The sequence below is a fragment of the Ruminococcus gauvreauii genome (genome assembly GCF_025151995.1).
In the GTDB taxonomy this organism is placed as follows: domain Bacteria; phylum Bacillota; class Clostridia; order Lachnospirales; family Lachnospiraceae; genus Ruminococcus_G; species Ruminococcus_G gauvreauii.
Genome location: NZ_CP102290.1, coordinates 345424 through 1268169, shown reverse-complemented (window position 1 = coordinate 1268169; position 922746 = coordinate 345424). Strand labels below are relative to the sequence as shown.

Annotated in this window: 864 protein-coding genes, 25 tRNA genes, 3 rRNA genes, 2 other RNA genes, 11 pseudogenes, 1 CRISPR repeat array, 6 riboswitches and 1 other annotated feature (2 of these 913 cut by a window edge); of the genes and pseudogenes, 756 read left to right on the top strand and 149 right to left on the bottom strand. The window is 47.4% G+C overall.

Going from position 1 to position 922746, the window contains the following annotated elements:
- The 14 genes from NQ502_RS06170 to NQ502_RS06105 form a co-directional block, all read left to right on the top strand.
- A protein-coding gene (locus tag NQ502_RS06170; protein ID WP_028530464.1) for a Tex family protein crosses the window boundary here: on the top strand, positions 1-1752 show its 3' portion. 390 nt of this gene lie to the left of the window's left edge; 1752 of the gene's 2142 nt are visible here — the last part of the coding sequence; its start codon lies beyond the left edge, outside the window; its stop codon occupies positions 1750-1752.
- A gap of 9 nt (positions 1753-1761) precedes the next feature.
- Positions 1762-2367, top strand: coding sequence for an NUDIX hydrolase (locus NQ502_RS06165; RefSeq protein WP_028530465.1), 606 nt, complete (start codon positions 1762-1764; stop codon positions 2365-2367).
- Between the two features lie 44 nt (positions 2368-2411).
- Positions 2412-4166 (top strand): S8 family peptidase, encoded by a 1755-nt coding sequence (locus tag NQ502_RS06160; protein ID WP_028530466.1) that lies wholly within the window; start codon positions 2412-2414, stop codon positions 4164-4166.
- A 442-nt stretch (positions 4167-4608) separates the two neighbouring features.
- Positions 4609-5727 carry an IS30 family transposase gene (locus tag NQ502_RS06155; RefSeq protein ID WP_456115057.1) on the top strand — a complete coding sequence of 373 codons (1119 nt, stop codon included), beginning with the start codon at positions 4609-4611 and terminating at the stop codon, positions 5725-5727.
- A gap of 418 nt (positions 5728-6145) precedes the next feature.
- Positions 6146-7555: an Eco57I restriction-modification methylase domain-containing protein gene (locus tag NQ502_RS06150; protein ID WP_044983693.1), complete on the top strand. Its 1410-nt coding sequence runs from the start codon at positions 6146-6148 to the stop codon at positions 7553-7555.
- A gap of 22 nt (positions 7556-7577) precedes the next feature.
- Positions 7578-9905 carry an ATP-binding protein gene (locus NQ502_RS06145; protein ID WP_028530469.1) on the top strand — a complete coding sequence of 776 codons (2328 nt, stop codon included), beginning with the start codon at positions 7578-7580 and terminating at the stop codon, positions 9903-9905.
- Positions 9898-10515 (top strand): response regulator, encoded by a 618-nt coding sequence (locus NQ502_RS06140; protein WP_028530470.1) that lies wholly within the window; start codon positions 9898-9900, stop codon positions 10513-10515. Before NQ502_RS06145 ends, NQ502_RS06140 begins: the two co-directional genes overlap by 8 nt.
- A 2-nt stretch (positions 10516-10517) precedes the next feature.
- Positions 10518-11099: an HNH endonuclease signature motif containing protein gene (locus tag NQ502_RS06135; RefSeq protein ID WP_028530471.1), complete on the top strand. Its 582-nt coding sequence runs from the start codon at positions 10518-10520 to the stop codon at positions 11097-11099.
- Between the two features lie 189 nt (positions 11100-11288).
- A complete protein-coding gene (locus NQ502_RS06130) occupies positions 11289-11435 on the top strand; it encodes a hypothetical protein (protein ID WP_169579938.1) in 147 nt (48 codons plus the stop codon).
- 89 nt (positions 11436-11524) lie between these two features.
- Positions 11525-12070 (top strand): hypothetical protein, encoded by a 546-nt coding sequence (locus tag NQ502_RS06125; RefSeq protein WP_028530472.1) that lies wholly within the window; start codon positions 11525-11527, stop codon positions 12068-12070.
- 24 nt (positions 12071-12094) lie between these two features.
- Positions 12095-12742 carry a response regulator transcription factor gene (locus tag NQ502_RS06120; RefSeq protein ID WP_028530473.1) on the top strand — a complete coding sequence of 216 codons (648 nt, stop codon included), beginning with the start codon at positions 12095-12097 and terminating at the stop codon, positions 12740-12742.
- Between the two features lie 2 nt (positions 12743-12744).
- A complete protein-coding gene (locus NQ502_RS06115; RefSeq protein ID WP_028530474.1) occupies positions 12745-13884 on the top strand; it encodes a sensor histidine kinase in 1140 nt (379 codons plus the stop codon).
- Between the two features lie 69 nt (positions 13885-13953).
- A complete protein-coding gene (locus NQ502_RS06110; protein ID WP_044983694.1) occupies positions 13954-15336 on the top strand; it encodes a sodium-dependent transporter in 1383 nt (460 codons plus the stop codon).
- A 100-nt stretch (positions 15337-15436) separates the two neighbouring features.
- A complete protein-coding gene (locus tag NQ502_RS06105) occupies positions 15437-16108 on the top strand; it encodes an HAD family hydrolase (RefSeq protein WP_044983696.1) in 672 nt (223 codons plus the stop codon).
- A gap of 96 nt (positions 16109-16204) precedes the next feature.
- Here NQ502_RS06105 and NQ502_RS06100 read toward each other — a convergent pair whose 3' ends face one another.
- Positions 16205-17197, bottom strand: coding sequence for an ABC transporter substrate-binding protein (locus NQ502_RS06100; protein WP_028530477.1), 993 nt, complete (start codon positions 17195-17197; stop codon positions 16205-16207).
- A 156-nt stretch (positions 17198-17353) separates the two neighbouring features.
- Between NQ502_RS06100 and proC the strand changes: the two genes are divergently transcribed.
- Positions 17354-18148, top strand: coding sequence for a pyrroline-5-carboxylate reductase (gene proC / locus NQ502_RS06095; RefSeq protein WP_028530478.1), 795 nt, complete (start codon positions 17354-17356; stop codon positions 18146-18148).
- Here the strand turns inward: proC and NQ502_RS06090 are convergent.
- The 4 genes from NQ502_RS06090 to NQ502_RS06075 all read right to left on the bottom strand — a co-directional run bounded on the left by NQ502_RS06090 (position 18143) and on the right by NQ502_RS06075 (position 19925).
- Positions 18143-18385: a helix-turn-helix domain-containing protein gene (locus NQ502_RS06090; protein WP_028530479.1), complete on the bottom strand. Its 243-nt coding sequence runs from the start codon at positions 18383-18385 to the stop codon at positions 18143-18145. The two genes, proC and NQ502_RS06090, sit on opposite strands and share 6 nt — an antisense overlap.
- A 201-nt stretch (positions 18386-18586) precedes the next feature.
- Entirely contained in the window at positions 18587-18826 is a 240-nt protein-coding gene (locus tag NQ502_RS06085) for a helix-turn-helix transcriptional regulator (protein WP_028530480.1), read from the bottom strand.
- Positions 18827-19007: 181 nt separating this feature from the next.
- Positions 19008-19460, bottom strand: coding sequence for a CYTH domain-containing protein (locus tag NQ502_RS06080; protein WP_028530481.1), 453 nt, complete (start codon positions 19458-19460; stop codon positions 19008-19010).
- A gap of 123 nt (positions 19461-19583) precedes the next feature.
- A complete protein-coding gene (locus NQ502_RS06075; protein WP_028530482.1) occupies positions 19584-19925 on the bottom strand; it encodes a helix-turn-helix transcriptional regulator in 342 nt (113 codons plus the stop codon).
- A 163-nt stretch (positions 19926-20088) separates the two neighbouring features.
- On the opposite strand from NQ502_RS06075, the gene NQ502_RS06070 reads away from it, so the two are divergent.
- The 24 genes from NQ502_RS06070 to NQ502_RS05955 all read left to right on the top strand — a co-directional run bounded on the left by NQ502_RS06070 (position 20089) and on the right by NQ502_RS05955 (position 44448).
- Entirely contained in the window at positions 20089-20307 is a 219-nt protein-coding gene (locus NQ502_RS06070) for a hypothetical protein (protein ID WP_028530483.1), read from the top strand.
- Positions 20308-20424: 117 nt separating this feature from the next.
- Positions 20425-20976 carry a DJ-1 family glyoxalase III gene (locus NQ502_RS06065; protein ID WP_028530484.1) on the top strand — a complete coding sequence of 184 codons (552 nt, stop codon included), beginning with the start codon at positions 20425-20427 and terminating at the stop codon, positions 20974-20976.
- A gap of 149 nt (positions 20977-21125) precedes the next feature.
- Positions 21126-22412, top strand: coding sequence for a trigger factor (tig, locus tag NQ502_RS06060; RefSeq protein ID WP_028530485.1), 1287 nt, complete (start codon positions 21126-21128; stop codon positions 22410-22412).
- A 28-nt stretch (positions 22413-22440) separates the two neighbouring features.
- A complete protein-coding gene (gene clpP, locus NQ502_RS06055; protein WP_028530486.1) occupies positions 22441-23022 on the top strand; it encodes an ATP-dependent Clp endopeptidase proteolytic subunit ClpP in 582 nt (193 codons plus the stop codon).
- 88 nt (positions 23023-23110) lie between these two features.
- The gene (clpX, locus tag NQ502_RS06050; protein ID WP_028530487.1) at positions 23111-24403 is read left to right on the top strand and encodes an ATP-dependent Clp protease ATP-binding subunit ClpX; all 1293 of its coding nucleotides are present in this window, start codon (positions 23111-23113) and stop codon (positions 24401-24403) included.
- Positions 24404-24456: 53 nt separating this feature from the next.
- Positions 24457-26772, top strand: coding sequence for an endopeptidase La (gene lon / locus NQ502_RS06045; RefSeq protein ID WP_028530488.1), 2316 nt, complete (start codon positions 24457-24459; stop codon positions 26770-26772).
- 9 nt (positions 26773-26781) lie between these two features.
- Positions 26782-27381 (top strand): ribosome biogenesis GTP-binding protein YihA/YsxC, encoded by a 600-nt coding sequence (yihA, locus tag NQ502_RS06040; protein ID WP_028530489.1) that lies wholly within the window; start codon positions 26782-26784, stop codon positions 27379-27381.
- A gap of 104 nt (positions 27382-27485) precedes the next feature.
- Entirely contained in the window at positions 27486-28337 is an 852-nt protein-coding gene (locus NQ502_RS06035) for an energy-coupling factor transporter ATPase (protein ID WP_028530490.1), read from the top strand.
- Positions 28322-29182: an energy-coupling factor transporter ATPase gene (locus NQ502_RS06030; protein WP_028530491.1), complete on the top strand. Its 861-nt coding sequence runs from the start codon at positions 28322-28324 to the stop codon at positions 29180-29182. Before NQ502_RS06035 ends, NQ502_RS06030 begins: the two co-directional genes overlap by 16 nt.
- The gene (locus NQ502_RS06025) at positions 29179-29991 is read left to right on the top strand and encodes an energy-coupling factor transporter transmembrane component T family protein (protein ID WP_028530492.1); all 813 of its coding nucleotides are present in this window, start codon (positions 29179-29181) and stop codon (positions 29989-29991) included. Before NQ502_RS06030 ends, NQ502_RS06025 begins: the two co-directional genes overlap by 4 nt.
- Positions 29988-30731 (top strand): tRNA pseudouridine(38-40) synthase TruA, encoded by a 744-nt coding sequence (truA, locus tag NQ502_RS06020; RefSeq protein ID WP_028530493.1) that lies wholly within the window; start codon positions 29988-29990, stop codon positions 30729-30731. Before NQ502_RS06025 ends, truA (NQ502_RS06020) begins: the two co-directional genes overlap by 4 nt.
- A gap of 188 nt (positions 30732-30919) precedes the next feature.
- The gene (rplM, locus tag NQ502_RS06015; protein WP_028530494.1) at positions 30920-31348 is read left to right on the top strand and encodes a 50S ribosomal protein L13; all 429 of its coding nucleotides are present in this window, start codon (positions 30920-30922) and stop codon (positions 31346-31348) included.
- A 16-nt stretch (positions 31349-31364) separates the two neighbouring features.
- Positions 31365-31757 (top strand): 30S ribosomal protein S9, encoded by a 393-nt coding sequence (gene rpsI / locus NQ502_RS06010; protein WP_028530495.1) that lies wholly within the window; start codon positions 31365-31367, stop codon positions 31755-31757.
- A gap of 135 nt (positions 31758-31892) precedes the next feature.
- Complete coding sequence (locus tag NQ502_RS06005; RefSeq protein ID WP_028530496.1) at positions 31893-32582, top strand: response regulator transcription factor; 690 nt, start codon at positions 31893-31895, stop codon at positions 32580-32582.
- Between the two features lie 4 nt (positions 32583-32586).
- Positions 32587-33510, top strand: coding sequence for a sensor histidine kinase (locus tag NQ502_RS06000; protein ID WP_028530497.1), 924 nt, complete (start codon positions 32587-32589; stop codon positions 33508-33510).
- Between the two features lie 76 nt (positions 33511-33586).
- Positions 33587-34516 carry an ABC transporter ATP-binding protein gene (locus NQ502_RS05995; RefSeq protein WP_028530498.1) on the top strand — a complete coding sequence of 310 codons (930 nt, stop codon included), beginning with the start codon at positions 33587-33589 and terminating at the stop codon, positions 34514-34516.
- Complete coding sequence (locus tag NQ502_RS05990; RefSeq protein ID WP_028530499.1) at positions 34500-35201, top strand: ABC transporter permease; 702 nt, start codon at positions 34500-34502, stop codon at positions 35199-35201. Before NQ502_RS05995 ends, NQ502_RS05990 begins: the two co-directional genes overlap by 17 nt.
- 345 nt (positions 35202-35546) lie before the next feature.
- Positions 35547-37295, top strand: a complete 1749-nt coding sequence (gene aspS, locus NQ502_RS05985; protein WP_028530500.1) for an aspartate--tRNA ligase — start codon at positions 35547-35549, stop codon at positions 37293-37295.
- A gap of 108 nt (positions 37296-37403) precedes the next feature.
- Positions 37404-38222: a 4Fe-4S binding protein gene (locus NQ502_RS05980; RefSeq protein WP_242830318.1), complete on the top strand. Its 819-nt coding sequence runs from the start codon at positions 37404-37406 to the stop codon at positions 38220-38222.
- A gap of 15 nt (positions 38223-38237) precedes the next feature.
- On the top strand, positions 38238-39530 hold the full coding sequence (locus NQ502_RS05975; RefSeq protein ID WP_028530502.1) for a 4Fe-4S dicluster domain-containing protein: 1293 nt from the start codon (positions 38238-38240) through the stop codon (positions 39528-39530).
- A 76-nt stretch (positions 39531-39606) separates the two neighbouring features.
- A complete protein-coding gene (locus NQ502_RS05970; RefSeq protein ID WP_028530503.1) occupies positions 39607-39933 on the top strand; it encodes a cupin domain-containing protein in 327 nt (108 codons plus the stop codon).
- A gap of 7 nt (positions 39934-39940) precedes the next feature.
- Positions 39941-41446 (top strand): WD40/YVTN/BNR-like repeat-containing protein, encoded by a 1506-nt coding sequence (locus NQ502_RS05965; RefSeq protein WP_044983697.1) that lies wholly within the window; start codon positions 39941-39943, stop codon positions 41444-41446.
- Positions 41447-41487: 41 nt separating this feature from the next.
- A complete protein-coding gene (locus NQ502_RS05960; RefSeq protein WP_028530505.1) occupies positions 41488-43500 on the top strand; it encodes a hydantoinase/oxoprolinase family protein in 2013 nt (670 codons plus the stop codon).
- Between the two features lie 27 nt (positions 43501-43527).
- The gene (locus NQ502_RS05955; protein WP_028530506.1) at positions 43528-44448 is read left to right on the top strand and encodes a calcium/sodium antiporter; all 921 of its coding nucleotides are present in this window, start codon (positions 43528-43530) and stop codon (positions 44446-44448) included.
- On the opposite strand, the gene NQ502_RS05950 is transcribed toward NQ502_RS05955, so the two are convergent.
- Together NQ502_RS05950 and NQ502_RS05945 are read right to left on the bottom strand one after the other, a co-directional pair.
- A complete protein-coding gene (locus tag NQ502_RS05950; protein ID WP_028530507.1) occupies positions 44449-45957 on the bottom strand; it encodes an ATP-binding protein in 1509 nt (502 codons plus the stop codon).
- A complete protein-coding gene (locus tag NQ502_RS05945; RefSeq protein ID WP_049898570.1) occupies positions 45954-47534 on the bottom strand; it encodes a vWA domain-containing protein in 1581 nt (526 codons plus the stop codon). Before NQ502_RS05945 ends, NQ502_RS05950 begins: the two co-directional genes overlap by 4 nt.
- Positions 47535-47737: 203 nt before the next feature.
- Here NQ502_RS05945 and NQ502_RS05940 point away from each other — a divergent pair, with 203 nt between their 5' ends.
- The 5 genes from NQ502_RS05940 to NQ502_RS05920 all read left to right on the top strand — a co-directional run bounded on the left by NQ502_RS05940 (position 47738) and on the right by NQ502_RS05920 (position 52120).
- Positions 47738-48250: a hypothetical protein gene (locus tag NQ502_RS05940; RefSeq protein ID WP_028530508.1), complete on the top strand. Its 513-nt coding sequence runs from the start codon at positions 47738-47740 to the stop codon at positions 48248-48250.
- Between the two features lie 90 nt (positions 48251-48340).
- Positions 48341-49036 carry an ABC transporter ATP-binding protein gene (locus tag NQ502_RS05935; RefSeq protein ID WP_028530509.1) on the top strand — a complete coding sequence of 232 codons (696 nt, stop codon included), beginning with the start codon at positions 48341-48343 and terminating at the stop codon, positions 49034-49036.
- Positions 49037-49059: 23 nt separating this feature from the next.
- The gene (locus NQ502_RS05930; protein WP_044983727.1) at positions 49060-50700 is read left to right on the top strand and encodes an efflux RND transporter periplasmic adaptor subunit; all 1641 of its coding nucleotides are present in this window, start codon (positions 49060-49062) and stop codon (positions 50698-50700) included.
- Between the two features lie 30 nt (positions 50701-50730).
- Positions 50731-51966 (top strand): ABC transporter permease, encoded by a 1236-nt coding sequence (locus NQ502_RS05925; RefSeq protein WP_028530510.1) that lies wholly within the window; start codon positions 50731-50733, stop codon positions 51964-51966.
- A gap of 80 nt (positions 51967-52046) precedes the next feature.
- Positions 52047-52120 (top strand) — tRNA-Arg (locus NQ502_RS05920).
- Positions 52121-52175: 55 nt separating this feature from the next.
- Here the strand turns inward: NQ502_RS05920 and NQ502_RS05915 are convergent.
- Positions 52176-52739, bottom strand: a complete 564-nt coding sequence (locus NQ502_RS05915; protein ID WP_028530511.1) for a class I SAM-dependent methyltransferase — start codon at positions 52737-52739, stop codon at positions 52176-52178.
- 178 nt (positions 52740-52917) lie between these two features.
- On the opposite strand from NQ502_RS05915, the gene NQ502_RS05910 reads away from it, so the two are divergent.
- The 14 genes from NQ502_RS05910 to NQ502_RS05845 all read left to right on the top strand — a co-directional run bounded on the left by NQ502_RS05910 (position 52918) and on the right by NQ502_RS05845 (position 62757).
- Positions 52918-54003 carry a CapA family protein gene (locus tag NQ502_RS05910; RefSeq protein WP_242830319.1) on the top strand — a complete coding sequence of 362 codons (1086 nt, stop codon included), beginning with the start codon at positions 52918-52920 and terminating at the stop codon, positions 54001-54003.
- Positions 54004-54031: 28 nt separating this feature from the next.
- Positions 54032-54475 carry a DUF1700 domain-containing protein gene (locus tag NQ502_RS05905; protein WP_049898574.1) on the top strand — a complete coding sequence of 148 codons (444 nt, stop codon included), beginning with the start codon at positions 54032-54034 and terminating at the stop codon, positions 54473-54475.
- 442 nt (positions 54476-54917) lie between these two features.
- The gene (locus NQ502_RS05900) at positions 54918-55934 is read left to right on the top strand and encodes a Gfo/Idh/MocA family protein (protein WP_407691159.1); all 1017 of its coding nucleotides are present in this window, start codon (positions 54918-54920) and stop codon (positions 55932-55934) included.
- 284 nt (positions 55935-56218) lie between these two features.
- Positions 56219-56521 carry a rhodanese-like domain-containing protein gene (locus tag NQ502_RS05895; protein WP_028530514.1) on the top strand — a complete coding sequence of 101 codons (303 nt, stop codon included), beginning with the start codon at positions 56219-56221 and terminating at the stop codon, positions 56519-56521.
- Between the two features lie 111 nt (positions 56522-56632).
- Entirely contained in the window at positions 56633-57787 is a 1155-nt protein-coding gene (locus NQ502_RS05890; protein ID WP_028530515.1) for a THUMP domain-containing class I SAM-dependent RNA methyltransferase, read from the top strand.
- Positions 57788-57811: 24 nt separating this feature from the next.
- Positions 57812-58411, top strand: coding sequence for an XTP/dITP diphosphatase (locus NQ502_RS05885; protein WP_028530516.1), 600 nt, complete (start codon positions 57812-57814; stop codon positions 58409-58411).
- Between the two features lie 5 nt (positions 58412-58416).
- Positions 58417-58899: a metallophosphoesterase family protein gene (locus NQ502_RS05880; protein ID WP_028530517.1), complete on the top strand. Its 483-nt coding sequence runs from the start codon at positions 58417-58419 to the stop codon at positions 58897-58899.
- Positions 58900-59029: 130 nt separating this feature from the next.
- Positions 59030-59104: transfer RNA gene (locus NQ502_RS05875), tRNA-Pro, on the top strand.
- A 39-nt stretch (positions 59105-59143) separates the two neighbouring features.
- Positions 59144-59214, top strand: a tRNA-Gly gene (locus NQ502_RS05870).
- Between the two features lie 3 nt (positions 59215-59217).
- Positions 59218-59291, top strand: a tRNA-Arg gene (locus NQ502_RS05865).
- A 5-nt stretch (positions 59292-59296) separates the two neighbouring features.
- A tRNA-His gene (locus tag NQ502_RS05860) sits at positions 59297-59370 on the top strand.
- A gap of 8 nt (positions 59371-59378) precedes the next feature.
- Positions 59379-59450: transfer RNA gene (locus NQ502_RS05855), tRNA-Gln, on the top strand.
- Between the two features lie 54 nt (positions 59451-59504).
- Positions 59505-59577: transfer RNA gene (locus NQ502_RS05850), tRNA-Lys, on the top strand.
- A gap of 93 nt (positions 59578-59670) precedes the next feature.
- A complete protein-coding gene (locus NQ502_RS05845; RefSeq protein ID WP_028530518.1) occupies positions 59671-62757 on the top strand; it encodes a C1 family peptidase in 3087 nt (1028 codons plus the stop codon).
- A 198-nt stretch (positions 62758-62955) separates the two neighbouring features.
- Here NQ502_RS05845 and NQ502_RS05840 read toward each other — a convergent pair whose 3' ends face one another.
- Both NQ502_RS05840 and NQ502_RS05835 read right to left on the bottom strand, forming a co-directional pair.
- Positions 62956-64704 (bottom strand): IS1182 family transposase, encoded by a 1749-nt coding sequence (locus NQ502_RS05840; protein ID WP_260046669.1) that lies wholly within the window; start codon positions 64702-64704, stop codon positions 62956-62958.
- Positions 64705-64870: 166 nt separating this feature from the next.
- Positions 64871-66247: a TrpB-like pyridoxal phosphate-dependent enzyme gene (locus tag NQ502_RS05835; RefSeq protein WP_028529693.1), complete on the bottom strand. Its 1377-nt coding sequence runs from the start codon at positions 66245-66247 to the stop codon at positions 64871-64873.
- 415 nt (positions 66248-66662) lie between these two features.
- Between NQ502_RS05835 and NQ502_RS05830 the strand changes: the two genes are divergently transcribed.
- A tRNA-Leu gene (locus NQ502_RS05830) sits at positions 66663-66742 on the top strand.
- Between the two features lie 308 nt (positions 66743-67050).
- Positions 67051-67602: a DUF1697 domain-containing protein gene (locus NQ502_RS05825; protein ID WP_456115056.1), complete on the top strand. Its 552-nt coding sequence runs from the start codon at positions 67051-67053 to the stop codon at positions 67600-67602.
- Positions 67603-67750: 148 nt separating this feature from the next.
- Here NQ502_RS05825 and NQ502_RS05820 read toward each other — a convergent pair whose 3' ends face one another.
- A complete protein-coding gene (locus NQ502_RS05820; protein ID WP_049898367.1) occupies positions 67751-68506 on the bottom strand; it encodes an ImmA/IrrE family metallo-endopeptidase in 756 nt (251 codons plus the stop codon).
- 263 nt (positions 68507-68769) lie between these two features.
- Entirely contained in the window at positions 68770-69111 is a 342-nt protein-coding gene (locus NQ502_RS05815; RefSeq protein ID WP_028529695.1) for a sporulation initiation factor Spo0A C-terminal domain-containing protein, read from the bottom strand.
- Between the two features lie 287 nt (positions 69112-69398).
- Between NQ502_RS05815 and NQ502_RS05810 the strand changes: the two genes are divergently transcribed.
- From NQ502_RS05810 to NQ502_RS05695, 24 genes are all read left to right on the top strand, one after another.
- Entirely contained in the window at positions 69399-70457 is a 1059-nt protein-coding gene (locus NQ502_RS05810; protein WP_044983503.1) for a LacI family DNA-binding transcriptional regulator, read from the top strand.
- A 322-nt stretch (positions 70458-70779) separates the two neighbouring features.
- A complete protein-coding gene (locus tag NQ502_RS05805; protein WP_028529696.1) occupies positions 70780-71793 on the top strand; it encodes a Gfo/Idh/MocA family protein in 1014 nt (337 codons plus the stop codon).
- Positions 71794-72004: 211 nt separating this feature from the next.
- Complete coding sequence (rho, locus tag NQ502_RS05800) at positions 72005-73351, top strand: transcription termination factor Rho (protein WP_028529697.1); 1347 nt, start codon at positions 72005-72007, stop codon at positions 73349-73351.
- A gap of 111 nt (positions 73352-73462) precedes the next feature.
- On the top strand, positions 73463-73672 hold the full coding sequence (gene rpmE / locus NQ502_RS05795; RefSeq protein WP_028529698.1) for a 50S ribosomal protein L31: 210 nt from the start codon (positions 73463-73465) through the stop codon (positions 73670-73672).
- A 124-nt stretch (positions 73673-73796) separates the two neighbouring features.
- Positions 73797-74762 carry a DUF1385 domain-containing protein gene (locus tag NQ502_RS05790; protein ID WP_028529699.1) on the top strand — a complete coding sequence of 322 codons (966 nt, stop codon included), beginning with the start codon at positions 73797-73799 and terminating at the stop codon, positions 74760-74762.
- A complete protein-coding gene (gene prmC, locus NQ502_RS05785; RefSeq protein WP_028529700.1) occupies positions 74759-75607 on the top strand; it encodes a peptide chain release factor N(5)-glutamine methyltransferase in 849 nt (282 codons plus the stop codon). The genes NQ502_RS05790 and prmC overlap by 4 nt, the downstream gene beginning before the upstream one ends.
- Positions 75608-75622: 15 nt before the next feature.
- The gene (prfA, locus tag NQ502_RS05780) at positions 75623-76696 is read left to right on the top strand and encodes a peptide chain release factor 1 (RefSeq protein WP_028529701.1); all 1074 of its coding nucleotides are present in this window, start codon (positions 75623-75625) and stop codon (positions 76694-76696) included.
- 43 nt (positions 76697-76739) lie between these two features.
- The gene (locus NQ502_RS05775; protein ID WP_028529702.1) at positions 76740-77666 is read left to right on the top strand and encodes a sugar phosphate nucleotidyltransferase; all 927 of its coding nucleotides are present in this window, start codon (positions 76740-76742) and stop codon (positions 77664-77666) included.
- 18 nt (positions 77667-77684) lie between these two features.
- On the top strand, positions 77685-79031 hold the full coding sequence (gene glmM, locus NQ502_RS05770) for a phosphoglucosamine mutase (protein ID WP_028529703.1): 1347 nt from the start codon (positions 77685-77687) through the stop codon (positions 79029-79031).
- Between the two features lie 14 nt (positions 79032-79045).
- Positions 79046-80083, top strand: coding sequence for a tetratricopeptide repeat protein (locus NQ502_RS05765; protein ID WP_028529704.1), 1038 nt, complete (start codon positions 79046-79048; stop codon positions 80081-80083).
- Positions 80084-80154: 71 nt separating this feature from the next.
- Positions 80155-81396, top strand: coding sequence for a GTPase HflX (gene hflX / locus NQ502_RS05760; protein WP_028529705.1), 1242 nt, complete (start codon positions 80155-80157; stop codon positions 81394-81396).
- Between the two features lie 161 nt (positions 81397-81557).
- Entirely contained in the window at positions 81558-83921 is a 2364-nt protein-coding gene (locus NQ502_RS05755; RefSeq protein WP_028529706.1) for a ribonucleoside triphosphate reductase, read from the top strand.
- 161 nt (positions 83922-84082) lie between these two features.
- A complete protein-coding gene (locus tag NQ502_RS05750; RefSeq protein WP_028529707.1) occupies positions 84083-85024 on the top strand; it encodes an AraC family transcriptional regulator in 942 nt (313 codons plus the stop codon).
- 125 nt (positions 85025-85149) lie between these two features.
- A complete protein-coding gene (locus NQ502_RS05745) occupies positions 85150-86367 on the top strand; it encodes a uroporphyrinogen decarboxylase family protein (RefSeq protein ID WP_028529708.1) in 1218 nt (405 codons plus the stop codon).
- 196 nt (positions 86368-86563) lie between these two features.
- Positions 86564-87898: a sulfatase-like hydrolase/transferase gene (locus NQ502_RS05740; RefSeq protein WP_044983504.1), complete on the top strand. Its 1335-nt coding sequence runs from the start codon at positions 86564-86566 to the stop codon at positions 87896-87898.
- A gap of 242 nt (positions 87899-88140) precedes the next feature.
- A complete protein-coding gene (locus tag NQ502_RS05735) occupies positions 88141-89664 on the top strand; it encodes a sulfatase (protein WP_028529709.1) in 1524 nt (507 codons plus the stop codon).
- Positions 89665-89732: 68 nt separating this feature from the next.
- A complete protein-coding gene (locus NQ502_RS05730; RefSeq protein ID WP_028529710.1) occupies positions 89733-90743 on the top strand; it encodes a LacI family DNA-binding transcriptional regulator in 1011 nt (336 codons plus the stop codon).
- Positions 90744-90820: 77 nt separating this feature from the next.
- A complete protein-coding gene (locus tag NQ502_RS05725; RefSeq protein ID WP_028529711.1) occupies positions 90821-91966 on the top strand; it encodes an ABC transporter substrate-binding protein in 1146 nt (381 codons plus the stop codon).
- Positions 91967-92089: 123 nt separating this feature from the next.
- Positions 92090-92893, top strand: a complete 804-nt coding sequence (locus tag NQ502_RS05720) for an ABC transporter permease (protein ID WP_028529712.1) — start codon at positions 92090-92092, stop codon at positions 92891-92893.
- Entirely contained in the window at positions 92893-93678 is a 786-nt protein-coding gene (locus NQ502_RS05715) for an ABC transporter permease (RefSeq protein ID WP_044983505.1), read from the top strand. Before NQ502_RS05720 ends, NQ502_RS05715 begins: the two co-directional genes overlap by 1 nt.
- Positions 93651-94436: an ABC transporter ATP-binding protein gene (locus tag NQ502_RS05710; RefSeq protein WP_407691150.1), complete on the top strand. Its 786-nt coding sequence runs from the start codon at positions 93651-93653 to the stop codon at positions 94434-94436. The genes NQ502_RS05715 and NQ502_RS05710 overlap by 28 nt, the downstream gene beginning before the upstream one ends.
- A 14-nt stretch (positions 94437-94450) precedes the next feature.
- Positions 94451-95197, top strand: coding sequence for an ABC transporter ATP-binding protein (locus tag NQ502_RS05705; protein WP_028529715.1), 747 nt, complete (start codon positions 94451-94453; stop codon positions 95195-95197).
- Between the two features lie 7 nt (positions 95198-95204).
- The gene (locus NQ502_RS05700; protein ID WP_028529716.1) at positions 95205-95999 is read left to right on the top strand and encodes a sulfite exporter TauE/SafE family protein; all 795 of its coding nucleotides are present in this window, start codon (positions 95205-95207) and stop codon (positions 95997-95999) included.
- Positions 96000-96086: 87 nt separating this feature from the next.
- A complete protein-coding gene (locus NQ502_RS05695) occupies positions 96087-96650 on the top strand; it encodes a DUF305 domain-containing protein (protein WP_028529717.1) in 564 nt (187 codons plus the stop codon).
- Positions 96651-96700: 50 nt separating this feature from the next.
- Here the strand turns inward: NQ502_RS05695 and NQ502_RS05690 are convergent, their stop codons facing one another.
- Positions 96701-97558: an AraC family transcriptional regulator gene (locus NQ502_RS05690; RefSeq protein WP_028529718.1), complete on the bottom strand. Its 858-nt coding sequence runs from the start codon at positions 97556-97558 to the stop codon at positions 96701-96703.
- Positions 97559-97711: 153 nt separating this feature from the next.
- Here NQ502_RS05690 and NQ502_RS05685 point away from each other — a divergent pair, with 153 nt between their 5' ends.
- The 4 genes from NQ502_RS05685 (at position 97712) to NQ502_RS05670 (ending at position 104237) form a co-directional block, all read left to right on the top strand.
- Positions 97712-98857: a uroporphyrinogen decarboxylase family protein gene (locus NQ502_RS05685; protein ID WP_028529719.1), complete on the top strand. Its 1146-nt coding sequence runs from the start codon at positions 97712-97714 to the stop codon at positions 98855-98857.
- Between the two features lie 207 nt (positions 98858-99064).
- On the top strand, positions 99065-102235 hold the full coding sequence (locus NQ502_RS05680) for an amino acid adenylation domain-containing protein (RefSeq protein WP_169579928.1): 3171 nt from the start codon (positions 99065-99067) through the stop codon (positions 102233-102235).
- Positions 102236-102245: 10 nt separating this feature from the next.
- A complete protein-coding gene (locus NQ502_RS05675) occupies positions 102246-103157 on the top strand; it encodes a DMT family transporter (protein ID WP_044983506.1) in 912 nt (303 codons plus the stop codon).
- Positions 103158-103217: 60 nt separating this feature from the next.
- Entirely contained in the window at positions 103218-104237 is a 1020-nt protein-coding gene (locus NQ502_RS05670; RefSeq protein ID WP_028529721.1) for an AraC family transcriptional regulator, read from the top strand.
- 6 nt (positions 104238-104243) lie between these two features.
- Here the strand turns inward: NQ502_RS05670 and NQ502_RS05665 are convergent, their stop codons facing one another.
- Entirely contained in the window at positions 104244-105767 is a 1524-nt protein-coding gene (locus NQ502_RS05665; protein WP_028529722.1) for a PucR family transcriptional regulator, read from the bottom strand.
- A 140-nt stretch (positions 105768-105907) separates the two neighbouring features.
- On the opposite strand from NQ502_RS05665, the gene NQ502_RS05660 reads away from it, so the two are divergent.
- From NQ502_RS05660 to NQ502_RS05600, 13 genes are all read left to right on the top strand, one after another.
- Positions 105908-107029, top strand: coding sequence for a uroporphyrinogen decarboxylase family protein (locus NQ502_RS05660; protein ID WP_028529723.1), 1122 nt, complete (start codon positions 105908-105910; stop codon positions 107027-107029).
- Positions 107030-107230: 201 nt separating this feature from the next.
- Positions 107231-107971 (top strand): LytR/AlgR family response regulator transcription factor, encoded by a 741-nt coding sequence (locus tag NQ502_RS05655; protein WP_083963464.1) that lies wholly within the window; start codon positions 107231-107233, stop codon positions 107969-107971.
- Positions 107968-109284: a sensor histidine kinase gene (locus NQ502_RS05650; RefSeq protein WP_028529725.1), complete on the top strand. Its 1317-nt coding sequence runs from the start codon at positions 107968-107970 to the stop codon at positions 109282-109284. Before NQ502_RS05655 ends, NQ502_RS05650 begins: the two co-directional genes overlap by 4 nt.
- A gap of 364 nt (positions 109285-109648) precedes the next feature.
- Positions 109649-110119 carry a hypothetical protein gene (locus tag NQ502_RS05645; protein ID WP_148511962.1) on the top strand — a complete coding sequence of 157 codons (471 nt, stop codon included), beginning with the start codon at positions 109649-109651 and terminating at the stop codon, positions 110117-110119.
- 447 nt (positions 110120-110566) lie between these two features.
- Positions 110567-111985 (top strand): group II intron reverse transcriptase/maturase, encoded by a 1419-nt coding sequence (gene ltrA, locus NQ502_RS05640; RefSeq protein WP_260046563.1) that lies wholly within the window; start codon positions 110567-110569, stop codon positions 111983-111985.
- 101 nt (positions 111986-112086) lie between these two features.
- Positions 112087-113466 (top strand): hypothetical protein, encoded by a 1380-nt coding sequence (locus NQ502_RS05635; RefSeq protein ID WP_028530072.1) that lies wholly within the window; start codon positions 112087-112089, stop codon positions 113464-113466.
- 12 nt (positions 113467-113478) lie between these two features.
- On the top strand, positions 113479-114210 hold the full coding sequence (locus NQ502_RS05630) for an ABC transporter ATP-binding protein (RefSeq protein WP_044983593.1): 732 nt from the start codon (positions 113479-113481) through the stop codon (positions 114208-114210).
- Between the two features lies 1 nt (position 114211).
- Positions 114212-116362: an ABC transporter permease subunit gene (locus tag NQ502_RS05625; RefSeq protein WP_028530073.1), complete on the top strand. Its 2151-nt coding sequence runs from the start codon at positions 114212-114214 to the stop codon at positions 116360-116362.
- 19 nt (positions 116363-116381) lie between these two features.
- Positions 116382-116666, top strand: a complete 285-nt coding sequence (locus NQ502_RS05620) for a hypothetical protein (protein ID WP_028530074.1) — start codon at positions 116382-116384, stop codon at positions 116664-116666.
- Between the two features lie 383 nt (positions 116667-117049).
- Positions 117050-117358 carry a DUF6110 family protein gene (locus NQ502_RS05615; protein WP_028530075.1) on the top strand — a complete coding sequence of 103 codons (309 nt, stop codon included), beginning with the start codon at positions 117050-117052 and terminating at the stop codon, positions 117356-117358.
- A 1-nt stretch (position 117359) separates the two neighbouring features.
- Positions 117360-119435, top strand: a complete 2076-nt coding sequence (locus NQ502_RS05610; RefSeq protein ID WP_028530076.1) for a heavy metal translocating P-type ATPase — start codon at positions 117360-117362, stop codon at positions 119433-119435.
- 105 nt (positions 119436-119540) lie between these two features.
- Positions 119541-120314 (top strand): nitroreductase family protein, encoded by a 774-nt coding sequence (locus NQ502_RS05605; protein WP_028530077.1) that lies wholly within the window; start codon positions 119541-119543, stop codon positions 120312-120314.
- 9 nt (positions 120315-120323) lie between these two features.
- A complete protein-coding gene (locus NQ502_RS05600; RefSeq protein ID WP_028530078.1) occupies positions 120324-120674 on the top strand; it encodes an ArsR/SmtB family transcription factor in 351 nt (116 codons plus the stop codon).
- Between the two features lie 106 nt (positions 120675-120780).
- Here NQ502_RS05600 and NQ502_RS05595 read toward each other — a convergent pair whose 3' ends face one another.
- Positions 120781-121770 carry a LacI family DNA-binding transcriptional regulator gene (locus tag NQ502_RS05595; protein WP_028530079.1) on the bottom strand — a complete coding sequence of 330 codons (990 nt, stop codon included), beginning with the start codon at positions 121768-121770 and terminating at the stop codon, positions 120781-120783.
- A gap of 518 nt (positions 121771-122288) precedes the next feature.
- On the opposite strand from NQ502_RS05595, the gene NQ502_RS05590 reads away from it, so the two are divergent.
- From NQ502_RS05590 to NQ502_RS05575, 4 genes are read left to right on the top strand one after another with little or no spacing between them, the layout of a single operon-like run.
- Positions 122289-123794: a sugar ABC transporter ATP-binding protein gene (locus NQ502_RS05590; RefSeq protein ID WP_028530080.1), complete on the top strand. Its 1506-nt coding sequence runs from the start codon at positions 122289-122291 to the stop codon at positions 123792-123794.
- Positions 123791-124777, top strand: a complete 987-nt coding sequence (locus NQ502_RS05585) for an ABC transporter permease (protein ID WP_049898453.1) — start codon at positions 123791-123793, stop codon at positions 124775-124777. The genes NQ502_RS05590 and NQ502_RS05585 overlap by 4 nt, the downstream gene beginning before the upstream one ends.
- Positions 124778-124805: 28 nt before the next feature.
- Positions 124806-125804 (top strand): Gfo/Idh/MocA family oxidoreductase, encoded by a 999-nt coding sequence (locus tag NQ502_RS05580; protein WP_028530082.1) that lies wholly within the window; start codon positions 124806-124808, stop codon positions 125802-125804.
- Positions 125805-125833: 29 nt separating this feature from the next.
- A complete protein-coding gene (locus tag NQ502_RS05575) occupies positions 125834-126868 on the top strand; it encodes a sugar ABC transporter substrate-binding protein (RefSeq protein ID WP_049898455.1) in 1035 nt (344 codons plus the stop codon).
- Positions 126869-127004: 136 nt separating this feature from the next.
- On the opposite strand, the gene NQ502_RS05570 is transcribed toward NQ502_RS05575, so the two are convergent.
- Together NQ502_RS05570 and NQ502_RS05565 are read right to left on the bottom strand one after the other, a co-directional pair.
- Positions 127005-127823 (bottom strand): sugar phosphate isomerase/epimerase family protein, encoded by an 819-nt coding sequence (locus NQ502_RS05570; protein WP_028530083.1) that lies wholly within the window; start codon positions 127821-127823, stop codon positions 127005-127007.
- A gap of 148 nt (positions 127824-127971) precedes the next feature.
- The gene (locus NQ502_RS05565) at positions 127972-128766 is read right to left on the bottom strand and encodes a DeoR/GlpR family DNA-binding transcription regulator (RefSeq protein ID WP_028530084.1); all 795 of its coding nucleotides are present in this window, start codon (positions 128764-128766) and stop codon (positions 127972-127974) included.
- A 281-nt stretch (positions 128767-129047) separates the two neighbouring features.
- Here NQ502_RS05565 and NQ502_RS05560 point away from each other — a divergent pair, with 281 nt between their 5' ends.
- From NQ502_RS05560 to NQ502_RS05350, 43 genes are all read left to right on the top strand, one after another.
- A complete protein-coding gene (locus tag NQ502_RS05560; protein ID WP_028530085.1) occupies positions 129048-129848 on the top strand; it encodes a histidinol-phosphatase HisJ family protein in 801 nt (266 codons plus the stop codon).
- 88 nt (positions 129849-129936) lie between these two features.
- The gene (locus NQ502_RS05555; protein WP_028530086.1) at positions 129937-131073 is read left to right on the top strand and encodes an ABC transporter substrate-binding protein; all 1137 of its coding nucleotides are present in this window, start codon (positions 129937-129939) and stop codon (positions 131071-131073) included.
- Between the two features lie 97 nt (positions 131074-131170).
- Entirely contained in the window at positions 131171-132001 is an 831-nt protein-coding gene (locus tag NQ502_RS05550; RefSeq protein WP_028530087.1) for an alkaline phosphatase family protein, read from the top strand.
- 2 nt (positions 132002-132003) lie between these two features.
- Entirely contained in the window at positions 132004-132864 is an 861-nt protein-coding gene (locus NQ502_RS05545) for an ABC transporter permease (RefSeq protein ID WP_083963503.1), read from the top strand.
- The gene (locus NQ502_RS05540; RefSeq protein ID WP_028530089.1) at positions 132861-133676 is read left to right on the top strand and encodes an ABC transporter permease; all 816 of its coding nucleotides are present in this window, start codon (positions 132861-132863) and stop codon (positions 133674-133676) included. The genes NQ502_RS05545 and NQ502_RS05540 overlap by 4 nt, the downstream gene beginning before the upstream one ends.
- A gap of 3 nt (positions 133677-133679) precedes the next feature.
- Positions 133680-134690 (top strand): ABC transporter ATP-binding protein, encoded by a 1011-nt coding sequence (locus NQ502_RS05535; protein ID WP_028530090.1) that lies wholly within the window; start codon positions 133680-133682, stop codon positions 134688-134690.
- Positions 134691-134702: 12 nt separating this feature from the next.
- Positions 134703-135416 (top strand): MgtC/SapB family protein, encoded by a 714-nt coding sequence (locus NQ502_RS05530; protein WP_049898457.1) that lies wholly within the window; start codon positions 134703-134705, stop codon positions 135414-135416.
- A gap of 1024 nt (positions 135417-136440) precedes the next feature.
- Positions 136441-137433, top strand: coding sequence for a sugar ABC transporter substrate-binding protein (locus NQ502_RS05525; protein ID WP_049898459.1), 993 nt, complete (start codon positions 136441-136443; stop codon positions 137431-137433).
- 48 nt (positions 137434-137481) lie between these two features.
- Positions 137482-138987: a sugar ABC transporter ATP-binding protein gene (locus NQ502_RS05520; protein WP_028530093.1), complete on the top strand. Its 1506-nt coding sequence runs from the start codon at positions 137482-137484 to the stop codon at positions 138985-138987.
- Positions 138987-139934, top strand: coding sequence for an ABC transporter permease (locus NQ502_RS05515; protein WP_028530094.1), 948 nt, complete (start codon positions 138987-138989; stop codon positions 139932-139934). The genes NQ502_RS05520 and NQ502_RS05515 overlap by 1 nt, the downstream gene beginning before the upstream one ends.
- A 23-nt stretch (positions 139935-139957) precedes the next feature.
- Complete coding sequence (locus NQ502_RS05510; RefSeq protein ID WP_028530095.1) at positions 139958-141181, top strand: uroporphyrinogen decarboxylase family protein; 1224 nt, start codon at positions 139958-139960, stop codon at positions 141179-141181.
- Between the two features lie 160 nt (positions 141182-141341).
- Positions 141342-142301: an AraC family transcriptional regulator gene (locus NQ502_RS05505; protein ID WP_028530096.1), complete on the top strand. Its 960-nt coding sequence runs from the start codon at positions 141342-141344 to the stop codon at positions 142299-142301.
- A gap of 466 nt (positions 142302-142767) precedes the next feature.
- Entirely contained in the window at positions 142768-143829 is a 1062-nt protein-coding gene (locus tag NQ502_RS05500; RefSeq protein WP_028530097.1) for a substrate-binding domain-containing protein, read from the top strand.
- An 86-nt stretch (positions 143830-143915) separates the two neighbouring features.
- Positions 143916-145430, top strand: a complete 1515-nt coding sequence (locus tag NQ502_RS05495; RefSeq protein ID WP_260046658.1) for a sugar ABC transporter ATP-binding protein — start codon at positions 143916-143918, stop codon at positions 145428-145430.
- A 14-nt stretch (positions 145431-145444) separates the two neighbouring features.
- Positions 145445-146425, top strand: a complete 981-nt coding sequence (locus tag NQ502_RS05490; RefSeq protein WP_260046564.1) for an ABC transporter permease — start codon at positions 145445-145447, stop codon at positions 146423-146425.
- 296 nt (positions 146426-146721) lie between these two features.
- Positions 146722-147939, top strand: coding sequence for a uroporphyrinogen decarboxylase family protein (locus NQ502_RS05485; protein ID WP_028529074.1), 1218 nt, complete (start codon positions 146722-146724; stop codon positions 147937-147939).
- A 303-nt stretch (positions 147940-148242) separates the two neighbouring features.
- The gene (locus tag NQ502_RS05480; protein WP_028529075.1) at positions 148243-148995 is read left to right on the top strand and encodes a sulfite exporter TauE/SafE family protein; all 753 of its coding nucleotides are present in this window, start codon (positions 148243-148245) and stop codon (positions 148993-148995) included.
- Between the two features lie 293 nt (positions 148996-149288).
- Entirely contained in the window at positions 149289-149600 is a 312-nt protein-coding gene (locus NQ502_RS05475) for a hypothetical protein (protein ID WP_028529076.1), read from the top strand.
- A gap of 32 nt (positions 149601-149632) precedes the next feature.
- A complete protein-coding gene (locus NQ502_RS05470) occupies positions 149633-151654 on the top strand; it encodes a V-type ATP synthase subunit I (RefSeq protein WP_028529077.1) in 2022 nt (673 codons plus the stop codon).
- On the top strand, positions 151651-152121 hold the full coding sequence (locus tag NQ502_RS05465; RefSeq protein ID WP_028529078.1) for a V-type ATP synthase subunit K: 471 nt from the start codon (positions 151651-151653) through the stop codon (positions 152119-152121). The genes NQ502_RS05470 and NQ502_RS05465 overlap by 4 nt, the downstream gene beginning before the upstream one ends.
- Positions 152122-152147: 26 nt before the next feature.
- Positions 152148-152741: a V-type ATP synthase subunit E gene (locus NQ502_RS05460; RefSeq protein ID WP_028529079.1), complete on the top strand. Its 594-nt coding sequence runs from the start codon at positions 152148-152150 to the stop codon at positions 152739-152741.
- 28 nt (positions 152742-152769) lie between these two features.
- Positions 152770-153741 carry a V0D/AC39 family V-type ATPase subunit gene (locus tag NQ502_RS05455; RefSeq protein WP_028529080.1) on the top strand — a complete coding sequence of 324 codons (972 nt, stop codon included), beginning with the start codon at positions 152770-152772 and terminating at the stop codon, positions 153739-153741.
- The gene (locus tag NQ502_RS05450; RefSeq protein WP_028529081.1) at positions 153734-154069 is read left to right on the top strand and encodes a V-type ATP synthase subunit F; all 336 of its coding nucleotides are present in this window, start codon (positions 153734-153736) and stop codon (positions 154067-154069) included. The genes NQ502_RS05455 and NQ502_RS05450 overlap by 8 nt, the downstream gene beginning before the upstream one ends.
- 20 nt (positions 154070-154089) lie before the next feature.
- Positions 154090-155856, top strand: coding sequence for a V-type ATP synthase subunit A (locus tag NQ502_RS05445; protein ID WP_028529082.1), 1767 nt, complete (start codon positions 154090-154092; stop codon positions 155854-155856).
- Positions 155856-157232: a V-type ATP synthase subunit B gene (locus NQ502_RS05440; protein ID WP_028529083.1), complete on the top strand. Its 1377-nt coding sequence runs from the start codon at positions 155856-155858 to the stop codon at positions 157230-157232. Before NQ502_RS05445 ends, NQ502_RS05440 begins: the two co-directional genes overlap by 1 nt.
- 44 nt (positions 157233-157276) lie before the next feature.
- Complete coding sequence (locus tag NQ502_RS05435) at positions 157277-157939, top strand: V-type ATP synthase subunit D (protein WP_028529084.1); 663 nt, start codon at positions 157277-157279, stop codon at positions 157937-157939.
- Positions 157940-158081: 142 nt separating this feature from the next.
- Positions 158082-159215, top strand: coding sequence for a 1-propanol dehydrogenase PduQ (locus NQ502_RS05430; protein WP_044983338.1), 1134 nt, complete (start codon positions 158082-158084; stop codon positions 159213-159215).
- A gap of 21 nt (positions 159216-159236) precedes the next feature.
- On the top strand, positions 159237-159584 hold the full coding sequence (locus tag NQ502_RS05425) for a BMC domain-containing protein (RefSeq protein ID WP_028529086.1): 348 nt from the start codon (positions 159237-159239) through the stop codon (positions 159582-159584).
- Positions 159581-160021 carry a EutP/PduV family microcompartment system protein gene (locus NQ502_RS05420; RefSeq protein WP_028529087.1) on the top strand — a complete coding sequence of 147 codons (441 nt, stop codon included), beginning with the start codon at positions 159581-159583 and terminating at the stop codon, positions 160019-160021. The genes NQ502_RS05425 and NQ502_RS05420 overlap by 4 nt, the downstream gene beginning before the upstream one ends.
- A 5-nt stretch (positions 160022-160026) precedes the next feature.
- Positions 160027-161454 (top strand): ethanolamine ammonia-lyase reactivating factor EutA, encoded by a 1428-nt coding sequence (locus NQ502_RS05415; protein WP_028529088.1) that lies wholly within the window; start codon positions 160027-160029, stop codon positions 161452-161454.
- 25 nt (positions 161455-161479) lie between these two features.
- Positions 161480-162862 carry an ethanolamine ammonia-lyase subunit EutB gene (locus NQ502_RS05410; protein ID WP_028529089.1) on the top strand — a complete coding sequence of 461 codons (1383 nt, stop codon included), beginning with the start codon at positions 161480-161482 and terminating at the stop codon, positions 162860-162862.
- Positions 162863-162866: 4 nt separating this feature from the next.
- The gene (gene eutC / locus NQ502_RS05405) at positions 162867-163763 is read left to right on the top strand and encodes an ethanolamine ammonia-lyase subunit EutC (protein WP_083963353.1); all 897 of its coding nucleotides are present in this window, start codon (positions 162867-162869) and stop codon (positions 163761-163763) included.
- A gap of 17 nt (positions 163764-163780) precedes the next feature.
- Positions 163781-164431: an ethanolamine utilization microcompartment protein EutL gene (gene eutL, locus NQ502_RS05400; RefSeq protein ID WP_028529091.1), complete on the top strand. Its 651-nt coding sequence runs from the start codon at positions 163781-163783 to the stop codon at positions 164429-164431.
- Between the two features lie 16 nt (positions 164432-164447).
- Positions 164448-164894: a BMC domain-containing protein gene (locus NQ502_RS19380; RefSeq protein ID WP_083963347.1), complete on the top strand. Its 447-nt coding sequence runs from the start codon at positions 164448-164450 to the stop codon at positions 164892-164894.
- Positions 164895-164900: 6 nt separating this feature from the next.
- Positions 164901-166376, top strand: a complete 1476-nt coding sequence (locus NQ502_RS05390; protein WP_083963349.1) for an acetaldehyde dehydrogenase (acetylating) — start codon at positions 164901-164903, stop codon at positions 166374-166376.
- A gap of 15 nt (positions 166377-166391) precedes the next feature.
- The gene (eutM, locus tag NQ502_RS05385) at positions 166392-166667 is read left to right on the top strand and encodes an ethanolamine utilization microcompartment protein EutM (protein WP_028529092.1); all 276 of its coding nucleotides are present in this window, start codon (positions 166392-166394) and stop codon (positions 166665-166667) included.
- Between the two features lie 18 nt (positions 166668-166685).
- Positions 166686-167432 carry an ATP-binding protein gene (locus tag NQ502_RS05380; RefSeq protein WP_028529093.1) on the top strand — a complete coding sequence of 249 codons (747 nt, stop codon included), beginning with the start codon at positions 166686-166688 and terminating at the stop codon, positions 167430-167432.
- A 1-nt stretch (position 167433) separates the two neighbouring features.
- Complete coding sequence (gene pduL / locus NQ502_RS05375) at positions 167434-168054, top strand: phosphate propanoyltransferase (protein ID WP_028529094.1); 621 nt, start codon at positions 167434-167436, stop codon at positions 168052-168054.
- The gene (gene eutJ / locus NQ502_RS05370) at positions 168044-168865 is read left to right on the top strand and encodes an ethanolamine utilization protein EutJ (RefSeq protein ID WP_028529095.1); all 822 of its coding nucleotides are present in this window, start codon (positions 168044-168046) and stop codon (positions 168863-168865) included. The genes pduL and eutJ overlap by 11 nt, the downstream gene beginning before the upstream one ends.
- Positions 168866-168877: 12 nt before the next feature.
- Positions 168878-169132, top strand: a complete 255-nt coding sequence (locus NQ502_RS05365) for a hypothetical protein (RefSeq protein ID WP_028529096.1) — start codon at positions 168878-168880, stop codon at positions 169130-169132.
- A complete protein-coding gene (locus tag NQ502_RS05360) occupies positions 169129-169428 on the top strand; it encodes a EutN/CcmL family microcompartment protein (RefSeq protein ID WP_028529097.1) in 300 nt (99 codons plus the stop codon). The genes NQ502_RS05365 and NQ502_RS05360 overlap by 4 nt, the downstream gene beginning before the upstream one ends.
- Positions 169413-170642, top strand: a complete 1230-nt coding sequence (locus tag NQ502_RS05355) for an ethanolamine utilization protein EutH (protein WP_044983332.1) — start codon at positions 169413-169415, stop codon at positions 170640-170642. The genes NQ502_RS05360 and NQ502_RS05355 overlap by 16 nt, the downstream gene beginning before the upstream one ends.
- Before the next feature lie 9 nt (positions 170643-170651).
- Positions 170652-171092, top strand: coding sequence for a cupin domain-containing protein (locus tag NQ502_RS05350; protein WP_028529099.1), 441 nt, complete (start codon positions 170652-170654; stop codon positions 171090-171092).
- Here the strand turns inward: NQ502_RS05350 and NQ502_RS05345 are convergent.
- Positions 171087-172352 carry a DNA polymerase Y family protein gene (locus NQ502_RS05345; RefSeq protein ID WP_341349418.1) on the bottom strand — a complete coding sequence of 422 codons (1266 nt, stop codon included), beginning with the start codon at positions 172350-172352 and terminating at the stop codon, positions 171087-171089. The genes NQ502_RS05350 and NQ502_RS05345 overlap by 6 nt on opposite strands.
- A 117-nt stretch (positions 172353-172469) precedes the next feature.
- Between NQ502_RS05345 and NQ502_RS05340 the strand changes: the two genes are divergently transcribed.
- The 11 genes from NQ502_RS05340 to NQ502_RS05290 all read left to right on the top strand — a co-directional run bounded on the left by NQ502_RS05340 (position 172470) and on the right by NQ502_RS05290 (position 186322).
- Complete coding sequence (locus tag NQ502_RS05340) at positions 172470-173159, top strand: GTP pyrophosphokinase family protein (RefSeq protein ID WP_028529101.1); 690 nt, start codon at positions 172470-172472, stop codon at positions 173157-173159.
- Between the two features lie 63 nt (positions 173160-173222).
- A complete protein-coding gene (locus NQ502_RS05335) occupies positions 173223-173594 on the top strand; it encodes a hypothetical protein (RefSeq protein ID WP_028529102.1) in 372 nt (123 codons plus the stop codon).
- Between the two features lie 135 nt (positions 173595-173729).
- Entirely contained in the window at positions 173730-174899 is a 1170-nt protein-coding gene (locus tag NQ502_RS05330; RefSeq protein WP_028529103.1) for a class I SAM-dependent methyltransferase, read from the top strand.
- Positions 174896-177376 carry a hypothetical protein gene (locus NQ502_RS05325; RefSeq protein WP_028529104.1) on the top strand — a complete coding sequence of 827 codons (2481 nt, stop codon included), beginning with the start codon at positions 174896-174898 and terminating at the stop codon, positions 177374-177376. Before NQ502_RS05330 ends, NQ502_RS05325 begins: the two co-directional genes overlap by 4 nt.
- Positions 177377-177432: 56 nt before the next feature.
- Positions 177433-178548: an aminopeptidase gene (locus NQ502_RS05320; RefSeq protein ID WP_028529105.1), complete on the top strand. Its 1116-nt coding sequence runs from the start codon at positions 177433-177435 to the stop codon at positions 178546-178548.
- A 118-nt stretch (positions 178549-178666) separates the two neighbouring features.
- Complete coding sequence (locus NQ502_RS05315) at positions 178667-179167, top strand: RNA polymerase sigma factor (protein WP_028529106.1); 501 nt, start codon at positions 178667-178669, stop codon at positions 179165-179167.
- Positions 179168-179179: 12 nt separating this feature from the next.
- Positions 179180-181231 (top strand): beta-propeller domain-containing protein, encoded by a 2052-nt coding sequence (locus NQ502_RS05310; RefSeq protein ID WP_028529107.1) that lies wholly within the window; start codon positions 179180-179182, stop codon positions 181229-181231.
- 120 nt (positions 181232-181351) lie between these two features.
- Positions 181352-182743: an asparagine--tRNA ligase gene (gene asnS, locus NQ502_RS05305; RefSeq protein ID WP_028529108.1), complete on the top strand. Its 1392-nt coding sequence runs from the start codon at positions 181352-181354 to the stop codon at positions 182741-182743.
- Positions 182744-182886: 143 nt separating this feature from the next.
- Positions 182887-183942, top strand: a complete 1056-nt coding sequence (locus NQ502_RS05300) for a metallophosphoesterase family protein (RefSeq protein ID WP_028529109.1) — start codon at positions 182887-182889, stop codon at positions 183940-183942.
- Between the two features lie 4 nt (positions 183943-183946).
- A complete protein-coding gene (locus tag NQ502_RS05295; RefSeq protein WP_028529110.1) occupies positions 183947-185482 on the top strand; it encodes an ATP-binding protein in 1536 nt (511 codons plus the stop codon).
- 3 nt (positions 185483-185485) lie between these two features.
- Positions 185486-186322, top strand: a complete 837-nt coding sequence (locus NQ502_RS05290) for a deoxyribonuclease IV (RefSeq protein WP_028529111.1) — start codon at positions 185486-185488, stop codon at positions 186320-186322.
- 83 nt (positions 186323-186405) lie between these two features.
- On the opposite strand, the gene NQ502_RS05285 is transcribed toward NQ502_RS05290, so the two are convergent.
- The 4 genes from NQ502_RS05285 to murC form a co-directional block, all read right to left on the bottom strand.
- Positions 186406-187590: a ribose-phosphate pyrophosphokinase gene (locus NQ502_RS05285; protein WP_028529112.1), complete on the bottom strand. Its 1185-nt coding sequence runs from the start codon at positions 187588-187590 to the stop codon at positions 186406-186408.
- Positions 187590-188582 (bottom strand): ATP-binding protein, encoded by a 993-nt coding sequence (locus tag NQ502_RS05280; protein ID WP_028529113.1) that lies wholly within the window; start codon positions 188580-188582, stop codon positions 187590-187592. The genes NQ502_RS05285 and NQ502_RS05280 overlap by 1 nt, the downstream gene beginning before the upstream one ends.
- Before the next feature lie 11 nt (positions 188583-188593).
- Positions 188594-189640, bottom strand: coding sequence for a DnaD domain protein (locus NQ502_RS05275; RefSeq protein WP_028529114.1), 1047 nt, complete (start codon positions 189638-189640; stop codon positions 188594-188596).
- A gap of 330 nt (positions 189641-189970) precedes the next feature.
- Entirely contained in the window at positions 189971-191350 is a 1380-nt protein-coding gene (gene murC / locus NQ502_RS05270) for a UDP-N-acetylmuramate--L-alanine ligase (protein WP_028529115.1), read from the bottom strand.
- Between the two features lie 278 nt (positions 191351-191628).
- Here murC and NQ502_RS05265 point away from each other — a divergent pair, with 278 nt between their 5' ends.
- The 8 genes from NQ502_RS05265 to NQ502_RS05230 all read left to right on the top strand — a co-directional run bounded on the left by NQ502_RS05265 (position 191629) and on the right by NQ502_RS05230 (position 198838).
- Entirely contained in the window at positions 191629-192900 is a 1272-nt protein-coding gene (locus tag NQ502_RS05265) for a glucose-1-phosphate adenylyltransferase (RefSeq protein WP_028529116.1), read from the top strand.
- 2 nt (positions 192901-192902) lie between these two features.
- Positions 192903-194021 carry a glucose-1-phosphate adenylyltransferase subunit GlgD gene (gene glgD, locus NQ502_RS05260; protein ID WP_028529117.1) on the top strand — a complete coding sequence of 373 codons (1119 nt, stop codon included), beginning with the start codon at positions 192903-192905 and terminating at the stop codon, positions 194019-194021.
- A 25-nt stretch (positions 194022-194046) separates the two neighbouring features.
- A complete protein-coding gene (spoVG, locus tag NQ502_RS05255; RefSeq protein WP_028529118.1) occupies positions 194047-194325 on the top strand; it encodes a septation regulator SpoVG in 279 nt (92 codons plus the stop codon).
- A 120-nt stretch (positions 194326-194445) separates the two neighbouring features.
- The gene (locus NQ502_RS05250) at positions 194446-195840 is read left to right on the top strand and encodes an RsmB/NOP family class I SAM-dependent RNA methyltransferase (protein ID WP_028529119.1); all 1395 of its coding nucleotides are present in this window, start codon (positions 194446-194448) and stop codon (positions 195838-195840) included.
- Between the two features lie 160 nt (positions 195841-196000).
- Positions 196001-197314, top strand: a complete 1314-nt coding sequence (locus NQ502_RS05245) for a PcsB-like coiled-coil domain-containing protein (protein ID WP_028529120.1) — start codon at positions 196001-196003, stop codon at positions 197312-197314.
- A 132-nt stretch (positions 197315-197446) separates the two neighbouring features.
- Positions 197447-197520: transfer RNA gene (locus NQ502_RS05240), tRNA-Pro, on the top strand.
- 138 nt (positions 197521-197658) lie between these two features.
- A complete protein-coding gene (locus tag NQ502_RS05235; RefSeq protein ID WP_028529121.1) occupies positions 197659-198051 on the top strand; it encodes an RrF2 family transcriptional regulator in 393 nt (130 codons plus the stop codon).
- A gap of 91 nt (positions 198052-198142) precedes the next feature.
- On the top strand, positions 198143-198838 hold the full coding sequence (locus tag NQ502_RS05230) for an anaerobic ribonucleoside-triphosphate reductase activating protein (protein WP_028529122.1): 696 nt from the start codon (positions 198143-198145) through the stop codon (positions 198836-198838).
- Here the strand turns inward: NQ502_RS05230 and NQ502_RS05225 are convergent.
- Positions 198835-199806, bottom strand: a complete 972-nt coding sequence (locus tag NQ502_RS05225) for a hypothetical protein (protein WP_028529123.1) — start codon at positions 199804-199806, stop codon at positions 198835-198837. The genes NQ502_RS05230 and NQ502_RS05225 overlap by 4 nt on opposite strands.
- 98 nt (positions 199807-199904) lie before the next feature.
- Between NQ502_RS05225 and tadA the strand changes: the two genes are divergently transcribed.
- Both tadA and NQ502_RS05215 read left to right on the top strand, forming a co-directional pair.
- On the top strand, positions 199905-200399 hold the full coding sequence (tadA, locus tag NQ502_RS05220) for a tRNA adenosine(34) deaminase TadA (protein WP_028529124.1): 495 nt from the start codon (positions 199905-199907) through the stop codon (positions 200397-200399).
- A 30-nt stretch (positions 200400-200429) separates the two neighbouring features.
- Positions 200430-200517: transfer RNA gene (locus NQ502_RS05215), tRNA-Ser, on the top strand.
- Between the two features lie 18 nt (positions 200518-200535).
- Here NQ502_RS05215 and NQ502_RS05210 read toward each other — a convergent pair.
- From NQ502_RS05210 to NQ502_RS05190, 5 genes are all read right to left on the bottom strand, one after another.
- Entirely contained in the window at positions 200536-200907 is a 372-nt protein-coding gene (locus NQ502_RS05210) for a hypothetical protein (RefSeq protein WP_148511940.1), read from the bottom strand.
- Positions 200908-201129: 222 nt separating this feature from the next.
- Positions 201130-201783, bottom strand: coding sequence for a hypothetical protein (locus NQ502_RS05205; RefSeq protein ID WP_028529126.1), 654 nt, complete (start codon positions 201781-201783; stop codon positions 201130-201132).
- Positions 201784-201903: 120 nt separating this feature from the next.
- Positions 201904-202506, bottom strand: a complete 603-nt coding sequence (locus NQ502_RS05200) for a hypothetical protein (protein WP_028529127.1) — start codon at positions 202504-202506, stop codon at positions 201904-201906.
- A gap of 58 nt (positions 202507-202564) precedes the next feature.
- Positions 202565-203356: an Ltp family lipoprotein gene (locus NQ502_RS05195; RefSeq protein ID WP_049898210.1), complete on the bottom strand. Its 792-nt coding sequence runs from the start codon at positions 203354-203356 to the stop codon at positions 202565-202567.
- Between the two features lie 318 nt (positions 203357-203674).
- On the bottom strand, positions 203675-203998 hold the full coding sequence (locus NQ502_RS05190) for a helix-turn-helix domain-containing protein (protein WP_028529129.1): 324 nt from the start codon (positions 203996-203998) through the stop codon (positions 203675-203677).
- Positions 203999-204601: 603 nt separating this feature from the next.
- Here NQ502_RS05190 and NQ502_RS05185 point away from each other — a divergent pair.
- From NQ502_RS05185 to NQ502_RS05095, 19 genes are all read left to right on the top strand, one after another.
- Positions 204602-205042 (top strand): DUF1492 domain-containing protein, encoded by a 441-nt coding sequence (locus NQ502_RS05185; RefSeq protein ID WP_044983334.1) that lies wholly within the window; start codon positions 204602-204604, stop codon positions 205040-205042.
- Between the two features lie 395 nt (positions 205043-205437).
- The gene (locus tag NQ502_RS05180; RefSeq protein ID WP_156887910.1) at positions 205438-205575 is read left to right on the top strand and encodes a hypothetical protein; all 138 of its coding nucleotides are present in this window, start codon (positions 205438-205440) and stop codon (positions 205573-205575) included.
- Positions 205572-205907, top strand: coding sequence for a hypothetical protein (locus NQ502_RS05175; protein WP_028529131.1), 336 nt, complete (start codon positions 205572-205574; stop codon positions 205905-205907). Before NQ502_RS05180 ends, NQ502_RS05175 begins: the two co-directional genes overlap by 4 nt.
- Before the next feature lie 2 nt (positions 205908-205909).
- Positions 205910-206473 carry a major tail protein gene (locus tag NQ502_RS05170; RefSeq protein ID WP_028529132.1) on the top strand — a complete coding sequence of 188 codons (564 nt, stop codon included), beginning with the start codon at positions 205910-205912 and terminating at the stop codon, positions 206471-206473.
- 59 nt (positions 206474-206532) lie between these two features.
- On the top strand, positions 206533-206958 hold the full coding sequence (locus tag NQ502_RS05165; RefSeq protein ID WP_028529133.1) for a hypothetical protein: 426 nt from the start codon (positions 206533-206535) through the stop codon (positions 206956-206958).
- A 221-nt stretch (positions 206959-207179) separates the two neighbouring features.
- Positions 207180-207386, top strand: coding sequence for a hypothetical protein (locus NQ502_RS05160; RefSeq protein ID WP_028529134.1), 207 nt, complete (start codon positions 207180-207182; stop codon positions 207384-207386).
- Between the two features lie 868 nt (positions 207387-208254).
- Positions 208255-212400: a phage tail tape measure protein gene (locus NQ502_RS05155; RefSeq protein ID WP_049898212.1), complete on the top strand. Its 4146-nt coding sequence runs from the start codon at positions 208255-208257 to the stop codon at positions 212398-212400.
- Positions 212397-213140: a phage tail family protein gene (locus NQ502_RS05150; RefSeq protein ID WP_028529135.1), complete on the top strand. Its 744-nt coding sequence runs from the start codon at positions 212397-212399 to the stop codon at positions 213138-213140. The genes NQ502_RS05155 and NQ502_RS05150 overlap by 4 nt, the downstream gene beginning before the upstream one ends.
- A complete protein-coding gene (locus NQ502_RS05145; protein ID WP_049898214.1) occupies positions 213140-215884 on the top strand; it encodes a phage tail protein in 2745 nt (914 codons plus the stop codon). The genes NQ502_RS05150 and NQ502_RS05145 overlap by 1 nt, the downstream gene beginning before the upstream one ends.
- Before the next feature lie 9 nt (positions 215885-215893).
- Positions 215894-216142 carry a hypothetical protein gene (locus tag NQ502_RS05140; RefSeq protein ID WP_028529136.1) on the top strand — a complete coding sequence of 83 codons (249 nt, stop codon included), beginning with the start codon at positions 215894-215896 and terminating at the stop codon, positions 216140-216142.
- Positions 216120-216338: a hypothetical protein gene (locus tag NQ502_RS05135; RefSeq protein ID WP_028529137.1), complete on the top strand. Its 219-nt coding sequence runs from the start codon at positions 216120-216122 to the stop codon at positions 216336-216338. The genes NQ502_RS05140 and NQ502_RS05135 overlap by 23 nt, the downstream gene beginning before the upstream one ends.
- Entirely contained in the window at positions 216328-216798 is a 471-nt protein-coding gene (locus NQ502_RS05130; RefSeq protein WP_028529138.1) for a hypothetical protein, read from the top strand. Before NQ502_RS05135 ends, NQ502_RS05130 begins: the two co-directional genes overlap by 11 nt.
- Positions 216799-216816: 18 nt before the next feature.
- On the top strand, positions 216817-218115 hold the full coding sequence (locus tag NQ502_RS05125) for a gp53-like domain-containing protein (protein ID WP_028529139.1): 1299 nt from the start codon (positions 216817-216819) through the stop codon (positions 218113-218115).
- A 20-nt stretch (positions 218116-218135) separates the two neighbouring features.
- On the top strand, positions 218136-218609 hold the full coding sequence (locus NQ502_RS05120; RefSeq protein WP_028529140.1) for a hypothetical protein: 474 nt from the start codon (positions 218136-218138) through the stop codon (positions 218607-218609).
- A gap of 9 nt (positions 218610-218618) precedes the next feature.
- Positions 218619-219824: a hypothetical protein gene (locus tag NQ502_RS05115; protein WP_049898216.1), complete on the top strand. Its 1206-nt coding sequence runs from the start codon at positions 218619-218621 to the stop codon at positions 219822-219824.
- 12 nt (positions 219825-219836) lie between these two features.
- On the top strand, positions 219837-221360 hold the full coding sequence (locus NQ502_RS05110) for a hypothetical protein (protein WP_044983335.1): 1524 nt from the start codon (positions 219837-219839) through the stop codon (positions 221358-221360).
- 19 nt (positions 221361-221379) lie between these two features.
- Positions 221380-221793 carry a hypothetical protein gene (locus NQ502_RS05105; RefSeq protein ID WP_028529141.1) on the top strand — a complete coding sequence of 138 codons (414 nt, stop codon included), beginning with the start codon at positions 221380-221382 and terminating at the stop codon, positions 221791-221793.
- Between the two features lie 12 nt (positions 221794-221805).
- On the top strand, positions 221806-222084 hold the full coding sequence (locus NQ502_RS05100; protein ID WP_028529142.1) for a phage holin family protein: 279 nt from the start codon (positions 221806-221808) through the stop codon (positions 222082-222084).
- 120 nt (positions 222085-222204) lie between these two features.
- The gene (locus NQ502_RS05095) at positions 222205-223692 is read left to right on the top strand and encodes a CHAP domain-containing protein (RefSeq protein ID WP_049898218.1); all 1488 of its coding nucleotides are present in this window, start codon (positions 222205-222207) and stop codon (positions 223690-223692) included.
- A 90-nt stretch (positions 223693-223782) separates the two neighbouring features.
- On the opposite strand, the gene NQ502_RS05090 is transcribed toward NQ502_RS05095, so the two are convergent.
- The 3 genes from NQ502_RS05090 to ffs all read right to left on the bottom strand — a co-directional run bounded on the left by NQ502_RS05090 (position 223783) and on the right by ffs (position 225001).
- Positions 223783-224163 (bottom strand): type II toxin-antitoxin system HicB family antitoxin, encoded by a 381-nt coding sequence (locus NQ502_RS05090; protein WP_028529143.1) that lies wholly within the window; start codon positions 224161-224163, stop codon positions 223783-223785.
- Between the two features lie 26 nt (positions 224164-224189).
- Entirely contained in the window at positions 224190-224414 is a 225-nt protein-coding gene (locus NQ502_RS05085) for a type II toxin-antitoxin system HicA family toxin (protein ID WP_242830275.1), read from the bottom strand.
- 325 nt (positions 224415-224739) lie between these two features.
- Positions 224740-225001: signal recognition particle sRNA large type (gene ffs, locus NQ502_RS05080), an RNA gene on the bottom strand.
- Between the two features lie 265 nt (positions 225002-225266).
- Between ffs and NQ502_RS05075 the strand changes: the two genes are divergently transcribed.
- Genes NQ502_RS05075 through NQ502_RS05055 form a run of 5 tightly spaced genes read left to right on the top strand, consistent with a single transcriptional unit; the run spans position 225267 to position 229545 of the window.
- Entirely contained in the window at positions 225267-226340 is a 1074-nt protein-coding gene (locus NQ502_RS05075; RefSeq protein WP_028529144.1) for a 6-phosphofructokinase, read from the top strand.
- Positions 226341-226360: 20 nt separating this feature from the next.
- Positions 226361-227950, top strand: a complete 1590-nt coding sequence (gene dnaX / locus NQ502_RS05070; protein ID WP_028529145.1) for a DNA polymerase III subunit gamma/tau — start codon at positions 226361-226363, stop codon at positions 227948-227950.
- Positions 227951-227977: 27 nt separating this feature from the next.
- On the top strand, positions 227978-228328 hold the full coding sequence (locus NQ502_RS05065; protein ID WP_028529146.1) for a YbaB/EbfC family nucleoid-associated protein: 351 nt from the start codon (positions 227978-227980) through the stop codon (positions 228326-228328).
- A 2-nt stretch (positions 228329-228330) separates the two neighbouring features.
- Positions 228331-228927 (top strand): recombination mediator RecR, encoded by a 597-nt coding sequence (recR, locus tag NQ502_RS05060; protein ID WP_028529147.1) that lies wholly within the window; start codon positions 228331-228333, stop codon positions 228925-228927.
- A gap of 15 nt (positions 228928-228942) precedes the next feature.
- Positions 228943-229545: an HDIG domain-containing metalloprotein gene (locus NQ502_RS05055; RefSeq protein WP_148511941.1), complete on the top strand. Its 603-nt coding sequence runs from the start codon at positions 228943-228945 to the stop codon at positions 229543-229545.
- Here the strand turns inward: NQ502_RS05055 and yyaC are convergent.
- Positions 229479-230099, bottom strand: coding sequence for a spore protease YyaC (yyaC, locus tag NQ502_RS05050; RefSeq protein ID WP_044983336.1), 621 nt, complete (start codon positions 230097-230099; stop codon positions 229479-229481). The genes NQ502_RS05055 and yyaC overlap by 67 nt on opposite strands.
- Positions 230100-230261: 162 nt before the next feature.
- Between yyaC and NQ502_RS05045 the strand changes: the two genes are divergently transcribed.
- From NQ502_RS05045 to NQ502_RS04970, 16 genes are all read left to right on the top strand, one after another.
- Entirely contained in the window at positions 230262-231581 is a 1320-nt protein-coding gene (locus NQ502_RS05045) for a LysM peptidoglycan-binding domain-containing protein (protein WP_044983337.1), read from the top strand.
- A 60-nt stretch (positions 231582-231641) separates the two neighbouring features.
- Entirely contained in the window at positions 231642-232883 is a 1242-nt protein-coding gene (locus NQ502_RS05040) for a DUF5711 family protein (RefSeq protein WP_028529148.1), read from the top strand.
- A gap of 24 nt (positions 232884-232907) precedes the next feature.
- Positions 232908-233642, top strand: a complete 735-nt coding sequence (locus NQ502_RS05035) for a CvpA family protein (protein ID WP_028529149.1) — start codon at positions 232908-232910, stop codon at positions 233640-233642.
- Between the two features lie 328 nt (positions 233643-233970).
- Positions 233971-235504, top strand: a 16S ribosomal RNA gene (locus NQ502_RS05030).
- A gap of 63 nt (positions 235505-235567) precedes the next feature.
- Positions 235568-235685, top strand: a 5S ribosomal RNA gene (rrf, locus tag NQ502_RS05025).
- 8 nt (positions 235686-235693) lie between these two features.
- A tRNA-Ile gene (locus NQ502_RS05020) sits at positions 235694-235767 on the top strand.
- Positions 235768-236014: 247 nt separating this feature from the next.
- A tRNA-Ala gene (locus NQ502_RS05015) sits at positions 236015-236087 on the top strand.
- Between the two features lie 336 nt (positions 236088-236423).
- Positions 236424-239315, top strand: a 23S ribosomal RNA gene (locus NQ502_RS05010).
- Together the 16S, 23S and 5S rRNA genes with 9 tRNA genes alongside form the textbook arrangement of a ribosomal RNA operon.
- 252 nt (positions 239316-239567) lie before the next feature.
- A tRNA-Asn gene (locus NQ502_RS05005) sits at positions 239568-239639 on the top strand.
- An 8-nt stretch (positions 239640-239647) separates the two neighbouring features.
- Positions 239648-239719, top strand: a tRNA-Glu gene (locus NQ502_RS05000).
- Positions 239720-239733: 14 nt separating this feature from the next.
- Positions 239734-239806, top strand: a tRNA-Thr gene (locus NQ502_RS04995).
- Positions 239807-239810: 4 nt separating this feature from the next.
- Positions 239811-239884, top strand: a tRNA-Ile gene (locus tag NQ502_RS04990).
- A 39-nt stretch (positions 239885-239923) separates the two neighbouring features.
- Positions 239924-239997, top strand: a tRNA-Asp gene (locus NQ502_RS04985).
- A gap of 24 nt (positions 239998-240021) precedes the next feature.
- Positions 240022-240094 (top strand) — tRNA-Val (locus NQ502_RS04980).
- 27 nt (positions 240095-240121) lie between these two features.
- Positions 240122-240207, top strand: a tRNA-Leu gene (locus tag NQ502_RS04975).
- 88 nt (positions 240208-240295) lie between these two features.
- Complete coding sequence (locus NQ502_RS04970) at positions 240296-241132, top strand: ADP-ribosylglycohydrolase family protein (RefSeq protein WP_028529832.1); 837 nt, start codon at positions 240296-240298, stop codon at positions 241130-241132.
- Positions 241133-241372: 240 nt separating this feature from the next.
- Here NQ502_RS04970 and NQ502_RS04965 read toward each other — a convergent pair whose 3' ends face one another.
- From NQ502_RS04965 to NQ502_RS04955, 3 genes are read right to left on the bottom strand one after another with little or no spacing between them, the layout of a single operon-like run.
- Positions 241373-242104 carry an ABC transporter permease gene (locus NQ502_RS04965; RefSeq protein WP_028529831.1) on the bottom strand — a complete coding sequence of 244 codons (732 nt, stop codon included), beginning with the start codon at positions 242102-242104 and terminating at the stop codon, positions 241373-241375.
- Between the two features lies 1 nt (position 242105).
- Positions 242106-242879 carry an ABC transporter permease gene (locus NQ502_RS04960; protein WP_044983533.1) on the bottom strand — a complete coding sequence of 258 codons (774 nt, stop codon included), beginning with the start codon at positions 242877-242879 and terminating at the stop codon, positions 242106-242108.
- Positions 242876-243790, bottom strand: coding sequence for an ATP-binding cassette domain-containing protein (locus tag NQ502_RS04955; RefSeq protein ID WP_028529829.1), 915 nt, complete (start codon positions 243788-243790; stop codon positions 242876-242878). Before NQ502_RS04955 ends, NQ502_RS04960 begins: the two co-directional genes overlap by 4 nt.
- A gap of 201 nt (positions 243791-243991) precedes the next feature.
- On the opposite strand from NQ502_RS04955, the gene NQ502_RS04950 reads away from it, so the two are divergent.
- Together NQ502_RS04950 and NQ502_RS04945 are read left to right on the top strand one after the other, a co-directional pair.
- A complete protein-coding gene (locus NQ502_RS04950; protein ID WP_028529828.1) occupies positions 243992-244696 on the top strand; it encodes a response regulator transcription factor in 705 nt (234 codons plus the stop codon).
- Between the two features lie 15 nt (positions 244697-244711).
- Positions 244712-246091 carry a sensor histidine kinase gene (locus NQ502_RS04945; RefSeq protein WP_049898394.1) on the top strand — a complete coding sequence of 460 codons (1380 nt, stop codon included), beginning with the start codon at positions 244712-244714 and terminating at the stop codon, positions 246089-246091.
- An 8-nt stretch (positions 246092-246099) separates the two neighbouring features.
- On the opposite strand, the gene NQ502_RS04940 is transcribed toward NQ502_RS04945, so the two are convergent.
- Together NQ502_RS04940 and NQ502_RS04935 are read right to left on the bottom strand one after the other, a co-directional pair.
- On the bottom strand, positions 246100-247041 hold the full coding sequence (locus NQ502_RS04940; RefSeq protein ID WP_049898391.1) for an AEC family transporter: 942 nt from the start codon (positions 247039-247041) through the stop codon (positions 246100-246102).
- 368 nt (positions 247042-247409) lie between these two features.
- Positions 247410-247628, bottom strand: coding sequence for a helix-turn-helix domain-containing protein (locus tag NQ502_RS04935; RefSeq protein WP_083963476.1), 219 nt, complete (start codon positions 247626-247628; stop codon positions 247410-247412).
- A 133-nt stretch (positions 247629-247761) separates the two neighbouring features.
- On the opposite strand from NQ502_RS04935, the gene NQ502_RS04930 reads away from it, so the two are divergent.
- Entirely contained in the window at positions 247762-248664 is a 903-nt protein-coding gene (locus NQ502_RS04930) for a sensor domain-containing diguanylate cyclase (RefSeq protein ID WP_049898389.1), read from the top strand.
- 47 nt (positions 248665-248711) lie between these two features.
- Here the strand turns inward: NQ502_RS04930 and NQ502_RS04925 are convergent, their stop codons facing one another.
- A complete protein-coding gene (locus tag NQ502_RS04925) occupies positions 248712-250073 on the bottom strand; it encodes an MATE family efflux transporter (protein ID WP_028529827.1) in 1362 nt (453 codons plus the stop codon).
- A 109-nt stretch (positions 250074-250182) separates the two neighbouring features.
- On the bottom strand, positions 250183-250857 hold the full coding sequence (locus NQ502_RS04920) for an MgtC/SapB family protein (RefSeq protein WP_028529826.1): 675 nt from the start codon (positions 250855-250857) through the stop codon (positions 250183-250185).
- Positions 250858-251023: 166 nt separating this feature from the next.
- On the opposite strand from NQ502_RS04920, the gene cysK reads away from it, so the two are divergent.
- The 6 genes from cysK (at position 251024) to NQ502_RS04890 (ending at position 254159) form a co-directional block, all read left to right on the top strand.
- Positions 251024-251956, top strand: coding sequence for a cysteine synthase A (gene cysK / locus NQ502_RS04915; protein ID WP_028529825.1), 933 nt, complete (start codon positions 251024-251026; stop codon positions 251954-251956).
- 10 nt (positions 251957-251966) lie between these two features.
- Positions 251967-253274 carry an O-acetylhomoserine aminocarboxypropyltransferase/cysteine synthase family protein gene (locus NQ502_RS04910; protein WP_028529824.1) on the top strand — a complete coding sequence of 436 codons (1308 nt, stop codon included), beginning with the start codon at positions 251967-251969 and terminating at the stop codon, positions 253272-253274.
- A gap of 22 nt (positions 253275-253296) precedes the next feature.
- A complete protein-coding gene (locus tag NQ502_RS04905) occupies positions 253297-253731 on the top strand; it encodes an RrF2 family transcriptional regulator (protein ID WP_028529823.1) in 435 nt (144 codons plus the stop codon).
- Between the two features lie 162 nt (positions 253732-253893).
- Positions 253894-253964, top strand: a tRNA-Gly gene (locus NQ502_RS04900).
- A gap of 3 nt (positions 253965-253967) precedes the next feature.
- A tRNA-Gly gene (locus NQ502_RS04895) sits at positions 253968-254040 on the top strand.
- A 46-nt stretch (positions 254041-254086) separates the two neighbouring features.
- Positions 254087-254159, top strand: a tRNA-Phe gene (locus NQ502_RS04890).
- 66 nt (positions 254160-254225) lie between these two features.
- On the opposite strand, the gene NQ502_RS04885 is transcribed toward NQ502_RS04890, so the two are convergent.
- Complete coding sequence (locus NQ502_RS04885; protein WP_028529822.1) at positions 254226-255401, bottom strand: iron-containing alcohol dehydrogenase; 1176 nt, start codon at positions 255399-255401, stop codon at positions 254226-254228.
- 219 nt (positions 255402-255620) lie between these two features.
- Here NQ502_RS04885 and glyA point away from each other — a divergent pair, with 219 nt between their 5' ends.
- From glyA to NQ502_RS04850, 7 genes are all read left to right on the top strand, one after another.
- Positions 255621-256859 (top strand): serine hydroxymethyltransferase, encoded by a 1239-nt coding sequence (gene glyA, locus NQ502_RS04880; protein WP_028529821.1) that lies wholly within the window; start codon positions 255621-255623, stop codon positions 256857-256859.
- 201 nt (positions 256860-257060) lie between these two features.
- The gene (locus NQ502_RS04875; protein WP_044983531.1) at positions 257061-258797 is read left to right on the top strand and encodes a B12-binding domain-containing radical SAM protein; all 1737 of its coding nucleotides are present in this window, start codon (positions 257061-257063) and stop codon (positions 258795-258797) included.
- Positions 258757-259392 (top strand): endonuclease III, encoded by a 636-nt coding sequence (gene nth, locus NQ502_RS04870; protein ID WP_028529820.1) that lies wholly within the window; start codon positions 258757-258759, stop codon positions 259390-259392. The genes NQ502_RS04875 and nth overlap by 41 nt, the downstream gene beginning before the upstream one ends.
- Complete coding sequence (locus NQ502_RS04865) at positions 259389-260099, top strand: 3'-5' exonuclease (RefSeq protein ID WP_028529819.1); 711 nt, start codon at positions 259389-259391, stop codon at positions 260097-260099. Before nth ends, NQ502_RS04865 begins: the two co-directional genes overlap by 4 nt.
- 120 nt (positions 260100-260219) lie before the next feature.
- A complete protein-coding gene (locus NQ502_RS04860; protein ID WP_044983536.1) occupies positions 260220-261659 on the top strand; it encodes a VanW family protein in 1440 nt (479 codons plus the stop codon).
- A gap of 36 nt (positions 261660-261695) precedes the next feature.
- Positions 261696-262682 (top strand): AIR synthase family protein, encoded by a 987-nt coding sequence (locus NQ502_RS04855; protein WP_028529818.1) that lies wholly within the window; start codon positions 261696-261698, stop codon positions 262680-262682.
- 17 nt (positions 262683-262699) lie between these two features.
- Complete coding sequence (locus NQ502_RS04850) at positions 262700-263197, top strand: tRNA (cytidine(34)-2'-O)-methyltransferase (RefSeq protein WP_028529817.1); 498 nt, start codon at positions 262700-262702, stop codon at positions 263195-263197.
- Positions 263198-263223: 26 nt separating this feature from the next.
- Here the strand turns inward: NQ502_RS04850 and NQ502_RS04845 are convergent, their stop codons facing one another.
- The 3 genes from NQ502_RS04845 to NQ502_RS04835 are packed head-to-tail and all read right to left on the bottom strand — an operon-like array spanning position 263224 to position 267735.
- Positions 263224-264636: a HAMP domain-containing sensor histidine kinase gene (locus NQ502_RS04845; protein ID WP_028529816.1), complete on the bottom strand. Its 1413-nt coding sequence runs from the start codon at positions 264634-264636 to the stop codon at positions 263224-263226.
- On the bottom strand, positions 264633-265340 hold the full coding sequence (locus NQ502_RS04840) for a response regulator transcription factor (RefSeq protein ID WP_028529815.1): 708 nt from the start codon (positions 265338-265340) through the stop codon (positions 264633-264635). Before NQ502_RS04840 ends, NQ502_RS04845 begins: the two co-directional genes overlap by 4 nt.
- Positions 265341-265359: 19 nt before the next feature.
- Positions 265360-267735, bottom strand: coding sequence for an endonuclease MutS2 (locus tag NQ502_RS04835; protein ID WP_028529814.1), 2376 nt, complete (start codon positions 267733-267735; stop codon positions 265360-265362).
- Positions 267736-268010: 275 nt separating this feature from the next.
- On the opposite strand from NQ502_RS04835, the gene NQ502_RS04830 reads away from it, so the two are divergent.
- The 3 genes from NQ502_RS04830 (at position 268011) to rlmD (NQ502_RS04820) (ending at position 271671) form a co-directional block, all read left to right on the top strand.
- Positions 268011-269258: a S1C family serine protease gene (locus NQ502_RS04830; RefSeq protein ID WP_028529813.1), complete on the top strand. Its 1248-nt coding sequence runs from the start codon at positions 268011-268013 to the stop codon at positions 269256-269258.
- An 84-nt stretch (positions 269259-269342) separates the two neighbouring features.
- Complete coding sequence (locus tag NQ502_RS04825) at positions 269343-270287, top strand: 3'-5' exoribonuclease YhaM family protein (RefSeq protein ID WP_028529812.1); 945 nt, start codon at positions 269343-269345, stop codon at positions 270285-270287.
- Positions 270288-270303: 16 nt separating this feature from the next.
- Positions 270304-271671, top strand: a complete 1368-nt coding sequence (gene rlmD, locus NQ502_RS04820; RefSeq protein ID WP_044983530.1) for a 23S rRNA (uracil(1939)-C(5))-methyltransferase RlmD — start codon at positions 270304-270306, stop codon at positions 271669-271671.
- A gap of 392 nt (positions 271672-272063) precedes the next feature.
- Here the strand turns inward: rlmD (NQ502_RS04820) and NQ502_RS19555 are convergent.
- A pseudogene (locus NQ502_RS19555) lies at positions 272064-272997 on the bottom strand (IS91 family transposase); the annotation flags it as partial.
- A gap of 161 nt (positions 272998-273158) precedes the next feature.
- On the opposite strand from NQ502_RS19555, the pseudogene NQ502_RS19460 reads away from it, so the two are divergent.
- The 10 genes and pseudogenes from NQ502_RS19460 to NQ502_RS04770 form a co-directional block, all read left to right on the top strand.
- A pseudogene (locus NQ502_RS19460) lies at positions 273159-273464 on the top strand (peptide-methionine (S)-S-oxide reductase); the annotation flags it as partial.
- Positions 273359-273683, top strand: a pseudogene (gene msrB, locus NQ502_RS04810) (peptide-methionine (R)-S-oxide reductase MsrB); the annotation flags it as partial. The pseudogenes NQ502_RS19460 and msrB, both read left to right, overlap by 106 nt.
- 396 nt (positions 273684-274079) lie before the next feature.
- On the top strand, positions 274080-276461 hold the full coding sequence (locus NQ502_RS04805; protein ID WP_260046733.1) for a CRISPR-associated endonuclease Cas3'': 2382 nt from the start codon (positions 274080-274082) through the stop codon (positions 276459-276461).
- Positions 276462-276506: 45 nt separating this feature from the next.
- A complete protein-coding gene (gene cas5c / locus NQ502_RS04800) occupies positions 276507-277283 on the top strand; it encodes a type I-C CRISPR-associated protein Cas5c (RefSeq protein WP_028529808.1) in 777 nt (258 codons plus the stop codon).
- Complete coding sequence (gene cas8c, locus NQ502_RS04795) at positions 277258-279867, top strand: type I-C CRISPR-associated protein Cas8c/Csd1 (RefSeq protein ID WP_028529807.1); 2610 nt, start codon at positions 277258-277260, stop codon at positions 279865-279867. Before cas5c ends, cas8c begins: the two co-directional genes overlap by 26 nt.
- Positions 279868-279883: 16 nt before the next feature.
- On the top strand, positions 279884-280768 hold the full coding sequence (cas7c, locus tag NQ502_RS04790) for a type I-C CRISPR-associated protein Cas7/Csd2 (RefSeq protein WP_028529806.1): 885 nt from the start codon (positions 279884-279886) through the stop codon (positions 280766-280768).
- Positions 280758-281426, top strand: a complete 669-nt coding sequence (gene cas4 / locus NQ502_RS04785; protein ID WP_028529805.1) for a CRISPR-associated protein Cas4 — start codon at positions 280758-280760, stop codon at positions 281424-281426. Before cas7c ends, cas4 begins: the two co-directional genes overlap by 11 nt.
- Complete coding sequence (cas1c, locus tag NQ502_RS04780; RefSeq protein ID WP_028529804.1) at positions 281423-282454, top strand: type I-C CRISPR-associated endonuclease Cas1c; 1032 nt, start codon at positions 281423-281425, stop codon at positions 282452-282454. The genes cas4 and cas1c overlap by 4 nt, the downstream gene beginning before the upstream one ends.
- 10 nt (positions 282455-282464) lie before the next feature.
- Positions 282465-282755, top strand: coding sequence for a CRISPR-associated endonuclease Cas2 (gene cas2 / locus NQ502_RS04775; protein ID WP_028529803.1), 291 nt, complete (start codon positions 282465-282467; stop codon positions 282753-282755).
- A 185-nt stretch (positions 282756-282940) separates the two neighbouring features.
- Positions 282941-283442: a CRISPR direct-repeat array (repeat unit 33 nt; unit sequence GTCGAGGTTCGCGAGAGCCTCGTGGATTGAAAT).
- Between the two features lie 112 nt (positions 283443-283554).
- Positions 283555-284699, top strand: a protein-coding gene (locus NQ502_RS04770; RefSeq protein WP_148511958.1) for an IS3 family transposase whose coding sequence is annotated in 2 segments (ribosomal slippage) — positions 283555-283792 and positions 283792-284699 — 1146 coding nt in all. Because the reading frame shifts where the segments join, the coding sequence is not laid out codon by codon here.
- Between the two features lie 123 nt (positions 284700-284822).
- Here NQ502_RS04770 and NQ502_RS04765 read toward each other — a convergent pair.
- A complete protein-coding gene (locus NQ502_RS04765; RefSeq protein WP_028529690.1) occupies positions 284823-285710 on the bottom strand; it encodes a LysR family transcriptional regulator in 888 nt (295 codons plus the stop codon).
- 111 nt (positions 285711-285821) lie between these two features.
- Here NQ502_RS04765 and NQ502_RS04760 point away from each other — a divergent pair, with 111 nt between their 5' ends.
- From NQ502_RS04760 to NQ502_RS04720, 9 genes are all read left to right on the top strand, one after another.
- On the top strand, positions 285822-286322 hold the full coding sequence (locus tag NQ502_RS04760) for a flavodoxin (protein WP_028529689.1): 501 nt from the start codon (positions 285822-285824) through the stop codon (positions 286320-286322).
- 16 nt (positions 286323-286338) lie between these two features.
- Positions 286339-286749 carry a cupin domain-containing protein gene (locus tag NQ502_RS04755; RefSeq protein ID WP_028529688.1) on the top strand — a complete coding sequence of 137 codons (411 nt, stop codon included), beginning with the start codon at positions 286339-286341 and terminating at the stop codon, positions 286747-286749.
- A 29-nt stretch (positions 286750-286778) separates the two neighbouring features.
- Entirely contained in the window at positions 286779-287096 is a 318-nt protein-coding gene (locus NQ502_RS04750) for a carboxymuconolactone decarboxylase family protein (RefSeq protein WP_028529687.1), read from the top strand.
- Positions 287097-287290: 194 nt separating this feature from the next.
- The gene (locus NQ502_RS04745; RefSeq protein WP_049898365.1) at positions 287291-287857 is read left to right on the top strand and encodes a MarR family winged helix-turn-helix transcriptional regulator; all 567 of its coding nucleotides are present in this window, start codon (positions 287291-287293) and stop codon (positions 287855-287857) included.
- Complete coding sequence (locus NQ502_RS04740) at positions 287854-288927, top strand: cation diffusion facilitator family transporter (RefSeq protein WP_028529686.1); 1074 nt, start codon at positions 287854-287856, stop codon at positions 288925-288927. The genes NQ502_RS04745 and NQ502_RS04740 overlap by 4 nt, the downstream gene beginning before the upstream one ends.
- The gene (locus tag NQ502_RS04735) at positions 288899-289582 is read left to right on the top strand and encodes a response regulator transcription factor (protein ID WP_028529685.1); all 684 of its coding nucleotides are present in this window, start codon (positions 288899-288901) and stop codon (positions 289580-289582) included. The genes NQ502_RS04740 and NQ502_RS04735 overlap by 29 nt, the downstream gene beginning before the upstream one ends.
- A 1-nt stretch (position 289583) precedes the next feature.
- Positions 289584-290663, top strand: coding sequence for a sensor histidine kinase (locus NQ502_RS04730; protein ID WP_049898363.1), 1080 nt, complete (start codon positions 289584-289586; stop codon positions 290661-290663).
- A 150-nt stretch (positions 290664-290813) separates the two neighbouring features.
- Positions 290814-291491: an ABC transporter ATP-binding protein gene (locus tag NQ502_RS04725; protein WP_028529683.1), complete on the top strand. Its 678-nt coding sequence runs from the start codon at positions 290814-290816 to the stop codon at positions 291489-291491.
- Entirely contained in the window at positions 291491-293947 is a 2457-nt protein-coding gene (locus NQ502_RS04720; protein WP_028529682.1) for an ABC transporter permease, read from the top strand. The genes NQ502_RS04725 and NQ502_RS04720 overlap by 1 nt, the downstream gene beginning before the upstream one ends.
- A gap of 240 nt (positions 293948-294187) precedes the next feature.
- Here the strand turns inward: NQ502_RS04720 and NQ502_RS04715 are convergent, their stop codons facing one another.
- Positions 294188-294820, bottom strand: a complete 633-nt coding sequence (locus tag NQ502_RS04715) for an HD domain-containing protein (protein ID WP_028529681.1) — start codon at positions 294818-294820, stop codon at positions 294188-294190.
- Between the two features lie 157 nt (positions 294821-294977).
- On the opposite strand from NQ502_RS04715, the gene NQ502_RS04710 reads away from it, so the two are divergent.
- The 4 genes from NQ502_RS04710 to epsC all read left to right on the top strand — a co-directional run bounded on the left by NQ502_RS04710 (position 294978) and on the right by epsC (position 297320).
- Positions 294978-295205, top strand: coding sequence for an NUDIX hydrolase (locus NQ502_RS04710; RefSeq protein WP_327240962.1), 228 nt, complete (start codon positions 294978-294980; stop codon positions 295203-295205).
- Positions 295205-295810 carry a helix-turn-helix domain-containing protein gene (locus NQ502_RS04705; RefSeq protein WP_028529680.1) on the top strand — a complete coding sequence of 202 codons (606 nt, stop codon included), beginning with the start codon at positions 295205-295207 and terminating at the stop codon, positions 295808-295810. Before NQ502_RS04710 ends, NQ502_RS04705 begins: the two co-directional genes overlap by 1 nt.
- Before the next feature lie 111 nt (positions 295811-295921).
- On the top strand, positions 295922-296341 hold the full coding sequence (locus NQ502_RS04700; protein WP_207637660.1) for a phosphatase PAP2 family protein: 420 nt from the start codon (positions 295922-295924) through the stop codon (positions 296339-296341).
- 76 nt (positions 296342-296417) lie between these two features.
- The gene (gene epsC, locus NQ502_RS04695) at positions 296418-297320 is read left to right on the top strand and encodes a serine O-acetyltransferase EpsC (RefSeq protein WP_044983490.1); all 903 of its coding nucleotides are present in this window, start codon (positions 296418-296420) and stop codon (positions 297318-297320) included.
- Positions 297321-297409: 89 nt separating this feature from the next.
- Here the strand turns inward: epsC and NQ502_RS04690 are convergent, their stop codons facing one another.
- Complete coding sequence (locus NQ502_RS04690) at positions 297410-297736, bottom strand: winged helix-turn-helix transcriptional regulator (RefSeq protein ID WP_028529678.1); 327 nt, start codon at positions 297734-297736, stop codon at positions 297410-297412.
- 225 nt (positions 297737-297961) lie between these two features.
- Between NQ502_RS04690 and NQ502_RS04685 the strand changes: the two genes are divergently transcribed.
- The 10 genes from NQ502_RS04685 (at position 297962) to NQ502_RS04640 (ending at position 308204) form a co-directional block, all read left to right on the top strand.
- The gene (locus tag NQ502_RS04685) at positions 297962-298786 is read left to right on the top strand and encodes an SIR2 family NAD-dependent protein deacylase (RefSeq protein WP_028529677.1); all 825 of its coding nucleotides are present in this window, start codon (positions 297962-297964) and stop codon (positions 298784-298786) included.
- Positions 298787-298829: 43 nt separating this feature from the next.
- Complete coding sequence (locus tag NQ502_RS04680; RefSeq protein WP_028529676.1) at positions 298830-299612, top strand: protein-ADP-ribose hydrolase; 783 nt, start codon at positions 298830-298832, stop codon at positions 299610-299612.
- Between the two features lie 64 nt (positions 299613-299676).
- Positions 299677-300348: a FadR/GntR family transcriptional regulator gene (locus NQ502_RS04675; RefSeq protein ID WP_028529675.1), complete on the top strand. Its 672-nt coding sequence runs from the start codon at positions 299677-299679 to the stop codon at positions 300346-300348.
- Positions 300349-300497: 149 nt separating this feature from the next.
- Positions 300498-301163 carry a CatA-like O-acetyltransferase gene (locus NQ502_RS04670; protein ID WP_028529674.1) on the top strand — a complete coding sequence of 222 codons (666 nt, stop codon included), beginning with the start codon at positions 300498-300500 and terminating at the stop codon, positions 301161-301163.
- 17 nt (positions 301164-301180) lie between these two features.
- Positions 301181-302230, top strand: coding sequence for a 16S rRNA (cytosine(1402)-N(4))-methyltransferase RsmH (gene rsmH / locus NQ502_RS04665; RefSeq protein WP_028529673.1), 1050 nt, complete (start codon positions 301181-301183; stop codon positions 302228-302230).
- Between the two features lie 26 nt (positions 302231-302256).
- Positions 302257-303144, top strand: a complete 888-nt coding sequence (locus NQ502_RS04660) for a DMT family transporter (RefSeq protein ID WP_148511957.1) — start codon at positions 302257-302259, stop codon at positions 303142-303144.
- Between the two features lie 98 nt (positions 303145-303242).
- Positions 303243-304070 (top strand): formamidopyrimidine-DNA glycosylase, encoded by an 828-nt coding sequence (locus NQ502_RS04655; protein WP_028529672.1) that lies wholly within the window; start codon positions 303243-303245, stop codon positions 304068-304070.
- Between the two features lie 54 nt (positions 304071-304124).
- A complete protein-coding gene (locus NQ502_RS04650; protein WP_028529671.1) occupies positions 304125-304904 on the top strand; it encodes a 4Fe-4S binding protein in 780 nt (259 codons plus the stop codon).
- A gap of 108 nt (positions 304905-305012) precedes the next feature.
- Positions 305013-307271, top strand: a complete 2259-nt coding sequence (locus NQ502_RS04645; RefSeq protein WP_028529670.1) for an EAL domain-containing protein — start codon at positions 305013-305015, stop codon at positions 307269-307271.
- Between the two features lie 54 nt (positions 307272-307325).
- Positions 307326-308204, top strand: coding sequence for a helix-turn-helix domain-containing protein (locus NQ502_RS04640; RefSeq protein ID WP_028529669.1), 879 nt, complete (start codon positions 307326-307328; stop codon positions 308202-308204).
- A 125-nt stretch (positions 308205-308329) separates the two neighbouring features.
- On the opposite strand, the gene NQ502_RS04635 is transcribed toward NQ502_RS04640, so the two are convergent.
- Positions 308330-309583 (bottom strand): S1C family serine protease, encoded by a 1254-nt coding sequence (locus NQ502_RS04635; RefSeq protein WP_049898357.1) that lies wholly within the window; start codon positions 309581-309583, stop codon positions 308330-308332.
- A gap of 213 nt (positions 309584-309796) precedes the next feature.
- On the opposite strand from NQ502_RS04635, the gene NQ502_RS04630 reads away from it, so the two are divergent.
- Positions 309797-311209 carry an amidophosphoribosyltransferase gene (locus tag NQ502_RS04630; protein ID WP_028529668.1) on the top strand — a complete coding sequence of 471 codons (1413 nt, stop codon included), beginning with the start codon at positions 309797-309799 and terminating at the stop codon, positions 311207-311209.
- A gap of 41 nt (positions 311210-311250) precedes the next feature.
- Here the strand turns inward: NQ502_RS04630 and NQ502_RS04625 are convergent, their stop codons facing one another.
- From NQ502_RS04625 to brnQ, 3 genes are all read right to left on the bottom strand, one after another.
- Complete coding sequence (locus NQ502_RS04625) at positions 311251-312402, bottom strand: glycosyl hydrolase family 18 protein (RefSeq protein WP_028529667.1); 1152 nt, start codon at positions 312400-312402, stop codon at positions 311251-311253.
- A gap of 10 nt (positions 312403-312412) precedes the next feature.
- Positions 312413-313237, bottom strand: coding sequence for a delta-lactam-biosynthetic de-N-acetylase (gene pdaA / locus NQ502_RS04620; RefSeq protein ID WP_028529666.1), 825 nt, complete (start codon positions 313235-313237; stop codon positions 312413-312415).
- Positions 313238-313302: 65 nt separating this feature from the next.
- Positions 313303-314652, bottom strand: a complete 1350-nt coding sequence (gene brnQ / locus NQ502_RS04615) for a branched-chain amino acid transport system II carrier protein (protein ID WP_028529665.1) — start codon at positions 314650-314652, stop codon at positions 313303-313305.
- A gap of 415 nt (positions 314653-315067) precedes the next feature.
- Between brnQ and NQ502_RS04610 the strand changes: the two genes are divergently transcribed.
- Complete coding sequence (locus NQ502_RS04610) at positions 315068-316273, top strand: MFS transporter (RefSeq protein ID WP_028529664.1); 1206 nt, start codon at positions 315068-315070, stop codon at positions 316271-316273.
- Positions 316274-316276: 3 nt separating this feature from the next.
- Here the strand turns inward: NQ502_RS04610 and NQ502_RS04605 are convergent, their stop codons facing one another.
- On the bottom strand, positions 316277-317644 hold the full coding sequence (locus tag NQ502_RS04605) for an MATE family efflux transporter (RefSeq protein ID WP_242830290.1): 1368 nt from the start codon (positions 317642-317644) through the stop codon (positions 316277-316279).
- Between the two features lie 243 nt (positions 317645-317887).
- Here NQ502_RS04605 and NQ502_RS04600 point away from each other — a divergent pair, with 243 nt between their 5' ends.
- From NQ502_RS04600 to NQ502_RS04520, 16 genes are all read left to right on the top strand, one after another.
- The gene (locus NQ502_RS04600) at positions 317888-318643 is read left to right on the top strand and encodes a MerR family transcriptional regulator (protein ID WP_028529662.1); all 756 of its coding nucleotides are present in this window, start codon (positions 317888-317890) and stop codon (positions 318641-318643) included.
- A gap of 123 nt (positions 318644-318766) precedes the next feature.
- Entirely contained in the window at positions 318767-319288 is a 522-nt protein-coding gene (locus NQ502_RS04595; RefSeq protein ID WP_044983489.1) for an RNA polymerase sigma factor, read from the top strand.
- A gap of 19 nt (positions 319289-319307) precedes the next feature.
- The gene (locus NQ502_RS04590) at positions 319308-320510 is read left to right on the top strand and encodes a DUF4179 domain-containing protein (RefSeq protein WP_028529661.1); all 1203 of its coding nucleotides are present in this window, start codon (positions 319308-319310) and stop codon (positions 320508-320510) included.
- 277 nt (positions 320511-320787) lie between these two features.
- Positions 320788-321408, top strand: a complete 621-nt coding sequence (locus tag NQ502_RS04585; RefSeq protein ID WP_028529660.1) for an NUDIX hydrolase N-terminal domain-containing protein — start codon at positions 320788-320790, stop codon at positions 321406-321408.
- Between the two features lie 17 nt (positions 321409-321425).
- Positions 321426-322778, top strand: a complete 1353-nt coding sequence (locus NQ502_RS19455) for an HAD-IA family hydrolase (RefSeq protein ID WP_083963452.1) — start codon at positions 321426-321428, stop codon at positions 322776-322778.
- A 12-nt stretch (positions 322779-322790) separates the two neighbouring features.
- Positions 322791-323141, top strand: coding sequence for an arsenate reductase family protein (locus NQ502_RS04570; protein WP_028529659.1), 351 nt, complete (start codon positions 322791-322793; stop codon positions 323139-323141).
- 70 nt (positions 323142-323211) lie between these two features.
- On the top strand, positions 323212-324051 hold the full coding sequence (locus NQ502_RS04565; protein WP_049898355.1) for a M15 family metallopeptidase: 840 nt from the start codon (positions 323212-323214) through the stop codon (positions 324049-324051).
- 2 nt (positions 324052-324053) lie between these two features.
- A complete protein-coding gene (locus NQ502_RS04560) occupies positions 324054-326165 on the top strand; it encodes a penicillin-binding transpeptidase domain-containing protein (RefSeq protein ID WP_028529658.1) in 2112 nt (703 codons plus the stop codon).
- A gap of 221 nt (positions 326166-326386) precedes the next feature.
- Positions 326387-327718 carry a magnesium transporter gene (gene mgtE, locus NQ502_RS04555; RefSeq protein ID WP_028529657.1) on the top strand — a complete coding sequence of 444 codons (1332 nt, stop codon included), beginning with the start codon at positions 326387-326389 and terminating at the stop codon, positions 327716-327718.
- Between the two features lie 62 nt (positions 327719-327780).
- A complete protein-coding gene (locus tag NQ502_RS04550; protein ID WP_028529656.1) occupies positions 327781-328056 on the top strand; it encodes a metal-sensing transcriptional repressor in 276 nt (91 codons plus the stop codon).
- Between the two features lie 462 nt (positions 328057-328518).
- Complete coding sequence (locus tag NQ502_RS04545) at positions 328519-329595, top strand: substrate-binding domain-containing protein (protein WP_049898352.1); 1077 nt, start codon at positions 328519-328521, stop codon at positions 329593-329595.
- A gap of 116 nt (positions 329596-329711) precedes the next feature.
- The gene (locus tag NQ502_RS04540; protein ID WP_260046732.1) at positions 329712-331196 is read left to right on the top strand and encodes a sugar ABC transporter ATP-binding protein; all 1485 of its coding nucleotides are present in this window, start codon (positions 329712-329714) and stop codon (positions 331194-331196) included.
- 14 nt (positions 331197-331210) lie between these two features.
- A complete protein-coding gene (locus NQ502_RS04535) occupies positions 331211-332191 on the top strand; it encodes an ABC transporter permease (protein ID WP_260046564.1) in 981 nt (326 codons plus the stop codon).
- Between the two features lie 168 nt (positions 332192-332359).
- On the top strand, positions 332360-333103 hold the full coding sequence (locus tag NQ502_RS04530) for an ABC transporter ATP-binding protein (RefSeq protein WP_242830263.1): 744 nt from the start codon (positions 332360-332362) through the stop codon (positions 333101-333103).
- Positions 333100-334629, top strand: coding sequence for a COG1361 S-layer family protein (locus NQ502_RS04525; protein ID WP_028528696.1), 1530 nt, complete (start codon positions 333100-333102; stop codon positions 334627-334629). Before NQ502_RS04530 ends, NQ502_RS04525 begins: the two co-directional genes overlap by 4 nt.
- Positions 334592-336019, top strand: coding sequence for an ABC transporter permease (locus tag NQ502_RS04520; protein ID WP_028528695.1), 1428 nt, complete (start codon positions 334592-334594; stop codon positions 336017-336019). The genes NQ502_RS04525 and NQ502_RS04520 overlap by 38 nt, the downstream gene beginning before the upstream one ends.
- Before the next feature lie 23 nt (positions 336020-336042).
- On the opposite strand, the gene NQ502_RS04515 is transcribed toward NQ502_RS04520, so the two are convergent.
- Complete coding sequence (locus NQ502_RS04515) at positions 336043-336642, bottom strand: TetR/AcrR family transcriptional regulator (protein WP_028528694.1); 600 nt, start codon at positions 336640-336642, stop codon at positions 336043-336045.
- 163 nt (positions 336643-336805) lie between these two features.
- Here NQ502_RS04515 and NQ502_RS04510 point away from each other — a divergent pair, with 163 nt between their 5' ends.
- Entirely contained in the window at positions 336806-337810 is a 1005-nt protein-coding gene (locus NQ502_RS04510; RefSeq protein ID WP_028528693.1) for an NAD-dependent epimerase/dehydratase family protein, read from the top strand.
- Here the strand turns inward: NQ502_RS04510 and NQ502_RS04505 are convergent.
- Positions 337786-338562: a formate/nitrite transporter family protein gene (locus NQ502_RS04505; protein WP_028528692.1), complete on the bottom strand. Its 777-nt coding sequence runs from the start codon at positions 338560-338562 to the stop codon at positions 337786-337788. The genes NQ502_RS04510 and NQ502_RS04505 overlap by 25 nt on opposite strands.
- 72 nt (positions 338563-338634) lie before the next feature.
- Positions 338635-340320, bottom strand: coding sequence for a formate--tetrahydrofolate ligase (locus NQ502_RS04500; protein WP_028528691.1), 1686 nt, complete (start codon positions 340318-340320; stop codon positions 338635-338637).
- 126 nt (positions 340321-340446) lie between these two features.
- Positions 340447-340530: riboswitch (ZMP/ZTP riboswitch) on the bottom strand.
- Between the two features lie 264 nt (positions 340531-340794).
- Between NQ502_RS04500 and NQ502_RS04495 the strand changes: the two genes are divergently transcribed.
- The 11 genes from NQ502_RS04495 (at position 340795) to NQ502_RS04445 (ending at position 357054) form a co-directional block, all read left to right on the top strand.
- Positions 340795-342852, top strand: a complete 2058-nt coding sequence (locus tag NQ502_RS04495) for an N-acetylmuramoyl-L-alanine amidase family protein (RefSeq protein WP_083963286.1) — start codon at positions 340795-340797, stop codon at positions 342850-342852.
- Positions 342853-343020: 168 nt separating this feature from the next.
- Positions 343021-345456, top strand: coding sequence for a hypothetical protein (locus NQ502_RS04490; RefSeq protein WP_049898139.1), 2436 nt, complete (start codon positions 343021-343023; stop codon positions 345454-345456).
- A gap of 165 nt (positions 345457-345621) precedes the next feature.
- Entirely contained in the window at positions 345622-346035 is a 414-nt protein-coding gene (locus tag NQ502_RS04485; RefSeq protein WP_028528689.1) for a cytidine deaminase, read from the top strand.
- A gap of 71 nt (positions 346036-346106) precedes the next feature.
- Positions 346107-347438, top strand: a complete 1332-nt coding sequence (locus NQ502_RS04480; protein ID WP_028528688.1) for a pyrimidine-nucleoside phosphorylase — start codon at positions 346107-346109, stop codon at positions 347436-347438.
- 15 nt (positions 347439-347453) lie between these two features.
- Positions 347454-348521, top strand: coding sequence for a BMP family lipoprotein (locus tag NQ502_RS04475; RefSeq protein ID WP_049898138.1), 1068 nt, complete (start codon positions 347454-347456; stop codon positions 348519-348521).
- A 147-nt stretch (positions 348522-348668) separates the two neighbouring features.
- Positions 348669-350090, top strand: coding sequence for a C40 family peptidase (locus tag NQ502_RS04470; RefSeq protein ID WP_028528687.1), 1422 nt, complete (start codon positions 348669-348671; stop codon positions 350088-350090).
- Between the two features lie 260 nt (positions 350091-350350).
- On the top strand, positions 350351-352942 hold the full coding sequence (gene clpB, locus NQ502_RS04465) for an ATP-dependent chaperone ClpB (RefSeq protein WP_028528686.1): 2592 nt from the start codon (positions 350351-350353) through the stop codon (positions 352940-352942).
- An 11-nt stretch (positions 352943-352953) separates the two neighbouring features.
- Positions 352954-353127, top strand: a complete 174-nt coding sequence (locus NQ502_RS04460; protein WP_028528685.1) for a DUF4250 domain-containing protein — start codon at positions 352954-352956, stop codon at positions 353125-353127.
- Positions 353128-353420: 293 nt separating this feature from the next.
- On the top strand, positions 353421-354176 hold the full coding sequence (locus tag NQ502_RS04455) for a class I SAM-dependent DNA methyltransferase (protein ID WP_028528684.1): 756 nt from the start codon (positions 353421-353423) through the stop codon (positions 354174-354176).
- 63 nt (positions 354177-354239) lie between these two features.
- On the top strand, positions 354240-355115 hold the full coding sequence (gene hslO, locus NQ502_RS04450; protein ID WP_028528683.1) for an Hsp33 family molecular chaperone HslO: 876 nt from the start codon (positions 354240-354242) through the stop codon (positions 355113-355115).
- 28 nt (positions 355116-355143) lie between these two features.
- The gene (locus NQ502_RS04445) at positions 355144-357054 is read left to right on the top strand and encodes an NAD(+) synthase (RefSeq protein ID WP_028528682.1); all 1911 of its coding nucleotides are present in this window, start codon (positions 355144-355146) and stop codon (positions 357052-357054) included.
- 11 nt (positions 357055-357065) lie between these two features.
- On the opposite strand, the gene NQ502_RS04440 is transcribed toward NQ502_RS04445, so the two are convergent.
- On the bottom strand, positions 357066-357521 hold the full coding sequence (locus tag NQ502_RS04440; protein ID WP_028528681.1) for a hypothetical protein: 456 nt from the start codon (positions 357519-357521) through the stop codon (positions 357066-357068).
- 143 nt (positions 357522-357664) lie between these two features.
- Here NQ502_RS04440 and addB point away from each other — a divergent pair, with 143 nt between their 5' ends.
- The 8 genes from addB to NQ502_RS04400 all read left to right on the top strand — a co-directional run bounded on the left by addB (position 357665) and on the right by NQ502_RS04400 (position 368682).
- Positions 357665-361087 (top strand): helicase-exonuclease AddAB subunit AddB, encoded by a 3423-nt coding sequence (gene addB, locus NQ502_RS04435; protein ID WP_028528680.1) that lies wholly within the window; start codon positions 357665-357667, stop codon positions 361085-361087.
- Positions 361087-364752 carry a helicase-exonuclease AddAB subunit AddA gene (gene addA / locus NQ502_RS04430; RefSeq protein ID WP_028528679.1) on the top strand — a complete coding sequence of 1222 codons (3666 nt, stop codon included), beginning with the start codon at positions 361087-361089 and terminating at the stop codon, positions 364750-364752. Before addB ends, addA begins: the two co-directional genes overlap by 1 nt.
- 11 nt (positions 364753-364763) lie before the next feature.
- Positions 364764-366104 carry an MATE family efflux transporter gene (locus tag NQ502_RS04425; RefSeq protein WP_028528678.1) on the top strand — a complete coding sequence of 447 codons (1341 nt, stop codon included), beginning with the start codon at positions 364764-364766 and terminating at the stop codon, positions 366102-366104.
- A 189-nt stretch (positions 366105-366293) separates the two neighbouring features.
- Positions 366294-366617, top strand: a complete 324-nt coding sequence (locus tag NQ502_RS04420; protein ID WP_028528677.1) for a PadR family transcriptional regulator — start codon at positions 366294-366296, stop codon at positions 366615-366617.
- Entirely contained in the window at positions 366614-367306 is a 693-nt protein-coding gene (locus tag NQ502_RS04415; RefSeq protein ID WP_028528676.1) for a DUF1700 domain-containing protein, read from the top strand. The genes NQ502_RS04420 and NQ502_RS04415 overlap by 4 nt, the downstream gene beginning before the upstream one ends.
- A complete protein-coding gene (locus tag NQ502_RS04410) occupies positions 367290-368075 on the top strand; it encodes a DUF4097 family beta strand repeat-containing protein (protein WP_028528675.1) in 786 nt (261 codons plus the stop codon). The genes NQ502_RS04415 and NQ502_RS04410 overlap by 17 nt, the downstream gene beginning before the upstream one ends.
- A 16-nt stretch (positions 368076-368091) precedes the next feature.
- Entirely contained in the window at positions 368092-368274 is a 183-nt protein-coding gene (locus NQ502_RS04405; protein ID WP_028528674.1) for a PspC domain-containing protein, read from the top strand.
- A gap of 219 nt (positions 368275-368493) precedes the next feature.
- The gene (locus NQ502_RS04400) at positions 368494-368682 is read left to right on the top strand and encodes a small, acid-soluble spore protein, alpha/beta type (RefSeq protein WP_028528673.1); all 189 of its coding nucleotides are present in this window, start codon (positions 368494-368496) and stop codon (positions 368680-368682) included.
- Positions 368683-368686: 4 nt separating this feature from the next.
- Here NQ502_RS04400 and NQ502_RS04395 read toward each other — a convergent pair whose 3' ends face one another.
- Positions 368687-369292 (bottom strand): SGNH/GDSL hydrolase family protein, encoded by a 606-nt coding sequence (locus tag NQ502_RS04395; protein ID WP_028528672.1) that lies wholly within the window; start codon positions 369290-369292, stop codon positions 368687-368689.
- 49 nt (positions 369293-369341) lie between these two features.
- A riboswitch (cobalamin riboswitch) is annotated at positions 369342-369537 on the top strand.
- A gap of 467 nt (positions 369538-370004) precedes the next feature.
- On the opposite strand from NQ502_RS04395, the gene NQ502_RS04390 reads away from it, so the two are divergent.
- From NQ502_RS04390 to NQ502_RS04365, 6 genes are all read left to right on the top strand, one after another.
- Positions 370005-370361 (top strand): BlaI/MecI/CopY family transcriptional regulator, encoded by a 357-nt coding sequence (locus NQ502_RS04390; RefSeq protein ID WP_028528671.1) that lies wholly within the window; start codon positions 370005-370007, stop codon positions 370359-370361.
- A 10-nt stretch (positions 370362-370371) separates the two neighbouring features.
- Entirely contained in the window at positions 370372-371724 is a 1353-nt protein-coding gene (locus NQ502_RS04385) for a M56 family metallopeptidase (RefSeq protein ID WP_028528670.1), read from the top strand.
- A 191-nt stretch (positions 371725-371915) separates the two neighbouring features.
- Positions 371916-375926 (top strand): efflux RND transporter permease subunit, encoded by a 4011-nt coding sequence (locus NQ502_RS04380; RefSeq protein ID WP_028528669.1) that lies wholly within the window; start codon positions 371916-371918, stop codon positions 375924-375926.
- A complete protein-coding gene (locus NQ502_RS04375; RefSeq protein ID WP_028528668.1) occupies positions 375916-376539 on the top strand; it encodes a TetR/AcrR family transcriptional regulator in 624 nt (207 codons plus the stop codon). Before NQ502_RS04380 ends, NQ502_RS04375 begins: the two co-directional genes overlap by 11 nt.
- A 33-nt stretch (positions 376540-376572) precedes the next feature.
- Positions 376573-376799 (top strand) — a binding site (T-box leader).
- Between the two features lie 43 nt (positions 376800-376842).
- Entirely contained in the window at positions 376843-379488 is a 2646-nt protein-coding gene (locus NQ502_RS04370) for a valine--tRNA ligase (protein ID WP_028528667.1), read from the top strand.
- Between the two features lie 5 nt (positions 379489-379493).
- A complete protein-coding gene (locus tag NQ502_RS04365) occupies positions 379494-381539 on the top strand; it encodes an LTA synthase family protein (RefSeq protein WP_044983253.1) in 2046 nt (681 codons plus the stop codon).
- Between the two features lie 90 nt (positions 381540-381629).
- On the opposite strand, the gene NQ502_RS04360 is transcribed toward NQ502_RS04365, so the two are convergent.
- Positions 381630-382646, bottom strand: coding sequence for a LacI family DNA-binding transcriptional regulator (locus NQ502_RS04360; RefSeq protein WP_028528666.1), 1017 nt, complete (start codon positions 382644-382646; stop codon positions 381630-381632).
- Positions 382647-382915: 269 nt separating this feature from the next.
- Here NQ502_RS04360 and NQ502_RS04355 point away from each other — a divergent pair, with 269 nt between their 5' ends.
- The 21 genes from NQ502_RS04355 to NQ502_RS04255 all read left to right on the top strand — a co-directional run bounded on the left by NQ502_RS04355 (position 382916) and on the right by NQ502_RS04255 (position 398655).
- Positions 382916-384052: a Gfo/Idh/MocA family protein gene (locus NQ502_RS04355; protein WP_028528665.1), complete on the top strand. Its 1137-nt coding sequence runs from the start codon at positions 382916-382918 to the stop codon at positions 384050-384052.
- 677 nt (positions 384053-384729) lie between these two features.
- Entirely contained in the window at positions 384730-385200 is a 471-nt protein-coding gene (locus NQ502_RS04350; RefSeq protein ID WP_028528664.1) for a type 1 periplasmic-binding domain-containing protein, read from the top strand.
- 110 nt (positions 385201-385310) lie between these two features.
- Positions 385311-386603 carry a bifunctional folylpolyglutamate synthase/dihydrofolate synthase gene (locus NQ502_RS04345; RefSeq protein ID WP_028528663.1) on the top strand — a complete coding sequence of 431 codons (1293 nt, stop codon included), beginning with the start codon at positions 385311-385313 and terminating at the stop codon, positions 386601-386603.
- Entirely contained in the window at positions 386590-386745 is a 156-nt protein-coding gene (locus NQ502_RS04340) for a hypothetical protein (RefSeq protein WP_044983252.1), read from the top strand. Before NQ502_RS04345 ends, NQ502_RS04340 begins: the two co-directional genes overlap by 14 nt.
- Positions 386746-386756: 11 nt before the next feature.
- Complete coding sequence (locus NQ502_RS04335) at positions 386757-388337, top strand: tetratricopeptide repeat protein (protein ID WP_083963283.1); 1581 nt, start codon at positions 386757-386759, stop codon at positions 388335-388337.
- Positions 388338-388436: 99 nt separating this feature from the next.
- Positions 388437-388802 (top strand): STAS domain-containing protein, encoded by a 366-nt coding sequence (locus NQ502_RS04330; protein WP_044983251.1) that lies wholly within the window; start codon positions 388437-388439, stop codon positions 388800-388802.
- Complete coding sequence (gene spoIIAB / locus NQ502_RS04325; protein WP_028528662.1) at positions 388786-389232, top strand: anti-sigma F factor; 447 nt, start codon at positions 388786-388788, stop codon at positions 389230-389232. Before NQ502_RS04330 ends, spoIIAB begins: the two co-directional genes overlap by 17 nt.
- Before the next feature lie 12 nt (positions 389233-389244).
- Positions 389245-389961 (top strand): RNA polymerase sporulation sigma factor SigF, encoded by a 717-nt coding sequence (gene sigF, locus NQ502_RS04320; protein WP_028528661.1) that lies wholly within the window; start codon positions 389245-389247, stop codon positions 389959-389961.
- A gap of 76 nt (positions 389962-390037) precedes the next feature.
- Positions 390038-390190, top strand: a complete 153-nt coding sequence (locus NQ502_RS04315; protein WP_156887907.1) for a hypothetical protein — start codon at positions 390038-390040, stop codon at positions 390188-390190.
- Entirely contained in the window at positions 390187-390801 is a 615-nt protein-coding gene (locus NQ502_RS04310) for a stage V sporulation protein AA (protein ID WP_028528660.1), read from the top strand. The genes NQ502_RS04315 and NQ502_RS04310 overlap by 4 nt, the downstream gene beginning before the upstream one ends.
- Positions 390802-390807: 6 nt before the next feature.
- Positions 390808-391215 (top strand): stage V sporulation protein AB, encoded by a 408-nt coding sequence (locus tag NQ502_RS04305; protein WP_028528659.1) that lies wholly within the window; start codon positions 390808-390810, stop codon positions 391213-391215.
- A 4-nt stretch (positions 391216-391219) separates the two neighbouring features.
- Complete coding sequence (locus NQ502_RS04300) at positions 391220-391690, top strand: SpoVA/SpoVAEb family sporulation membrane protein (protein ID WP_028528658.1); 471 nt, start codon at positions 391220-391222, stop codon at positions 391688-391690.
- Positions 391691-391838: 148 nt separating this feature from the next.
- Positions 391839-392585, top strand: coding sequence for a ZIP family metal transporter (locus NQ502_RS04295; RefSeq protein ID WP_028528657.1), 747 nt, complete (start codon positions 391839-391841; stop codon positions 392583-392585).
- Between the two features lie 15 nt (positions 392586-392600).
- Positions 392601-393230: a uracil phosphoribosyltransferase gene (upp, locus tag NQ502_RS04290; protein ID WP_028528656.1), complete on the top strand. Its 630-nt coding sequence runs from the start codon at positions 392601-392603 to the stop codon at positions 393228-393230.
- A gap of 71 nt (positions 393231-393301) precedes the next feature.
- Complete coding sequence (gene spoVAD, locus NQ502_RS04285) at positions 393302-394318, top strand: stage V sporulation protein AD (RefSeq protein WP_028528655.1); 1017 nt, start codon at positions 393302-393304, stop codon at positions 394316-394318.
- 13 nt (positions 394319-394331) lie between these two features.
- Entirely contained in the window at positions 394332-394688 is a 357-nt protein-coding gene (locus tag NQ502_RS04280; protein WP_028528654.1) for a SpoVA/SpoVAEb family sporulation membrane protein, read from the top strand.
- 111 nt (positions 394689-394799) lie between these two features.
- Positions 394800-395528, top strand: a complete 729-nt coding sequence (locus NQ502_RS04275) for a tRNA threonylcarbamoyladenosine dehydratase (RefSeq protein ID WP_028528653.1) — start codon at positions 394800-394802, stop codon at positions 395526-395528.
- A gap of 67 nt (positions 395529-395595) precedes the next feature.
- A complete protein-coding gene (gene murB / locus NQ502_RS04270) occupies positions 395596-396510 on the top strand; it encodes a UDP-N-acetylmuramate dehydrogenase (RefSeq protein WP_028528652.1) in 915 nt (304 codons plus the stop codon).
- Positions 396511-396523: 13 nt separating this feature from the next.
- A complete protein-coding gene (gene rapZ / locus NQ502_RS04265) occupies positions 396524-397405 on the top strand; it encodes an RNase adapter RapZ (RefSeq protein WP_028528651.1) in 882 nt (293 codons plus the stop codon).
- A 31-nt stretch (positions 397406-397436) separates the two neighbouring features.
- The gene (whiA, locus tag NQ502_RS04260; RefSeq protein ID WP_028528650.1) at positions 397437-398405 is read left to right on the top strand and encodes a DNA-binding protein WhiA; all 969 of its coding nucleotides are present in this window, start codon (positions 397437-397439) and stop codon (positions 398403-398405) included.
- Positions 398398-398655, top strand: a complete 258-nt coding sequence (locus NQ502_RS04255) for an HPr family phosphocarrier protein (RefSeq protein WP_028528649.1) — start codon at positions 398398-398400, stop codon at positions 398653-398655. The genes whiA and NQ502_RS04255 overlap by 8 nt, the downstream gene beginning before the upstream one ends.
- A 72-nt stretch (positions 398656-398727) precedes the next feature.
- On the opposite strand, the gene NQ502_RS04250 is transcribed toward NQ502_RS04255, so the two are convergent.
- Positions 398728-399627 carry a phosphatase PAP2 family protein gene (locus NQ502_RS04250; RefSeq protein WP_028528648.1) on the bottom strand — a complete coding sequence of 300 codons (900 nt, stop codon included), beginning with the start codon at positions 399625-399627 and terminating at the stop codon, positions 398728-398730.
- A 99-nt stretch (positions 399628-399726) separates the two neighbouring features.
- Positions 399727-400479, bottom strand: coding sequence for a GNAT family N-acetyltransferase (locus tag NQ502_RS04245; RefSeq protein WP_028528647.1), 753 nt, complete (start codon positions 400477-400479; stop codon positions 399727-399729).
- Between the two features lie 177 nt (positions 400480-400656).
- Here NQ502_RS04245 and NQ502_RS04240 point away from each other — a divergent pair, with 177 nt between their 5' ends.
- From NQ502_RS04240 to NQ502_RS04075, 34 genes are all read left to right on the top strand, one after another.
- Complete coding sequence (locus NQ502_RS04240) at positions 400657-401829, top strand: hypothetical protein (RefSeq protein WP_028528646.1); 1173 nt, start codon at positions 400657-400659, stop codon at positions 401827-401829.
- A 296-nt stretch (positions 401830-402125) separates the two neighbouring features.
- On the top strand, positions 402126-402446 hold the full coding sequence (rpsJ, locus tag NQ502_RS04235; RefSeq protein ID WP_028528645.1) for a 30S ribosomal protein S10: 321 nt from the start codon (positions 402126-402128) through the stop codon (positions 402444-402446).
- 119 nt (positions 402447-402565) lie between these two features.
- Positions 402566-403201, top strand: coding sequence for a 50S ribosomal protein L3 (rplC, locus tag NQ502_RS04230; protein WP_028528644.1), 636 nt, complete (start codon positions 402566-402568; stop codon positions 403199-403201).
- A gap of 29 nt (positions 403202-403230) precedes the next feature.
- The gene (rplD, locus tag NQ502_RS04225) at positions 403231-403851 is read left to right on the top strand and encodes a 50S ribosomal protein L4 (RefSeq protein ID WP_028528643.1); all 621 of its coding nucleotides are present in this window, start codon (positions 403231-403233) and stop codon (positions 403849-403851) included.
- Positions 403851-404150: a 50S ribosomal protein L23 gene (gene rplW / locus NQ502_RS04220; RefSeq protein WP_028528642.1), complete on the top strand. Its 300-nt coding sequence runs from the start codon at positions 403851-403853 to the stop codon at positions 404148-404150. The genes rplD and rplW overlap by 1 nt, the downstream gene beginning before the upstream one ends.
- A 105-nt stretch (positions 404151-404255) precedes the next feature.
- Complete coding sequence (gene rplB, locus NQ502_RS04215) at positions 404256-405101, top strand: 50S ribosomal protein L2 (RefSeq protein ID WP_028528641.1); 846 nt, start codon at positions 404256-404258, stop codon at positions 405099-405101.
- Positions 405102-405114: 13 nt separating this feature from the next.
- Complete coding sequence (rpsS, locus tag NQ502_RS04210) at positions 405115-405396, top strand: 30S ribosomal protein S19 (protein WP_028528640.1); 282 nt, start codon at positions 405115-405117, stop codon at positions 405394-405396.
- A 30-nt stretch (positions 405397-405426) separates the two neighbouring features.
- On the top strand, positions 405427-405813 hold the full coding sequence (gene rplV, locus NQ502_RS04205; protein ID WP_044983250.1) for a 50S ribosomal protein L22: 387 nt from the start codon (positions 405427-405429) through the stop codon (positions 405811-405813).
- An 11-nt stretch (positions 405814-405824) separates the two neighbouring features.
- Positions 405825-406484, top strand: a complete 660-nt coding sequence (rpsC, locus tag NQ502_RS04200) for a 30S ribosomal protein S3 (protein WP_028528638.1) — start codon at positions 405825-405827, stop codon at positions 406482-406484.
- 2 nt (positions 406485-406486) lie between these two features.
- Complete coding sequence (rplP, locus tag NQ502_RS04195) at positions 406487-406924, top strand: 50S ribosomal protein L16 (protein WP_028528637.1); 438 nt, start codon at positions 406487-406489, stop codon at positions 406922-406924.
- The gene (rpmC, locus tag NQ502_RS04190; protein WP_028528636.1) at positions 406914-407123 is read left to right on the top strand and encodes a 50S ribosomal protein L29; all 210 of its coding nucleotides are present in this window, start codon (positions 406914-406916) and stop codon (positions 407121-407123) included. The genes rplP and rpmC overlap by 11 nt, the downstream gene beginning before the upstream one ends.
- A gap of 18 nt (positions 407124-407141) precedes the next feature.
- Positions 407142-407399 carry a 30S ribosomal protein S17 gene (gene rpsQ, locus NQ502_RS04185; RefSeq protein WP_044983249.1) on the top strand — a complete coding sequence of 86 codons (258 nt, stop codon included), beginning with the start codon at positions 407142-407144 and terminating at the stop codon, positions 407397-407399.
- A 12-nt stretch (positions 407400-407411) separates the two neighbouring features.
- Positions 407412-407780, top strand: a complete 369-nt coding sequence (rplN, locus tag NQ502_RS04180; RefSeq protein WP_028528634.1) for a 50S ribosomal protein L14 — start codon at positions 407412-407414, stop codon at positions 407778-407780.
- 10 nt (positions 407781-407790) lie between these two features.
- Complete coding sequence (gene rplX / locus NQ502_RS04175) at positions 407791-408096, top strand: 50S ribosomal protein L24 (protein WP_028528633.1); 306 nt, start codon at positions 407791-407793, stop codon at positions 408094-408096.
- A gap of 22 nt (positions 408097-408118) precedes the next feature.
- Positions 408119-408658, top strand: a complete 540-nt coding sequence (gene rplE, locus NQ502_RS04170) for a 50S ribosomal protein L5 (RefSeq protein ID WP_028528632.1) — start codon at positions 408119-408121, stop codon at positions 408656-408658.
- Between the two features lie 18 nt (positions 408659-408676).
- Positions 408677-408862, top strand: a complete 186-nt coding sequence (locus NQ502_RS04165; protein WP_022461653.1) for a type Z 30S ribosomal protein S14 — start codon at positions 408677-408679, stop codon at positions 408860-408862.
- A 223-nt stretch (positions 408863-409085) separates the two neighbouring features.
- Positions 409086-409487, top strand: coding sequence for a 30S ribosomal protein S8 (gene rpsH / locus NQ502_RS04160; protein WP_028528631.1), 402 nt, complete (start codon positions 409086-409088; stop codon positions 409485-409487).
- A gap of 213 nt (positions 409488-409700) precedes the next feature.
- On the top strand, positions 409701-410240 hold the full coding sequence (gene rplF, locus NQ502_RS04155; protein WP_028528630.1) for a 50S ribosomal protein L6: 540 nt from the start codon (positions 409701-409703) through the stop codon (positions 410238-410240).
- 17 nt (positions 410241-410257) lie between these two features.
- Positions 410258-410626 carry a 50S ribosomal protein L18 gene (gene rplR / locus NQ502_RS04150; protein WP_028528629.1) on the top strand — a complete coding sequence of 123 codons (369 nt, stop codon included), beginning with the start codon at positions 410258-410260 and terminating at the stop codon, positions 410624-410626.
- A gap of 19 nt (positions 410627-410645) precedes the next feature.
- Positions 410646-411155, top strand: a complete 510-nt coding sequence (gene rpsE, locus NQ502_RS04145; protein ID WP_028528628.1) for a 30S ribosomal protein S5 — start codon at positions 410646-410648, stop codon at positions 411153-411155.
- 14 nt (positions 411156-411169) lie between these two features.
- Positions 411170-411352 (top strand): 50S ribosomal protein L30, encoded by a 183-nt coding sequence (gene rpmD / locus NQ502_RS04140; protein ID WP_028528627.1) that lies wholly within the window; start codon positions 411170-411172, stop codon positions 411350-411352.
- A 23-nt stretch (positions 411353-411375) separates the two neighbouring features.
- Positions 411376-411816 carry a 50S ribosomal protein L15 gene (gene rplO, locus NQ502_RS04135; protein WP_028528626.1) on the top strand — a complete coding sequence of 147 codons (441 nt, stop codon included), beginning with the start codon at positions 411376-411378 and terminating at the stop codon, positions 411814-411816.
- Positions 411816-413132: a preprotein translocase subunit SecY gene (gene secY / locus NQ502_RS04130; RefSeq protein WP_028528625.1), complete on the top strand. Its 1317-nt coding sequence runs from the start codon at positions 411816-411818 to the stop codon at positions 413130-413132. Before rplO ends, secY begins: the two co-directional genes overlap by 1 nt.
- 80 nt (positions 413133-413212) lie before the next feature.
- Entirely contained in the window at positions 413213-413857 is a 645-nt protein-coding gene (locus NQ502_RS04125) for an adenylate kinase (protein WP_028528624.1), read from the top strand.
- Between the two features lies 1 nt (position 413858).
- Positions 413859-414620 carry a type I methionyl aminopeptidase gene (map, locus tag NQ502_RS04120; RefSeq protein WP_028528623.1) on the top strand — a complete coding sequence of 254 codons (762 nt, stop codon included), beginning with the start codon at positions 413859-413861 and terminating at the stop codon, positions 414618-414620.
- A gap of 114 nt (positions 414621-414734) precedes the next feature.
- Positions 414735-415004 (top strand): KOW domain-containing RNA-binding protein, encoded by a 270-nt coding sequence (locus tag NQ502_RS04115; protein WP_028528622.1) that lies wholly within the window; start codon positions 414735-414737, stop codon positions 415002-415004.
- Positions 415005-415014: 10 nt separating this feature from the next.
- Complete coding sequence (gene infA, locus NQ502_RS04110; protein WP_028528621.1) at positions 415015-415233, top strand: translation initiation factor IF-1; 219 nt, start codon at positions 415015-415017, stop codon at positions 415231-415233.
- Positions 415234-415298: 65 nt separating this feature from the next.
- On the top strand, positions 415299-416483 hold the full coding sequence (locus tag NQ502_RS04105) for a cation diffusion facilitator family transporter (RefSeq protein WP_028528620.1): 1185 nt from the start codon (positions 415299-415301) through the stop codon (positions 416481-416483).
- A 126-nt stretch (positions 416484-416609) separates the two neighbouring features.
- Positions 416610-416723: a 50S ribosomal protein L36 gene (rpmJ, locus tag NQ502_RS04100; RefSeq protein ID WP_003497809.1), complete on the top strand. Its 114-nt coding sequence runs from the start codon at positions 416610-416612 to the stop codon at positions 416721-416723.
- A gap of 466 nt (positions 416724-417189) precedes the next feature.
- Positions 417190-417558, top strand: a complete 369-nt coding sequence (rpsM, locus tag NQ502_RS04095; RefSeq protein WP_028528619.1) for a 30S ribosomal protein S13 — start codon at positions 417190-417192, stop codon at positions 417556-417558.
- A 154-nt stretch (positions 417559-417712) separates the two neighbouring features.
- Positions 417713-418108 (top strand): 30S ribosomal protein S11, encoded by a 396-nt coding sequence (gene rpsK, locus NQ502_RS04090; protein ID WP_407691158.1) that lies wholly within the window; start codon positions 417713-417715, stop codon positions 418106-418108.
- An 18-nt stretch (positions 418109-418126) separates the two neighbouring features.
- Positions 418127-418720, top strand: coding sequence for a 30S ribosomal protein S4 (gene rpsD, locus NQ502_RS04085; protein ID WP_028528617.1), 594 nt, complete (start codon positions 418127-418129; stop codon positions 418718-418720).
- A 67-nt stretch (positions 418721-418787) separates the two neighbouring features.
- Entirely contained in the window at positions 418788-419747 is a 960-nt protein-coding gene (locus tag NQ502_RS04080; RefSeq protein WP_028528616.1) for a DNA-directed RNA polymerase subunit alpha, read from the top strand.
- An 87-nt stretch (positions 419748-419834) separates the two neighbouring features.
- Positions 419835-420371 carry a bL17 family ribosomal protein gene (locus tag NQ502_RS04075; RefSeq protein WP_028528615.1) on the top strand — a complete coding sequence of 179 codons (537 nt, stop codon included), beginning with the start codon at positions 419835-419837 and terminating at the stop codon, positions 420369-420371.
- Between the two features lie 92 nt (positions 420372-420463).
- On the opposite strand, the gene NQ502_RS04070 is transcribed toward NQ502_RS04075, so the two are convergent.
- Positions 420464-421198, bottom strand: a complete 735-nt coding sequence (locus NQ502_RS04070) for an SDR family NAD(P)-dependent oxidoreductase (RefSeq protein ID WP_028528614.1) — start codon at positions 421196-421198, stop codon at positions 420464-420466.
- Positions 421199-421389: 191 nt separating this feature from the next.
- Between NQ502_RS04070 and NQ502_RS04065 the strand changes: the two genes are divergently transcribed.
- The 13 genes and pseudogenes from NQ502_RS04065 (at position 421390) to NQ502_RS04005 (ending at position 436225) form a co-directional block, all read left to right on the top strand.
- Positions 421390-422322, top strand: a complete 933-nt coding sequence (locus tag NQ502_RS04065) for a diacylglycerol/lipid kinase family protein (RefSeq protein ID WP_028528613.1) — start codon at positions 421390-421392, stop codon at positions 422320-422322.
- 265 nt (positions 422323-422587) lie between these two features.
- Positions 422588-424702: a glutamine synthetase III family protein gene (locus NQ502_RS04060; protein ID WP_028528612.1), complete on the top strand. Its 2115-nt coding sequence runs from the start codon at positions 422588-422590 to the stop codon at positions 424700-424702.
- 219 nt (positions 424703-424921) lie between these two features.
- Positions 424922-425260: a P-II family nitrogen regulator gene (locus NQ502_RS04055; RefSeq protein WP_028528611.1), complete on the top strand. Its 339-nt coding sequence runs from the start codon at positions 424922-424924 to the stop codon at positions 425258-425260.
- 125 nt (positions 425261-425385) lie between these two features.
- Positions 425386-426600: pseudogene (locus tag NQ502_RS04050) on the top strand (ammonium transporter); the annotation flags it as partial.
- Positions 426601-426781: 181 nt separating this feature from the next.
- Positions 426782-427702 (top strand): AAA family ATPase, encoded by a 921-nt coding sequence (locus NQ502_RS04045; protein ID WP_028528609.1) that lies wholly within the window; start codon positions 426782-426784, stop codon positions 427700-427702.
- Positions 427703-427714: 12 nt separating this feature from the next.
- Positions 427715-429502 (top strand): cobaltochelatase CobT-related protein, encoded by a 1788-nt coding sequence (locus tag NQ502_RS04040; RefSeq protein WP_327240960.1) that lies wholly within the window; start codon positions 427715-427717, stop codon positions 429500-429502.
- Between the two features lie 82 nt (positions 429503-429584).
- Entirely contained in the window at positions 429585-430436 is an 852-nt protein-coding gene (locus NQ502_RS04035; RefSeq protein ID WP_028528607.1) for a YitT family protein, read from the top strand.
- 123 nt (positions 430437-430559) lie between these two features.
- The gene (locus NQ502_RS04030) at positions 430560-431648 is read left to right on the top strand and encodes a PucR family transcriptional regulator (protein ID WP_028528606.1); all 1089 of its coding nucleotides are present in this window, start codon (positions 430560-430562) and stop codon (positions 431646-431648) included.
- Between the two features lie 13 nt (positions 431649-431661).
- The gene (ftsE, locus tag NQ502_RS04025) at positions 431662-432345 is read left to right on the top strand and encodes a cell division ATP-binding protein FtsE (RefSeq protein WP_028528605.1); all 684 of its coding nucleotides are present in this window, start codon (positions 431662-431664) and stop codon (positions 432343-432345) included.
- Complete coding sequence (ftsX, locus tag NQ502_RS04020; protein ID WP_028528604.1) at positions 432335-433243, top strand: permease-like cell division protein FtsX; 909 nt, start codon at positions 432335-432337, stop codon at positions 433241-433243. Before ftsE ends, ftsX begins: the two co-directional genes overlap by 11 nt.
- A gap of 172 nt (positions 433244-433415) precedes the next feature.
- Positions 433416-434591 (top strand): S41 family peptidase, encoded by a 1176-nt coding sequence (locus tag NQ502_RS04015; RefSeq protein WP_044983248.1) that lies wholly within the window; start codon positions 433416-433418, stop codon positions 434589-434591.
- A 64-nt stretch (positions 434592-434655) separates the two neighbouring features.
- Positions 434656-435525: a DegV family protein gene (locus tag NQ502_RS04010; RefSeq protein WP_028528602.1), complete on the top strand. Its 870-nt coding sequence runs from the start codon at positions 434656-434658 to the stop codon at positions 435523-435525.
- Between the two features lie 208 nt (positions 435526-435733).
- Entirely contained in the window at positions 435734-436225 is a 492-nt protein-coding gene (locus tag NQ502_RS04005; protein ID WP_049898126.1) for a sporulation initiation factor Spo0A C-terminal domain-containing protein, read from the top strand.
- Between the two features lie 65 nt (positions 436226-436290).
- Here the strand turns inward: NQ502_RS04005 and NQ502_RS04000 are convergent, their stop codons facing one another.
- Positions 436291-437355 carry an HD domain-containing phosphohydrolase gene (locus NQ502_RS04000; protein WP_028528601.1) on the bottom strand — a complete coding sequence of 355 codons (1065 nt, stop codon included), beginning with the start codon at positions 437353-437355 and terminating at the stop codon, positions 436291-436293.
- Between the two features lie 3 nt (positions 437356-437358).
- Complete coding sequence (locus NQ502_RS03995; RefSeq protein WP_044983247.1) at positions 437359-437721, bottom strand: Hpt domain-containing protein; 363 nt, start codon at positions 437719-437721, stop codon at positions 437359-437361.
- A gap of 166 nt (positions 437722-437887) precedes the next feature.
- Between NQ502_RS03995 and NQ502_RS03990 the strand changes: the two genes are divergently transcribed.
- The 8 genes from NQ502_RS03990 (at position 437888) to NQ502_RS03955 (ending at position 445353) form a co-directional block, all read left to right on the top strand.
- Complete coding sequence (locus NQ502_RS03990; RefSeq protein ID WP_028528600.1) at positions 437888-439306, top strand: phospholipase D-like domain-containing protein; 1419 nt, start codon at positions 437888-437890, stop codon at positions 439304-439306.
- Between the two features lie 164 nt (positions 439307-439470).
- Positions 439471-441465, top strand: a complete 1995-nt coding sequence (gene uvrB, locus NQ502_RS03985) for an excinuclease ABC subunit UvrB (RefSeq protein WP_028528599.1) — start codon at positions 439471-439473, stop codon at positions 441463-441465.
- A 203-nt stretch (positions 441466-441668) separates the two neighbouring features.
- Positions 441669-442166 (top strand): translation initiation factor IF-3, encoded by a 498-nt coding sequence (gene infC / locus NQ502_RS03980; RefSeq protein ID WP_028528598.1) that lies wholly within the window; start codon positions 441669-441671, stop codon positions 442164-442166.
- Positions 442167-442193: 27 nt separating this feature from the next.
- A complete protein-coding gene (rpmI, locus tag NQ502_RS03975; protein ID WP_028528597.1) occupies positions 442194-442391 on the top strand; it encodes a 50S ribosomal protein L35 in 198 nt (65 codons plus the stop codon).
- Between the two features lie 26 nt (positions 442392-442417).
- Positions 442418-442774: a 50S ribosomal protein L20 gene (gene rplT, locus NQ502_RS03970; protein WP_028528596.1), complete on the top strand. Its 357-nt coding sequence runs from the start codon at positions 442418-442420 to the stop codon at positions 442772-442774.
- Positions 442775-442958: 184 nt separating this feature from the next.
- Positions 442959-443642 (top strand): polysaccharide deacetylase family protein, encoded by a 684-nt coding sequence (locus tag NQ502_RS03965; protein ID WP_028528595.1) that lies wholly within the window; start codon positions 442959-442961, stop codon positions 443640-443642.
- 117 nt (positions 443643-443759) lie between these two features.
- Positions 443760-444569 carry a methyltetrahydrofolate cobalamin methyltransferase gene (locus NQ502_RS03960; RefSeq protein WP_260046630.1) on the top strand — a complete coding sequence of 270 codons (810 nt, stop codon included), beginning with the start codon at positions 443760-443762 and terminating at the stop codon, positions 444567-444569.
- A gap of 145 nt (positions 444570-444714) precedes the next feature.
- Positions 444715-445353 carry a corrinoid protein gene (locus tag NQ502_RS03955; RefSeq protein ID WP_240288941.1) on the top strand — a complete coding sequence of 213 codons (639 nt, stop codon included), beginning with the start codon at positions 444715-444717 and terminating at the stop codon, positions 445351-445353.
- A 69-nt stretch (positions 445354-445422) separates the two neighbouring features.
- Here the strand turns inward: NQ502_RS03955 and NQ502_RS03950 are convergent, their stop codons facing one another.
- Positions 445423-446295 carry a helix-turn-helix transcriptional regulator gene (locus NQ502_RS03950; RefSeq protein ID WP_083963522.1) on the bottom strand — a complete coding sequence of 291 codons (873 nt, stop codon included), beginning with the start codon at positions 446293-446295 and terminating at the stop codon, positions 445423-445425.
- A 172-nt stretch (positions 446296-446467) separates the two neighbouring features.
- On the opposite strand from NQ502_RS03950, the gene NQ502_RS03945 reads away from it, so the two are divergent.
- From NQ502_RS03945 to NQ502_RS03930, 4 genes are all read left to right on the top strand, one after another.
- On the top strand, positions 446468-446620 hold the full coding sequence (locus NQ502_RS03945) for a hypothetical protein (RefSeq protein WP_156887916.1): 153 nt from the start codon (positions 446468-446470) through the stop codon (positions 446618-446620).
- A gap of 112 nt (positions 446621-446732) precedes the next feature.
- A complete protein-coding gene (locus NQ502_RS03940; protein WP_083963521.1) occupies positions 446733-448925 on the top strand; it encodes an ASKHA domain-containing protein in 2193 nt (730 codons plus the stop codon).
- 12 nt (positions 448926-448937) lie between these two features.
- Positions 448938-450260, top strand: coding sequence for a replication-associated recombination protein A (locus NQ502_RS03935; protein WP_028530204.1), 1323 nt, complete (start codon positions 448938-448940; stop codon positions 450258-450260).
- 168 nt (positions 450261-450428) lie between these two features.
- On the top strand, positions 450429-451772 hold the full coding sequence (locus NQ502_RS03930) for an MATE family efflux transporter (protein WP_028530203.1): 1344 nt from the start codon (positions 450429-450431) through the stop codon (positions 451770-451772).
- 15 nt (positions 451773-451787) lie between these two features.
- On the opposite strand, the gene NQ502_RS03925 is transcribed toward NQ502_RS03930, so the two are convergent.
- The 4 genes from NQ502_RS03925 to NQ502_RS03910 form a co-directional block, all read right to left on the bottom strand.
- Positions 451788-452303, bottom strand: a complete 516-nt coding sequence (locus tag NQ502_RS03925; RefSeq protein ID WP_028530202.1) for a DUF4364 family protein — start codon at positions 452301-452303, stop codon at positions 451788-451790.
- A gap of 14 nt (positions 452304-452317) precedes the next feature.
- Positions 452318-453241, bottom strand: coding sequence for a TIGR01212 family radical SAM protein (locus NQ502_RS03920; RefSeq protein WP_028530201.1), 924 nt, complete (start codon positions 453239-453241; stop codon positions 452318-452320).
- A gap of 18 nt (positions 453242-453259) precedes the next feature.
- Positions 453260-453550 (bottom strand): YerC/YecD family TrpR-related protein, encoded by a 291-nt coding sequence (locus NQ502_RS03915; protein ID WP_028530200.1) that lies wholly within the window; start codon positions 453548-453550, stop codon positions 453260-453262.
- Positions 453551-453682: 132 nt separating this feature from the next.
- Positions 453683-454279, bottom strand: coding sequence for a DUF1836 domain-containing protein (locus NQ502_RS03910; RefSeq protein WP_028530199.1), 597 nt, complete (start codon positions 454277-454279; stop codon positions 453683-453685).
- 226 nt (positions 454280-454505) lie between these two features.
- Here NQ502_RS03910 and pcrA point away from each other — a divergent pair, with 226 nt between their 5' ends.
- The 7 genes from pcrA to NQ502_RS03875 all read left to right on the top strand — a co-directional run bounded on the left by pcrA (position 454506) and on the right by NQ502_RS03875 (position 465312).
- A complete protein-coding gene (pcrA, locus tag NQ502_RS03905; RefSeq protein ID WP_028530198.1) occupies positions 454506-456731 on the top strand; it encodes a DNA helicase PcrA in 2226 nt (741 codons plus the stop codon).
- Positions 456732-456808: 77 nt separating this feature from the next.
- The gene (locus tag NQ502_RS03900; RefSeq protein WP_028530197.1) at positions 456809-457036 is read left to right on the top strand and encodes a hypothetical protein; all 228 of its coding nucleotides are present in this window, start codon (positions 456809-456811) and stop codon (positions 457034-457036) included.
- Between the two features lie 134 nt (positions 457037-457170).
- A complete protein-coding gene (locus NQ502_RS03895) occupies positions 457171-457707 on the top strand; it encodes a prolyl-tRNA synthetase associated domain-containing protein (protein WP_028530196.1) in 537 nt (178 codons plus the stop codon).
- A gap of 17 nt (positions 457708-457724) precedes the next feature.
- The gene (locus NQ502_RS03890) at positions 457725-459173 is read left to right on the top strand and encodes an extracellular solute-binding protein (protein WP_028530195.1); all 1449 of its coding nucleotides are present in this window, start codon (positions 457725-457727) and stop codon (positions 459171-459173) included.
- Between the two features lie 22 nt (positions 459174-459195).
- Positions 459196-462150, top strand: a complete 2955-nt coding sequence (locus NQ502_RS03885) for an EAL domain-containing protein (protein ID WP_028530194.1) — start codon at positions 459196-459198, stop codon at positions 462148-462150.
- A 35-nt stretch (positions 462151-462185) separates the two neighbouring features.
- Positions 462186-463550, top strand: a complete 1365-nt coding sequence (rlmD, locus tag NQ502_RS03880) for a 23S rRNA (uracil(1939)-C(5))-methyltransferase RlmD (protein WP_028530193.1) — start codon at positions 462186-462188, stop codon at positions 463548-463550.
- A 289-nt stretch (positions 463551-463839) separates the two neighbouring features.
- Positions 463840-465312, top strand: coding sequence for an FRG domain-containing protein (locus NQ502_RS03875; RefSeq protein WP_028530192.1), 1473 nt, complete (start codon positions 463840-463842; stop codon positions 465310-465312).
- A gap of 271 nt (positions 465313-465583) precedes the next feature.
- Here the strand turns inward: NQ502_RS03875 and NQ502_RS03870 are convergent.
- Positions 465584-466976 (bottom strand): annotated as a pseudogene (locus NQ502_RS03870) (transposase).
- 448 nt (positions 466977-467424) lie between these two features.
- Here NQ502_RS03870 and NQ502_RS03865 point away from each other — a divergent pair.
- From NQ502_RS03865 to NQ502_RS03825, 9 genes and pseudogenes are all read left to right on the top strand, one after another.
- The gene (locus NQ502_RS03865; protein ID WP_044983432.1) at positions 467425-467721 is read left to right on the top strand and encodes a hypothetical protein; all 297 of its coding nucleotides are present in this window, start codon (positions 467425-467427) and stop codon (positions 467719-467721) included.
- Positions 467721-468014: a hypothetical protein gene (locus NQ502_RS03860; RefSeq protein WP_028529442.1), complete on the top strand. Its 294-nt coding sequence runs from the start codon at positions 467721-467723 to the stop codon at positions 468012-468014. Before NQ502_RS03865 ends, NQ502_RS03860 begins: the two co-directional genes overlap by 1 nt.
- A 54-nt stretch (positions 468015-468068) precedes the next feature.
- On the top strand, positions 468069-468923 hold the full coding sequence (locus tag NQ502_RS03855; protein WP_028529443.1) for a KilA-N domain-containing protein: 855 nt from the start codon (positions 468069-468071) through the stop codon (positions 468921-468923).
- A gap of 19 nt (positions 468924-468942) precedes the next feature.
- The gene (locus NQ502_RS03850; protein ID WP_028529444.1) at positions 468943-469491 is read left to right on the top strand and encodes a hypothetical protein; all 549 of its coding nucleotides are present in this window, start codon (positions 468943-468945) and stop codon (positions 469489-469491) included.
- 223 nt (positions 469492-469714) lie between these two features.
- Positions 469715-470666, top strand: a pseudogene (locus tag NQ502_RS03845) (virulence RhuM family protein).
- Between the two features lie 260 nt (positions 470667-470926).
- Positions 470927-471250 carry a DUF3795 domain-containing protein gene (locus NQ502_RS03840; RefSeq protein WP_341349428.1) on the top strand — a complete coding sequence of 108 codons (324 nt, stop codon included), beginning with the start codon at positions 470927-470929 and terminating at the stop codon, positions 471248-471250.
- A gap of 116 nt (positions 471251-471366) precedes the next feature.
- Positions 471367-472005, top strand: coding sequence for a class I SAM-dependent methyltransferase (locus NQ502_RS03835; protein ID WP_044983433.1), 639 nt, complete (start codon positions 471367-471369; stop codon positions 472003-472005).
- Positions 472006-472018: 13 nt separating this feature from the next.
- Positions 472019-472426 (top strand): DUF3795 domain-containing protein, encoded by a 408-nt coding sequence (locus tag NQ502_RS03830; protein WP_028529446.1) that lies wholly within the window; start codon positions 472019-472021, stop codon positions 472424-472426.
- A 189-nt stretch (positions 472427-472615) separates the two neighbouring features.
- Complete coding sequence (locus NQ502_RS03825) at positions 472616-474028, top strand: MATE family efflux transporter (RefSeq protein ID WP_044983434.1); 1413 nt, start codon at positions 472616-472618, stop codon at positions 474026-474028.
- A gap of 103 nt (positions 474029-474131) precedes the next feature.
- Here NQ502_RS03825 and NQ502_RS03820 read toward each other — a convergent pair whose 3' ends face one another.
- Positions 474132-475259, bottom strand: coding sequence for a zinc-dependent alcohol dehydrogenase (locus NQ502_RS03820; protein ID WP_028529447.1), 1128 nt, complete (start codon positions 475257-475259; stop codon positions 474132-474134).
- A gap of 206 nt (positions 475260-475465) precedes the next feature.
- On the opposite strand from NQ502_RS03820, the gene NQ502_RS03815 reads away from it, so the two are divergent.
- The 7 genes from NQ502_RS03815 (at position 475466) to NQ502_RS03785 (ending at position 485440) form a co-directional block, all read left to right on the top strand.
- Entirely contained in the window at positions 475466-476101 is a 636-nt protein-coding gene (locus NQ502_RS03815) for a GNAT family N-acetyltransferase (protein WP_028529448.1), read from the top strand.
- An 84-nt stretch (positions 476102-476185) separates the two neighbouring features.
- A riboswitch (Fluoride riboswitch) is annotated at positions 476186-476258 on the top strand.
- Positions 476259-476310: 52 nt separating this feature from the next.
- A complete protein-coding gene (locus NQ502_RS03810; protein ID WP_028529449.1) occupies positions 476311-477492 on the top strand; it encodes a cation:proton antiporter in 1182 nt (393 codons plus the stop codon).
- 173 nt (positions 477493-477665) lie between these two features.
- Positions 477666-478412, top strand: coding sequence for an alpha/beta fold hydrolase (locus NQ502_RS03805; protein WP_028529450.1), 747 nt, complete (start codon positions 477666-477668; stop codon positions 478410-478412).
- Between the two features lie 423 nt (positions 478413-478835).
- Positions 478836-480050: an aminotransferase class I/II-fold pyridoxal phosphate-dependent enzyme gene (locus tag NQ502_RS03800; protein WP_028529451.1), complete on the top strand. Its 1215-nt coding sequence runs from the start codon at positions 478836-478838 to the stop codon at positions 480048-480050.
- A gap of 179 nt (positions 480051-480229) precedes the next feature.
- Positions 480230-484513: a PAS domain-containing hybrid sensor histidine kinase/response regulator gene (locus tag NQ502_RS03795; RefSeq protein ID WP_028529452.1), complete on the top strand. Its 4284-nt coding sequence runs from the start codon at positions 480230-480232 to the stop codon at positions 484511-484513.
- 6 nt (positions 484514-484519) lie between these two features.
- Positions 484520-485194, top strand: coding sequence for an HAD family hydrolase (locus NQ502_RS03790; protein WP_028529453.1), 675 nt, complete (start codon positions 484520-484522; stop codon positions 485192-485194).
- Positions 485195-485305: 111 nt separating this feature from the next.
- Positions 485306-485440 (top strand): response regulator, encoded by a 135-nt coding sequence (locus NQ502_RS03785; protein ID WP_260046627.1) that lies wholly within the window; start codon positions 485306-485308, stop codon positions 485438-485440.
- 33 nt (positions 485441-485473) lie between these two features.
- Here NQ502_RS03785 and NQ502_RS03780 read toward each other — a convergent pair whose 3' ends face one another.
- Positions 485474-485806, bottom strand: coding sequence for a sporulation initiation factor Spo0A C-terminal domain-containing protein (locus tag NQ502_RS03780; protein ID WP_028529454.1), 333 nt, complete (start codon positions 485804-485806; stop codon positions 485474-485476).
- 173 nt (positions 485807-485979) lie between these two features.
- On the opposite strand from NQ502_RS03780, the gene NQ502_RS03775 reads away from it, so the two are divergent.
- The 6 genes from NQ502_RS03775 to NQ502_RS03750 all read left to right on the top strand — a co-directional run bounded on the left by NQ502_RS03775 (position 485980) and on the right by NQ502_RS03750 (position 491307).
- The gene (locus tag NQ502_RS03775; RefSeq protein WP_049898303.1) at positions 485980-486906 is read left to right on the top strand and encodes a dipicolinate synthase subunit DpsA; all 927 of its coding nucleotides are present in this window, start codon (positions 485980-485982) and stop codon (positions 486904-486906) included.
- On the top strand, positions 486897-487481 hold the full coding sequence (locus NQ502_RS03770; RefSeq protein ID WP_028529455.1) for a dipicolinate synthase subunit B: 585 nt from the start codon (positions 486897-486899) through the stop codon (positions 487479-487481). The genes NQ502_RS03775 and NQ502_RS03770 overlap by 10 nt, the downstream gene beginning before the upstream one ends.
- A 2-nt stretch (positions 487482-487483) precedes the next feature.
- Positions 487484-489334 (top strand): asparagine synthase (glutamine-hydrolyzing), encoded by a 1851-nt coding sequence (gene asnB / locus NQ502_RS03765; RefSeq protein ID WP_028529456.1) that lies wholly within the window; start codon positions 487484-487486, stop codon positions 489332-489334.
- 95 nt (positions 489335-489429) lie between these two features.
- On the top strand, positions 489430-489942 hold the full coding sequence (locus tag NQ502_RS03760; RefSeq protein WP_049898305.1) for a pyridoxamine 5'-phosphate oxidase family protein: 513 nt from the start codon (positions 489430-489432) through the stop codon (positions 489940-489942).
- 102 nt (positions 489943-490044) lie between these two features.
- The gene (locus tag NQ502_RS03755) at positions 490045-490887 is read left to right on the top strand and encodes a DUF368 domain-containing protein (protein WP_044983436.1); all 843 of its coding nucleotides are present in this window, start codon (positions 490045-490047) and stop codon (positions 490885-490887) included.
- A gap of 63 nt (positions 490888-490950) precedes the next feature.
- Positions 490951-491307, top strand: coding sequence for a hypothetical protein (locus NQ502_RS03750; protein WP_028529457.1), 357 nt, complete (start codon positions 490951-490953; stop codon positions 491305-491307).
- 111 nt (positions 491308-491418) lie between these two features.
- On the opposite strand, the gene NQ502_RS03745 is transcribed toward NQ502_RS03750, so the two are convergent.
- Complete coding sequence (locus NQ502_RS03745) at positions 491419-493335, bottom strand: glycine cleavage T C-terminal barrel domain-containing protein (RefSeq protein ID WP_083963409.1); 1917 nt, start codon at positions 493333-493335, stop codon at positions 491419-491421.
- A gap of 255 nt (positions 493336-493590) precedes the next feature.
- On the opposite strand from NQ502_RS03745, the gene NQ502_RS03740 reads away from it, so the two are divergent.
- The 3 genes and pseudogenes from NQ502_RS03740 to NQ502_RS03730 all read left to right on the top strand — a co-directional run.
- Positions 493591-493761: a hypothetical protein gene (locus NQ502_RS03740; RefSeq protein ID WP_156887912.1), complete on the top strand. Its 171-nt coding sequence runs from the start codon at positions 493591-493593 to the stop codon at positions 493759-493761.
- Positions 493762-493821: 60 nt separating this feature from the next.
- A complete protein-coding gene (locus NQ502_RS03735; RefSeq protein ID WP_028529459.1) occupies positions 493822-494064 on the top strand; it encodes a FeoA family protein in 243 nt (80 codons plus the stop codon).
- Positions 494061-494156: pseudogene (locus NQ502_RS03730) on the top strand (FeoB small GTPase domain-containing protein); the annotation flags it as partial. The gene NQ502_RS03735 and the pseudogene NQ502_RS03730, both read left to right, overlap by 4 nt.
- A 19-nt stretch (positions 494157-494175) precedes the next feature.
- Here NQ502_RS03730 and NQ502_RS03725 read toward each other — a convergent pair.
- Positions 494176-495549: a recombinase family protein gene (locus NQ502_RS03725; RefSeq protein WP_083963411.1), complete on the bottom strand. Its 1374-nt coding sequence runs from the start codon at positions 495547-495549 to the stop codon at positions 494176-494178.
- Positions 495550-495659: 110 nt separating this feature from the next.
- Between NQ502_RS03725 and NQ502_RS03720 the strand changes: the two genes are divergently transcribed.
- Entirely contained in the window at positions 495660-495785 is a 126-nt protein-coding gene (locus NQ502_RS03720; RefSeq protein WP_260046622.1) for a hypothetical protein, read from the top strand.
- Positions 495786-495844: 59 nt separating this feature from the next.
- Here NQ502_RS03720 and NQ502_RS03715 read toward each other — a convergent pair whose 3' ends face one another.
- On the bottom strand, positions 495845-496000 hold the full coding sequence (locus tag NQ502_RS03715) for a hypothetical protein (protein WP_028529461.1): 156 nt from the start codon (positions 495998-496000) through the stop codon (positions 495845-495847).
- 2 nt (positions 496001-496002) lie between these two features.
- Positions 496003-496149 carry an AE-binding protein gene (locus tag NQ502_RS03710; RefSeq protein WP_148511953.1) on the bottom strand — a complete coding sequence of 49 codons (147 nt, stop codon included), beginning with the start codon at positions 496147-496149 and terminating at the stop codon, positions 496003-496005.
- Positions 496150-496237: 88 nt separating this feature from the next.
- Between NQ502_RS03710 and feoB (NQ502_RS03705) the strand changes: the two genes are divergently transcribed.
- The 14 genes from feoB (NQ502_RS03705) (at position 496238) to aguB (ending at position 514527) form a co-directional block, all read left to right on the top strand.
- The gene (feoB, locus tag NQ502_RS03705; protein ID WP_242830287.1) at positions 496238-498241 is read left to right on the top strand and encodes a ferrous iron transport protein B; all 2004 of its coding nucleotides are present in this window, start codon (positions 496238-496240) and stop codon (positions 498239-498241) included.
- Between the two features lie 153 nt (positions 498242-498394).
- Positions 498395-499792 (top strand): AmmeMemoRadiSam system protein A, encoded by a 1398-nt coding sequence (amrA, locus tag NQ502_RS03700; RefSeq protein ID WP_341349426.1) that lies wholly within the window; start codon positions 498395-498397, stop codon positions 499790-499792.
- The gene (gene amrS / locus NQ502_RS03695) at positions 499789-500613 is read left to right on the top strand and encodes an AmmeMemoRadiSam system radical SAM enzyme (RefSeq protein ID WP_028529463.1); all 825 of its coding nucleotides are present in this window, start codon (positions 499789-499791) and stop codon (positions 500611-500613) included. The genes amrA and amrS overlap by 4 nt, the downstream gene beginning before the upstream one ends.
- Before the next feature lie 104 nt (positions 500614-500717).
- Entirely contained in the window at positions 500718-502346 is a 1629-nt protein-coding gene (locus NQ502_RS03690; protein ID WP_028529464.1) for an FAD-dependent oxidoreductase, read from the top strand.
- A gap of 14 nt (positions 502347-502360) precedes the next feature.
- Entirely contained in the window at positions 502361-503314 is a 954-nt protein-coding gene (locus tag NQ502_RS03685; RefSeq protein ID WP_028529465.1) for a 4Fe-4S dicluster domain-containing protein, read from the top strand.
- Positions 503315-503511: 197 nt separating this feature from the next.
- Positions 503512-504825 (top strand): TrkH family potassium uptake protein, encoded by a 1314-nt coding sequence (locus NQ502_RS03680; protein WP_407691149.1) that lies wholly within the window; start codon positions 503512-503514, stop codon positions 504823-504825.
- Positions 504826-504843: 18 nt separating this feature from the next.
- Positions 504844-505515, top strand: a complete 672-nt coding sequence (locus NQ502_RS03675) for a potassium channel family protein (protein ID WP_028529467.1) — start codon at positions 504844-504846, stop codon at positions 505513-505515.
- Positions 505516-505846: 331 nt separating this feature from the next.
- Positions 505847-507334, top strand: a complete 1488-nt coding sequence (abc-f, locus tag NQ502_RS03670; RefSeq protein WP_028529468.1) for a ribosomal protection-like ABC-F family protein — start codon at positions 505847-505849, stop codon at positions 507332-507334.
- A gap of 467 nt (positions 507335-507801) precedes the next feature.
- Positions 507802-509253, top strand: coding sequence for an aminotransferase class I/II-fold pyridoxal phosphate-dependent enzyme (locus NQ502_RS03665; protein ID WP_028529469.1), 1452 nt, complete (start codon positions 507802-507804; stop codon positions 509251-509253).
- Between the two features lie 6 nt (positions 509254-509259).
- Positions 509260-510120 carry a polyamine aminopropyltransferase gene (gene speE, locus NQ502_RS03660; RefSeq protein WP_028529470.1) on the top strand — a complete coding sequence of 287 codons (861 nt, stop codon included), beginning with the start codon at positions 509260-509262 and terminating at the stop codon, positions 510118-510120.
- Positions 510117-511376 (top strand): saccharopine dehydrogenase family protein, encoded by a 1260-nt coding sequence (locus NQ502_RS03655; RefSeq protein WP_028529471.1) that lies wholly within the window; start codon positions 510117-510119, stop codon positions 511374-511376. Before speE ends, NQ502_RS03655 begins: the two co-directional genes overlap by 4 nt.
- On the top strand, positions 511376-512497 hold the full coding sequence (nspC, locus tag NQ502_RS03650) for a carboxynorspermidine decarboxylase (RefSeq protein WP_028529472.1): 1122 nt from the start codon (positions 511376-511378) through the stop codon (positions 512495-512497). The genes NQ502_RS03655 and nspC overlap by 1 nt, the downstream gene beginning before the upstream one ends.
- A 15-nt stretch (positions 512498-512512) precedes the next feature.
- The gene (aguA, locus tag NQ502_RS03645; RefSeq protein WP_341349427.1) at positions 512513-513625 is read left to right on the top strand and encodes an agmatine deiminase; all 1113 of its coding nucleotides are present in this window, start codon (positions 512513-512515) and stop codon (positions 513623-513625) included.
- A 23-nt stretch (positions 513626-513648) separates the two neighbouring features.
- Positions 513649-514527, top strand: coding sequence for an N-carbamoylputrescine amidase (aguB, locus tag NQ502_RS03640; RefSeq protein ID WP_028529474.1), 879 nt, complete (start codon positions 513649-513651; stop codon positions 514525-514527).
- On the opposite strand, the gene NQ502_RS03635 is transcribed toward aguB, so the two are convergent.
- On the bottom strand, positions 514517-515680 hold the full coding sequence (locus NQ502_RS03635) for a DUF4317 domain-containing protein (RefSeq protein WP_028529475.1): 1164 nt from the start codon (positions 515678-515680) through the stop codon (positions 514517-514519). The two genes, aguB and NQ502_RS03635, sit on opposite strands and share 11 nt — an antisense overlap.
- A gap of 112 nt (positions 515681-515792) precedes the next feature.
- Between NQ502_RS03635 and NQ502_RS03630 the strand changes: the two genes are divergently transcribed.
- The 8 genes from NQ502_RS03630 to NQ502_RS03595 all read left to right on the top strand — a co-directional run bounded on the left by NQ502_RS03630 (position 515793) and on the right by NQ502_RS03595 (position 527234).
- On the top strand, positions 515793-516539 hold the full coding sequence (locus tag NQ502_RS03630) for a LytR/AlgR family response regulator transcription factor (RefSeq protein ID WP_028529476.1): 747 nt from the start codon (positions 515793-515795) through the stop codon (positions 516537-516539).
- Complete coding sequence (locus tag NQ502_RS03625) at positions 516527-518092, top strand: GHKL domain-containing protein (protein ID WP_028529477.1); 1566 nt, start codon at positions 516527-516529, stop codon at positions 518090-518092. Before NQ502_RS03630 ends, NQ502_RS03625 begins: the two co-directional genes overlap by 13 nt.
- Positions 518093-518210: 118 nt before the next feature.
- Entirely contained in the window at positions 518211-519686 is a 1476-nt protein-coding gene (locus tag NQ502_RS03620; protein ID WP_049898308.1) for a VanZ family protein, read from the top strand.
- Positions 519687-519783: 97 nt separating this feature from the next.
- Positions 519784-520803, top strand: coding sequence for a GGDEF domain-containing protein (locus NQ502_RS03615; protein WP_049898310.1), 1020 nt, complete (start codon positions 519784-519786; stop codon positions 520801-520803).
- A gap of 150 nt (positions 520804-520953) precedes the next feature.
- The gene (gene nudC, locus NQ502_RS03610) at positions 520954-521793 is read left to right on the top strand and encodes an NAD(+) diphosphatase (protein ID WP_028529478.1); all 840 of its coding nucleotides are present in this window, start codon (positions 520954-520956) and stop codon (positions 521791-521793) included.
- A 149-nt stretch (positions 521794-521942) separates the two neighbouring features.
- On the top strand, positions 521943-524951 hold the full coding sequence (locus NQ502_RS03605; RefSeq protein WP_049898312.1) for a bifunctional diguanylate cyclase/phosphodiesterase: 3009 nt from the start codon (positions 521943-521945) through the stop codon (positions 524949-524951).
- Positions 524952-525185: 234 nt separating this feature from the next.
- Entirely contained in the window at positions 525186-526022 is an 837-nt protein-coding gene (locus tag NQ502_RS03600; protein ID WP_028529479.1) for a tyrosine-type recombinase/integrase, read from the top strand.
- A gap of 312 nt (positions 526023-526334) precedes the next feature.
- A complete protein-coding gene (locus NQ502_RS03595; protein ID WP_028529986.1) occupies positions 526335-527234 on the top strand; it encodes a helicase associated domain-containing protein in 900 nt (299 codons plus the stop codon).
- A gap of 7 nt (positions 527235-527241) precedes the next feature.
- Here the strand turns inward: NQ502_RS03595 and NQ502_RS03590 are convergent, their stop codons facing one another.
- A complete protein-coding gene (locus NQ502_RS03590) occupies positions 527242-528702 on the bottom strand; it encodes a GntR family transcriptional regulator (RefSeq protein WP_028529987.1) in 1461 nt (486 codons plus the stop codon).
- 156 nt (positions 528703-528858) lie between these two features.
- On the opposite strand from NQ502_RS03590, the gene NQ502_RS03585 reads away from it, so the two are divergent.
- The 6 genes from NQ502_RS03585 to NQ502_RS03560 all read left to right on the top strand — a co-directional run bounded on the left by NQ502_RS03585 (position 528859) and on the right by NQ502_RS03560 (position 533626).
- Positions 528859-529122 (top strand): hypothetical protein, encoded by a 264-nt coding sequence (locus tag NQ502_RS03585; RefSeq protein WP_148511972.1) that lies wholly within the window; start codon positions 528859-528861, stop codon positions 529120-529122.
- Positions 529123-529249: 127 nt separating this feature from the next.
- Positions 529250-530596, top strand: a complete 1347-nt coding sequence (locus NQ502_RS03580; RefSeq protein WP_028529988.1) for a sensor histidine kinase — start codon at positions 529250-529252, stop codon at positions 530594-530596.
- 3 nt (positions 530597-530599) lie between these two features.
- A complete protein-coding gene (locus NQ502_RS03575) occupies positions 530600-531343 on the top strand; it encodes a LytR/AlgR family response regulator transcription factor (RefSeq protein ID WP_028529989.1) in 744 nt (247 codons plus the stop codon).
- Positions 531344-531461: 118 nt separating this feature from the next.
- The gene (locus NQ502_RS03570) at positions 531462-532313 is read left to right on the top strand and encodes an ABC transporter ATP-binding protein (RefSeq protein WP_028529990.1); all 852 of its coding nucleotides are present in this window, start codon (positions 531462-531464) and stop codon (positions 532311-532313) included.
- Positions 532310-533056 carry an ABC transporter permease gene (locus NQ502_RS03565; protein WP_028529991.1) on the top strand — a complete coding sequence of 249 codons (747 nt, stop codon included), beginning with the start codon at positions 532310-532312 and terminating at the stop codon, positions 533054-533056. Before NQ502_RS03570 ends, NQ502_RS03565 begins: the two co-directional genes overlap by 4 nt.
- A 387-nt stretch (positions 533057-533443) precedes the next feature.
- Complete coding sequence (locus NQ502_RS03560) at positions 533444-533626, top strand: hypothetical protein (RefSeq protein ID WP_156887914.1); 183 nt, start codon at positions 533444-533446, stop codon at positions 533624-533626.
- Positions 533627-534035: 409 nt separating this feature from the next.
- Here the strand turns inward: NQ502_RS03560 and NQ502_RS03555 are convergent, their stop codons facing one another.
- On the bottom strand, positions 534036-534308 hold the full coding sequence (locus NQ502_RS03555; RefSeq protein WP_083963491.1) for a helix-turn-helix domain-containing protein: 273 nt from the start codon (positions 534306-534308) through the stop codon (positions 534036-534038).
- Between NQ502_RS03555 and NQ502_RS03550 the strand changes: the two genes are divergently transcribed.
- The 8 genes and pseudogenes from NQ502_RS03550 to NQ502_RS03515 form a co-directional block, all read left to right on the top strand.
- Complete coding sequence (locus NQ502_RS03550) at positions 534278-534508, top strand: hypothetical protein (protein ID WP_028529992.1); 231 nt, start codon at positions 534278-534280, stop codon at positions 534506-534508. The two genes, NQ502_RS03555 and NQ502_RS03550, sit on opposite strands and share 31 nt — an antisense overlap.
- Positions 534509-534688: 180 nt before the next feature.
- The gene (locus NQ502_RS03545; protein ID WP_083963495.1) at positions 534689-534922 is read left to right on the top strand and encodes a tyrosine-type recombinase/integrase; all 234 of its coding nucleotides are present in this window, start codon (positions 534689-534691) and stop codon (positions 534920-534922) included.
- A gap of 160 nt (positions 534923-535082) precedes the next feature.
- Positions 535083-535538 (top strand): Hsp20/alpha crystallin family protein, encoded by a 456-nt coding sequence (locus tag NQ502_RS03540; protein ID WP_028529994.1) that lies wholly within the window; start codon positions 535083-535085, stop codon positions 535536-535538.
- A gap of 105 nt (positions 535539-535643) precedes the next feature.
- Positions 535644-536324 carry a TIGR00266 family protein gene (locus tag NQ502_RS03535; protein WP_028529995.1) on the top strand — a complete coding sequence of 227 codons (681 nt, stop codon included), beginning with the start codon at positions 535644-535646 and terminating at the stop codon, positions 536322-536324.
- A gap of 128 nt (positions 536325-536452) precedes the next feature.
- Complete coding sequence (locus NQ502_RS03530; RefSeq protein ID WP_028529996.1) at positions 536453-537334, top strand: DMT family transporter; 882 nt, start codon at positions 536453-536455, stop codon at positions 537332-537334.
- Between the two features lie 35 nt (positions 537335-537369).
- Positions 537370-538209 carry an MBL fold metallo-hydrolase gene (locus NQ502_RS03525; protein ID WP_028529997.1) on the top strand — a complete coding sequence of 280 codons (840 nt, stop codon included), beginning with the start codon at positions 537370-537372 and terminating at the stop codon, positions 538207-538209.
- A gap of 15 nt (positions 538210-538224) precedes the next feature.
- Positions 538225-538542, top strand: coding sequence for a methylated-DNA--[protein]-cysteine S-methyltransferase (locus NQ502_RS03520; RefSeq protein WP_044983578.1), 318 nt, complete (start codon positions 538225-538227; stop codon positions 538540-538542).
- A gap of 180 nt (positions 538543-538722) precedes the next feature.
- Positions 538723-539814 (top strand): annotated as a pseudogene (locus NQ502_RS03515) (DEAD/DEAH box helicase); the annotation flags it as partial.
- Positions 539815-539875: 61 nt separating this feature from the next.
- Here the strand turns inward: NQ502_RS03515 and NQ502_RS03510 are convergent.
- Positions 539876-542512, bottom strand: coding sequence for a calcium-translocating P-type ATPase, PMCA-type (locus tag NQ502_RS03510; RefSeq protein ID WP_028529999.1), 2637 nt, complete (start codon positions 542510-542512; stop codon positions 539876-539878).
- A gap of 387 nt (positions 542513-542899) precedes the next feature.
- Positions 542900-543226 (bottom strand): helix-turn-helix domain-containing protein, encoded by a 327-nt coding sequence (locus tag NQ502_RS03505; protein WP_028530000.1) that lies wholly within the window; start codon positions 543224-543226, stop codon positions 542900-542902.
- Between the two features lie 344 nt (positions 543227-543570).
- Positions 543571-543685, top strand: a riboswitch (FMN riboswitch).
- A 138-nt stretch (positions 543686-543823) separates the two neighbouring features.
- On the opposite strand from NQ502_RS03505, the gene ribD reads away from it, so the two are divergent.
- The 6 genes from ribD to NQ502_RS03475 all read left to right on the top strand — a co-directional run bounded on the left by ribD (position 543824) and on the right by NQ502_RS03475 (position 549358).
- Positions 543824-544939 carry a bifunctional diaminohydroxyphosphoribosylaminopyrimidine deaminase/5-amino-6-(5-phosphoribosylamino)uracil reductase RibD gene (gene ribD, locus NQ502_RS03500; RefSeq protein WP_028530001.1) on the top strand — a complete coding sequence of 372 codons (1116 nt, stop codon included), beginning with the start codon at positions 543824-543826 and terminating at the stop codon, positions 544937-544939.
- Complete coding sequence (locus NQ502_RS03495) at positions 544921-545568, top strand: riboflavin synthase (RefSeq protein ID WP_028530002.1); 648 nt, start codon at positions 544921-544923, stop codon at positions 545566-545568. Before ribD ends, NQ502_RS03495 begins: the two co-directional genes overlap by 19 nt.
- A 15-nt stretch (positions 545569-545583) precedes the next feature.
- Entirely contained in the window at positions 545584-546795 is a 1212-nt protein-coding gene (locus NQ502_RS03490) for a bifunctional 3,4-dihydroxy-2-butanone-4-phosphate synthase/GTP cyclohydrolase II (RefSeq protein ID WP_028530003.1), read from the top strand.
- Positions 546796-546822: 27 nt separating this feature from the next.
- Positions 546823-547284: a 6,7-dimethyl-8-ribityllumazine synthase gene (ribH, locus tag NQ502_RS03485; RefSeq protein WP_456115059.1), complete on the top strand. Its 462-nt coding sequence runs from the start codon at positions 546823-546825 to the stop codon at positions 547282-547284.
- Position 547285: 1 nt separating this feature from the next.
- Entirely contained in the window at positions 547286-547948 is a 663-nt protein-coding gene (locus tag NQ502_RS03480; RefSeq protein WP_028530005.1) for an HAD family hydrolase, read from the top strand.
- Positions 547949-548101: 153 nt separating this feature from the next.
- Positions 548102-549358 (top strand): uroporphyrinogen decarboxylase family protein, encoded by a 1257-nt coding sequence (locus NQ502_RS03475; RefSeq protein ID WP_044983580.1) that lies wholly within the window; start codon positions 548102-548104, stop codon positions 549356-549358.
- A gap of 65 nt (positions 549359-549423) precedes the next feature.
- Here NQ502_RS03475 and NQ502_RS03470 read toward each other — a convergent pair whose 3' ends face one another.
- Positions 549424-550275 (bottom strand): AraC family transcriptional regulator, encoded by an 852-nt coding sequence (locus NQ502_RS03470; protein ID WP_028530007.1) that lies wholly within the window; start codon positions 550273-550275, stop codon positions 549424-549426.
- 272 nt (positions 550276-550547) lie between these two features.
- Between NQ502_RS03470 and iolG (NQ502_RS03465) the strand changes: the two genes are divergently transcribed.
- The 19 genes from iolG (NQ502_RS03465) (at position 550548) to NQ502_RS03375 (ending at position 571472) form a co-directional block, all read left to right on the top strand.
- A complete protein-coding gene (gene iolG, locus NQ502_RS03465; RefSeq protein ID WP_028530008.1) occupies positions 550548-551582 on the top strand; it encodes an inositol 2-dehydrogenase in 1035 nt (344 codons plus the stop codon).
- 18 nt (positions 551583-551600) lie between these two features.
- On the top strand, positions 551601-552479 hold the full coding sequence (locus NQ502_RS03460) for a sugar phosphate isomerase/epimerase family protein (RefSeq protein ID WP_049898438.1): 879 nt from the start codon (positions 551601-551603) through the stop codon (positions 552477-552479).
- 637 nt (positions 552480-553116) lie between these two features.
- Positions 553117-553671: a helix-turn-helix domain-containing protein gene (locus tag NQ502_RS19375; RefSeq protein WP_187374529.1), complete on the top strand. Its 555-nt coding sequence runs from the start codon at positions 553117-553119 to the stop codon at positions 553669-553671.
- Between the two features lie 59 nt (positions 553672-553730).
- The gene (locus NQ502_RS03450) at positions 553731-555947 is read left to right on the top strand and encodes an extracellular solute-binding protein (protein ID WP_028530010.1); all 2217 of its coding nucleotides are present in this window, start codon (positions 553731-553733) and stop codon (positions 555945-555947) included.
- Positions 555948-556070: 123 nt separating this feature from the next.
- Positions 556071-557075 carry a Gfo/Idh/MocA family protein gene (locus NQ502_RS03445; protein ID WP_028530011.1) on the top strand — a complete coding sequence of 335 codons (1005 nt, stop codon included), beginning with the start codon at positions 556071-556073 and terminating at the stop codon, positions 557073-557075.
- An 18-nt stretch (positions 557076-557093) separates the two neighbouring features.
- Positions 557094-557987: a flavin reductase family protein gene (locus NQ502_RS03440; RefSeq protein ID WP_028530012.1), complete on the top strand. Its 894-nt coding sequence runs from the start codon at positions 557094-557096 to the stop codon at positions 557985-557987.
- 209 nt (positions 557988-558196) lie between these two features.
- A complete protein-coding gene (locus NQ502_RS03435; protein WP_044983581.1) occupies positions 558197-559705 on the top strand; it encodes a sugar ABC transporter ATP-binding protein in 1509 nt (502 codons plus the stop codon).
- Positions 559705-560667, top strand: a complete 963-nt coding sequence (locus NQ502_RS03430) for an ABC transporter permease (protein ID WP_028530014.1) — start codon at positions 559705-559707, stop codon at positions 560665-560667. The genes NQ502_RS03435 and NQ502_RS03430 overlap by 1 nt, the downstream gene beginning before the upstream one ends.
- A 62-nt stretch (positions 560668-560729) precedes the next feature.
- Complete coding sequence (locus NQ502_RS03425) at positions 560730-561734, top strand: sugar ABC transporter substrate-binding protein (RefSeq protein WP_028530015.1); 1005 nt, start codon at positions 560730-560732, stop codon at positions 561732-561734.
- Positions 561735-561762: 28 nt separating this feature from the next.
- The gene (locus tag NQ502_RS03420; protein WP_028530016.1) at positions 561763-562641 is read left to right on the top strand and encodes a methylenetetrahydrofolate reductase; all 879 of its coding nucleotides are present in this window, start codon (positions 561763-561765) and stop codon (positions 562639-562641) included.
- A 386-nt stretch (positions 562642-563027) separates the two neighbouring features.
- A complete protein-coding gene (locus NQ502_RS03415; protein WP_028529480.1) occupies positions 563028-563399 on the top strand; it encodes a GntR family transcriptional regulator in 372 nt (123 codons plus the stop codon).
- Positions 563396-564094, top strand: a complete 699-nt coding sequence (locus NQ502_RS03410) for an ABC transporter ATP-binding protein (protein ID WP_028529481.1) — start codon at positions 563396-563398, stop codon at positions 564092-564094. The genes NQ502_RS03415 and NQ502_RS03410 overlap by 4 nt, the downstream gene beginning before the upstream one ends.
- Positions 564088-564897 (top strand): hypothetical protein, encoded by an 810-nt coding sequence (locus NQ502_RS03405; RefSeq protein WP_028529482.1) that lies wholly within the window; start codon positions 564088-564090, stop codon positions 564895-564897. The genes NQ502_RS03410 and NQ502_RS03405 overlap by 7 nt, the downstream gene beginning before the upstream one ends.
- A 180-nt stretch (positions 564898-565077) precedes the next feature.
- A complete protein-coding gene (locus NQ502_RS03400; RefSeq protein ID WP_341349429.1) occupies positions 565078-566256 on the top strand; it encodes a trans-sulfuration enzyme family protein in 1179 nt (392 codons plus the stop codon).
- 13 nt (positions 566257-566269) lie between these two features.
- The gene (locus NQ502_RS03395) at positions 566270-567649 is read left to right on the top strand and encodes an ABC transporter substrate-binding protein (RefSeq protein WP_044983446.1); all 1380 of its coding nucleotides are present in this window, start codon (positions 566270-566272) and stop codon (positions 567647-567649) included.
- A gap of 70 nt (positions 567650-567719) precedes the next feature.
- Positions 567720-568643 carry a carbohydrate ABC transporter permease gene (locus tag NQ502_RS03390; RefSeq protein ID WP_049898316.1) on the top strand — a complete coding sequence of 308 codons (924 nt, stop codon included), beginning with the start codon at positions 567720-567722 and terminating at the stop codon, positions 568641-568643.
- Positions 568644-569492, top strand: coding sequence for a carbohydrate ABC transporter permease (locus NQ502_RS03385; RefSeq protein WP_028529486.1), 849 nt, complete (start codon positions 568644-568646; stop codon positions 569490-569492).
- A 28-nt stretch (positions 569493-569520) separates the two neighbouring features.
- Positions 569521-570639 (top strand): ABC transporter ATP-binding protein, encoded by a 1119-nt coding sequence (locus NQ502_RS03380; RefSeq protein WP_028529487.1) that lies wholly within the window; start codon positions 569521-569523, stop codon positions 570637-570639.
- Between the two features lie 104 nt (positions 570640-570743).
- Positions 570744-571472, top strand: a complete 729-nt coding sequence (locus NQ502_RS03375) for a FadR/GntR family transcriptional regulator (protein WP_028529488.1) — start codon at positions 570744-570746, stop codon at positions 571470-571472.
- Between the two features lie 12 nt (positions 571473-571484).
- On the opposite strand, the gene NQ502_RS03370 is transcribed toward NQ502_RS03375, so the two are convergent.
- The 5 genes from NQ502_RS03370 to NQ502_RS03350 form a co-directional block, all read right to left on the bottom strand.
- The gene (locus NQ502_RS03370; protein ID WP_028529489.1) at positions 571485-572372 is read right to left on the bottom strand and encodes a DMT family transporter; all 888 of its coding nucleotides are present in this window, start codon (positions 572370-572372) and stop codon (positions 571485-571487) included.
- Positions 572359-573201, bottom strand: a complete 843-nt coding sequence (locus NQ502_RS03365; protein ID WP_028529490.1) for an AraC family transcriptional regulator — start codon at positions 573199-573201, stop codon at positions 572359-572361. Before NQ502_RS03365 ends, NQ502_RS03370 begins: the two co-directional genes overlap by 14 nt.
- Before the next feature lie 157 nt (positions 573202-573358).
- Positions 573359-574771 (bottom strand): sugar ABC transporter ATP-binding protein, encoded by a 1413-nt coding sequence (locus NQ502_RS03360; protein WP_148511955.1) that lies wholly within the window; start codon positions 574769-574771, stop codon positions 573359-573361.
- Between the two features lie 8 nt (positions 574772-574779).
- A complete protein-coding gene (locus tag NQ502_RS03355) occupies positions 574780-575850 on the bottom strand; it encodes a sensor histidine kinase (protein WP_049898318.1) in 1071 nt (356 codons plus the stop codon).
- 11 nt (positions 575851-575861) lie between these two features.
- Entirely contained in the window at positions 575862-577484 is a 1623-nt protein-coding gene (locus NQ502_RS03350; RefSeq protein ID WP_028529492.1) for a helix-turn-helix domain-containing protein, read from the bottom strand.
- Positions 577485-577729: 245 nt separating this feature from the next.
- Here NQ502_RS03350 and NQ502_RS03345 point away from each other — a divergent pair, with 245 nt between their 5' ends.
- The 3 genes from NQ502_RS03345 to NQ502_RS03335 are packed head-to-tail and all read left to right on the top strand — an operon-like array spanning position 577730 to position 581299.
- The gene (locus tag NQ502_RS03345) at positions 577730-579232 is read left to right on the top strand and encodes a sugar ABC transporter ATP-binding protein (RefSeq protein WP_049898320.1); all 1503 of its coding nucleotides are present in this window, start codon (positions 577730-577732) and stop codon (positions 579230-579232) included.
- On the top strand, positions 579229-580194 hold the full coding sequence (locus NQ502_RS03340) for an ABC transporter permease (RefSeq protein WP_044983448.1): 966 nt from the start codon (positions 579229-579231) through the stop codon (positions 580192-580194). Before NQ502_RS03345 ends, NQ502_RS03340 begins: the two co-directional genes overlap by 4 nt.
- A gap of 49 nt (positions 580195-580243) precedes the next feature.
- The gene (locus NQ502_RS03335; RefSeq protein WP_028529494.1) at positions 580244-581299 is read left to right on the top strand and encodes a sugar ABC transporter substrate-binding protein; all 1056 of its coding nucleotides are present in this window, start codon (positions 580244-580246) and stop codon (positions 581297-581299) included.
- Between the two features lie 48 nt (positions 581300-581347).
- On the opposite strand, the gene NQ502_RS03330 is transcribed toward NQ502_RS03335, so the two are convergent.
- On the bottom strand, positions 581348-582097 hold the full coding sequence (locus NQ502_RS03330) for a FadR/GntR family transcriptional regulator (protein ID WP_028529495.1): 750 nt from the start codon (positions 582095-582097) through the stop codon (positions 581348-581350).
- 196 nt (positions 582098-582293) lie between these two features.
- On the opposite strand from NQ502_RS03330, the gene NQ502_RS03325 reads away from it, so the two are divergent.
- From NQ502_RS03325 to NQ502_RS03260, 14 genes are all read left to right on the top strand, one after another.
- On the top strand, positions 582294-583178 hold the full coding sequence (locus tag NQ502_RS03325) for a LysR family transcriptional regulator (protein ID WP_028529496.1): 885 nt from the start codon (positions 582294-582296) through the stop codon (positions 583176-583178).
- Positions 583179-583220: 42 nt separating this feature from the next.
- Positions 583221-584054 (top strand): AraC family transcriptional regulator, encoded by an 834-nt coding sequence (locus tag NQ502_RS03320; RefSeq protein WP_028529497.1) that lies wholly within the window; start codon positions 583221-583223, stop codon positions 584052-584054.
- 149 nt (positions 584055-584203) lie between these two features.
- Positions 584204-584575 carry a DUF6144 family protein gene (locus NQ502_RS03315; protein WP_028529498.1) on the top strand — a complete coding sequence of 124 codons (372 nt, stop codon included), beginning with the start codon at positions 584204-584206 and terminating at the stop codon, positions 584573-584575.
- A gap of 186 nt (positions 584576-584761) precedes the next feature.
- Complete coding sequence (locus tag NQ502_RS03310) at positions 584762-585031, top strand: hypothetical protein (RefSeq protein ID WP_028529499.1); 270 nt, start codon at positions 584762-584764, stop codon at positions 585029-585031.
- A gap of 25 nt (positions 585032-585056) precedes the next feature.
- Entirely contained in the window at positions 585057-585752 is a 696-nt protein-coding gene (locus NQ502_RS03305; RefSeq protein WP_028529500.1) for a cytochrome c biogenesis CcdA family protein, read from the top strand.
- A 46-nt stretch (positions 585753-585798) separates the two neighbouring features.
- On the top strand, positions 585799-586743 hold the full coding sequence (locus NQ502_RS03300; protein WP_028529501.1) for a serine hydrolase domain-containing protein: 945 nt from the start codon (positions 585799-585801) through the stop codon (positions 586741-586743).
- 51 nt (positions 586744-586794) lie between these two features.
- A complete protein-coding gene (locus tag NQ502_RS03295) occupies positions 586795-587733 on the top strand; it encodes a polysaccharide deacetylase family protein (protein ID WP_044983449.1) in 939 nt (312 codons plus the stop codon).
- A 105-nt stretch (positions 587734-587838) separates the two neighbouring features.
- A complete protein-coding gene (locus NQ502_RS03290) occupies positions 587839-588162 on the top strand; it encodes a hypothetical protein (protein ID WP_049898323.1) in 324 nt (107 codons plus the stop codon).
- On the top strand, positions 588150-589244 hold the full coding sequence (locus tag NQ502_RS03285) for a CobW family GTP-binding protein (protein ID WP_028529502.1): 1095 nt from the start codon (positions 588150-588152) through the stop codon (positions 589242-589244). The genes NQ502_RS03290 and NQ502_RS03285 overlap by 13 nt, the downstream gene beginning before the upstream one ends.
- Before the next feature lie 24 nt (positions 589245-589268).
- A complete protein-coding gene (locus tag NQ502_RS03280) occupies positions 589269-589790 on the top strand; it encodes a DUF1097 domain-containing protein (RefSeq protein ID WP_044983450.1) in 522 nt (173 codons plus the stop codon).
- A gap of 12 nt (positions 589791-589802) precedes the next feature.
- Positions 589803-590888, top strand: coding sequence for an acyl-CoA--6-aminopenicillanic acid acyl-transferase (locus tag NQ502_RS03275; RefSeq protein ID WP_028529504.1), 1086 nt, complete (start codon positions 589803-589805; stop codon positions 590886-590888).
- Positions 590889-591033: 145 nt separating this feature from the next.
- Entirely contained in the window at positions 591034-592059 is a 1026-nt protein-coding gene (locus NQ502_RS03270) for a LacI family DNA-binding transcriptional regulator (protein ID WP_028529505.1), read from the top strand.
- Positions 592060-592289: 230 nt separating this feature from the next.
- The gene (locus NQ502_RS03265) at positions 592290-593546 is read left to right on the top strand and encodes a uroporphyrinogen decarboxylase family protein (RefSeq protein ID WP_028529506.1); all 1257 of its coding nucleotides are present in this window, start codon (positions 592290-592292) and stop codon (positions 593544-593546) included.
- Positions 593547-593587: 41 nt separating this feature from the next.
- The gene (locus tag NQ502_RS03260; RefSeq protein WP_049898325.1) at positions 593588-594658 is read left to right on the top strand and encodes a sugar ABC transporter substrate-binding protein; all 1071 of its coding nucleotides are present in this window, start codon (positions 593588-593590) and stop codon (positions 594656-594658) included.
- Between the two features lie 152 nt (positions 594659-594810).
- Here NQ502_RS03260 and NQ502_RS03255 read toward each other — a convergent pair whose 3' ends face one another.
- Positions 594811-596559: an ABC transporter ATP-binding protein gene (locus tag NQ502_RS03255; RefSeq protein WP_028529507.1), complete on the bottom strand. Its 1749-nt coding sequence runs from the start codon at positions 596557-596559 to the stop codon at positions 594811-594813.
- Between the two features lie 297 nt (positions 596560-596856).
- Between NQ502_RS03255 and NQ502_RS03250 the strand changes: the two genes are divergently transcribed.
- Both NQ502_RS03250 and NQ502_RS03245 read left to right on the top strand, forming a co-directional pair.
- Entirely contained in the window at positions 596857-597495 is a 639-nt protein-coding gene (locus NQ502_RS03250; protein WP_028529508.1) for an SGNH/GDSL hydrolase family protein, read from the top strand.
- A gap of 305 nt (positions 597496-597800) precedes the next feature.
- Positions 597801-598277 carry an Hsp20/alpha crystallin family protein gene (locus NQ502_RS03245; RefSeq protein ID WP_028529509.1) on the top strand — a complete coding sequence of 159 codons (477 nt, stop codon included), beginning with the start codon at positions 597801-597803 and terminating at the stop codon, positions 598275-598277.
- Between the two features lie 107 nt (positions 598278-598384).
- Here NQ502_RS03245 and NQ502_RS03240 read toward each other — a convergent pair whose 3' ends face one another.
- A complete protein-coding gene (locus tag NQ502_RS03240; RefSeq protein ID WP_028529510.1) occupies positions 598385-599236 on the bottom strand; it encodes an AraC family transcriptional regulator in 852 nt (283 codons plus the stop codon).
- 170 nt (positions 599237-599406) lie between these two features.
- On the opposite strand from NQ502_RS03240, the gene NQ502_RS03235 reads away from it, so the two are divergent.
- A complete protein-coding gene (locus NQ502_RS03235) occupies positions 599407-600669 on the top strand; it encodes a uroporphyrinogen decarboxylase family protein (protein WP_028529511.1) in 1263 nt (420 codons plus the stop codon).
- Positions 600670-601063: 394 nt separating this feature from the next.
- On the opposite strand, the gene NQ502_RS03230 is transcribed toward NQ502_RS03235, so the two are convergent.
- Positions 601064-602695: a solute:sodium symporter family transporter gene (locus NQ502_RS03230; protein WP_028529512.1), complete on the bottom strand. Its 1632-nt coding sequence runs from the start codon at positions 602693-602695 to the stop codon at positions 601064-601066.
- Between the two features lie 239 nt (positions 602696-602934).
- Here NQ502_RS03230 and NQ502_RS03225 point away from each other — a divergent pair, with 239 nt between their 5' ends.
- Positions 602935-603792, top strand: coding sequence for a helix-turn-helix domain-containing protein (locus NQ502_RS03225; protein WP_028529513.1), 858 nt, complete (start codon positions 602935-602937; stop codon positions 603790-603792).
- Positions 603793-603928: 136 nt separating this feature from the next.
- Positions 603929-605158 carry a hypothetical protein gene (locus NQ502_RS03220; RefSeq protein WP_044983451.1) on the top strand — a complete coding sequence of 410 codons (1230 nt, stop codon included), beginning with the start codon at positions 603929-603931 and terminating at the stop codon, positions 605156-605158.
- Positions 605159-605417: 259 nt separating this feature from the next.
- On the opposite strand, the gene NQ502_RS03215 is transcribed toward NQ502_RS03220, so the two are convergent.
- Positions 605418-606263 (bottom strand): AraC family transcriptional regulator, encoded by an 846-nt coding sequence (locus NQ502_RS03215; RefSeq protein WP_028529515.1) that lies wholly within the window; start codon positions 606261-606263, stop codon positions 605418-605420.
- Positions 606264-606365: 102 nt separating this feature from the next.
- On the opposite strand from NQ502_RS03215, the gene NQ502_RS03210 reads away from it, so the two are divergent.
- A complete protein-coding gene (locus NQ502_RS03210) occupies positions 606366-607157 on the top strand; it encodes an SDR family NAD(P)-dependent oxidoreductase (RefSeq protein ID WP_028529516.1) in 792 nt (263 codons plus the stop codon).
- Between the two features lie 26 nt (positions 607158-607183).
- Here the strand turns inward: NQ502_RS03210 and NQ502_RS03205 are convergent, their stop codons facing one another.
- Positions 607184-608122 (bottom strand): CobW family GTP-binding protein, encoded by a 939-nt coding sequence (locus NQ502_RS03205; protein WP_028529517.1) that lies wholly within the window; start codon positions 608120-608122, stop codon positions 607184-607186.
- A gap of 9 nt (positions 608123-608131) precedes the next feature.
- Positions 608132-609118 carry an AraC family transcriptional regulator gene (locus NQ502_RS03200; RefSeq protein ID WP_028529518.1) on the bottom strand — a complete coding sequence of 329 codons (987 nt, stop codon included), beginning with the start codon at positions 609116-609118 and terminating at the stop codon, positions 608132-608134.
- A gap of 177 nt (positions 609119-609295) precedes the next feature.
- Between NQ502_RS03200 and NQ502_RS03195 the strand changes: the two genes are divergently transcribed.
- The 9 genes from NQ502_RS03195 to NQ502_RS03155 all read left to right on the top strand — a co-directional run bounded on the left by NQ502_RS03195 (position 609296) and on the right by NQ502_RS03155 (position 618160).
- Complete coding sequence (locus tag NQ502_RS03195; protein ID WP_044983452.1) at positions 609296-610621, top strand: uroporphyrinogen decarboxylase/cobalamine-independent methonine synthase family protein; 1326 nt, start codon at positions 609296-609298, stop codon at positions 610619-610621.
- Between the two features lie 145 nt (positions 610622-610766).
- Positions 610767-611777, top strand: coding sequence for a Gfo/Idh/MocA family protein (locus tag NQ502_RS03190; protein ID WP_028529520.1), 1011 nt, complete (start codon positions 610767-610769; stop codon positions 611775-611777).
- A gap of 30 nt (positions 611778-611807) precedes the next feature.
- Positions 611808-612755, top strand: a complete 948-nt coding sequence (locus NQ502_RS03185; RefSeq protein WP_028529521.1) for a sugar phosphate isomerase/epimerase family protein — start codon at positions 611808-611810, stop codon at positions 612753-612755.
- Positions 612756-612838: 83 nt separating this feature from the next.
- Complete coding sequence (locus NQ502_RS03180) at positions 612839-613759, top strand: sugar phosphate isomerase/epimerase family protein (protein ID WP_028529522.1); 921 nt, start codon at positions 612839-612841, stop codon at positions 613757-613759.
- 182 nt (positions 613760-613941) lie between these two features.
- Complete coding sequence (locus tag NQ502_RS03175; RefSeq protein WP_028529523.1) at positions 613942-614328, top strand: SH3 domain-containing protein; 387 nt, start codon at positions 613942-613944, stop codon at positions 614326-614328.
- A 14-nt stretch (positions 614329-614342) separates the two neighbouring features.
- A complete protein-coding gene (gene fabG / locus NQ502_RS03170; RefSeq protein WP_028529524.1) occupies positions 614343-615083 on the top strand; it encodes a 3-oxoacyl-[acyl-carrier-protein] reductase in 741 nt (246 codons plus the stop codon).
- Between the two features lie 11 nt (positions 615084-615094).
- On the top strand, positions 615095-616423 hold the full coding sequence (locus NQ502_RS03165) for an MATE family efflux transporter (RefSeq protein ID WP_187374527.1): 1329 nt from the start codon (positions 615095-615097) through the stop codon (positions 616421-616423).
- Positions 616424-616427: 4 nt separating this feature from the next.
- Positions 616428-617756 (top strand): MATE family efflux transporter, encoded by a 1329-nt coding sequence (locus tag NQ502_RS03160; RefSeq protein ID WP_083963429.1) that lies wholly within the window; start codon positions 616428-616430, stop codon positions 617754-617756.
- Positions 617757-617818: 62 nt separating this feature from the next.
- Positions 617819-618160, top strand: coding sequence for a cupin domain-containing protein (locus NQ502_RS03155; RefSeq protein WP_028529527.1), 342 nt, complete (start codon positions 617819-617821; stop codon positions 618158-618160).
- 195 nt (positions 618161-618355) lie between these two features.
- Here NQ502_RS03155 and NQ502_RS03150 read toward each other — a convergent pair whose 3' ends face one another.
- Together NQ502_RS03150 and NQ502_RS03145 are read right to left on the bottom strand one after the other, a co-directional pair.
- Positions 618356-618994, bottom strand: a complete 639-nt coding sequence (locus tag NQ502_RS03150; protein WP_049898350.1) for a 4'-phosphopantetheinyl transferase family protein — start codon at positions 618992-618994, stop codon at positions 618356-618358.
- On the bottom strand, positions 618991-620412 hold the full coding sequence (locus NQ502_RS03145) for an MATE family efflux transporter (RefSeq protein ID WP_260046606.1): 1422 nt from the start codon (positions 620410-620412) through the stop codon (positions 618991-618993). The genes NQ502_RS03150 and NQ502_RS03145 overlap by 4 nt, the downstream gene beginning before the upstream one ends.
- A gap of 82 nt (positions 620413-620494) precedes the next feature.
- Here NQ502_RS03145 and NQ502_RS03140 point away from each other — a divergent pair, with 82 nt between their 5' ends.
- The 24 genes from NQ502_RS03140 to NQ502_RS03025 all read left to right on the top strand — a co-directional run bounded on the left by NQ502_RS03140 (position 620495) and on the right by NQ502_RS03025 (position 643708).
- Positions 620495-621694: an ABC transporter substrate-binding protein gene (locus tag NQ502_RS03140; protein WP_028529653.1), complete on the top strand. Its 1200-nt coding sequence runs from the start codon at positions 620495-620497 to the stop codon at positions 621692-621694.
- A 217-nt stretch (positions 621695-621911) separates the two neighbouring features.
- Positions 621912-622823 carry a quinolinate synthase NadA gene (gene nadA, locus NQ502_RS03135; protein WP_341349431.1) on the top strand — a complete coding sequence of 304 codons (912 nt, stop codon included), beginning with the start codon at positions 621912-621914 and terminating at the stop codon, positions 622821-622823.
- A gap of 13 nt (positions 622824-622836) precedes the next feature.
- On the top strand, positions 622837-624162 hold the full coding sequence (locus tag NQ502_RS03130; RefSeq protein WP_028529651.1) for an L-aspartate oxidase: 1326 nt from the start codon (positions 622837-622839) through the stop codon (positions 624160-624162).
- Positions 624125-624979: a carboxylating nicotinate-nucleotide diphosphorylase gene (gene nadC, locus NQ502_RS03125; protein ID WP_028529650.1), complete on the top strand. Its 855-nt coding sequence runs from the start codon at positions 624125-624127 to the stop codon at positions 624977-624979. Before NQ502_RS03130 ends, nadC begins: the two co-directional genes overlap by 38 nt.
- A 17-nt stretch (positions 624980-624996) precedes the next feature.
- Positions 624997-625503 carry a transcription repressor NadR gene (locus NQ502_RS03120; protein ID WP_028529649.1) on the top strand — a complete coding sequence of 169 codons (507 nt, stop codon included), beginning with the start codon at positions 624997-624999 and terminating at the stop codon, positions 625501-625503.
- Positions 625504-625653: 150 nt separating this feature from the next.
- Complete coding sequence (locus NQ502_RS03115) at positions 625654-626538, top strand: branched-chain amino acid ABC transporter permease (protein WP_028529648.1); 885 nt, start codon at positions 625654-625656, stop codon at positions 626536-626538.
- 9 nt (positions 626539-626547) lie between these two features.
- On the top strand, positions 626548-627621 hold the full coding sequence (locus tag NQ502_RS03110) for a branched-chain amino acid ABC transporter permease (protein ID WP_028529647.1): 1074 nt from the start codon (positions 626548-626550) through the stop codon (positions 627619-627621).
- 1 nt (position 627622) lies between these two features.
- Complete coding sequence (locus tag NQ502_RS03105; protein ID WP_028529646.1) at positions 627623-628381, top strand: ABC transporter ATP-binding protein; 759 nt, start codon at positions 627623-627625, stop codon at positions 628379-628381.
- Positions 628382-628393: 12 nt separating this feature from the next.
- On the top strand, positions 628394-629104 hold the full coding sequence (locus tag NQ502_RS03100; RefSeq protein ID WP_028529645.1) for an ABC transporter ATP-binding protein: 711 nt from the start codon (positions 628394-628396) through the stop codon (positions 629102-629104).
- Positions 629105-629121: 17 nt separating this feature from the next.
- A complete protein-coding gene (locus NQ502_RS03095) occupies positions 629122-629745 on the top strand; it encodes a cytidylate kinase-like family protein (RefSeq protein ID WP_028529644.1) in 624 nt (207 codons plus the stop codon).
- 65 nt (positions 629746-629810) lie between these two features.
- Positions 629811-630515 carry a glycosyltransferase family 2 protein gene (locus tag NQ502_RS03090; protein ID WP_028529643.1) on the top strand — a complete coding sequence of 235 codons (705 nt, stop codon included), beginning with the start codon at positions 629811-629813 and terminating at the stop codon, positions 630513-630515.
- The gene (locus NQ502_RS03085; protein ID WP_083963446.1) at positions 630512-632677 is read left to right on the top strand and encodes a DUF2298 domain-containing protein; all 2166 of its coding nucleotides are present in this window, start codon (positions 630512-630514) and stop codon (positions 632675-632677) included. Before NQ502_RS03090 ends, NQ502_RS03085 begins: the two co-directional genes overlap by 4 nt.
- Positions 632678-632728: 51 nt before the next feature.
- The gene (gene coaBC, locus NQ502_RS03080; RefSeq protein ID WP_028529642.1) at positions 632729-633919 is read left to right on the top strand and encodes a bifunctional phosphopantothenoylcysteine decarboxylase/phosphopantothenate--cysteine ligase CoaBC; all 1191 of its coding nucleotides are present in this window, start codon (positions 632729-632731) and stop codon (positions 633917-633919) included.
- A 64-nt stretch (positions 633920-633983) separates the two neighbouring features.
- Positions 633984-634649, top strand: a complete 666-nt coding sequence (locus NQ502_RS03075; protein ID WP_028529641.1) for an ECF transporter S component — start codon at positions 633984-633986, stop codon at positions 634647-634649.
- 1 nt (position 634650) lies between these two features.
- Positions 634651-635418, top strand: a complete 768-nt coding sequence (locus NQ502_RS03070) for a type III pantothenate kinase (protein WP_028529640.1) — start codon at positions 634651-634653, stop codon at positions 635416-635418.
- Positions 635419-635588: 170 nt separating this feature from the next.
- On the top strand, positions 635589-635825 hold the full coding sequence (locus NQ502_RS03065) for a FeoA family protein (protein WP_028529639.1): 237 nt from the start codon (positions 635589-635591) through the stop codon (positions 635823-635825).
- On the top strand, positions 635815-637854 hold the full coding sequence (gene feoB, locus NQ502_RS03060; RefSeq protein WP_028529638.1) for a ferrous iron transport protein B: 2040 nt from the start codon (positions 635815-635817) through the stop codon (positions 637852-637854). Before NQ502_RS03065 ends, feoB (NQ502_RS03060) begins: the two co-directional genes overlap by 11 nt.
- A gap of 175 nt (positions 637855-638029) precedes the next feature.
- The gene (locus NQ502_RS03055) at positions 638030-638923 is read left to right on the top strand and encodes a Fic family protein (protein ID WP_028529637.1); all 894 of its coding nucleotides are present in this window, start codon (positions 638030-638032) and stop codon (positions 638921-638923) included.
- A gap of 62 nt (positions 638924-638985) precedes the next feature.
- Positions 638986-639147 (top strand): FeoB-associated Cys-rich membrane protein, encoded by a 162-nt coding sequence (locus tag NQ502_RS03050; protein ID WP_169579927.1) that lies wholly within the window; start codon positions 638986-638988, stop codon positions 639145-639147.
- 83 nt (positions 639148-639230) lie between these two features.
- Positions 639231-640508, top strand: a complete 1278-nt coding sequence (locus NQ502_RS03045) for an O-acetylhomoserine aminocarboxypropyltransferase/cysteine synthase family protein (protein ID WP_028529636.1) — start codon at positions 639231-639233, stop codon at positions 640506-640508.
- A 24-nt stretch (positions 640509-640532) separates the two neighbouring features.
- A complete protein-coding gene (locus NQ502_RS03040; protein ID WP_028529635.1) occupies positions 640533-641075 on the top strand; it encodes a hydrolase in 543 nt (180 codons plus the stop codon).
- A gap of 17 nt (positions 641076-641092) precedes the next feature.
- A complete protein-coding gene (locus NQ502_RS03035; RefSeq protein WP_028529634.1) occupies positions 641093-641536 on the top strand; it encodes a GNAT family N-acetyltransferase in 444 nt (147 codons plus the stop codon).
- Between the two features lie 181 nt (positions 641537-641717).
- A complete protein-coding gene (locus NQ502_RS03030) occupies positions 641718-643040 on the top strand; it encodes an AAA family ATPase (protein ID WP_028529633.1) in 1323 nt (440 codons plus the stop codon).
- Complete coding sequence (locus NQ502_RS03025; protein ID WP_028529632.1) at positions 643037-643708, top strand: HNH endonuclease family protein; 672 nt, start codon at positions 643037-643039, stop codon at positions 643706-643708. The genes NQ502_RS03030 and NQ502_RS03025 overlap by 4 nt, the downstream gene beginning before the upstream one ends.
- Positions 643709-643795: 87 nt before the next feature.
- Here the strand turns inward: NQ502_RS03025 and NQ502_RS03020 are convergent, their stop codons facing one another.
- The gene (locus tag NQ502_RS03020; protein ID WP_044983482.1) at positions 643796-644698 is read right to left on the bottom strand and encodes a carbohydrate kinase family protein; all 903 of its coding nucleotides are present in this window, start codon (positions 644696-644698) and stop codon (positions 643796-643798) included.
- 127 nt (positions 644699-644825) lie between these two features.
- Between NQ502_RS03020 and NQ502_RS03015 the strand changes: the two genes are divergently transcribed.
- The 4 genes from NQ502_RS03015 (at position 644826) to NQ502_RS03000 (ending at position 649163) form a co-directional block, all read left to right on the top strand.
- Positions 644826-646019, top strand: coding sequence for an LCP family protein (locus NQ502_RS03015; RefSeq protein ID WP_028529631.1), 1194 nt, complete (start codon positions 644826-644828; stop codon positions 646017-646019).
- Positions 646020-646120: 101 nt separating this feature from the next.
- Positions 646121-646540 carry an HIT family protein gene (locus tag NQ502_RS03010; protein ID WP_028529630.1) on the top strand — a complete coding sequence of 140 codons (420 nt, stop codon included), beginning with the start codon at positions 646121-646123 and terminating at the stop codon, positions 646538-646540.
- Positions 646541-646603: 63 nt separating this feature from the next.
- On the top strand, positions 646604-647161 hold the full coding sequence (locus NQ502_RS03005; protein WP_028529629.1) for a LemA family protein: 558 nt from the start codon (positions 646604-646606) through the stop codon (positions 647159-647161).
- A 13-nt stretch (positions 647162-647174) separates the two neighbouring features.
- Complete coding sequence (locus NQ502_RS03000) at positions 647175-649163, top strand: DUF2207 domain-containing protein (protein ID WP_049898345.1); 1989 nt, start codon at positions 647175-647177, stop codon at positions 649161-649163.
- Positions 649164-649264: 101 nt separating this feature from the next.
- On the opposite strand, the gene NQ502_RS02995 is transcribed toward NQ502_RS03000, so the two are convergent.
- From NQ502_RS02995 to NQ502_RS02975, 5 genes are all read right to left on the bottom strand, one after another.
- A complete protein-coding gene (locus NQ502_RS02995; protein WP_028529627.1) occupies positions 649265-651865 on the bottom strand; it encodes an ABC transporter permease in 2601 nt (866 codons plus the stop codon).
- Positions 651862-652551, bottom strand: coding sequence for an ABC transporter ATP-binding protein (locus NQ502_RS02990; RefSeq protein ID WP_028529626.1), 690 nt, complete (start codon positions 652549-652551; stop codon positions 651862-651864). Before NQ502_RS02990 ends, NQ502_RS02995 begins: the two co-directional genes overlap by 4 nt.
- Positions 652552-652635: 84 nt before the next feature.
- Positions 652636-653625 (bottom strand): sensor histidine kinase, encoded by a 990-nt coding sequence (locus NQ502_RS02985; RefSeq protein ID WP_028529625.1) that lies wholly within the window; start codon positions 653623-653625, stop codon positions 652636-652638.
- Entirely contained in the window at positions 653612-654298 is a 687-nt protein-coding gene (locus NQ502_RS02980) for a response regulator transcription factor (RefSeq protein WP_028529624.1), read from the bottom strand. Before NQ502_RS02980 ends, NQ502_RS02985 begins: the two co-directional genes overlap by 14 nt.
- Positions 654299-654455: 157 nt before the next feature.
- Positions 654456-654791 carry a sporulation initiation factor Spo0A C-terminal domain-containing protein gene (locus tag NQ502_RS02975; protein ID WP_028529623.1) on the bottom strand — a complete coding sequence of 112 codons (336 nt, stop codon included), beginning with the start codon at positions 654789-654791 and terminating at the stop codon, positions 654456-654458.
- 629 nt (positions 654792-655420) lie between these two features.
- On the opposite strand from NQ502_RS02975, the gene NQ502_RS02970 reads away from it, so the two are divergent.
- The 4 genes from NQ502_RS02970 (at position 655421) to NQ502_RS02955 (ending at position 659499) form a co-directional block, all read left to right on the top strand.
- The gene (locus NQ502_RS02970; RefSeq protein WP_044983480.1) at positions 655421-656875 is read left to right on the top strand and encodes an alanine/glycine:cation symporter family protein; all 1455 of its coding nucleotides are present in this window, start codon (positions 655421-655423) and stop codon (positions 656873-656875) included.
- Between the two features lie 84 nt (positions 656876-656959).
- The gene (gene truA, locus NQ502_RS02965) at positions 656960-657700 is read left to right on the top strand and encodes a tRNA pseudouridine(38-40) synthase TruA (RefSeq protein ID WP_028529621.1); all 741 of its coding nucleotides are present in this window, start codon (positions 656960-656962) and stop codon (positions 657698-657700) included.
- 1 nt (position 657701) lies between these two features.
- Entirely contained in the window at positions 657702-658799 is a 1098-nt protein-coding gene (gene glf, locus NQ502_RS02960; RefSeq protein WP_407691157.1) for a UDP-galactopyranose mutase, read from the top strand.
- Positions 658800-658833: 34 nt separating this feature from the next.
- On the top strand, positions 658834-659499 hold the full coding sequence (locus NQ502_RS02955) for a DUF6553 family protein (protein WP_028529619.1): 666 nt from the start codon (positions 658834-658836) through the stop codon (positions 659497-659499).
- 80 nt (positions 659500-659579) lie between these two features.
- Here NQ502_RS02955 and NQ502_RS02950 read toward each other — a convergent pair whose 3' ends face one another.
- Together NQ502_RS02950 and NQ502_RS02945 are read right to left on the bottom strand one after the other, a co-directional pair.
- Positions 659580-660644 (bottom strand): PTS transporter subunit IIC, encoded by a 1065-nt coding sequence (locus NQ502_RS02950; RefSeq protein WP_028529618.1) that lies wholly within the window; start codon positions 660642-660644, stop codon positions 659580-659582.
- A gap of 21 nt (positions 660645-660665) precedes the next feature.
- The gene (locus tag NQ502_RS02945; RefSeq protein ID WP_028529617.1) at positions 660666-661142 is read right to left on the bottom strand and encodes an S-ribosylhomocysteine lyase; all 477 of its coding nucleotides are present in this window, start codon (positions 661140-661142) and stop codon (positions 660666-660668) included.
- Between the two features lie 162 nt (positions 661143-661304).
- On the opposite strand from NQ502_RS02945, the gene trpS reads away from it, so the two are divergent.
- From trpS to NQ502_RS02845, 20 genes are all read left to right on the top strand, one after another.
- A complete protein-coding gene (trpS, locus tag NQ502_RS02940) occupies positions 661305-662309 on the top strand; it encodes a tryptophan--tRNA ligase (RefSeq protein ID WP_028529616.1) in 1005 nt (334 codons plus the stop codon).
- Positions 662310-662708: 399 nt separating this feature from the next.
- Positions 662709-663398, top strand: coding sequence for a F0F1 ATP synthase subunit A (locus tag NQ502_RS02935; protein WP_028529614.1), 690 nt, complete (start codon positions 662709-662711; stop codon positions 663396-663398).
- Between the two features lie 22 nt (positions 663399-663420).
- Positions 663421-663648, top strand: coding sequence for an ATP synthase F0 subunit C (atpE, locus tag NQ502_RS02930; protein ID WP_028529613.1), 228 nt, complete (start codon positions 663421-663423; stop codon positions 663646-663648).
- A gap of 21 nt (positions 663649-663669) precedes the next feature.
- Positions 663670-664173 carry a F0F1 ATP synthase subunit B gene (gene atpF / locus NQ502_RS02925; RefSeq protein ID WP_028529612.1) on the top strand — a complete coding sequence of 168 codons (504 nt, stop codon included), beginning with the start codon at positions 663670-663672 and terminating at the stop codon, positions 664171-664173.
- On the top strand, positions 664154-664657 hold the full coding sequence (gene atpH, locus NQ502_RS02920) for an ATP synthase F1 subunit delta (RefSeq protein WP_028529611.1): 504 nt from the start codon (positions 664154-664156) through the stop codon (positions 664655-664657). The genes atpF and atpH overlap by 20 nt, the downstream gene beginning before the upstream one ends.
- 5 nt (positions 664658-664662) lie before the next feature.
- Complete coding sequence (gene atpA / locus NQ502_RS02915) at positions 664663-666165, top strand: F0F1 ATP synthase subunit alpha (protein ID WP_028529610.1); 1503 nt, start codon at positions 664663-664665, stop codon at positions 666163-666165.
- A 6-nt stretch (positions 666166-666171) separates the two neighbouring features.
- Positions 666172-667053 (top strand): ATP synthase F1 subunit gamma, encoded by an 882-nt coding sequence (atpG, locus tag NQ502_RS02910; RefSeq protein ID WP_028529609.1) that lies wholly within the window; start codon positions 666172-666174, stop codon positions 667051-667053.
- Positions 667054-667297: 244 nt separating this feature from the next.
- Positions 667298-668713: a F0F1 ATP synthase subunit beta gene (gene atpD / locus NQ502_RS02905; protein ID WP_028529608.1), complete on the top strand. Its 1416-nt coding sequence runs from the start codon at positions 667298-667300 to the stop codon at positions 668711-668713.
- Positions 668714-668727: 14 nt separating this feature from the next.
- Positions 668728-669135, top strand: coding sequence for an ATP synthase F1 subunit epsilon (gene atpC, locus NQ502_RS02900; RefSeq protein ID WP_028529607.1), 408 nt, complete (start codon positions 668728-668730; stop codon positions 669133-669135).
- A 150-nt stretch (positions 669136-669285) separates the two neighbouring features.
- Positions 669286-669458, top strand: a riboswitch (cobalamin riboswitch).
- Between the two features lie 136 nt (positions 669459-669594).
- Complete coding sequence (locus NQ502_RS02895; RefSeq protein ID WP_028529606.1) at positions 669595-670500, top strand: hypothetical protein; 906 nt, start codon at positions 669595-669597, stop codon at positions 670498-670500.
- 205 nt (positions 670501-670705) lie between these two features.
- On the top strand, positions 670706-672796 hold the full coding sequence (locus NQ502_RS02890; RefSeq protein ID WP_260046603.1) for an NlpC/P60 family protein: 2091 nt from the start codon (positions 670706-670708) through the stop codon (positions 672794-672796).
- Between the two features lie 231 nt (positions 672797-673027).
- Positions 673028-673963 (top strand): class II fructose-1,6-bisphosphate aldolase, encoded by a 936-nt coding sequence (gene fba / locus NQ502_RS02885; RefSeq protein WP_028530323.1) that lies wholly within the window; start codon positions 673028-673030, stop codon positions 673961-673963.
- Between the two features lie 382 nt (positions 673964-674345).
- A complete protein-coding gene (locus tag NQ502_RS02880; RefSeq protein WP_028529226.1) occupies positions 674346-675665 on the top strand; it encodes an aspartate kinase in 1320 nt (439 codons plus the stop codon).
- Between the two features lie 115 nt (positions 675666-675780).
- Positions 675781-676476, top strand: a complete 696-nt coding sequence (gene pyrH, locus NQ502_RS02875; RefSeq protein WP_083963366.1) for a UMP kinase — start codon at positions 675781-675783, stop codon at positions 676474-676476.
- Between the two features lie 25 nt (positions 676477-676501).
- Positions 676502-677053, top strand: a complete 552-nt coding sequence (gene frr / locus NQ502_RS02870; RefSeq protein ID WP_028529224.1) for a ribosome recycling factor — start codon at positions 676502-676504, stop codon at positions 677051-677053.
- A 221-nt stretch (positions 677054-677274) separates the two neighbouring features.
- Positions 677275-678000 carry an isoprenyl transferase gene (locus NQ502_RS02865; RefSeq protein WP_028529222.1) on the top strand — a complete coding sequence of 242 codons (726 nt, stop codon included), beginning with the start codon at positions 677275-677277 and terminating at the stop codon, positions 677998-678000.
- On the top strand, positions 677982-678773 hold the full coding sequence (locus NQ502_RS02860) for a phosphatidate cytidylyltransferase (RefSeq protein WP_028529221.1): 792 nt from the start codon (positions 677982-677984) through the stop codon (positions 678771-678773). Before NQ502_RS02865 ends, NQ502_RS02860 begins: the two co-directional genes overlap by 19 nt.
- Before the next feature lie 13 nt (positions 678774-678786).
- Positions 678787-679929 (top strand): 1-deoxy-D-xylulose-5-phosphate reductoisomerase, encoded by a 1143-nt coding sequence (dxr, locus tag NQ502_RS02855; RefSeq protein WP_028529220.1) that lies wholly within the window; start codon positions 678787-678789, stop codon positions 679927-679929.
- Complete coding sequence (rseP, locus tag NQ502_RS02850) at positions 679913-681217, top strand: RIP metalloprotease RseP (protein ID WP_242830278.1); 1305 nt, start codon at positions 679913-679915, stop codon at positions 681215-681217. The genes dxr and rseP overlap by 17 nt, the downstream gene beginning before the upstream one ends.
- Before the next feature lie 17 nt (positions 681218-681234).
- Positions 681235-681711 (top strand): heme-degrading domain-containing protein, encoded by a 477-nt coding sequence (locus tag NQ502_RS02845; RefSeq protein WP_028529218.1) that lies wholly within the window; start codon positions 681235-681237, stop codon positions 681709-681711.
- Between the two features lie 65 nt (positions 681712-681776).
- On the opposite strand, the gene NQ502_RS02840 is transcribed toward NQ502_RS02845, so the two are convergent.
- The 3 genes from NQ502_RS02840 to NQ502_RS02830 form a co-directional block, all read right to left on the bottom strand.
- The gene (locus tag NQ502_RS02840) at positions 681777-683042 is read right to left on the bottom strand and encodes a peptidoglycan-binding protein (protein ID WP_028529217.1); all 1266 of its coding nucleotides are present in this window, start codon (positions 683040-683042) and stop codon (positions 681777-681779) included.
- Positions 683043-683157: 115 nt separating this feature from the next.
- A tRNA-Leu gene (locus NQ502_RS02835) sits at positions 683158-683241 on the bottom strand.
- 142 nt (positions 683242-683383) lie between these two features.
- The gene (locus tag NQ502_RS02830; RefSeq protein WP_028529216.1) at positions 683384-684325 is read right to left on the bottom strand and encodes an L-lactate dehydrogenase; all 942 of its coding nucleotides are present in this window, start codon (positions 684323-684325) and stop codon (positions 683384-683386) included.
- Between the two features lie 349 nt (positions 684326-684674).
- Between NQ502_RS02830 and NQ502_RS02825 the strand changes: the two genes are divergently transcribed.
- The 8 genes from NQ502_RS02825 (at position 684675) to NQ502_RS02790 (ending at position 693008) form a co-directional block, all read left to right on the top strand.
- Complete coding sequence (locus NQ502_RS02825; protein ID WP_028529215.1) at positions 684675-685040, top strand: CidA/LrgA family protein; 366 nt, start codon at positions 684675-684677, stop codon at positions 685038-685040.
- Entirely contained in the window at positions 685037-685735 is a 699-nt protein-coding gene (locus NQ502_RS02820) for an LrgB family protein (RefSeq protein WP_028529214.1), read from the top strand. The genes NQ502_RS02825 and NQ502_RS02820 overlap by 4 nt, the downstream gene beginning before the upstream one ends.
- Before the next feature lie 124 nt (positions 685736-685859).
- Positions 685860-686867, top strand: coding sequence for a deoxyguanosinetriphosphate triphosphohydrolase (locus tag NQ502_RS02815; protein WP_028529213.1), 1008 nt, complete (start codon positions 685860-685862; stop codon positions 686865-686867).
- A 15-nt stretch (positions 686868-686882) separates the two neighbouring features.
- A complete protein-coding gene (gene dnaG / locus NQ502_RS02810; RefSeq protein ID WP_028529212.1) occupies positions 686883-688667 on the top strand; it encodes a DNA primase in 1785 nt (594 codons plus the stop codon).
- Positions 688668-688712: 45 nt separating this feature from the next.
- A complete protein-coding gene (gene rpoD / locus NQ502_RS02805) occupies positions 688713-689837 on the top strand; it encodes an RNA polymerase sigma factor RpoD (RefSeq protein WP_456115058.1) in 1125 nt (374 codons plus the stop codon).
- 17 nt (positions 689838-689854) lie between these two features.
- Positions 689855-690550, top strand: a complete 696-nt coding sequence (locus tag NQ502_RS02800) for a tRNA (adenine(22)-N(1))-methyltransferase (protein ID WP_028529210.1) — start codon at positions 689855-689857, stop codon at positions 690548-690550.
- Complete coding sequence (locus tag NQ502_RS02795) at positions 690540-691322, top strand: Nif3-like dinuclear metal center hexameric protein (RefSeq protein WP_028529209.1); 783 nt, start codon at positions 690540-690542, stop codon at positions 691320-691322. Before NQ502_RS02800 ends, NQ502_RS02795 begins: the two co-directional genes overlap by 11 nt.
- Positions 691323-691340: 18 nt before the next feature.
- Complete coding sequence (locus NQ502_RS02790; protein WP_028529208.1) at positions 691341-693008, top strand: nucleoside kinase; 1668 nt, start codon at positions 691341-691343, stop codon at positions 693006-693008.
- A gap of 61 nt (positions 693009-693069) precedes the next feature.
- Here the strand turns inward: NQ502_RS02790 and NQ502_RS02785 are convergent, their stop codons facing one another.
- Both NQ502_RS02785 and NQ502_RS02780 read right to left on the bottom strand, forming a co-directional pair.
- Complete coding sequence (locus NQ502_RS02785) at positions 693070-693711, bottom strand: DUF4125 family protein (RefSeq protein ID WP_028529207.1); 642 nt, start codon at positions 693709-693711, stop codon at positions 693070-693072.
- Positions 693712-693723: 12 nt separating this feature from the next.
- Positions 693724-694509: a glycyl-radical enzyme activating protein gene (locus tag NQ502_RS02780; protein WP_044983360.1), complete on the bottom strand. Its 786-nt coding sequence runs from the start codon at positions 694507-694509 to the stop codon at positions 693724-693726.
- A 253-nt stretch (positions 694510-694762) separates the two neighbouring features.
- On the opposite strand from NQ502_RS02780, the gene NQ502_RS02775 reads away from it, so the two are divergent.
- From NQ502_RS02775 to NQ502_RS02755, 5 genes are all read left to right on the top strand, one after another.
- Entirely contained in the window at positions 694763-695623 is an 861-nt protein-coding gene (locus tag NQ502_RS02775; protein ID WP_260046599.1) for a tetratricopeptide repeat protein, read from the top strand.
- Complete coding sequence (locus tag NQ502_RS02770; RefSeq protein ID WP_028529205.1) at positions 695620-696543, top strand: DUF4037 domain-containing protein; 924 nt, start codon at positions 695620-695622, stop codon at positions 696541-696543. Before NQ502_RS02775 ends, NQ502_RS02770 begins: the two co-directional genes overlap by 4 nt.
- Positions 696544-696588: 45 nt before the next feature.
- An RNA gene (gene rnpB / locus NQ502_RS02765) (RNase P RNA component class A) lies at positions 696589-696940 on the top strand.
- A gap of 18 nt (positions 696941-696958) precedes the next feature.
- On the top strand, positions 696959-697552 hold the full coding sequence (locus NQ502_RS02760; protein ID WP_028529204.1) for a Maf family protein: 594 nt from the start codon (positions 696959-696961) through the stop codon (positions 697550-697552).
- Positions 697533-697973 carry an acyl-CoA thioesterase gene (locus NQ502_RS02755; RefSeq protein WP_028529203.1) on the top strand — a complete coding sequence of 147 codons (441 nt, stop codon included), beginning with the start codon at positions 697533-697535 and terminating at the stop codon, positions 697971-697973. The genes NQ502_RS02760 and NQ502_RS02755 overlap by 20 nt, the downstream gene beginning before the upstream one ends.
- Positions 697974-698016: 43 nt before the next feature.
- On the opposite strand, the gene NQ502_RS02750 is transcribed toward NQ502_RS02755, so the two are convergent.
- Together NQ502_RS02750 and pyrB are read right to left on the bottom strand one after the other, a co-directional pair.
- Positions 698017-698457 carry an aspartate carbamoyltransferase regulatory subunit gene (locus tag NQ502_RS02750; protein WP_028529202.1) on the bottom strand — a complete coding sequence of 147 codons (441 nt, stop codon included), beginning with the start codon at positions 698455-698457 and terminating at the stop codon, positions 698017-698019.
- Positions 698451-699371, bottom strand: a complete 921-nt coding sequence (gene pyrB, locus NQ502_RS02745) for an aspartate carbamoyltransferase (protein WP_028529201.1) — start codon at positions 699369-699371, stop codon at positions 698451-698453. The genes NQ502_RS02750 and pyrB overlap by 7 nt, the downstream gene beginning before the upstream one ends.
- 143 nt (positions 699372-699514) lie before the next feature.
- Here pyrB and NQ502_RS02740 point away from each other — a divergent pair, with 143 nt between their 5' ends.
- The 6 genes from NQ502_RS02740 (at position 699515) to NQ502_RS02715 (ending at position 707357) form a co-directional block, all read left to right on the top strand.
- Entirely contained in the window at positions 699515-700825 is a 1311-nt protein-coding gene (locus NQ502_RS02740; protein WP_028529200.1) for a bifunctional folylpolyglutamate synthase/dihydrofolate synthase, read from the top strand.
- Positions 700822-701955, top strand: coding sequence for a prephenate dehydratase (gene pheA / locus NQ502_RS02735; protein WP_028529199.1), 1134 nt, complete (start codon positions 700822-700824; stop codon positions 701953-701955). The genes NQ502_RS02740 and pheA overlap by 4 nt, the downstream gene beginning before the upstream one ends.
- 20 nt (positions 701956-701975) lie before the next feature.
- Positions 701976-703274, top strand: a complete 1299-nt coding sequence (locus NQ502_RS02730; RefSeq protein WP_028529198.1) for an ATP-binding protein — start codon at positions 701976-701978, stop codon at positions 703272-703274.
- A 31-nt stretch (positions 703275-703305) separates the two neighbouring features.
- Positions 703306-704847, top strand: a complete 1542-nt coding sequence (locus NQ502_RS02725) for a Ppx/GppA phosphatase family protein (protein WP_028529197.1) — start codon at positions 703306-703308, stop codon at positions 704845-704847.
- 8 nt (positions 704848-704855) lie between these two features.
- On the top strand, positions 704856-706997 hold the full coding sequence (locus NQ502_RS02720; protein WP_341349421.1) for an RNA degradosome polyphosphate kinase: 2142 nt from the start codon (positions 704856-704858) through the stop codon (positions 706995-706997).
- Positions 706998-707189: 192 nt separating this feature from the next.
- A complete protein-coding gene (locus NQ502_RS02715) occupies positions 707190-707357 on the top strand; it encodes a hypothetical protein (protein ID WP_156887911.1) in 168 nt (55 codons plus the stop codon).
- 12 nt (positions 707358-707369) lie between these two features.
- Here NQ502_RS02715 and NQ502_RS02710 read toward each other — a convergent pair whose 3' ends face one another.
- Both NQ502_RS02710 and NQ502_RS02705 read right to left on the bottom strand, forming a co-directional pair.
- A complete protein-coding gene (locus NQ502_RS02710) occupies positions 707370-708209 on the bottom strand; it encodes a PHP domain-containing protein (RefSeq protein WP_028529195.1) in 840 nt (279 codons plus the stop codon).
- Between the two features lie 85 nt (positions 708210-708294).
- Positions 708295-708654: a winged helix-turn-helix transcriptional regulator gene (locus NQ502_RS02705; protein ID WP_028529194.1), complete on the bottom strand. Its 360-nt coding sequence runs from the start codon at positions 708652-708654 to the stop codon at positions 708295-708297.
- A 140-nt stretch (positions 708655-708794) separates the two neighbouring features.
- Between NQ502_RS02705 and NQ502_RS02700 the strand changes: the two genes are divergently transcribed.
- The 15 genes from NQ502_RS02700 to NQ502_RS02630 all read left to right on the top strand — a co-directional run bounded on the left by NQ502_RS02700 (position 708795) and on the right by NQ502_RS02630 (position 724408).
- Positions 708795-709319, top strand: coding sequence for a nitroreductase family protein (locus tag NQ502_RS02700; RefSeq protein ID WP_044983358.1), 525 nt, complete (start codon positions 708795-708797; stop codon positions 709317-709319).
- A gap of 204 nt (positions 709320-709523) precedes the next feature.
- Positions 709524-709706, top strand: coding sequence for a transposase (locus tag NQ502_RS19370; RefSeq protein WP_327240958.1), 183 nt, complete (start codon positions 709524-709526; stop codon positions 709704-709706).
- A gap of 185 nt (positions 709707-709891) precedes the next feature.
- Positions 709892-710743, top strand: a complete 852-nt coding sequence (locus NQ502_RS02690; RefSeq protein ID WP_044983357.1) for an HAD family hydrolase — start codon at positions 709892-709894, stop codon at positions 710741-710743.
- 18 nt (positions 710744-710761) lie between these two features.
- A complete protein-coding gene (locus NQ502_RS02685; protein WP_028529192.1) occupies positions 710762-712204 on the top strand; it encodes a hypothetical protein in 1443 nt (480 codons plus the stop codon).
- Between the two features lie 24 nt (positions 712205-712228).
- Entirely contained in the window at positions 712229-714118 is a 1890-nt protein-coding gene (locus NQ502_RS02680; protein ID WP_049898236.1) for a serine/threonine protein kinase, read from the top strand.
- Between the two features lie 12 nt (positions 714119-714130).
- On the top strand, positions 714131-715741 hold the full coding sequence (locus NQ502_RS02675; protein WP_028529191.1) for a serine/threonine protein kinase: 1611 nt from the start codon (positions 714131-714133) through the stop codon (positions 715739-715741).
- A gap of 101 nt (positions 715742-715842) precedes the next feature.
- Positions 715843-717156, top strand: a complete 1314-nt coding sequence (locus NQ502_RS02670; protein ID WP_028529190.1) for a hypothetical protein — start codon at positions 715843-715845, stop codon at positions 717154-717156.
- A gap of 39 nt (positions 717157-717195) precedes the next feature.
- Positions 717196-718962 carry a serine/threonine protein kinase gene (locus NQ502_RS02665; protein WP_028529189.1) on the top strand — a complete coding sequence of 589 codons (1767 nt, stop codon included), beginning with the start codon at positions 717196-717198 and terminating at the stop codon, positions 718960-718962.
- A gap of 19 nt (positions 718963-718981) precedes the next feature.
- The gene (locus NQ502_RS02660; RefSeq protein ID WP_028529188.1) at positions 718982-720412 is read left to right on the top strand and encodes a protein kinase; all 1431 of its coding nucleotides are present in this window, start codon (positions 718982-718984) and stop codon (positions 720410-720412) included.
- 69 nt (positions 720413-720481) lie between these two features.
- Entirely contained in the window at positions 720482-721066 is a 585-nt protein-coding gene (locus NQ502_RS02655) for a vWA domain-containing protein (protein ID WP_049898234.1), read from the top strand.
- A gap of 82 nt (positions 721067-721148) precedes the next feature.
- Entirely contained in the window at positions 721149-721817 is a 669-nt protein-coding gene (rpiA, locus tag NQ502_RS02650) for a ribose-5-phosphate isomerase RpiA (protein ID WP_028529187.1), read from the top strand.
- Between the two features lie 334 nt (positions 721818-722151).
- On the top strand, positions 722152-722649 hold the full coding sequence (locus NQ502_RS02645; protein ID WP_028529186.1) for a flavodoxin family protein: 498 nt from the start codon (positions 722152-722154) through the stop codon (positions 722647-722649).
- Between the two features lie 13 nt (positions 722650-722662).
- Positions 722663-723295, top strand: a complete 633-nt coding sequence (locus NQ502_RS02640; RefSeq protein WP_028529185.1) for a DUF3786 domain-containing protein — start codon at positions 722663-722665, stop codon at positions 723293-723295.
- Positions 723296-723327: 32 nt separating this feature from the next.
- Positions 723328-723915: an SOS response-associated peptidase gene (locus tag NQ502_RS02635; protein ID WP_028529184.1), complete on the top strand. Its 588-nt coding sequence runs from the start codon at positions 723328-723330 to the stop codon at positions 723913-723915.
- Between the two features lie 121 nt (positions 723916-724036).
- Positions 724037-724408, top strand: coding sequence for a hypothetical protein (locus NQ502_RS02630; RefSeq protein ID WP_028529183.1), 372 nt, complete (start codon positions 724037-724039; stop codon positions 724406-724408).
- Here the strand turns inward: NQ502_RS02630 and NQ502_RS02625 are convergent, their stop codons facing one another.
- Together NQ502_RS02625 and NQ502_RS02620 are read right to left on the bottom strand one after the other, a co-directional pair.
- The gene (locus NQ502_RS02625; RefSeq protein WP_028529182.1) at positions 724409-725200 is read right to left on the bottom strand and encodes a class I SAM-dependent methyltransferase; all 792 of its coding nucleotides are present in this window, start codon (positions 725198-725200) and stop codon (positions 724409-724411) included. It lies immediately after the preceding gene.
- 27 nt (positions 725201-725227) lie between these two features.
- Complete coding sequence (locus NQ502_RS02620) at positions 725228-725815, bottom strand: TetR/AcrR family transcriptional regulator (RefSeq protein WP_028529181.1); 588 nt, start codon at positions 725813-725815, stop codon at positions 725228-725230.
- A 156-nt stretch (positions 725816-725971) separates the two neighbouring features.
- On the opposite strand from NQ502_RS02620, the gene NQ502_RS02615 reads away from it, so the two are divergent.
- The 33 genes from NQ502_RS02615 to NQ502_RS02455 all read left to right on the top strand — a co-directional run bounded on the left by NQ502_RS02615 (position 725972) and on the right by NQ502_RS02455 (position 760001).
- On the top strand, positions 725972-726508 hold the full coding sequence (locus NQ502_RS02615) for a flavodoxin family protein (protein ID WP_028529180.1): 537 nt from the start codon (positions 725972-725974) through the stop codon (positions 726506-726508).
- A 125-nt stretch (positions 726509-726633) separates the two neighbouring features.
- The gene (locus NQ502_RS02610) at positions 726634-727239 is read left to right on the top strand and encodes a sugar O-acetyltransferase (protein ID WP_028529179.1); all 606 of its coding nucleotides are present in this window, start codon (positions 726634-726636) and stop codon (positions 727237-727239) included.
- On the top strand, positions 727236-728033 hold the full coding sequence (locus NQ502_RS02605; RefSeq protein ID WP_028529178.1) for a class I SAM-dependent methyltransferase: 798 nt from the start codon (positions 727236-727238) through the stop codon (positions 728031-728033). The genes NQ502_RS02610 and NQ502_RS02605 overlap by 4 nt, the downstream gene beginning before the upstream one ends.
- Before the next feature lie 160 nt (positions 728034-728193).
- Positions 728194-730434: a heavy metal translocating P-type ATPase gene (locus tag NQ502_RS02600; RefSeq protein ID WP_028529177.1), complete on the top strand. Its 2241-nt coding sequence runs from the start codon at positions 728194-728196 to the stop codon at positions 730432-730434.
- A 17-nt stretch (positions 730435-730451) separates the two neighbouring features.
- On the top strand, positions 730452-730754 hold the full coding sequence (locus tag NQ502_RS02595) for a metal-sensing transcriptional repressor (RefSeq protein ID WP_028529176.1): 303 nt from the start codon (positions 730452-730454) through the stop codon (positions 730752-730754).
- 12 nt (positions 730755-730766) lie between these two features.
- Positions 730767-730970 carry a heavy-metal-associated domain-containing protein gene (locus NQ502_RS02590; protein WP_341349420.1) on the top strand — a complete coding sequence of 68 codons (204 nt, stop codon included), beginning with the start codon at positions 730767-730769 and terminating at the stop codon, positions 730968-730970.
- 29 nt (positions 730971-730999) lie between these two features.
- Positions 731000-732130 carry a Gfo/Idh/MocA family protein gene (locus NQ502_RS02585; RefSeq protein WP_028529174.1) on the top strand — a complete coding sequence of 377 codons (1131 nt, stop codon included), beginning with the start codon at positions 731000-731002 and terminating at the stop codon, positions 732128-732130.
- Between the two features lie 267 nt (positions 732131-732397).
- Positions 732398-734242, top strand: a complete 1845-nt coding sequence (locus tag NQ502_RS02580) for an NAD(P)-binding protein (protein WP_028529173.1) — start codon at positions 732398-732400, stop codon at positions 734240-734242.
- Entirely contained in the window at positions 734236-735987 is a 1752-nt protein-coding gene (locus NQ502_RS02575) for a [FeFe] hydrogenase, group A (protein WP_028529172.1), read from the top strand. Before NQ502_RS02580 ends, NQ502_RS02575 begins: the two co-directional genes overlap by 7 nt.
- Positions 735988-736055: 68 nt before the next feature.
- The gene (locus tag NQ502_RS02570; RefSeq protein ID WP_028529171.1) at positions 736056-736649 is read left to right on the top strand and encodes an HAD family hydrolase; all 594 of its coding nucleotides are present in this window, start codon (positions 736056-736058) and stop codon (positions 736647-736649) included.
- 127 nt (positions 736650-736776) lie between these two features.
- Positions 736777-736848 (top strand) — tRNA-Glu (locus NQ502_RS02565).
- Between the two features lie 94 nt (positions 736849-736942).
- Positions 736943-737416, top strand: coding sequence for an LURP-one-related/scramblase family protein (locus tag NQ502_RS02560; protein WP_028529170.1), 474 nt, complete (start codon positions 736943-736945; stop codon positions 737414-737416).
- A 79-nt stretch (positions 737417-737495) separates the two neighbouring features.
- Positions 737496-738137, top strand: a complete 642-nt coding sequence (locus NQ502_RS02555) for a TetR/AcrR family transcriptional regulator (RefSeq protein ID WP_028529169.1) — start codon at positions 737496-737498, stop codon at positions 738135-738137.
- Between the two features lie 78 nt (positions 738138-738215).
- Positions 738216-739163, top strand: a complete 948-nt coding sequence (locus tag NQ502_RS02550) for a daunorubicin resistance protein DrrA family ABC transporter ATP-binding protein (protein WP_028529168.1) — start codon at positions 738216-738218, stop codon at positions 739161-739163.
- Positions 739160-739939, top strand: a complete 780-nt coding sequence (locus NQ502_RS02545) for an ABC transporter permease (RefSeq protein ID WP_044983355.1) — start codon at positions 739160-739162, stop codon at positions 739937-739939. The genes NQ502_RS02550 and NQ502_RS02545 overlap by 4 nt, the downstream gene beginning before the upstream one ends.
- Positions 739940-740078: 139 nt before the next feature.
- Positions 740079-740906, top strand: a complete 828-nt coding sequence (locus NQ502_RS02540) for a Cof-type HAD-IIB family hydrolase (protein ID WP_028529166.1) — start codon at positions 740079-740081, stop codon at positions 740904-740906.
- A gap of 49 nt (positions 740907-740955) precedes the next feature.
- On the top strand, positions 740956-742878 hold the full coding sequence (locus NQ502_RS02535) for a DNA gyrase/topoisomerase IV subunit B (RefSeq protein ID WP_028529165.1): 1923 nt from the start codon (positions 740956-740958) through the stop codon (positions 742876-742878).
- A gap of 10 nt (positions 742879-742888) precedes the next feature.
- Positions 742889-745132, top strand: a complete 2244-nt coding sequence (locus tag NQ502_RS02530; protein ID WP_028529164.1) for a DNA gyrase/topoisomerase IV subunit A — start codon at positions 742889-742891, stop codon at positions 745130-745132.
- Positions 745133-745280: 148 nt separating this feature from the next.
- Positions 745281-745748, top strand: a complete 468-nt coding sequence (locus NQ502_RS02525) for a ribosome maturation factor RimP (protein WP_028529163.1) — start codon at positions 745281-745283, stop codon at positions 745746-745748.
- Positions 745749-745769: 21 nt separating this feature from the next.
- Positions 745770-746942 (top strand): transcription termination factor NusA, encoded by a 1173-nt coding sequence (gene nusA, locus NQ502_RS02520; protein ID WP_044983354.1) that lies wholly within the window; start codon positions 745770-745772, stop codon positions 746940-746942.
- A gap of 19 nt (positions 746943-746961) precedes the next feature.
- Positions 746962-747189: an RNase P modulator RnpM gene (rnpM, locus tag NQ502_RS02515; RefSeq protein WP_341349419.1), complete on the top strand. Its 228-nt coding sequence runs from the start codon at positions 746962-746964 to the stop codon at positions 747187-747189.
- Positions 747176-747481 (top strand): L7Ae/L30e/S12e/Gadd45 family ribosomal protein, encoded by a 306-nt coding sequence (locus tag NQ502_RS02510; RefSeq protein ID WP_028529161.1) that lies wholly within the window; start codon positions 747176-747178, stop codon positions 747479-747481. Before rnpM ends, NQ502_RS02510 begins: the two co-directional genes overlap by 14 nt.
- Positions 747482-747507: 26 nt before the next feature.
- Complete coding sequence (infB, locus tag NQ502_RS02505) at positions 747508-750231, top strand: translation initiation factor IF-2 (protein WP_083963361.1); 2724 nt, start codon at positions 747508-747510, stop codon at positions 750229-750231.
- 25 nt (positions 750232-750256) lie between these two features.
- Entirely contained in the window at positions 750257-750640 is a 384-nt protein-coding gene (rbfA, locus tag NQ502_RS02500; RefSeq protein ID WP_028529159.1) for a 30S ribosome-binding factor RbfA, read from the top strand.
- The gene (locus tag NQ502_RS02495) at positions 750633-751601 is read left to right on the top strand and encodes a DHH family phosphoesterase (protein ID WP_028529158.1); all 969 of its coding nucleotides are present in this window, start codon (positions 750633-750635) and stop codon (positions 751599-751601) included. Before rbfA ends, NQ502_RS02495 begins: the two co-directional genes overlap by 8 nt.
- The gene (truB, locus tag NQ502_RS02490; protein WP_028529157.1) at positions 751598-752512 is read left to right on the top strand and encodes a tRNA pseudouridine(55) synthase TruB; all 915 of its coding nucleotides are present in this window, start codon (positions 751598-751600) and stop codon (positions 752510-752512) included. The genes NQ502_RS02495 and truB overlap by 4 nt, the downstream gene beginning before the upstream one ends.
- Positions 752509-753456: a bifunctional riboflavin kinase/FAD synthetase gene (locus tag NQ502_RS02485; RefSeq protein ID WP_028529156.1), complete on the top strand. Its 948-nt coding sequence runs from the start codon at positions 752509-752511 to the stop codon at positions 753454-753456. Before truB ends, NQ502_RS02485 begins: the two co-directional genes overlap by 4 nt.
- A gap of 36 nt (positions 753457-753492) precedes the next feature.
- On the top strand, positions 753493-755142 hold the full coding sequence (locus tag NQ502_RS02480; protein ID WP_028529155.1) for a Na/Pi cotransporter family protein: 1650 nt from the start codon (positions 753493-753495) through the stop codon (positions 755140-755142).
- 153 nt (positions 755143-755295) lie between these two features.
- Positions 755296-756126 (top strand): SH3 domain-containing C40 family peptidase, encoded by an 831-nt coding sequence (locus NQ502_RS02475; protein WP_049898229.1) that lies wholly within the window; start codon positions 755296-755298, stop codon positions 756124-756126.
- A 143-nt stretch (positions 756127-756269) separates the two neighbouring features.
- Positions 756270-756536 carry a 30S ribosomal protein S15 gene (gene rpsO, locus NQ502_RS02470; RefSeq protein ID WP_028529154.1) on the top strand — a complete coding sequence of 89 codons (267 nt, stop codon included), beginning with the start codon at positions 756270-756272 and terminating at the stop codon, positions 756534-756536.
- Positions 756537-756704: 168 nt separating this feature from the next.
- The gene (locus tag NQ502_RS02465; protein WP_028529153.1) at positions 756705-758801 is read left to right on the top strand and encodes a polyribonucleotide nucleotidyltransferase; all 2097 of its coding nucleotides are present in this window, start codon (positions 756705-756707) and stop codon (positions 758799-758801) included.
- 155 nt (positions 758802-758956) lie between these two features.
- Complete coding sequence (gene nrdG, locus NQ502_RS02460) at positions 758957-759451, top strand: anaerobic ribonucleoside-triphosphate reductase activating protein (protein ID WP_028529152.1); 495 nt, start codon at positions 758957-758959, stop codon at positions 759449-759451.
- Between the two features lie 16 nt (positions 759452-759467).
- On the top strand, positions 759468-760001 hold the full coding sequence (locus tag NQ502_RS02455) for a dCTP deaminase/dUTPase family protein (protein WP_028529151.1): 534 nt from the start codon (positions 759468-759470) through the stop codon (positions 759999-760001).
- A 35-nt stretch (positions 760002-760036) separates the two neighbouring features.
- Here the strand turns inward: NQ502_RS02455 and NQ502_RS02450 are convergent, their stop codons facing one another.
- The gene (locus tag NQ502_RS02450) at positions 760037-760405 is read right to left on the bottom strand and encodes a DUF1292 domain-containing protein (protein WP_028529150.1); all 369 of its coding nucleotides are present in this window, start codon (positions 760403-760405) and stop codon (positions 760037-760039) included.
- A gap of 375 nt (positions 760406-760780) precedes the next feature.
- Between NQ502_RS02450 and NQ502_RS02445 the strand changes: the two genes are divergently transcribed.
- The 8 genes from NQ502_RS02445 (at position 760781) to NQ502_RS02410 (ending at position 769789) form a co-directional block, all read left to right on the top strand.
- Positions 760781-761845, top strand: coding sequence for a branched-chain amino acid aminotransferase (locus NQ502_RS02445; RefSeq protein WP_028530266.1), 1065 nt, complete (start codon positions 760781-760783; stop codon positions 761843-761845).
- Between the two features lie 114 nt (positions 761846-761959).
- On the top strand, positions 761960-763423 hold the full coding sequence (locus tag NQ502_RS02440) for an aminotransferase class I/II-fold pyridoxal phosphate-dependent enzyme (protein ID WP_028530265.1): 1464 nt from the start codon (positions 761960-761962) through the stop codon (positions 763421-763423).
- 101 nt (positions 763424-763524) lie between these two features.
- Positions 763525-764280: an exodeoxyribonuclease III gene (locus NQ502_RS02435; RefSeq protein WP_028530264.1), complete on the top strand. Its 756-nt coding sequence runs from the start codon at positions 763525-763527 to the stop codon at positions 764278-764280.
- Between the two features lie 27 nt (positions 764281-764307).
- A complete protein-coding gene (locus NQ502_RS02430) occupies positions 764308-766182 on the top strand; it encodes a hypothetical protein (protein WP_083963532.1) in 1875 nt (624 codons plus the stop codon).
- Between the two features lie 18 nt (positions 766183-766200).
- Positions 766201-766740, top strand: coding sequence for a DUF5662 family protein (locus NQ502_RS02425; RefSeq protein WP_028530262.1), 540 nt, complete (start codon positions 766201-766203; stop codon positions 766738-766740).
- Positions 766741-766742: 2 nt separating this feature from the next.
- Positions 766743-767909 carry an aminotransferase class I/II-fold pyridoxal phosphate-dependent enzyme gene (locus NQ502_RS02420; RefSeq protein ID WP_028530261.1) on the top strand — a complete coding sequence of 389 codons (1167 nt, stop codon included), beginning with the start codon at positions 766743-766745 and terminating at the stop codon, positions 767907-767909.
- Positions 767910-768111: 202 nt separating this feature from the next.
- Positions 768112-769017 carry a 1-phosphofructokinase gene (pfkB, locus tag NQ502_RS02415; RefSeq protein ID WP_028530260.1) on the top strand — a complete coding sequence of 302 codons (906 nt, stop codon included), beginning with the start codon at positions 768112-768114 and terminating at the stop codon, positions 769015-769017.
- 22 nt (positions 769018-769039) lie between these two features.
- Positions 769040-769789: a DeoR/GlpR family DNA-binding transcription regulator gene (locus NQ502_RS02410; protein WP_028530259.1), complete on the top strand. Its 750-nt coding sequence runs from the start codon at positions 769040-769042 to the stop codon at positions 769787-769789.
- A 5-nt stretch (positions 769790-769794) separates the two neighbouring features.
- On the opposite strand, the gene NQ502_RS02405 is transcribed toward NQ502_RS02410, so the two are convergent.
- Both NQ502_RS02405 and NQ502_RS02400 read right to left on the bottom strand, forming a co-directional pair.
- Positions 769795-770550, bottom strand: coding sequence for a TIGR03915 family putative DNA repair protein (locus NQ502_RS02405; protein WP_028530258.1), 756 nt, complete (start codon positions 770548-770550; stop codon positions 769795-769797).
- Complete coding sequence (locus NQ502_RS02400) at positions 770547-772001, bottom strand: putative DNA modification/repair radical SAM protein (RefSeq protein ID WP_028530257.1); 1455 nt, start codon at positions 771999-772001, stop codon at positions 770547-770549. Before NQ502_RS02400 ends, NQ502_RS02405 begins: the two co-directional genes overlap by 4 nt.
- Positions 772002-772209: 208 nt before the next feature.
- Here NQ502_RS02400 and NQ502_RS02395 point away from each other — a divergent pair, with 208 nt between their 5' ends.
- From NQ502_RS02395 to NQ502_RS02310, 18 genes are all read left to right on the top strand, one after another.
- Positions 772210-772641, top strand: coding sequence for a molybdenum cofactor biosynthesis protein MoaE (locus NQ502_RS02395; RefSeq protein WP_044983638.1), 432 nt, complete (start codon positions 772210-772212; stop codon positions 772639-772641).
- 35 nt (positions 772642-772676) lie between these two features.
- Entirely contained in the window at positions 772677-773156 is a 480-nt protein-coding gene (locus NQ502_RS02390; protein WP_028530255.1) for an acyl-CoA thioesterase, read from the top strand.
- Positions 773157-773161: 5 nt separating this feature from the next.
- On the top strand, positions 773162-774031 hold the full coding sequence (locus NQ502_RS02385; protein WP_028530254.1) for a patatin-like phospholipase family protein: 870 nt from the start codon (positions 773162-773164) through the stop codon (positions 774029-774031).
- On the top strand, positions 774028-774906 hold the full coding sequence (locus NQ502_RS02380; RefSeq protein WP_028530253.1) for a hypothetical protein: 879 nt from the start codon (positions 774028-774030) through the stop codon (positions 774904-774906). The genes NQ502_RS02385 and NQ502_RS02380 overlap by 4 nt, the downstream gene beginning before the upstream one ends.
- Positions 774896-775255: a hypothetical protein gene (locus NQ502_RS02375; RefSeq protein ID WP_028530252.1), complete on the top strand. Its 360-nt coding sequence runs from the start codon at positions 774896-774898 to the stop codon at positions 775253-775255. Before NQ502_RS02380 ends, NQ502_RS02375 begins: the two co-directional genes overlap by 11 nt.
- Before the next feature lie 145 nt (positions 775256-775400).
- Positions 775401-776417 carry an inositol 2-dehydrogenase gene (iolG, locus tag NQ502_RS02370; RefSeq protein ID WP_028530251.1) on the top strand — a complete coding sequence of 339 codons (1017 nt, stop codon included), beginning with the start codon at positions 775401-775403 and terminating at the stop codon, positions 776415-776417.
- A 459-nt stretch (positions 776418-776876) separates the two neighbouring features.
- Positions 776877-778295: a group II intron reverse transcriptase/maturase gene (ltrA, locus tag NQ502_RS02365; protein ID WP_260046563.1), complete on the top strand. Its 1419-nt coding sequence runs from the start codon at positions 776877-776879 to the stop codon at positions 778293-778295.
- A gap of 205 nt (positions 778296-778500) precedes the next feature.
- On the top strand, positions 778501-779646 hold the full coding sequence (locus NQ502_RS02360) for a Gfo/Idh/MocA family protein (protein ID WP_049898069.1): 1146 nt from the start codon (positions 778501-778503) through the stop codon (positions 779644-779646).
- 130 nt (positions 779647-779776) lie between these two features.
- Positions 779777-780940 carry an FprA family A-type flavoprotein gene (locus tag NQ502_RS02355; protein ID WP_028528032.1) on the top strand — a complete coding sequence of 388 codons (1164 nt, stop codon included), beginning with the start codon at positions 779777-779779 and terminating at the stop codon, positions 780938-780940.
- Positions 780941-780997: 57 nt separating this feature from the next.
- Complete coding sequence (locus NQ502_RS02350) at positions 780998-784264, top strand: response regulator (RefSeq protein ID WP_028528033.1); 3267 nt, start codon at positions 780998-781000, stop codon at positions 784262-784264.
- Between the two features lie 97 nt (positions 784265-784361).
- Positions 784362-785912 carry an amino acid adenylation domain-containing protein gene (locus NQ502_RS02345; RefSeq protein WP_044983099.1) on the top strand — a complete coding sequence of 517 codons (1551 nt, stop codon included), beginning with the start codon at positions 784362-784364 and terminating at the stop codon, positions 785910-785912.
- Positions 785909-787117 carry an alanine racemase gene (locus tag NQ502_RS02340; protein ID WP_028528035.1) on the top strand — a complete coding sequence of 403 codons (1209 nt, stop codon included), beginning with the start codon at positions 785909-785911 and terminating at the stop codon, positions 787115-787117. Before NQ502_RS02345 ends, NQ502_RS02340 begins: the two co-directional genes overlap by 4 nt.
- Entirely contained in the window at positions 787102-787332 is a 231-nt protein-coding gene (locus tag NQ502_RS02335; protein ID WP_028528036.1) for an acyl carrier protein, read from the top strand. Before NQ502_RS02340 ends, NQ502_RS02335 begins: the two co-directional genes overlap by 16 nt.
- An 11-nt stretch (positions 787333-787343) precedes the next feature.
- Positions 787344-788882 carry an MBOAT family O-acyltransferase gene (locus tag NQ502_RS02330; protein ID WP_028528037.1) on the top strand — a complete coding sequence of 513 codons (1539 nt, stop codon included), beginning with the start codon at positions 787344-787346 and terminating at the stop codon, positions 788880-788882.
- On the top strand, positions 788869-789831 hold the full coding sequence (locus NQ502_RS02325) for a hypothetical protein (RefSeq protein WP_028528038.1): 963 nt from the start codon (positions 788869-788871) through the stop codon (positions 789829-789831). Before NQ502_RS02330 ends, NQ502_RS02325 begins: the two co-directional genes overlap by 14 nt.
- A 170-nt stretch (positions 789832-790001) precedes the next feature.
- Complete coding sequence (locus NQ502_RS02320) at positions 790002-791348, top strand: butyryl-CoA:acetate CoA-transferase (protein ID WP_028528039.1); 1347 nt, start codon at positions 790002-790004, stop codon at positions 791346-791348.
- A 114-nt stretch (positions 791349-791462) separates the two neighbouring features.
- Positions 791463-793022, top strand: coding sequence for an acyl CoA:acetate/3-ketoacid CoA transferase (locus NQ502_RS02315; RefSeq protein WP_028528040.1), 1560 nt, complete (start codon positions 791463-791465; stop codon positions 793020-793022).
- Between the two features lie 186 nt (positions 793023-793208).
- Positions 793209-794651 carry a L,D-transpeptidase family protein gene (locus tag NQ502_RS02310; protein ID WP_044983100.1) on the top strand — a complete coding sequence of 481 codons (1443 nt, stop codon included), beginning with the start codon at positions 793209-793211 and terminating at the stop codon, positions 794649-794651.
- Between the two features lie 62 nt (positions 794652-794713).
- On the opposite strand, the gene NQ502_RS02305 is transcribed toward NQ502_RS02310, so the two are convergent.
- From NQ502_RS02305 to NQ502_RS02290, 4 genes and pseudogenes are all read right to left on the bottom strand, one after another.
- Positions 794714-795214, bottom strand: a complete 501-nt coding sequence (locus NQ502_RS02305; protein WP_044983101.1) for a superoxide dismutase family protein — start codon at positions 795212-795214, stop codon at positions 794714-794716.
- A 6-nt stretch (positions 795215-795220) separates the two neighbouring features.
- A pseudogene (locus tag NQ502_RS02300) lies at positions 795221-795664 on the bottom strand (manganese catalase family protein); the annotation flags it as partial.
- A 24-nt stretch (positions 795665-795688) separates the two neighbouring features.
- On the bottom strand, positions 795689-796969 hold the full coding sequence (locus NQ502_RS02295) for a sensor histidine kinase (RefSeq protein WP_049898070.1): 1281 nt from the start codon (positions 796967-796969) through the stop codon (positions 795689-795691).
- A 5-nt stretch (positions 796970-796974) separates the two neighbouring features.
- Positions 796975-797646 carry a response regulator transcription factor gene (locus NQ502_RS02290; RefSeq protein WP_028528042.1) on the bottom strand — a complete coding sequence of 224 codons (672 nt, stop codon included), beginning with the start codon at positions 797644-797646 and terminating at the stop codon, positions 796975-796977.
- 129 nt (positions 797647-797775) lie between these two features.
- Between NQ502_RS02290 and NQ502_RS02285 the strand changes: the two genes are divergently transcribed.
- The 11 genes from NQ502_RS02285 (at position 797776) to NQ502_RS02235 (ending at position 810349) form a co-directional block, all read left to right on the top strand.
- A complete protein-coding gene (locus tag NQ502_RS02285; protein ID WP_028528043.1) occupies positions 797776-800085 on the top strand; it encodes an extracellular solute-binding protein in 2310 nt (769 codons plus the stop codon).
- Positions 800030-800902 carry a carbohydrate ABC transporter permease gene (locus NQ502_RS02280; RefSeq protein ID WP_028528044.1) on the top strand — a complete coding sequence of 291 codons (873 nt, stop codon included), beginning with the start codon at positions 800030-800032 and terminating at the stop codon, positions 800900-800902. The genes NQ502_RS02285 and NQ502_RS02280 overlap by 56 nt, the downstream gene beginning before the upstream one ends.
- Positions 800903-800904: 2 nt before the next feature.
- Complete coding sequence (locus tag NQ502_RS02275; RefSeq protein WP_028528045.1) at positions 800905-801744, top strand: carbohydrate ABC transporter permease; 840 nt, start codon at positions 800905-800907, stop codon at positions 801742-801744.
- Positions 801745-801752: 8 nt separating this feature from the next.
- Positions 801753-803150 carry an efflux RND transporter periplasmic adaptor subunit gene (locus NQ502_RS02270; protein ID WP_148511901.1) on the top strand — a complete coding sequence of 466 codons (1398 nt, stop codon included), beginning with the start codon at positions 801753-801755 and terminating at the stop codon, positions 803148-803150.
- Positions 803143-803739 (top strand): ABC transporter permease, encoded by a 597-nt coding sequence (locus NQ502_RS02265; RefSeq protein WP_028528047.1) that lies wholly within the window; start codon positions 803143-803145, stop codon positions 803737-803739. Before NQ502_RS02270 ends, NQ502_RS02265 begins: the two co-directional genes overlap by 8 nt.
- 11 nt (positions 803740-803750) lie before the next feature.
- The gene (locus tag NQ502_RS02260; protein ID WP_028528048.1) at positions 803751-804869 is read left to right on the top strand and encodes an ABC transporter ATP-binding protein; all 1119 of its coding nucleotides are present in this window, start codon (positions 803751-803753) and stop codon (positions 804867-804869) included.
- Between the two features lie 71 nt (positions 804870-804940).
- Positions 804941-805147 (top strand): hypothetical protein, encoded by a 207-nt coding sequence (locus NQ502_RS02255; protein ID WP_028528049.1) that lies wholly within the window; start codon positions 804941-804943, stop codon positions 805145-805147.
- Between the two features lie 13 nt (positions 805148-805160).
- Positions 805161-806552 carry a recombinase family protein gene (locus tag NQ502_RS02250; RefSeq protein ID WP_148511902.1) on the top strand — a complete coding sequence of 464 codons (1392 nt, stop codon included), beginning with the start codon at positions 805161-805163 and terminating at the stop codon, positions 806550-806552.
- 83 nt (positions 806553-806635) lie between these two features.
- Positions 806636-807586: an MraY family glycosyltransferase gene (locus NQ502_RS02245; RefSeq protein WP_028528050.1), complete on the top strand. Its 951-nt coding sequence runs from the start codon at positions 806636-806638 to the stop codon at positions 807584-807586.
- 176 nt (positions 807587-807762) lie between these two features.
- A complete protein-coding gene (locus NQ502_RS02240; RefSeq protein WP_044983102.1) occupies positions 807763-808872 on the top strand; it encodes a DUF3810 domain-containing protein in 1110 nt (369 codons plus the stop codon).
- A gap of 94 nt (positions 808873-808966) precedes the next feature.
- The gene (locus NQ502_RS02235) at positions 808967-810349 is read left to right on the top strand and encodes an NCS2 family permease (RefSeq protein WP_028528051.1); all 1383 of its coding nucleotides are present in this window, start codon (positions 808967-808969) and stop codon (positions 810347-810349) included.
- Between the two features lie 21 nt (positions 810350-810370).
- On the opposite strand, the pseudogene NQ502_RS02230 reads toward NQ502_RS02235, so the two are convergent.
- Positions 810371-810496: pseudogene (locus tag NQ502_RS02230) on the bottom strand (manganese catalase family protein); the annotation flags it as partial.
- Complete coding sequence (locus tag NQ502_RS02225) at positions 810493-810696, bottom strand: hypothetical protein (RefSeq protein ID WP_028528052.1); 204 nt, start codon at positions 810694-810696, stop codon at positions 810493-810495. The gene NQ502_RS02225 and the pseudogene NQ502_RS02230, both read right to left, overlap by 4 nt.
- Before the next feature lie 117 nt (positions 810697-810813).
- On the opposite strand from NQ502_RS02225, the gene NQ502_RS02220 reads away from it, so the two are divergent.
- Positions 810814-812250 carry a recombinase family protein gene (locus NQ502_RS02220; RefSeq protein WP_028528053.1) on the top strand — a complete coding sequence of 479 codons (1437 nt, stop codon included), beginning with the start codon at positions 810814-810816 and terminating at the stop codon, positions 812248-812250.
- Between the two features lie 62 nt (positions 812251-812312).
- Here NQ502_RS02220 and pflA read toward each other — a convergent pair whose 3' ends face one another.
- The 5 genes and pseudogenes from pflA to NQ502_RS02195 all read right to left on the bottom strand — a co-directional run bounded on the left by pflA (position 812313) and on the right by NQ502_RS02195 (position 816033).
- Entirely contained in the window at positions 812313-813029 is a 717-nt protein-coding gene (gene pflA / locus NQ502_RS02215; RefSeq protein WP_044983103.1) for a pyruvate formate-lyase-activating protein, read from the bottom strand.
- Entirely contained in the window at positions 813029-815260 is a 2232-nt protein-coding gene (gene pflB, locus NQ502_RS02210; RefSeq protein WP_028528055.1) for a formate C-acetyltransferase, read from the bottom strand. The genes pflA and pflB overlap by 1 nt, the downstream gene beginning before the upstream one ends.
- An 80-nt stretch (positions 815261-815340) precedes the next feature.
- Positions 815341-815424, bottom strand: a riboswitch (ZMP/ZTP riboswitch).
- A gap of 100 nt (positions 815425-815524) precedes the next feature.
- Positions 815525-815632: pseudogene (locus tag NQ502_RS02205) on the bottom strand (manganese catalase family protein); the annotation flags it as partial.
- Between the two features lie 3 nt (positions 815633-815635).
- Entirely contained in the window at positions 815636-815914 is a 279-nt protein-coding gene (locus tag NQ502_RS02200; RefSeq protein WP_148511903.1) for a spore coat protein CotJB, read from the bottom strand.
- The gene (locus tag NQ502_RS02195) at positions 815911-816033 is read right to left on the bottom strand and encodes a spore coat associated protein CotJA (RefSeq protein ID WP_083963213.1); all 123 of its coding nucleotides are present in this window, start codon (positions 816031-816033) and stop codon (positions 815911-815913) included. Before NQ502_RS02195 ends, NQ502_RS02200 begins: the two co-directional genes overlap by 4 nt.
- Positions 816034-816366: 333 nt before the next feature.
- On the opposite strand from NQ502_RS02195, the gene NQ502_RS02190 reads away from it, so the two are divergent.
- From NQ502_RS02190 to NQ502_RS02020, 35 genes are all read left to right on the top strand, one after another.
- Positions 816367-817179 (top strand): MBL fold metallo-hydrolase, encoded by an 813-nt coding sequence (locus NQ502_RS02190; protein WP_028528057.1) that lies wholly within the window; start codon positions 816367-816369, stop codon positions 817177-817179.
- A 34-nt stretch (positions 817180-817213) separates the two neighbouring features.
- A complete protein-coding gene (locus NQ502_RS02185; protein ID WP_028528058.1) occupies positions 817214-819022 on the top strand; it encodes a glycerophosphodiester phosphodiesterase in 1809 nt (602 codons plus the stop codon).
- Positions 819023-819113: 91 nt separating this feature from the next.
- Positions 819114-820280: an FtsW/RodA/SpoVE family cell cycle protein gene (locus tag NQ502_RS02180; protein WP_187374514.1), complete on the top strand. Its 1167-nt coding sequence runs from the start codon at positions 819114-819116 to the stop codon at positions 820278-820280.
- Between the two features lie 107 nt (positions 820281-820387).
- Complete coding sequence (acpP, locus tag NQ502_RS02175; RefSeq protein ID WP_028528060.1) at positions 820388-820621, top strand: acyl carrier protein; 234 nt, start codon at positions 820388-820390, stop codon at positions 820619-820621.
- Between the two features lie 51 nt (positions 820622-820672).
- Positions 820673-822121 carry a glutamate--tRNA ligase gene (gene gltX / locus NQ502_RS02170; RefSeq protein ID WP_028528061.1) on the top strand — a complete coding sequence of 483 codons (1449 nt, stop codon included), beginning with the start codon at positions 820673-820675 and terminating at the stop codon, positions 822119-822121.
- Positions 822121-823965, top strand: a complete 1845-nt coding sequence (locus NQ502_RS02165) for an ATP-dependent helicase (RefSeq protein ID WP_028528062.1) — start codon at positions 822121-822123, stop codon at positions 823963-823965. Before gltX ends, NQ502_RS02165 begins: the two co-directional genes overlap by 1 nt.
- Positions 823950-824534: a 4'-phosphopantetheinyl transferase family protein gene (locus NQ502_RS02160; protein ID WP_148511904.1), complete on the top strand. Its 585-nt coding sequence runs from the start codon at positions 823950-823952 to the stop codon at positions 824532-824534. The genes NQ502_RS02165 and NQ502_RS02160 overlap by 16 nt, the downstream gene beginning before the upstream one ends.
- Positions 824535-824601: 67 nt before the next feature.
- The gene (spoIIIAA, locus tag NQ502_RS02155) at positions 824602-825561 is read left to right on the top strand and encodes a stage III sporulation protein AA (RefSeq protein WP_028528063.1); all 960 of its coding nucleotides are present in this window, start codon (positions 824602-824604) and stop codon (positions 825559-825561) included.
- Complete coding sequence (locus NQ502_RS02150) at positions 825558-826073, top strand: stage III sporulation protein AB (RefSeq protein WP_028528064.1); 516 nt, start codon at positions 825558-825560, stop codon at positions 826071-826073. Before spoIIIAA ends, NQ502_RS02150 begins: the two co-directional genes overlap by 4 nt.
- A 15-nt stretch (positions 826074-826088) precedes the next feature.
- Entirely contained in the window at positions 826089-826283 is a 195-nt protein-coding gene (gene spoIIIAC / locus NQ502_RS02145) for a stage III sporulation protein AC (RefSeq protein ID WP_028528065.1), read from the top strand.
- A 14-nt stretch (positions 826284-826297) separates the two neighbouring features.
- Positions 826298-826684: a SpoIIIAC/SpoIIIAD family protein gene (locus NQ502_RS02140; protein WP_028528066.1), complete on the top strand. Its 387-nt coding sequence runs from the start codon at positions 826298-826300 to the stop codon at positions 826682-826684.
- Complete coding sequence (locus tag NQ502_RS02135; RefSeq protein ID WP_028528067.1) at positions 826681-827868, top strand: stage III sporulation protein AE; 1188 nt, start codon at positions 826681-826683, stop codon at positions 827866-827868. Before NQ502_RS02140 ends, NQ502_RS02135 begins: the two co-directional genes overlap by 4 nt.
- Before the next feature lie 12 nt (positions 827869-827880).
- Positions 827881-828444, top strand: a complete 564-nt coding sequence (locus tag NQ502_RS02130) for a stage III sporulation protein AF (protein WP_028528068.1) — start codon at positions 827881-827883, stop codon at positions 828442-828444.
- Between the two features lie 11 nt (positions 828445-828455).
- The gene (locus tag NQ502_RS02125; RefSeq protein ID WP_028528069.1) at positions 828456-829025 is read left to right on the top strand and encodes a hypothetical protein; all 570 of its coding nucleotides are present in this window, start codon (positions 828456-828458) and stop codon (positions 829023-829025) included.
- Positions 829026-829037: 12 nt separating this feature from the next.
- Entirely contained in the window at positions 829038-829730 is a 693-nt protein-coding gene (locus NQ502_RS02120; RefSeq protein WP_260046585.1) for a SpoIIIAH-like family protein, read from the top strand.
- Between the two features lie 329 nt (positions 829731-830059).
- Positions 830060-830641, top strand: coding sequence for a DJ-1/PfpI family protein (locus NQ502_RS02115; protein WP_028528071.1), 582 nt, complete (start codon positions 830060-830062; stop codon positions 830639-830641).
- 117 nt (positions 830642-830758) lie between these two features.
- Positions 830759-832351 carry a peptide chain release factor 3 gene (locus NQ502_RS02110; RefSeq protein WP_028528072.1) on the top strand — a complete coding sequence of 531 codons (1593 nt, stop codon included), beginning with the start codon at positions 830759-830761 and terminating at the stop codon, positions 832349-832351.
- A 69-nt stretch (positions 832352-832420) separates the two neighbouring features.
- Entirely contained in the window at positions 832421-832813 is a 393-nt protein-coding gene (locus NQ502_RS02105) for an Asp23/Gls24 family envelope stress response protein (RefSeq protein WP_028528073.1), read from the top strand.
- Positions 832814-832897: 84 nt separating this feature from the next.
- Positions 832898-833299 (top strand): transcription antitermination factor NusB, encoded by a 402-nt coding sequence (nusB, locus tag NQ502_RS02100; RefSeq protein WP_028528074.1) that lies wholly within the window; start codon positions 832898-832900, stop codon positions 833297-833299.
- A gap of 3 nt (positions 833300-833302) precedes the next feature.
- Positions 833303-834556: an exodeoxyribonuclease VII large subunit gene (xseA, locus tag NQ502_RS02095; protein WP_044983105.1), complete on the top strand. Its 1254-nt coding sequence runs from the start codon at positions 833303-833305 to the stop codon at positions 834554-834556.
- A complete protein-coding gene (gene xseB / locus NQ502_RS02090; RefSeq protein ID WP_028528075.1) occupies positions 834510-834728 on the top strand; it encodes an exodeoxyribonuclease VII small subunit in 219 nt (72 codons plus the stop codon). The genes xseA and xseB overlap by 47 nt, the downstream gene beginning before the upstream one ends.
- Entirely contained in the window at positions 834718-835605 is an 888-nt protein-coding gene (locus tag NQ502_RS02085) for a polyprenyl synthetase family protein (protein WP_028528076.1), read from the top strand. Before xseB ends, NQ502_RS02085 begins: the two co-directional genes overlap by 11 nt.
- Before the next feature lie 11 nt (positions 835606-835616).
- Entirely contained in the window at positions 835617-837485 is a 1869-nt protein-coding gene (gene dxs, locus NQ502_RS02080; RefSeq protein ID WP_028528077.1) for a 1-deoxy-D-xylulose-5-phosphate synthase, read from the top strand.
- Complete coding sequence (locus NQ502_RS02075; RefSeq protein ID WP_028528078.1) at positions 837482-838297, top strand: TlyA family RNA methyltransferase; 816 nt, start codon at positions 837482-837484, stop codon at positions 838295-838297. Before dxs ends, NQ502_RS02075 begins: the two co-directional genes overlap by 4 nt.
- A gap of 1 nt (position 838298) precedes the next feature.
- A complete protein-coding gene (locus NQ502_RS02070) occupies positions 838299-839162 on the top strand; it encodes an NAD(+)/NADH kinase (RefSeq protein WP_028528079.1) in 864 nt (287 codons plus the stop codon).
- A gap of 41 nt (positions 839163-839203) precedes the next feature.
- The gene (argR, locus tag NQ502_RS02065) at positions 839204-839662 is read left to right on the top strand and encodes an arginine repressor (protein WP_028528080.1); all 459 of its coding nucleotides are present in this window, start codon (positions 839204-839206) and stop codon (positions 839660-839662) included.
- A 19-nt stretch (positions 839663-839681) separates the two neighbouring features.
- On the top strand, positions 839682-841376 hold the full coding sequence (gene recN / locus NQ502_RS02060) for a DNA repair protein RecN (RefSeq protein ID WP_028528081.1): 1695 nt from the start codon (positions 839682-839684) through the stop codon (positions 841374-841376).
- 78 nt (positions 841377-841454) lie between these two features.
- Positions 841455-842657 carry a SpoIVB peptidase gene (gene spoIVB, locus NQ502_RS02055; protein ID WP_028528082.1) on the top strand — a complete coding sequence of 401 codons (1203 nt, stop codon included), beginning with the start codon at positions 841455-841457 and terminating at the stop codon, positions 842655-842657.
- A gap of 244 nt (positions 842658-842901) precedes the next feature.
- Positions 842902-843699, top strand: coding sequence for a sporulation transcription factor Spo0A (spo0A, locus tag NQ502_RS02050; protein ID WP_028528083.1), 798 nt, complete (start codon positions 842902-842904; stop codon positions 843697-843699).
- A 166-nt stretch (positions 843700-843865) separates the two neighbouring features.
- Positions 843866-845308 carry a glycogen synthase GlgA gene (glgA, locus tag NQ502_RS02045; RefSeq protein ID WP_028528084.1) on the top strand — a complete coding sequence of 481 codons (1443 nt, stop codon included), beginning with the start codon at positions 843866-843868 and terminating at the stop codon, positions 845306-845308.
- Positions 845277-845549 carry a hypothetical protein gene (locus NQ502_RS02040; RefSeq protein ID WP_028528085.1) on the top strand — a complete coding sequence of 91 codons (273 nt, stop codon included), beginning with the start codon at positions 845277-845279 and terminating at the stop codon, positions 845547-845549. The genes glgA and NQ502_RS02040 overlap by 32 nt, the downstream gene beginning before the upstream one ends.
- Positions 845550-845551: 2 nt before the next feature.
- Positions 845552-846604 carry a recombinase RecA gene (gene recA / locus NQ502_RS02035; protein WP_044983107.1) on the top strand — a complete coding sequence of 351 codons (1053 nt, stop codon included), beginning with the start codon at positions 845552-845554 and terminating at the stop codon, positions 846602-846604.
- On the top strand, positions 846601-847230 hold the full coding sequence (locus tag NQ502_RS02030) for a regulatory protein RecX (protein WP_028528087.1): 630 nt from the start codon (positions 846601-846603) through the stop codon (positions 847228-847230). The genes recA and NQ502_RS02030 overlap by 4 nt, the downstream gene beginning before the upstream one ends.
- A 90-nt stretch (positions 847231-847320) precedes the next feature.
- The gene (rny, locus tag NQ502_RS02025) at positions 847321-848880 is read left to right on the top strand and encodes a ribonuclease Y (RefSeq protein WP_044983108.1); all 1560 of its coding nucleotides are present in this window, start codon (positions 847321-847323) and stop codon (positions 848878-848880) included.
- 345 nt (positions 848881-849225) lie between these two features.
- Entirely contained in the window at positions 849226-849636 is a 411-nt protein-coding gene (locus NQ502_RS02020; protein ID WP_028528089.1) for a hypothetical protein, read from the top strand.
- 224 nt (positions 849637-849860) lie between these two features.
- Here the strand turns inward: NQ502_RS02020 and NQ502_RS02015 are convergent, their stop codons facing one another.
- A complete protein-coding gene (locus tag NQ502_RS02015) occupies positions 849861-850094 on the bottom strand; it encodes a hypothetical protein (RefSeq protein ID WP_028528090.1) in 234 nt (77 codons plus the stop codon).
- A gap of 133 nt (positions 850095-850227) precedes the next feature.
- Here NQ502_RS02015 and NQ502_RS02010 point away from each other — a divergent pair, with 133 nt between their 5' ends.
- The gene (locus NQ502_RS02010) at positions 850228-850422 is read left to right on the top strand and encodes a helix-turn-helix domain-containing protein (protein ID WP_327240967.1); all 195 of its coding nucleotides are present in this window, start codon (positions 850228-850230) and stop codon (positions 850420-850422) included.
- An 86-nt stretch (positions 850423-850508) separates the two neighbouring features.
- Here the strand turns inward: NQ502_RS02010 and NQ502_RS02005 are convergent, their stop codons facing one another.
- The gene (locus tag NQ502_RS02005) at positions 850509-851138 is read right to left on the bottom strand and encodes a DNA-3-methyladenine glycosylase family protein (RefSeq protein WP_028528091.1); all 630 of its coding nucleotides are present in this window, start codon (positions 851136-851138) and stop codon (positions 850509-850511) included.
- Positions 851139-851315: 177 nt separating this feature from the next.
- On the opposite strand from NQ502_RS02005, the gene NQ502_RS02000 reads away from it, so the two are divergent.
- A complete protein-coding gene (locus NQ502_RS02000; protein ID WP_044983125.1) occupies positions 851316-851561 on the top strand; it encodes an HPr family phosphocarrier protein in 246 nt (81 codons plus the stop codon).
- A gap of 425 nt (positions 851562-851986) precedes the next feature.
- The gene (locus NQ502_RS01995) at positions 851987-852166 is read left to right on the top strand and encodes a group II intron maturase-specific domain-containing protein (RefSeq protein WP_242830245.1); all 180 of its coding nucleotides are present in this window, start codon (positions 851987-851989) and stop codon (positions 852164-852166) included.
- 108 nt (positions 852167-852274) lie between these two features.
- On the opposite strand, the gene NQ502_RS01990 is transcribed toward NQ502_RS01995, so the two are convergent.
- Positions 852275-852448 (bottom strand): hypothetical protein, encoded by a 174-nt coding sequence (locus NQ502_RS01990; RefSeq protein WP_169579914.1) that lies wholly within the window; start codon positions 852446-852448, stop codon positions 852275-852277.
- 73 nt (positions 852449-852521) lie between these two features.
- On the opposite strand from NQ502_RS01990, the gene NQ502_RS01985 reads away from it, so the two are divergent.
- From NQ502_RS01985 to NQ502_RS01940, 10 genes are all read left to right on the top strand, one after another.
- Positions 852522-853010: a MarR family winged helix-turn-helix transcriptional regulator gene (locus NQ502_RS01985; RefSeq protein WP_028528094.1), complete on the top strand. Its 489-nt coding sequence runs from the start codon at positions 852522-852524 to the stop codon at positions 853008-853010.
- A complete protein-coding gene (locus tag NQ502_RS01980; RefSeq protein ID WP_083963202.1) occupies positions 853007-853195 on the top strand; it encodes a cysteine-rich KTR domain-containing protein in 189 nt (62 codons plus the stop codon). The genes NQ502_RS01985 and NQ502_RS01980 overlap by 4 nt, the downstream gene beginning before the upstream one ends.
- Positions 853196-853245: 50 nt before the next feature.
- Positions 853246-855012: an ABC transporter ATP-binding protein gene (locus NQ502_RS01975; protein ID WP_028528095.1), complete on the top strand. Its 1767-nt coding sequence runs from the start codon at positions 853246-853248 to the stop codon at positions 855010-855012.
- Complete coding sequence (locus tag NQ502_RS01970; RefSeq protein WP_028528096.1) at positions 855002-856837, top strand: ABC transporter ATP-binding protein; 1836 nt, start codon at positions 855002-855004, stop codon at positions 856835-856837. Before NQ502_RS01975 ends, NQ502_RS01970 begins: the two co-directional genes overlap by 11 nt.
- Before the next feature lie 33 nt (positions 856838-856870).
- Positions 856871-857797 carry a CorA family divalent cation transporter gene (locus tag NQ502_RS01965; protein ID WP_044983109.1) on the top strand — a complete coding sequence of 309 codons (927 nt, stop codon included), beginning with the start codon at positions 856871-856873 and terminating at the stop codon, positions 857795-857797.
- A 63-nt stretch (positions 857798-857860) separates the two neighbouring features.
- The gene (locus tag NQ502_RS01960) at positions 857861-859165 is read left to right on the top strand and encodes an MATE family efflux transporter (protein ID WP_044983110.1); all 1305 of its coding nucleotides are present in this window, start codon (positions 857861-857863) and stop codon (positions 859163-859165) included.
- 47 nt (positions 859166-859212) lie between these two features.
- Complete coding sequence (locus NQ502_RS01955) at positions 859213-859935, top strand: alpha/beta hydrolase (RefSeq protein ID WP_028528099.1); 723 nt, start codon at positions 859213-859215, stop codon at positions 859933-859935.
- Positions 859932-861410 (top strand): amino acid adenylation domain-containing protein, encoded by a 1479-nt coding sequence (locus tag NQ502_RS01950; RefSeq protein ID WP_028528100.1) that lies wholly within the window; start codon positions 859932-859934, stop codon positions 861408-861410. The genes NQ502_RS01955 and NQ502_RS01950 overlap by 4 nt, the downstream gene beginning before the upstream one ends.
- The gene (locus NQ502_RS01945; protein WP_028528101.1) at positions 861410-861877 is read left to right on the top strand and encodes a GNAT family N-acetyltransferase; all 468 of its coding nucleotides are present in this window, start codon (positions 861410-861412) and stop codon (positions 861875-861877) included. The genes NQ502_RS01950 and NQ502_RS01945 overlap by 1 nt, the downstream gene beginning before the upstream one ends.
- Positions 861878-861902: 25 nt before the next feature.
- Complete coding sequence (locus tag NQ502_RS01940) at positions 861903-862610, top strand: putative ABC transporter permease (protein ID WP_083963205.1); 708 nt, start codon at positions 861903-861905, stop codon at positions 862608-862610.
- A gap of 192 nt (positions 862611-862802) precedes the next feature.
- Here the strand turns inward: NQ502_RS01940 and yaaA are convergent, their stop codons facing one another.
- The 4 genes from yaaA to pepV are packed head-to-tail and all read right to left on the bottom strand — an operon-like array spanning position 862803 to position 866344.
- Positions 862803-863552 carry a peroxide stress protein YaaA gene (yaaA, locus tag NQ502_RS01935; RefSeq protein WP_028528103.1) on the bottom strand — a complete coding sequence of 250 codons (750 nt, stop codon included), beginning with the start codon at positions 863550-863552 and terminating at the stop codon, positions 862803-862805.
- The gene (locus NQ502_RS01930; protein WP_049898075.1) at positions 863549-864220 is read right to left on the bottom strand and encodes a TIGR01906 family membrane protein; all 672 of its coding nucleotides are present in this window, start codon (positions 864218-864220) and stop codon (positions 863549-863551) included. Before NQ502_RS01930 ends, yaaA begins: the two co-directional genes overlap by 4 nt.
- Positions 864217-864882, bottom strand: a complete 666-nt coding sequence (locus NQ502_RS01925) for a lysoplasmalogenase family protein (RefSeq protein ID WP_049898076.1) — start codon at positions 864880-864882, stop codon at positions 864217-864219. The genes NQ502_RS01930 and NQ502_RS01925 overlap by 4 nt, the downstream gene beginning before the upstream one ends.
- Before the next feature lie 40 nt (positions 864883-864922).
- A complete protein-coding gene (pepV, locus tag NQ502_RS01920; RefSeq protein ID WP_028528104.1) occupies positions 864923-866344 on the bottom strand; it encodes a dipeptidase PepV in 1422 nt (473 codons plus the stop codon).
- A gap of 107 nt (positions 866345-866451) precedes the next feature.
- Here pepV and NQ502_RS01915 point away from each other — a divergent pair, with 107 nt between their 5' ends.
- A complete protein-coding gene (locus NQ502_RS01915; protein ID WP_044983112.1) occupies positions 866452-867132 on the top strand; it encodes a YczE/YyaS/YitT family protein in 681 nt (226 codons plus the stop codon).
- A gap of 40 nt (positions 867133-867172) precedes the next feature.
- Here NQ502_RS01915 and NQ502_RS01910 read toward each other — a convergent pair whose 3' ends face one another.
- Both NQ502_RS01910 and rbr read right to left on the bottom strand, forming a co-directional pair.
- Complete coding sequence (locus NQ502_RS01910) at positions 867173-867568, bottom strand: desulfoferrodoxin family protein (RefSeq protein ID WP_028528105.1); 396 nt, start codon at positions 867566-867568, stop codon at positions 867173-867175.
- 16 nt (positions 867569-867584) lie between these two features.
- Positions 867585-868181, bottom strand: coding sequence for a rubrerythrin (gene rbr / locus NQ502_RS01905; protein WP_028528106.1), 597 nt, complete (start codon positions 868179-868181; stop codon positions 867585-867587).
- A 154-nt stretch (positions 868182-868335) separates the two neighbouring features.
- Between rbr and NQ502_RS01900 the strand changes: the two genes are divergently transcribed.
- Positions 868336-869106, top strand: a complete 771-nt coding sequence (locus NQ502_RS01900; RefSeq protein ID WP_028528107.1) for a prepilin peptidase — start codon at positions 868336-868338, stop codon at positions 869104-869106.
- A 75-nt stretch (positions 869107-869181) separates the two neighbouring features.
- Positions 869182-869676, top strand: coding sequence for a heme-degrading domain-containing protein (locus tag NQ502_RS01895; RefSeq protein WP_028528108.1), 495 nt, complete (start codon positions 869182-869184; stop codon positions 869674-869676).
- 40 nt (positions 869677-869716) lie between these two features.
- On the opposite strand, the gene NQ502_RS01890 is transcribed toward NQ502_RS01895, so the two are convergent.
- Positions 869717-870631, bottom strand: a complete 915-nt coding sequence (locus NQ502_RS01890) for an RluA family pseudouridine synthase (RefSeq protein ID WP_044983113.1) — start codon at positions 870629-870631, stop codon at positions 869717-869719.
- A gap of 152 nt (positions 870632-870783) precedes the next feature.
- Here NQ502_RS01890 and NQ502_RS01885 point away from each other — a divergent pair, with 152 nt between their 5' ends.
- Positions 870784-871851 carry a lactonase family protein gene (locus tag NQ502_RS01885; RefSeq protein ID WP_028528110.1) on the top strand — a complete coding sequence of 356 codons (1068 nt, stop codon included), beginning with the start codon at positions 870784-870786 and terminating at the stop codon, positions 871849-871851.
- An 80-nt stretch (positions 871852-871931) separates the two neighbouring features.
- Here the strand turns inward: NQ502_RS01885 and aroC are convergent, their stop codons facing one another.
- Complete coding sequence (gene aroC / locus NQ502_RS01880) at positions 871932-873035, bottom strand: chorismate synthase (RefSeq protein ID WP_028528111.1); 1104 nt, start codon at positions 873033-873035, stop codon at positions 871932-871934.
- A gap of 180 nt (positions 873036-873215) precedes the next feature.
- Between aroC and NQ502_RS01875 the strand changes: the two genes are divergently transcribed.
- Genes NQ502_RS01875 through NQ502_RS01865 form a run of 3 tightly spaced genes read left to right on the top strand, consistent with a single transcriptional unit; the run spans position 873216 to position 876805 of the window.
- Positions 873216-874049, top strand: a complete 834-nt coding sequence (locus NQ502_RS01875) for a rhomboid family protein (RefSeq protein ID WP_028528112.1) — start codon at positions 873216-873218, stop codon at positions 874047-874049.
- 14 nt (positions 874050-874063) lie between these two features.
- On the top strand, positions 874064-875500 hold the full coding sequence (gene pyk, locus NQ502_RS01870) for a pyruvate kinase (protein ID WP_028528113.1): 1437 nt from the start codon (positions 874064-874066) through the stop codon (positions 875498-875500).
- 27 nt (positions 875501-875527) lie between these two features.
- Positions 875528-876805, top strand: a complete 1278-nt coding sequence (locus tag NQ502_RS01865; protein WP_028528114.1) for a diaminopimelate decarboxylase — start codon at positions 875528-875530, stop codon at positions 876803-876805.
- A 126-nt stretch (positions 876806-876931) separates the two neighbouring features.
- Here NQ502_RS01865 and NQ502_RS01860 read toward each other — a convergent pair.
- The 4 genes from NQ502_RS01860 to NQ502_RS01845 form a co-directional block, all read right to left on the bottom strand.
- Positions 876932-877014, bottom strand: a tRNA-Leu gene (locus tag NQ502_RS01860).
- Positions 877015-877115: 101 nt separating this feature from the next.
- Complete coding sequence (locus tag NQ502_RS01855) at positions 877116-877508, bottom strand: pyridoxamine 5'-phosphate oxidase family protein (protein ID WP_028528115.1); 393 nt, start codon at positions 877506-877508, stop codon at positions 877116-877118.
- A gap of 150 nt (positions 877509-877658) precedes the next feature.
- A complete protein-coding gene (locus NQ502_RS01850) occupies positions 877659-878525 on the bottom strand; it encodes a DUF4097 family beta strand repeat-containing protein (protein WP_242830251.1) in 867 nt (288 codons plus the stop codon).
- A gap of 128 nt (positions 878526-878653) precedes the next feature.
- Positions 878654-879319 (bottom strand): TetR/AcrR family transcriptional regulator, encoded by a 666-nt coding sequence (locus NQ502_RS01845; protein ID WP_242830246.1) that lies wholly within the window; start codon positions 879317-879319, stop codon positions 878654-878656.
- Between the two features lie 188 nt (positions 879320-879507).
- Here NQ502_RS01845 and NQ502_RS01840 point away from each other — a divergent pair, with 188 nt between their 5' ends.
- The 6 genes from NQ502_RS01840 (at position 879508) to NQ502_RS01815 (ending at position 885793) form a co-directional block, all read left to right on the top strand.
- Positions 879508-880104 carry a GTP pyrophosphokinase gene (locus NQ502_RS01840; RefSeq protein ID WP_044983114.1) on the top strand — a complete coding sequence of 199 codons (597 nt, stop codon included), beginning with the start codon at positions 879508-879510 and terminating at the stop codon, positions 880102-880104.
- Between the two features lie 182 nt (positions 880105-880286).
- On the top strand, positions 880287-880721 hold the full coding sequence (locus tag NQ502_RS01835) for a hypothetical protein (protein ID WP_028528119.1): 435 nt from the start codon (positions 880287-880289) through the stop codon (positions 880719-880721).
- A gap of 228 nt (positions 880722-880949) precedes the next feature.
- A complete protein-coding gene (locus NQ502_RS01830; RefSeq protein ID WP_028528120.1) occupies positions 880950-881618 on the top strand; it encodes a response regulator transcription factor in 669 nt (222 codons plus the stop codon).
- Positions 881606-882529: a sensor histidine kinase gene (locus NQ502_RS01825; protein WP_028528121.1), complete on the top strand. Its 924-nt coding sequence runs from the start codon at positions 881606-881608 to the stop codon at positions 882527-882529. The genes NQ502_RS01830 and NQ502_RS01825 overlap by 13 nt, the downstream gene beginning before the upstream one ends.
- Before the next feature lie 95 nt (positions 882530-882624).
- Entirely contained in the window at positions 882625-883320 is a 696-nt protein-coding gene (locus tag NQ502_RS01820; protein ID WP_028528122.1) for an ABC transporter ATP-binding protein, read from the top strand.
- Positions 883307-885793, top strand: a complete 2487-nt coding sequence (locus tag NQ502_RS01815) for an ABC transporter permease (RefSeq protein WP_028528123.1) — start codon at positions 883307-883309, stop codon at positions 885791-885793. The genes NQ502_RS01820 and NQ502_RS01815 overlap by 14 nt, the downstream gene beginning before the upstream one ends.
- Before the next feature lie 63 nt (positions 885794-885856).
- On the opposite strand, the gene NQ502_RS01810 is transcribed toward NQ502_RS01815, so the two are convergent.
- Positions 885857-887266 (bottom strand): MFS transporter, encoded by a 1410-nt coding sequence (locus NQ502_RS01810; protein ID WP_028528124.1) that lies wholly within the window; start codon positions 887264-887266, stop codon positions 885857-885859.
- Between the two features lie 365 nt (positions 887267-887631).
- Here NQ502_RS01810 and NQ502_RS01805 point away from each other — a divergent pair, with 365 nt between their 5' ends.
- From NQ502_RS01805 to NQ502_RS01785, 5 genes are all read left to right on the top strand, one after another.
- Entirely contained in the window at positions 887632-888096 is a 465-nt protein-coding gene (locus NQ502_RS01805; protein ID WP_049898077.1) for a MarR family winged helix-turn-helix transcriptional regulator, read from the top strand.
- A complete protein-coding gene (locus NQ502_RS01800; RefSeq protein ID WP_028528125.1) occupies positions 888093-890243 on the top strand; it encodes an ABC transporter ATP-binding protein in 2151 nt (716 codons plus the stop codon). The genes NQ502_RS01805 and NQ502_RS01800 overlap by 4 nt, the downstream gene beginning before the upstream one ends.
- Positions 890243-892093, top strand: a complete 1851-nt coding sequence (locus NQ502_RS01795; RefSeq protein ID WP_028528126.1) for an ABC transporter ATP-binding protein — start codon at positions 890243-890245, stop codon at positions 892091-892093. Before NQ502_RS01800 ends, NQ502_RS01795 begins: the two co-directional genes overlap by 1 nt.
- Positions 892094-892260: 167 nt before the next feature.
- Positions 892261-892986: an ABC transporter ATP-binding protein gene (locus tag NQ502_RS01790; protein WP_028528127.1), complete on the top strand. Its 726-nt coding sequence runs from the start codon at positions 892261-892263 to the stop codon at positions 892984-892986.
- The gene (locus NQ502_RS01785; protein ID WP_028528128.1) at positions 892967-894556 is read left to right on the top strand and encodes a putative ABC transporter permease subunit; all 1590 of its coding nucleotides are present in this window, start codon (positions 892967-892969) and stop codon (positions 894554-894556) included. The genes NQ502_RS01790 and NQ502_RS01785 overlap by 20 nt, the downstream gene beginning before the upstream one ends.
- A gap of 6 nt (positions 894557-894562) precedes the next feature.
- On the opposite strand, the gene NQ502_RS01780 is transcribed toward NQ502_RS01785, so the two are convergent.
- The gene (locus NQ502_RS01780; RefSeq protein ID WP_028528129.1) at positions 894563-895015 is read right to left on the bottom strand and encodes a YjbQ family protein; all 453 of its coding nucleotides are present in this window, start codon (positions 895013-895015) and stop codon (positions 894563-894565) included.
- An 89-nt stretch (positions 895016-895104) separates the two neighbouring features.
- Here NQ502_RS01780 and NQ502_RS01775 point away from each other — a divergent pair, with 89 nt between their 5' ends.
- Both NQ502_RS01775 and NQ502_RS01770 read left to right on the top strand, forming a co-directional pair.
- Positions 895105-896889, top strand: coding sequence for an aminopeptidase P family protein (locus tag NQ502_RS01775; protein ID WP_028528130.1), 1785 nt, complete (start codon positions 895105-895107; stop codon positions 896887-896889).
- Positions 896890-896915: 26 nt separating this feature from the next.
- The gene (locus NQ502_RS01770; RefSeq protein ID WP_028528131.1) at positions 896916-898106 is read left to right on the top strand and encodes a cation:proton antiporter; all 1191 of its coding nucleotides are present in this window, start codon (positions 896916-896918) and stop codon (positions 898104-898106) included.
- Positions 898107-898160: 54 nt separating this feature from the next.
- On the opposite strand, the gene NQ502_RS01765 is transcribed toward NQ502_RS01770, so the two are convergent.
- Positions 898161-898346 carry a hypothetical protein gene (locus NQ502_RS01765; RefSeq protein ID WP_028528132.1) on the bottom strand — a complete coding sequence of 62 codons (186 nt, stop codon included), beginning with the start codon at positions 898344-898346 and terminating at the stop codon, positions 898161-898163.
- A 137-nt stretch (positions 898347-898483) separates the two neighbouring features.
- Here NQ502_RS01765 and NQ502_RS01760 point away from each other — a divergent pair, with 137 nt between their 5' ends.
- The gene (locus NQ502_RS01760; protein ID WP_044983115.1) at positions 898484-898816 is read left to right on the top strand and encodes a helix-turn-helix domain-containing protein; all 333 of its coding nucleotides are present in this window, start codon (positions 898484-898486) and stop codon (positions 898814-898816) included.
- Between the two features lie 84 nt (positions 898817-898900).
- On the opposite strand, the gene NQ502_RS01755 is transcribed toward NQ502_RS01760, so the two are convergent.
- A complete protein-coding gene (locus tag NQ502_RS01755) occupies positions 898901-899758 on the bottom strand; it encodes a DegV family protein (RefSeq protein WP_028528133.1) in 858 nt (285 codons plus the stop codon).
- A 150-nt stretch (positions 899759-899908) separates the two neighbouring features.
- On the opposite strand from NQ502_RS01755, the gene mgtE (NQ502_RS01750) reads away from it, so the two are divergent.
- Genes mgtE (NQ502_RS01750) through NQ502_RS01720 form a run of 7 tightly spaced genes read left to right on the top strand, consistent with a single transcriptional unit; the run spans position 899909 to position 907365 of the window.
- Complete coding sequence (gene mgtE, locus NQ502_RS01750; protein WP_028528134.1) at positions 899909-901240, top strand: magnesium transporter; 1332 nt, start codon at positions 899909-899911, stop codon at positions 901238-901240.
- 36 nt (positions 901241-901276) lie between these two features.
- On the top strand, positions 901277-901609 hold the full coding sequence (locus tag NQ502_RS01745) for a hypothetical protein (RefSeq protein WP_049898078.1): 333 nt from the start codon (positions 901277-901279) through the stop codon (positions 901607-901609).
- 12 nt (positions 901610-901621) lie between these two features.
- Positions 901622-904255 carry a DNA polymerase I gene (gene polA / locus NQ502_RS01740; RefSeq protein ID WP_044983116.1) on the top strand — a complete coding sequence of 878 codons (2634 nt, stop codon included), beginning with the start codon at positions 901622-901624 and terminating at the stop codon, positions 904253-904255.
- Positions 904242-904859 carry a dephospho-CoA kinase gene (gene coaE, locus NQ502_RS01735; RefSeq protein ID WP_242830247.1) on the top strand — a complete coding sequence of 206 codons (618 nt, stop codon included), beginning with the start codon at positions 904242-904244 and terminating at the stop codon, positions 904857-904859. The genes polA and coaE overlap by 14 nt, the downstream gene beginning before the upstream one ends.
- Positions 904856-905653: an MBL fold metallo-hydrolase gene (locus NQ502_RS01730; RefSeq protein ID WP_028528136.1), complete on the top strand. Its 798-nt coding sequence runs from the start codon at positions 904856-904858 to the stop codon at positions 905651-905653. Before coaE ends, NQ502_RS01730 begins: the two co-directional genes overlap by 4 nt.
- Positions 905654-905709: 56 nt before the next feature.
- Positions 905710-905982 (top strand): ACT domain-containing protein, encoded by a 273-nt coding sequence (locus NQ502_RS01725; protein ID WP_028528137.1) that lies wholly within the window; start codon positions 905710-905712, stop codon positions 905980-905982.
- An 18-nt stretch (positions 905983-906000) separates the two neighbouring features.
- Positions 906001-907365, top strand: coding sequence for a PFL family protein (locus tag NQ502_RS01720; RefSeq protein WP_028528138.1), 1365 nt, complete (start codon positions 906001-906003; stop codon positions 907363-907365).
- A gap of 68 nt (positions 907366-907433) precedes the next feature.
- Here the strand turns inward: NQ502_RS01720 and NQ502_RS01715 are convergent, their stop codons facing one another.
- A complete protein-coding gene (locus NQ502_RS01715) occupies positions 907434-908663 on the bottom strand; it encodes a nucleotidyltransferase (RefSeq protein WP_028528139.1) in 1230 nt (409 codons plus the stop codon).
- A gap of 185 nt (positions 908664-908848) precedes the next feature.
- On the opposite strand from NQ502_RS01715, the gene pta reads away from it, so the two are divergent.
- The 12 genes from pta (at position 908849) to ilvA (ending at position 921768) form a co-directional block, all read left to right on the top strand.
- Entirely contained in the window at positions 908849-909841 is a 993-nt protein-coding gene (gene pta, locus NQ502_RS01710; RefSeq protein WP_028528140.1) for a phosphate acetyltransferase, read from the top strand.
- A gap of 260 nt (positions 909842-910101) precedes the next feature.
- A complete protein-coding gene (locus tag NQ502_RS01705) occupies positions 910102-911292 on the top strand; it encodes an acetate kinase (protein WP_028528915.1) in 1191 nt (396 codons plus the stop codon).
- A 164-nt stretch (positions 911293-911456) separates the two neighbouring features.
- Entirely contained in the window at positions 911457-911984 is a 528-nt protein-coding gene (locus NQ502_RS01700; protein WP_028528916.1) for a YceD family protein, read from the top strand.
- A 2-nt stretch (positions 911985-911986) separates the two neighbouring features.
- The gene (gene rpmF, locus NQ502_RS01695; protein ID WP_028528917.1) at positions 911987-912166 is read left to right on the top strand and encodes a 50S ribosomal protein L32; all 180 of its coding nucleotides are present in this window, start codon (positions 911987-911989) and stop codon (positions 912164-912166) included.
- Between the two features lie 79 nt (positions 912167-912245).
- Positions 912246-912806 (top strand): DUF2284 domain-containing protein, encoded by a 561-nt coding sequence (locus NQ502_RS01690; RefSeq protein WP_242830272.1) that lies wholly within the window; start codon positions 912246-912248, stop codon positions 912804-912806.
- An 81-nt stretch (positions 912807-912887) separates the two neighbouring features.
- Positions 912888-913823: an N-acetylmuramoyl-L-alanine amidase family protein gene (locus tag NQ502_RS01685; protein ID WP_028528919.1), complete on the top strand. Its 936-nt coding sequence runs from the start codon at positions 912888-912890 to the stop codon at positions 913821-913823.
- 137 nt (positions 913824-913960) lie between these two features.
- Positions 913961-914968: a phosphate acyltransferase PlsX gene (plsX, locus tag NQ502_RS01680; RefSeq protein WP_028528920.1), complete on the top strand. Its 1008-nt coding sequence runs from the start codon at positions 913961-913963 to the stop codon at positions 914966-914968.
- 21 nt (positions 914969-914989) lie between these two features.
- Complete coding sequence (gene acpP, locus NQ502_RS01675; RefSeq protein ID WP_028528921.1) at positions 914990-915220, top strand: acyl carrier protein; 231 nt, start codon at positions 914990-914992, stop codon at positions 915218-915220.
- 79 nt (positions 915221-915299) lie between these two features.
- A complete protein-coding gene (rnc, locus tag NQ502_RS01670; RefSeq protein ID WP_028528922.1) occupies positions 915300-915992 on the top strand; it encodes a ribonuclease III in 693 nt (230 codons plus the stop codon).
- 7 nt (positions 915993-915999) lie between these two features.
- A complete protein-coding gene (gene smc / locus NQ502_RS01665; protein WP_028528923.1) occupies positions 916000-919560 on the top strand; it encodes a chromosome segregation protein SMC in 3561 nt (1186 codons plus the stop codon).
- A gap of 12 nt (positions 919561-919572) precedes the next feature.
- Complete coding sequence (gene ftsY / locus NQ502_RS01660) at positions 919573-920511, top strand: signal recognition particle-docking protein FtsY (RefSeq protein ID WP_028528924.1); 939 nt, start codon at positions 919573-919575, stop codon at positions 920509-920511.
- A 45-nt stretch (positions 920512-920556) separates the two neighbouring features.
- Positions 920557-921768: a threonine ammonia-lyase gene (gene ilvA, locus NQ502_RS01655; protein ID WP_407691148.1), complete on the top strand. Its 1212-nt coding sequence runs from the start codon at positions 920557-920559 to the stop codon at positions 921766-921768.
- 79 nt (positions 921769-921847) lie between these two features.
- Here the strand turns inward: ilvA and NQ502_RS01650 are convergent, their stop codons facing one another.
- Positions 921848-922746: the 3' portion of a DUF362 domain-containing protein gene (locus NQ502_RS01650; protein ID WP_028528926.1), read on the bottom strand. The gene runs 211 nt beyond the window's last position; the window shows 899 of its 1110 coding nt (coding positions 212-1110); the start codon falls outside the window, past its right edge — the gene reads right to left on this strand; its stop codon occupies positions 921848-921850.

Sequence of the window (922746 nt, the reverse complement as noted above, 5' to 3'; positions counted from 1 at the left end):
ATGGCAGCACACCCCATTGAAGATGAAGCAAAGGCCTTTCTTTCGGAGGAGAAAGAAGTCCTTACTGTAGAGGAAGCTATCGCCGGCGCATCGGATATCATTGCTGAAAATATTTCGGATAATGCAGATTTCCGCAGTCACATCAGAAGCGTGACGATGAAAAAGGGATTGCTAACATCTTCTGCAAAGGATGATAAATGCGAATCGGTCTATGAGATGTATTATCAGTTTGAAGAACCGGTTTCAAAGATTGCGGGGCACCGGGTTCTGGCGCTGAACCGGGGAGAAAAGGAAAAGATTCTGACAGTAAAGATCGAAGCTCCTGAGGAGGATATCCTGCGTTACCTGGAGAAAAGGACAATCAGAAAGGATAATCCTCATACAACTCCGATCCTGAGGGCTGCCGTGGAGGACAGTTACCGCCGTCTGATCGCACCCGCGATCGAACGGGAGATCCGCGGTGAGCTTACGGAGAGGGCGGAAGACGGCGCGATCAAAGTGTTTGGAAAGAATCTGGGACAGCTGCTGATGCAGCCGCCGATCACCGGTCAGGTTGTGCTTGGATGGGACCCCGCATTCAGGACCGGATGTAAGCTTGCCGTCGTGGATGCGACGGGAAAGGTGCTTGATACAACGGTCATCTATCCGACGGCGCCCACGACGAAGGAAAAGCAGAGAGCTGCCAGAGAGGTATTAAAAAAGATGATTCGCCAGTATGGCGTGACGCTGATTTCCGTAGGCAACGGAACGGCATCGAGGGAATCCGAGCAGTTTATCGTTGAACTTCTGAAGGAGATTCCGGGGAAGGTTCAGTATGTCATCACGAATGAGGCAGGTGCTTCCGTATATTCCGCCAGCAAACTGGCGACAGAAGAATTTCCGAATTTTGACGTGGGTCAGCGAAGCGCAGCGTCCATAGCAAGAAGAGTGCAGGACCCGCTGGCGGAACTCGTAAAGATCGATCCAAAGGCGATCGGTGTCGGTCAGTATCAGCACGATATGAATCAGAAAAAACTGGGCGAGGCGCTTGGCGGTGTCGTGGAGGACTGTGTGAACCGTGTCGGCGTCGATCTGAATACGGCGTCTGCACCGCTGCTGGAATATATATCGGGTGTCACGAAGGTCATCGCAAAGAATATCGTGATTTACCGGGAGGAGAACGGGAAGTTCGAGAGCAGGAAAGAGCTGCTGAAAGTGGCGAAACTCGGACCGAAAGCTTTCGAGCAGTGTGCAGGCTTCATGCGCATTAACGGAGGAAAGCAGCCGCTGGATGCCACCAGCATCCATCCGGAAAGCTATCAGGCTGCAGAAAATCTTCTGAAGGAACTGGGATACAGCCCCGAATGGATTCTGGAACCCGGTGCAAAGAGTATTGCGGTCGGCGATTATAAGAAGCTGGCCGTCAAGCTGGGGGTGGGCGAGCCCACGCTGCGTGACATTGTAAAAGAACTCTGCAAACCGGGCCGTGATCCGCGCGAGGACATGCCGCTCCCGATCCTGCGCTCTGACGTTATGGAGATGAAAGACCTGAAGGAAGGAATGGTACTCAAAGGAACGGTGAGAAATGTCATTGATTTCGGTGCCTTTGTGGATATAGGAGTCCATCAGGACGGACTGGTCCACATATCACAGATGACAGACCGGTTTATCAAACATCCGCTGGAAGCAGTCAGTGTGGGAGATGTGGTAGAAGTCAAAGTGCTCGGCGTGGATATGGCCAGGAAAAGAATCAGCCTGACGATGAAACTTTAGGAGGGTATCATGGGCAAAATAAAGGAAATTCATGCAAAGACATCCAATCCGTATGTCAATCTGTATGAACTGAAGGCAATAAATAAAAAGGGCAGGGATCATAACTACTATGTGGCATCCAGGGCAAAAAATGCAGAAGATCTGAAGCTGAACACCCATCAGAATCCGCCGGACGGTGTTGTGATATTTTCGGTCTTGAGAGGCGATGCGGACCGTGTAGTTCTGGTAAGGCAGTACCGTTACACGCTGGATGATTATATCTATGAGTTTCCGGCGGGACTCGTCGATGAGGGCGAAGATTACCATGCGGCGGCGATCCGGGAGCTGAAAGAGGAGACGGGACTTCATCTTGATCCAATCACATCGGCAGGTGACTTAGAACGCCCGTTTTTTACGACGGTCGGTATGACGGATGAATCCTGTGCAACGGTATACGGATATGCACAGGGGGAGATAAGCGATCGTTTCCTTGAGCCGAACGAGGAGATCGAGGTCGTCCTCGCAGACCGCGCGGAGGTCGCGCGGATCCTGAAGGAAGAAAATGTTGCGATCATGTGTGCGTACCAGCTGATGCATTTTCTGCACGATGAGGAACCGTTTGGATTTCTTGGATAATCTGCGAAGGCCGCTCATACAATAATAAAAAAACGGATATTGTGATGAGCGATCAAAAACTTGAGAACCTTTTGAATCTTGCACTGGAAGCGACGCCGAAAGAGCGGGAAGAATCGCTGGAACTGGACGTGGGATACGACGCTGAGGAGCGTACCTGGGATCTGATCGTCCGCTACTCGGGAACACCGGAAGAACTTGCTGATGAGGTGGTGTCTTTTACGCCTCTGCTGAACAATTATGCAATTGTTACCATTCGCCAGTCCAGACTGGGGGAATTCTCCCGAAATCCGGCTGTAGAATATATTGAGAAACCAAAACGTCTGTACTTCGCACTGGATCAGGCACGAACAGCCAGCTGTGTCAACCGTGTGCAGACAGGGATGTTCGACTTGTTTGGAGAAGGAATCTGGGTGGCCTGTATTGATTCGGGAATTGATTACAGCCACCCGGATTTTTTGAATTCTGACGGGACCACGCGGATACAGTATCTGTGGGATCAGACGATACCCGGAAATCCGCCCGTTGGGTACAGCCTGGGAACAGAATATACAAAAGAGGACATCGACAGGGCGCTTCGTGCGGGGACACCGGCAGAAAGGCAGGAGATCGTTCCGAGCAGAGATACAAGCGGACACGGGACTTCGGTTATGGGGATTGCCGCCGGAAACGGTTCGGCAAGCCGCGGCATCTACCGGGGAGTGGCGCCGAGGAGCGGATTGCTCGTGGTAAAACTCGGATCACCTGAGGAAGATGGATTCCCCAGGACGACAGAACTGATGCAGGCTGTCGATTATGTGATAAAGCTGGCCTATGCAAACCGTATGCCTCTGGCCGTCAACCTTAGTTTTGGAAATGCATACGGATCTCACAGCGGGGATTCGCTGATCGAGACGTACCTGGATGCCGCGTCCGGTGTAGGGCGAAATGTCATCAGCGTCGGTACAGGAAATGATGCGGCACTTGGAGGACATACGTCCGGGCAGTTAGTGGAGGGCACCGTGCGGGATGTTCAGCTGGGGATAGGTACATACGAGAAGGCGCTCAGTGTTCAGATCTGGAAACAATATGAAGACGAAGTGGACATTGTCCTGGTACACCCCGGGGGCTCCTCCTTTGGCCCGATTCGGGCAGCGCAGGACGCGCAGCGGCTGAATTTCCCCGGCACACAGGTCCTGTTCTATTACGGTGAACCGAACCCGTACAGCCCCGCGCAGGAGATCTATCTGGATTTCCTCCCTCTGAATGGTTACCTGGACAGCGGAGTCTGGACCATCCGTCTGATTCCGAGGAGAATTGTGCAGGGCAATTATGATATGTGGCTGCCGGGCGGGCAGGTGATCGGGGCGGCAACACGTTTCTATGAACCGACACCGGAAACGACGCTGACGATACCGTCCACAGCCCAGCGGGTGATTGCTGTCGGAGCGTATGATTCCAGACTGCTGTCGTATGCCGGATTCTCCGGACGCGGATATACCAGGGTGACAAACCAGGTGAAACCGACGCTTGTCGCGCCGGGCGTCAATATCATGGCCCCGCAGGCGGGAGGGGGATACCACAGCGTGACAGGGACTTCCTTTGCGACGCCATTTGTCACAGGGGCGAGCGCCCTGCTGATGGAATGGGGAATCGTGCGGAGAAATGACCCCTATCTATACAGCGAAAAGGTAAAGGCATACCTGATCAGAGGCGCGAAGGAACTGCCGGGATTTGAGAGCTTTCCGAATCCGCAGGTTGGATATGGGGCGCTGTGCGTGCGGGAGAGTATACCAGGCGAGAAATTATCATCCGGAATTTAATTATGGCGAATTTGCCTTAATTAAAAGTAAAGTGGGATTTTATCATAGTATTCATCTCCATATATCAAAAGAGGGAGAGATCCGTAGGCTCTCCCAGGTCACGGGCTTCGCAAGTTTCCGCAACACGATCACTGAAGCTAATATAACAAACCGGTATAAAAAGTCAAATGCTTCAGAAAGAATTGCTTCAAAAAGAATTTTCCATCTCCACAAATGTGGCATTTAGTCTTACACTTATCATATCAGATGGCCGCCGGAAAGGCTGGTATACATATGAATCTGAAAAACACCTTTTCCCATTTGACTCTTCAGGAACGCCGTATTATTCTTACTGGTATTACCAACGGCTCTACTAAGACCTCTATCGCAGACCATTGGGAAAGATAAGTCTACCATCGGTAAGGAAATCAGACTCCACAGGAAGCTTACACACAAGTGTAAAATGCCCCTTGAATGCAATAATTACCGCAAGTGTGTCTTCGGGCGCCAGTGTACTCTCGACTGTCCTGATTTTAGCCCTTTCCGCTGTTCCAGACGCGACCGTTCCCCCGGTGCCTGCAACGGCTGCCCTGACTGGACTCGCTGCAGATTTGATAAATTTCAGTATGCTCCCGAAGATGCACAGATGGCTTACCGCACCACCCTTATTGATTCCCGGGAAGGCGTAAATCTGACCGTGCAGGAAGCAAAAGCCATGGCTTCTGTCATTGCTCCACTGTTAAAGCAGGGACAGTCACCTTATCAGATTGTCACCAACCACCCGGAGCTTGGCATTTCCGAAAAGACTCTTTACAATTACATTGAAAATGATGTCTTTCACGAGATCGCCGGTATCACCGTCCTGGATCTGCGGCGGCAGGTTTCCAGAAGAATTCCCAAAAGCAAATCAAAGGGATATAAAAAACGGGTTGACAGGAAGTATCTGCAGGGCAGAACCTACAAAGACTATAAGGAATACATTTCTGAGAATCCGGATGTCTTTGTCACACAGATGGATACCGTATATAACGATGAGACAAATGGCCCCTTTCTCCAGACCTTCAAGTTTGTAAGGGCTGGCATCCTCTTTGCCATATATCACGAAGAGAAGACTGCCATTGCCATGAAGAACGGCATTGACCTGCTTGAATCCATTCTTGGCAAGGCTTTATTCCGCAGATATGTCCATGTCCTGCTCACGGACAGGGGAACGGAGTTTTCCCTGGCCGAAGCCATGGAGAGCAGTCCGGACGGCACAAGGCGGACACGGGTATATTACTGCGATCCTATGCAGTCTGGTCAGAAAGGGACTTTGGAAAACAAGCACATCGAACTGCGCTACATCCTTCCCAAAGGGACTGATTTAAAGGAACTTGGGCTGACTGGACAGCCAGCCTTAAACCAGATCCTCAGCCATGTCAATTCCGCTCCCGTCGAACTGCTCGGCGGTAAGAGCCCGCTGGAACTTACCGATTTTATGTACCACGACCTTTATGAAAAGCTGTCCGCTTTTGGAATCCGGCAGATTGATAAGGATTACGTAACCCTAAAACCGTATCTGTTGAAGAACAGATACAGATAAAACCGAAAATAAAGAAAGAAATAGCAGGCGGCTGTCAGGAATACATACGCTCCCAGCAAGTGGAAGTTAGTCCTACACCTTTTAAACGTTCGACTAAAGTCCGCTTTTTTAGTATGTCTCTAAAACCTTTCCGAACAACCAGCTCTGCTATTTCTTCTTTTAATTGTATCACTTAATTCCACTTTGAGGAATAGCAAAAGTGGCAATCACCCATTTATGTAAGAGTAATTGCCACTTCTTTTTCTGCTATTTTCAAAGTGGAAATAAACTTATCACTTCAGCGAGAAAAAAAATTTTCCGCAGGGAATTTGCAATTGAGATCTTTAGGTTAAAGAGGAATATTTTTATAAAAATGATTGTAGATAAAATAGAGACGTGGTAAAATTAAATGAAGTATATCTAAAAGCAGGTGAGGACTATGGATAGCAGATGTCAGCAATTTACACTGCGTGAAGTCGCAAATGAAATGTTGGATTTTTTGGGATATTGCCAAAATTTATATGGTAAGTCTTTATTAGAAAATTCATGTGGAGAAGGTAATATTTTATGTCTTGCTGTGGAACGCTATATTCAAAATGCGATGCGTGAGGGATATAATTCCGAGAAAATAGTTCTCGGTCTAGAGCAAGATATATATGGGGCAGAAGTTGTAGAAGAAACATATAAAAAATGTATTCAAAATTTAAACGATGTAGCAGAGAAATATGGTTTAAAAGAAATAAATTGGAATATTTATTTGGGAGATGTTTTGACGAGACCTTTTAATTTAGAGTTTGATTTTATTGTAGGAAATCCACCATATATTTCGTATAGAAATCTTGAAGAGGAGGTTCGAGTTTATATAAAAAAGGAGTATGTTACTTGCAAAAAGGGTAAGCCGGATTACTGCTATGCATTTATTGAAAATGCTATTAAATATTTGTCGCCGACAGGAAAAATGGTCTATTTGATTCCTAATAGTATATATAAAAATGTGTATGCGCAGGATTTAAGAGATTTGATACTGAAATATATTGAAGAAATCAAAGATTATCCTAATCAAAAATTATTTCCGGAGGCAATGACATCTTCTGCTATTATGTTTTTGCGAAAAGGTCATCATTTGTCAAAGATAAAATACTATAATGTACCCAAGCATGAAACCAAGATAATTCCAAAGAAGGACTTGTCAGAAAAATGGATTTTTGGAAAAATAAGTACTACTCAAAAAGAAGGGCGTTTTGGAGATTTTTTTAAGGCATCTATGGCGATAGCAACACAGAGAAATAGAGTATTTGTGATAAGTAGAGAGAAAAAAGTTGAATATAGAATTGAAAGTGGGGTATTACGTCCGGCAGTAAGTCCTAGGAATAAAAAGTATGGAAATAAAGAATTCATTATTTTTCCGTATAAAATAAGGAACCATCAGGTGATTAATTATAGTGATGAAGATTTTCGAATGAAATATCCGAATACATATAAATATCTAGTAGAAAATAAAAAAGAACTAGAAGAACGAGATGCAGATAAATCAGCACTATGGTTTGAATATGGAAGAAGTCAGGCCCTTCAAAACATGAATAAGAAAAAACTACTGGTATCTACAGTGGTTACTGATGAGGTCGGGGTATATGAAGTTAGTAGTAAAGCTATTCCATACGCAGGAATATATATTATTTCGGAAAATGGCTATGATTTAAATATTGCAAAACAAATATTAACAAGTGAATTGTTTTTACAGTATATTTATGGAATTGGGACACCAGCCAGTGGAAGATCCCTTAGGATTACAGCAAATGATATTAATAATTTTAAATTTCCTATAGATAAATTTTTGAATCAACAATAATCAATAGGAAGGAGGCACGAAAATGGCAAAAATACCTTTTAACGTAGATGCGTATACTGCGCGATTAATTGGTAGAGAGAATGTATCAAGACTAGAAGGTGCAGTAATTGAATTGATAAAAAATACATATGATGCGGATGCTACATGTTGTATTTTGTATTATGACGAAAAAAAGGATGTGCTATTTCTTGCAGATAATGGAGTAGGAATGACGGAAGATGTTATACATACCCACTGGATGACAATAGGGCGTTCATCGAAAAGAAGTACATTTGTCTCAAATAAAGGACGAATACAAACTGGGGAAAAAGGAATTGGACGTTTTGCGTTAGATCGTATTGCAGATAAGTGCCAGATGCTTACAGGAACAGATAAGGGGAAATTACTATGGTTTGTTGATTGGAGTACTTTTTCGCCAGGAAGAACTATTACAGAGATTGGTGCTGAATTAGAAGAAACAAGTATATCATTTGATGATTTCTTATCAGAATGCACAAACCAGCAGGTTATAAAGTTAGTAAAAGAACAATGGGGTAAAAAAGGAACGATTTTCAAACTTACGGCATTGAGGGAAGTTTGGGGAGAAGAATTACTCCACCGAATACGTGAAAATCTTGCTTCATTGATACCTTATGAACTGGCTTCGATATACAAAATATATTGTTTTAATAATCAAGATACTATAGAAAGTGCAGAAGTACTTAGCGATTGGGAAGCATTTTCATATGATTATAAAATTGAGTTTGAAGTTCTTGATGTGATGGAAGAAAAGAGCAAAGTTAAAGTGAAACTTTGGAGAACAGAGTATGATTTTGGTGATAATGAGGATACTATATTAAAAGAAGTTGGCTTATACGAAGAAAAGAAATATTTTCATGGCACACCGATAGAGCAAACATATCTGTTTGATGAGATTTTGGCTGGAACTAATAAGGTTGTGCGCCAAAACACAGGAGCTTTTAATGGAGTATTATATTTTGCAAAGCAAACTATGAATTCTAAAGATCAAGAGAGATTTTTTCAAAAAGATATTATAGGCCGAATTGATGTACGAGATACTTTTGGCGGAATTAAAATATATAGAGATAATTTTAGAGTACGCCCATATGGAGATCCTAAAACCTCAGCGTATGATTGGCTGCAATTAGCAAGGCGTAAGGCTGCATCTCCGGCAGGTGTTGCTAGCAAAGGTACTTGGCGTGTGAATGCGGATCAGATGTTGGGGTCTATATTTATTTCTAGGATGAATGTAGCTTTGCCAGATCAATCTAATAGAGAAGGAATTGTAGAAACTCCAGAATTTCATTTATTACAGGAATTCATTAAAGGCATTCTCGAAGTATTGGAAAAAGATAGGCAATATGTTTCTAGAATCCTAAATGAATACTATGTACGGATGCATCCGGCAGAGTCAATTCAAGATGAGATTAATCGTAAAGCAGCAGCACAGAAAAAAGAGCAAGGGAAAGAGAAAGAACCAGTAGGTGCCAAGAATTCAGAAGAAGAGAATAATGACAAATCTTTATCAGAGAATGGGATTGATCCACAGGCTGCTAAAATTGTATTAGATGCGAAGGACGATCAGATAGAGGAATTAGAAAATGAAATAAAAATGTTACGTATATTGGCAACAACAGGTATTGTTACTAATACGTACATACATGAATTTAAGACGTTGTCTCATCGCTTGAGTATGAAAATTATTATGGCTAAAGATGCTCTGGAAAAAGATAAAGATATGGAAGATGCAGGTAAGTATATTGATCAAGCAAATGAGATTAGAGAAGCGTTTAATTCATGGTTTCAAGTGACAATAGATGCAGTGAAAAAAGATAAGAGAAAACGACGAAAGACAAATTTAATTCCGTTGATTTCTTCAGCAGTTGATTCTTGGAATAAAACTTTAAAAACAAAACATATTGAAGTTGTTTTTCAAGGTGAGAATCGGAAAGATATTTATCTGAAGTGTTTTCCGTATGAAATGGATACAATTATTAATAATTTGGTTACGAACAGTACGGCTTCATTTGATAAGAAAAGAACAAAGGATAAAAAAATTTATATTGATATTAAAGAAGAAGGGGAATATATTCGGATAGACTATTCTGATACGGGTGTTGGTTTGGATCCAATGTATAAAAAAGATCCCAATAAAACATTAAAGGTGTTTGAAACAGATAAAAGAGATTTATCGGGACAGAAGGTAGGAACAGGAATGGGACTGTGGATTGTGAATAATACGATACAAGACTATAAAGGGAAAATTGATTTGTCAAAGAATATTACAGCGGAAACAGGATATTATATTTCTCTTTTTTTAAAAAAGATGGGAGTGGTGAAAAATGTATAGAATCGGAATTGTGGATGATACAGAAGAATTATTAGATGATTATATAAAACGTTTGCGAAGAAATAATATAACACTTATAGTAGCGCCAGAAGGGAATATGGAAGATATTAAAGATTGGATTGTTCGAGAACATATTAAGTGTCTTTTGATAGATTACCAGTTGTCTGTAAAATATGATTTTAATGGCACGGAATTAGCCTCTTACTTGAATGATGCATTACAAGGATTTCCATATTTAATACTTACAAGTTATGCAGAAGACTCTATAGAAGAAAAACTTGTGGTTCAAAATTGTATCATGGACAGAAGTGTTATGGATAGCAATGAAGAGGCGTTTCATGATTTTTGTAATCAGTTAAAGCAAATTACAGAAGTATTCGATAATACAATGGATAAATATAGAAAAAAGTATGAAGCATTTTTGAAACAGAAGCAAGAAAAAAAGATAAACGTAGAAGATGAAGAGGAATTGATGGATATTTATCGTATTTTAAAGTCATATAATGAAGTTGATGATATTCCGACGGAAATGTTAACATCCAGTTTAAGTGGACAGATTGATGCAGTTTTGAAAAAATTGGATCTTCTGTTAAATACTGGGGAGGAATAGATGTGAGAATACATGGAGAGAAAATGCTTGAGCGTAGATTAGAGATAGATTTGCGGTCAGATTATCATGACTATTTACCAGAGTTAAGAGAAGATTTTCAACATATATGTGGCTATTGTGGTAAAACAGAATCGATAACTAAAAATGCATTTGAAATTGATCATTTTATACCAGTAAAATACGCAAAAGAGAAAAAGAATGATTATAGAAATTTAGTATATTCCTGTTATGTCTGTAACCGTAAGAAATCAGACAAATGGCCATCAAAAGATTCACAGGTTCAATTTAGCGATAATAAGGGAATTGTCGATCCTGTATCAAATGATTATGACAATCATATAGAAAGATGTGAAAATGGAGAAATACATGGAAAAACAGATGTAGGACGATATATGGTAGAAGAAGTTTTTAAGTTTCCTATACGGCCAATACGAGAGGTATGGCAACTTATGAGTTTGATGGAAAAGAAAAAACGACTGCGGGAAAAAATAAAGACTTATAAAAGGAATGATATTCAAGCATATATTGAAATGGATGAAATGCTGGAAATATTAGAGCGAATATTATTTGAGAATAAGGAGTAGTACATAAGTGTTTAAGGCGCTTGAGAATCTATTTGGATTTTTGCATCTATTTAATAAAATATAACTGTCTTGTTAGCAATAACTTAACTCATTCTATCGTATCTGAGCTGTTAATAGCCAACAATCCCCATAAATTCATTAAAAAATCTTCAAAAACTTTTTTGCAACTATTTGACACAAGAGGGAATCGTGCGGAGAAATGATCCCTATCTATACAGCGAAAAGGTCAAGGCATACCTGATCAGAGGTGCGAAGGAACTGCCGGGATTTGAGAGCTTTCCGAATCCGCAGGTTGGATATGGGGCGCTGTGCGTGCGGGACAGTCTGCCGGTGTAAAATCTTTTATGATTTTGGGAGTGATGTTACAACTCCGAAACAACTGCCTCCTATAATGAGCTTACAACGAAGGCAAGGAGGTTTTAAGTATGAGAAAGGGAACGATGAGAGCAAACAGGATAATCGTGCTATCGGCAGTGACGGCATTTGCCATAACGCTGACGACCGGAGGGATTCTGGCATTTGCGCAGCATAGCGCGCAGGACGAAATACTTGCGCAGTCACAGCAGGAACTTGAGGACGACCTGGAGGGGCAGATCGTCTGGACGGCCCCGGGCCGGGATTCTCTGTATAAGGATTCAGAGTTTGTGGATGCGGACATTCTGCAGCAGGTCTGTGAGCAGTATGGATTGAATTATGACACAGTCACACTTAGGGAAGTCAGCAGAGAGGCATTTGACTATGAGTATGCACTGAATGCAAAGAGTACAGAAGGTGAAAAAACCATGCAGGAGCTGGCAGCTGACATCGGAGATATCTATGCGTTTGAGGCCGAAAGTGCCCAGGCTGTCATCGATGAAGTGTGTGAAGCGGGTGATCTGGATGCTGCATCAGCACAGGTGAAGGATCTGAGTGTGGAACAGCTGATGGAGATTCAGGAGCGGGCGTATGAGACTTCGGATCATCCCAAGTGAATAAAGGAGACGGGGGAGCAAGGTTTGGCTGAAATACTGATCGTGGAAGATGAACCGGGAATCAATGAGCTGATGAGAAGAACACTCGAAATGGTAGGCCACAGGAGCTTCCAGGCATTTACGGGCCAGGAGGCTCTGAAGCTTGTTGAACAGCACGCGGTAGATCTTGTGCTTCTGGATATCAATCTGCCGGATGGAAGCGGATTCGGGCTGATCCGGCAGTTTGAGAAGCTGCCGGTCATCTACGTGACTGCACGCGGGGACGTTCAGGACAAGGTAAAAGGACTTTACAGCGGTGCGCAGGACTATATTGTGAAGCCCTTTGATGTCGAAGAACTTCTGGCGAGAGTACAGGTTGTACTCAGGCGTTTTCACAGAGAAACCGTGGAGTACCGGATCGGGGATGTGGAAATCAATGTACAGACCCGTACAGTTGCTGTTATGGGTGAGAAAGAAGAATTGACCAGCCGGGAATTTGAGCTGCTGAAAACGCTTGTTCAAAATCAAAATATTGCTTTGTCCAGAGAACGGCTTCTGGAGATAGCATGGGGTATGGATTATGAAGGGGAAGAACGGACTGTGGATGTGCACATACAAAGACTGCGTAAAAAACTGCATCTGGAGGATGTGATACGGACGGTTTTTAAATACGGCTACCGTCTGGAGGTTTGATCATGCAGATATGGAAGAAGAATTTTATGGTGACCTTCATATTGTTTGTATTAATCATCAATGCAGGGACCTTTTTTCTGGTGGCAGCTGTTCACAGAAACGAATTTCAAAGAGAGGCCGACAGCGCCGTGATGGAGGCGCTTAATATAGGTGCGACAGCCGCTGCACTGTCCGGTTTTGAGGCGGGGGCAGGGCGAATTGCCCAGATGGGTATCAAATACCGGGAAAATGGTACATATATACAGATCAGAGGACAGGATTTGGAGGAGGGACCGGAAGTCATCAGTATGCTACCGTTCCAGATGGAATTTACGGGTGAGACACGAGTCTGGCAGCAAAAAACTGAGGGACGCTATTATCTGGGAATTGAAGACACTGTGTATGACAATGAAATAAATCTTCACATTTTGTCACTGAGGGATATCACAGAATTCTGCAGAAACCAGATATTCCGGAGCTGGAGTTATGTTCTGGGGGCACTGTTACTTTCTGCCGGAACCGGTATATTTTTATATACAACAATGCGAAGAATATACCGGCCGGTGAATAACATTGCGCATGAACTGCGGACACCCCTCACCAGCATACAGGGTTATGCGCAGTATTTGAAAGCAGGAAAGCTGAATGAGGAGGATATCTTCTTCGCAGGGGGACAGATCGAACATGATGCCAGAAACCTGAGAGATATCGTGGACAAGCTGCTGATCATGGGCAGTGTGAGAGAAGGGGAGATTAAGACAGAGTCTGTTTTGGCGGAGGAGCTTTTGTCAGAACTGAAAAGGAAGTATCCCGCAGTCAGAATGAACTGCAGGACGGATACGGTTACAGGGGACAAAACACTGCTTCTGTGTCTGATGGACAATCTGCTCTCCAATGCGGTAAGGGCAGGAACACAGGCCGAACTTATACTGGAGGAACACAGAATCATCGTGAAGAATGACGGACCTCCCATAGACAGCAGGAAACTGGCGGCTCTGAACCGGGACCTCAGGCTTGGAAAGGGTGAAGTTGAGGGTAATGGTTTCGGAGTTTCGCTGTGTCATGAGATCGCAAGGCTTCACAAAGCTAGACTGAAATTTGAGTCGGATCACCGAAGAGGGACTGTTGTAACTGTGCAGTACTTTGGTACTTTAAAACGTTAATCTTTGTGTTTGATAAAGAATTGGGTTTTTGTTACAATAAAAAGATCAAACGTAGGGAGGAACTTCATAGTGAATGGGAGAGAACAGTTTAAGTCGCGGCTGGGATTTTTGCTGCTGTCGGCAGGGTGTGCGATCGGTATCGGAAATGTCTGGAGATTTCCGTATGTGGTAGGGCAAAACGGAGGCGGAATCTTTGTCTTGTTCTATCTTTTGTTTCTGGTAATTATGGGGGTGCCGATTCTGAGCATGGAATTTGCCGTCGGCCGTGCCAGCAAGAAAAGTCCGGTGAGGGCGTATCAGGCGCTGGAGAAGCCGGGCCAGAAATGGCATCTTCACGGCTATGTTGCACTGCTTGGAAATTACGGACTGATGATGTTTTACACAACGGTTGCCGGGTGGATGCTGTATTACTTTTATGGATTTTTGACGGGGAAATTTTCGGGGGTTTCGTCAGAGCAGGTCGGGAGTGTGTTTAATGACATGCTGGCAAGCCCCTCCACGAACATCATATGGATGGTGATCGTTGTCGTGCTTGGGATCGTGGTCTGTTCTTTCGGGCTTCAAAATGGTGTAGAACGCATCACGAAGATTATGATGATCGGGCTCCTCACTCTGATGGTCGTGCTTGCTTTTCGCGGACTCACGCTGGACGGAGGACTGGACGGACTTCGTTTCTATCTGCTCCCGGATCTTGAAAAGGTGAGGGCGATCGGAGAGGGGAATTTGCTTCTCGGGCTTTTCAGCGTCATAGTGGCAGCCATGAACCAGTCGTTTTTTACGCTGAGCCTTGGAATCGGCGCAATGGCGATTTTCGGAAGTTATCTTGGCAAGGATAAGCGTCTGCTGGGCGAGGCGGTCAATGTTGCAGTTCTGGACACTTTTGTGGCAATCGTTGCAGGGCTGATTATCTTTCCGGCGTGTTTTGCATTTGGGGTCAGCCCAGACAGCGGACCGAGCCTGATCTTCATCACGCTGCCGAATGTATTTCTTGAGATGCCGGGCGGAAGAATCTGGGGAACACTGTTCTTTCTGTTTATGTCGTTCGCGGCGTTCTCAACAGTCATCGCTGTATTTGAGAATATCATAGCCTGCTGCATGGAAATGTGGAATATTGACAGAAGAAAGGTAGCAGCAATTAATCTGGTTCTGATCATTCTTCTTTCGCTGCCGTGTGCGCTTGGATACAATGTGCTGAGCGGGATTCAGCCGCTTGGAGAGGGCAGCGCGATCTTAGACCTGGAGGATTTCATCGTCAGCAATGTGCTTCTCCCGCTGGGGTCTCTGGTTTATCTTGTGTTCTGTACCTGGAAGTGGGGATGGGGATTCAAGAATTATCAGGCTGAGGCAAACCAGGGAAGCGGACTGTCGGTCCCGGGCTGGCTGAGGGGATATGTGACCTATGTGCTGCCTGTCCTGGTGTTTGCACTGTTTTTGCAGGGTATCCTGCGCTGACTAAATAACGGCCGTTTCTGCAGGGGCAGGCGGCAGCAGAGAGAATCCCGCTGTGCGGGGTTCTTTTCTTAATGAATGATCACAGAAAAAGGGGATGCGGATGAAAGGCAGAAGAATAGATGCGGTTGTATTTGATATGGACGGGATCATGTTTGACAGCGAACGGATTGTGCAGTATTCGTGGGACATTGTCGGTGAGAAAATGGGATACGGAAAACTGGGGCATCACATTTATCACACAATGGGTCTGAACGTCGTAAAGCGGGAAGCATATTTCAAATCGTGTTTTGGAGACGGGTTTCCGTTTGCACAGTTTTGTGAGGAGTACCGCAAAGTTTTCCAGGCATACGTGGATGAGAACGGACTGTCGGTGAAAGAGGGGCTTTATGAACTGCTCAGGTTTTTGAAGGAGGAGAACATAAAACGCGCAGTGGCGACCTCTTCCAGCCACGACCGCACGCTGAAAAATCTGAAAGGCGCCGGGATTCTGGAGGATTTTCAGGCTGTGATTACCGGGGGGATGGTGGCAGAGGCAAAGCCGTCACCCGAGATCTACCTGAAAGCATGTGCGGCTCTTGAGGTACCGCCTGATAAGGCGCTCGCACTGGAAGATTCATATAACGGTATCCGGTCTGCGCATGACGCCGGTATGAAGGTGGTAATGATCCCGGATCTGCTCACCGATTCATCGCCGGTGGATGACCTGATCGATGCAAAGCTGGGGACGCTGTCGGAGGTGGCGCGCTGGATGAATATTGTACCAGAAAATTGAACAATGACGAAAGCCTGTTCTGAATTTCCCCGGGAAAGAGATCGCCGGAAAAACCCGAGACTGACAGCGGGGTTTTCCGGCGGATTGCAACGCCGCTTACTCGGCAGCTTTCTCGGCATAAACTGTAGTAACCAGATCGCCATAAGACGTGCGGCTGTCGAGCTCTCCCGCAGTTTCGAGAATATCCTGCAGAAGCTCAAAGCTCTTTTCTTCAAAAATAAGATTGTCTTTCCAGGTTTCCTGATCATTATAGCGTTTTACGATAGTAGTCAATGTATCAAGGTCTGTCTCTTCGAACTGCGGCTGAATGACTCCGGCAATTTCTTCGGCGGAATGAGAGTTTACATAATCCATACCCCGCTGCATGGCATTCGTAAACTTCTGGATGATGTCCGGGTGCTTTTCCATATAACTGCCTTTTGTACTGTAGGCTGTATAGGGAACATAACCGGAATCAACTCCCAGGGAAGCGACGACGTATCCGGCACCTTCCTGCTCCAACAGAGTTGCACCCGGCTCGAACTCAACGGTAAAATCAGCCTGCCCGCCTGAAAAAGCAGCTGCTGTGGAGCCGAAATCAATACTCTGATCGATATTCATATCTTTTTCCGGGTCCAGACCGTTCTGCTTCAGGATGTACTCGAAGACCATCTGCGGCATTCCGCCTTTTCTTCCTCCCAGTATATCATGGCCTTTCAGATCCGACCATTTGAAATCATCCATCGGCTCCCGGGCGACTAGGAAATTTCCGGCACGCTGTGTAAGCTGTGCGAAATTGACAACAGGGTCTTTCGCACCTTCCAGGGAAGTGTAGATAGATGCTTCGGCGCCCATGAAACCAATATCAGCTTCACCGGAGAGGACAGCAGCCATTGTTTTGTCCGCACCATATCCGGTGACGAGTTCCAGGTCGAGGCCCTCCTCTGCGAAGTAACCATTTTCTATGGCAACATACTGGGGAGCATAGAAGATAGAATGCGCTACTTCATTCAGCGTAACCCTGGTAAGGGTCTCATCCTTGCTGCAGCCGGACAGGAACACACCGCACAGCAGCAGGACTGTGACACAGGCGATCAGCCACTTTTTCATAACATACCTCCAACATAATTCTAATGATATAATATATTATAAAAAACCTCAAAAGGTGAGTGGGGTTTGAAAATTCATCTTGTTTCATAACCGGAATGCGAGTAAAATGAAACAAAAGTGAACCATATTGAATAGATAAAAATGGAGGAGAAAATTATGAAACTGGGCTTTATCGGATGTGGAAATATGGGTTCTGCAATTATGAACGGCATTTTAAACTGCCGGATGGTGACGCCGGATGAGATCATGGTGTCAGATAAAAATGAGCAGGCCATCATGAAGGCAAAGCAGGAGAAGGGGGTACTGGGTACTGCAGATAACTGTACTGCGGTGGGGTTTGCCGATATTTTATTTCTCGCGGTAAAACCGCAGTATTATGAGGATGTACTTGCAGAGATTAAAGATGCACTCAGTGACAGGCAGATCATAGTTTCCATCGCACCAGGGAAAACACTGGACTGGATCGGAGAACGTCTGGGTGAAAAACGCAAAATCGTGCGGACCATGCCAAACACGCCTGCACTTGTCGGCGAGGGAATGACAGGGGTGTGCAGAAACCAGAATGTGGCGGATCAGGAGATGGAAACCGTGCTGAAGATTCTCAAAAGTTTCGGTAAGGCAGAGGTGGTCCCTGAAAATCTGATGGATGTGGTTGTATCGGTGAGCGGCAGTTCGCCGGCGTATGTATTCATGTTTATTGAGGCTATGGCAGATGCCGCAGTAGCTGATGGAATGCCGAGGGCACAGGCGTATGAATTTGCAGCGCAGTCAGTGCTCGGCAGTGCAAAACTGATGCTGGAGACGGGGAAACATCCGGGTGAGTTAAAAGATATGGTCTGCTCCCCAGGAGGAACGACCATCGAGGCAGTGCGCGTCCTGGAGAAGCAGGGTTTCAGAAGTTCTGTGATCGAGGCCATGAAAGCCTGTGTCAGAAAAGCAAAAGGATTATAATGCGTTGTCGCGGAAATCAAATAAATCCTTCATGGAGACATCGAGTGCTTCGGCAATATCGAACAGCTTATTTAAGGAAATAGAAGTTTTTCCGTTTGGAGCTTCGATGTTGCTCATATGCGTTTTGCTGATATGTACGGCTTCAGCCAGCTCCATCTGAGTCATGCCTCTTACCTTTCGGTAGTAGGCTATGGTCAGTCCTAACAGGCGAAGTTCGTTCATTCGTTTGTAGTCCATGTTGTCAAGTCCCCTTTCCTGCAATCTATACCTATAGTGTAGACTTTTAAAGGGGAATGAAAACAAAGCCAAAGGGAGAGAATGCAAAGTAAAAATGTGCATAAGGCAAGAGGAAAGCCGTATAAGATAAATAAAGCATGGCAAATACCGTGGAGGAGGCGGTTTTGTCATGCTTTTATTCTGGGTTTTTGATATTGTTTTTTAAGCATTGCCGCGAAAATCGAATAAATCCTTCATGGGGACCTCGAGTGTTTCAGCGATATCGAACAGCTTATTTAATGAAATGGATGTTTTTTCGTTGGGCGCCTCAATGTTGCTCATATGTGTTCTGCTGATATTCACGGCTTCCGCAAGTTCCAGCTGAGTCATTCCCCTCAGTTTTCGGTAATAGGCAATGGTAAGACCCAATAGGCGCAGTTCATTCATTCGTTTGTAATCCATGTTGTCAAATCCCCTTTCCTGCAATCTATACTTATAGTGTAGACATTTGAAAAGGAATGAAAACAAACAGATAAGCTGCAAATGCAAATAAATAATTTGCATACAACAGGAAAAAGATTAAAAAAAACAAATCAGGCATGGCAAAACCGGTAAAAACAATATGCTGCCATGCCTGATTCGTCTAAGTAGCGTCAAACAGACTCAGAGTGCTGTTCTGATAGCGTGGGGAATGTGTGACATCCTCGCCGAACCAGTCGGGGGGTGTGAATGCGGCTGCGGCTTCTTCTGTGGGGAATTCCACCTCTGCAAGCCGTAGTGTCTCGTAAGGAAAATCAAACATATCAAGCTCGATTTTCAAATCGTCGGAGAGTGGAATCACGTAGCGTGTCTTGGAAAGTATGATGCCGTCGGCCTTTTTTCTCAGATGCAGATAGGATTCTTCTGTCAGGGGCAGGTTATATTCTTCACGTGACAGAAAGCCCTTTGATTTATAAGTAAGAATGTATTCATCATTCTGTCGGCGAACCCTGACGACAGGGTCGGTACAAAGGTAAGCCTGTTCAATTCTCAGTGCCTGATATTCCAGCAGATTTTCCGGCAGAGACCGGATTAAAAATTTACGTTCAATTTCCATGCGGCGGACCTCCTTTTCCAGTAGTATACCACATTTAACCTGAAATATGAAAAAAGCTAAGAACATGCAATGTTAAACATTGCAAAAGCAAATAAACAGTGATATAATGGAGCTGATAACAGATCAGTCTGGCATTGCTTTCTTAAAAGCTATAAATTGACGGATTTCTTTTTGGGACGATTCAGGCAGGGAGAGATAGTCCGTGATGAGGTCCGTAATCGAATAAAAGTCCGGGTCTGCAGTGCCGCCGGCAGCAGCGGTGATATCATGAAGCAGATAATCAACAGTAACTTTGAAAATTGCTGCAATTTTAGAAAGCATATCGATACTGGGTATGCGGTTACCGTTTTCATAATTGGCATAAGACTGTCGCTGGATATTCAGTTTTCTGCCCATATCAGCCTGTGTATAACCATGAGCTTTGCGAAGTGTCTTCAAATTATGTTGTAATAATTCCGGCTGCATATAATACCTCCCTGTCTTTTGGCTATTATAGCAAAGTGAAGTTTGGAATTCAGAGATAGCAACCAAATGAATACAACAATGAGAAAAATGAAATAAAAAAGCAACGAAACGTTGCTATCTTGCCCGGCGTTTTGTTATGATAAACAGGAGAAGGGGGGATTTTATGGCCGGGATATCTGAAAAACGATCAGGATGCAGGAAAAACAGGCCGCCCCTGCTGCATTCACACACAAAGGCGCTGATATTCACGGGTCTGTCCGTCGGCAGAAAGGCCGAAAATGCATTGGACATCAGCCCCGCAGAGGAATGGATGTTTCTTAAATATAAGGAAGTGATAAGAAAAAGAATCATGAACAGAATTAATTCACTTGTAGAACAATGAGAATCCTGCTTCCGGGATTCTTTTTTGTTTTACAGAAAGTGGACTTGTCGCCACAGTTCTGATATAATGATACCGTTGGTTTTAAAACGAAACAAAAATGGAATTGGAGGAGTGAACATGGCAAAAGTATATATGTTTTTAGCAGATGGATTTGAAGAAGTGGAAGGCCTTACTGTGGTAGATCTTTTAAGAAGAGCAGAAATTGAAGTTGTAATGACCTCCATTATGGGGCGTCAAGAAGTCACGGGGACGAACGGAATCACCGTGAAGGCCGATAGATTATTTGAAGATGTGAATGTATCTGATGCGGATATGCTAGTTCTGCCGGGAGGACAGCCGGGGACGACAAATCTTGGAGCGCACAAGCCGCTGGCAGAGTTATTACTTAAATGGAATTCAGAAGGCGGCAGGCTGGCTGCGATCTGTGCTGCGCCTACGGTATTTGGTGGTCTTGGACTGCTCAAAGGAAAGAAAGCTACCTGTTATCCGGGATGTGAAGGCGGACTGGACGGGGCGCATACGACCGAAGAACGTGTTGTGACAGACGGAAACATTACCACCAGCCGCGGTGTTGGAACCGCTATTGCATTTGGTCTGGAACTGATCGCCATCCTTGTGAATAAAGAGACTGCGGATAAGATCAAAACATCGATTGTTTACGGCCATTGATCGTGGTAACTTGGATTTTTGAGCGGTACGCTCAAGATTTGCAAAAAGTACTGGAATTTTTTCGGGTCTTATGCTATACTACAAAAATGACTGTAAGTATGGAGAAGTGAAGACATTTTTCATATAGAGAACGAGGAGGAAGCAGCAAAATGAGCGTACAGGTTGAAAATTTAGAGAAAAATATGGCAAAACTGACAATCGAGGTGTCAGCAGAAGAACTTGAAAAAGCAATTCAGGGAGCATACCTGAAACAGAAGAGCAAAATCAACATGCCGGGCTTCCGCAAAGGAAAGGCTCCGCGTGCGATGGTTGAGAAAATGTATGGCGTAGGTATCTTTTATGAGGATGCCGCCAATGCGCTGATTCCGGAAGCATATTCCAAAGCAGTTGACGAGAGCGGACTGGACATCGTATCCCAGCCTTCCATCGATGTGGTACAGCTGGAAAGCGGAAAACCGTTCGTGTTTACTGCTGAAGTTGCAGTGAAGCCGGAAGTAACCCTTGGGGAATATAAAGGCCTTGAAGTTCCGAAAGCAGAACTGGAAGTTTCCGAGGAGGATATTGCAGCAGAGCTGAAAAAAGAGCAGGAAGCTAATTCCCGCATTGTAGACGTAGACGACAGAGCCGTAGAAAACGGCGATACTGTAAAACTGGATTTTGAAGGATTTGTGGACGGAGAGGCATTCGCCGGAGGAAAAGGCGATGACTATCCGCTGGTGATCGGATCCAATTCATTTATTCCCGGTTTTGAAGAACAGCTTATCGGCGCCAAAATCGGTGAACCGGTTGAGGTCAACGTAACGTTCCCGGAAGAGTATCAGGCGGAAGAACTCGCAGGAAAACCTGCAGTGTTTAAATGCAAGGTAAACAAAATCGAAATGAAAGAGCTTCCGGAACTGGATGATGATTTCGCCAAAGATGTTTCTGAATTTGATACACTGGAAGAATACAAAGCTGACATCAAAGAAAATCTCACTAAGAAAAAAGCAGAAGATGCAAAACGTGCAAAAGAAGACGCTGCTGTAGAAAAGGCAGTCGAAAATGCTCAGATGGAGATACCGGAGCCGATGCTTGAAAATCAGGTCAATCAGATGATTGATGATTTTGCAAGAAGAATGCAGTCTCAGGGACTTTCCATGGAACAGTACGTGCAGATCACGGGCTCGACACCGGATATGATGAGGGAGCAGATGAAACCTCAGGCTATGCAGCGTATCCAGAGCAGACTGGTTCTTGAAAAAATAGCTGAAGCTGAAAATATTCAGATCGCTGATGAGAGACTTGATGAAGAAATCGCTAAAATGGCAGAGATGTACAAGATGGAAGCAGACAAGTTAAAAGAGCTGATGGGCGATTATGAAAAAGAGCAGATGAAGAAAGATATGGCTGTCCAGGAGGCGGTTACACTGATCGCTGAGGCAGCAAAAGAAGTCTAATATCTTTTTCGGTTAAGGAGAGTGTAGAATGAGTTTAGTACCTTATGTCATTGAACAAACCAGCCGCGGTGAACGGAATTACGATATCTATTCCCGCCTGCTGAAAGACAGGATCATTTTTCTCGGAGAAGAGGTTAATGATGTTACAGCCAGCCTTGTAGTGGCACAGCTCCTGTTCCTGGAGTCTGAAGACCCGGGTAAGGACGTCCAGCTGTATATCAACAGCCCGGGAGGATCTGTAACGGCGGGTATGGCTATTTATGACACGATGCAGTATATCAAGAGTGATGTTTCTACAATCTGTATCGGAATGGCTGCGAGCATGGGAGCATTTCTGCTTTCGGGCGGCACAAAAGGAAAACGTTTTGCGCTTCCGAATGCAGAGATCATGATTCACCAGCCTTCCGGCGGTGCTCAGGGACAGGCAACCGAGATTAATATCGTGGCAGAACACATTTTAAAAACACGCAGTAAATTAAATGCCATCCTGGCGCAGAACACGGGGCAGCCGATTGAGGTGATTGCAGCGGACACGGAAAGAGACAATTATATGTCTGCCGAGGAAGCAAAAGCATATGGCCTGATTGACGGAGTGATCGCGAACAGATAAGGTATGAAATTGTATAAGACTCCTGCTTGCCCGGCGGGGGTCTTATGTGGCATTTGCCCAAACATGGGTTTTGGAAAGGATAGAACGTATGGCAGTTAAAGGAGAAAGTAAAATCAGATGTTCCTTTTGCGGTAAATCAGAAGACCAGGTGAAGAAGCTGATTGCAGGCCCGGACGGCGCTTATATCTGTGATGAGTGCATTGAAATCTGCGCGGAAATTATGGATGAGGAGCTGGAGCAGGATGAGGCTGAAGGCTATGACGGCGTCAATCTGCTGAAACCGCAGGAAATGAAAGAGATTCTGGACGACTATGTGATCGGCCAGGAACAGGCGAAAAAAGTACTTTCGGTCGCTGTATATAATCACTACAAGAGAGTGCTGGCGGACAGCAGTGCAGATATCGAACTGCAGAAAAGCAATATCCTGATGCTGGGACCAACGGGATCCGGCAAGACATTGCTTGCGCAGACACTTGCAAGGCTTTTGAATGTTCCGTTTGCCATCGCTGATGCGACGACACTCACGGAGGCAGGTTATGTCGGGGAGGATGTGGAAAACATTCTTCTGAAGATCATACAGGCGGCGGACTACGATATTGAGCGCGCACAGCATGGTATTATATATATTGACGAGATCGACAAGATCACAAGAAAATCTGAAAATGCTTCCATCACCAGAGACGTATCGGGTGAAGGTGTACAGCAGGCTCTTCTTAAAATTCTGGAAGGAACAGTAGCCAGTGTTCCGCCTCAGGGAGGCAGAAAACATCCGCATCAGGAGTTTATTCAAATTGATACGACGAATATTCTGTTTATCTGCGGTGGCGCCTTTGAAGGACTGGATAAGATCATAGAAACACGTCAGGATACAAAATCCATTGGATTCAACTCGGAAATCGCGAGCGAAAAGAAGAAAAGCATCGGAGAGGTGCTGCAGCAGGTAATGCCGCAGGACTTCATAAAGTTCGGTCTGATTCCGGAATTCATCGGACGTGTGCCGGTTGTCGTCACACTGGACGCGCTGGATGAAAAAGCATTGGTACGCATTCTGAAAGAGCCTAAAAACTCTCTTGTCAAACAGTATGAGAAACTGTTTGAGATGGATGGAGTCGAGCTGGATTTCGATGAAAATGCACTCGAGACGATTGCATTGAAAGCAATGGAACGGAAGACCGGGGCCAGAGGTCTGCGCTCCATTATGGAAAATACAATGATGGATCTGATGTATCAGACACCGTCGGACAACACGATACGGAAATGTATTATAACGAAAGATGCGGTAGAGGGGAAAGGGGAGCCTATTATTACCAGAGGGGAGCCGTCTCTGCCAGCACCGAAGAAGGCGCCTAAGAAACGCAGGGGAGCTTCGGTGACGGCATAACGCAGGGATGATTCTTGTGAGGTTCTTCTCCCGCAGCTGAATTGGAGGAGATTATGAACGAATTGATAAAAGTGCTGCCGGCGATTGCACTGCGCGGCACAACGATTTTACCGGATATGATCGTGCATTTTGATATCAGCCGGGATAAATCAGTAAGGGCAGTGGAAGAGGCGATGCTGCGTGATCAGAATATTTTTCTGATCACGCAGAAAGATCCTTCGGTAGAAGAACCGGGGGTGCTGGATTTATATAAAGTGGGTACGATCGCCAAGATCAAACAGGTAGTGAAGCTGCCGAAACATGTGCTGCGCATCCTGGTGGAGGGATTGGAACGCGCTGAGCTGCTGGGATTTGTGAACGATGATGCATTTTTGGAAACAGAAGTGGCGTGCTATGAAAAATCGGAGAGCATACCTGTTTCGGATAATGCGAAAGAAGCAATGCTGCGCAATCTGAAAGAGATTTTCCTTACATTCTGTCAGGAAAACCAGAAGATCAGCGGTGAGCTTGCGACGCAGATTCTGGAAATGGAAGATATGGAAAAAATGGTGGATCAGATCGCGATTAATCTGCCGCTGCCGTATGAACAGAGACAGAAGCTGCTGGAAGCAGTTACGCTCGCTGAGCGCTACGAACTTCTGGGAATTCTGATGACCAATGAAATCGAGATCATGCAGATTCGCGGTGAACTGCAGGGAAAGATCAAGGAACGGATTGACAAAAACCAGAGAGAGTATATTCTGCGGGAACAGCTGAAGCTGATACGCGAGGAACTCGGTGAGGACAACACCGTCTCAGACGCCGACCGTTTCACCGAAGCAGCCGAGAAGCTGAAAGCCCCGAAAGAAATCAGGGAAAAGATACTGGAGGAAATCAAGCGTTTCCGCAGTGTCGGGAATAATTCATCTGAAAGCTCCGTGATGCGCGGTTATATTGAAACACTTTTGAAAATGCCGTGGGATAAAGTCTCCAGAGACAATCAGAATATCGGGAAAGCCAAGGATGTGCTCGCACATGATCACTACGGACTGGAAAAGGTCAAGGAACGTATTCTGGAGTTCCTTGCGGTACGTACCCTGACGAAGAAAGGGGAAAGCCCCATTTTGTGCCTGATCGGACCGCCGGGTACCGGAAAGACTTCCATCGCGCGTTCTGTAGCAAGGGCGCTGAATAAAAAATATGTTCGTATCTGTCTGGGCGGTGTGAGGGATGAAGCCGAAATACGTGGGCACAGAAGGACATACGTGGGGGCGATGCCGGGTAGGATCGCTGCGGGACTGCAGCAGGCGGGCGTTAAGAATCCGCTGATGCTTCTTGACGAAATAGACAAGGTCAGCAGTGATTACAAGGGAGACACTGCCTCGGCGCTGCTGGAGGTACTGGATTCCGAACAGAATAACAAATTTACGGATCATTATATTGAACTTCCGCTTGACTTATCGGAAGTACTGTTTATCGCGACTGCCAATGATATGCAGACGATACCGCGCCCGCTGCTGGACCGCATGGAGATCATCGAGGTCAGCAGCTACACGGAAAATGAGAAGTTCCACATTGCGGTAGAACACTTGATACCAAAACAGATGAAGGCTCACGGACTGAAAAGCGGCCAGCTGAAGATCAGCGACGAAGCGCTGGGATCTATCATCAGCGGATATACAAAAGAGGCGGGTGTCAGGAGCCTTGAGCGTAAGATAGGAGAGATCTGCAGAAAGACCGCACGTAAGATCCTCGAGGAAAACCAGGAGGAGATTACGGTGACTGCAGACAATCTGGAAGACTTTCTGGGGCGGGAAAAATACAGTTTCCAGAGAAGGAATGAGTCTGATGAGGTCGGGATCGTTCGAGGGCTTGCATGGACAAGCGTCGGCGGAGACACGCTTCAGATCGAGGTCAATATCATGCCTGGAAAGGGCGACTTCCTGCTGACAGGACAGCTGGGTGATGTAATGAAAGAGTCCGCACAGGCGGGGATCAGCTATATCCGTTCTGTGGCTGCAGAGTATACGATCTCAGACGGCTTTTTTAAAGAGAATGATATACATATCCATATTCCGGAAGGGGCCGTGCCGAAAGACGGACCTTCAGCCGGTATCACGATGGCGACAGCAATGCTGTCGGCGATTACCGAGAGGCCGGTTCGGGCAGATGTGGCTATGACAGGTGAGATTACGCTGCGCGGAAGGGTGCTTCCGATCGGAGGCCTGAAAGAGAAACTCCTCGCCGCGAAGATCGCGGGTATCCGGAAGGTACTCGTCCCGGAAAAGAACAAGCCGGATGTGGAAGAGATTCAGGCTGAGATCAAAAACGGCCTGGAGATTGTGTTCGTGTCCCATATGAAGGAAGTACTGGAACACGCTCTGGCATAGGAGAACTGTATGGTTATAAAAAATGTATCGCTTGATATCGTCTGCGGAATTACCAGCAGGCTGCCGGAAAACATAATGCCGGAAATCGCATTTGCCGGAAAGTCAAATGTAGGGAAATCATCTCTGATCAACGGTCTGATCAACCGGAAAGCGCTGGCGAGGACAAGCGCACAGCCCGGAAAGACACAGACTATAAATTTTTATAATGTGAACGATGCGCTGTATCTCGTGGACCTGCCCGGGTACGGATATGCCAAGGTCTCCGTGGCGGTAAAAGAACAGTGGGGAAAGATGATCGAGCGCTATCTGCATCAGTCGAAAGTCCTGAGGGCGGTCTTTCTGCTGATCGATATCCGCCATGAACCTTCCGCGAATGACAGGGCTATGTATGACTGGATCCTGAACAATGGGTTTCAGCCGATCATCATTGCGACGAAGCTGGATAAGCTGAAGAAAAGCCAGGTGTCCAAACATGTAAAGATGATAAAGCAGGGGCTTCAGGTAGTCGAGGGGACTCCGGTCGTGCCTTTTTCATCACAGACAAAGCAGGGGCGGGAAGAGATCTGGGAACTGATCGAAACGTTTATGACGATGGAACGCGAGGAATAGTAACATACGGCAGTATTTCTGGTATCAGGGATACTGCCGGCGATTTAAGTTCGAGGGACTCCCTCGAACTTCTTTGGGTTTAAGACGGCTTGGGAGGTGGTCTTATGGGAATCATAAAAGCGTCAAAGCTGGTGTTTGATTATTTAAAATATGATGAAGAGGGCGCCGCCAGGGAGAGCAGCCGGGCACTGGATGACATCAATATCGATGTCAAGGCGGGCCAGTTTATCGCCGTGCTGGGGCATAACGGTTCTGGAAAGTCCACACTTGCCAAGCACATCAATGCGCTTCTGGTGCCGACGGAGGGTACGCTGTGGGTTGACTCGATGGATACCTCAAAAGAGGGAGAACTGTGGAAAATACGCCAGAAGGCCGGAATGGTTTTCCAGAATCCGGATAACCAGATCATCGGTACGGTGGTGGAAGAGGATGTAGGGTTCGGACCGGAAAATCTGGGCGTCCATACGGAGGATATCTGGAAACGTGTCGATGAGAGCCTGGATGCGGTTGGGATGACCTCCTACAGGAAGCATTCGCCCAATAAACTGTCCGGGGGACAGAAACAGCGTGTTGCGATCGCCGGCGTGGTTGCGATGCATCCGGAGTGTATTGTGCTGGACGAGCCGACAGCCATGCTGGACCCCAATGGCAGAAAAGAAGTATTGAAAACTGTGAGGGAACTGAACCGGAAGGAGCATGTGACGGTTATTCTCATCACGCATTACATGGAGGAAGTGATTTTTGCGGATCGCGTGTTCGTGATGGACGACGGACGCGTTGTGATGGAAGGGACACCGCGTGAGATTTTTTCGCAGGTGGAGCAGCTGAAAACGTACCGTCTGGATGTTCCGCAGGTAACACTTTTAGCCTATGAACTGAAAAAGTCCGGACTGGATCTGCCGGATGGGATTTTAACGATTGAAGAATTGGTGGAAGCGATATGTCAATTAAATTAGAAGGTGTCACGTATACTTACAGTCCGGGAACAGCATATGAGATGCATGCACTTAAGGAGATTAACCTGGAAATTCCGCAGGGACAGTTTGTCGGCATTATCGGTCATACCGGAAGCGGGAAATCGACGTTGATCCAGCATCTGAACGGTCTGGTCCGGCCGACCGCGGGCAGGGTTCTGTTTGAGGGGAAGGATATCTGGGCAGCGGATTATCCGCTGCGTGAACTTCGGTTTCAGGTCGGACTTGTATTTCAGTATCCGGAGCACCAGCTGTTTGAGTCTGAGGTGCTCGCGGACGTCTGCTTTGGACCGGCCAATCAGGGGCTGGAAAAAGAAGAGTGTGTAAGACGTGCGAAAGAAGCGCTTTTTCATGTGGGGCTTACGGAAGCATTTTATGATAAATCACCGTTTGAGCTGTCGGGAGGCCAGAAACGGCGTGTCGCGATTGCCGGTGTTCTGGCGATGAATCCGAAAGTGCTGGTACTGGATGAACCGACTGCGGGCCTTGACCCAAAAGGGCGCGATGAAATTCTGGATCAGATTGCACTCCTGCATCAGACCAGAGGAATCACGATCATTCTGGTTTCTCACAGCATGGAAGATATCGCGCGGTATGTGGAACGGATCATTGTGATGAACCAGGGTGAGAAGGCGTTCGACGGTACCTGCAAAGAGGTTTTTTCGCACTATAAAGAGCTGGAAGCGATCGGCCTTGCCGCTCCGCAGATTACTTATATCATGCATGCGCTGGAAAAAAGAGGATTTCCCGTGGACACATCCGCGATTACCGTAGAAGAGGCCCGAGAGTCCATACTCAGGGCACTTGGAAAGGATATATCATCATGATCAGAGATATCACCATTGGCCAGTACTATCCGGCAGATTCGATTCTGCACAGACTGGACCCACGTGTAAAATTTATTGCAACGATTATCTTTATTGCGAGCCTGTTTGTGTCCAACACCTGGACGGGCTATCTGGCAGCAACTGTTTTTCTGGCTGCTGTCATTAAAATATCAAAAGTTCCCTTTCGTTTTATGATAAAAGGATTAAAGGCCATCGTGGTCCTGCTGATGATCACGCTGTTTTTCAACATGATCTTTACTCCCGGGGAGGCCATTTTCCATGTCTGGATCATCACGATCACCAAAGAGGGTGTGGTACTGGCAGCGAGAATGGGGATCCGGCTGATCTATCTGATCATCGGGTCTTCCGTTATGACGCTCACGACAACCCCCAATCAGCTGACAGACGGCCTGGAACGGCTGTTGAAACCGTTGGAAAAAATCAGAGTGCCTGTACATGATATTGCTATGATGATGTCTATTGCGCTGCGTTTTATACCGATTCTGCTGGAGGAGACGGATAAGATTATGAAGGCGCAGATCGCCAGAGGCGCCGATTTTGAGAACGGAGGGCTGCTGAAAAAGATTAAAAGCATGGTGCCGCTGCTGGTGCCGCTGTTTGTCTCTGCATTTCGGCGGGCGAATGACCTGGCGCTTGCGATGGAAGCCCGCTGCTACCACGGAGGAGAGGGAAGGACCCAGATGAAACCTCTGGTCTATCGGAAACAGGACATCTTTGCGTATATGATCCTGTCTGCATATCTGGCGGTCTGTATTTTGCTGAGAATATACGGGGGGTATCTGATATGAAAAGGGTGAGACTGACGGTAGCCTATGACGGTACGAATTACTGTGGATGGCAGATACAGGCGAACGGCAATACGGTACAGGCGGAATTAAATCGTCATCTGTCGCAGCTCCTGCAGGAAGAGATCATGACGATCGGAGCCAGCCGTACGGATGCGGGCGTACATGCGCTGGGAAATGTGGCCGTATTTGATACGAATGCCCGGATGCCCGGCGAAAAGATTTCTTATGCATTAAATCAGCGGCTGCCGGAAGATATCCGTATCCAATGCTCGGAAGAAGTTGCGGCGGATTTTCATCCGAGATACTGTGAAAGTGAAAAGACTTATGAGTACCGGATTTTAAACAGGCGGTTTCCGCTGCCGACTGAGAGGTTTTATTCTTATTTTTATCACTATAACCTTGACCTGGAAAAAATGCGGGAAGGCGCCGCGTATCTGATTGGAGAGCATGATTTTGCCAGCTTCTGCGGCGCCGGCGCGCAGGTGAAGACGACGGTGAGGACAGTAACCGGCATCGATATTGCAAAAGAGAGTGATATCGTGACAATCCGTGTGACGGGTAAGGGTTTCCTGTACAATATGGTCCGGATTATTACAGGTACCCTGATCGAGATCGGGGGAGGAATGTATCTGCCTGTGCGGATGAAGGATATTCTGGAAGCCGGGGACAGGAGCGCAGCGGGACCGACAGCTCCGGCGTGCGGCCTTACGCTTATCGGAATTCGTTTCATCGGGGAATAACGGATCTGTGGCGCATAAAAAGGCAAAAAAACCAAAAAAATCTGTTGACACGCGTGGGACAGTATAATATAATTATTCAATGTGACAGCGTACGTAGATATCCGATCCAATGCCCCGGTAAGGATATTTTACATCATAGATATACACAGAAAGAATGACATGTAGATTGATTAACAGGAGGTAAATCCATGAACACTTATATGGCTAACCCGGCTAAGATTGAAAGAAAATGGTATGTAGTGGATGCTGAGGGATGTACATTGGGACGTCTTGCATCTGAGGTAGCAAAAGTTTTAAGAGGTAAGAACAAACCGGTTTTCACACCGCACATCGATACCGGTGATTACGTAGTTGTGATCAACGCAGAGAAGATCAATGTGACTGGAAAGAAATTAGACCAGAAAATTTATTACCATCATTCAGAATACGTAGGCGGAATGAAAGAGACTACGCTGAGAGAAATGTTAGCAAAGAAACCTGAGAAGGTAATTGAGCTGGCTGTCAAGGGAATGCTTCCGAAAGGACCGCTGGGAAGACAGATGCTTACAAAACTTCACGTATATGCTGGCGCAGAGCATCCGCATGCTGCTCAGACACCAGAAGCGTTAACATTTTAAGAGGAGGTAAGAGACATTGGCTAGTGCAAAATATTATGGAACAGGCAGAAGAAAGAAATCGATCGCAAGAGTATATTTAGTACCGGGAACGGGAAAGATTACGATCAATAAAAGAGATATTGACGAGTATTTAGGACTGGAAACACTGAAAGTTATCGTTCGCCAGCCTCTGACGGCGACGGATTCCGTTGATAAATTTGATGTACTGGTAAACGTACACGGCGGCGGATACACCGGACAGGCAGGTGCGATCAGACACGGCATCGCAAGAGCGCTGCTTCAGGCTGATTCTGATTTCAGACCGATTCTGAAAAAAGCAGGATACCTGACACGTGACCCGAGAATGAAAGAGAGAAAGAAATACGGTCTCAAGGCTGCACGTCGTGCACCACAGTTCTCAAAGAGATAGGCAGTTATCTGTCTACGTTATATCAAAACCCACAAACATCAGGTTTGTGGGTTTTTTTAAATGGTAACTATGGTATCATATAGTTAGCGCAGGTGAACTGCGAAGTACTGACAAGATGGAAGGGAGCCGCGGGTGATGCAGCGAATTTTACTGATAGAGGATGATAAGGGGATCAGCGATATGGTGGCGGAGTATCTGCTGAATGAAGGATTCACAGTTGAGCAGGCATTTGACGGAGACAGTGCACTCCGGTATTTTAAGGAAGATACATTTGACCTGGTGCTGCTTGACATAATGATTCCGTTTCTTGACGGAATGCAGGTAATGAAGGAGATTCGCAGAAACAGTGTCGTGCCGATCCTTATCATCAGTGCCAGGGACAGTGAGAGTGATAAGGCGATGGGGCTTGGATTCGGAGCGGATGATTATATCACGAAACCGTTCTCCCTGGTAGAACTGACTGCCAGAATCAAGGCAAATCTCAGACGGACAACCCGATACAGTCAGCCGCAGGAGGATCCGGATACGAAAATCTGTTATAAAGAACTGATGCTCGATACGCAGGGCTATGAAGTTTATGGAGACGGAAAACGAATCGCGCTGACGGGCAAGGAGTTTGAGATTCTTTGTCTTCTGGCGGGGCATCCGCAGAGAATTTATACAAAGGAGCAGATCTATTCGGCAGTGTGGAAGGAACCGTACTACGGGGAAGAACATGTGATCAATGTACACGTGAACCGCCTTCGCAGCAAGCTGGGCGAAGCGCTCCCGGGACGGCAGTACATCCGCACGGTGTGGGGAATCGGTTACCGAATGGAGGAATGAAGATATGGTTTATGTGCTGCTTGGAACAAATCTGATTCTTCTGATCATCCTGTGCTGCCAGTGGGCTGTGCGCAGGAAGCAGAAGAGGCAGCTTTGGTACCTCGGGAGAAAACTGCGTGAAATCAGGATGGAAGAAAGCCGTGAGCGTATTCTGATCCCGGACGCAAAAGAGGAGCTGCGGGAAGTATGCACGGAGCTGAACTGTTTTCTGGAGGCGAAGGAAGAGGCGGAAAGAGACTTCAGGTCACGGGAATCGGCGATCCGCATGATGCTGTCCAATGTCTCTCATGATTTGAAAACGCCGCTGACCGTGGTGCTCGGCTACGTGGAGATGCTGAGAGAACGCAGGCCGCAGGAGGAGATGATCGGGAAGGTGGATGCAAAGGTACAGGAAGTCCTGGCGCTGGTCAATCAGTTTTTTGATCTGGCAAAGCTTAAATCGGGTGATAGACAGCTGAGGGCAGAACCCGTCAATGTATCTGCCGTCTGCAGGAATACGGTCCTGCAGTTTTACCAGATGATGACGAACATGCAGTTTCAGGTAGAACTTGTCATACCTGAGATACCGGTCTATATAATGGGAGACGAGGACGCTCTGACAAGAGTGCTGGAGAACCTGATATCGAACGCCGTAAAGTATGGAGCAGAAGGGCGCTATTTTGGGATGAGCATGTGGACGGCGGACGGGGATGTGTGTATCAGGGTGACAGATCACGGAAGGGGAATCCCCGCCAGGCATAAGGATGCTGTTTTTGAGCGCATGTATACGCTGGAGGATTCCAGAAGCCGGAACTTTCAGGGCAGCGGACTCGGGCTTGCGATCTCAAAGACTTTGACAGAACGGATGAAGGGAAAGATTGTGCTGGAGAGTATTCCCTGGAAACACACGGATTTTACAGTGTCATTTCCGCAGGTATTTCCAACTTGACAAAAAAGTTAGATTTAAGAGAGGAACAGGAGAAATTTCTCTGTTATGCTGGTTGTAACAGAGAAAGGAGAGCAGTATGGATTATATATTGACGACAAATCAACTGACAAAGATCTACGGAGATAACGCTGCCGTATCACATCTGAATATGCATGTGAAGCGTGGGAGCATCTATGGCTTCCTGGGGCCGAATGGATCCGGGAAAAGTACGACCATGAAGATGATGATGAACCTGGTGAAGCCGACGGAGGGAAGCATCACCATGTTCGGCAAAAGCCTGGAGGAGAATTCAGCCGATATTCTGCGCCGCGTATCAGCTATGATCGAGACGCCTGCATTTTACGGCAATCTATCGGCGGAACAGACGCTGCAGATTCATTGTGAATACATGGGCTATTACAAGACGGAGGACTGTCAGAAGACGCTGGAACTGGTCGGGCTCACGGGAACGGGCAGAAAACCTGTGCGCAAATTCTCCATGGGGATGAAGCAGCGGCTGGGTATCGCCAGGGCAATCCTGACACACCCGGAGGTTCTGATCCTTGATGAACCGATCAACGGACTTGACCCTGAAGGGGCGCTCCAGATACGTTCTCTGCTGAAGCGACTGAACAGAGAGGACGGCACGACGATTCTGATCTCCAGCCATATCCTCTCAGAGATTGAACAGATCGCGGACACAGTCGGCATCCTGAAGAAAGGGAAGCTGATCAAAGAGGTTACCATGGAGGAAGTGTACGCCGTGAGCGGCAGTTATACGGAGCTGGAAGTGAGCGACGTGCGCAAAGCGGGATACGTGCTGGAGGAAGTCATGAAAATCAGCAACTACCGGGTGATTTCTGATTCGGTTGTCCGTATCTATGAGGAGGGTGTGGACAACAATGTGCTTGCCGACGCACTGCTCAGACAGCAGGTGGGGATCAAGGGGATTTCCGTCAGGCATTTGACGCTGGAAGAGTATTTTCATCAGATGATAGGAGGGGAAGGATATGATGCACTTAGTTAAACTGGAGTTTCAGAAGTACCAGCTCCATCGGAAATGGCCGGGGGTTATACTGGCACATATCATCCTGGTGGGAATGTCCGTGGCGATGTATTATGGCAGTGCGGTGGAGCAGGAGCCGTTTGACTGGGAGATGGCGATTGTTATGACAGATGCGCTTGTGCGCGGCACATTTTTAGTGTATTCATCAGTGATCATGGCGCAGCTGGTGGTGGAAGAGTACCGGAGCGGAACGATCAATCAGTTGTTTTGCTACCCGATTGAGCGCTGGAGGCTGATGTTTGCAAAGCTTTTGATCGTCTTTGTGTTCACGGTCGTCAACGTCGTAATAGGGAATGCCCTGAATGTGACTGCCGTTGCGGTTCTGGACAGTTTGACGAATGCGGTTACAGGGGATTTCTCTGCACTTTTGATGACGCAGTATGGCATCTACTATCTGGCGGGACTTTTGGCTACTGCATTTCTGTCTCTGCTTCCGTATGTTGTTTGTATGCGGAGGAAATCCACTTCCTCCACGATCGTGGCGGGGGTGGTCCTGACCATTTTTCTGATTTCGAGCGCAGGAGGCAGTATGACGCAGGCAACTTACTTTTTCCGCTCCCTAACGCTTGGGGCAGTGGCGCTGATCATCGTGCTGATCACGCTGGTCCGGACGGTCCGCTATATCGGAGAAAATGACGTTTTGTGAAAATCTTCCATTGACAATGAAAAAACGGTAGTATATAATCTGTTGCAACGGCGATGACGAAGAGAAGTAGCGCATCTTATCGTTCCCAGTGAGCGGAGGGCAGTGCGAACTCTGTAAAATGAATTTGCGTGAATAACACTTTACCAGCTGCAATCTGAACATCGGAAATGTATTTTCCGGTCAGTAGGTGCGCCGTGATCCGCGCGATAAGCGGAAAGGTTTTCAACCGAAGAGTGACTGATAGCAGTAATTCAGGTGGTACCGCGGACAATGGCTGTTCGTCCTGAACGTTAAGTTTGGATGGGCAGCTTTTTTTGTGCCCAAACCACAAAAGGAGAGAATCGAATGAAGACAACAAACATTTACCGAAACAGAACAATGGACAAAATCGGCGAGAGCGATGTGGGAACAACACTGAGGATTGCCGGATGGGTGGAGAACATCCGCGACCACGGGGGAGTATCCTTTATTGACCTCAGGGATATGTATGGAGTGATGCAGATCGTCATGCGGGATACCAGACTGCTGGACGGCATCAGCAAAGAGGACTGTGTCTCTGTAGAAGGGGTGGTCGAACTCCGTGACGAAGAAACTTACAATCCCAGGATCCCGTCCGGAACGATTGAGCTGGAAGCGCATCGTGTGGATATTCTCGGAAGAGTATACCAGCAGCTTCCCTTTGAGGTTATGACGTCGAAAGAGACGCGTGAGGATCTGAGACTGAAATACCGGTATCTGGATCTGAGAAATAAAAAAGTGAAAGACAACATGATCTTTCGCTCGCAGGTCATCAGCTTCCTGAGACAGAAGATGACGGATATGGGCTTTCTGGAGATTCAGACACCGATCCTGTGCGCCTCGTCACCGGAGGGGGCGAGGGACTATATCGTGCCGTCCCGCAAGTACAAAGGTCAGTTTTATGCCCTGCCGCAGGCTCCGCAGCAGTATAAGCAGCTCCTGATGGTTTCGGGATTTGATAAATACTTTCAGGTAGCGCCGTGCTTCCGCGATGAGGATGCGCGTGCAGACCGTTCCCCGGGGGAATTTTACCAGCTGGACTTTGAGATGAGTTTCGCGGCGCAGGAGGACGTGTTTGAGGTGGGCGAGGAAGTGCTCACGGCAGCGTTTGAGAAGTTTGCCCCGGAAGGATCGGCAGTTACGCGGGCGCCTTATCCGGTTATCAGTTACCGGCAGGCGATGCTGGAATTCGGAACAGATAAGCCGGACCTGAGAAACCCGCTGCGCATCGTGGACGTGACAGAGTTCTTCCAGCGCTGCAGCTTTCAGCCGTTTCATAAAAAGACGGTCCGGGCAATCAGGGTGCATGCGGATATGTCGAAAGGTTTTCATGAGAAACTTCTGAACTTTGCCACATCCATCGGAATGGGCGGTCTTGGATATCTGGAAGTGAATGATGATATGACATATAAAGGACCGATCGATAAGTTTATCCCGGATGATATGAAGGGGGAGATCGCAGAGATCGCGGGACTTGTCCCCGGTGACACCATATTCTTTATCGCGGATAAGGAGGCGCGCGCAGCGCTGTATGCGGGACAGATCCGTACTAAGCTTGGCGAGAAACTGGATCTCTGTGAAAAGAACGCGTACAGGTTCTGCTTTGTCAATGATTTTCCGATGTTCGAATACGATGAGAAAGAGAAGAAGATCAACTTCACACATAACCCGTTTTCCATGCCGCAGGGAGGCCTTGAGGCTCTGAATACGATGGATCCGCTCGATATTCTGGCATATCAGTATGACATTGTGTGCAATGGGGTAGAGCTCTCTTCCGGGGCTGTCAGAAATCACAGCCTTGATATCATGGTGAAGGCGTTTGAGATCGCCGGCTATACCGAGGAGGATCTGAAACAGAAGTTCGGAGCGCTGTACCATGCATTTCAGTTCGGAGCACCGCCGCATGCCGGCATGGCTCCCGGGATTGACCGGATGATTATGCTGCTGCGAAACGAGGAGAACATCCGCGAGATTATTCCGTTCCCGATGAATGGGAACGCGCAGGATCTGATGTGCGGGGCTCCCGGGCCGGTGACGGAGACACAGTTGAGGGAAGTGCATATCAGAATCAGGTGATCATATGGCTGGAGAGAGGAGTATTTTGCGGATGCAGGGTACTCCTTTTTCACGTTTTTATTGACAATTTTCCTGCTGTGCCGCATTCTATAGGAAGAGAATCATGATATGATGAGAAAAATACAGGAAAATGACGGAAAGGCGGAGGGAAACGTGAAAATAGAAAAAGTTGTGCTGATATACTTCAGCCCTACGGGAGGAACACAGAGAGTGGTTCGGACACTGGGGAAGTGCTGGGAGACAAAGCCGCAGGAGATTGACCTGTCGGATACGAAGAAGGACTTTGGAACATATCATTTATCCGGGGATACCTTCTGTATCATCGGAGTGCCGTCCTTTGGCGGGCGTGTGCCGGCGGCTGCTCTGGAGCGCATCACAAAAATAAGGGCAGACAGATCGCCGGCGCTGATCACAGCTGCTTACGGTAACAGAGACTACGAAGATACTCTGCTCGAACTGAAGGAATGTGCCGAAAAAGCAGGGTTTTGTGTGACAGCTGCGGTGGCGGCGGTCACGGAGCACTCCATAGTGAGAGAATATGGCACGGGCAGACCTGATAAAAATGACAGGAGACAACTTGCAGAATTTGGGAAAACTGTAAGGGAACGAATCTTAAAATCGGACAGCCTGACAGAAGCCGGCGTTAAGGGCAGCAGTCCATATCGGAAATATTCGGGCGTGCCGCTGAAACCGAAGGCAGGCAAGGGATGTACGCAGTGTGGACTGTGTGCAAGGAAATGTCCTGTGTCGGCGATACCTGTGGACAATTGCCGGAAAACAGACAGGGAAACATGTATTTCCTGTATGCGATGTGTTCAGATCTGTCCGCAGAAAGTTCGAAGTGTGAACGGCGTGATGCAAAAAATAGCCGGGTGGAAACTGAAGAAAGTCTGCCGGGTCAGGAAGCAGAACGAATTATATCAGTAACAGAAGGGACAAAATATGGGACATATAACAACGAAAAAACAGGCATATAAAAATCTGGAGGACCGCATTAACTGGTTTACACAGGGTGCACCGGCGTCACCGGTGCTGTATCAGATCCTTCAGGTGCTTTATACGGAGCAGGAAGCGCGTGCGGTATCGCGTCTTCCGGTGCGGCCATTCACGATTAAAAGAGCGGCGCTTGCGTGGAATACGAGCGAGGCTAAGGCAGAGAAGATGCTGGATCGGCTCTGTGAAAAAGCCCTGCTCGTAGACTCTGATCATCATGGTGTGAGAAAATTTGTGATGCCGCCGCCTATGGCGGGCTTTATTGAGTTTGCGCTGATGCGTATCCGCGGTGATATCGATCAGAAATATCTGAGCGAACTCTATTACCAGTATATGAATGTGGAGGAGGAGTTTGTAAAGGATCTCTTCTTTGCCACGGAAACGAAACTGGGACGTGTCTATGTGCAGGAACCGGCGCTTGAGCTCAGCAGCGATGATTCCATTCGCATACTGGACTATGAGAGAGCGGGACACATCGTGGAAGATGCCGAATACGTTGGAATTGGCATGTGTTACTGCCGCCATAAGGCCATGCATGCCGGACATCCCTGCGAAATCGACGCGCCGATGGACGTCTGCATGACATTCGGCAATGTGGCGAGGTCGCTGGCGGAGCACGGAGGGCATACGCGTCTGGTGTCAAAGGAAGAGGCAATGGATGTGCTGGCGCTCTCCTATGAGCACAATCTTGTACAGATTGGGGAAAATGTTCAGGAATCCCCGGCATTTATCTGTAACTGCTGCGGCTGCTGCTGTGAGGCGCTGCAGGCATCCAGGAGATTTGCCCCCATGGTTCCTGTGGCGACGACGAACTATCTCCCTCATATTAATGAAGAAAAATGCATCGGATGCGGGAAATGCGCGAAGGTCTGTCCGATTCTGGCGATTGAGCTGAAACAGAAGCAGGAGGGAAGAGGGGTGGCCGGGATCAACACGGATATCTGTCTGGGGTGCGGCGTATGCGTGAGAAACTGTCCGGCGAAAGCGATCGAACTGAAGAGACGCGAGGCACAGATCATTACCCCGGTGAACAGCACCGCCCGTTTTGTCGCTCAGGCGATCGAGAAGGGGACGCTTCAGAACCTGATTTTTGACAACCAGGCATTTGCAAGCCATCGTGCCATGGCAGGTGTGTTCGGCGCTATTCTGAAACTTCCGCCGGTAAAACAGGCAATGGCGTCGAAACAGTTTAAATCCATCTATCTGAATCAGCTGCTGGCGAGAAAAAAGGAGAAAAATTGACTTCTCTGCGGATGTGGAATATAATAAAACAAATTTTGGGATAACCTGGGAATGATAAGAAAGAGAGGTATTGAGTATGAATGTAGAACGTGTGGAGAATATGTGCGGCGGGAAGGGTCACATCACCATAAAGCATATCCTTGGAGAAAAAGAGATGAATGGAAAGTGCAGGCTCTATGCGGAGGTGGTGGTAGAGCCCGGATGTTCACTCGGTTATCATGTGCATCACGGAGAAAGTGAGACATATTATATCTTATCGGGTGAGGGCGACTACGATGACAATGGAACGGTGCGTCCGGTAAAAGCCGGCGATATGACGTTTACACCGGACGGCTGCGGCCATGGGCTGGCGAATACCGGAGACGGGAATCTGGTCTTTATGGCTCTGATCATCCTGGATTAACTGCCGTATGTTTGCAAAAGACAGGGAGCGGACGAGAATCCAGATCTTGCTGTCCACGATATGCCATCCGGTTTTTCTGGCGGTGTATGGGATTGCATGGTATCATCTTCGGGCGCTTTGCCGGTACGGCGGGAGGAGAAGCCATCTTCCTGTGCTGGCGGTCTGCTCGCTGTTTTTTCTGGTCTGGATGATCGTCTGCATCATAAGAATTGTAAAGAAACAAAGAGCCGGGCAGCCATACCCGGCACTTTCTGCCGCAGGGAGACTGTGGTACACAGCCGCCCTTTTTACGCTGTGCGCCGTGACCGGATATTTCGGCTGGGGCATTGTAAAAAGTGCCATGCCGTATCAGGGAAAACTCTCCTGGGTCCTGGAGGATGCTAAAAACAGGCGAACGATTCCGCTGACGCATGATAATATTTTCCGGGATGGAATTGATGGTCTGCTGTCGGACATCCGGGAAGTGACAGCAATGCCCGGGGAGCTGTATGTGGCGAACAGCGTCGATCTGGAATTTGACAGCACGGGGCGTATCCTGAGACTGGACACGTTTCTTTATGGAACCGATGAAGACGGCGCGGCGGAAAGCTTTCTGATATCGTATGACAGGGACAAGGCGGAGAATATGACGGTGCATTTAAACGGCGCTGTCGACAGACAGGATGAGCAGGAGAAACTGCTGGCGCCTCTGTCATCCATGCTTGAGACAATACCGCTGGAGCAGACAGTGAGCAGATGGAAGGCTTCGCGTTTTGGGATCCTGTATAACGGCGTGCGTTCCTGGGGGACGGATATTTCCGGGATCGTATATATCGACAGTGACGGGGATACGAAGGCGGCTGAGAATGCGTACTGTGAGATAGCGGGGTATACAGTGTCCGTGTATGTGCCCGGTGAAGAAAGGTCGGATGTCTCGCCGGTCCGGTATGTCCTCGCAGACGATCTGGACGCGGTTCCTGCAGAGGATCCGCTTTCGGCGCGGGAGAGTGCGGATACGACAGGCTGCGCTCAGAAAACTGAGAACGATGAAGACGTGAGCATGCTTGATGAAAGCCGCGGTTATCGGCTGACGGTGCTGGATGCGGCAGCCGGCAGCAGGTTCTATGGACTGGAGATGACGGAAGACGGCGGCAATTCATGGGAGACACTCAATCAGGATCCTTTTGGCGGGGAAACCGGTGTGTCCGCCGGAATTTCTTTTTTAAATGAAACACTGGGGTTCATCGCATTGTCACACAGTGGCGGTTCCCTGGCGGAACTGTATCGTACGGAAGACGGCGGCGCAACATTTGAACGGGTGACACTTCCCGCTGTGGAGGTTCCTCTGACAGGGGAAGAGATGTATCAGCCGTTTGATTTTCCGGGAATGCCGTACGAGGAGGACGGAGCCCTGTATCTGGAAGTCGGACAGGGGCAGGACGGTGATTATAACAGTGGAAGCAGCGCCCTGTACCGGTCGGGTGACATGGGCAGGACATGGACATTCGTGAGGGAAGCAGCACGGGATGAATAAGCGATAAACGGACAATATACATTGACGGGAGGAGTAAAACGATGATAGGAATTGGGATTGATACCGGCGGAACATATACAGACGCTGTCGTCTATGATATGAGCACGAAAACGGTTGTGTGCTCCGGAAAGGCACTGACGACGAAATCGAAACTGGAGATTGGTATCGCAAATGCACTGGATACGCTGGATCAGGATTATGTAAAGCGTGCAGAGGTTCTGGCGCTCTCTACAACGCTTGCCACGAACGCCTGTGTGGAGAACAAGGGCAGCCGTGCCCGGCTGCTGATGATCGGAGTGGACAGGGATCTGTCCGAGAGCCTCAGTGACACTTATGCGTCTTACGGTTTTCAGGAGCAGGATCAGCTGATCAAGATCGATGGGAGGCCCGAGAAGATCTTTGAGGATGCAAAAGACCCGGACTGGGAGGAACTCAGGAAGATGATTCCAGAGCTGTTTTCCGACTGTGACTCCATTGGCATTGTACAGACGTTTCCGCAGGCGAACGGAGGAAAATTTGAGAAGAAGGCAAAGAAAATTTTTCAGGAAACCATGCAGGTGCCGGTCACAACGGCGCATGATATGTTTGATGAAGTGGATGTGCTGAAGCGCGGTGCAGGCACACTGCTGAATGCTCGCCTGATCCCTCTGATTGCTGAATTTCTGGCGGCTGTAAAAAACGTCATGAAAGAGCGGAATCTTCAGATACCGATCGCTATAGTACGAAGCGACGGCAGTCTTATGTCTGAGGTGCTGACGAAAGAATGTCCGGTTGAGACGCTGCTTTCAGGCCCGGCAGCGAGCGTGGTCGGTGGAAGCGCGATGGCACGGGAAGAAAACGCAGTGATTGTAGATATGGGAGGAACGACGACGGATGTGGCAATCGTGCGTGATAAACGTCCTGTCACTGCCAGAAAAGGAATTTCTATTGGAAAATGGAAAACCATGGTGAAAGGGCTGTACGTCGATACCTTCGGACTCGGAGGGGACAGTGCTGTCCGGTTTAAGAATGACAGGCTGTATCTGGATACACGCCGTGTGATTCCGGTTTCTCTGCTGGCAAAGGAATATCCCCAGGTGACGGACAAACTCAAAAGCCTGGCTGCACTTCACCGCCCGCATACGAGAATGCTGTTTGAGTTTTATGTGCTCCAGAAAGATATTTCAGATAAAAAGGGGTATACTGAAGAAGAAAAGAAGATTTGTAAAGCGCTGGAGGCGGAACCGCTGATGCCGCAGGAACTCGGTGCGGCGATCGACAGTGACCTGTACTCCCTGCATACTGATCGCCTGGAAGAAGAAGGGATTGTACTGAAAAGCGGCCTGACACCGACGGATATGATGGTTATAAAAGGAGACTTTAACATCTATGATCCGCGTGCGGCGAAGGCGGCGGTGAGCTGTCTCGCGCAGAATGTGGTGGAGACGGAGGAGGAGATTCCGGAGATCGTTTACGAGCTTGTCGAGAAAAAGATGTACTGCAATATCATCCGAATCCTTATGACGCAGAAATATCCAAAACACGAAAAGATCTGTGAGGACAGGAATCTGCAGAAGTTTATCGAATGGTCTTACCGGGATGCCAAGGCCAGAAGAAAAGATCCCTGGATGTCGACGGCAGTCACAACCAAACTCCCGCTTGTGGGAGTAGGTGCACCGATCCACGTATTTCTTCCGAGGGTCGCAAAACTTCTCGGCACAACCGCGGTGATACCTGAAAATGCGGCTGTTGCCAATGCGCTGGGGGCGATCGCAAGTCAGATCGTCACAAAGGTACAGACGCGCGTGAAGGCGGAGTATGAAGGAACGCAGCTGAAGGGTTATTCCGTGTTTGAGGAGGACCAGAAGCATATGTTCGATGAATATTCGGATGCGGAACACTTTGCGGTACGTATGGTGAAAAAACAACTGCTTGAGAAGGCAGAGCGTCAGGGGGCTGCCGGAAACCCGAAAGTCGAAGTAAATGTGCAGAAGATCAGAAATGATGCAGTTGGGGCTGGGATATTCTTTGAGAGTATTGTGGAAGCGGTTGCGACTGACAAGTTCAGAATATAAAATACGGGAAAATAGAAAGGCTTTGACATGGTTTATATACTTTTGATCATCGGTTTTTTACTCCTGATAAAAGGGGCGGATTTCTTTGTGGAGGGGAGTTCGTCTGTTGCACGCCTGTTGAAGGTGCCTCCCGTTGTGATCGGACTTACCATTGTGGCCATGGGGACGAGTGCTCCGGAGGCTTCGGTCAGCATCACAGCGGGACTTTCGGGAAACAATGATATTGCACTGAGCAATGTGATCGGATCCAATATCTTCAATCTTCTGGTAGTGATAGGGGCAAGCGCGGTGATCCGGCCGTTTCAGACAGACCGGGAAATCATGAAAAGAGATATCCCGGTCAATATCGCCGCGTCAGTTCTGCTGCTGTTTTTGCTGTGGGACCTGAAGCTGGGGCGGTTTGAGGGGATTCTGCTTCTGATATTGCTTGCGGCATATCTGGTATGGATTGTTGCCGGCGCGGTACGAAGGAGAGCGGATGCGGCGGATGAAGTCCAGGTGCTGCCTCCGCTTAAGAGCGCGGTGTATATAGCGGTGGGACTGGCAGCCATCATCTGGGGCGGCGACCTCGTGGTTGACAGCGCCAGCGAAATTGCCCGCATTTTCGGCATGTCACAGACCCTGATCGGACTTACGATCGTGGCGCTTGGCACTTCGCTGCCGGAACTTGTCACCTCAGTTGTTGCTTCCAGAAAAGGTGAGAGCGGACTTGCCCTTGGAAATGCAGTGGGATCCTGTCTTTTTAATATCCTGTTTATCCTGGGGATGTCGTCGTCGCTGTCGCCGCTTGGCGGGATCGGGGACAATCTGATCGATATCGGTGTACTCATCGCAGTCAGCGCTGTAATTGCAGTCTGCTGTTTTACCGGGAAAAAGGTAACACGTTTGGAGGGACTGGCCTGCATAGTGTTCTATATCGGTTATATGAGCTACGCCATTATCCGCTGATCATTCTCCGGAAGAGGTATTCATCGCTGCCCGTATCTCATCCTCGCGCTGCTTAAGAAGCAGTGAGCCGGTGTGCGAGAGATAGGGACTGCAGGGGTGCGAAGACAAAAATTCGGAACAGTCTGGATTGTTTGTGAGATCGGATGTGAAATACAGAAGACTCACATCATCTGGTGCCGCCTCCAGCAGTCTGTATGAATCACAAAGAAACGCCAGTATTTCTTCGGCAGAAGAGTTCTGGTGTTTTTTCATGTCTTTCAGGGTGTCATCGAACTTTTCCATTATGTCAGGGTCCTCACTGAGCTGCAGCTTGCGCGCGGACAGCAGCAGCTCTTCCAGCAGGCGAAGCGTATGGAACTCTAGAATCTTCTCCTCGAGTGGAAGCAGCCCATTGTCTTCGCGGATTCGGTTGGAGGAGTGTCGTTTGCTGATAAACTGCTCCAGCTGCTGTAAGGTGTTTTCGCCGTCCAGCGCCTGATGATCGTTTATGTTTTTGAACAATGTCCAAAGACCGGACAGATGCTTATGCACCTGGCTGGAAAAAGAATATTCGCGGATCTTTGCGGAGGCTTTCGCGAAAAGCATGGAGGCAACCGATATACTTTCGGCGGGGTCTGCTGTTTGGATGCGGGCGGTGACATTCGGCCCGAAAAAGTCGTCTTTGGCAAAATCCGATGCGTACTGTGTAAACAGGTCATAAAACAGATAAAAGTTCCGGGCGATCTCATCGTGCTGCAGATATTGGCGGATCAGAGCCTCGGAGACGGGATCACCGCTCGTTTCATATGATTTTATTATGCAGGACAGATCTTCCCAGCCGCGTGCCGTCACAAAGGCGATGAGCTTATCCTGATTCTGAACGCAGTAAAAACAGTCAGGATACATATTGAGATAAGCTAAAACGGAAGGGTGGACGGCATTTGCACAGGCATACTCTTTCCACACGGAATAATCGGCTTCGATGGACATGTTCTTCACGCGGTCGAGCGTAACCATATCGAATTCCCTGACAGAACGGTTATACGCCGGAGGGTTTCCTGCTGCCACGATCAGCCAGCCCTCCGGTATCTGATGATTGCCAAAGGTTTTATTCTGAAGGAGTTGCAGCATGACGGGGGTCAGCGTCTCGGATACGCAGTTCATCTCATCAATAAAGAGAATGCCGGAAGTATAACCGGTCGCCTCCATACAATCATAGACGGAGGCCACGATTTCACTCATGGTATATTCTGTAATCGAGTATGTACGGCCATTGTATGTTTTTTCCTTTAAAACAGGGAGACCGATCGCACTCTGACGGGTATGATGGGTCATGGTATATGCAACAAGACCGACAGATTCTTCTCGGGCGATCTGCTTCATGATGGCGGTTTTTCCAATGCCAGGCGGACCGATCAGCAGAACGGGCCGCTGCTGAACAGCGGGGATCTGAAGGATTCCCTCGGAAGTCCGCTGTGTATAGGCGTGCAGCGTGCGCTTGATCTCTTCTTTTGCTTCTTTGATGTTCATTGCAATAGTTCTCCTTCGTTCAGGTTCAGGCAGAGCCGTACAGCCCAGTCTGGTATTTTGTAATTCAGGAAGCGGTAGTCAGTAAAGATAAAAGCTGTTTCATACGGCGGCTGCTCCTGCGGGTAGATTCCGTCGCCGTCAGTAAAGTATAAAAGTCCTTTCAGATTCCGAAATTCCCCCTGCTCCAGCAGGTGATGGACCAGGTCAAACACGGGGGTGAAATCAGTGCCGCCCCGGCCGCTGATCTTCATATCCTGAATATAGCGGTTCCAGTCTTCCGTACAGCGAATACATATGTGATCCTGGATCATGGAATCACACTGTATGATATGTACGTTCATACGCCGGAAAAAGTTCTGGTGATCTGTCAGAATTCTGCGCGTTTCAGCAAGAAACTGTTGGATCGTGCCGAGCCTGCATGAACCGGAGGTATCGATGGCGATGACCAGCTCCTCCACTTTTGACGCCTCTGTGTATTCCAACGGTTCAACGAGAGGGAGATTGCCGTAACGGTACAGACCGTACAGATAGGGAATATAATCAAAGCTTTCCGCGTCAGTCTGAACCTCTTCAGCAGTGACGGTAAATCTGCGCAGATATGTCCGATAATCATATTTTGCCTCTTTACAAAGTTCCAGTTCTTCCAGCCGGCTTCCTGGATTAAGACCGAACCTGTGCTGGACAGGATCAGAAAACCCTCTGCAGAATCCCGGAGATGTGCGGAGCCGCTTTCCTTCCGGGCATGTATCGCGATACCAGTAAACGTGGCTGTCCATTTGGAAAAATTCTGCCCATTCATCGATAAAACTTTGATGCGGCTGTCGGATTAGCCAATCGTACACCTGCATAGACAGCGCGGGAGAGACTTCGGGCGGAATCTGTGTATAAATGTTGTCGTGAAGCTGCTGCCTGGTTTTGTCAAAGAGTTCAAACTTTTTTTCGGAAAGGAAGCAGGCACTGATGTCGCAGGACAGGTTCCAGACGTTCGGATCGGCATCCGACGGGACCTCCAGGTGGAGATACAGGCAGTGAAGCAGCATATGAAGGTACAGTTTGGCGTGTTCTGAACGTAAAAATGTCCTTATCACATGATCAGGGGAGTAATATACTGTGTGTCCGTCGGTTCCGGTCAATTCCTGACCGGCAGCCTCCTGAAAGGTGAATCCCGAGATTGCAAGGCGCATTTCGGGCATTTGATCAAAGATCCGCAGCTGGGCGATCGACAGGATTTCGAGAGCGCCGGTCTTTGTGTGCGGGGAATCCGTTATGGATGCATCCGGTGCGAGGGAACGTATCAAAAGCAGCCGCATTTCCGTCGGGATATCCGTGTTTTTAAGACTGCGGCTTATAGCCGCGGCATCCAGCCATCCAGTGCTTAGGAGCCGTACCAGATAAGAAATTTTTTTTTGCTTCAGTATCCATTCCAGTGCGGGATACAGATGCCGGTGTAAATAAGCAGCATAACGTTTTTCGAGTTCCTCTGTCAGAGGAATGTCTGCAAAATAACGGGAGACGGCAATCGAAAGTTTTAAAACCGGCTGCTTGGTTGTCAGAAAAAGCTCGTCACTTGCGTTCATACAGGGACAATCACCTCTCTTTTGCTGTGAAAATACCGTTCTGATTTTAATATTAGTATAGAAAGCAGAGAAAATCAACGTGACACCTTAAGAATTCCTTAAAATTCTGTGAAGTGTTTGACAAGCGGCGCAATACAAAATAAAATAAAGGATGATATATAAGGTAGAATATTATAGTTCCTAAACGGGGGAGGATAAGTGAAATGAAAGCACCAGGAAAAACTTTATTACAGGTAGTTGGCATTATATTAATTATTTTGGGAGCATTTGGTCTGCTTGGCTGTATTTCATCGCTGGCGATGTCACAGTCGGAACAGATGATGCAGGTTATGGCAATGACCGGCGTGACGAGTGAGGCGCTTATCATGACGTCTATTATCGGTACGATTGAGGGCATTGTCTATATTGCCGCCGGGATTTTTGGCGTGAAGAACTGCAACAAACCGGAAAAGTCAAAAATCAATGTGATTTTCGGAGCTGTTATGATCATCTGGGTGCTCGCAGCGGCAGTAGTTTCTGTGGTACAGGGATCCTTTAGCGTAATCAATGTCATTATCGGTGTGATTCTTCCGCTCCTCTATTTCTGGGGAGCCATGAGAAATAACCAGGTAGAAACCGGTTCAAAACCTTCTCCCATCGATGATGTGGCTAATATTCTGGAAGTTTCTTCTGACAGCATGAATCAGCCGAAGAAGGATGAGGGCAAGGACCAGTAAATCAGAAAGAAACCTCAGTGCAAGGAAGTATTGGTTGATTCCCTGCACTGTTTTCTTTTAAAAAAGTAAGAAGTAAGAAAGAGGGACAAAATGGAAGCATTGATTCGGGTAAGTGACATGTGTAAGATCTACAATCCGGGTGAAAATGAGGTGCGCGCGCTCGATCACGTGAATCTTACGATCAATGAGGGGGAATTTGTGGCGATCATCGGACAGTCAGGGTCTGGAAAATCCACCCTGATGAACATGCTGGGATGTCTGGATGTACCGACATCAGGAGATTACTGGCTGAATGGGACGGAGGTTGCGACAATGAAGGACAACGATCTGTCGGTTGTCCGGAATAAAGAAATAGGATTTATCTTTCAGGGTTTTAACCTGATTCCAAATCTCACGGCGCTGGAAAATGTTGAGCTGCCGCTGATTTACAGGGGGATTGACAGGAAGACAAGGAAAGAGTTGTCGGTCAATGCTCTGAAAATGGTTGGACTGGAGGCTCGTATGACGCATAAACCATCTGAAATGTCCGGCGGACAGCAGCAGAGGGTGGCGATTGCAAGGGCTGTGGCGGCAAAACCGCCGGTGATTCTTGCAGATGAACCGACCGGTAATCTGGATTCCGCCTCCAGCAAGGAAATACTTCGGATTTTAAAAGGTATGCACAAAGAGGGGAGAACCATAATTCTGATTACGCACGATGACGGCATCGCCGCTCAGGCGAAACGTGTAGTCCGTATTATGGACGGGAAAATTGAATCAGACATCATTAATGAGAATTATTCATGACACATGGGGAGGAAAACGAAATCATGGTGAAGAAGAAAAAGATCAATAAAATTATGATCGGAGTGATCGCCGCTGTTGTGGTGATTATTGCCGTGCTGGCACTTGCCAGCAAAAATGTAAAGGCTCCTGAGGCGACGGCGCAGGTAAATGTGATCAATGTGGAGAAGGGGGATGTATCCGAAGAACTGGATGCAACGGGGACGGTTAAGAGTCTTCAGAAAAAGACCTTCTACTCACCGGTGAACGCTACGGTTCAGGACATGCCGTTTGAAGTCGGCGACAGCGTGAAAGAGGGAGAGCAGCTGATTACATATGATCTGGAGGATCTGGAAAAAGAAAATCAGAAAGCCGAACTGAACGTGAAGTCCGGTAAGCTTGATTATAACGATGCCGTAAACCAGGCGAACAAAGCAGCGGACAAACAGGCGACAGCCGCGGCAAACGCACAGTCTCTGCAGGCGCAGGTCGATGACTGGCAGCAGTATGTGTACGACCTTCAGGATGCGATCGCGGCAGAGACAGAAAATGCTAAGAATGAGGCGATTCAGGAGGCGCAGGATGCGACAGCAGAAGCTCAGGAGCTGTATGCACAGCAGAAAGCAGAATATGACAAAGAGAAAGCAGAATATGATAAAAAATTGGAAAAACTGAGCAAAGTCAAAGCTGATGCACTGAAAAGGAGTCAACTTCCTTCGGCTACAGAGGAGCAGAAAGCAAAGGCTCTGGAAGATTATAGCCTTGCCGTGGATGATTATAATAGGTTAGCTGCTCAACCGCCAACAGAGCCTGCCTATAGTACAGGCGCGGGGGGTGCAGTATCAGGAGAGGAGATTGCATCGACAGATACGACTGAGCTGCAGAGAGAACTGGAACGTGCGAGCGCTACGCTGGCAGAACTCCAGGGAGAGCTTGCGTCGGAGAAAGCGGCTGCGGAGGCTGATGTGTCTACACTGACAGCCGAAACCAAAGAAAAGATGCAGGTTGCGACCAACCTGTCGGAACTGGAAGCGAAATCCGTAGAGGAACTGATCGCTGAAGGTAAAAAAGGAGTGCAGGCTGAATTTACCGGCGTCATCTCCGATTCCAAGGTGGCAGGCGGTGCTGCAGTATCCCAGGGGATGGAGATGTTTACACTGGAAAGCACGAAGAATGTCTGTGTTGAAATCCAGGTCTCCAAGTATGACTTTGCAATGCTCAAAGAAGGGCAGAAGGCAACAATCACGCTGGGCGATAATACTTATCAGGGAACGCTGACCAAAATCAATAAAGTTGCAATACCCAATGAGAAGGGAACTCCGATGATCGGTGCGACCGTGAAGATTGATAATCCGGATGAAAATATTTTTATCGGTGTGGAAGCAAAAGTTACCGTCCAGGCCGCATCTGCAGACAATGTACTGGTGGTTCCGGTTGAAGCGGTCAATATTGGGAATGATGGTTCTTTCTGTTATGTGCTGCGTGATGGAGTCATCGCGAAACAGACAATAGAAACAGGAATTTCCTCTGATGAATACATGGAAGTGAAAAGCGGATTAAAAGAAGGGGATCAGGTGATTCCGGATCTCGGAACGCTTCAGGAGGGTGATCAGGCACAGGCAGCGAGCGGTGCGGCCGGCGGAGCAGATGGAGTACCGGAAGGCGCTGTACTGGAAGATGATGTATAATCCGGACAGGCATCAGGAAAGGGACTTAACATGGGAAATTTGATAGAATATATTAAGATGGCCATACACAACATTATGGCCAACAAGGGCCGCTCCCTCCTGACCATGCTGGGTATCATCATCGGTATTGCTTCGGTTATTATGATCATGGCTGTCGGAGCGGGAACCACGAACCAGATGAATGATGAGATGGACAGTGCGGGAGGCGGTCAGATCCAGGTGATGTGCAGTGATGACGCGATGACTGCCGGTGAATACATGACGCCGGACGATATGCAGGCAATCATGGATAAGGTACCGGGTGTTGAAGCGGTCAGCCCTTCAAGCGGATGGTCAGGGGAAACTTCGACGGGAAAAGGAGAATTTTCTATTAGTCTGACCGGTGCCACGGAAAATCAGCCGATGTTTTCGACTTCCCAGATCAAACGCGGGCATTATTTTACGGCTGCTGATGTCTCGGAGGCGAGACGGGTCTGTGTAATCTCAGACTCCGATGCAAAGAGGCTGTTTGGTTCGGATGACGTTGTCGGTATGGATATCGATGTCACTTACAACGGTGTCACGAAAAGTTATCAGATTGTAGGAGTGACTCAGCAGCCTGAAAACGGGGCATTTGTCTCCTATACATATGAGGGCATGCCGGTCTATATTGATGTTCCTTATACGTCACTCCAGGAATATGATGATACATATGACCAGTTTTACTATTTTGTAGTGCTGGCGGATAAGACGATGGATTCTCAGGAAATATCGAATAAAGTAGTAAAGGTTCTGGAATCCTGTCATCAGAGTGCAGGTGAGGACTACTACCAGGTGCAGAGCTTCCAGGATATTATGAAGACGATGAACAGTATGATGGGCGTGGTGACAGCGTTTATCTCATGCGTGGCAGGTATCTCCCTGCTGGTAGGCGGTATCGGTGTTATGAACATCATGCTCGTGTCGGTAACTGAGCGGACAAGGGAAATCGGTATTCGAAAGTCACTCGGCGCAAAGACATCGTCGATTATGGCACAATTTCTTGCGGAATCAGCGATTCTGACGATTCTTGGAGGCATCATCGGGATCATTCTGGGACTTGCCGGTGCATTCGGCATCTGCAGTGTCATAAACTCGACGCAGAATATGAATATGACACCGGGATTGAGCGCAACGACCATTTTGGGAGCGACGCTGTTTTCCTGCGCAGTCGGTATCTTCTTCGGGATCTATCCTGCAAGAAAGGCTGCAAAACTAAGCCCGATTGAGGCGCTTAGAAGAAATTAGAAGAAATTTAAAACAAGTATTGACAAACAACGTGCGTGTATGTATAATAATCATTGTCGCGAAAATAGTTTAGCGATGATGTGCGTTTAGCTCAGCTGGATAGAGCGTTTGGCTACGGACCAAAAGGTCGGGGGTTCGAATCCTCTAACGCACGTAAAGAAAAAGCCCTGTTTACGGAAATGTAAACAGGGTTTTGTTTTATGCAAAGATCAAATTTTAATGATTAAAACCGGAATAGGCGGGTGATTGGGGCGGTTATAATATTGGCTCATAATTACAATAAAACGCTTGGGATCCAGTGCTTTTAAATATGCCAATACAGCATCACGCTCCACGAATCCGCTGTCTTTGCCGCTGTAGATGCAAAGCGAGATGATTCCGTTTTTCTGTAAAAGTAAAAGACCTGCTTCAAGCGCCGCAATAGTGCTTTTAGGGTGAGTTGCAATCGTGTGATCTCCAGACGGCAGGTAACCGAGATTAAATACAATGCAGGATACCGAGCCCTCTGCTGCATAGCGGGATAAATTACTGTGACTGTCCAAAATCAGCTCTGCACGGCCGGCAACTCCGTGTTCTGTGAGCCGGCTGCGGGTGCGTTCCAGGGCTTCGGGCTGGATATCAAAGGCGAGTACGCGTCCGGTTTCCCCGACGAGCCGGCACAGCAGAAGGGTGTCGTGTCCATTTCCGGCGGTGGCGTCGATACAGAGGTCTCCGGGTCTAATCTGTTCTTTCATAAAGTGGCTGCACCACTGAGTGATCTGATAATTTTTCATAATATTAATTCCCCCGTATTTCATTTCGTGTTAACTTATGGTAAACTTGCTACTATAGTAGCACCTGATAAGACAAAAGAAAAGGATTTAAGATAAAATGGGATATACGGGCAGAAGAAGGAGAAGAAGCAATACGCGCCGCAGGAGAATGGGGGTACGTGAACGGCAGATACAGTTAATGAGACGAATCATAGTCACTGTGCTGGCACTGGTTTTGGTTCTCACGGCAGTATTGATCGTCAGGGCAGTGAGAGGAAAGAATGAGCCTGAGGCTGTCAGGACGGCGGGGACGCAGGAGGTGCAGGACGCAAAGACACCGGAGCCCTCGCCTGAACCGATGCAAATTACTGTGAGCGCGGCTGGCGACTGCACACTCGGAACGGATGAAGACTTTGATTATGATACCAGTTTTAATGCGATGTTTGACAGCGTCGGGGACCCCTCTTATTTTTTACGGAATGTAAAACCCATATTCGAAGAAGATGATTTGACAATCGTGAATCTCGAAGGACCGCTTACCACTTCGGAAGATCTCCAGGAAAAAACATTTTCTTTTAAAGGAGAACCCGAATATACACAGATTCTTACGTCCGGATCTGTGGAAGCGGTAAATCTCGCTAATAACCACAGCCGTGATTACGGAGAGCAGGGGTATGAGGATACCATAAAAAATGTGGAGGCTGCCGGAATTACCAGTTTTGGATATGACCGAACTGCTGTAGCGGATGTGAAAGGAGTCAAGGTAGGATTAGTTGGAATCTATGTACTTGCGGACGGCATGGAGCGGGAGACGCAGCTGAAAGAAAACATTGCGGAGGTCCGGGCGCAGGGAGCACAGCTTGTCATTGTGAGCTTTCACTGGGGATCAGAGAAAGAGAATTATCCGGATGAGACACAGGTTTCACTGGCACACATCGCAGTTGATTCCGGGGCGGATCTGGTTCTGGGACATCATCCGCATGTATTGCAGGGAATAGAGAAATATAAGGGAAAAAATATTGTATACAGTCTGGCTAATTTTTGCTTCGGAGGGAATTCAAACCCCAGTGACAAGGACACGATGATTTTTCAGCAGACGTTTACTGTGACAGGCGATCAGGTGGAAACGGATGATGTGGTCAATATTATTCCGTGTTCTATTTCGTCGGAATCTGGATATAATAATTATCAGCCGATACCGGCTGAAGGAGATGAAAAAACCCGTATTCAGCAGCGGATCGATGAATATAGCGCCGGATTGTCAGACAGTGCCGAAAATAGATAAGACTTATACCATACGATTGGAGGAACAGATGGACAGGACAGAGTTTCTGGAAGCATTGAGAGAAAAGCTAAAAGAGGGAATGTCTGAACGCGACATTTCTGAGCAGGTCAATTATTATTCGAAGTATATTCTTGATGAAGTGCGCGGCGGGAAGCCGGAATCTCAGGTGTTGGAAGAACTGGGAAATCCAACGCTGCTGGCAAGAACGATTTTGGATACACACGGACAGATGGAAGATGATCCGGCAGCGGAAAATATACAGCAGAATCATCAGAACGGCGGACAGAGCCGGGAGAGAAGCTGGAGCATAAAGACGGACAGAAACTGGGGCTGCATTGTGGCAGCTGTCGTCGTTGTGCTTGTCCTTGGAATCGTCCTGTGGCTGGTTGGGAGTATATTCAGGTTTTTGTCGCCGATTCTGGTACCGGTACTGATCATTCTTCTGATCACTTCCAGTTTAAAGAAAAGATGATAATACAGAAAAAGCGTGTCGGCTGAACCGACACGCTTTTTGAATTCGATGCTTAAGAGAGTGAATTAATACTTTGAAGTAGAAGAATTTTCATTTGAATTGTGGCAATTTGAAGCCTTATTCTTGTTAGTTGAATTCTTATTAGAGCTGTTTGAGCTATTTGAGCTATTCGTGCTGTTAGAGCTGTTGGAGCTGTTTGTGGAGTTTTTGCTGCTCTCGTTGGACTCGTTGTAGGAATTTGAGTTGTTGCTCATCTTATTTTTGTTTGTGCTGTCATCAGAATAATTTTTAGACATGTCATTTCCTCCTGTAATTTTAAAAATTTACGTTACGCTGTTAGTATCTCTGATATCTGTTTTTTTATACAAATTATAAAAACTTAGCAGATGAAGGCAGGAGAAAGCTGGGAAAGTAGACAGGAATGCTTTAGTTTTTTGAAAAAATTTATGATATAGTAAAAACAAAAACCAGGAGGTATGCAACAATGAAAGTGGCGATATTGGGGGCTGGAAACATCGCGACATCCATGGCGACTGCACTTGGCGGACTGGACCGTTCCGTTGCTGAGGCATATGCGATTGCTGCCAGAGATTATGAACGTGCAAAAGAATTTGCGGAGAAATGGGGGATTTCAAGGGCATACGGCTCTTATGAGGAAATGCTGAGTGATCCGGAAGTTGATCTCGTGTATGTGGCAACTCCGCATGTGTTTCATTATGAACATTCTAAGATGTGTCTGGAACATGGAAAGCCTGTGCTCTGTGAAAAACCATTTACAGTGACGTCTGCACAGGCGGAAGAGCTGTTTGCACTGGCTGAGGCTAAGAAACTTTTGATCGCTGAAGCGATGTGGACACGCTATATGCCGAGCCGGAAAATGATTCAGGATCTTATGGAAAGTAAGGTAATCGGAGAGATCACATCACTGAGCGGGAATCTCGGCTATGAGCATATCAATATTGACAGGATGAGAAGACTGGAGATGGCGGGCGGAGCGCTGATGGATTTAGGCGTATATCCGATTAATTTTGCGCTGATGTGTTTTGGGGATAAGATCAAAGAGGTTCAGTCCACGTGTGTGAAGCTTGAAACAGGGGTTGATGCGCAGGAGAGTATGACCTTTATTTATGAGGACGGAAAAATGGCGGTACTGTACGCCTCCATGCTTGTGCATTCTAACAGGCTGGGAGAAATTAACGGAACAAAAGGCTGCATTGAGGTGCAGAATATCAATAATTGTGAAGAAATTCGCGTGTTGGATGAAAAACGTCAGCTTGTTGCAAGATATCCGGTGCCGGAACAGATAAACGGATATGAGTATGAAGTGCTGGCATGTAAAAAGGCGATCGAGGAAGGGCTGCTGGAGTGCCCGGAGATGCCGCATGAAGAGATCCTGAAAGTAGTCAAAATCACAGAATATCTGAGAAAAGAGTGGGGTGTCATCTATCCTTTCGAGTGATCCGGTGTGTTTTCATAAAAAAGTGTTAATAATTCTGAAATTTCTATTATCTTTCTTATTGCATTTTTATGGAAATTGTATTATAATCTTATTTGTAAAGAGAATTTACCCTTCAAAAAATTTTTTTTACAAATTAATAACCCTTATTAATTATTTATACTCCCCTCGAAAGGCCGTGGTAGCTCCCCTACCGCGGTCTTTCTCTTTGCGCATGGGACGAAGTAGCCGGAATAAGGCTTTCTCATTTCTGTGGCTGTGAATATACTATTAAAAAGGAGCTTTTTATGTCGGAATTGGAAATGATTTCTGCCAAGATGCTGGATGCGTATCGGAAAAGAAACGATACGCTGCTGATAGATTTACGTTCCTCAGAGGAGTATTTCCGGTATCATATACCGGGAGCGCGCCACATCGACTATGAGGATACAGAGGCGCTGTTCGGGCTGCCCAGGAACAAAGAGATCATCCTGTACTGTGAACGGGGTGCCTCCAGTATGGCAAGGGCCAAAGAAATGGCCAGATCAGGATACAATGTCAAGTCAATGATAGGCGGTATCCATGCATATCGTGCAGAAGCAGGTCACTGACGGCTTGTGTTTTCATGGATATCATAGTAAAATAAATCAATAGATTAAAAATGAAGCAGGGGCTTCTCCGCAGTCTTGGATGAAGCCCCTGAAACGGGAAAAGAGGATAGCATGAAAATGTTTGAGCTGATAGCGCCCTGCCATTTCGGAACTGAGGCGGTGCTGAAAAGAGAAATTATCGATCTGGGATATGAAGTCAGCAGGGTTGAGGACGGAAAGGTGACTTTTCTGGGTGACGCGGAGGCTGTTGCGTATGCGAATGTGTTTCTGCGCACGACAGAGAGGATTCTGCTGAAAGTAGGACAAGTGAAAGCGGAAACATTTGAAGAGTTGTTTGAGAAGACGAGAGCGCTGCCCTGGGAGGAATTCATTCCGAAAGACGGCAAGTTCTGGGTCGCTAAGGCAAATTCCATTAAGAGCAGATTATTCAGTCCCTCAGATATTCAGTCCATTATGAAAAAGGCGATCGTGGAGAGGCTGAAAGAGAAGTACAGGGTATCATGGTTTGAAGAGGATGGTGACAGTTATCCGATACGTGTGACGTTTATGAAAGATGTGGCAACCATCACGCTTGACACATCCGGGATCTCTCTGCATAAAAGAGGATACCGTCAGAATACGGTAAAAGCACCGATTACGGAGACACTTGCTTCGGCGCTGCTGATGCTCACACCGTGGAAACAGGACAGAATTCTGGTAGACCCATTCTGCGGGAGCGGTACGTTTCCGATTGAAGCGGCGATGATGGCGGCGAACATGGCACCCGGGATGAACCGTTCCTTTTTGGCCGAGGACTGGAAACATATTGTTCCCAGAAAGTGCTGGTATCAGGCAGTGGAGGAGGCACAGGATCTGATGGATACAGGCGTCGAGACGGATATTCAGGGTTATGACATTGATGCGGGTGCTGTCAGGGATGCCAGGGAAAACGCCAGGCTGGCGGGAGTGGATCATATGATTCATTTTCAGCAGCGTGCGGTAAAAGATTTAAGCCATCCAAAGAAATATGGCTTTATCGTAACGAACCCTCCTTATGGAGAACGTCTGGAAGACAAGGAAATGCTGCCCGGTTTATACCGGGAACTTGGAGAGAGTTATCAGAGACTGGACAGCTGGTCGATGTATCTGATCACGAGCTTTGCGGATGCGGAAAAATATATTGGGAAAAAGGCAGACAGAAACCGTAAAATTTATAATGGCATGCTGAAGACTTATTATTATCAGTTTCTGGGTCAAAAGCCTCCCAAGAAGCATGGAACTTATTGATAGTTGAAAAGGGACAGTCTGTTTATGAGAAGAATAATATTTGCTACGGGAAACTCGGGGAAAATGAAAGAGATCAGAGAGATTCTGAGCGATTTGAACGTAGAAGTTGTCTCTATGAAAGAAGCCGGTATAACGGCTGATATCGTGGAAGACGGTGCTACGTTTGAGGAAAATGCGGTTATTAAGGCCAGAGCCATTATGGAGATTACGAATGAGATCGTACTGGCGGATGATTCGGGACTTGAGATTGATTATCTGAATAAAGAACCCGGCATCTATTCGGCAAGATATATGGGGGAAGACACCTCATATCGGATTAAAAACAAAAATCTGATCGACCGTCTGGAAGGCGTGCCGGATGCAAAGCGGACGGCACGGTTTGTGTGTGCGGTCGCAGCCGCATTTCCTGGCGGAGAGGTAGTGACGGCACGGGGGACGATCGAAGGGATCATTGGCTATGAGGAGCGCGGTGAAAATGGTTTTGGTTATGATCCCATTTTCTATGTGCCGGAATATGGCTGTTCCACGGCGGAGCTTCCTCCGGAAGAAAAAAATAAAATCAGCCATCGGGGAAAGGCATTGAGAAAAATGAAAAAAGAATTAAAATCAAGAAAAGTGGGTTGAAATCAATGAGGGTACTGATCATAAGTGATACGCATGGACATGCAGAGAATCTGTCGGGGGTGCTGGAGAGAATCTGGCCGATTGATGCTCTGATTCACTGCGGCGATGTAGAGGGAGAAGAGGATTATATTGCGGAGCTGGCAGAATGTCCTTCGTATATTGTAGCGGGTAACAATGACTACTTCAGTGTACTGGATCGCGAAATGGAGTTTGAACTGGGAGGGAAGCAGATATTTCTTACGCACGGACATTATTATGGGGTATCGATGGGAACTGAAATGATCAAGGAAGAAGGGGAAAGCCGCAAAGCGGACATTGTGGTGTTTGGCCATACACATAAGCCGTGTTGTGAGATATCGGACAACATTGCAGTTTTGAATCCAGGCAGTCTGGCTTATCCGAGACAGGCGGGCAGAAAGCCCAGCTTTATGATCATGGAGCTGAATGAGAACGGGGAATTCCACTGTACGACGAGATACCTCGGATAGAGTAGAAAACTGCTGGAAAATAAGCGAAAAAATAGTATGAAAAAAGTGTTGACATTTGCTGGGGCATATAATATAATATACCTTGCGTCAGGCAAAAAACGCATAAATACAACAATTACAAAAGCAATATCGGGGTGTGGCTCAGCTTGGCTAGAGCGCCTGGTTTGGGACCAGGAGGCCGCAGGTTCGAATCCTGTCACCCCGACTGTTGTATCGACTATGACAACAAGATAGCAGCCGATATGCGGGTGTAGTTCAATGGTAGAACACTAGCCTTCCAAGCTAGATACGTGGGTTCGATTCCCATCACCCGCTTACGTGTTTGTAGCTCAGCTGGATAGAGCAACGGCCTTCTAAGCCGTGGGTCGGGGGTTCGAATCCCTTCAAGCACGTTATGGTGGGTATAGCGCAGTTGGTTAGCGCGCCAGATTGTGGCTCTGGAGGCCAAGGGTTCGAATCCCTTTATCCACCTTATCTAATGGGCTATCGCCAAGCGGTAAGGCACAGGACTTTGACTCCTGCATTCGCTGGTTCAAATCCAGCTAGCCCAGTTTGGGAATGCAGGACATGAGGTTCTGCATTCCTGTTAGACAATTGAATATTGTGGGATATTAGCTCAGTTGGTAGAGCACTTGACTTTTAATCAAGTTGTCCGGGGTTCGAATCCCCGATGTCTCATAGCAAAAGCTTTGGAAATGATGTTTCCAAAGCTTTTTCTTTTCCGTGCGCGGTCTGTATGGTATACTCAAGTCAAAGTAAGGAGGGGATTTGGTGAAACGAGGAAGAATAAGAATCATATTATGGCTGTTTGGTTTTATGGTGCTGATAAGTCCTCTGGTGGGGGTAGAAGCGTCGGAGCAAATCGAGGTATTGCCGGAAATATCAGTTCAAAGTGAAATAACGCCGGAAACAGATGACACCAGCGTTGAAGCGCAGGATATTGCAGAGCAGCCGGAAACAGAAGGAGAATCCGGGGACGAAAACAAAAGAGAGAATCAGGGAGAACTGGACTATATTTATGATCGGCCTATGACAGAAGAAGAAATTGCCGGGCAGAAAGCAATGGAGCCTTATTTGAGGAGGCGGATCAATACAGAACCCGAGCCGGAAGCTGTGAGGTACACATACCGGACTCGCTCGGTACTGCCTGAGCGTTATGATTCCAGAGACTATGGCTATATCACGCCGGTAAGAAACCAAAATCCATTTGATACGTGCTGGGCTTTTGCGATAGATACGGTGGCTGAAACCTCACTGATTATGAACCAAATGGCAGATGCTCAAAATGCAGACCTGTCAGAACTTCACACGGCATACTATTTCTATAACAGATGGACGGACCCTCTGAATCTGACGGAAGGGGATATAAATATCCCTGAAGAGGGATATGATTACCGTTCAAACGGTGGTAATCTGTTAATGAGCGCTTTTGCATTTGCTAATTGGACCGGGACAGAATCTGAGCAGGATGCGCCGTATACATGGGCGTATGAAGATTTGCCGCCGTTTACGGAGGATCAGCAGTTCAGTGCAGATGCAAAGTTGAAAAATGCGTATTTTATCAACAACGAAGTATCGCAGGTAAAAGAAGCAATCCTGCGGTTTGGTTCGGTTGCGGTCATGTATTACCACAATGGCGGGCGATATCTGAATTACAGTACCAGTGCATTCTGCAACCCTGCGGACAGTGCTCCGTACACGGATCATGCGGTGGCGATTGTGGGCTGGGACGATACGTTTAAAAAGGAAAATTTTAAATCTGATAGTAACGTCATGGAAGATGGCGCCTGGATTGTAAAAAACAGCTGGGGAGACTCATGGGGAGCGCAGGGATATTTCTATATATCATATGAGGAGCCAACGATTTGTAATGTGACAGCGCTGGAATTCCAGGACGGAGATGCGTATCAATATAATTACCAGTACGACGGGAGTTCCATGACGACGGCATATACAGTTGGTGAGGGACAGAAACTTGCTAATGTATTCGAAGTTCAAGGGGCGTCCTCGGAGTATGAAGTCCTGGAAGCGGTGAATTTTGCGCTGCGGGGAGCAAATGTGCCGTACAGTATTCAGGTATATACGGATCTGCAGTCGGAAAGGGATCCGACGAGTGGAACGGCGGTTTTTGAGAAGGACTTGGGCGGAGTGACGGGGTACAGCGGCATTCATACGGTGGAGCTGCCGAAAGCGGTCCGGGTGATGGCGCATACAAAGTTTTCGGTGGTGATCAGTTTTTTACAGGATACAGCGTATTATGCTGAGCGGACAACGGATTCCGACTACAGTAGTTGGGTGTCTGCGCGGGCTGTGACTGCCCCGGGACAGAGTTTCTGGTTAAATTCCAGCGGGGACTGGCAGGATCTGGGCAATAGCGGGATATGCGCCAGGATCAAAGCTTTCACGAATGAATCATCGTCGGTGGGTGAAGACAGGGTTACAGTCGGAATTAAAAATACTGCTGGAACCCAGATTCTTCTGGAATGGACAGTGCAAAGCGGTGCGGAAGGTTACACAATCTATCGGAGTACCACAGAGAAGGGCGAATATTCATATCTGGATACAGTAATTGGAGAACAGACAACGACTTATGCGGATGACAGTGTGGAACCTGATGTCAAATATTATTACAGGGTAAAATGGTATGTGAATGATAATGAGGTAATGCGGGAAAGCCTGTCCAGCAATGTGGTATCGGCGGTCGCACTGCTTGCGGTTCCTGAAATGGCGGTTTCCTCGGTGGATTATAACAGCGTAACTCTTACATGGGGAGAATCGAAAGGTGCTGATGGCTGTCAGATATGGAGAAGCACGAAAAAAGACAGTGGTTTTTCCATGATAGCGGAGGTGAAGGGGAAGCGTTCATATGTTGACGGTAAACGGTCGACAGGAGTCACGTATTATTATAAAATCCGGGTATTTCATAAACTGGCTGGCCGCACGGTATACAGCGCGGGGTCTGATATTGTCGCGGCGAAACCGCAATTAAAGCAGCCGGTTTTGTCTGGGAGCTCAGGAGGATATCATTCGGCATATTTGACCTGGAAAAAAATCGAAGGTGCACAGGGTTACTGCATTTTTCGGAGCAGCAGTAAAGAAAACGGATATAAAGGGGTAAAAAACCTGGCTGATCCGAGTAAACTGACGTATTCTGATATAAAGATATCTGACAAGGAGACCCTGAAGACTGGGACAACCTATTATTATAAAATCAGAGCTTACAGAAAAGTAGCGGGTGCTATCTGCTACAGTGAACCTTCCGGGGCTGTTGCTGTTACACCTGCGTTAAAAACGCCGGTATTAACAGGCAGGCCGGGCGATTACAAAAGCGCTGCATTGAGCTGGAATAAAGTCTGGGGAGCCAGCGGTTATCAAATATATCGGAGCGTAAAAGCGACAAGTGGATTTTCTGTGGTAAGAAATGTGACAAATGGTGATGCGCTGTCATATACGAACAGTTCGCTTTCCACGGGAAAAACATATTATTACAAAGTGCGTGCGTTTCGTACGGTGAATGGGAAAACGTATTACAGTGCCAGTTCAAAACCGGTTGGGGTAAAGCCGATCCCCGGTCAGGTTGGTATAAACAGCGTGAGTTCCACTGCTGGCGGAAAGTTGAAAATTTCCTGGGGAAAAGTATCAGGGGCTGACGGTTATCAGATCTATCGGACAGATGGGACGACTGGAAAGTATTCGCAGATAAAAACAATGAACGGGAATGGTAATGTGGTATATACCGATTCCTCTAAAAAGACGGGCGGTAAAAAGTATTACTACAAAATCAGGGCGTTTCGTAAGGTTGCCAACGGAACAGTCTATGGAGGTCTTTCTCCGGCAAAGGCCGGGATTGTAAAGTGATGGAATTAAAAAATGGGGCTATCGGGAAATGACGGATTTTAGCCCCTTGGATACAAAATAGCAGCACCCCGGTGAAAATCATGCCTTCAGGCATCTGTTTTTTTCACCGGGGTGCTGTTCTGTATTTTTGTTCGTTCTTCATATCCTGTTTTAAAGCGCACAAAAGAAAGGTCCTGTGGTTTCTGAAGCATTCTTCTGCTACGCCAAGCCCTGCTCCGCTTTCCCCTCGTATTTCTTGATCTCCCCCTCAAGGAACCGGTGATATTTATTTATGTTCCGGCCGAATGCATACAGCATGAACTCCCTGCAGACCTTTTCTTCCGTGCGGTAATTGAACCTCCGGAACCCGTCGTTCTCCTTGAGGTCTCCGAAATGTCCTTCTGTCTGTATCGAACGGATCTGTCGGTTCAGGATTCCCTTTTCACTCTGTATGTTCGCGTGTGAATCTGCCTGCAGCTCCACCCACGTTTCATTTATCTTCATGACCTTGTTTTTGTCTTTATCCCGTTTTCCATCATATCTGTACAGGCACCGGGCTTTGTGTTCACAGCCTCCGCAGTCCTCACATCCATAGACTTCCGTCTGCCGTATATAACCTTCCTGCCGGCTCTGCTCTGTCCGGATATGGTCCAGACGTCTTCCGTCGTGGCACCGGTAGTAATGCGTGTCGTCCTCCACCATATACATCATGTTGTAATACTTCCCGATATCCTCTTTGTAGGCACGCGTCTTCCTTTTTTCATGTGTCTGCAGTTTTATATAGCTCCTGATCCCATGCCTCCGGAGATACAGCAGGTTCCTTTCACTGCAGTAGCCACTGTCTGCCGTGGCTTCCTCCGGGTATTTACAAAAGGCCGCCTTATGTTTTTCCAGTACCGGTACCAAGGTATTGTAATCGGTCCGGTCACTGCTTATGTAAGTGTGTATGATGAAATAATTCTCCACTGCGATCTGTACGTTATATGCTGGCTTGAGCTGTCCGTTCATCATGTGGTCATCCTTCATGCGCATGAAGGTGGCTTCCACATCCGTCTTTGAATAGCTGTTCCGGTCACTGCCCATGGTCTCGTAGTTGTTTTTATATGTTAGGAGCCGTTCCCCGCAGGCTTCCAATTCCTCATGCAGCTGTTGGATTTCGGATTTATGCTTTCCTTTCCCGCTCTGGAAGGTAATTCCTTCTGCCCGGGCAGCCTCCGTCAGGGCTGTCTGCATCTGCAGCAGCTCCAGCGGCGAACACCGGTCAATTTCAATCACTGTGTTGTTTGGCAGTTTGCTGTGTTTTGTCAGCTTCCGCTTCCGGTTCTCTTCTATTACTTTTCTGACCCGCTCCATTCCTTCGACCACAAACATATGGGCTTCTGGTATCTTATACTTCTTCCCGTAACCGCTGTCTGAAAGAAAGCGGTTGAACCGATTATAAAGCGCATCGATGGTATCCAGAAGCCTGGCCAGATGGTAGTTGATGCTTCCGCGCCAGACAAATGTATAGCGGTTTGCATTCGCTTCGATCTTCGTGCCGTCGATGAACAGTGCTTCGAGTGTGATCAGGTCTTCCTTCTGTAAGCGGCGGATAAACTGATAGTGCAGATCCTCCAGGACCTGTCCGGTCAGCCTGTCCTTGATGAAGTCATAAAAAACATCACGCCCGGGTTTCCCTCCCTTTGTCAGCCAGATGAAAGCCAGATCTCTCTGGCATAACTCAACAATCCGGTCAACTGCCCGCACACCGCGCATGTTGGCATAGATAAGTACGGCAAATATCATGATAGGATTATAGCCTCTTCTCCCTTTTGTCGAATACTGAGCCAGCAGGCTCTCGTAATTTAATTCCTCCAGGACTTTTTTTAGGGTATGGACGGGATCGCCCGACGGTAAACCTAACTGATACAGGCTGAACTGAATTTTCTGTTGCCCTAAGTCGAAAAATTCGTTATAATATAATCTCATGGTAGTTACATTATAACATGTAACGGAGGGGAGATGGTTATCGTTAGCCGTCTCTTTTCTCTTTTTAAAATTTACAGGGGCACATAACTCGCATGAGTTATGTGCCCCTGTTTCCGGAACTATCTATTTCCCGATTGCCCCGTTTTTGGCAGATCTGTTTTTTGAATCAGTCGACGTTTGGGAGCCCTGCAAATCCAGGCTCCAGATCGGCGTCGGTTGGGATGTAATCCGTCATTTCGCCGTCGTTGTATTTTCCATATGCCACCATATCGAAATAGCCTGTTCCTGTCAATCCGAAGACGATAGTTTTTTCTTCCCCTGTCTCCTTGCATTTAAGCGCCTCGTCGATGGCCACACGGATCGCATGACTGCTTTCCGGAGCCGGAAGGATTCCCTCAACGCGTGCAAACTGTTCCGCTGCTGCGAATACTTCTGTCTGCTCGACGGAAACTGCCTCGATCAGTTTGTCATCGTAAAGCTGTGAAACGACGGAACTCATGCCGTGGTAGCGGAGACCGCCTGCGTGGTTTGCAGATGGAATAAAACCGCTTCCCAGGGTATACATTTTAGCCAGTGGGCAGATCATGCCGGTATCACAGAAATCATAGGCGTAACGGCCGCGTGTCAGGCTCGGACAGGAAGCCGGTTCGACAGCAATGATGCGGTAATCTGCTTCGCCTTTGATTTTTTGTCCGACGAAAGGAGAGATCAGACCTCCGAGGTTGGAGCCTCCGCCTGCGCATCCGATCACAATGTCGGCTTTGATATCATATTTATCCAGAGCGGCTTTGGTTTCCAGGCCGATGATAGACTGGTGCAGCAGTACCTGGCTGAGGACGGACCCCAGTACATAACGGTAGCCATCGAGTGACGTTGCCGCTTCGACAGCCTCTGATATGGCACAGCCGAGGCTTCCCGACGTTCCGGGGTGTTCTGCGAGGATTCTGCGTCCCACTTCTGTGGTTTCGGATGGGGACGGGGTAACGGACGCACCGTATGTTCTCATAACTTCGCGGCGGAAAGGTTTCTGTTCATAGGAGACTTTTACCATATATACTTTACAGTCAAGGTCGAAATAAGAACATGCCATGGAAAGTGCTGTTCCCCACTGTCCGGCCCCTGTTTCCGTTGTGACGCCGGTCAGCCCCTGTTTTTTGGCGTAATACGCCTGAGCGATGGCGGAGTTCAATTTGTGACTTCCGGAAGTGTTGTTGCCCTCGAACTTGTAATAGATTTTTGCAGGAGTATCCAGGGCTTTTTCGAGAAAATATGCGCGCACCAGAGGTGATGGACGGTACATTTTATAAAAATCCTGAATTTCCTGGGGAATGTCAAAGTATGCGGTATCGTTGTCGAGTTCCTGTCTGACCAGTTCGTCGCAGAAAACCGGCCGAAGTTCCTCGAATGTCATTGGTTTTAGGGTTCCTGGGTTCAACAGAGGGGCTGGTTTGTTTTTCATATCTGCCCGGACGTTGTACCATTGCGTTGGCATCTCGTTTTCTTCCAGATAAATTTTGTACGGAATATTCTTTTCTGTGCTCATTGTTGTTCATCCTTTCTTTTGGGTAATTGGATAAAATAAAAAACCTGCCCTATCGAATTGATAGGACAGGAGTATTATAACCTGCGGTGCCACCTAACTTCACCCTGCTGTTTGGGGTGCGCTCATACATGTACATACATACACGTCCCGTGATAACGATCGGTCTTCGTCTCGCCTACTCGGATTATTCCTTTCAGTTTGCCCTCGCAAGCCCATTCGTCACGCACACTTTACTGCAATCCCACCGTATGCAGCTCTCTGGAAAAGCTTCTGCCATGATTACTACCCTTGCTCATAGGTTTATTATATAATATTACATGTTTAATATGTGTTAAATATACTATGTGAAAATAGAAAAGTCAAGACCAAACATTGACAATAATTGGCTTCATGGTATATAATCATGAATAGTTTCGCGGGCATGGCGGAATTGGCAGACGCGCCAGATTTAGGTTCTGGTGGGAGACCGTGCAGGTTCAAGTCCTGTTGCCCGCATTAAATTAATACCTAATTATCCTTACTTAAACATAATTCATTGCACTGACACGCATTGGGAGTCTAAATCAGACTCCATTATTGTTGTACGCTGCTTCTATATAACAAATCGTTCTGCTGATTTCGGTCGTGAATCGTAATCCCGCCAGTATACTATTTTAATGGAACCATTATCAAAATCCGTAATACAATGAAATTGCTGTATAATGAAAACATGCGGAAGAGCTGCGTATTTATGGCTTAAATGTTCTGAGTATCCATGTAAACTGATAAAGAATTGGATAAGATAAATTGAGAGGTGAATGTAAGTGTCAGCAGATATGCAGAGATATATTGCCTTTTTGCGAGGCGTCAACATAAGCGGCAAAAACAAGGTTCCAATGGCTGAACTGAAAGAAGAGTTTGAAAGATTGGGGTATAAAGAAGTCAGGACATATCTCAACAGTGGCAATGTGATTTTTTTAAGTGATGAAAATGATATGGAAAGTGTCACAAAACAGATTCTAAAGATGTTAAAAAATCAGTTCGGTTTAGATATTCCTGTTTTTGTCATAGCCCAAGAAGAACTTGAGGACATCTTATGCAATGCTCCTGATTGGTGGGGAAATGAGGATAAGAAAATCTATGATAATCTAATTTTTATCATGCCGCCAGCTACATTTGCTGACGTGTTTCATGAAATCGGAGAACCTAAAAAAGGATTAGAGAGGATACAGGATTACAAAGAAGCGATATTCTGGTCATTCAGCAGACAGGATTATCAGAAAACAAATTGGTGGTCAAAAACAGCGAGTGCAAATATCGGCAGTAAATTAACAATACGAACTGCAAATACAATCAGAAAGATAGTTGGAATGTAGTCATCTCTGGCTTCTGGTTTGGCGGAAGTTGAATGGAGTCGAAAGCGGAATTTGTGAAGGAGTCAGTCAAGGCGGGAAAGCCCTAAAACGGCTTCCCTCCCCTTATAATTCCCTGTCTGCTGATGTTATCAGAGTTCTGGCGATTTGTTCATTCGCGGGATTCATTTCTTTCCCGTAAGTCTGCGGCATCGTTGAAACCTGGTATGTATTCTGCTGCCTGACTGATCCGATCGCGGGCGTTCGTAACCAATCGCTTATTTTCTTCGTACAGGTAATCGGGCCTGTGTGTATACATCTTGCAGTAATCACATTTGTCTTCCAGCTGGTTGAAGAGCTCCGTTTTACAACCGAGGCATTTCCGAATACTCCACACAAAACATTTCTGAGTGTCATTGTAAAATTGTTTATACATCAGCTTATCAAGCGAATGCTTTTTATGGTAGATTGCGTAACGGCGCCAACGCCGATAGTCGTCAAAAGCATAACTGGATGCCTCATAAGTCATTTGGAATATTTTGGACACGTCGTTTGCATTTTTGCATTCTGCATAGTATATGGCTATGCGCGGTGCGAGTAACCGGCTTGCAAAGTAATTGGCTTCCCGTTCCTTTACATTTGTATAAGGCGTCCGATGCCCCAGTACGATATGTCCGATCTCGTGGGCGAGAGAGAAGCGACGCCGGCAAAACATAGCCTGGTCATTATAATAAACCTTGTTATTCAGCCGGAATGCATCATCGCTGATCTGCTGGCATGCCTCCTGTTTTACTTCTGACTGTTCCGTATATTCGATGCATTCGTAACCGTGTTGTTCGATTATGTCGAACAGGTTAATCGGGAAGGATCTGACGTTACACTTCTGAAAGACCTCTAAAATTTTCCATTCAATTTCCTCGTGTGTCAAACAAAATCTCTCCTTATGGGAGCCTGATCAAATCTTCAGACATGAGTGATCTGCTCTTAATACTATAATTTGAATATCAGTCTTATTCTTACATTTCCTGAAAAAACAAACATACGTTCGAATAAATAAATTATAGGACGTACAATGTATTTTGTCAACAGGAAATAAGGGAGTGTTTTCGGCAATCAAAAACTGTCCGCGGATTACGGACAGTTTAGCATTCGACAAGATTCGACAAACGGAAGAAAAAAATTAACCAGCAGTTAATATGCCGGAAAATCGGTAAGATATGTACAGAGATAAAGGATCAGTTCTTTGGGCGACGGCGGTTCAATCAATTTTCGTTTTATAATCTGTTCTAATCTCTTATGATCTCCATACTCCCAACAATCAATAGTTGCTCTCGAGATGCTCCGTGCTATGGATTTTATTGAAAGACCAATCTCTTGCGAGATCAGCGGATATACCTGCCGTTCCAGATTAAGTCCTGTATGAAAAGGAAGCTGACAACTATAGTATACAGCTAAGGCCAGGTTATAATAGCTTTTATGGCATGGATGTCCGGATATGGACTGAATCAGTGTGATGACATCTTTTAAAGTCATGATATATCCTCCTTATAAATGTATCTTAAGAATAATTTTACACTGACTAGACTAAAAAAGGATAAGAATAGACAATAGTAGACGAAAAAAATGTTTTGCCGAAATGCACTCATGATAGAAAATGGAGGTTAACGTTGTTTGACAGAGAATTTAGAATCATGTAGAATAAGCCGTAATAAAGACTTAACGAGTGGCTGAAGCAAAACTTGAAAAGTAAGGTTGAGAGTGAAATAAAAATTCACCCATCCCTGAATTGAGCCGCGGCAGGTGCGGCATGGGAGGTAGAAATGGCGGTTACATCAAAACAGATTGCAGAGCTTGCCGGGGTCTCGCGGGGCACTGTTGACCGCGCCCTGCATAACCGGGGGCGTGTAAAACCGGAGGTTGCGGAACGCATCAGAAGAATTGCAGATGAGCTGGGATACCAGCCTCATCCTGCAGGGCAGGCTCTTGTACTTGCGCGCAGAGAGTTTAAGTTCGGTGTCTATGTGCAGTCGGTTGCGACTCCTACGATGCAGATGGTGCTTGCGGGGGCAGAAAAAGCAGCAGCTGAATTAAAAGCATTTGGCGTGACAACCCTGATCAAAACTTATCCGACGATTGACAAAGCGGCGGAGATGTTGGCAGTCGATGAGTTTCTGGAGGCTGGATGCCAGGCGATAGCACTCACACCGGTTACTGAACCGGATGTGGTGGATCGGATTAACGGGCTGTCGGAATCCGGAATACCCGTGGTGGTTTTCAATGGAGACCTTCCCGACAGCAGAAGGCTTTGCTATGTTGGGATGGATAACTATGTCGGCGGTCAGATCGCAGGCGTTATGATGGGATATATGTTTTCGGATGGGGGTAAGGTGCTGCCCATTACGGCACACTTAACCAATTATGCGCATTATATCCGCGCAAAAGGTTTTATGGAAGTTCTGCAGGGGGATTTTCCGAAGGTTGAGCTGCTTCCGCTGCAGGCATGCTTTGACAATGATACCTTTGCGTATGAAATCACGAAGACGGCGCTCAGCGAACATCCGGATATCGCCGGAGTGTTTTCGGCATCAAACGGGACCCAGGGTGTGTGCAGGGCGATTGAAGAGGCGGGACGGACGGGACAGATCCGTGTGTTTACGTTTGATGACAATCCGAAGAATGTTGAAGATCTGAAAGCGGGGAGGATCAGTCTGCTTTTTGGTCAGGGAGCGGAATATCAGGGGTATCGTCCTCTGTATATTCTCTATGATTATGTGGCGAAAGGATTAAGCCCAACTGAGTCAAGTGAGTACATCGAGCCAAGTGTTGTGACGAAATACAATTTAAGGGAAGCGGGACGGGCGCCTGTTATTATGAGGTAAAACAACAGGCGGAATCGTGGCGGACCTGTAAGACACATACCCGTTTATAAAAGCGTGCATAGTGAACGCAATTAAATGCAACCGTATCAGTGCTGATACGGTATTTTTTTAGAAATGCGTGCAAAAAATGTGAGAAATCATAGTTATTGGCAATATATCATAAAAATCATGGGCGATTATTGTAATATCATACAAAAACAGGAAATTTTGGTAAAAACGCTTGCGTTCTCGTGCACACCGGAATATAATATACCTAACAAATGGATGGACACGAATACGGGATGTATGAGTGCAGAGTAAAGAAGCGATGGAGGATTTGAGAATGGATTTGAGAGTGGGTATTATCGGGTGCGGAATGATTGGTAAGGAACATGCAAAACGTCTGCAGTACAAGATTCAGGGAGTCACAGTTACTGCGGTGTGCGATGTTTTTGAAGAAGGTGCAAAAGCAGCATCAGAGCTGGTCGGAGGAGTCAGAGTATATACGGATGCTGCCGAACTGATTAATGATCCGGAAGTTGATGCGGTTGTAGTAACAACTCCTGGAAATTATCACAAAGATTCTATTCTCAAGGCTATCACTGCGGGAAAACCCGTGTTCACCGAGAAGCCTCTGACTACGACTGCCGCGGAATGCAAAGAGATCGTAGATGCGGAAATTGCCTCCGGAAAACATCTGGTTCAGGTTGGTTTTATGCGCCGCTACGACCGCGGATATAATCAGGTGAAAGAACTGATTGAGACCGGCGAGTTTGGTGCACCGCTGGTTTTGAAGTGTACGCACCGTGCGGAGTCTGTTGCGGATGACTATACGACGGAGATGGCGGTTACAGACACGGCAATCCATGAGATTGATGTGCTGCCCTGGCTGATCGGCGGCGATGAGTGGGATGAAGTTCAGTGCATTATGCCGAAAATAACAAAAAATGCTCATGAAGGACTGAAAGATCCACAGGTTATGATCATGAAAACAAAAGGCGGTGTTGTCTGTATGCTGGAAGTCAATGTAAACTGTGGGTTCGGATATGATATCAACTGCGAAGTTGTCTGCGAAGACGGTGTCATCAATCTGCCGTGCCCGTCCTTCCCGACCACACGCAGGAATTTCGAAGTGGCTACAGCCATTGAAAAGAACTGGATTCTCCGCTTTATTGACTCTTATGATGTGGAACTGCAGGATTGGGTTGACAACGTAAAGGCGGGGACAACAGGCGGTTCCTCTGCATGGGACGGCTACACGGCTGCGATTACAGCGGATGCGCTTGTCGCCTCTCAGAAAACTGGAAAAACAGAAAAAGTCATTACCGGCGGGATGCCTGAATTCTATAAAAAATAATAGTATGATGTTGGGGTCAAAAGGTCTTTTGACCCTGGCAGCATAGTATTGAATGAGAAAGGTGCATCTGCGAATGAAATAACAGTTCGCAGATGCACCTTTTATTCGGGTTTCAGAAAAGGAAAATTTTTCGGTGTTGTATGAAAGGTTATGATTTGGTATACTGGAAGTAACTGGAACCTGATTTTGGAATACGAGGTAAATGGATTTGATGAGAGAAAAATATGAAACATTACAGGTAGGAGTATTGCGTGATGCTGCTAAAAGACGTGGTTTAAAGGGAATATCCACGATGAAAAAGAGCGAGCTGATTGAGCTTATGGTGCAGGAAGACGAAAAAGAGAAACTCGAAGCTGCACCGGAGAGTGATTCAGAAAAACGGATTGAGAAAGAGACAGAAGAAAAGGGCAGGGTAGATTACAATCAGCTTGACAGCGGTGAATCAGCGAACGGTATCCTGGAAGTGATGAGCGATGGATATGGGTTCATCCGATGTGAAAACTATCTCCCGGGCGAACATGATGTTTATGTCTCTCCGTCTCAAATACGCCGTTTTAATCTCAAAACCGGTGATATCCTGCAGGGTAATACCCGGGTAAAATCCCAGAATGAAAAATTCAGCGCACTGCTGTATGTGACCAGGATAAACGGCCTGTCACCGAATGATAGTGTGAAACGCTGTAACTTTGAGGATATGACGCCCGTTTTCCCGAATGAACGCCTGCGGCTGGAACGCCAGGGCGGAAGTCTGGCGATGAGGATCGTAGATCTGGTAAGCCCCATTGGAAAAGGACAGCGAGGTATGATCGTTTCACCGCCGAAGGCGGGGAAAACAACGCTTCTCAAAGATGCTGCCAAGTCGATTCTCAATAACAGTCCGGACATGCATCTGATTATTCTTCTGATTGATGAACGGCCGGAAGAAGTGACGGATATCAAAGAGGCAATCAAAGGGCCGAATGTAGAAGTAATCTATTCGACATTTGATGAACTTCCGGAACATCATAAACGCGTTTCGGAGATGGTTATTGAAAGGGCGAAGCGTCTGGTCGAACATAAAAAAGACGTGACGATCTTTATTGACAGCATCACACGGCTAGCAAGAGCGTATAATCTTACCGTACCGCCGAGCGGAAGGACGCTTTCCGGCGGCCTGGATCCCGCAGCGCTTCATATGCCGAAGCGTTTCTTCGGTGCAGCAAGAAATATGAGGGAGGGCGGAAGTCTGACCATACTGGCGACTGCTCTGGTGGATACCGGCAGCAAGATGGATGATGTCGTCTACGAAGAGTTTAAAGGTACGGGTAACATGGAACTTGTTCTTGACCGGAAATTACAGGAGAAACGAGTGTTCCCCGCGATTGATATCGGGAAATCCGGGACACGCCGCGATGACCTTCTTCTGACCCAGGAAGAGCAGGAGGCGACGTATATTATGCGGAAAGCGCTGAATGGTATGAAATCAGAGGATGCGGTGGAAAATATCCTGAATATGTTCTCGAGGACAAAGACAAATCAGGAATTCGTACAAATGGTGAAAAAACAAAAATTTCTTTAAAGAAACTTGCATTTGTAATAAGGACATGATATAATTCAAAAGCTGTTTAAATTGAGAAAATCGTGACATGATTTAAATAATGAAGAATAACAGATAGAAGAGGTGAAAAAAATGAGAGAAGGAATCCATCCAGAGTACCATCAGGCAACAGTGACCTGCAACTGCGGGAATACATTTACAACGGGGTCTACAAAAAAGGATATCCACGTAGAAATCTGCTCAAAATGCCATCCGTTCTACACGGGACAGCAGAAGGCGGCGGCAGCACGCGGACGTATTGATAAGTTTAATAAGAAATACGGAATGGGCGATAATAAATAAGAGACGTAAAAACGGGTTGAGATTGTCACAATCTCAACCTATTTTTCTAATGTGAATGATGCCAGGGTCAAAAGGTCTTTTGACCCCAACATCATGTGAATAGATTTAAGGGGACAATATTAATATGAAATCATCAAATATTGGCGGACAGGCAGTACTGGAAGGAATCATGATGCGCCATGAGGATGTGTATTCGGTGGCGGTACGTAAACCGGACGGTGAGATCGAAGTAAAGACGGAACCGTATAAAAGTATCATAAAGAGCCCGCTGCTGAAAAAGACGCCGATTGTCCGCGGAGTGTTTAACTTTATAGAGTCACTGGTGGTGGGAATGAAATGTCTGACCTATTCTGCGAGCTTTTTTGAAGACGAAGAAGAGGAAACAGTGACGCTTACAGAAGAAGAACAGCAAAAAGCGGATTTGAAAAGAGAGAAGCAGGACAAATTGCTGATGTATGGGACGGTTGCATTTTCCATCGTGCTGTCGGTGGCTATTTTTATCATGCTTCCTTATTTTATTGCGGGATTTTTGAGGAATATCACATCATCAGAACCTGTCATCGCGATCGCTGAGGCAGTCGTTCGGATCGGCATTTTTCTTGGATATATCCTGCTGATTTCCAGGATGAAGGATATTCAGAGGGTATTTATGTATCACGGTGCAGAACATAAGTGCATAAACTGTGTGGAACACGGAATGGATCTGACAGTAGAAAATGTCATGAACAGCTCCAGGGAACATAAGCGCTGCGGGACCAGTTTCCTGCTGTTTGTCATGATAGTCAGTATTATCTTCTTCCTGTTCATCAGAGTTTCCTCGCCGTGGCTCCGCGTGGTGGTGCGTCTGCTACTGGTTCCTGTCATCGCGGGTGTTTCCTATGAGATTATCCGTCTTGCAGGCCGCAGTGACAATAAGCTGGTAAATCTGCTCAGCAAACCGGGAATGGCACTGCAGAGACTGACAACCAGAGAGCCGGAAGCGGATATGGTTGAAGTTGCGATCGCCGCTGTAGAAGCGGTGTTTGACTGGAAGACATACCTGAATGAGAATTATTCAGAGGAAGTCTGCCGGGAAGGACAGCCCGAATGAGGACCCTTGGCGAGCTTCTCAGGGAAGGAAGACAGGAACTGGCGCAGTGCAGGATAGAAAATGGAGAAGCAGATGCATGGTATTTGCTGGAGTACGTATGCGGTATCGATAAGAACTATTATTTTATGCATACGGATGATATAATAGAGGAAGCAAAAGAAGAGCAGTACAGACTGCTGGTCGGGCAGAGAAGCCGGCATGTCCCGCTTCAGTACCTGACCTATACGGCTTATTTTATGGGTCTGTCTTTTTGTGTAAATGAACACGTGCTGATACCGAGACAGGATACGGAAATCCTGGTTGAGACCATACTTGAGAGGATTCCGGAAGGTGCGCGGGTCCTGGATCTCTGTACGGGGTCCGGCTGTATTGTGATCAGTCTGTTAAAATACGGCCGTGGCCTTCAGGGGACGGGGTCGGATATTTCAGGGAAAGCGCTGGAAACGGCTGGGAAAAATGCAGCCCAGAATGGCGTGAATCCCAGATTTATAAAGAGTGACCTGTTTGAGAACATAGAAGGCTGTTATGATGTGATTGTATCCAATCCGCCGTATATACGCACGGATGTCATACCGACATTGATGGATGAAGTACGCCTTCATGAACCGCTGCTTGCTCTGGACGGAAAAGATGACGGTCTGTATTTCTACAGACAGATCATCCGGAAGGCGGGACAGTATCTGGAGGAAAATGGGATGCTGGCGTTTGAGATCGGGTTTGACCAGGGGGAAGCGCTGACAGAGCTGCTTTGCGATGCGGGATACCGGGATGTACAGATCATCCGGGATCTTGGCGGACGGAACCGTGTGGCACTTGGGAAAAAGTGCAGCAAAAGAAGAGAATAACAGGAGGAGAGCATCATGTTTGATAAATTGGAAGATCTTCTGATTCGTTTTGAGGAAATTTTAAGCGAGTTAAATGAGCCGACGGTGGCTAACGATCAGACCAGATTCCAGAAGCTGATGAAAGAACAAAGTGACCTGCAGCCGATCGTGGATGCATATAAAGAATATAAGAACTGCAAGCAGACGATAGAGGACAGTCTTTCCATGTTAGAGGAAGAATCTGATGCAGAGATGCGGGAAATGCTGAAGGAAGAACTGTCCCATGCCAAAAAGAGGACGGAAGAGCTGGAACATACGCTGAAAGTTCTGCTGCTTCCGAAAGACCCGAATGACAGCAAGAATGTAATCGTTGAGATCCGCGGAGGTGCAGGCGGAGATGAAGCGGCACTGTTTGCTGCGGAAGTATACCGTATGTACGTGAAATATGCAGAGTCACACCGCTGGAAAACGGAATTGATCAGTCTGAATGAAAATGGAAACGGCGGTTTTAAGGAAGTTACATTTATGATCAATGGAAACGGGGCTTATTCACGCCTGAAATACGAAAGCGGTGTACATCGGGTACAGCGTGTACCGGAGACGGAGTCCAGCGGCCGTATTCACACATCGACGATCACGGTTGCCATCATGCCGGAGGCAGAGGAGATTGATTTTCAGCTTGATATGAACGACTGCAAGTTTGATGTGTTCCGGGCATCCGGAAACGGAGGTCAGTGCGTTAATACAACGGACTCTGCCGTGCGCCTGACACATATCCCGAGCGGTATCGTGATCTCATGTCAGGACGAGAAATCACAGCTCAAAAATAAAGAAAAGGCACTCAAAGTGCTGAGGGCCCGTCTGTATGAGATGGAACTTGAAAAACAGCATGATGCCGAGGCGGAGGCCAGAAGAAGCCAGGTCGGTACGGGAGACCGTTCCGAAAAAATCCGTACCTACAATTTCCCGCAGGGGAGGGTGACGGACCACCGGATTAAACTCACATTGCATAAACTGGATAACATCATGAACGGAGACCTGGAAGAAATCATTGATAGTCTGATCGCCGCAGATCAGGCTGCAAAACTCAGCAAACTGCAGGACGATTAAAGATCAGTCTGCTGGGGAAAAGAAAAAGCACAGGAGAGAAGTTATGGAGAAGAAAACAGCACTGGTAATCATGGCGGCGGGCATTGGAAGCCGGTTCGGAAAAGGTATTAAGCAGCTGGAGCCGGTAGGCCCAAACGGGGAAATTATTATGGATTATTCCATTCACGATGCCCTGGAGGCCGGATTTAATAAAGTTGTGTTTATTATTCGGAAAGACCTGGAGATAGACTTTAAACAGATCATAGGGAACCGGATCGAAAAGCTGACGGAGGTCGTATATGCGTTTCAGGAGCTTGATGACCTCCCGGCGGGTTTTGAAAAACCAAAAGACCGTACAAAGCCATGGGGGACCGGCCAGGCGGTACTGAGCTGCAAAGGAGTGATCGACGAGCCGTTTGTCGTTATCAATGCGGATGACTACTATGGCAAAGAACCATTCGTTAAACTTCATGATTATCTTGTGAATGAGATGCCGGCTGCGGACGGCCACTATGATATCTGTATGGCGGGATTCATGCTTGGAAATACACTCAGCGACAACGGCGGCGTGACCAGGGGAATCTGCCGCATGGATGGAGAAAATAATCTGGTTGGCATTGCGGAGACCAGAAATATCGTGAAAACCGCGGAAGGCGCCGGTGTCCAGACGGAAGACGGAATAGTCCCGGTTGCACTGGATTCTAAAGTATCCATGAATATGTGGGGACTGCAGCCTGAATTTCTGGATGAACTGGAGAGCGGATTTGTGAAATTCCTCTCTGGATTGTCAACTGAAGATTCAAAACAGGAATATCTTCTGCCGACGATCATTGACGGGCTGCTGCAGGAGAACCGTGCGGATGTACATGTGATCAATACCGGCGCCCAGTGGTTTGGCGTAACGTACCAGGAAGATAAGGATTCCGTTGTGGAGGCGTTTAAGAAGCTGATCGCCAAAGGAGTCTATCGGGAAAAGTTGTTTGATTGTTAGAGTATAAGGAGAGGCAGTATGGGAAAATATTTCGGAACTGACGGATTCAGAGGGGAAGCCAACATTGATCTGACGGTAGAACACGCTTATAAAGTCGGCCGTTTTCTGGGATGGTACTTCGGGCAGGAGCATAAGGCGCAGATCGTGATCGGCAAGGACACAAGGCGCAGCAGCTACATGTTTGAATATTCGCTTGTGGCGGGACTTACCGCCTCGGGAGCCGATGTGTATCTGCTCCACGTCACGACAACGCCGAGTGTATCGTATGTTGTGAGAACCGAAAATTTTGACTGCGGTATTATGATTTCTGCAAGCCATAATCCTTTCTATGATAATGGAATTAAGATTATCAACGGTATGGGGCAGAAGATGGAAGCGGATGTGGAAGCGAAAATCGAAGCATATATCGACGACGGGACGCCGAAGATCCCATTTGCCATTAAAGAAAATATCGGACGGACAGTGGACTTTTCTGCGGGCAGGAACCGTTATATCGGTTATCTGATCTCACTGCCGACCCGTTCCTTTAAAAATATCAGGGTTGGTCTTGACTGTTCCAACGGAAGCGCTTCTTCCATCGCAAAGAGCGTTTTTGACGCGCTGGGGGCGAAGACGTATGTCATCCATAATGAGCCCGACGGGACCAATATCAACCAGAACTGCGGATCGACGCACATCGAAGTCCTGCAGAATTTTGTGAGGGAAAAACATCTTGATGTGGGCTTCGCCTATGACGGGGATGCGGACCGCTGCATCGCTGTGGATGAGGCCGGGAAAGTGATTGACGGAGATCTGATTCTGTATGTCTGCGGGAAATACCTGAAGGAGCAGGGGCGCCTGGATAACAATACGATTGTGACGACTGTCATGTCCAATCTGGGCCTGTATAAAGCCTGTGACCGTGAGGGCATTCACTATGAAAAGACCGCAGTGGGCGATAAATATGTCTGTGAGAATATGATGACATACGGACACAGCCTGGGCGGAGAACAGTCGGGGCATATCATCTTCAGCAAACATGCGACGACGGGAGACGGCATCCTGACTTCACTGATGGTCATGGAAGTGATGCTGGAGAAGAAGCAGCCGCTTTCTGTGCTTGCATCAGAGGTGGTTATCTATCCGCAGCTGCTGAAAAATGTGCGCGTTGCAAATAAACAGGAAGCCCGTGAGAATTCCAGAGTGCAGGAAGTCGTGAGATCTGTCGGCGAGCAGCTGGGAGAAGACGGACGTATTCTGGTACGTGAGAGCGGTACGGAGCCTGTGATTCGCGTGATGGTTGAGGCGGAAAATGATGCGATCTGTCAGGAATGTGCAGACAGAGTAATCCGGGTGATGACGGAAGAAGAGTTGATTGTGGGTTAAGAGGAACTGTTCAGATGAGAAAAATGTATTTGGTGTTTGCAGCCTGCCTGGTAATCCTTACAGCAGGCTGCGGCAGTTCTGAAAATGATGAATATTATGAAGACGGAATTGCCTGTATGGAAAAGAGTGAATATGAGGAGGCCGTTACCCTGATGAACCAGGCGATTGAGCAGGAGGAACGGCTTCCGGAAGCCTACCGGGCGCTTGGCATCAGTCAGTATGAACTGGGGGACAATGCGGCTGCCATTGCCGCATTTTCACGGAGCCTGAACTCACTGGAGAATACTAATGTAGAGTTTGAAAAGGATGTCATGTATTATCTTGCGCTGGCGAGAAAGGATTACGGGGAATATGAGAAGGCCGCCGAAGTGTATACGGAGGTTTTAAAGCTGGAGAAGGATCCGGAAACATATTTTCTGAGAGGCAGCGTATATCTGGAACTGGACGATCAGGAACGGGCAAAAAATGATTTTGACAGCGCCGTGAAAGACAGCCGGGACTATGGCATGTATCTGAAGATTTATCAGGCATATGCGGATAAATCCGATACCGTTACGGGAGAATCGTATCTCCAGAGAGCGCTGGAGTTAAAGCCCAAAGAGGCATCGGATTACTATAACAGGGGCAGGATCTATTATGAGCTGAAGGACTATGAAAGTGCCAGGGGAGAGCTGACCGAGGCAATCAATGAAGGTGATGCGGACGCCGTCCTCCTGCTTGGAAAAGTCTATCTTGCGGTCGATGACGCGGCCAGTGCCCGCGGTCTCTATCAGGATTATCTGAAGGAGGAGAAAAATCAGTCCAGGGCGTATAACGGGCTGGCGATGTGTGATATATTTGAAAAGAATTACGATAATGCGCTGAACAACATAAAAAAAGGCCTGGAGTGTGAGGACGCCGCGGAGACGCAGAGTTTGTTGTTCAATGAGATCGTCGTATATGAATATATGCTGGATTTTGAGACGGCAAAATCAAAAATGGCAGAATACCTGGAAAAATATCCGGATGATATGACTGCCGTGAGGGAAAATGAGTTTCTGAAAAGCAGATAACTTTGCATCGGGGAGTGCAGGTAAGGGGAGAAGTAACCAAAAGAGTTGCATTAAACAAACAGGGGTGGGCTATGCAATTATATGAATCAAAAAACATTGAAGAGCGGGTCATTTTGATTGGGATTCAGACCGATGCCGGCGACGATACGCAAAAATCATTGAGGGAACTCGAGGAACTCGTGGAGACTGCCGGAGCTGTTACGGTGGGTGAGGTCATCCAGAAGAGAGAGAGCATTCATCCGGCAAGTTATGTTGGTCCGGGTAAACTGGAGGAGCTCAGAGAACTGCTGTACACACTGGATGCCACGGGAATCGTCTGTGATGACGAATTATCTCCGGCGCAGTACGGAACTCTGGAAAGTGAACTGCAATGTAAGGTTATGGACCGAACGCTTGTAATCCTCGATATTTTTGCCGGGCGCGCTGTCACCAAAGAGGGAAAACTGCAGGTTGAACTTGCGCAATTAAAGTACCGTGCTGCCAGGCTGGTGGGGCTGCGCAATTCGATGTCCCGTCTTGGCGGCGGAATTGGTACGCGCGGACCCGGTGAGAAGAAGCTGGAGATGGACCGCCGTATGATCCGCAACAGAATCACGCAGCTGAAACAGGATCTGGAAGAAATGAAACGCCACAGAGAGCTGCTGCGGGGGCAGCGGATGAAGAGTAATCAGAAAGTGGCGGCGATCGTAGGCTATACGAACGCAGGAAAATCAACCCTTTTAAACACTCTGACAGGAGCATCGGTACTGGAGGAGAATAAGCTGTTTGCAACGCTGGATCCGACGACCCGCGTGCTTGACCTGCCTGGTAAACAGCAGATTTTACTGACGGATACCGTTGGGTTTATACGGAAACTGCCGCATCATCTTGTAGATGCATTTAAGAGTACGCTGGAAGAAGCAAAATTTGCTGACATTATTATACATGTGGTGGATGCGTCAAATCCGCAGATGGATGAACAGATGCATATTGTGTATGATACGCTCCGGCAGCTGGGAATAGAAGGCAAAAAGATAATCACGCTCTTCAATAAGCAGGACCAGGTGGACTGTCCTGAAAATCTGAAAGACCTTCAGGCGGACTGTATCATCAGGACGTCCGCCAAGACCGGGACAGGCATGGAGGAACTGAAGGAAGAGCTGGTTCGTATGCTTCAGGCGGAACAGATTTATATCGAACGTTTTTACGGATATGACAGAGCGAATGTCATCAGCATGATCCGAAAGGTCGGACAGGTTGTGGAGGAGGAATACTATCCGGAAGGCATCTCGATCAAGGCGTATGTGCCGGTGGAAATATATGGAAAAGTATAGTGGAAAAAGTCTGTAAATTTACGGGAGCCCCTAGAAATGGGGGCTCCCGGTCGTTTGGCATACAATATATGGTATTTTGTGTATTGACGCGTTCGGTATCCTTTGATATGATAGTTCCATAGCGCAGTCGGGGACTTAGGATTGCAGAGGAGGCAGATGTAATGTTTAAAGTAGAAAAAAGAGACGGAGCCATAGCCGATTTTGAGCTTGCGAAGATCACGGAGGCGGTCCGCAAGGCATTTGAAGCGAATCAAAAGCAGTACAGTCAGGATATGCTGGAGATGGTGAGTCTGCGTGTCACCTCTGATTTTCAGAAAAAAATCAAGGATGATAGTGTTAATGTAGAAGATATTCAGGACAGTGTGGAAAATGTTTTGATTCAGTGCGGATATTCAGATGTGGCAAAAGCGTATATCCTGTACCGGAAACAGCGGGAGAAAGTCCGCAATATGAAATCCACGATCCTGGATTACAAAGAGATCGTAAACAGCTATGTCAAGGTGGAGGACTGGCGTGTAAAAGAAAATTCCACAGTAACGTATTCGGTAGGGGGCCTGATCTTAAGCAACAGCGGTGCGGTGACCGCCAACTACTGGCTGTCCGAGATCTATGATCCGGAGATTGCAGATGCGCACCGTAATGCAGATATTCATATTCATGATCTGTCCATGCTGACCGGGTATTGTGCCGGGTGGTCACTGAAGCAGCTGATCATGGAAGGACTTGGAGGAATCAAAGGAAAGATTACGTCTTCACCTGCAAAACACCTGAGTGTACTCTGCAATCAGATGGTCAATTTCTTGGGGATCATGCAGAATGAGTGGGCAGGAGCACAGGCATTTTCGTCTTTTGATACATACCTTGCACCGTTTGCCAAGGTGGATAACCTTTCCTACCCGGAAGTAAAGAAATGTATTGAATCCTTTATCTACGGGGTCAATACCCCCAGCCGCTGGGGGACTCAGGCGCCGTTTTCCAATATTACACTGGACTGGACGGTACCGCAGGATCTTGCAGAACTTCCTGCGATTGTCGGCGGCAAAGAGATGGATTTCCGTTATAAAGACTGTAAGCCGGAGATGGATATGATCAACCGTGCATTTATCGAGACCATGATTGAGGGAGATGCCAACGGAAGAGGATTCCAGTATCCGATTCCGACATATTCCATCACATCCGACTTTGACTGGTCGGATACGACGAACAACCGCCTGCTGTTTGAGATGACAGCGAAATACGGTACGCCGTATTTTTCCAATTATATCAACAGCGATATGGAACCGAGCGACGTGCGGAGCATGTGCTGCAGGCTGCGTCTGGACCTGAGAGAGCTTCGCAAGAAAACGGGAGGGTTTTTCGGTTCCGGTGAAAGTACCGGTTCTGTGGGTGTTGTGACGATCAATATGCCGCGCATCGCATATCTGTCGAAGAACGAAAAAGAGTTCTATCAGAGGCTGGATCACATGATGGATGTGAGTGCAAGGTCACTTCATGTAAAACGCGAAGTCATTACAAAGTTACTGAATGAAGGTCTCTATCCGTATACAAAACGGTATCTGGGGACTTTTGACAATCATTTTTCAACGATCGGGCTGATCGGTATGAATGAAGTTGGGCTGAATGCGAACTGGCTCGGCGGGGATATGACGGACGTGCGTACGCAGGAATTCACGAAAGAAGTTCTGAACCATATGCGCAACAAACTCTCAGACTATCAGGAGGAATACGGAGACCTCTATAATCTGGAAGCAACACCGGCGGAATCGACGACGTATCGTCTGGCAAAACACGACCGGGCAAAATGGCCGGATATCAGGACTGCGGGAAGTAAGGGAGATACCCCGTACTATACCAACAGCTCACATCTGCCGGTTGAGTTTACATCAGATATCTTTGATGCACTGGATATTCAGGATGAACTTCAGAGCCTGTATACATCCGGTACTGTGTTCCACGCGTTCCTGGGCGAAAAACTGCCGGACTGGCAGTCTGCGGCATCACTGGTCCGGAAGGTTGCAGAGAATTATACACTGCCTTACTATACATTATCTCCCACGTATTCTGTATGCAAGGATCACGGATATATCGCGGGCGAGCACTTTACCTGCCCGACATGCGGGCATCCGGCGGAAGTATACAGCAGGATCACGGGATACTATCGGCCTGTTCAGAACTGGAACGACGGCAAGAGTCAGGAGTATAAAAACCGAACGGTATACGACATCGGGAATTCTGCGATAAAGAAGTCTAAGAAGACAGCGGCAGCTGTTATAGATGAGACAATAGCCGTGGAAAATGGTGAAGGATTCAAATATCTGTTCACGACAAGTACCTGTCCGAACTGTAAGGCGGCGAAGGAGATGCTGGAGGGAGAGGCATATGAAATCATCGATGCCGAAGCGAATCCGGATCTTGCAGCGAAATATGGGATCATGCAGGCGCCGACACTTGTGGTGGTGGATGGCGACAATATGAAAAAATATGTAAATGCTTCAAATATTCAGAAGTATCTGGAGACGCACTGAAGAGCGCGTAAACGCGGGGCAATCGGCTTTGATAGTTGGTGATGTCTTCTCTGGCAGACATGTCCGTTTAGCAATTTAGTAAGAGATGGTTCGGAAGGCGGAAGGCCTGGAACCATCTCTTTTGTATTTATGCGCATTGAACGATGAAAGAGGTATATGACATGCAAAACATACGCAAACTTTATGTTGATTTTCCTAAGATGGATGACACGGCTATATCGGTTATACCGTGCCTTGTGGATCGTCCGGTGGGAGCTCACTGCCACACGTATTATGAATTCGTAATTATAACAAGAGGGTCCTGTATTTTTGACTATCAGGGCGTGCGTTCTCTGCTGATGCCCGGGGATGTTTTCTTAATCGAACCCCATCAGACACACAGTTATGAGGTGCAGGCAACGGCTACTATCGTTAACTGTCACTTTTTTCCGGAACCGCTTGGTGCTGAGTGCAGCCGGACGCTCAGCAGTGCAACAATCAATACGCCTTATGCCAATGAGGACGTAAAAAAGCAGTGGGATGAACTGCTTCGTTATGTGACTTTGTCAGATCCGGTTATAGAAGAGGAAAGCAGGCGGGTGGGAGTAAATGCACAGGGAGTGATACATTTGAACACGCAGGAGATAAAATACGTCGAACAGCTTCTGAATGGAATGATGGAGGAACAGGATAAAAAAGAAGAAGGGATCGAGTATGTAAAATCAGCATATCTTCAGTTGATTCTGGTTTTTTTTAAACGAGTAAAATCAAGACAGCATGAACAGATGCAGAATTATACGAGCCAGAAGAAAAAATTGATCTACCGTGCGATGGCATATATTGAAGAACATCTGACTGAGAAGCTGAACGTTGCGCAGATTGCAGAAAGTGTCTATCTTAGTCCCAACTATTTCAGAACGACGTTCAAGGATGTGACGGGGCTGTCACCAATGGAATATATGAATCGTATGCGTATTGTTAAGTCTTTGGAATATCTCGAAATGGAACAACTGAGCGTGGCGGAAGCTGCTGAAAAAGTCGGAATATATGATGCCAATTATTTCTCAAGAATGTTTAAGAAAGTAATGGGTTATTCGCCGCGGTATTTTAAGAAAATCAACTGATGTTATCAGTGATTTATGCTAGTATGGCTGTAGCGCGTGCTATCAGTATCAAATATGTACATGCTATACTGTTAAAAAGTAAAAATGATGATTCAGATCGTCAGACATAACAGGAGGCATGGGCAATGACGAATAAAGAGCGTGAATTTCGTACCTTAAGTTTCTCTAATGAAGGGCTTGACAGAGGAGCGAAGCAGGAAACATTTGAGCCGTGGGATTTGACGGTTGCAGATTGGGAAAAAGAAGGACTGAGGACAGATTTTAACAAAAAACTTAAAGTGCCGATTGTCCCTACGGAGGTCGGCTATATAAAGAAGGACGAACCTGTGAAGTGGGTTGATCATTATTATATGACAATGCTTGCAGACCCGATTTTTGATCTGGAGAAAACACTGGGATATGATCCAGTGTTACGCATGGCATTTAGAATTCCGTTTTTGAGTTACGATGAAGAGATTTTGGAGGAAACTGAGGAGTATACGGTAAAAAGAGATATCGACGGATGGATCAGAAAATACTATAAGGGACGTGATCTTTTTACAGCAGTTCAGCCAATTGTATCTGATGAGGAGTCCTGGGAGCGCCACAAGGCTCATACACTGGAGGCATACAAAAAAAATTGTACGGATGAGGCGATGCATGCAGCATATGATAAATATCATGCGGTCAGTGAGAGTGGGGAATACCCGATTCGTTTCCGGCTGATGGGATTCTTCTGGAGTATCCGTGATCTGATGGACAATGAACCGATGCTGTATGCATGGTATGATTATCCGGAAATGATACAGGATATCCATAGATTCCAGTTGGATCTTTATAAAGAACAGATGGATAAGATATTAAACATTGTGAAACCGGAAGTATTGTTCTTTGAGGAGGACTTGAGCGGAAAGAATGGTCCGATGATTTCGCCGGAAACGTTTGATGAATTCTTAAGACCGTGTTATGAAGAAATCATACCATTTCTCAAAGATCGAGGAGTACAAAACGTGTTCGTGGACACGGACGGAGACTTCACGAGACTGATTCCAAACTTTACCTCTTCCGGTGTAGATGGATTCCTCCCCGTGGATGTTAACGCGGGCGTTGATATCGTGGATGTAAGAAGACGTTTTCCGGATGTTAAGTTTATTGGCGGCTTCAATAAACTGGAAATTTTAAAAGGACCGGAAGCGATCGACCGCGAGTTTAAGCGGCTGGAGCCGGTGATTCGTCAGGGCGGATACCTGTGCGGCATTGACCATCAGGCTGCTCCGGGCACACCATATGCATATTATCAGTATTACATAAAGCGGCTGGGTGAAGTCATGGCTGAATGTCGTGGGGAACATATTATAAAATAAGCCTGCAATACACTCTCTTCATATATAAAAACCTTTAAACACAGGCAATGTAGAATGCGAACACATTTTACATTGCCTGTGTTTTGATTTTCTGCAGTTTCTTATGTTTTAACTGGGATAAGGATAATGAAAAACATGAATCCATTATGTAAGATCTAATCATATAACACATATTAACATGATACGGGAGGTACATATGGGAACAAAAAGGCCAAATATTTTATTTTTCTTTACAGACCAGCAGCGCTGGGACACCTGCGGCTGCTTCAATCCAAATCTGAACCTGACACCGAATCTGGATGAACTGGCGAGGGATGGCGCCTGCTTTGAAAAGGCGTATACGTGCCAGCCTGTCTGCGGACCGGCGCGGGCTTGTCTTCAGTCCGGAATGTATGCCACGGAGACTGGAAATTTTCACAATCTGCGCAGGCTGGATCCTGAGTCCTGTACACCGCTTGCCGAATACTTAAACAGGGCGGGATACAAAACGGGTTATGTCGGAAAGCTGCATCTGGCGCAGACCACAGACGGACCGGTGCCGCCCGAGCTTCATTACGGGTATAAAGATTACTGGCGGGCAATGGATGTCGTGGAATGGGGATCGCTGCCGTATGAGGGCGGGCTGTATGACGAGGAGGGAAGGCTGGTTCCTTATAAGAACCAGTACCGTGTGGATTTTACGACAGATCTGCTGCTGGAATTTCTGGGACAGCAAAGAGACTCTGAACAACCTTTTTTTACCATGATGTCCCTGATTGAGCCGCACCATCAGAACTGTATGTACCGGTACGTTGCACCGGACGGATATGCTGAGCAGTATCAGGATGCCTGGGTACCCGGGGACCTCGCGGTACGAAGGGGACAGGGAGACTGGGAGAAGAACCTGCCGGATTATTACGGCATGATCAGGAGGATTGATGAAAATCTTGGACGCGTGGTGGAGGCGCTAAAGAAAAACGGACAGTATGAGAACACCTATATTATATTCAGCAGCGATCACGGGAGCCATTTTCGGACGAGAAACGGGGAATACAAACGCGCATGCCATGACGCGTGCACACATATTCCGCTGGTGATTCATGGACCGGATATAAAAAGGGGTTACCGGGAAGGTAAAAGGCTTGCAAGTCTGATCGATATACCGGCTACGATCCTGGATATGGCAGGTGTGGATAAACCGCGGCATTATCGAGGAAGGTCACTTCTTCCGCTGATGAAAGGTGAAGATGTCAGGTGGAGAGCGGAGGTGTTTATTCAGATTTCAGAATCTCAGGTGGGGCGTGCGGTCTGTGATGGCAGGTACAAGTACTCCGTATCTGCTCCGGGAGCCGATGGGTTTGCTGTGCCTGGGGCAGACATATACCGGGAAGAGTTTCTGTATGATCTGGAGGATGATCCGGATGAAAATGTTAATCTGGTTGCAGACATCAGTTATAAGGGGGTGAGAAGTAGATTGCGCAGAGCTATGCTGGGATATATCGAAGAAGTGGAACATTACACTCCGGAGATTCTTCCGGCGGAATGCAGATAGATGACCATTAACAGTGCAGGAAAAGAATAATCCTTTTTCGGCACTGTTTTTTGATGGTTATGATACATTTTACGATGGAAAAAGGCAGATTATTGTTGGTTTTGCTGTAAATAAAGCGAACAATCTGTGTTTTCTTATGTTATATCTGGATTCTGAATAGTGAAAACCGCAAAATATTCACGTAATATATAACTATGTTGTAAAGCAAAACGGCAAGAAGGAGGAGGTGTAAGAAAAGCCGGATGAAGACAATATTTATTTTATGTGACACAGTAAACCGCAGGATGCTGGACATCTATAACGGCAATCCGACAGAGACAGCTCAGATGCCAAATCTGAACCGACTCGCACAAAGGGGAGTGGTTTTTGACAACCACTGGTGCGGGAGTGCACCCTGCATGCCGGCGCGCAAGGATATTATGACGGGTCGGCTGAATTTTCTTGAGAAGCCATGGGGGGCGATCGAACCTTATGAGCAGACGCTTCAGACTGTATTGGCGGGAAAAAACGTACATACGATGATGTTCAGTGACCATTCGCATTATGTGATTCCGGGAGGTGAAAATTATACAAAGGGATTTACTGCATGGGAGGTATTCCGGGGACAGGAAGGGGATCCGTGGTGTGTAGCTCCTGACAGAGACGGAATACGAAAAGAGGTAAGACCGGAAGGGTTCAAGGGAGAATATTCGGTATCGGAGGAGGCAAACCGCCGGAGATTAAAGGCGGAAGGAGATTATCCGAGTGTAAAGACATTGAGCAGTGCTGCAGGATGGCTAAGGCAAAATCATGAGGCTGATAATTTTATGCTCTGGGTAGAAGCGTTTGATCCGCATGAGCCATATGATGTTCCGCAGAAATACCTGGATCTCTACGAGAAGGATTACACGGGCTTTGATGCCAATCACCCCGATTATCAGCCGAATATTTTTACGCCGGAGGAGACACAGCACCTGATAAACCGGTGTAAGGCATTGATGACGATGACGGATATTCATATCGGCGAAATCCTGGATGTGTTGGATGCGTATGACATGTGGAAGGATACGATGGTCATATTTACGACGGACCATGGATTTCACCTCGGAGAACACGGGTATATGGCGAAGAATTATATGGCACCGTACAACGAGGTCTTTCATATACCGCTGATCATCTGTAAACCGGGATGCGGGGCCGCAAGGAGTCAGGCTCTGACGCAGAATATCGATGTGATGCCCACGATGCTGGAGTACTTCGGCGCAGATCAAAGACTTCATTACCCGCTTCACGGGAAAAGCCTGATGCCTGTCCTGGACAGGGACGCCCGACAGATCAGAAGCGGGGTCATCTTTGGATATTTTGGAAAACAGGTTGGTTATACGGACGGGACCTACGTGTACATCAGGGCGGCAAAAGATGAAAGAAACCGGCCGCTCAATGTCTATACGGCTGTGCCGAGTATCCTGAGACAGTACTTTGGAGCAGACGACGCGGTCAATAAAAAAGACTACGACAAAATTGAGATGGGAAGATTTTTATCCTGGACGAACTATCCGGTATATAAAATACCCGCTGATATTATTAACTTCAAAAATCCGTCGCAGGAATTCTCATGCCGGTCCGAATATAACAGGGACAATCTTCTGTTCAATATAGAAGAAGATTACCGTCAGGAACGTCCCGTTTCAGACGAACAACTGGAGCAAAAATATGTGGAGCGGTTAAGTCAATGTATGCGGGAGCACGATGCGCCGGAAGAACAGTTTGAGCGGCTGGGCATTTAGTGCAGCACCTGAATACGTATTCGATACAGATATACGATAAAATTATTTCTAAGAAAGTGAGACATAACATGACATCCAGAGAGCTGGCTGCTTTGGCGGGGGTGTCGCAGTCGACAGTCTCCCGGGTTTTGAACAACTGCGACCATGTCTCTGACAGAAAGAGGCAGAAAGTGATGGAACTTGCCCGTATTTATAACTTTGAATTGGATGGCAATGCCAGGAGTTTGAAAACGCAGAAACTGAACAGAGTCGGAGTTTTTCTTTCTGACTATTTTGTTGGATTCGATCGGAATCTGTTCTGGTCCAATATCTATTCAAAGCTGCATACAGAACTGCGGGAGAAAGGACTCACCGCACTTCCGGTGTATGCCTGTGACGCGCCGATGCAAGAGACACTTAACAGGCTGATCAGACAAAGGCAGATGGATCATATTATTTTAGTTGCGACGGATAAGTTTTACGGCGAAGATAACCTTCAGATTCTTTTCGAAAAAGAAATCCCGTTTGTATGCATCTATGACAGGGCAAAAGATAACCGTTATTACCGGAGACAGGATGTCAATATCATAGCGCTGGATTTTAAAAGTGCAGGGAGGATTGCGGCTTCATTTTTATATCAGCGGGGACACCGCCGGCTTGCGCTGCATATCAATTCGAATGACCAGTCAAATAACAGCAGATGCTGTGGATTTCGCGGGGCGCTGCCTGGAGACTGTACGATTCAGGAGATCAAAACGAGGAGTGGGATAAGTCCGATTACATTTGAAGGAGGTTATGCAGCGGCGGCAGACCATCTTGACATTTTCAGGGAATGCACGGCAGTTCTGGCTGCAAATGATGCAGCCGCAATCGGTATGATATCAGCGCTTCAGGAGTGCGGTCTGAAAGTTCCCGGGGATATCAGTGTTATCGGGATCAATGATATTCCGATGTGCAGGTGGTGGAGGCCGCATCTGACGACGGTTGCGTTCGACGTCCAGGAGATTATAACACATACGATAGATCTGCTGACCAGGGGAAGAGAGGCAAGGCAGATGATAATAAGTCCAAAACTTGTGGTGAGAGAATCGGTAAAGTGAGCGCAGGTTATGCGTCAGATTTATAAAGCGGCGATGGCTTTGTAAATAAAACAATATCTTGAATAGGAGGATAACAAATGAAAGGTATGAAGAAAGTAATCAGTTTATTGTTGGTGTTGGCTATGACAACGGCATTATGTGCATGCGGAGGAAAAAAAGAAGAAGCAAACGAAGGTGCCGGGGATACCGGGGCGAATGAGGCGGCAGAGACAAAATCAGATGAAAAAAAAGACGGAGAATTGACGCCGAGCGGGGATACCGTTAACATTGCCGCGCTGATCAACACAGATGGTCTGGCAGTATGGTATGCCGACAAAATGGGGTATTTTGAAGAATTAGGATTAAAGACAAATATTACATATTTTGTAAACGGAACACTGGAAAATGAAGCGCTGTCCGCTGGGGAAGCGGAAATTGGATTTAACGGGTTCGCAGGCGTGTATGCGTTGGCTACAGGAGATTATACCATGGTTGCGGACTGTGACGACGGAAAAGGACTTGCTGTTTATGTGGATCCCAAATGTCCAGTTGTGGATGTGCAGGGCGAGTACAGCAAAGAGAATCCGGATGTATACGGCAATGCCGAGACGGCGGCCGGATTGAGCTTCGGCGTGACGCTGGGCACTGTTCAGCAGATCATGGTGGATTCTTATTATGCAAACCTGGGACAGAAAGATTATAATCTTGTGAGCATGGATGCGGCATCCTGCTATAATGCACTGATCAGCGGTGAAGTTGACGGAGCGGCGTTGACGATGAATTACTGTGCGGCAGCTGAAGCGGCAGGTATGGTATGTCTGGGAACGTATGAGGGAATCACCGGTGTCGGAACGGGATCAACCGTAATTGTGCCGAATGACTATCTGGAGAGCAACCGTGACGACATTGTGCTGACACTGAAAGCTGTATTCAAAGCGCTGGATGAGATCCAGAATGATGAACAGCTGGAATTCGACCAGGGTATGGAATTCTTTAAAGAGATGGGTACGGAATACACAGAAGACGAGATGTGGACGGAGATCAATGTCCGTGACCTGTACTCATATGAAAAGCTGAAGGAGCTTAAATACGGAAATCATGTTGTGTTCTCGGCGATCGAGCTGACGAAGCTGGGCCTGCTGGATGAGGGAAGTGCAGAAGCAGTGGCAAAGAGCATCAATAAGGATCTGCTGGAAGAGGCGACTGGTGTTTCCATTACCGTTGAAATGCCGGAAGGGTATTAAATTTTGTTAAATACGGTAAGGTGAGTGAAGCAGCCCCCTGTGCCCAAAACAGATATGAAAAAGCAGCCGGGCACAGGGGGCTGCTGCCACGACAAACAACAGGTTAAGACGGGAGGGTTTACGATGCCTGCTGAGAAAGTTAAAAAGAGAAAAAAGAAACAGTCTTATATCTGGCTGTCGGTCTTGTCACTTGTGTTGTTTTTCTTCATCTGGTGGCTGTTTACGGAGGGGAGTCTCGGGACCATTAAGGAAAATGTACTGCCCGGGCCAGTCAAAGTACTGCGTACGCTGATTGACAAATTTTCCAACAGAAATCCAGACGGAGCCACAATGCAGATGCATCTGTGGGCGAGTCTTAAAATTACGCTGATTGGCTATATTATCGGCTGTCTGGTGGGAGTTCCGCTTGGAATATTTATGGGCTGGTATGAAAAAGCGGATATGTTTATCAATCCGATTTTTGATTTTATCAGACCGATTCCGGGGATCGCATGGACACCGCTGTTTATTCTGCTGTTCGGTATCGGCATGCTTCCGAAAGTGATCGTTATCGCACTGGCGACCTTCGGACCTGCCCTGGTGAATACCTATACCGGGATTAAGCAGACGAAAGAAGTCCATATCTGGGTCGGACAGACCTTCGGAGCCTCCAAGTTTGAGATTCTCCGTAAAATCGCCATTCCATCATCGATTCCGTTTGTTCTGACCGGAATGCGTGTCGGACTTGGCGTGGCATGGTCGACGATCATTGGGGCGGAAATGCTGGCCGCTACGGCCGGGCTGGGATATCTGATCAATCTGTGCCGCGGTATCTACAGGCCGGATATCATTATCGCGGCTATGATCTGTGTGGGACTGATCGGCGCAGTGCTCGGATATCTGCTGACACTTCTGGAACGGCAGCTGATGAAAGGGGGAAGATGGTAATGACTCTGAGAAAAGCAAAATTCTGGCAGAAACTGGCCGCGGGTGTGATATCCTTTGCGGTTCTGATTCTGATCTGGCAGCTTGCAGCCATGAATCCCACATTCAGCCAGGTGATGCCCGGACCGTTCGGGGTTCTTCGAAAGTTCTTCGAATCATTTGTGGAACCAATCGGAAAAAATGTGATGGTTTACCATGTGCTGATCACGTTGTCGAGATGGGCGGTAGGGTTTATCTCGGCGACTGTACTGGGAATTGCACTGGGTCTCGCGATGGGCTGGTATCCGAGATTTGAATCCTTTATGCGGCCTCTTTTCGAATTGGTCCGCCCGATACCGACGCTTGCGTGGATACCGCTTGTGATCCTGTGGTGCGGAATCGGTGAATTTGCAAAATATACCCTGGTATTCATAGGAGCTTTTATGAGTATTGTTCAGAATGCCTATCACGGTGCCAAATCTGTAGACCATTCCATCGTAGATGCGGCGCAGATGTTAGGCTGCAATGACCGTCAGTTATTTTTTACCATCGTCATACCGGCTTCTGTACCGGCGATATCTGCAGGACTTCAGATCGGCGTGGCTTCGGCATGGTCGTCTGTTGTAGCTGCAGAGCTGGTTCGCTCATCGAGCGGTATCGGATGGATTGTAGTAACAGGGCAGCAAAATAATAATATGACGCAGATCCTGGTAGGAATCCTGGTCATTGCGGTGATCGGATTGATACTGGCACTTTTGATAAGGAAGGTTGAGGATGTACTATGCAGATGGAACAAACGCGGAAGATAGATGAAAACTTTATCACGCTGGAACATGTGGATAAAGAGTTTGAAAAAGTCAAAGAGGGAGGTGCATTTCAAGTCGTCCGGGATCTCAGTATCAATGTCAGAGAAAATGAATTTCTGGTACTGTTCGGTCCCGGACAATGCGGAAAAACCACAATTTTGAATATGATCGCAGGTTTCCAGGAACCTACCGCAGGCATGCTCAGGATGAAAGGGAAAGAAATCCACGGCCCGGACCCTTCAAGGGGCATGGTGTTTCAGAACCTTGCGATCTTTCCCTGGCTGACAGTCATGGGGAATGTGGAGTACGGTCTGCGGATGAAAGGAGTCGATAAAAAGACACGCCGCGCGCGCGCGCAGTATTATATTGACCTGGTAGGACTCAAAGGATTTGAGAATCATTATCCCATTCAGATATCCGGGGGGATGAAGCAGCGCGTCGGCATTGCCAGGGCGTACTGCAATGAACCTGATGTAATTTTAATGGATGAACCATTCGGCGCCCTGGACGCACAGACGCGTTACCTGATGCAGGATGAGATCATCAGAATATGGGAAGCGGAGAAACGGACGGTTATCTTCGTCACAAACAATATTGAGGAAGCGGTCTATGTGGCAGACAGGATCATCGTAATCCGTAACTGTCCGACCAGTGTAAAGGCAGAGTATGAGATCAATCTGCCCAGGCCGAGAAGTTATATTGATCCTGAATTTCTGGAACTGCGCCGCGAGATCAACAGTGTTGTGGATCATACGCTTTAATACGGGAGGTAACTATGTCTGATAAAAGAATCAAAATTCAGGTAGATCATCTGACAAAAAAATTCGGAAACCTTACAGTGCTGGATGATATTTCGTTTAATGTGGAGGAAGGAGAATTCCTCTGCATTGTAGGGCCGACCGGATGCGGAAAGACTACTTTCCTGAACAGCGTAACAAAGCTGTACGACATCACTGCGGGGCAGATCCTTGTAAACGGCGAGGAGGTCAATCTGAAGAAGCACAATATTTCATATATCTTTCAGGAGTTTTCAGCGATGCCGTGGCTTACGATCGAACAGAATGTCGGATTTGGGCTTGATATCAAAAAAGTTTCGAAGGCAGAGAAAAAGGTGCTGGTAGATGAGATGCTGGAAATCGTAGGACTGTCTGATTTCCGCAATTTCTATCCGCAGCAGGTTTCCACAAGCATGAACCAGAGAATTGGAATTGCACGTGCATTTGCCACGAAGCCGGAAATTTTGCTCATGGATGAACCGTATGGGCAGCTGGATATTGAGCTGCGTTTTAAACTGGAGGATGAACTTGTAAAACTGTGGAAAAAGACCGGGACAACTGTTTTGTTTATTACGCATAATGTGGAGGAGGCGGTTTACCTGAGTGAACATATCATGGTGCTGACAAATAAACCATGTCATGTGAAGACCGTCATAGAAAACACGCTGCCCAGGCCGCGGGATGTCATGTCCCTTGACTTTGTCAAACTGAGAGATCATGTAACGGAAATGATTAAATGGTGGTGAGCAGCTAATGGCATTTGTCTTATTTGCGGTGAGCCTGCTCGCGTCAACGGTTGGCGCGGTGGCAGGATTTGGAGGAGGGGTTATCATCAAACCGGTGCTTGATGCATTCGGAATCCTTCCTGTGAGCACAGTCAGCTTTTTGTCCGGCTGTACTGTGCTCGGCATGTCGGCGGCATCTCTGTTCAGAGGAAGAAACGGCGGAGTGAAACTCAGAGTTAAGACAAGTACACCGCTTGCGGCCGGCGCGGCTGTGGGGGGATTGATAGGAAAAACATTGTTTGACCTGGTACGCCGTCGTTTTTCGGATGAGAATATGCTGGGATTCATCCAGACGGCATTGCTGCTGGTCACAACAGTTATGGTACTGGTCTATGTAATAAAGAAGAACAGGCTGCGTACGTTACGGGTGGAAAGTATTGCGGCATGCCTGCTCATTGGTATTTTTCTGGGCGGAATCTCTTCATTTCTCGGCATAGGAGGAGGCCCCGTTAATGTTGCGGTACTGTTCTTTTTCTTCTCTATGGATGCAAAGACTGCCGCCAGAAATTCTATCTATATCATTCTGTTCTCACAGATTTTAAATCTGGCTGTAGCGATGGTTAAGGGAAATGTCCCCACATTTTCCGTCAGCAGTCTGGTGATGATGATGGCGGGCGGCATTGCAGGCGCTATTGCAGGAGCAGAAATCTCAAAGCGGATTGATTCAGGGAAGGTAGAAGTCCTGCTGTACGTCCTGATGATACTGATTGTCGGAATTAACTGCTATAATCTCGCCGCCTTTGCAATGCTGCTGCATTCTTAGAACCGAAATTATGTGACCGGCTGTGCTGCTCCTGCATATAATGTTAGCAGCGAAAAATATAGCTGCCGCAAGGAGGACTATTGAGAGATGCGTAGTCAGCAAAGGTTCAGTGATGTTACCAGGTCTTATCTTTGCTGTTTTTATGAAATACTGAAAAATATGATAGATGATATGGACGGTGCGCAGCTCACTGACAGTATCTCGTACAACTTTATCGTTCAGATGATCCCGCACCACAGAGCTGCCATTGAAATGTCTAATAATATTCTGCAGTATACAACCTGCATACCATTGCAGGAAATCGCACTCGGCATCATAGAGGAACAGACCATGAGTATTCAGAATATGCTGAGCATTCTGGATCGATGTGCTGGGCTGGGTAATGCACAGCAGGATGTATGCTGCTATCACAAGAGCTATCAGCAAATTACACAGATCATGTTCACGCATATGCAGGATGCCTGCTCGACGAATAATATTAACGCTGATTTTATACGCGAAATGATCCCCCATCACAAGGGTGCGATCAGTATGTCTCAGAACGCACTGCGCTTCGACATTTGTCCGGAACTGGTACCCATCCTTCAGGCGATTATCAAGTCGCAGCAGAAGGGGGTATGTGAGATGGAACGGCTGCTGCGGTGTGTATAAAAGTGAAAAACGCAGATCTGTTGAAGACGGATCTGCGTTTTCTTTCTGCTCTAAATTCTGCGAATCTTCAGACTGCGGTATTCCGTAGGTGTTTTGTGAAACTGAGTATGAAAATAGTTTGAGAAGTAAGCATCACTCTGAAAACCTGTCTTGTCAGCAATTTCCCTTATGCTCCAGTCCGTATCTCTGAGCAGTATTTTTGCTGCGTTCAGCCGTGTCTGTATCAGATATTGCTTTGGTGTGATTCCTGTCTGGCTTTTGAACTTCTCTGAAAAATAACTGGCATTCAGGCAGGCCATACCGGCAAGCTCCTGGACGGTCAGAGGCAGGTAGTAGTTGGCTTCGATATAATGAATGGATTGATCGATCACAGATTCCCTGCCGGCTTTGGGACCATGCTGCAAAGTAAGCAGGTCGCTTAAAATCGTATGAATATGGCTGGAGATGATCTCCTCGTAGAGCGGCGTCTGCTGAATGAACCCTTCTGCGATTTCCGTCAGTGCACGGTAGGTGCGATTGATATGGGGAGGCGTATAGGCGTGCTGATACTCGTGAATGCGGGAGACGAGCTCCGGAGCCCGGTTGCCGCGAAAACGTACAAACAACAATTCAGTGTCTTTGCATGCCGCATACAGATGAGCCTTGGAGGTGTCGATGATTCCGATCTCGTTGTCGTGCAGCAGATATTCTTTCCCGTCGATGATAATCAGCATCTCGCCGTGCACTACATATTGAAAAGAAAAATAGCGGAAGTTTGAGAGCGGACGTGAGGTAACATAATGCCTGTTTAAATGATAGTGGCCGCCCTGTTCGGTATAAAACAGATTTTCCTTTGCGAAGTCAGAAGGGAAATTGATATAGTATTCGGAATCTTTCAACAGGATTCCGGCTTCTCCAAAAGGTTTCATAACAGCACTCCTTGATCTGTATTTTCTTATGTTATTGCTGGATTCTGAATAATGAAAAAGAGATAAAAGTAGCGTAATATATAGGTATATTATAGCACAGAAGTTTTATTAATAACAGAAAAAACATGGGAAAAATGAAGTTGGAGGAAAAGAATGTTGACAAGAAAAAATTTTATTGCAGCAATGCGTGGGGAAAAGGTTGACAAGGTTCCGCTGTTGATGCGGGAGGGATTCGAGTACTGGTGGGAACCGAAGGGAAGAGACGAATTCAAGGCGGGCTGGATGAATGATCCGCAGTACCGCAGGCTGATTCAGGCTGTCAAAGAGAGTGACGCCTACATCTTATGCCAGGACCAGTCGTTTTTGTTTAATCGTTTTATGATGTCGAGCACGGACAGGATCCGGACCGTGACAAAGGATGTAGATGAAAACACAAAGGATGTTTTTGGAGAACTTCACACGAAAAAGGGCGTGCTTAGGTTCCGCGATTCCATCTTCCGGAACCAGTGTACGCAGTGGATCATGGAAGTCCCGGTCACGGAAGCGGAACAGATGGAGGAGCTTTTAGACACGCCGTTTGAGATCAATGATGAGACCGTGGATATTGCGGTACAGGCGGTGCAGGACACCGTGGACCGTCTGGATGAACGTGTGATCTATCAGTTCTTTGTACCGTCGCCCATCGTTACCATCTCCCGTTGTATGGCATTTGAGACATTTTTGGAGCTGTCGCTGACGGAGCGGGAACTGATGCTGGATGCACTGGAAGAAATTACACAGAGGCAGATGAAAATGGTGGATGCGGTAGCGCCGAAACTTCCTGAAAATGTCGTATTCTGGATGGGGGGATCTGAACAGTGCACACCGCCGATGATGAATCCGGAGGCCTTCGACATGTTTGTGGAACCGTATGATTCCCGGGTTGTGAAAAAGATGAAGGAGTACGGGTATGCTGTCGGCTGTCACTGCCACGGCAAGGTTCGCCATGCTGTCGATGTCATGCGCCGGATCGGTTATGATGCAACAGAACCGGTGGAGCCGGCGCCGCAGGGGAACGTATCCATGAAAGAGGCCTTTGAGATCACAGAAGGTCAGCTGACTTTGATCGGCAATCTGGAGTGGGCGGATCTGGAACTGGCGTCAGAAGAGGAAATCCGCTGTAAAGTCAGAGCGTTGGAAGAAGTGAAGGATGAGCGCCTGATCGTAGCCTCTTCTGCCGGACCGATCACAACCGTGACAGAAAAGCTGGTGGATAACCATTTAGCGTGGCTGGACGAATACTATAAAATATTTGGATAAAAAATTTCATGGAAAAATAACCTCCGGATTGTGTGCAGTGAGAGACGCAGCGGAGGTTTTTTCTTTTGGGGATTACAAAACCTGTGTTTTTTAGTATACTGAAAAGTAGAGTAAAAAATTACGACTTGCCTGGGGATATGGAGTGCTGAAGAAATGAGAAGTGTCAGAGATACCTTTATTATAAACAGGAACAAAACGGAAGACCGAATGATGAAAATATTCTCTTTTGTCTACGGGGTTAAAGATTTAAAAAGGGGAGAGCGCTATCGGAAGATTGAGGCGGGCAGCTGTGCAGTTGGCGGGCTGAATATCATTTCCGGTCTGACGGCGCTTGGGATCCTGGTATTCAAGTACACAGGCAGGGAGCAGTTCTGCCTGACATACCGAATGGAAAGAGAAAGAAGTATAGATTTTTGTATACGTTCGAAATCTACAGCTTCTGAAATTTTTGGGGACATTGTGAATCAGGTGGAAGTTAGCCGTGAGCCCGCTTATCACGATGTTTTGGATATTCTGCTGGATTTTTCGGATGCCGATGCTTATCCGGAAACGGATGAGTATCATATGGTCCTGAGGGCAAAGGCAGACGGCGGTAAGATCAGATGCTCTGTGTTTTTCAAGGAATCTGTTTACTGCGGCGGATATGCCAGGCAGATTGCGGAACAGTGGCTCATGCTGCTTCAGAAGCGGATGAGCGAAGATACAATAAAACTGGATGAGCTGCGCCTGGAATCAGAAGAAGAGCGTTTGGCCAGATGGAATACGGTGAAATCTTCCGCTGAAGATTTCAGTTATGAATACCGCCATTCCATTGTGGAAGAATTTTATCTGGGATTTCGTGATCATGCCGATGATACGGCTCTTAGTGATACGGAGGGGAAGATGACGTACCGGCAGCTCGATCAGATATCGAATCGGATAGCCAATATGCTGCGTCTGAACGGAGTAGCAAAAGGAGACCATGTTGCTATTGTGGGAGAGAGAAGCCGTTCGATGATCCTTTCCATACTGGGGACGCTCAAGCTGGGGGCGGTGTATATTCCCATCGATATGGAGCTTCCGGTTAACCGGATCAGGTATATCATGCAGGATGCCATGGTGAAAAAAACGCTGCTGCTGGAACGTGTCAGAGACCTGGAAGAGTTTGAGAATGCCGTAACTCTGGATAGCATCGACGATTACCCGGAGGAGTTTGTGAACGAACAAATCGGCGGAGAAGACGATGCTTATATTCTCTATACTTCCGGGACGACCGGCAATCCGAAGGGTGTGATTGTAAAGCATGAGAGTGTCGTAAATTTGAGCAAATGGTTCGGCGATACTTACAACTTAAAAAAGAACCGGCATGTGCTGCATATGACAAATATGTCATTCGATGTTTCGGTTGAGGAAACCATCACAACGCTGCTGAACTTTGCAGAGATCCATTTGATTCCTCAAAATATCAGGTTCAACAAACAGGAGTTTGCTGCATACCTGACGGAACATAAGATTGCCATCGCCCAGTTCGTTCCCGTCACTTTAAAGGAAATGCTGGGGGACACAGAGAAGATAGACTGCCTGAAAGTCGTCATCTGCGGAGGGGAACGGCTGGATGACGATTTGAAAAATGATATGCTCAGGAAAGGATATGACCTGTTCAACCACTATGGCCCGACCGAGTGTACGGTGGATGCCGTTACGTGTAAATGTGAACTTGCATCCAATAATCTGGGGCGCCCCATTGCGAATACAGAAGTTTATGTGATAGACAGTGACAAAGAACTGCAGATGTTCGGCGCCGTCGGGGAACTCTGTATCTCCGGTGCGGGAATGTCCCGGGGGTATTTCCGTAAAAAGGAGATGACGGAAGAGAAGTTTACCTGGATTCCGTCGCTGAATAAGAAAGTGTATCGGACAGGCGACCTTGCTGTTATGATGCCGGACGGCAATCTCAGATTTGTCGGCAGATCAGATCATCAGGTGAAGATAAACGGTCTTCGCATTGAGCTGGAGGAAATTGAATGTCATTTGAAGAGGTATGCCGGGATTGAGGAAGCAGTGGTTACGGTGATCAGGAATCATTACGGCGGAAGGGCTCTTTGCGCATATTATAAAAGCACTGCATCTGTGAATTATAAAAATATAAAAATCTTTCTGGGGCAATTTCTGCCGCAGTATATGATCCCGAATCACTACATATTGATTGAAGAATGGCCGGTCACGGTCAACGGGAAAATTGATAAAAACCTGCTGGGCGAATGGGAGAGCAGTATCCAAACTAGGAAATATGAGGCGCCCGTGAATAAGGCGGAAAGAGAAATATCTGATGTATGGAAGAAAATACTGGGACATCCCAGGATCAGCGTGGTAGATGAGTTTATCAATGTCGGCGGAGATTCGCTGAGGGCGGTGATCCTGTCCAACGTTCTGTCTGAAAAGTATAACCTTCAGATTCCGCTGAACAGTATCCTGACAAGCACGGTCAGACAGACTGCAAAGCTGCTGAACCAGGGTACGGCAAAGGAAGTGCTGCCAAAGGATGATAATCTGATTCTGCTGAAAAGCGGAAGCGATACCGCGCGTCACGTGTTTTTTGTCCATGCGGGTAACGGCGAGGCGGAGGCATTTATAGATCTGTGCGATGGCCTGTCTGTGGATTCTTATCTATGGGGGATCCGTGCGGACCGGCTTGCGGATTACTCACCCAGAAACGTCACACTGTCCGAAATTGCATGTCATTATGTAAAGAAGCTTGAGAAGGTGCAGCCGGAGGGGGAGATTCAGCTGATCGGCTGGTGCATCGGGGGCAGTATTGCCTTTGAAATGGCTCTCCAACTCGAGCAGAAGGGAAGAACGCTTGGTTTTTTCGGAATGATCAACAGCTTCGCACCGGACAGGGAGTTCTGGGACCAGGTACCGGCTTTTTCTCTTTATACGGAGGCGGCGGCAATTAAAAAACTTCCACGCAGTGAGGCGTTTAAAAAGCTGTACGGGAAACCGGAGAGTATTTCCGGCATCTGGCTTTGCCTGCTTGAATATTATGACATGATCGGGCTGTCTGCGGAGGAACTGAAGAAATGTGTTGATGATGATATGGACCGTGCAATTCCATATTATGATTCGGCCAATGTTACCGTACGCCATATCGTATATTACATCAACGTGCTCAGGACATTCGACAACGCCAGGGCCCTTTATGTTCCGACGCGGCGGCTGAGGGCACAGGCCCACTTTTTTGCGGCGGCAGAAGAAACAGCGGCCAATATTCCTGTATGGAATCAATACTGTGAAAAACCGATGCAGATCCATGAAATCAGAGGCAGCAATTTCTCGGCACTGCAGTACCCAAAGGTGCAGGAATTCTCAGAACTGTTAAATAAAATGTTGTCAGTATAAGGAGAGCAGGATGAAAAGAAAATATGCGGATTTTTTGCTGATATTTATTACTGCTGTCTGGGGGCTGTCATTTCCGATCATGAGGAATTCTTTAACCTACATATCAGAGCTGACGTATCTGTTTTACCGGTTCCTGCTGGCAAGCATTGTTCTGGTGGCTGTCTTTCACCGCAGACTGCGGAATATAACCGGAACCGTATTGTGGAAGGGGGCGGTACTGGGAGTGTCGCTATCCGGTGCGCTGGGATTCACGGTTATTGCGCTTCGCTATACTACGGCTGCAAATGTGGCTTTTATCACCGGAATGAATATTGTGATCGTTCCTTTTCTGTCCAACATAATATTGAAGAAAAGGATCGACTGGGTAAAAAGAGGAAGTGTATTGATCGCTGTGATCGGACTTTTTCTGATATCCGGGGGCGTGGAGCTGAAATTTAACAGGGGAGATTTTCTCGCCTTTCTGTGTGCACTATGTATTTCTGCACAGATCATTCTGACGGATATTTTCACAGCCGATGAGGATCCGGTTATTCTGGGGTGTTTACAGGTCAATACGGCGGCGGTTATTTACTTTTTGTTAAGCCTTGCAGGCGGGATCGGATTTACGTTTGAGGTCAGGTGGATCGTGATGGTCACGATTCTCGTAACCGGAATTGCCGGAACTGCATTGGCATTTGTAGGGCAGACCCTGGTTCAGAAATATACGACGCCGTCCCACGTGGCTATCATTTTCATATTGGAACCTGTCTTCGGGGCGGTGTTTGCACTGTGGATTCCAAGACTGGATGGGACGACAGAGACGATATCTGCGGTCAAAGGAATCGGATGCTGCCTGCTAATCGCATCGATGCTGTTTACGGAGATTGCGGGGGCAAAGGCGGAAGTCAAATCAGGACAGCATGGTGAGATTACGGGGCGATAAACAGGAGTCTTATAAGCAGAAAACTGTTTTAATCAGACATTGATTACGGAGGTGTTTGTTATGCGGGGATGGGATGAGCGAAAAGTATACGTTGCAAGACATTGCCATCAGGATTGCTTTTGGGGGCTTACATATCAGAACGGGTATCTGGAATTTCCAGTTCGCGATACGTCTGCCATTTCAATTGCACCATGGGAAGATAATATATCTGTAAAGCCTCACCGTCATGCCTATTACGAGTTTGCATTGGTTACAAAGGGCTCCTGCGTCCACAGCTATAAAGGCGTGAAAGTTCCGCTTGTGCCCGGAGACGTCTTTTTGATAGAACCGCACCAGGAGCACAGCTATGAGATTCAGGCGTCCGTCCATATCATAAACTGCAATTTTATCGCCGAGGGCCTGGGGGATGACTGCAACGAAGTGATATCGGGCGCTTCAAGGCTAAAGCCGGTCAGTCATATGGACGAGGACACAAAACGCCACTGGGACGAGCTTCTGCAGTATGTATCACTGGTTGATCAGGAGATCAGTCAGGAGGTGCGCCAGTCATATCTGAATGCGCAGGGGATCATCCATCTGGAGAGCAGCGAAATGGACGAGGTCGAACGTCTGCTATGGGCGATGATGGACGAGCAGGAAAAGAACGAACTCAACTCCGAGTATGCCAAGGCAGCGTATCTGCAGCTGATTCTGATCCTGTTTCAGCGTGTGCAGGTTCAGAAAAACCAGCGGATGAGCAAGTATTCGACTCAGAAAAAAGCGATGATCTACGATGCGCTTGCCTATATTGAGGAACATCTGGACAAAAAAATAGATTTTGAAGAGATCTCCAGAAACTCATTCCTGAGTCCGAGTTATTTCCGCGCCATCTTTAAGGATGTGACAGGCCTGACGCCGATTGAGTACCTGAACCGTATGAGGATCGTCAAATCTCTGGAATATCTGGAGATGGAGCAGCTGTCCATCACAGATGCGGCTGCCAGGGTGGGGATCTATGACTCCAACTATTACTCGAGGCTGTTCAAAAAAGTGATGGGGTATTCGCCGCGTTATTTTAAGAGTATACGGGAGAAAACGTAAACCTCCTCAGGCATGCAGCGCATCGTCGATCATAAAGGAGATCATCAGATGGGTCAGCTGTTTCATATCATTGAAATCAATTCCCGTCAGTTCGTTAATCTTGTTGAGGCGGTATATACACGTGGTCCGGTGAACGAACAGCGCTTCTGCTGCGTGCGAGATGTTGAATTTGTGCTCAATCAGGACTTTCAGGGTCAGGATCAGGCAGCCGTGCGGATGAAGCGCATCGTATCTCTTCAATATACTGATCGCCGGATGGCAAAGCTCGGATGCGGGATATTGAGCCACACACTGTGCTTTCAGATAATCATATACGAAATCAGAGAAATAGTAATACCAGAAAGACGGCGCCTCCTGTTCCCCGACGGAGAGTGCCGTTTCAGCTTCGCTGCAGAAAGTCTGGATGCTGAAAATGTCCGTAAAAGGATTGCTGATGCCGATTTTGCACAGCGTATCGCGCAGAAATACCTTGAAATCATCCGGAAGCCGTTCTTCGCCTCCGGGCAGAGACAGATTCCGGACGCAGAAAATCCCGGCGGCATTGCTGATGAAGCAGCTGTTTCTGAGCAGATTTTCAATCTGTATGCGGATATAATCAAAGGAGATCGTAAAATGGTCCTCCTCGAGAAATTTAAATTTAATTACCTGATAACGGTGATCCTTCTCCCATCCGTAGGAGGAGAGGACGGCAGTGTATCTGTGCATGTCCTCAACGCTGCCCTGTATGATGTGGTTCACGATGCTGTACAGGCTGTGCCTGCTGTCGGAGTAGTGAGACGAACTGTTTTCGATGGAAAAGGCATGCGTGACAGAGCTGCCGAGTGCTTCGATCACGGACAGTTTTCCGTCAAAAAACGTAATCTTTTTGAACTTGGCCACAAGCCTGGCACAGTATCGGTCATTCAGAAAAATGTTGATATAATACAACAGCAGATTGCGGTTTCCGGACGGATAGTTCTGGACGCCATGGAGGGAAAATGCCTCCTTGAATTCCTTTTCCTGATTATATTCCGTGACCTGTTCCCATGTCATGCTTGAGGTCTGGGGAAAGTTTGACACTTTGTAGAAATCTTTCGTGGTGATCAGGTAATGGTAATCAGCGTCGACAAGAGCCATTTCCATACCTGTTAAGCGTGAGGCGGCGTCAAACAGTTCTTTTGCATACTGAAGACCTGAGCGCGTCAGCAGCAGAAGGTCATTGAAGCGGTCAAATTCTGTCCAGACTTCCTGAAGGAGATTTGCCAGTTCGAGTACGGTGATGTCTTCATTGACGTAAATAACGTCAAAATCCCTGTGATACAGCGCCGGTTGTTCCCTGTGCTTCAGGCATAACCAGGTGTGACCGCTGGGGTCTTTCAGATTTGCGAATGCATGATAGGTGATGATCTGAAGATATTGCACGCTGTGTTCTGAGGCCGACGGATAAAAAAGAAATCCTTTCAGCGGAAGGTCGGAAAAAGACCTGTTCGGGCGCTCCATGCATATTGCAGCCGACATTGTTTCATAGATAAGACTTGCAGTCAATTCCATAACCCACCTCCATTTATATTACTACAAAATGTAGCAAAAATATTTGTAAATGTCAATATTCTGAGAATTCATCCGGCCGGAACGGAATGTTATAATGAGAATAACATGATGAAACAGATGCCGGAAAGGAAGTGCAGCATATGGGAAGAAAAGAATTTGACGTCAGTGAGCTGGATATTATTGATTACAGAAAATGCGGGGCGATGGCTATTTTTAAACCTCTGTTTGGAGGAAATGTACCGCCGGAGCCGGTCTACAATACGCCGATAACGCCAAAAGAAAACTGGAGGCTGGCGGCGGCAGGCAAAAAACCTTACTGGATCCCGAGAGGAGGATGGGGATTCTGCGATATCAATGTATTCAGACCCAGAATCCATCCCGACAGCGTCGTGACACATATCATCTGCGACGGTGAGGAGGATTACCCGTATACCTCCAATACCATGACGAGTGACTGGTTCGGGCTGGAATGGGTGTTTGTGCCGCATGTGGGCGGGGCCACAGTCAAGCCGGGAAATCCCAAGGTTCTGGATGCTTCCTGCTGGGAAGAGTACGTGTCACTGCCGAGCCTGGACGCTATGGATTTTGCAATGTGTGGAGAAAAGAATAAGGAATTTCTGAACACACCGAAGATGAATCAGCTGGGAATCCTGTCCGGATTCTGGGAACGGCTGATGTCTCTGATGGATGTGGAGGGAGCGGCTGTCGCTCTGATCGACGAGGAACAGAAGGCCGGAGTGCACCGGCTGTTTGACGCGCTGTGCAATCTGTATGATGAGTATATTGACCGTATGGTAAAACACTGTGATATCGACTGTGTGCTGGTTCACGATGACTGGGGAACACAGAATGGTCCGTTTTTCTCGCTTGATACCTGTATGGACATGATTGCTCCTTATCTGAAGCGTATGGTGGAATCGGCACACAAACGTGGACTGCTGTTCGAACTGCACAGCTGCGGGAAAATGGAAAAACTGGTGCCCGCCATTCTGGAGGCGAAGGTGGATATCTGGTGCCCGCAGAGCATCAATGATTTTGACTCGCTGGTTGAGACATATAAAGATGAAACGCTGATCTTCGGCAAGCAGGGAATCGAGGTGCCGCAGGGACTAGGTGATGAAGAATACCGACAGCTTGGGAGAGACTGGGCGGCAAAATATATTGACTATCACGTGTGTACTGCGACCCGCGGCATTCCGGAGGCATTTACACAGGGGGTTTATGAGTACAGCCGGAAGGCTTATCAGGACGCGGAGGATTAGCATATAGATACGAGCCAAAAAAGAGTGACATGATTGTCACTCTTTTTTGGTCTTTGAGTTTAAAACTATTGAAAAAAATAGTGACATAGTGTAATCTTATAGAGAGGATGCAATGCATTATTTTGATATAATATGCGTATGTTTTGCATCCGCGGTCAAATTCCAAAGTAAACGGTCAGCTTATCGGATGTGGACGATTTCATGGTGAAATGTGGGAGGAAAAAGTCTGTGATCAGGGTTGCGATAGTAGATGACAATGAAACTTTTTTGAAACAAGCAGAATCAATTGTGAAGAAGTGTTTGACAGAAAAAGGCATGGAGTACGAAATTAAGCTTTATAACACTCCAGGAAATCTGGCCTGGGATCTGGAGGAACGGACATATTTTGATGTTTTTCTCATTGATATCGAAATGCCGGGAATCAATGGTTTGGAGTTGGCGCAGAAGATACGACTGAAATATCTGCAGCCGTATCTGGTGTTTATCACCTCTCACATGGAGTACAGCGTGGAAGGATATGAATACAATGCCTATCGATATATTTTAAAAGAGAACATGGAAGAGAAACTTCCGCCGGCATTGGGAATAATGTTAGAAGACCTGAAGACGAGGGTTCAGCGGCAGTATATCATTGAAGCGAGTTCAAAGATTGTAAAAATTAACTACGAAAACATCTTATATTTTCAGGTTAAGGGGAAATATACATATTTTCATACCAGCGATGATGTTATACGCGAACGAATTACGCTGAAAAATGCATATCAGAAGCTTGCGGCAGAAGAATTCATCTACATTGATAAGAGCAACATTGTGAATCTGCACCACGTGATGGGGTTGGAAGGGCAGTCTGCGATCATGCGCAATGGCGAAAGGCTTCCGGTCAGCGTCCCGCAGCTGCGGGAAGTCAAGCAGGCGATCAGCAGCTACTGGGGTAAATCATGATCGGCGGCGGGCAGATAATCAGTATTCTTGAGATAATTGTCACTACATATTGTGGAATACAGCTGGGGTTCCGCCCATGTAAGATGCGCTGGAATCATTGGGCGGCGAAGGTGTTGTTTGGCGTACTGGTGGGGATCTGGATTACGCTGCGGATTATCAATGTGTTTTACACTAAGTTTGCAGGAATAGAGTATGTATTCATAGGGGTTTATTATTGTCTGCTTATAATTTTGTTTTTTAATATTGGATTTTTGCGTGCATTTGTGCAGAGTGTAATTTACTGGCAGAGTATCATGGTATTGCAGGCGCTTGTGATCTATTTTTGCAGCACGAAAGAACGAGTAACATTTTTAGATTATATCGGGGCAACACAACCATGGCATTGGGTGCACCTGGGAGTAACCGTATGTATCATTATCGTATCCGTTGTGTTACACCAGCGGAAAAAGGGAAAAGCGTTTGTTGAATTACGGTTTAGAAGAGAGTATATCCTTGTGGCAGGCATATTGCTGATAGTTGCGATTTTTTATAATTTAATTTTTGATAATGCACGTGTACCTAATACAGGATCACAAAAAGATTTTGTACTGGTCGTATTTTTCGTGTTGGTTCTGAACAGCCTGGGGATTTTACTATGGGTGTATAAAGCTTATCAGGATATGAAATATAAAAGCTTAATGGTAACAAATGATTATAATCAGGTAAGCACCCAGTATCAACTGCTTCAGGAATTACATGAAGAAAAAAGACGGCAGATCCATGATTCTGTACAAAGAAATATTTTATTGGCAGGGTATTTGAAAAATAACCAAATTGAGGAGGCTAAAAGATATTTAGCCGGTATAACTGACCAAATGATACAAGAGAAGGCGCCTGCATTTACCGGAATTCCTGTTATAGATATTATGCTGGGTTATAAAAGAAATGCAGCACAGCAATTGGGCATTATATTTGCAATGAAATTGGATGTGCTTTTTTGCCCAATAGCGTTAAGTGATATGTGTGTGCTATTAGGGAATCTGTTGGATAATGCCATAGAAGCGGTCCAGGCATTGGAAGTTGGACAACGTCGTATTTTTATTAAAATAATAACAGTCAATCAGATTTTTACGATGCAAATATCTAATCTATATGAAGGAAGACGCAGAAAGACTGACGGTAAATACCAGACAACCAAAAAAAAACGGACATTGCATGGAATAGGACTTGCAAGTGTTAGTCAGATTGTCGAGAGATGTGGGGGCATTATGGAGATCAGAGATAACGATGCGTGTTTTAAAATTACTATTACTTTTTTTGAGAAGATTAACTAAGTCAATATTGAGGTGGGATAGTATATTAGAGAAAATATCAATGCAAATGAGCATTTGAAAACGATTCTTGGTGAAGGATTATGTAAGCAAATTCTTCAGGATACCTGCCTTGCTGATATGCCGCATCGGTTGCTGCCTGATATTACATGTTTGTGATAAATTAATATAAGGACATAAAATAAAAGATAACGGACAAAATAAAAAAATATTGTAAAATTATGTTATTGTATTTGTAGGTCAAAACATTACACCAACAACGGAAGGGGGAGATTCCAATGGGGATTAAGGCAGAGAGAGCAGAAATAAAAGGATAAAATCACAATACAAAGAACAATGTTTGATGCAGGTATGAGAGGAGGAGCTTATGAAACGTTTTAGGAACTTATTTGTCACATTCTGTATGATCATAACAATGCTTACACCGGTGGCAGTTTTTGCGGATGGTAATAATGCGCAATCAGGTGAGATTCAGCCAAGGTCAGATCTGGGTAAAACCGTCACAGACAGAGGGAAAAACAGATATTATGTTTCTGCACACTCATCTAGGAATGGAAAAAATGTAATTGTTCAGACGAATTTTAGTGTAAGTTATTACTATGGCGGGACAGGTGCTAATAAAGGGGTAGTAGATAGCTACACAAAGAATCTAAGCGTCAATGCTCAAGTTGCTTTACATGGCGGAGGAGGCAATACTCTTAGCGGTAGTGCTGGAAAAACAGGTGCCAGTAACAGTTATTCTAAAGCTCAAACATATTTGTATAATGTCTCAGCTGTTTCGGCATCACATGGATTCTCATGCAATGGCGGAAGTACAAGTATTCCTACAAGTGCATAAAATGATGATCGCTACCCGGCTATACATGCTGGGTAGCGATATTAAGGTGCGCCTAGCGGCGCACGTTTCTAATGGGTGAAAGTCCCGAATCCGCCCTAGTAGTGGGAAGGATATAGCTGAACACCAAGGGTGTCCATCGTGAGGTGGAATCTGAAGGAAGGTGTAGGCAAATCTCCGGTCTGACGAACAGAAATCACATCAGGCTACAGTTAAGGATAAGGTTGCCTTACAAACTAAAGTCCAATAACTACTCGGAATTAACTGTGGTAAATGTGGCAGATGGATGGAGAGAAAGAAACGTGTGGTACCTAGGGAGGTCTCGTCAGCAGACGAAAACAGAGTATGAAGTCTGTAGTAACAACGAATGGCGAGAAGTCAGCAGAGGTCATAGTACTACTATGGTTGCAAACATGGTGGGAAGGACTGAACTTTAGGAGATGTGAGTAAATGAATGTAACCAATGATGGATTTAAGGACAGACAACTTCATATAGAGGACTATCTGCAAAGGGTATCTGCGGAACAGAAAGAGTATGCAGAAGTGTCCGCCCATCAGAGGATTGCTGAAAACAACAACAACATCACAGATTTTCAGACGGACAATCTAATGGAACAGATTTTACACAGGGATAACCTAAACAAGGCTTATAAGAAAGTAAAATCAAACAAAGGGGCAGGCGGTGTTGACGGAATGAGCGTGGATGAACTTCTAGGCTTTCTAAGAGATAACCAAGAGCAACTAACCCAACAGATAAAGGATGGGAAATATAAGCCCAACCCAGTCCGTAGGGTAGAAATACCCAAAGAAACAAAAGGCGAGTTCAGAAAACTGGGAGTGCCTACAGTGGTAGATAGAGTGTTTCAACAGGCAATCACACAGGTGCTATCGCCGATTTATGAGAAACAGTTTTCGAAGAACAGTTTTGGGTTTCGTCCAAACAGAGGTGCACACGATGCACTGAAACAATGCCAGACAAATGTCAATGATGGATATGTATACGTGGTAGATATGGATTTAGAGAAGTTCTTTGACACAGTATGTCAGAGCAAACTAATTGAAGTACTATCACGAACCATCAAGGATGGACATGTAATATCGCTCATTCACAAATATCTCAATGCTGGAGTTATTAGTGGAGGGATATTTGAAAAGACAGAGGTCGGTATGCCACAAGGGGGACCATTAAGCCCGATCCTAAGTAATATAATGCTGAATGAACTGGATAAGGAACTAACAAGCAGAGGACATAGATTTGTCCGATACGCAGATGACTGTATGATTTTTTGTAAAAGCAGAAAAAGTGCAGAAAGAACCTTAGACAATATAGTGCCATATATCGAGGGAAAACTATTCCTTAAAGTAAATCGCACCAAAACTGGCGTGGCACACATCAGTAGAGTCAAGTACCTTGGCTATAGTTTCTATAGATACAAGGGAAAATGCAGATTTCGAGTACATTCTAAATCAGTAACGAAGATGAAGAATAAAATCAGAGAACTTACTGACAGAAGCAATGGATGGGGAAATGAATATCGAGCATTAAAATTGACACAGTTTATTAGAGGATGGGTAAACTACTTTGGAATGGCTGATATGAAAAGTCTATTACAGAGTAATGATGAGTGGTTACGCCATAGAATAAGGGCAATCTATTGGAAACAGTGGAAGAAAGTCAAAACAAAGTTTAAAGAACTCAAAAAGTTAGGAGTAGAAAAGGAAAAGGCATGGATATGTGCCAACATGCGAAATAGAAATTGGTATTGTAGTGGATATTTCGTGCTTCAGACTGCTTTTAACAATAAGAAACTCTGTGAATTAGGTTATCCAACATTCACAGAGTTCTATTTGAAAATATGTGAAAACTAAAGAACCGCCGTATACTGAACGGTATGTACGGTGGTGTGGGAGGTCGGTAGATAAAATAATTATCTACCTCCTACCCGATTTTAAAAATGGAGATCATCACTATGAAAAGAAAATACATACTTCCCCTTATCATACTGGCTGTGCTGGCAGCCGTCCTGTTCTTTGGTGTCAGAACACGCAGCATGCCTGCCGCAATCAAGATTTCGCAAACGAACGAAGACGCGGTTGTCTATGGGGCGAACGGCTGGGGAGAATCCTATTCGGTCAGCGACTACGGGATTCTGTATGCCAAAAACAACGTCGTCCGCTACTGTGACCTCGATGCGGAGGAAACGTATGCACTGTGTGATAAGGCAAACTGCCTGCATCTGAGTGACAAGTGTGCTGCATGGTACCGTGACTGGACGGCTGTCAATGGCATCGCATATTACCAGGACGGCATCTGCTTGTTTAAGCGAAATTATGATAGAAACGCGTACGAACTGATCCGCATGGATGTTACCGGAAAAAACCAGAAAGTGATCGCCAGACTCGACATTGGGGACTGGGAAAGCGGTTCCTGGTATCTCTCATCACTTGGCGACATTTATTATAACGCCGGCCGGGCGGTTGTTGAGGCGAATTATACATGGATCGAGGGGGAAGGGGAGTCGTCGCAGACGAAAAACTGCAGGCAGTATCTGCTGATCGATATGGGGGATGGAGCGGTAACGGAGGTTAATGAAAAGGCTGTGGACTCGATCGTATATCGGCTTCTGGGGATCTCAGGGGACGCCTTGTTTTTTATGAAAAGGGTACCGGAGATTGAGGAGTTATCAGAGCAGGAATTTGAAGAGGCATATGTGTCCGGAGCGTTTCGCGGAAAAATCCATGCGGAGGATCCCGTAGAGCGCTATCTGGAGTATCAGGGCAAATGGTATCCGGCTCACAGCAATCAGAAAGATGTATACATAAAATATAAGATCAAGGAATCGCGGGAAACCATTCTGGAAGAAACGCCATCGCTCATGATGTTTGATGAAGATGGCTATAATACGGGCACACTTTCAAAATATCTGGTGTCGGGGAATTTTGGACAATCTTATCTGGTCAGTGAACCGGATTGGGATAACGAGAATGAAGCTCCTTTTTTATGGGATTTGGAAAGAAATCAAAAAACCCCGCTTTTTACTATCGAACACGGCGGTACGCTCGCTTGGGAGACAGGCAGTTTAGCGCTCGGCATCTATGATGAGTCAAAGATTTTGTATTGCCAGTATACAGGTGAGACGACGGCGAACATACTGGAGTATGACTTGAAGACCGGGAAGAGCCGGGAACTGTTCGAGGATGTGCGCAATATCTCGTTCCGGATCATCAACGTGACAGAAGAGTTTTTTATCGGAAAGATCTATACGGATACGGGGTATGACGTGTTTAAAATACGGCGGGACGATTATTTTGCGGGGAATCTTGACAAGGTGGTTAAACTCAGGCTTTAAAAGGAGATGCGTATGAAACTGGAGGCGGTAAATCTCGATAAACGGTACAGAAAAGTGCATGCGTTAAAAAATGTCAGCTTTTCCCTGGAAGCAGGGATCTATGGGCTTCTGGGGCCCAACGGTTCCGGCAAAAGCACTCTGATGAATATCGTAACCACGAACCTGAGGGCAACATCAGGGGAGATCAGTTGGAATGGGATGGAAATCCATAAGCTGGGAAAGGAATACCGGAAGATCCTGGGCTATGTCCCGCAGCAGCAGGCGTTATACCCGGACTTTACGGTCATAGATTTCATGCAGTATGTAGCGCTGCTGCGGGGGGTGCCCGCGGATAGCGCAAAAGAATCCATCGCAGATATTTTAAGGGAAGTCGAATTGGAGGAGGTCAGTCAGTTTAAGATCCGCATGCTGTCCGGAGGGATGAAGCAGCGGCTTTTGATCGCCCAGGCTCTGGTGGACTCACCGGAGCTGCTGGTCATGGACGAGCCGACGGTGGGGCTGGACCCGAAGCAGCGCAGCCAGATCCGGACGCTGATTCAGCGGATCGCGGACGGGAAGATCGTTGTGATCGCAACCCATATCGTATCGGATCTCGAATCGATTGCGGGTGAGATTCTCCTGCTGAAGGAAGGACAGCTTCTGAAAGCCGGAAGCCCTTCCAGACTGATGCGCGAAACGGCCGCTCTGGCGAAGAAGCCCATACACTCGCTGGAAGAGGTCTATCTCTATCATTTTGGAGCGTGATATGTATAAGATCATCGGTTATGAACTGAAAAAAGTATTTCACAAGCGGACCCTGCTTCTCTTTGTCGGTCTTTGTTTCCTCATCAATGCCCTGCAGCTTCTTTATCGGATCAAAACGCCGAATGCGGATGGCTATTCGATGCTGGAGCTCTCTGAGACGTATGAAGCTTATGCGGGCGGCGGGAGGACGTCCTCATATTTCGAGCATGAGATTGAGCGGAAGACGCAGCGAATGGATGCGGATTTTTTTCGGCAGGACTACACCGGGGTGCGGATGCTTGAGCACCTGTGGGAGCAGGCGCTGACGCTGGAGGGCTACGAGGCTTTTTTGACCGGTGTCCCGGAGCAGGCGGAAAAAATGCAAAAATCCCGTCTGTTTGCGCAAAAGGGGACGTATTACTACCGTAATCTGCAGCAGACGCAGGCGGCCTACGCCGCCTTGTCGGATGTCGCCGTTGAGGCGGATTTCGATGAGGGGATGCTGCTCTATACAAACAGCCGGGTGACGGATATTTTTTGTTTGCTCATCGTCATGGCTGTTGGCGTGCAGATCTTTGCGGCCGATTACGAATCCGGCACCGGGGCGCTGATCCGGTGTATGAAGCGCGGACATGGCGAGCTGCTTTTTATGAAGATGCTGGCGGCCTGCCTGATCACGCTTACCATCTATGCCCTGTTTTATGGAACGAATTACCTCGTGATTGACTGCAGCGTTGGCTTTGGGGATACGGACAGAGCCATACAATCGGTGGCCGGGTATTTTACGAGTACACACCGCCTGTCGGTGGGCCGGTACCTGCAGGCGTTTTTTCTGGCTAAGATCGTCGGAGCTGTCACGATCGGCATGCTATTTACCGCAGTGTGTTCCGTGGTCCGAAGTTCCGTGCTGTCGATTGGGATCGGGGCTGTTATCTATGGGGCCGGGTATTTTGTGCATACGAAGATACCGTCCTATTCCTGGATGGGCCCGCTGAAAACGATCAATCCCTATCCCTTGGATCAGGTGCAGTATTATTTTATGGAATATGAAAATATCAATGTGTTTTCCCTTCCGGTCAGCCGGTTTGCCTGCGGCGTGGTCAGCGCGCTGCTGTTTACGCTGCTTGGAGCGGCGGCCGCGTTTATCTGCTATACGAAAAATATCCGTATCACTCCGGCAAACTTTATGCGGCTGCAGCAGGCGGCAGCGCGCTGTGCCGGGCGGATACGAAGCCGCCCCCGGTTAAAACGAAGCCTGCTGTTGTATGAGATGGATAAGCTCTTTCGCATCAACAAAGGGATTTTCGTCGTGCTGTTTTTGGCAGGTTTTCAGCTGTTTGGCGGTATGACAACCGATTATTTTATCGACAGCAGTGAGTTTTATTACCGATCGTACTCGGACCGGCTGTGCGGGGATCTGACGGAAGAAAAGGCCGCGTATCTGGAAATGGAAAAGGAACGGTTCGCAGCGCTGGAGACGGAGCAGGAACGGTACCTCGCAAGATATAACCGTGGGGAGATTGGCCAGGTGGAATTGGATTATTATCTCGGGCGCCTGGAGGAGGATGCGGTACCGCAAAACAGTTTTGAGCGTGCTTATGAACAGTACGCTGCTCTGTGCGCCCGCAAGGAGGAGGGAACTGCGGTGCAGTATCTTTATGTCACGCCCTGGAATCTGCTGTTTGGCCCGGAAGCTGTGAGGGGTACGCTGCTGCTGTACGGAATCGTGGCTGGCGTTTTGATCCTTTTATTCTCTTCCTGCGGTGCGCTGGAGTACAGCACGGGCGTGGAGCAGCTGATTCAAACGTCAGTTGTCGGGAAAAGAGGGATCTGGCGGCGGAAATTTGCGATCGGACTCATAACGTCCGCCGTAGTTAGCGGGATCACGTTCCTGCCCCATATGGTGAAGATCATCCGCGCGTTTGGATTATCCGGATTCGGCGTCCCGGTATCCAGCTATGTTTTGCATCCTGTGCTGCCGGAAGCTTTTACGATGGGAGATTATCTTTTTCTGCGTATGGGGATTCGGCTGGCCGTTCCGGCGGCCGTAATGACAGGAATGCTTGTTCTGTCGGAACGATCGAAGAACCGAATCGTTGCCGTTATGCTGGGAACATTGGTGTTTTTGGTTCCGGTTCTTGTTTTGTTTGTGTTTTTGCCTTCTTCGGTGTAAATGAAAGATGAGGAAAATTATGCGATTGAAAAAAATGAAATGGATCCCTATGGTTATCTTTATCATAGCGGCGGTTGCTATTTGCCCGCTTCTTTTTGCCGGTGCAAACAGGAAGGCCGGAGAACTTGTGGATGGCGGTATTGGGACTACCTTGTTTCGTGCTGAGGCAGAAGTGAAAGCAAAAAATGAGACTGAAAAAACAATAGAAGTTGAATTACTGGAAGAAAATGAATTTTTAAAAAACAGTAATATTATCCTGGATGGCAGCGATCTCATCAATTTTTACAGGATCGATCAGGGGTAAATCATCATGTTTAAATTCTTTTATGACAGCATAGAAAGGGATCCGCTTCCGGTTTACAGTATTGAAATCATGAAGGAGCAGCCTTCATTTTCCTCACACACTCCCGTATAGACCATGTTTTGTGAACATCAACTGGTTTATGCGGGAGTGTTTTTTGAATCAGCGTATATATGACATGATTAAATGAGTAAATTTCTCATCAGGTGGAAAACCATGGAAAAATAGCATATGGAAGATTATAATAAAATTCATAAAACTGCCTGAACGGTGTCAGGAGGCGAATGATATGGAGCATCACAGATTCTGGGCGTGGGGCATGGTGATTTGCCTCGTTATGGTAATTTATACAGGTTATAAGCACAAATAGAACGGAGGTACATAAGATGTTGGATTGTTTTAAATGTATTAATTTTAAGAAAACAGGACTTTTTGCTGCGGGTGTGTTGTTTGGAACCGCAGGAATCAAACTGCTTTCCAGTAAGGATGCAAAAAAAGTGTATACAAACTGTACGGCTGCAGTATTGAGAGCGAAAGAATGTGTGATGAAGACGGCCGCCACTGTTCAGGAAAATGCCGAAGACATATATGCAGAGGCAAAACAGATCAATGAAGACCGTATGACAGAGGAAGAAATTGATGACGCCGGCGAGAATGCCCAGGATCCTGATGCAGAAGAGACGGTAACAGAATAAGATGAAGTTTAAGATCAAACACGAGATACAGGGCAGAATCCGCATTCATGTGAGGCAGAAGCACATGACATATGAAGAGGCAGATATCTTATTATATTATCTGCATAATCTGAAATATGTCACATTTGCAAAAGTGTATGAACGCACACAGGATGCTGTCATCAATTATGTGGGCGGCAGAGACGAGATTGTAGATTCTTTGAGAAAATTTCAGTATCAGGATGTAAAGATTCCGAAAGGACTGATTGAAAATTCGGGCAGAGAGCTGAATGCGAAGTACTGGGAGAAACTCACGAACAAGGTGATACTGCGGGTCGGCAATAAACTGCTGCTTCCATACTCAGTGCAGGCGGTATTGGCTGCTGTGAAATCCGTCAGATATATCTGGAAAGGATTGCAGACGCTGGCTAAAGGAAACATTGAAGTACCGGTTCTGGATGCCACAGCGATCAGCGTATCGATTCTGAGAGGTGATGTCAATACGGCAAGTTCTATCATGTTTTTGCTGGGGATCGGAGAGATCCTGGAGGAGTGGACTCACAAAAAGTCAGTGGAGGATCTGGCAAGGACGATGTCATTGAATGTGGGAAAGGTCTGGATGGTGCGGGAAGAGCAGGAGGTCCTGATACCGGCTTCGGAGATTAAGGCGGGAGACCTGGTCCGGATACGGATGGGAAACGTGGTGCCGTTCGACGGTGTTGTGACAGAAGGGGATGCCATGCTGAATCAGGCGTCGCTCACAGGAGAATCTGTTCCGGTCAGAAAGACCGTTGATAAATACGTCTATGCCGGAACGGTTGTGGAAGAGGGTGAGATCACAGTCTGTGTGAAAGAGGCGGAAGGCTCCAGCAGATATGAAAAGATCGTTACGATGATCGAGGAATCAGAAAAACTAAAATCAATGCTGGAGAGTAAGGCGGAGCATCTGGCTGACCGGCTGGTTCCCTATACACTTGCCGGAACAGCAGTCACCTATCTGTTTACCAGAAATATAACGAAAGCACTGTCAGTCCTTATGGTGGATTTTTCCTGTGCGCTGAAGCTGGCAATGCCGATCTCTGTGTTGACTGCGATCCGGGAAGCAAGTTTGTATCATGTGACAGTTAAGGGAGGAAAATATCTGGAGGCAGTTGCTCAGGCAGACACGATTGTCTTTGACAAGACAGGGACGCTGACGAAGGCAAAACCGACGGTTGTGGATGTGGTATCATTCTGTGATATGGAACCGGATGAGCTGCTTCGCACGGCGGCATGCCTTGAGGAACATTTTCCACATTCCATGGCTAAGGCGGTTGTTCAGGCGGCTAAGGCAAAAAAACTCTACCACGAAGAAAATCATTCAAAAGTGGAGTATATCGTCGCCCATGGAATCTCAACGATGATTGACGGAGAGCGGACGGTGATCGGCAGCTATCATTTCGTTTTTGAGGACGAAAAATGTGTGATTACAGAAGAACAAAGACAGAAATTCGAGGAACTGCCCGCAGAGTATTCTCATCTGTATCTTGCGATTGAAAACCAACTGGCGGCTGTCATATGCATAGCTGATCCGCTGAGAAAAGAGGCGGAAGCCGTGGTGAATTCTCTGAAAAAAGCGGGGATCAGCAAGGTGGTTATGATGACGGGGGACAGCGAACGTACAGCGAGCGCTATTGCTGACAGGATTGGTGCGGATGAATATTATTCCGAAGTGCTGCCGGAAGATAAGGCAAAATTCGTGGAAAGAGAGAAGGCGCAGGGAAGAAAGGTTATCATGATCGGCGACGGAATCAATGATTCACCGGCACTTTCCGCTGCGGATGTCGGAATCGCGATCAGTGACGGTGCAGAGATAGCACGGGAAATTGCAGATATCACGATCGGTGCAGATGATCTGTTTGGCATTATGACGTTAAAGGCCATCAGCGACGGCTTAATGAAGCGGATCGGCAGGAATTACAGATTTATCGTGGGCTTTAATGCCGGGCTGATCGTATTGGGCATCGGCGGCATCTTACAGCCTGCGGCATCGGCATTTTTACATAATACATCGACGCTGGCAGTCAGTTTAAAAAGCATGCAGAATTTATTAAATTAAAGTAACTGTACAGGACGGCAATGGTAACGCGTTTCTTTACCAATGTTGCATTCAGGGCTCCTTTTGTTATAATGGTTAAAGATCATTAACGAAAGGAGCTTTCTGATGGCAAAACATGAGATAACAATTAATCGCGAAACATGTATTGGATGCGGCCTCTGTGCAAAGACTTGTGTTGCGCATAATATAAAACTGGAGGATGGGAAAGCAAGAATTTTATCTGACAGCTGTGTCATGTGCGGTCAGTGTTCAGCGGTCTGTCCGAGAGAAGCGATAACGATTTCCGGTTATGATACGAAACCGGTCCCGCGGGAAGAGACAGTCCGTCTGAATCCGGATGATGTCTTGCATGTTATTCGATTCCGGAGAACGGTCAGACAGTTTCAGAACAGAGGAATTCCGAAACATGTGCAGGAGCAGATTCTGGAAGCAGGAAGGTTAACCCACACCGCTAAGAACATGCAGGATGTTTCTTTTGTAGTTCTGGACAGACAAAAAGGGCGGGCGGAACAGATGGCTGTCCGCTTATTCCGAAGGATAAAGCCATTGGCTGATTTGGTCAGTCCCATGGCAAGAAATATTGAAATAGACGATCACTTTTTCTTCTTTCACGCGCCTCTTGTAATCGTCATTTTTGCAAAGGACAGGACCAATGGTATTCTCGCGGCACAGAACATGGAATTTGTCGCGGAGGCAAACGGACTGGGGGTACTTTTCAGCGGTTTTTTTACGTCTGCAGTCAATGTTTCGCGGAAGATAAAAAAAGCGCTGAGCGTTCCGGGAGGGAAAAAAGCGGCGGCGACTCTGGTGCTTGGTTATCCGAGTGTCAAGTATCTGCGTTCTGCGCAGCGTGAAAAACTGGATGTCAGATATATGTGAGGATTGATGATGGAAAAGGACTGTGAAGCAAGATTACAGAAAATCGTGTGTGGATTTCGGGACTGCAGACATGCGTTTACCGCGATCGGTGATGAAACGAGACAACTGATACTGCTTGTGCTTCTGGACAGCGATCTGTCCGGTATTCGGGTTGGCGAAATTGCGGAGAGAACCCATCTGACAAGACCTTCCGTCTCACATCACCTGCAGATCTTAAAAGAGGCCGGGATTGTCGCGATGAGAAGAGAGGGCACAAAGAATTTCTATTATGTCAGTCAGGACGAGACACAGTGGAAGGATATGGCAGACCTGATCAGTCTGATCTATGAAAGTGTCAGGCACATCGGCGGTACGTCATGAGCATCATAAGTGCCGGAGCCGGACAGCGCCTGCGAGGCGTGAGAGGGGGTCGGCCGCGGGGAGAAATAGAAACAGCTGCCGGAAACATTCCGGCAGCTGTTTTGAGTCATGTGGATTCTTTGCAGGAGAGTGTCACCGGCAGCACCATCCGGTAGGGATCCATCGTACCGTTTTCGATATAATCGATCAGAACCTGCACGCAGGTTTCCGCCTGCAGGGCGCACTGAACATCGATGGATGTGATGGACGGGGTACTCATTTTACCGATAATGCTGTTGTCAAATCCTACCAGGGCAATATCATTTGGGATGGAGAGTCCAAGTTCGGAAAAGATTTTTGCCGCGAGCACCGCCATATTGTCGTTGGTACAGATAAATGCTTCCGGATAAATTTTCAGACCGCCAAGTTTGCTGCGCAGGCGATCCAGATCATAGACATGTGTTTGGTCCAGGTCGGTCACCATCCATTCCTGGCGGGGCAGGAGACCAAAATGAAACATTGCCCCCATAAATCCCTCGTAGCGCTCCTTAAAACCTGTGCTGTGGAGCGGGTTTCCGATAAAACCGATGTTGCGGTATCCTTTTTCATACAGATGCTTTACGGCTATGTGAGCGCCCTCCAGATTGTCCTCGATGATCGTCGGTACTTTCAGTGTGTGGTACCGCGTGCCGGTGGCGATCAAAGGCAGGTTTGTTGCGGCGATTTTGGCGACGATCCTCTCTTCCATATCTCCGAGCACGATCAGTCCGGAAATTGAATTTGTTTCAAAAATATCTCTTAATGCATCCGGCTGCGTATCGCAGGCATCACCCTTGAACACCATCATATTATATCCCCGGTCGTGAACCCTGGACAGAATATTCTGATAAAAGCTCATATAAAAATAAGAATCCTGCAGGCGTTCTCCGGTGGAAATCAGGCCGATGTTGTGAATGTCAGGTTTACTTTTCTGTTCCAGGTATCCCATTTGCAGAGCAGTCTGCCAGATCAACTCTCTGGTTTCTTTCTTGACTGAAGTCATGTTGCGCAGAGCAAGGGAAACCGTGTTGATGGAGACACCCGTCTTTTCTGCGATATCTTTCATTGTTACTTTCATAGAGGGCTCCTCATCTATTCCATAAGTTTGTAAATACAAATCTTTCTTCTTACTATAATCAATCCGTGTCGGAATGTCAAATCCAAACATAATATTAATATTAATTTCAATCACATGCTTTAGCATTCCTGCTGAAAATTAATGGTCCAACGGTTCTTGCGCATTGAGGGGGATACAAAATATTGTATTTCTGCGCATTTTTCGGTGCAAATAAGCGAAAAACGAAACTTTTTTTAGGATTCTTGCACGGAAAGTGCAATGTCTGAAATTTGATGTGAAATTGTATAAAAAATCGGAGGGCGTTTTTGGTGAATATTAATGAAAAATAAAAATAATATTATCTACGGCAATTAATAATATTAAAATATACAACTAATATTCCGAATAAAATCGTGAAAATGCACAGAGATTAATATTAATTTATGCAAGAAAGTAATAGTAATTTTGTAAAAATAATAATACTATGGTTACAGGACGAAAAAGAAAAACATGAACGTGATCAAGAGAAGGAGGGTAAAATGGAGGAATATGTAGTTAGCCTGAAGCACATAACAAAACGTTTTCCCGGTGTTGTCGCACTGAGGGATATGTCCCTGAGCATACGTCCCGGAGAAATTCATGGTCTGATCGGGGAAAATGGCGCTGGAAAATCGACTTTGATCAAAGTGCTGACCGGGGTCAACATCCCTGAAGAAGGCGAGATTCACATAGGGGGACAAAAAAGAGCCATCCGGTCGCCGGTTGATTCGAGAAATCTCGGTGTTGCCTGCGTGTACCAGGAGCTGAACATCGTCTCGCTGCTGTCGGTCACCGACAATATTTTTATCGGCCGGTCGATTAAAAAGAAAAACGGGCTGCTGGATTATAAAAAAATGGACCAGGAAGCAAGGGAAGCGCTGGAATCTCTTGGACACGGGGAAATCGACGTCCACACACAGTGCGGAAAACTGGGCATCGGACTTCAGCAGATGGTTGAGATCGCAAAGGCGGTTGCCATCAACGCCCGTCTGATCATCATGGATGAACCGACTTCAAGCCTTGGTGAGGGAGAGGTTAAGCAGCTGATGAAAACGGTTCGCCGGCTGAAAGAAAAAGGAATTGCTATTCTGTTTGTATCTCATAAATTAGAGGAACTTTTTGAACTGTGCGATCGGGTGACAGTTATGCGCGACGGCCAGCATATCATCACGGAAGATATTAAGAATATGGACAATGACAAATTGATCGAGGCGATGGTAGGCAGGACACTTGAGAACCTGTATCCGAAGGAACAGGGGGTAAAGGGAAAAGAGGGGCTGCGGGCGGAGCATCTGATGGCGGAGGGGGTGCTGCATGATGTGAGCTTTACTGCATATCACGGGGAAATCCTGGGATTTGCGGGCCTTGTGGGCGCCGGCAGAACAGAGACAATGCGTGCAATCTTCGGGGCAGATCCTCTGGATGGCGGTAAAGTTTACGTGGAAGGTGAAGAAGTACAGATTAAAAACCCAACGGAAGCCATCGCAAAGAAGATCGCATTCCTGACAGAGGACAGAAAAGGACAGGGGCTTGTGCTTTCGCAGAGTGTGAAGACAAATCTGATTATGTCAAGTATGAAACGGTTCCGTAAAAACGGCCTGTTTGATTTTAAGAAGATAGAGGCGGTCAGCCGGGAGAATATCGAAAAGCTGAAGATTAAGACACCGACAAGCGAAGAGGTTGTCGCTCAGCTCTCGGGAGGCAATCAGCAGAAGGTGGTCATCGGAAAATGGCTGAACAGCGATTCGGAGATTTTTATCTTTGATGAGCCGACGAGAGGAATCGATGTCGGTGCCAAGATTGAAGTTTACAACGTTATGAATGAACTGGTAAGACAGGGAAAATGCATCATTATGATTTCATCAGAGCTTCCCGAAGTGCTTGCCATGAGCGACCGTGTGATTGTTATGCGGGAAGGCAGGGTAACCGGAGAGATCGAAAGGGCAACCGAACATTTTAATCAGGAATCAATTATGAAAGCCGCATGGGGAGGTACGCTGTCATGAAAAAGAATATGAAAAGTGCATTGATGAAGATCGCGCCGCTGCTGGCGCTGATCATACTCGGAATGGTCCTGGCATTTATGCTTCCGGGAAAATTTTTAAGGGCCAGCAATCTTATGAATATCCTGAAGCAGGCAGGTATCAACTGTATGATCTCCGGCGGTATGCTGGTCGTACTGATCACGGCCGGAATCGATTTATCCGTTGGTTCGAATACAGTACTGGGCGCCTGTTTTATCGGAGTGCTGATGCAGAAATTTGGAATCACAAATCCGATCGTACTGATGGGAGCGGCTCTGCTGATCTGTACTTTCATGGGATTTATCAACGGAACACTGCTGACAAGGCTCAACCTGCCGCATCCTTTCGTATCGACACTCGGTATGAAGAATGTACTGCTCGGACTTGCGCTGCTGATCACGGATTCCACGCCGATCGGTTTTATGAACAAAGGTGTTGATTCGACATTGTTCCTCGGTTCTGCGACAATTGGGGACTTTCCTGTCAGCTTTATCATGGTAATCATTGTTTACGCTATCTTTCATGTTTTTCTCACAAGGACAGCACTGGGCCGCCAGATCTACTGTGTTGGGGGTAATGCAGAAGCGGCCCGTCTGTCCGGCATAAAATCAAAGAACGTATTGACATTTGTCTATTCTCTCTCAGGGTTCATGTGCGGCCTGGCTGCCATTATTCTGGTTGGGCGTGTGACAACGGCAAATGCAACCGCCGGCACTACATATGATACGGATGCGATCGCAGCCTGTATTATCGGAGGCGCCTCATTTACTGGCGGCAAAGGCACAATCTGGGGAACCATGATGGGTGCGGTCCTGATCGCGACGATACGAAACGGATTGAACCTGTTTGGAACGAAAAACGATATTCAGTATATTGTAATCGGTGCGGTAATCATTCTTGCAGTTACGATAGACGTTGTCCGTAACCAGATGGAAGCCAAGGCGAGAAGACTGGCAGCAAAATAACCGTTGATTAAGAAAGGAGATTATAAAAATGAAGAAACTGAGAATCGGTGTCATCGGTCTTGGAAGACTGGGATACCATCACGCAATGAATGTAACTAAGAGTCAGAGGGCAGCACTTACGGCGGTGTCAGATCCTTTTCCGGAAGCACTGAAAAGAGCCGTCGATAATTTCGATGTGAAGGGCTATGCTGATTATAAAGAGATGATAGCCAGCGATGAGGTGGATGCGATCGTGGTGGCGACGCCCACCAAGACACATTACGACGTGCTGATGGACTGTATAGCGACCAAAAAACCGATTTTTGTAGAAAAACCGATTACTTTTACGGTAGAGGAATCGGAAGTGATCATGAAGGAAGTGGAAAAGCAGGGAGTTTTCCTTCAGGTGGGATTCATGCGGCGATTTGATCCCGGGCATATGGCTGCAAAAGAAGCGATCATGAGTGGAAAATGTGGAAAACCAATCTATATTCATGACTGCCAGAGAGACCCGAACGGTCCGCCTCCGGCATACGTTCCGGAGAGCGGAGGACTCTTCGTGGATATGGGGATCCATGACCTGGACGTTGCGCGCTGGCTGATGGGAAGAGAGATCACAGAGATCTATGCACAGGGAGCAGTGCTGAAACATGAGTTCCTCAAAGAGTTAAATGATGTGGATGACGGACAGATGCTGCTGAAATTCCAGGACGGCGGTCTCGGCATGATAGAGATCAGCAGAAATGCAAATGATGTGTACGATACACGGACAGAGGTTATCGGCCTTGATAAAAGTGTGTTTGTAGGTCAGAATCAGCTGACGCCATACACAATGATTGGAAATCAGGAAATCACCGTGGACATGGCAAACTGGTGTCTGGGAAGATTTAAAGACGCTTATGAGATTGAGATGCAGACGTTTATCGACTGCGTACTCGAGGACAAGCCGTCGCAGGTGACGGCGTATGACGGTATGATGGGAATTAAGCTTGCGCTTGCCGCAACACAATCATACCACCTGGGCAAACCGGTTACACTGGAATATTAACCATAAAACAAAAAAAGGAGGATTTTAGGATGAAGAGAAGATTATTGGCGGTATTGCTGACTGCAGGACTGGTTCTGTCGATGACGGCATGCGGAGGGAAGTCCGAGGAAAGTGCTTCGGGCAGTGCGTCGGAAGACACATCTGCAGCGGATGCGGGCGGTGAAGCTGATGCGGGAGAGGCCGATGCAGCGGATGATGCAGGCGGAGCGGATGCGAAGGATATCAGCATCGCGGTTAACCTGAAAACACTGAACAGTGAATACTGGGGGAACGTAAAGGCGGGATGCGATAAAGCGGCTGAAGAGCTTGGCATCGAAGTGACGGTAAACGGACCGGATGCGGAGAGTGAGATCGCACAGCAGGTGACTCAGATCGGTGATCAGCTGGCGCAGGATGTGGATGCCATTATCGTTGCACCGTGTGATACGGATGCAGTTTCCGGTGCACTGGAGAGTGCTTCCGGTGAGATCCCTGTCTTCTTTATCGATCAGGATGTGGATTTCCCTGGGAAGACTTCCTTCGTGGGAACGAGTAATGTGGACGCGGCTAAAAAGGGCGGACAGTACGTCGGTGAAAAAATCGGCAAGGATGCAAAGGTTGTCATCATCTATGGACAGGAAGGCGAGAGTACATCCAACGCAAGAACACAGGGTTACAAAGAAGGTCTTGCTGAATTTGGAATTGAACCGATTGCCGAGATGTCCGGGAACAACGTATCCGATACTGCGAAAGCGGCCATGGAGGACCTGCTGACACGTTTCAACAATGAGATCGATGCTGTCCTGTGCATGAACGACGACACGGCGATCGGTGCACTGTCAGCATGTCAGGATGCAGGTGTTGCAGATGATATCACGATCATCGGGTTCGACGGGAACCAGTCTGCAGTTGAACTGGTTGCAGCAGGTGACCTGGAGGCAACGATTGCACAGCAGCCTTCTGAGATGGGCTATATCGCTGTTATGAACGCATACAAAGCGATCAACGGCGAAACTGTGGAAAAAGAAATTCCGATTGACACGATCTTTATTACGAAAGATAATGCTGAAGAGTATCTGAAATAAACAACAGCAGGGCACCGAGACATGAATGGCTTCTCCATAAATGTCTTGGTGCCCTTTATGCTGCCGGTATGAAATTAATTGGAGAGTGAACCGCGGTTATGCGGGGCCACTCTCCATCTTTGGTCTTTTATGACAGTTATTTTGTGGCTTCTTTCAGCACACGCACATCTTCTTTCATCAGTTCAAAATAATCCGGATTCAGATGGCGCATCGGTGCAAGCTCATACAGGTTCTCAAGAATGATCCAGCCCTCATAATTCTGCTGTTTCAGATAGTCGATGGAGCCATAGAAATCTGCAACACCAGTGCCGATCACAGCGTTTGCGATACAACCCTTTGTACTGTCTTTCACGTGCAGCTGACTACCCATATGCGGATAAATGCCTTTTAACACATCCACCTGTTTATATTCCGTGAAATATGTATAATTATCACTGTCATAAAACAGAGAAAAGTTCTCACGGTCAACCATGTCTACCAGCTGCAGCTGTTTTTCAACACTCAGCGGATTTTCACATGATATTTCTATGCCCTTATCAGCGGCATAGTCGCAGAGATAACGATATCTTTTGGCTGTCAGCTCCAGTTTCTCCTCCGTGTCCGCCAGGCTGGCGTTGAAGTTTGAGAAGAATACCATCGGTATTTTCATGTATTCCGCCGCATCCACAGCTTTTGTTACCCAGTGATTGACAGCGTCGTACATGGGATCGCCCTCAGGTGTGAAAAACGGCACATTGTCACCGTCACTGCATCCGATATTGGCATATTCGATGCCGTATTTCTGCTGTGCATCCAGGTATAGATCCTGAATCTTTTTCTGAGACAGTGCCCACCCATGCTCGTAGCTGCCGAATTCCAGAGACATTCCGTCCAGTCCCATCTCCGATACGATCTGCGGTGCGAAAACGCCGGTTCCCGGAACGCAGAAGTTACAAATCCCCAATTTTACATTCATAATAGTTGCTGCTCCTTTCAGATATTCGCCGCTTTTTCGGACGACATTTAATAAGTATATTATACCTTATTTTGCACCGCTAAAGAAGCGGAAAGTGCAGCCAGGGACAAAGTGTGCAAGAATTGGAAAGTCTGGACAGGTAAGGTTGTCAGGGCGTCGGCTCTCCCCCCGCAGAAGCGATGACGACATCCACGCCTGCACTTCTCAGGTACTCGACAGATTCTGCCGGGGCTCTGGGATCTGTGATCACAAGATCCAGAGATTCGGAAGAACATGTCTTATACAGGGCGTTGATCGAAAACTTACTGTAGTCTGCCGCCACCAGGATTTTATTGGCTTTTTCAAAGATACTGCGTTTCAGCATACCCATTTCTATATTAAAATCGGTCAGACCTTCATTGACATTGAATCCGTCCGTACTGACGATTGCCAGGTCTATTCTGGAAAAGCAGTTGAGAAAATCCACTGATAACATACCTGTGGTGATCAGTTCATCCTTTTTTATAGCGCCTCCGATAAAATAAAGCGTATGGTTGGTTCGGGTACTGATCTCCAGCGCGATGTGTATGGAGTTGGTGATGATCGTAAGGTCTTCTTTTTGATTCAACAGCTTTGCCAGTTCGAAAATTGAGGTTCCGGAATCCAGTGCGATGGTACAGCCGTCCGGAATCCGGAGCAGCATTTCTGCTGCTATCTGAGCCTTTTCGCGCTGATTCTGTACGGAGCGGACATGCCATGGCTCCATGTCGGCGGAGGAATCGTTTTCCGGGCGCAGTACGGCGCCGCCGTAAACACGCTTAACAACCCCTTCCTGCTCCAGCAGCTTCAAGTCGCGGCGTACTGTCTCGAGGGAAATGTTGAAAGTCTCACACAGCTCCCTGTTGGAAATATTTTTTTTTTCATAATATAATTGTTTCATTTGACCAAGTCTGTCTTGCTTCATTTTGGACCCCTTATGTGGAATCATCCATGGGATGATTGTAATATAGCAAATTATAACAACAAATCAGTCAAAAAGCAATGGATATAAAGAAAGAAAATAGATAAAACAGACAAAAAATGAGGGAAAAATATAAAAATCCAACTAAAATGACAATAAAACGACTATATTTGTTGGAATACATTGACAAAATAATGAGGAAATGGTAAAACATAAATATGAATGACAATGTTATGACGTTTTAATGACAAGATTTTGATTAAGTGAGGTGATAGGAGGTGCGTTTGACTTGTGATCTTCATATTCACAGCCGGTATTCTTTTGACAGCGATGAGTCACTTGCGGAGATCTGCCGGCGGGCTGTGAAACGAAATGTGGGTGTCATAGCAATTACTGACCATTGCGACATGATACAGGGCCGGGATGGAATTGCTTACTATCTTGCAGTGGAGGAGCAGCGAATGGAAGCATTTGCGAAAGCCCGCGAGGAGTATCAGCAGTTGGAGATTCTGTACGGTATTGAAATTGGAAATGCTATGGACTGTCCGGCAGAGACAAGGCAGTTTCTGGAGTCAAGAAAATTTGATTTCATAATCGGTGCCATTCATTTTCTGCCCGGCGGCGGTGATATTTATAAGCTCCCTTACCGGGATGACAGGGAAGTGACGCGGATGTTCCGGGATTATTTTATCTCTGTGGAAAAACTGGTCAGGCTGGGAGGATTTGATTCCCTGGCACATCTGGATTATCCCTTACGTGTACTGAAAGGGAAAGTCCCGGTTCCTACCATTGAGGGGTATCGTGAGCTGATTGAACCCATAATGGAGGGACTGGTCAGCCAGGATATTGCACTGGAAGTGAACACCAGAGGGATCTATGACTGGCAGGGAAGGGTTGGTCCGGAAGACTGGGTGCTGGCACGTTACAGAGAGTTGGGCGGCAGGCGTCTTACCATTGGAAGTGACGCTCATACGGCATCCAGGACGGGAGTCGGCTTTGAACAGGCAGCGGAGGCATTGCGGCGGACCGGATTTCGGTCTTACACCGTCTATCGCGGCAGGAAGCCTGTAGATATACCGATATAGGAACAGAGCTGATCACGGGTAAAGATATGTGTACTGAGAGAAAAACGTAACCAGTCGAGTGAAGGGTGAATGAGAAAGGACGAAAAGTATGAAGTTAAGAAAAGCGGCGGCGTTAGTCCTGGTGACCGTTATGGCTGCGACGGTTTTGACCGGGTGTGGAAAAGGTAATACAGGTGAAGGAGAAACAAAAGGAGCGGACCGGGAGAAAGCACTGGACCTTCGTACGTTAACGCAGGATGAAATTGAGGAGGGCGCAAAAAAAGAGGGCAGAGTTTCTTCGGTGGGAATGCCGGATGAGTGGGCGCACTGGGATCTCAGCTGGGCCTCCATCCTTGAAAAATATGGATTGGAGCACGATGATGTGGATTTGAGTTCCGGGGAAGAAATTGCAACCTTCGTGGCGGAAAAAGATGATCCCACGAAAGATGTGGGGGATGTGGGCTACGCGTTTACCTCCACGGCAATGGACGAAGGATGTCTTCAGCCCTATAAGGTTTCCAGCTGGGATTCTATTCCCGACTGGGCAAAGGATCCGGACGGCAACTGGACTGTGAGTTACACGGGAACCACCTGCTTTATCTTTAATGATGCCGCTATAGAAGGGGAGCTTCCTACAACCTGGCAGGAGCTCATGGACAGTGAGATTGTGGTGAACATGGGTAATGTAGTAGGCGGGGCGTCTTCACAGGCAAATATCCTCGCGTGTGCCATCGCCATGGGGGGCGGATTTGACAATGTGCAGCCGGGAATTGATTATTTCAAAAAGCTGGCTGAGCAGGGGCGGATCCATCCCTCGGAGGGACAGGTGTCAGAAATGGTATCCGGTGAGGTGGAGTGCTTTGGTGGAAGATTTGACTTCAATGGTACGGCGTGGGCGGATGAATACAACGCACAGGAACTGGAGGGGCTTCATATTACGACGGTGATTCCCCAGGACGGCGCTATCACGACGGGATATGCACTGATCATTAACAAATGGGCGCCGCATCCCCATGCGGCTGCTCAGACTGTGGAGTATATGCTCAGTGAAGAGGGACAGATTGAGAGGGCATACGGCGGTGCCCGTCCCATCCGGTCTGATGTTGAGATACCCGAAGATGCGCCCGTGCTTGGAGACGAGTGGTATGAGAACACTACATCTCCGGAAAGTGCGGATGCACTGCAGGAAGCCTGCGATGAGATCGCACGCCTCTGGGAAGAAGAGGTCATTCCGCTGCTCGGATGATTTTGGCAGGGGAACATGAATGATACGGCCGGATGACGTTATGTTCTCCGGCCGTATGTTGAATATAATTTTGACAAGAACCAGGGAGGAGGTTCATATGGCTGATGCAAAAGTAATATTGATCATGATTGATGCGCTGGGGTATGAGACGGCGTGGGCCAGATGCGGCTATCTCGGTCATCTGGTGGAACAGAAGAAAGGGGCTCTCTATCGGGTAAAAGGAGAGCTTCCGGCACAGTCAAGACCCATGTACGAGACCATGATGACGGGTCTTGCCGTCGGGGAACACGGAATCTGTGCCAATGAAATGGTCTGTCCGAGTAAGTGTGAGAACCTGTTCTCGCTGGCTAAGAAAAACGGGAAGACAACAGGCGCAGCTGCTTATATGTGGATTGCGGAACTTTATAACGGTATCCCGGGATACTGTACGCTGACAGACCGTTATCAACTCGGGAATACCGCAGGGCTGATTGAAAACGGGATTTTTTACAGTCAGGATGACTACCCTGACAGCCACCTTTACGCGGACGGGGATTTTCTGAGAAAAGCATACCATCCGGATTTTCTGCTGATTCACCCCATGAACGTGGACGATCAGGGTCATAAACACGGATGGGGAAGCAGAGAATATGAGCATGCAGCGGAGGTGTCGATCAACATCATTGACTGTTATCTGGATCTGTGGCGCCGGGACGGGTATGATGTGGTCGTTACTGCGGATCACGGAATGGATGAGCTGGGGAATCATTTTGGGGATACACGGCTTCAAAGGGAGGTCCCCTTATTTGTTTTTTCGGATCAGATACAGCCGGGGAACTATGGGGACCATACGGTTTCCCAGTTAAATGTGGCTCCGCTGATATGCAGGTTGATGGGGATTGAGCCATCCGGGCGCATGATGGATCCGTCAGAAGAGATCAGGTGGTGAATATGATGAAACAGAGACTGAAACAGATGATTCATTTACTCCCGGCTGCCCCGTTTTTTATTCTGGTGTTCTTTTTTTTGGCGCTGCCTTTCTGCAATATGATCATCCAAAGCTTTCTGGATCCTGAGAGCGGGAGTGTGACCCTCCAAAATTACGTAACAGTTTTTACAAAACCTGCGTATTATATGGCCACCTGGAACAGTGTAAAGGTTGCGGTGATCGGCACCGCAACGGGTATGGTCCTGTCATTTTTTGCGGCACTTGCGGTGTCTGCGCTGGGGATCCCGGCAAGAAAGCGGTTTATGCCTGTTCTGAACATGACGCAGAATTTTGCAGGGTTTCCGCTGGCGTTTGCCTTCATGCTGATGCTGGGACACAATGGTTTTATACGGCTCATGGCGGAAAACTCAAAGTTACAGGCACTGGCCGGCTTTAATCTTTACAGCAGCGAGGGTATGGTTCCGATGTTTGTATGGTTTGCGATTCCACTGGGAACGCTGCTTTTGATTCCGGGATTTGAAGCGATCCGCAAAGAGTGGAAAGAATCAGCCACTCTGATGGGGGCTACGGGATTTCAGTTCTGGATAAAGATTGGCATACCCAATCTGGCGCCCACACTGCTGGGAACTACCAGCATGGTGTTCGCGGATTCCATTACAACTTATACAACGGTATATATGATCATGGGTTCCAATGCTACGATGCTGCCTATTAAGATCGCAAGCATGTTTTCGGGTGATTCCAAACAGCAGACAGAACTGGGGTCAGCGCTGTCGATTACCATGATTGTGATCATTCTGGTAGTGATGGGGATTACAAACCTTGTGAAGAAAAAATATGTAAAGGGAGGGATCGGACAATGAAAAATAACAGGATACTGTATCATATCATATTGATTTTACTGGCATTTGTTCTTTTGCTTCCTGTGGTTGTGACGCTGGTTTACTCTCTTACGGAAAGCTGGCTGACCCTGTTTCCCAGTGGTTTTCCCAATTTTACATACTGGAAGGAGCTGTTCACAGAAAGACCGGATTTCTGGGCAGCGATCGGACGAAGCCTGATCATCAGTGTATTTCCAATCTTTATCTCAGGAATCTGTGTGATCATGGGGATGTATGTCGCTATCCTGCATTTTCCAAAGTTTGATACCATTATGCAGAGCATATCCATGATTCCCTATACGCTGCGGGGGGTAGTCCTCGCTATCTCTGTGCTGGCTCTCTATGCGGGAAATGTGACGATCTTCGGCAACAGAATGGTCATGCTGGTGTGCGTCTACTGTGTGGTGATCCTGCCATTTGTGTACCGGGGAATCCGAAATAATCTTTACGCCATCAATGTGCGGCAGCTGCTGGAAGCGGCAGAGCTTCTGGGGGCAAACGGGCTCTACACGTTTTTCCGAATCATTGTGCCCAACATGCTCTCTGGTATTCTGGTGTCGGCGCTGATGGCTCTGGGGGCAATTTTTACGGACTACGCCGTCATTAAAATTATAGCGGGCAGCCGGTATGAGACGGCTCAGGCGGTGCTCTACAATGCCCAGAAAAGGGAAGCCGGCCCTATGACCAGTGTCATTGTAGTCATGATGTTTGGCATTACGCTTCTGATCGCTGTTATCTCATACAGCCTGCAAAACAGAAGCAGGAAAAGTTCAAGAACTGAGCGGGGGGAATAAAGTATGTCGTATATTCGGTTTGACCATATTAATAAATATTTTGGAGAGAATCATGTCCTGCGTGATATAACACTGGATATTGAGCAGGGGGAGCTGGTTACGTTTCTTGGACCGTCCGGCTGCGGAAAATCCACACTGCTTCGCTGCCTATCCGGACTGGAGTCTGTGACGGAGGGGAAAATCTATCTGGAAGGATATGATATCACGGAGCTGGAGCCAAAGAAACGGGGCATCGGCATGGTGTTTCAGCAATACAGTCTTTTCCCTAACCTTACCGTGGAGCAGAATGTGGCTTTTGGGCTGAAGATTCAGAAACGGCCGAAAAGGGAGATCTATCAGCGGGTACAGGAAATGCTGGAGATCGTCGGCCTGAACGAAAAGATTCATCAGTATCCGAGAGAGTTGTCCGGCGGACAGCAGCAGCGTGTTGCACTGGCACGTGCCCTGGTGACGGAACCGAAAGTACTGCTTCTGGATGAACCTCTGTCTGCCATTGATGCATTGCTGAGAAGAAATCTTCAGGTGGAGATTCGCCGCATCCAGAAGGAGCTGAATATCACCACCTTATTCGTCACGCATGACCAGGATGAGGCGATTGTGATGTCGGACCATATCCATCTCTTCAATGTGGGTACCATTGAACAGTCCGGTGTGCCTGTGGAACTGTATACGAGACCCAGGACCAGGTTTGCAGCTACCTTTATCGGGCACTATAATATCATCGATGCAAAGCTTTTTGGGGAAAGCAGCGGCATGAAAACCGAAGGTAATGATATTGCCATCCGACCTGAGATCATTGAGATCAGCAAGGTACCACCGGAGCATGCGGATTCAGTCACCATGAAAGGAAGCATAGCGGGAAGCCTGTCCCATGGAAATATCATCCGCTATATGGTTGAATGCGGCGGTTTTCGGCTGGATGTAGATATTCTGTTTGATGCATCCAAGCTGTTTGCGGACGGAGAAGAGATCTACCTCACATTTGGAAAGGAACACGTATTAGAACTGGAATAAAGGAGGCTAACAGTGTCTTTGGTACAGGAACTTTTTAAGGTTATGCCTTTACAGCAGGAGGCCATATATTCCCTGAGGATCCTGACCGCCTGTGTCTGCGGACTGGCAATCGGGATCGAGAGGACCTCCCGTCTGAAACAGGCGGGGATCCGTACGCACTGCATCATCGCCTGCACGGCTTCGGTCATGATGATCATATCCAAATACTGTTTTGGAGACATGGGTGATGCCGCCGGGAATTTTATGGGCGGAACGAGAGGCGCGGACCCCGCGCGTATCGCGGCGCAGGTTGTCAGCGGAATCAGCTTCCTCGGAGCAGGAGTGCTTTTAAAAAAAGGCGATACGATCAAAGGGCTGACTACAGCAGCCGGTTTCTGGGTGACCACGGCTATCGGCCTTTCCATCGGATCCGGCATGTACTATACAGGGATTTTCACTACTGTTCTGGTCATAGTGATTCAGGTGATTTTTCACCGGGTGCATATCGGGGGCGATACCTCCACATATACAGTAAAAGTTATTATGGAAGAGTCCGCGGCGCGCCGATCCCAACTGGTGGAAGAACTGAAACAGAATCATATGAAAGTATCGGTGGGAAAGGTAGAAAAAATGGAGGGCGGCCTGTTGGAGGTGGAGCTTCTGATCACCACGTCGCTGCCCTTAAGCCTGGAGGAGGCGGTGGTGATTCTGAAAAGGAATCAGGCGATTTCCTCCATATCGCTTTGAGCAGACAACAGAACAACAAATGTTCAATACTATCTGATTGACAAAAATTAAATTGAAATAAAATTATTGGATTATAGGGTTCTGCGAGCAATATAAGTGTGATAAAATAAAACAAAAGAAGGATTTTACCGTTAAAAGGAGTAAGGAGGGTACGGAGGATTCTTACTTGGCGGCTTAGCGGGAGGCACTACGCAAATGGGAACTAATTTGATCTCATTTACAATTGATGCATATCTTGATCTGGTTGACACTGCAGCTTATGCAATTATGCGTTATAGCTTTCACGCCCGGCATGCGCAGCGAATGACTGATTATATGTATGATATGTATTTGTAAGAGGGGATAAGGTTTGACTTTTACTTATTTCAGAAATTATATTTTAGTGATTGCTGTGTTATTGTTGCTGGAGTATCTTTTTCAAAAGGTGCATATATTTTGGCGCCCGACCTATTATCGAAACAGAAAAAAGCCGCCGCGCTACTGGGGACCATTTTCGTTTGGCGAATTTGTCACCTGGCTGTTTCGCAATATAGCGGCGCCTACTGTGGGACTCATTTATATGTTGATCTATAGCGCTGGAGAAAGAACCAGGCTGAGTGAGTTTATTGTTAACATATTACTGGTTTGCACTTACCTTGTTATCCCCTGGTTCATAGAAACCTGGCTGGATGGTTAAGGATTTACGAAGGATGTGTACGGAATAGGAAGGATATTTCAAATCGATTGAGTGGATTTGGGAATATGCCGCGAAGCACCGGAGTACTATGAATAGACTGGGATTACAGCAAAATAAATAAGAGTGTAAGATATGCCGCATTATGTTTTTTCGTAATGCGGCATATTTTCACGGAGAAATACTCTGTGAATTAATATATATCGACAAATATTTTAGAAAATTCTCCTATTGTGCTTGTATAGTCTTGATATGTGCTAGTAACGGATATCTGAAATGAGATACACTTTAATTACCGTAAGGAAACGGACGTAACGAAAAGAATGATCGACAAAAAGGAGGAAAGTAACAATGAAGAAACTGGCAGTGATTTTACTGAGTGCAGCAATGGTGTTAGCAATGGCAGGATGTCAGGGGAATACCGAAAAAGAGACAAAAGAGCAGACAGACTCCGGCAAAGTATCAGAGGAGGGTGCGGAAAGTGCATCAGACGACAACAGCAAAGAATCCAGAAGGTATGCACTTTTTCTGGCAAGTGTGCCGAATGAGACGACCACATCAATCAGGGATCAGGCGATAGAGACTGCGAAAGGGATGGGGATCTCAGTGGAAGTCTTTATCGGAAACGATGAGCAGGCAACGCAGGTGGCACAGATTGAGACTTGTATTACAGAAGGATACGACGGACTGATGATTGAACCGATCAGCAGTGACGGCTGTCTGTCCGTTATGAAATCAGCGAAAGAGGCAGGGATTGCGATGGTTACGGTTATGCAGGACTGTTCGGACCCAAGCCTTGTAAGTGCACATATCGGCGCTGACCACGAGGGCGCGGCTGCTCTGCAGATGAAAGAAGTCTGCGAAGCGCTGGGCGGTAAAGGCAAGATTGCAATCATTGACGGAGTCATGGGATCTACGGGACAGATTCAGCTGACGGCCGGATATGAATCCGTACTGAAGGACTATCCTGAGATCGAGGTGGTTGAGGAGCAGAGCGGAAACTGGATGATCGATGAGGCTATGGATATCACAGAGACGTGGCTGCAGAAGTATGATGATCTGGATGCCATCCTCGGACAGAGCGATCAGATGGCACTCGGCGCGCTTCAGGCATGTAAGGATGCGGGCGTCACGATCAATATTTCCGGGCGTGATGCACAGACAGCCGCTCTCAAAGAGGTGGAAGCCGGAAATATGTTCGGAACGGTAAGCCAGAGTGCCTATCAGATGGGGGACATGGCTGTGAAGGTTATCACTGACGTGCTGGATGGCAAGAGCGTGGATGACAAATATTTCACAGAAAATGCATTTGTCACCAAAGACAACGCGGCAGAGTACATGTAAGACAGTGCACTGAATAAATGCGAACAGGGAAGGTGAGAAGGTGTCAGTATGTCAGAGTATGTATTGGAGATGACAGATATCGAGAAAAGTTTTCCGGGCGTTCAAGTTTTGAAGGGCGTCAGCCTCCGGGTAAAACCGGGGGAGGTCCACGCCCTGATGGGGGAAAACGGAGCGGGGAAATCGACGCTGATGAAAATCCTGATGGGGATTTACACTGCGGATGCGGGAACCGTGCTGATAGACGGAAAGAAGGAAATTATCAGGGGACCCAAAAGTGCGATGGAGCATGGAATTTCCATGATCCACCAGGAACTTAATCCGGTGCTTGATATGCAGGTTTATGAAAATGTTTACATGGGACGGGAATTAAAACAAGGTCCCGGACTGGTGGATAAGAAGAGAGAACAAAAAGAGACACAGAAATTATTGGAATCGCTTGGGATTCCGATCTCTGCGACCCGGATGATGCGGGAATTAAGTGTCGCACAGTGTCAGCTGATTGAGATTGTAAAAGCAATTTCTATCAATGCCAGGCTGGTGATCATGGATGAACCGACATCGGCGATCACAGATAAAGAAATCACCACGCTGTTTGAACAGATTGACAGACTGAAGAAAAATAATGTGGCCATTATTTATATCTCACATAAGATGGACGAGATCTTTCAGATCTGTGACCACATCACCGTGCTGCGGGACGGTGAGTATATTGGTGATGATGAGGCGGCTAATCTGGATCAGGAAAAACTCATCCGTATGATGGTGGGGAGAGAGATCAGTGATGTCTATCCCAAGAGTCAGGTGCCGATCGGCAGACTGGTCTTCGAGGTAAAGAATCTGAATTATAGAAATAAAGTGAAGAATGCCGGCTTCCAGCTGCACGCAGGAGAAATTCTTGGAATTGCGGGACTTGTAGGGGCGGGCAGGAGTGAGCTGGCAGAAACCGTCTTTGGCATGCGCAGGAAGGACAGCGGAGAGATCTGTAAAGAAGGAAAAGAACTACATATCACACACCCTCGTCATGCAATTAAGAATAAGATTGCATTGATCACAGAAGACAGAAAATTTACCGGTTTGAATCTGATGGGCTCAGTAAAAGAAAATATTACGCTGGCTTCCCTCGCCGATACTCTCTCCAAAGGCGGACTGATTCTCAAAGGAAAAGAGGCAAGGCAGGCAGATCAGTACATCGAAAAGCTTAAAATAAAGACTCCCGGCAGAGATACGCTGACAGGAGACCTGAGCGGCGGAAATCAGCAGAAAGTGGTAGTGGCAAAGTGGCTGCTGACAGAACCTGATATTATCATTCTGGATGAGCCCACGAGGGGCATTGATGTTGGGGCAAAGCGTGACATCTATCTGCTGATCGGAGAGCTGGTTAAGCAGGGAAAAGCGGTGGTTGTGATTTCATCTGAGATTCCCGAGATTATGGGACTCTGCGACAGGGTCATCGTGATGGCGGCAGGAAAGATAACGGGTGAAGTTATGAGAAAAGACTTTACACAGGAGCTGATCATGACATATGCTGCAAAATTTGGGGAGGATGGACAGTGATGAAGAAAATACAGAAAAACAATATATTAAGGAACTATGGCCTGATTATCATTTTTCTCGCCGTGGTGGTAATTCTGGCAATCGCAGCACCAACGTTCAGGAAGCCTATGAACCTGCTGAACGTCGTCAAACAGGCGTCTGTGAACGGCATTCTGGCGTTTGGAATGATGATCGTAGTGATCACGGCGGGGATTGATCTGTCGATGGGATCGATCGTAGGATTTTCCGGAGTCTGTGCGGCGCTGTTTGCGCATCCGGGAGAGTATCCGCTGATTGTTTCTGTGCTGATTGCACTGCTGGCAGGGGCTGTATTTGGGATGACCAACGGCGTTGGCGTGGCTTACGGGGGACTGCCTCCATTTATCATCACTCTGGGAACGATGAGTATCGCCCGTGGACTGGCACTGGTTTTTAGCGGCGGAATACCGGTTATCAACCTGTCGGAGACGTTTACTAACATGTCATCCGGTTCCCTGGCGGGGATTCCCTATCTGTCATTTTACTTCATTGGGACGGCGCTGGTTTTTGCCTTTATACTGAATAAAACGGTATTTGGGCGTCACGTCTATATGATCGGAGGAAATAGTGTTGCGGCCAGGGTTTCCGGTATCAATGTAAAGGCGCACTTGCTGCTGGTCTATGTTATTTCGGGCCTCTGTTCCGGACTTGCCGGACTTCTGATGGCGTCCAGGACGAACCAGGGGTCCCCGACAATGGGTGTGACTTATGAGATGGATGCGGTGACCGCGGTTGTGATCGGCGGCGTCTCCATGTCAGGCGGTGCTGGAAAATGGTATGGGGTTGTGATCGGGGCCCTGCTGATTGCAGTTATTGAAAATGCATTGACGATTTTCGGTGTCGATCCGAACTGGAAGCAGGTTGTGAAAGGTGCGATCATCATCGGTGCCGTACTGCTGGATGTTAAGAGTAAAGGATCGAAAGAATAAAGAGAAAAAGCGGAGGAAAGGAAATGACAGCAAAAGAAAGAGAGTACAAAACCCTGTGTTTTTCCAATGAGGGACTGGACAGGGGGGCAAAAGAGGAGACAATGGAGCCGTGGGATCTGACGGTGGCAGGCTGGGAAGCGTCCGGCCTGAAGTCGGATTTTACAAAAAAGATGAAGACGCCTCCGGTACCGACGGAGATTGGATTTCTGCCGAGGGATCGTGAAATTGAGCCGTATGAACACTATTATATGACAGTGCTGGCAGACGAGGTGTTTGAACTGGAGAAAGAGATCGGCTATGATCCGCTGGTGCGCATGGCATTTCGTATTCCGTTTCTGAGTTATGAGGAGAAAGTGCTGGAAGAAGACGATGAGACCTTTGTGAGGAGAGACGTTGACGGGTGGCAGAGAAGATATTACAAACATAAAACTGTGGAGACTTCGCTGGATGCCATACCGGTGAAACCGATTGTATGGGATGAGGAATCATGGGAAAAACACAAGGCACATACGCTGGAGGCTTATCGGAAATACTGTACCGATGAAAACATGGAAAAGATGTACGGAAAATACAGAAAAATCAGTGAGAGCGGAGAATACCCGATACGGTTTCGCCTGATGGGATTCTTCTGGATTCTTCGGGACCTGATGGACAATGAGCCGATGCTGTATGCGTGGTATGATTATCCGGAGATGATCCGGGACATTCACCGCTTCCAGCTGGATATCTATAAAGAACAGATGGATAAAATCCTGAAGATCGTAAAACCGGGCGTGCTGTTCTTTGAGGAGGACCTGAGCGGAAAAACCGGGCCGATGATATCGCCGGATACATTTGATGAATTCCTGCGCCCGTGTTATGAGGAAATCATACCGTTCCTGAAGGAGCGGGGAGTCGGACACGTAATCGTGGATACGGACGGTGATTTTACAAAATTGATTCCAAATTTCATGGAGTCTGGTGTGGAAGGTTTTTTACCGATTGATGTCAATGCAGGTGTCGACATTGTAAAGGTGAGAGAGCAGTATCCGTCGCTGAAACTGATCGGCGGGTTTAATAAGCTGGAACTGCTGAAGGGACCGGAGGCGATCGACCGGGAATTCAAACGTCTGGAACCGGTAATCCGCCAGGGCGGGTATCTGTGCGGAATCGATCATCAGGCGGCTCCAGATACGCCGTGGGAGTATTATCAGTATTATGTAAAACGGCTGGGCGAGGTAATGGCGGAGTGCCGGGGAGAAAAATAAAATCACGACTCATTTGCGTATTGTGCTTGCATCGGGTCATATTGTGCTAATGGAAGATCATAATTCCGTGTTAACCTTGCAGTATGTAAGGATTTTTGGGATAATCATATATAGAAGATTTTCATCATTAGTATTATTTTTATCGCGGGAGGCAGCGGCAATGACACAAAAAGCACAGATTTCGGGAAAAAGCCAGTATCCATATAAAAAATTCAAAGTATATGATTCTACTCCGATTTCGGTCGAGATGTGGAATGATCAAAAATCTGTAGAAATGCACTGCCACCGGTTCTACGAGTTTACGCTGATCACAAAAGGTTCCTGTATTCACAATTACCGCGGCGTACAGGTGCCCCTGATTCCGGGGGACATCTTTATGATCGAGCCTAACCAGCCGCATGGGTATGAGATTCAGGCACAGGTGAGCATCATCAACTGTCTCTTTTATCCGGAACAGTTAAGCTATGAGAACAATCAGATGCTGCAGAGCACCCGGATGGGAGAGAAGAGTGAGGACATTAAGAGACAGTGGGAGGAGCTGCTTCAGTATGTCAGCCTTGAGGACACTGGTACAGAGAGTAATGTTCGTCAGGCGAACCTGAATGCCCAGGGAATCATTCACCTGAACAGTACGGAACTCAGCTATGTAGAGTCATTGCTGCGGGAGATGGTCAGGGAACAGGAGAATAAGGAAATCAACCTGGAATATGCAAAATCAGCCTATCTGCAGCTGATTCTGGTTACGCTCAGCCGTGTGCAGATCAGGAGGGCGGAGAAAATCAATCACCATTCTAATCAGAAGAAAGATATGATTTTTGATGCACTGGTGTATATCGAAGAACATCTGGATGAAAAAATTGATTTTTCCAGTCTGGCTGAACAGAGTTTCATGAGTCCCAGTTATTTTCGGTCAATTTTTAAAGATGTCACGGGCCTGACGCCTGTGGATTATCTGAACCGGATGCGCATCGTGAAGTCACTGGAGTATCTGGAACTGGATAAATCGACGATCGCCGATGCAGCTGCCAGAGTTGGTATTTTTGATTCCAATTACTATTCCAGGATGTTTAAGAAAGTGATGGGATATTCACCGAAATATTTTAAGAGTATCCGTGATTAAATATGTGGGAAATGGAGACGCCGTAAAACGAGATGTTTTGCGGCGCTATTTTTTTGCTCTATCAGATAAAAAAATAATACGATTGTTATAAACATGCGTGCACGTTTACATGATAAAGAACAGGAGAAGCTGTTGCGTTTTGTGCTTGTATCGTCTCATATTGTGCTCATAGAAAGTGAGAATTCTGTGCTATACTCAATTTAGAAAACAACGAAATGTACAAAAACAACAAAAATAATTAATATTAATTGTGAAAAACGCACAATATTCGTGGGATTTTTGCAAAGAATTACTAAAACATACATTTTGGGAAAATGTACTTATTTGTTGTTAATAGAGCGCTGGATTAAGTGCTAATAGTAATAGGAAATCACCTCTGACCAAGAGGACGGGGGATTTTATAAAAACGGAATCAAAAGATTCCAGAAACTATTAAAAAGGTGAAACAAAGGGAGGCATTTAAAAAATGAAGAAGAGAGTATTAGCTGGTATTATGGCAGGGTGTCTGATCATTGGTACATTGACAGCATGCGGTCAGGGCAGCACAGACACGGAAAAATCAGACGATTCCGCATCGGCGGCGACAACAGAAGAGGCGGGAGACGCATCCGAAGACGAAGCATCTGCAGAAGATCTGAGAGTAACCATGATATTATCCGACCGTGATGAGTGGCTGAGTGAGATGGAATCCGGAGCACTTGCCGCGGCGGAGGAGATAGGAATTGACCTGGTTACTCAGGATGCTCAGAAGGATACGAGTAAAATGCTGCAGTTTATTGAGACAGCGAAAAACGACGGTCAGAAAGCAGTTATCGTTAATATGGTAGACCCGGAGACAGGTCAGGAATGTATTGATGCAGCCGGTGATATGAAGGTTGTGTTTGTAAACAGATATCCTACGGACCTGAGTCTCCTGAATGAAAATGCCGTTTACGTCGGTTCTGATGAGAATCAGGCAGGTGATCTCCAGGCAGAATATCTGTCAGAGTACTTTGAAGAAAAAGGGCAGACGGATATCAAATACATTCTGCTGAGCGGAAATTATGGTCTGACTGCGACAACACTCAGAACAGACTCTGCATTAAACGGATTAAAAGACAGAGGAATCAACGCGACAGAGGCAACTGCTCCTCTCGTTGCAGATTATAATCGTGCAGAGGCACAGGATATGATAACACCTGTTCTGGACACAACAGAGTTTGACTGTATTATTGCCAATAATGATGCGATGGCATTAGGCGCTGTTGAGGCTATGATCGATGTAGGACAGGATCCTGCAAGCGTTCCGATCGTGGGAATTGATGCATCTACAGACGGGCGTAAATCTATTGCAGAAGGTCAGATGGCTATGAGTGCATTCCAGAATGCGATCGGTCAGGGAAAAACTGCCGTACTGGCAGCAAAGAACCTGCTGGAAGGAAAGGCTGCCAACGAAGGAAGCGAATACAGCGTAGATGCTGAAAATGAATTCATTATCTGGGTTCCGTTTGAGCGCGTTGACAAGACAAACGTAGCTGACTACGACTGATTTTGCTTAACAGCCAACTATAAACATTGGTGACAGATGCCGGTCTTCGACCGGCATCTGTCGATATAAGACTAGGACTGAGGTGAATGGGTTTGAGTGAAGAATATGTTCTGGAGATGCATGATATCGTAAAAGAATTCCCTGGAGTTCGCGCATTGAAGGGCGTTCAGTTAAAAGTACGCCCCGGAACCGTACATACGCTGATGGGCGAGAACGGTGCCGGAAAATCCACATTGATGAAATGCCTGATCGGCATCCAGCCGGTAACATCAGGAAAGATTATCTATAAAGGAAAAGAAGTCAGTTATAAATCCACACAGGAAGCACTGGATGCGGGGATTTCGATGATCCATCAGGAGCTCTCCCCGGTATATGAACGCTCCGTGTGTGACAACGTATGGCTGGGAAGGGAACCGAAGAAAGGGATCCTGACCGACCACAAGAAGATGTATGACGACTGCGTGGAACTGTTTCAGCGCATGGGGCTGGACATAGACCCGCATGAGAAGATGAAAGACCTGACCGTCGCAAAAATGCAGATGGTCGAGATTGTAAAGGCGGTGTCCTATGATTCGTCGATCGTAATCATGGATGAGCCGACCTCCGCCCTGACGGAGTCAGAGGTTGAGGACCTGTTTAAGATTATTGCAGATTTGAAAGAAAAAGGCGTAGCCATTGTTTATATTTCGCATAAGATGGACGAGATCTTCCGGATCAGTGATGACATCACGGTATACCGGGACGGCGAGTACATCGCGACGGACCGCGCGGAGAACCTGACGCAGGACAAGCTGATCCAGCTGATGGTAGGGCGCGAGATCACGGATATGTTCCCGAAGACGGAATGCCCGATCGGGGAAGTGGTGCTGAAGGTGGAGGACCTGTGCGCAGGGCGGCTGGTGCAGCACGTGTCGTTTGAGCTGAGGAAGGGAGAGATCCTGGGATTCGCAGGGCTTGTGGGAGCAGGCCGGACGGAGACGATGGAGACGATCTTCGGGATGCGGCACAAGACGTCCGGGAAGATCATCAAGGACGGGAAAGAGCTGGAGATCAAAAGCCCGAAGGATGCGATCGAGAACCACATCAGCCTGCTGACGGAAGACCGGCGCGGGAACGGGATCGTGGGGCTGTTGAGCGTGCGTGAGAACATGGTGATGGCAAACCTGAACCTGAAGGCGTACGGGATGCCGCTGAATGCGAAGAAGATGCGTGAGGACGCGCAGACGTACATAGATAAGATCCGGGTGAAGACCCCGACAATGGAAACCCCTATCCAGAACCTGTCCGGAGGGAACCAGCAGAAGGTGCTGGTCGGAAGATGGCTGCTGACCAACCCGGACGTGCTGATCGTGGACGAGCCGACGCGAGGAATCGACGTCGGGGCGAAGTCCGAGATCCATGCCCTGCTGTCGGAACTGGCAGGCCAGGGGAAAGCGATCATCGTGGTATCATCGGAGATGCCGGAAGTCATGGGAGTGGCGGACCGCATGGTGGTGATGCACGAAGGGCATGTGAGCGGAATCCTGGACCGTTCGGAATTCTCACAGGAATTGATCATGAAATATGCGACTTCCCATGAAGTGGAAGCCAAAGCGAATTAGAAGGGGGCAACCAAATGAACGCGAAAACAAAGAAACGCTTATCTGATAATATGATCTGGATCGTGCTGATCGTCCTGGTCATCCTTGTAAGTATCATCAACCCGAAATTCTTAACGATCGCCAACCTGCGGACCCTGCTGACGGGCGAGTCCATCAAGGGAATCATGGCCTTCGGTGTGGCATTTGCGATCCTGACGCGGGGGATTGACCTGTCGATCGGTGCATCCGCGGCGCTGATCGCGTGTGTGACCGGTGCACTGGTACAGCCGGTGGACCTGGCGACAAAGGCGCTGGCAAACTTCGGCGTGCAGGTACCGGCGATTGTGGCAATCCTGCTCGGCATGGTGATGGGTATCGCCATCGGGGCGATCCAGGGTGCGCTGATCGCATACACGAAGATGCCGGCATTCATCGCGACACTGGGCGGCCAGCTGATCTGCCGTGCGGCAGCGAAGATCTTCACGACGCGCCCGGTATCGAACCTGTCAGACGGCTACCGCTGGCTGGGAAGCGGCAAGATTGGCCCGATCCCGATCATCATCGTGGTATTTTTGATTGTCTTCGGAATCGCAGCCTTTATCCTGGGGCAGACCCGTTTCGGAAAGAGCTTATATGCGATCGGAGGAAATGACCAGGCAGCGCGTGTGGCTGGTATCAACGTAGAGAGAAACCTGGTGCTGACATACGTATGGTGCGGCGCCTGTGCAGCCCTCGGCGGAATCCTGCTGGCAGGACGTGCGGGATCTGCGGACCCTGCAAACTCCGGTTTGAACTACGAGCTGGATGCGATCGCGGCGGCAACCGTCGGCGGGACATCGCATACGGGAGGTATCTGCCGCGTGACAGGAGTCCTCTGCGGTATCCTGATCCTGGGTGTCATCAACAACGGCCTGGTACTGATCGGCGTGAATGATAACTTCAGTAATATCATCAAGGGCCTGATCATCGTCGGAGCCGTAGCGATGGATATGAGAAAGAACGCAAGAAAAGCATAATAATTAAAGAGCTGAAGGGCCTTGTGATAAAAATAAAATCACAGGGTCTTTCCTGCACAATAAGGATAAAAAAATATTTGCGTATTGTGCTAGTATCGTGTTGTATTGTGCTCACATGGTATATGAAAATCATGCTATACTCAGTATAGAAACAAAGAAGAAATGCAGAAAACAAGGACTTTCAGAAGAATTGACAAAATAAAAAAACTGTACAGATTTTTTTGAAAGTATTATTTTGCAGTGACTATGTTTTGTGCTTGAAAAAATAAAAACAGTAATTGAAAGGAGAAATAACAATGAATGCATGGGAGAGAGAAGTTGCAACGTTAAGTTTTTCAAATGAAGGTCTGGACCGCGGGTGTATCGAGGAGAGTATGTATCCATGGGACAAAACAGTGGCCAACTGGGCAGAGCAGGGGTATGATACAGGTTTCCTTAAGCAGGTACATTTCGCGACACTGCCGACCGATAACCTGTACGCCTATAACGAGCCGTATGAGCCATGGCAGGATTATTACAATACCATGATGGCAGAACCGGTATTCCGTCATGAGACAGGACTCGGCTGGGACCCGGTGATCCGGATCGCATTCCGTATCCCGTTCATTTCCTACGAGGAAGAGATCAGGGAAGAGACCGATGAGTATGTGATCAAAAGGGACCGTGACGGCTGGATTCGGAAATACCCGAAGGACGGAAGCCTTGTGACCCCGGTAAAACCGGTGGTGACCTGCATGGAAGACTGGCTGGAGTACAAGGCACATATCCAGGAACAGATCAGGATCCATCTCACACCGGAGAACATGGAGAAGGCATACGGACGGTTCCGTGAGGGCTGCAAAAACAAAGACTTCGTCGTAAGATTGCGTGTCAGCGGATTCTTCTGGACACCACGGTTCCTGATGGGAAATGAAGAACAGCTGTATGCTTACTACGATGAGCCGGAAGTGCTGCAGGACATCTGCCGCTTTGTGACGGATGTATACAAAGAGCATCTGGACGGCATCCTGAAGATCGTGACACCGAGCCTGGTGTTCTTTGAGGAGGACTTAAGTGGAAAGACAGGGCCGATGATCTCCCCGGATATCTTCGAAGAGTTTATGACACCGTACTATAAGGAGATCATCCCGTTCCTGAGAGAACGCGGCGTACAGAACGTGATCATGGACACAGACGGCGACTTTACGATCATGATTCCGAAGATCCTGGAATGCGGGCTGGACGGGGTACTCCCGGTCGATGTAAATGCGGGTGTGGATATCGTAAAAGTCAGGGAAGAGTTCCCGACACTGAAATTCATTGGCGGATTCAACAAGCTGTGCATCATCGAGGGGGAAGAGGCCATTGAGGCGGAACTGGACCGTCTGCGCCCGGTGATCAAACAGGGCGGCTGCATCGTGTGTACCGATCATCAGGCGGCACCGCACACACCGCTGGAGAACTACAGGTATTACAGCCGCAGGCTGAAGGAAGTGGTTGCCGAGCTGCGCAATGAAAGTGTAGAGATAGGATAAAACTTTCGATTTTCTGCACAATTTGATCAAATGTCAGGAAAGCGCTTGCACATACTAAAATGCAGGGGTAAACTTAATACAGAACAAGCAGGAAAGATGCCGTGAAGACATAGTGCTGCGCGGCATCTTTTTTATTACTAGGAAATTCCTCCGGAACCTCCTATGTAATAAAATGCACTTCGTGCATAGATGCACAGCTCGCGGAAAGGAAACTACTGCTTTGCAGTCCGCTCGCGCGCGGAGATTGCGCGAGAGCGCAATCTTTTTTATTTGAACGGAAAATGCAAACTGGGGGAAACAAGTATGAAAATGACGTTAGAACTGGGAATCCTGATTTTTGTTGCGCAGTTTATCGGTTATATCATTAAAGGGCTTGTCGGGTTTGGCAATCCACTGATAGCAAATCCTGTCATGGCGATGAGAATTGACAATAAGTTTATCACTCCGGGAGTGCTTCCGGTAGATACCTGTGTCAATATATATATGTCAGTGAAAAACAGAAAATCTTTTCTGCCGAGACTCGCATTGCCGATCGCCGTCTGTATCATGATCGGCGTCGTTCCGGGCATTCTGTTTTTGAAAGTTGGGTCTCCGTGGATCATAAAGGCCCTGCTCGGTGTGCTGATCATCGGACTGGGTGTGGAGATGCTGACAAGAAAGCGGGATCAGGAGATAACCACAAAAAACAACCCTGTTATCATGGGACTGATCTCTGTGATCTCCGGATTTCTCTCCGGTCTGTTCGGCATCAATATGCTGTTTTTGGCATATCTGGAACGCCGGGTGGCTAACAGGCAGCAATTCAGGGCCAATGTATGTTTTATCTTTGTGTTTGAAAATGTATTTCGCCTGATCATGTATGCGATAAACGGCATGTTCAGTATGTTCACGGTGGGAATCACACTGCTCTCCATACCGGCGGCAGTCTTTGGAATAATGATCGGAAGCAGGATCGATCTGCGCCTGAATGAGAAGACGGCGAATCGCCTGATCAATGCGGTGTTTATTTTAGGGGGTGTCAGCATCCTGGTAAAAGCACTGATATTTAAAGCATAATATATTTTATAAAATTCTATAAAAAATGCATGGAACTGTTAAACGGATCCATGCATTTTTTGTTCTGTTATGGGCAGTATTTACATAAAGTGGATGTTGCAGAGACATTATCATTTGATAAAACTATAACGTACAAATTTGCGGATAAGATTTCATAAATAGGTTATGATAAATACTGGAATTCTGGTATAATATTCAGTAAATTTGAAAAAAAAGAAAAAAAAGCTCGCTAATTGATTGACAAACTTTTAACATTCAGGTATATTTATGTAATAGTAAGAAGGGTGGTGACGGTGTTGCTAGAAGATACGATTAAAGCTGTAAAAGAAGCGGAGACAAAGTCCGGCGAAGTGGTAAAGGAAGCGGAGGAAAAGGCGCAGTCCATGATTCAAAATGCAAAAGAAGATGCGGCGCGAATGGTTGCAGAGCGAGTGGAACAGGCCAGAGAGGAAGCGTCCAGGCGCCTTGCAGCGGAACAGGAGTATGGGAAGACGCTGGAGGAACAGTCCCTGCAGGAAGCTGGTAAGATGATCGCAGAATTAAAAGAGACTGCATCCCAAAAAGAATCAGAAGCCGTCCGGATGCTGATTTCTGAGGTGATCTGAAAAAATTTAAAAAAGTAAGGAGGGATGCGGGTATGGCAGTATTGAAAATGCAGCGGATTTCAATCTGTGCCCTCAAAAAGCACAGGAAGGCAGTGCTGGAACGGCTGCAGTCACTCGGAGCTGTTGAAGTGGATATCCGTCTGGAAGACGACAGCGGGCTGTTCAGGATGGATACTTCCGGTTCCAGAAGTGGTTTCCTGAAATATGCACAGACTGCAGAACGCGGACTTGAAGTACTGCAGAAATATCTGCCTGAGAGTCAGTCGATGTTTTCCAGCCTGGCAGGAAAGCCCCTGATTGAGCAGACGCAGTATGAAGAGATCGTAGAACAGCGTGATAAATATATCGCTGTAGCGAGAAAACTGATAGATCTGGATAAAGGGATTGCGGAACACATAGCAGGGATACAGAAGCTGGATACACAGATAGAAGGACTGACTCCCTGGCTGCCGCTTGGAATTCCGATGAGTTACAGGGGAACGCAGCAGACCGATATTCTGATCGGAACACTTCCGCAGGTGATGACTCTGGAAGAATTGTATACTGTGTTTGCGCAGCATGCACCGGAGGTAGAAGCGATCGACTTTGAAATCATTTCTACGGACAAAGATTTTACGTATCTGGCGGTCATGTGTATTAAGGCAGACAGAATGCGGGTCGAGACGGCGCTTCGATCAATTGGATTTGCATATCCTTCACAGCTTCCGAGGAAAAAGCCGGAAGCGATCAGGGAAAAACTCGAGGAAGAGAAACAGGTACTCGAGATGGAGATACAGGAATTAAAGCAGAAGATGACAGCCTGTCAGGATGAAAGGCAGAACCTGAAGTTCACAGCCGACTATTTCCGGATGCGTGCCGATAAATATGAGGTGCTGGGAAAGCTGCCGCAGACAGAAAATGTGTTCTTCATCAGCGGCTATGTTCCACAGGAAAAAGCACAGGCGGTTGCAGATGATCTGGTACAGAATTTTGAGGCGATGGCTGAACTGGAGGAGGTCTCGGAGAAAGAAGAGCCGCCGGTTCTTCTTAAAAATAATAAATTCGCACAGTCAGCGGAAGGCGTGCTTGCTTCGTTCGGCCTGCCGGGTAAAGGAGAGATGGATCCGACGATGGTGATGTCGATATTTTATGTCTTTCTGTTCGGACTGATGCTTTCGGATGCGGCGTACGGTCTGATCGTGATGATCGCCTGCGGAGCCATGCTGGTAAAATTCCCCCGGATGGGTGAGAGCCTGAAAAAGTCTGTACAGTTATTTTTCTGGTGCGGTGTTTCCACGTTATTCTGGGGAATCATGTTCGGCGGATACTTCGGAGATCTGATCACGGTGGTGTCTGGAACGTTTTTTGGACGCGAAGTGACGATACCGGCGCTTTGGTTTGTGCCGCTGAATGATCCGATGAAGCTACTGGTGTATTCCATGCTGTTTGGCCTGATTCATCTCTTTACAGGACTGGGCATGAAAGGATATATGTGTCTGAGAGACCGGAAGTACATGGATTTCTTCTGCGATGTTGTTCTCTGGTTCTGCCTGCTGGTGGGACTGGTACTGATGCTGCTTCCGACGGAAATGTTTGCTTCGATTTCCAAGATGACATTTCATTTTCCGGCAGCGGTGATTACGCTGAGCAAGGTGCTGGCTCTCGGCGGAGCACTGGGAATCCTGCTGATGTCGGGACGCTCTTCGAAGAATTTCGGTGTCCGCATTGCCCTGGGAGCCTATGATCTTTACAATATTACAGGCTGGCTCAGTGACATATTATCCTATTCACGACTGCTGGCACTGGGACTCGCGACAGGGGTCATGGCTTCTGTGTTTAATCAGATGGGCAGCATGGCGGGCGGAGGAATCCTGGGTGCGATTCTGTTTATTCTGGTTTTTATCGTCGGACATACGTTTAATATCGGAATCAACCTGCTGGGAGCATATGTGCATACCTGTCGTCTGCAGTATGTGGAATTTTTCGGAAAGTTTTATGAAGGCGGGGGAAGAGCATTCAACCCCTTTAAAAAGAATACAAAATATGTAGATATTAAGGAGGAAAAAATTCTATGAGTGGTATTGTTTGGGCATTAGCGGGAGCAGCAATTGCAGTGATTCTTGCGGGCATGGGTTCCGCATACGGTGTCGGCGTAGCAGGTCAGGCTGCCGCGGGAGTGGTGACTGAGGATCCGGATAAATTTGCCAAGGTACTGATTCTTCAGCTGCTGCCGGGTACACAGGGTATTTATGGTCTTCTGGTAGCTTTCCTGACATTATCCAAGGTGGGTGTGCTGGGAGGAAATCTGGCAGATATCAGCGTGTCTACCGGTCTTTTGATCTTTGCAGCCTGCCTGCCGATCGGCATCGTAGGTTTGATTTCGGCAAGAAATCAGGGAAGAACTGCGGTAGCATCAATCGGCATCATCGCAAAGAAACCGGAACAGTTTGGTAAAGCGATTCTGTTCCCTGCGATGGTGGAGACATATGCGATCCTTGCTCTGCTGGTTTCCATACTTGCAATCTTTGGAATCCCCGTATAAACCGGTAGAAAAAGGAGAGCTGATAGATGACTGGATTGGATAAGATTATCAAGCAGATCGCGGAAGAAGCCAGCAGCGTAGCTCAGCAGAAAATCAAAGCAGCTGAAGTGGAAGCAAAAAATATCACAGATGCGGCGAGGGAAGAAGCAGAGAAACAGGCAGCGGCTGTTCTGAACAAATCAGACGCCGACTGTAAAAACTACAGGGAGCGTGTGAAGTCCCGTGCAGACTTTCAGAAACGAACGGAAATTCTCAAGGCAAAACAGGCGCTCATCTCAGATGTGATCGAAAAGGCATATCAGGAGATGGTGAATGCAGATGACACATCATATTTCGAATATATCGAAAAGATGCTGGAAGAATTCATCCGTCCGGAGGAGGGTATCATCTGCTTTTCAAAGAAAGATCTCGCCAGGCTGCCGTTTGGATTCAAGGCGAAGGTAAAAATGATTGCCGCTAAAAAAAGCGGTTCCCTGAAAGTTTCTGATGAAGCGGGGAACATCGAGGGCGGTTTCCTCCTGATCTATGGAGGAATAGAAGAAAACTGTACGTTTAGGGCACTGTTTGATACGAAACAGGAACAGCTTGTAGACCGCGTTCACGAATTTTTATTTTCCTGACGCGCCTTAAAACCGAGGAGGGTTATACATGTCTGATATTGATTACACCTACGCGGTCGCGCGGATCCGTGCCCTGGAAGTTTCGCTGTTCTCTGCTGCAACGCTGGAACAGCTGATAGCCTGCGATTCGTTTGAAGGCTGTATCGCTTTTCTGCAGGAACGGGGGTGGGGTGACCCTCAGGGAGAGGCGGACGCGGATGCAATATTGAAACGGGAACGGGAGAAAACCTGGGAGACAATTCGGGGGATGGTCTCAGATATGAAGCCATTTGATGTATTATCTTACCAGAATCTGTTCCATAATCTGAAGGCGGCCATAAAAGAGGTCTGCACAGAAGAGATTAATCAAAATATATTTTATGAAGAGTGCCCGATCGGGCGTGAAGATATGCTGCGAATCGTACGGGAAAAAGACTTTTCGAGTCTTCCTGATTTTATGCAGGAACCGGCAAAGGAGGCATATGAAACACTGCTTCATTCGAGGGATGGACAGCTGTGCGACGCGATTTTGGACCAGGCGGCGCTGAGCGCCATTTACCAGGCGGGACAGCAGTCAAAAGACAGGATCGTAAAAGACTATGCGGAGTCTCTGGTAGCCGTCACTGATATAAAAATTGCAGTGCGGGCACAGCGGACGAAAAAATCTCTGGAATTTATGAAGCGATCCATGGCAGAGTGTGAAAGTCTGAATATCGAGGCGCTCTGCAAGGCGGCGCTTCAGAGCTTTGAAGCGATCTGTGAATATCTGATTTCAGCAGGATTCAGAGAGGCGGCTGAGGCACTCGGTGAGTCCTCATCAGCATTTGAATGCTGGTGTGACAACCGCCTGATCGAAACGATCCGGCCTCAGAAATATCAGCCGTTTTCCGTAGGACCGCTGATCGCTTATATTCTGGCAAGGGAGAATGAAATAAAAACGGTGCGAATTATTCTGACCGGCAAGCTCAATGACTTTCCGGAGCAGTCAATCCGGGAAAGGCTAAGGGAAATGTATGTTTAGAATTGCAGTTATGGGTGCATACGACAGCATCTTCGGGTTCGCGACACTCGGTCTTGAGACATTTCCGGTATCCACCCGGGAAGAAGGAGAAAAAATACTGAAGCAGCTGGCTTCAGGAGGAAAATATGGCGTGATTTATATCACAGAGGCGATGGCCGCCGAGCTTGAAGGACTCATTGAGAAATACAAAGAAAATCTGCTTCCGGCCATCATCCTGATACCCGGCGTGTCGGGAAATACAGGAGCCGGCATCAAAGGGGTAAAAAAATCCGTAGAACAGGCAGTTGGTTCGGATATTCTGTTCGGGGATGATGAGAATAATGGATAGAAAGGCGGGTGGCAGTGCACATGAGCAGAGGCACAATTAAGAAAGTAGCAGGACCTCTGGTCATCGCGGAAGGGATGCGGGATGCCAACATGTTTGATGTTGTGCGTGTCAGCAATCAGCGACTGATCGGAGAGATTATTGAAATACACGGAGACCAGGCATCCATTCAGGTATATGAGGAGACTTCAGGCCTGGGCCCCGGGGAACCTGTAGAGTCTATGGAGGTTCCGCTGTCCGTGGAGCTTGGACCTGGACTGATCTCCAGCATTTATGACGGTATTCAGAGACCTCTGGATGCTATCATGAAAGTATCCGGCAACAACCTGAAGCGCGGCGTAGAAGTTCCCTCACTGAAACGGGACAAAAAATGGAAGTTTGTGCCGGCCGTCAGGGCAGGTGATACTGTGCAGGAGGGTGATGTCATCGGTACTGTACAGGAAACCGTGGTAGTATGTCAGAAGATCATGGTGCCGTTTGGAATGAAAGGTACCATCAAAGAAATCCGCGAAGGAGAGTTCACCGTAGAAGAGACCGTGGCTGTACTTACTACTGCAGATGGTGATAAGAATCTGAAGATGATGCAGGAGTGGCCGGTAAGGCGCGGGCGTCCCTACCAGAAAAAACTTCCGCCGACAATGCCGCTTGTGACAGGGCAGCGTGTCGTTGATACATTTTTCCCGATTGCCAAGGGCGGAGTGGCAGCAGTACCGGGACCTTTTGGAAGCGGTAAGACGGTAATACAGCATCAGCTCGCAAAATGGGCCGAGGCAGATATCGTTGTCTACATCGGATGCGGTGAGCGCGGCAATGAGATGACGGACGTTTTGAATGAATTTCCGGAGCTGAAGGATCCCAAGACCGGCGAGTCTTTGATGGAGCGTACAGTTCTGATCGCAAATACGTCCGACATGCCGGTTGCGGCACGTGAGGCATCCATTTATACGGGAATTACAATCGCGGAATATTTCCGGGACATGGGGTATTCCGTCGCGCTGATGGCGGATTCCACATCGCGTTGGGCGGAGGCTCTCCGTGAGATGTCGGGCCGTCTGGAAGAGATGCCGGGTGAAGAAGGATATCCGGCCTATCTGGGAAGCCGTCTGGCGCAGTTTTATGAACGGGCGGGCCAGGTGATATCGCTCGGAACGGAAGGTCGGGAAGGCGCGCTGTCCGTGATCGGGGCGGTATCTCCTCCTGGAGGTGATATTTCGGAGCCGGTATCCCAGGCGACGCTGCGTATCGTGAAGGTGTTCTGGGGACTGGATTCATCACTCGCATATAAACGCCATTTCCCTGCTATCAACTGGCTGACGAGTTATTCCCTCTATCTGGACAGTCTGGGACCGTGGTTTGACGCCAATGTGGCGGATGACTGGATTTCAGACCGGCAGAAACTGATGAGCCTTCTGCAGGATGAGGCGGAGCTGGAAGAAATCGTAAAGATGGTCGGTATGGATGCGCTTTCTGCTTCTGACCGGCTTAAGATGGAGGCGGCGAGGTCCATCCGTGAGGACTTCCTGCATCAGAATTCATTCCATGAGATCGACACATATACATCTCTGGAAAAACAGCTTTTGATGATGAGGCTTGTCATCGGCTATTATGAGAAATCCAGAGAGGCGCTGGAACAGGGTGCTTCCATTCAGGGACTGATCAGGATGGCAGTCCGTGAGAAAATCGGACGTTATAAGTATACGAACGAAGCGGATATAGAGAAAGAATACCAATTGGTCAGTGAAGAATTGACGAAAGAGATCGCCAAACTGATCGGGAAGGAGGACGACTGATGCCAAAAGAATATAGGACGATTCAGGAAGTCGCCGGTCCTTTGATGCTGGTTCGGGGAGTGGAACATGTATCATATGATGAACTGGGTGAAATAGAGCTTGCCAGCGGTGAAATACGCCGCTGCAAGGTTCTGGAAATTAACGGAAGCGATGCGCTGGTACAGCTGTTTGAGAGTTCTACCGGTATCAATCTCTCCAACAGTAAAGTGCGTTTCCTCGGTAAGAGTATGGAGCTCGGGGTATCTGAGGATATGCTGGGAAGGGTCTTCGACGGACTGGGCAGACCGATCGATGACGGTCCTCAGATATTGCCGGATGCCAGAATGGATATCAACGGACTGCCGATGAACCCGGCAGCAAGGACTTATCCTGAGGAATTCATTCAGACGGGACTCTCGGCAATTGACGGGCTGAATACACTGGTAAGAGGCCAGAAGCTGCCGATCTTCTCCGCCTCCGGTCTTCCGCATGCCAATCTGGCTGCTCAGATCGCAAGGCAGGCGAAAGTGCGCGGAACAGATGAACCGTTTGCCGTTGTATTTGCAGCGATGGGCATCACTTTCGAGGAATCCAATTTCTTTATCGAGAGTTTTAAAGAGACGGGAGCGATTGACCGTACCGTGCTGTTTGTGAACCTGGCAAATGATCCGGCAGTCGAACGTATCGCGACGCCGCGAATGGCTCTGACTGCTGCAGAATATCTGGCGTTTGAGAAGAATATGCATGTCCTTGTCATACTGACGGACATCACAAACTATGCGGATGCACTTCGTGAAGTATCCGCGGCTCGAAAAGAAGTCCCCGGACGCCGCGGCTATCCCGGATATATGTATACTGACCTGGCTTCGCTGTATGAGAGAGCCGGACGTCAGCATGGTAAGAACGGAAGTATCACGATGATTCCGATCCTGACCATGCCGGAGGATGATAAAACTCATCCGATCCCCGACCTTACAGGATATATTACAGAAGGTCAGATTATCTTAAGCCGTGAACTTTACCGGAAAGGTGTCACGCCTCCGATCGATGTGCTGCCGTCTCTGTCACGTCTGAAAGACAAGGGAATCGGTGACGGAAAGACGAGAGCCGACCATTCCAACACGATGAATCAGCTGTTTGCAGCGTATGCCCGCGGCAAAGAAGCGAAAGAGCTAATGGTAATCCTTGGAGAGGCTGCGCTGTCCGATATCGACCTGATCTACGCGAAATTTGCGGATGCGTTTGAGAAAGAGTACGTCTCCCAGGGATATACGGCAAACCGCGATATCGAAGAGACACTGGCGATCGGCTGGAAGCTGTTGTCCATTCTGCCGAGGAGTGAACTGAAACGTATCGATGATAAATTTCTCGATCAGTACTATGAGGAACAGGAGTAACGCAAAAAGCACCCTTTGGGTGTATCGGAAAGGGGTGATGGCAGTTGGCACAGGCACAGGTAAATCCGACCCGAATGGAGCTGACCAGACTGAAGAAAAAACTGGTCACGGCGACAAGAGGACACAAGCTGCTGAAAGATAAACGCGATGAGCTCATGCGGCAGTTCATGGACCTGGTCAGGGAAAATATGCAGCTGAGGCAGCGTGTGGAACAGGGTATTCTGTCGGCAAATCAGAATTTTGTCATCGCAAAGGCGGGTATGACTGAGGAAGCGATGCATACTGCGCTGATGGCACCGAAGCAGGAAGTCTACCTGGAACCGGATGAAAAGAATATTATGAGTGTGGATATTCCCGTCTTTGACTACAGGACCAGAACGCCGGACGACAATGATATCTACTCTTATGGATTTGCGTTTACCTCCAGTGATCTGGACGATGCGGTCAGATCTCTGGCGGATATTCTGCCAGAGATGATCAAGCTTGCGGAATGTGAGAAATCCTGCCAGCTGATGGCAGCGGAGATCGAGAAGACGAGGCGCCGGGTAAATGCGCTGGAGCACGTGATTATTCCGGAGACCCAGAAGAATATTAAATATATCACGATGAAGCTGGATGAGAATGAACGCAGCACACAGATCCGCCTGATGAAGGTAAAGGATATGATGCTGGAAGAGGCACATCACTATAAAGAAAAGATGCAGTGACGCGCACATAAAAAAGAGTTTCGACAGAGAGGCTCTTTTTTTGTGCGCTTTTTTGGACGATGAAGCATAAAAACCGCATAAAATCAAAAGAAAAAGACATACTATTCCCATGTTTTATTATGAAAGGAAGCGGGGAAATGGCATGGAGCAGTTTAGTCTGAAAACAGAAATCATCATTGGCGGTGCCGATTTAAAAGAACTGTTAAAAGACATACAGAGGGTATTTATCGTGACAGACGGCTTTATGGCTGAAAGCGGAAAAATATCTTATGTCACGAAACAACTGGAAGACGCCGGAATCACGTATGGGGTATTCTCCGAAGTGCGCGCAGACCCGGATATTGCCACGGTGGCAAAGGGAATGGAGCAGATGGAGACGCTGGAGCCTCAGGCTGTGATTGCATTTGGCGGCGGTTCACCCATAGATGCGGCAAAGGCAATGGTATTCTTTGCACAGAAACAAAAGACGGAAACCGAGTGCAGATTTATTGCGATACCGACGACGAGCGGAACAGGCTCAGAGGTTAGCCGGTTTGCAGTAATCAGTGACCCTCTGAAAGAGGCTAAATATCCTCTGACCGATGATGCGCTGCGGGCGGACATAGCGGTTCTCGATGCGTCGCTGACTTTAAGTGTTCCTCCGGGTGTGACAGCCGATACGGGGATTGATGTGCTGACGCATGCGATGGAAGCCTTTGTGTCTGAGACGGCAAACGATTTTACGGATGCTGCAGCTGAAAAAGCGATTCGCATGGTGCATGAAAATCTGCTGGAAGTATTTTTACATCCGGATAACCGGTATGCACGTCAGAAAATGCATAATGCATCATGTCTGGCAGGCATCGCATTCAGCAGCGGGGGCCTCGGGATCAATCACAGCATGGCCCATACCCTGGGTGCACATTTTCATCTGCCGCATGGAAAAGTCAACGGGATACTGATGCCGTATGTGATCTCCTATAATTCCGGTTACCGGGAGGGACTAAACAAGGCAGCCGGGCGGTATGCGCTGATCGCACGAATGATGGGAGTCGAGAACAGCGACTGCAGGCAGAGTGTTTTTAATCTGATACGTCTGATCCGGCAGTACAGAAAACAACTGAATATTCCGAATACGATTGCCGAGGCAGGGGTAACACCGGATGAATTCGAAGAAAGCCTGAGAGAAATGGCGCAGGCGGCCTGTGCAGACGGCTGCACGAAGACTAATCCGAGAAAGTGTACGGCAGATGATCTGGTCGGTATTTTCCGAAATGCCTACGATGGCAGGCTCTGATAAAGAAGGGATGATGAATCTATGACAGAACAGGAGAAAACCCGTATTGTTCAGGAGTTTGTGCCGGGAAAGCAGGTGACGCTGGCACATATCATTGCCCATCCGGTTAATACGCTGTACTCCAAACTGGGTATGACAGATGCGCCGGGAGCAATTGGCATATTTACGATTACACCGAGTGAAGCGGCCATTATTGCTGCGGATGTTGCCAGTAAAGCGGCCGGTATATCCATCGGGTTTATCGACCGGTTTAACGGATCGCTGGTGATCAGCGGCGATGTGTCGGGTGTAGAAGCTGCACTTGGAGGCGTTCTGGATGTTCTGTGCGGATCGATGGGATTTGCATCCGTTCCGGTGACGCGGTCATGAAAAAAGTCATTTTAATCGGAAAGTCCGGATCAGGCAAGACGTCACTGTGTCAGCGCCTGAGCAGACAGGATATGAAATACTGTAAAACGCAGAGCGTACAGCTCATCAATGAGACATTCCTGGATACTCCGGGAGAATATCTGGAACGGCCGCGGATGCGCGGGGCACTCAGCGTAACTGCCGCGGATGCACAGCTGATACTTTTCGTACAGGAAGCGGCAGCAGAGGACTGCATGTTTCCGCCGGGGTATGCATCTTCTTTTCCCAAACCCTGTGTCGGAGTTGTCTCAAAAGCGGATATGGCCGATGAGAAACAGACGGAGAGGGCAAAAAGTCTTCTGAAGATGGCAGGGGCCGGCGAAATCTTTGTTACCAGTGCGAGGGAAGGCCGGGGCCTTAGCGAGCTGGCTGCGTATCTGGAGGACACGAAGAGGTGAGTGTTGTGAGAGAATCGATATACAGTGTGGGAATTGATGTAGGGACTTCGACGACTCAGCTGATCTTCTGCAGGCTGACGATGGCGAATCAGGCGAGCAGTTATGTAGTACCGCGTATCGGCATTGTAGAAAAAGAAGTGATTTATAAAAGCAGGATTTATTTTACGCCGCTCCTGACACAGTCAGACATCGATGCCGAGAAGCTCAAAGAGATCGTGCGTGCGGAATATCAGGCTGCAGGTATGACGCCGGCAGATTTAAAGACCGGAGCTGTTATCATCACGGGTGAGACAGCCAGGAAGAAAAATGCGGATGATGTGCTGGCGGCTCTCAGCGATATGGCAGGTGATTTCGTGGTGGCTGCGGCGGGTCCGGATCTTGAATCGGTGCTTTCCGCCAAGGGTGCCGGTGCAGATCAGATATCGGAAGAAAAACGCATCACGGCAGTCAATATTGATATTGGCGGAGGCACCAGCAACATTGCACTGTTTGAGAAGGGAAGTCTGCGCGGGACCTCCTGTCTGGATATCGGAGGACGTCTGATCAGGGTGACGGAGGGCATTGTCGACTATGTCTATCCCAAGACCAGGGCGCTGGCAAAGACACACGGCATTGATGTGCGGGAGGGAGAATCCGCAGATGTACGGAAGCTGTCAAGGATCTGTGATCTCATGGCGGATCAGCTGGCAATGGCAGTGCATCTGAAAGAGCCGGATGACATTCACCGGCAGATGTATACGAATGCCGGTAAGGAAATGACGCGTTCTCCCAGGGTTCAGGCACTTGTGTTTTCGGGAGGGGTGGCTGAGTGTATTCGCGAGGCAGACGGTGCGGATGTGTTCAGATTCGGCGATATCGGCGTATTGCTGGCAGAGGCGATCAGCCGTAATGCTGTCCTGGGGAGTATCCCGTGGTATCCGGCCAGGGAAACAATACGGGCGACAGTAGTGGGAGCAGGCTCTCACACGACGGAAGTGAGCGGAAGTACGATATCCTATGTTTCTGACTGCCTTCCGATGAAAAACATTCCGGTGCTTCGGGTAGAGCAGCAGGATGAACAGAATCTGGAAACTTTCCGGAGTTCCATCTGTGCACAGCTGCCGATGTACTGTGAAAATGGAGAGTCGGGTCCGGCGGCAGTTTCATTTTCCGGAAACTTTCATACGGATTTTGCGAAAATTCAGGAGCTGGCAGCAACACTGGCTGATGTATTAAGAGACAAGATGAAGACGCATCCCCTGATCCTGGTGATGGAAAATGATATCGCGAAAGTTCTTGGGAACGCACTGAATGTAATGCTGGAAAACAGCAGGAAAGTTTTATGTATCGACGGAATCCACGCCGCAAGCGGAGATTACCTCGATATAGGAGAACCTGCAGCGGGGGGAAGAGTCGTCCCCGTGGTGATCAAAACATTAATATTTAATTCCTGAATGACAGGAAAGGAGAGTGAACAAATTGATTCTGAAGACATCATTATTTGGACATACGTATGAGTTTCAGTCTCTCAGGGAAGTGATGGCGAAAGCCAACGAAGAGAAGTCCGGCGACAGGCTGGCAGGCGTTGCGGCTGAAACCGCGGAAGAACGCGTGGCGGCAAAAGTAGTTCTCTCACAGATTACCCTGAAAGAGCTTCGCAATCATCCGGCTGTCCCATATGAGGAGGATGAAGTAACGAGAATCATCCAGGATGGGGTAAATGAATCCATTTACCGGGAATTTGAGCATATGACGGTGGCAGAGTTCCGGGAATGGATCCTGGACGAGCGTACATCAGGGGAGATGATAAAGCGGGCATCCAGAGGCATTACGAGTGAGATCGTCGCTGCGGTCTGCAAGCTGATGGGGAATCTGGATCTGATCTATGCTGCTAAAAAGATCAGGATTACGGCGCACTGCAACACGACGATCGGTCTGCCGGGGACCTTTTCCTCCAGACTTCAGCCGAATCATACGACGGATGACCCGAAAGGCATCATGGCTTCTGTCATGGAAGGGTTCAGCCTCGGATGCGGAGACGCGGTTCTTGGACTTAATCCTGTGGATGACTCCGCCGAGAGCGTTGCCCGTATCTTAAAAGGATTTGATGAATTCAAGCATAAATGGGAAATACCGACACAGATATGCGTACTGGCCCATGTGACGACCCAGATGGAGGCGATTCAGAAATTTCATGCGCCGATGGATCTGATGTTTCAGTCGATTGCAGGATCCCAGAAGGGTAACGAGGCTTTTGGAATCAGCGGGACGATGCTAAAAGAGGGTTATGACATGATGATGCGGGAGGGAACTTCGACCGGACCGAATGTCATGTATTTTGAGACCGGACAGGGTTCAGAGCTTTCCTCCGAGGCACATCACGGGTGGGATCAGGTCACGATGGAGGCAAGGTGCTACGGATTTGCAAAAAAATATCACCCGTTCCTGGTAAACACGGTAGTCGGTTTTATCGGTCCGGAATACCTTTACAATTCAAAACAGGTGATCCGAGCAGGACTGGAAGATCACTTCATGGGAAAATTAAGTGGAATTTCCATGGGTTGTGACACCTGCTATACCAATCATATGAAAGCGGATCAGAATGACCTGGAAAATCTGGCAGCACTCCTTGTGGCAGCTGGATGCAATTATATCATGGGCGTGCCGCAGGGTGACGACTGTATGCTGATGTATCAGAGCAGCGGTTATCATGAGGCTGCCGCACTCCGGGAGATTTTCGGACTGCGTCCGATTCCTGAATTTGATGCATGGCTTGAAAAAATGGGATTCTCAAAAGACGGAAGACTGACATCTCTGGCAGGAGACGCTTCCGTATTCCTGACAGACAAAGGAGGGATGTGACATGGTGGATGAAAAACAGCTGCGTGATATCATCCAGCAGGTGCTGGGTGAGATGGATGTGACGAAAGACAGTCAGGGGAAAGTCGGTGTTCAGCAGGCAGTGCCACGGACAAAAGATGTAAAAGAACACGTGGAGGCAGGAAGCATACCGGATGTGTCGGAAGTAGATATCCGCAGACAGTATCTGGTAGAACACCCGCAAAACCGTGAGGCATATTATGAAATCAAACAGGCAGCACCATGCCGGCTCGGCATCGGGAAGGCGGGGGCGCGCTATAAGACACTGCCGTACCTGCAGTTTCGCGCGGCACATTCAGCTGCTCAGGATGCCGTGTTTTCAGACGTTGATCCTAAATTCATAGAACAGCTCGGGCTGTTTACCGTCCAGACGCAGTGTGAGAACAAAGACGTCTATCTGACCCGTCCGGATCTCGGCAGGAAGCTGAATGAAGAGGGGGTCAGAACTGTCAAAGAAAAATGTGTGAAAAACCCCAAAGTACAGATTTACGTGTCGGATGGCCTTAGCTCAGCGGCAGTTGAGGCGAATACCAGAGACGTGCTGCCGAGTATCCTGCAGGGACTGAAAAGCTACGGAATCGAAACGGGCACGCCGTTTTTCGTAAAGTACGGGCGCGTTGGGGCGATGGACCAGATTTCGGAGCTGACGGGGGCGGATGTGACATGTGTGCTGATCGGTGAACGTCCGGGGCTTTTAACGGCGGAATCCATGTCGGCCTATATCGCATATAAGGCAACGGTAGGCATGCCGGAGTCCAGAAGGACTGTCGTATCCAATATTCACAGGGAAGGAACGATCCCGGCTGAGGCAGGTGCCCATATCGCTGATATTATTAAGACGATTCTGGATAAAAAAGCGAGCGGGACCGATCTGAGGATCTAAGAAAGGAGGAATGCCGAATGAAAGGCGATTCTTTAAAAGCAAAGGTACTCGCGGCGAGGGTGATCCCCAATGTGAGTCCGGAACTTGCAAAACAGCTGTCTCTTACGGAGGAACAGAAGTCTGTGGCGCTGCTGACAAGCGACTGTGATGATGTAACATATACAGCACTTGATGAGGCGACCAAAAAAGCGGATGTCTCCGTTGTCTATGCCAAGAGTTTTTATGCGGGGGCGGCGAACGCGAACACGAAACTGGCGGGGGAAGTCATAGGCATCCTCGCCGGTCCTACACCGGACGAGGTGAAAAGCGGTCTGGAGCAGGCGATGTACACAATCGAACATGAAGCGGCGTTTGTGTCGGCAAATGAGGATGACAGCATTGCATATTACGCCCACTGTGTCTCAAGCACAGGCTCCTATCTGTCAGAGGGAGCAGGAATCCGAAAAGGGGAAGCGCTTGCATATCTGATAGCGCCGCCGCTGGAATCCATGTATGGATTGGATGCAGCTCTGAAGGCGGCAGATGTACGCCTCTGTGTGATGTACGCTCCTCCATCGGAGACAAATTTCGGAGGCGGACTCCTGACAGGAACGCAGTCTGCCTGCAAATCCGCGTGTGAGGCATTTGCACAGGCGGTAGAATCAATAGCCGATAATCCAGTCCGATAACCTGCGGAGGTAGAAAATGAAAGCATTAGGCATGATCGAAGTTTATGGAATGGTTCCGGCTGTGGAAGCGCTCGACGCAGCACTGAAAGCCGCTGATGTGCATGTGACAGAAGTGAAGCCTGTCAAGGGAGGTCTGGTGACAGTTATGATAAACGGTGATGTGGGAGCCGTCAAAGCGGCAGTTGATGCCGCACAGGCAGCCGCAGCGAGCACAGGGACAGTGAATGCAGTGCATGTGATTGCAAGACCCGCGGGAGGTCTTGAGAAGATTCTGGGAGCAAAAACAACATCTGTGCAGGAACAGGTACAGCAAAATCCGCCGGCCGGAGATATACAGCAGCCGGGAAAAGCACAGCCGGCAGATGCACTGCAGGCGACAGAGGGACAGGTGCCCCCGGAAGATAAGCCTGTTAAAAATAAAACAGTCAGAACTAAGCCGGCACAGGCAAAAGAACAGGAGTGATAACGTATGCAGTTGTATGACAAAGACCTTTTGTCGGTACAGGAAGTCCGGGAGCTGGTGGAAAAGGCCAGAGCTGCACAGGAAGAGCTGAGTAAAAAGGATCAGCAGGATGTGGACCGCCTGGTCAGATCCATCGCTCATGCAGGTGTGCGAAATGCACAAAGGCTGGCGGAGATGGCTCATAACGAGACCGGCTTCGGCGTGACGGCAGATAAGGTGATTAAAAACGTATTTGCGAGCAAGGGTGTCTATGATTATATTAAGGACATGAAAACAATCGGAGAACTGTCCAGGGATAACGAGAAGAAACTTAGGACACTGGCAGTTCCGGTAGGCGTGATCGCCGGATTGATACCCTCTACCAATCCCACCTCTACAGCCCTTTACAAGGCGCTGATATCGGTGAAAGCAGGAAATGCCATAGTGTTTTCCCCGCATCCGAATGCCCTGGAATGTATTCTGGAGACGGTGAAAGTCATTCGGCAGGCGCTTGCCGAAGCGGGAGGCAATGAAGATCTGGTATCCTGTATCACCATACCTACGATGCAGGCGACGGATAATCTGATGAAGCATCCGGATGTATCAATGATCCTGGCAACAGGAGGCTCGGCAATGGTGAGGGCGGCCTATTCTTCCGGGACACCGGCGATCGGCGTTGGCCCCGGTAATGGTCCGGCATTCATTGAGAAGACGGCAGATTTGAAAGCGGCGGTGCGCCGTATCCTGGATTCCAAGACATTTGACAATGGAACCATCTGCGCATCGGAGCAGTCTGTGGTATGCACGTTTGAGATGGAAGCGGCAGTAAAAGAAGAGATGCAGCGCCAGGGCGCATATTTTCTGAATGAACAGGAACGGAAAAAACTCGGAGAATTCATCCTGCGTGCGAACGGCACGATGAATCCGATGATCGTTGGACGGGATGTGCAGCATATTGCCAAATTGGCGGGACTGACGATTCCGGAGAATACCCGTGTGATCGTCGCGAAAGAAGATGGTGTCGGACGCGGCCATCCTTACTCAAATGAGAAACTGGCCCCGATTCTTGGATTTTACACGGCGAGTGATTACGTGGAAGTATGTGACCTCTGCCGGGAGATTCTGTACTATGAAGGGGCGGGACACACATTTTCCATCCACACGCAGGATGAAAAGATTGTGGATTATTTTTCACGGCGTATTCCGGTTTCGCGGCTTCTGGTCAACACCTCGAGTGCGATCGGCGGAATCGGAGGTTCCACAAATCTGGCACCTGCTCTCACGCTTGGATGCGGAGCGATCGGCGGAAGCGCCACTTCAGAAAATGTAGGCCCCATGCATCTTTACAATCTGCGCTATGTTGCGTATGGAACAAAAGAGATTGATGAGATCAGGGCGGAGGCACCGAAGTGTCCGGAAGGAATCTGCAGTGACACTGAGGTTTCACGGGAATCAGTGGATGCAATTGTAAAAAAAATTATAGAAAAACTTCAGGCGGTTTGATAAGGAGGAATTATTATGGCAGCAATGCAGGCTTTGGGAATGATTGAGACAAAAGGACTTGTCGCAGCGATTGAGGCGGCAGATGCGATGGTGAAGGCGGCAAACGTTATGCTGATCGGCAAAGAGCACGTCGGAGGCGGGCTGGTGACTGTTATGGTGCGCGGAGATGTAGGGGCGGTCAAAGCGGCTACTGATGCTGGCGCGGCGGCAGCGGAGCGTGTGGGAGAACTGATTTCCCTGCATGTGATCCCAAGACCACATGAGGAAGTGGAGAGTATCCTTCCCAAATAATTAAGGGGGGTGTTAAACGTGAAAGTATTCACAGAGACAATGGTCCGGGATATGATAAAATCATCCCGTGTCCCGGTATTTCAGGTGCCGGAGGGGAAAATTCTCTCTCCGGCAGCAAAAGAATACCTGCAGCAGCAGAAAGTAGAGATCAGTTATCAGAAAGATGATACGTCGGCCGAACGGAAAGCCGTACCGACCGGGTATACGGACTATGAGACGGGTATGAGTTATGGCACGAAGCCGGAACATATGACACAGCTTACAGGGAATCTGCTGGTGCCAAAAAACCATCCCCGCATTATATTCCGGGGAAAACTTGACACACTGGAAGCAACCGTAGTGCTTACCCAGATCCAGCTGGAAGCGGTGCAGGGACCGAAGGAACTGATCGCAGATCTCTCGGATTTCATGAGGGTGCTGAGAGAGATGATGAAATGTGATGTGCTGGATGAGCCGTTTAAGAATGACAGGATCATCGGGCTGACCCATGCACAGTTAAGAGAACGTTCACATGATCCGCTGAAATTTTACGGGGTAAAGCAGATGATTCCGCCGGACTACAGTCTCGGAGCAGTCCATGCACTGCTGAACCGTCTGCGGACGGCGGTCAGAGAGACGGAGACCGCGGCAGTGGGCGCATTTCTGCAGGACGCCCATGTCATGCGAAAAGATATTCTGGAAGAGCTGAACCGCCTGTCAAGCGCCGTGCACATTATGATGTGCAGGTATTTGGGCGGCGGTTATGGAGTGGACAAGGAGGAATGAGATGGAGCAGACAGTACAGACGGTGCTGGAAGTCATGCAGAATGAGGGATTGATACAGGTTGAAGTTTCTGCAAGACATGTGCACCTGTGTGAACGGTCAATAAAGGTATTGTTCGGGCCGGACGCCAAGCTGACGCCGAAGCGCGATCTCTCACAGATTGGACAGTATCTTTCAGAGGAGAGAGTCAATCTGATCGGACCGAAAGGAAGAAAAGACAAGATAGCAGTTCTCGGACCGCTGCGGAAGGAGACCCAGGTGGAGCTTTCAAAAAGTGACTGTATCTCACTGGGCGTCAGCGCTCCGGTCCGACAGTCGGGAGATACGAAAGATTCCGGAGCGATTACGATCGAAGGACCCCGCGGTACGCTTGAGATCAAAGAAGGAGTTATCATAGCTCAGAACCATGTACACATGACGCCGGAATCCGCCGGGCGCCTGGGCCTTAAGGATAATCAGCACGTCAAAGTCGCCGTATTTTCCGAACGCCCAATTATCTATGGGGATGTGGTGATCCGTATCAGTGAAAAGTTCAGGACCAGGATGCACATTGACTTTGATGAGGCAAATGCCGCACTGATCAGCGGATTTACGCTTGGGAGGATCATAGCCGATGAATCCTGATCTGGAACGCATTGATACGTATCTGGAGAAGGTGGAAAGATCGGAGCGCGAGACCGGAATCCCCCAAAACGACAGGCTTAAAGTGGGTGTTGATCTCGGGACGGCGTATATTGTACTGGTGGTACTGGACGATCAGAACAATCCGGTCGCATGCGAAAAGCAGGCGGCACAGGTACTGCGGGACGGGGTAGTTGTTGATTACACAAAGGCACTGCAGATTGTCAGGGAACTGAAGGAAAAACTTGAGACCAGGATTTCTCATACGCTGCAAAATTGTGCCATTGCAATGCCTGCGGATACGGAAAGCAGTATCAAGACCCATCAGTATGTTGCGGAGGGTGCCGGGTTTGAGGTGACGGATGTGCTGGATGAACCGACCGCGGCAAACGCGGTATATGGAATCAGAGACGGAGCAGTGGCAGACATTGGCGGCGGAACAACGGGAATAGCCGTATTCAGAGACGGAAAAGTTATTCACGTCCACGATGAACCGACTGGCGGGACACATGTGTCGCTGGTGCTCGCGGGCCATTACCATATGACTTTTGATGAAGCGGAACGTTTTAAACAGGACGACCGCAATCATGAGGAGGTGCTGTCGGTGGTGCATCCGGTACTGGAAAAAATGGGAGTTATTATCAGGCGGGGCGCGGGCATGTACCATCCGGATGCTGTCTATCTGTGCGGCGGGACCTGCTGCCTGACCGGTATTGAACATGTGATAGAAAGAGAAACCGGAATTTTAACTGTAAAGCCAAAACATCCGTTTTTGGTGACCCCGGCGGGAATCGCCATGAACTGCAGGCTGTAAGGAGACGATGTGATGGATTACGACGCACTGATTGATGAGGTCGTAAGAAGAGTTATAGAACGGCTTCAAATAGAAAAGAAATGGAAACAGAAAAAAAGGCTGCTCACGGAGCATGATGTGATGGAGGCTTACAGAAGCGGCATCACAGAGATCGAGCTGTGTGAAAAGGCACTCGTATCGGAGCTCGCAAAAGACTGTGCACGCGAGAGACATGTCGCGCTGATCTGGCCTGAAAAACAAAAAGGAAGGCCGGGTGAGATGTTCTGAAGACAGGAATTGTAATTGGAAATGTATGGGCGACCAGAAAAGAAGAACGGCTTCTTGGATACAAACTTCTCCTTGTGAGGCCAATTGATATGACAGATCAGTCCTTAAAGGAAACACCGGTCGTGGTAATCGATACGATTGGCGCCGGGATGGGAGAAACGGTGATATTCGTAAGCGGCAGTTCAGCGCGCAGTATGGCGAGGGAATCGGATGCACCTGTGGACGCCGCGGTCGTCGGTATTGTTGACGGACAGGAAATTGATGAGACGGAGGGAAAAGGATGTTTCAGGAACTAGTGAACCATATTACAGATTTCAACGTATTTACGGACAGCATAAGAGAATGGGTAACTCACTTATCCATAAACTCCGTCATCATATTTATCATGATGATCTTTATGATTGTGGGGGCGGTAGACAAAATCCGCGGCAATAAACACGGATACGGAGAACAGTTTGATGAGGGATTTATGGCGATGGGCCCCCTTGCGATCGCAATGGCCGGCGTTGTGGCGGCGGCACCGGTTCTTGCAATTCTGCTGAAACCGATTATCGTACCGCTTTATCAGCTGGTGGGTGCGGATGCATCTATGTTTGCAACGACACTTCTGGCATGCGATATGGGTGGATACCCGCTTGCCATGCAGCTGGCGGGCAATGACGCGATCGGAAATTTTGCAGGGCTGATCCTGGGAACCATGATGGGACCGACGATCGTTTTTACGATACCGGTTGCGCTGTCGATCATTTCCAAAAAGGACAGGCCTTATCTTGGGGCTGGCGTTCTGGCGGGACTTATCACAGTGCCCATCGGATGTATCGTAGGCGGCCTTCTGATGAATCTGACGCCGTACAAGATTAATTTGCTGACAATTCTGGTGAACCTGATACCGGTGATCATCATTGCCGGTCTGATCGTGATCGGACTGTGGTTTGCTCCGGGGAAAATGATCGCAGGATTTAATAAATTCGGCACTGCTGTGACAGTGATCATCACAATTTTTACGGCGATCGCAGTGTTCGAATACCAGACAGGCATTCATCTGCCGCTGTTTGATATCATGGTGATTCCTGATGCGGACGGTGTTGTTCCTCTGGAGTCCGGTCTGCTTGTCTGCGGACAGATTGCGATCGTGCTGATCGGCGCCTTCCCTATGGTGAAGTGGATCACGAAGACATTTGGCAGAGCACTGAATAAGATCGGCGGCGCACTTGGCATGGATGAAACCGGGTCCGCGGGCCTGGTGGCTACGCTTGCGAATAATATCGCAATGTTTAATATTATGGGTGAGATGAATCCAAAGGGTAAACTTCTGAATGTCGCGTTTGCCGTGGGGGCAGCCTTTGTTTTCGGTGATCATCTCGGGTTTACTGCGGGGGTCAACTCAGATATGATCTTCCCGGTCGTTATCGGTAAACTGGCAGCCGGTATCACGGCACTGGTACTTGCCAACATTCTGGCGCCGAAACTTCTCGCCAAAGTACAGAACAGTGTGAAAGAGACAGCATAGGAGGATTGTATGAATATCAGTGAACATTTGATACGTGAGATTGTAGAAAAGGTTCTGTCAGAGTCGGCAGACGCTGGCAGTCACGACGGGTTTGTCAAAAAGAAGACTCCGGAAGGAGTACTTATGGTGAAAACGGAGACGGTGAAGTGTGAACCGTTTGAACAGCAGGGCGTGGCTGTCAGGGATATTGTATCTCTTCATGAAGCGCCCCGCATCGGGGCGGGAATCATGGAGCTGGATCATACCGATTTTGCATGGACGCTGACTTATGATGAATACGATTTTGTGATTGACGGGGTTTTGGAAATCGAAGTCGGCGGACAGGTGCTCCGCGGGGAAAAAGGCGACATCCTCTATATACCGAAGGGGAGCCGGATACATTTCCGGACTCCGTCGACAGCGAGATTTGCATATTTTGTGTATCCGGCTGACTGGCAGACGCAGTCATGATTCGTCCTCGTTCGTTTCAGAGGGCGGTATCAGAAGGCTTCCGCGGGTTACAGCCTTATCTCCGAACCGCTTTCTGATATGATCGAGAGCTGCATCCAGTTTTTTCTGCTTTTCCGGGTTCACGGATGATGCCGGCGCCTGGATTTCCCCGGAACTTTGCGGGGATACCTGAAAATCGAAGATGGACATCTGAGTCGGGGTATCCTCCGGAACCAGTTTTGTGGTGCGGATACCGAGAAGGCGGATGGGACCACCGTTCCAGACCTCGTCAAACAGCTGGCAGGCACACTGGTGAAGGACTCCTGTTGTACTCGTCGGTGTCAGCAGAGTCGTCTGATGTGAGACTGTTTCAAAGGTGTGGTATTTAAGTTCAACACAGATTGACCCTGCAAGCTGACCTGCTTCCCTCAATCTGCCCGAGACGCTTATCGCAAGTGTGAGGAGTACCTTTTTGGCTTCCTCCGCTGTGACAGCGTCTTTTTTCAGTGTCGTAGAATTTCCGATACCTTTGGCCTCATGCGGATTTGCAGTGACCAGACGGTTATCTATCCCGTTTGCGAACTCCCACATCTGTCTGCCGTGACTCTTGAAATGAGTCGTTAAGAATTCGGGATCGGCAGCTGCCAGCTCACCGATCGTGTGGATTCCGAATCCGTTCAGGCGTGAGGCACTTGCGTGCCCCACCATATACAGTTCACCGACGGGGAGAGGCCACATTTTCTGCGGGATTTCGTCTTTCCACAGAGTGTGGACACGGTCGGGTTTCTGGAAGTCACTCGCCATTTTTGCGAGCAGCTTGTTGGGGGCGATACCGATGTTGACGGTAAAACCGAGTTCTTCGCGAATCCGGTCTTTGATCGTATGTGCCGCTTCCATGCACGAGGGGAAACGGTGTGCGACAGGTGTGTAATACAGGAAACATTCATCTACGGACAGTTTCTCAATGTCGGAAGTATAGGTATGAAGAAGTTCCATCAGACGCCGGCTGTACTGAGCGTAGAGCGTGTGGTCTGGCGGAGCGATCGTGAGCATCGGGCATTTTTTCAGCGCTGCAGCCACCGGTTCTCCGGTCACGATGCCGAATGCTTTTGCCGGAACCGATTTCGCCAGTACGATACCGCGGCGGCTTTTTTCATCGCCTCCGATAATCGATGGGATGGCACGCAGATCAAGTGTTTCTCCGCTTTCGAGCATGTGCGCGGAAGTCCAGCTTAAGTACGCGGAATTTACGTCAATATGAAAGATAACATCGGACATCATCACTCACCTCCTGACCGTATTGTAGCAAGGCGTATGAAGAGATGTCAAATCTGGCGTTTTACATTTTACCAAAAGTTTATTATAATGGAGGAAAAGCGTACCAAAGGAGAAAGCAAGATGAATACGACCGCTGATGAGATGGAGTTGGAATGGCTGAAGATGGAGGACCCCGAACGGTTTTCGAAAAAGGCAAAACAGTTTTCAGATGCGATGATGATATACCGGTGTGCCATTCGTGAAGTTCAGACGAAGCTTGAGGTTCTTGATGATGAGTTTTCTGTGCGTCACAGAAGAAATCCTATCGTTTCCATCAAAACAAGGGTGAAAAAGCCGTTGAGCATCGGACGAAAACTGGAAGTAAACAATCTGCCGTTTACCGTGGAGAGCATGATTGGAAACCTCCATGACGTTGCGGGGATTCGTGTGATTTGTGCATTTATAGATGATATTTACCATATTGCCCAGATGCTCTCACAGCAGGACGATGTCCGCGTGCTGCGCATCAAGGACTATATCGAGAAACCCAAGCCGAACGGATACCGGAGCTATCATATGATCATAGAGATACCGGTGTTTTTCTCGGACAGGAAGCAGTATGTGAAGGTGGAGGTTCAGATCCGCACGATGGCAATGGACTTCTGGGCCAGCCTGGAACATCAGATCCGTTACAAGAAAGAGATTGCCGGTCAGGACGACCTGGAAGTTATCAGCAGGGAACTGACGGAGTGTGCCGAGATCATCGCACACACTGACGTGCGGATGCAGAATATCAAGGAAATGATCGGGGAATTTTCTAAAATAGATTAAAAAAGAGTCTAAATCCGGGCGCCTGCATATACTATACCAAACAGACTGACAGGAGCGACCCGGATGTTTTACGAAAAACCGAATCCGTATTTTATGGCATATCCATTTGGCGATACATGGGAGCAGGAGCAGAGACAGGAGAGGGAGGCACGGCTGATGAAGTCGTTCTACCCGAAAACGACATCGAGAGTGCAGGACGCTGTCGAGCGGGAATGTGACCGGATGGAATATGAAGGCAGTATGATGTACGATGAGTATCCGGATAAATTTATGATGGAGCAGATCTGCAAGCGAATCGAAGAAGAAGTCATGGACAGCGAAATCGAGATGCAGGAAAAGCGGAATCCGTGGCTCTCTGACCTGGTCCGCGTGATGTTCTTCAATGAGATGTACCGCAGACGCTGCCGACATCAGAGATGCCGCAGATATTTTTAATTCATAATTACGTTAATTCTTTACAAAATAGTAGTTGTGGTTTTTTTGCAAAACCATTACAATAATAGGGTGACCGGGGTATGGACTTGTCAATACCGGGTCACTCTCATTATTTTAACGGGGTATAAGATTAATATGGAAGAATTAAAAGAATTACTTATGACGTATGTCAATATAGACCTGAATCAGATGATTCTGAGTAAAGTCAGGGGACAACAGACGGTTACCAAGGTCAGGATCCGTCCGGTACTGTTGAAGGAGGAACTGTTTTTTCAGATCACATGCACAGAAGGCGCCAGGGAGTTTCACCGCAACTGTACAAGGGAAGATACGGTAGACGCTGTCCTGAAATGGATGAAAGAACAGTTCGGCCAGCTGCAGCTGCAGGCATGTAATGCCGATGTGACCGCATTGGTCAGCAAAAAAGGGAAACTCACAGTAAAATGCAGAAAACATACGCCGGTACAGCGGGAGAACAGAAATCTTGCACACAACCGGTCTAAGGACTATATTCTCCCGGTCGGCAGACCGGTTGATTTTCTGGTCGATCTGGGAGTCATGAAGCCGGATGGACAGATTGTCGCCAAAAGGTATGATAAATTTCGACAGATCAATCGTTTTCTGGAATTTATCGAGGATATCATTCCCAGGCTGGACAAAAGCCGTGAAATAACAATTCTGGATTTTGGCTGCGGGAAATCTTACCTGACGTTTGCCATGTATTATTATCTTCATATTGTTAAACAGTATGAAATACAGATCATTGGTCTGGATCTGAAGGCGGATGTGATCGATCACTGCAATTGCCTGGCGAAAAAATACGGATATGATAAACTGACTTTTCATGTGGGGGATATCGCTTCGTTTGACAGAAATGAACCGGTAGATATGGTAGTGACCCTGCATGCTTGCGACACTGCCACAGACTATGCGCTGGCAAAAGCGGTTGCCTGGAATGCAGCCGTGATACTGTCTGTGCCGTGCTGCCAGCATGAACTGAACGGACAGATACATAGCGGGATCCTGGAGCCTGTGATGTCATATGGAATCTTAAAAGAGCGCATGGCAGCTCTGATTACGGACGGACTGCGGGCCGGCATGCTGGAAGAACAGGGGTATGAGACACAGATTCTGGAATTCATCGATATGGAACACACGCCGAAAAATCTGCTGATCCGGGCGGTGAAAACAAATCGGCCGGCAAACAGGGATAAGGCGCTGGAAGCATGTATGCAGTTTTTACACGCCGAGCCGACACTTGAGAAATTATTATATGACCAGGAACATCCGGGAGGAGCCGAATGAAAAGAAGTTTGCTGAAGGGACTGATTCTGGGTACGATCTTTGTATTTTCAATCATTCTTTTTTCTAATATATTAAATAAAGATGTATCGGAAGAGACGGGGAAAATGGGAGAGCCCACACTTCCTGTTCTTTATATGGAACTTGCGGACATGCCGGTAAATCCCATGTACGGATATTACGGGGAAATGCAGCCGCAGTATTACCGCGAGAGCATTACACCGCTCACCACGAAGAGAGAACTTTCGGTGACGGTCAATACTTACGGAAACGATATCAAAAGTATTTCTTATAAGGTGATGAGTGCGGACGGGTCAGAGACGGTTGAAAACGGAAAAATTGGCAAACTGACCAGAGAGGATTCGTATGTGACGGCTGATTTTAAGCTCGAAAACCGTATTTTGATGAATCAGGAATATCTGCTCTGCTTTCAGGTTGACTGCGGCAAAGAAGAACCGGTATCTTACTATACGCGGATCGTACAGCGTGCCGGTCTGAATGTGAGCCAGTACCTGCAGTTTGTCAGGGATTTCTATGAGAAGTGTTTCAATAAGGAGACGGCGAGAGATCTCACAAGATATCTGGAACCGGATGAGACTGTCACAAATTCAAGTTTTACAAAGATCAATATCCACTCCAGCTTTGATCAGCTGACCTGGGGAACACTTGCACCCAAACTGTGGAGAAAGGCAGTTCCGACCATACGCGAAATAAATGAGACGACATGCACGATCGTACAGACCTATGAAATGACTGCGAAAGATGCGGAGGATAATACGGAGTACTATAACGTTGAAGAATATTATCGTATGAGGTATTCACAGTCAAGAGTAATGCTGCTGGACTTTGAGCGGAGTGCGCAGGAGATTTTTGACGGTTCACTTCCGGTATTGACGAAACAGGGCATCAACCTGGGGATCGTTGATTCGCAGATTCAGTATATGTCAAACCAGAATGCAGATATCATTGCATTTGTGCAGGAGGGAGAACTGTGGTCTTACAACCGCAGTGCAAATAAAGCGGCGCATGTCTTCGGCTTCAGGGGCACAGAACATGCAGAGAATGCAGATGAAAGAAAGAGCAATTCTCAGCATGATATAAAGATTATCCGGGTCGAGGAATCCGGTGATCTTGACTTTGTCGTTTACGGTTATATGAACTGCGGGGATCATGAAGGTTATACGGGAGTGAGCGTATATCACTACAGCGCCGAACGTAATGTATCTGAGGAGCAGGTGTTTATCCCGAGCACGATGTCATATGATTTCCTGAAGGATGATGTAGAAAAACTGAGTTACGTAAATCAGGATGATCAGCTTTACCTGCTGCTGGAAAACAGCCTGTTTCACGTAGACATCCAGGGGAAAACGTATGACACGATATTGGAAGACATTTCACCGGACTGTATGGTCGTGTCTAAATCTCAGGCTTCCGTAGCATGGATGGACCAGATGCAGGAATATGCTTCTTCAAGTCTTACGGTAATGGATCTGAACAGCGGAGAACAGCGGGTGGAAGAAGCAGGGAATGGACAGAAGATACGGGCGCTTGGATTTATCAACGAAGATCTGATCTATGGACTTGCAAGGGATGAAGATATCGTGACGGATGCCGCAGGCAATACGACATTTGCCATGCATAACGTCAGGATTCAGAACTTCGAAGGCGAGATTGTCAAAGAATATCAGCAGGATGGTATCTGGGTAAGCGCAGCGGTATTTCAGGAGGGACTTGTCGAACTCAAGCGCGTACAGTGGCAGGAGAATGCCTACGTGCCGGTGGCAAGCGAGAATATCATGAATAATTTACAGACAAGTGAAGAAACTGTTAGTATTCACCTGAGTGTCAGCAGCAGAAAGGGGACACAGGTGGCGCTTGATTTCAGCAAGAGTGCGAAGAGCAAGGCGATGCTGGTGGTGGAGACTGAATATGTGATTCCTAAGAGCAGTACTGTCATGGAACTCGAGATTCCGAAAGCAAATCAGCAGCTGTATTACATTTATGCAAAGGGAGCTTTCTATGGCGCCGAAACTAAGAGTAATCTCGCGATCATGACAGCGAATGATCAGGCCGGTGTGGTCTTAAACGGCGACCAGCAGTACGTCTGGGAACGCGGCAACAGGAAAGATAAGATTCAGATTGCAGCAGAGGAGATCCCGGAATCCGTACTGTCGGGAACGCTGGATGAACATGCGCTCGCTGATGCACTGGGAGGGGACTTCACGGCATTAAATATGACGGGATGTACTCTGGAGAGTGTGCTGTATCAGGTCAGCGAGGGGCGTGCCGTCGTGGCACTCACGCCGACGAGAGAAAGTGTCGTGATCATAGGATATGATATCTATAACACGATTCTATATAATCCGGCGACACAGGAGACATATTATTATGGAATGAATGACAGCACTTCATTGTTTGAGAGTGCCGGAAATGTATTCCTGGGATATATGGAAACACTGGAAGCGAGAACCGGAAAATAGTGACAGTTTCCCGCCGTCTGAACTGTTACACAAAATAATCGTTAGGAGAATGTGCGATGGACAGCAGAATTGAAGTGCTCGCCGCAGGTCTTGTGAATTATTCCTGCGGTGTGAAAGCAGGAGACAAGGTTTATATTCATTATATTGGCAAGGACACCAAAGAACTTGCCCGGCAGCTGGTGAAGGAAGTATATCGGGCAGGAGGCGTTCCGTTTATCCATTTCACGGATCCCCAGCTGCAGCGGGAACAGCTGCTGCACGCTACAAAAGAACAGATGGAGCTGATGGCGGAGGTCGATGCACTGGAGATGTCAAAAATGGACTGCTACATCGGCGTTCGCGGCAGCGATAACGTATCGGAACTGTCGGATGTGCCGTCCGAGTGCATGATGTTATATGACACGTATTATCAGACTCCTGTACATCACGGGATCCGCGTACCGAAGACACGTTGGGTGATACTGCGGTATCCCAATGCCGCTATGGCACAGCTCGCCGGGATGAGCGTGGAGAAGTTCGAGGATTTCTATTTTCAGGTCTGCAATCTGGACTATTCAAAGATGAATGCGGCGATGGAAGCGCTGACCGGATATATGGAACGCACAGATAACGTGCGTATCACTGGCCCGGGCACAGATCTTTCATTTTCCATCAGGGGCATTCCGGCAATACCGTGTGCCGGAAACATGAACATACCGGACGGAGAGGTGTATACCGCACCGGTCCGGGAATCTGTGAATGGTAAGATCACGTATAATGCCCCGTCGCTGTACAATGGATTTACCTATGACAATATCTGCCTTGAATTTGAGAATGGGAGAATTGTAAAGGCAGTTGCAAATGATACAGAGCGGATCAATGAGGTCTTTGATACTGATCAGGGTGCAAGGTACATCGGTGAATTTGCAATCGGTGTCAATCCGTATATTCTGGAACCTATGAAAGATATTTTATTTGATGAGAAAATTCAGGGATCGATCCATTTCACGCCGGGAAACTGTTATCAGGAAGCTCCAAACGGGAATGAATCTGCGATTCACTGGGATCTGGTGTTGATCCAGCGTCCGGAATACGGCGGCGGAGAAATCTATTTTGACGACGTACTGGTCAGAAAGGACGGGCGTTTTGTTGTTCAGGAACTTGAGTGCCTGAATCCCGAAAATCTGCAGTAGTGAATAAGTTAAGTACAGGGAGAAAAAAATCTTCCTGTACTTTTTCTTTTCTTGCAACAGAATGTGGGATATGAGACACTGTATATACGAAATGCATTTCAAATAAAGGGGTGAGATTATGGAGGACTGCAAAGTTTTGGTTGAACGGGCAAGGGCAAAAGACAGGGATGCGTTTGCCAGACTATATGAGATGGTTTATGTCGATATGTACCGTTTTGCTTTATATACACTGAAAAACTGCCATGATGCGGAGGACGTTGTCGCAGATGCAGTTGCGGATGCTTATAATGGAATCAGTTCGCTGAGAGAAGCGGATGCCTTTAAAAACTGGATTTTTAAGATCCTGTCGAACAAATGCAGGCGCAGACTGAAGGAGTATACCCGGAAGACGTCTGAACTGCCGGATGATCTTGAAAAGAGCGGGGATTTCACGGAAGAATTTCAGGTGCGGCAGGCGTTTTCCAGACTGTCTGACGAAGAACGCCTGATCATTTCCATGCACTTGTTTGCGGGATACACCAGCCGGGAAATTGCCAGGATTCTACATAAAAATGAGAATACGATTCGCTCTAAGGAAAGCCGGGCATTAGCAAAAATGAGACAGATGTTGGAAGAATAGGAGGGCGATTTTATGAATGATGATAAATTGCTGGAGAAAATCAAACGTTCCGCTGACTCCTGCGATGTGCCTGAGGGACTGAAACCGGAAATGCTTGATTTTGTCAGACCGTCGGAGCAGGGGATAAGAGACAGGAAGATAAGAAGGGCCATCCGCGGTATTGCAGCGGCAGCGGCTGTTGTTGTGCTGCTGCTGATACTCACACAGGTACCCCTGACACAAAAGGAATCTTCTGACTCCTCGAATACCGCTTCGGTCCGGAGCAGGGGCCTGGACACGAAGGACTCCGAGAGTGCAGATGATACCACGGAACAGACGTCCGAGGGGAAAAAGGTTCTGGATTCGATGTATGTCCCCGCTGAAAATTATGACGATATCTACGATGCGTTCCAGACACAGGAGAAGTATGCGGAAAACTGGGCAATGGATGATGTCATGGAGGCCGGAGGGGCTGCGGCAGCCGGTTCTTCGAACAGCAGCACGGCGTCCACAGAGTCCGCGGTTGCCGACACAGCGCCTGCTGAGGAAGATACAGGGGGAAACACGGGGTATTCCGGCACCAATGTGCAGGTTGAAGGTGTGGACGAAGGTGATGTTGTCAAAACGGACGGTGAATATCTGTATATCATACGAAACAGCCGCGATGTGCGGATTGTAAAGGCTGACGGGGCAAATCTGGAAGAGGTATCCGTGATCAGGCTTCCGGATAAAGCTTCGGATGGCAGTATCCAGGAGATCTACCTGGATGGAGATGTACTTAACATCATATGTCAGCAATATGATAACTCATTGACGGAGAAATCTGCAGATACCTACTATATGAATTACCGCGCGGTGACTACGCTGTATACGTACGACCTGAAAGACAGGAGAGAGCCGAAGCTGACTGGTGAAGTTTCCCAGGACGGGACTTATCATACCTCACGCAAGGTAGGGCAATACGTCTACCTGTTCACCGATTATTATCCGGCGTATCAGCTGGAACGGCAGGAAGCGTATGCCGGAGATGATCCATACGGCATCATGCCGCTGGCGGCAGGTGAAACATTTGCAGTCTCCGATATTTATCTTCCGGCAGAAGGCGGCGGGTCACAGTATCTGCTCATCACATCTGTCAACATCGGAAAACCGGATGAGATTGCGGATAAGAAAGCGATCCTGGACAGTGCGAGCCGCTTTTACGTCAGCACGGAAAATATTTATCTGGAACGGGATATGTGGGAGAATACGGGGGATCAGACAGCGATCGCCAAGTTCAGTTTCAGGGATGGAAAGATCGAAGGTGTGGGCGCTGCGGTCATAGGCGGTACCGTCACCGACGATTTTGCGACAAACGAATATGACGGCTATCTTCGTGTCCTGACGACGCGATGGTCGGGAAACACTCAGGATAACTGCATTTACGTGCTGAATCAGGATATGGAGATCGTAGGAAAAGCAGAAGGCCTGGCAGAGGGAGAAAGTATTTATTCTGCAAGGTTTATGGGGAATACCGGCTATTTTGTGACGTACCGGCAGGTGGATCCTCTCTTCTCTGTGGATTTTACAGACCCTGAGAATCCGAAGATTCTGGGAGAGCTGAAGGTTACCGGATTTTCGGAATATCTGCACTTTTACGGAGAGAACCGTCTGCTTGGGATCGGATGGGAGACCGACCCGGATACGGGCACACGCAAGGGCCTTAAGCTTTCGATGTTTGACATATCAGATCCTTCGGATGTGAAAGAAATCAGCAGGAAGATCATCGAGAATATAGATTATTTTCCTGGGGAATATAACTATAAGGCGCTGACCGTCAGTCCTCAGAAAAATGTGATCGGTTTCGTGACTACGAGTTACGGAAACAGGGGAGGTTCAAACAGCAGTTATTTCGTATTTAGCTATGATGATCATAACGGGTTTAAAAATGCCATGACATATTCAGCACAAAATGGCGTTTCCTCAGAGTTCGAGAATTCCAGGGGCGTCTATATCGGCGATACCTTTTATATCGCGAACAGCGATGCGGTGCTGGCCTTTGATATGAAAAACGGATATGAAAAGACTGGAGAACTGAGAGACTGATTTGGGAACGGACCGGCTGATGCCGGTCCGTTCTGCACGGCAATGGCGTTATCCCCTCTTGAAACTGCCGCGTGAGCGTGCTAAAATGGGGGAAAAGTGAAAAATAGGGAGAAACTTAAAATGAAACTGACAACAATTCGTGAGATTTATAAAGACAGGGATACTTACCTCGATCAGGAAATAAGTGTGGGCGGCTGGATCAGAAGCGTACGGGATTCTAAAACATTTGGATTTATCGTTCTGCATGACGGAACATTTTTCGAGACGCTTCAGATTGTATACCACGACAAAATGGATAATTTTTCCGAGATATCTAAGCTGAATGTGGGAGCGGCAGTTATCGTAAAAGGGAGGCTCGTTGCAACACCTCAAGCGAAACAGCCGTTTGAGATTCAGGCAGACGAAGTGACGGTAGAGGGGGCATCCGCGCCGGATTATCCGCTTCAGAAAAAACGTCACAGCCTGGAGTACCTTCGCACGATCACGCATCTTCGTCCGCGTACGAATACGTTTCAGGCGGTTTTCCGCGTGCGCTCGCTGATCGCATATGCAATCCACCGGTTTTTCCAGGACAGAGGCTTTGTCTACGTTCATACGCCGCTGATCACGGGAAGCGACTGTGAAGGTGCCGGTGAGATGTTCCGTGTGACGACACTTGACCTGGATCAGATACCAAAGACGGAAGAGGGGGCAGTCGACTACGCCCGGGATTTTTTCGGGAAGGAGACGAATCTCACCGTGAGCGGTCAGTTAAACGGTGAGACGTATGCGCAGGCGTTCCGCAATATCTATACGTTCGGTCCCACGTTCCGTGCTGAGAATTCTAACACCACACGTCATGCGGCGGAATTCTGGATGATTGAACCGGAGATCACATTTGCAGACCTGGAAGACAATATGGATCTCGCAGAGAGCATGCTGAAATATGTCATCCAATATGTATTGGAACAGGCGCCCGAGGAGATGAATTTCTTCAATTCCTTTGTGGACAAGGGGCTGCTGGACCGCCTGAACCACGTACTGAATTCTGAATTCGGACATGTTACCTATACGGAGGCAATTGAGATTCTGGAGAAAAACAACGAGAAGTTCGAATATAAAGTTTCCTGGGGAGTGGACCTTCAGACGGAACACGAACGGTATCTGACGGAAGAGGTGTTTAAACGGCCGGTTTTCGTGACAGATTACCCGAAGGAGATCAAGGCGTTTTATATGAAACTGAATGAAGATGGAAAAACGGTAGCTGCGATGGACTGCCTTGTCCCGGGAATCGGGGAGATTATCGGCGGAAGCCAGAGGGAGGATGACTACGATAAACTGCTCGGCAGGATGGCGGAATTGAATCTGAATGCGGAGGATTACGCGTTCTATCTGGATCTCAGAAAATACGGTTCCACACGCCACGCAGGATTTGGACTTGGATTCGAACGCTGTGTGATGTATCTGACGGGGATGAGTAATATCAGGGACGTCATCCCGTTCCCGAGAACGGTCAATAACTGTGAATTATAACAATCAGATATTATAATTATAAAGGGTGAACAGAAGTATTTCATATGCTTCTGTTTTTCTTTTCTGGACAAACAGAGCCTGTCATGATATGATGTAGGACAGAACAAATGTTTGCAAAGTGCATGAAAAGGAGAGCCGGTGCGATGCGTTTTTTTCATATAGCGGATGTGCATCTGGGGGCATCACCCGATGCGGGGTTCCCGTGGAGTGAAGAGCGGAAAAATGAGATCTGGGACAGCTTCTGCAATGTGATCTATGCCGTAAGGGAGGAAAAACCAGAACTGCTGCTGATCGCTGGAGACCTGTTCCACAGACAGCCGCTGCTGCGGGAATTAAAAGAAGTGGATTATCTGTTTTCTACAATTCCGCAGACAACGGTAGTGATGATAGCAGGCAACCATGATTATATCAGACGGGATTCTTATTATTTGAAGTATCCATGGAGCAAAAATGTGATCGGACTTTGGAAAGATCAGGTGGAAGCAGTCTATGTTCCGCAGGCAGATGCATGGGTTTACGGCAGAAGCTATCACAGCAGAGAATTGCCGGATGAGTCCATCTGCAAAACAGGGGCACTCCAGAAGCCGGGATGCCATATTTTGCTGGCTCACGGGGGCGATGAGCGTCATATGCCGATTCAGACGGAACAGCTTGCGGCGGGCGGATTTGATTATATTGCGTTGGGACATATTCACAGACCCCAGACTGTCATCAGAAATATGGCGGTATTTGCCGGGGCGCTGGAGCCAATCGACCGCAATGACATAGGCCGCCATGGCTATATTCGCGGAAATTACCGTGACGGCATGGTGTCTCTGGAATTTGTGCCGTCTGCCATGAGGTCCTATATACCGCTGACAGTTACAGTTACGCCAGATACTGCGCAGTTTTCACTGGAGGAGCAGATTTCCGCACAGATTGCGGAAGAGGGGTCGGACAATATTTTTAAGATTGAACTGCATGGCTTCCGGGACGCGCAGATGAACATTGACCTTCACAGGATACGGGAACTCGGAAATGTCATTGATGTGACGGATGAGACGCAGCCGGATTATGATTTTGATCTGCTGGAGGAACAGTATGAAGGGAGTCTGATTGCAGCTTACATCAGGCATTTTAAATGCTGTGAGGAGCCGATAGAGAGAAAAGCTTTATATTATGGGCTGCAGGCGCTGCTTGCTTCCCAAAAGGATATGTGACAACATGAATATCAGAGAATTGGAAATAAAAAATTTTGGAAAATTTCATGACCGGCGAGTCCGGCTGAAACCGGGGATCAACCTGATTTACGGACCCAATGAAAGCGGGAAAACGACGCTGCATACGTTTATTAAAAGCATGCTCTACGGGATGCGCAGACAGCGCGGCCGTGCCGCAGGGAAGGATGTATACAGCAGATATGAGCCGTGGGAAAACAGCACGTACTATGCAGGGACACTCAGGTTTGAGAGCGGAGGAAAAATTTTCTGTATTCGGCGCAGTTTTCATAAGAACAGCCTGCAGGAAGAGCTTATCTGTGAGACAGATGGAGAAAAACTTTCTATTCCTCAGGGGGATCTGAAGATGCTTCTCGGCAATGTCAGCGAGGCCATGTTTGATAATACCGTATGTATCGGACAGCTGAAGAGCCGGACGGATGAAGGACTGCCGGGCGAACTGCGCAATTATATGGTGAATTACCAGGAGAGCAGCGTACCGACGCTCGATGTGGAAGAGGCACTGTATCATTTGAAGCTGGACAGGAAAGAATATGAACGTCAGATGAGAGAAGAACGCCAGGAACTTCAGATGAAGCAGAAAGAGCTCAAAGGCAGGATGGGATATGTGGAGAAGGAGCTGACAGATGCCGCTCTCCAGCTGGAGGTGCAGAAAAAGCAGCTGAAGGAAATTTCATGTGATAATGGCAAAGAGCCTAAAACACCTGCGGAAAAAGGCCTGAAAGGATTCTGGGCATTAGGGGGACTGGCGCTGATTCTGGTACTGGCCGGGATTCTATTTCGCGCGCAGACTGTTATTCAGATTGTGTCTTTCTGCTGTGCGCTGCTGGCGGGAGCATTGATCGTGGTGAAATATAACCGGCAGAGACAGGTGCAGATGAAGGAGAAAGAGAGACAGCTTGGCGAAACTTACAGGCAGAAGGAGGAGGCAGACAGGCTGAGGTGGGAGATCGACAGGCTAAATCAGCAGTGTGCGGAGCGAAGTACGGAATACGAGAACCTGAAAAATGAATTTCAGGAGCTGGCGCAGACCATGACAGATGAAAATACGCTGCAGGAAGATCTCGATGCTGTCGATCTGGCGATGGAGGTTATCAACAGGCTGTCTGCCGGAAAAAAGAACTGGCTGGGTGAGGAACTGCAGAGAAAAACGGCCGCAATACTGTCCGGAATCACCCAGGGAAAATATGCATCCATCCACTTTTCAGATGATATGCAGATGGGGATCTGTACGAAGGAGGCATATGTATCTCCGGAACAGCTGAGCAGGGGTACGCTGGAGCAGATTTACTTTGCATTTCGTATGGCAGTGAGCGAAGTGGTATGCCGTGAAGAAAAGCTTCCGCTTATGCTGGATGAGGTATTTGTCATGTATGATGACAGGCGCCTGGGAGAGACACTGCAATGGCTCTCAGGATGTGAGCACCAGGTCCTGCTGTTTACCTGTCATGGGAGAGAAGAACGTCTGCTTGACCAGCTTAGGATACCGTACCATAAAATCAATCTGGCACAGAAGGAGTAACGTATGTTAATGATAGGAAGTCACTTATCCTCCGCAAAAGGTTTTCTGCATATGGGGCGTGAGGCAGTCAGGATCGGTGCCAATACGTTTCAGTTTTTTACCAGGAATCCCAGGGGGAGCAGAGCAAAAGAACTGGATCTTCAGGATGTGGCAGCGTTTTTGGCCTATGCGAAAGGCGCCAGAATAAACACGGTCCTCGCGCATGCGCCGTATACCCTGAACCCTTGCTCCAAGGAAGAAAAGACCAGGGAATTTGCAAAGATGACCATGGAAGACGATCTGCGCAGAATGGAACATCTGCCGGGGAATTATTATAATTTTCATCCGGGCAGCCATACCGGACAGGGGGCGGACAGAGGAATAGAACAGATTGTATCTCAGCTGAATGAGCTGCTCAGACACGATCAGTCGACAACTGTGCTGCTGGAGACAATGGCCGGTAAAGGGACAGAGATCGGAGGACGTTTCGAGGAGATCCGTGCGATTTTAGACGGTGTGGACTGCAGTGAGAAGATGGGCGTCTGTATGGATACGTGTCACGTATATGATGCGGGTTACGATATTGTCGGTCATCTGGATGACGTGATCGGGGAATTTGACCGGGTGGTCGGACTTACCCGGCTGAAGGCGATTCATCTGAATGACAGCATGAATCCGATTGGCAGCCACAAAGACCGCCATGAGAAAATCGGAGAGGGCAGCATCGGACTGGAGGCGTTTGAAAAGCTGATCAACCACCCCGCACTGCGTGGGCTGCCGTTCTATCTGGAGACGCCAAATGAGCTGGACGGTTATGCACAGGAGATCAGCATTCTGAGATCCCGATATCGATGTGAGTGAAATATAGTGAATAAAAACCGGCGGCAGGTGTGAATGATATGCACACTGTCCGTCGGTTTTTTAACAGATTCTGTATCGGTATTTTAAAATGTTTCGTGGTTTCGATATTTCTTCAGAACCTTCTGAATGCGTTCCGCTGGGTCTAGAAGGCTACTGATCGATACATCATGGTTCAGATGGTCTATGATAAAGGCGATGTATTTACTCAGATCACAATTGATGTAATATGGCCGATGAAGCAGTTCTGGGTCCTGATAAACAAGGTTGGTAGTCAGCATGCGGTCAAACAGACCGGCTTCGAACGCACGGTCAAACTTTTCCAGACCATTTGTGAACAGACCGAAAGTAGAACACATGAAAATTTTTGCGGCTTTGCGCTCCTTCAAAAGCTGAGCAACTTCGATCATGCTGTCTCCGGAAGAAATCATATCGTCGATGATGATCATATCTTTCCCTTCGACATCAGCCCCAAGAAATTCATGTGCGACAATGGGATTTTTTCCATTGATGATGGTGGAATAATCTCTGCGCTTATAAAACATACCCATATCAACGCCAAGGTTGTTTGCGATATAGATGGCACGGCTCATACCGCCTTCATCAGGGCTGATCACCATCAGGTGGTCGCTGTCGATCCTGATATCCGGTTCATTGCGGAGGAGGCCTTTGATAAACTGATATGCGGGCTGCACAGTTTCGAATCCGTGAAGAGGGATGGCGTTCTGAACACGGGGATCATGAGCGTCAAAGGTAATAATATTTTCCACGCCCATTTCCACCAGTTCCTGAAGCGCATTTGCACAGTCCAGAGATTCGCGGCCGGAGCGCTTGTGCTGACGGCTTTCATACAGGAACGGCATGATGACATTCACTCTGCGGGCTTTGCCGCCGACGGCAGCTATGATGCGCTTTAAATCCTGGAAATGATCATCGGGAGACATTCGGTTTTCGTATCCGCACAGTTTATATGTCAGGCTGTGATTGCAGACGTCGACCAGAATATAAAGATCATCACCGCGCACGGATTCACGGATAATACCCTTTGCCTCACCCGAACCGAACCGTGGAACGATGGAATCGATCAGATACGTGTCGCGTTCATATCCCTCAAATGCGATGGAAGACTTATATTCATGCTTCCTTTCTTTCCTCCATTGAACCAGGAAATTATCCACTTTCTTTCCTGTCTCTGTGAAGCTGTTCAGGGCTATGATTCCGAGACGGCCCACAGGGAGCGTCTCCAGTTGCTTGACATTGCTTTCTTCCATTACTGATTTCCTCCTCGCAGTTTTTTTTGAATACGAATATCATTTCCTATCAGTTTGATCATAGTGTAGTTGCTGGAAATCCGGGAAAAAACGCGTTCCGAATACATTTCCGAAAACCGTTCCAGTGACAGATTGGTAGAGATCAGCGTGGATTTCTCACGCATCAACCGCTCATTAATGCACAGGAACAGCTGAGATGCCACAAAACTGTTCGTTAATTCGGTTCCCAGATCATCGATAATCAGCAGGTCACAGTCAAAAATATGTTCGTTTAATTCAGATGAGTCTTCCGAGCGGGAAAACGTATTCTGAGCCAGCAGATCAAACAAATCAAACGCAGAGAAATAGATGACACAATGTGCGGTGTCGATCAATTCTCTGGCAATACAGTGGGAAAGAAAAGTCTTTCCCACTCCCGTATCTCCATAGAGAAACAGATTGTCGAATTTTTGGTCAAAACTGCGGATAAATTCAAGCGATTTTTCTACGGCCAGACGCGCTGTGTCAAGGGCCGATAGACCGGTTGCTTCACTGATTACCGTTTCCGGATAGTAGTCGTAGGAAAAGGTATTAAAATTTTCTTTCTTTAGTATTTCCTTGATATTGGACTGGGTATACAAAAGGTCAACCGCGGCTTTTTTAAAACAGCTGCATTTTTCAGTTCCTATATATCCGGTATCGCGGCACAGCGGACAATCATAGTGTATGGTGAGATAATCTTCCGGGTAACCGTAGGCAGCCAGAAGATGTTTCCTTTCATCCGCCAGATCAGCGATCACGCGTACCAGATTGAAATCGGCAGTCTCGCCTGCTCCAAGAAGTGCTCTTGCTTTTTGAATGGACAGTCTTGAAATTTCCCGGTCAATCTCTTCGAGCCGGGGGATTTTTCCATATGCTTCATTGATGTGCTCGTCCAATATATGCTTATTTTGAAGTTGTCTGCGGTTGTAATCCCGCATGATTTCATCGTATTGTGAATTTTTCAGAGGCACGTAAATCTCCTTTACTTCTTCAGCAGCTGTTTTTCGAGATCAGAGAAATTGTAATCCCTCTGATGAAAATTATTGAATTTGTTGGGGGTTTTATTTTGAATCCTGGGTGCAGTCCGATCCCTGGATTCCTTGTGGCGAACATCCATTTCCTGTATATCTGAGAAAGAGAGGACGCCGTTTTTATGCCATGCTCCCAGTATACCGTCCGCATATTGAAAGCTTGGCTTACCGGTCTGATTGATCGTCCTTGCACATGCTTCCAGAATGATATCGGTGGTAAAACCATAGTCTTTCATCCAGCGGTCGATCATCTGAATCTCTGATTCGACAGGATTTCTGCTGGTGATGCCGAATGCCTTCAGGACAGAAAAATAGTGTTTGCTGAAGGTATTTGTCTCCTGCTTCGCCATTTTGACCGTAGATATCCCTGACTGCGCCCATGCAAGCGCAACCTTTTCCATGTATCGTATGCTTTTGCTGCCCTTGGAAACGCAGTATTCGATCAGATATTCGATCAGATCTGCAGAAAAATGCAGTTCTTCATAGAAATATAAAATGCGCGTCGTCTCCGTTGGGGATAAAGTCTTTCCAAGATACTGTTCTGCAATGAATAGCAGCTGCATGACTTCTTCGTTCTTCTTCAGTTCCTTTACTCTGTCAGGTGTCAGCGAATAGGCCGACGGAACCGATGCGGGCTCCGGCTGAGGATAAGCTGCGGTTTCTTTTTCGGAAACGGCTGAAATCCCGGCACCCTTCTGTTTGGTAAAGGGCAGCAGTGTCAATCCGGTAATCTGATTGGCAGTACCAATTGTGAGACGCAGAATTTCTTTCTTGTCCCAGTAACGGAGTGCACGCTCTACATCGTTTTCTGTACAGTCAAATGTGTCTGCGATGGATGATAATGTGAGTGAGCAGTCGTCAGAAGAAATCATCCTCAACAGATAGAGATATATTTTTACAAACTCTCCATTTGCTTTTGGCATGTACAAATCCAGAAAGTAATTTGATACAATCGTTACATCCTCAGAACAGTTATTATGTATTTTTAATGGATTCATAAAATCACCGTCATATCCGTAAATTCCCAGGAAAATTACATGTTTTCCTGAGGTCAAACACATTATAGCATACACATGTCAGAAAGAGAATAGCCTTTTTTTACAGGGGGTATATCGGAGTAAAAACAGGCTAAATTGTGGAAAGTGTGGATGATGTGGATAAGTATGTGGCTTTGTCAATATTTGCAACCGGAAATGTCGTTTCATATGGAAAAAACGTCGAAAATGCGCAATCTGGTGTCGAAAATTATGTTAACGGAGTTATACACAAAAAATCCACAGCGGATACACACAAAAAATGTGTATAACACTGTGGATAGTGTGGATAAATCACTGACCAAGCAGCTTTTCGCCGATGGTGACGACATCTCCCGCCCCCATAGTTATCAACAAATCGCCGTGTGTACAATTTTCCAGTAAAAAGTTTTCAATAGCATCAAAAGTTGAAAAGTACAGGCACTCGGTTCCCAGGTCCTGAATACAGGCCTGAAGATCTTTCGAGGTGATGCCGATGGTGTTTTTCTCACGTGCCGCGTAAATATCGCAGAGAATGACAGTATCCGCATGTGTCAGAGCCCTGGCAAACTCATGCAGCAATGCCTTGGTGCGGGTATAGGTATGCGGCTGGAAGACACACCATAATTTTTTATGCGGATAGTTTTTTGCAGAAGTCAGGGTGGCTTCTATTTCAGTCGGATGGTGTGCGTAGTCGTCAATGACCGTGACACCGCCGATTTCGCCTTTATACTGAAATCTCCGGTCAGTTCCCAGAAAACTGGAAAAACCTTCCTGAATGGTATCACAGTCAAGTTCAAAAAGCTGCGCGGCCGCGATGGACGCCAGCGCATTTGAAACATTGTGAAGACCGGGAACCTTCAGGGAAAAAGTTCCGATTCTGGTTCCGTTTCTGAGGCAGTCAAAGGTGGGATGGCCAAAGGTGTCATAACTGATGGCGTCAGCCGTGTATTCGGCATTGGTATTCAGGCCGTATGTGATGACTCGGCAGGAAAGCCCGTCTGTGACGGTCTCGTATTCGGGGGTATCGCTGTTGATAATCAATGTGCCGTCATCCGGCAGCAGTTCTGCGAATTTCCGAAATGAAAGTCGAATGTCATCGATGTCTTTAAAGAAATCCAGATGATCGGCGTCCATGTTCAGAATGATACTGATCTTTGGGAAGAAGCTGAGAAAGCTGTTCGTATATTCGCAGGCCTCGGTGATAAATGTACCGGAGTTTCCGACACGGATATTTCCATGAATGGATGGAAGGATGCCTCCTACGGATATTGTCGGATCACAGTCGCCCTGCATCAGTATATGAGAAAGCATGGAAGTTGTTGTCGTCTTTCCGTGAGTGCCGGATACGGCGATCGGTATTTCATAATTTTTCATGATCTGCCCCAGAAGCTGGGCGCGTGAGAGCATGGGAATCGATCTTTCAGCAGCCGCTGCATATTCCGGGTTATCCGGATGGATAGCGGCTGTGTAGACCACCAGGTCCACAGAATCATCAATGTTGGAGGCGCGTTGTCCGTAATAGAGGACGGCACCTTTTTCTTCCAGCTGTTTTGTCAAAGCACTTTCCTTTGCGTCGGACCCGGAGACCTGAAAGTTTTCTTTCAGCAGAATCTGGGCGAGACCGCTCATGCTGATGCCTCCAATGCCGATGAAATGGATGTGCATAGGCTGATTGAAATCTATGGTGTACATTGTAGTAACTCCTTTTCTATGTAATTAAAAATATTATACGCTTAAGTTAAAAAAATGAAAAGGGTTTCTTTGAGATGCTGTATGAATTGTATAGTAATGTATAACCGATAGGAACTATTGCTGGGGCGAAAATCCCGGTTTCGCGTAAAAATTAGTCGAATTTTAGGTAAATTGTTCTAAAAACAGATGTTTATAAGGATAAAAATATGTAAAAGTTGTTCACTAATGTGCTAAAGTATGATATAATTCATTTATTATATATGACAAGAGGTGATTGCATGGTTAAGAAAGAAATGATCGCTATGCTGCTTGCAGGAGGGCAGGGCAGCAGGCTGGGCGTATTGACAGAGAAAGTGGCAAAACCAGCAGTAGCATTTGGCGGCAAATATCGAATCATTGATTTTCCGCTCAGCAATTGTATTAATTCCGGCGTAGACACGGTAGGTGTATTAACACAGTACCAGCCATTGCGTTTGAACGCTCATATCGGAATTGGTATACCGTGGGATTTGGATAAGAATGTCGGCGGTGTAACAGTCCTTCCTCCGTATGAAAAAAGTGAAAACAGTCAGTGGTATACGGGCACCGCAAACGCAATCTTCCAGAATATGGATTACATGGAAAGCTATAATCCGGATTATGTCCTGATACTGTCAGGAGACCATATTTATAAGATGGATTATGAAGTGATGCTTGATTTCCATAAGGCGAATAAGGCAGACGTAACAATTGCTACGATGCCGGTGCCGCTTGAGGAAGCCAGCCGGTTCGGTATCATGATAACGGATGAAACCGGACGGATTACGGAATTTGAAGAAAAACCGGAGAATCCGAGAAGCAACCTGGCATCTATGGGTATCTACATTTTCAGCTGGAAGACATTGAAAGAGTCCCTGGTGGCGCTGCGGGAACAAAAAGGCTGTGATTTCGGCAAACATATCCTGCCGTACTGCAGAGACAATGGAAAGCGTCTCTTTGCGTATGAGTTCAATGGCTATTGGAAAGATGTCGGTACACTTGGTTCCTACTGGGAAGCCAATATGGAGCTTATTGACATCATACCGGAATTTAATTTATATGAAGAGTTTTGGAAAATTTATACAAAGGGCGATATTATCCGTCCTCAGTATATTTCAAATGATGCAGTGGTGGAAAAGAGTCTGATCAGTGAGGGATCTGAGATTTATGGCGAAGTACATAATTCAGTCATAGGTGCAGATGTCACGATTGAAGAGGGAGCCATTGTGCGCGGTTCGATTATTATGAGGCATTGTCGGATTGGTGCCGGAACCGTAATTGATAAGGCGATTATTGCGGAGAATGTTACGGTGGGCAGCAACGTGGTGATGGGAGCCGGAGAGGAAGCACTCAATGTGCTGAAACCGGCAGTCTACAGCTTCGGGCTCGTAACAGTTGGGGAAAACAGTGTGATTCCGTCTAATGTAGTAATCGGAAAAAATACTGCAATTACCGGTACGACCACGCTTGAAGACTATCCGGGCGGAGAGCTTGCAAGCGGCGGAGCAATAATTGGGAAGGATGGTAAATGAGTATGAGAGCATTGGGAATTATTCTGGCAGGCGGAAACAGTAATAAGATGAGGGAATTATCAAAGAAGCGTGCGATTGCGGCAATGCCTGTTGCAGGAAGTTACCGGAGTATCGACTTCTCGCTGAGCAACATGTCTAACTCTCATATTCAGAAAGTAGCTGTTCTGACACAGTATAATGCCAGATCGTTAAATGAACATTTAAGTTCCTCGAAGTGGTGGGATTTCGGACGTAAACAAGGGGGTCTTTATGTGTTTACGCCAACCGTCACATCTGATAACAGCTGGTGGTACCGCGGTACGGCCGATGCAATCTATCAGAATCTTGAATTTTTAAAGAGCAGCCACGAGCCGTATGTCGTTATTGCATCCGGGGATGGTGTATACAAGCTGGATTATAATAAAGTTTTGGAATACCATATTAAGAAGCGTGCAGACGTAACCGTCGTATGTACAGACTGCGAGGCAGGTACTGATATCAGCCGTTTTGGTGTTCTGAAAATGAACGAGGATCATCGGATTGAAGAATTCGATGAGAAGCCGATGATTTCGACTTCCAACACAATATCTACGGGCATTTATATCATCAGAAGGCGTCAGCTGATCGAGATGATTGAGCGGTGTGCGCTGGAAGACCGTCATGACTTTGTAAATGATGTACTGATCCGTTATAAAAACCTTAAGAGAATCTATGGTTATAAGATTGATACTTACTGGAGTAATATTTCCACGGTAGAGTCCTACTATCAGACAAATATGGATTTCCTGAAACCAGAAGTGCGCAAACATTTCTTTTCTGACAATCCTGGAATTTGTTCCAAGATTGATGACCTTCCGCCGGCAAAATATAATCCGGACAGCCAGGTGAAAAACAGTCTGATTTCCAGCGGCTGTATTATCAACGGGCATGTGGAAAATTCAGTGCTGTTTAAGAAAGTATACGTTGGGAATAACTGTGTGATTAAAAATTCGATTATTTTAAATGGGGTATATCTGGGGGACAACACTCATATTGAGAACTGTATCGTTGAGAGTCGTGATACAGTGCGTGCAAACTCTTATCACTGCGGGGAAGACGGCATTAAGATCGTAGTGGAAAATAATGCACGCTACGTCATCTAGAGGGAGAACAGGAAGGAGAAAGGTTATGAATATTACGGACGTAAGAGTTAGGAAGGTTGCTAAAGAAGGAAAAATGAAAGCGGTGGTTTCCATCACCATAGATGAAGAGTTTGTTGTTCATGATATCAAAGTTATTGAAGGAGAAAAGGGTCTGTTTATTGCTATGCCGAGCAGAAAGGCTACAGATGGGGAATATCGTGATATTGCACATCCAATCAATTCTCAGACACGGGAAAGGATCCAGACCATTATTTTAGGGAAATATGAAGAGGCGATGGATATGGAAGAAGCCGTCGCTGAATAAAACATAGACAAACAGCCGGTTTATGTGATATTATATAGAATATGATAATTATGTGCCCTGCCGATACTTAAGTACCGGCAGGGTTTTTCTGCGAAATACAGTGTAAGGAGGGTATGAAACATGGAGTTGCCGCAGGGATTCATCACCAGGATGCAGCAGATGCTTGGTGCAGAGTATCAGGAATTTTTAAAAAGCTATGATGAGCCAAGGCAGTTTGGGCTGAGAGTCAATACATTGAAAATATCACCTCAGGAATTTGAAACCATTGCCCCATTTCCAATCACGCCGGTTGCCTGGGTGCCAAATGGGTACTTTTACCGGGAGGAAGATATGCCTTCCAGACATCCCTTTTATTTTGCAGGACTTTATTATCTGCAGGAACCGAGTGCGATGACGCCTGCCTCTCGTCTTCCTGTGGAAAAGGGCGACAGGGTTCTGGACCTGTGCGCGGCACCCGGGGGAAAGGCCACCGAGCTGGGGGCATTGACCGGCGGGGAAGGCCTTCTGGTTGCCAACGAAATCAGCACATCACGGGCGAAAGCACTTTTGAAAAATATTGAGTTGATGGGCATTGAAAATGCATTTATAACGAACGAAAAACCCGGAAACCTAAGCCGCTGTTTTGAAGCATACTTTGATAAGATACTGGTGGATGCGCCGTGTTCCGGAGAAGGAATGTTTCGGAAGGAGCCGGAAGTAGCAGCGGTATGGGATGAAAGCAGACCGGCATATTTTGCAAAGCTGCAGAGGGATATTCTGGATAATGCGGTAAAGATGTTAAAGCCGGGCGGGTTGATGTTGTATTCCACCTGCACATTTTCCGGTGAGGAAAATGAAGGCAGCATATCAAGGCTGCTTGCAGAACATCAGGACATGAGTCTGATGGACATTGAGCCGTATGAGGGTTTTTCGAAGGGGAATCCGGCGTGGGGTGACGGAAATGCCCAATTAGAAAAATGTGTCCGGATCTGGCCGCACAGAATGCGGGGAGAAGGTCATTTCATGGCGCTTTTGAAAAAGGACGGCACTCTTCAGAAGAATTCAGATTGTAAAAATGGGGGAGGCTGCCAGTCTTTCCGGGGAATGGAAAAAAGCAGACGCCAGCTTTTGGAGACCTTTTGCCGGAAAGTGAATGCAGAGCGATTTACAGCCGGGATTGATGTGCGGGGCGATAAGGTATATAAAGTGCCGGAATTTCAGCGGGAAGTTAAAGGACTTCGGTTTCTGAGAAATGGTCTTTACCTGGGAGACCTTAAGAAAAATCGTTTTGAGCCGCAGCAGCCGTTTGCGATGGCACTTCGTCCCGAAGAGTTCGAATCTGTGATCATGCTGCCAGCGGAGGACGAGAGAGTGGAGCGTTATTTGAAGGGGGAGACGATATCTGTCGAAGCAGGGGAATGCGGGCAGGAAAATGGCTGGAAGCTCGTCTGTGTCGAACGATTTTCTCTGGGATGGGGAAAATTGGTGAATGGAGTCTTAAAAAACAAGTATTTGTGTGCATGGCGCAAAAATTGACTCTCCATAACCCATATATTGTGGGAGATTTAGTCGAAAAATATACAAAAAAACTACGACTTATTACACATATGTTACAGAGTGTTAAAAAATAGCTTTTATTTTGTGAAGAACTGTGTTATAATTACATTCACGAACGAAAAATAAGAGGTATTTTATTATGAATCGTAAAAAATTATTAAGTTTTCTATTAGCGGGAATTCTGGCTGTGACGACAGCAATGCCGGCGTTGGCAGCCACAACACAGGATAAAATTCAGGATGCCAGAGCAGCAAAGCAGCAGACAGAATCATCATTGAATGAGGCTCAGAACAGAATTGATAATCTGGAATCCAAAAAAGGAGAATCTGAAGCTTATCTGGACGAGCTGAACACTCAGCTGACTGATCTGAAGAACAGTCTGGAAAAACTCCAGAAGCAGTCAGAAGAAAAGCAGCGGGAACTTGAAAAGGTTCAGGCAGAGCTTGAGGAAGCGAAAGAGAAAGAAGCCCGGCAGTATGAGGATATGAAACTCCGTATTCGTTATATGTATGAGCAGACGAATTCGGGTTATCTGGAAATGCTTTTTGACTCCGGCAGTTTTTCAGAGTTCCTGAACAGGGCAGACAATATTTCACAGATCTCACGGTATGACAGAGATATGCTGAAGAGTTATCAGGAGACAAAAGAGACGATCGCTCGGCATGAAGAGACGATTAAAACAGAAAAGGCCGAGATCGAAGCACTGCGTGCAGAGAGTGCTGAACAGCAGGGACAAGTTGAAGAATTAGTCCAGATTACATATAATCAGATCAATACATATGCTGCAGATCTCCAGGACGCGGAATCTGAGGAAGCAGTTCTTTTGAATAAAATCAGCAGTCAGGAAGCAGATATCAATGCCCTGCTGAAACAGGCAAAAGACGAAGAGGCTGCAGCAAAGAAAGCGGCGGAAGAGGCAGCTGCGAAGAAAGCAGCAGAAAAAGCAGCAGCCCAAAAGGCTGCTCAGGTTTCCGAACAGGAAGATCAGCAGACTGACAGTGAGGAGCTTTCGGCAAACGAGAGTTCAGACGAGCCGGAGTATACTGATACGGAGAGCGGGACAAGCGATCAGCCGCAGATTTCGGAAGAAGCGAATCAGGAAGAAACTGAACAGGAGGAGGAAGAACCGGAAAGTTCAGAGACTTCTTCAGATTCAGGGAGCAGTTCACAGGGAAGCTATCTCGGAAGCTTTAAACTGACGGCATACTGTTCATGCAGCAAATGCTGCGGTCAGTGGTCAGGCGGTGCAACAGCCAGTGGGACGGCACCGACTCCGGGCAGAACTGTAGCCATGGGAGGAATTCCGTTTGGTACCAAATTAATGATTAATGGACAGGTCTATACAGTAGAAGACCGCGGAACGGCATACGGACATGTTGATATCTTTATGGGAAGTCATCAGCAGGCATTGAACTTTGGAATGCAGTACGCAGACGTTTATATTGTAGGATAAAATTACGGATAAAGGAATCGCCGCTGGGTAGTGGCGGTTCTTTTGTTTTTAAATAAATGGAAAAAAATAAAAAAATTCCAAAAAGTACTTGATTTTCTAAAATGCCAATGCTATAATAACAAAGCTGGTTGACGAAGCGTGGCTCAGTTTGGTAGAGCGCTGCGTTCGGGACGCAGAGGCCGCAGGTTCGAATCCTGTCGCTTCGACTGATGAAAAAAACACCGTAAGATCGCTATTTGCCGATCATACGGTGTTTTTGCGTAGCAGGATACTTTTGATTTGACGTTTGATTCCCGCTTTGCTATACTGATAGTAGATAAAATAGTCCACAAAAGGAGTAACCAATGCTGTTCACAAAAGAAAGCGATTATGCAATCCGTATTGTGCGGGCACTGAGAAGCGGAGAAAAAATCAGAGCCAAAGATATCTGTGAATGTGAAGAGATTCCAGAGGCTTTTGCATATAAAATATTAAAAAAACTGGAGAAGGCACAGATTGTCCGCGTGACCCGTGGAACACATGGCGGATGTATGCTTATTAAAAATCCGGAAGAATTATATTTGTATGATATTATTTTGGCTATCGAACCGGATTTTGCGATCACACACTGCATGAGGAAAAGCTGCAGTCGAAATCTGCCGGAACAGCCGTGTTATGTGCATGCGGAACTGCTCAGAGTACAGAAGCTGCTTCAGGATGAACTCAAATCCAAGTCTCTGGCAGAGATATTGCGATAATGGAAATAAGGAATTACCTTACTGAAGAATAGATACGAAAAAGATGTTGTTTCATACAGCATCTTTTTCAAATCCGGGAGGATACAGACAGATGCGGATTCATGGATTTAATAAGCTGACATTGTTGGATTATCCAGGCAAAGTTGGCTGTACGGTGTTTTTGGGCGGCTGCAATTTTCGGTGTCCGTTTTGCCATAATGCCGGACTGGTCATATCGCCGGAGAAGGAACCGTTGCTGGATGAGGAAGAAATACTCTCTGTTCTCAAAAAGCGACAGGGAATACTGGAAGGTGTGTGTATAACCGGAGGCGAACCGACGCTCTCTGATGATCTCGGTGAATTTCTGGGTAAGATCAAACAGCTTGATTATCCGGTGAAATTGGATACGAATGGATATAAACCGTGGATTTTAAAAGAGCTGGCGCAGGAAAAGCTGATCGATTATGTTGCTATGGATATAAAAAACAGCCGTCAGAAATATGCAGTGACGACAGGGATTCCTGAGATTGATATCACCAGAATTGAAGAGTCGGTCTCCTATCTGATGGAAAGTCCTCTGGAATATGAGTTTCGCACAACAGTAACCAGAGAACTTCATCAGACATCAGATTTCATTGCCATCGGCGAATGGCTGAAAGGGTGTTCGAGATATTATCTGCAGGCTTATCGCGAAACAGAAAATGTCATCTCGCCTGTATTTTCCGGATATGATGGGGCGCAGCTGCATCAATTTGCCGACCTGCTCAGGGAGTGGATATCAACGGTAGAGATCAGAGGGACCGATTAGTCGATGATGCGGTACCAGTATCCGAAGCGTGGGACATTTCTGCTGCCGGAATTGGCTGCTTTGAAATAGGGGAAACCATACATATCCGCCATAAATCTTTCTTTTGGTGTGTAAGTACCCGGCACGCCGAAGATATAGACGGATCTGTCATGATCATCCATTTTTCCGAGGATAAGGTGATGATGTTCGGAGTAGGCGTGGAGGATAAGCGGGTTATTTCCGATCAGCCAGCGCTCTTTCCTGAGCGCAGGCAGATCTTTTAAGTCCAGCCTGACGCATTCTGTTACGCTGCCGTCGCTGAAGGGATTTATGGACTCATACAGATCCATGACCCGCTCCCAGCGGGAAAGGGGAGGATCCGGAATAAAATCCATCAGTTCTGCCGGAGACTTTTCTTCTTCCGCCAACTCTTTTACCTCTTCCGCCTCAAGTGAGGGTTCCTCAGCGCTGTCCTCGGCCGATGGATTCGTCTCATCGGCTGATTGAGGGAGAGCATCACCGGAAGAACCGTCGTTGGTTTCGGGTGGCTGTTCGACGGGTGCCGCATCTGATTCTGATTCAGCATCGGAAAGGGCTTCAGGAGCCTTGAAATGCTGGGGGTTGACGGGCAGATCATCCCAGGCACTTGCGTAGCAAAGAGTACCGCCGCACAAGAGGAGGATTCCGTTTAAATCCTTCATCGGAACACCGGAGCCATTCAAATCCTGGTCGGCAGTTTTGAGACAGCATCCAATGGAACCGGAAGAGGTCTGCGTGCTGCCCAGAAAAATTCCCGAGAGTTTATCCTCATTGCGGGTAAAGCCGAAAATCTGAACCGGGACAGAGGCGGCAAGGCCGGAATCTTTAATATGTATTTCCAGTTTGAAGATTCCTCCTTTGGCTTCTGCTTTCAGAAATCCCCGGTTATATGTCTTCTTTTCGTTTTTATATTCATAAAGGTAAGAGATAAATCGTCTGTAATCGGACAAGGCGAATGCTTCCTTTCGAGTATGTGTTCTATGAAAACATATGTGATGAAACAAGGAAATATCACTGCGATTGAAAAATAATATTGGGAGTGAACAAAATGGAGCGGCATGAAAAATATATGAAAGAGGCTATGCGCCAGGCAAAAAAGGCATATGCATTAAATGAGGTGCCGATCGGCTGTGTGATTGTCTCTGATGATAAGATTATTGCCCGGGGATATAACCGGAGAAACACGGATAAAAACACGCTTTCCCATGCAGAAATGAATGCGATCAGGAAAGCAAGCAAAAAATTAGGTGACTGGCGTTTGGAAGGGTGCACGATGTATATTACACTGGAACCATGTCAAATGTGCGCGGGTGCCATTGTGCAGGCAAGGATAGACCGTGTGGTGATAGGCAGCATGAACCCGAAAGCAGGCTGTGCAGGATCTTTATTAAATCTTTTGGAGATGGATGAATTTAATCACCAGGTGGAAGTCATCCGGGGGGTTCTTGCTGATGAATGCAGCCAGATGCTGTCGGAGTTCTTTAAAGAATTAAGAATCCGGAAAAAAGCAAAGAAATCCGTTGACGAAAGAGACAGTTCATAATATAATGAATGTCGTGTGAATTTTATATTTGGAGACGTATCGAAGTGGTCATAACGAGCTTGACTCGAAATCAAGTTGTCGGGCAACCGGCACGTGGGTTCGAATCCCACCGTCTCCGCTCCATAGACCCCAGTGTTTACTGGGGTTTTTGATTTCCGTGTTGCATAATATTTTGAAAGTACCCGTCGATGGTCAGTACAACTTCGTTCAACGCAATATATTTCACATCCTGTAGCAGGAATCCGGATTTTGTAAGGCCAGCGATTTCCGATGCGGAGAATGACAGCCACATCGCCAGCAGCACCGGCACCTGTGGGAGGGAGATCTGACTTTCGTTATATGTAACACCATAATAGTTCAGAACCGCCGTAATCAGCCCAAATTCGTTTCTGACCGTCTTGGGGGAGATTGTCCCGCTTTTGCCCTTTTGCTTCGATTTACGACCGGATTCGAGGCTTACAGAGCGTATCAGTGTTTCGGTGTCGATATCCTTAAGCTTCGTTGTCATAAGCTCCTTAAAAAATGGTATAAAAATAACAGCCAGTCGGAACGAATGTTCCGCTTGCGGGGCTGCTCCGAGAATGGTACAATATGGTTGAAATAAGGTGTACATTCTTGGATGTATACTTGCCGTCTCCTGTTGGCGCAGGGGGCGGTTTTTATTAAATTAAGTTTGCTTTGCCTGTTCTGCAATTAGGCGTGTTATTAACCATTTAGAATTTTAGATCAATCAAATACCTGAAGTGTCGGGTGTGTCCTTGTATCCCGAATCAATGTAAGTAATGGAAAATGAAACATCCCCATTATCTCCATACATATGAAAAAGTATATTTGTATTATTTTCAGTGAAAACAGTAAAATATTCTACATATCCAAACATGAGTGAGTATGCAATATCATCAGAAAACGTTTTATCAGACCATACAACCTCATCTTTTGATGGTTCACCATATTTTTCAATATATAAGTTTTTTATTGAATTATAGTCATCTAAATATTTTAAAGTATTAGTATGTACTTCATCAGAAAAATACAGGCCCGCATATAATGAATTGTCTTCAAATTTATAGAATAAAAGAGTAGATATTGTCCCTAATTTTACATCATGGTAACCAACCATTTCTTTGTCTTGTAGATCAGGATCTTTACCTTCACTTTCTATTACTTCATCCATTGTCATTCCCCAGGTAGCATTTCTGAAATCTTTATTTGTGTTTTGCTCTTGTTTTGAATCTGTTTCCACTGTCGGCTCCGCCATTGACTCTTCTGTTGTTTTCGCAGGCGATTCTGATGTTGTTGATGGTTCATTTTGTTTTGCACCCCCACACGCTGTCACAGAAAAAGCCATTATGCAAATTAGAACCACAATAATTTTCTTTTTCATATAATTCCCTCCCTTAAAAGTGTTTTTCCAGATCCCCCCTGTCCTGCCTGACAGTGATCCGGTTTATAATTAATCGCCTAAGCGGTTAATTTTTAATTGCAGTTCATTAGTTTTGAACAGTTATTCAATTGTTGTATCATAAAAATATTCCGAAGGATTACTATTTTGATCTTGGCGCAAATCCAAAGACAGTGTAATTTTTTTCCCAGAAAAAGTATTTCGGTGATCCTTATCTTCAATAGAATCAAATTTCAATGTGAATTTTCCATTTTCATAAACAGTATCATTCCGATTAAGATGTAAATATTTATCAGATAGATCCTCGGGGTCTACACTTTCAACTTTATCTGAATCTGGATTAATTGTCATTAAATAAAGCTGCATATCTTTATCGGAATCATAGATATTTCCGTCACCAAGGTAATGCAATTCATTTTCCGAAAGGGTCGAAACATCCAAAATAACAGTTGCGTATACTTCATTTGAGTAATTAATTTCTTTACATTCGGTTTCTAATGATTCTATAGTGATTTTTCCATTGCCATAACTAATAGATACTGGCAGTGAGTCGATGTTAAAAACATCATCGCTGTATCCCTGGCTTATTCCAGCAGGCAGAGAATCACCTGGTGCAGTTTCTTTTTTGTCATTAGTTCCTCCACAAGCAACAACAGAAAGTGTTATGGCCAAACATAATACAATTGCAATAATTTTCTTTTTCATTCAAAGTTTCTCCCATGTAATTTTATATTAATCGCCGAAGCAGTTAATACATTTTAAATTAATAACCAACGGCAGAAGCACCATATGCAGCCTGCTCCGACGTGAATCCTTCATATTCTAACTGATTAATCAAAGCATCCCGTGAGAAGGAAGAGTAATCCATATAATCTGCGGCTTTTTTGGCAGCTTGTTCGTTCCAATCGGCTCCACAGTTATCAACTGCATATTTCGAAGCCTCGGGAGAAAATCCTTCATACTCTAATTGTTCTATTAAGCCATTATAAGAAAATGAAGTATAATCAAGGTAGTCCCCTGCTTTTCTTAATGCATTTTTTTGCTCTAAAGTTGCATTTGCAGCAGCTTGTCTTTTGGCTTCCTCTTCGGCAGCAGCCTGTTCAGCTTGAGTTAAGGCATCAGAGGCGGCAGCTAAGGCTTGGTTTAAGGAATCTTTAATAGTCGCGTCTGTAACAGCATTTGTTTTATTTGCAGCGGTATCATATAATTTTCGTGTGGCACCTGCTGCGAGGGTTCCTTTGTCAAAATTCCATACCTTTTTTACAGCTTCAGTTGCTTCATCCTGTGCCTGTTGTGCTTTGGCAGCAGCTTCAAGCTCTGCCTTTTTGGCATTTGCCTCTGCCTCTTCCATTTCTTCGTAGGGTTTCATTTTTTCTTTGTAGGCATTATACTCTTTGTCCATCTTACTGTAATCCGTGTTCAATGTTTCAAGTTCAGAAGTTAAACTTTCATTTTCAGCCTTTAGTTTGTCATATTCATCTTGAGTTACACCACTTCCACATCCACCGATAAAAAATGCAGAACACAATAAAACTACTAAAATTTTCTTTCTCATATGTGCTTCCCCCTTGAATGTTTTATATTAATCGCCACTGGCGGTTAATTCATTCTTAATTATATATTTCATCTTTTTCATGAAAACTTTCAGAAGCGTAAAAACTTGGTATGGATTCAATTGGCTGGTGGATCAGTTCACGAGCCTTTGCAACCAACAGCTTATTTTCTTCATAAGTGCAATTCGGTCTGTGTGTGCACATTTTACAGTGATCACATTTATTTTCCGGCTGATTGAAGAGTTCTGTTTTGCAGACAAGGCATTTCAGCATTGTTATCCAGCCGGAATGCGTCAAAAACGATCACTTCTTATGGGAACTCAATCATCCTCTGACAATAGTGTTCTGATCAGCTCCTGTTTTTGTTCGAGCGTGAGTTTTTTTCCATTGCGCGCAACCAATGATTGGATATCCTCGTAGGTTGGTTCGTAGTTTTGTGGATCAGGCTCATTATCACAAAAATATTCAGTTGATACTCCCAGTTCATGAGCTATTCTTATTAAAACTTCAATATCAGCCTTTTTGCTGTCTCGGCGAATCATAGAATAAATTGTAGTGGGTGCTACCCCTACTTTTTTTGCAAGTTCATTTGCGTTTGTGCCACGTATCTCCATTAATTGACTTAGCTTTAGACCGATTCCCATTATGTCACCATCCTTTTTTGCCTATAATGTAATTTTAACACAAGTGAAAAACATAGTAAATAAAAGGTTGTGCAAATGAGTAGAAACTAATTGACAAATAACGCGATTGAGTATAATATACAAATATAAAACAACGCAATTGCACAGAAAGAAGGTGGATAAATGCCTTACTTAAATTTGAAGTCAGAATTGGCAAAAAGAAATATAACAATTGAGGCTATCGCAATACATCTTGGGCTTCATAGAAACAGTGTTGTAAGCTTAACAAATACGAACATATGTTTGCGCAAACTTATTATAAGGTGCGCACTGTTTTTTGTCAATGAGAGATGAAGGCGGAGAAAATTGTTGGAGCAGAAATCAGAATATATATCAGGGGGGACAGGCATGTGATAAATAAACTTATCACGTCCATATTGCTCGCATACATAGCGGTAGATTTATCGGGATGGTATAGCACCATACCAGAACAGCTGATTAGCTGTGTGGGACTAGGAATGATTATTTCAGCGATATGGACTCGGGCAGAGGAGTGGGGAGCGTCAATAATCAGAAGAGCAAATTTACATTGTAAGAAATCATTGAGTACTGGAGGTGATATCTATGGAGTTGATAGAAGAAAATGAATTAAAAAAAGAGTATCTGAATTCCTATCGTGAATCGGTGCGGCACATCAACCGTATTTGTGCGGAGATAGATGAAATACGCATATTAAAGGTCAGCATTTCCGTAAACTATGACGGTATGCCGCACGGGAGCGGGCAAAGGGATTTGTCTGGGTATGCGGCAAAACTGGATGGAATGGAGCGTGAACTCGTAAAAGAACGATACAATCGGATTCGGCAGTATCTGGATATTGCAGCAAGGATCAAGCAGTTGAAAAGTGAAAATGAAAAGGATGTGTTATTTTACCGTTATATAAAGGGATTAGACTGGTGGGATATTGCGGATAAGCTGAATTATTCTGAACGTCAGATACACCGGCTTCATGGGAAGGCACTCAAGAACTTTGAGTTACCCGATCATGTCATAGAATGTCAGTAGATCCTGTGATACTATGATATTATCAAAAAACATAAGAAACCGGTGACTACTCTAAAATCTTTATGGATGTTTGACACTGCCGGCAGCTTTTAATAACTGCCGGCTGAGGTGTCCCTGATATACCGGGTAAGTAAATGATACGATATGCAGTTAATATCAAAACTGACGAATATGAGGCGGCTTAGGCTGTCTCTTTTTAATTGCAGAAAGAGAAACCCTGCATTTTGGTTAAAAAGAGTTGGAAAAGACTGAATTAAATAAAGCCAGACAGTCGCTGGAATGACCAATGGATAAGAATGGTGAGAACATCCTGATCAAAATGAGTGAAATAAAGTATGGAAAATAGGCAGAAGGGAGGTGATGAGGATGGAGTAAGAAGGTATAGGAGTTTCAAAGTGAATGAACTGATGCGGATTCTGGAAAAATGGGCTTACTTTGAGTACAGGACTGCAAAGGAACGCGTAAGAACAGTATTGACCAGGATGGTTAATAACGAAAAACACGAGGTTTTTGACAGGGAGGTGGATGAATGACGATTAACCAAAAAATAATTGAGGCACTGTCTGATTTTGGGTTGCCTGTAAAACAGGATGTGTATACCGGAACAGAAAAAGAGTATTTTACTTTCAGCTATGCGGACACCCGGGCATCTTCTTTTGGAGATGATAAGCCGCTTGCTATAACAGCGCATATGCAGATTCATTTGTTTCTGCCATTAGGGGCTGAATATCAGGAGATCCGGAATCAGGTAAGGGAAAAGTTGTTTACAGCGGGATTTACGTATCCTGTAATTACAGAACTTGTGGAAAGTGATACAAAACATGTAATCTTCGAGTGTGAAATCGAAGAAGAAAGAGAGGACTAACTATGGCTTATATTGGACTTAGAAAACCGATCATTGGAAAATTGAATACAGAAAAAGGAACTTACAGCACACCGTTTACATTTGGAAAGGCAATTGCAATCCAGGTAACTCCGAGTTATGCGGAAGGTTCTCTGTATGCGGATGATGTACAGGCCGAATATGACAAAATCTTCAGTTATGCAGATGTGGTCTTAAACACCAGTACCATTCCGATCCAGGCACACGCGGATATGTTTGGACATACAACAGCAGACAGTCCCAACAAATCTGTAACATTTAATGCAGATGATGAAAATGGTTATGTTGGCGTTGCCTGGATTACGGTGGAAAAAGTAGATGGCGTACGGTCGTTTACTGCGAATTTCCTTTGTAAGGTGAAATTCTCAGAGCCGGCAGAAGACTATGCAACGAAAGGTGAATCTATCGAATATAAGACGCCGTCGATTAATGGCCGGGCTTTGGCGCTGGATGATGGAAAATGGAAGGAGATCGCTGTATTTGATACAGAGGAAGCTGCCAGGGCATGGATTGACGGGAAGTTTACGCCGAGCTCCCCTGATGCTTAAGTAAAACAGTATTTGCATGATCCGGGGCAAAAAGCCCCGGATGGGAGGAAGGAGAACGTATGTTTGATGAAATGCAATATTTAGAATTATCCGGTGAGAAATATCCTTACAAATGTGATATTCTGGTGTTGGAGAAGATCCAGGAAGAGTTCGGGGATTTAAGTGATTTTGACAACGGCTTGCTGGGGTTCGAGGCAAAGTACGATGAGAATGGGAATGTGGTGACGAATGAAGAAGGGTTTGCTGTTGGAGTCACAAAAATTCCGAACATAAAATGCGTCAACAGTGCTTTGTATTGGTTTATTCAGGAAGGACTGGCGATTGAGGGAAAACCAGGTGTCATGCGGGACGAATTGCTCCGGAAGGTAGACCTGTCTCCAAAGGAGATGGGGAGCTTGCTGCATGAAGAGCTTATGAGGTGCTTTGCGAGAAAAAACGAAGCGTCCACGCAGAAGGAAACGAACGAGACGACGGGGAACCGATAAATTTTGCGTGGATTGTAGTGATTGGTATGAAGATCGGCTACGCGGAAAGAGAAGTTGCTCATATGTACTTCGGAAAATGGTGTGATCTGTTTGAAGAATATAAGAAACTACACAATTTTGAAGTCAGCAGAACCCTGTTCAAAGCAGCCGAAAAAGAGAGGTCTCTGATGGACTTATGACCCTTTTTATGGTATGATAAAATCATAAAAAAGGGGGAGCGTATGGAAAAAGTTAAACGGGTTTTTAGAACGGTGAAAAATATTTTTGCTTACTTCTTAAATACATGTCCGTATAAGACAATGTTTTTTTTGGCTATCATTGGTTGTCTCCCTTTTAATTGGGAAATGTCGCTTATTATGCTTGCCATATGTGTGGTAGGTAGCATATTCCTTAGGGGAGTTCGCCTGCTTCTTCGGGGCGCGGAATAATTTGGAAATTGTATTGACAAAGGCCCGGCAAAAATCTCGATGGACGATTTGCTGACGTATCTGATTGTGCATGATAAAAAATAAGCTTTTAGATGGCGCTTGCTTAGGCAGGCGCTTTTTCTATGCGGTGTGTCCAGCAAAGCTGGACCACACTTGTCGGTGTAAGTCCGGTCACGGTAGTTGCCAGTGAGCGTGTAGCTAAACTCGGTGCGTTGTATTAATACAGGGTGCTAAGCGAGTGGATAAAGTAACCCGATGAGGGAGCGAGCAATCATGCAGACCGTAACATAAAGTGAATTCTGTCGTATCGTATAAAAAGGTCTTGAAAGAGAACAAAGGGAAGTTGAGCCTTGCGCATTTGGGCGAAAATCATGGAACGTGTGAAGATACTGGAAAGCAACACGGAGGAATCCCTCGATATATAGAAAGCGGTGTGTATGAAAAGTGTGGTTCGGAACTGGAGAGGCCCTGCCCATCACCGAAAGGTAAAGAGAAAACGTATAAGCTTGGCGAAGTCGTATTTCTGATGAGATGGAGTCGGAGGGGAACATAGTACCGATAATGACTGTGAAAGAAAACGCAGTCTTTGGAAAGGTTCCCTGTTTCATTCATGTTTGTAGAGAGGGTAAGAGTGATAGAATGTAATGAATACTAACAACTCCAAAGCAAACTATATCTGACAGGAAAGAAATGTGATAGCAGAAGATTTCATGCACTTTACGATAAAGTATATCGGGATGATGTGCTATTCGAAGTATGGAAACGAGTAAATATTTTTATACGTGTGGAAAAAAGAAAAAAGAGATAGTGTATAGGAAACCGCCTCGAATATGGGGCGGTTTTCTTATGCATTTTTTAGAGGTGAGTTATGGATGCAAAAAAGATAAGCGCAATGATTGTGCTGGATGGAGAAAAAGAATTTTGTTCATCAGTTAGTTCTTGTAATAAAAGCCTTTCTGCCATGCGCTCCGAAATGAAACTGGTAGAGGCAGAAACAGCAGGTTCAGCTAACACGCTGGAGGCTTTAAATAAAAAGCACGAGGTACTGACAAAAACTCTTGATGTGCACAGACAAAAAGAAGAAGAAATCAGTAAAGGATTAGAGCATGCGAGGGAAGATTATGACCGCGTTGGTAATGAGCTGGAGGAATATAGACAAAAGCTTACTCAGGCAAAAGAAGCTTTGCAGCAGATGGAGAAGTCTGGAGAAGCATCCGACGAAGCGATGAAAAGCCAGAGAGAGACGGTAGGAAGTCTTTCTCGGACCATAGATGATGGTGAAAAAAAATATCAAAAAGCCGAGAATCGAGTACGCGATTGGGAAAAACAGCTTAATAATGCAAAAGTGCAGACAATCAACATGGTGCGGGCACTGAATGAAAATTCCGCGCATATGAAAGAAGCGGAAGATGCTACGGATGGATGTGCAAAATCTATTGATGCATTTGGAAAAACGGTAGATAAGGCAGCTGACGAGACAAAGAGGCTTACTTTAGAGACTCAGAAAATGTATGCGCGTGAAAAAATATTTGAAGTTTTCGATGTCGGGTCTAAAGCGATTCAAACGTTAGCAAATACTTCTTATGATGCAGCGAAAAAGCTGGATGAAGGCTATGACACGATCATAACAAAGACGGGAGCGACCGGCGATGCGTTATCCGGTTTGACAGATTCTGCTGACAATGTTTTTGGGGAGCTTCCGGTGGAAATGTCAGATGTCGGAATAGCGATTGGAGAGGTCAATACCCGTTTTGGAGAAACCGGAGAAGCGCTTGAAAAAACTTCCAGGCAGTTTCTTGAGTTTGCTGAAATTAATGGTACGGATCTGAATGAGTCAATCGATGCCACAGACCGAATTTTGACCCAGTTCAATGTCTCTTCCGAACATTCCGGAGAATTATTGGGTATTCTTACAAAACGCGGGCAGGAAACCGGGAAAAGTGTATCCGAGTTGATGAGTGAGCTGGATGGAAATGCAGCTACCTTCAAAGATCTGGATTTAAACTTATCCGAGTCAGTAAATTTGCTTGCGTTGCTGGAAAGCAACGGCGTAGATTCCAGTACGGCGATCCGGGGCTTAAAAACAGCGGTCAGCAATTACGCAAAAGAGGGATTAAGCGCACGAGAGGCATTAGAGCGTACCATAGACAGCATCAAAAACGCCTCCACTGAGACTGAAGCCCTTGCGATTGCGCAGGAGGTGTTTGGCACAAAAGGCGCGCAGGTCATGGCGGACGGAATTCGGGATGGCAGGATAAGCCTGGATGACCTGAATGAATCAATGTCCCAATATGGTGATACCGTGGAAACTACCTTCCAGGAAACCTTAGATCCGTGGGATAAGGCAAAGGTCGCTGCAAATAACCTGAAAGTTGCCGGAAGCGAACTGGCAGGTGAATTTTTGGAGACCGCCATGCCGGCAATCGATAAAGTGACCGATACGGTAAAGGATGCAACTCAATGGTTTAAAGGTCTGTCTGATCCAGCCAAAAAGACAATATCGATTGTTGGAGCACTTGGGGCTGGCGCCGGGATAGCTGTTCCTAAACTTTTGAAATTAGCTCAATCAGTCCAAGCTATGAAAGTGGGATTTGAGGCGGCAAAAGCTTTAAAAGCCATGAATACCGTACAGGCGGCTACGGAAACAGTTACTGCAGCTTCTACTGTAGCACAAACCGCAAATGCAACGGCAACGGCAGCTCAGACAGTGGCTACCACAACGCAGGCAACAGCAACTGTGGCTGCCACTACGGCACAGCAAGGGCTGAACCTGGCGATGCTTGCAAACCCTGCGACGCTGATTGTTGGTGGTATTGTGGCGCTGACTGCTGCGGTCGCTATTTTTGCATCAGGCCAAGAGGAAGCAAAATCCAAAACTGACGAACTGGCGGAATCCGCGGAAGCAATGAACGGAAAACTGCATGACGCAGCGGAAAACTTGATCGAAGCGACAGCAGGGATTGAAACTGCAATGGAAGGGAACACGGCAAGTGAGCAGACCGCAAACCGGTTAGCAGATGAATTGGACCGCCTGGCAGGCAAGACCAATCTTACAACGGAAGAACAGAGCCGTATGAAGACGGTGGTCATGGAGCTGAACACCATGTTCCCGGAAATGGGATTGGAGATTGACTCCGTGACCGGAAAGCTCAACATGGGATCCGGAGAGATCAAGGATTACATAGAAAATGCTGCGGAAATGGCACAAATTGAGGTCGTACAGGAGAAGGTCAAAGAAGCCACGGAAAAGCTTGTCGACGCAGAGATTAAGCTGACGGAAGGGCAGGGAAAACTCAAGGAAACCTCAATGGCACTTCAGGAGATCCAGGAGAAACGGGCAGAAGCAGAACAGGCAGAAACAGACAGAAAAAAAGAACTGAAAAAGGCACAGGAAGATTACAGAGAAGCACTGGAAACTGGCAACGGAGATCTGGATGAGCTATACCAGAAAACTCAAGAACATACGGAAGCCCAGATGGAATATCAGGGCGTCTTGATGACAGTATCTGAGGCCTATGAACGGATGGCTGAGGATGAAGAGAAGCTTATTGAGACAAAAGAAGGGCGGCAGGCGGCTTTGGCTGAGCTGTACGAAGCCCAGGGTGAAGCCAACGAGCAGATTACACAAGCCACCGAATACCTAAATGCCAATACGGAAGCCACAAGTGCCAATACAGAAGCGGCCGTACAGAAGCAGGAAGCATCTGCGGCGAGTATAGAAGTGCTCGGCCAGGAACTGGAGGCATACAGCCAACTGTCGGAGAGACAGCAGCAGATGGCGGTTGATGTTACCAATGGTGTCCTGACCATGCAGGAAAACGTACAGGGCGCGCTGGAATCTCAGATGAACATGTTTGAGGAATTCAATGCCGGGACAGAGATCACCAAAGAAAAATTGTTGGAAAACATGCAGAGTCAGGTAGACGGAGTAACTGCATGGGAAGAGAACCTGACAACTCTCATGGAGGACACCAAAACTGCAACAAATGGTGCGGTTGTTTCCATTGATGAAGGGCTCATGCAATATTTGGCATCAATGGGACCAGAGGGTTCTACGTATGTCCAGGAGTTTGTCAATATGTCAGGGGATGAACTGGCAAAAGCAAATGAATTATGGAATCAAAGTCTTGATTGTAAGGAAATGGCCAATATTGCCGGACAAGACCTGCTCACTTCTTTCGGCATTGCGGTTGCGGGCGGCGCAGAAGATATGCAGAGCTTATTGGGCGAGACCGGTGCTAATTCAGTCCTGGGATTAGTGGAAGGAATGCAAAACGCCCAGGCCCAGGCAATAGAGCAGGGACAGGATCTTGGTGTGAAAACCGTGGATGCAGTTAACGCTGGTGCTGGTGTTGCCTCGCCTTCCTGGAAAACGAGAATCACCGGCATGTATCTGGGTGATGGTCTTAGGGAAGGACTAAATAATTCGCAGAACAACGTACAGAGTGCGGGGGTCGGTCTTGCGGGTGCAGCTATTTCCGGCGTAGAGAGCAACGCAACGGAATCAAGCCTGTATAGTACGGGATATTATATGGCTGTTGGACTTGCAGATGGAATCTATGCCGGGGAGTCACGGGTGATCAGGGCTGCAACGGATATTGCGGTCAGTGCAATCAATGCGGCGAATTCCACGCTGGAAATCAACTCGCCTTCGAGGGTGTTCCGACGGATCGGTAGCTCTGTGGCAGAAGGATACGTAAAAGGATTGGAAGATCAAAATGGAATCGTGCAGGATGCAATGAGTGAATTGCTGGATGTTTCGGATATTCATGCGGAGCTTCCGGTCAACGAAATCCAGTACGCCATTGACTCCGGTATGTCCTGGAATGCAGCTGAGCAGCCAGCTTATACAGTGCCGGAAATTGCGGAGATGCTGCAGGTGATGCAGAAATATCTGCCGTACCTTGCCTCTGGAAGCAATATATACCTGGATAAGAAAAAAGTGGTGGGGGAAATGCTTCCGGAAATTAACCGGCAGCTGCCTGTTATGGCCGCAAGGGAGGCGAGAAGATGAATGCAATTACAAATGCTGTAACGGTCACACTGGTAAAAACAGGAGAAAGTTACCACAGCCTAAAGGATTGGGGGCTGATTATCTGTAACAATGATTACCTGCAGGAACCGGAACTGGAATCTTATTATGTGCAGGTGCCGGGACGTCCCGGAAAGCTGGATTACACAGAAGCGTTGACTGGCCGTCCGGTGTACAGCACACGATCCATCCGGATTATATTTGGCGGAGTACGCGAGCGCAGGGAGTGGGATATTGTAATCTCCGAGTACCGGAACCTGCTGCATGGAAATCTCGTGAAGCTCGTGTTTGATAATGATCCGGGTTATTTTTGGCAGGGCAGGGCCACTATTGAGGAATTTGACAGAACACAGCGAATGGGAACGTTTGCTTTGGTGATCCGTGACGCAGATCCTTATAAATACAGCGTTCTGGATGCTGGCTCAGACTGGCTCTGGGATACGTTCAGTTTTCTGGATGGAGTCATTGATGACGGAGAGAATCTGACCTTTGCAGAACAGTTTTCTTTTACCATCTCTGAAATCGGGATGCCGTTTGTACCGGTGATTGAGGTGAAGCAGATTTCCTCTGATGTCCTTACCATGACGGCAAACGGGAAAACCTATACGCTCCGGACAGGAGAAAACCGCTTCCCTGACCTGATTGTTGATAAAAATGATGTGGTCCTGCAATTTAAAGGAAACGCGATTTTATCTGTTAAATATAGAAGGAGGATGTTGTAATGTATATGGTTTATCTGGATGGTGAATACCTGTATTATCCGGGAGATGAATATTATCACATTGTAGATCCCAATCTCCATCTCCTGACGGGATACGCCGGAGAATTCAAGTGCGTGGTGCCGCAGGATAATCCGGCGTATGAAAAGATCCGAAACCGCCGTTCCATGATCAGTGTCTTCCGGGACGATAAAGAAATCTTCTACGGAGAGGTTCGTTCATCGGAACGGAATCTATACAAAGAAAAGGAAATCTCTGTGGAAGGCGCGCTCAGCTTTCTGGCCGATACGATCCAGCCGCAGGCCGAGTACCGCAATTTAAGTCCGCGCCAGATATTGGGAAAGTGGCTGGATATTCATAATTCCCAGGTGGAGGCGCGAAAAAGAATCTGCCTTGGAATCGTATCTGTTCATGACAGCAATGATTCTTTTTATCTGCTTACAAACAGGGAGAATACCCTTTCGGCGATCCGCGAAAAACTGGTGGGGAAGCTGGGAGGGTATTTGCGTCTCCGGCATGAAAATGAACAGTTGTATCTGGATTGGATCACACTGGAGGAATACGGAAAATACTGCAGTCAGCCCATCAAATTCGGACTCAACCTGCTGGATTACACGGAAAGCATCACTACAGATGACCTGATTACCTGCCTGATTCCGCTCGGTGCCAAGTTGGATGCCGAAGTAAAAACGGATGCCGGCGATTTCGAGAAACTTCCGCGCTATGTCGACATCCGATCAGTCAATGACGGATTGGATTACATTTATAACGAAAAGGCGGTTGAAGCTTTTGGATGGATCCGGGGAACGGTCCGGTGGGATGACGTGAATGTTCCCATAAATCTTCTGAAAAAGGGACGGGAATATTTGGAGAGCGCCCAGTTTGAAAGCATGGTTCTGGAGCTTACGGCCGCCGATTTATCCGTGCTTGCTACCAATTATGATCAGTTTGAGCCGGGAGACCGGATCCTGTGCGAGGCAGAACCATACGGTATGAATCGTGTGTTTCCGCTAATGGAGCTTACCATACCGCTGCAGGAGCCGGACGGCTTTAAGATAAGCCTTGGTGAAAAACGGAAGCTCACATACACTGAAAGCGTAGCGAACACAGTCCGCACAGCGCAGGAAGCGGCAGAGGATCAGGTCAGAGTCCAGACGGAGTGGCTGAAATCCTCGATTAACGAATTGACTGCCCGCATGACGGGAAGCAAAGGCGGCTATAAGCTGTCGGAGTTTGACGAAAAAGGGTTGTGGCTGCGTGATTTATATATGGATGCGCCGGACAAGAATCTGGCAAGCCGAATTTTGCAGATCAACAAAGAGGGAATCGGCGGAAGCAGAAACGGCTACAGCGGCCCTTATACAACCGGCATGCTGTTGGATGGAACCATCCTCGGTGAACGGATCAAAGCCGGATCCATCAAGACGGAAACCCTGTCCACGGATTGTAAAACCTATTTTGAGAAACAAATCTCAGACGCAGAGAACGAAAGTAAACAATACGCGATGAAACAGGTGACATCGGCGATCGAGGCGGCGGAGGGGCGGATCAGCCTGTCTGTCAAAAGCGTGGAACAGCAGCTTACGCAGAAAAAAGGAATCTGGTATGGAACCTATGCGCCAACGATTTCTAATGAGCCGGCAAGCGGCTGGAACACAAAAGAGCTCCGGCAGTTACACAAAGGAGATCTGTATTACGACACCTCAACCGGTTATGCGTATCGGTACAACTATGGCGTACCAGGTCTTGCGGTCACATTTGACGCGCAGTCAGAAACAGAAAGCGTCGGCTACGACTGGATACAGATTTTTTACGAACGTGACGGAACAATGTATGCCATGCCAAAGCTTGGAGGTGCGATCGGGGCAAAAACGGTCCGCATACCGTCCCATGTATTTTGGCTATATTGGAGAACAGACACTTCAAAGGATAGTTACTGGGGATTCCGGGTAACAAAGGTAGAGGCTGCGACAGCAGACTGGAAAAATCAGGATACGCCTGCTACGCTGCCGACGGATGCAGCCATTGTCTCGATCAGCGGATCCAGCTATCCGGAATCGTCGCATGGCGGTTATGGCAACAATGTAAGAAAACTCTGGAAGTATACGGGAAATGCTGCTTCTGGACCAGATAGAGCATCGTGGGATCGGGTGCAGGATAAGGATATCGCTGCAGCAGACGCGGCGGCAAAAGCTGCGCAAAAGGATGCGCAAACGGCGCTTGCAGAAATTTCTGTCATGGACGGCAAGATTGCGTTAACGGTTACCAAAGGGCAGGTGGAGTCACTGATTACCCAGAAGGCGGACAGCATTCGCCTGAAGGCAAACAAGATCGCTTGGAAAAGCACGTATTCTTCTATGACGGAGGCAGGAAAACTAACCTGTCAAAGTGCAAATATCCGCGGAAAGTTTGTATGTTCCGGGAACGGGTACTGGCTGCGATTGGAGAATGCTATACTGGACGGCGGTCCCACAGATGTAACAGGCGGAAAGATTGATTTTGCGTCTGTTGTTTACAATCAAGATACCGGGAAAAATATGAGATCCCTAAACTTATACGGAAAAGAAGCGATTTCTTTTTTTACAAGTCAAATGGCTATCTTTCAAAGTTATACGGCACACAATGGAGATTCACCACCCAAAAAGGAAACTATTAATTTTGCTATATCGAGAAACAACAGAGATATAGAATTTGTGCCGATTACTTTTATACATGGTTGGATGACGACACATGTTGTCTATAGTTAGGAGGAGATTATGGAAAAACCATTGGGTTACATTTTGGATGCAATAGAAAATGAGTTGGAAGCGAAAGTCTTTGAATGTATACGAAACAAAGGTGTGCCCCCATCTTTAATGGAGTATATTCTGACTAAAGTACAATGTACAGTTAAAGACCTTAAAATGGCAGAATACACGGAAATAATTATGCGGGAAGATGCTGAGACAGGAGAAAGTGTAAAAATGGAAGAGGGTGAAAGCAGTGAGTGTGATACCGATTTATAAAGCAGGGAAAAACGGGCTGTTTACTTATATACAGCCCTACCACATTAAAAAGTATCTGGAGGATGGCTATACGATCATTCGAGAAATCGGAGCTCAGGAAGAGGTTGTGGCAGAGCCGTCAAGAGGGATCCTGGTGGACGATATTGATTTTGAGCCATATTTTTATCATACAGGGGGGAGAAGCTTTGACATTTGAAGAATTCATGGAAGAACTGAACCGAAACGCCTACGTTGTTCGGTTGCGGGCGGAGCCTCTGGAATGGGATAGCCGCTTGTCCAGCCTGGACAGATCAGGACGTCTGATCGGAAAGAATGTTGTCTTGGAAGGAGAATTTTGCACCGGGCAGCCGGGAAATGCTGCTTGGGCTAAGATGCAGGGAAGCAGGTTAGAGGGTGGCCTGACTGAGAACTGGGATACACAGATCCTACTGGGTATGCAGTATGGAGATGAGCGTCACAGCGTCATCAAAGCGCGTCAGAAACTGCGGCTGCAGGCCCCGGAGATCAGCATGGAAGTAAACGGCAGCCCTTGTGCATCCGGAAGGTTGGAATTCATACAGCCGCTGGAAGTGACCAACAACGGAACGATGAAAAATTGGGGAACGGCTTCCCTGGTATTTAAGAATGGCCTGCTGGTCAGTGCCAGCTGGCTTTAGGGAAGGAGTGTTATTATAATGGCAGATGTAAAAAGTTATACAGAGCAGATCGCCCAGGCTGCCTATGGACGTGAGGTGCGGTCTGCGATTGTTGATGCGATTAATGCCGTGTCCGATGAGAACAACACTTATAACCAGATAAAAATGGACATTCAAAGCCTTCATAATCAGGCAGAAGCTTCGTATACCGGCAATCAGGTGATCCAGGGAGAAATCAGCACTGCTGCAGAGGAGATTCGAACAATTTCCTCCGGTCTGACCGATAAACTTGAAAAGGGAAAGACGCTGAATACGGATCTTTCCGAGCGGATCAACAGTGGCACAACGCTGAACAACAATCTTGTATATAATGTGGACGAGGCAAAGAGCGTCAATCAGTCTTTAGGGGGCAATGTGTCTGCGGCACAGAATCTCAACCAAAAATTTGACGAAATGGTAAAAAGTGCAGAGGTTGTCGAGCAAAGTCTGACTGCCGATGTGGAGAGCGGTACACAGCTGCTGCCGGACCTTAGAGAAGCGGTAACAAATGCTGCAAATGCTAAAAATGAATTGGATGGTGTGATCGCTGGAACTGCAGATCAATTCAACGGTAAGGTGGATAAGCAAGAGGGAAAGGGTCTGTCTTCCAATGATTATACGGATGACGATAAACGAAAGCTTGCGGGTGTGTCTGAAGGTGCTAATTATTATATGCATCCTGCGCATGAACCACATGCTGCAGGACTGTATAAGCTTGCAGTGGATGAATCGGGGCATGTGTCAGCTGCTCATGGGGCGACACTGGAAGATTTTACGGCAATCGGTCTGCCGGAACGTGATACAACTTATGAAGCTGCATCGGCTGCCGCAGATGGTCTGATGTCAGCAGCAGATAAGGAGAAGCTTGATACTGTGGAGCAGGGCGCCAACCATACGGTTGTAGATACGTCCATGGATGCGAGCAGCGGGAACCCGGTACAGAATGGAGTCATTACAGCAAAAATAAAAAATCTGGAGGCAAGTATTACCAGCCTGTCAAACAGTGTAGAACAAAATAAGAATGGATTAATTGAAATGCCTGGAGGCCTGATGATACAGTGGGGGTCTAAAAATGTTCCCTCCGTTGCGGCGAAAGGGATCACAAAATCTTCTGTTGCTTATCCGAAAAGCTTTTCCAGTACACCTATAGTATTTTGCAATGCTCTGGCAAACTACCATATTTCTGCAATACCGGAAAGCAACGGTAATTTAAAAGGCTTTAATGCAAACCTGCGGGCGGTGGATGGAATTGCCCGTACAAACCGGTGGTTTAACTGGATTGCGATTGGTTTTAAATAATCACAGAAGGGACGGATGATATGAGTGAAAAAGTACGCTATTCTGAGCAGCAGGACGCCGTCTCCATCATCAGGACCGATGAAAAAATGCTCAATGTTATCTTATGCCTCAATGAAACGGTCGTCTCCATTGAGGATGAGACGGAGGAATCCGGTTTCCGTATGGAATATGAGTATGATTTTAATTTTTTCATCACCAATACCTTAACTGAAGAAGAGATACAGGCGCATCCGGAAGACTATCTGGAGTACAGCCAAAACTTTTATCAGGGTGAGAATTTAGAAGACAGCTTCGCTGCAAAGGACTTGGGGAATGTTGCGCAAGGGAGCATCACTCCAGAGCTGATTGCCCCGGGAGCCATAAAGACAGAACATATTGGAGAAGGGGTCATTACAGCAGAACAATTAAAAGATGGGACGGTGACGGAGGATAAGATTGCCCTGGGGGCGATATCGGCTAACCGCCTGAACATGACAACACATATCTTAACATAGGAGGTCAAAATGGATCATAAAGAATTAAGGGAATTAGTGAAAGAAATTTTGCAGGAGGAACTGTGCGGCGTGCTCAATGACGTGCGATACCGGATAGAATCCCTGTACCATGCAGGTGCAAGACTTAACGCCAGGGATATCGCCATGCCGCAGCACCAGCTGGATGGGTACGTAGTGGAAGATAATAAACCGACCGCCGGATCTATCGCCTGGACGGATTGCAACATTGTGTATAAAGGGCAGAGCTATGCCATTGCCAACGGCAATACTGCCAGCAAATATGTATTCTGGCAGTTTTCAGCAGCGGACAAGACAAAATTCCAGACCTCTGATGAAAAGCCCGCCCTTACAGATGATGACGTATTGGTCTTCATCAACGACGGCGGGATCCATTATACGGAGATCGGTGCCGGCAAGATGACGCACGGGGCTGCCCTGCTCGGCGGTACGGTATCCAGCGGCGAAATCGCCAGCGGTGCCATTAAAAAGATCAATCTCGCAGGTGGCGCTGTTGACAGTACAATTCTGGCGGACGGTGCGGTTACCAGCGGTAAGATCGGGACCGGAGCTGTCATTGCAGGGAAAATCGCCACAAATGCGGTAGCCGGTACGAATATTGCGGATGGTGCAGTAGCCGGGACAAAGATAGCCGTCGGTGCGGTTAACGGGGATAAGCTGGCAGCCAACGCTGTAACAGCAGCTAAGATCGCAGATGGGGCGGTAGCGTCCGGAAAAATCGCGGATGGTGCTGTTGCAGCCGGAAAGATAGCGGCCGGTGCAGTTGGTGAGGATAAGCTGGCTGCGGATGCCGTGACTGCAGCCAAAATCAAAGATGGGTCTGTCGCATCCGGGAAAATTGCAACCGGTGCAGTGAGTGAGGCTAAATTGGCTGTCAACGCAGTAACTGCAGCTAAAATCAAGGATGGCTCTGTAGATTCTGGAAAGATTGCAGCCAGTGCGGTTGATGCAACAAAGCTTGCTGACAATGCCGTCACCAGCGCAAAGATTGATTCAGGTGCAGTTACCAGCGGGAAGATCGGAACCGGGGAGGTAAAAACCCCCAACCTCGCAGCCAGTGCCGTGAACAGTGATAAGATCGCCGCAGGTGCGATTACCGGCGCTAAAATCCAAAATGGGGCGATCGGATCCGCACAGATCGGCGCGGGGCAGGTCGGAACCGACAAACTGAACACAGCGCTGCACATGATTTTTTAAGGAGGCGTCTGTATGGCCTATACGATAACCAATAACAGCCCGTCCGCCGGATGCATCCAGTGGAGCGGGCTGTGTATGCAATATAACGGGAATACCTATGAGATTACGGATGGATATACGAATGCAATTTACGCCTATTGGACGATTGCGCATCCGCGTAATCTGGTTGTGACAAATACTTACCCGGAGCTGGGAATTGACGACTGTCTGGTGTTTTATAATAAAAACGGGATTGCGACCGTAGTTCCTGGTGCGACAACATTAGACGGCGCCCTGATCGTCCCGGGTACAGTGGTGGCGAGTGCGATTGCAGCCAATGCTATTACAGGAGATAAGATTGCGGCGGGCAGCATCAGTTCTAATCAGATTGCAGCAAATGCGATCGGAGCGTCGGCGATAGCCGCAGGAGCGATCAGTACAGATAAATTGGAAGCGGGAGCCGTCAGCACAGAAAAACTGGCGGCGGGAGCCGTTACGGCAAATACTGTTGCAGCAAATGCGATCGGTGCAGCGGCAATTGCGGCAAATGCGATCAGTACAGACAAGCTTGCAGCGGGAGCCGTGACAGCAGATAAGCTTACGGCAAATGATATTGTAGGTACGAATGGCCGCATTAACTTGAAAAAAGGGACGTTTGACTATGGAAATGGAAAGCTGAAATGGGACGGGCAATCGCTTTCGGTAGAAGGAATCATTCGGGCATTATCTGGCTTAATTGGCGATTGGGCAATTGATCAAAATGGACTGAAATACGAGAAAACAATGCAAGGTGCCGTTGGTCAAATACCTTTTAACGGAACATCTGGAAAAACAGACTGTCTTCTATCTTTCAAGCCTGGTACATTCCAATTAGATGAAAACAGTGGCTATGCCCAGGCAAAAGGTTCAACAATACTGGAATCTGTAATGACTTCATATTATCCAGATGGACAAAAATATACCCTTTATGACGGTTTTCGTATTTCCAATATGGGAGATTTTGCTTTTGGCACACTTGATGATAGTAAATGTTATACAGGCGTAGAATATAGTCGTAATACGGGTGAAGGTCATCAAGGAACTTTTAGTGTTGATTGTGGTTCCATATTTTTAAGAGGATACCTTTATTTGTCTCAAATAACTCCATTTGATGACGGTTATCAAACAACATACCCTATTGTGATGACAGCAGATGGTGCAATTAAAAAAACACAGCCAGATACTTGGCATAAAGCGACGCTTAGCTCCCGTTTTGAGCTATATGGTGAAACCACAGTAAAATATAAAAAAGTCGGAGACAGAGTATCTATTTCGGGTGTAGTTAAACCAAAATCCGTAATTACAGGTGGCACAACGTCTGTGCCGATCTTTAATTTGCCCTCAGGATACAGGCCGAATTTTCAAAGATATTTTGTATGTCAGGGTACGGGTGTAAATAAATGGCTTATGACTGTTTTCACAACTGGTGATGTTAGTATATCGAGATATGGTACAACAAGTGCGATGGACATTCCAACTACTGCTTGGCTGCCATTTGATGTCAGTTTCGAAATTTAGAAAGCGAGGTTGTCAAGATGTGGAGATAATACGGTACTTATTAAAATTTTGCACAGACAACCCGTGGATCACAATTCTCGGCACCGTCACACTGATACAGATCGCGCCGATCCGGATTGACCCGTGGAGCACGCTGCTGGGCTGGATCCGGGCGGCTCTGATCGGTGAGCTGGAATCTGATGTTAAAGAATTGAAAAAAGATTTTGATGCGGAAAAGGTAAGCAGCAAACGCTGGAACATCCTTGACTTCGCGAACAGCTGCCGCAATGGCAGGCTCCATACCCGTGAAGAGTGGCAGCACGTGATCAGCCAGCTGAAGGAGTATGAAGTGATTACAGATCAACGGGGAATTGAAAATGGTGTGATCGAGGAAGAAGCAAAGTATCTGCGGAAGCTATATGCAGAGAGAAATGATAAAAATGATTTTTTATAGGAAGGCAACTGTATGGATTTAGGATTTTTAACTGATTATTACATACCGATCGTGGTCTTGGCCTGCCTGATTGTGGGGTACGTCATCAAGAAGTCACTGGACTTCATCCCGAACAAATATATACCGCTGATTCTGGCGGTTTCAGGGGCTGTTTTAGGGTGCGTAGCAAATACTTCGGTTGGGCTGGAAATCGTGGTGTATGGGGCATTTTCAGGGCTTGCAAGCACCGGATTACACCAGGCGTTTACGCGAGTGATTGAGGGTAAGAAACAGGATTCAGAGGGCGAATAATCGTCCTCTTTTTCATTGCAGAGGTGCGGCCATGACAGATCAGCAGAATCCAGAATGTTGTGACTGCTATCTCTGCATAGTGGCTTATTTTGAGAGAGTCAGAAAGGAACTGAGAAAATTATGAAATTGACCGATTACCAGATGGACGTTATGTGCAGCATTCTGGCTGCAGTGGAGACCGGCGGGCAGGTATACGGGCAGGGACGTTGGGATGACTTTACCGAGGCGGGAAAGAACAGTGCAAATGAGAAAGCGATCACGATTGGATGCTATCAGTTTTACGGCACAAATGCCCAGAAACTCCTGAACCGGATCCGGTCTTCTTACCCGGCGAAATTTAAGGAACTGGATACTGCCGGCATCGCTTCCGACCTGGACCATAAAAACTGGGCGGCGTACAAGCTGTCAAAAACTTCAGCCAAGGCAAAATGTATTCAGCGCATCATAGGCTCACAGGTGGGGATCGCAGCCCAGAAATCCCTCATGGCAGAACAGATCACCACGTATATCAACCGGGCTGCCACGGAGGGGGTCACAGAGGTCCAGGCTGCCATGTTCTGCGCCAATATCCAGCACCTGGGCGGGAAAGACCCGGTGCAGCGGATCATCAAGAAGACGGGAAAGCCCCTGACCATTGAACGGATCTATGCGGTCCTGAAGCTGGATCAGCAGGATACCAGCAACAACAACCAGGTGGGAGATCCGATCTACTGGTCCCGGCATGTGAAGGTTTATGGCTGGATCAAACAGTACATCAAGGAGGACGGGATGACAACACAAAATGCGATTGACAAGCTGATCAGCGTGGCGTCTGCAGAAGTCGGATACCTGGAAAAGAAGAGCAACAGCCAGCTGGACAGCAAAACAGCCAATGCGGGCAGCAACAATTACACCAAATATGCAAGGGATTACCGGACATTTGCGGGCGTCAACTACCAGGGACAGGCCTGGTGTGATATGTTTGTGGACTGGTGCTTTGTACAGGCATTTGGGAAGGAGACCGCAAGGGAACTGCTTGGCGGGGGATTCTCTGCCTATACACCGACCAGCGCCCAGTATTATAAGAATAAGAAGCAGTGGCATGCCACGCCGCAGGCAGGGGACCAGGTCTTTTTTCATAATGCCAGCAGGATCTGCCATACCGGTATCGTGTACCGGGTATCCATCAATACGGTGTATACGATCGAGGGCAATACGTCGGGGGCATCCGGGGTGATCGCCAACGGCGGCGGGGTATGTAAAAAGTCGTATGCACTTGGCAACTCACGGATCAGCGGTTATGGCCGGCCGGATTGGAGCCTGGTGACTGGGAGTGAGGTAGATGTACCGACAACACCGAAAGGAGATGCAATATATATGTTCAGTATGAAAACAGTGAAAAGAGGAGAGACCGGCACCCATGTACTGCTGGTGCAGGAAATTTTAAGGGCCCGTGGTTATAAGGGGAAAGACGGCAAGGCCCTGGAGCTCGACAGGAGCTGCGGGGACAACACGGTCTATGCCATTACTGCTTATCAGAGAGACCGGGAGAAGCAGTCTCCGGGCATCTGCGGCGGTGTGGATGGTGTTGCAGGGGAGAAGACCCTGCGGGATCTGATCGCGCTTTAAGCCTGTAATAAGCAATCAAAGTTTCTGACGCTATATCTTGTAAAACCCCCGGCTGCGCTATGCCGGGGGATTACTTATAAGAAGGTTGTGTTATTTCGCTTGAAGTTTTGCGAGGAGCGCGTCTTGTAATGTTTTGGAAAAGTTGATGCCCATTGCGACAGCACGCTCATTCATCCATTCAGGAATGGAGAGCGTCTTTTTTACTGCCTTTGCACCGATGTTAGGCACGATGTCGCAGGAAACAAAGCTTGTAAATCCATCACTCGCCTTGATGGAGTGAATATCAGAAGGCTTTGGAAGTTCGGAGCCATCTTCTAATAACGTCAAAAGATAAGCAGACAATGCTTCCTGTGCAGAAGCCATCGTATTGTTAACAGTATCTCCGAATGTCTGACACCCTTCCAGATCTGGAAACTCAACCCAATACGAGCTGTCTTCTTCATGGAATATCGCAGGATAAATAAATAACATAAGAATTCTCCTTTCTACAGGAGGGGCTATTTGAGCCCTGTCCGCTTTAATATTGTGTTCAGTAAGCCTTTTGGAACGTCTTTGCCGTGGATTGGAACGACTTCTGTCTTTCCATCTTTTTGTAAGAAATGATGACTTCCATTAATCCGTCTTATTTCCCATCCATAAACGCAGTAAATACGGGGCTTACGGGGGAAATGGCGTAAATACGCACTTCCTTGAAATATGCCTGATACGGGTTCGAATCCCACCGTCTCCGCTCCATAGATCCCAGTGTTTACTGGGGTTTAAAAATGGGAAAGCGGCTCTTCGGCAGCAGTTTGCCTGCCGGGGGTATTTTTTTTGTTTAGTAACTCATTGCTTATAAAACTAAGATAACCTATGATAAAACGGTAGCGATAAACTCAAACATATGCAATCTATCATGCGCTATGGATTACCCCCGGCTTACGGCCGGGGGTAATCGCATGTCAGGTAATTATAAACAAAAAAAGCCGGTCTTATCGATCGACTTCCGTGTCTGTCTTGAACAAATCATACGGAACAAATGAAATGAATTTAAGTATAATTTTTTATCCGTGCGCCGCCCCTCGAACATTGCTCACAGACGTTACCTCTACAGTTAACTCAATCCAGGCACCCTCACGGCACACAGAAGCGTCTACTTAGTGCTGCTTCATTCCTGACCTGACACGATTCATAGATTTCTGTTGCGTAAGACCCAGACGTCATCGCCACTTATAAAGGGCAGCTCTGCAAAACAATGCCCTCAGTTTGGCATCACCCCTGCTGTAGCGGATTGCAGGTACAGGGCACCGCTGACTCCCCGGCTGCACGGATCTTAAGTATATCCTGTTTTGTGAGGAAAGTCAAGCAGAGGTGGACAGTCTTTCAAAAATAATATATAATAATTATGTAACTATTCAGAACGGCGCATCTTCTTGTCCGAAAAAGCCGGTCAAGAAGCAACGGATGTCCATCCGATGTGGAAATTGGTATAGAAAGCTACTTACAAGCAGGCTTGACGTTGCTTTCTATACCAATTTCCCCGCCGTCCTGAACTGTTACATAATTTTATCATAAAAAGACGGGATGTGAATTTAGTGAAACGTATTGGATTATTGACGAGCGGAGGAGACTGCCAGGCACTGAATGCCACGATGCGCGGCGTTGTAAAGGGATTGGCGGCCAATATTGATGAGCTGGAAGTTTATGGTTTTATGAATGGATATAAAGGTCTGATTTACGGAGATTATCGGATGCTGACCGCAGCTGATTTTTCCGGTATACTGACGAAAGGAGGAACCATCATCGGTACATCACGCCAGCCGTTCAAGCTGATGAGGGTGCCTGATGCAAATGGTCTGGACAAGGTGGAGGCAATGAAGCAGACATATTATAAACTGCGCCTTGACTGTCTGGTAATTCTGGGAGGAAACGGTACACAGAAAACGGCGAATCTGCTGAGTGAAGAAGGCCTGAATGTGCTGCATCTGCCGAAAACGATCGACAATGATATCTGGGGTACAGATATGACGTTTGGTTTCTACAGTGCGGTTAATATTGCAACAGACGCAATCGACTGTATACATACCACGGCTGCGTCTCATAACCGGGTATTTATAGTGGAAATAATGGGTCATAAAGTTGGCTGGCTCCCACTATATGCAGGGATTGCAGGAGGCGCTGATATTATTCTGATTCCGGAAATTCCATATGATACGGAAAAAGTAGTGGAAGCGATAGAAGCCAGAGCGAAAGCCGGAAAGGGATTTACGATCCTGGCGGTTGCAGAAGGCGCAATCTCAAAAGAAGATGCACAGCTTTCCAAGAAAGAGCTGAAGCGTAAGATTGAGTCCAGAACACATCCATCAGTTTCATATGAGCTTGCCGAGAAGATTCAAAAGGCTACGGGACTGGAGATTCGTATCACTGTGCCGGGTCATACACAGAGAGGCGGCAGCCCATGTCCTTATGACAGAGTGCTCTCGACCAGAATTGGCGCTGCGGCTGCGAAATTAATCATGGATGGGGAATATGGGTACATGGTTGGTGTAGTAAATGGAAAAACTAAAAAAGTGCCGCTTGCTGAGAGTGCAGGCAAGCTGAAAACGGTACCTGTAGATGCGCAGGAGATTCGGGAAGCAAAGCGGATCGGCATCAGTTTTGGAGACTAATTCAGAAAGAGGCGTTATAAATGAGCTATACCGCTTTATACCGAAAGTTTCGTCCTGATTCGTTTGAGGATGTGAAAGGTCAGGACCATATAGTTACAACTTTGAAAAACCAGATAAAAGCAAACCGTATCGGCCATGCATATTTGTTCTGCGGAACAAGGGGAACCGGAAAAACAACGGTGGCGAAAATACTGGCTAAAACGGTGAACTGTGAGCATCCGGCTGATGGAAGCCCCTGCAATGAATGTGATATGTGCAGGGCAATTCAGGCGGGGACTTCTATGAATGTCATAGAGATAGATGCAGCATCTAATAATGGTGTCGATAACATCCGTGAAATCAGAGAAGAAGTTGCATACAGACCAACGCAGGGAAATTATAAGGTGTACATTATTGATGAAGTTCATATGCTATCAACAGGAGCATTTAATGCGTTGCTGAAAACGCTGGAAGAACCTCCCTCATATGTTATCTTTATACTGGCTACCACAGAGGCACATAAGATTCCCATTACGATTCTGTCACGGTGTCAGAGGTATGATTTTCGCAGAATTACGATTGAAACCATAGCAGACCGTATGACAGAACTGATGAAACAGGAAGGTGTGGAGGCGGAAGAAAAAGCAGTCCGTTATATAGCCAAGGCAGCCGACGGGTCGCTGAGAGATGCTCTAAGCCTTCTCGATCAGTGTATCGCCTTCTATCTGGGACAAAAGCTGACATATGACAATGTACTGGAGGTATTGGGGACAGTAGACACGGAGATGTTCAGCCGTATGCTCCGCCAGATCATAGACAGGGATGTGACTGATGTGATTCATTCGCTGGAGGAACTGGTACTGCAGGGAAAAGAAATGGGGCAGTTCGTATCAGATTTTACATGGTATCTGAGAAACCTTATGCTGGTAAAATCGTCTTCTGATTCCGATGAAATGCTGGATATGTCAGGAGAAAATATCCAATTACTGAAAGAAGAAGCACAAATGATCGAGACTGAAACACTGATCAGATATATCCGTGTCCTGTCAGAACTTTCAAGTCAGATACGCTACGCTTCGCAGAAAAGAGTACTCGTTGAAGTGGCATTGATTAAAATGTGCAGACCGTCTATGGAGACAAATCTGGATTCGGTTCTGGACAGAATTCGTGCATTAGAGGCGCAGATTGAACACGGTATTGTCGTGAAAGAATCTGCGGTGCGGGAAATGTCCGGCGAACACATCGAAGAAAAGAAGCCGCCGGTCAATTTGCCGAAACCTGAGAAAGCGGCACCGCAGGACCTGCAGCGTGTTAAAAATGAGTGGAGAACAATCGTTGGCCAGACAGACGGCATGTTCCGCAGTTTTTTGCAGACTGCTGTTCCAAAATACAACGGCCAGACTGGAGAAGCTAAACTGTATGTGGAGTTTTCGAATAATCTGGCACAGAATTATGTGGGAAATGCAGAGGCGACACAGCGGCTTGCAGACATCATTGAACATCAAATAGGAAAGAGTGTCGAACTTGAACTGATTCTTGCAGACAGAGAAACGACCAAGGGGTTGGCAGAAATATCAATTGATGATATATTAAAAGACAAGATTCAGATGGATATTGATATCGAAACATAATGTATTTAGAAACAGGAGGAAAGAAAAATGGCAAAACGCGGAGGTTTTCCGGGTGGAATGGGCATGCCTGGCAATATGAATAATCTGATGAAACAGGCGCAGAAAATGCAGAAACAGATGGAAGAAAATCAGAAGGCGCTTGAAGAAAAGGAATTTACTGCAACTGCAGGCGGCGGTGCTGTTGAAATTACAGTGTCCGGAAAAAAAGAAGTGACAAAAGTGAAACTTGCAGAAGAAGCAGTCGATCCGGATGATGTGGAAATGCTGGAAGATCTGATCATGGCTGCTACGAACGAAGCACTGCGTAAGATGGAAGAAGAGTCTGCGGCAGTTATGTCGAAGCTGACAGGCGGACTCGGCGGGGGACTGCCTTTCTGATCATGGAATATTACAGCGGACATATTAATAATCTGATCGAGCAGCTATCACGGCTTCCGGGAATCGGAGCTAAATCAGCAGGACGTCTGGCATTTCATATCATGAATATGCCAAAGGAAGAAGTAGAGCAGCTGACTTCCTCGATTATAAGCGCCAAAGAACACGTGCAGTACTGCAGAGAATGCTATACGCTGACAGATGAGGAGCTGTGCCCGATCTGTAAAAATGCAAAGCGAAACCACAGAGAAATTATGGTGGTGGAAAATACCAGAGATCTTGCAGCGTATGAGAAGACGGGGAAATATGAAGGAGTATATCATGTGCTGCATGGTGCCATCTCTCCAATGCTGGGTATCGGTCCGAATGATATTAAATTAAAGGAACTGATGCAGCGGCTTCAGGAGGACATAGATGAAGTGATCATTGCGACAAATTCCAGTCTGGAAGGGGAGACAACGGCGATGTATATCAGCAAGCTGGTTAAGCCGACAGGAATTAAGGTCAGCAGGATCGCGAGCGGGGTTCCGGTCGGAGGCGATCTGGAATATATTGATGAAGTAACGTTGCTGCGTGCGCTTGAGGGCCGCGTAGAGCTTTAACAGGAAAGGGTTATTATGAAACAGTCAAAAGCCATAATGAACAGAGAATTCTTTGAATGCATCAGGGATATTATTTATCATCCCGTAGTACTGCAGATGAAACAATTCTCTCAGCACTGTGATACGGACTGCTATCAGCATTGTCTGATGGTTGCATATTACAATTTCAGTATCTGTAAATCTTTAGGGCTGGACGCACGGTCTGCGGCCAGGGGAGGCATGCTTCATGATCTGTTTTTATACGACTGGAGAAAACACCGTGAGAAGACAGGAGATCACTTTCATGCGATGACACATCCCTGGACAGCTTACCGAAATGCAAAAAAATATTTTTCAATAAATACGGTTGAGAAAGAAATCATTACAAAACATATGTGGCCGGTTACATTCATTCCGCCCAGACATCCGGAGACTTATGTAATCTGTTTGACAGATAAGTATTGTGGTACTCTGGAAATAGCAGAATACTATTCCGGAAGGTGGAGCAGCTCCCGCATTGGCAGACCGTTGGCCAAAATGATGCAGAAGCTGTCGGAAAACCGGCCCAGACCTCAGGAAATAGTGCCTGAACTGCTTGTCATGGAAGCAGCAGGCGAGAGAAAACGCAGATTTTCATAGGATGCGTCTATCGCCGTCAAAATTCCATTGGCGATGGAATCTGCCATATTGATAACGGTGGACAGCCGGGTTGTCTGAAGAAGAAAGTGTTCAAAAGTTCCGGAAACATTGATGATTCCGGTGATGAAAATATCTCCGACATGCGGCAGGTCTTTGTTGACACCTGAACCCGGGCGGATCGACCCGGTTCCAAGCGTAATAAAGCCGATATGTTTTTTGGAACCTAAAGAGGCATCAATTGCAATGACGAGTGCAAGAGGATGTCTCTTTTTTATTTGCTGAATCATTTCCTCAAGGTTTAAGGCATGTACAGGATTCTCTAAAGTACCGTATACAAAGATGTGAGGCCAGCAATACTGAGAAAGCTGATGTCCGATCAACGGTCCCAGGCTGTCTCCTGTGATTCGGTCACTTCCGATACACAGAAATACAAGTTCCCTCCAGTCTCTTTCGACCTGTGAGACGGCGTCTTTTAATAAATAGGCAAGCTCACTGCTTGCGGAACTTCTTTTGCTGTTGATATAGAAAACGGGAGAAAGTCTTTGGGTAAGCATGGCAGTTTTGTCCTTTCCTGGTTCTTATCTATAGAATATTCAAAACTACACCAAAAAATACATTGCAAAACATGTCGTTAAATTTTTGAAAACCGGATCCCTAAAATGATAAAATTTGCAGTTTTCCCATGATATTGTTTACCCCGAAGGGGTGATTAATTTATGATCGAAATCATTTATAATGAGAAGAAACAGGGGAGTACAACAGAGAACGGGATTTTCCATCTTCCAAACAACATCCGGCAGATCGGGGAGACAAGACCTCATCTGAAAATATACATGGAGGATTACGCGTATACGTATTTAAAGAGGATGTCCGGAAATCATATGGAGGGAGGATGTGCGGCAATCTTACTGGGGGAAGCCAGATGGGAAGAGTCGGTGTCGTACATTTTTATCAGAAGCGCGCTCGGTGTTGAGAACATGGAGATTGCTGAAGAGCATATGGATTTTAAAGACGCAGTGTGGAGTCAGATTCACAAAGACATGGAACAGTTCTTTCCGGAACAGGAGATCATCGGATGGTCACTGTCACTCCCTAACTTCAATATGGAGATCAGTGACTTAATTCTGAAAACACACCTGAATCATTTTGCGGGAAACCAAAAAGTTTTGTTTGCCATGGAACCGACAGAAAAGGAGGAAGCATTTTTTGTCTATGACAATGGCAAATTGAACCGACAGAATGGATATTACATCTATTATGAAAAAAATGAACAAATGCAGGCCTATATGATAGAAAAGAACGGAAATACATCCATCGAAGATGATGAAAAGGTACCGGACCGCGCAGTTGTTGATTTTAGAAAAATTGTTGCGGGCAAAAAGGAGCGGGACAAAAAGGAAAAAGGCGGAAAGTCGTATCTAACCGCTGTCTGCGCCGCAGCAGTGGTAGTTGCGCTGGGATTTACGTACGTAAACCATTATCGAACTGTTCAGGAAGTCGCAGACACTGCACAGGAAAATGAGATGGCAATGACAAGCGGCGCCGAACAAAGCGGGTCAGGAAATGATAAAGAGAAACTGGATGCCAACCCTGCTGACGATATGCAGGAAAAAGATAACAGCATGAATGATACCGGTCAGGATAATACTGATCAGACAGGGACGGACACTGAAAATGCCGGGGAGACAGCCGCGTCTGATGAGAGTGACATTCCAGAGGAAACCTCTGCGACGGATAATGTGGAGAAAAACAAGACCGGGGATTCGGATACAGACTCTGAAGATAAAGTAAATCTGGAAAATAATCAGACAGATACGTCGTCAGCACCAACACCCACTGCGGAGACGGAGAAGCGGAATGAAACACCGGCCTCAGCTGGTGTGCGTCAGAAATATGTGGTTCAAAAGGGAGATACATTAAGTAAGATCAGCAAAACATATTATGGAAGTACAAAAAAGATCCAGGATATCTGTCAGCTTAATCAGCTTGATTCGGAAGATTTAATTTATGCAGGACAAATTATTTTACTACCGTAAAAGAGTATGCTATAATCAGATAAGCTAAAAAACATGAGATAAAAAAGGAAAGCACGATATATGGGATCATTTAAGAATAAAATTAAGAGGCTTGTGAAACATAAACAACAGGCTCCAAGAGAAAATACAAAAGCCACATCGGGTAAAAATCAGGATACGGAAGCATACCGGAAAAAAATCATGGAACATCGCAAACGTCTTCTGATCAGAACCGGGATTGTAGCTGTTGTGATCGTAGCCATAGTACTGATAACGAAGACAGTGGTTGAGCGCTGGCATTACAAAGACTATAAAGTTGTGTCCTCCAGCGTTCAGGAGGATACGATGTCAACCAGTTACATACAGTTGGAGAATTATCTGTTGAAATATACTGGTGATGGCGCCTCTTTGCTGGGGAGCAGCGGCAAGAGTCTGTGGTCACAGGCTTATGAGATGAACAATCCTACTGCGGATGTCTGTGGTACAACATCTGTCATCTACGATGAAAAAGGGACTAATATGGTAATCTTTGGCAGAGGCGGTAAGATGGGTGAAGTGAGTACAGAAATGCCGATTTTAAAAGCCAAAGTTGCCTCGCAGGGTGTCGTAGCGGCGATTCTGGAAGATGGCGAAAATACCTGGATCAATTTTTATTCTACGAGCGGTGCACAGATTGCGACTGGAATGACGAGAGTGGACAGCCCTGGCTATCCGGTAGATCTGGCGGTATCCCCGGATGGATTGCTGATTATGGTAACATATTTGTATGTGGAAGATAATAAAACAACAAGTTATGTTGCATTCTATAATTTTGGCAATACGGGACAGGGTCAGATGGATAATATGGTTAGTGGCTATACGTATGAAGGAACTTTAGTGCCGCAGGTGGCTTACATGAAAGAAGGAAAATCGGTCGCGTTTTGTGATGATGGTTTTGTCCTTTATACTGGAAAGCAGATTCCAAAAGTTGACTGCGAGGTAAAAGTAGAGAAAGAAATTATCAGCACTTTTTATAATGAAGATTATGTGGGGATGGTATTCAGAAGCGACGATGCAGAAAAGCAGTATACGCTGGTTCTCTATAATGCCAATGGCAAGCAGGTGTTTGAAGAAAACTTTAATATTGAATACACGTCTATTAAAATCAGTGGCGATCAGATTCTCATGAATAATGATACTCAGCTGTGTGTGTTCAGTTTAAAGGGCCATGAAAAATTCAATGGAAATCTGGATGAGGGCAGTATTAAGGATGTATTCAAGATTGACGCGAACCGTTATCAGGTGATTGTGGATAGTGGGATTAAGACAATAAAGTTGTCATAATGAAAAATACTAAAGGAGAGTATTATGAACTGGTTGTTTTGGGTGCTTCTGGTTTTTACGGTACTTCTGGTCATCAGAGGGGCACGCAAAGGTTTTTTCCGAACAGCAGTATCGATGGTATCGATGATACTGGTACTGTTGATTGTTTCATGGATCAATCCTTATGTAGGTGAATTTTTACGGAAAAGCACTCCGGTATATGATTTTGTTCAGGAAAACTGTGAGCGGGTTCTGATGTCTCAGGCAGCGGAAAGTGCTGGACTGCCCGAGGGAACGGACCTGCCGGAAGATTCGGAAATTCCGTTGGAGGAACAGATTAAAATCATCGAAGGCACGCCACTGCCAGAGCTGGTGAAACAGGCGTTACTGGAGAATAATAATTCTGAGATTTACGGTACACTGGGTGTAGAATCATTTACGGATTACATTACAGGGTATATCGCATATTATATTACCAACGGGATTGGCTTTCTGCTTTCTTTCGTTATAGCTACGATCATCCTTAAAGTAATCTTATATGCAATTGACATTTTAACTGGACTTCCGGTTATTAGCTTTTTTAATGTGATTGGTGGAATGCTGCTGGGAATTGTACAGTCAGTATTGTGGATTTGGGTGATTTTCCTGATTATTACAATGGTCTCTAATACAGAGGTTGGAGCAGTACTCATGCACCAAATTGAAAGCGATATCGTGCTTCACTACTTATATGAAAAGAACGCCTTACTGAATGTGATTCTGTCTGTGATTATGGGATAAAACGTGTGAAAGAAATTTCCAAAAATATGTTGACATATTTCCACGAAAATGGTAATATAAAAGTCCACCGAGTGTTCGGTGGACTTTTATTCGTCAAAAACAGATTGATTAAAAAAATAAAAAAAGTTATTGACACGGAATAAAAGGCATGGTATTATATCAGAGTTGCCGCTGAAACAAATGGCAACGGACAAGTACTTTGATAACTGAACAGTAAAACACATCCTTGAAAATTCTAAAAAAGATTTTCATTTCATTGACGAAAAGTCAAAACCAACAGTAAAAGGGATAAGATAGCCAAGAGTTATCTTGAACTGGAACGAACACTTAATTTGAGAGTTTGATCCTGGCTCAGGATGAACGCTGGCGGCGTGCTTAACACATGCAAGTCGAACGAAGCACATAAAACGGACATCTTCGGAAGGAAGTTTGATGTGACTGAGTGGCGGACGGGTGAGTAACGCGTGGGTAACCTGCCGTATACAGGGGGATAACAGTTAGAAATGACTGCTAATACCGCATAAGCGCACAGAGTCGCATGACTCGGTGTGAAAAACTCCGGTGGTATACGATGGACCCGCGTCTGATTAGGTAGTTGGTGGGGTAACGGCCCACCAAGCCCGCGATCAGTAGCCGACCTGAGAGGGTGACCGGCCACATTGGGACTGAGACACGGCCCAAACTCCTACGGGAGGCAGCAGTGGGGAATATTGCACAATGGGGGAAACCCTGATGCAGCGACGCCGCGTGAGCGAAGAAGTATTTCGGTATGTAAAGCTCTATCAGCAGGGAAGAAAATGACGGTACCTGACTAAGAAGCCCCGGCTAACTACGTGCCAGCAGCCGCGGTAATACGTAGGGGGCAAGCGTTATCCGGATTTACTGGGTGTAAAGGGAGCGTAGACGGCATAGTAAGTCTGATGTGAAAGGCGGGGGCTCAACCCCTGGACTGCATTGGAAACTATTAAGCTGGAGTGTCGGAGAGGTAAGTGGAATTCCTAGTGTAGCGGTGAAATGCGTAGATATTAGGAGGAACACCAGTGGCGAAGGCGGCTTACTGGACGATCACTGACGTTGAGGCTCGAAAGCGTGGGGAGCAAACAGGATTAGATACCCTGGTAGTCCACGCCGTAAACGATGTATACTAGGTGTCGGGGGGCAAAGCCCTTCGGTGCCGCAGCAAACGCAATAAGTATACCACCTGGGGAGTACGTTCGCAAGAATGAAACTCAAAGGAATTGACGGGGACCCGCACAAGCGGTGGAGCATGTGGTTTAATTCGAAGCAACGCGAAGAACCTTACCAAGTCTTGACATCCTTCTGACCGGTCCGTAACGGGGCCTTCCCTTCGGGGCAGGAGAGACAGGTGGTGCATGGTTGTCGTCAGCTCGTGTCGTGAGATGTTGGGTTAAGTCCCGCAACGAGCGCAACCCTTATCCTTAGTAGCCAGCAAGTGAAGTTGGGCACTCTAGGGAGACTGCCAGGGATAACCTGGAGGAAGGTGGGGATGACGTCAAATCATCATGCCCCTTATGATTTGGGCTACACACGTGCTACAATGGCGTAAACAAAGGGAGGCGAAGCCGTGAGGTGAAGCAAATCCCAAAAATAACGTCTCAGTTCGGATTGTAGTCTGCAACTCGACTACATGAAGCTGGAATCGCTAGTAATCGCGAATCAGAATGTCGCGGTGAATACGTTCCCGGGTCTTGTACACACCGCCCGTCACACCATGGGAGTCGGATATGCCCGAAGCCTGTGACCCAACCGAAAGGAGGGAGCAGTCGAAGGTGGAGCCGATAACTGGGGTGAAGTCGTAACAAGGTAGCCGTATCGGAAGGTGCGGCTGGATCACCTCCTTTCTAAGGAAGAAGAAGTAGGGAGATGTGTTTTACTGTTGAGTTATCGAAGAGATAACAAACGCTTCTGGTGGCGATGCGCTTAGGGGAAACACCCGTACCCATCCCGAACACGATGGTTAAGACTTAAGCGGCCGATGGTACTGCACTGGTGACGGTGTGGGAGAGTAGGTGGCTGCCAGATTCCCAAAAGGGCTTATAGCTCAGCTGGTTAGAGCGCACGCCTGATAAGCGTGAGGTCGGTGGTTCGAGTCCACTTAAGCCCATTAAGTGGAAGCTTCTCGGAAGAGGAGGAAAGGTCCACTTAAGCCCATCAGGCAAGACTTTCGCTAAAAGAGGAAAGGTCACTTAAGCCCATCAGGCAAGTCTTTCGCTAATAGAGGAAAGGTCACTTAAGCCCATTAAGTGGAAGCTTCTCGAAAGAGGAGGAAAGGTCACTTAAGCCCATGAAGTGGAAAATAGTGAAAACTTCTCGGCAGAGGAAGACAGGCCGCTAAAATAAATAATACCCATGGGGGTGTAGCTCAGTTGGGAGAGCACCTGCCTTGCAAGCAGGGGGTCAAGGGTTCGAATCCCTCCATCTCCATTCGGTATGGAAACATACCGGGATGTGCATATATCTGCATTCGCGAATGAGTCCGCTCAGCCGCATGCAGGCACGCAATACAATCAAATACGAAGAAGCTTGAGGAAAGAAGTTTCCAACGCCTCTTGGCATCTGATTGTGCAGACGTACCTTGAAAACCGCATATACGAAAATATCTATATTGATAACGATTAACGTTAGAGATAGGAAAAGACATCCGAGGAACCATGGGCAGAGATGCTTGTGGTGAATCAAACATTGTAAACGCAATGAAACGAAACGCTCGATGCGAATGCATCGTAATACCGACTGTTCCAAACGCTATTGGAGCAGGAAGGTCAAACAAGAAAGAGCGCAGGGTGGATGCCTTGGCACTAAGAGCCGATGAAAGACGTGATAAGCTGCGAAAAGCTTCGGGGAGGAGCAAATATCCTTAGATCCGGAGATCTCTGAATGGGGAAACCTGCATACCCAAACGGTATGTATCCATACGCCAATTCATAACGTATGGAGGGGAACCCGGGGAACTGAAACATCTAAGTACCCGGAGGAAAAGAAAGAAACATCGATTTCCAAAGTAGCGGCGAGCGAAATGGAAGGAGCCTAAACCAGCATGCGTGCATGCTGGGGTTACGGACTGCAAAAAGTGACTTCAATGCTAGTAGAATGGTTTTGGGAAAGCCAGCCAAAGAGGGTGAAAGCCCCGTATACGAAAGCAGGCGAGAGCGAGCAGGATCCAAAGTACCGCGAGACACGAGAAACCTTGCGGGAAGTCGGGGGGACCACCCCCCAAGGCTAAATACTCCTTAGTGACCGATAGCGCATAGTACTGTGAAGGAAAGGTGAAAAGGACCCCGGGAGGGGAGTGAAAGAGAACCTGAAACCCTGTGTTTACAAACTGTGGAACCACTTTATATGTGGAACCGCGTACTTTTTGTAGAACGGTCCGGCGAGTTACGCTGGCTGGCAAGGTTAAGCACTCAAGGTGCGGAGCCGAAGGGAAACCAAGTCTTAATAGGGCGCCGTAGTCAGTCAGAGTAGACCCGAAACCGGGTGATCTATCCATGTCCAGGTTGAAGTTGCCGTAAAAGGCAATGGAGGACCGAACGCACATCCGTTGAAAAGGGTGGCGATGAGGTGTGGATAGGGGAGAAATTCCAATCGAACCCGGAGATAGCTGGTTCTCCTCGAAATAGCTTTAGGGCTAGCCTCATGAGAGTCTTTTGGAGGTAGAGCACTGAATTTCCTAGGGGGCGTCAAAGCTTACCGAAGAATATCAAACTCCGAATGCCAGTAAGATGATTCATGGGAGTCAGACTATACGAGATAAGTTGGATAGTCAAAAGGGAAAGAGCCCAGACCACCGGCTAAGGTCCCAAAGTGTGTGTTAAGTGGAAAAGGATGTGGGATTTCGAAGACAACTAGGATGTTGGCTCAGAAGCAGCCATACATTCAAAGAGTGCGTAATAGCTCACTAGTCGAGAGGTCCTGCGCCGAAAATGTCCGGGGCTGAAACACAACACCGAAGCCGTGGGATGGTAGCAATACCATCGGTAGAGGAGCATTGAAGACACGAAGAAGCGGTACCGTAAGGAGCCGTGGAGCGTCTTGAAGAGAGAATGCCGGAATGAGTAGCGAGAGAGAGGTGAGAATCCTCTCGGCCGAATATCCAAGGTTTCCAGAGTAAAGCTGATCTGCTCTGGGTAAGTCGGGGCCTAAGGCGAGGGCGAAAGCCGTAGTCGATGGACAACAGGTTGAGATTCCTGTACTGCAAGGTAACAGAACTGTGGGGACATATGTGGAAAGTGCATCCCTGGAATGGAATCCAGGGGCAAGCGAGGTAGGAGTAAGGCAGGCAAATCCGCTTTACAATCCGAAGGCGTGATGCGGACCGAAGTATAGTAGGGAAGTGCATGAGCCATGTATCAAGAAAAGCCGCTATTGTTTATCTTGTACCCGTACCGTAAACCGACACAGGTGGATGAGGAGAGAATCCTAAGGCCGACGGAAGAAGCATTGTTAAGGAACTCGGCAAAATGACCCCGTAACTTCGGGAGAAGGGGTGCCTCTGTAAGGAGGCCGCAGAGAATAGGCTCAAGCAACTGTTTAGCAAAAACACAGGTCTATGCAAAACCGAAAGGTGAGGTATATGGGCTGACGCCTGCCCGGTGCTGGAAGGTTAAGAGGAGAGGTTAGCCGCAAGGCGAAGCTTTGAATTTAAGCCCCAGTAAACGGCGGCCGTAACTATAACGGTCCTAAGGTAGCGAAATTCCTTGTCGGGTAAGTTCCGACCCGCACGAAAGGCGTAATGATTTGAGCACTGTCTCGACAATGCATCCGGTGAAATTGAAGTACCAGTGAAGATGCTGGTTACCTGCGCCAGGACGGAAAGACCCCATGGAGCTTTACTCCAGCTTGATACTGGGATTCGGTATTGCATGTACAGGATAGGTGGGAGACGAGGAAACACTAACGCCAGTTGGTGTGGAGTCGCTGTTGGGATACCACCCTTGCAGTATTGGATTTCTAACCAGCAGCCGTGACCCGGCTGTGGGACAATGTCAGGTGGGGAGTTTGACTGGGGCGGTCGCCTCCGAAAGGGTATCGGAGGCGCTCAAAGGTTCCCTCAGAATGGTTGGAAACCATTCGCAGAGTGCAAAGGCAGAAGGGAGCTTGACTGCGACACCGACGGGTGGAGCAGGTACGAAAGTAGGACTTAGTGATCCGGTGGTTTTAAGTGGGAATGCCATCGCTCAACGGATAAAAGCTACCCTGGGGATAACAGGCTTATCACTCCCAAGAGTTCACATCGACGGAGTGGTTTGGCACCTCGATGTCGGCTCATCGCATCCTGGGGCTGTAGTAGGTCCCAAGGGTTGGGCTGTTCGCCCATTAAAGCGGTACGCGAGCTGGGTTCAGAACGTCGTGAGACAGTTCGGTCCCTATCCGGCGTGGGCGTAGGATATTTGAGAGGAGCTGACCTTAGTACGAGAGGACCGGGTTGGACTGACCACTGGTGTACCGGTTGTTCCGCCAGGAGCATGGCCGGGTAGCCAAGTCGGGAAGGGATAAACGCTGAAGGCATCTAAGCGTGAAGCCCCCCTCAAGATGAGATATCCCATACGTAAGTAGTAAGACCCCTTGAAGACGACGAGGTAGATAGGGCAGAGGTGGAAGTGCAGCAATGTATGGAGCTGACTGCTACTAATCGGTCGAGGGTTTGACCTGAACACTTGTTTTTGTAAGCGCAAGCGCCACAAAAACTTAGTGTGAAGGTCGTTCGATAGGAGCGAAGCGGAAATCGAACTTCCAAAGACAACAGGATGAGACAGGAAAGAATGGAAGAAAGAGAAGCAAAGCGAGATCGAATGATCCGAAAGAAGACGGTAGAAGCGTGGATGGATGTAATAGTGTATGCGGTTTTGAAGGTATATCCTTCTAACATAAAAAAGACCTGCTGAAAGGCAGGATAAAAGATGTTCCTCGATAGCTCAATGGTAGAGCATTCGGCTGTTAACCGAAGGGTTGTTGGTTCGAGCCCAACTCGGGGAGCTTTTTTCGGCTCCATGGTCAAGCGGTTAAGACACCGCCCTTTCACGGCGGTAACAGGGGTTCAAATCCCCTTGGAGTCATTGGTATTTATTGTGCCGATGTGGCTCAATTGGCAGAGCAGCTGATTTGTAATCAGCAGGTTATCGGTTCGAGTCCGATCATCGGCTTTGTGGACCTTTAGCTCAGTTGGTTAGAGCAACCGGCTCATAACCGGTCGGTCCTGGGTTCGAGTCCCCGAAGGTCCATTTGATTTTAAAAAGGTCACAACATAAGAAAAAGAATATGGCCCAGTGGCTCAGTTGGTTAGAGCGTCGCCCTGTCACGGCGAAGGTCGAGGGTTCGAGTCCCTTCTGGGTCGTTATAACTGAATAGTTATGTTTATGGGATCTTAGCTCAGCTGGGAGAGCATCTGCCTTACAAGCAGAGGGTCATAGGTTCGAGCCCTATAGGTCCCATTTGTATGTTCAGACATACATGGCAATGCCGCAGTGGCGGAACTGGCAGACGCACAGGACTTAAAATCCTGCGAGGGTTAAACTTCGTACCGGTTCGATTCCGGTCTGCGGCATCATCAAAAAGGTTTTAACCGAGAGGTTAAAGCCTTTTTGATTTCTTAAGGCAAAAGGGCTGACGATTGAAAAAGGTGGGGATTAGAAATGTTAAAAGGCGCAGTTATTGGTGTTGCTGTAGGAGATGCACTTGGTGTTCCGGTAGAGTTTAAACGCAGAGGCAGTTTTTCAGTGAAAGATATGCAAGGGTATGGGACGCACAGTCAGCCTCCAGGGACATGGTCGGATGACACCAGTATGACAATAGCGACGTGTGCCTCCATTAAACGGAAAGGTATCGTCGACTGTTCTGATATTATGAAGTGTTTCAGTGATTGGTATGAAACAGGTGCATATACTGCAGGCGGAACTGTTTTTGATATAGGAAATACAACCTTACAGGCAATCAACAGATACCGTAACGGTGAAGTCCCGGTCAATTGTGGGATAGATTCTGTCAGTGCTAACGGAAATGGTTCTTTGATGCGTATCCTGCCGCTGGCTTTTATGAAGAGTACAAAAGAAGAGATCTGTAACGTGTCAAGACTGACTCATGCACATCAGATATCACTGAAAGCCTGCTGCATTTATGTGGAGATTGCCAGGAGACTGCTGAACAGAGAATCAATAAAAGAGATACTGTTGTCTTTATCCTATAAGGCTCCTTTTAATCGTCTGAACCGTCTGGAGACGCTTCCAGAGGCTGCCATACAGTCATCGGGATATGTTGTGCACACACTGGAGGCTGCTTTATGGTGTCTGGTAAATACCGGCACATTTGAACAATGCGTGTTAAAAGCTGTAAATCTTGGCGAAGATACCGATACGACGGCCGCGGTCGCGGGAGGTATTGCGGGTATTGTATACGGCTATGAAAGTATTCCAAGGAACTGGGTTATGACGCTAAGAAATAGAAAAATTATTGAAAACACCTTATTTATCTAAAGATATGGTCTAACTGGCTCCATTTAAATGGAACTGATGCATTGATCAGAGGCCGAATGGATTTATTCGGCAGATTGCCACGGATTGCTTCGCACGATGTGCTCCCACATCTCCGCTCCGCCTAGGTCGGTGCTGAGTGCCACTGGCACTCAGCACCCTGCAAACATTCAAAATTCGCTGATTTACTGTGTAAATTGCTGCTTCCTCATATTTTACCTTTTGCCCCTGGCATCAAGTTATTCAGGTTTTAATATCACATCTTTTCAGGATCTGTATACCGGTTCCGACAGACAGCAGAGAATATGTCAGAATGCTCAGAATAAAGATCCAGATTCCCCCGGCCAGCATATCAATGTTTTTATTAGAATTCATGCCGATCAACATCAGTGAGTATGGCCAGTAAATTCCTTTTCCCATATTGTTAATGAGCAGACCCAGAAAACTGCCAACCAGGGCGATTCCAATTGGAAGTGAGAAACTTCGAATCAGCATGGAAAGCAGGAGCTGAAGGGCTCCGATCGCGATTCCGGCAAGTGTTCCGCGCAGAAGCCAGAGAATGATTTCCGGGGGTATCAAGCCGGGGAGTCCGCAGAATTTGCCGCATATAAAGAACAATATACACAGCCATAGCTGGGTAATCAGCGTGATTTTCAAAATGACTGCAAGTTTTGCCAAAAATACGCAGGGAACAGTAACGGGAGTGGTCATGAGAACATTCCAGTTGTTATTTAAATGTTCCAGCCGCCAGATATAAGAACAGTACAGCCCGATTAACGGAGCATAGAAAAAGCTGGCGTAGAATAACGATAGCTGTGACCATAATGAATACCAGCCGCTTTTCAGCAGCTCCAGGTTTTGCAGATAATTAAAGACACCCATGACAGCCGGAATGCATGGAATGATGAGACATGCCAGCCAGATGCAGGAGTGCTTCAGTTTCAGATTCTCTGCTTTTATACAATGAATGAGCATTTTATACCTCCTTTCTCAAAAAAAGTGTGATGCCTGCCAGGTAAATGATAACTCCAGCAATTAAAAATATCACAAAGTCAGTGGTTGGAAATGGGATATCGAAATAGGTAATGACACGTGCCCTGGGATCCCAGTCCATTCCGAGCGGTGTAAACATTCCAAAGTAACCCCAGAGTACAAAACGGGATACCGCTCGCGGAAAATACATGGAAAACAGTCCAAGAAACGAACCCCCGAGTCCGACGATCAGAGGCATAAGTTGATTGTCGGACATCAGTGATAGGGTTTGCTGTACAATAAGGACCACGATACCGACAACAAATGTCGAGATGAAATTCAATATGATCAGGTCTGGACGCAATGGCTCTGTAAAGTGAAAAATCTGTCCGCATGCCAGAATCAGCACGACTTCACCCAGTGTAAAGATCAAAAGATATTTCATACCGTACAGTAATTTACAATTATAGAAGGATGAACGGCGCTGGAGCGTAAACAGCAATTTTAATGTGCCGCCTTTGATTTCCATATCACACAGACGGCTGGCAATCACAGCCACCATGACGGGCATAAAAATTGCGTTCATCATCGGAAGCTGATAGAGCAGTGAGGTGTAGCCCTGGGCAAGATCTGAGGGGGCAGCAGTTTTGTTACTCCACAGTCCCCACAGGAACAGGATCATCAGAATACCGGCAGGGAACAACAGTAGATGGCGGCGCCTGGCTTTTCTTTGTTCAGCCGCCACCTGCTGAATAAAAAATGTGCTGTTGGAAATCATAGACTTACCCTCCTTCCAGTCAGACTTAAGAATATGTCTTCAAGACTCATCTGATGTTCTTCCAGACGAAGGACTCCGATTCCCTCTGTGACAACACAGCGAACGGCCTGGGCAATACTGCGGTCATCCGTGCGGAACAGGCAGAGCCGGTCTTCCTTCAGGGCTGCCGGAAATCCTGCATTTTTCAGACATTGTAAGGATGTGTTGTCATCTGTGGTCTGCAGATACATGCGGGACTGACTGTGTTCATGCAGGGTAATGAGGCTGTCCTGGAATATCAGCTCCCCCTTATCAATAATTCCAACATGAGTGGCAAGCTGATCGATTTCGCCAAGAAGGTGGCTGGATACGAGTATGGTCATTCCGTAGCGTGCGGGCAGAGAGATGATCAGCTCCCGCATTTCATGGATGCCGGCCGGGTCGAGACCGTTCGTTGGCTCGTCAAGAAGCAGAAGTTTGGGGCGGCCAAGCAGGGCAGCAGCAAGGGCAAGGCGCTGTTTCATTCCGAGTGAGTATTGGCGGACCTTTTTGTGCTGCTGCTTTTCCATTCTTACTACCTGTAATACCTCATCGATATTTGCCTCCGGTATGTTCTTCAGGGTACAGATAATTTTCAGGTTTTCACGCCCGGACAAGTGACCATAATAGGCTGGTGACTCGATCAGAGAACCGGTGTTTTTTAAAATCTCCAGTCGGTTTTGCTTCGTGACTGGTTTGTCAAATATGGTAATATGGCCCTGTGTAGGTTTAACGAGCCCCAGCACCATCTTTAAGGTAGTGGACTTACCAGCGCCGTTAGGCCCGAGAAAGCCATAAATACTGCCTTCCGGAACCTTGAGATCCAACTCCTTTACAACTTCTTTGTTACCATATCGTTTTGTGAGGGAATCCGTTGTTATTACTGTATTCATATAAACCTCCTCCGCAAGTGCCCGCACAGCGGCACTGCTTATGATTTATTACAGCTTACAGCAACCGCCTTATTTCAGCCTGAACTGTGCCTTACTTTTTCCTTAAATATTTCGGAAAGATAATGCGGGAATCTGAAATATATCTTATAATTTTAAATATCAGGCTGGCGTGTCCGGCTAATTATTGATATGGAGGATGTTATGGATTTGTATGACTGCAGGATACTGCTGGTAGATGACAACAGGGAATTGTTAAAGATGATAGAAGAGATTCTGGAAAAGGGAGGCTACCGGAATATATCCTCTGCTGTGTCCTGTGCACAGGCGCGGCAGATGTTCGAACGTGTACAGCCCGATATGGCAATTTTGGATATCATGCTGCCTGACGGGGATGGATTTACGCTGTTTCGGGAATTCCGGGAAAAGAGAAATATGCCGATTTTATTTTTATCTGCCAGAGACGAGGATAATGACCGGCTGTTCGGCCTGGGGCTTGGAGCTGATGATTATATCACGAAGCCGTTTTTACCGCGCGAGCTGCTGCTCAGGATTGGAGCAATTTTGAAAAGGACATATTTTTATCAGAATGAAATGCATGCGGAACCGAAAACACTGATGCTGGGGGAACGTGAGGTGAATTTTGAAAATGCCACGGTATGTTTCGGGACAGAGACGATCAGTCTGACAGCCAAGGAACTGCTGCTGTTGAATAAGCTGAATGATAACAGAGGCAATATCGTCACATTTGATGCACTGTGTCAGACTGCCTGGGGAGACCATTACTATGGATATGAGAATACACTGATGGTGCATATCCGGCATCTGCGGGAGAAAATCGAGGAAGATCCGTCACACCCGAGATGGCTGTTAACTGCCCGGGGGCTGGGGTATCGTCTGGCAAAGTAGAAGGGAGACAAGAGTGTGAGCAGTTTGGCCAAGATTATCCGAAAATATATATTTACAGCTGCTCTGATTGCTGTTGTGGTGCTGGTGATGAACAGCAGCGTGTTGATTTTTCTGGGCAGCCAGGTGTCAAAAGAAGACAAAATGGCAGGGCTGACGAGAAATCAGATGGATGCCGTCAGTCAGGAGCTGAAGTATATCAATGGGACATATGAAATGTCAGATAAGGGTTATGAAATTCTTGAAAGCGCGTCGCTTGTATGGGCAATGCTGATTGCCAAAGACGGACGCGCAGTATGGAGCTGGCGTCTCCCGGATGAAATACCAGAGTATTATACATTGGCAGATGTTTCTGTGCTGAGTAAATGGTATCTTAAGGATTATCCGGTGAGAACCTGGAAATACGGGGATGGAATCATGGTCTACGGCTGCGATAAAGACAGTATCATGCGGATTAACGGCACATACTCTCTTCGTATTTTAGAATCCGTACCATACAATGTTGTATGTATCATAGTGATCAATCTGGCGTTGATTCTGATCCTCGCGCTCCTGTTCGGATACCGGTTTTTCCGGGCTCTTAAGCCGATTACTGACGGTATCGAGAGCCTCTCAAGGAATGAGAGTATTTCATTGGCAGAGAGGGGGATCGCTGATGGGCTCGCCAAAAAACTGAATCAAACCTCGCGTATTTTGGAGGAACAGAATCAACAGCTCGCGAAACGGGATCATGCACGTACCAACTGGATCTCGGGAGTTTCACACGATATCCGCACACCGCTTTCTCTGATAATGGGATATGCGGATACGCTGGTAAGAGATCATTCCATGGGAGAAGAGCAAAAGAAGAAGGCGGTCTCCATCCAGCGTCAGAGCCTTATGATTAAAAAGCTGATTGATGATCTGAATCTGACCTCGAAGCTGGAGTATGATGCACAGCCGCTTCGGCTTCAAAGATACTCACCGTCACAGCTACTGAGAGAATTGGTCACCTCTTATTACAATGATGGATTGCCAGATGACTATTCTATTGAACTGGATGTAAAACGTGAAGTCGAATCTGTCATGCTCAATGGTGATACGGCGCTGCTCAACCGCGGATTTCAAAATCTGATCGGAAACAGCATCCGGCATAACGCCGGGGGATGCAGTATTCATATTCAAATGAGACTGTGTTCGCAGGGGCTGGAAGTGCTGTTTGGGGATTCCGGCGCCGGCATACCGGCAGCTGTCATCAAAACACTGAATTCACAGAAGACAGATCCTGAGAAGCATCCGCATGTGATGGGACTCAGGGTAGTAAGACAAATCATTGCGGCGCATAACGGTCTGATGGAGTTTATAAGAAAATCTTCTGGCAATTATGAGGTCAGGATTATACTTCCGGAACAGCTGTAAAGAAAATATCAGCCGACATAACCAAAGCCTCTGAGAAAAAGAATCAGCAGAAAGATACTGACAATACATCCGGCTGATGTTGTTGCTATGATTTCGCCGGCGAGTTGTCCATTGCCGCCCATAGCCTGCGCCATGGGGCCGGACGCGACTGCAGTGGGAGAGGCGAATACGGCAAGCAGGCCTACGAGTTCGACATCACGATATCCAAGGAGAATCCCGACTGCGAGCCCTATGACCGGTACGATAAACAGACGCCCCGCAATGACAACACCTAACTTTTTCCTGTGATGCCTCATACTTCTGAATGATAGCATCCCGCCCAGGCAGATCAGCGCAAATGGAGATGCCATTTCCCCCATTTGAACCAGTGTATTTTCAAAAACGGATGGTATCTTTACACCGGAGAGTGAGAACAGGATTCCCAGTACTCCGCCGATGACGAGGGGATTTGTTACAATTCCTTTCAGCGCGCGCCGAAAGCTGGCTTTTTGTCCGCGAAAAGATTCAAACAGTATCACGGACAGAATATTATAAAGAGGGACAACGAATGCAGAAAGCGCAGCGATGACCCCGATATCGCGGTTTGGATAGATATTGGTACCAACGGTAATTCCGAAGAGAACAAGATTGCTCCGGTAAATCCCCTGTATCATGACAGACGCGTCTGGCCTGGTCCTGACAAACTTAGGCACAATGGTACACAGCAGCAGATAAAATGCAATTACGGCCAGCAGCGCGTAGAGGAGAAGCGGAATATCGAGTGAGGACGTGAAATCGGATTCATAGATATTGATGAAAAGCATGACAGGAATAAAAACTTTGAAGATCATGCTGTTCAGGGAACCGAAAGTTTTTGTATCAAGGATTCCAAGCCTTCGGATGATAAACCCGGTCAGCATATAGAGAAACAGTGGAAATACCACGGTAAATGATATAATTAAATGATTCAAAGTTCAGCCTCCTTCTATGTATCCTGCAACGGAATTCTTATATGGTAATTGTCTGCAGAAAATATTATATATGATGTGAAAATGAAAAACAATGAGATACAAGAAGAATATAAAACAACAGAAGGAGGGCCGGTACAACTGCACCGGCCGTATGAAAAAAACTATCTATGATAAATGAAATTGTTGTTAGGCGAGGACGAGCAACTATTCATCGCGGAATAACCGCTGCCCTCTTTTAAGATAAGTTCAGTATACAGGATAAGTGTGTGCAGATTGTGACCAGAAGTTAAAGGATTTATAAAGAGTTGATGAAGAAAGTCTGATCTTCCGGAAAGGAAAAATCAGACTTTTTTGGACATTTGAAATAATCAGAGTAATTGATCATCTTCTGATGGAACGTAACGTGCGATGTCGCTGATATTACAATGCAGAATCCGGCACAGGTCATTGACAGTCTTCATAGAAATATCTTTGTTGTGTTTCAGGCGGTGAAGTGTACTGTGCGAGAGATGATGCTTGTTTGTTAGGGTATACCAGTTTTCGTTGGAATTTTTCAAAGTTTCCCAGAAAGGGGAGTAATCAATCATGGGCATCCCACCTGACCTTTCTAAAAACAGCATAGAAGATATATAAATACTTGAATATCTTCGTAATAACGAATATAATCAGTATAGGGATAAACGGCAGTATTAATTCTAAATCTGGGGAATCGGTAAAATTATGAATGATAAAGAACGGATGAAACTGTATGGCGTATGGACAGAATGCCTGAAGAATATGAGCAGCGGTGCGAAAGCTGAGATCGTGATGCCGGAGATACTGCGGCTTCTGGCGGAATACTGTGCCAGCAAGCGTGCGTATATATACGAGACTGACGAGAATAAGACAAATCTGAAACTTTTGTGGGTTTGGAATAATGATTTGACAGGAGATATCACATGCCCACTGAAAGTTGGACTGGATGATATACTGGAGTGCGCGCAGGACGGATTTGTCTTTTGCCGTGACAAGAATGGCTCCGTGAAATTTATTGGCTGTCTCCTGGAGGCAGACAGCAAGGTGATCGGCCTTCTGGGGATTGAGAAGCCACGGGTGTTGTCAGAGAACTTTTTTATAAAACACATGTCATATCTAATAGCGGAGGCATTGGACAAGAAAAGGCTGATGCAAAAGCTGGAAACTGCCGGCAGCCGGGATGCATTGACGAGACTTAATAACCGCAGTAAATATGACCAGACACTTTTGGAAATCGAACGTAAACCTCCCGGGAGACTTGGCACGGTATTTTTGGATATTAATGGTTTAAAACGTGCAAATGATGAAAAGGGCCATTATTATGGTGACCAGCTGCTGATGTGTGTGGGACGAATTTTAAAAAGTGTTTTTGAAGAAAATGCATATCGCATTGGCGGGGATGAATTTGTAGTGATTCTGCCCGATGTGGAAAAAGAAGAGTTCGATGCGATGCTCGCTAAGCTCCGGCAGAAGATAGGTGAGGAGAAAGATGTCAGTGTTTCGATCGGCAGCTGCTACCGTTCTGAACAAGTGGATGCCAAAGAGCAGCTGAAAAGAGCTGATTATCTGATGTATCAGAATAAATCACTGTATTACGATAACATGTAACAGGGGTATTCCAAAGGCCGTTCATGACTTTTGGGATACCCCTCATTTTAATTGATCTTATGAATTACATTTTTGTTAATGCGAAGAAGAAACATGGTACACAGTGTTAAGGAAGCCAGTTCTGCGATCGGAAACGCGAGCCACACCGCAGACAGTACTCCTGTTTTGGAAAATAAGTAAGCTACCGGAAGCAGTATCACAATCTGTCGGACGATAGAGACAATCATGCTGTATATGCCGTTTCCAAGTGCCTGAAAAACGGAGGAAGTGATAATACAGTATCCGGCAAAGACGAAGCTTAAGCTGATGATGCGGAGTGCAGGTATTCCAATTTCCAGCATCTGCGGTGAAGCGTTGAACATGCCAAGCAGGGAACCCGGAATGAGCTGGATGGTAATAAGACCTGCCAGCATGATACCAACAGCATACGCGATGCTCAGTTTTATTGTTTTTATCAGACGATCACGTTTACCGGCGCCATAGTTATACGCAATAATTGGCACCATGCCATTGTTCAGTCCAAAGACCGGCATAAATACAAAGCTCTGCAGTTTGAAATAGGCACCAAACACTGCAACCGCTGTAGGAGAAAAACGGAATAGTATTTTATTCATTCCGAAGGTCATTACAGAACTGATAGCCTGCATGATAATGGAAGGAATGCCAACTGCCAGAATTTCTTTCAGGATACGCGCATGCGGACGAAAGCCGCGGAAAGATATCTGAATATCAGTGTTTTTTCTCAGATTAAAAAATACTGCGAGCAAAAACGCAACAAACTGTCCAAAAACAGTGGCAATTGCAGCTCCTGCGACCCCCAGCTTCGGAAAGCCCAGATAACCGAAAATTAAGATGGGATCCAGGATAATGTTAATCACTGCACCGGTTCCCTGTGTGATCATTGTATACATGGTACGTCCGGTCGACTGCAGAAGTCTTTCAAAAGTCATTTGACCAAAAATTGCAAAGGACAGAGAGCTGCAGATTGTCAGGTAGATGGTTCCGCTTTCTAATATTTCGGAGATATTCGTCTGCGAGTGCATGAAAGCAGAGGAACCGAAGACACCGAACATCAGGAACAGCAGAAAACTTATGGCAACCAGAAAGATTCCCTGGACGGCAGTCTGATTTGCCTTTTCCTGATTTTTTTCACCGAGGCTTCTTGACAGCAGGGCGTTAATTCCGACGCCGAGACCTGCACCGACGGAAATCATCAGATTTTGTATCGGAAATGCCATTGAGACCGCGGTCAGGGCATTTTCACTGATAAATGAGACGAAGATACTGTCAACGACATTGTAAAGGGCCTGTACGATCATCGAAATGATCATTGGCAGCGACATAGAAAGGAGAAGCCGGTTGACCGGCATGGTTCCCATTTTGTTTTCACGTGTTTGTAATTCTTTCATAAATTCCTCCCTGGCGCTGCGGTTGTTTTAGGTCCGTTATCAAAAGCCTTATTTTACAGCGCACTAAGGATAATTATACTGAATGGAATTTATAAGTCAATACGGTAATTTAAACGTCGATGGAAATAATTTCCGGGTTATCTTTTAGTAATGCCACAATATCCTCAATTTTATAGGAAGTGGGAAATTTGACATACAGTTCGATGTTTAGCCGGGCATTTCCGACACGTGCAGCATTTACACTGGAAATTTTGATTTTTTTCTGAGTGAAAATCCGGTGAAGGAGGGAAGGAAGGTCCTCATCTTCCTCGATAATCAGTACGATTCGTTCAACGATTGGTGTTTGTCCGATTATAGGAATTTTCCGATAGCACAGCTGGAGGATCAGGAAAAAAGCTGTACTGACGATGCCGATCAGATACATACCGGCACCGATAGCGCTTCCGATCCCTACGGTTGCCCAGATACCGGCGGCGGTCACCAGTCCGCTGACATTCATTTTACGCGTAAAAATCACACCTGCTCCCAGAAAACCAATGGCTGTCACAACTCCTGCCGCGATTCGTGATGGATCGAGAGAGATACTGTTATGGATAAGTACGTCAAAGAATCCATATTTGGACACGATCATCATGATGGAAGACGTCATGGCAACGATGGAGTACGTACGTACTCCGGCCAGTTTTAAATTGCTTTCCCGTTCCAGGCCGATGCTGAGGCCGCATAGCGTAGCGATAAAAATGCGAAGCAGATAATCACCCTGTTGTAATAAGAAATCCTGCATATAGGCCCTCCTGTACTTTGTACGAGTGTTTTATAGTAAGTATATAGGATAATAGAAAAATTAACAAGAAAATGTAAGGATTTTACTTGACAAAACATGGAAAAAGAGTTATTATCCATATAATTCATATCAACATAGTATGAAATGAAAAGAGGAGGAGTTTATAATGGGAAAAGTTTATAAGAATGCTTTGGATTTAATCGGAAAGACGCCGTTGATGGAAATCGAAAATCTTGCCGTGCAGGAGGGACTGAAGGCACGCGTGCTGGTAAAGCTGGAATACCTGAATCCGGCTGGAAGTGTGAAAGACAGGGTTGCAAAGTCAATGATTGAGGATGCCGAAGAGAGGGGGCTGCTGAAAGAGGGATTTGTCATCATTGAACCTACCTCCGGAAATACGGGCATCGGTCTGGCGGCTATAGCAGCAGTGAAAGGTTACCGAACGATTTTGACCATGCCCGAGACGATGAGCGTGGAGCGGAGAAATATCCTGAAGGCATACGGTGCAGAGATTGTGCTTACAGACGGTGCAAGAGGGATGACAGGCGCTATCGAGAAGGCGGAAGAGCTGGCAGCAGCCATCCCGGAAAGCTTCATTCCGGGGCAGTTTGAGAACCGGGCGAATCCAAGAGCTCATATGGAGACGACGGGACCTGAGATATGGGAAGATACAGAAGGTATCATCGATGCATTTGTGGCCGGCGTGGGAACAGGCGGGACTGTTACCGGAATTGGCGGATACTTAAAAGAAAAAAAAGGCGATATTAAAATCGTGGCTGTTGAGCCGAGTGCGTCCCCGGTGCTCTCAGGTGGGAAGGCAGGACCTCACAAACTGCAGGGTATTGGTGCGGGATTTATCCCTGAGGTGCTGAATACAGAGGTTTATGACCGTATTATGTGTGTGGAAAATGAAGAAGCATTTATCGCTGCCAGAAAACTGGCCAGGGCTGAAGGGATTCTGGTTGGTATCTCTTCCGGAGCTGCACTGCATGCGGCACTGGAGATGGCACGATGCCAGGAATTTGAAGACAAGACGATTGTTGTGCTCCTGCCGGACAGCGGAGACCGCTACTACTCAACCCCATTATTTACAGAATAGGAGAAAGATTATGAAGACCAAAAGAACAGACAGAAAACTGAAATTTGAGACTTTACAGCTGCACGTAGGACAGGAACAGCCGGACCCGGCAACCGATGCCAGGGCCGTTCCGATTTATCAGACTTCATCGTTCGTATTTCATGACTGCGATCATGCAGAGGCAAGATTTAATCTTTCTGATGCAGGAAACATCTATGGACGTCTCACAAACCCCACGGAAGATGTATTTGAACGCAGAGTAGCGGCGCTGGAGGGCGGTGCAGCAGCGCTTGCAGTCGCATCGGGAGCAGCGGCGATCGCATATACGTTCCAGAATCTCGCTCAGAGTGGAGATCATATCGTTGCGGCTAAAAATATTTACGGCGGTACTTATAATTTCCTGGCGCATACGTTTTCTGAATTTGGTGTGACGACGACTTTTGTGAATCCATTAGAAGAAGGCGCTTTTGAAAAAGCAATACAGGAAAATACAAAGGCGTTGTTTATTGAGACTCTTGGAAATCCTAATTCTGAAGTTGTGGATATTGAAGCGATTGCAGAGATTGCACACAGTCACAAAATACCGCTGGTTATTGACAATACCTTCGGAACACCTTATTTAATTCGTCCGATCGAGTATGGGGCAGATATTGTTGTTCATTCGGCGACCAAATTTATCGGAGGCCACGGTACGACGATCGGCGGTGTCATCGTAGACAGCGGGAAATTTGACTGGGAAGCTTCCGGTAAATTCCCGTTACTTTCAGAGCCAAACAAAAGCTATCACGGTGTCAGCTTTACAGGAGCGGCAGGGCCGGCGGCGTTCGTGACAAGAATCCGTGCGATTCTGCTGAGGGATACCGGGGCTACGCTGTCACCGTTTCACGCATTTCTGTTCTTGCAGGGACTGGAAACGCTGTCACTTCGCGTTGAACGCCATGTGGAAAACGCGCTGAAGGTGGTTGATTTTCTGAAAAATCATCCGCAGGTGGAGGCGGTACATCACCCGTCAGTATCAGCTGATGCTAACCAGCAGAACCTTTACAGCAGATATTTTCCGAACGGCGGAGGCTCGATTTTTACATTTGAAATCAAAGGCGGAAAACAGGAGGCAAAAACTTTTATTGACAATCTGGAGCTGTTTTCTCTTCTGGCAAATGTAGCGGATGCCAAATCACTGGTGATTCATCCTGCCACAACAACTCATGCGCAGCTGAATGAAGAGGAACAGAAAGAGCAGGGAATTCTTCCGAACACGATCAGGCTTTCCATCGGACTCGAAAATATCGACGATATCATTGAGGACCTGGAAGTGGCTTTTGAGGCGGCAAAAGAATGACCCGGCTGCTTGGGAGGGAACTATGAAAATTTCCACAAAAGGACGGTATGCACTGCGGCTGATGCTGGATCTTGCCCTTCATCAGGAAGAGGGCCCGGTTCGTATCAAGGATGTAGCTCAGAGACAGGAGATCTCTACCAAGTATCTGGAACAGATTATTTCTATTCTGGTCCGTGCCGGATACGTTAAAAGTTTACGCGGCGCTCAGGGCGGCTATCAGCTTATCAGGCAGCCCGGGGAATACTCAGTCGGAGCAATTTTAAGGCTGACGGAAGGAAGCCTTTGCCCGGTTGCCTGCCTCGAAGATCATCCGAACCAATGTCCCCGGCAGGGTGAGTGCGTGACGCTTCGGATATGGAATGAACTGGATGCCGCTATTAAGAGCGTGGTCGATAAGTATACATTGGCGGATCTGATGGAGTGGCAAAATGAAAAGGTGCTGGATTATATTATTTGAATGACCAGTCATTGAAGGGAAAGCCCGCTTACTATGCCGGGGGCAGGTAGGCGGGTTTTAGTGTAGTTATATGTTGTAAAACATCAAAAAAAGAAAAAATAAAAATAATTTGTAAAACCTATTGACATTTGCAGCAAATTATATTAGAATACATTTTGTCGCGCGGGTGTAGTTCAATGGTAGAACACTAGCCTTCCAAGCTAGATACGTGGGTTCGATTCCCATCACCCGCTTAGGCGCGAGTGGCTCAGTTGGTGGAGCGCGACCTTGCCAAGGTCGAGGCCGCGGGTTCGAGTCCCGTCTCGCGCTCTTTATTTCCCCGGAAATCTTAACGGATTTTTGGGGATTTGTTCATGCCCGGATAGCTCAGTTGGTAGAGCAGAGGACTGAAAATCCTCGTGTCACTGGTTCGATTCCGGTTCCGGGCATTACTAAAAAACAGACTGCGTTCTTTGAAAAAATCAGAGAACGCAGTCTTTGTTTAATAATAAGTTTTATCTTGCCATCTCATATACCTTACGGATATCTTCCATATTAAGCGGTTTGATTACGCCGATGGTACGCTGATTTTCAAAGCTGCACTTATAGGCGAGTGTATCGATCTGTTCATCTGTCAGCGAGATTCCCATCTCTGAGATTGAGGTTGGCATATTCACGAAGCGGTAGAAGTTTTCCATGGCTTCGATTCCCCTGAGAGCGGCGGATTCCAGGTCGCTGTCGCATGGAATGGAAAATACATTGGCTGCGAACTGGGCGAACCGTTCGGTGTTATGCGGAAGGACATAGCGTGCCCAGCTGCCCCAGACAGCGGCGAGTCCGGCTCCGTGAGCGACGTCGAACATGCCGCCGAGTTCGTGCTCGAGCTGATGAGATGCCCAGTCCCCGCCGTCGGTACCGCAGCCCATCAGGCCGTTGTGGGATAGGCTTCCTGCCCACATGATTTCTGCACGGGCATTATAGTTTTCCGGTTCCTGAATCAGGATCCTGGCATTCATCATCACCGTTTTCATGAGCGCTTCACACAGCTGGTCTGTCAGTTCCATGGTCTGGTTGTTAAAATAACGCTCCATCGTATGCATCAGGATATCCACGCAGCCGCTGGCAGTCTGATAAGCAGGAAGCGTGTAGGTGAGTTCCGGGTTCAGCACTGCGAATCGGCAGCGGCATAGATTGCTCTTGTAGCTGCGTTTTAGCCAGCCATCCTCGTTGGTCAGTACTGCCGAGTCACTCATCTCACTTCCGGCGGCAGCGATGGTGAGGACACAGCCGATCGGCAGGCAGTGGTCCGCCACGCGTTTTTTTATGAAGAAGTCCCAGACATCCCCGCCGCAGGCAGCCCCGTAGCCGATTGCTTTCGCAGAGTCGATTACACTTCCGCCGCCGACAGCGAGAATAAAATCCACTCCCTCCTTACGGCATAGCTCAATGCCTTCACGGGCTTTTGAGATCCGGGGGTTCGGAACAACTCCACCGAGAGAGACATAGTCTATGGAGGCTTCATTTAATGAAGTGTATATGCGGTCCAGAAGACCTGATTTGACGGCACTCTGTCCGCCGTAATGAACGAGGACTTTCTTGCAGTTCTGGTCTTTAATAAGTTTACCGACCTGTGCTTCGGTATTCTTGCCGAAAACGACACGGGTAGGGGTGTAGTATTCAAAGTTTAACATGAATGATTCCTCCCTTTTTGATTTTTCATTTAATTCTATTAAAGCAGATTTTTTGAGAACCGTAAAGTATAAAAAGAAAATGTGCGGGAAAAGGGGAATTGTGCGAAATAACGATTGCAAAGTGGACGGGATTCTCGTATAATGATAAAACAGTGTAGTCCGGGAAGTTCGTTCCCGATGGATAAATTATGAATAGAACAACAGCCAAGGAGGAAAGTCATGTATTCAATTCATGAAATAGAAAACGTAGATCCGGAGATAGCAAAAGCAATTGAGGATGAAATTGCGAGACAGAATTCACACATTGAACTGATCGCATCGGAGAACTGGGTGAGCAAAGCTGTTATGGCTGCGATGGGATCACCGCTGACCAACAAATACGCAGAAGGATATCCGGGAAAACGTTATTATGGAGGATGTGAATGCGTTGATGTTGTAGAGGAACTCGCAATTGACCGTGCAAAACAGCTGTTTGGATGCGAGTACGTGAATGTTCAGCCACACTCGGGGGCACAGGCCAATATGGCGGTATTCTTTGCGGCACTGAAGCCGGGGGATACAGTTATGGGAATGAACCTTGCACATGGCGGACATCTTTCTCATGGAAGCAAGGCAAATATGTCGGGTGCATATTTTCATATCGTACCGTACGGTGTTAATAGTGAGGGATTCATCGATTATGATGAAGTCCGCAGAATTGCACTGGAATGCAGCCCCAAAATGATCGTATGCGGAGCGAGTGCATATGCGAGAACGATCGATTTTAAAAAGTTCCGTGAGATTGCGGATGAAGTCGGTGCATACCTGATGGCAGATATTGCGCATATTGCCGGTCTTGTGGCAACCGGACAGCATCCGAGTCCGATTCCGTACGCTCATGTTACGACGACGACGACGCATAAGACGCTGCGCGGACCCCGTGGCGGTATGATCATGTGCAGCAATGCTGTTGCAGACGAGCTGCATCTGAACAAAGCCGTGTTCCCTGGAATTCAGGGCGGTCCGCTGATGCATGTGATCGCTGCAAAAGCTGTCTGTTTCAAGGAGGCGCTGCAGCCGGAATATAAAGAGTATCAGGCAAATATCGTAAAGAATGCGAAAGCACTCTGTGCGGGTCTCATGAACCGTGGAATTAAGATCGTATCCGGGGGGACGGATAACCATCTGATGCTCGTAGACCTCACAAATACGAATGTAACAGGCAAAGAGATGGAGCATCTGCTGGATGAGGCAAACATCACCTGCAATAAGAATACAATTCCGAATGATCCGCAGTCTGCGAATGTGACAAGCGGTGTCCGCCTGGGGACTGCCGCTGTAACAGCACGCGGTATGAATGCGGATGATATGGATAAAATTGCGGAGGCGATTGCTTTAATGGTAGAAAGCGCTGACAACAGCAGTAAAGCTAAAGCCATTGTTGAGGAACTGACAGCGAGATATCCGCTGAATGCATAAAACAATTACGGAAGAAAACGCTCTTATTTTGAGGGCGTTTTTCCATTTACTATGAAAGTCCCGCCGGGCGGCCATGAATGAGCCATGCTCGCATGAGCGAATTCATGGACATTTGGCGGCGATTGCGGGAGTCCGCCGGGCGGAGCCAATCGACTTCTATGATTGGTGGTGTCCGCTTACTATGAAGGAAAGAGAAGACGTATGAAGATTTTGCTGGCTGCTGTTAATGCCAAATACATTCACTCGAATCTGGCGGTATACAGTCTTTACCGTTATACGAGAAAATATCGGAAATATGTGACGATGCAGGAATACACGATCAACCAGAAGACGGAAGATATCATGCAGAGCATCTACCGGCAGCGACCGGACGTACTGTGTTTCTCATGCTATATCTGGAATATTTCGATTGTCAGAGAGCTGGCTTCGGAGCTGCACAAAGTATTGCCTGGTATGAAGATCTGGCTGGGGGGACCGGAGGTATCGTATGATGCTGCCCGGGAACTGGAACGGATGCCATATGCTGCGGGCGTGATGCGCGGCGAAGGAGAAGAGACCTTTTTGCAGCTGGTGCGCCATTACGCAGATCGGACAGCGGCGCTGGATGAGATTGCCGGGATCACCTACCGGAACTCAAAAGGAGATATCACAGAGAATCCCGGGCGAAATCCGGTGGATATGGGGGACATTCCATTTCCATACGAGGAACTGACGGAATTTACCCACAGAATCATCTATTATGAGACGAGCAGAGGCTGCCCCTTCTCCTGCAGTTATTGTCTTTCTTCCATAGATAGAAGACTGCGGTTCCGTCCCCTGGATCTGGTGAGAAAGGAACTGGCATATTTTCTTGAAAACCGTGTGAAGCAGGTAAAGTTTGTGGATCGGACTTTCAACTGCAGAAAGGACCATGCGAGGGCGATCTGGCGGTATCTGCTGGAACATGACAATGGCGTGACGAACTTTCATTTTGAGATTGCGGCGGATCTTCTTGACGAGGAGGATTTCGACATTCTATCGCGGATGCGTCCCGGGCTGGTGCAGCTGGAGATCGGAATACAGTCGACAAATCCGGATACACTGAGGGAAATCAAAAGAACGATGGATTTCGATAAAGTGTGTGCCGCTGTAAAAACTGTTCAGGGGTTTCACAATATCCATCAGCACCTGGACCTGATCGCGGGGCTTCCATATGAGGGATATGACAGCTTCCGGAAATCATTTAATGATGTGTTCAGTCTGCGCCCGGAACAGCTGCAGCTTGGCTTCCTGAAAGTTCTGAAGGGTTCATATATGTGGGAGCAGGCCGGCATGTACGGGTGTGTCTGGAGAGAACATGAGCCGTATGAGGTATTATTTACCGATTGGATTTCGTATGAGGAACTGTTAGAGTTAAAACGGGTGGAAGAAATGGTTGAGGTGTATTATAACAGCGGCCAGTTTGCATATACCATGGACTTTCTGGCAGCGCAGCTGGGTACGCCGATCGACTGTTTTGAAGCACTGGGACGATACTATGAAGAGCACGGCTGCCTGGGGATTTCTCATTCCCGGGCCCGGCGCTATGAGATACTGCTGGAGTTTATTCAGGAAGTCTGTCCGGGTGCGCTCCCAGAATGTAAGGATCTGCTTACTTTTGATTATTATCTCAGGGAAAATGCGAAAAGCCGTCCGGCATGGTCGCCGGAACCGACTGTCAGCCAGACGGAGGTGAAGCGTATCTATGACAGTCTGTATGACAGCCTTCTTTCTCATTACCATGGGTTTGATCACCGGCAGATTCGGAGAATGACACATATGGAAGCGTTTGACTGTGGGGTTGTACTGTTCGACTATGAGCGGCGTAATCCTCTGACGAACGATGCCAGCTGGCACCTCATAAGGAGTGAAGATACCGATGACAAAGAGGACAAAAGAGATACTAAATCTTCTGGATGAGACATACACAAGAGAATACAAGTGTTATCTGGATCACGAGAGTCCGGAACAGCTGCTGATCGCGACTATGCTGAGTGCGCAGTGTACGGATGCAAGAGTCAATATTGTGACAAAAGATTTATTTGTGAAATATCCCGATATGGAGGCGTTTGCAGGTGCAGAGCTTCATGAACTGGAACAGGACATCAAGTCGACAGGGTTTTATCACAATAAGGCAAAGAATCTGATCGGCTGTGCCAAAAAAATTGTGGAGGAATACGGCGGAAAGGTACCGGAAAGTATGGAAGCGCTGGTATCACTTCCCGGTGTGGGGAGAAAAACGGCAAATGTGATCCGCGGGAACATTTTTCACGAGCCCAGCATCGTCGTCGATACCCACGTAAAGAGGATTTCACGCAGGCTTGGACTGACCGGTGAAGATGACCCGGAGAAGATAGAGTATGATTTGATGCGGGTGCTTCCAAAAGATCACTGGATACTGTATAATATCCAGATCATTACGTTTGGACGGCAGATCTGTTTTGCCCGCAGTCCGAAATGTGAGGACTGTTTTTTGACAAAATACTGCAGAGAGTATGGTGAAATGAAAAAATGAAAACGTGTGTTGTACTGGATCTCGAGACAACAGGGCTGCGTCCTAAAACCGACCGTATCCTGGAGATCGGGGCGCTTAAAATTGTAGACGGATGCACGGCCGATTCCTATCATGTGCTCGTTAACCCGCAGATGCAGATCCCTTATCGGATACAGGAGCTGACGGGTATTACGCAGGCGATGGCGGAAGAGGGCGAAGAGTCAGAGGCTGCGCTTAAAGGTTTTCTGGACTTCTGCGGAGAACTTCCTCTTCTCGGGCATAACATCATGTTTGATTACAGCTTTGTCAAGCACAAAGCTGTAAATCTGGGACTGAAGTTTGAAAAGGAAGCGGTGGATACGCTGAAAATCGCGAGAATGGCGCTGCCCGACCTGGCCAGCCGCAGTCTTGCAGCACTCTGCAGGTATTACCATATAGATCAGGGCGATGCGCACCGGGCGCTTGATGATACGAAGAGTACCTGGCAGCTGTATCAATGTCTGGAACGGGATTTTATGGAAAGCCGTCCTGAGATTTTCAAGCCTCAGAGACTGATATATACGGTAAAAAAACAGGGGCCAATCACATTTTCACAAAAAGTTTACTTGAATGATTTGCTCAGATATCATAGAATAGAGACGAATGTAACAATTGAAAGTCTTACCAAAAGTGAGGCGTCCAGAATGATTGATAAAATCATATTAAATCATGGAAGAATAAAGAGGTAACAGATCATGAGAAATCCTAAAACGAAACGAATTATTGCTGCCGTTATCGCAATTATGCTGGTGCTGGCCATGGTAGTCCCGATGGCACTGGAGTTTTTGCTGTAGAAGGGTAGAGAGCGGATGCAAAAAAGTAGAGTAGCAACGAATATCGCGATATTTATAATCTGCCTGTTTTTCAGCATGATCAGTGCGAGACAGGTGTTTGCAGATGCAGAGACCTCCCCGGTGATACTGGAGGGGGTTTTTATTGACGGCGTGGATGTGTCGGGGATGACACGCGAGGAGGCTGTCCTGGCGGTTGCAGACCATATGGAGGATATCAAGGGCTATCACATACAGATGCATATCGGCGACCACATTGTAAGCGCCACAGCCGGTGAGCTCGGTCTCTACTGGAAGAATGAGGATGTTGTGGATAAAGCGCTTGCCTTTGGACAGGCAGGCAATATTGTAAGCCGGTATAAGGCAAAACAGGATCTTCAGCAGGAGACTGTCCGCTTTGTACTGGAATACGGCGTGAAAGCGGATACGGCAAAAGCAATGCTGAACGAGAAGTGTGTTCCGCTGGACTGTGAACCGCAGAATGCATCGATGACGCGTACGGAAGATGGATTTCAGATAGTAAAAGAGACCCAGGGTGTGAAGATCAAAGTTGATGAGTCGGTGGAGGTATTGTCTGAATACCTCTCTAACCTCTGGAGAACCGGACTCGGAGTGGTCGAGCTTCCGGCAGAGATCACGGAGCCGGAGCATAAATCGTCAGAGCTTGAACAGGTTCAGGATATTCTCGGGAGTGCGAGCACAGACTACTCGTCGAGCAGTTCGGCGAGGGCACAGAATATTGTGACGGGGACCGGTTTCCTCAACGGGTCTGTGCTTTATCCGGGGGAATCGTTCTCGGTGGAGAGTGCCCTGGTCCCGTTCAGCGCTGAAAATGGATACGAACCGGCACCGTCCTATGAGAATGGGGATGTGGTGGACAGCTACGGCGGCGGCATCTGTCAGGTTTCCACGACGCTTTATATGGCTCTGCTGCGGGCTGAGATCGAGATAACGGAACGATATAATCATTCCATGATCGTCAAATATGTGAAACCGTCTATGGATGCTGCGATCGCAGAAGGGTCTAAGGATCTTCAGTTTGTCAATAACCTGGATGCGCCGGTTTATATCGAAGGTTATACGGACGGAGGAGAAGTCGGTTTTGTAATCTATGGAAAAGAATTCCGTCCGGAGAATCGGAAGGTCACGTATGAGAGTGAGACTCTCGAGACGGTAGAACCGACGGTGGAACTGACGGCGTCTCAGGATCCGCTTGGGACGATCAGGCAGACCTCCTCCTCTCATACAGGATACACCGCCTGCCTGTGGAAGACCGTGACGGTGGACGGTGTGGAGGAGAGCCGCGAACAGGTGAACAGCAGTACATATAATATGACGCCGACACGGTATACTGTAGGAGTCAGCACAAGTGACGGCACGGCTGCATCTGAAATTCAGGCAGCTGTAGACTCGAATGACCTCGATAAGGTGTATTCGGTGATCAACAAATACAGTTGATGGTATAAATGCAGGACAGAGAGGAAACAGACAAAAATGAAAATTGGGAAATTGCCGGAGAGTGTTCTGGTGCGTTCGATTTTAAAACAGGTGAAACACAGGAGAGATGAGGTTCTGGTCGGGCCCGGTGTAGGACAGGATTGTGCTGCGCTGCAGCTGAAGGAGGGGGAAGTGTTTGTGATGTCCACAGATCCCATTACGGGAACCACCAAAGACCTGGGGAGCCACAGTATCCATATCACGGCAAATGATCTGGCGGCTTCAGGCGCAGAACCGGTTGGCGTCATGCTGACGGCCATGCTTCCGGATACCGTGGAGGAGCCGGAGATACGCAGGTTGATGCAGGACATTGAGAGGACATGTGAACAACTTGGGATGGAAGTGCTGGGAGGCCATACAGAGATCACCAACGTCGTTCTTCAGCCGCTGATCTCTGTTACCGGAGTGGGAAAGATCCGGCGTGAAGAGCTGCTCTCAACTATGCAGATGAAACCGCATCAGGATATCGTCATCAGCAAATGGATCGGACTGGAGGCGACCACGATCCTGGCGAAAGAGAAGGATGAAGAACTCAGACGCGTATTTTCCGAGGATTTTATCAGCACAGCGAAAGGTTTTGACGCTTTTCTCTCTGTGGTGGAGGACGCCAGGATTGCAAAGAAGTGTCAAGTTTCCGCCATGCATGATATCACGGAAGGCGGCGTGTTCGGCGCACTCTGGGAGATGGCGGAGGGTGCCGGCGTCGGTCTTGAAGTCGATCTGAAAAAAATACCGATAAGGCAGGAGACCGTGGAGATCTGTGAGTTTTTCGGCGTGAATCCATACCTGATCATGTCAAGCGGTTCCATGATGATCGCGGCGGATGACGGACTCCTGGTCGTGCAGGAGTTGAAGAAAGCCGGGATAGAAGCCACGGTGATCGGACGCACAACAGCCGGAAATGACAGGATTCTGCGAAACGGTGATGACGTACGGTATCTGGACCGTCCGCAGACGGATGAGTTGTACAAGGTACTGGGATAAAAGAGGATTATGATAAGATGGCATTGAACATTGTATTGTATGAGCCGGAGATACCGGCGAACACGGGAAACATCGGCAGAACATGCGTGGCTTCCGGCACAAGACTTCATCTGATCGAACCGCTTGGTTTTCTGCTGAATGAAAAACAGATCAGACGTGCGGGAATGGATTACTGGAAAGACCTGGATGTGACACGCTATATGAACTATGAGGATTTTCTGACTAAAAATTCCGGTGCCAAAATTTATATGGCATCGACGAAGGCGCCGCGTATCTATACGGACGTGCAGTATGAGGACGACTGTTATATTATGTTCGGAAAGGAAAGCGCAGGGATTCCGGAGGAGATACTTCTGGAACATCAGGACACCGCGGTCAGGATACCGATGATGAACGGAATACGTTCCCTCAATCTCGGGAATTCTGTCGCCATCGTGCTGTATGAAGCGCTTCGCCAGCGTCAGTTTGCGCATATGCAGATGGAAGGCCATCTGACAAAATATGATTGGAAATAGAAAAAGTGCCTGCTGCGGCACTTTTTCTATTTTTTTGCTTTGTCCAGAGTAAAGATAAATTCGGTTCCCACCCCTTCGGTGCTGATCACGTTGATATTCTGGTTGTGGGCATTGATGATCTCTTTCACGATGGAAAGTCCCAGCCCGGTTCCCTTCCGGTCTTTGCCGCGCGATGAATCCGTCTTGTAGAAACGGTCCCATATCTTTCCGATGCTGGTCTTCGGTATCCCGGTCCCATGATCCTTAACTGAGACGAATACCTTCCCGTGTTTTTCTGTGGTCTCTACTGTGATTACGGAGTTGGAAGGACTGAATTTGACGGCGTTGTCGATCAGGTTGTAGAGTACCTGCTGTATTTTCCCCATATCGGCGCTGACCAGCAGCTGTTCTGCGGCAAGCAGCAGCTGAAAGGTGATTTTCTTCTTCATACAGGTGCCGCCGAAGGTGGCGGCCGTATCACGGATGACAGAGTTGATATCGAAACTGGTGATATCCAGAAGGTAACCGCTGGCATCGTAGTCATTCAGGGTGATTAAGCCCTTGGTAAGTTTGTTCAGCCGCTCCGTTTCCATAAGAACGATGTTCAGATATTTCGCCTGCATTTCCGGAGGAATCGTGCCGTCGAGCATCGCTTCAATATAACCTTTGATGGAGGTGAGCGGGGAGCGGAAATCATGGGATACGTTTGCCACAAACTGCCGCTGGTATTCCCCTGAGCGGTCCAGTTCGTCCGACATGTAATTCAGCGTTGCCGCGAGATACCCCATCTCATCATCTGAGTGTACCGGGATGTTATACTTCAGATTCCCGGATGCATATTCATTCGCCCCCTGTGTGATCTGCTTGAGCGGTCCGTAGACAATAAAGCTGAAGACCAGCAGAATCATCAGTGTGAGCATGAAAATAACCAGAAATACGACGTATACACTTTTCAGTATTTCATCGCGGTGCGTGTAGATATCGGTCATCTGCACATGAATGGCAACGTAACCTTTCGTGGACATGTTCAGTGTGACCGGAACCATGACGCTCAGCATGCGGTCGGAAAAACAGTTGTAAAATTTTCCGATGCTGTAATAGCCTGTGCCGAGGGACAGCGGATCAAAATTATCGATCTGTTCCGGGTCATCAGGATTCAAAGCTGCTGCTGTATTGATGAGAATACGGCCTTCCGGGTCCAGCATCCAGATCTGTGTGTTCTGGTATTCAGACAGTGTGCACAGATTAAAGTAAGTGTCCTCAAGGGAGGCCTGCTGTGAATAATAGTAGTCAGCGTGGTTGGACGCGATATTGACCGCTTCCTTGTACAGGTAATCGCCGGTCTGGCGGGTCAGGTCCTGTTCAATCAGGGCGGAGCCCATCAGGGAGATCACGAAGATGCTCAGGATGCCAAGAATCACATACCCGAACAGGAACTTAACATAAAGCGCGTTTTTCATGAAGATTTAACCTCGAATTTATAGCCGATTCCCCAGACCGTACTGATGGACCAGGACTTATGGTCTTTGATCTTTTCGCGGAGACGCTTGATATGTACGTCTACCGTACGGGTGTCGCCGATATACTCATAACCCCAGATGTGATCCAGAAGCTGTTCTCGAGTAAACACCTGGTTGGGGGAAGAGGCGAGAAAATATAAAAGCTCCAGTTCTTTCGGGGGCATATCGATGCTCTCTCCATGGTAAAGTACGGAATAATTAGTCAGATTGATCACCAGATCGGGATACTCCACATATTTACCGCTGGGCTTTTCCTGTGAAGCTTTGGCGGACGGCTCGAAACGCCTCAGTACCGCCTTGACACGGGCTACCAGTTCCTTGGAGTCAAATGGTTTGATCATATAGTCATCCGCGCCCAGCTCAAGTCCAAGCACCTTATCGAAGATCTCACCTTTTGCAGAGAGCATGATGATCGGGACATTAGACTTGTAGCGGATTTCCCTGCAGACCTGATATCCGTCCATTCCGGGGAGCATCAGATCCAGCAGCACAAGGTTAGGCTTGAAAGTGTCGAATGCCTCAAGCGCCTCCTCACCATCGTTGACAATCATGTTGTCGAAGCACTCCTTGGTGAGATAAAGAGAGATCAGTTCCGCAATGTTGTTGTCGTCATCTACGATTAGGATTTTCTGTTTTGCTACCATAATTATTCCCTCCTGGCTGTTATTTAAACTCAACGATAGTTACGCCGGCATCTCCCTCGCCGAATTCTCCGAGACGATAAGAGGAGACGTGTTTCTGGCGTTTCAGATAATTGTGAACGCCCCTGCGGAGTGCCCCCGTTCCCTTGCCGTGGACAATACGGACACTCGGCACGTGTGCGATATAAGCGTCATCCAGATATTTATCCAGTTCGGCGATGGCCTCATCCACGGTCTTGCCGAGGAGGTTGATCTCGGTACTGACACTGGCCGATTTCTGCATCTTTACCTTTCCGGAACCGGTACGTTTCATGCCCGGAGCCCGAATGACTTCTTCGTCCATGAGTTTCAGGTCTGAAATATTTGTTTTGGTCCTCATAATACCTGCCTGCACGAAAAGGTTGCCTTTTGCGTCGGGCAGAGTACTTACGGTTCCCTTCAGATTCAGGCTCATGATCTTTACCGTGTCGCCTGGATGCAGGTCCGACGGTTTCAGCGTGGAGATGTGGGCCGGATCTGTCTGCATGGCCATTTTCTTTTCTGCCTTTTTCATCTTCTCACGCAGCTGCTGGCGTTCTTTTTCCATCTTCTGTATGGTAGGACTGTCTTTTTCGAATTTCTGAAACTGCTTGATGGTCTGATCCGCGTATTCTTTCGCCTCCCGGAGGACTGCGTGTGCCTCCTCGTTGGCATCGCGGATCATTTTTTCCCTGCGCTGTGATAGTTTTTCGGTTTTTTCTTCCAGCTGTAATTTCAGCTGAGCGATCTCTTCTTTGTATTTCTGCAGCTCCATCTGCTCTTTTTCAACCGTTTTCCTGGTTTCTTCCAGGTTGGAAATCACATCCTCGAATGAGGTGTCTTCCTCACTGATCCGCTGCCTTGCATCCTGGATAATGAAGTCCGGGAGTCCGAGTTTGCCGGAGATAGCGAAAGCGTTGCTCTTGCCCGGAATACCGATCAGCAGCCGGTATGTCGGCTGCAGTGTTTCCACGTCAAATTCACAGCAGGCGTTTTCGACGCCTGGAGTGGAGAGGGCATAGACTTTCAGCTCACTGTAATGTGTCGTGGCCATTGTGCGGATGCCTTTTCCGTGAAGGTAGGACAGGATGGAGATTGCCAGAGCAGCCCCTTCCGTCGGGTCGGTTCCGGCGCCGAGTTCATCAAACAATACGAGCGATCTGTCGTCCGCATGTGCAAGAAATGAGACGACATTGGTCATATGTGAGGAGAAGGTACTCAGGGACTGTTCGATACTCTGCTCATCACCGATATCCGCATAGACTTCTGTAAAGACAGAGAGTTCCGAACGGGAGAGAGCAGGAATATGAAGACCCGCCTGACCCATCAGAGTCAGCAGTCCTGCTGTTTTTAACGAGACTGTCTTACCGCCCGTGTTGGGACCTGTCACGATCAGAAGGTCGAAGTCTTCCCCAAGCCTGATATCGATCGGTACAACCTGACGGGAATCAATCAGCGGATGACGCCCCTGGCGAATGTGGATTCTCCCGGTCGTGTTGAAGATCGGTTCGTTGGCATTGTGTTCCATTGCCAGGGAAGCCCGGGCAAAAATGAAATCGAGCTCGACCATATTTTCAAGATTATACCGCAGTGTCTCCTGATGCTGTGCCGCAAGCGCACTCAGGGTTGACAGGATGACTTCAATCTCGGCGGCCTCTTTCAATTCCAGTTCGCGCAGCTCATTGTTCAGTTTGACGATCGCCATCGGTTCCACAAACAGCGTGGAGCCGCTTGACGACTGGTCGTGGATCATTCCGGGTACCTGTCCCTTATATTCTGCTTTCACGGGAATACAGTAACGTCCGTTTCGCATGGTGACGACCGCATCCTGCAGGTAAGTGCGGGCACTTCCGTTCACGATGGCATTCAGCTGCGTGTGGATTTTATCGTTGGAAAACTTCATGGACCGGCGGATTTGTTTCAGAGCCGGTGACGCGTCGTCACTGATTTCTTCTTCTGACAGAATACAGTGCCGGATCTCTGTAGAGAGTCCCGTCAGCGGCTCCAGCGCGTCGAACATGGAGGTCAGGGAATCGCCGGGTGTGTCAGATTGTTCCGGACGTCCGTACGATTTGACGCGGGCACAGTTTTCAAGCATGCCGCAGATCGTAAGCAGTTCGGGGATACTGAGTGAACTGCCGATCTCCAGACGTTTCAGAGAAGCCCGGATATCTTTCGCATTTCCGAAAGAGATGCCGCCCTTTTTAAACAGACGGCTCAGAGCATCGTGCGTCTGCTGCTGCAGGCTTCTGATCTCGGAAAGGTCGGTGGAGGGCAGCAGTGATTCGCAGCGTGTTTTTCCCATCGGCGAGGAGGCATAGGTGGTTAGTTTCTGTATGATCTTGTAATATTCTAACGTTTGTAATGCTTTGCTGTTCATGTTATAAATCCTTACTGTTTGATTTTATGCTGGTATGATCAAAGGGCTTTAACCCTGGTATCGTTCTTTCCCGAACATTATACCAGAAATGCTTTCAAAAAAATACTCTCATACGATAAATATTTCGGCAGGCTGCCGGCAGAATGTGGCAAGAACTAATAAGTTTCTCTTTCATTCATAAATTGTTCATATGTTTTTGCTAATATAATCATAATCTGATTCGGACAGGATGGTCTGAAATCAATTGGTTTTACAGCAGACAGGAGTTTTAAGAGATGAGTGATTATAGCTTTATTAAAGAGGTTATAAAAGAAAAGCCGATTAATAAGAAGGCACTCTTTGTGAAACTGGTGATTTTACTGGTTGGGGCGATCATTTTCGGAGTGGTCGCGGCATATGTATTTGCAAATGCTCTCCCGTCGTTTCAGGAAAAGGTGGAGAACAAACAGGATTCCAAGGTGAACATAGAGGATGAGAATCCCCCTGAAAATGTGGTTGAAAACCAGGAAACCAGGGAAGAGTCCCAGGAGACCCAGGTCGTGGAAGTGCCCGCGGAACTTGGACTCTCAGACTATAAGAAATTTTATCAGGATATGGTGGAAGTGTCTGAGACTGCTTCCAGGTCAATGGTAACGGTGATCGGTATCACGGATAATATGGACTGGTTTAACAACACGTATGAGAATCAGCGTCAGATCTCCGGGCTGATCATTGCCAGGACCAGCCAGGAGATTTATATTCTGACGGAGTACCGGGGTGTTGAAAAAGTTGACCGGATTCAGGTGACATTCTGGGACGACGCCACGGTGGATGCACGCTTCCAGAAGACGGATCCGAATACCGGGCTTACCGTTTTAAAAGTTCCGCTTGGCGAAATCGAAGAAACCACTCTGGAACAGCTGGTAACTGCCCCGCTGGGGAGTTCGTATTCGACGGCGCAGGGAAATCCGGTTATGGCGCTAGGAAGCCCGATGGGATACAGTGATTCGATCGCATTCGGGGTTGTGACATCTGTTTCGAATAAGGTTTCGACGCTGGATACGGAATATACGATCCTGACGACGGATATTCTCGGAAGCAAGGACGGAAGCGGAATCCTGCTGGATCTGGAAGGACAGATTGTCGGCGTTATTCTTCAGGGATATTCCAATGACGGAAATACGGTGACTGCGATCGGCATTTCGGAGATCAAAACACTCATGGAGACGCTGTCAAACAACGGGGAACTTCCGTATATCGGAATCAGGGGACAGGATGTCACAGCGGATATTTCAGAGAAGACGGGGATCCCGAAGGGTGTCTATGTCAATGAGGTTCAGACAGATTCTCCGGCGATGCTTGCCGGTATCATGAGCGGGGATGTCATCATCAAAGTAAAGAGCAGCGAGGTGGAAACCATGACAGAATATACGAAGGCACTTGAGAAATGTAAGGCGGGACAGGTGGTCACAGTGACAGCGATGCGCAAAGGTGCGGAGGGTTATGCAGAGATTGTATTTGACGTAACCGTCGGAGCATTATAAAATAGAACAGTGTGAAAGTAAAAAGTCTGGTTTTTCTGTCATGCAGAAGAACCATTCTTTTATTTAGAAAGGTTGGATAACAGTATGAAATATATCAAAGAACTTCGAGAGGGAGACAGGATTGCCGGGGTCTATCTCTGCAAACAAAAACAGTCGGCGGTTACGAAAAACGGAAAAGCATATGAGAATGTGATCCTGCAGGACAAGACGGGAACGGTGGATGCAAAAATCTGGGACCCGAATTCGCAGGGGATCGATGACTTCGACGCCCTGGATTATATTGATCTGATGGGGGATGTGACGAGCTTTGCGGGGTCGCTGCAGGTGAGTATCAAGCGCAGCCGAAAGGCGGATGAAGGATCCTTTGACCCGGGAGACTACCTGCCGGTCAGTGTCAGGGACCGTGATTCCATGTATCAGGAAGTACTGGCACTTGTACAGTCTGTGAAAAACCCGTGGCTCTCAGCTTTATTAAAGTATTATTTTGAACAGGACGAGGCTTTTGTCAGGGCATTTAAGTTCAGCTCAGCCGCCAAGAGCGTTCACCACGGTTTTGTAGGCGGACTTCTGGAACATACGCTGAGCGTCGCAGGTCTGTGTGAATACTATGTAAAAATGTATCCGTACCTGAACAGAGACCTTCTGGTCACCTCCGCGCTGTGCCATGACATAGGAAAGACAAAAGAACTGTCGGCGTTCCCTGTTAATGACTATACGGATGACGGGCAGCTGCTCGGACATATCATGATCGGCGCGGAAATGCTGCATGACGCCATCCGCACGATCGAAGGATTTCCGGTGAAGCTGGAGACAGAGCTGAAGCACTGTATTCTGGCACATCACGGCGAACTGGAATACGGTTCCCCAAAGAAACCGGCCCTCGCGGAAGCGGTCGCTCTGAATCTGGCGGACAACACGGACGCCAGACTGGAAACACTGAGAGAAGTATTTGATGCAGCGGGAGACAATGCCGACTGGCTGGGATATAACCGCCTGTTTGAGTCCAATATCAGAAGAACGACAGGCTGATGAGCGGAGTAATCATATGAATTTGAAAAAGAATGACATTGTGCAGATAACAATTGAAGATATGGGGCATAACGGTGAGGGGATCGGAAAAATCGACGGCTACCCTCTCTTTATCAAGGATGCTGTGATCGGAGATGAGATCTCAGCGATCGTAACGAAAGCGGGGAAGAGTTACGGATACGGACGGGTGAAGGACATCCTGAGGCCTTCTATACATCGCGTGGAACCCTTGTGCCCGCACGCGGGTCCATGCGGCGGCTGCCAGATTCAGGCACTCGAGTATTCCAGGCAGCTGGAATATAAGGAGAACACCATCCGCAATCATTTGAAACGGATCGGAGGTTTCGAGAACCCTCCGATGGAGCCCATCATCGGCATGGACCAGCCGTTTTACTACAGGAATAAAGCACAGTTTCCGGTCGGAAAAGACAGAGACGGACGGATCATCACCGGTTTCTATGCGGGCCGGACGCACCGCATCATCGACAACCGAAGATGTTACCTGGGCCTGCCGGTAAATGAAGACATTCTGAACCGTGTGATCTCTTATATGGAGGAATGCAGCGTGGAGCCGTACGATGAGGAGACAGGAACCGGAATCGTGCGTCACGTGTTAATACGCAGCGGATTTTCCAGCGGGGAAGTCATGGTCTGCCTGGTGGTCAATGCAAAATCCCTGCCATCGGGTGAAAAACTGGTGGAGCGGCTGAGGGCGATCCCGGGTATGGCGAGCATTACAATCTCCATCAACCGGAAGAAGACGAATGTCATCATGGGAGAGGATATCAGACTTCTCTGGGGAAAGACTTACATCACGGACAGCATCGGTGACATCCAGTATCGGGTATCACCGCTTTCCTTTTATCAGGTAAATCCTGTTCAGACCAGGAAACTGTATGAACTTGCGCTGGAGTATGCAGGTCTGACGGGAAACGAGACGGTGTGGGATCTGTACTGCGGTATCGGCACGATCTCCCTGTTTCTGGCCCGGAATGCGGGCCGCGTATGCGGTGTTGAGATCATTCCGCAGGCAATCGAGGACGCGAAACAAAATGCCGCGTTAAATGGCATTGAAAACGCTGAGTTTTTCGTCGGTAAGGCGGAGGAAGTGCTGCCGCAGAAGTACCGGGACGAACAGATCAAAGCGGACGTGATCGTCGTCGACCCGCCGCGCAAGGGCTGCGATGAGAAGCTGCTAGAGACCATGGTGCAGATGCGGCCGGAGCGGATCGTGTATGTGAGCTGTGATTCTGCGACGCTGGCGCGGGATTTGAAGTATCTCTGCGGGAATGGGTATGAACTGGTGAGGGTCAGGGGAGTTGATCAGTTTTGTCAGACCGTTCATGTAGAGACTATAGTGTTGATACAAAGAAAAACCATGTAGAAATCCTTTATTTTAGGCACTTTTTCAAGCATATGGTGTTCACCGGCGAAGGTGAAAAATGCAGAAATAAAGTCATAAAAGATTACATCAATGTTTCTGTGGTGGCTGATATAGAGTGTGGGGATACAACAGAATAAGATTTACAAAGAGGGGTACTGGATAACAACAGTATCCCTTTCTTGCTGTATAGGAAATTTCTCAAATTAAAAGAAATAGTGTATAATGAGTTGGAAATAAAAAATTACATAGCAAAAGAGCGAAGGTGTTGCTTCGCGACGACTTTGCCTGTGAAGTTTTTTGTTTTGTTGGTGGCTGCACTATTTAACGATTGAGAAATGAATGATGAGCATGCTTTTACCCATAGCCCATAGCCTTTCGATATTGTTCAAATAGTGCAGTTTCTCTTCCTGTTTATGGTGTTTGACATATATACCGTAATAGCGTAGCATCTTGAAGTGTTTCTCAGTGATATGTACGATGAGTCTTTTTATTAAACCAAGAGCAGGAATGCATTCAGTAATTGTTTTGTTATCTTCGTGACGAGTGTAGTGAAAGGTAACAAAAGTTCCGTCGTAATTGTCTATGCGAGAGGTTGCGACAGGAGGTCTTCCCAGATATCTGCATATATATTTGATGGTGATGTCGGGAGTGCAAAGATTGAGCTTTGCTCTCATATAGAAGCCCTCAGCATGTTTTTGGTAAATTTCATTTTTGATTTTACGAAAAGAAGGACCGATTTTATTTGTTAATCGTTGTAACAGAACTTTGCGAAAAGCGTTACGCAGGAAGGTGTAGTCAAAATGTTTTAGAGTTCTCCAAACGGTAAAGTTATCAGCACCGCCCTCAGAAATAAGAGCATGGATGTGAGGATTCCATTTTAAATCACGCCCAAAAGTATGAAGAACACAGATGATGCCAGGAGTGAAGTTTTCGAATTTATTCAAGTTAAAAAACATGCGTAGGACAACATCGCGAACAGAGTGAAAAAGGCAGCTAAGGAGAGAACGATCCTTAAGAAAGGGCGAAGTTCTTTCGGAATAGTAAAAACACAGTGCCGATGAATGCAATTGACTAGCTTGCAGGAGATGTGAAAAGAGCGCATTTGATTATATTTATTTCCACAGGAAGGACAGAAGCGGGACTTGCAACGAAAAGGAACAATTTCAATTCGCCGTAATCGGGGCATGCATAGAAAGCGCCACCATAAGAAGGACCACCGCAATGAATCATCTTGTTGACGTTATCTGTTTCTGTTTGGCGAGGATAAAGTTGGTAGAGCATTTGCTCATAATGGTCAAGAAAAATAGATTGTAATATATTACTCATATAAATATTTTACAATAAATGGAAGCAAAGAAAGACCCCACCCCTCAAGATTGAGGGGCAGGGGAGTTGAGAGTGTGCTCAGCACACTTTGCTTTACCGAAACAAATGATAAAAAGGAGATTCTTCTGGCGCTCGATGAGCTGTAGGCACAGTATAACAGTCCGATTGTGGTGGAGGCAATCCCCCTCGGGAATTATTATCGTGCGGAGGAGTATCACCAGAATTATATGGACAGAAATACCGATGGTTACTGTCATATTCCAGCAGGTGCCTACGATCAGACAAAAGGGCCGGTAAATATAGAAACGGATGAAAGTCTGAGACGACGCCTTACTGATTTTCAGTACAGAGTAACCCGTGAAAACGCGACGGAATATATGTGGACATCATTTCCGGTGAGTCGCTATTTGTTTCGACTGACAAGTTTGCGTCAGGCTGTGGCTGGAAAAGTTTTTCAAAGCCCATAGAGGATCGTCGTGAAGGAATTGGACGATACAAGCTTGGGCATGTACAGAACGGAGATTCGCAGTAGCGGAAGTGATTCGCATCGGGGACATGTATTTAATGACGGACTTGCTGACAGATGCTGACTTCAGTATTGCATCAATAGTGCATCCCTGCGGTTTATACCAAGGGAACGAATGGAAGAGGACGGATACGGGGAATATTTGAATTTATTTGATTAGCTGGGATAATAGGAGAAGCAATATGCATTAATGCATGCTGCAACTCCTTTGTTTTTGTAATAACAATAAATCAAACGGGCAGACTTAAGATGACTTTGCGTAGGAAGATACCCTTATCCGAAAAACAAATGTCAATAATGCTTTCCAGATAAGGGTTTTGAGTAAGAAATTACTTTTGAACCCTTTTCAATCCACAAGTGATATAAGATCACTTGACGCTATAAATGATAGCATAGTCAAAGAAATAAATCAATTTTCAAATTTTTAATTAAAAAACTCGGGTTAAAAAGAAAAAATATCGGGATTATAATTGAAAAAGTGACAGTGATGAGATATAATAAAAAACATATATTACCAGTAGTCTTTTGACGGATGAAAGAAAAGCGGTGAGCACGTATTTTTGCGCATAAAAGAGAATCTGATGGAAAGAAACAAGAGTGGAGTGAGCACAGCAGAAATGTGTCAAAATTATGTTCCCAGAGGGCTGAAAAACTAGGGCTTGGTACATTGGCAAAGCTAATTGGGCTGCTTCACGATTTCGGGAAAGGGAACGCGGATTGGCAGGACCATCTGGAGGGTATTGGCAGCAAGCATCCGAATCACGCCGGTCTGGGGGCGCTTTATGTTGAGCAGCGTTGGTGGATGCCAGAGAAAGCGTCGAAGGAAAGACAGGCAGCACAGGTGATTTCTTTGTGTATTTATGGTCATCATGCCGGTTTACCGGATTGCCTGAATGATTCCGGCAGCTCTCCATTTTTAGAGGGATTGCGGGAACAACCGGGCAATTATTATATGGAAGCAATGGACAATTTTTACGATGAAGTAGCGTCTTCTGATGAATTAGACGAGCTGTTCGCAGATGCATGCAGCGAATTGGAAAGGTTTGGGTTAGATAAGTATTCCTTTGAATGGGGAATGCTCGCCCGACTTTTGCTGAGTATTCTTGTTGATTCAGACAGATGGGATTCCGCATGCTTCGAATATGATGCGGATCCATTTGAAACGTCAAAAGATGATCTGCCGGACTGGGAAAAACTTCTTATGGTACTGGAAAATTATATGGAAGATTTCCCTAAAGAAGGAAAACTGGCCAGAATCAGATGGGATATATCGGATTGCTGCAGGACTGCAGGAGAATTTGGCCCGGGAATTTATACTTTATCAGTTCCCACGGGAGGGGGAAAGACGTATTCAAGCCTGAGATTTGCGCTGGCTCAGGCGAAAAATAATAAGCAGGAGAGAGTCTTTTATTTTATACCCATGAACACTATCTTGGATCAAAATTCAAGGGATATCAGAAAGGCGTTGTCAGATTATCCATCTATTTTGGAGCATCATTCCAACGTTGTGCTGGAAGATGAGGAGGATGAGAAAAACTATCGCAGATTGGCAGAACGGTGGGACAGTGATATAATTCTGAGTAGTTTGGTCCAGTTTCTGGATTCATTGTTTCGGAATGGGAATGGCAAGGTGAGGAGAATGAACCGCCTTGTAAATTCAGTTCTTATTTTTGATGAAATTCAGGCTCTGCCGAAAAAATGCCGGGAACTGTTCACAAAGGCTATCGGATTTCTTGCACAGTATTGTAACTGTACGGTATTGCTGTGTACAGCGACACAGCCTAATCTGAGTCTCACCTCGCAGGAACTGGTCCCGGAGGCTGAAGCGTTGTATAAGAAATTAAAACGGGTGACTTATGTTCCTCAGTTGGGAGTGCGTACCTATCAGGAGGCTGCCGATGAAATCTCCACGTTTGTCCAAAAGGAAAAATCTGTGCTGACTATCGTGAACACAAAAGATGCTGCCTGGAATCTGTTTCGAGGGATTTATGAGCAGCTAGAGGGATTGGGTTATAGGTTGGCAGAAATTCAGCAGGAACTTACAGATGAAGAGCTTGAGAAGTGCGCCGAAGAGAGTGTGGGAAATGTGGTTTTGTGTGTACATCTAAGCACGCTGATGTGTCCAATGCACCGTAAAGAGATATTACGCTGGGTCAAGGCCTGGCTGAAAAAGAAAAGGCGGGTTTGCTGCGTTTCCACAGCATTGATCGAGGCGGGGATAAACGTGAGCTTTCCGGTTGTGATCAGAAGTCTGGCTGATATTCCAAGCATGATTCAGGCAGCAGGGCGCTGCAACAGGAACTGTGAAGCGGATATGGGAACGGTATATTTATGGAACCTTGCCGAGGAGAGACTGGGACGATTACCGGATATTCAAAAAGGTAAAGAGATCAGTATGAGCCTGCTCAGTAATATGGGGAACCCGGATGAGTTGGGAGATCCAGAGATGATAAAAAAATATTTTATAAAAGAAGAGGAGTATACTCGGAAGGTTGAAAAATATCCGTATAAAGAATGGAACTCTGATTTGATTACCATGCTTTCGACAAATAGTGGTTGTATAATAGCTGCTAAGAACAAGCCGGAGGATCGATCTTCACGTTTAAGTAAAAGATTTCGCCAGAGTTTCCGGACGGCGGGCGCAGTTTTTCAGGTCATTGACCAAAAAACAAAAAGCGTGATAGTTCCTTATGGCGGGGGCAAGGAGCTGATAGAAAAATTAGCTGGTCAGCATACGCTGGGTGAGGAAATTAAGTATTTGAAAGAAGCCCAGCAATACAGTGTGAATCTATTTGAGCATGTTTTTGAGCGTCTGGCAAAGGAGGGTGCGCTGAATTCTCTGGGAGAGACCGGTGCGGTTGTTTTAAAGGAAGAGTACTATGATGTTTGGGCCGGTGTCAAGATTATGCCGCAGGAAATGAAGGATCTCATAATGTAACTTTTTATATCAATGGGATTTATAAAGTTAAGGGGGAATGCCATATTGAAAAACAGAAATCAAATTGAGTATTGCGTATCGGGAAATTATGCTCTGTTCAGTGATCCGATTGCCAGAATGGGCGGAGAAAAGTTAAGCTATATGCTTCCGACATATCAGGCGCTGAAAGGAATTACAGAAAGTATCTATTGGAAGCCCTCGATTATTTGGATAGTGGATGAGTTGAGGATCATGAAGCCGATTCGCACGGAGTCTAAAAATATCCGTCCAATCAGCTATGTTGCGCCAAAGAATACATTGTCTGTCTATACCTATCTGGCGGATGTATCTTATCAGGTCAGGGCGCATTTTATTTTTAATGAGAACCGCCGTGGGGACCTGGAGCAGGATTTTAACGAGCATAAGCACCACAATATTGCAAAGCGTATGGTGGAAAAAGGCGGGCGCAAAGATATTTTCCTGGGGACGAGAGAATGCCAGGGGTATGTGGAACCCTGCACGTTCGGCGAAGGAGAAAGCTATTATGATCAATATGGAGAGCTGGAGTTTGGGGTCGTGTTTCATGGATTTGATTATCCGGATGAGACTGGACACGATATTTTGACGGCCAGATTCTGGAGGCCGAAGATGGTGGATGGGGTGGTTCAGTTCCCTTTGCCGGAGGAGATACCGGAAGAGATGAAGCGAAGCATACGTGCGATGAAAGCAAAAAAATTCGGGAAAGAGTTTAACAACTTCAGCGGTTTGGAGGAAGATTCGCTGCGGCAGGAATTTGCCGGGGAAGGAGGGGTAACGAATGAGTTGGATGCAGAAACTATGTGAGGCATATGATGCCGGTATTATCTGTGACCAATCGAAAGAGTCGGTTATGCTTGTTCCGCTGGGATTTGTACGTAAAAAAGTAAAATATCATGTGGTGATTTCGCAGGATGGAGGGTTCGTATCGGCAGATGAGCTGATGGATGAGAACCAATTTCAGGAGATACCCAGCACGCCGCAGGCGGAAAGCCGTACAGGAGATAATGGAGCCCCGTTCCCCTTGACAGAGCAGCTGAAATATCTGGTCTATGAGGATAAAAATTTGAGGCGGTTCGGACGGTATATGGAACAGATGAATGCGTGGTGTGAGCAGCCGTATGCACCGTCCTGTCTGCGTACAGTATATACCTATTTAGATGGGCACACGCTTCTTGCTGATCTGGAATCTCAGCCTAATTTGAAACTGAAGTATTACAAAAATACAGAAAAGCGTGAAGGTGCAGGAGAGGATGCAAAGGCAATGGTCTGTTTCTCTGTTCAGATGCAGGATGGGGGAAGTGATGATCTCTGGCTCAGAGCAGATATAAAGGAAAGCTGGAGCCGCTATCTGGCGGATAAACTGCCGGGTGTCAGAGATTTCTGCTATGTGGAAGGAAAAATGCTTCCTTCTGTTGAGAACCATCCGAAGTTACAAGGAAATGCGAAACTGATTTCGGCGAAGGATTCTGAATTCCCGTTTCAGTACAGGGGGCGTTTTGTTGGTGACCGTAGTGCGGCGATTGTTAGTTTTGATGCGTCTGTCCGTGCCCATAACGCTCTGATCTGGCTCATCACGCGCCAGGGAATGCAGAAATATGGCATGACATGGGTGGTATGGAATACAAATGGGGCGCTTATGAAAGCTCCGATTGATGAAAAGAACGGTTTTATTGAAGAGGAAGAAGACGAGGAAGATGCCGTTTTAGATTCAATTATTGATACGTTTGAAAGTTATGCCCGGGAAGTGATGTCTGCTGCGCGTGGCTATGGAGGCAGGCTTCATGATTATAATCCGGAACGGACAAATTCCGCGGTAATATTGGGACTGGAGTCGGCGACGGATGGAAGGATGTCTGTTACCTATTATCAGGAATGTTCTGGAAATGAATATGTGGGGCGTTTAGAAGACTGGTATAAGGAGTGCTGTTGGTGGCGCTATTCCTGGAGAAAGAAAACAAAAGAAATAGTAACGCCGAACCCGGAGCATATTGCCATTGCTGTTATGGGAATCGATGCGGTAAATGCGGCCAAAAGAGATTTGAAATGCGAAAAATCCCATACTAAATTGATGCGTAAACTGCAGTCCAGGATTTTGACCTGTATTGTGGACAAGCAGCCGTTACCGTTTGATATTGTCCGCAGTGCATTTTATAGGGTATGCGCACCGCTTGCATTTGTCGGCGGGAAAGATCGGCAATGGTCCAGGTCTGCATGGGAAAACAGTGTCGATACTGCGTGTGCGATGATTTATTGTTTCCAAAAGCGTGGATTGGGAGAAGCTTGTGAAGTATTTGGCCCGGAACTACAGGCTGATTCAAAAAGACCGGATTACTTATACGGCCGTCTTTTGGCGGTGGCTGATTTAATGGAAGAAAGAGCGATGGATAAGGGGCGGGATTACCCTACGAATGCCGTCCGGCTTATGCAGAAATTCGTACAGCACCCGTTTGAAACATGGCTGAAGATTCATGAGAAGTTGATTCCGAGTTTTAAAAAACTAGGCTCAGAGGGTAAAATATATCAGATCATTTTAGAAGAAATAGAGCAGTTATTTTCGGGGGAGGATCGATACGAAAGAGGCGAGTTATCATTGGAATTTTTGCAGGGATTTTCCAGTCAGAAACAGAAGCTTTTTCAAAAATGGGAACCGACTGCGAAAAGAGAAGGTAAGGATAAAGTTCTGCACAAGCTGCCAAAGCGGCGTTCTGAGCTGTACGGATGTTTAGTGGCGATTGCAGATGCTGCGGAGAGGGAGGAGAGTGATGGAGAACGAACTGGTATGACGAATGCCATGCAAATGATGTCAGTATTTGCAGCAAGACCATATGAGAGCTGGGGAAGACTTCATGACAAGCTGATTCCCTATTTGGAAAAATTGGGTGATAAGGCTGATTATTACCAGTGGTTGATTGAAATTACGGAAATGCAATTTTCACAACCAGAGAGAGTGACGACGGAGTCGTTAGATGGCAGCTTTCTGCATGGATACTATGCCATGCTTCGGACATTTTATCAGAAAACACAGTTTTCCGGAGAACCTCAGTCATGGAAAGATGTAAAGGATATGCGGAGTGCTTTGTATGGACAGCTTCTGGGAATTGCGGAACGGCTGGAGAGGAAACGTTTCATTGGCGGAGCAGATGGGATAGACAGGCGTTCTACAAATGAATTGCGAGTCATGACAGCCTTCGCACAAAAGCCGGCGGCTACGTGGGAAAACCTGAAGGTCAAATTAAAACCGTATTTGAGATATGCGGGAAACTGCGCAGAGAAGGATTATACGATGCTGGAGCAGTTGGAAGCAAGATTGCAGCATAACGGTTGGAATACTAATGATCCTTTAGGAAGTATTTATCTGCATTTTTACTATAAAGAACGTAATAAATAAAAAAGGAGAAATGATTATGGCTGATTTAAAGAACAAAATTGATTTTGCATTGGTTTTTACCGCAAGAAATGCTAATCCCAACGGTGACCCTTTGGATGGTAACCGTCCGAGAACTACATATAAAGGGCTGGGAGAGGTTTCGGATGTTTGTCTGAAGCGAAAAATCCGCAATCGACTGCTGGATGAGGGACAAAACATCTTTGTTCAGTCTGATGAACGCCGCAGGGCGGGGGATACGTTTCGCTCTTTAAAGGACAGAGCAGATAATGAACCGGCGTTAGTGGAGTGTACAAAACAGATTAAAGCAGGAAAAAAGACCCGGGAGGATTATGCCAGGCTGGCGTGTGAAACATGGTATGATGTCAGGGCATTTGGACAGGTTTTTGCTTTCAAAAAGGGCAAGAAAGAGGAAGAGGAATCCGATGCCGTATCAATCGGCATTCGTGGCCCTGTTAGTATTCAGTCAGCCTTTAGTATAGAGCCGGTCAATATTACCAGCTCCCAGATCACGAAATCTGTGAACCTGGAGACTGGAAAAGACCCGGATAAAAAAGGGCCCGACACGATGGGAATGAAACATCGGGTGGACTTTGGTGTTTATGTTACTTATGGTGCAATTAATGTACAGCCAGCGGAAAAGACAGGTTTCAGTGAAGAAGATGCAGAAGTGTTGAAGGAAGCGATGAGGACCATATTCTGCAACGACGAGACCTCGGCCCGCCCGGCTGGAAGTATGGAAGTCGTGAAGCTGGTCTGGTGGAAACACAGCTGTGCTAGTGGCCAGTATTCATCGGCAAAGGTGCATCGGACACTGGGAATTTCCTGTGATGCCAAGGGAAATGTAACGATAAGCACGGATGATTTAAAAGGCTTGGTTCCGGAGGTATTGGATGGCGAATGATGATTCGGATTTCCTGATGATCTCAGGATTGAAGCATTTTCAATTTTGCCGCAGGCGCTGGGCTCTGATTCATATTGAGCAGCTCTGGGAAGAAAATGTGCTCACATTAGAGGGGCACTATATGCATGAACGGGTGCATGATGACAGTTTTACGGAAGCGAGGGGATCTGTGTTGTTGTCACGTGGAATGCCCGTTCGCTCCCAGGGACTGAAAATTACCGGTGTGTGTGATATGGTAGAATTGTATAAGGATGAAGACGGAGTGCCGATTCAGGGACGGAGCGGACGGTGGAGGCTTTATCCTGTAGAATATAAACTTGGTCAACCGGATGCACAGGGGGCGGACGCGTTGCAGCTATGTGCGCAGGCCATGTGTCTGGAAGAAATGTTTGTGACAGATATTCCCGAAGCCGCTCTGTATTATGGAAAGATAAAACGCCGACAGCGTATTCTTTTGACAGAGGAACTGCGGCACAAAGTAAAGGCTTCTGTGGAAGAAATGCAGCAATTGATGTTGAAGGGGTATACACCGAGGGCGAAGATGGGAAAAGCCTGTAAAAATTGTTCTCTTGTGGAGATTTGTCAGCCAAGACTGATGAAACAGGTTTCGGCTTCGGAATATATTCGCAGAGCTTTCCATGAGGAGGACAGACAATGAAAAAGCTGTTGAATACTTTGTATGTTACGACGCCGAATTCGTATCTGTCGTTGGATGGAGAGAATATCGTACTTTTGCAGGAGCAAAATGAGCTGGGACGGATTCCTCTTCATAATCTGGAAGGAATTGTCTGTTTCGGCTACAGAGGCGTTAGTCCTGCGCTAATGGGAGCTTGTGCAGAAAAGGAAATTGGTCTTTGCTTTTTGACTCCGCACGGTCGGTTCCTGGCACGGGTCACTGGAACGGTGAGCGGTAATGTGCTGCTGCGAGAAACACAGTATTTCAGGGCCGCAGATGAAATGCAGTCACTTGTCATCGCTAAATCATTTTTATTGGGAAAAATATATAATGGCAGGTGGTGTCTGGAAAGGGTGAAGCGTGATCATCGTATGCGTATCGATCAGGAGAAGATGGATGAGGCCATAAGTCAGATGCTCCGTTCATTAGCATGTTTGGAAAATGCTGAAAACAGAGGCGAGTTAATGGGAATTGAAGGAATAGCCGCGAAAGCATATTTTGGAGAATTTTCGCAGATGATCCTCCGGAATGAAGACGTGTTTGTTTTTGATGGAAGAACTCGTCGACCGCCACTGGATCCGGTAAATGCAATGCTTTCTTTTGCGTATACTTTACTGGGGAACGAGATAACAGGCGCCCTGGAAACCGTGGGTTTGGATCCGGCAGTAGGTTATCTCCATACAGTACGCCCGGGACGAGCGTCCTTGGCTCTTGATTTGCTTGAAGAGTTACGGGCGCCATTGGCAGATAGATTTGTTGTAACGCAGATAAATCTTGGCGTTTTCACAGAAAAAGATTTTCTAAAAAAAGAAAATGGGGCGATTTTTATGACGGATGATGCGAGAAAGCGGTTTTTGTCTGCATGGCAAAAACGTAAGCAGGAGACGATTGTACATCCTTATTTAAAAGAGAAGGTTCAATGGGGGATAGTTGCTTATACTCAAGCTATGCTTTTATCCAGATATCTGCGAGGAGATTTAGATGCTTATCCTCCGTTCTTATGGAAATGAGGTGATAGTTTTGCTTGTGCTGGTAACTTATGATATCAATATTACTGAGGTATCAGGGGCACGCCGTTTAAGACGCGTGGCTAAGCAATGTGTGAATTATGGCACACGAGTACAGAACTCTGTTTTCGAATGCCAAGTGGATGCTGCCCAATATGTACAACTAAAACATCTTTTGTTAAAAGAAATAGATGAAGATAAAGACAGCCTGCGCTTTTATTCTCTGGGCAACAAATATAGTGGTAAAGTGGAACATTTTGGTGTGCGTCGTGGGCTGCAGGTGGATGAGCCTTTGATATTATAGAAGAACTGAATAGGGGTATGCTTCCGTGCGAATCCAAAGTGAACATGGATTCCGTGGGAGGTTCGCACCTAGATTTGTTGAGAATCGGAAATGAATCTGGTTTTTGGCGTAAGTCCCGCTTCCATATTTGGTTGATTTGCATAAAAATATAATGAGAAAGTGTTCTGAATTTGGGAATGTTTGCTGTCGAGGTTCGCGAGAGCCTCGTGGATTGAAATTCACAGGTTCCACCGCCCGGCATATGACAGTACAGTCGAGGTTCGCGAGAGCCTCGTGGATTGAAATAAGGGTCACGGTCTCATAGTGGCTGAACACCTGGTCGAGGTTCGCGAGAGCCTCGTGGATTGAAATGCATTAAGTGTTGAAAACGATGTTGGAGAAAAACGTCGAGGTTCGCGAGAGCCTCGTGGATTGAAATAAAAGCTCCTCTGTGCTTTTCCCAGTTTTTGCCTGTCGAGGTTCGCGAGAGCCTCGTGGATTGAAATCCAGCCGGAAGAACCGGAAAGCCGGGAAGCGGAGGTCGAGGTTCGCGAGAGCCTCGTGGATTGAAATATCCTACATGACAACAATTTGACTGCTGATCCATAGTCGAGGTTCGCGAGAGCCTCGTGGATTGAAATTGGCCTGTATAGTATCAATTGCCGTCCCTGGTTGGTCGAGGTTCGCGAGAGCCTCGTGGATTGAAATCGGAAACCATCTCCGTTTTTTATGCAACTGTCAGGGTAGTGCTATAATAAAGTTGTAACAGGGGTGGCTAATAAGATATAATCAATACGATCAAGGAAAGAGGTTATCAGTTATGCCACAAAGTTATACACCAGAATTTAAAAAGAAGATTGTCCGTCTCCATGAGGAGGAAGGACGCACTTACAAAAGCATCACTGCCGAATATGGCGTATCGAAAGCAAGCATTTCCAAATGGTGCAGTGAGTTACGTGAAGAATGCCTTACAAGCCCTGAATCATTGGAAGAATACGATTTGATGAAGGAAAATCTCCGCCTGCGTAAAGAACTGGAAGAAGCAAAAAAGGAAAATCTCTTCTTAAAAAAAGCAGCGGCATTCTTCGCAAAGGAAATCGATTAGAGGCTTATCGATTTATTGAGCAATACCATACAGAGTTTGGGCTTCGCTGGATCCTTCGCCATTTGAACATCTGTCCAAATGCCTATTACAACTACCGGAAACACCGGAAGGCGGATTATTATGCCCGTAAGGCAAACGTACAGGAACAGATCAGCGAAATCTACCATAGCCACAATGGAGTGGACGGCTACAGAACTATGAAAGTATATCTTGGGCTAAAAGGATTCCTCTACAGTCTTCCAACCATTCATAAATATATGAATACCGAAATGGGGCTGAAATCGATTGTGCGCCCGAAAAAACCAAAATCTGAATACGGTAAGCCTCATAAAATTTTTGCAAACAAACTAAATCAGGACTTTCACGCAGATACGATCAATCAGAAGTGGTGCACCGACTTTACTTACCTGCGCCTCAAAGGCGGCGAAGTTCGATATAACTGTACGATTATCGATTTACATGACCGCAGTGTAGTTGCCAGCATCACAGACTGCCACATCACCAGCGGCCTTGCAATTCGGACAGTGAAAAAGGCGTTGGAAACGCAGCCGTCCATAAAAGGGGAGATAATCCTGCACAGTGATCAGGGATCACAGTTTACGTCCAAAGCATTCGCAGAATTCTGTGAATCAGCCCATATCACTCAGAGTATGAGTAAGGCCGGTTACCCCTATGACAATGCGCCAATGGAGCGTTATTTCAATACATTGAAGAATGAATGCATTAATTTATATGCATTTGAAACAGAGGGTGCACTGTATCAGGCCATAGAAGAATTTGCATATGTGACGTATAACCATGTGCGTCCTCACAGCTATAACAACTATCGTACCCCGTATCAGGCGAGGAATGCAGCATAAACAGATATGCTATATTCCTCAGAACAGAGTAATATTTTTTATCCATCAGTGTTACAAAAAAGCTTGACCACAACACAGGGTTTGCGAAAGTCTTGCGGATTACAGTATAAACTGACGCCTTGTCTATATCATCCGTTCCACAGCCTCAGCAAACCGATGTACATCCTCCGGCGCATCAAGACTGTACAGCAGGCCATAGGGAATGCTGTAGTCCCAATCGACAGGGATGGAAACAAGACCGGGGTGGACGTCCTGCCAGCATTCAATGGTGAGCAGGACGTTTCTCGTCTCTGCACAGCGGTTGAATACGGACAGATCATAAAATTGGGGCGTATCTTCGATGTGGATTTGGGGGTGATGCTTCTCCAGGTCATTGCGCAGGAAATCATTGACACCGGAATCTCCGCGCGCCACCATCATCAGTGTTTCTCCGTACAAATCTTTCAACTCAATTCGTTTTTTGCCGGCGAGGGGATGTTCTCTGGACACGGCGACCATTTTCTTATATCTGCCGAGCGCAAGGAAATTGCAGCGGCGCAGCCACTCTCTGGAATCGCATACGCCGATGAGAAAGTCAAATTTCTTCCCCAGCTGTTCAATCTCAGTGAGGATACCCTTATGGTCATCTTCAAAAGTCACCAGGTGCAGTTTATATTCCGGGAAATCCCGATTCACACGATACCACAGATCCATAAACGGCTTTGCCGGGTTCAAAAGCGAGGTGCCCACGCAGAAAGTAGTGTCCCGGGCGTGCAGGGTGGCCCTGGCGTCCGCGATGGACTTCCGGGAATACTCGATCATGAATTTGGCATCCCGATAGATGAGGGTGCCGGCGTCTGTCAGATGGACCCCGGACGGTGTCCGCTCCAGCAGCTTCATATCCAGGTGTTCTTCCAGCGTGTTCATTTGCTTCATGACGGCGGTGGGTGAGATATACAGGAGCTCAGCGGCTTTTGTAAAGCTGCCGCAGTCAGCGGCTGCTATAAACGTATCAAGCATATGGTTATACATAAAGTGTCCTCCGTTGTATGAACCTGAAGTTTATACAATGATAACATATCGGAGATTCAATATCAAGGAGACTGGAGGTACAATGAAGGTAAGAAAAAGGAGGTAAGAAATATGGCGGAATTGATTGCGTTCTTCTCAAGAGGGGACGAGAATTATGTGAATGGAGAGATAAAGAACCTCGGAGTGGGAAACACGGAGGTTGCAGCTGGCATCATCCGGAGGCTGACAGGTGCGGATCTGTTTAAAATAGAACCGAAACTGGCATATTCAAAGAATTATAACGAGTGCATCTCACAGGCACAGACAGACCAGAGGCGGGATGCCCGGCCGGAACTCGTGGCATATCCGGAACATATGGAACCATATGATGTGGTCTATCTTGGCTTCCCGAATTACTGGGGGACGATGCCTATGGCAGTGTTTACCTTTCTGGAACGTTATGATTTTACCGGAAAAACAATCAGGCCCTTCTGTACCCATGAGGGAAGCGGTATGGGCAGCAGTGTGAAAGATATCAAAAAGCTGTGCCCCGCAGCAAAAGTGGAGACAGGGCTGGCAATTCGCGGAGGAAACGTACATCACTCAGAGAGAGATATCAGAGACTGGCTGTGAAGAGGAGGAAAATAGAATGAAGCAGCAGGAATTGAGCGTATTTCCCATGGGGGAAACCAATGACGCATATGCACAGTATTTTGTTGGTCAGAGCTATCTGAATATGCTGTCGGCAGAACAGGTAGCTGTCGGAAATGTGACCTTTGAACCCGGCTGCCGGAACAACTGGCATATTCACCATGCCGACAGGAACGGCGGACAGATGTTGCTGGTAACGGCGGGCAGAGGGTATTATCAGGAGTGGGGGAAGGCGGCGAGGGAGCTGTATCCCGGCGATGTCATTCATATCCCGAGCGGTGTAAAACATTGGCATGGAGCTGCGCCGGATGCCTGGTTTCAGCATCTGGCCATAGAGGTGCCGGGTGAGAATTGCAGGAATGAGTGGTGTGAGCCTGTCAATGATGATGAATACAGAAAATTAAAATAGCAAAATGTTCAAACAGGAGGTTAGATGAAATGGAGAAAGTAACTGCAGGGAGAGATCAGCTTGGTGGGTTTGCACCCAAATTTGCGGAGTTAAATGACGATGTGCTGTTCGGGCAGGTGTGGTCGAGAGAGGATAGACTGTCTGCAAGAGACCGCTGCATTGTCACAGTTACGGCGCTGATGGCAAGCGGTATTCTGGACAGTTCGCTGAGGTTCCATCTGACAAATGCCAGGAACCACGGTGTCACCCGGGAGGAGATCGCGGAGATTCTCACCCATGCCGCATTCTATGCGGGATGGCCGAAGGCATGGGCGGCGTTTCATATGGCAAAAGAGGTGTGGGATTAACTGCTTATTTTAAGTGAAAAATGGAATGCTGCTGTCCGGCTCACGCACTTCATTGCCCCGTTCTCATCTTTTCATTGTGAATAAAATTAATATGCCCGTTGTTTAATACAAGTACTTGACAAAATTGTCAGGTACTTGTATTATTATAGTCAAGGACATTACTATTAAGCGGAAAAAGATTGGAGGGCATAACAATGAACGAACAGAATAAAAAACTCTTAAATTTACTGATGCGGCTGGAGGGACTGTTACACAGGCATATGGCGGTGGGGAGGCAGAGAACATTTATGAATCCGCACAGAGGCCAGGGACGGGTATTATCCATTTTGAAATTGAAGCCGGAGATCACACAGAAAGAGTTAACGTACCTGTTGGATATGAGTAAGCAGGCGCTGGGTGAACTTTTGAAAAAGCTTGAGAATTGCGGGTATATTACACGGACACCATCCCGGGAAGATGGAAGAGTCATGATTATCAGACTGACAGAGAAGGGGAAAACCGAATCGGAAGAGATGGTGGTTGACAACGATGACACGGAAGATTTATTCCAGTGTCTGACAGATGAAGAGCAAAAGAATCTCATGGCATACCTGGAACGCCTGATTCAGGCGTGGCAGATAGGAGACGGCATGGACAGAAGACGGATGGGACGGCGCAGGGCCGAAGCTTTCAGGACTGCACAGCGCTCAGATGATGAGCGAATGGGATTTGGGTTTCAACATTTTGATGAATCAGAGCCTTTTAAGGGGGGATCCTTATGACAGGGGAGATCAGCAGACGTGACCGGGGAGGCAAGATGAGCATCTTCATGGGATTTGCCAACATGTGCCTGTTCATCGTATATTTTATCATCGGTACGGCAGGAAACAGTATTTCGGTCATATCTGAGGGGGTAGATAATCTCATGGATGCCTGCAGCTCATTACTTCTGCTGCTGGGATTTCAGATCTCCGGAAGAGAAAAAGACAGCAGACATCCCAATGGACATGGCAGGATAGAGTATGTGATCGGATTGCTGATCTCTGAGATGATCTTACTCGCGGCGGTTGTCTTAGGAAAAGAATCTGTCAAAAGACTGGTTCATCCGGAACCGGTGGGGGCATTGATCCCCATTCTGCTGGCGGCGGTCATTGGGTCAGGTGTAAAGCTTTTGCTGGTGTTTAATATAAAAAAACAGAACATAGAATTGAAATCACCGGCACTTGAGGCATATCAGAGAAATGAACTGGCAGACTTAAAGGGAATTATCCTGGTTGCAGTTTCGCCAGTCCTGCAGCACGTTACCGCACTGCCGATTGATGGAATAGCCGGGATGATCATTGCTGTGATGATAGCGGCGGACGGAGTCAAGTCATTTATGAAGAATGTGAGTCTGCTTTTGGGAGAGGGGCTGGACAAAGAGGAGACAGAAGAAATCAGACAGCTTCTCAGCTGTTACGGGGATGCGGTACATCTCGAGACATTTGAGTTTCATGACTATGGTCCTGAGGAGAAGGACGGAATCATGGTGCTGTCAGTCAGTACGGGTATGCTGCCTGGAGATCTGCAGCGGATCACAGAAGACTGCAGAGAAAAAATCAAGAACAGGCTGAATATTAATGTTTCAATTTATATCAGCCTGAATAAACCAGGCACAGCGGGCAGTGGATTTCAGGCGCGTGCACATTTCGGCATGTTCAGAAAGTATTTAAATAGGCAGACTGCGAAGTTTTCAAATCTTGCCATCAGAAATCAGACGGGTTATAATCTTGATATCCCTTCCGGTCATGGAGTTCGGACGCAGGGGATTTCAGGAGGAGAATATGGAAGAAATATTGATTATAGAGGATGATGAACTTTTAAATGACGGGCTGTGTTTTAACCTTCAGAAGGCGGGGCTGTGCCCTGTGCCGGCATATAATCTGAAGCAGGCGAGGGAATGCCTGGACAGACAGAACTGGTCTTTATATCTACTGGATGTCAATCTGCCCGACGGAAACGGTTTTCGGTTTGCGGAGGAAATACGCAGGAAAAGCTTTGCGCCCATCGTGTTTTTAACTGCCCACGATATGGACGAGGATATGATGCGGGGGTTTGACGCGGGAGCGGATGATTATATTACCAAGCCTTTTAATGTCAGGATCGTCATCCAGAGAATTCAGGCTATTTTAAGACGCTGTGAAAAGAAGACGCCGGAGACGTGTTACCGCTGCAGGAATATGGAAGTGGATTTCTCTTCCATGACCGTTAGAAAGAACGGGCAGCCGCTGGCGCTCACCCCTACAGAATTCCGGCTTTTAAAAATATTCTGCAGCAATCCGGGGCAGGTGCTCACCAGAGAGCTTCTGCTGCAGAAGCTCTGGGATCAGGACGGAAATTTTGTGGATGAACACACTCTCACCATCAATATCAGCAGGCTTCGGGGGAAAATAGAAGATGACGGGGCGACATATATCAAGACGGTCTACGGAATGGGATACCAGTGGATGGGAGAAGGGGGGCAGTAACATGAGGGGAAAAGACCACAGCCGAGCAGAAGAGGGTGCGAAGACACAAAAGAGTAGTACCACCGGGAATGGCATGCTTTATGGGCTGGGCATTCTGGTGTCTTTGGCAGCTGCAGCAGGCATCTGGGCGGAAGCCCTGGAGCTGACTGCCTTTTTGCGGCGGACAGTATGGGCAGGCATCATGTTTTGCATGACAGCGGCGGTATTTGCAGGTTATTTCTGGTTTCGCAGGGCGTATGTAACTCTGGCGGATGACATCTGCGATACGCTGGACGATATGATTTCCGGAAAAGCGTCCCCAAAAAACCCGGATCTTGAGACACTCTCCTCAAAGATTTTTTCGAAGGTTCAGAAACTCGGGGAAGTGACACAGTATACGGGTATGCAGAATCTGAACCAGAAGCAGGAGATTCAGCAGATGGTATCCGACATCTCTCATCAGCTGAAAACACCGGTGGCAAATATCCTGATGTATGCGGATACCATAGGCGAAAGTAGAAATCTGGGGGAGGAGGAGCGCCGCTTTCTGAGTGTGATGCGCGGCCAGGTAAAAAAACTGGAATTTCTTGTGCAGGCGCTTGTGAAAATGTCCAGGCTTGAGAGCAATATGCTGGTACTGAAAAAAGAGAACGCGCTGCTGTTTGACACCCTCTCAAGAGCTGTTTCCTCGATTCTTCCCGCGGTTGATAAAAAGAATATTGAGCTTAACGTCCGGTGTCCGCAGAAACTCAGGTTGTTTCATGACCCGAAATGGACGGAGGAGGCGATATTTAATGTGCTTGATAATGCGGTGAAATATACGTCCCCGGGAGGAGCGATCTCCATAACGGTGGAGAGCTTGCAGATATACACCAGGCTTATGGTCAGTGATACGGGGATCGGGATCGAGCCGTCACATCAAAATGATATTTTCAAACGTTTTTACCGCGAGGAAAAGGTACGCCGGGATTCCGGCGTGGGAATCGGTCTTTATCTTACCCGGGAGATTCTGGCGAGGCAGGGAGGATATATCACAGTCCGGTCCGGCCCCGGGGAGGGCAGCAGCTTTTCACTTTTTCTGTCAAACGAACGTCCGGTGTGATGCCGGGCGTTTTTAAATGTTTCGAAATTGATACCTTTTCCTTTTTTGATGAGAGGGTTTTGCAACATTGCGCTGGTAGGATGGAGGTATAGAAAACAAGACGGCAAAAAACCGCCGGCAATTCAGTAAAAAGGAAAAGAGGAGATGGATATGAGTATTCTAGAGACGAAGGGTTTGAAGAAATATTATGGTGAGGAGCCGACCGTAGTAAAGGCACTGGACGGAGTGGACCTGGAAATTGAGCAGGGGAGCTTTACCGCCATCGTGGGAAAAAGCGGAAGCGGTAAGTCCACCATGCTCCATATGATAGGCGGTCTGGATACGCCTACAGAGGGCAGCATTCAGGTGGCGGGGAGGGAGCTATCCAGCATGAATGATGATGAGCTCACGGTATTTCGGCGCAGGCAGATTGGCTTCGTGTTCCAGTCCTATAATCTGGTTCCGATCCTCAATGCCTACGAGAACATCGTACTGCCGATTGAACTGGACGGCGGAAAAGCGGACAAAGAATTTGTCATGGAGATTGTCAGGATGATCGGCATGGAGAAAAAGCTAAAGAATATGCCGAACCAGATGTCCGGAGGTGAACAGCAGAGGGTGGCGATCGCAAGGGCGCTGGCATCAAAGCCTGCCGTCTTACTTGCGGATGAACCTACGGGAAATCTCGACAGCCGTACGAGTCAGGATGTGCTGGGGCTGTTAAAGACCACGGGAGAGCGTTTTGGACAGACGATTGTCATGATTACCCACAATGAACAGATTGCCCAGATGGCAGATGCCATCATCAGGATCGAGGATGGAAAAATCGTGGAAAGCAGGTGGAACTGATGGGAATGGACAGGAATCATAACAGCGGGGTTATCCGCAGCATTGCGGATAAAAGTATGAAAAATAACCGCGTCAGAAACTTCTTCACCTGCCTGACTATCTCATTGTCTGTGGCACTGGTGCTTACCTTTATCCTGTATCTGTTCGGAACGTCAAAGGAGAAGCTGAGACTGCAGGAGGATGCGCCTCAGGTCACCTATCTGGATGTCACTGAGAAGCAGGCGGAAGATCTGAAAGGGGATCCCTCTGTAAAATGGGCGGGAACGGAAAAGAAGGTGGGAAGCGCAAAGGTGGGAAACGTCCGCCTTACGGTTTTCTATCAGGATGATTTCTACATGGACAGAGACGAAATCCAGTATACGGGAGAACTTCCCAGGGAAGATCATGAGATCATGGTGCCCAGGGATTATCTGGAGCAGCTGGGGCTTACGATTCATCCGGGGGATACTGTCTCCATGGATCTGGGGGATAAAACGGTCAGGGACTATAAGGTTACTGCAATTGCCGAATCACGGTCAAAGGCAAAGAACAGTCACAAAATATACGTATCACTGCCCTGCGCGGTGATGATGACCGGACAGAGTGAAGAGACCGTGGATGTCATCGTAAATATGCGCGGTGCCATGGATATGGACTATGACACCGCACAGAGAAAGGCGGAAGAGATTGGCACACTCGCAGGAGTTTCCAAAGAGCAGATAAAGGTGAATGATGCCTATTTCAACCAGTCAGGTGTTTCAAAGCTGACAGCAGGGAGCATGCTCACCCTGGCTCTGGTAGCCGTGCTGATTCTGACAGCATCCGGTATCGTCATTCATAATATTTTCTATATTTCTGTTGCCGGGAAAGTGCGGGAGTACGGTCAGCTCCGCACCATCGGCATGACGGGCCGGCAGATCCGCAGGATGATTTCGCGGGAAGGGCGTACTCTGGCGCTCAGAGGAATACCGATTGGACTGATTCTCGGGGGAGCGATGGGATATGCTCTGGTCCCGGATGGATGGGATTTTCTGAATTTCGCAAAGGCAGCGTTGGTCTGCAGCATTCTCGGCGTTGTATTTGTAGGGATCTCTGTGAGAAAGCCGGGAAAGATAGCCGCCAGCACATCGCCCGTGGATGCGCTGGGGTATACGGGATACCTGGGAGGGGGAAGAGCCTCTGAGCTGCTGCAGCGCAGACTGACGCCTGAGCATCTGGCAACGCTGAACCTGAAGCGCAACAGAAAGAAAAGCATGCTTACCATGTGTTCTCTCGTGCTGGCTGGGATCCTTCTGGGGACAATCACCTCTTTTGTGGTATCCTATGACCCGGCATCGGCGGTGGATAATTTTTATCCAAATGGAGAATTTCAGCTACAGCTTTCTGCAGAATCAGGATTTTCAAATAATGACAGCAGCCTTGAGGGGAGGGCAAAGACATATTCGGCCCTTCAGGCGGAAGGCATTCTGGGAGAAGACCTGAGAAATGAACTGACAGGAATCGATGGGGTGACTTCGGTCAGACCGTGGCGTTATCTCATGATTGCTTCAGATGTGTTCGGGGAAGCACAGGAGATGAGCATAAATGGTATCACGGAAGAAGATTTTGAGCTGTTAAAACAGATGAATTATGAAGGCGAAACTTCTTATCAGGAACTGAAGAAAACGCCGGGAGTCATTGTGGAGACAGAGTCCAATCGAAATTTTAAGGAGCATCCTGTGAAAGTGGGAGATACATTTCCTGTCGTCTGTTATCATGCAAACGGGGAACGGGTGGAGGCAGAGCTCCCGGTTGTCGGTACCATCCGGCAGATTTCATGGTCTCATGATAATCGAAAGAAGGGGACAGAGGTAAAAATCCCTCTCTCCGTTATGGGGAGCACGCTTATGATGCCGGAAGAAACCATGGATCAGTGGACGGGAATGGATACGACCTATGGATACGAAATTGCCACATCACCTGATAAGACGGACGCGGTGGGAGAAACCCTGGAAGAGCTTTTTGGCGCTGAGGAGAATATGTATCTCGGCTCAATGAAAGAAAATAAGGAGTATCAGGAACAGGAAGCGTTTCCCATGAAAGTGATTCTTTATGTGCTGGCTGCATTTCTGGTCATATTCGGTTTGATCAATCTGATGAATACGATCATGACAAATCTGTTTTCAAGACGAAGAGAACTGGGAATCCTTCAGGCGGTGGGGATGACCAAGGGACAGATCAGGCGTATGCTGAGCAGAGAAACACTGAATTATGTAGGCATGTCTATGATTTGTGCCGCAGCTGTCGGCGGGCTCCTGGGATATGCGTTAGTGAGGGCGGCCTATATGGCGGCGATTGCTGTGAATTATCATTATCCGTGGATACCGGTACTGCTGTACGTGGCGGCTCTTGGCGTGATGCAGTGGGGAATGACACGGTACGGGGTAAAAATGCTTCAGAAGGAGAGCCTGGTAGACCGGATGAAGGAAAATGGCTGAGTTTTACAACTGAGAAAAGGCATGGACAAATAGTTTCATAAATGTCCATGCCTTTCCAGGTGTTTTTTACATTGGATTAGCTTTCTTGTTTCCGGTTTTTGCCTTGCCCTGGATCTCAGGCACCGGCGGAGCATCATTTTTAGGAATATGTGTCTTATGATTACTCTCTGTCCCATGAGGATCCTTTGGATCCGGACGTCTCATACCCGCTTTGGCCACGACTGTTCACCTCCTGTTATGTTAATCTGACGAGGCGGTCTCACAGGCCTGTAAGAAAAGATTGATGTGGTCTTTTTCTTTCTGCGGATTACTGCCCAGTCTTCCCAGACGGTCACACATACCGAGAAGTGCCACTTCCTGCACATCGGTGTGACATTTCATCCCCTCGATATCTGCAAATTTAAGACCGCTTATGACAAACAGGATCTGCATATGGTATCTCACCAGTCCGCAAATCTCATCGATCAGAGCGCGGTCCTCCATAAACTGTGAGAGAAATTCCCGTGTCAGCTTTGCGCCTGCTTTATCATGGTCATGGGCAGTGATTTTACCTTTTTTGTTTTTCGTCGTTACAGCTTTTCCGATATCATGAAGGAGAGCTGCCCACATAAATGCCGTTGGGTTTTTACTGTGATTCTTTACCCTGGCGGCTTCGTCTACAACAAGCAGTATATGATTCCATACATTTCCCTCCGGATGGTACTTGGGAGATTGTCCAGTATTTTTAAGCCGGTGCAGCATATCGAACGGATACCGGCGAAAGCGCGGATCATCATAAATCTTCTGAAGATAAACCGATGGCCGCTCATCCTGAAATAAATGAGATTCTATTTCGAAAAAGAGCTTATATAAGCTTTCCTGCATTTCAGACATGTGTGTTCACCTCCCTGTCAGTATTCCACCAGGGAGAATCTTTATTCGACAGATCTGCATGCATCAGAAAGACGGATACGACAGTTTTCGTGGATTGTTTGATCGAAATATAGTAAACTGAATAAAGAGTCAGATGGAAATAAAGGAGATACACAGTATGACCAGAGTCAGCTTTTATGATCATGCCGAAGATGAACTGCTGAAATTCGCAGTCATTATCGCAAAGACAGACGGCAAGTGGGTTTTTTGCAAGCATAAGGACAGAGATACCCTGGAATTTCCGGGCGGACATAGAGAACAGGGGGAGACAGCCGTCATTATTGAGAGAAGCGAAAAAAGAAACGATATCTGGAAACATGATACGGAGGTTTGGCGATCATTATAATGGAATTTAATGAAAAATTACAACAGTTGAGAAAACAAAAAGAACTGACTCAGGAAGATCTTGCAGAACAAATCTTTGTATCGCGCACTGCCATTTCAAAGTGGGAATCCGGGCGTGGATACCCGAGCATCGAATCGCTCAAGGCAATCTCGAAATTCTTTCATGTGTCGATTGACGATCTGCTTTCAGGCGAGGAACTGATTTCACTTGCCGAGACAGATAAAAAAGAGAAGATGGGAAACATGTGTGATCTGGTGTTTGGGATACTGGACGGTATGTCGGCGCTGATGTTTTTCGTTCCCTTCTTCGGACAGCCGGAAAACGGTATGATACGAATGGTATCATTGTCTGGACTCAATGAAATGCAGGCTTATACGCAGGCGGCCTATACACTGATCGTAGTACTGACGGCAGCGTTCGGCATTGCGGAGCTTGCACTGCAGAACGTTCGGCATCGGGTATGGATGAAGGGCAAATGGATTGTCTCAATGGCACTCAGTATATTCGGAACGATGGGATTCATCGCGAGCCGGCAGCCGTATGCAGCTTCATTTTTATTCTGCATTCTTGTTTTAAAGGGTATTCTGATTCACAAGCTGCGATGATACGAATCGTATCTCGTATGTGACCGGACAATTCTTTGTTTTGTATGATCTCCATGATACGTTATTGGTGGATTTGAAATGTTTGGTTTTGCCCTGTCAGGTGTATTTCAGATGATAAAAAGAAGAAGCATCAGGGGTGTGGATCAGGATATTCTCGTTTTAGGGGGCTTTTATATAGTCGTGATTACAGTTTACTTCTTATTTGAAAGCTGCATTGTGAACTACAGGCCGGTGATTCTGGGTGAGGGGCTGGAAGCATCCTTTCCCTCTTCTCACACGATGACCGTACTGTGTATCATGTCGACAGCAATCATGCAGTTTCGAATGCGGATACAGAACAGAGCGCTCAGAATGGCAGCCGAGGCAATATCTGTGATCATCATCGGTGTGACTGTCATTGGACGGTTTGTTTCGGGGGTACACTGGTGCACGGATATCGTGGGAGGCATGTTGCTGGGCTTTGCTCTGACTATGCTGTACCTGGCGGTTATAAAACGGATTGAGTATAAGAGCAAAAGGGATATTGCTTGATTATTGCTGAGCCAGCGCTTATAATGACAATTAATTCCTGCGTGTAAATATAATGAGATATAGGGAAAGGGGATTTATGAAAAATATAGTCAGTAATGAAATCTTAGAGACAGCGCGGAAACTGGGTTCGAATTACCAGGAGCAGAAATTATTTGATGTTGCGATCGGAGAGAGGCTGCCAAGCCGTGATGTGATAAATTCTATCGTCGATGAGCTGAGAGATATATCATTTCCCGGGTTTTTCGGCAAAGAAAATATGGGTTATGTGACAAAAGAAAATTTTGCGGGCAATAAACTCTCGCTGATCTACGACAAGCTGTTTCGACAGGTTAAGATTGCGTTATCCTACGGGAACCGAGAACATTCATATGAGCAAATAAAAAAAGAAGCGGAGACCAGGTGCCTCGCATTCATTCGAACAGTGGCCGATATCCAGGAAATGCTGATTCAGGATGTGGAAGCCGGATTCAATGGTGATCCGGCGGCAAAGAGCCGGGAAGAAATCATTTTCTCCTATCCCGGCCTGTACGCAATTTTCGTATATCGCTATGCGCATGTGCTTTATCAGCTGGAGGTACCGTTCGTACCGAGAATCATGACAGAATATGCACACAGCCAGACCGGTATTGATATCAATCCGGGAGCACAGATTGGAAAAAGCTTTTTCATCGATCATGGTACGGGGATTGTAATCGGAGAGACGACGTCGATCGGAGATAATGTGAAGATATATCAGGGAGTTACACTGGGGGCTCTGTCAACCAGGAAAGGACAGCAGTTGTCCGGTGTGAAACGCCACCCAACCATCGAGGACAATGTTGTCATCTATGCGAACACAACGGTGCTGGGCGGTGAAACCGTGGTGGGAGCGAATTCAGTCATAGCCGGAAATACGTTTATCACAGCGTCCATTCCGCCGGATACGAAAGTTGCGTCCACGATGCCTGAGCTGGAAATCAAACACAGTAAAAAAATTTAATGAAAGACAAAATCGCGTAAAGTGATCAGAGCCGGTAATTTGCATGGATTTTCCTGAAAGATTACCGGCTTTTGCGGATCTCATCCCTGTCATTCCAGATTGTTTTTATAGTTTGTTCCCCAGTCGACCATGGAGTCAAGGATCGGTTTCAGGCTGTATCCGGTCTCCGTGAGTGTGTATTCCACTTTCGGGGGGACTTCGGGATATACTTTCCTGGTAAGCAGGCCGCTTGCCTCCATGCTGCGCAGATGACTGGTCAGCACTTTCTGTGTGATCCCTGTTACAGAGCGCATCAGTTCATTAAATCGTTTCGTTCCCGTCATCAGATCTCGGATAATGAGTACCTTCCATTTATCTCCGATGAGCTGCAGCGTCATCTCTACCGGGCAGTCCGGGATTTTTTTCATAGGGTTCATGCGTCCACCTCCTCGGGTGTACATCGACACCCTGGTATTTCAAAGTATGTATGGATAAAAACAGATGTTACTTACATTATAACCCAGTCTGTAAAAAAAACAATAAGTTACCGGAAAGTGCCATGGTTTCAAAAGGATACTATGGCACTTTCCTGTGCGTAATTTACAGAGAATTCCGGCTGGTATATAGTAAAGTCAGCAGCTGAGAAACGAGGTGGACAAACTATGACAGATATTAAGCTTTTAGAAGAGCAGCTTGATCGTGCAGACGCCGTTGTCATCGGCGGGGGTGCGGGGCTCTCAGCATCCGCCGGTTTTGTATATTCGGGCGGGCGATTTGAGCGGTATTTTCGGGATTTTGCGGATAAATATCATTTTACGGATATGTACTCCGGGGGATTTTATCCGTATGAGACGCTGGAGGAATACTGGGCGTACTGGAGTCGTTATATTTATATCAATCGTTACCAGGAAGCGCCGAAACCGGTGTATGACAGGCTGCTGAAACTGGTAAAAGATAAAGATTATTTCGTTCTGACCACCAACGTGGATCACCAGTTTCAGAAAGCAGGGTTTAATCGCAGGAGGCTGTTCTATACACAGGGCGACTATGGTCTGTGGCAGTGTTCGGGACCGTGTCATCAGAAAACTTATGACAATGAAGCGTTCGTGCACCAGATGATGGAACAGCAGAGGGAGATGAGGATACCTTCCGCGCTTATTCCGTACTGCCCGGTGTGCGGCAGACCGATGAGTATGAATCTGAGGGCGGACAGTACATTTGTGGAGGATGAAGGGTGGCATGAGGCTGCCAACCGGTATGCCCGCTTTCTGGAAGCACGCAAAAATCTCAGGGTACTGTTTCTGGAGCTTGGAGCCGGCTATAATACCCCGGGTATTATCAAATTCAGTTTCTGGAAGATGGTTAAGGAGTGGAAAACAGCTGTATATGTCTGTGTCAATCAGGGCGAAGCATTTGCCCCGGAGGACATTAAGAAAAAGTCGATCTGCATTAATGATGATATTGGCAGGGTGCTGTACAGTATCTGAGCATGTATGAAGAGCAAAAACAGAATGGAGATGAGGTGGACAGATGACATATGATGACATGAGGATTTATCTGATTGAAGAGCTGATAAAGGAGATGCCGGAATATTGTGATCTGGATATCCCGGATGATACGGACGAGCAGAAACGGCTGCTCCGCGCGCTGATGAATATAAGGCCTCCGATTCCTGCCGCGCCGGATTTTCTGAAGGTGCAGGATGCATATCTGTCCCTGGAAATTGAGCGGCGCGGGATTGTTGACAGCAGTCTGCTTGAGCCTGTTCGTTTAAACAGCCGTATGTTTCTCTGGCAGGGCGATATTACGCGCCTGAAAGTTGATGCGATCGTCAACGCAGCAAACAGTGCGCTGCTCGGCTGTTTCCAGCCGTGCCATTCCTGCATCGATAATATGATCCACACGTCTGCAGGGGTGCAGCTGCGGCTGAAATGTCATGAGATCATGGAGGCGCAGGGGTATGAGGAGTCCGCCGGCACGGCTAAGATCACACCGGGATATAATCTTCCCTGCCGTTACGTTCTGCACACGGTGGGTCCCGTCATCGTTGGACCTCTTACTGAGCAGGACTGTGAGCAGCTCGCCGGATGCTATCTTTCCTGCCTGAAGCTGGCTGCTCAGAATAAGGTGGATTCGATCGCATTCTGCTGCATTTCTACGGGCGTGTTTCATTTTCCACAGGATCGGGCGGCCAGGATCGCGGTAAAAACTGTGTCCGATTTTCTAAAGCAGGACGACTCTGTCAGACGGGTGATCTTTGATGTGTTCACGGATGAGGATTTCGCGCTTTACCAGAAGCTTTTGGAGAGATAAGAGTAGTGAAATATTTTCCGGTCCGTGCTATACTGAGACAAGACGAAAAAAGGCGGTGCGGATAATGATTCATAGATTGTCGGACAGAGTGGCAGACGATATCCTGACCATGATTACAATAGAAAAACGTTTCCTGCCGGGAGAAAAACTTCCGAATGAAAACAGGATGGCGGAGGAGCTGGGGATCAGCAGGACGACGCTGAGAGAGGCGGTGCGCATTCTCGCGGCCAATGGAGTTGTGGAGATACAAAGAGGCAGGGGAACCTACGTAAGAAAAGATTTAAAGCTGGATGAAAAAGGAGCACTCTCCACACTCGGCTGTATAAAAACGGATATCCGTGATCTGTATGAGGTGCGGCTGATCGTTGAGCCGGAGGCTGCTTTTCTGGCGGCTCAGAGAGCAGGCGACGAGGAGATCAGGCACATTGTGCTTCTCGGAACAGAGATAGAGCGGGCGGTATCGGAGAACAGAGACCGCACGGAGGTCGAACGCAGTTTCCATAAAGCCATTGCAAAAGCCACGCATAATGAGTTTATGAACAAACTCATGCCGGTCATCTATCAGTCGATCGACCAGGGAGTCAGGCTGTCTGTACAGAACCCAAAGGTGGTTCGCGACACGCTTCAGGATCACCGGCTGATTACGGAATTTTTGGTGGCGGGTAATCCGGAGGGAGCCAGACATGCGATGAAGATTCATCTTCTGCATGCGATGCAGGAATTAGGTATCGATTAAGGGATAGAGCAGGTTCGTGTGATACACGGGCCTGTTTTATTGTTACCCGGTAAACTGGATGGCAATTCCAAAGAGAGCATACAAGAGAATTGACAGTATACAACGCGAGAGGTATAATAAAAATATGAAACACAGAGGGAGGAAGGCGTATGCAGCGAAGTTATCAGATCATAGACAGAGACGGGTGGAAACGTGACATGCACTGCCGCATTTTTGAAAACAGTGTGGAACCGCAGTACTGCATCAGTTTTGAGCTGGACATAACAGAATTTCTGCGGGGGTGCCGGGAACAGGGGTATTCATTCACATTTGCCATGATCTATGCAGCGGCCATCTGTGCAAATGAAACAGAGGAATTCCGTTATCGTTTCCTGGATGGGGAAGTTGTGCTGTATGACCGGATCCATACATCATTTACGTATCTTGAAAAGGGTGAGGAATTATTTAAGGTCGTCAATGTCCCCATGCAGAACAGCATGGAGGCATACGTACATGCGGCGCATGAGACCGCGAAGGCGCAAAAAGATTATTTTACCGGTCCCCTGGGTAACGATGTCTATTCTTTTTCCCCGCTTCCCTGGATTTCTTATACTCATATTTCACATACCAATGCAGGGCGTAAGGGAAACGCAGTACCTCTGTTTGACTGGGGCAAATACTCTGAGCGGGATGGGAAGATCATACTGCCTTTTTCAGTTCAGGTGCACCATTCATTTGTAGATGGAGTCCATGTGGGGAAGTTTGCCGGCAGGCTTCAGAATTATCTGGATACTTGTTTTCTTTTGTATTATAATGATAAGAATAATCGGCGGTAAGATACAGGAGGAGATCGATGGATAATCAGGAGAACAGGCATCAGCGGAGGATCCGTTACAAGGGGACACATCCCAGGTCATATAAAGAGAAATATAAGGAACTTCAGCCGGAGAAATACCCGGAGACTGTGGATCATGTGATACAGAAAGGCAGCACTCCGGTCGGCATGCACATCTCCATATGTGTGAATGAAATATTAGAGTTTCTTCAGATCAGGCCGGGGCAGACGGGGCTTGATGTGACGCTGGGATACGGAGGACATACACAGGAAATGCTGAAGTGCCTGCAGGGGGAAGGCCACATGTATGCCTTGGATGTGGATGCTGTCGAATCTGCCAGGACCCGCAGGCGGCTTGCGGACCTTGGTTACGGGGAAGAGATCCTGACGATCAGGCATTTGAATTTTGCAGATATTGACCAGGTGGCATCAGAGGCGGGATCTTTTGACTTTGTGCTGGCGGATCTGGGAGTATCCTCCATGCAGATTGATAATCCGGACAGAGGTTTCTCTTATAAACAGGAAGGTCCGCTGGATCTGAGACTGGATTCTCAGCGGGGGATATCGGCTGCAGAGCGTTTGAAGAAGATATCGAGGGAAGAACTGCGGGGAATGCTGATCGAAAATGCAGATGAACCGTATGCCGAAGAAATCTCAAGGGCTGTGATCTCGGCAAGGAAAAAAGGCGCGGATATTTCCACCACGACTCAGTTGAGACAGATCATTGAAAATGCGCTTGGCACTGTTAAGGCTGATGACAGGAAAGAGGCAATTAAAAAATCCTGCCAGAGGACATTTCAGGCGCTCCGCATTGATGTCAACAGTGAATATGAGGTGTTATATGAATTTCTGGAAAAGCTGCCGGATGCCCTGGCAAAAGGCGGGCGTGTTGCCATACTGACATTCCATTCGGGGGAAGACCGGATCGTGAAAAAATCTTTCAGACAGCTGCAGCGCGAAGGGGTCTACAGTGAAGTTGCGGATGAGGTGATCCGCCCGTCAGCGGAGGAATGCCTCCGAAATCCCCGTGCGCGTTCAACGAAGATGAGGTGGGCAATCAGGGCGTAAAGAAAACTACAGGGGAGGAAACGGCGGTGACACCACAACTGAAAAATATTCTGGCAATGTCAGCATTCGGGACGCTTGCCATTTTTGTACGCAATATATCGCTTAGTTCGATGGAGACAGCCTTCTGGCGCGGTGTTATAGCCCTGGCGGTCCTCTGGCTGATCCGAAAGATATTTTACAGGAATACAAAAGCTGCTCTCGCACGGAGGGAGAGAGGACTTTTGTTTCTCTGCGGCATGGCGGTAGGGCTTAACTGGGCGTTGCTGTTCATGGCTTATGAGCATACCAGTGTAGCGGTTGCGACGCTCGCCTACTATTTTGCGCCGGTGATTGTCATTGTTCTGGCTCCGATTCTGTTTAAGGAGAAGATGACATGGTTTCAGCTTGTGTGCTTTGTGATGGCAACGCTTGGGCTCGTTCTTGTGATCGGTGCAGGCGGGCAGGGGGCGGATGGGAACTTTGCCGGCGTTCTCTTCGGACTGGGGGCAGCCGTGTTTTATGCAAGCGTGGTATTGATGAACAAGACGGTAAAGGACGTCGGAGGCCTGGACCGTACCCTGATACAGTTTGAGGGGGCTGTTGTGCTTCTGCTCGTCATTCTGCTGATTCGGGGAGGATTTCAGATTCAGAACACATCTCTCGTGAGCATCGCAAACCTGCTGACCGTGGGGATACTGCACACCGGTCTTTGTTACTGGCTGTATTTTTCTTCCATTAAAGACATGCCCGGACAGCAGACTGCAATCCTCAGCTATATTGACCCGTTCGTTGCCATTCTGGTGTCCGTATTTGTCTTCAGAGAATCGATACGCCCTGCGCAGGCGGCCGGTGCGGCCTTGATTCTGGGCTTTACATGCCTCTATGAAATTGGCAAAGTGCGGCGGGAGAATGAAATACGTGAGGAACATGTATAGATCCCGGACCATCCATCACGACAAACATGACATATGGTGTCAGCTTATAAATGTTATGATGAGATGAGACACAAAATATCGGGAGAGGAGACCATAAAATGCTGGAAATACCGGAGAGTTTAACAATTGCAAGACAACTGAATGATACGGTTATGGGCAAGCGGATCACTGAAGTCGAGACGGAGCACACAAAACACGGTTTCGCATGGTACACGAAGACGCCGCAGGAGTACCAACATATTATGGAAGGAAAGACGGTGGGGGAAACCTGTGGAATCGGCAGTATGGTGGAAATGACGCTGGATGAATACCGGTTCGTGGCCGGGGACGGCACGAACCTCAGATTCTATCCGGCGGGAGAAAAACTGCCCGCAAAGTATCAGATGCGGATCACCTTTGCGGATGACAGTTCTCTGCTTTGCACAGTGCAGATGTATGGGGTTATGTCACTGTTTCAGCCGGAAACGTATGACAACTTTTACTATCAGGTGGCAAAAGAAAAACCGATGCCGTGTACCGATGCGTTTGACCCTGCATATTTTCGTTCACTCCGCGACGAGGCAGGCGAAAACATTTCGATGAAGACTTTTCTTGCAACGAATCAGAGGATTCCGGGATTGGGAAATGGAGTACTTCAGGATATCCTGCTGGAATCGGGGCTGCATCCAAAACAGAAAATCGGAAGGCTTCAAAATTCCGATTGGAAGAGGGTATATGGGGCTGTCACGGGGATACTCCAGAAGATGATTGAAGCCGGAGGCAGGGATACGGAAAAGGATCTTTACGGCGAAAGCGGCGGTTATTGTACCAGATTAAGTAAGAAAACAGCAGGAAAACCGTGTCCGTACTGTGGAACTGCCATACAGAAGGCAACTTATCTGGGAGGGACTGTTTATTTCTGTCCCGAGTGCCAGAAAATGCGTTAATCATCATGGGAATTAGTGGAATTAGATTACAAATGTGAAAAGGGGTTGGTAAGAATGAAAAAAGTAACCGCAGTGTATTTCAGTCCGACAAAAGGAACACAGGCGTATGTGACAGAGATTGCCAGGCGGCTGTCAGCAAAGGTCTGCACCATTGATCTGACAGTGCCCGAAAACCGTAGCAGGGAATATACCTTTGGCCCCGATGATGTGGTGATCTTCGGAGCACCGGTCTATGCCGGACGGCTTCCGCAGATAGAGGGCGGGATTTTTGAGAAAATCAAAGGTTGCGATACTCCGGCAGTGTTCAATGTAAGCTATGGCAACCGCGAATTTGACGATGCGCTCCTGGAGGAAAAAGAAATCTGTGAAGCCAACGGGTTCATCGGTATTGCCGCAGGCGCCTGGCTGGCGCCTCATACATTCTCGGACCGTATTGCCGCCGGCCGCCCGGACGATTCTGATCTGCGGGCGGTGGATGAATTTGCCGCCGGGATTCTGGAAATCATGAAGCGGGGAGACTGGAAAAAGGGAGAGCTAAAAGTTCCCGGGAACCATCCATACCGGGATACCATGGTGATGCCGTTTTGTCCTGCGGGCGATGAGACGTGTACAGAATGCGGGAAATGTGTACAGGTTTGTCCGGTCGGTGCCGTGTCACGGGAAAATCCGAGGGAGACGGATGCCGGAAAGTGTATCGACTGTCTGGCCTGCGTGAAAAATTGCCCGGAGCATTCCCGGAAGGTATACGGACCGCAGTTTGAAGCGCTGAAAGAGAGACTTGAACATAATCTGCTGTCAGTGCGGAAAGAACCGGCGACATTTAAGATTAAATAGGCGTATCGGATTGGAGCGATGACCCCGCCGGCATGGGTATTGAACATTCAGAGACCTTCGTGTATGATAAGAATGTAACTATATTGCAATGCGGATGAGGGCAGAGAATTGGACAAAACGAACATAAAAAAGCAGGTTCTGGTTTCCGGAATCCTGGTGGTGGTTATCAGTGCCATTCTCATTGGAATCAGTGTGATAACCTATACCAGTATCCAGAAGGCACAGCGCCAGGAAGCCAAGCAGTATCTGGATGAGATTGTGACACAGTATAAGAATATCATTACTGCACAGCTGGACGGGAACTTTCAGACGTTGGAAGCACTCTCTGCGTTTATCGGGCAGACGGATTCTTTTGATCTCGAGAAGGCACTGTCCTATCTGGAAGTGGAGAGCAGCCGAAGCGGTTTCTTCTCCATAGGTTTTGTCACGCCGGAAAAAACAGGATACTTTATCTATTCGCGTGGCAGCAGACGGTATGGGCAGGACGTCAGCCGTGAAACTTTCCTGGACCGGGCACTCAGCGGGGAGTGTGCTGTCTCAGAGAAGATGATCGATGAATATACGGGGAATGATATTATCTGCTATGGGGTTCCGGTCTACCATGACGAGCAGATCGTCGGAGTTCTCACCGCCTCCATGCTGACTTCTTCATTTTCCAACATCATCGAACAGGAGATTTTCGGCGGGAAGGCGTTTGCACACATTATTGACCGAAACGGAGACTTTATCATCCGGTCCAGCCATGTGGTGATTCAGGAACAGCTTGACAATATATTTGATATGGGGGATATTCAGGAGACAACCAAACAGGAAGTATTAAATAATCTCATGGATGGAGAGACCTCTTTTACCGTATTTGAGTATCGCGGCGAACATTACTGGGTCACCATCATGCCGGTGGGAATCAATGACTGGCAGCTGTTCTGCCTGGTACCTCAGGATTTTCTGAACCACAACTTTGATACGCTGATCACGGTCTTTCTCGGGGTGATGGTCTGCATCATCGTGATGTTCAGTATCCTGTTCATCTATATCAACCGGCTGATTCGAAAAAGCCAGGAGAGTATGCGCAAGCTCGCCTATACGGACTTGCTGACGGGAGCGGGGAACCGCAATCAGTTCATCACCGGGGTGCCCGGACTGCTGGGAGGCACGCAGGAGTATGCGATGGTTCTTATGAATATCAGCGGATTTAAATTCATCAACGAGTTTTACGGATACGGAAAAGGGGATGAACTGCTGAAGCATATTGCCGCAGTTCTTGCAAATGCGGCGGGAAAAGATGAGCTGTATTATCGCGACAGCGCGGACCGTTTCGGGATGCTTTTGAAATATCCGGGGAAAGAAGCCCTGACCGGGCGTTTGGAGCAGATACGGAAACGGATCAATAGTTTTAAACTCAGTCAAAACCAGAGTTATCATATCATCACCAACTGGGGTGTTAAAATTATTGACGGTTACAATTTTTCACTACATGCGGATCTGGATACCATAATGAACCGCGCGATGCTGGCACTGAACAGCGTGAAGGGAAACGATGAGAAGCCAATTGCTTTTTACGATGAGAAACTGCATCAGCAGGCCAGTAAAAAGAGTGAAATCGAGAGCAGGATGCATGATGCGCTTGACAGCAGAGAGTTTGTGATGGTGCTGCAGCCTAAGTATGACCTGAAAACGATGGAGGTCATCAGTGCAGAGTCCCTGGTGCGCTGGCATGCAAAGGACGGCACGGTTTATTATCCGGATGAATTTATTTCTGTATTCGAGCAGAATGGGTTTATCACCAACCTGGATATGTATATGCTGGAGGAGGTCTGCCGCTGTCTTTCCCGATGGAAGGAGGCTGGGTATGGGACGGTGCCGGTATCGGTGAACCAGTCGCGGCTGTTTTTCTATGATGAGGAGTATCTGGAGCGGTTTCATAAGATTGTAGACCGCTATCATCTGGAACCTTCTCAGATTATACTGGAGGTGACGGAGAGCGTTTCCATGAACAACCTGGAACAGATTAAACATGTGATCCGTCAGCTTCATAAGATTGGTTTCACTGTCTCCATGGATGACTTTGGAAGCGGATATTCCTCGCTCAATACACTGAAAGAGCTCGATATCGATGAAGTGAAACTGGATAAAGAGTTTTTATCTGAACAGTCGGATTCCACGCGCGGGGAAGCCATCATACGCAACATGATTCAGCTCGCAAAGGATCTGTCCATTGTAACAGTTGCCGAGGGCATTGAGACCCGCAGCCAGATGGAGTTTCTGAGATCAATATCCTGTGATATCGGACAGGGGTATTATTTTGCCAGGCCAATGCCGGTCGATCAATTTGAGGAACTGGTTTTCGGGAGACAACAGCAAATTTAGTCGAGAATTTTTTTGGCGGAGACGATACAATGCCGATATAGGGTGGTGAGAGAGATGCAGGAACAGATAGAAGCAGTACAGAGGATGCAGGATTTTATTGATGCCCATCTGTATGAGGATATTAAAATGGCAGACCTGGCAAAAGCGGCGTGTTATTCTCCGTGGCATTCCTACCGTCTGTTTATCCGGTGGACGAATCTGACGCCTTCCGATTATATCCGGAGACACAGGCTGTCAAAATCGGCACTTAAGCTGCGCGATGAAAAAGTGAAAGTTGCAGACATAGCATTTGAGCTTGGATTCGGCAGTGTTGACGGATATCAGCGGGCTTTTTTTCGGGAATTTGGATGCAATCCCCGGGCGTACGCAGAACATCCGGTTCCGATCTGCCTGTTCATCCCCTATGGCGTAAAATATCAGACCGTCAAAAGGAGGAAGACAATGGAAAGCGTAAAACATGTATTTATTCAGCTTGTAGACAAGCCGGTAAGAGAAGTCATCATAAAACGTGGTGTCAATGCGAAGGACTACTTTGCATACTGCGATGAGGTTGGATGTGATGTCTGGGGGATCCTGAGCAGCATCCGGTCGATCAGTGGTGAACCGGTATGCCTGTGGCTGCCCGATGATTACCGCAGGCCCGGAACTTCGGAGTATGTACAGGGTGTAGAACTGGCTCCGGGATGTGCGGGCGAAGTTCCCGAGGGGTTTGAAGTGATAGAGCTGCCGGCAGCAAAATATCTGATGTTTCAGGGCGAGCCCTTTGAGGAGGAGTATTACTGTGAGGCGATTGAGCAGGTGCAGCATGCAATGGAGACGTACGAGCCCTCTGTGACGGGATACGCCTGGGATGATTCCAATCCCCGCATACAGCTCGAACCGATCGGCACGAGGGGCTATATTGAGCTGCGTGCAGTTAAAGCCATAAACTGAGAGACTGTGTGAGTGAGATCCCGGATTCTCCCGCATAAATAAGTACAAAAAATCCCCGCCGGAGATTTCAATGCTGTCAGGCACTGACTCCGGCGGGGGTGTTTTTCTTTCATGCCGTCGTGTTCCTATCTCTGAACGGTATCTACAGAATTTGAATCCTGAGCGGAAGACCCCAGGGTTACGGAAATAGTCTGTTCCTCATACGTACCGCTGTCATTGACCTGCACTGTAAGGTCTACTGTCTCTCCTGCGGCATAATACTGCAGGGTGTGTTTCAGTTCTTCAATCCCGGAAATACTCTTGCCGTCAAAACCGGTGATGACCATTCCCTGGCGAATACCCGCCAGTCCCGCAGGACTCTCGGCGGTGACGGAGGATACATAGACGCCGGTGGGAATATTATATGCGGCAGACGTCTCGCTGTCCACGTCCTGTCCGGAAATTCCCAGATAGGAGTTGTTCTCTGCAGAGACTTTTTCACGAGTCTGCTGATTCATCAGTTCCTGGATAATTGGCGATGCCGTTGCAGTCGGGATCGCATAACCCATGCCTTCCACTTCCGTCGAGGCAAATTTGGCAGAGTTGATGCCGATAAGTTCACCATTCATATTGACAAGGGCGCCGCCGCTGTTGCCCGGATTGATCGCCGCGTCGGTCTGGATCAGTGCTGGAGAGTTCTCATTATCGTCGATCTTGCGGTCCAGTGCGCTGACGATACCGGTTGTTACGGACTGCCCGTAGCCGAGCGCGTTGCCGATAGCGACTACCTGTTCGCCGACGGACAGGGAATCTGAATCGCCGATGGCGGCCACTTTGATCTGGGACATGGTATCCCCGGAAATCTGATCCAGAGGAACTGCAATCACAGCCAGATCGTTATCGGCGTCTGTGCCCTTTACGGAAGCAGAGTAGACACTGTTGTCGACGAAACATACGGATAAGGTGTCGGCACTGTCAACCACGTGGTTATTGGTAGCGATCAGCAGTTCGCTGTCATTTTGTCCGATGATAATACCGGAACCGCGGCTTTCTACTTCCTGTGTCTGAATGCCGCCTCCGGTGCCGAACATTCCGAAGTAATCCTGTACTTCCTGAACGGATTTATTGGTGATCGCCACGACGGACGGCATTACATTGGAGGCGATCTCAGAAACATCCATGCTTCCTGCCGGTGTAGAGTCCGAACCGGCTGTATTCAGGCGGGCGACTTTGGTATCATCTGTGTTTTCCGAGGAAGCCGTTTCGGATGGCGAACCGGCGGCTGTCAGGGCATTGACACCCTGAAATGCAAATGCGGCAGTTCCGCCGAAGAGTACGGCGCTCAGTACAATGCCTCCCAGTTTTCTTGAAATTCTTTTTATATTGTTTTTATTGGTCATAATCCCCACATCTCCTTTGCTTGTTTTCTCTTTTTGACTTTATACACAGTATAGAAAAAAAATGTGGTTAATTTGTTATGAAAATAAGGAGAATGTGTAGAAAAAGTGTGGTTAAAATGTGTTCATCCCTTTACCGGACAGATACAGTTATGGTAAAGTAGTAATAGAAAACAATACATAACAAACATATAGCAGAAAAAGGAGAAATCATTTATGGGAGGATTTTTTGGAGTCGCTTCGAAAACAGGCTGTACATTGGAACTGTTTTACGGTGTGGACTATCACTCACATCTGGGAACCAGAAGAGGTGGAATGGCAACATGCGGGGAGCGTGGATTCCAGCGCGCGATTCATAACATTGAAAATTCACCTTTCCGGACGAAGTTTGAGCGTGATGTAGATGAGATGGAAGGTAATCTGGGAATCGGATGTATCTCCGATTACGAGCCGCAGCCGCTGCTGGTGCAGTCGCACCTCGGAAGCTTCGCCATCGCAACAGTTGGAAAAATCAACAACATGGATGAGTTGCTGAAATATGTATATGAGAATGGGAATACACATTTTCAGGAGATGAGCGGCGGACAGGTCAATGCGACAGAACTGGTGGCAGCACTGATCTGCAAAAAAGAAACGATCACAGAGGGCATTCGCTATGTACAGGAAATTGTGGACGGTTCCATGACGATACTGCTGATGACGAAAGAAGGACTGTATGCGGCGCGTGACCGCTACGGAAGGACGCCGATGGTCATCGGCAAAAAGGATGGTGCTCACTGTGTTTCCTTTGAAAGTTTCGCATACATCAATCTCGGGTACAGCGACTGCAAGGAACTGGGTCCGGCAGAGATCGTCTTTATCACACCGGATGAGATAAAGACATTAAGTGAACCGGGAGACGAGATGCGGATCTGTTCCTTCCTGTGGGTATATTACGGGTACCCGACTTCCTCCTACGAAGGTGTCAATGTTGAAGAAATGCGCTACAATTGCGGCAGTATGCTGGCGAAAAGAGACAGCGGGACCGTGGACCCGGATATTATTGCAGGTGTTCCAGACTCGGGGATAGCGCATGCGATCGGCTACGCCAACGAATCCAAGATCCCATATGCACGTCCTTTCATTAAATATACACCGACATGGCCGCGGTCGTTCATGCCGCAGAATCAGGATCAGAGGAATCTGATAGCCAGAATGAAACTCATTCCCGTAAAGGCGTTGATTCAGAACAAGAAACTTCTTCTGATCGATGATTCCATCGTGAGAGGGACACAGCTTCGGGAGACAACGGACTTCCTGTACCAGAGCGGGGCAAAGGAAGTACATATCCGTCCAGCCTGCCCGCCGCTTATGTACGGCTGTAAATATCTGAACTTCTCGCGCTCAAAATCCGAACTTGATCTGATCACGAGACGCATCATTAAGGACAGGGAAGGCGATCAGGTCTCTCAGGAGATTCTGGACGAATACGCAGATCCGTCCAGCCGCCGCTATGAGCAGATGCTGGAGGTGATCAGAAAAGAGCAGAATTTCACGTCATTGCGCTACCACAGGCTGGATGACCTGGAGGAATCAATTGGAATTTCTCCGTGTAAACTTTGTACGTACTGCTTCAATGGAAAAGAATAAACAGACAGCGAATTTATGAATAGCGGGGACACTTGATATTATCAGGTGCCCCCGCTTCTTTTATTTATCGTGTACATATCGTCCATCAACAGCCAGTTTGCCCGCCACCACTGCATAATCTGCCAGTATCCCGCTCCTCTTAAGCCGTATTCCTGAATCAGCCCGAGCTTTGCCCGGATACTGCGCGCATCCTCAAACCACACTTCATGTGTGATGCCTTCATTTTCATAATAAAAGTAGGGGGACTGGGCAGTCTCGTCAAATTGGATGACGGCATTGTAGCGGACTGCCAGCCGTACGGCTTCGACATTGCCGATGGTGGTTGCTGCTGTCTCACCCCGCACGAACGGCAGAGGCCAGTCATATCCGTAGTTTGGAATCCCAAGATCGATTTTTCCGGGGGCGATTTCCGTGACGGCATAATCAACAACGCGGCGTACCATGGAAAGGGGGGCCACCGCCATCGGAGGACCGTAGGTATATCCCCATTCGTAGGTCATCAAAAGAACATGATCGGCAATCGCTCCGAGCGCCGGATAATCTTTTCCCTGATATAAAAGACCCTGCTGGTCTGCGGAAGTCTTTGGAGCGAGAGCTACTGAGACCGGGTAGCCAAGGGGAGAGAGGGTATCGACGGTACGGGAGACAAATTCCGTAAAGGCATCGCGGTCTTCTGCCTTTATATACTCAAAGTCAATATCAAGTCCGCCGTAGCCGAGGGTCTCCATTGTCTCGATCAGCTGATTTAGCAGTTGTTCCTGAACGGTGAAATTATTGACGAGGGAGGAGATCAGTTCGTTATTAAAACGACCGTCGGGTCCAAGGGGAGTCAGCACCAAAACCGGCCGGGTGCGGGCAGCTTCCGCGGCATCCAGCATCCACTCTTCTGAAAGCAGCGGGGGAACTAAATTCCCATCAGAGGTAAAGCCGTAAGAGAAGATGGACAGGTCTGTCAGGTATGGAAGCGTCTCCTGAAGAACCCAGGGGCTGATAAAGGGGTAAGCATATCCGTTTACTGATACGGAGCGCAGACGCTGAGGCGGCGCTCCATCCTGCAGCAGCAGGGACTGCCCGACAGCGAGCTGGTAAGGATATACCAGCTGATTGTCAAAAATAATGGATGCGACCGGAACCTGGAAGGCGGATGCTATGGTATCTACGGTGTCACCTGGTGAAACGACATATATCTGCATTGGCTGGCACCTACGCTTTCAGCTGATCCAGAGATTTAAAAGTGTAACCCATCTCTTCCCACTTAGTGAGAAGTTCATCCAGTATTTCTGCATTGGTACTGGAGGTACTGTGGAGCAGGACGACAGCGCCGGGATGAATGCGGCCCAGAAGCTTGTCGAAAGCCTCCTCTCTGGTCGGCTGATTATCCTGGTACCAGTCGACGTAGGCCAGGCTCCAGAAGAAAGTCTGATATCCGAGTTCCTGAGCCATTTTCAGGTTACTCTCGCTGTATTTGCCCTGTGGAGGCCTGTAATATTTAGTCATCGGTTTGCCGACAGTCTCCTGATAAAGAGTCTCGAGCTCAGTCAGCTCTTTGGAAAATGCCTCTTTTGTGGATATCTGTGACATATCCGGGTGGTGGTACGTATGGTTGCCAACCGTATGGCCTTCTTCTACCATCCTTTTTACGAGATCAGGACTGCTTGTGAGATAGTTTCCGACGATGAAGAATGTCGCAGGTGCGTTATGTTTTTTCAGTGCATCAAGGATAGCCGGCGTATTTCCATTTTCGAAGCCGGCATCAAACGTTATGTACAGCACTTTTTCTGTTGTGTCTTCTGCGTAGTAGGCGTCGAACTGTTTCAGCTCTTCCATACTGGCATTGGCGACGGGAGGCTGGCCTTCCTCCTGGAAACTGAGTCCCCAGTTACCGTCTGCGGATGCAGTGACAGCTTCCGAGTGGAAGATGGTCTGTTTCGTATGATCTACGATTCTCGCCGCGAGCCTGCCTGCAAAAAATGTGGCTGCCATCAGAAATGTAAGGCCGAGAATTTTCCTGTAATTAATGTTAGCCATGAGATACCTGCAGATTTCCTTTTACTGTAAATCTATGTCAGCAGAAAATATTTATGCTACCAGGGTCAGGATACCTGTTTTCTCCTGTTGATGATAAGGCCTGTGAAAAGCCCCAGAATAGCCGGAAGCAGCCAGCCCATTCCGAGATCAAACAGTGGAAGCCACTGCCGGGCGGCCGAGATGAGAAAGCCTGTGTGAAGCAGGCTCTGCAGCTGTTCCGGAAGTGCGGCGATAAAATCAAGCAGTGCAGCAGCAAACGTAAATACGGTTACGCTGGCGTAGACACAGCGGGCATTTCCAAAAATACGGCCGAACAGACACAGAAGAATCAAAGTGATCGCGAGCGGATAGAGCAGCATCAGTACAGGAAGAGAATACCGGATGATCAGATCCAGGCCGAGATTAGCGATCAGAAAGGACAGGCAGGAAAAGGCGGCTGCCCAGCCGCGGTAGCTAAGCTTTCCCGGAAACAGCAGAACGAAGGTCTCGCTGCAGCTCGTGATGAGACCGATGGAAGTCTTCAGGCAGGCGAAGGTTACCGTGAGCGCAAGAATCACGGCGCCTGCCGTCCCGTAGTAGTGCCGGGCAATAAACGTGAGCACTTCCCCGCCGTTGCCGCATAACGGAGAGAGACCGCGGCTCTGTGTGCCCGCGATGGTGACAATGAGATAGATCGCCGCCATGATCAAAGAGCTTAAAACGCCTGCTTTCACAGTACAGCGGGCAACATTGCCCGGTTGTTTCACGCCGAGTCCCCTGATGACATTGACGACGATGATGCCGAATGCCAGGCCGGCAAGCGCATCCATCGTATTGTACCCCTCCAGGAAACCGTTAAAGAATGCGCCGGATGAATAGCCCGCTTCCGGTATGATGCTGCTGACATTTCCGGACGGCCGGCATAATGCCGTAAGCATCAGAACACCGAGGAAGATCAGGAATAAAGGATTCAGTACTTTTCCGACCCAGGTCAGGATTTCTCCGGGACGAAGCGAAAAGTACAGAACAATTCCAAAAAAGACGAGTGAAAATACCGCCAGTGGGACGGCACTTCCAGAGCCCTGAGATAACAGCGGGTCAATGCCAACGGCAAACGGAACGGTGGCGCATCTCGGAATTGCAAAAAAGGGGCCGATCGTCAGGTAAAGCGCACAGGTAAAAAAGACACCGTACCGCCTGCCGATACGCTGGCTCATCTCCGTCAGTCCGCTGCAGCGGCTGTTTCCCAGTGCAATCACACCCAGCAGGGGAAGTCCGACTCCGGTGATCAGGAAGCCGGCGATGGCGGGCCAGACATTCCTTCCGGCCATCTGTCCCATCAGCGCGGGAAAGATCAGATTTCCTGCCCCAAAAAAAAGACCGAACAGCATACTCGCGATTGTCAGATATTGTCTGAAGTTTAATTTTTCTTTCATCACATGTCTCCCGGATATTTTACTCTATTATAACACTTTGACAGAATTCTTACTATGAAGTGTTTGGTATTTCAATAAAATATATGTATACTGCTTGACAGACATAGCCCTGTTTGCTATGATGAGGTCGTTATTACAACAATTCATAAAAATTCAGGGAGGTGTCTTGATGTTTGTAATCCGTTTTAGATAAGCAGGTGGTGAAAAATCGGTTCTTTCATGAAAAGAGCTGTTTTGTCATGCTTATTTTTACGGGTTGACAGGGACATCAGACATTTCAGGCGGTTTTGTACCGTCTGTGTTCCATTACCGTATTGCAGGCAAAATCTCTTTTGATGGTGTGCCTGCATTTTTTATTGCCTCGAGGGTCAAAAATGAGGAGACTGATGATTAAGTAAAATGTAGGAGAAATAAAATGGAACAATTAAAATGGAAACAGAAATTCATGACTGTGGCAATTGGACAGACCGTATCGTTAGTTGGAAGTTCTGCAGTCCAGTTTGCCCTGATCTGGTGGATTGCCAGTGAGACGCAGTCACCCCTGATGCTGGGTATGTCCGGGATGGTGGCGTATCTGCCGATTATTCTGCTCAGCCCGCTCGCAGGCGTCCTTGCTGATCGTGTGAACAGAAAGCTGATCTGCATCTCAGCGGATATGTTTATTGGTCTGGCGGCAGCAGTGTTTGCAGTTATGATGTGGAAGTTTGAACTTCCGGTATGGTCGGCGCTTCTCGTCCTGCTGGTGAGGGGGATTGGAAGTACGTTTCACCAGCCGTCTATTCAGGCGATCATACCGCAGATCGTTCCGCCCGGGGAGCTGGTGCGGGCGAATGGATGGTCGCAGTTTATGCAGTCAGGAGCCTTCATGCTGGGACCGGTTATCGGCGCGGCGCTTTATGCGGCATGTCCGCTTCCGGTAGTCCTGCTGAGTGATCTGGTCGGGGCTGCCGCGGCGAGTGGTCTGCTGGCGGTTGTGAAAATCCCTGAGGTGCCCCAGGAACATGAAAAGAAGAAAAAGAAATTTCTGCGGGAGTTCAAAGAAGGAATCGATGTCTTTTTTGAGGACAGAAGACTGCTTGTGCTGATCATCGCGGAGACTGTCTGCATGGTTTTTTTCCTGCCGCTGGCATCGTTCTATCCGCTGATGACAAGCAGTTATTTCAGAGGGAGTGCATGGCATGCAAGTGCTGTGGAGCTTTCATTCGCAGTCGGCATGATGGCTGCTGCCGTGTTGTTCGGCAGTGTGCTCAGGGTTCAGAATAAAATACGAATGTCATATATCGGGCTGCTCGGAATCGGGATTTCATCCGCTGCCTGTGGAGTACTTCCTCCGGCAATGCGGTTTTTCTGGGTGTTTGTGGTCTCATGCGGATTTATGGGGGCGTTTGGCAATATCCATACGATACCGTTTATGGCCTATATGCAGGAAAACATAGATGCGCTGAAGATGGGCCGGGCATTTTCAGTAGTCGGCATCGTCAATTCGCTGGCGATGCCTGTCGGACTGCTGATCGGAGGACCGGTGGCCGAAAAAATCGGGGTAAATCTGTGGTTTTTGGTCACCGGGCTCATATGCATCATCGTCACTGCCATCAGTATGGGGATCGAGAGAAAGCAATGACAATTAAAGCGCACGCATCAGTTTTACGGCGTGACAGGAAAGCGGGATCGCGAGCGCAAAGGTCAGGATATCGGCAGCGGGCTGTGCGAATTCGATGCCTGTCAGCCCTGCGGAAGCCGACAGCAGGGGGAGGAGGGGCAGAAAAAAGACACCCTGCCTTCCCATGGCGAGCACACTCGCGGGCAGAGTTTTTCCGATATTCTGCAGCATCATGTTTGCCATGATGATCAGCCCGGTCAGCGGAAACGACAGGCACTGGTAACGCAGCGCACGGCTTCCGATGGCGATCAGCAGCGGGTCACCGCTGCGGAACAGCGAGATCAGGCCGGGAGCCAGTATGAATCCGGCGACGGAGAGCAGTACCAGGATGACCGTGGAAACCTTAACGCAGAACCAGAAGGCTTTGACGACCCGCTCGTATAGTCCGGCGCCATAGCTGAAGCCGCAGACAGGCTGAAAGCCCTGACCGAAACCGATCATGGCCGAACCCGCGAAGGTGGTGATCCTGGACACGATGGAAAACGCCGCGATGGCTGAGTCGCCGTATCCCTTCACTGCCCAGTTTAAAGCGATCACCGCAACGCTTGCGATTCCCTGACGGCAGAGTGACGGGAGCCCGCACCGCACGATCTCCCCGAACTGCCAGATGTGAGGGGACAGGTTTTTCAGACTGATTGAAATATTTCCTTTCTGCGCACATCCCCCCAAAAGGAGAAGCCAGCTGATAAACTGACTGATGATCGTGGCGAGTGCGGCGCCCCCGACTCCCATGCCGAGCTTAAAGATAAAAACTGGATCCAATGCGATATTGAGTACTGCGCCGAATGTGATACCTACCATGGCAATCTGGGCGCTGCCCTGAAGCCGAAGCTGATTGTTCATCACGAGTGACGACATCATAAACGGTGTGCCGAGCAGCAGCCAGCGCAGATAACTGTTGGTATATGGAAGGGCAGTTTCGGTTGCCCCCAGCATTCTGGAGAGCGGGGTGGTGAAGAGCAGTCCAAGTACCATGATCAGTGTACCGACTGCGATCGGAAGAAAGAAACCGGTGGCAGCCATATTTTTTGCCTTATCATATTCTTTCTTGCCAAGTGAGCGTGAGATAAAATTGCCGGATCCGTGTCCGAAAAAGAATCCGATGGCCTGAATCAGCGCCATAAAGGAAAAGGCGACACCCACGGCTGCAGACGACTCGGTATTGTCAAGATGGCCGACATAGATTGTATCCACCATGTTGTAAAAGGACGAGATCAGCATGCTGATGATCGTCGGTACTGCCATTCTGGGAATGATTTTCTGAATCGGCATCTGTGTCATTCGTATAAATTTTTCGTTTCGTTTCTGTTCGTCAATTTCCTGGAGTTCCAAGCGCAATTCCCCCTTTTCGTTGATACCAGGTCCTGATATCGCAACAGTACAGACAGGAGGTCTTCCCGCTGTCTTAACTGTTACTATTATCATATTATATGAAGCCGTGAAAATCGTCAAATAAATACTTGACTTTGACGCTGCGGAAACCTCTATACTTAATTTACGGCAGGAGGCAGCGGGGGAAACTTTCCGCCCATCCATGATGTGAACCGCAGCAGATGCGGCACGGGAGGTAATGATATGGAGTACAGTATTAAAGAATTATCGAAAATGGCAGGTGTAAGTGCACGTACCCTGCGATATTATGATGAAATCGGCCTGCTAAAGCCTCTGCGGACAAGCGATGCCGGTTACCGGTTCTACGGTCCCGGGGAGCTTGACCTGCTGCAGCAGATCCTGTTTTACAGGCAGCGGGGATTCTGCCTCGAAAAGATTGCAGATGTTCTGTATAACCATGATTTCGATGTCATGAGGGCCCTGAATGAGCATCTGGAGGATCTGAAACGCCAGAGGATGAGTATTGAAAGCGTGATATCTGCCGTGGAACGCACGATAGCGTCTATGAAAGGAGAAATAACGATGAGTGATCATGAAAAATTTGAGGTATTGAAACAGGATATGGTAGAAAAAAATGAAAAAGAATACGGCCGGGAAGTCCGGGAGAGATATGGGGATCAGCAGGTGAACGAGTATAACCGGAAAATGCTGCAGATGACACCTGAGGATTACGAACAGTTTCAGAAACTGGAGCAGGAGATCACGGACGGACTGAAAGAAGCAGTCCGTGAAGGTGCGGGATATGACAGTGAAAAAGGGCGCCGGATCGTTCTGCTGCACAGGGAGTGGATCGAGATGACGACTCCCGGATATACGAGTCAGATGCACAAAGGACTCGCTGAGATGTACGTGGCTGATGAGCGGTTTTGCATGTATTATGATAAAGAAATACCGGGATGTGCCGAGTTTCTGAAAAACGCCATCGTACACTGGGCATAAAAATGAGCTGCCAAATATCATTTCGATGCAACGAAACGTGTGCCTGGTCTATCTAATAAGTGTAAGGCGGTTGAAAACGCACTACAGGATAAACTGCCCCGGCCGGGCGATACGGAGGTTAATATGACATTACGGGTAAAGCGTGCCCAACGCGGAGATGCGGATGCATTCGTTGAGTTAATGGAGGAACATAAAAAGGCGATGGAACGTGTCGCATTTGGCTTCTTTAAAAGTGAGGAAGACGTAGCCGATGTGATGCAGCAGACGGTGTTGGATGCATTTGAACATCTAAAAGAATTAAAGAATGCAAAGTATTTCAAAACATGGCTGATACGGATTCTTATTAATAACTGCAACAGGATGTACAACAGTTACCAGAGGAGTCTTGTGATGGAAGAAGTACCGGTAAGCGGAGTCTGGGAGGATGATTTTGCGGGTCAGGAGTTTCGGGATATGATCAGCAGTCTTCCTGAGGACAGCAGACTTATTTTTCAGCTGTATTACGGCGAGGAATTTACGACAAAAGAGATTGCGCTGATTATGGAGATGAAGGAGAATACGGTAAAAAGCAGGCTTCATCGGGGGAAAGAGATCATCCGGCAGGAGTTGCAGGCAGAGGGAACCGTCAGGGCTTTTACACGTTAGAAATGGAGGCAGCAGTTATATGAAATATTCAGAAGAAGATATGAAAAGAGTATTGGGACAGGAACCGGCGGAATCGACAGTGATCGACCGCAGCATGGAGGAGGCTTATCAGAAAATAAGATCAGCAGAATCAGGGAAAGTAAAGCGGCCTTTCAGAAAAGTGCTGACAGGCATCACCGGAACGGCAGCGGTGGCGGCAATCGCATGTGCAGTCTTTGTCAGCAACCCGGTTCTGGCAGAAAAAATTCCGCTGATCGGGCACATTTTCCAGACTGTGGAGGAGGATGTGACGTATAAAGGCGATTACAGCAGCCATGCTGAGAGCCTGGTCCCTGAAGGGGCTGAGGAGGACAGTGAGTATGTTCAGACATCAAACGGCATTACGGTGACTGTTTCGGAGGCATACTATGACAGTATGGCGCTGTATCTGGCAGTCAGCATCCAAAATGAAGAGGGCTTCCCAGATGATTTCATACGTACAAGTAACATGGAGGGCTATCAGCTGGATTATGACAGACTGGAGCTGATGACTTCCGTGGGATTCGATTTTTCCGAGGCGGGACTCGGCGTTGTCGAATGCAGTCCGGAAAACGGGATGGCGACGCCGTATTATATCGAGGGACAGTTCGAGGACAATCAGACGTTTGCGGGCATCATCCGTATGGATCTGGAGTATCTTGCAGACGGCGCCGGCGGTTACATGGAAGTGCCGGATCAGTTTGGCTACACGCTTCGGATCTCGGACATATATGCAGACCTGTCGACCGCTTCCACGACGCAGACAGTCAACGACCCGGATAACCCTGGCGAGACGCTCACCATTCCGGTTACGGACCAGAAGCATTACGAGGGGGAATGGGAATTTAACTTTGATGTCGTGCTGGATAATTCCGCGACCACGACAGTCACAGTCGATGAGACGAATGAAGAGGGCGTGGGAATCTCTGAGGTCACAAGAACCGCATACGAGATAAAGGCAGATGCGATCATTCCGGAAGGTGCAAGTCCGGCAGACTATATCGTAGCAATCTGTGATGCAGACGGGAAACTGCTGGAATCTCAGGGAGACATCGTGGAAGTCTATTCCACGCACGGGCGTGACACCAGCAAAGTAAGCGTTTATGTGGTCGACTATATCACATATATGGATGAGTGTAAGGGAGATAATGCACACCTGCTTCCGGAAAAAGCACTGTATCAGACGGAGATAGAATTTTCGTAACTGTTCAGGACGGCGCATCTTCTTGACCGAAAAAGTCGGTCAAGAAGCATCGGATGTTCATCCGATGCAGGAATTAGTGCAGAAAGCGACTTACAAGCAAGCTTGACGCAGCTTTCTGCACCAATTTCCACGCCGTCCTGAACTGTTACAAATTTTCATAAAGATATAACTGGTGAGGGAACCCGGGTTCAATGTGAACTCGGGTTCTTTACTTTTTTCTCCGGTATTGTTATGATGGAAAGGTAAAAACTCAGAGAAAGAAAGCGGGCTATTATTTATGAAAGAAGACAAGCGCTGGATCGAATGGGTCAGAGAGCTGCAGTTTCTGGCACAGTGTGGTCTGGCCTACTCCAAAAATGAGTTTGATATCGGGCGGTTTCAAAGGATACGGGAGATCGCAGCGGAGATGGCGGGTGCGGGGAGCGGATTGCCTCCTGAACAGGTGAGGGATCTGTTCTGCGGTGAAACCGGATATCAGACTCCGAAACTCGAGACGCGGGCGGCTGTCTTTGAGGACGGAAAGATACTGCTTGTGAGGGAGAAGAACGGAAAATGGTCGCTCCCGGGCGGATGGGTCGATGTGGACCAGTCTGTCGCCAGCAATGCAGTCAAAGAGGCAAGAGAAGAGGCGGGACTTGAGGTCCGTGCGGTAAGGCTCATTGCCATACAGGACAGGAGAAAACATAATCTCCCCGAATACATACACGGTGTCTGCAAAGTGTTTGTGCTGTGTGAGGCCATGGGCGGCGAGTTTCAGGAAAATATGGAAACCACGGAGAGCCGGTTCTTCGGCCTGAGTGAGATCCCCAAGCTGGCGGAGGAAAAAAATAACATGGATCAGATAAGAATGTGTTTTGCTGCCGCTGCTGATCCGCAGTGGAACGTACTGTTTGATTAAAAAAGAGGAAAAAGTCCATGGAGAGAACTATTGATTTAAAAGAAATATCTGACGGGAGGCTGTATGGTCCCAATGATATGGTTAAAGCTGACTGCGGGGACTGTGAAGGATGCTCGGCATGCTGCCGGGGGATGGGAACCTCAATCGTGCTGGATCCCCTTGATATTTACCGAATGTTCGCGGGATTGAACGTGTCATTTGAAGGAATGATCGATCAGGTGATTGAGTTAAATGTTGTGGACGGAGTGATTCTGCCGAACCTGAAAATGGACGGCGATGAGGAGGCATGCGTCTTCCTGGATGACGGGGGAAGATGCAGAATCCATGCATTCCGGCCGGGGATCTGCCGGATCTTTCCGCTGGGAAGAATCTATGAGAACAATGCTTTTCAGTATTTCCTTCAGGTCAGGGAGTGTAAAAAGGAAAACAGGGGAAAGGTAAAAGTCAAAAAATGGATCGACACCCCTGATGTGAAAAAAAATGAACAGTTTATCACAGACTGGCATTATTATCTGAAGGAGCAGCAGGAAAATGTAAAACAAGCAAAAGATCAGGAAATGATCAGGGAGGTCAGCCTGTATGTGCTGCGGGAATTTTATCTCAGAGCCTATCATACATCAGAGGATTTCTATGAGCAGTTCTATGAACGTCTGAAAAAAAGCCGGACAGGAAGGAGTACCAGGATGAAGGGATATATCTTTGATTTTAATGGAACACTGATCTTTGACTCGGCGTTCAATGAGGCGGCATGGAGAAAGCTGGTCAGGGATAAGGGCGGAAAAGAGATATCAGACGAAGCGTTTCTAAAATTTGTGCACGGAAAAAGCAATGACATCATTCTGGAATATTTTTTCGGAAGAAAGTTCTCGAAGGATGAGGCGGAACGGCTGGGCGAGGAGAAGGAAGTGATCTACCGAAACATGTGCCTGGCGCAGGGTGAGAACTTCAGGATGGCAGATGGGGCGGAGGAGATGTTTGCCAAAATGAAGCAAAGGAATATTCCATATGCGGTGGCCACCAGCTCCCATCGCCCGAATGTTGACTTTTATTTCAAGACGCTGCATCTGGAACGGTGGTTTAGTCATGAGAACTTCATCTATCATGACGGAACATTCCCTGGAAAACCTGCACCGGATATCTATCTCCGGGCGGCAGCACGCATACAGTGTGCTCCGGCCGCGTGTGTTGTGGTTGAAGACGCTCCGGCGGGAATTCTGGCGGCCCAAAATGCCGGGATCCCTGAGATTATAGGGATCGGAGAGGGAAAAGAGGGAAGAGAACTGCTGCGCAGAGAATGGGATATTCCCGTCATAGCAGACTATCGGAGCGTAGACTTTAATGAGAACGGCGAGCTTTTATTCGCAGACTGAAAGGAGAAAACAATGCTTTTATTGTGTTATTCAAAATGCAGTACCTGTAAAAAGGCAAAAAAATGGCTGGACGATCATGGAATTTCTTATGAGGACAGAGAGATCAAAACGGAGAATCCTACTGTGGAAGAACTGAAATCCTGGCATGAGGCAAGTGGTCTGCCGCTGAAACGATTTTTCAATACAAGCGGGATGTTATATAAAGACATGAAACTAAAAGATAAACTTCCCGCAATGAGCGAGGAAGAGCAATATCAGCTGCTGGCAACGGACGGAATGCTGGTGAAACGGCCGCTGGTCATCAACGGCCAGACGGTGCTTGCAGGCTTTAAGGAAGCGGAGTGGGAGAAGGCTCTGCTGTAGAAGACGCGTCATATGATTCTGATACGCCGGACAATCCTGGGGGGACAGTAACGGAGGTGCGAAACAGAGGATGAAAAAACGGGCGGGACGAAACGGAGGCATCCGTTCCCTGGTTTTGAGTACGGCAGTTCTTGTGACTGTGTATCTCATGCATAATCTTGCCGATGCGGGATATATAACAAGCGCATCTGCATGGACGGCATACCTGGAAGAGACGTTTGGTGAGGGGCCTGCGGATACAGAGCCGGCGGATGAGAAATCGGAGCCTGAAGCGGATAAGGAGACCGCTGAAACAGAATCCACAGAAAAGACGGATGATACAGAGCCTGCAGGGGCGGTTGATAAGAATGACTGGAAACTGATTCTGCTGAATGCAGATCATCCGATACCGGATGATTATGAGCTGCTGCTGGCGGATCTGGGTGATGGCCAGCAATTTGACATGCGGGCGGTGGGAGCGCTGCAGGGCATGCTCGATGCGGCCAGAGCACAGGGGCTCTCCCCGGTGGTATGTTCTGCTTACCGGTCAGAGGAGAGGCAGGAAGAACTGTTCGAGGAGCAGGTACTTTATCACATGGAGAAAGAAGGCATGAGTCAGGAGGAGGCAGAGATTGAGGCGCGCAGGCATGTCTCATACGCCAGACACAGTGAGCACGGGCTGGGGCTTGCGGCCGACATTGTCTCCGAAGATCATCAGGTGCTTGAGGAGGAGCAGGAAGGGACGCCGGAATATCAGTGGCTGCTCGCAAACTGTGCAGACTACGGTTTTATCCTTCGGTATCCGAAAGATAAAACAGATATAACCGGTGTGATCTATGAACCGTGGCATTTCAGATATGTGGGCAAATATGCGGCATATGAGATCATGAGCCGCGGAATTACACTTGAGGAGTATTTAGAGGAGCAGTAATTATGAAGGGCAGGAAATTGAGAAAAGGGGTGCTTGCCGGCATGATATGCGGTCTGGCAATCGCACTCATCGCTGGAGCGGCACTGTTGTATCTGAGGGGAAAACGTGCTGACAGACAGCCGGATGTGCTGCTGGCACAGTACATGGAATATCTCGGGAAGGGAGATTACAGCTTCATGTACGGGATGTTGGATGCGGAAAGCCGGGAACGTGTCGGGAAAGAAGAATTTCTCGAGCGGCATCAGAATATTTATGATGGGATCGAAGCTAATAATTTTCAGACCGAGGTAACCGGCATGGAAAAGACCGGCAAGGCGGAGACAACGGTCTCCTACCATACGAAAATGGACAGTGTCGCCGGCGGGATCAGTTTCGACCATCAGGCGGTTTTCATCAGAGACAAAGAAAAGGGATATGCACTCTCCTGGAATGACAGTATGATTTTTCCGCAGCTGACACGCTCCGATAAGATCAGGGTATCCACGGATGCAGCTGCCAGGGGGAAAGTGCTTGACAGGAACGGAAAAATGCTTGCCGGTCCCGGAACGGCGTCTTCCGTCGGACTCGTTCCCGGTAAAATGAGTGAGAATCGGGATGCGGATATAGAAAGACTGGCAGGGCTTCTGGACGTTACGGCGGAGAGTATTGAAAAGAAACTGGAAGCGTCCTGGGTAACGGACGACTCGATGGTGCCGGTCAAAAATATAGAAAAACTTGAAGATACGGAGCTGATGACGGACGAACCGAGTGAGTCAGCACAGCAAAAGGCTGCTCTTCTGGAACAATTGCTGGAGATACCGGGGGTGATGGTGACAGACGTTTCCGTGCGTACCTATCCATATGGAGAAGCCGCGTCACATCTGACCGGATATGTGCAGAATGTAACGGCGGAGGATCTGGAGGAACATAAGGGGGAAGGATACAGCAGCAGCAGCGTCATCGGACGCAGCGGGATGGAAGGACTGTATGAGAAGGAGCTGAAGGGAACGGATGGAAAGAAAATTGCCGTGGTGGATGAGAATGGGGAAGAAGTATCTGTTCTTGCCTCTGTGCCGAAGCAGGATGGCGAGGACATTACCCTGACGATCGATGCACAGCTGCAGCAGCTTCTGTATACGCAGTTTGCGGAAGACGAGAGCTGTTCTGTCGCGATGAACCCCTATACCGGTGAGGTTCTGGCACTCGTCAGTACCCCTTCTTTTGACAGCAACGACTTTATTCTCGGTATGTCATCCGAGCAGTGGGATCTGCTGAACAATGACGAGACGAAGCCGATGTATAACCGGTTCCGGCAGTCATGGTGCCCGGGATCATCTCTGAAGCCGGTGATCGCATCCATAGGACTTACGAAGGGGGCATTCACCGCCGGAGAGGATTTCGGACGATCAGGGCTTAGCTGGCAGAAAGATGCCGGATGGGGTGACTATTATGTTACGACACTGCATGACTATGAGCCGGCGACACTTGAAAATGCACTGATTTATTCAGACAATATTTATTTTGCGAAGGCGGCGCTGAAGATTGGGGCAGACGGCCTGGAGAGCGCATTTGACACGCTTGGGTTTGGGCAGGAGCTTCCGTTTGAAATTAAAATGAGCCAGTCCCAGTATGCAAATGAAGGCGGGATTGATACGGAGATTCAGCTGGCGGACAGCGGTTACGGCCAGGGAGAGATGCTTGTGAATCCGCTGCATATGGCTGCGCTATATACAGCATTTGTCAATGAGGGAGATGTCATAAAACCGTATCTGCGGTATCAGGAGGACATTCAGCCGGAGACCTGGATAACGCAGGCGTTTGACCGTGATGCGGCGAATACCGTGAAATCGGCTCTTGAACAGGTGGTGAACTCTCCGGATGGAACCGGATACGCAGCGCACCGCGAGGATATCCGACTTGCAGGGAAGACAGGTACCGCGGAGATTAAGACGGCAAAAGATGACCAAACCGGAACCGAACTTGGCTGGTTTGCTGTGTTTACTGCAGAACCGGACGCAGAACAGCCGCTGCTTCTTATCAGCATGGCGGAGGATGTAAAGGAACGGCACGGAAGCACGTATGTGGTGGAAAAAGACAAAGCCGTGCTGGAAGCATATCTGACTTCTTCGCATTAAGATCCGGTGAAAAATAAAAGCCGGGAGATGGGCGGGCGCAATAAATGCGGCCGCCCATTGACACATAACCGGGAAGAGGCTAAAATATAGAGGAATTAAAGGCAGCTCATCAACTACGGCATTGATGAGCTTATTCACTTATATGGAAAGGCAGGTGAGTGCAATGGATGCTGGCGCCAGTTATCGATCGTGTATGATTTCATGGAAAAGGAGAAGAAAAAATGAACAGAGAGATTTTTATGGAACTCTTACGGCAGAGAGAATTCAAAGCTGTGAGAAGCGTTTTGAATGTCATGAACGCAGTGGATATTGCCTCACTGCTGTCAGAGCTGGAGGATAAGGAACTTACGATTACCTTTCGTCTGATTCCCAAAGAAAAAGCTGCGGATGTGTTCAGCAATATGAACCATTCGATGCAGACGTATCTCATTGAGATGCTGACGGAGAAAGAGCTGAGGGAAATTCTGGATGATCTTTATATGGATGATACCGTGGACATTCTGGAAGACCTTCCGGCGAACCTGGTGACCCGTATTCTGGATACGGTGACGGTTCAGAAAAGGAGTCTGATCAATCAGCTTCTGAATTATCCTGAGGACAGTGCAGGAAGCATCATGACGACGGAGTATGTGGATTTGAGGAAACATACGACGGTTGCACAGGCGATGGCTCATATTAAACAGGTGGGGATTCACAGGGAAACGATCTATACATGTTATGTCCTGGAGAAAAGGAAGCTCATTGGAATTGTAACGGCAAAAGACCTGATGACCTCGGAAGATGATATGCTGATTGAAAATCTGATGGAGACAGAGATCATATCTGTGAGCACTCATGATGACCAGGAGGAGGTTGCCAGGCTTTTTGCCAAATACGATCTGCTGGCGATTCCGGTTGTTGACAAGGATGATTTCATGGTCGGGATCGTTACGGTAGACGATGCAATGGACGTTATGGAAGACGAGGCGACAGAGGATATCACAAAGATGGCGGCGATGAATCCAAGTGAGCGGACATATTTTGAGACATCGGTTTTCGCACATGCCAAAAACAGGATCGTGTGGCTGCTGGTGCTTATGATCTCGTCTACCCTGACGGGCGCGATCATTACGAGATATGAGAACGCATTTGCTGCAATTCCGCTCCTTGTCTCGTTTATCCCCATGCTGATGGATACCGGGGGGAACTGCGGATCTCAGAGTTCTACGCTGATCATCCGCGGGATCGCACTTCATGAGATTGAGTTTAAGGATATTTTCAGAGTGATGTTTAAAGAGCTGAGGATCTCGCTGATGGTGAGTGTTGTGCTTGCAGCAGCCAATGCAGTGAGGATCATGCTGGTGTATCATGATGTACAGATGGCTCTTGTGGTTGGGTTGTCCCTGATTGCGACTGTCATTATCTCAAAGCTGATCGGGTGTGTACTGCCGCTTCTTGCCGGAAAGATACACCTTGATCCTGCGATCATGGCTGCACCGCTGATCACGACAATTGTAGATACCTGCTCTGTGATAGCGTATTTTTCGATTGCAACGAGAGTATTTTCTCTGTAAAGAGAAAGTCTGTACAGATTTAAATTGGCAACAACAGTTTAAATATGAATAGGAGGATATGGATGAGACAGTGTATGGATTCAGAGAATCTGCACCGGAGACTGAAGAAAATAGTCGGACAGATACAGGCGATTGACAGAATGATCGATGAGGACATACCGTGTGAAGACATTCTTATGCAGATCAATGCAGCAAAATCGGCATTGCACAAGGCCGGTCAGGTGGTACTGGAGGGGCATCTGCAGCATTGTGTGCGTGACGGCATTGAACATGGGGATGTGGAGAAGACGATAGCCAGCTTCGCGAAGGCCGTGGAACGGTTTTCAAATATGATATGAACAGTAGGAAAAGTACCGTAAACAGCAGGATTCCAGGGAAATCAGGAGTCCTGCTGTTACTGTTTGTTAAGAGAAAAATATGAACGATATATGAACAAATTCAATATTAAAGACATAACACTTAAAACATAAAATTGTATAAAACGATGAATAGCTGTTTGGGAAAAATGTAATTTTTTGTCACAAGAAACATCCGTTGAAACAAATGTGAATAAATTATGTACAAAGATTGAGAAAAATATGAAATTAAAATTGACAAAATGAACAAGTGACGATATAATGAAAAAGACTCATAAATAGACCTTGAATCAGGACCCGGGTCCCCCTAAGTTCTTGGACAAGTAGGAAGAAAAGAACAGGGGGAATTACTGATAACGGAGGTCAGAGTGACTGCACTGGTATAGGAACTGGCAGTCAGAGGCAAAGAGTTAGAGTAAAGGAAGCTATAGGAGGAGAATTTCAATGAAGAGAAGAGTAATAGCAGGAATCCTGGTAGGACTGCTGGCAATCAGCACACTTGCTGGATGCGGCAGTAAAGATGATTCAGCAGCATCATCAACAGACACAGCAAAAGAGGACACAGCAGCAACTGATGAAGGTGATGACGCAGCAGCTGATGATTCAGCAGATGCAAGCGGTGATGTAGGAAGTATTACAATGATCCTTGCACTGCGTGATGAGTTCCTTTCCACACTGGAAGCCGGTGCAATCGCTGCAGCGGATGAGATGGGAATCAATCTGACAACGCAGGATGCACAGTCCGATACAAGTAAACTGCTCCAGTTCGTTGAGACAGCTAGAAACGACGGACAGAAAGCAATCATCGTAAACCCGGTTGACCCGGAGACATGTCCGCAGATCGTTGAAGCTGCCGGTGATATGAAAGTCGTATTCGTTAACAGACCGCCGGTTGATACAGAAGGCGTTCTGAACGAAAATGTAGTATATGTAGGTTCCGATGAAATGATGTCCGGTAAATACCAGGGTGATTTCCTTTCCGAGAAATTTAAAGCAGAAGGAAAAGATTCTATTAAATATATCCTGTTAAATGGTACAATCGGTAACGTTTCCACGACACAGCGTACAGCATCCTGTCTGCAGGCATTTGAAGACAACGGAATCAAAGCTGAAGAAGCAACAGCTCCTCTGGCAGCAGATTTCGACCGTGCGACAGCACAGGATATGATCACTCCGCTGCTGACAACAATCGAGTATGACTGCATCATTTCTAACAACGATGCGATGGCTCTCGGCGCTATCGAAGCTCTGAAAGATCAGGGAATCGACCCTGCATCAGTTCCGGTTGTAGGAATTGACGCTACAGTAGACGGACGTCAGGCAGTCAAAGACGGCACACTGGCTATGACAGTATTCCAGGATGCGAACGGACAGGGATACGGTGCGCTTAAGGCAGCGTCTAACCTTATTACCGGAACTACTCTGAATGATGGCACAGATTATGAACTGGATGAAACTGGACATATCATGTGGGTACCATTCGAGCCGGTTACTCCTGATAACGTAGCTGATTACGACTGATTCGGTTGATCAGGTAATTGTAGGATTTGATTATAGGTGCCGGCCTTGGGCCGGCACCTATAAACATAAAAATTAGGACTGAGGTGAATGGTTTGAGTGAAGAATATGTTCTGGAGATGCATGATATCGTAAAAGAATTCCCTGGAGTTCGCGCATTGAAGGGCGTTCAGTTAAAAGTACGCCCCGGAACCGTACATACGCTGATGGGCGAGAACGGTGCCGGAAAATCCACATTGATGAAATGCCTGATCGGCATCCAGCCGGTAACATCAGGAAAGATTATCTATAAAGGAAAAGAAGTCAGTTATAAATCCACACAGGAAGCACTGGATGCGGGGATTTCGATGATCCATCAGGAGCTCTCCCCGGTATATGAACGCTCCGTGTGTGACAACGTATGGCTGGGAAGGGAACCGAAGAAAGGGATCCTGACCGACCACAAGAAGATGTATGACGACTGCGTGGAACTGTTTCAGCGCATGGGGCTGGACATAGACCCGCATGAGAAGATGAAAGACCTGACCGTCGCAAAAATGCAGATGGTCGAGATTGTAAAGGCGGTGTCCTATGATTCGTCGATCGTAATCATGGATGAGCCGACCTCCGCCCTGACGGAGTCAGAGGTTGAGGACCTGTTTAAGATTATTGCAGATTTGAAAGAAAAAGGCGTAGCCATTGTTTATATTTCGCATAAGATGGACGAGATCTTCCGGATCAGTGATGACATCACGGTATACCGGGACGGCGAGTACATCGCGACGGACCGCGCGGAGAACCTGACGCAGGACAAGCTGATCCAGCTGATGGTAGGGCGCGAGATCACGGATATGTTCCCGAAGACGGAATGCCCGATCGGGGAAGTGGTGCTGAAGGTGGAGGACCTGTGCGCAGGGCGGCTGGTGCAGCACGTGTCGTTTGAGCTGAGGAAGGGAGAGATCCTGGGATTCGCAGGGCTTGTGGGAGCAGGCCGGACGGAGACGATGGAGACGATCTTCGGGATGCGGCACAAGACGTCCGGGAAGATCATCAAGGACGGGAAAGAGCTGGAGATCAAAAGCCCGAAGGATGCGATCGAGAACCACATCAGCCTGCTGACGGAAGACCGGCGCGGGAACGGGATCGTGGGGCTGTTGAGCGTGCGTGAGAACATGGTGATGGCAAACCTGAACCTGAAGGCGTACGGGATGCCGCTGAATGCGAAGAAGATGCGTGAGGACGCGCAGACGTACATAGATAAGATCCGGGTGAAGACCCCGACAATGGAAACCCCTATCCAGAACCTGTCCGGAGGGAACCAGCAGAAGGTGCTGGTCGGAAGATGGCTGCTGACCAACCCGGACGTGCTGATCGTGGACGAGCCGACGCGAGGAATCGACGTCGGGGCGAAGTCCGAGATCCATGCCCTGCTGTCGGAACTGGCAGGCCAGGGGAAAGCGATCATCGTGGTATCATCGGAGATGCCGGAAGTCATGGGAGTGGCGGACCGCATGGTGGTGATGCACGAAGGGCATGTGAGCGGAATCCTGGACCGTTCGGAATTCTCACAGGAATTGATCATGAAATATGCGACTTCCCATGAAGTGGAAGCCAAAGCGAATTAGAAGGGGGCAACCAAATGAACGCGAAAACAAAGAAACGCTTATCTGATAATATGATCTGGATCGTGCTGATCGTCCTGGTCATCCTTGTAAGTATCATCAACCCGAAATTCTTAACGATCGCCAACCTGCGGACCCTGCTGACGGGCGAGTCCATCAAGGGAATCATGGCCTTCGGTGTGGCATTTGCGATCCTGACGCGGGGGATTGACCTGTCGATCGGTGCATCCGCGGCGCTGATCGCGTGTGTGACCGGTGCACTGGTACAGCCGGTGGACCTGGCGACAAAGGCGCTGGCAAACTTCGGCGTGCAGGTACCGGCGATTGTGGCAATCCTGCTCGGCATGGTGATGGGTATCGCCATCGGGGCGATCCAGGGTGCGCTGATCGCATACACGAAGATGCCGGCATTCATCGCGACACTGGGCGGCCAGCTGATCTGCCGTGCGGCAGCGAAGATCTTCACGACGCGCCCGGTATCGAACCTGTCAGACGGCTACCGCTGGCTGGGAAGCGGCAAGATTGGCCCGATCCCGATCATCATCGTGGTATTTTTGATTGTCTTCGGAATCGCAGCCTTTATCCTGGGGCAGACCCGTTTCGGAAAGAGCTTATATGCGATCGGAGGAAATGACCAGGCAGCGCGTGTGGCTGGTATCAACGTAGAGAGAAACCTGGTGCTGACATACGTATGGTGCGGCGCCTGTGCAGCCCTCGGCGGAATCCTGCTGGCAGGCCGTGCGGGATCTGCGGACCCTGCAAACTCCGGTTTGAACTACGAGCTGGATGCGATCGCGGCGGCAACCGTCGGCGGGACATCCCATACGGGAGGTATCTGCCGCGTGACAGGAGTCCTCTGCGGTATCCTGATCCTGGGTGTCATCAACAACGGCCTGGTACTGATCGGCGTGAATGATAACTTCAGTAATATCATCAAGGGCCTGATCATTGTCGGAGCCGTAGCGATGGATATGAGAAAGAACGCAAGAAAAGCATAATTTTTGCAGATATAAGAATTATACATATTCGTTGTATCATCTCCAAAACAGGGAAAGGTGTTGGACATATGTCCGATGCCTTTTTCCTGTTTCTTAAATCTTTTTCAAATTTCTAAACTTTACATATAATTTATTGACCTCAAGCTGTTTATAGGGGATAATGGGAACATGAATACACAGGGGGAGCCGAAGAGTATGGAAAGTACGGAAAAACCCGTCATCTCAGTAAAGAATCTGTATAAGATTTACCGGGTGGGTGAGACACAGGTGAGAGCGTTAAACGGAGTGAATATGGAAATTTTACCTGGAGAATTTTGTGCCATTGTCGGCACATCCGGATCCGGTAAATCGACACTTCTCAATATGCTGGCAGGACTGGAGAAGCCGACGAAAGGTGAGGTAATCATTCAGGGGAAGCATATGGAGAAACTGAATGAGAATGAACTGGTACGCTTCAGAAGAGAGCGGATCGGGTTTATTTTTCAGTCTTTCAACCTGTTGCCGACGATGAATGCCCTTGAAAATGTGGCACTTCCGCTTAGCTTTCGCGGTATTGGGAAAAAAATCAGGCTGAAGAGAGCTGCACAGCTGCTGAAGACAGTCGGATTGTCTGACCACCTGTTCCACAAGCCGATGCAGATGTCGGGAGGACAGCAGCAGAGAGTAGGTGTGGCCAGGGCGCTTGTGGTTGATCCGGCGATCATATTCGCGGACGAACCAACTGGAAATCTGGATTCCAACACGTCCGCAGATGTTATGAAACTGATGCAGGATGTGGTGCGCAGGCAGAAGAAGACACTGGTCATGGTAACGCATGATAATCATCTTGCGAGTTTTGCTGACCGTATTTTTCACATCATTGACGGAAAGATTGTAAAGATCGATAACATGAGAGAGGGTAAAGAAGGATGAAAAAGATGAAAGCAGTAGGGCTATGTGTGTTATGTCTGCTGATGGTACTTCCGGCGATGGTATGGGCAGAATCGGAAGGACCGACGGAGCAGGAAGAAGGGATCTTGATTGACAGAACAGCAGATGCACCTCAGTGTGAGGCGGGCAAACCGGCAGAAGTTGTCGTGCCGTTTTTTAATAAGGAATCTGTCCCTATTACAGATGTGAGGGTAACGCCGGTTCAGGATGCCAGTACAAATGAGTACCCGTTTGAAATTGATAAAACAAATATATTTGAGACACTGGAGGGCCCCATTGACCCGGGAATGGGAAAGTCGAGTCAGGTCTGTTTTACACTAGATACACGTGAGGATGTTGCCTCCGGTTATGTGAAAATAAACTTTGATTTTTTTTATAAAATGACAGTGGTTGAAGATGAGACTGAGGTTGTAAAAAATATGAAGGTTCGCAGGCACATTTATGTCAGGACGGTTGCGAAGGAAGAACCGGAGGAGGAACCTACGGTGATGGAGCCGGATGAATTCGGTGATGAAGGCGGCTATGCGGGCGGAGATTACAGCGATGGCGGCGGCGGTTCCTCCACACCGGAAGATGAGAAAGACGAGAAAAAAGGAAGTACTCCGCGTGTGATCATCGAAGGTTTCCGGACGGATCCTGGAACGATCAACGCAGGCGACACGTTTAAGCTGACGATTAAGGTGAGAAATACATCCAAAAAGTCGGCGGTCGGTAATATGGTCATAACACTCCAGACGCCGCAGGCCGGAGAAGGTGAGACGGCGGCTGATGCGTTTCTTCCCTCAGACGGGTCGAGTACGCTGTACATAGAGAGTATTCCGAAAAACAGCTCAAAGGAAGTGTCTCTGGAGATGACAGCACGGACAGACTTAATTCAGAAGCCTTATCCGGTAGAAGCGGCGATGAAATATGAGGATGAGTCGGCACAGCAGTTCGAGGACAAGGCGAGTATCTCCATTCCGGTACGCCAGAAGGCACGTTTTGAACTCAGCAGAGTGACGGTTATGCCGGAGGCAGTTTCTGTAGGTGAAGAAGCTAACGTGACGTTTGAAATCTATAATCTGGGAAAGACAAAGTTATACAATGTCAGTGCAAGGATTGAGGACCCGTCCATAGCAAATGCCGAGGCATTTGTGGGAAACCTGGATGCGGGAGCGACAGGGACTGTTGACATGATGGCTATGGGGGCAGCTGAGAGTACGGGTGACGGGACGGTAAAGCTTCTGGTAAAGTATGAGGATCAGGATGGAAATCAGGAGACTTTTGAAAGCAGCTGTATTGTATTTGTAAATCCTGCGATGCCTGTGGACGAGATGCCGATGGATGATCTCGGTATGGAGGGTATGGAAGAAGGACAGCCAAACGGACATTTAATATGGTGGATTCTCGGCGGCGTCGGAGCAGTGGCTGTGATCATAGTCTCAGTGCTGCTGGTCAGACGGAAACATAAGAAAGAAAAGGAATGGGCAGATGAAATTTTGGGATCTGATAAAGATGAGCTGCAGTAATCTGTGGCGCAGAAAACTTAGAACATTTCTAACCATTCTTGGTGTAGTGATTGGAACCGCATCGATTGTAGTTATGGTATCCCTGGGACTCGGACTGAATAAGACAACGATGGATGAGATGGAGAACAGCGGAGGGCTCACGACGATCCAGGTCTACGAGGGCGGATCTGCCATGATGGGATTTGCCATGGCTCAGGAAGAATCAGCGGACCAGGGTTCGCAGGAGCAGAAAAGAATCACGGATGAGGCGATAGAGCAGATTGGAGCGATTCCGCATGTGACGCTGGTTTCCCCTGTATTGAATCTTTCCATGATGGCCAAACAGGGCAGATATATCGGATATCTCGATGTGTATGGGATGAGCCGGGAGGCACTGGAGCAGATGAAACTGGAATTTGCATCTGGAGGACTGCCGGAAGAGGGGACGGAAAATCTACAGTTTGTCTACGGAAATCAGGTGATTTACAATTTCAGCAACGAATCAACCGGACAGGGTTACTGGGAGACCGGAGAACTTCCGGATGTTGATTTTACGCGTCCGCTGTATTACATCCTGGATACGGATGCTTACTGGTCAAGCAAGATGGGCAGTGCAGACGAAGGAGTTTCCGAGGGAGGAGACGGGGACTCCGGGACGCAGCAGGTGACAGCGCCGAAAAAATATGTTTTTCCGACCGCTGGTGTCCTGGCGGGGGATCTCAATACGTATACGGAACAGAGCTACAGTGTTTACTGTGATATCAACGCGCTGAAAACTCAGCTGAAAAAGACCTTTCGAAATAAAGCAATACCCGGGCAGCCTACAACGAAATCGGGAAAGCCATATAAGGAGATATTTTACAGTCAGGCATATGTGAAAATTGATGATATGGAAAATGCGGAGGCCGTTCAGAATGAGATTAAGAACCTGGGGTATACTCCGAACTGGAATGCCGAATGGGTGAAATCTCAACAGAAACAATTTCAGAGTATTCAGCTGGTCCTTGGCTGTATCGGGGCAGTTTCACTTTTTGTCGCAGCGATCGGAATTGCAAATACGATGATGATGTCCATCTACGAGCGGACAAAAGAGATTGGAATTATCAAGGTACTGGGATGCAGTCTCGCAAATATCCGTACGCTGTTCCTTGCGGAAGCTGCATTTATCGGATTTCTGGGTGGGATGGCAGGTCTGGCCCTGAGCTATCTGATCTCTTGGGCGCTAAACCATTTTGGGGCGGCCATCGGAGAGTATATGACGGGGAATTCCAATGCAAGTGTTTCCTATATTCCGGTCTGGCTTGCAGGACTCGCGTTGATTTTTGCCATATGTGTCGGGATTGTTGCCGGATTCTTTCCTGCACTCCGGGCAACGCGGCTGAGCCCGCTTGCTGCGATTCGAAATGAATAAAGAAAAATGACGCACTGACTGCGTCATTTTTTTTGTGGCTGTGAGAATGCGGCGCCGTGCATCATGAATTGTTCTGCCATGGCAGCCACCTTATCAGGCGGGGTGAGCATTTCTTCGTCGAGCCAGTGACGGAGGAGTCCGATGCACCCTGCGCTCGTGTAGGCGTAGAAATACTCCAGTTGTTTTGGCGTTGTGCCGGTGAAGAACTGAGGATATGTTTTCTGGTAAACCTCGTAACCGAGATGAATGAGATGAAGTACAAAGTCTTTATCTCCGTAATCCCCCAGTGTTACCGTGCAGATATCGGCATTATCCTTGAGGCATGTAAAAATTCCGGCTGTTATCTTCGAGGGAGTAAGAGGTTCGGATTCCGACTGAAGCAGAGGATTCAGTGCATTCTTAAAGTCGAGCAGCATCTCAGCTTCCAGCTTTTTCAGAAGGTCGTTGATATTGGAATAATGGGAATAAAAGGTGCCTCGATTGATGCCTGCTGCTGAGCAGAGTTCTGTTATGGAGATGCTCTGAATGGGTTTTTCACGAAGCAGATTCATAAATGCCTTTCTGATCAGCATTTTAGTCACACGGACCCTGTGATCACCGCCATTGCTTTTCTTGTTTTCCATGAAATTTCTCCTTAAGAGTAGTTGATAGACATTAAATAACCGAGTGTTCGGATATACAACACTGTGTGGGAATCTGATGATTGTATTCAATATCCAGATTTAGTATAATACAAATAAGAAAGATAATCAACATATTGTACGAAAAGATTGTGAGGTGTTTAGTATGAAGCGTCTCTATATCATAACAGGTGCTGCCGGGCACCTGGGTAATACACTGATCCGTATTCTGCTAAAGCGCGGAGAAGAGGTACGGGGACTGATTCTGCCCGGAGAGCCGGCATGGATGAAGGAAACAGTCAGGTATGTGGAAGGAGATATTCGAAAGAAAGACAGTCTTCAGCCGCTGTTTTCCGATATCAGGCACAGGGATGTGATCGTTATTCACACCGCAGGTATTGTCGATATCTCGGATGAGGCTCCCGGCATGATGCAGCAGGTCAACGTCGGAGGAACAAAACATGTGATTGAACTGTGCCGGGAACATCAAGTACAAAGACTTGTCTATGTCAGCTCCGTACATGCGATACCGGAACACAGCAAATATGCTGTGCAAAAGGAAGTGAGGGAATTTTCGGCGGATCTCGTGGTTGGGGGATATGCCAAAACAAAGGCGGAGGCGACGCAGGCAGTGATGGATGCGGCTCATTCCGGGCTGGACGCAGTGATTGTACATCCATCCGGGATTTTGGGTCCGTACAATGGGGCGAAAAATTATCTTGTTCAGCTGGTAAATGACTATATCAGGGGGAAGCTTCCGGCGTGCGTGCATGGAGGATATGATTTTGTAGATGTCCGGGATGTCGCGGGAGGATGCCTGCGGGCGGCACAGAAAGGCAGGACGGGGGAGTGCTATATACTGTCTAACCGGTACTATGAAGTCACGGAAGTCCTTAAAATGGCGAGAAGCATTGTTGGAGGGAAAAAAATACCGACGCTTCCGCTTTGGATTGCGAAAGCGTCGGTTCCCTTGATCTGCCGGATCGCCAGGCTGAAGAAGAGACGGCCGCTGTATACCAGATACTCTTTATACGCATTGACCAGCAATGGAAGGTTTAGCCACGACAAGGCCACCGCAGAACTAAATTATAAACCAAGAGACCTGTATGTGACCATATCGGATACGATACGCTGGCTGTCAAAATATCAGTCTTTTGCTGAGATCCAGTAATAGGGAAGTGCTACAAAAACAATTCCGCCGATCATGTTGCCGAGCGTGACAAAGAAGAGGTCGGTTATGTAATAGTTGACAGAGATCGTAGCATCTGCTGTGAGCGGATGCAGAAGGCCGACGCCGATGATACTCATGTTAGCGATGCTGTGCTCGAAACCGCACATCATAAAGAGAAAGATACACCATAAAATCATGATGAGCTTTGCGGCCTCCGACTGCATTTTGATGCTGCACCATACGGCCAGGCAGACGAGAATATTACACAGAATACCTCGGGTGATCATCTCAAGAGGGCTTAGCGATAATTTTGCGGCGGAGACCGTTGCGAAATAAGACACGACATCGGAATTTTTTGTGAGCCCGGTCATGTGATAGAGGATGACAGCGATCCAGCTTCCGATGAGATTGCCGAAAAAGCAGATGATCCATAATTTTATTGTGTCAAACCAGCTGACCTTTTTTGCGAAAGAAGCACACGCCATTACGAAGTTATTACCAGTGAACAGTTCACTGCCTGCCATAACGACAAGGCTGAGGGCCGATGCAAACGAAAGGGAAGAGATCAGTTTTGCAGTTGCAGCGTTGTCTGCGATCATGATACCGCCGATTGTCATACATACGAAGCTGCCGAATGCAATGAACATTCCGGCGATTACGGAAGCCATCAGGTATCCCCATGGATTCTTTTTCAGAAGATTTGTTTTATTGCATCCTGCATTTACCACGTCAGAATAAGCAGATTGGAACATAATATTACCTCCTAAAAATACAAATAAAAGGGTGTAGAATTTTCTACACCCTTTTGTGATTGTCGTGGTACTCTAGAACAGACCGGAAATCTTTCCCGAACTGTCTACATCAATGCGCTCTGCCGCAGGTACTTTCGGAAGCCCCGGCATTGTCATGATTTCTCCTGTCAGTGCCACGATAAAGCCTGCGCCTGCGGAAATTTTGAGGTTTCTTACAGTAACATCAAAATCGGCAGGAGCACCCAGTTTATTCTGATCATCAGTAAAGCTGTACTGTGTTTTGGCAACACAGATCGGACAGTTTCCAAAGCCCATTGCTTCCAGTTCCTGGGCCTGTTTCTGTGCGTTTGCAGTCAGGACGGCACCGTTTCCGTGATAAATCTTTCTAACGATCTGATTCAGCTTATCTTCGATGCTGCCTTCCAGTTCATACGAATAATGGAATTCGCTTGGCTCTTCCACGAGACGGATGACCTCTTTTGCGAGTGCGACGCCGCCTTCGCCGCCTTTGGCCCAGACTTCGGAGAGTGCAACGTTGACGCCGAGCTCACGGCATTTGGATTCCACAAGGTCGAGTTCTGCCTTGGTATCTGTCGGGAATGCATTGATTGCAACAACACACGGAAGACCATATACGTTTTTGATATTTCCAACATGCTGGAGCAGATTCGGAAGACCTTTTTCCAGTGCTTCCAGGTTTTCGTTGTTCAGATCGGCTTTCTGAACACCGCCGTTGTATTTCAGAGCGCGGACGGTGGCTACAATGACAACAGCCGAAGGTGTCAGGCCGGCCATACGGCATTTGATATCGAGGAACTTCTCAGCCCCGAGGTCAGCGCCGAATCCCGCTTCTGTGATCGCGTAATCTCCCAGTTTCAGAGCCATCTTGGTTGCAATGACAGAGTTGCAGCCGTGCGCGATATTGGCAAATGGTCCGCCGTGTACGATGGCCGGAACGTGTTCCAGCGTCTGAACCAGATTTGGTTTCAGTGCATCTTTCAGCAGTGCACACATAGCTCCCTGAGCATTCAGGTCGCCTGCAGTTACCGGTTTCTGCTCTGCGACGCTTCCATAAGTATAGCCTACGATAATGCGGGAGAGACGCTGTTTTAAGTCGTCGATATCCCTTGCAAGACAGAGGACAGCCATGATCTCTGATGCAACTGTGATATCATATCCGTCTTCGCGCGGCATACCGTTTGTCTTGCCTCCAAGACCGTTTACGATATTACGCAGCTGACGGTCGTTCATATCCACACATCTTCTCCAGGTAATCTTACGAGGGTCAATATTCAAAGCATTGCCCTGGAAAATGTGGTTGTCGATCATAGCAGCCAGAAGATTGTTGGCAGCTCCGATGGCGTGAAAATCACCAGTGAAATGCAGGTTGATATCTTCCATTGGGACTACCTGAGCATATCCGCCTCCTGCAGCGCCGCCTTTTACACCAAAGACCGGTCCGAGAGATGGTTCGCGGAGTGCAACCATAACATTTTTACCCAGTTTCTGCAGTCCGTCAGCGAGCCCCACTGTCGTTGTTGTTTTGCCCTCTCCTGCAGGAGTCGGGTTGATCGCAGTTACCAGGACCAGTTTTCCGTTGGGGGCATCAGATTCCTGCAATAAATTGTAATCAATTTTTGCTTTGTACTTACCGTATTGTTCGAGGTATTTATCATCAATCCCCGCTTTCTGTGCAATTTCGGTAATTGGCGTCATTGTACTCTCCTGAGCAATTTCAATGTCTGATTTGAATCCCATAGTAAAATTCTCCTTTCACTTCACTGAGTGGTGTTGTGCGCATCCAGCTATCTGTACAGCTATGTATGTTGCTACATGTTTAAACTGTTTAGGATAAAAAAGGACAACACATGTAATCACTATTACAAATGTTGCCCAGACGGTCGGCTTGCGCGAAGTCATGATTCCACAGTGGTAACCCACAATTATCCGTCAGTTATCAAGACTCCATATTTGATTTATGAGTTCATGTTAGCATGGGGGAAAATGAATGTCAACCGTTTCTTAAACCTGTTTGCAAAATGCGTAGTATCATTAAATTTGTGGTAAAAAAGAAGAATATTATGATAAAAAAGTAATATAGTCATAAGAAATACTGGAATATAATATTGTAAAAGAAATGTAATAATTGTATAATAACGTTAAACTTTATTAAAAAAATCAGACTGATGAAATATTCTGCAGGTTGAAGGATGCAGAATAAGGGGGAGGATCATGAAACAAAATTTAGTAAGAAGGTGGAAACAAGCTCTGGCCATGCTATTAATTCTCTTCATGGTAGTTTTGACAGTTCCTGAGCTGGTGTTCGGAGAAACGTATGCGGGTCATGCTGTGCAGGGACAGGGAGAGAATGATGTGCGCGAGCAGGAAGGAGCGGAGCTTCCTGAATTAGATGATGAAGATGAGCAGGATCCGGAGACGACGGAGCAACCGGATCCATCTGTTACTGACCAGCCGGAAGTGACTGAGGAGCCGGATATCACGGAAGAACCGAATATCACGGAAGAACCGCAGGATGAAGAGACTCCTGCGGTCACAGAGACACCTGCTGATGAAACAGGGGGGCCGGAGGAAGAACCTGAGGATTTGTTGGCGGCGAAGGCAAAAGCCGGATGGGTCACGGAAACTAATGGGGATCTCAGATATCGGTTTCCGGATGGAAGTTATTCAAAACTGGGTTGGAAAGAAATTGGAGATTACTGGTATCATTTTGATGCGCAAGGCACGCTTGAAACAGGCTGGATCACAATTCCGAGCGGTACCTATTATCTGACGGAGTCGGGCGCTCCGGGAGAAAAGGGAGCGATGCTGACCGGCTGGCAGAACATAGCCGGCAATACCTATTATTTTGAAGAGTCAGGTTCGGTTGAGGGAAAGATGTACACCGGCTGGCAGAACATATCCTACAGAAGATATTATTTTGAAGAGTCAGGTGAAGATGTCGGGAAGGTGTATACCGGCTGGCAGACGATCGGAAAAAACACCTATTATTTCCAGATCGGAGGAGGAGCCGGGGAACGCGGAAGGATGTATACGGGCTGGTGGACACTCGGAAAAAACACCTATTATTTTCAGATGGGCGGAGACGCCGGTCAAAGGGGTAAGATGTATACCGGCTGGCGGACCATGAACAACAGAGTCTATTACTTCCAGATAGGAAATGCTGATGGAAATGCCGGCAAGCTGAATACCGGCTGGCGCCTGATGAATGGAAAGAGATATTATTTCCAGATCGGAGGAGGAGCCGGAGAGCGCGGCAGGCTGTATACGGGATTCCGGACGCTCGGGAATAATACCCATTATTTCCAGATGGGCGGAAACGCCGGTCAAAAGGGTCAGATGTATACGGGCTGGAGGACATTGGGAGATGACACCTATTATTTTCAGATAGGAAATGCTGATGGAAATATCGGCAAGATGTACACGGGCTGGAGGAATCTTGGTAAAAATAAGTACTATTTCGGCTCTGACGGTAAAATGTACCGCAATACCACAGTCAATGGAGTAGAGCTGGGACCTAACGGTGCCGCTGTACAGGGCAAGACTCTTAAAGCGTTTCTTGCCAATGCGCTGAAGCCGGTGGGGACAACCCTGTACATCTGGGGCGGAGGCCATGATGCCTATACCGGCGGTGATGCGCTTCGGAAGGGGGTAAACCCGAACTGGAAAAAATTCTATGATTCTCAGAATCGGAGTTATCGATATGACCCTAAAAATGAAAACATTCCAAAACATTACGGAAAAGGATTAGACTGCTCCGGTTATGTAGGCTGGTCGGTTTATAATACAGTAAACACGGACAGCAATCAGCAGAACTGTACGACAATATCCGGAGATACTCCGCGTCTATACGGTAATAGAGGGTGGGGAAGCTACGTGGACAGCACAACTTCGGCATCCTTTAAACCCGGTGATGTGGTCGGTTACAATGGACATGTCTGGATCGTGCTGGGTCAGTGCAGTGACAGCAGTGTCGTGATTCTGCACTGCACGCCGCAGGCAGGTGTGCAGATCAGCGGAACTGTCACAAGGGATAACGATCAGAACAGCGAGGCAATCAGACTTGCACAGACATATATGAAAAAGTTCAGGTCGCCATCTGCCAATAAGCCGGAACTTTCTCCGGTATGCAATATCACACCGTATTTGTATGGTCCGGGTTATGCAGGACTTCATCGGTTCCGGTGGGATTTAAGCGGATCGAAAATGCTGAGCGATCCGGATGGATATGCAGACAAAACTGCTGCGGACATCCTGGCGGATTTAGTGTAAGCATATTTTGATAATTCATATCAGAGCAGATGATTGGATTTATTTCCCATCATCTGCTCTTGTATTTTTGTGAAAAGGTATTGTAATCTATTTATAATAAACGTAAAATAGAGACTGAAAACGTCAGAAAAAGATAAATAATCCTGATTGGGGAGAGGGGAATTAATTTTGACACCACGATATGTAACATTAAGAGTAAAGCGTGCTCTGGCATTTGTACTGATCTTCTGTATGGCTGGTTTGACAGTTCCCGAGCAGGTGTTCGGGGCACAGGATGACAGTCAGGCAGTGGTTGAACAGGAAGAGAATGCAGAGCAGGCTCAGGGAGAGACAGAACTTCCCGAGGCGGATGATGAACATGGGCAGGACCCGGAAGTGACGGGAGAACCGGATCCGTCAGTCACGGCCCAGCCGGAGGAGACAGAAGAGCCGGACATCACACAGGAACCACAGGTGGAGGTAACTCCGGAAGTGACCATGGAGCCGGAGACCACGGTAACCCCTGAGGAAGGGGAGGCGGCACCCGAAGAACCGGAAGATTTCCTGACCGCACGGGTCAAAGCCGGGTGGGTTACAGATGCAAACGGTGAGCTCAGATATCGGTTTACAGATGGAAGCTATTCATCACCGGGATGGGAGGAAATCAGTAATCACTGGTATTATTTTGATTCAAGGGGCAGGCTGGAAACAGGCTGGATCACGATCAAAAGCGGCACCTATTATCTGACGGAGACAGGTGCTCCTGGGGTAAAAGGAGCGATGCTGACCGGTTGGCAGAATATAGCCGGAAATACCTATTATTTTGAAGAGTCGGGTTCAGTTGAGGGGAAGATGAATACCGGCTGGCAGGACATATCCTATAAGAGATATTATTTTGAGAAGTCGGGGAAGAATGCCGGCGCGATGCTGACCGGCTGGCAGACGATCGGAAATAATACATACTATCTCCAGGTCGGAGGAGGGACCGGAGAGCGCGGAAAGCTGTACACGGGCTGGCGGATGATGAACAACAAAGTTTATTACTTCCAGAAAGGGAACGCCGATGGAAATATCGGCAGAATGTATACGGGCTGGCGGACGATCAACGACAAGGTCTATTATTTCCAGATGGGGGGAGGCGCCGGAGAGCGCGGGAAGATGTATACCGGTTGGCATACGCTCGGAAAGAATACCCATTACTTCCAAATGGGCGGAGAAAATGGCGAGAAGGGTCAGATGTATACGGGCTGGCGGACGATGAATAACAAAGTCTATTACTTCCAGAAAGGGAATGCCGATGGAAATATCGGTAAAATGTATACCGGACAGCGCACGATTAACGACAAGGTCTATTACTTCCAGATGGGCGGAGAAACCGGAGAGCGCGGGAAGATGTATACGGGCTGGAGGACGCTCGGAAAAAATACCTATTATTTTCAAATGGGCGGGAAAGCTGGTCAAAAAGGCCAGATGTATACGGGCTGGCGGACGATGAATAACAAGGTTTACTACTTCCAGATGGGGAATGGTGATGGAAACATTGGTAAACTGAACACCGGATGGCGGCTGATGAACGGCAAACGATACTATTTTCAGATCGGAGGAAAAGCCGGAGAGCGGGGCAAATTGTATACGGGATTCCGGACGCTCGGGAAAAATACTCACTATTTTCAGATAGGCGGGGAATATGGACAGAAAGGTCAGATGTATACGGGCTGGAGGACTCTGAACAATAACGTCTATTACTTCCAGAAGGGAAATGCCGATGGAAATATCGGTAAAATGTATACGGGCTGGAGGACAATAGAAAGTAGTAAGTATTATTTCGGTACTGACGGCAGGATGCGCCGTAACACTACTGTTGATGGGATTGTGTTGGGCCCTAATGGTGCGGCAATTCAGAGCAGGACACTCAAATCGTTTCTTGCCAATGCGCTGAAAGCAGTGGGTACAACCCTGTATATCTGGGGCGGAGGCCATGATGACTGGACAGGCGGCGACGCGGTCCGGATTGGCGTGAATCCTAACTGGAAGAAATTCTATAATTCTCAGAATAAAAGTTATAACTATGACCAATATCGGTACCAATACAAGAAGGGGCTGGATTGTTCAGGGTACGTGGGCTGGGCTGTCTATAATACGGTGAATACTAAGAGTAACCAGGAGAGCTGTACCACAGTATCAGGAGATACTCCCCGCCTGTACGGAAACAGAGGGTGGGGAAGCTATGTGGACCGTACGACTTCTGCATCCTTTATGCCGGGGGATGTGGTCGGTTATGATGGACATGTCTGGATTGTACTGGGAAAATGCAGTGACGGGAGCTATGTGATTCTGCACTGCACACCGCAGGCAGGCGTACAGATCAGCGGAACCGTCACGAAAGGAAACAATCAGAACAGCCAGGCGATCAGGCTTGCAAAGGAATATATGAAGAAGTTCAGATCTCCATCTGCTAATAAACCGGAGCTTTCACCGGTATGTAATATCACGCCGTATTTATATGGTCCGAATTCGAAAGGACTTCACCGGTTCCGATGGGATCTCAGCGGATCCAGGATGCTGAGTGATCCGGATGGGTATGCCAAGAAATCTGCGGAACAGATACTGGCAGATTTAGTGTAAGTGTTAATAAAATAGGAAAGCGGATTACCGGATTTGATTCTGTGAATCTGCTTTCCTTTTTATGTCTATTGACATTACTTGGGGTGCTATATATTGTAATATATGGAGGATAACGATATAATATTATCAACCTATTATGATATGAGAAACTAACGGAGGTCCGGCATGGATACAGGCTTTTTAATAAAACAGGCGATTGAAGCGCAGAAGCAGGCATACGCTCCGTATTCCGGGTTTCGGGTCGGCGCGGCGATCCTGTGCACAGACGGAAGCATCTACACCGGGTGCAACGTAGAAAATGCTGCGTACTCCGCTTCGAACTGTGCGGAGCGGACAGCGGTCTTCAAGGCGGTGTCTGACGGAAGACACAGATTTCTTGCGATTGCGGTCGTGGGGAATCTGGAGGGCAGGGAGAACGAGAGGGAATTGTGTGCACCGTGCGGCGTGTGCAGGCAGGTACTCTCAGAGTTTACGGATGGGAGCCTGCGGGTTATCCTGGCCAGGTCCGAGACGGAATATGAGGAATATACGCTGAAAGAACTTCTGCCGCTGCAGTTTTCAAAAAAAAATCTGCAATAAAAATGTAATGAAAAAGCCCTTCCCTTTTTTGACGGTTATCTCTATAATGGTAAAAAGAGAGGGCTTTTATTATGCGAATGTATGATTTGATTGTAAAAAAGCGGGATAACAAAACGCTTACGAGAGAAGAAATCTCCTATATGATTCAGGGATACGTGAAGGACGAGATTCCGGATTATCAGATGGCGGCTATGCTGATGGCCGTTTACTTTCAGGGAATGACGGATGAGGAACTGGCGGACCTCACGGATATCATGGCGCATTCGGGGGATATGGTGGATCTGTCAGAGATTCCGGGCATCAAGGTGGACAAACACTCCACCGGAGGCGTTGGCGATAAAACGACGCTGATCGCTGCTCCGATCGCGGCAGCCTGCGGGGTCAGGATCGCCAAAATGTCCGGCAGAGGGCTTGGGCATACCGGAGGAACGGTGGATAAGCTGGAAGCGATTCCGGGATACCAGACCAGTATCGAACGGACTAGGTTTATCGAGATTGTAAAACGCCATGGGCTCAGTGTGATCGGACAGTCGGGCAATCTTGCACCTGCCGATAAAAAAATCTACGCACTCAGAGATGTCACGGCTACAGTGGAGAGCATACCCCTGATAGCTGCATCGATCATGAGCAAAAAGCTGGCGGCCGGCAGTGACTGTATACTGCTGGATGTCAAAGTGGGAAGCGGTGCATTTATGAAGAGTGCAGAAGATGCCATCGCCCTTGCGCAGAAAATGTCGGCGATCGGTGAAAAGGCAGGCAGAAGGGTGACTGCACTGATCACAGATATGGACCTGCCTCTTGGGAACTGCATAGGCAATTCGCTGGAGGTAGCGGAAGCAGCGGATACACTTCAGGGGAGGGGACCGGACGATCTGACGGAGATCTGCATCGAGCTGGCTGCATATATGATGGAACTGGCTGGGATTGGAACCGTTTCGGAGTGTAAGGCAAAAGCAAAACAGGCTGTTAAAGATGGAACAGCGATGAAAAAATTAGCGGAGATGGTAACTGCTCAGGGAGGAGACGCCTCCGTACTGTACCGCCCGGAACTGTTTGAGAAGGCAGCCATTTTATATGAAGTGAAAGCAGAGAAAGACGGTTATATCGTTCACATGGATGCTCAGGAATGCGGAGCGGTCTCCTGCATGCTTGGAGCAGGGCGCGAGACGAAAGAGAGCCGCATCGACTTTTCTGCGGGAATCGTTATGAGGAAAAAAACAGGAGACAGAGTGACAAAGGGGGAGACAGTCGCTGTCCTGCATACGTCACAAAAAGAGCTGGCCAGGGCTGCCGCTGTGCGCCTGCTGGCTGCCGTTGAGATCGGGGAGAAGCCGCCGGAAAGGATCCCGCTGATTTTGGCAGTGGTTGACCGGGACGGTGTACGGGCTTATCAGGATAAATAAAAAGGGGACATAAAGATGAAGAAATGTTTAGGAATGACCGCACTGCTGCTGATGATGATATTCATCGGCGGGTGTGAGAAAAAGGAAAGCACGGAAGATATCGCAGTCATAACGGAGGCATCGCAGGAAGGTGATATGACGAATGCCATCAAAGAATCTGCACAGCAGTATGCCGCTGATAACGGATATCTGCTGGCAACCCACAGTGTGGCAAAGAATACGCCGGATGATTACATGGTAGCCGTAAAGGAAGCCGCTGATGCGGGTGCCCAGGTTGTGATCGGTTACGGGGAAGAATTCGAAGTGCCCCTGTATACGATGCAGAAAAAGTATAAAAAAGTCAAATTCATTATTTTGGATGGTGCGCCGCGCAAGGAAAAGGGAGGCAAGGCGAAATTACGAAGGAACACTCATGCGATCGTCTATAACGAGGCTCAGGCTGGATTTCTCGCGGGGTATGCCGCTGTGAAAGAAGGTTACAGAAACCTGGGATTCATGGGAGGACAGGAAGAAGAAAGCATAGAGCTTTACGGAAGCGGTTTTGTCCAGGGAGCTGATTATGCGGCGTCTGAGATGAAACTGGAGAAAGATGCGGTCCAGCTTCGCTACAGTTATATGGGAACAAATGAGATTTCACCTGCGATTATGGCCGCGGCAGGAGAGTGGTTTGCGAACGGCTGTGAGGTGATCTTTTCAAACGGAGGTTCGATCGGAACAGCCATCATAAAAGCGGCGGAACAAAAAAACGGCAAAGTGATCGCGTCTGATACCGATCAGTCACAGTCATCGGCGGCGGTTGTGACTTCAGCTGTAAAGAATGTGAACGACGTTATTTATAATACGCTGGGTGCTGCGTTTGACAAGGACTTTCCGGGGAAAAAGCAGGAAGTCATGGATCTCTCCAATGACGGAGTCGGTCTGAATATGGATACCTCCTCGTTTCAGAATTTTACGGCGGAAGATTACAATCAAATTGTTACAAAAATTGTGGATGAGGAACTAAAAGTATCAGAAGATAAGATAAAGAATTTGCAGGAAAAAGACGGTGAGATAGCGAATATTGCGTTAAGTTTTGATGAGTGAGAACCCCTTAAATTACATTTTATGGTTGCTTTTATGTAAAATATATGGTACACTTGTAAACGAAATGAAAAAAGTGTTTCATAAATATTACGGGAATGAAACATTACGGAACGAAACATGAAATCGTAATTTAAGGAGTCGTGAGATATGAAGAAAAAGTTCTTATGTCTGTTTTTGGCCATTGTTATATCGTCAATGCAGGTTGTACCGGCACTGGCTGACAGGGAATCTGATTTGAGAAATGAGAAAGCGGCTACAAGCAGTCAGCTTGAAGCGACGAATAATCAGATTTACAATTTGGAAGTACAGAAAGAAGCTCTGCAGGCAGAGATTGATCAGATGGATGCTCAGCTGGTAGACATTATGGTAGCTATCGATGTGCTGACAGAAGAAATCTCACAGAAACAGGCTGAGATTGAAGAGACAAAGGTGAAACTGCAGGAAGCAGAAGCGACACGGGACAAGCAGTACGAGGATATGAAGACTCGTATGGATTACATATACCGCAACGGCGGGTCATCAGGATGGGCACAGATGGTCCTTTCTGAGGAAAATGTCGCGTCCATGCTGAATAAGGCCGAGTATACACAGCAGCTTTATGATTACGACAGAGATAAGCTGGAAGAGTATAAAGAAACCGTACAGCAGGTAACCGATCTTAGCAACCAGCTGGCAACGGAGAAAGCCGACCTGGAAGTTATGCAGAATGACTACAGGGAACAGGAAGCAGCACTCGAAGCGGCACTGGAAGAGAAGAAAGCAACTTCATCAGATTACGCAAATCAGATTGCTGTCGCAGAACAGCAGGCGGCACAGTACAAAGCCCTGATCGAGCAGCAGACAGCAGAACTGGCGCAGATCGAAGAGGCAAAACGCAGAGCAGCAGAAGAGGCAGCCAGAAAGGCAGCAGCTGAAGCGGCAAGAAAAGAAGCGGAAGCAGCCAGAAAGGCAGAAGCTGAGTCGAATACTGAGGAAGACGGTACCGATGAATCTTCCGATAATAATTCTTCTGATAATGAATCTTCTTATGATGACAATGACTCATCTGAAGATCATGATAACAGCTCATCTGATAACAGCAGTTATGAAGATGAGAGCGATGACAACAGCGATTACGACAGTGATAACAGTGGTGATAGTGATGACAGCAGTTATGAAGATTCATCCGACGACAGCAGTTATGACGATGATGACAGCAGTTCATCAGGCGATGTTTCTTACAGCGGGACCGGACAGTCGGTTGTCGATTATGCGACTCAGTTCGTAGGAAACCCATACGTGTGGGGCGGAGAAAGTCTGACAAACGGTGCAGACTGTTCCGGGTTCATTATGAAAGTATATGAAAAATTCGGCGTATCACTTCCACATTCCTCAGCTGCGATGAGATCCTGCGGAACAGGCGTATCTTACTCACAGGCTATGCCTGGAGATATCATCTGTTATTCGGGACATGTTGCGATCTATATGGGCGGCGGTTCTATTGTACATGCCAGCAACGAGAGAGATGGAATTAAAATCAGCGGAAATGCTGCATACAGAACAATTCTTGCAGTAAGACGTGTAATCTAATAGCAAATGAAAGATAATAACGGTATGACCGACCAGGTCATACCGTTATTTTTGTGAAGATCCCGATAAGCGGGGATAAATAAATCATGCCTGTCTTCTCAGGAATCGGTTGTGTAACAAACTCTGCTTTGAATAAAAATTTGAAATTGGAGTAAAAAAAGCTTGCAATTTAAAAATTATATGTTATAGTAGTTATAGAACAGACAAAAACAAAGGACAGTGACAACAAAATGTTCTGAGAATAGATTGGAGGGAGTATTATGAATATCAGTAAATTTACACAGAAATCATTACAGGCGGTACAGGATCTTGAAAAGACGGCATATGAGTTCGGGAATCAGGAGATTGAACAGGAGCACTTACTGTACAATCTACTGAATCAGGAAGACAGTCTGATACTGAAAATGATCGAGAAAATGGAGATCCAGAAAGAACATTTCCTGAACCGTGTGGAACAGGCGATCGAAGCGAGAACGAAAGTTTCAGGCGGGAATCCATATATCGGACAGTATTTAAACAAGACGTTGGTAGGAGCCGAGGATGAAGCGAAGCATATGGGCGATGAGTATGTGTCTGTAGAACATCTTTTTCTGGCCATGCTGAAACATCCGAGCCCTGCTGTGAAAGAACTTTTCAGGGAGTATGGAATTACGAAGGAGCGCTTTTTGCAGGCGCTGAGTACGGTTCGGGGCAATCAGCGTGTCACGAGTGATAATCCGGAGGCAACATATGATACCCTGAACAAATATGGGCAGGATCTGGTGGACAAAGCCAGAGACCAGAAGCTGGATCCGGTCATCGGACGTGATTCGGAGATCCGGAATGTGATCCGTATCCTGTCCCGTAAGACAAAAAACAATCCGGTACTGATAGGTGAGCCTGGTGTCGGAAAGACAGCGGTTGTGGAGGGGCTGGCACAGCGTATCGTACGCGGCGATGTGCCGGAAGGACTGAAGGAGAAAAAAATATTTGCCCTGGACATGGGGGCGCTTGTGGCGGGGGCAAAATATCGCGGAGAATTTGAAGAGCGTCTGAAAGCAGTGCTGGAAGAAGTGCGTAAGAGTGAAGGAAGAATCATCTTATTTATCGATGAACTTCATCTGATTGTGGGAGCAGGCAAGACAGAAGGTGCGATGGATGCAGGCAATATGCTGAAGCCTATGCTGGCGCGTGGTGAACTGCACTGCATCGGCGCGACTACACTGGACGAATACAGGCAGTATATTGAGAAAGATGCGGCTCTGGAGCGCAGGTTCCAGCCTGTTATGGTGGATGAGCCGAGTGTGGAAGATACCATATCGATCCTCCGCGGACTGAAGGAACGGTATGAGGTATACCATGGTGTTAAAATCACTGACGGAGCACTTGTTGCGGCGGCAACGTTGTCGCAGCGCTATATATCAGACCGTTTCCTGCCGGATAAGGCGATCGACCTTGTGGATGAGGCCTGCGCATTGATTAAGACAGAGCTGGATTCACTGCCTGCAGAGCTCGATGAACTGCAGAGGAAGATCATGCAGATGGAGATCGAGGAGGCGGCTCTTAAAAAAGAGACGGATAAACTGAGCCTTGACCGGCTGAATAATCTGCAGCGTGAGCTGGCGGAACTGAAAGATGAATTCAATGCGCAGAAAGCACAGTGGGAAAACGAAAAAACTTCAGTGGATAAACTCTCAAAACTGCGCGAGCAGATTGAAGAAATGAATCAGAGGATTCAGAAAGCGCAGAGAGACTACGACCTGGAGAAAGCGGCTGAGCTGCAGTACGGGGAATTGCCAAAACTGCAGGAACAGCTGCGCATCGAAGAGGAACGGGTGAGAGATGCCGATCTCTCGCTGGTGCATGAGAGTGTGACAGATGAAGAGATTGCCAGAATCGTATCACGGTGGACCGGAATCCCTGTTGCGAAACTGACAGAAGGAGAGCGCAGCAAGATACTCGGCCTGGAAGATATCCTTCATGAACGCGTGATCGGACAGGACGAAGCGGTGAGCAAGGTGACGGATGCGATCATCCGTTCTAAGGCAGGCATCAAAGACCCTACAAAGCCGATCGGTTCATTCTTGTTCCTTGGGCCGACGGGGGTAGGAAAAACAGAGCTGGCGAAGACGCTGGCACTGAATCTGTTCGATGACGAGCAGAATATGGTCCGCATCGATATGAGTGAGTACATGGAGAAATACTCCGTGTCCAGGCTGATCGGAGCGCCTCCGGGATACGTGGGATACGAGGAAGGCGGACAGCTGACAGAGGCGGTTCGCAGGAAACCATATTCGGTCGTGCTGTTCGATGAGATAGAAAAAGCGCATCCGGATGTCTTCAACGTACTTCTCCAGGTGCTGGACGACGGCAGGATCACAGACTCACAGGGAAGAACTGTGGATTTCAAAAACACGATACTGATCATGACATCCAATATTGGTTCCTCCTATCTGCTGGAAGGCATTACAGAGAGCGGAGAGATAAGGAAGGAATGTGCCGAGATGGTCAATCAGGACCTGCGGGCGCACTTCAGACCGGAGTTTCTGAACCGCCTTGACGAGATTATTCTGTTTAAGCCGCTGACGAAAGAGAATATCGGCAGGATCGTAGATCTGCTGATGAAGGAACTGAACAGGAGACTTCATGACCAGGAACTTTCGATCTCATTGACAGATGCAGCAAAAGAGCATGTGATTGAGAGTGGCTATGATCCTGTATACGGAGCACGTCCCCTGAAGCGTTATCTGCAGAAGCATGTGGAGACGCTTGCCGCCAGAAGGATACTCTCAGGAGATGTAAAGGCAGGCGATGTGATCGTCATTGATGAGGAAAACAAAGAGCTTAAGGCCACTGTACAGAATGTAATGTAAGAGGTGAAACTATGATACCGAATGACCCTGTCATGCTGCTGAGCTATGTCAATATGAAGCTGAGAGATCATTACCCCAGCCTGCAGGAACTGTGCAAAAGCCTGGGTATCAATGAGCAGGAACTCGTGAGGAAACTGAAAGCCATTGATTATGAATATGACGACGGAAATAATCAGTTTGTGTGACACAAGACAGGAAGGAGAGCGGATGCCCCGGGGCATTGGCTCTCTTTTTCTGCGGATTGACAAGACTTTTTCTTGCCCCGGCCTTCATTCGGTGATAAAATTCATATATTGTAACTGTTCAGGACGTTGCATCTTCTTGACCGGACAAACCGGTCAAGAAGCATCGGATGTTCATCCGATGTGAAAATTGGTACAGAAAGCGACTTACAAGCAAGCTTGACGCTGCTTTTTGTACCAATTTTCCCGCCGTCCTGAACTGTTACCATATATTGAGAAATGAAGAGGAGACAGCTATGGAAACATACCGGAGTTTTGCACAGGTGTATGATATGTTCATGGACGACATCGACTATGATGCCTGGAGCATTTATCTGATTGGACTGCTCAGAGAGTACGGGGTGAATGAAGGACTGGTTCTGGAACTGGGATGCGGTACCGGCAGTATGACACAGCGGCTGGCGGCATCGGGCTATGATATGATCGGTGTGGATCTGTCGGACGATATGCTGGAGATCGCTCAGGAAAAAAAGATACAGTCGGGACTGGAGATCCTGTATCTTCAGCAGGATATGCGTGGGTTCGAATTGTACGGGACTGTCCGTGCAGTGGTGAGCGTCTGCGATTCACTGAATTACATTCTGGAGGACGAGGAACTGCTTGGGGTGTTTAGCCTGGTAAATAATTACCTGGACCCGGGCGGGGTCTTTGTGTTCGATCTGAATACTGTTTATAAATATGAGACTCTTATGGGAGAACAGACGATTGCCGAAAACAGGGAGGAGGCCAGCTTTATCTGGGACAACTATTATGACCGGGAATCCATGCGCAATGAATATGAGCTGGCAATTTTTATCCCTGAGGGAGCCGGCGGACTGTACCGTAAGTATGAGGAAGTCCACTATCAGCGTGCATACCCGCTGCCAAGGATTATCCGTCTTCTGGAACAGGCGGGGATGGAGTTTGTGACTGCGTATGATGCATTTACGCGGGATCAGCCGGAGCCGGAGAGCGAGCGTATCTGTGTGATTGCCAGAGAACATGGAAAATGAGACCGGAAATCATAGAAATTTAATTTCCGGTAAATGATAATGGAAAGACAGGAAGGATAACATATGGATTACATTGTGAGAGCAACAGCGGCAGAAGGACAGGTACGAGCCTTTGCTGCTACAACGAGAGATTTGGTGGAACGTGCAAGGGCGGTACACAACACGAGCCCCGTAGCTACCGCGGCACTGGGACGCCTGCTGACAGCGGGGACGATGATGGGAGTCATGATGAAGGGAGATAAAGACCTTCTGACGCTGCAGATCAAGGCGGGAGGCCCCCTTGCGGGGATAACGGTCACTGCGGATTCCAAGGGCAGGGTAAAAGGATACGTCGGAAATCCGAACGTCGTGATACCGGCAAATGGAAGAGGAAAGCTGGATGTGGCATCTGCAGTCGGTCCTGGGTTTTTGAATGTCATCATGGACCTCGGACTCAAGGAACCGTACAGCGGGCAGACGATGCTGCAGACCAGTGAAATCGCCGAGGATCTGACGTATTATTTTGCGACGAGTCAGCAGGTTCCGTCATCTGTCGGACTTGGGGTCCTGATGGAACGCGACAATACTGTGAAACAGGCAGGCGGGTTTATCGTACAGCTGATGCCGTTTGCGGAAGAAAAAACAATCGCTGCGCTTGAACAGAACCTGAAAGAAGTGTCATCGGTGACAGAACTGCTTGATGCGGGATGTACGCCGGAAACGCTGCTCGAAAAGCTGCTTGGGAATCTGGATCTGGAAATTAATGACACCGTACCTGCGGAATTCTACTGCAACTGCGGCAAACAGCGGGTGGCGAAAGCACTGATGAGCGTCGGCAAAAAGGAACTGCAGGAAATGATCGATGATGGAAAAGAAGTGGTGCTGAACTGTCACTTTTGTGGAACAGATTACACGTTTTCCGTTGAGGAGCTGAAGGAACTGCGGAATCTGATCCGCTGAACATGAGTGTGGGAACAGGAGGTAAAGAATGAAACAGGGATTTATCAAGACAGCGGCGGGGACGCCGAAAATCAAGGTGGCGGACTGTATCTACAATGCGGATCAGGCGATCGCGCTGATCCGTGAAATGGAGCAGCAGAAAGCAAAGCTCATGGTACTTCCGGAGCTTTGTATAACCGGCTATACATGCGGGGATCTGTTCTGGCAGGACCTGCTTCTAGATTCCGCAAAAGAACAGCTTTTAAGGATCGTCTGTGAAACGTCGGACGTAGATGCGCTGATTTTTATCGGTCTGCCGATAGAGGCGGATGGAAAATTGTATAATGTGGCAGCAGCATTCAGCGGGGGAAAAATCCTGGGTATGGTTCCCAAAAGACACATACCCTCCTACCGGGAATTTTATGAAGGGCGCCATTTTGCAGGCGGTCCTGAGACTGCCAGGTGGCTGGAGATAAACGGGGAGCAGATACCGTTTGGGACGAATCAGCTGTTTCGGTGCAGTTCGGTTCCTGGATTTTCAGTGGCGGCGGAAATCTGTGAGGATCTCTGGGCACCGAATCCTCCAAGTGTAAGTCATGCGCTTGCCGGAGCCACTGTAATTGTAAACCTCTCGGCCAGTGATGAGGAAACGGGTAAAGATGAATACAGAAGCGGACTTGTGATGAGCCAGGCGGCTCGTCTGATTTGCGGATATCTGTATGCGACAGCGGGAGAGGGTGAATCGACCACGGATCTTGTTTTTGGCGCTCACAATCTGATCTCTGAAAATGGAAAACTGCTCGCGGAGGCCGAACGTTTTAAGAACGAAACGGTTTATGCGGATATTGACATCCAGAGGCTGCTCGCGGAGCGCAGGAAGATGACGACTTATCCGGCGCAGAACGGACAGGGATATTATGTGTCGGATTTTTCACTTACTGTGGAGGAGACGACGCTTAACCGATATTTTGATCCGCGGCCTTTTGTACCCGGCCGGAAAGAGGACAGGGATAAACGCTGCGATGAGATTTTGAATATACAGACGATGGGACTGAAAAAACGGCTGGAGCATACCAACTGCAAAAATGCGGTTATCGGTATCTCCGGAGGACTGGATTCGACGCTGGCGTTACTCGTGACAGCACGGGCATTTGATATGCTGGGAAAAGACAGAAAAGAGATCACGGCGGTGACAATGCCGTGCTTTGGAACGACGGACCGGACATACCAGAACGCGTGTGAGCTGACACGTTGTCTCGGCGCTGAATTAAGGGAGATTGACATCAGGGAAGCAGTGACGCTTCACCTGCGTGACATCGGACATGATATCGACGTGCACGACGTGACATATGAGAATGCACAGGCAAGGGAACGGACACAGGTTCTGATGAATGTGGCGAATCAGGCCGGCGGTATGGTGATCGGTACGGGAGACCTCTCGGAGCTGGCACTCGGTTGGGCTACGTATAACGGCGATCACATGTCTATGTACGGCGTCAACGCATCCGTGCCGAAGACACTGGTGCGTCATCTGGTTCAATACTCTGCGGATACCTGCCAGGATGAAAAGCTTTCCGGTATCCTGCTGGATGTTCTGGACACACCGGTAAGCCCGGAACTGCTGCCGCCCAAAGACGGTATGATCTCCCAGAAGACGGAAGATCTCGTCGGTCCGTATGAGCTTCATGATTTTTATCTGTACTATATGCTGCGCGTGGGATTTTCACCGGCTAAGATATACCGCATTGCACAGAAGGCGTTCCGGGATCTCTATGATGCGGAGACGATAAAGAAATGGCTGATCACTTTCTACCGCCGTTTCTTTTCACAGCAATTCAAGCGCTCCTGCCTGCCGGATGGTCCGAAGATCGGTAGCGTGGCAGTCTCCCCGAGAGGAGACTGGAGGATGCCGAGCGATGCCTGTGTGCGCATCTGGATGGATGAGATAGAGCAGCTTTAAGACAAATAAGATCAGGACTGCGGCACTGCCTTTGACAGTGCCGTTTTGATTGCCTCTAAAAGCAGCATGGAAGTATATTTGTTGTCGTCTTCGTAGGTAATGCCTTCAGTGGACTGTTTTTGATAAATCTGTTCTGCCAGTGCATCGAGTGTAGGCTCCATGAGAGGATACATTGCGGTGGCACTCTCGCTCAGATTGATCAGTTCGATCGAATTGATGTGATCAGAATCAACTGTCACCTGCACATCGAACGTATTGTCATTCAATTCGATGGAGGTAGTGTAAACTCCGGCGACATACTGCTGCTCAGCCTTTTCTTCAGTTGCGTCGGCGCTCGTTGCGGTACTCTTTTTGGGCCCGAACATGACAAAGAGAAGGATAATAAGCAGAATAGCCAGGGTGAGAAAGATAGCAGTATAGATAACTTCTTTCATATGTAATACGACGATCTTCGTTTTTGAACTCATAGACACACTCCTTTTCGTATTCTCTTTATTATCATATTAACGAAGGGACAAAAATATGCATGGGGATGATGCGGCTTTTTCATAATCAAAGTCTGTGGTATACTGTTAGGAAACGGGCAGACATGACAGTAAAGGAGAATCACATGGCATTACATCTTATAACGGGCAGCGCCGGTGCGGGAAAATCTTACATGGTTTATCAAATGGTCATAGCAAAATCAGGGAGAAACCCAGGCAGGGATTATCTGATATTGGTACCGGAACAGTTTACCATGCAGACTCAGAAAGAGGTGGTGGACCTGCATCCGGGTCATGCTGTACGAAACATTGACATTTTAAGCTTTCAAAGGCTTGCTTACCGTGTATTCGATGAAGTCGGGGGGAACCTGAATCCTCTGCTGGATGATACCGGCAAGTCTTTTGTGCTGCAGAAAATCGCACAGCAGCAGAAAAAAAGGCTCGGCTGCCTGGGCGCCAATTTAAAGAAACCCGGTTATATCAATGAGATGAAATCCATGATATCGGAGCTGATGCAGTATCAGATCAGTCCGGAAGGCATCGATACCCTGATGGAATGTGCGGGGGAGCAGTCGCTGCTGTACCGGAAACTTTCGGATGTCAAAATTATTTACCGGGAGTTTTCTGATTATATGAAGAGCCGCTATGTCACCCCTGAGGAGGTACTGGATGTACTGTGCCGTGTGATCAAAAGTGCGGACAGTCTGAACGGAAGCACGGTCGTACTCGACGGTTTTACCGGTTTTACTCCGGTGCAGTATCAGGTGATAAGGCGGCTGCTTGTGATGTGCCGTGACGTGTACGTGACTGTTACGCTGGATGATAAAAGCCTTCCCATTTCGCAAAAGCAGACGCAGCAATTGTTTTATATGAGTCATGATATGATGCGCCGTCTGTCTCGTCTGGCATTGGAGGAACACGTGGAGATTGCCGATACCAGGCATCTGGACGGAAGGAAAGAGGGCAGGTTCGCGGGAGCCCCCGGACTCTCGTTTTTGGAGTCCCATCTGTTTCGGCAGCCTGCAGCCGGGTATCATAAAAAGCCGGAGGAAATCCATATCCGGGCTGCAGCAAATCCGCTCGAGGAGATGGAATGGACCGTGCGCAGGATCCGCAAACTTATTCGAACCGGATCGCTGCGCTATCGGGACATCGCGGTGATCACAGGCGATCTTGGCGGGTATGAGAGTTACGCAGTGCAGGCGTTTGAGCGTGAACACATACCCTGTTTTATCGACCGGAAACAGTCGGTTTTGATGAATCCTTTTGTAGAGTATGTGCGTGCGGCACTGGATATGCTGATCACCGGGTTTCGGTACGAGGGTGTGTTCCGCTATCTGCGCACCGGCATGTCTGACGTGACGCCTGACGAAATCGACATCCTTGAAAATTATGTGATTGCACTGGGAATCCGGGGATTTAAGCAGTGGAGTGCGCCATGGAAGCGAATATATCGCGGCATGCAGGAGGAAGAGCTGGCAGAGGTTGAACGAATCCGTGTAAAATTCGTGGAAGAGATCAGGGACTTTGCTGAAGAATTTAAGCGGCCGGAGGGCACCGTTGCCTCAAGGACCACGGCGCTGTACCACTTTATCGTCAAGTCCGGTATTCAACAGAAACTGAAGGTCCGGGAGCTTGCATTTCAGAAGCAGGGAAAACAGGCCCTGGCCAGGGAGTATGCACAGATTTTCGGTATCATCATGGGAATGCTGGACAAACTCGTGGATGTGCTGGGTGAGGAGAAGGTGACGAGACTTGAATATCAGCAGATTCTGGAAGCGGGTTTCCAGCAGGTACAGGTGGGAATCATCCCTCCGACTGCGGATCAGGTCATGGTCGGGGATGTAAAACGAACGCGTCTTGCATCGGTAAAGGTTCTGTTTTTTGTCGGTGTCAACGAAGGCGTGATTCCGCAGCGCAGTGAGAGCTGCGGGATCCTGACGGAGGCCGAGAGGGAGCTGCTCAAGGCGCACGATATAGAGCTTGCGCCGACGATGCGGGAGGATATCGGGATTCAGCGTTTCTACCTGTATCTGATCCTGTCGAAGCCGTCCAGGGATCTGTACCTGTCTTATACCCATATGAAAGCGGATGGACAGTCAGCATCGCCGGCTTATCTGATCGGAACGATCCGTAAGATGTTTCCGAAGCTGGAGGTGGAGGAGGGCAGCCGGGGAGAGGCAGAGTACCTGAGTCTGGAGACGCCGGCTCAGGGAATGGATGCAGTGGTACAGGGGCTTCAGGAGGCGGTGCAGGGACGGGAAGATGCCGGATGGGACGAATTGTTCGGATGGTACTGGAGCAGCGGCGAGTACCATGAGTGGACAAGAAGCCTGGTGGAAGCGGCGTTTTATGAGAGACCGGAAGACCGTATAGGCAGGGCGGCAGCCCTTGCACTCTATGGAAGGGAGCTGAAAAACAGCGCAACGAGGCTGGAAACATTTGCGGCCTGTGCATATGCGCATTTTCTGCAGTATGGACTGAGGCTTTCAGAACGAGCCCGCTTTGAGTTCAAGGCGATGGATATGGGAAACGTTCTGCATGAGGCACTGGAGCGTTTTGCGCGGATGCTGAAACAAGAAGGGCTGTCCTGGAAAGGATTGTCTGGGGAGGACACCAAAAGACTGCTGGATGCCAGCGTCGAAGGCCTGTTCGAGGAGTACGGGAACACCATATTAAAAAGTTCTGCCAGGAATCATTATATGATGCGGCGGTGCAGGCGCCTGCTGGAACGGAGTATCTGGGCGCTGCAGGAACAGTTGAAGCGCGGGGATTTCGAACCCAGCCGTTTTGAGGTGTCTTTTGCTATGCAGGAGGAACTTGATGCCGCACAGTTTCAGCTGGATGAGGAAACCAGGATAAAACTGCAGGGCAGGATCGACCGTGTGGATACGTATGAATCAGAGGACGACTGTTACGTGAAAGTGATCGATTATAAAACAGGGAACCGCACACTGGACCTGACGGAGCTATATCACGGTCTGTCGCTTCAGCTCGTGGTATATCTGAACGCGGCCATGGAACTGGAAAAAAAAGAACGTCCGGATAAACAGGTGCATCCGGCAGGGATTTTCTACTACCGGATCAGGGATCCGCTGATCACGGGAGAATGGCAGGAGAGTAAGACACTGATTGAACAGGATATGCTGAAAGAACTGAGGATGAACGGGCTGGCAAACGCAGATCCGGAAGTTCTGAAGAAGCTGGATCATACCCTTGACGGTACCGGAACGAAGACATCCAGTGTTTTTCCGCTGTCTCTGAATAAAGACGGAAGCTGTTCTAAGGCATCATCTGTCATACGGGAGGAACAGTTTGAGGTGCTGGCTTCTTTTGTCAATGATAAGATTAAAGAGCTCGGCAGGCGGATCATGGAGGGCGAGGCGGAAGTCAATCCGTATCAGATCGGTCAGAAGAATGCGTGTGAATACTGTGCTTACCGCACGGCATGCGGGTTTGACGAGCGGATCCGGGGATATGAATACCGCAGGCTTCCTCAGTTTTCCGATGATGAGCTGTGGAAGATGATAAAACAGGAGGATGTGTGATGGGAGTGAAATGGACACAGGAGCAGGAACAGGTGATCAGCCTGCACAACCGTGATTTTCTGGTCAGCGCTGCTGCCGGTTCCGGAAAGACAGCCGTCCTGGTGGAACGAATCCTTACCATGGTCACCCGCAGGAAAGATCCTGTCGATATCGATCATCTTCTTGTTGTGACATTTACAAGAGCGGCTGCCGGGGAGATGAAAGAAAGGATTCTGAAGGCGCTGGACGACAGACTGACGGAGGAGCCGGACAACGAACATCTGAAACGTCAGGTGGCGTACATTCATAATGCGCAGATTAATACCATCGATGGATTCTGTGCGAATGTGATTCGAAATTATTTTCATCTGATAGACCTGGATCCGGGATACAGGACTGCGGACGAGGGGGAACTGAAGCTGCTGAAAGCGGACGTGCTCGGGGAGGTGCTGGAGGAGGCGTACGATCTTGGAAGCGATGACTTCCACCGGCTTGTGGAGTGCTATGCCCCCGGAAAGACGGATGCGCTTCTGGAAGATCTGATCCTTCAGATGTATGAGATGTCAACCAGTCATCCGTGGCCGGAAGAGTGGCTTGAATTCTGCAGAGGCGTGTATGATGTGCGGACACCGGAGGAGGTATTTGACTCTCCGTGGATGAAGCTGTTCTGGGCGGACGTTCGGCAGAAGATCGGGGAGGCAGTCACACAGTCTGCGGAGAATATAAAGACAGCGCAGGCGGAGGACGGTCCGTATGCTTATCTGCCGGCACTCGAAGCAGACGCGTCATTTCTGGACAGGCTGAGCAATACAGAGGATTATAACGAGATTCATGCAGTTCTGAGGGAACATAAGTGGGAACGTCTCTCCTCCAAAAAGGATGCGGCGGTATCGGATATGCTCAAAGAACGCGCGAAGGCCGGCAGAGAGACGGTCAAGGAGATTGTGAGCGAACTGCAGAAACAGTATTTTGCCATGCCTGCTGAAGCTGTTTTCCAGTGCATGAGGAGCTGCTCACCTGTGATGGGCAGCCTCATCGATCTCACAATTGCGTTTTCCAGACGGTTTGCGCTGAAAAAAAGGCAGAAGAATCTTCTTGATTTTACAGATATGGAGCATCTGGCACTGCAGATCCTCGTGGAGAAGAAGGAGGATGGAAGCTGTGTCCGTTCCCAGGCTGCCAGAGAACTTTCCAGGCAGTTTGAAGAGATATTGATCGATGAATACCAGGACAGCAATTATGTTCAGGAGATGCTGCTGACGAGTGTATCCAGGCATGAGGACGGAGTCTGCAATATCTTTATGGTGGGTGATGTCAAGCAGAGCATTTACAGGTTTCGCCTGGCAGATCCCCGGTTGTTTCTGGAGAAATATGAGACATATACAAAAAAAGAAAGCAGCAGGCAGCGAATTGATCTTCACAGGAATTTCAGAAGCCGCAAAGAAGTCCTGGGTTTTGTCAATCTGTTGTTTGAACAGCTGATGAGCCGTTCTTTCGGAGGGGTTGCCTACGACGAGAGTGCAGCTCTGTATCCCGGAGCGGAATATCCCGGGGGAAACGACCCGGAATTTGCCAGAACAGAAGTTCTCATGCTGGAGTCAGACGGTGAGGATGTGAAAGAGGAGGGTATGTCCGGGGAGGCGAGAGAACTTGAGGCGCGCATCATCGGTCAGAGGATCCGGGAAATGGCAGGAAGGGAACTGGTTTTTGACAGGCAGGCAAATGCATACCGTCCGATGCGTTACTCAGACTGTGTCATACTGCTTAGAACCGTCAGCGGATGGGGAGAGACATTCGGCAAGGTTCTTCAGGCGATGGGGATTCCCTCTTATGTGACCACGAGAACCGGGTATTTTACGGCCCCTGAGATCGTGACTCTGCTCAACTATCTCCATATCTGTGACAACCCGCGGCAGGATATTCCGTTTGCCGGGATTCTGCACTCGCCTATCGCTACGGTGTCTGTGCAGGAACTGGCCGACATTCGCAGGGCATTTCCGGAAGGAAAACTATATGACGGCTGCAGGCGTTATCAGGATGCCGGAGAGAATGAGGTGCTGAGAAAGAAACTGGAGAAATTTTTTTCCGTGTATTCGGATATGAGAGATCGTGTGGCGTATACGCCGATTCATGAACTGATTCTGGCTATCCTGAATGAGACCGGGTATGGACAGTATGTGCGGGCTATGCGGGCGGGAGAACAGCGTGCGGCGAATATCAGGATGCTGATAGAAAAGGCCAGAGATTATGAAAAGACAAGCTATCGCGGGTTATTCAATTTTATCCGGTATATCGAATATCTGCAGAAATACAATGTGGATTTCGGAGAAGTGAATATCACGGGAGAAAATGAAAATACCGTCCGTATCATGAGTATTCATAAGAGCAAGGGTCTGGAATTTCCTGTTGTATTTCTGGCAGGAATGGGGAAGAAGTTTAATCTGAGAGATATCAATTCCGGGATTATCATGCATCCGGATTACGGGCCCGGTGTGGACTGTATCGACCCGGAACAAAGGACCAGAATACCGACGCTGCTGAAAGGAGTCATCCGGCATCAGCTCTTGATGGAGAGCCTCGGTGAGGAGATGCGCGTATTGTATGTGGCGCTGACAAGGGCAAAGGAGAAACTGATTCTTGTGGGTACCGTAAGCCGGCTGGAAAAGAGAATGAGGGAGTGCGCCGGAGTACTGACACAGGAGTCGCCGGAGATCTCCATGCGGATAAGGGAAAAAGGGAGGGACTACTGGGCGTGGGTATTGCCTTCTCTCGTGCGGCACAGGGCATTTCTGCCTGTGCTTGAAGCGTACGGACTTCCTGTCAATGCCAGAAAGGAGATCCGAAAGGATGATGCGGAGGTGGTGATTCGGATTCTGACGCTTCAGGAGCTGACGCAGAAGGAAGTCTGGCATGAGACGGGCAGGCAGGCCGGGAAGAGACGCTTCCTTGAGTGGAATGTGCAGAAAACATATGATCCTCAGGTGAAACAGCTGCTGGATGAGAGATTCTCATTTGTATATCCGTATGAGAAGCAGCAGCACGTTCCCGTGAAACTCACGGTGTCTGAACTGAAGCAGCCGTATATGGAAGAGCCGGCAGAGGAGCTCTACTTTCAGCCCGACATCATACCGCTTGTCCCGCAGTTTATTGAAAAGAAGGAGCAGGTTTTAACCGGGGCAGACCGCGGTACAGCGTACCACCGGGTGCTCCAGCTGCTGGACTACAGCGGTGCGGACAGTGCAGAGGGCGTAGGGCGCCAGCTTTCCGCGATGGAAGCCGCGGGAAAGATCACGGAGACGATGAAGCTTTGTGTTGAGGCGGAAGACATTGTGGGTCTGGTTCAGAGTCCGCTGGGCAGACGGATGAAGGCCGCGCAGCAGGAAGGACGCCTGTTTCTCGAGCAGCCGTTTGCCATGAGCATTCCCGCATCAGAGAAAGACCCACATTTTCTGGACAGCGATACCATCGTCGTACAGGGGATCATCGATGCCTTTTTCTATGAGGGGGACGGAATCATTCTGGTAGATTACAAAACGGATCAGGTGCAGTGCGCACAGGAACTGGCCGATAAGTACCACAGACAGCTGGACTATTACGCACAGGCGCTTATGCGGACAACCGGAAAAACAGTGAGAGAGAAAATCATATATTCAGTCACGCTTGGCAGGGAAATTGTATGTGAATGAGGGAATGGAATATGATAAAAGATTTGACAAAGGGAAGCCCGGACAGGCTGCTGTGGACGTTCACTCTGCCCATGCTGGGCAGCGTGGTTTTTCAGCAGCTCTACAATATAGTGGACAGCGTGGTTGCGGGCAAGTTTATCGGGGATGAGGCGCTGGCAGCAGTCGGTGCGTCTTATCCGATTACGATGATTTTTATGGCGGTGGCTATAGGGATGAACGTGGGATGCTCCGTGATCATTTCGCAGCTGTTCGGTGCAGGACAGTATGGGAAGATGAAGACGGCTATTTTTACGTCCTTGATCTCCTCGGCAGTGCTGAGCCTTGTGATGACGTTTGGGGGCCTGGTGTTCTGCAGCCGTTTGCTGCGTCTGCTGAATACGCCGGATAACATATTCGGGGATTCGGAAGTCTATCTGGTAATCTATACGGCAGGACTGTTGTTTGTGTTTCTGTATAATATCTGTACCGGAACCTTTACTGCACTCGGTGATTCGATGACGCCGCTCTGCTTTCTGGTCGCCTCGTCACTCGGCAATATTGCGCTGGATCTGTTTTTTGTGATCGGCCTGAAGATGGGAGTGAGCGGTGTCGCGTGGGCCACCTTCATCGCACAGGGGATTGCCGCCATCCTTGCGTTTGCTGTTCTGCTCAGGAGACTGGGAAAAATAGAGGCATCAGAGTACCGGAAATTTTCAGTTCCGATGCTCGGCAGGATCGCACGGATGGCGGTGCCCAGCATTTTACAGCAGAGCTTTGTATCTGTGGGAAACCTGTTTGTGCAGGGTGTCGTGAATAGTTACGGATCTGCCGTCATCGCAGGATACTCTGCTGCGATTAAGCTGAATACATTTACCATCACCCTGTTTACGACGCTGTCAAGCGCGTTATCCAGCTTTTCTGCTCAGAACATTGGTGCAGGACTGATCCGGCGTGTCAGGGATGGAATGCGCTCCGGCGTGAGGATTGCCTTGGCGGTCTCGCTGCCGTTTACGGTGCTGTACCTGGCGTTTGGCGGAAGCGTCATGCGGATCTTCGTCAGTTCCACGAGTGCGGATGTGATAGCTGTAGGGAAAACATTTCTGGGTATCGTCGCCCCGTTCTATTTCCCTGTCAGCATCAAACTCGTCTGTGACGGTGTGTTAAGAGGCGGTGAGGCGATTGCATGCTTTATGTTTACGACATTTTCAGATCTGATACTGAGGGTCGTACTTGTATTTATCCTTCCGCTGAAATTTGGCTCTGCGGGCATCTGGATGGCATGGCCGATCGGATGGATCGTCGCAATGATATTCTCACTGTACTTTTATAAAACGGAAAAATGGAATCATATGAATCGAAACAAGTCTGTATGAGAAAATACTTATGGACCGACCGGCGAAAAGGAGAGCGGGCTGCAGAAAATGCTGCCTGCTCTTTTTCTAATGTGTCATAAAATTGATCTTATAAATATTATTGTTGACATATAATACTATACGACGTATAATATTAATAACAAAACAATATTAAGAAAAATATAATATTATAGAAAGACGGGTGATTGCATGGTCTTTAACACGGGCGCGGCACTTTTGGATGCGATTGTGCTGGCGGTAGTGTCAACGGAGACGGATGGAACGTATGGATACCGAATTACACAGGATGTACGTCAGGTCCTGGAAGTGTCCGAGTCCACACTGTATCCCGTTCTGCGCAGGCTTCAGAAGGATGAATGCCTGATGGTGTATGACCGTGAATTTGCAGGACGCAACAGGAGATACTATAAAATAACGGAAAAGGGCAGTGTCCAGCTGCAGCTTTATCAACAGGAGTGGAAGAGTTACTCATCTAAGATTACAAAACTTTTTGAGGGGGGAGCAGGTAAATGAGCAGAAAAGAATTTATGCAGCAGCTGAACCGGTTGCTGGCAGATATACCGGAGAGTGACCGGCAGGATGCCATCGCATATTATAATGATTATTTTGACGAAGCCGGCCCGGAGAATGAGGCGGAAGTGATTCAGGAACTGGGCAGTCCGGGAAAGGTGGCAGCTACGATCAAGGCAGGAATGGGAACGGCACCCGGCCGCGGGGAATTTACGGAGAACGGATATCAGGACAGCCGGTTTAAAGAGCGCACTCAGGTTCCTGCTTATAAAGCAGAACAGGAGGGCAGGCAGAGGAGAGGAACGGGAAGGTGGGCGCTGATTATCATCCTGCTGATCTTTGCTTCGCCGCTGCTGCTTGGATTCGGAGGCGGGATACTCGGACTTGTGGCAGGCGTCTTTGCAGCGATCCTGGGGATCTATGTGGCGTTTGCCGCTGCGGGAATCGGTCTGGCAGCAGGAGGGATTGCAGCCTTTGCGGCGGGAGTCGCAAAATGTATCGTATCACCCGCGAATGGACTGATCTCTATCGGTACCGGCATGGTGCTTCTGGCAGTAGGACTTTTGCTTTTTGCAGTGTTCGTCTGGCTGACTTTTAAAGTCACTCCAAGGGTTTTCCGGTCAGTGATCAACTGGTTTTCAAGAATCATGCACCGCGGAAGAGGAGGTGAGTCTGATGAAAAAGCTGTTTAAAGGGGTTTTCATCGCATGCGGAATCCTTATGATCGCCGGGATCGGACTGGGACTGGCGGGATTGATCATGGGAGGCACATTTGAGGGAATTTCTGTCCCGTTTCACTACAGAGGAATCTCGGACATCAGTGAGAACATCACCGGGGCAGCCAGTGCAGATGCCGAAGACATCCGCCGGATCAGAGTGGATATGAAGGCTGGAAAGTTTGAGATCGAGCATGGCAATTATAAAGATATTCAAGTTGACGCCGATCAGTCCAGGACAAAGATCAATGTGAGCACGGAGGGAGATACACTTGTGGTCAGCAGCAAAGGCCGCTGGGGAAGTAAGGGCGGTGTCGCGAGAATTTATCTTCCGGATAACATGGATCTGAAAAGTGCGGAACTGAATATCAAGGGCGGGAGCCTGGAAACAGATCGCCTGACTGCACAGGAAGTGACTGTAGATGCAGGAGGCGGGGAATTCGTGTGTGACGGACTTATTAGGGCGGAGGATGCGGACTTCGAAGTTGGGGCCGGATCCATCAGTATTGCTCTGCTTGAGAGCAGCGAATCGGATTTTGACTGTTCAGCCGGGCGGATCGCATGCACAATGACGGAAAGTATGGCTGATTATTATTTTTCGGGCGAATGCAGCCTGGGGCGTCTTTCCTATGGGGACCAGGAGTGGCATGTAAATGACGACATAGAGATCGGAAGTGAAGCAGCGAAAAGAACGATCGATGCGAAATGCAGCGTGGGAGATATCACGATTGATTTTGAAAAATAGATAAGGAGGAATCGTAATGGAAAATAAGAGATTATATCGTTCATCAACAAATTACATGCTTGCAGGTGTATGCGGCGGAATTGCGGAATATTTTAACATTGATCCAACACTTGTGAGACTCGGCTGGGTATTGTTTTCATGCCTTGGAGGTTCCGGAATTCTGGCATACATTATAGCCGCAATTATTATTCCAAAATAGTAACTATTCAGGACGGCGTATCTTCTTGACCGAAAAAGCCGGTCAAGAAGCATCGGATGTTCATCCAATGTGGAAATTGGTGCGTAAAAGCGACTTACAAGCAAGCTTGACGCAGCTTTCTGCACCAATTTCCCCGCCGTCCTGAACTGTTACCCGAAATAAAGAATAAAACAGAAAAAAAAGGTCATACTCCAAAGAGAAAAGGAGTGTGACTTTTTTATGAAGAAAAATAAGGATATCGACCTACATCAAATATCTCCGGAAGAACAGCTGAAATATGAGATCGCTGAGGAGCTTGGACTGCTGGACCGTGTACTGGAAAATGGATGGAGGACCCTTTCAGCGAAAGAGACAGGAAGGATCGGCGGCCTTGTCACAAAACGCAAGCGCGAGATGAATCAGGAGTAATGTGTTACAGAAGCGGGGCGGCACATGCAAGCCATGACGAGGCAAGCAGACGGCTGCCCGCTTCTGACAGATGAATGCCGTCCGTGGTGAGGATGGAATTGCCGCGGTCATCATTTTGTGCATTCATCCGTTCATGGAGAGGAAGAAAGACAGCGCCGAAGCATGAAGCCAGTTCCTGGAGAATTTCACTTTCCTGACGGATAAAGGGATGCCAGCACAGGTATTGTGCTGGTGATGAGAAGATAAAGGGCTCCAGTAAAATGAGAGAAGGGATTCCGGACGATGTGATATTCTCCAGAATACGCCGGCAGTACCGTGTGAATTCTGCGGGAATTCGCGGACGGTCCGTATACAATTCAACCGGGATATCGTTTACCCCGACGAGCAGGGTGACAAGATCAGGGGCAAGCGCAAGGCAGTCCCGATCAAGACATTTGCATACGTCCTCGGACGTAAAACCGTCGTGGCCTCTGTTTATGATTTTATATTTGTCTGCTGGCAGCATTTCACGGACCACTGACACATAGCCGTCCCCCAGATCAAAGGGAGATTCTGTAAACAGCCGGTGACTGTCGGTGATGCTGTCACCGATAAAAAGAATTTTTTTCATGGAAATACTTGACGCCTTTCTTCAGGTATGGTAAGATTTACTTGTATAATTCCATATTACCACAGTAAGTGCATCGGGGAAACAAAAGTTTTTTTGATGAAGAGGGAATTGGGTGCGAATCCCAAGCGATCCGGTCACTGTATTTAGGGAGCAATATTTCATAATCCCATTGTACGAGAGTATGAGAAGGGGAAATAGAGCGATGATCTATAAGTCAGGAAACCTGCTTATTGTGTACAAGGTTGAAACTTCCGTGCAAAGTTTAACATCCTAATTTGTCGTATGACAAATTTCGTGTCTACTTTCATTAACGGAGTAGGCATTTTTTTATGGAATGCCAAGAATAAACAAACGGCTAAGGACCTTAATAATACGGATTATGCAAAGATTAAACGGCAGGGTGAATGCTTAGGTTAGTAAACAGTTAAATTGAATTATTTTTCCTCCGCAACTAAAATAATTTCAATATTTCCTCTTAACTGTATAAACGCTCGTGATTGCACCGAAGCAGCCTCATCCACTTTAATGACATGCAAAACGCTGTGTGGGATAAAAACCACACAGCGTTTTGTGATGTCAATAATCCTGAATAGTTGCCTGGATTTATTAAGAAAAAATAAATCCTGTAAAAAGGATTGACTTCTCTGGTCTACTGCTGTAGACTAAAGGCATGCTAGCAGTCTATTGCAGTAGACGAAAGGAAGTAAATCATATGATGAAGTTTTTTGATTCAGAACTGAATGTAATGGAACTATTGTGGAAAGAGGGTGATATGACAGCGAAACAGCTTGTGGAGAAACTGAACAGGCAAGTTGGGTGGTCGCGTACCACCACATATACGATTATAAAGAAACTGATTAATAAGGGAGCAGTGCAGCGCTCGGAGCCGGACTTCATGTGTCATGCGCTGATCAGCAGGGAGAAAGCACAAAAAGCGGAAGTGGATCAACTGATTGATAAGATGTTCGACGGGTCATCTGGCCTGTTGATCAACACGCTTCTGGAACGAAAAGACCTGCCTGAACACCTTGTGGAAGAATTGAGAAGGATTGTAAAAGAGACGGAGTGAGGATGAGATTATGAGTATTCTGCAAATGAATCTTTCGGCGGCATGTATCATTGCTGCCATAATCGTGATGAGAACAGCGGCGCTTGACAAACTGCCGAAGCAGTTGTTTCAGCTCCTGTGGCTGATACCGGTGATTCGTCTGTTTGTACCATTCTCATTTTCGTCGCCCATCAGCATATTCTGCCTGTTTGAACGAACGCCTGTACAGGAAATGACAGGTTCTTTTCTGTCATCCGGATCGATTGGCGGCGGTAAAGCTGATCTGGCACTGCGCAGCGGATCGTCATTTTTGTGTATGGCTGTATGGATAACCGGGAGCGTAATCCTGGCTGCCTGTTTCACGATCGTGAATGTACAGAGCAGACGGGGATTTGCTTCTTCTGTGCCGGCCGGAAACGAAAATATTGACAGATGGCTGGCACAGCACAGAATAAGGCGGCAAATCAGTGTCAGAGTGAGTGACAGAATAACAACGCCATTGACATATGGCGTGGCAAAACCTGTGATACTGCTTCCGGCATCACTTGAATGTTCGGGTGAGGCACAGCTTAACTATGTCCTGCTCCATGAGTTTCTGCATATCAGAAGGCTGGATATCCTGAAGAGTATCGTTATGCTGATCACGGTATGCATATACTGGTTTAACCCAATGGTATGGATCATGTATGTTCTGGTCAACAGGGATATCGAGCTGGCATGTGACGAGGGAGTATTAAAAGAATCGGGGATAAGCACCAGGGCGTCTTATGCGCTGACGCTGATCCAGATGCAGGAAAACAGGGGAGGAGCGGGTTTGGCGAAAAGTTTCAGCAGATATGCGATCAAAGAAAGGATTGAATCTATTATGAAATATAAAAAAGCGTCGGTCACCGCAGTTGCAGCCGCATTGGCACTGGCAGCGGGGATCACAACAGCGTTTGCATCGAGTGCAGCCGCGACAGAGACAATTAAGGCAGAAGAAATGGAGAGTTCAGTTTCGAGCGAATCTGTCGATGCCGTACTGGAAGCGGAGGAGCAGGAGGGACCGAGAACTGAGTCTGTATCGGGTGCAGCCGCGGCAGAAGCGATAAAGGCAGAAGAAACGGAGAGTTTAGCTACGAGTGAATCTGTCGATGCCGTGGCGGAACCGGAGAATCAGGAGGGATCGAGCACTGATCAGGTGGAATACGCGACGATAACTGCAGATGATGACGGCGAAAAGTCATCCGACGGTTACGACAGTGATGTAGCCGCAGTGGAAGAGGCTGAAGTTCATGTCGATGGAAAAGCATGGAGTGGGACGATAACTCAGGAGAATAAAGAAAAAACCGTACATGATCTGCAGGAGACACAGAGTATACTGGAAGCGGAGAATGTACAGTAGGTGACAGCAGAGGAGCTGCCCGGCATTTTATGCATGGGCAGCTCGTTTGCTATGACAGGGCCTGCTATGGAATGGGAAACTTTCCGGAAAGCGTCAGAATATGCATACACACTTGACATTTTGATGTGATAATGCGTATACTTACTTCAGAACCGACCGGTCGGTCGGAAAAAGATAAGGGGAGTATCAGTATGCTATCTAAGTTCAGTGTGAAAAAGCCATATACCGTCGTGGTTGGCGTGGTTCTGATCCTGATCCTGGGGTTTGTATCATTTACGAAAATGACCACGGATCTTCTTCCGAACATTAATCTTCCATACGCGATTGTCCTGACCACCTATCCGGGGGCAAGCCCGTCTGAGGTGGAGGAGACCGTGACAAAGCCGATCGAGGAGGCCATGGCGACGGTCAGCAATATTGAGAATATGCAGTCGGTTTCCAGGGAGAATCTTTCTCTGGTGATCCTTCAGTTTGCGCAGTCCACGAGCATGGACTCTGTCAGTCTGGAGATGCGGGAAAATCTGGACCAGATCGGTTCCTACTGGGACGACACCGTGGGAAGCCCCATCATCATGAAACTGAATCCGGAGATGATGCCGGTGATGGTGGCAGCGGTGGAAAAAGACGGGCTGGACAGCGTGGCTATCTCAGACCTGACGAATCAGCAGATTCTCTCAGACCTGGAGAGTCTGGAGGGAGTGGCTTCTGTTTCCACTTCGGGAACTGTCGAGGAGAGCATTCAGGTGCTGATCCGGCAGGAAAAGATTGATGAAGTAAACGACAGAGTCAGGAATGCTGTGAGCGGAGAATTTGCTGAGGCACAGCAGAAGCTGGATGACGCCAGGACAGAACTTGAGGAGTCTGAACAGAAGATGTCAGATGCCAAGGCCGAGATCGACAGCGGGCGATCTCAGCTGGAAGCGGGTAAGGAACAGCTCCTCGGTCAGCTTCCGGAGGCGCAGAGCCAGCTGAACAGTGCGCAGTCTGAACTCCTGAAAAATGAGACGGATCTCGAGAACGGCCTTACTATGGTGAACACGACTCTGCAGGTGCTGGAGGAATCGCTGAAGGAAGGCGGGCTTTTTGACCAGGCTCAGGCAAAAATCGATGAGGCGGCGGAAGCTTTAGCAGCGGATGAGATGACGGAACAGCTTCAGTCACAGAAAACGGCGCTGCAGGAGGGGATCGAACAGCTGCAGGGAGGCATTGCATCCATTGATGAGCAGCTGGGCATGCTCCCGGACGGTGATCTGAAGACACAGCTTGCTGCTCAGAAAGAAGAGCTGGAAAAACAGCTGGCGCAGGCGCAGGAGGCATTGAACGCTGTGGACGGACAGATACTTCTGCTTGAGAGCAGCGCCGCAGAACTGGAAACACAGCGTCAGAATCTGGCGGATGCCAGAGCGGAACTGGAATCACAGAAAGCGGAACTCCTGAATACAAAGACTACGCTTGAGTCTTATCAGGAACAGCTGAATACAGGCAAGTTGACGCTGGACGGAGCACTGGCCGAACTGAACAGCCAGCAGATATCTGCAACGATAGAAATGTCGTCTGCCCAGGCACAGCTGATTCTGGGCGAGGCACAGCTGGAGCAGGGGGAAACCCAGATAACGGCAGGAAAGGAGCAGCTGGAAGACGGACAGGAAGAACTGGACGAACAGAAAAGCAAAGCTCTGAAGAGCGCAGACGTGACAAAAACGATCACGGCAGATATGGTATCGCAGATACTTACAGCGCAGAACTTCAGCATGCCTGCGGGGTATGTGTCGGAAGACAATGCCAGATATCTGGTCCGTGTGGGAGACAAGTTTCAGAATGCTGAGGAAATGAGAGACCTGGTGCTCTTTGATATGGGGCTGGATGGACTTGAACCGATCAGGCTGTCCGATGTGGCAGACGTGATAACGGTTGACAACTCCTCGGAAGTCTATGCATCTGTCAATGGACAGCCGGGTGTTCTGCTGACCATGCAGAAGCAGACGGGATACGCGACCAGTGAGGTTTCGGATCGGATTCTGGATTATTTTGACAGCGCACAAAAGACGGATGACGGGCTTCATTTTACCGTGCTGATGGATCAGGGGATCTACATAGACATGGTGGTGAACTCCGTTCTGGAAAACCTGATGTATGGAGCCGTTCTTGCGATCATTGTGCTGTATCTGTTTCTGCGGGACGTGCGACCAACGTCGATCGTGGCATGCTCCATCCCGATCAGTGTGCTGACAGCGGTTGTACTGATGTATTTCTCGGGCATCACGCTGAATATTATCTCTCTTTCGGGACTGGCGCTGGGTGTCGGGATGCTGGTGGATAACTCGATCGTTGTCATAGAGAATATATATCGGCTGAGAGGCCTCGGATACTCCAGAAAGAAAGCGGCTGTGGCGGGAGCGAGACAGGTGGCAGGCGCGATCATGGCGTCCACGCTTACGACAATCTGCGTGTTCCTGCCGATCGTGTTCACGGAAGGGATCACGAGACAGCTGTTTGTGGACATGGGGCTGACGATCGCGTATTCACTTCTTGCCAGTCTCTTCATAGCCCTGACGCTTGTACCCATGATGTCAGCGGGGATGTTAAAGAACGTAAAAGAACAAAGGCAGCCCATGTTTGACAGGCTGCTGAGTGCTTATGGAAATGTGATGAAAAAAGTGCTGCGTCTCAAACCGGCTGTACTCCTGGGGACATTGATACTTCTCGGAGTGAGCGGATGGCTGTGTGTTTCCAGGGGGCTGGTGTACATGCCCGAAATGGAGAGCACACAGGCAAGCATAAATATTACGATGCCGGAAGGCGCAACACTGGAAGAGACAGGAAATATGTCCGATGAGATCATGGAGCGGCTTTCTGACCTGCCTGATGTGGAGTCGATCGGAGCCATGGCAGGTTCGGATTCCGGCATGGCTCTGCTGGGAATGGGCGGCGGCTCTGATACGGAGACTGCTACCATGTATCTGACCCTGAGAGAAGATATGGAGCTCTCAAATGACGAACTTGTCGATGAGATTCTGTCGCGGACAGAGGACCTGAACTGTGAAGTGGATGTATCAGCATCCAGCATGGATATGTCGGCTCTGGGGGGCAGCGGGATCAGTGTGGAGATCAAGGGAAAAGATCTGGACAGGCTGCAGACCCTGGCGGCCGAGGTGGCCGGGCTGGTGGAACAGGTTCCGGGGACAGCGGAAGTCTCCGACGGACTGGAAGAGTCTGCCGAGGAGGAGAGAATCGTAGTAAATAAGGAGAAGGCGTCAAAATACAATCTGACAGTTGCTCAGGTCTTCCAGCAGATCTCTGCGAAGCTGGCCGAGTCAAAGGCCGCCACCACGATCACGACAGATACCAAGGATTACGATGTGGATGTCACAGACGAGAACACGAAGACATATACGAGAAGTGACGTGAAAAAATTCAATCTGACGTATATGGACAAAGACGGTGAAGAGCAGGAAGTGGCGGTCACGAAGGTTGTGGACTTTGTAGATGCCAAAGGGATGACTGCCATATCGAGAGATGCGCAGAGCCGCTATGTCAGTGTATCGGCATCCATCGCACAGGGATATAACGTGACAAAGGTTGCTGCGGCTGTGGATAAAGAACTGAAAGCGTATGACGTGCCGGAGGGATATACGATTGAGATGGCGGGAGAGGATGAGACGATCAGAGAATCCATGACGGAGCTGATGAAGATGCTGCTGCTTGCCGTCGCATTTATTTACCTGATCATGGTGGCACAGTTCCAGTCGCTGCTGTCACCGTTTATCGTCATGTTCACGATTCCTCTGGCGTTTACAGGAGGATTTCTGGGTCTGCTGCTGACGGGGCAGGATCTGAGCATCATTGCCATGATCGGCTTCATCATGCTGTCGGGCATTATTGTAAATAATGGAATCGTGCTGGTGGATTATATCAACCAGCTGCGCAGGGAAGGAACAGAGAAGAAAGAGGCAATTATTGAGGCGGGAAAGACGAGGATGCGTCCGATCATGATGACTGCTCTGACGACGATACTGGGGCTGGCCACCATGGCAGCCGGTGTAGGAACGGGTTCTGATATGATGCAGGGAATGGCGGTGGTCGTCATCGGAGGTCTGCTGTACGGCACGCTGCTGACGCTGTTCGTAGTGCCGTGTATCTACGATGCGCTGAACCGCAGAAAGTACCGTTCTGAAGGAGAGGAGGAACTGGATGAAATCTGAACATACAATTCTTCCGCCGAAGAAACAGGCCATCTTTCAGGCTGTGATCGTGCTCCTCGACAGGGGACTGGCGCCGGACAGCCTTAAAGTTTCCGAGATCGCGGCAGAGGCTGGAATCGGCAAGGGTACGATCTATGAGTATTTTTCCAGCAAGGAAGAGATTATCACGCAGACGCTGGTCTATGAACTGGAAACGACAGCGGAGGAGATTTTGGAGATGATACGGTCCGCCGGCAGTTTCGAGGGGATTGTCAGAAAACTTCTGGACTGGGTCGAAGAAAACTATGAGAGGAAAACTTCCTTTATGCGGCTGCTGCAGCTGATGGAGCGGATGGATGAAATTCCCGAATCCATTCGAAGAGAACTGAAAAAGCAGGGACACTCACCCTGTGACATCAATCATTACATGCTGCGTCTGGCGAAACGGGGGCAGGAGACCGGGGAACTGTCCGATGAGATCCCCTGTTCGATGCTGGCGTCTTCCATACTGGCTGCTCTCGTCATGTATCTCTCCTATCTGAACTTCCCGGAAGGGTATGGACGGATGGAGAGCGGGGAGGCAAAAGCATTTGTCTGGAAGAGTATCCAGGAGATATGCGGCAAAAAACCTTGACAAAAGAGAGAAAGATGATTATGATTAAGCAAGAAAAAGGTAGTGAGAAAGAGGAGTACATTTCAAAACCCTGACAGAGAGGAACGGCCGCTGGCTGGAAGCCGTACCGGGGAAAGTGGAAGTGGAAGGTAGCTTTTGAACCGGCCGGGTGAACGCCGTTTCAGGCAGTAAGCCGGCACGCCTCGTCCCGCGTTACGGGACTTAAGAGATGGAGTGTTATACTTCGAACAAAGGTGGTACCGCGATCATTCGCCCTTTACACAGATTGTGTAAAGGGCATTTTCTAATTTAACGGAGGAAATTATGAGTAAAGAATTGGCAAAGACATACGATCCCAAAGGGATGGAAGACCGTATTTATCAGAACTGGATGGATAAAGGGTATTTTCACGCAAAGGTAAATCCGGATAAAAAACCATTTACCATTGTCATGCCGCCGCCAAATGTTACGGGACAGCTGCACATGGGACATGCGCTGGACAACACCATGCAGGATATTCTGATCCGGTTCAAACGGATGCAGGGATATGAAACGCTCTGGCAGCCGGGAACAGACCACGCCGCGATCGCTACAGAGGTTAAGGTCACGGAAAGCCTGAAAGAACGCGGCATCGATAAAGATGAGATAGGAAGAGAAGAGTTTCTGAAATACGCCTGGGAGTGGAAGGAAGAATACGGCGGGAAAATTATCAACCAGCTGAAAAAGATGGGGTCCTCGGCAGACTGGGAGCGGGAACGTTTTACCATGGACGAGGGATGTTCCAAAGCGGTCGAAGAAGTTTTCCTGAAACTGTATGAGAAGGGTTATATTTACAGAGGGAGCAGAATCATTAACTGGTGCCCGGTATGTCAGACTTCCATATCGGATGCGGAGGTTGAACATGAGGAGCAGGCCGGACATTTCTGGCACATTAAGTATCCGGTAGTGGGTGAGGAAGGGCAATTTGTAGAGATCGCGACGACACGTCCGGAAACCATGCTGGGAGATACGGCGGTTGCGGTGAATCCGAATGACGCGCGTTATACGCACCTGATCGGCAAGATGCTGAAACTTCCGCTGACAGACCGTGAGATTCCGGTTGTTGCAGATGAGTACGTGGATCAGGAATTCGGGACAGGATGCGTGAAGATCACACCGGCGCATGACCCGAACGACTTCGAAGTCGGAAAACGCCATGACCTGGAAGAGATCAACGTCATGAATGACGATGCCACGATCAACGAGCGCGGCGGTAAATATGCCGGCATGAGCAGATATGATGCCCGCAAAGCCATCGTTGCAGATCTGAAGGAGCAGGGACTGCTCGTAAAAGTGACAGAACATGTGCATAATGTGGGGACACATGACCGCTGCAAGACGACGGTGGAACCGATGATCAAGCCGCAGTGGTTTGTGCGAATGAAAGAGATGGCGAAGGCAGCGATCGAGGTACTGGATACGGATCAACTGAATTTTGTTCCGGAACGTTTTGACAAGATCTACCTGCATTGGCTGGAAAATATCCGCGACTGGTGCATCTCAAGACAGCTCTGGTGGGGACATCGGATCCCTGCGTATTACTGTGATCAGTGCGGTGAAGTGGTGGTTGACAGGAAGACCCCGGACAGGTGTCCAAAATGCGGCTGTACACATTTTACACAGGATGAGGATACACTGGATACCTGGTTTTCTTCCGCACTGTGGCCGTTTTCGACTCTCGGCTGGCCGGAGCAGACACCGGAACTTGAGTACTTTTATCCTACGAATGTGCTGGTTACTGGGTATGATATCATTTTCTTCTGGGTTATCCGCATGGTATTCTCGGGTCTGGAACAGACGGGGAAATCACCGTTTGATCATGTGCTGATCCACGGACTCGTGAGGGACTCACAGGGAAGAAAGATGAGCAAATCTCTGGGCAACGGTATCGATCCGCTCGAAGTGATCGAACAGTACGGTGCGGATGCGCTGCGCCTGACGCTCATCACGGGAAATGCACCGGGAAATGACATGCGCTTCTACTGGGAGCGCGTTGAGGCGAGCAGGAATTTTGCAAACAAAATATGGAATGCTTCACGCTTCATCATGATGAATCTGGAAGAGGCAAAAATCGAGGAGCCGGAGCGCTTCCAGCTGAAGGTGGCGGACCGCTGGATCCTGTCGAAACTGAATACACTGACCAAAGAAGTGACAGAAAATATGGAGAAATTTGAGCTGGGTATCGCAGTTCAGAAGATTCATGATTTCCTGTGGGATGAGTTCTGCGACTGGTATATCGAGATTGCAAAACTGAGAATCTGGGCTGCGGAACACGATCCGGACAGCAGTGAGTATGCGCTGTGGACGCTGAAGACGGTACTGTCCCGTGCATTAAAACTGCTGCATCCTTATATGCCTTTTATCACGGAGGAAATATATGGAACACTTTGCCCTGAGGAGGAATCGATCATGATTTCCGAGTGGCCGAAGTTTAAGGAAGAGTGGCAGTTCCCGTATGCGGAAGAGATGATAGACAATGTGAAGGCAATCGTCAGGGGAGTGCGAAATATCCGTGCAGAGATGAATGTGCCGCCGAGCAAAAAAACGCGTGTTTACATTGTGTCGGAGGACGAAGGGCTGTGTGAACGCCTTGAGATGATGAAGGACACTTACGTGAAATTCCTGAGCGCCAGCCGGGTACGGATTCAGATGACCAGGAAGAATATCGGTGATGACGCCGTATCGATCGTAGTGCCGAATGCAGTTGTCTACCTGCCATTTGAGGAGCTTGTGGATAAGGAAAAGGAGAGAGAGCGCCTTCAGAAAGAGGAAGACCGTCTGAAAAAAGAGATCTCACGCTGCGAAGGAATGCTCAGAAATGAAAAATTCCTGAGTAAAGCGCCGGAATCAAAAGTTCAGGAAGAGCGGGAAAAACTGGAAAAATATGCCCGGATGTTGGAACAGGTGAAAGCAAGATTGGAGCAGTTATAAAATAAATGAAAAATTTCAAAGTCAATTGGGGGAAAGTGGTTAAGGTATGTAACTGGTTTTCGGTACCGCTGCAGTTTCTTGGGGTGTGCATATTGTATCTAATCATCGAGGCAATATGCCGCCACTCATTGTATGAAGCTGTTCAATTTATGACGGGAAGCAAACTTGTATTTCTGTACAATGCTTTTCTTATATTTGTCACGACAACGGTTGTCTATCTGACGAGAAGGAGGATATTTGCGCGGACAGTAGTCTTCGTTGTCTGGCTGATTCTCGGGATCATCAATGGTGTTGTGCTGGCATGCAGAGTCACGCCCTTTACGGGACCGGACTTGAAACTGATAACGGAAAGCCTCAGGATTTTGAATAAATACCTGTCGTTTGCAATGCTGATCATTGTGCTGGCTCTGCTGGTTCTTCTGATCTGCGGTCTCGTCTGGCTTGGGATCAAAGCGCCCAAATATCAGGGGAAAATGTATTATCGGATCAATATACCGCTTGTGCTTGCGGGCATAGGGGCATTTGTGATAGTGACGAATGCCGCGCTTGAAAAGCGTGTGCTTTCCAGCTATTTTGGAAACATAGCTTTTGCATATGAGGATTATGGATTTCCATACTGCCTGGGCACCACCTTCTTTAATGTGGGAATCAACTGCCCCAATGGTTACGGGGAAGATCTGATGCAGGAGATTGTCCAGAGCGAGGGGACGATCGAGCAGACCAGGCTTAGCGAGCCGGCGACAAATATCATTTTTCTGCAGCTGGAGTCTTTTTTCGATCCCGAGCTGGTTGAGTTTCTCAATATATCGGAGGATCCCATACCGAATTTCCGCAGGATGATGAAGGAATATACCTCAGGCTATTTCAAAGTGCCCTCGGTGGGAGCGGGAACGGCCAATACAGAGTTTGAAGCGATTACCGGTATGAGCCTGCACTATTTTGGACCGGGAGAATACCCATATAAGACGATTCTGAAAGAGAAGACGTGTGAAAGTATTCCGTATGTGCTGAAGGGGCTTGGGTACTCGACACATGCAATACACAACAATGAAGCCAACTTCTATTCCAGAAAAAGTGTGTTTGCAAATCTGGGATTCGAGACGTTTACGTCGGAAGAGTACATGCCGGATATTTCGGACACTACCGAGACGGGATGGGTGAAGGACCATATTTTGACGGATGAGATCATGAAGTGCCTGAAATCTACTGACAGCGCGGATTATATCTATACCATATCCGTACAGGGACATGGGGATTACCCCGCTGAACCAATACTTGAAGATCCGCAGATCACTGTCACAGGTGCCGAGAACCAGGAGAAAAATAATAACTCCTGGGAATATTATGTTAATCAGCTGAAAGAGATGGATGATTTCATTCAGGAGCTTGTGGAGACACTGGAGGACTATGATGAGCCGGTGGTACTGGTGATGTACGGAGATCATCTGCCGACGATGGGACTGACAGCCGAGGATGTCGAAAACCGTTACCTGTTTCAGACGGAATATGTCATGTGGGACAATATTGGACTGAAGAAAAAGGATGTCAACCTTGCTGCCTATCAGATGGGCGCAGAGGTGCTGGACCGCCTGAATATCCATGAGGGAACGATCGTTAATTACCACCAGAACCGCAGGAAGACTCAGAATTACCAGGTTGATCTCGAAGCAATGCAGTACGATATTCTATATGGTGAGCAGTATGTTTATCAGGGGCAGGACCCGTTTATGCGGACGAAGCTGAAGCTGGGGGCTGTGCCGGTAGTCTTTTCCGCAATTACGAAACTTTCGGATGGGACTTATTATATAACGGGAGAGAATTTTACGGCGTCCAGCAAACTGGAAATCAATGAAGAGCTGATAGAAGATACGTATTTTATCGGTCCGAATACACTGATGGTACGCGAGGTGGAGATTGCTGACGGTGATGTGCTTGATGTTGCACAGCAGAGCAACAGTTCGACGCGCCGTGTGCTTAGCAGAACGGGTACGATCACATATGAAGAACCGAAGGCAGACGGGGCGCTGCCGCCGGAAGACGGACAGCCGTAGAGGAAACGCCGGGGGTTTATGCAAAAAAAGAATCTGAAGACTGCAGAATGATACTGTGTCTGAAGATTCTTTTTTGCTTTACCGGGATACTCAGTCTTTCCGGGGCGGAGCTGTCGTACCGCGCAGGGAGAGCGAGGTGCCGAGATAGGTCCTCTGAACGTCGTGGGTTCCGGAGGTCATCAGATAGTGCAGTCTTTCAATGGACAGTTCCCCCAGACGTTCCGCGCTGATGTGGACGGAAGTCATTGCAGGAGAGGTCATATGGCATACATTGGAATCGTCAAAACCTACGACTGAGATATCTTCGGGGACTTTCAACCCTTTTTGTATCAGGGCAAAGACAACGGCAGCCGCCATAATATCATTGCCTGCGACGATAGCGGTAGGCAGAGATGAGCGCTGGCTCAGCAGTTCCAGAAAATTCTTCTGCAGGTCTTTCTGAAAATAATCCAGGTGATAAAGAAATTCTTTCTGAAAAGGAAGTTCCAGCTTTTCCAGCATATGAATAAAATTAATTTCGGTATCCAGGTGAGTGCCGTATTCCTGTTGGCTGGTGACATAGCCGATATTCGTATGTCCGAGCTCTTTTAAATGCGATAATGCCTGGTAACACCCCATCTCTCCGTCGACATTGAAGCAGTTGACGGAACAGCCGCTGAACACCCGGTCTACGACGACGAGGGGGATTGGAAAATTTTCAAAGCGGTGGTAATCTCTGTGCTTATATTCTGTTCCCAGAAATACAATGCCGTCGCAGTTCGTGTTCCGGGCGTCTTCCAGAATCTGGTTTAATGTTTCGTAACTGGCATTGGCGATCGACAGGGAGTACTGCTTCTGCCTGCATGCATGCTCTACACCTTCCATTACGCGTGTGCTGAATTCATTGCGCATATAAGGAGTCCAGGAAGGATCCCGGTAGTAGAGATAGAGAATACGCTTTTGAGCAGCCTCTTCCTTTTTACGGATGGAATAACCATTCTGAAGCAGCAGGTCAGTAATCTGGGTGCGGAGTTCCGGCCTGACCCCGGGCTTGTCATTTAAAACCAGTGAAACAGCAGCTGGAGAGACGCCAGCAGCTTCGGCGATTTTCCTTACAGTCATTTTCATAGATTTCTGAAGCCTCCCATTTAGTTCATTCTTATTACACATCATAACATACAATTTGTTTGCAATCCATACTAAACGTTTAGAAAAATGTAAAATAATATAAATGCAGTATTTTGATGATTTTACTGAATCTGTGCAAGAATCTGAATTGACATGATTCTTCATCTGTATTACTCTAAAAATATCAAACATTCATTGGTAGTTTACCGAAGATGGTGTTTAGGGGTGTTTTTAAACAAACATTAAGAGTATAGGAGGTATGAAGTGTTATGTATCTGAAGTATGGTATGGTAGGCGGGGGTAATGGAGCTTTTATCGGAGATGTACACAGAAGAGGAGCTTTTTTGGGAGGATTTGCGAAACTGACAGCCGGATGCTTTACGAGAAATCCGGAAAAAAATGCGCAGGCCGCAGAAGAATGGAATGTGGAGGATAGGAGCCGCGTGTATGCCAATTATAAAGAGATGGCAGAAGCGGAAAGCTCCCGCGCGGACGGCATTGATTTTGTTGCTATTACAACACCGAATGATACCCATTATGACATTGCGAGGACGTTTCTGGAAAAGGGAATCCATGTAATCTGTGACAAGCCGGTCACATCGACGGTTGAGCAGGCGAAGGAGCTGAAGAAACTGGCGGAAGAAAACAATCTTTGTTTTGCTGTCACCTATTCTTATCACGGGTATGCGATGGTGCGTCAGGCAAGAGAGATGATTGAGGCAGGAAAAATCGGAGAAATCGTGTATGTGACAACAGAGTATCCGCAGGACTGGCTGCTTCTGGGGCTGCGTGATGAAGAGACACGTAAAAAAATGTGGCGGATCGATCCGGAGCGGGCGAATGGGTCGCTGTGTACTGTGGATATCGGGACTCATCTGGAATCTCTGATCCATGCCGCCACAGGACTGGAAATTACAAAAGTACTGGCACGCTTTGACAATACGGTGGACGGATTACCGCTTGAAACGAACAGCAATGTGATGCTGCAGCTCAGCAACGGGGCTTCGGGAAATCTGTGGTCTTCCATTGTAGCAATCGGTCATGATGCAGATGTACGCATCCGTATCTATGGAACCGAAGGAAGCCTGGAGTGGTATCATGGTAAACAGGGACTGCTGAAATTTGCACGTCTTGGAGAGCCGGTTCAGTATCTGGCTATGAACCGTGATTACAATGGGGAGCAGAGTCTTGGCATGTCGCATTTGCCGGCAGGTCACCCGGAAGGATATTATGAGGCGTTTGGAAATATCTATGAAGCGTTTTGCCGGGATGTCATTGCAAGAAAAGATGGGGCGACGGAGAAACAATACATTTATCCGGACATTGAAGACGGTATTAACGGTGTTCGATTTGTCGATGCCTGTGTCGAAAGCAATGCAAACGGTAACGTATGGGTGGAGATCTGACCCTGCTCAGAATGTAAACAGCAAAGGGACCGCGCGTTTTTCAAAGCGCGGTCTTTTTTTGATGTGCTGGGTCCGTGTTGGGAAAACAGCAGAAAACTTTAATGAAATGCTTGTAAATATAATTGTATTTTTGCTGAAAAAAGATTAATATAGAACACGTAAAGGAAAGAAAAAATATATTATGAATGAACAGTTTAATGTATTAAGTGAATGAAAATGCTAAAACCACTTAAAATCCATTGACATATATCAGACACTATATTATATTAAATAAAAAAGAAGATAAACATACAAGAACAGAATGTTGATAGTTTAATGAAAAGCCTATTGACTAATTTACTCTATATAATTCTCATGTGCAAAAGACATCGGATCCTACACCGATGTCTTTTGTTTTTTTTTGATCTTTTTCCGATCCGAGTATGATTTTGAGGCGGTTTTAAGGCAATGAAGTGAATATGATGAAAAAAACGGCGCTATTAAACAGTTTAATGTATATAATAAACAATTATAAAAAACTACATGTTTTTTTATTGACTGCAAGCGAGTTTAATGTTATATTATAAACACAAGATAAACAAAGTAAAAACTGATAAACGGTTAAACAGCACAAAAACATAAACAATGGACGGAAGCGTCTTAAAAATTTAAATTCTATTTATGAGGAGGAATTGATTATGAAGGCAAGAGTACTGGGTATGACAATGGCAGGTGTTGTTATGGCGGGTATGCTTAGCGCCTGCGGAACGGAAAGCGCTGCAGGTAACGAGGAGGTGAGCGGTGTGATCGGGTATCTGTGTTATGACATGGATCAGGACACGGAAGCGTTTGCGGATGAACTGAGCGCAGAAGCAGACAGCCTGGGCTACGGCTGCCGGATCATAAACCTGGCCGGAAATGACAGGAAACTGGTGTCGGAGTGTATCGGGATGCTGAATGAGAACGTGGATGTGCTGGTCGTGACGCCGGATAAGTCCGTTGACGCGCAGCCTGTCGCGGAAGCCGCACACGATAACGATGTTTCCGTCGTTCTTAATGGGTTTGGAAGCAGTGCCGTAGACTATGACAGGCTTGTCAGTACGACAGGGTATGCCGGAGGAAAGGCTGCAGCGGAATCTGCGGTTGAACTGATGACAGGCGGAAATTAATAGAAGAAAGTCAAAAGTTGCGACATAAACCACTTGCAAATAACCACCACTTATTATAATGTATAAGAGTCAAAAGTTTTTGACGCAAATACATGTAAAGTGGTGGTTTTTTGAATTATACAGAAGCAGTAACTTATATAGAACAGATTCCGCGATTTGCGATTAAAGAACCGCTTGCTCATGCAAAAGAACTTCTTCGCCGTGTGGGAGACCCGCAGAATACCATGAAGGTAATTCATGTGGCAGGGACGAATGGGAAAGGCAGCGTATGTGCGTATCTGGCATCGATGCTGCGGGAAGGCGGACTTTCCTGCGGCTTGTTTACGTCTCCGCATCTGGTGAGGATGAATGAACGTTTTCGTGTGAACGGCGAAATGATGGACGATGAATCCTTTGTCAGGCTGTTTGGCAGGGTAAAGCAGGTGACAGACGAGTTTGTGGCAGAAGGCCTGGAACATCCAAGCTACTTTGAGATCCTGTTTGCAGTAGGGATGCTTTATTTTCAGGAACAACAGGTGGAGTACGCTGTGCTGGAAACCGGACTGGGCGGCAGGCTGGATGCGACGAATACGGTTTTGCACCCTCTTGCATGCATTATCACATCGATCAGTCTCGATCATACAGAATATCTGGGAGATACGGTGGAAAAGATAGCCGCCGAAAAAGCCGGCATTATCAAACCGGGGGTCCCCGTGATATTCGATGGATGCAGTCCGGATGCGGCAAAGGTGATAAAAAGACGTGCGGATGAGCTTGCAAGCCCCGCATTTATGCTGGAGGAATCCATGTATGAGGTGGTCAGCAATACGCCGGAGGGGATCAGGTTTCTCTTTGGCGGTGAGGATGAGCTGACGATTCCGTATGTGGCGGCATATCAGATGATGAACGCATCTCTGGCATATTTTACGATGAAGATTCTGAAAAATACACATGGCCTGACCGACGAGGTACTCAGAAGGGGAATTGCCGCGACGAAGTGGGAGGGGCGCATGGAAACGATACTTCCCGGAGTGATCGTGGACGGGGCGCACAACGAAGACGGTGTCCGCAGGTTTGTGGAGACGGCTGTTCACTTTAAGCAGAACTATAAGATTACTATTTTATTTTCTGCGGTTGCAGACAAGCGGTACCGGGGAATGATCGCTGAGATCTGCCGGCGGATTCGCCCGGATGCTGTTGTGTCGACACAGATTGAAGGCGAACGCATCGTATCAGCCGGAGAGCTCGCAGAGGAATTTCGGAAGAACGGGTGCCGCATGGTATATGTGCAGCCTGATATTGCGAAGGCGTTTGATGAAGCCCGTGCGATGAAAGGAGACGGTCTTCTGTTCTGTGTGGGGTCCCTGTATCTGGTGGGAGAGATCAAGAAGTGTCTAAGGAGATACGAAAATGATAAATTATGAAGAGGAACTGAAAAAATTCAAACCGAGTCTGGATGTGGATGAAGTGGAGAATGCCGTATACAACAGAGATCTGACCGATGTGATCGATATTCTGAAAGAGATGCTGGATGCGGGCGGACAGACAAAGACGAAGAAAGAGTGAGAGGAATACAGATGAATTGTATGAACTGCGGTGCTCTGTTGAATGAATCCTCACACTGCCCGAAGTGCGGGTTCGATGTAGTGGTGCAGAAAAAAGCATATCTCCTTTCGAATCTGTATTATAATCAGGGACTTGAAAAAGCGGAAATCCGGGATTTATCCGGATCAATCGATTTGCTGAAACGGAGCCTGAAATTTAATAAGCTGAATATACAGGCGAGAAATCTGCTGGGACTGGTGTATTTTGAGACAGGAGAGGCTGTCTCGGCACTGAGCGAATGGGTGATCAGCAAGAATATTATGCCGGAGGGGAACATAGCAGCCGAATATATCGACAGGCTGCAGGCGAATGCCAACAAGCTGGACGGAATCAACCAGACCATAAAGAAATATAATGAGGCACTGGGCTGCTGCAGGAACGGAAGTTCTGATGTAGCGGTGATTCAGCTGAAGAAGATTCTGACGCAGAATCCCAAGCTGATCAAGGCGTATCATCTGCTGGCACTTAATTATATTCATGAGAAGGAATACGAGAAGGCCAGACGGATTCTCAAGAAGGCGGCAAAAATTGATAAGACAAACTCCACGACGCTGCGTTTTCTCAGGGAAGTTGATGAACAGACCGGCACGCATACAAATCTGGAATCCAGATGGAACTTCAGGAGAAATAAGCGTGAAGAACGGGAAGAGCAGATGATTGTCAATGATGTGATTCTGCCGCCTGCCTTCAGAGAGAGCTCCGTGTTCTCCACGGTTTTGAATATCGGCTTCGGGCTAGTCGTGGGAGCGTGCGTTGTATGGTTTCTGTTTGTTCCGGCGAGGGTGCAGAGCATTAATCGTGAGGCCAATCAAAAGGTTACAGAGTACAGTAACACGATGGCCAGCCAGGCGGCTGAGCTGTCTAAGATGGAAGATAAGATCAGGGAATCGGAAGAAACTGTAACATCTGCACAGGATCAGATCTCCCAGGCGGATGAGCGCGTGACCAGTTATGAAAATCTGATCAAGGCGTGGAGCGCATATCAGGAAGAAAATTATACAAACGCGGCAAATTCACTTGCCGAGGTGAACGTGGAGCTGTTGTCGGTAGATGCTAAGGCGATCTATGACAGTATCTACGCGGATATCAGGTCCACACTGTTTTCTAAATTTAAAACTGCAGGAATTGAGGCATTTGACCAGCAGGATTATGCGACGGCTGTCACACAGCTGGTGCAGGCTTTGGAGATCGATGAAACGGACTATGAAGTACTGAATGTTCTGGCGCATTCTTACCGCGAAAGCGGTGACACACAAAATGCATTGAAATATTTTCAGGAGATCATTAAACAGAATCCGGATACGCGGCGTGCGTCAAGTGCACAGGCATACATCGATGCCATCAACAGCGGCCAGGATATCCTGGACGCGGACGAGAACGGCCAGGCGCCCGCCGGAGGCGGTGAAGAAGATGCGCAGGGCGGATCCGGGGAAGAACCTCAGTCGGGTAACGAAGAAGACGAAGGAAGCCCGGAAGAGGATACAGGTGAGGGGGACGGCTCTCCCACAGATCCGGGAAATGAAGGCAATACCGGGGACAACTACGAAGAATAGAGAAACCTCTAAAACGGGGATGCGCAGGAGACTGCGTATCCCCGTTTTGATACGAATGGGTTTTGGGTAAAAAATTAAATAAGGGGAGTATGGGATCGTATGGATGACATGTTTCGGGTAAGTGGGACGAACCTTACAGTTTTCGTTCCGAAAGAATTGGATCATCATATTGCGGAAATGCTGAATCAGAAGACGGACTGGATCATGGAGCAGAAGAATATACGGCGAATTGTCTTTGACTTCAGGGAGACAGACTTCATGGACAGTTCGGGGATCGGAGTGATCATGGGAAGGTATCGGAATATCAACCTCATCGGCGGAAAAGTGGAGGCGGTGCATGTGAATGACCGGATTGATAAACTGCTCCATATGTCAGGGATCTACAAACTGATATCGATCAGCAGGGAGAAAAAATGGAATATCAAGGGGAATCAGAAAGGGGAACAGTATGGAGAACACGAATGAAATGAGCATTGAATTTGACAGCCGCTCCTGCAATGAAGGGTTTGCCAGAGTGGCGGTTGCGGCATTCTGCACGCAGTTGAATCCTACACTCGAGGAGGTCGCAGATGTAAAAACGGCGGTATCGGAGGCAATCACAAATTCAATCATTCATGGATACGAGGGTGAGGTACATAAGATCAGGATTGAATGTAAGACGGTAGGTCACGAATTATATCTTACGGTGATCGATCATGGAAAAGGAATTGAAGATGTAAAAAAGGCGATGGAACCGCTTTTTACAACAAAACCGGAGTGGAACAGATCCGGTATGGGATTTGCTTTTATGGAAGCCTTCATGGACGAGGTCGTTGTGGTATCGGAGCCCGGAAAAGGGACGGAGGTTCACATGAAAAAGACAGTCGGAAGCCGTATTGGTGAGTTTCCGGAATGAGAAGGAGGAAGTATGGAGCATACCCTTGCCCTGATTGAATTGGCGCACGAAGGGGATAAGGAAGCGAGAGATACGATTATTAATGAGAACATGGGACTGGTCTGGAGTATTGTGAAACGGTTTGCAAACCGTGGGGTCGATATGGAAGATCTGTTTCAGATAGGGTGCATCGGACTGCTGAAAGCTGTGGATAAATTTGACCTGAGTTATGAAGTCAGATTTTCCACCTATGCAGTACCCATGATCGCGGGGGAAATGAAGCGTTTTCTCCGGGATGACGGAATGATAAAGGTCAGCAGGTCGCTGAAGGAAACAGGACATAAAGCGTATGCTGCAAAAGAACAGCTGGAAAAGCAGATGGGCAGAGAACCAACACTTTCTGAGATTGCCGCTGCGATTGAGGTGCCGGAAGAAGAGCTGGTGGAAGCCATGGATGCAGGGGCTCAGATCGAGTCTCTGCAGCAGACCATCTATCAGAGCGAAGGCAACAGTATAGAACTGATGGACAAGCTGAAAGAGGAAGGCGACAGTCAGGAGACTGCACTGGATCGGATTGTCCTGACGGAGGTTCTCGGAACTCTGAATGCAAAAGAGCGTGAACTGATCTATAAAAGATATTTCCAGGATATGACACAGACGGCTATCGCCAGGGAAATGGGGATGACGCAGGTACAGGTATCCAGAATGGAAAAAAAGATTTTATTGGGATTACGGGGAAAGTTGTTGTGACTTTCTCCGTATATTTTTTTGCAAAATCTTAATACTAAATGAAGTACAAATAGAATGCGCAGAAAGAAGGGAAAGTATGACACGGAAACGGATAGTGGTTTGGCTGGTAGTGCTCGTGCTGACGTGCGCGGCAGGAATTGGCTGTTATCTATGGCAGCGGGGAAATGAAAAAGAAAAGTCCGGAGGCATGCTGGTGGAACGGATGATGGATGAGGATGTGGCTATATGAGTACGATGCTTTATTTGCAGACGGATAAGAATATCAGGGTGAGCAGTCCGGATGTTTACCTGAAGGACATTGCGAATCTCTCGTGCAGTGATCCGGCGGTGCTGGCCAAAATGCAGGCGCTGAAAATACGGACGATCAAAGAGGAGCAGTATGGGCGCTATCCCATGGCGGTGACTGATATCGTGAAAAAGATACAGGCTCTGGACTCCAATGTCGATGTGACTCATATTGGAGAGCCTAATTTTATCATGACATTTGAAGACCCATCGAAAAAGCGCCGGCTGATAAGTGTGATAAAAATTATTTTTGTGTGTATTGTGACCTTTATCGGCACGGCATTTTCGATTATGACGTTCAACTCGGATGTGGATATTCCCAAGCTTTTTGAAGAAATTTATGTCGAGTTTACCGGAATGGAATATACGGGATTTACAGTCCTTGAGATATCGTATTCGATCGGCATCGGTCTTGGCGCCGTGTTCTTTTTCAACCATTTTGGAAAACGAAAACTTACTCAGGATCCGACACCGATGGAGGTTGAGATGCGTACGTATGAGGATTCAGTGGATACGACGATCATAGAGCAGGAGGAGCGGAAAGGGAAGGAATAGCGGAGTATGTATGTGGTACTGGGTTTTTTGGGGCTGTGTTTTGGAGGTGTGATTGCGAGCGGAGTCGTGGCGTTTATCATCAGCCTGGGGATTGTACCCCGCTATGCGGGCATCACGAGAACCGCCAATCATATCATGCTGTATGAAAATATGGCTATCCTGGGTGCGGTGATCGGTAATGTTATGTGCTTTCTTCCGGTGGGGATTCCGTTTGGCTGGATCGGTCTGCTGGTGTTCGGAACATTTTCCGGTATTTTCCTGGGGAGCTGGATCGTTGCGCTTGGTGAAGTGGTGGATATCTATGCAATCATGTTTCGGAGAACCGGAATTGTAAGAGGCGTTGCGTTTGTGATTATCAGTATGGCGCTTGGAAAGGTGCTGGGTTCATTGTGGTTTTTTTATAAAGGATGGTGATAACATGGAAAGTCTGAAGACAGAAGCAAGTAAAAAGGAGTATGAGAAATATGTCAAAGAGGTGACACCGGTACACAGCCTGCCTGCCAATATGCTGAAAGCTTTTATCGTCGGCGGCCTGATCTGCGTGTTGGGGCAGTTCCTGCTGAATATGGCACAGGGGCAGGGACTTGACAAAGAGAAGGCAGCAGCCTGGTGTTCGCTGATCCTGGTGCTATTGAGCGCAGTGCTCACGGGACTGAATATTTACCCGAAACTCGCAAAGTTCGCAGGAGCAGGAGCGCTTGTGCCGATTACCGGATTTGCTAATTCTGTAGCTGCGGCAGCGATCGAATATCAGACGGAGGGCGAGGTCTTTGGCAAGGGCGCCAAGATTTTTTCTATCGCTGGCCCCGTTATTTTATACGGTATCACAAGTTCATGGATCATAGGTCTGATCTACTGGATATTGAAAATCTGTGGTGTCGTGGGCTGATCTGTACAAGATTGGATACATTTCATTGCGAAGAGTCCGGTTCCCCGGACTTTTTGTACTGTAAAAAAGAGATTGCCTGTGGTTATGTCAGGATAAATTTGATACAATAATAGTGTTTGAAAGACTTGATTTACAGGAGGATAAAGATATGCAGCTGGCAGTTATCACGGCGTTTGGAGTGGGAGGAGCTACCATTGCCGGCGTTTTGATTGGTTTTTTATTTCGCAGGATACCGCATCGGTTCAATGATATCATACTGAGTTACGCGGCCGGGATCATGCTGGGGGCGGCGGTGCTTGGACTGATTGTTCCGTCTCTGGAAGAGGGTAATGTCTGGGTTTCGCTTCTGGGGATCCTGACGGGAGCAGTGTTTCTTAACTTTGCGGACCGTCTGACACCGCATCTACACCGCATTACGGGAATGGACCAGGAGGCGCACGCTGACAGACAGAGTCAGCTCAATAAAGTCATGCTCTTCGTGATGGCAATCGCCATTCATAATCTTCCGGAGGGGATTGCTGCCGGGGTTGGATTTGGCACGGAAAATATAGGGAATGCGATAACAGTAGCGATAGGAATCGCGCTTCAGAATATCCCGGAAGGAATGGTGATCGTGTCTCCGCTTATCATGGCAGGCGTCCCTAAATTTCGAGTCTTTGTCATCGCGTGTTTTACCGGGGTGATTGAGATCTTTGGAACGATGATCGGCTTTGGCGCGGTGACAGTCGCGAGTGCAATCCTTCCGTTTGCCTTGGCGTTCGCAGGAGGCACGATGATCTATGTGGTGAGCGATGAGATGATACCTGAGACTCACAGTCATGGGTATGAGAGGCAGGCAACCTACGCATTGCTGTTTGGGTTCATGACGATGATTCTGATGGACTGGTATATATGAGAAAAGGAGAATGATATGGAAGAGGTATTTATTATGGATCATCCGCTGATCCAGCACAAAATTTCGCGGCTGCGCGATGAGACGACGGGAACGAATGAGTTTCGCAAATTAGTGGAAGAGATCGGCATGCTGATGGGATACGAGGCGCTGAGGGACCTGAAAATGGAAAAGATTACGTTAAAGACGCCGATCGAGGAATGTGAAGCGCCTGTCATTGCCGGAAAGAAACTGGCGATTGTGCCGATCCTGCGTGCGGGGCTTGGCATGGTGAGCGGTATGCTGGCACTGGTACCGTCTGCGAAGGTGGGACATATCGGGCTTTACCGCGATCATGAAACTCATGAACCGCATGAGTACTACTGCAAATTACCGGATCCCATCGAGGAGAGGGTGATTGTTGTCCTAGATCCGATGCTCGCGACCGGAGGGTCGGCGGAGGCTGCGATCAATTTTGTAAAGCGGCACGGCGGGAAGAAGATAAAGTTCATGTGTATTATTGCGGCTCCGGAAGGGGTAAAACGCCTGCAGAAAGCACATCCGGATGTACAGATCTACTGCGGGTGCGTAGACCGGGAACTGAATGAGGATGCGTACATATGCCCGGGACTTGGGGATGCCGGAGACCGTATCTTTGGGACAAAATAGATTGTGCTGTATGATTCTGCCGGAAATGAGAGATACTAATTCCAGAACAGGAATTAAAGGCAGGGTTGAATATGAAACAGACAATTGGAAAACAAAGCATTGAATTGAAAAAAGAGGTATACGTACAAAGCGGCGCTTCCATTGTGGGCAGCAAAGAGAAGGAAGGGCCGCTTGGCCTGTGCTTTGACTGCGCAAAAGAAGACCCGATGCTTGGGATGAACAGCTGGGAGGAGGCCGAGAGCACGCTCCAGAAAGAGGCGGCGGAACTTGCGGTCCAAAAGGCGGGGATGCAGAACAGTCAGATTCGCATGATTTTTGCCGGAGACCTGCTGGCGCAGTCGATTGCATCGAGTTTTGGGAACGTCACTCTCGGGATACCGCTGTACGGCCTGTACGGGGCCTGCTCCACAATGGGGGAGGCGCTGTCGCTTGGCTCAATGGCGATTGCCGGAGAATACGCGGATTACGTACTGGCGCTTACATCGAGCCATTTCGGGAGTGCCGAGAAGGAATTTCGTTTTCCGCTTGAGTACGGGAATCAGAGGCCTCTTTCGGCGGCATGGACGGTGACAGGAAGCGGCGCATGTGTGCTTGGTACGAAAAAGAGCAGGGTAAAGATCACAGGAATCACAACTGGTAAAATCGTAGATTACGGACTGAAAGACTCTCAAAACATGGGGGCCTGCATGGCTCCGGCCGCATGTGATACCATCTTCTGCAATCTGAAAGATTTTATCAGAACACCGGAGGACTACGATCATATCATAACCGGAGACCTCGGTTATGTGGGCCAGAGAATCCTGCTGGATCTGCTGAAGGAAAAAGGATGTGATATCCACAGGCAGCATCTGGACTGCGGCATGCTGATCTACGATCAGGAAAATCAGGATACACATGCAGGCGGAAGTGGCTGCGGCTGTGCGGCAACGGTTTTTGCATCATATATTTTACCTAGGCTCGAGAGCGGTGAGTGGAAACGGATTCTGTTTGTTCCGACGGGAGCTCTGCTGTCTAAAGTCAGTTTTTATGAAGGGCAAAGTGTTCCGGGGATCGCGCATGGTGTTGTGCTGGAACATGTGGAAGCGTAAAGGAGGCCAAAGGATGGATTATATCAATGCATTTTGGGTAGGAGGGCTGATCTGTGCACTGGTACAGATCTTGCTGGATCGTACGAAGCTGATGCCCGGCCGTGTCATGGTACTGCTTGTGTGCATCGGGGCGTTTCTGGGTGCGATAGGTGTATATGGACCGTTCCAGGAATTTGCGGGCGGAGGGGCGAGTGTACCGCTCCTTGGGTTTGGCAATGTGCTCTGGAAAGGGATCCGGGAAGCTGTGGATGCGGACGGATTCATAGGTTTATTTATGGGTGGTTTCAAGGCAGGAGCGGTGGGGACATCGGCCGCCTTGATCTTTGGATATCTGGTCAGTCTGGTGTGCAAACCCAAAATGAAGTCATAAAAACGATGCAGCCGGCTTGTCCGGTTGCATTTTTTATAAAGAGTATGGTATGATAACCGAAAAGAGCCGGGATAGTGACGGTATACGAAGAGAAGAAGAGAGGACAGGATATTGCAGCAGGAGCTTTCCAGAACAGAAGTTTTAATAGGGAGCGAAGGGGTACGGCAGCTTGGAAGGATGAGAGTAGCTGTCTTTGGCCTGGGGGGAGTCGGGTCATACGCTGTTGAGGCATTGGCGAGGTGTGGGATCGGTTCGCTGACGTTGGTTGATCACGATGTGATTTCGGCCACGAATATTAACCGGCAGCTGTTTGCGCTGCACTCAACGATCGGAAAATTGAAGACTGAGGTGGCGAAAGACAGGGTGCGCGATATAGATCCGGATATGCTGGTGCATACATATCAGACGTTCTATAATGAGGAGACCGCCGGACTGTTCGATCTTGAGTCATTTGATTACATTGTCGATGCGATTGACACGGTGACGTCCAAGCTTTTATTGATTGAAAATGCGAAAAGAGCCGGGACGCCGATCATTTGTTCCATGGGGACGGGCAACAAGCTGGATCCGGGACGGTTTGAGATAACTGATATTTCAAAGACCAGTGTCTGCCCGCTGGCGAAAGTAATGCGCCAGGAGCTTAGAAAGCGCAGAATCAAAAAGGTGAAGGTGCTGTATTCGAAGGAGATTCCTGTAAAGAGGAGAACGGATACAAATGAGAAGAAAGGCAGTACGTCACATCCTGTTCCGGGAAGCATATCATTTGTTCCATCAGCAGCAGGACTGATGCTGGCCGGTGAAGTCATTCGCGATTTACTGAGTCAAAAAAGCATAAAATAAAGGTTCTGGCGATAAAGTATATAGAGGACAGCGGAGAAAAAAATCAGTGGAAGGCAGAGGAAACGATTTGAAGGAATCGATATATGAAAGATTGTGTGCGGTTGTCGGTGAGGATTTTGTGAAGCAAAAGGAGCCCATGAAAAATCATACGACGTTCCGTATCGGAGGACCGGCGGATTATTTTGTGAATCCGCAGAACGCCGGGCAGACAGCCGGGATTCTGAGGCTGTGCAGGGAAGAGGAGATACCTGGCTGCATTATTGGGAATGGAAGCAACCTGCTTGTCAGCGATGATGGGTATCGGGGTGTGATTATCCAGCTCTATAGAAATATGAGTGAGATTGTGGCGGAAGGCACCCGGATCAGGGCGCAGGCGGGGGCTCTTCTCTCTCAGATCGGAAACAGGGCCCTGGAACTCGGACTCACCGGCATGGAATTTGCCGCGGGAATACCGGGAACGGCCGGAGGTGCGGTTGTTATGAATGCCGGTGCATACGGCGGTGAGATGAAAGATATTCTTGCGGAAGTGACGGTATTGAATCGGGACGGGGAGATTCTTACGATTCCGGCAGACAGGCTGGAACTGGGTTACCGCACCAGCATCATCAAAAAAGAACAGTATATTGTTCTGGAAGCAGTGTTTGAACTGGAAAACGGTGATACATCACAGATCCGTGAGCGGATGGATGAGCTGAAAAGGCTGAGGTGTGAAAAACAGCCGCTTGAATTTCCGAGCGCAGGCAGCACATTTAAGAGACCGCAGGGATATTTTGCGGGCAAACTCATCATGGATGCCGGTCTTCGGGGATACCGTGTCGGCGGCGCCATGATTTCTGAAAAGCATTGTGGTTTTGTCGTGAACGTGCAGGATGCTACAGCTCGTGACGTGCAGGAGCTGATGGAGCATGTGAGAAAAGAAGTAAAAGCACAGTTTGGAGTGGAATTGGAACCGGAAGTCAGGTTTTTGGGAGAATTTCATTAAAAGAGGAGAGCGTATGCGCTTTGTGATTGTGACCGGTATGTCGGGGGCTGGTAAAAGTACGGCGTTGAAAATGCTGGAAGATGCGGGATACTTTTGCGTGGATAACCTCCCGATCGCACTGATGGAGAAGTTTGCACAGTTTGCTGTGGAGAGTGTTCCGGATGGAATACAGAAGGTTGCATTGGGCGTGGATATCCGCAGCGGAGAGTCGCTTGATGCACTGGAAAAGATTCTGGAAAATATGGCAATGAATCATTTGAATTATGAAATTCTGTATTTGGATGCGGATGATGATGTGCTGATCAAACGGTACAAGGAAACACGCAGAAGCCATCCCTTGGCCGGGACGGGGCGTGTGGAGACGGGGATCAGCAGAGAACGAAACAAGCTGCAGTTTCTTAAGACACACGCAGACTATATACTGGATACGAGCAGGCTGCTGACAAGAGAACTGAAAGCCGAACTGGATAAGATATTTGTTAAGGATCAGAAATTTAAAAGCCTGATGATTACAATTCTTTCCTTTGGATTTAAATACGGGATACCGGAGGATGCAGATCTCGTGTTCGATGTCCGGTTCCTCCCCAACCCGTATTATCTGGAGGAGCTGCGGCCTTTGAGCGGAAATGATGTGCCGGTCAGGGATTATGTAATGGGGTTTGAAGTCGCGGTTCAGTTTCTGGATAAACTTGATGATATGATAAGATTTCTGATTCCGAATTATATAGTAGAGGGAAAAAATCAGCTGGTCATCGCTGTGGGATGCACCGGTGGGAAACATCGATCTGTAACGCTGGCTAACGAGCTGTTTTACAGGCTGTCGGGTGAAGAGGAATACGGACTGAAAATAGAACACCGGGACATAGGAAAGGATATTGTGGCAAAGCCTCTGTGATCAGGTGCGGTATTTGGAAAGAAGGATGAACATGTCTTTTTCGGGGGATGTAAAGGAAGAGTTATCAAAACAATTCAATGCGGCAAGGCATTGCCAGATTGCTGAGATCGCAGCGATCATCAGCATGTGCGGTGAGGTTCTGATCTCGGAAGAAGACCGGTATTCGGTAAAAATACATACGGAAAATGTGGCTGTTGCGAGAAAATGCTTTACAATCTTGAAAAAAGGATTTAAGATAGATACTGAAATTGTGATTCGGCGCAATCAGTATTTAAAGAAAAGTAACGTATATCTGCTTACGGTTTCATCGCATGAAGAGTCAATCCGGCTCTTGAAGGCCACCAAATTTCTGGGCGGTGATGGCATGCCGGCGGAAGATATTGCGCTGGTCAATCACCTTGTGGTACAGAGGAATTGCTGTAAAAGGGCATTCGTAAGAGGTGCGTTTCTGGCATCCGGCTCTCTGAGCGCGCCTGAGAAGTTTTATCATCTGGAAATCGTATGTACAGCTATGGACAAGGCGGCGCAGCTTCAGGAGATTATCATGAGCCTCGGGATTGAGGCGAAAATTGTGAGCCGCAAGAAGTATTACGTTGTTTATATAAAGGAGGGGGCCCAGATTGTTGACTTTCTAGGCTTGATGGAAGCGAATGTTTCCCTGATGAATTTAGAAAACATCAGGATTCTCAAAGAAATGCGGAATAACGTAAATCGAAAAGTGAACTGTGAAACTGCGAATATCAATAAAACAGTTTCCGCAGCTGTTAAACAGATACAAGATATTGAATATATCCGGGACACGGCAGGACTTAACAGCCTGGCAGAGGGTCTGGAAGAAATAGCGGTTTTAAGATTGGAATATCCGGAGGCAACCCTGAAAGAGCTTGGCACCATGCTGACTCCTCAGGTTGGAAAGTCCGGGGTGAACCACAGGCTGAGAAAATTAAGTGAGATTGCTTCTAAGCTTAAGGAGAACAAGGAGGAGTTTTATTATGATTAAGAAACCAATTACGATTCAGCTGGCGAATGGACTGGAAGCCCGTCCCGTGGCGATGCTTGTTCAGGTTGCAAGTCAATTTGAAAGCGAGATTCAAATTGAGAGCGGAGTGCGGAGAGTCAATGCGAAGAGCATTATGGGAATGATGACTCTTGGGCTGTCAACGGGGGAAAGCGTCGTTGTGTATGCAGACGGCAAAGATGAAGAAGAAGCAATTCAGGGTATTGCGAAATATCTTTCGTCCCGTAAATAACTAAAATAAACCGGAAATCTAAAGAAGGCACCGAAAGCTGTGAAAAACAGTCTTTGGATGCCTTTTTTTCTGTCAGATGCTGTGATGGGCAGAGTTTCTGAGTTTCTGAGAGAGGTATGGATACAGGGCAATGATCCAGAAAACAACGATCAGATAGCGCAGTATGCCTGCGCATATGGAATCGCCCAGAATGGGTTTCAGCCCCTGCTGGAATGCGAGCGTGGTCAGAAGACCGATTACAAACTGCAGCAGTCTGCCTTTCCGGGTGTCCGGATATGTGAAGTTGATCCAGCGTCTTTCCACATAGAAACCGGATGCGAATCCCAGACCTGCCCCGCAGGCCTTGAAGCAGTCAGCAGCTTCGGAGGCAGGAAGAACTCCCGTATGGTATAAGCTGAAATTGTAAATGATAAGTACACAGGATGCCAGAATCATTATCAGGCTGATCATATGATCGTAACGGGTAGTGTCAAGCAGAGGACGTCCGTATTTCCATACGAGGGCTGATATGGCAAATGTTACTGCCATTGAGACCAGGACGTCTTTTGGGGTGTGTACACCGAGATAAAGCCTGGAAAAACCGATCAGTACGATCATGACAGCACACAGGATTCGCGGCGCTGTTTTCCTCGAGGAGAAGCCAAGTGTTGAAAACAGGGCGGTGCCGCTCTGCGTATGACCGCTTGGAAAAGAGTAGCCTGTCGCAGCGGGAACGGCAGATGATACAGGATGAAAATCCGCATCCAGCACCCAGGGACGGGGGATCCGAAACGTAACTTTCAGTCCCTGTATTGTGAGTCCGGAGATAAAATAGGTGAAACCAAGCGTGTAAGCCAGATTTTTGTCACGTCCCCAGTAAAACCAGCAGATCACTGCCACGACGATGGTTTCCTGTGCAAACAGGGTGATAAACTGAAACAGTACATCGAGCAGCGGTGTGCGGTGTTCAGCCAGTAATCGTAAAAAGTCCATATGTGAAATACTCCTTCTTCATGTTTTGCGGATCCAAAAATCACACTGTTTCATACGATATGAGACGTATGGTATTTTGGTCCTGATATCATTATATTATCAATAGAAAGGAAGAATGCGGAACCAGTATGTATAGAGGGGCTCGTATCCGAAGGAACGGTAAAGCGCTTCGGCTGGTTTGTTGCCGGAGACGACCTGAAGATAAGAGCGTGAGGCGCCCTGCCTCATTCCTTCCAGCAGGATAGCACTGCAGACGGCACGCGCATACCCGCGGCCGCGGAAGGCGGGATGGACGTGAATGGCATACAGGCCGACGAAATCCCGGTCCATGATGCCGAGTCCGGTCGCGGCGATTTTTCCGTCTGCGCTGATCGATGCGGCGATTGTGTCTTTGGGGATTGCACGGTACATCGATGGGACGATCTGACGGTGGGTGATATTGGTGGTGCCTTTCAATTCAAAAAGTCCGTTGATCCACTGCGGGGAGATTGTCTGCTCCAGCATAACTTCGGAAACTGAGCATCCGGGACTGAAGTGAGTGAGATCCAGCGTCATGACGTCTGTCGTATGTTCGACAGTATAACCGCGGCGTTCCAGTTCGCGGTCGAAGATCCTGTCGACGAGCGGACTTATTTTAAATATGGAAGGTGTTCCCCACTTGCGGTAGACCTGTTCGCAGTATTCGATTTTATCATCGATTGGAATGGTGGACAGTCCTATCTGTTCCACACTGTTTGTGCGGTGTGTATAAAAATAGGAAAACCGAAGCAGCCAGCCGTCGTATATTTGTATCTGATGTGAAGGCCAGGCGTTTAATGAGAGGTCTTCGATGGTTTTAATTTCAGAATTCATAATAGATATTACCTCCAGTTGAAGCTATTATAATTCATAATCATGTGTCGGGCAAGGTGCTTTCGGGCCTGTATGGGGTGTACGGAAGCAAATTTTATATATTTTTTTGTGTACAGAATCCAAATCTGATGTTAGAATAAAATGTAATGGGAATTCAAATACAAGGAGAGAATAAGAATGGCAAGATTTTTGAAATGGATTGTAAACATTATTCTGCTGCTTTCCATTGTGGTTGCGGGCGCACTGCTGATCCCGCCTCTGGCAGGGGTAACGACAGTAATCATCGATGAAGTGGATATGGATACGAACCTTGGCAAAGGATCCGTGACTTACGCGATAGATGACAAAGTTACAGAACTGGAAATTGGTGACGATGTACTTGTGTCTGAGAATGACAGTAATTACGTATATCGTGTCAAAAGCATAGATACCAGCGATGGCACATGTGTGCTTGAAGACACAAAGAACTCCAGTGCGGAGCCGGTTACGAAAACGTTTCGCTCAAATGTACCAAAAGTAGTGCTGAGCGTTCCGTTTATCGGCTATATCTCGATGGCGATGAAAAGTACGGAAGGGCTGATCATCATCGGTCTGGCCGTTGTATTTGTTGTGATTCTTTTTGTTCTGGCAGAACTCTGGCGCCCTGATGACGACGAGGAAGACGAAGAAGATGAGGACGAGGAAGAGGAGCGTGAGGCAGAACAGCCGGTAAGGCGCCCGGTTCATGTGGATATGTCCTCGCAGATCATGGAAGAGGCCAGCAATGCGATAGCGTCGGCAGTATCCAGCGTCGTTGAACAGGAAAGACTTCAGGGCGGAAGGTCAGAGACACCGTACGCCGAAGAAAATATTCTGGCAGACGCCTTTGAGACAGAAGAACTGGAAATCATTCCGGAGGAAGCTGAGGATAAGCCGGAGGCAGAACGGGCGGAAGAAGAATCAGAAGATGTTCTCGAGATTGAACAGCTTCTGCGTCAGGAAGAGGCACTTGTGTCAGGCGGTCGTGCCGGTGACGATAAGAGTACTGAAGCCGATCCGGAAGCGGTGTTGGAGAAGGGTGATGATCTTCGTGTTCTGATGGAGGAATTTGAAACGACGGATGAAGACGATATGTGGGCCCAACCGGAGATAGAAACGGCGGCGGAAACTGTCGAAGCGGCAGTACAACCAGTCGTGGAAGACGAGGAATCGGAGACGGAAGAAGAGCAGATGGAAGAAAGGACACTCGCCATGCCTGTATACACGGCGGAGGAATTGCTGAAAAAGGCAAAAGAGGACGGAGATGAGCCGGGCATAGTGAAAGATGACGACAGCGGAGTGACGATTCTGGACTATTCGGATTTGCTTTAATCGAAACATGAAAAAAAATCCGGAAAATGAAAAAAACCCCTTGCATTTGCGAGGGGTTTCGTTTATAATGATTCATGTTGTGACATTGATAGCTGTGAAGCGTGAGGTTGCTGCAGAAACTGCAGGTTTTCCGTGGAGCGAATGTCAAGTTAGAAAACTGGCGACAAGTCACTGTACAAGTTAAAAAAGTCCATTGTAAGAATGGAATGCCGCGTGTGATTTTAGGACACACCCGGGGATGTGTACAGTCACCGCTTGTCGTACTCGAAAAGTGCGAAAAGGAGGCGACTTTTTTTATGGCAAGTCAAGTAATGAGAATCACATTGAAAGCTTATGATCATCAGCTGGTTGATGCATCTGCAAGCAAAATTATCGAAACTGTAAAAAAGAATGGAGCAGTAGTGAGTGGACCGGTCCCACTTCCGACTAAGAAAGAGGTAGTTACAATTCTTAGAGCGGTTCATAAGTACAAAGATTCCAGAGAACAGTTTGAGCAGAGAACTCATAAAAGACTGATCGATATCGTTACACCAACTCAGAAAACAGTTGATGCATTATCCAGACTGGAAATGCCGGCAGGTGTATACATTGATATCAAAATGAAAAACAAAAAATAATGAAATGAAGTAAATTATCCTACAGGTTAATATAATGATTACATCGTGTATTGACTTTCTGTCTAGGATGATTGCACATCACAGTGTAATCCGCTGTAGATTAAGCAGGAGGTAAAGAAATGAAGAAAGCGATTTTAGCAACAAAGATCGGTATGACACAGATCTTCAACGAAGACGGAGTATTAACTCCGGTAACTGTGCTGCAGGCTGGACCTTGTGTGGTGACACAGGTAAAAACAGTTGACAATGACGGATACAGTGCAGTACAGGTCGGTTATGTTGACAAGAGAGAAAAACTTGTGAATAAACCAATGAAAGGACAGTTTGAGAAAGCGGGCGTTTCCTATAAAAGATTCGTCAGAGAGTTTAAACTGGACGATGCGGAAAGTTTTGAATTAGGACAGGAAATCAAGGCTGATATCTTTGAAGCAGGTGACAAAGTTGATGCGACAGCAATTTCCAAAGGTAAAGGCTTTCAGGGGGCCATCAAGAGACATGGACAGTCCAGAGGACCTATGACTCATGGTTCCAAATATCACCGTCATGCAGGTTCCAACGGTGCTGCGTCCGATCCGAGTAAAGTATTCAAGGGCAAGAAAATGCCGGGTCAGATGGGTAACAAGAAGATTACGATCCAGAACCTGGAAATCGTAAGCGTAGACGCAGAGAATAACCTGCTGTTGGTAAAAGGTGCTGTACCAGGGCCTAAAAAATCTTTGGTAACGATTAAGGAAACAGTTAAGACTATAAAATAATTTTTTTGTAGGAAAGGAGGAACACACAGATGGCAAACGTATCTGTTTATAATATGGAAGGCAATGAAGTTGGCACAATGGAGCTGAACGACGCAGTGTTCGGCGTTAACGTGAATGAACACCTCGTGCATATGGCTGTTGTACGTCAGCTTGCAAATAATCGTCAGGGAACGCAGAAAGCAAAAACACGCTCTGAAGTCAGAGGCGGTGGGAGAAAGCCATGGAGACAGAAAGGTACCGGTCATGCAAGGCAGGGTTCAACGAGATCTCCGCAGTGGACAGGCGGCGGTGTTGTATTTGCTCCGACTCCGAGAGACTACTCTTTCAAAATGAATAAAAAAGAAAGAAGACTGGCTCTGAAGTCCGCACTTACATCTCGTGTGCAGGAAAACAAACTGATTGTACTGGATGAACTGAAACTGGATGCAATCAAAACTAAGGATATGAAAAAGGTTCTGGATAACCTGAAAGTAAATAAGGCATTAGTTGTTTTGAACGGTGATGACAATAATGTTACACTGTCCGCAAGAAATATTCCGGACGTGATGACGGCTTCCGCAAATACAATTAATGTTTACGATATCTTAAAATACAACACAGTGATCGTTACGAAAACTGCTGTTGCTTCAATTGAGGAGGTGTACGCATAATGGCTAACATTCAATATTATGATGTAATCCTTAAACCAGTCGTGACAGAAAAAAGTATGAATGCAATGGGAGAAAAGAAATATACATTTCTTGTTCACCCGGAAGCAAACAAGACGATGATCAAAGAAGCAGTTGAAAAAATGTTCGAGGGAACAGAAGTAAAAAGCGTTAATACCATGAACATGGATGGCAAGAAAAAGCGCCGCGGCATGAAAGTCGGAAGAACTGCTAAAACAAAAAAAGCAATCGTTGCTCTGACAGCAGACAGCAAGGATATCGAGATTTTCGAGGGGCTGTAAACTTAGTTGAGGGAACATACCTTAGCAAACACAGAGCACAGTCACATACGTGACAACTTATACGCAGGTAAAGCGTGATAATAAACATCGAAAGGAGAAACAACAATGGGAATTAAGACATTTAACCCATATACACCTTCCAGAAGACATATGACCGGCTCGGATTTCTCGGAAATCACAAAAACAGCACCGGAAAAATCTCTGGTAGTATCCCTGAAGAAAAATTCTGGTCGTAACAACCAGGGTAAAATCACTGTCAGACACCGCGGAGGTGGAAGCAGAAGAAAATACAGAATCATTGACTTCAAGAGAAGAAAAGATGATGTTGCAGCAAAAGTAATCGGTATCGAATACGATCCGAACAGAACAGCAAATATTGCACTGATCTGTTATGAGGACGGTGAGAAAGCATACATCCTTGCTCCGGAAGGACTCAAGGTTGGCATGAAAATCATGAACGGACCTCACGCAGAAGTAAGACCAGGCAATTGCCTGCCTCTTTCTGATATTCCTGTTGGTACTATGGTACACAACATTGAATTATATCCTGGCAAGGGTGGACAGTTAGTTCGTTCCGCTGGAAACAGCGCTCAGTTAATGGCAAAAGAAGGTAAGTACGCTACCTTGAGATTACCCTCTGGTGAGATGAGAATGGTTCCGATTGTCTGCAGAGCATCCATCGGTGTTGTTGGAAACGGTGATCACAACCTGATCAACATCGGTAAAGCAGGACGTAAACGTCACATGGGATTCCGTCCTACCGTCCGCGGTTCTGTTATGAACCCGAATGACCATCCGCACGGCGGTGGTGAAGGTAAGACAGGTATCGGCCGTCCGGGTCCGTGTACTCCATGGGGTAAACCTGCTCTTGGTCTGAAGACAAGAAAGAAACATAAACAGTCAAACAAATATATTGTAAGAAGAAGAGATGGTAAAACATTAGCTAAATAAGGAGGGAAAGCGAATGGCTCGTTCACTGAAAAAAGGACCTTTTGCAGATAAAAGCTTACTCAAGGCAGTAGAAGCTCTTAATGCATCTGGCAGTAAAACAGTTATTAAAACCTGGTCACGTCGTTCCACAATCTTCCCGCAGTTCGTTGGACATACAATTGCAGTCCATGATGGAAGAAAACATGTGCCGGTATATGTTACAGAGGATATGGTTGGACACAAGCTCGGTGAGTTCGTTGCAACCAGAACCTACAGAGGACATGGAAAAGACGAAAAGAGATCAGGAGTTCGTTAATCGTTAGGATATTGAAAGGAGGCTTTTCTCGTGGCAAAAGGACACAGAAGTCAAATTAAGAGAGCAAGAAATGAAAATAAAGACACAAGACCATCTGCGAAATTATCCTACGCAAGAATGTCCGTACAGAAAGCATGTTATGTACTGGATGTAATCCGCGGCAAGGATGTAAAAACAGCACTTGGTATCTTGACATATAACCCAAGATACGCTTCCAGCGTAATAAAGAAACTGTTAGAATCCGCAATCGCAAATGCAGAGAACAACAATGGCATGAGTGCTGACAACCTTTACATCGCTGAGTGCTATGCAAACAAGGCACCGACGATGAAGAGAATTAAACCTAGAGCACAGGGTAGAGCATACAGAATCGAAAAGAGAAATAGTCATATCTCTATCGTGTTGGATGAAAGATAAGGAGGGCAATCATGGGACAGAAAGTTAACCCACATGGACTTAGAGTCGGAGTTATCAAAGACTGGGATTCCAGATGGTATGCAGAGAGCGATTTTGCAGATTACTTAGTGGAAGACTATAATATCAGAACATTTCTGAAGAAAAAACTGTACAGCGCCGGTGTTTCCAGAATCGAAATCGAAAGAGCATCAGAAGTTGTTAAGGTTATCATTTATACAGCAAAGCCAGGTATCGTAATCGGTAAAGGCGGTTCAGAAATCGAAAAAGTAAAAGCTGAACTTCAGAAACAGGTCACAGGAAAGAAACTGATCGTAGATATCAAAGAAGTAAAAAGACCGGATAAAGATGCACAGCTTGTTGCTGAAAATATTGCATTGCAGCTGGAAAACCGTATTTCATTCAGACGTGCAATGAAATCAACCATGTCCAGAACAATGAAAGCCGGAGCGAAAGGAATCAAAACATCAGTGTCAGGACGTCTTGGTGGAGCAGATATGGCTCGTACAGAGTTCTACAGCGAAGGAAATATCCCGCTTCAGACTTTGAGAGCAGATATCGACTATGGTTTCGCAGAAGCAGATACCACATACGGCAAAGTTGGCGTAAAAGCGTGGATCTACAATGGCGAAGTACTTCCAACCAAAGGAGCTAAGGAAGGGAGCGATAAATAATTATGTTAATGCCAAAGAGAGTAAAACGTCGTAAACAATTCCGCGGATCCATGAAAGGAAAAGCATTAAGAGGAAATAAAATCAATTATGGTGAATTCGGTATCGTTGCAGCCGAGCCATGTTGGATCAAATCAAACCAGATTGAGGCAGCCCGTGTTGCGATGACCCGTTATATCAAACGTGGTGGTAAAGTCTGGATTAAAATTTTCCCAGACAAACCAGTAACAGCGAAACCAGCAGAAACACGTATGGGTTCCGGAAAAGGTGCCTTGGAATACTGGGTAGCAGTTGTAAAACCAGGCCGCGTAATGTTCGAAATCGCAGGAGTTCCGGAAGAGGTTGCCCGCGAAGCGTTGCGTCTTGCTATGCATAAGTTACCATGTAAATGTAAAATCGTTTCTCGTGCAGACTTAGAAGGCGGTGATAACAGTGAAAATTAAAAATTATGTAGAAGATTTAAAGACAAAATCAGCTGCAGAATTACAGGAAGAATTAGTAGCTGCTAAAAAAGAACTCTTTAACTTGAGATTTCAGAATGCAACCAACCAATTGGACAATACAAGCAGAATCAAAGAGGTTCGTAAAAATATTGCCAGAATCCAGACCGTGATTGCCCAAAAGGCAAATGCAGCACAGTAGGCGTGAAAGGAGCAATAGATCGTGGAAAGAAATCTTAGAAAAACACGTGTTGGCAAAGTAGTCAGCAACAAGATGGACAAAACTGTTGTTGTAGCTATCGAAGACCATGTGAAACATCCGCTTTACAAAAAGATCGTAAAGAGAACGTATAAATTAAAAGCTCATGATGAGAAAAATGAGTGCAATATTGGCGATACAGTTAAGGTTATGGAGACAAGACCGTTATCCAAAGATAAAAGATGGAGACTGGTTGAGGTCGTAGAAAAAGTTAAATAGGAGGATACCAGCATGATTCAACAGGAGAGTAGACTTAGAGTCGCTGATAACACTGGTGCTAAAGAAATTCTGTGTATCCGTGTTCTGGGCGGTTCAACAAGAAGATATGCAAACATCGGTGATATCATCGTTGCTACCGTTAAAGATGCAACGCCAGGCGGAGTTGTAAAAAAAGGTGATGTTGTTAAAGCTGTAGTTGTTCGTACTGTAAAAGGCGCACGTCGTAAAGACGGTTCTTATATTAAATTCGACGAGAACGCTGCTGTTATTATTAAAGATGATAAGACACCAAGAGGAACGCGTATCTTTGGGCCAGTAGCGAGAGAGCTTCGTGAAAAGCAGTTTATGAAAATTGTATCCCTGGCTCCGGAAGTATTATAAGGAGGTACCTATGTCAGCGTTAAAAATTAAAAAGGGTGACACTGTGAAGGTGATTGCCGGTAAAGATAAAGATAAAGAAGGTAAAGTACTTGCTGTCAAAGACGGAAGAATCATCGTTGAAGGCGTAAACATGATTGTAAAGCATGAGAAACCTTCCATGGCAAATCAGCAGGGCGGAATTGTAAATAAGGAAGCTCCGATTGATATTTCCAACGTGATGTATGTTCACAAAGGAACTGCAACAAGAGTTGGTTTCAAGGTGGAAGACGGTAAAAAAGTACGTGTTGCAAAATCAACAGGTGAAGTGATCGACTAATTAAGAGAGGAGGCTCCATAAAGTGAGTAGATTAAGAGAAACTTACAAGACCGAGATCGTAGATGCTATGATCAAAAAGTTTGGATATAAAAACATCATGGAAGTGCCAAAACTCGAGAAGATCGTGATCAACATGGGTGTTGGTGAGGCCAAAGATAACGCAAAACTGCTTGATGCAGCTGTCAGTGATCTGGAAACGATCGCAGGACAGAAGGCTGTTCTTACAAGAGCAAAAAATTCCATTGCTAACTTTAAACTCAGAGAGGGTATGGCAATTGGATGTAAAGTAACATTAAGAGGCGAGAAGATGTATGAATTCGCTGATCGTCTGATTAACCTTGCTCTTCCTCGTGTACGTGACTTCCGCGGTGTCAACCCGAATGCATTTGACGGAAGAGGAAATTATGCGCTTGGTATCAAAGAGCAGTTGATTTTCCCGGAGATCGAATATGATAAAGTCGATAAAGTAAGAGGTATGGACGTAATCTTTGTTACCACTGCCAAGACCGACGAAGAAGCTCGTGAATTATTGACACAGTTCAATATGCCGTTTGCAAAGTAATATTAGGAGGGAAAATTCATGGCTAAGACAGCAATGAAAATCAAACAGCAGCGTAAAGCTAAATTCTCCACAAGAGAATACAACCGCTGCAGAATCTGTGGACGTCCACATGCATACCTGAGAAAATACGGAATCTGCAGAATCTGCTTCCGTGAACTGGCATACAAAGGCCAGATCCCAGGAGTGAAAAAAGCCAGCTGGTAGCCGAAAGCAACTTAGTGAAGCCGAGCCTTCAGGTGAAGGCTGAACTTAGTGCGAGGCTCGTACCGAACCTTAATGAAGTCGAGCCTTTAGGCGAAGACTGAATTTAGCTGAGGGACGTGTGGTGACGAAGAGCACTTAGTGTACAGAACTTCGCATGCCAACCTAAATAAACAAAACATTTGACAAATCACATGTAAAGTCTAACAATAAGGAGGAAACTTACATGACAATGAGCGATCCGATAGCAGATATGCTTACGAGAATCCGTAATGCCAATACTGCAAAACATGACACAGTTGACATTCCGGCATCCAAAATGAAAATTGCAATTGCTGACATTCTCTTAAAAGAAGGTTATATTGTAAAATATGATCTTATCGAGGACGGCAATTTCAAGACAATCCGTGTGACATTGAAATACGGTGCTGATAAAAACGAAAAGATCATCACAGGCCTCAAGAGAATCTCGAAACCGGGTCTGCGTGTCTATGCAAATAAAGAAGATCTGCCGAAGGTACTGGGCGGTCTCGGAATTGCAATCCTGTCTACAAACCAGGGTGTAATCACAGACAAAGAAGCCAGAAAACTTCAGGTGGGCGGAGAAGTATTAGCTTTCGTTTGGTAGCCGAAAGCAACTTAGTGGAGTCGAGCCGTTAGACGAAGGCTGAACTTAGTGCGAGGCTCGTACCGAACCTTAACGAAGCAGAGCCAAAGGCGATAGCTGAGTTTAGTTGAGGGACGTGTAGTGCCTTATAGAGTGTAAATTACTCGATGCAACTGAAAACAGAAGGGAACAAAACGAGTCCCTTCCGAAAATTTAAGTTAGGAGGAAAATGGTATGTCACGTATTGGAAGACTGCCTGTAGTTGTTCCGTCAGGTGTGGAAGTTAAAATCACTGAGAACAACGAAGTAACTGTAAAAGGTCCTAAGGGAACACTTGAAAAAGCGCTTCCTCAGGAAATGGATATTAAACTGGAAGATGGTCAGGTTGTTGTAACAAGACCAAACGATCTGAAGAAAATGAAATCTCTGCATGGTTTAACCAGAACTCTGGTACAGAATATGGTAACAGGCGTAGCGGAAGGCTACGAAAAAGTTCTGGAAGTAAACGGCGTAGGATATAAAGTAGCAAAACAGGGTAAAAAGTTAGTATTATCCCTTGGTTATTCACATCCGGTCGAGATGGAAGATCCGGAAGGATTGGAATCTGTTGTTGACGGTAACAAGATTACTGTCAAAGGCATTGATAAAGAGAGAGTTGGCCAGTACGCAGCTGAAATCAGAGATAAGAGAAGACCTGAGCCGTATAAGGGCAAGGGTATCAAATATGCTGATGAAGTGATCAGACGTAAAGTTGGTAAGACCGGTAAAAAATAATTAAGGAGAGTGTGAAAATGATTAGTAAAGTATCAAGAGCGAAAGTTCGCCAGAAAAAGCATAGAAGATTACGTAATCATCTCGTTGGTACAGCGGCAAGACCGCGCCTGGCTGTGTTCAGAAGTAATAATCACATGTATGCACAGATTATTGACGATACAGTTGGAAATACGCTGGTTTCAGCTTCTACTCTTCAGAAAGACGTAAAAGCAGAACTGGAAAAAACCAACGATGTTGCTGCAGCAGCATATTTAGGAACTGTCATCGGTAAGAAAGCAGTTGAAAAAGGGATTACAGAAGTGATCTTTGACAGAGGCGGCTTCATTTATCAGGGTAAAGTTAAAGCATTAGCCGATGCAGCCAGAGAAGCAGGACTTCAATTCTAGAAAGGGAGGAAAAGAACGCATGAAGCATAGTATTATTGATGCTAGCCAGCTTGAGTTAGAAGAAAAAGTAGTATCAATCAAACGTGTAACTAAGGTTGTTAAAGGTGGTCGTAACTTCCGTTTCACTGCTTTAGTAGTTGTCGGCGATGGCAATGGACATGTTGGTGCCGGATTAGGAAAGGCAACAGAAATTCCGGAGGCAATCCGTAAAGGTAAAGAAGACGCAATGAAAAAACTGATCACTGTCGCAAGAGACGACAATGACAGTATTACACATGATTTCATTGGAAAATTCGGAAGCGCTGAGGTATTATTAAAGAGAGCTCCGGATGGTACTGGTGTTATCGCAGGCGGTCCTGCACGTGCAGTGATTGAACTTGCAGGTATCAAAAACATTCGTACCAAGTCTTTGGGTTCTAATAACAAGCAAAATGTTGTACTTGCTACCATCGAAGGGTTAAGACAGTTAAAGACTCCGGAAGAAGTGGCAAAACTTCGCGGCAAATCCGTTGAAGAGATCTTTGCTTAAGGAGGAACGGAGAAATGGCAGAAAAATTAAAAATCACATTAGTTAAATCTACGATCGGTGCAATTCCGAAACACAGAAAAACAGTAAAAGCATTAGGCCTTAACAAGCTCAACAAAACGGTTGAGATGCCGGACAACGCAGCAGTGCGCGGTATGGCAAAACAGGTTGCTCATCTGGTGAAAGTAGAAGAAGTTTAATTTAGAGAAAAGGAGGTACCACAATGGATTTATCAAATTTAAAACCAGCAGACGGTTCCAGACAAAGTGATAATTTCCGCAGAGGCCGTGGACATGGTTCGGGAAACGGTAAAACAGCCGGCAAAGGCCACAAAGGACAGAAAGCCCGTTCAGGAGCTCCAAGACCTGGGTTCGAAGGTGGACAGATGCCTTTATACAGACGTATTCCGAAGAGAGGTTTCACAAACAGAAACTCTAAGGATATCGTTGCGATCAATGTAAGTGTTCTGGAGAGATTTGAAGATGGTTCTGATGTGACAGTAGAGGCACTGTTGCAGTCCGGAGCGATTTCCAATCCGAAAGATGGTGTTAAGATTCTGGGTTATGGTGAACTGACAAAGAAACTTAATGTAAAGGTCAATGCCGTAAGTGAGAGTGCAAAGACTAAAATTGAAGCCGCAGGTGGAACAGTAGAGGTGATCTAATGCTAAAGACTCTCAAAAATGCTTTTAAAGTTCAAGACGTAAGGCGGAGAATCTTTTATGTATTCCTGATGCTGGTGGTTGTGCGTTTGGGCACGCAGGTACCGGTACCGGGCATGAACGGTGAGTATTTTAAAGAGTGGTTCTCGAGCCAGACCGGAGACGCATTCAATTTCCTGGATGCGTTTACGGGAGGTTCGTTCTCTTCAATGTCAATTTTTGCGTTGAATATCACTCCATACATTACTTCATCCATTATTATGCAGCTTCTGACCATTGCTATCCCGAAGCTAGAGGAAATGCAGAAGGACGGCGAAATGGGCCGGAAGAAAATTACTGCGATTACGAGATACCTGACGGTAGGCCTGGCTTTGTTTGAATCTACCGCAATGGCAATCGGATTCGGAAACAAGGGATTGATTCCGGATATGAATTTTGCAAAAGTCGTTGTTGCTGTTGTTGCATTGACGGCAGGATCCGCGTTTCTTATGTGGGTCGGGGAGCGGATCAATGAAAAGGGGGTCGGCAACGGTATTTCTGTTGTGCTGGCTATCAATATCATTTCCAGAATCCCAAGTGATATGGTGAACCTGTATGAATCCTTCGTAAAAGGAAAATCCATTGCGAAAGCAGGCCTGGCAGCGATCATCATTATTGCGATCATTCTGGCAGTTGTTTTGCTGGTCCTGATCCTGAACGGAGCGATGAGGAAAATCCCGGTTCAGTATTCAAAGAAAATGCAGGGAAGAAAAATGGTGGGCGGTCAGTCCTCCCATATTCCGCTGAAAGTGAATACATCCGGTGTGATCCCGATCATCTTTGCGTCTTCGATCATGTCTTTTCCGGGGATTATCGCCTCATTTGTTGGAAAGACGGGAGGAACGGGAATCGGATCCAAAATACTTGCCGGATTAAACTCTGGAAACTGGTTTAATCCACATCAGCCGGTTTATTCGATCGGTCTGGTGGTTTATATCTTACTGGTTATATTCTTTGCTTATTTCTATACATCCATCACTTTCAATCCGTTGGAAGTTGCGGACAATATGAAAAAGCAGGGTGGATTTGTACCAGGTATCCGTCCTGGAAAACCGACGGTTGACTACTTAAACCAGATTTTGAATTATGTAATTTTCATCGGAGCAGCGGGGCTTACGATCGTTGCTGTCATACCGTTCTTCTTTAACGGTGTGTTCGGTGCAAATGTTTCCTTCGGCGGAACATCACTGATCATTGTCGTCAGTGTTATCCTGGAAACATTGAAACAGATTGAATCCATGATGCTGGTAAGAAATTACAAAGGCTTTTTAAATGAGTAATCAATAGGAGGTTGTGGCGTTTCACGCCGCAACCTTAACGTGTATCTGTAATTGACCATTAGAGAAAAGGAGAGATACTTATGAAGATTATTATGTTAGGAGCACCAGGGGCAGGCAAGGGAACACAGGCAAAGAAGATAGCTGCAAAATATCAGATTCCGCATATTTCCACCGGAGACATTTTCCGTGCAAATATCAAAAAAGGGACAGAGCTTGGCAACAAGGCAAAGACATACATGGATCAGGGGCTGCTGGTTCCGGATGAACTGGTGTGTGACCTTGTCGTTGACCGTGTGAAACAGGAGGACTGTGCAAACGGCTACGTTCTGGATGGATTCCCAAGGACCATTCCGCAGGCAGAGAGCCTTCAGTCCGCTTTAAAAGCGTTGGGAGAAAGCATTGACTATGCGATCAATATTGAAGTACCGGATGAGAATATCGTGAACCGTATGGGCGGAAGAAGAGCATGCCCTGCGTGCGGCGCGACTTATCACAAGGAGAATATACCGCCGAAGATCGCAGGGATCTGCGATGTCTGCGGAGCAAAATTGATACTGAGAGATGATGACAAACCGGAGACAGTTAAAAAACGTCTGGATGTTTATCATGATCAGACACAGCCGCTGATCGATTTCTACACAGCTGAAAAAGTGCTGGTGGAAGTAGATGGTACACAACCGATGGATACTGTATTTGAGGCCATCTGTAAAATTTTGGGAGCGTAATATGTCGGTTACAATTAAATCTTTAAAAGAAATTGAACTGATGAGAGAAGCCGGCCGTCTGCTGGAGCTGGTTCATGATGAACTGGCGAAAGCCATTCGGCCGGGAATATCAACTTGGGATATCGACCATCTGGGAGAAGAACTCATCCGCAGTTATGGCTGTGTACCCAACTTTTTGAATTACAACGGATTTCCGGCTTCGATCTGTGTTTCTGTGAATGATGAAGTCGTACATGGAATTCCAAGAAAAGACAGGATCCTTCAGGAGGGTGATATTGTGAGCCTGGATGCCGGTCTGATCTATAAGGGATATCATTCTGATGCTGCCCGCACGCATGCGGTCGGTGAGATCAGTGCGGAGGCCAGGAAGCTGGTGGACGTTACCAGACAGAGCTTTTTTGAAGGAATTAAATACGCAAAGGCAGGACATCATTTAAATGAAATTTCCGCTGCGATCGGTGCATATGCGGAGAGTTTCGGTTATGGTGTAGTAACGGATCTCGTAGGCCATGGTATAGGCAGCAGCCTGCATGAAGACCCACAGATACCTAATTTTGCACAAAAACGCAGAGGACTTCGATTGCAGCCGGGAATGACCCTGGCAATTGAGCCCATGATCAATATGGGACGCGCGGATGTCTGCTGGCTGGATGATGACTGGACTGTTGTGACGGAAGACGGCTCATGGTCGGCACATTATGAAAATACAGTGCTGATCACAGAGGGAGAACCGGAACTTCTGACGCTGGCCGAAAGCAACTAAGCGAATGCAAGCCGCTAGGCACAGCATGAGCTTAGTGCGAGGCTGCCCCCGAATCTGAGCGAATGCACGGCATGAGCGTGGATTCGGGAGCACACCCGTCTGAGAGAGGATTATATGAGAGAATTATCTAAAGGCATGTTCGCCAGGTCTCTGGCTGGACATGATAAAGGCAGATTATATATCATATTGTGCACAGATGAGGAATATGTATATCTGGCGGACGGAAAAAACCGCCTGCTGGATACACCAAAGAAGAAGAGAAAGTGTCATGTTCAGGTAGATTATCATATTTCAGCACTCATACAGGATAGAATGGATTCCCGCTGCGGACTGCGGGATGAAGATATCAAAAGGGCCATTAAATTGAAGGAAGCGAATATCTAGGAGGTAAGAAATGTCAAAGGCTGATGTAATTGAAGTAGAAGGTGTGGTATTGGAAAAATTACCTAATGCCATGTTTAAGGTTGAACTTGAAAATAAGCATGTGGTTCTGGCTCATATCAGCGGTAAACTGCGCATGCATTTTATCCGTATCCTGCCGGGTGACAAGGTAACGATTGAACTGTCGCCGTATGACCTGACGAAAGGCAGAATCATATGGAGAGATAAATAAGAGGAAGAAATGGGAAGTGATACTTTACAGCTGTAAGGTGTCACTTTTTTAAGAGAAGGGTAAAGATGGATTTTTTAGTTAAGAAGTTTGTGAAAAACAGTGACAGGGTCCAGGATCCTGCAGTCAGAACCTCATACGGAGTCCTCGTGAGCATCGTCGGGATACTGTGCAACGTACTGCTGTTTGCTGCAAAACTCGGAATCGGCATTTTCATGCACAGTATTGCGGTTATGGCTGATGCGTTCAATAACCTGTCGGATGCCGCATCCTCTGTGATCAGTTTTGTGGGTGTCAAGATGGCAAGTAAGCCGGCGGATGACGAACATCCTTTCGGACATGGACGAATGGAATACATTGCGGCTTTTATCGTGGCGTTTCTGGTAATACAGGTTGGATTTTCTTTTTTCAAGAGCAGTATTGTGAAGCTGCAGAATCCGGAAGACATTACATTCGAACTGATTCCATTTTTGATTCTGGTACTCTCTGTGGGCGTGAAATTCTGGATGGCGCATTTTAACCGCAGGCTGGGAAAACGCATCGACTCAAAAGTGATGCTGGCCACTGCCGCCGACTCCATGGGGGATGTGATCACGACCTCCGCGACGATCGTTTCGATACTGATCTGCGCATTTGCAGGCGTCAATATTGATGCGGTCGCAGGACTTGTGGTCTCTCTGGTTGTCATGTGGTCCGGGGTTTCTATCGTAAAGGATACACTGGAACCGCTGATCGGGGAGGCTGTGGATCCGAAACTGTACCAGGCTATTACTGAACTGGTCGAAAGTTATGACGGCATTGTGGGGACGCATGATCTGATCGTGCACAATTACGGACCAAACAAAAGCATGGCTACAATCCACGCGGAAGTCCCCCGCGATGTGGACATTGAAGAATCACATGAGATCATCGACAGGATAGAGCGGGATGCAGCAAAAAAACTCGGTATATTTCTTGTCATTCACATGGACCCGCTGGCAGTTGAGGACGAAGCGATCCTCGCGGTGAGGGGGGAAGTGGAAGAGATTCTCTGGCTGATCGACGAGTCTTTGAGCTTCCATGATTTTCGGATGGTGCACGGGAAGAAACAGGTCAATCTGATCTTTGATGTTGTTGTACCACACAGTTACACACAGGAGAATCGTGAAAGATTAGTACACAAAATCAAGACAGCCATGCACAAAAAAGACTCGAGGTACCAATGTGTGATCACTGTAGACCAGAGTTTTGTCGCAGACGCGAAAACAGAGTAAAAAAGTTGCAAAAACGTTAAAAATTGCTTGCATAATACAGTATGCAGTGTTATACTATAAAACGAACTTTTGTGCACGGCAAGTCTGTGCCCACTGTAGAAACACAGAAAGGAAAGGAGGATTCCAATGAAAGTAAGATCATCTGTTAAACCTATTTGTGAAAAATGTAAGATCATTAAAAGAAAAGGTAGTATCAGAGTAATCTGCGAGAATCCAAAACACAAACAGAGACAAGGCTGACCACTTAATGAGTACAAACCGCAGGCGCAGTACGAATTTTAGTGGGAAGCCTGTTCGAATCATCTGTTGATTCGAAGCTCCTTATGCTGTACAAGCGCAAGCGCAGTACGAACTTAGTGAATCACCTGTTCGAATTACGAAGTGATTCGAACTTCAGATGCAAGTGTAAAATGAAACTACATTTGCACTTTTAACGTGCGGCTGCAGTTTGGAACCACCCGGAAGAGTTGTTCAGGCTGTTACTAATATTATTGTGAGAGTATCACGTATAATATTGCTTAATACCGGTGCCCCGTCGGCTCCGGAAAGGTCATGCGTTTAGCGGCATGGCTGGATGCTTGCATACCGGCATCCCAGTTAGGAAAATATTAACGAGGATTCATGGGGTTGCGCACACATTTCAGGCCTGTTTTGCAGGAGCTGCGTGTATTTTATGGATCGGAAACAGAAAATGGAGGAATAATACATGGCTCGTATAGCTGGTGTAGACTTACCAAGAGACAAACGTGTGGAAATCGGATTAACTTATATCTATGGAATCGGCAGAACAAGTGCTGACCGCATCCTGAAAGAAGCAAATGTGAATCCGGATACTCGAGTAAGAGATTTAACTGACGAAGAAGTAAAGAGAATCAGCGTAGTAATCGAAGAGACCCAGACAGTGGAAGGTGATCTGAGAAGAGAGATCGCTCTGAATATCAAACGTCTGCAGGAAATCGGATGCTACAGAGGTATTCGTCATAGAAAAGGACTTCCTGTTCGTGGACAGAAGACAAAGACAAATGCAAGAACACGTAAAGGTCCGAAGAGAACTGTTGCAAATAAGAAAAAGTAAAAGTAGAGTACTTAGCGAAAGCAAGCTGATAAGCGCAGCTTGAGGTTAGTACGAACTTTGCTCGAAGGAACTTAATGAGAACGAGCCGTAGGCGAAGGTCGAATTTAGTGAATCGAGCTTCCAATAATTAAGAGAAAGTGTAGGTTAGTTTTTTATTATGGCTAAAGTGACAAAGAAAACGACGAAACGTCGTGTTAAGAAAAACGTTGAACGCGGACAGGCACACATTCAGTCATCTTTTAATAACACAATTGTTACGCTGACTGATACTGAAGGAAACGCTCTTTCATGGGCAAGTGCCGGTGGTCTGGGATTTAGAGGTTCAAGAAAATCTACTCCTTATGCAGCTCAGATGGCAGCAGAAACTGCTACAAAGGCAGCGCTGGTACATGGCTTGAAAACAGTTGACGTATTTGTAAAAGGACCTGGTTCAGGCAGAGAAGCTGCAATCCGTGCACTCTCAGCAAGCGGACTGGAAGTAACCAGCATCAAAGACGTAACTCCGGTACCACATAACGGTTGTCGTCCACCAAAACGTAGAAGAGTTTAATCAGGAGGTCTAAGTAATATGGCAGTAAATAGAGTACCCGTACTGAAAAGATGCAGATCCCTCGGACTGGATCCTGTATATCTTGGAATCGATAAAAAATCAACAAGACAGTTAAGAAGATCAAACCGTAAGATGTCTGAATACGGTACACAGTTAAGAGAAAAACAGAAAGCAAAATTCATCTATGGTGTTCTGGAAAAACCGTTCAGAAACTACTATAAAAAAGCAGACCAGATGCCAGGTATGACAGGTGCGAATCTGATGACAATGCTGGAAACACGCCTTGATAACGTGATTTTCAGACTTGGCTTTGCAAGAACAAGAAGAGAAGCCAGACAGATCGTTGACCACAAGCATGTATTGGTAAACGGAAAACAGGTAAATATTCCGTCTTATCTCGTAAAAGCCGGTGATACGATTGAAATCAAAGAAAAATGCAAAGGATCTCAGAGATACAAAGATATTCTGGAAGTTACAGGCGGAAGACTGGTTCCGGAATGGCTGGATGTAAATCAGGAAACATTGACTGGTACAGTGAAAGAATTACCTGCAAGAGAAGTCATTGATGTTCCGGTTAACGAGATGCTTATCGTCGAGCTGTATTCCAAATAATACGATCGGATAAACATTTAAAAAAGATACCCTCAATCAAAATATTAACCCAGAAGGAGGGCTTGCAGTGTTTGATTTTAATAAACCGAAAATCGAGATTACTGAAATTTCAGACGATAAAAAATATGGTAAATTTGTGGTTGAACCGCTCGAGAGAGGATATGGTACGACACTCGGCAATTCCCTGAGAAGAATTATGCTTTCTTCTCTTCCGGGAGCTGCTGTCAGCCAGGTAAAGATCGAAGGCGTTCTGCATGAATTCAGTTCCATTCCGGGCGTTAAAGAAGATGTAACCGAGATTATCATGAACCTTAAGAGTCTTGCGATCAGAAACACGAGCGAGACAAATGAGGCAAAAATTGCTTACATTGAATTTGAAGGTGAAGGCATTGTCCATGCATCGGATATCCAGGCGGATCAGGATATTGAGATTCTGAATCCGGATCTTGCGATCGCTACACTGAACGGCGGAGCGGACAGCAAGCTGTATATGGAACTTACTATTACCAAAGGACGCGGCTACGTCAGTGCAGACAAGGGAAAAAGCGAGGACATGCCGATTGGCGTCATCGCGATAGATTCTATCTACACTCCGGTAGAGCGTGTAAATCTGACAGTGGAAAACACACGTGTCGGTCAGATCACAGATTATGATAAGCTGACACTTGATGTGTTCACCAAGGGTACGCTTGCACCGGATGAAGCTGTCAGTCTGGCGGCTAAAGTGTTGAGTGAGCATCTGAAGCTCTTCATTGACCTTTCTGAAAATGCAAAGACCGCTGAGGTCATGATTGAGAAGGAAGATCATGAGAAGGAAAAAGTTTTGGAAATGAATATCGACGAGCTCGAGCTGTCTGTTCGTTCCTACAACTGTCTGAAGAGAGCCGGTATCAATACGGTAGAAGAATTATGCAACAGAACTTCGGAGGATATGATGAAAGTCCGCAATCTGGGACGCAAATCTCTGGAAGAAGTGTTGGCTAAGTTAAAAGAACTGGGATTGCAGCTGAATCCCGGTGAGGAATGACTTGGGGAATATTTGTAGATTACAGCCATATATCAGTAAGACCGAAGAAGCATGATATAGGGTTCCACAAATGGAGGAAATAATACAATGGCAAAATATAGAAAGCTTGGAAGAACATCCAGCCAAAGAAAAGCGCTGCTCAGAAACCAGGTGACCAACCTGCTTTATAACGGGAAAATCGTTACCACTGAGACCAAAGCAAAAGAAGTTCGTAAAATTGCAGAAGGCCTGATCGCACTTGCGGTAAAAGAGAGAGATAACTTCGAGACAGTTACAGTGACTGCAAAGGTGGCACGCAAAGACGCAGACGGCAAAAGAGTGAAAGAAGTTGTCGACGGCAAAAAAGTAACTGTGTATGATGAAGTGCAGAAGGAGATCAAAAAAGACGCTCCGTCCAGACTTCATGCAAGAAGACAGATGATGAAAGTCTTCTATCCGGTGAAATCAGTTCCGGCTGAAAATGCAGGTAAGAAGAAAAATACGAAGGAAGTAGACATGGTGGATAAGATGTTTACGGAAATCGCACCAAAATATGCTGACCGTAACGGTGGTTATACAAGAATCATCAAAATCGGACAGCGTAAGGGTGATGCGGCAATGGAAGTGCTGTTAGAACTCGTGTAAGAGTAACTTTCATGTCTGTGCTATAAATATCAGATGAAAATCGCAGGTCAGTGACCTGCGATTTTTTGAATTATACGGGACGCACATCCGCCTCACATCCAGCCTCCGTCGAGCGTCAGGACCTGTGCGGTGAGGTAGGGGTGACAGCAGGCGATGTCGTAAAGGAAAGCACCGGCTTCATGCGGTTCTGCCATGCGTCCCAGAGGGATTTCATCGCAGAGTATCCCGCGTTCTCCAGCATCCAGCATCTGGTTCATGTCAGTGTCCACGGCGCCGAAGGCGACCGCGTTGACCCGGATACCGCTTGGCGCCAGTTCACGGGCAAGGGCTTTGGTGAAAGCGTTGACACCGCCCTTTGCCGCTGAATAGGCTGCCTCACAGGAAGCACCATGAATCCCCCACACGGAGGAAGTGTTCACAATGGAACCTCTGTGCTGTTTCAGCATCAGCGGGACGGCCCGTCGGCAGCACAGAAACTGAGAGGTCAGATTTACATTCAGCACCCGGTTCCATTGCTCAAGTGTCATATCCTGCAGGAGCCCCATGTGAGCGATACCGGCGTTGTTGATGAGGACATCCAGTGAATCACCGCTATCTGCAATTTCGGCGAACAGGCTGTCAACATAGACTTCGTCACTGATATCCCCATGGGAAAGTCGGCAGCTGACTGCATACTCCTGCTCCAGTTCACATCTGAGGGATTCCAGATAATCGACATGCTGATGGCAGTTCAGGACCAGATGATATCCGTGTTCTGCGAAAGTGCGTGCGCAGGCGCGCCCGATACCGCGGGATGCACCGGTGATCAATACCGTTTTTTGATTCATATGTGAATACTCCAAATCATAAATTTTTGTTGGACGGGCAGCAATGATGCGCCATGCCGGTTTATTATACCACCCAGCCATTATACCACAATTGTACAGTAATGGAAACGGTCCGGAAAGTATCAGGTTGTGGTTGTAGGATTGAAAAAATAGTAGTAAAATAAAGCATAGCAAAAACAGAGGAGAAGCTTATGGAAAAAAAGTTATTTTTCATTTTTAATCCGAAATCAGGTAAAGGACTGATAAAATCTAAATTGCTGGATATTGTAGACATTTTTGTGAAGCACGGGTACCAGGTAATCGTACATCCCACGCAGAGTGCTGAGGATACGTACAATGCGGCTAAGCAAATGACACAGCATGCAGACCTGATCGTCTGCAGCGGCGGTGACGGTACACTGGATGAAGTTGTGACCGCTATCATGGACAGCCGAATCGACGTGCCGTTGGGATATATACCATCGGGAAGCACGAATGATTTTGCCAACAGCCTTTCTATTTCAAAGAATATGGTAAAGGCAGCTCAGGAAATTATGGAAGGGCAGGTCTACGGCTGCGACGTCGGAAGCTTTAACAAGGATACTTTTGTATATATTGCTGCGTTTGGACTGTTTACGGATGTGTCGTATCAGACAGCACAGACGCTGAAGAACGTGCTGGGCCATATGGCGTACCTTCTGGAGGGAGCGAAGAGGATCTTCGACATCAAGTCTTACCATCTCAGGATTGAGGTGAACGGGGAGGTGCTGGAGAACGATTATATCTATGGCATGGTGACTAACTCACGTTCCGTCGGCGGGTTCAAGAACCTGACGGGAAAAAATGTAAAGATGGACGACGGGCTTTTTGAGGTGACCCTGATTCATACGCCGAAGAATCCGCTGGAACTGAATGAGATCATGGGTGCATTGCTGAATGCGGTCGATAATACGGATCTGGTAGACTCATTCAAGACAGACCGGATTGTGATAGAGGCGACGGAAGATATCCCGTGGACTCTGGACGGGGAATACGGAGGTGAACACAGGGAAATCTGTATCGAAAACAAGAAGAAAGCGATTCACATTCTGCTGAATCCCATGAAACATAAGGCAAAACCGCTGGAATTGCCACTGCAGCAATAAGCTGTCACTTTCTACGAAAACGAGGTTTTTTGCCTGAAGAACTTCATACTAATTACCAAAAAAAGAATTTTTGTAAAGAATGTCTTGCAATTCTTGTGTGTTTGCGGTATCTTATTAACAGATTGGAAATGCTATTTCCAAGTGACGTATGCAGAACAAAGGCGTTCCACACGAGTGGAATGCCTTTTTTATGGTAATGGAGACACTGGTTTCCTGTTCTTACATATGCGTAGGTCGCTAAAAATGGTGGAAAGGATGAGTAAAAATGGGTGATTTTGTTAATGTAGCTGAGATTTTTGGGAAAAACGTATTCAATGATACAGTTATGCAGGAACGTTTGCCGAAAAAAGTTTACAAAGAACTGAGACAGACGATTGAAGAGGGAAAAGAGCTGGATCCTGCAGTCGCTGATGTGATAGCTCACGAGATGAAAGAGTGGGCCATCGAAAAAGGGGCTACACACTATACACACTGGTTTCAGCCGCTTACGGGTGTAACTGCTGAGAAGCATGATTCCTTTATCTCGGCTCCTATGAGCAACGGAAAGGTTCTTATGAGTTTTTCCGGGAAGGAACTGATCAAAGGAGAACCGGATGCATCATCCTTTCCTTCAGGAGGCCTGAGAGCGACATTTGAGGCAAGGGGATATACGGCATGGGACTGTACATCACCGGCTTTCGTGAGGGAAGATGCAGCCGGAGCGACACTCTGTATCCCAACGGCCTTCTGTTCTTATACCGGAGAGGCACTGGATCAGAAAACACCGCTGCTGCGTTCCATGGAAGCCATTAATTCTCAGGCGCTGAGGCTGATCCGACTGTTTGGAAATACGACATCTAAAAAAGTAACACCCTGTGTTGGACCGGAACAGGAATACTTCCTTGTGGATGCTAAGAAATTTCAGCAGAGGAAGGATTTGATCTATACCGGACGAACACTGTTTGGCGCCATGCCTCCCAAAGGCCAGGAGCTGGATGACCATTACTTTGGAACGATTCGCCAGAGAGTTGCTGCATTCATGAAGGATGTCAACGAGGAGCTCTGGAAGCTGGGTGTAACGGCAAAGACTCAGCATAATGAGGTTGCTCCGGCACAGCATGAACTGGCGCCGATCTATGCACAGGCAAATGTGGCAGTAGATCATAACCAGATCATCATGCAGACGCTGAAAAAAGTAGCAAGCGCACATGGTCTGAAATGCCTGCTCCATGAGAAACCATTTGCGGGGGTAAATGGTTCGGGAAAACATAATAACTGGTCGCTGACCACGGATGACGGGATCAATCTGCTGGAGCCGGGCAAGACGCCTCATGAAAATATTCAGTTCCTGATGATCATGACCTGTGTGCTGAAAGCGGTGGATACTCATGCGGATCTGCTGCGGGAGTCCGCTGCCGATGTGGGGAATGATCACAGGCTTGGAGCCAATGAAGCACCGCCGGCTATCATTTCTGTTTTCCTGGGCGAGCAGCTGGAGGATGTGCTGGAGCAGCTGATCAGCACAGGCATGGCGACACACAGTATCAAGGGAGGAAAACTGCGGACAGGTGTTAAGACGCTTCCGGATGTAGCGAAGGACGCCACAGACCGGAACAGGACTTCACCGTTCGCATTTACCGGAAATAAATTTGAATTTCGCATGGTAGGTTCCCGGGATTCAATCGCACCGCCCAATACCGTTCTGAATACGATCGTGGCGGAAGCGTTCAAGGAAGCCTGTGATATTCTGGAAAAAGCTGATAATTTTGATGATGCGGTACACGACCTGATCAAACAGTACGCATCGGACCATCAGAGAATCGTCTTTAACGGAAACGGGTATTCCGAGGCATGGGTGGAGGAAGCGGCCAGAAGAGGGCTTCCGAACATAAAATCCATGGTTGACGCGATCCCGGCAATGTTGACAGAGAAAGCGGTCAGGGTATTCGAGGAATTTGGTGTATTTACCAGGGCGGAACTGGAATCAAGAGTTGAGATTCAGTATGAGGCTTATGCAAAAGCGATCAATATTGAGGCGAGAGCCATGATCGATATTGCCACCAAACAGATCATACCGGCGGTCGTCAGATATACGAAGGCGCTTGCAGATTCTATCAATGCAGTAAAAGAAGCGTGTGACGCCGACGTGAGTGTTCAGACTGAATTGCTGAAAAAGACATCGCTGCTTTTGAAAGAGACAAAAGATGCACATACAAAACTGATTGAGATTGAGGGTCAGGCGGTAGCGATGGAGGAAGGCGCCCGTCAGGCGAATTTCTATCACAGCAATGTGATTCCGGCGATGGAAGCTCTGAGAGCTCCGGTGGATGAACTGGAAATGATCGTGGACAAAGAAATGTGGCCGATGCCTTCTTATGGCGATCTGATGTTTGATGTATAACTGCTTCTGAAAAGGAGGGTGCCAGACAGGAAAATGAAATGCAAAAACCTGTCTGGCACGAGTTATAAAAAAGTTATAAGGAATGCTGATTGATAGTTTCTTCTATAATTATAATATAGAAGAAAAAAATGAAGAATTCATATAACACTGATGAAGGCATTTTTAATTTTCAGTGAATAAAATATGAATGAAAATTTATGAGTGAGGAGGACAATTATCATGAAAAAGCTGGAAATTGTTGTCAAACCCGAAAAGCTTGAAGATCTGAAAGGAATTTTAGATGAATGCAATGCGAGCGGGCTTATGATACATAATATCATGGGTTATGGGCAGCAGAAAGGGTACAGGCAGCTTTACCGCGGTGCAGAATATCATGTCAATCTTTTGCCGAAAACAAAGGTTGAGACTGTAGTAGACGACGCGGTGTGTGACAGGATCATTGACAGAGTCGTGGAACAGATCAATACAGGAAACTACGGCGATGGTAAGATTTTTGTATACGATGTGGAAGATGCGGTACGTATCCGTACCGGAGAACGCGGAAAGGATGCACTGTAGTCTGCAGAATGAGGAAATAAATATGAAGAGGGTCTGTTATCGAAGGGGATAACTGTCGGGTTCGCAAATGAATCCGGCGGTTATCCCTTTTTTGAGTGGCAGGCTCAAATGAGGAGGAAATTATTATGAGTGTTGAATTGCTGATGAATATCGTCTGGACTATGATAGCGGCATTCCTGGTGTACTTTATGCAGGCTGGATTTGCCATGTGTGAAGCCGGTTTCACAAGGGCCAAAAATACAGGAAACATTCTGATGAAAAATATGATGGATTTTGTCCTGGGCAGCTTATGCTTTTTCCTGATTGGTTTTTCACTGATGCACGGCACAGACTGGAACGGAATCATCGGTCTTGGGGGACTCTTTGATCCCACATCTCTCGGAACGGTGGAGGAGATCGGAGGAACTGCGGTAAATATGATGAATGGGCTTCCAGTCGGTGTTTTTATGATCTTTCACACCGTGTTCTGTGCGACAGCTGCCACGATCGTATCCGGCGCGATGGCTGAGAGAACGAAATTTATTGCGTATCTGATCTACAGTGCGGCGATCAGCCTTGTGATTTATCCGGTTACGGGTCACTGGATCTGGGGCGGCGGATGGCTGAGCCAGATGGGATTCCATGATTTTGCAGGATCCACAGCGGTCCATATGGTAGGAGGTATCTGTGCATGCGTGGGCGCTAAAATCCTGGGTCCGCGTCTCGGCAAATATAACAAAGACGGTTCTGTGAACGCGATTCCGGGACATAACCTTTCCATCGCGGCACTCGGTGTGTTTATCCTGTGGTTCTGCTGGTTTGGGTTTAACTGTGGTTCTACTACAGCGGCATCGGAAAGTCTTGGTGACATTGCTATGACGACAAACCTTGCGGCGGCAGCGGCCACTCTGCTGGCCATGATCGTCACCTGGATCCGTTACGGAAAGCCTGATGTATCCATGACATTCAACGGTGCTCTTGCAGGTCTGGTTGCGATCACTGCGGGCTGTGATACCGTCAGCAACTGGGCGGCCATTGCGATCGGTGCCATTGCCGGTATTCTGGTGGTATTTTCTGTTGAATTTTTTGATAAGATTGTTAAGATCGATGATCCGGTGGGCGCTATCAGTGTACACGGTGTATGCGGTGCTGCCGGAACGATCCTGACGGGGGTGTTCTCGAGCGAGGTGAGTCTTGGAACACAGGTGCTCGGGGTTGCATCGGTTATCGCATACGTAGCGGCTGCGGCATTCATTGTCTTTAAACTGATTGATTTTACGGTCGGACTGCGTGTGACAGAGGAAGAGGAAATTGATGGGCTGGATATGCATGAACACGGCGCCCCTGCTTATGCAAATTTTAACCTGCATCGTGACAGATAAATACTGAAATTGAAATCGGCGCTTTCGAAGTCTGTGACTTCGGGAGCGCTTTTCTTGACTTGCTTTTTCAGGACATATCCCATATTATGATATTGGGGTTAAAAGGTCATTATATAATGAATAAGAGCAGTGGATTCGAAGATAAAGGAGAAATCAGATTGTGGATGAATTAAAATTTTTGGAAGAACAGGGTGTAAACCCGGGGATGATAGAGGAAGTACGTGCATACAGGGAAGAGTTTCCGGTCGATGATTCAGTGAGATACCGCATCGTAAAGCCGCTGATGCCGTTTTACGGGCGCGAGATACTGGAGATGGCCATTGCCGGCCTGCTTCAGGGAGAAAATCTGCTGCTGACAGGGTCCAAGGCGACCGGAAAAAATGTGCTGGCAGAAAATCTGGCCTATATATTTAACAGGCCTTCCTATAATATTTCGTTCCATGTCAATACGAACAGCGGGGATCTGATCGGAACGGATACATTTATAGATAATCAGGTCCAGCTGCGAAAAGGAAGCATCTACCTGTGCGCACAGTACGGGGGTTTTGGTATTCTGGATGAGGTGAACATGGCAAAAAATGATGCGGTTTCAGTACTGCATGCGACGCTTGATTACCGGCGCAGTATCGATGTACCGGGATATGACAAGATAGATCTTCATCCGGCTGCCAGATTTATCGGAACGATGAACTATGGTTATGCGGGAACGAAGGAGCTGAATGAGGCTCTCGTATCACGTTTCCTGGTGATCGATATGCCCCCTCAGTCGAAGGATACGCTGGAGCCGATCTTTGCGCAGACGTTTCCTGACGGCAAACCGGAGGCAATGGAACAGCTGATCGGATTGTTTCTGGACCTCCAGCTGAAAGCGGCCAACGGTGAAATCTCGACGAAAGCACTGGACCTGAGGGGCATGCTCGCGGCAATCAAGACGATCCGATGCGGGCTGGCACCGGCACTTGCCGTGCGGATGGGGATTGTAAATAAGAGCTTTGATGCATTTGAAAAAGAAATCATCAGCGATGTTGTCATGACAAGAATACCGGAAGCATGGACAGAAGAGGATATATTTCTCTTGTAAGGAGTAATATCTATGATGGATGAAAATATGAGAGAAGAATATCAGCTGGAGATTGAAAACCGGATCAAAAACCTGATCTGGACAGTATGTGGAGATTATACACTGGAAGCCAGGCCGGATGTGGATGCCTTTTTAAAATCAAAATATATCGCTCTTTATGATGGCATCAAGCAGGGGGCGTTTGCCAAATATTTCTGTAAGGAAGATCTGAGCCTCTATCTTGTGAAAAAGCTGTACATTCACGCGGATGAGGCCTCGCTGATGACGATTGCACAGATGTGTATCGAGGAGGCTGTCGAGGGCAGGATTGCCAGTGAGAGAAGCGGCGTGCCTGAGATACGCAGGCGGGCGCTGGAGGATACGCTGGAATTTGATTTTCATCATCTTGTGAAGAGTGAGATCGGCAGGCTGAAAGCAGCGCTGTTCCGGGAGAAAATACAGGGTGAATACGTGGTGAGCAGCGCTGTCCGAAAGAATATGGAGCGCATTTACAAGCTGAAGTATGCAGAGACTACCCGGGATGTGATTGAGGCAATCGACGAGCTGTACAATCTGTGGGTGGAGCCGGGGTACGAACAGACCTATGGAACACTGGAACACATACTCTCTGTCACGATGGAGGAGCTCGCCGAGTACAGCTGGAAAGATTTTCTGACGGAAGAGATGTATGAGGAAAATCTGGAAGCCTATCTGGACAAGGTCAGCCAGGATATGACGGCTACCAGAACACCGGACAGTGAGGAGAAAGAAGAGCTTTCGGATCAGGAAGGATTGCGTAAGAAAAAGGTGGTCGTCGTGGATGAAGAAGCGATGCAGAAGGTCTATTCCTATGTGGAGCTGAATTTCGGCAAGACATATCTGTCTACGCTTCAGGAGAAAAGGATGAATTTTCAGCTGTGTAAGGGGCTTCATTCAGACTGCAGCCTGTATTTCACAGACGGGATACTGCGAAGCCCGGTCACGCGCAATTATCAGTATGAATATGCCAAAAAGCAGCAGGCGAAGAATAAGTATGCGTACTATGATTATCACCGTGTGGTTAAGCGCAATATAGCAGTGCTTTCCGATACCCTGAAAAAGGCGCTGGTTATGAGGGATGAGGTATCAGAGACTATCAGTGACAGGGGGATTCTGATTCCGTCCAGGCTGTGGAAGGCGGGCAGAACACAGGATGCAAAACTGTTCCGGAAAGAAGAAAAGACAAGCACCCAGGACTTTGTGGTAGAGGTGCTGATCGATGCCAGCGGTTCACAGCGTCCGCGGCAGGATAAGGTGGTACTTCAGGCTTATATTATTATGGAAGCTCTGAGCAGTGTGCGGATTCCGCATCGTGTCACAAGTTTCTGCACATTCTGGGATTACACCATCATTCAGCGATACAGGGAATACGATGATCCGCGGTCTGAAAATGAACGAATTTTCGAGTTTACGACATCTTCAAATAACAGGGATGGACTTGCCGTCAAGGCTGCAGCCCAGGAGCTTCTGAACCGGGATGAGGAAAAGAAAATATTGATTATTCTGAGCGACGGGAGACCGTATGATGTGATCTTGAACAGACCGAATGCCCGAAACCCACAACCGTATCAGGGCGAATATGCGATCAAAGATACAGGATTTGAAGTGCGCCGTCTCAGGAGTCAGGGAATTTCTGTGCTTGGTGTGTTTGCCGGTGAAGAAAAGGACCTGGAGGCAGAGAAGAAAATATTCGGAAAGGACTTTGCGTATATCCGTGATATTGAGTATTTTTCTAAAATTGTCGGAAGATATTTGAAAAAACAGTTGGAAGATAATGCTTAGGAGCCGGTGATTTAGCTGAATATATTTTGGGGAATTACGAATACTCTTACTAGACATATTGTGTTGCAGCGGAGGTCGTTTTATGACAAGCAAAAAAGAGTATTTACTGATAATTGCAGGAACAGCCGCCATGGCTGTTTCCATCAATTCCGTGTTTGATCCACTTGGAATGGTAACCGGCGGTTTTTCGGGGATTGCGATTCTGATCAAAGAGCTTACAAAACAACTGATACCCGGAGGCATGCCGCTCGGTATCACGACTGCGGTTCTGAATGTTCCTCTGTTTTTGATCGGAATAAAGATCAAAGGATTTCAGTTTCTGAAACGTTCGTTTGTGGGGATGATCAGTCTTTCCGTGTGGCTTTCCATTCTCCCGCAGATTCCGATCATTGAAGGCGATCTGATGCTTGCTGCGCTGTGCGGCGGCGCAATACAGGGCCTGGGGATCGGACTGGCATTTTCCGGGCGCGGGACAACAGGAGGGAGTGACATGGCTGCCGCTCTGCTTCAGAAAAAATTTCCGTGGTATTCCGCCTCTCAGATCATGCAGGTGATCGACTGGATCATCGTTTTTTTTGGGGCGCTTGTTTTCGGATTTTCCATGGTTTTATATGCGGTTGTAGCCATTTTTGTCATCTCAAAAGTCAGTGACGGTATAATTGAGGGGTTGAAATTTTCCAAAGCAGCGTTTATTATAACGGAGAAGCATCAGGTGATTTCACAGACGCTTATGAAGGAACTGAAGAGAGGAACGACAGGGATAACGGTACACGGAATGTATTCCGGAAAAGAAAAAATCATGTTGTTCTGTGTGGTTCCGAAGAAGCAGATTGTCTATGTGAAGGAAATCATACACAGGTTGGATGAACGTGCTTTTGTGATTGTGACGGACGCGAGAGAGGTACTCGGAGAAGGCTTTTTGCGTTACGAATGACGAAAAAATGAAAAGTTTGTTAAAAAAATTGTATTTTCTCTTTCTTTTTTTGTGTAATTGTATTAAAATATATTCTAAGGGATTTTTGTTTTCCTTTAGAAAACGCAAAAAAGGGGTATCAATATGATTTCAAATCAAATACTTCAAAATACAATCGAAGGCTTAAAGACAATATCCAGAGCAGATCTGTGCATCATGGATATTGAGGGAAAAGTTCTGGTATCGACCTTTGCTGAACAGGTTGCCAGCAGTGCGGAAGTATTGAGTTTCGTTGAGTCGCAGGCGGACAGCCAGGTGATCAAGGGATTTCAGTATTTCAAGGTGTATGATGAACACCAGCTGGAGTACGTACTGATCGCAGGCGGCGGAAGTGAAGATATCTATATGATTGGCAAGCTGGCGGCATTTCAGATTGAGAATCTGTTGATTGCCTATAAAGAGCGTTTTGATAAAGATAATTTTATCAAGAACCTTTTGCTGGATAATCTTCTGCTTGTCGATATCTATAACCGTGCGAAAAAGCTACATATCGAAGTGAACGCCAGAAGGGTTGTATTTATACTGGAGACCAATCAGAGCAAAGATTACAATCTGCTGGAATGCATTAAAAACATGTTCCATGGAAAGAACGGTGACTTCATCACAGCAGTCGATGAAAAGAATATCATTATCGTCAAAGAGCTCTCTGAGACAGACGGGTATGACGAAATGAATAAAATTGCGGTTTCCATTCTGGATACGCTTGGCTACGGTACGGTAGGCGAAACCCACATTGCCTATGGAACGATCGTAAAAGAACTGAAAGAAGTTTCGAGGTCCTACAAAGAAGCCAGAATGGCGCTGGATGTCGGAAAGATCTTTTTTGGTGACCGCGATGTCATCGCTTACAGTTCACTCGGCATCGGCCGGCTGATCTATCAGCTTCCGATTCCGCTGTGTAAAATGTTTATCAAAGAAATTTTTGCAGATAAATCGCCGGATGATTTTGATGAAGAGACTCTGGTGACAATCAATAAGTTCTTTGAGAACAGCCTGAACGTTTCTGAGACATCCAGACAGCTGTATATTCACAGAAACACACTGGTATATCGCCTGGACAAGCTTCAAAAGAGTACCGGACTGGATCTGCGTGTATTTGAGGATGCCATTACGTTTAAGATTGCGTTAATGGTAGTACGGTACATGCAGTACATGGAAACCTTGGATTACTAGTCAGGAGGAAATTATGATTACGTTAAAGGGCGTAAGCAAATCGTACGGAAAAGGCCAGCCGGCTATTGACCGAATGGATTTGCAGATTGATAAGGGGGAATTTGTTTTTGTTGTGGGGAACAGTGGATCCGGGAAATCCACATTGATCAAACTGCTTTTAAAAGAGTTGGAACCCACAGACGGCACAATCGAAGTTAACGGCCAGATACTGAACACGATGAAGCGCAGAAAAGTACCGAAGTACCGCCGTGGGGTCGGTGTTGTATTCCAGGACTTCCGTCTGCTCAAAGACAGAAATGTCTTTGAAAATGTAGCATTTGCTCAGCGCGTCATCGAACGCCCTAACAGGGTGATTAAAAAAAGAGTGCCGGAGGTTCTCACTCTGGTAGGTCTGGCGGAAAAATATAAGTCATTTCCGAAGGAGCTGTCCGGAGGTGAGCAGCAGAGGGTTGCACTGGCAAGAGCGCTTGTCAACAGACCGGATATTCTGCTTGCGGATGAGCCCACGGGAAATCTGGATCCTAAGACTTCATTTGAAATCATGAAGCTTCTGGAGGAAATCAACGAGCGTGGAACCACTGTACTGGTCGTTACTCATAACCGTGACATCGTAAACACTATGAAAAAGCGTGTGATCGCGATGAAGAAAGGCGTCATTGTAAGCGACGAACAAGAAGGTGAATACCATGCGAATTAGTACGATCGGATACAGTGCAAAGCAGGGCGTTGTCAATATCGGCAGAAATATTATTTTTTCACTTGCTTCCATAGCGACGATAGCAGCCTGTGTTTTTCTGTTTGGACTTGTGTTTTCTATTGTTATCAATTTTAATTATATTGTCAAAAATGTGGAAGAGGGCGTGTCCATCACCGTATTCTTTGACGAGGATGCCGACCAGGCGACGATTGATGCGATTGGAGAACAGATCAAGGCGCGTACGGAGGTCACAGAGGTCGATTACGTCTCTGCACAGCAGGCCTGGGAGGAATTTAAAAAAGATTATTTCAAGGATGCGGAGGATGCCGCAGAAGGATTTGAAAACGACAATCCGCTCAGCAATGCGGCAAACTACGTTGTGAAAGTTGACAAGATAGAACATCAGGCTGATCTGATTACATACATTGAAGGTCTGAGCGGCGTCAAGAATGTCAATCATTCTGAAGGAGCGGCGAATACGCTGACGACGTTTAACCGTCTGCTGGGGATGATCTCTGTTGCAATCATCGGCATACTGCTGGCGGTTGCCATATTCCTTATCAGCAATACGGTATCAGTAGGAATCGCCGTCCGCAGAGAAGAGATCGGCATCATGAAACTGATCGGAGCTACAAACGGATTTGTCCGCGCACCGTTTATCATTGAGGGACTGATCATCGGTCTCATCGGTGCCGCAATACCGCTTCTGATCCTGTATTTTATGTACAATAAGACGATCGGATATATTCTGGAGAGATTCAACGTGCTGACCAGCATTGTTTCATTCCTGGAAGTGCGCCAGGTCTTTGAAGTACTGGTTCCGGCAGGGCTGATTCTTGGAATGGGTATCGGTCTGATCGGAAGTGTGATTACTATTAGGAAACATCTCAGAGTATAATATAAAGTAACAGTTCAGGACCAATTCCCACATCGGATGAATATCCGATGCTTCCTGACCGGATTTTCCGGTCAGGAAGATGCGCTGTCCTGAACAGTTACAACAATAGTATGAAAGAAATGAGGGCTTCAAAGGACATAGGTCTTTTGAAGCTCTCCTGTTTGGGGTGATTATGTCGAATAATAGAAAAAACAGCCTGGAATGTTTCATTCTCGGCGTGATGGTCGCGATTCTGGTGTTTCTGATGTATCATTTTGTGGATACGACATTCCTGCAGGGGAGGGGAGACACATCTCCGGAGAGCAGGACAGCCAGAGCGAAAGTCGAGGAGATCGATAATCTTATTGAACAGGAGTATCTGTTTGATACGGACGGTGATGATCTGTCACAGGGAATGTATGCAGGCCTTGTGGACGGACTTGGGGATAAGTATTCCCGCTATTATACAAAGGAAGAGTATGAGGCCGTGCAGCAGAGCAATGAGGGACATTACGAAGGCATCGGCGTCGTGATGATGCAGGATAAGGATTCCGGTATGGTGCAGGTGGCACACTGCTACGAGGGGAGTCCGGCCGCTGAAGCGGGGGTACGGGAAGGTGATATCATCTATAAGATCGGAGATACGCTTGTTGCGGATAAGGACCTGTCTGAGGTTTCGGATGCCATCAGGGACAGTGAGAGTGATGCGATTCACCTGACAGTTTACCGGCAGACGGAAAAAAGATATATAGAAGTTGATCTGAAAAAAGCTGAAGTTGAGATACCTGCAGTCTCCTCTGAGATGCTGCAGGATGACGTCGGCTATATTGTTATCTATCAGTTTACCGCCGTTGTACCGGAACAGTTTCAGAAAGCATGTCAGCAGCTCACGGAGCAGGGAATGGGACGGCTGATCGTAGATCTCAGAGACAATCCGGGAGGACTGTTAACATCTGTGTGTGATACGCTGAACTCATTTATGCCGGAGGGACTCCTCGTATATACCGAGGATAAGAATGGAAACCGCACAGAACATTTCAGCGAGGGGAAAACACCGCTGGATATGCCGCTTGTGGTGCTTGTCAATCAGAACAGCGCAAGCTCTGCGGAGATATTTGCAGGGGCAGTAAAGGACTACGGCGTCGGAACGCTTGTCGGTACTACGACATACGGAAAGGGAATCGTTCAGAAAACATTTGGATTAAATGACGGCAGTGTGGTAAAGCTTACGGTATCCAGTTATTATACGCCAAACGGAATTAACATCCATGGAACGGGGATCGAGCCGGATGTGGAGATAGAACAGCCGGAAGATGCCCCGGAAGATCTGCAGCTGGAAAGAGCGCTGGAGCTGATCCGTAAAGAATAAACAGTTGTGAATTGAATTTCATCTTGAAAAGTGGTATGATGGAACAAAAACATGGGAGGGGATTATGCAGAAATTTGTGATAACAACGGACAATATGGCCGATTTACCGGAAGCATATTACGGAGAGCATCAGATTCCTTATATGTATCTGCCGTACACAATGGATGGCGCGACTTATCGGAAAGAAAATGAGCTGAAATCCAGTGATTTTTATAACAGAATGAGAAACGGTTCCATGCCTACGACATCGCAGGTCAACTCTGAAGATGCAAAGGAGCTGTGGAAGCCATTCATGGAAGACGGATATGATATTTTGCATATCGCGTTTTCTTCAGGGCTTAGCGGGAGCTACAACAGCTGCCGGATTGCCGCTGAGGAAATGGCGGAAGAGTATCCGCAGAGAAAGGTGGCAGTAGTCGATTCACTGTGTGCGTCGCTTGGAGAAGGACTGCTTGTTCATCTCGCGGTACAGATGAAAGAAAACGAAAAGTCCATGGATGAGATCATCGAGTGGCTGGAAGGCCATAAACTGAATTTGTGCCATATGTTTACGGTGGATGATCTGAATCATCTCCACAGAGGAGGGCGGGTATCCAAGATGACGGCTGTCATCGGTACGATGATCAATATCAAACCCGTTCTTCATGTCGATGACGAGGGCCATCTGATTGCGGTTAACAAGGTGCGAGGCAGAAAGCGTTCACTGATCACACTGGTCAACATGATGGAAGAGCGTCTGAAAGATTACACCGGTGAGAAGAGCAGCGTCTTTATCAGCCACGGCGACTGTCTGGAAGATGCGCAGTTTGTGGCGAGACTGGTCAAAGAACGATTTGGAACAGAGGACATTCTGATTAATCCGGTCGGATCTACCATCGGAGCACATTCAGGTCCGGGTACGGTTGCTCTGTTTTTCCTGGGAAGTTACAGATAACAGTTATCAGGATCATACGACAGGTTACTGCAGAAATGCAGTAACCTTTTTTTGACCCAATCCATCATATATTTATAAAAAACTGAATTATTATACAAAAAATTCCGAATTTGGAATGTTTTGGAATGTCGAGGATGATATTTCAGATTTATTTTTTTCTATAATTAGAGGACTAAACGAAATAATCTAAAAAACAGAAGGGGATATTATGGAAGTTGATAGGATTGAAGGGTTAAAAACAGGAGAGGTGCTTCTTACACTGACTGAGAATTCATGCAGTTTAGGCGCGGCACAGGGGTATGAGACGTGCTGTTTTGCGTGTGATGTGCACAGCAGACATGGGTGCAGCAAAAGCGAGCTGGCATGGAGGGGAAAGGCTGGGCAGCTGTTGCGTGCGTTTGGTGTGCCTGTACATACGAAGGGATATGTGTATTTGTGCCAGGCAGTCAGCATGGCGGCAGCGAACACGGAGGAGACGATATGGGTCACGAAAGAGATCTACCCGGCCATCGCGAAGCGGGAGCGTGCGACGGCAGCAGGAGTCGAACGGGCCATCAGATATGCAGTTACAGGAATCTGGGATCATGGCAACTGGAAACTTTACAGCAGCATCACACAGACTCTGGCAGTCAGCAAACCAACCAACGGACAATTTATACTTCAGGTTGCCAGATATCTGCATGAAGGGATGAGAATGTAACTGGTTAAAACAGACAATAAATAAAAGCAGGTTTCCATGATTAATCTAATCAGGAAATCTGCTTTTTAGTTTTGGTAATCTGCATACTCAGCTGCAAGGCGGGCAAATTCAGAACGTACCTTTCGGAAGCTTTCCAAAAGCCTTGGTGAAAAAGTACCGCATTCACCGTTTCGGATCATGTGAAACGCCTGCTCTTCCGGGAGGGCCTTTCTGTAAACGCGATCCATCGTAAGGGCATCATAGCAGTCTGCGATTCCCACAACCTGGGCGCAGACCGGAATTTCATCAGTCTTCAGCCCGTCGGGATATCCTTTTCCGTCCCAGCGTTCATGATGATAGCGGCAGATATTGTACGCATATTGCAGATACTCCTCATCGCCGACACGTTTCAGGGTTTTGAGCATCTCGCAGCCCTTTGAGGTATGTGTCTTCATGACTTCGAATTCTTCGTTCGTCAGCCGGCCGGGCTTGTTCAGAATAGAATCCGGTATGGCAATTTTGCCGATGTCATGCATGGAAGAGGCGCTGGCGATGATATCAATGTTTTTGGAATTCAGACCTTCGTCCGGGTACTGTCTGGAAACCTCCTGCAGAAGCGTTCTTGTAAACAGGCGGATTCGCTGAATGTGCTGCCCGGTCTCCAGGCTTCGGTACTCGATGATAGATGAGAGTGCATCTACCATGACCGTATTAGATTCTCGCAGTTTTGCAGCCTGTTCTTCGATAATCTGTTCCTGATAAAGTTTGCGGTGATTCAGCTCAATCACGTTCTGTACGCGGCGCTTTACCACATGTGGTTCGAAAGGCTTCATGATGATATCGGAAGCACCCAGATCAAATGCCTTCACTTCATTTTCCGAAGAGTCTTCCGCTGTTATGATGATTACGGGTAGTCTGGAAAGAAGACCTTCCTCCTTCAGTTCTGTCATCAGCTGGTAACCGTCTTTGACCGGCATATTCAGATCCAGCAGTATGATCGCCATGTGTTCGTGATATTTGCGGGCAAGCGCCAATGCCTGTTCGCCGTTTTCTGCCTCCAGAAGGCGGAAATCATGTTCAAAGAGGCTGCAGAGGATCGCACGGTTGATTTCGATATCATCTACAATTAAAATCGTATCTCTGTTTTTCATCGACTAAATCTCCATGGTACTGCCGATAGCAGCCACTGCCGCGTCGTATGCTTCTTTTGCACTGGGGAATAATTTCTGAGCCTGAGCAGTATTGTCTGAACGCAGATCAACAACAATCTGAGAGCAGAGGTCGAACAGCCGGGTCAGTCCGAGATTTCCGGCAACTCCCTTAAGAGTATGAGCAGCAAGCAGCGCATCCTCATAGTGTTCTTCTCTCATGGAACAGGTGAAAAGCTCCATGTTCTCATCCTGTAGAAATTTGTGCAAAAATCGAAGATAAAGACCGCTGTTTCCGGAAAAACGGGCAACAGCAGCATCATAGTCAATACCAGCATCCTGGAGAATGGTTCTCGGGTTTTGCTCCATCTTTTTGGTACTCCTTTAAATGGTATATGTTAATAAATATTATAGCATATATTTTTGCGTATTGTAAACATAATCCGGAGACGGAAAATATTAATGTTTTTGGTCGCGTGATATGATAAACTGTTAAATGACGGATGAAAATGACGGCGGTATGCAGGAGGAAGATATGAAACATAAGAGGATTATGACGGGGGTTCTGATCATATTGTTCATCATAATATATATTTCCCTCGTATGTGTTCCCTACCGGAAGCAGGAAGGGGCTGCGGCGAAGACGAGAGACAGCTTTGATGCCTCTGATTTCTACAGTGATCACATTTGTCAGGATCGTGCTGCGATTCTGTTTCAGAATGACGAGGCATTGGAAGAGAGGATTCGGTTAATTTCCAACGCTTCTGAAAGCATCATATTATCGACATTTGATTTTAAAGCTGACAACAGCGGGAAGATGATGCTGGCAGCTTTATACGACGCTGCGATGAGAGGAGTGGAGGTTCAGATTCTGCTGGACGGTTTTTCGTATTTTATACATGCGATGGGTGATCCCTGTTTCAAAGCGCTGGGCATCCTCGAGAATGTCACCATCAAAGTGTATAATCCGATTAATATCCTGAAGCCGACGAAACTGATGGCACGTATGCATGATAAATATCTGATTGCAGATAATACCGCATATATTCTGGGAGGACGAAATACCTTTGATTATTTTCTGGGAAATGATACGGATTATAAAAACTATGACTGGGATGTTCTGGTGTACAATGCGGGCGGCGGGCAGGATTCTTCCATTGAACAGGTAAAAACATATTTTCAGTCAGTCTGGGAACTTGATGTATGCAAAATTGTAATGGATTCAATGTCAGTAATCTCGAAGGACAGAATCACAGAGAGCGGGGGGGAACTGCTGGAGCTGTACAAAGATATGCAGTCAGAGCACAGCGGATGGTTTGAGCGGCCAGATTATGTGAAAATGACAACGGAGACGAACAAAATCCGGCTGATTTCAAATCCAATTCAGGCAGCGGTAAAAGAACCGGTTTTGTTCTATACGCTGACGGAGCTGATGATACAGTCTTCAGAGAAAACAGTATTTCACACGCCCTATATATTGTGCAACGATTATATGACAGAAAGACTGACAGAACTCGGCAATGTCAATGACAGTGTATGGATGATGACTAACTCGGCACCCAATAACGGCAATCCGTTTGGAGCCGTTGATTACCTGATTCATAAAGAGGAAATCGTTGATACCGGCATCCATATTATGGAATACGATGCAGGCGTATCATATCATGGTAAATGCTTCACGATCGGAGACAGGCTGACGGGAATCGGATCGTTTAACTGGGATATGAGGAGTGCATATATTGATACGGAACTGATGCTGGTGATCGACAGCAAATCTTTAAACACGAGTATGCGCAAATATATGGAAACGTATGAAGACGCAGCGCTCATTGTGCGCGATGAGACGTCATACAGCCTGAAGCGGGGACAGGTTCTGCAGAAGATCAGTCCGAAACGTCTGGAGAAAATCAGACTGCTGTGGCCGCTGGATGGGTGGTTTCGGCATTTGATGTGATGATAAATACAGAACAAACATTCGGAATTGCCCTGTACTTTAGCCGGACACTCTGCTATAATCAGTTTATCTGAAGTTTTTATCGGATCATCACGGAGGTAAAATATATTATGTTTAATCAAGAACACTCGCAATCTGCGTCGTTGCTTGCTCGTGAGACCGGCATGAAGGGCGGTGCCGGCTTCCAATTACACTCGGAATATCAGCCCACCGGAGACCAGCCGCAGGCTATCGATCAGCTTGTACAGGGGTTCCGGGAAGGAAACCAATGCCAGACACTGCTGGGAGTTACCGGATCCGGCAAGACATTTACGATGGCGAATGTCATCCAGCAGATTCAGAAACCGACGCTGATCATCGCACATAATAAGACCCTCGCAGCGCAGCTCTACAGTGAGTTCAAGGAGTTTTTTCCGGAGAATGCGGTGGAGTATTTTGTCTCCTACTACGATTACTATCAGCCGGAGGCCTATGTTCCCTCTACTGACACGTATATTGCAAAGGATTCCGCCATCAACGAAGAGATCGACAAGCTGCGTCTGTCGGCGACGGCCGCATTGAGTGAACGCCGGGATGTGATCATCATATCCAGTGTATCCTGCATCTACGGTATTGGTAGTCCGAAAGATTACCAGAACATGATCATCTCCCTGCGGCCCGGAATGGAAAAAGACCGTGACGCGGTGCTCAGAGAGCTGATCGACATCCAGTATGACAGGAATGATATGGATTTTCACCGCGGTACGTTCAGAGTCCGGGGGGATGTGGTGGAAATCTTTCCAGCGGATGCGACGGACATTGCATACCGTGTTGAATTTTTCGGAGATGAGATTGAACGGATTACTGAGATTGATACGCTGACGGGTGAAATTCTGCATGAGATGAATCACGTTGCGATCTTTCCTGCATCACATTACGTCGTTCCCATGGATAAAATACTGGCTTCCGCCAGGGAGATAGAAGTTGAGCTGGAAGAGCAGGTCCGTTTCTTTAAGAGTGAAGACAAGCTGCTGGAGGCACAGCGCATACAGGAGCGGACCAACTTCGACCTCGAGATGATGAAGGAAACGGGGTTTTGCTCCGGCATTGAGAATTACTCGCGTTATCTTGCAGGACTCGCACCGGGAGAGGCACCATACACGCTGATGGATTATTTTGAAGACGACTATCTGCTGATCATAGACGAGTCCCATAAGACGGTCCCGCAGATTCGCGGCATGTATGCCGGCGACCAGTCGCGGAAGTCGACGCTGGTGGATTACGGATTTCGCCTGCCTTCGGCGAAAGATAACCGTCCGCTTAATTTTACGGAATTTGAAGAGCATATCGATCAGGTGATGTTTGTATCGGCGACTCCAGGAGAATATGAAGCAGATCATGAGATGCTGCGGGCTGAACAGATCATCCGGCCGACCGGGCTTCTGGACCCGGATGTCGAAGTGCGTCCGGTGGAGGGGCAGATCGATGACCTGGTAGCTGAGGTCTATAAAGAAGTGGACAAACATAATAAAATTCTGATAACCACACTGACGAAGCGTATGGCGGAAGATCTGACAGATTATATGAAGAATCTCGGCATTCGGGTCAAGTACCTTCACTCTGATATCGATACTCTGGAGCGGACGGAGATCATCCGTGATATGCGCCTCGATGTGTTCGACGTACTTGTGGGAATCAACCTTCTGAGAGAGGGGCTGGATATCCCGGAAATCACTCTGGTGGCGATACTGGATGCGGATAAAGAAGGATTTCTGCGCTCCGAGACATCGCTGATTCAGACAATCGGGCGGGCGGCCAGAAATGCGGAAGGCCATGTCATCATGTATGCCGACCAGATGACAGATTCTATGAAAGTGGCGATTGAGGAGACAAAACGCCGTCGGGAGATACAGGAGGCATATAACAAAGAACACGGAATCACTCCGAAGACCATTCAGAAAGCGGTGCGTGATCTGATCAGCATCTCCAAAGAAGTGGCAAAGACAGAGAAAAATCTGGCCAAAGATCCGGAGTCTATGAGCAGGAAAGAACTGGAACAGCTGGTTGCGAGCCTGGAAAAACAGATGAGGGCGGCGGCTGCAGATCTGAATTTCGAGGTTGCAGCTGAACTGCGTGATAAAATGGTGGAGCTGAAGAAAAACCTGGAAGATATCGAATAAAATAGTTGACAGAATGATATGTGTTGTGATAAAGTAATCAGGTATGAAAAACAAAGAAGAGTATCCACTCTCACCCTAGCACAAATGAGTGACTATGGTTAATATTGAAATAATAAGTGATTATTATGCGATATGAATAAGTGGATAGTCTGTCTATCTACTTATTTTTTTATTTATGGAGGTGCACAACTATTAGCGATTTAATGATTAATGAGCAGATCCGCGACCGGGAAGTAAGACTGGTTGGAGCGGACGGGGAACAGATGGGAGTTATGTCATCCAAGGAGGCATATAACATTGCGGTGGAAGCCGGATTGGATCTGGTGAAGATTGCGCCGACAGCAAAACCGCCGGTATGCAAGATCGTGGACTATGGCAAGTACAAATATGAACTGACGAGAAAAGAAAAAGATGCCAGAAAGAAACAGAAAACCGTCGACGTTAAGGAAGTTCGCCTGTCTCCGAACATTGATACGAATGATTTGAATACGAAGGTCAATGCAGCCAGAAAGTTTATCTCCAAAGGGGATAAAGTGAAGGTGACTCTGCGCTTCAGAGGACGTGAGATGGCGCATATGTACAGCAGCAAGTATATTCTCGATGATTTTGCGGAGAAGCTGTCTGATATAGCAGTGATAGAAAAGGCACCAAAAGTAGAAGGCAGAAGTATGACGATGTTCTTAAGCGAAAAGCGTCAGTAAAAACATATATTCAAGGAGGACGACAAAATGCCAAAAATTAAAACAAGCAGAGCAGCTGCAAAGCGTTTCAAAAAAACAGGTACAGGAAAATTAGTTAGAAATAAAGCTTATAAAAGCCATATCTTAACCAAAAAATCTCAGAAGAGAAAAAGGAACCTGAGAAAACCGGCTGTTACAGATGAGACAAATGTAAAGAACATGAAGAAAATTTTACCTTACATTTAAGATAGAGTCGAAGGAGGAATATAAGAATGGCAAGAATTAAAGGCGGCTTAAACGCTAAGAAAAGACATAATAGAACACTGAAACTGGCGAAAGGTTACAGAGGAGCCAGGTCAAAACAGTACAGAGTAGCAAAACAGTCAGTAATGCGGGCTCTTACAAGCTCCTATGCAGGCAGAAAACAGAAGAAACGTCAGTTCAGACAGCTGTGGATCGCGCGTATCAACGCCGCAGCAAGAATGAACGGTTTGTCATACAGCAAGTTTATGCATGGTTTAAAATTAGCTGAAGTGGATCTGAACAGAAAAGTACTGGCAGATATGGCAGTTAATGATGCAGCAGGATTTGCAACTCTTGCAGCACTGGCAAAATCCAAAATCGCATAATAGAAATATATTACGATCCCGGAATTAAAATTCCGGGATTTTTTTGGCATTCTATTCTGACAGAGAACCTTCATATGATATAATGAGCGCAAGAGAGTCAACATGCTTGCATGATTGGCGAACGGCGAATGCCGATCATGAATCTCTGATTCATGATATAAGGAAATACATGGAGGAATATCTGATGAAATTCTGGAATGTTTATAAAAAACTGCAATGGATGCTGCCGGCGCTGATGCTGCTGGCAGTTTCTGTTCTGTGTCTTTGGAATGCCGGGCCGAATGTTCAGGAGGCGTCGTCCGAGGTAGTTGAAAAGCCGAAAGTTGCGTTGACATTTGATGACGGACCTCATGAAATATATACACCGCAGCTGCTTGATGGACTCGCAGAGCGAAATGTAAAGGCCAGTTTTTTTCTGCTGGGACAACAGATACCCGGAAGGGAAGAGATCGTCAGGAGAATGTATGAAGAAGGGCACTTGGTGGGGAATCACGCATACAAGCATGTGCTTCTGACCAAGCTGCCGAAAGCGGAGGCTTGTGAACAGATTCAGACGACATGCGAGCTGATCAGGCAGATCACAGGTGAATATCCTTCATATATCCGGCCGCCTTATGGAGAATGGGACGATGAACTGGACTGTGGGATACCGATGATTCCGGTGTTCTGGAATATTGATTCCATGGACTGGGAGCTGAAAAATACAAATGCCGTGTTAAAACGTGTTTTGCCCTGCGTCAAAGAGGGGGATATTATACTGATGCACGACAGCTATGACACAACTGTCAAAGCAGCGCTGCAGATAGTGGACGAATTGACGAAATTAGGATATGAGTTTGTAACGATCGATGAGATGTTATGTGAATAGTGATTAATAATCATAATATATTTCCAAAAAAATCAGCAATAGTGTTATATTGTTCCTTTACCTGTAAATTTTCATATGTTATAATACAAACGAATAAGAGCTAGGGGGATAATTCCAATGATAATTATCGGCGAAAAAATAAACGGTTCCATTCCATCCATGGCGAAAGCAATCGCAGCGCGAGATGAAGAATGGATCAAAGATATCGCAAAAAAAGAGGCAGAGGCAGGCGCTACCTTTATTGATGTGTGCGCGTCTGTTGATGAGGAAGTAGAAGTAGAGACGCTGAAATGGATGATCGGTCTCGTAGAGAGTGTAACAGATCTTCCGATCGCAGTGGACAGCCCGAGTGCAAAAGTGCTGAGCGAAGCATATAAATGCTGCAGCAGACCGGGTATTATCAATTCTGTATCCATGGAAGGGGATAAGATCGACCAGCTTTTCCCTATCGTAGCGGAAAATCCGGGATGGGAAGTAGTTGCACTGCTGTGTGATGACACCGGAATCCCGCAGACGGCTGAGAAAAGGCTGGAAGTGTTCGGAAGAATCATGGAGAAGGCAAAAGAGTACAATATCGATCCGAGCAGGATCCATATTGATCCGCTGATCGAAATGCTGTGTACATCCGAAGATGGCATTGCAATGATCACAGAGGTGATCAGCACGATCCGTGCGCAGTATCCGACCATACATATCACAGCGGCAGTCAGCAACATCTCCTTTAACCTGCCGGCAAGAAAACTGGTGAACTTAGGATTTACCGTACTTGCGATGAACGCAGGACTCGACAGCGCAATCCTTGATCCGCTGAACAGGGATATGATGGGACTCATCTATGCGACAGAGGCGCTTCTGGGACTGGATGATTACTGCATGGAATACATCGGAGCTTACAGGGAAGGCCTGATCGGACCGGTACAGAAATAAACAAACCCTGCAAAGCAAATTTTCATGGCCGATTGGCCTGGCTGATCGGATTTTAACGTAACAATCGAAGGATAAGTTTTGAGGAAAACTTATTTTTTGATAGATGGCAAAAACAAAACACAAGAAAGAAGCGGAGGAATTTAACATGTCACCAAAAATTCAGGAAGTTGCAGATTTAGTAGCAAAGGGAAAAGCAAAATTAGTTGGACCGGCTGTACAGGCAGCATTGGATGATGGATGTGATCCTACAGAGATTCTGAACGGCGGAATGATCGACGCAATGGCAGTTGTCGGAGAGAAATTCAAAAACAACGAGATCTTCGTACCGGAGATGCTGGTAGCAGCAAGAGCAATGAAAAAAGGTGTAGAAGTACTGAAACCACATCTTTCAGCAGGAAGCACAGGAGCAATGGGAAAACTGATCATCGCAACAGTAGCAGGCGACCTTCATGATATCGGAAAGAACCTGGTAGCGATGATGATCGAAAGTGCAGGATTCGAAGTGATCGACCTCGGAGTAGACGTTCCGATCGAGAAAATCATCGAGTGCTACAAAGCAAACCCGGATACAAAGATTGTATGCCTGTCCGCACTGCTAACAACAACAATGCCGTCCATGAGAGACACCGTAGCAGCGCTGAACGAATCAGACTTCAGAAGCAACATCAAGATCATGGTAGGCGGAGCACCTATCACACAGGAATTTGCTGATGAAATCGGAGCTGACGGATATTCAGAGGATGCAGCTTCAGCAGCTACTCTTGCAAAAGAATTAGTAAAATAATCGTATTACATAAAGAGGGATGTCCCAAAAGCCATGTAATGGCCGGAGGGACATCCCTTTTTCAGCTGATTAAACATCGGTGCTGCTGCGCTGCTGTCTGCGGTACTGACTGGGGGTGACGCCCAGCTTGTCCTTGAATGTTTTGGTAAAAGCAGGAAAATTCGGGAACCCGCACTCCTCGCTGATGCTTGAGAGCGTGTTGGACGTATTCTTGATCAATTCACATGCGTGTGTAAGGCGGCAGCGGATAATATACGCATTCGGGGTAGTACCGTAGATCTCCTTGAAGAGCCGTGTAAAGTGGCGCTCGGAAAGATGAGCAATGTCTGCGAGATCTTTTACGGTAAGAGGCTCAAAATAGTGAGTCTCCAGATAATTAAATGCATCCTCCATAAACTGGTAACTCTGGTGGGATGCCTTATCGGTCTGCACGTATTCATTGGATATGATAGTCAAAAGACAGACAAAATATTCTCTTGCAGATATATTGTAACCCGGCTTTTTCTCTGTAAAGGTGCTATAAAGCAGGCTGCTGAGCAGGCTCACGAGTTCCAGATGACTGTCCGACAGGATCAGAATGCTGTTGAAGATATGATGATACCGGTAGTATGCGGTGCTCATAAAAAACGATTGAAATCCGATCAGCTTTTTAAGCGGCATATTGGATCGTGCAATGCCGTCAAGATCAAACACATAGCGGTAGAATTTCAGTTCCCGGACACCGATAAAACCATGCCGGAAGCCGGGCTGTATCGCGATGATATAGCCGCGTTCTACAGGAAAGAGTGAGCCCTCCACAGCACAGACAGCATCTCCGCCCATGATGATGATCAGCTCATAATAGGAATTATCCCGCATCGGAGTGTTTCCGGTATAAAGGCCCTTTTCTACATACAACTCAATATTAAGTTCCGGTACTGGTTTGTCAATTCGTGATATCATAACCTGATTATAAATGAAGCCACATACAAAGTCAACAAATCATGGCTGAAATCTATAAAAGTAAGTCCGGAAAGACAGATGAATTAAGACAAAAATAGTGGTATATTGATGTCAATGAATGAAGGAACGGAACAGGCAACAGGGATTTAAAAAAGAAAAAGGAGCAATCATCATGAACGAAGAAAGAATATCTATCGAAGATTTATGCCAGGAGGATTTAAAAGCCGGAAGCAGTGCGGAAATACGCTATGCACACAAAAATGATGTGGAGACACCGGAAATGAGAGAGCACTATGACGACTGGTCATACAGCAATCATTATTAATCTTCTTGAATGCTGGCGTAAAAAATATTATAATATGAAAAGGGGCATCACACAAGTGCTTGTGTGATGCTTTTTATCTTACTTCAAACGAAAGTAACTGGGGGATAACGACATGGAAAGTATCATTAAAATTACGGAATTTCAAAAGACCATCGAGAAAGAAACGGTACTGAAGCTTATGGACTGTAAAGAGGACAGCCCCATTTATGAAGAGGTACAAAGAGAGTTTTCTGATCTGCTGCAGGAGGTAGAGCGCAGGCTCGATCCAAAGGCAGTGATCGGATTCGGCAAAGTGGCCGGTGAACTGGAAAGTGAAAAGCTGAAAGCGGGTGAGGATATCATCTACATCCTCTCAACCGTGGGCGGGGAAGTCAGCAGATACAGCTCTGAATCCTTTGAAGAAGGAGATTTTTTGAAAGGGATGCTCATAGACGCTATGGCAGACGCATGTCTGTTTGCCATGGATCATGAGATTCAGGCAGTCCTGAAGGAGGAATGCGCCAGAAGAAAAATCGGAATCGTGAGCCGTCTTGAGGCACCGAACGATATTCCGATGATTGCACAGAAGACTGCATTCGATGCGCTGAAGGCTGATAAAACGCTTGGGATTGCGATCAGTCCATCGTATATGTATGATCCGGTAAAGACGTCCTGTCAGGTAATGCAGGTGACGGCCGATGAATCTGTGTTCCGGGCACAGCATAACTGCAGAAAGTGTGGTGCTAAAAACTGCAATATGAGAAAAATACAGCCGGTGACGATCACAGTCATCAATAAGGATAAGAAACTTGTTGTTGTGTCTGAAGAGTATGAAAGTATTCTGTCGGCGATTAACAGGCAGGGGGCGTACTTCAGTGCAGTCTGCGGGGGAAAAGGAAACTGCGGAAAATGCAAGATACGTCTGAAGGAGGGTGAGCTGGACGTCACACCTTCGGACCGGAAGCACTTTACGGAGGAAGAACTGGCACAGGGATACCGTCTTGCCTGCAGGGCATACCCGGCGGATGACTGTGTGATCACCATGGATGTGCAGGACGAGGCGGGATTTTCCATTCAGGTCGGTCACGGAGACAGCCAGCAGGAGCATGCCGGGACCGAAGAGGCAGGTTATGATATCGCTGTGGATATTGGTACGACCACACTGGCATTTCAGCTTGTTGGAAAGACGAGCAGGAGTCCGGTCGGTTCCTTTGCGACGCTGAACAGACAGCGGGCATTCGGAGCGGATGTTATCTCCAGGATACAGGCATCCTGTGACGGGAAAAAGGAAGCGCTTCGTAAGAGTATTCAGGAGGATCTCATGACCGGGATACGGACGCTTGTGGAAGAGGCGGGCATCCGGCCGGATCAGATTGACCGGATTGCGATCGGCGGAAATACGACGATGGGACACCTGTTGTTGGGATACTCCTGCGAAGGGCTGGGTGTATTTCCGTTTACACCGGTAGATATCAGCCTGATAGAAAAGCCGTTTCGCGAGGTGCTGGAAGATGATTACTGTGACGCGGAAGTGATTCTGCTCCCGGGAATATCCACCTACGTGGGAGGTGATATCGTCTCCGGTCTTTACGACTGTGAATTTGATACCAATGAGAAGACAGCGCTGCTGGTGGATCTTGGCACGAACGGCGAGATGGCAATCGGAAACCGTGATCGTATCGTATCGACTTCCACTGCTGCGGGACCGGCATTTGAAGGCGGCAATATCTCCTGGGGTATGGGAAGTGTTCAGGGTGCGATCTGCAAAGTGGAGATCGAAGACGGCAGGGCGAATATCGCTACGATCGGTGATAAACCGCCGATTGGTCTGTGCGGAACCGGAGTCATTGAGACTATTTCCGGGCTGATTGAACATGAGCTGGTAGACGAGACGGGTCGGCTGGAAGAGGAATACTTTGAAAACGGTTATCGGCTGGCACAGACGCCGGACGGCAGAGACATCACGTTTACACAGCAGGATGTGCGGGAAATTCAGCTCGCCAAATCAGCAGTCCGTGCGGGTATCGAGGTGCTGCTGAGGAGATTTGGCGTTACATATGATCAGGTGGATGCCGTATATCTGGCAGGCGGATTCGGGTATCACATAAACCAGGAGAAGGCAATGGTCCTGGGGCTGCTTCCGAGAGAATTTGACGGCAAGATAAAAGCCGTCGGCAACAGTTCACTCGGCGGTGCACTTCGCTACCTCATCAACGATGATTCGAAAGAAAGACTGGAACTGCTTCTGGAACATTCATCGGAAATTGACCTGTCTACGGATGCGGACTTTAATGAGCTCTACATGGAGCATATGTTTTTTGAATAGGATAGGATAACGATGGATTTATTTGATTATGTAAAGGAAAAGACTCTGGAACAGGAGTCACCGCTTGCATCCAGGATGCGCCCGGTGACACTGGAAGAGGTGGTGGGGCAGGAGCATATCATCGGTGAGGGCAAAATGCTTTACCGGGCGATCAAAGCTGATAAACTTGGCTCCGTCATTTTCTACGGACCGCCGGGAACCGGAAAGACGACGCTTGCAAAGGTGATTGCAAATACGACCAGCGGTGAATTTCAGCAGCTGAATGCGACGACGGCCGGAAAAAAGGATATGGAGGAAGTCGTCAGGCATGCAAAGGACATGCTGGGGATGTACCGGAGAAAAACGATTCTGTTTGTGGACGAGATTCACAGGTTTAACAAGGGACAGCAGGACTACCTGCTCCCGTTTGTAGAGGATGGGACTCTGGTCCTGATCGGTGCTACGACAGAAAATCCCTATTTCGAGGTAAACAGCGCACTGCTGTCGCGCTCGATCATTTTTGAGCTGAAACCGCTCGCTAAGAAGGATATCATGCGGCTGCTGGAAAAAGCGGTGGCAGATGAAAAACGGGGGATGGGCTTGTATCGGGCCGTTCTGGAAGACGGCGCGAAGGAATTTCTGGCGGATATGTCCGGCGGAGACGCCAGGACAGCGCTGAACGCCATTGAACTTGCCATTTTGACGACACATCCGTCAGCTGACGGAAGGATCCACATTGATCTGGATACAGCGTCAGAGTGTATCCAGAAACGTGTGATACACTACGATAAGAACGGTGATCAGCACTATGACACGATCTCTGCGTTTATTAAGAGTATGCGGGGGTCGGATCCCGATGCAGCCGTCTATTATCTGGCTAAGATGCTGACGGCGGGGGAAGACATCAAGTTTATTGCCCGCCGCGTGATGATCTGTGCCTCGGAAGATGTGGGCAACGCAGATCCTCAGGCCCTGATGGTTGCGGTGGCAGCTTCACAGGCAGTCGAGCGCGTCGGGATGCCGGAAGCTCAGATTATCCTGGCTCAGGCAGTTACGTACGTTGCCTCGGCGCCGAAGAGTAACGCCAGCTGTCTGGCCGTATTTGCAGCTGCACAGTCTGTGAGGGAGACAAAAACTTCAGTCCCTCCGCATTTGCAGGATGCCCATTATAAAGGGTCGGCCAAGCTGGGAAGAGGAACCGGATACCAGTACGCGCACGATTTTCCAAATCATTATGTAAAGCAGCAGTACCTGCCGGATGAGATCGCGGGGGCTGTTTTTTACGAGCCGACGGACATGGGGTATGAAAAAAATATCAGGGAGCACCTGGAATATATCAGGAAAAATTCCATATAGGAGAAATTGACAAACATGTATTGGTATGGTATCATACACAAATAATGATATAAGCCCGTCTCGGCTATGAAGGCTATAGATTTTACTGTTTCTGAGTAATCAAACAGTGAGTCTATAGCCTTTTCGCTTGTCCGGCGGGAACACAGGCAAACGAGGAGGAAATAAATTTTGGAACAGTCTTACATGAAAGAGCGGCGGGTGCTGCCGCTGCTTCTGTCGATGTCGGTCCCGATGGTGATCTCTATGCTGGTAAATTCGCTGTATAATATCGTTGACAGTATCTTTGTAGCAAAAATCAGTGAAAATGCAATGACTGCGCTGTCGCTGGTCTTTCCGGTGCAGAACCTGATCAATTCCATTGCCGTTGGATTTGGAGTTGGGATAAGTGCGGTGATCGCAATCTGCCTTGGTGCCGGGAAGCAGAGACAGGCGGATACGGCTGCATCGCAGGGAATGCTGTTTGCCGTACTGCACGGTGTTATTTTGACCGCAGCATGGCTTTTGGGAATGCAGCATTTTCTAAAGATGTTTACAGAAGACGGGGATATTATCCGGGAAGGATGGAATTATTCATCGATTGTTATCAGCTTCTCTGTAGTGATTATGGCGGGCATCACGTTCGAAAAGATTTTTCAGTCTGTGGGAAAGATGAAGATTACCATGATCGGCATGATTTGCGGGTGCGTAGTAAATATTATACTGGATCCCATTATGATATTCGGTCTGGGACCGGTTCCGGCACTCGGTATCAGAGGGGCGGCCTGGGCGACGGGGATCGGGCAGACGGTCACTCTGGTGATCTATGTGGCTGTCTACGCTGCAAAACCACTGAACGTGAAACTGGGAATGAAGAGTCTCAGATGGGATCGTGCCATCTGTATGAGGCTTTACGCGGTGGGGGTACCGGCCGCCATGAACATGGCGCTTCCGTCACTGCTGGTCTCGGCACTGAATGGAATTCTGTCGGCTTTTTCCCAGACATATGTCGTTGTGCTCGGCGTTTACTATAAACTACAGACATTTCTTTACATGCCTGCGAATGGGATCGTACAGGGTATGAGGCCCCTGATCGGCTATAATTACGGGGCAGAAGAAAAACAGCGTGTGAAAAAGATTTACAGAATTGCGCTGATGCTGATCGCAGTGATCATGGGCGCAGGGATGCTGGTATGCCTCGCTCTGCCGGATTATCTGATGGGCATGTTTACGGAAAATCCAGAGACGCTGGAAGCGGGAGCTCAGGCGCTTGGAACGATCAGTGCGGGTTTTCTGGTCTCTGCAGTATCCGTAACCTCAGCTGGAGCGCTGGAAGGTATCGGAAAGGGATTTCCTTCGCTGATGATTTCATTGCTGCGCTATGTGGTCATCATCATACCGGCGGCCTTTTTACTGAGCCGTATATCAGGCGCGGCCGGAGTATGGCATGCGTTTTGGATCGCAGAGGCCGCCACTGCACTCGCTGCGTATCTGATCTACCGCAGGGCGTCAGGACAGCCGTCTCGTCATTCCTGATAAGATAAGTCTGTATCATATCATCAGTTCTTTCATCAGATAAGCATAAATTTCCTGGCTTTTTTTTGACCAGCTGCCACAGATGGCTTTTGCATTGGATTCTTCGGGTACAGTGAGGTTCAGTTCGATCAGCGTACTGGCGCCTTCACGCACCTGACAGCGAACCGTGTATTCCTGCTCCGGAGTCTTGTAGTAATCGGAGATCACGGAGACTTCATTGCGCAGTTCGTATGAGTTTTCATCTAAATATCGGTTGATGTCTTCTTTGATCGGATCCGGTATCTGATTATCGAAGTATGTGATGGTCTTTTTGCCTTCTTCGGTCATGCGGTAGTAGGAAGTGTTGCGGATGACTTCGGCCGTAACAAGATCTGCTTCCAGCATTTCGGAGATTGCCTGCTGGAGGTGAAAATAGCTGGTATATTCCTGACCGAGAATAAAATCAGAAATCTGTGCGTTCGTCAGCGGAAAATTGACTTTCCGCAGCATATATAGAATAATCAGTTTATAGAGGGTCAATGCTTCTGCCATTAAAAATCTCCTTTCTATGTGTGATAAAGTCTGCCCTGCCATGTGTTTTCTGCTTTCATGCGGCGGTGCAGTTCATTGAGCACGGTGCGTTTTGCACTGCTCCATTCGGGAGCGATCAGCAGATCCTTTGGGCCGTCCCCAGTCAGACGGTGGATCACAATATCCGGGGACAGCTGTTCGAGACATGCGATGAGAAGCGTCAGATACTCATCCATAGTTAGCGTCTGAAAGAGTCCTGCCTCGTAGTCGTCTGCCAGGTCTGTGCCTCTCAGAACATGAAGAAGCTGAAGTTTGATTCCCTGTATGGAACAGCTGTTCAGATAGTGAATGGTATCAAGAACATCACAGGGCGTTTCTCCGGGAAGTCCCAGGATGGTGTGTACGATGACATCGAGACCGTGAGAATGGAGATCAGACACGGCTTTCTCGAAACAGGGCAGGTCATATCCTCTTCGGATATAGCGGGCGGTAGATTCGTGCATGGTCTGGAGGCCGAGTTCGACCCAGACCGGTTTGATATGATTCAGCGTATCCAGAAGGCTGAGAATATCGGGTCCCAGACAGTCAGGGCGTGTGCCGATGGACAGTGCAGCAATGTCAGGATGTGAGAGGGCTTCTGTAAAAATGGATTTCAGATACGAAACAGGGGCATACGTGTTGGTGTATGCCTGAAAATAAGCGATATATTTACGGACCGGGCGTTTTTGTGTCAGAACAGCCATCTGTTCCTCAATCTGCTGCGTAATGGTAAGATCCTTGTTTGCAGCAAAATCACCGGATCCGCCGGCGCTGCAGAAAATGCATCCGCGTGTACCCAGAGTTCCGTCTCTGTTGGGGCAAGACATGCCGCCGTTTAAGGCGAGCTTGTATACCTTTTCATGGAATTCTTCTTCCAGCATGGAGTGAAAAGAGTGATAAGGTTTATCCAGCCATTTCATATCATTTCCGTCTCCATGTCATTTGATGTTCAGACGTTCAAAGACCATCTCATATCCGTCGTTCCCATAGGTTAGGGAGCGGTTTACACGGCTGATCGTTGCGGTGGACGCACCGGTTTTTTCGGAAATCTCAAGATACGTTTTCTTCTGCTGCAGCATTTTTGCAACCTCAAAACGCTGCGACAGTGACAACAGCTCATTGATCGTACATACGTCTTCAAAAAAAGTATAACATTCTTCTTTGGATTTTAAACTCAAAATTGCTTCGAAAAGCTGATCGACAGCCTCAGTATGAATCGTTTTGCTCATAAGATTACTCCTTACACAATATTATGTGCCTACCTGCATATTTTAACACGTTAAAATTTTGGTGTAAAGAAGAGTAGAATAAAAAACTGCTGCAAAACGAAAATAATTCGTATGCAGCAGTACAGGTTCCGTTTACTTTTTTTCTGAAGGAAAAAGATCGATCAGATTCTCAATAATCTGTTTCTTTACATAGACGTCAAAACTGAGCAGACAGATAAATGAAAACAGCTGAAGAAAGCTCTGTTCCTCTTCCGGAGCATCTGTGAAAGTCTCCGCTGATGTCTGATAATATTTGCGGACATCTTCTTTCATGGATTCGATCTCTGATTTTTCAAGACTGAAGACTTCATTATAAATTTCTGTCAGGCTGATACCGTCTCCTTCGTGAAAACATTTATCCGTAATCGGTCTCAGCAATGACTGAATGTCATTGATGGACAGAATACTCTTGAAATAATAGATAAAGATCAGCAGCAGAATGTGTTCCGTGGAATACTTCTTCTTGTCGGGAGGCGGAAGAAGATTATTCTTGGTATAATTGTTGATCATCGTTTTTGTAAGGATTTTATCACTCTCATACCGTTTGGAGGCGGCCAGCTGAGCATCCATAAAGGTGGTTACCTGATCCATATATAAAGGGATGTTCGGTACGTCCCCGGGCCTGATATAATCGATGCGTGAAATACTCTCCAGGATACTGTTGATAATATCATTTGTGTCAATTGTCATTGAATGTGTCACCTCGTAAAAATATCTGATAGTCTACAAATTATATTATATAGTTTTTAATACTAGATGACAAGAGGTTTTTTGCCCGTTGTCTATGCAGATTATCGGGGTTTAAAAATGATAAGCGCGGTTGTGTTTAAACTGTTTGCATTAATACTCCGCACGTAATATAATAAAACGTACGGGTAAAAGTTGAAAAGAAAATGAGATGGAGTTTACATAATTTATGAGCATTTATGACAGTTTAAATCCACAACAGCAGGAGGCTGTGTACTGCACAGAGGGACCGCTGCTGATTCTGGCAGGGGCAGGTTCAGGAAAGACACGTGTTTTGACACACCGCATTTCTTATCTGATAGAAGAAAAGGGTATAAATCCATGGAATATCATGGCTATTACATTTACGAATAAGGCTGCGGGAGAGATGAAAGAGCGGGTTGAGCATACGGTGACACGCGGTGCCGACAGTGTCTGGGTCAGCACTTTTCACTCCAGCTGCGTGCGGATTCTGCGCCGCTATATAGACAGGATCGGATACGGTACGAGTTTCACCATATATGACTCGGACGATTCCAAGTCTGTGATGAAAGAAGTCTGTAAAACACTGAACATCGATACAAAACTTTATAAGGAACGGATGCTGCTTTCGGCAGTATCCTCCGCTAAAAATGAGATGATATCTCCTGAAGACTACGAACGCAATATCGGCGGGGAATGGAGTAAAAAGACAATAGCGCGTGCATACAGGGAGTATCAGAATCGTCTGAAAAAGAGCAATGCTCTCGATTTTGATGATCTGCTGGTTAAGACAGTGGAGCTTTTCGAGAAGTGTCCGGAAGTTTTGGAATACTATCAGGAGCGTTTTCGTTACCTGATGGTCGATGAGTATCAGGACACCAATACAGTTCAGTTCCGCTTCGTCAGTCTGTTGGCAGGGAAGTACAGGAACCTCTGCGTGGTGGGAGATGACGATCAGTCCATATACAAATTCAGGGGGGCTGACATAGGAAATATCCTCGGATTTGAAAAGGTATTTCCGGATGCAAAGGTGATTCGGCTGGAACAGAATTACCGTTCCACCCAGAATATTCTGGATGCGGCGAATGAAGTTATCAGAAATAATATGGAGCGAAAGGAAAAAACTCTCTGGACGGACAATGAAAAAGGCTATCCCGTTCGGTTCCGGCAGTTCCTGAATGCATTTGAAGAGGCGGAATTTATAGCCGGAGATATCAGGAAGCTGGTTCGGGAGGGCGATGCGGCATATAAAGATTTTGCTATCTTATACCGGACGAACGCTCAGTCGCGGCTGTTTGAGGAAAAATTCCTGATGGCAAACATCCCATACCGTCTGGTAGGCGGAGTTAACTTTTATGCGCGTAAGGAGATTAAAGATCTGCTGGCATATTTAAAGACAATTGATAATGCGCAGGATGACCTTGCCGTGAGAAGAATTATCAATGTGCCGAAACGAGGGATTGGAGCGGCAACGCTCATGAAAGTGCAGATGTACGCGACGGAGCGGGATATGAGCTTTTATGAGGCTCTGGAGGATGAAGGGATCAGTGCAGCTGTAGGGCGCAGCGGCAGTAAACTGGTTCCGTTTGTAAGCCTGATCCAGCGAATGAGGTCCCAGCTTGAGTATCTGTCCGTCTCAGAGCTTTTGACGCAGGTGATCGAGGAGACCGGCTATGTAAAAGAACTGGAGGCAGAGGGAACGGACGAGTCCCGCGCTCGAATTGAGAATATAGACGAGCTGCTTACAAAAGCAGTGACGTATGAGGAAGAGCATGAGACGCCGACGCTGGACGGCTTTCTGGAAGAAGTTGCACTCATAGCTGACATTGATACAGTGGAGGACGGAGATGACAGAGTGCTCCTGATGACGCTTCACAGTGCCAAGGGACTGGAATTTGCATACGTTTATATGGCGGGGATGGAAGACGGTATTTTCCCAAGTTATATGACGATCACGTCGGATGACCCGTCCGAGATCGAGGAGGAGAGAAGGCTGTGTTATGTCGGCATCACGCGGGCTATGAGGGGACTGACGCTTACCAGTGCACAGCAGCGGATGATACGGGGAGAGACACAATACAATAAAGTTTCCCGCTTTATCCGGGAGATACCGAGGGAACTGGTTGATGTGGGGCATGAGATCAAAGAGCGGGAAAGTAAAGCAGATCAGATACTGGCGAGCAGCAGTTATCGTCAGATGAAAGAGGCATTCAGGGCTCAGGTATTCCAGCCGCAGCAGTTTAAAGTGACGAAGGCGGAAAGACTGGACTATACGGTCGGAGACACGGTGCGCCATGTCAAATTCGGCACCGGTGTGGTGGAATCAGTTGTTGAGGGCGGAAAAGATTTTGAAGTGACAGTAAATTTTGAAAAGTACGGTATTAAAAAAATGTTTGCTGCTTTTGCAAAGCTGAAAAAAATTCCAAAAGTTTAAAATTCAGATTTTTGTGGTAAAATATTGAAGATGGTGTTATAATATTTCTAATTAATAGAGAGGACGGTGTTCTTAAAATGAATAAAATTGATGAACTGATGGCAATGCTGCAAAAAAAAGAAAAAGAAGACAAGAGTAAGAATACACTGTTATGGGTTTTGGCGATCGTAGGTGCTGTTGCTGCAGTAGCAGGTATTGCATATGCAGTCTATCGCTTCTTTACGCCGGATTATCTGGAAGATTTTGAAGATGATTTCGATGATGACTTTGATGATTATTTCGAGGATGAGGAGACAGAGGAATAATAATGTCAGAAAGCATTCCCGATGCCGATTTGGTATCGGGAATTTTCATTTATGCGGAAAGTTATTTAAGATTGCAGACTGCCATATTTTGGAGTATGATTGTGTGAAAGACTCATTTTTGAAAGGACAGAATTATGACAGAATTAGTACATGGGCGGCCCGGGGATGCGGCTGGCCGTTTGGATAAAGAGATACGTACATATGATCTTCTGGATCAGCTGGGAATACCGTATGAGCGGGTGGATCATGAAGCACTGGCGACAATCGATGCCTGCGGGGAAGTGGATGAAGTACTCGGAGTGGAAATATGTAAGAATCTGTTTCTGTGCAACAGACAGCAGACAGACTTTTATCTTCTGATGCTGCCCGGAGGCAAGCAGTTTAAGACGAAGGATTTATCATCGAGACTCGGTGTATCCAGGCTGTCCTTTGCAAAGCCCGAATTCATGGAAGAATTCCTGGATATCACACCGGGAGCGGTCAGTGTGATGGGGCTGATGAATGACACAAAGAAGAGGGTACAGCTGGTGATCGATCAGGAGGTACTGGAACATACGGAAGTTGCCTGCCATCCCTGTGTAAATACGACGAGCATTAAACTGTCGGTCCGGGATCTGCTGGGAAAATTCCTGCCCGCTGTAGGGCATGAAGCCGTCTGCGTAAAATTATAGGATCAAGGAGAAGAAAAATGAAAAAAACAAAGGTTATGGCTGCCGCTGCAGCATTTGCCGTTTTGACGATGATGATGGGTGGCTGCGGGGGAAAGAGTAGTCTGGACCCTGACAATCCGGTTACGATAGAGGTACAGACCTACTATAATGGTGCACATAAAATTGCATTTGATGAGCTTGTGACAGAGTTTAACAATACGGTGGGAAGTGAGAAGGGTATTTTTGTAAAACACATCAGCAGCGGAGACCTGAACGAACTGATTGAGAACCTGGAGTTTGAGCTGAGCAAGCCGGAGGATGAGAGGGAGCTTTCCGATCTCTTCAGCTGCTATGCCTCAACGGCCCTGAAATTCGAGGAACAGGGTCTGCTGGTTGATCTGGATGACTGGTTCAGCGAGGAGGAACTGTCGGAATATCTGGATGCATATATCGAAGAGGGCCGGATGGGCAGTGATCAGGCACTGACTTTATTTCCGACTGCAAAATCGACTGAGGTGATGACTGTGAATATGACGGACTGGGAACCGTTTGCCAATGATACCGGTGCTGTACTGGAAGATCTTTCGAGCTGGGAAGGTGTGGCCGAAACAGCAGAAACGTATTACGAGTGGACGGATGCAAAGACCGATACGCCCGACGACGGCAAAGCGCTGTTTGGCATGGATGCGTTTGCAAACTTTGTGCTGACCGGACTGCATCAGCTTGGAGCCGATCCGTTTCAGGTTAAAGACGGAACAGTAGAATTGAATATGGATAAGGAGGCCATGCGCAGAATATGGGATGTGTATTACGTGCCTTACATCAGCGGGTATTATGCAGAGTATGGCAGATTCCGGTCAGATGACATGAAAACCGGTGATCTGATAGCATCCGTGGGATCTTCTTCCGGAGCTTCATATATGCCGACAGAAGTTACGGTTGGAGATGCTGAGCCGTATCCGATTGAGACGGAAGAACTGGCGGTGCCTAACTTTGAAGGGGCGGATCCGGTTGCCGTGCAGCAGGGAGCGGGTATGGTGGTCAGCAAGTCCGATGAGGTCCGTGAAGAAGCTACAGTCATATTTTTAAAATGGTTTACGGACTCCTATGTGAATACACAGTTCTGCATACAGTCTTCCTACCTACCCGTCAAAAAAGAGGCAAATCAGTTATCGTTTATTGAAGAGGTCGTAGAGAATGAAAAACTGGAATGGAATGAAGAAATCCGCAGGACAATGGAAGTTTCCTTTGAAGAGAGTACACATTATGAACTGTATACAATGCCTGTATTTGAAGGAAGTGACGCGTGCAGGACAGTGATCGGAAATTCGCTGAGAGAAAAAGCGGCCGGTGACAGGGAACAGGTCAAAATCCGTCTGGAAGAGGGGACACAGTCTCTGGAAGAAATCGTGAACGAATTTAATACGGATGAACAGTTTGATAACTGGTGTGAAGAGTTTACACAACAATTGAAAGAGAACTTATAAACCAATTACTGAGGTTGCCTTCATGAAATTAAGAAAACCGAAGAACATTTCGATTTTTAAGAAACTGCTTGCCTCCATGATGGCAGTGGTAATTCTTCAGGGAGTACTGTTTCTCTCGGTCCTTTATATTAACGGCGGATTTCACTATCTCAAAGAAAATGCCTGTGAGAGTTTCAGCAGCACTGCGGGAGCCAGAAAAAATACACTGGAAAATCTGATGGTGAAAGGCTGGTCTGATTTCGGTGATTATCCGAAGCGGATTCAGGAGACAATAAAAACCGAACTGGAAAACAGGGGAAGAAACATACAGGATCTGAATTCTGACAAAAAATTGAATAACGAGATCATCCTTGCAGTATCAGAAGACATCATGGACCTTCTTCGCAGGAATATGATTACGGAATCTTTTATTATATTGAATGGATATGGGGAAAGTGATGAATACTGCGGTCTCCTTGTGCGCGACCTGGATCCGGATACTTATTCGGGGACTGAAGATCTTCTGCTTGAGGTTGGGTCTGTCAGTGTTGCCAAGGAACTCGGCCTCGCGCTGGACTCTTACTGGACGGCCAAATTTACGCTGAGCAAAGAGGCGGGTAATTTGGATGTGTACAGTAAACCTGTGGAGGCGGCCAGTTTTTATACGGAAAGAAAACCTCTGGAGCTTGGTTACTGGTCATCATTTTTCCGATGGAAAGACAATGATATGAAAGTTTTGACTCACTCCATACCGCTGGTTCAGGATGGAGTCGTCTACGGAGTTCTGGGTATATCAGTTTCGGAAGATTATATGGAGTCGCTACTGTTGCCAAATGAGCTGGATCAGGGAGGGAAGGCCTCTTATATGCTTGCAACGACCAACAGAAGTCAGGACGCATATACGCCCGTTCTTTCCACAGGCCTGATTCAGAACGAGATCAGCAAAGAGAGCACACTGACATTTGCAGAGAAACCAATCGGCCAAAAGGTTTATGATATGGAAGGCACTGACAACTGCGGCAGTATTCATCAGATCAATCTTTACAACAGGACTTCACCGTTTTTTGCCACAAAGTGGAATCTGATCGGAATACAGCCGAAGGATGTACTGTACAGTACCTCCGCACATCTGCAGCTGGCTATCGTTATGGCATTTGTGATTTCCATTATACTGGGTATAACGGGAGCCGTATTGGGAAGCTATTTTTTTACCAAGCCCATCAAGCGCATGGTGCGGGTGCTGAAGTCCAAAAATGCGGAAGAAGAGCTGGAATTTGACGATTCTGACGTCCGCGAAATTCAGGCGCTCGGAAATGCAATGAAATTCTTAAATGAGACAGTGCGTGAAAATGCTTCGAAATTGTCACAGATCATTGAGCTGGTAGATCTTCCTCTGGGAGCCGTTGAATATCGTATGGACTCCGACAAAGTGTTCTGCACGCAGAAAGTACTTACCATGCTGAAATTCGATCCCGCGCGCTGCGAAAACCGGCTGATCGACAGGGAATATTTTGATCTGTATCTGAAAAACAATAAGCTGGATGATCTGCTTAGCGTCAGCGCTGAAAAGGATTTTTGCGTTCCGGGTGAGGCTTCTCAGCAATGGATACATTTTAAATCCATGGCAGAACCTGAGCGGGTACTGATCACTGTGATGGACATTACCCAGGATGTGAATGAGAAGCAGAAAATAGAATATGAGAGAGACTATGATATACTGACACATCTGCTGAACAGAAGGGCATTTAAGAGAAAAGTCAGTGAGATTCTGAATCATGCGGAAAGCAGAAAACAGCTTGGCGCCATGATCATGTGGGATCTGGACAATCTAAAGTATGTCAATGATGCGTATGGACATGACTATGGGGATAAATATATACAGCGTGCGGCGCAGATTTTTGGGAGCCTGGGAGGGGAACACACCCTTGTCGGAAGAATCTCGGGAGATGAATTTCTGGCGTTCGTGCCGGAATGCGGATCGAGAGAGGAACTGCTCGACAGCGTTTACCGGATCAAGGACCGGCTGAATACGACGAAACTCATTATGCCGGACAAAGAAGAAATCGCACTTCGTGCTTCAGGCGGTATCGCCTGGTATCCGGATGACGGCATTACATATGATGAGCTGAAGCGCTATGCGGACTTTGCCATGTATGATACGAAGAACAGCTACAAGGGTGCTGTGAAAGAGTTTGACAGAAAATCCTATGAAAAGGATTACCTTCTTATCCAGGGCAGAGAGAAATTGAATAAGCTGATTGAAGATAAGGCTATTACCTATGTGTTCCAGCCGATTGTAGACACCTCGGATGGCAGTGTATTTGCCTATGAAGCGCTGATGCGGCCCACAATCATGGAACTGGCTTCTCCGGCCGATGTGATGCGTCTTGCAAGCGATCAGTCCAGGCTTCCGGATATTGAAGAGCTGACTTTCACTCAGGCATTGTATGAGTACAGCAGGCAGCGCGAGGCTTTTGGAGACTGCAAACTGTTCATCAATTCAATACCGAATCAGCTGATAAGCCCGGAGGTGGAGAAACATCTGCTTGAGCAATATCCGGACTGCAGGGGAAGGCTGGTCATTGAAATCATGGAGAGTGAACAGGCGGATGGTGAGATCATGAGAGAAAAGCATGAGATGGCCGGCCGGCTCGGGGCGGGGATCGCGATTGATGATTTTGGTTCGGGATACAGTTCAGAATCCACACTGCTCTATATGCAGCCGCAGTATGTGAAGATTGACATCAGCATTGTCCGGAATATTGACGACGATGAGGATAAACAGTCGCTTGTCGCTAACTTTATGAGCTATACAAAAGCCCGCGGCATCAAAGTCATAGGTGAAGGCGTAGAGACAAGGGCTGAGATGGAAACGCTGACGGCTCTGGGCGTCGAATACCTTCAGGGGTATTACGTAGGCAGACCATCCCGTCAGGCCAGCCAGATCGATGACGGTATCCGCAGGGAAATTGAAAGGATTAACCGTATACGAAAGTAACGGAAAAGAGAATAATTGAGAAGTGAGGAAGTATTATGAAAAAAGGCGATATCTGCCAGGGGACAATATCCGGCGTAGACTTTCCGAATAAGGGAAGGATATGTCTGGAAGACAACACGGTAACTGTAAAAAACGGGATTCCAGGACAGAAAATCGAATTTATGGTCAATAAAAAACGCGGAGGCCGTCTGGAGGGACGGCTTCTTAAGGTTCTGGAGAAGTCCCCGCTTGAGAAGCGCGAGCCGGTCTGCAGCATCTTTCCGGCGTGCGGAGGATGTATGTACCAGACGATGCCGTATGATGAACAGCTGGAGATGAAACAGAATCAGGTGAAAAAACTGCTGGACGATGTCATCCGGGAGGAATATGTGTTTGAACCGATCAAGAGAAGCCCCAGAGAGTTTGCGTACAGGAACAAGATGGAATTTTCTTTCGGCGACGAGTATAAGGGAGGCCCGCTGTCACTTGGGCTCCATAAAAAAGGCAGCACGTATGATGTCCTGACGGCAGCAGACTGCCGACTCGTCCATGAGGATATGACAAAGATTCTCACATGTGTGCTGGAGTTTTTTCAGGAAAAAGGCGTGGGTTATTATTATAAGAAGATGCAGCATACAGGATATCTGCGGCATCTGCTGCTCAGGAGGGCGGATACCACAGGAGAGATCCTGGTAAACCTGGTGACTACTTCACAGGAAGAGCACGATCTTCAGCCGCTCACTGAGCGTCTGCTTGGCATCGATACACAGGGGAAGATCGTGGGTATCCTGCACATCATCAATGATTCACTGTCTGATGTCGTGAAAAGTGACGAGACAAGAATCCTGTACGGCCAGGATTTTTTCTATGAGGAATTACTGGGACTCAAATTCAAGATCACCCCGTTTTCATTTTTCCAGCCTAATTCCGGAGCAGCAGAGGTGCTGTATAATACAGTGCGGGAGTATATCGGAGATACAAGGGATATGACGGTGTTTGACCTGTACAGCGGTACGGGTACGATCTCCCAGATTGCCGCGGCAGTAGCCCGCAGTGTGGTGGGCGTGGAGATTGTAGAGGAGGCGGTGGAGGCTGCGAAAGAAAATGCGGCCATGAACGGGATCACAAACTGCACGTTTGTCGCCGGCGATGTACTGAAGGTTCTCGATGATCTGACCGGGAAGCCGGATTTAATTATTCTGGATCCTCCGAGAGACGGAATCCATCCGAAGGCACTGCCGAAAATCCTGGACTACGGTGTGGAGAGGATCGTCTATATTTCCTGCAAGCCGACGAGCCTGGCACGCGACCTGGAGCTGATACAGGAGCGGGGCTACAGGGTGGATAGGTGTGTTTGTGTTGACCAGTTCGTGCATACGGTGCACGTGGAGACCGCCGTGCTTCTCGTGCGGAAAACTTGATTCTAGGCGATGTTGCGGGATTATTTGAAGAAAATGGAGTTGTGTTTTTGTGGAAGGTGAGATGGATAAGTTTCCGCAGATAAGGGGACGGGGATAACGCCGGAGAGTTTGAAAATGAGGGTTTTGTTGGATAAAAGATACAATCTGGCAAAAGGTATATTCTGCGGCAAAACTATTAGTTGGTATCGACTTTAGTATCAGGATTGTTTTAGTCAACTATTTTTCTGTGTAAAAACTCGTAGTGTATGATGTAATTTAAACTGATAATAGATAAGAGGGGGAAATTCTAATGATTGATGTTGAAACAATCAGAATAAATTCAGTTGAAGAATATTATCAAATAGTTGAGAAGTACAAAGGCAATAATTTATTTAGAGGTCAAGCTGTTTCTGAGTGGGATATAGTTCCAGGGGCATTTCGAGGGAATTGTGTGAAGGATAGGGTGGCAGAAGAATGTCGAAAATTTAGTCTAGTCCAGACGGAAGAGGTTTTAAAGAAAATACTAGAATTACAGCATTGGGGTGAGAAGACACGTTTATGTGATTTGTCTATAAATCCGTCTGTGTCACTTTATTTTGTAATAGAAGACGATACACAACATGATAAAGATGGGGCTGTTTTTATAATCGATAGAGATAAAGCATGCAATTTTAACAGTGTACAAATAAAAATTTTGATGCGAATAGCACAAGGGGATTTATATAACTTTCGAGTAATAAAGGATGCAGTGAAAAATGAATTACATCTAGATTTATCTGATGAAGAAATTAAAGAAGTTATTACAAAAAATGCTGTTATTGATTATGACATGGGTATAGCGTATTCAAACCCTAGAGCAATAATACAAGGAGGAACAGGTATCTATTTTGGTTATGCTTTTGACCGTGAAGACAATTTAGTGGAAAAAGGGAGCTTGGATATTGAAGGAATTATCAAAAAGATAATTATTCCACATGATATAAAACCCCAAATTATTGAACATCTAAATATGATTGGAATTTATGGTGATTTGCTTTATGATAAGGCAAAAGCTGTGTCAAACAGTAGACTGTCATATGATATCCAAGAATTTGAAAATAGAGAAAAATCTTTTGGTCAAAAAGTGACATTGGGTGTATATGTGTCCGAGTTGTCATTTACCGATGATGATATCCAAAGGCTTGTAGATGAAGTATACATAAAATACAAGACCCAATATGGCAAATCAGCACGAATATGGATTAATGTGTATCATGATTTAGAAGATAGGAGACTTACCAGTTCTAATTGGATTGCGAGAACGATTCCTAATAGTAATTTCACTAATTATAATTTAATATTTAATGAAAATTATCGAACTTCAAGAATGGTTAATCTAAATAAGGAAATTTCTATATTTGAAATTATGCGTTTAACAGAACCAATTGTTAAAGAATGTAAACAATTTTTGTTAGAAGTAGAACGTGCATATGATTTATTTCAAAATAGATATATTATGAGAGATAAATATGGCGAAGTTTTAAATATGGCTTATATTAAACGACATAAAATAATTTTCGGTGATTTAAATGATATAGAGCATGGTGGGGAGCGATATGATATGTACTATGAAGGTGCTTATAATTTTTGCCAAAGTGTTTACGATTTAGCTTGGGAACTTTGTAATGACATAGGAAAAGGGGAACAAGATAGCTTTTTAGAGTGGCGTTATGACAAATGGCATGAAAAGTGTTTGAGAAATTATGCATTATACTATTTAGCTGTAAGAAATCTATCAATTTAGAACACAATAGAAGGAACTTATCAAAAAGGAAATTTAGATAATTAATATATTAGGTAATTGCGAAACAAGTTCGTAATCTTGATTCCAAACAGGGTAGAATTGCTGCATTGCAGCAATTCTAAGATAAAAGTTACAGTTTTCATAAAATAGGCGCACTTAATAAAGCTATGAAACTATTAAGTTGGTAAGACCTACGCAATGAGCGGTTTGATACTTCGTATAAATTGATGTTGATGTATTTTGTCAGCTAGCACGACTGAAATAAGTTGTGTTATTCCTGAAAGAATAAGGTCTGCATGAAGTGTCCTTTCGTTTTGAGTCTTACGACCAGCAAGTCCAAAGCAGTCTTTGAAGTGATTTATGGAACGTTCGACTGTTGTACGGATTTTATATATTGAATCCCATTCGGCAGTACCACGAAGTGTACCAGGATAGGCACGAAGATCTTTTTCGGGATAAATGTATATCATGCGGCCGCATTTGGAATTCGTGCAAGGACTATCACAAGTACATTTACGATGTGATTTTTGCGTTTCAGGATTATAATCCCAAATCATTTTAGGACATACGAACTTGTATCTTGGAACCCCGCTGCGGAGTTTGGAGATACATTCATATTTCATTGGGAGTGTTTCATCTTTTGGACAGCAAGGGATGCCATCTTCATTGATTTTGTAATCAACATTTTCAAGATGAGATCTTGAATTTAAGGGAATATATGCAGCCTTAAAGTGTTTGTCCCCGCCAAATGTATCACCGGTGAGAAGCGATTTATATAATCCTACAGAATCAAAAGCAGCATCACCAAGAAAAGTTTTTGGATTTATCAGAGGATGCGCCTTGAAGAAGTCCTGCAGCATTGGAATGAGGAGCCTTGCATCATGAATGGATTTATCTTCATCAGGAGAATCAGATTTCTTGTTTGGAACAAGTTCAGGATGGGCCAATAAAAAGTCCTTATTGTAAAACTCAAGATGACGGACAATGCCCAGACCATTTGTGACAATACCGATCTTATAAGCGTAGCAGAAATGACCATCGACATAAAGCTGCTTGATTTGAACATTAGAAGCACAATGAGCTGGCATAGATCCATAAGCAGCCTTGTAAGGGTCAAAGTTAGAATCAAAGTGATTTGCTTTTGCATAGGCTTTTAGCTGTTTGATGATTCGGTTAGCAAACTTTGGATTATTTTCAGTTACCCATGCTTCGATTCCAGAAGAATCAAAAATGGTCATGTTGGCTTTTTCAAAATCAATTGCTTGGCAGATAGGTTCGGTAACATCAACAAGGTTATTGAAAACTAATTGTAAGTCCGAAAGAAAGACTTGTTTAAAACGAGTGATTTTAGATGCATCAGGAACTTTGGTAAAGCCACAGAACTCACGAAGATGTCTGGAATACTTGAGAAAAACAAGAAGTAAGGAATCAGTCGGAATTGAAAAAATCCGCTGAATAATAAGTGCCCATAAAAAGGCATGCAAAGGGTATTTACGGGATCTACCCGTTGATGCATAGAAGTGATTCCGGAAGGAATCGGGAATAATTTCATCAAGATCGATGTTTGATTGAAGAAGTGACAGAAACTCAGGCTTGTCAGATTCATAAATTTCCTGACAATCTGAAAAAACATCTGCCAATGAAAGCTGATTACATGGTATAATAGCCATAAGATAACTCCTTTCAGGGTTTTGTTTAATTGTTTCTCGACAATTCAATTATAACATACCTGTGAGGAGTTATTCCATTTTAAACAGTAAAAAAGCCTGCAAAATCAAGGCTTATGGCGTTTTGCAAACGCCTATAATTAATATATTATTAAGAGGTGGGATATAGAAAAGTTGTTGCTGTTTCAAACTTGATATAGTAAAAATATTATTATGCGAAAACAATGCATACATTTCAGCGATGCATTTACTATTTAATGTGGGGTAAAGGGGTAAATTTTATCTAAGAGGGGTGAAAAATCATCAAAAGGGGTAATTCCCAAAGTTAGGTACTCTATAAAAAAAGATAGGAAAATCTTTTGCCATGTAGTATAAAAGACAACTTTCACCGCATGTTGAAACCATTGTACTTTTGTCCCACAAATCACCAGACAGCACTATAAATGTGAAAGTGGAATTTGGAGAAGGTGAGGGTAAAGTACCTTTGGATGCGATAGCAGAGCGTGCAAAGAAATATCAGCCCAAACAGAAAATTACATATAAAATGATACAGGAGTATGTAGAGAAGAAATATGGATTTAAAGTACATACTGCTTATATCGCGGAGATAAAGAGGTTCTTAGGATTGACAATATATGATGCCCCTAAGGCAGTAGAAGAATTGAAACAACCGAGAAAGCATCCGCCGAAAGAAAAGTTAGAAGCGATAACGGATGCACTTAAATATTTTGAGGTAATCTAATGGATAAAAAGATTTATCAGATTGCAGAGCAGATAGGCCAATTACATCAGGAAGCTTATGAGATTTATTTGCCATTGGTCGAGGATGTATGTAGTAGAAAAGCATCAGAGGTTGAATTGTCACATCTTTTTGACTATTTATTGGACTTTGCATGCGATGAAGAGATATTGGGATTGTATAAAAGAGTGTGCAGAAGCTATTTGTATGTATATCCGAGATGCATCAAATTTTATATTGAAGCACATCGGGCAATGTGGGAAGATGGAGATAGTTATTCAATAGAACTTCCTTAAAGGGAAAGAGGATGCGTTGTTTCAAAATATTATGATATGATTGCAGGAGAAGCGATGGGAAAAATAATTAAAGATACAATCCATGCAAATGGAATAGATATTGGAATTTATACGCAGGATTTTGAAAATGAATTTATTTCATTGACAGATATTGCTCGCTATAAAAGTGATGATCCTACAGCAGTTATTCAAAACTGGATGAGAAATCGAGATGTAATAGAATTCCTGGGATTATGGGAGAGGCTGCATAATTTAGATTTTAAACCCCTCGAATTCGAGGGGTTTAAAAAGCAGGCAGGAGCCAATGCATTTACAATGTCACCAAAAAAATGGATAGAAGCTACGAACGCTATTGGTATTGTTTCAAAGGCAGGACGTTATGGTGGAACATATGCCCATAGTGATATTGCCATGTCTTTCGCAACGTGGATTTCTCCTGAGTTCCAGTTATATATCATGAAGGATTACAGAAGATTAAAGACAGATGAGAATAGTCGATTATCTTTGAATTGGAATTTAAACAGGGAAATTTCCAAGTTAAATTATAGGATACATACGGATGCCATCAAGGATAATCTGATACCACCAGAATTAACGCCCGCACAGGTAGCGTATACATATGCTAATGAAGCAGATATGTTGAATGTGGTTTTATTTGGAAAGACAGCGAGGCAATGGAAAGATGAAAATCCAACGGTGAAAGGAAATATGCGAGATGTAGCAACATTGAATCAGTTATTGGTGCTTGCAAACCTGGAATGCTATAATGCGGTTTTGATTAACCAGGGGAACAAACAAAAGGAGAGAATGGGGTTGCTTCGGCAATTGGCGGTACAGCAATTGCAAACGTTGGAAACAGTAAGCTTGAATAATCTGCCTAAATTAGAAGCGGGATCCAATAAGAAGTAGGTAAAAAAGTGATGGGTAAATGGGTATGAAATATGAACTTTTCTTTTTGAATAATATACATGATTCTATGGAAATGGTAAATGTAGAGTTAGATCCATTTTTTGATTTATTTAGTCAGGGTGATTTTGATGAATTAACCATGAAACATATTATATTGAATTTGGCAAACTGTTTGGAATTACTTGTTAAATATAGATTAGAGCAAGAACATTGGACGCTCATTTTTACTGATTTGAATAAGGCTAAATATTCAGATTATTTGGCAGGAGACTTTGTAAGTGTTGATGTTAAATCCGGAATTTTGAGATTAAAGAATGTATGTGAAATGGAATATACATTCGTTGCCAGTATGCATATTTATCAATATAGAAATCGATTGATGCATTATACCTTAAATAGTACATTTGAACAGATAATAAAAGACGTAGCCGACGCTATGAAAGAAATAGCAGAGTTTGTTGAGAAAGAGATTATTAAAGACTTACCTCAAGAAGCTCAAAAAGATTTTCAAGATACAATAGTTGATTATAGAAAATATGCAGAAGCATTAAAAAAGTTGAAACTATAAGTTTTGTGGGAATCTGGTAATACCGTGGAGACAGTTGTTCTTTTGGGTAGGAAAACAGATAAAGATGGAGAAAATTCTCTACCCTTAGAAAAACAGGATGAAAGCTGTGTTTTATTGTCGAAATTAGAATAAAGCAAGCCGGATACATATGTGAAATTGTATCCGGATATGGGGAATTATTATAGATTTAAAGATGCTCAGAATTGAAAGGAGGGAATATTATTTGAAAAGGAAAAAAGAAGAAATAACGATCCGTTCCAGTGCAGCGGAATATCTGACTTACGTTGCGTCCATCGGAGATCAGCCGGACAGTATTGAGATGCGCTATGAGGATGAGAATATATGGTTGACGCAGAAGATGATGGCGACATTATATGATGTAAGTGTTGCTGCAGTTAGTCAACATATAAAGAGAATATATGATGATTCGGAATTGGAGCCAGATTCAACTATTAAGAAATGCTTAATAGTTCAAACGGAAGGTACACGTCAGGTAAGTCGGGAAGTGGCACATTACAGCCTACAAATGATTATTGCAGTTGGTTTTAAGGTGAATAATGAGCGAGCTGTGCAGTTTCGTAAGTGGGCGAATGGTATTGTAAAAGATTATACCATCAAAGGTTGGGTTATGGATGATGAACGCCTAAAACGCGGAACCTACTTGACCGAACAGTATTTTGAGGAACAGTTAGAGCGTATTAGGGAAATACGTGCGAGTGAACGAAAGTTTTATCAGAAAATTACAGATATTTACGCGACCGCAATAGATTATGATAGGAACTCAGCTACGACGAAAAGATTTTATGCAACAGTCCAAAACAGAATGCATTTTGCAGTTCACGGTCATACAGCAGCGGAGTTGATTGTAGAAAGAGCAGATCATAGAAAAGAGCATATGGGGCTAACCACATGGGGCGAGTCACTAGATGGCAAGATTAAGAAAAGTGATGTTACGATTGCAAAAAATTATTTGAATCAGGATGAAATGAAACAGTTGAATCGTATGGTTACAGCATATTTAGATTTTGCTGAAAATATGACATTGAGACACATTCCGCTGACCATGCAGGATTGGGAGAGAAGGCTTAATCATTCAAGACAGATTGTTCATCTCTGACTATGATAAGTATCTGTTAGAATTAGAGGAGAACACAAAAAATGAGATAATGCAGTAATCCGGATTTTAACCGTGTGCAATTTGAGACGGTTAAAACAAGCAAATTCGGTTGCTCAAGGAAAAGACAGTCGAGACAGTGGCGTTGCTGGTGCGGAAACCTTGATTCCATCAGTGCCTTTCACAGTATAGGCGCAGCATTTCCGTGGATTTTAATGGGGATATTTGAAGCAGTTAGCTGATGGGTGAAAAGATCATTTACAGAGCAAAGAGGATGCACAAAACAATTAAAATTTGAGGAGGTACATAAGTTTGAAAAATATGATTGCATACTGCGGACTGGATTGTGAAAAATGCGATGCATATCTTGCAACAATCAATGACGATCAGGCGCTGCGTGAAAAAACTGCGAAGCTGTGGGCAAAGTTAAATAATGCGCCCATTCTGCCTGAACACATCAATTGTCAAGGCTGCCGCGTTGAAGGAATTAAAACTGTATTTTGCGATAGTCTCTGCGATATTCGTCAGTGCGCATTAAAAAAAGGTGTGATGACATGCGGTGACTGTCCAGATATGGAAGAATGTCAGACTGTTGGAGTGATTACCTCAGATAATCCCGAAGCTCTGGAAAATTTGAAAGGATAAATTACATAGTCTGACATGGCCCAGTTTGTTTTACAGACCTGCTGCTCTGCCATCGGTAACTTAGAAGTAAGGTTGTGAACTGAACTTACCAGAAAATAGAATTCGGAGGAACAGGTGTGGGGAAAAAGACGGAACAGTCACGAAAAGTATATAATGAGATGGCGTGGGAATATGACTCTGCGCCAGAAGGCAATTACACAAGACCTCATAAAGAAGAAATTGTGAAAAAGGCTGTGCTCAGGGCTGGAGACAACATTCTGGATGTTGCCTGCGGTAATGGGTATCTGCTTGGAGAACTTTCCCAAAAAGCGAAAGTCAATGCGTTTGGCATAGATATTTCTGAAAATATGATTGCCGCCGCCAGAGAAAGATATCCGGCTTGTACATTTGCGGTAAGTCCCTGTACTCCTCTCGGATTTGAAAATGAGAGTATGGATGTCATTACGGTGTCTTGTGCATTTCATCACTTTGAAACGCCCCAGGCTTTCGCCAATGAGTGTATGCGGATATTGAAGAAGAGCGGAAAAGTTTTTATTGCAGAACCATTTTTCTCTCCGGTGGTGCGGTGGATTGCCAATACCGTAGTTTTTCCACTTTCCAGAACAGGTGACGTGAGGGTGTATAATCAGAAGGAACTTCAATTGTTTTTTGAATTGGCTGGATTTACTGATATTGAATCCTACACAAGAGGCACCGTGTTATTTTTTTCTGCAAGGAAGGGAACGTCACCTTGTCGGACAGAAGAACGAAAATAGGAGAGGATCGAAAATGAAGATGCCAGAAAAGATAGAACCTGTCATGTTTGCCCCCTGTGGGATGAACTGTCTGGTTTGCTATAAGCATTGTTATCATAAAAAGCCTTGTGCAGGCTGTCTGATAAGTGACCGGGGAAAACCGGAGCATTGTCGGAAATGCAGGATAAAGGATTGTGCGGCAAAGCGGCAGATTACATATTGCTTTGAGTGTTTTGAATATCCATGTAAACAGATAAAGCGGCTTGAAAAAAGTTATAATGTCCGTTACCATGCCAGCTTGATGGAAAATAGCCAAACAGTTAAAGAACAGGGAATGGCTGAATTTCTGGCACAGCAAACAGAGAAATATACCTGTCCGGAATGCGGAGGAATCATTTCGGTCCATGATGCAGAGTGCAGTGAGTGCCAGTGGAAAAGGTGAAAAGGAAAGTAAGGCTGATTTAGTAATTATGCACATATATAGACGGGTATATTTCTGGTAATAATTACGTATTACGAAATGTGAGAATGTACGGTATACTAAAGTCAACAAATTAAATAGGTGGTAGCTGAAATGCGAAAGCCAACATTTCAGCTGCTATTTTTTTGTGTAAAAAAGGAGGAGAATAACATGAATCAAAATTCAAATCAATATCTGGCGGAGGCTCCAGTTGGAAAACTTATGATGAAATTTTCAATTCCGTGTATTATGTCTTTGCTGGTTTCATCACTTTACAATATCGTTGATCAGATATTTATCGGAAGAGGGGTTGGATATCTGGGAAATGGAGCTACTAATGTGGTGTTTCCAATCACAGTCATAGCGCTTGCAGCTGCTTTAATGATTGGTGATGGCTGCGCCGCATTCCTCAGTATATGCCAGGGAAGGAAAGATACAGACAGTACAAGAAACGGAGTGGGTAATGCGGTACTTATGCTTATACTCAGCAGCATTATTATCATGCTGGTTTTCATATTTGCCCGCGAAAGGATCTTAAGTTCATTCGGAGCAACAGAAAATAATATGATATATGCCAGAGATTACTTTAATATCATTGTAATCGGAATTCCGTTTTTTATGTTCGCTAATGGATTAAGTTCTGTTATCCGTGCAGACGGGAGTCCCCGATTTGCAATGATATCCACGTTAGTTGGCTGCATGATCAACGTTATTCTTGATCCAATTGCAATATTTGTATTTCACTGGGGGGTTAGAGGTGCTGCTATCGCAACAATCGCAGGTCAGATTGTATCCGCAGGATTAGCGGTGTATTACCTTTTCCATACAAAGTCCTTTAAGCTGAATGCCGGGAGTTTTGCCGTCAAAAGAACTTTGCTGAAGCGTATATTGCCACTTGGAATTAGCAGTTTCCTTACTCAGTTATCGATTGTAATCGTTATGGGAGTAATGAATAATGTATTGGTAAAATACGGGGCAATGTCCAGGTATGGCGCTGATATACCAATGACTGTAGTTGGCATTGTAATGAAAGTCTTTCAGATTGTGATAGCATTTACAATTGGCGTCGCAGCCGGTTCTCAGCCTGTTGTTGGATATAATTATGGAGCCGGCCAGTATGGGCGCGTCAAAGAAATTTATAAGATAATGATGATTGTTGAAGTTTGCATCGGGTTAATTGCTACCGTTTGCTTTGAAATGTTTCCATTGCAAATACTAAGTCTTTTTGGAAGTGAAAGTGATTTATATAATGAATTTGGAGTTCTGGCATTCCGTATTTTCCTATGTACGATAATCCTTTGCTGCGTGGTAAAGGCAACAAGTGTATTTTTACAGTCATTAGGAAAACCCATAATGTCTATGGGGTTATCATTACTTCGAGATTTTGCATTAAGTGTTCCGCTTGCGTTATTTTTGTCAATTTCATTTGGTGTGGAAGGGCCGTTGTTTTCAGCACCGATTGCAGATGGTGTAACATTTCTTGTGATGCTGATTATCATGAAACATGTCCTGAGGGAACTAACTAACATGACAAAATGGGAACCATTAAAGAAATCGCAGAAAAAGGCAGCTGTATCACAATAAGGGGGTCAGAGGATTATACATTAAGAATGAGTGGGGGACGATGTCCGCCCCCCTCATCCGCCCCCCGCTCATCAGCACCCTGTCCAGGCAAAGATCCCGAATGTTAAGGCTTTAATATTACCTTTATACAATTATCTTCTTTTTTATCAAAAATGCTGTAAGCGTGACTTCCTTCTTCCAGGGAAAGCTTATGGGTTATGATATCAGTCGCATCAAATTCACCTTTCTGAATTTTCTGCAGCATCAGATCGACGTATCTGGTAGCAGGGCACTGTCCCATTTTCAAGGAAATATTTTTGGAAAAGAAATTTCCGAGAGGAAAATTATTATATTTATTGCCATAAACACCAACTAAAGCTACCGTGCCGGTTTTTCTGATACACTGGGAAGCTGTTTCTATCGCTGATTTTGATGCTCCCTGTAGTTTGAACGCTGTTTCTATTTTCTCCACGACAGAGGTTTTCCCATCGAGTCCCACACAATCGATCACAGCGTGAGCCCCTCCGTGGGTAATATCTTTTATATATTCCCCTACCTGTTCATATTCTTCGAAGTTCAGGACTTCCACGCCATAACTTCTCGCGTGTTCCAGCCGGTAATGGACACGGTCAACCGCAATAATCCGGCCGGCACCTTTTTGGATACACCACTTGATGGTCATCAGCCCTATGGGGCCGCAGCCCAGTACAACGACGGTATCTCCGGCTTTGACGTTTGCGATTTCTGTTCCCCAGTAGGAAGTGGGCAGAACGTCGGTCACAAATAAAACCTGTTCATCTGTCAAACCTTCCGGTACTTTTTTAGGTCCGACATTGGCATACGGAACCCTGATATACTCAGCTTGTCCTCCGGGGTAATTTCCATGATATTTACTATATCCGAATAGTCCGCCCGATTCGGCATAATCATTGGAATTGTCACACTGACTGTATTCACCATGATTACAAAATTCACAATGTCCGCATGCCACGGGAAACGGGATGACAACCCGGTCTCCTTTCTTCAGATCTTTCACTTCCTTTCCGACTTCTTCGACAATCCCCATCGTCTCGTGGCCTAAGACGTATCCGTCATACATTCCCTTTACCAAACCGTGAACTAAATGTAAATCCGATCCGCAGATAGCGGCGGAAGTAACTTTTACTATGATATCATCGTCTTTCTTTATCACCGGATCCTTGACCGTTCTGCATTCTACCTTCTGCAATCCATCAAACACGACAGCTTTCATTGTAATACCTCCTGTTATCATTTGAAAATATTATCTGTAGATGAAGTGAATCTATACCGGGAATATTTATGGGAGGTAACAGGAGTATTAGTAACATGCAGACACAATGGCGCATTTATTTTAGAAGTAAAAAAGAACTTGCATTATGTATCAAATAGATTTACGCTTGAAATGAATTCTATAAGAAGATTACAGGAGGCCTGTCAATGATTAAAATCAGGAATGAAAACGAAACAGATTTCGGCAACGTGGAAGACATAACAAGAAAGGCTTTTTGGAACCTGTATATTCCGGGGTGTGTTGAGCATTATCTTGTAAATATTATGCGGTCTCACGATGACTTTATACCGGAGCTGGATTTTGTGATTGAGGTCGATAATCAGATCATCGGAAATATCATGTATACGAAAGCAAAACTGGCAGATGAGTGTGGGGAAGAAAAAGATATTCTTACGTTCGGTCCACTTTGCATTCTGCCTGAATACCAAAGAGAGGGGTATGGGAAAAAATTGCTGGAGCACTCCTTTAAACAGGCATTAGCACTTGGTTACGATGTGATTGTCATCTTCGGAAATCCGAATAACTATGTGAGCCGCGGTTTTAAGAGCTGTAAAAAGTACAATATTTGTTTGGAGAATGGGGTATATCCGGCGGCAATGATGGTCAAGGTACTGAAGCCAGACGCTTTGGATGGAAGAAAGTGGGTCTACCATCAAAGCCCTGTATTTGAGATAGACGAGCTCGAGGCACAGCGCTTTGATGAGAGATTTGAAAAGCTGGAGAAAAAATATCAGCCAAGCCAGGAAGAATTTTATATTCACAGCAACGCCGTCCTGCAGTGAGTGTCAGCAAAAAATACAGGAAGGAGCAGAAGAATTGTATTATCACATTGACAGGAGAAACTGAACATGATAATATTTAAGAAATAAAATTCTGGGAATGAAGTTCTCCCGTGGAGTATTCCAAAAGCGCATAATTGCTGATGACTTCTGTGTAAAAGCAGGGGTTATCAGCTTTTTTTGAGCTTATTTAAAGTATGGAGGAAGAGAACATGTTATTGAGTATAGCGTTGATTATGTTGTTTGGTTTGATGGCAGGGACAATTTTTAAAAGGATGCGGCTGCCGTATATCATCGGCATGCTGGCTGCAGGAATCATTCTGGGACCATATGTCCTGAATCTGCTGGACGACAGTATCCTGAACATATCGGCAGATTTGAGGCAGATTGCACTCATCGTAATATTGGCGAAAGCGGGACTCACACTGGATATTAATGATCTGAAGCGAGTAGGGCGTCCGGCTGTACTCCTGTGCTTTTTGCCCGCGACAATGGAGATTATCGCATATTTGCTGTTTGCGCCCGGGCTGATGGGGATCTCTCTGCTGGAGGCAGGGATCATCGGAGCCGTGATGGGGGCGGTGTCACCCGCGATCATTGTGCCGTCTATGTCTAAACTTATCGATGAAGGATGGGGGACAAAAAAAGGAATTCCGCAGATGATCGTCGCGGGTTCTTCGGCGGATGACGTTTATGTGGTCGTGGTCTTTACTGCGCTGATATCCCTGGCTCAGGGCGGAAAGGTATCTGCCGCCGAGTTTCTGCAGGTTCCTGTGTCGATCGTTCTGGGAATCGTTCTTGGTGCTGCAGGGGGCATGGTTCTTGTTCTGTTCTTTCAGCGGTTTCATATGAGAGACACCGTAAAAGTTATAATTCTTCTCTGTGTTTCATTTCTGTTTGTCACGCTTGAAGAGAAACTGGAGGGTATCGTTGCCGTTTCCGGCCTGCTCGCGGTCATGAGCATGGGCATTACGATTTACAACAGATATGATATTCTGGCAAAACGGATCACCGGCAAATTTTCGAAAATATGGGTTCCCGCAGAGATCTTACTGTTTGTACTGGTTGGGGCTGTGGTAAATGTCAAATATGCGTTATCAGCAGGGATTATGATGGTCCTGATGCTGCTCATTGGTCTGATCTTCCGGCTGGCAGGCACATATCTGTGTGTGGTGGGTACAAAACTGAACAGGAAGGAACGCATTTTCTGCATGATTTCACAGATACCGAAGGCGACCGTGCAGGCGGCTATCGGCGGCGTTGCACTGGCCAGAGGGCTGCCCTGCGGAAATATCGTGCTGACAGCTGCCGTAGTTTCTATTTTAATCACTGCCCCCGCCGGGGCACTGGGAATTGAAGTCACCTATAAAAAATTGCTTTCAAAAGAAAAATAGGAAGAATTTGATGAAGTTCATCTGAGCGCGTGGTACAATAGAAACAGATTAAGAACGGAGGTTGTAAATATATGGGTATCCGGATTACAAAACACTGACAGCAAGGCGTTGGTGTTTGCATGGCCTTGCTGATCAGACAGTGAAAAACAATTTCATGATCAGGAGGTAAAACAATGTCATATTTTAATTATCAGTCTAAAAGGATTTATTACACAGAAACAGGCAGCGGAAAACCAGTGCTGTTTTTACATGGGAATACGGCGTCTTCCAGGATGTTTGAACTTCTTCTTCCGTTATACGAAGACAAATTTCATGTGATCCTCATTGATTTTCTGGGACATGGAAAATCAGAGCGCGTGGAGGAATTCCCGGCGGATCTGTGGGCGGAAGAGGCCAGACAGACGATCGCATTGATGGAGCATCTGAACCTGGGAAAAGTAAATCTAGTGGGAACCAGCGGCGGTGCATGGGTCGCTGTCAATGCTGCCCTGGAACGCCCTGATCTGGTTGGCAAAGTAGTGGCGGACAGTTTTGACGGCAGGACACTGGCAGACGATTTTTCTGAAAATCTGATTCAGGAGAGGACGAGTGCCGGGAAAGATGAAATGGGAATCATGTTCTACAAGTGGTGCCAGGGAGAAGACTGGGAACGTATCGTAGATATGGATACCAGGGCGCTGCTTCAGTGTGCCGCGGAAAAGCTGCCGTTATTTAATAAACCGCTTGAGAGCCTGCAGGCTCCGCTGCTTCTGATGGGCAGTGAAGGGGATGAAATGTCCAGAGCGGATTTCCGGGAGGAGTACCGTGAAATAGCCGCCAGGACGGGGGCGGAAATCTGTGTGTTCGCAGAAGGCGTTCATCCTGCGATTTTATCCTGCGGGGAACGTGCTGCCGAAGTTATCTGCAGATTTTTGGAATGATAAAACATAGATTTGCAGATGGGGAGCCAGCAATGGCTCCTCTTTTTATTGAACTTTCTTGAAAAATATTGAACTCATGCGCTGGATATGATAAGATTTATAACAAAATAAATTGAACCATTGAACAAAAATTGAACTACGGAGGTAAAGATGTATAAAGAAACGTTTGCAGACAGGTTGAAAAGTGCAATGGACAGTCAGAGTTTGAAACAGATTGATCTGGTCAGAGCAGCGGAAGAACAGGGGATTAAGCTTGGCAAGAGCCATATAAGTCAATACGTGAGTGGAAAAACAGTGCCGAGGGCAGAGATCTTACGGTTTTTAGCCGGAGAACTGCATGTAGGAGAAGACTGGCTGGTTGGAAAAGAACCCCAGGAGAAATCAAAAGTCAGCGGAGATGCTGCTGTGTCGGGAGGAAAAGAGATGCGTGAATTTAAAAAATCGTCAAAACTGGAACATGTCTTATATGATGTCAGAGGACCCGTTGTGGAAGAAGCTGCCAGGATGGAGGGAGAGGGAACACAGATTCTGAAACTCAATATTGGCAATCCGGCCCCGTTCGGTTTTCGCACACCGGATGAGGTAATCTATGATATGCGGCAGCAGCTGACTGAATGTGAAGGATATTCCTCGGCGAAGGGGCTTTTTTCTGCCAGGAAGGCGATCATGCAGTATGCACAGATCAAGAAGCTGCCGAATGTTTCAACAGAGGATATTTATACAGGAAACGGTGTCAGTGAACTGATAAATCTATGTATGTCAGCGCTGCTCGATGATGGTGATGAAATTCTGATTCCTTCTCCGGACTACCCGCTGTGGACTGCGTGTGCTACGCTTGCAGGAGGGAAGGCGGTCTATTATGTCTGCGATGAACAGGCGGAGTGGTATCCTGATCTGGATGATATAAAAAAGAAGATCAATGACCGGACAAAGGCTATTGTTATTATTAATCCGAACAATCCAACGGGTGCCCTTTATCCGAGGGAAGTGCTGCAGCAGATTGTCGATATCGCCAGAGATCATCAGCTCATAATCTTCTCTGATGAAATCTATGACCGCCTTGTGATGGACGGGGAGGAACACGTTTCGATCGCATCTTTGGCACCTGATTTATTCTGCGTGACATTCAGCGGTCTGTCGAAGTCTCATATGATTGCAGGCTTCCGGATCGGCTGGATGATCCTAAGCGGGAATAAAAGGGCGGCAGGGGATTATATTGAAGGCATTAATATGCTCTCCAATATGAGGCTCTGCTCTAATGTACCGGCACAGTCAATCGTACAGACTGCCCTGGGAGGACATCAGAGTGTCGATCATTATATTGTACCGGGCGGCCGGGTATATGAACAGAGAGAATATATTTATAAGGCATTGACTGACATACCGGGGATAACTGCGGTAAAACCGAAGGCAGCCTTCTATATTTTTCCCAAACTGGATATAAAGAAGTTCAATATCAGGGATGATGAACAGTTTGCATTCGATCTTTTGAGGGATAAGAAGATTTTGATTATACACGGAGGAGGATTCAACTGGGAGCAGCCGGATCATTTCAGGATCGTATATCTTCCCAGAGTTGAAGTTTTGGAGGAGGCAGTCGGTAATATGGCAGACTTTTTAAGCTATTATCATCAATAATTCCGTCCGGGCTTACATGCATCTTTCGCGCATTCAATGCTTTACAGAGTTAGTGCGGGAATATATAATAAACTTAATGTTTCGTAAGCATTTGAAGGCGCCGCACACCTTGTCTACAGGGATGCGGCGGCAGGGGTATGGCTGATCAGCACAGGAAAAACCGAAGGAGGAAAACGGATATGACAGAGGATAATCAGCTTTCAATGGACCAGATGACGGTGGTATTGGACAATGCGCCGCTGGCTGTGTTCGTCACATCGATCGACACCATGAAGCTGTTATACGTAAACCGTATGGCCGGAGATTTATTTCTGGAACAGAATGTGGATATCCGTGGACTTACCTGCTACCAGGCTGCCGGTTTTGATGAACCGTGTCCTTTTTGCCGGATCGGAAAGATGAGCCATTCAGAACTCTGGGCCCGGGAATTCCGGCATCCGGGCAACAAACGCCTCTATCAGCTCAGCGGAAAAATCATAGACTGGGCGGGAACTCCCGCACATATTGAGTACATACTGGACATCACTGAAAAAAGAAAAGAGGAAGAACTGACGAATGAGCAGGAACACCTGAGAAACGAATTGACAGGCATTAATGATAAAATGCAGGACATCATCAATGCCATACCGGGTGGGGTTGCGATTTACAAGGTATCGGATATCTTTGAAACCGTTTATTTTTCAGATGGCGTGCCGGAGTTGTCAGGGTATACGGTGGAAGAGTACCGGGAACTGACGATGCAGGACGCGGCTTTGATGACATACTGGAAGGATATGGACATGGTGGTGTCAAAAGCCAGGGAAGTGATCAGATGCCGCGGCACAAAAGAGTTTGAATTCCGCAAACAGCACAGGGATGGACATATCGTGTGGGTGCATGCACATGTAAAGTGGATCGGGGAGGAGGACGGCTGTCCTCTGCTTCACTGTGTCTTCCATAATGTTACAGAATTGAAACAGGCAAAGCTGGAACTGGAATATCTTGTGAACTCCATACCAGGAGGAATCGCAAGCTATCGTATGAAGGGGAAGCGGCTGGTTCCGGTCTTTTTTTCAGACGGGGCGATGGCGCTTTCAGGTCATAGCCGAAAAGAGTACCAGGGGATGTGCAAACACGATATCTTTGATGCCGTCTGCGAACTGGACAGAGAACGCGTAAAGGCATCGGTATATGCTGCATTTGAGAACGGGGGCGTGCTGGATATTTCTTACCGGATGCGGCACAAAGACGGAAACCTGATATGGGTTCATCTGAACGGACGCCGTATGGGAGAAGTCTCAGAGGATGCGAGATTTTATGCGGTGTTTACCGGTATGTCTGCAGAAGCACGACTGTTCCAGAACATGGCCGATGAAATGACGGATGGGATTTATGTGATCGACAAGGCGAATTATGATCTGCTGTATGCTAATGAACCCAGAAATTCCATTATGAAGGGAACGGATTATCTCGGAAAGAAGTGTTATGAGATACTGTTCCACAAAGATGCACCATGTGAATTCTGTACACTGCGCAAGGACGGCACAGAGGGCGAGGAGCATGAGATGCAGACGGGGGATACAGACCGGGTTTTCAGCACCCGTTATCGGGAACTGGACTGGAACGGAATACCGGCCTACGTGAAATATATCAGGGATATCACGGAGGAAGCACACACAAGAAAAGAAAAAGAACTGTTGGAGATATATTTCAGGAATGTCGTGGAAAAGCTGCCGGGAGGGGTTTCCGTTATCTGCTGTGAGAAGGATGGCACCATGAGACTGGAATTTGTCTCTGACGGGCTTGCGGCGATGACCCATATGACTGTCGAAGAGGTCAAAGAGTTATATGAACATGACCTTTTTGCAGGGGTACATCCGGATGACCGGGAGGGAAACCTGGAAACACTTAGAAAGTATATGGAAAAAGGGGAGGGGCATTGTGAACTGACCGGCCGGATGAAACTGGGTGACGGGGGATATATCTGGACCAGACTGACGCTGTCACTGATTCAGATGACGGACGGCGTGCGCAGACTCTACTGTATGTATACGGATATCAGCCAGAATGTCGAGGAGAAAGAGCAGATCCGGCGCCAGTATGAAGAAATCATTCTCCAGCATTATCGTACCCCCGGACCGGATGCATTGATTATTGGTCATTGTAATGTATCAAAGAACCGGATATTGGAGATCATCGATTATACACATTCCGGCCTGCTTCAGACTTTTGGCAGAAAACGGGAGGATTTTTTTAGCGGCATAGCGGGTTTTATCGAAGACGAGGAAGAACGGGCTGTTTTTGTGGATACTTACCTCAATGAGCCGATGAGGAAGGCATTTGCAGGTGGGAAGATGGAACACATTCTCAATTGCTTCATAAGGCTGCCGGGTGATCAGAAGGGACGTTATGTGCAGTTTAATGTTAATCTGCTGGAGGCGCCTGATACCGGTGATATTACCGGAATACTGACGGTAACGGATATCACAGAGCAGATGGTATCTGAACGGATTCTGCACCAGCTTTCAGAGGCAAGCCATGATGTCGTGATGGATCTGAATCTCGACCGGGATTACTTTACGCTGCTGTCATATAATCCTGATGCCGGCAATGTTCCGGCAGAGTGCGGACGGCTTTCAGAACGGGTAAAGCTTATGCTTGAGTCCTCGGTTGTGCCGAAGGACAGAGAAGAGTATGCCAGAGGGCTGGACATAAAAGAAATGCGCCGAAGGCTTGACAAAGAAGGAAATTATACATTTTCTTATTCTGTTCTGGATGAAAAACATGATATCAGAACAAAAAATATTACGGTTTCGGCAATCGACATGCGTCTGGGCAGGGCATGTCTGATGTGCACAGACATCACAGCTTCGGTCAGAGAACAGCAGGGTCTGCTGAATATGCTGGCGTATACGTTTGAACTGATGGGTTTTATCAATATCAGGAAGGAACAGTTTACTATGTTTACGCGCCGGGCAGTGCTGGAAAACCTGCCTCCGCATATCATTGAGCATTATAATGAATCGGTCATACAATTTGTCAACAGATATGTTACGGAAGAGAACAAAGCCGAAGCATTTGACAATTTTTTTCTGGAAAACATGCTGCAGCGGCTGGAGGAGGAACCGGCCGGTTATGATTTTGTGATCCCATATCAGGCGGAGACGGAGATACGGTACAAGCAGGTGAATGTCCTGTGGGGAGATCAGAACCACAGAACCGTATGCATGGTCCGGGCAGATGTGACGGATATGCTGACGGCTGAACGGCAGAGCAAAGAAGCGCTGGAGGAAGCACTGATACTTGCAAAGGAGGCAAACCTCGCTAAAAGCGATTTCCTCTCTGCTATGAGTCATGACATCAGGACTCCTATGAATGCCATCATAGGAATGACAACGCTGGCACAGGCGCACCTGAATAACACGGACCGGGTTGCCGACTGTCTGCATAAAATAACCGTTGCATCCAGACATCTGCTGAGCCTTGTCAATGATGTCCTGGATATGAGCAGGATCGAGCGATCCAAGATTACATTAAACTGCAGAGCGGTGTCGCTTTGCGAATTGATACAGCAGATTTATGCGATCATGGAACCGCAGGCAAATGAGGCAGGGCTTTGCCTTGCACTCAGGATGGAGAAGATCTCCCAGGAGTATTTTTGGGGGGATTCCCTGCGAATCAGTCAGATACTCATCAATATTCTGAGCAATGCGGTGAAATTCACACCAAAGGGCGGACGGGTGGACTTCCTTGTGGAAGAAATACAGCCTGTACCGCATGCGGGGCGTGTGCGATATCGCTTTCAGGTTCGGGATACGGGGATAGGCATGCCGGAAGAGTATCTTGAGAATATTTTTGTTCCCTTCAGCCGTGATTACAGTGCCCGGCGCATTGAGGGTACGGGACTGGGGCTCAGTATCACAAGAGGGCTGGTAAATCTGATGGGAGGCAGTATTTCCGTAGATAGCCGGGTGAATGAGGGAACGACGTTCAGCGTGGAACTGGAGTTTGAGACCGTACAGAAAGTGGAAACAGTCAGGGAACAGGTTTCAGGAGAGCCGGCGGATGACAGAAACGATACATGCTTTTTGGGGCGGCATTTTCTGGTGGCGGAAGATAATGATATTAATGCTGAGATTCTGTGTGAACTGCTGCTGCTGCACGGAGCGGAAACTGTGCTCGCAAAGGACGGACAGCAGGCGGTGAACTTGTTCCGGAATGCCAAACCTGGCACGTACGATGCGATACTGATGGATATTCAGATGCCTTGCATGAATGGATATGATGCGACCCGCGCAATCCGGAACATGGGGCGCGTGGATGCCGGAAGTATTCCGATCATCGCAATGACGGCCAATGCATTTACGGAGGATATTCAGGAATCGGCGGAAGCCGGCATGACGGCACATGTGTCAAAGCCGATCGATATGGATATCCTGCGGGCGACCTTAAAGAGTGTATTGGATAAAAAAGGAGTAAGTTGAAAAGCTATGATAAAAGCAGTATTTATAGATTACACGGGAACGACGGTGAAGGAGGACGGTGAAGAAATCAGAGAGGTAGTAAGACGTGTGTGTCAGAACAGTGACCTGCATGATCCTCAGGCCGTTCTGGCGCTCTGGTGGAAACTTATGAAACAGTATGAGGAGAATAGCTGTGGGGAAAATTATCTGACGGAAGATGAGATTGTTGATAAGATCCTGCAAATCCTTACCGAGCAAATTCATCTGAAAGAAAATCTGAGGGAACTGCATGAACTGATTCGTGCATTCTGGGTATGTGCCCCGGCGTTCCCGGATGCAAGAGAGTTTTTCGATCTATGCCCGGTGCCAATCTATATGATCAGCAATAACGGGATCGAGTATGTAACGAAGAGCATGGAAGATAAGCAGCTTCGGCCGGCGGGCATAATCTGCGCAGGCATGGTCCGTGCCTGCAAACCGCACCGGGAGCTGTTCGATAAGGCGCTGGAGGTAAGCGGGTGCAATGCGGATGAGGTGCTGCATATCGGTGATTCCTACGGCTCTGATGTGCTGGGTGCCAGAGCGGCAGGGATACGGCCTGTTCTCGTACAAAGAACGAAGGGAAAATCATACGATGACGTTATGGTAGTGCATGACTTGTCAGAGGTTCTGCCTTTGATTGACGGGGAGGAATCCGTATGAAGAGAAAACACAGTGCGGGATTGGGAAGAATTCCATATGGCGCGGCATGTGAGGCATGACTTTCTGGACGGGGATCCGGTGCGTATCCGGCAGGAGGAGAAGTTTATCTGAGTGTGGAGGAAAAAGCGGATTGCAAATTCGTTCCAGGAAGACGCAGATGCGGCTTTTGCTGCCGGAATGACGGAGTTTGTTCCGAAGCCTGTCGATCTGCAGCATTCTGAAGAATCTTCTATAGTCCGGGGGTAAAATGTAAAAGGAAGACTGGCCTGCTCATGAGGGTCAGTCTTCTTCCTGTGATTCCAGATAATGGACCAGAATTGAGATGAATTCTCCGACGGTGGGGCACTGCTCCAGCTGATAACCGGCGATCTTATGCAGAAGATTTCTGTTGCCGTAATTCCAGCATGCTGCGACAACAGTGCGCAAAGCATGTTCAACGCTGGAGCGGCTCTTGCCATAGTGAGCAGCGATATCGCTGTAAAGCCATTTCCAGACGAAAAGGATGTAATTTTCATCTTCAAGGCAGAGCTGCAGTGCATAACATAAATAATGGTAACCACGGTATGTTGCATGTATGCCAAGCGCGTGGATCAGATTATTGATTTTTTTCATGATGTTTCTCCTCTAACTGTCTTATTCTAAAAGAATACGAATGATTAGGGGAAAAATTGAATAAATGTCAAAATTCGCGTAAATTCGACAAATTCTCTGCAGGGATGCAAAACTACACGTTTTCTAATTTTATGGCATATATTAAAACGAGCAGACACGGAGGTTTACTCGAAGTGACTTTATTTGATATAGCTGTAATCGGGGGTGATTCCCGTCTGGTGTATATGGCGGATGCACTGAAAAAAATTGGTTATTCAGTCATCTGCTACGGGACATTTGACACAGGAAGTGATATGGCTTCTGCCGTGAAGGCAGGCAGCCTGGCAGAAGCGTTGAGCTGTTCGAAATGTGTAGCCGGGGGAATTCCATTTTCAAGAAATAACAGTATCTGTGCAGGTGTGGAATGTCTGGATCTGGAACTGCCTGTACTTTATCAGAATGCTGCCGGAATGGAGGCGTTGTTTGGCGGTTTGATCACGGAGGAAGTCAGGGAATACTGTGAGCAGCAGGGGATCTGCTGCTGTGATTATATGAAGGATGAGGCATTGTCGATTTTTAATGCCGTACCCACAGCGGAAGGTGCCATCCTGGATGCGATGAAAAACCACCCTGCAGCCTTGCATGGCAGCGGGTGCCTGATTCTGGGGTATGGAAGATGTGCAAAAGTACTGGCAGAAAAGCTGAAAGGACTTTCAGCAGAGGTAACCGTATGCTGCAGAAGTGAACAGCAGAGAGCTGCCGCACAGGCATCGGGGCTTACTGCCGAACCGTTGGAGCGCCTTCCAAAAATCATACAGGGGAAAACATTTATCTTTAATACAGTGCCGGGGATGGTGCTGGAAGAGGAGAGCCTGGTGAGAACGGATGCAGATGTCCTGATCATAGATATTGCATCCGGGAAAGGCGGGGTGGACTTTGAGTGTGCAAGGAAGCTGAAACGAAAGACCATGCTGGTGCCCGGACTTCCGGGCCGGTACGCACCGCAGACATCCGGCGAGGGGTATGCGGCGTACATTGACAGACAGCTCAGGATGATGCATATATTGGCGCCTGAAGGAGAGAATAGTAATAGTGTTGGAAGGAAAGAAGTATGGAATTAAAGGGTAAGAAGGTCGGTGTTGCGATCACAGGTTCGTTCTGTACTCTGGATAAAATTTTTGCGGAACTTGGAAATCTTGTGGAGGAAGGGGCAGACGTGGTGACTGTTTTTTCGGATGCGGTTCAGACCACCGACAGCCGTTTTGGAAAAGCCGAAGATTTTATGGAAAAGGCGGAAAGAATCACTGGAAAGCCGCCGATCCTGTGTATTCGGGATGCAGAGCCCATCGGTCCGAGAAGTCTGCTGGATGTTCTGGTGATTTTTCCGTGTACAGGAAATACTCTTGCAAAACTGGCAAATGGTATCACAGACACACCTGTTCTTATGGCGGCAAAAGCGCATCTCAGAAATAATAAACCGCTCGTTATTTCAATCTCGACGAATGATGCACTCGGCATGAATATGAAGAATATCGGACTTCTTCTCAATGCAAAAAATATTTTCTTTGTCCCATTCGGGCAGGATAATCCCCGCAAGAAGGCGAATTCATTGATTGCCCATACAGAAATGTTGATCCCTACTCTACAGCTTGCACTGGAAAATGAGCAGTATCAACCGATATTGGAGGCATTTTAATTATGTGTGGAATTGCAGGTTTTTGTGATTATACGGAGGACTATCAGAGAGTCGGCAGCAATTGGCTGCCGGTTCTCAAAAAAATGAATCGGGTCTTAAAACATCGCGGTCCGGATGAGGACGGTATCTTTATTGAACGGCACTGTGCTCTCGCACATGTGCGGCTGTCCATCCTGGATCTTGCCGGAGGCCATCAGCCGATGACAAGGTGTGAAGGCCTGGGAAAATGTACGATATCATATAATGGTGAAATCTATAATATGCCAGAGCTCCGGGGAGAATTACTGGCTGACGGAATAAAATTGTCTACGACAAGTGACACGGAAGTGATACTTGCCGGTTATATGCGTTACGGATGGGAATATGTAAAACGGCTGAATGGCATCTTTTCATTTGCCATCTGGGACGGGCGGACAGACAAACTGCTGTTATTCCGGGACCGCGCGGGGGTAAAACCCTTATTTTACTGCAAAAAGAAACATTCGCTGATATTCTCGTCGGAGATCAAGGGGATACTGCAGTATCCCGGTATGGACGCCGTGCTCGACAGGGAGGGGCTCTGTGAAATCTTCGGGCTTGGTCCGGCAAAGTCGTATGGAAAAGGAGTATTGAAAGGGATAGAGGAACTGCTGCCGGGACATTTCATGGAGTATGACAGAAGCGGCATGAGGACACATTGTTATTGGAAGCTGGTCAGCCAGCCGCATACGGACAGCTACGAAAAGACAGTTGAAAAGACGGCGTGGCTGGTGACAGATGCCGTTCGGAGCCAGATGCTTTCTGATGTTCCTGTCTGTACATTCCTATCCGGAGGGGTGGACAGCAGTCTGGTGACGGCGATCTGTGCCAGAGAATGTGAAAGACAGGGGAAAGTCCTGGACACATTTTCATTTGATTTTAAGGATAATGACAAGAATTTCAAGGCCAATTCCTTCCAGCCGTCCCAGGACCGGCCGTATGTTGATCAGATGGTGGATTTCGCCGGGACGAGACACCGTTACCTTGAATGTACAAACCGGGACCTGTATGAGCATCTGTTCGAGGCGGTGGATGCCAGAGACCTCCCGTGTATGGCTGATGTGGAATCTTCCATGCTGTATTTCTGCCGTCAGGTGGCACAGTATGATAAAGTCACACTGACCGGAGAATGTGCGGATGAGATATTCGGCGGGTATCCGTGGTTTCATAAACAAGAGTGCTTTGATGCGGATATATTTCCATGGTCCATGGATTTTGAAATGCGGCGGATGCTGCTGAAAGATGAAGTGCTTCGGGAACTTCCTCTGGAGGAATATGCAAAAGCGGCTTATCAGAAGACGGTAGACGAGACACCTGTGCTGCCGGGGGAAAACGCCCGGGAGGCACGGAGGCGTGAGATTTCTTATCTGAATCTAAAGTGGTTTATGCAGACGCTGCTCGATCGGATGGACCGTACCAGCATGCATTCAGGGCTTGAGGCCAGGGTACCTTTTGCAGACCACCGGATCATAGAGTATGTTTGGAATGTACCGTGGGATATGAAGTGCCGGGGCGGAGTGGTAAAAGGACTGCTCAGGGCAGCGGGTGAGGAAGTTCTTCCGCATGAGATCCTGTATCGGAAAAAAAGTCCATATCCCAAGACATATGACCCTGATTATGAACATCTTCTGAAAAGCCGGCTGATGGAAGTTATGTCAGATTCGAATGCCCCGCTTACGGCACTGATTGACAGGAAAAAGGCTGAGGCGTTTATTCAGACTCCGTCGGACTATGGAAGACCGTTTTACGGACAGCTGATGGCAGGGCCGCAGCTCATCGCGTATCTGCTGCAGATCAATTACTGGCTGGAACATTACCGGATCAGAATGGTTTGATAGCCGATGTATTTCATGATACAATGAGACAAAACGATCAAAAAACAAAAGATCAGAAACTGAAAATATACCTTTAGAGACGGAGGATGAGTAAAATGCGACGGAGAGATCGGGAAATTACGGATGTTGAAGAGATGCGCCAGGTATTGGAGACGTGTAAGGTTATCCATGTCGGTCTGCACGACGGTGATGATATTTACATATTGCCGATGAATTATGGCTATACGCTGGAAGATGGGAAACTGATATTTTATATGCATGGCGGTGTGCGCGGGAAGAAGCTGGATCTGATCAGACGCTGTTCGAATGCGGCGTTTGAGCTGGACTGTGACCATGAACTGATACAGGGAAGGGTGGCGTGCCAGTATGGATATGGCTATGCCAGCATCATGGGCAAGGGAAAAATAGAACTGGTAGAAGATGTGAAGGAAAAGATAGATGCGATGACAGTACTGATGCAGTGCCAGACCGGAAAGCCGTTTGAATTCAACGAACGTCTCGTTTCCATCGTATCCGTGATAAAACTGACCGTATCAGAATATACAGGAAAACGGCGCCCTGTAAAAAGACCGGGTGAGACTGAAGAGTGCCAGAATGGTCATATGTAACATCTGCGGTTATGAAAGAGGAATATGAGGACATGGGAATATAATATACATAGGTATGAGCTCTGTAATCGGACTGAAAAGATGATAAACAAGGAGATTTTAATGAAAAAAGATGGAATAAGTACCGCCGCAAAGGGTTTGATTGTTGGAGGTACCATGCTGGTACCCGGTGTCAGCGGAGGATCTATGGCAATGATCCTGGGTATTTACGACAGGCTTGTCTCATCAGTAAGTTCATTCACAAAGCAGAAAAAAGAAAGCTTTTTCTTTTTAACTGTTTTTACTTTTGCAGCTTTGGCCGGTATGATCCTTTTTGCGAGCCCGCTGCTTGCCCTGATAGAAGCGTATACGAAACCCATGATGTTTTTCTTTCTGGGAACAGTGGCAGGAGGAATACCCATGATGTATCAAAAGGCCCGGGTACAGGCATTTTCCTGGAAACTTCCCGTTTATGTTATCGGGGGAATCTTAGCGGTCATGCTTGTTTCACTTTTTCCTGCGGAAGCGTTTAGCAGCGGCGCAGGAGGCACGGGAGTTCTGGTCCTTGCTTCGGCGGGTTTTGTTGCTGCCATAGCGCTGATTCTGCCCGGAATCAGTATTTCCTATCTTCTGCTCATGCTGGGAATTTACCAGGATACAATGAAGGCGATCAGTACATTTGACCTTGGATTCCTTACACCGATGGGGATTGGACTGCTGCTTGGAATTGTCTTAACAACAAAGGTACTGGAAGGAGCCATGCAGCGGTATCCACAGCCAACATATCTGATTATCATGGGATTTATAATCGGATCAGCGGCAGATGTATTTCCAGGACTTCCGGTCGGATGGGAATGGGTGCTGTGCAGTTTATCACTGATGATGGGGTTTGGGCTGATTCGGCTTCTCACGGAAAATGAAATGATAAAGACTGAAAAATTTAAAAAATCAAGTGAAATGTATTGACTATTTGAGTGAAGAGAGGTATTATAAAGATAATAACAAGGTGTTGCGAAAGGGGATGAGCTTATGCTGGAAGCATATGGTATGTATTTACGGATCAGCTGCATCATCCTGGTTGGAATCGCAATTGCTGCATATGCCAGTGACGGTTTGGATTACAGGAGTACGGTAATCCACAGGATTGGTACAACCCTGCAGTATGCGTATCTGAAACTATACATCGCAGTTCAGTATGGGATCGAATACCTGCGGAATAGGCGCAGTGCAAGGTGTGGGGAAGAAATCAGCAGATACCAGCCGGTGAGCAGGAGAATGGCAGATATCAGGAAAAGAGAAATGCAGCTGGAACAGCTTCGGGAATGTAAAGGTTTGTCTGAGATACAGGTAAACCGAAACCGATATAAAATGAAGATATTGAAATAGATAAACAGAGAATCAGGGGTTGTCGGTTATCAGACAGTCATGAACAGGGAGGCATGTGACTCAACGAGTCACATGCCTCCCTGTAATTATCCCTATAACCGACGTTATTACTTACCCTCTGATTCTTGCATTCTCAGGATCATAGAATACGCGATCAGTCAGAGTTGCCTCATAACCATAGATGTTGACAGTATCACCTGGTTTTGCAGCGTCAACATCAATCAGGCAGTAGCCAATAACCTTCTCTACCGTGTATCCGTAGGTATAGCTGGTAATGCGGCCGATTTTCTTTCCATCTTTTAATACCTTACCTTCAAACTGGAGAGCTGCTCTCGGATCATCAATCATGAAGCCCATCATAGTTCTTCCAGGACCACCTTCTGCCTTGATTTTCTCAAGCACATCCTTGCCGATGAAGTCCTTGCTCCAGTCGATCGTCCAGTCAAATCCTGCCTCAAGCGGATTCAGTCTCTCCAAATCGCTCATCAGAACATAGCCCTTTTCCTTAGGAAGGCTGGTTATGGTGACATCTGTAGTGATGCGCTGAATATTGTACTCTTTTCCGCACTCTTCGAGCTTGGTCTCTACCAGCAGCTCATTATCCGGATCACAGTAGATCTCGTATCCAAGCTCACCGGTATAACCACAACGAGCAATCTTAACTGGATGGCCATCAATTGCATTATCACAGATCGTATAGAACTTCTGGTCCGTAATATCCTTCTCAAGCATCGCATTGAGCACTTTACGAGAGTTCGGTCCCTGTACGGAGTACATTGTTTTGTCACTGGTGATTTCTCTGTAGGATACATCCTCATCCTGTTTGTTATAGTCAAACCACAGGAACATCTTGTCAATCTTCAGTGTAGATACCCAGTACTTGTCTTCCTCGGGACGGAATACGATCACATCGTCGATGATGACACCGTCCTTGTTCAGCATCGTCATGTACTTCGCCTGTGTGGTCTTGATTTTGCTGACACCACCAACCAGCATGCGGTCAAGGAATTTAGCTGCATCTTTTCCGGTAACTTCCATAAGCTCATGTGTGAAGTCATAGTAACCAACAGAGTTACGCACATAGTTATGTTCTTTTCTGGCCTGAACATCATTTTTACGTACATAATCATTATCCTTGATTGGACGCCAGATCATCTCTTTCAGCAGCTCTGTCAATTCTTTCTTAACTTCTCCGTTCCCAACAGGATCAGCATTGCGAATCCAATTCTTGTTGAGGAGCAGGAGTTTCTTGTACTCTTTCTTTGTAATACGGCCTCTGTGAAGCTCAGAAGCCATCCAGGATTCAAAGGTTCCCTTCCACTCTTTCTCATCACCGATCGTGCTTGGGCAAGGCAAAATTTTGTTCTGATCAATCAGACCGTAGTTCATACGTGCCGGGCTTCCGGTCAGAGACATCTCAAATACGAGGTCTGTTCCACCAATACCCAGCTGGTATTTGCTATGTCTGTCGCGATCAAGGGCTTCCTTGTCAACGCTCATACCAACGATTTCAACAACGAAGATTGTTGTATTGGAAACTTCCACTTGATCGATAACGCGTGCTTCCATATTAGAGATACACTCTTTGATGCCGGCCGGTTTAACCTTCTTTGAGGGAAGCGGAGTAAAGTTAGCAACATCCATTTCACTGATACCATAAGGAAGCGGGCAGCAGGCAATGGTGCTTTCCCTTAACTGTCTTGCGTTTGCATAGCTGATTACACATTCCTTATTCAGCTTCAGGTTACGGTTGGTGTTACGGCTATGCTGTACACCCAGGGTGTAGTAATGCCTTCCCCATGGATGCTCTCCCCAGCAGCAGGTTCCGAGAGAAATCGGAGCCACATTAGAGTTTCCGTTCTCATCGAGTGTGGATACATAGTAGATGGGGATCGGCGGCTCAATCCAACGCATATTGAAATCGGTGTAATCATAAACAGCTACACACTCGCCGGTTCCTCCCTCAACCTCCTGTCTGTTTTTAAAAATGTCTAAAAGATCAAAAAATTCAAACTCCTGTCCGTACATTACTTTTCCTCCTTGTTATTTGTTTTTGAAGTAGTACTTTCTTGTTGTTGCCACTATAGCATGGGCATCTTTCCGGAACAACAGAACCAGGAGCAGGAATTTCCGAAACATTTTAGTGAAACGTTTTAATTTAATGTTTAAGCCTCTTTAAGCACTGAACGAGGAGATTGATAGTCTTATATTCAGGCGGTTTGAATTATTTACCAGCTTTTTTTTGCGGGTCTCTGTGTTACAATTTTGCTGGAGGTGATGTGAATGAACATAACGTTCATAATTAAGCTGAAAAGTATCATTGTAAATGCATACTTAAAAAAAATTATTTCATTTGAGCATGAATTGGAAGAGATGTTTGAAGCGCCAGGATCTCCGTATCTGTATAATCCGATACTCTCTGCACTGATGGAAAATGGACTGCAGGAAGATTAACAAAAACATATGCGGATTCATACAGTAATCATAAGGAAATGGTGAAGCAGGAGGATAATTGTGGAGAAGGATTTACGGTTGTCACAGCTCAAGCCAGGGGAGAAAGCTGTTGTGACCAGGCTTATGACTTCCGGCAATATGCGAAGGCGGCTGCAGGATATCGGTTTGATTGACGGAACAGCAGTTGAGTGTGTGGGTAAGAGTCCTATGGGAGATCCAACAGCTTTTTTAATACGCAGGGCGGTGATTGCTTTGCGGGATGAAGATTCAAGGCAGGTGAGAGTCAGGATGGTGGTTCAATGAGTATGACAGTTGCGCTGGCTGGAAACCCCAATGTGGGGAAGAGTACGGTGTTCAATGCGTTGACCGGGATGAAGCAGCATACAGGCTCCTTCACTTGAAGGCAAAACAAAATTATAAAAAGGAAACATCCATGGAACACATTCTGGGGGAGCTTTTTGAGATTCGGATATCTGATATAAAGCTCCGCCAGAATCTGCGTTTCTCAGGGTTTTCCAGCAGATCATACAATGTTTTAAAATCATATTCCGCAACCTTCATAAATTCTGTTTCACTTGCGGATGGCCTTTCGATATCCGGCAGGGTGCAGAGTTCCTGCTCCAGTTTTAAACGGTCTGATTTATATTCTTCGACAGAGATAGCCTCATTCAGATATAGTTCCTTCAGACGCCGTAGTTTATTTTTTAACACTGATTTCCGGGGCCGGTTGTCAACCGTATGGGTTCCGGTTATTTTTATGTCGGCTTTATACGGTTCCAGGTCTTTTATCAGGGTATCAAGAAGAAATCTTTCGATCTGTGTTTCACGGATTTTTCCTTTCATAGAACAATTTCCGGAAGCAGAGTGCTGCCTGCACTGATAAGCCGGATATGAGTACCGGTAAATTTTTCCGCTGTTTCTTTTTACGGTGACGTGAATCTGACAGGCATTCAGTCTCGACCCACATTCCGCGCAGGTGAGGAGGCCGGAAAACAGATAGTCATATTTCTGGTGCGACCGGATATTCCGTGACAGAGAGTTTTGTACCCTGGAAAAATCTTCATCTGTGATCAGACGGGGGCAGTAATGTTCATTGCCGCGATACTTTCCGGTATATTTTTCATTTTTGAGGATGCTGCTTTTCAGGTTTTGCAGCGTCATGACCATCTGATATTCTTCACGCATATACCGCAGTGTTGCAGTCAGTGAATTTGTTTTGAGGTAATACATGATACAGTCGCGGATTGCCGGTGCCTCATCTGACAGCACGAGATGTTTATCCTGAATCCGATATCCCCGCGGAACTTTGCCGGTAATGACTTCTCCGTACTTAACCTTATTACGGAATACATCACGGATACGGATGCCGTCGTTTTGCGCTTCCAGTTCTGCCCACATCATGGATTGTGCCACGAAGGCACGGCCGTGGGGAGTGGAAGTGTCAAAATACGGCTGATCGATAGCCGTCCATGCGACACCGTGTTCTTCAAGCAGTGCCTGAGTGTTCAGATAATGTCTGAGATTACGGAACCATCGGTCCAGCTTGGTGAAGACGATCAGATCGATCTCCTGGTTTTTGACGGCACTCATCAGATTGGAAAAATCACCGCGGTCCAGTTTCTGACCGGAAACGCCGTCATCGATATAGATTCCCTGAAGGACAGCGTCTTTTCTGGTTTTTATGTATTCTATGCCCCGCTCCTTCTGATCGCGCAGCGAATCTCCGTATTTTGCCTGTTCATCACTTGATACCCGAATGTAGACGGCACAGCGCAGAAGACTCATCATATCATCCCCGTTTTTTATTATTCTATTACAGGGGATATGTCCAGAAGTACCGTGTGAGGAAAGTAGTACAGGCGGCAATTCATAGAATATATCAGGGAGGAGGATGTGAGATGAATGAATTCAGGAAAACCAATACATATGATGTGAAACTGGTTTATCAGATGCTTTATCAGATTCTGGGAGAAAAATACGGATTTAATATAATTGTCACCAATGTTAAACAGCGGAACAATTAAAACAGAGATATTACAGAAAACTGATGCCGGTGCTGTCTTTTGGCACCGGCATCAAAGGTTTAATTGACTTCATTATCCGCAACGATTTCTTCTAAAACGCGTATCAGATCATGTATGTTTTCGAGACGTACATCCCGTTCCAAAATCATATTTTTTAAATCGACAGATAATGTTTCGAATTTTTCCCGAACTTCGGGAGATACATAGGATGCCATGATTACTCTCCTCCGGGTCCGTCTTTTCTTGGCCGTTCTGATTCCGGCAGGGGTTCTGTGACCCAGGTTTCTTTTGGCACCGTTACTTCAGGACCATTGAGGGTATTGTATGGGAGTTCCTGTCTGTCTTTATTGGTCTGTTCCTGCATAGAGCACCATCCTTTCTGAAATAGAATCCCCCGATGAGAAGAAAAGTATTCTATAGTTGAACGGAAATAAAAAAAGTTTTGTCTGTTCGTGAAGCAGCATACAGGAAACTGGCCGGGCAAAACAGTCAGCAATGCAAGAGGAACCTGCATCCGGGGAGGTCAAAGTTTTCATCTGATTGATCTTCCGGGCTGCTATTCGCTGCTGGCACACTCTGAAGAAGAAGAAATAGCCAGGGATTTCATTTGTTTTGAAAATCCGGATGCAGTAGTAGTGGTTTGTGATGCAACCTGCCTGGAACGTAACCTGAATCTTGTACTTCAGGTCATGGAGGCGGCAAAGAGAGTTGTCGTCTGTGTCAATCTGATGGATGAAGCCGGAAAAAAAAGAATACATGTGGATCTGGATGCCATGTCTGAAATTTTGCAGACACCGGTTATCGGTATCACAGCAAGGGCCAATAAAGGACTTGATGAAATTTTTGTCTGTCTCACGAAATTAATGAATCAGAGTGAGGAATGCCGCCATCTGACGGTCACATATGATGAAGCTATCGAACATGCGATAACTTCGCTTATGACGGAAGTCGGAAAATACGTTGGAAGAGAAAACAATCTTCGCTGGATCTGTGCCAGGCTGCTGGATGCAGACGAGAGTCTGCTGAGATCAATGGAACGGGAGTACGGTGCCTTTCTTGAAGAAGAATCGGTGAAAGTACTGGTGAGGGAGGAAAAGGAAAAGCTTGCCAGGGCCGGATATACGGAAGAAGTACTGAAAGACGCAATTGTGTCCGCGTTTGTTCAAAAGGCGGAAGAGATCGGTCATCAGTCTGTCTGTTATCAGAATAAAGAATATGCAGTAAAAGACAGGAAGCTGGATCACCTCTTTACAAGTCCGATGACCGGGTTTCCGATTATGTTTTTGCTGCTGTTTGCGGTGTTCTGGATTACCATCAGCGGTGCGAATGTACCTTCGCAGTTACTGTCAAAAGGACTGTTCTGGCTGGAAAGCCGTATGCTGGATTTTGCCGTATGGGCACAGCTGCCCGCAGCGTTCTATGAGCCGGTCATTTTTGGGGTTTATCGGGTACTGGCATGGGTAATATCTGTTATGCTGCCGCCAATGGCGATCTTTTTTCCACTGTTTACACTGCTGGAAGATTTTGGTTATCTTCCGCGTATCGCATATAATCTGGACCACTGTTTTAAGAAATGCTGTGCCTGCGGGAAACAGGCGCTGACGATGTGCATGGGATTCGGCTGCAATGCTGCTGGTGTGACCGGCTGCAGGATCATTGATTCTCCGAGGGAGCGTCTGATTGCAATTATTACCAACAATTTTGTGCCGTGTAACGGACGTTTTCCAATGATCATTGCCATTATATCCATGTTTTTGATCGGAGGCGCGGCGGGACTGTTCTCTTCCTTTTTGTCGGCGGTACTTCTGGCAGCAGTGATTGTATTCGGGATTGTGATGACCTTTGTGATCTCCAGGATACTGTCGAAGACAATATTAAAAGGAATTCCTTCGTCTTTCGCCCTGGAACTGCCTCCGTACAGAAGACCTCAGGTTGGAAAGGTGATCGTAAGATCCATCATGGACCGGACTCTGTTTGTACTCGGCAGGGCAGTTGCAATTGCGGCTCCTGCGGGTCTGGTTATTTGGGTCCTCGCGAACATAACGGTGGGTGATATGACGCTTCTTTCACACTGTGCAGGTGTACTGGACCCGTTTGGGCGTCTGCTGGGAATGGACGGTGTTATCCTTCTCGCATTCATTTTGGGCATGCCGGCAAATGAAATTGTGATTCCCATTATGCTGATGACGTATCTGGCTCAGGGGAGTCTGACAGAGATTGAGAACCTGAACACGATGAAAAGCATTCTTCAGGATAACGGATGGACCTGGGTTACTGCAGGCAGCATGATCTTGTTTTCGCTGATGCACTGGCCGTGCGGTACAACATGCCTTACAATCCGGAAAGAGACACAGAGCGTAAAATGGATGTTGGTCTCCATCCTGGTGCCCACGATATCCGGTATCGTGATCTGCTTTTTGTTTGCGTCAGCTGCAAGAGGACTTGGATTCTGCTGAAACTTACAGAGTGTATGATGAACGATGTCTTAAATAGCGAAAAGCAATACCAAAGCTTTTCGCTATTTTTTTGGATTCTGCCGCAAAAGATTCAGAATTCCGATCTCATATGTGTTATAATGTGTAAAAACAGAGTGCAGACGGGAGGGATTGATGATGACAGTAATGGGAGGATTTATGGTACCGCATCCGCCATTGATCATACCCGATGTGGGGAGAGGTCAGGAGAGGGAGATAAAAAATACAATGGAAGCATATCATAGATCAGCGAAAGAAATAGCAGAGCTGAAGCCGGATACCATTGCAGTGATCTCCCCGCACACGGATATTTATGCGGACTATTTCCATGTATCACCTGGAAAAGCAGCATCCGGAGACTTTCGTAAGTTTGGAGCCGGACACGCAGCTGTGAAAGTAAAATATGATACAGAATTTGTCTGGAATCTTTGCAGGACTGCAGAGTCGATAGATTTTCCGCTCGGTGTGCTGGGGGAGAAAGAAGACAAACTAGATCACGCTACAATGATACCTCTTTATTTTGTAAATCAGTATTACCGGGAATACAGGCTGGTGCGGATTGGATTTTCAGGGCTTCCCCTGACCGATCATTATCGCGCAGGGCAGATGCTGCAGCAGACAGCAGGACAGTTAAAAAGGAAACTGGTGGTGATCGGCAGCGGTGATTTGTCCCACTGTCTGAAAAAGGAAGGACCGTATGGATATCAAAAGGAAGGCCCTCTATACGATGAACGTATCATGGAGGTGATGGAAAGAGGCGATTTTGGTGAGCTTTTTGAATTCTCGGAGCATTTCTGTGAAAAAGCAGGTGAATGCGGGCATCGGTCCTTTGTCGTGATGGCAGGTGCGCTGGACGGCTTGAAGCTGAAAACAGAAAAGCTTTCATATGAAGGGCCTTTCGGGGTGGGATATGGGATCTGCACCTATCGGGTGACAGGTGCGGATGAGGGACGCAGATTTCTTGAACGGTATGAGCAGGAGAAGACGAATGATGCCAAACAGAAAAGGCAGTATGAAGATGCCTATACAGGACTTGCAAGAAAAGCGCTGGAACACTACGCGGAAACGGGTGAGGTGCTGTCTGAGCTTCCGGCATTGCCGGAAGAAATGATTCGGGAACGCGCCGGAGTTTTTGTGTCGTTACACAAGCACGGGAAGCTGAGGGGCTGCATTGGAACTATTACACCGGTATGCAAAAACATTGCCAAAGAGATCATTCAGAATGCCGTAAATGCCGGAATCAGGGATCCGAGATTTAACCGTGTGCAAAAAGATGAGCTGGAAATGCTGGAATACAGTGTCGATGTGCTGCAGGAACCGGAACCCGTGGAATCAATGGAAGAACTGGATGTTAAGGAATACGGCGTGATTGTGTCGAAGGGCAGACAGCGTGGGCTTTTGCTGCCGAATCTGGAAGGAGTGGACACAGTGGAGGAACAGGTGGCAATCGCAAAGCGGAAAGCAGGTATCGCCTGGGATGATGAAGTGGAACTGGAGCGTTTCAGGGTCGTAAGGCATGGTGGCGGATCATGAAAATAATATGCCCGGTGTGTATGCACCATTGTGCGTTACGGGAAGGACAGACAGGAATCTGCAGGGCCAGGAAAATGACAGACGGCAGGATCCTCAGTCTTAATTACGGCCGTATCACCGCTATGGCGCTTGATCCTGTTGAGAAAAAACCCTTAAACAGATTTTTTCCGGGAAGTAATATCCTCTCTGTCGGGAGTTTCGGGTGCAATCTGAGATGCCCGTTCTGTCAGAACCACGAGATTTCCATGCACGGGGAAGAAATACCGGCAGAACAGATGTCCCCGGAAGCTCTCGTTGAACTGGCCGTTTCTCTGGCTGTGAAGGGAAATATTGGGGTAGCTTATACGTACAACGAACCTCTGATCGGGTATGAATACGTCAGGGATACGGCAAGGCTCGTACGACGTGCCGGAATGAAAAATGTTGTAGTGACGAATGGCTGTATCGATCCGGATATTCTGGAGGAGCTGCTGCCGGACCTGGATGCACTGAATATAGATCTGAAAGGATTTACAGACAGGTACTATCAAAAACTCGGAGGTGATCTCGAGACTGTAAAACGGTTTATACGGAGGGCACAGAGTTCCTGCCATATTGAATTAACGACACTGATCGTTCCGGGAGAGAATGACACAGAGGATGAGATGGAGCATCTGGCATCCTGGGTAAGATCAGTCAACCCGTCGATACCGCTCCATGTCACGCGTTTTTTTCCTCGCTACCGTATGTCGGACTTCCCGGCAACCTCGGTTCAGACGGTTTATATGCTTGCGGATACCGCCCGAAAGCAGCTGGATTACGTATACACTGGTAACTGTTAAATATAGGGAAATTCTATAACATATATAAGTTTATAATATTTTACATATAGAATAAGAAGTGCTATGCTCTTGTTAAGAGGTAAATACAGGAAAGGGGCAAAGCCATGAAAGTATTAATTATTGGCGGGGTTGCAGCCGGAACGAAAGCAGCAGCGAAATTAAAAAGAGAGAATCAGGATGCAGAAGTCACAATTCTGACGATGAGTAAAGACATATCCTATGCGGGATGCGGGCTTCCTTATTATGTAGGCGGAGTGATTCAGGAGAGAAGCGAACTGATTGTGAATACACCGGAGAATTTCAGCAAGCTGACGGGCGCCCTTGTGGAGACGGGCGTAGAAGTAACGGGGCTGGACAGAGAAAACCGATCAGTGAAGGCGGTTCGGACAGACACCGGAGAAGAGACCTGCTATACATATGATAAACTCGTAATCGCGACAGGAGCATCACCGGTGAAGCCTCCGGTAGAAGGTGTCGACTTAAAGCACGTATATTTTATGAGGACACCTGATGATGCTGAAGCACTGCGCTGCGCGGTGGACAGCGGAGAAATCAAAAGAGCGGTGGTCGCAGGCGGCGGATTTATCGGGCTCGAAGTAGCTGAAAATCTGAAGGAAAAAGGCATACGCGTGACAGTGATCGACATGGCGCCGCAGATCATGCCGGGCTTTGACCATGAGGTCGCAGAATACGCAGAAGAGTATCTGGCAGATCAGGGGATCGTAGCGCTGACAGGAACGAAGCTGGAAGGAATTCTCGGTGACGGCAAAGTAGAAAAAGTCAAAACGGACAAGAGAACACTGAAGGCTGATGCAGTGATTTTGTCACTCGGAATACGGGCAAATACGGGATTTCTGGCAGATACCGGAATCGAACTGATGCCAAACAGGACGATAAAGGTGAATGAATACCTTCAGACAAATGATGAGGATATCTATGCACTTGGCGACTGCGCGATGGTGACAAACCGCATAACGGGTGAACATGCATGGTCGCCGATGGGATCGTCTGCCAATATGGAGGGACGCATTGCGGCAAAGAATATCTGCGGCGAAAAGATAGCGTATCCGGGTGTCCTGGGAACAGGAGTCGTGAAATTGCCGGGTCTGAATGCAGGGCGTACCGGGCTTTCCGAGGAGGCTGCCAGTGCCGCCGGATTTGATCCGGTGTCTGTCGTAACCGTCGTAGATGACAAGGCGCACTATTATCCGGGAGCCGGATCCTTCATCGTGAAGATGGTTGCGGACAGGAAGACCGGCAAGTTTCTGGGAATACAATGTCTGGGAAAAGGCGCGGTAGATAAGATGGTGGATATCGCTGTCATGGCACTCAGCATGAAAGCTTCCATACAGGATCTGGAACATCTGGACTTCGCATATGCCCCGCCGTTTTCGACTGCGATCCATCCGTTTGTGCACACGGTCAATGTACTGCTCAATAAGATGTCAGGTGAATTCCTGACAATGACGCCGGTAGAGTTTGCAAAGGGAGAAGCCTCTGATTACCGAATCATAGATGCATCGCCGGCACCGTCTATTGAAGGCGTACCGTATGTGGATCTGACGACGGTCAATGGTGAAGTCGAAGGGCTTGGAAAAGAAGAGAAACTTCTTTTGGTGTGTTCCAAGGGCAAGAGAGCGTATCTGCTGCAGAACCGCCTGAAACATTACGGATATACGAATACGCGGGTTCTGGAAGGCGGAACAACATTTAATGGAAAAGATTTAGCATAACAGGGAGGAAAGAAATGGCAACGTTAACAGTCAGCAATGAAGATGAAAAGAGAGTAAAAGGACTTGGCTTTCTGAGCAACAAAGGCACAGATAATTTTTCAGGAAGAATCATTACCAAAAATGGAAAAATTACAGCTCAGCAGATGAAGGCGATCGGGGATGCGGCAAAAGAGTTCGGCAGTGGGGAGGTGGTATTTACGACACGACTCACCGTAGAGGTGCTGGGCATTCCGTTTGATAAAATTGATGCATTCAGAGCTGCGATCGAAGAGGCCGGGATGACAACGGGCGGCACTGGCTCTAAAGTACGTCCTGTCGTATCGTGTAAAGGAACGACATGTCAGTATGGATTGATTGATACGTATGCACTGTCAGAGGAAATCCATGAGTTGTTTTATGAGGGATACCGTCAGGTGAAACTGCCGCATAAATTCAAGATTGCAGTCGGGGGATGTCCCAACAACTGTGTGAAACCGGATCTGAATGATCTCGGCATCGTAGGGCAGATGGTGCCCCAGTTCGATGAGGATCTCTGTTCCGGATGTAAAAAATGCGGTGTGGAAAAAGTCTGTCCGGTAAAGGCAGCAAGGGTTGTAGATGGTGTTCTGGAAATTGATATGGAAAAATGTACTAACTGCGGAAGATGCATAGGTGCCTGTCATTTTGATGCGATTGAGAGCGGCAAGTGCGGATATAAGGTATACATAGGCGGAAGATGGGGAAAACAGGTTGCTCAGGGGCGTGCTCTGGACAGAATTTTTGAGACGAAAGAAGAAGTCTTACGTGCGGTGGAGAAGGCGATTCTTCTATACAGAGAACAGGGCAAGACCGGCGAACGCTTTGCACAGACGATCGACCGTATTGGTTTTGAAAAGGTTCAGGAGGAAATTCTCTCAGATGATATTCTGGGAAGAAAACAGGAAATACTGGATGCCAGGCTGCATGAGGTCGGAGGCGCCACCTGTTAACCATAAAGTTTCATAAACAGGTCTTGACTTAAGATATAATATCTTATATAATACGGATAATTTACATATCCGGAAGGGACCTGAAATGGACGACATAGACCAAAACATACTCATAGTTGGAATCAAGGCATGACTTGGAACAGTTTGTTGCAAGTTGTGTCTTTTTCACGTTTAAAGACAGGGAAAGGAAGACTGAGATGGGGAAGATGAAAAGGGGAATCACATTTTTAAAGAGGCAGCCGCCGGCGCGCCTGATTGTCTTGGGTTTCGCGGCAGTCATCGCGGTGGGCACATTGCTTTTACTTCTGCCGGTATCGATCAATGATGGGGCCAGGGTGAGTTTTATTGATGCGCTGTTTACTTCCACGAGTGCTGTCTGTGTGACAGGACTGATAGCCATTGACACGGCGGAACACTTTACAGTATTCGGCAGGACGGTAGTGGCTCTGCTGATTCAGATCGGCGGGCTGGGAGTCACCTCTGTGGGGGTCGGATTCATCCTGATCGCAGGTAAGCGTGTTGGAATGAAGGGGAGGACACTTGTCAAAGAGGCGATGAATGTCGGCAATTCCAAAGGACTGATCCGGCTGGTAAAATCTGTACTGTTGATGACACTGTGTTTTGAGGCGGCAGGAACGGTGCTTAGTTTTCTGGTGTTTGTTCAGGACTTTCCGCCGCTCAAGGCGCTGGGAATCAGCCTGTTTCATTCGGTGGCGGCATTTAATAACTCGGGATTCGATATCCTGGGCGGGCTTCAGAATCTGATTCCTTACCAGGGGAGTGTCCTGCTGAATCTTACGACGGCGGGGCTTATTATTTTTGGAGGTATCGGTTTTCTCGTTATTCTGGATATCCTGAAGAACCGTTCGTTTCGCAAACTGTCGCTGCATTCGAAGGTTGTGCTTTCGGTCAGTGCCGTGCTTCTGCTGACGGGAACACTGCTCCTCAAGGCAACGGAGGATGTAACATGGCTGGGTGCCTTTTTCCAGAGCGTGTCTGCGAGGACAGCAGGATTCTCTACATACCCGATTGGAACATTCACGAATGCTGGACTGTTCGTTCTCATCCTGCTGATGTTCATCGGCGCTTCTCCCGGATCGACAGGAGGCGGTATCAAAACGAGTACACTGTTCGTACTGCTGCATGCGGTTAAGAGTGCCGCAACCAATCAGCATTGTACGGCATTTAAAAGAAGGATACCGCCGGAAGTGATCCAAAGAGGATTTATCATTACACTGCTGTCAGCGATGGTGGTTTGTACAGGCACCTTTTTCCTGTGTCTGCTGGAACCGGAATATACATTTATGCAGTTGCTGTTTGAGATCACGTCTGCATTTGGAACGGTAGGATTGTCAACGGGTATCACCCCTGATCTGGCTGCCTCCAGCAAACTGATCGTGATTCTTACGATGTTTATCGGAAGGCTTGGGGCACTGACAATCGCAACGATCTGGCACTTTAAAACGCCGTCGTCCGCGACATTTACAGAAGAAAATATAACAATCGGTTAAAGGTAAGGAGGAGAAGTCATGCTGGGGAAAAAAGAGAATGCATCCTATGCGGTCATCGGTCTGGGGAGATTTGGTATGGCGCTGGCAAAGGAGCTGGCGATCGCCGGGAAAGAGGTGATCGTCGTAGATAACAATGAAAATAAGGTAAAAGAGCTGAGGGTCTACACGGATTACGCATACGTTGCGGGAGAGCTGACCAGGGAAGTGCTGGAAGATATGGGGATTCAGAACTGTGATACCGTTGTCGTATGCATCGGCGAAAAAATTGATACCAGTATACTGGTCACGCTGAATGTTGTGAATCTGGGAGTACGCCGGGTAATCGCAAAGGCCATCAGTGAAGATCAGGGCGCGGTTCTCGAGAAAATCGGGGCGGAGGTCGTGTACCCGGAACGGGACATGGCGCTGCGTCTGGCTAAGAAACTCTTGACAAGCAGTGTCATGGATTACATATCTCTGGACAATGATGTTGAAATCACGGAGATCAAGATTACAGACAGGCTGACGGGAAGGTGTGTCCGGGACTTTCCGATCCGTCAGAAATTCGGCCTGAATATCATTGCAATCGAGTATGGAGGGAAGACGGACACAGAGATCCGCCCGGACTATGCGTTTCAGGATGGAGACGTGATCGTGGTTATCGGGAAAAGCAAGAACGTTCAGCGTTTTGAGAGAGAGTACGGATGTTAAGCCGGTTGACTTACGGGTGAAAACATGATAGACTTTGCATATCAGGCTGAGAGGGGTGAAAGGATGAAATAATCATTTTTGCAGAAGTAACCGCATGAAAAAAAGAACGTGGCGAGAGCCCGTGTTTTTGTCATGCCTGTTTTTTGCAAGAATGTTATTTCATCCCGCACCGGGATATTCTTTCTGAATGTCCGCCGCATATTGTTCCGGAGACGGCTGCAGGAATGTTAATTCTTGCAGCCGTTTTTTACTGCACACGAGATTCCGCGAAAGCGCAATCTTTTTAACACGAATTTCCATAAGAGATTCATGTGCTACAGGAGGGATGAATATGTCATTACTGCAGGTTACAGATCTTTCCTTTTCGTATGAAGAGAACTATGATCCGGTTTTCCAAAATGTATCGTTCAGAGTGGATACGGACTGGAGAACGGGAGTTGTCGGGAGAAACGGCAAGGGAAAGACAACGTTTTTAAAGCTGCTGATGGGGGAGATGGAATACAGCGGGACTATCACTGCCGATGCCGGCTTTGATTATTTCCCGTATCCCGTCGCAGAAAGGCTGCTGGATACCATAGATGCGATGTACTGTGTGGAGCCGGGACTGCTGCTATGGAAGCTGAAAAAGGATATGGCAGAACTCGGTGCGGATGAAGGGATCCTCTATCGTCCGTTCAATACGCTGTCCTGCGGAGAGCAGACAAAGGTAATGCTGGCGGTTTTGTTCCAGCGGGAGGGGAACTTTCTGCTGATTGATGAGCCGACGAACCATCTGGATCAGGAGTCCAGAACCCTCGTCAGTGCCTATCTGCGCAGACAGAAAGGGTTTCTGATGGTGTCGCATGACCGGGCGTTTCTGGATGGGTGTATCGATCATGTGCTGGCGTTCAACCGCTCGGATATCGAGGTGCAGAAAGGGGACTTTTCCTCCTGGTACCAGAACCGCCAGATGCAGGATACGTTTGAACTGGCAAAGAATGAGCGGCTGAAAAAAGATATACGGAGGCTTTCCGCTGCCGCAGACCGGACGAAACGCTGGGGAGATGCAGTGGAATCAACAAAGATCGGAAGAAAATCGATGGAAAACGGGCAGCATGCAGCGAGCCGGGATTATATCGGAGAGAAGTCCAGACGCATGCAGCAGAGAAGAAAAAATCTTGCCCGCCGTCAGGAACAGGCGCTTCAGGAAACAAAGATGCTGCTGAAGAATCAGGAGGATCCCGATATACTGAGGATGGAGCCGCTGCCATATCACAAAGAGGTTTTGGTTTCAGCAGAAGACCTGTGCCTGTGTTATGGGAATCATGAAGTCTTAAGCGGCGTGAATTTTGCCGTCAGAAGAGGCGACCGCATGTCTGTGCAGGGAAAAAACGGCTGCGGAAAATCGAGTCTCCTGAAATTGATACTGGGAGAGCACATCACATACCGGGGAGAGCTTACGGTGGGAAGCGGGATTAAAATTTCCTATGTCTCTCAGGACACTTCACATCTGAGAGGAAGTCTTACGGAATATATCCGGGCTTCCGGCATGGAAGAACGTTTGTTTAAGGCCGTGCTGCGCAAGCTGGATTTTTCAAGGACTCAGTTCGAAAAAGACATGGATTCCTACAGCGAAGGCCAGAAGAAAAAAGTCCTGATCGCGAGGAGCCTCTGTGAAAGGGCACACCTATACATCTGGGACGAACCGCTGAATTTTATCGACGTGTATTCCCGGATGCAGATTGAGGAGCTGTTGCTTATGTGGAAACCGACGCTGCTTTTTGTGGAGCATGATGCGGTATTTACAGAGAAAATTGCAACATCTGTGTGTAGAATCTGAATCAAACCTGACGCGGGCGAAAATGTGTTGACAGGGGAATTTGTTTTATGTTAAAGTAAAGGGGCTATAGAAAGCATAAGTCTACTTTGTTTTCAAGCAAATATATGATCCAAAATCATAAGCCGGACGGACAGGCGGGATCGGTTGCCGAGCGCGGACAAGAAGCCGCATTATTGATTGAGTTAAAAGCTCAAATTTTATAAGTTGATTACTTTATAATCAGCGTGAATACGCATCATCTTGTGAAACGGTCAATAAGAGTACGTAACTTTATATTTGCTATTTATACCCGGAAAACAAATGCAGTCTGTTTGAATTCTATTTGGATAAAGCATAAAAAACGTAAATAGATAGATTGATGGTAAGCAGATGGATTTTTTCATCTGCTTTTTCTTATATGATGCCAGGATTTTGGGAATACGGAGAAATCCGCAGACATCAGGGGGGCAGACAAAAGGGAGAACTATATGGACAGAAATCGACAGACATCAGCGCCGATCTACGAAGCGCTGGAGGTGTTAAGGAAAAAAAGAGTGGTGCCGTTTGACGTGCCGGGACATAAGAGGGGGAGGGGAAATCCGGAGCTGGCACAGCTTCTGGGCGATCAATGTGTCAGCCTGGATGTGAACTCCATGAAGCCCCTTGACAATCTCTGCCATCCGGTTTCCGTGATACGGGAGGCAGAGGAACTGACGGCGGAGGCTTTCGGGGCGGACCATGCATTCTTAATGGTGGGAGGAACCACTTCGGCGGTACAGAGTATGATTCTGTCCGTGTGCAAGGCAGGAGATAAGATCATTTTGCCGAGGAATGTGCACAAAAGTGCGATCAATGCGCTTGTACTGTGCGGTGCCGTACCGGTATATGTCGATATGAAAGTACAGGAACGGATCGGAATCGCACTTGGTATGGAACCGGACCGGCTCACAGATGCGATTGTAAAAAATCCGGATGCCGTTGCAGTGCTGGTCAACAACCCTACCTATTACGGGATATGTTCCGATCTGCATACGATCGTGAAGACTGCACACGCGGCGGGGATGAAGGTGCTCGTCGATGAAGCGCACGGAACCCACCTGTCGTTCGGGGAACATCTTCCGGTATCGGGGATGGCTGCGGGAGCCGATATGGCGGCGATCTCCATGCACAAGTCTGGCGGCAGCCTGACACAGAGCTCCATCCTGCTTGCGAGCGACAGCATGAATGCGGAGTATGTCCGGCAGATCATCAACCTGACGCAGACGACGAGTGCATCGTATCTGCTGTTGTCAAGCCTTGATATTTCCAGGAGGAATCTGGCGCTGCGCGGGAGGGAATCCTTTGCAAAGGTTGTCCAGATGGCGGAGTATGCCCGGAATGAAATCAATGCGATCGGCGGATACTATGCCTATGGCAAAGAACTGATCAACGGCGGAAGCGTCTATGATTTTGACGTGACGAAACTGTCGGTCTACACGCAGGGGATCGGTCTTACCGGAATCGAGGTCTATGACCTGCTGAGGGATGAGTATGACATTCAGATTGAATTCGGCGATATCGGCAACATACTCGCCTATATTTCCATCGGAGACAGGATTCGCGACATCGAGCGGCTCGTGGGGGCACTGGCGGATATTAAGCGGTTATACGAACGGGATGGAAGCGATCTGATTGCAGGAGAATACATTCAGCCGGAGGTTGTGATCTCTCCCCAGAAGGCATTCTATGCCAGCAGGAAGCTGCTGCCGATCGAACAGACACAGCAGCAGGTCTGCGGTGAATTTGTGATGTGTTATCCTCCGGGCATACCGATTCTGGCTCCGGGCGAGCGCATTACCCAGGAAATTATTGATTATATCATATTTGCAAAGGAAAAAGGCTGTTCCCTGCAGGGAACGGAAGATCCGCAAGTGGAAAATCTAAATGTGATACAGGAGTGATACGGCATGGAGATGTGGTTTTCGGAAATACATACGCAGAATGTGAAATTATCGATTCGAACGGAGAAGCAGCTGTTTTCCGGGGAAAGTGAGTATCAGCGCATTGATGTCTTTGAATCACCGGAATTTGGAAGATTCCTGACGCTGAACGGAGATATTCTGTTCTCCGATGCGGATGAATTTATTTATAATGAGATGGTGACGCACGTACCCATGGCGGTGCATCCAAATGCGAAAAAAGTGTTGATCATCGGCGGAGGAGACGGCGGCGTAGCGCGTGAATTCTGTCTCTATCCGGAAATTGAAGAGATTGACGTCGTGGAGCCGGATGAGATGTTTATGGAGGTTTGCCGGAAATACTTTCCCGATATGACGCGGGGCCTGGAGGACGAACGGGTGAAGATCTTTCACGAGGACGGCCTGCGGTTCCTCCGAAAGTGTACGGAGGTGTATGACATCATCATCAATGACTCCACCGACCCGTTCGGCTATACGGAAGGACTGTTTACCAAGGAATTTTACGGGGCCGGTTTTCGCGCGCTGAAGGAGGACGGTATCATGGTATACCAGCACGGCAGTCCCTTTTATGATGAGGACGAGATGGCGTGCCGAAGCATGCACCGCAAGGTTTACAGAAGCTTTCCGATCAGCAGAGTCTATCAGGCGCATATTCCGACATGCCCGTCGGGTTACTGGCTGTTCGGGTTCGCGTCGAAGAAATATCATCCAATCAAAGATTTTAACGGAAAGAAATGGCGGGAACGGAAACTGAAGACATGGTACTATACGGCGAACCTGCACATCGGAGCGTTTATGCTGCCGCGGTACGTCGAAGATTTACTGGAAGAGGAGGAACACAGAATATGAGCAGATTATTAATTATCGGGTGCGGCGGTGTGGCGCGTGTTGCCATCTGCAAATGCTGCCAGAACAGCGATGTATTTACAGACATTATGATCGCAAGCCGTACGAAGGCAAAGTGTGATGCGCTGAAAGAAGAACTTCAGCCAAAGACTGCAACAAAGATTGAAACGGCTCAGGTAGACGCCGATAACACACAGGAGGTGATCGGGCTGATCAACTCCTGGAAACCGGATGCCGTACTGAATGTGGCGCTTCCGTACCAGGATCTTGCGATCATGGATGCGTGTGTGGCGACGGGCGTGCACTATATCGATACTGCCAACTATGAGGCGGAGGATACTGAAGATCCTGCATGGAGAGCAATCTATGAGGCGCGCTGCAGGGAACTTGGCTTTACGGCTTACTTTGATTATTCCTGGCAGTGGGCATACCAGGATAAATTCAAAGAAGCAGGAATCACGGGGCTTTTAGGCAGCGGGTTTGACCCGGGTGTCACCAGCGTGTATGCGGCATATGCACGGAAGCACTATTTCGATGAGATCCATTACATCGATATCCTGGACTGCAACGGCGGCGACCACGGCTATCCGTTTGCGACGAACTTCAATCCGGAGATCAACCTGCGGGAGGTATCCGCACCGGGGTCCTACTGGGAAGATGGAAAATGGGTGGAGATTGAGCCTATGAGCATCAAACGGGAATATGATTTTCCGGAAGTGGGAGAGAAGGACATGTACCTCCTTCACCACGAGGAAATTGAATCTCTCGCGAAGAATATTCCCGGGGTAAAGAGAATCCGCTTCTTTATGACATTTGGACAGAGCTATCTGACGCATATGAAATGTCTGGAGAACGTGGGAATGCTGAGAACAGATCCGGTCTCTTTTGACGGAAGAGAAATTGTGCCGATTCAGTTCTTAAAAGCACTGCTGCCTGATCCGGCATCGCTTGGTCCGCGGACAGTCGGCAAGACGAATATCGGCTGTATCTTCACCGGAATCAAAGATGGAAAAGAGAAGACCATCTATATCTATAATGTCTGCGATCATCAGGAATGCTACCAAGAAGTGGGATCACAGGCGGTTTCTTATACGACCGGTGTCCCGGCGATGATCGGAGCCATGCTGGTGGTAAACGGCACATGGCAGAAGCCCGGCGTCTTTAACGTGGAGGAATTTGATCCGGATCCGTATATGGATGCACTGAACCGGTTCGGGCTCCCATGGGTAGTCTGCGAAGATCCGCAGACGGTTGCATGATGGAGATCCATGAGCTTCCCACCCCATGCTATGTGGTGGATGAAAAGAAACTGGAAGAAAACCTGAAAATTTTAAGGGACATAGAACAGGAAACAGGCTGTAAAATCCTGCTGGCGCAGAAAGCTTTTTCTATGTTCTATGAGTATCCGCTTATTAAATCTTATATCAGCGGGACGACGGCGAGCGGCTTGTATGAGGCAAGGCTCGGGCACGAGGAGATGGGCGGTGAGACGCACATCTTCTCTCCGGCTTATAAGGAGGCGGATTTTGAGGAGATCATAAAAATCTGCGACCATATGATCTTCAATTCGTTTGCCCAGCTGTTGAAGTATCATGACCGCTGTCCGAAGGGAAGCGTCGGTATTCGTGTGAACCCGGAATGTTCGACTCAGGAGGAACATGCGATCTATGATCCGTGCGCACCAGGGTCCAGGCTTGGTGTTACGAAAGCGAACTTCCGGGAGGATCTGCTTCCCCTCATTGACGGGATCCATTTTCATACGCTGTGTGAGCAGAATGCCGATGCACTGGCCAGAACACTTGAGGCAGTGGAAGAAAAATTCGGAGCGTATCTGCACCAGGTCAAATGGCTGAATATGGGCGGGGGCCATCACATCACTCGCCCGGATTATGACCGCGGACTGTTAAAAGAGTGTATCTGCCGCATGAGGGAGACGTATAACGTGGAGATTTATCTGGAACCGGGGGAGGCGGTCGCATTGAATGCCGGCTACCTGGTGACGGAGGTGCTGGACATCGTGGACAACGGCATTCAGACCCTGATCCTGGATGCCTCTGCTGCCTGCCACATGCCGGATGTGCTGGAGATGCCGTACCGGCCGCCACTGCGCGATGGTTATGAGGCGGGGGAACAGCCGTACACGTACCGGCTGTCTTCCAACACGTGTCTGGCAGGGGATGTCATCGGGGATTATTCTTTCAAACACCCGTTATCGGTGGGGGATAAGCTGTATTTCGAAGACATGGCGATCTACTCCATGGTGAAAAACAATACGTTCAACGGTATTCCGCTGCCGGCGATCGCGGCGATGGACCAGGAAGGCAGCTGCCGGATCGTCAGGACATTCGGGTATGAAGATTTCAAAGGAAGACTTTCATAGAAAAGGAGACAGTTTGTGGCTTTAGATAACATGAAGAATCCCCGGGCAGACGGCTTTTGGATGCCGGGTGAATTTGAGCGCCATCAGGGCTGCATGATGGTATGGCCGGTGAGACCGGGTTCCTGGCCTTATGAAGCCAGAGCCGCACAGAAGGTATTTGCCGAAGTGGCAGATATTATTTCACGCAGCGAGACCGTCTATATGCTGACGGAAAGAGCCCATATGGACCAGGCGCGCAGTATGCTGAACGGGCAGGTACAGATCATCGAGATGGAGACGGATGACGCTTGGGCCAGAGACACGGGGCCTACCTTTGTGATCAATGACGGAGGAGAATTGCGCGGTATCAACTGGAGATTCAACGCCTGGGGCGGAGAAACCGACGGACTGTACGCTCACTGGGAGAAAGATGACCGGGTGGCGGATGTCTTCTGCAGAGAATTGAATATTGACTGTTATGATGCACACCCGTTTGTACTGGAAGGAGGCTCCATTCACAGCGATGGAGAAGGGACTGTACTGGTCACGGAGGCATGTCTGCTGAGTGAAGGACGCAATCCGGATCTTTCCAGACTGGAAATCGAAGAACAGTTACGAGTATGGCTGGGGGCCGAAAAAATCATATGGCTGCCGCATGGAATCTGGCAGGATGAGACGAACGAACACGTGGACAATGTCTGTGCCTTCGTACGCCCGGCGGAGGTGGTGTTGGCGTGGACAGACGACGAGAGAGACCCGCAGTATCATTATTCTATGAGCAGTCTTGAGGTATTGGAACATGAGACGGATGCAAAAGGCCGTCCGTTTCTTGTACATCGCCTGCCTGTTCCTGAAGTTCCGGTATGTGTGACGGCTGAGGATCTGCCGGGATACATTTACGAGGACGGGGAAGAGGAACGCCGGGAGGGTGAGCGTCTGGCAGCCAGCTATGTGAATTTTTATATCGCCAATGACAGTATTGTTGTCCCGCAGTTTGGTGATGCGCATGATCAGGCGGCGGTGGAGATTCTGGAACGATTATTCCCTGAACGGAAGGTGGAGCCGGTGTATGCCAGGGATATCCTGCTGGGCGGCGGCAATATCCACTGTATCACACAGCAGATTCCGGATCCGAACCGCGGCAGATGAAAAAGAAGGGGGTAAGAAGTCTCATGACGGGAACAGTGACAGCGGCGGCGGTACAGATGCGCTGCAGCCGCGATGTTAAGGAAAATATAGAAAAGGCAGATGGGATGGTGCGTGAAGCAGCCGCACAGGGAGCGGGTATCATTTTGCTGCCAGAGCTGTTCGAACGGCAGTATTTCTGCCAGGAACGGCGGTACAGTTATTACGGGTATGCGAAACCGGTGATGGAAAATGATGCGGTAATTCATTTCCGTCAGACGGCGCGTGAGCTGGGTGTTGTGATCCCAGTCAGCTTTTATGAGAAGGAAGGCAACTGTCTGTACAATACAGTCGCGGTGATTGACGCTGACGGCAGTGTGCTGGGCGTCTACCGCAAGACTCATATTCCGGATGATCATTACTACCAGGAAAAATTCTATTTTTCACCCGGGAATACGGGATTTCAAGTGTGGAAGACCAGGTTTGGCAACATCGGTGTGGGTATCTGCTGGGATCAGTGGTTCCCGGAGACTGCCAGATGTATGGCGCTGATGGGTGCGGAGCTTTTGCTGTACCCGACGGCGATCGGCAGTGAGCCTATCCTGGAATGTGACAGTATGCCCCATTGGCGGCGGACCATGCAGGGTCATGCGGCCGCCAATATCGTGCCGGTGATCGCGGCGAACCGGATCGGACTGGAGGAAGTGACGCCCCACGAGGAAAACGGAGGGCAGAGTTCCTCTCTGCTGTTTTACGGCTCCTCCTTCATCACGGACGAAGTGGGTGAGATCACGGCGCAGGCATCCAGGGATCGGGAGGAAATCCTGGTGTCAGAGATCGATCTGAAACAGGCGGCGGACTGCCGGCTGGAATGGGGACTCTACCGGGACCGCCGGCCGCACTGTTATGATACGATCAGTCGCTGAGTGCGGCTGCCGCTTCCTCGGAGGAGGAACCTTCCACACTCACCGGCATTCCATTGACTTCCAGATAGTCATCCACAGGGATCACGAGACAGGCGCGGCCGTCAATGACGCGTGTCTCTACCAGGTCCATCCGCTCCGGATTGACCTTGATGACCACATCCGGAGTCTCAATGCTGAATTTGCGTGTCTCCGCGATATTGGATACCAGAATCGGAGTGTCCGGTTTCACCACCTCTTCGAATTCCTTCTCAAAGAACTGGATCTTCTCATCCGGAACACCGCTCTCTTCCAGAACACAGCGTACATCGCGCTTGGACAGGGTAAGGGGTTCCGGATTGTCTTTGCTGACCTCGACCATCTCATGCAGGTTTTCATGCAGATTTTTTACCACCTCATAATGGCAGTCGTCCCCCAGGGCATCCGCGATCATATTCTGAAACGTTTCTTTCTGACCAGAGGCGGAAAGAGGCGGTGTGCAGCCAAGCACATGATCGATAAAATCCTGCTGCAGCTCTTCCGGATTCTTGGAGTAATATAAAATGCTGTGGATATCGGTATTGCGGTCATTGAAGGCAGGAAAGAGGAATCCGCTGACGGGGGCTGCCACGATCCAGTCGCGGATCCGGTCTTCAATGCTGTTTTTTTCTGTATTATAGCACAGTCCTGCTTTCGAGAGATTGACCGGGCAGATGCTGCACAGCAGGTACTCATAGACACTGTCGGAGGCATCGAACATTTCCAGGTTGTCTGAGGATTTCCCGGGGATATCGTAGGCGGCGTGAATCAGGATAATGTAATAGTTCGTGCCGTATGTATAGTAATCGATGACCTTCTGATAGAATTCTTCCACCAGCATCTCATCCTCCAGGCGGCTGTTTCTGAGCTTCATGAGAAATGCCTGTGTTCCGTCCGGCATCTCCTGTTCCATGGGAAATTCCATATTCAGCAGATTTTTTCCAATGCTGCCGGATAATGTATGTTTAAAAATGTCAAAATATTTAAAAGCTTCTTCCTCCTGGATCGAACCAAAAGCTTCCTTTACTTCCAGTTTTATATTCTTCTCGCCATCTACATAGCATCCGCAGATGCGGGAGATGGTACAGTTTTCAGGTGTGAACTGTTTCCGGATTTCGAGAGTTTCTTTTTTGTTCATATCAGTAATACCTCCATGAATTGTAGTTTACGGAACTTCATTGTACTCTTATTTTGTTTTGCATGTCAAGATGTGGTACACTAGTAAAAATAAGCTGAAAGGGGAGACATTTATGATTCGGGTGATGCTGTGCGATGACGATCCGTTCATTCTGAAGCTGGCGGGACAGCAGATCGAAGAGGAAATCGCAGAGAAAAAGCTGGCTGCACGGATTGTCTGTGTGGCAGGGGAGAGCCTGGAACTTCTTCGCTATATACAGAAGAATCCGGGAGAGTATCTGGTGTTTCTGGATCTGGACTTTGGCGCAGGCAGGTTAAATGGCATGGATGTTGCACGTAAAATCCGCGAACTGAGCCAGGCATCCAAAATTGTGTTTGTCACAAATCATCAGGAGATGGCGATGCAGGTCCTGCAAAGTGGGGTGGAGCCCTTCGGATTTCTGGAAAAGACCACAGATATGAGAAATCTGAAAGAGGGGTTCGGCCGATATATCAGGATGGCATCAGCAGTCTGGGATGAGACAGGCGAAACGGAGGATAAAGATCTGCTGGACCTGACGATCGGGCTTGATGAGACGGTCACTGTCAGGAAGAGCTGCATCCTTTATGTGGAGACGGAGAAGGCCGTGTCACATGGGGTGACATATCATACGATGGATGGTTCCGCTGTGACAGTTAGAGATACCATAGAGCACGTGCTGGGAATGCTGGGAGAACATTTCCTGAAAGTCCACCGGTCTGTCATTGTGAACAGGCGGTATATGGTGGGAATGCAGCAGGGGATGGTGAAGCTGGCAAACGGGGAACTTATTCCATGTTCGGTTCGGATGCGAAGCGAGGTGAAACGATGGCTGGAGTGATGGGATGGTACTTCGCATGGCAGGTCGTTAAACTGTTTCTCGTGGACGGAATGATTCTGGCTGCCGCGCTGGTCTGGTACAGGATCTGGTCCCAAATCGACAGACCCAGACTTGAACTGGCAGCAGGATTTCTGGCATCCTGCGGGATTGTACTCTTTATCTATCCGGGATATTTTCTGAAGTCGATCAGCTGGATCAAAAGCTGGGAGGCCGTTTCATTTCTTCTCATTTTTGCGACGGTACTCTCCGTATGGGCAGTCGGCTATCTGAAGCTTTCTGTCAGTGATTACCTGCTGCTGGGCACGGTACTGTTTGTGATGCAGAAATACAGCTATCATGTGCTGTACTGCCGCAGTATGCTGCTGATCACAGGATGGATACTGCTGCTTGCGATCGTACAGCGGAGATACCGTTCTGCCAGGCAGCAGGCAATGCCATGCCTTCTCACACTGTTCTCTGCAACAATCTGTTACTGCATTTATCAGACGATATTTGAGGGAAAGGCGCTGCAGATTTATTATAACATTGCAAGAAAATACGACTTTGACAGGATACAGAAATTTTTCTGTCTGCTTTTTATCACTTTTTGCTTTTTGCTGATCTTTGCGCTGCTGATGTTTCTGCTGAAGAGAGGACTTCATTATTACTTCTCGAAGGCACAGGAAATGAGTGAAAAATACGAAGAAATCGGGGCGTATCTGCTGGCTGTTCCTGTCATGCTGTTTGTCGTACTGTTTCTGCTCGACATCGCGGGGATGTTTTATGATACCGAACTGGTGCCGTTTCGGATGGGAACCGCGGCGATTTTTATAGCTGCATTCCTGGGCATGCAGCTGTTCTACCTGAAATTGCTGCTAAAGACGGTGCAGCTGAAAGAGCATCTGGAATATCAGGAGAAAGTACAGGAACATCTGCAGCTTTATCATCGAAAAATGAACGAAAACATGCAGGAGATCAGGGCGATAAAGCACGATATGAAGAATATCTTTCTGACAATGGGGGAACTCGTGAGAAGAAACGGAGATGCTCCGCTGCAGGAATATTACTATTCACAGATTGCGCCGTTTGCGCAGGCGGAAATTCAAAAGAATGATATGTATGTTCAGCTGCAGATGCTGCAGAATGAGACGCTGGAGGCGTTTCTGCACTATAAATTGCTGCAGGGCATTTCGGCGGGAGAGGATATCCGCATTGTGACGATGCTGGATCATACGTATTTTCCGCACTGTGTCGACGTATCGGATATCGTTCGTATCACCGGGATATTTCTGGACAATGCACTGGAGGAAGTTCAGCAGATGCAGGACGGTCATGTGGAACTGGAACTGAGGGAACAGGAAGGAACCATGCAGATTTTGATAAAGAACACCGTACGCACATCGACACTTGAGAGAGGCGTCCATGCGGGAGTCACGAGTAAGGGTCTGGGGCGCGGCAACGGGCTTGTAATTGCAAAGAGGCTGATAGACAAACACAGCGATATTCTCTGGAATTCTTATTTTCAGGGGAATCTGTTTGTACAGTCCATTCAGGTGTTTCGGCCTGAACGCTGACAAAATTGCCCGAATGTGCTTCCCGAAGAATGATCTGTGCACAGTAAGAAAAAATAAAGCCATAATCGACATGGCTTTATTTTTTTGTGTTATAGTTGTTGTCAAGAGGTGATGAATCATGTTAGAAAATGTATTGACGTATCTGCTGCCGGGAATCGCGGTCTGGGCAGTATATCTTGCAGTATTTGAAGTGTATCTGAGAACGTCGCATCAGACGGTGACATTGCAGTATCGGGCAGCCACACTGTTTTTGGCAGCGGCGATGACAGCGGTCTTTTCCATGACAGTTTCTCCGGTATTTGGATTTACGCTGGGACTGGGACGGGGACAGATTAATCTGATACCGGGACAGGTACTCCGTGACATTGGAAGCAATCCACTGAACTTTTTTGGGAACATTCTGATGTTTATTCCGCTTGGGTTTCTGCTCCCGGTGTTGTCCAGGAGATTTCAAAAGGTGGGAAATGCGGTGCTGGTCTGTGCCGGTACTTCGCTGACGATTGAAATTCTGCAGCTGTTTCTGACACGGGGAACCGATATCGATGACCTGATTTTAAACACATTGGGCGGACTCATCGGATTTCTGGCTGCCATGATGCTTCTGGCCGGTGTCAGGAAACTGTACGGAGCTACAGGAATCCGGGACCGGAAGACCGGAAAGATCAGGAGCAGAGATGGAAAGCCGGTATTGATTCTTGTGATACTCATGCTGATCGGGGTTATGGGTACTGGACTGTGGCATTGCAGACAGTTTGCTGAGGGTATGCCGCAGTCACAGGAAACGAGTGACTGGTTCGGCGATATCAGCATAGAGGCAAGAAATGCATGCCTTATTGATGCCCGGAAAGGAACTATCCTGTACGGGAAAGAAGAAAATCAGCAGATTGCGCCTGCCAGTACTGCCAAAATCCTTACAGTGCTGACAGCGTCACGTTTCTGCGGTGCTGATGAGGAAGTGACGGTGGGTGAAGAGATCAACAGGATTGAAAGCGATGCCTCGCGTGCCTGGCTCGTCATTGGGCAGCGGCTGAGCGTAAAGCAGCTGATGGAAGGAATGCTGCTTCCATCTGGGAATGATGCTGCATACGTCCTGGCAGTGCATGCGGGAAGGAAGATCAAGGATCAGGAGAATCTGCCGATTGACCAGGCGCTGGACGTTTTTATGGATAAAATGAATGAGACGGCACGCCTTGCAGGCGCAAAGAATTCCAGATTCTTAAGGCCGGATGGTTACGATGCAGACGGTCAGTATACGACAGCGTATGATCTGGCATGCTGTGCACGCGTGTTTATGGACACAGAATACGGGGACGGGTATCTGTCAGATATCGTCAGGCAACCTTCGATCCGAACCTGTTTTGCAGATGGAACGGACGTGACGTGGCAGAATACAAACCAGCTTCTTAGCCCGGATAGCGCTTATTATGATAAATCAGTCGTCGGCCTTAAAACCGGGAGTTCAGATGCGGCCGGGAAATGTCTGGTTTCGGCGGCCTATCGGAATGAGCGGCTTTATATCACCGTTGTCATGGGAGATTCCGACGAGGGGCGCTATCGGGATACGCTGGACTTACTGAATCAGATCGGAGAATAAAAAATTTATTTTGATATTGTATTCTTTCTTGCAATTCAGTTCTTTATAAGATATGCTAGGACTATGTATACGCGAGAGTTGGCTGGAGGGATTACAATTGGAAGAAATCAGAAATGCAGAGGCATTTTGCCGATGGGTCTGGCACACATATTTAAGTGAATGTAATTATGGTGCGTTAAAAAACGTGATTGACAACGACATTTCTGTAATTGGGACGGGCGAACATGAAGTCAGCAGAACATGGGAAGAGTTTGCAGCGCATATGGAGAAAGAGGCACTTGAACGCAGTGAGTCCCTGATCGTGGAGGATGACTGGTATGAGACCAGGGACCTGGGGAACCGGCTTTTTCTCGCGATGGGGCAGGGCAAATGCAGGGAAGATGCAAAGGACCGTATTATCTGTGAGTTTGCATTTCGTTTTACCATGCTCGTCAGACAGGACTCCGACGGATGGAGACTGCTTCATGTGCACCAGTCAGTAGCAGACAGCTCTCAGGACAGTGATGAATTTTTTCCGCGCCGTCTGGTGGAGCAGAGCAATCAGATACTGCAGGAACGCATAGAAGAAAAGACGAACGAGCTGGAAGCAGCACACAAGCAGGCGCTTTACTACGCAAGGTTTGATCCCCTTACGAAGTTGATGAACCGCCAGTTTCTTGAGGAGAAGATTTCTTCCAGGATGATGGAACTTCCATATGGAACGATGATTATCATGGATATCGAAGCGTTCAAAGAAATCAACGGGGTTTATGGACATGCTGTGGGCGACCGCGTGCTTCAGGAGTTTTCAAAATCCCTGAGGAATGTATTCTGTAATGATCTGATGGGCAGGCTCGGGGGCAATGAATTTATTGTTTATGCAAGCTTTGGCATGGAGCACCAGGAATTGCTGGAGCAGCGCTGGCGTCAGCTGAAGGAAGAATGGGAAGAAAATCAGAAGAATATCCGGATTGACTTTCCTGTCCCGCTGTCGGCAGGTGCATCTTTTTATCCGCGATTTGGTGATGACTTTGGCAGCATTTTGAATCAGGCGCATAAAGCACACTATTATTTGAAAAAGTATGAGAAAGAAGGAATCTGTTACTATGGACAGGATGGATTTGTAAAAATCCTCTGACAGTGGCTGCCTTTTTCCTACGAACAGCCGGAATCTCTCTGTGGCAGCAGAGAGGTTCTTTTTTTTCTGCAGAAGGAAAACGGCAAAAGGCTTTCCGTGAGTAAAAGATTTTGCTATAATAGATATAAAAACAAAGGATGGTAAAGTATTATGATACAGGATATCGAACCGCATCAGTTTAGAAATGAATATCGCCCCAAACCTCCGGAAAGGGGCAGTTATATTTTATATTATCGAAAAAAGCAGGTGCTGATCAAATGGGAGGAAGGTAAGATTGCATTTCCGAAGTTTTCGGATCTGGAAGCAGATAATGATCATCTCTACGAAAATTATACGTATCTGTTTTCCGTGGATGGAGACAGCTACTATCTGCTGCACAATATCGTGTTTCCGTCGAAAGAGAATTACTCCCTGGAAAACACGGAGATCTTCAGGACCGGGGAGCCGAGGCATCTCGCTTTTGCCGGAATCACAGGATACCAGTTGTATAACTGGTACGGTATTCGAAAATACTGCGGACGCTGCGGGACTCTGATGCAGCACAGTGACAAAGAACGGATGGTCTTTTGCCCGGAATGCAACAACATGGAATATCCAAAGATCTGCCCGGCTGTCATTGTCGGTGTGACGCACGGCAACAGACTGCTGATGTCTAAATACGCGAACCGCGATTTTGCAAAATACGCGCTGATTGCCGGGTTTACAGAGATTGGAGAGACGGTAGAGGATACTGTGCGCAGGGAGGTCATGGAAGAAGTCGGACTGAGAGTGGGTAATGTGAAGTATTATAAGAGTCAGCCGTGGGCTTTTACGGATACGATTCTGATGGGATTTTTTGCCGAGCTGGAGGGAGAAGAGACCATTACACTTGACCGCGAAGAACTTGCGATGGCGGAATGGTTTGAACGGGAGGATATTCCGGTGAAAGAGACCAATCTGAGCCTGACGAATGAGATGATTATTCATTTTAAAAGGAATGGTAATTCCTGAATCAAGTTCCCGTAATTGACATGGCAGTCTGATGTTTAGTATAATGAAAAATAACATTACAGCGAAAAACATGAGACTGGGAGTGACGGAAAAAAGGCTGCTTTTTGCAGCTTTTTTCCGTCTTATCCGTCAGATATGGAGAGATTAAGATGGGCGTAGCAAAAGATTCCAAAGAGGAGATGCAGATATTTGCTTATCATCAGATTTTGGATAAGCTGGATGCTTTGATTTATATTACAGATATTGAAACAGATGAAATTTTGTATATGAGTCCCGGAATGAAGGCTGAATTCTGTGTGAAGCATCCGGAGGGGCAGATATGCTGGAAAATATTCCAAAAAGAGATGTACGGACGTTGTCCATTTTGTCCCATTCCCGAGTTGAAAAAGCGCGAGGGAAGCAATGAAGTGATTTCCTGGGAAGAGTGTAATGAAAAGACCGGCCAGATATATGAGAATTATGACTGTTTTCTGGAATGGCCGGATGGCAGAACGGTGCATATGCAGCAGTCCGTCAACATCACAGAGCGAAAGGAACTGTCGCATACTGCCAATATGGATGAGCTGACGGGACTGCTGAACAGACGCGCCGGCAAAGCGGATCTGGAAGAAAAGCTCCGCAGTGCCTCAAGGGAGAGAGTCCCTGTCACTGTCTGCCTTTCAGATCTGAATAATCTGAAGGTGATCAATGACACCTATGGGCATAGAGAAGGGGACTATGCTCTGGTCAGCGTGGCACACATTGTGAAAGAGTATTTGTATCCGGAAGATACCGTATTTCGTCTCAGCGGCGACGAATTCATTATCGCCTTTTACGGATGCAGTCTGGAAAACGCTACCAGAAAAATACAGATCATACAGAATGCGATGGAGCGAAAGGCGGCGGAAGAAAGACTGACTTATCAGCTTTCGTTCAGCTATGGGCTTGTAGAGGCACAGTCGTGCGATGAATGTTCCGTGATGGAACTGATCTCCCAGGCAGACGAAATTATGTATGAGCAGAAGCAGCAGTATCATATTGAGCAGGCGCGCAGGCGCCTGGCATGTTCACCGGAGGAAGAAAGACAGAGGATTCGTGATTTTGATTATGATAAAGAACATCTGTGCGATGCATTAATGGAAAGTACGGACGATTACATATTTGTCGGCAACATGAAGACGGGCACCTTTCGTTATTCTCCGCGCATGGTGGAAGAATTCGGTCTCCCCGGGACTGTCATCCCAAATGCCGCGGCAGTGTGGGGAGAAAGAATCCATCCCGGAGATCAGAAAGAGTTTCTGGCATCCAACCAGGAGATCGCGGACGGACGTGCAGAGTCACACTGTATACAGTACCGTGCACGAAATCGCAATGACGAGTGGATCTGGCTGCAGTGCCGCGGCTATATGATTCGTGATAATCTGGGGGAACCGAATTTATTCGCAGGCATGATTACGAATATCAGGGAGAAAAACTGGAAAAAAGAACGGGCAATGGAAGAACTGGAAAAACAGGTCTATCTTTACCGCGCCGCAGAGCGGGGAGGCGTCTTTACCGTTCGCGTGGATACCGGTTTTACACTCGTCTATGGGAACGATATTTTTTACCAGATCTTAGAAGAGACTAAAGAAAATGTAACCCGTATCGCACATAATAAAATGTCATTCTACGTACATCCGGAAGACTTCAGCGTACCGGAAAATGCGGTCAGCGCAAGTTTGAAGGCCAAAGACATGCGGACAGAATGGCAGATGAGGATTGTGACAGGCAAACGGAGTGTGAGATACGTTCTCATCACGGGGATCTTTGCGGAGCGGGACGGACAGTTACAGCTGGATGGATTCGTTCTTGATATTACCAGGAACAGGGCAAGAGAGAAACAGATTGAGGAGGTAAACCGAAAACTAAAATATTCCCTGCACCATGATCCGCTCACCGCGATTTATAATCAGGAAGGTTTTTACCAGAATGTCAGGCAGAGGTTATCGGAATCACCGGACAGAAGGTATATGATCGCAAGATGGAACGTGGAAAAATTCAAAGCGATCAATGAACTTCTGGGGAGAGAAGAAGGGGATCACATTCTGAAATTTATTGCGGAATACCTGGAAGTCCATATGGGAGCTGAGGGAATCTGTGCCAGAATGTCCGGCGACAACTTTGCCGTATTCTATGAGGAAAATACATGGGATATAGATCAGGGATTGCTGGATATCCAAAAGCTGATTGCGAGGAAACATCCTCAGTATAAATTTGCAATTTACGCGGGAGTCTACAGGATCACAGATTCATCGGTGCCAATTGATCAAATGTGTGACCGTGCCTTTCTTGCACTTCAGACGGTCAAAGGTAATTATCTGCAGCATGTCGCATATTATGATGAACTTCTGCGGGTACGGATGCTTGGGGAACAGCAGCTTCTGAATGGCATGGACAGGGCGCTTGCCGCAGGAGAGTTTGAAATATATATTCAGCCTGTGATCGAGACATGCACCGGGAAATGTGTTGGCGGTGAGGTGTTGGTGCGGTGGAATCATCCGGCTTTAGGTCTGTTATCACCGGACCGGTTTATTTCCCTGTTTGAGAAGAATGGATTTATTGTCAGAATGGATGCGTATATCTGGGACAGAGCCTGCCGCTGTTTAAAAGAATGGAGAGAGGAAGGCTGGAACATCGTACCCCTGAGTGTTAACATGTCGCGCCTAAATTTTTATCAGCCCGATATTGCATCTGTGGTTATGGAGATAGTCGACAGATATGAACTGGATCCCGAGATGCTGAAGCTTGAAATCACTGAAAGCGCCTACACTGAAAATCCAAGAGAACTGATCCAGAGCGTGGAAAGATTTAAAGCATACGGTTTTGAGATCATGATGGATGATTTTGGAAGCGGCTATTCATCCCTGAATTTTCTTCAGGAAGTACCGATTGATATCCTGAAGGTAGATAAAAGCTTTGTCCATCACTCTATGGATTCGGCGATGGCACGGCATGTATTGATCAGTGTCGTTAGCATGGTCAGAGATATGGATATGCAGGTAGTCGCAGAGGGCGTTGAGACAGAGGAGCAGTTCACCTGTTTAAAGGATATGCAGTGTGATTACATGCAGGGGTATTATTTCTCCAGGCCGATACCGGCTGATTCGTTTAAACAGAGATATCTGATAAAGGAGAACTAAAGGATCGAATGTTATTGAAAGTTACGAGGCAGTCGGCATGCAGCTGACTGTCTCGTAATTGCTTTAGCAGACTGTCCGAAAAACTAATAAATTAATACCTGACCTTTACCCTGAGGGTCACAGATAGACGTTGATTTCAAAACAGGTAATTTTTTACAATATAATCACTGGGAGACATATTATCAAAAATGTCGGTAAAGATAGTATGTATCGATATATTCTGGAGGAATTTATATGCAGCAAATAACAAATCACGAATTATCTGTGTTTGAAAAATGGCTAAAACAAGAGGAAAAAAGTCAGGCTACTCTTGAAAAGTATATGCGTGATATCCGGCATTTTCTCGCATTTTTAGGAGATCGGAAGATAAGTAAAGAAGTAACGATTGCATACAAAGAATATCTGGCCAAAGAGTATGCTCCTGCCAGCGTGAATTCCATGCTGGTGGCGCTGAATGGCTTTCTTCGGTACTTCTGTCTGCAGAAATGCTGTGTCAGACTCATGAAAATCCAGCGGCAGATCTTTTGCCGGGAAGAAAAGGAACTGACCCGGCAGGAATATACGCAACTGGTACAGGCATCCGCTGGAACGCAGATATCTTATGTGCTCCAGACCATCTGTGGGACGGGAATACGTGTCTCAGAGCTGCAATACATCACGGTTGAAGCTGTTTACAATGGAAAAGCAGTGGTAAACTGCAAAAATAAGACGCGGATAATTTTTATTCCGCTGCCGCTGCAGAGACTGCTGAAAGAATATATAAAAAAATCCGGTATCCAATGCGGACCGGTATTTCTGGGGAAAAATAAAAAGCCCCTGGACAGGAGCTGTATATGGAGAAAGATGAAAGAGTTATGCAGAGCTGCGGATGTGGCACCCGGAAAAGTATTCCCGCATAACCTGAGACATCTTTTTGCGCGAACTTTCTATAAGATTGAAAAAGATATCGTTCGGCTGGCCGATCTGCTTGGGCACAGCAGCATTAATACGACGAGAATCTATACCATGGAAACAGGTGACCAGCATATCAGCCGTATGGAACGGATACAGAAAATGCTGATCGTCACATAATATTTATTATGTGACTTCCAAAAGTGCACACCAATCCGGAAAACATCCGGATGCTTCAGATAATGAACATAAAAACAATTAAAAAGGACACAAAAACAAAGCCGGGTGAGACAATTTTCACTGACGGCTTAGTTTTCATGCCTTTCATAAAAAATCTTCTGAATCGCTTCTTTTTTCTTGAGAAAAAAGACGATCAGTGCTATGATATATTATGTATATTTAATAAATGTAATGATTTTAATGTACATTTTGGAAGAAATATCACATAATAAATATTATGTGGTGACTGTTAGTGAAACGACGGTATAAAACATGGGAAACAGGACATATCGGGCACAGACCTGGGAAGATTGGTATCAGGATGCCAGAGGTTATTCAAAAACCTTTGGAAATTTGCTGGTTCCGCATAATTATGTGACTGCAGAGGGCTATCGTCTGGGGAGGTGGATTGAGCGGCAGAGAGCAATGTATAATGGGGTGCTGCCATCTTCTCTGAATCCGGTACGCTGTCATCAATTAGAAAATATAGGTATGATTTGGAAACTGGAAAACCGTTATGCATGGGAGGAGTGGATCTCTGAGGCGAAAGAATATCATCAGGAACATCAGGATCTGAATGTGCCTGCGGATTATATCACAAAAGGAGGATGCCGGCTGGGATTCTGGATAAAGGAACAGCGCAAAAAGTATAAGGCATGTCAATTGACAAAGAAACAGATCCAGGAGTTAGAACAATACAAAATGGTATGGAGTTTCTATGAAAGAAAAGACTGGACTTATTGGTTCCGGCTTGCAGAGGGGTATTATCAGAAACACGGTGACTTGTTGGTTCCCGCCGGCTATACCACATCAGGCGGGGAGAAACTGGGCAGCTGGATTGCGGTTCAGCGCGAGCGGTACTGCGGTAAAAACGGCAGAAAGTGTCTGACTCAGGAGCAAACGGAAGCGCTGGATGGAATTTCCATGGTATGGATGCCTGAGGTCGTGCGGGAAGAAAGGTGGAATACAATGATCCGGTGGATAGAAGATTACAAAAACCAGCATGACTGTCTGCCGCTGAAACCAACACTCAAGGCTCCGGACGGACGCAGCATGGGAAATTGGATTTGTACTCAGAGAATGGCGCTCAGGAAAGGTAAGGTATCAAACGACAGAAGAAAACGTCTGAAGAACCTCGGCATTCTTCCGTTTGGAGGTACCGAACAGGAATGAATGAGAATCATATCCTCCTGGGCAGAGCCAGCTGTTCCGCCTGCGTGTATCCGTTCTGGAGCAAATAGCTGCGGATTGTCTGAAAGAGGTACAGGTATCCATCACAGAGACTATTGACAAAGCCCTCCCTGTTATCATTCTGAAGAGACGATAACGCCATGAGCCCCAGCTTGTTCAGCCTCTGCATGTTCGAACTGGCACCGGAGTAAAAAGAATAGAAATACCCCCAGTTTAAAATCTCATTGACTTGTTCCAGGATCACTCTCAGCGGATATAAAGGTACACGGGGAAGAATACAGTCCATCCATGCCTTCAGATGACTCTGGGGAGAGTGCAGGAGGTGATCCTGCAGTTCCTGCAGGGCCGCAGAATCTAAATGGTCATAGGTTAAAGCAGCCGCCGGGCGTATGAGGAAGGTGTTCAACTGTAATGCGCACAGATAGACAAAGGTGCCCTCCTGATATTCCGGATTGTGTGTCGTGCTCTGGATACGCCAGTTCTTATGAGAAAGTGCAATGCTTCCTCTGCCATTGCAGGTTTTTATGAAACCCAGCTCCTGAAGAACCCGAAGTGCCCTTCGAATCGTGGACAGGGATACGCCGTATTCTTTCATCAGACAAGCTTCCGATGGCAGCAGCCGTCCTGGAGGATATACGCCGGTACCGATCTTATCTATTAAATCACGGCCGACTTTTTTATAAAGCAGGTCCCAGCCCCACTTTGTTTCCCAGGTAAAAGCAGGGCTGTCTTCGTCTTCTGCATACGGATGCAGAGCTGACAACAGATGAAATGATTTTTCCATCGCTTGATAGTTCTGGCGGTAGTGCTCAGCAAATCTGCGCTGTATGGCAGCGCTGTTTAGCTGTAAGCTGTCCAGAATCCAGTCAACATGGTGAGTCTCGATAAATGGTGTATAGCCGGTCACAAAGCGCTGGTATTCTGCCAGAAAGGGCACCTCGGCGTAGATTTCAAGCGATTTGTACATACTGCTGAAGAGGAAGTTTCCAGAGGACAGAAGTACATCGTGCAAAATGTCTGAACAGATCTGCCAACTGCCTGTCAGTACCGGTCTTCTTATCCATTTGACTGCCCTTTCATAGTTTGCCAGTTCATAGACTTTGACGAATCTGGAGCAGAAAGCAAGGATATCGGGCATAAGTAATTCCATCGTTCGGCAGATGTCTAAAACGGCAGAACGTTTTCGGGTAATCGAGCGGATAGAGGCACATTCTTTTTTTAAAAACGGCGCCTGGTGGATCACTACCGCCCGTTGCCGCTCGCGCGTCTGGATCAGCCCATCTTCCTGCAGCAGCCTCAGTACAGTTCTGATCGTTTTAGTGCTGACATGATACATGTTTGCGAGCTGCTGAATGGATGGAAGACGGCTGCCGCATTCTAGCTGACAGTTAAGTATCTGTTCTCTTAAATGGTTATAGGTGAGTTCGTACAGGTGTTTTTTTGAGTGCAAAGGGGACCTCCATCGGTGTGAAAATATCAGTGCCTAAATTAATATTCCCCGACAGGGTCCGTTTATCCTCTGTTAGGTGGAAAGACGATACCTTTCGGAGAACATATATTAAAAATTCTTATTATGAGTCTGGATTCTAATGAGACAGGAGGATGTATGATGGAAAAACAGGATAAACTACCGGAGCTTTTGGAATATGTCGCGGAGAGGGTAGGGTGTACTTACCTGTCAGATCTGCACCAGCCGCAGGAATTACCGTGTATTCAGCAGGTCATCCGAAAAATGGAACCGCAGCTTTATGATATACGGGAGTGGAAGAACGCGGTTCAATATATTACGGGGGAGTCCATGGAATTTGAAACGCCGGAGCAGGCGGCAGGGTATCTTCAGGATTATCTTCCGCCCGGATTCACGGACTGAGCATCATACGAGACAAGCATACGTTTTCATTAAAAATGATAGGGTCTGGCTTTCATCTGTGTTATAATATTCAAAAACCTGTACAAACAGAGAATTGAATAATATATAAAACCTGGAGGATAAGCCTGTGTCGGATTCCTGGGCATCACTTTTAATGATTTACGTGCTGGATTCACTGACCTCTTTTACCGTTCTGACGGTGTACATATTTGCGGTACTGGATGAGAAAATCAAATGGAAAATCATGGGGAAATTTATGCTCACAGCAGCCGTGCCGTCAGCAGTTTTCTACGATATGCTGCTGCTGTTAAGCGACCTGAATCCGCTGGCGATATACGCAGTCAGTTCTGTGCTGACGCTGGCATTGTCTACGCTTTCAGTATCATATCTGTGGAAACGGGATGTGTGGAGAGCATTCTGCGTGGTGGGCGTTGCAGCTGTCATGCAGGTGTCTACCGGGGCAGTCATCGGTTCTGTACTCCAGAATATAACATTAAAAGAATTATCAGACTTTCTGCTCTTTGTACAGCAGATTTTTCTGCTGTATCCGATGACAGCTTTCGGTATTTCCATACTGCTCAAAAAAATTCATTTTGGACGGCCAATCTGCCATCTGCTGGAACACAGCCGGAATATCCGTATGACGGCGCTGGAGATACTGGGGATGGAAATACTGGCTGAGATATTCTTTACGATGCGGCTGGGCATGCAGGCGGAATCTCTGATCACTTACAATGCGGCTGTCATTGTGCTGACGTTTCTGCTGATGGGCATACTTATGTATCTGTCAGATAAAGAGGCGAGTGAAAGAAAGATCCGGCTGCAGGAATCGATGATACTGCAGCAGCGGATGTATGTGGAAAGTCTGGAGGATTTGCAGAGGGATATGCGGGCGTTTCGGCATGATTATAAAAATATGCTGTCCTGCATGTATCTTTCAGTCAGTGAGGGGGAAGTGGAAAAGATCAGGCATACGCTGAAGTCTTTTGAGTTTGAATTTGATCAGAAACTTGGTGAACGGATTCGGATGACCACGCAGATTGGAAATATACGGATCACAGAGGTGAAAAGCCTGGTGCTCTCAAAACTGATGGAGATGAATGAGAAGAAAATTGACTGCAGGATGGAAGTCATGTATCCGGTAACGGAAACAGGAATCGATATCTGGGATTTTAACAGGTGTCTCGGGATACTGCTGGATAATGCGATTGAGGCGTCAGCTGATATTCCGGATTCGGGAATTGAACTCATACTCAGCAGCCGAGATGGATTTCTTACGGTACGGGTGGCAAATTCATGGAGGGGTGATGCCGATATTGGTCGGATATGGAAAGAAGGATATTCCTCAAAAGGTGATCACCGGGGCATAGGGCTTGCCAGCTATCAGAGAATACTTGAAAAATATCCGCAGGCGATGCCGGCAACCAGCTGGACAGAGGAGCTGTTTGTGCAGGAATTAACAATAGAGGTATGAGGAATGATAGACATTTATCTGTGTGACGATGAAGATATGATCAGAAGGCAGATCAGAGATGCCATAGAAAAAAAGATAATGATTGAGTCTTATGATATGAGGGTGGTGTCCAGCACTGGGAAGCCGGGAGAATGTCTGGATATACTGCGACAGTCTGCGAAGAGGCGGAACATTTATTTTCTTGATGTAGAGCTGAAAGACCCGGAGTATGACGGCTTTCAGCTGGGAAAAGAGATCCGGCGGCTGGATCCGAATGGAACGCTGATATTTATTACCAGTTATCGGGAGCTGGCGTTCTGTACGTTTCAATATCATCTGGAGGTATTTGATTATATTATCAAGGATCCCGACAGCCAGAAGGACTCCATAGACCGGTGTCTTGAGTCCATACATCTGCGGCTGAGGGATGAAACAAAGAAGGATATCGCCGGCGTATATACCGTGAAGATCGGAGATACGCTGCGGCATGTCCCGGTTCAGGATATCCTGTTTTTTGAGACGGCGGCCAAACCGCACCATGTAATTCTGCATGCGCAGAATGGAAGGATGGAATTTTCAGGGAATCTCAACGAGATCGAGAAACAGGTGGGAGAGACTTTTATCAGAACGCACCGATCTTATCTGGCGGCGCTGGGGAAAATTACAGAAGTCAATCTGAAAGACGGCAGGGTAAAGGTAGGAAATCTGGAGTGCATGGTATCCAGAAAGATGAAATCCGTTCTGCTGGAGAGAATGGTTGGAAAGTGACACGGGGAGTGCAATGCACTTCCCGCTTTCCATTCAGGAAGAAAAACTGCCGTTTGGGAAATCAAAGCCACATCCCTGTCAGGTTCTGTTAGAATAATCGTGGAAGGGAGCTGATAGAATGAATACAGAATCGATTCGCCTGGATCATATCACAAAAAAGTTTGACAGAGATCCGGTTTTAAAAGATCTGAACGCAGTGTTAAAAACAGGAGAGATCCTGGGGTTTTTGGGTCCCAGCGGAGCGGGTAAGACGACAACCATCAAGATTTTGACGGGACAGCTGAAACCGACATCGGGGGATGCCTATGTGCTGGGAATTCATGTGAAAAATATTGATGAGACCATTTATGAGCAGATCGGGATTGTCACAGACCATTCGGGGATCTATGAGCGAATGACGGTGTATGAGAATCTTAAATATTTTGCCAAAATATTGAAGGTGGATTTGAAAAGAGTCGATGAACTGCTTGACCGGGTGGGACTCGCGGAACACAGGAAAAAGCCGGCCGGGAAATTATCCAAAGGCCAGACGCAGCGGCTGGTGCTTGCAAGAGCAGTTCTTCACAGGCCCAGGGTACTTTTTCTGGATGAACCGACAAGCGGTCTGGATCCGTCAACAGCACTTGATATCCACAGCCTTTTAAGGCAGATGAGGGATGACGGGATGTCTGTTTTTCTTACCACACACAATATGGAGGAGGCCGCAAAGCTCTGCGACCACGTGGCGCTGCTGAATGACGGGCAGATCGTAGAGTATGGAACCCCGAAAGAGTTATGTCTGCGCTACAACAGTAAGAAAAAGTACCGGGTGCTGCTCGAAAAGGGAGAAGAGCTCCTGCTGGACCAGAATGATGAGAATATAAACCGCATTGCAACATGGATGAAAAATAATCAGGTGGAGGCCCTTCATTCTTGTGAGCCGACGCTGGAAACCGTATTTTTGACCGTAACAGGGAGGGCGCTGCAGTGAAAACAATACATGGAAATAAACTGGCAGTGATCATGGAGATGAAAGCGAAGGCACTGTTTTCAAAAAACTTTATCATCATGCCGATATTCGCAATTGGTTTTACATTCATTATGAAACTGATTTACGGATCAATAGCGGGCAGCGGCGGTATGAATGATCAGCTGAAAGGCATGGCTCTGTCCTATGGCGCGTTGATGAATATCACAATGACGGGCATCTACTGTGTCAGTGCCGCTCTGGCTGAGGAAAAAGAAAAGCATACCCTGCGTGCGCTGATGACCTCATCGGTAAACGGCCTGGAATTCTTTCTGGGAAGCCTGATTCCGGTTATCGCAATGGTGACCGTGGTAAATGCCGTACTGGTTCCCGTTGTTGGATTCCGCATGAATGGTGTACAGTGGGCTGTTTACATCTCCGTCTCACTTCTGGCGGCTGTTGCCAGCGGAGTGATCGGCATGATCTTCGGAATCTTTGCAAAGAATCAGATCACTGCAGGAACACTGACGACGCCGGCACTGCTGGTCCTGATGATGATCCCCATGTTTTCCGGCCTGAATGCGGCGCTTGGGAAAATATCTGATTTCCTGTTTACGGGGGTCATGGTGCAGATCGTGGAAAATATGGCGGGCGGCAGTGAAAAACTTGTGAACGCCTCCAGTATCATTGTGATCGTAACGGAGATTATTGCTGCCGTTGTATGTTTTCTTGTGATATACCGCAGGAACGGATATGATTCGGAATAGTGACGGCGGTTATTAAGTAACAGTTCATTACTTTGAGGGCAGGCCGCTTCTGGCTTCCCATAGGCGTTACAATGAATATATACAATTATATGGATGAAATAAGAATTAGGATATAATAACTGATATTGCTCTAGATCGAGATATTAAAGTATTTAATATGTATATGTGAACCACAAAAATTCGAATTAAAAGCAATTGAATTGTTGTGGAAACGAAGAGAATAAAATTGAATATTTAGTAAGTTAAGGAACGTCTAAATAGTCGTTCCTTTTCTATTTTCGGCCGTTCAGAAATGGACGGCTTTTCTTTACGACTATTGTTACTGCTTTGCCGACAACGGCAGTCCACGCTTAGGAATTGCTGAGGTATGATCTCGTTTATGAGGCTGTGGGTGAAGAGAAAGAAGGGTATGCTTTCACACGAGAGGCATTTCTGCTGGACAAATATTCACTTTCTTATGTTGAAGGAAGATACAAATACAATGGGAGTAAAGATTCTGTTCCAGAACCATCAGAATTGTTACCGCCTGTGTTAGGTCTAAGTGATAATATAAAAGAAATTTTAGAGTAGGAAATATAATTTGTTTTTACCAACCATCACATTCGGTGGTTGGATTTTTTTGTCCTTATGCAATGTGCAGGTTATAGAATGTATTGTTGAATTATGATTTTGCATATGGTACAATTCACATAGGGAAACCAGAGCCGGGCGGCTTACCCTCTTTTATCGGAGGGGCTACCCCTCCAGACGAAAGAAAGGAGGGTGTTGCCAATGATTACATATGCGGATTTTTTCCAGCTTTGTATCTTCATTGTCGCTCTTGTCGGTCTTTGCTATAAGATCTTCAAGGGAAAGAAATAGCCGCCACTACTGCGAATAGTGACGACTAATAGGTAAAACATTAAACTAACTATTTGAGGGTAGGCCGCTTCTGGTTTCCCCTTTTCTATTCTCAATATAACATGTCTGAGGTTTTAATTCAAGGATTTTTCTTAAAGTGTTTCTGCATAAATAAGGGTAATTCATCATAATCAATTTCTTTGGGGAGAGGGTCAGTTTCTTTTTGTGGATCTGGTGTCTGGTTGCGATCCTCACGCATGAATCTTGGGAGGTCGTCATCATCTTCGGTTGGCGGTTTTACATATTCCATGATGTCGCCGGGCTGGCATTGTAAAAACTCACATATAGTATACAGTAATAAAAAAGAAAGGAGACGACCCCATGACAAAACAACTAAAAGTAATCTACACACACTGGATTAACATCAGTGCAGATCCGCCAAAGGTAAAAAGCAGCTGGAGGAAGATAGACCGGGTGATTTCAGTTACGGTGCCGGCGGCGCAGCAGAGAGTGATTATACGACTGCTGGAAGAACATTGCAGCCTGTTGGTGCGCAAAAGTTTTTTGGCTGGATTTCATGTGGCTATGGGATTATGGAAAGAGAGCGTGTAGTTCATACTATTTAGAAGGTGAAAACGACGGGTAAAACCAATGTAATGATTCTAATAAACACAAGGAGGAAAACAGTAATGACAAAAAGTGATGTTATGAAGGCAGCAGGCATTGTTTGAACATAAAAAGCTGAATCTGCTACTTGGGAAAGTAAGCACGGCAAATAATAAGCAGGAGAGCATGCTTGCAGAAAAGGAAGACAGAGCGCCGGTGCTAATACCTCATATATCAGCCCATATTTTAAGGCACACAGGATGCACCAGAATGGCGGAGTGCGGACTGGATCCAAAGATTCTACAATACATTATGGGACATGCCGATATAGGCATTACAATGAATATATACAATCATGTGGATGAGGCCAGGGTAAAAAATGAGATGCAAAAGGCAGAGAGTATTGTTAAATATGAATGAAATCAGGAGGACCATTGTCATTGCGGCAGTGGTTCTTTTTTCACAGATTTTTCACAAATAATTAGCACTCACCTCTTGACAGTGCTAACAACAAGTGATATATTACATGTAGAACAAATAAAACAAACCAAACACAAGTTATGAAATGGAGGAATAGATTATGTTGATGCCCAGTATTTTTGGAGAAAGTTTATTTGATGAGATGTTCCGATTCCCGTATGGAATGCGCTATGTATCCAAACCGTCCGCTTCCGCGGAGAAGTCTGCAGGAGTTCCGGCATTTATGAAAACAGATGTGAAAGAAGCGGAGAACGGATATGAGGTGGCGATTGATCTGCCGGGTTACACCAAAGAGGATGTGAAGGCGGAATTAAAAGACGGTTACCTTACCATAACAGCAACCAGGAACTCCGAGCAGGAACAAACAGATGAGAAGACAAAGTATATCCGCAGGGAACGTTACACAGGTCAGTGTTCCAGAACGTTTTACGTAGGAGAGGAGGTAACGCAGGAAGATATCAAAGCATCTTTCAAAGATGGGATTCTGTATCTCGGCATTCCGAAGAAAGATAAAAAGGCTGTGGAAGAGCCGAAATATATCCCGATCGAGGGTTAATCATAGATACAGCCGGTCAGATTATTCTGGCCGGCTTTTTTTTTCGGCTGAATATGATATACTGGAGAAGATTCACGATGATTGGAAACAGAAAGGGGTAGACGTATGAGATATGAAATTAAAGGTGAAACACTTCCGGTTGTTATCTGCCAGCTTGAGGAAGGGGAGACGATGATCACTGAGGGCGGCGGGATGGCCTGGATGTCACCGAATATGGCTATGGAAACATCAACAAACGGAGGACTTGGAAAGGCTTTTGGAAGAATGTTCTCGGGAGACACCTTTTTTCAGAACCGTTATACGGCGAAGGGAGGACCGGGGATGATCTCGTTCGCATCCTGCTTTCCGGGATCGATCAAGGCATTTGATATCACACCCGGTCACGAGATGATCGTTCAGAAATCGGCGTTTTTGGCCTCGGAACATACGGTGGAGCTTTCTGTGCATTTTCAGAAAAAACTTAGTTCCGGCTTTTTTGGAGGGGAGGGGTTTATCCTGCAGAAGCTCAGCGGGACCGGGACTGTATTTACGGAATTCGACGGACATGTGGTGGAGTATGAATTAAAAGATGGGCAGGAGATTGTGATCGATACCGGGCACCTCGCAGCGATGTCGGCGAGCTGCAGGATGGAGATCCGGACGGTGCCGGGAGTGAAGAATATGTTGTTTGGAGGAGAGGGTCTGTTCAATACAGTAGTGACGGGACCGGGTCATGTATGGCTTCAGACGATGCCGATCAGCAATGTCGCAGGCGTACTGCGTCCATATATGCCGACCGGCAATTAAACGGTTCAGCCGTCGGATGCTGCAGAAGAAAATAGGAACGGGTGCCTGCATTGTAAATGGCGAAAGAATTGGGTATAATAAACGGGAACGTATAATTTTTTGGAAAAACACAGAAAGAGTGAAGGTGAGTGAAACAGTACAAAGGGATTATCTATATCATAATTTCAGCATTTTGTTTTGCACTGATGAATGTATTTGTGCGTCTGGCGGGAGAACTTCCTTCTGTACAGAAGAGTTTCTTCAGGAACTTCGTCGCGTTTCTGTTTGCGGCTGCTATTATGATGCGGCGGCAGATCTCTGTCAGATGCGGAGCGGGAAATTTCAGGTATCTGCTACTTCGGTCAGTATTCGGTACGCTTGGTATCCTGTGCAATTTCTACGCAGTGGATCATCTGGTACTTGCAGATGCATCCATGCTGAATAAAATGTCGCCGTTTTTTGCGATTATATTCAGTTATCTCATCCTGAAAGAAAAAGTAACTCCGGTGCAGGCACTCGCAGTGGCGGGGGCATTTATCGGCAGTCTGTTTATCATCAGGCCAACCCTGCTCAATATGGATCTGATTCCCTCACTGATCGGACTGCTGGGAGGAATCGGGGCAGGGGCAGCCTATACAATGGTTCGTCTTCTGGGGGAGCGCGGTGAGGAGGGACCGAGAATCGTGTGTATATTTTCCGGGTTTTCCTGTCTTGTCACACTGCCGTTCCTGATCTTTGACTATCATCCAATGACATGGCAGCAGTTCGGCATCCTGCTTCTTGCAGGACTCAGTGCCGCGGGCGGGCAGTTCTCCATAACGGCAGCCTACTGTTACGCTCCGGCAAAGGAGATTTCAATCTATGATTATTCACAGATTATATTTTCGGCCATTCTGGGGTTCGCAATCTTCGGACAGCTTCCGGACATGCTCAGCTGGCTGGGGTATGTGACGATATGCAGTATGGCGGTCATGATGTTTTTTTATAACAGGCGTGGTTATCGAAGATCGGCTGAAACGCATGCGCCGTGAGTCGTGTGGAATAGTGAAAATGGGAGGAAATTCTTATGAAAGTTACAGCGCTTACAGAAAACCGTTCATCCGGCGATCTCTGCGGAGAACATGGACTGTCCGTTTATATTGAATATCAGGGAAAAAAATACCTGCTGGATACAGGCAGCACCGGACTGTTTCTGGAGAATGCGAGAAAACTGGGGATTGAGATCGCCGAAGTTGATACTGCTTTTTTGTCACATGTCCATTATGATCATTCCGGCGGATTCGGAGTGTTTTTTGAGGTGAATAAAAAAGCCAGTGTTTATCTTCAGACAGATGCAGGACGCGGCCGATATTATAAGATTACGGACTCCGGTGAAAAATATATTGGGATTCCGGAAGGACTCCTGGAAGCGCACAGAGAACGCTTTGTCTTTGTGGACGGCAATCTGAACTGTGGAAAAGGGATTCATCTGCTTGCGCATCATACGCCGGGAATCAGTGTGAGAGCCGAAAAGGCACATATGTATCATAAGGTGGCCGGCACGATTAAAGTGGATAATCTGAAGCATGAACAAAGCCTTGTGTTTGAGACGAAAAACGGCCTGGTTGTATTGAACAGCTGCTGCCATGCAGGAGTGGATGTCGTGATAGAGGAAGCGCAGCGTGCATTTCCGGGAGAGCGGATTGCGGCGGTGATCGGAGGCTTTCATCTGATGGGGAGTGATGGAGCCGATACGATGGCGGGGACCAGAGAAGACATCGCTTCGCTGGCAGAACGGCTGAGGCAGCTGGGAGATTTTATGATTTATACGGGACACTGTACAGGGATGCCGGCGTTTGATATACTGAAGCAGGAGCTGGGGAACAGAATCGTTTATTTTTCAACGGGGACACAGGTGATATTTTAAGAAACGGAGGATATCATGGGAGGCAGTACATTTGCAAAGATATACGAAGTTGTAAAACAGATTCCTTACGGACATGTGGCAACGTACGGACAGGTAGCGATGCTTGCGGGCAACAGGAGGTGGGCACGAGTCGTCGGTTATGCGCTTCATGCAAATCCTGATCCCGATCATATTCCCTGTTACCGTGTCGTAGACAGAGAGGGGAGAGTATCTTCGTCTTTTGTATTCGGAGGAGTCAACCGGCAGATTGAACTGCTGGAAGCCGAGGGAGTTGAATTTGCAGACGGCAAGGTTCAGATGGACAAATACTGTTGGAAAAAAACAGTATTTTAATCATTTGACTTTAACGTTTCAGTCTGTTATGATAAAGGATAGAAACTTTGTAGGTGCTCTTTGCCTGTCAGTCAGGCAAAGAGTATTTTTGATTGACCGGAGGCTGCGTCAAAACGCAGTCTTTAAAAAAAGAAAGTATGAGGAAGTAAATTTTTGAACAACACATTAAAATTTGAGGAGATGGATTTATCTCCTGCTATTGTTAAAGCGGTAAAAAACATGGGATTTCAGGAGGCTTCTCCTATTCAGGAAAAAGCGATTCCGGAGATTATGAAAAACAGTGATATAGTAGGTCAGGCGCAGACAGGTACTGGTAAGACAGCTGCCTACGGTATTCCAATGCTGGAAAAAATCGATATACGTGTCAGAAAAACGCAGGGGATTATTCTGTGCCCGACAAGAGAGCTGGCGATCCAGGTGACAGGTGAACTGAGAAACCTGGCAAAATACATGAGCGGGATAAAGATCGTTCCGATATTCGGCGGAGAGGAGATTATCAAACAGATTCGCGCGTTAAAAGGCGGCGCTCAGATCGTTGTGGGTACCCCGGGACGTGTGATGGATCATATGCGCAGGAGGACTCTTAAGTTGGATGCCATTCGTATGGCAGTACTGGACGAGGCGGATGAAATGTTAAATATGGGCTTCCGCGAGGATATCGAGACAATCCTTGGCGGAGCGCCGGAGGAACGGCAGACGGTGTTGTTTTCTGCGACCATGCCGAAGCCGATTCTGGATATTACAAAAAGGTACCAGCACGATGCAAAGATCATAAAAGTAGTGAGAAAAGAGCTGACGGTTGCAAACATCGAACAGCTTTACTACGAGGTGAAGCCAAAGAGAAGAGAAGAAGCACTGACAAGCCTTCTGGATTTCTATACGCCAAAGCTGTCGATCGTATTCTGCAATACCAAACGTCAGGTGGATACACTGACGGATTCTCTCAGAAAACAGGGATATGAAGCGCAGGGACTGCACGGCGATATGAAGCAGGCACAGCGGAACCGGGTAATGAAAGGCTTCAGAACCGGCAAGGCGGATATACTTGTGGCTACTGATGTTGCTGCACGCGGAATTGATGTTGAAAAAGTGGAGGCCGTATTCAACTATGATCTTCCGCAGGACGACGAATACTATGTTCACCGCATTGGACGAACCGGGAGAGCCGGCCGTGTGGGACGATCTTTTTCCTTTGTATCAGGAAGGGATATGTATAAATTAAAAGAAATCCAACGCTATTGTAAAACAAAGATCCGGGCGGGAAAGCTTCCGGTCGGTCATCAGGAAACAGCGTGAGCTTAAAATAACGGGAGAAGGCATGTGCCTTCTCCCGTTATTTTTTGGCTATACGCTGAATCAATTTGATGATTTCGATAATCGGAATTATGGAAAAAGCCAGAAGCATGGCGATTCCGTATTCCATCAGTGAGATATGTTCGAATCCAAAGGCATCGGACAGGAACGGAATATAGATCACAGCTGTCGTACAGAGAAATGACAGGATCATAGCACCCCAGATAAATATATTCTGTCGTTTTAAACGGAAGATGGATTCCCGGCGGGAACGCATATTAAAAGAGTGAAAAATCTCCGCCATGGACAGGCTCAAAAAAGCCATGGTTATGCCGTCTGCACTTGTCGTTATCTCAAAACGGCCCGATTCTACATAGTGCCCGATGAAATATGCCGTCAGGGTGATGATCGTGATGATGATTCCCTGAGCGATGACATCAAAACCCATACCTCCTGCAAAGATTCCCTCTTTGGCATTTCTAGGGGGACGATTCATGATATTGTGCTCTTCTTTTTCCATGCCCAGAGCCAATGCAGGGAAACAGTCAGTGATCAGGTTTACCCACAGCAGGTGTACCGGCTTAAGGACAGTGAAGCCAAGAAGAGTCGCGACAAATATCGAAATAACCTCGGAGAGGTTGGCGGACAGTAAAAACTGAATGGATTTACGGATATTATCGTAGATCCGCCGCCCTTCCGCGACTGCATTGACAATTGTTGCAAAGTTGTCATCTGCGAGTACCATATCGGCAACGTTTTTCGTCACATCTGTGCCGGTAATCCCCATACCGACGCCGATGTCTGCATTCTTAATGGAAGGCGCATCGTTGACGCCGTCTCCTGTCATTGCCGTGATGAAGCCCAGCTCCCTCCAGGTATTTACGATACGGACCTTGTGTTCCGGCTGTACACGTGCATATACGGAGTAGTCTTTGATTTTCTCTCTGAAATCTTCATCTGTTATATCATTCAGCTCGGCTCCGGTGACGGCTTCGCGGGAATCTTTTATGATGCCGAGCTGTTTTGCAATGGCGACAGCGGTGTCCCTGTGGTCGCCGGTGATCATAATCGGACGGATACCTGCGCTGCGGCACTCGGCGATCGCGTCTTTCACCTCCGGCCGGATCGGATCAATCATGCCGGTAAGGCCGATATAACAGAGCTTCTGTTCCAGATTTGGGCTGTCGTAAGAGGCAGGAGGCGTGTTCCAGATTCTCATCGCAGCGCAAAGAACGCGGAGCGCCCTGTCGGCCATATCTTTATTTTGCTGCAGGATATGCTCGCGCTCAGAATCTGTGAGTGGTATCATATCCCCGTTTTTCCATAAATGAGTACAGCGTTTGAGAACCTCATCCGGTGCCCCCTTTGTAAACTGGATGACGGAACCGCCGGCATCCTTGTGGACAGTGCTCATCATTTTGCGAAGGGAATCAAAGGGAGCCTCTCCGATACGGGGCATCTGGGCGTTCAGGTCATTTTTGCTGAGGTCCAGGCTGTATGCATAATTGACGAGTGCACACTCTGTGGGTTCTCCGATGGCTTCCTTCTGATCATCCAGCTGTGCATCACTGCAGAGTGCCATGGCTTTGGCGAGAAGGGCTTCATCATCCCCCTGGTGTTCTACGACGGTCATTTTATTCTGGGTGAGAGTACCGGTTTTGTCTGAACAGATAATCTGTGTGCATCCCAGTGTTTCTACAGCTGTCAGACGCCGGATGACAGCATTTTGCCGGGACATCTTTGTGACACCGATGGAGAGTACAATGGTGACAACGGTCGCAAGTCCTTCCGGAATCGCAGCCACGGCAAGGCTGACAGCTACCATGAAGGTATCGATCATCGTGTTAAATTTGATATCCGGATAACTCCTGATGATATCCAGGACAAAGATAAAAGCACAGATGCCGATCACGACGAAACTTAAGATCCTGCTGAGCTGGTTCAGTTTGAGCTGAAGCGGAGTTTCTCCATCCTGTGCCTTATCGAGGGCATCTGCAATCTTACCCATCTCTGTATTCATGCCGGTACCGGTCACGACAGCACGTCCGCGTCCGTAGACAATGGTACTGCCCATATAAACCATATTTTTCCGGTCGCCGAGGGTGATGTCTTTTTGGTCATCGCATGTCAGCACATCAGCAGTTTTATTGACAGGGACAGACTCACCGGTAAGCGGAGCTTCTTCTGCTTTCATACTGGCACATTCCAGTAAGCGGGCATCAGCAGGCACGGCATCACCGGCTTCCAGGATTATGACGTCACCCGGTACCAGTTCTTCACTGCGGACTGTATGCTGCTGTCCGTCACGGAGCACTTTGGATGTGGCGGCAGCGATTTCCTGCAGTGCTGCTATCGCCTGTTCCGCTTTGTTCTCCTGAACAACACCGAGAACAGCGTTAATCAGAACGACCGCAACGATAATGATGACATCTGCAAAAGATTCTCCGGAGTAGGCTGCTGTAATAGCCGAAACAACGGCGGCTGCGATCAGAATGATGATCATTGGATCGGCCAGTTGTTTTAGAAAGCGCTGCAGCAGAGTTTTCTGCTTCCCTTCTTTCAACCGGTTCTTTCCAAATTGTTCCAGACGACGGCCCGCTTCCTGTGAGCTGATGCCGTTAAAGTCTGAGTTCTGTTCCTTCAGAACTGTGTCGTACGTTTCCAGATATGCCTTCATGATATTCCCTCCTGATCCTGTAAAGTAAAATGAAAGTCGATTGCTCCGTCCTTCGGACTCCCGCAATCGCCGCCGCTATTCGCAATCCGCGCTGCTGCGCTGCCCGCTCATACCGGCTTGCCCGCCAAATGCCCATGAATTCGCTCATGCGAGCATGGCTCATCCATGGCCGCCCGGCGGGACTTTCACAGTAAAAAACTCATATACAGCATGTGGACTGTATATGAGTCTCATTCAGATACAAAGAAAAAAATTCAGATTAATCCTTGTATTCAGATAAACCAGGCAGATGTTCTGCCATGTCTGTTGATTTATCTCGCATCATGATACACGGAATTACTCCCTCAATATTACATAGTCTGAGCCTATCATAAATGGAAAAAGTTGTCAAGACGATGAAAGGATCCTGATGATCTGAAGTATTTTTTCCTTTCTTTCCTGACTGCAGTTCAGCAGTTCCTTCAGAATCTGCTGATCCAGTGCCGAAGACGGATCGGAATATTCGCCGGCCAGAATATAATCGACGGTGGTGTCAAGCGCATTACAGATTCTTACAAGAGTTGTCAGGGAGATCTTGACCCTGCAGTTTTCTATATTGCTGATATGGCTTGTGTTGACATCTGCTGCATCTGCAACATTTTCCTGGGTAAGTCCTTTGGAAAGTCGGATTTCTTTTATCTTTCTGCCGATTGTCTCGAAGTTGATTTCCTGCATAATTGATGTCTCCTCAGCATGTTCGGTATTGGTATAATATGGAATTTATACTGATTGTAATATTTTCTCAGCTGCGTTATAATGATCTGTAACTATATAAATATTAGCTACAGGAAACATAAAAATGGAGACATGATTTACTGCAGATACGGGTGTGAGAAACCGGAATGAAGAAAAATGAAGATTTCAGATGGGAAAGAAAAAGAAAATACTGGATGTTGTTTGTCTGGACCTCAGCCGTGCTGCTGCTGGCAGGGTCAGTCTGCACACTGATTTTCTGGCAGTGATGAGCAAAAGTGCTTGCGAAAGATAGAAATATATGCTATGATAGCTAGCAGATAAATATAGATCTTCAGGGCGGGGTGCAATTCCCCACCGGCGGTAAAGCCCGCGAGCCGTAAGGCATGATTCGGTGAGATTCCGAAGCCGACAGTACAGTCTGGATGGAAGAAGAGGATGTTTTGTTTTTCGTGCTCTGGAATGTTTATAACATTTCAGATTTTTTTATGAGAAATAATATGGAAAAGTAATGCCCTGTATGAATCATTGTGTTCAATACAGGGCATTTTCTTATTTATAGGTAAAGGAAGTGAAAAAATGCAGCATACGGATTATATGAAAAGAGCAATTGAGCTGGCGGTAAAGGCCAGAGGCTGGACCAGTCCGAATCCAATGGTCGGGGCAGTTATTGTGAAAGACGGCCAGATTATAGGAGAGGGTTACCACGAGCGGTATGGACAGCTTCATGCAGAGCGAAATGCCCTGGCAGCATGTACGCAGTCCCCGGAAGGTGCAGTCGTCTATGTAACACTGGAACCGTGCTGTCATTATGGCAAGACTCCGCCGTGCACCGAGGCACTGATAGAGGCGAAGGTGTCCAGAGTGGTGATCGGGTCGAGAGATCCGAACCCAAAAGTTTCAGGGAAAGGAGCTGCTGTTCTGCGTGAGGCGGGAATCGAAGTGACAGAGGACTTTCTGAGGAGCGAGTGTGATGAGATAAACCCCGTGTTTTTCCATTATATTACGACCGGACAGCCATATGTGGCGCTGAAATATGCGATGACCGCGGATGGGAAGATTGCAGCTCACACGGGAAAGTCACAGTGGATCACAGGGGAGGAAGCAAGGAACCATGTGCACAGGCTGCGCCACTGTTACAGCGGCATTATGGCAGGGATCGGTACAGTACTGGCGGATGATCCAATGCTAAACTGCCGCCTGGAAAACGGAAGATCACCTGTACGGATCGTGTGTGACAGTAAACTTCGTATACCGGAGAACAGCAGATTATGTCAGACAGCCCGGGAAATCCCCCTGATTGTGGCATGTGTGCATGCAGATCCGGAGAAAAAGAAACGGCTGCAGGCACTGGGAGCCGAAGTCGTGGAGGTTCCGGGGAGGGATGACCGGGTGGATATCAACAGACTGATGGAGATTCTCGGCCAAAAAGGGATCGACAGCGTGCTGGTCGAAGGCGGAGCATCACTGAACTACAGTGTGATGGACGCCGGGGCCGTGAAGAAGTGTTACGTATATATCGGGGCAAAAATATTCGGAGGAGAAACTGCGAAGAGTCCTGTGGGCGGACAGGGGTGTGATTCGCCCCAAAGCGCGGTGCAGCTCACAAGCCCGGAAGTCCATACATTTGGAGAAGACATTCTGTTGGAATATGAAGTGAAGAAAGGGGTGATGCCATGTTCACCGGAATCATAGAGGAGCGGGGAAATGTGAAAAAAGTCATATCTGGTGCCGAATGGGGGCAGATAGTGATCGGGGCATCGACAGTGCTGGAGGGCAGCAGGATCGGGGACAGTATAGCGGTCAACGGAGTGTGCCTGACAGTAACAAGCATGAATGACAGCTCCTTTACGGCGGATGTCATGGCTGAGACGATGCGCCGGACCAATCTGGGGAGACTGAAACTGGGTGACGGAGTAAACCTGGAACGCGCCATGAGCGCGGACGGCCGTTTTGGAGGGCACATTGTGAGCGGCCATATCGACGGTACGGGAGTCGTCGCGGATATGAAGCGGGAAGGAAACGCGGTGTGGGTAACCGTGGAGGCGCCAAAAGAGATACTGCGCCTGATCATTGAGAAGGGATCGATCACGATTGACGGCATCAGTCTGACGGTTGCGGCGGTCGATGGGAGATCGTTTCAGGTTTCCGTCATTCCCCACACGGGAGAAGAGACGACGCTGCTCTCCAAAAAGGCCGGGGATATGGTGAATCTGGAGAATGATGTTGTCGGAAAATATATTGAAAAATTGATGAATGAGCCGAAAAAGGAAACAAGCGGCAGCAGTCTGACGCTGGAATTTCTGAAAGAAAATGGGTTTTAGAAGGAGGAATTCGATATGAAGTATCAGTACAATACAATTGAAGAGGCGCTGGATGCGCTTCGCGCCGGTAAAATGATCCTGGCAACCGATGATCCAAACCGTGAAAATGAAGGGGACTTAATCTGCGCAGGAGAATTTGCGACCCAGGAAAATGTGAATTTTATGGCCACCCATGCAAAGGGGCTGATCTGTATGCCTATGAGTGCGGAACATGCAGGTAAGCTGGGACTGCCGCAGATGGTGGAAGAAAATTCGGATAATCACTGTACTGCATTTACCGTATCAATCGATCATGTGGATACCACGACGGGCATCTCGGCTGCAGAGCGTTCCGTAACGGCGATGAAATGTACGGAAGATGATGCGAAACCGCAGGATTTCAGGAGGCCAGGCCATATGTTTCCGCTTGTCGCGAGAAAGGGCGGAGTTTTAGTCAGAAACGGGCATACGGAAGCTACGGTAGACCTGATGAGGCTTGCAGGTCTGAAAGAGTGCGGACTGTGCTGTGAGATCATGGCGGATGACGGAACAATGATGAGAACACCGCAGCTGTGGGAGATGGCGGAGAAATTTGGACTTGTATTTATCACGATTAAAGATCTGCAGGATTACTGCAGACTGCACGAGAAACATGTGGAGCTGCAGGCGTGCGCGAAGCTCCCCACAAAATACGGAGATTTCCAGATATATGGATATGTGAACGACATTACGGGTGAACACCACGTGGCACTTGTAAAGGGAGAGATCGGAGACGGAGAGGACGTTTTATGCAGGGTACATTCCGAGTGCCTGACTGGTGATGTGTTTGGATCTGCACGGTGCGACTGCGGACAGCAGCTGGATGCTGCCATGAAGCGGATTCAGGCAGAGGGCCGGGGAATTCTTCTGTACATGCGTCAGGAAGGCCGGGGGATCGGGCTGATCAACAAACTGAAGGCGTACGAGCTCCAGGAACAGGGCAGGGATACCGTGCAGGCAAATATTGAACTCGGTTTTGCCGCAGATCTGAGAGAGTACTGGGTAGGAGCACAGATCCTGCGTGATATGGGAGTGAAATCCCTCAGGCTGCTGACCAATAATCCGAGCAAAGTTTACGGTCTGAATGGGTTTGGTCTTACGATCAGCGAAAGGGTGCCGATTGAGATTGAGCCGCAGAAATATGATGAATTTTATCTGAAAACGAAGCAGGACAAGATGGGACACGTATTCACAAAAATCAAATTTTAATAATAGATGGAGGAAAAGAAGATGGGAATTCATGTGATTGAAGGAAAAGTAGTAGGTCAGGAGATGAAAGTGGGAATCGTGGCAGCGCGGTTCAATGAATTTATTGTGAGCAAACTGCTCTCAGGTGCAGTGGACGGACTGGTGCGTCACGGCGTCGAAGAAGATGCGATTACTGCGGTCTGGGTTCCGGGGGCTTTCGAGATTCCGCTTATGGCTGAAAAAATGGCGCAGTCCGGGAAATATGATGCAGTTATCTGTGTAGGCGCAGTCATCCGTGGTTCAACAAGCCACTATGATTATGTGTGCAGCGAAGTTTCAAAGGGTATCGCATCTGTCAGTCTGAAGACGGGAGTGCCGGTATTGTTCGGTGTTGTGACAACAGAGAATATCGAGCAGGCAATCGAACGTGCAGGGACAAAAGCAGGCAATAAAGGATACGACTGTGCGTTGTCTGCGATTGAAATGGTCAACCTGATGAGGCAGCTCTGATATGCAGGATTACATCATTCTGGATTATGACGGAACGCTGCATGACACCATGCATATCTATAAGAGAGCGTTTCTGGAAACATATGCATGGCTTGTGCAGGAGGGTCGGGCAGAGGAGCAGGAATTTGCGGATGCGCAGATTTCCTGCTGGCTTGGCTATAACAGCAGAGTCATGTGGGATCGCTTTATGCCGGAACTGGAAGAATCCTTTAAGCTCCGGGCAAGTGCAAGGACAGGAGAGAGCATGGTAAGGCAGATTGCCGCCGGCAGAGCCGTGCTGTATCCGGGAGCCCGTGAAACGATGCGCACTCTTAAGGAACAGGGTTTTCGCCTTGTTTTCCTGAGCAACTGCAAGGAAGCATATATGGAAGCACATCGCGCCTGCTTTGGGCTGGACGCTTATTTCGACGCGTTTTACTGCTGCGAGACGTATTGTTTTATTCCCAAGGGTGAGATCATTCCGGAGATTATGAGGGAACATCCCGGAAGGTATCTGGCAGCGGGAGACCGTGGTTCGGATTATGAGGCGGCCAGACAGAATCAGATCCCGTTTATCGGCTGTACGTATGGATTTGGGACAGCCGAAGAATTGATTTGTGCTGACCGGCTGGCTAATGACGTATCCGAACTCCCAATCTGTGCAGAAAATCTATTGCATTCATAAAAATAACCAAAATTATCGTGAAAATTATGGTAATTTTGCGGAGAAAAATATGTTGAGAATATGGTGATTCTGTGCTAATATGAATTCATACAAGATGCGTACACGAGCACGCAATAAGTCAATGTTGTTTCATTTTGAAAAGGAGAGGAAATTATGACGTCAAAAGAGAGAGTACAGGCAGCGTTTGCCCACAAACAGCCAGACAAAGTTCCGGTGGACTTTGGTGGAATGTGCTGTTCCATGATCAATGCGATCGTGGTGAAAGACCTGAGAAACTACTACGGATTGGAAAACCGTCCGCCGAAGATCAATGATATGTCAACCATGACAGCATTCGTAGAGCCCGATCTGGCTGACTGCATGGGCTGTGATGTTCAGCAGCTTTACAATTACGGTGATACATACGGTCACATCAATACAGACTGGAAAGAATGGACATACCGCGGTGAGACTGTCCTGATTCCGAGCAATGCTGTCGTTAAGGACGACGGAAACGGCGGCTACTACGTATATCCGGAAGGAGACGACAGCTGTGCACCGAGCGGACATATGCCGGCAAACGGATTTTATTTCGATAACCTGACCCGTACACCCGAATTTGACGAGGACGAAGCAAATGCAGATGACAACGTAGAAGATTACACACGCGTGTCCGATGCACAGATCGCATACCACAAAAAAGTTCTGGATGAGGTGAAAGTATATAACCGCGCAATCCAGGTTGGACCGGGTTACTTCGGACTCGGCGATGCCAACAACATCCCGGGACCGAATCTGAAGAACCCGAAAGGTATCCGTGACATTTCCGAATGGTACATGGCTCCGCTTCTGTATCCGGAATATGTGGAAGAAGTATTCGAAAAAGGAACAGACATTGCGATCGAAAGCTTCAAGAAATACTGGGATGCGTTCGGCTCTGACATTGATGTGTTCTTCATCTGCGGTACAGACTTCGGAACACAGAGAGGTCCTTTCATTGATCCTGAGGTATTCAAAGAGTTCTATATGCCTTACTACAAAAAGATGAATGACTGGATCCATGAGAATACCACATGGAAGACACTGAAACACTGCTGCGGCGGAATTTTCCCGATTCTGCCATACCTGATCGAAGGAGGATTCGACGGAATCAACCCGGTACAGTGCTCTGCAGAGGGTATGGACCCGCAGAAGCTGAAAGACACTTACGGTAAAGACATCGTATTCTGGGGCGGCGGCGTCGATACTCAGAAAGTACTGCCGTTCGGAACTCCGGAAGAAGTGCGTGAGCAGGTTCTGGAGAGATTGGATATCTTCTCAAAAGACGGCGGATATGTCTGCAATACGATTCACAATATCCAGGCAAACACACCGATCCCGAACATCGTGGCTATGGTGGATGCGATCAAGGAATTTAACGGCGACAAATAGAATAGACAGATTAGTAACCGGTGCGGCAAATGCTGCACCGGTTTTTTTATACACTTTATCAATCTTCAGGAAGTCCGAAACAATTTTCGGAATTTCCCGGGCGTCATACCGACCCGCCCGCTAAACGATGTGATAAAGCTGCTCTCTGTTGTATAGCCTGTCTGAAAAGCAATCTGACTGACAGAATCAGAGGTTGTACGCAGCAGATATTTTGCATTATCTATTCTGGACAGAATGATATATTCGTGTGGTGAAGAACCGGTGGCACGCTTGAACAGTCTGGCAAAATGAAATGTGCTCAGTCCGACATTGGATGCAATATCATCCAGTGACAGTTGTTCTGAGAGATGGGTATGAATGTAATCAAGCGCGCCCTCAATGATCTGAGCTTTTTCTCCTGAAAGGGATTCATTCTGCGGCGCAATGATAATATCACTGAGCAGGGAATAGATGATCTGTGAAAATGAGATCTCAGAAACCATTTTGCTGTTGCGGCTGTCGCTTAACAGCAGCCGCATATAATGTGGCAGTGTGCTCCGCTCATCGACTGGAAAGACATTCCCCTGGTTTTGAACGATGTGGTCGTAGAGGGCCTGGGTGTTAGAACCGTCAAAGTGTACGTAAGAGAATTCACAGTATACAGGTGTGTCATATGCATGCCAGCGGTGACAGTTGATCAGCGCTGCATTTCCCTGGGTGACAAGCGTGTCGGTTTCGTGCGTCTGAATGTGCAGTGCGCCGTCCATGACGTACAGGAGAAGAAAATTCCCAAAGGTTTCACGGTTTACTTTATAATTCTGATCGGAGTAAAAATGTCCGCAGATTTCCACGTGAAAAAGCAGTGACTTTGCGAGCGATGTCGGTGTATGAAAAAAGTACTCGGACTGTTCCAGCAGTCCCGTTTCAAGACCTTGCATAGAGACCCCCTATAATGTAAGCAAGAAATCAAAGGTTTTTAGCAAATAATTGTAGTTTGAGAGCATGTCTTTCGATGATAACATAAGAAATGGTCATATATATTATAAAAAAGAAAAAACTCTGTGTCAAGGAAACCAAAGGATTGTGTAAGCAAGAAATAAAAGTTTTTGAGCAAGTGTGCGTATTTAATTTTTGGAATCCGGATGTATAATAGAGCTTGTAAACAGACAGAAAACAAAATAAGCAAATAACATAAGGAGTGAAAGCTACGATGAAAAAGACAGTACTTGGCATCATCGGCGGGGGCAATGTGGGACGTATTCACGCAAAAGATATTGTGACTTCCGTGCCGGAAGCAAAACTGCGATACGTCGCGGATGCCTATCCGGATGCTTACAACGAGTGGGCGAAAGCCAACGGCTGCCCGGAGGCGGTTACAGATTACAAGACAATTTTAAATGATCCCGAGGTTGATGCGGTTTTGATCTGCGCTCCGGCATCACTGCACGGACAGCTGATCCAAGAATGTGCAAGAGCTGGAAAGCATGTGTTCTGTGAAAAGCCGATTGATTACAGCATTGAGGCGATCAAAGAAGCCATCAGGACTGCAAAAGCATGTAAAATCAAGCTACAGCTTGGATACAACCGCAGATTTGACCATAATCATGCCACCGCTCGCCGGATGGTCGCAGAAGGTAAGATCGGGGAAGTGCGTCAGATAAAAATTACATCCCGCGATCCGCTGCCTCCGCCGCCAGAATATTTTGCAGCAGTCGGCGGATCTGCTGGCGGTATGTTCCTGGATACTTCCATCCATGATTTTGATATGGCGCGATTTATGGCGTGCGGTGCAGAAGTGACGGAGGTATATGCCACAGGTTCAGCAATGATTAACAAAGATCAGGAGACGACAGGCGGCGTCGATACGACCTCCGTGATCCTGAAATTTGATTCCGGAGCTATGGCAATCATTGATAACTGCTGGCAGTGTGCATACGGTTATGACCAGAGAATCGAGGTGTTTGGTTCAACGGGTGCAGTCAATGTTGCAAATGATACTGCAAGCACGGTGGTACTGGCGAATGAAGAGGGCCAGACAGCCGAGAAACCTCTGTTCTTCTATGTAAACCGGTATATTGCTTCCTATACGGATGAGATCCATGAATTTATCGATGCCATTGTCAATGACAAGCCGGTTCCGGTGAATGCAAAGGACGGTTATTATTCCGTATTGATTGCGAAAGCCTGCGATATTTCTCTGAAAGAAAAGCGTGTCGTAACAATGGCTGAGATGCTGGCATTATAAATTGGGAGGAAATACATTATGAGTATTAAAGTTGGTATTGCTCCGGATTCGTGGGGCGTATGGTTTCCGGAACATGAGAAACAGACTCCGTGGAGCCGCTGCATGGATGAGATGAGGGAAGCCGGTTATGACGGCGTTGAACTGGGACCGTGGGGATATTTTCCGAACAGAAATCCTGCGTTGGAGCAGGAGCTTAACAAACGCAGCCTGACGCTGGTTGCTGGAACAGTCGGCGGGGATTTTCTGAATGATACATCCGTAGACGAAATGTGCGGAACAATTGATGATATTGCAAATCTGCTTGGTGACTTTCCGGAAGCTAAATATATTGTGCTTCTTCCGGCGATGTATACGGATCTGGAGACCGGCGAACTGGTCATGGATCCGAATCTGACCGATGAACAGTGGGGCAAATATGTGAAGAATGTTCAGCGTGCCGCTGATCATGTAGAAAGACACGGGCTGATTGGAACATTCCATCCTCATGTAGACTGCCATGTACAGACAGAAGAGCAGATTGAGCGTTTGCTGACAGATACGGATGTCATGCTTTGCTTTGACACAGGCCATCACGTATACGGAGGCGGAGAACCGATCGCATTTTACCGAAAACATGCAGAGCGCATCCCCTATATCCATATCAAGGACTGTGACCTGGCAGTGAAGGCTGAGATGGACCAAAAGAAATGGTCCTTTGCCAAAGCGGTGACTGAAGATATCATGGTGGAACCCGGAAGAGGAAGCATTGATTTTGAAAAGCTGCACGATGCACTTGTCGAGAAGAATTATGATGGCTGGGTTGTTGTCGAGCAGGATTTATTCCCGGTCAAATCTTTTGAGGTCCCGCTTCCGATTGCAAAACGCGGACGTGAGAATCTGCGAAAGGCCGGATTTTAATAAGATAAGAAAACGGGAGAAAACGTCTGTTCATATACTGAACAGGCGTTTTTCATTTTAAAAATCAAACGCGGCCTTGAAAAACAGCATGGAGTATATTTGCGGCTGCAGACAGAACGGTGTTTATATACATCGTAATTTTTTGTATAGATTATTCGTATCTATAGTATAGACATCGACAGATTGGTGCTTTGGCCAGTCTGTAATATGAAAATTTACTGACAATTCCTAAAAAGCCGATCGTTTTTATGGAATATCACACCTCCGAAAAGCGGATCCGTAGTCTATACAGTGCAGGCGGTATCAGTTTGTGGCGGCTGCGCCTGCCTTCTCTCAATCAAAAATCAAAATAGCTGATCTCCAATAAGTCGATGTCTATTCCAGCATGGAAATGTCTTTCACCACATCTCTGCTGAAGCGTGAAATCACCGTATGAATAGACGACTTCAGCGTTTCTGTTTTCATCTGATATCCTATATTCAAAATTAATATCTGAAAAATTGCATCTGCATCCATATTGCCTGCGTATGTTCTGCCTGATATGCGTCAGGGCGGGATATAAAATAGCGCATCGTGTACCTTTGTACATCGTTTCGGTTTTGCAATGAGAGTTATAAAATAACATAGGGTGATGTGTATGCGTAAATCGCAGGATATTTATGATTTTAAGGCGTTGGGACAGGCGATTAAAAGAGAGCGGGAGGCCAGAGGCTGGACACGTGAGCAGCTAAGTGAAAAGATTGATCTGGCTCCCAGGTATATTATGTCCATTGAGAATGAAGGGCAGCATCCGAGTCTGCAGAAGTTCTATGAATTTGTGACGCTGTTTCAGCTCTCTGTGGATGAGTTCTTTTTTCCGGACGCCAATGTGAAAAGAGGGACAAGGAGGCTGCAGCTGGATGCTCTGCTGGACGAGATGAGTGAGTCTGAGCTGATTGTCATGAGTGCCGCGGCCAGAGGCGTGATGGAAGCTTCCTGTACTGTGGATGAGAAAAAAGTAAGATCCGAAATGGCAGAAACAGTCATTGAACTGCTGCAGGAAGCAGGAATTGTAAGGGAGGAAATATGCTGCAGGATCAGATCTGAGAATAACATGTCTGTATTAAAACACTGGCTTCGAAATGCTGCCAGGGCGGTCAGTGTGGAAGAATTTGTTGAAACTTCTGGAATTCTAAAACAGCATGGGATATAATGTTTGGAGAGTATGCGAGAATTTTGAAATTTTACGACATAGAAGGGAGTTGGCAGATAATGGCAACGATAAAGGATGTGGCAAAGCTGGCAGGTGTATCGATCGCTACAGTATCCAACGTACTCAACGGCAAGGTATCCGCAGAAAGTGAAAAATACAGACTGGTGCAGGAGGCAGTGAGGGAACTGAATTACCGGCCGAACTACAATGCGCAGAATCTGAAGAAAGGGAAAACAAAACTGATCGGCGTTTTGCTTCCGGAGCTGGAGTCTCCGTATCAGGATATTTATTTTGGAATGTGCAAGATTTTTGAGGGCAAACAGTATTATCCGATACTGAAGCTGACAGGAAATGATTATCTGCTGGAGCAGGATATGCTGCAGTCATACCTGGATATGGGAGTTTCAGGAATTATTGCAGTTCCGGCAAGGCCGCAGGCGAGCAGTGTATATAAAGAGATTGAAAAAAGAAAAATACCGCTCGTTGTGGTTGAGCGGAGACTGGAAGGAATAGACTGCAACTATGTCGTCTTTGACAATGCAACGCTGATTCGCCATCAGGTGCAGGAGTTTCAGGGAAAATGGAAACCGGAGGAGATACTTCTGCTGCACAGAAAGGGATATTACACTTCAGACGAGGACTTCCGGCGCGGTTTTTTGCAGTCAGGGCAGGGCATGGAGGAAAATATTATTGCAGTCAGCAGTGAATGTGACGAATCCTTTAAAAAAGTTTATGAACAGTTTGTTGCGAGAAAAGATGGAATCCGGTGTGTTCTGACGTCGACGCTGGGGCTTGCCAGGGTCACTTATGAGGTGGCCGAGATGCTGAAGCAGGAGGTTCAGATCTATGCGCTGGCGGACGACGGCTGGAATATGCACAATGTATATAAAAACATTCATACGATCAAACGTGACATGATCATGGCCGGCATGAAGGCGGGACAGATGATTGCGGAACAGGAGGAACACCAGGGGGATATCCAGACGTTTTACCTGAAGCGCAAGCCACCTGAGAAAAAGACCGAGGTTTATGTATCAGACTCTAAAAAGGAACTGAAGGTTCTGGCACTGGACAGCGAAGCGACTGACGTTCTGGAAAAATTATCGGTTGCTGTCGACGCGGGGAGTAATCTGCACGTGACATATGACAAAAAATCATATGCAGAATTGAAGGAAGCGCTCGACCGGGAGATGGCAAGTCCGGTGTGCAACTATGATATTGTGATGATCGATAAGCCGTGGCTTCCGCATTACACCAGCCAGGAGTTTCTGTATGAGCTGAGGAGGGATCTTGGACAGGATATGCTTAAGCAGTATCCGGAGGTGATCCGCAAGAGCTTTTCGCCCTATGATAAACGACGCTGTGTGCTGCCGGTGATATCAAGCATACAGGCAATTTACTATCGAAAAGACTGGTTCGAGGATCTGGACACGAAAGCTGCATTTCAGGGACAGTACGGGGTGCCGCTGGCGCTTCCCAGAAGCTGGAAAGAATACAACATGATCTGTGAGTTTTTTACCAGAGAGTTCAACCCGGATTCACCGTTTGAATATGGAACGACGATTAACAGCGCGGATAAGCTTAGCCTGGTATCGGAATTCTACCCGAGGCAATGGGCTTTTAACGGGACTGTGGTAGACCGGTGGGGGGATGTTGTGCTGAGCCAGGATGGAAATGTCCGCGCGCTTAATAACCTCAGGGAGACTTACCGTTTTTGCAAGCGGGAGACACAATATGAGACGATGGATGATGAAATGTTCTCAGCGATACTCCACGGAGAAGTGGCTATGGTCATGGGATATGCTTCGCATTACAATCCGCAGAAATATAAAGAACAGACATGTGCCCATCTTCTCGGCGTAACACGGGTCCCCAAGGGGAAGTCTATGCTGGGCGGTTACTGTATGGGGATCAACAACAAATCTCACAATATCAGGGAGGCGTGTGAATATCTGCGCTGGATGATCAGCGATGAGATGAGTATCGCCAATATGCGCATGAATGGATGTATTCCGACATATGCAGTCTACAATCATACGGGGCTGCGGCTGAAATATCCATGGATGGATCTGGTCAGTCAATCGTTTGCAAACGGCGGTTCCAGAGACAAGGTGATAGCGGCAGACGGCAAACAGATACTGCCGGAAGCAGTGGATAATGTGTTGGGAGAGATGCTGATAGAGGCTTTGAATTCGAACCGTGAAACAGAAGAATTGCTGTCTGAGGCAGAAGAAAAAGTATTAAAAATGATTGAAAACAGTTTTGAAACGTTTTAATAAAACAATTCGCTGTTTATGACGGGTAAAAATATTGTGACAGCTTAAGGGGCTTGTTATGATTGTTGCAGAAACAATGATAACAGGCTCTTTATGTTTCAAAAATATATAAGGAGGCAGATAATGAGTAAAGTTCGTTGGGGTCTGGTGGGGCCAGGATGGGTAGCAGAAAGATTTGCAGAGGGTCTGACGTATACGGATGCTGCAGTTCTGGAAGCGGTCGCATCGAAGACTTCACTGGAAGAGGCACGGGAGTTTGCAAAAAGGCACGGTATCAAAAAGGCTTACGGAAGCTATGAAGAGTTTCTGGCAGATAAGGAAATTGATATTGTGTATGTTTCAATCCTGAATCCGGCACATAAGCAGATGGTACTGGACTGCTTCAAGGCAGGAAAACCGGTTGTATGTGAAAAACCTTTTGCACTGAATGCAAAGGAGACAGAAGAAATGATTCAGGCGGCCCGGGAAGCAGATCTGTTCCTTATGGAAGCCATGTGGAGCAGATTCCTTCCGGTAGTGAAGACAATCAGACAGTGGCTGAGAGAAGGCCGCGTCGGAAAAGTAAAATACGTGAGAGCAGATAACGGATTCCTGTTTGAGGATCACACGACACGGCAGTTTGACCGCAAAGCCGGCGGCGGAGCAATGATGGAGCTGGGTGTATATGCCATTTCCTTTGCTTCTATGGTATTGGGATATGAGCCTGCCCAGATCAAGAGTCTGGCAGCAATCGGAGATACAGAGGTGGATGAACAGTCGGTAATCACGATGCGCTATCCGGGAAATGAGATCGCAATCTTAAGCTGTACGATGCTGGCAGAGACGCCGCAGGAAGCATGGATCGTGGGAGACGAAGGTGTGATCCGCCTGAAAAAAGCTTTCATGAATGCTGACACAGTGAGACTGGAGGCAGAATCCAAGCTGACTGATGATCCGACGATCGTGGAAGAAATCAACATTCCGATTGACGGACCCGGATACCGGTACGAGGCGGAAGAAGCAATGCGCTGCCTGCAGCAGGGCAAGAAGGAAAGTGATATCCTCCCGCTTGCCGAGACACTCGGTGTTATGAAAATCATGGATACTGTGAGGGAACAGTGGGGACTGAAATACCCGCAGGAAATATGAAAAAGGAGAAATCTTACCATGAAAAAACAAAAATACTTTGATATCACTGAGATTTATGCAGATATTGAAGCGAAAGACAAATTTGATATGGGTGACATCCTCACAAAATATGAGGACTATGGATTCAGCCACAGATGGATTCAGCCGCCGGTAGCATGCTACTTTGTCAATACGCTGGATGCTCACGGAAATGTAAACGTTGCACCGATCAGTATGGGAACTGCTATGTGGGGCGAACCATCCGATTGCGCGTGGTACTACTGCTTTGATGTACATAACAGACGCCAGACAAGAAGAAATCTGGACATCAACCAGGAGTGTGTCATCAGCTACTACCCATTCGAACTGATGCAGGAAAGCTGGATCACGGGTATGCCGATTCCTCACGGTATCAGTGAACTGGATGTTGCAAAACTGACACCATTTGAATCTAAGAAAGTAGCACCGCCATGTATCATGGAATGTGTGTCTAACCTGGAAGTTAAGATTCTTGACAGATATCCTCTGAGCAACAACACACTGTATATCGGTAAAGTTGTGGGATGCCACGTTCAGAAAGACCTTCTGGAACGCGACATGAAGATCGAAGACGAGCCGGGACTGGCCGGAGCTGACCTTGTGTATGAGTGCTCCATCACAGGTGATACTCCTCGTCTGAACTACGGTCGTCTGAAAATGAAAAAGAGACATCGTACAGATGACAATCTGGGTGATAAGAAACGCTGGATCGGTAACTTCTCCACATGGATGGAAAGTGAAGAAGAAAGAGGCCGTATCTCAAAGAAAGAACATGAAAAACTTCTGGAGCTTAACAAACTGTGGCTGATGAATCCGGATCCTGTGAAAAATAAAGCAGTGAAAGATGAACTGACAGATATGCTCAGAGACGTATGCTGGAGAAAAGTTGACTAACTGCCCGGGACTTTTAGAGAAAGGATACATGAAATCATGGGAAGAAAGAAACCAACGGTTACCGATATCAGAGCATTAAAAATACTGGTGGTTTCTTGACATAAACCTAATACTCTTCTCTCCGGAGAGTCCTCCTGCGGGGATTCTTCGGACAGTAAAAAAATGGTTATCTCCCCGCGGTATTTGGGGGATGAGAAAGGAAGATTTGGATGGAGGGAAAAGAAAACACGACGCCTGCACTTGAACTGCGGCACATATCAAAATCATTTCCTGGTGTCAAGGCTTTGAGTGATGTGAGTTTTGCTGTGGAAAAGGGAAAAGTTCATGTTTTGGTAGGGGAAAACGGAGCAGGTAAATCGACACTGATCAAAATCATCAATGGGATTTACAGCGCCGATGAAGGTGAAATATTCATGTTCGGTGAAAAGATCACGCATGCTTCACCGAAACTGATGAGAGAAAAAGGCATAGCGACGATCCACCAGGAGTTGAGTCCGGTAAGAGATCTGACGATAGCAGAAAATATTTTCCTCGGACGTGAACCTCAGAAAAAGAGTAGATTTATTGACTGGAAGAAACTGTATTCAGATGCACAGCAACTGATCGATGAATTTGGATTTGGCTACAAAGCCAGGACAAAGATGCGCGAGCTGACAGTGTCTGATATGCAGATCATCGAGATTATCAAAGCGGTATCGATGAATGCAAAAGTCGTGATCATGGATGAGCCGACTTCTTCAATCACGGAAGGTGAGGTGCGAACCCTGTTTAAACAGGTGAACCGTCTCAGGGATTCCGGGATCAGCATCATCTATATCACGCATAAGATGGATGAAATTATGGAAATTGGGGATGACGCGTCCATTTTGCGGGACGGTCAGCTGATTTCTACACATAAAGTTCAGGATTTGACAAAGGATCAGATTATTACCAAAATGGTTGGACGGGAGATGAAAGACGTCTATCCGGTTAAAACGGCAGTTCCGGGTGAGATTGTGCTGGAACTCAAGAATCTGAATAAAAAAGGTTCCTTTGAAAACATTAATCTTTCGCTGCGCAAGGGTGAGATACTGGGAATGGCCGGACTGGTTGGAGCCGGACGGACAGAGGTATTCAGGACTGTCTTTGGACTGGACCAGTTGGACAGCGGTGAAATCTTGTATGAGGGAAAACCGCTCAACGTCACAAAAACCCGGGATGCGATCCACGCTGGCATCATGATGGTATCGGAAGACCGGAAAGGGGAAGGTCTGGTGCTGTGCCGTTCTGTCGGTGAAAATATTGCTCTGCCGAACCTGAATAGCTATGCGAAAGCAGAGTTTATCAATAAGAAGAAGGAAAAAGCGGATTCCACGGAAATGAAAGAGACCCTGAATATTAAGACACCGACGCTGGATACACCGGCGGGATCCTTAAGCGGCGGCAATCAGCAGAAGATCGTCATTGCGAAATGGCTGCTGCATAAGCCAAAAGTGCTGATCATGGATGAGCCGACACGGGGCATTGACGTAGGCGCGAGGTATGAGATTTATAAGATCATGTGTGACCTCGCAGAACAGGGAGTTGGAATCGTGATGATATCTTCTGATCTTCCGGAAATTATAGGAATCTGTGACCGGGCGATCATAATGAGCGAAGGGCATATCACCGGTGAAGTGCCGAGAAATGAGTTTTCTCAGGAGTATATCATGTCGTTTGCAGTAGGAGGGAATAACTAATGAATACAAAATCAAAACAATTTAATCTCGCAAATTTTTACAGTAAATACGGGATTTTTCTTCTGTTTGTTCTGATGTTCCTGCTGATGTCGGTCACGAACAAAAACTTTTTATCGGTGGTCAACATCACGAATGTCTCCAGACAGATTGTGGTCATCACGATTCTGGCATGCGGCGAGCAGCTGATGATCATTGCCGGACTGATCGACCTTTCAGTTGGTTCTGTACTGGCATTGGCAGGATGTGTTTCTGCATCTGTGGTCGTAAACACAGGAAACGCTCCGCTGGCAATTCTTGTGGGCCTGGTGGTAGGGCTTCTCTGCGGAGCTGTCAACGGTGGAATTCTCGTATTATTTGATATTCCGCCTTTTATCACAACACTTGCCACGATGATGATGGCGCGTGGAGCTGTCTTTGTGTTTACGGATGGTGTACCGATCTCTCAGCTGGGAGAAAAGTATACATGGATCGGACAGGGGAATATCGGTCCGGTTCCGGTTTCGGTTCTCGTCATGGTGGTTGCTCTGATTATCACATGGACGATCTTAAACCAGACGAAGACGGGACGCTACATATATGCAGTGGGAGGCAATCAGGATGCTGCAAATGCCTCCGGTATCAGTACACGCATGATCAAGTTTTTTGCCTGCGCATTTTCCGGACTGATGGCGGGTCTTGCGGGGGTACTCCTGACGGCTCGTATGAATTCCGGACAGCCGATCGCAGGTGAGACATATGAGATGGATGCCATCACGGCTGTTATTGTCGGCGGTACTTCGATGTCAGGCGGCATCGGAAATATACCGGGAACACTGATCGGTTCCTGTATCATCGGTATCATTAAGAACTTTATGAATCTGCAGAATATTTCATCATACTGGCAGAAAATCGTTCAGGGTATCATCGTATGTATTGCAGTTATTATCGATGTAAGAGTTCGTAAATCAAAAGCGAAAGCTTAGATTTTATACAGGGGTTGAAAACAAAAAACAAAACAAAAAGTAAAAACAGGAGGTATTTTAGGATGAAAAAGATGTTAGCATTACTTATGGCGATGAGTTTGATTGGTGCAAGCCTGATCGGATGTGGTTCCGGTAAAGGCGGAGAAGATGCGGCGGCAACTAACAGTGATACGCAGGCAGCCGAAAACACGGATGCACAGGATGAAGAAGGTGGATCAGAGGAAGGCGGGGCGTATACATTTGGCTTTATCACGCTGGCAGACAGTGATGTATGGTGTAAATCAGTATGTACCGCATTTCAGGATTATGTAGCACAGACGTATCCGGATTGCAAGGTAGTGACAGCGGATGGAAACTCCGATGCCAACCTGCAGATTCAGGCTGTTGAGAACTTTATCGCACAGCAGGTTGACGTGATCGTTCTGCAGCCGGCAGACGCAGATGCGGCAGGACCGGCGGTAGAGGCGGCAAATGCAGCGGGAATTCCGGTAATCTGCAGTGCGATCAAGGCAAACAGCGGTGAATATACCTATGTTGGTCCGGAGAATCTGGAAGCGGGTAAAATGCATGCAGAGTATGTAATGGAAAACTGTGAACCGGGTGCGAAAATCCTGTATCTGCAGGGAACAGCCGGACTGAATCACTCCACAGACCGTTACAACGGCTTTATTGATACGCTGGACGACGCAGGCTTTGATTATGAGCTTTTGGCGGCTCAGGACGGTGACTATCTGAGGACAGAGGGACTTCGTATCATGGAGGACTGGATCCAGAAGTTCCCGGAATTTGATGCAGTAGTTTCTTCCAATGACCAGATGGCACTCGGTGCGATTGAAGCACTGAAAGGCGCCGGCATTGAAGGTACCATCGTGCTGGGTCTTGACGCTACAGATGATGCAAGAGCAGAGATCAAGGCAGGTACAATGGCGGGCTCCCTGAAACAGGATGCTGTTGCGATCGGAAAGGCTTCTGCAGACTGCAGTTTTCGCGTAGCCGGAGGAGAAAAGATTGAAGACGAGTATGTACCATTCGTAATGATCACAAAAGATAATGTTGATACCGAATAAAACAGACGGAAAGAGAGAATGAAGTAACATGAGCATTGTAGACATTATGAAGGAAAGAATGAGTTTCTCATTCGAAGTATTTCCTCCCAAGCCGGAGCAGCCGATGGAACCGCTTCTGGATACACTGTCTCACCTGTATGAATTTCAGCCTGATTTTATCAGCTGTACTTATGGAGCAGGCGGTACAAACGTAGGGCGGAATGTTGAAGTGTGCAAGGCGATTCAGGATTCGGGAAAATCTATTGCGGTAACACATTTCACATGCATCGGAAATACCAGAGAAGGTGTGAAGGAACAGTTGGATCACTATCTGGAGCTGGGGGTAAACCATATCCTGGCACTGCGCGGCGATTTGCCGGCGGGCTGGGAAGGCACACGGGGCGACTTTCATTATGCCAGTGACCTTGTGTCTTATATCCGGGAAGAATTCGGAGATAAATTCACGATTGCGATGGCAGGAGATCCCGAAAAACATATTCAGTGTCCGACTGAGGAAGAAGATATTGCACATCTGAAGATCAAACAGGATGCCGGGGCTGACTATATGATGACTCAGCTGTGCTTCGACGTGAAAGCGTTCGAGGTGTGGAGAGATAAGATTCAAAAAGCCGGCGTACATCTTCCGATTGATATTGGATTGATGCCGGTGCTGAACAAGGATGCGACGATCCGGATGGCACTGTCCATGAACGGATGCTCGATCCCGAAAGAGCTTGCGCGTATCATCAGCAAATATTATGATGATCCCGAGGGATTCCGTAAAGCAGGCATGGAATATACCGTAAATCAGATCTTTGAATATATGAATGCCGGAATTGACGGACTTCATATCTATGCATTGAACAAATGGGAAGCTGTGACGGACATTATCAATATGGCAGGAATCCGGACGCAGCATAAGAATTAATACGTTCACCAATAATAATTATAGATACGCTTCTTTTTGAAGGAGGCGCCAGTATCCACTGCGGAACTGGCGTCTTCTTTGCTGTGTTACTATTCACAGCCCACCACCCACATGCGCATTCGTCGCCCCTTTGAGGCTCCAGTCTCGCTCCTTACGGAGCTAAGACTGCTTATGTGGGTGGAGTTCCTGCTTCGCAGGCTTGATATGGATGTACAGTCATCCTCTTACATGTAAGCATGACGAGTCTGTCTATATATCCATATCAGCTGTGAATAGTAACTTCGCTGTGCAAAAAAAATAAAATTCCTGTTGACAATCAGGCAGCTTAGATGTATTATTGTATTAAGAACTTAGTACAACAGTACAATAATACAGGAGGTGAAAGAATGGCATGGAAACTGGATTCCGGACGGCCGATTTACGCCCAGCTGGTGGAGCGTGTGGAACTCGCTATTATCGCTGGCTGTTATAAAGCGGGTGATAAACTACCGTCTGTGAGGGAAATGGCAGTTGAAGCGGGAGTCAATCCGAACACGATGCAAAAGGCAATGTCAGAACTGGAGAGAAGCGGTCTTGTTCATTCAGAACGGACCAGCGGGAGATTCATAACAGAGGATGGGCATATGATAGAAAAGATGAGGGAAGATCTGGCAGCAGCACAGATCAAAGAGTTTATGGAAAAGATGAATCAGATGGGGTTTAAGAAAGAAGAGATCCTTAAATTAATTCAGAAGACCCTGGAGGAGGGAAAAAAATGAGTACAATTTTAGAATGCCGGGGGCTGTCAAAACGGTATGGCCAGAAACTGGCGCTGGATCATGTAGAACTCACCCTGGAATCCGGAAGAATCATCGGTCTGCTCGGTCCGAATGGAAGCGGAAAGACGACTTTGATTAAACTGATCAATGACCTGCTGGCGCCGTCGGAAGGTACACTGCAGATTGATGGAAATGTTCCGGGAGTGGAGACAAAAAAGATCGTTTCCTATCTTCCGGAAAGGACATATCTGGATGAAAATCAGAGGGTTTCGGATGCCATTGATTTTTTCGTGGACTTCTACGAGGACTTTGACAGAAGCCGTGCGATGGGAATGCTGGAACGTTTATCCATCGATCCTTCTGCGAGGATCAAGACACTTTCAAAAGGCACCAGAGAAAAGGTGCAGCTGATACTGGTCATGAGCAGAAGAGCGAAGCTCTATTGCCTGGATGAACCGATCGCAGGTGTTGATCCAGCGGCAAGAGACTATATTCTGGATACGATCATCAACAACTACGATGAAAATGCAACGATTTTAATATCTACACACCTGATCTCTGACGTGGAAAACATTCTGGACGAAGTGATCTTCATTCAGGAGGGGCATATCCGTATGCAGACGGATGTCGATGACATTCGGGTAAAACAGGGAAAATCGGTAGATGAGTTATTCAGGGAGGTGTTCAGATGTTAGGGAAATTATTGAAACATGAGTGGAAATCCGCATCCAGAACCCTGCTGGTTGTTCATGGCATAGTGCTTTTATTCGCAATTCTCACCAGAATCTCTCTGGCAGTGAGCGGAGGACTGGAAAGTGACTCCCTGCTGGTAGGGCTGATGATCATGCTCAGTGTTATGGTGATTTTTACCGCAGTGATCTTTACCATGATTTTTGTGGGATTCCGGTTCTATAAGAGTGTGTTTACGGATCAGGGTTATCTGACTAACACACTTCCCGTAACGCCGCAGCAGATTATGGTTTCCAAAGGACTGGTGGGAGTCATCTGGGAAGTACTTGATTTCATGATTGTAATTGCAGCAGTCCTGATTCTGGTAGCAAACGGGGAAGTATTCCGTGATATGGGGACGATCATTCATGAAGCGTTCAGATTTCTGTTCAGCGGAGATGCTTCATTAGGCGTATGGCTCACTCTGATTTCCCTGGTACTGGCGCCATTTGCGATCGTTATCGAGATGTATGTGTCAGTTGCAGTGGGAAACCTGCTTTCCGGACATAAAGTGCTCGGTGCCGTGGGCGCGTTTGTTGCGATCAGTACGGTTCAGCAGATCATTGCAACGATTACAATGGGACTTACCAGCTACAAGGCATTTGCAGTTAAGAGCGAGGTTGAAGCCAATTCCGTTTCGCTTCATGCAAATGCACTGGAGGTAATGGATACGACCATGTTGGTCAGCCTGATCATCATCATCGTATTTATGGTAGCAGGATATTTCGTCACAAAATACATTATGACGAAGAGATTGAATCTTCAGTAGCAGGGACTAATTGAATACAGAATATCAGTTGGCAGAATTCGAAAAAGTTTTATTTTTCGAATTCTGTTTTTTTGTCTTGACATCTGAATATTGTATTGCTATACTTCTTATAAAGATGTGGTAATACCACCGAACCACCGAACCATAGGGTGGCAGGGTGAGCAGAAAGGAGAATCATTTGTGAACAGAAAAGATGACATGCTGATACTGGAACGCGCCGGGGAGGATGAAAAGTCCTATCTGAATGCGGTAACGCCTCCGATTTTTATGAATTCCCTGCACGTATTCGACACTTTTGAGGAATATCATGACGTGGATGTGTTTGAAAAAAATCAATTTTATTATGGACGTGCGTCTAATCCAACCACCAGTATTGCAGAAGAAAAGATTGCAGAACTTGAACACGGTTCACGGGCTGTTATGTTTTCCAGCGGAATGGCGGCGGCTTCGGCGGCTATTCTGGCAGTTTGTGAGGCGGGAAGCCATATTATCTGCATGAAGGATGTTTACCAGCCGGTAAAACGTTTCCTGAATTTCTATTGTATTCCCAAACTGCATATGAAGGTCACTTATTTAAAGGGGACGGATTTGAATGAAATGGAAGCTGCGATCAGGAAAGACACGGCATTGATCATTCTTGAGAGTCCTGCGACCTTCATATATACCGTTGTGGACCTGAGGGCGATTGCGGAATTAGCCGGACGCCATCGGGTGAAAACATATATAGACAATACATACTGCACGCCATTATTTCAAAAGCCGCTCGACTACGGAATTGATATCGTTATGCACACATTGACGAAGTACCTGGGGGGACACAGTGACCTGATGGGAGGAGTACTGGTTTCCAAGGATGAAGAACTTATGCGCAGGATCATGAATCAGATCCGGGAATGGCTTGGGGGAGTCATCGGACCTATGGAATCCTGGCTTGTGATCAGAGGTATGCGCACGCTGGATCTCAGGATGAGAAGACATCAGGAGACAGCACAGGCAGTGGCAGAATATCTGGAAGGTCATCCGAAAGTAAAGAGAGTTTATTATCCCGGTTTAAAATCCCATCCTCAGTTTGAGCTGATACAGAAGCAGCAGAGCGGGAGTTCAGGACTGATGAGCCTGGAACTGAATGCACCGGCGGATGATTCGCTGAGATTTGTAGATGCTCTGAAGCTGTTCAGAAAAGGGTGTTCATGGGGGGGCTTTGAAAGTCTGGCCATGGTACCGTTATACTATTTGGAACAGGAGGAACTGGATTTTCTTAATATTGAAAGGGGGTTGATTCGCATGCATTGCGGGCTGGAAGGAACAGAGAATCTTCTGGAGGATTTACAGCAGGCGTTAGAGGTCATTGGAAACTAAAAGGAGGCAGAATATGAAAGAAGGTATGAAAAAAGCGGCAGCATGGGTATTGGCAGGATGTTTAGGAATCAGTCTGCTGGCGGGATGCGGAAAAGACGGTAGTCAGAACGAAGGTACGGGTAAAGCGGGAGAAAGTGAAACGGTGTCACTGCGTTTCCTGGATACTTCACCGAGTGATGTGCGGCAGGCATATTTTGAAGATGTATTTTCAAGAGTAAAAGAAGACATGGGAATCGAGATTACATATGAAAGCACCCCACTTGAGGATGCGGCGAATAAGATCATGGTTATGGCTACGTCCAATTCCCTGCCGGATATTGTGACGGCTCAGGACAACTGGCTCGGACAGTTCACGTCTTCCGAATGGATTCTTCCGCTGGATGAATATCTGAGCGGGCAGGAGGATAAGTTTGCAGATACTGTAACAAAGATTGTCTGGGCAAATCAGAAAGAGATGTATGGCAATATCTATACTGTACCGGACGGTATGATGGTAAAAGGCATTTATATCAGAAAGGACTGGTGTGAGGAAGCTGGAATCAATATCGAAGATCTCAGAGACTGGACATATGATGATTATTTTGAAGTGATCGAGAAGCTGACAAATGCAGACAAGAAACAGTATGGGATGACCTATCGCGGGACAAGAGGCGCTTTTGATGTCATCATGACTTATCTGCAGGGGTTTACAGGGGGACGTACTTACGACGAGGAGGGAAATTGTCTCCTCAATTCGGATGAATGTCTGGAAGCCTTTGAAAAATTTACGAGTATGTATAAAGAGGGGTATGCCCCGGAAGAATCCATTAACTGGGGATTTGTGGAAATGGTAGACAATTTCTGCGGAGGCCTTACGGGAACACTGAACAATGATTCCGAAGTTGTAGTGTCCTGCCAGAACAGTATGGACGACAGCAAATGGACGGTACTTCCGATACCATCCAGTACAAAAGACGGAAAGATCTATAATACAGTGAATGCTCCGTATTCTTATACGATCTCAAAAGACTGCAGCAACCGGGAAGCCGCCTGGAAGGTGATTGAATATTTGTCACAGCCGGAGAACAATATCGAGTACTGCAAACAGGTCGGCATGATTCCGGTAATGAAAGAAGTCGGAGATGACCCGTTATATGGGGAAGACGGCATATATGCTGCATTTGTGGAACAGCTGAACAATCCGAATATGGTAGTTCCGACTGGATATGGTCCGTTCGACAGTACAGATTTACAGCAGGGACCTCTTTACGAGGAGATACAGAAATATCTTCTGGGCGAGCAGGACGCTGAGACTGCGCTTGATACGATCTGCGGATTGCTGGAGGAACGGATGAAAACGTATCTGGATGAGAATGAGGGTGCGGTTGTAGACACTCCAAAAACGATGCAGTAAAGCTACAATTGGATTTTAATTATACAGCTTCCTGTTGCAGGAAGCTGTATTCGTAAAAGGAGGTATTCAAATGGCGCAAAAAAGCACCCGGAAAATACCGGCTCATAAAAGAGGGTGGAATCACACAAAAAGGATGATGGAACCATATACTCTTTTAATGCCGGTATTGGTTCTGCTGCTCATTGTGTTTGCGGTTCCGCTGGTAAACAGTTTTATTATGGCGTTTCAGCAGTATAAACTGGGATCTGCAGATATTCATTTTAACGGGCTTGATAATTTCAGGAAACTGTTTTCGGATGAGAATCTGGGGCTGATACTGAAAAACACGGTGATCTATGTGTTTTGCTCGGTTGCAGGGCAGTTTCTTCTTGGGATGGCACTTGCTCTGGCACTCTGGAAAAAATTCAGGGGACGCGGGATTTATCAGTCCATCGTCTTTCTGCCGTGGGCATTCTCGGCTTTTGTAGTCGGTTTAATGTTTCGGTGGTCGTTCAACGGAGAGTATGGGGTAGTCAATGATCTCTTGATGAAGCTTGGCATGATAGATAAGAATATAGCCTGGCTGGGAACACCGGGATATTCATTGTTTGTGGTCATACTTGCCATGATCTGGATCGGCGTTCCCTTCTTTGCAATTATGATTCTGGCTGCACTGCAGTCAATTCCGTCAGATATTTTTGAGGCTGCGAGTATTGACGGTGCAGGCGCGGTAAAGAAGTTCTTCCGGATCACGGTACCCTATATCAAACCAACGATTATTATGACATTGCTGCTAAGAACGATCTGGATTTTAAATTCCTTTGATTTGATCGTTGTAATAACGAATGGAGGCCCCGCCAATTATTCCATGACATTGCCGACTTATATGTACACGAGGGCATTCTCAGGTTACGATTTTGGGTTCGCATCTGCGATCGGGGTACTGTTGATGACAGCACTGATGCTATACACGCTGGTATTTCTGAAAGTGACAAATTATGAGGAGGGGATGTAGATGAGCAGTAGACAAAAGAGAGGTGCGGCAGTCGTTTTACGGGTATTTATCCTGAGCTTTTTCCTTCTGTTTGTGATGCTGCCGATTTACTGGATGGCCATTACATCTTTTAAACCGCATGAGGAAATCATTAATACACAGCTGGTCACTTATTTTCCACACACGTTCACGCTGGATAATTACCGGGATCTATTTAAGATCTTCAGCTATGGTGACTTTCTCAGAAACAGCATCATACTGTCGGTATCGACTGCTGTCGCGGTAACGATTCTTTCCATTTTCGGCGGATATGGACTGGCACGTTACAGATTCCGTGGGAAGACCCCGATGCTGTTATTTTTTCTGATTACCCAGATGGTGCCTGGAATACTGGTGATTATTCCACTGTATACCGTCTATGCAAAAATGGGGATTATTGCAAATGTTCCGCATCTTGGACTGTGGATTTTTTATGTGATCACGAATCTGCCGTTCTGTGTGATAACAATGAGAAGCTTTTTTGAGGGGATACCTTATTCGCTGGAAGAGGCCGCGATGGTAGATGGGTGTTCCAGGATGAGAAGCCTGCGGAAGGTGATCTTACCGGTCATGTTTCCGGGAATCGTCGCAGTGTTTGTATTTGCGTTTATCGGGGCGTGGAATGAACTGATTGCAGGTATTATTTTTACAAGTGAGCCGTCGGCATGGACGATACCGGTTGGGCTTAAGAGCCTGATCGGCAAAAACAATGTGAAATGGGGAGCCATGATGGCAGGAGGAATGCTTGCACTGGTTCCGACGGCGGTCATGTTTATGATCGTGCAGAAATACGTGGTGGAAGGGCTGACAGCAGGTTCTGTAAAAGAGTAAGCCCGAAAATGTGAAATGGAGGAACGGTATGGCAAAAGTTTCATTACATAATATTAAAAAAGTATATGGAAAGGATGTTGTAGCAGTCCATGACTTTAATCTGGAAATCGATGATAAAGAATTTATAGTTCTGGTAGGCCCGTCCGGATGCGGAAAATCTACGACACTTCGTATGGTTGCAGGACTGGAAGAGATCAGCAGCGGCGAACTGTATATAGGAGAGGAGCTGGTCAATGAACTTGCACCTAAGGACCGGGACATTGCGATGGTGTTTCAGAACTATGCGTTGTATCCGCATATGACGGTCTATGAAAATATGGCGTTCGCGCTGAAACTGCGAAAGGAGAAAAAGGCGGACATTGATAAAAAAGTACGCGAGGCAGCTGAAATACTGGGAATTACCGATTATCTGAAGCGAAAACCCAAAGAGCTCTCCGGAGGTCAGCGGCAGCGGGTAGCGATCGGGCGTGCGATCGTAAGAGAACCGCGGGTTTTTCTTATGGACGAGCCGCTTTCGAATCTCGATGCAAAGCTCAGAAATCAGATGAGGGCGGAGATCATGAAACTGCGGCAGAAAATCAATACAACTTTTTTGTATGTTACACATGACCAGACGGAAGCAATGACACTGGGAGACCGTATTGTGATTATGAAAGATGGATTTATTCAGCAGATTGGTACGCCGCAGGAAGTATTCAACCATCCCAAAAACCTTTTTGTAGCAGGATTTATCGGCAGTCCTCAGATGAATTTCCTTGACGGCAATCTTATAAGGAATGGGAAACAATATGTGCTGGAAGTGCTGAATACAAGTATTGTCTTGCCGGATGGGATCGCCGGACGCCTGAGCAGGCAAAACCAAAGAGATCGGAAGGTAACGGTGGGAATCCGACCGGAACACATAAGGCTGTCAGATACCAACGAGGGTGAAAACATGACGGGCATATCAGACGTTTGGGAGATGATGGGAAGTGAAGTACATATTCATTTGACGGCGGACGAAAAAGAGTTTATCATTAGGGTACCCGTGACGGAATTGTCTGATGAATATAAGGGCAGTATGCAGTATGGAGAGACATTACGTTTTCAGATTAACAAAGAACTGCTCCATTTATTTGACGTAGAAACGGGTGAAAATCTTGTCTAATATACCATATGTTGGTATAATGATAACAGTTTATCGTGTTATCTTATATATGGAATTGCCCTGATGTGTTTTGACAGGAACCCAGGGTGTCAAAGGGGGAGAATATGGAAAAAAATACTGTTCAGATTGGGCCGGTGTCGAAGGATCTGTTATATATCAAGGTGGCGGATGCAATCTTTGATTATGCAAAAGCGAATGAGCTGCAGGCGGGAGACAAGCTGCCTTCAGAGCGTGAGCTGGCGAAAATGTTTCAGACAGGGAGAAATTCCGTTCGGGAGGCCATGCGTGTGCTGGAAAACCGTGGAATGATTGAAGTGAAGACAGGGCTTGGAACATTTTTAAAAGAGCCGCCGGAAGAAAACTCTTCTGTTCAGCTGAAATTGATGAAGAAAAACCTCTTTGAGCTTCAGGAATTAAAAGTAACGTTAGAACATATGGCTGTCAGAAAGGCAATTCAGCTGGAGAACCGAAAAGGAAAACAGGAGTTGCTGAGGCTTGCGCAGGAAATGATGGCATTATATGAACAAGACAGGTATGATGATGACCTGGACCATGAGTTTCATATGAAGTTAATGGAACTGGCGGAGAACCAGACAGTGGCACAGATCGTTAATTCGCTTCGGATCGGTATATTTCAGGACTATTGGAATGAACTTGAATATGATCCGTATCACTGGGTCAGGACAGTGCCTGATCATTTAACATTGGCAAATGCTATCATGGACAGGGATGAGGAAAAAGCGATTACGGCGATTGATGCCATAGACGGAGCATCCACGGCTGTGATGAAACAGGCAGGAATGCGCAGAAGATCGGAATTTGAAAAAAAATAATTTGGAGAGGGGCTATGCCCCTCTCCTGTTTTCTGATATAATCAGTCCGGCTAAAGTCAGCGCGGCTCCGACACCGGCGATCACGGTCAGTCTTTCGTGCAGTACGATGACGGCAGTTACGATCGTGATCACGGGAACGAGGTATATGTAAATACTCGTTTTCACAGCACCGAGGCAGCGGACCGCATAGTTCCAGGTGACAAAGCACACGGCGGAGGCACCGAGACCGAGATAGATCAGATTCAGTATACACACAGGATCCTTAAAAGACGAAAGAGACGGCTTGAACCCAAACAGGCAAAGCGCCGGTACCATAAACAGAAGGCCGTAAAAAAAGATTCGTCTCGTTGCCTGAATGGTGTTATAGCCGTAGCCGCTGATCTTCTTTGACAGAAGCGAATATACCGCCCATATGATGGCGGCACACAGCGCGAGCAGGTCACCTTTGGGATTGAGCTGAAAAGCGCCTGATTCATTGATGTTAATCAGCACGATACCGGTAACGGCAACTGCAAATCCCAGAAAGAAGCGCTTCTTTGGACGCTCTCCGTCTGAAAACAGGTGCGTCAGAATTGCCACGAAGAACGGAGATACCGAAACGATGATTCCGACGTTGGAGGCCAGTGTATATGTCAGGGCAATGTTTTCCAACAGGTAATACAGGCAGACACCGCACAGTCCCGCGCATGCAAATGTGATCTCCTGGCGCGGGTCTTTCAGACGCAGACGTCGCGGATGGACGATACACAGAGCGGCAGTGCCGAGAAGAAATCGGCAGAACAGAATTTCAACGGGTGTGAAATCTTTCAGCAGAACTTTCGTCGATATAAATGTCGTCCCCCAGATCAGAATGGTGATGAATGCACACAGATGGCCTGCAGCTGTCTTATTTTGTCTCATGGGATACCTCCGCTGTGAAGATTCTCTGGTATTGTTTCGGGGTCAGGCCGATAAAATTCCGGAAAAAGTTGGTGAAGTGACTTTGGTCTGAAAAACCGGTTTTTGCAGCGGTATCGATCACCGGAGTACCGGTTTCCAGAAGTTTTTTTGCCTGATTTATGCGTACGGTCTGCAGATAGCGGTAAGGCGAGATACCCATCTGCCGGGTGAATGACCGCAGCAGATACGATTTGCTTAAGCCTGCAAATGCAGAGAGGTCATCCAGACTGATTTCCTGCTCATAGGAGTCCTCCATAAACCTGCAGATTTGTATGATCCAGGAATCAGGCGTGGAGACATCGGCATTCTCAAAGGTTTCAGAGTGCTCTTTGATGATCTGTTCCAGCAGAAAGAAAAAAGCCTCTTCTTTTTCAAAAGATGTCTGATGTTCCGTCACTGCAGTATAGAGACTGTTGACCGACTGTGCTGCGTCACTCTGTCTGACAACTGTACTGGTGAAATGTGGTGTATATGGGGCTCCGGTAATATCACGCGCGGCTTTAATCATGACATCTGCGGGTATGTTAATGGCCCTGTAGTCGAGATCTTCTCCGTTTACGGGTTCGCAGAAATGCTTATCCAGCGGGTTAAACAGCACCAGGTCACCTTTTTCAAGAGCATACTCCTGCTGATTGCATTTCAGGTGCCGGCTGCCCCGTTCTACGTAGCCGATCACGTAACATTCGTGAAAGTGATTGGGGAATTTCTGAACGATTCCTTTTAACTGATATGCTTCAATCTGAAGCGTATGGTCATAACAGATCTGACGTTTTTCATGCGGCTGCTTCATAATCATTTACTCCTCTTTGTTTTGTCTATCTTAATATAACCGGGGACAGATTTCTTGCAAGATATGATCTTTATCCCGCAGGACAAAGATTCCCAGCTGGTAATAACTGTAACTCAAAAAAGAGATTCCATGCAGCAGATGGAAACCTCTTTTTTACTCAGGTGCTGATGACACGTGTGCAGAATTTGGACAGGTTTTCTTCGCTGCTGGAGATGAGCAGGATGGAAATGTCAAGTTCCTGCAGATACTCGAGCAGCCTTCCAAAATGATATTCTGACAGATTGTCGTAGACCGTGTACGGGTCGCTGAATATGAAAACCCTGGGGTGAAGACATAACCATTTGGCGATCTCCACCATGAACTGGTCATGGACATTCATACCCTTCAGGTTGCGTCTGGAACCGTATTCCCTGACGAGATAATCGGCATGGATGGACTCAAGTGCAGCAAAAACCATATGGTTGCGTATGCGCTTATTTAAGAACCCCCCGACATTGTACATCGGTTTATTCAGCAGTAATGACACGTTGTCATAAAGATTCATCTGCGGAAAAACCCGTTGATGCCCGATCGAAGAGGATATAAATGCGATCTGGTTTTTGGTATGAAAATTTGGATGATAATTTGCGTCATCCAGTACAAGAGTCCCTGTTTTAGGCAATTTTCCGTCAGACAATGAATTCATAAAAGACGATAAAATATGGTCGCTGTCGCAGATTCCCAGAATTTCTCCCTGATACAGCGAAAAGTTAAAGCGTTTCGCGGGGTACTCAGCACTCGAAACATCGATGCACTGCAATACTTTTTTTCTGTTATCTGCATGGAGCGTCAGGCGTTTCAGCTGGGTATTCATAAAATCACCGTCTGCGATCACCGGAGGAATGGTGGTCAATTTGGAAAGCTGTGTGACGACGCCGTTTTTTATAACGGCAAAACGGTCAAAATTTTGAAACACTGGATTCCATTTGTTGGAAAACCACAGCAGTGATACGCCTTTCTCCTTCAGGATGCTTACGATGCGCTGAAGCTTTTTTGTCTCTTTCGGCTGGTAGAAAATAAATGAGGGCGTATTGAGCACGATGACTTTGGCACCGCTGGTATAAGCGTGCAGGATAGAGAGGATATAAATATCAGGAAACGGCAGGGTATCGACAACTGCCGCAGGCTTGATATACCCCAGTGAAAAACGGTCCAACAGGTCTTCCGCAGCTGCGTGAATGGCATGGGGTTCCAGAAACTTTAATTTATTGTAGAAAGAAGAAGAAGTCATATATAGATTATGTGCGACACTCATGGAACCCACCAGCTGTTTTTCGTCGACGACATAGATTCCCGCATTGCGTGCCTGTTCCAGACTGTAAAGTGTTTTCGGGGTATCATTGATATAGAGATATCCCTGATCCGACGAAATGTCGCCCTGCAGAAAATCGAGAAGAAAGTTTTTGGTCTCGATATCTTCAGTCAGAATGCACAGTGCTTCCTGAGCATAGAGCGTAAATGAAATATCATTGATCATCTGGTTGTCGACGGCCCGGCCAATGTGGGTCAGACGCAAAACTTCATGCTGCATGGCAATCATTACTCCTGATTTTGATAATAAGGAAGAGATATCTGAAATTCAGATCCTTTTCCAAGTGTACTGTAGGCGACGACGCCGAATGAATCACCGTACAAAAGCTTGATCCTTGAATTGACATTGGTAAGCGCAATACCGCTTCCGGTTTTTTTATCTTTGACGGTGTGCAGCGAATCCGTTTCATTTCCGGCAAGTTTTTGATTCAGCGTTCGAAGCTGTTCCGGTGTCATACCGCTGCCGTTATCGGAAATGCTGATGATCAGCCGGGACTGTGTATTGTGTATGCTCAGTGTGATCACAAAATCTTTAGAGAGTCCCTTGATCCCGTGTTTGATCGCGTTTTCGATAAAAGGCTGAATGATCAGTTTCGGAATACGATAATTCATAATCTGCAGATCCGGTGCAATATTCTGCATAAAAACGATATGCTGATTAATACGGTATTCCTGTATTTTTATATAATCATGCAGGGTACTCAGCTCCTGCCGCAGGGTTACCAGTTCATTTTTCTGACTGATCATGTAGCGGAACAGCCGGGAAAGCACTTCAACCATATCGGAAGTCAATGGCGCGTCCTCCATCACGGCATACCCGCGGATGGTATCCAGCGTATTATACAGAAAATGAGGGTTGATCTGGCTTTGCATGGCATCCAGCTCTGCCTGTTTTTGAAGCAGTCGGTTCGAATATTCTTTTTCCAGCGAAGAATCGATCAGATCCAGAATAATGTTGAGTGAGGATACATAATTTGTCATTTTATCTGCATCAATCAGCGAATACTTTTTTTTGATGTTTTCTATTTTCAGTGCCGCTGTTATGACGGTATGATAATAACGGATCCAGTAAGTGACGGTAAATACAGCAAAGACCAGCAGACCGGTCAGCAGCCACAGTATGATCATCGTATGCTGCCCCCGGGATCTGGCGGGCGCCTTCGCCAGCAGAAACGCGGAGACCAGAAAAAAGACCCATAAGAAGATCGTGAGTCCGATATTTTTTAAAAAATCTGTATAATACTGTGTGTTGCAGAACATCTGTATGTTTTGTTTACATTTGATTAATTGCTCACGCATCGCTTTCTACCTCAGTTTGCGTAAATTTTGCGGTATTCTTTCGGTGTGACGCCGACCTGTTCTTTGAATAATTTACTGAAATAGCGCTTGTCCTGATAACCGACCTCATTGGCAATTTCTGCAATATTGTATCGCACGTCATGCAGCAGTTCCTTTGCTTTCTCAATTCGGACAGATGTCAGATAGGAGCTGAAGGGTTCACCCACCTCTTTTTTAAACAGGACACCGAAGTAAGTGGGGGCCAGATAGATCTGTTCCGCCACATCTTCCAGTTTGATGTTTTCGCTGAAATGTTCCTGGATGTAAGCCTTAGCTGTTTGAATCTGCCTGTTTTCCTGAGAGTTTGTCTCATCATCAAGGGGAAGCAGTTCCCGGATGAAAGATACCGTAAAAAGGATCAGCTCTTTTAAGGTGAAATACTGTTCAACCTCATCACAGTACTGCAGATAGGTGTCTGCAAGATTGACAGAGATTATCTTATGCTGATGAAAATCTGACAGAATACCGGATAAAGCATCGCAAAAAGCATCCAGCAGTAAGTGCGGACAGGAGCGGCAATTTAAAGCCACATCTTTAAAAAGTGTTTTCAGCAGGGTTTCAAGTTTTTTTGTATCACGGATCTCAATGCAGGATCGGATCGAGCCTGAATCTGAACTGGACAATATAAAGTCAGGTTTCACATTATTCAGCAGAAGTTCCTTTGCATATAGAACATGCTGTGGTCCCTGGATGATTCGTGCATTTAAAACCTTCTGTGCGGTGTCCAGAGAATAGGGAAGATTCTGGATCCTGGGAGCTGTAACCCCGCAGCTGATCGTGAGCTGCAGCCCTTCATATGCGGACAGATAAGAAGCCAGGTCCTCTCTGATTGCAGCAATGGAACCGAGAATCCGGCTTTCCTGGTCAGGATCATAATTCAGCAGAAAAATAAACTGATTGTTTTTATTATAGACTTCCATATCAATGCACAGGTCCTTCATCTCTGTCTGGAAATTACGCATCAGCTGTTCGATAATTACGTTCTGAGTGGCAAGATTAAGTTCCAAAATTCCGTCGATTAAAGTGATACCCATTAGAAAAGGGGTATCAGACAGGAAAGAAAAGCCATATTCTTCATTGATCTGAAGCTCATTTAATTCTACCGGGTGTTCTTTATCATACAGGATATCCATGATAAAAGAACGCCGCAGCTTCTGGGTCTGAAGATGTGTATCGATGCCCAGTTTCTGAATCTGAAAATCGACCTGCAGCGCAGATGCGATCTTCAGGATTGTCTTTTCCAGTACGTCGTTTAATTCTGTTTGGTTGATAGGTTTTAATAAATAATCCTCAACGCCCATTTTGATGGCGGAAAGTGCATAATTAAAGTAGGTAAGACCGCTGATGATGATAAAATGTACCGGCAGTTTTTCATCCTTGGATTTTTCAATCAGTTCCAATCCGTTCATAACAGGCATGGAAATATCGGTAATGACAATATCCGGTTTCTCGGACAAAATCATCTCGTAAGCAATCTGACCATTTAGAGCAAATCCAATAAATTCCAGGTTCAAACGTTCAAAGTCAATGAGATTCTTAATCAGGTTTGCAATAGCGATCTCGTCTTCTGCAATCATGACACGAATGGGGTTCATATGCGTTTTCCTCTTTCGGTACTCGGTAGTCTCCGTCAAAGTGTATGGAAACACGTGAAAAATCGGTGTGTTTCTATACAGGTGTGACAAATCTATGATTTGGTGTGACAAATAAAAGGTAATGTGCGAAAAGTATTTCGTCATTTTTCAGTATATGATATTGTTCACTTGTAAGCAAGAAGTAATTTAAATTATTGGTGAAAGGGAGGAGACAATGAAGAGATTGTATACAGGGAGGTGTAACCGTGAATGAAAGAAATGAATACATCCTGGAATTAAAAAGTGTTTCGAAAGAATTTCCGGGTGTAAAAGCTCTGGATCGGGTTAACTTAAAATTAAAGCCTGGAAGTGTGCATGCTCTGTGCGGTGAGAATGGTGCAGGTAAGTCTACACTGATGAAAATCATTAACGGTATATATAAGATGGATGAAGGTGAAATCTGGTATAAAGGTGAACGAATTGTTCCCAAAAACCCGAAGGAAATGCTGGAAATGGGAATTGCAACCATCCATCAGGAGCTCAGCCCGCTTCCCAATATGACGATTGCTGAAAACATCTTTCTGGGACGTGAACCGCTTGATTCATTGAAAATGGTGGACTGGAAAAGATTGTGGTCGGATACGCAGAAACTGCTCGATGAATTTGGATTTCACTATGATCCGAAAGGCTACATGAGAGACCTGACAGTTTCAGATATTGCACTGATTGAAATTGTCAAGGCAATTTCACGTGACGCATCCGTTGTCATCATGGATGAGCCGACTTCTTCCATCACGGATTCCGAAGTACATATTCTGTTTGAAAATATCGAACGTCTGAGAAAAAGCGGTGTTGGCATTATCTATATCTCCCACAAACTGGATGAGATTTTTGAGATCTGTGATGAGGTAACGATTTTCCGGGATGGTCAGTGGGTACACAGCTGTGAGATCGGTGACATCGATAAAAACGGAATCATCAAGCAGATGGTCGGACGTGAGATTACAGAACAGTTCCCCAAAATTCCGGCGCCGGTCGGCGAGACGGTACTGGAGCTGAAAAATCTCAATGGAGGACGTTTCAAAAACGTCAATCTCAAAGTCCGTGCCGGTGAGATCGTCGGTTTTGCAGGACTGGTCGGTGCCGGACGAAGTGAATTGTTCCGTGCTGTATTTGGACTTGATCCGATAGAATCCGGAGAAGTATTGCTGGATGGCAAGAAGGTTAATTTCAAGAATTCGCAGCAGGCGATCGATGCCGGTGTGCTGATGGCAAGTGAGGACAGAAAGAGGGAGGGCGTCGTACTTTGCCGTTCAATCCGTGAGAATATCACGCTTGCCAGTCTCAAGGATATCGAAAAATCAGGATTCCTCAGCATGAAGAAAGAGAAGCAGAATGTCGATGAAATGGTCAGGACGTTATCTATTAAACTGGCGACACCGGAAGCACCCGTTTCTTCTCTGTCAGGAGGAAATCAGCAGAAAGTGGTTCTGGCAAAATGGCTTCTAAGGGCGCCGAAAGTACTGATCCTGGATGAGCCGACCAGAGGTATCGACGTAGGAGCAAAATATGAAATCTACAAACTGATGTGTGAACTGGCAAAAAAGGGCGTGGCGATCATCATGATCTCGTCTGAAATGCCGGAGATTCTCGGCATGAGTGACCGGATAGCAGTGATGTCTCAGGGATATCTGACAGGCGAACTGCCAGTGGCAGAGGCAACGCAGGAAAAAATAATGGAGAGTGCGATGAAAGGATTCGAGCAATGACAAATACAAAAACGAATAAAAAATGGAGTGTGGCTGAGATTTACAGCCGGTTTGGTATCTTTATCATATTAGTAATAGCAGTGATTGTAGCATCGTTCTTGAGTGATGCATTCTTTACAACACGGAACCTGAGCAATATCATCCGCCAGAATGCGGTTATCATGATCATTGCGTTTGGTTCACAGATGGTACTCATCACAGGCGGATGTGATCTGTCACCTGGGTCTGTCTGTGCACTGTCGGGTGTTATTTCCACAATGGTCATGGTATCTACAGGAAATCCTGTGATCTCGCTTGTGGTTGGTATTTTAATCGGTGCGTTCTGCGGATTTATCAATGGTCTGGTCATTACATCCTGCGGGATCCCGGATTTTATCATGACGCTGGCTTCACAGTTCATCTGCCGCGGCGCTGTTCTTGCAATTACACAGGCACAGCCGATTTCCGGATTTGATGAAAGTTATACCGTGTTCGGGCAGGGATATGTTGGCCCGATACCGGTCCCGACTATTATTTTGATCTTAGTACTCATTTTCTACTGGGTTCTGATGAACCGCCGCCGCTTCGGGCGTTACGTATACGCAGTGGGCGGAAACACGGATGCGGCGAGAGCTTCCGGTATCAATACGAAGAAAGTTAAAACTCAGGCTTATCTGTTCGCGGGAGCCGCAGCAGGACTTGCAGGCGTCATCCTGATGAGCCGTATGAACTCCGGCCAGCCAAACGGCGGTGAGCAGTATGAGTTTGATGCGATTACAGCGGCAATCATCGGTGGTACTTCCATGAACGGCGGTACCGGTAAGGTATACGGTGTCGTAGTCGGCGCCCTGTTTGTCGGAGTGCTGCTCAATATTATGACACAGATGGACGTCTCTGCATACTGGCAGAAGATTGTAAAAGGCCTTATCATCGCGCTGGCAGTTATCATTGATGTGCAGGTGCGCAAAACCAGGAAGGCATAATGATTCAGGGATTCTATTTAAAAAAGCAAACAATAAAGGAGAGAAAAAGATGAAAAAAAGAATGGTGAAACGGTTATTGGCAATGCTGACTGTGTCGGTACTCTGCGTCGGGATGCTCGCAGGATGCGGCGGTAAGAAAGAGGAGAGCACCGGCGGCGGTGACAGCGGCAGCGAAGCGTCCGCTGAAGAAGGCGGATCAGATGATGCCGAAAAGAGCGGGGACTACGTATACCGTGTGGGATTTGCAAACATTGACAATGCGGACAACTGCTGTTATCCGGCGATGCAGAAATTCGTAGAGTATGTGGAGAGCGATGAATTTGCCAAATCAGTAGGCGCGGACAAAGTAGAGGCCCTCACGGCTGACTCCGCGAAAGATATCGAAAAACAGACGACAAACGTTGAGACATTGCTCAGCAAAGGCGTGGATATGATGTTTATCATCGGTGTTGATACACAGGGAAATACAACAGCAGTCAAAGCCTGCAATGAAGAAGGCGTGCCGGTATTCATGGTCGGCACCGAGGCATCCGGCGGCGAATGGAAATTCATTGGGTTCGATGAGAAGGCTCTTGGGCTGGGACAGGGTAAATGGTGTGCAGAAAACCTGCCGGAGAACGCAAACATCTGCTATCTGCAGGGTACTCCGGGACGTGAAGCCACACTTCTGCGTGAAGAAGGGTTTATGGAAGGAATCTCTTCCCGCGACGACCTGACGGTTCTTTCTTCCCAGACAGGTGAGTTTGAAACAGCCACAGCAATGCAGGTTACAGAAGACTGGATCCAGACATATGGTGACAAGATTGACTGTATCGTCGGTGCTGACGGCAAGATGATCGTCGGTGCTGTGGAAGCCCTGAAGGCAGCCGGTATGTCTGATGATGTTACAACGGTAGGCGTTGTGAGCGTAGAAGATGACGGTTATCTGGTAAAGAACGGCGAGCAGAAATATGCAATCTTTGTGAGCTGGCCAAGCATCGGAACCCTGTGCGGCGAGATCGCAGAGAAGGTTTATAAGGGCGAAGAGATCGAAGAACGTACGAATATCGAAATGTCTGATATGACTCAGGACAATTACGAAGAATTGATCGCAACAACAAGATAACAAAAGATTTTAAACAGGCACTTCCTATTCAGGAAGTGCCTGTCGTCGTTAATTCTCAGTATTTCGGTAATCGATCATTTCCAGCAGAATGTTTCTGCAGGTATCAAAATCCCTGTTTTCGATAGCACGGCAGAGACTCCAGTGATCTTTAATGGTAGGGATATCATCCGTGAAGGACAGATGAATCAGACGGCGGTGGCCAAGGGTCAGAGTGTATTCACGGATTGCTTCCTTTGCTGTCGAATATGCATAGATCAGCAGTTCATTGTGAGACATTTTACACAACTGGCTGTGAAGCTCGATGTCGCTGTCATTTAACGCTGTCAGGAGCAGTTTCCGGCGCGGGGATTTATGGGGAGTTGAGACGTAAGTGATGACCTTTTCTTCAAAATCCTGACAGCAGAACCGCAGTGCTTCGATTTCATCGTGGGTTGCCCTTTTGACAGCCAGCCGTGCGCACTCAACTTCGATCATGGATCGAAACTCGGCAACATCGTCGAGTAGCTCCGGAGTCATATAGAACTCGGAGATTGTCTGCAGGTGCTTTTCTAAATCAAAACAACAGACATAGGTTCCGTCTCCGACTTTTGTCTGAAGAACGCCGAGCGTGTTTAATTTCTGCAGTGCCATTCTGACGGTAAAACGGTTGACGCCAAAGGCATCGGCCATTTCACTTTCTGATGGGATTCTCTGCCCTTTCTGCCAGATTCCCTGAGAGATCAGGGATTTCATTTCCTCACATACCAGATCAGGAGCGGATGGTTTTTTGATTTTCAAATTCCTGCTTAACTCTGCCATATCAGATTACTCCTTAGCGTTTTTATGATACTGGGTGCAAAGGCATTTTGCCCCGTAATACCCATGAATTGCTCCGGGTATCTTAATTATAAACTGACTTTATGGAAAACGCAAGGTTAGTGATTGGTTTATTTGATGATATGTGTTATAATTCACTTGTTGAACAAGTGATGCAGAAATGACAGGGGGAACGGTAATGCTGAACGTCAGAACCATCGACCGGTTACTGGTCATTGAAAAATACGGAAGTATCGCAAAGGCTGCAGATGAACTGCATGTATCCAGATCAGCATTGGTGCAGCAGATTAAACAGATTGAAGCAGATGTGGGATTTGAGATTTTTTCCAGGGATCACAAGGGTGTGTATGTGACGGAAGAGGGAAAATATTTTCTGGAAGAGAATCAGATACTTCTGAGAAAATATGAACAGGTATTAAAGCAATGCCGGAACAGTCAGGACAGTGAAAAAGAAAGGGTTGTGATCGGATCCATACCGAACCTGAAGCCGATTCTGCTGTCAGATATCTGCCGGGAGTTTAAACAGACACATCCGAACGTGAAGATTGAATTTCGGGATTTTGCCCCGGAGGAATATTTTAAAGAGTTTCAGAAGGGCAGCTTTGATATCTGTGCGGAATATATGATGAATTATTATTATCCGGATACTACGGATGTTCAGTTTACCGCTCTGCTGGAAACACGGTTTTCCTGTGCAGTTCTACCGGATCATCGGCTGGCGGACAGAAAGATCATTCGTTTTGAAGATCTCAGGGGAGAAAGGCTGCTGATCTATCATCGGGGCATCGCCAGGTGCGAGGACCATCTGAGAGACTATATACTCTGCAATGAACCAGAGATTCAGCTGGCGGATATCGTCAGCTATGACAGCATGCTCCATCTGAAATGTGATATTGAGAAATCCGTGCTGCTGACCTATGCCAGATATGAAGACAGTTTCTCTGAATTTCAGATTATTCCGACGGACTGGGAAATTCCCATTATACTGGGGATTGGCTGTCATCGGATCTGCCGTCCTGTGATACAGGAATTTGTGAAGACAGCCGAACGGATCTGCCGGTAAACAATGTCAGCGTATGTTCTGTGAAGAGAAGAATGGAGATGTATGGACAGGAAAAAACTTGTTGATCAAAGCATTGATTATATTATGCGGCATTTAGATGAGGATTTATCGCTGGACAGCATATCTGCTCATTTTTATGTATCAAAATATCATTTTAGCCGTATGTTCAAAGAAGAAACCGGCGAAAGCATTTATGCGTTTATTAAACGCTGCAGGGTTGACCAGAGTGCAATTGATATGAAACTTATTCCGACGAAAACAATTACGGATATCGGCCTTGATTATGGATATAGTTCATCCAACTATAGTTCGTTATTCAGAAAGCACCATAATATGTCTCCTGCCATGTACAAGCGGTCAATACCAACACACAGTATGCCCGTTCCCTTTACGCCGGATCGGGTTGTGCACTTCAGGACAGCTGAAGAATATGCCGCACATATAGAAATTCAGGAGCTTGAAGATTTTTTCGTGATATATGAGCGATTTATTGGAAGCTATTTGGATATTGAAAAACACTGGTTTCAGTTTTTTGATAAATATCATTCGTTTATGAATGAGAAAACAGTCCCGATAGAGCGCTTTTTTCATGATCCGGCTATTACAGATCCATCACAGTGTATTTGTGATATCTGCATGACGGTAGAACCGGATTGTGGCATGGATAATGTCATGTGGATCAGAGGCGGCAGATGGATTGTATATCATTTTGACGGAGAAATCAAAGACATTTTTGAGACATTGCAGGGAGTTTTCAACGTTTGGCTGCCTCACAGCGGTTATCGCATGGCGCAAAGATATGGATTAAATATTTATCGCCGCATTGACAGGGACGATCACAGCGTTGTTATGGATTTATGTATTCCTGTTTTGTAACAGCAAGAATTCAGAAGTCAGCAGAATGACTTTCTTTCTATAATATTAGAAGTGTTTCGAAATACTTCTATATTCATAGAAAGGAGGTCATTTTTCTAATTTCGAAAACATAGCTGGTTAATTAATAAGTCAGGAATACGGAGAAAATTATGTTTGATATCAGAAAAATTCAAGAGAAAGCAATTTATGAAGCAGTGAAAACAGAAAGCAGTGAGGATATTGCGAATGAGGTAGTGTTTGGTAAAGAACAACTTGAAAATTCGGAGAAGGCGAAGGCGGCAGGTCTTTTCTGTAAAGACGGCGAACTTTTTCTGCAGTTTGGATTTTGCCCCTGCCCGATGCTTGAGGGCGTGGAAAAATTAGAGACAAATACATGGTGTCAGTGTACTGCCGGTTACAGTAAAACTCTTTTTGAAAAGGCATTTGACTGTAATGCTGATGTTGAGCTGCTGAAAAGTATAAAGATGGGCGATGAAGTATGTCTGATGAAGATTATTCTGCACAACCCTAAATGGCAGTGAGATAAGAGGTTTTGATTTTTATTGTGCAAAAATGATAATAAAATTTGTGAATATTTTGCATGTATATTTTTTATAAACGAATGTTAAGGAAATTCAATCTTCTCAAATCGTGATGATCAGTGTAAGCTGAATACAAGTAGAGTTGTTGAACAAGTGAGTTGGTTGCAATGTTAAGGAGAGGATGAGATGGCAAATCTATGTGAGATTATCATGCTGCTCTGTTTCGGTGCTTCATGGCCGATTAATTTCAGAAAAGCGTTTCTGGCAAAAACTACGAAGGGCGTCAGTCTGACTTTCCTGTGTCTCATCGAGATTGGATACCTATGTGGAATGGCGGCAAAAATTTTAAGTCACAATATAACCTATGTGCTGTTCTTCTACATTTTAAATCTGATCGTTGTTGCGGCCAACATTATCCTTTATTTTGTTAATAAACAAAGAGAACAGAGGGACTGAATGCGGTACTGAGGGAGGAGATGAGATGACAGAGATTCTGAACACACTGGCGGAGCTGATGAAAGAACATCTGTGGATTGCGCCGCTGTTATCTTTCATCGCAGGCATACTGACATCTTTTACCCCATGCTCCCTGTCAAGTGTCCCGGTAGTCGTTGCATATATCGGCAGTTCTGCCGGTGATGACGGCAGAAAGGCGCTGAGGCTGTCGCTTACCATGGCGTTTGGAATGGCGCTGACATTCGGGACTTTCGGTACACTGGCTTCCGCAATCGGCCATTTGTTTCATGATATTGGGATGTGGTGGCACATGCTGCTGGGAGTATTGATGCTTCTGATGGCTCTGCAGCTGTGGGGAGTCATATCGGTCATACCACACTGTCATCGACAGGAAGCAGTAAAGAAGGGATATATTGGCGCGCTGACAGCGGGTGTTTTGAGCGGGATATTTGCCTCACACTGTGCCACCCCGGTGATGATCGCTCTGCTTGCTCTGGCGGCGGAATCAGAAAACACGGGATGGGGAATCTTTTTGCTGGCACTGTATGCGGTCGGCCACAGTATCCTGACTGTCGCTGCCGGATGCGGATACAGCGCAGCGGACCGATGGATACACGATCCCAAGTATGAAAGAATCAGCAGGAAGCTGCGTGCCTTATTGGCAATCGCCATTGGATTACTGGGTGTAATCATGATCGGCTTTGCATTCTTATCTGATTAAACAGGTAAGAATTTAAAAATACATGAACGATGGGAGGAGGTTTCAAATGACATTGGTAAAAAAGTTTATGGAGGACGTGGACAAAAATGATTTTTTCGTCCTGGCGGCACAGGTGCGCAGGGATGGGGAGATCGCGGACGAGTGGACCCGGTTTGAAGCGAAGCCGCGGTTTGAACTGTATTCTGTCGGTAAGACTTTTATTGGAGCTGCTGCAGGACTTGCGCTGGAGGAAGGGCTGATCACATTGGATGAGCGTGTGATGGGCAGCTTTCCTGAGGCCAGTTACGATATCACCAATGAAAATGCAGCGGGTATTACGGTACGGGATCTTCTGACGATGCGGACCGGTCTGAGTGAAACAATGTTCTGGCGGGATGGTTATGAGAGGAAGCATGTCCGTGACTGGGTACGATTCTTCTATACGGACGGGAAATTTGATCAGAAACCGGGATCAGCCTTTCTGTACAACAATGCAAATCCCTATATACTGGGATGCCTGATTGAGAAAAAGTGCGGGCAGAATATGCGTGAGTATCTTCGCTATCGTCTGTTTGAGCCAATCGGCATTCACAATGTGGAATGGACCAGCTGCCCGATGGGGCACACGATTGCGGCAAATGCACTGCAGCTGAATATCGATGAGGTCGGACGCTTCGGTCAGCTGCTGGTCAATGGCGGTGTATTTAATGGAAAACGGATCCTTTCTGAAGAATATGTAAAAGACATGACGACTTCTTACTCCACAACGGGAGAATTCATTCCCGGCGATCCGCCGGCTGCGGCGGGATACGGTTATCAGACCTGGATCGATCCGGTCAATCATGCGTCGTATATGTGGGGAATCTTCGGGCAGTATTGTGTCATGCTACCGGAAAAAAATGCGGTAGTCAGCGTGATTTCTCTTGAAAAATCCGATGGCGGGTCCAACGGCATTTATGCCACATCACCGCTTCGTAAGCTGATCTGGGAGGATCTGGTGACACAGGTTTAAAGCCGGTAGTAATTAACATTTAAACTATATAATTTTAAGGAGGTAACACCTATGAGTACTAACAAAGACATTAAGATCTGTATCAACCCTCATTTCGATGCCGTTTCTCTCTGGATCGGATCCTGGGGAGGCGAGGATTCTCCCTGTGATATCTCACGCGGTGTGCACGGTGCAAAACGTGGCGTTCCGCGGCTGATCGATCTGTTTAACCGCTGCAGTATTCCGGTAACCTGGGGTGTGACCGGCCATTCTATGGAAAGTTTTCCAAAGGCAGCAGACATGATCTGTGACCGTGTGAACAATGCCGGTGATGAGATTGCGATCCACGGATACGTTCACGAAAATCCGCTGGCGATGACGAGACAGCAGGAGGCGGATGTTCTGGACCGTACATTCGGTGTGATTGAAAAATTATCCGGAAAAAAACCTGTGGGATATCAGGCGCCCTGGTGGGAGCTGAGCAAAAATACGGTGGAGCTTCTGTTTGAGCGCGGCATCACGTATGACAGCAGCCTGATGGAAGATGATTACTGGCCGTACTATGTACGTATCGGTGACAGCTGGACAAAGATCAACTACAACGGACCGGCGGAAGACTGGATGAAACCATGGGTGCCGGGAAAAGAAGTGGATCTCGTGGAAATCCCCTGCAGCTGGCATCTGGATGATGCACCGCCGATGATGTTTGTAAAGGCATCCTCCAACAGCCACGGCTGGGTAACAGGAACGGCGCTCGGTGAGATCTGGCAGGATCAGTTTGACTGGGTATACCGTCATTATGACTATGCAGTCATCAATATCACGATCCATCCGGATGTTTCCGGATGTAAACCGCACGTCCTCATGATGCTGGAGCGCCTGATCGATCATATGAGGCGTCATGACGGCGTAAGCTTCTGTACTCTGGAAGATGCGGCTGCCGACTACCGCAGACGTGTTCCTTTCGGAACAAAGGATGATCTGGGAGTTGTCAGTGGTCTTCACGTATAACAAAAAAGATATAGGGCTGTTTATCTGCGACTGTAAAGCTGCACCTTTATGGTGCGGCTTTTACTGCTTCGCGTAGACTTTTTATGGCGGAAAGGATGGATTGTGATGTGTGCAGCATGTGGTGTGTTAAATGGAGGTGCCGACTGGCTGGAGCGTGCCGGTAATCCGGATGGGATCGGGACAGATGATGGGGTGACAAAAACCGGTGAACGTGCGAATCTGGTACGCATGGTAAATATACTGCTGTCACCGGGCAGAACAAAATTAAGAGATTTTTATACGAAGCTTACCATTCAGGGCCCGACCGGACAATCAAAAGTGGTGGACGATCTTGCCCATGTCTGGATGGCTGCGGATACGATCGGCATGTGTCCCGTGGATCCCCTGGATGAGGATTATCTGGAGGCAATACAACAATGGAAGGAGTGAGAGGGATGGATGACAGAATTCCGGTTACGGTATTAACAGGATTTCTGGGAAGTGGTAAAACCACACTCTTACAGCGTTTACTGAGCTGCGAGGACGGAGCAGGGGTTGCGGTGATCGTCAACGAGCTGGGCGAGGTATCTCTGGACCACCTCTTTGTGCAGAAACTGACGGAGAGTACGATCGTGCTGAAAAACGGCTGTATCTGCTGTACCATGCGGGAAGACCTTCAGACAGGACTGAGGGAACTGATCGATAACCGGGACCGCGGCCTGATCGCTCCGTTTGACCGTGTGGTCATAGAAACCACCGGACTGGCAGATCCTACGCCGATCGCCATGACACTGGACGGAGATCTGCTGCTGAAGAGGCAGGTTCGTCTTGCCAATATCATTGCAACAATCGATGCGATGTTTGGTGCAGACCAGCTCCGCGAACATGAAGAAAGTATGCGGCAGGCTGCCATTGCGGACCGTCTGGTGCTCACGAAAACAGATATCGCATCGAAAGAGGAGACCGCGCGCACACGGGAAAAGATTCATGCAGTCAATCCGATGGCGGTGGTGCTGGATGCCTGCAGCTTAGAATCTCTCTGGACACAGTTGTTTGATATCGATCCCTTTGATCCCAGGACGAAGTCTTCGGAAGTTCAGCACTGGCTGAAACGGCTGCCATCGATCGAGGTTCTGAAGTCCAGTCGTTCATCCGGCAGGTATCAGGGGAAGAACGGAAAGAATGTCATGATCCGGGGATATCATAAGGATAAAAATGAAGAGGGAGGCGAGATTCAGACATTTGCCATTCGTACAGAAAAACCTCTGAACTGGACAGCATTTGCGATTTGGCTGTCAGCACTGCTGCACCGCCATGGCAATCGTATTCTGCGAATCAAGGGGCTGCTGAATGTTCCCGGAGCGCTGGGACCGGTCGTGCTGAATGCAGTGCAGAGTCATATCACACCGCCGATGCATCTGGATGAATGGCCGGATGAGGATCATACGTCGCGCATTGTCTTTATCGTGCAGGGGCTTTCTCCTGGTTTGATACAAAAATCACTGGACTGTTTTCTTTCTGTGTTGGAATAGAAACGAGATATTGGGAGGGATAGAATGGAAAAAATAAAAAAACTTACACCGATTGCACTTTTTGTAGGCCTTCAGGCATGTTCCGTACAGTTACTGGATATTTTATTCCATGGAATATTTCCGCCGGCTGCCAACCTGGGATTTTCAGCGATCGTATTTCTCGCATGGCCTACATATTTCATGTCGGGCTGCAATATTAAAGGCGGAATCAAATCCTTTGTTGCGTTTATTGTGGGCATTGTGGCGGGTATCATTATCTTTGTGATGGGAGGGCTGTTCGGGGCACTTGGCGCCTTTGCGTCGGTGCCGGCTGTTTTCATTGTCGCATGGCTGTTATTCTATTATGAACTGCTGCCCGGAGTATTTAACCATCTTGCGGCATGTTACATTTCCTGCGGTACGTTTTTTCTGTTCATGAATTACGTGCCGGGAGCCACATTTGTAAACTGTTTTATTACAGAAATGGTTTATCTGACGATCGGATTATTTTACGGATGGATGACCATTGCTTTCAGAGGCTGGGTTGAGGGAAGACAAAATAAGTAAAGGAGCGTATGGATGAGTATTTTCCCCTATATTGAAATTGAAGGAACTTCTTATGAAATCGGATATCAGGAAGGTGAAAACTTCCGTGAACAGATTCAGGGAAGCATTGCGTGTTATAAAAAAATGTTTATGGACTATTCAAGCCTGGAGTGGGGCAGGGCAAAGGAACTTTCCAGGAAATTTATCGAAGTGATCAGAGATTACAATGCAGACTATCTGGAGGAGATTCGGGGAGTAGCCGATGGTTCCGGATTTGAGTTTGAAGATATCCTGGCGCTGAACTGCCGCAGTGAGCTCGTGTTTGTGGGAAAGGAATTTGACAAACAGGACGGCGGCTGTACGTCCATCGGCATTACCCGCGAAAGAGCTCTGAACGGCGAGGCGCTCTGTGCCCATAACTGGGACTGGAAGACCAGCCAGAGGGCCAATATGGTCATGATGAAAATTCATCAGAAGAATGGGAAACCGACCATTTTTATGGTCACGGAGGCGGGTATCATCGGAAAGACCGGATTCAACAGTGCAGGCCTGAATGTCTATCTGAATGCCCTGTCCACGGACCAGGCGCCGAGCGGACTTCCCCTGCATATCGCCATGCGGGCGGTCATGGACTGTGAGACGCTGGCAGAGGCGTTGACAGAGGTAACCCGTATGCCGCTTGGCTGCTGTGCAAACTTTATGCTCGGCCACAGGAACGGGGAGTGTGTTGATGTAGAGATAGAAAATGCAGATTTCGATGTCTTATACCCAAAAGACGGAATCATCGTGCATACGAATCATTTCCTGAGTTCCAGACTGCCGATACCTCCGAGAAAGGATACGACAAAATATAAGCTGGCTGACAGTTTTGTCAGGCTGGGAAGGGCTGACAAACTGCTGCGAAGAATGGGAAATTATATCAGTGCAGATGACATTAAGGAAGTTTTGAGGGATCATGTGGAGTTTCCAAACTCGATCTGCCGTCACGATAATCCAAAAGTTTTGGAGGGACTGCGTATGGGAACTGTATTTTCCATGATCGTGAATCTGACAGCGGGGGATATCTATTTCTGCAAAGGAAGCCCCTGTGAAACGGAATATGAACATTATCATATCTGAATACCAAAGCCGTCCATTGGGAAAGTGGGCGGCTTTCTTATATACACAAAGTTGATATCAAGCTGATAGAAACTCTCTCTTTACTTTTTGGTTTTTTCCCCTTATAGTAAAAATTATCTGAGATAAGAATGGAGGACGGAAGAATATGAAGGTGACACTGGAACAGGTAGCAAAATATGCCGGAGTGTCAAGGGGAACAGTTGACCGTGTCGTTAACAAAAGGGGGAATGTCAAACCGGAAGTAGAGCAACGGGTTCGGGAAGCGCTAAAAGCATTGAATTATGAACGGAATAAAATAGCGAGTGCATTAGCGTACAGTAAAAATGAAAAGAAAGTGTGCGCAATGTTTCAGAAGACAGATTCCGAAGACTATAATGCAAAAATCATGCAGGGAATTCATGACGCTAAAAAGGAGCTTAAGGATTTTGGCATTTCAGTGGAGGTTGCAATCTGTAATACGTCCGATGCAGGGGAATTTATTCGTAAGATTGATGCGATGATTCAGGAGGGAATCTGTGGTTTTGCCATCAAGGCCCCAAGTCTTCCTGAGATATCGGAAAAAATTGACAGTCTGGTACAGCAGAAGATGCCGGTCATCACGTTTAATTCGGATATTCCGGAAAGCCATAGGACGTGTTTTGTAGGACAGAATCTTTATCAGAGCGGCAGAGTTGCCGGAAATATTATGGCAAGTCTTGTAAGGCCCGGAGAAAAAATAGTAATCGGCTGTGGTATACCGCAGTATAACGCACATCAGGAACGTGTAGACGGATTTGTGTATGAGCTGAAAAAACGCGGCTTTCAGGAAGAGCAGTGGAAGGTGTTTCACACCAATCAGAATTATGATGTGACGTACCGGTGTCTGGAAGAAATTTTTGAGGAGGAAGACAATATACGGGGAATTTATATGTCAGTGGAACCGAATGAGGCATGTGGAGCTTTCTTAGAAGAACATTCCTTTCTTCAGCATCCATATGTCGTCTGCCATGATACAGCACCCGAGACGATTGAGTATCTAAAGAAAGGAGTGTTTGAATATATTATCGACCAGGATATCTATATGCAGAGCTACTATTCACTGCTGCTCCTGAGAGACGCATTTCGTAACGGGACTTGTGATTCCGGGAAAGTACTGGGTGTTAATATTTATAACGCGGCATGCTTTGAATAAATATAGCCAAAAAATGAAGGTGATTTATGGATAATACGGCAAAACACACAAAAAATGTTGACAGGATTCAAAGTTTGGAGTAAGATAAATTTATAATAACTGTGCGCGCGAACAATCGCATAATATGGGACATTTCAGCGAACAGTTTTTAATAACCCCAAACTGTGCGCGCGAACAAAAAATGGGGTGAATAAGGATACTGACAGTATAGAGGAAAGGCGTAAGATAATATGACATCAAAAGAGAGAGTTTTGGCATCGCTGAATCATAAACAGCCTGATAAGATACCCATAGATTTCGGCGGTCATGTATGTTCAATGATGAATGCAACGTGTGTGGCGGCGTTAAGAGAGTATTATGGTCTTGAGAAGAGGCCTGTTCGTATATGGGATGTCTCTACTATGACGGGTGAGATTGAGAAAGATTTGCAGGATGCCCTGGGAGTTGACTGTGAACCTTTTCCCACATATGATCTGTGCTTTGGTCTGAAAAACACAGAAAGATGGAAAAGCTGGAAATACAGAGGGACGGAAGTGCTGGTGCCGGAAAACTTTGAAGTGACGGACGATGGGAAAGGAGGATATTACATATATCCAGAGGGGGATACCAGCGTGCCTCCGAGCGGACATCTTCCAGCAGGAGGGTATTATTTTGATGATATTGTCCGTCAAAAAGACCTGGAAGAAGATAGCATGAACTATGAGGATAATCTGGAAGAATATGGACCCATTTCGGATACAAGCCTTGAATTCCTTCGTCTGCAGGCAGATAATCTCAAGGATTCGGAAAAGGCTGTTGTCATGGTCCCGGGCGGGTCGGCTCTGGGAGATGCGGCAAATATACCGGGCAACAGCCTGAAAGATCCGAAAGGGATCCGCAGTATTCCGGATTGGTTTGCAGCACCTCTTTTATATCCGGATTACGTACACAATGTTTATTCTCACCAGGTAGACCGCATGATTGATAATTGGACGAAGATATATGATATCGTGGGGGAGACAGTAGATGTTGCCTATATCTGCGGAGCTGATTTCGGTACGCAGATCTCACAGATGTGTTCGATGGAAGTGTTCGATGAGTTTTATCTGCCCTATTATAAAAGAATCAATGACTGGGTGCATAAACATACAGGCTGGAAAACACTAAAGCATACCTGTGGAGCAGTGTATCCGTTTATACCCAAGTTGATAGAGGCAGGATTTGATGCGGTAAATCCAGTTCAGTGTTCAGCAAAAGGAATGGACCCGAGGCGGCTGAAAAAGGAATTTGGCAATGAAATCACATTTTGGGGAGGGGGTGTTGATACGCAGAAAATACTTCCATTTGGAACACCGGAACAAATCAGAGAACAGGTATTAGAGCGATGTGAGATTTTTGGCGAGGGGGGAGGTTTTATCTTTAATTCCATACACATTGTTCAGTGCAATACACCGGTTGAGAACATTGTGGCTATGATTAATGCGGTCCATGAGTATAATGGCAACTAAAATGGAATGATACTTATTGAAAAACAGGAGGTATGATTAAGATGAAAAGAAAGATGGCAAAACGTTTGCTGGCGATGGTTACAGTTTCTATGCTTTGTATCGGAACACTGGCAGGATGCGGAAATAACTCCGGCGAAAGCAGTTCCGGAGGTGACGGCAGTGAAGCAAAGGAAGAAAGCAGTGCCAATTCCGGAGAAGCGTCAGAAGGTGCATCGGGGAAAGGCGGAGAATATGTTTACCGTGTCGGTTTTGTAAACATTGATAACGGCGATACCGCCTGTTATCCGGCAATGCAGAAGTTTGTGGAATATGTTGAGAGTGATGAATTCGCAAAAGCTGTCGGAGCGGATAAGGTGGAGGCATTGACCGCTGATTCTGCGAAAGACATTGAGAAACAGACCACGAATGTTGAAACGCTGCTCAGCAAAGGCGTCGACATGATGTTTATCATCGGAGTCGACACAGAGGGAAATACGACTTCAGTAAAAGCCTGCAATGACGAGGGGATTCCTGTATTTATGGTAGGTACTGAGGCGTCAGGCGGCGAGTGGAAATTCGTCGGATTTGATGAAATAGAACTGGGCAAAAGACAGGGAGAATGGTGCGCAGAAAATCTTCCTGAGAATGCAAATATCTGTTATCTTCAGGGGACACCGGGGCGTGAGGCATCCATCCAGCGTGAGGAAGGCTTTATGCAGGGGATCGAATCCCGTGATGACCTTACCGTTCTCTCTTCGCAGTCGGGAGATTTTGATGCAGCGACTGCGATGCAGGTGACAGAAGACTGGATCCAGACACACGGTGAGAAAATCGATTGCATCGTCTCGGCAAACAGCACAATGATTGCCGGTGCAATTGAGGCACTTAAAGCCGCCAGGATGAATGAGCAGGTCACATCAGTAGGAGTCGTACATCTTGGGGCGGAGGATGGATACCCGATACCGGACGGCGATGAGGATTACGCAATCTTTGTGAGCTGGCCAAGCATCGGTACACTGTGCGGCGAAATCGCAGAGCGTGTGTACAAAGGTGAAGAAATTGATGAGAGGACAAATATTGAGCTGGAGGATATGACGGCCGAAAACTTCGACGAGATCGTTGCCGCACAGTAGTCTGATAAGAAAGGGGGTGTTGGTTAATACCGATTTTTAACCCTGATAAGCAGGGAAGACCATCCCCACAGAATCCGGGATTTTTCAAGATCCAGATTCTGTATGTAATGATGCTGAGGTCAAAAGGGTCTTTTGACCCTGGCATCATGTAATTACTTCAATCTACCATAATACATATCACTGAATATACCATCAGCTTCGAGCAGCCTATCATATCTGCCAGATTGAACGATTCTCCCATGATCCACAACAATGATATTATCACAGTTTTTAAGCGTAGTAAGCCTATGGGCAATAGATATGATTGTCATTTGATTTTCTTCTTTTAGCTTTTCTATTTCATTTTGTATCAGTTTTTCTGATGTATTGTCCAATGCAGATGTCGCTTCATCTAAAACCAGTATTTTAGGTTTTCTTAGAAAGATACGGGCAATCGCAATCCTTTGTTTTTGCCCCCCAGATAAATTATTCCCGTGTTCTGCAATCATAGTATAAAGCTTGTCCGGCAAAGAATTTATAAAATCATAAAGATTTGCCTTTTTAATCGCCTCATTGATTTCCGCTAATGTTGGTTCATCCTCCAGTCCATAACAAATATTTTCATATAATGTTCCTGCAATCAAAAAAGGATTTTGAGGAACCAGTGCTATGATATCTGTGATTTCCTTTCTTGATAAACCATCAATGTCCTTTCCGTCAATATATATTTTTCCACTTGCTTTTTCAAGCTTACAAATTGTCTTTATCAGCGATGATTTACCACAGCCGCTAGGACCCGCAATCCCTAAAAAACAACCTTTATCAACGGAAAGATTTATATCTGTAAGCACTGCTTCTTCATTATAAGAAAAGTTTAGATCACCTATGTCGATCATATGTGATGTAAAAATACTTTCTTTTATTTCGTTGTTTTTGGGGAGCGAATAAGAAAAATCATTTGGTATTTCAGTCATTTTAAAAAAATCTTCTGCCAAAATTAAACTTTCCGATAACTCATCTAATATCCTGTGTAGTTCTTCCAGCGGTTTAATCAGTTGTGAAAAACATAAATAAGAAGTTAAAATCGAACCAACGCTTATTATTTGCCGGGTCGCCAAATAAGAAGAAACACCAATCATCAGCACTGTGAAAAATATTTCATTAAAAAATTTGAAGCTATCATATTTTGCCATTTGAAGATGATGTTTCATTTCTTTATTTCTTAAAAATTCAGATTTATCATCAAAGCGTCTTTCTTCAATCGCATTACTGTCACTCATTCTTATTACTTCAATACCATTCAACAGCTCAACGATAGAGCCGTCCATAGATGCCTTCGTTTCCAATAATTCAATGCGAATTCCTTTTTGTGTGCTGATTTGTCTAAAAACGATTGCAATTCCGATCGGGATTACAAGCAAAGTAAGCAACGTCAGATAGACGGGCAAGGTAACAAAAATAACAATGATTGCCGCAATACTGTTAAAAATCGCCGGGGCAAAATCCATGAAAATAAGTTTCTCTAATTTGACTGTACCCTCCAGACAACGGTTTAATCTTCCATGAATATTACCAGTCATATTATTTTTGAAGTATTTAAGACTTGCCTTTAATAATGATGAAATGACAATGCCGCGTGCTTTTTTCTCTGTTTGGGTAGCGGTATCTTCAACCATAATCCTGCGTAATATGATGATGAGTTGATTTATAATATTAGCGACTAAAATAATCAGTAAAATAGGCACAATCTTATCAAAACTAATCTGTTCTTGCAAAAAAATATCGTCTGTAAGCCAGCCGATTGCTTTGGGAGTAATTTGTGCAAGACCTGCAGAAAGAATCATAATAATCAATATAAAAACAAAGTTTAATTTTTGCCTGAAATCCAGCAAATCATATAATTTTTTTAATGTTTGTTTCATATTAGGATACCTCGATCATTAGCTTCAATATCATTCATTCTTAATTTGTTTTCTTAAGCCGAATATAAATAACACAGCCATAACTTCAGTTTGTCTTCGGGTATATTATATCATACTGCTTCAATATCGTCATTTCTTTTCGGCATGCGGAATTTTGCTTTGATCCACATTTTATCTCCTCGTCAGGCAAATAATAACTCATTCTGTAGCAGAACAGAGGTGCCTTATATTAGTTTGAAACGTTAAGTATCTGGGTGTATAATAATAGAAAAATGACAGAATTGGGAGGATTAACAGATGAAAACAATCATGTTTTTTGGTGATTCCCTTACGTGGGGATATGATGCGGTTTCGACGAGGAGATTTCCGCCGGATGTTCGTTTTACAGGGCTCATCAGTCAGCGTTTTCCGGAGTGCCGTGTCATAGAGGAGGGACTGAAGGGCCGGACAAATGCCCTGGACGATGCTATTGAGCCGGGAAGAAATGGTCATCAGGCGCTGCCGATGCTTCTGTGTACACATGATCCCATTGATATTTTTGTGATCATGCTGGGAACCAACGATGTGAAACGGAAATTCCGAAACTCTGCGATTGAGATTGCCAAGGCACTGGAGATGAATATTCAATTAGTCCAGGCACCACAGTTCTGGGGAGGCGTGGACGCTCCGAAGATTCTGATCGTCTGCCCGCCGGGGGTTACCGCCGACTACGTGGGTGATACGATGGAAGGATATTTCGATGAGGGGTCTGTGGAGGTGTCGAAGCAGCTTCCCGAAACCTACCGGAAAGTTGCAGAAGCCTGTGGATGTGAGTACCTGAATGCCATGGAGGTTACCGGACCGTGTAAAGAGGATGGGGTACATCTGGACAGGGAGGGGCACAGGGCGCTCGCAGATGCACTGGAAGCCAGACTGCATGAAATGCTGAGGGAATAATTGCGGATGGCATTTACCGATAATGTAGGTTTAGCACTCGGCAAATGTTGAATAATTCATAGAAAGGGGACGCTGACAATCAGGCGTTCCTTTTCTATATTCAGCCGGCGCTCGTTTATCATGAAACTTTGAGAGTCCGAAGGACTGCGAAAAGTCACAGAAAAAACACAAAAAATGGGTTATTTCCTGTTGACGAACAATTAATTGTGTGTTATAACACAAATAGAACAAAGGAGGACGAAAGAAAGGAAACATCCCCAGTCCGGTTAACCAATTGTTTTTAATAGGAAAAGGAGCGATGACTTATGATGACACCTGATATTTTTGCAGAAAGTTTATTTGACGATTTCTTCGATGACTTTTTTGATTTTTCTGTATTTGATGATAAGGCAATGCAGAAAGCACAGAAAAAACTGTACGGCAGACATGCAGCAAATTTGATGAAGACAGATGTACGGGAACACGATGACCATTACGAAGTGGATATTGATCTTCCAGGGTTCAGGAAAGAGGACCTTTCTCTGGAACTGAAAGACGGATATCTGGTAATCAGTGCGGCGAAGGGGATTGACAGGGACGAGAAAGAAAAGAAAAACGGAAAATTTGTCCGCAGGGAACGTTATGCAGGCAGTATGAGCAGATCTTTCTACGTCGGGGTAGATGTGAAGCAGGAGGATATCCGTGCGAAGTATGAGAGCGGTGTATTGAAACTGTGTATCCCTAAGGCTGAAGAGAAAGGGCCGCGTGCTGAAGAAAAGAAGTATATCGCCATCGAGGGATAGAGACCCCTCTTCATATAGATATATAAACAGGGTGTGGCCCGGAGCGCAGTATTATGAATAGCTGGCTCCGGGCCTTTTCATGTTGCGGGAAACGCCGTCCGGTGTATTTAGATGCTGGCATGTGTTTTGCGGTACTGCAGGGGCGTGCTGCCCACTTTCTTTTTGAAAATCTTGATAAAATGGGCGGGGCTGTTAAAACCGCATTGTTCTGATATAGATGCTACGGAGTCAAAAGCAGTCATCAGGAGCATCTTCGCATGGGAGATCCTCAGGTTCAGCAGATAGTCATAGGGAGAGGAATCTGTATATTGTTTAAACAGCTTACTGAAATAGTAGGAGTTCAAACCGGCCTGATCGCTCAGGTCAGTGAGGGTGATATCCTGATGCAGATGTTCTTCCATAAAATGAACTGCTGAGGCAATACGCTTGGCATTGAGGGAAGAAAAAGTCTCACGGCTGCTCATCATCAGACTGAGAAGCTGATGTATGTCACTGGAAATCAGATGTTCGTTCGGAATGTTTTCTTCTGTAAATTCCAGTATTCTCGAAAAACAGGCGGATATTGCCTGTGGATTCAGCGGTTTAAAAACATGCTGCTGATTTTCACATAGTTTCTGCACATAATAGTCGCTGATATTTCCCCCGAAATGAACAAACTGAAAGATAGTATTGTCGTCTGCGTAATAACAGTGCGCCTGACGGCAATCAAACAAAAGGCACTCATTACCGTATGCGGAATAATTCTTCCCCAGATAGTCCAGGTGCATGCAGCCTTTGTTGACAAAGATGAACAGATAAGGCTCATAAAATTCGTTCATTGCCCGCTGGATCCGGTACGTAGAATTGCAGTAAAACAGCCCGGAATAGTTATAATAAAATAAGTAATCGATGGCTGTTGTGCTGGGTGTATGAAAACACATGACGGAATTTCCGATCACGCCTTTTTCGTTGTGCTGCATAGGGCTCACCTCCTGTTACGATTATACTATATTTCAGAAATATGTAAAAGCCAAGATTACACTATTTTTTATCAAGAAAGACGGATGATTCAACATACCAGGGGTGCTAAAATCGTAGTATCAACAGAAGAAAAAGTTACATATTTTGAAATTTGAAAGGGGAAATCACTATGAACTCGAGAGAACGGGTATTAGCATCATTAAACCATAAACAGCCGGACAAGGTACCGATTGACCTGGGATCCACTTACAATTCGGGGATCAGTGCATGTGCGCTTTATCGTCTTCGCAAATATTACGGACTGGAGGAAAAACCGATCCAGATCTATGAGACATCTCAGATGATCGGGGCGATGGACGCGGATATCGTTGACCGGATGGATATCGATGTGATCGGTCTGAATGCGGCAAATGACTGCGTTGGGGTCCCGCTTCACGGGCCGATGCAGGACTTCACGATGCCGGATGGCACACCGGTAAAAATATCAGCAAAACATAAATATGAGATTGATGCGTCAGGAAAAAGTTATCTTCGTCCGCAGGGAAATGAGAATTACGCACCGAGCTACGTGATGCCGGAGGGCGGTTATTTCTTTGATGCGATCAACCGTTCACCGGGGTTTGATGAAGACAATCTCACACCGGCAGAGGACTTCAAAGACGACTTTAACCCGATCAGTGACAAGGACGCCGACTGGTATGCGGAAAATGCAAAGCTGCTCCGCGATACGACGGACAAGGCGATCTTTGGATGCTTTGGGATGGGCGGCATCGGGGATCCTTCGGGAATTCCGGGCGGTCACGTGCTGGAGCCGAAGGGAATCCGTACCTATCAGGACTGGTGTATGGCACAGCTTTTGTATCCGGAGTATATTCATGCGGTATTCGAGATGCAGACAGAGAATGCACTGAAGAGCCTGGAGATCTACCATCAGGCAGTCGGCGACAATATCGATGCCATCAACATCAGCGGGACAGATTTCGGAACACAGGTGGGACCGATCATGTCTCTGGATACGTTCCGTGAGCTGTACAAACCGTACTATAAACGGATGAATGACTGGGTACATGAACATACGAACTGGAAGACGCATTTCCACTGCTGCGGTGCCATGAAGGTCTTCATCGAAGATTTCATCGATATGGGAGTGGATATCCTCAATCCGGTGCAGCTGAGTGCAGTCGGGATGGATATGCATGAACTGAAAGAGAAATACGGAAGCCGCATCACCTTCTGGGGAGGAGGAGTCGATACCCAGGGGCTGCTTCCGACAGGCACACCGAAGGAAGTGAAAGCACAGGTGAAAGAGCGTCTGGACGTACTGGCCAGAGGCGGCGGATATGTATTTAACACGATCCATAATATCATGGGCAATGTGCCTGCGGAGAATATTGCAGCATGTTTTGAGGCTGTCAGAGAATTTCAATTTTAATTTTGCTTAAAAGAAATCCGGTCAGAAACTGATTCTGGCCGGATTTCTTTTTGAATTATTATTGAGAGGTATAAAAGAGTGCGTCAAACGCAACGTCAAATGTCGATTTAATAGAATATTGTGTGCGGCATCAGGAAAACAATGCCAATAACACACCAGTACATAAAAGGGCTGCGCAATACAAAATGCGGGATACCGTTATCTGCTTTGTCATATGAAACCCTCCTTTCTGTATGTCTATATTCTATCGCATTTCCCGTACGATGTCTATGCGTGCACTATACAAATATAACAAAAAACAATGATTAAAATTGTGCAAATTATACAAAAGCAAGACATAAAAGAAAGCCGCTGATTTTATTCAGCGGCTTTCTGCCAGCTCGCGGGAAGGAGTTTATGCTCCGAACACGAGCGGGGAGAATACGATATAGGCTGCAACCATGACGCACAGTACGATGGCGGCGACCACTTTTCCGCTTTTCCAGGGAGTCATGTCGACGGCTTTGGAATCGCGCAGTTCATAGTTGGTTTCTCTGGGACGCACTTTTGTGATAATGCATACAAGAATCATGTCGAAGACAAACAGTGCGGCTGTAAAATAGAGGTAATGAATATCTGCCAGTGCAGGAATGACCCGGCGCAGTCCAAAATTCAATACACAGTACAGCACCACATGAACCGGAATAACAATCTTAGGCATGAAAGCCGGCGTTTTCTTTGAAAAGAAGCCGACGATCAGGCATACAAACAAAGGTGTATTGAATGCCGCAAAGCATGAATTCACGAATGTTGTAATACCGCCCATATAGAGCATAAACGGTGCGATGATAACTGAGAAAATCGCAACGATGAGACCAAATTTCTGTCCGATCTTTACCAGCCGGGCGTCTTCCGCCTCAGGGGCGAACATTGGTTTATGTACATCCAGCGCGTAGATGGTCGATGCTGAGTTCAGCACCGAGTTATATGATGATAAAATAGCGCCGAACATAACGGCAGCAAAAAATCCAAGCAGGGCCGTCGGCATCACATTGGCCACGATCATCGGGTAGGCATCGTCACCGTTGTTGCCGAGTGCGGAAGCGCCATACAGATAGTATGCGATGATACCGGGAACGATGATGATGATCGGTGTCAGGATTTTCAGGAAGCCTGCAAAGACGGCTCCTTTTTGCGCTTCTTTCAGATTTTTTGCTGCAAACGTTCTCTGAATAATCGACTGGTTGGTCGCCCAGTAGTACAGGTTATTGATCAGAAGACCCGTGAACAGCAGCGGCCACGGAAGGTACGGTTCATTCAGATTCGGTGCATCGATTGCATTCAGCATCGTTGGATCCTGATGCAGAAAAATGTCAAGCCCTTCTGCAAATCCGCCTCCGGATGCCTTTCCAAGTGCGATCAGCCCGAAAACAGGAACCAGCAGACCGCCCAGGATAAGACCGATACCGTGGATAGAATCCGACAGTGCGACAGCGTGGAGCCCTCCGCAGATGGAATAGATGGAACCGATCACTGCAATCAGCACACACAGCAGCGCGATGGCGGCAAACTGATTGCAGCCCAGAATGTCTGAGACATGGAAAATATTTTCGAATACCAGCGCTCCCGCATACAGGATGTTGGGAAGCATGATGATGACATAAGAAAAGAGGACGATAAAAGATACCAGTCTTCTTGTTGTAGCATCATATCTCTCCTCAAAAAATTGTGGTACAGTGGTTAGTCCAACCTTCAGGTATTTTGGCATCAGCACGAATGCAAGGATGACAAGTGCAATGGCGGAAGTAACCTCCCAGCCCATAGGACTCATCCCGATTCGAACGGATTGTCCGTTCATCCCAACCAGCTGTTCTGCGGACAGGTTCGTCATCAGCAGGGAACCTGCGATTACGGGGCCCATCAGACCTCTGCCGGCAAGGAAGTATCCCTCTTCGGTGTCAAGTTTGTCGTTTCTGGTTTTCCACCAGGAAATGATGGCGACCAGAGCGGTAAAACCTACGAACGTTACTGGAACGATCCAGTTCATAATAAATCCCTCCTCTAATATAATCTCTCGAAGAACTATGATATGTTAATATTTTATCTAAGTCAATAGAAAGGTTGAAAAAGGTAAAATATTGCGAAAATTGAAAAATTATTAAATAAATATGATTGTATTTTTGTAGAAACAGCAGAAATTCGCAAGAAACAGCGCGATGATACTTGTTTTGCAGACTCATGTTTTGTGGTAAAATGGAACCAGATATAAGAGGAGGAGGTAAGACTATGTTATGCCAACTGGAAGGCGTGCTGTCGGGATCGGACTTTTATTTTTTTACACCTTCGGCTACGGCCAGGAACCAACTGTTTTATTTTACATCGATCGGTCATTTTTTCTGCGATTACGGATATCGGGTGGAGCGTCAGGACTACGGAAATTACCTGCTGCTTTATGTTAAGAAAGGGAAACTGTCTGTGACGACAGAGGGGGAGAAGTTTCATGCAAGGGAAGGAGATATGGCATTCATCAATTGTCATCTGCCGCATGAATACCATGCGATCGGTTTCACAGAGTTTCTGTGGATCCATTTTGACGGTTCCAACTCTGCACAGTTTCACAGTGATATTACGAAAAATATCTGCGGACATCCGGTGTTTCATCTTGAAAATGGTGAGCACATGGAGCGGACATTTAAGGAAATTATATCCAACTGCAGATACGAAAAATTCTGTTCCGAGTACGATGATTCCATGAATATCTATAAGATGCTGATCGAACTCTGTAAAAACATAACGGGCAGCGGGCGGGAATCGAAGGAGATAAAAGAGCAGGTGGTCGAGGAGGCGATCAGCTTTATCCGGCAGAATCTGGAAAAGGATCTGTCCGTGGGAATGATCGCGGAACACGTGGGTTTAAGTGAATCGCATTTTTCCAGAAAATTTCGCCAGGCCATGAACAGTTCACCGAAAGAATATATTATCAGAAGACGCCTGAATGATGCGAAACATCTGCTGAAGACTACGGCACTTCCGGTCAAGGAAATCGCACTTTCTGTAGGATTCAACAGTGAGTCGCATTTTATCAACACGTTCACAGCCCAGAATGGCCTGTCGCCGAAAAAATTCCGGGAATTCCCGATGTAAATGTAAGCAGAAAATTGCAACTGTATGGCCAGAATCTTTATTGGAATACGCCTGAAAATATACTATCATAAATTTAACGGTTGAGGAAAAAACCGAAAGAACCGGGAAAAAAGTGAATGTAAGAGAGGGCGAAGTTATGATATCACCAAAAGAGAGAGAACGGCTCAGGGAACTGGCGAACACACAGTTAGAAATTGCAAAAAGCGATAAGAATGTAAAACGCACAAAAGAATGGATTGCTCATAATTCATGTAAGGGCGAACGCCCGATGATTCATCTGGAAATCGATAACTTTACGCAGGAAGTACTGTTTCCGCAGATGCAGTGCGAGGATCCGATGGCACGCAGGATCGAGGAGCGCCTGCTGCATAACTTCTATAATATGCAGGTTCTGGACGACGATAAGGTTGTGGCACCGTATTTCGGAGTATGGTGGGATCTGGACCTGAAGCCATGGGGCTTTGATGTGCAGAAAGAAGTGGCGTCTGACGGGGGACTGGGACAGCATTTTACCGAACAGGTGGAAGAACTCGGCGAAGAAATCGATAAATTCAGACCTTCAGAATTTAAGATTAAAGTTGACGAGACCAATGAGTATTTCAAAGCGGCAGAGGATGCGTTCGGCGATATCCTTCCTGTTAAACATGTCGGTAAATCCCTGACATGCTGGCTGACGCAGGATCTTGTACATATCATGGGCATGCAGAATATGTGCTATGCACTGTATGATTATCCGGATGAGTTCGTTCAGGTTCTGAATCAGCTCGCGGATGATTATCTGAAATTCTTTGAGGAGTGGAGAGACAGCGGACTTCTCTACCCGACCGCTGGATATGAAGAGTGCAATCAGGGTTCTATCTGCCTGACAGACGAACTGCCGTCTGAGGGGCCGGTTGATCTGAATCAGATCTGGCTGCATATGGATTCTCAGGAGACAATCAACGTATCTCAGGAAATGTTTGAATCCATGGTATGGGATTCTTATAAGAAAGTGGCTGATCGCTTCGGACTGGTATCTTTTGGGTGCTGCGATCCTCTGGAGCGCCTGTGGCCGTGTCTGAGTCAGCTGACCAACCTGAGAAAAGCTTCTATTTCACCGTGGACAAATGAGGAATTCATGGGTGAAGTGCTGGCGGGCAGAAAGACGATTTATCAGAGAAAGCCGAGTCCGAACTATATCGGCGTCTCAGAAGTTCTGGATGAAGATGCATGGCGTGCACATATCACAAAAACACTGCAGTGTGCAAAAGACTGTACGGTTGAACTCACAATCCGTGATGCATATACGATCCATAACAATGTTGACAAGGCAAAACGTTGTGTTGAGATCATGAAAGAGTGTATCGCTGATAACTGGAATGCGTAAGAATATTTTTGATGACTGGCGTCATGAAGATTAATACAAGGAAAAAAGAGCGAGCTGCAGGGGGGGACACCCCTTGCGGCCCGCTCTTTTTTCCTGCATACGATAGGATTTGATCAGGATGCAGATCACGCAGATATCAAGTCAATTTTTGAATATATTTCATTATGTATATGAGATTGAACTACAGTATAAAATAAGGCAGAATAGAGTCAGATATGAGGTGAAAGGGGGGGGGATGCAGCGCACGGTTGTCAAAAAATCAAAATGGGATTTTGCGGAAAGCCGTAGGAGTCATCCCTGCACGCTGCTTGAAAAGCCGTATGAAATTAGAAGTATTATCGAATCCGCATTGTACGGCGATTTCTTCAACAGATGCTGCAGTCGTGATCAGCAGGCGCTTTGCATACTGTATCTTCATATTCAAAAAATACTGATGCGGCGTCATGCCCATATATTTTTTGAAACAACGTGAGAAATAGAACTTGTTCAGATTTGTAATGTCTGCAAGTTTATCCAGAGAGATATTTTGTGTCACGTGTTCTTCCATATAGCGTACAGCAGCAGCTATGTAATCGTTGACGCCTGCTGTGGATCCGGATGTGTTTTCAACCAGTTCACACAGAATGATATGCAGGTATACAGACATGCGGTGCTCATTTTGAATATTAGCCTGTGCCTGTGCGAGACGCAGCAGATTTTGAAATGTAGTATTTATCACAGCATTCGTATAGTTTCGGATAAGTGGACCGGAGTAAAGCTGATAGATAAGTTCCGTATACGAAGCGGAACCGGGACCGGTAAAGTGGAAAAAGCGAAATTTAAGATTTTCCAGTGCCCGATAACTGTGATTTTCCCGGCAGTCAATCATGACAATGTCATTTTTGCCGGCAACAAAAAGCTGGTCGTCAAACGATATTTCCAGACGGCCGTCATCCACAAAGATGAGAAGGACAGATTCCCAGTACGGGTGTGTCGCTTCATAACTTGAATTACAGTGAAATATACCGATATGCTGCAGGCTGTAAAGAGTGTGCAGGGCAAAATCGGAAGGGAGTAAAAAATAAATCCTGGACGGCTCCATGATGCCATCTTCTAAAATATGCATAGTCGATATCTCCTGGTAAATAGAAAATAATTCTAAATATATACTAACACATAACAATGCTGCGAACAATGAAACGATAATAATGAAAAGGAGATTTTTATAATGAACGAAAATTATCTGGGAAGAATATGCCTGGTCACCGGTGCCGCCCGTGGAATTGGAAAGGCATGTGCGAAAAAATTTGCGGAATACGGTGCAGATGTTATCATGGTGGATATCAGTAAAGAGGTTCTGAAATCAGCAGCACAAGAAATTTCCGGGCTGTATGGGTGCAGAACCTGGGCTTTTGCGGCAGATCTCTCTGATATACAGCAATGCGAGAAACTCATGAAAGAAGTGAATGGCACGGTCGGATCAGTAGATGTTCTGGCAAACTGTGCAGGGATCACAGTGTCAAAATGTTTGATCGATGTGACGCCTGCTGATTGGGAACGGGTAATGGGAGTGAATCTCAAGGCAATCTGGTACCTGAGCCAGTTATTTGCAAAACAGTTGTTGACAGCCGGTAAGAAGCAGGGCAATATTGTTTCTATTTCTTCCCAGGCATCTAAAATTGGAGAATATGGAAATGGGGCATACTCCATTTCGAAAGCAGGTATCAACTCACTGACCCAGGTACTGGGACTGGAATATGCAGAACATGGAATATCAGTTGCCGCTGTTTGTCCGGGATATGTTAATACAGAAATGGTTCAGGAAGTATTTCAAAAACGCGCACATCTGGAAGGGATGACACCTGAAGAGTATGAAAAAACACTGACTGATGCAGTGCCAATGGGCAGAATGTCGGAACCTGAAGAAGTGGCAGACCTTATGGCATTCCTCGCAGGAGGACGCGCAAACTACATATCGGGAGTCACAGTAACGATCGCCGGCGGAAAAACATTGTTGTAATTTCCGCACGGCGGCAAAATATCCGGTTACTTCCTCCCGCGCGGAATAAATGCATTCTGCACGGCGTCTTCCTCAAGGTCCTGGCCGATGACGATGAACAGCCCTTTTTTGACATTGGACGGTCTGATATAGAAACCATCCAGAGAACAGTTGATCTCGTACCAGTTGCCGTCTGTATCGGCGATATGCCCCTTGACACGGAGAATGTTTCCGTAGGAGGGATCAGACAACAGCTTTTGAATGCGCTCTCTCAGGTCGTTTTCACCTGCACAGAGATGCGCCATAACCCTTGCCGCAAAGACGCGACCGTGCTGCATGAATTCCCGTTCGTGCTCGATCAGCTGATAGCCGCAGGATGCGAAAGATTCGAAATCATCATCCGTGAGATCATCCCAGTCTTTCCGGCAGACGTCATCGCCGAAGACGCGGCTGCTTCCGCGGTCCTTTATGATCTGGTTAAGCCTGTGAAGGGTTGCGTTCTGCATCGCCTCGTCTGCAGTCTGGGTTTTACTCATAATGAGCTTACCGGTACAGAGAAGTTGCGAGAACATGATGTATTGCGCTTCGTCGGAGAGCTTATCATCGAAACGCGCATCGGCGATCGTCAGGATGCTGCCGATTTCACAGCAGTCTTTCACCGGTTCCGTCAGCATGATTTCAAAGAATTCATCGACATCATAGATACCGGATGGTTCGACGAGGATGCGGTCATATCCCCCGGCGGACATATCGAGCAGCATATTCTGGAATGCTACCTTGGCGGTACAGCACATACAGCCTCCGGACAGCTGGGTGATATCGCATGCTTCATCCTTCAGGATAATGGAATCAACGCTGACGTTGCCGAATTCATTCTCAATAATATTGATTTTCTGCCCCTTTCTGATAAAATAATCGGCGTATTTCCGGATAAATGTTGTTTTACCGGCGCCCAGAAAACCGGTGATTAAATCTACCTTGACCATGTTGTTACCTCATCCTTTCCTTTCACTGGTTGCGTGTTCTACTGTTTGCTGCGGTATTTTTTTGAAATACCGCGGAGGGTATCCCATAACTTTTTTGAACAGCCTCGTAAAATAATTAGAGTCAATGATACCTACTTTGGCGGCAGCTTCGGAGATGGGAAGATCTTCACTTTGCAGGTATTCGAGAGCCTTGATTACACGGATCCTGTTCAGGTAATCAAGAGGCGCCAGACCCGTGACTTCTTTGAATATATTCCGAAAATAGCTCTCGGAGAGTGAAGAAGCGGCAGCAATATCACTGACGGTAAGTGCCTCGGGATAATGATTCTCGAGAAAAATCAAAGAGTCAATGATCATCTGTTTCTTTCGTTCCGGCTGTTTTGGCAGTTTTTGCGGCTGATTGTTTTTGGCACGTTTGAATATGACGAGTATCATCTGAAGGATTGCAGATTTCATATACTCTGAATCATACTGGAGATTCAGATGTTCTTCATGAATTCTTATAAGAAGAGATTCAACATCCATAGCTTCTGCAGGTGCGAGATGCAGTACCCCCTGTTTTGTCATATTGTCAGTGACCAGAAGAGGTTCCTCAGAAATAGTTCCGCTGCGCAGAGTAATCGTGGAAAGCAAGCTGTCCCATTGATTTTTGATATCCTCCAGACCAAATGGGATTTCCGACTGTTGAAATGTACCGTTTTTAACATACTCGGAAAATTGTCCCAGACGTTCCGGAAAAAAATAGCAGTTGGTAATTGCTGAGTTGGAATCCAGCAGATACCCATGCTCTTCATCCGGAGGAATCAGAAAAACATCACCGGCGATCAGAGGAACCTCGACACCCCGAAATCTGTGAATACAGGTTCCTCGGTTTACAAGAGTAAACTCATAATGGTGATGCATGTGAAGTTCCACTTCCTCCGGATTCCGATACTGCTCGAAAGCAACAGCTATAGAAGAAGTATCGGAGGAAGGAAAATCATAATATATTCCCATATAGTAAACCCTCCTTTGAGGTCTATTTTAATATATGCAAGCATAAATGTAAAGTAAAAAAAGTCGAAATGTGCTAAAAATCCCCTTCTTTGTTCTCACGAAAAAATGTGATGAGTGATACACTACAGTCATCAAAGCAATAATACGAAAAAATATCAAATGTTGGAGGTTGATCGCATGAGAATTGACAAAGGATATTGGGGGAACTGGATTACGGAAGGATGGCCGATTGAGGAAGTAAAGGTTTCGGAGAAAGACAAAAGAATTCTTCAAGATCTGGCAAAAGAATTCCGTGCGTTGTGTGACAGACCACAGGAGGAAGAAAAAATCAGGTTGTGGAAAGATCACAATGATCTGAAGCCTACCAGACCGCTGCTGCTGGTTGATATGGAAAACGGCTGGAACGAGGCAGTCCGATTTGACCGTGATATCAAATGTGAAGGCTATATGGCACAGGACTGGGAGATGTGGTTTCGAAAGGAAATATTCTGGGCAACACAGTTGAAGGATGATAAGCCGTTGACTCCGGTATTTTACCTTCCGCACAGAGCAGTGAACACGGAATGGGGTATTGGTGAAAACAAGACGGAGATTGACAAAGATGATAAGAATAAAGCGTATTCCTGGGTTGCGACCATGAAAGATATGGATGATGAGGAATTTGAAGCGATGGATGTGGAAAAAAGCATCGAAGATCCGGTTGTTATCGTAGATGAGAAGGCAACAAACGCCGCATTGGAGCTGGCACGTGAGATTTTTGATGGTATCGTGGAAGTGAAAATGCGTACCTGGTGGTTCTGGTCATCTCATATCGCGCTTGCTTACGCAAATTTCCGTGGACTGGACGGTCTGATGTATGATTTCTATGATTTTCCGGAAAAAGTACATGAGATCTTTACGAAACTGACAAACGGATATATCAAAAAGCTTCAGTTTTTGGAAGAGCAGAATCTGCTGTATTGCAATACGGACAATACGTTCGTTGGCTCAGGAGGACTTGGTCTGACAGACAGCCTTGGCAGTGATCAGGACCGTGTGACCTTAAAGTCCATGTGGGGACTGTGTGAGGCGCAGGAATGTGGGGATATTTCCCCGGAAATGTTTAGCGAGTTCATCTATCCGTATCATAAACAGGCTGCGGAGTTATTTGGACTGAATTGTTATGCCTGCTGTGAAGGCATTGATACAAAATGGCAGTGGATCAGCCAGATTCCGAATATGCGGAGGATATCTGTCTCACAGTGGTCAGACATGGCGAAAATGTCTGAGTACCTGAAAGATGACTATGTATACTCCTATAAGGCGAATTCAGCACACGTCACAGTTCCAGATATGAATGAAGATGTGATCCGTACAGAACTACGCAGAATGTACGAGAAGACCAGGGAAAATCAGAATCATGTGGAGGTCGTGCTGAAAGATCTGCATACGATCAGCAATAAGCCGGAACAGGTTATCCGCTGGGTGGAGATTGCCCGGGAAGAACTGGAAAGAGCATACTGATTGGATAAATAAAAAAATTAATTTGTGCTATCTTTTTATTGAAATGTGATGTTTTAATAAAAAAAAGCATGGTATAATATGCCTAACAGAATGGTGAAGTGCTGTTCTTTTAAGAAAAACATGAAAGCAGAAAGGAAGCAAAAACATGAGTGATGTATTAAGAGTCGGGGTTGTCGGAACAGGCGCCATCGGAAGGACACATATTGAGAGAATCAACAATACCCTGCAGGGAGCACGTGCAGTTGCCTGCTCTGATGTCAATGTGGAGTTCGGAACAAGCGTAGCTGAAAAATACGGCTGCAAATTCTTTGAAGACGGAGAAGAAATGATCGCTTCTGATGAAGTGGATGCTGTTGTTGTTACCACGATCGATGAGTTCCATGAGAAATACGTAACTGCCGCAGTGAAAGCAGGAAAATTTGTTCTCTGCGAGAAACCGCTGGCACCGAAAGCCGATGCGTGCAAACGGATCATGGAGGCGGAGATGGCAGGCGGTAAACATCTGGTTCAGGTTGGTTTTATGAGACGTTATGATCCGGGATACAATCAGCTGAAAAAAATGCTGGATTCCGGTGAGTTCGGCGATGCGCTGATGGTACACTGCTGCCACAGAAATGCGACGTGCCCGGATTATACGACGACAGCCATGTCTGTTGAGAACACGATGATCCATGAGATCGATGTGATGAGATGGCTGCTCGGTGAAGAATACGATGAAGTTGAAGTGGTATTCCCGAAGGCATCCAGAAAATCAACGGAAATTTTAAGAGACCCGCAGATCATGTACCTGACCACAAAATCCGGGGTCAGAATTGACGTCGAGGCGTTTGTGAAATGCGGCTACGGATATGACATCAAATGCGAAGTTTGCTGTGAGGACGGAACACTGAATCTTCCGGAGCCGGCAAATGCGATGATCAGAACAAACGCATCCCGTGTGACACCGATCTGTAAGGACTGGTCGGAGCGCTTTATCGACGCTTACAACATTGAATTCCAGGCATGGATCAATGCGTGCAAGGAAAACAGAGTTGACGGACCTACGTCCTGGGATGGTTACGTAGGACAGGTGACTGCATCTACAGCATCGATTGCGAGAGATACACAGACAAAACAGAAGATTGTGCTTGAAGAGTGCCCGGAATTCTATAAGTAGTCAATGTACATAAACGGAGGTAGAAGGATAATGTATTTATCAATCTGTACAGGTGTATACGGGGATTTTTCTTACCCGGATATGCTGGACAAGGTAAAAGCACATGGTTTAAACCATGTGGAATTATGTGTCGGCGGCTGGGGACCAAATCCTCATGGATACGCGACAGATCTTCTTGAAGACGAAGATAAATTGAAAGCGTTCAAAGATGAGCTGGACAAACGCGGGATGGAAATTTCTGCATTTAACTGCTCCGGAAATCCGCTTGCTCCCGGACCGATGGGCGAGAAGCACAGCAAGAGCGCCTATGACACGGTCACGCTGGCAGGCAAACTCGGTGTGAAGACGATTGTCATGATGTCGGGACTTCCAGCAGGAGCACCTGGAGATAAGACACCGAACTGGGTTGTGGCAACACAGTCTGTTCCGCCGGATTATCCGTATCTGGAAGAGACGGTTCGTTACCAGTGGGAGGACGTGGCTATTCCGTGGTGGAAAGAATTTGCGAAACACGCAGATGCAAACGGCGTGAAAATCGCTCTGGAAGAATTTCCGGGGCAGCTGGTGTATAATGTCAGCACCTTATTCAAACTGCGTGAAGCCGTGGGACCGACGATCGGCATGAACCTTGACCCGTCACACCTGCTGATCATGGGTGCAGACCCGATCGCCTCAGCGAGAGCGCTGGGCGACGCGATCTACTATGTGCATGGAAAAGATGCGCGTATCGAGCGCGGACTGTGTGACGTGGATGGTCTTCTGGACAATCGCCATGTGGAGGATGTGGCAGAACGTACCTGGAATTACGTAGCGGTAGGCTGCGGCCAGGACCTGAAATGGTGGAAAGAGTTCTTCTCCGTACTCAGTATGGTAGGATATAAAGGCGTTGTTTCGCTGGAAATGGAAGATCTCACAATGTCTGTTGAGGCGGGCGTGGTAACTTCAATCGATGCACTGGAGGCCACAATCAGCAAATAATGCATAAAATGCAGAATGTATATGTTATGCTGCCAGGAATTGTGGTACAATAAACTCATAAAGTTGAAAAGGAGTGCAGGATCATGAAGATAGCATTTGACGTTGACGTTTTGGCAAAACAGATGGATATCAACCGTATGGTGCATCAGGTAGCAGACTGGGGTTATAAATATATCGAACAGTCCCCGCACCCGCGCATCAATCCATTTTATAAACACCCTCTTTTTTCTGAGGAGTGTGAAGCTGAGTACCGGCAGGCACTGAAGGAAACAGGGGTTGAGATTTCATCTTTTATCGTTGTTTACCGCTGGTCGGGCCCGACGGAGGAGCAGAGACAGTTTGCGGTTGCCAACTGGAAGAAGATCGTTGAGATCGCCGTTAATATGGGAGTTACCGTTATCAATACGGAATTGTCCGGCGATCCGAACCAGCAGGAGATCTGCAATGGCATGTGGTTTAAATCCATGGAAGAGCTGCTGCCTCTGTTTGAAAAAGAAGGAATCCGGGTTGAGATCCAGTCTCATCCGTATGATTTCTGCGAGCTGAATAATGAGACCTGCGATATGGTAAAATCGTTCCGTTCCAAAAACCTGGGGTACGTATATTCCTCACCGCACGGTTTCTTCTACGATGAAGGGAAAGGCGATGTGCGCACCATGCTGCAGTATGCCGGCGACGAGCTGACACACGTGTTGTTTGCAGACACGTATAACCAGACTCTGGACTGCCGTTATATCGCGAATCCGCCCTGGCTGAACGGCCGCGGAAAGGCAGACGTTACCATCCATCAGCACCTGGCTATGGGTGAGGGTGATGTCGATTTCGACGGCATCTTCGAGACGCTGCGCGATATGGATTTTGCAAATAAGCAGATGAAAGCAGACGCGCCTAAGGTTGGCGGAGACAATATCGCATGCGTATCGATGTTTGGTTTCCCTGAAAAAATGGACAGGCAGGCGCCGGAAGCAAGAGAGCGAATTGAAAAGGAACTGCTTGGTAAATAATGATATCATGACTGCTGTATTCAAAAACTGGATACAGCAGTTTTTGCTGTGATGAAAACGGACGGATTTCCTAAAGGATGCGTGAAAGAAGTCTAAAAGTTGTATAAAATACACATTGTGGATTTCGGATTGTGATAGTATAATATTGTAGTGTTATGTGAAACGAATGGAAGGAGTGCACGATGAGAAGAAAGATAATGAGCACCGCCCTGGTATTTGTTTTATGTACCGGTATTTTAACGGGATGCAATCCATTTCCGCTTCGGGAAGAGGCGAAAGTGACCCAGCCGAAGACTCCGGGACAAATGGAAGATGAAGCCGAGCATGAAGAGGAAGATGACGGCGATGTGATCGCTCCGGATGAGACGCCGGACGGCACTGTCATGTACTGCAGTTCTGCGGTCAATGTACGGACGATGCCGAGCACACAGGGTGCTGTGATTGGCGAATTGACTGCCGGGCAGAGGGTTACGGTCACCGGAAAAGAAAGCGGATGGTATGAAATCGTATTTGAAGGCGGGAGTGCCTATGTATACGAGGATTATCTGACAGATACAAAACAAGAATGAGAGGGACAACAGTTATGTTAAACAGTAAAGTTGCGCTTGTGACAGGCGCGAGCAGGGGAATTGGACGGGCAGTCGCAGTAAAGCTGGCTTCTATGGGAGCTTACGTGATCGTCAATTATCACAGTGCAGAAGATAAGGCAGAAGGAGTCGTGCAGGAGATTATTGCAAACGGCGGACATGCCGAGAGCTATGGTTGTGATGTTGCTGACTTTACGGCCGTCGGCAGTATGATTCAGGATCTGCTTGAAAAACACGGACATATTGACATCCTGGTCAATAATGCCGGTATCACGAGAGATCAGTTTATCGGTAAGATCAGTGAAGCAGATTATGACCTGGTCATGGATACAAACTGCAAGAGCTGCTTTAACACCATGCACCATCTGGCCGCACATTTCCTGGAGAGAAAGAGCGGAAGAGTGATCAACCTGACATCCACTTCAGGAGTGCTCGGCAATGTGGCGCAGGCCAACTATGCGGCATCCAAGGCGGGCATCATCGGCCTGACCAAGACCATGGGCAGGGAATGGGCAAGCCGCGGGATCACGGTGAATGCGATCGCACCGGGCTTTATCAGAACGGATATGACGGAAGGACTCTCTGACAAGATCAAGGAGAAGACGATTGCCAGAATTCCGATGCAGCGCATGGGAGATCCGGAAGATGTTGCAAACATGACAGCTTTCTTTGCTTCGGATGAAGCCGCATACATAACAGGGCAGATTATCTGTGTAGATGGAGGTATGGCCATCTAGGGCTGATAAATATGCTTTTTTCTAACAAAGACCTGAGAAAATTAATCATCCCATTGATCATCGAACAGGTTCTGGCGATCACCGTCGGAATGGTCGATACGGCAATGGTATCTATGGCCGGAGAAGCTGCAATCTCCGGCGTTTCTCTTGTAGACATGATTGTGAATCTGATGATCAATATCTTCGCCGCGCTGGCAACGGGAGGCGCGGTCATCGTTTCACAGTATCTGGGGAAACGTAAGAGAGAGACGGCATGTGAGGCTGCGAATCAGCTGCTGCTCATATCGCTTGTTATCTCCGTTGTCATTATGGCGGTCATGCTCATTTTCCGGCAGCCCATCCTGAGTCTGATCTACGGAGATATTGAACCGGAAGTCATGCAGAATGCACTGACGTATCTGGTGTATATTTCCATCGGTTTCCCGTTTCTTGCATTGTTTAACTCCTGTGCTGCGCTGTTTCGTTCCATGGGGAATTCCAGGATTTCCATGCAGGCAGCACTGATTATGAATATCATAAATGTGGCAGGCGACACACTCCTGATCTATGGACTTCATATGGGTGCAGCGGGTGCCGCCATCGCTTCCACATTCTCCAGATTCTGTTCCGCAGTTATTTTGATTTACTGCGCGCGCAGTCAGAAGAATGAAGTGTATATCCGCATCAGTCATATCTTCCGGGCAAATCTGGTGCTGATCAGAAAGATACTGTATATCGGTATTCCGAGCGGTATAGAAAGCGGTTTGTTTCAGCTGGGCCGTGTGCTTGTAGTCAGTATCATCGCCGGATTCGGGACAGCGCAGATCGCTGCCAACGCGGTGGCAAACAATCTCGATGCCCTTGGCGTTATCGCCGGATTGTCGATCAATCTGGCGGTCATCACAGTGATCGGCCGCTGCATGGGTGCCGGTGACAGCCGGCAGGCAGCATTTTACATGAAGAAACTATTGAAAATAACATACTTACTTACCCTGTGTACCAATATCGTACTGCTGGGCGGACTTCCGTGGATCCTGAATATTTATTCGCTGTCTCCGGAGGCGTATCACTATGCCTTCATTCTGGTATGGATTCACAACGTGGCGGGCACGCTGATCTGGCCGCTGTCCTTCATGGTGCCGAACGCGCTGCGTGCGGCAGGTGATGTGAAATATACGATGTTTATCTCCATTTTTTCGATGGTGGTATTCCGACTGGCTGCCAGTGTGATCCTTGGAAGTTATCTGCAGTGGGGAGCGATTGGCGTTTGGATTGCCATGGTTCTCGACTGGTCTTTCCGTACGGTCATGTTTGGCGTTCGTTATAAAAAAGGAAAATGGAAGAAAATGAGGATAGTCTGAGCGTATGTTGTTTTCGAATAAAGATCTTAAAAAGCTGATCATTCCGCTGATCGTAGAGCAGATTCTGTCCGTTGCGGTTGGAATGGTCGATACAACGATGGTCTCACTTGCCGGTGAAGCGGCGATCTCGGGCGTATCACTCGTGGATATGGTAGTAAATCTGCTGAACAGTATCTTTGCTGCGCTGGCAACGGGGGGAGCCGTTATTGTCTCACAGTATATCGGAAAGAAGAAGAGAGAGACTGCCTGCGAGGCCGCCAATCAGCTGCTTCTGATCGCCATGGTCATCTCGACTGTGATCATGGCGGTGATGCTGCTTTTCAAAGCGCCGCTTCTTCGGCTGATCTACGGGGAAATTGACGCCGATGTTATGCGAAATGCACAGATTTATCTGGTTTACATCGCTCTGGGCTTTCCATTTCTGGCGATTTTTAACTGCTGTGCGGCGCTGTTCCGTTCCATGGGAAATGCAAAGATTTCCATGCAGGCGGCATTGGGGATGAATGCGGTCAATATCATTGGCGATACATTTTTAATCTATGGCCTGCACATGGGGGTGGCGGGAGCCGCGATCGCATCAACGATCTCCAGGATATTTGCAGCAGGCATCCTGCTGTATCAGGTGCGAAATCCTGAAAATCTGATCTATATCCGGTTTGCTTCTGTGTTTCGTCCGGCGCCGAAGCTGATCAAAAAGATTTTATATATTGCGATCCCGAGCGGTATTGAAAACGGTCTGTTCCAACTGGGGCGTGTGCTGGTGGTGAGCATCATCGCCGGGTTTGGGACGGCTCAGATTGCCGCCAACGCAGTGGCGAATAACCTGGACAATCTTGGCCTTCTGCCGGGACATGCAATCAATCTGGCAGTCATCACCGTGATAGGACGGTGCATGGGGGCGGGTGACAGTGCGCAGGCGAAGTATTACCTGAAAAAGCTGCTGAAGATCACCTATATGATGCTTGCCTGCCTGAATATCGTGCTGCTCGCCAGCCTTCCGTGGATTCTGAATGTCTATTCCCTGTCGGAGGAAGCGTACCGCTGTGCCTTTGTGCTGGTATGGATCCATGACGGAGTGGGCACCTTCCTGTGGCCGTTATCGTTTACTGTCGCGCATGCGCTGCGCGCTTCCGGTGATGTGAAATATACGATGTTTATCTCTATTTTTTCGATGGTCACATTCCGCCTGGTCTTCAGTGTGATACTGGGACAGTATCTGGGCTGGGGGGCAATCGGCGTCTGGGTGGCCATGGTGATTGACTGGGTGTTTCGGACGATTGCTTTCGGCGTGCGCTATAAAAAGGGGAAATGGAAACAGATACAGGTGGTTTAGTATTTACGGACGGGACTGTATTTGATAAAATGAAAGAAAAGTGTACGAGGAGGTACCCGAATATGGTAAGAAAACCTGAGGTTAAGGTGGTGGAAGGTCTGCGCGGCGGGATGGGAAGCGTGGAATTTCATTACATTGTGTCGGAGGAGGAATTAAACGGGCATGGGAAAATGTATGCGATGCTCCGCGTGATGCCTCACAGCAGCATCGGACGTCATCAGCACGTGGGAAATACGGAGCCGTATTACATCTTAAGCGGACACGGTGTGTTCGAAGACAACGACGGAACGCGAACAGAGGTCGGACCGGGTGATGTCTGTGTGATCAATTTCAATGAATCACACTCGATTGAAAATCATTCGGATGAACCGCTGGATCTGATGGCGCTGATATATTTTGAATAGAATGAAAGAGGAGACTGCCCTTTAGGCGCTGATACGCCGGGTGCAGCCTCCTTTTATTTTTGTTACATAGGAAATTCCTTCGGAATCTCCTATGTAACAAAATGCACTTCGTGCATAGATGCGCAGCTCGCGGAAAGGAAACTACTGCTTTGCAGTCCGTTCGCGCGCGGAGATTGCGCGAGAGCGCAATCTTTTTTATAAAAGCAGCTGACCTGCAGAGAGCCGTCTGACCTTAGGGGCGCCGGAGGTGCCGGAACAGTATGAATAACAATAGCGCGGAGTGTGATCGTGATAACAGAAACAGTCCCGGAAGCGGCGGTTACCGACAGCCTGCGAAAAGTCCAGAGTCCGCAGTTCCTCGGACAATCCCGTTCCGCGGTACTTGATGTAGCACTCTTTTAACACCCAGAATGTGGTGAACGCGGTGTCCGGCATGGGACTTTCTGAGATCACCCTGATTTCCGGACCGGACATGGATCTGCGCATCACTTTTTCATATGACGTCTCGATTTCCTGAATGTCGACACCGACAGGGGAGGAGGAGACAGCGCAGAGCGCGCCCTCCCGGCAGTGTGAGAAGTTAAAATGTATTTCCGGATATTCTTTCAGGTATGGTTTTCCGTGCGGACCGCAAACAAACGTGACGGCCTCATCGATGGCGTACTCTTCCCTCAAGGCATAGCGCAGGAGAAGATATGTGATCATACCAAGGTCGCGGTCACGTTCAAAGCGATAATTTCCGATTTTTTCAAGGCGCTGTTCGGGAAGAAGACGATATGCCTCGTGTCGGACAGTCTCTGTAAAAGTCTGTAATTCATCAAACAGATAGATCATTGCGCCAGATTTTTCCTCCATTTTCCGCTGAAATAGAACCATATAATAAGAAGCAGGGAGCCGGCAGAAGCGATCGGAGCTCCCATGCCTACCCCTGCGATACCCAGTCCGAAGACAGTGGAGATCAAAATACACGCGGGTATCCGCAGCAACAGGGCGGACATCATGCTGTTGATCAGTGAGAACGTCGTGTGTCCTGAGGCAATATAAAGCCCGTTGATGCAGAAGCAGAAAGGTACCACCAGATAATCCAGGGCAAATGGCCGGATGTAGGTGATGCCGTATGCGATCATGCCAGGATTACTGTCAAACATTGACAGTATTTCGGCGGGAAACAGTTCTGCCAGAACAAATATGACAAAGCTGACGAAGGCAGCGATTCCGGTTCCGATCTTACACGCTTTCAGTGCCCTGTCCCATCGGCTGGCTCCAATATTCTGTGCACACATGGTGGAGATGGATGCACCCATGGCAACCGCCGGCATGATCGCAAATCCGTTGAATTTGGATACGACACCCACTGCGGCAGATGCCTCCACACCGCCGATGACATTGGCAAGCGTGGTGATGATCATAAAGGAGAGGCCCGTAACGCCGTTCTGTACGGCACTGGGCAGACCGATCTGGAATATTTTTTTCATGCTGAAACGGTCGATCCGGAAGGAAGACGGTCTGAAATCAAAGATAAAATCATTCCTCATCAGATAGACCATGCAGAGGATCATGCTGAGGGCCTGTGAAAAGACTGTAGCTGCGGCAGCACCGAAGGCACCGAGATGGAAAGTTCCAACCAGCAGAAGATCCATCGCGATATTTGTGACGCATGCGATCAGCACGAAATAAAAGGGGCGCTTACTATCGCCCATACCGCGCAGAATGGCGCTGAATGCATTATAACCGAAGATAAAGATGATACCGCTGACCGTCACGGTCAGATAGCGGTTAGCCTCTGAAAAAGCCTCTGAAGGCGTCTGCATCAGGCGGAGAATCGGAACTTTTAAGATCAGCATCGCGGCGGTGATGACAACGGCTCCGATCAGCAGCGTGGTCATCAGAGTAGCCGTTACTTTTTTCATGTTCTCACGCTTGTTCGCTCCCAGATACTGTGCAATCAGAACGGTACCGCCGGTACAGAGCCCCACGATGATGTTGGTCAGGACAAAAGTGATCTGGCCCCCGATATTAACTCCTGACAGGCTGTTTGTGCCGCTGAAGTTCCCTACGATCAACATATCTGCGACATTGTAAAGCGACTGTATGAGATTGGACACCAGAAAGGGAAGGGAAAATTTGATCAGCTGTGTGGCGACGTTCCCCTCTGATAGATTGGTTTCAAATTTACTCATTTGCAGTATTCCTCCCCCGTTAAAAAGATCTGTAGTACTTATAATAATAGAAGTGACAGGGTATTGTGTCAAGAAATATAAAAAGTTGATTGACAAAGCAAAGACCAGAGGGTATCATATTTCAGAACGATAAATATTATAGGAGGGGCAAGTGATGAAAAATATCAAGAAATTTATTAGTCTTGCTTTAGTTGCTGCGTTGGCTGTATCAAGTCTTGCGGCATGCGGAAAAAAAGAATCATCTGACAGCGGAGAAAGTGCCGGTACTGAGAATGCCGGTTCAGAGGAAAGTTCTGTAATCAAGATCGGTGGAATCGGACCAACTACAGGCGGTGCTGCCGTATACGGACAGGCTGTTAAAAACGGCGCTGAGATGGCAGTCAAGGAGATTAACGCTGCGGGCGGAATCAATGGCGCACAGATCGAACTGAATTTTCAGGATGATGAGCACGATGCCGAGAAAGCAGTAAATGCTTATAACACCCTGAAAGACTGGGGAATGCAGGCGCTGCTCGGAGCTGTAACGTCTGTACCGTGTATCGCGGTGGCAGAAGAGTCACAGAAAGATAATATCTTCCAGCTGACACCATCCGGAACAGCGGTAGAGTGTGTACAGTATGAGAATGCATTCCGTGTATGTTTCTCTGACCCGAACCAGGGTGTAGCTTCTGCAGATTATATCGCAGAAAACCAGCTGGCTACAAAGATCGCTGTCATCTATGACAGCTCTGATACGTATTCTTCGGGAATCTACCAGGCATTTGCAGCCGAAGCAAAGACAAAGGGACTGGAAATCGTAGCAGCCGAGGCATTTACTGCTGACAACAAGACAGATTTCTCTGTGCAGATTCAGAAAGCAAAAGATGCCGGTGCTGAACTGGTATTCCTGCCATTCTACTATCAGGAGGCATCCCTGGTACTGAAACAGGCGAAGAGCATGAGCTACAGCCCGATCTTCTTCAGCTGTGACGGTCTGGACGGTATTCTGGATGTGGAAGGATTTGATGCATCTCTGGCAGAAGGAGCAATGTTCCTGGCACCGTTCTGTGCAACATCAGAAGATGAGACTGTAAAAACATTCGTGACAGCTTTTGAAGATGCTTACGGTGAGACACCGAACCAGTTTGCGGCAGATGCCTATGACGGTATCTATATCTTAAAAGAGGCTATGGAAAAAGCGGAAGTGACTGCCGATATGAGTGCATCTGACATCAGTGATGCGTTGAAGGCAGTGATGACGGAAATCACATTCAGCGGTGTGACAGCAAAAGAGATGACATGGACAGCTGATGGTGAGCCGGAGAAAGCTCCGATGGTACTTCAGATCGAAAACGGAAAATACAAAGAACTGTAATTTACCGTTTATATGCGCGGCATGCAGGTACCGCATTAGAAAATATGTACAGGCACTCTCGAAAGAGAGCGTCCTGTACATATTTTTTTTACGGACTTGTAACGGTTGAGACGGCCCATCGTCTGAACTGTTATAAATTTACAGTAAATACAACAACTGTCTTGTCAGATGTAATGACGCGTGCTATAATGAACAGCAATATGTTAAGGAGGAACTGATGATGAGTCAGATTGTTGAGGAAATACGGGCATTGAAGGAGCAGAAAGACGCTGTGATCCTAGCCCATTATTATGTGAATGATGAAGTACAGGAACTTGCAGATTATATAGGGGACTCTTACTACCTGGCGAAGCTTGCGACTGAAGTGACGCAGAAGACGATTGTGTTCTGCGGGGTTTCCTTTATGGGCGAGAGTGCGAAGATACTGAATCCTGAAAAAACTGTGCTGATGCCGGATGCCGCGGCCGACTGCCCGATGGCGCATATGGCGGATGTTGATAAAATAAAAAAGGTGAAGGAAGAGTACGAGGATGTCGCTGTCGTCTGTTATGTAAACTCCACGGCGGAGCTGAAGGCACATTCGGACGTATGCGTGACTTCCTCCAACGCACTGAAGATTGTCAGGGCACTTCCGAACAAACGGATTTATTTTATACCGGATGAGAATCTGGGACGGTATATCGCGTCCAAAGTTCCGGAGAAAGAATTCATTTTCAATGACGGTTTCTGTCATGTACATACCAGCATCTCGCTGGAAAACGTAAAAAAGGCAAAAGAGGCAAAGCCGGAAGCAAAAGTTCTGGTACATCCGGAGTGTAAACTGGAGATTCTGAAAGAGGCGGATTATATCGGCAGCACCTCGGGTATTATCGATTACGCGACGGCGAGTGATGCGAAGGAATTTATCATCTGTACGGAGATGGGGGTTCTCTATGAACTGCAGCAGAAAAACCCGGATAAGAAATTCTATTCTGTCGGTCATCGTCAGTACTGTCCGAACATGAAAAAGATTTCACCGGAAAAGGTACGGAATGTACTCATGACAGGTGAGAATGAAGTTGTGCTTGAGGAGACCATGCGTGTGAGAGCAAAGGAACCGCTGGTGCGTATGCTTCAGCTGGCCAGATAAGAAGGTAAGGAATATGAAAAAGAAAACGGACATTTTAATTGTAGGCACGGGTGTCGGAGGCCTGTTCTGTGCCCTGAATCTTCCCGCGGACAAAGAGATCCTGATGATTACCAAGGATGAGGCAAAGAACAGCGATTCCTATCTGGCGCAGGGCGGCATCTGCATGCTGCGCAGTGAGTCTGACTACGACAGTTACTATGAGGATACCATGCGTGCGGGCCATTACAAAAACAGAGAAGAGTCGGTGGACATTATGATCCGGTCATCACAGGACATCATCCGTGACCTGATTGGTTTCGGAGTTGACTTTGCGACGGAGAACGGCGAACTGGCATTTACGAGAGAGGGCGGCCATTCCAGACCGAGGATTTTATTCCACGAGGATATCACGGGGGAGGAGATTACGGAAAAACTGCTGGGGGAAGTGAGAAGACGCAGCAATATCTCAATTCTGGAGCACGTGACCATGATTGACCTTGTCTGTCAGGACAATATCTGTTATGGCACTGTGTGCAGGGCAGCAGACGGCAGTCAGATGGTGATCGAAGCCCGGGAGACCGTACTGGCCTGCGGCGGCGTGGGCGGTCTGTATGAACATTCTACAAACTTTCCGCATCTGACAGGGGACGGTCTTGCCATTGCAATAAAGAATGGAGTGGAGCTGGAAAACATCGATTATGTACAGATTCACCCGACGACTCTTTATTCTAAAAAAACCGGGAGACGCTTTTTGATCTCGGAATCAGTCAGAGGAGAAGGCGCTGTCCTGTATGACGCCCACCATCAGAGGTTTGTGGACGAACTCCTGCCGAGGGACCTGCTCACGGCAGCCATACATAAACAGATGGAAAAGGACGGAACACCATATGTGTGGCTGTCCATGGAAAAAATACCGGAGGCGGAGATCAAATCTCATTTTCCGAATATCTATAAGCGGTGTCTGGAAGAAGGATACGATGTGACAAAAGAGTGTATTCCGGTGGTTCCCGCACAGCACTATTTCATGGGCGGAATTCATGTGGACCAATACAGCCACACCTCCATGGATCAGCTGTATGCGGTCGGTGAGACGAGCTGCAACGGGGTACATGGGGCAAACAGGCTGGCCAGCAACTCATTGCTTGAAAGCCTGGTGTTTGCGAAACGGGCAGCGGGACAGATTCAGGAACAGATCGAGACTGCCAAAGTCAGGGAAGACATCCTGGATATCGTTGACTTCAGCCAGTATACAGACTATGAAGCAATCAGAGAGAAATATCGGGAAGCCATTATGAAAGAGACAGAAAGGATGAAACAAGAACATGAACAATCCAATCACAACGAAGCTAAATGTGGATGATTTAATTTTACAGGCACTGAAAGAAGATATCACATCGGAGGATATCACGACCAATGCGGTCATGAGAAAACCATGCCTGGGGCAGGTGGACCTGATCTGCAAGCAGGACGGGATCGTGGCAGGCATGGGCGTTTTTGCAAGGGTATTCGAGCTGCTGGATGACACGGTAAAAGTGGAGGCCTATGTGGAGGACGGAGACCTGGTGACGAGCGGCACCAGGATGGCGGTTGTCACGGGAGACATCCGTGTGCTGCTGTCCGGGGAACGCACAGCACTGAATTACCTGCAGAGAATGTCCGGCATCGCGACATACACGCACTCCATCGCTGTTCTGCTGGAAGGCAGTAAGACGAAGCTGCTGGATACGAGAAAAACGACACCGAATATGAGAATCTTTGAAAAATATGCTGTCAAAGTGGGCGGAGGCTGCAATCACCGCTATAATCTCTCGGACGGGATTCTGCTCAAGGATAACCACATTGGCGCGGCGGGAAGTGTGAAAAAGGCGATAGAGATGGCGAAGGAGTACGCGCCGTTTGTGCGTAAGATCGAGGTGGAGGTAGAAAATCTGGATATGGTAAAAGAGGCGGTGGATGCCGGCGCGGATATTATCATGCTGGATAATATGACACCGGAAATGATGAAAGAGGCCGTCGTACTGATCGGCGGGCGTGCACAGACAGAGTGTTCCGGAAATGTGACGAAAGAAAATATTGAAAGATATCTGTCTGTCGGTGTTGATTTTATCTCAAGCGGCGCGCTGACGCATTCTGCCCCAATTATGGATATATCTCTGAAGAATCTGCATGCAGTATAGGTTTAATGGTGACGCTTATGAATGGTGAGGCGAGACGAAAGGAAATATTGAATTACATTCAGAGCAGTACAGGACCGGTATCGGGAAGCAGGCTGTCGGAGGAATTCCACGTCAGCAGGCAGGTAATCGTGCAGGATGTTGCTCTTCTGCGGGCAGCCAACCAGGACATTGTATCCACGAACAGAGGATATGTGCTGAATGCATGGAAAAGAGCGCAGCGGATATTTAAAGTCTGTCATGCAGATGATGAAATCGTGGATGAGCTCTATACAATCGTGGATATGGGAGGCAGAGTAGCGGATGTGTTTGTCAACCATAAAGTATACGGACAGCTGAAAGCGGATATGCTGATCAATTCCAGAAGAGATGTGGAAGAATTTATGGAAGGGATCCGCATGGGAAAGTCCAGTCCGCTGAAAAATATCACTTCTGGTTATCATTACCACACAGTAACAGCCGATTCTGAGGCAATACTAAATTTGATAGAAAATGCCTTGAAAATGAAAGGATATCTGGTAGAATAAAGAATATCAGGCAATGGCTGTCTCGAAAAAGGAGACAGCCATTGCCGTTTCATACAAAAGTTCCAGAAAACATAGGGTTTTCCTTGAAAATTTGTCGAACGGGATGGTATAATAAAGCATTATGAAAATTATACGACAGAGGGGTGTGCTATGAGCTTTTTATCTTACTTGATTAATGGCATTAGCCTGGGCAGCGTCTATGCGATCATTGCCTTGGGTTACACCATGGTATATGGAATTGCAAAGATGCTGAACTTTGCGCATGGTGATGTAATTATGGTAGGCGGTTACGCGGTTCTGCTGGCGACAACGAACCTGGGCTTACCGCCGATTATAGGAATTTTAGCAGCGGTTGTTTTCTGTACAGTGCTCGGTGTAACGATCGAACGTGTCGCATACCGTCCGCTCAGGAATGCAGCATCGCCGCTGGCGGTGCTGATCACTGCGATCGGAGTCAGCTACCTGCTGCAGAATATTGCGCTTCTGCTGTTCGGAGCCAATACTAAATCTTTTAAATCTGTTGTGACAATTCCAGCCATTTCACTGGCTGACGGTGCGCTGCTCATAACCGGTGAGACGATCGTGACGATCGTATCCTGTGTTGTGATCATGATTATACTGACCCTGTTTATCAGAAAGTCAAAATCCGGTCAGGCCATGCTGGCGGTTTCGGAGGACAAAGGAGCGGCGCAGCTGATGGGAATCAATGTCAACAGGACGATTGCGCTGACATTTGCGATTGGGTCAGGACTCGCCGCACTGGCAGGCGTCCTGCTCTGTTCAGCCTATCCGTCTCTGTCGCCCTACACGGGCGCGATGCCGGGCATCAAGGCGTTCGTAGCCGCTGTGTTCGGAGGGATCGGATCCGTGCCGGGAGCGATGATCGGAGGAATTCTTCTGGGTATTATCGAAATACTGGGCAAGGCATACATCTCGTCGCAGCTTGCGGATGCGATTGTTTTTGCTGTGCTTATTATCGTACTGCTCGTGAAGCCTACGGGTATTCTGGGCAAAAATATCCAGGAGAAAGTGTAGGTGAAAACGATGTTAAAGAAGATGAATAAAACGACAAAAAACAATATGATAACGTATGGTATTGTCATAGCGGCATTTATCATCGTTCAGATCCTGGTTTCAGCGGGGAGCTTATCCAGCCTTATGCAGGGGCTTCTGGTTCCGCTCTGTGTCTACGTGATCCTGGCGCTTTCTCTGAACCTTACCGTGGGTATCCTCGGAGAACTCAGCCTCGGTCATGCAGGGTTTATGTGTGTAGGTGCTTTTTCCAGTGCATTCTTTTCGAAATGTATGGAGGGAATTATTCCTTCCGCAGGGCTCCGCTTTTTTCTGGCACTGCTGATCGGCGCAGTACTTGCCGGAATCTTCGGCATTCTGATCGGTATTCCGGTCCTCCGGCTGAAGGGAGACTATCTGGCGATCGTGACGCTTGCATTCGGCGAGATCATTAAAAACGTCATCAATGTATTTTTTATCGGAAAGGACAGCAATGGTTTTCATTTTTCCATGAAAGATGCAGTGGCGCTTGATATGGAACCGGACGGTATGGTCATTGTAAACGGTCCGCAGGGAATCACGGGAACGCCGAAAGATTCCACTTTTCTGATTGGGATAATACTGATCCTGATCACTCTGGTTATCATTCTGAATATGGTGAATTCAAGAGACGGCCGCGCAATCATGGCGATCCGTGACAATCGGATCGCGGCGGAATCAATTGGAATCAATATCACAAAATACAAACTGATGGCGTTTTCTGTATCTGCTGCCCTGGCAGGTGTCGCAGGAGTACTGTATGCGCACAACCTGTCCACACTGACGGCGCTTCCCAAGAACTTCGGGTATAATATGTCCATCATGATTCTGGTATTTGTCGTGCTGGGCGGAATCGGAAACATGAGAGGGTCCATTATAGCTGCAGTTATCCTGACGCTGCTTCCGGAACTCTTAAGAGGCCTTTCGGATTACCGGATGCTGATCTATGCCATCGTGCTGATCCTTATGATGCTCTTTAACTGGGCGCCGAAATCAATCGAATGGCGTGAAAAACATTCATTCAGACGGTTGACCGCGAAAAAGAAGACAGCGAAGGAGGCAGAATAGCATGGCACTGTTAGAAGTGAAAAATCTGGGAATTTCCTTTGGAGGTCTGCGCGCAGTCAATGCAGTGGATATGAACATTGAAGCCGGTCAGCTGTACGGACTGATCGGTCCGAACGGAGCGGGAAAGACAACATTTTTTAACCTGCTGACCGGCGTATATAAACCGGACGAAGGAATTGTAAGACTTGGCGGCAAAGATATTACCGGAAAAAAGACGATCGAGATCAACAGGGCAGGGATTGCCCGTACCTTTCAGAATATCCGTCTGTTTAAAGACCTTCCGGTACTCGACAACGTAAAGGTGGGACTTCATAACCATCACCATTACACGACGATAGAAGGGATTCTGCGTCTGCCGAGATACCGCAGCGTCGAGAAAGAGATGAATGAAAAAGCAATGGAACTTTTGAAAGTATTCGGACTTGAGAACGAGGCGGATTATCTGGCATCCAATCTTCCTTACGGAAAACAGAGAAAGCTGGAAATCGCACGGGCGCTGGCGACGGATCCCCAGCTTATTCTGCTGGATGAGCCGGCTGCAGGAATGAATCCGAATGAGACCAGCGAGCTTATGGAGACCATACAGTTTGTCAGGGAAAAGTTTGATATGACCATTCTGCTCATTGAACACGATATGAAGCTGGTAGCCGGTATCTGCGAGGAATTGACCGTACTGAACTTCGGCGAAGTTCTGGCACAGGGAGAGACGAGCGAGGTACTGAATAATCCGGAAGTTATCACGGCATATCTGGGAGAATAGGAGGAGAGAAGAATGGCAATGCTTGAAGTTAAGGACCTGGAAGTATTCTACGGCATGATCCAGGCGATCAAAGGTGTCTCCTTCGAGGTAAACGCGGGGGAAGTCATCGCATTGATCGGAGCCAACGGTGCGGGTAAAACTACGATCCTTCATACGATTACCGGATTGCTGACACCGAAAAATGGTTCTGTCATATTTGAAGGGCAGGATATCACAAGGACTCCGGCGCATAAAATAGTAGGACTCGGTATGGCTCATGTTCCGGAAGGCCGCCGCGTATTTGCACAGCTGAGTGTCTATGAGAATCTGCGGATGGGGGCTTTTACCAGAAGTGACAAACAGGAGATTGAAGAGACACTGGAGATGGTATACAAACGTTTTCCGCGCCTCGAGGAGAGACGAAATCAGCTGGCGGGTACGTTATCCGGAGGAGAACAGCAGATGCTCGCCATGGGGCGTGCACTGATGTCCCATCCCAAGATCATCGTGATGGATGAACCGTCCATGGGGCTTTCCCCGATTCTCGTCAATGAGATTTTTGATATTATTCAGGAAGTGAGCGCAGGAAACACCACGGTGCTTCTGGTCGAACAGAATGCAAAGAAGGCGCTTTCCATTGCAGACCGTGCATATGTACTGGAGACCGGAAAAATCGTCCTGAGCGGAGATGCAAAAGATCTGATGAATGATGATTCCATTAAGAAAGCATATCTGGGTGAATAGGCAGGGGAGGAATTCATATGGAAAATGTGGTAATTACAATTGCTAGACAGTATGGAAGCGGCGGCAAGACGGTCGGCGAGATGCTGGCAAAAGAACTGGGTATTAACTGCTATAACCGTGAAATCCTTCGGATGGCGTCTGAGGACAGCGGAATCTCTGAGAAGCTGTTCGGGAAGGTCGATGAGCGGCTGGATATCGGACTGCTTCAGAAACTGACGACAAAAGTATACAGCGGAGATCTGATCAATCCGGAGTGTGACGGATTCGTTTCAAATGATAACCTGTTTAATTATCAGGCCAAGATCATAAAGCAGCTTGCGCGGCAGGAATCCTGTGTGATCATCGGGCGATGCGCCGATTTTGTGCTTCGCAATTTTGATAATGTCGCGAGTGTATTCGTCCATGCGGACCGGGAATTCTGTTTTGACCGTGCGATGGAGAGGAACAGTATGACCAAGCGTGAGATGGAGCGATACATCGCCAAAGTTGATAAATACCGCGGTGATTTTTACCATCACTATACAGGGCGTGACTGGACGGACGCGAGAAATTACGATCTCTGTATCAACAGCGGAAAGCTGGGATTCGAGAGATGTGTGGAAGAGATCAGGAGCTATTTAAAAATCAGGTTTAAAGAATAGGATTGAAAAGGGGACGCTGCGATACGCAAGGCTTCCCCTTTTTAGGGTAAAAACGGGGAGACATTATGAACACACTATGGATTGTGATGCCGGCATATAATGAGGCCTGGAATATTGAATCGGTTGTACGGCAGTGGTACCCAGTGATCAGCCGCATCCAAAATGGCAGCCGCCTGCTTGTTGTGGATGATGGAAGCACAGATGCTACATATGAGATACTGATGAGGCTGAAAGAGGAGTATCCATATCTGGAGGCTGTGACAAAAAAGAACGGCGGTCACGGAGCCGCGGTGCTCTATGGGTACCGGTATGCGATCGCGCATGGGGCAGAGTATATCTTTCAGACGGATTCAGATGGTCAGACGCTTCCTTCGGAATTCGGACAGATGTGGAGTGACCGCCTGGCGGCAGGACTGCTGCTCGGGTACCGGAAGCATCGTCAGGATGGATTTTCCAGGAAGATCGTGACGAAAACACTGCGCCTGGTAGTGCTTCTCAACTTTCGTGTATGGATGAAGGATATCAATACGCCGTTCCGTCTGATGCGGGCGGATGAGCTTGGTGAGATTCTGAAAAGCATCCCCAGGGATTACCATCTGGCGAATGTCATGGTGAGTGTATTATATAAAAAGAGGGGGAAGACGGTCCTGTACTATCCGATCACATTCCGGATGCGCCAGGGCGGAGTTAATTCTGTCAATATTCCGAAGATCATTGCCATGGGCCGCCGTGCAGTGGCCGAATTTCATTCGATGCGAAGGAGGATATGATGGGTACGAGTCTGATTTGGTGGCTGATGATGCTGGTACTTGGCATGGGATTCATGCCTCTGTCAGCAATCCTGTTTAAAAATTATCGTGACTGCGGATGGATGTTTTCCAAGGTACTGGGGGCTGTTCTGCCGGGCTATTTTGTGTGGCTGCTGGTCAGTACCGGATTATTTGAATTTACAACAACTTTCTGTGTGGTCATCGTGCTCATGGGAATTGTTCTGAACATCGGAATTTTCTGGTGTCGGCTCAGAAAGGGAAAATCCGTGTTCTGGATCACGCGTGAAAATGGAAAACTGATCATCTGTGAAGAATTGCTGTTTCTTGCGTTGTTCCTGTTCTGGACCTACCTGGCGGGCTTTCATCCGGAAGCAAAGGGGACGGAAAAGTTCATGGACTACGGGTTCATGGCGAGCATGATGCGCAGCACCAAAATCCCGGCACCGGATATCTGGTATGCTGGGGAAGGCCTCAACTATTATTACGGGGGTCAGTATTTTGCAGTGTTTTTGACCAAAATTTCGTTCACCCGGATACAGGAGACTTATAATGTGATGCGCACGCTTGTGGCTGCATTTGCATTTATGATGCCGTTTGCCATAGCACGCCAGCTCTGGGAGGACCGGGCTGTGAAAGCGGATGGAAAGAAGCGCACGGGTGCGTCAGTGCCGGCCGGTCTTCTGGCGGGAGCTGCTGTGTCTTTTGCCGGCAACATGCATTATGTGCTTGCCGGACCGCTGCTGCGCTTTTTCAGGGGATTTCTGGGGCATGACAGTGATTACACGTACTGGTTTTCAAATTCCACGCGTTATATTGGCTATTACCCGAAAGGCAGCGACCGGACAATCCATGAATATCCGGCGTACTCCTTTGTACTCGGAGATCTGCATGCCCATGTCGTGAATCTGATGTTTGTGCTGTGCCTGGTCGGTATCATCTATGCGTTTATGAAAGCTCCGATCCGTGTATCGAAGATAAAACAAAAGGCCGCACTGCCTTGTCGGCTTATCCGCTCCCTGAAAAATCCGTATTATCTGATGTTTGGAGTTTTCCTGGGGATTTTTCATTTTACAAATTACTGGGACTTTCCCATCTACTTCGTGGTGATTATGGCGGTTGTCGTATACCGCAATCTGAGGGAAGGGCAGTTTGCACCGGGGTATGCGATCGGCCGCAGCCTGCTGCACGGTGCGTGGATGCTGATAATCTCTGAGCTCGTAGCACTGCCGTTTACACTGCAGTTTAAGAGTATGGTGTCGGGGATTGCATTGGCTGAGAATCACACTTCTTTCAAACAGCTTCTGGTTGTGTGGGGATTTCCGCTGATTCTGTGCACTGTTTTTGTAGTCTGGACGGTCATAAAAAATGCCGGAAAAACTAAGAACCGAGGCAGGTTTCGCAGCCTGATGGAAAACACACATCCCTCCGATCTCTTTGTGGCGGGGCTGGTTCTCTGTGCAATAGGGCTTGTACTGATCCCGGAGCTTGTGTATGTCCGTGACATTTACGAGGAGAACTCGGCGAGAGCGAATACAATGTTTAAGCTGACATATCAGGCATTTACATTGCTTGGCATCAGTATGGCATATATTCTGATGCGTTTTCTGCTGAATAAGTCACGTGCACTGTATGTGACAGGAATTCTGGGAAGTATCTGTCTGTTTTCGACGATCGGCTATTTGGGGACTGCAGTCTCAGACTGGTTTGGGGATGTCCTGGACCGTTCCGGTTTTCAGGGCCTGGATGCGACTGCATATCTGGAGGAGGAGTATCCGACGGATGCCGGTGCCATTGACTGGCTGAATGAACATGTGGACGGAAGCCCTGTCATCGTGGAAGCCTGTGGAGACAGCTATTCTGAATACCAGAGGGTATCGGCAATGACCGGTCTGCCCTGTGTACTCGGATGGTACGTGCACGAGTGGCTGTGGAGAAATGATACGGATGACCTCAATCAAAGAAAAGACGATGTAAAGCTCATATATACCTCTGATGATGAGGCGGAAGTACATGGGCTGCTGGAAAAATATGATGTCTCCTATATCTATGTGGGTGACCTGGAGCGTGAAAAATACGGGGAGATCAATGATTCCTTACTGAAGTCTGCGGGAGAGGTCGTTTTTGAAAGAAATGACACGTATATCATTGCAATTTCGGGATGAGTTCTATATAATAAGCAAAGAATGTGCATGCAGAAAAAGGAGAGTAATCCGATGTTAAATGGAAAAACTGTGCTGCTCGGCGTATCGGGCGGAATTGCAGCATATAAAAGTGCCGCTCTTGCAAGTGCGCTTATGAAGCAGCGCGCCAATGTACACGTGATCATGACACCGAATGCAGTTAATTTTATTAACCCGATTACATTTGAAACATTAACGGGAAATAAATGCCTGATTGACACATTTGACAGGAATTTTCAGCACAGTGTGGAGCATGTCGCCATTGCAAAACAGGCGGATGTGATGATGATCGCGCCCGCAACAGCCGATGTGATGGGGAAGCTTGCGCATGGAATAGCGGATGATATGCTGACAACGACGGCGCTTGCCTGCCGCTGCAGGAAGATCGTGGCGCCGGCGATGAACACTGCCATGTATGAGAATCCCATTGTGCGCGATAATATGCGCACACTGAAGCAGTATGGATTTGAAGTCATACCGCCTGCAGCAGGCAGACTTGCATGCGGCGATACGGGAGCCGGCAAGATGCCGGAGCCTGAAGTGCTGATGGAATATATTGAGCGGGAGATTGCATTTGCAAAGGATATGCGCGGGAAACGGGTACTGGTGACAGCCGGACCGACGCAGGAAGCGATGGACCCGGTACGTTTTATCACAAACCATTCATCCGGGAAAATGGGATATGCATTGGCCAGAATCGCGATGCTGAAGGGGGCCGAGGTGACACTCGTGAGCGGAAAGACGAATCTTATGCCGCCGCCTTTCGTGAAGGTGATCCATGTAACCAGCGCACAGGAGATGTTCGACGCGGTAACCGGCGAGTTTCCGGATCAGGACATTGTGATCAAGGCGGCAGCGGTTGCTGATTACCGGCCGCGGCATGTCAGCGATGAGAAGATGAAGAAAAAGGGTGACAGTCTTTTCGTTGAGATGGAACGGACGGAAGACATTTTGAAATATCTGGGAGAGCATAAGAAGCCATATCAGTTTCTGTGCGGATTTTCCATGGAGACGGAGAACGTAATCGGTAATTCCAGGGACAAGCTTGCAAAAAAGCATCTGGACATGATTGTTGCGAACAATCTGAGAGAACCCGGAGCTGGATTTGAAGCGAACACCAATGTGGTGACCCTGATTACACAGGATGAGGAAATCTCTCTTGACCTGATGAGCAAGGAAGAGGTTGCCGTTCATATCCTGGATAGAATTATGAGCAACCCGTAAACTCCCGAAAGGGCACATGTATTGTATCCTTTATAGAAGAAGGAACAGTAACAGGAGGAAAAAAATGAATAACACATCAACAGCAACTATGTCAAAGACGAAGGGAATGGCACAGGTGGCACTTTTCGCTGCACTGATTTTAGTCATGGCCTTCACACCGTTTCTGGGCTACATTCCGCTCGGCTTCACGAGAGCGACCATTATCCACATTCCGGTTATCATCGGATCGCTGATGCTTGGACCTAAAAAAGGAGCGGCGCTTGGGTTTGTATTTGGACTGACGAGTTTTATCAATAATACGATCAATCCGTCGGTGACATCCTTTGTATTCACGCCGTTCTATTCTCTGGGCGAATACAGCGGAGGAATCGGAAGTCTGATTATCTGTTTTGTACCGCGGATACTTGTGGGAGTCGTACCGTTTTTTGTCTACCGCCTCGTTATGAAACTGACGAAAAAACAGACGAACGGCACCTCTGTTTTGGGACTGGCACTCGCGGGACTCTCCGGAGCGCTGACCAACACACTTCTGGTCATGAATATGATCTATCTGTTCTTCGGGGACAGTTATGCGGCAGCAAGCGGGATTGCGGCAAATGCGGTGTATTCGGCGATCACGGCCATCATTACAGTCAACGGTATTCCGGAGGCGATTGTGGCAGCCGTTATCGTGGCGTTGGTCGGGAAGGTGCTGATGAATACGAAAGTGATGAAGAATATAGGAGTATGATATGATTTTAGCCATTGATATCGGAAATACAAATATTGTGGTCGGGTGTGTGGATGAGAAACAGACATATTTTGTGGAACGTCTCTCTACCGTGCGGACGAAGACAGAACTGGAATACGCAATTGATATAAAAGTAGTGCTGGATCTCTATGGGATTGAGTATGAGCAAATCCAGGGAGGAATCATCTCTTCGGTTGTTCCTCAGATCACGAATATCATGCGGATCGCCACGGAGAAGATTCTTCGAAGAAAGGTGCTGGTGGTGGGGCCCGGAATCAAGACGGGACTGAATATCCTGATGGACAATCCTGCACAGCTCGGAAGTGACCTGGTGGCAGACTCCGTAGCCGCTATCAATGAATACTCTGCGCCGCTGATCGTGTTCGATATGGGCACGGCGACGACAGTATGTGTCATCGATGAAAACCGCAACTATATCGGGGGGATGATCCTGCCCGGCGTACTCGTATCGCTGGATTCACTGACGACCCATGCGGCGCAGCTGCAGGGGATCAGTCTGGAACCGCCGAAACACATGATCGGCAAGAACACGATCGACTGTATGAAAAGCGGTGTGATCTACAGCAGTGCGGCCATGGTGGACGGTCTGATTACAAGGATCGAGGATGAACTGGGCAAAAAGGCGACCGCAATCGCCACCGGAGGACTGGCAAAGTCTATTATTCCTCACTGCAGAAGAGAAGTTATCATGGATGATGATCTGTTATTGAAGGGATTACTTATCATTTACAACAAGAATAAAGGTTAGAGATCAAAAGGACTGCTGCAGATTTTGCGGCGGTCCTTTTTAGAGCACACATTTCATTTATGATTATTGCACAGTCTGAAAAGTAGGATTGACAGAGAAAGAGAAACATTGTAAGCTAAGATTAATCTCAACTAACTGAGAAAAAACACCGATAGGGAAGAGGGAGCGAGATGAAACTGATAGAGGGAGAGGTTGACAGCAGCTACCGTGTGGTGCATATGGATCTGCCGCTGAATGTTGACCGGCGGCTGGAGGCGCTTGGAATGACGGGAGACTCCAGGATTCTGGTTATGAATAAGAAAAAAAAGGGGGCGATGGTCATCAAGGTGCGTGGCACCCGGTTTGCCATCGGAAAGAGTATAGCAGAGCATATCGAGGTGAGGGAGGATGGCGGCAATGGGCAATAAGATACGTGTGGGATTCATGGGGAATCCAAACTGCGGAAAGACAACGCTGTTCAATGCCTATACGGGTGCCAACCTGAAGGTTGCAAACTGGCCGGGTGTTACGGTGGAGAAAGTGGAAGGCTCCATGAAATTTCAGGAGTTCGATATCCAGCTGGTGGATCTGCCGGGGACCTATAGTCTGACCTCCTATACCATGGAAGAAGTGGTGGCAAGGCAGTATGTGTTGAGCGATGAAGTGGATGTGATCGTGGATGTGGCGGATGCGTCATCACTGGAGAGGAATCTTTATCTGACGCTGCAGCTGATCGAGCTTGGAAAGCCCGTCGTGCTGGCTCTTAATATGATGGATATTGTGGAAAAACGCGGGATGGAGATCGACCTTCACCGTCTGCCGGAGATGTTGGGGATACCTGTGATTCCGGTCTGCGCGCGGAAGAAAAAGGGTCTGGATATCCTGATGCATGCCGTGGTGCATCATAAGGATTTCGAGGAGAAACAGCCGCTCATTCACCACCATGATATTACCACAGAACACAGGCATCAGCACCACAATGAATTTGTCATGGTATACAGTGATGAGATAGAAGATAAGATTGACGCGGTCAGAATACGTCTGAAAGAGACATATCCGGGCATTCCAAAAGCGCGTTACTATGCGATCAAACTTCTGGAATATGATGAAGAGACACAGAAGACATATCCTTTGGATCTGACAGGCATCACGGATAAATGCTGCGAATCGCAGATCATCAATGAAAAATATGATTTTATCGAGGAAGTCATACGTGAAGTTCTGGTAAACAAAGAACAGAAAGAAGAGAGTACAGACCGCATTGACCGGCTGCTGACGCACCGGTTCTGGGGTTTTCCGATGTTCCTTTGTATCATGGCGCTTGTCTTTCTGCTGACATTCACGCTGGGTGACTGGCTGAAAGGATATATGGGAATCCTGCTGGACTTCATCGCGGAGGAAGTGAATATCGGAATGCATGCAGTCGGTGCCGCCGGGTGGCTGATTTCGCTGGTAGTGGACGGCATCATCTCCGGGGTAGGCGGTATCCTGACATTTCTGCCGAATATATTTATTCTGTTTCTGGCGCTGGCATTTTTGGAGGACAGCGGTTATATGGCGCGCGCGGCGTATGTGATGGACAGTCTGATGGGAAGAATGGGGCTGTCCGGGCGGGCGTTTATACCGATGATTCTCGGATTTGGGTGTACGGTTCCGGCCGTTATGGCTTCACGCACACTTGAAAACCGTGCGGACCGCATGAAGACGATTCTGATCACACCTTTCATGTCCTGCAGTGCAAGACTTCCGGTTTATGTACTGTTCTCACAGATGTTTTTTGGCGATTACGCGATGTTTGCAGCTTTTTCCATGTATGTGCTGGGGCTTTTTGTGGCGATCCTGGTGGCGTTCGTCTTACATATCCTTGACCGGAAAGAGGCTAAAAACAATCTGCTGATCGAACTGCCGGAATATAAGGCGCCGAGTGCCCAGACCGTGTGGATCTATGTGTGGGAAAAGGTGAAGGATTACCTTACAAAGGCCGGAACAACGATTTTTATCGCTTCTATTGTGATGTGGTTTGTACTGAACTTTGGACCGCAGGGATTTGTCAGTGATATCACACAGAGTTTCGGCTCGTTGATCGGAAAAGCGGTAGTTCCTGTTTTTGCGCCGATCGGACTGGGGTACTGGCAGATCATCGTGGCACTGATCGCCGGAATTTCTGCAAAAGAAGTCGTGGTATCCAGCTGTTCGGTACTGTTCGGGGTGGGGAATGCCACGAGTGCGGCAGGCATGGCCACTCTGGCGGGAATCCTGGGAACTGCAGGATTCGGAATGCTGAATGCGTACTGTATGATGACTTTCAGCCTGCTTTACATCCCGTGTATCGCGACGCTTGCCACGATTAAGAAAGAATCCGGAAGCTGGAAAATGACGTTCCTTACCGCTGGATTTCAGCTGTGTGTGGCGTGGGTTGTGACGTTTTTGATCTATCAGGTTGGGAGTATGTTGTGAATTTCTGAATTCTGGGGACCGACGTTTAAATAAGAGGTGTTCAATAATTGCCCGGAAGAGAAAACGTATCTTTCGGGCTTTTACATTGTTCCGAAAAATGGAAAGTATTATTCCGATGGCGTTGCTGTTATTCCAATAATAGAGTATACTATTGTCTGAAGCGAGGTGCAGAATTATGTATATGTCAGTCAAACAGACGGCTGAGAAATGGGGCATTACAGACAGAAGAGTACGGATATTATGCTCAGAGGGTAAAATTCCAGGTGTTATCCGTGAGGGACGCAGTTGGAAGATTCCGGAAGAAGCGAAAAAACCAGAGGATGGTCGATATAAGTCTGCGGAAAGTCTGCTTGAGAATATAGACAGAAAGAAAAAAGAGATGGATTCCAGACGTCCTTTGACAGAGGGAGAGGCAGAGCGATTGACAGAGGAATTTGTAGTGGAGTATACTTATAATTCCAACGCAATCGAAGGAAATACGCTGACTCTTCGAGAAACCGATATGGTTCTGCGAGGTCTGACCATTGATCAGAAACCGTTGAAAGATCACATGGAGGCAGTTGGACACAAGGAAGCCTTCGATTTTGTTCGGGATTTAGTGAAAGATCAGATACCTTTGTCAGAAAGTATTATCAAGCAAATCCATTATCTGGTATTAGCGGATAAAAAAGATGACAGAGGTATATACAGAAGAGTTCCGGTAAGAATTATGGGTGCAAAGCATGAGCCAGTGCAGCCATATCTGATTCAGCCTAATATGGAGCAATTGCTTGAGGCGTATAGAAATAGTACAGAACATATCATTCCCCGGCTTGCCCGGTTTCATATTGAATTTGAAGGCATTCACCCGTTTATCGATGGCAACGGCCGCACGGGCCGCCTGCTTGTGAATCTGGAATTGATGAAAGCCGGATATCCGCCGATTGACATCAAATTTGCGGACCGAATTGCGTACTACAATGCTTTTGACGAATACCATGTGAAACATAATCTGGGAGCAATGGAGAAATTATTTGCAGGATATGTGAATGAAAGACTGGACAACTATTTAGCAATGTTGAAAGAATAAAATAAAGCGAGGGTATTCGATACGCGGTAATCCGGCTATATGAAACACAGGAGGAAATGAGAATGGCTGAATTTATCATCATCGCAGTGATTGCAGCATATGCAGTCTGGGTCATCGTGAGAAAAATCCGGCAGTTTCGGCAGGGTAAGTTCTGTGACTGCGACTGCGGCAGCTGTCCCGGACAGGCAAAGTGCTGCACAAAAGAACGGGATAAGGGAGAATAAATCTCCTTGCACAGTGACGCCGGACGCGTTAAAATAAGGGATAACGTGACGAATGAAAGATATGGAGAAGAGAGGATAAAAGCATGGAGTTGAAGAAAGAGACAATCTGTGTGCAGGGCGGGTGGCAGCCGGGAAATGGCGAGCCGCGTGTGCTGCCTATTTACCAGAGCACCACATTTAAGTATGAGACGAGTGAGGAGATGGGTAAGCTGTTTGACCTGGAGAAGGAGGGATATTTCTATTCCAGACTTCAGAATCCCACCTGTGATACCGTAGCTCAGAAGATCTGCGACCTGGAAGGCGGTGTGGCAGCCATGCTGACTTCATCTGGACAGTCTGCGACACTGATGGCGGTGACGAATATCTGTGAGGAGGGTGACCACGTGATCTGCGCGGCAAAGGTATACGGTGGGACATCGAACCTTCTGACAGTGACACTGAAACGTTTTGGGATTGACGTGACGCTGGTGGATCAGGATGCGGACAGAGAAATTTTAGAAAAAGAATTCCGTCCGAATACAAAGGCGGTGTTTGCGGAGAGCATATCCAATCCGGCAGGAGTTATACTTGATATTGATAAATTCGTATCGTTGGCTCATGAGCACGGCGTCCCGATGATCTGTGACAACACATTTGCGACTCCGATCAATTGCCGTCCGTTTGAATTCGGAGCAGATATCGTGGTACATTCCACGACGAAATATATGGACGGGCATGCCATGGCGATGGGCGGCTGTATCGTGGACAGCGGTAATTTTGACTGGGATGCATATGCGGATAAGTATCCGGGGCTGACGACGCCGGACGATTCCTATCATGGGGTGATCTATACGCAGCGGTTTGGAAAGAAGGCATTTATCATGAAAGCAACGGCGCAGCTGATGCGGGATATGGGAGTGTGCCAGTCTCCTCAGAATGCATTTTTGACGAACATCGGACTGGAGACGCTGCACTTAAGAGTTCCGCGTCATTTTGAAAATGCGCTGAAGGTTGCTGAGTTTCTGGAAAACCATGAGAAGGTAGCATGGGTAGAATTCGCGGGTCTTAAGAGCAGCAGGTATTATGAGCTGGCGCAGAAATATATGCCGAACGGTACCTGCGGGGTGCTGTGTTTCGGACCAAAAGGCGGGAAAGACGGGGCGATGCGCTTTACGAATGCCCTAAAGATGATCGCGATTGTGACGCACGTCGCAGATGCGCGCTCCTGTGTGCTGCATCCTGCCAGCCATACACACCGTCAGCTGAACGATGAGCAGCTGGCTGAGGCGGGGGTACTTCCGGATCTGATCCGTCTGTCTGTCGGCATTGAAAATGTTGATGATATCATTGCGGATCTCAAGCAGGCGCTTGAGGCGGTTTAACGACAAGAGAAGAGGAGAATGAGTATGAGGATTAAGGCAGAAGATACGATGGCGATGATCGTGGATTATCAGGAAAGCCTGATGAAAGTGATGTATCAGGGGGAGGAACTGGAGAGAAATGCATCGATTCTCATCCAAGGGCTGAGGACGCTTGATATTCCCATGATGATCACACAGCAGTACACAAAGGGACTGGGAAACTCTGTACAGTCTGTTTACGAGGCGGCGGGTACGGATGAATATCTTGACAAAAAGACATTCAGCTGCTGGAAGGACGAGGCGATCGCCGAGAAAGTAAAAAGTTTTGGAAAGAAAAATATTATCATCTGCGGCATCGAGACTCATATCTGTGTGCTGCAGACCTGTATTGACTTAAAGGAACACGGGTATCAGCCTATACTGATCACGGACTGCGTGAGTTCAAGGAAAAAGAGTGACAAAGACACGGCGGTCAGCCGTGCGATCCAGGAGGGGATCCTGGTGAGTACGTATGAGTCGATCCTGTTTGAGCTGCTGGAGAAAGCCGGCTCGGATACCTTTAAGACGATATCCAAACTGATCAAATAGAGAGGAAAGTCTTAGTTATGTTGCAGATAAGAGAGATGTGTGCCGAAGACGAGGAACTGGTCCTGCCGATGGTTCATGAATTCTATCACAGTGATGCGGTCGATCATACGGTGGACGACAGCATCCTCAGGAGGACATTTGCGGATGCGGTGCGCGACGGTTCGCTGCTGCGCGGCGTGATGCTTCTGGATGGGGAACGGCCGGTTGGATTTGCTTATATCACATGCTTTTATGCGTGTGAGACCGGCGGAGTTACCGTGATGATAGAAGAAATTTACCTGAATGAGACATGCCGGGGAAAGGGGTACGGGACACAGTTTTTCGAATGGTTGTTCGATGAATACCCCGAGGCGAAACGTTTCCGCCTGGAAGTGACGAAGAGTAATGAGGGTGCAGTGCGGCTGTATGAAAAGCTGGGCTTTACTTTCATGAGTTATGACCAGATGATAAAAGACAGATAACACAAAAAGATAGACGGCAAGTATGATATCCACTGGAACCAATGTTCTAACATCATTGATTTCGGTGGATATATTGATTTATTGAGGACAAAGTCCTTGTTAGCGTGGCAGTTATTGGATATAATAAAAAATAAGCGAACGGGAAGGAATCATGCTCAATGAAAATGAGGCGGTGCATAGAATGAAATTAAATACGCTCCAGATTAAAAATTATAGATGCTTTGAGGAGACAGCTCTTTTTTTAGATGATCATTTAACATTGTTTGTCGGTAAAAATGGGGCAGGGAAGTCTACTATATTAGATGCAATAGCGATAGCAATCAGCTCTTTTTTATGCGGAATAGAGGGAACTATAAGCAGAAATATTCATAAAGAGGATGCAAGATATAAATTCTATGAATTAGATGGAATTATTGATGCGCAGCAGCAGTTTCCGGTAGAAATTACGGGTTATGGTATATGCAACGGTAAAGCAGATGTAAAATGGACACGCTCACTTAATTCCAGTGGAGGAAAAACGACATTAAAGGGTGCACAGCAGATTATTCATATTGCGGAACAAATGCAGGAACAGATCATGATGGGGAATGCGGAAATTGTTTTACCTGTGCTATCCTATTATGGAACGGGCAGGCTTTATGCCCAGAAAAAAGAAAAAAGAAATTTAAAATCCCTTCAAAAGTTTAACCGTCAGGTAGGCTATCTGGACTGTATGGCGGCTGAGTCAAATGAAAAAATGATGTTGAATTGGTTTGAAAAAATGACGCTGAAAAGTCTGCAGAACCAGCAAAAAACCGGTACAGTAGAAAAAATAATACAATTAAAGGTAGTGGAAGAAGCTATCTGTAAATGTTTCCGGGAAATCAGTGGATTTGAGGATCCAGCAATCACTTTTGATCTGGATACACACAGAATTATAATGGAATATACAGATGATGCCAAAAAAAGATGCAGATTTGCACTTAATGAGATGAGTGATGGATATAAGAATACACTAAGTATGATTGGCGATATAGCCTATCGGATGGCAGTTTTAAATCCTCAGATGGGAGAGCAGGTACTGGAAAAAACCCCGGGTATTATTTTAGTTGATGAGATTGACCTTCATCTTCATCCTGAGTGGCAGCAGACAATATTGAAAGACCTGCAGAGTGTTTTTCCAAAAGTACAGTTCGTAGTCACTTCTCACGCTCCGTCAGTCATTAATTCGGTTGAGAAAGAGCATATACGAATTCTTGATAACAGTCAGGTTTATGTTCCAGCAGAACAGACATATGGACGAGATGCGAATTCTATTTTAAGAGAAGTGATGGGAGTGTGGGAACGTCCGGCAGACGTTCGACAGTTATTATCTGAATTTTATCAAGCCATCGACAAGCGAGAAATAAAACATGCAGAGGAATTGCTAAATCAAATAGAAGAAATAGTAGGAAGTACTGATCCTGAAATAAGTGGAGCAAGAATAACTTTAGATTTTGAGAAAATGCAGGAGGAGCAGCAGTGATATTAATTCGGAGAGGAAGGGAACCGGATAGTTTATTGCAATATAGAAAAAGTGATCCAAAAGCATGTTATGAAGAATTGTCGCCGAAACCACGTGAAGATATTCGCAGGCAAATGTGGGAAGAACAAAAAGGATTGTGTGCATATTGTATGTGCAGGATTAAGGCACCAGAAGATATCAGGATTGAACATTACAGTGCCAGAAACCCAAAGAATGGAATATATGATGCGGCGAGTACCTTGGATTATAAACGTATGTTGGGTGTATGTTATGGAAACAGCCTTCAACCCGGGGTGAAAGAGGAAGATATGACATGTGATGCTCATAGAAAAAATATTCCACTGACTGTAGATCCCTTCGATATTTATTTGATTAGAAAAATCTGCTATACATCAGACGGATATATTACGTCAGATGATATAAAAATAAAAACAGATGTGGAAGAGACACTTAATTTAAATTGTAAAGCCAGTTCATTGCCAGAGAACAGAAAAAATGTTCTGCTCCAGGCAAAACGTGAGATTAGAAAAATATGTGGAAATAAAAGTCATGATACATATTTGGCGTTTCTGGAAAAAGTGCATCAGAGATATGTGGAACAAAGGATGCTTACACCTTATTGTGGAATTGTGATTGCGTGGTTGGAGAAACAACTCGGTATATATTAGGATAATGGGCGATGAGAAAGGCAGGGCAGGTGTGATTCATTTGAATCACACCTGCCCTGCCTATGTGTGGCTAATCTATTCTCGATATTATTCAATCCATGCGGTGGCGCCCATCCTGGCGATGCAGCGTGCCGCAGTCTCGTTCGCAAGGCGGCCGCATTCGTACAGCGGCTGTTTTTTTATCAGGCCGTACAGGAAACCGGCGGCAAAATTATCGCCGGCACCGGTGGTATCAAGGCACACGGCATCAGGAACGGCGGGGACGATGATACGTTCGCTGCGGCTTTTGATCAGGCACCCCTGCTTTCCCAGCTTGATGACGGCGTGCTTGACGCCGCAGTCCAGAAAGGCGTCCGCAGCCTCATCCGGATCTTCTTTCCGGGTAACCATCTGTGCTTCCTCCAGATTTGGAAATACGAAGTCCAGATAAGACAGTGCTTCCCGGATATCCTCAGTGGTCTCTTTGTTTTTACATTTTGTCATATCAGCGCAGAGCGTCATCCCGTGCTCCTTTGCCTTTGAAAAGATGCGGACTAGGTCGTCATTCTGAAAATACGGAAAGACAAAAATACTTGCAAAGCACAGCAGGGAGCTCTCTGAAAATACAGACAGGTCGATGTCCTCGGGTTTCAGCTGCCGCAGCCCCCCGCTTCTGCTGGTGATAAAGCTGCGCTCCCCGTTTTTTTCGATCAGTACGATATTAATTCCGGTATCCATCGACGGATCTCTGACGATGGATGAGGTATCAATTCTGTGGCGGCTGCAGTGCTGCAGGATAAAATCTCCGCCGGGATCGCTGCCGATCTTGCTGACCAGCTTGATATCAGCTCCCAGGTGGGACAGGACGGTCGCCTCATTGATGGCGTCGCCTCCGACCTGAAAGGCAAGCCGGTCTACCGGATGCGACCCCGTGGAAAATACGGATGCATCCACAGGCCCGGCAGGGATATCGATGATAGAAGCACCTATGATAATTGCATCGTACGGCATATTGTGACTCCTCCTTGAATGATTTCTCCGTTACATTAAAATTATAACACAATTTTCATCGGGAAAATCTTGTATTTTTCGACATTTTATATATAATAAAATTAACATAAATGAGGGCAGGTGTAAGATGAACGAAAAATTGAAAAAGGCCGGACGGACAGTTTGGAAAAAGGTCACTCAGATTGCGGCTGGTTTTGCGGAGGATGTGGCATCGCATGTGCATTGTGCTGCAGAACATAAGTGGAAGACTGCTGCCAACTGCAGTCTCTTTGTGCTGGCAATGATCCTGCTGTGTGCCTCGGTTGTGTATGCGAAAGGGCACAGTTATTTTGCGCAGTCGAATTATGTGCCGGACAGCGAGGTACAGGAGGCAATACCGGAGGAGCAGGCAAAAGAACCGGCGGAAGAAGAGCCGGTTGATGAAGAGCTGCAGGCGATACAGGAAAATATTAAAAAGTATCGCGGCGAAAGCAACGTCATGACGGAGGAAAATGTGTATAATGTGCTTCTCATCGGGGTGGACAGGACCACAAGTACGGAGAATGCAAATTCCGATTCCATGATCCTGCTGTCTGTGAACTACGAGAAAAAGCAGATCAGTATGGTTTCCCTGATGCGGGATACATGTGTGGATATACCGGGGATCGGATACCGCAAATTGAATGCGGCGTATGCAAACGGCGGGGGACCTCTGCTCGCTGAGACAGTGACCGAGAATTTCAAAATCAATGTGGACCGGTATATGGCGGTTTCTTTTAAGGACATGATCGATATTATCGATGCAGTCGGAGCGATCTCGATCACATTCACCGAAAAAGAAGCGGCAAATGCAAATCAGACGATGGAACACATGTGCCAGAATATGAATATCGAGGACCGCTACCCGGAGTATATGATACCGGGGGCAGGTACGTATGAATGCAATGGAATACAGACGGTTGCCTATGCCAGGATCCGCAAGGTGGGAAATTCGGATTATCAGAGGACTGAGCGGCAGCGTGAAGTCCTGATGAAGCTCACACAGAAGATCCGCCAGATGAGTATCCCGGATATCGATAAACTGGCAAACCGGCTGATGCCGCTGGTCACACATAATATACCGGAAAATGAATTCTGGGGACTTCTCGGCAAAGTTCCGTCGATGCTTCACTATGAGCTGGTGAAAGACAGGATTCCCTATGACGGCATGTTTGTCTCAAGAAATGAAAAGCTGATGCCTGACTGGGAACAGACGATTCCGAAGCTGCAGGAGATGCTTTACGGTTCAAAATTGCAGGAGAATACGGACGAAGAGGCGGCCGGGGAATCTGCGGAATCGTAAAAAAGGATTGTGAATTTTCGGCAAAAGAGGTATACTTATGCATAAGCAGGAGATCTTCTGCTGCTTATGAGAAACCATTACAGTTAAAAGGAGAGGGTAATATGAAGGATCAAAAATGCGCATACTGTGTTGAAGGCGAGTTTTTAGCGCCATTCGGCCTCAAAATCTGCGAGCTGGACAACGCACTGGTTTATCTGTTTAAAGAGCAGAGTCATAAAGGAAGATGTATTGTTGCAACAAAATCTCACGTTCCGGACATCACACAGCTGTCTGATGAAGAGAGAAACGGATATTTTGCCGATATGGCAAAGGTAGTGGCAGCTATTCAGAAAGCATTCAGCCCCGATAAAGTCAATATCGGAGCTTACGGCGATACTGCAGGCCACACGCATTTCCACCTTGTACCGAAATACAAAGATGGATTTGAATGGACACAGGTGTTCGCGATGAATCCTGAGAAAGTATTCTTGAGTGACGAAGAGTACGATGAAGTGATCAGTAAAATCAAGGCGAATCTGTAAAAGACAAAGGACGGAGAGTTTTTCGAAAGCTCCCCGTCTTTTTGGAAGAAAGAGGTGTAATGTATGACAACAGCATTGATTATCATTCTGGTGATCGTCGTCCTGCTCATATTGTGGCTGGCCGGCACTTACAACGGTTTTGTGAAACTGAGAAACAAGACGGAGGAAGCATTTTCGGCAATGGATGTCTCGCTGAAGAAGAGATACGATCTGATTCCGAATTTCGTTGAGACGGTCAAGGGCTATGCAAAGCATGAATCGGAAACGCTGGAAAAGGTGATCGCGGCGAGAAACATGGCGATGACATCCAGAACGCCTGAGGAGACGATCAAAAACGATAATGTACTGACAGGCACATTGAAATCTCTGTTTGCACTATCCGAGGGCTACCCCGATCTGAAGGCCAATCAGAATTTTCTGCAGCTCCAGGAACAGCTTTCCAGAGTGGAGGAAGAGATCGCGGGCTCCAGACGGTATTATAACGGAGTTGTCAATAAGTATAATACGAAAACCGAAATGTTTCCGGGAAATCTGCTGGCAGGAATTTTTGGATTCCGCAGGAAGCCGCTGTATGAGGTGAATGAAGCTGCAGAACGCGAGAGCGTTAAAGTTTCATTCTGATTGAGAGGCAAATATGAAGCGATTGAAACAGGTAATGGTTGTTGCCGTCTGGGCTGTCCTCATTCTGCTGGTCACAAATGCAGGCACGCTGTTTACAGCATTTGGCTCGTCAGGAACTGCAGATAAGGTTCAGAGCGTCCAGGAAGATGTTTACATGACGACGAACAGCTATGACACCAGTGTGGAAATACATGAGGATAATTCTTACACAATAGAAGAAAGAATCGACGTTGACTTCGTGACCCCGCGCCACGGGATTTACCGCTATATACCCTACAGGGGCAGACTTATCACCGGGGCGGAGGACGGCAGAGTCGATTATGTTCCCTACCGGGCAAGTATTGACCTGACGGGTTCCAATACGGAGACAGACGAATCGACGGAAAACGGAAATGTGGTGCTTCGCTTCGGAAGCGAAGATTCCATGGTGACTGCCGCCGCATACAGCTTTACTTACGGTTTGAAACCGAAGACTCAGTACGGCTATACGGAAGTGTACTGTAATATTTTTCCGAATGGATGGCAGAACGAGATACCGGCTGGAAGCAGATTTACGGTCAGCTTTCCGGGTGATTTCAACCATGAGATCCTTAAGTTTTACTACGGACGTTATGGAGAACGCAAAGACGGATCTGAGATCCTGGATATGTCCTGGGATGGAAACACACTGACGGGAGTGCTGAAACAGCCGCTTCCGGTGGGCAATGGCCTGACGTGCTATGCCCCGATGCCGGAAAGTTACTTCACGGGAGTCAGATCGGCAGACAGAGAGGGATATTATCTGATGGCTGCAGGTGTTATACTGACAATAGTCATCGCCCTTCTGTTCTTTCTGTTTGGAAGAGATGAAAAAATTTATCCCTCTATACAGTACTCACCTCCGGAAGGCCTCGACAGCGCTGCGGTGGGATACATCATAGACGGCAGCGTCCAGGACAGGGATATCGTATCGCTGATTGTGTACTGGGCGGACAAAGGCTGCCTGGCGATAGAAGAGGGGAAGAATGATGCACTGACGTTTATAAAACGAAGAGAACTGCCGGATGATGCCAGAGGATATGAAAAGGATGTGTTTGACGGCATTTTCGGGAAACATGCGCCGGTCGGCGAACGTAAGATGCTCTCCTCACTGAAATATAAGTTTGCGCCTACGCTTCAGAAAGCGAAGAGCAATGTGAAGAAAGAGATGAACAAAAAGAAAAACGGAGGCGTCTATACCGGAAAGTCTCAGGCTGCCAGAACAGCGGCAATGATTCTTTCACCGATTCCTTTCGGCCTCTTTGCTCTGGCTGTCAGCGTGTATTCCGCCGACGGAAGCGGTGTGATCAGTCTGATCTGCTGGCTGCTGTATGTGGCGGCGGTGATCTATCTGTGCTATATGGTAGATAACTGGTATGCCAAAAAAAGCAGCTCGCAGAAGGGCGGAATCGTCACGGGTGCTGTCCTGTGTGCTGCAGGACTTGCCGTGTTTGCGCTCAATTATGTGATAAAGGTGCGTCAGCACATGACATTTTCATGGTATGTGCCAATGCTGGTGATTCTGGCGGCTTCCGTCCTGAACGCACTCCTTGCGGCATTTATGAAAAAGAGAACAAAGAAATGTGCGGAGAGAATGGGCTATCTGATTGGTCTTCGGGATTTTATTGAGACGGCGGAGCTGGAGCGGATGCAGATGCTCGCTGATGATAATCCAAACTGGTTTTATCATATCATGCCGTATGCCTACGTATTTGGTCTCTCAGACGTCTGGATGAAGAAATTCGAGCAGATCACTGTTCCTGCCCCTGACTGGTATGTGAATACGACCGGAAGAATGGATGCGTTTGATTTCTACCTGTTCCACAGGTGCATGATGCACAATCTGCAGACGGTTTCCACAACCATGAGTGTTCCGAAGCCGCAGAGCAGCAGTGGTTCCGGCGGAAGTTTTGGCGGAGGCGGCTTCTCGGGCGGAGGATTTTCCGGGGGAGGCTTCGGCGGCGGAGGCGGCGGGAGCTGGTAGAGTAACACCGTATTTACAAAGAGGACAAAAAATGCCGCTCAACAGCTGAAAATCGGCTGTTGGGCGGCATCTTCATTTTCGGACAGGCATCATGTTTCTGATCAGGTCATATCATCCCGAAGCGCGTCAATGATATTTTCTTTTTTAATCCTGCTGACGGCATACAACATCGTGATAAACACCACGAAGAACACGCTGAATGCGCTGATCAAAAGGCTGCTCCACGGGAAGATATAATGAATCTCGGCACCGCCCATGAACATCCCTTTGAAGATCAGCCAGGAGCAGACCGCCGCGATGGGAAGCCCGAACAGCAGTGCCCTCATGCCGTAAAATGCACACTCAAAATTCATCATCTTCTGGAAATCGCGTTCCGACATTCCTACGGATCGCAGCATGGCAAGCTCCCGCCTGCGCAGTTTGATATTCGTGGATATTGTGTTGAACACGTTCGCAATGGCGATCAGTGAGATCATGATGACGAAGACATAGGTGAACACGTTGGCGATAAAGATCATGCTGCGGTTTTCTTCGAGCATCTTAGACACATTGTAGAGTGTATAATCGGCTGTTATGCTTTCGCCCTGTATCAGGTTTTCCATCTCAGCCACCGTCCGGGCAGGTTTCCTGGACTTAAAGGTCATGCCTTTCATATTCACACAGGCGTCGTCAGGCACAAGTTTTTCCATGAGTGAATAGGGTGCCATCACCATCAGAAAGTATGGACTGTCCGCGGAAGTTCTTGAAGGGTCCGGGATGATATCAGGCGGTACCGTTTTGACAAACGTCACACTTATGTTTTGCCTATATTCCGTCGCTTTCCCGCCGTCTGTTTCAGGCGAGACTGTAAAATTCATCGAGGGACTCCTGAACAGACCGGTGATTTCATCAGTCTCTTCAGACTGTCCGTCCTTCATGTTCTGAACTGCAGCAACCGCGATAATATTCGCATTCTCCCCAAAATACTCTTCCTGCGGAAGATCCAGACCTTTAATGATATCCATATAGGTACTGTCGTCAAGAAACTGAAAGTCCATTGACAGCGGAACCGGTTCGTCTGTAGCGGGCAATTCCATGCATGCCAAATACTCTTCTGAGAAATCACTTGCCTTGACCTCGCATGAATAGGTCAAGTCCGCCTGATACGAGCTTTCATAGACACCATCAGCCGTTTTCAGCCTGTCATACAGATGCAGCATTTCATCGTCTTTAAGTTTTGGCGTGGCAAGGGCAATATCATACGTAGTGGCTACGTTCGCCTGTTTGGATGCCTCTTTCAGCGTTGTGCCGAAAGAATTTCCGGAAACAAACAGCACGACACTTAACACAAGAGAGAGTACGATGCTGCGGTAGCGTTTTTTGTTTCTTTTGAAGTTCTTTAAAGCCAGGGTTCCCTCCAGACCGAAGAAACGCTGTACAAATTTTGAGGTTTTTACGTCTCCTCCCTGGATTTTAACCTCATTGGTCTGACGGATACTCTCCATAACAGGCGTATTTGCGGCTTTACGGGCCGGTATATACGCGGAGATCAGAATAGTGACCATGCTGACCGCAGCTGCGGCTGCAATGGCAGGGAATGATACCGTCAGGGTTAAAGGTACCTCGCTGTACATCAGGCTTCCGAAGTTGCCGGCCACAATGGAAATCACAAGCTTCATACTGGCTATACCGGTTAAAATGCCGATGGGGATGCCGACAGCACCGATGCAGAGACCCTCGAACAGGACGGAACTGCGCAGCTGTTTCGCTGTGGCTCCCACAGATGAGAGAATCCCGAACTGGTGTGTGCGCTCGTTCAGTGAGATGGTAAACGCATTATATATCAGAAAGACGGATCCGATCATGATGATGGCCGTCACGATGCCTCCGACTGTGTACAGAAGCATATTAAATATGTTATCGTCTGAGAGTCCCATGAAACGGAGAACGTTGTCGTTCAGAATATAAGATCCTGTTCCGGCGGTGCTGTCCGCATAATCCCGGACTCTGCGAGGATTAGAAAGCGTGACGAATACGCTGTAACTGTCCGCGGTGTCCGCCGGATCCGCCTTCGTGATCACGGTATAGCCGGGGGCAGAATACTCTTCGAAGGCTGGCCTTTGACAGATGCCGACAACCGTATAAGTTTTTTCGGAGTCTGGAACAAAAGTTTCTTTGTCGTCCCCGGATGCGTTACCTGACATATAAGGGGTGTGCTGTCCCAGGATTCTGTTTCCGTTCATGCGGTCACCGACAGCAAGTGTCAGTGTATCGCCCACCGCGTATTTCACACCGCCGTTTGCAGCGACACTTCCCGACACAAGAAGTTCTCCGCTGTTTTCGGGCAGTCTGCCGGACAGCAGGTTGATGGGAAGGGTGACGAAAGCCTCTTCGCTGAATCCGGCAATGAACAGATACGGTTTATCCGGGTTTTTTCCGCCTTCGAGAACCGTGTAGCCGATATTTTCGTATGATGCGGTGTTCGAGACGCCCTTGTCAGCGGCACGGTCATGTACGAAAGAAGAATCAACATCTAAAAACCCGACATGCCAGTCGCCGTATTTTATGATCGCTCCTCTGGCCGCATAATTCAGCAGGGAAACACCAAAGGTGGCGACTGCCGTGATCATGGCGGCTGACAGGACGACTCCGATCACTGTTACGATCGTTCGCGTACGGCTTTTTTTCATACTTTGCAGGGCTGCTTTGTTGAAAATATTCATGGCCGTGTCACCGTCCTCTCGTCCCGCGTCACTTTGCCGTCCGATATGCAGATGATACGGTCAGCCTGCAGGGCGATATTTTCGTCATGCGTGACAAGGATAAGCGTCTGCCGGTATTTTTTCTGACTTAATTTCAGCAGGTTGATAATCTCGTGACCGTTTCTGCTGTCCAGGCTGCCCGTGGGTTCGTCTGCCAGCATGACCTGGGGTGCGTTCATCAGGGCGCGCCCAATGGAAACACGCTGCTGCTGACCGCCGGAAAGCTGGTTCGGCAGATGTGTTTTTCGGTCTTCAAGCCCCAGCAGTTCCAGTAGTTCATTCAGCCGCTGCCTGTTGACTTTTCTCTTATCCATCAGTATAGGCAGGGTAATGTTCTCCACCACATTCAGCGTGGGAATGAGGTTGTGAAACTGATAGATCAGTCCCACCTGCCGTCTGCGGAAAACAGCAAGATTTTCATTGCTCTGTGCGTATACGTCCTGTCCGTTTAGATATATCTTTCCGCCGGTTGGTACATCCACGCCGCCGATGATATGGAGTAAAGTGGATTTGCCGGAGCCGGAGGAACCGATGATTGCGGTGAATTCCCCCTTGTTTATGTTGAGGGACACGTTGTCAAGCGCTGTCACCTGATTTTCGCCGCTGCCGTAAACCTTGTATAGATTTTCGATTTTTAAAAACTCCATTATGTGAGTCTCCTTTCCCATGTAGTCTACCCATATAATAGAACCTTTAGCTTACATCCCGGTGACATCCCGGTGAGAGATCCGTCACTTTGGAAAACGGATGGAGAATACAGCGCCGCCGTGCGGGTGATTTTTGGCAGTGATTGTCCCTCCCTGCCGGGTGATAATCATTTTGCAGAGCGCCAGTCCGATTCCATATCCGGACGCGTTTTCATGTTTCCCACGGTAAAATCTGTCAAACAGGAAGGGTAAATCATCTTGATCCAGGCCGGCGCCGCTGTCATGAATGGATATTTCCGTAAACAGCGGGTTGTCCCCGCAGGCGATCTCGATCTTCCCGTTATCCCCGGTGCTCTCCAGGCAGTTCTTGAGGATGTTTTGGAGTGCCTCCGAGAGCCAGCCGGAATCCCCATAAATGAAGACTCCATCCGGTACATCTGTCTGCACAGTGATATTGTGCAGTTCGACTGAGATCAGAAACGGGCGAAGCGCGGCGCTTATCAGAGTGTTTATATCTGTCTGTTCGCTCTGGAACACTACAATACCCGCATCCAGCCGTGACAATTTCAACAGGGAGGTAATCAGCCAGTCCATCCGTACAAACAGTTCCTCGGTTTCCCGTATCATTGCTTTCCTCTCGTTTTCGTTTGCGTTATGCTCCAGCAATGACAGTATGAGGTTTGCTGATGTGAGCGGGGTACGAAGCTGATGCGCGATGTCGGCCATTGAATCGGCGAGGTGTTTTTTTTCTTTTTTCAGAGCTTCGTTCTGCTCCCGGATGCGCAGCGTCATCTTGGTGATTTCGCTCTGCAGGATAGAAAGCTCACCCTCTTCCGATTCTCCGACATACAGGTGGTCATCATTATGGAGGACAAGATCAATCTGGTCTGAAATCTGGGCAAGGTTTTTGTACCGCGCTTTTGTGAACAGGCAGAATGCGATTCCCAAAGAGGCGGCAGAGGCGGCGGCGAGGATACCGGCTGCCGTGCCGATCCAAAACCCCAGTGTCACAGCAACAGCGGTTATCAGAAAAAATACGACGGTGAAACGGCGAAATTCTTTATTCCGAAACATATCCGCCTCCCAGTCGATACCCCGTCCCGCGAACAGTCAGAATGATCTGCGGGTTTGCCGGGTCATCCTCGATCTTCTCCCGCAGGCGTTTGATGTATACAGTCAGTGTATTGTCATTGACAAATTCACCCGCAGCGTCCCATAATTCGTCAAGCAGCCTGCTTCTCGTGATGATGCTTTTGGGATTGCTGATGAACACCAGCAGCAGACGGTATTCTAAAGCTGACAGGTAAACCTCGCTGTCATCTTTTTTCACAACGCCGCTTGTCGTATCGACATGAAGCCCGCAGATTTCAAAAACCGAACCCAGGCGTCCGCTTTTTCGCAGCGCGGCTTTGATTCGCGCAACCAGCTCACGCGGGCGGAAAGGTTTGGTAATATAGTCGTCCGCACCCATGTTCAGTCCGGTGACGACGCTCGCCTCATCACCGGAGGCTGTCAGAAAGATGACAGGAATCTCCTGGTTTTCTTTAATCTCCGTGCAGACGGTGAACCCATTTCCATCAGGAAGGGAAATATCAACCAGCGCCAGGTCAAAATTATTTCCGGCCAGTGCCGCAATGGCCTCGCTGCGCGTCGAGGCATGGGTGACGGTAAAACATTCCGATCGAAGCAGAAGTACCAGATTCCTTGCGATCGCTCTGTCATCTTCAACTAAGAATATCTGTTTCATTCCTATATCCTCCTCGATTCGTCGTTTGTCGTTGGAACATACGAGATAACCTTATCTCTCTATCATATTTCTTTTCGGTACAATATACAAGCCGCTTTTCATGAGAGATTCGGCAGACAAAAGATTACCCCCGGCAATCACCGGGGGTACTCATCTTTTAAATTTCATTTGTGTTATCTTCAAGGTGATGATACAGTATCGCGATGAATTCGCCGACGGCTGGGCACTGATCCAGATGATAACCGGCAATATTGTGCAAAAGGTCTCTGTTTCCGTAATTCCAGCACGCCGTTACCACTGTGCGCAGCGCCCGTTCCACGCTGCTTCGGGTTTTGCCGAAATGTTGTGCGACGTCCCCGTACAGCCACTTCCAGACAAACAGAATATAGTTTTCATCTTTGAGGCATAGCAGCAGGGCATAGCGCAGGTATTGATAACCAATATAAGTTGCCCTGATGCCAAGCGAATGGATAAGTTCTGTAATTTCTTTCATAACGAATCTCCTTTGATCTTTTCTCGCTCTTATTTTAAATCAGTACGTGTAAAAATTAAGAATACCGTATAAAATAGACAGTATTTGACATAATTTTACATTTTTTGAGCGTGTAAAAAATTATAAAGAGAACGTAACTGTGTAGAAATAAATTTCAAAATTTCGAAATACTTTTTAAAATTCTGTTATAAAGCTCCTGTTTGTCTGCCGGATCAACCGGGATATCTGTGTGTTCAATCTCCTGTTCGATTTCCCGGGCCTCCTGTAAAAGTATTCTGTTATCTGCCTGCAATTTTCTTTTTGTTTTTTTCTTCTGACGTTTATTCAAACAATCACCCCTTAAAAATTGTACCATAATGAGCACGAAATGATTATGGTAATAAATGGTAATTTATAAGCATATTACGCAGTATGAAGCGTGGTGTCAAATAAATCGGAATAATTGGGAATGGCAGAAATATGTTCTTGACATGAATTTACAAGATTTATATAATGAAAAAGATAACAACGGCTTAGATACGTTGTTTTTTTGTTACATGGGAAAGTGCTCCTATGTAACAAAAAACGCCCCGCTGTACGGGGAATTTCTGTTTTTTTACAAATGAGGAAAAATTAAGGAGATATGCGAGATGGATTCACGGTTGTTATTGGAAAACGTGGGGAAGGTTCTGAAAAGCATCGATGATGTTGTCTGGGGACCTGTTATGCTGGTACTGCTGGTGGGGACCGGCATGATTCTGACTGTTCGGACTGGATTTCTTCCGATAAGAAACCTGGGTTACGCGCTGCGCAGCGTACTGAGCAAGGAGGCCAGAACAAAGAAAGGGGAAGGAGATATCTCTCCGTTCTCCGCGCTTACGACGGCTTTGGCTGCGACGATTGGGACGGGGAATATTGTCGGCGTGGCGACAGCCATGGTGCTCGGCGGTCCGGGTGCGCTGGTCTGGATGTGGATCTCCGCATTTTTCGGCATGGCTTCCAAGTTCTCAGAATGTATGCTCTCGATCAAATATCGGGAAGTCAATGCAAACGGAGAGATGTCCGGCGGACCGATGTATACCCTGCGTCATGCTTTTAAGCATAAAAGGATTGGAGCGGTGCTGGGGTTTCTGTTTGCGCTTTTTACCGTGCTGGCATCTTTCGGAATCGGTAATCTGACACAGGCCAATTCCATATCCTCCGCTCTTCAGAATACATTTCAGGTCCCGGTTGTGGTCAGCGGAGCGGTGATAACAGTGCTTGCACTGCTCATTATCGTCGGCGGCATTAAAAGCATATCGAAGGTCTCGCAGGTTGTTGTACCGTGCATGGCTGTGTTTTATGTGATCGCCGGCCTTATCGTGATTCTGATCAATATTGAAAATGTGCCGTCCGGAGTGGCACAGATTTTTACAATGGCGTTTCATCCAAAGGCGGCAGCGGGAGGAGTCGGCGGAGTCGTTGTCGCATCCGTGATGCAGTCTGTGCGCTGGGGTGTTGCACGCGGGGTGTTCTCGAATGAGGCGGGCCTTGGGTCAGCGGCTATTACGGCAGCAGCGGCAACCACAGACAGTCCGGTTAAACAGGGATATGTCAACATGACGGGAACCTTTTTTGATACGATCGTGGTATGTACGATCACAGGTCTGGCGATCGCAAGTTCCGGGGTTCTGGGCACGATCGATCCGGCGACGGGGGAGCTGATGACAGGAGCTGCGCTGACGATCGCTGCATTTACGAGTGCGCTCGGAGAGGTGGGCGGCATACTGGTGTGTATCGGTATCTCACTGTTTGCATTTTCGACGATACTCGGCTGGGAATATCACGGGGAAAAGGCATTTGAGTATCTGGTGAAGAAGCCGAAATACTGTTTTATCTATCGCATTGTATTCTCTCTTGTTGCATATGTCGGCGCTACAACGACACTGCAGATCGTCTGGGATTTCTCGGATATCGCAAACGGTCTGATGGCGATACCGAATCTGATCTGTCTGATCGCGATGAGCGGCGTCGTGGCCAGGGAGATGAAGGCGTATCAAAAGGTGATAGAAAAGGAAAAAGATGGAAGAAAACAGGCGGTCCATCAGAGAAAGACGGGACTTTGAGGCTGAAAGCCTGTCGGGAAAAGGTTGTGAAATTCATCAAGAATGGGTTTCACAACCTTCTTTGTTTATGCTATAATAAGGGCTATGAATTGTAAAATTACGATACAATATGACGGAACGCGTTATGGCGGATGGCAAAAACAGGGAAATACTGACAATACCATACAGGGAAAACTGGAAAACATACTGACCAGGATGAGCGGATATCCGGTTGAGATACACGGTGCAGGGAGGACGGACGCCGGTGTACATGCACTCGGGCAGACTGCCAACTTTCATTTGAGGGAACGGGCAGGCCTTATGGACGTAAAGATGTATCTGAATCAGTATCTGCCGGATGATATTGAGGTAACGGATATCGCTGAGATGCCGGACAGGTTTCACAGCAGGCTGCATGCCTGTGATAAAACGTATGCTTACCGCATCGGGACAGATGAATGCAAATCGGTATTTGAGAGGAAGTACCGCTATCATTACGGGGAGAAACTGGATGTGGGACTGATGGAAAAGGCAGCGTCTTACTGTCTTGGCACACATGATTTCAAAGGTTTCTGCGCAAACAGACGTATCAGGAAATCGACGGTGCGGACGCTGACGGAGATCTGTTTTGAACAGAAAGAACATGATCTTGTGATTTCGTATACAGGAAACGGTTTCCTGTATCATATGGTTCGCATATTGACAGGAACGCTGATAGAGGTCGGCGAGGGAAAGCGGCCGCCGGAAGATATAAAAAAGATACTGGAGGAAAAAAATCGCCAGTTGGCAGGGTTCACTGCTCCGGCAATGGGGCTGACGCTGCTTCAGGTGCGATATGAAAAATGACATGTATGATTATCTGATAGTCGGTGCGGGACTGTTTGGATGTGTCTTTGCACATGAGGCGAAGAAGAAAGGAAAACGCTGTCTGGTCATTGACAGACGGCAGCACATTGGAGGGAACATTTACACGGAGGAAGTGGACGGCATTGCAGTACACCGGTATGGGGCACATATCTTCCACACTTCAAACCGGGAAATCTGGGATTACGTGCAGCAGTTTGTGACGTTTAATCATTTTATCAATTCGCCGGTAGCGGTCTGCGGAAATGAGGTGTATAATCTTCCGTTCAATATGAATACATTCAGCAGAATGTGGAACATCAGGACACCGCAGGAGGCAAAGAAGAAGATAGCGGAACAGATCGCGAAGCTGTCGATCACGGACCCCGGAAATCTTGAGGAACAGGCACTCTCACTCGTAGGGCGTGATGTCTATGAAAAACTGATCAAAGGTTATACAGAAAAGCAGTGGGGACGTGAGTGCAGCAGCCTGCCGGCATTTATTATCAGGCGTCTGCCCCTCAGGTTTACGTATGATAACAATTATTTTAACGACCGTTATCAGGGAATCCCCGAAGAGGGATATACTTCACTTGCCAGCCGTCTTCTTGACGGGACAGACGTACGTCTGAATACAGATTATAAAAGTATGGGAGACCCGTTTGCCATTGCAGGGAAGGTTGTCTATACCGGGATGATCGATGAATTCTTTGATTACCGTGCAGGTGTTTTGGAATACCGGTCTCTTCGGTTTGAAGAAGAGCGGATGATGTGCGATAATTACCAGGGGAATGCTGTGGTGAATTACACGGACAGAGACGTCCCGTATACACGTATCATAGAACATAAGCATTTCAATTTTGGAACTCAGCCGACCACCGTGATCACGAGAGAGTATCCAAAAGAGTGGAAGAAGGGTGATGAGCCTTATTACCCGATCAATGATGAGAAGAACAATCGGATTTATGAGGAATACCGGAAACTGGCATACCGGGAGAAACGCCTGATTTTTGGCGGAAGACTGGGTATGTATCGATACTATGATATGGATAAAGTAATCGAGGCGGCACTTGAGACAGCAAGACGGGAATCCGAAGGATGAAGTAATCGACTTTCATTTTAGACAGGAGGAAAAAATGGATTTAGCGAAAGTAAAAGAGCAAAAGCAGATGAGAGCTCAGGCGGAAGAAAAAAAGGAAGTGCGGGAGATTAAGTGGCCGGATGATTATTACAGTACGACGGATGCTGACAAGCGTAAAGAACTGCTGGAGTATGCCATCGGGCAGGAGCTCGAGCCGGAGAAAAACAAGATCCGTATGGAACTCTGGGAGAAACGCTACGGCGTAAAGGCGGGTGTGGATCAATTTCTGGCAGCGTGGATCAATCTGATCTACTACTCCAATATGGTGAAGGGAAAACGGATTGCGAGATGGCATAAAAAAGAGATCGACAAACTGATCGGCAGTATGTGTTTTGACATCGTTGAACGGGATGGGGAAGCGGCAGAAGAGCTTCTGTATCTGGAATTTTACCATATGCTGGACTTCTACATGGACATCTGTCAGACAGACAAGAAATATACGGGAATCATTCTGGGACTGGGAACGATGAGTCAGGACCGTGTGGTTCAGAAGATAGCAACGGAATTTTACCGTGTGGCATACTGTGTGCCGGATATCATAAAGGGCATGAAAGAGTATGAGATCGTAAGGAGGGCGGTAGTTGACTGCTTTGCCGCAAAATTTCCGAACAGCGCCGGTGCGATCGAAGAGCTGGTCAGAAATGAGGAGGAACTGGGATAAAGAAAATAAATATGAAAGGGGGGGCTGCATGGACGCAGTCCCTCTTTTCAGGATAATGAGATCAATTCTGTCTCAGACAATTAAAGGTCGAGTTTCATATCGCCGTATTTGATCCAGCCTTTTTTGCGCATCAGCTCAGAAATCAGCAGAGTTACAGCAGCCGGAAGCAGGATCTGAATGACGAGAATCTTGAACAGGACCAGGCCGGGACTTTCGGCAGCGGTCATAACCTGCCATGTCATGATCTGGCCTACCAGGCCTGCGGTTCCCATGCCAGAACCTGTTGCATTGCTTGTCATGCCGAAAACCAGCGTGCCGATGGGACCGAGAATCGCACTTGAGAGAATTGCAGGAATCCAGATGACAGGTTTTTTCATGATGTTGGGAACCTGCAGCATCGAAGTGCCGAGCCCCTGTGCCAGAAGACCTCCGAATTTGTTTTCGCGGTAACTGGCCACGGCAAACCCGACCATGTTGCAGCAGCATCCGATCGTCGCGGCGCCGGCGGCCAGTCCGGACAGATCGAGGATGATGCCGAGTGCCGCGGAGCTGATCGGGAGCGTCAGTACCATACCCATGATCACGGATACGATGATGCCCATCAGCAGAGGCTGCTGTTCCGTTCCCCAGTTGACAAGGCCTCCGAGCCATACCATAAAGGACGAGATCGGCGGACCGACGAGTAGTCCAGCGGCGGAACCGGTCACGATGGTGACAAACGGTGTGACGAGGATGTCGATTTTCGTCTTCCCGGACACAAGATGACCGAGTGTGATGCCAACCATAGCTGCGATAAAAGCGCCGAGCGGTTCTCCGGGACCGGCCAGCACGACGGCGCCGTCTGCTATCAGGCTTCCGGCGAGAAGCTTGGACGCGAATCCGCCGACCATGCCTGCGGTAGCGGCGGACAGAGTGACGAGTGGACTTTCCTTGAATTTCATCGCCACCCCGACCCCGATTCCGGCGCCGGTGACGGCCGCTGCCATCTTTCCGACCAGAAAGAGCAGATCGCCGAACGTTCCGCCGATCAGCGATCCGATCTGCTGGATAATGGTCCCTATGATCAGCGTTGCAAAGAGGCCGAAAGCCATTCCGCTCAACCCCTCGATAAATATATGATTAAATATCTGTTTTAGTTTTTTCATCTGTACCCCCTCGGCTCCCTCTTAAGATGGATAGACAAGGCGGTCCGGTTTGATATCAGTCAGCACATTCAGATAGCGGCGTGACCAGTATTTTGCCATATCCAGATTCATGTCCAGGTAATTTCCGCAGTCTCTGGCACATGCTCCGGGTATCTCACCTTCAAAATCTATGACAAATTTGAAAGTGTCGATCAGCAGCGGTACAATGTCGGCAGATTCGTAATCGCCGGATAACAGCAGGTAAAAGCCGGTACGGCAGCCCATTGGGCCTACATATACGACCTTCGGTCCGTACGTTTCATGATTTCTGAGAAATGTAGCTGCCACGTGCTCGAGTGCGTGCACTTCTGCGGTATTCATGACCGGTTCCTCGTTGGGGGAGGTGATGCGCAGATCGAAGGTTGTCACAACCTCGGAACCAATCTGGTCTTTCCGGGATACGTATACGCCTGGCTGCAGTTTGTTATGATCAATGGAAAAGCTGGGTATTTTTTTCATGATGAATTCTCCTTTTATGTGTTTTATAATGTGTGATAAGTTCTGTCTTATTATATAGGGAAAATGATTCATTTTCAAGCGGGGCCTTGCTTGACTTTCCTATTTTGTGGTGATAAACTTAACGAAATAAGAAAACTTATAGAAAAACAGAGGTACTTGGACATGATAAATGATAAAAAAGTGTTGTTCAGCGGCATGCAGGCAACCGGAAATCTTACCCTGGGAAATTATCTCGGCGCACTGAAAAACTGGGTTACACTTAGTGATGAATATGAATGCTTCTACAGTGTGGTGGACATGCATTCCATAACAGTTCGCCAGGATCCCGCAGTTCTCAGAAAGAGGGCGCGTGCATTGCTGACATTATATATCGCGGCAGGACTGGATCCAAAGAAGAACTGTATCTATTATCAGTCGCATGTATCCGGTCATGCAGAACTTTCCTGGATCTTAAACTGCTTTACGTATATGGGAGAGCTCAACCGTATGACACAGTTTAAAGACAAGTCAGCAAAACATGCGGATAATATCAACGCCGGATTATTTACATATCCGGTGCTGATGGCTGCTGATATTTTGCTGTACCAGGCGGATGTTGTCCCTGTAGGCATTGATCAGATGCAGCATCTTGAGATCACGAGAGATATCGCGATGCGTTTCAATAATATTTACGGAGATGTCTTTACGATTCCGGAGGCGTTTATCGGGAAGGTGGGGGCAAAAATCATGAGTCTGCAGGATCCCGGGAAGAAAATGTCAAAATCAGATGAAAATCCGAATGGCAGCATATATCTGATGGATGATCCTGATACGATTATTCGAAAATGTAAACGTGCGGTGACGGATTCCGAGGCGTGTGTCGCGTACCGTGAGGAACAGCCAGGGGTGAAGAACCTGATCGATATCTACTGTGCATGCACCGAAAGGACTCCGGATGATGCGGTGAAAGAGTTTGACGGCAAAGGGTATGGTGACTTCAAGATGGCTGTGGGCGAAGCGGTAGTGGGGATTTTGAAACCTCTGCAGGATGAAGTGCACCGTCTGGAGCAGGATAAGACGTACATTGACTCCATAATTAAAGAGAATGCGGAAAAAGCGAATTATTATGCAACAAAAACGCTGAGAAAGGTACAGCGCAAAATCGGTTTTCCGGACCGTATCCGGTAGACACATAAGAGCGGAAATCTGTTTAGATTCCGGCATTGTTCAGAAAAAAGTCTGGAAATGCCGGAGTCTTTTTTTTAACATTATAAATAAGTAGGTTCATGATCAAAAAAGACAGTTTTTTATAGTATTCTACAAAATTTCTTCCTATTATAATAATGAAACACTGGAAAAATGTTATCGCGGGATTTCCTTCCTGGGAAAAAGATGTCATATTAGACAATAAAAAATGAATAATCAATGAAATAACATATAATATAGACAAATAAAAGGGTAAGGGAAATGAAATTGTGGGTAAATTTTAATAGTTGACGTTGTAAAAAAAGAGAGTTATAGTTGATTAAATTAATTTCAATGAGAAAGGAGAACATCTGACAGAATAAGAGAAAGGAAGCGAGATTTATGGATAATCTGGCATCGTCCCTGCTGGAAGAGCTGAATTGTGAGACTGTGTTTACGATTCCCATTTTCGGCGGGATTCCGGTGAAAGAATCGGTGGTGGTGACCTGGATCATCATGGCGGTTGTCCTGGTGCTGTGTCTGATACTTGTCAGAAACCTGAAAGTTCACAATCCGGGCAGAAAGCAGTTGATTCTGGAATCGTTTGTCAGCTGGATCAGCAGATTCTTTGAGGACATTCTGGGCAGGAACGGAAGACGGTATGTTCCGTATCTGATCACAGTCATTGTCTATCTGGGTATCAGCAATGTGATCGGACTGTTTGGAATGAAGCCGCCGACGAAGGATTTGAATGTGACAGCCGCCCTGTCGGTGATGAGTATTGTGCTGATCGAGTATGCGGGAATCCGCAAAAAGGGATTAAAAGGGTGGGGCAAAAGTTTTGCCCAGCCAATCGCAATCATAGCACCGATCAATGTGCTGGAGATATTTATCCGGCCGCTGTCACTTTGTATGCGGCTTTTCGGCAATATCCTGGGAGGATTTGTTGTAATGGAGCTGCTGAAACAGCTTCTTCCCGTACTTTTGCCGATACCGTTTAGTTTTTATTTTGATATTTTTGACGGTCTCATTCAGGCATACGTATTTGTATTTTTGACGGCATTGTTTATCAAGGAAGCAATTGAGGATTAGAAGAAGAAAAGGAGTGTTTAATATGTCAACAACTTTAATCGCAATCGGAGCAGGAATCGCAGTTTTAACAGGTGTAGGAGCAGGTGTGGGTATTGGTATTGCCACATCGAAAGCAACGGATGCAATCGCAAGACAGCCGGAAGCAGAGGGAAAGATCAGCAAAGCACTTCTTCTGGGATGTGCACTTGCAGAGGCGACGGCCATCTATGGTTTTGTCATCGCGCTTCTGATTATCTTATTTTTAAAATAAATTGAAAGGCAGGTGAGGCAGATGCTTAGCCTTGACATTTATAACGTTGTTTTTACCGTTATTAACCTGATCATCCTCTTTCTGATATTGAGAAAGTTTCTGATCAAACCGGTTTCAGCGATTATGGAAAAACGGGATTCAGAGATAAAGAACAACCTGGAAGCGGCAGATCACGCAAATCAGACTGCAAATCAGCTGAAGGCGGAGTATGAAGCATCGTTGCATCATGCATATGAGACGTCCGAAGAAATTGTAAAAAAAGCGCAGGCTGCTGCCAGGGAGGAAGCAGAACGTATTGTTCGCGATGCGAACGAGAAGGCCGGAAAAATCGTTGAGGAGGCGAACTGCTCCGTTTTAATGAGCCGGGAAAAGGCGATGGACGAAATGCGCTCTCAAATCGCATCTCTGGCTATGGCCGCGGCTGTTAAAATGCTGAACGAACAGAGCGGGGAAGCCAATGACAGTATGCTCTATGATTCATTTCTAACAAAAGCAGGTGAAGCCAATGACACAAACAGCAATTAATTATGCCAGAGTCTTGTATGAGCTTGCCATTCCCGGAGAGCGGATTGAGGAGACTGGTGAGCTTCTGGATAAAGAACCGCTGGTCTTGAATGCGTTAAAAAGCCCGGTTGTCCACATGGAAGAAAAGTACAGAGTGATCGACCGGATTTTCCCGACAGAGTTACATAGCTTCCTGAAGGTGGTCTGCAGTTACGGCAGGGTGGATGAACTGCAGGAGATACTTCGGGAATACAGAAAATATGTACATCAGCGGAGGCAGATCGTGGATGCCGTGATCGAGTATGTGACGCCGCCGGGAGAAGCGCAGGAAGAAAAAATCTGTGCCTTTCTGAAGAAAAAATATCATGCGAAACAGGTTGTGCTTGAAAAGATACGCAAGCCCGAACTGATCGGGGGATTCGTTCTGCATGTAAAGGATGAGGAATACGACTGGAGCCTCAAGGGGAGACTTCAACAATTAGAACAAAAACTGACCCGGAGGTGAAAAGAGTGGGTGCATTTAGTTCAGATGAAATCATATCGATTTTAAAAAGCGAAATTGAAAATTTTGAAATAAACGAAAAAGCCACGGAAACGGGCACGGTCATCTGGGTCGGAGACGGCATTGCTACGGTTTATGGTCTGAACCATGTGATGTACGGTGAAATCGTAATATTCGAAAACGGTTTAAAGGGAATGGTTCAGGATATCAAAAGAAACGAGACCGGATGTATTCTGTTCGGCAAAGAGACGGGAATCCGTGAGGGCACGAAAGTCAGACGCAGCGAACGAAAGGCAGGTATCCCCGTAGGGGAAGGCTATATCGGCCGCATCGTGGATGCGCTGGGCGCTCCGATTGATGGAAAGGGAGAAATTCCTTCGGACGATTATCGTCCGATTGAAAATGAGGCGCCGGGGATCATTGACCGTAAGTCTGTCGACGTTCCGATGGAGACGGGAATACTGGCCATTGATTCCATGTTTCCGATCGGCCGGGGACAGAGGGAGCTGATCATCGGCGACCGGCAGACCGGTAAAACTTCCATTGCGATTGACACGATCCTGAATCAGAAGGGCAAGGATGTGGTCTGTATCTATACAGCCATCGGACAGAAAGCGTCGACGGTTGCAAAAGTGGTAAACACACTTCAGAAGCATGATGCGATGGACTATTCGGTGGTTGTTTCGGCGACGGCCAGCGACTGTGCCTCACTTCAGTATATCGCGCCGTATTCAGCGACTGCGCTTGCAGAGTATTTTATGTATCAGGGAAAAGATGTTTTGATCGTCTATGATGATCTGTCCAAGCATGCGGTTGCCTACCGTGCACTGTCGCTTCTTCTGGGCAGATCTCCGGGAAGGGAGGCTTACCCGGGAGATGTCTTTTATCTTCATTCCAGGCTTCTGGAACGTTCCAGCCGTCTGAGCGATGAGAAAGGCGGCGGTTCCATCACAGCACTTCCCATTATCGAGACGCAGGCGGGAGATGTATCGGCATATATACCGACCAATGTCATTTCCATCACAGACGGCCAGATTTTCCTGGAGAGCGACCTGTTCTTTGCCGGTATGCGTCCGGCTGTCAACGTAGGCCTGTCGGTATCCCGTGTCGGCGGCGCAGCCCAGACGAAAGCTATGAAAAAGGCAGCGGGCAGTGTCCGTATCGATCTGGCACAGTACCGGGAGATGGAGATTTTTACCCAGTTCAGTTCGGACCTCGATCCGGCTACGACAGAACAGCTGAAGTACGGAAGCGGACTGATGCAGCTGCTGAAACAGCCGCTGTGCAAGCCGATGAGCCTGTCTGATCAGGTGATCACGCTGTGCGCGGCAACAGGCAAAGTGCTGCTTGATGTGGATGCCAAAGAGATCAAACAGTTTCAGGCTGACATGCTTTCATTTTTTGCGAGTGTACATCCTGAGGTTGCCAGGGAAATCAATGATACGAAAGTTCTGACAGATGATTTGATGGCAAAGATTGTTGAGATTGCAACAGAATTTAAGAACAGGTGACGGCATATGGCGAATACGAGAGAAATACAAAGCAGAATGCGGAGCATTCAGGATACCATGAAAATCACGAATGCCATGTATATGATTTCTTCGGCCAAGATAAAAAAAGCAAAAAAACGTCTGGAAGAAACAGAACCATATTTTTATACGATGCAGTCGACCGTCCATCGTCTGATGCGCCATGTCGGAGATGTGGAGCACATATATCTGGAAAGCAGTACGGTGAAAGATCCCGCTGAGAAAAAAGTGGGCTATATCGTGATCACCGCAGACAAGGGAATGGCCGGTTCTTACAATCATAATATCGTAAAAATTGCCGAGGAGTGTATGAGAGAGACTCCGAATCACATGCTGTTCGTACTGGGACAGCTCGGGCGGCAATACTTTGAGAAGAAGGGCATCAGCATTGATATGACATTCAGATACACGGTTCAGAAGCCGACAATGCACCGTGCGCGTGTGGTGGCAGAGAAGATGATTGATCTTTACCGTAACAAGGAACTGGACGAAGTCCGGCTGATTTTTACAAAAATGACGGGTGCCGTTCAGTCGGAGAATGACGTGATCCAGCTTCTTCCGATGAAGAGGATCAAAGTGAGTGAGGTTCCCGTGGATGTGCATATGGAAGAGGTTTTGTTCCTGCCTTCAGCAGGTGAGGTACTGGAACACATCGTACCAAATTATCTGGCTGGCATCATATACGGCGCGCTTGTCGAATCATATTCCAGCGAGCAGAACGCGCGCATGATGGCGATGCAGGCAGCGACGGACAGCGCCCGGGATATGCTAAGGGAGCTTTCGATCGAGTATAACAGAGTGCGGCAGGCAGCGATTACCCAGGAGATCACAGAGGTCTGCAGCGGTGCAAGGGCGCAGCAGTCGAAGTAGTATCATAATATGATGCCAGGGTCAAAAGGTAAAATTCCGTTCATGCTTGCATGATAAGGCATTTTACCTTGGGACCCGCCAAACATGAGGAAGCAGCGATTTACGCAGTAAATCAGCGGATTTCGAATGTTTGCAGAATTGTGGGAGTTGCGAAGCAACGAAGCAATCCGTGGCATCAGTTGGGGGCAAAATACCTTTTGACCCCAACATCATAATATTGATAAAAGAGTGGGAAGTGGATAGAATGAAAAAAGGTAAAATTGTGCAGGTCATGGGACCTGTAGTGGACGTAGAGTTTGAGGACAATGACCTGCCGTATATCAAAGACGCCCTTGAAGTCGATAATGACGGAAAACGGTGCGTGATGGAAGTGGCACAGCATACCGGCAACAACACGGTCCGCTGTATCATGCTTGCCGCCAGCGAGGGACTCAGAAGAGATATGGAAGTTCTTGCCACCGGAAGCGGTGTGAAGGTGCCGGTGGGTACCAAAACGCTGGGCAGACTGTTCAATGTCCTTGGAGACACCATCGACGGCGGAGATGATAAGCTTGATGGTGAAGAACACTGGGTCATTCACCGGGATCCTCCGAGTTTTGAGGATCAGAGTCCGGTCGTGGAGGTGCTGGAGACGGGGATTAAAGTCATTGATCTGCTGGCTCCTTACGCAAAAGGCGGAAAGATCGGTCTGTTTGGCGGTGCGGGCGTTGGAAAAACGGTTCTGATCCAGGAACTGATTCATAATATAGCAACGGAGCACGGGGGATATTCCATTTTTACAGGCGTCGGAGAACGTTCACGTGAGGGAAATGATCTTTGGTCAGAGATGAAAGAGTCGGGCGTTCTGGAGAAAACGGCCCTGGTGTTCGGACAGATGAACGAGCCGCCGGGAGCGCGTATGCGTGTTGCGGAGACCGGCCTCACGATGGCCGAGTATTTCCGCGATCAGGAACATCAGAACGTACTGCTGTTTATCGATAATATTTTTCGTTTCGTGCAGGCGGGATCTGAGGTCTCAGCACTGCTGGGGCGTATGCCGTCCGCAGTGGGATACCAGCCAACCCTGGCAAATGAGATGGGCGAACTGCAGGAGCGCATCGCGTCTACAAAGGAAGGATCTGTCACATCGGTACAGGCCGTATACGTACCGGCGGATGACCTGACGGACCCGGCACCTGCAACCACATTTGCGCATCTGGATGCGACCACGGTACTCTCAAGGAAGATCGTGGAGCAGGGGATTTATCCGGCTGTTGATCCGCTGGAGTCTACCTCCAGGATTCTGGAAGTTGATGTCGTCGGTGAGGAACATTATGAGACGGCAAGAAAAGTGCAGGAGTTTCTTCAGAAATATAAGGAACTTCAGGATATTATCGGCATTCTCGGAATGGAAGAACTCTCCGAAGAAGATAAAATGACGGTATACCGTGCGCGGAAGATACAGAAGTTTCTGTCTCAGCCGTTTCACGTTGCCGAGAATTTTACCGGAGTTCCCGGAAAATACGTTCCCATCGCGGAGACGATCCGTGGTTTCCGCATGATCGTTGACGGGGAAATGGATGAATACCCGGAAACCGCATTCTTCAACGTCGGGACAATTGACGAGGTGATTCAAAAAGCTGAAAAAGAATCTTCTGAGAGTCAGAAGGTCGGTGCATAGAGGAGAGTGATTCCATGAGTACATTCAGAGTCTCCATCATAGCAACAGATAAAGTATTTTACGAAGGTCTGGTCAATATCCTGATACTGCCGGCAATGGATGGAGAAGCCGCTGTCATGGCGCACCATGAGGATATGGTGATGGCTGTGGTTGCCGGAGAGATGCGTTTTCAGACGGAAGACGGGAACTGGACGGATGTGGTGGTCGGCACGGGATTTGTGCAGATGATCAACAACCGTGCGCTCGTCCTGGTAGACACTGCGGAACGCCCGGAGGATATCGACATTGTACGGGCGAGGGAAGCAAAGGAGAGGGCACAGGAACAGCTTCGCCAGAGACAGAGTCTCGTGGAGTATTACCATACGCAGGCGTCTCTTGCAAGGGCCATGTCCAGGCTGAAGGCGGCCAGTAAGCATAAATAATGAGGAAGAAGCAGAAGAGCCAAAACAGGTTCTTCTGCTTCTTGTTAATTACACATAAACAGAAAATTATTAAAAAAACTAGGTAAAAGTTCGTAACCTGTTACTGGCAAAAAAGCTGACAAAATATTATAATATAATGTATGATATATATAATACAAAATTTAATATTGTGGTAAAACTATTAGGAATGTGGTGCAAATCCACGCAGTTTCATCCCTGCTGTAAGGAGGACAAAGAAAGCTTTATACCACTGGCTTGTGCTGGGAAGGTGCTTTCGGAGGAAGAATCTAAGTCAGAATGCTAACAAGGCATGGTAACCAGACATTTGAGATCCGAGGCATGAACGGAGGCTTATTTTTTCTACCTTATTTAGGATTTGGTTTTGCATATAATTTCGTGTACGCGGGTATTGGCTCGTTTAATACGATTTATTACGTTTAGAGGGGTGCAGGGTATATTATGAGAAAAATCTTAATGATTGTAATTTTTATCATGCTGTTTCCCGTAACCGTCCACGCAGATATCGCTCCCAGTAGACAGGTGAATATTGTGTTTGAAAACATACCGGATACTGTTTTTTACGCCACCTTGATCTCACCGGTTCCATGTGTTGGACGGTATGGTCCGACTGCCAAAGACGGAGGATATGATTTATATGATCCGGATGACAGTGAATATGATATATGGAAAGCATTTACAGATTTTGGTGATAAGGATGATATGCTTTTTCAACAGTATTTTGAAGAGTGTTCTGATAGCGGTCAGTTTAGATGGCTTGAACGTCCCCCCTACAGATTTAAAATTCTGTTATATTTTCCGGAATCAGACAGCTATGCAGTAAGTGACCAGGCGTACGGTCAATATGCATTTTACAGTAATTTTGTGGTCGACCTCAGCGGTGTGGATGGAGCAGAGGATACGGTTTTGGGAGCTGAGAGAATACAGAAAACTAATGATTATAAAACTGAAGTGACTTCGGCTGCTTTACGTATGGCTGCTACGATTATATTAGAGCTGTTGATCGGGCTTCTGTTCGGCTATCGGACAAAACATGAAATGAAAATTATCATTATAACGAATGTGCTGACACAATTGTTTTTAAATATTCTTCTTGTGACGTTGAAAATACATCAGGGTCCATGGGCATATATATTCCATTATATATGGATGGAGGTACTAATAACAGCGATAGAGGCCGTGATTTATCGGGAATGTTTAGGGAATTCTGTCAATCAGCGTAATAAAAAAAGGAAAAAAGCTGTGGGGTATGCCCTTGTGGCAAATCTGTTCTCTTTTGGAGCAGGTCTGATATTCATGGGGGTATTGACAAAAATATTATGGCTGATAAGGATCTTCAGACAATAAAATATGTGTTTTTTACATAACTTGAAGTATCGCGCAGTTCACAAAAAAGACACAGACGTATTCCAAAATGGAATGAAAAAAACTTGCATTCTGGTGCAAATTGGAATAGTATATAAATAATGATGTATTATTGTGTGCATTGTTAAAGCATATTAGAAATGCATGAAGAGAGTATATTGAAACTGGAAAGGATAAGTGAATCGACATGCACAAAAAAAGAATATATAGGGCACTGGCGATTGCGATCTCGGTAAGCCTGATCTTACCGTTTTCGTCTCTTGTAGGAGCTGAGGCGGAGGATGTTTCGGGGACAAGTCCGCCAGTGGAGACGGTAGAGCCAGAACCGGAACCGACGGGAGAGCCGACCCCGGAGCCGACCCCAGACCCAACTGAGGAACCGACCCCAGAGCCGACCCCAGACCCAACGGAAGAACCGACCCCGGATCCGACACCGACGGTAACGCCGACCCCGGAGCCAACGGGGGAGCCGACCCCAGACCCAACGGGGGAGCCGACCCCAGAGCCGACCCCAGACCCAACGGAAGAACCGACTCCGGAGCCGACACCGACGGTAACGCCGGAGGCGGAAGAGACACCGGAACCGGAGGATGAACCGGAGCCGACACCGACACCAAGCCCCTACAATTCCAATGAAGAACTGATCGCTTCTCAGGACATCATCGTACCACCGATCATCGTAGATACGTTCCGATTTACAACGGTTGATAAAGTATATGCGATCTGCCAGGCAGATGAGATGAACGTCTACGAAGAGAAGAGTGAAGACGCACGTGTTGTGGGAACCATGAAGAAGGACGGGCTTTGCTTTATTCTGAAGGAAGAAGGTGCTGACAGCGAATGGATCTACATTGAATCCGGAGTTGTCAGGGGATTTGTGAAAAAAGCCGATCTGATGACGGATGAAAAAGCCGAGAAATTTGTCAGTGAAAAGAAAGAAGAAAATCTGCTGCTGGCAGAATCACTGATCGATCCGCTGGAGAATGCTGCGCTTACTTATACAAAGACGACTGTAAGACAGACGATTGTGTCCAAGGAATACGCACTGGTCACCGGTGAGAATATCAATATCCGCGAGGAGATGAATACCGATTCCAGGGTAATCGGAGTGCTCCCGAAAGACGGACTCTGTTTTATTCTCGCAGATGACCTGGATGGCTGGGTGTTCGTAGAGTCGGACAACGTCAGAGGATTTGTGAAAAAGGAACTGCTCACAGCCGGTGAGGAAGCCAAGAATCAGGTGGCAGCAACCGGCGGCTGGAAAGATGAACAGGAACAGCATTATCAGGACACGCTGAAAGCATACAGCGAGGCCGATAAGGCACTGGATGAGTATGAGTCCAGCGAAGACAGGACAGACGAGAAGACACAGGAACTCAATCAGGTCTTTGCGGAGGCAAAAGAATCCAGAGAAGAGGTTGTAGAGGCGAAGGATGCGGCGCTGTCGGCGGGGGAAGAGAATTATACTCTGGCTGAGGAGAAGATCGCTCCGGAGGAGAATAAGGCCTGCTACTATACATTGACTTCTGTAAAAGATGCGAGTGTATCCAGTGTTATCGGTACGTCAATGGTGGAATTTGCAAAACAGTTCCTGGGAAATCCATATGTATGGGGAGGAACAAGTCTGACCAACGGAGCCGACTGTTCCGGATTTGTTCAGCAGATCTATTCGCATTTTGGGTATTCACTGCCGAGAACATCGAGAGAACAGGCACAGTACGGGACACAGATACCGATTTCGGAAGCGCAGCCGGGAGACCTGATCTTCTATGCGAATAACGGTACGGTTTATCACGTGGTTATGTATATGGGCAATGGACAGGTCATACATGCCAGCTCCAGTACGACCGGTATTATCACATCCGGGATCAACTACGACAACGCCGTCTGGGCGACAAGGCTGATATCTGAAAATGATTCGGACAAGATTGAAGCTGTCAACGCGAAGTCCCAGAGCTACGGTGCTTCCTATCTTCTGGCGACGAGTGACCAGTATGGAGAGGTACTCGGGAACTTCAAACTGACGGCATACTGTAACTGTTCCATCTGCTGCGGTAAGTGGGCAGGCGGACCTACGGCGAGCGGAACAGCTCCGACACAGGGAAGAACTGTAGCTATGGCCGGTGTACCGTTTGGGACAAAGCTGATCATCAACGGAAGGATCTATACCGTAGAGGACAGGGGAACACCATATGGACATGTGGATATCTATATGAATGATCACGATGAGTGTAACCAGTTTGGCGTTCAGTATGCACAGACATATTTACTGAAGTAACAAAACAGAGAAGATTTACAGAAGAGGCCGTATTTTACGGTCTCTTTTTGAATGAGTGACAGCGATTTGTAACAGTCTTATAAAAAATATAAAAGATTTATTGCCATTCTTCCCTGAATTAGGTATAATGTATAAGACCAAGATTTTTAGAATTATACGCAACAGTTCAGGACGGGATGCGCCGTTTCGAACTGTTAAAAATCATGAAACAAAAGAAAGGATGGTATTATTATGGCATTAGTTACAACAACAGAAATGTTTAAGAAAGCTTATGAAGGCGGTTACGCTATCGGAGCTTTCAATGTAAACAACATGGAAATCGTTCAGGGTATTACGGAAGCAGCAGGAGAATTAAACTCCCCATTGATTCTGCAGGTTTCAGCAGGAGCAAGAAAATATGCGAACCACACATACCTTGTAAAATTAGTAGAGGCAGCTCTGATTGAAAATGATATCCCGATCGCACTTCATCTTGATCACGGTGCAGATTTCGAAATCTGTAAATCCTGTATCGACGGTGGATTTACATCTGTCATGATCGACGGTTCTCATCATTCATTTGAAGAGAATATCGAAGTGACAAAAAAAGTAGTAGAGTATGCGCATTCTAAAGGTGTCGTAGTTGAAGGTGAGCTGGGACAGCTGGCAGGTGTAGAAGATGACGTGAATGTATCTGCAGAAGATGCCAAATATACACATCCTGATGAAGTAGAGGAATTCGTAGACCGTACCGGAGTTGATTCCCTGGCGATCGCTATCGGAACAAGCCACGGTGCATTCAAGTTCAAACCGGGACAGAAACCGGTACTGCGTTTCGATATCCTGGAAGAGATTACAAAACGTCTCCCGAATTTCCCGATCGTTCTTCACGGTGCATCCAGTGTATCTCAGGAATACGTTAAGATCATTCAGGAAAACGGCGGAAATCTGGCAGATGCTATCGGAATTCCGGAAGACATGCTACGTCAGGCTGCAAGAAGCGCTGTTTGTAAGATCAACATCGACTCCGATCTGCGCCTTGCTATGACAGCCGGTGTAAGACAGGTTCTGTGGAACAAACCGGAAGCATTTGACCCGAGAGAATATCTGAAAGTCGGACGTCAGAACGTAAAAGATGTGGTTGCTCATAAGATCACAGAGGTTCTGGGAAGCAACGGAAAAGCCTGAGATCAGGCAGTTTAACAGGAAAATCATGGCCGGTGAAACCGTAGATTACGGGATCACCGGTCATTTCTCATGTTTTCGTTACTATTCACAGCCCACCACCCACATGCGCATTCGTCGCCTCTTTGAGGCTCCAGTCTCGCTCCTTACGGAGCTAAGACTGCTTATGTGGGTGGAGTTCCTGCTTCGCAGGTTTGATATGGATGTACAGTCATCCTCTTACATGCAAGCATGACGAGTCTGCCTATATATCCATATCAGCTGTGAATAGTAACATGTTTTCACATGTTTTGGCGCATATTGGCTTGACTTTGCGGAAAAATTACGCTAAATTGTTTTTTAGCAGTCAAACTGGATTTTTATATACAAACCGGAGGAGAATACCATGAAAAAAGTAGTGAAATTTGGGGGAAGTTCGCTGGCCAGCGCAGAACAGTTTCAAAAGGTCGGCAATATCATTCACGCAGATAAAGACAGAAGATACGTAGTGCCGTCAGCGCCGGGAAAACGCTTTTCCGAAGATATCAAAGTGACGGATATGCTGTACGATTGCTACCGTGCAGCCGAGAGCGGCAAGGATTTTTCTAAAAAATTACAGAAAATACAGGCGCGTTACCAGGAGATCATCAGCGGATTGAAACTGGAACTGTCACTGGATGAAGAGTTTGAGCTGATTGCCCGGAATTTTAAGGAACAGGCGGGAGAAGATTATGCGGCATCCAGAGGTGAATATCTGAATGGTATCGTGATGGCGAATTATCTGGACATGGAATTTATCGATGCGGCAGAAGTGATTTTCTTTGATGAGAATGGAAACTTCGACGAGGCAAAAACGGATAAATGCCTGTCCGAACGTCTGGAGGGTGTGGAATTTGCGGTAATCCCCGGATTTTACGGGAAGCGCGCAGACGGAGTCATCAATACATTCTCCCGCGGCGGGTCGGATATCACCGGTTCGATTGTGGCGAAGGCCGTTAAGGCTGATCTCTATGAAAACTGGACGGATGTTTCCGGCTTTCTGGTAACTGATCCCCGTATCATCGCAAACCCGGAGACGATCGGAACCATTACTTATAAAGAACTGCGAGAACTCTCTTACATGGGTGCAACGGTTCTGCATGAGGATGCGATCTTCCCGCTGAGAAGCGCGGGAATTCCGATCAATATCCGCAATACCAACCGTCCGCAGGACAGCGGGACAATGATCGTGGAGAGCACCTGCAGCAAACCAAAGTATACAATCACCGGAATCGCTGGCAAAAAGGGATTTGCCTCCATCAATATTGAAAAAGATATGATGAATTCAGAGATTGGGTTTGGCAGAAAAGTCCTCCAGGTATTTGAAGAAAACGGCATCAGCTTTGAACATGTTCCTTCCGGCATTGACACGATGACCGTATATGTACACCAGGATGAGTTTCAGGAAAAAGAGCAGAGCGTGATCGCAGGGCTGCACCGCGCAGTACAGCCGGATACGATCGAGCTGGAGTCTGATCTGGCACTGATCGCTGTTGTGGGGAGAGGCATGAAGCGCAACCGCGGGACAGCGGGAAGAATCTTTTCTGCGCTGGCACACGCGCATGTAAACGTAAAGATGATCGACCAGGGATCCAGTGAGCTGAACATCATCATCGGTGTTGAGAACCGTGACTTTGAAGCTGCGATCAAGGCGATTTATGATATTTTTGTGACTGTGTGCATCTAAGATAAGATCACTAAAGGGCGGGGAGCTGTTCACCTGCCCTTTTTTCAATTAATACTACCCAAACAGAAAAAAAGTTGATATAATGGGAATTATAAAAAGTACAAGGAGTATCCCTATGAAAAGAGTGTTACTTAAATTAAGCGGAGAGGCTTTGGCCGGGGATAAAAAAACCGGATTCGATGAAGCCACTGTGACCGAGGTCGCCAGGCAGGTTAAGATACTGTGTGATGAGGGTATTAAGGTTGGCATCGTGATTGGAGGCGGTAATTTCTGGCGGGGAAGAAGCAGCGAGAATATTGACCGCACGAAAGCTGACCAGATCGGAATGCTGGCAACAGTGATGAATTGCATTTATGTTTCTGAAATTTTCCGCTCACAGGGTATGCAGACATCGGTACTGACACCCTTTGAGTGCGGTTCATTTACAAAATTATTTTCTAAAGACCGCGTGAATAAATATTTCGATCACAATATGGTCGTGTTTTTTGCAGGCGGAACGGGTCATCCGTATTTTTCCACCGACACGGCGACTGTGCTGCGGGCGGTAGAGATTGAGGCGGAAACAATCCTGTTGGCGAAAGCAGTAGACGGAGTCTATGACAGTGATCCGAAAGACCATCCGGATGCCGTGAAATATGATGAGGTGAGCATTCAGGAAGTGATCGATAAGAAACTGGCGGTTGTGGATATGACAGCTTCTATTCTCTGTATGGAGAATAAGATGCCGATGATCGTCTTTGGATTGAATGAAAAAGACAGCATTGTCAATGCTGCACACGGAATCATCACCGGAACGAATGTAACGGTTTAGAGAAAATAGCAGGAGGAAAGAAGACATGGATGAGAGAATTCAGGTGTATGAAACAAAGATGGGAAAGACATTGTCCAATCTGGAGGGAGAACTCGGTACGATTCGCGCCGGACGTGCAAATCCGCATGTGCTGGACAGAATCGTGGTAGACTATTATGGAACCCCGACCCCGATCCAGCAGGTTGCCAATGTGACGGTGCCTGAGGCAAGGATGATCCAGATCCAGCCGTGGGAAGCTAATATGGTAAAAGTGATAGAAAAGGCGATCATGACTTCTGATCTGGGAATCAATCCGACAAACGACGGAAAACTGATCCGTCTGGTATTTCCGGAGCTCACGGAGGAACGCAGAAAAGAACTGGTAAAGGATGTTAAGAAAAAGGGCGAGGCAGCCAAGGTTGCTGTCCGCAATATCCGCAGGGATGCCAATGATGCGATGAAAAAACTTGCAAAACAGGATGTCTCCGAGGATGAGATCAAAGAGCTGGAAGATAAAGTCCAGAAGATGACAGATAAATATATCAAGGAGATCGATGGAGCAATCGAAGTAAAATCCAAAGAAATTCTTACGGTATAATGATTGCACAGAGTGCAATCCACAGCAACCGCGTTGCTGTACCGCTGCTACGCAGCGGATTATACCCGGCAGGCCACGGCTTGAAAAACAAATATCCCTGCGGGCTGCTTGTTTTTCTGCGCACGTGGTATAAAGAGGTGAGGGGCACCGCAGCATGGAAAGGATCCGTGGTCCGGTGTCCTTTTTACGCAATATGAAAAGAGTGAGAGGAGACTTATCGCATGAATGTACCGAATCATATAGCGATTATCCTGGACGGCAATGGCAGGTGGGCAAAGAAAAGAGGAATGCCCCGGAGTTACGGACACGTAAAGGGATGTGAAAATCTTGAGACAATCTGTGAGGCTGCAAAGGAACTGGGCGTAAAATATCTGACGGTCTACGCATTTTCCACGGAAAACTGGAAACGATCAAAAGAAGAGGTAGACGGTCTGATGCGGTTGTTTCGGAATTACCTGAAGAAATGTCTGAAGATATCCAGGAAAAACGATATGCAGGTCCGCGTTATCGGCGATTATACAGCGTTCGACCAGGATATCCAGGACAGTATCGTAAAACTGGAAACGTTTTCTAAAGATTTTCAGACACTCCACTTCCAGATTGCATTGAACTATGGGAGCCGGGACGAGATGCTGCGGGCAGTGAACCGTATGCTTGCGGATCAGAAAGAGGGACGGCTTCAGGGAGAGATAACCGAAGAAATATTCTCGGGCTATCTGGATACAGCAGGTATTCCCGACCCGGATCTGATGATCAGAACCAGCGGAGAGCTGCGGTTATCCAACTATCTTCTATGGCAGATGGCATATACGGAGTTTTATTTTACGGATGTCCCATGGCCGGACTTCAATAAAGCAGAATTAATACGGGCAATCGAAAAATATAATGATAGAGACAGAAGATACGGCGGTGTGAAGGAGGAGAGCACATGTTCAAAACAAGACTGATCAGCGGCATCGTGCTGGTACTGGCAGCGCTTCTTACGATTTCAGGCGGAGGGCTTGTTTTATTTGTAACGCTGCTTGGGGTTTCCGTGATCGGCATGGATGAACTGATGCGCGCCATGAAAGTTCGTACTGAGAAAGTGTGTCTTTTGGAACTGACCAGCTGTCTGATGATCATCGGATATTATCTGATTCTCTACTTTGAGCAGGAAGAATATCTGCTGCCGGTACTTCTTGCCGGTCTGGTGTTGAATATGTTTGTCTATGTGTTCACGTATCCGAAATATCATGCGAATCAGGTCATGGCTGCATTTTTTTCGGCAGTCTATGCGGGTGTCATGCTGTCTTATATCTACCAGACCAGAATGATGGAAGAGGGAGTATTTCTGGTGTGGCTGATCTTCATCTGTTCCTGGGGGTGTGACACGTGTGCCTATTGTGTCGGAATGCTGATTGGAAAGCATAAGATGGCACCTGTCTTGAGTCCGAAGAAATCGGTGGAGGGGGCAGTCGGGGGTGTTGTGGGTGCAGCACTTCTGGGCGCTGTCTACGCGGTTATCGTCAAAACAGGTATATTAGAATACGCACTGATCTGTGCAGCGGGAGCGCTGATTTCCATGGTTGGGGATCTGGCTGCTTCTGCGATCAAAAGGAATCAGGAGATTAAAGATTACGGAACTCTCATACCGGGACACGGCGGAATCATGGACCGGTTCGACAGCGTGATTTTTACGGCGCCTGTGATCTATTATCTGGCGCAGCTTCTGATAGGATAAAAGGAGTTATATGATGAAAAAAATTGCAGTTCTGGGTTCTACAGGCTCAATCGGCACGCAGACCCTTGAGGTCGTGCGGGAGCACCGGGATATTGAGGTGGTTGGGCTGAGTGCGGGCAGGAACATAAAGCTTCTGGAAAGCCAGATCCGGGAATTCAAACCAAGAATAGCGGTTGTCATGGCTGAGAAGGATGCGCGTGACCTGCGGGTCGCTGTGGCAGATCTTTCTGTGGAAATCCTTTCCGGAATGGAAGGTCTGATCGCCCTGGCTCAGATGGAAGAGTCGGATCTGCTGGTAACGGCTGTTGTCGGCATGATTGGCTTGAAACCCACGGTTGCCGCGATTTGTGCGGGCAAAGATATTGCACTGGCGAATAAAGAGACACTGGTGACGGCGGGACATCTGATCATGCCTCTTGCCAGAGAAAATGACGTCTCCATTCTCCCGGTAGACAGCGAACACAGCGCTATTTTTCAGGCGCTTCACGGAGAAAGCCAGCGGGAGGTCAGCCGGCTTCTGATCACAGCATCCGGAGGACCGTTCCGCAATAAGACCAGAGAAGAACTGGAACATGTCCGGGTGGAGGATGCACTGCGCCATCCAAACTGGGCAATGGGTCAGAAGATAACAATAGATTCTGCAACTTTGGTAAATAAAGGACTGGAAGTGATGGAAGCCAGATGGCTGTTTGATATGCAGCTTTCGGAAATACAGGTAGTCGTTCAGCCGCAGAGCATCATCCACTCCATGGTGGAATTCCAGGACGGCGCGGTGATAGCACAGATGGGGACACCGGATATGAAGATACCGATTCAATACGCCCTTTATTATCCCCGCCGGAGAAGCCTTCCGGGGGAGCGTCTGGATTTCCGGAAGCTTAAGGAAATCACATTTGAGGAGCCTGACACCAGTGTGTTTCGCGGTCTTCCGCTCGCCATCCGTGCTGCGCGGGCGGGGGGAACCATGGCGACGGTGTTTAATGCGGCGAATGAACGCGCTGTAGCAAAATTCTTAAGGCGTCAGATACGTTTTCTGGATATTTATGAGATTATCGAAGAAGCTATGAACAGACATCAGGTGATGGAACATCCGGATATTGAGGAGATCCTGACAGCGGAACAATTGACTTACGAATGGATTGAAAGCAGGTGGTAATATTAAGATTTTCATAGCGATTGTGATTTTCAGTATTCTGATACTGTTTCACGAACTGGGCCATTTTTTACTGGCTAAGAAAAATAAGATTGTGGTAGAAGAGTTTTCTCTGGGCATGGGTCCGCGGCTTTTCAGCTTTACGAGGGGGACAACACAGTATTCCCTGAAGCTGCTGCCGTTCGGCGGCTCCTGTATGATGAAAGGGGAAGACGGAGAGGATGAGGAAGAGGGCTCGTTTAACCATGCTCCGGTCTGGGGACGGATCAGTGTGGTTCTGGCAGGGCCGGTCTTTAACTTTATCCTGGCTTTTGTTCTGGCTGTTATCGTGATCGGGATCGTCGGATACGATCCGGCAGAGATCATTGGGTTTCCGGAGGATTCTCCGGCTCAGGAAGCGGGGCTGCTCGAGGGTGATATCATCAAGGAGATCAATGGCAGTCATATCGATGTCGGCCGGGAGATTTATAATTATGAGACCTTTAAAGGGCTGAAAAACGAGCCTATGACACTTCTGGTCCAACGTGACGGAGAGGAGCTTGAGATCTCCTATCAGCCGTACCACCAGACACGTTATATGCTCGGGTTCAATTATGTGGCGGATAACACCCCTGCACAGGTGACTTCGATAACGCTGAATCTTCCGCTCCATAAAGCGGGCATGCTGGCCGGAGATATCATCACGTCGGTGGACGGCAAAGAGGTTGCCAGCGGAGAGGAGCTGGCGGCATATTTTGATGAACATCCGCTCGAAGACCTGCCGGTCACACTGACGTATGAACGCGAGGGAAAAGAGAAGAGCGCAGAGGTCACACCGGTCAGACATACCAATGTCAGTCTTGGATTTTATTATAATATGGCCCGTGAAAAGACAAATCTGCCCGGCATCATAAAATACGGGGCCATTGAAGTAAAATACTGGATTAAGACGACGGTACAAAGTCTTGGAATGCTGGTTACCGGTAAGGTTACGGTCAATGATATGTCGGGCCCTGTGGGCGTGGTAAATGTCATTGGGGATACGTATGAGGACAGCAAATCAGAAGGTGCACTGATCACATGGCTGAGCATGTTCAATATCATGATTCTGCTTTCGGCAAATCTGGGAATCATGAACCTGCTTCCGATACCGGCGCTGGACGGAGGACGCCTTGTCTTTCTGGTCATAGAAGCGATCCGTGGAAAGGGAATTCGGCGGGAAACAGAAGGAATGATCCACTTTGTGGGTCTGATGCTCCTGCTGGCGCTGATGGTTTATGTGACTTTCCATGATATTACAAGATTATTCTAATGAAAAGGGGTTATGATATGGAAGACTTAAAAGAACTGCAGAAGAAATGTGCGGAACAGGAAGAACGGTATCAGTTTTCTTCCTTTTCGAGAGAAGACGCCTGGCGTCTGGGAGAAATGCTGGTCGATGCGGCGAAAGGATATGACGGCGGCGTCGCAGTCGGCATTGTGCAAAACGGACTGAAGGTATTTCAATTTGTGACTGAGGGGGCGACAAGACATAACACACAGTGGCTGGACCGAAAAGTGAATCTGGTCACGCAGTTCCATAAATCCTCTCTTCATGTCTATACAGACTTTGAGTTAAAAGGCATCACACTGGAAGGGGAACGCCTCGATCCTATGGATTTTGCAATGTGCGGCGGCGGATTTCCTCTTACAATAAAAGGCGTTGGCGTGGTGGGCGCGATAGCCGTATCCGGTCTTCCGCACCTGGAGGACCATCAGGTCATCATCGATGCTCTGCAGAAGTGGTTTTCAACGGCTGAATCATGAGAAAGAGCCTGAGAGCAGCTTTAAGCTGCGCTCGGGCTCAAATTATATCCGTCATTTTGCTTCGTCTAATTTAATTCTGCTATCCTGGTGACACCTACAAAAATTTCCTGAATCTTATACCACGTCGCATAATCAACGATTCCCGTCACGGGCAGCCGGAATGTCCGCTGAAAAGCTTCCACCGCCTCCTGGGTGTTCTCGCCATAAATGCCGTCGATGATGACAGGCGGTATCGCCGTATAGACTTCTGCGATCGTGTTCAGCTGTTCCTGCATCTGCAGCACTTTATCTCCGCTGGCTCCGATCGTCAGATTGTATCCCGGCCAGGAGGAAGGAACCCCTGAAATTTCCTCGGCGGTATTGATGTACATATCATCGCCGTAATAATAACGGAGGATATCGATCGTCGAATACCCCTGATCGCCCAGATACTTGGAACCCCACTGGGTCATCGCATTCGGACACTGAACCCGCTGGCCATCGCAGTATTGTGTCAGGATGGGCTGGCGGACGTTCGGTCTCGACAGATAATTGGCAAACACTTCGTCAACGATGGCGGAGATGTCATCAAAAATATTTCTTCCGTATATCCATTTGTGATCAAAAGCCGTTGATGACGTGATAGTGAAATCATAGCCTTTGTTGCGGTACCATTCTGTGTATACCCGGTTCAGGGTGAATGACATGATGGCAAGCACATTGGCGCGTATGGTGTCGGTAGGCCACGTTGCGTAAATCTCACTGCAGGCTACATTTTTTATATAGTCCCGGTAACGGACATAATAATTCTGGGCTGTTGGATCATCAGGAGCGCCGTCATGGACCACGACGAATTCCGGAACCACAACACGGCTCAGGACGATTTCTCCTGTTTCGTCCATTGGTTTTATTTCATCCTCAGGTATTTTGGGGGGATAGTCTCCGAAAAGAGTGTGCGCTGGGATCACAATCAGCCTGTAGTCATCTATCTGCTGTGAGGGCTGCATACGCACAGGCTGGACAGAGACGACATCCGGAAGAAGTTCCGTACCGCTGATCTCTACGGGTTCATATCCCTCGGCGCGGATGTTCAGGTTGTATTCTGAATAAGGCTGATTCGGCTGGGGCTCCAGACTGTATTCCAGCGGGGGTGTCGGGAGCTCCAGAACGGGAGTCTGGCCGAGAGAATCCGTCTGTACCTCTTCGATCACCTGATCCGGTTCCCCGGTGTAGGATATTCTGATCGTGGCGTTTGCAATCGGGCGGTTTTGCAGTGCGGCATTGACGGTGATCTGAAGTCCGCCTCTGGACAGGGATTCCTGCTGCATGGCCTGCATCGTGGGAAAGTTCATAGTTGCCTCCATAGTTAACCGTTGGTTTAGTATATGCAGCAGGAGGCGTTTATGACAGATGATTAAGTTTGTACAATAAAAAACCTGTATTCAGATGAATACAGGTTTTTTATACTGCGGGAGATGGGACTTGAACCCACACGATCATACAACCACTAGATCCTTAGTCTAGCCTGTCTGCCAATTCCAGCACTCCCGCCTATTCAGTTTTCGGCGCATATTTCTCAGCGCCAACATTGAAAATTATAAATGATAATGCAGAATTTGTCAATAACTTTTACAAATTTTTTTATTTTTTATATTCGCGGAACCGTCTTTGAAACGGTTCCGCGATTAATTTCTTACATTACGTTATTCCAGAATTCCTGCATAGTCTCCGCAGAACGATTCAATGCAGCTTTTTCGTAGTCTTCCATATTGATATTTACCACCTGCTTGATACCGTCTTCATTGACAATACACGGAACACTGATGGCAACGCCTTCCCAGTCACCGAACTCTTCCCCGAGTACGTGGGATACTGCGAGAACGGCATGTTCATTTTTGACTATAGCTTCCACGATCCTGGAGGTAGCCATTGCCACACCGTTATAAGTAGCTCCTTTTTCTGCGATGATCTCTGCTCCGGAGTCTTTTGCTTCCATGGAGATTGCCTTGTAGTCAAGTTTGATACCAAGCTGGCTGGTAAATCCTGTCAGGGAAATACCGCCGATACGGACACGGCTCCATAAGGATACCTGGCTGTCCCCGTGTTCGCCGAGTACGTATGCACAGACATCACTGATGCTGACACCGCATTCTCTGGCGATCAGATAGCGCAGGCGGGCTGTATCGAGAGAGGTTCCTGTTCCGATCACACGTGATGGCGGAAGACCGGTTTCTTTCTGAATAGCCATGGTAAGGATATCCACTGGATTGGATACAACCAGCAGAAGTGGATTGTCTGCATATTCCATGATACTTCTGGCGATGCTTGTAGCGATGGAGATATTTGTCTTAGCCAGCTCCAGACGCGTCTGACCAGGCTTTCTTCCCACACCGGCTGCTATGATGATCAGATTTGCATCGGCACACTCTTCGTATCCGCCGGAACGAACCGTGATCTGATCATAGAATGCAGTACCGTGAGCGATATCCAGAGCACTTCCCTGTGCACGTTTTTCGTTCAGGTCGATCAGGACGATCTCGTTTGCGAGTTCGCGGATCATCAGAGTGTAGGCGATTGTTTCACCTACGTTGCCAGCGCCGATTACTACTATCTTGTCTTTTCTCTTCTTTGCCATTTTGTTTTATTCCCTTTCTGATGTTGTTTGTTTCATGTTGTGGGTAATCTTATGTGCTGATCCAACAAAAAAGTCCTAAATTTCTCTGTTTTTCAAAGAAATACAATTATTTGAAATATACACACATGTGCAATTTCTATATAATACTGGTACATTTTGTTAAAAAAAGCACAATATCGTACAATTCGAGTATTATTATAACGTAAAAAGTAGAGAAATACAATCGAAATCTTGCCATACTGGAGAAAGCGAAAGAAATTACCATAATCGCGCTTTATAAAAAATTATGGATTTTTTTAATGGATCGCAGTATACTCAAGAAGCATAAAAAAGTGAGGAGTGAGTTGAAATGAAATATCTGCGGCAGATTCTGATCATTGGCGGTATTACCTTTGCCGGGGAAATGCTGCATTTTCTGCTACCGATGCCCGTGCCCGCCAGTGTATATGGCATGGCACTTTTATTTTTTTGCCTGTGTCTGCATGTTGTCAAAGAAGAGCAGATTGCCGAGACTGCGGAATGGCTGCTGGCTGTCATGCCGGTGATGTTTATCGGACCGGGTGTCGGTATTATTGATCATTATACGAGTATATCGGACAGTATCGTTCCGTTTACGGCAGTGGTTCTGCTTACAACGGTTCTTGTCATGGGAATTACCGGAGTTACCGTCCAGGGAGTGATGGCGTTGAAGGAAAAACGGAGGAGGAAACGATGAGCAGTGTATTCACCGATTCGGTATATTTTGGATTTTTTTTGAGCCTGGTCACTTATTTCGCGGGAGTCTGGATCAAGCACAGATTTAAGTTCGGCATCTTTAATCCCCTGCTGATATCGATTATCATCATCATCGCGATTCTCAGTGCGGCGCATATTCCATATGAAGATTTCAATCGCGGTGCTGACTATCTGACGTATCTGCTGACGCCGGCGACCGTCTGTCTGGCGCTTCCCCTGTACCGGCAGATCCGCATTATCAGGGAATACTGGCTTGCGGTCACCTGTGGTCTGATCGCGGGATGCGCGGTGACAATGCTTTTGGTCGTCGGAATGTGCAGTGTGCTGCGTATTGATGGGACACTGTGCCGTTCTCTGCTGCCGAAATCCATCACGACAGCGATCGCGATCGGTATATCGGAGGAGATCGGAGGAATTTCACCGGTTACGGTGGCCGCTGTGATTATCACAGGCGTGATGGGAGCGATCGTGGCAAACCTGGTGTTCAGACTGTTCCATATTAAAAATCCCGTCGCACAGGGACTTGCCCTCGGCGCGTCCGCACATGCTATCGGAACGACAAAAGCATTGGAACTGGGGGAGATACAGGGAGCCATGAGTTCTCTGGCGATTGTGGTAAGCGGTATTCTCACGGTGGTCACTGCGCCCGTTGTCGCAGGAATGCTCGGCGCCTGAGGGCGGATGCTGTCAATCAATGAAATTTTGTATTCAACTTCCTGTGAAAATAAAAAGGAAATCACCGATACACGCAGAATAATACTTATAGAAGACATTTTGTCATTCACGATGGAGGGCTGCGATGACAATTCGGGAGATCTTTGAAGAAAAAGAATATAAAGAACTCAGTGCTTATGCATCCCACAGCAGGGAGTCAAAAGGCCGTGAGAGACCGGAAGCAGAATGTGACATCCGGACCGTCTATCAGAGGGACCGTGACCGGATTCTGCATTCCAAGGCGTTCCGGAGGCTGAAGGATAAGACACAGGTATTCCTTGCGCCTCAGGGGGATCATTACCGGACCAGGCTGACTCATACGCTGGAGGTTTCTCAGACAGCGAGGACGATCGCGAAGGCACTGGAACTGAATGAGGACCTGGTGGAAGCAATCGCGCTTGGACATGATCTGGGACATACGCCGTTTGGACATGCCGGTGAGGCTGCGCTCGATGCGGTATGCCCCGATGGTTTTGCACATTACCGTCAGAGTGTCCGGGTCGTGGAGCTTCTGGAAAAAGAAGGAAAGGGACTGAATCTGACCTGGGAGGTCCGGGACGGTATTCTGAATCACAGAACAGCAGGCAGTCCGAATACACTGGAAGGCCAGGTCGTGAGGCTCTGTGACAAGATTTCGTACATCCACCATGATATGGATGATGCGGAGCGTGCCGGGATCATCAGTGAGGATAACATTCCCATCACGATCAGAGTCGTTCTGGGAGGCTCCACCAGGGAGCGGCTGAATTCGCTGATTCACGATATTGTGATCAACAGTTATGGCAAAGACAGAATTATGATGTCGACGGATACAGAGGAGGCGATGAAGACACTTCGCTCCCTGATGTTCACTTACGTGTACAGGAGTCCGGTGGCTAAGAAGGAAGAGGAAAAGGCAAAGCGAATGCTGACAGAGCTGTATCTGTACTATCGGGAGCATCCGATGAGTATGTCCGGGGAGTACCGGAATCTGATCAAACAGGGGGAAGCGCTGGAGCGTGTCGTATGCGATTATATATCCGGCATGTCTGATCAGTATTCGATTGATAAATTTAAGGAAATCTTTGTGCCGCACGGCTGGGATGTAGAGTAACAGGCAGGAGAAAATATGCGCTATTCAGAAGATTTAATTGAAGAGATTCGGCTGAGAAACGACATCGTAGATGTGATTTCCGGATATGTAAAGCTGACACGCAAAGGAAGTTCCTACTTTGGACTCTGCCCGTTTCATAATGAAAAATCTCCTTCATTTTCGGTCAGTCCGGACAAGCAGATGTATTACTGTTTCGGCTGCGGAGCGGGAGGCAATGTTTACACCTTTATTATGGAATATGAGAATTTTACCTTTACGGAGGCGGTAAAGTTTCTGGCGGAACGAGCCGGAGTACAGCTTCCGGTTCAGGAGTACTCGAAGGAAGCAAAAGAGCAGGCTGATCTGAAGACGCAGCTGCTGATGATACATAAACTGGCGGCAAAATTTTATTTCTACCAGCTGAAAGATAAGGCAGGAGAACAGGCTTACCATTATCTGAGAGGCCGGGAGCTGTCGGATGAAACAATCGTGAAATTCGGACTCGGTTATTCCGCTAAATTCAGCGATTCCCTGTACCGGTATGTCAAGGGCAAGGGGTACACGGACGATGTCCTCAGCAAATCCGGACTTTTTCAGGCTGATGAAAAAAGAGGAATGTACGATAAATTCTGGAACCGTGTGATGTTCCCGATCATGGACGTAAGCAGCAGGGTCATCGGCTTCGGCGGCAGGGTAATGGGAGACGGAAAGCCTAAATATCTGAACTCTCCGGAAACAATTATTTTTGATAAGAGCAGAAATCTGTACGGACTTAATATTGCGAGGACAGCGAGAAAGAAAAACCTCATCATCTGCGAGGGGTATATGGATGTGATCGCCATGCATCAGGCGGGATTTGACAACGCGGTCGCTTCACTTGGGACGGCACTTACCGCACAGCAGGCAAATCTGATCAAACGCTATGTAAATGAAGCGCTCCTGCTGTACGACAGCGACGAGGCAGGACAAAAGGCGGCGCTCCGGGCGATTCCGCTGCTGAGAGCTGCAGGAGTATCTGCCAGGGTCATCGATTTGTCTCCGTATAAAGACCCCGACGAATTTATCAAGGAAGCTGGTGCCGGGGAATTCCGGGAACGACTGGAAAATGGACGAAACGGTTTTATGTTTCAGGTCATGACAGAAAGCAGAGGGTTCGACCTGAAAGATCCGCAGGGACAGTCTGATTTCTTTCACCGTGTTGCGAAGATGCTGCTGGAATTTGAAGATGAGATTGAACGCACCACTTATCTGGAGGCTGTCGCCAGGGAGTATCAGGTGAAACCTGATATGCTGCAGCGTCTCGTTGGAAGGCTGGCGCTGAAGGGAGCAGGGGTCCCCCGGACGGAGCCGCCGAAATCGGGACAGCACAGAAAACAGGAGAGAGAAAATGGTTATGAGCTCTCTCAGAAGCTGCTTCTGACCTGGATGGTCACATATCCCGGAATCTTCGAAGAAGTTATGCAATGGATTTCACCGGAGGATTTTACAACGCCCCTGTATCACTCGGTGGCAAAGATGCTGTACGAACAGCATCAGAATGGAGAAGTGAATCCGGCAAGGCTGCTGAATGCCTTTTCGGACAGTGAGGAACAAAAATCCGTGGCGGCTGTGTTTAACGCAAGATTTCCATTGCAGGATGATGCACAGCGGACACAGGCACTGTGGGATGTAATCTGCCGGATGATGGAGAACAGTATTGCCTATCGGACAGAGCACCTGGATCCTGCAGATATGAAAGACCTGATGAAAATCATGGAAGATAAGAAAAAGCTGGAGGACTTGAAAGGGAGGAAGGTGCAGCTGCATATTTCTTTTGATTAAGGATAAAATATAAACAAGCTATGGAAGGATGGAAAACCAATGGAAATGGATATCGCGAAATTTAACGAGAAACTGGCAGAACTTTTAGCGCAGGGAAGAAAGAAAAAAAACATTCTGGAGTATCAGGAAATCAGTGATTGTCTTCAGGATATGCCATTGGATGCAGAACAGATGGATAAAGTGTTCGATTATCTTGAGAACAACGGAATTGATGTACTTCGCATGGTGGAGCCGGAGAAAGAACCGGATGTCCTTCTGCTGTCGGATGATGATGAGATCAATCTGGAGGAAGAAGAGGAGGTGGATGTTGAGAATATCGACCTGTCTGTTCCGGAGGGGATCAGCATTGAAGATCCGGTCCGTATGTACCTGAAAGAGATCGGTAAAGTACCGCTTCTCTCTGCAGAAGAGGAGATCGAGCTGGCGAGGCGGATGGAAGAAGGAGATGAAGAAGCGAAGAAGCGTCTGGCTGAAGCCAATCTGCGTCTCGTTGTCAGCATCGCGAAGCGGTATGTGGGACGCGGTATGCTGTTCCTGGATCTGATCCAGGAGGGAAACCTGGGACTGATCAAAGCCGTTGAAAAATTTGATTACAGAAAAGGATATAAGTTCAGTACGTACGCTACGTGGTGGATCCGTCAGGCGATCACAAGGGCGATCGCGGATCAGGCGCGTACCATACGTATTCCGGTCCATATGGTGGAGACGATCAACAAACTGATCCGCGTATCCAGACAGCTGCTGCAGGAGCTTGGGCGTGAACCTACCCCGGAAGAAATCGCTGAAGAGATGAACATGTCCGTAGAACGTGTCCGTGAGATTCTGAAGATATCCCAGGAACCGGTTTCTCTGGAGACTCCGATCGGCGAGGAGGAAGACAGTCATCTCGGCGACTTCATTCAGGACGACAACGTACCGGTGCCGGCAGATGCTGCCGCATTTACACTGCTGAAGGAACAGCTGGTGGAAGTTCTCGGTACGCTGACAGAGAGGGAGCAGAAAGTGCTCAGGCTGCGCTTCGGACTCGACGACGGAAGGGCCAGAACGCTGGAAGAGGTTGGGAAAGAGTTTAATGTAACAAGAGAACGAATCCGTCAGATTGAGGCAAAGGCACTGCGTAAGCTCCGCCATCCGAGCCGCAGCCGCAAACTGAAGGATTATCTTGATTGAGACAGGTGCAAAGTATCATGCAGTTATCAAAAAGATTGTCGGCGATCGCCCGACTGGTCACGAGAGGAAACCGTCTGGCTGATGTCGGCTGTGACCACGGTTATATTCCGATCGCTTTGACAGAGGCGGGAGTGATTCCCGGTGCGATTGCGATGGATGTCAACGAGGGGCCGCTTGAGCGGGCCCGGAAGAATATATCGAAATCGGCTGCAGCACCGTACATAGAAACAAGACTGTCGGACGGACTGGAAGCACTTGAGCCGGGAGAGGCGGATACGCTGCTGATAGCCGGTATGGGAGGCTGTCTGACCGTAGATATTCTGAATGCCAGGCTGGAGACGGTACATTCAATGAAGGAACTGATCCTCCAGCCGCAGTCAGACATTGACAGGGTGCGTCGGTGTCTCGCGGAGAATGGCTTTCTGATCATTCAGGAGGATATGGTCTGCGAGGATGGGAAGTATTATCAGATGATGAAGGCTGTTCCCGGGAAGATGGAGTATGACCGGGAGATCTTTTTTCTCTATGGGAAACTTCTGCTTGAGGCCGGACATCCGGTTCTACAGGAATACCTGAAAAAGAAACAGCATAACAATGAAAAGATCCTGAAACAGATCTGGGAACAGGGACAGTCGGAATCAGAAAAAAGAACAGCCGAAATCAGACAGGAGATGCAGAAGATTATTTCTGCTTTGGAATATTATGACATGTAAAGAGATTATAAAAGTACTGGAAGCTAACTGGCCGTTGGAATATGCACTGGACTGGGACAATGTCGGACTGCTCGTGGGCAGGGAAGAGAAAAAAGTTTCCCGCATTTATGTAACGCTGGATGTGACAGATGATGTCCTTGAACAGGCACAGGCTTGGGGGGCTGATATGATTGTTTCACACCATCCGCTGATCTTTTCCGCGGTCAAACAGATCAACGGCAGTACATTTCTCGGCAGACGGATTTTAAAGCTTGCTGCGGGGGACATTGCGTACTACGCAATGCATACAAATTTTGACGTGATGGGTATGGCACAGCTGAATCAGGCGAGCCTGAAACTTCGGGATGCCTCGGTGCTGATGGTTACATGCAGAGAAGCAAACAGAGAAGAAGGGATCGGCCGGATAGGATTACTTCCTGAAGTAATGACACTGGGCCGGTTTGCAGAATATGTGAAAGATAAGCTTCATCTTCCGCAGGTACTGGTATACGGGGATCAGGACTCTGTGATCAGGTTGGCGGCAATATCCGGCGGTTCCGGAAAAAGTGCGGTGAAGCCGGCCGTTGCTGCGGGGGCACAGGTTCTCGTGACGGGAGATATTGATTATCATACAGGGATCGATGCGGTCGCGGAAGGACTGGCGGTGGTGGATGCCGGGCATTACGGGACAGAAGCCGTATTTATCCCGTATATGACGGAACAGCTGCAGAAGCTGTTTCCGGAACTGGAGGTGTGCGGTGCAGATATTGTACCGCCGTTCGGGGCAGTATAGCATAGGAGGCCTGAGATTATGGACAAAAAGATGTATCGGGTAACAATGGCGGGAATGACCGAAGAGTTTCCGGAGGGAATGCCCTATGGAAATATTGTGGAGGCGATGAAGCCTGACACAAAGTATCCGGTAATGCTGGTGATGGTAAACGGACGGCTTCGGGAGCTGCACAAGACACTCAAAGAAAGCTGTGAACTGGTTCCCATCACGACTGCGGATAATATCGGCCATAAAACATACAAAAGGAGTATGACGCTGCTGATGTTAAAGGCAGTCTACCATGTCGCAGGATATGAGAATATCCGCAAAGTGGTGATCCACTATTCCGTCAGCGACGGGTATTATTACACGATACAGGGGAATGTCCGGATAACGTCAGAGTTTCTGAAAAAAGTCGAAGAACATATGCACAGGATCGTTGAGGAGAAGCTGCCTATTATCAAGAGGAGTGTGGACCGGGGAGAAGCCGCCAGGATCTTTCATAAGCACGGGATGTATGAAAAGGAGCAGCTGTTCCGGTTCCGAAGAGTTTCCAGGGTGAATATCTACAGCCTTGATGGATTTGAAGACTATTATTACGGCTTCATGGCGTGGCATACCGGATATCTGAAATATTTTAAGCTCATTCCCTACGATGACGGCGTCGTGCTGCAGATGCCGAAACAGTCAAAACCAGACGAGGTACCTGAATTTAAGCCGTCGCCCAAAGTGTTTGCCATTCAGAAGGAATCGGAGAAGTGGGGCGAAATGCTGAAAGTCGATATGGTCGGTGCGCTGAACGATTACATCAGCAGGAACGGGATTCAGAAACTGATGCTGATCGGAGAGGCGCTGCAGGAGGGAAAGATATCCGCTATTGCTGAGCAGATCAGCTCGCGCAGGGATGTGAAATTTATCATGATCGCGGGTCCTTCTTCGTCGGGCAAGACGACATTTTCACAGCGTCTGTCGATACAGCTGGCGGCACACGGCATGAATCCGCATACGATCGCGGTGGATAATTATTTTAAAAACCGCGAGGAGACTCCGCTCGATGAGTTTGGCAAAAAGAATTATGAATGTCTGGAGGCTGTTGACGTCGACGGGTTTAACCGGGATATGACGGCGCTGCTGAAAGGAAACACAGTGGAGATCCCCAGGTTTAACTTTGTGGACGGGCGGCGCGAGTATAAGGGCGACTATATGCAGCTCGGTCCGGACGATGTGCTGGTCATCGAAGGTATCCACGGGCTGAATGATAAGCTGAGTTATGCGCTGCCGAAGATGAACAAGTTTAAAATCTATATCAGTGCACTGACGCAGCTGAACGTAGATGAACATAATCGGATTCCAACGACTGACGGACGTCTGCTGCGGCGCATTGTCAGAGACAACCGGACGCGGGGGACTTCTGCTCAGGAGACCATTGCGATGTGGAGTTCCGTAAGAAGGGGAGAGGAGCAGTATATCTTTCCGTTCCAGGAAGAGGCGGATATCATCTATAATTCGGCATTAATATATGAACTGGCTGTCCTTAAGCTGTATGCCGAGCCGCTGTTGTTTCAGATACAGCCGGGATGCCCGGAATACTATGAGGCTGTCAGGCTGCTGAAATTCCTGGACTATTTCGTGGGTGTACCGGGGGAGGATATCCCGAGAAATTCCATTCTTCGCGAGTTTATAGGCGGGAGCTGTTTTCTGGTATAAAAAGCTTGAGTATTGCGGCGGTCTGCCGGTGTGTATTCACTGTGCAGACTGCCGTTTTCATTTATTCTGCCGTGCTGAAACGTCTGCGCATTTCATGATCAGCCTCATCCAGTGAGTGATAGCCGTATTGTGAGACGGTATGTTCCAGAATCTGTTGATTGAGATTCAACCCTTTCTGCAGCAGCTTTTCTGCGTGGGCCGCATACAGTTCGAGTGTTTTTTCGGAATATGTCAGCAGCTCACCCCAGAGATAAGTTTCAAAGGAGGTCACATGGGGACCGTCCTCCCGGGCATGAATGGCTCTTCCACGGTGTGCCAGGTAAGGCCAGCGGGCGGCGATCTCCTCCTGCCAGCCGACTTGAATTTGACAGATCAATTCGGCCCGGCGGCGTTTTGCTTCGCCGGGTTGAGGCAGCAGCCGGCGGATCTTTTGGTATTCCTCCGGACAGGTGCGTTCCATCATATAACCGTATTTTTCACTGAGCGGGTTTCGCCCGGCGGCTTTTGCTTCCAGCAGATCATCGCGATAGCTGCTCAAAAGCTCCGGGGGCCAGGGCAGCAGCTGGCTGGAGCGCATGATTTGAAATGTGGACCAGTTATCCTGGCAGACAGCGCGCCCTCCGATGTTCTGCACCTGATCAAAGAGTTCCCATTCCATACAGATAATGGATGATACATATTCTTTTTTTCCTTCCGGGTCCATGTGTGTCTCCTTTCAAACCAAGGCTTTCACATATTTACCAATGATATTCCGGCACCAATCCATATGTTCTGCAGAGGGGGACCGTAAGTCTTTCAGCGGATAGGGACGTCCTAACCGGCGATAAGTATCGGAGCCGAGCCGGTGATACGGTAAAAGCTGTACATACTGCAGATTCGTAAGCTGAGCGCAGAAACGGCCGATGCTCTCCAGCTCTGCCTCTGTGTCATTGATTCCCGGTATCAGAGGTGTGCGGATGATCAGCTTATAATCTGCTTTTATCGTCCCTGCTTTTTTCAGGTTTTCCAGAATGAGTTTATTTGAGACACCGCAATATTTCCTGTGTTTTTCATCATCTGTGAGCTTTAAGTCTGCAAATACCGTATTGGAAGCCTGCAGGATAGGTTCGGCGGTCTCCCAGCTTCCATACAGTGAGGTTTCAACGGCGGTGTCTATGGCCTCCCAGCGTGCGCGCGTGAGAAGGCAGCGCACATATTCGGGCTGACTGAGCAATTCACCGCCGGAAACGGTCATTCCGCCGCCGGAATGGAAATAAAAGGGGATGTCCTTGCGAACTTCTCTCAGTACTTCCTCGACGGTCATGATTTTACCGTATCGGTTTCCTTCGGCTTCTTCGATGATATAATTTTGACTCTCCGGTGTGGAGCACCACTGGCATCGAAGAGGACATCCTTTCATAAAGACGACGGTTCGGTAGCCGTCGCCATCGTAGATGGAACTGCGCTCCAGACGGAGAATGGTTCCCTTCAGATCGCAACCTTCGTAATTGTTATGTGTCATATCATATCCCTTTTTTTATAAATGCCTGTGCGGAACAGGAAGCAATGTGATCCGATCTGCGGACATATTGGTTAACAGGAAAAATAAGTTGCCTAAAATGTGATTTTATTATACAATGTTGACATGATAAATGCAATACTTTTGGCTGAAACTGGCAAAACACATTGAAAAACAGGATGTGAATGAAAAAGTTAAACATATCAAAATGAAACTATAAGAAAATTTTCCTCATATTATATTGGGAAACAGGAGCGTGGAAGATAAGATGCCGGAAAGACAAATAAGAGGGATATCAGAATGGGATGCGAAGGAATTCTATCATCAGCTGGGAGTGCGGTATCGGACTCACGATATGGAGCGGATCGAGCAGTTCCTTGCGGCATGTGTCCGGTCATTGGGAGAAGAACAGAAGAATCCGATGCTGCTCTGCATGGTCTATAATGAGATGGGATCCTTTTACCGGGGAACCAGCCGTTATCAGGAGTCGCTGTCTGCATTCCGAAAATCGCAGGAGCTCGTCCTGGACCTGAAGGGCAGAGATACTGCAGACTATGCTGTGTCTGTTAATAATATAGCGGGAACTTACAGACTGATGGGCGAGTATGAGCAGGCTGTTTCCCTTTTTCTGGAGGCGCTAAATATCCATGAGAAACTGGGAGACCGGCAGTCTTACGCCTATGCCAGCGTGCATAACAATCTGGCTCTGGCCTGTCAGGAATTGGGACAGCTTTCCCGGGCTGCCAGTCACCTGGAGACGGCGCTGCCGCTGATTGAGACGATGCCAGGGCACAGCCATGAGGCAGCGGTGACGGAGACGAACCTCGGAATCCTGTACCACCGCATGGGAGAGACGGAAAAAGCGCATCGAAGTATCGCCGGAGCGCTGCATACTTTTGAGGGACTGGATGATGAAAAAAATGTACATTATGCAGCCGCACTGAATATGCTTGGGACTTTTCACTATGAAACCGGTCAGTATGAGCAGGCTGCTGCCGCCTATAAAAAAGCTGCAGAATATACGGAGCGTTTCTTTGGTCGAAATGCAGAGTACGAGACGGCCTGCCGAAATCTTTCACGCGCCCGCAGAAAACTGAGGGAGGGACCCGTCATATGAGTGGTTTGGAGTTATCAAGAGCCTATTATGAAGCACATGGCAGAGAACTGCTGGAACAGAGATTTCCGCAGCTCTTTGACAGGATGACCATAGGGCTGGCCGGTGAAGGCTCTGAGTGCTTTGGATTTGATGATCTGTATTCTGAAGATCATGACTTTGGCCCCTCTTTTTGTATTTGGCTGGAGGGCGCGGACTATTTGAAATACGGACGGGAAGTACAGAAGGCATACGATTGTCTGCCGGGGATCTTCATGGGATATCCGGCCAGAAAAGTGACAAGTCACGGACAGGGGAGAGTGGGTGTTCTGTGTACCCAGACATGGTACAGTAAATACACCGGCTGCTCCAGGGGGCCGGAAACGCTGGAGGAGTGGCTGTGTGTGCCGGAATCCAGTCTCGCGACGGTTGTGAACGGTGCGGTTTTCAAAGATCCCGGTGAGAGTTTTACAAAGATACGTAATCGTCTGCTGTATGAGTGTCCCGAGGATATCCGCATCAGGAGGATCACTGTGAGAGCGGCCGCCATGGCGCAGGCGGGACAATACAATTATATGCGCTGCTGGAAACGGGAAGACAGGATCGCTGCACTTCTGGCATTGTCTGAATTCGTCAGAGCCGGACTTTCCATGGTCTATCTTTTGAACCGGACATATGCGCCCTATTACAAATGGATGTATCGGGGAATCAAAGACCTGCCGGTCCTCTCCAGGGCCTACGATCTTTTCGGACGGCTGGCCAGGGCGCAGGGCGGAGAAGAAACAGAGGGTATTATTGAGAGAATCTGCCTGATCGTGGCGGCAGAGCTGAGAAGACAGGGGCTGACGGAGGAGAAGGATTCTTTTCTGGATACTCATTGTGAACCCATGCTGGACCGTATAAAAGAACAGAGAATCAGAAATATGCCGGTTGCCGTCTGGTGATTCTGGACAAAATAAAAAAAACGTGCTAGAATATATCGTTGTTGGTAAGTAGAATAAATGATCGCGGCTGACGTATACCGAAAGGTGTCAGGTGAGGAAAGTCCGGGCTTCGAAGGGCAGGATGCCGGATAACGTCCGGTGGAGGTGACTCCAAGGCCAGTGCAACAGAAATATACCGCCTGCCAGGTGCAGGTAAGGGTGGAAGGGCAGTGTAAGAGACTACCGCCTGACTGGTAACAGACAGGGCACATGTAAACCCCATCCGAAGCAAGACCGAACAAAAAGCAATGTGGCTGCCCGTCACGCTTTTAGGTGGGTCGCTTGAGGCTGCTGGCGACAGCAGCACTAGACAGATGATCATTCACGACATAACCCGGCTTATCGTTCTGCTTACCGCACGAAAGGAAAAACAACTATGAGACAGATCATACTCGCTTCAAAATCACCGAGAAGAAAAGAACTGCTTGAGCAGATCGGCCTGACCTTTACGATGATTCCCGCCTGCGGGGAAGAACACATCCACACGGATGATCCGGTGGAAGCCGTAAAAGAGCTCTCAATGCAGAAAGCCCGGGAAATAGGAACGCAGCAGACCGGTGATGTCCTGATCATCGGCGCGGATACCATCGTCGCCCACGAGGGACGGATCCTCGGAAAACCGTCGGATCCACAGGACGCCGCCGCGATGCTTGCGATGCTGCAGGGCGGGACCCACAGTGTTTTTACCGGGGTCACGCTGCTGTGCGGACCGGATGGCAGCCGTACTTCAGTGACATTCGCAGAGGAGACGAAAGTATCGTTTTATCCGATGTCGGATGAGGAGATCAGCTGGTATGCCAGCACAGGGGAGCCTCTCGATAAAGCAGGTGCTTATGGGATTCAGGGACTTGCAGCGGTATTCATCCGGGGCATTGAAGGGGATTACCAGAATGTGGTCGGTCTTCCGGTGGCGAGGATTTATCAGGAGATGAGACAGAGAGGCTGGACAGATGCAGATCGTACCGTATGAACACAAGGCGCAGTATTATGAGACGGATAAGATGGGGATTATCCATCACTCCAACTATATTAGATGGTTTGAAGAAGCAAGAATAGATTATATGGAACAGGCCGGCATCCACTATCAGGATCTCGAGGAAGACGGCCTTATGATTCCGGTGCTGGAGGTGGAAAGCCAGTATAAAAATATGACCAGGTTTGGTGAAACCGTATGTATTGCGGTTCGCCTGATTTCTTACAACGGCATTCGCATGCGCATCGGCTATGTGATAACCGAAAAGGAGAGCGGTCAGGTACGATGTACCGGTGAGACGGCACACTGCTTTCTGGATGAGAAAGGCAGTCCCGTTTTTTTGAAAAAAGGCAGTCCCAGGTGGCATGAAAGATTTTTGAATATGATAAAAGAAGAACAGCCGCGCCGTGATGAATAAAGTCATCCGTGCGGCTGTTCTTCTCTTATCAGGACAGCGAATTCTATTTCTTACGGCGGTCGCCTTCGTATTTCTCTTCGCAGTATTTACAGCGGTAAATCTCACGCTCGGGGTCGGTCAGGATGAAAATATGTTTCAGCTCCTGTTCGATGGATGTGATGCAACGCGGATTTCTGCATTTAATCACTTCTTTGATCTGTTTCGGAAGTGACAGCTCACGTTTTTCGCTGATGCGGCCGTCTTTGATGATGTTAACGGTAATGTTGTGATCGATGAAACCCAGGATGTCGAGATCCAGCATATCGACCGGGCATTCTACTTTGATGATATCTTTTTTGCCCATTTTGCTGCTTCGGGCATTTTTGATGATCGCGACACAGCAGTCCAGCTTGTCCAGCTGCAGATCATGGTAAATGGTCATACTCTTTCCGGCTTTAATATGGTCGAGCACAAAGCCTTCATTGATAGCGCCGACATTTAACATGTTTTCACCTCCAGTAATGTGAGAATCAGTGCCATTCTGACGTAAACTCCGTACTGCACCTGACGGAAGTATGCGGCTCTCGGATCATTGTCAACTTCAGTGGAAATCTCATTTACCCGGGGAAGCGGATGAAGCACGAGCATATCTTCGGGAGCCAGGGCCATTTTTGCTTTGTCCAGAATATAGAAGTCTTTCATACGCACGTAATCTTCTTCATTGAAGAAACGTTCTCTCTGGACACGGGTCATGTACAGAAGATCGAGTTCCGGGAGCGCATCTTCCAGTCGTATTACTTCTTTATATTCTTTCTGGTTGCGTTCCAGCACGTCTTCACGGATGTAGTCGGGAACACGAAGCTCTTCCGGTGAAATCAGAACAAATTTCACTCCGGTATAGCGCACAAGGGCTTCGATCAAAGAATGGACAGTACGCCCGAATTTCAAATCGCCGCAAAGGCCGATGGTCAGATGATCAAGGCGTCCTTTCAGGGAACGGATGGTCAATAGATCGGTGAGTGTCTGGGTCGGGTGCTGATGACCGCCGTCACCGGCATTGATGACCGGAATGGAAGATACCATGGATGCCACAAGCGGGGCCCCTTCTTTGGGGTGGCGCATGGCGCAGATATCTGCATAGCAGGATACCATGCGGATCGTATCTGAAACACTTTCCCCTTTCGTCGCAGAGCTGGAACTGGCACTGGAGAATCCAAGTACCTTGCCCCCAAGATTCATCATGGCTGCTTCAAAGCTCAGACGCGTGCGGGTACTCGGTTCATAAAAAAGTGTAGCAATTCGTTTGCCGTCGCAGACGTGTTCATATTTTTCCGGATTTTTTTCTATGTCATTTGCAAGATCGAGCAGACGATCCAATTCTTCCACCGAAAAATCCAGCGGACTCATTAAATGCCTCATAAATGCCTCCTTCTGTGGATGATGTTTTCCTACAATCCTCTGCATCCCATCATATAATAAAACACTGTCGATTTCAAGCGCAAACTTCCTTGTAATCAGGCTGGTCTTGTAATATAATGATTTTTAATAATAAGGAGTGGATTATGGACTATAAAGAGGCAAGGGCTTATATAGACGATGCATGGAAGTATGCCGGAGATATGGGGCTTTTCAACACAGAAAATTTACTGGAGAGACTGGGGCATCCGGAGGATGACCTGGAATTTATCCATATCGCCGGGACAAACGGCAAGGGCTCCGTGGCGGCATACATTGCGACGGTACTGCAGTGTGCCGGATACCGGGTGGGGAGATATGTTTCTCCTACTATCTATTCTTACAGGGAACGGATTCAGATCAATGAAGAATATATCAGTAAAGAAGATTTTACCATTTATATGGAACAGCTGATACCTGTTATGCAGCAGATGGAAGCGGAGGGACTGCAGCATCCCACGCCGTTTGAGATTGAAACCGTACTCTCGTTTCTGTATTTCAGAGACCAAAAGTGTGATATCGTGGTACTTGAATGCGGTATGGGGGGAGCGACGGATGCGACAAATGTTATTCGGACGACAAAGATGGCAGTGCTCACTTCCATAAGCCTGGACCACGTTGGAGTGCTGGGAGATGATCTGCTGGAGATCGCAGCGAATAAGGCCGGGATCATAAAACCGGGAGCCATCGTGGTAATGGGACGGCAGGAGCCCCAGGTGGAGGATGCCGTCTGGGCAATCTGCATGGAGAAGGGAAACCCGTTTATCGCGGCAAAGCCCCAGGAAGCTGTCGTACGGGATGTGACGGTGGAACATCAGACTTTCCGGTATCATGGGAGCGAGATCACAATCTCACTCGCAGGAAGCCCGCAGATCGAAAACGCAGTGCTGGCGCTGGAATGCATTCAGGCTCTCTGTCAGCTGGGATTCAATGTGACGAATGAGGAGATCGAAAAGGGATTTCTGGAGACGCGCTGGGAGGGCAGGTTTACGGTTCTGTCCAGAAATCCGTATTTTATTGTGGACGGTGCGCACAACGTGGACGCTGCGATGAAGCTTCGCCAGTCGATCATGACATATTTCCCGCAGAAACGCCTGATTTTTATCATGGGTATGTTCCGGGATAAGGATTACCGGCAGGTCGCCGGACTGATGGCGAAAATGGCAGACTGCATATTTACGGTCACGCCTCCTGATCCGGTGAGGGCGCTGCCGGCAGAAGAATTTGCCAGGGTTATCAGGGAGTTTAATCCAAAAGTGACAGCATGCACTTCACTCAAAGAGGCAGTGGGCAGAAGCTTTGTCGCTGCGAATTCAGAGGACGCGATCCTCTCTTTCGGCTCTCTTTCCTTTGTCGGCGAGGTGACAAGGCTCGTGAAAGAGAGAACAGGAGAAATGAAAAAGGGAGAAACAACATGATAGATTTACAGGAGATACGGAATCAGATCGATGAGATCGATGATGACATACTGAAGTTGTTTGAGAAGAGAATGCATTTGACCGGCGAGGTGGCTCAGTTTAAGATCGAGACCGGCAAGCAGGTGTTTGACAAGGAACGTGAGCTTCAGAAACTGAAGGTGCTGAAAGATAAGGCATCCGGTGATTTCAATGCAAAGGGTGTGCAGGAGCTGTTTCAGCAGATCATGTCCATCAGCAGAAAACGCCAGTATCAGCTGTTAACCGAGAATGGCGTGGCTGTAAAAAGTGATTTCCGTGAGGTTAAAAAGCTGCCGACCGATCAGGCAAGGGTCGTCTTTCAGGGCGTCGAGGGGGCGTACAGCTTTGCGGCGACACACACATATTTCGGAGAATCGGTGGACAGCTTTCATGTAGAGACATGGCGGGACGCGATGGATGCCATCGCAGACGGAAGAGCAGAGTATGCGGTTCTGCCGATCGAGAATTCGACTGCCGGAATCGTGGCAGATATTTATGATCTGCTGGTGGAGTACCAGCACAATATCGTTGCGCAGCAGATCATTCGGGCTGAACACGTGCTGATGGGTGTTCCGGGCAGCAGTACCGCAGACATACGGACCGTGTATTCACATCCGCAGGCTCTGCGCCAGTGCAGAAAATATCTGGATGAACACCCCGGCTGGAAGGAAGTGGAGCTTCTGAACACTGCTGTTGCAGCAAAAAAAGTAAAGGAAGATGCGGACATCAGCCAGGCGGCAATCGCAAGCCGTCAGGCGGCAGAGCATTTCGGACTGGCGGTCTTAAACGACAGGGTATTCTACAGTGAGACCAATTCCACAAGGTTTATCATTGTATCCGGAAAGAAAATCTACACTTCTGATGCTGATAAGATCAGTATCTGTTTTGAACTGCCTCATGAAAGCGGTACGCTCTATAACATTCTGGCACATTTCATTTATAACGATCTCAATATGACCAAGATTGAATCCAGGCCTCTCCCGGAGAAAAACTGGGAATACCGGTTTTTCGTGGATTTTGAGGGGAATCTGAATGACAGCGCCGTAAAGAATGCACTGCGGGGGATTGAGCAGGAAGCAAGCGCGCTGCGTGTGTTTGGAAATTACAGATAAAAGAGAAAGAAGGAGAGAACGTGACCAGAATAGAGGAGTGTATTTTATACCGTGACTTTGAACAGGGAGAGATCCTGGATGGCGTTACGAAAATCATACAGGCGATACAGAATAAGGATGAGACGGAAAAATACCGCTTTATGTATTATCAATGTCTGAACGGACTTGTGGAGATGGCGGGAGCGTATGGGTTTTCAGGGAATCTCTGGCATGATTATCTGACGTATCTGCTCGTAAATAAAGAGAATGCGTTCAGCACCGCGTGCGAGATCACAGGACATGTGGACGGCAGCGTCAATCAGATGGCGAAACACGATTTTGTCCGCTTTAAGGAACTGTATGATTTTGACCTGACGGTGTTTGACGAGGTGTTTCAGTCTAAGGACAGTGCAATCATCTGTGATTATCAAAACACAGGGACGGATGAGAACAGGAAGCTGTTCAACAAACGGGTCCGCGACCGCATCTGCACTCTGAGCCAGCGCCTGGAGGGATGTGAGAGCGTTGAGGAGTTCATGGATGACATGGTCAGCTTCTACAAAGATTTCGGGGTCGGAAAGCTTGGCCTTCACAAGGCTTTCCGGATCGATCACACGAAAGAGAATGTGGAGATCATCCCGATCACGAATATCGCGCACGTACAGCTGTCTGATCTCGTGGGGTATGAGATCGCCAAGAAAAAGCTGATTGACAATACAGAAGCTTTCGTCAGCGGAAAGAAAGCCAACAACTGTCTGCTTTTTGGAGATGCAGGGACCGGCAAATCTTCGAGTATCAAAGGAATCCTGAACCAGTACTATGACCGGGGCCTGAGGATTATCGAAGTATATAAACACCAGTTTCAGGACCTGAATGCGGTGATCGCCCAGATAAAAAACAGGAATTATAAATTCATCATTTACATGGATGACCTGTCCTTTGAGGATTTTGAAATAGAGTATAAATATCTGAAGGCCGTGATCGAGGGAGGACTGGAAAAGAAACCGGATAATATCCTGATATACGCTACATCGAACAGGCGTCATCTTGTCCGGGAGAAATTCAGTGACAAGGAGGAACGCCGGGATGATCTGCATTCATCTGATACCGTACAGGAAAAACTGTCGCTGGTATCCAGATTCGGTGTATCGATCTTTTTCTGTGCCCCGGATAAGAAGGAATTTCAGAATATTGTAAAGACTCTGGCGGAGCGTTACCACGTGAATATGCCGGAAGATCAGCTTCTGCTGGAAGCAAATAAATGGGAACTCAGCCATGGAGGTTTATCGGGCAGAACGGCTCAGCAGTTTATCGATTATCTGCTGGGGCAGCAAAAGTAGCCGCAGAGAAGTATCAAATGGAGGAATGTATATGCAGGTCACCATGTTTGCAACAATAGAAGTTGGGTCTTACAGTGTGAACCTTAATGTGTTTGAGCTATCCAGAAAAGGGGGCATCAAATCCATCGATCATGTGACGCATCGAATCGAACTCGGGAAAGAGACGTATGCTGAGGGAAGAGTATCGGCACAGCTGGTCGACGAATTATGTGTGATCATCAGGGACATGACGCAGATCATGGCCGGCTATCGGATCGGTGATTACCGGGCCGTTGCCACGAGCGCCATCCGGGAGGCCAAAAATTCCATGATTGTGCTGGAGACAATTTTTCAGAGGACGGGGATCCGTATCCATATCCTCAGCAACTCCGAGCAGCGTTTCCTGGGATATAAGGGAATCGCGTCCAGGGGAGATGCTTTCCAGAAAATCATTGAAAAAGGGACTGCGATTCTCGATGTCAGCGGAGGCAGTATTCAGATCTCGCTGTTTGACAAGGATAACCTGATCACAACACAGAATGTAAAGCTCGGAAGCCTGCGTGTGAGAGAGCGCCTGACCGTAGTGGAGAACGAGACAACGCATTATGAGATGCTGGTTGAGGAGCTGATCCGAAATGAGATTGTAAGTTTTACGAAGCTTCATCTGAAAGACCGAAAGATCAGTAATGTCATACTGATAGGAAATAATTTTACAGATTCCATCCTTTATAACCGCGAAGGCGTGGATTCCAAAGTACTGACTCAGGAAGAGTATATGGAATGGTACCGTATGATCATCGGGCGTTCACCGATCGAACTTGCCGTTAAACTGGGAATTCCTCTCGAATATGCCTCTCTGATGATTCCTACAGCGATCATCAATAAGAGGCTGATCCAGGAGATGGGCGCGCAGAGCATCTGGATACCGGGAATTCGCCTGGCTGACGGTGTCGCGTATGATTATGCTGAGAAATCGAAGATCATCAAATCAGAACATAACTTTGACAATGACATCGTTATGGCTGCCAGAAACATAGGCAGAAGGTATGCGGTCAGTAAGAATCATACACAGCAGATGTCCAGACTGGCACGCACGGTCTGCAGTGCGATGAAACGTGTGCATGGGCTGACGGATCGGGAACAGCTGCTCCTGGAGGTGGCAGTGCAGATCCATGACTGCGGAAAATATATCAGTCTGAGTAATGTGGCTGAGTGTTCGTTTAATATCATCATGTCTACCGAGATCATCGGGCTGTCTCACCGTGAGCGTCAGATGATTGCTCTGGCTGTCAGGTATAATACGCTGCCCTTCGATGATTATGCTGCGATGAACAGAATCGCAGATCTGGGAGATTCAGATTACATCCGGGTCGCGAAGTTGACAGCGATCCTGCGGCTGGTAAATGCTCTGGACCGCAGTCATATGCAGAAGATCGACACCATGAAGGCGTCCATAAAAGATAATGAACTGATTCTTACGATAAACACAAAGAAGGATTTTACACTGGAACGGGGACTGGTGCAGGATAAACTGGACTTTTTTGAAGAAGTCTACAGCATCCGACCTGTGATCAAGGTGAAAAAGATAATATAGGAGGGGTGATGATGGACTATTCGCAATGGAGCAAACCGGAGTATTACAAAAACCGTGAACTCAGCTGGATCGGGTTTAATGAACGGGTTCTGAGTGAGGCAAAAGACAGAAATATTCCGCTTTTTGAGCGCCTGAAGTTCCTGAGTATAACAGCTTCCAATCTGGACGAATTCTTTATGATCCGGGTGGCCTCGCTGAAAGATATGGTGCATGCGGAATATTCGAAGCCGGATATCGCCGGCCTTTCACCGAAAGAACAGCTGAAAGAACTAAGTCCCAGGACACATGAACTTGTGCAGGCACAGTATAATACGTACAACCGGTCCCTGATCCCGGCGCTCAGCAACATCGGAGTCAATGTGGTCAGTTCCCACGAACAGCTGAGCAAGGGGCAGGCTGCTTATGTGGATACGTATTTTGAGGAAAATGTTTATCCTGTCCTGACGCCGATGGCGATGGATTCTTCGCGCCCGTTTCCGCTGGTGAGAAATAAGACACTGAATATCGGAGCGCTGATCAGGAAAAAAGAAACAAAGAAAAATAAAGAAGTGCTGGAGTTTGCAACGGTCCAGGTGCCTTCGGTGCTGCCGCGAATCATCGCGCTTCCGGACGGCAAGAACGGAGAACGCTGCGTTATTCTTCTGGAGGAAGTGATTGAACGTAATATCGGCAAGCTGTTTCTCAGCTATGATGTTGTCTGTGCTTATCCTTACAGGATCATGCGTAATGCGGATCTGACGATCGATGAGGATGAAGCCGCGGATCTGCTGAAAGAGATTCAGAAACAGCTGAAAAAGAGACAGTGGGGAGAAGTGATCCGCCTTGAGGTGCAGGACGGAATCGATAAACGACTCCTGGAGATTCTCGAGAAAGAGTTCGATATCAGGGAGGAAGATGTATTTCATATCGGCGGACCGCTTGACCTTACATTCCTGATGAAGATGTACGGGATGAAAGGATACGATGACTTTAAAACCCCTCCGTACGTGCCGGCTGCAGTTCCTGCGCTGCAAAATGAGGATGATATTTTTACAAACATCAGAAAAGGCGATATTCTGCTGCATCACCCGTATATGAGCTTTGAACCGGTCGTCGATTTTGTCAGACAGGCCGCGAGGGATCCGGAGGTTCTGGCGATCAAGCAGACGCTGTACCGGGTCAGCGGAAATTCGCCGATCATCGCAGCGCTTGCACAGGCAGCTGAGAACGGGAAACAGGTTACAGTACTGGTAGAACTGAAGGCGCGGTTTGACGAGGAGAACAATATTGTCTGGGCAAAAATGCTGGAAAAGGCAGGCTGCCATGTCATCTATGGACTGTTGGGGCTCAAAACGCACAGCAAGATCACGCTGGTGGTGAGAAGAGAAGAGAGCGGAATCCGCAGATACGTGCATCTGGGGACCGGAAATTACAACGATTCTACTGCTAAGCTATATACAGACTGCGGACTTCTGACGTGTAACGCCAGGATCGGTGAAGACGCAACGGCAGTGTTCAACATGTTGTCCGGATACTCGGAACCGGGCAGCTGGAATAAGCTGGTGGTCGCACCGCTCTGGATGCGGGACCGTTTCCTTCATCTGATCGAGATGGAAGCCGAACATGCCAGAAAAGGAGAGAAAGCACATATTATAGCGAAGGTTAATTCGCTGTGTGACCGTGATATCATAGCCGCATTGTATGCTGCTTCTGCCGCGGGTGTAAAAATCGATCTGATCGTGCGCGGAATCTGCAGCCTGAAGGTTGGGATCCCCGGAGTCAGTGAAAACATATCTGTGCGTTCCATTGTGGGAAACTTCCTGGAACACGCCAGAGTCTTTTACTTCTACAGCAATGGTCAGGAGGAGATCTATATGGGCAGCGCTGACTGGATGCCCAGAAATCTGGATAAGCGTGTAGAAATCAGTTTTCCGGTTGAAGATCCGAAGCTGAAAGAGGAAGTAAAGCATATTTTGGACATTCAGTTGAAAGATAATGTGAAAGCACACATTCTGCAGCCGGACGGAAGCTATGATAAAATTGATAAACGGGGAAAAGTGCTGATTGATTCTCAGAAATGTTTCTGCCAGGAGGCGACGGCAAATGCAAGGAAGCCGCAGACTTCAGGCGATCAGAGAGTATTTATACCCGCGGAACCTGCGGAAGAGTGAAGCATAAGATTTTTATAAAAAGAACGTAATATAAGGATATTGACAAAGCGTTGGATTTGAGTTACATTATGTGTAGCAAATCTGATGGGCCAAAAAAGAGCCTGGATTCCAGGCTCTTTTTGTGTAAAATATTGATTCTGCCGGGGGATGTTACAATGAAATCAAACACACAGAAAGGAACAGGTAAATACTATGAATCTGATTGCAGAAGTTGAAAAACAGGTATTGAAAAATATCACAGGTACGAAAGCTGAGGCCGATTATGCTTCAGCGTCAGACAATCGTATCTACCAGAACGGCAAGATGGATGCCGACATGGGAGAAATCCGTAAGATCAGTACGGCTAACCGCGGTCAGTAATGCCGCAGGCGTTTAATCTCCTTGCAGATCCTCCCATATTTCATAGGGAATCGAAAGATTTCCACGGCCAACTCCGATTTCAATTCCGGGCTTGCCCGCGCCGTGATAGTCAGAACCGCCGGTGATCTTCAGGCTGTATTTTCTCGCCAGGCGCTTCATGTTACTCTCGTCCATCCAGCGGTTGGCGGAGTAGATGGCTTCCATGGCGTCCAGCCCGGATTTTTTCAGCTCTTTTACGAGTAAGTCCAGGTCAGCATCATTCATATGATAAAGCAGCGGATGCGCCAGCACAGCGAAACCACCGCCTTCGTGGATCAGCCGTACAGCCTGAAACGGCGTTACCTTCTCACGCGGAATAAAACACGGGCAGTCGTCCCCGATATACCGCGCAAAAGCATCCGGTATGTCCTTTGCGTAACCGTGTTCTGCCAGGAAGCGTGCAAAATGCGCGCGGGTCCATACCGAACCCGGATATTCTTCCGCCATCTGCTCATGGCTGATGGAGACACCGTGATCGTTCAGTGCCCGTATCATTTTTTCATTTCTCAGATCACGGGAATCGAGGAACTGCTGAAGCGATTCCGCAAAGTGATCATTCGCTGTATCAATTCCAAGTCCCAGGATGTGCACATCCTTCCCCTTATAATTTGTTGAAAATTCAATTCCCGGTATCAGCTCGATGCCGTATTCCTCAGCTTTTTTTTTCGCCCGTTCAATCCCGGCGATCGTGTCGTGGTCTGTCAGTGCGATTGCATATAACCGCTGTTCATGTGCATGGATGACGAGCTCTTCCGGGCTTAAGGTTCCATCCGAACAGTCAGAATGCACGTGCAGGTCAATAAGTCTTTCCATGGGTACCATCTCCTCTTTGTATAACGCTATTATAGCAGAAGAGGGCGGAAGGTCAAGGTCGGTGCAGTCGGCAGCAGGCCGGAGATTATAAATATTCTTCCCCCCACTTTGCGATTTCAAAGAAGATAGGGAAGAACGCCCTTCCCTTTTCCGTCAGAGAATATTCGACGTGGGGAGGTATCTCATTGAACTGTACGCGATTTACAATATCCATATTCTCCAAATCTCTTAGTGTTGTTGTCAGCATCGTATTGGTAATCGTGGAGAGTGATCTCTTGAGTTCACCGAAACGATAACTTGGCTTTTTACACAGTTCGTAGATAACAGCTAACCGCCACTTGCTGCTGAATAATTTCAAGGTTTTGCAAACGGGACAATCCTTTGACATACTGTCTGTACGATGAACAAATTCTATGTATTCTTCACATGTCATTTCTTTAATCATGTTGTTACTCCTTCCGATATAATCTTGTCAACTGTGGTACGTTTTCCGATACTTACACAGAATATTCTGCGTACTTGCATATATTTACAGTTCTAAGTATAATTATTGTATCATGAAAATATAGAGGAGGAAACAGTAAAATGGAATTTATGAAAGTAATTCAGAGCAGACAATCCTGCCGTGCCTTTACCGATGAAATGGTGACGGGAAGTGATCTGACCAAGATAATTCAGGCCGGAAATGCTGCCCCTGTGGCGAATGGTGTCTATGAAAATGTACAGTTAACCGTCATACAGAATAAAGAGCTGATTGCCGGACTGGAGGAAAATGCACATAACGCTATGCCGGGCATTCCGGAACATCCATTATATGGACTGTCAACCGTTATTTCTATTAATTGTAAAATTGAAGAGAATACGGCGATGGCATGGGCGAACGCGTCTGTCATTGCCGAAAATATGATGCTTGCTGCCACTGATTTGGGTCTGGGAAGCATCTATCTAATGGCGGTACCGGTTACGGCACAGTATAATCCCGAATTGTGCAGAGATATTAAAGTTCAGGAGGGATTCGCACCTTATGTTATGGTAGGAATCGGCAAGCCACAAAACGGATTGGAGGAACGGGAGCTCACAGCGGACCGTATCAGCATCACATATATCTGATCGCAGTTCAATGATAAAAATACAGGGCTTATGCGCATTATCAAAACCATCCAGTTGCCGATGCAGGACATGGCTCCTATAATAATTATCTTTACTGCGAAGAGCATGGAATGGAAAAATATATGAAATCCACCAAGTTCCAAAAGGAAACAGCCGATAAAAAGTACCGGGAAAATCCTTACTATGCAGTAAATTTCAAACGGGATGAGACAGGAAATCTATGAATGCGAATCATGCGAGGGTTGCCCGCACAAAAGGGAATGCAGCCCTAAGGCATCAGGCAACCGGACGATCCGAATGAATCAGGAGCTGACTTCTATTCATCAGGAAGTAATATCAAATCTCGAATCTGTACATGGAGCACATTTTTATCATAGCAATTCATAGCTACTAGTATACTTGATGTAATATACAAAGAAACGCCAGATCCGTTCATTTATCGGGTTTGGCGTTTCTTAATTAGGGACTTATTTTACAGCCTCTGCAAATTTATGATAAAATGAAAAAGGCGTCTAACGACGGCCACCTGATATGCTATAATAATAGCATCTGGTGCAAAAGAGGTGGTTAATATGGGAATAAAAATAGAATGTGTGGCGCTTGATCTGGACCGCACAACATTGAATGTACAGGGAAAACTGAGTCCGGGAAACCTGAGGGCGATCGAACAGGCTATTAACGCAGGCATACATATTGTTATCGCAAGCGGCAGGGCTTACTCTACGCTTCCAACAGAAGTGACGGGGATTGCAGGGATTGAGTACGCGGTAACTTCAAATGGAGCAGCGATCTATCGGATTTCTGATCATACCTGTCTGAAACAGTATAAGATTCGGAGCGCATCCGTGGATACCATACTGAAAATGTCCGCGGATGAGCCGGTGACATATGAGGCGTTTGTCGATGGCGCGGCGTATGCTGACCGGGATTTCATAGAGAATCCGGTAAAATACGGGACCTCCCTGCAGGCTGTCGAGTACGTGAAGAATACAAGGCATCTCGAACCGGATATCGTACAGTTTATCAAAGCACATATGGATGAACTGGACAGCATGGATATCGTCGTTCGGGATGCGCAGATGAAAAAGCGCATCTGGGAAAGGATCGCCGGGGCGGACCCGGAAGTTTATATCACATCCTCCGTGCAGCAGCTGATCGAGATATCACACCGGGATGCAGGCAAACATACCGGACTGCGCTTTGTGACAGAAAGACTCGGGATATCACAGGATCATGTGGCGGCCTTTGGGGATGGGGACAACGACGTGGATATGCTGAAGTTTGCAGGGTACGGGGTAGCCGTGGCGAATGCCTCCGACAACTGCCGTGCGGCGGCGCGTTATCTGACGAAACACCACAATGAAGACGGCGTGGCATACGGGCTGAGAGAGATTCTCGGATGTATTCCCGCAGAGAAATTGTGACAGACGAGGAGAAATGAGATGGGAGATAAGAAAAAAGCAGGTTTATTTGAAAATATGATACAGAATCTCAGCATGAACTTCGTAGAACTTCCGGAACTGCTGGAGACTGCGGCTGAAGAAAAACAAACGGGTCAGATGCCGCTTCGTCTGCAGATACTGGGGAAGGGTTTTGCCGCCGGATGGGATGCGGCGCGGGTAAATGCAGAACTTTTGGAGCACGACTGTGAAGCTTTGTATGCCAGAAGTTTTTATGAGGCGAGTCTGATCTATGCGTTTGATCATCATATGGTTTACGGCGAATGGAAACGGTTTTTTGAGGAGTGTAAAAATTATTGTGATCTGGCGGCTTCTGCAGAGCAGAATATCTTCAGGGGCGGGAAAATCACACTGCAGCAGCTGAAACGGTACGTTTCGCAGGAGTCTACGGGTAACCTGCAGACCGAGATGCTGACAAGGTGGATGGAGCAGGAGATTCGGACCAAAGAAAAACCGGAAGAGTTCCGGAGCTTTATGAGGGATAATCAGGAGAAATTTTCGGCAGTTCGTGAAAAGGCAAGGTATTACTTCTGTAAATATCTCTATTTTTATATACGGGAGAAATGTGATAATTATTATCGCGGCTGTGAGAAGGCGGAGCAGGCGCGAAGGCAGTATGGGAATGCACTGGACAGGCAAGAGAGGGGAATTCTCGAGCGTTTTGCACTTGAAGAGCTGAATTTCCTGAAACCATTGACTAAGCTGAAAAAAGACGCGGAGAAGGCAAAGAATACGATGCCGATTCAGGAAAAGAGAGAGTATCTGGAGAATGCGGCGCTGACGCCGGGCGGAATCTTTGATGAATTCAACTATTTCTATTTCGGTTATGTTTCCGCTGACTGGATGGAGGTGCTGTTTGAACTGTACGGTTCTTTTGAGCAGTGGCCCCTGGAGATGAAGGTGAGAGTCGCGCATTCCATGGGACTGTGCAGTGCCAATCCGGACGAGCAGGAGAAGCGAAGGGCGCTGCGGCAGCTTCGGGATATGGAGCAGGAACAGCTTGCGAAGGAACAGGCGCTGGATGCCGCGTATGAACGCAGTGATGCCGCCGCCAGAAAGCTGTATCAGAGAGGACGCGTGGGGGAGGATTATTTCCGGGAATTCATCACCGGATCCAGGGATATCAACCGTTCCACGCTGATCAGCTTCCTGCTGTTCGTCAAGGCGAGAACCCGTCTGGACGAGGATAACCGGATCACGCTGAACCGCCTGAACCGCATTTTATTAAACTGCGGATTTACACAGCTGCGCCCGGACAGTTCCTTCGATCAGTTCGTGATGCATTTCCTGAAGGCCAAGGATCCGATGGAAGTGCTGGAAGAAGAGGTGGAAAAGCAGGTCTTAAAGGGCCAGGACTTCTATCTGTATAAAGTCTACCGGGATGCATACTGTCATCAGACAGAATTGCTGGAGTATCTGGTATGATGTTTACAGGAGGGGGGGAGCTGTATGGGCGGGGATATGAAGCACTGTATTTTCTGTATGGAACCGCTTGAGGAGGGACAGGAGACATGCCCGGTCTGCGGGAAGACCTCCTGGGAATACCAGTGGGAGAAAAACTGGCTGCGGCCGCAGACGCTGCTGAATGAACGCTACCTGATCGGAAGCGTACGCGGGGAGGGAGCGTTTGGGATTACTTATCTGGGATTTGATACGGTTCTGTCGCACAGAGTGGCGGTGAAAGAGCTTTTTCTGAAAGACGGTGTAACACGGGAAGAAAACACGCAGAATGTGATGCAGATAACGGAGGAGCAAAAAAATACGTTTCTGGAGGAAGCCGTCATGCTGGCTGGCAAATATGATATTCCCGGCATCTGTTCTGTCAGGGACTATTTCTGTGCAAATGGGACGGCATATATCGTGCAGGAATATCTGCCGGGCGGGACACTGAAAGAATACTTGAAAAATCAGCCGCATCATCGGCTGGAAGCAGATAAACTGAATCAGATATTCCAGCCGGTGCTTCAGGGACTTGCGCGGATTCACGGTGAGGGGATCATCCACTGCGATATCAGCCCGGACAACCTGATGTTTGATGGGAACGGAGGATTGAAGCTGATCGATTTCGGCGCTGCAAGACAGAAGCTGCAGCCGGGAGATGAACGGATCCTGAAGGACGGATATGCACCGCCGGAGCAGTACCAGGACGGACAACTGCTGGGGCCATGGACGGATCTCTACGCACTGTGTGCGGTGATGTACCAGGCGCTCGGAGGCAGGAAACCGCCGGGTTCACCAGAACGGATGCGTCATGACAGGATGGAGCCGCTTGGAGATCTGGCCAAAGTCCCGCAGGATATCGCACGTGCGGTGATGCAGGGGCTGTCCCTCGACATCCGGAAGCGTTATTTCAGTGCGGTTAATCTCATGGAGCAGCTGAACATGGATACCGGCGGTGCGGACATGCTGCTGGGGGCAGCCCGGGCGGTCTGGGGCGAGGTCTGGCTTGCGGCTACGGCGGAACAGGCGGGTGACTTCCAGCGGGCAAAAAGGCGGAGAGTGACAGGCTGTCTGCTGAAGCGCGCCGGGATTGCAGCGGCCGTTTTGTGCAGTATGGCGCTGCTTGTTTTTGGCGGAGTGCATGCCTATGTGCGGACACATCCGGAGGAGGTCTTTCGGTGGCGCGTGAAAAGGGCACAGGAATATGAAAAGAGGCATCCGGACTGTGAGATCATCGATGTGAATTCTCCGGAGTATGAGGATATTGCTGCGTTTGCCAAAACCTATGGGATAAAGGATGAGGATGAGACTTTTTATTCTTACTATAAGGATATTCCGAAACAGAAAGTGAAGAAAATGGGGCTGGTCAGCAATGCATGTCATAAGTTTTATCTCGATAAAGACACATTGAAGGATATTATTTCCTATTATCTGGATATGGATCTTGAGAAGAAATCCGGTGAGTCTGTATCTGACTACAATAGTAAGATAACTGTCAAAAATGGGAAACTAAAGCAGATTAATATTTCATGTGCGGGGACGACAACCTACCAGTTTGTTTCAAATGGTACCAACAGTACACTTAAAGTCAGTTATGATGTTGTAGATGAGAGAGTAATGCAGGTGGTACTTTCGGGATCTGCAAAGGATTGCCGGATTATGTTAAAAGAGGTGCTTCCATATATTGTGCCGGAAACGTATCTGACGGAGGAGGAAGCTGATGATATCATAAATCATGCACAGTCATTGCCGGAGGATGAGAGTGTGTGGTTGGATGAACATGCAAAATACAGTTTTCTAAGTGTGAAAAAAAGATCTCCGGATGTATTTTCCGGTGAAGATAAAACAGTAAAGATGGATTTTTCCATAAGTGCAGGGGGAGTCAATATTTTCTGGTAATGGAGGTGCGATATGGCAAGCGATTTAACACAGGATACCCTGCTGCATGATCGTTACCGGATCAGCAGTATACTTGGCAGGGGAGGGTTTGGAATCACCTGCCTTGCCAAGGACCTACAATTAAACCAGCAGGTAGTGATCAAAGAGTACATATCGGAACATTCTCCGGACAGTGCGAAACGTTTTTTGCGGGAGGCGAAGATTCTGGCATCGCTGTTCGAGATACCGGGGATTGTCAAGGTACTGGATTATTTTCAGGAGGAGGAGAGGGCTTATTGCGTGATGGAATACGTACGCGGCATCAGTCTGCGCAGCTATCTGGAACGCAGAGAAGAGCCGCTGACTTTTGAGGAGAGCTGGCAGATGCTGCTGCCGGTGCTGCGGTCACTGGAAAAAGTCCATAAGAAGAAACTGCTGCACCGTGATTTTAACCCGGATAATCTGCTTGTGCAGGAGGACGGCAGCCTGAAGCTGATCGACTTCGGTTCGGCGAGACAGTTTGTGGAAGAGACGGATGCGTCAAAGACAATGACAGTGCTCGTAAAGGATGGTTATGCACCGCCGGAACAGTACCTGAGAAGGGGAAGTCAGGGACCGTGGACTGACATTTATGCGATCTGTGCCACCGTGTATGAGATGGTGACCGGATGTATCCCTGAAAACGCGCTGGAACGGCAGGTTCGGGACAGTCTTTATCCGCCGTCCGCATACGGGGCGGACATCCTGCCGGAGCAGGAAGCGGTGCTGATGAGGGGGCTGTCTCTGGAAGCCGGGCAGCGGTTTCGTACGATCCGTGATCTGTGTACAGCAGTTGATCCACCTGTTCAAAATGAGAAGAAGCGGAGCAAACGGCGCATGGCAGCCCTTATCATTGCCGTCATTTTACTATGTCTTGCCGGCGCTTTCGGCGTTTATCTGTGCAGCAGCCGACAGGAGGATATCACCGCCTATGCCGGGAATTATGCTAGGGGATCGGCGGAGTATGAGGAATTTATGGATTTCGTCAGGGAACGGGCGACGTCGTCAGAGCCTGGAGAAAAGGGCGGGACGCTCTATCATCTGGATGAAGCTGCAGTGCGGGAATGGGGGCTGCCGTCCAATTCTTTTCTGCTTGATACTACGGTGGAAGAATATCTGCATGAGATCGAACAGCTGGGATATCAGCCAAAGCTTCAGGAAAACGAGACGAAGGATATGTTTCATGTGACGGAACTGCCTTACGGCGTGATCCAGACTTCTTTTGGACGCCGGGAGGAGTACCGGCTGCGGGACGATCTGCGGATGAGGGTCATCTATGATCTGGTGAGCCGGAAGATACAGACTCTCTATGTGTATGCTGCGCACGAAAGCGGACAGGATATCAGTGAATTTGCAGCGGATACGGCGCTGATCTTATCCGAGGATATTGAGGAAGGACGCGAGGAGCTGGCGGATGACTACCGTGAGGCAGGGAAGGAATATATGGAGGCAACAGAAGGAGGAAAAGAGGGCATCGGCAGGGGATACACCTATGCGGACTGTGAGATTATGCTGCTGCGTGCTATTGAAGATGATCTGGGCTTTGCGTTTTCGCGCAAAGGACTTGAGGGGATGGCGACGATGCCGAACTATAACTGGCCATAGTATAACTGCCAGGCAGGGACAAAAAACAAATTTTCCAAACCACAGCCTATAATGAAGACAGTTCAAATAACGACAGTTTTCATGATTAGGAGGGAATGGATATGAGGAAACATTTGAAAGGCAGATTATTAGGGATACTGGCGGCGGTCATGACATTTTCGGTGCTGAATCCGTCAATCGCATCGGCGGATATGGGAAATTACAATTTTGTCTCCATTGAATCAGAAGTTGTGGACAGCATTACGGTAAATGGAGTAACTGTGGAGGCACGTTATAAACCGTATGGAGCAGGATATGATACGGACTCAACATACTGCTGTGCGGCACTTGTTCAACGCTTTTACAGCCAGGTATACGGCAGAAACGTCTCGAATCTGAAACGCACGACGTCCGTGCCGTATATCGATCAGGGCAGCTTTTCTGAGACGGCGGCGCCGAAGGTCGGGGATGTGCTGCGGGACAATTACAGCGCCCACTGGGCTATCGTCAAGGAGATAAACGGAAATACCGTAACGCTGATCCAGCAGAATGCATGGAACGGAAGCTATACAAAGGCTTGGGTAGGGGCGACGGTACAGATCGGGGACCCGCGTTATACCTTCTTTACCTGGGACGGCAATCAGCAGACGGAGGGAGCCGGAACCGCTGCCGGGAATTATGCGATCGAATATACGGATCAGGAGATCGGTCAGACAAACGCCGTGGTACACGCCAAGGTCAGCAATCCAAACCGTGTGCAGGTGACCCAGGTGGGCTGCAGGCTCTGGGACGCTAAAGGGACACTGCTGAAGGAACATGTGGAGAACTGCCAGAGGCAGGAGAGCCGGTTCAATATGTGGTATGATATCAGTGCAGAGCTCGGTGTGACGCTTACTCCTGCGACGGCTTATAGCTATCAGTTCTTCGTGATGGAAAACGGAGCGGAGCACCCGGGTGAGGTGCAGACGTTTACGACGCAGCAGGGATCTGCGAAGGAGACGGATTCTGTGCGTACCAGCGAAGAACGGATCAGTGACGCGATCCTGCTCATGCAGGCAGGGGTAAAGCATTATGCGAAAGATGAGCTGGAAAATATCGTCGGGGCTCCGGCGCAGACTTCGGATACGGCGTATTATTTTAATATCGAAACGCTGTTTGAAAAACCCGGATGGATGACGTTTGAAATGGCACAGGGAAGCGACGTTACCGGTGTGAGATGGGAATATACATACGGAAACGGCAGTGAGGAGAATCTGCAGTACAGCGAGACGTTCTACAAGGATATTGCCAAGGTCGCAAAGAAGGTGTTTGGAAAAAGCGGGAAAGGTCTCTGCACAAATCCGAACAATATGACGATGACATGGGAGGGACAGGCAAAAGTGGAGAGAAATCTGGTAAATGGTGTGCCGGTGGTCAGTGCCTATGTGTTCGAATGACACAAAATGGTTATTAACTGGCTTCAGTGAGGGTATGAGATGGAACACAAAAGATGTATCTTTTGTATGGAACGATTAAACAATGAGGATGGGATATGCCCGGCATGCGGGAAGAGCCGCTGGGAATACCGCTGGGAGCAGAAGTATTTGAAGCCTTACACGGTATTGCAGGAAAAGTATCTCATCGGTGCGGTCTCGGAGGTTAACGCCTCCGGGGCCATTTATGCTGCCTGTGACCTGGTGCTGGATCAGAGATTATCAGTGCTGGAATTGGAAACGGAGGATCCGGAAGATTTCCTCAGGAAAGCGGAACGGTTATTCGGCAATTTTGACGTTTTGGGACTGGCGGCAGTCAAAGATTATTTTGTACGGGAGACGAAGGGCTATCTGGTGATGGAAGACCTGACTCAGGGCAGTCTGAGAACGGCGATGGAGAAAAAGCAGCTGCCTAAGAGGACTCCGGATGAAATGGTAAAGCTGTTTTCGCCGGCATTGGAGGCATGCGTATATCTGCACAGCATCGGAATGATCCATGGGGAGATTACGGCGGGTCATCTGCTCTTTGATCAGGAGGGAGATCTGAAGCTGGTCGGATTTCAGGCGAAGATGAAAGCTGCGGATGAGACGATGGCTCCGGAACAGTGCCAGGACACGAAACGATCAGGACCCTGGACCGATGTATACCGGCTGTGTGCGGTTCTGTACGAGACACTGACGGGAAGGAAGGTTCCGGCAGCTGCCGAACGGCTTAGGAAGGATTCTCTGAGGTGCATGTCGGACTATATTGCAGTTGCACCGGGCCTTGATCAGGCGGTGATGCAGGGGCTGGAACTCGAGATGAAAAAACGGTTTTTCAGCCCGGCATTATTGATGGAACGGCTGGGACTTGATGCCGGGAAGAGTAAAAGAATGAGCGGGGCTGTTCAGAAAAATTGGGGAGACCTGTGGCTGCAGATCGCCACGGAAGGCGAGCAGTTCTCATCCGCCAAAAAGAGGATTCGTCTCGAGCGGCGGATCAAAAAACGGATCGCTGCAGGTGTCGGTGCCGTGATACTATGTGCCGGTTTGGGAGTTTTGGGTCTTTGGATCTATTGTGAAATAAATCCCGGACGAGTGCTCGATTATAAGCTGGAGCAGGTAAGGGAAGCGGCACTACCTTCCACGGAGAGACGACTGACAGATATGAACTCGGAAGATTATACGAAACAGCTGGAATTTGTGAAAGAGAACGCCAATGAGATCAAAGAATATGATTGGTCGGTCTGGCATATGCTGGATCGGCAGGCGGCGGTCAAATGGAAGCGTACCAGCGATGAGTATGCAAAATTTTATCTGGATAAGGATACCCTGGCAGATGCATTTGAGTACAGAATGCAGCTTGGTGAAAAGCGTATGAGCAGCAAAGTAAGTGGTTATCAGGGGAATGTTAAGGTGGATAAAACAGGACTGCAGACGATGACTGTGATGTGCCGGGAAACAGAAACATATGATTACCCGGGGTGGGAACATTTGAAGATCATCTATGATGTGGTGGATGAACGCGTATTTTCTGTCACTTATCGGGCGAAGAAAGAGGAGCATGCCGTACGGTTTTTGACGAGCGTGCTTTCTGACATCTGCCCGGAGACATATCTGACAGAAGAGGAGGCATCAGGGCTGATCGGTAGGCTGACGAAAGAAGAAAATTCGGTACGACTTTGGCTGAATGCAAAATGCCGTCTTGACATCTATTACTATGGGGAGGAAGATTTTACTGGCGGTGACGACTATTATATTACGCTGGGAACAAGTGAGTGGGGGCTGTGACAGGGAGATGACGGTACGCATGGAAAAAATGGTAAATGAGCGCTATACGATGCTGCAGACATTGACGAATACAGATGAGGAAACAGTCTGTCTGGCGGAAGACTGCCTGTTAAACCAGAACGTAACTCTGACGGTATACCGCGGCGGAAATGCTTCATCTAAAACCAAACTGCGGGAGCATGCCGTAAATCAGGCAGCATGCTCGGATATCCCGCAGGTTATTAAGGTTCTGGACATCTTTGAGGAGGGGCAGGATCTTTATGTCGTATCGGAATACGTACAGGGGATCCCCCTGCGCCAGTATCTGAGGCAGCAGACTGAGCTGCTTGATTTTGAACAGGCGTGGAAGCTGCTGCGGACGGTCGCCGAAGCTGCCGCGGCGGTTCGGAAAAAAGGACAGGCGTTTCAGACTCTGGACATGGATTCCGTATTGGTGCGTGAAGACGGAGGCATAAAGATAAATACGCCTTTGATTCCGGAGCGCCCACAAGAAGGCGGGCAGTCAGATGATATCCGCACGCTGTGCGCCATGCTTTATGAGATGACGGCAGGGAATGGGTTATCGCTGTATCAGCAGGCAGCACTGAACCGGGGCATGGAGGCGGAGCGGCGACGACAGTACAGCGGGATACAGGAGCTGATCCGCGCGCTGGATCAGGAGAAAGGAAGCGCTGGGAAAAGCAGAAAACGGCTCTTTGCGGGCATTGCGGAAGGGTTCCTTCTGATCCTGATACTGGCGGCTGTCCTTGTGGGCAAGGGCATTCTCAGCGGACAAAGCAGAGAAGTGGAGGCGCTGGAGCTGGCGGGAAATTATGACAGGGGATCACCGCGCTATCAGGAATACGTATCCTTCGTGAAGGAGCATGCGGTCTCTGAGGAAGAAACTGAGGACGGCATCGTCTATACGCTGGATGAAGAAAGCGTCCGAAAGTGGAATCAGCCGTGTAATCAGTTTCGTTTTGAGATGTCGGCGGACACCGTTTTAAAGGAGCTGGAAGCCTGTGGATATGAGCTGACAAAGATCGACGAAACGGAAGAAAATACGGTTGAGATTCAGAAATATGGGGCAATTCTGACGAGATTCCAGTATACAGAAACGTATCTTGTGCTGGAGGGTGTGGGATTGGCGGTTGTGACCGATGCGGTAAATGGGGATCTGCTGATGCTGAGACTGTACCGGGGAGATGACAGTCAGGCGCCTCTTCACGGCGTGGGGGCGGATCTTCTGTGTATACTTTCGGAGGACTGGTACCTGGGGCCGGAGGAGACCGCCGCGGGACTGGAGGCGGACGAACAGGAGGCATTTGAGACAAATGGAAGCTATATACAGGGGCAGTACATACACGGCACACGGGAATGCCGCATGGATTTCTACTGGGGTGAAGCCGACAGGGTAATCAGGTATCTCTTTCATCCGAATCACGACTTCGAATACTATTACTGGCCGTGACATCAAAAACAAATTTTCTTTCCCTGAAGCTATACTGAAAGTATCAAAATGATAACGGAGGGCAGCGGCATGAAGAAAAAAGAGAGGATTACGGAACTGGTCTGTATTCTGGACAGAAGCGGTTCCATGTATGGGAAAGAAGCAGATACGATCGGCAGTTACAACAAGATGCTCCGTGAGCAGCAGCAGATTCCCGGTAAGGCATATATCACAACTGCACTTTTCGGAGATGAGTGTGAGATCTTATGCTGCCATACACCGGTCGGCTATGCCGGAGAGCTGACGGCTAAAGACTACTTTGTGAAGGGAAACACAGCATTATATGATGCGGTCGGAAAGGTGTTTTCTGTGGTGACAGATTCGCTGCACGATATGAGCCCGGCGTATGAGAAGAAAGTTGCGGTATTTATCATAACAGACGGCATGGAGAATGCCAGTGTCCGGTGGAGGGCACCGGAAATCAGGACGTTGATCGCTGAAAAACGAAAAAAGGGATGGAAAATCGTTTTTTTCGGAACGGAACCGGAATCCCTGCGGCAGGCCCGGGAAGCCGGGATATCAGAACAGGATTCAAATGTATATCAGAATGACGGGTGCGGAATTCGTAAAAGCTATGAGATGGCGGGACAGATTTTTACGGAAATGCGAAAGTAGCAGACACACTTGCCTTGTGTTCCCTGCAGTCAGGTGATATAATGATTCATAATAAGAAAAATTGAATTGCAGGAGGGTACATATGAACCAGAAAAAAATAGCAGGCGAAAAAGCGGCAGAGTATATCAAAGACGGTATGGTAGTGGGTCTTGGAACCGGATCTACAGCGAAATTCATGGTGGACAAGGTTGGAGAGATGGTGAAAAATGGTCTGAAGATTCAGGCGATCCCGACCTCAAAGGCGACGGAGCAGCAGGCAAGAGAGCTTGGCATTCCGCTTCTCTCCATCGATGAAGTAGACCATATTGATCTGGATATCGACGGCGTGGATGAGATCGACAGCGAGTTCAATGCGACGAAAGGCGGCGGCGGCGCACTGTTCCGTGAAAAGGTCGTTGCTGACCTGGCAAAAGAGGTGATCTGGATCATGGATGAGAGTAAGCTGGTGGACAGTATCGGTGCATTTCCGCTTCCGCTTGAAGTGCTCCCATATGGTTACAAGATTGTATTTAAGAAAATGGAAGATTTCGGATACAATCCGAAGATGCGTATGAATGGCGATGATCTGTTCGTGACAGACAACGGAAATTACATCATTGACCTGTGTATCGGCGCCCCGGCAGACATTGAAGATATCCGTCAGAAGGTAAACAGCGTCGTCGGCGTGCTGGAGACCGGACAGTTCCTGAAAATGTGCAAACGTATTATCGTTGGTACGGATGAAGGCGTGAAAATCATCGAGGCAGAATAAACTAATCTGAATAAGCAAATGATATGGAGAAACCGGGAAGTATATCTTTTTGGTTTCTCTTTTGTATCATGACATGGGTGTGAATAACAGCAGAACAAAAAGATAGTCCCGGCAGTAGGGGAATAGAATAGGGATTGCCCCAAGTCCTCAGATCTCTGCTCTGAAAGAACAGCTTGTAACGAAATATGAGAAAAATCTCTCCATGGAAGAGACTTATACTGTGTTCTTTATGTACTTTGGGATTTATCAATCCAAAACTAACGGAAATTGATATTGCAAAGGGAATGACGGAGTTATTCTCTTTAAAATAAAAAGCACAGGGAGGAAATGTAACATGAAGATTTCAATTATTTATGTAAGTCAGGGTGGTAACACGGAAGCAGCCGCGGAATACATATCAGAGGGTATTCTGGCAAAATTTCCTTTTATCGAAGTGAAATTGATGTCCATCCGGGATAATGAGGTGGATTTGGCATTTTTAAAACAGAGCGATGCGGTGATCATTGGAACCCCGGTGTATTGTGCGGGAATGAGCTGGGAGTTGAAAAAGTGGTTTGATTCAAATGTAAAGCTGGATTTAAGCGGGAAAATAGGTGCAGCATTTGTAACGGCGCAGTCCCCGGTTGGAGGGATAGATACGGCTATCATGGATATTGTCAGGAATATGCTTTTAAAGAAAATTCTGGTATTTTCCGGGGCAGGTGAAAAGACAGAGAACAAATTCCAGTTAGGAGCGGTTGGGATCGCAGAGACTTTGGATCATGATGCAGCGCAGTTTGAAATTTTTGGAGAAAATGTTGCACAAATAGCAGTGAAGATAGCAGCAAAGTAATAGGAGGTTGAAGATGGCAGCATCGAATTATGAGATTATGCGCGATCAGATGAGGGGAGAATTCACGAAATATGATCAGGCAAAAATAATTCGGAAATTTTCTCTTGAGAACGATGAAGACTATATTTACATAGATTTTGTGTTGAGACATTACAGAGTCAACCGTAAGAACGGAGTAGTAGAGTGGTCTGAAAATCATTTTGAGACTAGTGTGGAGGCAGATTATAATGAATCCATGACAATCTATGATGTGCTTTGTTATTCTAAAGACGACTGCAGTCTGTCCGGAAATTATTGTCCGGTAAATATGCTAAAAGGTACCGTGAAATCAGCAGCTCCGGGTGGAAATATGTTTCAGAAATCAGCAGATGAATTCAACGGAAAGCTGAAAGAGCTACGGGCTGCCTGCAGCATCCTTGGTGAAGAAATAGATATGAAAGGCGATTTGGCAGCAAAGCTATATACCTTTCCTTTTTTACCGGTTATCATCCAGTATTGGGAGGCGGATGATGAATTCCCGGCCAATCTGAAATTTATGTTTGATGAAAACATTATCGAATATATGCACTATGAAACCATCTTTTTTATGATGGGACATGTTGTGAGTAGAATAAAGGAAATCATGGATGGTATTGCTTTTGTATAAGCAAAAGTTTGATGAAAACGGAGGTAGCAGATTTGTGCGGAAGATATTATGTCGATGACGATACGGCAAGAGAAATCGAAAAAATCGTACAGCATGTGGAGGCCGGTCTGATAAAAGAAGCGGTTCGCGGAGAAGTCCGTCCGTCTGCCGCTGCACCGGTGATCTATATAAAGGATCGTCTTCTGACGGCGGGCAGTATGCGCTGGGGATTTCCAAGATATCAGAAAAGCGGCTTATTAATCAATGCCCGGGCGGAAACGGTGACAGAGCGGCCGACCTTCAGGGAAAGCGTACTGCACAGAAGATGTGTGATACCGGCAAAGCATTATTATGAATGGAATGCAGAAAGAGAAAAGGTATCTTTTAGCCGGGAAGATTCACCGATCCTTTATATGGCGGGGATTTACAAAATGGTACAGGGACAGGAAAAATTTGTGGTGATCACCACTCAGGCAAATGATTCTGTTCGTCCGGTTCACGACCGGATGCCGCTGATACTGGACACGGATGAGCTGGAGCGCTGGGTGCGCGATGACCAGGCTGTGGATTTCATTTTAAGTAAGACACCTGTGCGTTTGGAGCATCAGCAGGAATATAGACAGATGACGCTTAAGATCTGACGAGTTTTCCATGCAAAGGTTTATAGAATAGATCGAAAAGCGAAAAGTCTCGGGCAAATCTGATACGGGCCTGTTGCCCCTATGATTCAGACGACACCGTCTATGGTTTACCAGGAATTGTATGACACGAGCAATCGGGTGCTGGATGACATGGCCTACCGGAAATGCGGCTTTCTCTCATGTTCTGGCGGGCTGTTACGCCGGGATTGGCACGATTGGCGACAGCCATAATCTGATATCAAAAGAATTTGGTTCCAGAATGCGGGTGGTGTCGGTCATAACGGATGCACCCGTTCCGGAAGATGAGATGCTATCGCAAAACCTCTGTATTCATTGCGGACAGTGCCGGAAAAGATGTCCGATTCAGTGCTTCACGGAAAATGGCGATGATATGAGAGCATACCGCAGGGAAAAACCGGTTACTCAGAAAGGTATTTTGCACTGCCAGAATTACAATATTTGTTTTCAGTTGATTTTTTATCTATGCTTATGACTATTTTCTAAATATGTCAATCGCATGGCTCGTAATGCCGGCTAAATCTTCGCGCTCACAAGTGGCAAAATGGTACTTCAAATACAATTCAAACGTGTCATTGTCCATCGCGTCGACTGCTTCACGCATAAACAGGGCACAACCATCTGCCGCGACATAATTTAATCGAGTAACGGGAAATATAGACATCAAATTATCAATGTTTTCTTTACGGACAAGTTCAAATAAATCCTTTGGTTCGGATTTTGCGGCAAATGTCCGGGAGTCAATTAATCCCTTTTCTATGTATTCAGTAACGCTAATATTACCGCGTTTAAAGCCTTCATCAAGGAGACAGCCATCAGAAATAACATATGCTGCAAAAATTACGCCGCCCGGTTTTGTCACGCGGATTGCTTCGCTCAGAGCTTGGTGTTTATCTTCTATGCTGTATAGATGGTACAGAGGGCCTAACAAGAGCGTAATGTTGTATGTATTATCCCGGAAAGAAGATAACTCCACAGCGTTGCCCTGGGTAATAGTGACACTTTCGCCCGATTGCGTATTTTGATTGAAAACTTCTATATTATGCTCTATTAATTCCACAGCGTCAACAGCATAACCTTGACGAGCCAGCGCATGGGAATAGCGTCCGGTTCCTGCACCTATTTCCAGCACGCGGTCACCGGGTCTGATGTACTTTTCAATGTAACGCATAGTGGTGAGGAACTCAACTGTTCCATGCTTTAACGCCAGCCGATTATCCTCGTCATAATGATTGTAAAAATCAGCTAAGTATTGGTTGGCTTTCATATTGCACTCCCTGTATTTCTTTTATTTTCAAATTGATAAATCCCACTCTGGTTTTTCCTGCCTTATGAACGCAGATAATATATTCACTAGCATTTTTTCAGCATTTTTTCTATCTAATGCTAATTTTTTTGTCGCTGTTAAGACGGCTACACCGTGAGTATAAAGAAACAAATCTAAAAATATTACCTTTGCCTTATCTAAACCAATCCCAACGGTTTCTGAAAAAAGCTGTGCCTTTTTTTCATTGTCTGTTTCTTTATAAAAATCCTTTGCTTCCGTCATTTCCAAATCCATATCGTTTATAAACAACAGCTTAAATAAGTGTGGTTCTTCCCCCGAAAATTCAATGTATGAAAGAGGAAGAATTAAATAGGGACTGATATTTTCAGATTTACGATAATTCGAGACATACTGCTCATAGTATTCATACGCAAAAACAAGAAATTCTTTTTTTAATGCTTCCATATTTTCATAGCATGTGAAAATTGGTCGAGTTGAGCATTGCAGTTTACCTGCGATACTCCTTGCGTTTACGGTCTCGAACCCTGTTTCCCTTGTAAGCTCTAAAACAGTATTCAAAATCATTTCCTTTGTTATTTTTGCTTTTGGCGGCATAAAAGTATACCCTCCCTCGTTTGATTACATATGTTGCATAACTATTGTTGCATAATTGAGAATATATGTCAAGAGAGAAACAGGCAGTGGATAATTTACGCAGAATGTATTATCATAAAGCCACAGGGACAATAAAATCAAAGGAGGAATCAGTGAATGCGTATATTAGTGCTCAACGGGAGTCCGCGGCCAAATGGAAATACCGTACATATGATCAAAGCGTTTCGGGAAGGCGCCATATCTTCCGGACATCAGGTGGACGTGATTGATGTCTGTAAAAAGAAAGTAGGCGGATGCATTGCCTGTGAACATTGCCATACAGAAGGAAAAGGGGAATGTATCCAGAAGGATGATATGCAGGAAATCTATGAGCTGCTGAAAAAGGCGGAGATGCTGGTACTGGCGTCACCGATTTATTATCACGGGATGTCGGGACAGTTAAAGTGTGTGATCGATCGTTTTTATGCGGTGGCATATCCCGTAAAACCGACCGGCCTTAAAAAAATCGCCATGATTTTAAGCTCCGGGAATGAAGACATGTACGATGGGGCGCTGTTCTCTTTTAAAGGAGATTTTCTGGACTTTCTCGGACTTGAAGACATGGGGGTATTTACGGCACACGGAGAAGAGAACGGATCGGATGCAAAGCTTGCGGAACTCAGGCGGTTTGGGGAGTCGTTGAAAGATGCCTGATTCAAGACAAATGTATAAGCTGTTAAGTCAGGTCTAAAAGAAGTGGGGCTTATAAAAAGATATATCGACAGAAGATTCTTTTTGTATGCCGCATCAAGATATAACCAACAATAACGGAGGATGCCATGACAGAGCAGGAAAAAGCAGCAGCAGGTCTTTTGTACGATGCCAATAACGACGAAGAAATACTGGCGAAGAGGATCAGGTGTAAAGATCTCTGCTTTCAATATAATCAGACATTGCCATCCGAGACTGAAAAGGGACATCAGATCATGTCGCAGATACTGGGACGGATTTCCGGAGATTATACGATCCTGGCTCCTTTCTGGTGTGACATGGGAGAAAACATCGAGATCGGTGAGAATTTTTATGCCAATCACAACTGTGTGATTCTGGACGGGGCGAAAGTGACGTTTGGGGACAATGTATTTATTGCGCCAAACTGCTGCTTCTCCACTGCAAGCCATGCGCTGGATGTGGAGCAGAGAAACCGCGGGCTGGAGATTGCCTGGCCCATCACGGTCGGAGATAACGTCTGGTTTGGAGCAGGTGTCACGGTGCTTCCCGGGGTAACGATCGGACAGGATTCCATCATCGGGGCGGGCAGTGTGGTAAACAGGGATATTCCCGCAGGAGTCATTGCAGTCGGAAATCCCTGCAGAGTACTGAGAAAAATAACGCCGGAAGATGCGCTGAAATACAGGCAGACCAGAACAGGAGAAAATGTATGATTAAAAACAACAACATCGACCATGGAAAAGGATTCGACTGGGGGCGTGCCTCATCGGATTATGCAAAGTACCGCGATATCTATCCGCCTAAATTATATCAGAAGCTTCTGGATATGAATCTGTGTACGAAAGGACAGAATGTCCTGGATCTCGGGACGGGAACCGGAGTGCTTCCGCGTAATCTGTACGCATACGGCGCGTCATTTACCGGCACGGATATTTCAGAAAATCAGATTGGGCAGGCAAAGAAACTGGCAGAACAGGAGGGAATGAATATTGATTTTTTCTGTATGCCCGCCGAAGCCAGTGATTTTCCGGAAGGGTCGTTTGATGTGATCACTGCGTGCCAGTGCTTTTTCTATTTTAACCATGCCAAGCTCGCATCGAAGCTGCACCGGCTGTTGAAAAAAAGGGGGAGATTTGCCTTGATCTACATGGCATGGCTGCCGTTCGAAGATGCAGTCGCGGGCAAGAGCGAAGAACTGGTCCTGAAATATAACCCCGAGTGGACCGGCTGTCGGGAGACGAGACATCCGATCGAGATACCGGACGTTTATTCCAGATATTTTGAGCGGGAGAGCGAAGAGATCTTTGATGTAAAAGTGCCGTTTACAAGGGAGAGCTGGAATGGACGCATGAAAGCCTGCCGCGGGATAGGAGCCTCGCTGCCGGAAGAACAGATAGAGCAGTTTGACAGAGAACACATGGCTTTGCTGGAACAGATCGCGCCGCATGAATTTTCGATTTTGCATTATACTGCAATCAGCGTGCTGAGGGCAAAACAGGCGGAGTGAGAGGATAGGAACCTGTAAAAAGGTGGAATGAGAAGAATTTGAATACTCATTCCACCTTTTTGGCGTGTTCATGTATAAAAAAATTTATATTGACATATACCATGGGTGGGTATATGATTATATCATAAGATACCCCTTGGGGGTATGCGGAGGTGAAGATATGAAAGAAGAAATATATGAAATTTCAGGGATGACATGCGCTTCCTGCAGCAGCGCGGTGGAACGTGTCACGCGAAAACTGGAAGGCGTGAAGGAGAGCAATGTAAATCTGGCGACAAACCGTATGACTATCGTCTATGATGATACTCTGCTGAAACCCGAGGATATTATGGAACGTGTGGAACGGGCTGGTTTTGGAGCCAGCCTTGAACACAAGAAAGAGAAAGAAGAGCTGAAAAAAGAAAAAGAGGAGGCTGCAGAGAGCCTGCATGCCATCAGAAGGAGGCTGATAACGGCGATCGCGCTGGCGATTCCGCTGCTCTACATTTCCATGGGCCATATGATCCCTGTGGATCTGCCGCTTCCTGAATTTCTGCACATGCACATGCATCCTCTTAACTTTGCATTGGCACAGCTGCTGCTGACTACCGTTATCCTGATCTGCGGACGAAAATTTTATATCGTTGGATTTAAGACGCTTTTCAGAGGGCATCCGAATATGGATTCCCTTGTGGCGATCGGAACCGGAAGCGCATACCTCTACAGCATCGTTATGACAGTTTCCATCCCATCCAATCACAGCGCGGTGGAAAATCTGTACTACGAATCGGCAGCCGTCGTGGTCACGCTGGTGATGCTGGGCAAATACCTGGAGAGCAGGAGCAAGGGCAAGACCTCGGAGGCGATCGAAAAACTGATGGCACTTGCACCGGATGTGGCAGTAGTGATCAGGGACGGGAAAGAAGAAGAGGTACCCGTGGAGACAGTGCAAAAGGGGGAAACGATTCTTGTAAAACCGGGCAGCAAGGTGCCGCTCGACGGGGAGATCATACAGGGGATGACGAGTGTCGATGAGTCCATGCTGACCGGGGAGAGTATTCCGGTGGAAAAAGCAAAGGGAGATGAAGTGATCGGGGGAAGCATGAATTACCAGGGAAGTATCCAGATACGTGTCACACATACGGGGAGTGACACGACCCTGGCGAGGATCATTAAACTGATGGAAGACGCGCAGGGCAAAAAAGCGCCGATTTCGAAGCTGGCTGACACCGTTGCAGGGTACTTTGTACCGGCAGTGCTGGCGATAGCTGTGATTGCGGCGATCATATGGGCGCTGACGGGGCACTCTGTTACATTCGTGCTGACCGTATTTGTATCCGTACTCGTGATCGCCTGCCCGTGTGCATTAGGTCTTGCAACGCCGACAGCCATCATGGTTGGGACCGGAAAAGGTGCCAGCTATGGAATTCTGGTAAAAAGCGGCGAGGCGCTTGAGATGATGCATAAGGTGGATGCCGTTGTTCTGGATAAGACCGGGACGATTACAAAAGGGAAACCACAGGTGGTCGAAATCATAACGAAAGATATGGAGGAAGATGAAATGCTCACCATTGCCGCCTCCTGTGAGCAGGCATCCGAACATCCGCTGGCACTGGCGATCGTAGAGGAAGGGAAAAAGCGCAATCTGAATCTGACGCACCCGGAATATTTCGAAAGCCTGACAGGAAGGGGACTCAAGGCAGAACTTGGAGGAGAGACAGTATATATCGGCAATGCCAGAATGGCGGAGGAGCTTCAGATAACGCTGGGCGAACTGAAAGAGAAGGCAGACGATATTGCAGATAAGGGTCAGACGCCGATGTATGTGATCGCAGAGGACCGTTTGTGCGGTATCATCAGCGTTGCGGATACCATGAAGGAGAGCAGCCCGAAGGCTGTTTCGGACCTGAGAGGGATCGGACTCACCGTGTATATGCTGACCGGAGATAACAGACGGACGGCGGAATATATTGGGGAACAGGCAGGAGTCAGTGAAGTTATCGCTGAAGTTCTGCCGCAGGATAAAGTTTCTGTCGTGGAGGGACTGCAAAAACAGGGAAAACGTGTTATGATGGTAGGAGATGGTATTAACGACGCGCCGGTCCTTGCGCAGGCAGATGTTGGGGCAGCGATCGGGAGCGGAAGTGATATTGCCATGGAATCCAGCGACATCGTGCTGATGAAATCGGATCTTGAGGATGTGTACCGCGCAATCAGGCTGAGCCGTGCGACGATCCGCAACATTAAAGAGAATCTCTTCTGGGCGTTTATCTTTAACAGCCTTGGTATTCCGGTTGCGGCGGGCGTCTTATATGCATTCGGGGGGCCGCTTTTGAATCCTATTTTTGCGGGGCTTGCGATGTCCTTTAGTTCCGTGTTCGTTGTGACCAACGCACTTCGGCTGAAGCGGCTGAAATTGTAAAACGGAGGATTAGGATATTGTCAGAACAGGATTGCTGCAGCTGCAAAAAGAAAGAGCGCAGTGAGCAGGAGCATAAAGATCTGATCTCGCGCCTGAACCGGATTGAAGGGCAGGTGCGGGGCGTGAAAAATATGGTAGAGGAAGACCGGTACTGTATCGATATTCTGACACAGGTATCGGCGATACAGTCGGCGCTGAACAGCTTCAACAGACTGCTGCTGTCCAGCCACATCAAGACGTGTGTGGTGGAGGATATCCGCAATGGCAGCGATGAGGTGGTCGACGAATTGTGTGCAGCAATACAAAAATTAATGAAATAAAAGGAGATAAGAATGATGAGAGTATTGAAAGCAGAAGACATGCACTGTGAGAAATGTGTGGAGAGAATCACAAAATCCATGACCGCGGCAGGACTGGACTTTAAAGTGTCTCTGGCGGATAAGACGGTGACGATCGACGGATGCGACAACTGTGTGGCAAAGGCGAAGGAAATCCTGGATGATCTCGGATTTGACGCGGAAGAAGTAACTGAATAAACAAACATATGAAACGGGGGACATCAGACATGGAAAAACTGACATTTGGAATGATTGGGGGAGGAAAGGGTTCCTTTATCGCAGATCTTCATCTGAAGGGGGCGCTTTTTGACAACCTGGGAACACTGGCTGCCGGCTGTTTCTCAAGAAATTACCAGAAGTCACTGGATTTCGGTGAGTCAATGGGGATTCAGGAAGAAAGAATCTATACGACATACCAGGAGATGGCGAAAGAAGAGGGAAAACGGGAAGATAAGATTGATTTTGTAATCATCGCAGCTCCGAATAATGTCCATTATGAGTGCGCGAAAGCATTTCTGGAGAACGGGATCCATGTTGTCTGTGACAAACCGCTGACGCATTATTCCTGGGAGGCGGAAGAGTTAAAACGGATTGCAGAAGGTAAAGATCTGCTCTTCGGTGTGACTTATGTATACAGCATGTACCCGGGACCGCGTTTTATGCGGGAGATGATCACACAGGGAAAGATCGGGAAAATCCGTCTGGTCAATGCCGAGTACCTGACAGACAATCTGGCAGTCAGTAATGATGAGCTGGGAGGAAACATGGCGTGGAGAATTGACCCGAAAGTAGCGGGCAGATCCACCTGTGTCGGTGATATCGGCGTGCATGCGCAGCAGCTGATCGCTTCCGTAACCGGGCTTTGTATGGACGAAATCTGGGCGGATATGAATGTTATCGGAGAAGACCGGGTGCTGGATACGAATGCGAACGTTATCGTCCGCTACAAGGGAGGAGCGAAAGGACAGATCTGGTGCTCCAACGTAGTGGTTGGAAACAATAACAACCTCAATATCGCTGTTTACGGTGAAAAGGGCTGCCTTCGCTGGTTCCAGGAAGACCCTGATGTAGTGATCTTCGGGGAGCTGGGAGGTAAAGAGACACGGTACCGGATGGGTACAAGTTTCCGCAGCATTGGCTCCAGTGAAATCTACCGCCTCCCTGCGGGAGTCGGTGAGGGTTACTATGAGGCATTTGCCAATGTGTACCGGGAATTTATGAAGGCTTTGCTGAGCAAAAAGAACGGCAACGCGTATGAAATCAGCTATCCCGATATCTGCCATGGGATTGAGAGCATCAAATTTGTTGAGGCATGTCTGGAGTCCAATGAGAACAGTCAGTGGGTAAAAATGAAATAGTTTGCTGTGAGTCGAAAGAGTCTGTGGATACATAAAATGAAGTGTCCGCGGGCTCTTTTTGTTCGAAATTTCAAAAGTTTGTAAGATTCTTATAAAATAAAGAAAATGAATAAATATTCTGAAATATATTGCTTGGTGAGAAAGAATATTATATAATAGCCTTAGTGAAAGATATGTCAAAGTACGGTCATAAAAAGAAAAAATACACTGGATGGAGCAGAATCAGCCGGTTCCGTCTGAGAGAGAAAAAGAAAGGGTGTGAATAGTTTGAGCAGACTCATGATTGTAACAAAAAGTGCTGCACAGACAACAGTTGAGGGGCTTTACAGGGAACTGGAACGAAGAATTGTTGCCAGTCCTCCCGGACTGTGTCCTGTGGATATGGCACTGGTGTTTCTGAAGATGTGCCATGCGCAGACATGTGGAAAATGTGTTCCCTGCCGTATAGGACTGGGGCAGCTTGGCATGCTGCTGGAACAGGTGCTGGATGGAGAGGCGAGTATGGATGATATTCCGCTGATTGAGAAGACGGCGCGTACCATCATGGACACAGCTGACTGTGCGATCGGATATACGGCCGCAGAGATGGTGGTGAAAGGAATTTCCGGATTCCGGGATGATTACGAGGAGCATATCCGCCACGGGAAATGTCTTGCATCACTGGAGCAGCCGGTGCCGTGCGTGGCGCTGTGCCCGGCCAGGGTTGACATACCGGGATATATCGCACTTGTCGCGGAGGGGAGACATGCGGATGCGGTACGCCTGATCAGAAAGGATAATCCCTTCCCTACAGCCTGTGCATTTGTCTGCGAGCATCCGTGTGAGGCGAGATGCCGCAGAAATATGGTAGATACTTCCATCAATATCAGAGGAATCAAACTTGCGGCGGTTGACAATGCGGGGCACGTACCTGCACCGGAATGTGCCGAATCTACCGGCAAAAAAGTGGCGATCATCGGCGGAGGACCGAGTGGTTTGAGTGCAGCGTATTACCTGCAGCTGATGGGGCATCAGACGACGGTATTTGAAATGCACAGACATTTGGGAGGAATGCTGTACTACGGAATTCCGAGCTATCGCCTGCCGAGAGAACGGCTGGATGAGGATATCAATACCATTCTGTCCACCGGAGTTGAAGTAAAGCTTGGGACATTTGTCGGAGATGGTGAGGATCAGGTGTCCATCAGCGATCTGAGAGAGATGTACGACGCCGTATACATATCGATCGGGGCACATACCGATAAAAAGGTAGGACTGGAAGGCGAGGATGCCGAAGGCGTAATCTCTGCCGTAGAAATGCTGGGAACGCTGGCTGACGGCGGCAGCATGGATTTCACAGGAAAACGTGTAGTTGTGATCGGGGGCGGAAATGTAGCAATGGATGTGACTCGTTCCGCGATCCGGCTGGGAGCAAAGACCGTTACCGTCGTCTACCGCCGGAGACAGGTTGATATGACGGCTCTTCCGGAGGAAGTGCGGAGCGCCGTTGCAGAGGGAGCGCAGATCATGGAGCTGCATGCGCCTGTCCGCATTGATACGGATGCAGATGATAAGGTGACAGCCCTGGTCGCACAGCCGAAGCTGATCGGCTTGATCGGTAAAGATGGGCGTCCGAAACCGTCCAGGAGTGAAAAACCGGAAGTCAGCATTCCGTGTGATGTGGTTATCGTGGCGATTGGTCAGGGGATTGAAACCGATCATTTTGAAGAGCGGGGAATTGCGATCAAGCACGGTGTCATTGCTGCAGAGAGCTGGAGTGCAGTTGAGAACGCTCCGGGTGTATTTGCGGGAGGCGACTGTGTGACAGGACCTGCGACGGCGATTCGGGCTATCGCGGCCGGTAAAGTAGCTGCCGCGAATATCGACTCTTATCTGGGCTATGACCATACCATCTCTACGGATGTGGAAATACCGGCGCCTAAGACGAAGGATTATTTCCCATGCGGCAGAATCAATGTCAGGGAAAGAGAACCCGCGGAGAGAAAACGCGATTTTGAGGAAGTGGAGTGCAGCCTGACACAGGAGGAGATCCGCCAGGAATCAGCCAGATGCCTGCGGTGCGATCACTTTGGGTTCGGCATTCTGAAAGGGGGCAGGGAGACCAGATGGTAACGATTACGATCAATGGAAAAAAGATGCAGGTGGAAGAGGGGACGACGATACTAAAGGCGGCGGCAGCTGCAGGAATGCCGGTTCCGAGTCTCTGCTACCTGAAAGAGATCAATGAGATCGGCGCTTGCCGCGTCTGTGTAGTCGAGGTGAAAGGAGTGGCCAGGCTGGTCACCGCGTGCAACAACCTCGTGCAGAATGGCATGGAGATTTTAACTAATTCACCGCGTGTGCGCCAGGCGCGCAGAACAAATGTTGAGCTGATTCTGTCACAGCACAACAGTTCCTGTACTAGCTGTGTGCGGGGAGGCAACTGCTCACTGCAGAGGATCGCAAATGACCTTGGTATCTATGCGTCGGAATATACGAAGGTGATACCGAAAAAACACTGGCCGGTCAGTTTCCCTCTGATCAGGGATTCTTCCCGCTGTATCAAATGCATGCGCTGTCTGCAGATCTGTGACAAAGTGCAGGATCTGCACGTCTGGGACATTGCGAAAACAGGTTCCCGCGCAACGGTAGGCGTTTCCCACAATCTGCAGATTACGGAAGCGGACTGTGCGATCTGCGGGCAATGCCTGACGCACTGTCCGACCGGTGCTTTGAGGGAGCGGGATGATACGCTGAAACTGCTTTCCGCACAGGGCGCGTTTGCGGATCCGGAAAAGGTGACGATCGTACAGGTAGCGCCTGCAGTGCGGGCGGCATGGGGCGAAGAGCTCGGCCTTACGCGTGAGGAGGCGACGCCGAAGCGGCTGGTCGCAGCATTAAAAGCTTTAGGGTTTGACTATGTTTTTGATACGGATTTTGGAGCCGATCTGACGATCATGGAGGAGGGAAGCGAATTCCTGGAACGTCTGAATCACAGAGATGACTACAAGTTCCCGATGTTTACCTCCTGCTGCCCGGGCTGGGTCAGATTCCTGAAGTCTCAGTATCCGGAGATGACCGGCCAGCTCTCAACGGCGAAATCTCCGCATCAGATGCAGGGGGCGGTGACGAAGACGTATATTGCTGAGAAATTTGGGATTGATGCAGACCGGATCTTTAATATTTCGATCATGCCGTGCATCGCCAAGAAACAGGAGGCGGAAATCCCGAACATCAATGACAGCGGACATGGAAGAGATGTGGATCTGGTGCTGACAACGAGAGAGATCGCCCGCATGATCCGGGCTGATCATCTGGATGTGAAGAACCTTGCGGAGGAAGAATTTGACGATCCGTTCGGCACTGGCAGCGGCGCCGGAGTGATCTTCGGGGCGACCGGCGGCGTGATGGAGGCTGCACTCAGGAGCTGTTACTATCTGGTGACGGGCAAAAACCCGTATCCGGACGCATTCTACATGGTGCGCGGGATGGAAGGCTGGAAGGAAGCCTGCTTTGATATCAATGGAATCACTCTTCATGTGGCGGTCGTGAGCGGACTCGGAAATGCAAGGAAGCTGATCCGTGCAATTCAAAATGGAGAAGTGCAGTACGATTTTGTGGAAGTCATGGCCTGTCCCGGCGGTTGCGTGGGCGGCGGCGGGCAGCCGATCCACGATGGTGAAGAGCTGGCAGAGGAGCGGGGTGAGAACCTGTATTTCCTCGACCGGTCGAACGATCTGAGGTTTTCACACGAGAATCCGAAGATCCTGCAGATTTATGAGGAGTTTCTGGAGAAGCCGCTTTCTCACATGGCTCATGAACTGCTGCATACCGATCATCATGGATGGAAGATGCCGGGGGAAGAGAAGACAGAATAATCAGAGAATTGACGGATCCGGTGCGGGCAGATGCGCCTGCGCCGGATCTGTAAAATCAGGAGACGAGAATGATCAGAAATATAATCTTTGATATGGGAAATGTGCTGCTGAATTATGATCCCAGACTTCCGCTTGAAAAGTTTGCAGAGACGGAGGCGGACAGAGCAGTCATTTTAAAAGAGCTGTTTGAGGGTCCGGAGTGGACAGAAGGTGACCTGGGATATATTACGGTGGAAGGAAAGTTTGAGAGGATAAAAACACGGGTGCCGGAAAGGCTGCATGGGGCGCTTAAGGACTGTGTCTGCCGGTGGCACGAGACCATGGAGCCGGTTGCGGGTGCGCAGGAATTTGTAAAGTATGTACAGGAGAAGGGCTACCAGACCTACATTCTCTCCAACGCCAGCACGGAATTTTACCTTTATTTTCCAAGGTGCTATGATGTGGCATCGTTTCGGGGCGTCGTCGTCTCTGCAGATATCCATATGATCAAACCGGATGCAGGAATCTACCGGTATCTTCTGGAAACTTACGGTCTTATCCCGGAGGAATCCCTGTTCATAGACGATCGTCCGGAAAACATTGAGGCCGCTCGGGAACTGGGAATCAAAGGAGTTGTCTTTGACGGCGATTTTGATGGAATCGAGAAGAAATTTCATCTGTGATCATTCCACAAAAAGTTCCCAAAATAAACGGGTTAGAAAATTTCCTGGATAAAAAATGAAAAAAATTGAAAAAAGTACTTGCAAAATATCGGAAAGTGCGATATTATAATTGAGCACGTTGCAGTAAGGTCTGTTGGTCAAGCGGTTAAGACGCCGCCCTCTCACGGCGGAAACAGGGGTTCGATTCCCCTACAGACTGTTATCATTTGAATCCATGTACAGCGCACCGACAGGGACGCTTGTATGTGGATTTTTTTCTGTATTCAGATAAGAGCACAAAGGAGCAGCGAATTATGAAATTATTGATAAAACAAAGAGTTTTCTCCTGGACGGATTCCTATGATGTGTACGATGAAGACGGGGATGCGAAATATTTTGTAAAAGCGGAGTTTTTTGCACTGGGGCATCAGCTGCATGTATATGACCGTGATCAGAATGAGATCGGTATGGTCAAAGAGAAGCTGATGACATTGATGCCGGCCTTCGAGATTGAAATCGCTGGGAATGCCTGCGGAAGAATCGAAAAGAAGTTTACCCTGTTCAGTCCGAAGTATGAGATAGATTGCAACGGCTGGCACGTGGAGGGGGATTTCATGGGCTGGGAATACGATGTCTATTCAGAATGCAGTCCGGTGATACATATTTCAAAGGAATTGTTTCAGTGGGGCGACACCTATGTGCTTGATTTCGCTGATCCGGCAGATGAGCTGATGGGACTTCTGCTGGTGATTGCCATTGATGCGGCCAACTGTACGCAGAATGGATGAAGATTCAGATGTTGACCGGAGAATCGTTTTATGATATCCTTATATACATACAAATGTATGTATATAAGGAGGTCTTTTGTTGGCTAGAAACAAATATCCCGAAATCACGGAGCAGCGTATATTAGACACGGCAACGAGGCTGTTTCTTGAAAAAGGATGGGAAGAAACGACGATTCAGGATATTATAGATGAGCTCGGGGATTTAACCAGAGGAGCTTTTTATCATCATTATAAATCAAAAGATGAGATAATTGATGCAGTTACTACCCGTATGTTTAACAAAGACGACATGTTTGATACGGTGAAAAAAGAAAAAGGTTTAAATGGGTTCGAAAAATTGAAAAAGATTTTGCAGTTATCTGTGATAAATGAAGAACAACTTGAATTTGCAAAATCACTCCCCTCGGTTTTCAGCAGCCACATATTCGTCAGTAAGCAGCTGCGGGACTGTATTCATTCTGTGGCACCAAAACTGAACTGCTTTTTCAAAGAAGGTTTGAATGATGGATCCATTACGGTAGAATACCCGGAACAGGTTTCTGAGACATTTACCATTCTTATGACATTATGGTTTAATCCGATCCTGTTTCCTGTCACAAAAGGAGAATACTTGAGGAAGTATGACTATCTTAAGTATCTGTTGGATCATATAGGATTACCGATTTTTGATGATGAGCTGCGTAAGAAGGCTGAAAAAGCCTTTGATGATATTCTGATTTGAGAATACTGCCTTACGGCAGTTTCTTAATAACAATATACATACATTTGAATGTATTTATATAAAGGAGGAATGGTTTTCATGGATAAGAGCCAGGTTGTCATTTCGGTAAATTCCCTTGAGAAGTCGTATCAGGGTTCCAAAGTGCTGAGGGGAATTCATTTTACGGTAACAAAAGGCAGTATCTTTGCCCTTCTGGGATCAAACGGGGCAGGAAAAACTACCACGGTCAGAATACTTTCTACATTGATCAAACCTGACGGCGGGAGCGCTGCTGTCTGCGGCTATGATGTCATCCGCGAGAGTCATAAGGTGCGGGAATGTATCAGTCTGACCGGTCAGTATGCTGCGGTAGATGAGCTTTTAACAGGCAGGGAGAATCTGCGTATCATCGGTGCGTTACACCATCTGAGGGACCGAAATAAAAGAGCCGATGAGCTTTTAGATGCTTTCCGGCTGACTGACGCTGCCGATCGCCGGGTCTCAACGTATTCGGGAGGGATGAGACGAAGGCTTGATCTGGCAATGAGCATGCTGGGAAATCCTCAGGTCATATTCTTAGACGAACCAAGCACAGGGCTGGATCCTCAAAGCCGCCTGTCCATGTGGAGAATGATCAGATCCCTGGCTGAATCCGGTGTCACAATTTTCCTGACGACACAATATCTGGAGGAAGCGGAACAGCTTGCCGACCACATTGCCATCTTAAATGACGGTGTCATAGCAGCAGAGGGGACACCGGATACCTTAAAAGAAAATCTTTCTCAGGGTGTGGTGGAACTCACGTTTTATGATGATAATGGGAGGACGCGCGCATTGGAACTTTTAAAAGAATATCAGATGATTCCTGATAAGAATATACCTACAGTCAATATTATAACTGACGGCAGTGTAAAGCAGCTGGCTGATATTATGAACAGATTGAATCATGCTGATATTTTACTCTCTGGATTTACACAAAAGCGGCCTACGCTTCAGGAGGTCTTTCTTTTACTGGTGGGTGAAAATGAGGGAGGAGGATATCAATGAGGATCGGGGAGAAAATTGTATGTCTGGCACAGGATTCCATGACAATGTCTGAGCGTTGTATTCTTCTGTCACTGCACAATCCTGATGCATTTCTTACGGGAATCGGCACCCCCATACTTATGATGCTGCTGTTTGTCTGTGTCCTTGGAGGCGCAATGAAAACAGGCAGTGCGAATTATGTGGACTACCTGGTACCGGGCATCATTCTGCAGTGTATCGGACAATGCGGATGTACGACAGCTGTCAGTGTAAATAATGATCTGAAAGGGGGAATGGTTGACCGCTTCCGCTCTATGCCTGTTGCAGCATCATCAGTACTGGCAGGACATATGTTTGCAGCCATGGTACGCAATATCATAACTGCGGTCCTGGTATTTGGCATGGCGTTTCTTATCGGATTCAGACCGTCGGCGGGTGGCACACAGTGGCTCATAGTGGCTGGAATATTACTTTTATTTATGGCGGCAATGACCTGGATTTCAATGATACTGGGTCTTATCGCAGGCGGTGCCGAGAGTGCAAATGGTATCTCAGCCGTTATTATGTTTCTGCCGTATCTCAGTTCCGGGTTTGCCCCGACAGAAACAATGCCTGCTGCACTGCGTGTTTTTGCAGAAAAACAGCCTATGACTCCGATCATTGAAACGATACGCTCACTCTTAATGAACGCAGAGCTTGATGCCCACTTTTTACCCGCCGTTCTATGGTGCGTCGGTTTACTTATCACGGCTCATGCCGGGGCTGTGATGATTTATAAGAAAAAAACAAAAAAATAAAGGCATAAAACCGGGACGATCCGCCGTATCATAAAAGCGGACGTCCCTTTTTGCGGCTGAATTCCATTTTTCTTTGCGCAAACCCCGAAAGTTATGATATACTACTGCACGATAACAGAAAATACGGGCGGAGGAACCTATGAACGTAAAATTGACAGCCATTGACCTGGACGGCACCCTGCTTCGGGATGACTGCACGGTTTCGGAAAATAATCTGAATACGATACGCAGGGCGCTGGAAGCAGGGCACTGCATCGTGCCGACGACGGGCAGAAGCTTTGAAAATGCACGCAGTGAGATCTTTCATGAATTTGATGATATTCCATATTTTATCAACGCGAACGGTACTGTTGTGACGGATGGAAGAACGAGAGAGATTCTGTACATAAACGGGTTTCCCCCGGGCATTGCGGCCAGGATCTACCGGTTGTGTAAAAAATATAAGACGTATATTGAGCCGTATGCGGGATTGTACGCATATATGGAGACGGGAAGGATTCCGCATCTGTTTGCGAGCGGACTGCCCGAATCGTACTGCACACAGCTCATGGCTTCTAATATTGAGTGCGAGGATTTGAGTGACCTGATGGATGACAGGCAGGTGCCGGTCAGCAAGTTTCACATCGTATGTGAGGATGCCCGGGAGAAAGAGCAGCTTGGGCAGGAACTGTCCGGGATTCCGGACATCTATCCGATATCGGTGGTGGAGCAGAATCTGGAAGTCGTGTACGCAAGACTGAGCAAACGGGACGGACTGTCTTTTCTGGCAAAGCGCCTGGGTGTGCTTCCGTCGGAGGTGATGGCACTCGGCGACAGCAATAACGATTACGAGATGCTGGAGTGGGCCGGATACTCGGTAGCAATGAAAAATGCGTCTCAGAGAATTAAAGATGTATCAAAATACGAGACGGACACGAATAATAAGGACGGAGTGGCGAAAGCTCTGATCCGTTTTTTGAGTTTATAAACGTACGGTATAACATCATTGACATAAGTAATACGAGAGGAACAAAGTTATGACGAGAAAATCAACGTATGATGCGAGCAGCATTTCTGTACTGGAAGGGCTCGAGGCAGTCCGGAAGCGGCCGGGAATGTATATCGGAAGCGTCTCCAGAAAGGGACTGAATCATTTGATCTATGAGATCGTGGATAATGCGGTGGATGAGCACCTGGCAGGGTTCTGTGACTCTATCCGCGTGACGCTGGAAAAGGATGGTTCCTGTACCGTCGTGGATAATGGGCGAGGCATCCCGGTCGGTATGCATGAGAAAGGAATGTCGGCAGAAAGGCTGGTATTTACCACGCTTCATGCGGGAGGAAAGTTCGATGATTCAGCGTATAAGACGAGCGGTGGACTGCACGGGGTAGGATCTTCCGTCGTCAATGCACTGTCGGTTTATCTGGATATTAAGATCAGCAGGGAAGGATACGTGCATCACGACCACTATGAACGGGGGATCCCCACAATAGAACTGGAAGACGGGCTGCTTCCGACGCTCGAGAGGACCAGGGAGACGGGTACATGTGTGAATTTCCTCCCGGATCCGGAGATTTTTGAGGTGACGCGCTTCTCTGCGACGGAAGTGAAGAGCCGGATGCACGAGACGGCATATTTGAATCCTCAGCTTTCGATCCTGTTTGAGGACCTGCGGGCAGATGTGCCGGAGAGGGTGACATTCCATGAGCCCGACGGAATCATTGGATTTGTGAAAGATCTGGACAAGAAAAAAGAGGCTCTCCACGAACCGGTTTATTTCCGGGGAGAGACGGACGGTATCACGGTGGAGTGTGCATTTCAGTATGTCAATGAATTCCATGAGAATGTGCTTGGATTCTGTAATAATATTTACAATGCGGAAGGCGGCACCCATCTTACCGGATTCAAGACCATGTTTACGTCAGTCATGAACAACTATGCGCGAGAACTTGGCATTCTGAAGGAAAAGGATGCAAACTTTACGGGGGCGGACATCAGGAACGGGATGACAGCTGTAGTCTCCATCAAACATCCGTCGCCGCGGTTCGAGGGGCAGACGAAGACCAAACTGGACAATCAGGACGCATCAAAGGCGACGGGAAAGATCACCGGAGAGGAGATCGTACACTATTTTGACCGGAACCTGGAAACTCTGAAACAGGTGCTTTCCTGCGCGGAGCGTTCGGCGAAGATCCGAAAGACGGAGGAAAAGGCAAAGACGAATATGCTGACCAGGCAGAAATATTCGTTTGATTCCAACGGTAAACTGGCGAACTGTGAAAAACGCGATCCGTCCAGATGTGAGATCTTTATCGTCGAGGGTGATTCCGCGGGTGGATCCGCGAAAACGGCGAGAGACAGAAGTTTTCAGGCAATCCTGCCGATCCGCGGCAAGATCCTGAACGTGGAAAAGGCGAGCATCGACAAGGTGCTGGCGAACGCGGAGATCAAATCGATGATTAACGCGTTCGGCTGCGGCTTCTCGGAAGGATACGGGAATGATTTTGACATATCGAAACTCCGTTATGATAAGATCATCATCATGGCAGATGCTGATGTCGACGGCGCACACATCTCCACGCTGCTTCTGACGCTGTTCTATCGGTTTATGCCGGAACTGGTCTACGAGGGTCATGTCTATATCGCCATGCCGCCGCTTTACAAAGCGATGCCGGCAAAAGGAAAAGAAGAGTATCTCTATGATGACAAGGCGCTGGAGCGGTACCGCAGGACACACAAAGGAAGCTTTACTCTGCAGCGTTACAAAGGGCTGGGTGAGATGGATGCCCTGCAGCTGTGGGAGACGACTCTGAATCCCGAGACCAGAATGCTCAAACAGATCGAGATTGAGGATGCGCGTATGGCATCGGAGGTGACGGAAGTACTGATGGGAACGGAAGTGCCGCCCAGGAAGGCGTTTATCTATGAGCATGCGCGGGATGCCGAACTGGATGTGTAGGAGGTAGTGTATGAGTGAAAAGGAACAGATCATAAAAACAGAATATTCGGAAGTCATGCAGAAATCCTACATCGATTACGCGATGAGTGTCATCGTGGCGAGGGCCCTCCCCGATATCCGTGACGGATTGAAGCCGGTACAGAGAAGAACACTGTACGATATGTATGAGCTCGGCATACGGTATGACAGGCCCTATCGTAAGTGTGCCCGTATCGTGGGGGATACCATGGGTAAATATCACCCGCACGGGGACAGCTCGATCTATGAAGCGCTGGTTGTGATGGCGCAGGACTTTAAAAAGGGACAGCCGCTGGTGGACGGACACGGGAACTTTGGATCGATCGAGGGGGACGGTGCGGCCGCCATGCGTTATACGGAGGCGCGCCTGCAGAAGATCACGCAGGAAGTTTACCTGAGCGATATGGACAAGGATGTCGTGGACTTTGTGCCGAACTTCGATGAGACAGAAAAAGAACCCGAGGTACTTCCGGTTCGCGTGCCGAATTTCCTGATCAACGGCGCAGACGGCATCGCGGTCGGTATGGCAACCAGCGTCCCGCCCCACAACCTAGGGGAAGTGATCGACGGCGTCAAAGCATACATGAAGAACAATGACATTACCGTGAAGGGACTGATGCGGTATATCAAGGGACCGGATTTTCCGACCGGGGGCATCGTCGTCAACAAAGACGATCTGTACTCCATCTATGAAAAAGGAAGCGGAAAAGTCCGTCTCAGAGGAAAAGTGGACATCGAGCGGGGAAAAGGCGGAAAGCAGAGTCTGGTTATCACTGAGATTCCCTATACGATGGTGGGCGCCAACATCGGAAAGTTCCTAAATGATGTGGCACAGCTCGTGGAGACGAAGAAGACGACAGATATTGTGGACATTTCCAATCAGTCGTCGAAAGAAGGCATCCGTATCGTACTGGAGCTTAAGAAGGGAGCAGATGCCGACAATCTGACCAACATGCTCTATAAGAAAACACGCCTCGAGGATACGTTTGGCGTCAATATGCTGGCAGTGGCTGACGGAAAGCCGGAGACACTGAGCCTGAAAAAAGTGATCGAACACCATGTGGACTTTCAGTTTGAGGTGGCGACGAGGAAGTACCAGAACCTTCTCGCAAAAGAACTGGACAAAAAAGAAGTCCAGGAAGGACTCATCAAGGCATGTGATGTCATTGACCTGATCATCGAGATCCTCCGCGGCAGCAAGAACCAGAAACAGGTGAAAGATTGCCTGACGATGGGAATTACCGAAGGGATTCGATTCAAGACGAAGACGTCGGAGCGGGCCGCGTCAAAGCTGCGGTTCACGGTCAGACAGGCGACGGCGATTCTGGAAATGCGTCTGTACAAGCTGATCGGGCTGGAGATCGAAGCCCTGATGAAAGAGCACGATCTGACACTGGCGAATATTGCGAAGTATGAAAATATCCTCAATAACTACGATGCCATGGCGGAAGTGATCATCACAGAACTGGACGCGGTCAAAAAGGAATACGGTCAGAGACGTAAAACAGTGATCGAAAACGCTGAGGAAGCCGTCTATGAGGAAAATAAGATCGAGGAGATGGAGGTCTGTGTCCTTATGGACCGCTTCGGTTATATCAAGACAGTGGACAAAGCTGTCTTTGAAAGGAATCAGGAGGCTGCACTCAAGGATTATCAGTATTCGTTCCTGTGCAGCAATACCGATAAGCTGTGTATTTTTACGGAGCAGGGTAAAATGCATATGGTAAAGGTCATGGATCTGCCGTTTGGGAAATTCAGGGACAAGGGTGCGCCGATTGATAACTTCGGCAATTACAGTACGGCACAGGAGACGATCCTGTATCTCGGATGCCTGGAAGAAATCAAGAAGCAGAAGCTTTTGTTTATCACGAGAAACGGCATGCTCAAGCAGGTGGAAGGCTCTGAATTTGATGCTGCCAAACGTACGATCGCGGCTACAAAGCTGGCAGAAGGCGATGAAGCAGTGTTTGTACAGCCTGCGGATACGATGGACTACGTCGTGCTGCAGAGCCGCGACGGGTATTTCCTCCGCTTCTTAAAAGAAGAGGTGCCGGATAAGAAAAAGACGGCGATCGGTGTGCGCGGCATGCGTCTGGCGGAAACGGATCAGATCGAACATGGCTACCTGATCGAAAGCAGGATGGAATATGCGATCACATATCATGAAAAGGAAGTCTCTCTCAATAAACTCAAGCTCGGAAAACGTGATACGAAAGGCATAAAAATCCGTGTTTAAAGAAACGCCTTGCATTTTATAATAAGAAGTGCTACAATAAGTAAGAATTAAATAAATTACTGAATGAGAGTGGGCTTGAAAAAGCCCGCTCTTTTACGATGTAAAGACCATATAAAGGAAACATAATCCGACAAGGCAGGGATGATGCATGAGTAAAAAGGAAAACTATGAACAGAAAGCAGAAGCGATGCTGGAGCCGATCATCAGTGAAAAGGGATTTGAGCTGGTAGATGTGGAGTACGTAAAAGAAGGGGGCACCTGGTATCTGAGAGCTTACATTGACAAGGAAGGCGGCATTACGATCGATGACTGTGAAGCTGTCAGCAGAGCATTCAGCGAAAAGCTTGATCAGGAAGATTTTATCGAAGATGCTTATATTATGGAGGTGAGTTCACCGGGCCTGGGCAGACCGTTGAAGAAAGAAAAAGACTATGCCAGAAGTATGGGAAAAGAGCTGGAGATCAGAACATATCGGGCAATCGATAAACAAAAGGAATTCTATGGGATTTTGACCGCATATGATAATAACAGCGTGACTATTGAAATGGAAGATGGAAGTGAGAGGACATTTGAAAAAAATGAAATCGCATTGATTCGTCTGGCATTCGATTTTTAATTTAGGAGGAAAAAAGAAAAAATGAACACAGAGTTACTGGAAGCGCTAAACATTCTGGAACAAGAAAAAAACATCAGTAAGGACACCCTGTTGGAGGCGATTGAACAGTCACTGATCCAGGCCTGTAAGAATCATTTCGGTAAAGCAGATAACGTAAAAGTGTATATCGATCCCGAAACCTGTAATTTCAGCGTGTATGCTGAGAAGACGGTTGTTGAAAAAGTCGAGGATTCTGTGATGGAAATCAGCCTGGCAAATGCAAAAATGGTTGATTCCAAATATGAACTCGGTGATATCGTCAATGTGGAGATAAAATCCAAAGAATTTGGGCGTATTGCCACACAGAATGCGAAGAACGTGATCCTTCAGAAAATCAGGGAAGAAGAACGCAAGGTGCTGTACAACGAGTATTTTGAAAAAGAGAAGGATGTTGTGACTGGCATTGTACAGCGCAACATGGGGAAAAACATCAGCATTAACCTCGGTAAAGTCGATGCGATGCTGAATGAATCGGAACAGGTCAAAACGGAACACTTCAGGCCGACAGAGCGAATCAAGGTATACGTTCTGGAGGTGAAGGATACCCCGAAGGGACCGAAGATCCAGGTCTCCAGGACACACCCGGAACTTGTGAAACGTCTGTTTGAATCGGAAGTGACAGAGGTAAGAGAGGGAATCGTGGAGATTAAAAGCATTGCCAGGGAGGCTGGCTCGAGGACCAAGATTGCCGTGTGGTCGAATGACTCGGATGTTGATCCTGTCGGAGCCTGTGTCGGGATGAACGGCGCCCGGGTCAATGCGATCGTGGAAGAACTGCGGGGTGAAAAGATCGATATCATCAACTGGGATGAAAATCCGGCGTTCCTGATCGAAAATGCGTTAAGCCCTGCGAAGGTTATTTCCGTTATGGCGGATCCGGATGAGAAAGCTGCAAAAGTGATCGTTCCGGATTATCAGCTGTCACTGGCAATTGGAAAAGAAGGGCAGAATGCAAGACTTGCCGCCAGGCTGACCGGATTCAAAATTGATATCAAGAGTGAGACGCAGGCGAGAGAAGCGGGCGACTTTGAAATCTTTGAAGAATATGACGAAGATATGGATGAGTTTGAAGAAGATGTTGACGTAAATGAGTATGAAGACGGTGAAAATGAGTACGAAGAATACAGCGAAAAAGATGAAAGTGCCGATGCGTAAATGCATCGGATGTCAGGAAATGAAGAGCAAAAAAGATATGATGCGCATCCTGAAGACGACAGAAGAAGAAATCATCCTGGATACGACCGGTAAGAAAAACGGACGCGGAGCTTATCTGTGCTTTTCAAAGGAGTGCTTTGAAAAGGCAGAGAATAATAAGGGATTGGAACGTTCGCTTAAGACGGCCATTCCGAAAGAGGTCTACGAAGCGCTTAAAAAGGAGTTGGATACGATTGAACAGAAATAAAACAGTATCACTGATCGGCCTTTCAATGAAGGCCGGAAAAGTAGCAAGCGGAGAGTTCTCTACGGAAAAGGCAGTCAAGACCGGAAAAGCCAGGCTGGTAATCGTAGCCGATGAAGCGTCGGCAAATACGAAAAAAAAGTTTCAGAATATGTGTCTGTATTATAAAGTGCCCTGTTATTTCTTTGGAGAGAAGACAGAACTTGGAAGAGCGATCGGAAAGGAGTTTCGGGCATCGTTAGCAATTCTGGATGAGAATCTGGGGCAGGCCATTGAGCAGCAGCTAAATGCATAGGAAAGGCAGAAAGGTCAGGTGGTAGAGTGCCGAAAATCAGAGTACACGAAATTGCAAAAGAGATAGGAAAAAGTAACAGAGAAGTCATGAACTTTTTGATAAGCCGCGGTGTGGAAGTGAAAAGTCATATGAGTTCTATAGAGGAAGCGGAGGAGAAGTTATTGAGAGATACATTTGATAAGAAAGAAGAAAATAAGAACAGCGAAGAGGCAAAGCCGAAAAAGAAATCCAATATCATCCAGGTGTTCCGGCCGCAGAATGCGTCGACGCCGGAGGGGAAAAACTATGGTAAGAACCGTTCGGGAGGAAAATCTGGATCCGGTTCAGCACGTCCTTCTCAGGGATCCAGACCACAGAATCAGGGTCAGAGTCAGGGACAACAGACCGGACAGGGCCAGCAGCGTCAGGCTCAGAGCAGTACCGGTCAGGGAAGGACTGAACAGAACCGTCAGGGTTCCGGTCAGGGCCAGCGGTATGCTTCCGGAGGAAGCACTCAGGGCCAGCAGCGTCAGGGTCAAAACAGCAGCCAGGGAAGACCAGGCCAGGGCGGTCAGGGAAGAACAGGCCAGAGCGGTCAGGGAAGACCGGGCCAGGGAAGACCAGGTCAGGGCGGTCAGGGAAGACCGGGCCAGGGTAGACCAGGTCAGAGTGGTCAGGGAAGACCGGGCCAGAGAAGTAATGACGGCCGCAGACCGCAGGGCGACAAGGACGGAAGAGATTTCCGCAGAGGTCCTCAGGACGGGCGCCGCACTACAGCTGCAAGGAAACCACAGGGTGAGTCGGGTGACACGCCACTTGTACAGAAACCTTCACGCGATGTGAGAAAAGATAAAGATAAAGAAAAGGATAAAGTAACACAGCGCGGAGATAAATTTGGGAATGATCGTCAAAAGGGCGCAAGCAAACGCCCGAATCAGGGACGCCGCCAGCAGTCCAGAATCCCGAAGGCTCTTCAGAAACCGGTGCATCAGCAGCCGAAGGAGGAGAAGAAGGAAGTAATCAAAGAAATTATCCTTCCGGAGAAAATGACGATCCGTGAGCTTGCTGATAAAATGAAAATGCAGCCGTCTGTCATTGTGAAAAAACTGTTCATGCAGGGGATTATGGTAACAGTCAACCACGAGATTGATTTTGAAAAGGCACAGGAGATCGCTCTCGAATACGACATTATCGCAGAGCCGGAAGAAAAAGTTGACGTAATCGAAGAACTTCTGAAAGAGGAAGAAGAAGATGCCAGCATGCTTGCCTCAAGACCGCCTGTTGTCTGCGTTATGGGTCACGTTGACCACGGAAAAACATCTCTCCTGGATGCGATCCGGAATACGAGGGTGACGGACAGAGAGGCCGGAGGCATCACACAGCATATCGGCGCGTATACCGTGGATGTTGACGGACAGCAGATCACATTCCTGGATACACCAGGTCATGAAGCGTTCACCGCAATGCGTATGCGCGGTGCAAATGCGACTGATATCGCAATACTGGTGGTAGCAGCGGATGACGGTGTCATGCCTCAGACGATCGAGGCGATCAACCATGCCAAGGCGGCAGGTGTCGAAATTATCGTAGCAATCAATAAAATTGATAAACCGAGTGCAAATGTAGAGCGTGTAAAACAGGAACTGTCAGAGTATGAACTCATTCCGGAGGACTGGGGCGGAAGTACGATCTTTGTTCCGGTATCTGCTCACACACAGGAAGGTATCAATGAACTTCTCGAAATGATTCTGCTGACTTCAGAGGTATGTGAGCTGAAGGCAAATCCGAAGCGTAAAGCCAGAGGACTTGTCATCGAAGCCAAGCTGGATAAGGGAAAGGGACCGGTTGCAACGATCCTGGTACAGAAGGGAACTCTGTACGTGGGAGATTTTATTGCGGCAGGTGCATGTTCCGGTAAAGTAAGGGCAATGATGGATGATAAGGGACGAAGAGTAAAAGAGGCAGGACCTTCTACGCCTGTTGAGATCCTTGGACTCGGCGATGTGCCGAATGCAGGGGAAGTACTCGTTGCCACAGAAAATGATAAAGAAGCCAAAAACTTTGCGGCTACCTTTGTATCAGAGAACAGAAACCGTCTCCTGGAAGAGACAAAAGCGAAAATGTCTCTGGATGATCTGTTCAGCCAGATCAAAGAGGGTAATCTGAAGGAGCTGGGTATCGTTGTGAAAGCCGATGTGCAGGGATCTGTCGAGGCGGTGAAACAGAGTCTTACCAAGCTTTCAAATGACGAGGTCGTTGTCAAGATCGTGCATGGAGGTGTAGGCGCCGTGAACGAATCTGATGTAATGCTTGCGTCAGCTTCCAATGCGATCATTATCGGTTTCAACGTGCGTCCGGATGCCACCGCCAAAGCGATTGCGGAACAGGAAGGCGTTGATCTCCGCCTGTACCGTGTCATTTATCAGGCGATTGAGGATGTGGAGGCAGCGATGAAAGGCCTTCTCGACCCTGTCTTCGAGGAGAAAGTGATCGGCCATGCAGAGGTACGCCAGATCTTTAAGGCTTCAGGCATAGGAAATATTGCGGGAAGTTATGTTCTGGACGGAGTCTTCCAGAGAGGCTGCTCCGTCAGGATCACCCGTGAAGGAACTCAGATCTTTGAAGGCAAGCTCGCATCCCTGAAACGGTTTAAAGACGATGTAAAAGAAGTAAAATCTGGTTATGAATGCGGACTTGTATTTGAAGGGTTTGATGAAATTCAGGAACTGGATATCGTGGAAGCATATACCATGGTTGAGGTGCCCAGATAAGCAGATACCGCGCAGGGAGTAGAAAATGAGAAAAAACAGCATAAAAAATACACGCATTAACGGAGAAGTGCAAAGAGAACTCAGTCTGATCATTCAGAAAGAAATCAAGGATCCCAGGATTCATATGATGACGTCTGTGACTGCTGCTGAGGTTGCGCCGGACCTGAAGACGTGTAAAGCATACATCAGTGTGCTTGGAAATGAAGAAGAAAAAACCAATACGATTGCCGGTTTAAGGAGCGCGGAGGGGTTTATCAGGCGTCAGCTTGCAAAAAATCTGAATCTCCGCAACACCCCGCAGATCACATTTGTTCTCGATACGTCCATCGAATACGGGGTTACGATGGCGAAGAAGATCTCTGATCTTCAGTCATCCGAACCGGCCCGAGAGGAAGAGGCGGATGAATAGTATTGAAGAAATTCTTGAAGGTGCTGAAAGTATCGCGATTGCAGGGCACGTCAATCCCGATGGGGATTGCATCGGTTCCTGTATGGCGATGTACCTTTATCTGAAGGCGAATGATCCGAATATTAAGGCGGACGTGTATCTGGGCGATATGCGGCCGGTATTCGGACATCTGGATGGCCTTGAGACAGTCAGGAAAACGGCAGAGTCAGGCAAAATATACGACCTGCTGCTGCTGTTTGACGTCAGCAGTGAAGACAGGATCGGGATTGCGGGCGAGTACCTGCAGACGGCAAAGAAAACCGTATGTATCGATCATCATATCACAAATCATGGACTGGCGGAGATCAATCACGTAGTACCGAAGGCAAGCTCCACGTGTGAGGTGTTGTTTGAGCTGATGGAACGCGAAAAGATCACGGTTCCTGTCGCGACAGCGCTTTATACCGGAATCGTTCATGACTCCGGAGTCTTTCAGTATACGAATACATCCGGAAAAACGATGCGGATCGCGGGATGGCTGATGGATCAGGGCATTCCTTTTACACGCATCATAGAGGATTCCTTCTATAAGAAATCATATGATCAGAACAGAATCATGGGACAGACGCTGATGAAAAGTCAATTGCTTCTTGACGGTAAGTGCATCGCCGGAGTTGTGACAAAGAAGGATATGAAACAGTATGGTGCGGCGCCCCAGGATCTGGATGGAGTTGTGAATCAGCTCCGCCTGACGGAGGGTGTGGAAGCAGCCGTCTTTTTGTACGCAGTGGATCCGGAGCATTATAAGGTGAGCCTTCGGTCCAACGGCGTCGTGGATGTCAGCCGGATCGCCGCTTCTTTTGAGGGAGGCGGTCATCGTATGGCGGCAGGATGTACGCTTGCGGGAGAGCCGGAAGAAATCATCGAAAAAGTTGTGACATGCATCCGCCGGCAGCTGAAAGCGGAGAAGAAGAAAAGATGAATGGTATTATCAATATCTATAAAGAGGCGGGATATACCTCGCATGATGTTGTGGCGAAAATGAGAGGGATTCTGAAACAGAAGAAAATCGGACATACGGGAACGCTGGACCCGGATGCAACCGGTGTTCTTCCGGTATGCCTCGGAAAAGCCACGAAGCTGTGTGACATGCTCACAGATGAGAACAAGACGTATGAGGTGGTTCTGCGTCTCGGGATCACGACGGATACGCAGGATATGAGCGGCAGTGTGTTAAAGACACGGGAAGTCGGTATAAGCGAACAGGAAGCAGCAGACTGCATAGGCTCTTTTGTCGGAGAATATATGCAGGTGCCGCCTATGTATTCGGCGCTGAAGGTCAACGGGAAAAAACTTTACGAGCTTGCCCGGGAGGGGAAAACAGTGGAGAGAAAAGCCAGGCCTGTACATTTTTATGAAATCTGCATACTTGGTATGGAGCTCCCCAAAATCACCCTGCGGGTGACCTGCTCTAAGGGGACGTATATTCGAACTCTGTGTCACGACATCGGTGAAAAACTGGGCTGCGGGGCATGCATGGAATCCTTAGTGCGGACCAGGGTGGGGCGCTTTGCCATTGAAGAGAGCTTCACGCTGACACAGCTGGAGCGGATGGCGGCTGAAGAAACGGCGGTGAATGCGGTTGTGCCGATCGATGCCATGTTTGAGCAGTATCCGCCGGTGCGGGTAGTACAGTCATCCAGACAGCGCGTATATAATGGAAATTCATTTTCCGAAAAGGATCTGGAGATCCCGGGGATTCATCTGAGGGATGATCAGTGTGTCCGGGCATATGACGGGGAGGGTACTTTCATAGGCATCTACCGCTATGATGGAAAAACCCACGAATTTCGCCTGGTAAAAATGTTCAGAGACGGGAGCAGCGAAAGATGAAATATATAACAAGTTCACTTGATTTTGTTTTGAATAGACGCAGCGCCATAACGCTGGGAAAGTTTGACGGGCTCCACAGAGGCCACAGAAAGCTGCTTAACTGCATAAAGAATTTTGGAGAAGATGGCTTTGAAACAGTCATCTTTACGTTTGATGTATCACCGGTCATGCGTTTGTCCGATCCCTCTTTTAAGATCATACTGACAAATGAAGAACGGCGCCATGTTGCAGAGCGGGAAGGCGTGGAATGCCTGATCGAGTGTCCGTTTGTGCCCGAGATCATGCACATGGACGCACGTGATTTCGTGCGGGAGATCCTTGTAAATCAGATGAAGGCGGCGTATATCGCTGTCGGTCCGGACTTTCATTTTGGATATAAGCGCCAGGGAACCCCGGAGCTGCTGGCTGAGATGGGCAGAAAGTACGGATATTCTGTGGATATCATAGAAAAAGAAATGGACGGGGAAAAAGAAATCAGCAGCACCTATATCCGTGAAGAGATTTTAGCCGGGCATATTGAGAAGGCAAATGAGCTGCTGGGATATCCGTTTTTTATCGAGGGAGAAATCCTGCACGGCAATCACCTTGGACATACGATAGGCGTTCCGACGATCAACCAGAGGCCATGTGCACAGAAACTGCTGCCGCCCTTCGGTGTCTATGCGTCTGTGACGGAGATTGAGGGTATTCATTACTTTGGAATCAGCAATATCGGTATGAAACCAACGGTTGGCGACAGATTTCCGGGAGTGGAAACGTATCTGTTTGACTGTGATGAACAGTTATATGGAAAACAGGCCTGTGTCAGACTTCATCATTTTCTCAGACCGGAGTTCAAGTTTTCCTCTCTTACGGAACTGCAGCACCAGATCCGCAGGGATGAGGCGCAGTGTCTGCAGTTTTTCAGGGATACTTATGGACAAACATCTGAGTTTCCTTTATAGTTTTATCATGAGGGGAAATTTAAGGAGAAGTACGGTATGAAAGAAGTATTAATGCTAGCCGGTGGATTAGGTTTTTTTCTTTATGGAATGAAAATGATGAGTGAGGGCCTGGAAAAGGCGGCCGGCTCCAAACTGCGCAAAATACTGGAAGTATTTACGAAGAACCGTTTTATTGGTGTGATTGTGGGTATCATCTTCACAGCGATCATACAGTCCTCGAATGCGACGACAGTCATGGTTGTAAGTTTTGTGAATTCAGGACTGATGAATCTGGCTCAGGCATCGGGAGTGATTATGGGTGCAAGTATCGGTACAACCATGACAGGCCAGCTGATCGCATTCAACCTGTCCGATATCGCCCCGCTGTTCGTGATCATGGGCGTCGTGATGCTGATGTTTATAAAAAAACCGATTGTTAATAAGTTCGGTGAAGTGTTCCTTGGGTTCGGCATGCTGTTCATGGGTTTGTCTACAATGTCAGCGGCACTTTCGATCATTAAGGATGCACCGGTCATTGTCAATACGCTGGGATCCCTGGCGAATCCTTATCTGGCGATACTTGTCGGGTATCTTGTGACAGCTGTACTGCAGAGTAATTCGGCGACGGTGGGTATCCTGATGCTGCTGGCGCAGGGAGGGCTTCTGGAGCTGCCGATCTGCCTGTATCTTATGATGGGCAGCAACATAGGCTGTACAACCTCAGCGCTGCTTGCAAGCCTCGGGGGACGCAAGGACGCCAGGAGGACAGCGCTCATTCATCTGTTCTATAACCTGACGGGCATGCTGATTTTCTGTGTGGTGTTCTTGTTTGCACTGAATCCGGTTGTGGATTGGGTATTACATATTTCAGGCGGTAATATCAGCCGTGCGATCGCAAATGCCAATACGATTATGAAGATAGCCTGGGTGGTCATGATATTCCCGATCATGCCCTGGATCATCAAACTGACGCAGGTTGTCGTCAGAGGAAAGGACGAAGAGGGGGAAGACTTCGAACTTCTCTATATTGGGGACAAATCCATGTTTTCGCCGACAACAGCGGTTCTGGAGGCGACGAGGGAGCTGGAGCATATGGGGAATATGGCGATGACGAACCTTGTCCGTTCCATGAATGCGCTGATCACGCTGGATGAAAAAGAGATCCAGACGGTGTACCGGGCGGAAAAGAACATTGATTATCTCAATAATGCAATTACAAACTATCTTGTGAATATCAATCAGATGACGCTGCCGATTGACGATGCCAGGAGTATCGGGGGACTGTTCCATGTGGCGAATGATATTGAACGGATCGGCGACCATGCGGAGAATATTGCGGAGGCGGCGCTTATGGTCAGAGACGACCAGGTGAAGTTCAGCAGCGAGAGCAAGCGCGAACTCTCCGAAATGCTTGATATGGTCATGCAGATCATGACATATGCGCTGGATATGTTCTCGAATAACAGCAAGGAGCATCTGCAGGAAATTCTGGATCTGGAGAATCGCATTGATGTAAAAGAACGGGACCTTCAGCAGAGCCATGTTGAGCGGCTGACGAGAAATGCGTGCACACCGGAGGCCGGAATGATCTTTTCCGATGTGGTCTCCGGGCTGGAACGTGTCGCTGACCATGCGACAAATATCGCGTTTTCCATTCTCGATGAGGAGCCGGAAGAGGACAAACGTGTGGAGCAGGTACCGGTTTAACGGCGGGACTGGAAGATTTTGTCGAACGAATTCCGTTGTAGTACAGTGAAAATGTGGTATACTTTTTATGTACAGATGTAATAAAAATGTAACAATTCGGGCATGCAAGAAGATAAGCCGTCCTGAATCGTTACCAATTTCATAGGAGGTATTATGCACAAGAAGGCGTGGATGCTGAGTGCGGCAGTCTTGACGGTCTGCGCAGCGGCAGTTTCTGATCCCTTGTTTGCAGCCACGGCTTATGCACAGCCGGAGTCTGCAAAGGTGTCTAATACGAATGAAAAAAACTATGGGGTGGTGAATGTAAACACCCATTTGAATGTACGGTCGGATAAAGGAACGGAATTTGAGATCATCGGAATACTGCCGGATCAGGCGGTCTGTTATATTCAGTCAGAAGAAAACGGATGGGCTTTTGTGTCTTCCGGCGATGTGACCGGATATGTCTGTATGGAATATCTGTATACAGAAGATAAGGCCTGGAGCCTGGTTCATGAGATGGGAGAGGAAAATATGCCTGTGGCTGTATCAACCGCAGAGGATACCGATGAATATGTCATGCAGCAGGAGAGAGAATTTCAGGAGACTCTGGCTGCCACGGCGTACGGAGGCAATCTGGAGACCGATCAGCTGAGGCAGGAGATTGTGAACTTTGCGGAACAGTTTGTAGGCAATCCCTATGTGTGGGGAGGGACCTCCCTGACAAACGGGGCTGACTGCTCCGGATTTGTCCAGAGCGTATATGCTCAGTTTGGGATAACACTTCCAAGAGTATCAAAAGATCAGGCGCTTGCAGGGACAAGGATTGATCTCTCACAGGCACGTCCGGGTGATCTGATCTTTTACGCACGAGACGGAGAGATCTATCACGTCGTGATGTATGCCGGTGACGGACAAGTCGTACATGCAAGCAGCAGTGAGACCGGGATTAAGATATCCGACATTTACTATGATAATGTGGAATGTGTCGTCACTCTGCTCTGACGCCTTGCCGTGGCAAAAAAAGTATTTACATCCACACCGCGGTATGCTATACTGGATGAGTATGAAATCAGCCCGGATTCAGGAATCGGAATCTCCAACCATTGCTTAATCTGAGGCGTTTATTAAAATCGAGGAGGAAAAACATGATTTCAAAAGAAAAGAAACAGGCAATTATGAATGAATATGCCAGAACACCTGGCGACACCGGTTCTCCGGAAGTACAGGTTGCGATTCTGACAGCAAGAATCCAGGAACTGACAGAGCATCTGAAAGAGCATCACAAAGATCACCATTCCAGAAGAGGTCTTCTGAAAATGGTAGGTCAGAGAAGAGGTCTGCTGGATTACTTGAAGAAAACCGACATTGAAAGATACCGTAATTTGATTGAAAGATTAGGAATCAGAAAATAATAGGTTATAAAGGGGGGCGGATGATTTCCGCCCCGTTTCTGTAAAAAAGAAAATGAAAACAGACAAAACTGTGACTGTCCGAGACCACTGAAAAGCATATTCGGCCGAATGTTCTTTTCAGTTGTTTCGGGAGAAGTTTTGTCAATAAGTTTATAAGGAGAAGAAAACATGTACAAAAGTTTTTCAATGGAACTGGCTGGCAGAACTCTGACCGTAGATATCGACAGAGTTGCAAAACAGGCAAACGGCGCGGCATTTATGCATTACGGGGATACGACGGTTCTCTCAACGGCTACTGCATCGGATAAGCCGAGAGAAGGAATCGATTTCTTTCCGCTCAGTGTGGAGTATGAAGAGAAACAGTATGCCGTAGGTAAGATTCCAGGCGGATTCAACAAGAGAGAGGGAAAAGCGAGCGAGCATGCGACATTGACGTCACGTGTGATTGACCGTCCGATGCGCCCGCTGTTTCCGAAGGACTACAGAAATGATGTGACGCTCAGCAATCTTGTAATGTCTGTTGATCCGGAATGTAATCCGGAGATTCCGGCGATGCTGGGTTCGGCGATCGCAACCTGTATTTCAGATATTCCGTTTGACGGACCGTGTGCGGCGACACAGATCGGTATGCTCGACGGAGAGTTCATTATCAATCCGACACTTGGGCAAAAGGACATTTCAGATTTACAGCTGACAGTTGCCTCCACAAGGGACAAAGTCATCATGATCGAGGCAGGAGCGAATGAGATTCCGGAAGCAGTGATGATCGACGCGATCTTTAAAGCACATGAGGTCAATCAGGAGATCATCAAATTTATCGATCAGATCGTAGCTGAATGCGGTAAAGAAAAACACACATATGAAAGCTGTGCAGTTCCGGAGGAACTGTTTGCAGCAATTAAGGAAATCGTTCCTCCGGCTGCCATGGAGGAAGCTGTATTTACAGATGAGAAGCAGGTGAGAGAAGAAAATATCCGTCAGATCAAGGATAAACTTACGGAGGCGTTTGCCGAGAATGAAGAATGGCTCGCGGTTCTGGATGAAGCTGTATATCAGTATCAGAAAAAGACAGTCCGCAAAATGATCTTAAAAGATCATAAACGTCCGGACGGAAGAGCGATCACAGAAATTCGTAAACTGTCTGCCGAGACTGACCTGATTCCGAGGGTTCACGGTTCCGCAATGTTTACGCGCGGACAGACTCAGATCTGTACCGTCACGACACTTGCGCCGATGTCAGAAGCACAGCGCATCGATGGCCTTGATGAGTTTGAAACTTCAAAGAGATATATGCATCACTACAATTTCCCGTCCTATTCTGTCGGTGAGACAAAACCGTCCAGGGGCCCGGGACGCCGTGAGATTGGTCATGGAGCACTTGCCGAGAGGGCGCTGATTCCGGTACTGCCGACGGTAGAAGAGTTCCCGTATGCAATCCGTACCGTGTCTGAGACGTTTGAATCGAACGGATCCACATCACAGGCAAGTATCTGTGCATCCTCCATGTCTTTGATGGCTGCCGGTGTTCCGATCAAAAAACCGGTTGCCGGGATATCTACCGGACTGGTGACGGGAGATACAGATGAAGATTATCTGGTGTTGACAGATATTCAGGGTCTGGAAGACTTCTTTGGCGATATGGACTTCAAGGTTGCCGGTACACATGATGGTATTACGGCTATTCAGATGGATATTAAAATCCATGGCCTGACACGCCCGATCATCGAAGAGGCGATCGCAAAGACAAAAGAGGCAAGAGAGTATATCCTGACAGAGGTTATGGAGCCGTGCATCGCAAAGCCCAGGGAGAGCGTAGGTCCTTATGCACCGAAGATTATTCAGATTCAGATCGATCCCGCAAAAATCGGTGATGTGGTAGGACAGCGCGGAAAGACTATCAATGCGATTATCGAAGAAACCGGTGTTAAAATCGATATTTCAGATGACGGTGCGGTTTCTATCTGCGGCGTTGAGCAGGATGCGATGAATAAAGCGCTCGAGTATATCAAAATCATTACCACTGATTTTGAAGCCGGACAGATTTTCGTTGGAAAAGTTGTCAGCATTAAAGAATTCGGAGCGTTCCTTGAGTTTGCTCCTGGAAAAGAAGGCATGGTGCATATTTCCAAAATCGCAAAAGAACGGATCAACCGTGTGGAGGATGTTCTGACACTTGGAGATATTGTGAAAGTAGTCTGCCTTGGAAAAGACAAAATGGGCAGAATCAGCTTCAGCATCAAAGACGTTCCGGAAGAAGCAAAATAAACAATCAGGAATAGATACAGGGGGGATCGCACAGCTGCGGTTTCCCCTGTTTACTGTGAAAGTAAGCCAACTAGCCAGGGCTGCGTCGTGCTTGCACGTAAGCAGGCATGGATATTTGGCGCACCCGAAGTTAGGTTGAAAAAAGAGGGAGATACATGCGTTATCATAATATTACTAAAGATGATATGCTAAACGGTGACGGACTGCGTGTTGTCCTGTGGGTGTCGGGCTGTTCACACTGCTGCAGAGACTGTCAGAATCCGCAGACCTGGGATCCGAACGGCGGGATACCGTTTGATGAGGCAGCAAAACAGGAATTGTTTTTGCAGCTGGAAAAACCGTACGTGTCGGGGATCACATTCAGCGGGGGTGATCCGCTGCATGTCAATAATATCACAGAAGTGACAGAGCTGGCGAAAGAAATCCGCAGTAAATTTCCGGACAAGACGATCTGGTTGTATACCGGAGGGCTGTGGGAATTTGTAAAGCTCGAGGAGATTATAAATTATCTGGATGTACTGGTGGATGGGGAATTTGAAACTGACAGGAAAGATACGTCTCTGAAATGGAAGGGCAGTTCCAACCAGAGAGTGATCGATGTGAAAAGATCACTGGAAACAGGGAAGATTGTACTGCATACGGCAGATTAAACGGAGGATGACTTGAATGAAACGAGTTGCAAGATTCGGCAGGGTTAGTTTGAAACAGTTTACAGAAGGGTGGCTCGATGCGTTTCCGGGATCCGGTCCTAAAGAGGCGGAATCCGTGTATGAGAATATCAGGCTTCCGCGAAGGGCGACTGCGGGCAGCGCCGGTTATGATTTTTTCAGTCCGCTGTCTTTTGTGCTGAAGCCGGGGGAGACCATCCGAATTCCCACAGGAATTCACGCTGAGATGGAAAACGGTTGGGTGCTGAAACTCTACCCGAGAAGCGGGCAGGGTTTCAAGTACCGTCTGCAGCTGAATAATACGGTAGGCATTATTGACAGTGACTATTTTTATTCTGATAACGAGGGTCATATCTTTGCCAAGATTACGAATGATTCCAACGAGGAGAAGACCATAGAGATAAAGGCGGGAGACGGTTTTATGCAGGGGATTTTCGTGGAATACGGAATCACCTGGGATGATGAGGCGGCTGAGGTCCGAAACGGCGGATTTGGAAGCACATCGGGAAATGAAACGGACCGCATGCCGTAATTTACGGGCATGCGGTCCGTTGTGTTACATTCGGATTATAATTCCTCGCCGTCTACGATCTCATCGTATTCCGCCTTGTCAAGCAGTTCGTCGAATGCATCGGCGGCAGCCTCGTATTCATCATCATCCAGGATGTTGTCGAGCATCGGCTGACCGTTTTCATCCTCTGTGAAACGGTAAAGAAAAACTTCTCCGTCGGTGTTCTGACCATTCTCATCAAGCGGAAGCAGGGCAATATACTCCTTGTCCTCAACTTTATATGTGGTCAGGACAGCGCACTCAATCGTGCTGTCATCATCCAGTGTCAGAGTGACGGTTGTGTCGCCCGGCTGGAGTGAAGAATCACAATCAGAACCGCAGCAGTCACAATTTCCGCTGCAGATATCATCGTTTTGATTTCCCATGGATTATACCTCTTTCTGTATATTTTTTATAAGACTACTTTACCAGATAGCCGCCATAAAAGCAAATAATATTTCAGTAATAGATATTGACGGATGGGAAACACAGTTTTATACTATATGAAGTAAATGATGTTGGGGTCAAAAGGTCTTTTGCCCCCAATTGATGCCTACGGCTTGCTCCGCACTTCGTGCTCCCGCAATCCTGTAAACATTTGGAATCCGCTGATTTACCGCGTAAATCGCTTCTTCCTCATGTTTGGCGGGTCCCAAGATCAAATGCCTTATCATGCAAGCATGAACGGTATTTGACCTTTTGACCCTGGCATCAGTAAATAAATGGGATAAAGGATTTACCATCCCGGGGAGGACAGTACAATGGATATCAAATTTGAGAAACGTGAACAGTTAAAGGAGAAACCGGACCAGACGAAACTTGGTTTCGGAAAATATATGACAGATTATATGTTTGTCATGGACTGGGACAGAGAAAATGGGTGGCATGACGCCAGAATCGTGCCGCACGAACCAATGCTTATGGACCCGGCATGTGTGACACTGCACTATGCACAGGAGACCTTTGAGGGAATGAAAGCATACCGCACAAAGAACGGAAAGATTCAGCTGTTTCGCCCGGAGATGAATGCGAGACGTATGATCAATTCTAATGCGAGACTGTGCATGCCGGAGTTTCCGGAGGATATGTTTGTGGAAGCAGTGGAGGAACTGGTGCGTGTGGAGCGCGACTGGGTTCCGTCAGAGCCGGAGACGTCACTGTATATTCGTCCGTTTATGTTTGCCACGGAGTCTTCTCTCGGAGTTCACATGGCAAATTCCTATAAATTCGTAGTTATCTGCACTCCGGTGGGTGCATATTATGCGGAGGGGGTAAATCCGGTGCGCATTCTGGTGGAAGATGAGCTTGTGCGTGCTGTAAAAGGAGGAACCGGCTTCACGAAATGCGGCGGGAATTATGCGGCATCTATTCTCGGACAGGTGAAAGCTGAAGAACAGGGATGTACGCAGGTACTGTGGCTTGACGGTGTGGAAAGAAAGTACGTAGAAGAAGTCGGAACGATGAATATCATGTTCAAGATTAACGGAGAGATCTATACAGCGCCGATCGAGGGGACCGTTCTTCCCGGCGTTACGAGAGATTCGATTATTCATATCCTGAAAGACTGGGGATATAAAGTAAATGAAACAAAACTCTCTGTTGACGACCTGATGAAAGCAGGACATGACGGCACTCTGGAAGAAGCGTTCGGAACAGGGACAGCAGCAGTCATATCACCGGTTGGAGAGTTCGTTTATAAAGATGACAAAATAACGGTCAATGATTTTAAGACGGGCGATCTGACACAGAAGCTGTATGATTATCTGACAGGAATTCAGTGGGGCGACGAGGAAGACAAATATAACTGGACAGTGGAAGTCTGCTGATCACGTCCGAAGTTAAAATAATAAATGATTAGACTCAGGAGACACATGGAACGTGCGGTGTCTCCTTTTCTTATGATATTTATCCGGTGACGCCGTGCCAGAAAGGAACAGGTTATGAACAAAGAATACAACAGAAAACAGGACAGAACACCGCTTGTGGATGCGCTGAAGCAGTATCAGAAGGACAGGCCCGCGTATTTTTGCATCCCGGGTCACCGTTTCGAACGGGGGGTGAGCAGACGGTGGCTGTCTGAAGATGAATGTGGTTTCCTGCGGTATGATCTGACAGAGGCAACCGGACTTGACGACCTGCATCAGCCGTCAGGCGTGATCCTGGAATCACAGGAGCTCATGGCAGAACTCTATGGCGCAAAGAAAAGTTTTTTTCTGGTAAACGGGTCAACCTGCGGAAATGAGGCCATGATTCTCTCTGCGGTCAGGGAAGGAGAAAAAATTCTGGTTCCCCGGAATGTTCATAAATCTGTGCTGGAGGGCATCATTTTAACCGGGGCAAAGCCTGTGTATATGATGCCGGAATGGATCGAGGAGGAAGGCATCTGCGGAGGAGTTTTGCAGCAGACCGTAAAGGAAAAATTAAGGGAACATCCTGACTGCAAAGCGGTATTTTTGGTAAGCCCCAATTATTATGGCATCACAAGTGATTTAAAACAAATCTCGGATATATGCCATGAAAACGGGGTCCTTCTCCTGGTTGATGAGGCGCATGGCGGGCATCTGTATTTTTCTGATAAACTGCCGGACGGAGCGCTTGCCCAGGGGGCAGATATGTGTGTGCAGAGCTTCCATAAAGTGACAGGAGCACTGACACAGAGTTCTGTACTGCATATTGGCACGGGGAGAGTGGACAAACGGCGTGTGGAACGTGCGTTGAAACTGGTGCAGAGCACAAGCCCCTCTTATCTGCTGATGGCTTCGCTTGATGCGGCGCGTTATGAGCTGGCAGTACGAGGGGAGGATATGATGGAAAGATCCCTGTCACTGAGTGATGAGTTAAGGAAAGGAATCAGGCAGATCCCCGGTATGTCCTGCATGAACTCAGGATTAGCCGGAAAATACGGGGTACATGGAATAGACGGTACCCGCGTCGTGATACGCTGCCAGAACAGCAGTGGGTATGAACTGAAGCGCAGGCTTATGCAGGAGCACAGAATAGAACTGGAACTGGCCGATGAAAAAAATGTTTTGGCTATTCTCACCCATGCAAATACGGAAGAAGACATTCAGCGTTTTCTGGCGGCACTTACGGATATTGCAGAAAAAACGCGGGGATGTACCTGTCGGGAAACTCCTATGCCGGGTTTGCCTGAACCGGAGATGGTTCTGACGCCAAGAGAAGCATATTTTTCGGCTGTGACGGAGGTGCCATGGGAAATGGCAAGAGGAAAGATCGCGGGGGAATTGATTGCACCGTATCCGCCGGGCATCCCACTGGTATATCCGGGTGAGCGCCTGAGCCAGGAAATATGGAACGCGGTGGAGAAGTATCGGATATGGGGATGCCATTTTCATGGACCGTCAGATGATTCGCTTTCAATGTTTGAAATAATTGAAAAATAGTTCTGGGTGATGCGGTTTTTGTGGTATACTATACCTGATTATATATGAGGCCAGGGTCAAATGGTTATATTATATATACAACATAGTAAACGGAGGTCATCATGAAACTGATTTCTTGGAATGTAAACGGGCTCAGAGCATGTGTCAATAAAGGTTTTCTCGATATTTTCACACAGCTTGACGGCGATATCTTCTGTATACAGGAAAGCAAGCTGCAGGAAGGCCAGATTGAACTGGAGCTTCCGGGATATTATCAATATTGGAATTATGCAAAGAAAAAAGGTTACTCCGGCACGGCGGTGTTTACGAGAGAGGAACCTCTGGCGGTTTCTTATGGAATCGGGCTGGAGGAGCATGATCAGGAAGGGCGTGTCATTACGCTGGAATATGAAAAATACTACCTGGTCACGGTCTATACACCAAATTCTCAGAGCGAACTGGCACGGCTTAACTATCGAATGGAGTGGGAGGATGCCTTTTTGAATTATCTCTCAGCTCTCAAAGAGAATAAACCGGTCATCTTCTGCGGCGATTTAAATGTGGCACATCAGGAGATTGATCTCAAGAATCCGAAGACAAACAGAAAGAACGCCGGATTCACGGATGAGGAGAGAGGAAAATTCTCGAAACTGCTGGAACATGGATTTATCGATACGTTTCGCTATTTTTATCCTGAGAAGGAACAGGTCTATTCCTGGTGGTCCTACCGATTTAAGGCCAGAGAGAAGAATGCGGGATGGCGGATTGATTACTTCTGCGTATCCGAGGATCTGAAACAGAACCTGATAGATGCAAAGATTCACACGGATATTATGGGATCCGACCATTGTCCGGTAGAACTTGATATTGAGATGTAAAGAACGTACAGAAAGGCGGAGAATGAATTGACAAAAGCAGCAGAGGTAAAGAGGTTTGAGATACAAAAGGGATTGCCGCAGTTAATGGGTGCACAGCAGCACAATGGCGGATATAATTTCACAATTGCCGTGGATGACTGTGAAGAGGCCAGTCTCGTGCTGTATCCCAAAGGAAGCGGGGAAGTCTGGAAAGAAATACCTCTGACTGAGGAATTTCGTACAGGAGGTATAGCTGCTGTCTGGATAGAGCATTTAGATGCGGATGATATAGAATATAATTACAGGATAGACGGGAAGATCATAACGGATCCCTGTGCTAAGGCGGTAACCGGGCGGCACGTGTTTGGAAAAAAATTGCCGGATGGACAGCGGCACAGTGTCAGGGGAATTTTATCAGATAAAAGTCCCTCTGAAACGCCGGGTATCTTTATACCGTATCCGGATATGATTCTTTATAAGCTGCACGTACGCGGGTTCACCGCGCACCGCAGCTCCCGCTCTGCCAGCAAGGGAACTTTTCGGGGACTTGCAGAGAAAATACCGTATCTGAAAGAATTAGGCGTGACCTCGGTAGAGCTGATGCCTGCGTATGATTTCCTGGAAAACAGGGAGACCAGGGAACGCATTGCTTCTGAACACGGCGTCTCTGTTCAGACGCCAACGCCGGACATCAATTACTGGGGATATACGGAGGGATATTATTTTACACCGAAGGCTGCATTTTGTGAGGACAGAGACTGTATCCGGGAATTCCAGCATTGTGTCGATTCATTTCACAGGGCCGGTATGGAGTGTCTGATGGAATTCTATTTTTCACGTAAGACGAATCCCCTGATGATCGTGGAAATTCTCCGCTACTGGAAGCTTTTTTATCATATCGATGGATTTCATCTGGTCGGTGATCATATTCCGATTGAGATCATTGCGCAGGATGCTCTGCTTAAACATACGAAGATTTTATATCAGGGATTTGCAGCTGACGGTATTTATCCCGGAAAGCTGCCCAAATACCGGAATCTGGCTGAATACAATTCTGAATTTATGATCAGTGCACGCTGTTTTCTGAAAGGCGACGAGAACCAGGTTGCACGTTACATCTGCAACAACAGGCGAAATCCTGCAGCATGCGGCATCATCAATTATATGGCATACCAGGATGGATTTACGCTTGCGGATATGGTTACCTATAATGAAAAACATAATGAAGCGAACGGTGAGGAAAACCGGGACGGCAGCACATACAATTTCAGCTGGAACTGCGGTGCGGAAGGACCCACGCGCAAACTGAACGTGGTTGAATTAAGAAGAAGGCAGATGAAAAATGCTGTACTTCTTCTGCTGATGAGCCAGGGAACACCGATGATCTATGCCGGCGATGAGCGATGTAACTCACAGGAAGGAAACAACAATGCCTATTGTCAGGACAATCCGGTTGGATGGGTGGACTGGGGAAGAAGCAAACGCTGTGAGGAGATGTGGGGCTTTGTAAAAGAGGCCATCGCATTCCGAAAAAGCCATCCGATTCTGCATATGGAACGGGAGCCGCGCGATACGGATTACCTGTCTCTCGGATTTCCGGAAATCTCTTATCACAGCCGCAGAGCCTGGTTTTCGGAGATGGAACCTCAGAGCAGGAGCATAGGAATCCTGTACTGCGGGGAATACGCCAGGGACAGCGAGGGAAAACCGGACAGCTTTATTTACATTGCATGTAATATGCACTGGAATCCGTATACCTTTGCGCTGCCGCAACTGCCGGAGAATAAAAAATGGTACCTGGCAGTCGATACGGCTGACAGGGTGAGAGAGGGCTTCTGTCATGATCAGGTGGAGGTAGAACCGGACGAAGAAAAGGGATTTGTTGTGTCACCTCGGACAATTGTTATATTATTGGGAAAATAGAATAAGGATGTCATAGTTATGTATATCTGGAAGCATTTTAAAACAATCACAAAACATAAGCTGCTGGTCATGAGATACTGTTTCCGAATCGGCCTTTATAAGCAGGGGCTTCTTCATGACCTGTCGAAGTATTCCTGGCCGGAATTCAGGGTGGGATGCCGATATTACCAGGGAAACAGAAGTCCAAATAATGCCGAGAGGGAGGCACTTGGGGTGTCAACCTCCTGGATGCATCACAAAGGCCGCAATAAACATCACTATGAATATTGGGTGGACTACGGAGTGGACTGTGATACTGTGATCACAGGTATGCAGATGCCGCGCAAATATGTAGCGGAAATGATCATGGACCGTATCAGCGCGTGCAGGACGTATGCCGGTGAGTCATATTCGGATAAGGCTCCGTTGAATTACTATCTCAGGAGCAAAAAGCGGCTATGGTTTGTGCACAGTGAGACAAAAAAACAGATGGAATTTCTGCTGAGGATGCTGGCGGAAAAGGGGGAGAGAAAAACTCTCCACTATATAAAATACAGATTTTTGAAAGAGGAGAGATGAACATGCAGTTCTCAGAGCGAATGGAGTTATTTGGGGAGAGCATCTTTACCACACTGGCGAAAATGAAAGAGGAAAAAGAAGGCAGAGGAGAAACCGTTATTGATCTCAGCATTGGTACGCCGAATATACCCCCTGCACCCCATATCATAGATGCGCTGGTGGAAGCAGCGAAGGATAAGAGAAATTATGTATATGCGATCAAAGACCTTTCCGAGCTGCACAGGGCGGTTGCACAGTGGTATCAGAGAAGATATCAGGTGACACTGGATCCAGAGACAGAGATCGTTTCCCTTCTGGGATCCCAGGAAGGGCTGGCACATATCAGCCTTTCTGTCGCTGATCCGGGTGATACCGTGCTCGTTCAGGACCCCTGTTATCCTATTTTCGGGGATGGCCCCAGGATCGCGGGAGCCAGACTTGCATACATGCCGCTGAGAAGAGAACGTGATTATCTGATCGATTTTGAAAGTATAGAGGAGGAGACGGCGCGGGCGGCAAAGCTGATGGTTGTATCCTATCCGAATAATCCGACTGCTGCTGTGGCAACAGATTCTTTTTATGAAACACTGATTGCATTTGCAGCAAAATATGACATCATGGTTCTGCATGACAACGCATACAGTGAGCTGATCTTCGATGAAAACGTGCAGGGAAAAAGCTTTCTGTCTTATCCGGGAGCAAAGCAGGTGGGAGTGGAGTTCAATTCACTCTCCAAAACATATGGACTGGCAGGAGCGCGTATTGGTTTCTGCGTTGGAAACGAACAGATGGTAAGCCAGCTGACCAGATTAAAATCCAATATGGACTATGGGATGTTTTTGCCGGTGCAAAAAGCTGCAATAGCAGCGATACTGGGTGATCAGCAGTGTGTTGCGGCTACGAGAGAAGCTTATAAAAGGCGTCGGGATCTCCTGTGTGACGGATTCTCATCGATCGGATGGAAGATGGAAAGAAGTCCGGCAACTATGTTTGTCTGGGCACCGATACCCGGAAATTTCACATCTTCTCTGGTGTTTGTCGAGACCCTGCTGAATGAGGCGGGCGTTATGGTTACTCCGGGAAGCGCTTTTGGCCCGTCAGGGGAAGGATTTGTAAGGATTGCCCTTGTTCAGGAGGAGAAGATGATAGAGCAGGCTGTTCAAAGGGTCAAAGAGAGCAAAATCCTGTGATATGAATGTACTGCCGGTGAAATCAGGTATCATATATCCAGAATATGAGCGGTCTGCGGGAGAGAATCCTGTAGGCTGCTTTGTTGTTGGCTGAACCGGCTGTGTTATCCGGCAGAATGAAAGTGACTGATTCTGATTGACAGTGACTGAAAAAGAAATTATGATAAGATAAGAAGAAGTTTTGCTGAAAGGGGGGAAAGGAATGATTTATACGTTAACATGCAATCCATCGCTGGACTATATCGTTACAGTAAAAAACTTTACGATCGGTGGTATGAACCGGACAGAAAATGAACGTATCCTCCCCGGAGGAAAGGGAATCAATGTGTCAATCGTGTTAAAAAATCTGGGTGTTTCGAGCACGATACTCGGATTTATTGCAGGATTTACAGGGGAAGAGATTCGAAAGAAAATCAGGGAGGCCGGGTGTACGGAAGAATTAATATCGGTCGGCCAGGGATGGTCCCGCATTAACATGAAACTTCGTTCCTGCAGTGAGAGTGAAATCAACGGACAGGGCCCTCCGATCGGAAGTGATGCGGTTGCAGAACTTTTGAACAGACTTGAGACGCTGGAAAAGGGGGATGTGCTGGTTTTGGCAGGGAGTATTCCGAATTCAATGCCGGACACGATCTATCGCGATATAACCAGAAGGATGTCTGAAAAGAAGGTCATGGTTATCGTAGACGCAGCGAAAGATCTGCTTGTCAGTGTACTGGATTATCATCCCTTTTTAATTAAACCAAATCATCATGAGCTTTCAGAGATTTTCCGAAAAGATTTGCAGGGTCCGGACGATATCGTGCGGTGCGCCAGAAAGCTTCAAAACCGCGGGGCGAGGAATGTGCTGGTTTCAATGGCCGAAGCCGGAGCAATTCTCGTTTCAGAGACGGGGAAAGTATTCATAAGTGCGGCACCCAAGGGGAGTGTGGTGAATTCTGTGGGAGCGGGTGATTCGATGGTTGCGGGATTTATGGCGGGTTATTTTTCAGAGGGCGATTATCAAAAATCGCTGCACATGGGGATTGCTGCGGGAAGTGCCAGCGCATTTTCAGAAGAACTGGCATCCAGGGAAGAAATAGAAGCACTGCTTTCCGGGATGAAATGATCATGAAACGAGGAGAAAAGATATGCTGATTGAAGACAGAATGGAAGAGATCGTACGTGTGGTCGAAGAGCGCGGGAGTATTCAGGTCCAGGAACTGATCGAACTGCTCAATACATCAGAATCTACGATACGTCGTGATCTGACCGTACTGGATAAAAGAGGGCTGCTGACAAAAGTACACGGAGGTGCAATCGCCATTCGTAACAGTGGGATTCATACAGACTCCTTTGTAGAAATCCGTGAAGACATCAATCGGGATGAGAAAGGACTGATCGCCAGATATGCCGCGGCCCTGGTAAAACCAAACGATCTGGTCTATCTGGATTCCGGAACGACGACGGGACAGATCATCGATTATCTGGTACCCAATAATGCGGTGTTTGTCACAAATGCAGTGATGCATGCAAGAAAACTTGCAGCTAAAGGGTTTCATGTACATCTTCCGGGAGGGGAATTCAAGTCCGTTACGGAAGCAATCGTGGGTGAAGAGGCTCTGGAAAGTCTTCAGAAGTATAATTTCACCATAGGTTTCTTTGGAACAAACGGTGTCGATATCGAGGCGGGATATACGACACCGGGACTCAGGGAGGCGAAGGTCAAAGAATATGCCATGAAACGGTGCAGAGAGTGTTACGTACTGTGCGACAGCTCCAAGATTTCGAAAATATCTCCGATAAGATTTGCGGCATTTGAGGATGCGAAGATCATTACGACGATGGTGAAAGAAGAACCGTATCTGTCGTGTAAAAATATCATTCAGGTATCATCCTGACAGCTTTAAGTCATGAATTCCGTCATATGTTTCCGGTACCAGAGAGGCATCATATTACGCTGACAGCGGCGGTTCTCTCTGGGGGCAATGGAGACTGCCCGGAAAAAAGAAGTCCAGAGTGCGCTGTATTCATCACGGATCTCCGTACGGCGCAAAGTCAAAAACTCTTCCGGGGTAAGAAGCGTCATATAGTATGAACTGTCGGCGGGATGGATCACGGCGCTCTTTCTTGTGTCATCGATGATCATCCAGTTTTCTGAAGGCATGCGGTCGGAAAAGTTCTCTGCCAGAAGGGGGAGGACGTTGCATTTCGGTTCGATATGACTGACCAGAGTGCCGTTTTGGACGCTGGAAAAGCGGATAAATTCACGGAACAAATGTGCTTCATTTAAAACTTTACGCTCAATCTCGAACAGGCCGGCGACGGCAGGTTCCTGCAGACGCCCTGTAACAGAAGGACCATGGTGAAACGCAAGCAGCAAAAAACGGTAGATGCAGTCCAGTTTGTCTTCCTTAAATGACAGGCTGGCACGGAAGACCATTTTGAAAACTTCATACGATATTTTACACTGAATGGACCGGATCACTTTACCGGTCTTTTCTTCATCTGCTTCAACATGGCGGTAACTGCAGAAAAGTTCGGTCTCATAGAGGGGTTCTGTCATCAGACGGATATTCCGGTGGCCGAGACCACTTCCCCAGGCGTCGTAAATACAGGTCATCATGGAGCTGAAATCGTCAGCACATGTAAAAACAGTCATCGTATACCCTCCACAGTCTGCGGATATGACAGATTCATATCATCGAACAGTGACATTTGCCGGTAAACGGGCGGATGTGCCAGTTCCCAGTTCGCTTTCTGTTCTATACCGGTCAGCTGGCGTGTGATAAACTTTTCTTCCATCGGTATCCGGTACATCATTCTGCCGCCGCAGGTAATGAAATACTGGGCACGCTTCAGCACCACTCCGATCTTTTTCAGATGCGGAAAATCCAGGCTCCCGTACCTGCGCGCATTGACAATGCGCATGGCGGACTTGTTGCCGATGCCCGGGATTCGGAGCAGGGTTTCAAACGAAGCAGTGTTGATCTCTGCCGGAAAGTGTTCCAGATGCCGAAGCGCCCATTCACATTTTGGATCCAGCTGGGGATTGAAATTGGGACGTTCCGGACTCAAAAGTTCTTCCGCGTGAAAGCCATAAAAGCGAAGCAGCCAGTCAGCCTGATAAAGGCGGTGTTCCCGAAGAAGGGGAACGGCTGTGTCAGGAGGAGGGAGAAGGCTGTCCTCATTGACCGGGATATAGGCAGAGTAAAAGACACGTTTCAGGTCAAATCGCTGGTAAAGGTTCTGTGAAGTCAGCAAAAGCTGGTAATCATTCTCCGGACTGGCCCCGATGATCATCTGGGTACTCTGACCGGCAGGGATAAATGCGGAATTTTCTTCTTCGCCCTTTTTCATGAAAACTGCCGGGGCATTGTCGGGATCAAACTCCCGCCTGGTCTCCAGCTGCTTTTGACCGAAGATGCTTCCGGTTAGATACCGGTTGGCACGGTGCCGCTCCAGGGATGACGATTTGCCGATGGCAAGCCGTGATGCGGCGATTCCCTGCGCCATCTCTTTCATGGGATCAAAGATACTCTGGAATGTCTTATGAGGGGCGAGCATGTGCAGGCTTTCCTCGGTAGGAAGTTCCATATTGATGCTCATGCGGTCAGCCAGAAACCCTACCTGTGTCAAAAGCTGCGTCGGGGCAGAGGGAATGGCTTTGACATGGATATATCCATTGAAGCGGTAAGTTTCACGGAGCAGAAGCAGGGTTTCATAGATTCGTTCCATGGTATACTCAGGACTTTTGCAGACTCCGGAACTCAGAAACAGGCCTTCGATATAATTGCGGCGGTAAAACTCCATGGTAAGCCTGCAGACTTCTTCCGGGGTAAAAGTAGCCCTCGGGCGGTCATTGGAACGGCGGTTGACGCAGTATTTGCAGTCGTAGACGCATTCATTGCTGTACAAAATCTTCAAAAGAGAGATACAGCGTCCGTCTCCGGCAAAACTGTGACAGATTCCGGCAGCAAAAGAATTGCCGAGATATCCTGTTTTTCCCCGCCGGTCCGAACCGCTGGATGTGCATGCAACGTCATATTTTGCAGCGTCGGCCAGAATATTCAGTTTTTCCTGTAAAGAAAATGAATGAGTAACGGTAAGCATATAACCTCCATAAGAATCAGAACGTATGTTTGTTTTTGTTTATTGTAACACAGAAGAAACTAAAAAGCAAGAACAAATGTTCTTACTTTGTTTTTATTGCAAAAATTATCAGAAAAATATATACTGGATACAGCAATACCATGATACGAGAGTCAAAAGCAATGCGTTTTATGTCCCGTGAAAGAGCATGTGACAAGGAGGACTTATTATGACAAAGAACATCAGTAGATTTGCGGTAGAGGGCGGTAACGGCGGCGTGGCACCTTCTGTGGATATATGGCTGAGAGAGGCTAAGACGGACAGCAGTGCATCCGGCTGCGGCATGTATCTGATTCACAACGGTGTTGTGCGCCAGACAGCCAGGGCGAAAGTCCGTCTGGGAGAGAAAACGGCAAAACCCGTGACCGGTCTGCTGTTTTCCTATGACGAGGAGAAAGTGTCTGCTGCGGCAGAGAAAACGTATCAAATGCCGGGGATCTGTTATATACGGGTGTGGCTTAACAGTGGGAAACTGTCTGTGGGAGATGATATCATGCAGGTACTCATCGGAGGCGATATCCGTCCTCACGTTGTGGATGCACTGCAGGCGCTGGTAGAACAGATTAAATCAACGTGTGTCACCGAGACGGAGCTGTTTTAGTCACCTGCATTATACTCATAAGGAGCAGATAAAAAGTGGAAAGAGAGACAAGAAAACGAGTATCCGATTCCAGGATAGAGGTCATTTATCAGGTAAGGCCGGAGCATCTCAACGGAGCCGGAAGACTCTTCGGCGGCAGGCTGATGGAATGGATTGATGAGATTGCCGGACTGGTGGCAATACGCCATTCACAGTCTAATGTTATCACAGCCTCTGTAGATAATCTGAAATTTCTCCGGGGCGCATTCCAGGGAGATCTGGTTGTACTGATAGGCAGGATGAGCTATGTCGGCAGCACCTCCATGGAAATACGTGTCGATACGTATGTGGAGAGTCTGGATGGAATCAGGCGCCTGATCAATATTGCTCATCTGGTTCAGGTGGCTGTGGATGAAAACGGCCGTCCCAGAAAAGTTCCGGGTCTCATTGTCGATACGGAGTCGGAAAAAGCGGAGTGGGACGCCGCAGTGAAGAGAAAAGAGATGCGCAGGCTGAGAAAAGAGGAAGGGTTTTGAATGACATGAAATTGGGATTGATTCTGGAAGGAGGGGCAAGCCGCACCTGTTTCTCAAACGGTGTGATGGATGTCCTGATGGATGAGAAGATTCGGGCAGATTATATTATAGGAGCCTCGGCGGGAATCGCGAACGGTGCCTCCTATGCTTCCTGGCAGAGAGGCAGAGCCCATGAGATCAGCAGAGAATATATGGTGGACCCGCGCTACATGGGGGCGCGTTATCTTTTTCAGAAAAACAATAAGAGTTTTTATAACATCAAATTTGTCTTTGATGAAGTGCCCAATCATCTGGTACCGTATGATTATGCTGCGCTTAAGGCTTATCCCGGCGAACTGGTGGCCTGTGTGACGAGGCTGAAAACTGGGCAGGCAGAATATCTTAAAGTTACGGCAGAGGATACCAGGTGGAAAGTGCTGCAGGCCAGCTGTGCACTGCCGATACTGTTCCAGCCGGTAAAGATTGACGGCAAATACTATATGGACGGAGGGATCGCGGACTCCATTCCGATCGAGCAGGCAATCCGCTCGGGGTGTAATAAGAATATTGTAGTGCTGACAAGAGAGCGTTCTTACCTGAAAGAGGAGAGCAGAACCACGCGTCTGGCCGCCAGAATTTACAGGAAATATCCGCAGTTTGCGGAAGCGCTCCTGACAAGGGCAAAGCGGTATAATGCAAACAGACGGAGAGTATTTGAACTGGAGAAAGAAGGTAAGGCTTTTGTGATTGAACCGCAGGATATCGGAGGATTTAAACGGACTGAGTCCAGTCCTGATAAGCTGGAGGCGCTTTATCAGCAGGGGATCGACTGTGCGGAAGCCAGGATGGAACAGCTGCGCGCATATCTCGAGGCACCGCTGGGAGGGACAGTATGAGAAAGTACTTTCAGCTTCTGAGCACGGCCATGAAAATGGAGGTGAAAGAACACAGGAGTTCTTTCATCGTGTATGCCATTCTCCGTATTCTGGTCGTGCTCAGTATGATCCGGCAGTTTTTTAACGGCAATTATGAAAACGTATTTCTGTGCCTGCTGACATTGCTGCTCCTGATCGTTCCGAGCTTTATTCAGGTGAAATTCAGGATCGAACTGCCGACCGCACTGGAGATTATTATTCTGCTGTTTATCTTTGCAGCAGAAATACTGGGAGAAATACAGGAGTTCTATATCATCATACCTTTCTGGGACACTCTGCTACATACTCTGAACGGCTTTCTGGCTGCAGCCATTGGATTTTCACTGGTTGTTCTGTTAAATGACAATCAGAAACTGGTGTTTACCATGTCGCCGGTATTCATTGCAATCGTTGCGTTCTGCTTTTCCATGACGATCGGAGTGATCTGGGAATTTTTTGAATGTGCAATGGATCTTTTTTTTCACCTGGATATGCAGAAAGATACGGTGCTGCACACGATCAGCAGCGTGATGCTGGATCCCGCGGGAGGGAATAAACCATATGTGATCAGGGGGATTCAGAACACTGTGGTCAACGGACAGGATCTTGGAATTGGCGGCTACCTGGATATCGGTCTTTTGGATACCATGAAAGATCTGTTCGTCAACTTTATCGGTGCCGCAGTTTTTTCACTGCTCGGTTTTTTCTATGTAAAAAACAGGGGAACAGACAGCATTCTGAAGAAGTTTATACCGAGTAAAAAGACCAGGGAGCAGGACTATCTGGAAGCAGCAAGGGAAGATTACGAAAAACAGGAAGAAGAAAAGGAAAACAGGAGACAGGAACATGATCGATAAAATTATCAATGTGGCAATTGCCGTTGTCTGTCTGATCGCGGCAGGGCAATGCGGAAAATATTCAGCGTCAGCATTTATGGGAAAAGGCAAAATACCGCTGAACGTATATTCACTCGTGAAAAACGGGCAGAAAAGAGACCTTTCAAAGATGAGCGATGAGGAGAGAAAGCGCTCTTACCGGACCGCCGCGTACGTTTTTCTGGGCTTTACACTGGCTCTGATGCTGCTGTTTGTCGGATTTATCATGGAAATGTTTCAGAAAAGCGGGGAGATGCTGTTTCTGGCGGCCATCGTTATTGAAGTGATCGAGGTAATTCTCATCTTTGTGCTGATCCGGAAGCAGCAATAAAAGTGTGCCCGGGCAACTAGTAAAAATGCCTGAAGTTTCCAGAAAACGGAAAAACATGAGATTTTCATTTTGTTATGATTGACTGTGAAAGCAAATTAGACTATAATATAATTTGTAAAATATCACTTGAAAGGAAGTATATAAGATGGCAAAAAAAGTTAGAATCGGTATGTTAGGTGCCGGAAGAATCGGTAAACTTCATGCTACAAATCTGGTAAACGCTGTACCGGACGCTGAAGTTGTTATGATTGCAGATCCATTCATGAATGAAGCAACAGAAGAGTGGGCAAAAGGACTTGGTATCACAAATGTCACAAAAGATTCCGAAGCTGTATTTGCAAATCCAGATGTTGACGCAGTATTTATCTGTTCATCAACAGACACACATGCTGAATTTATTGTAAAGGCCGCAGAGGCAGGAAAGCATATTTTCTGTGAGAAACCAATTGCAACAGATATCAAAGTGATTGAAGATGCGCTTGCAGCAGTAGATAAAGCCGGTGTTAAACTTCAGGTTGGATTCGTTCGCCGTTTCGACCACAACCACAAAAAAGTCAGAGATACCGTTGCATCCGGAATGCTGGGCGCTCCAAGTATCGTTAAAGTTACATCACGTGACCCGGAAGCTCCGCCAATGGCATATGTGAAAGTATCCGGTGGTATCTTCATGGATATGATGATTCATGACTTTGATATGGTTCGTTACCTGTCTGGAAGCGAAGTTACAGAAGTAAGTGCTTACGGTACAGTCATGATTGACGAAGAGTTCAAGAAATATGATGATGTTGATACAGCAATCGTTATGCTGAAATTTGAAAATGGTGCGATCGGTGTTATCGATAACAGCCGTGAAGCTCCATACGGATATGATCAGAGAACAGAAGTTCACTGTGCAAAGGGTTGTGTACAGGTAGCTAACGACCTGAACGATACTTCCATGATCAGCACAGCTGACGGTGTTGTCTGCGAAAAACCGACCTGGTTCTTCCTTGAAAGATATAACAATGCATTCATCGCAGAGACAAACGCATTTGTTGACGCTGTCATGAATGACAAAGAAGTTCCGGTAGGCGGAATCGATGGCTTAATGCCGGTTAAGATTGCGAAAGCAGCTAAAATCTCTCTGGATGAAGGCCGTCCGGTAAAAATTTCCGAGATCTAATTAGCCTATACATATTATTAAAAGACTGTGTACAAGTTTGTGCACAGTCTTTTTGAATGTGCGCCTAGCGGCGCACGTTTCTAATGGGTGAAAGTCCCGAATCCGCCCTAGTAGTGGGAAGGATATAGCTGAACACCAAGGGTGTCCATCGTGAGGTGGAATCTGAAGGAAGGTGTAGGCAAATCTCCGGTCTGACGAACAGAAATCACATCAGGCTACAGTTAAGGATAAGGTTGCCTTACAAACTAAAGTCCAATAACTACTCGGAATTAACTGTGGTAAATGTGGCAGATGGATGGAGAGAAAGAAACGTGTGGTACCTAGGGAGGTCTCGTCAGCAGACGAAAACAGAGTATGAAGTCTGTAGTAACAACGAATGGCGAGAAGTCAGCAGAGGTCATAGTACTACTATGGTTGCAAACATAGTGGGAAGGACTGAACTTTAGGAGATGTGAGTAAATGAATGTAACCAATGATGGATTTAAGGACAGACAACTTCATATAGAGGACTATCTGCAAAGGGTATCTGCGGAACAGAAAGAGTATGCAGAAGTGTCCGCCCATCAGAGGATTGCTGAAAACAACAACAACATCACAGATTTTCAGACGGACAATCTAATGGAACAGATTTTACACAGGGATAACCTAAACAAGGCTTATAAGAAAGTAAAATCAAACAAAGGGGCAGGCGGTGTTGACGGAATGAGCGTGGATGAACTTCTAGGCTTTCTAAGAGATAACCAAGAGCAACTAACCCAACAGATAAAGGATGGGAAATATAAGCCCAACCCAGTCCGTAGGGTAGAAATACCCAAAGAAACAAAAGGCGAGTTCAGAAAACTGGGAGTGCCTACAGTGGTAGATAGAGTGTTTCAACAGGCAATCACACAGGTGCTATCGCCGATTTATGAGAAACAGTTTTCGAAGAACAGTTTTGGGTTTCGTCCAAACAGAGGTGCACACGATGCACTGAAACAATGCCAGACAAATGTCAATGATGGATATGTATACGTGGTAGATATGGATTTAGAGAAGTTCTTTGACACAGTATGTCAGAGCAAACTAATTGAAGTACTATCACGAACCATCAAGGATGGACATGTAATATCGCTCATTCACAAATATCTCAATGCTGGAGTTATTAGTGGAGGGATATTTGAAAAGACAGAGGTCGGTATGCCACAAGGGGGACCATTAAGCCCGATCCTAAGTAATATAATGCTGAATGAACTGGATAAGGAACTAACAAGCAGAGGACATAGATTTGTCCGATACGCAGATGACTGTATGATTTTTTGTAAAAGCAGAAAAAGTGCAGAAAGAACCTTAGACAATATAGTGCCATATATCGAGGGAAAACTATTCCTTAAAGTAAATCGCACCAAAACTGGCGTGGCACACATCAGTAGAGTCAAGTACCTTGGCTATAGTTTCTATAGATACAAGGGAAAATGCAGATTTCGAGTACATTCTAAATCAGTAACGAAGATGAAGAATAAAATCAGAGAACTTACTGACAGAAGCAATGGATGGGGAAATGAATATCGAGCATTAAAATTGACACAGTTTATTAGAGGATGGGTAAACTACTTTGGAATGGCTGATATGAAAAGTCTATTACAGAGTAATGATGAGTGGTTACGCCATAGAATAAGGGCAATCTATTGGAAACAGTGGAAGAAAGTCAAAACAAAGTTTAAAGAACTCAAAAAGTTAGGAGTAGAAAAGGAAAAGGCATGGATATGTGCCAACATGCGAAATAGAAATTGGTATTGTAGTGGATATTTCGTGCTTCAGACTGCTTTTAACAATAAGAAACTCTGTGAATTAGGTTATCCAACATTCACAGAGTTCTATTTGAAAATATGTGAAAACTAAAGAACCGCCGTATACTGAACGGTATGTACGGTGGTGTGGGAGGTCGGTAGATAAAATAATTATCTACCTCCTACCCGATTTCTGAACTGTTATTTCGAATTATTGCACAGTTTTGCCGGCATACGGCAAATAGATTGACACATTCTTCCGATTATACTAAAATTATATTTGGGTGGGCAATACATAAAAACAGGAGGTTATTGCAATGAAACTGAAGTTTGGAATGGTAGGCGGCGGAAACGGTGCATTTATTGGCAATGTGCACAGACACGGTGCTGTCATGGATGATCTGGCAGTGCTCACGGCAGGATGTTTTACAAGAAATATGGAAAAGAATCTGGAGACTGCCCGTACCTGGGGCGTTTCAGATGAAAGCCGTGTTTATGCAGACTACCGTGAGATGGCTGAAAGAGAGAGTTCTCTGGAAGATGGAATTGATTTTGTATCCATCACGACACCGAATGATACGCACTATGAGATCGCAAAATGCTTTATGGAGCACGGAATTCATATTATGTGTGACAAACCGCTGGCGCTGACAGCAGCTGAGGGTGAGGAACTGGCTGCACTCGCAGAAAAAAAAGGATTGCTGTTCGGTGTGACCTATACATATATCGGTTATGCGATGGTCCGGCAGGCCAGAGATCTGATTGATGCCGGTGAGATTGGCAATATTCTGACGGTTGTCAGCGAGTATCCGCAGGAGTGGCTGCTGGTACAGATGGTCAGTGACCGATCGGATCAGGCTACGTGGCGGATGGATCCGGCGAGAAGCGGTCCTTCGGGCTGCTGTGCGGACATCGGAACACATGTGGAATGTCTGGTCTCAAAGATGACGGGGCTGGAGATAGACAGTGTGCTGGCAAGATTTGAACGTCTGCCGAAATCCCAGGAACTTCCGCTGGAAAATAATGTGCAGGTGCTGGTCAACTATAAAGGCGGAGTTTCCGGCATGATCTGGACTTCACAGGTTGCAGTCGGACATGAGACTGACCTTACGATCCGCATATTCGGCGATAAAGGAGCAATTGAGTGGGAACATAAGAACCCGGCTGTACTGAAGGTAACTCGCATCAATGAGCCGCCGCAGCTGTATACGGCAACGCGTGATTACGTTTCAGAGGCATGCCGTGATCTTTCCAGGCTGCCTTCAGGGCATCCGGAAGGATTTTTTGAGGCATTCGGGAATATCTACCGCGGATTCTGCTCACACCTGCTGAAACTGAAGGAGGGATTTGATCCAGGAAGCTATCGCTATCCGACAGTGGAGGATGGAGTGCGCGGAATTAAATTTGTCGATGCGTGCATAAAGAGTAACAGGGAAGGAAATGTCTGGACAAGTGTAGACTGATCATATACGGGCGAAGCGTACCATTGCTTCGCCTGTTTTGTCGGATATTACTGGATTTTAATTGTCAATTATGTTAAAATAGTTTTGGTTTAAAAATGATCGTAACATATAAGGAAAAGGAGATGCAGTTATGAAAGACATTACGATTACAGATTCCATCAGGTATATCGGAGCCGATGACAGGACACTGGATTTATTCGAGAGCCAGTATCACATACCAAACGGAGTTTCTTATAATTCATATGTGATTCTGGACGAAAAAACGGCTGTTATGGACACGGTGGATGCCAGAGCGACGCAGGAATGGCTGACTAATCTGGAACGCGAACTTGCTGGCCGCGATGCAGATTATCTGATCATTTCTCATCTGGAACCGGATCACGCGGCTAACATACAGGTACTTGCTGAAAAATACCCGAACATGAAGCTGGTCGGCAATGCCAAAACATTTAAGATGATGCCGCAGTTTTTTACGCTGGATCTGACCGGCCGGACAGTTGAGGTTAAAGAAGGCGATTCCCTGAGTCTTGGAAAACACGAGCTTCATTTCGTAATGGCGCCGATGGTACACTGGCCGGAGGTTATGGTGGAATATGAGTCAACGGAGAAGATCCTGTTCTCTGCGGACGGCTTTGGAAAATTTGGCGCGCTTGATGCCGAAGAAGACTGGACATGTGAGGCAAGGAGATACTTTATCAACATTGTCGGAAAATACGGGGCACAGGTACAGGCCCTTCTGAAAAAAGCGGCAGGACTCGATATCTCCATGATCTGCCCGCTTCATGGACCAATTTTAAAAGAAAACCTGGGTTATTACATAGAAAAGTATGATATCTGGAGCAGTTACAGACCAGAGGATGAAGGCGTGTTGGTTGCCTATGCGTCCATTCACGGAAATACGGCAAAGGCTGCGAAGAAGATGGCGGACATACTTGAAGCAAAGGGTGCTAAGAAAGTAGTTCTGACAGATCTGTCCCGTGATGACATGGCAGAAGCCGTAGAGGACGCGTTCCGCTATAACAGCCTCGTGCTGGCATGCGCTACTTATGACGGCGGTCTCTTCCCGTGCATGGAGGATTTCCTGGCGCATCTCAGGGCTAAAAATTATCAGAAACGTACCGTCGGGCTTATGGAGAATGGATCGTGGGCTCCGATGGCCGCAAAACATATGAAAGAAATGCTGGGTCAGATGAAAGAACTGAACATTTGTGATCAGACTGTGACAATTCGTTCCACTATGAATGACAATAATATCACAGAAATGGAATCTCTTGCAAAACAGTTGCTCGACTGACAGAGATAGAGGCGGGAAACCGCCTCTTTTTGAATCTGAAGGGAAAAGGATTTGAAAATGGAAATAGATGAAAAAAAAGAAGTGCAGGAACTGGCGGATACTGTTTTAAGAAAGTATTTTTGTGAGAGTGATGTCAGTTTTATGATTTCCCGTTTTACTGACGACATCATCTGGCTCGGAGGGGGAAAGGAGATGTCTGCGCAGGGAAAAGATGCTGTTGCATCCGTGTTCCTGGCAGGAGTCAATGATCTCATCCCCTGCCGCATGTGGGATGAAACGTATGTGGTTGCACAGCAGGCGCCGGGGTGCTGGCTGTGCGAGGGACAGAGCTGGGTAGAGTCAGTCGATCCCACACTCATGTTTCGTGAATTTCAGAGAGTGACTTTCATATTCCGCAGGGAGGGGAAGGAGCTTAAGATTGCACATATACACCATTCGGCAGCGTATTCACCGCTCCAGGATGATGAATTGTTTCCGGTAAAAGAGTCGAGTCATCGGTATGAACAGCTGCAAAAACTGGTATCAGAGCAGGAGCGTCAGATAGAACTGATGATGGGACAGCTGCCGGGAGGCCTGCAGATATGTTTCCATGACGAGGATTTCACTACAAAGTGGATCAGCGACGGACTGTGTCAGATGCTGGGATTTAAGTCTCAGGGGGATTATATGCAGGAGGCAGGCTGCTGCAGAGCTTTTATTGTTGAAGAAGATTATGACAGAATGTACCGGCAGGTGCAGCAAAGTCTGGAACGGGGAGATTCCTACAGCGTGGAATACCGTATCCGGTGTGGTGATGGCAGAGTCCGATGGGTACTTGATGCCGGAAAGCTGTATAAAGACGGCGGCCGGGAGCCGGTGATCTGCTGCCTGGTCACAGATATCACCAGGCGGGTGAGGCGTGAGAATCAGCTGAGAGAGACACACGAAGAATTAAAACGGCAGGCTTCGTTTCTTCAGCATCTCTACGATACACTTCCATGCGGTATCATCCAGTTTTCAACGGAAAAGCCGTACCACATTATCAATGCCAATCGGGCAGCATGGGAATTGTATGGATATACGGAAGACGAGTACTGGCTGGAAGCGAGAGATCCCTTTCGGACCGTACTCCCGGAGGACCTTGAATGGGTGTATGCATCCGTGGAGCAGCTCGCAGCCAAGGGAGGCCTGATCGGTTATGAGCGGGAGGCCGTAAAGAAGGACGGGACGCATTGTTTTATAGGTGTCGGGATGGAGCGCGTCATCAACGAAAAAGGGACATCTGTGATTCAGGCGGTATACAGTGATATTTCAGAAGCCTGGAAGTTTCGGAAAGAGCGGGAACAGGAACGTCTGCTGGAAAACCGGTTTCTGAGGACTGCGATTCATACGGCATACCAGCGCATCAGCCAGGTGAATCTGACGAAGGGGACTTTTGAATATTTTGTGAATCAGGACTTTGTCATTTCAGACGCTGAAAGTGATGATTATGACGAAGAGCACACACGTCTTACACAGCTGGTTCATGCATCCCAGAGAACAGAATTTCAGGAGGTATTTGAAAGAGAGGCGCTGCTGAAACGTATAGGGGATGGCGGACAGGAAACTTTTCGTGAGATTCAGTTGATGGGCAGCGACGGACAGTATCACTGGATATCAGTTCACGTGATTCATGTGGAGAACCCTTACAATGAGGAGGTTCTTGAGGTAACACTGTTTAAGGTTTTGGATGAACAGAGAGCGGAAAAGATACGGCAGGAGCAGCTTCTTCGGGAAGCACTCGCTTCGGCGGAAGCAGCTAATCGAGCAAAATCCGATTTTCTTTCCAGAATGAGTCATGATATCAGGACACCGATGAATGCGATCATTGGTATGAGTACGCTGGGCAAGCTGAAGATTGACCAAAAAGAGAGTGTTCAAAACTGTTTTCATAAAATTGATATGTCCACACGATATCTGCTCTCACTCATCAATGACGTACTGGATATGTCTAAGATTGAAAACGGGAAAATGCTTTTGAGCAGAGAGATATTTCGCCTGGATGAGCTGATCGAGCAGATCACTGCCATTATCTACCCTCAGGCACTGGAGCAGAAGATTGATTATGAATGCTATCACTGGGAGACGATCGAACGGTGTTACATCTCGGATGAACTGCGCGTGAAACAGATCTTGATGAACCTGTTGTCGAATGCGCTGAAGTTCACGAAGGAGGGAGGAAAAGTATCGCTGATGCTCAGGGAAAAGAGCCGTTCCAATGGTTTTGCATTTGTGGAGTTTACCGTCGAAGACAATGGAATCGGCATGTCGGAAGAGTTTCAGCAGAGGATCTGCAGGCCGTTTGAACAGGAGAATCCGGGAGTCGCCAGAAACAGGGCGGGAAGCGGGCTGGGACTGTCTATCGTCTGCAATCTGGTTCAGCTGATGGGCGGGACGATTGATATCGAGAGTGAAAAACACAAGGGGAGCAGGTTCACTGTTGTTCTTCCCATGGGACTTACGGAGATAGATGAGGATGCAGAGGAGGAGCGAAGGTCAAGGGAGCTGCTGAACGGACTGAGTGTTCTGGTTGTCGATGACGATGCCATTGTCGGAGAACAGACCGCTGTCATTATGAAAAATATCGGGGCACGCTCTGTCTGGGCAGACTCGGGAATAAAGGCCATCCATGAGGTGGAAAAGGCGATTGATCAGAAGAAGATGTTTGATGTTGCCTTGATCGACTGGAAAATGCCGGGGATGGATGGGATTGAGACGACGAGAAAAATACGCGCGCTTGTCGGAGAGGATACGATGATCATCATTATCACGGCATACGACTGGAGCAGCATTGAACAGGAGGCCAGAGAGGCCGGTGCCAACTATTTTATTTCCAAACCGGTCTTCCAGTCTACTATCTGCGATACTTTCCGAAGGCTCAGACTCAGTACGGCTGAGAAGCATGCAGGACAGCAAAAAGAGAGAAGAAAGGAATGCAGGCTGCTGCTCGTGGAAGACAATGAACTGAATATGGAGATCGCGCAGTCGCTGCTGGAACTCTATGGGTTTGCAGTTGATACTGCTGAAAACGGAAAATATGCAGTGGAAATGTTTGAACAGGCGGAGGCAGGCACCTATGCTGCGATTCTGATGGATATCAGGATGCCGGTCATGGACGGCCTTCAGGCGGCGAGGCAGATTCGGCAGACAGTACAGAAGGGCGGCGACAGGATTCCCATTATAGCCATGTCTGCGAATGCGTTTGAGGAGGACAAAAGGGCCGCGGCTAAAGTCGGATTTGATGATTATCTTGTAAAGCCGATTGATATTAACCAGATTATGGAAGTTTTGGGTCGGATTATTTAATAAAATCTTAATCCTTTTATAAGAGAGAGTTCCTTGTATCGTGACATTCCTGTGGTATACTGGATGAGTAAATTAATGAACAAGGAGTTCTTATCGAATGGAACAATATTATATTCAAACATCGTCTCACAGAAGAAATGTGCTGCAGTATCTTGAACAGTCTGCAAAAAGGGAGCCGGATAAGACGGCGGTCGAGGACGAGCAGGATTCACTGACTTACCTCCAGCTGCTGAAACAGAGTCAGCAGATTGGAACAGCGCTGGCAGCACGTAGTGATGAGCACCGACAGCCGATCGCTGTTTTTATGGAAAAATCGGCAGCGGTGCTCACTGTGTTTTTTGGAATTGTATACAGCGGGAACTTCTATGTGATGCTGGACAGCAGGCAGCCGGCGGCTCGGATCCGCCAGATTCTGGATACACTGGGACAGCCTGTTGTGATCACGGACCAGAAGCATGGAAAAGCGCTGGAAAAAATCGTGCAGGATGAGCAGATTCTGTATCTGGAAGAATTGTCGGACGCTGAGGCGAAGGCTGAAGTCCTTGAGAGGGTGCGCGGTCAGAGTACAGATCTGGATCCGTTGTACTGTATTTTCACCTCCGGCTCCACAGGAGTCCCCAAAGGAGTGCTGGTGGGACACCGATCTGTTCTTGACTTTATCGATGAGTTTACAGAGACGTTTGGATTTTCAGAGGATGACGTATTCGGATGTCAGGCGCCCTTTGACTTCGATGTTTCGGTGAAGGATATCTACACGGCGATGAAGACAGGGGCGACGCTGGAACTGATCCCGAAACAGTATTTTTCTTTTCCGACGAAGCTTTTGGATTTCCTGGAAGAGAGGCAGGTCACGACGCTGATCTGGGCGGTTTCTGCACTCTGCATCATCACAACGCTGAAAGGTTTCGATTATAAAATACCGAAAAAAGTAAACAAAGTGCTTTTCAGCGGGGAAGTGATGCCGGTGGGTCATCTGACCCAGTGGCAGAAGGCACTGCCGGATGCAAGGTATGTCAATCTGTACGGGCCGACAGAGATCACCTGCAATTGTACGTATTACAAAGTAGAGCGCGAGTTTAAACCTGGCGAGCATCTGCCGATCGGCCGGCCGTTTGCCAATGAGACGGTCATGCTGCTGGACAATAACGACCAGATGGTAACGGAAGCTTTTAAAAAGGGAGAACTCTGCGTGGCGGGAACGGCGCTCGCCCTCGGATACTACGGGAATCCGGAGCAGACGGCGAAGGCATTCGTGAGAAATCCACTGAATACGGCGTACCCCCAGGTGATCTACCGGACAGGGGACCTGGCGTTTTATAACGCGGATGGCGATCTCTGCTTTGCGTCCAGAAAGGATTTTCAGATCAAGCATATGGGACATCGGATCGAACTCGGAGAAATCGAGACAGCGATGGAAAAGTGTGAAGGAGTTGGGAGAGCGTGTGTCATCTATCTGGAAGACAGCAGCAAAATCGGGGCGTGTTATCTGGGCGGCATTGAAGTGAGAGCACTGGTGAAGGAGCTCAGACAGCAGCTTCCGGCATTTATGATTCCCAATCTGTTTGAAAAAGTGGAGGAGATGCCGCTGACCAAAAATGGGAAGATCGACCGGGCTGAACTCCGGAAGAGACTGGAGGTGCTGGTATGACTCATCAGATGATGATTCAAAAGATTGCAGAAGAATGCGGGACTCCGTTTTATCTCTTTGACCTGGATCAGGTCAGGGCGCAGATCCGGGAGGTAAAAGAAATACTGGGAGAGCGTGTCCGAATCTGTTACGCAATGAAAGCAAATCCATTCCTTGTCCGTGCGGTGCATTCCAGTGCAGACGGGTTTGAAGTGTGCTCCCCCGGAGAGCTGCGTATCTGCGAGCGGCTGAGGATTCCCGTGAAAAAGATAGTGCTGTCAGGGGTCTATAAGGAAAAAAAAGACCTTGAAGCCGTGATGGCCAGATGGAACGGGAGTAATACGTTTACGGCAGAATCCTTGCGACAGCTGCAGATGATCGAAGAGTGTGCAGCGAACATGGGATTGTTTGTGAGTGTGCTGCTGCGTGTGACCAGCGGAAACCAGTTCGGTATGGATGAGGCGCTGATAAGTGAGATCGTTGAAACGCGGAATCGATATCCTCATGTCAGGATCGAAGGACTTCAGTTTTACTCCGGTACACAGAAGCACAGGCTTGACAGGATTGAAAAAGAGCTCAGGTATCTGGATGAACTGCTGGCGGATCTGGAGGAACAGTACGGCTATCACGCAGAACATCTGGAGTATGGTCCGGGCCTTTTTATCCCATACTTTCAGAAGGACGGACAGCCGGACCAGAAAGAAATGCTTGCTAAGTTTGCCGGAATTTTGCATAGCCTGGCCTTTGATGGGCAGATTACCCTTGAGATGGGCAGATATCTGGCAGCGTCATGCGGCGAATATGTGACGGCTATTGTAGATATGAAACAGAACAGGGGACAGAATTACTGTATCGTCGATGGGGGCATTCATCATTTAAATTATTATGGACAGTCAATGGCGATGAAAATACCGTTCTTTGAACATCTGAGAGGACAAAAGGATGGTCAGGAGCAGCTTTATAATATCTGCGGATCACTCTGCACAGTGGGTGATGTGCTGGTGAAACAGCTTCCGCTTACGGGAGCCGGTCTGGGAGACTTGCTGGTGTTTCAGCGCACGGGAGCATATTCCGTGACGGAGGGCATTCATCTGTTTTTAAGCAGAGATCTGCCGAAAGTGTTTTTTTGTTCGGAGCAGTATGGAGTAAGACTTGTGCGGGGCGATGACCCGACGGATGTGATCAATTCAGAAAGAGAAGGAGAAGCAGTATGGAAAAAATATTAGAAATTTTAGAGGAAATACAGCCGGGAGAAGACTATGAAAATTGTACCACTCTGATCGATGACGGGATACTGGAATCTTTTGCGATTCTTTCCATCGTCAGTGAACTGGAGGATGAGTTTGATATTTCGGTGACGCCGGCTGACATTATACCGGAAAATTTTAATTCTGCTCAGGCGCTCTTAAATATGGTAGTAAGATTACAGAAAGAAAGTTAGAGGTTCCTGCGATGTCACTCATCTCACTGCAGTTTTTAGTTTTTACTGCAATAGCAGTTACAGGATATTATCTGATTCCGAAGAAATATCAGTGGCAGTGGCTGCTGGGGTTCAGTTATGTCTACTATTTGTCCGCAGGAGTGAAACTTGTAGCCTTTCTGCTGTTTTCAACAGCAACCACGTACCTTGCGTCAGGAAGAATGAAAGCCCTGGAACAGGGAGAAGCAGATAAAAAGAAGGCTCGGAGCCGGAAACGCGGCGTACTCGTCCTTACTCTGGTTTTAAACTTTGGCATGCTGGCAGTTCTGAAATATACAAACTTTGCGATCAGCAATATCAATGCAGTCTTTCACACAGACTTTCAGCTTATGAATCTGCTTTTGCCGCTTGGGATTTCCTTTTATACGTTTCAGTCAATGGGATATCTGCTGGACGTGTACTGGGGAAAATGTGAGCCGGAGAAAAATCCGTTTAAATTTGCACTTTTCGTATCCTTTTTTCCGCAGATCCTGCAGGGTCCGATCAGCAGGTTCTCCGCACTGTCAAAAGAATTATTTACGGAGCATGCTTTCGACATACAGCGGACGCAGGAGGCGGTTCTTCGAATTCTCTGGGGATTTTTTAAAAAAATGGTCATTGCTGACAATGCTGCGATGTTTGTGGATGTGATATTTGGAAATTCTCAGACGTACAGCGGCATGGCAATTCTTGGTGTACTCGGGTATACCGTACAGCTTTACGGAGATTTTTCCGGGGGAATGGATGTTGTGATCGGTATTGCGTCACTGTTTGGAATCCGGCTGGAAGAAAACTTCAAGCGCCCCTTTTTTGCCGTATCAATCACCGATTTTTGGCATCGCTGGCATATTACACTCGGTACCTGGATGAAGGATTATATTTTTTACCCGGTTTCACTTTCCAAATGGATGGGACGTTTTACGAAGCGGGCAAAAAAAATATTCGGAAAAAGCATTGGCAGAACGCTGCCCATCTGTCTGGCGAATATCATCGTCTTTCTGGTTGTCGGCATCTGGCACGGCGCTGCCTGGAAATTCATTGCATATGGGCTGTATAACGGTCTGATCATCGCGTTCAGCGGACTGATGGCGGGAAATTACAGAAAATGGAAGAAAGCATGCGGAATCCGGGATGACTCACGGTGGTTCCATATCTTTCAGGTACTGCGTACCTTTCTGCTGGTCAACATCAGCTGGTTTTTTGACAGGGGAAGTGATCTCGGACAGGCATTTGAGATGATGAAAAATGCGGTGACGAGATTCGACCTGTCTCCGCTGCTTCGGCCGGGTTTTCTGGCGCTTGCGGACGGTAATCCGAGTGCGTGCCTGATTTTTCTCGGGATCGTAGCAGCCGGCTGTGCGCTGCTGTTTATTGTCAGCTGCCGCCAGGAACACGGGACAAATGTTGCGGCAGCTGTGCTTCAGAGTCCATGCGTTGTGCGTTTTGGTATCATTATGGTACTGATTCTGTCACTTCCGCTGCTGGGTGCAGATCCATCGATGGCAGGAGGTTTTATCTATGCACAATTTTAAAAGAGTTCTGTTTCCGGTTATCGTTCTGATCGTCTGTACAGCAGTAAACAGTGTGCTGAATTATCTCCTGATTCCAAACAATTACGTGCGCATCGACATACACAATATTACAACAAACGAGTATGATGATGTCTTCCTGGGAACTTCCCATGGGTTTGCAGGGATTGACCCGGAGACCGTCGATGCGGCGACCGGAAGGAAAAGCATTAATCTGTGCCGCGGCGGGGAATATACGCGGGACTCTTACTATATGCTGAAACTGATGTGTGAACATCATGTTCCGAAACGCGTCATCTATGAATTTGACCCCAGTTACTGGACCGTAAAAGATACGCAGCAGGCGGATTTCACACTGATCTACAGAGAAATGCCGCTGTCGAAGACGAAGGCGGAATACCTGTTTGCAAAGGCGATGGAAGCGGACTTCCGGTTTACACTGTTTCCCTGGTTTGCGTATCGTAAACAGGTGCTGAATATACGCGGTGTCGTGGAAGGGAAGCAGACAAAAGACTATCAAACATACGGGGTACAGGCATTTGATACTGCGGGACAGGCGTTCCAGCCGAACGGCTTTATGTATCGGAAACGTACCGGTGAAGTAAAAAAGCAGCTGGACTATGAACCGTGGTCACTGACACATATGGAGAAAAATTCACTGAAATACTTTGTCAGGCTGGCGAAATTCTGCAAAGCCAGGGGAATTGAGTTTGTTGCGATAACGACTCCGATACCGGATGTCACATACAGAGATTACCAGTCCCTGTATGACAACGCATATCAGTATTTTGATCAGCTGACGGACCAGTTTGATGTGACATATTACAACTTCAATGAACCGGAAGTCACAAAAGAAACGTGGACGCTGGACAAATTTGCTGATTATGAGGGCCATATGTATGGTGACAGTGCGAAAGTGTTCAGCAGGGAACTGGCGGACGTATTAAAATAAACGCAGGCAAAGCGCATAAGAGATGCTGCTCTTTGCCTGCGTTTTTGCCTGCCGTTTTGAAAAACCGGGTTGCGGGAAAAAGTGATTCTATGGTATACTGGCAACGTAAGAAAACGGCGGTTTTCCGCACTTTTTATAAGATTATGAGGAATATGTGATTGGAGGCTATCATGAACATACAAAAACAGTATGAATTGAAATTAACGACGGCGGAGGAAGCGGTCAAAGTGGTTAAATCCGGTGACTGGGTAGATTACGCATGGTGTACAGCAACTCCCGTTGCGCTGGACGCAGCGCTGGCGAAACGGGCGGGTGAACTCACTGATGTCAAGGTGAGAGGCGGTATCCTGCTTCAGGTTCCGGAAATATTTAAAGTAGAAAACGTAAAAGAGCATTTTTCCTGGAATTCCTGGCATATGACCGGAATTGAGAGAAAGGCAATCGCACAGGGATTTGCTTATTATGGACCGATCCGCTATTCGGAACTTCCGCGTTATTATTATGATATGGACTGTAAGCCGGATGTGGCAATGATTCAGGTTGCACCTATGGACGTCCATGGCTTTTTTAACTTCGGACCGAGTGCATCGCATCTGAAGGCTATCTGTGAGACGTCAAAGGTCGTGATCGTCGAAGTAAATGAGAACATGCCGGTTGCCTACGGCGATGAGACAAGCAGCGTTCACATTACGGATGTGGATATGATCGTACACGGAGAGAATCCGCTCGTACCGGAACTCGGCGGAAGTCAGGCTCCGATGACGGATGTCGATAAAAAAGTTGCAGAGTATATCCTGGAAGAAATTTCTGACGGATCATGCCTCCAGCTTGGAATCGGCGGGATGCCGAACGCAGTCGGCAAGCTGATCGCCGAATCTGATCTGAAGGATCTCGGTGTTCATACTGAAATGTATGTGGATGCCTATGTTGAGATGGCAAAAGCCGGAAAGATAAACGGAAGAAAGAAAAATATACATACCGGAAAACAGGTCTATGCATTTGCTGCGGGAAGCAGGGAGCTGTATGATTATATTGACAACAATCCGGAGATGTACAGCGCCTCCGTTGGATATGTCAATGATGTGCGGACAGTTTCAGCACTGGATAATTTTATGTCCATCAACAACGCGGTTAATATCGACCTGTTCGGCCAGGTCAACGCGGAATCCGCCGGTGTCAAACACATCAGCGGGGCAGGCGGACAGCTGGATTTCGTACTGGGTGCGTACCTGTCAAAAGGCGGAAAGAGCTTTATCTGCTGTTCCTCCACGTTTACTGACAGAAACGGACAGCCGCAGTCCAGGATACTTCCGGTACTGGACTCAGGCTCGATCGTAACGGATACCAGGACAAACACACATTTCCTGGTGACAGAGTATGGAAAAGTGAACCTGAAAGGCCTTTCTACATGGCAGAGATGTGAAGCCATGATATCCATCGCTCATCCGGACTTCCGCGACCAGCTGATTAAAGATGCAGAAAAGATGAATATCTGGAAGGCCAGCAATAAACGGTAGGAATTGCGATAGTTATCATATTTGCACAATTATTCGTTTACAAATTGCAGCAGATACGATAAAATATTAACATAGTGAAATGTTTAAAAATTCCTATAAGAGGAGGATGCAACAATGAAAAAGGTAAGTATTATCACGGCGGAAGAAGCTGCGCTCAAGGTTCAGGACGGCGACACGATCGCTACCGGCGGTTTTGTAAGCTGTGCATGTCCGGAGGCACTTTCCACGGCTCTTGAGAAACGTTTTCTGGAGACGGGACATCCCAGGGATCTGACACTGTTTTTTGCTGCCGGGCAGGGACATCGTGATGGGACAGGAGGAGACCATTACGGACATGAAGGCATGGTGAAGCGTGTGATCGGCGGTCACTGGGACCGCGCACCAAAACTGGGCGAACTTGCCCTGAATAATAAGATCGAGGCGTACAACCTGCCGCAGGGTGTTATTTCCCACATGTACCGCGATATCGCGGCACATAATATCGGTACCATCACACACGTTGGGCTGTATACGTTTGCCGACCCGCGTAATGAAGGCGGTAAGCTGAACGACTGCACAAAAGAAGATCTTGTAAAGCTCGTCAATATTGATGGTGAGGAGCGCCTTCTTTATAAAGGATTTCCGATCAATGTAGTATTTCTTCGCGGTTCTTACTGTGACGAGTTCGGAAACTGTACAGTACATAGAGAAATCGGACCGCTCGATGTGACGGCGATGGCTCAGGCATGTAAAAACTCCGGCGGTAAAGTGATCGTTCAGGTTGAAAAGATCGTTCAAGGAGGTTCCCTGGATCCTAAACTGGTAGCTATCCCGGGTATCTATGTGGATTCTGTCGTGATCGGTACAGACGAGGAAAATATGCAGTGTCTCGGCATGCCGTATGACGGAGCTCTGACCGGCGAATTCCGTATTCCGGTTGATGCGATCCCTCCGATTCCGATGGATGCGAAAAAAATTATCGCCCGCCGTGCAGCGATGGAGCTTCCGAAGGATGCCATTGTGAATCTGGGAACAGGCGCACCGGAAAAAATTGCGAATGTTGCAGCAGAGGAAGGCATTTCCAACAGCATGACGCTGACAGTGGAGGCAGGTTCTATCGCGGGAGTTCCGTATGGCGGGACACAGTTCGGTGCTGCAGCAAACTCCATGTCCATACTGCCGCATAACGTACAGTTTGACTTCTATCAGGGAGGCGGACTTGATATCGCGTTCCTTGGACTGGCTGAGACAGCTCCGAACGGGGACCTGAATGTATCTAAATTCGGAACACGTCTGGCAGGTGCAGGCGGATTTATCGATATCACACAGAATGCGAAGAGTGTTGTGTACTGCGGTACGATGACAGCCAAAGGCCTGAAGACAGAGTGTAAAGACGGCAAGCTGGTGATCACTCAGGAAGGTGCAAAGAAGAAATTTGTGAAGCAGGTAGAGCAAATCACGTTCTCAGGCGACTATGCAAACAAAGTAAAACAGCCGGTTCTGTATATCACAGAGCGCTGCGTTTTCGAACTTCGCCCGGAAGGTGTTACCCTGATCGAGATTGCGCCGGGCATCGACCTTCAGACACAGATTCTGGATCAGATGGAATTCAAACCACAGATCGCAGATGACCTGAAGCTGATGGATGAGAGAATTTTCCGCGAGGAACTGATGGGTCTCGCAAATGAACAGTAAAGCATGAGATTGAGGAAGAGCACTGATAAAGTGCTCTTCTTTTTGCATGGTTCGACATAATTTTTCTATTAACTTTATAAAAGAATTGTTAAGTGTGTGAAAAGTATTTACCCGATAGCACGTTGGTGCTATACTGAGACACGGGAATGATAAATAGAATCAGAGCAAAGAGGGTTAGGAAAAGTTATGAAAAAATTATTGAATACGAAAAAGAAGGTTGCACTGGCTATTCTGCTCGTTGCCGCAGTGCTGCTCGGAATTTACTTTGGACTCAGCCTGTTTTTCCGGTCACATTTCATGTTTGGGACAACCATTAACCGACTGGGCTGTTCCGGCAGGAGTGTAGAACGGGTGAAAGAGGAGCTTCAGGATCATATCATGGAATATGAACTGACACTGAAGGAACGGGATGATCAGACCGAGGTGATAAGCGCCGGACAGCTGGGATTGAAATATGTGGATGATAACGGCGTGGAGCAGCTTCTTGAGGAGCAGAATCCATTTTCGTGGATAGCGGCGCTGTTCAGGGGAAATGATTACCAGGTTTCCGCAAATACACAGTACGATAAAAGTACTGTTGATGAGATTCTGAATGGTCTGACATGCTTTCAGGAGAATCATGTGACGGCACCTGCAGACGCTGTGATAGAGGAGACGGATGACGGTTTTGTGATCACACCTGAGGTACAGGGGAATACCCTGAAAAGGGACCAGGTAAAGCAGGCGGTCATCGACGCGGTCGATGCCGGCAGGACGGAGTTGGATCTGGAAGAGTTGGATCTTTATGAAAAACCATCTGTTTTGAGCACGGATGAGGGGCTGAATGCAGAACTTCAGCAGTTGAATACGATTACCACAGCGCAGATTACATACGATTTTGTAGACCGTCAGTTTACGGTTGACCGGTCGGTGATCAGGGAATGGCTTGTCAAAGATGAAAACGGGGATTATGTACTGGATCAGGATCAGGCGGCGGCCTGGGTGAAGCATATGGCGTATGAGACCGATACGTTCGGTCTGGAACATACCTTTCAGACATCTCTTGGTCCAACGATCACACTTGCTGCAGGAGGAGATTACGGCTGGGTGATCAACAAGGATGAGACAACGCAGCAGCTGATTGACAATATCAATGCGGGAACACAGGGAAATCTGGAACCGGTATATGTTTACACGGCAATGGACCGGTCGTCGAATGATATCGGCGGTACGTATGTGGAAGTGTGCATCCAGGAGCAGAAGATGTGGTGTTATAAAGACGGACAGCTTGTGGTGGAAACACCGGTGGTGACGGGCAACAGTGCAACCGGCCACGACACACCGTCGGGCAGTGTGTGGGCGATCGATGCCAAGAAAAAGGATGCACATTTCAAACAGTTCAACGTAGATGTGACGTTCTGGCTTCCGTTTAACGGAGGTGTCGGCATTCACGACGCCAGCTGGCGTTCTTCTTCTGAGTATGTGCCTTCCACGTTTCGGTCGAACGGTTCCCACGGCTGTGTAAATACTCCGTATGACGCGGCTGAGCAGATATTCAATACGGTGGACATCGGGTATCCGGTCATCGTATATTACAGCACCGATCAGGTCGTCGGACCTCAGCCGACACAGGAAAATACGATCGGGTAATAACCGCAGAAGCAAAAAAGGATATCTTCCGGATGTTTTGGAAGATATCCTTTTTTAACAGATTATTTGCCGTCAGTTCCTTTGATCTCAGCACACGCGATCTTAGACCCGGAATCACCGGCGGGCTGTGTGTGGAAATCATCGGGCATATCATGGATGACAACCGTATGTCCGATGACCTCTTCCGGTACAAACCGGTTGGTATAAAACATTGTCAGTGCATAACCATTATTACCGAACAGCGGAGGCAGATCTCCTGCGTGTTCCGGGTGCGGGCAGGAGTCCGGATTATAGTGCAGTCCGGTATCAGCAAATGGATCCTCTTCGTTTCCAGTGCAGGTCTCTCCCGTATGAATGTGAAAGCCGAAGATCTTTTCCGTACAGGTGCCTTCCTCGAAGGGAAGACCGGCGACATCGGCGATCACGAAGGTACCGTCCCAGAGGGGATAAAAATAAACGGTTCCCTGGATACCGGCGTAAGCCTCACTTCCGGTGATCGGTGCATAGGCTTCCAGCGGAATATCCATAAGTGTCGAAAAGATTTCTTTAATTGGAATCTCCATAGGCGTTTAACAGTCCTTACAGCTGCATTTTGCAGGCATATCAAAACTCGGGTTAAAAGCATAGAAATTGTTGGCATCCAGCTCTTCCTGCACGGAGCGGAGCGCCTCACCAAATCTCTGATAGTGCACGATCTCACGGGCACGGAGGAATTTGATCGGGTCTGCGACTTCCGGACAATCCTTTGCCAGCCGCAGAATATTGTCATAAGTGGACCGGGCTTTCTGCTCGGCAGCCATGTCTTCGTGAAGGTCAGTGATCGGGTCACCTTTGCACTGGAATTCACATGCGTTGAACGGGATACCTGCGGCGGCCTGAGGCCAGAGTGCCAGCGTGTGATCCACATAGTATTTGTCAAAACCGGATTTCTGTATTTCTTCCATTGACAGGTCGCATGTCAGCTGATAAACGATGGTTCCTACCATCTCAAGGTGTGCCAGTTCTTCTGTACCGGGTGAAGCAGCGGAAATGTTCCGCTATCTTTTCAAAAATACGGTGAAGGTGGCGCCGCCGCCCGGGGTGTCGCCAACCAGAATGCTTCCGTGATGGGCAGTCACGATCTCTCTGGCTATGCAAAGGCCGAGACCGAAATGTTCTTTTTGTGTGCGAGAGACATCCCCGCGGTAAAACCGGTCAAAAATATGTTGTTTTGCATCATCGGTGATACCGGGGCCATTGTCTGAAACGGTGAGACTGAAGGTATTGTTTTGACATTGCAGACTCAGTTTTACGAAGCCTCCGGCCCTGCCGTATCCGAGCGCGTTGGTGATCAGAATCCCGAGAACCTGTGAAATGCGTTCTCCGTCACACTGACACGGGGGAAGAACCTGCTCCGGCAGTTCCACAGACAGGGCGATCTGTTTTTCGTCGGCCATTGGCTTGAAAGCCTCATAGACATTCAGCAGCAGGGTGTCCATCTCATGTTTTTTCAGTGAGAACGACCAGATATGGCTGTCGGAGCGGGCGAGAGTCAGCATATCGGTGATCAGACGGGACAAGCGCTGCCCTTCATTCTCAACCGTATTCAGAAAATGGGTCTGCTCAGAGGGAGGCGCGCATTTCCAGGCGGAGACGGAGGACAGGATGACCGAGACCGGTGTCCTCAGCTCATGGGAGGCCGCTGCGATAAAAGCTGCCTGCTGTTCCTGTGCCTTCTGAATCGGTGATAAGAGCCGTTTCGTAAAATGCCAGCAGAAGAGAAACAGTATGAGGATTGCGCCCAGATCGATCAGCAGAAAGCGGATCCTCTGGAGAAACAACTGATGAAAGACCGGCTCCGCGGAGTACAGAATCATTGCCGTTAAATTTCCGGGATTGTGTCTGATATTTGCATAGGAGACGTAGTAATGCTCCCCTTCGTCTGTGAGATACGTGAACTCTTTATGGGATGAGGTGTAGGCGGTATCCGGCTGAACAGAACTGATGATATCAGATCTGTTTTCCATGATTTCCCGGACCAGCGAGCGCTCCTCATCCGTCAGGATGTTTGCCGTATAATCCAGAGGCGTGCCGTTGTCATAGAGTGCCAGCACGTAGCGGCCGCCGGCGCTGACTTTGGAAAACCATTCGTAAGTGATCGTGTTCTGCTGTTCAAAGTTCGATATCAGAGTATTCATTTCACCGGAAAAGGATAAAAAGTTGTTATTTGTCAGTGTCTTTTCCGACATGTACAGGTAGCTGACAGACATGACGACCAGAATCAGCGCCGTGATCCCGGTGAAGAGAGAGGTCAGGTTTCGATGGACTTTTCTATACATCTGTTTCACTCCTCCAGCTGATATCCGACACCGCGTATGGTTTTGATTTTTACCGAAGATGCAGCCTGCCGTAAGCGTCGGCGGATGAAATACATATAGTTATCAAGGTTTCCCTCTTCTACATCCGCATCCGGGCCCCATACCCGGGTAAGCAGTGTCATGCGGGGAAGTATCTGACCGCTGTTTCGCAGCAGAACCTCGAACATGGCTCCCTCCTTTTTGGACAGGGTGCAGCTGCCCTCAGGGCCGGTCAGAACATTCTCCGTTACAGAATACGTGATATCCCCAAAAGTCAGCGATTCTACCTCTTCACATTTTCTGGGACGCCTGCTGATGCAGCGCATCCGCGCCAGCAGCTCCTCAAAGGCAAATGGCTTCACCAGATAATCATCTGCTCCTGTGTTCAGACCATTGATTTTGTCTTCCAACTCGCCAAGGGCGGTCAGGAAGATAACGGGTGTAGAACTGCCGGAAGCGCGAAGTTTCTTTAAAATCGTCATCCCGTCCACATGCGGAAGCATACGGTCCAGCAGGATCAGATCATAGATGCTTTGTTTAATATAATAAAAAGCGTCTTCGCCGTCTTCGCAGGTATCAACCAGATAACCCGCGTCCTTCAGCTGGTATTCGAGGGAATATCTCAGTGCCTGGTCATCTTCAATCAGTAGTATTCTCATGGTAACCCTCCGTTCCTTTATGTAAGATCCATTGTATCACAGATATCTTTATTTATTCTCTAATTTTTAGAGGATCATTAGAGATTGTTATGATATATTTGTGGCATCAACAGGAAAGGATGGAGAAATATGAAATCGAAAAAGATACCGTGGCATCGTGTGCTGCTTGCAGGAATACTGACAGTGGCATTGATGGGCTGCAGCAGGGCGGAAAGCGGACAGAATACGGACGCCGGACAGAGCACCGGCGGTAATGCCGAGAATACGGCGGATGCAAAGGGAAGATACGTCGAAACACAGCTTCCCACGCCGGAAGGGTTTTCCGGTGTGGGGTGCATCGGCCGTCTGCAGGATGGCAGTCTGCTCCTCATTGACAAAAAAGAAGGCACAAAAAGCAGTTCAGACGACGGGGGGAAATCGTGGAGTACGGATACTCTGACAGAATTAAAAACACTGACGGACCAGGACGCGGATATCACCGGCACGGCTATCGCGCCGGACGGAGGGATTTTTATCTCCTATATTTTGTGGGAAGAATCAACGAGTGAAAAAACTTACCCTGAAAAATACATCTATCTGGATGCCGATGGTACTGTGCATAATGCCGAGTTTGGACTGGAGGGTTACAACACCAGCGTGATGGATAGTGTGATTACCGCAGACGGCAGGGTGTTTGTCATTACGAACAGCTATGATGTCTACGAGCTGGATGTCAGACAGCAGACACATCAGCAGCTGTTTACTCCGGATGATATGCGGGATGTGGGGATGTATGTCTGCGGGAATTCGCTGGTAGTACAGAATGGGCAGAAAGCCTACTTCTACAATCTGGAGAGCGGCGAGCTTAACACGCCGGATGAAGTGCTCAATTCATTTATCGGCGAGCAGACAGAGCAAAAAGCGGGCATTGCAATGTGCGCCTCAGATGATAAGGACGGAAACCAGACATTATATCTGGCGGCAGGGGGCGGAATCTACGGACATGTGCTGGGAGGCAGCGTCATGGAACAGCTGGCAGACGGAGCACTGACTAACCTCGGGGATCCGTCAAAGGCGCCCGCATGGATGAGCAGGAATGAGGACGGTTCGTTTCTGATCTTTTACCGCGACGGGGCACTCTGTTCTTACGTATATGATCCGGATATTTCAGCCGTTCCGGAACAACTGCTTACGATATACACGCTGTACGACAATGAGACGGTGCGCCAGGCGATCAGCTGCTACCGCGCAGAGAATCCGGATACGTTTATCCGGCTCGAGATCGGGGTCAGTGAGGCGAACGGTGTGACCGCAAATGATGCCGTCAAGAACCTGAATACACAGCTGCTTGCAGGAAAAGGGCCGGACATGATACTGCTTAATGGAATGCCGGCAGATGCCTACATCGAAAAGGGAATCCTGATGGATCTGAGCGATTTTGTAGCAGAGCTTTCGGGAAATTACTTCGAAGGGATTTTAAAAGGATATCAGTCAGAAGAAGGAATTTTCATCCTGCCATTCAGGTTTGATGTGCCGCTTCTGACCGGCAATGAATCCTGGCTGTCAGAGATTTCAGATCTGAAGAGCCTTGCAGATACGGCAGAGGCGATCGCTGATTCACCGGAGACGGAGGAGTCCGTACTGGGTTCCTACACTGCCGGGGAGCTGCTGGAAAAGCTGTATTTAACCTCGGCCGGTGCATGGACTTCGGAGGATGGGAACGTGAATGAGGACAGTCTGCAGGAATTCCTGACGCAGGCGAAGCGGATCTATGGGGCGGAGCAGAAAAACCTGGATGAAGAGGAACTGTCGAATCATCAGAAGATGTATGAGGAATTTCTTGCTTTTTATCAGGATGAACAGCGGGCGAAGGATAACCTGCTGAGCAATGGACCACAGTCTGCGTGGCAGATAGAGAGAAGGCAGGTTCTGACAGCGGGGATTCTGGGCAGTATGTCTGAACTGAATTCTATCCTGGCAGTCAACCGGCAAATGGAGGGGAATACTTACCGGGCGTTTAACGGACAGTCTGCAGATGTATTCTCTCCGTCGGGGCTCATCGGCGTCAGCGTAAACTCTGAAAACCAGGAGCTTGCCATGTCATGGATGGAAACGCTGCTCGGCACGGAAGTACAGAGTAAAGATCTGGAAGATGGTTTTCCCGTCAATGCAGAGGCTTTTGACAGCTTTGCCGCCAATCCCAATCCGGGATCAATGGAGGGGGCAGGGCTTACGGACAGGGATGGAAATGAGATATCCCTCGATATCGTCTGGCCGGATGACGCGGAGAAGAAGCAGTTCAGGGACCTGATCGAGACTCTTAAGGTACCGGCGGTTACAGACGACAGCCTGAAAGAAGAGATCATTGCCATCGGTGCGCAGGCTCTGACAGGAGAGAAAGAGATTGAAGATTGTACGCAGGAAATTGTACAGAAAATTTCGATTCATTTACAGGAGTAGAATATGGTTTTTGCTTCCGAGCCTGGCGGGGGTGGCCGTCTTTGTACTGATACCGTTTGCGGATGTGGGGAAGCGTTCGTTCCAGACAGCAGTTACCGGAAAGTTCTGCGGGATTGCGAATTACCGGGAGATTTTTACGAATCAGGCGTTCCTGGCAGCGGTCAAAAATACGTTGAAATTTGTGGCCGTCGGGCTTCCGCTGCTGCTTGTGATCTCGCTTGCGATTTCACTGGCGTTAAATGGATGTAAAAGGATCAGGGGATTAAAATCAGTGTACCTGCTGCCGATGGCAGTGCCCACGGCAGCGGTGGTACTGATCTGGAAGATGATGTTTCATGTAAACGGCCTGCTCAATGCCGGGCTTGCATCTCTGGGCATCCAAGCGGTGGACTGGCTGGGGAGTGATGCGTCTTTCTGGGTGCTGATCATCAGCTATCTGTGGAAGAACATGGGATACACCATCATACTCTGGCTGGCAGGGCTGCATAATGTGCCGGAGGAGTTGAAAGAGGCTGCCAGGGTCGATGGTGCATCGGAGTTTCAGTGTTTTTTCCATGTGGTGCTCCCGGGACTGAAGCCGGTACTGTATACCATTACAGTATTATCCTTTTTGAATTCCTTTAAAGTGTTCCGGGAGGCCTATCTGGTGGCAGGCGCCTATCCGCAGCAGAACATGTACCTGCTCCAGCACATCTTTAACAACTGGTTTACCAAGCTGGAGATTGACAAAATGGCGGCAGCCGCGGTCTGCATCACGGTTATATTTGTAGCATTCGTGTTGCTCCTGCAGCATTTCTGGGAGAGACAGGAGGATTGAGATTGAAAAAGATATGTTGGAAGATGGGGCTGGCGTTATCGGCTGTCATCATCTGCTCACCGGTGTTCCTCACAGTCCTGGGGTCTCTGAAGAGTGGAAATGAACTGGCGGCAAGCCTGGCGCCAGTGTTAAACGGAACAAGCGGTATGATAGAATGGAAGCTTTTTCCGCTGTATCCGACATTGATTCATTTTGTGAAACTGTTGATCTGGACTCCGGACTTTTTTACGGTGTTCTGGAACTCCATGAAGATCGTAGGTACCATACTCGCGGGACAGCTGGTATTTGCGGTCCCGGCGGCGTGGGCATTCGCAGCATTTCGATTTAAAGGAAGAAAATTGTTGTTTACGCTCTACGTTATATTGATGCTGCTTCCGTTTCAGGTGACGATGCTTCCTTCCTATCTGGTGCTGGACGGCATGAATCTGATGAATACCCATGCGGCAGTCATTCTGCCGGCAGTTTTTTCTACCTTTCCGGTATTTCTCATATACCGCAGCTTTACAGCGATACCGAGAGAACTGATAGAAGCAGCCAAGATTGACGGCGCCGGCGAGCTGGCGGTTTTTTGGAAAGTCGGGATCCCTCTGGGATCGCCGGGCATCTTATCAGCAGTGGTTCTGGGATTTCTGGAATATTGGAATATGATGGAGCAGCCCCTTGCATTTCTGCAGGATAAAACCCTGTGGCCGCTTTCTCTGTACCTGCCTGAGGTCGGAGCGGGGCAGGCGGGGATTGCGCTTGCGGCATCCGTGATTGCGCTGATACCGGCAGTGTTTGTGTTTGTCATTGGACAGGATTACCTGGAGCAGGGGATTATTTCATCGGGAATCAAGGAATGAGAGAAGACATGAAAACAGTGAACTGGAGTACATACGAAAAAAACAGAAAAAAGGCGGTCTGGTTTTTCGCAGCATTTCTGATTATCATGCTGCTGTGCACGATCATATCGCGGGGGATTTATGCCTGGCAAATGCCCAGGATACAGATCGGAAAAGCAGAGCAGCGAAGCATTTCACACACGGTTACGGCTGACGGAAAAATCGAGGCGGACAAAGGCAAAGCGGTGGTTGTCGAAGCGGGAATCCGGATAGCGGAAGTCTGCGTCACAGTTGGCGAGAAAATTCAGAACAATACGGTGCTGCTCCGGCTGGATACGGAGGATCTGAAGAAACTCATTGAGGAGACCACGGTTCAGCTTGAGGCACAGCAGCAGAAACTGGCGGCACAAAAAGCCGGCAGAAATGCGGAGGAACAGGCCGCACAGGCTGCAAGGGAACGCGCACTTCAGGATCTGGAGAATACGATCGCCGTTCAGGATGAAGCTGTAAACAGGGCCTGGCAGGAGTATTCTGATGCAGAATATGAGCTGTCAGACTATCCGTCCTGGGAAAGCTACCAGGAAATGAATGAGAATGCTGATACGATTGCATGGGAACAGGGGCTGAAACAGCTGGAGGAGGCGTTGTCACAGAAGGAGGAGGCACTCTATCATGCGGAGGTGGAGCGTGACAAGGCGGTTGTGCAGGCCCGCCGGGCGGTAGAAGATGCGGAAAATAAGGCTCCCGCCGATGAGAGCGGTATCACAGAGGCGGAGCAGGCAGCTTCGCAGCTGGAGACAAAGCTCACAGCGTATCAGAAACTGCAGGAAAACGATGGTCAGGTCGTGAGCACGGCGGCGGGAAATGTGGGAAAGGTCTGTGTCGCAGCGGGTGACCGCACGGCGGACAGCGCAGCCGTGATCCTGTCGGACGGATCTGAGGGGTGGAATTTTAAGGCTGTACTTTCAGAAGAACAGGCAGATTACGTGAAAACGGGAAGTAAGGTGACCCTGAAATTTCAAAATGACAGGATACAGAAAGAGAACTGCGAGGTGAGCGCTGTGACCCAGAGGGAAGAAGGGGGATATGAGGCTGTTGTGAAAGTAACGGATGAGGCGCTTTCACTCGGAGAGAACGGTAAGATGGAACTGACGGAACAGTCGGGGCCGTATCCGTGCTGCATCCCGCTCTCTGCGCTGTACGCGGATAATGACAAGAATTATATTCTGATCGTCCGGGAGACCGAAACGATTCTGGGAACCGAGCTCAGTGTCGTAAGGCAGGACGTGACCGTCCGGGATAAAAATGAAGGCAGTGCTGCGCTTGAGGATGGCTCACTCGGAGCAAATGATCAGTTTGTTGTATTTTCCAGCAAGGAAGTGTCCCCGGGTGATAAGGTGCGGCTGATGGAGGAAGGAGATGCATAGAAGGAAAAAGATTCTGATCCCGCTTCTGATGTCAGGGGGGTTATGCCTTGCGGTGCTGGGGATCATGATTTATAAAGCAGCCGGGCAGCCGGGGATTGCCAGATGGGAGCTGAAACGCGCGGCAGTGTATGATGAGAACATGAGTCTTAGCCTGACACGGATGAGGGAAGAGGGGTATGATGTTGTCTTATGGAAGGAGAATAAGTTGGAGACCGTAATGAATCCTGATTACGGCAGAAGTACTGATGTGAAAACGATCGGAGTTGCAGGAGACTGTTCCATACTGTTTCCGAACAGTAACGGGTTACTGGCGGGAGAGGCAGGATACTGTATCCTGGGAGAAAAGACCGCGTGGCAGCTCTTCGGAAGTACAAAAGTGGCCGGCAGGAGCGTACTGATTAATGAAAAGACCTATCAGATTGCCGGAATTCAATATCAGGAGGAAGAGCTGTGTGTCTATGAGCTGACACCGGACACGGGACAGGAGGCGGCGTTTGCCGCCATGCAGTACGATAAACGGGAACAAAAAGATATGGGGAAACGCAGGATTGAAATGCTGTGCGGTCTGACGCTGATCCCCTGTGAATGAGGGGGAACTTGATGGCGGCGATATCATTAAGTAATGTCAAAAAGATATATCCCAACGGATATGAGGCTGTAAAAGATTTCAATCTGGACATCGAGGATAAGGAATTTATTATCTTTGTGGGTCCGTCCGGCTGTGGAAAATCTACGACGCTCCGTATGATTGCCGGGCTGGAATCGATCACGGAGGGCGAGGTGGTGATCGACGGAAAAAAAGTGAATGACGAAGAGCCAAAAGACAGGGACATTGCCATGGTATTCCAGAACTATGCACTGTATCCGCATATGACGGTATATGACAATATGGCTTTTTCGCTGAAGATGAGAAAAATACCTAAAATGGAAATCGATCAGGCCGTCCGAAATGCCGCAAAGATTCTGGATCTGGAGGATCTTCTCGGCAGAAGACCGAAAGCACTGTCCGGAGGTCAGAGACAGCGTGTAGCCATGGGACGGGCGATCGTCAGAAACCCCAGGGTTTTTCTGATGGATGAACCGCTTTCCAATCTGGATGCCAAGCTGCGTGTCCAGATGCGGCTTGAAATCGCGAAGCTTCACAGCCGTCTGGGTGCGACTATCATCTATGTGACGCATGATCAGACGGAGGCGATGACGCTTGGAACGAGAATTGTGGTGATGAAGGACGGAGATATCATGCAGGTGGATACGCCGAAAAATGTCTATGACTGTCCGAAGAACCTCTTTGTTGCCGGATTCATCGGATCTCCCCAGATGAATTTCCTGAGGGGAAACATCCGGGAGCAGCAGGATGGTATCGTATTTGAAACAGGAGACCGGAAGTTTAAGATACCTGTGATGAAGGCGGAAATATTGAAAAACGAAGGGTACAAAGGAAAAGAAGTCATCATGGGAATCCGTTCGGAAGATATCCGGGTTGCCCGGTGGAATACGGATGATGACGGGCATGTACTGCCGGCCGAGGTAAAAGCATATGAACTGCTAGGAGCGGAAGCCTGCCTCTACACAGAGTTTCAGGGAGACGATCTGGTATGCCGTGTGAGGCCGGATACACCCGCTAAGAAGGGAGATGTGATAACACTCACATTTGATATGGACAAAGCGCATTTTTTTGATGTCAATACCGAACAGAATATAATGGCTCCGAACGCCTGACCTGGAAGCAGTCTCTCTGTTATATGGAAAAGCCCTTGGCACATATAGTAAAGCAGAGGGAGGTGCGGTTTATGAAGCACAGGGAATTTGTCTATACCGGTGAACCAATGCCGAGACTGGATGAACCCGAGTACGCGGCATTTCTCACAGAGATTCAAAAAGCGATCTTCTGGTCTCTGGAAAAGAGAAAACTGCTGACCCCCACGCAGCGGGAGCACTGTCTTAGGGAACTTGAGCATTGCCGGCAGTGCACTGTGAATCAGAACATCCGGCTGTAAGGAGGGGGTTTTTGTGTATGATTACGAACGCTTAAACCAGGAGAAGAAGACGGCCGGAAAGAGGAAGCGTGTCGCTGCGTACTGCAGGGTGTCGACGGACAGCGACGACCAGACAAATTCTTTTGAGAGCCAGCGTACGTTTTTCAGGCAGTATATTGAGCGCAATCCCGACTGGGAGCTGTTTGAAATCTATGCCGACGAGGGGATATCCGGGACCAGTACAAGAAAGCGCAGGGCATTTAACCGGATGATCAGGAGTGCCCGCGATGGCGAAATTGATCTGATCATCACGAAAGAGATCTCACGGTTTGCGAGGAACACGCTTGACAGTATCTATTATACGCGTGATCTTAAAAAGCGCGGCATAGCTGTTATTTTTCTGAATGACAATATCAATACCATGGACGGTGACGCCGAACTTCGCCTTGCGATCATGTCCTCCATCGCACAGGAAGAGAGCCGCCGGACCTCAGAGCGTGTGAAATGGGGGCAGAAGCGCCGGATGGAACAGGGCGTCGTATTCGGCAGAAGCATGCTGGGATACCGGGTCCGGGACGGGGGCATGTATCTCGAGGAGGAAGGAGCCCGGATCGTGCGGCTTATCTTTCAGAAATATGTTGAGGAGGGGAAGGGAACGCATGTGATCGCACGGGAGCTTGGGGAAGCCGGGATATTGCCCATGTGCGGCGGGGAATGGCAGAGTTCGGTGATCCTGCGCATCCTTCGGAATGAGAAATACTGCGGTGATCTGGTGCAGAAAAAGACTTATACGCCTGATTTTCTGTCACATGAAAAGAAGTATAACTACGGGCAGGAAGAATTCGTGATCCTCAGAGACCACCATGAACCGATCATCTCAAGGGAAATGTTTGAAAAAGCCAACAGTATTCTGGACAGCCGCTCCCATTCACAGGAGGGAAAGAAAAAGCACAGCAGCCGCTATACATTCTCGGGAAAGATAAAGTGCGGATGCTGCGGTTCGAGTTACGTCTCCAGATGTAAAAAAAGAAAAGACGGCAGCAGCTATCAGTTATGGCGCTGCCTTGAAGCAGTCCGGCACGGCACTCCCCGCACAGACGAGAGTGGAAATGTGACCGGCTGTGCAGGCTGCAGCATACGCAATGAGGATGTTCTTCACATCATGGCAGCAGCATGTAATCTGTTGACTTATGACAGAAGAAAGATAGAAAGAACAATTCTCGCTGTGGTCAGGTCTGTGACGGTCAAAGACGGTGAAGAGATCGGACAGATTGCAGACGCTGTCCGTGAGATGACGGGTGATATGGAACATGAAGATGAATTTTACCGACAGCTGCTGGAGAAAATAGTGGTGGGGAACGAAGACAGTATCGAAGTCTATCTTAAGAAATTCCCTTTCAAATTAAGCTTTGGAAATGCGGATTGATGTACAGCTCTTGCGTTTTAGACGGGCTTATGGTATCTTCATAATGAAAAGATAGAAAGGGTTGTCCGTGAGACAAGAGTGAAATGTACAATATATTTAATCATTATTTAAGCACGAACCAGATAGTCATGCTGGGCATACTTATTACGTTCATCCTCACATTTCTGGCATTGAAATTTCCGCTGCCGTTTCTGCCGAGTGACCAGGGAAGAGCATTTGCAGTAAATGGGAACCTGTCGAAAGGAAAGATCAGAGGCGTTGGTCTGACATTTGTCATATGTTTCATTGTCAGCAGCGTTCTTTTTATGCCGCTGGACCGTGAGTACATCATTTATCTGATACTGCTTGCATGCATTATGCTGAGCGGCTATCTGGATGATGCGTCTGACAAACCATGGAGTGATTATAAGAAGGGCCTGATCGATCTGATCATCTCTGCCGTCACCATGCTTACTTTTTTAAACTATAATCCGACGGCGATTTATATCGGAGGCATGGAGCTGATCATTCCGAAAGCGGTATACATCATTCTTGGAATTGTCCTGATCTGGATATCTATCAATGTCACGAACTGTTCAGACGGCGTCGACGGATTGTGTGCCAGCCTCTGCTGCGTTGCGATCCTGTCGTTCAGTCTGATCTTTCGTGAGGCACTGGGAAATTATGTGATCGCCGACTTTCTCTTTGTCGCGGTACTGTTTGCATACCTGTATTTTAACACCTCGCCGAGCAGTATGCTGATGGGGGATGCGGGATCAAGGGCTCTGGGATTTTATCTCGCGATCATTGCGATGAAATCACAGCATCCGTTTGTTTATCTGCTCCTTGCAGGAATGCTGATCATCGACGGAGGACTCGGACTGGTCAAGATCTTCCTGAAAAGGTTTTTGAAAATCTCCATACTGAAAAATACGCGTACCCCAATCCATGACCATGTAAGGATTAAATTCAAATGGTCGGACACGCAGGTGGTGGTGCGTTTCCTGATCGCACAGGTGCTTCTTGGGCTGGTAGCGTTTCTGATAGTCTCATAACAGAATACAGGATGTCTAAAGACCGGCAGCCGGATGGGAAACCATTCGGCTTTTCTATTCTCAGAATTGTCTGAGCAGATCCGCAGGACCGTTTCAGAGTGTCGAATGTAAACAGATATATCTTTCAATGAAAGACGTGATATAATAAAAGAAAACTTACGATTGAGAAAAACTGTATGGACAAAAGAGAGAAACAGAAACGAACTAAAACAACGAGAAGAGTAATCACTGCATGCATCCTTCTGTCGGTAAGCGTAGGAATACAGATTCTGACGTCTGCAATCCCAGGAATTGCCGAGTGGTATGCCGAACACGTTTATCAGATTCTGGTTTCCGTGTTTGGGAGATTTTTTGGATTCTTTCCGTTTTCCGTGACAGAAATCTGCCTGTATCTGCTGCTGCTGATCCTTGTGGTATCTCTGGTACATATAATAGTAAGAATGATCCGTAAAGATAACAGAAAGTGTACGGTGATCAGGTATCTATCACGCCTGCTGCTCGTGGGCTCCGTTCTGATGTTCCTGTACACGGTAAACTGCGGTGTGAATTACAAAAGGGATTCATTTTCCGAAAAAGCTGGGATCTTTGCCTGTGGAGGTACGGTGGAAGAACTGGAAGAAGTATGTATCAGGCTGACGGAGGAAGTCAACGCATGCAGCGCGCTGGTCACAAGAAATGCTGCGGGGGAGATGGCACTGCAGCCGGGAGAAGGTGCCGATGCAGTGAGTGCCATGCAAAAGCTGAGTGAAAAATATCCGATGCTGGAAGGATACTATCCGCAGCCCAAAAGACTTCTGGTCTCAGAACTCCTCTCTTATCAGGGCCTGACAGGGGTCTATTCCCCGTTTACACTTGAGGCGAATTATAATAGTGATATGCCGGATTATAATATTCCGTTTACTGCCTGTCACGAATTATCTCATTTGCGGGGGTTTATGCAGGAGGACGAGGCAAATTTTATTGCTTTTCTGGCGTGCAGTTCTTCAGAAAGTATAGATTTTCAATATAGTGGATACCTTATGGGATGGATATACAGTATGAATGAACTCAGCAGCGCCGATGCCGTGCGTTGGAGAGCGGTCCGGAGCAGGCTCGAGCCGGAGGCTGAGGAGGACCTGAGTGCTAACAGTACCTTTTGGAATGCTTATGACGGCAGAACAGCGAAACTGTCGAATCAGATCAATGATCTTTATCTGAAGGCGAACGGACAGGCTGACGGCGTTCAAAGCTATAACCGGATGGTAGATTTGATCATCGCGCATTACCGGGATACACAAGACGGCTGAATAATGTTTTTGGCAGATCAGGGCATTTACATTTGACGTATGAAAACGTATAGTATAGATGTAAGAAAATATGAGGGATACGGGAGAAAAGGAAATGCTGGAAAAAATATTTAAGCTTAAAGAGAACCATACCGACGTAAAGACTGAGATCATTGCCGGAATCACCACATTCATGACGATGGCATATATACTGGCGGTGCATCCGAACATGCTTGCCGAAGCAGGGATGGACAAGGGGGCGGTCTTTACGGCGACGGCTATTGCGGCGGTGATCGGTACGCTGTGCATGGCGGCATTTGCAAATTATCCGTTTGTGCTGGCACCCGGAATGGGACTGAATGCCTACTTTGTCTATACGGTTGTGCAGCAGATGGGATATCCGTGGCAGGCAGCACTGGCGGCGGTGTTTATCGAAGGTATTATCTTCATCCTGCTCACATGCATTAACGTGCGGGAGGCGATTTTTAATGCCATACCGACCAGTATGAGGCATGCGATCAGTGTGGGGATCGGCCTGTTTATCGCATTCGTGGGACTTCAGAATGCCAATATTGTGATCGGTGGAAGTACGCTGCTCTCGCTTTTTTCAATGAAAAATTATCAGGGGCTGCATGGAGGAATGGGGTCATTCCGGGATGTGGGCATCTGTGTGCTGCTTGCCGTGATCGGAGTGCTGATCACAGGGGTGCTTGTAGCAAAAAGGATTAAGGGAAATATCCTGTGGGGGATCCTGATCACGTGGGGATTGGGGATTATCTGCCAGCTGACCGGGCTTTACGTTCCGAATCCGGAACTGAAACTGTATACTCTGATACCGGATTTCAGTGCCGGATTAGCCGTCCCAAGCATAGCACCGGTTTTTGGAAAGCTGAATTTCACCGCCATCCCGCTGGCAGATCTGGCAATCATCGTATTCGTGTTGCTGTTCATGGATCTGTTTGATACGCTGGGGACGCTGATCGGTGTTTCGGCAAAAGCGAATATGCTTGATAAGAACGGGAAACTTCCTAAGATAAAGGGGGCACTTATGGCTGACGCTGTGGCAACGACTGCCGGAGCAGTGCTCGGGACATCGACAGTCACGACATTTATGGAGAGTACCTCCGGTATTTCAGAGGGAGGAAGGACGGGACTGACCGCAGTTGTGGCTGCCATCCTGTTCGGCGCGGCGCTGCTGGTCTCACCGGTCTTTCTGGCAATTCCGTCATTTGCGACGGCTCCGGCGCTTATTATGGTTGGATTCTATATGATGAGCAATGTCGGCCTGATCGATTTCCACGATCCAGGCGAAGGGATTCCGGCTTTTATCGGGATTGGCGCCATGTCGTTTTTCTACAGTATTTCGGAAGGAATTGTCATGGCAGTGATCTCCTATGTGGTGATCAATGTGTTATCCGGAAAGGCGAGAGAAAAGAAGATCAGTGTGACCATGTATATTCTGGCCGGACTGTTTGTCCTTCGATATTTCCTGATATAAAAGGCGCATTTCCGGTACGGAGGTACCGATATCGGTCAGCATGCCCATGCAGGTACGGTTCGGCATGGTATAGCGCTGAGAGAGATAGCGCATGGAAGCTGCCAGCTCTCCATCCGGACCTCCGGATGGCGTAGGAATATGGATCAGTCAGCTATACAATCCAGAAATCTCTTCCAGGATTCCGGATGGGCGGCATAGTAAGTGCTCATCCGTCCGTTGATATGCTGGATCAGCTGCCTGCGGATCTGTGCAGCCTGCGATTCGTTCAGCGTATCAAACTGCAGAGACTGGCCGGCTGGGAGTATTACTTTTGATGGTAATGCTCTCAGCATTTTTTTGTCTGTCATAAAAATCTCCTGACGGTTGCTTTGTATCATTTTATTCAGGAAAGCCTGCTTTTGCTTTAAAGACAGACGGGAATGAATATAATAGACTGATGATCTGATGCGTGTCAGGAGGTGCTGATGAAGACAGGCGCGGCTTATATCCGTGTGTCGACGGAGGAGCAGATCGAATTTTCGCCGGACAGCCAGATAAAGAGAATCCGGGATTACGCTGCCAGCCATGAAATACTGCTTCCGGAAAAGTTTATTTTTATGGATGAAGGGATCAGCGGGAGATGTGCGGAGAAACGTCCGGCATTTATGAGGATGATCGGGACGGCCAAAATGAAGCCAAAGCCGTTTGACGTGATACTGCTCTGGAAATTTTCCCGGTTTGCCCGCAGCAGGCAGGACAGCATTCTGTATAAATCCATGCTCCGTAAGGAATGCGGGATTGATGTGGTATCCATCACGGAGCAGCTGTCGGATGACCCGACTTCCATCCTGATCGAGGCGCTGCTGGAGGCGATGGATGAATACTACTCGATCAATCTGGCGCAGGAAGTCAGAAGGGGAATGAATGAGAAGTTTTCCAGGGGCGGTGTCGTATCCGCGCCGCCGTTCGGTTACCGGATGGGAGAGGAATATTTTGAAATCGATGACGAGAAGGCGAAGGTTGTCCGTATGATCTATCAGGATTTTCTTCAGGGAATGCCATACCGCCAGATTGTCTCGAAGTTAAACGGCATGGGAATCCGTACGAACCGCGGAAATCTTTTTGAGAGCAGGACGGTGGAGTACATCCTTACCAATCCGGTTTACACGGGAAAACTTCGACGCAGTGCCGAAGGTGTCAGGCGAAATGACCGGTATTATCAGGGAAAACAGGTCAGGACTGTGGATGCCGGCCATAAACCGATCGTGACTGAGGAGTCGTTTGAGAAGGTGCAGAGGAGGGTTGCCGATTTAAAGAAAGGGCGGCGCGGGGGTACACACGATACACCGGAAGATTATATGCTGCACGGTCTGGTGTACTGCAGTACCTGCGGGGCTGCGCTGACACAGGCCGTGCGGGGAAAGGCGCTTCAGTGTCAGAAATACGCATGCGGAAAGTGCAGCCAGAGCCATTACATCACGCTGGATAAATTAAATCAGGCGGTTCTTGACAGACTGGAGACAGACCTGGGAGAAGAAGAACTGTGGATCAGGATTGAACAGACAGAAAAAGACGTTACCGAAGAGATCTCGCGGTCTCTGCTGGATGCGGAGTATAAGCGTCTGGAACGTGTAAACACAGCATATGAATCCGGTGCGGACAGCCTGGAAGAGTACCGGAGGAAGAAATCGGAGATTCTGAAAAGAGTGGATACACTGAGACTGGAGCTGAAGAGGGCAGGCCATCCGGAGGGGCAGGCCAAACCCACCGGACATATCAAAAAGCAGTTGAAAGAGATTATTCCGGGACTGAGATCCTCAGATCTCGGCGAAGCGGATAAGAATGAGCTGCTCAGCTCGATTGTTTCCAGAATTGTATTTAACAGGGCAGATGATACGATTCAGATTTATTACATGATATAAACAGCACCTGCGAGGGCGTCACCATTCCCTCGCAGGTGCTGTTTTCGTATAAAAAGGAAAGATTATAAGTATCGGGATGGCAGGAGGGACTGCAGTTCGCTCAGGCTGTCCGCTGCCATTTCCGGAGTGTTGACAAGCGGAAATGGGATGTCAAGGCGCTCATATTTCTCCAGACAGAGCTTTCGAAACGGGAGCAGTTCCACTTTTTCAACATTATCATAATCTGTTAGAAAGCTGATTAAATCTTCGATATCTTTCGGTTCGTCATTGAGTCCAGGGACGACCACGCGGCGGACCCACATGGGGATCTGCATACGGCGTGTCAGATTCAGGAATTGTATGACGTTTTCAAAATTTCCCCGGCAGTACGTCTGATAATCCGCACTTGACAGAAACTTTACATCCGCCAGTACCAGGTCTGTATGAGAAAGTACTTCCCCGGCCATTTCCAGGCTGCCTATTCCGCTCGTATCAAGTGCCGTGTGAAAGCCCTCCTCCTTTAACAGGCGGAAGAGTTCAGCAGTAAATTCCGGCTGTGACAGCGGTTCACCGCCTGTGACGGTTACCCCGCCATTTTTAAGGTACGGCCGGTAGCGCTGGATTTTCATCAGGACTTCTCCTGGACTGTAAGGAGTGCCCCGGCCAAATTCCCATGTGTCCGGATTGTGGCAGTACGCGCAGCGCAGCGGACAGCCCTGCAGAAAGATAACATAGCGAAGTCCGGGTCCGTCGACAGCCCCCATGGATTGAAAGGAATGGATGTAACCCGCGGTTTCCATTACATCGCCTCATGGAAGGTCCGTGAAATAACCTCTCTTTGCTGTTCACGGCTGAGTTTATAGAAGTTTACTGCATAACCGGAGACACGGATCGTCAGATTCGGGTATTTTTCCGGATTATGGTAGGCATCAATCAGTGTTTCCCGGTTCATGACGTTGACGTTCAGATGATGGGCCATCTGACCGAAGTAGCCGTCGAGGATGGAGACCAGGTTGTCATACCGCTCGTCTTCGGATTTTCCAAGTGCCTGCGGAACAATGGAAAATGTATTGGAGATTCCGTCTTTACAGTAGCGGTAGGAAAGCTTTGCAACGGAATTGAGTGCTGCGAGTGCGCCGTTCTTTTCACGGCCGTGCATTGGGTTTGCTCCCGGAGCAAATGGTTCGCCGCTCTTCCGTCCGTCCGGAGTAGAACCTGTCTTCTTTCCGTATACGACATTTGAGGTGATTGTCAGGATGGACAGGGTATGCTCTGCGCCCCGGTACAGTGGTGTCTTCGTCAGTTCATGATAGAACAGTTCCATCTGTTCGCATGCGATGCTGTCTACACGGTCATCATCATTTCCGAAAGCCGGATATTCACCCTCAATCTCAAAATCAGTGATCAGTCCGGTTTTTTCATCACGGATACATTTTACCCTTGCGTGTTTGACGGCAGACAGTGAGTCAGCCAGAACGCTCATGCCTGCGACTCCGAAGGACATATAGCGGTGTACCTGGGTGTCGTGCAGTGCCATCTGAGTCTTTTCATAGGCATATTTGTCATGCATATAGTGGATCACGTTCATGGTGTTGGCATACATTTTGGCAACCCATGGACGGTAGAGATCAAGCAGTTCCAGTACCTTGTCATATTCCAGGTATTCCCCCTGATACGGCTCATGCACCGGACCGAGCTGCATATTCTGTTTCTCGTCTTTCCCGCCGTTGAGTGCCATCATCAGCATTTTTGCCAGGTTGGCGCGGGCGCCGAAGAACTGCATTTCCTTGCCGATGCGCATGGCGGAGACACAGCATGCGATCGCATAGTCATCGCCGAACTGCGGACGCATCAGGTCATCATTCTCATACTGGAGCGCGTCTGTGTCACAGGAAACCTTAGCACAGAATTTCTTGAATGCTTCGGGCAGGTCTTTGGACCACAGAACAGTCAGGTTTGGTTCTGCAGACGGTTTCAGGTTGTACAGGGTATGCATCATGCGGAATGTATTTCTGGTTACGAGAGTACGGCCGTCTTCACCGGTACCCCCGAGAGCCTCGGTAATCCACATGGGATCGCCGCCGAACAGTTCATTGTAATCCGGTGTACGAAGATGGCGCGCCATACGCAGTTTCATAACAAAATCATCCATCAGCTCCTGTGCCTGTGCCTCTGTCAGGGCTCCGGCAGCCATATCGCGCTCGAAATAGATATCCAGGAAGGTGGAGACGCGTCCGAGGCTCATCGCAGCGCCGTTTTGTTCCTTGATCGATCCCAGGTATCCGAAATACAGCCACTGGACAGCTTCCTGTGCAGTTCCCGCCGGCTTCGTGATGTCAAAGCCGTAGAGTGCAGCCATGTCACGCAGCTTGCCGAGAAAGTTTATCTGCTGGTACAGCTCTTCCAGCTGACGGATATGATCAACATCCATCAGTTCCAGGCTCAGAGCGTCTTTATCCTTCTGTTTCTCTTCGATCAGACGGTCGATACCATACAGAGCAACGCGGCGGTAGTCGCCGATGATACGGCCGCGTCCGTAGGCATCAGGGAGGCCGGTGATCAGTCCGCAGTGGCGTGCGGCTTTCGTCTCTTTGTTGTATACACGGAAAACGCCGTCGTTGTGGGTGGTACGGTACTGAAATTCATCTTCGACCTTCTGGGACAGTTCATATCCATAGGCTTTGCAGGCATCACGCGTCATGCGAAGTCCTCCGAACGGATTTACGCCGCGTTTTAAAGGACGGTCAGTCTGGAGACCTACGATCAGTTCATTATCTTTGTCCAGATAGCCGGGCTTATAGTTCAGAAGAGAAGTGACAGTCTGTGTGTCGATATCCAGAACACCTCCGAATTCCCGTTCCAGAGAGAGCAGATTTTCGAACTTATGCAGCAATTTTTCTGTTCGCTCCGTGGCGGGAGTAAGGAAAGAATCGTCGCCTTCATACGGTGTGTAATTTTTCTGGATGAAATCACGCACGTCGATGCTTTCCTGCCATTTACCCGGTTTAAAACTGTTCCATTGTGTAAACATTACTAATATCCTCCTGTTTTTGCGTGTGAGGCATCATGTTCCGATGTTTAACCAATAAAAAAGGACAACATCAAGGAAAAAGATGCTGCCCAGACGGTCGGCTGTTTTGATAGTACTTCATTCCCCTGTGGTAACCCACTTATCCGTCAGTAATGAAGACCCTGTTTACTTTATGAGGCGAGTATAACATCCGAAGGTTAAAACAGTCAAGAATATTTTTAAAAATCATAATTTTATCATAAAAGGAAAAGATTGGAATCATATAACAGAACCATCCGGACCTCCAAACTGACTGATGATTGCCTGTGCAAGACTGGCATTCGTTGTGGTAATATTTACCGGGTATTGAAGTCGTTTCTCATAATTCCACATAGGTCAGCGGCAGCCTCCTTTCTTTTCCCACGGCCATGGCTGTGATACCCACTGCCAGGAGCAATCCTTCTGTTCGTCCGCGGTATCGATGGTCAATGGCGCGTAACATCTGGCATATTCGTTCACGGCATCTTTGCGCATGCGAACGTATTCACGGTAACAGTCGAGTGCCTGCTCATCGTCGGGATGACTATCCAGATACAGAAGAAGATCGTCGACGGCAAAGCTCGTTTCGTTGATCCACTGCATCAGCTGAGTACGTGAAGGTGTCTTTGCATTCATCGGCATCCACCTCGCTTTCCGCAGAACGGTTTGCACAGTTCGGGGAAGATTGTTCCCATTTTAAGTCCTTTACAGGGCTCGAAAGTAGTTTTGAATTTCTGACTGGCCACAAAAGCCATGCCGACAGGAAGTTTATCTGCAATTGCATATATATCATAACTGGTATTGCACGGAGTATCTTTATGACAGGTGCATTCTCTGTCCGGACGTTCCGGACGGACGGGACTGCACGTAACCGGAGGCCTTTGACATCGGCCGCGGCAATCGGTACGATTCATAGCATATCGATCCATAGATTATGATAGTCCTTTCATGAATTTCATTTATTATATGTTATGACGGGGGATATAAAATGTGCGTTTTACATTTGTGTACCTGAAAGATAGCCTTGCACATCCAATCAAGCTGGGCTACAATGTAAACAACGAGTAAAATTAAGGGGAAAACAAAAGTTGAGTAAGACAGAATTGATTATGCTTGGAACTGGAAACGCAATGGTGACCAGATGTTATAATACATGCTTTGTGCTCAGGAATCAGGAGGACTGCCTGCTTGTGGATGCAGGCGGAGGAAACGGTATTCTGGCGCAGATGGAGAAAGCCGGAATACCGTTTGAAAACTTACATGCGATGTTTGTCTCCCATGGACATACAGACCATGTGCTCGGTGTGATATGGGTCGTACGCAAAATTTCGGCGATGATGAAAAGCGGTACATATGAAGGAGACTTCGTGATATACTGTCACACGGAACTGGCAGATATGATCCGCAGTTTCTGTATGCAGCTGCTTCCCGGAAAGTTTACAAAAATGTTCGACAAACGCATATGGATCACGAAGGTAGAAGAGGGACAGAAGGAACAGGCAGCAGGTTTCAAACTGCGTTTTTTTGATATTGACTCCACCAAGAAAAAACAGTTTGGCTTCACCGCTATACTTCCGGATGGGAAAAAACTGGTCTGTCTGGGAGATGAACCGTTTAATGAACGCAACCGTTCCTATGCGGAGAACGGAGAGTGGATGCTCAGCGAGGCATTTTGCCTCGATGAGGAAAAAGATACGTTTAAGCCGTATGAAAAACATCACAGCACGGCTCTTGATGCGGGAAGAACGGCACAGGAACTGGGAATACAGAATCTGATTCTGTACCATACGGAGGACAGTGACCTCAAACACCGAAAAGACCGGTACACAAAAGAAGCAGGCAGATTTTTTAAGAACAGGATATATGTACCGGATGACCTGGAAAGGATTTTGCTGTGCTGACAGGACTGAGACTTGAAAAGGATGCGAGAAACTGATGAGAACGTTCTTAAAAGATGTATACCGGATATGGAAATTAAATGGAATCAGCCTGTTTCTGTTTGAACTTATCTATCGGGTTGCGACGAGTGCTGTCATCATTCGCCTGACGGACTGGTTTATCAGCATCTCTTTAAAACAGCAGAAATACAGTTATCTGACGGCAGAAAACTTCGTAAAATTTATCTGCCATCCATTGACGCTGATTCTTCTGGCGGTGATACTGCTCTGCATGGCTTTTGCGGTGCTGCTGGAGATATCGGCGGTATTCTGGTGCATACAGTGTTCCATGCTTAATGAAAAAACGTACGTGCCGGGAATCATTAAAAACGGAATCACAAACAGCTTCCTGTTTATCCGGCACCATCCGGTTTTCTGGAGCATCTACATGCTTGGAACGATGCCGTTTCTGGGGCTGCATTTTATTATCTGGGAGATCGCCAACGTAAAGATTCTGGAGTTTACAGCGATCCAGATTTATAAGGTTTTCCCGGTAACATGGCTGCTGGTGCTGCTGTGTGTGATCATCGTGGCAGGATCCGTCATTATCACATTTTCATTACCATATTGTATAACGGAAAACCGCAGGATACGCCTGGGAATCAAGTTGGCCGCTGTCCGGCTGAAGCGTCACTTTGGCAAAAGTGTTGCGGGTGTTGTGCTGATGCAGATACTCGTGCTTGCCGTGACGGCAGCGGCTTATCTGATGGCCGTTGCGCTGATCGTCGGTATCATCATCATCTTTATGAAACCGTCGTTCAGAATCAGCGGTGTGCTGACATACGGCAACGGCGCAAAGAGCATAATCGGTTTATGTGCCGGGTCGGCAGGCATAATTTTCGGGCTTCTGGCGGTGGGAGGGATATATTTTCCGCGGCGGGGAAAACAGTATTTGAAACGGATTTCACAGAAAAACAGAGGGAAGTACCGTGTGTTTCGCCGCAGGTCGATGGCATATCTCGCCACGTCATTCCTGATCGCTGCGGAGGCCGGGGGAATTCTGTATGTGAATCTGGCGCGCGGAAATGTCAATAACATGGTGCTCAGCTCCTTCAGCGTGACCGCACACCGGGGCGGTGCTCTTATGGCGCCTGAAAATACGATGAGTGCCATGGAATATGCGGTTGCATCGATGTCCGATTATGCAGAGATCGATGTCCAGGAGACAAAGGATGATATTCTGGTGCTGCTGCATGACAACAATCTGAAAAGGACCACCGGATTGAATGCCAATGTCTGGGATATGGCATACCAGGAGGTGGCTCAGCTTGATGCGGGGGTGAAGTTCAATAAACGTTTTCTGGGTGAGAAAGTCCCGACGCTCGATGAGATCATAAAATACAGCAGGGGAAAGATCCGCCTGAATATTGAAGTGAAGAGTAACGGCCACAATAAAAATATCGTCAGTAAGGTGATCAAGTGCATCGAGGATAACGATTTTGAAGACCAGTGTATCCTCACCTCCATGAACTATGGATTCTTAAAGCAGGCAAAAGAGCTGAACCCGGACATAAAGACGGGATATATCATGACCATGACGTATGGAAGTATCAGGGATATCGAGTGTGCCGACCTTTTCAGTGTGAAGCATACGTACGTAACCCGCTGGTTTGTAAAAGAGGCCCATGCCTGCGGTAAAGAAGTACACGCATGGACGGTGAATTACCCGGGTGATGTACAGCGCATGATCACATATGGGGCCGACGGTGTGATCACGGATGACCCTGCCCTGGTTCACAGAATCTACCTGGGAGAAGAAGACAAGAAGACGGGGTTCTGGGGGCTTATGAAGTATGCTGTGAAATAAAGAGTTTTTTTATTGGGCATTTGATGTTATAATGATGAATTGATAATGTTGGGGTCAGACAGATCCGTGAATGACAGAAACGAGGTTACATATGCGCAAGGCAATTGCTGGATTTATCAAAAAAATGCGTGAAAAGGCGGATTATTATGATTATAATCTGCTGGCAGTCGTGATTCTGCTGATTTGTTTCGGGCTGGTCATGCTGTACAGCACCAGTTCCTATGAATCAAATATGAAATTTGGCGATGATATGTATTATTTCCGGAGACAGGCACTCATCAGCCTGGCGTCCGTTATGGTTGCAGTCATCCTGTCAAGGATCGATTACCATATACTGATCAAATTGTCCGGATTTATTTTTGTGATGGCATTTGTCCTGATGGCGCTTGTAAAATCACCGCTCGGCGTTGAGGTAAACGGAGCCAGGCGCTGGCTGAAGCTCGGTATTCAGTTTCAGCCGTCCGAGATCGCCAAGATTGCGGTGATCACATATCTGCCCGTGGTGATTATCAGCATGGGGAGAAAGGCGAAATCTCTAAAGGCGGTGGCCGTGCTCCTGTTCCTGGGGGCGCTCCAGGCAGGCGGTGCGTATATCCTGACGGATAACCTGAGCACCGGTCTGATCATCGGAGGGATCACGGTCATCCTGATCTTTATCTCACATCCGAAAACAGCGCCGTTCGTCGCGACTGCAGGGGCAGGTGCGGGGATACTGGCGATCTTTATCGGATATCTGGCAGCGACGATCGACAACAGCCAGAGCTTCCGTATCCGGCGCGTGCTGGCATGGCTGCGTCCGGAAGAATACTCTGCCGACGGCGGATATCAGGTTATGCAGGCACTGTATGCGATCGGATCCGGCGGGCTTTTCGGAAAAGGGCTTGGCAACAGCGCACAGAAGCTGGGGACCATACCGGAGGCGCAGAACGATATGATTTTTTCGATCGTCTGTGAGGAGCTCGGGATTTTCGGGGGCGTGATGCTGCTCCTGCTGTTTGCATACCTGCTGTACCGTTTGTTTTTTATTGCACAGAATGCACGGGATCTGTACGGTTCGCTGATCGTAACGGGGATTTTTGCGCATATTGCGCTGCAGGTCATCCTGAATATCTGTGTTGTGATCAATGTGATCCCGACGACGGGTATCACGCTTCCATTCATAAGCTATGGGGGAACCTCTGTACTGTTTTTGATGACGGAGATGGGGATTGCGCTCAGTGTATCGAGAGGGATTAAATTTCAGGAAAAAAGCAGGTAAAAAAAATACGGCCCCGATTTGTAAAAATGGGTTGACAAATAATAAAAATCTAGCTATGCTTTGACCATAATATAGTAATTTTTAATGAGAATAAAGGAGAGCGGGATATGTTTGAGAAAATGAAAGAAATTATTGCTGAGCAATTAAATTGTGATGCCAATACGATTTTTGCGGATACATCATTCAAGGATGATCTGGGTGCTGATTCACTGGATCTGTTTGAACTGGTTATGGCACTGGAGGAAGAGTACTCGATCGAGATACCATCTGAGGATTTGACGGATCTGCTGACAGTCGGCGATGTGGTCGAATATTTAAAGACAAAAGGTGTGGAAGAATAATCCACGCCTTTCTTAAAGCTTAAAAACAGTTGACGAGGAGAGACACGAATTATGACAAAGGTAAAAACGCGGTTTGCCCCCAGTCCTACCGGGAAAATGCATGTGGGCAATCTCCGTACAGCACTGTATGCTTATCTGATCGCAAAACACGCGGGCGGAGACTTTATGCTAAGGATCGAAGATACAGACCAGGAACGTTTTCAGGAGGGAGCGCTGGATATCATATACCGGACGCTTGAACATACCGGGCTGATTCCGGACGAGGGACCCGGAAGGGAGAAGGACTGCGGTCCATACGTGCAGAGTGAGCGGAATGCCCGGGGTATCTATATGAAATATGCAAAACAGCTGATTGATCAGGGGGACGCATATTACTGTTTTTGTAATAAAGAACGGCTCGAGTCTCTCAGAACCTGTGTGGCTGATAAGGATATCGTCGTATATGACAAACACTGTCTGCACCTGACGCCGGAAGAGGTTCAGGAAAAACTGGATAAAGGGCTGCCCTATGTGATTCGCATCAACATGCCGAAGGAAGGGACCACAACGTTCCATGACGAAATCTATGGAAACATTACCGTTCCGAATGCAGAACTTGACGATATGATACTGATCAAGTCTGACGGTTATCCGACATATAATTTCGCAAATGTCGTGGATGACCATCTGATGGGGATCACTCACGTGGTAAGAGGAAATGAATATCTGTCATCTGCTCCGAAGTACAACCGCCTGTATGAGGCGTTCGGCTGGGAAGTACCGGTCTATGTTCACTGCCCGCTGATCACGAATGAAGAACATCAGAAGCTGAGCAAGCGCAGCGGTCATTCCTCCTATGAGGATCTGATCTCACAGGGATTCCTGAGCGAGGCAGTTATCAATTATGTGGCGCTTCTGGGATGGAGCCCTCAGGAAAACCGCGAGATATATTCTCTTCAGGAGCTGGTGGAGGCGTTTGATTACCGCCATATGAGCAAATCTCCGGCAGTATTTGACATGGTCAAACTGAAATGGATGAACGGTGAGTATATCAAGAAAATGGAAGAAGAGGATTTCTACGAAAAGGCCCTGCCCAGTATCAAAGAAGTGATCACGAAAGATTATGACCTGAAAAAGATCGCATCCATGGTAAAGACGCGAATTGAGACTTATCCGGATATCAAAGTGCTGATCGATTTCTTTGAAGAAGTTCCGGAGTATGATGTGTCCATGTATACGCATAAAAAATCAAAGACAAACAGTGAGACGTCTCTGAGTGTTCTGCAGGAAGTACTGCCGCTGCTGGAAAGCCAGGATGATTACAGCAATGATGCCCTCTATGCCAGACTGTCGGAGTATGTAAAGGATAAAGGTTATAAAAACGCATTTGTGATGTGGCCGATCCGAACGGCAGTATCAGGAAAACAGATGACACCGGCAGGTGCGACGGAGATTATGGAAGTACTCGGAAAAGAGGAAACAATCATGCGCATCCGGGCGGCGATCGAGAAGTTAAGCTAATGACATTTAATCAGGAACAGACAGAGGCAGTCCATCATGTAGAGGGTCCATTGCTGGTACTGGCAGGACCGGGATCAGGAAAAACAGCTGTGATCACAGCAAGGACTGCATATCTGTCGGAAACATACAAAGTGTCTCCTTCTTCTATCCTGGTAGTGACTTTTACGAAAGCCGCTGCCAGCCAGATGAAGGAGCGCTTTTTACGTATGCGGGGTGCTGTACATACGAATGTTCACTTCGGGACATTTCACGGTCTTTTCTATGGGATACTGAAACAGGCGTATGGGCTGAGCGGGCGTAATATCATCAGTGAGGAAGAAAAAAAGAGGATAATAAGAGAACTCCTTGCAGGCAGCGGCCTGGAAGCGGAGGATGAGAGGGATGTGCTGGAGCTTCTTCAGCGGGAGATCAGCATGGTAAAGACAGAGCAGATGCCGCTTGACCATTTCTATTCCGGAAGCTGCCCGGAGGAGATGTTCCGGCAGATTTACCGGAAGTATCATGAGATCCTCTGCGGGAAAAAACTGCTGGACTTTGATGATTTGATGGTATACTGCTATGAGCTGTTCATCAAGCGTCCGGATATCCTGAAAAAATGGCAGGAACACTTTCAGTATATTCAGATTGACGAGTTCCAGGATATCAATATGCTTCAGTACCGGATCATCAGAATGCTCGCTGCACCGCAGAATAATCTGTTTGCGGTGGGGGACGACGACCAGTCGATCTACCGTTTCCGGGGAGCAAAGCCGGAGATGATGTTTCGGTTCCAGAAAGATTATCCGTCTGGAAAAACTATCATCCTGCATCAGAATTACCGATGCAGCGCGTCGATCGTGAAGTGCTCACAGAGACTGATCCGCCATAATTCTGCCCGGTTTGAGAAACAGCTGACTACTTCGAACGCCGCAGGAAAAGCGGTGGAGATGTGTACTTTTCCGGATGAAAATGCAGAGACGGATTACCTGCTTGAGAGCATTCGAAAGCTGATAGAAAACGGAGGGGCATGTGAGGATATTGCCGTGCTGTTCCGCACCAACATGGGCAGCAGACCCACGGTCTCCAGACTGATGGAGTATAATCTTCCATTTACTGTAAAAGACGGCCTGCCCAATATTTTTGAACACTGGATCGCGGTACATATCCTGTCCTACCTCCGCCTTTCGAAGGGGGGAAGACAGCGCAGTGACTTTCTTCAGATCGCAAACAAGCCGAACCGATATATTTCCAGGGAAGCGCTGTACGAGAGCGAAGTCTCTTTCGAACATCTGTATCAGTTCTATGAAGGAAAAGACTGGATGTGTGACAGGATTGAAAAACTGGAGGAAGACCTGAAGATCCTGGCGGGCATGCCGCCGTTTGCGGCGATCAACTATATCCGCTGCGGTATCGGTTATAATGAATACATCCGTGAATATGCCGGGTATCGTAAGATGAAGCCGGAAGAGCTGAACGACGTAATGGATGAACTTCAACAGAGCGCGCGTAAGTACCGGACCTTCGAAGAGTGGTGCACCTATATTCAGGACTATACCCTCGAGCTCAGAAAACAGAAATCAAAGAAGCAGGAGGGCGGAATCACGATTTCCACGCTGCACGGTGCGAAAGGACTGGAATATCCGCATGTGTATATTATGGATATCAATGAGGGAACGATACCTTACCACAAAGCTGTGCTCCCGGAAGAGGTTGAAGAAGAGCGAAGGCTTCTGTATGTGGGGATGACGAGGGCGTCAGAGACGCTGCATCTTTTCAGTACGAAAAAGAAATATGAAAAAAAACAGGAGCCGTCCAGGTTTCTGGAGGAAGTGATGAGGGAAAGTGAGACGTGTGTAACGAAGTGACCGCCATATATGCGGTAAAGATCCCGGAGAGCCAAAAGCGCAGCGGCAGGAAACAGGAACACACAGCCGGTCTGAGGCTGCTGAAATACGGGCTCAGGGATATGTTCGGGATTGGACCGGGGGAGGTTCTTACAGAGCGGGGCCCATCAGGCAAGCCTTATCTCGTGAATTGTCCCGGAGTACATTTTAACATCAGCCATTCCGGGGGTTATGCCGTGTGTGCGGTCGGGTCTGTGCCGATGGGCGTGGACATTGAGTTTCGCAGGGAGCTTGATTACCGGCGGCTGGCGGAAAAAGCGCTGACGGCGGAAGAGAAAAAGGATATGGAAAACAGTAGTGATCCCGGGAGGTACTTCTTTGACCGGTGGGTGGAGAAGGAGAGTTACCTCAAGTGGAAAGGCACGGGTATCACAGAGAATCTGAAAAAGATTGACCGTAAGGACGGCTTTAGCTGCCATTTTGAACTGGCGGATGGCTTCAGCTGTGCCATCTGGTCTGAAAAGCCGATGAAACTGAAGATATGCAGGATAGATGATCGGGAATTATTTGAAGATGACAGGATGCAGTGATACTGCATCCTCTTTTTTATTCTAAATCAGGATTCGCCTCATATATTTATTTTAAGAGGTGAACAAGATGAGAAGAGATGAGGTTTTAAAATTATTTTCGGGAGAAATACGCAGTGTGCTGGGAAAAATAGAGCTGAAATTTGAACTTCTGCAGGAAATCAGACTTCGGATTCACGCACCGCTCGCAATCAATTACTGCGATACAGAATATTTTATCGGCAGAGACGGAGCACTTTGCGGGAGTGTGGAACAAGCTTACCGTGTCACATCCCAAGATGTGAAAGAGACGATGGAATATGTGTCAGGCTACTCGCTCTATGCATATGAGGAAGAGATACGTCAGGGATATCTGACGATTCAGGGCGGACATCGTGTGGGCATTGCCGGAAAAACAGTGGTTGATGGAAATAAAGTGAAGAGTATTAAATACATTTCCTTTATCAATATTCGTTTTTCACACCAGATAAAAGGGTGCGCGACGGAAGTCCTGCCGTATGTCTCCGATAAAAAAGGTATTCATCATACATTGATCATATCACCGCCGCGCTGCGGAAAGACGACTATACTGAGAGATCTGATCCGGCAGCTGTCAGACGGCAGCAGGGAACGGCCGGGGTGTACCGTCGGTGTTGTGGACGAGCGGTCAGAGATCGGCGGCTGTTATCTCGGGATTCCCCAGAATGACATCGGGATCCGCACGGATGTTCTGGACGGCTGTCCCAAAGCGGAGGGGATGATGATGCTTGTGCGTTCCATGTCACCGTCTATCATTGCTGTGGATGAGATTGGAAGCTATGAGGACATCCATGCCATCGAGACGGTCATCAACTGTGGATGTAAGCTCCTTGCGACAGTACATGGCAGTTCTGTGGATGACATCAAGCGGAAACCGCTACTGGAACGGCTTGTAAATGAGAAAGTGTTTGAGAGATACATAGTTCTCCAGAATCAGAAAAAAGCGGGGGAGATACGGTCGATATTTGATGAGAGGGGAACATGTCTTTACCGGAGGGAAACAGTCCTATGATAAAAATGATAGGTATTGCTGCTGTTGTTTTTTCATGCTGCAGCCTGGGGCTCTTAAAAAGTGCCGACATGAAAAAGCGGCTGCTGCAGCTTCGGGAGTGGCAGCGTCTCGTGATGCTGCTGGAGCATGAGATCACATTCAATGTGACGCTGCCTGAGGCGATACGAACGGTCGGCAGCCGGGCGAAAGAACCGTTTGCCGGGTTTCTGAAGAGTCTGTGTGAACAGCTGGATTCTTATACGGGACGTTCTTTTTCGGAAATCTTCGTCCGGGAGGCGACAAAACATCTGGAAGGCAGCAGCCTGCAATCCTCTGATATCCGTGAATTGTGTCAGCTGGCAGATATGATGGGAAACGCCTCAAAGCAGATGCAGAAACAGATCCTGGAACATTACCTGGAAGAGCTTGCGCTTGTGATTCATAATCTGCAGGCTCAGCTGCCGGAAAAACAGAGGCTGTTTCGGAGTCTTGGGATTCTGGGCGGGGCATTTCTCGGTATTCTATTGCTTTGATAAAGGAGGAGGAATGTGGAAGTCAGTATTATTTTTAAGATCGGAGCAGTGGGGATACTTGTATCTGTGCTGAGCCAGGTGCTGAAACACAGCGGAAGGGACGAGCAGGCATTTTTGACTAGTCTGGCAGGATTGATTATCGTGTTGTTCTGGATCATTCCCTATATTAATGAGCTGTTTGACAGCGTCCGTCAATTGTTTTCACTGTAGCGGAGGGATAAGTTATGGATATTATCAAAATTTCTATACTGGGGTTTTCCGGAATGATTCTCGGAATCCTTCTGAAAGAGTGTAAACCGGAATATTCTTTTTATATCAGTTTCGCATGCGGCCTGTGCATCCTGCTGCTTGCGACCTCCAAGGTGTCCTATCTGGTGGAGTCTCTGCAGAAGATTCAGAGTAATCTTCCGGTAGATGCTTCTTATCTCAATATACTTCTGAAAATGATCGGGCTTACGTATATCGGCCAGTTTTCATCCAGCCTCTGCAAGGACGCCGGGTACGGCGCGATCGCATCACAGATTGAAATTTTCTGCAAATTATCACTCATGGTGATCTCCATGCCGGTTCTGCTGACGCTCCTGGATGTGATTCAGGGATTCCTGGCATGAAGAAGCGAAAAAAGAGAAGACGTATGCTGCTGATTGTCATGCCCGGGGTCTGGCTTATGATGATGGCGCTGCTTTCGGTCACCTGCTGGGCATCAGCCGCCGGAAGCAGCGATGACCAGCTGACAGACAGTGAAGAATATGAGGATGAACTGCTCGATGACATGGACACCCGGCAGATGCAGGAGATCATGGACGAGCTTTTAGAGGACAGCAGCTTTTCATTTCTGGATGCGATGAAAGAACTGCTGAAGGGAGAAACGCCCTTCAGCCTTGAGTGGTTTGGTGAGATACTCAAGGAGAGTTTGTTTTCGGAGTTCGAGCAGGGCCGCAGTGTGCTGGGACAGGTCCTGCTTCTGGCATTTGCGGGAGCCGTGCTGACAAGTTTTGTGCATATATTTGACAACGAGAAAATGGGGGACATCTGCTTTTATCTCGTCTACCTTCTGGTGTTCGTGCTGCTTTTGAAGGCGTTTGGACAGCTGAGCGATGGTCTGCATACAACGCTTGAGGGAATCGTCAGTTTTATGCAGGCCCTGGCTCCTTCTTACTATATTGCGATCACAGCAGCCTCGGGCGTGACTTCGGCTACAGTTTTTTATCAGATCATATTGATTGTGATATTCTGTGTAGAGTATCTCCTGGTGAACATGATGATACCGGCGATACATATCTACGTACTGCTGGAATTCATAAACCTGCTGACGAAAGAGGAGATGCTCTCCAGAATATCCGAACTGCTGAAATCAGCGATTCTCTGGGCGCAGAAAAGCATGTTGACGGTCATTGTCGGAATGCAGATCATACAGAGCCTGGTAGCGCCCGCTGTTGACTCTCTGAAACGCTCCGTCCTCGGAAAAACCGTCAGTGTGATACCGGGAGTAGGCAATGCGGTCAACGCGGTTACAGAGATTATTTTTGGATCTGCCGTACTCATCCGCAACTGTTTTGGCGTGACTGCCCTGATCGTGTTGATTGTATGTTCGATCGCGCCTGTGATCAGGCTCGGGTTCAATGCACTTATCTATAAGTTTATCGGCGCTGTGATCCAGCCGATCTGTGATTCACGGCTGGTGGGATGCTTTCACGCGATGGGAGAGGGATGCGGACTCCTGCTGAAGGTACTGTTTACAACGCAGGTTATGTTTCTTCTTACCATCGTCATTCTGGCAAACTCGCTGCAGTGAAGGAGAAAAAATATGACGGAAACGGTATACAGCTGGATGCGGAATCTGGTGTGCTATTATCTTGTGTATTCGATCGTAATGAACCTTGTACCACAAAAACAGTATCAGATGTATATAAAGAATTTCATGGGGATGCTGCTGGTAGTCATTATCCTGACACCTGTGCTTCAGTTCTTTCATTCAGAGAGAGATCTGCAGGAATTCTTCCAGACTGAGGAGATGAAAGTGGCATGGGAAGAGGCGCGGCGCACCGAGGTGGTGTTCACGCAGGAGAGCGATGAATATCTGCTGTATGCATGCCGTGAGGAGATTAAGGGACAAATCAAGGAGATGCTGGGTGATTACGGTCTGTATCCGGCTGACATAGAGGTAACATTAAAACAGGGGGAGATGATTGAGGTGGAGAATATTCATATACAGGCAGTATCGCAGGAGGAAAGCGGCCGCATTTCAGTCGGAGAGATTAAAATCGACCCGGAACACGAAAAACAGGATCCGGCCGCAGAGGAGATCCGAAAGCGTTTGGCTGATGTATATCAGATAGATGCTGCGCATATAAGTATTAGTATAGGGTGAATGGTGAAAGGATGAAAGAGCGGATTAGGACCCGGATAAAGGAGCTGAAAAAAGAACAGATCCTGGTGTTTGTATTGATTCTGGGATTGTTGATCGTTGTGCTGCTGCCGACAAAGAAGACAAAAGTCACGAAGCCGGAAGAAGAGGCCGGCACACCGGTACAGGAAGCAGAAATCCAGGAAGAAACCATTCAAAAGCAGCTGGAACGCCAGCTTGTGGAGACACTGCAGCAGGTGGAAGGCGTCGGCGCGGTTACCGCGGCGATCACGCTGGAGACAACAGGCAGGAAAATCGTTGAAAAGGATACGCCCGCCAATGATTCCATGACATCACAGGAAGACAGCCAGGGAGGAAAGCAGGATTCAAAAAACAGCAGTTCAGAGGAAGCGACTGTATATCAGAAGGACGGTGAGGGAAATCAGACGCCGTATGTTGTTTCAGAGACGACGCCCGAGATACGGGGAGTCGTCGTGGTGGCGCAGGGAGGAAATGACCCGGTGATCGTACAGCAAATTCAGGAAGCAGTCATGGCATTATTTCACGTAGACGCACATAAAATAAAAGTGATGAAAATGAAGTGAAGGAGAATGTCGTTGAAAAAAAAGATATTCAAAAAAAATCAGATCATTATTACAGCTTTGGCGGTTATGATAGCGGTCGCCGGATATATTAATTATTCGGATTCACGACTGAAAACACAAAGTGCGAAAAGTTCGGACAACAGTGAAAAAACAGAGGAGACAGCCGATATCGGAGATATCACGGAGGAGATCGAAAGTCTTGATTATGATCTGACAGACGAGATCGCGGAGGCGGCTGAGAAAGAAAATGCCGACGCTGATTCTGCAGATGTTAACGCTTCAGATGCCGATTCTGAGGATGCGTCGGCCCAGACACCGGGCGAGGCAGTGCTGACCGGAGCATCTACATACGTGGCGCAGGCTAAGATCAGCCGGGAGCAGGTACGTTCTCAGAATAAGGAAACTCTGCTGGAGATTATTAACAATGAAGAACTGTCCGAGGAGGAAAAACAGTCCGCGGTAGAGAGCATGGTGACGATGACGGACCGCATTGAGAAAGAGGCGGCAGCGGAATCCCTGCTGGAAGCGAAGGGCTTTGAAAATGTAGTTGTCAATCTGAATGGCGATACGGCGGATGTTATGGTGCCGACTGCTGATCTGGAGTCATCACAGCTGGCACAGATTGAAGACGCTGTCAAGAGAAAGACCGGTGTAGAACCGCAGAATATCGTGATCACTCCGATGGATGAGACTGTGGCTGAATAGAACAGAGGACCGCTGCCGTGAGGCAGCGGCTTTGTTTTGTCCCGGTCTTTGTTTTGCAGGTGCACAAATTATCCGGGGGATGCAGAGAAAATATCAAAATATAACGTTTAAACGGCGGATATTCGTATATGAAAATAATTAATTTTATATCCCCGGTACAGGCTTGTATCCCTTCAGAAATCTGATATTATAAAATCACAAATAATGTCACTTTAGAATTCACTCGTTAAAAAAATTTTGGTGACGGAACATCCCGATAAAAAAGTAGTTATGGAGGAAAGCTGTAACTGCTTTTTTGTTTCATACGGGGAAAGAAGGGAGAAAATATTATGGTGGTAAATGTTCTGCTGTATGACAGCTTTGAAACAATGGATGCGTTTGTGCCGGTCAGTATTCTGGGAAAACTGCCGGAACATTTTTATATGAATTATCTTTCCGCATCAGGTGGGATTATCAATAGTTTGCAGGATGTTAAGGTGTGGACGGAACCACTGGAGGAAAATGCAGGGGGAGATATTCTGCTGATTCCGGGAGGAAAGGGTGCAAGGCGCCTGATCCTGCAGGAACAGGACACGCTGAGACTCATTAAAGAAGCCGCCGGCGCAGCCGGTACAGTCATAATGGTAGGGAGCGGTTCGGCTGTCCTTGCGCAGACGGGGGCGTTATACCACAGGACGGTTGCAGAGTTCGCCAGCGGTGACAACTGGAAGCGGATGTTTACTGCAGGGATTTACTGGACGCGGGATACCGGGTGGATCTCTGACGGTAAATTTTATTCCTGTCAGAGATCAGCTGATGCGTCTGACATGATACTTGGAATGATCGCGGACCTGATCGATATTAATGATGCGGGAAGAGCGGCGGAAGCACTCGGACTGCAGTGGTCAGAATATGATTATATGGGACAATAAATGTAAAACATAAATAAAAGTACAGCACAGTAACCTTGACACTGCCCAAACGATATAATACAATGAATGGCGTGTGAATGAAGAACGACTTAAGAACAACAATCAGGAGGTTATTTCGTGGCTGATTATACGAAAGAAATAGAAAAAAGGCGGACGTTTGCCATTATTTCCCATCCGGATGCGGGAAAGACGACGCTGACAGAAAAATTCCTGCTCTACGGAGGAGCGATCAACCTGGCAGGATCCGTGAAGGGGAAGGCGACGGCGCGACACGCTGTGTCCGACTGGATGGAGATAGAAAAAGAGCGTGGAATTTCGGTGACATCTTCCGTGCTGCAGTTTAATTATGACGGATACTGCATCAATATTCTGGATACGCCGGGGCATCAGGATTTCTCAGAGGATACTTACAGAACGTTAATGGCTGCAGATTCCGCCGTAATGGTCATCGATGGTTCCAAGGGGGTTGAGGCACAGACCAGAAAACTGTTTAAAGTCTGTGTCATGCGGCACATTCCGATTTTTACATTTATCAATAAAATGGATCGTGATGCGAACGATACCTTCGACCTGCTGGATGAGATCGAAAAAGAACTTGGGATCGCAACCTGTCCGATCAACTGGCCGATCGGATCAGGAAAATCTTTCAAAGGAGTCTACGACCGTGATACGAAGAAGGTGCTGACTTTCTCCGATACCATGAAGGGGACGAGAGAAGGCACGGAGGAGGAAGTTGCAGTGGATGATCCTCATCTTTCTGATATACTGGATCCGGGGCAGAAGGATCAGCTGCTGGAAGAGATTGAACTGCTGGACGGAGCCAGTGCCGAATTTGATATGGAAAAAGTGAGCAGGGGCGAACTCTCTCCGGTATTTTTCGGATCGGCACTTACAAACTTCGGTGTAGAGACATTCCTGCGGCATTTTCTGCAGATGACTACCTCGCCGCTTCCCCGAAGGGCGGACATGGGGATTGTAGATCCGATGAAGGAGCCGTTTTCAGCGTTTGTCTTTAAAATACAGGCAAATATGAATAAGGCGCACCGTGACAGGATCGCGTTTATGCGAATCTGCTCCGGGAAGTTTGAAGCATCTGAGGAAGTCTGTCATGTTCAGGGAGACAGGAAGATGCGTCTGTCTCAGCCTCAGCAGATGATGGCTCAGGACCGCCATGTGGTGGAGGAGGCGTATGCAGGGGATATCATCGGTGTATTTGATCCCGGTATTTTCTCAATCGGCGATACCGTATGCAGCCCGGGCAAACGGTTTGCTTTTGAAGGAATTCCGACATTTGCGCCCGAGCATTTTGCCAGAGTCCGTCAGGTGGATACGATGAAGAGAAAGCAGTTCATCAAGGGCATCAATCAGATCGCACAGGAAGGTGCAATTCAGATTTTCCAGGAGTTTAATACGGGAATGGAAGAAATCATCGTCGGCGTGGTCGGAGTACTGCAGTTTGATGTTCTAAAGTACCGTCTGGAGAATGAATATAAAGTGGATATCCGTCTCGAAACTCTGCCGTATGAACATATCAGATGGATTGAGAACAAAGAAGAAATTGATCTGGCAAAACTCGTCGGAACCTCGGACATGAAAAAAGTCAGAGATTTAAAAGGGAATCCCCTGCTGCTGTTTGTCAATGCCTGGAGTGTGGGCATGACGCTGGACAGGAATGAGAATCTGAAACTTTCGGAATTCGGAAAGAATTAAAAACCCCTTTTATTTTTCAGACGATTTTGTTATAATATTGAAAAAGGATGAGCTGCAGGAGGTTTCGCTATGGCAGAAAATAAAAATGAAAGCAGAGATGCTTATACGATTTACGATGACAAAACGATTGGAACGGTTCAGATTGCAGATGAGGTGGTAGCGATCATTGCCGGATTGGCGGCTACGGAAGTAGAAGGCGTCAATTCCATGGCCGGGAATATAACGAATGAACTTGTGGGAAAACTCGGCATGAAGAATCTGTCGAAGGGTGTGAAAGTCAATGTGTCGGACGGAATTGTCCGTGTCGACCTGAACCTGAATATTAAATACGGTTACGGGATTCCGGAAGTCTGCCGCAAAGTGCAGGACAAGGTAAAATCCGCTATTGAAAATATGACAGGACTTAGCGTATCGGATATTAATATTGGCATTGCAGGCGTGAACCTTGAAAATATAGAATGAGAGATCAAGAGGATGAGGGGGGATCTGTAGAGATCCCCCTTTTTCAGCATCGCGTACTTGCTGACTTTTGAAGTGGAGGAAAACATGGGACGAAGAGAACTGCGGGAAAATATTTTTAAGCTGCTTTTTTTAAGCGCGTTTAACCAGGAAGATGAGATGCCCCGCCAACTGGAACTGTACTTTGACAATCTTGAAGATTTGCAAGAAAAAGATCAGATATATATGGAAGATAAGTTTCGTCTGATCATGGGAAAACTGGGAGAAATCGACGGGCTGCTGAATGAAAAATCATCCGGCTGGAAAACTACCAGAATGAGTAAAGTAGATCTGACAATTCTCAGGCTTGCCGTGTACGAGATCAGGTTTGATGAAGATGTTCCGACCGGAGTTGCCATCAATGAGGCGGTTGAACTGGCAAAACGTTTCGGGCAGGATGAGTCAGCATCATTTGTGAACGGTATTCTGGGAGCCGTCGCGCAGGAGTAGTATATGGGACAGAGTATTTATTCTGTAAAGCAGGTCAATACTTATATTAAAAACATGTTTACCCAGGACTTTCTGCTGTCCAGGATAGCAGTCCGGGGAGAAGTCAGTAATTGTAAATATCACACCTCGGGCCATATCTATTTTTCTCTGAAGGATGAAAATGCTGCAATTGCCTGTGTGATGTTTGCAGGACAGCGTAAGGGTCTGGCATTCCGCATGAAAGACGGCGATCAGGTCGTGGTAAAGGGCAGCGTCAATGTCTATGAGCGCGACGGCAGATATCAGGTGTATGCGCAGGAAATTTCACTGGAGGGAGCGGGGATTCTGTATGAGAGGTTTCTTGCCCTGAAAAAAGAACTGGAAGAGATGGGGATGTTTGCACCGGATTACAAGCAGTCGATTCCGACCGGCATACGGACGCTGGGAGTGGTCACCGCACCGACCGGAGCGGCGATTCGCGATATTTTAAGCGTTGCGAAGCGCAGAAATCCCGGGATTTCCATTATCCTGTATCCGGCGCTGGTACAGGGGGAAGGCGCTAAGGAGAGCATCGTGCAGGGAATACGGGCAATGGATGCTTTGGGCGTGGACACTCTGATCGTCGGAAGAGGCGGGGGATCCATAGAGGATCTCTGGGCATTTAACGAGGAGGATGTGGCGAGAGCCATCTTTGAATGCACTGTTCCTGTGATCTCTGCGGTGGGTCATGAAACGGATGTTACGATCGCAGATTATGTGGCTGATATGCGTGCACCGACTCCGTCTGCTGCAGCCGAACTCGCAGTCGACGATGTGCGTGCAGTGATCGCCCGTATGATGGAGTATCAAAAGCGCCTGAACCTTAATATGACAGGAAGAATCACACTAACGAAACAGCGCCTGCTCAGGCTGAAGACGCAGTTTGGTTATCTGAGCCCCCGCCAGCAGATCATTGAGAAACGTCAGTTCCTGGCGGATGCGGAGGATAAGCTGCACCGGGCGATGGAACAGCAGATTCTGGAAAAACGCCATCTTCTGCAGCTGTATATTCAGAAGATGAAGGGGTTGTCTCCGCTTGATAAACTGAATCAGGGTTTCTCCTACGTGGAAAACCAGGAGGGGAGAGCAGTGACCAGTGTATCGCAGACACAAACAGGAGACGAGCTTAAGATTTATGTCAGCGACGGATTGATCCGGGCAGATGTGACAGAGATAACGGAGGACAGAGTAAATGCAGGAAAAGGACAAAACAGAGAGGACTCTGGAGGAGTCATTTGAGATATTGGATGATATTGTAGCAAAGCTGGAATCGGGGAAGCTGTCACTTGAAGATTCTTTTGGCATGTACCAGTCAGGTATGGAACTGCTGAAGGAATGCAGCAGGAAGGTGGACCTCGTAGAGAAAAAGGTACTGCAGATGGATGCAGAGGGTGAACTTCGTGAATTTTAAAGAGGAACTGAAAAAGCGGACGGAGGAGGCGCAGAATATAATCTTTGCCTTCCTGCCGGCGGAAGAGGGGTTTACAGCGCCGCTCGCAGAAGCGGTCAATTACAATATGAGGGCGCCGGGAAAAAGGCTGAGGCCGATACTGATGCGGGAGACGTGCCGTATGTATGGCGGCAGCGATCACGTGGCGGGTCCGTTTATGGCGGCGATCGAGATGATACATACACATTCCCTGATCCATGATGACCTGCCTGCGCTTGATAACGATGATTACAGGAGAGGCAGGAAAACTACGCATGTGGTCTACGGGGAAGCGATGGCAGTGCTAAGCGGAGATGTCCTGCTCAACTATGCGTATGAGACGGCACTGCGGACGTTTCAGGTTCCGGGAGCGGAAGTGCAGGCGGCTAAGGCGCTCACGATCCTGGCTGAAAAGACGGGGATCCGGGGAATGCTCGGAGGTCAGAGCGTGGACGTGCTGAACGAAGGAAGACCCGTTTCGGCAGAAATGCTGTCTTATATTTATGAGAATAAGACCTCCGCACTGATTGAAGCATCCCTGATGATCGGGGCAGTTCTGGCAGGGGCGCCGGATCATGAGACCGCCCGGCTGGAAGAAGCGGGACGCTATATCGGGCTGGCATTTCAGATTCAGGATGATATCCTGGATGTGACAGGATCAGAGGAAGAACTGGGAAAACCGCTGCACAGCGATGAGAAAAATGAGAAAACGACGTATGTGACATTGGCAGGGCTGAATGCCGCCAGGGAAGAGGTGGCCCGCCTGTCGCATAAGGCGATGCTGCTGCTGGAAGAGAACAGAAAAGAATGCGGGTTTCTGATGGCATTGATTGAGTATCTGGTAACCCGTACAAAGTAGAAGGTTGCGATATGGTATTAGAGAAGATAAAGAAACCAAACGATGTGAAAAATCTGAATAAGGAAGAGCTGGAAATACTGGCGGCAGAGATTCGGGAATTTCTGATCAGTAATCTGAGCAGGACGGGCGGTCATCTGGCTTCTAACCTGGGTGTGGTGGAGCTGACGATCGCGCTTCATCTTGTCCTGAATCTGCCGGAAGACAAACTGATATGGGATGTCGGCCATCAGTGTTACACGCATAAAATACTGACCGGGCGTGCAGATGGATTTGAAAATCTGCGCAGGGCGGACGGAATGAGCGGTTTCCCCAAACGGTGTGAGAGCGATTGTGACTCTTTTGATACCGGCCACAGCTCGACCTCCATCTCGGCAGGGCTCGGGTATGTGCGTTCCAGGGATCTGCTTGGGAAATCTTACCGCGTCATGTCGGTGATCGGCGACGGCGCACTCACCGGCGGCATGGCATATGAGGCGATGAATAATGTCGCAGAGCTGAAAAAGAATTTTATCATTATACTGAATGATAACAATATGTCTATTTCGGATAATGTGGGCGGAATGTCGCGCTATCTTGGCAATATCCGGACTGCGGAGTCCTATACAGAGCTGAAGATGAATGTGACAAACACGCTGAAAAAGCTGCCGAAGATCGGTGAGGGTATGGTGAATGCCATTCACAGGACCAAGAATGGGATCAAGCAGTTTATCATTCCGGGGATGCTGTTCGAGAATATGGGTCTGACATATCTGGGACCGGTGGATGGACATAATGTTCCTCAGATGGTCAAACTCTTTCAGGAGGCGCTTCGCGTGGAAGGCCCGGTGATCGTTCATGTCCTGACCAAGAAAGGAAAGGGGTACGAACCTGCCATGCGTCATCCGGCACGCTTTCATGGGACAGCACCGTTTGAGATTGAAACAGGAATTCCGGTAAGCCGTTCCGGAAAAGCCGCCTATTCCGATATTTTTTCAACAGTCATGAGGAAATTCGGCGACAGGGATGAAAAGGTCGTAGCGGTAACCGCAGCGATGCCGACGGGAACGGGGCTGAAGCGGTTTGCACATATGTTTCCGGATCGGTTCTTCGATGTGGGGATTGCAGAAGAACATGCGGTGACTTTCGCAGCTGGACTTGCCCTCGGCGGGCTGAAGCCCGTGTTTGCGGTTTACTCGTCATTTTTACAGCGGGCGTTTGACCAGGTCCTTCACGATGTCTGCATGCAGAAACTGCATGTGGTCTTTGCCATCGACCGGGCAGGTCTCGTGGGAAGTGACGGTGAAACCCATCACGGATGTTTTGACCTGACGTATTTGTCGATGATGCCGAACATGACAGTGATGGCGCCCAAAAACAAGTGGGAGCTCTCTGATATGATGAAATTTGCGGTGAACTTTGACGGTCCCGTTTCTCTGCGCTATCCGAAAGGTGACGCGTATGAGGGATTACAGGACAACAGGGAGCCGATCGTTCATGGAAAATCCGAAGTGCTGCAGTGGGGCAAAGACATTGCGCTTCTGGCCGTGGGCAGTATGGTAAAAACGGCTCACCATGTGAGCGAACGCCTGAAAGAAAAGGGAATCAAGGCAACACTGGTCAATGTAAGATTTGTAAAACCGCTGGATCATGCGCTGTTTGAGAAACTGGCTGAGACACACAGACGGATCGTGACACTCGAAGAAAACGTCGTGACCGGCGGATTCGGACAGCAGGTAAGTGCGTGGTTTCATGAACATCACCGGGAAGCTGCCGTCGATATTTTTGCAATACCGGATCAGTTTGTCGGTCATGGCAGCGTAGAACAGCAGTACAGGGAACTGGGCATGGATGAGGAATCTGTGTTGAAAAGGATTCTGAAATCCTTAAGTGGAGGAATATGAAAGAACGATTGGATATTCTGGTGGTGAAGAGAGGATTTGCACCATCCAGAGAAAAGGCAAAAGCGGTGATCATGTCCGGCAATGTGTTTGTCGACGGACAGAGAGAGGATAAAGCCGGCTCCATGTTCCAGGACAGCGTGGACATTTCGGTGAAGGAAAATATACTGCCGTATGTCAGCCGTGGGGGACTGAAGCTGGAGAAAGCGATGAGATACTTTGGGGTGGTTCTGGATGGTAAGGTCTGCATGGATGTGGGGTCGTCCACAGGCGGGTTTACCGACTGCATGCTGCAGAACGGAGCGCAGAAGGTCTATGCCGTTGATGTGGGACACGGCCAGCTGGACTGGAAGCTGCGGCAGGATAAGCGCGTCGTGTGTATGGAGAGAACAAACATCCGCTATGTGGTTCCGGAGGACATCGGGGAAGCGCCACAGTTTGCATCGATCGATGTATCCTTTATTTCACTGCTGAAGGTACTTCTTCCGGTGAGAAATCTGCTGACGGAAGACGGTCAGATTGTCTGCCTCATCAAACCACAGTTTGAGGCAGGCAGAGAAAAGGTTGGTAAAAAGGGTGTTGTCAGAGATCCCAAAGTGCATATGGAAGTCATTCGAAAGGTGGCGGATTATGCAGTCAGCATCTCATTTGCGGTATGCCACCTGGATTTTTCCCCGATTAAAGGGCCGGAAGGAAATATTGAATATCTGATGCACCTGCAGAAGCTTCCTGAGGGAAGCATATCACAATATTCGGATATGGATATGGAAGCTGTAGTTGAAAAAGCACACGCTGATCTGGATAAAGGGGTTTGATATGAATTGTTTTTATATCATTACGAACAGTGTCAAAGACAAAGAACTGCTGGTGACACATAAAATTTCCAATTATCTGAAAGAACATGGCAAGTCCTGTGTGATCCAGCAGTCGGACCATGCGAATAACAACGGTTCGTTTCATTATACGGATGTCAGCCAGATTCCGGAAAACGTTGACTGTGTCATCGTGCTCGGCGGAGACGGAACGCTTCTTCAGGCGGCCAGGGATGTGGTGGACAGGCAGCTGCCGCTGTGCGGCATCAATCTTGGAACACTGGGATATCTGGCGGAAATCGACGAGTATTCTGTCTATCCCGCTCTGGATCATCTGATGGGGGATGATTATGAAATCGAACGCAGGATGATGCTGTGTGGAAGTGTTTACCACAACGGGGAACTTCTCGAACAGGATATCGCACTGAATGACATTGTGATCAGCCGTGAGCGGTCGCTGTGCGTGGTGAAATTTCATAATTATGTCAATGATGAATTCCTGAATTCCTATAATGCGGACGGCATCATCATAGCGACACCTACCGGTTCGACGGGCTACAGTCTTTCGGCCGGGGGACCGATCATCTCGCCGGACGCTTCTATGATCCTGATGACACCGCTGGCACCTCATACCCTGAATACCAGAAGCATCGTCTTTTCAGACAACGATAAGATCACCGTGGAAATCGGTCCGGGAAGGGATGAGATGATTGAACGCGGCATGGCGGCGTTCGATGGGGATACAACGGTACCGATGGTCACAGGTGATCGTATTGTGATTGAAAAATCCACAAAAGACACCAGTATTATAAAAATTAATAATGTCAGTTTTCTTGAAACATTACGTAAAAAGATGAATAACAGTTAACTTGAACCATTGGCTATGATTTTCGGCAGGAGGGAATACGAATGAAGATTGCCAGGCATACTCAGATAATAAAGCTGATTAATCAGTATGACATTGAAACACAGGAAGAACTGGCGGAACGGCTGAATGAGAGCGGATTTCGCGTGACGCAGGCGACGGTATCCAGAGATATCAGGGAATTAAGGCTGACAAAAATTGCCCTGGAAAACGGACACTCAAAATATGCAGTTTTTCAGAATCACGATAAAGAACTTGCGACAAAATATATTCATGTGCTGAAGACGGCGTTTGTATCCATGGATCTGGCGCAGAATATCCTGGTAATCAAGACGGTTTCCGGAATGGCCATGGCAGCAGCAGCGGCACTGGATGAAATGCAGTGGAATGAGATCGTGGGCTGCATCGCGGGAGACAATACGATCATGTGTGCGATCCGCAGTGCCGATGAAGCGCTTCTTGTCATGGATAAACTCAAAAGGATGTTGGGCAGTATCCTCTGATAAAAACCGGGAGGTAGTCATGTTAACCAATTTACATGTAAAGAACATTGCATTGATCGATGAAGTGGAAGTGGATTTTGAACGGGGGCTGAATATCCTCACAGGGGAAACAGGAGCCGGGAAATCCATTCTTCTTGATTCGGTCAATCTGGCGCTTGGAAAAAAAATGGCCAGTGACAGTATCGGGAAATTTGGGGATTCTGCACTGGTGGAACTGATTTTTACCGTCGAAAATCCAAGAATCACGGAGGAACTGCAGAAGCTTTCCATAGTTCCGGAAGACGGGCAGGTGATCCTGAGCCGAAAGATCATGGAGGGGCGCAGTATCAGCCGGATCAATGGAGAGACATGTACGGTCAGCCAGATGAAAGCGGCGGCGTCACTGCTGCTTGATATCCATGGACAGCATGAGCACCAGTCACTGCTGTATCCGGAAAAACAGCTGGAGATTCTGGATGAATTTGCCGGTGAGCCGCTTAAGCATCACAAACAGAAGGTAGCAGAATGCTATCATGCATATCAAAAACTGTCCCGCAAACTGCAGGCGTGCAGTATTGATGAAGAGCAGCGCCAGAGAGAGGTTTCATTTCTGGAATTTGAGATACATGAGATTGATGAGGCCAAAGTCAGGCCGGGAGAGGACGAAGAACTGGAACGTCTGTACCGGAAACTTTCCAATTCGAGAAAAATCGTCGAGACACTTCAGGTAGTATATGAAATGACGGGATATGATAACCCTGCTTCGGCGGGAGAGGTGACGGGACGTGTGGTGAGGGAACTGTCGGCTCTGAACGATTTCGATGAAGAACTTTCACGCATTTATTCGCAGGCACTGGATATTGAAAGTATGCTCAATGATCTGAACAGAGATATTTCCGGGTATCTCGGGGATCTGACTTTTTCAGAGGAACTGTTTGCACAGACGGAGGCACGTCTGGATGAGATCAATCGCCTGAAGGGAAAATACGGAGAAAATACAGAAAAAATTTTAAATTACCGGGATGAGCAGCAGAAAAAACTGGATGAGTTGCTCAGTCTGGACGAGCGCAGAGCTGAACTTGCGGGAGAACAGCAGGCCGCACGTGAAAGACTTGAAAAGCTGTGCGAACAGCTGTGCAGACTTCGGAAACATGCTGCGAGAGAACTGGAAAAAAGAATTGTCGATTCCCTGCGGGAGCTGAATTTTCTTCAGGTGGAATTTGAAATTGCTTTCAAACAACTGCATGATTTTTCAAAAAACGGAAACGATAACATTGAGTTTTTGATTTCTACGAATCCGGGTGAAGAGAAACGTTCTCTCTCGAAGGTTGTGTCAGGAGGAGAGCTCTCACGAATCATGCTTGCTGTCAAAACGCTGATGGCTGACAAAGATGATACAGAAGTTCTGATATTTGATGAGATTGATACTGGAATCAGCGGCCGCACTGCACAGAAAGTTGCGGAAAAAATGGCTGAGATCTCCAGGCAGAGACAGGTTTTGTGTATCACACATCTGCCTCAGATAGCAGCGATGGCTGACGCACATTTTGAAATTGAAAAAAATGTGCAGGATACAATTACCGTAACGAGAATCAAAAGGCTTGATGAGCAGGGATCCATGCATGAAATTGCCCGCATGCTGGGCGGAACCAGGATCACTCAGAGTGTTCTTTCCAATGCCTGTGAGATGAAAGAATTGGCACAGGTACATAAAAATACAAGACTGAAAAACTGAAATCATCGCATACTAAAAAAGGATATACAACACTGTATATCCTTTTTTGCAGCTTTTAAAAGAAAAGGATGTGATGAAGTGAGCAACAGTCAGAAATATAGAAGATTTTTGTGGGTGATGCTTTGCCTGTCACTGATGCTGTGTGCCGGTTACTTCTATTATATGGTGCAGTCATCCATACCGGATGAGATCAGCGTTTATGAGGGACAGGAAGAGCAGTTGGATGAAATATTTCCATCGACATTTGTCACATATGATGATAGCCTGGAGGTTTTGGGAAGCGATTCATATCGGATCACCTGCCGGTTATTCGGAGTCGTGCCGGTTAAAACGGTGACCGTGCAGAACGTGGCACAGCGGACCGTCTGTGTCAGCGGTGATACCATTGGTCTGTATATGGAAACAGATGGTGTCATGATCATCGATACAGGAGAGGTGGATGCACAGGATGTCATGTTAAGCGAGCCGGCAAAAAATATAGCGAAAGCCGGGGATTACATTATGGAAGTAAACGGTAAAAAACTGGAAGATAAACAGGAATTAATGCAGATGGTGGAAGAAAGCCAGGGAGACGAGATGCAGCTGTTGGTGAAAAGAGGGGATGAAGAAATTATGCTGGCGCTGCGGCCGGTACTGACGACTGACGGCTCCTATAAACTGGGTATCTGGGTCAGGGATAATATCCAGGGAATCGGAACGCTGACTTTTATGGAAGAGGATGGTACGTACGGAGCACTCGGCCATGGCATCAGTGATATGGATACCGGGGAACTTCTGAGCCTGGAACAAGGGGAGCTGTACAGCGCAAAGATTCTTTCTATCTCAAAAGGCGTCAAGGGAAATCCCGGTGAATTGAAGGGTGTGATCACCTATCAGGAGACGGAAAAACTCGGGGATATCACCGATAATCAGGCGAACGGCATCAGCGGAATGCTGAATGATAACGGGAGGCAGCGCCTGTCGCTGACACCGAAGGAAATCGGGCTGAAACAGGAAATTCAGGAGGGACCGGCCAGTATCCTGAGCAATATTGACGGAACTGTGGAAGAGTATGGGATAGAGATTTCTGATATTGATTATAATGAAAAAAATACAAATAAAAGTTTTGTGATCCATGTGACGGACCAGAGGCTGCTCGGCGCTACCGGAGGGATCGTTCAGGGGATGAGCGGCAGCCCGATTCTGCAGAACGGGAAGCTGGTAGGAGCTGTGACGCACGTATTTATCAAAGACCCATCCCGGGGATTTGGGATATTTATCGAAAATATGCTAAAAGACTGATTTACGGCATTATATATTAAAATCCGATAATTCCCATCTTTAGCAGTCAAAACAGGAGCCTATTTTCCAGCGTCTGGCTTTTTTCGGCAATTCTCTCATGGAAAGTGTCGAACGAAACTTACCAATTTATGGCAGTTTTGCTTGCTTTGGTAAGGAAACATCTCTATAATTGAGTCATGGCAGAGAAAAAAAGTATCTGTTAGGGGCGCCCTGCCGAGAAAAGTAAATGTGCAGGAGGAGAGATATGGAAAAGTTAAATATTGCCATTGCAGATGATAATGAGCGGATCATAAATCTGCTGGGGGAGATCATAAAAGAAGACAGTGATCTGGAACTGGTAGGTCAGGCAGACAACGGTAACGATATCTACAATATCATCAAGGAAAAGGAACCGGATGTTGTATTATTGGATATCATTATGCCGAAGGTTGACGGACTTACTGTAATGGAAAAAGTGAATCAGGACAATTCAATGAAAAAGCATCCTGCTTTTATTGTTGTATCCGCTGTTGGGCAGGAAAGAATCACAGAGGATGCTTTTAATCTGGGTGCGTACTATTACATTATGAAACCGTTTGACAATGATATGATCATCAATCGGATCAAACATGTAAGAAATCAGGCGATGAGCAGAATACGGGATATCAGGAAAATGAGTACCTGTGACAACAAGACCGAATATATGGAAAAAAATCTGGAAGTCGATGTGACCAATATTATCCATGAAATCGGGGTTCCGGCTCATATCAAGGGATATCAGTATCTGAGGGATGCGATCATTATGTCTGTACAGGACATGGATATGCTGAATTCTATCACAAAGATCCTGTATCCGACAATTGCCAAAAAACATCAGACGACGCCGAGCCGCGTAGAACGTGCGATACGTCACGCAATTGAGGTCGCATGGAGCAGAGGAAAGATGGATACCATCGATGAATTATTTGGATATACCGTAAGCACGGGAAAAGGAAAACCGACAAATTCCGAATTTATTGCACTAATTGCTGATAAAATAAGACTGGAATACAAAAATATTTAGTGGAATCGTATATTAAGCTTTCCTTAATATTAAAAATACGATATAATGAGTGTTAGTGAGGAAAGCGTGCTTGCACGTTTGACGAACGGCGAATGTCGATCATGGATTGAAGATTCATGATATAATATTCATAGAATGTCGCATCTAATATTAGGGAGGTTCTAACATGAAAAATGTATTGTTCGTTGCGTCGGAAGCTGTACCGTTTATAAAAACAGGAGGACTTGCGGATGTCGTAGGTTCCCTGCCGAAATATTTTGATAATGAGAAATACGATGTACGCGTGATTATTCCGAAGTATTCCTGTATGAAAGAAGAGTTCAAAGGGAAACTTAAGTTTGTGACCAGTTTTTATCTGGACCTGAACTGGAGACAGCAGTATGTCGGAATCCTGGAGACAGAGTACGAAGGGATTAAATTCTACTTTATTGATAATGAAGAACACTTCAGCGGGGATAAACCGTATTCCGGAATGCCATGGGATCTTGAGAAATATGCATTTTTCTCAAAGGCGGCATTATCCATGCTTCCTGTCATTGGTTTCCGCCCGGACATCATTCATTGCCACGACTGGCAGACGGGGCTTGTGCCTGTATATCTGAAAGAACGTTTTCAGGGTAATGAATTCTATTGGGGTATAAAATCGGTTATGACGATACATAACCTGAAATTTCAGGGTGTATGGGATCTTCGGACGGTGAAAAATATTACCGGCCTTTCGGATTATTACTTTACGCCGGATAAGCTGGAGCATAACCGTGATGCTAATTATTTAAAAGGCGGGATTGTTTACGCGGACGCAATTACGACAGTGAGCGAGACGTATGCGGAAGAGATAAAAGTACCTTTCTATGGTGAGGGACTGGACGGCCTGATGAGGGCAAGAAGCAACAGCCTGAGAGGAATTGTCAACGGGATTGACTATGAAGAGTATAATCCTGAGACAGATCCGGCCATTTTTAAACATTATAACGCAAAGAATTTCAGAAAAGAAAAGATAAAAAATAAAACAGCCTTACAGGAGGAACTGGGCCTGGAAGTGAACCCGAAGATCATGATGGTCGGGATGTGTTCACGTCTTACGGATCAGAAAGGACTCGACCTTGTATCGTATGTGATGGATGATTTATGCCAGGATGCGATACAGCTGGTAGTTCTTGGTACCGGGGACGCCCAGTATGAAAATATGTTCCGGCATTTTGCATGGAAGTATGGCAATAAGGTTTCAGCGAATATCTATTATTCGGAACCGATGTCACACAAAGTCTATGCATCCAGCGATGCGTTTTTGATGCCTTCGCTGTTTGAACCGTGTGGTTTGAGCCAATTGATGAGCCTGCGTTATGGTACGGTACCGATTGTTCGTGAAACAGGAGGATTGAAGGATACCGTAGAACCTTATAACGAGTTTGAGAGCACTGGAACAGGATTTAGTTTTACAAATTACAACGCGCATGAAATGTTGAATACGATCCGCTATGCGGAACGTGTCTACTATGATAAAAAGAGGGAGTGGAATAAAATAATTGACCGGGGGATGGCACAAGACTTTTCCTGGAATCATTCGGCAGCAAAATATGAAGAAATGTATAATTGGCTGGCACCGTAAGTGCCGGTGGGCGGACCGCATCAGTGATGGTGCGGTCTTTCTTCATTTTACGGGAATCTGCATTACTTTCTTGCATACGGCGCCGGTGTTTAGTATACTGGTATCAGCATACAAATCTCATCTCATGATTTCCGGAATCCGGAAAAATCCCATGGTACAAAATGATATTGACAAAACGGCAAATATGTACTACTATATGAAACAGAGGACGAACATAAGTTCGCATTATTACTGGAGGTAAGCATGGTAAAGGAAGATAAATTAAAAGCATTGGACGCGGCACTCGTACAGATAGAAAAAAACTACGGAAAAGGTGCAGTGATGAAACTGGGGGATTCAGGCATCAACATGAATGTGGAGACGATACCGACAGGATCCCTGAGCCTCGATGTGGCACTGGGGCTGGGCGGCATACCAAAGGGGCGCGTGGTGGAGATCTACGGACCGGAATCGAGCGGTAAGACTACCGTGGCACTCCATATGGTAGCGGAGGTACAAAAGAGAGGCGGGATCGCAGGATTTATCGATGCAGAGCATGCGCTTGATCCAGTATATGCAAAAAATATTGGCGTTGATATCGACAATCTTTATATCTCACAGCCGGACAGCGGTGAGCAGGCACTTGAGATCACAGAGACGATGGTGCGTTCAGGAGCGGTAGATATTGTGATCGTGGATTCTGTCGCGGCTCTTGTTCCGAGAGCTGAGATTGACGGTGAGATGGGAGATTCTCATGTTGGTCTTCAGGCCCGTCTCATGTCACAGGCGCTCAGAAAATTAACTTCCGTGATCGGAAAATCAGGCTGTGTTGTTATTTTTATCAATCAGCTGCGTGAGAAGGTAGGGGTGATGTACGGCAGTCCGGAAGTCACCACGGGCGGACGTGCGCTGAAGTTTTACTCATCCATCCGTATGGATGTGCGCCGGATAGAGGCGATTAAGCAGAGCGGTGAGGTCATCGGAAACCGTACACGTATCAAAGTTGTGAAGAATAAAATTGCACCGCCGTTTAAGGAGGCGGAATTTGACATTATGTTTGGAAAGGGGATTTCCAGAGAGGCGGATATCCTGGAGCTGGCTGCAAGCAGCGGTGTGATTCAGAAGAGCGGGGCATGGTTTGCCTACGACAATGCGAAGATTGGACAGGGGCGTGAAAACGCGAAGACATATCTGATGGAGCATCCGGAGGTCATGCAGGAGGTGGAGCAGAAGGTAAGAGCGTACTACGGCCTGAATGGCGCAGAGAAGTCAGAGACACCTCAGGAGCCGAAAACAGCGGAGATTGAGACAGAATGATAGTTACCGATATCCGGCCTGTGACGAAGCGGACATACCGCGTGGAAATTGAAGGACAGCTTGCTTTTATCCTGTATAAAGGCGAGCTGTCTCGTTATCGTATCGTCTGTGGGGAGGAGATACAGGAGCAGGAGTTTTCAGAGATCATGAATGAGATCCTGCCGCTTCGGGCCAAGCGATATGCGATGAATCTACTGGTGAAGATGGACCGGACCGAGCAGGAACTCAGAGAAAAACTAAAGAAGAACGGATATCCGGCTGAGGTATCCCGGAAAGCCGTTGACTATGTAAAATCTTACGGCTACATTGACGACGCGCGTTATGCGGAGCATTATTTCGAACGCTATAAGGACAGTTTGAGTGTCAGGCAGATTTCATGGAAACTGAGTCAGAAGGGCGTCGATCCAGGCCTTATTGAGAAGGCCGCCGAAAAGGCTGAACTGACGGATCATGAACAGGTCATCCGTGCGCTGGTTGAAAAGCGAATGAGGAACAGAGACGAAGTGACAGAGAAGGATATCCGGAAGCTGGAAGCCTATCTGGCAAGGCGCGGCTTCTATGGAGAAGAGATCTGGAAGGTCCTGAAAGATTACAGGTTTCGTGTGCAGGAAAAAACGATGGAATAAATCGGCCGCTGTGCTTGACATAATTACCAAAATAATATAAAATTGAAGTGTTGTATTTGTACAATGAAAACTAAATAAGGAGGTGCTCCTGTGGGAACAATTATTATCAGTGTAATTGTTGCTATAGTAATCACGCTGCTTATTGCGGTTCCTATTACTTGCAAGGTTGCGGTTTCCAACAAGGTGAAACAAGATGCCGAAAAAGTTGGTACAGCAGAAGAAAAGGCAAGAAGCATAATAGATGAGGCATTAAAAACGGCTGAGACTAAAAAACGCGAAGCCCTTTTGGAAGCGAAGGAAGAATCTCTCAGAACGAAAAACGAACTGGAGAAAGAAACCAAAGAACGAAGAGCCGAACTGCAAAAGTATGAAAAGCGCGTCCTGTCAAAAGAGGAATCTGTTGACAGAAAATCTGACGCACTTGAACGGCGTGAAGCAGAATACGCAAACAAGGAAGAGCAATTAAGAAAGAAAGAAAAGAAAGTCGACGAATTACATGCACAGGGAGTACAGGAACTGGAACGAATTTCAGGTCTGACCTCCGAACAGGCAAAAGATTATCTTTTAAAAGCTGTTGAAGATGAAGTGAAAATTGACACGGCCAAGCTCTATAAGGAACTTGAGAGCAAAGCCAAAGAGGAAGCCAACAGAAAAGCGAAAGACTACGTGGTGACAGCGATTCAGAAATGTGCTGTTGATCATGTGGCAGAATCTACCATATCAGTAGTTCAGCTCCCCAACGATGAGATGAAGGGTCGGATCATCGGAAGGGAAGGACGTAATATCCGTACACTGGAAACGTTGACAGGTATTGATCTGATCATTGATGATACTCCGGAAGCTGTTGTATTATCGGGCTTTGATCCGATCAGACGAGAAGTCGCACGTATTGCGCTGGAGAAGTTGATAGTCGATGGCCGTATCCATCCTGCGAGAATCGAAGAAATGGTTGAGAAAGCCCGCAAAGAGGTAGAGACCATGATTCGCGAGGAGGGAGAAGCTGCTACCCTGGAAGTGGGAGTTCACGGTATTCATCCGGAACTGATTCGCTTGCTGGGAAGGATGCAATTCCGTTCAAGTTATGGACAAAATGCATTGAAGCATTCCATCGAAGTCGCGCAGCTCGCCGGGTTGTTAGCGGCAGAAGTTGGAGCGGACATACGTACTGCAAAACGTGCAGGGTTATTACATGACATAGGAAAATCCATCGACCATGAAGTGGAAGGATCCCATATTCAGATTGGTGTTGATTTATGTAGAAAATACAAAGAATCCTCGCTTATCATCAATGCGGTAGAGGCACACCACGGAGACGTGGAGCCGGAATCATTGATCGCATGTCTTGTTCAGGCTGCAGATGCAATCTCAGCAGCAAGACCGGGAGCGAGAAGGGAAACATTGGAAACATATACCAACAGATTGAAACAGCTTGAAGATATCACAAACTCCTTCAAAGGGGTAGACAAGTCTTTTGCCATTCAGGCAGGTCGGGAAGTTCGGGTAATGGTATTGCCGGATCACGTAAACGATACGGATATGGTATTACTTGCCAGAGATATTTCAAAACAGATTGAGTCTGAGCTGGAATATCCGGGACAGATCAAAGTGAATGTAATTAGAGAAAGCCGCGTTGTCGACTACGCGAAATAAGTTTCAGACAATTTTTTGAAAGAGCCAAAGAACACGTAAATAAGCTTAAGTTTAGAGTTTATGCGGGTTTGAGGCTCTTTTTGATTTCTTGTATGTCCGCTTAGATTCACATGGCTTTCGCTTACACGGTGTTTGATGTAATTATGGTGTAAAGTGCGACATTTACACGCAACATTTATCTGACGATGAGAATATATAACAGTTTGACTACAAGATTCGACTGATTATGTGAAAAAATATTGAGAGCATATAAAAGCTATGATACAATAATTTTAATAAAACACAGTAAGGGGGAGAGTCCGATGGTTTAGACAAAATAAAAAAACAAGAAAAGGAAGTGTTGTTATGATAAATAAAAAGAAAATAATCTTAACACTCTCCATAATACTTAATGTTATCTTATCTGGTATAGTTGTTTATAATGGTATGAAAATACACTATTATAATTATACCAGTGATATAACAAGTAATGTTGATTGTAATATAGTACAGAAAAATGAAGACGAAATTATTTTTAAAAGGCTTTTATCAACTGATGAACATGGAGAAAATGAATATTTTGTGGCAGATCATAAATTCATATATGAATTTGATGTAATTACAGCAGACAAAGGCATAAATTTAGATGAAAAAATATGTGTTGTTGTTCAGTATAATACATCGGTGGATGTTAAAAAAAAGAATGGAGATACATATATTTACATTCGGGGATTAGTTGATGTTAAAGATTCAAAGTACCCGGGAACCTCCTTATAAATCAATTATTGGTTACATTGCTTCTGCAAATAAACATAGCATGCAGGTCTGAAAAGTGCCGGCGTTGCTGATTTTAAGAGTCCTGTCGGTGAGGCATAAATTAAAGTCTTTGCATACTAAAATAATAGGAAGAGGACTGGAATTTCATTAAATGGAGTTCCAGTCCTTTTTGATGTCGAATTCAAATTCGTAAATGCTAAGATCTCCTTTCGTGTTTCTTTATCCTACGTGATATCCGAATGTCTGCGCAGCTCTGCCATCACCTTCTGATACGTTCCTGCCTTTAAGGAGTCAATCCTGTCGTTTCCTGACAGGTTTGTGATAAAGTCCGGAAAGACCCTCAAAAAAGAGGTCATTTCTGCTTCGTCAATGTTTTTAAGATAGGAAATAAAGAATTCAATATCATCTGCCAGTAGAAAGTTTTTGAGTATAGTATTAATATTTGTTAATTTTTTCAATATTTTCGCCTTTCAATGCCATTGTATTTTATACTGCTTAGTAACTATTTGGTTACCATTATGAATACATTATGACACCAAATGGTAACATAATCAAGAGGTGATCATTTTGTATTTTGAACGGCTTGAAAATATGCGAGTGGATCGCGACTTAACACAACAAAAAATAGCAGATGTCCTCAATTGTCATAGAATTGTATATCACAGATATGAAAAAGGAATTCGTGAAATACCAGTGTGGGCTTTGATACGACTGGCGAAATATTATGACTGTACCGTAGACTATCTGCTGGGTATATCAAATTCTAAACGTCACTTTGGAGAATGAAACTGTAGTACAGATGAATGACGGGAGAAAGAAAGCATATCGGGAATTATATTCGTTATGCTTTTAGTTGCATGCGCCAAGGTGTATCAACTTTTCTTCGTAAGTCCGTTGTCCAGAGCTTTATATAAAAATCTGGCGGCGTAAGATGAATAGGGACTCCATATCCTGCATCGTTCTTTAACATCCTTCGGACTGCATTCCTGTGTATGATACAGCCAGCAGTAAGACTGTAAAAATGCACCGTCCTCGAACGGTAATATATCGGGTCGGTCCAGAACAAAGATCAGATACATTTTTGCCGTCCACATACCGATCCCTTTTATTGAGGTCAGCGCCCTGATGACCGCCTCATCAGGCAGAGAGGAGAGTTTGTACAGATCGAGATCGCGTGAGATCACAGCCTGTGTTAGTTCTGATATTGTATTGGATTTTCTATATGAAATTCCAATTTTTCTTAGCTGTTCGGCATCAATATTACACATGATTTCCGGTGATACGCCCCCACACATATCAATGACTCTCTGGAATAACACATCCGCTACTTTGTTTGACAGCATTTGACCGATAATCGTACTGACGAGGAATGAGTAACCGTCTTCAAAAGGCTGATATTTAATTTCACCGATCAGATCAATCAGTCTGCAAAGGCTGCTGTCCTTTTTAGCGAGATATTGTATTGCCGGTGTTTGGCGGTTTAAGGCGATAAGTTCTCCCATGGTATACCTCCTGTTTCAGAATCCCTGATGATTACAGCCGTTATTTATATTATAACACAGATATTTGCATCTGGTCTGCATAACTTTTAGCTTCCGGTCAATGCTTAAAAATAAGGAACGTCTCTGAACCATTTTTTTGAAGGAGGCGTATGATAAAGACGTATGGAGGAAACAGAGATGCCCAGATATTCAATTGGATTTCATAATACAAAGGAAATGCTTGATTTTGTAAATTTAGCAAACAGATTCGAAGGAGAGATTGACTTAAAAAGCGGTGTACAGGTGGTAGATGGGAAGTCACTGATGGGAGTGCTTGCTATTGCAGAGAGAGACAGAATGGAAATGACGATTTACGGAGAAGATTCCCAGGCATTGCTTGGGGAGATGAAAAATATAGCTGATGTCAAAGAGATCAGGTTTTAGGAAACAGAATACAAAAAATGTGAAAAAACACATCTGCCAGAATCAGCAGGTGTGTTTTTCTAATGCGCCCGGCTGGCGCACGTTCTAACGGGTGTAAGCCTTGAATCCGTCCGGCAGTGGGAAGGATATAGCCGAACATCAAGGTTCTCGCTGTGAGGTTTAAGAGGACTGAAGGAAGGTGCAGGCAAACCTCTGCAACAACGTACAGAAACCATTTACAGGATAAAGCAGGAGGATAAGGCTGGTTAGATAAGTCGAAGTCCGAAAAGCATATCGTGCCGTACATCACAGGGAAACTATTCCTGAAAGTCAATCTCCAGAAAACAGTAGTCAACCACGTAAGCAAAATCAAATACCTTGGCTATGGATGTTACAGAAATAAAGGAAAATACAGGTTGAGGGTACACTCGAAATCAGTGGAAAAGATGAAAAATCGCCTAAAGGAACTCACAACCAGAGGGAACAAGTGGAGTAACCCGGAAAGAGAAGAGAGACTCAGGGAATACACAAATGGGCAGTTTAACTGTTTTCGGTATGCGGACATGAAAAATCTGATGGAGCAAGCGGACGAGTGGCCGCGCCACAGAATCCGGGCGGTGTACTGAAAATAATGAGATCTCCAGCCGCACCGAAACCAAGACCGAGACGGTGATCAATACCACCGACGACGGGCACGGGAATATCGTGGAGATGGAAACCACCGTCACCCGGATTTATCTGTATATCACCGTCAGCCTTAAGACTGCCGTGGTGATGGCGGAACAATATGGGTTCAGTTCCGACCAGTGAAGACAGATGGCGGAGACATCATTTTCTTCGATTGGGATGATAAAGGCGGGCAGGATGGCCGGATCTACACCGTGGAAGGCACACATTTCTCTTGACAAGTTCAGTATCCCAGTATATAATAGTCCAAATAAGTAACTGTTAATAAATTGGACAAATGGAAGGGCAAGCAAAATGAAAGAAAAAAGTATAAAAGAGTACTCCGAGCTGTTTTCAAAAAAGTGGAAGTCTATTGAACGATTATCAGAGGAATATGCAAAAGCTGCGGGCCTAACGCTGATGTCTTTGAATGTATTAAGTATCATTTACGATCACGCGGAAGGCTGCACGCAAAAGTACATTTGCCAGCAGATTCAGTACAACAAGCAAAGTGTAAATATGATTATCAAATCCTTTTGGGAACAGGGATATGTGGAATTGGTGGAAATGAGAGAAGATCGGAGAAATAAGCAGGTGAAATTAAGCGAGAGCGGAAAACTTTACGCGGAGAAAGTGATCGGACTGCTATGGAAAGTTGAAAATGACGCGCTGGAAAACACAACGCCGGAACAGCGAAAAGCACTGATGGCTTTTTTCGAGGCGTATGAGGAGAGCTTTCGCTGCGGGGTTGAAACGTTGTCGGATATGATGAATACATATGAAAGGGCGGGCGATATTCTTTGAACCGGGAGAATTGGATTCTATGCCCTGTTTGTAACAGCAAAACCAGAATAAAGGCAAGGGATGATACGGTGCTGAAAAACTTCCCGCTGTTTTGTCCCAAATGTAAGCAGGAAACGTTAATTGACTTTATAAACTTAAAATTGAAGATTGTTACAGAGCCAGACGCCAAGACGCAGAGCCAATGAAATGTGAAAACATTTTATTGGCTCTTTCTTTTTAGATTGGAGGAATCAACTTGATTAAAATACTGAAAAACCTGACAGTCAGGGAGTTGATGCTTGCCGCCCTAAGCATTGGACTGATTGTGCTGCAGGTATGGCTTGAATTGACCTTACCGGAATACATGGGGAAAATCACGGAAATTATCCAGACATCCGGCAGTGGGATGAATGAAATTTTACTCGCCGGCGGCAGAATGCTGCTCATCACATTAGGGAGCGTTGTGGTTTCCATTATCATTTCCGGGCTTGCGGTGCGCATCGCTACCAATCTTTCTGCCCGGCTGCGGACGAATTTATTTCAAACGGTTCAGTCGTTCACCATGCAGGAAATCAACAATTTTTCTATTCCCAGCCTCATTACAAGAACCACAAACGATATTACGCAGGTTCAGATGCTCATTGTGATCAGCCTGCAAATATTGATTAAATCTCCGATTTTGGCGGTATGGGCCATTGTGAAAATTATGGGAAAAAGCTGGCAGTGGTCCATGGCGGCCGGTGTTGCCGTAGGGGCGCTGATTCTTGTATCCGTCGTCATGATTGCCCTTGCGATTCCGAAATTCAAAAAGCTCCAACAGCAGACCGATGATTTGAGCCGCGTTTCCAGAGAGAACCTGACCGGAATCCGGGTTGTCCGCGCCTATAACGCGGAGGCGTATCAGGAGGATAAATTTGCAAAGGCCAATGATGCCTTCACCCGCACCAATCTGTTTTCCAACCGCTTAATGGCTGCGCTGATGCCTTCTATCGAACTGATTATGAATGGCCTGACTTTATCTGTTTACTGGATCGGCGCTGTTTTGATTTCCGGAGCGGCGCTCATGTCAAGACTTACTGTTTTTTCCGACATGATGGTGTTCTCCTCCTATGCGATTCAACTGCTTATGGCGTTTATGATGCTGGCGATGGTTTTGATTCTGATTCCCCGGGCCAGCGTATCCGCAAACCGTATCTGCGAGGTTTTGGAAACAGATCCGGCCATCCGGGACGGCACCATTGACAGCCTGCATACGGCTGCGCCCGGCGAGGTGGAGTTTCAGCATGTCAGCTTTAAATACCCGGATGCGGAGGATTATGTACTTGAGGACATCAGCTTTCGGGCAAGTAAAGGAGAAACCGTGGCCTTTATCGGAGCAACCGGCTGCGGTAAAAGCACCGTAATCAATTTGATTCCACGGTTTTACGACGCCACGGAGGGCGAGGTCTATGTGGATGGCGTCAATGTCAAGGAATTCAAGCAGGCTGCCTTGCGCAATAAGATTGGATATGTTTCTCAAAAAGCGATTCTTTTTCAGGGAAGCGTCGCCTCCAATGTGTCCTTTGGCTCAAACGGAGCTGGAGGGGTAAGCAAGGAGGCAGTGGTTTCCGCTATTTCCACAGCGCAAAGCACAGACTTTGTGGAGGGGATGGAGGCTTCCTATGAAAGCTATGTAGCGCCCGGAGGCTCCAATCTTTCCGGCGGACAAAAGCAACGGCTCTCCATTGCAAGGGCCATTGCGAGAGAACCGGAAATCCTGATTTTTGACGACAGCTTTTCCGCCCTTGACTATAAAACCGACAGGCTGCTTCGAAATGAACTGCGGCAGCGGGCGGCTGACACCACCGTCATTATTGTGGCGCAGCGAATCGGCACCATTAAAGACGCCGACCGAATCATCGTCCTGGAGGAAGGCAGAATTGCCGGGGCGGGCACTCATCGCGAATTGATGAAAACCTGCGATGTGTACCGGGAAATTGCCTATTCGCAGCTTTCAAAGGAGGAACTGGAAAATGAGCAGTGAAAAATATAACAAAAGCCAACATGCTGAAACGGTGGAGACCTCTGATTTTTCCGAGATGGGCGGAACCGCCCAAAAGGCTAAAAATGCGAAAAGAACGGTGAGAATGCTGTTTTCTTACTCAAAAAAATATTTGGCCGGTATCGCCGTAGCGGTGATTGCCGCCATGGCGGGAACCGTAATTGCCCTTGTAGGCCCTGAAAAGTTAAAAGACCTGACTAATCTGATTACAAAGGGTATCGGGGCGAGCATCGATATGCCCGGCGTTGTTAAAATAGGCTTGCTTCTGGTTGGGCTCTATGTAATAAGCGCCCTTTTGAATACCCTCCAGGGCTGGATTATGGCAACGGTTACGCAAAGAATATCCCAAAAAATGCGAACCGACATCAGCCAAAAAATAAACCGGCTTCCCATGTGGTTTTATCACAAAAATACCACAGGCGATATTTTATCCCGGATTACCAATGATGTGGATTCTCTCGGACAGAATTTGAATAACAGCGTCACAACGATTGTGACCTCTCTTACCATGCTGGCCGGTTCTTTGATTATGATGTTCCTTACAAACTGGATGATGACCGTTACGGCCATCGCCTCGGTTGTCATCGGCTTTGTGTTCATGCTGCTTATTATGAGCAAATCGCAAAAGCATTTTGAAAACCAGCATAAGTATCTGGGGCAGATTAACGGGCACATTGAAGAAACCTATACCGGGCACACGGTCGTAAAAGCCTATAACGGCGAGCAGCAAATGTATGAGCCCTTTAAAAGCCTGAATAAGGAACTGAAAAAAAGCAGTTTTATGGCGCAGTTTCTTTCCAGCCTGATGATGCCCATTATGACCTTTGTGGATAATATCGGTTATGTGGCCGTCATGGTTGTGGGTGCTGCCTTGGCGCTGAACGGAACCATCTCCTTCGGGGTAATCGTCGCGTTTTTGGCCTATATCCGCTATTTTACCCAGCCCATTACCCAAATAGCCCAGCAGGCGCAGGGGCTACAGATAGCGGTTGCCGCAGGGGAACGCGTATTTGAGTTTTTAGATGCGGAGGAAATGCCGGAGGAAAAAGAGAAGCGGATACAGCTTCCTCCTGTAACCGGTCATGTGGAATTCAAAAATGTAAAATTTGGATACGAAGGCACCGGCAAGACCATTATCCATAACTTCTCCGCGGTAGCCAAACCCGGACAAAAAATTGCCATCGTAGGCCCTACCGGCGCGGGCAAAACGACGCTGGTCAATCTGCTGATGCGCTTTCATGAAATTAATGACGGTGAAATTTTGATTGACGGCGTTCCTACAAGCCGGATGACAAGGGAGCAGGTCCATTCCCTCTTCTGTATGGTGCTTCAGGACACCTGGCTGTTTGAGGGAACGATTCGGGAAAACATCGTTTACAACAAGCAGGATGTATCGGATGAAATGTTGAAGCAGGCGTGCAAGGCGGTTGGCCTGCACCATTTTATCCGAACGCTCCCCAATGGGTACGATACGGTAATCAATGATAAAGTCAATCTATCTGCCGGCCAGAGGCAGCAGATCACCATTGCACGAGCCATGATCGACGATGCGCCTATGCTGATCTTAGATGAGGCCACAAGTTCGATTGATACCAGAACAGAGCTGCTGATTCAAAATGCCATGGACAAGCTGATGCAGGGGCGCACATCGTTTGTCATTGCACACCGGCTTTCCACGATTAAGAATGCGGATGTGATTCTGGTGCTGAAGGACGGCGATATTATTGAAAGCGGCAGCCATACGGAGTTGATGGAAAAGGGCGGGTTTTATGCCGAACTTTATAATAGTCAGTTCGAGGTGGCTTAGGCGAAAGTTGGGTATGCAAGAAAGGAGTTTCTAATGATGAATGTGAATAACTTTGTATGTGAGCCGGATTTAGACCTGTCAACAATTGACAGAAATGAAGAAAATCTGATCATAGTAGACCGTAAGAATCTAATAAAAGTTGAGCGGTATATTGGCTTTCCCCTTGAAAAGGTGTTGGCAGATAGTGACGAGTTTCCTGTCATTTTTAACTCCGGAGACGGATATGATTCCTTTTCTTTTGTTTTTCTGGATGGGAATCAGATGAATATGGATTTTGAAAAAATTTCTCTGATCCTCATGGAAAAGCTGCTGGTCATCGTGATTAACAGTCAAAGTCTGCATCGAATGGCCAAAAGTGAGTTCGTGGAAGAGTTTGTCTCTGGCAGTACAACCACAATGTATATGACTTTTATGGAATTGATTTTTTATGAAATGTCCGGGCAGTTGCGCGAATATGAAGCTCACTTGTATTATATGCGATCTCAGCTTATTACCGGCGGGCGGGAGTATCGGATCGGTGAGATTATCCATGAGAGAGAAATGTGTCTAACGCTTAAAAAGTATACGCGTCAATTGCTTTTATCCCGCGAGGCCCTGAAGCGAAACAGCAATAATCTCATCCCCGAAAAGGAAATGCGAATACTTCCCAATATTTGCGCCAAGATCGGCCTATTAAGCGAGATAGCGGACCACCTCACGGAACTATCGGCACACTTGATGGAACTATATCGCAGTACGGTCAGCACAAAGAGCTTTCATGCCTTCTATAAATTAACCGTTTTCAGTTTTTTTGCCACGCCCATGATTGTCCTGTCTGGAATATATGGGATAAATTTTATCAACCGGCTTGAACTTCTTCGTCCGTTTGGCTTTTTTCTCGTGCTGGGGGTTACGCTGGGAATTTCATCTATCATTTTTCTGCTCTTAAAAAAATGCTTCTATAAACAAAATCTTTCTTAAATGTTATGAAGAAAGGTGCAAATGGATTTCTTACAGAATTGCAACATGATTGGAGGAAAAGGAATGAATCAGAGAAAGCAATTAAAAAAATATATTATTCCGGCTATTGTCAGCAATATTGCGTTTTTTATCCTGACAATCGTAGACGGAATGTTTGTGGGAAACGGCGTTGGAACAGACGCACTGGGAGCAATCAATATGGCCATGCCCTTTGTTATGCTGGCCGGCGCTCTGTCTGCTTTATTTGCCGTGGGCGGTGTAGCGGTTGCGGCGATTCGTTTTGGACGTGGAGATGAATCGGGCGCAAATCAAGCTTTTATGCACTCCATAACAGCGAACCTTATCGTCTTTGCCATCTTCTCCATTGTTGGAATAGGATTTTCAGACAAAATTGCGAATTTGCTCGGGGCAAATGCCACGTATCACGGCATGGTGTCCGAATACATTCGCAACTATTCCCTATTTCTGATTCCTGCGGGGCTGAATCTTTGCCTTTCGAGCTTTTGCAGAAATGACGGCAATCCTAAAATCTCGACCATTGCCGCTATCGTCTGCACCGCCGTAAATATTTTTGCAGACTGGCTGTTTGTATTCCCCTTACAAAAAGGCGTTGGCGGAGCCGCTATTGCGACAGGTATCGCCCAGACAATCGCCGTTCTTGTTTTACTGACGCATTATTTTGGCAAAAAAGGAAAGCTGCGTTTCAAAAAATTCCAAGTTCATTTTGCGTTGTATCGAAAAATTATGCTGCGTGGCTTTCCGGAAATGGTGTCGCAATTTGCCGCTCCCATCACAACGGTTTGTATGAACTCCGTATTGATCCGGATGGGCGATGTTTATGTCAATGCGTATTCCGTAGCGGCCTATGCCGGCGCGCTGTTTGCGGCGATGATGTATGGATTATCGACAGGCTTACAACCGCTTTTCGGATCGAGCTATGGTGCAAAAGATGAAAAAAGTCTGCGCTATTTTTTGAGAAGCGGAATTGCCATGAGCGCCATTGGCGGGTTGGTTATCTTCGCCGCCACTTTCCTAATTGGAAAGCCGGTCTCTCTCCTTTTTGGTGCAAATCCGGCGGCAATCGAGGTGGTATCCAACATTTTGCCTAAGTATTGCCTGAACTTTGTCTTTGCCGCGATTAGCGCGGTATTGGCCTCCTATTTATTTTCGACGAAACGGACGAATTATGCAATTACTCTGAATGTTTGCAGAAGCATTTTAATTAATTCTGCATGCATCCTGCTCCTTCCTATGCTGTTCGGAAATAGTTTTGTGTGGTACACCTTAGCGGTATCGGAAGCGATATGTTTGCTCATAGCCGCTGTCCTTTGGAAATATTCCGAAAGGAAAGGAATCGTATATCGTTAATTGAAAATTTTGAATGTTAGATACAAAACGCGGCAAGGAGAGGAACGATGAAAAAGAAATATATGCAGAAATGGCAATTTGAAATATCGGGCAAAACAGTTACCGTTTATCCCAGTAAAACGCCGGATTGTCCGATCGTGTATCTGAATACCTTTGGCGATGAGGGGGAAAAGGTGTATTTGCTCTTGCAGCAGAACCAATGCCCGGATTTTACATTTGTAACAGTCGGGGGGCTTGCCTGGGACCGGGATATGGCACCATGGGACATCCCCCCTGTTTCTAAATTCGATACTCCCTGTACGGGTGGCGCTTCTGAGTATTTGAAGCTTTTGGCAGGTGAGATTGTCCCGAAAGCAGAGGAAACGGCAACCGGTAAAATTATATGGAGGGGACTTGCCGGATACTCTCTCGGCGGATTGTTCGCCGTTTACGCGCTGTATCATACGGGGGCTTTTTCGAGGATCGCCAGCGTATCCGGTTCCCTTTGGTATCCCGGCTTGATGGACTATGTACGAAAACAGGAACCAAAGGTTCGCCCAAATCATATCTACTTTTCTCTGGGCAGCAAGGAAAGCTACACCAGAAATCCGATTCTGAAAACTGTACAGGAAAATACCGAAACACTCAAAAGGTTGTATGAAAAAGCCGGGATTGACACGGTATTTGATCTGAATCCAGGAGGCCATTACAGAAACGCTGCTGGGCGGACAGCAGCAGGGATATCTTGGATTTTAAGCCGATCAAGCACAAGCATGGAGGAAATAAAATGACTGATACAATATATTCTCTTTTTGAAAAAACGGCAAAACGCTGTAAAAATGAGATCGCTGTCATTGAAAATGGCAGGAGGCTTACTTTCGGGGAGCTATCCGATATGGTTGATATTCTGGCCAGTACTTTTCCGAAGAATGTATCAAGCGTTGGAATAGTCATGGGGCATAAAGCCGAAATGATAACGGGGATATTGGCTGTGCTGAAATGCGGCGCAAAATACATTCCGGCAGAACCGAAATTTCCGACAGGCAGAATTCATTATATGATGAAAGAGGCGAATGTGGATTTTATTCTGACCGAAAAGGAATATGAAAGTAAGTTAGAGGGATTTCCGGTTCGGCTCCTCGAGTGTGAAATTTGCGGGATGGACATCCCCGCGGCAACACAGCCTACGGCGGAAGATCCGAACCTGCCCGCCTATATCCTTTATACTTCCGGGACAACCGGAACCCCGAAGGGCGTCTGTGTGACCAACCGCAATGTATGCCATTATGTCCGGGCTTTTGCGCATGAGTTTCATCCGTCAGTCGGAGATATTATGCTGCAGTATTCTGTCTGCACCTTCGATATTTTTGTAGAAGAAGTTTTTGGGAGTCTGCTGAGCGGCGCGGCGCTGGCGATCCCAACAGAGGACGATATGGCAGATATCCATTCCCTGATGTCTTTTGTACAGCGGCATCATGTTACTATGCTCAGCGGCTTTCCGTATCTGTTGGCTGAAATGAATCATCTAGATAAAATTCCCGTGTCACTTCGGCTGTTGATCAGCGGCGGAGATGTGCTGCGCGGTGTGTATGTCGATCACTTGCTGGAACAGGCGGAGGTCTATAATACCTATGGCCCATCGGAAACGACAGTCTGTGCCTCTTATTATCGCTGCAATGACGAAACCATTTTATCCGACGGCACCTATCCCATTGGGAAAGCGGTAAAAGGCACACAAATCCGTATTTTAGATCAGAGCGGCAGAGAACTGAAAAACGGAGAGACTGGAGAAATCTGCATCTATGGAGACGGCGTATCCCTGGGCTATATCGGGAAACACGACGAAGAAAACAAAGCCTTTGAGCCTCTGGAAAACGGCGGCGTTCTGTACCGGAGCGGAGATTTGGGCTATGTTCTTCCAAGCGGGGATATTGCATTCCTTCATCGGAAAGATACCCAGGTCATGATTTATGGAAAACGTGTTGAAGTATCCGAGGTTGAAGCAAGGTTGTATCAGTGTAGAGGTGTACAGCAAGCACTCGTCCGTGCATTCACCGACGAAGCCGGTCTTTCCTATATGATCGCTTATGTAGTGTTCACAGAACAGGGCGGCAAGGTATCCTCACTGCGGGAAGAACTTGCGGAAAACCTGACTTCCTATATGATTCCGGAATTCATTGTAAAAATGCCGAAAATCCCACTGAATGCAAACGGAAAGCCCGATATTGCCAGACTACCGATTGTAATGAAGGAGGGGAACTTTTAATGCGTATAGAAATCCGAAAAGCGACTCTTGAGGATATTGATTTGCTGATGGATTGGAGGATGACCGTTCTTCGAGAAGTGTTTTCTATTCCTGATGAGACTCCGCTAAACGAGCTGGAGCGGGAAAATCGACGCTACTATCAGACGGCGCTCCAGGATGATACGCATATTGCCTGTTTTGCTTGTGATGCAAACAGAGTCATCGGCTGTGGCGGCGTATGTCTTTATCGGGAAATGCCTTCTCCGGAAAATCCGACAGGACAGTGTGCTTATTTGATGAACATCTACACCCTCCCCACATTTCGGGGGCAGGGAATCGGACGAGCCATCGTGCAATGGCTTGTTAACCAGGCTGTACAGCGAAATATATCCAAAATTTATTTGGAGACCTCTGAAGCAGGAAAAGGGCTTTACAGCAAAACGGGATTTGTCCCCATGCCGGATATGATGAAATGGGTTAGCGATTAACGAACTCGGAAAATGCTGCGTGCGTATGAAAGGAGCGGATAGAAACATGCCAAACGGAATTCCATATACGAACTTCTCTTTTCTCTTTTGGCTGTTCATTGCCGGCAGTCTGCTTGGAATGCTCCTTGAAGGAATATTTTGTTTTGTCCGAAAGCAAAAATGGGAAACTCATACTGTGACAATATGGGGCCCGTTCTGCATCATTTACGGCATCGGCGCAGTTGTTTTTTATTTGGGTGCTGTTTATTATTCAAATCTGCACTTAGGCTGGCAATTTGTATTATTTTCAGCAGACGCAACCGTGATCGAATATTTATGCGGTGCTTTGCTCCGATACGGACTGCGGATGAAAGCGTGGGACTACAGCAAAAACTTCCTGAATCTGCAAGGCTTGATTTGTCTGAAAATGACACTCGTATGGGGTGCTGCCGGAGTACTGTTCGCCGGGTATATCGTTCCTGAATTTTCGGGGTGGTACGAATTTTTCCGCAATCCCCTTTGTGTGGCATTCACGTTTGCATTCGCAGTATTTATGGCAATCAACTTTATTATGACTTTCCTATGTATTGTGCGGTGGGCAAAACGACACAGGGGGATTGTCGCGAGAACTCGTTTTGGGCAGCACATCGATCATAAGTATGGCGACGAGAAGATGGAAAAACGCTTTTGTGAATGGAAATTTCTTGTTGATGAGGATTTGAACAGAAAAGCTGTTATAGTTTCTAAATATTAAAAGACACGAGCAGCGGAGCAAGGGAGGCAATACGATCGGACAAGTTATTAATAATTTTAGCCGCCGAAAAGTTTTTTGTAGCGGTAAAGAGATAGAAAGTGCACATCAATAAAAATAATCATTGAAAAATAAATCTTTAATATTCAGAGCGCCCCAAAATTCAAAAGTGTCCTTGCTAAAATGAGGCTCCCGTCAATCGGAAGTCCGGACAAATACATATCTTTCACCGGAAGATAAGGATGGCTGAAACTCATAATTAAGGCCATGGAATTCTTTGATCCCGTCCGGCCCGGAGACGTCATTGCCGGCGAGAAAACGGACCATCTCACCGCGGGCCATCTTGGCATGGGTTCCCTTTGTGATCAGGCGTCCCTTCACCGCTTCTTTGAAATCACAGGTGATACAGGCGACCTGTCCGGGCAAGTGGGGCAGTACGGCTCTACTGTATTCGTGGGAGGCGAGGTTTACAATCAGGTCATCGTCTGCGCACAGATTTTCTGCTAGTAAGCTTCCCCAGTATTCATACAGATTTGCCCTGTGACCGACGGTAAGCGGTGCCTGCATCTCAAGCCTGTATGGCGCGACGCCGTCAAAAGGCCTTAACACGCCGTAAAATCCGGACAGAATACGAAGGTTATGTAAGACATATTCCCATTGGTTCCCGGTGAATACATGTGGAGCCATATACTGATACTGAAGACCTTCATATGTCAGAAGCGCCGGCGAGAGACCCGTGTGCAGATTTATGGTCTGGTGGCGCTCATAATTCGTCAGAGCCAGTTTCCGGCTGCAGTGCCAGAGCTTCTCCAGTTGTTCTAAGCTCATTTCTTTCATGACACGGCAGATCTGTGAAGTTTTGTCAAGCAGCGCAGGCTGTGTGAGTGTTCCGTCAAAATCCTGAACGATATTCATTTTTTTGGCAGGAGATATGATGATCTTCATTCGTGAGAACCTTTCCGATGGTGTTTTCTACTTCTGAGTGACAGGATAAGAAAAAGCATACTGAAAATCAGAAGAATCGTTACAATCAGTGCAGCGCAGTTAAAGAAAAACTGTTCCGGCATGATTTTGATAATTTCGTCTGTTCCGGAATCCAGAATCCAGTTATCCTTCCCGGGGAAGAGCAGCATGTGGAAAACACGGAAAAATGAATCAAACGACGTAAGCCCCCAGACTGCGATCGTTATCAGCAGCGTGATATTCAGAATGCCGCTGTAGAACAGAGGGTGCAGATGCCGGAAACGATACAGTTTTATTTTTTTCCGATATTCCAGAGTGAGCAGCAAGAGCAGCAGCAGGACAGAAAGTATCACAATCAGAAAATCCAGATGAAATAACCGCTGACAGTCTTCGAAATGAGCACGTCCGGAGGACGACCATGCCAGGTTTCCGGTACTGAATTCACCCCCAAACAGAAGATAGTCCAGAACAGAGTCATACGCTTGCCTTATTGTATCGTAGGAATAACCGCTGGTCTCCATGATACCGAGCGGTCCGATCTGAAGATAATAAAAGGGGCGGAAAAGGATTGGAACGGCAATGGCAAAAGAAAGAGACCCGAGGAAACCAGTCAGAGTCGTCAGCAGGGAATATATTTTTGTACGTATCATAAAGTCCTCCTCTTTGGTAAGAAAGTGCAGCAGGATAACGCTATCAGGACCTGTGAAGGCAGATAAAAGAGCCACATCCCGAAGTCGGCGAAATGCTGCAGCGTGTGTATTCTGAGGCCCGTATTATGGACGGCAACACAGATATCACAGCATAAAAACAACCATAAACCAATACAAAACAGCCGCTCTGATAGTCCATCAGCTGCAAATGATATGCTTTTCACTGCGTTGAAGATAAGGTTGACGCCGTAAAACGAAGCGGCTGCCGAAAGAAGCGTCAGGCCGTTCAGAACATACAGAAACAGAAAGCAGGGTACGGGCAGCAGAATGCGAAGCAGCCATTCTGGCTGAGAAGGTTTCTGTTTCCAGTTACGAAGCCTGATACCGTACAGTATCTGCACCACACAGAACAGCAGCAGCCCGGCCGTATACCAGCGGCCGATCACCAGCAGAAATAAATCCGCTCCTGCGGTGAAGAGCAGTGCAGTGAAGACAAGCAGGCTGTCATCCGTGTGCCTGCACACGAGAAGAAAAATCAGGCAGAGTAAAATACCGGCATATTTGATCAGCGTGCTGTCCCCGGTTCCTGTGAGATCCATGAACAGAAAGCAGAGAAAGAGCAGTGTTTCCAGAGACAGATATATTAAGATTTGTTTTTTCAAAATTACCTCCTGAAAGTAAAGAATCCGTTTGCTTTACCGATTACCGGGACAGGCTGTAGATTGCGTCTGCATATATACGGGCGGCCAGCATCAGATGATCGACAGAAACACATTCGTCTGTCTGGTGGCACAGGTCCGGTTCGCCTGGAAACAGCGGGCCAAACGCAAGCGTGTTGGGGATGGCGCGCGCGTACGTGGCGCCGGCGGTTGCAGCGGGCGATGTTCTGGTATCCCCCGTGTGCCGGCGGTATACATCCATCAGGGCTGCAACCAGGGGCGTGTCGGCAGCGGCGTAGAGCGGCGGCAGATGATCCTGACGTGTTACGGATAATCCTGCATGTGAGGTGAGCTCCTCCAGCGGCGCATACACACTGTCTTCATCTGCGGTAACCGGATATCGGATATTCAGTGTCAGCCGGAAGCGGGAGGCATTCCATTCGATCATTCCGACATTCAGTACCAGTTTCCCCGATACTTCATCGGAAAATCCACAGCCGATGCGTTCTCCGTGAAAATCAAATCCGATATGCTCATTGTAAAACTGAATCATTTCCGAGACTTCACGGGTAAAAAAGGCAAGCCCTGACAGCAGGTCAAACCCCATGCTGATAGCATTCAAGCCTTTTTCCGGAGTGGCACCGTGAGCAGCCTTTCCCCCGACTGTTATCGAGATGGATGTTTTGTCTGACTCAAACGTACAAGTTTTGTCAGGATGAGCATTCTGCCAGGAGGTGAGATATTCCGTGACATCAGCTGCGCGTAGGCCGCATTCCAGAATTATGGAAGCAAAACCGGCTGTTACGTTGGGAGCGGAGCCGCCTGTAAATGACAGCAGCTGTATATGATCCGGATTCCGGGCTGCATCGCATGATGTGCGGAAAACCTTGTCAAGGCTGCAAACGAGAAGGCCCATTTCCGCATGGATGACTGGGAAATCGGCATCAGGAGAAAATCCGCAGGCAGGTGCAGACTCTTGTCTCAGATAGTATTCCATGCCTTTCCAGTCAGTCTCTTCATCGCATCCGATAATAAGCCTGATCGTTTTTGCAGGAGAAAACCCACAGTCTTTAAGCGCTTTCATTGCATAATAGCAGGCCAGCAGAGGTCCCTTGTCATCGATGACTCCGCGCCCGTAAAGGTATCCGTTGCGGATAACCGGTTCAAAAGGAGGCGTGGTCCACTCGGAAGCGTTACCCTCTGAAACGACGTCCAAATGTCCCGCGATACCGACAATCTCATCGGTAAGTCCGGTAAATTCAATATGGCCTCCGTATCCGTCAGTGTCCCTGACAGAAAAGCCGTCATGTCTGGCGAGATCCAGGATATAAGTAAGCGCTTCCCGCACTCCGGTGCCGAAAGGGGCATCGGGGGCGGCGGGACCTGCAACGCTTCGTATGCTTACGAATTCTTTTAATGTTTTCAACAGCACAGGTTTCAGGGACTCGAGTTTTTCCATGAACATCACAGGCACCTCGTTTGTTTTTTCTTCTATTGTAACATGAAAGTTTTTCATTGCAAGAAAAAGGAATCGCTGATACAATAAAAGCAGTATAAGGGGGAAGACATCATATGAAAAGACTGATCATTTATCTGGTGGGGTTGTTTATCATGGCATTCGGCGTATCAGCGTCGATTATATCGAATCTCGGAGTATCTCCGATAGATACCATACCGTATGTCACAAGTGAAATATTAAAGATTGATATGGGAATCTGTACCACTGCTATTTTTACCTGCTATGTGCTGCTTCAGATGTTGCTGCTTGGAAGACAGTTTCCGAAGCGGAACATCCTTCAGATCGCTGTCTCGGCAGTTTCAGGGGGGTTTATCAGCATTACGAACCGCCTGGCAGCTGCGGTCCTTCCGGAAGCTTCCGGATATGGAATCCAGTTATTCTATGTTGTGCTCAGTATGGCGCTTCTGGGATTTGGAATTTTTCTGTACGTGGAGACGGATATCATGTCACTGCCCGCAGAAGGGGTTGCCCAGGCGCTGGCGATCCGGACGAAACGGCCGATGTCCACGACGAAAATCTTTTTTGACTGGTCCGTCGTTGCAGTTTCTGCGGTCTTATCAATCTGCTTTTTGAAGGAATTCAGGGGAATTCGGGAGGGAACACTGATCGCCGCGTTTGGCGTCGGGTTGTTCATCAAACTGTATACACGCTGTTTTCAAAAACCGCTGCAGAGATTTCTGGGAAAAGAAGTACGCGGCGGTCAGCCGGAGCCGGAGATTTCTCAGCCTGACTAAAAGATATATCGCCCGCAGTTTAAGTTTGCGGGCGATATTTTTATTTGTATTCGGTTTTCCAGAAGCCATGCAGATTGCAGTATGCATATGCTGCAGCCGGTTCGTCGTTTTCGTTTAATACAAATTCGGCGACCGGATCACACAGTCCGTCCAGATAAATGCGCTGACAGCATCCGGCTTTGGTAAACAGATAGACCCATGCAATGCTGTGCTCCTCTGTCATCGGATGAAAGACACTTCCGACTTTTACGGTGACATGCTGCCCGTTCACCTCGATGACCGGCAGATGCTTTTCGGAAGCACCCTCGGAAGTGTTGGGAACGAGTTCTTCCAGGGAGTGGCAGTCACAGGACAGCGCCTGATCACCGCATCCGAGGATTGCGTCAAAAATCACGGTTTTTTCTTTGTTGATAAAAAATTTCGGCTCTTTTACCATCGTTAATCCCTCCTGCTCAGTTTTCAAACGGTGCCAGTTCCAGACGGATATAATACCCCTTGTCATGGTGGCAGACAGGGCACTGCTCCGGAACTTCAGTGCCGTAATAGATGTTGCCGCACTCAAGGCACATCCACGCTGTCTCAGCCTCAGCGACAAAGAGTTTGCCCTGCTCCAGCATATCGGCGAAACGGCCGAAACGGTCTCCGTGTGTCTTTTCAATGTTGGCGATCATGCGGAAGGATCCCGCTACATTCTGAAATCCCTCTTCCTGAGCTGTCTCGGCAAAGTGTTTATAGACATCATCATGTTCTTCGTACTCGTTGTGCTGAGCATAGCGCAGCAGCTGGGCAACATCAGAAGCGATGTCTACCGGGTATGCACCGTCGATGGAAATGGATTCTCCAGCCAGTTCAGTCAGGTGCTTGTAAAATATCTCTGCATGCTCCTTTTCCTGATCAGCGGTAAATGTAAAAATTGCCTCGATGACATGCAGGTGTTCTTTTTTCGCCTGGGACGCCGCCATTGTATAACGGTTTCTGGCCTGGCTTTCGCCGGCAAATGCACGCATCAGGTTGTCTTTGGTCACACTGTTCTTAAAATCTACTGCCATATATATACCAATCCTTTCTTGAGCGATATCGTAAGTATTACCGGGAAAATGAAATATTATCCAGAAAAAAATAGAAACAAATGTCAATGTTGTCTTGAAGAACTGCAATCAAATTGATATAATTTAATAAATAGTATGAAGGAATGAAAAAGGTATGATGATTTTTCTGGAATTGCTGGGAATATTCTTGATATTTACTGCGGGTGCATGTTTTTATTCTTTCCTGAATATTGTGATATATCGTCTTCCGAGGGGGATTTCGATATTAAAGGAGCGTAACCAGTGTATGGCGTGCGGTCATGTTCTGACAGTGGATGATTTGATACCCGTGGTCAGCTGGCTGCAGCTGGGGGGGAGATGCAGGTATTGTGATACGGTGATACCGGCTCGCTATTCGCGGGTTGAACTACTGGGCGGTGTCACTGCACTGGTCAGCGTCTTTCGTCTGGGCTGGACGTTACGCGCTTGTCTCATGTATGCGTTTCTGGCAGTTCTGACGGTTACCGGGCTCACGGAGTGGGATACCGGAAAGATCCCGGATGTATTGCTGAAGCTGATCACGGTCCTGGCAGTTCTTCAGCTTCTGCTTTTGAATCAGCAGCAGTACCTTGCTTATATAGCAGGGTGTCTCTGTATCAGCCTTCCGCTGAGCGGTGTTAAACTCAGGATACCGGCGGCATTTACGGCGCAGGAGATTATCCTGATGGCTGTCTGCGGTCTGTTTACGGGCTGGAGAGTCATGCTCGTATCTTTTACCTTTGCGGTGTTTTGCGGAGGAATCTATGCACTAAAAAAAATGCTGGGAGATGACGAACAGAAGAAAAAGAATTTCCTGTACGGACCTTTTCTGTGTATAGGCGTATATTTCGGTCAGATGTTCGGAGAACCTCTGATCAGGGGATATCTCAGTTTTTTTGGTTTATAAAGGATAATTTGTAAAATACCAGGATTTGCAGTATAATATAATAAAATTTGTCGGACATGACAGGAGGGATTTCAAATGACGATTAGTGAAGTAATTGAAGTACTTGAAATGCAGGAAGAAATTCTTCAGTTTTCTCATTTTACGAATGCAGATGCGTGGACGCTGGGCAACATGCTTGTGGCGGAGGCGCAGAGAAGAGGAGTATTTCCAGTGATCAGTATCCGGCTGAACAATGGGTTTACCGTGTTTCAATACGCATTCGACAGTACAAATCTCTGTAATGAAATGTGGCTGTCCAAGAAACAAAAAACGGTCATGATGACAGAACGGAGCAGCCTGCATCTGGCGATGGTACTCAGAGAATCCGGAGAGACACTGGAAGAGAGATTTCCGGACTGCAAGGATTTTGCAGCAAGCGGAGGCGGATTCCCGATACGGGTCGAAGAAGTGGGTGTGATAGGAGCCATTCTCGTATCCGGTATGGATCCCGTCTCAGAGCATGATCTGATCATAAAATGTGTAAGCAAATACCTGCATATTGATGAAGTGCCGCGCATTCGTGCGGTTTAGGGATGCCGCTGCGCGGCAGGACGGGGCAGAGCTTGTCATGTTATTCTGACGGCTCTGCCCCTCCTTCGTGAAGCCGGATATATTCCTGCATATCCGGCGGCAGAGGAGCATGAAAGAAAAGTTCGCATCCTGTGATGGGGTGTATGAACCGCAGGGAGTATGAGTGCAGTGCCTGACGGGAGAGGGAGGAGTCCTTCGGATGGTAAAGGAAATCCCCGAGCAGCGGATGTCCGATATGTTTCATATGCACCCGGATCTGATGTGTGCGCCCCGTCTCCAGGTGCAGCTCAACAAGTGCAGAGGATAAGAGCTGTTTGCGCACCTGATAGTGTGTGACTGCCGATTCACCGTCCGGACTGACACGTCGTTCCAACACGGATCCAGGTATGCGCGCGATCGGCGCGTCGATGGTGCCGGATGACGGTTCGGGGTTGCCCCGGACAAGAGCCAGATAGGTGCGGGAGATTTTGCGCTCCTTCATTTGCCGGGAGAGAACGGCGGCGCTGAGCATGTTTTTGGCGAGGATCAGAAGTCCGGTCGTGTCACGGTCCAGGCGGTTAATACAGCGGAACACGAAAGGCAGACCCTGACCTTGGTAGTAATATGCAATCCCATTGGCAAGCGTATTTTCATAGTTGCCCAGAGAGGGATGTACCGGCATGTCTGCCGGTTTATTCAGGATAAGCAGATCGTCGTCTTCGTAGACGATCGACAGAGGGAGGTGTGAGGGAGGTATTTTTTCTGACGACTGCTCCTCGATAATCTGCACGGTCAGCGTCTCACCTGCGGATAAGCGGTGGGAGGTCATGACTTTTCGGCCTCCGATGTGTAGGCCGAGCGGTGTCTGTTTAAGATGGATGATCAGATGACGGGAGTATCCTCTGGACTGCAGGTATTCACCGATGGACATACCGGCTTCGGCTGCAGTGACGGGATAGGTCAGTATTCGGTTCATGTCGGACCTCCTTTTGTTGTGTGCTGATATGTATTATAGACAAAGACGGGAAAGTGTCAAGAAAAACTGCTGAATCTTTTGGTGTACAGATAGAAAAAAGCATGATAAAATAATCCATATACAGGAAAAAGTTTGAAAGGACGGGCTTTTGCATGAACCAGGAAAAATATGTAGCGTATGTGGGTACTTATACACACGGAAGCAGTATCGGCATCCATCTGTATGACGTCGATGTGGAAGAGGGAACGCTCACGGAACGTAAAGTGGTTCCGGTTAACAATTCTTCCTATCTGGCGCGTTCGAAAAACGGAAAATACCTTTATTCGATTGCGGATGAGGGAGTCGCGGTTTTTGCGATTCATCCGGACGGAGATTTGGAATATATTAATAAAGTCGACATCGACGGTATGAGAGGCTGTTATCTCTCGGTTGATGTTACCGGAAAATATTTGTTTGTGGCAGGATATCACGACGGCAAGGTGACGGTGGTTCATACACACCGGGACGGCAGGCTGGGGAGTGTCATGGACGGTATCTTCCACAAGGGAACCGGCAGTGTGGCAGAACGCAGTTTCCGTCCGCATGTCAGCTGCGTCGTTCCGACCCCGGATGACAATTATGTGTGTGCGGTTGACAATGGAATCGACCAGGTGAAAGTTTATGGTATTGATAAGAAAAGAGATAAGCTGAATCTGCAGGATATCATCAGGTGCCGAAGAGAATCCGGTCCCAGAGAAATGAAATTTTCGAACAACGGAAAATTTGCCTATCTTATCTATGAGCTGAGCAACGATATCGACGTATTTTCTTATCATGAGGGCAATAAGGGACCGGTATTCGAGAAAATTCAGAATATCAGTATCCTGGATACGGAACTCGATCCAATGCATGATGCTGCGGAGGCTCTTGCAATCTCACCTGACGGCAATTATCTGTTTGCGTCGACGGCAGGAGATAATTCCGTCACAATGTTTAAGATCGACCAGGAGACGGGTATGCTAAACAGCCAGTTCTCGCTTCCGATCAGCGGAGAATATCCGAAGAGTATGCGTCTGTTCCCGGATGGGAAGCATATCGCCATCGTAAATCATGAGTCGGACAGCATTACGACGTTTGCGGTGGATTACGAGAGAAAGCTATTGATGATGAAAGGAAAACCGATGAAGGTGGAGACACCGAACTGTATCCTGATAGAGAAAGTCGGACAGCAATTTGAATAGATGAGGGATATGAAAGCCGGGCGAAGAAGAGGGCAGCAGTGGTCTGATTCTGCCCGGCTTTCACGTTTGAAAAGGATTATTTATGACTCAGGATGCCAGATGCGCTGCAGATGTTCCATGCGGGAACCCATGCCGCACAGCAGGGCATCGACGAGTGTCATGGCGGTCATGGACTCTACGACGACGACTGCCCGGGGAACGATGATGGGGTCATGGCGGCCTTTGATATTGATATCCACTGATTCCCCCTGCCTGTTCACCGTCTGCTGGGTAGAGAAAATGGAGGGGGTCGGTTTGAACGCGGCACGCAGGATGATATCGCTTCCGTCACTGATGCCTCCGAGGACACCGCCGGAATGGTTTGTTAATTTATGAATATGTCCGTCCGCATTGCAGCAGAACCCGTCGTTGCTGGAAAGACCGGTTGCCTCTGCGGCGGCAAAACCATCCCCGATCTCCACTCCCTTGACCGCACCGATGGAAAGGACTGCCTTGCCGAGACAGGCATCCAGTTTTTCGAATACCGGGGTTCCTGCACCCGCGGGGAAATGGCTGACAATGCATTCGACAACGCCTCCGGATGAATCGTGGCGTTTCATGCAGTCGTCCAGATATGCCTGAGCTCTTTTGCTGGCATCCGTGTCCGGCATGTACAGCGGATTTTCCGCGATCAGTTCCGGGTGAAACTGTTCGGCAGTAATTGGACCGATTGCTTTCGTGTAAGTGCAGATGGAAACGCCGAGACTGTTCAGGATTTTTACCGCGATGGCGCCTGCGGCGACACGGCCGACCGTCTCACGGCCGGAAGAACGTCCTCCGCCGCGGTAATCCCGGAAGCCATATTTCTGATCGAAGGTATAATCTGCGTGTCCAGGGCGATAATAAGAAGCGATCTCTCCGTAGTCGCCGGAACGCTGGCTGGTATTGCGTACGATCATGGAGATCGGTGTTCCGGTGGTCCGGCCTTCGAAAACGCCGGAGAGGATCTCAACTTCATCTGCTTCTTTTCTGGGTGTCGCGTATTTATTCTGACCCGGCTTTCTGCGGTTTAAAAATGCCTGGATATCCGATTCCTGAAGTAGAAGACCCGACGGACATCCGTCGACCACGACGCCGAGGCCTTTTCCATGGGATTCACCCCATGTTGTGACGGTAAAAAGTGTACCGAATGATGATCCTGCCATACTGTTATCCTTTCTGTTTTCTGTCTTTAGTACCAGTTTGTATTATAGCTGACCGAAAAGCGTTTGTAAATGTAAATAAGCTGTAAACACGAGCAAAAAAATTGACAAAGGGTGGGGCACAGCGTATAATAAAATCTGATTTTCTATTGATATGGAACTAAAAATAAAAGAGGAGATCTTATGAACTGGATCAACAAAATGGAACGGAAATTCGGGAAATATGCAATCCCAAATCTGACGCTGTACATTATTATTACGTATGTGGTCGGTTATCTGTTGATGTACCTGGCACCGAATGTCATGGACTACTGTCTGCTGGAACCCGGGCTGATTTTACGGGGGCAGGTATGGAGGCTGGTAAGCTGGCTTTTGATACCGCCCGGCAGTCTTGATATCTTTACGATTATCATGCTGTTTTTTTACTATTCCATCGGTACGACGCTGGAGAAGACCTGGGGAGCCTTCCGCTACAACTTCTACATTTTCGGCGGAATCATACTGACCGTAATCGGATCGTTTATCATGTATTTTGTCCTGGGCGGCGGAACCCTTCTCATCATGCGGGGCGGTTTCTTCAGTACCTATTATATCTCACTCTCCATTTTTCTGGGGTTTGCCGCGACGTATCCGGATATGCAGGTGCTGCTGTACTTTATTATTCCGATCAAGATCAAATGGCTGGCGTGGCTGGACGTGATCTTTCTTGCATGGCAGATGATTCAGAGCGGCTGGACGACGCGTGTGGCGATCATATGCAGCCTGATGAACTTTATCATTTATTTCTTTGCCACCAGAAATCTGGCGCGCTATTCACCGCATGAGGTAAAGCGCAAACGGACATACGCCAAAGCGGTGCACAAGAGTCAGAGTCCGAATGTCACAAAGCATAAGTGCGCGGTCTGCGGGAGAACGGAGAAAGACGGAGACGATTTGGAATTTCGTTTCTGTTCAAAATGCAGAGGCAACTATGAATATTGTCAGGATCATTTATTTACACACAAACATATACAATAAGGAGTTAAAAAAATATGAAAAAAACTAAAATAGTCTGTACCATGGGTCCGAATACCGATAAGCGTGAAACGATGAAACAGCTGATCGAGGCGGGAATGGATATCGCCAGATTCAATTTTTCACACGGTACCCATGAGGAACAGAAGGCACGTATGGACATGCTGAAGGAAGTCCGTGCAGAGATGAAGAAACCGATTGCGATCCTGCTGGACACCAAAGGACCGGAAATCAGAACGGGACTGCTCGATGAACATACCCCGGTCACTCTGAAGAGCGGAGATACCTTTACGCTGACGACAAATAAGATCTCCGGCAATCAGAATATCTGTCATCAGACCTACGAAGGGCTTCCGCTGGATGTGAAGCGCGGTGCACGCATTCTCGTCGATGACGGGCTGATCGAGCTGAAGGTGGAATCCACTACTCATACGGATGTTGTATGTACCGTGGTGAACGGCGGAGAACTCGGAGAACGAAAAGGCATCAATATTCCGGGAACCAGTACCAATCTGCCGAATATTACGGAGCAGGATGTAAAGGATATTCTGTTTGGAATTGAGCAGGGCGTAGATTTCATTGCAGCGTCGTTTGTACGGAATGCAGATGCGATCAAAGAGATCCGCAGTCTGCTCAAAGAACACGGCGGCGAGCATATTGATATCATCGCCAAGATCGAAAGTATTGAAGGCGTGGCGAATATCGACCGCATTATTCAGCAGTCTGACGGCATTATGGTTGCCAGAGGAGACCTCGGTGTGGAAATTCCGGCGTGGGAAGTTCCGCATATTCAGAAAGAAATCATCCGAAAATGTAATGAGCGTTATAAACCGGTAATCACGGCAACACAGATGCTTGATTCCATGATAAGAAATCCGCGTCCGACCAGAGCGGAAGTGACGGATGTCGCGAATGCGATCTACGATGGGACGGATGCGATCATGCTCTCCGGGGAAACGGCAGTTGGAAAATATCCGATCGAATCCGTACATATGATGGTGGAGATCGCAAATTCAACGGAACCGTATATAGATTATGAGCATTTTCTGGATTACCGTGCACTGCGCGGAAACAGCAATGTATCCAGTACGGTCGGCGTGGCGGCGGTGCAGTCGAGTATTTATCTGCACGCAAAGTGTATCGTGACACCTACCGTATCAGGTCAGACCGCACGCCTGATCTCCAATTTCCGTCCCAAGGTACCGATCTATGCGGTGACACCGAATGACTGGGCGCAGCGCAAGATGCAGATCTTCTGGGGGGTGACACCGCTCAGCGGATATGAAGAAGACAGTACAGAAAATATTATTTCTCATGCAATGTATGTTGTGGAACGTGAAAAATTTATAAAAACCGGGGACCTTGTTGTATTTACTGCGGGAGATCCGGCAACTAATATTGTAACGGGTGAAGGTGCCGTTACAAACATGCTGCACATCATTCAGGCTAAATAAGGAGTGACTAATGAGGAGGAATATGAAATGACCAAAAAACCATTTGTGACGAAACAAAAGCTGGAAGAGATCCGGGAGACGATTCCCACTCCCTTTCATCTGTATGATGAGAAGGGGATCCGTGAAAATGCCCAGGCGCTGAGAGAGGCATTCGCGTGGAATAAGGGATACCGGGAATACTTTGCGGTGAAAGCCTGCCCGAATCCGTTTCTGATCGATATTCTGCGGGAATACGGCTGCGGCTGCGACTGTTCTTCCATGACAGAGCTGATGCTCTCGGATGCACTGGGCTGCAGCGGGGACGATATCATGTTCTCCTCGAATGCAACACCGGCCTCCGAATACCAGTATGCGGAGAAGGTCAATGCGATCATCAATCTGGATGACATTACACATATTGAGTTTCTGGAAAAAGCAATCGGATATATCCCGAAAAAGATCAGCTGCCGCTACAATCCCGGCGGACTTTTTAAGATCAGCAATGATATCATGGATAATCCGGGGGATGCAAAATATGGCATGACGACCGATCAGCTGTTTGAGGCGTTTAAGATCTTAAAGGAGAAAGGCGCAGAAGAATTTGGTATCCATGCGTTTCTGGCCAGCAATACCGTGACAAATGAATATTATCCCATGCTGGCAAAAGTATTGTTCGAGGTGGCCGTCCGGCTGAAAGAGGAGACAGGAGCAGATATTCGATTTGTCAATCTCTCCGGAGGAATCGGCATTCCGTACCGTCCTGATCAGGAACCAAATGACATCCGCGTGATTGGCGAAGGCGTGCGGAAAGTCTATGAAGAAATTCTGGTGCCTGCCGGAATGGGAGATGTTGCGCTGTATACCGAGCTGGGACGGTTCATGACGGGACCGTACGGATGCCTTGTCACAGAAGCCATTCATGAAAAGCATACGCATAAAGAGTACATTGGATGTGACGCCTGCGCGGTAAATCTGATGCGTCCGGCAATGTACGGTGCATATCATCATATTACCGTGATGGGAAAAGAGGATGCTCCCTGTGATCACATGTATGATGTGACGGGCTCGCTCTGCGAGAATAACGATAAATTTGCAGTGGACAGGATGCTGCCGAAGATTGATATCGGAGACCTTCTGGTCATCCATGACACCGGAGCCCACGGCTTTGCGATGGGGTATAACTATAACGGGAAATTGAAATCGGCAGAGGTACTGCTGAAAGAGGACGGAAGCTTTGAGATGATTCGGCGCGCGGAGACGCCAAAAGATTATTTCGCCACCTTTGACTGTTTTCCGATCTATAAAAAAATATTGAAAGAGTCATAATCAGGAGAAAGTCAGGGAATCGATAACCGCATACAGGGAGCAGGTGTGATGCACATGAATCACACCTGCTCCCTGTAAAGTTAGAAAAAAAGATCCAGCATCTTCTGAAAATGCTGGATTTGATACTGCCGGCGGTGGGACTTGAACCCACACGTGGTTGCCCACAACAGATTTTGAGTCTGCCTCGTCTGCCATTCCGACACGCCGGCCTGCTTTACACGCAGACATTATAATACCATGTCTGCAGGTAAAGCGCAAGTGATATTTCCACAAATTCATCACTGATCCATGAGTACTGTGCAGTTGTCTGTCAGAAGGTGATGACTCTTGGTTCTTCCGTAAATGAAGAGAAGGTCGCTGTCACATCCTTCAGATAGAAAACCTGTGTATTGCCGTCGCCCGGCTGATACATGTTCTGCAGTGACGGGTACGCGTCCAGCATATGTTTCTGTGCCGCTATACGCTCATCTTCCACGGCAGTGCCGGCAACGCGAAGCCATTTACCGTTCAGGAAACCACAGATCTCAACTTTCGGGTTTGCTTTCATCTGTTTGGAGACATTTTTTACTTTACCCGTCTGAATATAAAGCCTGCCTTCGTAGAGGTCAACCGTTCCAAACGGACGCACCCGGGGCTGGTCTCCCTCCATGGTTGCCAGATAATAAGTTTCACATGCTTTTAAGAAATCATAAACTTCATTCATTTGCGGCTCCTCCTTTGTACTTTGGTGAACACTCCTGTTTTCTTTATTATATACCTTTTTCTGAGTAGTTTCCAATATTTTTCATGATTAAACAGATGACGGATGAAAAGTATTGCCGGTTATTCATTGTTCCAAAATATAAGTTGCTCTTCATTGCGTAACCTCTATATTACCGTTTTTTGTTTCCGCTCTGACCGTAACGTCCGGGGAATTGCCGACAGTTCCCCGGACGGTGTCACCTTCAGTCCTGAGCTGATCCTGAAAGGAGGTGAGAATGGTGCCATTCTTTGCAGCAGCTTCAAATCCGAATTCAAGTTTTTTGGGAAGAGTCAGTTTAATATCCCCGTTCTTGTTAAACAATGTCAGGTTACCCTGAACCTGAGTATAGGCAGCAGACAGAGTGCCGGAGTTGTTGACTTTGTAACTTCCGGAGCCGATCGCTGAACTAAACTGGGCGTTGCCGCTGGTAGTGGCATATGTTACATATCCGTTTACTTCCTCGCAGATGACCTCTCCGCTGGTAGTCTCTACTCTGATGGTATCACCGTTCACGATACCTAATTTAAGAGTACCGCTGGTAGATGACAGGTAGATTTTCTCTGCTTTTGCTGAGTCTATCTGCATAGTTCCCGATGTACTGTCAATTCGGAGAACTGATACATGCAGATCAATGCCTGACATATCTATATCTCCGTCTGATGTCGTAACTGTAAGAGCATGCTGATAGGAAGCGGGGAGGTAAATTTCTATATAACGATAAAAATTATCCTTGAATATGGGTTTGGCTCCTTCGCTGATATGTATACTGCTATGATTCTGTTTTACTTTTGCATAATAATTGTCTTTGGGAGTCGTCATATATTCTTTAATTACAAGTGTGTTTTCATCTGAAGGGAAAAAGATGACTTCTTCATCGTCATAGGATATCTTTAAATCTGATATTTTTTCAAGAGAGAAGCGCAACTCATTGGTCAGTTTAACGGGCTTATCCTGGGAACAGCCTGTTAATGAGGACATACAGAGTATTATGGTCGTGCAAAGAGTAATTCGTTGTTTTAATGTCATTATAACCTCACTTTCTGTGCGATGAAATGAATGATTCATTCATAAACATGGGAAAATCAGAGGGCGCATATATCGCCCTGCTAATTGATTGCGTATGCCGCTACCAGATTATCTAAACATATTTTTTTTGCCAGCTCCAATGAGATATCACTGGTTTCAAAGGTAGTATAGCGCATATCCATTGCCCACCAGGATAACGTCTCAATAATAAATGTTATATCCAGGTCCGGATATTCTGAAGGGCGGACTACCCCTCTGCCTATAAAAACAGATAAATACTGCTTCATGGACAGAAAGAACTTTTTACGGTGTTCGCGGTAATGGTCACTCAAAAACTTAAAATCAAAGTAGTTTTTCTCAATGAACAGACAGCCGACTGCATATCTGGACAACAGATCAAACGTGTCGGATATGAGTGCCTCAAAGGTATAGTCTTGGGCATTTTCTTTAAGATGGCATGAAAACTCTTCACTTATCTGGTCAAATAATTTTGCAATCTTATTTTCTATTCCAATAAACAGATCATTAGTGACTGGCCGTTCAAATTCCTGTTTGATAAAATCCGGATCAATGACAGAAGCCAGGATAAAATTCAGAATCTCCATTTTACCGGTAAAATCAAGATAGATTGTGCCGACCGAAACACCGGCAGCCTTTGCGATATGGCTGATCTGAGTCTTCGAGTAGCCCTGCCTTAAAAAGAGTGTGGTTGCAGCATCAGCAGTAGCTTTCATTCGTTCATTCAAAACATCACCTCCAGTGAATGAATTATTCATTTTTTATAATACATCTCTACCAGCCTGATGTCAACAACAAAAATCCGGTAATTTTTATTAAATAGATTCCAATATTTTCTTTTTCCTACACAAAAAAATCATATTTCTCTGCTATGATTAGATACAACTAAATTTGGGAGGTGAAACATCCTTTGTCTATGAAAACAGCAGAAATGGAAGAATACCAGACAATGATAAAACCGTATCAGGAAGCTATGTCAAGTCTTCTGGTGCATATCGACGCTTTAAACGAAGAATATCGGATGAGATATAAAGATTATCCAATACACAATATACAGTCACGGATAAAAAACGCAGAGAGCATTCAGGCAAAACTAAAACGAAAGGGTCATCCTACCGCCCTGGAGGCTGCTAAAGACTATCTGACAGACATTGCAGGTATCAGGATCATATGCTACTTCGAACAGGATATCATCCCGATTGCCTCGCATTTGAAAAAATATTCGGATACGGTAATCGTAAAGGAGTGTGATTATGTCACGCAGCCAAAGCCTAATGGTTATCGCAGCTATCATCTGGTACTCGGGACGCCGGTTTATCGGACTGACTCAAAACAGTATTATCCTGTGGAGATTCAGATCCGCTCTCTTGCCATGGATCTGTGGGCGAGTATGGAGCACCGTATGCTGTATAAGGCGGAAGATGATCATCAGGAGCGTATCCGTGAGCGGTTTAAAGGTTTTGCTTCAGAATTGAAAGATCTGGAAAATCAGTTATATGAACTGGAATTTTAGATTTTGTTAAGAAAGTAAACACTGTTTCATAAGAAAAAACTCATACATTAAACACCGAATGGTCACATTTTCCAGCTATGATATAGTTATTCCTAAGCGAAGGGAGGACGAGTCAAAGATATTAATCGGAAAAAAATCACTGCAACAATACAGGTTATGACTTGAAAGGAGTGTTTACAAAAATGAAACGTAAATTTGCTTTAAAACTTTTAGCACTGACATGTGTGGCGGCTCTGTCAATTGGGGTTTTCACAGGATGCGGATCTGACGATGATAAATCCAGTACTACCAATAGTTCTTCAACAGAAAGTGACAGTCAGGCGGGAAGCAGTTCAAAAGACAGCAGTACTTCCAAAGACAGTGAATCGAAAGACAGCGGCACGACAGGAAGCGAATCAAAGGACAGCAGCAGTGCGGCAGGCAGCGAATCAAAGGACAGCAGCAGCGCGGCAGGCAGCGAATCGACAGGCAGCAGCACAGGAAGTGAATCAAAAGATAACAGCAGTGCGGCAGGAAGCGATGAGGCGGACAGTGACAGCACCGCAGGCGGCAGCTCGGCAGACAGTGACAGTGCTGCAGGAAACGCTGCAACAGACAGCACGTCCTCAGAATCATAAAGCGGGAGCTATTATATAGAATCTATAAGATTTCGATTACTTATTACAATCACCTTCTTCATTATTAACAGACCGGCGGGTCTTTTAATAATGAAGAAGGTGATTTTTTGTTACATTAAAGATTCCAGAACATTCAGAATTGTGATGACGGTTGATATCCTGTATAATATGATTTGGAATATGTTACATACAGTCTCAGGCAACAAGATTACAAAAAAGAGGTGGCAGATGCAGAAAGTATTAGTAGTTGAGGACGACTGGGAACTGAACCAGGGGATTTGTTATGCGTTGCAGGGTGAAGGGTACCGTACAGAGTGTGCACACTCACTTGAGGAGGCGAAAAAAGCCTGTTTGAAAGAAGATGCGGCACTTATACTTCTGGATGTTAACCTTCCGGATGGTGAAGGGTTCTCTTTCTGCAGTTGGGTTCAGAGCCGGAAACGAACCCCGGTATTGTTTCTTACAGCCAGGGATCTCGAGGAGGATGTCCTGAAAGGTTATGAACTGGGAGCGGAGGATTACGTCACAAAACCGTTTTCCATGAAAGTCTTATTAAAAAAAATAAACGTAATTATGAAAAGAGAACCGGTCTGCAAAAAGAATATTTTTGATGACGGTTTTTTATATATGGATTTTAGCACGGCAAAAGTAACGGTTAATGGAAAAGAATGTGCAGTGACCCCCACAGAATTCCGCCTGCTCAGATATCTGTCAGAACACAGCGGGCAGCTTCTGACGTATTCGGTGCTGTTGGAACATCTGTGGGACATCGATGGCAGATTTGTGGATAAACACGCGCTTGCAGTGAACGTCAACCGCCTGAGAGGCAAGATAGAGGATGAACAGCACAAATATATATCAAATGTTTATGGGATGGGATATCAATGGCTGGGCTGATTGTTGTGATCATAGGGATGTGCTGTGTGATTATCCTGATGGGATGGAAGATGCGATGCCTGAAAAAAGACATTTATTCATTTGAAAATCTGTTGGAGCGGCACCTGGATGATATGGCATCGGGTCGGGAGCTGCCGGAATCGGATGTGGACAGGGAAACGCTGTGGAGCAAGGTATATGAAAAACTGCAGAGAGTACAGCATATCTGGAAACAGAAAGATAGAGAAGGAATTGAGGAAAAACGAAAAATTCAGGAACTGATATCTGATATTTCACATCAGACCAAAACGCCGATCGCCAATATGAAAATGTATCTGGAACTGTTTGCAAAGGAAGGAAATCTGTCAGAGAAAGAGCGGGAATTTCTTACCAGAATAACGAGGCAGACAGAGAAGCTTGATTTTTTACTGCAGAGCATGGTGAAAATGTCCCGGCTGGAGACAGGCATTATCAAGATCTGCCAGCGGAAAGATTACCTGTTTGAAACATTGGGAGGCGCTGTTGCCGCTATTGTTCCAAAGGCAGAGAAGAAACGTATCAAAATATATGCAGTGTGCGATGAAAGCGTTCAGATCTGCCATGACAGAAAATGGACGGAGGAAGCCATCTTTAATGTTCTGGACAACGCCGTTAAGTATACGGATACAGGAGGATGTATCCGTATATCTGTGGATGTTCAGGAGGTTTTTACGAAGATCAGTATCAGAGATTCCGGCAAAGGAATTGCACCGGAACATCAGGCTGAGATATTTACCAGGTTTTATCGTGAACCGGAGGTGCACAGTGAGGAAGGGATAGGCGTCGGCCTATATCTGGCAAGAGAAATACTGACGCTGCAGAAAGGATATATTGAGGTGTACTCTGAAGCTTTAAAAGGATCCGACTTCCAATTATATCTTCCAAACGACTGATGTGTGATTATCACAGTTTTGTGATAATCATGGATTGTGAGCAGTTTGTGATTTTTATAAGATATGCTTGATCTGTAAAGGAGGAACATGAACAGATGGAATCATGGATGATAGAAACACGGGCATTAAAAAAATATTACAGACTGGGTGAAACTGTTGTGAAAGCGCTGGACGGTGTGGACTTCGCAGTGCGGGAGAGAGAATTTGTTGCAATTATCGGGAAGTCAGGGAGCGGAAAGAGCACCCTGCTCCACATGATCGGTGGTCTTGATGTGCCGACGAAAGGTGAGATATTTGTTGACGGCAGAAATATCACAAACCTGAATAAAGAACAACTTGCGATCTTTCGCAGGAGGAAGGTTGGGTTTGTTTTTCAGAATTATAACCTGGTTCCTGACTTAAACGTGTATGAGAATATAACGCTGCCCGTAGAACTGGACGGGAAACAGACAGACAGAGACTATATCATGCATATACTGAAGCTGCTGAAACTGCTGGATAAAACAGAAGCATTGCCGGGGACACTGTCAGGCGGACAGCAGCAGCGGGCGGCTATCGCAAGAGCAATCGCCTCCAAACCGTCCATAATACTGGCGGATGAGCCGACAGGGAATCTGGACACGGCTGCCGGCCATGATGTAATGGGGCTGCTGAAAATAGCGGCGAAACAGTTTCAGCAGACCATCGTTCTGATTACGCATGATCATGACATCGCACAGATGGCGGACCGCATTGTGCGTATTGAGGACGGCAGAATCATGAAAGGGAGTGCTGCAGATGTTAGCGAATAATAATCAGGGTATTCTCTCTAAGATGTGCAGGCGCTCACTCGTCAGAAATAAACAGAAATTTGGGATCATCACTGCGGCGATCATGCTGTCGGCGTTTATGCTGTTCAGTGTCCTGACTGTGGGAGTCACTTATTTCAAAATGCAGTATCAGCAGGAAATACGCCTGCAGGGCGGGGATTATGATGCTCTCCTGGGAAATGGGTTTACGGAAGAACAAAAGGAGATATGCGAAAAGAATGAGAATATCATATTCTCAGGCGCGGAGGCGTATGCAGGATACGCGACAGAAACAGATGTGGATGATACCATGTATTCGGGCATGCTGTGGTGTGACGAAGTCCAATGGGAAAACATTCTGGCTCCGGCACGGGAATGGGTAAAAGGGGATTACCCGGAGAAATATAATGAACTGATGGCTACCAGGGAGGCGCTTGAAAACTGCGGGAAAGAGAATCTTAACGTGGGAGACCGGTTTATTCTGACTTATTCAGATAAAAAGGGAATACATACCGGAGAATTTTTAATATCCGGTATATGGGAGGGATATGGACCGCAAGATGTGTTCTTTGTATCCAGAACGTTTTATGAACAGTCGGGGTATCAGCTGCGCTATAACGGTGTGCTTAATCTAAAGTTCCGGGGTTCTCTCATACGGCAGAGGACATTATCTGATCTGGAGGATAGTCTGGGACTGTCTAAGAGGCAGTATTTTATGCCCACCGTCACAACGGAAAAAACAGCAGGAGTTCTCGCAGGAATGGCGGGACTGGTTATTATCACATGCTTAAGTGCCTATCTGCTCATTTATAATATCCTGTACCTGTCGGTATCCGGCAATATCCGGTATTATGGACTCATGCAGACGGTGGGCATGACGGAAAGGCAGATATACTGTCTGATACAAAAACAGATGTTTTGCGTCACCATCGTTGGAACAGGAGCGGGTCTTGTGACAGGATTTGCCGTCTCATTTCTCCTGATACCGGCGGCGGTTAAGGCACTCGGTATTCATAAACTGGCAGTAGAGGTTTCCTTTCATCCTGCGATTTTTCTCGGAAGCATAGTGCTCGTGGGAACAACAGTCTTTCTTTGCAGCCGCAGACCTGCGAAAATGGCCGCACTGGCATCGCCGGCAGAGGCCATGGGATATCGTGCGGGTTCTCCGGTCAGACGCACCCGCAAAACGGGCAGACTGCATGTCTTGTGGAGAATGGCAGGGGAGCAGCTTCAAAAGGACTGGAAAAAGACCGGGATTGTCATGCTTTCTATGGCAGCGAGCCTGTCTGTGTTTCTGTGCCTGGTCACACTGATCCAAAGCCAGAGTGCAAAATCGGTGATGTCAAATAACATGGACACGGATCTGGTACTCCAAAACGATACACTGCAAAAGGAAAACACAGAGGACTGGATGCCTGTCATGGACGATTCATTCCTGAATGAGCTTGGGGGAATCGCAGGTATCAGAGAGATACGCCCGTTGTGGAGCGCCAGGATCATCGTGCCCTGGGAACCGGACTTTTCTGATGTCTGGATGAGAGAGTTTTATGAAGTGTGGAAGGATTATTCTTATGATATGGATGCTGAAGCGTATAAAAGGAATCCGGAAAAGTTTTATTCATTTTTGAAAGGTATTGGTGAGGCCGAATTTAACACTCTGAATGATGAACTGGGCGGCGATGTCGACAAAGCGGCATTTATGCGGGGAGAGACCTGCATTCTTTACCGGGGCGGACTGTCGCTTGATATGAACCGGTTAGAGGGGAAACGTGTGTTGTATTCACTGGACGGGGGCACCGGCACACAGTACCAGCTGGATATAGCAGGGCTGACAGATGACCCGTATTATGGGAGCTCGACAGGGGGTGCTCCGATCGTCATTGTAAGTGATACTTATCTAAAACAATACGCGGAACATCCATACATTGCGAAATTAGACATACAATATGAGAAAGAGTATGATGAGGATACCGAGAAGGAAGTTAAAAAAATCATAACAACCAGTCCCCATGCAAGAGACTTTTCCTGGGAGTCCAGGCTGGAAGATATGAAGGACATAGAGAGAGCTCAGGGGAATATGATGGAGATCGGTATCGGCATATCACTGATACTGGCCTGGATCGGACTTATGAATTATATCAACACCGTGCTGGGCGGCATTCAGAACCGCCGGGTTTCCCTGGCTGTTATGGAAAGCGTCGGAATGACGGACAAGCAGATGAGAGGCATGCTGATTCGGGAGGGACTATTGTATGCGTTTGGATCAGTGCTGCTGACGGCGACCCTCGGGATGGGGATTACATACGGATGCTACCGCGCGCTGAATTACAGAGAGATTGCCTTCCGAATTCCCGTGGTCCCGGTCGTAATTGCAGCGGTTCTGATTGTGCTGGCGTGCGTGCTGATTCCCATCGCAGCATATCATCGCCTGACGGGAAGGGGTACGATCGCGGAACGAATCAAAGAATTTGAATAGTGAGGAAAGGCAGAATCCGGGAAACGCGGTTCTGCCTTTCCTTTGCTGATTGGAAAGTTAAGTCTATATTTCACCGCGGGCTTCCCGCAGTTTTAATTCTTTCATGATCTCAGGATAGCGTTTATCCAGCTGGTACAGGAACAGTACGATCACGGCGATCACCCAGATCATAAGTGTTCCATATGCATAGATATTCATGATCATTGTCCTGGCCGATTCCGGCTGAACGGCACCGCCTGTTTCGGAACTGACATACCCGCTTCGCATCAGCAGGGAGCTGATAATGGCGCTGGTTGCACCGACCCCCATCTTAAATCCAAGGGAGCCTCCGCCGAACACAAGACTTTCCTGACGGATATGGCTTTTCCACTGACCAAATTCAATGACATCACCCATCATACCAAATACAACGGCTGTAATGGGAGCCTGACCAAGAGCTCTCAGTATGCAAGTTACAAGAGCCCACTCGTAGCTGCTGGGATTCAGAAGAAATGCGGCCTGTGCAGCGACAGCCACAATGCATCCGAGCAGTGACAGGCTTCGCTTTTCGAAGCGTTTCAGCAGCACCGGGCACAGGAGAGCACCCGTGATCAGTGTCACAGATTCAGCCATATATAGTGTGCTGTACATCCAGCTGTCATTGCCAAAAATATATTTACAGTAATACGGCAGAACAGTCCCTACTAATGTCTGGTGAATGCAGGTGATCATCCAGAGTATCAGGGTTGCCCAGAAATACTGGTTTGTCAGCAGTGCCCTGATGTTTTTTCCGAGAGACACTTTTTGATGGTTTTCTGCCGCATTGATGACAACATCTTCTTCGCAATGTCTAAAACAGATCAGAAGCAGGAAAAATGCAAGAATGCACCACATCATCATTGCTTTCACCCAGGCTGACCGGGTGTCTCCGAACAGTTTTACGATCGGCATTGTCAGTGTTACGGCGATAAGCCTGCCGAGCGGTGCCATTGTCATACGGACAATGGATAACAGGTCCCGCTCATGGGAGGAACGGGTCATCAGGGTAGACAAGGTCCCGTAGGGGACGTTGATTGCCGTATAACATATGGTTGTACACAGATTATAGGTGATCAGTATGTACCAGAATTGCAGCGATGTGCTCGTCTGCGGTATGGTAAACATTGCGACTGCGCATATGACATAGGGGACTGCCATCCACAGGATCCATGGTCTGGCTTTTCCCCACTTCGATTTTGTTTTGCTGACGATAACGCCCATGACTAAATCGGATGTCCCGTCAAAGATACGGGATATCAGCATGACGAGTCCTACGGTTGCGATGGGAATTCCTGCATAGTCTGTATAGAATAACGTGAGCAGTGCACTCGTCATTCCGAATACGACGTTGCATGCGGTATCCCCGCAGCCATAAGCGATGCGCTTTTTCCAGGAAAGGCCCGGTACGCCTGCTGCCTGACAGCTTCCAGCTGTTGTGATTGCTTCATTACTCATAATTGAATTTACCTCTCAATAATTGTGATGTTTGCGCAAAGATACTATATAAAATTTTTTCATTAGATCTGTAATTCGATTTTACTTATGGCTGTTCATGAACATTGACTGGTATTATGTTATCATTTTTATGAAAATCTTGTTATAGCATTCTTGTTGTGATTTTTGGTGTTTTTGCATTTTATTTCATAGTTGCTTATAAAATCTTGCAAAAATTGTATATTATAAAATTTTTTCCCTGACTTTGTAACGAAAAATACAGTCTTGACATAATATGGATGTGGGCATATACTTAGTAATGCTAACTAATAGCAATGCAAAAGGTTAGCAATACCAATATAGAAAGGCAGGGAGCGTATGCTGCGATGAAAAATGAAGAGTTGAGGGTGCGGTTATTTCAGGTTTCTCATGAATTTCGAAAACTTCGCATACAGAGAATGTTTCCGGATGTTTCCAGGCAGGAGTTTATGGCCATGGAAATTATTCACAGGGAAGAAGAGGAGAAAAACAGTGGTGGCATTACAGTTTCCGGTCTGGCGAAGATCATGAGGTTTTCTTCGCCTACGGCATCCAGGCTGCTTCGCTGTGCGGAGGGTAAAGGCCTGATTGCCAGAAATGAAAGAGATGAAGACCGGAGGAACACTTATGTCTGTCTTACAGAGTACGGCAGAAAAAGACATTGTGAGATCCTGGAACTTCTGAAGAATTTCACAGACACGGTTATAATGAGGATGGGAGAAGACCGTGTGGAGACGATTCTTGCATATATTGAAGATCTTACGGATATCATGGAAGATGAGATCAGCAAACGGGAAGGAGTCAGACAATGAAATATATGTTCAAATATCTCGCAGAGCATAAGCGGATGATTCTGTGTATTATTGTTCTGCTTGTCATTCAGGCATATTGTGACCTTTCGCTGCCTGCATACACATCGGATATTGTCGATGTCGGCATACAGCAGAAGGGTATCGAAGGGGCAGTTCCGGATGTGATGCGTCCGGACACACTGGAATCCCTGATGCTTTTTATGACGGATAAGGAAGAGAAAGAGGTGCAGAATGCCTATACGTTAAATGCAGACGGAAATATGGAGCTGACCGGGGAGGGAGAAAAAGAGAGAGAGTCACTGGACCCGATCCTGGGAAGAGCCATGCTCATGATGTCGACGATGGAGGAATCCGGCAAAATCAACGCCTCACAGCTGAAGGCTCTTGTAGACAGCGGGCAGATGACCAGGGAACAACTGCAGCAGGCCGAAGCGCAGGCGATGGATAAATTCGGGGATTACAGTGAATCCCTGATCGCGCAGAAAGCAGTATTGTTTATTCAGCAGGAATATCAGGCGATCGGAATCAACCTGGATGATTATCAGATGCACTACCTTTTGAGAAACGGTGGTATCATGCTGGCACTCGCAGTACTGGCGATGGCGGCGTCTGTGGCTGCGGCCATGCTTGCATCTTATACGGCGGCCAAGGTGGGAATGACACTCAGGAACCGGGTATTTAAAAAAGTTCTGCACTTTACACATGCCGAGATGGACCAGTTCTCAACGGCATCCCTGATCACCAGGAGTACGAATGACATCCAGCAGATTCAGATGGTCTCCGTCATGCTGCTGAGAATGGTCATGTATGCACCGATCATCGGCATCGGAGGCATCATCAAGGTTGCGAATACCAGGACGGGACTGGGATGGATCATCGCTGTCGCTGTGGCAGCCATCGTGGTCGTAGTGGGAATCCTGATGTCAGTTACGATGCCCAAGTTTAAAATCATGCAGACACTGGTTGACCGCCTGAATCTGGTATCCAGGGAGATCCTGACAGGGCTTCCGGTCATCCGGGCATTCAGCAGGGAGAAATATGAGGAAAAAAGATTTGCCTCAGCAAATCAGGACCTGAAATCAACGCAGCTGTTCACGAACCGCATTATGACATTTATGATGCCGGCAATGATGCTGATCATGAACTGCATTACTGTTCTGATTGTGTGGGTAGGCGGCAAGGGCATTGACCTCGGAAATCTGCAGGTAGGAGATATGATGGCATTCATCACATACACGATGCAGATCGTCATGGCATTTTTGATGCTGACGATGATCTCGATCATGCTTCCGCGTGCCGGTGTGGCTGCCGCTCGTATCAATGAGGTTGCCGAGACGACCATCAGTATCACAGATAAAGAACATACAAAGGATGATTCACGGGAGAACTGGGATGGATGTATCTCTTTTGAGCATGTTTCCTTTAAATATCCGGGAGCTGATGAAAATGCTCTGGAAGATTTGAACTTCACTGCGGAACCGGGAAAGACGACTGCGATCATTGGAAGTACCGGGTGTGGGAAGACAACACTGTTGAATCTGATTCCGCGGTTTTACGATGTAACGGACGGCCGCATAACGCTGGACGGTGTGGATATCAGAGACCTGTCCATGCATAAACTGAGGGAGCTTCTCGGCATGGTACCCCAAAAAGGGGTGCTGTTTTCAGGAACCATTGAATCCAATATTAAGTTTGCCGGCGATATGGTAAGTGATGACCTGATGAAAGAGGCAGCGGAGATTTCCCAGGCGACGGAATTTATCGATGAAAAGCCGAAGAAGTATCAAAGCAGCATTTCACAGGGAGGAAACAATGTGTCCGGCGGACAGAAACAGAGGCTCTCGATTGCCCGGGCGATTGCTAAAAGACCGAAGGTTCTGTTGTTTGATGACAGTTTCTCGGCACTTGACTATAAGACAGATGCGGTACTTCGAAGGGCTCTGAATGAGAAGGTGAAAGATGCGACGGTTATCATAGTCGCACAGCGTATCAGCACGATCCTCCATGCGGATCAGATTCTTGTGCTGGATGATGGAAAGATCGTCGGAAAGGGTACACATCAGGAATTAATGGAACAATGCGAATCCTATCAGGAGATTGCGAAATCGCAGCTTTCGGAGGCTGAATTGAAAGGGGGCTGTGCATAATGAGCGAGACACATGAAAGACCCCAGAGACCGGGGCGCATGCATGGACCGGGACGGGGAATGGTTCCGGGAGAGAAGGCTCAGGACTTTAAGGGAACGATCAGAAAACTGCTGGCTTATATGGGGCGCTACAAATTTGCGCTGATTGGTGTATTCATATTTGCAGTCGGCGGAACAGCATTTAATATTGTAGGACCGAAGATCCTTGGAAAGGCTACGACGGAGATCTTCAATGGCCTTGTCGGAAAGATCTCGGGAAGCGGCGGCATAGACTTTGAAAAGATCGGCAGGATACTGCTGATACTGATTGCGCTGTACCTGATCAGTGCACTGCTGACATTCATCCAGGGATTTATCATGACCGGGATATCGCAGAAGCTCTGTTACCGGTTCCGGGAAGAAATTTCTCAGAAGATCAACAGAATGCCGATGAAGTATTTCGAGTCCCGGACTGTCGGAGAAGTCCTCTCAAGGATTACGAATGATGTTGATACCCTTGGACAGAGTCTGAATCAGAGTGTTACTCAGCTGATTACTTCGGTGACTATGATTATCGGTATTCTGATCATGATGCTTTCCATCAGTCCGCTGATGACAGTAATTGCACTTGTGATCCTGCCGGTATCCCTGGGACTGATCGCAGTCGTGGTCAAGTTTTCACAGAAATACTTTGTAGCGCAGCAGAAATATCTGGGTAAGATCAACGGGCAGGTGGAAGAAGTCTACAGCGGACATACGATCGTTCAGGCATTCAATAAAGAGGATGAGATGGAGCATGAATTCGATGAGACAAATGATGTACTGTTTCAGTCAGCCTGGAAATCGCAGTTCCTGTCCGGCATGATGCAGCCGATCATGAACTTCGTGGGGAATCTCGGATACGTTGCGGTTGCGGTAGTCGGGGCATTTCTCACTGTTAAAAATATGATTGAAGTCGGAGATATTCAGTCATTTATCCAGTATGTGAGGAGTTTTACGCAGCCGATCACCCAGGTGGCGCAGGTATCCAATATGCTGCAGTCGACTGCTGCAGCCGCGGAGCGCGTGTTTGAATTCCTCAGCGAGGAGGAAGAGGATCAGACGGTGGAACATCCGGTTCATCTGGAACGTGTAAAGGGTGAGGTGGATTTCAACCATGTGCGGTTCGGTTATCAGCCTGATAAGGTAATCATCCATGACTTCAGCTGTCATGTGGAACCGGGGCAGACAGTGGCGATCGTAGGTCCGACGGGCGCGGGAAAGACGACGATGGTAAAACTGCTGATGCGTTTTTATGATGTCAACAAAGGAAATATAAGTGTTGACGGTCATGACCTGCGCAGCTTCAACAGAAGCGAACTCAGGGAGAGCTTCGGTATGGTACTGCAGGATACCTGGCTGTTCAAGGGTACTATTATGGAGAATATCCGTTACGGGCGGCTGGATGCTACCGATGATGAAGTCATAGCAGCAGCAAAAGCAGCACATGCTCATCATTTCATCCAGACACTGCCAGGCGGGTACCAGATGGAACTCAATGAAGATGCCAGCAATGTGTCGCAGGGCCAGAAACAGCTGCTGACAATTGCGAGAGCTATTCTGGCGGATAATCCGGTCATGATACTCGACGAGGCGACCAGCTCGGTTGACACGAGAACAGAAGCGCGCATCCAGAAAGCCATGAACAATCTGATGAAAGGGCGCACCAGCTTCGTGATCGCACATCGGCTCTCGACGATCAAAGATGCGGACGTCATTTTGGTCATGAAGGACGGTGACATTATCGAACAGGGGGATCATGAAACCCTTCTGGCGAAGAACGGATTCTATGCAAAGCTGTATAACTCTCAGTTTGAGGCTGTAACTGCATAAGCGGGAATATATGTTTTTGGGAGGCTGCCGGGTGGCAGCTTCCTTTTTTTGTCAGTTGTTTTCTTTTTATTTGATTTATAGAAACAGCAGAGCTATAATGAAGAATAGCAAAGCGACAGCGCGTTCTGGAAGCGGAAACTGTAGAAATTTAAAATGAGGAAAAAATCATGCTTAAAATCGAAGGCCTTACAAAAACATACGGCAGCAAAAAAGCGGTAGACCATCTTTCACTCCATATCCATCCGGGGGAAATCTATGGATTTATCGGGCACAATGGTGCGGGCAAGACAACGACAATTAAATGCTGCTGCGGAATCCTGAACTTTGAGGACGGAGAAATCCTGATTGACGGAAAATCCATCAGGTCACAGCCGCTGGCCTGTAAAAAGGAACTGGCATATATACCGGATAATCCCGACCTCTATGAGTTTATGAGCGGGATTAAATATTTGAATTTTATCGCTGATATCTACGGTGTTCCCGGAATGGAACGCGAGGAGAGGATTCATCGGTATGCCCGCCAGTTTGAACTGATCGATGACCTTGCCTCTCCAGTCAGTACGTATTCTCACGGAATGAAACAGAAACTTGCCATTATTTCTGCATTGATTCACGAACCGAGGCTTCTGATCATGGATGAGCCGTTTGTCGGCCTCGATCCGAAAGCGGCGTTTGAGGTAAAGGAGCTGATGCGGACACTGTGTGATAACGGCGGTGCGATTTTTTTCTCCACTCATGTCCTGGAGGTGGCGGAGAAACTGTGTGATCGGATAGCGATCATTAAAAATGGCACACTGATAAAGAGCGGAAAGACAGACGAAGTGATCGGTGACGAATCACTTGAGGACGTATTTCTGGAATTGGAGGGAGAACATGTTCAGAGCACTGATTAAAATGAATCTCCGGCAGTTGTTCTCGACGATGTTTCAGAGGTCCCGCAAAAAAGAGAGCAGTGCCCTGCTGACAGTCGGAATCGTACTGCTGGTAATCTATGTTGCGGGATGTCTGTTTCTGTTGTTTGGCATGCTGTTCGGAGCACTCTGCCAGCCGCTCTGCGAGGCAGGGCTTAACTGGCTGTATTTTGCGATTATGGGGATTGTCGGCATACTGCTCAGTTTTATCGGCAGCGTCATGATGACCAAATCGCAGCTCTATGATGCGAAGGACAATGAATTGCTGCTCTCCATGCCGATCTCACCGGGGCAGATTCTGGCAGGACGCCTGTTATCCCTGCTGCTGCTGAATTATATCTATCAGAGTTTTGTTATGATTCCGGCAGGCGTCATATACAGAATCATGGAGGGGTTTTCGGGCACACAGCAGATCAGCTTTCTCGTTGTATTTCTTCTGCTGCCGTTTATCAGCCTGACGCTGTCCTGCATACTCGGATGGGTGCTTGCTGTTGTGAGCAGCCGGATACCGATGCGGCATATTGTCAGCCTGGTCATCTTTGTGGCCTTCATGGGCGGATACTTTTATGTATACAGTAAAATCACTGTATACATGCAGTGGCTGCTGAATCACGGAGCGGATCTGGCAGCTGCGGTCAGAAAAAGTCTGTATCCTGTTTATCACCTGGGCCTGGCAGTCGGGGAGGGGAATCTTGTCAGTTTGCTGCTGTTTGCGCTGTGTACGCTTATTCCTGCAGGTCTGGTGGCTGTCCTGCTCACAAAAAGCTTTATCCACATCGCTACGACGAAACGCGGCCAGACAAGGGTGAAATACAGAGAAGGAAGGCTGAAAGCCGGAGGAATTGAGAGAGCGCTCTTCAGGAAAGAGCTGAGCAGATTCGGAACGAATTCCATGTATATGATGAACGCGGCAATCGGATCAATCTTCATGATTCTGCTGGCAGCCGCGGCGATCATCAAGTGGAATGATATTACACCGTATCTTCAGAAAATTCCTGAGGAATACTACGGTGTGGGAGGCGCCATGATACTCGCCGGACTTACATCGATGAACTTTGTATCAGCGCCTAGTATATCGGTGGAGGGGAAAAATCTCTGGATTGCCAAGACGCTTCCGGTACCGACGATCGAGCTGCTGCTGGCGAAAGTGAAACTTCATGTGGTGGTCGGTGAAGTGCCGTCAATAGCAGCTGGTATTCTGCTGAATATTCTGCTGCCGATGGATATCCTGTCCAGGATCATGATCTTCCTGCTGCCGTTTTGCTTTAACGTGACGATTGGGTTCCTGGGCATTATATTAAACCTGAGATTTCCGAAGCTGGACTGGGTGAATGAGACAGCAGCCGTTAAGCAGGGAATGAGCCCGTTTTTATCGATGATACTTTCCATGGTATTTATCGCGGCGCCCGCTGCGGGATATATCGCACTGTTTGTGATGAACATGTCATGTGGTTTCTTTATGATCGTCCACTGCATCATTTTAACAGCGGCTTCCGTGGGCATGTACTTTTATCTGAAAGAAAACGGAAGCCGCAGATTTATGGAGCTGTAGGAGAACTCACTCTCCCATGACCTGAAATACGATCTCCCGGTGGCGGTCTCTCGTATCACACTCGACCAGGGTCAGATTCTGCCAGGGGCCGATGGTGATGCGGCCGTCCACGAAGGGGATTGTGATGAACGGCGAGAGAAGTGCTGATTTAATGTGGCTGGATCCGTTGTCGTCGTGCCAGGTGTCGTGGTGTTTGTAATGGATCACACGGCCGTCCCTGTCGCGATAAGGAGAGAAAATATCCATAGCTTCCTTTAGATCCTTTGTCACCATTCCAGGCTCAAATTCAAGGGTAGTGAGACCCGCGACACCTCCGGTTGTGAAACCCGTGATGGTTCCGGCGCTGATATGATACTTTTCACATGCCTCTGTGACCGCGGCCTGGAAGTCTTTTGTAACATCGATCATGCCCATGTGGGCTTTTGTGTGATAATCCTTTGTTTTGGTATAAACTGCCATAAGTAATTACCTCCTTGTGTAACCTGTTTTTCATCATCGACAGTATAGCATAAAACAGAGGAAATAGAAAGAAAGCGGAAGGGAAAGACATGATAAAAGAACGTTTGAGACAGCTTGGTAATGAGATGAAAAAACGGGGAATCGATTACTATATCGTTCCGTCTGATGATTATCATGGTTCTGAGTATGTTGGGGAATATTTTAAATGCCGTCAGTTTATCACGGGATTTACCGGATCGGCAGGGACGGCAGTCATATGGAAAGACGGCGCCGGCCTGTGGACAGACGGCCGCTATTTTCTGCAGGCGGCAGAACAGCTTTCGGGGAGCGGGATCACACTGTTTAAAATGGGTGAGGACGGCGTGCCGGATATTCCGGAATTTCTGAAGCAGCAGATAAAGGCGGGAGAGTGTCTCGGTGTGGATGGACGTACTGTAAGCGCTTCGTGGGTAAAGAAGGTGTCTGAGCTGCTCCGCAAAAAGGGGGCGTCGATACGGACGGATGCTGATCTGATAGACAGAATCTGGGAAGACAGGCCGCCGCGTTCCTGCAGACCCGTCTGGATGCTTCCGGAAATTCCGGGTGAGAGCAGCAGGGATAAAGCCGAACTCGTGCGCGGTGATATGAAAAGAGAAGGGTGTGATCTTCTGATCCTGTCCTCGCTCGATGAGATCGCATGGCTTTTAAATATGAGGGGAAATGATACCGCGTGCTGTCCGGTGGCACTGGCCTATGCGGTTGTCGGTATGCAGGAAACTGTATTATATCTCCAGAGGGAAGCGCTGACAAAAGAGGCAGAGACGGCGTTTCAAAAGTGCGGGGTCTGCCTCCATGATTATGAACAGATCTATGAGGAACTTCCTTCTGCCGTCCAAGGCAAAGTAATATGGGCCGACTATGACCAGCTGAATGCAGCTCTGGCAGACAGGCTGAAAGGTGCGGCATCTGTTTTAGAAAGAGAATCCCCTGTTCTGAACAGAAAGGCTGTCAAAAGCAGGAACCAGCTGAAAAGGATCCGGGATGCACATCTAAAGGACGGGATTGCTGTTACACGATTTTTGTACTGGCTTAAGACGCACATTGGACATGAACGGATTACGGAAATCAGTGCTGCCAAAAAGCTGGAAGAATTCCGGCGGGAGCAGGAGGGGTATCTGATGCCCAGTTTTGAACCGATCATGGCTTTTGGGAAACACGGCGCAGTGGTACACTATTCTGCCGATGAGGTTTCGGATGCGGAACTTTCAGCGGAGGGAATGCTCCTGATGGATACCGGAGGTCATTACAGAGAAGGGACGACAGATATCACCAGAACGGTATCGCTGGGAGTGCCGGATGCCGGGCAGAGGATGCATTATACGATGGTGCTGGCAGGAAATCTGCGCCTTGCCGCCGCAAAGTTCCCTTACGGGTGCAGCGGAGAAAATCTGGACATCCTGGCCAGGCAGCCGCTGTGGGATGCGGGACTTGATTATAACCATGGGACTGGGCATGGGGTTGGTGATCTTCTGAGTGTCCATGAGGGTCCGCAGGCGATCCGCTGGCGTCATATCAGAGGCAAAGATACGGTTGTGCTGGAAGCGGGCATGGTGATATCGGATGAACCGGGGCTCTATCTGCATGGAAAGTACGGAATCCGCCTGGAGAATCTGCTGGCATGTGAGGAAAAGGAAAAGAGTGAGTATGGACAGTTTATGGGATTTGAAATTTTGACGATGGTACCGTTCGACAGAAAATCCATAGAACCGGGACTTCTCGGTGACAGTGACAGAAAACTGCTGAATGATTATCACCGCAGGGTATATGAAACGCTGGCCCCGCATCTGGATCAACAGGAGGCGGCATGGCTGGAGGAGATTACAGGAGAAATATAAAATACGATGAGGGGGAATTATGATAAATGGAAGCGTACAGTGTATTTAAAGATCTGGCAATTATCGTGATCGCGGCGAAGGCGTGCGGGATTCTGGCAAGAAAGCTGAAGGCACCGCAGGTTGTCGGAGAAATTGTGGCGGGGCTTTTGATCGGACCGAGCCTTCTGGGCTGGGTGCAGCAGACTGATTTTTTGATGGTGATGGCTGAGGTCGGGGTGGTTCTGCTGATGTTTTCAGCAGGCCTGGAGACGAACCTGAAAGAGCTGATGAAAACAGGGCCCATCGCACTCGTGATCGCCTGTGCGGGAGTATTCATTCCGCTTGGAGCCGGGACGCTCTTTTATATGGCCATGTACGGTGCTGCACCGTGGGGGAGCGAGGGATTTCTGAAAGCAGTGTTCGTCGGGACGATCATGACAGCGACGTCTGTCAGTATCACGGTCCAGACTCTGCGGGAGATGGGGCGTCTGAAGGGACGTGTAGGGACAACCATACTGAGTGCGGCTATCATCGATGACGTCATCGGAATCATCGTGCTCACTGTTGTGATCGGATTTAAAGATGAGAATTCCAGGGCTTCTACGACGATTATCAGTACAGCCCTGTTCTTCGTATTTGCGCTGGTGATTGGGTACGTATTTTACCGGGTGTTTAAAAAAATCGACAGTATGTATCCGCATACACGCAGGATTCCGATTGCAGGTCTTGCGCTCTGTCTGGGACTCGCGTACATAGCAGAGCGGTACTTTGGGATCGCAGATATTACAGGGGCATATGTCGCAGGAATTATTCTGTGCAACATTCAGGATTCGGAATATATCGCGAGAAAGATGGATATCAATTCCTACATGCTGTTCGGTCCGATATTCTTTGCCAGTATCGGCCTGAAGACGGATATCAAGAACTTCAGTATGACACTGCTCGTCTTCTCTATTGGATTTGTGCTGGTGGCACTGGTGGCCAAGATCATCGGATGCGGACTTGTCGCGAGACTGTGCCGTTTTTCCGGCAAAGATTCCCTGAAAATCGGTATCGGAATGATGACAAGAGGGGAGGTTGCGCTGATTGTGGCACAGAAAGGCCTGTCAGCCGGCTTTCTTGAGTCGGAGTATTTTACAGCCGTCATCCTGCTGATCATCGTATCCTCGGTGGTGACACCGATTCTGCTCAAAATTTTATACCACGGGGAACCGGCGGACGTGCAGGAAGCGTCCTGACACAGACCTCACAAAAAACAGGAACGAATCATAACCGTGATTCGTTCCTGTTTTTTAAAATAACTTCCAGCGTTTGCTGAAGCGTACTTTCGCTACGATATGGTGAAGTTCACCACAGCCTGAACACTGTTGAGAATAATAAAAATACAGGCAGTCTTTCTTCTTTAATTTCAGAGAGTATTTTTTGTTCAGGCATTCCCGGCAGAGGTTTGCGTCGTAGATTTCTCTGTTAGTAACCATGTCAAGCTCCTTTTCGATAAGTATTGGATTACGAGTAGTTAAAATATAACATATCAGGTTTATAAAAGCAACACCTAACACCTTGTGTATGGAAGCTATCGTATAGGGTAAAATATCGAATATAAGGATGGTGAGATATGCAAAACTATAAAGTGGAAATGGGACTGCGGCTGAAAGAAAAACGTCGGAACCATCGTTTGACACAGGAGCAGATGGCAGACCGTCTGAACATCTCGATCAAGCATTACAGTGAAGTTGAAAGGGGAATCGCAGGGCTGTCTATAGAAAACATCATCAATGTCTGCGATATTCTGGGAATCAGTATTGACTATTTACTGCAGGGGAAAGAAGCTGAGACGGAAGTGCCGGAAAAAATACTGGAAATGTACCGTGCATGTCCGGAGGAAAAGCAGTATCTGCTGCTTGAGATAATGGAAGCGATTTCAAAATTGTACGATAAACGACAATGAGGCCTGAGTGCAATATCCCACTCCCGTAAGGCGGACCTTACATTGAGGACACCGCTTAAGGGGTGGGATATTTTTCAGTTTTAATTAATCAGTCATGAACAGAATGCCGAGCGTATTTGGGCCGCAATGGCATGAAATAGTACAGCTTGCTTTTGTCACATGAATTTCAGTGAATTTCATGGTCTCCTGTATGGTTCTCTTTACGGCCTCGATGCACAGGCTGTCGATGCCGGAATGTGTGATAAAAATGTGGTCAGTCCGTATATTGTGATACCGTTTCAGCTCATCCTGTGTGTAGCGGGTTAAAACTTTCTGCAGACTTCCACGGTATTTGCGTCCGACTTTCATGCTCCCGTCCGAGTTGTCTACTTCGATACAGGGCTTCAGATTCAGAAGACTTGCACCGAGCGCAACCACGGAGGAGCAGCGGCCTCCGGCGTGCATGAAATCAAGGGTATCCAGAATAAAACTGGCATGGCAGTGACTGCGGAGTTCCTTGAGACGCCTGACAATATCTGCCGCCGCAAGGCCCCGGCGGATCATATCACCGGCAGCGATGACAAGGAGTGCAATTCCCGTAGAAAGATTATAGCTGTCAATCGGATAGACACCGGGGAGTTCTTCGGCGGCCAGCATACAGTTCTGATGAGCACTCGAGAGAGCGCCGCCAAGATTCAGGTGAATCACTTCGTATCCGGCGTCAGTCCACGGGCGAAAATAATCAATGTATTCGCTGACGTTGATGGCAGCTGTCTTTGGAAGTGTTTTGTCTTCGTAATAGGCCTGATAAATATCTTCTGTTGTAATCGTGACGTTATCCTGGTAATCTTGTCCTCTCAGGATAACATGAAACGGATAGTAGTGCACGTCATAGCGGTCTTTGAGCTCCTGGCCTAAATCACAGGTACTGTCTGCGCTTAAGATTATTTTTCGAGTTTCCATAATGAATTTTCTTTCCTCCTATTCTGTTTCGATTATAACATTGTAAATTCGGGTTGACAAACGAATAATCAGAGGGTAAGGTAAAATTGACTTTTATCCGGCAAACCGGGTAAATCGTCTGCAGGGAACTTGAATGAAGGGAGAGGCACAGTGAAAGAGAGAATTACACAGCTTCTGGAAGATAAAAAGCTGGCGGAATTAAGGGAAGAGCTTCAGAAGATTAATCCTGCCGATCTGGCGATTCTTCTGGAGGATATGGATGAGAAAGAGCGTCTCCTCGTGTACCGGCTGCTGCCGAAGGAACTGGCGGCAGATACTTTTGCGTTCATGGAAAGTGATATGCAGGAAGGCCTGATCAACGGATTCACGGATCGTGAGCTTCGTGAGGTACTGGAACAGACTTTTGTTGACGATGCTGTCGATATGATTGAGGAAATGCCTGCAAACGTGATCAACCGTATTCTGCGCAGTACCGACAGGGAAACACGCGATGCGATCAATCAGATTCTGAACTATCCGAAAGACAGTGCCGGAAGCATCATGACAATCGAGTATGTCAAGCTTTCCCGCTATCTGACAGTCGCTGATGCCATTTCCAGAATCCGGCGCGTGGGCACGGATAAAGAGACGATCTACACGTGTTATGTGACGGAATACCGGAAACTGATCGGGATGGTCACAGTCAAGGACCTGCTCCTCGCTGAAGATGATGAGCTGGTTGAAGATATCATGGAAACAAATGTCATCACCGTGAACACCCATGATGATAAAGAAGATGTTGCAAAACAGATGAGTAAATATGATTTCATGGCAATGCCTGTCGTGGATGATGAGGGGCGTCTCGTCGGAATTGTAACCTTCGATGATGCGATTGATGTTCTGGAAGAAGAGACAACGGAAGACTTCTCGAAACTGGCGGCTATGAGCCCTAATGAAGATTCTTATTTTAAGACTTCTGTTCCCATACATGCCAAAAACCGTATCGGGTGGCTCCTGGTCCTCATGCTCTCTGCAACCCTGTCCGGATCTGTTCTGAGGCACTATGAGGCGGCCTTTCAGGCAATCCCCCTTCTGGTATCATTTATCCCGATGCTGATGGGAATCGGGGGAAACTGCGGATCCCAGACATCGACTCTTGTGATCCGCGGACTTGCGCTGGATGAGATCCATATCGGAGATTTCTTCCGCATCATCTGGAAGGAACTGAGGATTGCGCTGATCGTCAGCGTTGTGCTGGCGATTGTCAACGGTATCAGGATTCAGCTGACGTATCACGATATGACGATTTCTCTGATCGTAGCGCTGTCTATGGTGGGGATTGTCATTCTTGGAAAACTGGTGGGAGGCATGCTTCCGATCGTCGCAAAAAGCCTGAAATTGGACCCGGCTTTGATGGCGACGCCGCTGATCACGACAATTTTGGACACGTGTTCGATTTTAATATATTTTGGGATTGCCACGCACTTTCTGGCGCTGACATGATGGCCGGAATCCTGGATATGATACTGGAGGAATTATATGAACTGTCAGAAGGCACAGGCCTGCATCGACCATTATTTAAACGGGACCATATCAGACAATGATCTGGAGGAATTCGTCTACCATATCAGAAACTGCCAGGCGTGTTACGAAGATCTGGAAATTTACTATATTGTGGATATGGCTCAGAAGTATCTGGATGAAGATCAGGAGGAATCCTATAATATCAGCCAGCTGCTCGAGGAAGACATACACGATAAACTGACGAGGATGCGCCGGCGTCAGCATCTGCGCACGTTTGTGTTTATCGCGGGCTGCCTGATGCTGGGACTTGCGGTTACCGGAGCCTGTATTATCATGGGATATCTGTGAAGAGGAGAATAAATGGAGAAAATAGTTTTAGTTGACGGACATAGCATTATCAACCGCGCATTTTACGGCATACCGGATCTGACAAATGCGGATGGGAAACACACGAATGCGGTGTACGGTTTTTTGAATATTCTGTTTAAGACTTTGGAGGAAGAGCAGCCGCAGTATCTGTCGGTTGCTTTTGATGTGCATGCGCCTACCTTTCGGCATGAGAAGTATGAGGCATACAAGGGCACCAGAAAACCGATGCCTCAGGAACTCAGGGAACAGGTTCCGCTGCTGAAAGAGGTACTGGGGGCGATGGGAGTCTGCCTGCTTTCCATGGAAGGGTACGAGGCGGATGACCTGCTGGGAACTGTGGCGAAGAAAAGCGAAGCACAGGGCATGGAGGTGACCATCGTATCAGGGGACCGTGACCTGCTGCAGCTTGCAACGGAAAGAATCAAGATCCGCATTCCCAAGACGAAAGGAGGCAAAACGATCACTGAAGATTATCTGGCGGCAGATGTGCTGGAGAGATACCAGGTGACACCTGCTCAGATCATTGATCTCAAAGGGCTGATGGGAGACAGCTCCGACAATATTCCCGGCATTCCGGGAGTCGGTGAAAAGACTGCCACGAAGCTGATTGCAGAATATGGAAGCATTGAGAATGCCCACGAGCATCTGGAAGAGGTAAAACCGAACAAGGCAAGGGAATCGCTGAGGGATCACTATGACCTTGCAGTGCTGAGCAAGGACCTTGCCACGATCAACACGGACAGTCCGGTCGCATTTGAACCGGAATCTGCGAGATTAAAAGATCTGTTTACGCCGGAAGCATATCAGTATTTCAAAGAACTGGAGTTTAAAAATCTGTTGTCACGTTTTTCCTGCGAATCTCCGGTTCCTGATGTAGAGGAGTCGTTTCGAACAGTTTCCGAGCTGACGGAAGCGGAATCGGTGTTTTCAAAATTTTCTGAATCCGCTGATATCGGAATGTATCTTTTGATACAGGATGGTGATTTGCTGGGCGCCGCACTGACCGGATCGGCGGATGATATTTGTTTTCTGCCGGTACAGGGGTTTATCACGGAGGATTATCTGAAAGACAAGATCGGAATGCTGCTTGACTGCGGAAGCGTAACGGCGATGCTGGATATCAAGCAGGCGCTTGTTGTTGCAGAGCCGAAGAACAAACAGAGTGTATTTGACATCGGGGTTGCCGCCTATCTGAATAACCCTCTGAAATCCGCCTACACGTATGATGATATCGCGAAAGAAATTCTCGGCCTGATGCTTCCTTCAAAAGAGGATTTGCTGGCAAGGCTTTCACTGCGGGATGCGCTGGTTCAGAAGCCGGAAGCCGTGACGCGTTTTGCGTGCTATATGAGCTACACCGCATTTGCGGCTAAACAGCCGCTTGAAAAGCTGCTGGAAGAAAAGGGGATGCTGGAACTGTACCGGGAGATCGAGCTGCCCCTTGTCTTTGTACTGCATGATATGGAAAAAGAAGGGATCCGTGCGGCAAAGGACGAACTGAAAGTGTATGGGGATCAGCTGCAGGTGAGAATCCTGGAGCTGGAAGAGCTCATTTATCAAAAGGCAGGGGAGAAATTCAATATCAACTCTCCCAAACAGCTGGGCGTGATCCTGTTTGAAAAGCTGAAACTCCCGGGTGCGAAAAAAACCAAAACGGGGTATTCCACGGCTGCGGACGTCCTTGATAAGCTGGCACCTGATCACGAGATCGTGACGGATATTCTTGAATACCGTCAGCTGACGAAATTGAAATCTACCTACGCGGACGGACTTGCAGGATATATCGGCGAGGACGGCAGGATTCATTCGAACTTTAATCAGACGATTACGGCTACGGGAAGAATCAGCAGCACGGAACCTAATCTGCAGAATATTCCGATACGGATGGAACTCGGAAGGCTGATCCGCAAGGTTTTTGTTCCAAAGGAGGACTGTGTGTTCCTGGATGCGGATTACTCTCAGATCGAACTGCGCGTGCTGGCACACTGTTCCGGCGATGAAACACTGATTGAGGCATACCGTGAGGCGAAGGATATTCACAGGATTACCGCGTCACAGGTGTTCCATACACCGTTCTCAGAGGTGACAGACCTGCAGCGAAGAAATGCAAAAGCGGTTAACTTCGGAATCGTCTACGGCATCAGTTCCTTCGGACTCAGTCAGGACTTAAGCATCACAAGAAAAGAGGCGGCGGATTATATCGAAAAATATTTTGAAACATATCCGAAGATCAAACAGTATCTGGATGGTCTGGTTGCTGATGCGAAAAAGAAGGGATATGCACAGACGCTGTTCGGCAGAAGGCGTCCGATCCCGGAACTGTCTTCCAGCAATTTCATGCAGCGTTCCTTTGGCGAGCGGGTTGCGATGAATTCTCCGATCCAGGGAACGGCAGCGGATATCATTAAAATTGCAATGATCCGTGTCAATGAACGGCTGAAAGAACGCAGTCTGCGCTCGCGCCTGATTCTTCAGGTGCACGATGAACTGCTGATCGAAGCGTACAGGGATGAACTCGGCGAGGTTTCGGAGATTCTGCGTACAGAAATGCAGGGGGCGGCTGATCTTGCGGTCCCGCTGGAAGTGGATATGCACCAGGGAGAGAACTGGTATGAGGCAAAATAGACACATGAAGATCATCGGAGTTACCGGCGGAGTCGGTTCTGGAAAAAGCGAAGTGATGAAATACATTGCCGGAAACTATGATGCGGCTGTCCTGCTGGCGGACCACGCGGGGCATCTGCTGATGAAAACAGGGCAGCCGTGTTACCAGAGGGTACGCCAGCTTTTTGGTGACCGGGTGCTGGATGAGGACGGTGAACTGGACCGCTCACGGATCGCGCAGATCGTATACCGGGATCATGCGCAGCTGGAGGCGCTGAACTGTATCATTCATCCGGCTGTCCGCAAGTATATAATGAAGCAGATGGAAGCGGCAGCAGAACAGGGAAAAATGTTCTTTTTTCTGGAGGCTGCCCTGCTTCTGGAAGAACATTATGATGAAATCTGCGACGAAGTGTGGTATATTTATGCCCATCAGAGCGTGCGGCGGGAAAGACTGAAGAAAAGCCGGAATTACAGCGATGAAAAGATCACTCAGATGATCGCGAATCAGCTGGATGAAGAGGAATTCAAAAAACGCTGCGGTGTTACGATTGACAACAGCGGAACATTTGAGAACACAGTCAGGCAGATAGAAGCCAGGATGAAACAGTGGAGGACACCATGAAATTATGTAGTATAGCCAGCGGAAGCAGCGGCAACTGTATTTTTGCAGGGAGCGAAAATACCAGCCTGCTTGTGGACGTGGGGATCAGCGGAAAGAGGATAGAGTTTGGGCTGAATGAGATTGACCGGACGACTTCCGATATTGACGGCATCCTGATCACGCACGAACATTCCGATCACATCAAGGGACTGGGAGTTATCGCGAGAAGGTATCGGATTCCAATCTATGCAACAGCCGGGACAATCGATGCCATGGAACAGATGAGCACGCTCGGCAAACTGCCGGAAGGGATCTTTCATGAGATCCGTGCGGATGAGCCGTACCGGATCAAAGATATGATGGTCCATCCGTTTTCCATATCTCACGATGCCGCGCAGCCGGTTGGGTACAGGCTGGAACATGGGGAGCAGACGATCGGGATTGCAACGGATATGGGAGAGTATTCGGATTATATCATATCGAATCTTCAGAATCTGGATGCATTGCTTCTGGAAGCGAATCATGATGTCAATATGCTGCAGGTGGGAAAATACCCGTATTATCTGAAACGCAGGATCCTGGGAAACAGAGGGCATCTGTCGAATGAATCCGCCGGCAGGCTGCTGTGCAGGCTGCTGCATGACAATCTGAAGAAAATACTTCTGGGTCATTTGAGCAAAGAGAATAACTATGAGGCGCTTGCCTATGAGACCGTGTGTTCGGAAGTGACGATGGGTGATAATCCTTACAGGGCATGTGATTTTGATATTTCGGTTGCGAGCCGTGAGCATATTTCAAAGATGGCTGAGATTTGATACATATCAGAAAAATAGAAAGAAAAACCGCAGCCGGTGCGGTACAGGAGGATGAGATGGAAAAAACGATTATTACTGTAGTGGGAAAAGATACCGTGGGAATCATAGCAAGGGTGTGTACGTATCTGGCGAATCATAAGATCAATATTCTGGATATCTCACAGACGATCGTGGACGGATACTTTAATATGATGATGGTGACCGACACTTCGGCGTGCGGCAAGGGCACGGGAGACCTGGCGGAAGAGATGAAATTACTGGGAGAAGAGATCGGGGTTGTCATCCGCTGCCAGCACGAAGATATTTTTAATAAAATGCACCGCATCTAGATATGAGGAGACGTTATAATGATCAATATATTTGAAGTAAATGAAACGAACAAGATGATTGAGCAGGAGAATCTGGATGTCCGTACGATCACAATGGGAATCAGTCTTCTGGACTGCATCGATGATGATCTCGGGGCAGTCAGCAGCCGGATCTATGATAAGATCACTGCAGCGGCGAAGGAACTTGTAAAAACAGGAGAAGATATCTCTGCAGAATATGGGATTCCGATCGTCAATAAAAGAATATCTGTCACGCCGATGGCGCTAGTGGGCGGCGCGGCCTGCAAAAAGCCGGAGGACTTTGTAGCCCTGGCAAAAACACTTGATCGGGCGGCAAAAGAAGTTGGCGTCAACTTTATCGGCGGATATTCAGCGCTGGTCTCGAAGGGAATGACGAAGGCGGACGAGCTTTTGATCCGCTCGATCCCGGAGGCTCTGGCATGTACGGAACGTGTGTGCAGCTCCATCAACCTTGGCTCTACCAAAACGGGAATCAACATGGATGCGGTGCGCCTGATGGGAGATATTGTGCTGCAGACTGCGGAATGCAGTAAGGAACATGATTCTCTCGGCTGCGCAAAGCTGGTGGTATTCTGCAACGCGCCGGACGATAATCCGTTCATGGCGGGTGCCTTCCACGGAGTGACGGAGGCTGATGCGATCATCAATGTCGGGGTCAGCGGACCGGGTGTTGTGAAATATGCGCTGGAACAGGTGCGCGGAGAGAATTTTGAGGTCCTCTGTGAGACGATCAAGAAGACTGCATTCAAGATCACGCGTGTCGGACAGCTGGTAGCGCAGGAAGCGTCGAAGAGACTTGGCATTCCGTTTGGTATTATCGATCTGTCTCTGGCACCGACACCGGCGATCGGTGACAGTGTTGCGGAGATACTGCAGGAGATCGGGCTGGAGGCAGCCGGTGCTCCCGGAACAACTGCGGCGCTTGCGATGCTGAACGATCAGGTGAAGAAAGGCGGCATCATGGCTTCGTCTTACGTGGGAGGATTGAGCGGTGCGTTCATTCCGGTCAGCGAGGACCAGGGCATGATCGATGCGGTGGTCGCGGGGGCCCTCACGCTTGAAAAGCTGGAAGCAATGACATGTGTCTGCTCTGTGGGTCTTGATATGATCGCAATCCCCGGAGATACGAAGGCGACGACGATCGCCGGCATTATCGCGGACGAGATGGCAATCGGTATGATCAACCAGAAGACGACGGCTGTGCGCATTATTCCCGTGATAGGAAAGGGTGTCGGAGAGACGGTAGAGTTCGGCGGCCTTCTGGGCTATGCACCGGTCATGCCGGTAAATACCTTTGGCTGTGATGCGTTTGTCAACAGAGGGGGAAGGATACCGGCTCCGGTTCACAGTTTTAAGAATTAGCATTCATGCGCAGTGATTGTAGTCCGAGGGCGCTGCCCTTTCTTGCATGTGAGACACCCGCACGCTGGTCAGATGATGACCGGGGTGCGGGTGTATTCGTGGCGGAAGGGGATGTGATAGGTGTCGGTCATGATGGTTTCGTAGACGTGGGCGGCACGGATGTCCTGTTCGAACGCCGTCAGGGCGGATGAATTGAGAATCCTGAAGGCATCGGCTGGTTTGGTGATGACAGGGACAGTGCAATTTTGCTTTAATTCTTTCAAGAGTGCACCGGCATCCTTTCGGAAACCGAGAATGCGCAGGCAGCTGTTTTTCGGCAAAAGTGCACGTGAGAGGTCCTCGTCGGTAAGTTTCAGCATCACATGCAGAAGAGCGCGGGAAATGCGGGAATACGTCAGTTCCCGGGTCTTCAGCAATGAGATAAAGGAAGAGATACTGATGAAATCATTCAGCCGGTTCATAATACGGTTTGCGAGGGCCTCCGTCATATCCTGATAACGGCACAGAGATGCTGCACTTTCTGACAGCAGTGCGTATTTAAGCAGCGGCGAGAACCTGTCGATTTCCAGGCTTCCGCGGTCAGCCAGCTGTTGTTTTAAAATGGCGGCAGCCTGCGGAGGAAGCTGTTCCAGTGCGGAAGAAGAAATCTGTTTTCCATGGATTTCTCTGCGAATGGCGGTGGCGGAACTGTAGGTGCCGGTTACCGTCTTGTCGTGATAGCCGCTTCCAATGCGCTGGATTGGAAAAGGAACGACTGTACCGGGTTCCTGATTCAGCGCCCTGATGTATTCCAGCCCCAGTATGTTGTTTGGAGATTGCAGAAATGAATCGATATCGAGCGCAGGCAGGCAGGCGGACAGCGCCTGCTGGCGGGCAGAAGGGTAGGACTGCCCCTGTGAAAGCGCCGACTTTAAAACACGCCGGTATATCTCTGGTTCGTCTGCTAAAACAGCGGATATTTCATGAAACAGCGGAAGGCTGGCTTGTTCGCACCCGAAACAGATGGAATCGGTTACACCTGTCTGTCTGAGCATACGGACGGCTCCGCGGGCGAAGAATTCGGCACTTCCGGTTGCGAAACAGGCCGGGAGTTCCAGGACGAGGGAGACACCTTCCGAGAGCGCCATGGCAGCCCTGGTATATTTGTCTGTGACCGCGCAGGAACCGCGCTGGACAAAGTTTCCGCTCATGACAGCGATCACGAAGTCGGCGCCTGTGACTTCCCTGGCTTTTTCGATATGATATTTATGCCCGTTGTGAAACGGATTATATTCTGTGATAAGTCCTGTTATCTTCATGCATACCTCTCATGCCGTGCCGGCTGTATTTTCATGAGTGCCGGGAGAAAGTCTTCTCCTGGCTTTTTGCACCTTAAAAAATACATCGAATTATCCAGTATTCTACCATTGAAATGCTTGAAATACAAGGGTATTGGGGGTATAATGGAATGAATGAGTATAAAACGAAAGGAGTCAAAAAAATCATGGGATTTATTGACGTAATTAAAGACAGAGCAAGAGCTGACAAAAAAACAATTGTACTTCCGGAGACAGAAGACAGAAGAACGTATGAGGCAGTTGCACAGATCTTGAAAGAAGACATTGCAAATGTAGTGCTGGTAGGAAGCGAAGAAGCTGTAAAAGCGGGAAGCGAAGGACTGGATATCGCAGGAGCAGTTGTAGTTGATCCGGCAACTTCTGATAAGACTCAGTCTTATATAGACAAGCTGGTTGAGTTAAGAGGCAGCAAAGGCATGACAGAAGAAAAAGCAAAAGAGATCATGCTGAACCAGTATCTGTACTACGGGGTCATGATGGTTAAAATGGGCGATGCTGACGGAATGGTTTCCGGAGCATGCCATTCTACAGCAGACACTCTGCGTCCCTGCCTGCAGATTCTGAAAACAAAACCGGGTACAAAACTTGTATCTGCATTCTTCCTGATGTCTGTTCCGAACTGTGAGTATGGTGCGAATGGTACTTTCGTATTTGCTGACTGCGGACTGAACCAGAACCCGAATCCGGAAGAACTGGCGGCAATCGCAGAGTCTTCAGCAGAATCCTTTAAACTTCTGGTTGGCGAGGAACCGAAAATTGCATTCCTGTCACACTCTACAATGGGAAGTGCAAAACACGCCGATATCGATAAAGTGACAGAGGCAGTAAAAATTGCAAAAGAGAACTATCCGGATCTGAAACTGGACGGAGAATTGCAGCTTGATGCAGCGATCGTTCCGAGTGTGGGAGCTTCCAAAGCTCCAAACAGCCCTGTAGCAGGACAGGCCAACACACTGATTTTCCCGGACCTGGATGCAGGAAATATCGGATACAAACTGGTTCAGAGACTGGCAAAGGCAGAAGCATACGGCCCGGTTACCCAGGGTATTGCAGCTCCGGTCAACGATCTTTCCAGAGGATGCTCCGCTGAAGATATCGTCGGCGTAGTAGCTATCACAGCAGTACAGTGCCAAAACTAAGCACTTAGCGAGGTCATTTCGAGCTTAGTGCGAAGTTTGTTCGATGAGCGGAAGCGAATCGAAGATACCCGTTGACTTAGCGAGGTCATTTCGAGCTTAGTGCGAAGTTTGTTCGATGAGCGGAAGCGAATCGAAGATACCCGTTGACTTAGCGAGGTCATTTCGAGCTTAGTGCGAACACGGAAACTTATCAATTCGCATAAAGCTCAGCCAAATAAGTAATAAATATTACATAAAACCAATAAAGCGAGGTAATACCGATGAATGTATTAGTAATTAACTGCGGCAGTTCTTCACTGAAATTCCAGATGATCAATTCTGACACAGAACACGTTCTGGCAAAAGGACTCTGTGAGAGAATCGGAATCGACGGAAGACTCGTATATCAGCCGGACGGCGGAGAAAAAGAAGTGACTGAGGCAGCCATGCCGACACATAAACAGGCGATTCAGATGGTTCTGGATGCGCTGATGAATCCGAAGACAGGCGTGATCAAAAGCCTTGACGAAGTTGATGCTGTCGGACATCGTGTCGTACACGGCGGCGAAAAATTTGCTTCCTCCGTTGTAATCAATGATGAAGTGATGGCTGCAATTGAAGAGTGCAACGATCTTGCACCGCTTCACAATCCGGCAAACCTGATCGGTATCCGTGCATGCCAGGAACTGATGCCGAAAGCACCGATGGTAGCTGTATTCGATACTGCATTCCACCAGACAATGCCGGAAAAAGCCTATATGTATGGTCTTCCATATGAATATTACGAGAAATATAAAGTGAGAAGATATGGTTTCCACGGAACATCCCACAGTTTTGTTTCCAAACATGCGGCTGAATTTCTTGGACTTGATCTCAACGATTCCAAGATTATCGTGGCACATCTCGGCAATGGTGCATCGATCAGTGCTGTCTTAAACGGAAAATGCGTCGATACATCCATGGGACTGACACCGCTGGAAGGCCTTGTAATGGGAACGCGTTCCGGTGATATTGATCCGGCGATCATAGAATTCATTGCGAAGAAGGAAAATCTGGATCTGGCAGGCGTTATGAACGTACTGAATAAGAAATCCGGAGTCCAGGGTCTTTCCGATGGATTGTCCAGCGATTTCCGTGATCTGGAAGAGGCGATGGAACAGGGCAACAAACTGGCTGCCAATGCGCTGGAAGTATTCTGCTATCATGTGGCAAAATATATCGGATCTTACGTAGCAGTCATGAACGGTGTGGATGCAATCGCATTTACTGCAGGTATCGGTGAAAACGCTTCCATCGTGCGTGAGAAGGTTGTTTCTTACCTCGGATACCTCGGAATCACACTGGACGAGAAGGCTAACTCCGGAAGAGGAGAAGACTGCGTGATTTCTACTCCGGATTCCAAAGTAAAAGTATGTGTCATTCCTACGAATGAAGAGCTTGCAATCTGCAGAGAGACAGTAGCGCTTGTATAAGGACTGTTTTGCAGGATATCTGTAAATTTTCCGCCGCGGCAGAGAAACCGCGGCGGTTTTCAGTTATGATAACCGATAAAAATCAATCTCAAAAGTCAAGTAAAAAGAGTTGACAAATTCAGCGCTCGTATGTATAATTAACAAAGTGTGATTAGGAGACTATTATGCGAATTGATCTGACAGATATTTTGGCCCGAGAGGGAAAAACGGAAGAACTGGAAACAGCCCTGGAAATTGGTGTGTTTAAAACCAGGGACGGAGAATATCCGATCATTGAGAGATCCCCGGTACGCCTGTGCATAGCACACAATGCCAGCCAGGTTCTGGAGATTACTGCGGATTGCGATGTGGTGATCGAGATTCCGTGTGCCCGTTGTCTGGAACCGGTCAGGACTTCATTTGAGATCCACGCTGTGCGCGAAGTGGACATGAAGCTGACGGATGAGGAACGGGAAGAAATGCTGGACGACGGCGGATATATCGAGGGGAAAACACTTGATGTGGATGCACTGATGCATAATGAGATTTTATTCGATTGGCCGATGCAGGTACTGTGCAGTGAAGACTGCAAGGGGATCTGTATGACATGCGGTGCTAATCTGAACCAGACATCATGCGATTGTGATACTGCCAGTCTTGACCCAAGAATGGCGGCAATCAGTGATATATTTAGAAAGTTTAAGGAGGTGTAATAATGTCCATCTGTCCAAAAAATAAAACATCAAAAGCCAGAAGAGATAAGAGAAGAGCAAACTGGAAAATGAGTGCTCCGAATCTGGTGAAATGCAGCAAATGCGGAGAACTGATGATGCCTCATCGTGTATGTAAGGCATGCGGGTCCTATAATAAAAAAGAAATCATTACTATGGACTAAGTAATTGAAAGGCTTTCCGATGCTTCGGGAAGCCTTTTGCCATATCTGCAGACAAAAATAACAGGATCGGGGGTATGTTATGAAACAGTACGAAGAAATGGAACAGTATTGTATGGAGTGCGGTGCTTTTAAAGCGAAGGTGATCGATACGGACAGAATTCCGTTCGACGAGGAACTTCGCAAAGCGTGTGAGGCAAATATCTGCGGGCACTATGGCAGGAATTATGCCTGTCCTCCGAATGTGGGGACGCCTGGAGAATTGATTGCCGAGGCAAAATCTTATCGGAAGGGACTGGTTTTTCAGACGGTTACAGAGATTGAGGATTCCTATGATATCGAGGGGATGATGGATGCACAGAACCGCCACACGGAAGTTGCAGAGTCTATAGAGGAGATGGTCAGGAAACACTATGAGAAGTTTCTGAGACTGGAGGCGGGCGGTTGTACGCGGTGTAAAGTCTGCGGACAGATCACGGGGGAGCCATGCAGAATGCCGGATAAAGCCACGGCATCGGTAGAAGCTTACTGCATGAATTGCTCACAGCTTGCGGAAGTAAGCGGAATGAAGTATATCAATGGGGTGAATACAGTTACATACTTCGGCATGTTCTTGCTGCCGGCAACAGAGATTGACTTTTGATTCATAGTTATGCTATACTGTGAAACAGGAAATATACAAAACTGAAAAGATTTTGTAACAATTAGATAAGGGGTAACGAGTATGAAGTTAAAAAAAGGGATATTGGCAGTAATGCTGGTCGGATGCATGACATTTTTATCAGGCTGCTCCCTGGGGGAGACCTGGGAACTGCTATGGGGAAACCATAAAAGCGAATCTGAGGAGAGTACGGCGCAGGATGTTTTTGACCCGAATGCCATTAAGGTGGATGAAAATGTTGAGGCTCCCAAGTTCAGCAAGAATCTGGAAGGAAAGGCTACATATGCCGTGGGTGATAAGGCCAAGGCGCTCGCTGTGGAGGCCAAGGTAGAAGGCGATGGCGAGATCAGTTACCAGTGGTATAAAAATACCGTGGATTCCAACGGCGGCGGTATGAAAATTGAAGGTGCCACCGATGCCCAATATACACCGGATACCTCCGAAGAAGGATACTGGTATTATTTCGTTGTCGCGACAAATACGGTGAACAAGGCCGTCAACATGACGACGAGTGATATTGTTGAGATTTATGTGGATCCGAATAAAGATCCGGCGCCGAAAGAAGGCGAAGAAAAACCCGGATGGGCAAAGGATAAAACAGGGAAATATTATGTGGCGGATGATGGGAACCGCGTCAAAGGCAAGTGGAAAGAAATAAAGGGCAAATGGTATCTGTTTGACAAGAATGGATACATGCTGACCGGATGGCAGAAGGTGAAAGACATCTGGTACTATTTAAACGAAAATGGGTCGATGGCGACGGGCTTTGTCACGGTTGACGGCAAGAAGTACTATCTGAACGACAAGGGTCAGATGAATGTCGGCTGGCTGGACGGAAGCGGCAGCTGGTACTATTCCGGATCGGATGGAGCGCTGAAGGTTTCCGAATGGGTGGAAATCGACGACAGCTGGTATTACTTCAATGAAGACGGCATCATGCTCACAAACTGTGAGGTCGACGGCAAGTGGCTGAATCCTGACGGCAAGCTTGCAGAATAATTTAAAAAATGGTTCAGCTGGGGATACTGTGCAGACGGTATCCCCTTTCTTATACTTGCAATTTATGGGGATGTTTAGTATATTATTCTTAGCGTCATAATTTGGAATGAAAAAAATGAAGGTTTGGAGATGAATAAATGGAACAGTTGGTAAAGGTGGCAGTAGATGCGATGGGAGGCGATTACGCACCGGAAGAACCGGTTAAGGGAGCTGTGGAGGCTGTCAGGGCAGATGAGCGTATCTTTGTATATCTGGTAGGAAAGAAAGATCTGATTGAAAAAGAACTTGAGAAGTATACGTATCCCAGGGAAAGGATTGAAGTGGTCCATGCATCCGAGGTGATTGAAACAGCAGAACCGCCGGTAAATGCGATTCGGGGAAAAAAAGACTCTTCCATTGTAGTGGCACTGACACTGGTACGAAAAGGTGAGGCGGATGCCTTCGTCTCTTCGGGCAGCACCGGTGCAGTTCTGGTTGGCGGTCAGGTACTGGTGGGCAGGATCAAGGGAGTTGAGAGAGCACCGCTTGCACCGCTGATTCCAACTGCCGGAGGGGCCTCGCTCCTGATCGACTGCGGTGCCAATGTAGATGCAAGGGCATCTCATCTGGTACAGTTCGCCCAGATGGGTTCCATTTATATGGAGAGCGTGATGGGAATCAAAAATCCGAGGGTTGCGATCGTAAATATCGGGGCGGAAGAGGAAAAAGGAAATGCGCTTGTGAAGGAGACGTTCCCTCTGCTGAAAGAGTGTCAGCATATCAACTTTATCGGAAGCATTGAGGCGCGGGATATTCCGGCAGGATATGCAGATGTTATTGTCTGCGAGGCATTTGTCGGAAACGTGATTCTGAAACTTTATGAAGGTGTGGGAGCGACGCTGATCTCTAAAGTGAAGGAAGGCATGATGACAACCCTGAGAAGCAAGATAGGAGCACTTCTCGTAAAACCGGCATTGAAAACGACGCTGAAGGCGTTTGATGCCAGTCAGTACGGCGGTGCCCCCCTTCTGGGATTGAAGGGCCTGGTTGTAAAAACGCACGGAAGCTCCAAATCAATGGAAATTTGTAACTCTGTTCTTCAATGTATCCAGTTTAAGTCTGAGAATATCAGCGGACAGATTCAGGAGCATATCACGGAAGTGTAGAGGATGAGGGAGGAGAAGGGCATGGAATACGAAAAACTTCAGGAAATCATTGCTGACGTTTTGAATGTGGATAAAGCGGAAGTAAAGATGGACACAACATTTGTCGATGATCTCTGCGCGGATTCTCTGGATATTTTCCAGATCATCATGGCATTGGAGGAAGAATTTGATATAGAGATCTCGAATGAAGAGGCAGAAAAGATTGTATCTGTCGGTGACGCGGTGGAAGCAATCAGACACGCGATTGGATGAGAAAATAAGGTTTGGTGATAGAAAGACTGTCTTGGGAAAAATCTGTTCAGGTGAGACAGTCTTTTTGATTGGAGAAGAGATGAAGACGGAAAAACAACAATGTGATTTGGAAACAAAACTGGAGTACCGGTTCAAGAATCGTAAGCTGCTGGAGACGGCACTCCGCCACAGTTCGTTCACCAACGAACACCGTATGCCGAGAGTGGAGTGCAACGAGCGTCTCGAATTTTTAGGGGACGCTGTACTGGAACTCGTCTCGAGTGAGTTCCTTTATCAGACGTATCCTGATTATCCGGAGGGAGAACTGACGAAGTTCAGAGCGAGTCTGGTATGTGAACCGACACTTGCGTACGATGCGAGACAGATTTGTCTCGGGGAGTATCTGATGCTCGGAAAGGGAGAAGACAATTCCGGGGGGCGCAGGAGGGATTCCATAGTTTCTGATGCGCTGGAGGCGATCATCGGAGCCATTTACCTGGACGGAGGACTGGAGTGTGCCAGGACATTTATTATCAGGCATGTACTCAATGATATTCAGCATAAGCAGCTGTTTTATGACAGCAAGACAATCCTGCAGGAGATCGTGCAGGGAAATATGCAGGGAGAGATTGTCTATCAGCTGTTGGGAGAAGACGGCCCCGATCATGACAAGACATTTACAACAGAGGTACAGGTGAACGGCCAGATGCTGGGCACAGGTAAAGGACGGACAAAAAAAGCAGCGGAGCAGGCGGCCGCGTATCATGCGATCTGTGAGCTGAAGAAGAAATAGGTGAGTCATGTATTTAAAGAGCATTGAAATCCAGGGATTTAAATCGTTTGCAAATAAAATATGTTTTGAATTCCACAATGGAATCACAGGAATCGTGGGACCGAACGGGAGCGGAAAGAGTAATGTGGGAGACGCGGTCCGCTGGGTGCTGGGAGAGCAGAGTGCAAAACAGCTTCGCGGCGGAAATATGCAGGATGTCATATTTTCCGGCACAGAAAACAGGAAGCCGCTCGGTTTTGCGTCGGTTGCGATCACGCTGGACAATTCGGATCATAAGCTCGACATAGAATATGAAGAGGTGACGGTCACAAGAAGACTGTACCGGTCAGGAGAGAGTGAATATCTGCTGAACGGTGCCGCGTGCAGGCTGAAAGATATCAATGAGCTGTTTTATGATACGGGTATCGGAAAAGAAGGATATTCAATCATCGGTCAGGGACAGATCGATAAGATCTTAAGCGGAAAACCGGAGGAGCGCAGGGAATTATTTGATGAGGCCGCCGGTATTGTAAAGTTTAAGCGCAGGAAAAATACGGCATTAAAAAAGCTGGCAGAGGAACAGCAGAATCTTGTCCGTGTAAATGATATCTTAAGTGAGCTGACCAGACAGCTGGGACCTCTGTCGAGACAATCTGAGACAGCGCGCATCTATATCAGAAAAAGAGAAGAATTGAAAAATTTTGAGGTCAGCATGTTTCTTGCGGAGATGGAACACAGCGGGGAACAGCTGGCTCAGATTGATGAGAAGTACCGTATCGCGGACGATGATCTGAAGACGGCGGCGCGCGAGTTCGAACAGACCAAGACGGAATATGAGATCCTCGAACAGGAAATGGAGGCTCTGGATACAAAGATTGAACAGACCAGAGAGGCTGCAGGAAGCAGCGCTCTTTTAACACAGCAGCTGGAGGGGCAGCGGAATGTATTGAAAGAGCAGGTCAATACGGCACGTCTGAACGACGAACACCATCAGAACCGTGCGGATGCCATAGAGAGTGAACTCGACAGGCATGAAGAGGAAGCCGGAAGATGTCTGAAGGAGAAAGAGGATCTTCTGGCTGAAAAAATGAAATCCGAGTACAGGCAGAAGGAAAAAGAAGAAGCGTTAAAAAGCCTGCAGGATGAGATTGAGGCTGTCAGCAGAAATGTGGAAGACGGCAAGGGCAGGATCATTGAGCTGCTGAACAAAAGAGCGTCCACCAAAGGCAAGGTGCAGCGCTATGATGCGATGCTGGAACAGATTCAGATCCGTAAATCGGAATTGAACCAGCGTTACATACAGACGAAAAGTGAAGAGAGCCAGCAGAAGGAACTGGAAGTCACGTATCAGACACAGTATGAGAAGATTACGGCGGGAGTCGAGGAGATGAGCCGTGAGCAGAAGCGTCTGGAACAGGAAGTTGCGTCAATCCAGCAGCAGCTGGCGGAACAGAACAGGCAGATGGAGGTCGGTCAGACGGCGTACCACAGAGAAGCTTCACGGCTGGAATCCCTGAAAAATCTAACCGAGCGGTATGACGGCTACGGCAACAGTATCCGGCGGGTGATGGAACAAAAGCAGAAACACCCGGGAATCCGGGGAGTTGTGGCTGATCTGATCCAGACCGATAAGAAATATGAAACTGCAGTGGAGACTGCTCTTGGCGGCAGTATCCAAAATATCGTCACGGATGATGAGCACACTGCGAAGTCCATGATTGACTTTCTGAAAAAGAACAGATACGGGCGCGCGACATTCCTGCCGCTGACAACAGTAAGAGGAGGCGCCTCTTTTCCGAAGCCGGAAGCGCTCAGCGAAGAGGGGGTCATAGGTCTTGCGCATACGCTGGTAAGGACGGAGTCCAGATATGAATCGCTGATCCAGTATCTGCTGGGCAGGACATTGGTCGTAGACCATATCGACCATGCGATCGCGTTGGGGAAAAAATACAGGCATTCCCTCAGGATGGTGACCCTGGAGGGCGAATCATTCAGTCCGGGCGGGTCCATGACCGGGGGAGCGTTCAAAAACAGCAGCAACCTGCTTGGCCGCCGCCGGGAACTGGAAGAACTTGAACATAATGTGAAGACCCTGAAGCGTGAGATGCATGAGATGCAGCAGGTGATCGAGGAGAACCGCAGCAAAAGAAATGTTCTGCGTGACACCATCATGGAAATGTCAGAACGCATTCAGGAACAGTGTATCCAGCAGAATACTGCAAGAATGAATCTGGAGCAGACACGGGAAAAACTGACGCAGACGGGGTCGGGATATGCACAGCTGAAAAACGAACAGGCTGAGCTGAGTGCGCAGATCAGGGAAATCAATGAGAGCAGCGCCGCCATCGGGCGTGAACTGGATGAACTGAAAGTTCTGGAAGAACGCATACAGCAGGAGATCTCTGCCGGTCAGGAACAGGCAGATGCTCTGCGAAGGACAGAGGAACAGGCTGCCGGGGAACTGGAAACCGCCCATCTGGAGTACGCGCAGCTGAAACAAAAAGAAGAATTTCTGAATCAGACACTCGGAAGAATTCATCGGGAAGAGACTTCACTCAGGGAAGAGCTGACACAGATCCGTGAGACGATGAATCAGGGCAGCGGGCGAATGGCTGAGATTGAACAGCGGATTGCAGAAATAGAGCAGGAGATCGAAGAGGCCGCAGGAAAAACAGAACTTCTGGAACAAAAGACGAAACATTACAATACTGAAAAAGAAAAGATGAGCAGGAGCCATAAAGCATTCTTTGAAAAACGGGATGAACTTTCACAGAAGATGAATCTTCTGGATAAAGAGTGTTTTCGCCTTAACAATCAGAGAGAAAAGCTCGAGGAATCGCGTGAAGCCAGGATCAACTACATGTGGGAAGAGTATGAGGTCACTCCGGGAAGTGCAGCATCACTTGTCACGGGCGAGATTCCTGAGCGAGGCGATCTGAAAAAAGAAATAGCTGCCTGCAAGGAAGAGATCCGAAAGCTGGGGCCTGTGAATGTCAATGCAATCGAAGACTACAAAGAGCTGAAAGAACGGCACGAGTTTCTGGAAACGCAGCACCATGATCTGGTGGAAGCGGAGGCGACGCTGCTCAATATCATAGATGAGCTGGAAACGGGCATGCGAAAGCAGTTCGCTGAAAAGTTTGAAGAGATCAGGAAAGAATTTGACCGGGTCTTTAAACAGCTGTTCGGCGGAGGCAAGGGAACGCTCGAACTGATGGACGATGAGGATGTGCTGGAGGCAGGTATCCGGATCATATCACAGCCTCCGGGAAAAAAGCTGCAGAATATGATGCAGCTGTCAGGCGGTGAGAAAGCGCTCACGGCGATCGCGCTGCTGTTTGCGATTCAGAATCTGAAACCGTCTCCGTTCTGTCTGCTGGATGAAATTGAGGCTGCGCTGGACGATTCCAACGTCACACGCTTTGCCCAGTACCTTCATAAGTTGACAAAGAATACACAATTCATTATTATTACACATAGGAGAGGTACCATGACGGCCGCAGACCGACTGTATGGAATCACGATGCAGGAGAAGGGCGTCTCGACACTGGTATCTGTCAATCTCATAGAAAATGATCTGGATAAGTAGGGGGCTTTAGATATGGCAGGAGAAAAACAAGGATTTTTCAAACGTCTGGTGAGTGGATTATCCAAAACCAGAGACAATATTGTATCCGGGATTGATTCTATTTTCAGCGGGTTTTCCAGTATTGACGAGGACTTTTATGAAGAGATCGAAGAGATTCTCGTGCTGGGGGACATTGGGATCAACACCACAAATGCGATCATTGAAAATCTGAAACAGCAGGTTAAGGAGCAAAAAATCAAGGAACCAGCGGAATGCAAGCAGCTGCTGATCGACAGTATCAAACAGCAGATGGATGTGGGCGAGACGGCCTATGAGTTTGAAAACAGAAAATCGGTGGTACTGGTCATCGGAGTAAACGGCGTTGGCAAGACGACTTCCGTCGGAAAACTGGCGGGAAAATTGAAGGAACAGAATAAAAAGGTCGTTCTGGCCGCGGCTGATACCTTCCGGGCAGCAGCGGGAGAGCAGCTGACGGAATGGGCGCACCGCGCGGGAGTCGAGATCATCGGCGGACAGCAGGGTGCGGATCCTGCTGCCGTTGTATTTGATGCGGTACAGGCGGCTAAGGCGAGAGACGCGGATATTCTGCTGTGTGATACCGCAGGCCGTCTGCACAATAAAAAGAATCTGATGGAAGAGTTAAAAAAGATATATCGGATTCTGGAGCGTGAATACCCGGAGGCCTTTCTGGAGACCCTGGTTGTGCTGGACGGCACGACAGGCCAGAACGCGCTTGCGCAGGCGAAGCAGTTTGCGGAGGTGGCAAATGTCACAGGAATCATTTTGACAAAGCTGGACGGGACCGCCAAAGGCGGGATCGCTGTTGCAATTCAGTCAGAACTTGACATTCCGGTGAAATATATCGGCGTGGGGGAAACGATTGACGATCTTCAGAAGTTTGACTCTTCAGAATTCGTCAATGCGCTGTTTCATAAAAATGATGACAATTAGTGGGAGATACAGCATGTGCCGGGGTATGTGCGGATGGAGGAGACTATGTTAACGTTAGAAAAATTTGAAGAAGCATCGGAAGTCGTAAAACAGGTGACACAGGAGACGAAACTGGTCTACAGCGAGTACTTCAGTGCCAGTACCGGAAACAGGGTTTATTTAAAACCGGAAAATATGCAGGTCACCGGGGCGTACAAGATCAGAGGGGCTTACTATAAGATCAGCACGCTCAGCGATGAGGAGCGTTCCAAGGGGCTGATCACGGCATCTGCCGGCAATCATGCACAGGGCGTGGCATACGCGGCGAAGAAATTTGGTGTGAAGGCAGTGATCGTGATGCCGACGACGACCCCGCTTATCAAGGTGGAGCGCACGAAGAGCTATGGAGCTGAAGTCGTGCTGGAAGGCGATGTCTATGACGAGGCATGTGAACATGCGTATAAACTGGCTGAAGAGCACGGATATACCTTCATTCACCCGTTCGATGATCCTGCAGTGGCTACCGGACAGGGAACCATTGCAATGGAGATCGTAAAAGAGCTTCCACTGGTGGACTACATCCTGGTTCCAATCGGAGGGGGAGGCCTTGCGACGGGTGTCTCCACACTTGCGAAACTTCTGAATCCGAATATCAAGGTGATCGGCGTAGAGCCGGCAGGCGCAAACTGTATGCAGGCATCCCTGGAAAAAGGGGAGGTCACGACACTTCCGCACATTGATACGATCGCCGACGGCACCGCAGTAAAGACGCCGGGAGAAGTTATCTTCCCGTATATCCAGAAGAATCTGGACGATATCATCACGGTGGAGGACGAGGAACTGATCGTATCCTTCCTGGACATGGTGGAAAACCACAAGATGATCGTGGAAAATTCAGGGCTTTTGACTGTTGCGGCGCTGAAGCATCTGAATATGAAAAACAAAAAAATTGTCTCCATCTTAAGCGGCGGCAATATGGACGTGATCACCATGTCATCCGTTGTACAGAATGGTCTGATCCAGAGAGACCGTATCTTTACGATCTCCGTACTGCTTCCGGATAAACCGGGCGAACTCGTGAGGGTATCACAGGTGATCGCTGAGGAGCAGGGAAATGTCATCCGACTGGATCATAACCAGTTCTTCAGCACGAATCGGAATGCGGCTGTTGAGCTGAAGATCACGCTGGAAGCATTTGGAACACAGCATAAGGGACAGATCGTCAGGGCGCTTGAGGAGCACGGGTACCGCCCGAAGCTGATTCGGCCGAATCTGTAAGTAATCTATATTGACAGCAGAAGAAGCGTATTGCCGGATGAACGGCGATACGCTTCTATAAATATATGCAGTAAAAATTTTATTTCACTTCAATCAACTCATATTCCTTACTTCCAAGTCCCAGCTTCACCGCATGATCGATGCAGACCATCCAGTTGGTTTCCGGGCTGATGGCGCTGAAGTGATCGTGTCCTTCGTGATCGGATTCATCAAGCAGGCTTCCCGGTGTGACGGGCTGAGCGTTGACGGCGTCGGCACATGCGACATCGAGCGCCACCGGGTCGAAGGATGCGAACATTCCGACATCCGGGATGACAGACAGGTCGTTATCCGGATGACAGTCGCAGAAAGGTGCGACATCGATCACGAGACTGATGTGGAAATGCGGACGACCGTCGAGCACAGCTTTGGAATACTCGGCGATCTTCTTGTTCAGGATGTCGTTGGACTCGTCCGAGGCCTCACGGATCGCATCCTGCGGACAGGCTCCGATACAGCGGCCGCAGCCGACGCATTTATTGTGATCGATCGACGCTTTTTTATCCGTGATCGTGATCGCGTCGTGTGCACAGTTTTTCGTGCAGAGAGCACAGCCGACACATTTACGTTCTTTCACGAATGGTTTTCCGGCATTGTGCATCTCCATCTTTCCGGCTCGGGAACCGCAGCCCATCCCGATGTTCTTCAGGGCTCCGCCGAATCCGGTGAATTCATGTCCCTTAAAATGATTCAGGGAGATAAAGATATCGGCATCCATAATGGCCTGTCCTATTTTGGCTTCTTTGACGTGTTCGCCTCCGTCCACAGGGACGAGTGCTTCGTCTGTCCCCTTCAGGCCGTCGCCGATGATGACGTGGCAGCCTGTTGAAAATGGAGAAAATCCGTTTTCATACGCACTGTTCAGGTGATCGAGGGCATTTTTCCGCCCGCCGATATAGAGAGTGTTACAGTCTGTCAGAAAAGGCCGGCCGCCCAGCT

Excerpts from the sequence above, each read along its gene's own strand:
- NQ502_RS04635 (WP_049898357.1), bottom strand. The coding sequence starts at position 309,583 with ATGACCAATAAAAACAATATAAAAAGAATTTCAAGAAAACTGGGAGGC.
- NQ502_RS03065 (WP_028529639.1), top strand. The coding sequence starts at position 635,589 with ATGAAACTGATAGAGGGAGAGGTTGACAGCAGCTACCGTGTGGTGCAT.
- NQ502_RS02825 (WP_028529215.1), top strand. The coding sequence starts at position 684,675 with ATGAAATATCTGCGGCAGATTCTGATCATTGGCGGTATTACCTTTGCC.
- NQ502_RS05430 (WP_044983338.1), top strand. The coding sequence starts at position 158,082 with ATGGAGCAGTTTAGTCTGAAAACAGAAATCATCATTGGCGGTGCCGAT.
- NQ502_RS03280 (WP_044983450.1), top strand. The coding sequence starts at position 589,269 with ATGGAAAAAATAAAAAAACTTACACCGATTGCACTTTTTGTAGGCCTT.
- rpsD (WP_028528617.1), top strand. The coding sequence starts at position 418,127 with ATGGCAGTAAATAGAGTACCCGTACTGAAAAGATGCAGATCCCTCGGA.
- NQ502_RS01800 (WP_028528125.1), top strand. The coding sequence starts at position 888,093 with ATGAAATATATGTTCAAATATCTCGCAGAGCATAAGCGGATGATTCTG.
- NQ502_RS03155 (WP_028529527.1), top strand. The coding sequence starts at position 617,819 with ATGGTAAGAAAACCTGAGGTTAAGGTGGTGGAAGGTCTGCGCGGCGGG.
- NQ502_RS04850 (WP_028529817.1), top strand. The coding sequence starts at position 262,700 with ATGGCATTGAACATTGTATTGTATGAGCCGGAGATACCGGCGAACACG.
- NQ502_RS05090 (WP_028529143.1), bottom strand. The coding sequence starts at position 224,163 with ATGTTATTTATTTATCCTGCGATATTCCATGAAGAAGACAGCTCGTAT.
- NQ502_RS02640 (WP_028529185.1), top strand. The coding sequence starts at position 722,663 with ATGGCAGCATCGAATTATGAGATTATGCGCGATCAGATGAGGGGAGAA.
- NQ502_RS02780 (WP_044983360.1), bottom strand. The coding sequence starts at position 694,509 with ATGACACATAACAATTACGAAGGTTGCGATCTGAAGGGAACCATTCTC.
- NQ502_RS05190 (WP_028529129.1), bottom strand. The coding sequence starts at position 203,998 with ATGGGAATCGGTCTAAAGCTAAGTCAATTAATGGAGATACGTGGCACA.
- pyk (WP_028528113.1), top strand. The coding sequence starts at position 874,064 with ATGAAAAAAACTAAAATAGTCTGTACCATGGGTCCGAATACCGATAAG.
- glmM (WP_028529703.1), top strand. The coding sequence starts at position 77,685 with ATGGGAAAATATTTCGGAACTGACGGATTCAGAGGGGAAGCCAACATT.
- NQ502_RS05745 (WP_028529708.1), top strand. The coding sequence starts at position 85,150 with ATGACGAATAAAGAGCGTGAATTTCGTACCTTAAGTTTCTCTAATGAA.
- NQ502_RS04875 (WP_044983531.1), top strand. The coding sequence starts at position 257,061 with ATGAAGATTTTGCTGGCTGCTGTTAATGCCAAATACATTCACTCGAAT.
- NQ502_RS03885 (WP_028530194.1), top strand. The coding sequence starts at position 459,196 with ATGAAATTAAGAAAACCGAAGAACATTTCGATTTTTAAGAAACTGCTT.
- NQ502_RS01685 (WP_028528919.1), top strand. The coding sequence starts at position 912,888 with ATGAAGTTAAAAAAAGGGATATTGGCAGTAATGCTGGTCGGATGCATG.
- NQ502_RS03305 (WP_028529500.1), top strand. The coding sequence starts at position 585,057 with ATGACAGAGATTCTGAACACACTGGCGGAGCTGATGAAAGAACATCTG.
- NQ502_RS02450 (WP_028529150.1), bottom strand. The coding sequence starts at position 760,405 with ATGGGAAATCAAAACGATGATATCTGCAGCGGAAATTGTGACTGCTGC.
- NQ502_RS02570 (WP_028529171.1), top strand. The coding sequence starts at position 736,056 with ATGATCAGAAATATAATCTTTGATATGGGAAATGTGCTGCTGAATTAT.
- NQ502_RS05325 (WP_028529104.1), top strand. The coding sequence starts at position 174,896 with ATGAAAAGAAGTTTGCTGAAGGGACTGATTCTGGGTACGATCTTTGTA.
- atpF (WP_028529612.1), top strand. The coding sequence starts at position 663,670 with ATGCTTAGCCTTGACATTTATAACGTTGTTTTTACCGTTATTAACCTG.
- rpmD (WP_028528627.1), top strand. The coding sequence starts at position 411,170 with ATGGCAGAAAAATTAAAAATCACATTAGTTAAATCTACGATCGGTGCA.
- NQ502_RS03780 (WP_028529454.1), bottom strand. The coding sequence starts at position 485,806 with ATGAAAAAAATCAATAATCTGATCCACGCGCTTGGCATACATGCAACA.
- spoIIIAA (WP_028528063.1), top strand. The coding sequence starts at position 824,602 with ATGAGAAGAGATGAGGTTTTAAAATTATTTTCGGGAGAAATACGCAGT.
- NQ502_RS03550 (WP_028529992.1), top strand. The coding sequence starts at position 534,278 with ATGACAAAACAACTAAAAGTAATCTACACACACTGGATTAACATCAGT.
- NQ502_RS02710 (WP_028529195.1), bottom strand. The coding sequence starts at position 708,209 with ATGGAAAGACTTATTGACCTGCACGTGCATTCTGACTGTTCGGATGGA.
- NQ502_RS05615 (WP_028530075.1), top strand. The coding sequence starts at position 117,050 with ATGTTGGATTGTTTTAAATGTATTAATTTTAAGAAAACAGGACTTTTT.
- NQ502_RS02605 (WP_028529178.1), top strand. The coding sequence starts at position 727,236 with ATGATTAAAAACAACAACATCGACCATGGAAAAGGATTCGACTGGGGG.
- NQ502_RS02665 (WP_028529189.1), top strand. The coding sequence starts at position 717,196 with ATGGAACACAAAAGATGTATCTTTTGTATGGAACGATTAAACAATGAG.
- NQ502_RS02795 (WP_028529209.1), top strand. The coding sequence starts at position 690,540 with ATGACATGTAAAGAGATTATAAAAGTACTGGAAGCTAACTGGCCGTTG.
- NQ502_RS01865 (WP_028528114.1), top strand. The coding sequence starts at position 875,528 with ATGACCAAAAAACCATTTGTGACGAAACAAAAGCTGGAAGAGATCCGG.
- NQ502_RS03315 (WP_028529498.1), top strand. The coding sequence starts at position 584,204 with ATGTTTGATATCAGAAAAATTCAAGAGAAAGCAATTTATGAAGCAGTG.
- rplM (WP_028530494.1), top strand. The coding sequence starts at position 30,920 with ATGAACACTTATATGGCTAACCCGGCTAAGATTGAAAGAAAATGGTAT.
- NQ502_RS01700 (WP_028528916.1), top strand. The coding sequence starts at position 911,457 with ATGCGAATTGATCTGACAGATATTTTGGCCCGAGAGGGAAAAACGGAA.
- NQ502_RS05510 (WP_028530095.1), top strand. The coding sequence starts at position 139,958 with ATGACAGCAAAAGAAAGAGAGTACAAAACCCTGTGTTTTTCCAATGAG.
- NQ502_RS04415 (WP_028528676.1), top strand. The coding sequence starts at position 366,614 with ATGAGCAGAAAAGAATTTATGCAGCAGCTGAACCGGTTGCTGGCAGAT.
- NQ502_RS06105 (WP_044983696.1), top strand. The coding sequence starts at position 15,437 with ATGAAAGGCAGAAGAATAGATGCGGTTGTATTTGATATGGACGGGATC.
- NQ502_RS05095 (WP_049898218.1), top strand. The coding sequence starts at position 222,205 with ATGAAATTGACCGATTACCAGATGGACGTTATGTGCAGCATTCTGGCT.
- nusB (WP_028528074.1), top strand. The coding sequence starts at position 832,898 with ATGGGACGAAGAGAACTGCGGGAAAATATTTTTAAGCTGCTTTTTTTA.
- NQ502_RS04745 (WP_049898365.1), top strand. The coding sequence starts at position 287,291 with ATGAACGAACAGAATAAAAAACTCTTAAATTTACTGATGCGGCTGGAG.
- NQ502_RS02670 (WP_028529190.1), top strand. The coding sequence starts at position 715,843 with ATGAGGAAACATTTGAAAGGCAGATTATTAGGGATACTGGCGGCGGTC.
- NQ502_RS03890 (WP_028530195.1), top strand. The coding sequence starts at position 457,725 with ATGAAAAAAACAAAGGTTATGGCTGCCGCTGCAGCATTTGCCGTTTTG.
- NQ502_RS02260 (WP_028528048.1), top strand. The coding sequence starts at position 803,751 with ATGGCGGCGATATCATTAAGTAATGTCAAAAAGATATATCCCAACGGA.
- NQ502_RS05425 (WP_028529086.1), top strand. The coding sequence starts at position 159,237 with ATGACAGAACAGGAGAAAACCCGTATTGTTCAGGAGTTTGTGCCGGGA.
- NQ502_RS05450 (WP_028529081.1), top strand. The coding sequence starts at position 153,734 with ATGTTTAGAATTGCAGTTATGGGTGCATACGACAGCATCTTCGGGTTC.
- NQ502_RS06085 (WP_028530480.1), bottom strand. The coding sequence starts at position 18,826 with ATGGATTACAAACGAATGAATGAACTGCGCCTATTGGGTCTTACCATT.
- NQ502_RS03535 (WP_028529995.1), top strand. The coding sequence starts at position 535,644 with ATGAGATATGAAATTAAAGGTGAAACACTTCCGGTTGTTATCTGCCAG.
- truA (WP_028529621.1), top strand. The coding sequence starts at position 656,960 with ATGAATTGTAAAATTACGATACAATATGACGGAACGCGTTATGGCGGA.
- NQ502_RS05815 (WP_028529695.1), bottom strand. The coding sequence starts at position 69,111 with ATGACTTTAAAAGATGTCATCACACTGATTCAGTCCATATCCGGACAT.
- NQ502_RS01940 (WP_083963205.1), top strand. The coding sequence starts at position 861,903 with ATGAAAGGAGCGGATAGAAACATGCCAAACGGAATTCCATATACGAAC.
- spoVAD (WP_028528655.1), top strand. The coding sequence starts at position 393,302 with ATGAAACAGACAATTGGAAAACAAAGCATTGAATTGAAAAAAGAGGTA.
- NQ502_RS06100 (WP_028530477.1), bottom strand. The coding sequence starts at position 17,197 with ATGAAAAAGTGGCTGATCGCCTGTGTCACAGTCCTGCTGCTGTGCGGT.
- rplC (WP_028528644.1), top strand. The coding sequence starts at position 402,566 with ATGAAGAAAGCGATTTTAGCAACAAAGATCGGTATGACACAGATCTTC.
- NQ502_RS02070 (WP_028528079.1), top strand. The coding sequence starts at position 838,299 with ATGAATTGTTTTTATATCATTACGAACAGTGTCAAAGACAAAGAACTG.
- NQ502_RS03370 (WP_028529489.1), bottom strand. The coding sequence starts at position 572,372 with ATGAGACAAAATAAGACAGCTGCAGGCCATCTGTGTGCATTCATCACC.
- NQ502_RS04970 (WP_028529832.1), top strand. The coding sequence starts at position 240,296 with ATGTTAAAAGGCGCAGTTATTGGTGTTGCTGTAGGAGATGCACTTGGT.
- NQ502_RS03260 (WP_049898325.1), top strand. The coding sequence starts at position 593,588 with ATGAAAAGAAAGATGGCAAAACGTTTGCTGGCGATGGTTACAGTTTCT.
- NQ502_RS04040 (WP_327240960.1), top strand. The coding sequence starts at position 427,715 with ATGATGGATGAAAATATGAGAGAAGAATATCAGCTGGAGATTGAAAAC.
- NQ502_RS03105 (WP_028529646.1), top strand. The coding sequence starts at position 627,623 with ATGGCACTGTTAGAAGTGAAAAATCTGGGAATTTCCTTTGGAGGTCTG.
- NQ502_RS03740 (WP_156887912.1), top strand. The coding sequence starts at position 493,591 with ATGAACATAACGTTCATAATTAAGCTGAAAAGTATCATTGTAAATGCA.
- NQ502_RS02340 (WP_028528035.1), top strand. The coding sequence starts at position 785,909 with ATGACTCATCAGATGATGATTCAAAAGATTGCAGAAGAATGCGGGACT.
- NQ502_RS05775 (WP_028529702.1), top strand. The coding sequence starts at position 76,740 with ATGGAGAAGAAAACAGCACTGGTAATCATGGCGGCGGGCATTGGAAGC.
- upp (WP_028528656.1), top strand. The coding sequence starts at position 392,601 with ATGGAAGAGGTATTTATTATGGATCATCCGCTGATCCAGCACAAAATT.
- NQ502_RS03375 (WP_028529488.1), top strand. The coding sequence starts at position 570,744 with ATGGAAAAAAATACTGTTCAGATTGGGCCGGTGTCGAAGGATCTGTTA.
- rlmD (WP_044983530.1), top strand. The coding sequence starts at position 270,304 with ATGAATTTGAAAAAGAATGACATTGTGCAGATAACAATTGAAGATATG.
- NQ502_RS04710 (WP_327240962.1), top strand. The coding sequence starts at position 294,978 with ATGACCAGAGTCAGCTTTTATGATCATGCCGAAGATGAACTGCTGAAA.
- NQ502_RS05440 (WP_028529083.1), top strand. The coding sequence starts at position 155,856 with ATGCCAAAAGAATATAGGACGATTCAGGAAGTCGCCGGTCCTTTGATG.
- NQ502_RS03430 (WP_028530014.1), top strand. The coding sequence starts at position 559,705 with ATGAATACAAAATCAAAACAATTTAATCTCGCAAATTTTTACAGTAAA.
- NQ502_RS02560 (WP_028529170.1), top strand. The coding sequence starts at position 736,943 with ATGAAATTATTGATAAAACAAAGAGTTTTCTCCTGGACGGATTCCTAT.
- NQ502_RS05665 (WP_028529722.1), bottom strand. The coding sequence starts at position 105,767 with ATGGAATTGACTGCAAGTCTTATCTATGAAACAATGTCGGCTGCAATA.
- NQ502_RS05680 (WP_169579928.1), top strand. The coding sequence starts at position 99,065 with ATGATGAAAATATTCTCTTTTGTCTACGGGGTTAAAGATTTAAAAAGG.
- NQ502_RS05695 (WP_028529717.1), top strand. The coding sequence starts at position 96,087 with ATGCGTAGTCAGCAAAGGTTCAGTGATGTTACCAGGTCTTATCTTTGC.
- NQ502_RS05365 (WP_028529096.1), top strand. The coding sequence starts at position 168,878 with ATGGATTACGACGCACTGATTGATGAGGTCGTAAGAAGAGTTATAGAA.
- NQ502_RS05055 (WP_148511941.1), top strand. The coding sequence starts at position 228,943 with ATGAAACAGTCAAAAGCCATAATGAACAGAGAATTCTTTGAATGCATC.
- map (WP_028528623.1), top strand. The coding sequence starts at position 413,859 with ATGTCGGTTACAATTAAATCTTTAAAAGAAATTGAACTGATGAGAGAA.
- clpB (WP_028528686.1), top strand. The coding sequence starts at position 350,351 with ATGAATATCAGTAAATTTACACAGAAATCATTACAGGCGGTACAGGAT.
- NQ502_RS05905 (WP_049898574.1), top strand. The coding sequence starts at position 54,032 with ATGGACAGGACAGAGTTTCTGGAAGCATTGAGAGAAAAGCTAAAAGAG.
- NQ502_RS05520 (WP_028530093.1), top strand. The coding sequence starts at position 137,482 with ATGTCAGAGTATGTATTGGAGATGACAGATATCGAGAAAAGTTTTCCG.
- NQ502_RS06030 (WP_028530491.1), top strand. The coding sequence starts at position 28,322 with ATGTCAATTAAATTAGAAGGTGTCACGTATACTTACAGTCCGGGAACA.
- NQ502_RS01945 (WP_028528101.1), top strand. The coding sequence starts at position 861,410 with ATGCGTATAGAAATCCGAAAAGCGACTCTTGAGGATATTGATTTGCTG.
- coaBC (WP_028529642.1), top strand. The coding sequence starts at position 632,729 with ATGTTAAATGGAAAAACTGTGCTGCTCGGCGTATCGGGCGGAATTGCA.
- NQ502_RS01760 (WP_044983115.1), top strand. The coding sequence starts at position 898,484 with ATGCAAAACTATAAAGTGGAAATGGGACTGCGGCTGAAAGAAAAACGT.
- NQ502_RS03290 (WP_049898323.1), top strand. The coding sequence starts at position 587,839 with ATGTGTGCAGCATGTGGTGTGTTAAATGGAGGTGCCGACTGGCTGGAG.
- mgtE (WP_028529657.1), top strand. The coding sequence starts at position 326,387 with ATGAACAGAGAGATTTTTATGGAACTCTTACGGCAGAGAGAATTCAAA.
- NQ502_RS03215 (WP_028529515.1), bottom strand. The coding sequence starts at position 606,263 with ATGCATATTTTAGAAGATGGCATCATGGAGCCGTCCAGGATTTATTTT.
- NQ502_RS05330 (WP_028529103.1), top strand. The coding sequence starts at position 173,730 with ATGGAAGAATTAAAAGAATTACTTATGACGTATGTCAATATAGACCTG.
- NQ502_RS04240 (WP_028528646.1), top strand. The coding sequence starts at position 400,657 with ATGGCAAGATTTTTGAAATGGATTGTAAACATTATTCTGCTGCTTTCC.
- NQ502_RS02375 (WP_028530252.1), top strand. The coding sequence starts at position 774,896 with ATGATCGATAAAATTATCAATGTGGCAATTGCCGTTGTCTGTCTGATC.
- rplP (WP_028528637.1), top strand. The coding sequence starts at position 406,487 with ATGTTAATGCCAAAGAGAGTAAAACGTCGTAAACAATTCCGCGGATCC.
- NQ502_RS04595 (WP_044983489.1), top strand. The coding sequence starts at position 318,767 with ATGACATTACGGGTAAAGCGTGCCCAACGCGGAGATGCGGATGCATTC.
- NQ502_RS06000 (WP_028530497.1), top strand. The coding sequence starts at position 32,587 with ATGGTTTATGTGCTGCTTGGAACAAATCTGATTCTTCTGATCATCCTG.
- NQ502_RS05335 (WP_028529102.1), top strand. The coding sequence starts at position 173,223 with ATGTTTTACGAAAAACCGAATCCGTATTTTATGGCATATCCATTTGGC.
- NQ502_RS05655 (WP_083963464.1), top strand. The coding sequence starts at position 107,231 with ATGGTGAAATGTGGGAGGAAAAAGTCTGTGATCAGGGTTGCGATAGTA.
- NQ502_RS03185 (WP_028529521.1), top strand. The coding sequence starts at position 611,808 with ATGTATTTATCAATCTGTACAGGTGTATACGGGGATTTTTCTTACCCG.
- NQ502_RS03390 (WP_049898316.1), top strand. The coding sequence starts at position 567,720 with ATGGCGCAAAAAAGCACCCGGAAAATACCGGCTCATAAAAGAGGGTGG.
- NQ502_RS04735 (WP_028529685.1), top strand. The coding sequence starts at position 288,899 with ATGGAAGAAATATTGATTATAGAGGATGATGAACTTTTAAATGACGGG.
- NQ502_RS03860 (WP_028529442.1), top strand. The coding sequence starts at position 467,721 with ATGGATAAAAAGATTTATCAGATTGCAGAGCAGATAGGCCAATTACAT.
- tig (WP_028530485.1), top strand. The coding sequence starts at position 21,126 with ATGAGCGTACAGGTTGAAAATTTAGAGAAAAATATGGCAAAACTGACA.
- NQ502_RS04545 (WP_049898352.1), top strand. The coding sequence starts at position 328,519 with ATGAAGAGAAGAGTAATAGCAGGAATCCTGGTAGGACTGCTGGCAATC.
- NQ502_RS03165 (WP_187374527.1), top strand. The coding sequence starts at position 615,095 with ATGCTTTTTTCTAACAAAGACCTGAGAAAATTAATCATCCCATTGATC.
- NQ502_RS04250 (WP_028528648.1), bottom strand. The coding sequence starts at position 399,627 with ATGGACTTTTTACGATTACTGGCTGAACACCGCACACCGCTGCTCGAT.
- NQ502_RS03360 (WP_148511955.1), bottom strand. The coding sequence starts at position 574,771 with ATGCAGCATGAAGTTTTGCGTCTGACCCACATTGGCCGGGCCGTCGAC.
- abc-f (WP_028529468.1), top strand. The coding sequence starts at position 505,847 with ATGTCATTACTGCAGGTTACAGATCTTTCCTTTTCGTATGAAGAGAAC.
- NQ502_RS04495 (WP_083963286.1), top strand. The coding sequence starts at position 340,795 with ATGAAACAAAATTTAGTAAGAAGGTGGAAACAAGCTCTGGCCATGCTA.
- NQ502_RS01705 (WP_028528915.1), top strand. The coding sequence starts at position 910,102 with ATGAATGTATTAGTAATTAACTGCGGCAGTTCTTCACTGAAATTCCAG.
- NQ502_RS05915 (WP_028530511.1), bottom strand. The coding sequence starts at position 52,739 with ATGAAAAATTATCAGATCACTCAGTGGTGCAGCCACTTTATGAAAGAA.
- NQ502_RS02890 (WP_260046603.1), top strand. The coding sequence starts at position 670,706 with ATGCACAAAAAAAGAATATATAGGGCACTGGCGATTGCGATCTCGGTA.
- NQ502_RS03755 (WP_044983436.1), top strand. The coding sequence starts at position 490,045 with ATGAAAAAAGATGGAATAAGTACCGCCGCAAAGGGTTTGATTGTTGGA.
- dnaX (WP_028529145.1), top strand. The coding sequence starts at position 226,361 with ATGAGCTATACCGCTTTATACCGAAAGTTTCGTCCTGATTCGTTTGAG.
- NQ502_RS03445 (WP_028530011.1), top strand. The coding sequence starts at position 556,071 with ATGAGTAAAGTTCGTTGGGGTCTGGTGGGGCCAGGATGGGTAGCAGAA.
- NQ502_RS03310 (WP_028529499.1), top strand. The coding sequence starts at position 584,762 with ATGGCAAATCTATGTGAGATTATCATGCTGCTCTGTTTCGGTGCTTCA.
- NQ502_RS01835 (WP_028528119.1), top strand. The coding sequence starts at position 880,287 with ATGAAACGTAAATTTGCTTTAAAACTTTTAGCACTGACATGTGTGGCG.
- NQ502_RS03525 (WP_028529997.1), top strand. The coding sequence starts at position 537,370 with ATGAAAGTTACAGCGCTTACAGAAAACCGTTCATCCGGCGATCTCTGC.
- NQ502_RS05310 (WP_028529107.1), top strand. The coding sequence starts at position 179,180 with ATGAATGATGATAAATTGCTGGAGAAAATCAAACGTTCCGCTGACTCC.
- pflB (WP_028528055.1), bottom strand. The coding sequence starts at position 815,260 with ATGTTTACACAATGGAACAGTTTTAAACCGGGTAAATGGCAGGAAAGC.
- NQ502_RS03685 (WP_028529465.1), top strand. The coding sequence starts at position 502,361 with ATGGCAACGTTAACAGTCAGCAATGAAGATGAAAAGAGAGTAAAAGGA.
- NQ502_RS03810 (WP_028529449.1), top strand. The coding sequence starts at position 476,311 with ATGTTATTGAGTATAGCGTTGATTATGTTGTTTGGTTTGATGGCAGGG.
- NQ502_RS02800 (WP_028529210.1), top strand. The coding sequence starts at position 689,855 with ATGCAGTTATCAAAAAGATTGTCGGCGATCGCCCGACTGGTCACGAGA.
- NQ502_RS03015 (WP_028529631.1), top strand. The coding sequence starts at position 644,826 with ATGAACGAAAAATTGAAAAAGGCCGGACGGACAGTTTGGAAAAAGGTC.
- NQ502_RS04840 (WP_028529815.1), bottom strand. The coding sequence starts at position 265,340 with ATGGTAGCAAAACAGAAAATCCTAATCGTAGATGACGACAACAACATT.
- nusA (WP_044983354.1), top strand. The coding sequence starts at position 745,770 with ATGAACACAGAGTTACTGGAAGCGCTAAACATTCTGGAACAAGAAAAA.
- NQ502_RS04365 (WP_044983253.1), top strand. The coding sequence starts at position 379,494 with ATGAAAAATTTCAAAGTCAATTGGGGGAAAGTGGTTAAGGTATGTAAC.
- NQ502_RS05935 (WP_028530509.1), top strand. The coding sequence starts at position 48,341 with ATGGAAGCATTGATTCGGGTAAGTGACATGTGTAAGATCTACAATCCG.
- NQ502_RS05155 (WP_049898212.1), top strand. The coding sequence starts at position 208,255 with ATGGATGCAAAAAAGATAAGCGCAATGATTGTGCTGGATGGAGAAAAA.
- NQ502_RS03800 (WP_028529451.1), top strand. The coding sequence starts at position 478,836 with ATGCGTGAATTTAAAAAATCGTCAAAACTGGAACATGTCTTATATGAT.
- NQ502_RS03875 (WP_028530192.1), top strand. The coding sequence starts at position 463,840 with ATGATTGATGTTGAAACAATCAGAATAAATTCAGTTGAAGAATATTAT.
- NQ502_RS02545 (WP_044983355.1), top strand. The coding sequence starts at position 739,160 with ATGAGGATCGGGGAGAAAATTGTATGTCTGGCACAGGATTCCATGACA.
- NQ502_RS02685 (WP_028529192.1), top strand. The coding sequence starts at position 710,762 with ATGGGAGATAAGAAAAAAGCAGGTTTATTTGAAAATATGATACAGAAT.
- NQ502_RS04000 (WP_028528601.1), bottom strand. The coding sequence starts at position 437,355 with ATGAAAAACAGAGATACGATTTTAATTGTAGATGATATCGAAATCAAC.
- NQ502_RS05765 (WP_028529704.1), top strand. The coding sequence starts at position 79,046 with ATGAGAAAAATGTATTTGGTGTTTGCAGCCTGCCTGGTAATCCTTACA.
- NQ502_RS04515 (WP_028528694.1), bottom strand. The coding sequence starts at position 336,642 with ATGGAAAACAAGAAAAGCAATGGCGGTGATCACAGGGTCCGTGTGACT.
- NQ502_RS02440 (WP_028530265.1), top strand. The coding sequence starts at position 761,960 with ATGAACAAAGAATACAACAGAAAACAGGACAGAACACCGCTTGTGGAT.
- addA (WP_028528679.1), top strand. The coding sequence starts at position 361,087 with ATGGGAGTGAAATGGACACAGGAGCAGGAACAGGTGATCAGCCTGCAC.
- NQ502_RS04520 (WP_028528695.1), top strand. The coding sequence starts at position 334,592 with ATGAAATTTTGGGATCTGATAAAGATGAGCTGCAGTAATCTGTGGCGC.
- NQ502_RS04035 (WP_028528607.1), top strand. The coding sequence starts at position 429,585 with ATGACAAGCAAAAAAGAGTATTTACTGATAATTGCAGGAACAGCCGCC.
- NQ502_RS01820 (WP_028528122.1), top strand. The coding sequence starts at position 882,625 with ATGGAATCATGGATGATAGAAACACGGGCATTAAAAAAATATTACAGA.
- NQ502_RS02495 (WP_028529158.1), top strand. The coding sequence starts at position 750,633 with ATGAATAGTATTGAAGAAATTCTTGAAGGTGCTGAAAGTATCGCGATT.
- NQ502_RS03075 (WP_028529641.1), top strand. The coding sequence starts at position 633,984 with ATGAATAACACATCAACAGCAACTATGTCAAAGACGAAGGGAATGGCA.
- NQ502_RS03300 (WP_028529501.1), top strand. The coding sequence starts at position 585,799 with ATGACATTGGTAAAAAAGTTTATGGAGGACGTGGACAAAAATGATTTT.
- NQ502_RS04640 (WP_028529669.1), top strand. The coding sequence starts at position 307,326 with ATGCAGGAACAGATAGAAGCAGTACAGAGGATGCAGGATTTTATTGAT.
- NQ502_RS02310 (WP_044983100.1), top strand. The coding sequence starts at position 793,209 with ATGAAAAAATTATTGAATACGAAAAAGAAGGTTGCACTGGCTATTCTG.
- atpD (WP_028529608.1), top strand. The coding sequence starts at position 667,298 with ATGAAAAAAGGTAAAATTGTGCAGGTCATGGGACCTGTAGTGGACGTA.
- atpG (WP_028529609.1), top strand. The coding sequence starts at position 666,172 with ATGGCGAATACGAGAGAAATACAAAGCAGAATGCGGAGCATTCAGGAT.
- yaaA (WP_028528103.1), bottom strand. The coding sequence starts at position 863,552 with ATGAAGATCATCATATCTCCTGCCAAAAAAATGAATATCGTTCAGGAT.
- NQ502_RS06155 (WP_456115057.1), top strand. The coding sequence starts at position 4,609 with ATGCCCCTTGAATGCAATAATTACCGCAAGTGTGTCTTCGGGCGCCAG.
- NQ502_RS05445 (WP_028529082.1), top strand. The coding sequence starts at position 154,090 with ATGAGCAGAGGCACAATTAAGAAAGTAGCAGGACCTCTGGTCATCGCG.
- NQ502_RS03490 (WP_028530003.1), top strand. The coding sequence starts at position 545,584 with ATGAAGTATCAGTACAATACAATTGAAGAGGCGCTGGATGCGCTTCGC.
- NQ502_RS04350 (WP_028528664.1), top strand. The coding sequence starts at position 384,730 with ATGAAGGCAAGAGTACTGGGTATGACAATGGCAGGTGTTGTTATGGCG.
- NQ502_RS05735 (WP_028529709.1), top strand. The coding sequence starts at position 88,141 with ATGAAGACAATATTTATTTTATGTGACACAGTAAACCGCAGGATGCTG.
- NQ502_RS02455 (WP_028529151.1), top strand. The coding sequence starts at position 759,468 with ATGAAACGAGTTGCAAGATTCGGCAGGGTTAGTTTGAAACAGTTTACA.
- pepV (WP_028528104.1), bottom strand. The coding sequence starts at position 866,344 with ATGTTCATGGAAAAACTCGAGTCCCTGAAACCTGTGCTGTTGAAAACA.
- NQ502_RS04590 (WP_028529661.1), top strand. The coding sequence starts at position 319,308 with ATGAAATATTCAGAAGAAGATATGAAAAGAGTATTGGGACAGGAACCG.
- NQ502_RS05575 (WP_049898455.1), top strand. The coding sequence starts at position 125,834 with ATGAAGAGAAGATTATTGGCGGTATTGCTGACTGCAGGACTGGTTCTG.
- pdaA (WP_028529666.1), bottom strand. The coding sequence starts at position 313,237 with ATGGCTAACATTAATTACAGGAAAATTCTCGGCCTTACATTTCTGATG.
- rpsM (WP_028528619.1), top strand. The coding sequence starts at position 417,190 with ATGGCTCGTATAGCTGGTGTAGACTTACCAAGAGACAAACGTGTGGAA.
- NQ502_RS03895 (WP_028530196.1), top strand. The coding sequence starts at position 457,171 with ATGACAGAATTAGTACATGGGCGGCCCGGGGATGCGGCTGGCCGTTTG.
- NQ502_RS04125 (WP_028528624.1), top strand. The coding sequence starts at position 413,213 with ATGAAGATTATTATGTTAGGAGCACCAGGGGCAGGCAAGGGAACACAG.
- NQ502_RS04070 (WP_028528614.1), bottom strand. The coding sequence starts at position 421,198 with ATGAATCAAAAAACGGTATTGATCACCGGTGCATCCCGCGGTATCGGG.
- murC (WP_028529115.1), bottom strand. The coding sequence starts at position 191,350 with ATGTACACCATAGATTTCAATCAGCCTATGCACATCCATTTCATCGGC.
- NQ502_RS03495 (WP_028530002.1), top strand. The coding sequence starts at position 544,921 with ATGTTCACCGGAATCATAGAGGAGCGGGGAAATGTGAAAAAAGTCATA.
- NQ502_RS05320 (WP_028529105.1), top strand. The coding sequence starts at position 177,433 with ATGGACAGCAGAATTGAAGTGCTCGCCGCAGGTCTTGTGAATTATTCC.
- NQ502_RS05490 (WP_260046564.1), top strand. The coding sequence starts at position 145,445 with ATGAACGCGAAAACAAAGAAACGCTTATCTGATAATATGATCTGGATC.
- NQ502_RS05995 (WP_028530498.1), top strand. The coding sequence starts at position 33,587 with ATGGATTATATATTGACGACAAATCAACTGACAAAGATCTACGGAGAT.
- NQ502_RS03945 (WP_156887916.1), top strand. The coding sequence starts at position 446,468 with ATGAACGAAGAAAGAATATCTATCGAAGATTTATGCCAGGAGGATTTA.
- NQ502_RS02395 (WP_044983638.1), top strand. The coding sequence starts at position 772,210 with ATGACAAAGAACATCAGTAGATTTGCGGTAGAGGGCGGTAACGGCGGC.
- NQ502_RS04315 (WP_156887907.1), top strand. The coding sequence starts at position 390,038 with ATGACACGGAAACGGATAGTGGTTTGGCTGGTAGTGCTCGTGCTGACG.
- NQ502_RS05500 (WP_028530097.1), top strand. The coding sequence starts at position 142,768 with ATGAAGAAGAGAGTATTAGCTGGTATTATGGCAGGGTGTCTGATCATT.
- NQ502_RS01900 (WP_028528107.1), top strand. The coding sequence starts at position 868,336 with ATGATGATTTTTCTGGAATTGCTGGGAATATTCTTGATATTTACTGCG.
- NQ502_RS02615 (WP_028529180.1), top strand. The coding sequence starts at position 725,972 with ATGCGTATATTAGTGCTCAACGGGAGTCCGCGGCCAAATGGAAATACC.
- asnS (WP_028529108.1), top strand. The coding sequence starts at position 181,352 with ATGAAACTGACAACAATTCGTGAGATTTATAAAGACAGGGATACTTAC.
- NQ502_RS05170 (WP_028529132.1), top strand. The coding sequence starts at position 205,910 with ATGGCTTATATTGGACTTAGAAAACCGATCATTGGAAAATTGAATACA.
- NQ502_RS05700 (WP_028529716.1), top strand. The coding sequence starts at position 95,205 with ATGGCATTTGTCTTATTTGCGGTGAGCCTGCTCGCGTCAACGGTTGGC.
- NQ502_RS03960 (WP_260046630.1), top strand. The coding sequence starts at position 443,760 with ATGATAATTATCGGCGAAAAAATAAACGGTTCCATTCCATCCATGGCG.
- NQ502_RS05210 (WP_148511940.1), bottom strand. The coding sequence starts at position 200,907 with ATGACAACGAAGCTTAAGGATATCGACACCGAAACACTGATACGCTCT.
- NQ502_RS05670 (WP_028529721.1), top strand. The coding sequence starts at position 103,218 with ATGCGGGGATGGGATGAGCGAAAAGTATACGTTGCAAGACATTGCCAT.
- NQ502_RS02475 (WP_049898229.1), top strand. The coding sequence starts at position 755,296 with ATGCACAAGAAGGCGTGGATGCTGAGTGCGGCAGTCTTGACGGTCTGC.
- NQ502_RS03585 (WP_148511972.1), top strand. The coding sequence starts at position 528,859 with ATGATGGAAAAACAGGATAAACTACCGGAGCTTTTGGAATATGTCGCG.
- NQ502_RS03200 (WP_028529518.1), bottom strand. The coding sequence starts at position 609,118 with ATGGGAATATATTATGATTTTCCTTCCTCCGATACTTCTTCTATAGCT.
- NQ502_RS03255 (WP_028529507.1), bottom strand. The coding sequence starts at position 596,559 with ATGAAACAAACATTAAAAAAATTATATGATTTGCTGGATTTCAGGCAA.
- NQ502_RS03850 (WP_028529444.1), top strand. The coding sequence starts at position 468,943 with ATGGGTATGAAATATGAACTTTTCTTTTTGAATAATATACATGATTCT.
- glf (WP_407691157.1), top strand. The coding sequence starts at position 657,702 with ATGTATGATTATCTGATAGTCGGTGCGGGACTGTTTGGATGTGTCTTT.
- NQ502_RS02680 (WP_049898236.1), top strand. The coding sequence starts at position 712,229 with ATGGGCGGGGATATGAAGCACTGTATTTTCTGTATGGAACCGCTTGAG.
- NQ502_RS05115 (WP_049898216.1), top strand. The coding sequence starts at position 218,619 with ATGGATCATAAAGAATTAAGGGAATTAGTGAAAGAAATTTTGCAGGAG.
- NQ502_RS04935 (WP_083963476.1), bottom strand. The coding sequence starts at position 247,628 with ATGATTGATTACTCCCCTTTCTGGGAAACTTTGAAAAATTCCAACGAA.
- NQ502_RS04955 (WP_028529829.1), bottom strand. The coding sequence starts at position 243,790 with ATGAATACAGTAATAACAACGGATTCCCTCACAAAACGATATGGTAAC.
- NQ502_RS05230 (WP_028529122.1), top strand. The coding sequence starts at position 198,143 with ATGCGGATTCATGGATTTAATAAGCTGACATTGTTGGATTATCCAGGC.
- NQ502_RS05340 (WP_028529101.1), top strand. The coding sequence starts at position 172,470 with ATGAATACGACCGCTGATGAGATGGAGTTGGAATGGCTGAAGATGGAG.
- uvrB (WP_028528599.1), top strand. The coding sequence starts at position 439,471 with ATGAAGGGCGGTGCCGGCTTCCAATTACACTCGGAATATCAGCCCACC.
- NQ502_RS05470 (WP_028529077.1), top strand. The coding sequence starts at position 149,633 with ATGGCAGTATTGAAAATGCAGCGGATTTCAATCTGTGCCCTCAAAAAG.
- NQ502_RS03990 (WP_028528600.1), top strand. The coding sequence starts at position 437,888 with ATGAAACATAAGAGGATTATGACGGGGGTTCTGATCATATTGTTCATC.
- NQ502_RS02550 (WP_028529168.1), top strand. The coding sequence starts at position 738,216 with ATGGATAAGAGCCAGGTTGTCATTTCGGTAAATTCCCTTGAGAAGTCG.
- NQ502_RS02525 (WP_028529163.1), top strand. The coding sequence starts at position 745,281 with ATGAGTAAAAAGGAAAACTATGAACAGAAAGCAGAAGCGATGCTGGAG.
- NQ502_RS01875 (WP_028528112.1), top strand. The coding sequence starts at position 873,216 with ATGAACTGGATCAACAAAATGGAACGGAAATTCGGGAAATATGCAATC.
- NQ502_RS02480 (WP_028529155.1), top strand. The coding sequence starts at position 753,493 with ATGAAAGAAGTATTAATGCTAGCCGGTGGATTAGGTTTTTTTCTTTAT.
- NQ502_RS02330 (WP_028528037.1), top strand. The coding sequence starts at position 787,344 with ATGTCACTCATCTCACTGCAGTTTTTAGTTTTTACTGCAATAGCAGTT.
- NQ502_RS03625 (WP_028529477.1), top strand. The coding sequence starts at position 516,527 with ATGGCTGGAGTGATGGGATGGTACTTCGCATGGCAGGTCGTTAAACTG.
- NQ502_RS04165 (WP_022461653.1), top strand. The coding sequence starts at position 408,677 with ATGGCTAAGACAGCAATGAAAATCAAACAGCAGCGTAAAGCTAAATTC.
- NQ502_RS04075 (WP_028528615.1), top strand. The coding sequence starts at position 419,835 with ATGGCAAAATATAGAAAGCTTGGAAGAACATCCAGCCAAAGAAAAGCG.
- amrA (WP_341349426.1), top strand. The coding sequence starts at position 498,395 with ATGATGACAGTAATGGGAGGATTTATGGTACCGCATCCGCCATTGATC.
- trpS (WP_028529616.1), top strand. The coding sequence starts at position 661,305 with ATGATAAATGATAAAAAAGTGTTGTTCAGCGGCATGCAGGCAACCGGA.
- NQ502_RS04360 (WP_028528666.1), bottom strand. The coding sequence starts at position 382,646 with ATGAAAATGACTGTAAGGAAAATCGCCGAAGCTGCTGGCGTCTCTCCA.
- cas1c (WP_028529804.1), top strand. The coding sequence starts at position 281,423 with ATGAAAAAGCTGTTGAATACTTTGTATGTTACGACGCCGAATTCGTAT.
- NQ502_RS03265 (WP_028529506.1), top strand. The coding sequence starts at position 592,290 with ATGACATCAAAAGAGAGAGTTTTGGCATCGCTGAATCATAAACAGCCT.
- rplB (WP_028528641.1), top strand. The coding sequence starts at position 404,256 with ATGGGAATTAAGACATTTAACCCATATACACCTTCCAGAAGACATATG.
- NQ502_RS01915 (WP_044983112.1), top strand. The coding sequence starts at position 866,452 with ATGAAAAGACTGATCATTTATCTGGTGGGGTTGTTTATCATGGCATTC.
- NQ502_RS02755 (WP_028529203.1), top strand. The coding sequence starts at position 697,533 with ATGCAGATCGTACCGTATGAACACAAGGCGCAGTATTATGAGACGGAT.
- NQ502_RS03295 (WP_044983449.1), top strand. The coding sequence starts at position 586,795 with ATGAGTACTAACAAAGACATTAAGATCTGTATCAACCCTCATTTCGAT.
- NQ502_RS03275 (WP_028529504.1), top strand. The coding sequence starts at position 589,803 with ATGAGTATTTTCCCCTATATTGAAATTGAAGGAACTTCTTATGAAATC.
- NQ502_RS03540 (WP_028529994.1), top strand. The coding sequence starts at position 535,083 with ATGTTGATGCCCAGTATTTTTGGAGAAAGTTTATTTGATGAGATGTTC.
- NQ502_RS05685 (WP_028529719.1), top strand. The coding sequence starts at position 97,712 with ATGTTGACAAGAAAAAATTTTATTGCAGCAATGCGTGGGGAAAAGGTT.
- NQ502_RS02845 (WP_028529218.1), top strand. The coding sequence starts at position 681,235 with ATGGAAGACTTAAAAGAACTGCAGAAGAAATGTGCGGAACAGGAAGAA.
- NQ502_RS01765 (WP_028528132.1), bottom strand. The coding sequence starts at position 898,346 with ATGGTTACTAACAGAGAAATCTACGACGCAAACCTCTGCCGGGAATGC.
- NQ502_RS05065 (WP_028529146.1), top strand. The coding sequence starts at position 227,978 with ATGGCAAAACGCGGAGGTTTTCCGGGTGGAATGGGCATGCCTGGCAAT.
- NQ502_RS02350 (WP_028528033.1), top strand. The coding sequence starts at position 780,998 with ATGGAAATAGATGAAAAAAAAGAAGTGCAGGAACTGGCGGATACTGTT.
- NQ502_RS03520 (WP_044983578.1), top strand. The coding sequence starts at position 538,225 with ATGGGAGGCAGTACATTTGCAAAGATATACGAAGTTGTAAAACAGATT.
- NQ502_RS01810 (WP_028528124.1), bottom strand. The coding sequence starts at position 887,266 with ATGAGTAATGAAGCAATCACAACAGCTGGAAGCTGTCAGGCAGCAGGC.
- NQ502_RS03095 (WP_028529644.1), top strand. The coding sequence starts at position 629,122 with ATGGAAAATGTGGTAATTACAATTGCTAGACAGTATGGAAGCGGCGGC.
- nth (WP_028529820.1), top strand. The coding sequence starts at position 258,757 with ATGACAAAGAGGACAAAAGAGATACTAAATCTTCTGGATGAGACATAC.
- NQ502_RS03410 (WP_028529481.1), top strand. The coding sequence starts at position 563,396 with ATGAGTACAATTTTAGAATGCCGGGGGCTGTCAAAACGGTATGGCCAG.
- xseB (WP_028528075.1), top strand. The coding sequence starts at position 834,510 with ATGCAGGAAAAGGACAAAACAGAGAGGACTCTGGAGGAGTCATTTGAG.
- NQ502_RS02660 (WP_028529188.1), top strand. The coding sequence starts at position 718,982 with ATGGAAAAAATGGTAAATGAGCGCTATACGATGCTGCAGACATTGACG.
- rplX (WP_028528633.1), top strand. The coding sequence starts at position 407,791 with ATGTCAGCGTTAAAAATTAAAAAGGGTGACACTGTGAAGGTGATTGCC.
- NQ502_RS03050 (WP_169579927.1), top strand. The coding sequence starts at position 638,986 with ATGGCTGAATTTATCATCATCGCAGTGATTGCAGCATATGCAGTCTGG.
- NQ502_RS05110 (WP_044983335.1), top strand. The coding sequence starts at position 219,837 with ATGGCCTATACGATAACCAATAACAGCCCGTCCGCCGGATGCATCCAG.
- NQ502_RS03270 (WP_028529505.1), top strand. The coding sequence starts at position 591,034 with ATGAAGGTGACACTGGAACAGGTAGCAAAATATGCCGGAGTGTCAAGG.
- NQ502_RS04420 (WP_028528677.1), top strand. The coding sequence starts at position 366,294 with ATGGTCTTTAACACGGGCGCGGCACTTTTGGATGCGATTGTGCTGGCG.
- NQ502_RS02815 (WP_028529213.1), top strand. The coding sequence starts at position 685,860 with ATGACAATTCGGGAGATCTTTGAAGAAAAAGAATATAAAGAACTCAGT.
- NQ502_RS04510 (WP_028528693.1), top strand. The coding sequence starts at position 336,806 with ATGAAGCGTCTCTATATCATAACAGGTGCTGCCGGGCACCTGGGTAAT.
- NQ502_RS04010 (WP_028528602.1), top strand. The coding sequence starts at position 434,656 with ATGCAGAAATTTGTGATAACAACGGACAATATGGCCGATTTACCGGAA.
- NQ502_RS04950 (WP_028529828.1), top strand. The coding sequence starts at position 243,992 with ATGGATTTGTATGACTGCAGGATACTGCTGGTAGATGACAACAGGGAA.
- NQ502_RS05495 (WP_260046658.1), top strand. The coding sequence starts at position 143,916 with ATGGGTTTGAGTGAAGAATATGTTCTGGAGATGCATGATATCGTAAAA.
- recA (WP_044983107.1), top strand. The coding sequence starts at position 845,552 with ATGGTAAAGGAAGATAAATTAAAAGCATTGGACGCGGCACTCGTACAG.
- NQ502_RS03020 (WP_044983482.1), bottom strand. The coding sequence starts at position 644,698 with ATGCCGTACGATGCAATTATCATAGGTGCTTCTATCATCGATATCCCT.
- NQ502_RS03380 (WP_028529487.1), top strand. The coding sequence starts at position 569,521 with ATGGCAAAAGTTTCATTACATAATATTAAAAAAGTATATGGAAAGGAT.
- pheA (WP_028529199.1), top strand. The coding sequence starts at position 700,822 with ATGATAGATTTACAGGAGATACGGAATCAGATCGATGAGATCGATGAT.
- NQ502_RS04300 (WP_028528658.1), top strand. The coding sequence starts at position 391,220 with ATGGAAAGTCTGAAGACAGAAGCAAGTAAAAAGGAGTATGAGAAATAT.
- NQ502_RS04550 (WP_028529656.1), top strand. The coding sequence starts at position 327,781 with ATGAGACAGTGTATGGATTCAGAGAATCTGCACCGGAGACTGAAGAAA.
- NQ502_RS01840 (WP_044983114.1), top strand. The coding sequence starts at position 879,508 with ATGAAAACAGCAGAAATGGAAGAATACCAGACAATGATAAAACCGTAT.
- NQ502_RS03230 (WP_028529512.1), bottom strand. The coding sequence starts at position 602,695 with ATGAACTGGATCGTTCCAGTAACGTTCGTAGGTTTTACCGCTCTGGTC.
- NQ502_RS06140 (WP_028530470.1), top strand. The coding sequence starts at position 9,898 with ATGTATAGAATCGGAATTGTGGATGATACAGAAGAATTATTAGATGAT.
- clpX (WP_028530487.1), top strand. The coding sequence starts at position 23,111 with ATGGCAGTTAAAGGAGAAAGTAAAATCAGATGTTCCTTTTGCGGTAAA.
- NQ502_RS02255 (WP_028528049.1), top strand. The coding sequence starts at position 804,941 with ATGAAGCACAGGGAATTTGTCTATACCGGTGAACCAATGCCGAGACTG.
- NQ502_RS02020 (WP_028528089.1), top strand. The coding sequence starts at position 849,226 with ATGATAAATAAAAAGAAAATAATCTTAACACTCTCCATAATACTTAAT.
- NQ502_RS04460 (WP_028528685.1), top strand. The coding sequence starts at position 352,954 with ATGATACCGAATGACCCTGTCATGCTGCTGAGCTATGTCAATATGAAG.
- NQ502_RS04560 (WP_028529658.1), top strand. The coding sequence starts at position 324,054 with ATGAAGGGCAGGAAATTGAGAAAAGGGGTGCTTGCCGGCATGATATGC.
- NQ502_RS03150 (WP_049898350.1), bottom strand. The coding sequence starts at position 618,994 with ATGATCTATCTGTTTGATGAATTACAGACTTTTACAGAGACTGTCCGA.
- NQ502_RS02485 (WP_028529156.1), top strand. The coding sequence starts at position 752,509 with ATGAAATATATAACAAGTTCACTTGATTTTGTTTTGAATAGACGCAGC.
- pduL (WP_028529094.1), top strand. The coding sequence starts at position 167,434 with ATGGAGCAGACAGTACAGACGGTGCTGGAAGTCATGCAGAATGAGGGA.
- pfkB (WP_028530260.1), top strand. The coding sequence starts at position 768,112 with ATGATTTATACGTTAACATGCAATCCATCGCTGGACTATATCGTTACA.
- rpmE (WP_028529698.1), top strand. The coding sequence starts at position 73,463 with ATGAGAGAAGGAATCCATCCAGAGTACCATCAGGCAACAGTGACCTGC.
- NQ502_RS03350 (WP_028529492.1), bottom strand. The coding sequence starts at position 577,484 with ATGAACCCCATTCGTGTCATGATTGCAGAAGACGAGATCGCTATTGCA.
- NQ502_RS04310 (WP_028528660.1), top strand. The coding sequence starts at position 390,187 with ATGAGTACGATGCTTTATTTGCAGACGGATAAGAATATCAGGGTGAGC.
- NQ502_RS05245 (WP_028529120.1), top strand. The coding sequence starts at position 196,001 with ATGAATCGTAAAAAATTATTAAGTTTTCTATTAGCGGGAATTCTGGCT.
- NQ502_RS05715 (WP_044983505.1), top strand. The coding sequence starts at position 92,893 with ATGACTCTGAGAAAAGCAAAATTCTGGCAGAAACTGGCCGCGGGTGTG.
- NQ502_RS05740 (WP_044983504.1), top strand. The coding sequence starts at position 86,564 with ATGGGAACAAAAAGGCCAAATATTTTATTTTTCTTTACAGACCAGCAG.
- tadA (WP_028529124.1), top strand. The coding sequence starts at position 199,905 with ATGGAGCGGCATGAAAAATATATGAAAGAGGCTATGCGCCAGGCAAAA.
- NQ502_RS06115 (WP_028530474.1), top strand. The coding sequence starts at position 12,745 with ATGCAGATATGGAAGAAGAATTTTATGGTGACCTTCATATTGTTTGTA.
- NQ502_RS03915 (WP_028530200.1), bottom strand. The coding sequence starts at position 453,550 with ATGAGCAAAACGATTCATACTGAGGCTGTCGATCAGCTTTTCGAAGCA.
- ftsX (WP_028528604.1), top strand. The coding sequence starts at position 432,335 with ATGCGAATTAGTACGATCGGATACAGTGCAAAGCAGGGCGTTGTCAAT.
- smc (WP_028528923.1), top strand. The coding sequence starts at position 916,000 with ATGTATTTAAAGAGCATTGAAATCCAGGGATTTAAATCGTTTGCAAAT.
- NQ502_RS06025 (WP_028530492.1), top strand. The coding sequence starts at position 29,179 with ATGATCAGAGATATCACCATTGGCCAGTACTATCCGGCAGATTCGATT.
- NQ502_RS04480 (WP_028528688.1), top strand. The coding sequence starts at position 346,107 with ATGCGAATGTATGATTTGATTGTAAAAAAGCGGGATAACAAAACGCTT.
- NQ502_RS03450 (WP_028530010.1), top strand. The coding sequence starts at position 553,731 with ATGGCAACGATAAAGGATGTGGCAAAGCTGGCAGGTGTATCGATCGCT.
- NQ502_RS02325 (WP_028528038.1), top strand. The coding sequence starts at position 788,869 with ATGCACAATTTTAAAAGAGTTCTGTTTCCGGTTATCGTTCTGATCGTC.
- NQ502_RS02945 (WP_028529617.1), bottom strand. The coding sequence starts at position 661,142 with ATGAAAAAAATACCCAGCTTTTCCATTGATCATAACAAACTGCAGCCA.
- NQ502_RS05835 (WP_028529693.1), bottom strand. The coding sequence starts at position 66,247 with ATGAGCACAGAAAAGAATATTCCGTACAAAATTTATCTGGAAGAAAAC.
- NQ502_RS04930 (WP_049898389.1), top strand. The coding sequence starts at position 247,762 with ATGAATGATAAAGAACGGATGAAACTGTATGGCGTATGGACAGAATGC.
- rplO (WP_028528626.1), top strand. The coding sequence starts at position 411,376 with ATGGATTTATCAAATTTAAAACCAGCAGACGGTTCCAGACAAAGTGAT.
- NQ502_RS01855 (WP_028528115.1), bottom strand. The coding sequence starts at position 877,508 with ATGAATGAAGTTTATGATTTCTTAAAAGCATGTGAAACTTATTATCTG.
- NQ502_RS05545 (WP_083963503.1), top strand. The coding sequence starts at position 132,004 with ATGATGAAACAGAGACTGAAACAGATGATTCATTTACTCCCGGCTGCC.
- NQ502_RS05570 (WP_028530083.1), bottom strand. The coding sequence starts at position 127,823 with ATGAATGTAAAATTGGGGATTTGTAACTTCTGCGTTCCGGGAACCGGC.
- NQ502_RS05950 (WP_028530507.1), bottom strand. The coding sequence starts at position 45,957 with ATGAACATCAAAGAAGCAAAAGAAGAGATCAAGCGCACGCTGCACGCC.
- aguB (WP_028529474.1), top strand. The coding sequence starts at position 513,649 with ATGACGGGAACAGTGACAGCGGCGGCGGTACAGATGCGCTGCAGCCGC.
- ltrA (WP_260046563.1), top strand. The coding sequence starts at position 110,567 with ATGAATGTAACCAATGATGGATTTAAGGACAGACAACTTCATATAGAG.
- NQ502_RS05940 (WP_028530508.1), top strand. The coding sequence starts at position 47,738 with ATGAAAGCACCAGGAAAAACTTTATTACAGGTAGTTGGCATTATATTA.
- NQ502_RS05235 (WP_028529121.1), top strand. The coding sequence starts at position 197,659 with ATGCTGTTCACAAAAGAAAGCGATTATGCAATCCGTATTGTGCGGGCA.
- NQ502_RS03910 (WP_028530199.1), bottom strand. The coding sequence starts at position 454,279 with ATGACAATTGACACAAATGATATTATCAACAGTATCCTGGAGAGTATT.
- NQ502_RS03470 (WP_028530007.1), bottom strand. The coding sequence starts at position 550,275 with ATGCAAGGTCTTGAAACGGGACTGCTGGAACAGTCCGAGTACTTTTTT.
- NQ502_RS02030 (WP_028528087.1), top strand. The coding sequence starts at position 846,601 with ATGATAGTTACCGATATCCGGCCTGTGACGAAGCGGACATACCGCGTG.
- NQ502_RS02000 (WP_044983125.1), top strand. The coding sequence starts at position 851,316 with ATGCCCAGATATTCAATTGGATTTCATAATACAAAGGAAATGCTTGAT.
- NQ502_RS04760 (WP_028529689.1), top strand. The coding sequence starts at position 285,822 with ATGGCGGAATTGATTGCGTTCTTCTCAAGAGGGGACGAGAATTATGTG.
- spo0A (WP_028528083.1), top strand. The coding sequence starts at position 842,902 with ATGGAAAAGTTAAATATTGCCATTGCAGATGATAATGAGCGGATCATA.
- NQ502_RS02075 (WP_028528078.1), top strand. The coding sequence starts at position 837,482 with ATGAAAGAACGATTGGATATTCTGGTGGTGAAGAGAGGATTTGCACCA.
- NQ502_RS02600 (WP_028529177.1), top strand. The coding sequence starts at position 728,194 with ATGAAAGAAGAAATATATGAAATTTCAGGGATGACATGCGCTTCCTGC.
- NQ502_RS03480 (WP_028530005.1), top strand. The coding sequence starts at position 547,286 with ATGCAGGATTACATCATTCTGGATTATGACGGAACGCTGCATGACACC.
- NQ502_RS03070 (WP_028529640.1), top strand. The coding sequence starts at position 634,651 with ATGATTTTAGCCATTGATATCGGAAATACAAATATTGTGGTCGGGTGT.
- NQ502_RS03595 (WP_028529986.1), top strand. The coding sequence starts at position 526,335 with ATGGGAAACAGGACATATCGGGCACAGACCTGGGAAGATTGGTATCAG.
- NQ502_RS04720 (WP_028529682.1), top strand. The coding sequence starts at position 291,491 with ATGGGAATGGACAGGAATCATAACAGCGGGGTTATCCGCAGCATTGCG.
- amrS (WP_028529463.1), top strand. The coding sequence starts at position 499,789 with ATGAAAATAATATGCCCGGTGTGTATGCACCATTGTGCGTTACGGGAA.
- yyaC (WP_044983336.1), bottom strand. The coding sequence starts at position 230,099 with ATGCTTACCCAAAGACTTTCTCCCGTTTTCTATATCAACAGCAAAAGA.
- fabG (WP_028529524.1), top strand. The coding sequence starts at position 614,343 with ATGTTAAACAGTAAAGTTGCGCTTGTGACAGGCGCGAGCAGGGGAATT.
- NQ502_RS05605 (WP_028530077.1), top strand. The coding sequence starts at position 119,541 with ATGGCAAAACATGAGATAACAATTAATCGCGAAACATGTATTGGATGC.
- NQ502_RS04305 (WP_028528659.1), top strand. The coding sequence starts at position 390,808 with ATGTATGTGGTACTGGGTTTTTTGGGGCTGTGTTTTGGAGGTGTGATT.
- NQ502_RS02970 (WP_044983480.1), top strand. The coding sequence starts at position 655,421 with ATGGATTCACGGTTGTTATTGGAAAACGTGGGGAAGGTTCTGAAAAGC.
- pta (WP_028528140.1), top strand. The coding sequence starts at position 908,849 with ATGGGATTTATTGACGTAATTAAAGACAGAGCAAGAGCTGACAAAAAA.
- NQ502_RS03790 (WP_028529453.1), top strand. The coding sequence starts at position 484,520 with ATGATAAAAGCAGTATTTATAGATTACACGGGAACGACGGTGAAGGAG.
- NQ502_RS02445 (WP_028530266.1), top strand. The coding sequence starts at position 760,781 with ATGGATATCAAATTTGAGAAACGTGAACAGTTAAAGGAGAAACCGGAC.
- NQ502_RS02320 (WP_028528039.1), top strand. The coding sequence starts at position 790,002 with ATGAACATACAAAAACAGTATGAATTGAAATTAACGACGGCGGAGGAA.
- rlmD (WP_028530193.1), top strand. The coding sequence starts at position 462,186 with ATGAAAAAAGGCGATATCTGCCAGGGGACAATATCCGGCGTAGACTTT.
- NQ502_RS05730 (WP_028529710.1), top strand. The coding sequence starts at position 89,733 with ATGACATCCAGAGAGCTGGCTGCTTTGGCGGGGGTGTCGCAGTCGACA.
- NQ502_RS06005 (WP_028530496.1), top strand. The coding sequence starts at position 31,893 with ATGCAGCGAATTTTACTGATAGAGGATGATAAGGGGATCAGCGATATG.
- NQ502_RS03770 (WP_028529455.1), top strand. The coding sequence starts at position 486,897 with ATGGAATTAAAGGGTAAGAAGGTCGGTGTTGCGATCACAGGTTCGTTC.
- NQ502_RS03355 (WP_049898318.1), bottom strand. The coding sequence starts at position 575,850 with ATGCGTGAGCAATTAATCAAATGTAAACAAAACATACAGATGTTCTGC.
- nadC (WP_028529650.1), top strand. The coding sequence starts at position 624,125 with ATGAACAATCCAATCACAACGAAGCTAAATGTGGATGATTTAATTTTA.
- NQ502_RS03005 (WP_028529629.1), top strand. The coding sequence starts at position 646,604 with ATGACAACAGCATTGATTATCATTCTGGTGATCGTCGTCCTGCTCATA.
- NQ502_RS03900 (WP_028530197.1), top strand. The coding sequence starts at position 456,809 with ATGAATAAAATTGATGAACTGATGGCAATGCTGCAAAAAAAAGAAAAA.
- recN (WP_028528081.1), top strand. The coding sequence starts at position 839,682 with ATGTTAACCAATTTACATGTAAAGAACATTGCATTGATCGATGAAGTG.
- NQ502_RS02220 (WP_028528053.1), top strand. The coding sequence starts at position 810,814 with ATGAAGACAGGCGCGGCTTATATCCGTGTGTCGACGGAGGAGCAGATC.
- NQ502_RS05930 (WP_044983727.1), top strand. The coding sequence starts at position 49,060 with ATGGTGAAGAAGAAAAAGATCAATAAAATTATGATCGGAGTGATCGCC.
- NQ502_RS02675 (WP_028529191.1), top strand. The coding sequence starts at position 714,131 with ATGGCAAGCGATTTAACACAGGATACCCTGCTGCATGATCGTTACCGG.
- NQ502_RS04340 (WP_044983252.1), top strand. The coding sequence starts at position 386,590 with ATGATAAATTATGAAGAGGAACTGAAAAAATTCAAACCGAGTCTGGAT.
- NQ502_RS03940 (WP_083963521.1), top strand. The coding sequence starts at position 446,733 with ATGGAAAGTATCATTAAAATTACGGAATTTCAAAAGACCATCGAGAAA.
- NQ502_RS03220 (WP_044983451.1), top strand. The coding sequence starts at position 603,929 with ATGATATCACCAAAAGAGAGAGAACGGCTCAGGGAACTGGCGAACACA.
- NQ502_RS04630 (WP_028529668.1), top strand. The coding sequence starts at position 309,797 with ATGGGAGGATTTTTTGGAGTCGCTTCGAAAACAGGCTGTACATTGGAA.
- NQ502_RS02750 (WP_028529202.1), bottom strand. The coding sequence starts at position 698,457 with ATGTTAAATGTCGGCGCTATCAATGAAGGCTTTGTGCTCGACCATATT.
- atpH (WP_028529611.1), top strand. The coding sequence starts at position 664,154 with ATGACACAAACAGCAATTAATTATGCCAGAGTCTTGTATGAGCTTGCC.
- NQ502_RS05175 (WP_028529131.1), top strand. The coding sequence starts at position 205,572 with ATGACGATTAACCAAAAAATAATTGAGGCACTGTCTGATTTTGGGTTG.
- NQ502_RS02200 (WP_148511903.1), bottom strand. The coding sequence starts at position 815,914 with ATGAATGCAAAGACACCTTCACGTACTCAGCTGATGCAGTGGATCAAC.
- NQ502_RS03635 (WP_028529475.1), bottom strand. The coding sequence starts at position 515,680 with ATGAACAAAAAAGAAACTCTCGAAATCCGGAAACAGTTCACACCTGAA.
- NQ502_RS03920 (WP_028530201.1), bottom strand. The coding sequence starts at position 453,241 with ATGAAATGGCTGGATAAACCTTATCACTCTTTTCACTCCATGCTGGAA.
- NQ502_RS05890 (WP_028530515.1), top strand. The coding sequence starts at position 56,633 with ATGAAAATGTTTGAGCTGATAGCGCCCTGCCATTTCGGAACTGAGGCG.
- NQ502_RS04370 (WP_028528667.1), top strand. The coding sequence starts at position 376,843 with ATGAGTAAAGAATTGGCAAAGACATACGATCCCAAAGGGATGGAAGAC.
- NQ502_RS02005 (WP_028528091.1), bottom strand. The coding sequence starts at position 851,138 with ATGGGAGAACTTATCGCCTTAAACCGCCAAACACCGGCAATACAATAT.
- NQ502_RS19455 (WP_083963452.1), top strand. The coding sequence starts at position 321,426 with ATGGAGAGAACTATTGATTTAAAAGAAATATCTGACGGGAGGCTGTAT.
- NQ502_RS04245 (WP_028528647.1), bottom strand. The coding sequence starts at position 400,479 with ATGAATTCTGAAATTAAAACCATCGAAGACCTCTCATTAAACGCCTGG.
- NQ502_RS04885 (WP_028529822.1), bottom strand. The coding sequence starts at position 255,401 with ATGTTAAACTTTGAATACTACACCCCTACCCGTGTCGTTTTCGGCAAG.
- NQ502_RS03000 (WP_049898345.1), top strand. The coding sequence starts at position 647,175 with ATGAAGCGATTGAAACAGGTAATGGTTGTTGCCGTCTGGGCTGTCCTC.
- NQ502_RS01755 (WP_028528133.1), bottom strand. The coding sequence starts at position 899,758 with ATGGAAACTCGAAAAATAATCTTAAGCGCAGACAGTACCTGTGATTTA.
- NQ502_RS02990 (WP_028529626.1), bottom strand. The coding sequence starts at position 652,551 with ATGGAGTTTTTAAAAATCGAAAATCTATACAAGGTTTACGGCAGCGGC.
- NQ502_RS04105 (WP_028528620.1), top strand. The coding sequence starts at position 415,299 with ATGGATTTTTTAGTTAAGAAGTTTGTGAAAAACAGTGACAGGGTCCAG.
- NQ502_RS02535 (WP_028529165.1), top strand. The coding sequence starts at position 740,956 with ATGACGAGAAAATCAACGTATGATGCGAGCAGCATTTCTGTACTGGAA.
- NQ502_RS04730 (WP_049898363.1), top strand. The coding sequence starts at position 289,584 with ATGAGGGGAAAAGACCACAGCCGAGCAGAAGAGGGTGCGAAGACACAA.
- ftsY (WP_028528924.1), top strand. The coding sequence starts at position 919,573 with ATGGCAGGAGAAAAACAAGGATTTTTCAAACGTCTGGTGAGTGGATTA.
- asnB (WP_028529456.1), top strand. The coding sequence starts at position 487,484 with ATGTGTGGAATTGCAGGTTTTTGTGATTATACGGAGGACTATCAGAGA.
- NQ502_RS04835 (WP_028529814.1), bottom strand. The coding sequence starts at position 267,735 with ATGAACAGCAAAGCATTACAAACGTTAGAATATTACAAGATCATACAG.
- prmC (WP_028529700.1), top strand. The coding sequence starts at position 74,759 with ATGAGGACCCTTGGCGAGCTTCTCAGGGAAGGAAGACAGGAACTGGCG.
- NQ502_RS05420 (WP_028529087.1), top strand. The coding sequence starts at position 159,581 with ATGAAAAAAGTCATTTTAATCGGAAAGTCCGGATCAGGCAAGACGTCA.
- NQ502_RS04910 (WP_028529824.1), top strand. The coding sequence starts at position 251,967 with ATGAAGACCAAAAGAACAGACAGAAAACTGAAATTTGAGACTTTACAG.
- NQ502_RS04375 (WP_028528668.1), top strand. The coding sequence starts at position 375,916 with ATGAAATCTGAACATACAATTCTTCCGCCGAAGAAACAGGCCATCTTT.
- NQ502_RS05100 (WP_028529142.1), top strand. The coding sequence starts at position 221,806 with ATGGATTTAGGATTTTTAACTGATTATTACATACCGATCGTGGTCTTG.
- NQ502_RS05630 (WP_044983593.1), top strand. The coding sequence starts at position 113,479 with ATGAAACTGGAGGCGGTAAATCTCGATAAACGGTACAGAAAAGTGCAT.
- NQ502_RS03925 (WP_028530202.1), bottom strand. The coding sequence starts at position 452,303 with ATGGCAGAAGCATTGACCCTCTATAAACTGATTATTCTATATATGCTG.
- NQ502_RS05515 (WP_028530094.1), top strand. The coding sequence starts at position 138,987 with ATGAAGAAAATACAGAAAAACAATATATTAAGGAACTATGGCCTGATT.
- NQ502_RS19370 (WP_327240958.1), top strand. The coding sequence starts at position 709,524 with ATGAGACAGGAAATCTATGAATGCGAATCATGCGAGGGTTGCCCGCAC.
- NQ502_RS02125 (WP_028528069.1), top strand. The coding sequence starts at position 828,456 with ATGAAAGAGCGGATTAGGACCCGGATAAAGGAGCTGAAAAAAGAACAG.
- NQ502_RS02530 (WP_028529164.1), top strand. The coding sequence starts at position 742,889 with ATGAGTGAAAAGGAACAGATCATAAAAACAGAATATTCGGAAGTCATG.
- NQ502_RS03385 (WP_028529486.1), top strand. The coding sequence starts at position 568,644 with ATGAGCAGTAGACAAAAGAGAGGTGCGGCAGTCGTTTTACGGGTATTT.
- aroC (WP_028528111.1), bottom strand. The coding sequence starts at position 873,035 with ATGGCAGGATCATCATTCGGTACACTTTTTACCGTCACAACATGGGGT.
- NQ502_RS05955 (WP_028530506.1), top strand. The coding sequence starts at position 43,528 with ATGGTTTATATACTTTTGATCATCGGTTTTTTACTCCTGATAAAAGGG.
- cas4 (WP_028529805.1), top strand. The coding sequence starts at position 280,758 with ATGGCGAATGATGATTCGGATTTCCTGATGATCTCAGGATTGAAGCAT.
- NQ502_RS03825 (WP_044983434.1), top strand. The coding sequence starts at position 472,616 with ATGAATCAAAATTCAAATCAATATCTGGCGGAGGCTCCAGTTGGAAAA.
- NQ502_RS05035 (WP_028529149.1), top strand. The coding sequence starts at position 232,908 with ATGAACTGGTTGTTTTGGGTGCTTCTGGTTTTTACGGTACTTCTGGTC.
- glyA (WP_028529821.1), top strand. The coding sequence starts at position 255,621 with ATGTATTCAATTCATGAAATAGAAAACGTAGATCCGGAGATAGCAAAA.
- NQ502_RS04905 (WP_028529823.1), top strand. The coding sequence starts at position 253,297 with ATGAAAATTTCCACAAAAGGACGGTATGCACTGCGGCTGATGCTGGAT.
- NQ502_RS04685 (WP_028529677.1), top strand. The coding sequence starts at position 297,962 with ATGACAGATATTAAGCTTTTAGAAGAGCAGCTTGATCGTGCAGACGCC.
- NQ502_RS02290 (WP_028528042.1), bottom strand. The coding sequence starts at position 797,646 with ATGAGAATACTACTGATTGAAGATGACCAGGCACTGAGATATTCCCTC.
- NQ502_RS05525 (WP_049898459.1), top strand. The coding sequence starts at position 136,441 with ATGAAGAAACTGGCAGTGATTTTACTGAGTGCAGCAATGGTGTTAGCA.
- NQ502_RS02865 (WP_028529222.1), top strand. The coding sequence starts at position 677,275 with ATGAATGTACCGAATCATATAGCGATTATCCTGGACGGCAATGGCAGG.
- NQ502_RS02115 (WP_028528071.1), top strand. The coding sequence starts at position 830,060 with ATGGTGGTAAATGTTCTGCTGTATGACAGCTTTGAAACAATGGATGCG.
- NQ502_RS04395 (WP_028528672.1), bottom strand. The coding sequence starts at position 369,292 with ATGAAAAAAATTCTTTTTATCGGTGACAGCATCACCGACAGTCACCGG.
- NQ502_RS04755 (WP_028529688.1), top strand. The coding sequence starts at position 286,339 with ATGAAGCAGCAGGAATTGAGCGTATTTCCCATGGGGGAAACCAATGAC.
- NQ502_RS05265 (WP_028529116.1), top strand. The coding sequence starts at position 191,629 with ATGGTTAAGAAAGAAATGATCGCTATGCTGCTTGCAGGAGGGCAGGGC.
- cysK (WP_028529825.1), top strand. The coding sequence starts at position 251,024 with ATGGGAAAAGTTTATAAGAATGCTTTGGATTTAATCGGAAAGACGCCG.
- NQ502_RS05250 (WP_028529119.1), top strand. The coding sequence starts at position 194,446 with ATGGAGTTGCCGCAGGGATTCATCACCAGGATGCAGCAGATGCTTGGT.
- NQ502_RS02585 (WP_028529174.1), top strand. The coding sequence starts at position 731,000 with ATGGAAAAACTGACATTTGGAATGATTGGGGGAGGAAAGGGTTCCTTT.
- NQ502_RS03570 (WP_028529990.1), top strand. The coding sequence starts at position 531,462 with ATGAATACAGAATCGATTCGCCTGGATCATATCACAAAAAAGTTTGAC.
- pflA (WP_044983103.1), bottom strand. The coding sequence starts at position 813,029 with ATGGAAACCGCGGGTTACATCCATTCCTTTCAATCCATGGGGGCTGTC.
- NQ502_RS02820 (WP_028529214.1), top strand. The coding sequence starts at position 685,037 with ATGAGCAGTGTATTCACCGATTCGGTATATTTTGGATTTTTTTTGAGC.
- NQ502_RS04830 (WP_028529813.1), top strand. The coding sequence starts at position 268,011 with ATGAGTGATTATAGCTTTATTAAAGAGGTTATAAAAGAAAAGCCGATT.
- NQ502_RS06065 (WP_028530484.1), top strand. The coding sequence starts at position 20,425 with ATGGCAAAAGTATATATGTTTTTAGCAGATGGATTTGAAGAAGTGGAA.
- NQ502_RS03545 (WP_083963495.1), top strand. The coding sequence starts at position 534,689 with ATGCTTGCAGAAAAGGAAGACAGAGCGCCGGTGCTAATACCTCATATA.
- NQ502_RS03815 (WP_028529448.1), top strand. The coding sequence starts at position 475,466 with ATGATTAAAATCAGGAATGAAAACGAAACAGATTTCGGCAACGTGGAA.
- NQ502_RS01850 (WP_242830251.1), bottom strand. The coding sequence starts at position 878,525 with ATGTCCTCATTAACAGGCTGTTCCCAGGATAAGCCCGTTAAACTGACC.
- rpmJ (WP_003497809.1), top strand. The coding sequence starts at position 416,610 with ATGAAAGTAAGATCATCTGTTAAACCTATTTGTGAAAAATGTAAGATC.
- coaE (WP_242830247.1), top strand. The coding sequence starts at position 904,242 with ATGAGGCAAAATAGACACATGAAGATCATCGGAGTTACCGGCGGAGTC.
- NQ502_RS04425 (WP_028528678.1), top strand. The coding sequence starts at position 364,764 with ATGATAAAAGATTTGACAAAGGGAAGCCCGGACAGGCTGCTGTGGACG.
- NQ502_RS02335 (WP_028528036.1), top strand. The coding sequence starts at position 787,102 with ATGGAAAAAATATTAGAAATTTTAGAGGAAATACAGCCGGGAGAAGAC.
- NQ502_RS04280 (WP_028528654.1), top strand. The coding sequence starts at position 394,332 with ATGGATTATATCAATGCATTTTGGGTAGGAGGGCTGATCTGTGCACTG.
- NQ502_RS02285 (WP_028528043.1), top strand. The coding sequence starts at position 797,776 with ATGAAATCGAAAAAGATACCGTGGCATCGTGTGCTGCTTGCAGGAATA.
- NQ502_RS03575 (WP_028529989.1), top strand. The coding sequence starts at position 530,600 with ATGATAGACATTTATCTGTGTGACGATGAAGATATGATCAGAAGGCAG.
- frr (WP_028529224.1), top strand. The coding sequence starts at position 676,502 with ATGGATGAGAGAATTCAGGTGTATGAAACAAAGATGGGAAAGACATTG.
- NQ502_RS01790 (WP_028528127.1), top strand. The coding sequence starts at position 892,261 with ATGCTTAAAATCGAAGGCCTTACAAAAACATACGGCAGCAAAAAAGCG.
- NQ502_RS04725 (WP_028529683.1), top strand. The coding sequence starts at position 290,814 with ATGAGTATTCTAGAGACGAAGGGTTTGAAGAAATATTATGGTGAGGAG.
- hflX (WP_028529705.1), top strand. The coding sequence starts at position 80,155 with ATGCAATTATATGAATCAAAAAACATTGAAGAGCGGGTCATTTTGATT.
- aspS (WP_028530500.1), top strand. The coding sequence starts at position 35,547 with ATGAAGACAACAAACATTTACCGAAACAGAACAATGGACAAAATCGGC.
- rpmI (WP_028528597.1), top strand. The coding sequence starts at position 442,194 with ATGCCAAAAATTAAAACAAGCAGAGCAGCTGCAAAGCGTTTCAAAAAA.
- NQ502_RS02720 (WP_341349421.1), top strand. The coding sequence starts at position 704,856 with ATGATGGACTATTCGCAATGGAGCAAACCGGAGTATTACAAAAACCGT.
- NQ502_RS02315 (WP_028528040.1), top strand. The coding sequence starts at position 791,463 with ATGAAAAAGGTAAGTATTATCACGGCGGAAGAAGCTGCGCTCAAGGTT.
- NQ502_RS06150 (WP_044983693.1), top strand. The coding sequence starts at position 6,146 with ATGGATAGCAGATGTCAGCAATTTACACTGCGTGAAGTCGCAAATGAA.
- NQ502_RS02980 (WP_028529624.1), bottom strand. The coding sequence starts at position 654,298 with ATGAAACAGATATTCTTAGTTGAAGATGACAGAGCGATCGCAAGGAAT.
- NQ502_RS05285 (WP_028529112.1), bottom strand. The coding sequence starts at position 187,590 with ATGGAAGAAAGCAATGTCAAGCAACTGGAGACGCTCCCTGTGGGCCGT.
- NQ502_RS06145 (WP_028530469.1), top strand. The coding sequence starts at position 7,578 with ATGGCAAAAATACCTTTTAACGTAGATGCGTATACTGCGCGATTAATT.
- whiA (WP_028528650.1), top strand. The coding sequence starts at position 397,437 with ATGTCTTTTTCGGGGGATGTAAAGGAAGAGTTATCAAAACAATTCAAT.
- NQ502_RS06125 (WP_028530472.1), top strand. The coding sequence starts at position 11,525 with ATGAGAAAGGGAACGATGAGAGCAAACAGGATAATCGTGCTATCGGCA.
- NQ502_RS03190 (WP_028529520.1), top strand. The coding sequence starts at position 610,767 with ATGAGTGATGTATTAAGAGTCGGGGTTGTCGGAACAGGCGCCATCGGA.
- NQ502_RS05880 (WP_028530517.1), top strand. The coding sequence starts at position 58,417 with ATGAGGGTACTGATCATAAGTGATACGCATGGACATGCAGAGAATCTG.
- NQ502_RS05675 (WP_044983506.1), top strand. The coding sequence starts at position 102,246 with ATGAAAAGAAAATATGCGGATTTTTTGCTGATATTTATTACTGCTGTC.
- NQ502_RS03680 (WP_407691149.1), top strand. The coding sequence starts at position 503,512 with ATGGGGAAGATGAAAAGGGGAATCACATTTTTAAAGAGGCAGCCGCCG.
- cas8c (WP_028529807.1), top strand. The coding sequence starts at position 277,258 with ATGAGTTGGATGCAGAAACTATGTGAGGCATATGATGCCGGTATTATC.
- NQ502_RS05975 (WP_028530502.1), top strand. The coding sequence starts at position 38,238 with ATGGGACATATAACAACGAAAAAACAGGCATATAAAAATCTGGAGGAC.
- NQ502_RS05185 (WP_044983334.1), top strand. The coding sequence starts at position 204,602 with ATGGAGTTGATAGAAGAAAATGAATTAAAAAAAGAGTATCTGAATTCC.
- glgD (WP_028529117.1), top strand. The coding sequence starts at position 192,903 with ATGAGAGCATTGGGAATTATTCTGGCAGGCGGAAACAGTAATAAGATG.
- NQ502_RS02345 (WP_044983099.1), top strand. The coding sequence starts at position 784,362 with ATGGAACAATATTATATTCAAACATCGTCTCACAGAAGAAATGTGCTG.
- NQ502_RS04825 (WP_028529812.1), top strand. The coding sequence starts at position 269,343 with ATGAAATATATCAAAGAACTTCGAGAGGGAGACAGGATTGCCGGGGTC.
- NQ502_RS03110 (WP_028529647.1), top strand. The coding sequence starts at position 626,548 with ATGTTAAAGAAGATGAATAAAACGACAAAAAACAATATGATAACGTAT.
- NQ502_RS05965 (WP_044983697.1), top strand. The coding sequence starts at position 39,941 with ATGTTTGCAAAAGACAGGGAGCGGACGAGAATCCAGATCTTGCTGTCC.
- NQ502_RS01965 (WP_044983109.1), top strand. The coding sequence starts at position 856,871 with ATGATGAATGTGAATAACTTTGTATGTGAGCCGGATTTAGACCTGTCA.
- nudC (WP_028529478.1), top strand. The coding sequence starts at position 520,954 with ATGATACAGGATATCGAACCGCATCAGTTTAGAAATGAATATCGCCCC.
- NQ502_RS05600 (WP_028530078.1), top strand. The coding sequence starts at position 120,324 with ATGGAAAAGGACTGTGAAGCAAGATTACAGAAAATCGTGTGTGGATTT.
- NQ502_RS05195 (WP_049898210.1), bottom strand. The coding sequence starts at position 203,356 with ATGAGAAAGAAAATTTTAGTAGTTTTATTGTGTTCTGCATTTTTTATC.
- NQ502_RS05620 (WP_028530074.1), top strand. The coding sequence starts at position 116,382 with ATGCGATTGAAAAAAATGAAATGGATCCCTATGGTTATCTTTATCATA.
- yihA (WP_028530489.1), top strand. The coding sequence starts at position 26,782 with ATGGTTATAAAAAATGTATCGCTTGATATCGTCTGCGGAATTACCAGC.
- NQ502_RS03250 (WP_028529508.1), top strand. The coding sequence starts at position 596,857 with ATGAAAACAATCATGTTTTTTGGTGATTCCCTTACGTGGGGATATGAT.
- plsX (WP_028528920.1), top strand. The coding sequence starts at position 913,961 with ATGGAACAGTTGGTAAAGGTGGCAGTAGATGCGATGGGAGGCGATTAC.
- NQ502_RS02225 (WP_028528052.1), bottom strand. The coding sequence starts at position 810,696 with ATGACAGACAAAAAAATGCTGAGAGCATTACCATCAAAAGTAATACTC.
- NQ502_RS03820 (WP_028529447.1), bottom strand. The coding sequence starts at position 475,259 with ATGAAAGCTGTCGTGTTTGATGGATTGCAGAAGGTAGAATGCAGAACG.
- rplD (WP_028528643.1), top strand. The coding sequence starts at position 403,231 with ATGGCAAACGTATCTGTTTATAATATGGAAGGCAATGAAGTTGGCACA.
- NQ502_RS04765 (WP_028529690.1), bottom strand. The coding sequence starts at position 285,710 with ATGTATAACCATATGCTTGATACGTTTATAGCAGCCGCTGACTGCGGC.
- NQ502_RS06090 (WP_028530479.1), bottom strand. The coding sequence starts at position 18,385 with ATGGACTACAAACGAATGAACGAACTTCGCCTGTTAGGACTGACCATA.
- NQ502_RS02360 (WP_049898069.1), top strand. The coding sequence starts at position 778,501 with ATGAAACTGAAGTTTGGAATGGTAGGCGGCGGAAACGGTGCATTTATT.
- NQ502_RS02270 (WP_148511901.1), top strand. The coding sequence starts at position 801,753 with ATGAAAACAGTGAACTGGAGTACATACGAAAAAAACAGAAAAAAGGCG.
- NQ502_RS03085 (WP_083963446.1), top strand. The coding sequence starts at position 630,512 with ATGATGGGTACGAGTCTGATTTGGTGGCTGATGATGCTGGTACTTGGC.
- NQ502_RS04540 (WP_260046732.1), top strand. The coding sequence starts at position 329,712 with ATGCATGATATCGTAAAAGAATTCCCTGGAGTTCGCGCATTGAAGGGC.
- NQ502_RS01715 (WP_028528139.1), bottom strand. The coding sequence starts at position 908,663 with ATGAAGATAACAGGACTTATCACAGAATATAATCCGTTTCACAACGGG.
- rpsJ (WP_028528645.1), top strand. The coding sequence starts at position 402,126 with ATGGCAAGTCAAGTAATGAGAATCACATTGAAAGCTTATGATCATCAG.
- NQ502_RS05625 (WP_028530073.1), top strand. The coding sequence starts at position 114,212 with ATGTATAAGATCATCGGTTATGAACTGAAAAAAGTATTTCACAAGCGG.
- NQ502_RS05165 (WP_028529133.1), top strand. The coding sequence starts at position 206,533 with ATGTTTGATGAAATGCAATATTTAGAATTATCCGGTGAGAAATATCCT.
- NQ502_RS02130 (WP_028528068.1), top strand. The coding sequence starts at position 827,881 with ATGACGGAAACGGTATACAGCTGGATGCGGAATCTGGTGTGCTATTAT.
- NQ502_RS03195 (WP_044983452.1), top strand. The coding sequence starts at position 609,296 with ATGAGAATTGACAAAGGATATTGGGGGAACTGGATTACGGAAGGATGG.
- NQ502_RS03600 (WP_028529479.1), top strand. The coding sequence starts at position 525,186 with ATGCAGCAAATAACAAATCACGAATTATCTGTGTTTGAAAAATGGCTA.
- NQ502_RS05645 (WP_148511962.1), top strand. The coding sequence starts at position 109,649 with ATGAAACGTTTTAGGAACTTATTTGTCACATTCTGTATGATCATAACA.
- NQ502_RS03040 (WP_028529635.1), top strand. The coding sequence starts at position 640,533 with ATGAGGATTAAGGCAGAAGATACGATGGCGATGATCGTGGATTATCAG.
- NQ502_RS02895 (WP_028529606.1), top strand. The coding sequence starts at position 669,595 with ATGAGAAAAATCTTAATGATTGTAATTTTTATCATGCTGTTTCCCGTA.
- NQ502_RS04960 (WP_044983533.1), bottom strand. The coding sequence starts at position 242,879 with ATGATTTCCAACAGCACATTTTTTATTCAGCAGGTGGCGGCTGAACAA.
- NQ502_RS01960 (WP_044983110.1), top strand. The coding sequence starts at position 857,861 with ATGAATCAGAGAAAGCAATTAAAAAAATATATTATTCCGGCTATTGTC.
- NQ502_RS05160 (WP_028529134.1), top strand. The coding sequence starts at position 207,180 with ATGGAAAAAGTTAAACGGGTTTTTAGAACGGTGAAAAATATTTTTGCT.
- xseA (WP_044983105.1), top strand. The coding sequence starts at position 833,303 with ATGGGACAGAGTATTTATTCTGTAAAGCAGGTCAATACTTATATTAAA.
- NQ502_RS04925 (WP_028529827.1), bottom strand. The coding sequence starts at position 250,073 with ATGAAAGAATTACAAACACGTGAAAACAAAATGGGAACCATGCCGGTC.
- NQ502_RS02355 (WP_028528032.1), top strand. The coding sequence starts at position 779,777 with ATGAAAGACATTACGATTACAGATTCCATCAGGTATATCGGAGCCGAT.
- NQ502_RS04690 (WP_028529678.1), bottom strand. The coding sequence starts at position 297,736 with ATGAACCCTATGAAAAAAATCCCGGACTGCCCGGTAGAGATGACGCTG.
- NQ502_RS02245 (WP_028528050.1), top strand. The coding sequence starts at position 806,636 with ATGTACAATATATTTAATCATTATTTAAGCACGAACCAGATAGTCATG.
- eutM (WP_028529092.1), top strand. The coding sequence starts at position 166,392 with ATGGCAGCAATGCAGGCTTTGGGAATGATTGAGACAAAAGGACTTGTC.
- NQ502_RS05595 (WP_028530079.1), bottom strand. The coding sequence starts at position 121,770 with ATGAAAGTAACAATGAAAGATATCGCAGAAAAGACGGGTGTCTCCATC.
- NQ502_RS03395 (WP_044983446.1), top strand. The coding sequence starts at position 566,270 with ATGAAAGAAGGTATGAAAAAAGCGGCAGCATGGGTATTGGCAGGATGT.
- NQ502_RS04485 (WP_028528689.1), top strand. The coding sequence starts at position 345,622 with ATGGATACAGGCTTTTTAATAAAACAGGCGATTGAAGCGCAGAAGCAG.
- NQ502_RS04625 (WP_028529667.1), bottom strand. The coding sequence starts at position 312,402 with ATGCAGATATATGTCGTTTCACCAGGTGACACCGTAGATACCATAGCA.
- NQ502_RS02860 (WP_028529221.1), top strand. The coding sequence starts at position 677,982 with ATGTTCAAAACAAGACTGATCAGCGGCATCGTGCTGGTACTGGCAGCG.
- NQ502_RS05350 (WP_028529099.1), top strand. The coding sequence starts at position 170,652 with ATGAATATCAGTGAACATTTGATACGTGAGATTGTAGAAAAGGTTCTG.
- NQ502_RS03840 (WP_341349428.1), top strand. The coding sequence starts at position 470,927 with ATGATTGCATACTGCGGACTGGATTGTGAAAAATGCGATGCATATCTT.
- iolG (WP_028530251.1), top strand. The coding sequence starts at position 775,401 with ATGGCAAAAAAAGTTAGAATCGGTATGTTAGGTGCCGGAAGAATCGGT.
- NQ502_RS05810 (WP_044983503.1), top strand. The coding sequence starts at position 69,399 with ATGGCGGTTACATCAAAACAGATTGCAGAGCTTGCCGGGGTCTCGCGG.
- NQ502_RS02690 (WP_044983357.1), top strand. The coding sequence starts at position 709,892 with ATGGGAATAAAAATAGAATGTGTGGCGCTTGATCTGGACCGCACAACA.
- NQ502_RS04965 (WP_028529831.1), bottom strand. The coding sequence starts at position 242,104 with ATGCTCATTCATTGTATAAAAGCAGAGAATCTGAAACTGAAGCACTCC.
- NQ502_RS02725 (WP_028529197.1), top strand. The coding sequence starts at position 703,306 with ATGCAGGTCACCATGTTTGCAACAATAGAAGTTGGGTCTTACAGTGTG.
- ilvA (WP_407691148.1), top strand. The coding sequence starts at position 920,557 with ATGTTAACGTTAGAAAAATTTGAAGAAGCATCGGAAGTCGTAAAACAG.
- NQ502_RS01785 (WP_028528128.1), top strand. The coding sequence starts at position 892,967 with ATGTTCAGAGCACTGATTAAAATGAATCTCCGGCAGTTGTTCTCGACG.
- NQ502_RS02700 (WP_044983358.1), top strand. The coding sequence starts at position 708,795 with ATGGAATTTATGAAAGTAATTCAGAGCAGACAATCCTGCCGTGCCTTT.
- NQ502_RS04705 (WP_028529680.1), top strand. The coding sequence starts at position 295,205 with ATGGAATTTAATGAAAAATTACAACAGTTGAGAAAACAAAAAGAACTG.
- NQ502_RS05455 (WP_028529080.1), top strand. The coding sequence starts at position 152,770 with ATGTCTGATATTGATTACACCTACGCGGTCGCGCGGATCCGTGCCCTG.
- rnc (WP_028528922.1), top strand. The coding sequence starts at position 915,300 with ATGAAGACGGAAAAACAACAATGTGATTTGGAAACAAAACTGGAGTAC.
- NQ502_RS03715 (WP_028529461.1), bottom strand. The coding sequence starts at position 496,000 with ATGGCATCCTATGTATCTCCCGAAGTTCGGGAAAAATTCGAAACATTA.
- NQ502_RS05895 (WP_028530514.1), top strand. The coding sequence starts at position 56,219 with ATGTCGGAATTGGAAATGATTTCTGCCAAGATGCTGGATGCGTATCGG.
- NQ502_RS04445 (WP_028528682.1), top strand. The coding sequence starts at position 355,144 with ATGAAACAGGGATTTATCAAGACAGCGGCGGGGACGCCGAAAATCAAG.
- NQ502_RS03955 (WP_240288941.1), top strand. The coding sequence starts at position 444,715 with ATGTCACCAAAAATTCAGGAAGTTGCAGATTTAGTAGCAAAGGGAAAA.
- lon (WP_028530488.1), top strand. The coding sequence starts at position 24,457 with ATGAACGAATTGATAAAAGTGCTGCCGGCGATTGCACTGCGCGGCACA.
- NQ502_RS04405 (WP_028528674.1), top strand. The coding sequence starts at position 368,092 with ATGGAAAATAAGAGATTATATCGTTCATCAACAAATTACATGCTTGCA.
- NQ502_RS04060 (WP_028528612.1), top strand. The coding sequence starts at position 422,588 with ATGGGTGATTTTGTTAATGTAGCTGAGATTTTTGGGAAAAACGTATTC.
- dnaG (WP_028529212.1), top strand. The coding sequence starts at position 686,883 with ATGCGCTATTCAGAAGATTTAATTGAAGAGATTCGGCTGAGAAACGAC.
- speE (WP_028529470.1), top strand. The coding sequence starts at position 509,260 with ATGGAGATGTGGTTTTCGGAAATACATACGCAGAATGTGAAATTATCG.
- NQ502_RS04670 (WP_028529674.1), top strand. The coding sequence starts at position 300,498 with ATGCAGCGAAGTTATCAGATCATAGACAGAGACGGGTGGAAACGTGAC.
- NQ502_RS02150 (WP_028528064.1), top strand. The coding sequence starts at position 825,558 with ATGATAAAAATGATAGGTATTGCTGCTGTTGTTTTTTCATGCTGCAGC.
- NQ502_RS05660 (WP_028529723.1), top strand. The coding sequence starts at position 105,908 with ATGGGAAGAAAAGAATTTGACGTCAGTGAGCTGGATATTATTGATTAC.
- NQ502_RS04655 (WP_028529672.1), top strand. The coding sequence starts at position 303,243 with ATGCTGGAAATACCGGAGAGTTTAACAATTGCAAGACAACTGAATGAT.
- NQ502_RS03180 (WP_028529522.1), top strand. The coding sequence starts at position 612,839 with ATGAAGATAGCATTTGACGTTGACGTTTTGGCAAAACAGATGGATATC.
- NQ502_RS19375 (WP_187374529.1), top strand. The coding sequence starts at position 553,117 with ATGCGTAAATCGCAGGATATTTATGATTTTAAGGCGTTGGGACAGGCG.
- NQ502_RS05970 (WP_028530503.1), top strand. The coding sequence starts at position 39,607 with ATGAATGTAGAACGTGTGGAGAATATGTGCGGCGGGAAGGGTCACATC.
- rho (WP_028529697.1), top strand. The coding sequence starts at position 72,005 with ATGAGAGAAAAATATGAAACATTACAGGTAGGAGTATTGCGTGATGCT.
- NQ502_RS06080 (WP_028530481.1), bottom strand. The coding sequence starts at position 19,460 with ATGGAAATTGAACGTAAATTTTTAATCCGGTCTCTGCCGGAAAATCTG.
- NQ502_RS02645 (WP_028529186.1), top strand. The coding sequence starts at position 722,152 with ATGAAGATTTCAATTATTTATGTAAGTCAGGGTGGTAACACGGAAGCA.
- NQ502_RS04715 (WP_028529681.1), bottom strand. The coding sequence starts at position 294,820 with ATGTCTGAAATGCAGGAAAGCTTATATAAGCTCTTTTTCGAAATAGAA.
- NQ502_RS01955 (WP_028528099.1), top strand. The coding sequence starts at position 859,213 with ATGAAAAAGAAATATATGCAGAAATGGCAATTTGAAATATCGGGCAAA.
- ftsE (WP_028528605.1), top strand. The coding sequence starts at position 431,662 with ATGATTACGTTAAAGGGCGTAAGCAAATCGTACGGAAAAGGCCAGCCG.
- NQ502_RS03420 (WP_028530016.1), top strand. The coding sequence starts at position 561,763 with ATGAGCATTGTAGACATTATGAAGGAAAGAATGAGTTTCTCATTCGAA.
- NQ502_RS03995 (WP_044983247.1), bottom strand. The coding sequence starts at position 437,721 with ATGGAGCAAAACCCGAGAACCATTCTCCAGGATGCTGGTATTGACTAT.
- truA (WP_028530493.1), top strand. The coding sequence starts at position 29,988 with ATGAAAAGGGTGAGACTGACGGTAGCCTATGACGGTACGAATTACTGT.
- NQ502_RS04600 (WP_028529662.1), top strand. The coding sequence starts at position 317,888 with ATGGAGTACAGTATTAAAGAATTATCGAAAATGGCAGGTGTAAGTGCA.
- NQ502_RS04355 (WP_028528665.1), top strand. The coding sequence starts at position 382,916 with ATGTATCTGAAGTATGGTATGGTAGGCGGGGGTAATGGAGCTTTTATC.
- NQ502_RS02785 (WP_028529207.1), bottom strand. The coding sequence starts at position 693,711 with ATGGACCCGGAAGGAAAAAAAGAATATGTATCATCCATTATCTGTATG.
- NQ502_RS03140 (WP_028529653.1), top strand. The coding sequence starts at position 620,495 with ATGAAAAATATCAAGAAATTTATTAGTCTTGCTTTAGTTGCTGCGTTG.
- brnQ (WP_028529665.1), bottom strand. The coding sequence starts at position 314,652 with ATGAAAGAAAAATTAAACTTCAGACAATATCTGACAATCGCGAGTATG.
- NQ502_RS04525 (WP_028528696.1), top strand. The coding sequence starts at position 333,100 with ATGAAAAAGATGAAAGCAGTAGGGCTATGTGTGTTATGTCTGCTGATG.
- nadA (WP_341349431.1), top strand. The coding sequence starts at position 621,912 with ATGATGAGTCAGATTGTTGAGGAAATACGGGCATTGAAGGAGCAGAAA.
- dxr (WP_028529220.1), top strand. The coding sequence starts at position 678,787 with ATGAAAAAAATTGCAGTTCTGGGTTCTACAGGCTCAATCGGCACGCAG.
- NQ502_RS04055 (WP_028528611.1), top strand. The coding sequence starts at position 424,922 with ATGAAAAAGCTGGAAATTGTTGTCAAACCCGAAAAGCTTGAAGATCTG.
- NQ502_RS04650 (WP_028529671.1), top strand. The coding sequence starts at position 304,125 with ATGAAAAAAGTAACCGCAGTGTATTTCAGTCCGACAAAAGGAACACAG.
- rpmF (WP_028528917.1), top strand. The coding sequence starts at position 911,987 with ATGTCCATCTGTCCAAAAAATAAAACATCAAAAGCCAGAAGAGATAAG.
- NQ502_RS06075 (WP_028530482.1), bottom strand. The coding sequence starts at position 19,925 with ATGCAGCCGGAATTATTACAACATAATTTGAAGACACTTCGCAAAGCT.
- NQ502_RS04570 (WP_028529659.1), top strand. The coding sequence starts at position 322,791 with ATGCTTTTATTGTGTTATTCAAAATGCAGTACCTGTAAAAAGGCAAAA.
- NQ502_RS04505 (WP_028528692.1), bottom strand. The coding sequence starts at position 338,562 with ATGTTCCAATCTGCTTATTCTGACGTGGTAAATGCAGGATGCAATAAA.
- NQ502_RS05580 (WP_028530082.1), top strand. The coding sequence starts at position 124,806 with ATGAAGAAACTGAGAATCGGTGTCATCGGTCTTGGAAGACTGGGATAC.
- pcrA (WP_028530198.1), top strand. The coding sequence starts at position 454,506 with ATGAGCATTTATGACAGTTTAAATCCACAACAGCAGGAGGCTGTGTAC.
- NQ502_RS04380 (WP_028528669.1), top strand. The coding sequence starts at position 371,916 with ATGCTATCTAAGTTCAGTGTGAAAAAGCCATATACCGTCGTGGTTGGC.
- NQ502_RS05585 (WP_049898453.1), top strand. The coding sequence starts at position 123,791 with ATGAAAAAGAATATGAAAAGTGCATTGATGAAGATCGCGCCGCTGCTG.
- recR (WP_028529147.1), top strand. The coding sequence starts at position 228,331 with ATGGAATATTACAGCGGACATATTAATAATCTGATCGAGCAGCTATCA.
- NQ502_RS03440 (WP_028530012.1), top strand. The coding sequence starts at position 557,094 with ATGAAAAAACAAAAATACTTTGATATCACTGAGATTTATGCAGATATT.
- NQ502_RS03830 (WP_028529446.1), top strand. The coding sequence starts at position 472,019 with ATGAAGATGCCAGAAAAGATAGAACCTGTCATGTTTGCCCCCTGTGGG.
- NQ502_RS02195 (WP_083963213.1), bottom strand. The coding sequence starts at position 816,033 with ATGGCTTTTGTGGCCAGTCAGAAATTCAAAACTACTTTCGAGCCCTGT.
- NQ502_RS04530 (WP_242830263.1), top strand. The coding sequence starts at position 332,360 with ATGAATACACAGGGGGAGCCGAAGAGTATGGAAAGTACGGAAAAACCC.
- NQ502_RS03035 (WP_028529634.1), top strand. The coding sequence starts at position 641,093 with ATGTTGCAGATAAGAGAGATGTGTGCCGAAGACGAGGAACTGGTCCTG.
- rplW (WP_028528642.1), top strand. The coding sequence starts at position 403,851 with ATGGCTAACATTCAATATTATGATGTAATCCTTAAACCAGTCGTGACA.
- NQ502_RS02305 (WP_044983101.1), bottom strand. The coding sequence starts at position 795,214 with ATGGAGATTCCAATTAAAGAAATCTTTTCGACACTTATGGATATTCCG.
- eutL (WP_028529091.1), top strand. The coding sequence starts at position 163,781 with ATGAAAGGCGATTCTTTAAAAGCAAAGGTACTCGCGGCGAGGGTGATC.
- NQ502_RS03205 (WP_028529517.1), bottom strand. The coding sequence starts at position 608,122 with ATGGTCAAGGTAGATTTAATCACCGGTTTTCTGGGCGCCGGTAAAACA.
- NQ502_RS05565 (WP_028530084.1), bottom strand. The coding sequence starts at position 128,766 with ATGAAGCAAGACAGACTTGGTCAAATGAAACAATTATATTATGAAAAA.
- NQ502_RS05355 (WP_044983332.1), top strand. The coding sequence starts at position 169,413 with ATGTTTCAGGAACTAGTGAACCATATTACAGATTTCAACGTATTTACG.
- NQ502_RS05200 (WP_028529127.1), bottom strand. The coding sequence starts at position 202,506 with ATGAAAAAGAAAATTATTGCAATTGTATTATGTTTGGCCATAACACTT.
- NQ502_RS05705 (WP_028529715.1), top strand. The coding sequence starts at position 94,451 with ATGTCTGATAAAAGAATCAAAATTCAGGTAGATCATCTGACAAAAAAA.
- NQ502_RS04005 (WP_049898126.1), top strand. The coding sequence starts at position 435,734 with ATGGAAGTTGATAGGATTGAAGGGTTAAAAACAGGAGAGGTGCTTCTT.
- NQ502_RS03630 (WP_028529476.1), top strand. The coding sequence starts at position 515,793 with ATGATTCGGGTGATGCTGTGCGATGACGATCCGTTCATTCTGAAGCTG.
- truB (WP_028529157.1), top strand. The coding sequence starts at position 751,598 with ATGAATGGTATTATCAATATCTATAAAGAGGCGGGATATACCTCGCAT.
- NQ502_RS05505 (WP_028530096.1), top strand. The coding sequence starts at position 141,342 with ATGACACAAAAAGCACAGATTTCGGGAAAAAGCCAGTATCCATATAAA.
- NQ502_RS05885 (WP_028530516.1), top strand. The coding sequence starts at position 57,812 with ATGAGAAGAATAATATTTGCTACGGGAAACTCGGGGAAAATGAAAGAG.
- NQ502_RS02590 (WP_341349420.1), top strand. The coding sequence starts at position 730,767 with ATGATGAGAGTATTGAAAGCAGAAGACATGCACTGTGAGAAATGTGTG.
- NQ502_RS03240 (WP_028529510.1), bottom strand. The coding sequence starts at position 599,236 with ATGCAGCACAACGAAAAAGGCGTGATCGGAAATTCCGTCATGTGTTTT.
- NQ502_RS04385 (WP_028528670.1), top strand. The coding sequence starts at position 370,372 with ATGAGTATTCTGCAAATGAATCTTTCGGCGGCATGTATCATTGCTGCC.
- NQ502_RS05980 (WP_242830318.1), top strand. The coding sequence starts at position 37,404 with ATGATGAGAAAAATACAGGAAAATGACGGAAAGGCGGAGGGAAACGTG.
- NQ502_RS02435 (WP_028530264.1), top strand. The coding sequence starts at position 763,525 with ATGAAACTGATTTCTTGGAATGTAAACGGGCTCAGAGCATGTGTCAAT.
- NQ502_RS02655 (WP_049898234.1), top strand. The coding sequence starts at position 720,482 with ATGAAGAAAAAAGAGAGGATTACGGAACTGGTCTGTATTCTGGACAGA.
- NQ502_RS04115 (WP_028528622.1), top strand. The coding sequence starts at position 414,735 with ATGAGAGAATTATCTAAAGGCATGTTCGCCAGGTCTCTGGCTGGACAT.
- NQ502_RS02950 (WP_028529618.1), bottom strand. The coding sequence starts at position 660,644 with ATGAAAAAACTAAAACAGATATTTAATCATATATTTATCGAGGGGTTG.
- spoVG (WP_028529118.1), top strand. The coding sequence starts at position 194,047 with ATGAATATTACGGACGTAAGAGTTAGGAAGGTTGCTAAAGAAGGAAAA.
- NQ502_RS02295 (WP_049898070.1), bottom strand. The coding sequence starts at position 796,969 with ATGTATAGAAAAGTCCATCGAAACCTGACCTCTCTCTTCACCGGGATC.
- NQ502_RS02405 (WP_028530258.1), bottom strand. The coding sequence starts at position 770,550 with ATGACTGTTTTTACATGTGCTGACGATTTCAGCTCCATGATGACCTGT.
- rpoD (WP_456115058.1), top strand. The coding sequence starts at position 688,713 with ATGGATATCGCGAAATTTAACGAGAAACTGGCAGAACTTTTAGCGCAG.
- NQ502_RS05590 (WP_028530080.1), top strand. The coding sequence starts at position 122,289 with ATGGAGGAATATGTAGTTAGCCTGAAGCACATAACAAAACGTTTTCCC.
- NQ502_RS02760 (WP_028529204.1), top strand. The coding sequence starts at position 696,959 with ATGAGACAGATCATACTCGCTTCAAAATCACCGAGAAGAAAAGAACTG.
- sigF (WP_028528661.1), top strand. The coding sequence starts at position 389,245 with ATGGAGCATACCCTTGCCCTGATTGAATTGGCGCACGAAGGGGATAAG.
- NQ502_RS03090 (WP_028529643.1), top strand. The coding sequence starts at position 629,811 with ATGAACACACTATGGATTGTGATGCCGGCATATAATGAGGCCTGGAAT.
- NQ502_RS03245 (WP_028529509.1), top strand. The coding sequence starts at position 597,801 with ATGATGACACCTGATATTTTTGCAGAAAGTTTATTTGACGATTTCTTC.
- acpP (WP_028528921.1), top strand. The coding sequence starts at position 914,990 with ATGGAATACGAAAAACTTCAGGAAATCATTGCTGACGTTTTGAATGTG.
- NQ502_RS04740 (WP_028529686.1), top strand. The coding sequence starts at position 287,854 with ATGACAGGGGAGATCAGCAGACGTGACCGGGGAGGCAAGATGAGCATC.
- rplT (WP_028528596.1), top strand. The coding sequence starts at position 442,418 with ATGGCAAGAATTAAAGGCGGCTTAAACGCTAAGAAAAGACATAATAGA.
- NQ502_RS02935 (WP_028529614.1), top strand. The coding sequence starts at position 662,709 with ATGGATAATCTGGCATCGTCCCTGCTGGAAGAGCTGAATTGTGAGACT.
- NQ502_RS01730 (WP_028528136.1), top strand. The coding sequence starts at position 904,856 with ATGAAATTATGTAGTATAGCCAGCGGAAGCAGCGGCAACTGTATTTTT.
- ribD (WP_028530001.1), top strand. The coding sequence starts at position 543,824 with ATGCAGCATACGGATTATATGAAAAGAGCAATTGAGCTGGCGGTAAAG.
- NQ502_RS03675 (WP_028529467.1), top strand. The coding sequence starts at position 504,844 with ATGCTGGGGAAAAAAGAGAATGCATCCTATGCGGTCATCGGTCTGGGG.
- NQ502_RS03750 (WP_028529457.1), top strand. The coding sequence starts at position 490,951 with ATGCTGGAAGCATATGGTATGTATTTACGGATCAGCTGCATCATCCTG.
- NQ502_RS01815 (WP_028528123.1), top strand. The coding sequence starts at position 883,307 with ATGTTAGCGAATAATAATCAGGGTATTCTCTCTAAGATGTGCAGGCGC.
- NQ502_RS05465 (WP_028529078.1), top strand. The coding sequence starts at position 151,651 with ATGAGTGGTATTGTTTGGGCATTAGCGGGAGCAGCAATTGCAGTGATT.
- NQ502_RS03100 (WP_028529645.1), top strand. The coding sequence starts at position 628,394 with ATGGCAATGCTTGAAGTTAAGGACCTGGAAGTATTCTACGGCATGATC.
- NQ502_RS01795 (WP_028528126.1), top strand. The coding sequence starts at position 890,243 with ATGAGCGAGACACATGAAAGACCCCAGAGACCGGGGCGCATGCATGGA.
- NQ502_RS04565 (WP_049898355.1), top strand. The coding sequence starts at position 323,212 with ATGAAAAAACGGGCGGGACGAAACGGAGGCATCCGTTCCCTGGTTTTG.
- NQ502_RS05275 (WP_028529114.1), bottom strand. The coding sequence starts at position 189,640 with ATGAATCCATTAAAAATACATAATAACTGTTCTGAGGATGTAACGATT.
- NQ502_RS06070 (WP_028530483.1), top strand. The coding sequence starts at position 20,089 with ATGGCCGGGATATCTGAAAAACGATCAGGATGCAGGAAAAACAGGCCG.
- NQ502_RS03935 (WP_028530204.1), top strand. The coding sequence starts at position 448,938 with ATGGATTTATTTGATTATGTAAAGGAAAAGACTCTGGAACAGGAGTCA.
- NQ502_RS02840 (WP_028529217.1), bottom strand. The coding sequence starts at position 683,042 with ATGAACTTTCCCACGATGCAGGCCATGCAGCAGGAATCCCTGTCCAGA.
- NQ502_RS03045 (WP_028529636.1), top strand. The coding sequence starts at position 639,231 with ATGGAGTTGAAGAAAGAGACAATCTGTGTGCAGGGCGGGTGGCAGCCG.
- NQ502_RS04680 (WP_028529676.1), top strand. The coding sequence starts at position 298,830 with ATGACATATGATGACATGAGGATTTATCTGATTGAAGAGCTGATAAAG.
- NQ502_RS01690 (WP_242830272.1), top strand. The coding sequence starts at position 912,246 with ATGAAACAGTACGAAGAAATGGAACAGTATTGTATGGAGTGCGGTGCT.
- NQ502_RS04455 (WP_028528684.1), top strand. The coding sequence starts at position 353,421 with ATGGAAACATACCGGAGTTTTGCACAGGTGTATGATATGTTCATGGAC.
- NQ502_RS19380 (WP_083963347.1), top strand. The coding sequence starts at position 164,448 with ATGAAAGCATTAGGCATGATCGAAGTTTATGGAATGGTTCCGGCTGTG.
- NQ502_RS03950 (WP_083963522.1), bottom strand. The coding sequence starts at position 446,295 with ATGATATCACGAATTGACAAACCAGTACCGGAACTTAATATTGAGTTG.
- NQ502_RS02740 (WP_028529200.1), top strand. The coding sequence starts at position 699,515 with ATGGACTATAAAGAGGCAAGGGCTTATATAGACGATGCATGGAAGTAT.
- NQ502_RS02420 (WP_028530261.1), top strand. The coding sequence starts at position 766,743 with ATGCAGTTCTCAGAGCGAATGGAGTTATTTGGGGAGAGCATCTTTACC.
- NQ502_RS01720 (WP_028528138.1), top strand. The coding sequence starts at position 906,001 with ATGATCAATATATTTGAAGTAAATGAAACGAACAAGATGATTGAGCAG.
- NQ502_RS05610 (WP_028530076.1), top strand. The coding sequence starts at position 117,360 with ATGAAGTTTAAGATCAAACACGAGATACAGGGCAGAATCCGCATTCAT.
- NQ502_RS02425 (WP_028530262.1), top strand. The coding sequence starts at position 766,201 with ATGTATATCTGGAAGCATTTTAAAACAATCACAAAACATAAGCTGCTG.
- NQ502_RS05805 (WP_028529696.1), top strand. The coding sequence starts at position 70,780 with ATGGATTTGAGAGTGGGTATTATCGGGTGCGGAATGATTGGTAAGGAA.
- NQ502_RS01780 (WP_028528129.1), bottom strand. The coding sequence starts at position 895,015 with ATGGCAGTTTATACCAAAACAAAGGATTATCACACAAAAGCCCACATG.
- NQ502_RS03365 (WP_028529490.1), bottom strand. The coding sequence starts at position 573,201 with ATGAAGCAGCCGCATGAAAAACGTCAGATCTGTTATGACCATACGCTT.
- NQ502_RS05540 (WP_028530089.1), top strand. The coding sequence starts at position 132,861 with ATGAAAAATAACAGGATACTGTATCATATCATATTGATTTTACTGGCA.
- NQ502_RS02955 (WP_028529619.1), top strand. The coding sequence starts at position 658,834 with ATGGATTTAGCGAAAGTAAAAGAGCAAAAGCAGATGAGAGCTCAGGCG.
- NQ502_RS02625 (WP_028529182.1), bottom strand. The coding sequence starts at position 725,200 with ATGAAAGCCAACCAATACTTAGCTGATTTTTACAATCATTATGACGAG.
- NQ502_RS05290 (WP_028529111.1), top strand. The coding sequence starts at position 185,486 with ATGTTAATGATAGGAAGTCACTTATCCTCCGCAAAAGGTTTTCTGCAT.
- NQ502_RS05960 (WP_028530505.1), top strand. The coding sequence starts at position 41,488 with ATGATAGGAATTGGGATTGATACCGGCGGAACATATACAGACGCTGTC.
- NQ502_RS03030 (WP_028529633.1), top strand. The coding sequence starts at position 641,718 with ATGAAATTAAATACGCTCCAGATTAAAAATTATAGATGCTTTGAGGAG.
- NQ502_RS01885 (WP_028528110.1), top strand. The coding sequence starts at position 870,784 with ATGAACCAGGAAAAATATGTAGCGTATGTGGGTACTTATACACACGGA.
- NQ502_RS04475 (WP_049898138.1), top strand. The coding sequence starts at position 347,454 with ATGAAGAAATGTTTAGGAATGACCGCACTGCTGCTGATGATGATATTC.
- NQ502_RS05485 (WP_028529074.1), top strand. The coding sequence starts at position 146,722 with ATGAATGCATGGGAGAGAGAAGTTGCAACGTTAAGTTTTTCAAATGAA.
- pyrB (WP_028529201.1), bottom strand. The coding sequence starts at position 699,371 with ATGAGGCATTTAATGAGTCCGCTGGATTTTTCGGTGGAAGAATTGGAT.
- NQ502_RS02105 (WP_028528073.1), top strand. The coding sequence starts at position 832,421 with ATGGCAGAAAATAAAAATGAAAGCAGAGATGCTTATACGATTTACGAT.
- NQ502_RS05460 (WP_028529079.1), top strand. The coding sequence starts at position 152,148 with ATGACTGGATTGGATAAGATTATCAAGCAGATCGCGGAAGAAGCCAGC.
- NQ502_RS04295 (WP_028528657.1), top strand. The coding sequence starts at position 391,839 with ATGCAGCTGGCAGTTATCACGGCGTTTGGAGTGGGAGGAGCTACCATT.
- rbfA (WP_028529159.1), top strand. The coding sequence starts at position 750,257 with ATGAGAAAAAACAGCATAAAAAATACACGCATTAACGGAGAAGTGCAA.
- rpsC (WP_028528638.1), top strand. The coding sequence starts at position 405,825 with ATGGGACAGAAAGTTAACCCACATGGACTTAGAGTCGGAGTTATCAAA.
- NQ502_RS03210 (WP_028529516.1), top strand. The coding sequence starts at position 606,366 with ATGAACGAAAATTATCTGGGAAGAATATGCCTGGTCACCGGTGCCGCC.
- NQ502_RS04015 (WP_044983248.1), top strand. The coding sequence starts at position 433,416 with ATGTCGAATAATAGAAAAAACAGCCTGGAATGTTTCATTCTCGGCGTG.
- NQ502_RS02975 (WP_028529623.1), bottom strand. The coding sequence starts at position 654,791 with ATGAAAGAAATTACAGAACTTATCCATTCGCTTGGCATCAGGGCAACT.
- NQ502_RS03425 (WP_028530015.1), top strand. The coding sequence starts at position 560,730 with ATGAAAAAGATGTTAGCATTACTTATGGCGATGAGTTTGATTGGTGCA.
- atpC (WP_028529607.1), top strand. The coding sequence starts at position 668,728 with ATGAGTACATTCAGAGTCTCCATCATAGCAACAGATAAAGTATTTTAC.
- NQ502_RS05140 (WP_028529136.1), top strand. The coding sequence starts at position 215,894 with ATGGAAAAACCATTGGGTTACATTTTGGATGCAATAGAAAATGAGTTG.
- NQ502_RS03690 (WP_028529464.1), top strand. The coding sequence starts at position 500,718 with ATGAAAGTATTAATTATTGGCGGGGTTGCAGCCGGAACGAAAGCAGCA.
- NQ502_RS04750 (WP_028529687.1), top strand. The coding sequence starts at position 286,779 with ATGGAGAAAGTAACTGCAGGGAGAGATCAGCTTGGTGGGTTTGCACCC.
- NQ502_RS04920 (WP_028529826.1), bottom strand. The coding sequence starts at position 250,857 with ATGCAGGATTTCTTATTACAACAGGGTGATTATCTGCTTCGCATTTTT.
- NQ502_RS03285 (WP_028529502.1), top strand. The coding sequence starts at position 588,150 with ATGGAAGGAGTGAGAGGGATGGATGACAGAATTCCGGTTACGGTATTA.
- NQ502_RS04030 (WP_028528606.1), top strand. The coding sequence starts at position 430,560 with ATGATTTCAAATCAAATACTTCAAAATACAATCGAAGGCTTAAAGACA.
- NQ502_RS01995 (WP_242830245.1), top strand. The coding sequence starts at position 851,987 with ATGAAAAATCGCCTAAAGGAACTCACAACCAGAGGGAACAAGTGGAGT.
- NQ502_RS03225 (WP_028529513.1), top strand. The coding sequence starts at position 602,935 with ATGTTATGCCAACTGGAAGGCGTGCTGTCGGGATCGGACTTTTATTTT.
- NQ502_RS03115 (WP_028529648.1), top strand. The coding sequence starts at position 625,654 with ATGAGCTTTTTATCTTACTTGATTAATGGCATTAGCCTGGGCAGCGTC.
- cas7c (WP_028529806.1), top strand. The coding sequence starts at position 279,884 with ATGGCTGATTTAAAGAACAAAATTGATTTTGCATTGGTTTTTACCGCA.
- NQ502_RS03435 (WP_044983581.1), top strand. The coding sequence starts at position 558,197 with ATGGAGGGAAAAGAAAACACGACGCCTGCACTTGAACTGCGGCACATA.
- NQ502_RS04700 (WP_207637660.1), top strand. The coding sequence starts at position 295,922 with ATGATAAAAAGAAGAAGCATCAGGGGTGTGGATCAGGATATTCTCGTT.
- NQ502_RS03725 (WP_083963411.1), bottom strand. The coding sequence starts at position 495,549 with ATGATGAGTCTTCTGCGCTGTGCCGTCTACATTCGGGTATCAAGTGAT.
- rpsE (WP_028528628.1), top strand. The coding sequence starts at position 410,646 with ATGAAGCATAGTATTATTGATGCTAGCCAGCTTGAGTTAGAAGAAAAA.
- rplF (WP_028528630.1), top strand. The coding sequence starts at position 409,701 with ATGTCACGTATTGGAAGACTGCCTGTAGTTGTTCCGTCAGGTGTGGAA.
- NQ502_RS02180 (WP_187374514.1), top strand. The coding sequence starts at position 819,114 with ATGCGCAAGGCAATTGCTGGATTTATCAAAAAAATGCGTGAAAAGGCG.
- NQ502_RS02880 (WP_028529226.1), top strand. The coding sequence starts at position 674,346 with ATGAAAAAAGTAGTGAAATTTGGGGGAAGTTCGCTGGCCAGCGCAGAA.
- NQ502_RS02715 (WP_156887911.1), top strand. The coding sequence starts at position 707,190 with ATGAATCTGATTGCAGAAGTTGAAAAACAGGTATTGAAAAATATCACA.
- NQ502_RS02705 (WP_028529194.1), bottom strand. The coding sequence starts at position 708,654 with ATGATTAAAGAAATGACATGTGAAGAATACATAGAATTTGTTCATCGT.
- NQ502_RS01890 (WP_044983113.1), bottom strand. The coding sequence starts at position 870,631 with ATGAACCGAATACTGACCTATCCCGTCACTGCAGCCGAAGCCGGTATG.
- fba (WP_028530323.1), top strand. The coding sequence starts at position 673,028 with ATGGCATTAGTTACAACAACAGAAATGTTTAAGAAAGCTTATGAAGGC.
- NQ502_RS03745 (WP_083963409.1), bottom strand. The coding sequence starts at position 493,335 with ATGTACGGACAGGAGTTTGAATTTTTTGATCTTTTAGACATTTTTAAA.
- NQ502_RS02240 (WP_044983102.1), top strand. The coding sequence starts at position 807,763 with ATGGACAAAAGAGAGAAACAGAAACGAACTAAAACAACGAGAAGAGTA.
- clpP (WP_028530486.1), top strand. The coding sequence starts at position 22,441 with ATGAGTTTAGTACCTTATGTCATTGAACAAACCAGCCGCGGTGAACGG.
- NQ502_RS02790 (WP_028529208.1), top strand. The coding sequence starts at position 691,341 with ATGGACAAAAAGATGTATCGGGTAACAATGGCGGGAATGACCGAAGAG.
- NQ502_RS05390 (WP_083963349.1), top strand. The coding sequence starts at position 164,901 with ATGCAGTTGTATGACAAAGACCTTTTGTCGGTACAGGAAGTCCGGGAG.
- NQ502_RS02400 (WP_028530257.1), bottom strand. The coding sequence starts at position 772,001 with ATGCTTACCGTTACTCATTCATTTTCTTTACAGGAAAAACTGAATATT.
- eutJ (WP_028529095.1), top strand. The coding sequence starts at position 168,044 with ATGAATCCTGATCTGGAACGCATTGATACGTATCTGGAGAAGGTGGAA.
- prfA (WP_028529701.1), top strand. The coding sequence starts at position 75,623 with ATGTTTGATAAATTGGAAGATCTTCTGATTCGTTTTGAGGAAATTTTA.
- ltrA (WP_260046563.1), top strand. The coding sequence starts at position 776,877 with ATGAATGTAACCAATGATGGATTTAAGGACAGACAACTTCATATAGAG.
- rplN (WP_028528634.1), top strand. The coding sequence starts at position 407,412 with ATGATTCAACAGGAGAGTAGACTTAGAGTCGCTGATAACACTGGTGCT.
- NQ502_RS05300 (WP_028529109.1), top strand. The coding sequence starts at position 182,887 with ATGCGTTTTTTTCATATAGCGGATGTGCATCTGGGGGCATCACCCGAT.
- NQ502_RS05480 (WP_028529075.1), top strand. The coding sequence starts at position 148,243 with ATGAAAATGACGTTAGAACTGGGAATCCTGATTTTTGTTGCGCAGTTT.
- NQ502_RS03805 (WP_028529450.1), top strand. The coding sequence starts at position 477,666 with ATGTCATATTTTAATTATCAGTCTAAAAGGATTTATTACACAGAAACA.
- NQ502_RS02380 (WP_028530253.1), top strand. The coding sequence starts at position 774,028 with ATGAGAAAGTACTTTCAGCTTCTGAGCACGGCCATGAAAATGGAGGTG.
- NQ502_RS03175 (WP_028529523.1), top strand. The coding sequence starts at position 613,942 with ATGAGAAGAAAGATAATGAGCACCGCCCTGGTATTTGTTTTATGTACC.
- NQ502_RS03055 (WP_028529637.1), top strand. The coding sequence starts at position 638,030 with ATGTATATGTCAGTCAAACAGACGGCTGAGAAATGGGGCATTACAGAC.
- NQ502_RS03010 (WP_028529630.1), top strand. The coding sequence starts at position 646,121 with ATGAAGGATCAAAAATGCGCATACTGTGTTGAAGGCGAGTTTTTAGCG.
- NQ502_RS04335 (WP_083963283.1), top strand. The coding sequence starts at position 386,757 with ATGAATTGTATGAACTGCGGTGCTCTGTTGAATGAATCCTCACACTGC.
- NQ502_RS02265 (WP_028528047.1), top strand. The coding sequence starts at position 803,143 with ATGCATAGAAGGAAAAAGATTCTGATCCCGCTTCTGATGTCAGGGGGG.
- NQ502_RS05945 (WP_049898570.1), bottom strand. The coding sequence starts at position 47,534 with ATGAACGCAAGTGACGAGCTTTTTCTGACAACCAAGCAGCCGGTTTTA.
- NQ502_RS05145 (WP_049898214.1), top strand. The coding sequence starts at position 213,140 with ATGTATATGGTTTATCTGGATGGTGAATACCTGTATTATCCGGGAGAT.
- NQ502_RS02620 (WP_028529181.1), bottom strand. The coding sequence starts at position 725,815 with ATGCCGCCAAAAGCAAAAATAACAAAGGAAATGATTTTGAATACTGTT.
- NQ502_RS05840 (WP_260046669.1), bottom strand. The coding sequence starts at position 64,704 with ATGAGATTATATTATAACGAATTTTTCGACTTAGGGCAACAGAAAATT.
- NQ502_RS01725 (WP_028528137.1), top strand. The coding sequence starts at position 905,710 with ATGGAAAAAACGATTATTACTGTAGTGGGAAAAGATACCGTGGGAATC.
- NQ502_RS05710 (WP_407691150.1), top strand. The coding sequence starts at position 93,651 with ATGCAGATGGAACAAACGCGGAAGATAGATGAAAACTTTATCACGCTG.
- polA (WP_044983116.1), top strand. The coding sequence starts at position 901,622 with ATGGAGAAAATAGTTTTAGTTGACGGACATAGCATTATCAACCGCGCA.
- NQ502_RS05150 (WP_028529135.1), top strand. The coding sequence starts at position 212,397 with ATGAATGCAATTACAAATGCTGTAACGGTCACACTGGTAAAAACAGGA.
- rpsH (WP_028528631.1), top strand. The coding sequence starts at position 409,086 with ATGACAATGAGCGATCCGATAGCAGATATGCTTACGAGAATCCGTAAT.
- nspC (WP_028529472.1), top strand. The coding sequence starts at position 511,376 with ATGGAGATCCATGAGCTTCCCACCCCATGCTATGTGGTGGATGAAAAG.
- hslO (WP_028528683.1), top strand. The coding sequence starts at position 354,240 with ATGGATTACATTGTGAGAGCAACAGCGGCAGAAGGACAGGTACGAGCC.
- NQ502_RS03325 (WP_028529496.1), top strand. The coding sequence starts at position 582,294 with ATGCTGAACGTCAGAACCATCGACCGGTTACTGGTCATTGAAAAATAC.
- NQ502_RS04585 (WP_028529660.1), top strand. The coding sequence starts at position 320,788 with ATGAAAGAAGACAAGCGCTGGATCGAATGGGTCAGAGAGCTGCAGTTT.
- NQ502_RS05205 (WP_028529126.1), bottom strand. The coding sequence starts at position 201,783 with ATGAAAAAGAAAATTATTGTGGTTCTAATTTGCATAATGGCTTTTTCT.
- acpP (WP_028528060.1), top strand. The coding sequence starts at position 820,388 with ATGTTTGAGAAAATGAAAGAAATTATTGCTGAGCAATTAAATTGTGAT.
- NQ502_RS03720 (WP_260046622.1), top strand. The coding sequence starts at position 495,660 with ATGAATGAATTCAGGAAAACCAATACATATGATGTGAAACTGGTTTAT.
- NQ502_RS04065 (WP_028528613.1), top strand. The coding sequence starts at position 421,390 with ATGGAAAAAAAGTTATTTTTCATTTTTAATCCGAAATCAGGTAAAGGA.
- addB (WP_028528680.1), top strand. The coding sequence starts at position 357,665 with ATGGCATTACATCTTATAACGGGCAGCGCCGGTGCGGGAAAATCTTAC.
- dxs (WP_028528077.1), top strand. The coding sequence starts at position 835,617 with ATGGTATTAGAGAAGATAAAGAAACCAAACGATGTGAAAAATCTGAAT.
- NQ502_RS05790 (WP_028529699.1), top strand. The coding sequence starts at position 73,797 with ATGAAATCATCAAATATTGGCGGACAGGCAGTACTGGAAGGAATCATG.
- feoB (WP_028529638.1), top strand. The coding sequence starts at position 635,815 with ATGGGCAATAAGATACGTGTGGGATTCATGGGGAATCCAAACTGCGGA.
- infA (WP_028528621.1), top strand. The coding sequence starts at position 415,015 with ATGTCAAAGGCTGATGTAATTGAAGTAGAAGGTGTGGTATTGGAAAAA.
- rplR (WP_028528629.1), top strand. The coding sequence starts at position 410,258 with ATGATTAGTAAAGTATCAAGAGCGAAAGTTCGCCAGAAAAAGCATAGA.
- NQ502_RS03620 (WP_049898308.1), top strand. The coding sequence starts at position 518,211 with ATGTTAGAAAATGTATTGACGTATCTGCTGCCGGGAATCGCGGTCTGG.
- NQ502_RS03710 (WP_148511953.1), bottom strand. The coding sequence starts at position 496,149 with ATGCAGGAACAGACCAATAAAGACAGACAGGAACTCCCATACAATACC.
- NQ502_RS01970 (WP_028528096.1), top strand. The coding sequence starts at position 855,002 with ATGAGCAGTGAAAAATATAACAAAAGCCAACATGCTGAAACGGTGGAG.
- proC (WP_028530478.1), top strand. The coding sequence starts at position 17,354 with ATGAAACTGGGCTTTATCGGATGTGGAAATATGGGTTCTGCAATTATG.
- NQ502_RS03120 (WP_028529649.1), top strand. The coding sequence starts at position 624,997 with ATGAATGGTGAGGCGAGACGAAAGGAAATATTGAATTACATTCAGAGC.
- NQ502_RS02185 (WP_028528058.1), top strand. The coding sequence starts at position 817,214 with ATGAGAACGTTCTTAAAAGATGTATACCGGATATGGAAATTAAATGGA.
- NQ502_RS02830 (WP_028529216.1), bottom strand. The coding sequence starts at position 684,325 with ATGGCAAAGAAGAGAAAAGACAAGATAGTAGTAATCGGCGCTGGCAAC.
- NQ502_RS03655 (WP_028529471.1), top strand. The coding sequence starts at position 510,117 with ATGAGCAGATTATTAATTATCGGGTGCGGCGGTGTGGCGCGTGTTGCC.
- NQ502_RS04255 (WP_028528649.1), top strand. The coding sequence starts at position 398,398 with ATGATTAAGAAACCAATTACGATTCAGCTGGCGAATGGACTGGAAGCC.
- NQ502_RS03795 (WP_028529452.1), top strand. The coding sequence starts at position 480,230 with ATGACAGAGGATAATCAGCTTTCAATGGACCAGATGACGGTGGTATTG.
- iolG (WP_028530008.1), top strand. The coding sequence starts at position 550,548 with ATGAAAAAGACAGTACTTGGCATCATCGGCGGGGGCAATGTGGGACGT.
- rsmH (WP_028529673.1), top strand. The coding sequence starts at position 301,181 with ATGGATAATCAGGAGAACAGGCATCAGCGGAGGATCCGTTACAAGGGG.
- NQ502_RS05635 (WP_028530072.1), top strand. The coding sequence starts at position 112,087 with ATGAAAAGAAAATACATACTTCCCCTTATCATACTGGCTGTGCTGGCA.
- NQ502_RS04440 (WP_028528681.1), bottom strand. The coding sequence starts at position 357,521 with ATGAGTTCAAAAACGAAGATCGTCGTATTACATATGAAAGAAGTTATC.
- nrdG (WP_028529152.1), top strand. The coding sequence starts at position 758,957 with ATGCGTTATCATAATATTACTAAAGATGATATGCTAAACGGTGACGGA.
- epsC (WP_044983490.1), top strand. The coding sequence starts at position 296,418 with ATGAAAAATATAGTCAGTAATGAAATCTTAGAGACAGCGCGGAAACTG.
- NQ502_RS06165 (WP_028530465.1), top strand. The coding sequence starts at position 1,762 with ATGGGCAAAATAAAGGAAATTCATGCAAAGACATCCAATCCGTATGTC.
- NQ502_RS02010 (WP_327240967.1), top strand. The coding sequence starts at position 850,228 with ATGCGAGTGGATCGCGACTTAACACAACAAAAAATAGCAGATGTCCTC.
- NQ502_RS05550 (WP_028530087.1), top strand. The coding sequence starts at position 131,171 with ATGGCTGATGCAAAAGTAATATTGATCATGATTGATGCGCTGGGGTAT.
- NQ502_RS02135 (WP_028528067.1), top strand. The coding sequence starts at position 826,681 with ATGAAGAAGCGAAAAAAGAGAAGACGTATGCTGCTGATTGTCATGCCC.
- NQ502_RS03320 (WP_028529497.1), top strand. The coding sequence starts at position 583,221 with ATGGACAGGAAAAAACTTGTTGATCAAAGCATTGATTATATTATGCGG.
- NQ502_RS01825 (WP_028528121.1), top strand. The coding sequence starts at position 881,606 with ATGGCTGGGCTGATTGTTGTGATCATAGGGATGTGCTGTGTGATTATC.
- NQ502_RS02165 (WP_028528062.1), top strand. The coding sequence starts at position 822,121 with ATGACATTTAATCAGGAACAGACAGAGGCAGTCCATCATGTAGAGGGT.
- NQ502_RS03415 (WP_028529480.1), top strand. The coding sequence starts at position 563,028 with ATGGCATGGAAACTGGATTCCGGACGGCCGATTTACGCCCAGCTGGTG.
- NQ502_RS03340 (WP_044983448.1), top strand. The coding sequence starts at position 579,229 with ATGACAAATACAAAAACGAATAAAAAATGGAGTGTGGCTGAGATTTAC.
- NQ502_RS05555 (WP_028530086.1), top strand. The coding sequence starts at position 129,937 with ATGAAGTTAAGAAAAGCGGCGGCGTTAGTCCTGGTGACCGTTATGGCT.
- NQ502_RS04400 (WP_028528673.1), top strand. The coding sequence starts at position 368,494 with ATGAAGAAAAATAAGGATATCGACCTACATCAAATATCTCCGGAAGAA.
- NQ502_RS02610 (WP_028529179.1), top strand. The coding sequence starts at position 726,634 with ATGACAGAGCAGGAAAAAGCAGCAGCAGGTCTTTTGTACGATGCCAAT.
- NQ502_RS04860 (WP_044983536.1), top strand. The coding sequence starts at position 260,220 with ATGCAAAAAAGTAGAGTAGCAACGAATATCGCGATATTTATAATCTGC.
- rpsO (WP_028529154.1), top strand. The coding sequence starts at position 756,270 with ATGATTTCAAAAGAAAAGAAACAGGCAATTATGAATGAATATGCCAGA.
- NQ502_RS02385 (WP_028530254.1), top strand. The coding sequence starts at position 773,162 with ATGAAATTGGGATTGATTCTGGAAGGAGGGGCAAGCCGCACCTGTTTC.
- NQ502_RS02140 (WP_028528066.1), top strand. The coding sequence starts at position 826,298 with ATGGATATTATCAAAATTTCTATACTGGGGTTTTCCGGAATGATTCTC.
- NQ502_RS04330 (WP_044983251.1), top strand. The coding sequence starts at position 388,437 with ATGGATGACATGTTTCGGGTAAGTGGGACGAACCTTACAGTTTTCGTT.
- NQ502_RS01930 (WP_049898075.1), bottom strand. The coding sequence starts at position 864,220 with ATGATACGTACAAAAATATATTCCCTGCTGACGACTCTGACTGGTTTC.
- NQ502_RS03405 (WP_028529482.1), top strand. The coding sequence starts at position 564,088 with ATGTTAGGGAAATTATTGAAACATGAGTGGAAATCCGCATCCAGAACC.
- NQ502_RS06035 (WP_028530490.1), top strand. The coding sequence starts at position 27,486 with ATGGGAATCATAAAAGCGTCAAAGCTGGTGTTTGATTATTTAAAATAT.
- NQ502_RS02235 (WP_028528051.1), top strand. The coding sequence starts at position 808,967 with ATGCTGGAAAAAATATTTAAGCTTAAAGAGAACCATACCGACGTAAAG.
- NQ502_RS02410 (WP_028530259.1), top strand. The coding sequence starts at position 769,040 with ATGCTGATTGAAGACAGAATGGAAGAGATCGTACGTGTGGTCGAAGAG.
- NQ502_RS02630 (WP_028529183.1), top strand. The coding sequence starts at position 724,037 with ATGACACGAGCAATCGGGTGCTGGATGACATGGCCTACCGGAAATGCG.
- NQ502_RS05650 (WP_028529725.1), top strand. The coding sequence starts at position 107,968 with ATGATCGGCGGCGGGCAGATAATCAGTATTCTTGAGATAATTGTCACT.
- NQ502_RS05925 (WP_028530510.1), top strand. The coding sequence starts at position 50,731 with ATGGGAAATTTGATAGAATATATTAAGATGGCCATACACAACATTATG.
- NQ502_RS03335 (WP_028529494.1), top strand. The coding sequence starts at position 580,244 with ATGAAAAAAAGAATGGTGAAACGGTTATTGGCAATGCTGACTGTGTCG.
- infC (WP_028528598.1), top strand. The coding sequence starts at position 441,669 with ATGATTAATGAGCAGATCCGCGACCGGGAAGTAAGACTGGTTGGAGCG.
- rapZ (WP_028528651.1), top strand. The coding sequence starts at position 396,524 with ATGCGCTTTGTGATTGTGACCGGTATGTCGGGGGCTGGTAAAAGTACG.
- NQ502_RS01775 (WP_028528130.1), top strand. The coding sequence starts at position 895,105 with ATGATAAAAGAACGTTTGAGACAGCTTGGTAATGAGATGAAAAAACGG.
- rpiA (WP_028529187.1), top strand. The coding sequence starts at position 721,149 with ATGAACCAGAAAAAAATAGCAGGCGAAAAAGCGGCAGAGTATATCAAA.
- rpsS (WP_028528640.1), top strand. The coding sequence starts at position 405,115 with ATGGCTCGTTCACTGAAAAAAGGACCTTTTGCAGATAAAAGCTTACTC.
- NQ502_RS02575 (WP_028529172.1), top strand. The coding sequence starts at position 734,236 with ATGGTAACGATTACGATCAATGGAAAAAAGATGCAGGTGGAAGAGGGG.
- NQ502_RS02985 (WP_028529625.1), bottom strand. The coding sequence starts at position 653,625 with ATGTTTCGGAATAAAGAATTTCGCCGTTTCACCGTCGTATTTTTTCTG.
- NQ502_RS04535 (WP_260046564.1), top strand. The coding sequence starts at position 331,211 with ATGAACGCGAAAACAAAGAAACGCTTATCTGATAATATGATCTGGATC.
- NQ502_RS05750 (WP_028529707.1), top strand. The coding sequence starts at position 84,083 with ATGCAAAACATACGCAAACTTTATGTTGATTTTCCTAAGATGGATGAC.
- NQ502_RS01805 (WP_049898077.1), top strand. The coding sequence starts at position 887,632 with ATGAAAAATGAAGAGTTGAGGGTGCGGTTATTTCAGGTTTCTCATGAA.
- gltX (WP_028528061.1), top strand. The coding sequence starts at position 820,673 with ATGACAAAGGTAAAAACGCGGTTTGCCCCCAGTCCTACCGGGAAAATG.
- NQ502_RS03665 (WP_028529469.1), top strand. The coding sequence starts at position 507,802 with ATGGACAGAAATCGACAGACATCAGCGCCGATCTACGAAGCGCTGGAG.
- NQ502_RS01770 (WP_028528131.1), top strand. The coding sequence starts at position 896,916 with ATGGAAGCGTACAGTGTATTTAAAGATCTGGCAATTATCGTGATCGCG.
- NQ502_RS04410 (WP_028528675.1), top strand. The coding sequence starts at position 367,290 with ATGAAAAAGCTGTTTAAAGGGGTTTTCATCGCATGCGGAATCCTTATG.
- NQ502_RS02770 (WP_028529205.1), top strand. The coding sequence starts at position 695,620 with ATGAGTGGTTTGGAGTTATCAAGAGCCTATTATGAAGCACATGGCAGA.
- NQ502_RS04610 (WP_028529664.1), top strand. The coding sequence starts at position 315,068 with ATGGAACAATTAAAATGGAAACAGAAATTCATGACTGTGGCAATTGGA.
- NQ502_RS04500 (WP_028528691.1), bottom strand. The coding sequence starts at position 340,320 with ATGGGATTCAAATCAGACATTGAAATTGCTCAGGAGAGTACAATGACG.
- NQ502_RS06160 (WP_028530466.1), top strand. The coding sequence starts at position 2,412 with ATGAGCGATCAAAAACTTGAGAACCTTTTGAATCTTGCACTGGAAGCG.
- NQ502_RS02995 (WP_028529627.1), bottom strand. The coding sequence starts at position 651,865 with ATGAATATTTTCAACAAAGCAGCCCTGCAAAGTATGAAAAAAAGCCGT.
- NQ502_RS03160 (WP_083963429.1), top strand. The coding sequence starts at position 616,428 with ATGTTGTTTTCGAATAAAGATCTTAAAAAGCTGATCATTCCGCTGATC.
- NQ502_RS04470 (WP_028528687.1), top strand. The coding sequence starts at position 348,669 with ATGAAGAAAAAGTTCTTATGTCTGTTTTTGGCCATTGTTATATCGTCA.
- glgA (WP_028528084.1), top strand. The coding sequence starts at position 843,866 with ATGAAAAATGTATTGTTCGTTGCGTCGGAAGCTGTACCGTTTATAAAA.
- NQ502_RS04845 (WP_028529816.1), bottom strand. The coding sequence starts at position 264,636 with ATGAAAAACGCGCTTTATGTTAAGTTCCTGTTCGGGTATGTGATTCTT.
- NQ502_RS01985 (WP_028528094.1), top strand. The coding sequence starts at position 852,522 with ATGAAAGAAAAAAGTATAAAAGAGTACTCCGAGCTGTTTTCAAAAAAG.
- NQ502_RS01830 (WP_028528120.1), top strand. The coding sequence starts at position 880,950 with ATGCAGAAAGTATTAGTAGTTGAGGACGACTGGGAACTGAACCAGGGG.
- NQ502_RS05345 (WP_341349418.1), bottom strand. The coding sequence starts at position 172,352 with ATGATGTCCGATGTTATCTTTCATATTGACGTAAATTCCGCGTACTTA.
- NQ502_RS04390 (WP_028528671.1), top strand. The coding sequence starts at position 370,005 with ATGATGAAGTTTTTTGATTCAGAACTGAATGTAATGGAACTATTGTGG.
- NQ502_RS01910 (WP_028528105.1), bottom strand. The coding sequence starts at position 867,568 with ATGGTAAAAGAGCCGAAATTTTTTATCAACAAAGAAAAAACCGTGATT.
- NQ502_RS05120 (WP_028529140.1), top strand. The coding sequence starts at position 218,136 with ATGAGTGAAAAAGTACGCTATTCTGAGCAGCAGGACGCCGTCTCCATC.
- NQ502_RS03460 (WP_049898438.1), top strand. The coding sequence starts at position 551,601 with ATGAGTATTAAAGTTGGTATTGCTCCGGATTCGTGGGGCGTATGGTTT.
- NQ502_RS03760 (WP_049898305.1), top strand. The coding sequence starts at position 489,430 with ATGCGACGGAGAGATCGGGAAATTACGGATGTTGAAGAGATGCGCCAG.
- NQ502_RS03235 (WP_028529511.1), top strand. The coding sequence starts at position 599,407 with ATGAACTCGAGAGAACGGGTATTAGCATCATTAAACCATAAACAGCCG.
- rnpM (WP_341349419.1), top strand. The coding sequence starts at position 746,962 with ATGAAGAGCAAAAAAGATATGATGCGCATCCTGAAGACGACAGAAGAA.
- pyrH (WP_083963366.1), top strand. The coding sequence starts at position 675,781 with ATGAAAAGAGTGTTACTTAAATTAAGCGGAGAGGCTTTGGCCGGGGAT.
- NQ502_RS01895 (WP_028528108.1), top strand. The coding sequence starts at position 869,182 with ATGACGATTAGTGAAGTAATTGAAGTACTTGAAATGCAGGAAGAAATT.
- NQ502_RS05690 (WP_028529718.1), bottom strand. The coding sequence starts at position 97,558 with ATGAAACCTTTTGGAGAAGCCGGAATCCTGTTGAAAGATTCCGAATAC.
- NQ502_RS03330 (WP_028529495.1), bottom strand. The coding sequence starts at position 582,097 with ATGGCAGAGTTAAGCAGGAATTTGAAAATCAAAAAACCATCCGCTCCT.
- NQ502_RS03605 (WP_049898312.1), top strand. The coding sequence starts at position 521,943 with ATGGGCGTAGCAAAAGATTCCAAAGAGGAGATGCAGATATTTGCTTAT.
- NQ502_RS05725 (WP_028529711.1), top strand. The coding sequence starts at position 90,821 with ATGAAAGGTATGAAGAAAGTAATCAGTTTATTGTTGGTGTTGGCTATG.
- atpE (WP_028529613.1), top strand. The coding sequence starts at position 663,421 with ATGTCAACAACTTTAATCGCAATCGGAGCAGGAATCGCAGTTTTAACA.
- NQ502_RS04675 (WP_028529675.1), top strand. The coding sequence starts at position 299,677 with ATGATTCATAGATTGTCGGACAGAGTGGCAGACGATATCCTGACCATG.
- NQ502_RS02540 (WP_028529166.1), top strand. The coding sequence starts at position 740,079 with ATGAACGTAAAATTGACAGCCATTGACCTGGACGGCACCCTGCTTCGG.
- NQ502_RS03475 (WP_044983580.1), top strand. The coding sequence starts at position 548,102 with ATGACGTCAAAAGAGAGAGTACAGGCAGCGTTTGCCCACAAACAGCCA.
- NQ502_RS03130 (WP_028529651.1), top strand. The coding sequence starts at position 622,837 with ATGAAAAAGAAAACGGACATTTTAATTGTAGGCACGGGTGTCGGAGGC.
- NQ502_RS02040 (WP_028528085.1), top strand. The coding sequence starts at position 845,277 with ATGAAGAAATGTATAATTGGCTGGCACCGTAAGTGCCGGTGGGCGGAC.
- NQ502_RS05535 (WP_028530090.1), top strand. The coding sequence starts at position 133,680 with ATGTCGTATATTCGGTTTGACCATATTAATAAATATTTTGGAGAGAAT.
- NQ502_RS05720 (WP_028529712.1), top strand. The coding sequence starts at position 92,090 with ATGCCTGCTGAGAAAGTTAAAAAGAGAAAAAAGAAACAGTCTTATATC.
- NQ502_RS03965 (WP_028528595.1), top strand. The coding sequence starts at position 442,959 with ATGAAATTCTGGAATGTTTATAAAAAACTGCAATGGATGCTGCCGGCG.
- NQ502_RS05990 (WP_028530499.1), top strand. The coding sequence starts at position 34,500 with ATGATGCACTTAGTTAAACTGGAGTTTCAGAAGTACCAGCTCCATCGG.
- argR (WP_028528080.1), top strand. The coding sequence starts at position 839,204 with ATGAAGATTGCCAGGCATACTCAGATAATAAAGCTGATTAATCAGTAT.
- NQ502_RS05045 (WP_044983337.1), top strand. The coding sequence starts at position 230,262 with ATGATCGAAATCATTTATAATGAGAAGAAACAGGGGAGTACAACAGAG.
- NQ502_RS03505 (WP_028530000.1), bottom strand. The coding sequence starts at position 543,226 with ATGCAGGAAATCAACTTCGAGACAATCGGCAGAAAGATAAAAGAAATC.
- NQ502_RS05910 (WP_242830319.1), top strand. The coding sequence starts at position 52,918 with ATGAGACGAATCATAGTCACTGTGCTGGCACTGGTTTTGGTTCTCACG.
- spoIIAB (WP_028528662.1), top strand. The coding sequence starts at position 388,786 with ATGGAGAACACGAATGAAATGAGCATTGAATTTGACAGCCGCTCCTGC.
- NQ502_RS04865 (WP_028529819.1), top strand. The coding sequence starts at position 259,389 with ATGAAAACGTGTGTTGTACTGGATCTCGAGACAACAGGGCTGCGTCCT.
- NQ502_RS05315 (WP_028529106.1), top strand. The coding sequence starts at position 178,667 with ATGGAGGACTGCAAAGTTTTGGTTGAACGGGCAAGGGCAAAAGACAGG.
- NQ502_RS01950 (WP_028528100.1), top strand. The coding sequence starts at position 859,932 with ATGACTGATACAATATATTCTCTTTTTGAAAAAACGGCAAAACGCTGT.
- NQ502_RS01745 (WP_049898078.1), top strand. The coding sequence starts at position 901,277 with ATGAACTGTCAGAAGGCACAGGCCTGCATCGACCATTATTTAAACGGG.
- NQ502_RS05040 (WP_028529148.1), top strand. The coding sequence starts at position 231,642 with ATGGGATCATTTAAGAATAAAATTAAGAGGCTTGTGAAACATAAACAA.
- NQ502_RS03855 (WP_028529443.1), top strand. The coding sequence starts at position 468,069 with ATGGGAAAAATAATTAAAGATACAATCCATGCAAATGGAATAGATATT.
- secY (WP_028528625.1), top strand. The coding sequence starts at position 411,816 with ATGCTAAAGACTCTCAAAAATGCTTTTAAAGTTCAAGACGTAAGGCGG.
- NQ502_RS05755 (WP_028529706.1), top strand. The coding sequence starts at position 81,558 with ATGTTTAAAGTAGAAAAAAGAGACGGAGCCATAGCCGATTTTGAGCTT.
- NQ502_RS05125 (WP_028529139.1), top strand. The coding sequence starts at position 216,817 with ATGGCAGATGTAAAAAGTTATACAGAGCAGATCGCCCAGGCTGCCTAT.
- NQ502_RS05295 (WP_028529110.1), top strand. The coding sequence starts at position 183,947 with ATGAATATCAGAGAATTGGAAATAAAAAATTTTGGAAAATTTCATGAC.
- rbr (WP_028528106.1), bottom strand. The coding sequence starts at position 868,181 with ATGGCAGTAGATTTTAAGAACAGTGTGACCAAAGACAACCTGATGCGT.
- NQ502_RS02465 (WP_028529153.1), top strand. The coding sequence starts at position 756,705 with ATGTACAAAAGTTTTTCAATGGAACTGGCTGGCAGAACTCTGACCGTA.
- NQ502_RS03510 (WP_028529999.1), bottom strand. The coding sequence starts at position 542,512 with ATGAAGGCATATCTGGAAACGTACGACACAGTTCTGAAGGAACAGAAC.
- NQ502_RS04855 (WP_028529818.1), top strand. The coding sequence starts at position 261,696 with ATGAAAATTGGGAAATTGCCGGAGAGTGTTCTGGTGCGTTCGATTTTA.